This window comes from Chryseobacterium bernardetii, from assembly GCF_003815975.1.
Lineage (GTDB): Bacteria > Bacteroidota > Bacteroidia > Flavobacteriales > Weeksellaceae > Chryseobacterium > Chryseobacterium bernardetii.
In genome coordinates this window covers 57,672-980,417 of record NZ_CP033932.1, presented here as the reverse complement: position 1 = coordinate 980,417, position 922,746 = coordinate 57,672, and the positions used below count along the sequence as shown (strand labels likewise).

Annotated in this window: 839 protein-coding genes, 19 tRNA genes, 6 rRNA genes, 1 other RNA gene, 6 pseudogenes and 3 riboswitches (1 of these 874 cut by a window edge); of the genes and pseudogenes, 460 read left to right on the top strand and 411 right to left on the bottom strand. The window is 36.2% G+C overall.

Going from position 1 to position 922,746, the window contains the following annotated elements; all coding sequences use genetic code 11:
* Positions 1 to 397: 397 nt before the first annotated feature.
* The 13 genes from EG339_RS04570 (at position 398) to EG339_RS04515 (ending at position 18,575) form a co-directional block, all read left to right on the top strand.
* A complete protein-coding gene (locus EG339_RS04570) occupies positions 398 to 3,232 on the top strand; it encodes an alpha-amylase family glycosyl hydrolase (protein ID WP_123869072.1) in 2,835 nt (944 codons plus the stop codon).
* Positions 3,233 to 3,329: 97 nt separating this feature from the next.
* Positions 3,330 to 3,435, top strand: a riboswitch (SAM riboswitch).
* Between the two features lie 94 nt (positions 3,436 to 3,529).
* The gene (locus tag EG339_RS04565) at positions 3,530 to 5,983 is read left to right on the top strand and encodes a TonB-dependent receptor plug domain-containing protein (RefSeq protein ID WP_123869071.1); all 2,454 of its coding nucleotides are present in this window, start codon (positions 3,530 to 3,532) and stop codon (positions 5,981 to 5,983) included.
* A gap of 7 nt (positions 5,984 to 5,990) precedes the next feature.
* Positions 5,991 to 7,289: an APC family permease gene (locus EG339_RS04560; protein WP_123869070.1), complete on the top strand. Its 1,299-nt coding sequence runs from the start codon at positions 5,991 to 5,993 to the stop codon at positions 7,287 to 7,289.
* A 147-nt stretch (positions 7,290 to 7,436) separates the two neighbouring features.
* Positions 7,437 to 8,522 (top strand): peptide chain release factor 1, encoded by a 1,086-nt coding sequence (gene prfA / locus EG339_RS04555; RefSeq protein WP_123869069.1) that lies wholly within the window; start codon positions 7,437 to 7,439, stop codon positions 8,520 to 8,522.
* Positions 8,523 to 8,604: 82 nt separating this feature from the next.
* Positions 8,605 to 9,270 carry a hypothetical protein gene (locus tag EG339_RS04550; protein WP_123869068.1) on the top strand — a complete coding sequence of 222 codons (666 nt, stop codon included), beginning with the start codon at positions 8,605 to 8,607 and terminating at the stop codon, positions 9,268 to 9,270.
* 104 nt (positions 9,271 to 9,374) lie between these two features.
* A complete protein-coding gene (locus EG339_RS04545) occupies positions 9,375 to 11,477 on the top strand; it encodes a prolyl oligopeptidase family serine peptidase (RefSeq protein WP_123869067.1) in 2,103 nt (700 codons plus the stop codon).
* A 175-nt stretch (positions 11,478 to 11,652) separates the two neighbouring features.
* A complete protein-coding gene (gene scpA, locus EG339_RS04540; RefSeq protein WP_123869066.1) occupies positions 11,653 to 13,773 on the top strand; it encodes a methylmalonyl-CoA mutase in 2,121 nt (706 codons plus the stop codon).
* A gap of 34 nt (positions 13,774 to 13,807) precedes the next feature.
* On the top strand, positions 13,808 to 13,960 hold the full coding sequence (locus EG339_RS24125) for a hypothetical protein (RefSeq protein WP_164466412.1): 153 nt from the start codon (positions 13,808 to 13,810) through the stop codon (positions 13,958 to 13,960).
* Between the two features lie 516 nt (positions 13,961 to 14,476).
* Positions 14,477 to 15,223: a hypothetical protein gene (locus EG339_RS04535; RefSeq protein WP_123869065.1), complete on the top strand. Its 747-nt coding sequence runs from the start codon at positions 14,477 to 14,479 to the stop codon at positions 15,221 to 15,223.
* 10 nt (positions 15,224 to 15,233) lie between these two features.
* A complete protein-coding gene (locus EG339_RS04530) occupies positions 15,234 to 16,625 on the top strand; it encodes an RtcB family protein (RefSeq protein ID WP_123869064.1) in 1,392 nt (463 codons plus the stop codon).
* Positions 16,626 to 16,835: 210 nt separating this feature from the next.
* Entirely contained in the window at positions 16,836 to 17,381 is a 546-nt protein-coding gene (locus EG339_RS04525) for a nucleotidyltransferase family protein (protein ID WP_123869063.1), read from the top strand.
* Positions 17,382 to 17,383: 2 nt separating this feature from the next.
* Positions 17,384 to 18,082: a peptide chain release factor H gene (gene prfH, locus EG339_RS04520; protein ID WP_123869062.1), complete on the top strand. Its 699-nt coding sequence runs from the start codon at positions 17,384 to 17,386 to the stop codon at positions 18,080 to 18,082.
* Positions 18,069 to 18,575 carry a tetratricopeptide repeat protein gene (locus EG339_RS04515; RefSeq protein WP_123869061.1) on the top strand — a complete coding sequence of 169 codons (507 nt, stop codon included), beginning with the start codon at positions 18,069 to 18,071 and terminating at the stop codon, positions 18,573 to 18,575. Before prfH ends, EG339_RS04515 begins: the two co-directional genes overlap by 14 nt.
* Before the next feature lie 40 nt (positions 18,576 to 18,615).
* On the opposite strand, the gene EG339_RS04510 is transcribed toward EG339_RS04515, so the two are convergent.
* Entirely contained in the window at positions 18,616 to 18,903 is a 288-nt protein-coding gene (locus EG339_RS04510) for a c-type cytochrome (RefSeq protein ID WP_123869060.1), read from the bottom strand.
* Positions 18,904 to 18,927: 24 nt separating this feature from the next.
* Positions 18,928 to 19,221: a c-type cytochrome gene (locus tag EG339_RS04505; protein WP_123869059.1), complete on the bottom strand. Its 294-nt coding sequence runs from the start codon at positions 19,219 to 19,221 to the stop codon at positions 18,928 to 18,930.
* A gap of 194 nt (positions 19,222 to 19,415) precedes the next feature.
* Here EG339_RS04505 and meaB point away from each other — a divergent pair, with 194 nt between their 5' ends.
* Positions 19,416 to 20,408: a methylmalonyl Co-A mutase-associated GTPase MeaB gene (gene meaB, locus EG339_RS04500; RefSeq protein WP_123869058.1), complete on the top strand. Its 993-nt coding sequence runs from the start codon at positions 19,416 to 19,418 to the stop codon at positions 20,406 to 20,408.
* On the opposite strand, the gene EG339_RS04495 is transcribed toward meaB, so the two are convergent.
* Entirely contained in the window at positions 20,405 to 20,956 is a 552-nt protein-coding gene (locus tag EG339_RS04495) for a DUF4251 domain-containing protein (protein WP_123869057.1), read from the bottom strand. The two genes, meaB and EG339_RS04495, sit on opposite strands and share 4 nt — an antisense overlap.
* 106 nt (positions 20,957 to 21,062) lie before the next feature.
* Here EG339_RS04495 and EG339_RS04490 point away from each other — a divergent pair, with 106 nt between their 5' ends.
* Both EG339_RS04490 and EG339_RS04485 read left to right on the top strand, forming a co-directional pair.
* On the top strand, positions 21,063 to 21,869 hold the full coding sequence (locus tag EG339_RS04490; RefSeq protein WP_123869056.1) for a M48 family metallopeptidase: 807 nt from the start codon (positions 21,063 to 21,065) through the stop codon (positions 21,867 to 21,869).
* 207 nt (positions 21,870 to 22,076) lie between these two features.
* Positions 22,077 to 22,388, top strand: a complete 312-nt coding sequence (locus EG339_RS04485; protein ID WP_123869055.1) for a DUF1049 domain-containing protein — start codon at positions 22,077 to 22,079, stop codon at positions 22,386 to 22,388.
* A gap of 37 nt (positions 22,389 to 22,425) precedes the next feature.
* Here EG339_RS04485 and EG339_RS04480 read toward each other — a convergent pair whose 3' ends face one another.
* The 12 genes from EG339_RS04480 to EG339_RS04425 form a co-directional block, all read right to left on the bottom strand.
* Positions 22,426 to 23,037, bottom strand: coding sequence for an outer membrane beta-barrel protein (locus EG339_RS04480; protein WP_123869054.1), 612 nt, complete (start codon positions 23,035 to 23,037; stop codon positions 22,426 to 22,428).
* On the bottom strand, positions 23,021 to 23,836 hold the full coding sequence (locus EG339_RS04475) for an ABC transporter ATP-binding protein (protein WP_123869053.1): 816 nt from the start codon (positions 23,834 to 23,836) through the stop codon (positions 23,021 to 23,023). Before EG339_RS04475 ends, EG339_RS04480 begins: the two co-directional genes overlap by 17 nt.
* On the bottom strand, positions 23,836 to 24,588 hold the full coding sequence (locus EG339_RS04470; protein ID WP_123869052.1) for an MlaE family ABC transporter permease: 753 nt from the start codon (positions 24,586 to 24,588) through the stop codon (positions 23,836 to 23,838). The genes EG339_RS04475 and EG339_RS04470 overlap by 1 nt, the downstream gene beginning before the upstream one ends.
* Before the next feature lie 96 nt (positions 24,589 to 24,684).
* On the bottom strand, positions 24,685 to 26,055 hold the full coding sequence (locus tag EG339_RS04465) for an exopolysaccharide biosynthesis polyprenyl glycosylphosphotransferase (RefSeq protein ID WP_123869051.1): 1,371 nt from the start codon (positions 26,053 to 26,055) through the stop codon (positions 24,685 to 24,687).
* A gap of 44 nt (positions 26,056 to 26,099) precedes the next feature.
* Entirely contained in the window at positions 26,100 to 26,729 is a 630-nt protein-coding gene (locus EG339_RS04460; RefSeq protein WP_123869050.1) for a 7-carboxy-7-deazaguanine synthase QueE, read from the bottom strand.
* A gap of 7 nt (positions 26,730 to 26,736) precedes the next feature.
* Complete coding sequence (locus EG339_RS04455) at positions 26,737 to 27,621, bottom strand: bifunctional 5,10-methylenetetrahydrofolate dehydrogenase/5,10-methenyltetrahydrofolate cyclohydrolase (RefSeq protein ID WP_062698739.1); 885 nt, start codon at positions 27,619 to 27,621, stop codon at positions 26,737 to 26,739.
* A 25-nt stretch (positions 27,622 to 27,646) separates the two neighbouring features.
* Positions 27,647 to 28,471: a class I SAM-dependent methyltransferase gene (locus EG339_RS04450; RefSeq protein WP_123869049.1), complete on the bottom strand. Its 825-nt coding sequence runs from the start codon at positions 28,469 to 28,471 to the stop codon at positions 27,647 to 27,649.
* Between the two features lie 3 nt (positions 28,472 to 28,474).
* Positions 28,475 to 30,115, bottom strand: coding sequence for a glucose-6-phosphate isomerase (pgi, locus tag EG339_RS04445; RefSeq protein WP_123869048.1), 1,641 nt, complete (start codon positions 30,113 to 30,115; stop codon positions 28,475 to 28,477).
* Between the two features lie 206 nt (positions 30,116 to 30,321).
* Positions 30,322 to 30,927, bottom strand: coding sequence for a hypothetical protein (locus EG339_RS04440; RefSeq protein WP_123869047.1), 606 nt, complete (start codon positions 30,925 to 30,927; stop codon positions 30,322 to 30,324).
* Positions 30,917 to 31,426 carry an RNA polymerase sigma factor gene (locus tag EG339_RS04435; protein ID WP_123869046.1) on the bottom strand — a complete coding sequence of 170 codons (510 nt, stop codon included), beginning with the start codon at positions 31,424 to 31,426 and terminating at the stop codon, positions 30,917 to 30,919. The genes EG339_RS04440 and EG339_RS04435 overlap by 11 nt, the downstream gene beginning before the upstream one ends.
* A gap of 23 nt (positions 31,427 to 31,449) precedes the next feature.
* The gene (locus tag EG339_RS04430) at positions 31,450 to 32,325 is read right to left on the bottom strand and encodes a TraB/GumN family protein (protein ID WP_123869045.1); all 876 of its coding nucleotides are present in this window, start codon (positions 32,323 to 32,325) and stop codon (positions 31,450 to 31,452) included.
* A gap of 141 nt (positions 32,326 to 32,466) precedes the next feature.
* Complete coding sequence (locus EG339_RS04425) at positions 32,467 to 33,387, bottom strand: DUF4349 domain-containing protein (RefSeq protein WP_123869044.1); 921 nt, start codon at positions 33,385 to 33,387, stop codon at positions 32,467 to 32,469.
* 209 nt (positions 33,388 to 33,596) lie between these two features.
* Here EG339_RS04425 and EG339_RS04420 point away from each other — a divergent pair, with 209 nt between their 5' ends.
* On the top strand, positions 33,597 to 34,955 hold the full coding sequence (locus EG339_RS04420; protein WP_123869043.1) for an acyl-CoA dehydrogenase family protein: 1,359 nt from the start codon (positions 33,597 to 33,599) through the stop codon (positions 34,953 to 34,955).
* A 49-nt stretch (positions 34,956 to 35,004) separates the two neighbouring features.
* On the opposite strand, the gene EG339_RS04415 is transcribed toward EG339_RS04420, so the two are convergent.
* Positions 35,005 to 35,382, bottom strand: a complete 378-nt coding sequence (locus EG339_RS04415) for a MauE/DoxX family redox-associated membrane protein (RefSeq protein WP_123869042.1) — start codon at positions 35,380 to 35,382, stop codon at positions 35,005 to 35,007.
* A gap of 152 nt (positions 35,383 to 35,534) precedes the next feature.
* Here EG339_RS04415 and EG339_RS04410 point away from each other — a divergent pair, with 152 nt between their 5' ends.
* On the top strand, positions 35,535 to 35,780 hold the full coding sequence (locus tag EG339_RS04410; RefSeq protein ID WP_123869041.1) for a bacteriocin-like protein: 246 nt from the start codon (positions 35,535 to 35,537) through the stop codon (positions 35,778 to 35,780).
* A 76-nt stretch (positions 35,781 to 35,856) separates the two neighbouring features.
* On the opposite strand, the gene EG339_RS04405 is transcribed toward EG339_RS04410, so the two are convergent.
* Together EG339_RS04405 and lon are read right to left on the bottom strand one after the other, a co-directional pair.
* The gene (locus tag EG339_RS04405) at positions 35,857 to 36,969 is read right to left on the bottom strand and encodes an AI-2E family transporter (RefSeq protein WP_123869040.1); all 1,113 of its coding nucleotides are present in this window, start codon (positions 36,967 to 36,969) and stop codon (positions 35,857 to 35,859) included.
* Between the two features lie 189 nt (positions 36,970 to 37,158).
* Positions 37,159 to 39,564, bottom strand: a complete 2,406-nt coding sequence (lon, locus tag EG339_RS04400; protein WP_123869039.1) for an endopeptidase La — start codon at positions 39,562 to 39,564, stop codon at positions 37,159 to 37,161.
* Positions 39,565 to 39,824: 260 nt separating this feature from the next.
* Here lon and EG339_RS04395 point away from each other — a divergent pair, with 260 nt between their 5' ends.
* From EG339_RS04395 to serS, 11 genes are all read left to right on the top strand, one after another.
* Positions 39,825 to 41,978 (top strand): peptidylprolyl isomerase, encoded by a 2,154-nt coding sequence (locus EG339_RS04395; RefSeq protein WP_123869038.1) that lies wholly within the window; start codon positions 39,825 to 39,827, stop codon positions 41,976 to 41,978.
* A gap of 126 nt (positions 41,979 to 42,104) precedes the next feature.
* Positions 42,105 to 43,055: an MlaD family protein gene (locus tag EG339_RS04390; RefSeq protein WP_123869037.1), complete on the top strand. Its 951-nt coding sequence runs from the start codon at positions 42,105 to 42,107 to the stop codon at positions 43,053 to 43,055.
* Positions 43,056 to 43,063: 8 nt separating this feature from the next.
* On the top strand, positions 43,064 to 44,395 hold the full coding sequence (locus EG339_RS04385) for a 4Fe-4S dicluster domain-containing protein (protein WP_123869036.1): 1,332 nt from the start codon (positions 43,064 to 43,066) through the stop codon (positions 44,393 to 44,395).
* A gap of 78 nt (positions 44,396 to 44,473) precedes the next feature.
* Entirely contained in the window at positions 44,474 to 45,259 is a 786-nt protein-coding gene (locus EG339_RS04380; RefSeq protein WP_123869035.1) for a (Fe-S)-binding protein, read from the top strand.
* A 33-nt stretch (positions 45,260 to 45,292) separates the two neighbouring features.
* Positions 45,293 to 46,423: a hypothetical protein gene (locus tag EG339_RS04375; RefSeq protein WP_123869034.1), complete on the top strand. Its 1,131-nt coding sequence runs from the start codon at positions 45,293 to 45,295 to the stop codon at positions 46,421 to 46,423.
* 147 nt (positions 46,424 to 46,570) lie between these two features.
* Entirely contained in the window at positions 46,571 to 47,245 is a 675-nt protein-coding gene (locus EG339_RS04370) for an FkbM family methyltransferase (protein WP_123869033.1), read from the top strand.
* A gap of 222 nt (positions 47,246 to 47,467) precedes the next feature.
* Positions 47,468 to 47,956 carry a hypothetical protein gene (locus EG339_RS04365; protein ID WP_123869032.1) on the top strand — a complete coding sequence of 163 codons (489 nt, stop codon included), beginning with the start codon at positions 47,468 to 47,470 and terminating at the stop codon, positions 47,954 to 47,956.
* Between the two features lie 182 nt (positions 47,957 to 48,138).
* Positions 48,139 to 49,287: a glycosyltransferase gene (locus EG339_RS04360; RefSeq protein WP_123869031.1), complete on the top strand. Its 1,149-nt coding sequence runs from the start codon at positions 48,139 to 48,141 to the stop codon at positions 49,285 to 49,287.
* Positions 49,284 to 50,528 (top strand): oligosaccharide flippase family protein, encoded by a 1,245-nt coding sequence (locus EG339_RS04355; RefSeq protein ID WP_123869030.1) that lies wholly within the window; start codon positions 49,284 to 49,286, stop codon positions 50,526 to 50,528. The genes EG339_RS04360 and EG339_RS04355 overlap by 4 nt, the downstream gene beginning before the upstream one ends.
* Positions 50,529 to 50,555: 27 nt before the next feature.
* Positions 50,556 to 51,059: a hypothetical protein gene (locus EG339_RS04350; protein WP_123869029.1), complete on the top strand. Its 504-nt coding sequence runs from the start codon at positions 50,556 to 50,558 to the stop codon at positions 51,057 to 51,059.
* Between the two features lie 63 nt (positions 51,060 to 51,122).
* Entirely contained in the window at positions 51,123 to 52,391 is a 1,269-nt protein-coding gene (serS, locus tag EG339_RS04345) for a serine--tRNA ligase (protein WP_123869028.1), read from the top strand.
* A gap of 50 nt (positions 52,392 to 52,441) precedes the next feature.
* On the opposite strand, the gene EG339_RS04340 is transcribed toward serS, so the two are convergent.
* From EG339_RS04340 to EG339_RS04300, 9 genes are all read right to left on the bottom strand, one after another.
* Complete coding sequence (locus tag EG339_RS04340) at positions 52,442 to 53,185, bottom strand: hypothetical protein (protein ID WP_123869027.1); 744 nt, start codon at positions 53,183 to 53,185, stop codon at positions 52,442 to 52,444.
* 21 nt (positions 53,186 to 53,206) lie between these two features.
* Positions 53,207 to 53,932, bottom strand: coding sequence for a sulfite exporter TauE/SafE family protein (locus tag EG339_RS04335; protein ID WP_123869026.1), 726 nt, complete (start codon positions 53,930 to 53,932; stop codon positions 53,207 to 53,209).
* Positions 53,923 to 54,375, bottom strand: a complete 453-nt coding sequence (locus tag EG339_RS04330) for a FixH family protein (protein WP_123869025.1) — start codon at positions 54,373 to 54,375, stop codon at positions 53,923 to 53,925. Before EG339_RS04330 ends, EG339_RS04335 begins: the two co-directional genes overlap by 10 nt.
* 9 nt (positions 54,376 to 54,384) lie before the next feature.
* On the bottom strand, positions 54,385 to 55,839 hold the full coding sequence (ccoG, locus tag EG339_RS04325) for a cytochrome c oxidase accessory protein CcoG (protein ID WP_123869024.1): 1,455 nt from the start codon (positions 55,837 to 55,839) through the stop codon (positions 54,385 to 54,387).
* A 95-nt stretch (positions 55,840 to 55,934) separates the two neighbouring features.
* Complete coding sequence (locus EG339_RS04320) at positions 55,935 to 56,816, bottom strand: cbb3-type cytochrome c oxidase N-terminal domain-containing protein (protein WP_123869023.1); 882 nt, start codon at positions 56,814 to 56,816, stop codon at positions 55,935 to 55,937.
* Between the two features lie 10 nt (positions 56,817 to 56,826).
* Positions 56,827 to 57,027, bottom strand: coding sequence for a cbb3-type cytochrome oxidase subunit 3 (locus tag EG339_RS04315; protein ID WP_045501410.1), 201 nt, complete (start codon positions 57,025 to 57,027; stop codon positions 56,827 to 56,829).
* A 17-nt stretch (positions 57,028 to 57,044) separates the two neighbouring features.
* Entirely contained in the window at positions 57,045 to 59,306 is a 2,262-nt protein-coding gene (gene ccoN, locus EG339_RS04310) for a cytochrome-c oxidase, cbb3-type subunit I (RefSeq protein ID WP_123869022.1), read from the bottom strand.
* Between the two features lie 21 nt (positions 59,307 to 59,327).
* Positions 59,328 to 59,540: a cbb3-type cytochrome oxidase assembly protein CcoS gene (ccoS, locus tag EG339_RS04305; RefSeq protein ID WP_123869021.1), complete on the bottom strand. Its 213-nt coding sequence runs from the start codon at positions 59,538 to 59,540 to the stop codon at positions 59,328 to 59,330.
* A 109-nt stretch (positions 59,541 to 59,649) separates the two neighbouring features.
* On the bottom strand, positions 59,650 to 62,028 hold the full coding sequence (locus EG339_RS04300; protein WP_123869020.1) for a heavy metal translocating P-type ATPase: 2,379 nt from the start codon (positions 62,026 to 62,028) through the stop codon (positions 59,650 to 59,652).
* A gap of 89 nt (positions 62,029 to 62,117) precedes the next feature.
* Here EG339_RS04300 and EG339_RS04295 point away from each other — a divergent pair, with 89 nt between their 5' ends.
* The 12 genes from EG339_RS04295 (at position 62,118) to EG339_RS04240 (ending at position 71,580) form a co-directional block, all read left to right on the top strand.
* Positions 62,118 to 62,831, top strand: coding sequence for a Crp/Fnr family transcriptional regulator (locus tag EG339_RS04295; protein ID WP_123869019.1), 714 nt, complete (start codon positions 62,118 to 62,120; stop codon positions 62,829 to 62,831).
* Between the two features lie 63 nt (positions 62,832 to 62,894).
* The gene (gene panB, locus EG339_RS04290) at positions 62,895 to 63,710 is read left to right on the top strand and encodes a 3-methyl-2-oxobutanoate hydroxymethyltransferase (protein ID WP_045501401.1); all 816 of its coding nucleotides are present in this window, start codon (positions 62,895 to 62,897) and stop codon (positions 63,708 to 63,710) included.
* 3 nt (positions 63,711 to 63,713) lie between these two features.
* Complete coding sequence (locus EG339_RS04285) at positions 63,714 to 64,037, top strand: hypothetical protein (protein WP_123869018.1); 324 nt, start codon at positions 63,714 to 63,716, stop codon at positions 64,035 to 64,037.
* A gap of 5 nt (positions 64,038 to 64,042) precedes the next feature.
* On the top strand, positions 64,043 to 64,720 hold the full coding sequence (locus tag EG339_RS04280) for an RluA family pseudouridine synthase (protein WP_123869017.1): 678 nt from the start codon (positions 64,043 to 64,045) through the stop codon (positions 64,718 to 64,720).
* Positions 64,721 to 64,804: 84 nt separating this feature from the next.
* Positions 64,805 to 64,900, top strand: a riboswitch (TPP riboswitch).
* Positions 64,901 to 64,957: 57 nt separating this feature from the next.
* Positions 64,958 to 65,164: a sulfur carrier protein ThiS gene (gene thiS, locus EG339_RS04275; RefSeq protein WP_123869016.1), complete on the top strand. Its 207-nt coding sequence runs from the start codon at positions 64,958 to 64,960 to the stop codon at positions 65,162 to 65,164.
* A 23-nt stretch (positions 65,165 to 65,187) separates the two neighbouring features.
* Positions 65,188 to 66,999, top strand: a complete 1,812-nt coding sequence (gene thiC / locus EG339_RS04270) for a phosphomethylpyrimidine synthase ThiC (protein ID WP_123869015.1) — start codon at positions 65,188 to 65,190, stop codon at positions 66,997 to 66,999.
* Positions 66,996 to 67,583, top strand: a complete 588-nt coding sequence (locus EG339_RS04265) for a thiamine phosphate synthase (protein WP_123869014.1) — start codon at positions 66,996 to 66,998, stop codon at positions 67,581 to 67,583. Before thiC ends, EG339_RS04265 begins: the two co-directional genes overlap by 4 nt.
* Positions 67,559 to 68,299, top strand: coding sequence for a hydroxymethylpyrimidine/phosphomethylpyrimidine kinase (locus EG339_RS04260; protein WP_123869013.1), 741 nt, complete (start codon positions 67,559 to 67,561; stop codon positions 68,297 to 68,299). The genes EG339_RS04265 and EG339_RS04260 overlap by 25 nt, the downstream gene beginning before the upstream one ends.
* A gap of 5 nt (positions 68,300 to 68,304) precedes the next feature.
* On the top strand, positions 68,305 to 68,925 hold the full coding sequence (locus EG339_RS04255; protein ID WP_123869012.1) for a thiamine phosphate synthase: 621 nt from the start codon (positions 68,305 to 68,307) through the stop codon (positions 68,923 to 68,925).
* The gene (locus EG339_RS04250; protein WP_123869011.1) at positions 68,918 to 69,694 is read left to right on the top strand and encodes a thiazole synthase; all 777 of its coding nucleotides are present in this window, start codon (positions 68,918 to 68,920) and stop codon (positions 69,692 to 69,694) included. Before EG339_RS04255 ends, EG339_RS04250 begins: the two co-directional genes overlap by 8 nt.
* Before the next feature lie 10 nt (positions 69,695 to 69,704).
* Positions 69,705 to 70,823, top strand: coding sequence for a 2-iminoacetate synthase ThiH (thiH, locus tag EG339_RS04245; protein WP_123869010.1), 1,119 nt, complete (start codon positions 69,705 to 69,707; stop codon positions 70,821 to 70,823).
* 46 nt (positions 70,824 to 70,869) lie between these two features.
* Positions 70,870 to 71,580 (top strand): HesA/MoeB/ThiF family protein, encoded by a 711-nt coding sequence (locus tag EG339_RS04240; RefSeq protein ID WP_123869009.1) that lies wholly within the window; start codon positions 70,870 to 70,872, stop codon positions 71,578 to 71,580.
* 193 nt (positions 71,581 to 71,773) lie between these two features.
* Here the strand turns inward: EG339_RS04240 and EG339_RS04235 are convergent, their stop codons facing one another.
* Positions 71,774 to 74,017 carry an outer membrane beta-barrel protein gene (locus tag EG339_RS04235; RefSeq protein ID WP_123869008.1) on the bottom strand — a complete coding sequence of 748 codons (2,244 nt, stop codon included), beginning with the start codon at positions 74,015 to 74,017 and terminating at the stop codon, positions 71,774 to 71,776.
* A 67-nt stretch (positions 74,018 to 74,084) separates the two neighbouring features.
* The gene (locus EG339_RS04230) at positions 74,085 to 74,924 is read right to left on the bottom strand and encodes a DUF5694 domain-containing protein (RefSeq protein WP_123869007.1); all 840 of its coding nucleotides are present in this window, start codon (positions 74,922 to 74,924) and stop codon (positions 74,085 to 74,087) included.
* A 194-nt stretch (positions 74,925 to 75,118) separates the two neighbouring features.
* Here EG339_RS04230 and EG339_RS04225 point away from each other — a divergent pair, with 194 nt between their 5' ends.
* Positions 75,119 to 76,126: a sensor histidine kinase gene (locus EG339_RS04225; protein WP_123869006.1), complete on the top strand. Its 1,008-nt coding sequence runs from the start codon at positions 75,119 to 75,121 to the stop codon at positions 76,124 to 76,126.
* On the top strand, positions 76,119 to 76,793 hold the full coding sequence (locus EG339_RS04220; RefSeq protein ID WP_123869005.1) for a LytR/AlgR family response regulator transcription factor: 675 nt from the start codon (positions 76,119 to 76,121) through the stop codon (positions 76,791 to 76,793). Before EG339_RS04225 ends, EG339_RS04220 begins: the two co-directional genes overlap by 8 nt.
* Positions 76,794 to 76,960: 167 nt before the next feature.
* On the opposite strand, the gene EG339_RS04215 is transcribed toward EG339_RS04220, so the two are convergent.
* Together EG339_RS04215 and EG339_RS04210 are read right to left on the bottom strand one after the other, a co-directional pair.
* Positions 76,961 to 79,228 carry an aconitate hydratase gene (locus EG339_RS04215; protein WP_123869004.1) on the bottom strand — a complete coding sequence of 756 codons (2,268 nt, stop codon included), beginning with the start codon at positions 79,226 to 79,228 and terminating at the stop codon, positions 76,961 to 76,963.
* A 317-nt stretch (positions 79,229 to 79,545) separates the two neighbouring features.
* A complete protein-coding gene (locus EG339_RS04210; RefSeq protein ID WP_123869003.1) occupies positions 79,546 to 82,329 on the bottom strand; it encodes a bifunctional aconitate hydratase 2/2-methylisocitrate dehydratase in 2,784 nt (927 codons plus the stop codon).
* A 292-nt stretch (positions 82,330 to 82,621) separates the two neighbouring features.
* Here EG339_RS04210 and EG339_RS04205 point away from each other — a divergent pair, with 292 nt between their 5' ends.
* The 8 genes from EG339_RS04205 to EG339_RS04170 all read left to right on the top strand — a co-directional run bounded on the left by EG339_RS04205 (position 82,622) and on the right by EG339_RS04170 (position 92,028).
* Complete coding sequence (locus EG339_RS04205; RefSeq protein WP_225716849.1) at positions 82,622 to 83,395, top strand: WG repeat-containing protein; 774 nt, start codon at positions 82,622 to 82,624, stop codon at positions 83,393 to 83,395.
* Between the two features lie 265 nt (positions 83,396 to 83,660).
* A complete protein-coding gene (locus EG339_RS04200) occupies positions 83,661 to 85,778 on the top strand; it encodes a TonB-dependent receptor (protein WP_123869001.1) in 2,118 nt (705 codons plus the stop codon).
* 180 nt (positions 85,779 to 85,958) lie between these two features.
* Entirely contained in the window at positions 85,959 to 86,711 is a 753-nt protein-coding gene (locus EG339_RS04195; protein ID WP_123869000.1) for an HU domain-containing protein, read from the top strand.
* Complete coding sequence (locus tag EG339_RS04190; RefSeq protein ID WP_123868999.1) at positions 86,699 to 87,250, top strand: acyl-CoA thioesterase; 552 nt, start codon at positions 86,699 to 86,701, stop codon at positions 87,248 to 87,250. Before EG339_RS04195 ends, EG339_RS04190 begins: the two co-directional genes overlap by 13 nt.
* 126 nt (positions 87,251 to 87,376) lie before the next feature.
* Positions 87,377 to 88,306: a 2-hydroxyacid dehydrogenase gene (locus EG339_RS04185; RefSeq protein ID WP_123868998.1), complete on the top strand. Its 930-nt coding sequence runs from the start codon at positions 87,377 to 87,379 to the stop codon at positions 88,304 to 88,306.
* A 195-nt stretch (positions 88,307 to 88,501) separates the two neighbouring features.
* A complete protein-coding gene (locus tag EG339_RS04180; RefSeq protein ID WP_123868997.1) occupies positions 88,502 to 89,764 on the top strand; it encodes a serine hydrolase domain-containing protein in 1,263 nt (420 codons plus the stop codon).
* A 25-nt stretch (positions 89,765 to 89,789) separates the two neighbouring features.
* Entirely contained in the window at positions 89,790 to 91,565 is a 1,776-nt protein-coding gene (locus tag EG339_RS04175; RefSeq protein WP_123868996.1) for an Ig-like domain-containing domain, read from the top strand.
* Between the two features lie 4 nt (positions 91,566 to 91,569).
* Positions 91,570 to 92,028, top strand: a complete 459-nt coding sequence (locus EG339_RS04170) for a heme-binding domain-containing protein (protein WP_123868995.1) — start codon at positions 91,570 to 91,572, stop codon at positions 92,026 to 92,028.
* A 192-nt stretch (positions 92,029 to 92,220) separates the two neighbouring features.
* On the opposite strand, the gene EG339_RS04165 is transcribed toward EG339_RS04170, so the two are convergent.
* The 5 genes from EG339_RS04165 to EG339_RS04145 form a co-directional block, all read right to left on the bottom strand.
* The gene (locus EG339_RS04165; protein ID WP_123868994.1) at positions 92,221 to 92,733 is read right to left on the bottom strand and encodes an NUDIX hydrolase; all 513 of its coding nucleotides are present in this window, start codon (positions 92,731 to 92,733) and stop codon (positions 92,221 to 92,223) included.
* A 33-nt stretch (positions 92,734 to 92,766) separates the two neighbouring features.
* Entirely contained in the window at positions 92,767 to 93,687 is a 921-nt protein-coding gene (gene xerD / locus EG339_RS04160) for a site-specific tyrosine recombinase XerD (RefSeq protein WP_123868993.1), read from the bottom strand.
* Positions 93,688 to 93,693: 6 nt separating this feature from the next.
* Positions 93,694 to 94,116, bottom strand: a complete 423-nt coding sequence (locus EG339_RS04155) for a deoxycytidylate deaminase (protein WP_123868992.1) — start codon at positions 94,114 to 94,116, stop codon at positions 93,694 to 93,696.
* A gap of 51 nt (positions 94,117 to 94,167) precedes the next feature.
* On the bottom strand, positions 94,168 to 94,935 hold the full coding sequence (locus EG339_RS04150) for an enoyl-CoA hydratase/isomerase family protein (protein ID WP_123868991.1): 768 nt from the start codon (positions 94,933 to 94,935) through the stop codon (positions 94,168 to 94,170).
* Positions 94,936 to 95,040: 105 nt separating this feature from the next.
* A complete protein-coding gene (locus tag EG339_RS04145) occupies positions 95,041 to 96,528 on the bottom strand; it encodes a catalase (RefSeq protein WP_123868990.1) in 1,488 nt (495 codons plus the stop codon).
* Positions 96,529 to 96,662: 134 nt separating this feature from the next.
* Between EG339_RS04145 and EG339_RS04140 the strand changes: the two genes are divergently transcribed.
* The 9 genes from EG339_RS04140 (at position 96,663) to EG339_RS04100 (ending at position 104,588) form a co-directional block, all read left to right on the top strand.
* Positions 96,663 to 97,613, top strand: a complete 951-nt coding sequence (locus EG339_RS04140; RefSeq protein ID WP_065396444.1) for a LysR substrate-binding domain-containing protein — start codon at positions 96,663 to 96,665, stop codon at positions 97,611 to 97,613.
* Between the two features lie 236 nt (positions 97,614 to 97,849).
* A complete protein-coding gene (metK, locus tag EG339_RS04135) occupies positions 97,850 to 99,130 on the top strand; it encodes a methionine adenosyltransferase (RefSeq protein ID WP_123868989.1) in 1,281 nt (426 codons plus the stop codon).
* An 86-nt stretch (positions 99,131 to 99,216) separates the two neighbouring features.
* Entirely contained in the window at positions 99,217 to 99,708 is a 492-nt protein-coding gene (locus EG339_RS04130; protein WP_123868988.1) for a hypothetical protein, read from the top strand.
* Positions 99,709 to 99,903: 195 nt separating this feature from the next.
* Entirely contained in the window at positions 99,904 to 100,494 is a 591-nt protein-coding gene (locus tag EG339_RS04125; RefSeq protein WP_123868987.1) for an RNA polymerase sigma factor, read from the top strand.
* Positions 100,495 to 100,697: 203 nt separating this feature from the next.
* Positions 100,698 to 101,393: a YjjG family noncanonical pyrimidine nucleotidase gene (locus EG339_RS04120; RefSeq protein ID WP_123868986.1), complete on the top strand. Its 696-nt coding sequence runs from the start codon at positions 100,698 to 100,700 to the stop codon at positions 101,391 to 101,393.
* Between the two features lie 365 nt (positions 101,394 to 101,758).
* A complete protein-coding gene (locus EG339_RS04115) occupies positions 101,759 to 102,208 on the top strand; it encodes a PepSY-like domain-containing protein (protein ID WP_123868985.1) in 450 nt (149 codons plus the stop codon).
* 33 nt (positions 102,209 to 102,241) lie between these two features.
* Positions 102,242 to 102,448 carry a PepSY-like domain-containing protein gene (locus tag EG339_RS04110; protein WP_164466411.1) on the top strand — a complete coding sequence of 69 codons (207 nt, stop codon included), beginning with the start codon at positions 102,242 to 102,244 and terminating at the stop codon, positions 102,446 to 102,448.
* 194 nt (positions 102,449 to 102,642) lie between these two features.
* Positions 102,643 to 103,314: a response regulator transcription factor gene (locus EG339_RS04105; RefSeq protein ID WP_123868983.1), complete on the top strand. Its 672-nt coding sequence runs from the start codon at positions 102,643 to 102,645 to the stop codon at positions 103,312 to 103,314.
* Complete coding sequence (locus tag EG339_RS04100) at positions 103,311 to 104,588, top strand: sensor histidine kinase (protein WP_123868982.1); 1,278 nt, start codon at positions 103,311 to 103,313, stop codon at positions 104,586 to 104,588. The genes EG339_RS04105 and EG339_RS04100 overlap by 4 nt, the downstream gene beginning before the upstream one ends.
* 67 nt (positions 104,589 to 104,655) lie before the next feature.
* Here EG339_RS04100 and trpS read toward each other — a convergent pair whose 3' ends face one another.
* From trpS to ileS, 7 genes are all read right to left on the bottom strand, one after another.
* On the bottom strand, positions 104,656 to 105,624 hold the full coding sequence (gene trpS / locus EG339_RS04095) for a tryptophan--tRNA ligase (RefSeq protein ID WP_123868981.1): 969 nt from the start codon (positions 105,622 to 105,624) through the stop codon (positions 104,656 to 104,658).
* Between the two features lie 283 nt (positions 105,625 to 105,907).
* On the bottom strand, positions 105,908 to 106,552 hold the full coding sequence (locus EG339_RS04090) for a SanA/YdcF family protein (RefSeq protein ID WP_123868980.1): 645 nt from the start codon (positions 106,550 to 106,552) through the stop codon (positions 105,908 to 105,910).
* A 14-nt stretch (positions 106,553 to 106,566) separates the two neighbouring features.
* The gene (locus EG339_RS04085; protein ID WP_123868979.1) at positions 106,567 to 107,208 is read right to left on the bottom strand and encodes a lipoprotein signal peptidase; all 642 of its coding nucleotides are present in this window, start codon (positions 107,206 to 107,208) and stop codon (positions 106,567 to 106,569) included.
* A complete protein-coding gene (locus EG339_RS04080) occupies positions 107,208 to 107,402 on the bottom strand; it encodes a DUF2683 family protein (RefSeq protein ID WP_123868978.1) in 195 nt (64 codons plus the stop codon). The genes EG339_RS04085 and EG339_RS04080 overlap by 1 nt, the downstream gene beginning before the upstream one ends.
* 17 nt (positions 107,403 to 107,419) lie before the next feature.
* Positions 107,420 to 107,665: a DUF6576 domain-containing protein gene (locus EG339_RS04075; RefSeq protein ID WP_123868977.1), complete on the bottom strand. Its 246-nt coding sequence runs from the start codon at positions 107,663 to 107,665 to the stop codon at positions 107,420 to 107,422.
* Positions 107,666 to 107,743: 78 nt separating this feature from the next.
* Positions 107,744 to 108,124, bottom strand: coding sequence for a TraR/DksA family transcriptional regulator (locus tag EG339_RS04070; RefSeq protein WP_045501318.1), 381 nt, complete (start codon positions 108,122 to 108,124; stop codon positions 107,744 to 107,746).
* A 58-nt stretch (positions 108,125 to 108,182) separates the two neighbouring features.
* Entirely contained in the window at positions 108,183 to 111,578 is a 3,396-nt protein-coding gene (ileS, locus tag EG339_RS04065; protein WP_123868976.1) for an isoleucine--tRNA ligase, read from the bottom strand.
* A gap of 443 nt (positions 111,579 to 112,021) precedes the next feature.
* Between ileS and EG339_RS24695 the strand changes: the two genes are divergently transcribed.
* Both EG339_RS24695 and EG339_RS04055 read left to right on the top strand, forming a co-directional pair.
* A complete protein-coding gene (locus tag EG339_RS24695; RefSeq protein WP_123868975.1) occupies positions 112,022 to 113,710 on the top strand; it encodes a M23 family metallopeptidase in 1,689 nt (562 codons plus the stop codon).
* Between the two features lie 85 nt (positions 113,711 to 113,795).
* Complete coding sequence (locus EG339_RS04055; RefSeq protein WP_123868974.1) at positions 113,796 to 115,088, top strand: phenylacetate--CoA ligase family protein; 1,293 nt, start codon at positions 113,796 to 113,798, stop codon at positions 115,086 to 115,088.
* 58 nt (positions 115,089 to 115,146) lie between these two features.
* Here the strand turns inward: EG339_RS04055 and EG339_RS04050 are convergent, their stop codons facing one another.
* Positions 115,147 to 116,394, bottom strand: coding sequence for an NAD(P)/FAD-dependent oxidoreductase (locus EG339_RS04050; RefSeq protein WP_123868973.1), 1,248 nt, complete (start codon positions 116,392 to 116,394; stop codon positions 115,147 to 115,149).
* A gap of 98 nt (positions 116,395 to 116,492) precedes the next feature.
* On the opposite strand from EG339_RS04050, the gene EG339_RS04045 reads away from it, so the two are divergent.
* The 7 genes from EG339_RS04045 (at position 116,493) to EG339_RS04015 (ending at position 124,775) form a co-directional block, all read left to right on the top strand.
* On the top strand, positions 116,493 to 118,013 hold the full coding sequence (locus EG339_RS04045; RefSeq protein WP_185147664.1) for an HAL/PAL/TAL family ammonia-lyase: 1,521 nt from the start codon (positions 116,493 to 116,495) through the stop codon (positions 118,011 to 118,013).
* Positions 118,014 to 118,083: 70 nt separating this feature from the next.
* Complete coding sequence (gene fabG / locus EG339_RS04040; protein WP_123868971.1) at positions 118,084 to 118,815, top strand: 3-oxoacyl-ACP reductase FabG; 732 nt, start codon at positions 118,084 to 118,086, stop codon at positions 118,813 to 118,815.
* Between the two features lie 95 nt (positions 118,816 to 118,910).
* Positions 118,911 to 120,131, top strand: coding sequence for a beta-ketoacyl-[acyl-carrier-protein] synthase family protein (locus EG339_RS04035; RefSeq protein WP_123868970.1), 1,221 nt, complete (start codon positions 118,911 to 118,913; stop codon positions 120,129 to 120,131).
* A gap of 4 nt (positions 120,132 to 120,135) precedes the next feature.
* Complete coding sequence (locus EG339_RS04030) at positions 120,136 to 120,390, top strand: acyl carrier protein (protein WP_047377388.1); 255 nt, start codon at positions 120,136 to 120,138, stop codon at positions 120,388 to 120,390.
* 106 nt (positions 120,391 to 120,496) lie between these two features.
* Positions 120,497 to 121,381 carry an LpxL/LpxP family acyltransferase gene (locus EG339_RS04025; protein ID WP_123868969.1) on the top strand — a complete coding sequence of 295 codons (885 nt, stop codon included), beginning with the start codon at positions 120,497 to 120,499 and terminating at the stop codon, positions 121,379 to 121,381.
* Between the two features lie 173 nt (positions 121,382 to 121,554).
* On the top strand, positions 121,555 to 123,072 hold the full coding sequence (locus tag EG339_RS04020; protein ID WP_123868968.1) for a phytoene desaturase family protein: 1,518 nt from the start codon (positions 121,555 to 121,557) through the stop codon (positions 123,070 to 123,072).
* Positions 123,073 to 123,098: 26 nt separating this feature from the next.
* Positions 123,099 to 124,775 (top strand): C45 family autoproteolytic acyltransferase/hydolase, encoded by a 1,677-nt coding sequence (locus tag EG339_RS04015; protein ID WP_185147678.1) that lies wholly within the window; start codon positions 123,099 to 123,101, stop codon positions 124,773 to 124,775.
* Between the two features lie 29 nt (positions 124,776 to 124,804).
* Here the strand turns inward: EG339_RS04015 and EG339_RS04010 are convergent, their stop codons facing one another.
* The 16 genes from EG339_RS04010 to EG339_RS03935 all read right to left on the bottom strand — a co-directional run bounded on the left by EG339_RS04010 (position 124,805) and on the right by EG339_RS03935 (position 137,412).
* Positions 124,805 to 125,977 carry a DUF2062 domain-containing protein gene (locus tag EG339_RS04010; protein ID WP_123868967.1) on the bottom strand — a complete coding sequence of 391 codons (1,173 nt, stop codon included), beginning with the start codon at positions 125,975 to 125,977 and terminating at the stop codon, positions 124,805 to 124,807.
* A gap of 4 nt (positions 125,978 to 125,981) precedes the next feature.
* A complete protein-coding gene (locus tag EG339_RS04005) occupies positions 125,982 to 126,458 on the bottom strand; it encodes a hypothetical protein (RefSeq protein WP_123868966.1) in 477 nt (158 codons plus the stop codon).
* Positions 126,455 to 126,835, bottom strand: a complete 381-nt coding sequence (locus EG339_RS04000) for a 3-hydroxyacyl-ACP dehydratase (RefSeq protein ID WP_123868965.1) — start codon at positions 126,833 to 126,835, stop codon at positions 126,455 to 126,457. Before EG339_RS04000 ends, EG339_RS04005 begins: the two co-directional genes overlap by 4 nt.
* Positions 126,836 to 126,911: 76 nt before the next feature.
* Positions 126,912 to 127,547 (bottom strand): hypothetical protein, encoded by a 636-nt coding sequence (locus EG339_RS03995; RefSeq protein WP_123868964.1) that lies wholly within the window; start codon positions 127,545 to 127,547, stop codon positions 126,912 to 126,914.
* A complete protein-coding gene (locus tag EG339_RS03990; protein ID WP_123868963.1) occupies positions 127,513 to 128,139 on the bottom strand; it encodes a LolA family protein in 627 nt (208 codons plus the stop codon). The genes EG339_RS03995 and EG339_RS03990 overlap by 35 nt, the downstream gene beginning before the upstream one ends.
* Positions 128,136 to 128,888, bottom strand: coding sequence for a polysaccharide deacetylase family protein (locus EG339_RS03985; protein ID WP_123868962.1), 753 nt, complete (start codon positions 128,886 to 128,888; stop codon positions 128,136 to 128,138). The genes EG339_RS03990 and EG339_RS03985 overlap by 4 nt, the downstream gene beginning before the upstream one ends.
* A 181-nt stretch (positions 128,889 to 129,069) precedes the next feature.
* A complete protein-coding gene (locus tag EG339_RS03980; RefSeq protein ID WP_123868961.1) occupies positions 129,070 to 130,131 on the bottom strand; it encodes a beta-ketoacyl synthase N-terminal-like domain-containing protein in 1,062 nt (353 codons plus the stop codon).
* Positions 130,128 to 131,327 carry a beta-ketoacyl-[acyl-carrier-protein] synthase family protein gene (locus tag EG339_RS03975; RefSeq protein WP_123868960.1) on the bottom strand — a complete coding sequence of 400 codons (1,200 nt, stop codon included), beginning with the start codon at positions 131,325 to 131,327 and terminating at the stop codon, positions 130,128 to 130,130. Before EG339_RS03975 ends, EG339_RS03980 begins: the two co-directional genes overlap by 4 nt.
* A gap of 85 nt (positions 131,328 to 131,412) precedes the next feature.
* Positions 131,413 to 131,670 (bottom strand): phosphopantetheine-binding protein, encoded by a 258-nt coding sequence (locus EG339_RS03970; protein WP_066696998.1) that lies wholly within the window; start codon positions 131,668 to 131,670, stop codon positions 131,413 to 131,415.
* Between the two features lie 87 nt (positions 131,671 to 131,757).
* A complete protein-coding gene (locus EG339_RS03965) occupies positions 131,758 to 132,297 on the bottom strand; it encodes a 3-oxoacyl-ACP synthase (protein ID WP_123872612.1) in 540 nt (179 codons plus the stop codon).
* 10 nt (positions 132,298 to 132,307) lie between these two features.
* On the bottom strand, positions 132,308 to 133,450 hold the full coding sequence (locus EG339_RS03960) for a beta-ketoacyl synthase N-terminal-like domain-containing protein (protein WP_123868959.1): 1,143 nt from the start codon (positions 133,448 to 133,450) through the stop codon (positions 132,308 to 132,310).
* Complete coding sequence (locus EG339_RS03955) at positions 133,447 to 133,875, bottom strand: acyl-CoA thioesterase (protein WP_123868958.1); 429 nt, start codon at positions 133,873 to 133,875, stop codon at positions 133,447 to 133,449. The genes EG339_RS03960 and EG339_RS03955 overlap by 4 nt, the downstream gene beginning before the upstream one ends.
* Positions 133,876 to 133,946: 71 nt before the next feature.
* Entirely contained in the window at positions 133,947 to 135,215 is a 1,269-nt protein-coding gene (locus EG339_RS03950; protein ID WP_123868957.1) for an ABC transporter permease, read from the bottom strand.
* Positions 135,202 to 135,960, bottom strand: coding sequence for an ABC transporter ATP-binding protein (locus tag EG339_RS03945; RefSeq protein ID WP_123868956.1), 759 nt, complete (start codon positions 135,958 to 135,960; stop codon positions 135,202 to 135,204). The genes EG339_RS03950 and EG339_RS03945 overlap by 14 nt, the downstream gene beginning before the upstream one ends.
* A gap of 1 nt (position 135,961) precedes the next feature.
* The gene (locus tag EG339_RS03940; protein WP_123868955.1) at positions 135,962 to 136,957 is read right to left on the bottom strand and encodes a BtrH N-terminal domain-containing protein; all 996 of its coding nucleotides are present in this window, start codon (positions 136,955 to 136,957) and stop codon (positions 135,962 to 135,964) included.
* 50 nt (positions 136,958 to 137,007) lie between these two features.
* Entirely contained in the window at positions 137,008 to 137,412 is a 405-nt protein-coding gene (locus EG339_RS03935) for a hypothetical protein (protein WP_123868954.1), read from the bottom strand.
* Between the two features lie 422 nt (positions 137,413 to 137,834).
* On the opposite strand from EG339_RS03935, the gene EG339_RS03930 reads away from it, so the two are divergent.
* Together EG339_RS03930 and EG339_RS03925 are read left to right on the top strand one after the other, a co-directional pair.
* On the top strand, positions 137,835 to 140,747 hold the full coding sequence (locus EG339_RS03930) for a M16 family metallopeptidase (RefSeq protein WP_123868953.1): 2,913 nt from the start codon (positions 137,835 to 137,837) through the stop codon (positions 140,745 to 140,747).
* Positions 140,748 to 140,931: 184 nt separating this feature from the next.
* Positions 140,932 to 141,669, top strand: a complete 738-nt coding sequence (locus EG339_RS03925; RefSeq protein WP_123868952.1) for a hypothetical protein — start codon at positions 140,932 to 140,934, stop codon at positions 141,667 to 141,669.
* An 83-nt stretch (positions 141,670 to 141,752) separates the two neighbouring features.
* Here the strand turns inward: EG339_RS03925 and EG339_RS03920 are convergent, their stop codons facing one another.
* From EG339_RS03920 to EG339_RS03900, 5 genes are read right to left on the bottom strand one after another with little or no spacing between them, the layout of a single operon-like run.
* The gene (locus tag EG339_RS03920; RefSeq protein ID WP_089739202.1) at positions 141,753 to 142,196 is read right to left on the bottom strand and encodes an ABC transporter permease; all 444 of its coding nucleotides are present in this window, start codon (positions 142,194 to 142,196) and stop codon (positions 141,753 to 141,755) included.
* Between the two features lie 6 nt (positions 142,197 to 142,202).
* Positions 142,203 to 142,634, bottom strand: coding sequence for a hypothetical protein (locus EG339_RS03915; protein ID WP_123868951.1), 432 nt, complete (start codon positions 142,632 to 142,634; stop codon positions 142,203 to 142,205).
* Positions 142,634 to 143,773 (bottom strand): beta-ketoacyl-ACP synthase III, encoded by a 1,140-nt coding sequence (locus EG339_RS03910; RefSeq protein ID WP_123868950.1) that lies wholly within the window; start codon positions 143,771 to 143,773, stop codon positions 142,634 to 142,636. Before EG339_RS03910 ends, EG339_RS03915 begins: the two co-directional genes overlap by 1 nt.
* A gap of 1 nt (position 143,774) precedes the next feature.
* A complete protein-coding gene (locus EG339_RS03905; RefSeq protein ID WP_123868949.1) occupies positions 143,775 to 144,689 on the bottom strand; it encodes a dialkylrecorsinol condensing enzyme DarA in 915 nt (304 codons plus the stop codon).
* 42 nt (positions 144,690 to 144,731) lie between these two features.
* Entirely contained in the window at positions 144,732 to 148,382 is a 3,651-nt protein-coding gene (locus tag EG339_RS03900; RefSeq protein WP_123868948.1) for an MMPL family transporter, read from the bottom strand.
* A gap of 172 nt (positions 148,383 to 148,554) precedes the next feature.
* Here EG339_RS03900 and EG339_RS03895 point away from each other — a divergent pair, with 172 nt between their 5' ends.
* The 34 genes from EG339_RS03895 (at position 148,555) to EG339_RS03735 (ending at position 199,507) form a co-directional block, all read left to right on the top strand.
* Complete coding sequence (locus EG339_RS03895; protein WP_123868947.1) at positions 148,555 to 149,559, top strand: hypothetical protein; 1,005 nt, start codon at positions 148,555 to 148,557, stop codon at positions 149,557 to 149,559.
* Between the two features lie 22 nt (positions 149,560 to 149,581).
* Positions 149,582 to 150,727 carry a hypothetical protein gene (locus EG339_RS03890; protein ID WP_123868946.1) on the top strand — a complete coding sequence of 382 codons (1,146 nt, stop codon included), beginning with the start codon at positions 149,582 to 149,584 and terminating at the stop codon, positions 150,725 to 150,727.
* A gap of 584 nt (positions 150,728 to 151,311) precedes the next feature.
* Positions 151,312 to 155,109 (top strand): T9SS type A sorting domain-containing protein, encoded by a 3,798-nt coding sequence (locus EG339_RS03885; protein ID WP_123868945.1) that lies wholly within the window; start codon positions 151,312 to 151,314, stop codon positions 155,107 to 155,109.
* Between the two features lie 743 nt (positions 155,110 to 155,852).
* Complete coding sequence (locus EG339_RS03880; RefSeq protein WP_164466410.1) at positions 155,853 to 160,916, top strand: T9SS type A sorting domain-containing protein; 5,064 nt, start codon at positions 155,853 to 155,855, stop codon at positions 160,914 to 160,916.
* 324 nt (positions 160,917 to 161,240) lie between these two features.
* The gene (locus EG339_RS03875) at positions 161,241 to 162,335 is read left to right on the top strand and encodes a hypothetical protein (RefSeq protein WP_123868943.1); all 1,095 of its coding nucleotides are present in this window, start codon (positions 161,241 to 161,243) and stop codon (positions 162,333 to 162,335) included.
* Between the two features lie 69 nt (positions 162,336 to 162,404).
* Entirely contained in the window at positions 162,405 to 163,538 is a 1,134-nt protein-coding gene (locus EG339_RS03870; RefSeq protein WP_123868942.1) for an EpsG family protein, read from the top strand.
* Between the two features lie 110 nt (positions 163,539 to 163,648).
* Positions 163,649 to 164,791 carry a hypothetical protein gene (locus tag EG339_RS03865; RefSeq protein ID WP_123868941.1) on the top strand — a complete coding sequence of 381 codons (1,143 nt, stop codon included), beginning with the start codon at positions 163,649 to 163,651 and terminating at the stop codon, positions 164,789 to 164,791.
* Positions 164,792 to 164,846: 55 nt separating this feature from the next.
* Complete coding sequence (gene topA, locus EG339_RS03860) at positions 164,847 to 167,408, top strand: type I DNA topoisomerase (RefSeq protein WP_123868940.1); 2,562 nt, start codon at positions 164,847 to 164,849, stop codon at positions 167,406 to 167,408.
* Between the two features lie 149 nt (positions 167,409 to 167,557).
* Positions 167,558 to 168,628 carry a formimidoylglutamase gene (locus EG339_RS03855; protein WP_123868939.1) on the top strand — a complete coding sequence of 357 codons (1,071 nt, stop codon included), beginning with the start codon at positions 167,558 to 167,560 and terminating at the stop codon, positions 168,626 to 168,628.
* Between the two features lie 3 nt (positions 168,629 to 168,631).
* A complete protein-coding gene (locus EG339_RS03850) occupies positions 168,632 to 169,633 on the top strand; it encodes a glycosyltransferase family 2 protein (protein WP_123868938.1) in 1,002 nt (333 codons plus the stop codon).
* 97 nt (positions 169,634 to 169,730) lie between these two features.
* Positions 169,731 to 170,849 carry a glycosyltransferase family 4 protein gene (locus tag EG339_RS03845; RefSeq protein ID WP_123868937.1) on the top strand — a complete coding sequence of 373 codons (1,119 nt, stop codon included), beginning with the start codon at positions 169,731 to 169,733 and terminating at the stop codon, positions 170,847 to 170,849.
* Between the two features lie 35 nt (positions 170,850 to 170,884).
* Positions 170,885 to 171,739 carry a polysaccharide biosynthesis/export family protein gene (locus tag EG339_RS03840; protein ID WP_123868936.1) on the top strand — a complete coding sequence of 285 codons (855 nt, stop codon included), beginning with the start codon at positions 170,885 to 170,887 and terminating at the stop codon, positions 171,737 to 171,739.
* 4 nt (positions 171,740 to 171,743) lie between these two features.
* Positions 171,744 to 174,236, top strand: a complete 2,493-nt coding sequence (locus EG339_RS03835; protein ID WP_123868935.1) for an exopolysaccharide transport family protein — start codon at positions 171,744 to 171,746, stop codon at positions 174,234 to 174,236.
* 213 nt (positions 174,237 to 174,449) lie between these two features.
* A complete protein-coding gene (gene porG / locus EG339_RS03830; RefSeq protein ID WP_123868934.1) occupies positions 174,450 to 175,340 on the top strand; it encodes a type IX secretion system protein PorG in 891 nt (296 codons plus the stop codon).
* A 5-nt stretch (positions 175,341 to 175,345) separates the two neighbouring features.
* The gene (locus EG339_RS03825) at positions 175,346 to 176,095 is read left to right on the top strand and encodes an isoprenyl transferase (RefSeq protein WP_123868933.1); all 750 of its coding nucleotides are present in this window, start codon (positions 175,346 to 175,348) and stop codon (positions 176,093 to 176,095) included.
* 27 nt (positions 176,096 to 176,122) lie between these two features.
* The gene (gene bamA, locus EG339_RS03820) at positions 176,123 to 178,657 is read left to right on the top strand and encodes an outer membrane protein assembly factor BamA (RefSeq protein ID WP_123868932.1); all 2,535 of its coding nucleotides are present in this window, start codon (positions 176,123 to 176,125) and stop codon (positions 178,655 to 178,657) included.
* Between the two features lie 8 nt (positions 178,658 to 178,665).
* Positions 178,666 to 179,217 (top strand): OmpH/Skp family outer membrane protein, encoded by a 552-nt coding sequence (locus tag EG339_RS03815; RefSeq protein WP_123868931.1) that lies wholly within the window; start codon positions 178,666 to 178,668, stop codon positions 179,215 to 179,217.
* A 66-nt stretch (positions 179,218 to 179,283) separates the two neighbouring features.
* Complete coding sequence (locus tag EG339_RS03810) at positions 179,284 to 179,787, top strand: OmpH/Skp family outer membrane protein (RefSeq protein ID WP_066693939.1); 504 nt, start codon at positions 179,284 to 179,286, stop codon at positions 179,785 to 179,787.
* Positions 179,788 to 179,857: 70 nt separating this feature from the next.
* A complete protein-coding gene (locus tag EG339_RS03805; protein WP_123868930.1) occupies positions 179,858 to 180,343 on the top strand; it encodes an acyl-CoA thioesterase in 486 nt (161 codons plus the stop codon).
* Positions 180,344 to 180,392: 49 nt separating this feature from the next.
* Positions 180,393 to 181,259 carry a dTDP-4-dehydrorhamnose reductase gene (gene rfbD, locus EG339_RS03800; RefSeq protein ID WP_123868929.1) on the top strand — a complete coding sequence of 289 codons (867 nt, stop codon included), beginning with the start codon at positions 180,393 to 180,395 and terminating at the stop codon, positions 181,257 to 181,259.
* 1 nt (position 181,260) lies between these two features.
* Positions 181,261 to 181,941, top strand: coding sequence for a hypothetical protein (locus EG339_RS03795; protein ID WP_123868928.1), 681 nt, complete (start codon positions 181,261 to 181,263; stop codon positions 181,939 to 181,941).
* A 587-nt stretch (positions 181,942 to 182,528) separates the two neighbouring features.
* Positions 182,529 to 184,045: ribosomal RNA gene (locus tag EG339_RS03790) — 16S ribosomal RNA — on the top strand.
* Between the two features lie 217 nt (positions 184,046 to 184,262).
* A tRNA-Ile gene (locus EG339_RS03785) sits at positions 184,263 to 184,336 on the top strand.
* Between the two features lie 105 nt (positions 184,337 to 184,441).
* Positions 184,442 to 184,518: transfer RNA gene (locus EG339_RS03780), tRNA-Ala, on the top strand.
* A gap of 152 nt (positions 184,519 to 184,670) precedes the next feature.
* A 23S ribosomal RNA gene (locus EG339_RS03775) occupies positions 184,671 to 187,425 on the top strand.
* A gap of 179 nt (positions 187,426 to 187,604) precedes the next feature.
* Positions 187,605 to 187,712, top strand: a 5S ribosomal RNA gene (gene rrf, locus EG339_RS03770).
* 1,295 nt (positions 187,713 to 189,007) lie between these two features.
* Positions 189,008 to 190,524 (top strand): 16S ribosomal RNA (locus tag EG339_RS03765).
* A 217-nt stretch (positions 190,525 to 190,741) separates the two neighbouring features.
* Positions 190,742 to 190,815: transfer RNA gene (locus tag EG339_RS03760), tRNA-Ile, on the top strand.
* Positions 190,816 to 190,920: 105 nt separating this feature from the next.
* Positions 190,921 to 190,997 (top strand) — tRNA-Ala (locus EG339_RS03755).
* A 152-nt stretch (positions 190,998 to 191,149) separates the two neighbouring features.
* A 23S ribosomal RNA gene (locus EG339_RS03750) occupies positions 191,150 to 193,904 on the top strand.
* A 179-nt stretch (positions 193,905 to 194,083) separates the two neighbouring features.
* Positions 194,084 to 194,191: ribosomal RNA gene (gene rrf, locus EG339_RS03745) — 5S ribosomal RNA — on the top strand.
* The 16S, 23S and 5S rRNA genes sit together here with 4 tRNA genes alongside, the layout of an rRNA operon.
* A gap of 31 nt (positions 194,192 to 194,222) precedes the next feature.
* A complete protein-coding gene (locus EG339_RS24120; protein WP_164466409.1) occupies positions 194,223 to 194,387 on the top strand; it encodes a hypothetical protein in 165 nt (54 codons plus the stop codon).
* Between the two features lie 301 nt (positions 194,388 to 194,688).
* Positions 194,689 to 197,595 carry a SusC/RagA family TonB-linked outer membrane protein gene (locus EG339_RS03740; RefSeq protein ID WP_123868927.1) on the top strand — a complete coding sequence of 969 codons (2,907 nt, stop codon included), beginning with the start codon at positions 194,689 to 194,691 and terminating at the stop codon, positions 197,593 to 197,595.
* Between the two features lie 16 nt (positions 197,596 to 197,611).
* Complete coding sequence (locus EG339_RS03735; protein WP_123868926.1) at positions 197,612 to 199,507, top strand: SusD/RagB family nutrient-binding outer membrane lipoprotein; 1,896 nt, start codon at positions 197,612 to 197,614, stop codon at positions 199,505 to 199,507.
* Between the two features lie 59 nt (positions 199,508 to 199,566).
* On the opposite strand, the gene EG339_RS03730 is transcribed toward EG339_RS03735, so the two are convergent.
* From EG339_RS03730 to EG339_RS03685, 10 genes are all read right to left on the bottom strand, one after another.
* Positions 199,567 to 200,091: a hypothetical protein gene (locus tag EG339_RS03730; RefSeq protein ID WP_123868925.1), complete on the bottom strand. Its 525-nt coding sequence runs from the start codon at positions 200,089 to 200,091 to the stop codon at positions 199,567 to 199,569.
* A 62-nt stretch (positions 200,092 to 200,153) separates the two neighbouring features.
* Positions 200,154 to 200,675, bottom strand: coding sequence for a hypothetical protein (locus tag EG339_RS03725; protein ID WP_123868924.1), 522 nt, complete (start codon positions 200,673 to 200,675; stop codon positions 200,154 to 200,156).
* A 3-nt stretch (positions 200,676 to 200,678) separates the two neighbouring features.
* Positions 200,679 to 203,423 carry a COG1470 family protein gene (locus EG339_RS03720; RefSeq protein ID WP_123868923.1) on the bottom strand — a complete coding sequence of 915 codons (2,745 nt, stop codon included), beginning with the start codon at positions 203,421 to 203,423 and terminating at the stop codon, positions 200,679 to 200,681.
* Positions 203,416 to 204,180: a WxL protein host-binding domain-containing protein gene (locus tag EG339_RS03715; RefSeq protein ID WP_228459701.1), complete on the bottom strand. Its 765-nt coding sequence runs from the start codon at positions 204,178 to 204,180 to the stop codon at positions 203,416 to 203,418. Before EG339_RS03715 ends, EG339_RS03720 begins: the two co-directional genes overlap by 8 nt.
* 133 nt (positions 204,181 to 204,313) lie before the next feature.
* On the bottom strand, positions 204,314 to 204,892 hold the full coding sequence (locus EG339_RS03710) for a hypothetical protein (RefSeq protein WP_123868922.1): 579 nt from the start codon (positions 204,890 to 204,892) through the stop codon (positions 204,314 to 204,316).
* A 185-nt stretch (positions 204,893 to 205,077) separates the two neighbouring features.
* Positions 205,078 to 207,420, bottom strand: a complete 2,343-nt coding sequence (locus EG339_RS03705) for a phosphocholine-specific phospholipase C (protein ID WP_123868921.1) — start codon at positions 207,418 to 207,420, stop codon at positions 205,078 to 205,080.
* A gap of 83 nt (positions 207,421 to 207,503) precedes the next feature.
* Complete coding sequence (locus EG339_RS03700) at positions 207,504 to 209,021, bottom strand: SusD/RagB family nutrient-binding outer membrane lipoprotein (protein WP_123868920.1); 1,518 nt, start codon at positions 209,019 to 209,021, stop codon at positions 207,504 to 207,506.
* Positions 209,022 to 209,038: 17 nt separating this feature from the next.
* Positions 209,039 to 212,197: a SusC/RagA family TonB-linked outer membrane protein gene (locus EG339_RS03695; RefSeq protein WP_123868919.1), complete on the bottom strand. Its 3,159-nt coding sequence runs from the start codon at positions 212,195 to 212,197 to the stop codon at positions 209,039 to 209,041.
* Between the two features lie 290 nt (positions 212,198 to 212,487).
* Positions 212,488 to 214,092, bottom strand: coding sequence for an autotransporter assembly complex protein TamA (locus EG339_RS03690; protein ID WP_123868918.1), 1,605 nt, complete (start codon positions 214,090 to 214,092; stop codon positions 212,488 to 212,490).
* A 138-nt stretch (positions 214,093 to 214,230) separates the two neighbouring features.
* Positions 214,231 to 215,019, bottom strand: a complete 789-nt coding sequence (locus EG339_RS03685) for an SDR family oxidoreductase (protein WP_123868917.1) — start codon at positions 215,017 to 215,019, stop codon at positions 214,231 to 214,233.
* A gap of 412 nt (positions 215,020 to 215,431) precedes the next feature.
* Between EG339_RS03685 and EG339_RS03680 the strand changes: the two genes are divergently transcribed.
* The 3 genes from EG339_RS03680 to EG339_RS03670 all read left to right on the top strand — a co-directional run bounded on the left by EG339_RS03680 (position 215,432) and on the right by EG339_RS03670 (position 221,803).
* The gene (locus EG339_RS03680; RefSeq protein ID WP_123868916.1) at positions 215,432 to 218,320 is read left to right on the top strand and encodes a SusC/RagA family TonB-linked outer membrane protein; all 2,889 of its coding nucleotides are present in this window, start codon (positions 215,432 to 215,434) and stop codon (positions 218,318 to 218,320) included.
* A gap of 26 nt (positions 218,321 to 218,346) precedes the next feature.
* The gene (locus tag EG339_RS03675; protein ID WP_123868915.1) at positions 218,347 to 219,855 is read left to right on the top strand and encodes a RagB/SusD family nutrient uptake outer membrane protein; all 1,509 of its coding nucleotides are present in this window, start codon (positions 218,347 to 218,349) and stop codon (positions 219,853 to 219,855) included.
* 121 nt (positions 219,856 to 219,976) lie between these two features.
* Positions 219,977 to 221,803 (top strand): alkaline phosphatase, encoded by a 1,827-nt coding sequence (locus EG339_RS03670; RefSeq protein WP_123868914.1) that lies wholly within the window; start codon positions 219,977 to 219,979, stop codon positions 221,801 to 221,803.
* 312 nt (positions 221,804 to 222,115) lie between these two features.
* Here EG339_RS03670 and EG339_RS03665 read toward each other — a convergent pair whose 3' ends face one another.
* From EG339_RS03665 to EG339_RS03640, 6 genes are all read right to left on the bottom strand, one after another.
* Positions 222,116 to 223,114, bottom strand: a complete 999-nt coding sequence (locus EG339_RS03665; protein ID WP_228459700.1) for a phosphatidylinositol-specific phospholipase C — start codon at positions 223,112 to 223,114, stop codon at positions 222,116 to 222,118.
* A gap of 235 nt (positions 223,115 to 223,349) precedes the next feature.
* A complete protein-coding gene (locus tag EG339_RS03660; protein ID WP_123868913.1) occupies positions 223,350 to 224,033 on the bottom strand; it encodes a hypothetical protein in 684 nt (227 codons plus the stop codon).
* A 13-nt stretch (positions 224,034 to 224,046) separates the two neighbouring features.
* Positions 224,047 to 224,532, bottom strand: coding sequence for a hypothetical protein (locus EG339_RS03655; RefSeq protein WP_123868912.1), 486 nt, complete (start codon positions 224,530 to 224,532; stop codon positions 224,047 to 224,049).
* 77 nt (positions 224,533 to 224,609) lie between these two features.
* Positions 224,610 to 225,836, bottom strand: coding sequence for a 3-phosphoshikimate 1-carboxyvinyltransferase (locus tag EG339_RS03650; protein ID WP_123868911.1), 1,227 nt, complete (start codon positions 225,834 to 225,836; stop codon positions 224,610 to 224,612).
* A 74-nt stretch (positions 225,837 to 225,910) separates the two neighbouring features.
* Positions 225,911 to 226,237: a nucleotide pyrophosphohydrolase gene (locus EG339_RS03645; protein WP_045501245.1), complete on the bottom strand. Its 327-nt coding sequence runs from the start codon at positions 226,235 to 226,237 to the stop codon at positions 225,911 to 225,913.
* Positions 226,237 to 227,646 carry a hypothetical protein gene (locus EG339_RS03640; RefSeq protein ID WP_123868910.1) on the bottom strand — a complete coding sequence of 470 codons (1,410 nt, stop codon included), beginning with the start codon at positions 227,644 to 227,646 and terminating at the stop codon, positions 226,237 to 226,239. The genes EG339_RS03645 and EG339_RS03640 overlap by 1 nt, the downstream gene beginning before the upstream one ends.
* A 183-nt stretch (positions 227,647 to 227,829) precedes the next feature.
* Here EG339_RS03640 and EG339_RS03635 point away from each other — a divergent pair, with 183 nt between their 5' ends.
* The 7 genes from EG339_RS03635 to guaB all read left to right on the top strand — a co-directional run bounded on the left by EG339_RS03635 (position 227,830) and on the right by guaB (position 234,249).
* Positions 227,830 to 228,081 (top strand): type B 50S ribosomal protein L31, encoded by a 252-nt coding sequence (locus EG339_RS03635; protein ID WP_066690797.1) that lies wholly within the window; start codon positions 227,830 to 227,832, stop codon positions 228,079 to 228,081.
* Positions 228,082 to 228,322: 241 nt separating this feature from the next.
* On the top strand, positions 228,323 to 229,483 hold the full coding sequence (locus tag EG339_RS03630; RefSeq protein WP_123868909.1) for a putative sugar nucleotidyl transferase: 1,161 nt from the start codon (positions 228,323 to 228,325) through the stop codon (positions 229,481 to 229,483).
* 99 nt (positions 229,484 to 229,582) lie between these two features.
* Complete coding sequence (locus tag EG339_RS03625; RefSeq protein WP_066691262.1) at positions 229,583 to 230,092, top strand: RNA polymerase sigma factor; 510 nt, start codon at positions 229,583 to 229,585, stop codon at positions 230,090 to 230,092.
* A complete protein-coding gene (locus EG339_RS03620; RefSeq protein ID WP_185147663.1) occupies positions 230,067 to 230,738 on the top strand; it encodes a hypothetical protein in 672 nt (223 codons plus the stop codon). The genes EG339_RS03625 and EG339_RS03620 overlap by 26 nt, the downstream gene beginning before the upstream one ends.
* Positions 230,739 to 230,785: 47 nt before the next feature.
* Positions 230,786 to 232,066, top strand: coding sequence for a DUF4252 domain-containing protein (locus EG339_RS03615; RefSeq protein ID WP_123868908.1), 1,281 nt, complete (start codon positions 230,786 to 230,788; stop codon positions 232,064 to 232,066).
* A 9-nt stretch (positions 232,067 to 232,075) separates the two neighbouring features.
* Positions 232,076 to 232,576 (top strand): DUF4252 domain-containing protein, encoded by a 501-nt coding sequence (locus tag EG339_RS03610; protein ID WP_123868907.1) that lies wholly within the window; start codon positions 232,076 to 232,078, stop codon positions 232,574 to 232,576.
* A gap of 212 nt (positions 232,577 to 232,788) precedes the next feature.
* Entirely contained in the window at positions 232,789 to 234,249 is a 1,461-nt protein-coding gene (gene guaB, locus EG339_RS03605; RefSeq protein WP_073300399.1) for an IMP dehydrogenase, read from the top strand.
* 52 nt (positions 234,250 to 234,301) lie between these two features.
* On the opposite strand, the gene EG339_RS03600 is transcribed toward guaB, so the two are convergent.
* From EG339_RS03600 to EG339_RS03565, 9 genes are all read right to left on the bottom strand, one after another.
* Positions 234,302 to 234,499 (bottom strand): KTSC domain-containing protein, encoded by a 198-nt coding sequence (locus tag EG339_RS03600; RefSeq protein ID WP_123868906.1) that lies wholly within the window; start codon positions 234,497 to 234,499, stop codon positions 234,302 to 234,304.
* A 93-nt stretch (positions 234,500 to 234,592) separates the two neighbouring features.
* Positions 234,593 to 235,276 (bottom strand): T9SS type A sorting domain-containing protein, encoded by a 684-nt coding sequence (locus EG339_RS03595; RefSeq protein ID WP_123868905.1) that lies wholly within the window; start codon positions 235,274 to 235,276, stop codon positions 234,593 to 234,595.
* Positions 235,277 to 235,281: 5 nt separating this feature from the next.
* A complete protein-coding gene (locus tag EG339_RS03590; protein ID WP_123868904.1) occupies positions 235,282 to 235,875 on the bottom strand; it encodes a phage tail protein in 594 nt (197 codons plus the stop codon).
* 106 nt (positions 235,876 to 235,981) lie between these two features.
* The gene (locus tag EG339_RS03585) at positions 235,982 to 237,859 is read right to left on the bottom strand and encodes an AAA family ATPase (protein WP_228459699.1); all 1,878 of its coding nucleotides are present in this window, start codon (positions 237,857 to 237,859) and stop codon (positions 235,982 to 235,984) included.
* On the bottom strand, positions 237,859 to 238,929 hold the full coding sequence (locus EG339_RS03580) for a DUF4407 domain-containing protein (protein WP_123872608.1): 1,071 nt from the start codon (positions 238,927 to 238,929) through the stop codon (positions 237,859 to 237,861). The genes EG339_RS03585 and EG339_RS03580 overlap by 1 nt, the downstream gene beginning before the upstream one ends.
* Positions 238,930 to 239,255: 326 nt before the next feature.
* On the bottom strand, positions 239,256 to 239,810 hold the full coding sequence (ruvC, locus tag EG339_RS03575; protein ID WP_123868903.1) for a crossover junction endodeoxyribonuclease RuvC: 555 nt from the start codon (positions 239,808 to 239,810) through the stop codon (positions 239,256 to 239,258).
* Positions 239,811 to 239,914: 104 nt separating this feature from the next.
* Positions 239,915 to 240,082 carry a hypothetical protein gene (locus tag EG339_RS24615; RefSeq protein ID WP_262706897.1) on the bottom strand — a complete coding sequence of 56 codons (168 nt, stop codon included), beginning with the start codon at positions 240,080 to 240,082 and terminating at the stop codon, positions 239,915 to 239,917.
* Positions 240,079 to 240,444 (bottom strand): 2'-5' RNA ligase family protein, encoded by a 366-nt coding sequence (locus EG339_RS03570; RefSeq protein ID WP_262706896.1) that lies wholly within the window; start codon positions 240,442 to 240,444, stop codon positions 240,079 to 240,081. Before EG339_RS03570 ends, EG339_RS24615 begins: the two co-directional genes overlap by 4 nt.
* Before the next feature lie 38 nt (positions 240,445 to 240,482).
* Positions 240,483 to 241,589, bottom strand: coding sequence for a serine hydrolase domain-containing protein (locus EG339_RS03565; RefSeq protein ID WP_123868902.1), 1,107 nt, complete (start codon positions 241,587 to 241,589; stop codon positions 240,483 to 240,485).
* Between the two features lie 177 nt (positions 241,590 to 241,766).
* Between EG339_RS03565 and EG339_RS03560 the strand changes: the two genes are divergently transcribed.
* On the top strand, positions 241,767 to 243,176 hold the full coding sequence (locus EG339_RS03560; RefSeq protein WP_123868901.1) for a pyridoxal phosphate-dependent decarboxylase family protein: 1,410 nt from the start codon (positions 241,767 to 241,769) through the stop codon (positions 243,174 to 243,176).
* Between the two features lie 82 nt (positions 243,177 to 243,258).
* Here EG339_RS03560 and EG339_RS03555 read toward each other — a convergent pair whose 3' ends face one another.
* The gene (locus tag EG339_RS03555) at positions 243,259 to 243,969 is read right to left on the bottom strand and encodes a Dph6-related ATP pyrophosphatase (RefSeq protein WP_123868900.1); all 711 of its coding nucleotides are present in this window, start codon (positions 243,967 to 243,969) and stop codon (positions 243,259 to 243,261) included.
* Between the two features lie 127 nt (positions 243,970 to 244,096).
* Here EG339_RS03555 and EG339_RS03550 point away from each other — a divergent pair, with 127 nt between their 5' ends.
* Positions 244,097 to 246,829, top strand: a complete 2,733-nt coding sequence (locus tag EG339_RS03550; protein ID WP_123868899.1) for a M16 family metallopeptidase — start codon at positions 244,097 to 244,099, stop codon at positions 246,827 to 246,829.
* 120 nt (positions 246,830 to 246,949) lie between these two features.
* On the opposite strand, the gene EG339_RS03545 is transcribed toward EG339_RS03550, so the two are convergent.
* The 3 genes from EG339_RS03545 to EG339_RS03535 form a co-directional block, all read right to left on the bottom strand.
* Entirely contained in the window at positions 246,950 to 247,984 is a 1,035-nt protein-coding gene (locus EG339_RS03545; protein ID WP_123868898.1) for a hypothetical protein, read from the bottom strand.
* Positions 247,985 to 248,017: 33 nt separating this feature from the next.
* On the bottom strand, positions 248,018 to 248,896 hold the full coding sequence (locus EG339_RS03540) for a hypothetical protein (protein ID WP_123868897.1): 879 nt from the start codon (positions 248,894 to 248,896) through the stop codon (positions 248,018 to 248,020).
* 92 nt (positions 248,897 to 248,988) lie between these two features.
* Positions 248,989 to 252,336: a methylmalonyl-CoA mutase family protein gene (locus EG339_RS03535; RefSeq protein ID WP_123868896.1), complete on the bottom strand. Its 3,348-nt coding sequence runs from the start codon at positions 252,334 to 252,336 to the stop codon at positions 248,989 to 248,991.
* Between the two features lie 256 nt (positions 252,337 to 252,592).
* On the opposite strand from EG339_RS03535, the gene EG339_RS03530 reads away from it, so the two are divergent.
* On the top strand, positions 252,593 to 252,925 hold the full coding sequence (locus EG339_RS03530) for a hypothetical protein (RefSeq protein ID WP_123868895.1): 333 nt from the start codon (positions 252,593 to 252,595) through the stop codon (positions 252,923 to 252,925).
* 30 nt (positions 252,926 to 252,955) lie between these two features.
* Here the strand turns inward: EG339_RS03530 and EG339_RS03525 are convergent, their stop codons facing one another.
* The gene (locus EG339_RS03525; RefSeq protein ID WP_123868894.1) at positions 252,956 to 254,044 is read right to left on the bottom strand and encodes a DUF3667 domain-containing protein; all 1,089 of its coding nucleotides are present in this window, start codon (positions 254,042 to 254,044) and stop codon (positions 252,956 to 252,958) included.
* Positions 254,045 to 254,531: 487 nt separating this feature from the next.
* Between EG339_RS03525 and rplM the strand changes: the two genes are divergently transcribed.
* The 3 genes from rplM to rpsB all read left to right on the top strand — a co-directional run bounded on the left by rplM (position 254,532) and on the right by rpsB (position 256,346).
* A complete protein-coding gene (gene rplM / locus EG339_RS03520; protein ID WP_027375420.1) occupies positions 254,532 to 254,987 on the top strand; it encodes a 50S ribosomal protein L13 in 456 nt (151 codons plus the stop codon).
* A 6-nt stretch (positions 254,988 to 254,993) separates the two neighbouring features.
* A complete protein-coding gene (gene rpsI, locus EG339_RS03515; RefSeq protein ID WP_007843277.1) occupies positions 254,994 to 255,380 on the top strand; it encodes a 30S ribosomal protein S9 in 387 nt (128 codons plus the stop codon).
* Between the two features lie 204 nt (positions 255,381 to 255,584).
* Complete coding sequence (gene rpsB, locus EG339_RS03510; RefSeq protein WP_034692922.1) at positions 255,585 to 256,346, top strand: 30S ribosomal protein S2; 762 nt, start codon at positions 255,585 to 255,587, stop codon at positions 256,344 to 256,346.
* A 76-nt stretch (positions 256,347 to 256,422) separates the two neighbouring features.
* Here rpsB and EG339_RS03505 read toward each other — a convergent pair whose 3' ends face one another.
* From EG339_RS03505 to tsf, 10 genes are all read right to left on the bottom strand, one after another.
* Positions 256,423 to 256,608 carry a bacteriocin-like protein gene (locus tag EG339_RS03505; protein ID WP_123868893.1) on the bottom strand — a complete coding sequence of 62 codons (186 nt, stop codon included), beginning with the start codon at positions 256,606 to 256,608 and terminating at the stop codon, positions 256,423 to 256,425.
* A gap of 248 nt (positions 256,609 to 256,856) precedes the next feature.
* Positions 256,857 to 257,294, bottom strand: a complete 438-nt coding sequence (locus EG339_RS03500) for a DUF6759 domain-containing protein (protein WP_123868892.1) — start codon at positions 257,292 to 257,294, stop codon at positions 256,857 to 256,859.
* Positions 257,295 to 257,302: 8 nt separating this feature from the next.
* Entirely contained in the window at positions 257,303 to 257,989 is a 687-nt protein-coding gene (locus EG339_RS03495) for a DUF6759 domain-containing protein (RefSeq protein WP_228459698.1), read from the bottom strand.
* Between the two features lie 21 nt (positions 257,990 to 258,010).
* Positions 258,011 to 258,688 carry a tRNA (guanosine(46)-N7)-methyltransferase TrmB gene (gene trmB / locus EG339_RS03490; protein WP_123868891.1) on the bottom strand — a complete coding sequence of 226 codons (678 nt, stop codon included), beginning with the start codon at positions 258,686 to 258,688 and terminating at the stop codon, positions 258,011 to 258,013.
* A gap of 99 nt (positions 258,689 to 258,787) precedes the next feature.
* Positions 258,788 to 259,561: a DUF6759 domain-containing protein gene (locus EG339_RS03485; RefSeq protein ID WP_123868890.1), complete on the bottom strand. Its 774-nt coding sequence runs from the start codon at positions 259,559 to 259,561 to the stop codon at positions 258,788 to 258,790.
* A 248-nt stretch (positions 259,562 to 259,809) separates the two neighbouring features.
* Positions 259,810 to 260,625: a hypothetical protein gene (locus EG339_RS03480; protein WP_123868889.1), complete on the bottom strand. Its 816-nt coding sequence runs from the start codon at positions 260,623 to 260,625 to the stop codon at positions 259,810 to 259,812.
* Between the two features lie 192 nt (positions 260,626 to 260,817).
* Positions 260,818 to 264,213, bottom strand: a complete 3,396-nt coding sequence (locus EG339_RS03475) for a T9SS type B sorting domain-containing protein (RefSeq protein ID WP_164466408.1) — start codon at positions 264,211 to 264,213, stop codon at positions 260,818 to 260,820.
* 113 nt (positions 264,214 to 264,326) lie between these two features.
* Positions 264,327 to 267,137 carry a T9SS type B sorting domain-containing protein gene (locus EG339_RS03470; RefSeq protein ID WP_123868888.1) on the bottom strand — a complete coding sequence of 937 codons (2,811 nt, stop codon included), beginning with the start codon at positions 267,135 to 267,137 and terminating at the stop codon, positions 264,327 to 264,329.
* A gap of 78 nt (positions 267,138 to 267,215) precedes the next feature.
* Positions 267,216 to 270,503, bottom strand: a complete 3,288-nt coding sequence (locus EG339_RS03465; protein ID WP_164466407.1) for a gliding motility-associated C-terminal domain-containing protein — start codon at positions 270,501 to 270,503, stop codon at positions 267,216 to 267,218.
* Between the two features lie 251 nt (positions 270,504 to 270,754).
* Positions 270,755 to 271,579: a translation elongation factor Ts gene (gene tsf, locus EG339_RS03460; protein WP_123868886.1), complete on the bottom strand. Its 825-nt coding sequence runs from the start codon at positions 271,577 to 271,579 to the stop codon at positions 270,755 to 270,757.
* 143 nt (positions 271,580 to 271,722) lie between these two features.
* Between tsf and EG339_RS03455 the strand changes: the two genes are divergently transcribed.
* Positions 271,723 to 272,487: a DUF6759 domain-containing protein gene (locus tag EG339_RS03455; RefSeq protein WP_123868885.1), complete on the top strand. Its 765-nt coding sequence runs from the start codon at positions 271,723 to 271,725 to the stop codon at positions 272,485 to 272,487.
* Positions 272,488 to 272,547: 60 nt separating this feature from the next.
* On the opposite strand, the gene EG339_RS03450 is transcribed toward EG339_RS03455, so the two are convergent.
* On the bottom strand, positions 272,548 to 272,931 hold the full coding sequence (locus EG339_RS03450) for a helix-turn-helix transcriptional regulator (RefSeq protein ID WP_164466406.1): 384 nt from the start codon (positions 272,929 to 272,931) through the stop codon (positions 272,548 to 272,550).
* 437 nt (positions 272,932 to 273,368) lie between these two features.
* Between EG339_RS03450 and EG339_RS03445 the strand changes: the two genes are divergently transcribed.
* The 5 genes from EG339_RS03445 to EG339_RS03425 are packed head-to-tail and all read left to right on the top strand — an operon-like array spanning position 273,369 to position 277,467.
* Positions 273,369 to 274,445: a hypothetical protein gene (locus EG339_RS03445; RefSeq protein ID WP_123868883.1), complete on the top strand. Its 1,077-nt coding sequence runs from the start codon at positions 273,369 to 273,371 to the stop codon at positions 274,443 to 274,445.
* A 19-nt stretch (positions 274,446 to 274,464) separates the two neighbouring features.
* The gene (locus EG339_RS03440; RefSeq protein WP_123868882.1) at positions 274,465 to 275,049 is read left to right on the top strand and encodes a DUF6705 family protein; all 585 of its coding nucleotides are present in this window, start codon (positions 274,465 to 274,467) and stop codon (positions 275,047 to 275,049) included.
* Between the two features lie 37 nt (positions 275,050 to 275,086).
* Entirely contained in the window at positions 275,087 to 275,674 is a 588-nt protein-coding gene (locus EG339_RS03435; RefSeq protein ID WP_123868881.1) for a hypothetical protein, read from the top strand.
* Positions 275,675 to 275,711: 37 nt separating this feature from the next.
* Positions 275,712 to 276,284: a DUF6705 family protein gene (locus tag EG339_RS03430; protein ID WP_123868880.1), complete on the top strand. Its 573-nt coding sequence runs from the start codon at positions 275,712 to 275,714 to the stop codon at positions 276,282 to 276,284.
* A gap of 37 nt (positions 276,285 to 276,321) precedes the next feature.
* Positions 276,322 to 277,467 (top strand): hypothetical protein, encoded by a 1,146-nt coding sequence (locus tag EG339_RS03425; protein ID WP_123868879.1) that lies wholly within the window; start codon positions 276,322 to 276,324, stop codon positions 277,465 to 277,467.
* Positions 277,468 to 277,662: 195 nt separating this feature from the next.
* Here EG339_RS03425 and EG339_RS03420 read toward each other — a convergent pair whose 3' ends face one another.
* Entirely contained in the window at positions 277,663 to 278,619 is a 957-nt protein-coding gene (locus EG339_RS03420; protein WP_066695461.1) for an acetyl-CoA carboxylase carboxyltransferase subunit alpha, read from the bottom strand.
* Between the two features lie 49 nt (positions 278,620 to 278,668).
* A complete protein-coding gene (gene gltX, locus EG339_RS03415; RefSeq protein WP_123868878.1) occupies positions 278,669 to 280,177 on the bottom strand; it encodes a glutamate--tRNA ligase in 1,509 nt (502 codons plus the stop codon).
* A 251-nt stretch (positions 280,178 to 280,428) separates the two neighbouring features.
* Here gltX and EG339_RS03410 point away from each other — a divergent pair, with 251 nt between their 5' ends.
* The 5 genes from EG339_RS03410 to EG339_RS03390 are packed head-to-tail and all read left to right on the top strand — an operon-like array spanning position 280,429 to position 285,330.
* Positions 280,429 to 281,232, top strand: a complete 804-nt coding sequence (locus tag EG339_RS03410; protein ID WP_123868877.1) for a glycosyltransferase family protein — start codon at positions 280,429 to 280,431, stop codon at positions 281,230 to 281,232.
* Positions 281,229 to 281,879 (top strand): glycosyltransferase, encoded by a 651-nt coding sequence (locus tag EG339_RS03405; RefSeq protein WP_123868876.1) that lies wholly within the window; start codon positions 281,229 to 281,231, stop codon positions 281,877 to 281,879. The genes EG339_RS03410 and EG339_RS03405 overlap by 4 nt, the downstream gene beginning before the upstream one ends.
* Positions 281,880 to 281,888: 9 nt before the next feature.
* Positions 281,889 to 283,106, top strand: coding sequence for a glycosyltransferase family 4 protein (locus EG339_RS03400; protein WP_123868875.1), 1,218 nt, complete (start codon positions 281,889 to 281,891; stop codon positions 283,104 to 283,106).
* A gap of 5 nt (positions 283,107 to 283,111) precedes the next feature.
* Positions 283,112 to 284,239 carry a glycosyltransferase gene (locus EG339_RS03395; RefSeq protein WP_228459697.1) on the top strand — a complete coding sequence of 376 codons (1,128 nt, stop codon included), beginning with the start codon at positions 283,112 to 283,114 and terminating at the stop codon, positions 284,237 to 284,239.
* Positions 284,240 to 284,244: 5 nt separating this feature from the next.
* Entirely contained in the window at positions 284,245 to 285,330 is a 1,086-nt protein-coding gene (locus EG339_RS03390; protein WP_123868874.1) for a glycosyltransferase family 4 protein, read from the top strand.
* Here the strand turns inward: EG339_RS03390 and rocD are convergent.
* From rocD to pdxA, 8 genes are all read right to left on the bottom strand, one after another.
* The gene (gene rocD / locus EG339_RS03385; protein WP_123868873.1) at positions 285,327 to 286,577 is read right to left on the bottom strand and encodes an ornithine--oxo-acid transaminase; all 1,251 of its coding nucleotides are present in this window, start codon (positions 286,575 to 286,577) and stop codon (positions 285,327 to 285,329) included. The two genes, EG339_RS03390 and rocD, sit on opposite strands and share 4 nt — an antisense overlap.
* Before the next feature lie 291 nt (positions 286,578 to 286,868).
* Positions 286,869 to 288,002, bottom strand: a complete 1,134-nt coding sequence (locus EG339_RS03380; RefSeq protein WP_123868872.1) for an FAD-dependent monooxygenase — start codon at positions 288,000 to 288,002, stop codon at positions 286,869 to 286,871.
* A 77-nt stretch (positions 288,003 to 288,079) separates the two neighbouring features.
* Positions 288,080 to 288,544: a Crp/Fnr family transcriptional regulator gene (locus tag EG339_RS03375; RefSeq protein WP_228459696.1), complete on the bottom strand. Its 465-nt coding sequence runs from the start codon at positions 288,542 to 288,544 to the stop codon at positions 288,080 to 288,082.
* A gap of 236 nt (positions 288,545 to 288,780) precedes the next feature.
* On the bottom strand, positions 288,781 to 290,136 hold the full coding sequence (gene accC, locus EG339_RS03370; protein ID WP_123868870.1) for an acetyl-CoA carboxylase biotin carboxylase subunit: 1,356 nt from the start codon (positions 290,134 to 290,136) through the stop codon (positions 288,781 to 288,783).
* Between the two features lie 98 nt (positions 290,137 to 290,234).
* Positions 290,235 to 290,717: an acetyl-CoA carboxylase biotin carboxyl carrier protein gene (accB, locus tag EG339_RS03365; protein ID WP_123868869.1), complete on the bottom strand. Its 483-nt coding sequence runs from the start codon at positions 290,715 to 290,717 to the stop codon at positions 290,235 to 290,237.
* A 127-nt stretch (positions 290,718 to 290,844) separates the two neighbouring features.
* Positions 290,845 to 291,048 carry a 50S ribosomal protein L32 gene (gene rpmF, locus EG339_RS03360; protein WP_002976251.1) on the bottom strand — a complete coding sequence of 68 codons (204 nt, stop codon included), beginning with the start codon at positions 291,046 to 291,048 and terminating at the stop codon, positions 290,845 to 290,847.
* 67 nt (positions 291,049 to 291,115) lie between these two features.
* Positions 291,116 to 291,646: a YceD family protein gene (locus EG339_RS03355; protein WP_164466405.1), complete on the bottom strand. Its 531-nt coding sequence runs from the start codon at positions 291,644 to 291,646 to the stop codon at positions 291,116 to 291,118.
* 84 nt (positions 291,647 to 291,730) lie between these two features.
* Positions 291,731 to 292,822: a 4-hydroxythreonine-4-phosphate dehydrogenase PdxA gene (gene pdxA / locus EG339_RS03350; RefSeq protein ID WP_123868867.1), complete on the bottom strand. Its 1,092-nt coding sequence runs from the start codon at positions 292,820 to 292,822 to the stop codon at positions 291,731 to 291,733.
* Between the two features lie 48 nt (positions 292,823 to 292,870).
* Here pdxA and EG339_RS03345 point away from each other — a divergent pair, with 48 nt between their 5' ends.
* The 3 genes from EG339_RS03345 to EG339_RS03335 are packed head-to-tail and all read left to right on the top strand — an operon-like array spanning position 292,871 to position 295,603.
* Positions 292,871 to 293,455: a riboflavin synthase gene (locus EG339_RS03345; RefSeq protein ID WP_123868866.1), complete on the top strand. Its 585-nt coding sequence runs from the start codon at positions 292,871 to 292,873 to the stop codon at positions 293,453 to 293,455.
* 1 nt (position 293,456) lies between these two features.
* Complete coding sequence (locus tag EG339_RS03340; protein WP_123868865.1) at positions 293,457 to 294,911, top strand: sensor histidine kinase; 1,455 nt, start codon at positions 293,457 to 293,459, stop codon at positions 294,909 to 294,911.
* A complete protein-coding gene (locus EG339_RS03335; protein ID WP_123868864.1) occupies positions 294,911 to 295,603 on the top strand; it encodes a tRNA1(Val) (adenine(37)-N6)-methyltransferase in 693 nt (230 codons plus the stop codon). Before EG339_RS03340 ends, EG339_RS03335 begins: the two co-directional genes overlap by 1 nt.
* Before the next feature lie 50 nt (positions 295,604 to 295,653).
* On the opposite strand, the gene EG339_RS03330 is transcribed toward EG339_RS03335, so the two are convergent.
* Positions 295,654 to 296,364, bottom strand: a complete 711-nt coding sequence (locus tag EG339_RS03330) for a cell division ATP-binding protein FtsE (RefSeq protein ID WP_123868863.1) — start codon at positions 296,362 to 296,364, stop codon at positions 295,654 to 295,656.
* A 153-nt stretch (positions 296,365 to 296,517) separates the two neighbouring features.
* Entirely contained in the window at positions 296,518 to 296,676 is a 159-nt protein-coding gene (rpmH, locus tag EG339_RS03325) for a 50S ribosomal protein L34 (RefSeq protein ID WP_002976260.1), read from the bottom strand.
* A 234-nt stretch (positions 296,677 to 296,910) separates the two neighbouring features.
* On the opposite strand from rpmH, the gene EG339_RS03320 reads away from it, so the two are divergent.
* Positions 296,911 to 297,915, top strand: coding sequence for a DHH family phosphoesterase (locus EG339_RS03320; protein WP_123868862.1), 1,005 nt, complete (start codon positions 296,911 to 296,913; stop codon positions 297,913 to 297,915).
* 49 nt (positions 297,916 to 297,964) lie between these two features.
* Here EG339_RS03320 and EG339_RS03315 read toward each other — a convergent pair whose 3' ends face one another.
* From EG339_RS03315 to tilS, 8 genes are all read right to left on the bottom strand, one after another.
* Positions 297,965 to 298,768 (bottom strand): patatin-like phospholipase family protein, encoded by an 804-nt coding sequence (locus tag EG339_RS03315; RefSeq protein WP_123868861.1) that lies wholly within the window; start codon positions 298,766 to 298,768, stop codon positions 297,965 to 297,967.
* Positions 298,769 to 298,813: 45 nt separating this feature from the next.
* Positions 298,814 to 299,626 (bottom strand): hypothetical protein, encoded by an 813-nt coding sequence (locus EG339_RS03310; protein ID WP_123868860.1) that lies wholly within the window; start codon positions 299,624 to 299,626, stop codon positions 298,814 to 298,816.
* 4 nt (positions 299,627 to 299,630) lie between these two features.
* Positions 299,631 to 300,413 carry an alpha/beta fold hydrolase gene (locus EG339_RS03305; protein WP_123868859.1) on the bottom strand — a complete coding sequence of 261 codons (783 nt, stop codon included), beginning with the start codon at positions 300,411 to 300,413 and terminating at the stop codon, positions 299,631 to 299,633.
* A gap of 107 nt (positions 300,414 to 300,520) precedes the next feature.
* Positions 300,521 to 301,042, bottom strand: a complete 522-nt coding sequence (locus EG339_RS03300) for a biopolymer transporter ExbD (protein ID WP_123868858.1) — start codon at positions 301,040 to 301,042, stop codon at positions 300,521 to 300,523.
* A gap of 191 nt (positions 301,043 to 301,233) precedes the next feature.
* A complete protein-coding gene (locus tag EG339_RS03295) occupies positions 301,234 to 301,938 on the bottom strand; it encodes a T9SS type A sorting domain-containing protein (protein ID WP_123868857.1) in 705 nt (234 codons plus the stop codon).
* Positions 301,939 to 302,470: 532 nt separating this feature from the next.
* Positions 302,471 to 302,800: a hypothetical protein gene (locus EG339_RS03290; RefSeq protein ID WP_123868856.1), complete on the bottom strand. Its 330-nt coding sequence runs from the start codon at positions 302,798 to 302,800 to the stop codon at positions 302,471 to 302,473.
* A gap of 138 nt (positions 302,801 to 302,938) precedes the next feature.
* Positions 302,939 to 304,999 carry a protein-disulfide reductase DsbD family protein gene (locus EG339_RS03285; RefSeq protein ID WP_123868855.1) on the bottom strand — a complete coding sequence of 687 codons (2,061 nt, stop codon included), beginning with the start codon at positions 304,997 to 304,999 and terminating at the stop codon, positions 302,939 to 302,941.
* Positions 304,996 to 306,339 carry a tRNA lysidine(34) synthetase TilS gene (tilS, locus tag EG339_RS03280; protein ID WP_123868854.1) on the bottom strand — a complete coding sequence of 448 codons (1,344 nt, stop codon included), beginning with the start codon at positions 306,337 to 306,339 and terminating at the stop codon, positions 304,996 to 304,998. The genes EG339_RS03285 and tilS overlap by 4 nt, the downstream gene beginning before the upstream one ends.
* A gap of 87 nt (positions 306,340 to 306,426) precedes the next feature.
* On the opposite strand from tilS, the gene EG339_RS03275 reads away from it, so the two are divergent.
* The gene (locus tag EG339_RS03275) at positions 306,427 to 307,260 is read left to right on the top strand and encodes an OmpA family protein (RefSeq protein ID WP_066695497.1); all 834 of its coding nucleotides are present in this window, start codon (positions 306,427 to 306,429) and stop codon (positions 307,258 to 307,260) included.
* A gap of 198 nt (positions 307,261 to 307,458) precedes the next feature.
* Positions 307,459 to 309,954, top strand: coding sequence for a M1 family metallopeptidase (locus tag EG339_RS03270; protein WP_123868853.1), 2,496 nt, complete (start codon positions 307,459 to 307,461; stop codon positions 309,952 to 309,954).
* A gap of 55 nt (positions 309,955 to 310,009) precedes the next feature.
* On the opposite strand, the gene EG339_RS24115 is transcribed toward EG339_RS03270, so the two are convergent.
* Positions 310,010 to 310,168 (bottom strand): hypothetical protein, encoded by a 159-nt coding sequence (locus EG339_RS24115; RefSeq protein WP_164466404.1) that lies wholly within the window; start codon positions 310,166 to 310,168, stop codon positions 310,010 to 310,012.
* A gap of 262 nt (positions 310,169 to 310,430) precedes the next feature.
* On the opposite strand from EG339_RS24115, the gene EG339_RS24835 reads away from it, so the two are divergent.
* From EG339_RS24835 to EG339_RS03250, 5 genes are all read left to right on the top strand, one after another.
* Entirely contained in the window at positions 310,431 to 310,586 is a 156-nt protein-coding gene (locus tag EG339_RS24835; RefSeq protein ID WP_410671046.1) for a CCPGW family putative bacteriocin, read from the top strand.
* 135 nt (positions 310,587 to 310,721) lie between these two features.
* Positions 310,722 to 311,369 (top strand): O-methyltransferase, encoded by a 648-nt coding sequence (locus tag EG339_RS03265; protein WP_123868852.1) that lies wholly within the window; start codon positions 310,722 to 310,724, stop codon positions 311,367 to 311,369.
* An 86-nt stretch (positions 311,370 to 311,455) separates the two neighbouring features.
* Positions 311,456 to 312,172 carry a C40 family peptidase gene (locus EG339_RS03260; RefSeq protein WP_123868851.1) on the top strand — a complete coding sequence of 239 codons (717 nt, stop codon included), beginning with the start codon at positions 311,456 to 311,458 and terminating at the stop codon, positions 312,170 to 312,172.
* A 3-nt stretch (positions 312,173 to 312,175) separates the two neighbouring features.
* Positions 312,176 to 312,640, top strand: coding sequence for a DUF1648 domain-containing protein (locus tag EG339_RS03255; RefSeq protein ID WP_123868850.1), 465 nt, complete (start codon positions 312,176 to 312,178; stop codon positions 312,638 to 312,640).
* Positions 312,641 to 312,651: 11 nt separating this feature from the next.
* Positions 312,652 to 313,890 carry a 3-deoxy-D-manno-octulosonic acid transferase gene (locus EG339_RS03250; RefSeq protein ID WP_123868849.1) on the top strand — a complete coding sequence of 413 codons (1,239 nt, stop codon included), beginning with the start codon at positions 312,652 to 312,654 and terminating at the stop codon, positions 313,888 to 313,890.
* Here EG339_RS03250 and EG339_RS03245 read toward each other — a convergent pair.
* From EG339_RS03245 to EG339_RS03235, 3 genes are read right to left on the bottom strand one after another with little or no spacing between them, the layout of a single operon-like run.
* Positions 313,882 to 314,508 (bottom strand): deoxyuridine 5'-triphosphate nucleotidohydrolase, encoded by a 627-nt coding sequence (locus tag EG339_RS03245; protein ID WP_123868848.1) that lies wholly within the window; start codon positions 314,506 to 314,508, stop codon positions 313,882 to 313,884. The two genes, EG339_RS03250 and EG339_RS03245, sit on opposite strands and share 9 nt — an antisense overlap.
* Entirely contained in the window at positions 314,508 to 315,263 is a 756-nt protein-coding gene (locus tag EG339_RS03240; RefSeq protein ID WP_123868847.1) for a glycosyltransferase family 2 protein, read from the bottom strand. Before EG339_RS03240 ends, EG339_RS03245 begins: the two co-directional genes overlap by 1 nt.
* A gap of 24 nt (positions 315,264 to 315,287) precedes the next feature.
* Positions 315,288 to 316,265: an acyltransferase family protein gene (locus EG339_RS03235; protein WP_123868846.1), complete on the bottom strand. Its 978-nt coding sequence runs from the start codon at positions 316,263 to 316,265 to the stop codon at positions 315,288 to 315,290.
* Positions 316,266 to 316,463: 198 nt separating this feature from the next.
* Between EG339_RS03235 and EG339_RS03230 the strand changes: the two genes are divergently transcribed.
* The 11 genes from EG339_RS03230 to EG339_RS03180 all read left to right on the top strand — a co-directional run bounded on the left by EG339_RS03230 (position 316,464) and on the right by EG339_RS03180 (position 326,949).
* A complete protein-coding gene (locus EG339_RS03230; protein WP_123868845.1) occupies positions 316,464 to 316,943 on the top strand; it encodes a lipocalin-like domain-containing protein in 480 nt (159 codons plus the stop codon).
* Positions 316,944 to 317,121: 178 nt separating this feature from the next.
* Positions 317,122 to 319,935 carry a leucine--tRNA ligase gene (leuS, locus tag EG339_RS03225; RefSeq protein WP_123868844.1) on the top strand — a complete coding sequence of 938 codons (2,814 nt, stop codon included), beginning with the start codon at positions 317,122 to 317,124 and terminating at the stop codon, positions 319,933 to 319,935.
* Positions 319,936 to 320,175: 240 nt separating this feature from the next.
* A complete protein-coding gene (locus EG339_RS03220; protein WP_066697815.1) occupies positions 320,176 to 321,039 on the top strand; it encodes a MotA/TolQ/ExbB proton channel family protein in 864 nt (287 codons plus the stop codon).
* Positions 321,040 to 321,100: 61 nt separating this feature from the next.
* A complete protein-coding gene (locus tag EG339_RS03215; RefSeq protein WP_123868843.1) occupies positions 321,101 to 321,709 on the top strand; it encodes an ExbD/TolR family protein in 609 nt (202 codons plus the stop codon).
* Positions 321,710 to 321,720: 11 nt separating this feature from the next.
* Positions 321,721 to 322,287 (top strand): ExbD/TolR family protein, encoded by a 567-nt coding sequence (locus EG339_RS03210; RefSeq protein WP_123868842.1) that lies wholly within the window; start codon positions 321,721 to 321,723, stop codon positions 322,285 to 322,287.
* A gap of 28 nt (positions 322,288 to 322,315) precedes the next feature.
* On the top strand, positions 322,316 to 323,158 hold the full coding sequence (locus EG339_RS03205) for an energy transducer TonB (protein ID WP_123868841.1): 843 nt from the start codon (positions 322,316 to 322,318) through the stop codon (positions 323,156 to 323,158).
* A gap of 78 nt (positions 323,159 to 323,236) precedes the next feature.
* Complete coding sequence (locus tag EG339_RS03200; RefSeq protein ID WP_185146515.1) at positions 323,237 to 323,434, top strand: DUF308 domain-containing protein; 198 nt, start codon at positions 323,237 to 323,239, stop codon at positions 323,432 to 323,434.
* Entirely contained in the window at positions 323,424 to 324,296 is an 873-nt protein-coding gene (locus EG339_RS03195) for a PstS family phosphate ABC transporter substrate-binding protein (RefSeq protein ID WP_123868840.1), read from the top strand. Before EG339_RS03200 ends, EG339_RS03195 begins: the two co-directional genes overlap by 11 nt.
* 87 nt (positions 324,297 to 324,383) lie before the next feature.
* Positions 324,384 to 326,036 carry a tetratricopeptide repeat protein gene (locus tag EG339_RS03190; protein WP_123868839.1) on the top strand — a complete coding sequence of 551 codons (1,653 nt, stop codon included), beginning with the start codon at positions 324,384 to 324,386 and terminating at the stop codon, positions 326,034 to 326,036.
* 82 nt (positions 326,037 to 326,118) lie between these two features.
* Positions 326,119 to 326,838: a bacillithiol biosynthesis deacetylase BshB1 gene (bshB1, locus tag EG339_RS03185; protein WP_123868838.1), complete on the top strand. Its 720-nt coding sequence runs from the start codon at positions 326,119 to 326,121 to the stop codon at positions 326,836 to 326,838.
* 35 nt (positions 326,839 to 326,873) lie between these two features.
* Positions 326,874 to 326,949, top strand: a tRNA-His gene (locus EG339_RS03180).
* Positions 326,950 to 327,268: 319 nt separating this feature from the next.
* On the opposite strand, the gene EG339_RS03175 is transcribed toward EG339_RS03180, so the two are convergent.
* A complete protein-coding gene (locus EG339_RS03175; protein ID WP_002976288.1) occupies positions 327,269 to 327,604 on the bottom strand; it encodes a DUF3276 family protein in 336 nt (111 codons plus the stop codon).
* 99 nt (positions 327,605 to 327,703) lie between these two features.
* Complete coding sequence (locus EG339_RS03170; RefSeq protein WP_123868837.1) at positions 327,704 to 329,365, bottom strand: ABC transporter ATP-binding protein; 1,662 nt, start codon at positions 329,363 to 329,365, stop codon at positions 327,704 to 327,706.
* A 90-nt stretch (positions 329,366 to 329,455) separates the two neighbouring features.
* Between EG339_RS03170 and nusB the strand changes: the two genes are divergently transcribed.
* From nusB to EG339_RS03145, 5 genes are all read left to right on the top strand, one after another.
* Positions 329,456 to 330,361: a transcription antitermination factor NusB gene (nusB, locus tag EG339_RS03165; RefSeq protein ID WP_123868836.1), complete on the top strand. Its 906-nt coding sequence runs from the start codon at positions 329,456 to 329,458 to the stop codon at positions 330,359 to 330,361.
* Between the two features lies 1 nt (position 330,362).
* Positions 330,363 to 330,872: a DUF1573 domain-containing protein gene (locus EG339_RS03160; protein WP_123868835.1), complete on the top strand. Its 510-nt coding sequence runs from the start codon at positions 330,363 to 330,365 to the stop codon at positions 330,870 to 330,872.
* Positions 330,873 to 330,882: 10 nt separating this feature from the next.
* A complete protein-coding gene (gene yajC / locus EG339_RS03155; RefSeq protein WP_123868834.1) occupies positions 330,883 to 331,248 on the top strand; it encodes a preprotein translocase subunit YajC in 366 nt (121 codons plus the stop codon).
* Between the two features lie 178 nt (positions 331,249 to 331,426).
* On the top strand, positions 331,427 to 332,161 hold the full coding sequence (locus EG339_RS03150; RefSeq protein WP_123868833.1) for an SDR family NAD(P)-dependent oxidoreductase: 735 nt from the start codon (positions 331,427 to 331,429) through the stop codon (positions 332,159 to 332,161).
* A 318-nt stretch (positions 332,162 to 332,479) separates the two neighbouring features.
* Positions 332,480 to 333,325, top strand: a complete 846-nt coding sequence (locus tag EG339_RS03145; RefSeq protein WP_123868832.1) for a mechanosensitive ion channel family protein — start codon at positions 332,480 to 332,482, stop codon at positions 333,323 to 333,325.
* A 65-nt stretch (positions 333,326 to 333,390) separates the two neighbouring features.
* Here EG339_RS03145 and EG339_RS03140 read toward each other — a convergent pair whose 3' ends face one another.
* The 4 genes from EG339_RS03140 to ku form a co-directional block, all read right to left on the bottom strand.
* The gene (locus EG339_RS03140) at positions 333,391 to 333,951 is read right to left on the bottom strand and encodes a hypothetical protein (RefSeq protein WP_123868831.1); all 561 of its coding nucleotides are present in this window, start codon (positions 333,949 to 333,951) and stop codon (positions 333,391 to 333,393) included.
* Positions 333,952 to 333,981: 30 nt separating this feature from the next.
* Entirely contained in the window at positions 333,982 to 335,850 is a 1,869-nt protein-coding gene (ligD, locus tag EG339_RS03135) for a DNA ligase D (RefSeq protein WP_123868830.1), read from the bottom strand.
* A 71-nt stretch (positions 335,851 to 335,921) separates the two neighbouring features.
* Positions 335,922 to 336,527 carry a DNA polymerase ligase N-terminal domain-containing protein gene (locus tag EG339_RS03130; protein WP_123868829.1) on the bottom strand — a complete coding sequence of 202 codons (606 nt, stop codon included), beginning with the start codon at positions 336,525 to 336,527 and terminating at the stop codon, positions 335,922 to 335,924.
* On the bottom strand, positions 336,527 to 337,312 hold the full coding sequence (gene ku / locus EG339_RS03125) for a non-homologous end joining protein Ku (RefSeq protein ID WP_123868828.1): 786 nt from the start codon (positions 337,310 to 337,312) through the stop codon (positions 336,527 to 336,529). Before ku ends, EG339_RS03130 begins: the two co-directional genes overlap by 1 nt.
* Before the next feature lie 144 nt (positions 337,313 to 337,456).
* Here ku and EG339_RS03120 point away from each other — a divergent pair, with 144 nt between their 5' ends.
* Entirely contained in the window at positions 337,457 to 338,029 is a 573-nt protein-coding gene (locus EG339_RS03120) for a Crp/Fnr family transcriptional regulator (protein WP_123868827.1), read from the top strand.
* Positions 338,030 to 338,223: 194 nt separating this feature from the next.
* Entirely contained in the window at positions 338,224 to 339,492 is a 1,269-nt protein-coding gene (locus tag EG339_RS03115; protein ID WP_123868826.1) for an adenylosuccinate synthase, read from the top strand.
* A 12-nt stretch (positions 339,493 to 339,504) separates the two neighbouring features.
* Here EG339_RS03115 and EG339_RS03110 read toward each other — a convergent pair whose 3' ends face one another.
* On the bottom strand, positions 339,505 to 340,038 hold the full coding sequence (locus EG339_RS03110) for a hypothetical protein (RefSeq protein ID WP_123868825.1): 534 nt from the start codon (positions 340,036 to 340,038) through the stop codon (positions 339,505 to 339,507).
* Positions 340,039 to 340,074: 36 nt separating this feature from the next.
* Complete coding sequence (aspS, locus tag EG339_RS03105; RefSeq protein ID WP_123868824.1) at positions 340,075 to 341,829, bottom strand: aspartate--tRNA ligase; 1,755 nt, start codon at positions 341,827 to 341,829, stop codon at positions 340,075 to 340,077.
* 183 nt (positions 341,830 to 342,012) lie between these two features.
* On the opposite strand from aspS, the gene EG339_RS03100 reads away from it, so the two are divergent.
* Positions 342,013 to 343,407: an MATE family efflux transporter gene (locus EG339_RS03100; RefSeq protein ID WP_123868823.1), complete on the top strand. Its 1,395-nt coding sequence runs from the start codon at positions 342,013 to 342,015 to the stop codon at positions 343,405 to 343,407.
* A gap of 166 nt (positions 343,408 to 343,573) precedes the next feature.
* Entirely contained in the window at positions 343,574 to 343,693 is a 120-nt protein-coding gene (locus EG339_RS03095; RefSeq protein WP_123868822.1) for a 30S ribosomal protein THX, read from the top strand.
* Between the two features lie 60 nt (positions 343,694 to 343,753).
* On the opposite strand, the gene EG339_RS03090 is transcribed toward EG339_RS03095, so the two are convergent.
* From EG339_RS03090 to EG339_RS03080, 3 genes are all read right to left on the bottom strand, one after another.
* Entirely contained in the window at positions 343,754 to 344,407 is a 654-nt protein-coding gene (locus tag EG339_RS03090; RefSeq protein WP_066697867.1) for a DUF937 domain-containing protein, read from the bottom strand.
* Between the two features lie 82 nt (positions 344,408 to 344,489).
* On the bottom strand, positions 344,490 to 345,749 hold the full coding sequence (locus tag EG339_RS03085; protein ID WP_123868821.1) for a protein O-mannosyl-transferase family: 1,260 nt from the start codon (positions 345,747 to 345,749) through the stop codon (positions 344,490 to 344,492).
* Position 345,750: 1 nt separating this feature from the next.
* Positions 345,751 to 346,260, bottom strand: coding sequence for a DUF2480 family protein (locus EG339_RS03080; RefSeq protein WP_123868820.1), 510 nt, complete (start codon positions 346,258 to 346,260; stop codon positions 345,751 to 345,753).
* 147 nt (positions 346,261 to 346,407) lie between these two features.
* Here EG339_RS03080 and lpxB point away from each other — a divergent pair, with 147 nt between their 5' ends.
* From lpxB to EG339_RS03025, 11 genes are all read left to right on the top strand, one after another.
* A complete protein-coding gene (lpxB, locus tag EG339_RS03075) occupies positions 346,408 to 347,511 on the top strand; it encodes a lipid-A-disaccharide synthase (RefSeq protein WP_123868819.1) in 1,104 nt (367 codons plus the stop codon).
* Between the two features lie 35 nt (positions 347,512 to 347,546).
* Positions 347,547 to 348,638: a glycoside hydrolase family 99 protein gene (locus tag EG339_RS03070; RefSeq protein WP_123868818.1), complete on the top strand. Its 1,092-nt coding sequence runs from the start codon at positions 347,547 to 347,549 to the stop codon at positions 348,636 to 348,638.
* Positions 348,639 to 349,025: 387 nt separating this feature from the next.
* Positions 349,026 to 350,555 carry a ComEC/Rec2 family competence protein gene (locus EG339_RS03065; RefSeq protein WP_228459749.1) on the top strand — a complete coding sequence of 510 codons (1,530 nt, stop codon included), beginning with the start codon at positions 349,026 to 349,028 and terminating at the stop codon, positions 350,553 to 350,555.
* A gap of 146 nt (positions 350,556 to 350,701) precedes the next feature.
* Positions 350,702 to 351,364: a succinate dehydrogenase cytochrome b subunit gene (locus EG339_RS03060; protein WP_123868816.1), complete on the top strand. Its 663-nt coding sequence runs from the start codon at positions 350,702 to 350,704 to the stop codon at positions 351,362 to 351,364.
* Positions 351,365 to 351,379: 15 nt separating this feature from the next.
* Positions 351,380 to 353,392 (top strand): fumarate reductase/succinate dehydrogenase flavoprotein subunit, encoded by a 2,013-nt coding sequence (locus EG339_RS03055; protein ID WP_123868815.1) that lies wholly within the window; start codon positions 351,380 to 351,382, stop codon positions 353,390 to 353,392.
* A 24-nt stretch (positions 353,393 to 353,416) separates the two neighbouring features.
* Positions 353,417 to 354,184: a succinate dehydrogenase/fumarate reductase iron-sulfur subunit gene (locus EG339_RS03050; RefSeq protein ID WP_066697878.1), complete on the top strand. Its 768-nt coding sequence runs from the start codon at positions 353,417 to 353,419 to the stop codon at positions 354,182 to 354,184.
* Positions 354,185 to 354,494: 310 nt separating this feature from the next.
* A complete protein-coding gene (locus EG339_RS03045; protein ID WP_123868814.1) occupies positions 354,495 to 356,024 on the top strand; it encodes a TlpA family protein disulfide reductase in 1,530 nt (509 codons plus the stop codon).
* A gap of 109 nt (positions 356,025 to 356,133) precedes the next feature.
* A complete protein-coding gene (gene rlmD, locus EG339_RS03040) occupies positions 356,134 to 357,540 on the top strand; it encodes a 23S rRNA (uracil(1939)-C(5))-methyltransferase RlmD (RefSeq protein WP_123868813.1) in 1,407 nt (468 codons plus the stop codon).
* A 53-nt stretch (positions 357,541 to 357,593) separates the two neighbouring features.
* On the top strand, positions 357,594 to 358,046 hold the full coding sequence (locus tag EG339_RS03035) for a DUF6452 family protein (RefSeq protein WP_228459695.1): 453 nt from the start codon (positions 357,594 to 357,596) through the stop codon (positions 358,044 to 358,046).
* Entirely contained in the window at positions 358,012 to 358,677 is a 666-nt protein-coding gene (locus EG339_RS03030; protein ID WP_123868811.1) for a DUF6048 family protein, read from the top strand. The genes EG339_RS03035 and EG339_RS03030 overlap by 35 nt, the downstream gene beginning before the upstream one ends.
* A gap of 634 nt (positions 358,678 to 359,311) precedes the next feature.
* Entirely contained in the window at positions 359,312 to 364,465 is a 5,154-nt protein-coding gene (locus EG339_RS03025) for a fibronectin type III domain-containing protein (protein ID WP_123868810.1), read from the top strand.
* A 186-nt stretch (positions 364,466 to 364,651) separates the two neighbouring features.
* Here EG339_RS03025 and coaE read toward each other — a convergent pair whose 3' ends face one another.
* From coaE to ruvB, 4 genes are read right to left on the bottom strand one after another with little or no spacing between them, the layout of a single operon-like run.
* A complete protein-coding gene (gene coaE, locus EG339_RS03020; protein ID WP_123868809.1) occupies positions 364,652 to 365,278 on the bottom strand; it encodes a dephospho-CoA kinase in 627 nt (208 codons plus the stop codon).
* Between the two features lie 9 nt (positions 365,279 to 365,287).
* Positions 365,288 to 366,154 (bottom strand): MBL fold metallo-hydrolase, encoded by an 867-nt coding sequence (locus EG339_RS03015; RefSeq protein ID WP_123868808.1) that lies wholly within the window; start codon positions 366,152 to 366,154, stop codon positions 365,288 to 365,290.
* Between the two features lie 14 nt (positions 366,155 to 366,168).
* Positions 366,169 to 366,780: an FMN-binding negative transcriptional regulator gene (locus EG339_RS03010; protein WP_123868807.1), complete on the bottom strand. Its 612-nt coding sequence runs from the start codon at positions 366,778 to 366,780 to the stop codon at positions 366,169 to 366,171.
* Between the two features lie 55 nt (positions 366,781 to 366,835).
* Complete coding sequence (ruvB, locus tag EG339_RS03005) at positions 366,836 to 367,858, bottom strand: Holliday junction branch migration DNA helicase RuvB (RefSeq protein WP_123868806.1); 1,023 nt, start codon at positions 367,856 to 367,858, stop codon at positions 366,836 to 366,838.
* Positions 367,859 to 368,106: 248 nt separating this feature from the next.
* Between ruvB and hutI the strand changes: the two genes are divergently transcribed.
* The 5 genes from hutI to EG339_RS02980 all read left to right on the top strand — a co-directional run bounded on the left by hutI (position 368,107) and on the right by EG339_RS02980 (position 375,378).
* Positions 368,107 to 369,333 (top strand): imidazolonepropionase, encoded by a 1,227-nt coding sequence (gene hutI, locus EG339_RS03000; protein ID WP_123868805.1) that lies wholly within the window; start codon positions 368,107 to 368,109, stop codon positions 369,331 to 369,333.
* An 18-nt stretch (positions 369,334 to 369,351) separates the two neighbouring features.
* On the top strand, positions 369,352 to 370,428 hold the full coding sequence (locus tag EG339_RS02995; RefSeq protein ID WP_228459694.1) for a DUF695 domain-containing protein: 1,077 nt from the start codon (positions 369,352 to 369,354) through the stop codon (positions 370,426 to 370,428).
* Positions 370,429 to 370,888: 460 nt separating this feature from the next.
* Positions 370,889 to 372,901, top strand: a complete 2,013-nt coding sequence (locus EG339_RS02990; RefSeq protein ID WP_123868804.1) for a BCCT family transporter — start codon at positions 370,889 to 370,891, stop codon at positions 372,899 to 372,901.
* 124 nt (positions 372,902 to 373,025) lie between these two features.
* A complete protein-coding gene (gene hutG, locus EG339_RS02985; protein WP_123868803.1) occupies positions 373,026 to 373,949 on the top strand; it encodes a formimidoylglutamase in 924 nt (307 codons plus the stop codon).
* 136 nt (positions 373,950 to 374,085) lie between these two features.
* Complete coding sequence (locus EG339_RS02980) at positions 374,086 to 375,378, top strand: aldehyde dehydrogenase family protein (protein ID WP_123868802.1); 1,293 nt, start codon at positions 374,086 to 374,088, stop codon at positions 375,376 to 375,378.
* A gap of 194 nt (positions 375,379 to 375,572) precedes the next feature.
* Here EG339_RS02980 and EG339_RS02975 read toward each other — a convergent pair whose 3' ends face one another.
* The 6 genes from EG339_RS02975 to EG339_RS02950 form a co-directional block, all read right to left on the bottom strand.
* Positions 375,573 to 377,984, bottom strand: a complete 2,412-nt coding sequence (locus EG339_RS02975) for a fibronectin type III domain-containing protein (protein ID WP_123868801.1) — start codon at positions 377,982 to 377,984, stop codon at positions 375,573 to 375,575.
* A 158-nt stretch (positions 377,985 to 378,142) separates the two neighbouring features.
* Entirely contained in the window at positions 378,143 to 379,588 is a 1,446-nt protein-coding gene (gene pyk, locus EG339_RS02970) for a pyruvate kinase (protein ID WP_123868800.1), read from the bottom strand.
* Positions 379,581 to 380,054: an IPExxxVDY family protein gene (locus EG339_RS02965; RefSeq protein WP_123868799.1), complete on the bottom strand. Its 474-nt coding sequence runs from the start codon at positions 380,052 to 380,054 to the stop codon at positions 379,581 to 379,583. Before EG339_RS02965 ends, pyk begins: the two co-directional genes overlap by 8 nt.
* Positions 380,032 to 380,796, bottom strand: a complete 765-nt coding sequence (gene rnc, locus EG339_RS02960) for a ribonuclease III (protein ID WP_123868798.1) — start codon at positions 380,794 to 380,796, stop codon at positions 380,032 to 380,034. Before rnc ends, EG339_RS02965 begins: the two co-directional genes overlap by 23 nt.
* Before the next feature lie 9 nt (positions 380,797 to 380,805).
* The gene (gene fabF / locus EG339_RS02955) at positions 380,806 to 382,050 is read right to left on the bottom strand and encodes a beta-ketoacyl-ACP synthase II (protein ID WP_123868797.1); all 1,245 of its coding nucleotides are present in this window, start codon (positions 382,048 to 382,050) and stop codon (positions 380,806 to 380,808) included.
* A 35-nt stretch (positions 382,051 to 382,085) separates the two neighbouring features.
* The gene (locus tag EG339_RS02950; RefSeq protein WP_002976354.1) at positions 382,086 to 382,325 is read right to left on the bottom strand and encodes an acyl carrier protein; all 240 of its coding nucleotides are present in this window, start codon (positions 382,323 to 382,325) and stop codon (positions 382,086 to 382,088) included.
* Between the two features lie 387 nt (positions 382,326 to 382,712).
* Between EG339_RS02950 and catB the strand changes: the two genes are divergently transcribed.
* Together catB and EG339_RS02940 are read left to right on the top strand one after the other, a co-directional pair.
* On the top strand, positions 382,713 to 383,354 hold the full coding sequence (gene catB, locus EG339_RS02945; RefSeq protein WP_123868796.1) for a type B chloramphenicol O-acetyltransferase: 642 nt from the start codon (positions 382,713 to 382,715) through the stop codon (positions 383,352 to 383,354).
* Positions 383,355 to 383,443: 89 nt separating this feature from the next.
* Entirely contained in the window at positions 383,444 to 384,004 is a 561-nt protein-coding gene (locus tag EG339_RS02940; RefSeq protein WP_123868795.1) for an NADPH-dependent FMN reductase, read from the top strand.
* 197 nt (positions 384,005 to 384,201) lie between these two features.
* Here the strand turns inward: EG339_RS02940 and EG339_RS02935 are convergent, their stop codons facing one another.
* Genes EG339_RS02935 through EG339_RS02925 form a run of 3 tightly spaced genes read right to left on the bottom strand, consistent with a single transcriptional unit; the run spans position 384,202 to position 385,728 of the window.
* Complete coding sequence (locus EG339_RS02935) at positions 384,202 to 384,516, bottom strand: hypothetical protein (RefSeq protein WP_123868794.1); 315 nt, start codon at positions 384,514 to 384,516, stop codon at positions 384,202 to 384,204.
* A 32-nt stretch (positions 384,517 to 384,548) separates the two neighbouring features.
* Positions 384,549 to 385,118 (bottom strand): hypothetical protein, encoded by a 570-nt coding sequence (locus EG339_RS02930; RefSeq protein WP_123868793.1) that lies wholly within the window; start codon positions 385,116 to 385,118, stop codon positions 384,549 to 384,551.
* A gap of 1 nt (position 385,119) precedes the next feature.
* Positions 385,120 to 385,728: a DUF4468 domain-containing protein gene (locus tag EG339_RS02925; protein WP_123868792.1), complete on the bottom strand. Its 609-nt coding sequence runs from the start codon at positions 385,726 to 385,728 to the stop codon at positions 385,120 to 385,122.
* Positions 385,729 to 385,762: 34 nt separating this feature from the next.
* On the opposite strand from EG339_RS02925, the gene EG339_RS02920 reads away from it, so the two are divergent.
* Complete coding sequence (locus tag EG339_RS02920; protein WP_123868791.1) at positions 385,763 to 385,975, top strand: hypothetical protein; 213 nt, start codon at positions 385,763 to 385,765, stop codon at positions 385,973 to 385,975.
* A gap of 65 nt (positions 385,976 to 386,040) precedes the next feature.
* Here the strand turns inward: EG339_RS02920 and EG339_RS02915 are convergent, their stop codons facing one another.
* Entirely contained in the window at positions 386,041 to 386,481 is a 441-nt protein-coding gene (locus tag EG339_RS02915) for a hypothetical protein (protein ID WP_123868790.1), read from the bottom strand.
* 227 nt (positions 386,482 to 386,708) lie between these two features.
* On the opposite strand from EG339_RS02915, the gene EG339_RS02910 reads away from it, so the two are divergent.
* The 3 genes from EG339_RS02910 to EG339_RS02900 are packed head-to-tail and all read left to right on the top strand — an operon-like array spanning position 386,709 to position 387,683.
* Positions 386,709 to 386,990 carry a hypothetical protein gene (locus EG339_RS02910; RefSeq protein ID WP_123868789.1) on the top strand — a complete coding sequence of 94 codons (282 nt, stop codon included), beginning with the start codon at positions 386,709 to 386,711 and terminating at the stop codon, positions 386,988 to 386,990.
* On the top strand, positions 386,938 to 387,435 hold the full coding sequence (locus EG339_RS02905) for a hypothetical protein (protein WP_164466403.1): 498 nt from the start codon (positions 386,938 to 386,940) through the stop codon (positions 387,433 to 387,435). Before EG339_RS02910 ends, EG339_RS02905 begins: the two co-directional genes overlap by 53 nt.
* A 14-nt stretch (positions 387,436 to 387,449) precedes the next feature.
* Positions 387,450 to 387,683, top strand: coding sequence for a hypothetical protein (locus EG339_RS02900; protein WP_123868787.1), 234 nt, complete (start codon positions 387,450 to 387,452; stop codon positions 387,681 to 387,683).
* A 1-nt stretch (position 387,684) separates the two neighbouring features.
* Here the strand turns inward: EG339_RS02900 and EG339_RS02895 are convergent, their stop codons facing one another.
* Positions 387,685 to 388,101 (bottom strand): helix-turn-helix transcriptional regulator, encoded by a 417-nt coding sequence (locus EG339_RS02895; RefSeq protein WP_123868786.1) that lies wholly within the window; start codon positions 388,099 to 388,101, stop codon positions 387,685 to 387,687.
* Between the two features lie 160 nt (positions 388,102 to 388,261).
* Here EG339_RS02895 and EG339_RS02890 point away from each other — a divergent pair, with 160 nt between their 5' ends.
* The 32 genes from EG339_RS02890 to EG339_RS02735 all read left to right on the top strand — a co-directional run bounded on the left by EG339_RS02890 (position 388,262) and on the right by EG339_RS02735 (position 405,758).
* Positions 388,262 to 388,567, top strand: a complete 306-nt coding sequence (locus tag EG339_RS02890) for a hypothetical protein (protein WP_123868785.1) — start codon at positions 388,262 to 388,264, stop codon at positions 388,565 to 388,567.
* Positions 388,568 to 388,732: 165 nt separating this feature from the next.
* Positions 388,733 to 388,912, top strand: a complete 180-nt coding sequence (locus EG339_RS02880) for a hypothetical protein (protein ID WP_123868783.1) — start codon at positions 388,733 to 388,735, stop codon at positions 388,910 to 388,912.
* A 60-nt stretch (positions 388,913 to 388,972) separates the two neighbouring features.
* Positions 388,973 to 389,284, top strand: coding sequence for a hypothetical protein (locus tag EG339_RS02875; RefSeq protein ID WP_123868782.1), 312 nt, complete (start codon positions 388,973 to 388,975; stop codon positions 389,282 to 389,284).
* A gap of 73 nt (positions 389,285 to 389,357) precedes the next feature.
* Positions 389,358 to 389,684, top strand: a complete 327-nt coding sequence (locus EG339_RS02870) for a hypothetical protein (RefSeq protein ID WP_123868781.1) — start codon at positions 389,358 to 389,360, stop codon at positions 389,682 to 389,684.
* Complete coding sequence (locus tag EG339_RS02865; RefSeq protein WP_164466402.1) at positions 389,671 to 390,321, top strand: ERF family protein; 651 nt, start codon at positions 389,671 to 389,673, stop codon at positions 390,319 to 390,321. The genes EG339_RS02870 and EG339_RS02865 overlap by 14 nt, the downstream gene beginning before the upstream one ends.
* Before the next feature lie 11 nt (positions 390,322 to 390,332).
* On the top strand, positions 390,333 to 391,313 hold the full coding sequence (locus tag EG339_RS02860) for a PD-(D/E)XK nuclease-like domain-containing protein (protein ID WP_164466401.1): 981 nt from the start codon (positions 390,333 to 390,335) through the stop codon (positions 391,311 to 391,313).
* A gap of 2 nt (positions 391,314 to 391,315) precedes the next feature.
* Positions 391,316 to 391,753 carry a hypothetical protein gene (locus EG339_RS02855; RefSeq protein WP_123868778.1) on the top strand — a complete coding sequence of 146 codons (438 nt, stop codon included), beginning with the start codon at positions 391,316 to 391,318 and terminating at the stop codon, positions 391,751 to 391,753.
* Between the two features lie 168 nt (positions 391,754 to 391,921).
* Complete coding sequence (locus EG339_RS02850) at positions 391,922 to 392,788, top strand: polymer-forming cytoskeletal protein (protein WP_123868777.1); 867 nt, start codon at positions 391,922 to 391,924, stop codon at positions 392,786 to 392,788.
* Between the two features lie 2 nt (positions 392,789 to 392,790).
* The gene (locus EG339_RS02845) at positions 392,791 to 392,970 is read left to right on the top strand and encodes a hypothetical protein (protein WP_123868776.1); all 180 of its coding nucleotides are present in this window, start codon (positions 392,791 to 392,793) and stop codon (positions 392,968 to 392,970) included.
* The gene (locus EG339_RS02840) at positions 392,963 to 393,562 is read left to right on the top strand and encodes a hypothetical protein (RefSeq protein WP_123868775.1); all 600 of its coding nucleotides are present in this window, start codon (positions 392,963 to 392,965) and stop codon (positions 393,560 to 393,562) included. The genes EG339_RS02845 and EG339_RS02840 overlap by 8 nt, the downstream gene beginning before the upstream one ends.
* 1 nt (position 393,563) lies before the next feature.
* Positions 393,564 to 393,779, top strand: a complete 216-nt coding sequence (locus EG339_RS02835; protein WP_123868774.1) for a hypothetical protein — start codon at positions 393,564 to 393,566, stop codon at positions 393,777 to 393,779.
* A gap of 1 nt (position 393,780) precedes the next feature.
* Complete coding sequence (locus EG339_RS02830; RefSeq protein ID WP_123868773.1) at positions 393,781 to 394,995, top strand: DEAD/DEAH box helicase; 1,215 nt, start codon at positions 393,781 to 393,783, stop codon at positions 394,993 to 394,995.
* Between the two features lie 8 nt (positions 394,996 to 395,003).
* On the top strand, positions 395,004 to 395,759 hold the full coding sequence (locus tag EG339_RS02825) for a Lin1244/Lin1753 domain-containing protein (RefSeq protein WP_123868772.1): 756 nt from the start codon (positions 395,004 to 395,006) through the stop codon (positions 395,757 to 395,759).
* A 341-nt stretch (positions 395,760 to 396,100) separates the two neighbouring features.
* Complete coding sequence (locus EG339_RS02820; RefSeq protein WP_228459693.1) at positions 396,101 to 396,859, top strand: hypothetical protein; 759 nt, start codon at positions 396,101 to 396,103, stop codon at positions 396,857 to 396,859.
* Complete coding sequence (locus tag EG339_RS02815) at positions 396,837 to 397,262, top strand: hypothetical protein (RefSeq protein WP_164466400.1); 426 nt, start codon at positions 396,837 to 396,839, stop codon at positions 397,260 to 397,262. Before EG339_RS02820 ends, EG339_RS02815 begins: the two co-directional genes overlap by 23 nt.
* Positions 397,263 to 397,321: 59 nt before the next feature.
* Positions 397,322 to 397,768 (top strand): RusA family crossover junction endodeoxyribonuclease, encoded by a 447-nt coding sequence (locus EG339_RS02810; RefSeq protein WP_123868770.1) that lies wholly within the window; start codon positions 397,322 to 397,324, stop codon positions 397,766 to 397,768.
* Positions 397,765 to 398,421: an HNH endonuclease signature motif containing protein gene (locus tag EG339_RS02805; RefSeq protein WP_123868769.1), complete on the top strand. Its 657-nt coding sequence runs from the start codon at positions 397,765 to 397,767 to the stop codon at positions 398,419 to 398,421. Before EG339_RS02810 ends, EG339_RS02805 begins: the two co-directional genes overlap by 4 nt.
* On the top strand, positions 398,414 to 398,830 hold the full coding sequence (locus EG339_RS02800; RefSeq protein ID WP_123868768.1) for a hypothetical protein: 417 nt from the start codon (positions 398,414 to 398,416) through the stop codon (positions 398,828 to 398,830). Before EG339_RS02805 ends, EG339_RS02800 begins: the two co-directional genes overlap by 8 nt.
* Positions 398,827 to 399,111 carry a hypothetical protein gene (locus EG339_RS02795; RefSeq protein WP_123868767.1) on the top strand — a complete coding sequence of 95 codons (285 nt, stop codon included), beginning with the start codon at positions 398,827 to 398,829 and terminating at the stop codon, positions 399,109 to 399,111. Before EG339_RS02800 ends, EG339_RS02795 begins: the two co-directional genes overlap by 4 nt.
* A 49-nt stretch (positions 399,112 to 399,160) precedes the next feature.
* Positions 399,161 to 399,508, top strand: a complete 348-nt coding sequence (locus EG339_RS02790) for a helix-turn-helix domain-containing protein (protein ID WP_123868766.1) — start codon at positions 399,161 to 399,163, stop codon at positions 399,506 to 399,508.
* 167 nt (positions 399,509 to 399,675) lie between these two features.
* Positions 399,676 to 399,748: transfer RNA gene (locus EG339_RS02785), tRNA-Phe, on the top strand.
* A 119-nt stretch (positions 399,749 to 399,867) separates the two neighbouring features.
* Positions 399,868 to 399,940: transfer RNA gene (locus EG339_RS02780), tRNA-Gln, on the top strand.
* Positions 399,941 to 400,010: 70 nt separating this feature from the next.
* Positions 400,011 to 400,083, top strand: a tRNA-Glu gene (locus tag EG339_RS24110).
* 260 nt (positions 400,084 to 400,343) lie between these two features.
* Positions 400,344 to 400,691, top strand: coding sequence for a hypothetical protein (locus tag EG339_RS02775; protein ID WP_123868765.1), 348 nt, complete (start codon positions 400,344 to 400,346; stop codon positions 400,689 to 400,691).
* Between the two features lies 1 nt (position 400,692).
* Entirely contained in the window at positions 400,693 to 400,932 is a 240-nt protein-coding gene (locus EG339_RS02770) for a hypothetical protein (RefSeq protein ID WP_123868764.1), read from the top strand.
* 17 nt (positions 400,933 to 400,949) lie between these two features.
* Complete coding sequence (locus EG339_RS02765; RefSeq protein ID WP_123868763.1) at positions 400,950 to 401,354, top strand: SPFH domain-containing protein; 405 nt, start codon at positions 400,950 to 400,952, stop codon at positions 401,352 to 401,354.
* Between the two features lie 91 nt (positions 401,355 to 401,445).
* A complete protein-coding gene (locus tag EG339_RS02760) occupies positions 401,446 to 402,036 on the top strand; it encodes a DNA-packaging protein (RefSeq protein WP_228459692.1) in 591 nt (196 codons plus the stop codon).
* Entirely contained in the window at positions 402,017 to 402,376 is a 360-nt protein-coding gene (locus EG339_RS02755; protein WP_123868762.1) for a hypothetical protein, read from the top strand. The genes EG339_RS02760 and EG339_RS02755 overlap by 20 nt, the downstream gene beginning before the upstream one ends.
* A 2-nt stretch (positions 402,377 to 402,378) precedes the next feature.
* On the top strand, positions 402,379 to 402,558 hold the full coding sequence (locus tag EG339_RS02750; RefSeq protein WP_123868761.1) for a hypothetical protein: 180 nt from the start codon (positions 402,379 to 402,381) through the stop codon (positions 402,556 to 402,558).
* A complete protein-coding gene (locus EG339_RS02745) occupies positions 402,559 to 404,115 on the top strand; it encodes a hypothetical protein (RefSeq protein ID WP_228459691.1) in 1,557 nt (518 codons plus the stop codon).
* A gap of 15 nt (positions 404,116 to 404,130) precedes the next feature.
* Positions 404,131 to 405,543, top strand: coding sequence for a phage portal protein (locus tag EG339_RS02740; RefSeq protein WP_123868760.1), 1,413 nt, complete (start codon positions 404,131 to 404,133; stop codon positions 405,541 to 405,543).
* A gap of 2 nt (positions 405,544 to 405,545) precedes the next feature.
* On the top strand, positions 405,546 to 405,758 hold the full coding sequence (locus EG339_RS02735; protein ID WP_123868759.1) for a hypothetical protein: 213 nt from the start codon (positions 405,546 to 405,548) through the stop codon (positions 405,756 to 405,758).
* A 28-nt stretch (positions 405,759 to 405,786) separates the two neighbouring features.
* On the opposite strand, the gene EG339_RS02730 is transcribed toward EG339_RS02735, so the two are convergent.
* The 3 genes from EG339_RS02730 to EG339_RS02720 all read right to left on the bottom strand — a co-directional run bounded on the left by EG339_RS02730 (position 405,787) and on the right by EG339_RS02720 (position 406,981).
* Positions 405,787 to 406,053 carry a helix-turn-helix domain-containing protein gene (locus EG339_RS02730; RefSeq protein WP_123868758.1) on the bottom strand — a complete coding sequence of 89 codons (267 nt, stop codon included), beginning with the start codon at positions 406,051 to 406,053 and terminating at the stop codon, positions 405,787 to 405,789.
* A gap of 70 nt (positions 406,054 to 406,123) precedes the next feature.
* A complete protein-coding gene (locus EG339_RS02725) occupies positions 406,124 to 406,654 on the bottom strand; it encodes a hypothetical protein (RefSeq protein ID WP_123868757.1) in 531 nt (176 codons plus the stop codon).
* 9 nt (positions 406,655 to 406,663) lie between these two features.
* On the bottom strand, positions 406,664 to 406,981 hold the full coding sequence (locus EG339_RS02720; RefSeq protein WP_123868756.1) for a hypothetical protein: 318 nt from the start codon (positions 406,979 to 406,981) through the stop codon (positions 406,664 to 406,666).
* A gap of 224 nt (positions 406,982 to 407,205) precedes the next feature.
* Between EG339_RS02720 and EG339_RS02715 the strand changes: the two genes are divergently transcribed.
* A complete protein-coding gene (locus EG339_RS02715; RefSeq protein WP_123868755.1) occupies positions 407,206 to 408,258 on the top strand; it encodes a structural protein in 1,053 nt (350 codons plus the stop codon).
* Between the two features lie 276 nt (positions 408,259 to 408,534).
* On the opposite strand, the gene EG339_RS02710 is transcribed toward EG339_RS02715, so the two are convergent.
* The 19 genes from EG339_RS02710 to EG339_RS02620 all read right to left on the bottom strand — a co-directional run bounded on the left by EG339_RS02710 (position 408,535) and on the right by EG339_RS02620 (position 415,096).
* The gene (locus tag EG339_RS02710) at positions 408,535 to 408,825 is read right to left on the bottom strand and encodes a hypothetical protein (RefSeq protein ID WP_123868754.1); all 291 of its coding nucleotides are present in this window, start codon (positions 408,823 to 408,825) and stop codon (positions 408,535 to 408,537) included.
* Between the two features lie 234 nt (positions 408,826 to 409,059).
* Entirely contained in the window at positions 409,060 to 409,269 is a 210-nt protein-coding gene (locus EG339_RS02705; RefSeq protein ID WP_123868753.1) for a hypothetical protein, read from the bottom strand.
* Positions 409,270 to 409,559: 290 nt separating this feature from the next.
* A complete protein-coding gene (locus EG339_RS02700) occupies positions 409,560 to 409,826 on the bottom strand; it encodes a hypothetical protein (protein ID WP_123868752.1) in 267 nt (88 codons plus the stop codon).
* Positions 409,827 to 409,828: 2 nt separating this feature from the next.
* The gene (locus EG339_RS02695) at positions 409,829 to 410,086 is read right to left on the bottom strand and encodes a DUF7352 domain-containing protein (RefSeq protein ID WP_123868751.1); all 258 of its coding nucleotides are present in this window, start codon (positions 410,084 to 410,086) and stop codon (positions 409,829 to 409,831) included.
* Positions 410,087 to 410,125: 39 nt separating this feature from the next.
* Positions 410,126 to 410,410, bottom strand: a complete 285-nt coding sequence (locus EG339_RS02690; RefSeq protein ID WP_123868750.1) for a hypothetical protein — start codon at positions 410,408 to 410,410, stop codon at positions 410,126 to 410,128.
* 39 nt (positions 410,411 to 410,449) lie between these two features.
* Positions 410,450 to 410,719 carry a hypothetical protein gene (locus tag EG339_RS02685; protein ID WP_123868749.1) on the bottom strand — a complete coding sequence of 90 codons (270 nt, stop codon included), beginning with the start codon at positions 410,717 to 410,719 and terminating at the stop codon, positions 410,450 to 410,452.
* Between the two features lie 17 nt (positions 410,720 to 410,736).
* The gene (locus tag EG339_RS02680) at positions 410,737 to 410,934 is read right to left on the bottom strand and encodes a hypothetical protein (RefSeq protein ID WP_123868748.1); all 198 of its coding nucleotides are present in this window, start codon (positions 410,932 to 410,934) and stop codon (positions 410,737 to 410,739) included.
* Positions 410,935 to 410,971: 37 nt separating this feature from the next.
* On the bottom strand, positions 410,972 to 411,226 hold the full coding sequence (locus EG339_RS02675) for a hypothetical protein (RefSeq protein ID WP_123868747.1): 255 nt from the start codon (positions 411,224 to 411,226) through the stop codon (positions 410,972 to 410,974).
* Complete coding sequence (locus EG339_RS02670; RefSeq protein ID WP_123868746.1) at positions 411,223 to 411,564, bottom strand: hypothetical protein; 342 nt, start codon at positions 411,562 to 411,564, stop codon at positions 411,223 to 411,225. Before EG339_RS02670 ends, EG339_RS02675 begins: the two co-directional genes overlap by 4 nt.
* A complete protein-coding gene (locus EG339_RS02665; protein ID WP_123868745.1) occupies positions 411,561 to 412,292 on the bottom strand; it encodes a DNA cytosine methyltransferase in 732 nt (243 codons plus the stop codon). Before EG339_RS02665 ends, EG339_RS02670 begins: the two co-directional genes overlap by 4 nt.
* The gene (locus EG339_RS02660) at positions 412,289 to 412,561 is read right to left on the bottom strand and encodes a hypothetical protein (protein ID WP_123868744.1); all 273 of its coding nucleotides are present in this window, start codon (positions 412,559 to 412,561) and stop codon (positions 412,289 to 412,291) included. The genes EG339_RS02665 and EG339_RS02660 overlap by 4 nt, the downstream gene beginning before the upstream one ends.
* Positions 412,558 to 412,749, bottom strand: a complete 192-nt coding sequence (locus EG339_RS02655; protein WP_123868743.1) for a hypothetical protein — start codon at positions 412,747 to 412,749, stop codon at positions 412,558 to 412,560. The genes EG339_RS02660 and EG339_RS02655 overlap by 4 nt, the downstream gene beginning before the upstream one ends.
* 2 nt (positions 412,750 to 412,751) lie before the next feature.
* The gene (locus EG339_RS02650) at positions 412,752 to 413,153 is read right to left on the bottom strand and encodes a hypothetical protein (protein ID WP_123868742.1); all 402 of its coding nucleotides are present in this window, start codon (positions 413,151 to 413,153) and stop codon (positions 412,752 to 412,754) included.
* 113 nt (positions 413,154 to 413,266) lie between these two features.
* Positions 413,267 to 413,509 (bottom strand): hypothetical protein, encoded by a 243-nt coding sequence (locus EG339_RS02645; RefSeq protein ID WP_123868741.1) that lies wholly within the window; start codon positions 413,507 to 413,509, stop codon positions 413,267 to 413,269.
* Positions 413,510 to 413,517: 8 nt separating this feature from the next.
* The gene (locus EG339_RS02640) at positions 413,518 to 413,883 is read right to left on the bottom strand and encodes a YopX family protein (protein ID WP_185147662.1); all 366 of its coding nucleotides are present in this window, start codon (positions 413,881 to 413,883) and stop codon (positions 413,518 to 413,520) included.
* Positions 413,880 to 414,098 (bottom strand): bacteriocin-like protein, encoded by a 219-nt coding sequence (locus EG339_RS02635; protein ID WP_123868739.1) that lies wholly within the window; start codon positions 414,096 to 414,098, stop codon positions 413,880 to 413,882. Before EG339_RS02635 ends, EG339_RS02640 begins: the two co-directional genes overlap by 4 nt.
* Positions 414,085 to 414,303: a hypothetical protein gene (locus EG339_RS02630; protein WP_123868738.1), complete on the bottom strand. Its 219-nt coding sequence runs from the start codon at positions 414,301 to 414,303 to the stop codon at positions 414,085 to 414,087. Before EG339_RS02630 ends, EG339_RS02635 begins: the two co-directional genes overlap by 14 nt.
* Positions 414,304 to 414,405: 102 nt before the next feature.
* A complete protein-coding gene (locus EG339_RS02625; protein ID WP_123868737.1) occupies positions 414,406 to 414,690 on the bottom strand; it encodes a hypothetical protein in 285 nt (94 codons plus the stop codon).
* A 10-nt stretch (positions 414,691 to 414,700) separates the two neighbouring features.
* Positions 414,701 to 415,096, bottom strand: coding sequence for a hypothetical protein (locus tag EG339_RS02620; protein ID WP_123868736.1), 396 nt, complete (start codon positions 415,094 to 415,096; stop codon positions 414,701 to 414,703).
* Between the two features lie 149 nt (positions 415,097 to 415,245).
* On the opposite strand from EG339_RS02620, the gene EG339_RS02615 reads away from it, so the two are divergent.
* The 14 genes from EG339_RS02615 (at position 415,246) to EG339_RS02550 (ending at position 428,521) form a co-directional block, all read left to right on the top strand.
* Positions 415,246 to 415,875, top strand: a complete 630-nt coding sequence (locus EG339_RS02615) for a hypothetical protein (protein WP_123868735.1) — start codon at positions 415,246 to 415,248, stop codon at positions 415,873 to 415,875.
* Positions 415,876 to 415,901: 26 nt separating this feature from the next.
* Complete coding sequence (locus tag EG339_RS02610) at positions 415,902 to 416,273, top strand: hypothetical protein (protein WP_123868734.1); 372 nt, start codon at positions 415,902 to 415,904, stop codon at positions 416,271 to 416,273.
* Between the two features lie 17 nt (positions 416,274 to 416,290).
* Positions 416,291 to 417,397, top strand: coding sequence for a major capsid protein (locus EG339_RS02605; protein ID WP_123868733.1), 1,107 nt, complete (start codon positions 416,291 to 416,293; stop codon positions 417,395 to 417,397).
* A 3-nt stretch (positions 417,398 to 417,400) separates the two neighbouring features.
* Complete coding sequence (locus EG339_RS02600; protein WP_123868732.1) at positions 417,401 to 417,730, top strand: DUF6706 family protein; 330 nt, start codon at positions 417,401 to 417,403, stop codon at positions 417,728 to 417,730.
* Between the two features lie 23 nt (positions 417,731 to 417,753).
* A complete protein-coding gene (locus EG339_RS02595; protein ID WP_123868731.1) occupies positions 417,754 to 418,047 on the top strand; it encodes a hypothetical protein in 294 nt (97 codons plus the stop codon).
* Between the two features lie 14 nt (positions 418,048 to 418,061).
* The gene (locus tag EG339_RS02590) at positions 418,062 to 418,514 is read left to right on the top strand and encodes a hypothetical protein (protein WP_123868730.1); all 453 of its coding nucleotides are present in this window, start codon (positions 418,062 to 418,064) and stop codon (positions 418,512 to 418,514) included.
* The gene (locus EG339_RS02585; RefSeq protein WP_123868729.1) at positions 418,511 to 418,909 is read left to right on the top strand and encodes a hypothetical protein; all 399 of its coding nucleotides are present in this window, start codon (positions 418,511 to 418,513) and stop codon (positions 418,907 to 418,909) included. The genes EG339_RS02590 and EG339_RS02585 overlap by 4 nt, the downstream gene beginning before the upstream one ends.
* A 10-nt stretch (positions 418,910 to 418,919) precedes the next feature.
* A complete protein-coding gene (locus tag EG339_RS02580) occupies positions 418,920 to 419,426 on the top strand; it encodes a hypothetical protein (protein ID WP_123868728.1) in 507 nt (168 codons plus the stop codon).
* Between the two features lie 63 nt (positions 419,427 to 419,489).
* The gene (locus tag EG339_RS02575; RefSeq protein ID WP_123868727.1) at positions 419,490 to 420,014 is read left to right on the top strand and encodes a hypothetical protein; all 525 of its coding nucleotides are present in this window, start codon (positions 419,490 to 419,492) and stop codon (positions 420,012 to 420,014) included.
* An 8-nt stretch (positions 420,015 to 420,022) separates the two neighbouring features.
* On the top strand, positions 420,023 to 420,232 hold the full coding sequence (locus EG339_RS02570) for a hypothetical protein (protein ID WP_123868726.1): 210 nt from the start codon (positions 420,023 to 420,025) through the stop codon (positions 420,230 to 420,232).
* Entirely contained in the window at positions 420,229 to 425,235 is a 5,007-nt protein-coding gene (locus EG339_RS02565) for a tape measure protein (RefSeq protein WP_123868725.1), read from the top strand. Before EG339_RS02570 ends, EG339_RS02565 begins: the two co-directional genes overlap by 4 nt.
* Positions 425,235 to 425,726 (top strand): hypothetical protein, encoded by a 492-nt coding sequence (locus EG339_RS02560; RefSeq protein WP_123868724.1) that lies wholly within the window; start codon positions 425,235 to 425,237, stop codon positions 425,724 to 425,726. The genes EG339_RS02565 and EG339_RS02560 overlap by 1 nt, the downstream gene beginning before the upstream one ends.
* The gene (locus EG339_RS02555; RefSeq protein WP_123868723.1) at positions 425,723 to 426,745 is read left to right on the top strand and encodes a hypothetical protein; all 1,023 of its coding nucleotides are present in this window, start codon (positions 425,723 to 425,725) and stop codon (positions 426,743 to 426,745) included. Before EG339_RS02560 ends, EG339_RS02555 begins: the two co-directional genes overlap by 4 nt.
* A 3-nt stretch (positions 426,746 to 426,748) precedes the next feature.
* Positions 426,749 to 428,521: a glycosyl hydrolase family 28-related protein gene (locus EG339_RS02550; RefSeq protein ID WP_123868722.1), complete on the top strand. Its 1,773-nt coding sequence runs from the start codon at positions 426,749 to 426,751 to the stop codon at positions 428,519 to 428,521.
* Between the two features lie 6 nt (positions 428,522 to 428,527).
* Here the strand turns inward: EG339_RS02550 and EG339_RS02545 are convergent, their stop codons facing one another.
* A complete protein-coding gene (locus tag EG339_RS02545) occupies positions 428,528 to 429,520 on the bottom strand; it encodes an acyltransferase family protein (RefSeq protein ID WP_123868721.1) in 993 nt (330 codons plus the stop codon).
* Positions 429,521 to 429,544: 24 nt separating this feature from the next.
* Between EG339_RS02545 and EG339_RS02540 the strand changes: the two genes are divergently transcribed.
* The 4 genes from EG339_RS02540 to EG339_RS02525 are packed head-to-tail and all read left to right on the top strand — an operon-like array spanning position 429,545 to position 433,919.
* Positions 429,545 to 432,325 carry a hypothetical protein gene (locus tag EG339_RS02540; RefSeq protein WP_123868720.1) on the top strand — a complete coding sequence of 927 codons (2,781 nt, stop codon included), beginning with the start codon at positions 429,545 to 429,547 and terminating at the stop codon, positions 432,323 to 432,325.
* A 19-nt stretch (positions 432,326 to 432,344) separates the two neighbouring features.
* On the top strand, positions 432,345 to 432,857 hold the full coding sequence (locus tag EG339_RS02535; protein WP_123868719.1) for a phage holin family protein: 513 nt from the start codon (positions 432,345 to 432,347) through the stop codon (positions 432,855 to 432,857).
* Positions 432,823 to 433,371 carry a hypothetical protein gene (locus tag EG339_RS02530; RefSeq protein WP_123868718.1) on the top strand — a complete coding sequence of 183 codons (549 nt, stop codon included), beginning with the start codon at positions 432,823 to 432,825 and terminating at the stop codon, positions 433,369 to 433,371. Before EG339_RS02535 ends, EG339_RS02530 begins: the two co-directional genes overlap by 35 nt.
* Positions 433,368 to 433,919 carry an N-acetylmuramidase family protein gene (locus tag EG339_RS02525; protein ID WP_123868717.1) on the top strand — a complete coding sequence of 184 codons (552 nt, stop codon included), beginning with the start codon at positions 433,368 to 433,370 and terminating at the stop codon, positions 433,917 to 433,919. Before EG339_RS02530 ends, EG339_RS02525 begins: the two co-directional genes overlap by 4 nt.
* 193 nt (positions 433,920 to 434,112) lie before the next feature.
* On the opposite strand, the gene EG339_RS02520 is transcribed toward EG339_RS02525, so the two are convergent.
* The gene (locus EG339_RS02520) at positions 434,113 to 434,745 is read right to left on the bottom strand and encodes a DUF4760 domain-containing protein (protein ID WP_123868716.1); all 633 of its coding nucleotides are present in this window, start codon (positions 434,743 to 434,745) and stop codon (positions 434,113 to 434,115) included.
* Positions 434,746 to 435,000: 255 nt separating this feature from the next.
* On the opposite strand from EG339_RS02520, the gene EG339_RS02515 reads away from it, so the two are divergent.
* On the top strand, positions 435,001 to 435,219 hold the full coding sequence (locus EG339_RS02515; protein WP_123868715.1) for a hypothetical protein: 219 nt from the start codon (positions 435,001 to 435,003) through the stop codon (positions 435,217 to 435,219).
* Positions 435,220 to 435,633: 414 nt separating this feature from the next.
* On the opposite strand, the gene EG339_RS02510 is transcribed toward EG339_RS02515, so the two are convergent.
* Together EG339_RS02510 and ssrA are read right to left on the bottom strand one after the other, a co-directional pair.
* Positions 435,634 to 436,803, bottom strand: coding sequence for a site-specific integrase (locus EG339_RS02510; RefSeq protein WP_123868714.1), 1,170 nt, complete (start codon positions 436,801 to 436,803; stop codon positions 435,634 to 435,636).
* A 119-nt stretch (positions 436,804 to 436,922) separates the two neighbouring features.
* Positions 436,923 to 437,325, bottom strand: a transfer-messenger RNA (tmRNA) gene (gene ssrA, locus EG339_RS02505).
* Between the two features lie 276 nt (positions 437,326 to 437,601).
* Between ssrA and rpsU the strand changes: the two genes are divergently transcribed.
* From rpsU to EG339_RS02455, 10 genes are all read left to right on the top strand, one after another.
* Positions 437,602 to 437,799, top strand: coding sequence for a 30S ribosomal protein S21 (rpsU, locus tag EG339_RS02500; RefSeq protein ID WP_034687383.1), 198 nt, complete (start codon positions 437,602 to 437,604; stop codon positions 437,797 to 437,799).
* An 80-nt stretch (positions 437,800 to 437,879) separates the two neighbouring features.
* Entirely contained in the window at positions 437,880 to 438,767 is an 888-nt protein-coding gene (locus EG339_RS02495; RefSeq protein WP_123872601.1) for a tyrosine-type recombinase/integrase, read from the top strand.
* Positions 438,764 to 439,054 carry an HPF/RaiA family ribosome-associated protein gene (locus EG339_RS02490; protein WP_066697961.1) on the top strand — a complete coding sequence of 97 codons (291 nt, stop codon included), beginning with the start codon at positions 438,764 to 438,766 and terminating at the stop codon, positions 439,052 to 439,054. Before EG339_RS02495 ends, EG339_RS02490 begins: the two co-directional genes overlap by 4 nt.
* 109 nt (positions 439,055 to 439,163) lie before the next feature.
* Positions 439,164 to 439,237, top strand: a tRNA-Thr gene (locus EG339_RS02485).
* A 19-nt stretch (positions 439,238 to 439,256) separates the two neighbouring features.
* Positions 439,257 to 439,337 (top strand) — tRNA-Tyr (locus EG339_RS02480).
* 87 nt (positions 439,338 to 439,424) lie between these two features.
* Positions 439,425 to 439,497 (top strand) — tRNA-Gly (locus tag EG339_RS02475).
* Between the two features lie 88 nt (positions 439,498 to 439,585).
* Positions 439,586 to 439,659: transfer RNA gene (locus tag EG339_RS02470), tRNA-Thr, on the top strand.
* 20 nt (positions 439,660 to 439,679) lie between these two features.
* Positions 439,680 to 439,760: transfer RNA gene (locus EG339_RS02465), tRNA-Tyr, on the top strand.
* A gap of 86 nt (positions 439,761 to 439,846) precedes the next feature.
* Positions 439,847 to 439,919 (top strand) — tRNA-Gly (locus EG339_RS02460).
* A gap of 41 nt (positions 439,920 to 439,960) precedes the next feature.
* Positions 439,961 to 440,032: transfer RNA gene (locus tag EG339_RS02455), tRNA-Thr, on the top strand.
* Positions 440,033 to 440,091: 59 nt separating this feature from the next.
* Here the strand turns inward: EG339_RS02455 and EG339_RS02450 are convergent.
* Together EG339_RS02450 and EG339_RS02445 are read right to left on the bottom strand one after the other, a co-directional pair.
* Positions 440,092 to 441,012 (bottom strand): ISAon1 family transposase, encoded by a 921-nt coding sequence (locus tag EG339_RS02450; protein ID WP_228459748.1) that lies wholly within the window; start codon positions 441,010 to 441,012, stop codon positions 440,092 to 440,094.
* Positions 441,013 to 441,049: 37 nt separating this feature from the next.
* Positions 441,050 to 441,403: an ISAon1 family transposase N-terminal region protein gene (locus EG339_RS02445; RefSeq protein ID WP_123868712.1), complete on the bottom strand. Its 354-nt coding sequence runs from the start codon at positions 441,401 to 441,403 to the stop codon at positions 441,050 to 441,052.
* Positions 441,404 to 441,758: 355 nt separating this feature from the next.
* Here EG339_RS02445 and EG339_RS02440 point away from each other — a divergent pair, with 355 nt between their 5' ends.
* From EG339_RS02440 to EG339_RS02280, 33 genes are all read left to right on the top strand, one after another.
* Positions 441,759 to 442,439 (top strand): response regulator transcription factor, encoded by a 681-nt coding sequence (locus EG339_RS02440; RefSeq protein WP_066697964.1) that lies wholly within the window; start codon positions 441,759 to 441,761, stop codon positions 442,437 to 442,439.
* Complete coding sequence (locus tag EG339_RS02435) at positions 442,440 to 443,804, top strand: sensor histidine kinase (protein ID WP_123868711.1); 1,365 nt, start codon at positions 442,440 to 442,442, stop codon at positions 443,802 to 443,804.
* 220 nt (positions 443,805 to 444,024) lie between these two features.
* Positions 444,025 to 445,266 carry a TolC family protein gene (locus tag EG339_RS02430; protein WP_123868710.1) on the top strand — a complete coding sequence of 414 codons (1,242 nt, stop codon included), beginning with the start codon at positions 444,025 to 444,027 and terminating at the stop codon, positions 445,264 to 445,266.
* A 3-nt stretch (positions 445,267 to 445,269) separates the two neighbouring features.
* Positions 445,270 to 446,355: an efflux RND transporter periplasmic adaptor subunit gene (locus EG339_RS02425; RefSeq protein WP_123868709.1), complete on the top strand. Its 1,086-nt coding sequence runs from the start codon at positions 445,270 to 445,272 to the stop codon at positions 446,353 to 446,355.
* A 62-nt stretch (positions 446,356 to 446,417) separates the two neighbouring features.
* Positions 446,418 to 449,516, top strand: coding sequence for an efflux RND transporter permease subunit (locus EG339_RS02420; RefSeq protein WP_123868708.1), 3,099 nt, complete (start codon positions 446,418 to 446,420; stop codon positions 449,514 to 449,516).
* A gap of 266 nt (positions 449,517 to 449,782) precedes the next feature.
* A complete protein-coding gene (tuf, locus tag EG339_RS02415) occupies positions 449,783 to 450,988 on the top strand; it encodes an elongation factor Tu (RefSeq protein ID WP_123868707.1) in 1,206 nt (401 codons plus the stop codon).
* Between the two features lie 56 nt (positions 450,989 to 451,044).
* A tRNA-Trp gene (locus EG339_RS02410) sits at positions 451,045 to 451,115 on the top strand.
* A gap of 12 nt (positions 451,116 to 451,127) precedes the next feature.
* On the top strand, positions 451,128 to 451,334 hold the full coding sequence (gene secE / locus EG339_RS02405) for a preprotein translocase subunit SecE (RefSeq protein ID WP_002976410.1): 207 nt from the start codon (positions 451,128 to 451,130) through the stop codon (positions 451,332 to 451,334).
* A 19-nt stretch (positions 451,335 to 451,353) separates the two neighbouring features.
* A complete protein-coding gene (nusG, locus tag EG339_RS02400; RefSeq protein WP_002976412.1) occupies positions 451,354 to 451,896 on the top strand; it encodes a transcription termination/antitermination protein NusG in 543 nt (180 codons plus the stop codon).
* 657 nt (positions 451,897 to 452,553) lie between these two features.
* Positions 452,554 to 453,174, top strand: coding sequence for a hypothetical protein (locus EG339_RS02395; RefSeq protein ID WP_123868706.1), 621 nt, complete (start codon positions 452,554 to 452,556; stop codon positions 453,172 to 453,174).
* 10 nt (positions 453,175 to 453,184) lie between these two features.
* Positions 453,185 to 453,823: a hypothetical protein gene (locus EG339_RS02390; RefSeq protein WP_123868705.1), complete on the top strand. Its 639-nt coding sequence runs from the start codon at positions 453,185 to 453,187 to the stop codon at positions 453,821 to 453,823.
* A 6-nt stretch (positions 453,824 to 453,829) separates the two neighbouring features.
* Positions 453,830 to 454,498 (top strand): hypothetical protein, encoded by a 669-nt coding sequence (locus EG339_RS02385; RefSeq protein ID WP_123868704.1) that lies wholly within the window; start codon positions 453,830 to 453,832, stop codon positions 454,496 to 454,498.
* Positions 454,499 to 454,868: 370 nt separating this feature from the next.
* A complete protein-coding gene (gene rplK / locus EG339_RS02380) occupies positions 454,869 to 455,315 on the top strand; it encodes a 50S ribosomal protein L11 (protein WP_047099700.1) in 447 nt (148 codons plus the stop codon).
* An 11-nt stretch (positions 455,316 to 455,326) separates the two neighbouring features.
* Positions 455,327 to 456,019 (top strand): 50S ribosomal protein L1, encoded by a 693-nt coding sequence (gene rplA / locus EG339_RS02375; RefSeq protein ID WP_066693832.1) that lies wholly within the window; start codon positions 455,327 to 455,329, stop codon positions 456,017 to 456,019.
* 17 nt (positions 456,020 to 456,036) lie between these two features.
* Positions 456,037 to 456,624 carry a 50S ribosomal protein L10 gene (rplJ, locus tag EG339_RS02370; RefSeq protein ID WP_123868703.1) on the top strand — a complete coding sequence of 196 codons (588 nt, stop codon included), beginning with the start codon at positions 456,037 to 456,039 and terminating at the stop codon, positions 456,622 to 456,624.
* Positions 456,625 to 456,670: 46 nt separating this feature from the next.
* Entirely contained in the window at positions 456,671 to 457,039 is a 369-nt protein-coding gene (gene rplL / locus EG339_RS02365) for a 50S ribosomal protein L7/L12 (RefSeq protein ID WP_066693827.1), read from the top strand.
* A gap of 753 nt (positions 457,040 to 457,792) precedes the next feature.
* Positions 457,793 to 461,614, top strand: a complete 3,822-nt coding sequence (gene rpoB / locus EG339_RS02360) for a DNA-directed RNA polymerase subunit beta (RefSeq protein ID WP_123868702.1) — start codon at positions 457,793 to 457,795, stop codon at positions 461,612 to 461,614.
* 101 nt (positions 461,615 to 461,715) lie between these two features.
* Positions 461,716 to 465,981: a DNA-directed RNA polymerase subunit beta' gene (gene rpoC, locus EG339_RS02355; protein ID WP_123868701.1), complete on the top strand. Its 4,266-nt coding sequence runs from the start codon at positions 461,716 to 461,718 to the stop codon at positions 465,979 to 465,981.
* Between the two features lie 87 nt (positions 465,982 to 466,068).
* Complete coding sequence (locus EG339_RS02350; protein ID WP_027375539.1) at positions 466,069 to 466,374, top strand: DUF3467 domain-containing protein; 306 nt, start codon at positions 466,069 to 466,071, stop codon at positions 466,372 to 466,374.
* 379 nt (positions 466,375 to 466,753) lie between these two features.
* Entirely contained in the window at positions 466,754 to 469,603 is a 2,850-nt protein-coding gene (locus EG339_RS02345; protein ID WP_123868700.1) for a T9SS type A sorting domain-containing protein, read from the top strand.
* Positions 469,604 to 469,606: 3 nt separating this feature from the next.
* Positions 469,607 to 470,059: a hypothetical protein gene (locus tag EG339_RS02340; RefSeq protein WP_123868699.1), complete on the top strand. Its 453-nt coding sequence runs from the start codon at positions 469,607 to 469,609 to the stop codon at positions 470,057 to 470,059.
* A gap of 75 nt (positions 470,060 to 470,134) precedes the next feature.
* Positions 470,135 to 470,623: a hypothetical protein gene (locus EG339_RS02335; protein WP_123868698.1), complete on the top strand. Its 489-nt coding sequence runs from the start codon at positions 470,135 to 470,137 to the stop codon at positions 470,621 to 470,623.
* Between the two features lie 36 nt (positions 470,624 to 470,659).
* Complete coding sequence (locus EG339_RS02330; protein WP_123868697.1) at positions 470,660 to 472,846, top strand: TonB-dependent receptor; 2,187 nt, start codon at positions 470,660 to 470,662, stop codon at positions 472,844 to 472,846.
* 212 nt (positions 472,847 to 473,058) lie between these two features.
* A complete protein-coding gene (locus tag EG339_RS02325) occupies positions 473,059 to 473,706 on the top strand; it encodes a Crp/Fnr family transcriptional regulator (protein WP_123868696.1) in 648 nt (215 codons plus the stop codon).
* Positions 473,707 to 473,831: 125 nt separating this feature from the next.
* Positions 473,832 to 474,674 carry a DUF5777 family beta-barrel protein gene (locus EG339_RS02320; protein ID WP_123868695.1) on the top strand — a complete coding sequence of 281 codons (843 nt, stop codon included), beginning with the start codon at positions 473,832 to 473,834 and terminating at the stop codon, positions 474,672 to 474,674.
* Position 474,675: 1 nt separating this feature from the next.
* Positions 474,676 to 475,023 (top strand): hypothetical protein, encoded by a 348-nt coding sequence (locus EG339_RS02315; RefSeq protein WP_225716699.1) that lies wholly within the window; start codon positions 474,676 to 474,678, stop codon positions 475,021 to 475,023.
* A gap of 10 nt (positions 475,024 to 475,033) precedes the next feature.
* A complete protein-coding gene (locus EG339_RS02310; protein ID WP_123868693.1) occupies positions 475,034 to 475,579 on the top strand; it encodes a YceI family protein in 546 nt (181 codons plus the stop codon).
* Positions 475,576 to 476,100 carry an ankyrin repeat domain-containing protein gene (locus EG339_RS02305; RefSeq protein WP_123868692.1) on the top strand — a complete coding sequence of 175 codons (525 nt, stop codon included), beginning with the start codon at positions 475,576 to 475,578 and terminating at the stop codon, positions 476,098 to 476,100. The genes EG339_RS02310 and EG339_RS02305 overlap by 4 nt, the downstream gene beginning before the upstream one ends.
* A 2-nt stretch (positions 476,101 to 476,102) precedes the next feature.
* Complete coding sequence (locus tag EG339_RS02300; protein WP_123868691.1) at positions 476,103 to 476,882, top strand: T9SS type A sorting domain-containing protein; 780 nt, start codon at positions 476,103 to 476,105, stop codon at positions 476,880 to 476,882.
* A 162-nt stretch (positions 476,883 to 477,044) separates the two neighbouring features.
* On the top strand, positions 477,045 to 477,881 hold the full coding sequence (locus tag EG339_RS02295) for a GNAT family N-acetyltransferase (protein ID WP_123868690.1): 837 nt from the start codon (positions 477,045 to 477,047) through the stop codon (positions 477,879 to 477,881).
* A 107-nt stretch (positions 477,882 to 477,988) separates the two neighbouring features.
* A complete protein-coding gene (locus EG339_RS02290) occupies positions 477,989 to 479,272 on the top strand; it encodes an alkaline phosphatase family protein (RefSeq protein ID WP_123868689.1) in 1,284 nt (427 codons plus the stop codon).
* Positions 479,273 to 479,592: 320 nt separating this feature from the next.
* Complete coding sequence (locus tag EG339_RS02285) at positions 479,593 to 479,874, top strand: hypothetical protein (RefSeq protein ID WP_123868688.1); 282 nt, start codon at positions 479,593 to 479,595, stop codon at positions 479,872 to 479,874.
* Positions 479,875 to 479,880: 6 nt separating this feature from the next.
* Positions 479,881 to 483,624, top strand: coding sequence for a WD40/YVTN/BNR-like repeat-containing protein (locus EG339_RS02280; RefSeq protein WP_123868687.1), 3,744 nt, complete (start codon positions 479,881 to 479,883; stop codon positions 483,622 to 483,624).
* A gap of 120 nt (positions 483,625 to 483,744) precedes the next feature.
* Here EG339_RS02280 and EG339_RS02275 read toward each other — a convergent pair whose 3' ends face one another.
* The gene (locus EG339_RS02275) at positions 483,745 to 484,623 is read right to left on the bottom strand and encodes an NAD(P)H-binding protein (RefSeq protein WP_123868686.1); all 879 of its coding nucleotides are present in this window, start codon (positions 484,621 to 484,623) and stop codon (positions 483,745 to 483,747) included.
* Positions 484,624 to 484,793: 170 nt separating this feature from the next.
* Here EG339_RS02275 and EG339_RS02270 point away from each other — a divergent pair, with 170 nt between their 5' ends.
* Complete coding sequence (locus EG339_RS02270; protein WP_123868685.1) at positions 484,794 to 485,222, top strand: winged helix-turn-helix transcriptional regulator; 429 nt, start codon at positions 484,794 to 484,796, stop codon at positions 485,220 to 485,222.
* Between the two features lie 51 nt (positions 485,223 to 485,273).
* Here the strand turns inward: EG339_RS02270 and EG339_RS02265 are convergent, their stop codons facing one another.
* Positions 485,274 to 486,326, bottom strand: a complete 1,053-nt coding sequence (locus EG339_RS02265; RefSeq protein WP_123868684.1) for an NAD(P)-dependent alcohol dehydrogenase — start codon at positions 486,324 to 486,326, stop codon at positions 485,274 to 485,276.
* A gap of 193 nt (positions 486,327 to 486,519) precedes the next feature.
* On the opposite strand from EG339_RS02265, the gene EG339_RS02260 reads away from it, so the two are divergent.
* On the top strand, positions 486,520 to 487,422 hold the full coding sequence (locus EG339_RS02260; RefSeq protein WP_123868683.1) for a helix-turn-helix domain-containing protein: 903 nt from the start codon (positions 486,520 to 486,522) through the stop codon (positions 487,420 to 487,422).
* 412 nt (positions 487,423 to 487,834) lie between these two features.
* Here the strand turns inward: EG339_RS02260 and EG339_RS02250 are convergent, their stop codons facing one another.
* The 7 genes from EG339_RS02250 to EG339_RS02220 form a co-directional block, all read right to left on the bottom strand.
* Positions 487,835 to 488,158, bottom strand: coding sequence for a hypothetical protein (locus tag EG339_RS02250; protein ID WP_228459690.1), 324 nt, complete (start codon positions 488,156 to 488,158; stop codon positions 487,835 to 487,837).
* Between the two features lie 254 nt (positions 488,159 to 488,412).
* Positions 488,413 to 488,808 carry a DUF6896 domain-containing protein gene (locus tag EG339_RS02245; protein WP_123868682.1) on the bottom strand — a complete coding sequence of 132 codons (396 nt, stop codon included), beginning with the start codon at positions 488,806 to 488,808 and terminating at the stop codon, positions 488,413 to 488,415.
* A gap of 10 nt (positions 488,809 to 488,818) precedes the next feature.
* Positions 488,819 to 489,079, bottom strand: coding sequence for a ParB N-terminal domain-containing protein (locus EG339_RS02240; RefSeq protein ID WP_123868681.1), 261 nt, complete (start codon positions 489,077 to 489,079; stop codon positions 488,819 to 488,821).
* A gap of 445 nt (positions 489,080 to 489,524) precedes the next feature.
* Positions 489,525 to 489,962, bottom strand: a complete 438-nt coding sequence (locus EG339_RS02235) for a hypothetical protein (RefSeq protein ID WP_123868680.1) — start codon at positions 489,960 to 489,962, stop codon at positions 489,525 to 489,527.
* A gap of 23 nt (positions 489,963 to 489,985) precedes the next feature.
* Complete coding sequence (locus EG339_RS02230; RefSeq protein WP_164466399.1) at positions 489,986 to 496,813, bottom strand: RHS repeat-associated core domain-containing protein; 6,828 nt, start codon at positions 496,811 to 496,813, stop codon at positions 489,986 to 489,988.
* Positions 496,814 to 496,850: 37 nt separating this feature from the next.
* The gene (locus tag EG339_RS02225) at positions 496,851 to 497,327 is read right to left on the bottom strand and encodes a hypothetical protein (RefSeq protein ID WP_123868678.1); all 477 of its coding nucleotides are present in this window, start codon (positions 497,325 to 497,327) and stop codon (positions 496,851 to 496,853) included.
* Between the two features lie 6 nt (positions 497,328 to 497,333).
* Complete coding sequence (locus EG339_RS02220; protein ID WP_123868677.1) at positions 497,334 to 498,167, bottom strand: cell wall anchor protein; 834 nt, start codon at positions 498,165 to 498,167, stop codon at positions 497,334 to 497,336.
* A gap of 362 nt (positions 498,168 to 498,529) precedes the next feature.
* Here EG339_RS02220 and EG339_RS02215 point away from each other — a divergent pair, with 362 nt between their 5' ends.
* Positions 498,530 to 499,876 (top strand): carboxylesterase family protein, encoded by a 1,347-nt coding sequence (locus EG339_RS02215; protein ID WP_123868676.1) that lies wholly within the window; start codon positions 498,530 to 498,532, stop codon positions 499,874 to 499,876.
* A 132-nt stretch (positions 499,877 to 500,008) separates the two neighbouring features.
* Complete coding sequence (locus EG339_RS24105) at positions 500,009 to 500,176, top strand: hypothetical protein (protein WP_164465395.1); 168 nt, start codon at positions 500,009 to 500,011, stop codon at positions 500,174 to 500,176.
* Positions 500,177 to 500,252: 76 nt separating this feature from the next.
* Here the strand turns inward: EG339_RS24105 and EG339_RS02210 are convergent, their stop codons facing one another.
* From EG339_RS02210 to lpxK, 6 genes are all read right to left on the bottom strand, one after another.
* On the bottom strand, positions 500,253 to 501,725 hold the full coding sequence (locus EG339_RS02210; protein WP_123868675.1) for an alpha-amylase: 1,473 nt from the start codon (positions 501,723 to 501,725) through the stop codon (positions 500,253 to 500,255).
* Between the two features lie 45 nt (positions 501,726 to 501,770).
* Complete coding sequence (dinB, locus tag EG339_RS02205) at positions 501,771 to 502,868, bottom strand: DNA polymerase IV (protein ID WP_123868674.1); 1,098 nt, start codon at positions 502,866 to 502,868, stop codon at positions 501,771 to 501,773.
* Positions 502,869 to 503,050: 182 nt separating this feature from the next.
* Entirely contained in the window at positions 503,051 to 503,506 is a 456-nt protein-coding gene (locus EG339_RS02200) for a GNAT family N-acetyltransferase (protein WP_123868673.1), read from the bottom strand.
* A gap of 79 nt (positions 503,507 to 503,585) precedes the next feature.
* The gene (locus EG339_RS02195) at positions 503,586 to 504,101 is read right to left on the bottom strand and encodes a TlpA family protein disulfide reductase (protein WP_123868672.1); all 516 of its coding nucleotides are present in this window, start codon (positions 504,099 to 504,101) and stop codon (positions 503,586 to 503,588) included.
* Between the two features lie 92 nt (positions 504,102 to 504,193).
* A complete protein-coding gene (locus EG339_RS02190; protein ID WP_123868671.1) occupies positions 504,194 to 505,009 on the bottom strand; it encodes a purine-nucleoside phosphorylase in 816 nt (271 codons plus the stop codon).
* On the bottom strand, positions 504,993 to 506,018 hold the full coding sequence (gene lpxK, locus EG339_RS02185; protein WP_123868670.1) for a tetraacyldisaccharide 4'-kinase: 1,026 nt from the start codon (positions 506,016 to 506,018) through the stop codon (positions 504,993 to 504,995). The genes EG339_RS02190 and lpxK overlap by 17 nt, the downstream gene beginning before the upstream one ends.
* 107 nt (positions 506,019 to 506,125) lie before the next feature.
* On the opposite strand from lpxK, the gene truA reads away from it, so the two are divergent.
* The 3 genes from truA (at position 506,126) to EG339_RS02170 (ending at position 509,354) form a co-directional block, all read left to right on the top strand.
* Entirely contained in the window at positions 506,126 to 506,857 is a 732-nt protein-coding gene (gene truA / locus EG339_RS02180) for a tRNA pseudouridine(38-40) synthase TruA (protein WP_123868669.1), read from the top strand.
* 23 nt (positions 506,858 to 506,880) lie between these two features.
* Entirely contained in the window at positions 506,881 to 507,234 is a 354-nt protein-coding gene (locus EG339_RS02175) for a hypothetical protein (protein ID WP_123868668.1), read from the top strand.
* Between the two features lie 359 nt (positions 507,235 to 507,593).
* A complete protein-coding gene (locus tag EG339_RS02170; protein WP_123868667.1) occupies positions 507,594 to 509,354 on the top strand; it encodes an ABC transporter ATP-binding protein in 1,761 nt (586 codons plus the stop codon).
* 77 nt (positions 509,355 to 509,431) lie between these two features.
* Here the strand turns inward: EG339_RS02170 and EG339_RS02165 are convergent, their stop codons facing one another.
* From EG339_RS02165 to EG339_RS02150, 4 genes and pseudogenes are all read right to left on the bottom strand, one after another.
* Positions 509,432 to 510,067, bottom strand: coding sequence for a class I SAM-dependent methyltransferase (locus tag EG339_RS02165; RefSeq protein ID WP_123868666.1), 636 nt, complete (start codon positions 510,065 to 510,067; stop codon positions 509,432 to 509,434).
* Positions 510,067 to 510,657, bottom strand: coding sequence for a hypothetical protein (locus tag EG339_RS02160; RefSeq protein WP_123868665.1), 591 nt, complete (start codon positions 510,655 to 510,657; stop codon positions 510,067 to 510,069). Before EG339_RS02160 ends, EG339_RS02165 begins: the two co-directional genes overlap by 1 nt.
* Positions 510,647 to 511,115 (bottom strand): annotated as a pseudogene (locus EG339_RS02155) (RNA polymerase sigma factor). Before EG339_RS02155 ends, EG339_RS02160 begins: the two are co-directional and overlap by 11 nt.
* Complete coding sequence (locus EG339_RS02150; RefSeq protein WP_123868664.1) at positions 511,115 to 511,966, bottom strand: alpha/beta fold hydrolase; 852 nt, start codon at positions 511,964 to 511,966, stop codon at positions 511,115 to 511,117. Before EG339_RS02150 ends, EG339_RS02155 begins: the two are co-directional and overlap by 1 nt.
* A 438-nt stretch (positions 511,967 to 512,404) precedes the next feature.
* On the opposite strand from EG339_RS02150, the gene EG339_RS02145 reads away from it, so the two are divergent.
* Complete coding sequence (locus EG339_RS02145) at positions 512,405 to 512,620, top strand: hypothetical protein (RefSeq protein ID WP_066698089.1); 216 nt, start codon at positions 512,405 to 512,407, stop codon at positions 512,618 to 512,620.
* Positions 512,621 to 512,733: 113 nt separating this feature from the next.
* Here EG339_RS02145 and EG339_RS02140 read toward each other — a convergent pair whose 3' ends face one another.
* Positions 512,734 to 513,486, bottom strand: a complete 753-nt coding sequence (locus tag EG339_RS02140) for a DUF3575 domain-containing protein (protein ID WP_228459689.1) — start codon at positions 513,484 to 513,486, stop codon at positions 512,734 to 512,736.
* A 185-nt stretch (positions 513,487 to 513,671) separates the two neighbouring features.
* Here EG339_RS02140 and EG339_RS02135 point away from each other — a divergent pair, with 185 nt between their 5' ends.
* Positions 513,672 to 515,756, top strand: a complete 2,085-nt coding sequence (locus EG339_RS02135) for a TonB-dependent receptor plug domain-containing protein (RefSeq protein WP_123868662.1) — start codon at positions 513,672 to 513,674, stop codon at positions 515,754 to 515,756.
* Between the two features lie 202 nt (positions 515,757 to 515,958).
* Here EG339_RS02135 and ribB (EG339_RS02130) read toward each other — a convergent pair whose 3' ends face one another.
* The 16 genes from ribB (EG339_RS02130) to EG339_RS02055 form a co-directional block, all read right to left on the bottom strand.
* The gene (gene ribB / locus EG339_RS02130) at positions 515,959 to 516,606 is read right to left on the bottom strand and encodes a 3,4-dihydroxy-2-butanone-4-phosphate synthase (RefSeq protein ID WP_123868661.1); all 648 of its coding nucleotides are present in this window, start codon (positions 516,604 to 516,606) and stop codon (positions 515,959 to 515,961) included.
* A 92-nt stretch (positions 516,607 to 516,698) separates the two neighbouring features.
* Positions 516,699 to 516,824, bottom strand: a riboswitch (FMN riboswitch).
* Positions 516,825 to 517,015: 191 nt separating this feature from the next.
* Positions 517,016 to 517,378: a DUF2200 domain-containing protein gene (locus tag EG339_RS02125; protein WP_123868660.1), complete on the bottom strand. Its 363-nt coding sequence runs from the start codon at positions 517,376 to 517,378 to the stop codon at positions 517,016 to 517,018.
* 18 nt (positions 517,379 to 517,396) lie between these two features.
* Complete coding sequence (locus EG339_RS02120; protein ID WP_123868659.1) at positions 517,397 to 518,173, bottom strand: alpha/beta fold hydrolase; 777 nt, start codon at positions 518,171 to 518,173, stop codon at positions 517,397 to 517,399.
* Between the two features lie 193 nt (positions 518,174 to 518,366).
* Positions 518,367 to 519,206, bottom strand: a complete 840-nt coding sequence (locus tag EG339_RS02115; protein ID WP_123868658.1) for a hypothetical protein — start codon at positions 519,204 to 519,206, stop codon at positions 518,367 to 518,369.
* Positions 519,207 to 519,795: 589 nt separating this feature from the next.
* Entirely contained in the window at positions 519,796 to 520,812 is a 1,017-nt protein-coding gene (locus EG339_RS02110; protein ID WP_228459106.1) for a DUF2268 domain-containing putative Zn-dependent protease, read from the bottom strand.
* Positions 520,813 to 520,979: 167 nt separating this feature from the next.
* A complete protein-coding gene (locus EG339_RS02105) occupies positions 520,980 to 521,483 on the bottom strand; it encodes a DinB family protein (protein WP_123868657.1) in 504 nt (167 codons plus the stop codon).
* Positions 521,484 to 521,514: 31 nt separating this feature from the next.
* The gene (locus tag EG339_RS02100) at positions 521,515 to 521,898 is read right to left on the bottom strand and encodes a 5-carboxymethyl-2-hydroxymuconate Delta-isomerase (protein ID WP_123868656.1); all 384 of its coding nucleotides are present in this window, start codon (positions 521,896 to 521,898) and stop codon (positions 521,515 to 521,517) included.
* 82 nt (positions 521,899 to 521,980) lie between these two features.
* Positions 521,981 to 523,591, bottom strand: a complete 1,611-nt coding sequence (locus EG339_RS02095) for a serine hydrolase (protein ID WP_123868655.1) — start codon at positions 523,589 to 523,591, stop codon at positions 521,981 to 521,983.
* Positions 523,592 to 523,654: 63 nt separating this feature from the next.
* Complete coding sequence (locus EG339_RS02090; protein WP_123868654.1) at positions 523,655 to 524,437, bottom strand: hypothetical protein; 783 nt, start codon at positions 524,435 to 524,437, stop codon at positions 523,655 to 523,657.
* Positions 524,438 to 524,489: 52 nt separating this feature from the next.
* Positions 524,490 to 525,029: a dihydrofolate reductase family protein gene (locus EG339_RS02085; protein ID WP_123868653.1), complete on the bottom strand. Its 540-nt coding sequence runs from the start codon at positions 525,027 to 525,029 to the stop codon at positions 524,490 to 524,492.
* A gap of 99 nt (positions 525,030 to 525,128) precedes the next feature.
* Positions 525,129 to 525,806 (bottom strand): phosphodiester glycosidase family protein, encoded by a 678-nt coding sequence (locus tag EG339_RS02080; RefSeq protein ID WP_228459688.1) that lies wholly within the window; start codon positions 525,804 to 525,806, stop codon positions 525,129 to 525,131.
* A 62-nt stretch (positions 525,807 to 525,868) separates the two neighbouring features.
* Positions 525,869 to 526,633, bottom strand: coding sequence for a hypothetical protein (locus tag EG339_RS02075; RefSeq protein WP_123868651.1), 765 nt, complete (start codon positions 526,631 to 526,633; stop codon positions 525,869 to 525,871).
* Positions 526,634 to 526,701: 68 nt separating this feature from the next.
* Complete coding sequence (locus EG339_RS02070; RefSeq protein ID WP_123868650.1) at positions 526,702 to 527,127, bottom strand: DUF1801 domain-containing protein; 426 nt, start codon at positions 527,125 to 527,127, stop codon at positions 526,702 to 526,704.
* A 284-nt stretch (positions 527,128 to 527,411) separates the two neighbouring features.
* Positions 527,412 to 528,038 carry a hypothetical protein gene (locus EG339_RS02065; protein WP_123868649.1) on the bottom strand — a complete coding sequence of 209 codons (627 nt, stop codon included), beginning with the start codon at positions 528,036 to 528,038 and terminating at the stop codon, positions 527,412 to 527,414.
* 226 nt (positions 528,039 to 528,264) lie between these two features.
* Positions 528,265 to 528,924, bottom strand: a complete 660-nt coding sequence (locus EG339_RS02060) for a DUF2461 domain-containing protein (RefSeq protein ID WP_123868648.1) — start codon at positions 528,922 to 528,924, stop codon at positions 528,265 to 528,267.
* Between the two features lie 45 nt (positions 528,925 to 528,969).
* Positions 528,970 to 530,145 carry a T9SS C-terminal target domain-containing protein gene (locus tag EG339_RS02055; RefSeq protein ID WP_123868647.1) on the bottom strand — a complete coding sequence of 392 codons (1,176 nt, stop codon included), beginning with the start codon at positions 530,143 to 530,145 and terminating at the stop codon, positions 528,970 to 528,972.
* Positions 530,146 to 530,569: 424 nt separating this feature from the next.
* Here EG339_RS02055 and EG339_RS02050 point away from each other — a divergent pair, with 424 nt between their 5' ends.
* Positions 530,570 to 530,998, top strand: a complete 429-nt coding sequence (locus EG339_RS02050; protein WP_123868646.1) for a CBS domain-containing protein — start codon at positions 530,570 to 530,572, stop codon at positions 530,996 to 530,998.
* 152 nt (positions 530,999 to 531,150) lie between these two features.
* On the opposite strand, the gene EG339_RS02045 is transcribed toward EG339_RS02050, so the two are convergent.
* Entirely contained in the window at positions 531,151 to 531,696 is a 546-nt protein-coding gene (locus EG339_RS02045; protein WP_123868645.1) for a hypothetical protein, read from the bottom strand.
* Positions 531,697 to 531,857: 161 nt separating this feature from the next.
* Positions 531,858 to 532,382 (bottom strand): hypothetical protein, encoded by a 525-nt coding sequence (locus EG339_RS02040; protein ID WP_123868644.1) that lies wholly within the window; start codon positions 532,380 to 532,382, stop codon positions 531,858 to 531,860.
* 277 nt (positions 532,383 to 532,659) lie between these two features.
* On the opposite strand from EG339_RS02040, the gene EG339_RS02035 reads away from it, so the two are divergent.
* Entirely contained in the window at positions 532,660 to 532,893 is a 234-nt protein-coding gene (locus tag EG339_RS02035) for a helix-turn-helix domain-containing protein (protein WP_123868643.1), read from the top strand.
* 173 nt (positions 532,894 to 533,066) lie between these two features.
* Here EG339_RS02035 and EG339_RS02030 read toward each other — a convergent pair whose 3' ends face one another.
* The 12 genes and pseudogenes from EG339_RS02030 to EG339_RS01980 form a co-directional block, all read right to left on the bottom strand.
* Positions 533,067 to 533,918, bottom strand: a complete 852-nt coding sequence (locus tag EG339_RS02030) for an AbiJ-NTD4 domain-containing protein (protein WP_123868642.1) — start codon at positions 533,916 to 533,918, stop codon at positions 533,067 to 533,069.
* 89 nt (positions 533,919 to 534,007) lie between these two features.
* Positions 534,008 to 535,354 carry a EutP/PduV family microcompartment system protein gene (locus EG339_RS02025; RefSeq protein WP_123868641.1) on the bottom strand — a complete coding sequence of 449 codons (1,347 nt, stop codon included), beginning with the start codon at positions 535,352 to 535,354 and terminating at the stop codon, positions 534,008 to 534,010.
* Positions 535,355 to 535,717: 363 nt separating this feature from the next.
* Positions 535,718 to 535,900, bottom strand: a pseudogene (gene groEL, locus EG339_RS02020) (chaperonin GroEL); the annotation flags it as partial.
* Positions 535,875 to 536,762 (bottom strand): alpha/beta hydrolase family protein, encoded by an 888-nt coding sequence (locus EG339_RS02015; protein ID WP_123868639.1) that lies wholly within the window; start codon positions 536,760 to 536,762, stop codon positions 535,875 to 535,877. The pseudogene groEL and the gene EG339_RS02015, both read right to left, overlap by 26 nt.
* Before the next feature lie 240 nt (positions 536,763 to 537,002).
* A complete protein-coding gene (locus EG339_RS02010) occupies positions 537,003 to 538,301 on the bottom strand; it encodes a Fic family protein (protein ID WP_123868638.1) in 1,299 nt (432 codons plus the stop codon).
* A gap of 205 nt (positions 538,302 to 538,506) precedes the next feature.
* Positions 538,507 to 540,132 (bottom strand): chaperonin GroEL, encoded by a 1,626-nt coding sequence (gene groL / locus EG339_RS02005; protein WP_123868637.1) that lies wholly within the window; start codon positions 540,130 to 540,132, stop codon positions 538,507 to 538,509.
* 117 nt (positions 540,133 to 540,249) lie between these two features.
* Positions 540,250 to 540,528, bottom strand: coding sequence for a co-chaperone GroES (locus EG339_RS02000; RefSeq protein WP_002976538.1), 279 nt, complete (start codon positions 540,526 to 540,528; stop codon positions 540,250 to 540,252).
* Positions 540,529 to 540,707: 179 nt separating this feature from the next.
* On the bottom strand, positions 540,708 to 540,842 hold the full coding sequence (locus tag EG339_RS24610) for a hypothetical protein (protein ID WP_262706894.1): 135 nt from the start codon (positions 540,840 to 540,842) through the stop codon (positions 540,708 to 540,710).
* 242 nt (positions 540,843 to 541,084) lie between these two features.
* Positions 541,085 to 541,807: a DUF3108 domain-containing protein gene (locus EG339_RS01995; RefSeq protein WP_123868636.1), complete on the bottom strand. Its 723-nt coding sequence runs from the start codon at positions 541,805 to 541,807 to the stop codon at positions 541,085 to 541,087.
* Between the two features lie 83 nt (positions 541,808 to 541,890).
* Positions 541,891 to 543,111 carry a cation:dicarboxylate symporter family transporter gene (locus EG339_RS01990; RefSeq protein WP_123868635.1) on the bottom strand — a complete coding sequence of 407 codons (1,221 nt, stop codon included), beginning with the start codon at positions 543,109 to 543,111 and terminating at the stop codon, positions 541,891 to 541,893.
* Between the two features lie 85 nt (positions 543,112 to 543,196).
* Positions 543,197 to 544,483, bottom strand: a complete 1,287-nt coding sequence (locus EG339_RS01985) for a CitMHS family transporter (protein WP_123868634.1) — start codon at positions 544,481 to 544,483, stop codon at positions 543,197 to 543,199.
* A 17-nt stretch (positions 544,484 to 544,500) separates the two neighbouring features.
* Positions 544,501 to 545,193: a DUF2490 domain-containing protein gene (locus EG339_RS01980; RefSeq protein ID WP_123868633.1), complete on the bottom strand. Its 693-nt coding sequence runs from the start codon at positions 545,191 to 545,193 to the stop codon at positions 544,501 to 544,503.
* A 217-nt stretch (positions 545,194 to 545,410) separates the two neighbouring features.
* Between EG339_RS01980 and EG339_RS01975 the strand changes: the two genes are divergently transcribed.
* Positions 545,411 to 546,451 carry a sensor histidine kinase gene (locus tag EG339_RS01975; protein WP_228459687.1) on the top strand — a complete coding sequence of 347 codons (1,041 nt, stop codon included), beginning with the start codon at positions 545,411 to 545,413 and terminating at the stop codon, positions 546,449 to 546,451.
* Positions 546,451 to 547,152: a LytR/AlgR family response regulator transcription factor gene (locus EG339_RS01970; protein ID WP_123868632.1), complete on the top strand. Its 702-nt coding sequence runs from the start codon at positions 546,451 to 546,453 to the stop codon at positions 547,150 to 547,152. The genes EG339_RS01975 and EG339_RS01970 overlap by 1 nt, the downstream gene beginning before the upstream one ends.
* Positions 547,153 to 547,921: 769 nt before the next feature.
* Here the strand turns inward: EG339_RS01970 and EG339_RS24740 are convergent.
* A pseudogene (locus EG339_RS24740) lies at positions 547,922 to 548,521 on the bottom strand (M1 family aminopeptidase); the annotation flags it as partial.
* Between the two features lie 1,117 nt (positions 548,522 to 549,638).
* Complete coding sequence (locus tag EG339_RS01960; protein WP_123868630.1) at positions 549,639 to 550,217, bottom strand: HupE/UreJ family protein; 579 nt, start codon at positions 550,215 to 550,217, stop codon at positions 549,639 to 549,641.
* Positions 550,218 to 550,368: 151 nt separating this feature from the next.
* Between EG339_RS01960 and EG339_RS01955 the strand changes: the two genes are divergently transcribed.
* Both EG339_RS01955 and EG339_RS01950 read left to right on the top strand, forming a co-directional pair.
* Positions 550,369 to 553,602 (top strand): S8/S53 family peptidase, encoded by a 3,234-nt coding sequence (locus tag EG339_RS01955; protein ID WP_123868629.1) that lies wholly within the window; start codon positions 550,369 to 550,371, stop codon positions 553,600 to 553,602.
* An 82-nt stretch (positions 553,603 to 553,684) separates the two neighbouring features.
* Complete coding sequence (locus tag EG339_RS01950) at positions 553,685 to 554,206, top strand: DUF6702 family protein (protein WP_123868628.1); 522 nt, start codon at positions 553,685 to 553,687, stop codon at positions 554,204 to 554,206.
* On the opposite strand, the gene EG339_RS01945 is transcribed toward EG339_RS01950, so the two are convergent.
* From EG339_RS01945 to radA, 4 genes are all read right to left on the bottom strand, one after another.
* Entirely contained in the window at positions 554,203 to 554,796 is a 594-nt protein-coding gene (locus EG339_RS01945) for an acyl carrier protein phosphodiesterase (protein ID WP_123868627.1), read from the bottom strand. The two genes, EG339_RS01950 and EG339_RS01945, sit on opposite strands and share 4 nt — an antisense overlap.
* Entirely contained in the window at positions 554,793 to 555,500 is a 708-nt protein-coding gene (locus EG339_RS01940) for a VanW family protein (protein ID WP_123868626.1), read from the bottom strand. Before EG339_RS01940 ends, EG339_RS01945 begins: the two co-directional genes overlap by 4 nt.
* Positions 555,497 to 556,168 (bottom strand): class I SAM-dependent DNA methyltransferase, encoded by a 672-nt coding sequence (locus EG339_RS01935; RefSeq protein WP_123868625.1) that lies wholly within the window; start codon positions 556,166 to 556,168, stop codon positions 555,497 to 555,499. The genes EG339_RS01940 and EG339_RS01935 overlap by 4 nt, the downstream gene beginning before the upstream one ends.
* 73 nt (positions 556,169 to 556,241) lie before the next feature.
* Complete coding sequence (gene radA / locus EG339_RS01930; protein ID WP_066695001.1) at positions 556,242 to 557,591, bottom strand: DNA repair protein RadA; 1,350 nt, start codon at positions 557,589 to 557,591, stop codon at positions 556,242 to 556,244.
* 141 nt (positions 557,592 to 557,732) lie between these two features.
* On the opposite strand from radA, the gene EG339_RS01925 reads away from it, so the two are divergent.
* From EG339_RS01925 to yidC, 3 genes are all read left to right on the top strand, one after another.
* A complete protein-coding gene (locus tag EG339_RS01925) occupies positions 557,733 to 558,302 on the top strand; it encodes a YceI family protein (RefSeq protein ID WP_123868624.1) in 570 nt (189 codons plus the stop codon).
* A 260-nt stretch (positions 558,303 to 558,562) separates the two neighbouring features.
* The gene (locus EG339_RS01920) at positions 558,563 to 560,173 is read left to right on the top strand and encodes a CTP synthase (RefSeq protein ID WP_123868623.1); all 1,611 of its coding nucleotides are present in this window, start codon (positions 558,563 to 558,565) and stop codon (positions 560,171 to 560,173) included.
* Between the two features lie 256 nt (positions 560,174 to 560,429).
* On the top strand, positions 560,430 to 562,226 hold the full coding sequence (gene yidC, locus EG339_RS01915; protein WP_123868622.1) for a membrane protein insertase YidC: 1,797 nt from the start codon (positions 560,430 to 560,432) through the stop codon (positions 562,224 to 562,226).
* 76 nt (positions 562,227 to 562,302) lie between these two features.
* Here yidC and EG339_RS01910 read toward each other — a convergent pair whose 3' ends face one another.
* On the bottom strand, positions 562,303 to 562,887 hold the full coding sequence (locus tag EG339_RS01910) for a ribonuclease HII (RefSeq protein ID WP_123868621.1): 585 nt from the start codon (positions 562,885 to 562,887) through the stop codon (positions 562,303 to 562,305).
* A 615-nt stretch (positions 562,888 to 563,502) separates the two neighbouring features.
* Here EG339_RS01910 and EG339_RS01905 point away from each other — a divergent pair.
* The 5 genes from EG339_RS01905 (at position 563,503) to argS (ending at position 574,565) form a co-directional block, all read left to right on the top strand.
* Positions 563,503 to 566,550, top strand: coding sequence for a SusC/RagA family TonB-linked outer membrane protein (locus EG339_RS01905; RefSeq protein ID WP_123868620.1), 3,048 nt, complete (start codon positions 563,503 to 563,505; stop codon positions 566,548 to 566,550).
* 17 nt (positions 566,551 to 566,567) lie between these two features.
* Positions 566,568 to 567,998 (top strand): SusD/RagB family nutrient-binding outer membrane lipoprotein, encoded by a 1,431-nt coding sequence (locus tag EG339_RS01900; RefSeq protein WP_123868619.1) that lies wholly within the window; start codon positions 566,568 to 566,570, stop codon positions 567,996 to 567,998.
* 290 nt (positions 567,999 to 568,288) lie between these two features.
* The gene (locus EG339_RS01895; protein ID WP_123868618.1) at positions 568,289 to 571,288 is read left to right on the top strand and encodes a SusC/RagA family TonB-linked outer membrane protein; all 3,000 of its coding nucleotides are present in this window, start codon (positions 568,289 to 568,291) and stop codon (positions 571,286 to 571,288) included.
* A gap of 12 nt (positions 571,289 to 571,300) precedes the next feature.
* Positions 571,301 to 572,722, top strand: coding sequence for a SusD/RagB family nutrient-binding outer membrane lipoprotein (locus EG339_RS01890; protein ID WP_123868617.1), 1,422 nt, complete (start codon positions 571,301 to 571,303; stop codon positions 572,720 to 572,722).
* Between the two features lie 82 nt (positions 572,723 to 572,804).
* Positions 572,805 to 574,565, top strand: a complete 1,761-nt coding sequence (gene argS, locus EG339_RS01885; RefSeq protein ID WP_123868616.1) for an arginine--tRNA ligase — start codon at positions 572,805 to 572,807, stop codon at positions 574,563 to 574,565.
* Between the two features lie 32 nt (positions 574,566 to 574,597).
* On the opposite strand, the gene EG339_RS01880 is transcribed toward argS, so the two are convergent.
* The 5 genes from EG339_RS01880 to ccoN (EG339_RS01860) all read right to left on the bottom strand — a co-directional run bounded on the left by EG339_RS01880 (position 574,598) and on the right by ccoN (EG339_RS01860) (position 586,374).
* Entirely contained in the window at positions 574,598 to 575,530 is a 933-nt protein-coding gene (locus EG339_RS01880) for a YihY/virulence factor BrkB family protein (protein ID WP_123868615.1), read from the bottom strand.
* Positions 575,531 to 575,532: 2 nt separating this feature from the next.
* The gene (tamL, locus tag EG339_RS01875; protein ID WP_123868614.1) at positions 575,533 to 577,860 is read right to left on the bottom strand and encodes a translocation and assembly module lipoprotein TamL; all 2,328 of its coding nucleotides are present in this window, start codon (positions 577,858 to 577,860) and stop codon (positions 575,533 to 575,535) included.
* Positions 577,860 to 582,887, bottom strand: coding sequence for a translocation/assembly module TamB domain-containing protein (locus EG339_RS01870; RefSeq protein WP_123868613.1), 5,028 nt, complete (start codon positions 582,885 to 582,887; stop codon positions 577,860 to 577,862). The genes tamL and EG339_RS01870 overlap by 1 nt, the downstream gene beginning before the upstream one ends.
* A gap of 301 nt (positions 582,888 to 583,188) precedes the next feature.
* Entirely contained in the window at positions 583,189 to 584,076 is an 888-nt protein-coding gene (locus EG339_RS01865) for a cbb3-type cytochrome c oxidase N-terminal domain-containing protein (protein ID WP_123868612.1), read from the bottom strand.
* 18 nt (positions 584,077 to 584,094) lie between these two features.
* Positions 584,095 to 586,374 (bottom strand): cytochrome-c oxidase, cbb3-type subunit I, encoded by a 2,280-nt coding sequence (gene ccoN / locus EG339_RS01860; protein WP_123868611.1) that lies wholly within the window; start codon positions 586,372 to 586,374, stop codon positions 584,095 to 584,097.
* Between the two features lie 180 nt (positions 586,375 to 586,554).
* Here ccoN (EG339_RS01860) and EG339_RS01855 point away from each other — a divergent pair, with 180 nt between their 5' ends.
* The 12 genes from EG339_RS01855 (at position 586,555) to EG339_RS01800 (ending at position 598,582) form a co-directional block, all read left to right on the top strand.
* Complete coding sequence (locus EG339_RS01855) at positions 586,555 to 586,854, top strand: helix-turn-helix domain-containing protein (RefSeq protein ID WP_228459686.1); 300 nt, start codon at positions 586,555 to 586,557, stop codon at positions 586,852 to 586,854.
* A gap of 301 nt (positions 586,855 to 587,155) precedes the next feature.
* Positions 587,156 to 587,455, top strand: coding sequence for a helix-turn-helix domain-containing protein (locus EG339_RS01850; protein ID WP_225716650.1), 300 nt, complete (start codon positions 587,156 to 587,158; stop codon positions 587,453 to 587,455).
* 278 nt (positions 587,456 to 587,733) lie between these two features.
* Entirely contained in the window at positions 587,734 to 590,703 is a 2,970-nt protein-coding gene (locus EG339_RS01845) for a sensor histidine kinase (protein WP_123868610.1), read from the top strand.
* Entirely contained in the window at positions 590,700 to 591,314 is a 615-nt protein-coding gene (locus EG339_RS01840; protein ID WP_123868609.1) for a response regulator transcription factor, read from the top strand. The genes EG339_RS01845 and EG339_RS01840 overlap by 4 nt, the downstream gene beginning before the upstream one ends.
* 181 nt (positions 591,315 to 591,495) lie before the next feature.
* Positions 591,496 to 592,422 (top strand): hypothetical protein, encoded by a 927-nt coding sequence (locus EG339_RS01835; protein WP_123868608.1) that lies wholly within the window; start codon positions 591,496 to 591,498, stop codon positions 592,420 to 592,422.
* 76 nt (positions 592,423 to 592,498) lie between these two features.
* Positions 592,499 to 593,323, top strand: coding sequence for a hypothetical protein (locus tag EG339_RS01830; protein ID WP_123868607.1), 825 nt, complete (start codon positions 592,499 to 592,501; stop codon positions 593,321 to 593,323).
* A 123-nt stretch (positions 593,324 to 593,446) separates the two neighbouring features.
* Positions 593,447 to 594,865 (top strand): amino acid permease, encoded by a 1,419-nt coding sequence (locus EG339_RS01825; RefSeq protein ID WP_123868606.1) that lies wholly within the window; start codon positions 593,447 to 593,449, stop codon positions 594,863 to 594,865.
* Between the two features lie 83 nt (positions 594,866 to 594,948).
* Positions 594,949 to 595,905: a gliding motility protein GldB-related protein gene (locus tag EG339_RS01820; RefSeq protein ID WP_123868605.1), complete on the top strand. Its 957-nt coding sequence runs from the start codon at positions 594,949 to 594,951 to the stop codon at positions 595,903 to 595,905.
* A gap of 159 nt (positions 595,906 to 596,064) precedes the next feature.
* Positions 596,065 to 596,697 carry an HdeD family acid-resistance protein gene (locus EG339_RS01815; protein WP_123868604.1) on the top strand — a complete coding sequence of 211 codons (633 nt, stop codon included), beginning with the start codon at positions 596,065 to 596,067 and terminating at the stop codon, positions 596,695 to 596,697.
* A gap of 280 nt (positions 596,698 to 596,977) precedes the next feature.
* Positions 596,978 to 597,331 (top strand): ISAon1 family transposase N-terminal region protein, encoded by a 354-nt coding sequence (locus tag EG339_RS01810; RefSeq protein WP_123868603.1) that lies wholly within the window; start codon positions 596,978 to 596,980, stop codon positions 597,329 to 597,331.
* Positions 597,332 to 597,350: 19 nt separating this feature from the next.
* Positions 597,351 to 598,289, top strand: coding sequence for an ISAon1 family transposase (locus EG339_RS01805; RefSeq protein ID WP_123868602.1), 939 nt, complete (start codon positions 597,351 to 597,353; stop codon positions 598,287 to 598,289).
* A gap of 113 nt (positions 598,290 to 598,402) precedes the next feature.
* Positions 598,403 to 598,582 (top strand): hypothetical protein, encoded by a 180-nt coding sequence (locus EG339_RS01800; RefSeq protein ID WP_123868601.1) that lies wholly within the window; start codon positions 598,403 to 598,405, stop codon positions 598,580 to 598,582.
* Between the two features lie 125 nt (positions 598,583 to 598,707).
* On the opposite strand, the gene EG339_RS01795 is transcribed toward EG339_RS01800, so the two are convergent.
* A tRNA-Gln gene (locus tag EG339_RS01795) sits at positions 598,708 to 598,778 on the bottom strand.
* 99 nt (positions 598,779 to 598,877) lie between these two features.
* Between EG339_RS01795 and EG339_RS01790 the strand changes: the two genes are divergently transcribed.
* The 5 genes from EG339_RS01790 to EG339_RS01770 all read left to right on the top strand — a co-directional run bounded on the left by EG339_RS01790 (position 598,878) and on the right by EG339_RS01770 (position 603,209).
* On the top strand, positions 598,878 to 599,906 hold the full coding sequence (locus tag EG339_RS01790; RefSeq protein WP_123868600.1) for an AMP-binding protein: 1,029 nt from the start codon (positions 598,878 to 598,880) through the stop codon (positions 599,904 to 599,906).
* Positions 599,907 to 599,962: 56 nt separating this feature from the next.
* Positions 599,963 to 600,355, top strand: coding sequence for an alternative ribosome rescue aminoacyl-tRNA hydrolase ArfB (arfB, locus tag EG339_RS01785; RefSeq protein WP_123868599.1), 393 nt, complete (start codon positions 599,963 to 599,965; stop codon positions 600,353 to 600,355).
* 48 nt (positions 600,356 to 600,403) lie between these two features.
* Positions 600,404 to 601,042: a porin family protein gene (locus tag EG339_RS01780; RefSeq protein ID WP_123868598.1), complete on the top strand. Its 639-nt coding sequence runs from the start codon at positions 600,404 to 600,406 to the stop codon at positions 601,040 to 601,042.
* Between the two features lie 296 nt (positions 601,043 to 601,338).
* The gene (locus tag EG339_RS01775) at positions 601,339 to 601,719 is read left to right on the top strand and encodes a GreA/GreB family elongation factor (protein WP_123868597.1); all 381 of its coding nucleotides are present in this window, start codon (positions 601,339 to 601,341) and stop codon (positions 601,717 to 601,719) included.
* A gap of 515 nt (positions 601,720 to 602,234) precedes the next feature.
* Positions 602,235 to 603,209 (top strand): deoxyhypusine synthase family protein, encoded by a 975-nt coding sequence (locus EG339_RS01770; protein WP_066696735.1) that lies wholly within the window; start codon positions 602,235 to 602,237, stop codon positions 603,207 to 603,209.
* A 178-nt stretch (positions 603,210 to 603,387) separates the two neighbouring features.
* Here EG339_RS01770 and EG339_RS01765 read toward each other — a convergent pair whose 3' ends face one another.
* Positions 603,388 to 603,660 carry a hypothetical protein gene (locus EG339_RS01765; RefSeq protein ID WP_123868596.1) on the bottom strand — a complete coding sequence of 91 codons (273 nt, stop codon included), beginning with the start codon at positions 603,658 to 603,660 and terminating at the stop codon, positions 603,388 to 603,390.
* 42 nt (positions 603,661 to 603,702) lie between these two features.
* The gene (locus EG339_RS24100; RefSeq protein ID WP_164465392.1) at positions 603,703 to 603,849 is read right to left on the bottom strand and encodes a hypothetical protein; all 147 of its coding nucleotides are present in this window, start codon (positions 603,847 to 603,849) and stop codon (positions 603,703 to 603,705) included.
* An 87-nt stretch (positions 603,850 to 603,936) separates the two neighbouring features.
* Here EG339_RS24100 and EG339_RS01760 point away from each other — a divergent pair, with 87 nt between their 5' ends.
* Entirely contained in the window at positions 603,937 to 604,233 is a 297-nt protein-coding gene (locus EG339_RS01760) for an MGMT family protein (protein WP_123868595.1), read from the top strand.
* 135 nt (positions 604,234 to 604,368) lie between these two features.
* Here EG339_RS01760 and EG339_RS01755 read toward each other — a convergent pair whose 3' ends face one another.
* Together EG339_RS01755 and htpG are read right to left on the bottom strand one after the other, a co-directional pair.
* Positions 604,369 to 604,764: a helix-turn-helix transcriptional regulator gene (locus EG339_RS01755; RefSeq protein ID WP_123868594.1), complete on the bottom strand. Its 396-nt coding sequence runs from the start codon at positions 604,762 to 604,764 to the stop codon at positions 604,369 to 604,371.
* 505 nt (positions 604,765 to 605,269) lie between these two features.
* Complete coding sequence (gene htpG / locus EG339_RS01750) at positions 605,270 to 607,162, bottom strand: molecular chaperone HtpG (protein ID WP_123868593.1); 1,893 nt, start codon at positions 607,160 to 607,162, stop codon at positions 605,270 to 605,272.
* A gap of 155 nt (positions 607,163 to 607,317) precedes the next feature.
* Between htpG and EG339_RS01745 the strand changes: the two genes are divergently transcribed.
* The 8 genes from EG339_RS01745 (at position 607,318) to EG339_RS01710 (ending at position 618,589) form a co-directional block, all read left to right on the top strand.
* Positions 607,318 to 610,197, top strand: coding sequence for an alpha/beta hydrolase family protein (locus EG339_RS01745; protein ID WP_123868592.1), 2,880 nt, complete (start codon positions 607,318 to 607,320; stop codon positions 610,195 to 610,197).
* A gap of 92 nt (positions 610,198 to 610,289) precedes the next feature.
* Positions 610,290 to 611,792 (top strand): hypothetical protein, encoded by a 1,503-nt coding sequence (locus EG339_RS01740; protein ID WP_164466398.1) that lies wholly within the window; start codon positions 610,290 to 610,292, stop codon positions 611,790 to 611,792.
* 487 nt (positions 611,793 to 612,279) lie between these two features.
* Positions 612,280 to 613,125, top strand: a complete 846-nt coding sequence (locus EG339_RS01735; protein WP_123868590.1) for an RteC domain-containing protein — start codon at positions 612,280 to 612,282, stop codon at positions 613,123 to 613,125.
* Between the two features lie 250 nt (positions 613,126 to 613,375).
* Positions 613,376 to 613,729, top strand: a complete 354-nt coding sequence (locus EG339_RS01730; RefSeq protein WP_123868589.1) for a helix-turn-helix domain-containing protein — start codon at positions 613,376 to 613,378, stop codon at positions 613,727 to 613,729.
* A 26-nt stretch (positions 613,730 to 613,755) separates the two neighbouring features.
* Positions 613,756 to 614,046: a helix-turn-helix domain-containing protein gene (locus EG339_RS01725; RefSeq protein ID WP_078798963.1), complete on the top strand. Its 291-nt coding sequence runs from the start codon at positions 613,756 to 613,758 to the stop codon at positions 614,044 to 614,046.
* A gap of 98 nt (positions 614,047 to 614,144) precedes the next feature.
* Positions 614,145 to 615,617: a DUF3945 domain-containing protein gene (locus tag EG339_RS01720; protein WP_123868588.1), complete on the top strand. Its 1,473-nt coding sequence runs from the start codon at positions 614,145 to 614,147 to the stop codon at positions 615,615 to 615,617.
* Between the two features lie 6 nt (positions 615,618 to 615,623).
* Complete coding sequence (locus EG339_RS01715) at positions 615,624 to 617,708, top strand: type IA DNA topoisomerase (RefSeq protein ID WP_123868587.1); 2,085 nt, start codon at positions 615,624 to 615,626, stop codon at positions 617,706 to 617,708.
* Positions 617,708 to 618,589, top strand: a complete 882-nt coding sequence (locus EG339_RS01710) for an ORF6N domain-containing protein (protein ID WP_123868586.1) — start codon at positions 617,708 to 617,710, stop codon at positions 618,587 to 618,589. The genes EG339_RS01715 and EG339_RS01710 overlap by 1 nt, the downstream gene beginning before the upstream one ends.
* A gap of 35 nt (positions 618,590 to 618,624) precedes the next feature.
* Here the strand turns inward: EG339_RS01710 and EG339_RS01705 are convergent, their stop codons facing one another.
* From EG339_RS01705 to EG339_RS01685, 5 genes are read right to left on the bottom strand one after another with little or no spacing between them, the layout of a single operon-like run.
* On the bottom strand, positions 618,625 to 620,253 hold the full coding sequence (locus EG339_RS01705; protein ID WP_123868585.1) for a type I restriction-modification system subunit M: 1,629 nt from the start codon (positions 620,251 to 620,253) through the stop codon (positions 618,625 to 618,627).
* 1 nt (position 620,254) lies between these two features.
* Positions 620,255 to 621,484, bottom strand: a complete 1,230-nt coding sequence (locus EG339_RS01700; RefSeq protein WP_123868584.1) for an AAA family ATPase — start codon at positions 621,482 to 621,484, stop codon at positions 620,255 to 620,257.
* A gap of 3 nt (positions 621,485 to 621,487) precedes the next feature.
* On the bottom strand, positions 621,488 to 622,774 hold the full coding sequence (locus EG339_RS01695; RefSeq protein WP_123868583.1) for a restriction endonuclease subunit S: 1,287 nt from the start codon (positions 622,772 to 622,774) through the stop codon (positions 621,488 to 621,490).
* Complete coding sequence (locus tag EG339_RS01690; protein ID WP_123868582.1) at positions 622,767 to 625,769, bottom strand: type I restriction endonuclease subunit R; 3,003 nt, start codon at positions 625,767 to 625,769, stop codon at positions 622,767 to 622,769. The genes EG339_RS01695 and EG339_RS01690 overlap by 8 nt, the downstream gene beginning before the upstream one ends.
* Positions 625,766 to 625,954, bottom strand: a complete 189-nt coding sequence (locus EG339_RS01685) for a helix-turn-helix transcriptional regulator (RefSeq protein ID WP_123868581.1) — start codon at positions 625,952 to 625,954, stop codon at positions 625,766 to 625,768. The genes EG339_RS01690 and EG339_RS01685 overlap by 4 nt, the downstream gene beginning before the upstream one ends.
* Before the next feature lie 216 nt (positions 625,955 to 626,170).
* Here EG339_RS01685 and EG339_RS01680 point away from each other — a divergent pair, with 216 nt between their 5' ends.
* A complete protein-coding gene (locus EG339_RS01680) occupies positions 626,171 to 626,608 on the top strand; it encodes a DUF1896 domain-containing protein (protein ID WP_123868580.1) in 438 nt (145 codons plus the stop codon).
* Entirely contained in the window at positions 626,595 to 632,027 is a 5,433-nt protein-coding gene (locus tag EG339_RS01675) for an N-6 DNA methylase (RefSeq protein ID WP_123868579.1), read from the top strand. The genes EG339_RS01680 and EG339_RS01675 overlap by 14 nt, the downstream gene beginning before the upstream one ends.
* Positions 632,028 to 632,036: 9 nt before the next feature.
* Here EG339_RS01675 and EG339_RS01670 read toward each other — a convergent pair whose 3' ends face one another.
* The 23 genes and pseudogenes from EG339_RS01670 to EG339_RS01560 all read right to left on the bottom strand — a co-directional run bounded on the left by EG339_RS01670 (position 632,037) and on the right by EG339_RS01560 (position 645,948).
* On the bottom strand, positions 632,037 to 632,855 hold the full coding sequence (locus EG339_RS01670; RefSeq protein ID WP_123868578.1) for an RteC domain-containing protein: 819 nt from the start codon (positions 632,853 to 632,855) through the stop codon (positions 632,037 to 632,039).
* A 286-nt stretch (positions 632,856 to 633,141) separates the two neighbouring features.
* Positions 633,142 to 633,693, bottom strand: a complete 552-nt coding sequence (locus EG339_RS01665) for a cysteine hydrolase family protein (RefSeq protein ID WP_123868577.1) — start codon at positions 633,691 to 633,693, stop codon at positions 633,142 to 633,144.
* A gap of 66 nt (positions 633,694 to 633,759) precedes the next feature.
* Entirely contained in the window at positions 633,760 to 634,632 is an 873-nt protein-coding gene (locus tag EG339_RS01660) for an AraC family transcriptional regulator (RefSeq protein ID WP_123868576.1), read from the bottom strand.
* Between the two features lie 62 nt (positions 634,633 to 634,694).
* Positions 634,695 to 635,138: a hypothetical protein gene (locus EG339_RS01655; protein ID WP_123868575.1), complete on the bottom strand. Its 444-nt coding sequence runs from the start codon at positions 635,136 to 635,138 to the stop codon at positions 634,695 to 634,697.
* A gap of 104 nt (positions 635,139 to 635,242) precedes the next feature.
* Positions 635,243 to 635,845, bottom strand: coding sequence for a TlpA family protein disulfide reductase (locus tag EG339_RS01650; protein WP_123868574.1), 603 nt, complete (start codon positions 635,843 to 635,845; stop codon positions 635,243 to 635,245).
* Positions 635,846 to 635,869: 24 nt separating this feature from the next.
* Positions 635,870 to 636,889 (bottom strand): TQO small subunit DoxD, encoded by a 1,020-nt coding sequence (locus tag EG339_RS01645; protein ID WP_123868573.1) that lies wholly within the window; start codon positions 636,887 to 636,889, stop codon positions 635,870 to 635,872.
* A gap of 83 nt (positions 636,890 to 636,972) precedes the next feature.
* Positions 636,973 to 637,329 carry a hypothetical protein gene (locus EG339_RS01640; RefSeq protein ID WP_123868572.1) on the bottom strand — a complete coding sequence of 119 codons (357 nt, stop codon included), beginning with the start codon at positions 637,327 to 637,329 and terminating at the stop codon, positions 636,973 to 636,975.
* 184 nt (positions 637,330 to 637,513) lie between these two features.
* Positions 637,514 to 637,807: pseudogene (trxA, locus tag EG339_RS01635) on the bottom strand (thioredoxin).
* Positions 637,785 to 638,006, bottom strand: coding sequence for a DUF6132 family protein (locus tag EG339_RS01630; RefSeq protein WP_123868571.1), 222 nt, complete (start codon positions 638,004 to 638,006; stop codon positions 637,785 to 637,787). The pseudogene trxA and the gene EG339_RS01630 overlap by 23 nt, the downstream one beginning before the upstream one ends.
* Positions 637,990 to 638,193 (bottom strand): hypothetical protein, encoded by a 204-nt coding sequence (locus tag EG339_RS01625; RefSeq protein ID WP_228459685.1) that lies wholly within the window; start codon positions 638,191 to 638,193, stop codon positions 637,990 to 637,992. The genes EG339_RS01630 and EG339_RS01625 overlap by 17 nt, the downstream gene beginning before the upstream one ends.
* A 143-nt stretch (positions 638,194 to 638,336) precedes the next feature.
* Positions 638,337 to 638,912 (bottom strand): class I SAM-dependent methyltransferase, encoded by a 576-nt coding sequence (locus tag EG339_RS01620; RefSeq protein WP_123868569.1) that lies wholly within the window; start codon positions 638,910 to 638,912, stop codon positions 638,337 to 638,339.
* Positions 638,913 to 638,957: 45 nt separating this feature from the next.
* Entirely contained in the window at positions 638,958 to 639,665 is a 708-nt protein-coding gene (locus tag EG339_RS01615; protein WP_123868568.1) for a DsbA family oxidoreductase, read from the bottom strand.
* Positions 639,666 to 639,735: 70 nt separating this feature from the next.
* Positions 639,736 to 640,152: an OsmC family peroxiredoxin gene (locus EG339_RS01610; RefSeq protein ID WP_123868567.1), complete on the bottom strand. Its 417-nt coding sequence runs from the start codon at positions 640,150 to 640,152 to the stop codon at positions 639,736 to 639,738.
* Between the two features lie 146 nt (positions 640,153 to 640,298).
* A complete protein-coding gene (locus EG339_RS01605) occupies positions 640,299 to 640,505 on the bottom strand; it encodes a hypothetical protein (protein WP_123868566.1) in 207 nt (68 codons plus the stop codon).
* Positions 640,502 to 640,873, bottom strand: coding sequence for a rhodanese-like domain-containing protein (locus tag EG339_RS01600; protein WP_123868565.1), 372 nt, complete (start codon positions 640,871 to 640,873; stop codon positions 640,502 to 640,504). The genes EG339_RS01605 and EG339_RS01600 overlap by 4 nt, the downstream gene beginning before the upstream one ends.
* Positions 640,870 to 641,172, bottom strand: a complete 303-nt coding sequence (locus EG339_RS01595; protein WP_123868564.1) for a DUF3817 domain-containing protein — start codon at positions 641,170 to 641,172, stop codon at positions 640,870 to 640,872. Before EG339_RS01595 ends, EG339_RS01600 begins: the two co-directional genes overlap by 4 nt.
* 1 nt (position 641,173) lies before the next feature.
* A complete protein-coding gene (locus EG339_RS01590; RefSeq protein WP_123868563.1) occupies positions 641,174 to 641,632 on the bottom strand; it encodes a hypothetical protein in 459 nt (152 codons plus the stop codon).
* A 69-nt stretch (positions 641,633 to 641,701) separates the two neighbouring features.
* Complete coding sequence (locus EG339_RS01585; protein ID WP_123868562.1) at positions 641,702 to 642,292, bottom strand: TetR/AcrR family transcriptional regulator; 591 nt, start codon at positions 642,290 to 642,292, stop codon at positions 641,702 to 641,704.
* 156 nt (positions 642,293 to 642,448) lie between these two features.
* Positions 642,449 to 643,297: an AraC family transcriptional regulator gene (locus tag EG339_RS01580; RefSeq protein WP_123868561.1), complete on the bottom strand. Its 849-nt coding sequence runs from the start codon at positions 643,295 to 643,297 to the stop codon at positions 642,449 to 642,451.
* Between the two features lie 136 nt (positions 643,298 to 643,433).
* Complete coding sequence (locus tag EG339_RS01575) at positions 643,434 to 643,823, bottom strand: nuclear transport factor 2 family protein (protein ID WP_123868560.1); 390 nt, start codon at positions 643,821 to 643,823, stop codon at positions 643,434 to 643,436.
* A 39-nt stretch (positions 643,824 to 643,862) separates the two neighbouring features.
* The gene (locus tag EG339_RS01570) at positions 643,863 to 644,252 is read right to left on the bottom strand and encodes a nuclear transport factor 2 family protein (protein ID WP_123868559.1); all 390 of its coding nucleotides are present in this window, start codon (positions 644,250 to 644,252) and stop codon (positions 643,863 to 643,865) included.
* Positions 644,253 to 644,263: 11 nt separating this feature from the next.
* Entirely contained in the window at positions 644,264 to 645,160 is an 897-nt protein-coding gene (locus EG339_RS01565; RefSeq protein ID WP_123868558.1) for an SDR family oxidoreductase, read from the bottom strand.
* A 23-nt stretch (positions 645,161 to 645,183) separates the two neighbouring features.
* On the bottom strand, positions 645,184 to 645,948 hold the full coding sequence (locus EG339_RS01560) for an MBL fold metallo-hydrolase (protein ID WP_123868557.1): 765 nt from the start codon (positions 645,946 to 645,948) through the stop codon (positions 645,184 to 645,186).
* A gap of 106 nt (positions 645,949 to 646,054) precedes the next feature.
* Here EG339_RS01560 and EG339_RS01555 point away from each other — a divergent pair, with 106 nt between their 5' ends.
* Together EG339_RS01555 and EG339_RS01550 are read left to right on the top strand one after the other, a co-directional pair.
* Positions 646,055 to 646,387, top strand: a complete 333-nt coding sequence (locus EG339_RS01555; RefSeq protein ID WP_123868556.1) for a winged helix-turn-helix transcriptional regulator — start codon at positions 646,055 to 646,057, stop codon at positions 646,385 to 646,387.
* 263 nt (positions 646,388 to 646,650) lie between these two features.
* The gene (locus EG339_RS01550) at positions 646,651 to 647,496 is read left to right on the top strand and encodes a helix-turn-helix domain-containing protein (RefSeq protein ID WP_164466397.1); all 846 of its coding nucleotides are present in this window, start codon (positions 646,651 to 646,653) and stop codon (positions 647,494 to 647,496) included.
* A gap of 50 nt (positions 647,497 to 647,546) precedes the next feature.
* On the opposite strand, the gene EG339_RS01545 is transcribed toward EG339_RS01550, so the two are convergent.
* The 8 genes from EG339_RS01545 to EG339_RS01510 all read right to left on the bottom strand — a co-directional run bounded on the left by EG339_RS01545 (position 647,547) and on the right by EG339_RS01510 (position 655,463).
* Positions 647,547 to 648,263 (bottom strand): DJ-1/PfpI family protein, encoded by a 717-nt coding sequence (locus EG339_RS01545; RefSeq protein WP_123868554.1) that lies wholly within the window; start codon positions 648,261 to 648,263, stop codon positions 647,547 to 647,549.
* A 369-nt stretch (positions 648,264 to 648,632) separates the two neighbouring features.
* Entirely contained in the window at positions 648,633 to 650,630 is a 1,998-nt protein-coding gene (mobC, locus tag EG339_RS01540; RefSeq protein WP_123868553.1) for a conjugal transfer protein MobC, read from the bottom strand.
* 271 nt (positions 650,631 to 650,901) lie between these two features.
* Positions 650,902 to 651,666 carry an MBL fold metallo-hydrolase gene (locus tag EG339_RS01535; RefSeq protein ID WP_123868552.1) on the bottom strand — a complete coding sequence of 255 codons (765 nt, stop codon included), beginning with the start codon at positions 651,664 to 651,666 and terminating at the stop codon, positions 650,902 to 650,904.
* A gap of 35 nt (positions 651,667 to 651,701) precedes the next feature.
* Positions 651,702 to 652,082: a VOC family protein gene (locus EG339_RS01530; RefSeq protein WP_123868551.1), complete on the bottom strand. Its 381-nt coding sequence runs from the start codon at positions 652,080 to 652,082 to the stop codon at positions 651,702 to 651,704.
* Between the two features lie 122 nt (positions 652,083 to 652,204).
* The gene (locus tag EG339_RS01525; protein WP_123868550.1) at positions 652,205 to 653,320 is read right to left on the bottom strand and encodes an NAD(P)-dependent alcohol dehydrogenase; all 1,116 of its coding nucleotides are present in this window, start codon (positions 653,318 to 653,320) and stop codon (positions 652,205 to 652,207) included.
* 203 nt (positions 653,321 to 653,523) lie between these two features.
* Complete coding sequence (locus EG339_RS01520; protein WP_123868549.1) at positions 653,524 to 654,231, bottom strand: DUF5131 family protein; 708 nt, start codon at positions 654,229 to 654,231, stop codon at positions 653,524 to 653,526.
* A 90-nt stretch (positions 654,232 to 654,321) separates the two neighbouring features.
* The gene (locus tag EG339_RS01515) at positions 654,322 to 654,903 is read right to left on the bottom strand and encodes a Crp/Fnr family transcriptional regulator (protein ID WP_228459684.1); all 582 of its coding nucleotides are present in this window, start codon (positions 654,901 to 654,903) and stop codon (positions 654,322 to 654,324) included.
* 185 nt (positions 654,904 to 655,088) lie between these two features.
* Positions 655,089 to 655,463, bottom strand: coding sequence for a VOC family protein (locus EG339_RS01510; RefSeq protein ID WP_123868547.1), 375 nt, complete (start codon positions 655,461 to 655,463; stop codon positions 655,089 to 655,091).
* Between the two features lie 572 nt (positions 655,464 to 656,035).
* On the opposite strand from EG339_RS01510, the gene EG339_RS01505 reads away from it, so the two are divergent.
* The 4 genes from EG339_RS01505 (at position 656,036) to EG339_RS01490 (ending at position 659,503) form a co-directional block, all read left to right on the top strand.
* Positions 656,036 to 656,887 carry a helix-turn-helix domain-containing protein gene (locus EG339_RS01505; RefSeq protein WP_123868546.1) on the top strand — a complete coding sequence of 284 codons (852 nt, stop codon included), beginning with the start codon at positions 656,036 to 656,038 and terminating at the stop codon, positions 656,885 to 656,887.
* A gap of 70 nt (positions 656,888 to 656,957) precedes the next feature.
* Positions 656,958 to 657,533 (top strand): reactive chlorine resistance membrane protein RclC, encoded by a 576-nt coding sequence (gene rclC, locus EG339_RS01500; RefSeq protein WP_123868545.1) that lies wholly within the window; start codon positions 656,958 to 656,960, stop codon positions 657,531 to 657,533.
* Positions 657,526 to 658,536, top strand: coding sequence for an HPP family protein (locus EG339_RS01495; RefSeq protein WP_123868544.1), 1,011 nt, complete (start codon positions 657,526 to 657,528; stop codon positions 658,534 to 658,536). The genes rclC and EG339_RS01495 overlap by 8 nt, the downstream gene beginning before the upstream one ends.
* Positions 658,537 to 659,026: 490 nt before the next feature.
* On the top strand, positions 659,027 to 659,503 hold the full coding sequence (locus EG339_RS01490; protein ID WP_262706891.1) for an AAA family ATPase: 477 nt from the start codon (positions 659,027 to 659,029) through the stop codon (positions 659,501 to 659,503).
* 9 nt (positions 659,504 to 659,512) lie between these two features.
* On the opposite strand, the gene mobB is transcribed toward EG339_RS01490, so the two are convergent.
* Positions 659,513 to 660,796, bottom strand: coding sequence for a conjugal transfer protein MobB (gene mobB, locus EG339_RS01485; RefSeq protein WP_123868543.1), 1,284 nt, complete (start codon positions 660,794 to 660,796; stop codon positions 659,513 to 659,515).
* An 8-nt stretch (positions 660,797 to 660,804) separates the two neighbouring features.
* Complete coding sequence (gene mobA, locus EG339_RS01480; RefSeq protein ID WP_123868542.1) at positions 660,805 to 661,236, bottom strand: conjugal transfer protein MobA; 432 nt, start codon at positions 661,234 to 661,236, stop codon at positions 660,805 to 660,807.
* Positions 661,237 to 661,935: 699 nt separating this feature from the next.
* Here mobA and EG339_RS01475 point away from each other — a divergent pair.
* Genes EG339_RS01475 through EG339_RS01465 form a run of 3 tightly spaced genes read left to right on the top strand, consistent with a single transcriptional unit; the run spans position 661,936 to position 663,759 of the window.
* Complete coding sequence (locus EG339_RS01475; protein ID WP_123868541.1) at positions 661,936 to 662,703, top strand: ParA family protein; 768 nt, start codon at positions 661,936 to 661,938, stop codon at positions 662,701 to 662,703.
* Positions 662,704 to 662,715: 12 nt separating this feature from the next.
* Complete coding sequence (locus tag EG339_RS01470) at positions 662,716 to 663,120, top strand: DUF3408 domain-containing protein (RefSeq protein WP_123868540.1); 405 nt, start codon at positions 662,716 to 662,718, stop codon at positions 663,118 to 663,120.
* 3 nt (positions 663,121 to 663,123) lie between these two features.
* Positions 663,124 to 663,759, top strand: coding sequence for a conjugal transfer protein TraD (locus EG339_RS01465; RefSeq protein ID WP_123868539.1), 636 nt, complete (start codon positions 663,124 to 663,126; stop codon positions 663,757 to 663,759).
* Between the two features lie 153 nt (positions 663,760 to 663,912).
* Here EG339_RS01465 and EG339_RS01460 read toward each other — a convergent pair whose 3' ends face one another.
* The 5 genes from EG339_RS01460 to EG339_RS24735 all read right to left on the bottom strand — a co-directional run bounded on the left by EG339_RS01460 (position 663,913) and on the right by EG339_RS24735 (position 672,618).
* Positions 663,913 to 665,949: a heavy metal translocating P-type ATPase gene (locus EG339_RS01460; RefSeq protein ID WP_123868538.1), complete on the bottom strand. Its 2,037-nt coding sequence runs from the start codon at positions 665,947 to 665,949 to the stop codon at positions 663,913 to 663,915.
* Positions 665,950 to 665,994: 45 nt separating this feature from the next.
* Positions 665,995 to 666,414 carry a Fur family transcriptional regulator gene (locus tag EG339_RS01455; RefSeq protein ID WP_107317343.1) on the bottom strand — a complete coding sequence of 140 codons (420 nt, stop codon included), beginning with the start codon at positions 666,412 to 666,414 and terminating at the stop codon, positions 665,995 to 665,997.
* Between the two features lie 9 nt (positions 666,415 to 666,423).
* Positions 666,424 to 667,713, bottom strand: coding sequence for an efflux RND transporter periplasmic adaptor subunit (locus EG339_RS01450; RefSeq protein WP_123868537.1), 1,290 nt, complete (start codon positions 667,711 to 667,713; stop codon positions 666,424 to 666,426).
* Between the two features lie 5 nt (positions 667,714 to 667,718).
* Positions 667,719 to 672,086 (bottom strand): CusA/CzcA family heavy metal efflux RND transporter, encoded by a 4,368-nt coding sequence (locus tag EG339_RS01445; protein ID WP_123868536.1) that lies wholly within the window; start codon positions 672,084 to 672,086, stop codon positions 667,719 to 667,721.
* Between the two features lie 241 nt (positions 672,087 to 672,327).
* A complete protein-coding gene (locus EG339_RS24735) occupies positions 672,328 to 672,618 on the bottom strand; it encodes a DUF6660 family protein (protein ID WP_394343424.1) in 291 nt (96 codons plus the stop codon).
* Between the two features lie 415 nt (positions 672,619 to 673,033).
* On the opposite strand from EG339_RS24735, the gene EG339_RS01440 reads away from it, so the two are divergent.
* Genes EG339_RS01440 through EG339_RS01370 form a run of 15 tightly spaced genes read left to right on the top strand, consistent with a single transcriptional unit; the run spans position 673,034 to position 684,258 of the window.
* The gene (locus EG339_RS01440) at positions 673,034 to 673,339 is read left to right on the top strand and encodes a DUF4134 domain-containing protein (RefSeq protein WP_026706465.1); all 306 of its coding nucleotides are present in this window, start codon (positions 673,034 to 673,036) and stop codon (positions 673,337 to 673,339) included.
* Between the two features lie 11 nt (positions 673,340 to 673,350).
* Positions 673,351 to 673,683: a DUF4133 domain-containing protein gene (locus EG339_RS01435; protein WP_123868535.1), complete on the top strand. Its 333-nt coding sequence runs from the start codon at positions 673,351 to 673,353 to the stop codon at positions 673,681 to 673,683.
* Positions 673,680 to 676,184 carry a TraG family conjugative transposon ATPase gene (locus EG339_RS01430; protein ID WP_123868534.1) on the top strand — a complete coding sequence of 835 codons (2,505 nt, stop codon included), beginning with the start codon at positions 673,680 to 673,682 and terminating at the stop codon, positions 676,182 to 676,184. The genes EG339_RS01435 and EG339_RS01430 overlap by 4 nt, the downstream gene beginning before the upstream one ends.
* Before the next feature lie 29 nt (positions 676,185 to 676,213).
* A complete protein-coding gene (locus EG339_RS01425; protein WP_002978253.1) occupies positions 676,214 to 676,846 on the top strand; it encodes a DUF4141 domain-containing protein in 633 nt (210 codons plus the stop codon).
* A gap of 2 nt (positions 676,847 to 676,848) precedes the next feature.
* Positions 676,849 to 677,844, top strand: coding sequence for a conjugative transposon protein TraJ (gene traJ / locus EG339_RS01420; protein ID WP_059136909.1), 996 nt, complete (start codon positions 676,849 to 676,851; stop codon positions 677,842 to 677,844).
* Positions 677,845 to 677,863: 19 nt separating this feature from the next.
* Positions 677,864 to 678,487 (top strand): conjugative transposon protein TraK, encoded by a 624-nt coding sequence (traK, locus tag EG339_RS01415; protein ID WP_002978256.1) that lies wholly within the window; start codon positions 677,864 to 677,866, stop codon positions 678,485 to 678,487.
* Between the two features lie 11 nt (positions 678,488 to 678,498).
* A complete protein-coding gene (locus EG339_RS01410) occupies positions 678,499 to 678,927 on the top strand; it encodes a hypothetical protein (RefSeq protein WP_002978258.1) in 429 nt (142 codons plus the stop codon).
* Between the two features lie 23 nt (positions 678,928 to 678,950).
* Positions 678,951 to 679,238, top strand: a complete 288-nt coding sequence (locus EG339_RS01405; protein WP_002978260.1) for a hypothetical protein — start codon at positions 678,951 to 678,953, stop codon at positions 679,236 to 679,238.
* A complete protein-coding gene (gene traM, locus EG339_RS01400) occupies positions 679,225 to 680,574 on the top strand; it encodes a conjugative transposon protein TraM (protein WP_002978262.1) in 1,350 nt (449 codons plus the stop codon). Before EG339_RS01405 ends, traM begins: the two co-directional genes overlap by 14 nt.
* A 24-nt stretch (positions 680,575 to 680,598) precedes the next feature.
* The gene (gene traN / locus EG339_RS01395) at positions 680,599 to 681,492 is read left to right on the top strand and encodes a conjugative transposon protein TraN (protein ID WP_002978264.1); all 894 of its coding nucleotides are present in this window, start codon (positions 680,599 to 680,601) and stop codon (positions 681,490 to 681,492) included.
* 20 nt (positions 681,493 to 681,512) lie between these two features.
* Positions 681,513 to 682,073 (top strand): conjugal transfer protein TraO, encoded by a 561-nt coding sequence (locus EG339_RS01390; protein WP_002978267.1) that lies wholly within the window; start codon positions 681,513 to 681,515, stop codon positions 682,071 to 682,073.
* Between the two features lie 12 nt (positions 682,074 to 682,085).
* The gene (locus EG339_RS01385) at positions 682,086 to 682,535 is read left to right on the top strand and encodes a DUF3872 domain-containing protein (protein WP_002978269.1); all 450 of its coding nucleotides are present in this window, start codon (positions 682,086 to 682,088) and stop codon (positions 682,533 to 682,535) included.
* A gap of 49 nt (positions 682,536 to 682,584) precedes the next feature.
* Positions 682,585 to 683,121, top strand: coding sequence for a GNAT family N-acetyltransferase (locus tag EG339_RS01380; protein WP_185097070.1), 537 nt, complete (start codon positions 682,585 to 682,587; stop codon positions 683,119 to 683,121).
* Between the two features lie 53 nt (positions 683,122 to 683,174).
* The gene (locus EG339_RS01375; protein WP_002978274.1) at positions 683,175 to 683,447 is read left to right on the top strand and encodes a molybdenum ABC transporter permease; all 273 of its coding nucleotides are present in this window, start codon (positions 683,175 to 683,177) and stop codon (positions 683,445 to 683,447) included.
* A 10-nt stretch (positions 683,448 to 683,457) separates the two neighbouring features.
* Positions 683,458 to 684,258: a TIGR02391 family protein gene (locus EG339_RS01370; RefSeq protein ID WP_002978276.1), complete on the top strand. Its 801-nt coding sequence runs from the start codon at positions 683,458 to 683,460 to the stop codon at positions 684,256 to 684,258.
* 39 nt (positions 684,259 to 684,297) lie between these two features.
* Here the strand turns inward: EG339_RS01370 and EG339_RS01365 are convergent, their stop codons facing one another.
* Entirely contained in the window at positions 684,298 to 686,949 is a 2,652-nt protein-coding gene (locus EG339_RS01365) for a phospholipase D-like domain-containing protein (RefSeq protein WP_002978278.1), read from the bottom strand.
* Positions 686,949 to 688,550: a hypothetical protein gene (locus tag EG339_RS01360; protein WP_002978280.1), complete on the bottom strand. Its 1,602-nt coding sequence runs from the start codon at positions 688,548 to 688,550 to the stop codon at positions 686,949 to 686,951. The genes EG339_RS01365 and EG339_RS01360 overlap by 1 nt, the downstream gene beginning before the upstream one ends.
* A gap of 169 nt (positions 688,551 to 688,719) precedes the next feature.
* Between EG339_RS01360 and EG339_RS01355 the strand changes: the two genes are divergently transcribed.
* The 3 genes from EG339_RS01355 (at position 688,720) to EG339_RS01345 (ending at position 689,973) form a co-directional block, all read left to right on the top strand.
* On the top strand, positions 688,720 to 689,031 hold the full coding sequence (locus tag EG339_RS01355; RefSeq protein ID WP_059136905.1) for a helix-turn-helix domain-containing protein: 312 nt from the start codon (positions 688,720 to 688,722) through the stop codon (positions 689,029 to 689,031).
* Positions 689,012 to 689,311: a helix-turn-helix domain-containing protein gene (locus tag EG339_RS01350; protein ID WP_059136904.1), complete on the top strand. Its 300-nt coding sequence runs from the start codon at positions 689,012 to 689,014 to the stop codon at positions 689,309 to 689,311. The genes EG339_RS01355 and EG339_RS01350 overlap by 20 nt, the downstream gene beginning before the upstream one ends.
* A gap of 272 nt (positions 689,312 to 689,583) precedes the next feature.
* Positions 689,584 to 689,973, top strand: coding sequence for a DNA-binding response regulator (locus tag EG339_RS01345; protein WP_115050574.1), 390 nt, complete (start codon positions 689,584 to 689,586; stop codon positions 689,971 to 689,973).
* Between the two features lie 11 nt (positions 689,974 to 689,984).
* Here EG339_RS01345 and EG339_RS01340 read toward each other — a convergent pair whose 3' ends face one another.
* The 13 genes from EG339_RS01340 to EG339_RS01280 all read right to left on the bottom strand — a co-directional run bounded on the left by EG339_RS01340 (position 689,985) and on the right by EG339_RS01280 (position 699,953).
* Positions 689,985 to 690,971, bottom strand: a complete 987-nt coding sequence (locus EG339_RS01340; RefSeq protein WP_115050573.1) for a hypothetical protein — start codon at positions 690,969 to 690,971, stop codon at positions 689,985 to 689,987.
* A 96-nt stretch (positions 690,972 to 691,067) separates the two neighbouring features.
* A complete protein-coding gene (locus tag EG339_RS01335) occupies positions 691,068 to 691,535 on the bottom strand; it encodes a DUF1905 domain-containing protein (RefSeq protein WP_115050571.1) in 468 nt (155 codons plus the stop codon).
* 397 nt (positions 691,536 to 691,932) lie between these two features.
* On the bottom strand, positions 691,933 to 692,739 hold the full coding sequence (locus EG339_RS01330; RefSeq protein WP_123868533.1) for a PRTRC system ThiF family protein: 807 nt from the start codon (positions 692,737 to 692,739) through the stop codon (positions 691,933 to 691,935).
* Positions 692,739 to 693,461 (bottom strand): PRTRC system protein B, encoded by a 723-nt coding sequence (locus EG339_RS01325; RefSeq protein WP_123868532.1) that lies wholly within the window; start codon positions 693,459 to 693,461, stop codon positions 692,739 to 692,741. Before EG339_RS01325 ends, EG339_RS01330 begins: the two co-directional genes overlap by 1 nt.
* Positions 693,458 to 694,621, bottom strand: coding sequence for a hypothetical protein (locus EG339_RS01320; RefSeq protein ID WP_123868531.1), 1,164 nt, complete (start codon positions 694,619 to 694,621; stop codon positions 693,458 to 693,460). Before EG339_RS01320 ends, EG339_RS01325 begins: the two co-directional genes overlap by 4 nt.
* 17 nt (positions 694,622 to 694,638) lie before the next feature.
* Positions 694,639 to 694,857: a PRTRC system protein C gene (locus tag EG339_RS01315; protein ID WP_002978317.1), complete on the bottom strand. Its 219-nt coding sequence runs from the start codon at positions 694,855 to 694,857 to the stop codon at positions 694,639 to 694,641.
* A gap of 27 nt (positions 694,858 to 694,884) precedes the next feature.
* Entirely contained in the window at positions 694,885 to 695,457 is a 573-nt protein-coding gene (locus EG339_RS01310; protein ID WP_123868530.1) for a PRTRC system protein E, read from the bottom strand.
* Between the two features lie 12 nt (positions 695,458 to 695,469).
* On the bottom strand, positions 695,470 to 695,652 hold the full coding sequence (locus tag EG339_RS01305; RefSeq protein WP_123868529.1) for a 3-isopropylmalate dehydratase: 183 nt from the start codon (positions 695,650 to 695,652) through the stop codon (positions 695,470 to 695,472).
* Positions 695,653 to 695,670: 18 nt separating this feature from the next.
* On the bottom strand, positions 695,671 to 696,012 hold the full coding sequence (locus EG339_RS01300; RefSeq protein WP_034736795.1) for a hypothetical protein: 342 nt from the start codon (positions 696,010 to 696,012) through the stop codon (positions 695,671 to 695,673).
* An 11-nt stretch (positions 696,013 to 696,023) separates the two neighbouring features.
* On the bottom strand, positions 696,024 to 696,506 hold the full coding sequence (locus EG339_RS01295) for a DUF1281 family ferredoxin-like fold protein (RefSeq protein ID WP_123868528.1): 483 nt from the start codon (positions 696,504 to 696,506) through the stop codon (positions 696,024 to 696,026).
* A 52-nt stretch (positions 696,507 to 696,558) separates the two neighbouring features.
* Positions 696,559 to 697,632: a DUF932 domain-containing protein gene (locus tag EG339_RS01290; RefSeq protein ID WP_123868527.1), complete on the bottom strand. Its 1,074-nt coding sequence runs from the start codon at positions 697,630 to 697,632 to the stop codon at positions 696,559 to 696,561.
* A 44-nt stretch (positions 697,633 to 697,676) separates the two neighbouring features.
* Entirely contained in the window at positions 697,677 to 698,054 is a 378-nt protein-coding gene (locus tag EG339_RS01285) for a single-stranded DNA-binding protein (RefSeq protein WP_002978328.1), read from the bottom strand.
* Positions 698,055 to 698,702: 648 nt separating this feature from the next.
* Complete coding sequence (locus tag EG339_RS01280; RefSeq protein ID WP_074745752.1) at positions 698,703 to 699,953, bottom strand: site-specific integrase; 1,251 nt, start codon at positions 699,951 to 699,953, stop codon at positions 698,703 to 698,705.
* Between the two features lie 276 nt (positions 699,954 to 700,229).
* Between EG339_RS01280 and EG339_RS01275 the strand changes: the two genes are divergently transcribed.
* The 5 genes from EG339_RS01275 to EG339_RS01255 all read left to right on the top strand — a co-directional run bounded on the left by EG339_RS01275 (position 700,230) and on the right by EG339_RS01255 (position 707,031).
* Complete coding sequence (locus EG339_RS01275) at positions 700,230 to 701,099, top strand: hypothetical protein (protein WP_123868526.1); 870 nt, start codon at positions 700,230 to 700,232, stop codon at positions 701,097 to 701,099.
* 42 nt (positions 701,100 to 701,141) lie between these two features.
* Positions 701,142 to 701,345, top strand: a complete 204-nt coding sequence (locus EG339_RS01270) for a hypothetical protein (RefSeq protein ID WP_123868525.1) — start codon at positions 701,142 to 701,144, stop codon at positions 701,343 to 701,345.
* An 80-nt stretch (positions 701,346 to 701,425) separates the two neighbouring features.
* Positions 701,426 to 704,383: a type 2 lanthipeptide synthetase LanM gene (gene lanM, locus EG339_RS01265; protein WP_123868524.1), complete on the top strand. Its 2,958-nt coding sequence runs from the start codon at positions 701,426 to 701,428 to the stop codon at positions 704,381 to 704,383.
* Complete coding sequence (locus EG339_RS01260) at positions 704,376 to 705,530, top strand: hypothetical protein (protein WP_123868523.1); 1,155 nt, start codon at positions 704,376 to 704,378, stop codon at positions 705,528 to 705,530. Before lanM ends, EG339_RS01260 begins: the two co-directional genes overlap by 8 nt.
* 10 nt (positions 705,531 to 705,540) lie before the next feature.
* Complete coding sequence (locus EG339_RS01255) at positions 705,541 to 707,031, top strand: hypothetical protein (RefSeq protein WP_123868522.1); 1,491 nt, start codon at positions 705,541 to 705,543, stop codon at positions 707,029 to 707,031.
* Positions 707,032 to 707,097: 66 nt separating this feature from the next.
* Here the strand turns inward: EG339_RS01255 and recA are convergent, their stop codons facing one another.
* Positions 707,098 to 708,099, bottom strand: a complete 1,002-nt coding sequence (recA, locus tag EG339_RS01250) for a recombinase RecA (RefSeq protein WP_066697225.1) — start codon at positions 708,097 to 708,099, stop codon at positions 707,098 to 707,100.
* 368 nt (positions 708,100 to 708,467) lie between these two features.
* On the opposite strand from recA, the gene EG339_RS01245 reads away from it, so the two are divergent.
* On the top strand, positions 708,468 to 709,682 hold the full coding sequence (locus tag EG339_RS01245) for a DUF3329 domain-containing protein (protein WP_123868521.1): 1,215 nt from the start codon (positions 708,468 to 708,470) through the stop codon (positions 709,680 to 709,682).
* Positions 709,683 to 709,706: 24 nt separating this feature from the next.
* Here the strand turns inward: EG339_RS01245 and EG339_RS01240 are convergent, their stop codons facing one another.
* On the bottom strand, positions 709,707 to 710,891 hold the full coding sequence (locus EG339_RS01240; RefSeq protein WP_228459683.1) for an oxygenase MpaB family protein: 1,185 nt from the start codon (positions 710,889 to 710,891) through the stop codon (positions 709,707 to 709,709).
* Positions 710,892 to 711,077: 186 nt separating this feature from the next.
* Between EG339_RS01240 and EG339_RS01235 the strand changes: the two genes are divergently transcribed.
* On the top strand, positions 711,078 to 711,464 hold the full coding sequence (locus EG339_RS01235; RefSeq protein WP_123868519.1) for a hypothetical protein: 387 nt from the start codon (positions 711,078 to 711,080) through the stop codon (positions 711,462 to 711,464).
* Between the two features lie 54 nt (positions 711,465 to 711,518).
* On the opposite strand, the gene gap is transcribed toward EG339_RS01235, so the two are convergent.
* The 4 genes and pseudogenes from gap to EG339_RS24830 all read right to left on the bottom strand — a co-directional run.
* Positions 711,519 to 712,523, bottom strand: a complete 1,005-nt coding sequence (gap, locus tag EG339_RS01230) for a type I glyceraldehyde-3-phosphate dehydrogenase (protein WP_123868518.1) — start codon at positions 712,521 to 712,523, stop codon at positions 711,519 to 711,521.
* Between the two features lie 33 nt (positions 712,524 to 712,556).
* Entirely contained in the window at positions 712,557 to 713,543 is a 987-nt protein-coding gene (gene pfkA / locus EG339_RS01225; RefSeq protein WP_123868517.1) for a 6-phosphofructokinase, read from the bottom strand.
* An 83-nt stretch (positions 713,544 to 713,626) separates the two neighbouring features.
* Positions 713,627 to 714,499, bottom strand: coding sequence for a DUF4846 domain-containing protein (locus EG339_RS01220; protein WP_123868516.1), 873 nt, complete (start codon positions 714,497 to 714,499; stop codon positions 713,627 to 713,629).
* Positions 714,500 to 714,570: 71 nt separating this feature from the next.
* Positions 714,571 to 714,842: pseudogene (locus tag EG339_RS24830) on the bottom strand (IS982 family transposase); the annotation flags it as partial.
* Between the two features lie 79 nt (positions 714,843 to 714,921).
* Here EG339_RS24830 and EG339_RS01215 point away from each other — a divergent pair.
* A complete protein-coding gene (locus tag EG339_RS01215) occupies positions 714,922 to 715,512 on the top strand; it encodes a DUF6624 domain-containing protein (RefSeq protein ID WP_123868515.1) in 591 nt (196 codons plus the stop codon).
* A gap of 83 nt (positions 715,513 to 715,595) precedes the next feature.
* Here the strand turns inward: EG339_RS01215 and EG339_RS24825 are convergent.
* Positions 715,596 to 715,964 (bottom strand): annotated as a pseudogene (locus EG339_RS24825) (IS982 family transposase); the annotation flags it as partial.
* A 92-nt stretch (positions 715,965 to 716,056) separates the two neighbouring features.
* Entirely contained in the window at positions 716,057 to 716,404 is a 348-nt protein-coding gene (locus EG339_RS01210; RefSeq protein ID WP_123868514.1) for a winged helix-turn-helix transcriptional regulator, read from the bottom strand.
* A 95-nt stretch (positions 716,405 to 716,499) separates the two neighbouring features.
* Here EG339_RS01210 and EG339_RS01205 point away from each other — a divergent pair, with 95 nt between their 5' ends.
* Both EG339_RS01205 and EG339_RS01200 read left to right on the top strand, forming a co-directional pair.
* Positions 716,500 to 717,138, top strand: a complete 639-nt coding sequence (locus EG339_RS01205; protein ID WP_123868513.1) for a peroxiredoxin-like family protein — start codon at positions 716,500 to 716,502, stop codon at positions 717,136 to 717,138.
* On the top strand, positions 717,135 to 717,935 hold the full coding sequence (locus tag EG339_RS01200) for a DNA alkylation repair protein (protein ID WP_123868512.1): 801 nt from the start codon (positions 717,135 to 717,137) through the stop codon (positions 717,933 to 717,935). The genes EG339_RS01205 and EG339_RS01200 overlap by 4 nt, the downstream gene beginning before the upstream one ends.
* Positions 717,936 to 718,958: 1,023 nt before the next feature.
* On the opposite strand, the gene EG339_RS01195 is transcribed toward EG339_RS01200, so the two are convergent.
* Together EG339_RS01195 and EG339_RS01190 are read right to left on the bottom strand one after the other, a co-directional pair.
* Entirely contained in the window at positions 718,959 to 719,717 is a 759-nt protein-coding gene (locus tag EG339_RS01195; RefSeq protein ID WP_123868511.1) for a TIGR03915 family putative DNA repair protein, read from the bottom strand.
* 119 nt (positions 719,718 to 719,836) lie between these two features.
* Complete coding sequence (locus EG339_RS01190; protein ID WP_123868510.1) at positions 719,837 to 721,096, bottom strand: putative DNA modification/repair radical SAM protein; 1,260 nt, start codon at positions 721,094 to 721,096, stop codon at positions 719,837 to 719,839.
* Positions 721,097 to 721,334: 238 nt separating this feature from the next.
* Here EG339_RS01190 and EG339_RS01185 point away from each other — a divergent pair, with 238 nt between their 5' ends.
* The 5 genes from EG339_RS01185 (at position 721,335) to sucC (ending at position 726,904) form a co-directional block, all read left to right on the top strand.
* Positions 721,335 to 722,663 carry a hydroxymethylglutaryl-CoA reductase, degradative gene (locus EG339_RS01185; protein WP_123868509.1) on the top strand — a complete coding sequence of 443 codons (1,329 nt, stop codon included), beginning with the start codon at positions 721,335 to 721,337 and terminating at the stop codon, positions 722,661 to 722,663.
* Between the two features lie 166 nt (positions 722,664 to 722,829).
* On the top strand, positions 722,830 to 723,915 hold the full coding sequence (locus EG339_RS01180) for a hypothetical protein (RefSeq protein WP_123868508.1): 1,086 nt from the start codon (positions 722,830 to 722,832) through the stop codon (positions 723,913 to 723,915).
* Between the two features lies 1 nt (position 723,916).
* The gene (locus EG339_RS01175) at positions 723,917 to 724,303 is read left to right on the top strand and encodes a DUF423 domain-containing protein (protein ID WP_123868507.1); all 387 of its coding nucleotides are present in this window, start codon (positions 723,917 to 723,919) and stop codon (positions 724,301 to 724,303) included.
* Positions 724,304 to 724,305: 2 nt separating this feature from the next.
* Positions 724,306 to 725,583 (top strand): chloride channel protein, encoded by a 1,278-nt coding sequence (locus tag EG339_RS01170; RefSeq protein ID WP_123868506.1) that lies wholly within the window; start codon positions 724,306 to 724,308, stop codon positions 725,581 to 725,583.
* Positions 725,584 to 725,713: 130 nt separating this feature from the next.
* Entirely contained in the window at positions 725,714 to 726,904 is a 1,191-nt protein-coding gene (sucC, locus tag EG339_RS01165; protein WP_123868505.1) for an ADP-forming succinate--CoA ligase subunit beta, read from the top strand.
* A gap of 184 nt (positions 726,905 to 727,088) precedes the next feature.
* Here the strand turns inward: sucC and EG339_RS01160 are convergent, their stop codons facing one another.
* On the bottom strand, positions 727,089 to 727,976 hold the full coding sequence (locus tag EG339_RS01160; protein WP_123868504.1) for a mechanosensitive ion channel family protein: 888 nt from the start codon (positions 727,974 to 727,976) through the stop codon (positions 727,089 to 727,091).
* A 97-nt stretch (positions 727,977 to 728,073) separates the two neighbouring features.
* Between EG339_RS01160 and EG339_RS01155 the strand changes: the two genes are divergently transcribed.
* The gene (locus tag EG339_RS01155) at positions 728,074 to 728,709 is read left to right on the top strand and encodes a peroxiredoxin (protein ID WP_123868503.1); all 636 of its coding nucleotides are present in this window, start codon (positions 728,074 to 728,076) and stop codon (positions 728,707 to 728,709) included.
* 97 nt (positions 728,710 to 728,806) lie between these two features.
* On the opposite strand, the gene EG339_RS01150 is transcribed toward EG339_RS01155, so the two are convergent.
* The 3 genes from EG339_RS01150 to EG339_RS01140 form a co-directional block, all read right to left on the bottom strand.
* A complete protein-coding gene (locus EG339_RS01150) occupies positions 728,807 to 729,397 on the bottom strand; it encodes an outer membrane beta-barrel protein (protein WP_123868502.1) in 591 nt (196 codons plus the stop codon).
* Positions 729,398 to 729,630: 233 nt separating this feature from the next.
* On the bottom strand, positions 729,631 to 730,146 hold the full coding sequence (locus tag EG339_RS01145) for a hypothetical protein (protein ID WP_123868501.1): 516 nt from the start codon (positions 730,144 to 730,146) through the stop codon (positions 729,631 to 729,633).
* 91 nt (positions 730,147 to 730,237) lie between these two features.
* The gene (locus tag EG339_RS01140) at positions 730,238 to 732,529 is read right to left on the bottom strand and encodes a TonB-dependent siderophore receptor (RefSeq protein ID WP_123868500.1); all 2,292 of its coding nucleotides are present in this window, start codon (positions 732,527 to 732,529) and stop codon (positions 730,238 to 730,240) included.
* 183 nt (positions 732,530 to 732,712) lie between these two features.
* Here EG339_RS01140 and EG339_RS01135 point away from each other — a divergent pair, with 183 nt between their 5' ends.
* Entirely contained in the window at positions 732,713 to 733,768 is a 1,056-nt protein-coding gene (locus EG339_RS01135) for a Gfo/Idh/MocA family oxidoreductase (protein WP_123868499.1), read from the top strand.
* A gap of 79 nt (positions 733,769 to 733,847) precedes the next feature.
* Here EG339_RS01135 and EG339_RS01130 read toward each other — a convergent pair whose 3' ends face one another.
* Positions 733,848 to 735,743: an ABC-F family ATP-binding cassette domain-containing protein gene (locus EG339_RS01130; protein WP_123868498.1), complete on the bottom strand. Its 1,896-nt coding sequence runs from the start codon at positions 735,741 to 735,743 to the stop codon at positions 733,848 to 733,850.
* Between the two features lie 292 nt (positions 735,744 to 736,035).
* Here EG339_RS01130 and EG339_RS01125 point away from each other — a divergent pair, with 292 nt between their 5' ends.
* The gene (locus tag EG339_RS01125) at positions 736,036 to 737,691 is read left to right on the top strand and encodes an alpha/beta fold hydrolase (protein ID WP_123868497.1); all 1,656 of its coding nucleotides are present in this window, start codon (positions 736,036 to 736,038) and stop codon (positions 737,689 to 737,691) included.
* A gap of 158 nt (positions 737,692 to 737,849) precedes the next feature.
* On the opposite strand, the gene EG339_RS01120 is transcribed toward EG339_RS01125, so the two are convergent.
* Positions 737,850 to 738,713: a glycoside hydrolase family 25 protein gene (locus tag EG339_RS01120; RefSeq protein ID WP_123868496.1), complete on the bottom strand. Its 864-nt coding sequence runs from the start codon at positions 738,711 to 738,713 to the stop codon at positions 737,850 to 737,852.
* Positions 738,714 to 738,778: 65 nt separating this feature from the next.
* Here EG339_RS01120 and EG339_RS01115 point away from each other — a divergent pair, with 65 nt between their 5' ends.
* The 5 genes from EG339_RS01115 to deoC all read left to right on the top strand — a co-directional run bounded on the left by EG339_RS01115 (position 738,779) and on the right by deoC (position 743,265).
* Positions 738,779 to 740,041: an NAD(P)/FAD-dependent oxidoreductase gene (locus tag EG339_RS01115; RefSeq protein WP_123868495.1), complete on the top strand. Its 1,263-nt coding sequence runs from the start codon at positions 738,779 to 738,781 to the stop codon at positions 740,039 to 740,041.
* The gene (gene trmD / locus EG339_RS01110; RefSeq protein WP_123868494.1) at positions 740,038 to 740,709 is read left to right on the top strand and encodes a tRNA (guanosine(37)-N1)-methyltransferase TrmD; all 672 of its coding nucleotides are present in this window, start codon (positions 740,038 to 740,040) and stop codon (positions 740,707 to 740,709) included. The genes EG339_RS01115 and trmD overlap by 4 nt, the downstream gene beginning before the upstream one ends.
* 374 nt (positions 740,710 to 741,083) lie before the next feature.
* Entirely contained in the window at positions 741,084 to 742,019 is a 936-nt protein-coding gene (locus EG339_RS01105; protein ID WP_123868493.1) for an endonuclease/exonuclease/phosphatase family protein, read from the top strand.
* Between the two features lie 27 nt (positions 742,020 to 742,046).
* Entirely contained in the window at positions 742,047 to 742,517 is a 471-nt protein-coding gene (locus tag EG339_RS01100) for an Lrp/AsnC ligand binding domain-containing protein (RefSeq protein ID WP_002976659.1), read from the top strand.
* A 4-nt stretch (positions 742,518 to 742,521) separates the two neighbouring features.
* A complete protein-coding gene (gene deoC, locus EG339_RS01095; protein WP_123868492.1) occupies positions 742,522 to 743,265 on the top strand; it encodes a deoxyribose-phosphate aldolase in 744 nt (247 codons plus the stop codon).
* Positions 743,266 to 743,321: 56 nt separating this feature from the next.
* Here the strand turns inward: deoC and dusB are convergent, their stop codons facing one another.
* Entirely contained in the window at positions 743,322 to 744,317 is a 996-nt protein-coding gene (gene dusB / locus EG339_RS01090; protein ID WP_123868491.1) for a tRNA dihydrouridine synthase DusB, read from the bottom strand.
* A gap of 148 nt (positions 744,318 to 744,465) precedes the next feature.
* Positions 744,466 to 747,693: a hypothetical protein gene (locus EG339_RS01085; RefSeq protein WP_123868490.1), complete on the bottom strand. Its 3,228-nt coding sequence runs from the start codon at positions 747,691 to 747,693 to the stop codon at positions 744,466 to 744,468.
* 150 nt (positions 747,694 to 747,843) lie between these two features.
* Between EG339_RS01085 and EG339_RS01080 the strand changes: the two genes are divergently transcribed.
* The 3 genes from EG339_RS01080 (at position 747,844) to EG339_RS01070 (ending at position 750,607) form a co-directional block, all read left to right on the top strand.
* Complete coding sequence (locus EG339_RS01080; protein WP_123868489.1) at positions 747,844 to 748,578, top strand: T9SS type A sorting domain-containing protein; 735 nt, start codon at positions 747,844 to 747,846, stop codon at positions 748,576 to 748,578.
* A 90-nt stretch (positions 748,579 to 748,668) separates the two neighbouring features.
* Complete coding sequence (locus EG339_RS01075; protein WP_123868488.1) at positions 748,669 to 749,616, top strand: T9SS type A sorting domain-containing protein; 948 nt, start codon at positions 748,669 to 748,671, stop codon at positions 749,614 to 749,616.
* Positions 749,617 to 749,797: 181 nt separating this feature from the next.
* Positions 749,798 to 750,607, top strand: a complete 810-nt coding sequence (locus tag EG339_RS01070) for a lamin tail domain-containing protein (protein WP_123868487.1) — start codon at positions 749,798 to 749,800, stop codon at positions 750,605 to 750,607.
* Between the two features lie 52 nt (positions 750,608 to 750,659).
* Here EG339_RS01070 and EG339_RS01065 read toward each other — a convergent pair whose 3' ends face one another.
* The 8 genes from EG339_RS01065 to EG339_RS01030 form a co-directional block, all read right to left on the bottom strand.
* Positions 750,660 to 753,482, bottom strand: coding sequence for a gluzincin family metallopeptidase (locus tag EG339_RS01065; protein ID WP_228459682.1), 2,823 nt, complete (start codon positions 753,480 to 753,482; stop codon positions 750,660 to 750,662).
* Positions 753,483 to 753,535: 53 nt separating this feature from the next.
* Positions 753,536 to 754,915 (bottom strand): orotidine-5'-phosphate decarboxylase, encoded by a 1,380-nt coding sequence (gene pyrF, locus EG339_RS01060; RefSeq protein ID WP_123868486.1) that lies wholly within the window; start codon positions 754,913 to 754,915, stop codon positions 753,536 to 753,538.
* A gap of 124 nt (positions 754,916 to 755,039) precedes the next feature.
* Entirely contained in the window at positions 755,040 to 755,381 is a 342-nt protein-coding gene (locus EG339_RS01055; RefSeq protein ID WP_123868485.1) for a YkvA family protein, read from the bottom strand.
* Positions 755,382 to 755,465: 84 nt separating this feature from the next.
* Entirely contained in the window at positions 755,466 to 756,005 is a 540-nt protein-coding gene (locus tag EG339_RS01050; RefSeq protein ID WP_123868484.1) for a TlpA family protein disulfide reductase, read from the bottom strand.
* 11 nt (positions 756,006 to 756,016) lie between these two features.
* Positions 756,017 to 756,580 carry a thioredoxin family protein gene (locus tag EG339_RS01045; RefSeq protein WP_123868483.1) on the bottom strand — a complete coding sequence of 188 codons (564 nt, stop codon included), beginning with the start codon at positions 756,578 to 756,580 and terminating at the stop codon, positions 756,017 to 756,019.
* Between the two features lie 10 nt (positions 756,581 to 756,590).
* Positions 756,591 to 757,661: a chorismate synthase gene (gene aroC, locus EG339_RS01040; protein WP_123868482.1), complete on the bottom strand. Its 1,071-nt coding sequence runs from the start codon at positions 757,659 to 757,661 to the stop codon at positions 756,591 to 756,593.
* Positions 757,662 to 757,699: 38 nt separating this feature from the next.
* Positions 757,700 to 759,346, bottom strand: coding sequence for an LIC_10190 family membrane protein (locus tag EG339_RS01035; RefSeq protein ID WP_123868481.1), 1,647 nt, complete (start codon positions 759,344 to 759,346; stop codon positions 757,700 to 757,702).
* Between the two features lie 52 nt (positions 759,347 to 759,398).
* Positions 759,399 to 759,953 (bottom strand): glycine zipper family protein, encoded by a 555-nt coding sequence (locus tag EG339_RS01030; protein ID WP_123868480.1) that lies wholly within the window; start codon positions 759,951 to 759,953, stop codon positions 759,399 to 759,401.
* A 327-nt stretch (positions 759,954 to 760,280) separates the two neighbouring features.
* On the opposite strand from EG339_RS01030, the gene EG339_RS01025 reads away from it, so the two are divergent.
* Positions 760,281 to 760,727 carry a hypothetical protein gene (locus EG339_RS01025; protein ID WP_123868479.1) on the top strand — a complete coding sequence of 149 codons (447 nt, stop codon included), beginning with the start codon at positions 760,281 to 760,283 and terminating at the stop codon, positions 760,725 to 760,727.
* Positions 760,728 to 761,261: 534 nt separating this feature from the next.
* Here EG339_RS01025 and EG339_RS01020 read toward each other — a convergent pair.
* From EG339_RS01020 to thrA, 8 genes are all read right to left on the bottom strand, one after another.
* Positions 761,262 to 761,489, bottom strand: coding sequence for a glutathione synthase (locus EG339_RS01020; RefSeq protein ID WP_123868478.1), 228 nt, complete (start codon positions 761,487 to 761,489; stop codon positions 761,262 to 761,264).
* Positions 761,490 to 762,063: 574 nt separating this feature from the next.
* Positions 762,064 to 762,381: a helix-turn-helix transcriptional regulator gene (locus EG339_RS01015; protein ID WP_123868477.1), complete on the bottom strand. Its 318-nt coding sequence runs from the start codon at positions 762,379 to 762,381 to the stop codon at positions 762,064 to 762,066.
* Positions 762,382 to 762,626: 245 nt separating this feature from the next.
* Positions 762,627 to 762,697, bottom strand: a tRNA-Cys gene (locus EG339_RS01010).
* A gap of 226 nt (positions 762,698 to 762,923) precedes the next feature.
* On the bottom strand, positions 762,924 to 764,288 hold the full coding sequence (locus tag EG339_RS01005; RefSeq protein ID WP_123868476.1) for a DUF4403 family protein: 1,365 nt from the start codon (positions 764,286 to 764,288) through the stop codon (positions 762,924 to 762,926).
* 35 nt (positions 764,289 to 764,323) lie between these two features.
* Entirely contained in the window at positions 764,324 to 764,692 is a 369-nt protein-coding gene (folB, locus tag EG339_RS01000; protein ID WP_123868475.1) for a dihydroneopterin aldolase, read from the bottom strand.
* A 3-nt stretch (positions 764,693 to 764,695) separates the two neighbouring features.
* Positions 764,696 to 766,000 carry a threonine synthase gene (gene thrC / locus EG339_RS00995; RefSeq protein ID WP_123868474.1) on the bottom strand — a complete coding sequence of 435 codons (1,305 nt, stop codon included), beginning with the start codon at positions 765,998 to 766,000 and terminating at the stop codon, positions 764,696 to 764,698.
* Positions 766,001 to 766,005: 5 nt separating this feature from the next.
* Positions 766,006 to 766,941, bottom strand: coding sequence for a homoserine kinase (locus EG339_RS00990; RefSeq protein ID WP_123868473.1), 936 nt, complete (start codon positions 766,939 to 766,941; stop codon positions 766,006 to 766,008).
* A gap of 11 nt (positions 766,942 to 766,952) precedes the next feature.
* Positions 766,953 to 769,403 (bottom strand): bifunctional aspartate kinase/homoserine dehydrogenase I, encoded by a 2,451-nt coding sequence (gene thrA, locus EG339_RS00985; RefSeq protein WP_123868472.1) that lies wholly within the window; start codon positions 769,401 to 769,403, stop codon positions 766,953 to 766,955.
* Between the two features lie 572 nt (positions 769,404 to 769,975).
* Here thrA and EG339_RS24090 point away from each other — a divergent pair.
* Both EG339_RS24090 and EG339_RS00980 read left to right on the top strand, forming a co-directional pair.
* Positions 769,976 to 770,152, top strand: a complete 177-nt coding sequence (locus tag EG339_RS24090) for a bacteriocin-like protein (protein WP_164465390.1) — start codon at positions 769,976 to 769,978, stop codon at positions 770,150 to 770,152.
* Positions 770,153 to 770,167: 15 nt separating this feature from the next.
* On the top strand, positions 770,168 to 770,377 hold the full coding sequence (locus EG339_RS00980; protein ID WP_123868471.1) for a hypothetical protein: 210 nt from the start codon (positions 770,168 to 770,170) through the stop codon (positions 770,375 to 770,377).
* A gap of 54 nt (positions 770,378 to 770,431) precedes the next feature.
* Here the strand turns inward: EG339_RS00980 and nadA are convergent, their stop codons facing one another.
* The 3 genes from nadA to EG339_RS00965 all read right to left on the bottom strand — a co-directional run bounded on the left by nadA (position 770,432) and on the right by EG339_RS00965 (position 773,057).
* On the bottom strand, positions 770,432 to 771,451 hold the full coding sequence (gene nadA / locus EG339_RS00975; protein WP_123868470.1) for a quinolinate synthase NadA: 1,020 nt from the start codon (positions 771,449 to 771,451) through the stop codon (positions 770,432 to 770,434).
* A 104-nt stretch (positions 771,452 to 771,555) separates the two neighbouring features.
* A complete protein-coding gene (gene gmk / locus EG339_RS00970) occupies positions 771,556 to 772,119 on the bottom strand; it encodes a guanylate kinase (protein WP_123868469.1) in 564 nt (187 codons plus the stop codon).
* Positions 772,120 to 772,199: 80 nt separating this feature from the next.
* A complete protein-coding gene (locus EG339_RS00965; RefSeq protein ID WP_123868468.1) occupies positions 772,200 to 773,057 on the bottom strand; it encodes a YicC/YloC family endoribonuclease in 858 nt (285 codons plus the stop codon).
* A 95-nt stretch (positions 773,058 to 773,152) separates the two neighbouring features.
* Here EG339_RS00965 and miaA point away from each other — a divergent pair, with 95 nt between their 5' ends.
* Positions 773,153 to 774,067, top strand: a complete 915-nt coding sequence (gene miaA, locus EG339_RS00960) for a tRNA (adenosine(37)-N6)-dimethylallyltransferase MiaA (protein WP_123868467.1) — start codon at positions 773,153 to 773,155, stop codon at positions 774,065 to 774,067.
* A gap of 232 nt (positions 774,068 to 774,299) precedes the next feature.
* Here the strand turns inward: miaA and EG339_RS00955 are convergent, their stop codons facing one another.
* The 4 genes from EG339_RS00955 to EG339_RS00940 form a co-directional block, all read right to left on the bottom strand.
* On the bottom strand, positions 774,300 to 775,712 hold the full coding sequence (locus EG339_RS00955; RefSeq protein ID WP_123868466.1) for an efflux transporter outer membrane subunit: 1,413 nt from the start codon (positions 775,710 to 775,712) through the stop codon (positions 774,300 to 774,302).
* 215 nt (positions 775,713 to 775,927) lie between these two features.
* Positions 775,928 to 779,113 (bottom strand): efflux RND transporter permease subunit, encoded by a 3,186-nt coding sequence (locus EG339_RS00950; protein ID WP_123868465.1) that lies wholly within the window; start codon positions 779,111 to 779,113, stop codon positions 775,928 to 775,930.
* A 38-nt stretch (positions 779,114 to 779,151) separates the two neighbouring features.
* Entirely contained in the window at positions 779,152 to 780,312 is a 1,161-nt protein-coding gene (locus EG339_RS00945) for an efflux RND transporter periplasmic adaptor subunit (RefSeq protein WP_123868464.1), read from the bottom strand.
* A 368-nt stretch (positions 780,313 to 780,680) separates the two neighbouring features.
* On the bottom strand, positions 780,681 to 781,277 hold the full coding sequence (locus tag EG339_RS00940) for a TetR/AcrR family transcriptional regulator (protein WP_123868463.1): 597 nt from the start codon (positions 781,275 to 781,277) through the stop codon (positions 780,681 to 780,683).
* A 295-nt stretch (positions 781,278 to 781,572) separates the two neighbouring features.
* On the opposite strand from EG339_RS00940, the gene EG339_RS00935 reads away from it, so the two are divergent.
* Positions 781,573 to 782,127: a thioredoxin family protein gene (locus tag EG339_RS00935; RefSeq protein ID WP_123868462.1), complete on the top strand. Its 555-nt coding sequence runs from the start codon at positions 781,573 to 781,575 to the stop codon at positions 782,125 to 782,127.
* A 53-nt stretch (positions 782,128 to 782,180) separates the two neighbouring features.
* On the opposite strand, the gene EG339_RS00930 is transcribed toward EG339_RS00935, so the two are convergent.
* Positions 782,181 to 783,032 (bottom strand): hypothetical protein, encoded by an 852-nt coding sequence (locus EG339_RS00930; protein ID WP_123868461.1) that lies wholly within the window; start codon positions 783,030 to 783,032, stop codon positions 782,181 to 782,183.
* Positions 783,033 to 783,399: 367 nt separating this feature from the next.
* Entirely contained in the window at positions 783,400 to 784,263 is an 864-nt protein-coding gene (locus EG339_RS00925; protein WP_123868460.1) for an AraC family transcriptional regulator, read from the bottom strand.
* Between the two features lie 123 nt (positions 784,264 to 784,386).
* Between EG339_RS00925 and EG339_RS00920 the strand changes: the two genes are divergently transcribed.
* Genes EG339_RS00920 through EG339_RS00910 form a run of 3 tightly spaced genes read left to right on the top strand, consistent with a single transcriptional unit; the run spans position 784,387 to position 789,577 of the window.
* Positions 784,387 to 785,616 (top strand): MFS transporter, encoded by a 1,230-nt coding sequence (locus EG339_RS00920; protein ID WP_123868459.1) that lies wholly within the window; start codon positions 784,387 to 784,389, stop codon positions 785,614 to 785,616.
* A 2-nt stretch (positions 785,617 to 785,618) separates the two neighbouring features.
* Positions 785,619 to 787,100 (top strand): trehalase family glycosidase, encoded by a 1,482-nt coding sequence (locus EG339_RS00915; protein WP_123868458.1) that lies wholly within the window; start codon positions 785,619 to 785,621, stop codon positions 787,098 to 787,100.
* Between the two features lie 23 nt (positions 787,101 to 787,123).
* A complete protein-coding gene (locus EG339_RS00910; RefSeq protein ID WP_123868457.1) occupies positions 787,124 to 789,577 on the top strand; it encodes a TonB-dependent receptor in 2,454 nt (817 codons plus the stop codon).
* A 159-nt stretch (positions 789,578 to 789,736) separates the two neighbouring features.
* Here the strand turns inward: EG339_RS00910 and EG339_RS00905 are convergent, their stop codons facing one another.
* Entirely contained in the window at positions 789,737 to 790,567 is an 831-nt protein-coding gene (locus EG339_RS00905; RefSeq protein WP_123868456.1) for a hypothetical protein, read from the bottom strand.
* 82 nt (positions 790,568 to 790,649) lie between these two features.
* Positions 790,650 to 791,288, bottom strand: coding sequence for an MBL fold metallo-hydrolase (locus tag EG339_RS00900; RefSeq protein ID WP_123872593.1), 639 nt, complete (start codon positions 791,286 to 791,288; stop codon positions 790,650 to 790,652).
* Between the two features lie 70 nt (positions 791,289 to 791,358).
* Here EG339_RS00900 and EG339_RS00895 point away from each other — a divergent pair, with 70 nt between their 5' ends.
* Positions 791,359 to 792,573 carry a type IX secretion system plug protein gene (locus tag EG339_RS00895; RefSeq protein WP_123868455.1) on the top strand — a complete coding sequence of 405 codons (1,215 nt, stop codon included), beginning with the start codon at positions 791,359 to 791,361 and terminating at the stop codon, positions 792,571 to 792,573.
* A gap of 324 nt (positions 792,574 to 792,897) precedes the next feature.
* Positions 792,898 to 794,853 (top strand): M4 family metallopeptidase, encoded by a 1,956-nt coding sequence (locus EG339_RS00890; protein WP_123868454.1) that lies wholly within the window; start codon positions 792,898 to 792,900, stop codon positions 794,851 to 794,853.
* A 77-nt stretch (positions 794,854 to 794,930) separates the two neighbouring features.
* On the opposite strand, the gene hemH is transcribed toward EG339_RS00890, so the two are convergent.
* From hemH to EG339_RS00875, 3 genes are read right to left on the bottom strand one after another with little or no spacing between them, the layout of a single operon-like run.
* Positions 794,931 to 795,959 (bottom strand): ferrochelatase, encoded by a 1,029-nt coding sequence (gene hemH, locus EG339_RS00885; RefSeq protein ID WP_123868453.1) that lies wholly within the window; start codon positions 795,957 to 795,959, stop codon positions 794,931 to 794,933.
* A gap of 5 nt (positions 795,960 to 795,964) precedes the next feature.
* Positions 795,965 to 796,501, bottom strand: coding sequence for an NADPH-dependent FMN reductase (locus EG339_RS00880; protein ID WP_123868452.1), 537 nt, complete (start codon positions 796,499 to 796,501; stop codon positions 795,965 to 795,967).
* Positions 796,502 to 796,511: 10 nt separating this feature from the next.
* On the bottom strand, positions 796,512 to 797,390 hold the full coding sequence (locus tag EG339_RS00875) for a NifU family protein (protein ID WP_123868451.1): 879 nt from the start codon (positions 797,388 to 797,390) through the stop codon (positions 796,512 to 796,514).
* A 165-nt stretch (positions 797,391 to 797,555) separates the two neighbouring features.
* Between EG339_RS00875 and EG339_RS00870 the strand changes: the two genes are divergently transcribed.
* Positions 797,556 to 798,092, top strand: a complete 537-nt coding sequence (locus EG339_RS00870) for a gamma carbonic anhydrase family protein (protein WP_123868450.1) — start codon at positions 797,556 to 797,558, stop codon at positions 798,090 to 798,092.
* 118 nt (positions 798,093 to 798,210) lie between these two features.
* Here EG339_RS00870 and EG339_RS00865 read toward each other — a convergent pair whose 3' ends face one another.
* Positions 798,211 to 798,663, bottom strand: coding sequence for a hypothetical protein (locus EG339_RS00865; RefSeq protein ID WP_123868449.1), 453 nt, complete (start codon positions 798,661 to 798,663; stop codon positions 798,211 to 798,213).
* An 82-nt stretch (positions 798,664 to 798,745) separates the two neighbouring features.
* On the opposite strand from EG339_RS00865, the gene EG339_RS00860 reads away from it, so the two are divergent.
* On the top strand, positions 798,746 to 800,872 hold the full coding sequence (locus tag EG339_RS00860; RefSeq protein ID WP_123868448.1) for a helix-turn-helix domain-containing protein: 2,127 nt from the start codon (positions 798,746 to 798,748) through the stop codon (positions 800,870 to 800,872).
* A 47-nt stretch (positions 800,873 to 800,919) separates the two neighbouring features.
* Here EG339_RS00860 and EG339_RS00855 read toward each other — a convergent pair whose 3' ends face one another.
* Positions 800,920 to 801,768 carry a M12 family metallopeptidase gene (locus tag EG339_RS00855; protein WP_123868447.1) on the bottom strand — a complete coding sequence of 283 codons (849 nt, stop codon included), beginning with the start codon at positions 801,766 to 801,768 and terminating at the stop codon, positions 800,920 to 800,922.
* A 324-nt stretch (positions 801,769 to 802,092) separates the two neighbouring features.
* On the opposite strand from EG339_RS00855, the gene EG339_RS00850 reads away from it, so the two are divergent.
* The 3 genes from EG339_RS00850 (at position 802,093) to EG339_RS00840 (ending at position 804,971) form a co-directional block, all read left to right on the top strand.
* Positions 802,093 to 803,097 carry an LLM class flavin-dependent oxidoreductase gene (locus tag EG339_RS00850; RefSeq protein ID WP_123868446.1) on the top strand — a complete coding sequence of 335 codons (1,005 nt, stop codon included), beginning with the start codon at positions 802,093 to 802,095 and terminating at the stop codon, positions 803,095 to 803,097.
* Between the two features lie 68 nt (positions 803,098 to 803,165).
* Entirely contained in the window at positions 803,166 to 804,287 is a 1,122-nt protein-coding gene (gene ribB, locus EG339_RS00845; protein WP_123868445.1) for a 3,4-dihydroxy-2-butanone-4-phosphate synthase, read from the top strand.
* A 102-nt stretch (positions 804,288 to 804,389) separates the two neighbouring features.
* Positions 804,390 to 804,971 (top strand): Crp/Fnr family transcriptional regulator, encoded by a 582-nt coding sequence (locus tag EG339_RS00840; RefSeq protein WP_123868444.1) that lies wholly within the window; start codon positions 804,390 to 804,392, stop codon positions 804,969 to 804,971.
* A 110-nt stretch (positions 804,972 to 805,081) separates the two neighbouring features.
* On the opposite strand, the gene fmt is transcribed toward EG339_RS00840, so the two are convergent.
* From fmt to folK, 6 genes are all read right to left on the bottom strand, one after another.
* Positions 805,082 to 806,026, bottom strand: a complete 945-nt coding sequence (gene fmt, locus EG339_RS00835; protein WP_123868443.1) for a methionyl-tRNA formyltransferase — start codon at positions 806,024 to 806,026, stop codon at positions 805,082 to 805,084.
* 127 nt (positions 806,027 to 806,153) lie between these two features.
* Positions 806,154 to 808,061, bottom strand: coding sequence for a RecQ family ATP-dependent DNA helicase (locus EG339_RS00830; protein ID WP_123868442.1), 1,908 nt, complete (start codon positions 808,059 to 808,061; stop codon positions 806,154 to 806,156).
* A 78-nt stretch (positions 808,062 to 808,139) separates the two neighbouring features.
* On the bottom strand, positions 808,140 to 809,576 hold the full coding sequence (locus EG339_RS00825) for an OmpA family protein (RefSeq protein ID WP_123868441.1): 1,437 nt from the start codon (positions 809,574 to 809,576) through the stop codon (positions 808,140 to 808,142).
* 212 nt (positions 809,577 to 809,788) lie between these two features.
* Positions 809,789 to 811,312 carry an OmpA family protein gene (locus EG339_RS00820; protein ID WP_123868440.1) on the bottom strand — a complete coding sequence of 508 codons (1,524 nt, stop codon included), beginning with the start codon at positions 811,310 to 811,312 and terminating at the stop codon, positions 809,789 to 809,791.
* 47 nt (positions 811,313 to 811,359) lie between these two features.
* Complete coding sequence (locus EG339_RS00815) at positions 811,360 to 812,445, bottom strand: OmpA family protein (protein ID WP_123868439.1); 1,086 nt, start codon at positions 812,443 to 812,445, stop codon at positions 811,360 to 811,362.
* Between the two features lie 17 nt (positions 812,446 to 812,462).
* Complete coding sequence (gene folK / locus EG339_RS00810; protein WP_123868438.1) at positions 812,463 to 812,879, bottom strand: 2-amino-4-hydroxy-6-hydroxymethyldihydropteridine diphosphokinase; 417 nt, start codon at positions 812,877 to 812,879, stop codon at positions 812,463 to 812,465.
* A gap of 20 nt (positions 812,880 to 812,899) precedes the next feature.
* Between folK and sppA the strand changes: the two genes are divergently transcribed.
* The gene (gene sppA / locus EG339_RS00805; protein WP_123868437.1) at positions 812,900 to 814,657 is read left to right on the top strand and encodes a signal peptide peptidase SppA; all 1,758 of its coding nucleotides are present in this window, start codon (positions 812,900 to 812,902) and stop codon (positions 814,655 to 814,657) included.
* Between the two features lie 76 nt (positions 814,658 to 814,733).
* Here the strand turns inward: sppA and EG339_RS00800 are convergent, their stop codons facing one another.
* The 6 genes from EG339_RS00800 to rpmB all read right to left on the bottom strand — a co-directional run bounded on the left by EG339_RS00800 (position 814,734) and on the right by rpmB (position 817,194).
* A complete protein-coding gene (locus EG339_RS00800) occupies positions 814,734 to 814,994 on the bottom strand; it encodes a GlsB/YeaQ/YmgE family stress response membrane protein (protein WP_066692052.1) in 261 nt (86 codons plus the stop codon).
* 70 nt (positions 814,995 to 815,064) lie between these two features.
* On the bottom strand, positions 815,065 to 816,018 hold the full coding sequence (ftsY, locus tag EG339_RS00795; protein ID WP_002976753.1) for a signal recognition particle-docking protein FtsY: 954 nt from the start codon (positions 816,016 to 816,018) through the stop codon (positions 815,065 to 815,067).
* 15 nt (positions 816,019 to 816,033) lie between these two features.
* Complete coding sequence (locus EG339_RS00790) at positions 816,034 to 816,504, bottom strand: RidA family protein (RefSeq protein WP_123868436.1); 471 nt, start codon at positions 816,502 to 816,504, stop codon at positions 816,034 to 816,036.
* 89 nt (positions 816,505 to 816,593) lie between these two features.
* Positions 816,594 to 816,743, bottom strand: a complete 150-nt coding sequence (locus EG339_RS00785; RefSeq protein ID WP_065395045.1) for a DUF4295 family protein — start codon at positions 816,741 to 816,743, stop codon at positions 816,594 to 816,596.
* A gap of 19 nt (positions 816,744 to 816,762) precedes the next feature.
* Complete coding sequence (gene rpmG, locus EG339_RS00780) at positions 816,763 to 816,945, bottom strand: 50S ribosomal protein L33 (protein ID WP_027373683.1); 183 nt, start codon at positions 816,943 to 816,945, stop codon at positions 816,763 to 816,765.
* Positions 816,946 to 816,951: 6 nt separating this feature from the next.
* A complete protein-coding gene (rpmB, locus tag EG339_RS00775; protein ID WP_002976757.1) occupies positions 816,952 to 817,194 on the bottom strand; it encodes a 50S ribosomal protein L28 in 243 nt (80 codons plus the stop codon).
* A 240-nt stretch (positions 817,195 to 817,434) separates the two neighbouring features.
* On the opposite strand from rpmB, the gene EG339_RS00770 reads away from it, so the two are divergent.
* Complete coding sequence (locus EG339_RS00770; protein WP_228459681.1) at positions 817,435 to 819,147, top strand: T9SS type A sorting domain-containing protein; 1,713 nt, start codon at positions 817,435 to 817,437, stop codon at positions 819,145 to 819,147.
* A gap of 268 nt (positions 819,148 to 819,415) precedes the next feature.
* Here the strand turns inward: EG339_RS00770 and lnt are convergent, their stop codons facing one another.
* On the bottom strand, positions 819,416 to 821,050 hold the full coding sequence (gene lnt, locus EG339_RS00765; protein WP_123868435.1) for an apolipoprotein N-acyltransferase: 1,635 nt from the start codon (positions 821,048 to 821,050) through the stop codon (positions 819,416 to 819,418).
* A 55-nt stretch (positions 821,051 to 821,105) separates the two neighbouring features.
* Between lnt and EG339_RS00760 the strand changes: the two genes are divergently transcribed.
* Positions 821,106 to 821,519 (top strand): VanZ family protein, encoded by a 414-nt coding sequence (locus tag EG339_RS00760; RefSeq protein WP_123868434.1) that lies wholly within the window; start codon positions 821,106 to 821,108, stop codon positions 821,517 to 821,519.
* Here the strand turns inward: EG339_RS00760 and proC are convergent.
* From proC to EG339_RS00720, 8 genes are all read right to left on the bottom strand, one after another.
* Positions 821,509 to 822,312: a pyrroline-5-carboxylate reductase gene (proC, locus tag EG339_RS00755; RefSeq protein WP_123868433.1), complete on the bottom strand. Its 804-nt coding sequence runs from the start codon at positions 822,310 to 822,312 to the stop codon at positions 821,509 to 821,511. The two genes, EG339_RS00760 and proC, sit on opposite strands and share 11 nt — an antisense overlap.
* Before the next feature lie 159 nt (positions 822,313 to 822,471).
* Positions 822,472 to 823,620 (bottom strand): cytochrome-c peroxidase, encoded by a 1,149-nt coding sequence (locus EG339_RS00750; protein ID WP_123868432.1) that lies wholly within the window; start codon positions 823,618 to 823,620, stop codon positions 822,472 to 822,474.
* 2 nt (positions 823,621 to 823,622) lie between these two features.
* Complete coding sequence (locus EG339_RS00745) at positions 823,623 to 825,146, bottom strand: DUF6850 family outer membrane beta-barrel protein (protein ID WP_123868431.1); 1,524 nt, start codon at positions 825,144 to 825,146, stop codon at positions 823,623 to 823,625.
* A 28-nt stretch (positions 825,147 to 825,174) separates the two neighbouring features.
* Positions 825,175 to 826,398, bottom strand: coding sequence for a DUF4876 domain-containing protein (locus tag EG339_RS00740; RefSeq protein WP_123868430.1), 1,224 nt, complete (start codon positions 826,396 to 826,398; stop codon positions 825,175 to 825,177).
* An 8-nt stretch (positions 826,399 to 826,406) separates the two neighbouring features.
* Positions 826,407 to 829,160, bottom strand: a complete 2,754-nt coding sequence (locus EG339_RS00735; protein ID WP_123868429.1) for a TonB-dependent receptor — start codon at positions 829,158 to 829,160, stop codon at positions 826,407 to 826,409.
* Between the two features lie 138 nt (positions 829,161 to 829,298).
* Positions 829,299 to 830,312, bottom strand: a complete 1,014-nt coding sequence (gene murB / locus EG339_RS00730; RefSeq protein WP_123868428.1) for a UDP-N-acetylmuramate dehydrogenase — start codon at positions 830,310 to 830,312, stop codon at positions 829,299 to 829,301.
* Between the two features lie 3 nt (positions 830,313 to 830,315).
* The gene (locus EG339_RS00725) at positions 830,316 to 830,789 is read right to left on the bottom strand and encodes a hypothetical protein (protein ID WP_123868427.1); all 474 of its coding nucleotides are present in this window, start codon (positions 830,787 to 830,789) and stop codon (positions 830,316 to 830,318) included.
* Between the two features lie 10 nt (positions 830,790 to 830,799).
* Complete coding sequence (locus EG339_RS00720; RefSeq protein ID WP_123868426.1) at positions 830,800 to 832,005, bottom strand: pyridoxal phosphate-dependent aminotransferase; 1,206 nt, start codon at positions 832,003 to 832,005, stop codon at positions 830,800 to 830,802.
* Between the two features lie 213 nt (positions 832,006 to 832,218).
* On the opposite strand from EG339_RS00720, the gene EG339_RS00715 reads away from it, so the two are divergent.
* Both EG339_RS00715 and EG339_RS00710 read left to right on the top strand, forming a co-directional pair.
* Positions 832,219 to 834,012, top strand: a complete 1,794-nt coding sequence (locus EG339_RS00715) for a T9SS type A sorting domain-containing protein (RefSeq protein ID WP_123868425.1) — start codon at positions 832,219 to 832,221, stop codon at positions 834,010 to 834,012.
* 227 nt (positions 834,013 to 834,239) lie between these two features.
* The gene (locus EG339_RS00710; protein ID WP_123868424.1) at positions 834,240 to 834,695 is read left to right on the top strand and encodes a DUF1801 domain-containing protein; all 456 of its coding nucleotides are present in this window, start codon (positions 834,240 to 834,242) and stop codon (positions 834,693 to 834,695) included.
* A 301-nt stretch (positions 834,696 to 834,996) separates the two neighbouring features.
* Here EG339_RS00710 and EG339_RS00705 read toward each other — a convergent pair whose 3' ends face one another.
* The 4 genes from EG339_RS00705 to EG339_RS00690 are packed head-to-tail and all read right to left on the bottom strand — an operon-like array spanning position 834,997 to position 840,965.
* A complete protein-coding gene (locus tag EG339_RS00705) occupies positions 834,997 to 836,256 on the bottom strand; it encodes a TolC family protein (RefSeq protein WP_228459680.1) in 1,260 nt (419 codons plus the stop codon).
* Positions 836,246 to 839,341, bottom strand: a complete 3,096-nt coding sequence (locus EG339_RS00700) for an efflux RND transporter permease subunit (protein ID WP_123868422.1) — start codon at positions 839,339 to 839,341, stop codon at positions 836,246 to 836,248. The genes EG339_RS00705 and EG339_RS00700 overlap by 11 nt, the downstream gene beginning before the upstream one ends.
* A gap of 42 nt (positions 839,342 to 839,383) precedes the next feature.
* A complete protein-coding gene (locus tag EG339_RS00695; RefSeq protein WP_123868421.1) occupies positions 839,384 to 840,481 on the bottom strand; it encodes an efflux RND transporter periplasmic adaptor subunit in 1,098 nt (365 codons plus the stop codon).
* Positions 840,482 to 840,485: 4 nt separating this feature from the next.
* Positions 840,486 to 840,965 (bottom strand): MgtC/SapB family protein, encoded by a 480-nt coding sequence (locus EG339_RS00690; protein WP_123868420.1) that lies wholly within the window; start codon positions 840,963 to 840,965, stop codon positions 840,486 to 840,488.
* 386 nt (positions 840,966 to 841,351) lie between these two features.
* Here EG339_RS00690 and EG339_RS00685 point away from each other — a divergent pair, with 386 nt between their 5' ends.
* Positions 841,352 to 842,203 carry an EamA family transporter gene (locus tag EG339_RS00685; RefSeq protein ID WP_123868419.1) on the top strand — a complete coding sequence of 284 codons (852 nt, stop codon included), beginning with the start codon at positions 841,352 to 841,354 and terminating at the stop codon, positions 842,201 to 842,203.
* Between the two features lie 217 nt (positions 842,204 to 842,420).
* Here EG339_RS00685 and EG339_RS00680 read toward each other — a convergent pair whose 3' ends face one another.
* Positions 842,421 to 843,788, bottom strand: a complete 1,368-nt coding sequence (locus EG339_RS00680; protein ID WP_123868418.1) for a HAMP domain-containing sensor histidine kinase — start codon at positions 843,786 to 843,788, stop codon at positions 842,421 to 842,423.
* Positions 843,789 to 843,799: 11 nt separating this feature from the next.
* A complete protein-coding gene (locus EG339_RS00675) occupies positions 843,800 to 844,498 on the bottom strand; it encodes a response regulator transcription factor (RefSeq protein WP_123868417.1) in 699 nt (232 codons plus the stop codon).
* Between the two features lie 111 nt (positions 844,499 to 844,609).
* On the opposite strand from EG339_RS00675, the gene EG339_RS00670 reads away from it, so the two are divergent.
* Both EG339_RS00670 and EG339_RS00665 read left to right on the top strand, forming a co-directional pair.
* Positions 844,610 to 845,272, top strand: coding sequence for a YiiX/YebB-like N1pC/P60 family cysteine hydrolase (locus tag EG339_RS00670; protein WP_123868416.1), 663 nt, complete (start codon positions 844,610 to 844,612; stop codon positions 845,270 to 845,272).
* A gap of 319 nt (positions 845,273 to 845,591) precedes the next feature.
* On the top strand, positions 845,592 to 845,903 hold the full coding sequence (locus EG339_RS00665; RefSeq protein WP_123868415.1) for a cysteine methyltransferase: 312 nt from the start codon (positions 845,592 to 845,594) through the stop codon (positions 845,901 to 845,903).
* A gap of 231 nt (positions 845,904 to 846,134) precedes the next feature.
* Here EG339_RS00665 and murA read toward each other — a convergent pair whose 3' ends face one another.
* Both murA and EG339_RS00655 read right to left on the bottom strand, forming a co-directional pair.
* On the bottom strand, positions 846,135 to 847,442 hold the full coding sequence (gene murA, locus EG339_RS00660) for a UDP-N-acetylglucosamine 1-carboxyvinyltransferase (protein ID WP_123868414.1): 1,308 nt from the start codon (positions 847,440 to 847,442) through the stop codon (positions 846,135 to 846,137).
* Complete coding sequence (locus EG339_RS00655) at positions 847,442 to 848,107, bottom strand: DUF4290 domain-containing protein (protein WP_123868413.1); 666 nt, start codon at positions 848,105 to 848,107, stop codon at positions 847,442 to 847,444. The genes murA and EG339_RS00655 overlap by 1 nt, the downstream gene beginning before the upstream one ends.
* A 187-nt stretch (positions 848,108 to 848,294) precedes the next feature.
* Here EG339_RS00655 and EG339_RS00650 point away from each other — a divergent pair, with 187 nt between their 5' ends.
* Positions 848,295 to 849,734: an alpha-amylase gene (locus EG339_RS00650; protein WP_123868412.1), complete on the top strand. Its 1,440-nt coding sequence runs from the start codon at positions 848,295 to 848,297 to the stop codon at positions 849,732 to 849,734.
* 171 nt (positions 849,735 to 849,905) lie between these two features.
* Here the strand turns inward: EG339_RS00650 and EG339_RS00645 are convergent, their stop codons facing one another.
* Both EG339_RS00645 and EG339_RS00640 read right to left on the bottom strand, forming a co-directional pair.
* Entirely contained in the window at positions 849,906 to 850,316 is a 411-nt protein-coding gene (locus EG339_RS00645) for a thiol-disulfide oxidoreductase DCC family protein (protein WP_123868411.1), read from the bottom strand.
* Between the two features lie 5 nt (positions 850,317 to 850,321).
* Positions 850,322 to 850,789 (bottom strand): heme-binding domain-containing protein, encoded by a 468-nt coding sequence (locus tag EG339_RS00640; protein WP_123868410.1) that lies wholly within the window; start codon positions 850,787 to 850,789, stop codon positions 850,322 to 850,324.
* Positions 850,790 to 851,255: 466 nt separating this feature from the next.
* Here EG339_RS00640 and katG point away from each other — a divergent pair, with 466 nt between their 5' ends.
* Positions 851,256 to 853,532, top strand: coding sequence for a catalase/peroxidase HPI (gene katG, locus EG339_RS00635; RefSeq protein WP_123868409.1), 2,277 nt, complete (start codon positions 851,256 to 851,258; stop codon positions 853,530 to 853,532).
* A 90-nt stretch (positions 853,533 to 853,622) separates the two neighbouring features.
* Here the strand turns inward: katG and EG339_RS00630 are convergent, their stop codons facing one another.
* The 3 genes from EG339_RS00630 to EG339_RS00620 all read right to left on the bottom strand — a co-directional run bounded on the left by EG339_RS00630 (position 853,623) and on the right by EG339_RS00620 (position 855,171).
* Positions 853,623 to 853,838: a hypothetical protein gene (locus tag EG339_RS00630; RefSeq protein WP_228459089.1), complete on the bottom strand. Its 216-nt coding sequence runs from the start codon at positions 853,836 to 853,838 to the stop codon at positions 853,623 to 853,625.
* Positions 853,839 to 854,111: 273 nt separating this feature from the next.
* A complete protein-coding gene (locus EG339_RS00625) occupies positions 854,112 to 854,744 on the bottom strand; it encodes a hypothetical protein (RefSeq protein WP_123868408.1) in 633 nt (210 codons plus the stop codon).
* Positions 854,745 to 855,100: 356 nt separating this feature from the next.
* Positions 855,101 to 855,171 (bottom strand) — tRNA-Gln (locus EG339_RS00620).
* 258 nt (positions 855,172 to 855,429) lie between these two features.
* On the opposite strand from EG339_RS00620, the gene der reads away from it, so the two are divergent.
* Both der and upp read left to right on the top strand, forming a co-directional pair.
* Complete coding sequence (der, locus tag EG339_RS00615; RefSeq protein ID WP_123868407.1) at positions 855,430 to 856,740, top strand: ribosome biogenesis GTPase Der; 1,311 nt, start codon at positions 855,430 to 855,432, stop codon at positions 856,738 to 856,740.
* A gap of 149 nt (positions 856,741 to 856,889) precedes the next feature.
* Complete coding sequence (upp, locus tag EG339_RS00610; protein WP_123868406.1) at positions 856,890 to 857,540, top strand: uracil phosphoribosyltransferase; 651 nt, start codon at positions 856,890 to 856,892, stop codon at positions 857,538 to 857,540.
* Positions 857,541 to 857,542: 2 nt separating this feature from the next.
* On the opposite strand, the gene EG339_RS00605 is transcribed toward upp, so the two are convergent.
* From EG339_RS00605 to EG339_RS00595, 3 genes are all read right to left on the bottom strand, one after another.
* The gene (locus EG339_RS00605; protein ID WP_123868405.1) at positions 857,543 to 858,229 is read right to left on the bottom strand and encodes an alpha/beta fold hydrolase; all 687 of its coding nucleotides are present in this window, start codon (positions 858,227 to 858,229) and stop codon (positions 857,543 to 857,545) included.
* A 119-nt stretch (positions 858,230 to 858,348) separates the two neighbouring features.
* Entirely contained in the window at positions 858,349 to 859,002 is a 654-nt protein-coding gene (locus EG339_RS00600; RefSeq protein ID WP_123868404.1) for a ComF family protein, read from the bottom strand.
* A gap of 60 nt (positions 859,003 to 859,062) precedes the next feature.
* On the bottom strand, positions 859,063 to 860,535 hold the full coding sequence (locus EG339_RS00595) for a helix-turn-helix domain-containing protein (protein WP_123868403.1): 1,473 nt from the start codon (positions 860,533 to 860,535) through the stop codon (positions 859,063 to 859,065).
* Positions 860,536 to 860,661: 126 nt separating this feature from the next.
* On the opposite strand from EG339_RS00595, the gene aceB reads away from it, so the two are divergent.
* From aceB to EG339_RS00545, 10 genes are all read left to right on the top strand, one after another.
* Positions 860,662 to 862,236 carry a malate synthase A gene (aceB, locus tag EG339_RS00590; RefSeq protein WP_123868402.1) on the top strand — a complete coding sequence of 525 codons (1,575 nt, stop codon included), beginning with the start codon at positions 860,662 to 860,664 and terminating at the stop codon, positions 862,234 to 862,236.
* 80 nt (positions 862,237 to 862,316) lie between these two features.
* Complete coding sequence (gene aceA / locus EG339_RS00585; RefSeq protein WP_123868401.1) at positions 862,317 to 863,597, top strand: isocitrate lyase; 1,281 nt, start codon at positions 862,317 to 862,319, stop codon at positions 863,595 to 863,597.
* A gap of 200 nt (positions 863,598 to 863,797) precedes the next feature.
* Complete coding sequence (locus EG339_RS00580; RefSeq protein ID WP_123868400.1) at positions 863,798 to 864,364, top strand: OmpH/Skp family outer membrane protein; 567 nt, start codon at positions 863,798 to 863,800, stop codon at positions 864,362 to 864,364.
* Positions 864,365 to 864,483: 119 nt separating this feature from the next.
* Positions 864,484 to 864,903 carry an acyl-CoA thioesterase gene (locus EG339_RS00575; protein ID WP_228459679.1) on the top strand — a complete coding sequence of 140 codons (420 nt, stop codon included), beginning with the start codon at positions 864,484 to 864,486 and terminating at the stop codon, positions 864,901 to 864,903.
* 71 nt (positions 864,904 to 864,974) lie between these two features.
* Positions 864,975 to 865,421: a 6-pyruvoyl trahydropterin synthase family protein gene (locus EG339_RS00570; RefSeq protein WP_123868399.1), complete on the top strand. Its 447-nt coding sequence runs from the start codon at positions 864,975 to 864,977 to the stop codon at positions 865,419 to 865,421.
* Between the two features lie 24 nt (positions 865,422 to 865,445).
* Positions 865,446 to 866,216, top strand: coding sequence for a UDP-2,3-diacylglucosamine diphosphatase (locus tag EG339_RS00565; RefSeq protein ID WP_123868398.1), 771 nt, complete (start codon positions 865,446 to 865,448; stop codon positions 866,214 to 866,216).
* A 193-nt stretch (positions 866,217 to 866,409) separates the two neighbouring features.
* Positions 866,410 to 867,402 (top strand): LuxE/PaaK family acyltransferase, encoded by a 993-nt coding sequence (locus EG339_RS00560; protein WP_123868397.1) that lies wholly within the window; start codon positions 866,410 to 866,412, stop codon positions 867,400 to 867,402.
* An 80-nt stretch (positions 867,403 to 867,482) separates the two neighbouring features.
* On the top strand, positions 867,483 to 868,028 hold the full coding sequence (locus EG339_RS00555) for a hypothetical protein (RefSeq protein ID WP_123868396.1): 546 nt from the start codon (positions 867,483 to 867,485) through the stop codon (positions 868,026 to 868,028).
* 255 nt (positions 868,029 to 868,283) lie between these two features.
* Entirely contained in the window at positions 868,284 to 868,811 is a 528-nt protein-coding gene (locus tag EG339_RS00550) for a helix-turn-helix domain-containing protein (RefSeq protein ID WP_123868395.1), read from the top strand.
* The gene (locus tag EG339_RS00545) at positions 868,799 to 869,641 is read left to right on the top strand and encodes an IS3 family transposase (RefSeq protein ID WP_123868394.1); all 843 of its coding nucleotides are present in this window, start codon (positions 868,799 to 868,801) and stop codon (positions 869,639 to 869,641) included. The genes EG339_RS00550 and EG339_RS00545 overlap by 13 nt, the downstream gene beginning before the upstream one ends.
* Before the next feature lie 70 nt (positions 869,642 to 869,711).
* Here the strand turns inward: EG339_RS00545 and aqpZ are convergent, their stop codons facing one another.
* Positions 869,712 to 870,428 (bottom strand): aquaporin Z, encoded by a 717-nt coding sequence (gene aqpZ, locus EG339_RS00540; protein WP_123872590.1) that lies wholly within the window; start codon positions 870,426 to 870,428, stop codon positions 869,712 to 869,714.
* Positions 870,429 to 870,648: 220 nt separating this feature from the next.
* Between aqpZ and EG339_RS00535 the strand changes: the two genes are divergently transcribed.
* The 13 genes from EG339_RS00535 (at position 870,649) to EG339_RS00475 (ending at position 885,015) form a co-directional block, all read left to right on the top strand.
* The gene (locus EG339_RS00535) at positions 870,649 to 871,269 is read left to right on the top strand and encodes a DUF5715 family protein (RefSeq protein ID WP_123868393.1); all 621 of its coding nucleotides are present in this window, start codon (positions 870,649 to 870,651) and stop codon (positions 871,267 to 871,269) included.
* Between the two features lie 63 nt (positions 871,270 to 871,332).
* Positions 871,333 to 872,103, top strand: a complete 771-nt coding sequence (locus EG339_RS00530; RefSeq protein WP_228459678.1) for a hypothetical protein — start codon at positions 871,333 to 871,335, stop codon at positions 872,101 to 872,103.
* Between the two features lie 17 nt (positions 872,104 to 872,120).
* Positions 872,121 to 872,744, top strand: coding sequence for a hypothetical protein (locus EG339_RS00525; protein ID WP_123868391.1), 624 nt, complete (start codon positions 872,121 to 872,123; stop codon positions 872,742 to 872,744).
* A 95-nt stretch (positions 872,745 to 872,839) separates the two neighbouring features.
* Entirely contained in the window at positions 872,840 to 873,526 is a 687-nt protein-coding gene (locus EG339_RS00520) for a sensor histidine kinase (RefSeq protein WP_123868390.1), read from the top strand.
* Positions 873,495 to 874,172 carry a response regulator transcription factor gene (locus EG339_RS00515; protein ID WP_123868389.1) on the top strand — a complete coding sequence of 226 codons (678 nt, stop codon included), beginning with the start codon at positions 873,495 to 873,497 and terminating at the stop codon, positions 874,170 to 874,172. Before EG339_RS00520 ends, EG339_RS00515 begins: the two co-directional genes overlap by 32 nt.
* Positions 874,173 to 874,324: 152 nt before the next feature.
* Positions 874,325 to 875,668, top strand: coding sequence for a T6SS phospholipase effector Tle1-like catalytic domain-containing protein (locus tag EG339_RS00510; protein WP_123868388.1), 1,344 nt, complete (start codon positions 874,325 to 874,327; stop codon positions 875,666 to 875,668).
* Between the two features lie 250 nt (positions 875,669 to 875,918).
* On the top strand, positions 875,919 to 876,656 hold the full coding sequence (locus EG339_RS00505) for a hypothetical protein (RefSeq protein WP_123868387.1): 738 nt from the start codon (positions 875,919 to 875,921) through the stop codon (positions 876,654 to 876,656).
* A 133-nt stretch (positions 876,657 to 876,789) separates the two neighbouring features.
* Positions 876,790 to 878,718, top strand: a complete 1,929-nt coding sequence (locus EG339_RS00500; protein WP_123868386.1) for an ABC-F family ATP-binding cassette domain-containing protein — start codon at positions 876,790 to 876,792, stop codon at positions 878,716 to 878,718.
* Between the two features lie 360 nt (positions 878,719 to 879,078).
* Positions 879,079 to 879,432 carry a hypothetical protein gene (locus EG339_RS00495; protein WP_123868385.1) on the top strand — a complete coding sequence of 118 codons (354 nt, stop codon included), beginning with the start codon at positions 879,079 to 879,081 and terminating at the stop codon, positions 879,430 to 879,432.
* A gap of 234 nt (positions 879,433 to 879,666) precedes the next feature.
* On the top strand, positions 879,667 to 882,051 hold the full coding sequence (locus EG339_RS00490) for a TonB-dependent receptor (RefSeq protein ID WP_123868384.1): 2,385 nt from the start codon (positions 879,667 to 879,669) through the stop codon (positions 882,049 to 882,051).
* 49 nt (positions 882,052 to 882,100) lie between these two features.
* Positions 882,101 to 882,673, top strand: coding sequence for a hypothetical protein (locus EG339_RS00485; protein WP_123868383.1), 573 nt, complete (start codon positions 882,101 to 882,103; stop codon positions 882,671 to 882,673).
* Positions 882,674 to 882,809: 136 nt separating this feature from the next.
* The gene (locus EG339_RS00480; protein ID WP_123868382.1) at positions 882,810 to 884,144 is read left to right on the top strand and encodes a trigger factor; all 1,335 of its coding nucleotides are present in this window, start codon (positions 882,810 to 882,812) and stop codon (positions 884,142 to 884,144) included.
* Positions 884,145 to 884,328: 184 nt separating this feature from the next.
* A complete protein-coding gene (locus tag EG339_RS00475; protein ID WP_123868381.1) occupies positions 884,329 to 885,015 on the top strand; it encodes a hypothetical protein in 687 nt (228 codons plus the stop codon).
* 197 nt (positions 885,016 to 885,212) lie between these two features.
* On the opposite strand, the gene EG339_RS00470 is transcribed toward EG339_RS00475, so the two are convergent.
* The gene (locus tag EG339_RS00470) at positions 885,213 to 885,797 is read right to left on the bottom strand and encodes a DUF3109 family protein (protein WP_123868380.1); all 585 of its coding nucleotides are present in this window, start codon (positions 885,795 to 885,797) and stop codon (positions 885,213 to 885,215) included.
* Positions 885,798 to 885,803: 6 nt separating this feature from the next.
* Positions 885,804 to 886,709: a DUF6427 family protein gene (locus EG339_RS00465; RefSeq protein WP_123868379.1), complete on the bottom strand. Its 906-nt coding sequence runs from the start codon at positions 886,707 to 886,709 to the stop codon at positions 885,804 to 885,806.
* A 42-nt stretch (positions 886,710 to 886,751) separates the two neighbouring features.
* Between EG339_RS00465 and EG339_RS00460 the strand changes: the two genes are divergently transcribed.
* The gene (locus EG339_RS00460) at positions 886,752 to 886,985 is read left to right on the top strand and encodes a DUF6341 family protein (protein ID WP_002976854.1); all 234 of its coding nucleotides are present in this window, start codon (positions 886,752 to 886,754) and stop codon (positions 886,983 to 886,985) included.
* 82 nt (positions 886,986 to 887,067) lie between these two features.
* Here EG339_RS00460 and EG339_RS00455 read toward each other — a convergent pair whose 3' ends face one another.
* From EG339_RS00455 to EG339_RS00435, 5 genes are all read right to left on the bottom strand, one after another.
* Positions 887,068 to 887,505 (bottom strand): universal stress protein, encoded by a 438-nt coding sequence (locus EG339_RS00455; RefSeq protein ID WP_123868378.1) that lies wholly within the window; start codon positions 887,503 to 887,505, stop codon positions 887,068 to 887,070.
* Positions 887,506 to 887,564: 59 nt separating this feature from the next.
* Positions 887,565 to 888,170 (bottom strand): fumarylacetoacetate hydrolase family protein, encoded by a 606-nt coding sequence (locus EG339_RS00450; RefSeq protein ID WP_123868377.1) that lies wholly within the window; start codon positions 888,168 to 888,170, stop codon positions 887,565 to 887,567.
* 80 nt (positions 888,171 to 888,250) lie between these two features.
* Positions 888,251 to 888,652 carry a putative signal transducing protein gene (locus tag EG339_RS00445; protein ID WP_123868376.1) on the bottom strand — a complete coding sequence of 134 codons (402 nt, stop codon included), beginning with the start codon at positions 888,650 to 888,652 and terminating at the stop codon, positions 888,251 to 888,253.
* Positions 888,653 to 888,654: 2 nt separating this feature from the next.
* Complete coding sequence (locus tag EG339_RS00440) at positions 888,655 to 889,419, bottom strand: 3'-5' exonuclease (RefSeq protein WP_123868375.1); 765 nt, start codon at positions 889,417 to 889,419, stop codon at positions 888,655 to 888,657.
* Positions 889,420 to 889,481: 62 nt separating this feature from the next.
* The gene (locus tag EG339_RS00435) at positions 889,482 to 890,195 is read right to left on the bottom strand and encodes a CDP-alcohol phosphatidyltransferase family protein (RefSeq protein ID WP_123868374.1); all 714 of its coding nucleotides are present in this window, start codon (positions 890,193 to 890,195) and stop codon (positions 889,482 to 889,484) included.
* A gap of 89 nt (positions 890,196 to 890,284) precedes the next feature.
* Here EG339_RS00435 and EG339_RS00430 point away from each other — a divergent pair, with 89 nt between their 5' ends.
* The 14 genes from EG339_RS00430 (at position 890,285) to EG339_RS00365 (ending at position 905,599) form a co-directional block, all read left to right on the top strand.
* Positions 890,285 to 892,213 (top strand): LTA synthase family protein, encoded by a 1,929-nt coding sequence (locus EG339_RS00430; RefSeq protein WP_123868373.1) that lies wholly within the window; start codon positions 890,285 to 890,287, stop codon positions 892,211 to 892,213.
* A gap of 122 nt (positions 892,214 to 892,335) precedes the next feature.
* Positions 892,336 to 892,755, top strand: coding sequence for a DUF2147 domain-containing protein (locus tag EG339_RS00425; RefSeq protein WP_123868372.1), 420 nt, complete (start codon positions 892,336 to 892,338; stop codon positions 892,753 to 892,755).
* Positions 892,756 to 892,856: 101 nt separating this feature from the next.
* Entirely contained in the window at positions 892,857 to 893,354 is a 498-nt protein-coding gene (locus EG339_RS00420) for an RNA polymerase sigma factor (protein WP_123868371.1), read from the top strand.
* Position 893,355: 1 nt separating this feature from the next.
* Complete coding sequence (locus EG339_RS00415) at positions 893,356 to 893,967, top strand: hypothetical protein (protein WP_123868370.1); 612 nt, start codon at positions 893,356 to 893,358, stop codon at positions 893,965 to 893,967.
* A gap of 285 nt (positions 893,968 to 894,252) precedes the next feature.
* A complete protein-coding gene (locus EG339_RS00410) occupies positions 894,253 to 895,233 on the top strand; it encodes a pyruvate dehydrogenase complex E1 component subunit beta (RefSeq protein WP_123868369.1) in 981 nt (326 codons plus the stop codon).
* A 117-nt stretch (positions 895,234 to 895,350) separates the two neighbouring features.
* On the top strand, positions 895,351 to 897,345 hold the full coding sequence (locus EG339_RS00405; protein ID WP_123868368.1) for a KUP/HAK/KT family potassium transporter: 1,995 nt from the start codon (positions 895,351 to 895,353) through the stop codon (positions 897,343 to 897,345).
* A gap of 67 nt (positions 897,346 to 897,412) precedes the next feature.
* Entirely contained in the window at positions 897,413 to 897,886 is a 474-nt protein-coding gene (locus EG339_RS00400) for a Fur family transcriptional regulator (protein WP_027374694.1), read from the top strand.
* A 3-nt stretch (positions 897,887 to 897,889) separates the two neighbouring features.
* Positions 897,890 to 899,632, top strand: coding sequence for an OstA-like protein (locus EG339_RS00395; RefSeq protein WP_123868367.1), 1,743 nt, complete (start codon positions 897,890 to 897,892; stop codon positions 899,630 to 899,632).
* Positions 899,633 to 900,304: 672 nt separating this feature from the next.
* A complete protein-coding gene (locus tag EG339_RS00390; protein ID WP_123868366.1) occupies positions 900,305 to 901,213 on the top strand; it encodes a hypothetical protein in 909 nt (302 codons plus the stop codon).
* Position 901,214: 1 nt separating this feature from the next.
* On the top strand, positions 901,215 to 902,042 hold the full coding sequence (locus EG339_RS00385; RefSeq protein WP_123868365.1) for a hypothetical protein: 828 nt from the start codon (positions 901,215 to 901,217) through the stop codon (positions 902,040 to 902,042).
* A gap of 1 nt (position 902,043) precedes the next feature.
* Positions 902,044 to 902,820: a hypothetical protein gene (locus EG339_RS00380; RefSeq protein WP_123868364.1), complete on the top strand. Its 777-nt coding sequence runs from the start codon at positions 902,044 to 902,046 to the stop codon at positions 902,818 to 902,820.
* A gap of 133 nt (positions 902,821 to 902,953) precedes the next feature.
* Positions 902,954 to 904,129 carry an aspartate aminotransferase family protein gene (locus tag EG339_RS00375; protein WP_123872589.1) on the top strand — a complete coding sequence of 392 codons (1,176 nt, stop codon included), beginning with the start codon at positions 902,954 to 902,956 and terminating at the stop codon, positions 904,127 to 904,129.
* Positions 904,130 to 904,318: 189 nt separating this feature from the next.
* Complete coding sequence (locus tag EG339_RS00370) at positions 904,319 to 904,705, top strand: START-like domain-containing protein (RefSeq protein WP_066694078.1); 387 nt, start codon at positions 904,319 to 904,321, stop codon at positions 904,703 to 904,705.
* Between the two features lie 78 nt (positions 904,706 to 904,783).
* Positions 904,784 to 905,599 carry an aminotransferase class IV gene (locus tag EG339_RS00365; RefSeq protein WP_123868363.1) on the top strand — a complete coding sequence of 272 codons (816 nt, stop codon included), beginning with the start codon at positions 904,784 to 904,786 and terminating at the stop codon, positions 905,597 to 905,599.
* An 82-nt stretch (positions 905,600 to 905,681) separates the two neighbouring features.
* On the opposite strand, the gene EG339_RS00360 is transcribed toward EG339_RS00365, so the two are convergent.
* Positions 905,682 to 906,266, bottom strand: a complete 585-nt coding sequence (locus EG339_RS00360; RefSeq protein WP_123868362.1) for an N-acetylmuramoyl-L-alanine amidase family protein — start codon at positions 906,264 to 906,266, stop codon at positions 905,682 to 905,684.
* A 104-nt stretch (positions 906,267 to 906,370) separates the two neighbouring features.
* Positions 906,371 to 906,922 (bottom strand): YqgE/AlgH family protein, encoded by a 552-nt coding sequence (locus tag EG339_RS00355; RefSeq protein ID WP_123868361.1) that lies wholly within the window; start codon positions 906,920 to 906,922, stop codon positions 906,371 to 906,373.
* Positions 906,923 to 906,946: 24 nt separating this feature from the next.
* Here EG339_RS00355 and pdxH point away from each other — a divergent pair, with 24 nt between their 5' ends.
* Positions 906,947 to 907,588 (top strand): pyridoxamine 5'-phosphate oxidase, encoded by a 642-nt coding sequence (pdxH, locus tag EG339_RS00350; protein ID WP_123868360.1) that lies wholly within the window; start codon positions 906,947 to 906,949, stop codon positions 907,586 to 907,588.
* Positions 907,589 to 907,781: 193 nt separating this feature from the next.
* On the opposite strand, the gene EG339_RS00345 is transcribed toward pdxH, so the two are convergent.
* Complete coding sequence (locus EG339_RS00345; RefSeq protein WP_047097388.1) at positions 907,782 to 908,072, bottom strand: HU family DNA-binding protein; 291 nt, start codon at positions 908,070 to 908,072, stop codon at positions 907,782 to 907,784.
* Between the two features lie 399 nt (positions 908,073 to 908,471).
* Here EG339_RS00345 and panD point away from each other — a divergent pair, with 399 nt between their 5' ends.
* From panD to EG339_RS00305, 8 genes are all read left to right on the top strand, one after another.
* A complete protein-coding gene (gene panD / locus EG339_RS00340; protein WP_002976902.1) occupies positions 908,472 to 908,822 on the top strand; it encodes an aspartate 1-decarboxylase in 351 nt (116 codons plus the stop codon).
* A 3-nt stretch (positions 908,823 to 908,825) separates the two neighbouring features.
* On the top strand, positions 908,826 to 909,851 hold the full coding sequence (locus EG339_RS00335; RefSeq protein ID WP_123868359.1) for a lysylphosphatidylglycerol synthase transmembrane domain-containing protein: 1,026 nt from the start codon (positions 908,826 to 908,828) through the stop codon (positions 909,849 to 909,851).
* A 183-nt stretch (positions 909,852 to 910,034) separates the two neighbouring features.
* Positions 910,035 to 910,610, top strand: a complete 576-nt coding sequence (locus tag EG339_RS00330; RefSeq protein ID WP_123868358.1) for a TerD family protein — start codon at positions 910,035 to 910,037, stop codon at positions 910,608 to 910,610.
* 32 nt (positions 910,611 to 910,642) lie between these two features.
* Positions 910,643 to 911,317 carry a TerD family protein gene (locus EG339_RS00325; protein ID WP_123868357.1) on the top strand — a complete coding sequence of 225 codons (675 nt, stop codon included), beginning with the start codon at positions 910,643 to 910,645 and terminating at the stop codon, positions 911,315 to 911,317.
* Positions 911,318 to 911,398: 81 nt separating this feature from the next.
* Positions 911,399 to 912,037, top strand: coding sequence for a vWA domain-containing protein (locus tag EG339_RS00320; RefSeq protein WP_123868356.1), 639 nt, complete (start codon positions 911,399 to 911,401; stop codon positions 912,035 to 912,037).
* Positions 912,038 to 912,055: 18 nt separating this feature from the next.
* Positions 912,056 to 913,099: a TerY-C metal binding domain-containing protein gene (locus tag EG339_RS00315; RefSeq protein WP_123868355.1), complete on the top strand. Its 1,044-nt coding sequence runs from the start codon at positions 912,056 to 912,058 to the stop codon at positions 913,097 to 913,099.
* A gap of 11 nt (positions 913,100 to 913,110) precedes the next feature.
* Positions 913,111 to 914,376, top strand: a complete 1,266-nt coding sequence (locus EG339_RS00310; RefSeq protein ID WP_123868354.1) for a PP2C family serine/threonine-protein phosphatase — start codon at positions 913,111 to 913,113, stop codon at positions 914,374 to 914,376.
* A 6-nt stretch (positions 914,377 to 914,382) separates the two neighbouring features.
* Complete coding sequence (locus EG339_RS00305) at positions 914,383 to 915,894, top strand: helix-hairpin-helix domain-containing protein (RefSeq protein WP_123868353.1); 1,512 nt, start codon at positions 914,383 to 914,385, stop codon at positions 915,892 to 915,894.
* A gap of 102 nt (positions 915,895 to 915,996) precedes the next feature.
* On the opposite strand, the gene EG339_RS00300 is transcribed toward EG339_RS00305, so the two are convergent.
* From EG339_RS00300 to EG339_RS00285, 4 genes are all read right to left on the bottom strand, one after another.
* Entirely contained in the window at positions 915,997 to 916,437 is a 441-nt protein-coding gene (locus EG339_RS00300) for a GNAT family N-acetyltransferase (protein ID WP_123868352.1), read from the bottom strand.
* Between the two features lie 83 nt (positions 916,438 to 916,520).
* Complete coding sequence (locus EG339_RS00295; protein WP_123868351.1) at positions 916,521 to 917,069, bottom strand: hypothetical protein; 549 nt, start codon at positions 917,067 to 917,069, stop codon at positions 916,521 to 916,523.
* Between the two features lie 114 nt (positions 917,070 to 917,183).
* Positions 917,184 to 918,383: a tyrosine--tRNA ligase gene (tyrS, locus tag EG339_RS00290; RefSeq protein ID WP_123868350.1), complete on the bottom strand. Its 1,200-nt coding sequence runs from the start codon at positions 918,381 to 918,383 to the stop codon at positions 917,184 to 917,186.
* A gap of 559 nt (positions 918,384 to 918,942) precedes the next feature.
* Positions 918,943 to 921,315, bottom strand: coding sequence for an outer membrane beta-barrel family protein (locus EG339_RS00285; protein ID WP_123868349.1), 2,373 nt, complete (start codon positions 921,313 to 921,315; stop codon positions 918,943 to 918,945).
* A 134-nt stretch (positions 921,316 to 921,449) separates the two neighbouring features.
* Between EG339_RS00285 and EG339_RS00280 the strand changes: the two genes are divergently transcribed.
* Both EG339_RS00280 and EG339_RS00275 read left to right on the top strand, forming a co-directional pair.
* Positions 921,450 to 922,025: a Crp/Fnr family transcriptional regulator gene (locus EG339_RS00280; protein ID WP_123868348.1), complete on the top strand. Its 576-nt coding sequence runs from the start codon at positions 921,450 to 921,452 to the stop codon at positions 922,023 to 922,025.
* 60 nt (positions 922,026 to 922,085) lie between these two features.
* A protein-coding gene (locus tag EG339_RS00275) for an NAD-dependent epimerase/dehydratase family protein (RefSeq protein ID WP_123868347.1) crosses the window boundary here: on the top strand, positions 922,086 to 922,746 show its 5' portion. 353 nt of this gene lie beyond the right edge of the window; 661 of the gene's 1,014 nt are visible here — the first part of the coding sequence; its start codon is at positions 922,086 to 922,088; its stop codon lies off the right edge, out of view.

The following is a 922,746-nucleotide window of genomic DNA, read 5'->3' as shown; positions in this document are numbered from 1 at the left end:
TATAAACCGCTTAATTTTTTTAAGCGGTTTTTTCTGTTTATACACATAATGTATTGTAATGAGGTTTAGAAAGCTTAATAGTTTAAATGATTCAATTTCAGATGGGTAAATCAATTAATAGTTTGCTTTACACTTATATATGATAGAATTGAATTAGAGAAAGGAGGATATACAGCTAATTAAATTAAGAAAAATTACATTTTTTTTAACATTTGAATCAATATATCCGTGAGATTTCCGTTACATACGATATAGTTCATTACAATTACTTTTATTAAAAGGCTCATGGAATATTTTCATGAGTCTTTTTTGTATTACATCCTGCATCTTTAACTAAAACAGAATAAAATAAACCCGATGAATAAAAATTAATATTATATTCGATAAAAATAAAGACATGAAAAAATTCTATACTGTTGTTTTACTATTCATTACAAGGGTTATTTTTGGACAGATCAACTATACGATTTCTCCTAATCCGTTTAATGAAACAGACGCTATTACCCTCACCGTTCCCGGTGATCAGATTGACGAAGCTGCCTGGGGAATAACCAATAATTCAGTTTATATCTGGTCCTGGTCTTTTGATACCAATTATCAGAACAGCCAGGATTGCCCTACTAACGGAAGCTGGAACAACTCCAATGATCTGAATAAGCTTAATTATAATGCTGCAACAGATACTTACTCCCTTACATTCACACCAACAGCCTTTTTCGGGAGAACGGGAATCGGAAGGTTTGGATTTTTATTAAAGGACAAAACCGGAGCCCATAAGACTTCACCGGATATCTTCGTTAATGTAGGGATCCTGAATGTAAGTTTAACGAACCCTGCGGCCAACAGCCTTACAACAGTTCCTGTTGGAAATTCAATTAATATTACAGCAACAACAAATGTTAATGCTACTTTTCAGCTTAAGGCAAACGGAACAGTAGTAAATTCTACTTCTACACCATCTCAGTCTTATTCTTATAATTATACGGTTTCACAGGATGCCAATATGGAACTGATTGCCACAGAGGGAAGCAACTCTAAAAATTTAGCATTTATTCTGCAGATTCCACGAAATGTAGTTTCAGAACCGGTTCCGAATTGGATTAAGCAGGGAATCAATTATGATCCTACAGATCCTACTAAGATTGGGCTTGCCTTGTATGCTCCTCATAAAAATTTTGTTCACGTCATCGGAAGCTTCAATAACTGGACAGTAAATGACACTTATCTGATGAAAAAAGATACTACGAATCCGGATCTCTATTGGATAGAACTGAATGGATTAACTCCGCAGCAGCTATATACATTTCAATACAGAACTAATGATCTGAGAAAAGTGGCTGATCCTTATTCGCCTCAGATTTTATCTTCTTATGATGACCAATGGATTTCCTCTTCCACTTACCCGAATCTTCCTGCATTTCCGGCCGGGCAGGGTTTTGAGGTTTCAACATTCAAAACAGGGCAAACTCCTTACAATTGGCAGGTAACTAATTTCCAGAGACCTGCAAAAGAAGATCTTGTGGTATATGAACTTTTGTTAAGAGATTTTACACAGGAGAAAAACTGGCAGTCTTTGATCAATAAAATTTCTTATTTAAAAAATCTGAAGATCAATGCTATTGAGTTACTGCCCATCATGGAGTTTGACGGAAACCTTTCCTGGGGATATAATACATCTTTCCATTATGCTTTAGATAAGGCCTATGGAACCCCTGAAAAATTTAAAGAATTTGTTGATCTGTGCCATCAGAATGGTATTGCTGTTATTTTAGATGTAGCTTTTAACCATGCAACAGGACGTTCTCCTCTGGTACGGCTTTGGAATATTGATCCCGATGGAGATGGTTATGGAGATGTAGCTCCGGATAATCCTTATTTCAATCAGGTTCCTAAACATTCATACAATGTGTTTAATGATTTTAACCATTCCAGCCTTTCAACTCAATATTACGTTGAAAGGTGCCTGCAGCAATGGCTGAAAGAGTATCGAATTGACGGTTTCCGTTGGGATTTGACAAAAGGATTCACACAAAACTGTTCTGAAAATGATGAAAACTGTACCAATGCTTATCAGCAGGACAGGGTAGACATTCTGAAGCAGTATGCAGACAAACAATGGGCGCTGGATCCGGATTCTTATATGATCTTTGAACACCTCGGAACTGATGCCGAAGAGCAGCAATGGGCAAATTACAGAGTAGCAGAAGGCAAAGGAGTGATGCTTTGGAATAAACAGACAGAGCCTTACAATCAGAATACAATGGGGTATAAGGAAAACAGTAACTATGACCGTATGAATCACAGCCTTCATGGATTTACCGGAATGCGTGCTGTAGGATATGGTGAAAGCCATGATGAAGAAAGACTGATGTTTAAAAACCTTGCGTATGGAGCTGTTAATGGAAGTTATAGCGTAAAGAATCTGAATACAGCGTTGGAAAGAATGAAAACATTTGGTGCTACATTCTTTACCATTCCCGGTCCGAAAATGATCTGGCAGTTTGGGGAGCTGGGTTACGATTTCAGTATCAACAGATGTGCAGATGGAAGCATCAACAACGGCTGCAGAACCGATGAAAAACCTGTAGCTTTTACATTAGGATATGATATTGATGCCAGCAGAAAGGCTGTTTATGATACATGGGCAAAAATTATTGATATCAGAAATACCAATCCGGTATTCAAGTCAAAGACTTACACCATAGAATCAAACAACCTGGCCAACGATCCTGATGGATTGGTTACAAGAATTTATGTATATGACAGTACAATCAACGGAATGAAAAACGTTGTCGTTCTTGCAAATTATTCTACTTCTGCCCAAAATGTTGTGCCTTATTTCCCTTACACTGGCCAATGGAAAAATCTGATGGATGATACGGTAACTAATATTAGCTCTACTATTGCTCCGATTACCTTACAACCGGGAGAATTCAGGATTTTCGGAAATTTTGCCGGAGCTTTGTCTGTTTCAGATGTAAATGCAGGAAATAAATTATCTCTTCAGATTTCAGACAATCCCATAAAAAACGGTGCTGTAAAACTGATTTTTAATAAAGTAAAAAACGGGGAAATTATGATCTTCGATATGAGCGGTAAAAAACTGAATTCATTTAAACTGGATAAAGAAAACGGAAGCTACGAACTGAAGGTAAATTATCCACCGGGAACTTATCTGGTGCATCTGAAATCCGAAACCGGAATAGCTATCCAGAAGATGATCGTAAAATAAATACAAGGGCAAATTGGCGGGTTAGCTGATTTGCCTTTTTTCTGATCATGATAATTCACTTTTTGCATATTTGAAAAATAAGTCTACCTTTGCACTAGATTTATCAAGAAAGGTGGAGGGATTTGGCCCAATGAAACCTTAGCAACCAACACAATTCCAGAGGTGTAAAGGTGCTAATTCCAACCCAATGGGGGAGATAAGTGAAGTCAATATTTCTTATATGAATTCCATTTCTTGAAGTCTTGTATATCTGCAGAAAGCTCTGCGGGAGAATATTATTAATTGGCAAGAACAAAGATGAAGAAATTAAGTACAGCTGTATTACTGTTAGGGACAATTCTGGGCGCTGCGCAGGAGCAGGCGGAAAAAGGAAAACAGATTGAAGACATTATTATCGTTGGAAACCGGAACGTTAAAAGAACAAAATTGGAAACACCGGTTCCTGTGGACGTTATCAATATCGATAAGGTTCAAAGATCATCACCGCAAATGACGGCTCAGGATCTTTTGAACTATGTTATTCCCTCATTTAATTCCGTAAGACAGTCTGCTTCTGACGGAACAGAGCACATTGATCCGGTGACATTAAGAGGAATGGGTCCGGACCAGGTTTTAGTGTTGCTTAACGGAAAAAGAAGACATACCACTTCCCTGGTAAACTATCAGAATACGGTAGGAAACGGATCGGTAGGAACAGATTTGAGTACCATTCCTGTCATTGCCATTGAAAAAATTGAAGTGTTAAGAGACGGTGCAGCAGCACAATATGGTTCTGATGCTATTGCAGGAGTTATCAATATTATTCTGAAAAAGAACGCAGGAGCTTCCGCAAGTTTAACCTATGGATTAAGTGGAAGGAATGATGGGGATACCTACCAGGCAGGAGTCAATTACGGAACTTCTTTAGGTAAAAATGAAGGTTTTATCAACCTTTCATTACAGTTAAGCCACAGAGGAAAAACAACCAGAACCCAACATCACGACCTTGATATTTTCGGAGACAATTTCGCCTATGAATTTGCAGGAGATGCTGAGGCTGTAAAAGCTGCCAGAGCTGCAGATGATGCGAAGATTCAAGAAAGAGGATTAACAAGAGATGATTTCAATTTCCAGATTGGAGACGCGCAAATCAGACAAGGACAATTATTTTTCAATTCAGAATATCCTTTGAATGATAACTTTAAATTCTACTCTTTTGGAGGATTCAGCATTAAAGAAGGAAAAGGATATGGTTTCAGAAGACTTCCCAGTGAAAGTTTTAACGTTGTAAAAGAAATCTATCCCAACGGATTTCAGGCAGTCTTAAATTCTCAGATCTATGATATCTCCTACGTTGTTGGAACAAAATATAATGTAAATGATTGGCTGATTGATCTAAGTAATACCTTTGGCAGTAATACTTTCAATTATAACGTAAGCAATACCAATAACGCTTCTCTGGGAGTAAAATCACCCACCCGTTTTTATGCTGGTGCGCACAGTTTCTTACAGAATACCGTTAATCTTGATGTTTCAAAAAAGATAAAGAACTTCAATATTGCATTCGGAGGAGAATTCAGATTTGAACAATATCAGATCAAAGCTGGGGACGAGGCTTCTTATACTCAATATGACGAGAACGGAAATGTGGCAACAAAGGATTCTAAAGTGATTGGAGCCGGCGGTTCGCAATCTTTTATAGGTTTTTCGCCGGATAATGCTTTGAAAAAAGACAGACATTCAACAGCCGTATATGCTGACCTTTCCTATGATTTAGATAAAAAACTGAATATTGATGCCGCTGCCAGATTTGAAAACTACTCAGACTTTGGAAGCACTCTCAATGGAAAACTAGCCATCAGGTATGAATTTGTAAAAAATTATGCAGTAAGAGCAGCAGTTGGGACAGGATTCAGGGCGCCATCGCTTCAGCAGCAGTATTTTAATAACTCTTTTGCAGATATTTCTACTTCAGGAGAGGGAATTGTAAGAAAAGGAATCTTTAATAATGACAGTCAGGCTGCACAGGTTCTTGGATTTGATAAATTAAAGCAGGAAACATCCGTTAATGGAAGCGCAGGATTTACTTTACAGCCTGTTAAAGGACTTTTTATTACCGTAGATGGATATATCATTAAAGTAAAAGACAGAATTGTCATTACCAGCAATATCACAGATGAGCAATTATCAGACCCTAAAGTAGTAGGAGAAGGAAATGCAGTGGAAAGCGGCAGATTTTTTGCCAATGCCATTGATACCGAAACAAAAGGAATAGATGTAGTAGTTTCCTATGATTGGAGGCTGGCTGGCGGAAACTTAAATATCAACCTTGCCGGAAACTATACGGAAACAAAAATTACAGATTTTCACTTCCCGGACAATATAAAAACTCCGCAGAAAGAATTCTTTGGCCCGGATCAGATCAATATTATCGAAACCCTTTCTCCTAAAGCAAAAGCATCATTGGGGCTTACGTATGGAATAGGAAAATTCAGTTTTCTCGTGAGAAATACCTATTTTGGTAAAGTAATCAGAGACGGTTATCCTTTCGGAGAAGTTCAGGAGTTTGCTCCAAAAGTGGTTACTGATATTAGTGTAGGATATGATATCACAAAAAATATCAACTTTACAGTAGGTGCCAACAACGTATTTGATGTATTCCCTGATCTTCAGATCTATAAAAATTCATATTATGGAGTATTTAAATATGCGCCGGTTCAGATGGGAACATTGGGAAGCTATTTCTTTGGAAGGCTTAATTTTAATTTTTAATGAATAAATGAGTACTGCTTCGCATCAGATCGGCTGGAAAACAGCGGCCGCTATTGTAGTTTCCAATATGATAGGAACAGGGATTTTTACAACTCTGGGATTTCAGTTATCCGATATTACCAATACCTACAGTATTTTCCTGTTATGGGTAATTGGAGGAATTTTAGCTCTGTTCGGTGCTTTCTGCTATGCAGAATTAGGTTCCCATTTTAAAGGAAACGGTGGTGATTTTATCTATCTTAAAGAAACTTATCATCCTTTATTCGGATATCTGATAAGCTGGATTTCCCTGATTATTGGGTTTTCTTCACCTGTAGCTCTGGCAGCCCTGGCTATGTCGAAATATCTTTCTGTATTTGATTACTCATTTGGAAGTGGTTTTGCCATTGCAGCTATATTTTTGGTGGCGATTACCTTATCATTCAGCTTAAAGACTTCCAGCAGGTTTCATAACTTTTTTACATTCATCAAAATCGCCTTTATTATTGTTTTGGTAACTCTGGGAGTTGGATTATCAGAATCCCCACAAATAGGAAACAGCCTGAACTTCAGTAACAGCTGGCAGAACGAAATGATGCTTCCTGCCTTTGCTACTTCGTTGGTTTTCGTTACCTATTCCTATACCGGATGGAATTCAGCATCTTATATCGCCGGGGAAATAAAGGATGTTCAGAAGAATCTCCCTAAATCACTGATTATAGGAACTGTTTTTGTGACGGTAAGTTATATTCTTGTCAACTATATTATGCTGAAACATGCTCCGGTAAGCCAATTGGCAGGAAAAGAAGATGTAATGGGAGAGGCTGCGGTGAATATGCTGGGGCTTTCTTTCGGGAAAATTGTGAATATTTTTATCGCATTACAGCTCATTGCTACCATCAGTGGATATCTGTGGGTAGGATCAAGGCTTACACAAGCCTTTGCAAAAGATACCCGCATCTGGAAACCACTTTCTGTTGGGAATAAAAAAGGAATCCCGGTGAGAGCCATTTTTGCCCATGCAGTGATTGCCACCATAATTATTTTAACAGGCAGTTTTAAGGAGATCTTTGTTTACACAGCCTTTATTCTTCAGTTATTTGCCAGTTTAGCAATCTCAACGGTATACTTTCTTAAAAAGAAGGATAGAAAAATATTTAAATCCAATGCTTTTTATATTTTTCCAACAGTTTTCTTGCTATTCAGTATTTATATCCTTTATTTTACCTTTATCCATAATCCTAAAGAAAGCTTAATAGGGTTAGGAATTATTGTAGTGGGACTCATTTTATACTGGATAGACAGGAGGCTTTCCAAAGGATTTTAAAAGAAATATTGAAAACAGAAAAATGCTGACAGGGCAATTTGGAATATATCTTTTTGCCGTTTTGTTCCCTTCATCCCTAATGCTCAAAAATTTATACTTTAATTTTGAATTAATAATTCTTATCTTTGCACCCACAAAAATTCGACAATGTCTAAATCATTAATTCCAAAATTAGAAGCTATAAAACAAAGATATAATGAGGTTGCAGACCTTATTATACAGCCTGATGTCATTTCAGACCAAAAAAGATATTCTTCTTTGAACAAAGAATATAGTGATTTGGGAAAAATTGTAAGAGTTTACGATCAGTACAAAGGTGCTTTAGACAGCATCGAAGAATCTGACGAAATTATTGCAGATGGCTCAGACAGAGATCTTGTAGATCTTGCAAAAGAAGAAAAGCTGGAAGCACAATCCAAACTTCCTGCATTAGAAGAAGAACTTAAGGTTCTTCTGATTCCTAAAGATCCTGCAGATGATAAAAACGTAATCGTTGAATTACGTGCCGGAACCGGAGGTGATGAAGCAGCAATCTTCGTGGAAGATGTGTACAGAATGTATACCATGTATTTCAAAGCAAAAGGATGGAGACATGAAGTAACAGATTCCAATGAAGCCGCAAAAGGATACAAGGAACTGATCATGAAGGTGGAAGGAGAAGGCGTATACGGAATTATGAAATTTGAATCAGGAGTTCACCGTGTACAGCGTGTACCGGAAACAGAATCTCAGGGTAGAGTGCACACATCGGCAATTACCGTTGCCGTTTTACCGGAAGCAGAAGAAGTGGATTTCGAATTAAATCCAGCCGATATTGAAATGCAGACTTCCCGTTCAGGAGGTGCCGGAGGTCAGAACGTAAACAAAGTTGAAACTAAAGTACAGTTAACTCACAAACCTTCAGGGTTAGTGGTCGTTTGTCAGCAGGCTCGTTCTCAGCTGGCTAACCGTGAATTGGCAATGGAAATGTTAAGAACCAAGCTATACGATATTGAACTTCAAAAAGTACAGGGAGATATTGCTGCACAGCGTAAATCTATGGTGTCTACAGGAGACCGTTCTGCAAAGATCAAAACGTATAATTATCCGCAGGGAAGAGTAACAGATCACAGAATCAACAAATCCATGTATAATCTGGACGCCTACATGAACGGAGATATTTCTGAAATGATTGATGCCGTAATCATGGCAGAGAATGCAGAAAAAATGAAGGGAGAAGAAGAAAACTACTAAGAGTTTACAAAAAATAAAACAAAGCCTCTGATTTTTTCAGGGGCTTTTCTTTTTATCACAGCAATTATTCAAATTATAAACTATGAAAAACTACAAAATTATTTTCTTACTATTGCTTACCATGGTGGGGCAATACGTTTCTGCACAAACAGAGGTAAAAAAGCCTAAAGAAGTCTTTGAGCTGTACTTCCGGACTTTAGTAAATAACGATGAAGCAGCTTTAAATAAGCTTAATGATTATTTAAGACCTACAGTAGAAGGACAGGATGCTTACCAGATCAATTTTAAAGAATCTTCACAGGAAATGATCAACAGCAGTGTAGAGAATTTCCTTTCTGCTTTTTCTAAAGCCGCGGCTTCAGCATGTAAAAAAGAAGCGGAAGACTATTTCATGGCAATGATCGGAAATTTTAAAAAAGCAAAAGTAACCGTTAATAATGTAAAAATTATTCCTAACGAATACCTTGAAGGAGAAAAAATTGCAGAAATAAGTTATACCGTAAGTTTTCAGCTGCCGTCAAAATTGACCCATGGACCTGAAGGTGATACGAAAAAAGTAAAGGCTGAAGAGCTGAAGAAATATTTAATTCAGGTCGTTGAAGATTTTAAAAATGCAGATAAAACAGTAACCACAGACCAGAATTTTAGTCTGTATGAACTGAAAGAGGGAGGCAAAATATACTACTGGAACGGGAACCCGGATCAGATTGTTACCAATCTTACAGAGTTCTATTTCGACAGCCTTTAATTGGCGGAGAACTGATTAATAGCCTATAGAATAAGTAAAAGTCCCGAAATCCGGGGCTTTTTTTATTTCATATACTTTATGTATTTTTGAGAAAACCGTTCAGTATGAATTTTAAACCTATGTTATTAACTGCTGGAGTTCTGTTTTCAGCATCTTTTTATTCTCAAACAATGAATTATCCAAAAGCATTAAAGGGAGCCCAAACCGATACCTATTTTGGAACTGCAGTTTCTGATCCGTACAGAGATCTGGAAAATGATTCTGAAGCTACCAAAAAGTGGGTAGATGAAGAAGTGGCGTACAGCCAGAATTATCTTTCAAAAATTCCATTCAGGGATAAAATCAAGAACCAGCTGAAAGACATCTGGAATTATGAAAAAATTTCAGCGCCTTTCAAAGAAGGAGACTATACCTATTATTCTAAAAACGATGGTTTACAGGCACAGTCTGTGTTATATAGAACAAACAACAAGACTAAGGCAACAGAAGTATTTTTAGATCCTAATAAATTCTCGGAAAAAGGAACCACTTCACTATCTAATCTTTCTTTCAACAAAAAAGGAACCCTTGCTGCCTATTCTATTTCTGAAGGTGGAAGCGACTGGAATAAGATCATCATCATTGATGCTGTTACCAAAAAACAAATTGATGAAACTTTGGTAGATGTAAAATTCAGTGGAATTGCCTGGCAGAATGACGAAGGATTTTATTATTCAAGCTATGATAAGCCCAAAGAAGGAACAGTTCTTTCCGGAATGACGGATAAGCATAAAGTATATTTTCACAAACTGGGAACAAAGCAGTCTGAAGATAAGCTGATCTTCGGTGGAGAAAAAACACCAAGAAGATATCTGGGAGCTAGTGTTTCGGACGATCAGAGATATCTGATTATTTCTGCAGCCAATGCCACCAATGGAAATGAGCTGTTTATCAAAGATCTGAAAAAAGGTGGAGATTTTGTACAGATTAATAAAGGATTTGATATCAATGCTCACATTGTAGACACTCAGGGAGATGACCTTTTCATTTCTACAGATAAAGATGCTCCTAATATGCGTCTTGTAAAAACTACAATCAGCAATCCGGCTCCGGAAACATGGAAAGATGTTATTCCACAAACAGAAAACGTATTGGGAATTTCTACGGGAGGCGGATATTTCTTTGCCACTTATATGGTTGATGCTATAGACCAGGTAAAACAATATGATAGAACAGGAAAACTGATCAGAGAAATTACACTTCCTGGCAAAGGAAACATTTCAGGCTTTGGCGGAAAAGAAAAAGAGAAAGAGCTTTATTATTCTTTCAGCAATTATATCACACCGGGAACTACCTATAAATTCAATGTAGATTCTGGGAAATCTGAAGTATATCAAAAACCGAAAGTGAAATTCAATCCGGATGATTACGTTTCTGAACAGGTATTCTATACTTCCAAAGATGGAACAAAAGTTCCTATGATGATTAACTATAAGAAAGGAACCAAGCTTGATGGTAAAAATCCAACTATTTTATACTCTTACGGAGGGTTCAATATCAGCTTACAGCCATCTTTCTCAGTAGTTAATGCCATCTGGATGGAAAATGGAGGCATCTATGCCGTTCCAAACATCCGTGGAGGGGGAGAATATGGTAAGAAATGGCATGATGCAGGAACAAAAATGCAGAAAAGAAACGTTTTTGAGGACTTTATCGCAGCGGGAGAATACCTACAGAGCAAGGGCTATACATCAAAAGAATATATGGCTCTTTCCGGAAGATCAAACGGAGGTTTATTGGTAGGGGCTACAATGACTTTACGTCCGGATCTTGCAAGAGTAGCATTCCCGGGAGTTGGAGTATTGGATATGCTGAGATATAACAAGTTTACAGCGGGTGCCGGATGGGCTTACGACTACGGAACCGCAGAAGACAGCAAAGAAATGTTTGAATACCTGAAGTCCTATTCTCCGGTACACAACGTAAAAGCAAAAACATGTTATCCGTCTACAATGATCATTACCAGCGACCATGATGACAGAGTAGTTCCCGCACACTCTTTCAAGTTTGGAGCTGAACTTCAGGAAAAACAAGCTTGTAAGAACCCTATTTTGCTAAGAATTGAGAAAAATGCAGGACACGGTGCTGGAAGATCAACAGATCAGGTAATCGGTGAAAATGCAGATTTGATATCATTTGCTTTATATGAAATGGGAGTGAAGCTTTAAGGCATGAAATGAAAAATGATTCTTGTTACAACAAGAAACAGGTCAAAATAAACAGAATAAAGTCCGGATGTATGTTCGGACTTTTTCTTTGCTAAAATTCAGAAAAACTGAATGTTAACATAAGTTTCATGTTTCGTCCAAAAAAATTAACTTTACGGAGACAAAAATTATTGGAATGCGAAAAACAATTTCTGTGAAAAAGCCCGATTTTAATGTATCTCCTCAGCAAAGAGAAATTTACAACTTTGAAAAAGACGGGCTGGAACTTAAGTCATCCTATGAAAAAAAGGATGTAAAAGATGAATCATTAACACAGACTTCTCCAGGAATTGCACCTTACCTGAGAGGACCGTATTCCACCATGTATGTTCAAAAACCATGGACGATCCGCCAGTATGCCGGTTTCTCTACCGCTGAAGAATCCAATGCCTTTTACAGAAGAAATTTAGCAGCAGGACAAAAAGGACTTTCTGTAGCCTTTGACCTTGCTACTCACAGAGGATATGATTCTGACCACGCAAGAGTAGTAGGAGACGTAGGAAAAGCAGGGGTAGCTATTGATTCAGTGGAAGATATGAAGATCCTTTTTAACGAAATTCCGTTAGACCAGATCTCCGTTTCCATGACAATGAACGGGGCTGTATTGCCAATTCTGTCTTTTTATATCGTAGCAGCAGAAGAGCAGGGGGTAAAGCAGGAATTGCTTTCAGGAACTATTCAGAATGATATTCTGAAAGAGTTCATGGTAAGAAATACTTACATCTATCCGCCTGCACCATCCATGAAGATCATTGCAGATATTTTTGAATATACATCTCAGAACATTCCTAAATTTAACTCTATTTCCATTTCAGGTTATCATATGCAGGAAGCTGGAGCCACCCCTGTACTGGAAATGGCATACACTCTTGCAGACGGTCTTGAATATGTAAGAACAGGAATCAAGGCAGGAATGAACGTAGACGATTTTGCCCCACGTTTATCATTTTTCTGGGCAATCGGGATGAATCACTTCATGGAAATTGCTAAAATGCGTGCCGCAAGATATATCTGGGCCAATCTTTTAAAACAGTTTAATCCCCAGAACCCCAAATCTTTAGCATTAAGAACTCACTCCCAAACTTCAGGCTGGTCATTAACAGAACAGGAACCTTTCAATAATATCACAAGAACAGCTATTGAAGCATTATCTTCAGCATTAGGAGGAACACAGTCATTACACACCAATGCACTGGATGAAGCTATTGCGCTGCCTACTGATTATTCAGCTAAAATTGCAAGAAATACACAGATCATCCTTCAGCAGGAAAGTGGAATATGTGATGTAGTAGATCCGATGGGAGGAAGCAACCTTGTAGAAAGCCTTACCCAGCAGATGATTGAAGAAGCCATGAGGTATATTGATGAGGTAGAACAGGAAGGCGGAATGACCAAAGCCATTGAAGCCGGTATTCCAAAAATGAGAATTGAAGAAGCTGCCGCTAAAAAGCAGGCTAAGATTGATAGCGGGGAAGAATTCATCATTGGAGTAAATTCCTTCAAATCCTCATTAAAACAAGACGAAATCGAAATTCTTGATATTGATAATACAGAAGTTCGAAGAAAACAGATTGAACGATTAAATACAATCAAAGCAGAAAGAAGCGCTGAAGCTGTAACAGAAATCCTGAATGAAATCCGTGAAAGTGCTAAAACTGGAAAAGGAAACCTGCTGGCACTTTGTATTGAAGCCGCAAGAAGAAGAGTTACCCTTGGTGAAATGAGTGATGCCATGGAAGAAACTTTTGGAAGATATAAAGCAAACATCAAAACAATATCTGGAGTATACGCTATGAACGCCGGTAAAAACGAATACTTTGAAAAAGCCCTTAATCTGACTCAAAAGTTTGAAGAAGAAGAAGGGCGCCGCCCAAGAATTATGGTCGCTAAAATGGGACAGGATGGGCATGACAGAGGAGCTAAGGTAGTAGCTACAGCATTTGCTGATATGGGATTTGATGTTGATGTAGCTCCATTGTTCCAAACACCGGAAGAAGTCGCAAAGCAGGCTGTAGAAAACGATATTCACATTCTGGGAGTATCTTCACTCGCTGCAGGACACAAGACATTAGTTCCTCAGGTAGTTGGAGAATTAAAAAAACTGGGAGCTGATGATATCACCATCGTAGTAGGAGGTGTTATTCCACAACAGGATTATGAATTCCTGTATGCCAATGGAGCAGATTTCATTTTCGGCCCAGGAACCAACCTTCCGAAATGTGCAGTGGAAATCCTGGAGAGATTTTTAGAAAAATAATCCAAAAAAATATAATTAACAAATAATTAAGCCTATGAGAAACACCTGGTTTTCTTGTAGGCTTTCTCTTTATAGCCATTATACTATTCCTATTCCGGAATTGGTAGGTGGTGTAGATCCTTCTGATCATTCGCATGATTGCAAATTAGATTCCCTGCTCCATAATTATAAATACCTCCTTCTTTAGAAATAAAAATTATCAGAAAACTACAGATGCTTTGGAACCCCTTGATATCAGGGGAATGACGAAGGTTATAGATGCCATTTTCCTCAGCATTATTCACCTTAAGTGAAAAAAAATAGTTGGATTATCAGAAAAATTAATATATTTGCATCTGAAAATCAAGTTTAACCATTTAAAAACAACGAAGCAATGTTCAGAACTAATCAGAATTCTACAGTTGGATTACCCCTTATGATGGTAAGGCTTCGCGGTTTGGTACACTCTTAGAATAATAGTACAATACAATATCAAAACCCGAAGTCGTAGAGATTTCGGGTTTTTTATTGCGCAATATTTCAACTCACGTTTCCCGGAATCTTTTTAAGTGTTTTTTAAGAACAAAATAGTTGAGATTTTAGCCTCAAACTATCCCCTGTTCATCATTATTAATTTGTTCAACTAATATTTTAGTTGATTAAGAAAATGATTTGAGAACAAATCCGGTATTCCGGATATTGTATCAGATATCCTGTGTCTTACATGGAAAATGATAACCTTCTGTCTTACCGGCTGAGAAGCCTGAGAAGCAGAAAAAGAACAATAAAAAAAGATGTAGAAAAGCAGATAAGAAAAAAGTATAAACGTAGTAAGGAAGTCTGGTATATAAAACGCAATATTCCGTTAATTCCCCTGGAAGAACCTTATCAATTAGGATTTGTAAGATTCTTTGTAGTAAGGGATGATGTTATGAGAAGTAGCGATGGAGAGTTCTTTGAAGGACTTTTGAAGAAGATCAATACCTACATGTATTCCGGAAGCCGTCAGTTTCTGAAAAAGAAAAGAAAATTTGGACGGAGAATATACGTAGAAAGAGCACAGAAGCTCAATCGTATTTCTTCATACTCCTGGAGCAGTCCGAAATTTGGGCTTAGCCCGAGGGAAAGACAATACTTTCTGAAAAAAGAAGAGTACTGCCCTTTTAGGAAATGTTATGATACCTATTACGAATTTACTGAACCGTGGAGATTTACATTGAGGATAAGACCCCATATGATCACCCATTATAAACCTATAAATGCCGAGCTTGAAAAAGAACAGGCAGAGCTGGACATGTACTTGGGACAACATAGCACTGTAGGAATTATCCAGAAAAAAATTCGCGGAAAGTCTAATCCATGGAAAATGGAATATGAAACAGACCTTATCAAAAGCAGGAAATATACTGCCTGTACAATGTCTGCAACCCAGATTGCAGAACGTTTTTTGGACGATGAGTCCATCATTTAAAACAAAAACAATGGGAAATTTAAAACTAAAAGGAAAAGATATATTAAAACTGGGCTATCCAAACAATCAAAGCATTAATGTAGCTCTGGAAGTAATGAAAAGAAATTTTGCAACTAAAAATATCCAGTATGTAAAATCTCTTCTCAAAGAAATTCTGATCAATCCGGAACAGTTCGAAAAAGATTTAACCTTCGGACAGATTGCAGAAACCTTGCTTTCATCCAAAAAAACAGAAAAAAGAATGCTGAATTCGCAACGTGCAGACTTTCAGATCTTCGGAAATAATATCTCGGAAGAAGCAAAAAATCAGCTGTACACGGCATTGAAGCTTCCGGTTTCTGTTCAAGGCGCACTAATGCCTGATGCTCACAGCGGATATGGACTTCCGATTGGAGGTGTTCTGGCGGTAGAAAATGCAGTGATTCCCTACGGAGTAGGAATGGATATCGGCTGTAGAATGAGCCTTAGTATTTTGGATACACCGGTATCATATCTGAACGGGGCAAAGGATAAATATGAAAAAGCCCTTGCAGAACATACAAAGTTTGGAATGTATGAGACTCATAAATCTCATATAGATCACGAAATCTTTGACAGAGATACATTTGACCTTATTCCTGTCCTAAGAAGGTTAAAAGGAAAAGCCATCAAACAGATGGGATCCTCAGGTGGAGGAAATCATTTTGTGGAATTTGGAGAAGTGGAAATCACTGAGGAAGATGAACAAATTGGCTTACCAAAAGGAAAATACCTTGGGATTCTTTCACACAGCGGATCTCGTGGGTTGGGCGCTGAAATTGCCCAGTATTATTCAAGAGTAGCAGTAGAACAATGTCCACTGCCTAAAGAAGCACAGCAGTTTGCATGGCTGGACTTGAGTACTCATCTTGGTTTGGAATACTGGACAGCAATGAGCCTTGCAGGAGATTATGCTGCAGCCTGTCATGATGATATCCACAGAAGGCTGGTAAAGGCAGTAGGAGGAAGAGTTAAAGCCAGAATCGAGAATCATCACAACTTCGCCTGGAAAGAAACTCACAACGGAAAAGAAGTGATTGTTCACAGAAAAGGAGCCACTCCGGCCAATGAAAATGAGTTGGGAATGATCCCGGGATCTATGACAGCCAAAGGATTTATTGTCCGTGGAAAAGGAAATCCCGATTCACTGAACTCCGCTTCTCATGGAGCGGGTAGAGCACACTCAAGAGGAGAATGCAGAAGCCTTTTCACTCAGAACGACATCAAGAAAGAACTAAAACTTAAGGATGTTACACTCATGGGTGGAAATGCAGAAGAAGCACCAATGGCTTATAAAGATATTCATGAAGTCATGAATGCACAAAGTGAATTGGTAGATATTCTGGGAACATTCCAGCCGAGAATTGTAAGGATGGACAGGTAATAAATTAATTATTAAGGAGCTTAATCCCGCTTTCCGCACTCGCTATTTTTCTTTTCCAAAAAAGGAAAATGAGCTCAGACAGCTGCTGCAATCGGGGCTAGTATAAAGTTCCGCCATTCTGAATACACTATAAACGAAGTGAAGGATCTTACAGCATGAATGAGATTCTTCCTTCGTCAGAATGGCAAAAAATAAACAAAAAATAAAAAAATGGGAGCACCTCATAATATAAAAAGATATGGAGAACTCTGGCCGGAATTCAGAATCCGGCTGGGGCTTGAAATTTTAGAAAAACTAAAAAATAAAATCATCCTATCCGGCGGATGGGCATGGCATTTTATGTCTGAAAAAGGGCATACAGAATATAAACATGCTCACGATCATAAGGATATTGATGTTTTTGTAAAGAAAGAAAATGTAGCTGAAGTAGTTATCATTCTTCAACAGGAAGGGTTTCAAAAAGTTTGGACCCGTTATGATCACCTCCCAAATGAGGAAAACTTCAGACGTTATGAAAAAACAGTAGCGCTGGAAAATGAAAAGTTTCACAGAATTACTATCGATTTTTTTGAAAGAAACGATCTTGAAACAGTCGAAGCTAATGGTTTTACCGTAGTGAAGCCTGAACTTTTACTTTCATTCTACAGAAATATTCATTCCAGTGATAAATGCTGGGCAGTTATGGCTGCAAAAGAATTATTACAAAAAGGAATAGATCCAATAGGAAATCCTTTATTAAGTAAAATGCCAAAATAACAATGGAAAAATTAATACAGATCACTTCAGGAAGAGGACCTTTGGAATGCCAGTGGGTAGTATCCAAGGTATTGAAAACCTTTCTTGATGAAGTAAAACAAAATAATATAGATTACGGGATTATTCATCGCGTAGACGGTGATGTGAATATGACTGTGAAATCAGTAACTGTGCTTTTAAAAGGAAAGAACATCAAAGAGTTTTTAAAAACGTGGTTAGGAACTATCTGTTGGGAAGGAAAAAGCACATTCAGGAAACTGCATAAAAGGAGCAAATGGTTCATTGGTATATTCGAGCTGGAGAATCTGGAAGCTGTGAATTTCAATGAAAAGGATATCAGGTTTCAGACCGCCAGAAGCCAGGGAAGCGGAGGTCAGAATGTCAATAAAGTAAATACAGCCGTTCGTGCCACTCATATTCCAACCAATGAATCCGTATTTGTACAGGATACACGATCTCAGCTGCAGAATAAAAATTTATCTGTTATCAGATTAAAAGAAAAAGTAATGGGAACCTATATTCAGCAGCTGGAGCATAGAATGAAAGAAACCTGGAATCAACACCTTCAGGTAGAACGCGGAAATCCGGTCCGTACATTTTCCGGAACAGATTTTAAAACTAATTATCAGGATAAATCCTATAAAAAACAAAGGAATATCCTTAAACAGAATTTAAAAAATTACAGTAATGACCTTAACTAAAAATAAATACTATTTTGAAGCTCTGGACTATTTCCCTTACAATATGTCCGACTGTCTGGATGCACTGAATTATGCCCTTTCCTATGAACCTGAAGATGCAGACAGCCTTTGCCTGATGGGAAGAGTATATTCGGAAGTGCTGAGAGACTATGAAACGGCAAAAAAATACTTTGAAGAAGCCATGCAAAGCAATATTTCGAATGTGAACACTCCTAAATATTATATTGAATGTCTCCTGAGTAATGAAGACCAAGAAGAAGCTGAAAAACTCATTGAGTATGCCTTAAAAATGAAAGGAATAGACAAAGCAGAAATTCTAAATTGCAAATCTCTCTTACTGGAAAGAAAAGGACAATATAAGCAAGCCATGGAGCAGCTTAAAGAAGCAAGAAAGTTCAGTTTTTGCAGAGCTACACTTGAAATTCTGGAAGACAGAGAGAAATTGATTCAGAATAAGATGCCTAAAACCAGGGCAAGGAAAAAGGCAGAGTAACGCCATTTTGATTAAAAAAAATAAGCTTTCATTTGAAAGCTTATTTTTTATTTACAGAGATCAGATAGTCATAAACCATTTGATGTTGGTCATCACTAAGCTTGGCTTTAGGAGCCATTCTGCTTAAAGTATTGATCCAGCCCTGATTGTCATGCTTTGTAGGCTCTGGCAGTTTGTGGCATTTTGCGCAGGAATTTTCAAAAATGGTTTTTCCCTGTGCCAACTGCTCAGATGAGGTATACTTAGGACCTGTTACAGCCGTACTTTTGGGACCGCAGGATACCAGAAATGCTGATGCTGCAATACCGCTTAAGATTATTTTTTTCATACCTTTATTATTTTGTTAGATGAATTACTTTTTCACAGAAACAATGTAATCATAAACCCATTTGTGCTGCTCCTCCGTTAGTTTTGCCTTTGGCGCCATTGCATTCATAATTCCTACCCACTGTACAGAATTATGAGATGTAGGATCAGGCAGTTTATGGCATTTTCCACAAGAATTTTCAAAAATAGTTTTTCCCTGAGCAATCTCTTCAGCTGTAGAAGTTGAGGTGCCTGCAGTAGTTGCAGATGCTGAAGCCTTTGGAGTACAGGAAACTAATAGAATAGCTGTGAATGATGCCGCAGCAATGATTTTTTTCATGTTTCTTATTTTGATAGATAACAAATGTAATAAATTCCCAAACCCGTTGATATATTGCCCTGTAGTTTTAATTTAGAAGAAATAAAAATTGAAAAATAACAAATAACCAGATTCAAAATTCTATTGCAAGCTTTTATTCGGTCATTCACAGCGAACTATTGACCATTCGCTTTTTAATTATTAATTTTGAATCAATGAAATTTTCTACAGAAGAACTTATTGAGGGTATACAGTCAGGAAACAAACGTCTGATTGGGAAGGCTATTACTTTAGTTGAAAGTAAAAAGACTGAACATAGGACACAGGCGGAAGATCTTCTGAAAAGAATTATGCCTTTAACAGGAAATTCTGTAAGAGTTGGGGTGACCGGAGTACCCGGTGCCGGAAAATCTACATTTATTGAAAGCTTCGGCAGATTGGCTATTGCCCATGGAAAAAAAGTGGCGGTACTTGCCATAGACCCCAGTTCTTCAATCAATAAAGGAAGTATTTTGGGAGATAAAACCCGGATGGAAGAACTTGCCAAAGAAGAAAATGCATTCATTAGGCCCTCCCCAAGTTCAGGATTTTTAGGCGGAGTGGCCAATACCACTTTTGAAACCATGATGATCTGTGAAGCCGCCGGCTACGATTATATTTTGATTGAAACCGTTGGGGTAGGACAATCTGAAGTTCTGGTAGCTGATATTACTGACGTTTTTCTGTTCCTTAAAATTATTGGTGGAGGTGATGAGTTGCAAGGAATAAAGCGGGGGATCATGGAAATGGTAGACATTATCTTCATTAATAAGGTAGATCAGGATAATCTTCAAAAAGCAAAAAATACAAGGCTGGAACTGAAAAGGGCCCTGGATTTTATTCCGCCAAAAGAAAAAGGCTGGAAAGTTCCAGTGCTGCTGGGTTCTGCTTTACATAATGAAGGGCTTCAGGAAACCTATGATAAAATTGCTGAGTTCATTGATTTGAAAAAGAAAGCCGGACATTTTGAAGAAATCCGTACCCAACAGGCAGAAAAGCGCTTCGAATATTGGGTTCAGGAATATATTTTATCTCTGATGAAAAAAAGTAATACCATAGAAGAAGCCTATCAGATGCACAAAAAAAATGCTTCAGAGATGGTTTCTAATCCAAGCACTGAAGCAAAATTATTTGTTGAAAAATTTTTATCGGGTGAAAGCAGGAATTAAAGTTTTTCCTTTTCCTGTTTTACTTCATTTTTAGAAACATATCCGTCATAAGTAATCGGCTGTCTGTCATTACTTTTCATAGAAACGAATGCTTTACCGTTTTTAAAGATCTCAATATACATCTCTTCAACAGTGTTTACATCTTTAGGCTGAATTTTTACAGTCCAGGTTCCTTTTTTATTCTGAGATTTATTGATAACAAAATCTTTTGAAGTGAATCTATATCCGTTTTTATCAGTATTTCCAAAAGTGGGATTGAATAATCTCCCGAAATACGGAAGCACTACGTCTACGGTATTCTTGTGAACTTCAATAGTATAATCTCCTGTGTTCAGGCTCAACATTCTGGTTGAAGTTGAATTGGGCATTGAGTTCATCACATTGATAACATCATAATTGGTAGGGTTCGCTTTTTGCGCATAGAAAGTAAATTCCTGTGAATCCACTAATGCATTTACTGTTGCCGGATCTGATGAGCCTTGGGATGCACAGCTCTGAAAGCTGAACAGAAATCCAAATATCATCAGAATAGAAATATACTTTTTCATGATAAAGATAATTATTAAATTTAAACAGCAAAATGTATGCAAAAATTGCGGATCAAAAATATTTTGGAACAAAAATTGTTAAGGTTGAATTATTAACACTCAAACTATGAAAGTTACACATCTATTAGGAATGGGAGCATTCGCTCTATTGGTTGCTGCCTGTACTACAAATCCAATTACAGGGAGATCATCTTTACAGCTGGCCAATAATTCAGAAATTTTAACAATGTCTGCGCAGGAATACAAAACGACATTGTCTAAAGGTAAACTTATTACCGGAACAGCAGATGCAAAGAGAGTGGTAAATGTAGGAAACAGAATTAAAAGTGCAGCAGAGAGATATTATCAGAGTATAGGAAGATCAGCGGATCTTGCCAATTATAGCTGGGAATTTGCCCTTTTGCAAAGCAATGAACTTAATGCATGGTGTATGCCGGGAGGTAAAGTAGCTGTTTATACAGGAATTTTGCCAATCACCAAGGATGATAACGGACTTGCAGTGGTAATGGGACATGAGGTTTCCCACGCATTGGCAGGTCATGGTAATGAAAGAATTTCTCAGGCTATGATGGCTCAATATGGTGGGGCTATTCTGGGAGGAGCCATTTCAAATGCACAGTGGGCAAACGTTTTCCAGCAGGTATATCCTATCGGATCACAGGTTGCCTTATTAAAGTATGGCAGAGGCCAGGAATCAGAGGCTGATGAAATGGGATTGTATCTGATGTCTATGGCAGGATATGACCCGAGAGCAGCTATTCCTTTCTGGAACAGAATGGAAGCCGCATCTTCAGGAGCAAGACAGCCGGAATTCTTATCTACTCACCCAAGTCCTGAAACCAGAATTTCAGATATTAACAAAGACTTGCCGAAAGCTTTAGAATACTATAAGGCTGCCGGAGGAAAACTTTAATCTATTAGCTTATTATAAAAAAAACGGACTTATTTCAGAAATCAGTCCGTTTTTTATTGAAACACATTTCTTTTCACAGGAATTGGAATAATTATGGTTGTGTATATACTGAAATACCAATTAAAATACTAACCCTGTATAAAGGCTTATTAATTTTTTAGTAAATTTGGTTTAGCTTTTATAACATAATTACTTAAACACAATATTATGAAGAGTTTATCAATTACCGGACTTATCCTCTTAGCAGTTTCCGCCTTACTTTTTTATCTTACTACTGATTTCGCGGTAGAGCAGATTAAAATTTCTCATATCATGGGTATTATGGCTGGAGTAGGAATTGGCCTTATTATTGGCGGGATGGTAGGATATGTAAGCAAAGGAAGTGCAATAAGGGCTGAACAGAAGAAAAAAGAATTCAAGCAGCTTCAGAAAGAAAAAGAAGAACTGGAAAAGCAGGCTGCAGATATTGCCAAACGTCAGGCTGAGCTTGAAGCCCAAAATAAAAATCCTCAAATTTAAAATTTGAGGATTTAAAGTTGTTATTTTCGATCGTTGATTAAAATTTATATCCTAAACCAACCATAAACAGGTTAGGTCTGTTGTCATATCTGATCTCAGAACCGGAAACTTTGTTGATGAAATTTCTTTCGTCTTTACTGAAAGCTCCTTCGTATTTGGCGTTTACAATAAGTTTTTTAATTTCAAGTTGCGCTCCGAACTGGTAGCCTACTGTAAAGTTATTTTTTGCATTTTCCTTAAAATCGTTGTAGGTATTGTCTTTGCTTAGGTTAAAGCTTCCTACCGGACCTACAAAAACTCCTAACATATTGCCTAATAGGTTGTATCCTAAAAGAACCGGAACATCAATACGGTTGCTTTTCACGTCAAAAGTTGTATTCTCTGTGGTAAACTCATTCTTAAAGTGAGTGTAGTACACTTCCGGCATTAAGAAAAGTGAAGTAGGCAATCCTACTTTTAATGAAAGTCCCACATTGAAACCTACATTGTTTTTTCCTGTTCCTTCAATAGCATCATTCACTGTTCCTTTAATGTTGGACCATGAAGGCGAACCTGTAGGAAATATTAAATTGGCCTTACCTGCCAGTGAGATCTGTGCAGAAGCCCACATTGAAAACCCTATTAACGCTATACTAAGTACCTTTTTCATTATCGTCGATTTTTGTATTTGTCGTTTCAATCGTTTTATTATTCTCAAGCAAATATTCTCTCAGCTCTTTAAACAGTTCTGAAGAATAAACGAAGTCAATCAGGTTTTTATTGCCTGCTGTAATCAGGATGTCTTTATTTCCTTCCCACTCTTTGATCCCAAGTCTTAGGTATACAATTTTCTCGCCAATCGTCATTACAGAGTTCATATCATGGGTATTGATGATGGTGGTGGTATTATATTCCTTGGTGATTTCATATAGAAGATCATCTATAACCTTTGATGTATACGGATCAAGCCCGGAGTTAGGCTCATCGCAGAATAGATATTTTGGATTGTTTACAATGGCTCTTGCAATAGCAACCCTTTTCTGCATTCCTCCCGAAATTTCAGAAGGATATTTCCTTTCCGCCTTGTCAAGGTGCACTCTTCCTATTACCTCGAAAACCCTTTTCTTTTTTTCTCTATAAGTGAGATTGGTAAACATATCCAGCGGGAACATAATGTTTTCTTCCACTGTTAAGGAATCAAAAAGAGCACTTCCCTGAAATACTGTCCCGATTTCTGAGCGGAGATGCTGTTTTTCATCCCTGTTCATGGTATTGATATCTTTCCCATCAAACAGGATTTCTCCTGAAGAAGGCATATAAACATTCAATAAACTTTTTAAAAATACAGTTTTCCCGGAGCCACTCTGCCCAATGATCAAGTTTACTTTTCCTTTATCGAATGAAGTTGAAATTCCTTTGAGTACTTCAACGTCATCAAAACTTTTCTTAAGATCTTTTACCTCAATCATTAGCTTAATATTAATTGGGTTAAAATTAATTCAGAAATAATAATGAACACCATTGTCCATACCACAGCCTGAGTACTGGCCCTGCCAACTTCCAAAGATCCTCCTTTCACAAAATATCCGAAATAAGAAGGTACTGTAGCGATAATGAAAGCAAATACAATGGTTTTGGTAAATGCATAGTAAATAAATAAATTAGGCATATACATCTGAATACCAACAATATAATCGTTTTCTGTCCAGTTTCCTGTTAAAATTCCGGCAATATATCCTCCTAGAATACCAAATACAATACTGATGGCGATAAGCAGAGGATTAAAAATCATACAGGCGATAATTTTCGGAAATATCAGAAAGTTGGGTGAGTTTACCCCCATAATATCCAATGCATCAATCTGCTCCGAAACCCTCATTGTTCCAATACTGGAAGCAATATATGATCCTACTTTACCTGCCAGAATAAGACTGATAATGGTAGGGGCAAATTCCAGAACCAATACGGCTTTTGTTGCATATCCTACAAATGAAGGTGGGATTGGAAACGAAGAGGCATCAAAGTTATTGAACATCTGAATAGCCACAACAGCCCCCACGAAGATTGAAGTGAAGACTACAAGTCCAAAAGAATTGACTCCCAAATCATTAATTTCTCTCATGAACAGCTTCCAAAAAACCCTCATTTTCTGAGGTTTCTGCAGGGATTTTCCTAAAAGAATAATATATTCCCCTACTGCTGTGAAAAACTTTTTTAACATACCGCTAAATTAGACTTTTTTATTGAATTAGGCTAAGGTTGAAACGAAGACAGAAGCCTGGAAAATGTTAAAATTATCCTAACCTTAGCAATTACGTTATTTTGCGTTTTTATCACCTCCAATAACCAGCAAAATGGTTTTTAATATAATAACCAGGTCCAGAACAAAACTCCAGTTCCTTACATAGAAGGCGTCGGCAAGAACTCTTTTTTTCATTTCTACTTCCACATCCCCGAAGTCACCACGCAGTCCGCTTACTTGTGCAAGTCCCGTAATGCCAGGACTTACCATACTTCTTAAGCTGTATCTTCCAATTTTTGGTTTGTAATAGTTATCAACAGCTAACATATGGGGGCGTGGTCCTACTACAGACATTTCACCTTTCAGTACATTGATAAACTGCGGGAGTTCATCAAGGCTGGTTTTTCTTAAAAATTTCCCGATTTTAGTAATTCTGGTATCATTTTCTTTAGTAGTATCGGTTGTAGATTGATCATTTACCACCATAGTTCTGAATTTTATGCAGCTGAATACCTCTTCATGGAAGCCATATCTTTTCTGCAGAAAAAAAACAGGTCCTTTGGAACTTATTCTGATTAAAATAGCAATGATAGGAAATAGCCAGGTACAGACGAAAACCAGTACTAATATGGAAAAAAAGATATCAAAAGTTCTTTTAATCAGAAAATTGGAGTAATAATCCAATGGATATCTGGCCTGATTAAGAACAGGTTGAGTTTGAATGTACGCCAGATCGTAAAGAAAGAAATCACTTTGTGTGATACTTGGTATCAGTGAAATATGAACCTTATTTTCTTCAGCCAGTCTGAATATTTCAGATTCAGTGCTTTCACTGTATGAGTTTTCTGTAGACAAAAATAGGGTATGAATACCATTTTTTTTCCAGAAATTAACTAACTCGGTTGTATTGGCGTCAGCATTTTCATGTTCAAATATTCTGTATCCATAGTCTTTACGCTCCTGAAAAATATTTTTCAGGATTTCAGTAGAATCACCATCTCCTAAAAACATAATATTTCTATAGTTGGCTCCTAAAGATCGCAGATACTTAATAGAAAAATATATGAATGATTTCGCTAAAAAGATAAAGATGAACAGATAAAATGACAGCCAGTAAATATCTGAGCTGAAGAATACATTATTACTGACCTTTCCGATAAGCAGTACCCCAAGTATAAAGGATATGAAATGAATCAAAAGCCTTTCCAGAAAAAGGGTATACGTAAGGTTCCTCGGAATATTGTATATTTTTGTCCTACCGCTGAGAAGCACCCAGAACAAAAATAACAAAACCAGTGAAAAGCCATTCTGGTACCAGGATTCCTTATGATACTTCAGGTTTTCATTTCTGCTTATAAAAAAGAATATGAATATAGATGCAATAACCGTGAGGTCAAGCAAAATAATGATCGATTTCAGGTATCTAGAGTATCGAATTCTCTGCATCTATTGGTTATTATTACAGGAATGGCCAGCTAATGTACGTATTTTTAAGGTATATTCAGATATTTATGGGTCTGAACAGAAGCCTGCCATTCCGGATGTTCCAGAATAAAATCTGTAATCTTAGGATACATGTCATTTCTTTTGCTCCATTCACTCTGGAGGTAAAGCTTGCAGTTTTCGGAGACTTTTGCTGCCTGCTCCTGTGCAAATGCAAAATCATGATTATTGAAAACGATGACCTTAAGCTCGTGAGCTTTTTGATAAATTTCTTCTTTAGGTAATCCTGTTTTCTTCGGAGATAGGGTAATCCAGTCCAGATGCCCGCTCATAGGATATGCTCCCGAAGTTTCAATGTGGATCGTGCATCCAAGCTCCTTTAGTCTGGATGTCAGGATTTCAAGATTCCATGTAAGAGGCTCACCTCCTGTAAGAACGATGGTTTTACAATGTTTGGCAGCTGTTTCTGCAATTTCCACAGCATCCATCAACGGATGAAGCTCCGGGTCCCAGCTTTCCTTTACATCACACCAGTGGCAGCCCACATCGCAACCTCCTAATCTGATAAAATAAGCGGCTTTTCCTGTATGTGCTCCTTCTCCCTGTAAAGTGTAAAAATGCTCCATTACAGGGAGCATTTTACCTTCTTTTAATAAAATATCTTGTTCTTTATTCATTTTAAAATTAGTCGTTATAGACCGAAGTTTTGTAAGCGATGATGGTGTTTTTCATCAACATTGCTCTTGTCATTGGGCCTACTCCTCCAGGAACCGGGGTTATCCAGCTTGCCTTTGCTGCACAGCTGTCAAAATCCACATCACCGGCAAGGTAATATCCTTTTGGAGAATCATCATCTACTCTTGTAATCCCCACGTCAACAATTACAGCGCCATCCTTAATCATTTCTCCTTTTAAGAAATGTGGATCTCCCAAGGCTGTAATAACGATGTCTGCCTTTTTGGTATATTCTTCAATGTCTTTTGTGTATGAGTGTGTAAGGGTAACGGTTGAGTTTCCAGGGAAATCTTTTCTTCCCATTAGGATACTCATTGGTCTTCCTACAATTTTACTTCTTCCGATGATTACACAGTCTTTTCCTTTGGTTTCAATATTATATCTTTCCAGTAATGTTAAGATCCCGAAAGGAGTTGCCGGTAAGAAAGTGTCCATTTCAAGGGCCATTTTTCCGAAGTTTTCAGGGTGGAATCCGTCCACGTCTTTTCTTGGGTCAATAGCATTGATAATTTTTTCCTGATCTACCTGATCTGGTAAAGGTAACTGAACGATAAAGCCATCTACAGCCTTAGACTTATTCAGTTCGTCGATTTTTTCCAACAATTCAGATTCCGAAACTGTGCTTGGGAATTTGATTAAGCTGGATTGAAATCCTACTTCTTCACAGTCTTTTACTTTAGCATTTACATAAGCTTTGCTTGCTCCATTGTTTCCTACAAGAATTGCCACTAAGTGAGGAGCTCTTCTTTTGCTTGCCAGGATTTTTTCTACTTCAGCTTTGATCTCTGCTTTAATTTCCTTGGATACTTTAAGTCCGTCAAGAATTTCTGCCATTTTTACTTTTTACTTTTATTTAGATTTAGATTTTTTCAAATACTACAATATCCTGAAATTCATCGGCCCCTTCCTTTTCTACATCATTTCTCCAGAATCCTCCTTGTATTGTCTTTATTTTGAGTCCTGCTTCCTGAGCCATTTGATTCAGCAATGGAACACTTACGGCAATGTTGGCTGCCGTTACTTTATCATCCATTAATCGGTAGCCTTCGTATTGATGCGGGAAATGCATACTGCCACCTTCTTTCTTAGATTCATCATACAAGAAGAAGGTACCCAGACATTGGCCACCGCTTTTTAAAACCCTGCTGATTTCATTCAGGTATTGCCTGATTTCAGGGATTTGCATATGAGTGAATACAGAGAATAAAAATGCTTTGTCAAACTGCGCATCACTGTAAGGAAACGTAAAGTTTTCGGCTTTCTGGCTGAAAGTATTATACAGATCATTATAAATCGGTGTAAACTTAAAGTTGAAATTCGGATATTTTGTATGGATATGTTTGTCACACCATTTAATCCCTTTTTCTACTGCATCAAAACCGTCATAAGTTCCTTTGTCAATAAATCCGGAAAGGGCAACAGCTGTTCTCCCTATTCCACAGCCTATATCAAGAACATGATCAGTATTCTTAAGTGCGATATGTTTTTTCAGAGCATTCATCTGACGGATCCCATGGGGAATAAAATCGCTGCTCCCCACATAAATATCTCCTTTTTTAGGTTCATTTTTGGCTCTTTTTCCGGTAATACCTTCATAGAGATCTATAGGAAAATAATAGAGTTTTCTTCCTAAAAGTCTAAAACCTGGAGATAATTTATAATAATATGATCGTAATGCAGACATCTGCTATTTATTTCCTTTATAATAATTAATCAATCCGTTTGTAGAACTGTCATGTGAGGTAATTGTCTCATTGCTTTCAAGCTCAGGTAAGATTTTGTTAGCTAATACTTTACCTAATTCCACTCCAAACTGATCGAAGCTGAAAATATTCCAGATAACCCCCTGAACGAAGATTTTATGTTCATACATAGCAATTAACTGCCCCAATGAAAAAGGAGTTAATTCCTTGAATAATATAGAGTTAGTTGGGGTGTTCCCGTGGAAAACTTTATAGTTTAATAATTTATTTATTTCTTCGTCAGATTTTCCTGCGTTCCTAAGTTCTTCTTCTACTTCCTCTTCTGTTTTTCCAAAAGCAAGAGCCTCTGTTTGTGCAAAGAAGTTGGCTAATAATTTATCCTGATGATCGGAAACTTCATTACAGCTCTTAGCGTAAGCAATAAAGTCTGCAGGAATCAATTCTGTGCCCTGGTGGATCAGTTGGTAAAATGCGTGTTGTCCGTTAGTTCCAGGTTCTCCCCAAATGATAGGTCCTGTTTCGTATTCTACGAATTCACCGTTTCTGTCTACACATTTTCCGTTACTTTCCATATCTCCCTGCTGAAGATAAGCTGCAAATCTGTCCAGGTATTGTGAATACGGAAGAATAGCATAGCTTGTTGCTGCATAAAAATTACGGTACCAGATTCCCAAAAGGCCCATTAATACAGGAACGTTCTCGGAAAAATCTTCAGTCTGGAAGTGTTGGTCAGTATCAAAAGCCCCTTTTAAAAGCTGTTCAAAGTTTTCATACCCTACGGCCAAAACAATGCTTAATCCAATAGCACTCCAAAGCGAGTATCTTCCGCCAACCCAATCCCAGAATTCAAAAATGTTTTCTTCTGCAATTCCGAACTGTTTAACCGCTTCAATATTAGTAGATAAAGCCACAAAGTGTTTTGCAACATCTTCCTGTTTTCCTGCTTTAAGGAACCAGTCTTTTGCCGAGTTGGCATTGGTCATTGTTTCCTGGGTCGTAAACGTTTTGGAAGCAATGATGAACAGTGTAGTTTCAGGATTTAGGTTTTTAACAACTTCCGCAATATGATTTCCGTCCACATTGGAAACAAAATGAACATCCAGTCTTGTCTTAAAATGTTTTAAAGCCGAACAAACCATTACAGGTCCCAGATCTGAGCCTCCGATTCCGATGTTAACTACATCTGTAATTTCTTTTCCGCTGAATCCTTTGTGATCTCCTGAAATTACTTTTTCAGAAAAAACTTTCATGTGTTCTAAAACTCTTTTGATCTGCGGCTTGATATTTTCGCCGTCAACAAGAATTTCACGATCGGAAAAGTCTCTTAAAGCAGTATGTAGAACAGCTCTTCCTTCTGTTTCATTAATTTTGTCACCAGAGAACATCTTAGAAATAGCATCTTTTAGCTGGCATTCTTCTGCCAGTTGCAATAAAAGTTCTTTTGTTCTGGAGTCAATCAGGTTTTTAGAATAATCAAAAAGATAATTGTCCTTTTGCAGAGAGAATTCTTTAAAACGGTTAGGGTTATACTGGAAAAGGCTTCTAAGTTCAAGATCATTGGATGCAAAATGTTCATCAAGGGCTTTCCAGCTGTTGGTTTGTATAGGATTTATTTTTGATAGCATGTTGTTGAGTATTTATAATTCAGAAAAATAATGTACAGGACCAAATTTTTAGAAATCCGCAACAATTTAATTCTGATTTGCAAATTTAAGGAAAAATAAAACCTCAAATAAATTTGAAGATGATAAATAACGATTTTTTAAAGAACAAAACCCCAGAAATGATCTGAGGTCTGCCTTATTATGAATTTAAAAATGTTTTTTGAATATTATTCGTCTATTTCGTTTAAAATATTTTCCAATTGCTTGGCATGGCGTCCGTAAATGTACTTTGTCCATAGAATAATGCTTACCACGACAAAAAGTGTTCCTGCCAAAACCATTAAGATTAAAGAATACTGATGGGTATTGGTGAGTTCAGACAGGGTTTTTCCTTTTTCTTTCAAAGTATTATATATGACAAGGCCAATTGTGAGAAGGAAATGAGGTAAAAGTAAAAAACCGAAGGACTGGTATCTTTCCATATTTAATTTAAGTTCATGGAAAATCTTCCAGAGGCTGTTCTTTGTGTTTCCTGTGTAGAGCTCAGTCTGTTTGTAAAACTGATAAAAACCATAGAGATAGTAGGACGATATAACGACCATCATTACATAGGATACATAATAAATAAGATACAGAGAAGCAGGAAATTTAAACTGGAGAGGGAAAAACCCGATAAGAATAATGGCCAGGATCTGTGCCGGAAATTCTTTTTTCATACTTTTCTGTATTTTTTCAATAGGATGCCTGCTTTCTTTTAATTGTTCTATAGAGTCCGGAATATGAACATTGCTGTCTTCATTATTCCACTGTTCTTTTAATTGATCAAAATTCATAACCTGATTTTTTTATGATTTGCTGTATTTTTTCTTTTGTTCTGTTAAGCTTTACACGGGCATTGCCCTCGCTGAGACCAAGGTTGTTTCCAATTTCCCTATGTGACATTCCTTCCATGAAATAAAAGATAACGGCTTTTTCCAGAGCGTTCAGTTGCTGAACGGCACCATAAAAGATTTCGAGCTGTTTATCTTTTGTAGGATTGTAATCTTCCTGCTGTACCTCAAAATGGTGGGGAGAATCTGTATGGTTTTTTGTTCTCTGCTTTTCTTTCTTTAAATAGGTAATGGCAGTGTTGATAGCAACGCGATACATCCAGGTAGAAAATTCACTGTTTCCTTTAAAGTTCTGATAGGATTTCCACAGCTGGATAAGGATTTCCTGCTGAAGGTCTTCCCGGTCTTCTATGGAATCTGCATAGATCCGGGAAGCTTTGTATAAAATGCCTTTGTGTTGGTTGACAAGCTGTAAAAAGGCTGTTTCAGTTGGAGTACTCACAATAGCTTCATGGTTGGTTATTATTATAAGTTGGATATAGGCTTTACTGTATATCCTTTTGCTTTAAGGAGGCTGATAAGTCCGTTATCACCCCATAAATGTCCACCTCCTACTGCAAAGAAAGAACTTTGTTTTTTCATGATTTCGGGCATTTTTTCTGCCCATTTTATATTTCGCTCAGTCAGCATGAATTTTTCCTGCTTTTTATTCATGAATTTACGGTCTTTAATAAGCTGATCCAGCTTTTTTACATTTTCATTCTTAAATGCTTCCGTCATTTTTTGTGAAGCGATGGTATATTCGTTACTTAATTTCAGCTGAGAGATCACTTCCTTCAAATTGTATGATTGCCCAATGGCATATGTTTGATCATCAACTTTTTCCAGGCCATTCACACTTTTCTTGTTTTTCAAAGCCTCTTTTAGCAATTCAATTTCATACATTTTCACTTCATTCTGCGGGCATGGGATGGCTTTTGTGGCGATAAGAGCATAAAGAGCCTGCGGGCTGTAATTGTCAACGTTTTTCAGATCTGTTCCGTAATCAGCAAGTATTTTATCCAGTTCTTTTGCCTCTGCAGAATTCAGTTGTTCCGAGATTTTTTTATCTGAAGCCATCATTTTCTGCATGGCAGCCATTTCATTTTGGTCTGTGTAATTGATTTCCATTACAAAGTTTTCAGCTTGATTAAGGGCGTTCCAGGTTTTTTGTTTTATCTCAAAATCTTTGTTGCATAAGATATGAAATGTTCCGGCAATATAGGATGGTTTGGAAAGTCCGTTTCCGGATACCTCCCAAAGCAGGCTGTTTTCACTTTCGGTGTTCTTGTTCTGTGCACTTGCTGTTGTGAAATGTATTGCTGCTAATGCTGTAAATCCAAATTTCATTAAAGTTTTCATAGTATTTATTTTTTTATTTTCTGTTCTTTTAAACAGTAGGTAAAGAGCATATTACAATCGTTACAGTTTTTTTTCAAAAAAATAAAAACCTCCTGAAAACAGGAGGCTGTAAAATCTAAAATTATGATGATAACCTATAGGTTAGGAGTTCTGTTCCATAGATTTATAAAGGCCAGATCTTTTTGATCTTCTTTTTCTTAGGAAATAAATGGCTGCTGCGGCGACTAATATAATTGGCCAAATGTTGATAAGTCCTATAATAATTCTTTGAATCAGATAAAATCCATAAACAAAGCCATCTTTTGCATCATGAATAAAGTTGTATTTATATTTATTATCAATGCTGTCTGTGTTGGTTACAGAAATTTCTGCAATGCGTAATTTAGGTTCTTTAATATAGATATCAACCGTGCTGTACTTCAGGCTGTCAGCCATACTCATGGTATTCAGCTTTTGAAGATTCCCTTCAGCCATATTGTTGTTATCTAAGGTTACTTTGTCTTTGTTGGTTTTTATCTTATCAATATTTTCCGAGGTCTTCTGATTTCTTTTAGCTTCCAGTTCCGAATATCTGATATTGGCTGTAACATCTTCTGCATTAATGGATCTTGAATTAAGAAATAACTTATTGGTGTTGATAAATGTTAGAAACTCCCCAAGCTTTTCAGTGGGCACACGTACCTGCATTGTATTTTCACTTCTGTATTTTTTTATGAGCATGGCTTCAGTGTCGGAAGTATTGTAAGTGTCTTCATAAACAACATTGCTCTGAAGATTACTTTTGGTGACAAAACCTCCAAGATCCTGCGCAGATTTTTCAATAGCAATAGTAGCATTGTAAACATCCTTCACTTCCATATTGACATCTGCAGTTTTAATAAACTTTTTGTCTTTTACTTCCATACTGGCGGCAGATGAAACACTGTCTGCTGCCACAGCGGCTGAATCTGTTGTTGCTTCAAAACTTTTGAGTTCATGGCTGGCAGCTTCTCCTTTTTTACATGAATAAACTCCCAGTAAAAGAACAGCTGATAATGATAATGTAATGTAATTCGTTTTCATAGTATAAGACTTTTGAGGTTTGCTTGAGTCAAAGTTCAGACACAATTCTTTGTAATGCTTGAAAATAGGAAGTAAAAGACTTGTAAAGAAAATATTCTATTTTAAATGATTGATTATTAATTATTTGTAAAACATGTGATAAGCGGATCGTTTATTTTCGGAGTAATTTTTGCTTATCTTTTTACAAACCAAAATCACAATATATCATTATGTCAAATACCTTTTCTAAAATCAGAAATGCAATAGGACTATTCACATCCATAGATTTTGATCAGTTAAGTGCGATTTCGCAAAAAGTAGATTTGCCTAAACTGATGCATAATTTTTCAAAATTGGATGATAAACAGCTTGCCGGGCTTATGAAAATGCTTGATCCCGAAAAGAAAAAAAAGGAACTTCCTCCCATTGATGGTGATTTTTATGATATTTACCATACTTTAACTCCTGAACAGCGGGAAATACAGCTGAAGGTAAGGGCTTTTATGGAAAAAGAGGTGAAACCACTGGTTAATCATTATTGGCTCAGAGACGAGTTTCCTTTCGAGCTGATTCCGAAATTTCAAAAACTGGATATCTGTGGAGTAACTTATGAAGGATACGGCTGCCCGGGAATGCCTTTTCTGATGGAAGGTGTTATTGCTATGGAAATGGCAAGAATTGATGCTTCAATTGCCACCTTTTTTGGTGTACAGTCTGGGTTGGCAATGGGTTCTATCTATATTTGCGGTTCAGAAGAACAGAAACAAAGATGGCTTCCGCAGATGCAGACATTTGAAAAAATAGGAGCTTTTGGTTTGACTGAACCGGAGGTTGGATCCGGCGCTGCCGGCGGACTTACTGTTACCTGTAAGAAAACAGAAGAAGGCTGGATTTTAAATGGCCAGAAAAAATGGATCGGAAATGCAACTTTTGCTGATCTTGTGATTATCTGGGCAAAAGATTTAGATAGTGGAGAAGTGAAAGGATTTATTGTTGAAAAAGATAATCCCGGATATTCTGTTGAGAAAATTAAAGGGAAAATGGCCCTGAGAATTGTTCAGAACGGATTGATTACGCTTAAAGATTGTTTGGTTACAGAAGAAAACCGCCTTCAAAATGCCAATTCATTTAAAGATACAGGAAAAGTACTGAGAATGACGAGAGCAGGAGTGGCGTGGATGGCAACAGGATGTGCAAGAGGAGCCTATGAAAGCGCTTTAGCTTATACCAGAAAAAGAGAACAGTTCGGAAAACCGATTGCTTCCTTTCAGATGATTCAGGGGCATCTTGTGGAAATGTTGTCTAATCTTACCGCTATGCAGACCATGGTCTTTAGATTATCTGAAATGCAGGATGAAGGCATTCTCAAAGATGAGCATGCTTCACTAGCCAAGGTTTTCTGTACATTAAGAACGCGTGATATCGTTTCCAGAGCAAGAGAAGTAATGGGGGGTAATGGTATTCTCCTGGAATATGATGTTGCCCGTTTCGTGGCAGATGCCGAAGCTATTTATTCTTATGAAGGAACAAAAGAAATTAACTCGCTCATCGTAGGACGTTCGATCACGGGGTTCAGTGCCTTTATATAAAAGAAATGGCAGATGATACTGAATTCATCTGCCATACAAATTACAGTTGTTATCCAACCAGTTTTTTATATTTTTCCCTGTTATCAATCAATATCCAGATGTTGATCAGGAAAAGGATTCCGGAAATACAGATTCCAGTGGTTGAGGGATCTCGGTACACATTATGGATCAGAATTCCTGTCAAAACAGGAAGAATAATGATGGCGCCTAATGCCCTTGTTTTTGGAAAGATAAATAATAGTCCGCCTATTACTTCCACAGTTCCTACCAATGGTAATAACCATCCTATTTCCCCAAATGCTGCATATAGTTTCATTTGTGCCTCAGTGAGTGGAGGAGCCGGATTGTAGTGAAAGAACTTGTCTAATCCTGCATTGATAAACATGACTCCAAATAAAATACAGATGATAAGTTTAATGATTTTCATAATAAATATTTTATGTCAAATGTAAAGTAAAAATATAATTATATTGTGATTTTATTAATAAAAAAGAATATTAAATATGGTAATAGCAGGCTAATGCTCGTTTTCGTGATTTTATTATTTATATTTGATTACAAACTAAAATCATAACTATTATGTTGAAAAATCTTAAAAAATTAAACCGAATTGATCTGAGAGAAATTCAAGGAGGCGGCGGTATCGGAAAATGTGATATTGGCCCAATTGATTGTCCATGTAAAATCCCTCCCGGAGATCCTTGTTTAGGAGGTACTGGTGGGGGCGGACAGGACTACGGATACTGTCCGGATATACAAGCTAATATTCTTTGTACAGAAACCTGCCCAAATGGAATGCATCCATATTGTGCTGCGAATGCATAAGGTATACAAATAAAAATAGGGCTGCGTTTTAATGCAGCCTTATCTATTACTCGTTACTTAACTTATTGCTAATGTTTTAGTCCATTTCTTTCAATGTAATATTCTTTGAAATCTTGTAGCTTTTTTTCTTTTTGTTTGGTCTTTCTTCTTCTCCAAGAAGTTTTCCCCAAGGTTTTAAATCATCAACTTTTTCGCAGATAATTTTAATAATGGCAATAGCAGGAATACAAAGAAACATTCCGGCAATTCCCCAAAGGTGTTCTCCTAAAAGAATTCCTATGAAGGAAAACAAAGCATTGATCTTCACCCGGGAACCTACAACAAACGGAAGCACAATATTTCCATCTATAGCATGAATACCAATATAACCGAGAGCAACATAGATGCATGTTGAAGGGCTGCCTGTTGCAAATGCAATAAAACAAGAAATAAGCAGCGATATGAAGATGCCCAGATAAGGAATCACATTTAATAATCCTGTTAAAACGGCTAAAAGAATCGCATATTTTACCCCTAAAACGGTAAGAACAATAGAGGTAAGGACAGATACGATAATAACCTGAAGACAAAGCCCGAAGATATACTTCTTGGTCATTACACGGATTTCATTTACCGCTTCCTGAACACTTGTTTTATGCCTTTCTTTAAACACCGTAACAATAAAGTTATTCAATAACCTCCTGTAATTTAAAATAAAAATAAAGAAGAGGGTGAAGAATAAGATAAACCCAAAACCTGTTGAAAAGATTCCAAATGTAAACCCTAAAATGGCTCCGGAAGAAGATAAAAGCTTATTCAGACCCTGGTTAATATAATCTACCTGCTCATCTACCTTTACATTAAAAGTTTTTGAAACCCAGTGCTGAGCATTATTAAAAACAGTGGTAAGCTGCTCCTTGAGATGAGGAAGATCCTTACTGAAATCAGATAGCTGATTTGTGAAGAAATAAATAATTCCTGCTAAAATAATCAGCATAATGAAAACTGAAGTCATTGTTGACATCGATCTCGGGAATCTTAATTTCTGTTCCATAAAAGTGGCTGCTGGTAAAAAAAGCATAGCCATCAGGAATGCAAAGAAAAAAGGAGCTAAAATACTTTGTCCCAGTGCTAAAAGATATCCGATTCCAATGATCGAGATAACAACAAGGGTAAGCTTAACAAGAAAAGGGAGTCTGAGAAAATTCATAATCTAAAGTCTGCAGTATGGAATAAAAATAAGAAAAACCCGTCGAATGGAAGCATTTTTTATTCAAACATTGTAGATTTTTCTTTCTGCATATCAAAATTCATTCCTAAAGCCTATGTGAAAACAGAAACACGCTCTGAAATTCAGAACGTGTTTCTTATTGAGAAGTTAATATGTAAATAGTTATTTTTATTTTTCAATGGCGATGTCTATGACATCTTCCATTCTGCTGACGTAGTGTACTTTCAGGTTTTTCAGATAATCTTTCTTGATTTCTTCCACGTCCTTTCTGTTAGCTTCACAAAGAATAACATCTTTTACTCCCGCTCTTGTTGCTGCAAGAAGTTTTTCCTTAATCCCGCCTACAGGGAGTACTTTTCCCCTTAAGGTAATTTCTCCTGTCATTGCAAGGTGAGGTCTGATCTTTTTATTTTTAAAAGAAGAAACCATTGAAGTCAGCATGGCAATACCGGCAGAAGGTCCGTCCTTGGGAGTAGCACCTTCGGGAACGTGAACGTGGATGTTCTTCTTGTCCAGATCCTCCTGAGGAATTCCCAATTCATCATGCTTAGCTTTAATATATTCCAATGCAATAGTTGCCGATTCTTTCATTACAGTACCAAGGTTTCCGGTCATCGTTAAAGCTCCCTTTCCATTGCTCAGAATACTCTCAATATATAAAATATCTCCCCCTACACTTGTCCATGCAAGACCTGTTACTACTCCTGGAGCATCAGTAATTTCAGACAGGCTTTTCGGCCTTGGCACGCCAAGAATCTCATCTACTTTTTCCAGTGAAATCTTTGGATCATATTCTTTTACTAAAGCCGTCTGCAACGCTACCCATCTTGCAATAGAGGCGATTCTTTTTTCTAAGGTTCTTACACCGCTTTCAGAAGTGTGAGCCTCAATAATATGCTTAAGTTCAGCGTTTCCAAGTTTGAAGGATTTTGTATCAAGACCATTCTCTTCCTGCTGCTTTTTGATTAAGTGTTTTTTAGCGATCTCAATTTTTTCTTCCAAGGTATATCCTGCAATCTGGATAATTTCCGTTCTGTCCAGAAGCGGAGTCTGAATCGTTGAAAGTGAGTTTGCTGTTGCAATAAACATTACTTTAGACAAGTCATAGCCCATTTCAAGGAAGTTGTCGTAGAACGATTTATTTTGTTCAGGATCAAGAACCTCTAAAAGCGCAGAGCTTGGGTCTCCATGAAGTCCCTGTCCGATCTTGTCAATCTCATCCAGAACAATTACCGGGTTAGAAGTTCCGGACTTTTTAATAGACTGGAGGATTCTTCCGGCCATGGCACCTATATAGGTTTTTCTGTGACCACGGATTTCACTTTCATCATGCAGACCTCCTAAAGATAGTCTTACATATTTTCTGCCTAATGCATCTGCAATAGATTTACCCAATGAAGTCTTACCTACTCCCGGAGGGCCTACCAATAATAGGATAGGAGATTTCATGTTGTTTTTCAGTTTTAAAACAGCCATGTGCTCCAAAATTCTTTTCTTTATATCTTCAAGTCCGAAATGAGCCTTATCTAAAACTTTTTCAGCCTTGGCAATATCAAAAGTATCTTTAGTATAAGTTTCCCATGGAAGGTCCGTAAAGAAATCCAGGTAATTTCTCTGAACATTATAGTCTGGAGAATTAGGGTTTTGTCTTTGTAGCCTGCCAATTTCCTTTTGGAAGTGATCCTCAACTTCCTGGCTCCATTTCTTTGTTTTCGCTTTAGCAATAAGATCTGCCACATCACTTTCAGGACCGCCACCCAGTTCTTCCTGGATGGTTCTGATCTGTTGGTTCAGGAAATACTCTCTTTGCTGTTTATCAAGATCTTTTGAGGTCTTCTGATGGATCTGGTTTCTCAACTCCAGCTTTCTGAAATCCTCATGCATCATTTCGTAGCATTTGTTAGCTCTTTCCATGGTGCTTTTTTCCTCAAGCAGCTTTTGTTTTTCTACAGAAGGGAAGCTTGCATTGGTGCATATAAAATTCAGCAGATCATCATTATTATTGATATTTTTGATTGCAAAATTAGCTGCATTAGGAATATTAGGATCCAGCTCAATGATTTTTAAAGCCAGATCTTTAATATTTTCCAATAAAGCGTCGTATTCCTCCTGGTTTTTAGGCTTACTATCCTTTAATTTCGTTATTTCGGCTCTGAAATAAGGCTGGTTCTCAACAATCTTCTTGATTTTGAATCTATGAAAACCTTTCGTAATAGCGGTAATATTACCTTCGGGAAGCTTAATAATTTTAATGATCTTCGCTAATGTACCGGTTGTATAGATGTCCTTTTCAGTAGGTTGCTCAAGGTCAGAATTCTTCTGGCTTACAATTCCGATGAAATCTCCGTTTTTCTGCGCTTCCTCAAGGAGTTGTATAGATGTTTTTCTTCCTGCGGTAATAGGAATTACCACATTCGGGAACATAACCATATTTCTTACGGGAAGTATCGGGAATATTTTCTGTTCGGAATTTTTTTCAGTCTCTCCAAAGTCGGAAAGATTGATTTCTTCAGTGACGATATCAAAACCGTCGCTGATCATTTCTTCTAAACTTATATCTTCAAATTCTGTCATAATGGATCGAATGACAAATTGTCATTTTCGTTTTTAATCGTTAAATGGATTTTTTATAATAAGCTTTGAAAACGTGTGCTATATTATAATGTACTAGATTGCACAATACTTATGCCATTTGTTTTTTGCTTAAAAATATGGTCAAAATTTCCTTTTTTAGATAATCTTTATGATTTAGAATTAAAATAAAGAACTTCTGCTTCTCTAATTTCTTAAAAATGTGTATTTTCGCAAACTGATAAAAAACTATAATTTATAAAATGGCAATTTTAGGACAGATTAGGAGTAAGCCTTGGCTTTTAATGGGAGTAATAGCCTTAGCGCTTTTGGCGTTCTTGGTGAACCCAGACAGTATCGACAAGGTTTTTGGTAAGAATCCTGACGTTTTAGGAAAAGTAAATGGTGAGAAAATCACCCGCGAAGAGTTCAATGATCAGCTTTTCGTGCTGCAGCAGCAGGCTGAACAGCAAGGTCGTCCCAAAAACGGTCTTGAAGAGCAGGCTTGGCAGTTACTTGTTCAATCTAAACTTATCAAGCAGCAGTTTGAGAAATTGGGCTTTGAAATGACTGATGATTATTTCTGGAATCAGATCCAGTATGATCAGATGTTCGCTCAAAATCAACAGTTTTTTGATGAGAAAGGGAACTTTAAAACTCAAGAGCTTAAAAAAGAAATTGAAACATTACAGAACACCAACCCTCAGGGATATGCTCAATGGTTGAAAACAAGAAAATCAATTGAGTACAGACTCATGGCAAGACAGGTGTTTACCAATATTTCAGCAGGAATTACTACGGGTAAAAAAGAAGCTGAAGAATTGATGAAAGAAAGAGATCAGCTTGCTGACATCGACTTTGTAAAGGTAGACTATGCAGCTTACCTTCAAAAAACAAAGATCAATGTTACTACTGAAGATCTTGCTAATTACATCAAGCAGCACCCTGTAATGTTCAAAGCTGAACCTAGCAGAAACTTAGGTATTGTATTTTTCCCTTCCAAGCCTAGCGCGGCAGATGATGCAGCTGCTTTAAAGGAAATTACAAAACTATACTCCGGAGGTACAGATGCCAGTGGAGGTACTGAAAACTTCCAGAATACTAAGAATGACTCTATGTTTGTAATGGCAAACTCAGATTCACCTTTTAATCCTCAGTATGTGAAGCCTACACAATTGCCAGCTACTATACAAGGTCAAATCGCAACAGCTGCGGTAGGACAGACTTTTGGTCCATATAAAGAGCAGAACTTCTATGTAGTTTCTAAGCTTGTAGGTAAAAAAACTTCAGATTCTACATTATCAAGACATATCCTGATCGCTTTCAAAGGAAGCCCTGCAGGAGAAGGAGTAACAAGATCTAAAGAACAGGCTAAGAAATTAGCAGACTCTATTGGAGCTATTGTAAAAGCAACACCAGCTAAATTTACCGAGTTCCTTAAGCTTTCAAATGATCCAAACTCTGCTGCGCAGGGAGGTAGCCTTGGCTGGACTACTCCGGAAACACCTTTTGTTCCGGAATTCCTTACCTATCTTGCTAATAATCCTAAAGGAGCAACAGGAGTTGTGGAAACACAGTTTGGATACCACATTATCAATATTGAAGATAAAAAATCAGGTTCAATGGGGTATAAGGTGGCAAATCTTGTAAAAGAGATCAAGCCTTCAGATGCTACAGAAGCTGAAACAGATAAAAATGCCAGAAAATTCATTCAGCAGGTTCAGGGGAAATCTTTCAACGATTTCGTGAACATTGCTAAGAAAGGAAACTTCCAGTTTACTAATCCTAAAGCAGCGAAGAGATTCGAAGGACAGCTTCAGGGGTTAGGTACTGAAAAAGACGGCGATATCCTTGCTTGGGCTTTTGATAAGAAAAGATCTAAAGGAGATACGGAATTATTCAATGTAGACGGAACAGGAGATAAAATTGTTGTATACCTGAATGGAAAACAGGAAGCAGGTCTTGCTGATCCTGAATCTGTAAGAGATCAGATTGAAGTAATTGTTAAAAACAAACTGGCGGCAAAACAGATTTCTGATAAAATTGCAGCAGCAAAAGCTTCAAACTTAGATCAGGTTGCTAAATTATTTGCTACTACAAAACAATCAGCTCAGGTAAACCTATTGAACCCTTCAGTAAATGGAGCAATGGAGCCTAAAGTTGCCGGTGCAGCATTCGGTGTTGCAAAAGGTAAACTTTCTAAACCGGTTGAAGGAGGAACAGGTGTTTATGTATTGATTAAAAAATCAGAAACAGTAAACAAACAGCCAGGAGACATTAAGCAGTTTACTGAATCTATTTCTCAGAGAAATGCAGGAATGTTCGGACAGGCTTGGCTGAAGAGTCTTCAGGATAACGCAGATATCCAGGACTACAGAATCGAGATCTGGAACAAGCTGGGAAATCAGCAGCAATAAGAGATTTACATCTATCTATATAAAGCGACAATTTTTTTGTCGCTTTTTTTGTATTTATCGCAGAACAATAAAGGAAAAGATTTATTTAAAATGTACTATATTTGCTTATTAGAAAAAAATTAGCAAGTGAAGTTCAGTAAAGAATTAAAAGCTGGTGTGATTGCACTTCTAGCTATCGTAGGCTTTGTGGTGTTGTTTCAATTTATGAAAGGGAAAAGCCTTTTTACTACCGACAATATCTTTTACGCAAAATATGACAATGTAGAAGGCCTCGCGCAGTCTGCAGCAGTCTCTATTAACGGCCTTAAAGTAGGGCAGGTTGATAAAATCATCCCTCAGACAGCAAAGGATGGTAAAATCAGTTTTGTTGTAAAAATTACAGTAGATAATAAATTTGAGTTTTCAAAAAATTCAACACTGGAGATTTTTGAGCCGGGATTAATGTCCGGTAAAGAAATGAGAGTAAACCTAATGTATGGAGGGGCTACCGCGAAAGATGGAGATACCCTGAAAGGGGCTTTCAAACTGGGAACGCTGGGAAGTCTTTCTTCTCAGGTGGGTCCGGTAAAAGATCAGTTACAGGTTGTTTTACATAGAGTAGACTCTTTAATGGCGAATGCCAACCAGCTTGTAGATGCTCAGAACAGAGCAGAGATCAAAGCGTTATTATCTAACCTTAATAAGACAGTAGGAGCGTTGGAAACCACAGCAGGAAGTGTAAACAATCTTGTAGGGCATAATGATCCTAAACTACAGAAAGTATTAGATGATGCAAGCCTTACCATGCAAAGTGGTAAAGTAACATTGGATAAATATGGGAATCTTGCACAAAGCATTGATACAAAGCAATTAAACGCAACAATTGCCAATTTGGATGCTACTGTAGGAAAACTGAATCAGGTGATTGGAGGAATAGATAAAGGAGAGGGAAGCTTAGGAAAGCTGATGAAGGATGAGCAACTGTATAATAACCTGAATTCGGCATCTTCTAACCTCAATTCATTGATTGAAGATATGAAAGCGAACCCTAAGAGATATATTAATTTCTCAGTTTTCGGTAAAAACAATAAAGACTAATAAGCCTTATGCAGTACATCGATAACATTATTTTCCTGATTTTATTAGTGGCCGGATTTGGACTGTTTGCCAAAAGCCTGCTGAAGATCTATAGAAATATCAGACTTGGTCACGAGATCAACAGAAACGACAGAAAAGCTGAACGCTGGAGTACCATGGCTAGAGTGGCTATGGGGCAGAGCAAGATGGTAAAACGTCCTGTTGCCGGTATTTTACACCTTTTCGTGTATGTTGGTTTTGTTATTATTAATATAGAACTTATTGAAATTATTGTTGATGGACTGTTTGGAACACACCGTTTCCTGGCTTCAGTTTTCGGAAATGGATTCTACAGTTTCTTTACGGCAACATTAGAAATTCTTGCTCTTCTTGTTGTGATAGGAGTGGTGGTATTTTTCATCAGAAGAAATTTTTATGGAGTAAAGAGACTTACCATGAAAGAACTTTTCGGATGGCCGAAACAGGATGCTAACTGGATCCTTATCATTGAATTCGCTTTAATGATGGCTTTCTTTAAAATGAATGCTGCCGACTGGGTACTGCAACAAAGAGGAGTAATGCCTGCATTGGGGAGCTTCCCGATAAGTTCTACAGTACTGGGGCCTCTTTTCAGTGGTTTTAGTGACGGATTTTTACACTTTACAGAAAAAGGAGCCTGGTGGTTCCACTTCGTAGGAATTCTGTTCTTCATGAATTACCTATACTATTCAAAACATTTACATATTATTTTAGCCTTCCCAAGTACGTGGTATGCTAACCTTGATAAAAAAGGAAAATTCAATAATCTTGATTCTGTAACAAAAGAAATCAAATTGATGATGGATCCTAATGCAGATCCTTATGCTGCACCGGCAGAGGGTGCTGAAGCTGATGTTCCTTCCAAGTTTGGAGCAGAAGATATATTTGATCTTAATCAAGTACAGTTACTTAACGCTTATTCCTGCACAGAATGCGGACGCTGTACTTCTGTTTGCCCAGCCAATATTACAGGGAAAAAGCTATCTCCGAGACTGATCTTAATGAAGACAAGAGACAGATTGGAAGAAGTGGGAAGAAATATTGATAAGAACGGAAAATTTGTGGACGATGGCAAAAAGCTGTTGAATGACTATATCACTAAGGAAGAACTTTGGGCTTGTACTACATGTAATGCATGTACAGAAGCTTGTCCGGTATTGTTAGATCCGCTTTCTATTATCTTTGAAATGAGAAGATTCCTGGTAATGGAACAGTCAGCTGCTCCACAGGAATTAAACCTGATGATGACTAATGTGGAAAACAATGCTGCTCCTTGGCAGTATAATCAGGCAGACCGTCTGAACTGGGCCAATGAAAATTAATGTAACAATGTAAAATAATGTAACAATGTAGCAATCATTGGTAAATTGGTACATTGGCATATTAATAAATTTGAAAAGATGGATTTCAATATAAAAACAATGGCAGAATATGCTGCCGAAGGAAAAGCACCGGAAGTTTTATTTTGGGTTGGATGTGCGGGCAGTTTTGATGACCGTGCTAAAAAAATTACAAAAGCATTTTGCAAGATACTGAATAAGATAGGGGTAGAATTTGCAGTTCTGGGGCAGGAAGAAAGCTGTACCGGAGATCCGGCGAAAAGAGCCGGAAACGAATTTGTTTTTCAGATGATGGCCCTTACCAATATTGAAGTCCTGAATGCCTACGAAGTAAAAAAAATTGTAACAGCATGTCCACACTGTTTCAACACCCTTAAAAATGAATATCCAAGCCTTGGAGGCCATTTTGAGGTGGTTCACCACACTCAGTTTCTTAAAACCTTAATGGAGGAAGGAAGATTAAAGATTGAAGGCGGAGCATTCAAAGGAAAAAAAATTACCTTTCACGACCCTTGTTACCTTGGCCGTGCAAATGATGAATATGAAGCGCCAAGAATCTTACTTGAGAAACTTGATGCTGAGCTTGTAGAAATGAAACGCTGCAGAACAAACGGTCTTTGTTGTGGAGCAGGAGGTGCGCAGATGTTTAAAGAACCTGAAAAAGGAAATAAGGATATCAACATCGAAAGAACAGAAGAAGCCTTATCTTTTGAGCCTAAAGTGATTGCAACCGGATGTCCTTTCTGTAATACAATGATGACAGATGGAGTAAAACATTTCAACAAAAATACAGAAGTAGCAGTAAAAGATATCGTTGAGCTTCTTGCGGAAGCTGAAGATTTATAATCTTACCGGTAACCGGATTGTAATACTGTTCATATGAAGGTTAAATGGGGGATCTCTTTTTTGTTTATTATATCGATACTAGCGGTTTTTACCTATCGGAATTATAACAACAGACTATATGATTGGGATATGCCTGGATATCTTGGGAGTATGTTCACAACTGAATTTCCTGATTCGCAGGATAAGGTTCGTGAACTTACCTTCTCATATATAAAGAAAGAAGCCCCTGCAGATCAATATAACAACCTTATAGGAATTAATCCAACGTCTACAACCAGACAGTATTTTGCACAAAATACACAGTCTTTTACAGAACAGCTGCCTTATTTCCAGATAAAAGTAGGCTATATCCTTGCCATTACTTTTCTTTATAAGATGGGGCTTTCGCCGCCAATGTCTGTATTGTTTACCAGTCTTATTTCTTATTTTATTTCAGGATTATTAATCTTTTATATATTAAAAATATTGTTTCCGGAGAAGTATATACTTACTGCCTTTTTTACGGCTGGTATTATGCTTTTGCCAACAATAGTTTATATGTCAGGAGAGTCTACCCCAGATATGTTTATTTTTCTGTTTATTTTAATTTTTCTGATAGGGTTCATAAAAAGGTGGAGCAAATGGACTATGTTCTTACTTCTTCTGGCAATGACCTTTATACGCCCTGATTACATCACATTTGCATTAACGTATCTGGGTGCCGTTTTTTTATATAATTACTTTACAGAAAGAAAAACAGATATTGTTCTTATAATACAAGGCATGGTAACCTTATCAATGTATATATTCATTATGAAGTTATATCATTATCCGGGATGGACCGATCTTTTTTATGATTCATTTATTTATAGAAGACCAATCATATCCGTTCAGCCTGCCCATGTGAGCTTACAGGATTATTTACAAGTTATTTACAGCAAGTTTTTTGTTTTTAAAAAAGTAACACTTTCTGTTTTTATCATGACAGCAGTGATTTTTTGGATGTCAAGAGAAGCTTGGATAAGAGTGGTTTCAGTTCTTTTTCTGGCGAATGTGTATATTAAATTCCTTTTCTTTCCACAATCGGCAGACTTAAGACTTTTCTTCCCGTTTATTTTTCCTCTTTTTATAATGATACTTTATGTTTTAAGTCAAAAATATAACAAGTTTTCGAAAATAGCATAGATTCATATATTGTGTTAACAATTATGGACCTGTTATTGAGTAGTCTGTTCAGTAAAAATAATATGCCTAATATTGAATGATAAAGTTCAGGAACAAACGGAACTTATTTATCCAAAATGCTGTATATTGCAATCAGATAAAACTAGTATGAGGAGTCTTCTAGCTTCATTTTTTAAATTTATTTTAAGTATCCCTTTTTTCAGGCAAAAGTATTTTACTTTACACAAATATATTCTAAATCCATATCATCTTTTTGATGGAGTAAAGAAAAATATCGTTTACAGAGATTCTATTCATCTTAACCTGGATCTTGGTGACTGGATTCAGAAACAGCTTTATTTTGTAGGAGATTATGAAAAGAACGAAATAGATTATCTGTATTCTGTTTTACAGGATGGAGATACTTTTATTGATGTGGGAGGGAATATTGGAATCTTTTCATTAAATGCATCTAAAATTGTTGGAAAAAAGGGTAAAGTTTATGCTTTTGAAGCATTTACACCTAATTATGAAAAGTTTTCTCAACATCTTTCCATTAATCATTTTAGTAATGTAACTCTTGAACATCTGGCTGTAGCAGACAAGAATGACTATATTGAAATCTTATATAACGAAAGCTACGGAAATGTGGGAATGGCTTCGTCTTATTTAGGAAACTTTACAGCAAAGGAGAATGTAAAAAGCATTATTCTGGATGATTATGTGAAAAACAAGAAGATTACAAAGATAGATCTTATTAAAATAGATATTGAAGGGGGGAGTTCTCTGCCCTACTTGGAATGCAGGAAATCCTTACTCATTATAAGCCTAAAATTATCATAGAAATAAACAATATTGCACTCAAAAGTTCAAATCATAGTGAGGAGGAACTGATCGGTTTACTTGTTAATAAAGGCTACTCTAAGACAAAAGAGTTAAGCAGAAATGAAAATTCTTATAATACTGTATTTGAATGTATTTAGCGGGGAATAATATCTTTACAGGACATAAGTCACATTCTGTCTGGAGAAAAAATCGTAATTTTATCCTCTAAATTGATTAGATATGAAAATTGAAGAATCAAACGTTGTAGAGACAAACGACTATAGAGTCATTATATACCCGGCGTCAAGACCATTTGAGACCAAAGAAGCAAAAGTTATCACGGAAAAGCTATTTGATTTTCTGGCGACTTGGGCTGCACATGGAAAACCACTTTCATCATCATTTAAAATTGAAAAGAATCAGTTCATTATCATATGTGTTGATGAAGAAAAAGAAATGGCTTCAGGTTGCAGCATTGATGCATTAGGAAAGGTAATGAGGGAAATTGATGAAGAGTATCAGTTAGGATTATTTGACAGGATGAAGGCCAGCTTTGTAGAAAATGGAGAAGTGAAAACATTAAAACTCTTTGATTTCAAAAGCAAATTAAGAAATGGTGAGCTGTCAAAAGATATTCAGGTTTTTGACTTTTCTAAAAATACTTATCTGGATTTTTTAAGCCATTTTCTTCTTCCGCTGGAGAAAAGCTGGGCGGCAGGTATCAGTTAAGTGTTTTACGGTCAATAATAATATAAGGATGATGTATTTCATCCTTTTTTTATGTCCGGAAGTTCTGCATATTTTGATATTCTGAATAGTTCGGATAAAATAAGGAAATTTATTACCTTTAGCCATTGTTTGCTGTGATGTTGTTACATTAATAGCTAACACAGATACAACTCAATAATATTTTGGAAAGAAAAAAGATACTCTTCATCTCGTCATGGTTTCCTAATAGATTAGAGCCTACCAACGGCAATTTTGTGCAACGGCATGCAGAAGCCGTTTCATTATTATGTGATGTTGAAATCCTGCATGCTATAGGCAATTTTGAGCAAAAAGAGCTGTATGTTTATGATGACAGAATGATTAATGGGATCAGAACCTTAATCATTTATTATAAAAACTCAAAAAATCCGGTTCAGAACTTCTTAAGAAGAATGAGAGCCTATCTAAATGGGTTTTCTAAAATGAATATGCCTGATCTGGTACATGCTAATGTATTGCATAACAATATGCTGTTTGCTGTTTATCTTAAAAAAAAATACCAAATTCCATTTGTGGTTACAGAGCACTGGACGGCCTTACAGAAGCAGAATCTTTCAAAAACATCCGGTAATATTAAACGTATTGCAAAATATATTGCTAAACATGCAGGGTACATTTTACCAGTAAGTTATAACTTAAAAGACAGCTTAAAGCAGTTAGGAGTTATCATACCAATGAAAGTGATTTCCAATGTGGTAGATACTGATATTTTTACCACTAAGCCTAAAAAAGAATCATCAGATCAGGTGAAGTTTCTTCATGTCTCAAGTTTGATTCCCCGCAAAAGGCCTAAAGATATTATCAGTGCGATCCATTTGTTATATCAAAACGGATATCGCGTAAGTCTGGAAATTGGTGGAGATGGAGATTCAGAATCTTTGATGGCTTTGGTAAGAAGCCTGTCAGCAGAAAGGTATATAAAAGTTTTTGATGCTATAAGTTATGCAGAAGTTGCTGAAAAAATGCAAAGTTCAGACTACTTTATCCTATTCAGTGAAAATGAAACTCAGGGATGTGTTATTCTGGAATCCTATGCATGTGGGAAACCCGTGATCTCAACAATGGTGGGAGGAGCCGCAGAGTTTATTATAGAAGGCTTAGGAGTTGGGGTTGAAAAAGACAATACAGATCAGCTTTATCGTACTTTGGAGAAAATATGTAAGCATGAGTATGTTTTTAAAAGTGAAGCTGAGATCAGGAATTTTTGTGTTGACAGATATTCCCGGCAGGCTATAGCCCAGCAGTTTACAGCAGTTTATGATGAAGTTCTTTCTAAAACTAAAATCTCATGAAAAGCCTGAAAGATTTTTTAAGAAATTTTTTTAATAATAGTGGACATCATGTTTTCTTCTCATTCCTGATTGCTAAAATCTGCAGTTTTTTGGGTTCTTTACTGATTATCAGGTTGCTGCCGGAAAATGAATTCGGAGTCTTAAGTATAGTTCTTTCTGTTCTCACTATTTTTGCTCCGTTTACAGGTTTTGGCAGCAGCCAGAGTTTAATGCGCTTTGGATCTATTTCATCTGATAAAGAGATGAAATTAAAAATATCATCTTATTTTTTTTTCAAAGGAGTTCTTTTTGAGCTGATCCTTATTATCTTGTTTTTGAGTGCTTCTGTCTTCTATTTCCACAAGTATGAAGATATCTTCATTATTTTTATTGCCTGTGCTGCAAGGCTTGGAGGCTTTTATTTCCTCAATCATATTCAGGTTTTTTATAGAATTACAGGGAATAACCAGATATTTGCAAGGATCAATAATGTTGTAAATATCGGAGGATTATTATTGGTTTTAGTTCTTACTTACTTCTTTAAATTTTACGGATATCTCATTGCTATCAGTATTGCGCCATACCTGTCATTAGTATGGCTAAAGGCAGATATTTATACCCATAGGGTATTCAAACTTGAGAATGATAAAGAGATGTGGAGATATGGGATCTTTACAGCGCTTACGTCTCTCACTTCTGATGCACTCTATTCATTGGATATCCTGTTACTTGGATTTATGATGAATGAGAATGCTGTTGCCAATTACAGAGCTGCTATTCTTATTCCGTCCAATATCATTTTTTTAGCGACTAGTTTTTTACAAAGTGACTTTCCGGTTCTTTCAAAGAACTTTAAGGATAAAAAGTTTCTTCAGTCCTATGTTGTGAATTTTAATAAATTTTTCATTCCAGTTTGCTTGGGTATCCTGCTTTTCTTTTATCTATTCAAAAAATACATTATTATATTCTTCTTTGGAGAGACATATGTGGGAAACACAACATTATTTATGGTATTATCAGTAGGTTTCACCCTAGGCATGCTGACCAGGAATTTATATGGAAATCTTCTGCCGGCAGTAGGAAAGGTAGAAATTAATACCTGGCTAGGGATTGGCTCTCTTATATTTCTTGCGTTACTTGCTTATCTGTTAGTTCCTGTTTACGGTACCATGGGAATGGGAATTGCAATGACAGCTACGTTGCTTATTTCAGGCTTAGGCTTTTTGTTTTTTTTCTTTTCTTATCTAAGGAAACTACCTTAATGGCAAAATCTTTTTATCTTTGTTAGAATGAAAAATATCTTTCTTTATATTTTACTATTAGGCTGTGTAGTTATCAGTTGCGGAAGTGATGATGATTCTTTACAAAGAATTGATCAGGTCCTGAATATCTATATGAAGTCTGATACCAATCCGGATTTACTGAATGCTAAAAAAAGCGGATCTTTTACCAGTTTTTCTGTAAATGATATGTTGGGGGCTAAAGATATTTCTCCTGTTACTTCTATTCCTCTGAGAATGAGACAGGATTCTGTTTTTTATATAGAATATATTGGAGGAGCCAGCAGAAAGAAGTTTGATTCTGCCGGTACCACTTATTATTCCAGAATGGAATTTACCTTAAACAAGTCTGTAAATAATACGACCCAGTCAGTTAAAGATATTCTTGAAATTCGATACAGAAACACACCGGAAGTATTCCAGGTTTCTGAAGTTTTATACAATAACCAATCTGTATTTTCAAAAGATGTTGGTTCACCAAATTCGATAAATAACGTAACTATCACAAAATAGTCTTAAATTTGTAAAATTATTAGCTTATATTAGGCTGAATTTAATATTTAACATCTAAATAAAATGTTACAAGTCAATTTTTTACGCGACAACAAAGAACGCGTTTTAGAAGGTCTTCAAAAAAGACAATTCAAGAATCTTGAGTTGGTAGACGAAGCTATTGCTACTGACGATGAAAGAAAAAGAATCCAGTTTGAATTAGATTCCCAGCTTTCCGAGATCAATAAAATCTCCAAAGAAATTGGACTTTTAATGAAGGAAGGAAAGAAAGAAGAAGCGGAATCAGCAAAATCTAAAACAGCACAGTATAAAGAGTCGAGTTCAGAATTGAAATCTCAGTTGGAAGTAAAAGAAACTGAATTATTAAATATTCTCTACCAGCTTCCAAACATTCCAAATGAATTGGTAAAAAGTGGTGCTTCTGCTGATGACAATGAGATTATTTTCCAGTCCCATACAGTAGAAGGTCTTGGTGAAGGAGCTATTCCTCACTGGGAGCTGGCCAAAAAATATAACCTTATTGACTTTGAATTAGGAGTAAAAATTGCTGGAGCAGGATTTCCTGTTTATTTAGGAAAAGGAGCAAGACTGCAAAGAGCTTTGGTTCAGTATTTCCTGGATAAAAACGTAGAGAAAGGATATACAGAGGTAAACCCGCCTCACGTAGTGAACGAAGCTTCAGGCTTTGGAACAGGACAGTTACCTGATAAAGAAGGGCAGATGTATTACATCAACGAAGATAAATTATACCTGATTCCTACAGCAGAGGTTCCTGTAACAAACCTTTATCGTGATGTATTATTGGATGAAAAAGATCTTCCTATTAAAAATACAGCTTTTTCTCAATGCTACAGAAGAGAAGCGGGAAGCTATGGGGCCCATGTAAGAGGGTTGAACCGCCTTCATCAATTCGAAAAAGTAGAAATTGTAAGAATTGAAAAGCCTGAGAATTCTTATGCCGTTTTAGAAGAAATGGTAGAGCATATTAAAGAGATCCTTACAGATCTTGAGCTGCCATTCAGAGTATTAAGACTTTGTGGTGGAGATACAGGTTTTGCATCTGCAATGACATATGACTTTGAGGTATGGAGTGCAGCACAAGAAATGTGGCTGGAAGTAAGTTCTGTTTCTAACTTCGAAACATTCCAGGCTAACAGATTGAAGTGCCGTTACAAAGCAGATGGTAAATCTCAGCTGGTTCACACCCTGAACGGATCTGCAATGGCATTACCAAGAATTATGGCTGCATTATTGGAGAACAACCAGACAGCAGAAGGAATTAAGCTTCCTAAGAAGATTGCAGAATATGCAAGGTTTGATACAATCAACTAATTGATTTAGTTCCAAATAAAAACCCACCGGATCCGGTGGGTTTTGTTATTTTATTCCGTAACAATGATAATCTTTTTATCAGCATTTTTAAGTTTAGAATCCTTGTCATCCATTGCTTTCAGATCGTATTCTACTCTTACGGAATAGTCATCAACCTGTTTTAGCCAGTCATGTTTACCAGTGATCGATTTTATTTTGGTTTCAAACTTTAAAGTAGTTCCGATATTTTTGAGAAACATCATCATCATTCCTTCCATTTTTTCCGTTTCTTCTTTTGATCCTTGAGATCGAAGTGCTTCTTCAATATTTTTAACATTGAAAAAATCCGTATTGATTGTTAAGGTTTTTCCATCCCAGGTATTGAGGATGTTTTGATCAAAGGGTAATTTTTCATCTTTATTGAAGTTCTTAATAACTTCATAATCATTTGGGGTGATATGATCTAATTTAAAGGAAAATCCAGTACGCATGGGCTTATTATCCTCTTTTGTAGACTTTATAAAAATCTTTTTTATGATCTTCACCGTGTCCTGGTTTTCTGTCTTCAGCTTTCCTTCTTTCTTAATAAGATCATACATGCTTGTCCACACTGTCGGAAATCTGTCCAATTCCTTAAATTTGTCTTGTTGTAATGAATCTGGTGTCATAACCTGCATTTCTGCCATAAATTCCCGGGTATCTACATCAGTAACCATAGATGCAGCCGAATCTTTATGATAGATTATTTCGGTATTGATGCTACAGGATTGTAGGGCAAACAGACTTATTAAAAATAAGACAATTATTTTCTTCATGGTTATTATAGTAAATTCTAATTAGTGGCAGTTAACAGCTCCGTTGTGATCTCTTGAAATAGTCATCGCTTCGGCCTTTGGAGAAATATAAGGAATTCCAAGTTCCAGGCCTCTGAGAATGAAAAGTCCGCCTAAAATGATCATAATGATGGGAACTGCCTTTAAGACCTTTGTCCTGAAGGCCTGATTCATAAGATTCCCGGCCAGAACAATGGCAAACATGAACGGAAGGGTTCCTAGCCCAAATAGAGCCATATATAAGGCTCCCTGCCATATCCCTCCGCCAGCAAGACTTGCCGTAAGCGCCATATAAACCATTCCGCATGGTAAAAAGCCATTAAGAATTCCGGTTGTAAATCTTGAACGGTAATCTGCCTTTTGGAGTACCCGCCCTAAATTTGATTTTACAGAATATAAAAACTTGGAGAGAAAAGGAATTTTAGAAGCAAAATCTTTCCCGCCAAATGAAAATACAGCCATAACGATAAGCAGGATACCTGCAGTGATAGTAAGATATTTTTGAAATCCTGCCATCTCAAACCCTTGTCCTATAATTCCGAGAAGCGCACCTAATAATGAATAGGTGAATATTCTTCCAAACTGATAGGTAAGATTCTGAAGATAAAAATTAGCCGCCTGTTTTTTGGTTAATCCCATCGATAAAGCAATAGGCCCGCACATTCCGATACAGTGAAAGCCGGAAGCAAAGCCTAAGGCAATAGCCGATACAATAAGTCCTATTTCCATATCACATCATAATCCATTCTATAGTCTGTTTTGTCTTTTGTCCAGCTCAGTCTTAATGTATAATTCCCCATTTTCAATACCTGTGAAGGGATAATAAAAGCGTGGTTGGCGTCAAGCTCTACAGATTTTTTAATGTCCAAATTCTGGTCGTCGGTTCTGTTTAAAACAAATTTTACCGTAGTGTTTGAATTGTTATAATCTTTTGGGAATGTGATTTTAATTCCATTGGTATCCTGGCTGTATACAGGTTTTACTTGCAGTTCATCAGCTCTTTTCTTGGCATCAATTACATCCTGATACTGTAGTTCCTCTTCATAATAATTATCTGTTACCATTTCAGAGTTCTTTTGCCCGTTTGGGAATAAAAACATCATGGATAGTATAAAGATGATAAATGCTAATAATGCAATTACAACACCGTGTCCCCAACTAAAGTTCTTCATTTTTTCTATTTAAAATTGCAGTTTGAATGGTCCTTCAAAATAAGTCTGATAAGAATCAATAAGTTTACCTTTCATATCGTAAACCCCGATTGTGATGTTCTGTTTGGATAGTTTCATTTCATTTTCAGGGAAACTGATGTTGATGGTTCCCTTGGAAATTTTATCCCTGTCTACAGAAATCTTACTAGAAGCACTATAAGTGATCTCTCCATGAGCAGGTGCAATTACCTTGATGGTAACTATTTTCTTGTCATTAGTCTTATTCAGGAAGGTATAATTATAAGTATTGATAATTTTTCCTTCTTTTACAAAGAAAGTACTTCCTGCTGGTTTAATGAATTTAGCCTCCATTTCTCCACGGCTGTAAAGCAAGTATCCTAAGAATCCCACCAATAGGAATAAGAAAATACTGAATCCTTTCATTCTTCCGGTAAACTTGAACGGAATTTCTTTCTCTATCTCATTTTCAGAAGCATATCTGATCAAGCCTTTCGGAAGACCTACTTTTTCCATAACTTCATCACAGGCATCAATACATGCGGTACAGTTGATGCATTCAAGTTGCTGGCCGTCTCTGATATCAATCCCGGTAGGACATACCACAACACATTGATGGCAATCTATACAGTCTCCTTTTCCGGCAGCTTTTCTGTCTTCGCCCTTTCTCCATTTTGCTCTGTTTTCCCCTCTTTTGAAATCATAGAAAACATTAATGGTATCTTTATCAATCAATACTCCCTGAAGTCTGCCGTACGGGCAAACCAATGTACATACCTGCTCTCTGAACCATGCAAACACAAAATAGAAAGCAGCGGTAAGAAGGATCATTACAATAAAATTGGTAGGATGAGCAAATGGCCCTTCAGAAACAATTTTAAATACTTCTTCATACCCTACAATATACATAAACATAAAGTGAGTAATGATTAATGAAATAATAATGTAAATAGACCATTTCAAACTTCTCTTCCAGATTTTCTCACTGTTCCACTCCTGTCTGTCCAGCTTCATTTGCTTGTTTCGGTCACCTTCAATCAGATACTCGATTTTACGGAAGATAGATTCCATAAAAATTGTCTGAGGGCAAATCCACCCGCAGAAAATTCTTCCGAATGCAATCGTAAAAACAATAATAAAGATTAAGGATGCGATGGCACCTAAAGTAAGGATGAAAAAGTCTTGTGGATAGAAAGGCTGTCCGAAGATAAAGAACTCTCTGTCTATAACATTGAACATCAGCAATGGATTACCATTGATTTTGATGAACGGTAATGAAAAATAAATTATTAATAATAAATAACTTACAATATTTCTATAGTTGGTATATTTCCCTTTAGGTTTTCTTGGGAATACCCATTTTCTCTTACCGGATTGCTCCATTGTCCCTATAGAATCTCTGTAAGTTTCAGGGTCCAGAACCTGTCCCTGTCCGCCTCGTACTTCTATTTCTTCTATGTCTGACATATTGTAATGTGTTTAAAAAAGAAAAAACATAATTCGTTACTATTTTTAAGGTAATAACAAATTATGTTTTTTTCATATGTTTCTAATTTTTTAAATTATTCTTTTTCCCAGTGTGCTTCAGTTCCTTGAGGAGCAGCTCCTCCTTGAGCCTGAGTTACTGGTGGTAATTCCTGGTTGATGTGATATACATATGCTGCAATCTTTTCAATTTCAGCTCCAGAAACTTCCCCGTTCTTACCAAATGGTCTCATCGCTGGGTTAGTAGGAGAACCATTCCAGTCCATATGGAATACGTTTTTGAATAACGTCTTCTCAGGCTGGTTGATCCAGTAATTATCTGTAAGGTTAGGACCAATACCTCCACTACCGTCTTCTTTGTGACAAGATGCACAGTTTGTTTTGAATAATTCTTTACCTTCTGCAATATTATCTGCTGAATATTTAGCAGTTTCAATAGTTACAGGAGGCTGGCTTGCTTCATAAGCTGCAATGCTTGCCAATTGCTCTTTATACTCTTTTTCATATTCGCTTAACGGGTGAGCGAAATCTGTAAATGAATATGCTGCAATATATACAATACAAAAAGCAGTCCCAAAATAGAATAAACCTACCCACCATTTTGGTAATTGATTATCCAATTCCATGATTCCATCGAATCCGTGGTCAATAAGGATATCTTTTTCTTCTGTATCAGATTGCTTTTTGAAGGCTGCTGCATACATTCTTTTGAAGAAAGGAACTTTCTTTTCAGCTAAATAAGCTGCTTTCTCTTCCGGAGATAATTTTTTGAATTTGTTGTTTTCAATCAAATCTCCAATAGCACTGTGGATAAAGGCAAGGATACTACCAATAACAACAGTTCCCCAGAAGTAAGGCGAAGCTAGGAACGCGTAGCTCTGCACAAACAAATAATAAAAAACTATTAAAAGTCCGATTATTATCAAGATGTTTACAACAACAGGTGTTCTTTGTTTCATAAAAAATAGTTTAATTTTTTAAATTAAAATCGTCGTCTTCATCCTCTCCAAGGGGAGCTTCTTCTTCCTCTTTGTAATATTTCTTAGGCTTGCTAAAAACATAGATTACCAGAGCAACGAAGAACAGCATAAAGAAAATCAGAGCCAGTGTCTGGTAGAAGCCAGCATTTTCTGTATTGGATAATATATCTTTAAAGTTCTGAGGAATCATACTAACCTTTAATGTTTTTAGTTATTACTTGCTGTTTTAATTTCAGTTGTTTTGATATCTGTTCCCAGTCTCTGTAGGTAAGAAATAAGAGCTACAATCTCTTTTTTCTCTAATTCTCCCTGAGGTTTTTTAGCATAAGCCTCTTTAAGGTCATTCGCTTCAGAGAAGATATCTTTTACAATTTTCTTAGCTTGGTTATCTGCCCATGCATTTGCTGAATCAATTTGAGGTTTTGTATAAGGTACATCAAATGTATTCTTCATAAGCTTCATCTTATCTACCATTTTAGATCTGTCTAAGTTAGTAGCAATTAACCAAGGGTAACGAGGCATGATAGAACCTGCAGAAGTAGATCTTGGGTTATACATGTGTTTGTAGTGCCAAGAACTTGGGTTTTTACCTCCCTCTCTGTGTAAATCCGGTCCTGTTCTCTTAGACCCCCAAAGGAATGGTCTGTCATATACAAATTCCCCTGCTTTGGAGTACTGTCCGTTTTTACCGTTAAATCTTACGATCTCGTCTCTGAACGGTCTGATCATCTGAGAGTGACATGCGTTACATCCTTCACGGATATAAATATCTCTACCTTCAAGTTCAAGCGGAGAATAAGGCTTCACTGCTGAAATAGTTGGTACACTTTTCTTAAGAGATAGAGTAGGAATAATTTCTACCATACTTCCGATGGAAATAGTAAATAATGATAATACTGTTAAAAGCATTGGCATTCTTTCTAACCAAAGGTGGAATCCTTCTCCTTCTTTACGTTTGTTTCCGATATTTGCTAATGCAGGTGCTTCAGCAGGTACTTCTTTCTGGAATGATCCTTTTCTTACCGTAGCAATTACGTTAACGATCATTAGGATAGCTCCTGAAATATAGAATACACCTCCTAAGAATCTCATTTTGAAGTAAGGAATAATCGCAGTTACAGTATCCAGCCAGTTTTTCCATAATAATGTTCCATCCGGGTTGAATTGTTTCCACATTAATCCTTGTGTGAATCCTGAAATATACATTGGGACTGCATAGAAAATGATTCCTAATGTACCTAACCAGAAGTGCCAGTTAGCTAATTTTACAGACCAAAGTTTTGTTCTCCACATAATTGGTACCAGGTAATAGATAACCCCGAATGCCATGAAACCATTCCATCCAAGAGCTCCCAAGTGTACGTGACCGATAACCCAGTCTGTAAAGTGACCAATTTTGTTGATGTTTTTAGTTGCTAAAAGCGGTCCTTCAAATGTTGCCATACCATAGCAGGTAACTGCAACTACGAAGAACTTAAGAATAGGATTTTCTCTTACTTTATCCCAAGCTCCTCTTAACGTAAGAAGACCATTCAGCATTCCTCCCCATGACGGTGCGATAAGCATAATAGAGAAACCTGTCCCTACTGCCTGTGCCCATGCCGGCAGAGCGGTATACTGAAGGTGGTGAGGACCAGCCCAGATATATACGAAGATTAGTGACCAAAAGTGGATAATAGACAGTTTATATGAGAATACCGGTCTATCTGCCGCTTTTGGTAAGAAGTAATACATTAAACCTAGAACCGGAGTTGTCAATACGAATGCTACCGCATTGTGACCATACCACCATTGTACGATGGCATCTTTTGCTCCTGCATATGCAGAATAAGACTTCCAGCCAGAGAAAGATAATGGAACTTCAAGGTTGTTGAAGATGTGAAGCATTGCTACTGCTACCCAAGTTCCAAGATAGAACCAAATAGCAACATACAAGTGTCTTACTCTTCTCTTTGAAATAGTGAGAATCATGTTTACTCCAAAAATGATCCATGAGAATGCAATCAGAATATCAATTGGCCACTCATGTTCAGCATATTCTTTTGAAGTATTGATACCCATAAAGAACGTAATAAACGTAGCAACAATCATTAATTGCCATGTCCAGAAGTGAATCCAAGATAATGTATCACTGTACATTCTTGTCTTCAATAATCTTTGCGTAGAGTAGTATACCCCTACATAAACAATATTACACACGAACGCAAAGATCACGGTATTGGTGTGCAACATTCTGATTCTACCAAAACCAAACGCTCCATGAGTGTTTATTAACCCTTGAATATTACCCGATGCTAAACTCTTAATGGTTGTATCATCTGTACCGAATAAGAATTCAGGTAATTCAGGGTAGAAAAGCATTAATGCCGCCGTAAGCCCGAACGTAAATCCTATGAAACCAAAGATGATGGTCGCATAGAGGAACGCACGGACAATACTATTGTCATAACTAAACTTTTGTGTTTCCATATCAACTATTCACTATTTTTCTCAATTTTTATTATTTTCTCCTATTTCTTTATCGTCTTTATCTTTGTCGCCAGTTTCATCTTTTTCTTTAACTCTCTCGTCATCGAAAAGAATCCTGACAGCCGGAGATTCATCATCTTCAAACTGCCCTTTTTTGGCATACACTATAAATACGACCAGGAAGATCGCAGCTAAAGAAACACTGCAGACGATCATTAAATATAGAATATCCATTGGACAACAAAATTAACCTATTTTCGGGGTTCAAATTTAGTGAAAAATAATGACATTCATCACGAAATGCCGATTTCAGCTAATTTAAAATCAGTCTAAATAAGCCTGTTTAAGCCTGTTTTTTGAAGTATTTGCGACCCAGTATCCAGGTTGAAACTGTTGTGAACGTAACAACCGTAATGGAGCTTACCGGCATGATGATTGCTGCAAAAAGCGGATGCATGTGCCCTGTAACTGCGTAACTTAACCCAACGATATTATAAAGAAAACTGATTATAAATGTCATTTTCACAATGGTGATGGAGCCTTTGCAGACATTCAGGTAATTGTCTAAGGTCACTACTTTTTCACCATTCATAATCACATCAGAAGATGGTGTAAAGCTATTGGTGTCATCAGCAATAGCGATCCCTACATTACTCTGTTTTAATGCCCCTGCATCATTCAGGCCGTCACCCAGCATTGCTACTTTCATGTGTTGGTCCTGAAGGTTTTTGATATAATTCAGTTTATCTTCCGGGCTTTGGTTGAAAGCCATTCCTTTATAGTTTGGAATAAGCTCCTTAAGCTGATTTTCTTCTGAGGAATTATCTCCGCTTAGAATGAATATTTTATAGTTGGTGAGTTTTTTGAATAAATCTTTAAGTTTAGGTCTGTACTCGTTCTTAAAGATGAATTTTCCTAAGAATTGATCATTTTTGCTGATGTAAACTGCGGTTTCCAGGTTCTTAGGTTCCTGGTTATTATAACGTGCAGAACCAATTTTGTAAACGTTTCCTCTTATGCTTGCTACATATCCTTTTCCTGAAATTTCCTGAAAGTCTTCAACCGGGAAATAATTGTCATTAAGCTCTATGTATTCATACAATGACTTGGAAAGAGGGTGGTTTGAATTCTTTAATAATGTTTTGATATTCAGCTGATCGAATTCACTGATCTCAGAACCTTCATATTTAATGTTGGATTTTTTTCTGTGGGTAATGGTTCCGGTCTTATCAAAAACAATTGTGTCTAATTTTGCAATTTTCTCAATTGTTAAAGTGTCTTTTACATAAAACTTATTTCGGCCTAATATCCTCATAATATGCCCGAAAGTAAACGGAGCAGACAAAGCCAGTGCACATGGGCATGCGATGATGAGAATGGCCGAAATAACCTGGAACATCTTTTCCAGGTCAATGAATGACCAGTAAATTCCGGAAATAAGAGCAATGCCTAAAATAATGAAGGTGAAATATTTACTGATATTGTTGGTTAATGTATCAAGTCCTGTCTCATGTTTTTTGAAAGCTTCTTTATTCCAAAGCTGGGTAAGGTAGCTCTGGTCTACATCTTTAATGACTTCGAGTTCCAGTGACGATCCAACCTGTTTCCCTCCGGCGAAGATTTTGTCTCCAGGCTGTTTACTGATACTTTCACTTTCTCCGGTAATAAAGCTGTTGTCAATATTTCCTTCCCCATTGATGAGGATGGCGTCAACCGGAATGATTTCCTGGTTTCTAACTAAAATTCTGTCTCCTACTTTCACCTCGGAGAGTAAGATATTTTCCTGTTTTCCTTCGAAATCTACTTTGGTTACGGCAATTGGATAAAATGATTTGTAATCCCTATCATAAGAAAGAGCGCTGTAAGTTCTTTTCTGGAATAGTTTACCCATCAGCATAAAGAACAGAAGCCCACAAAGAGTGTCAAAATATCCCGGGCCATAATCCGTTGCTACTTCATAAATACTCCTTCCGAAAAGAACTAAAATTCCCAATACAATAGGAACATCAATGTTGACGATTTTATTTTTTAGTCCGTACCATGCAGATTTGTAATAGTCTGAAGCGGAATAAAATACAACCGGACAGGCTAACAAGAACATCAGGATTCTAAAAAGCCCTTTGTAATGTTCCATCCAGTAATCTTCACCTCCTACATATTCCGGAAATGCTAAAAACATCCCGTTTCCGAAAGCAAAACCTGCGATCGCAAATTTTACAAGAAGCGATTTATCAAGATGGTCAACATTTTTTTCAGCGGTTTCCAGGCTGATAACAGGTTTGTATCCTAAATTGGTTAAAAAATTAGCTAGTTCGCTTAATTTCAGATCATTGTGGTTGAAAGAGATCTGCAGGGTCTTTCTGGTGAAGTTAACCTGTGAATACTTGATATAAGGATTCAGGGTGTGAAGGCTTTCCAATAGCCAAATACAAGAAGAACAGTGTATTACAGGAATTTTGAATGTGACTAGACTGGTATTCCCCTCAGAAAAATCTGTGATTTTTTCAAAAATCTCAGGAGTATCCAAATAAGCGAATTGAGTAGAACTTTCATCACTAGGACGAATTCCTGCTCCTTTATTAAGTTCATAGAAATTACTTAAATTATTCGTATTCAGAATTTCATAAACAGACTTACAGCCATTGCAACAGAAAGTCTTTTCATCAAACAAAATTCTCTCTTTTTCTATCCCTTGGCCACAATGAAAACAGTTCTCGCTCACCTCCCTAAATTATTGAACTACAAAATTATAACAATTTTTTTTGTTTATCGAGTTAAAAAGTTCTATTTTTGTGATAAATATCATATAAAATGCCGCAGGAACAACAGATAGCAATTGAAGAGAGGTTCGCCAGAGTTTTTAATGATAAATCATTTAAGGAAAGACTTTCTAGCGCAGATTTTGAAAAATATATTAACGGTAAAAAAAGATTGAGTTTTCAGAAACACGATACTATTTTCGAGGATGGGGAAACGCCAAAAGGTGTGTTCGTACTTGAAAAAGGAGCCGCTAAACTTTCAAAATCAGGAGCATTCGGGAAAGATCAGATTTTAAGATTTATCAAAGAGGGGGATATTATCGGCTATCGTTCTTTGCTTTGCGGGGAAAACTTCCAGGCCAAAGCAGAAGCCATGACAGACATTGAGTGTGTTTTCTTACCAGCAGATATCTTTATGTATCTTCTGGAAGTAGATCCACAACTGTCTTTCGTAATGCTTCAGAAAATTTCTTACGAATTAGGAGAATCTTCCAACACCATTACGTTCCTTGCCCAGAAAACGGTAAGAGAAAGGCTGGCTGAAATATTGCTGCTTTTAGAACAGAAATTTGGAGTAGATCCGGAAGGTTTTATCAAGATCTCATTGACGAGAGAAGAAATTGCCAACATTATTGGTACTGCTACTGAAAGTGCCATCCGTCTTATCTCAGAATTCAAACAGGATAATCTGATAGAAGTGGACGGGCGAAACATCAAAATTCTGAATCACGATAAACTCATGAAACTCGGTCACGTAGTTTTATAAAAATCATAAAAACTTAAGTCGGCTAAATGGCCGACTTTTTAACTTTTAAAAAATAGATAAATTATGTCTGTTCATTCTGAAATTAAAAAAGTTACGACTGAAACCTTGCGTAAAATGAAATTCGACAAGGAAAAAATAACAATGCTTACAGCCTATGATTTTACCACGGCAAAGATGGTAGATGCAGGAGGAGTAGATGCTATTTTGATTGGAGACTCTGCAGCGAATGTAATGGCTGGTTTTGAAACTACATTACCAATTACATTAGACCAAATGATCTACCATGCTCAAAGTGTGGTAAGAGGAACTGACAGAGCCTTAGTGGTGGCAGATTTACCATTCGGAACATATCAGAGTAATCCTGAAAAAGCATTAGAGTCTGCGGTAAGAATGATGAAAGAAGGAGGAGCTCATGCTGTGAAGATTGAAGGAGGAAAAGAGATTTCAAAATCTATAAAAAAAATCATCAATGCCGGAATTCCTGTAATGGGACATTTAGGATTAACGCCACAGTCTATTTATAAATTCGGGACCTATAAAGTAAGAGCAAAAGAAGAGGCAGAAGCTGAAAAACTGATTGCTGATGCACAGCTTTTGGAAGAATTAGGATGTTTTTCTGTTGTATTGGAAAAAATTCCTGCCGAATTAGCTAAAAAAGTTACTGAAAGTATCTCTATTCCTACCATTGGAATTGGTGCCGGAGCGGACTGTGATGGCCAGGTATTAGTGTATCATGATATGGTGGGAATGAACAAAGGTTTCAGCCCAAAATTTTTAAGAAGATATCTTGATCTTTACACGGAAATTACCGGAGCTGTTTCTCAATATGTAAAAGATGTAAAAAATGTAGACTTCCCTAATCAAAACGAAAGCTACTAATTCATGCAGAATCAACAACAATCTATCCAGGGGATTTTATCTATTGCAGCGTTAATATGTCTTGCTGTAGGCTGGTTCAATTTATTTTCTCCCGAAATCAATCATTTGCTTTCCAGAAAAGTATTCTATATCCTGATAGGAGCAAGTTTCTTTATTCAGGCCCCCATGCTGACCAATAAAAACTTTATGTATGCTATGTACGCAGCAGCTGCAGTTTGTGTGGTTGGAGCTTTATTACCAGAAAGTTCAATGATTGCCGGGCTTAAAACAATTGGTCTTTTAGCAGGGATCATTCTTTCAATGTCAAATAGAAACAGAAATAGATAAACTGAATGAAGGAGCAGATTGTATATGAAGACAACCATCTTCTGGTAGTGAATAAAAAAGTCGGGCAGCTTGTACAGGGTGATAAAACCGGTGATGAATCATTATTGGAATCTATCAAGAATTATATAAAAATAAGAGATGCTAAGCCGGGAAATGTTTTTCTCGGCTTGGTTCATCGTATAGATCGCCCTACTTCCGGGTTGGTTATTTATGCTAAAACCTCAAAAGCACTTTCCCGTCTCACTCAGATGGTGAAAAACCGGGAGGTTAAAAAGACCTATTGGGCAGTAGTGGGAAAAGAGTTAATTCCACAAAGCCAAAGGCTTGTTCATTATTTAAAGAAGAACGAAAAAAATAATAAGGCCATTGTTTTTCCAAAAGCCACTGAAGGGGCTAAAGAAGCAATTCTGACTTATCATGTTATCAAAACTTTGGATAATTATTTACTCCTTGAAATAGATCTTGAAACCGGAAGACATCATCAAATCAGAGCTCAACTGTCTAAAACAGGTGTTCCGATTAAAGGTGACTTAAAATATGGTTCTCCACGTTCCAATCCTGATGGAGGAATTAATCTTCATGCCAGAAAGCTGGAGTTCATTCATCCTGTAACCAAAGAGAAAATTGAAATTGCAGCTCCCGTTCCTCAGAATGATACAATTTGGAGAGCTTGCGAAGAATAAAACAAGAAAATCCCGCTGTTAAGCGGGATTTTTTTGTTTCAGACAATTTAATTTTGCCCATTCTCAAAAAATAACTAACTTCGTCCCACACTTTAGGGGTGTCTGTTTATACAGACTGAGACTTTACCCTTTGAACCTGATCTGGATCATACCAGCGTAGGGAAAAGTAGATGACTTTTGCTGTACATTCTATTGTACAATAATAGCCATTCCTAAAGTATATTTAAATCATTAGGAATGGAACTTATAATCAACCACACCCGAAAAACATTTGATATACTTCCTGAAAACCTGGAAGCATTATTGGCTATGGAATTACCCGGAAAAAAGAAAGGTATTGCCGTAGCGCTCAACAACCGTATTATTCCGCTGTCTGCCTGGGCGGAAACTCCTCTTAACAACCTTGATTCGATTTTAATCATTACTGCCACTCAGGGCGGATAATTCTCATACTTAATACCAATATTATGGCTCATTCAATTACATGTTCGCCATTTCCGAACTCAAAGAAAATTTATGTTGAAGGAAAAATTCATCCTATCAGCGTAGCAATGCGTGAAATACAGCTTAGCCCTACCAAGCTGAGCAACGGAAATTTTGAAGAAAATGCTCCGGTAACCATTTATGATACTTCCGGTCCTTATACCGATGAAAATGCAATGATTGATATTCAAAAGGGGCTTCCAAGGATAAGGGAACAATGGATTCTGAACAGAGGAGATGTTACTATTTTGGACGGAATCACCTCAGAATACGGAAAAGCCCGCCTTGCAGATCCTAAACTTGATGAATTACGCTTTTCCTACGATCATAAACCTAAGGTTGCTAAGGAAGGAAAAGAACTTACTCAACTTTATTATGCAAAACAGGGTATCATCACTCCTGAAATGGAATATGTTGCCATCAGAGAGAATCAGAGAATAGAACAACTTGAAAAGGTTCCGAAAGAAATGGCCTGCCAGCATATTGGAAACAGCTTTGGCGCCAATACTCCTAAAAGTAAAATCACTCCTGAGTTTGTAAGAGATGAAATTGCTGCAGGAAGAGCTATTATTCCAAATAACATTAATCACCCTGAGAGTGAACCAATGATTATTGGGCGAAACTTTTTGGTAAAAATCAATGCCAATATCGGGAACAGTGCTGTTTCTTCAAGTATTGATGAAGAAGTGGAGAAAGCCGTTTGGGCTTGCCGATGGGGAGCTGATACCATTATGGATCTTTCCACCGGGAAAAATATCCATGAGACAAGAGAATGGATCATCAGGAACAGCCCGGTTCCAATCGGTACAGTTCCCATTTATCAGGCACTTGAAAAAGTAAAAGGAGTACCGGAAGACTTAACATGGGAAGTATTTAAAGATACTTTGATTGAACAGGCAGAGCAGGGAGTATCTTACTTTACCATTCATGCCGGAGTCCTATTGAGATACATTCACTTAACAGCAAGCAGAGTAACGGGAATTGTATCCAGAGGAGGCTCTATTATGGCAAAATGGTGCCTTTATCATCATAAGGAAAATTTCCTGTATACTCATTTTGAGGAGATTTGTGAGATCATGAAGAAGTATGATGTAGCTTTCTCTTTAGGAGATGGCTTGCGTCCGGGGTCTATTGCTGATGCCAATGATGCCGCCCAGTTTGCAGAACTGGAAACATTAGGTGAATTGACAAAAATTGCCTGGAAACATAATGTACAGGTAATGATTGAAGGTCCGGGACATGTTCCGATGCACATGATTAAAGAAAACATGGAAAAGCAATTGGAAGTATGTGATGAAGCTCCTTTCTATACCTTAGGCCCATTAACCACAGATATTGCACCAGGTTATGACCACATTACTTCAGGAATCGGGGCGGCTATGATCGGATGGTTCGGATGTGCGATGCTCTGTTATGTGACTCCGAAAGAGCATTTAGGTCTTCCAAATAAAGAAGATGTAAAAGTGGGGGTAATTACCTATAAGTTAGCAGCTCATGCTGCAGATTTGGCAAAAGGACATCCGGGAGCACAATACAGAGATAACGCATTAAGTAAAGCAAGATTTGAATTCAGATGGGAAGATCAGTTCAATCTTTCGCTAGATCCGGATACAGCAAGGGCTTACCATGATGAAACGCTCCCTGCAGATGGAGCTAAAATTGCCCATTTCTGTTCTATGTGCGGACCCAAATTCTGTTCAATGAAGATCACGCAGGAAATTCGTGAATCTGCAGAGCAGGGAATGTTTGATAAGTCCCAGGAATTTATTGAAAAAGGAAAGGAAATTTATATATGATTCTCGTCATCACTCCTGAAACCATAGCTCCAAACGAGTCTGAGATCATTAACCAGATGTTCCACGATGGGCTGGATTTACTTCATATTAGAAAACCATGGATCGGCCAGGAAGAAATGAATGATTTTATCAGCGGTATTAATGAACAATTTCATAGGCAATTGGTTCTGCATAATCATTATGACCTTGGAACAGACTACGGAATTTCCAGATTTCACTTTAGAGAAGAAGATAGGAAAGAGGGAAAATATAAACCTTTTATGAATGGTGGCAAAATTTCAACCTCTGTTCATGAAATCACCACCTATAATGCTTTGGGAAAAGAATGGGAATATGCTTTCATAAGCCCATTTTTTCCAAGTATTTCCAAAAAAGGATATGGAATTGAATCAACAGTGATAGAAAGTTTGAAGGAAAAGAATAATCCGCATGTAAAGCTGGTTGCCTTAGGAGGGATTTATTCCGGCAATATTCAGGAAGTATCTGAGCTTGGAGTAGATGATGTGGCTTTGTTAGGAGCAATTTGGGAGAGTGATGAACCTTTAAATATGTTTAGAAAATGCAGGAAGAACGTCCCTTTGTAGTCAGCATTGCCGGCTTTGATCCAAGTGGTGGAGCAGGTTTATTATCGGATATTAAAACATTGGAGCAGGTAAAAGTAATGGGGTTGGGAGTATGTACAGCGCTTACCCTGCAAACAGATTCCCAATGTCTTAGCCTGGAATGGCGGTCAATAGAAGAAATCACCAAAGGAATTAATGTTTTAATGAGCCATTATCCTGTATCTGTTGTAAAGATTGGAATTGTAAAGGATGCTGAATTTTTAGGTGAAATCATTAAGGCTGTCAAGATTTGCAATTCCGATGCTAAAATAGTCTGGGATCCTGTTTTAAAGAGTACCTCCGAATTTGCTTTTTTCAATCTGGAAACACTTCCGGTGCTGAAAAATATACTGGATAACATCAGTTTAATCACGCCCAACTATAATGAATATAAGGTTTTAAAAGAGAATAATCTTTTGTCTGAAGAAAACCCATGTTCCGTTCTTATTAAAGGAGGACATCGGGGAGATTGTTTAGGAATGGATGTTTTGGTTGAAGGCGGAAAAGAAGTTCTTTTGCTGCCAGCTGGAGGTGATTTTGTCTATTATCCAAAGCACGGTTCAGGATGCGTTTTATCCTCAGCCATTGCAGGGGAACTCGCAAAAGGCAAAAGCCTGGAAATGGCCTGCAGAAAAGCGAAATTATATATCGAACAATTTTTAAAAAGTAACCCCTCTTTATTGGGAACACATTCATAATCCATATGGAAAAATTACAATATATCTCACAGGGAAATACAAGGCAGGAACAGGAATATAATATCCGTAAAGCCTTAGATAATGGGATAAAATGGGTGCAGATCCGATGGAAAAATGCGCCTGAAAATGAGTTAATAAACCTTTGTGAAACTTCAAAGCAGCTTTGTTCAGAATATCAGTCACTTTGTATTATTAATGACCATGTTCAATTAGCGAAGACAATAGATGCAGATGGGGTTCATTTAGGACTCAGTGACGGTTCCATTGAAGAAGCAAGAATCATTTTGGGAGACAATAAAATGATCGGCGGAACGGCTAATACGATTTCGGATGTTATTCAAAGAATGAACGAATCATGTGATTATATTGGTTTGGGACCATTAAGATTTACTTCTACAAAAGAAAAACTCAGCCCTGTTCTTGGTTTTGAAGGGTATCAGGAAATCATAGATCAGCTCCGTGGAAAATCAATGGTGATTCCTAAAATATTTGCCATTGGAGGAGTCAGTCTTGATGATATTCAGCATTTACAGCAGATCGGAATTTATGGGGTTGCAGTTTCCGGGCAGATTACCAGCCAGCCGGCCATCATTAATGAATTTAAAAAAGCAATGATATATGCATAATCAAAAATTAATAATAGCAGACAGAACTTTTGAATCGAGATTGTTTTTAGGAACAGGAAAATTCGGAAGCCTTGAAGATATGGCAGCCTCTGTTGTTGCTTCAGAATCTAATATGGTCACTATGGCCTTAAAGAGAATTGATGCTCAGTCAGCCGAAGATGATCTGTTAGACTCATTAAAAAGAACCCATGTCCATCTTTTACCCAATACTTCGGGAGCAAGAACGGCTAAAGAAGCGGTTTTAGCAGCACAATTAGCCAGAGAAGCTTTAGAAACCAACTGGGTGAAACTGGAAATTCATCCGGATCCTAAATATTTATTGCCGGATCCTATTGAAACCTTATATGCAACTGAAGAATTGGCTAAACTAGGTTTCATAGTGATGCCTTATATTCATGCCGATCCTGTTTTATGCAAACGTCTTGAAGATGCAGGAACAGCCGTTGTAATGCCTTTAGGCGCACCTATTGGAACGAATAAAGGATTAAGGACATTGGATTTCCTGGAAATCATCATTAGCCAAAGTAAAGTCCCTGTTGTTGTAGATGCCGGAATAGGAGCGCCGTCTGATGCTGCAAAAGCAATGGAGATAGGAGCAGATGCTGTTTTGGTTAATACTGCTATTGCCGTTGCCGGAAATCCGGTGAATATGGCAGTTGCTTTTAAAGAAGGGGTAATTGCCGGAAGAAGAGCTTTTGAATCCGGATTGGGAGCTATAGCTAATCATGCCGAGGCATCAAGTCCATTAACGTCATTTTTATTTGAATAAAACGAGAACAATGAATAGTTTTAAGGAGGTTTTCGAACAATACCAATGGGATGAAATAAAAACCAGACTTGAAAAAGTAACTCTATCCGATGTTCGGAACAGTCTTCAGAAAAAAAACAGAACACTCGATGATTTTCTGAACCTGCTTTCACCCGCAGCGTCGCAGGAGCTGGAATTGATGGCAACAATGACAAGAGCCCTTACTCAGAAACGTTTTGGGAAGACGATCCAACTGTATGCTCCATTGTACCTGAGTAATGAATGCCAGAATATCTGCACCTATTGTGGGTTCAGTTTGGATAACAAACTTAAAAGAAAAACACTTACTGATTCAGAACTGATAACCGAAAGTTCAGTTTTGAAATCAATGGGAGTGAGTCATGTTCTTTTGGTGAGTGGAGAAGCTCATAGAATCGTAGGGGTTCCTTACTTTCAAAATGCTGTTCGTCTGCTGAAACCTCATTTCTCCAATATTTCTATTGAAGTACAGCCTTTAGAAGAGGAAGAATACAGGATTCTTCATGAAGAAGGAGTACATTCTGTATTGGTATATCAGGAAACTTATCATCAGGAGGTGTATAAAGAATATCATCCGAAAGGTAAAAAATCCAATTTCCATTTTCGTTTAGATACCCCTGACAGAATTGGCCGGGCCGGAATTCATAAAATGGGACTGGGTGTTTTGCTTGGACTGGAGGATTGGCGTGTAGACAGTTTTTTCAATGCTTTGCACATCAATTATCTTCAGAAACAATACTGGAGAAGTAAGTTTTCTGTTTCTTTTCCAAGGCTCAGACCCGCTGAAGGTATTATTGAGCCTAACTTTATTATGGAAGATAAAGATCTTCTTCAGCTCATTTGTGCCTATAGAATCTGGAATGAAGACCTTGAAATTTCCATTTCTACCAGAGAAAATGAAGTTTTCAGGAATAATATTGTATCTCTGGGGGCAACAGCAATGAGTGCAGGTTCAAAAACCAATCCGGGAGGATATGCAGTAGATAAAGAATCTCTGGAACAGTTTGAAACCAGTGATGAACGAAGTATGGAAGAGATTAAAACCATGATTAAAAAATCAGGGTATGATCCTGTGATGAAAGACTGGGATTCTGTGTATAGTGGATTTTAATTTTCAATTTTTAGAATCCTTAATGGTTTAAAATAATATAGCTTAAATGCATCAGGAGGATATTTTTAAAAGATACAGCCGTCAGATTTTTATTGAAGAAATAGGACTGGAAGGACAAAGAAAGATAATGGCTTCAAAAGTTCTTGTTATAGGAGCTGGCGGTCTGGGAAGCCCTGTGATTCAATACCTGGCTGCTGCAGGGGTCGGAACCATAGGTATTGCAGATTTTGATCGGGTAGAAATTCACAATCTTAACCGACAGATTATTCACACTGAAAATGAAGTAGGAGTATTGAAGATCAGGAGTGCTGAAAAATTTGTCAGCAATCTTAATCATCATGTGAAAGTAATGGGTATTGAGCAAAAGATTGATGGTTCTAATATCCCGGAGATACTTTCTCAATATGATTTTATTGTAGATGGTTCCGATAATTTCTCAACAAGATATCTTGTGAATGACACCTGTGTTACATTAAATAAAACGCTGATATACGGAAGTATCTTAGGGTTTTCCGGGCAAGTAGCTGTATTCAATCATCAGGGAAGCAAAAATCTACGGGATATATTTCCCGAACCTCCTTATGATGAAGAAATGCCGGATTGTGATAGCCTTGGTGTTCTGGGAGCGCTCCCAGGAATTGTAGGAAGTATGATGGCTCTTCAGACCTTGAAACTGATTACAGGTCTTCCTGTAAATCTTAATCAGTTAACCTTAATTGATACCATGAACTGGAGATTCCAATCCTTAGATTTTTAAAATGGATTAGATTTTTGTTTCTCGAAGGTCATGCCGTTTCACAGATCTGGTGGAGAATTTAAATGATGATGAAGGTGGAATATGCGTTATCAGTTAAATCAATGTGAAATATTTTATCACTTAAAATCAAAAGAAATAAAAATGAGGCAGTAATCATATCACTGCCTCATTTTTGGTTATTAATCATTTACGTCTATTGTTGTCCTTGCTGCATAACGCCACCATTATCCTCTTTCTTGGTTTGGTTCAGGATATTTGGATCCTCTTTTGCCAATTTGTTCCTGGTTGGGATTTTATAATTGATGGAAATTCCGAAGTTTCTTGAATCGTATTTCGTTCTAAGCATTACATTTTCTCCTGATGGTGGATTGGAGCGTACCTGCATGATCTGGCCATTGAAAATGTCATTCGCAAAAACCGAAACCGTAAGGCGATTGTTCATAAACTTTTTCGTCAGGGTAATATCTAAGTTATTGCTGAATGGTTTCTCTGCAGTAAAGTAAAAATACCCTGCTTTTGGCGTCAGGTAGCTGTAATTTGCTGTCAGTTTAATATCTTTTGGAAGAATCAGCTGGGTCATCAGGTTAAGAATCCAGAATCCTTTATTGTTGAGGTTATCAATCTCATGTTTCTGATATCCTGCATAAATATACATAAAGTTCATTTTGTCAGGATTGAAGTTCGATTTCATAATCTCACCTATGGACTTGGTAAAAATCTGAAACGGAACAGGAAGTCCAATATTGAAATTATGAATTTTCATATTAGAAATATTAATCTGCTCATTGTAAAGGTTTCTACCATCTTTTCTAATAATTTGTGCCACCTGATTGCTGGCTGAGCTTACACTATATCCGATGAATGCATAATCAAAAGCAGAAATTTTCAACTCATAGTTATCAAAAATGGTAGGCTGAAGATTGGCATTACCTGTAATTTGAGTATTCGGACCTCCAAATGTGGTATTATTCGGGTTTAGGGCAGAAATACTTGGTAAGGAGATCTTTTTGTTGTAGTTCGCGGCCACATATACCTGGTTCATCAGGTTGTACTGTATACTGGCATTCGGAAAGAATTTAAACTTATCAAATGGAAGCAGATCAGCCTGAACAAGCTTTCCGTCTTTATCAAAATATCTGGTGATTCCGGAAATGTCGTAGTTTTCAAAACGTGATCCTAACGTGAAATCAAATTTTTTCAATTTAGCCTGGAATTCAAGATAAGTAGAAGCAGTCTGTCTTTGGTATTCAAGGTTTTTTAACCCTTTACTTTCCGTATCATAATCCTGTCTTTCATATAATCCTCCGGCACTCACTTTTCCTCCATCAAGAAGCTTGATGGGTTGAGAATAATCAACCTTAAAGTTAGCAATTCTCATATCAGAATTATTGCTTAACACATTTCCCAGAGTTGTTGTTGGAAGACGCTGTTCAGGCAGAGTAGAAGTTTTTTCAAAAGTTTTGTCAAAGAATATATTATCCTGTCCAAACTTAGTGTAGGCCTTTGTATAACCCAACTGGAAATCTAATTTCTGAGATTTATCAGAGAAGCGTTTCTGATAGGTAACCACAGCTTCCTGCCTTACTGTATTGGTTCTTGCAGCATCTGAAGATCCGAAAGTATAATCTCTGATATAAACTTTATTAGGTGAATTCTCATCGTAGGTTCTGTCACCTTTACCATCACTTAAAGTATAATTATCATTGTTATTGTGATAAATATCATAGTTCAGCAACAATCTGTCCTGCCCAAGGTCAAAAGTTATTCCTGTCTTAGCAAAATAAGTACGGGCAAATCTATCCGTATTACCGTTCAATAAATCATCCTGTTGTGTATTCATCATACTTTCACGATAATTTTGTCCTACATTAAGCTGCCATCCGAAATATTTATTTCTGGCATTTAAATTCAAAGAGTTTGTAGTTCTGCTTCTGTATTTGTCGTAATTGGTGAAAGTGTAATTTCCGGAATATGTTGCGCTTAAGTACTTATTGGCATTTTTATTCGTAATAATATTCATAACTGCACCTCCTGATGTAGCAGGAAATTCTGCTCCGGGCTGTGTAACAACTTCAATTCTCTCTACAGAGTTGGCCGGCATACTTTCAAGAAAAGAATTCAATTCATTGGAGGTAATGTTTAAAGGCCTTCCGTTAAGGTAAACGTCAAGCATTTTTCCTTGGTACATCATCCCTGCAATGTCTGTGGCAACAAGCCCGGGTAGCTTTTTGATTCCTTCTAAGACATTCCCGTTATTAAGCTGAGGTTGCTCAGAAAAATCAAAAATGGTACGGTCTGCTTTTTGTTCAACGGCTTTTTTAGTTTTAGTGATAACAATGCCGTCGATTTGTTTTTCTTTAGCCGTATTATTTCCTTTTTCCTGTGAAAAGGCAAGTGCTGAACTTATTAATGATAAGGCAAATAGAGTTTTCTTCATAATGTTTTTACTACTATCTGGTTAGACGCTAAAAAAGAAACTTTGTTACAGCACCCAAAAGATTTTATCATTTCAAAGATGAAAACTCTACGAAATCATATTCCGCTGAATAAGTAAAAAGTTGTCTTAATACCGCGGCATGACCATTTCCGGTAATGATAAGGATTCTGTCTTCCGCAGTGTGAGGAATATTCTGGATATTACGGAACATTCTTAGATTTCGGTCATACCAATACAATGCAAGCATATCTGCACCATCATGGGCTCTTAGCTTAAAATCTCCGCTCAGGTAGGCTCCATAGCCGTAAAGATGACTTTCCTTACTGTTCATATACTGAAATGTTTTAAGCAGTGAAGAGAAGTTCTTGCGATCAGAATTTTTAAAGAAGGTAACAAATTGCTGGGCAACCGGGTCTTCACTTTTAAAATCGTAATCCTGCGAGATTTTTTTGAAAAACAGAGAATCTGTTTTACCAAATCTTTCCTGAAGATCTTCCCAAACAGATCCCGCATCAATACTGGAAATTTCATTAATCTTCATTTCACTGGCAATACGGATAGCCAGTTGATAACGCTCATCCCTCTGATCTCTGTATTTCCCTTTATTGTACTCTTTCAGCTTCTCATTGGCATTCCATTCCGGCCATGCCTCGATAGCAATTTTTGTTGGTTTGAATTTTTTGATGTATTCTACAAGCTCCGTCACTTCCTGAGCTGTTTTAGGAGATAGAACATCAATTTGGTCTTCCTTTTTTATTTTGATAGCATCCAGATTGGGATAATCGAAATGGAAAGACCCTACCACCAATACCTTAGTTTTAGGGTTTTTGAAATATTCTGAAGGTTGTTTTTGTGCTAAAATAAAGGTTGGAAGGGAAAGTAAGAAAATATAAATAATGGTTTTCATGGCTTTTTGTTTTTTAATGAATTATTATAATTATCGAGTTATTTTCTAAAGCAAAGGTATTGGTGGGAGATCTCTCTCAAAATAGCCTTTAGATAAAGCGGATTATTTACCCTTTGAATTTATTTTCATCGATAAAATTGCCGGGTTTATCGAAAACAGGGTGCTGGATACGCCGGAAAAATTATTTTTGTGTTATGAAACAAAGACAACTGATTTTCCTCCATATTTTTTACTGGACCATGTTTTTGGTAGGAACTATTATTGTTCCTTATTTTGTCTATGATACACAACATATTGAGTTTAAATTCACTTATCTGCTGACCAGCTTAATTTGCTTTTACTTTAACTTTTTCATTATTGTACCCCGATTTTTTGATATTAACAAACTTTATAAAACCATTGTAGGTTTTTCTATAAGCGTTACCTGCTTTGTGGTGATACGATATTTTACAGATGAGGTCTTGCTGCCTTATTTTGGAGGAGTAAGTAACTATCCTGAAGGAACTAATTTTGGATATTATTTTTTTGATAATATTTACAACAGTGTAACGTCTATTTTCATCAGTACGGTTTTCTGTTTGTTTAAAATATACTCCTCGCTCGATGCAGAAAGACTCCGGTTGGTGGAAGAAAAGAAAAATGCAGAATTGAAGGCTTTAAAAACCCAGATTAATCCGCATTTTATCTTTAACACTTTAAACAATATTTACTCACTGGTTTATCAGAAATCGGAAAAAGCATTGCCAGCCATTGAAGAACTTGGACAATTGCTGAGATACAGTGCAAAAGACCTCGAAGGAGACTTCATTTCTTTGGATAAGGAGATAGGATATATTGACAGCCTGATCGAGCTGGAAAAATTGAGACTCAGAAATCCGGAACTTATTCTTGTAGAAAAAAATATTGAACATCCTTATTTGAATATTTCACCAATGCTTTTGGTTCCATTTGTTGAAAATGCTTTTAAACATGGAGATCTTCGTGGTAAAGGATTTGAACTTAAAGTTTCTGACCGGGATAAAGTATTGCATTTTTATCTTTTAAACTTTAAAAAAAATAAGATGAAAGATCCCGTTTCCGGAATTGGCATTCAGAATGTAAAAAAAAGACTGGAAATATTATATCCAAAGCATGATTTGAATATCAAAGATTCCGAAACAGAATTTGTTGTAGATTTAAAAATTGATTTGCGGGATGAATAAAATAAAATGTATCATTGTTGATGACGAACCTCTGGCCATTTCACTTCTGGAACAGTATGTACAGAAAATTCCTTTTCTTGAGCTGGTTTTTTCCACAGAAAATCCTATTGAAGCATTAGAATATATTCAAAATAATAATTCAGATCTTATCTTTCTGGATATCCAGATGCCGGAACTTACAGGAATTAATTTCATGAAGATTGTAGGAGCCAAACAAAAGTTTATTTTAACAACAGCTTATTCAGAATATGCATTGGAAGGGTATGAACATAATATTGTTGATTATCTTCTGAAGCCAGTGTCTTTTGAAAGGTTTCTGAAAAGTGCTATAAAGGCTCAGGAACGGTTTTCTTTTCAGGAAGAAGAGGCCTGTTTTTTCGTTAAATCATCAGGGCAGCAGCATCGTATCAATTTTAATGAAATCCTTTATATTGAAAGTATTAAAGATTATGTGAATATCCGGACTGTCGGAGAAGAATATATTGTTCTGGATACTCTTAAATCTTTAGAAAACCAACTGCCTACTAAGTTTGTAAGAATTCATAAGTCTTTTATCATTAATCTGGATAAAATCAAAAGTATTGGAGCGAAAAAGCTGAAGGTATCAGAACATGAAATTCCGATAGGAGACAGTTATAGATCTAATCTGCTAGGGAGATTAAAATAGAATAGGGGGGAGTTTTAAAGTCTATAAGGTTTTGAAGTATACAGCCAGCAGAATCTGCGTATGGCTTTATGAATAAATATGATATGACTATTATACCATAGTAGAGACAAAAAAGACGGCTTCAATTGAAGCCGTCTTTTATCATTAATCGATCTAACAATTAATTCTTATTTCTCTTGTTGTTTAATCAGGTTTAGAGCAGAACCGGCCTTGAACCAATCAATCTGCTGATCATTGTAAGTGTGGTTCGCCATGATGATGTCTTTAGTTCCGTCTTTGTGGATAAATTCTAAAGTAAATTGTTTTCCCGGGGCAAACTGGTCAAGATCTAAGAAGTTAACGGTGTCATCTTCCTGAATTTTGTCATAATCTGCCTCATTGGCAAAAGTTAACGCAAGCATACCTTGTTTCTTAAGGTTGGTTTCGTGAATTCTCGCAAATGACTTTACCAATACCGCTTTTACACCAAGGTGTCTAGGTTCCATGGCGGCATGTTCTCTTGATGAACCTTCACCATAGTTCTGATCTCCTACAACAATTGTTGGTACTCCTGCAGCTTTATAAGCTCTCTGTACGGCAGGAACTTCTCCATATTCACCCGTTAATTCATTTTTAACGCGGTTGGTTTCCATATTGTAAGCGTTCACAGCTCCAATCAACATATTGTTAGAAATATTGTCTAAGTGACCTCTGTATTTTAACCATGGCCCAGCCATAGAAATGTGGTCAGTAGTACATTTTCCGAACGCTTTGATCAATACTTTTGCTCCTGTAATGTTTTTGCCGTCCCAAGCCGGGAATTCCTCTAATAACTGAAGTCTGTCTGAAGTAGGACTTACATTAACAACTACTCTGGAACCATCTTCAGAAGGTGCCTGATATCCGTTATCATCTACAGCAAATCCTTTTGCAGGAAGTTCGTAACCTTTAGGCTCATCAAGTTTTACCTGCTCACCGGATTCGTTTGTTAAAGTATCTGTAATAGGGTTGAAATCTAATCTACCAGAGATTGCCACAGCAGCTACCATTTCAGGAGACGCTACGAATGCATGGGTATTGGGGTTACCGTCAGCTCTTTTTGCAAAGTTTCTGTTGAATGAGTGGATAATAGAGTTTTTTTCTCCTTTTTCAGCCCCTTCTCTGTCCCATTGTCCAATACAAGGTCCGCAAGCGTTAGTAAAGATTCTTGCGTTTTCAAATTTTCTGAATGAATTTAAGAAACCATCTCTTTCGGCTGTAAATTTAACCTGCTCAGAACCAGGATTAATCCCTAAAATAGCTTTAGGCTTAACACCTTTCGATACTGCATCTTCTACAATGGAAGCTGCTCTTGACAGATCTTCATAAGAAGAATTGGTACAAGAACCGATAAGTGCCCACTCAACTTCTAATGGCCATCCGTTTGCTTCAGCTTTAGCTCTGAATTCAGCAACTGGAGTTGCCAGGTCCGGAGTGAAAGGCCCGTTTAAGTGTGGAGTTAGTTCAGAAAGGTTAATTTCTATTAGTTGGTCGAAATATTGTTCAGGGTTGGCGTATACCTCAGCATCGCCTGTTAAGTGTTCTGCAATTTTATCCGCTGCATCTACTACATCCTGTCTTCCGGTAGCCGCAAGATATCTTCTCATAGAATCATCATACCCGAAAGTAGAAGTAGTAGCTCCAATTTCAGCACCCATGTTACAGATAGTTCCTTTACCTGTTGCTGAAAGAGATTCTGCTCCTTCACCGAAGTATTCTACAATACATCCCGTACCTCCTTTTACAGTAAGGATTCCTGCTACTTTTAATATAACATCTTTTGCAGAGGTCCATCCGTTCATTTTACCGGTTAATTTTACCCCGATAAGTTTAGGCATTTTAAGTTCCCATGCCATTCCTGCCATTACATCTACCGCATCTGCACCCCCTACACCAATGGCAACCATTCCTAGCCCACCAGCGTTTACAGTGTGTGAGTCGGTTCCAATCATCATTCCTCCAGGGAAAGCATAGTTTTCCAGTACAACCTGGTGAATGATCCCAGCTCCCGGCTTCCAGAATCCAATTCCGTATTTGTCACATACAGAACTTAAGAAGTTGAATACCTCAGAGTTTTTGTTGATTCCTTCCTGTAAGTCTTTATCAGCACCTACTTTCGCCTGGATCAGGTGATCCGCATGAGCTGTTGAAGGTACAGCTACTTTAGCTTTCCCAGCCTGCATGAACTGTAAAAGGGCCATTTGCGCTGTTGCATCCTGCATAGCCACTCTATCCGGTGCAAAATCTACATAAGAGTTTCCTCTTTCATATGCCTGTGTAGCATTTCCTTCCCAAAGGTGGGTGTAAAGAATTTTTTCCGAAAGGGTAAGAGGTTTTCCCACTATTTGTCTTGCCGCAGCAATTCTTTCTGGGTAACGCTCATACACTTTTTTGATCATATCAATATCAAAAGTCATATCGTATTTAGTTTTGTTCTTATTCCATTAAAAGTTCCCTTCTCTTATATGGGAGAAAGAAAATTGATTTTTTATATATCAAAAAACGTTCCTGTAATCCATAAACAGGGCGATTTTGATTCTAAAACCAAGAGATTTTATAACTTTCAATTTAAGAAAAAATAGATTCTATTTTCTCGATTTTCTTGGAAAAAAATCGTATTTAACTTAAAATAGAACGATTCTAAACAAAAAAATGAAAGATTTTAAATCCCAAAGGACTAAAATCTTTCATTTATATGATTTTCAATGGCCTTATGGCCTATTTATCAATTCTGTTAGTGAACACTTGTGCTTGTTAGTTCCTTGATAGAAGGTACAAATGTGGTCAGGTCAATACCTTCAACCGCTGTTTTATATTCTTCAATGCTTGGAATTCTTCCCATAATAGCAGAAAGAACAACAACCGGAGTGGAAGCCAACAGAGATTCACCTTTTTTACGTTCAGAATCTTCTACTACTCTTCCCTGGAACAGACGTGTTGAAGTAGCTAAAACAGTATCTCCTTTTGCTGCTTTTTCCTGGTTACCCATACAAAGGTTACATCCGGGACGCTCAAGGTACATTACATTTTCGTATTGTGTACGAGCTTCACCTTTTGGAGCATTGTCATTGAACTCGAAACCTGAATATTTTTCCAGTAATTCCCAGTCTCCTTCAGCTTTTAGCTCGTCAATGATATTGTAAGTAGGAGCCGCTACAACCAATGGAGCGCTAAATTCTACTTTACCATTTTGTTTTTCAAGATTTCTCAACATTTGAGAAACAATCTTAAGGTCTCCTTTGTGAACCATACAAGATCCTACGAAACCAAGATCCACTTTTTTCTCACCACCATAGTAAGAAAGGTCTCTGATGGTATCGTGAGTATATCTTTTGGAAACATCTTCGTTGTTTACATCCGGGTCAGCAATCATAGGCTCTACAATTACATCAAGGTCTACAACAACTTCAGCGTAATATTTAGCATTAGCATCTGGAGTCAGCGCTGGCTTTTCACCTGATCTGATTTCCTCAATTCTCTTATTCGCCTTGTCAATTAATCCCTGAAGAACTTTGTTGTGGTTGTCCATTCCTTTATCAATCATGATCTGGATTCTGCCTTTAGCAATTTCCAGTGATTCAATTAGGGTGCTGTCTTCGGAAATGTTGATCGATGCTTTAGCCTTCATTTCAGCAGTCCAGTCTGTAAAGGTGAATGCCTGGTCAGCAGGAAGTGTTCCGATGTGAACCTCAATAATTCTTCCCTGGAATACGTTTTCTCCTCCGAATTGCTTCAACATCTGAGCCTGAGTAGCATGAACCACATCACGGAAATCCATGTGAGGCTTCATCTCGCCCTTGAAAGTTACTTTTACAGATTCCGGGATTGGCATTGAAGCTTCACCGGTAGCTAATGCAAGAGCAACCGTTCCGGAGTCAGCTCCGAAAGCAACACCTTTAGACATTCTCGTGTGAGAGTCACCGCCAATGATGATCGCCCATTCGTCTACAGTGATATCGTTAAGAACTTTGTGAATAACGTCAGTCATTGAATGGTATTCACCTTTCGGGTCACGTGCTGTGATCAAGCCGAAATCGTTCATGAATTTCATTAGCTTAGGAATGTTTGCCTGAGCTTTTTTATCCCAAACTGAAGCGGTGTGACATCCTGACTGATATGCGCCGTCAACCGTTGGAGAAATTACAGTGGCTGCCATAGATTCAAGCTCCTGGGCAGTCATTAGGCCTGTTGTGTCCTGTGAGCCAACAATGTTAACTTTTACACGTACATCAGAACCTGCGTGTAATACTTTTCCTGGTGTTGTTCCCACAGCGTTTCTGTTGAAGATTTTTTCCACAGCTGTAAGACCTTGTCCTTCGTGAGAAATTTCTTTTGATGGAGCAAAAACAACAGGAGCCTCAACACCTAGCGTCTGAGCTGCAAATGTCTGTAGTTTCTTACCAAATACGATTGCGTAAGATCCTCCAGCCTTGATGAATTCCATCTTTTGAGGAGTGAAAGACTTCGAAAGGTCGATAAGTTCCTGATCTCCGTTATATAATTTCTTTTCTTTTGTATTGATGGTTAAAACAGTTCCTGTAGCTACTGAATAAGCTTGCTCAAGGATTGGTTCTCCGTTTTCATTAAGAACAGGGTTTCCGTTTTCATCTGTTTTCTTCACCCAGTTTTTAAGGTCGATACCAATACCTCCAGTAACGTCAACCGTAGTAAGGAAGATGGGAGAAATACCGTTTGTTCCTCCTACAATCGGAGCAATATTCACGAATGGTACATAAGGGCTGGCTTGTTTTCCTGTCCATAAGGCCACGTTGTTTACCCCTGACATTCTGGATGAACCTACACCCATTGTTCCTTTTTCAGCGATAAGCATAACGCTTGCATCAGGATGTTTAGCCTGTAAAGCTTTGATCTCTTCCTGAGCTTCAGGAGTAATCATACATTTACCATGAAGTTCACGGTCTGATCTTGAGTGTGCCTGGTTACCCGGAGAAAGTAAATCTGTAGAAATGTCCCCTTCGCCAGCGATATAAGTAACTACTTTGATCTCTTCAGCTACTTCAGGAAGTTTAGTAAAGAACTCAGCTTTTGCATAGCTTTCTAAAATCTCTTTAGCAACTGCATTTCCGCTGTTATATGCTTCTTTTAAGCGGTTGGTATCCGCTTCATAAAGGAAAACCTGAGTTTTAAGAACGTCTGCTGCCTGTTGAGCAATCGCAGGATCATTACCTAATGCCAGGTCTAATAATACTTCGATGGATTTACCTCCTTTCATGTGAGATAGTAATTCGAAAGCAAAAGCCTGAGAGATTTCTTCTACTACGGATTCACCCAGAATGATCTCTTTTAAAAATTTAGCTTTTACACCAGCTGCGCTTGTAGTTCCTGGAAGGGTGTTGTAGATGAAAAATTTAAGAGAGTCAGCTCGATCTGCATTACCAGAGTCTTTGATTTGTGCGATGATTTCGCTTAGTAGTTCTGCACTGTCAATTGGCTTTGGATGAAGCCCCTGGCTTTTTCTTTCTTCAATCTCTTTAATGTAATCCTTATAAATATTCATAATAGAAGTCTTTCAATATTAAAGGTAGAATATTTCGCTGCTCTTTACTGGTCTGTATGAAATACAGATAAATGACATTTTGAGATCTCGCATATGATGCAACATTAACCGAATAAGGTCAGCATAATCTACACTCTTTTTTAAAAGTTTTTTAAATTATTAAACAATTCAAAATGTTGCCCAAAATTACGAAATTTTACGATTTTATGAGAATGAATTTATTTAGATTCTTTATAAATATGATTTTGATAATTTCTATTTTTGGCCGTAATTTTGCAGACAAATGGTGAATATGAAAAATATCCTGAATGTTTTGTGCGTTTTTATTTCGATTTTTGTTTTCTCTCAGACGAAATCTGTGAAGAAACCTGCAATAAAAAATGTTACGAAAACTACCATGAAAAAAGAGAAAAATGTGGTAGCTAAACAGAATTCTGATCTTGTAGTGATTAATAAAGATCTTCCTCTTCTTATTCCTAAAAAGAAAGGAGATAATTTCGGGTATGTGAACCAAAACGGGAAATACATCATTCAGCCGGAGTATCATATTGCCGTATTCTTTTATGAAGATTGTAATCTTCTTAATTCGCCCAATGAAAAAGTGAGGAAATATGGAACAAAAGATTATGCAACAGTAGAAAAGGATATGATTTCTTACAGAATAGATTATTCCGGGAAAAGAGTATATCAGTTTAAAGATTCTGATCTTGGAAAATGCAGGTTTGAAGAATATAAACAGCAGCTTTTCCAGGCTTATGTTTTAAATGGTTTCTACGGAATCATTGAAAAATCAAAATTCGTCAACGCTGCAGATTATCGCCAATACCAGATCTATCCGCAGTATCAGTATCTCTACATTATGGAAGGAGATAACGTTGCAGATCCGATGATTGTTGCTTCCAATAATGATAAATTCGGAGTTATTGATGTTAATAATAAAGTGATTATTCCTTTTGAATATTCCAATATTAAAAGAAACTTCAGCTGGAAGCTGGGGAAAATGTTTGAGGTGACGAAAGATGGCAAAAACTATTATTATATTGATGCAAATAACAAGACATACTAAATTATAAGTGATGATTACTGATAAATGATGATGCTTATGTTATGAGGGCTTTATTACAAACGGAGCCTCGCATCACGAATTCATCATCTCATATATTTTTTGTAATTTCGCGGCTGAAATAAAGGGGTGCTTTAAAAGGCTGAGATTATACCCAATGAACCTGGAACAGGTAATGCTGTTTAGGGACGCCAACTCTTCTAAGGGTTGAATCTGTATAATATCTTATTGATCCCCTTTTATTCATTAAATGTTAAAGATTTATAGAATGAAAGGATTATTTTTTTTAGGGCTTAGTGTAGGCTCTGTAGCCTTTATTCAGGCTCAAAACACGGATTCTCTGAAGATCAGGGAAATAGAGGCGGTTAACTTTACGAAAAGACTTCCTGTTGCTAAGGAAATTATCAATGTTCAGAAAGATTTAGACGGTAAAAATTTAGGGCAGGATCTTCCTATCCTTTTAAAAAATCAAACTTCAGTCATTTCCACTTCAGATGCCGGAAATGGTGTAGGATATACAGGTTTTAGAATCCGTGGAGTTTCCGGAACGGCTATCAATGTGATGATGAATGGTGTTCCTTATAATGATTCTGAAAGCCAGGGAACCTTTTTTGTGAACGTCCCGGATTTAACAAGTTCAGCCTCCCAGATCGTAATTCAACGGGGAGTAGGTACTTCTAATAATGGAGTGTCTGCCTTTGGGGCAAGTATCAACGTGATTTCAAAAGAGCCTGAGGAGAAATTTTATTTTAAGACTGATGATAGCTATGGTTCTTTCAATACCTATAAATATTCGGCTGAGATAGGCTCCGGAAAGTTCTGGAAAAACCGTCTGTCTGTAATGGGAAGATACACGAATATTCATTCTGATGGCTATATAGACAGAGCTTCTTCTGATCTTAATTCTTATAATTTTACAGCTTTGTTCGAAGAAGGAAAAACCAAATTGCGTTTAATGGCTTTTGGGGGAAAAGAAAAAACCTATCAGGCATGGAACGGGATTAGCAGAGAAATGTGGGAAACAAATCCAAGATTCAATATTTCCGGTGCTATTAAGGATGCCAACGGAAATATTGCAGGTTTCTACGATAACGAAACGGATAATTACAGACAGAATCATTATCAGTTGCTTTGGGAACAGAAATTCAATGACCGCTGGAATCTTGAAACGACTTTTCACTATACCAAAGGAAAAGGATATTATGAAAACTATAAGCAGGCAAGTTCTTTCTCAAAATATCACCTTCCTAACATTATTGACGGCGGACAAACCATTACAAAATCAGATTTCATCAGAAAGAAATGGCTGAATAATGATTTCTATGGAGTAGTTTCTACATTGTATGGTAAGTTTGAAAATCTTGATATAAATTTTGGAGCAGTAGCCAATCAGTACTACGGAAGACATTACGGAAATGTAACCGGAGTGTTTTATCCGCAGATCCAGGAAAGTGAATACTATAGAAACCGCTCGGTAAAGAATGAAGTTTCCGGTTTTGCTAAGGCTTTATATAGAATAGATAATCTTGAATTTTTCGGCGATTTACAGCTTAGAAGTATCAATTACAATACGAAGATTATTATGGATGGGGATGATGATGGAGCTGATCTGGATAAAAACTGGCTGTTCTTCAATCCAAAAGCAGGAGTAAATTATAAAATTACGGATGGAAAAATATTCCTGTCTTATGCTCATGCTCACAGAGAACCTAGCAGAGCAGATATCATGGCCAACAACGATGTAAAGCCTGAAAAACTTCATGATTTTGAAGCTGGTTTTGAAAAACAGTTTGGCTTTTTATCTTTAACTGCGAATATTTATTACATGTATTATGTGAATCAGTTAGTCCTGAATGGGCAGCTAAACAGTGTAGGAGCATTTATAAGAACCAATTCAGGAAAGAGCTACAGACGTGGAGTTGAAGTTGGCGCTTTGGCTAAAATTTCAAAACAATGGGAAGTTTCCGGAAACGTAACTTTAAGCCAGAACAGGAATCAGGATTTTAATATAGAGGTTGGAAATGTTCCGGTAAGCCTTGGAAATACACAGATTTCATTTTCTCCGAATACAGTTGCCAATTTAGGAGTAAAATTCAATCCAAATAAAAACTTCCAGTTTGCTTTAATGAATCAGTATGTTGGAAAGCAGTACCTGGATAATACGGAAGATAAAAATTTAGAACTTAAAGATTATTTACTCACAGACTTTAATGCACAGTATCAGTTTAAGATTGGTCATAATGATATCGCATTAAAGCTTTTGGTAAATAACCTGTTTAATAAAAAATACGTTAACAATGGCTCTGTTGCGGAAGATGGCAGCCCATTATACTTTGCACAGGCGGGAACGAACTTTATGTTTGGAATCAGTTGGAAAATTCAATAGATTGAAATAAAGTAGCAGCTGTAAATAAGCGAATTGCAAATTTATCCTGGAATAGATCCGGGATCATGAATAGCGAACCTGTTTTGCTATGGAATACTCAAAAGGCTGCTTCAGCAGTCTTTTTTTATATGCGTTAAATATCTTCAAAAAGTCATGAAAAAGTTATAAATTTGCCACCAAATGAATATTTCAGCATACATTTTAGAATATTTAAAACAATATGGAACTGTCACGGTTCCAGGCTTTGGGGTGTTTTCTCTGAAAAATTCTAAAGCGGTTATCAATTCCGAAAACGGAAGCATCCTGCCTCCTGCCAGCCAGATTGAATTTACAATTGACTATGAAGTGCAGGCTGAAGATCTTACTGTTTTTATCGCTAAAGAAAAGCAGATGTCTGTAGAAGCTTCCAGAAGTGACCTGAAAATACAGACTGATTTTTGGAAGAAAAAGCTCCAGGCAGAACAGGTTCTTGAAATTCAAAATCTGGGAACAATCTTTATAGAAGAAGGGCACACTCATTTCAAAGGGAAAAGAGTGGAAGCGGGACGTCCGGATTTTTTCGGATTGGAAGAGATCAGATTCTCAGATATTAATAATGGTGAGAAAGTGAGTACTTCAGAAAACCGTGAGAAGGATTATAAATTTAAAAAGACAATCCTTTGGTTCTTTCTGCTGATTATTCCGGTTCTCGGTATCCTGTATTTTGCATTTACCCAGCAGGAACTTCTCTTTGGAAAGAAATCCTTTACTAAAGTTTCTGTACAGACTTCTACCCACAGGATTGTAAAAGATACGGTGAAAGTAATGGTACATACGCCGGAAACACCAGTTTCAGATTCTCTGAAGAAAGATTCATTGACAAAACCTGCCGGAAAAACAACTAAAACAGTTCCGGCTGCTCCAAAAAACACTAAGAATAAATGGCAAAAATAAAAACAGCGTCAGAATCCCTGACCATTATGACCAATATCGTTCTTCCGAACGAGACCAACTCTCTGAGAAACCTTTTTGGGGGGGAACTTTTAGCAAAAATGGACAGATGTGCTTCCATCTCCGCAGCAAGACACTGCGAAAGAAGAGTAGTAACGGCATCTGTAAACCACGTTTCATTCAATCACCCGATTCCTGAAGGTGGAGTTGTAGTACTGGAATCTAAGGTTTCCAGAGCATTCTCTACTTCTATGGAGGTGTATGTGGATGTGTGGTCTGATGATCCCATCAACCAAAAAAAAATTCATACCAATTCAGGAATCTATACCTTCGTTGCAGTAGATGAGTTCAACCGCCCGATTCCAATTCCTGATATGATCCCGGAAACAGAAGAAGAGAAAGAAAGATATGCTGCTGCATTCCGCAGAAAAGAACTTTCATTGATCCTTTCCGGAAGAATGAAACCTCTGGAATCTGTAGAACTTAAGAAATTATTCCAGGAACCACAGGAGCAACAGGCTTCTAAGAAGGATAAAAAATAAAACTTTGAATGCTTTTAATACGGGAACTTCCAAATTAAAAGCATTTTATTTTTATACCAAGCATCTTTATCTGAAAATGATAATGGTGTTATTTGTGAAATCAATTAGTGTTACTTGCGTTTAAATATGAAAATTCTCCTTTTAGATAAAAATCACCCTCTTATTACCCAACAGCTTTTAGCTAAAAACTTTATTTTGGAAGAAGATTTTACTTCCACTTATGATGAAGTTTGCGCTAAAATCAAAAATTATGATGGGATTATCATCAGAAGCCGTATCCCTTTGGATAAAAACTTTCTTGAACAGGCTCAAAATCTGAAATTCATTGCAAGGGTAGGTGCCGGGATGGAAAATATTGATATCCCTGTGGCTGAAAAATTAGGGATTCAATTAATCAACTCACCGGAAGGAAACAGGGATTCAGTGGCAGAACATGTTGTTGGAATGCTATTGGTGTTGATGAACAGGCTTTTCATTGCTTCCCAGGAAGTAAAGAACGGAATCTGGAAACGTGAAGAAAACAGAGGGGATGAATTGCTGGGTAAAACTGTCGGGCTAATCGGATATGGAAATATGGGGAAAGCAACAGCCAAAAGACTTTCTGGTTTTGGATGTAAAGTGATCTTCCATGATATACTTCCCGGGCTTTCTGATGAATTTGCTACTCAGGTTACATTAGAAGAATTGAAGCAGTATGCAGAAGTGTTGAGTTTACATATTCCTCTGACTTCTGAAACCCATTATCTTATTGACGAAACATTCATTTCCGAAATGAAAAATAATTTCTATTTTGTGAATACAGCGAGGGGAAAAAATGTAAAAACTAAAAATTTAGTAGAAGCGTTGAAAATGGGGAAGGTAAAAGGAGCCTGTCTGGATGTATTGGAATACGAAAAATCTTCTTTTGAACACCTTGAAACAGAAAATGAAGACCTTAAATATCTGCTGGAATCCGAAAAGGCTATGGTAACACCACACATTGCCGGCTGGACACATCAAAGCAAAGAAAAATTAGCTCAGTTTATTGTAGATAAGATTGTAGCTTCATATTGTTAATTGATAATATAGATAAAACCAGAAAGCTGAGAAAGTAATGATATGGGAAAACTTTCTCAGCTTTTTATTTTTTCGTTTAATTTTCCTTTTTACTTTTTCCTTTTCTCTTGTTTATGTTAAATAATTCATAATGTACCCTTCATATTTACAATTTATTTTTGACTTTTATTAAATTGCCGCTCATTTTTGAATCTTATGAAGATGCGTAATTTAGTCCTTGCTGTAACGGTTGCTCTATCCCTTTTTTCCTGTAAAAATAAATCTGAATCCAAAGCGGTTTCAGCTGAAAATACCACCAATCTTCCGAATTACGGAAATGTGGATTTAAGTAATGTTTTTACAAAAGCGGATGGACAGCTTTCCAATAAAGAATCTTTAACTGGTTATATTGACCAGTACTATAAAAAAATATGGGAAGGCGGTGATCTTAGCGGTGGAATTTTAGTGGCTAAAGGCGATGAGATTTTATACGAAAACTACAGAGGCTTTGGTAGAGAAGGCAATCAGATGCCCATTGATAAAAATACACCATTACATGTAGCTTCCGTTTCAAAAACATTAACGGCAATGGCCATGATGAAGCTGGTGGAAGCCGGAAAAATAAAACTTACTGATCACCTTACCCAATTTTTTCCAGGGTTTCCTTATTCGAATGTGACAGTTCAGACTTTATTGGACCAAAGAAGCGGACTGCCGAAATACGAATATTTCATTACCAAAATACAGCCTGCACCGGCAGAACTTTCCAAACAGTTTATTACCAATCAGGATGTATTGAATATGATCATCAAATATAAACCGGACCTGGCAAGAGACACTGATACCGGATTTATGTATTGCAATACAAATTTTGCTCTATTAGCTTTATTGATTGAAAAAGTAACCAAAACGCCTTTTCCTCAGGCTATGAAAGAAATGGTTTTTACACCATTGAAAATGAATAATACTTATATCTTCCAGGAAAAAGATATTCCGACTGCCTCACAGTCTTTCTATTACGGTGGAAATAAATTATATCCTTTAGACCGTCTGGATCTGATTTATGGAGATAAAAATGTTTATACTACCCCAAGAGATCTTTATAATTTCTCAAAAGCAATGTTCTCAAAAGATTTCCTGAAGCCGGATCTTATGCAGATGGTATTTACTCCTTACAGCAATGAAAAGGCAGGAATGAACAATTACGGACTTGGCTTTAGAATGAAAATTTTTGACAATGGCGAAAAGCTGACCTATCATAATGGTTGGTGGCATGGAACCAACTCTGTTTTTGCCCACCTTTTAAAATCTAAAGTCACCATTGTTGCCATCGGAAATAAATATTCCGGAAAAGTTTATACAGCACTTGCATTATCCGGATTATTCGAGAATTTCCCTTTACAGCAGGAGAAACTTCAGACTGTTATGAATAACAGCAAAGATAGTTTGAATAGCGGACACGAAGTTTTTGGAGAATAATGTTTACTTTTGCTTAAACATTTTCATGAGAAGATTTCTTTTATTATTGGTTATCTGTTTTCTTGTACACTCCTGTGCAAGGGTAGGATCTCCTGTTGGAGGACCTAAAGATACGCTGGCTCCAAAGTTTTTAAGTTCAAATATTGATACCACAAGGATTAATGTAAAAAGAGACATCCACGAACTTCGTCTGGATTTTGATGAATATGTAACCTTAAAGGATATTAATAAAAATCTTATTATTTCTCCGCCAATTAAAAATATCAAGAGAATTCTTCCATCAAATATTGCGAATAAATTTGTACTTATTCAGTGGGCAGATACACTTCAGGCCAATACCACTTATAATTTCAATTTTGGGAATTCTATTGCGGATAATAATGAATCCAATATTCTCCGCTATTTCAATTTTGCCTTTTCTACAGGAGATAAACTGGATGATCTGTACATCAGTGGTGAGGTTAAAGATGCCATGCAGATCAGAAAGAAAACCGGAACCAATGAAAATAAACTTGTGGTTGGTTTGTATCAGGTAAAAGATACCATGAATTACAAGCAAAAACCCTATTATATTACCAAGGTTGATGACGACGGATATTATGAACTGAATTATCTTTCCCCGGGAAAATATAAAATTATTGCTTTCGAAGATGAAAACGGGAATTCAGTGTACGACCCGGGAAAAGAAAAGATAGGATTTAAAAAAGAGGCTATTGATTTTGAAAAATCCATTTCAGGCCTTAATTTAAGTGTATACCCATCTAAAAAGCCTTTAAAGTATTCTGATATGAAGGAGATTGCCGGGGGTGTTCTGATGACATTCGAAGGCCATCCGGATGAGGTAAAAGTGCAGTCACTGAATGATAAGCTTAAAGATATTAAAGTAACCCATACGCCAAAGTCAGACTCCGTAAGAATATGGTTTGATGCTGTAAAGAATAATATAGGGCAGGAAACTACCGAAAAACTGTTGTTTAGTCATAATATTGGGCCGAAAAAGGATACCGTTTATACAGTTTCTTTGTTCTATAAATATAACAAGAAAAATGCAATGGATGTTTTCAGTGATAATGGGGGAGGATCATTGCCTCCAAAATCTGATTTTAAAATTTCATCCAACTACTTTATAGATAAAATTGATCCTTCAAAATGGAAATTGGCTGTTAAAGGAGATTCTTTGAATGCCTTGCCGTTTAATGCTAAAATTTCAGAAACCAATCCTTATCAGATTCTGGTGAATGCAGACTTTATAAGCGGTAAAGATTATCAGCTTACAATTCCTAAAGAAACGGTTTCTTCTTTTTATGCAAAGAATGCACAATCTAAACGCTTTGATTTCACTGCTGATAAAGTAGAGCAATTTGGAAGCTTAGAATTTACCCTTTTAAATGCACCAACATCTAATTACTGGATCCAACTATTAGATTCCTCAGATAAAGTAATATATCAGAGATATACGAAAGGAGATAAGGTGAAATTTGATATCCTGAGGCCTGAAGAATATGTTGTTAGAATATTAGTGGATAATAATAACGACAAGTATTGGGATGAAGCAGATTTCTCCACTGAAACCTTTGCGGAGGATGCTTATGTTTTCTACAAAAAGGCTCTGGTTAGAGCATTGTGGGAAACAAGAGAAGAATGGGATCTTAAAGATACCAGAACACTTGATAATCCTAAAGGTACGTCGCCACCGGCACCGGTTACACCACCAGCTTCTGAAGAAAAAGAGAAAGCTGTACTTCAGGAAAATAAAAAAGAACTGAAATCTGAAAATGCAGTAATAACTCCTGTGAAATAGATATATGAAGACGGCAAAAAAAATACTCTTATGGACTCTTGTGGCATTTGCTCTTATCCAGCTTATTCCAATTGACAGGACAAACAAGCCGGTTGATTCCAAGGTGAACTTTGTTCAGATGAAGCAGGCTCCTGAAAAGGTAAGTACACTTCTTAAAAATGCTTGCTATGATTGCCATTCTGATGAAACGGTTTATCCAAGATATGCTTATGTGGCCCCTTTTTCATGGTCTGTAAAAAGCCATGTGAATGACGGACGCCAGCATCTTAACTTTTCTGTCTGGGGTACTTATAATAAGGAATTAAAAGAGAACATGCTTGATAGGTCTATTGAAGCCCTTAAGCATAAGACAATGCCGCTGCCTGGCTATATTGTTTATCATGACGAGGCTAAACTCACAGAGGCAGAAAGAGCATTGCTTATTCAGTATTTTGAGGAAATGCTGAAATCTAAAACATATTAATTAAAATATATTTCCCACAGATTTTACACATCATCACAGCTTATATAAAATATATCTGTGTAATTCGTGAAACCTGTGGGAAAATTGTTTGTTTTCCTGCTGTCATAAAAAACTCCCGCAAATTTTACAGAATAAGCAGTTGGATATCCCTGCTATATCTGTAAAATCTGCGAGAGCCTATATTTACAAAAATTATTTCTTCAGATAACCTTCAAAAAATTTCTTCTGAGAATCGAAAGCAATCTCATTAAGGTCAAGCTCCTGTAATGGAATCCAAACCGCTTCAGAGATTTCTGAAAGCTCAAGATTTACCTCAAATTTCTGCGAAACATTATATTCATAAAAGAGATCAATCGTATTATAATCAATTTCTTTGTACTGATAAATGTTGGGAAGGCTGGTAAGGTATTTCAGGCTGGAAATATCAATATCAAGCTGAAGTTCTTCAAAAAGCTCCCTCTTACAGGTTTCTTCTGCACTTTCTTTGGGATCAACAAAGCCTCCGGCAAGATCAAGTTTCCCTTTTTTAGGATCCCTGTTTCGCCTGGTAAGGTAGATTTCGTCTCCGCATCTGATAACAACCGCCACAGCGCCTGCTACATTATTGTACAGTGTAAAACCACATTCAGGACAACTCCATTTCTTTTCATTATCCCAATGTAAGGTCTCTTTGCCACAGCTTGGGCAATATTTCAATACTTTCATCCGTCTTAATTATTTTTCAAAGGTAAGCTATATCTAACTTCCCTGAGTAATATTGATGTTTCTCGGGTGATAGCTTAAGATAACATCCCTTAATTCTTCTGTTTTCAGATGGGTGTAAATCTCTGTTGTGGTAATGCTGGAATGTCCCAGCATTTCCTGGATATAACGGAGATCCGCTCCATTCTGAAGCAAATGTGTAGCAAAAGAATGCCTGAAGGTATGAGGAGAAATCTTCTTGTTCACTCCGGCTTTATCCGTAAGTTCTTTAATAATAAGGAATACGATAACCCTTGACATGGAAGTGCCGCGGCTGTTCAGAAACAGTGTATCTTCGTATTTTTTATTGATCTTTCCTTTCGAACGTACCTCCTTAATATAGCTTTCTAGTAACTCGGCTGTATAATCAGCTAAAGGTACAAAACGGGTCTTATTTCCCTTTCCGTTTACCTTAATATATTGTTCCTTAAAGTTGATATTGGAGATCTTCAGGTCAATTAATTCAGACACACGGAGCCCGCAACCGTAAAGTACCTCTATGATACACTGGTTTCTTTTTCCGAGATCTGTATTAACCTCTATAGCATTGATAATTTTATTGATATCCGGCAGACTTAGTGTATCTGGCAGATACAGTCCCAGTTTAGGGCCTTCAAGTAATGCTGCAGGGTTGTCTTCACGATATTCATCTTCCAAAAGAAATTTGAAGAAGGCTTTAATGGAAGATATCCATCTTGCCTGTGATCTTTCACTGAATTTCTGTTTAGAAAGATTGAAAATGTATTCCTGCAGATTTTCGTAACCGATAGAATCTGGACCGACGTTTTCCAGATCTTCTTCTGCGTAATCTTTTAGTTTCTTAATGTCCCGAACATAGGCGTCGAGCGTATTGTCTGAAAAATTTCTTTCGAAGCGAAGAAATATTTCAAAATCTTTGATCTTTTCATCCCAAGTCATTTGTGCTTATTTTTTTAGTTCACAGTCCGATATTTGTTCTATTTCAATGTTATGGCCTCTCAGGAACGATATTCCATCGTCATCTGAATACTCATTAATATACACCAGTCTTGTAATACCTGCCTGAAGGATCAGCTTACTGCATTCCTTGCAGGGCGACAATGTCAGATATAACGTTGCTCCTTTTGCAGATTGTGTAGAAGCGGCCAGCTTTAATATAGCGTTGGCTTCTGCATGTAATACATACCAGTGCGTTTTTCCGTCTTCATCTTCACAGCAGTTTTCGAATCCCATAGGAGTTCCGTTGTAACCATCTGAAATAATCATCCTATCTTTTACGATAAGAGCTCCTACCTGTTTTCTCTTACAGTAGGAGAGTTTTGCCCATTCCTGGGCCATTTTTAGATAAGCTTTATCAAACTTATTCATACCGCAGCATTAGTTTTTTCGAAATAATTTGGATTAAAATCTTTTGAAAGATTAGAAGTTCGGCTTTCTTTTCTCCAGGAAAGCAGTTACTCCTTCTTTCTTATCATCCATTTCGAAAAGTTCCCCGAAATATTTAATTTCAGTTTCAAAACCTTTCTCCGTGTCAGATAAATTAACGGCGTTTATAGCCTTTGATATTGCCATAGGTGAATTATGGGCAATAGTATTCGCTAATTCTTTCGTTTTGGTTAATAATTCTTCAATAGGGTATACTTCATTTACCAGCCCGATCTCTTTTGCTTTTTGGGCAGGGATCATTTTGGCAGAGAAGATCATTTCGTTGGCAATACCTTTCCCGACAAGCTTTGGAAGCCTTTGAGTTCCTCCGTATCCCGGGATTAATCCCAGAGTTACTTCAGGAAGCCCTAATCTGGCGTTTTCTGATGCATATCTGATATGGCATGCCATGGCAAGCTCTAACCCACCTCCTAATGCAAAACCGTTTACGGCTGCAATGACAGGTTTGGATAGGTTTTCAATTTTGTTGAACAAAGTGTTTTGTCCGTTTCTTGCAAGTTCCTCAGCTTTTTCCTGTCCGAAGTCACTGAATTCCTTGATGTCAGCTCCAGCTACAAATGATTTTTCTCCGCTGCCTGTAAGGATAATTACCCTGCAGGAAGGGTCAGAATCAAGTTCATCCAATGCTGTACTGATCTCCTGAATGGTCTTTGCATTCAATGCATTTAAACTCTCAGGTCTGTTTATGGTAATGATAGATAATTTATCTTCTCTTTTTAATAATATATTCTCGTAACTCATTTTTCCACTTTAAAATATCATCCCTTGCAAATTATGAATTTTTTACAAAAAAAAGGAAAAAATATTATTTTTTTTTCCTTTTTTTTGATTTATTGTTCAATATGATTATTTGGAATGATTCATCATATTTGCATCAATATTGATATTTAGTTGTGAAGCCACTTTCATGCCAAGCTCAATATTAGCACGGAAAAAATGACATAATTGCCTGTTGATGATTTCTTCCCTCTTAGGTCCTGTGATTCCTTTCATACTGCCTACAATATTTTGGATCAGGTTGTCTCTGTCTTCAGCATTCATTGCTTTTGAGTAAAGAAGCCCTGGCTGGGTATAATGATCACTGTCGTTGTCATTTCTGTTATAATTGGCAACATGGGCGCTGTCTAATTCATACTCATAGTTTTTGTAAGAAGCATCCGGTGTGATGTCATCAAAACTGTTGGGGTAATAATTCGGTTTATCCTGATACTGACTCGAATCTGCCATATAACCGTCTCTCTGATAATTATTGACGGCAAAAGGACATCTGTTCACTTCCAGCTGATGAGAGTTGACACCTACTCTGTATCGGTGCGCATCCGGATAAGAAAATAATCTTCCCTGAAGCATCTTGTCCGGAGAGAAGCTGATTCCATTGATGAGGCTGCTTGGTGAGAAGGTAGATTGCTCAACATGAGCAAAATAGTTAACAGGAACTTCATTTAACTCCATTTCTCCTACTTCAATAAGTGGGAAATCATCATGGAACCAAACTTTTGTAACATCAAAAGGATTCCATCTGAAGTCTTTAGCCTGTTCTTCGGTCATTACCTGGATGTACATGGTCCATTTCGGAAAGTCACCATTTTCAATAGCGTTACAGAGGTCTTCCTGGGCAAAATCAGGATTCTCTCCTGCCATTTTTACTGCTTCTGCGTCCGTAAAATTTTTCACTCCCTGTTTTGTTTTGAAGTGGAATTTCACCCATACTCTTTCATTTTTATCATTAATCATGGAGAAAGTATGAGATCCAAAGCCATGCATATGCCTGTACCCATACGGAGTTCCTCTGTCTGACATCAGTATAAGGACCTGATGAAGTGATTCCGGATTTAAACTCCAGAAATCCCACATCATCGTAGCGCTTTTCAAATTGGTTTTCGGTACTCTTTTTTGGGTATGAATAAAATCCGGAAATTTTTTAGCATCTTTGATAAAGAATACCGGAGTGTTATTTCCTACAAGATCCCAATTTCCATCTTCAGTATAAAATTTTAATGCAAATCCTCTCGGATCTCTTGCGGTATCAGCACTTCCTTTTTCCCCACCTACTGTAGAGAAACGGGCAAACATTCTGCATGAGTTTCCTACTTTTGAGAATAATTTAGCCTTAGTATACTGGCTGATATCGTGGGTTACGGTAAAAGTTCCGTACGCTCCGCTTCCTTTGGCATGTACAATTCTTTCAGGAATCCTTTCCCTAACGAAGTGTGCAAGATTTTCCTGAAGAACAAAGTCTTGCAGCAATACCGGGCCTCTTGGTCCTACCGTCTGGGAATCCTGATGCTCAAAATAAGGTGCGCCGTTACTTAACGTTAATTTTTTAGAATCCATATGTTGATGATTTGAATTATTGTTCTCGTCTTTTTCTAAATTGAACTGTAAAGGTACTAATTATCAAATTTACTTGAATTTTTAATTGCTAATAACAAAAACGTTATATCTTTGTAATAGATAATATTAATCAAATGAACATTCAGCAACTGGAGTATCTTATCGCCGTTGATAAGTATAAACATTTTGGAAAAGCAGCTCAGGCGTGCTTCATTACCCAGCCAACCTTAAGTGCCATGATACAGAAATTTGAGGATGAATTGGATGTGAAGGTTTTCGACAGAACTACACACCCGATCCGTACCACAGATGTAGGTCTTCAGATCATCGATCAGGCGAAGGTGATTATAGAATCTGTCAATGAGCTGAAAAACAAAGCGAACCTGCTGAATAACATTTTAGGGGGGACCATTAATCTTGGAATCATTCCTACGGTTTCATCATTTATCTTGCCTACCGAGATCTTTAAATTCCTTGAGGAAAACCCTAAGATCCAGATGAATGTAAAGGAAATGACGACAGATAATATTATTAAAGCTCTGAAAGCAGGAGAACTGGACGCGGGAATTATCTCTACTCCTTATGATACGGCTGATGAGTTTTACCAGGATTTCTTATTCAATGAGGAGTTAATGATCTACAGCTCCAATACAGAAGCGAATAAAAAGAACTCTTATATTATCCCTGAAGAACTGAATGTAGAAAAAGTATGGTTACTTGAAGAAGGGAATTGCCTTAGAAATCAGTTCGAAAACATCTGCCATCTGAAAGAGAACACTTTGAAACCTAAAAATTTAGATTTCTTAGCTTCCAATATCCAGACCCTGGTACATATGGTAGACAAAGTAGGTGGAATCAGTATTCTTCCGGAATTGGCATTAAGCCAGCTTTCTGAAGAACAGAAAAAGAATGTTTTCAGATTCAAGAAGCCCTTCCCATACAGAGAGATCAGTATTATTTATTATAAGCCGACCTTTAAGCAAAAGATTATCGACGAATTGTCACATTCTATCAAAAATTCTTTAGAACTTAAACTGAATTATCACGAAAGCCCAAAAGAATTTGTAAGCATAAAGCCTCAGTAATCCTGAGGCTTTAAAGTGATATAAATCATTAATTTAAAGAAAATTTTAATTAGTAAACAAAAATTTTGAGTATTACGAAAATAGTGCTTAAATTTGCTGACGTTTATTAACGAGGAAAAATTTGACCTGATTGCAACCTCTATAAAAAAATGCTAAAACAGTATTCTTTTTTCTGGGCAATTGTTATTCTTATTTTTCTTCAACACAATTTTTAATCTAAAAAAACAAAGAATAATATGTCTTATTTATTTACATCTGAATCAGTTTCAGAAGGACATCCGGATAAAATTGCCGACCAAATCTCCGATGCGTTAATCGATCATTTCTTAGCATACGATAAAAATTCAAAAGTAGCATGTGAAACTCTTGTAACTACCGGACAGGTAGTATTGGCAGGAGAGGTAAAATCTGATGCTTACCTTGATGTTCAGACCATTGCCAGAGAAGTAATCAACGGAATCGGATATACAAAAGGTGAATATATGTTCAATGGAGATTCCTGTGGAGTAATCTCTGCAATCCATGAGCAGTCTCCGGATATCAACCAGGGGGTTGACAGAGCGGTAAATGATGAGTCATTTGAAGCGAAAGCAAATGCTCAGGGAGCTGGTGACCAGGGAATGATGTTCGGGTATGCTACCAATGAGACGGCTAATTATATGCCCCTTGCTTTGGATTTGGCGCACACAATCCTTAAAGAACTTTCTGCAATCAGAAGAGAAAATAAAGAGATCACTTACTTACGTCCTGATGCAAAAAGCCAGGTAACAATTGAGTATTCTGATGACCACAAGCCAATCAGAATTGATTCTATCGTAGTTTCTACTCAACATGATGATTTCGGATCAGAAGAAGAGATGCTGGGTAAGATCCGTGAAGATATCAAGAATATTCTGGTTCCCAGAGTGGTTGCTCAGCAGACTGAGGAGATTAAAGCGTTATTTAACGATCAGATTAAATATCACATCAACCCTACAGGTAAATTCGTAATTGGTGGCCCTCACGGAGATACAGGTCTTACAGGTAGAAAAATCATTGTTGATACTTACGGTGGTAAAGGTGCTCACGGTGGTGGTGCTTTCTCAGGAAAAGATCCTTCAAAAGTAGATAGAAGTGCTGCATATGCAACAAGACACATTGCTAAAAACCTTGTAGCAGCTGGCGTTGCTGATGAAGTTTTGGTACAGGTTTCTTACGCAATTGGAGTAGCTGAGCCTTGTGGATTGTACATCAATACTTACGGAACTGCGAAAGTGGATCTTCACGATGGTGAAATTGCTAAAAAAGTTTCCACAATCTTTGATTTAAGACCTTATGCTATTGAGCAGAACTTAAAATTAAGAAATCCTATCTATCAGGAAACAGCTTCTTACGGACACATGGGTAAAGAGCATTATGTTGCAGATAAAACCTTCAACAAAGGGCAGAAAAACGAGATCACGTTAGAAGGTCTTGAGTTCTTTACCTGGGAAAAACTAGATAAAGTAGACGAAATTAAAGCCGCTTTTGGTATTTAATTTTTTCTCTAAACTGAAATATTATGAACTGCTTTACTTTCCGGTAAGGCAGTTTTTTTTAATTTTACATCGTAATAAATTAAAAGATGATGAATTTTCGGACTGCAGTTGCCATTCTATCCCTGTTTTTGCTGAGTACATTGGTGAAAGCCCAGTATACCATGCATAAAATGATCAGTGTGGGATATACCTACCAAAATCAAAGCTTTGGAGAAGTAGGAGGAAAGCTGCTTTTCCTTAAAAATGATGATGTCATTTACAGATTGGGTGGTTCTGCCTTAATGGGAGTGGCAGATTCAAAATTTGCCATTATGCCGAAGCTTCAGGCAGATGTTTTACTTAATTTTGAAAAGAATGTAGACTTTTACCACGCTTACTACTTTTTGGTAGGAGCTGAAGGAACCAACAAATATATTGCCCCGAAAATAGGAGTTACTTTATTTGGAATGCTTGATCTTACCGGAGGCTATGCCTTCCCTATCGGAGATACCCGGTTAAACGGAAAAGAAATGAAAGGATTGAATATTAATTTTACATTAAATATCCCTACCGTGTTCATTCATGATATGTTTAAGTGATTTTTTTTAAATTTTTATAGCGAAAATTTAATAATTGCTTAACAGTTATTAAAAAATTATTATATTTACGCCATAATATAATTGTACCGCCTATCGAAGAGACTTTACTCTGTAGAATTGTTTTGTATATACAGCAAAAACCGGATATTTTATCTGGGCGATAGCTGGGCTGCAAATGTTATATTGAGAAGAGTTATGAAATCAAAATCGGATAGTTTATTAATTTCGCTTTACCAGAAAGGTGATGAGGGCGCTCTATCAACCCTGATTCACCGTCATCAGAGAGAACTGTTTACATTCATTTTTTACAAAATTAATGATGAAGATCTAGCCAATGATATTTTTCAGGATACATTCATGAAAATCATTGTGATGCTAAAAGAAGGACGTTATAACGAAGAGGGTAAATTTATCCTTTGGGCAAAAAGAATCTCCCACAATCTTATCATTGATCATTTCAGGGCAAAATCCAAAAATATCAAAGTTTCAGAGACTACTTTTGAAACCGATGAGTATTCTATTTTTGATCTGATCAGAGAACCTTCTGAAAATATTGAAGATCAGCTGGTGACCAATCAGATTCAGGAAGATCTGCTGAAAATGCTTCAGTTTCTTCCGTTGAATCAACAGGAAGTCATTAAATTAAGATTTTTCGATGGGCTAAGTTTTAAGGAAATTGCCGATCATACCGATATGAGTATCAATACCACATTAGGCAGAGTAAGATATGCGCTGATAAACCTGAGAAAAATCATGGAAGAAAATAATATAATATTAACCAGATAGATAATATTTCGTAAAATCTCACGTTTTAAGGAAAAACATAGTTCGCTTATGAAAAAAAATGACTCCTTAAAAGTGAAAACTTTGAAACCTAAAAAACAAACCATCGATTTTCTGCTCAATTTTTCTAAAAGCCTTGAAATTGTGAAAAGCAAGAGCAAGAATTATCCTGTTACAAAAAATTAAAATTATTAACTTTGTGCTGTATGAGAATGCAGCACGTTTTTTTTGACCTGGACAATACGCTCTGGGATCATCGTAGAAATGCCTATCTAGCCATCAAAGAACTTTTTGAAACGCAGGAAATTAATTCAAAGTATAATATTGACTTTGAAGACTTTCATGCCGTTTACCATGATATCAACGAAGAATTATGGGAAAAAATAAGAGATGGAATTATAGGTAAAGAGTATTTGAGAGAACACCGTTTTTATGACTCCTTTATGCATTTTGGAGTAGATAATAAAGAACTTTCTCTTTATTTTGAAGAGAATTTTCTGGATAATATTGTCAGTTATAATGAGTTGGTGGAAGGGGCAGAAGAGGTCCTTGAATATTTGAAGTCGAAGAACTATAAGCTTCATATTATTTCCAATGGCTTTCAGGAAGTAACGGAAAGAAAATGTACCTTATCCGGAATTGCCCCTTATTTTGAAACCATTACCAGTGCAGATGCTGTAGGTGTTAGAAAGCCGGACCCTAAGATTTTTGAGTATTCCCTTGGTCTTTCTGAAGCGAAAAAAGAAGAAAGCATCATGATTGGTGATGATTGGATTGCCGATGCTCTGGGTGGAAGAGACTTCGGAATGGATACGATTTTCTTTGATGTGTATAAGGAAAACAAAAAAGAAACCGGACTAAAGTCTATCACTCATCTTCAACAGATTAAGGAATATTTATAATCTTTATATTTTAAGGCTGAAATAAGCTTTAAAAAAGTATTTTATTGAACCATTAAGGCTATTGAAGCTAGTAAGAAAGTTAAAGCGTAAAGAATTTCGAACGATTCTTCTTTAATTCTCTTATTAACTTATCTCTGTTTTAATGGTTCATTTTTTTAATTGATAAAAGATATTGATTAATGCTCTTTCGGTTTCAAATCAGATCAATATCTGTATTTTTAAATCTTTGATTAATTGCTGTTAACAGCCAATAGTCTAGAGGGCTTCATTTTATCTCCTCGTTTACATTTTTAAGTTTTTCCTAATTCTTTCCCAAATTGATTAGGAACTTTGCTTCATAATAATGACAGAAAAAATTGAATATTATGAAAAATGTAAAGAAAATCACAACCGTATTTGTTTTAATTTTTTTACTGATTGGCGGCTTGGTTTCAGCACAGGACAGAGCGATTAATCCTAATCATTTGCCTAAGACTGCTAAAACATTCCTGGCAGGCCATTTTAAAGGAATTCCCGTTTCATCCGCTATTGAAGATAGAGAAATCTATGGCGTTGATGAATACAAGGTATATCTGAACAATGGGATGAAAATGGAATTTGACAGCAATGGAAACTGGAAAGAAGTAGATGGTAATCACCAAAAGATTCCTTATGGTTTTATTCCTGCCTCTATAAAAAATTACACCAGCAGAAATTTTCCGAATACCTATATCGTCAAGATAGAAAAGAAGAGATGGTCTTATAAAGCAGAATTGTCCAACGGACTGGAGCTGGAGTTCGACCGAAACGGGAACTTTAAAAAAATTGATGACTAAATCCAATAAGAGTAACAATAAAATTTTATGATTATGGTAAACTGGAGTTTGATAAACAGTAGTGGAAGAAAAGTTTCTTCCACTAAGATTAGAAAGAATATGGTGTCTTTTATGACCAAGCATCATCCGTGCAGTGTAATAGATTCTATTGAGACAAAGTATAATGCTTACAAGATTCATCTGATGAATGGTTTGTGCCTGATCTTTGATGCAGATGGAAGGTATATAAAAACAAATTAATACTTCATGAAAAAACGTTGTGAAGAAGGGAACAAAGGATATATATACATTATTGATATATTATGTATCATTTATCAAATGGTCCTTATTTTGACTCTGTTTGGGTATTGATTAAGCCTTAGTTCCCACACTTTCTCCCTGTTATTCCTCTGTAATTTTATATATTTGATTAAGATATCCAAGCAGAACACCCTATGAAGATTTTAATAGTAGAAGATGAACCGGACCTAAGGGATACTGTACAGAAATTTCTGGAGGCAGAACATTTTATTGTAGAATATGCTGATAGTTATAGTTCCGGACTGGAGAAGATTATTTCTTATGAATATGACTGTATTTTGCTGGATATTATGCTGCCGGATGGTAATGGTATAGATCTCTTACGGGAAATCAAGAAAATGCACAAAAAAGATCCTGTAATTATCCTTTCTGCAAAAGATTCCGTGGATGATAAGGTAACAGGACTGGAAATAGGAGCAGATGATTATTTAGCCAAGCCATTTCACCTCGCAGAATTAATGGCCCGAATAAGATCTGTAATAAGAAGAAAAAACCAGGATGGCGAGAATATTATCAGGTATAAAAATATCAGTATTGACCCGGAAAGCAGAATTGTAAAGGTAGGAAGCGAAGAACTTGCGCTTAACCGTAAAGAATATGACCTTTTATATTACTTCGTTATTCATCCGGAAAAAACATTACAGAAGACCACATTGGCAGAAGCGATATGGGGGGATTACATTGATCAGGCAGACAGCCTCGATTTCATTTATTCACAAATTAAAAATCTTCGTAAAAAATTGAAGACACTTCATGCAGAAGCTGACTTCCAGGCTGTTTACGGAATAGGCTATAAATTCGTATGATGAAGGTTTCATTAAAATATTATACGATAAAATATCTTATCATGATCCTGCTGCTGATTATAGCAGTCTGGGCGGGATTGTTTTATGCGTATATACTGGATGAGGTACATGATAATGTAGATGATGGATTGAAGGATAGAAAAATACAGATCATCAAAGCAGTATATCTTAACCCTCAGTTGCTGAAGAACCATGATTTCGGATTCAATGAATTTAAGATTATGCCAATAACTTCAGCAGAATACAAAAATAAAAGCAGGCTCTATAATAAGATGTATTATATGGAGTATGATGATAAAGACCAGCCTTATCGTGTATTGGAGGCAGATTTCATAGACCAGTATAAAAATCATCAGAGGCTTGTCATAAGAACATCCACGGTAGAAGAAGATGAACTGATTTATGATCTTACAACTGCTTTAATAGTTCTTTATATTCTTTTGGTGATCAGTATTGTGGCCGTTAATGGATACCTTCTGAATAAAGCAATGCATCCGTTCTATCAAATTCTTGATAAACTGAAGAAATATCAGTTTGGTATTCCTTTTTCCCAAACCGATCAAAACTATTCAATCAAAGAATTTGAAGAGCTGAATGTGGAAATCAATGAAATGGTAGAGCGTAATGAGCTTGTTTTCTACCAGCAGAAACAGTTTATTGAAAATGCTTCTCATGAGCTTCAGACACCGCTCGCTATCGTTATTAACAAAATAGACCTTCTGATTCAGAATGAGGATCTTGATAAAAAGAACCTTACCTTTCTTACAGAAGTTAAAAATGATCTGAGAAGAATGGTAGGGCTGAATAAATCTCTGCTCATGCTTTCCAAGATTGAGAACAGCCAGTTCAACGCCATATCAGAAGTTAATTTTAATGCAATGGTCAATAATCTTGTACAGAATTATGAAGACTTTATTGCTTTTAAAAATATAGAGGTTAATGTTATTGAAAAAGGGGTATTTAAAGCCGGGTTCAACCAGGATCTTGCGGATATCCTTCTAGCTAACCTGCTTAAAAATGCTGTTAAATATAATAATGAGGAAGGAACTTTAAATATTTTTATTGAGAATAACAGGATTATCTTTCAAAATAGCGGGATACAGGGACCGTTGGATAAATCCAGAATTTTTAACCGTTTTTATAAACAAAGCTCCGATCATACTTCCACAGGTTTAGGATTATCTATTATTAAAACAATTATCAAACAGTATCCTGGCTGGGATATTACTTATGAGTTTGAAGATCAGATGCATTATTTCATCCTTACTAAATAAAATATTATAAGAAAAGCGTCTGTCCCAATTCTGAGCCAGACGCTTTTTATGATATCTGAAGTTAGAATTAATATCCTAAACTTGTTCTTACTCTTTTTAGTGTTTCCAGCGCAACAGGCCTCGTTTTTGCTGCACCTTCCTGAAGCTTAGCTTCCAGCTCATCAAGGTTGTTCATATAATAATTAAAGATCTCTCTTTCCTTTTCAAAACGCACTAAAATAAGGTCTAAAAGCTCTTTTTTAGCATGTCCGTATCCGAAGTTACCTGCCAAATATTTTGCTCTTAGTTCCTCAGTCTGCTCAGGGGTAGCAATCAATTCATAAATCTGGAATGTCTTATCAGTTTCCGGGTCCTTAGGTTCTTCTAAAGATTTGGAATCAGATTCAATGCTCATCACCTGCTTCTTCAATTCTTTCTCAGGTAAAAAGATGTTAATGATATTTCCTCTTGATTTTGACATTTTATGGCCATCTGTTCCCGGAACATACTTGGTATCTTCCTGAAGTTCAGATTGTGGCAGTACAAAAACTTCACCCATCTGGTTGTTAAACCTTGAAGCAACGTCTCTTGCAATCTCCAGATGCTGAAGCTGGTCTTTTCCTACAGGAACAATTTCTGCATCATATAATAAAATATCAGCAGCCATTAAAATAGGGTAGGTAAACAGACCTGCATTTACATCCTGAAGCCTGTCTGCTTTATCCTTGAATGAATGTGCCAATGTTAATCTTTGATAAGGGAAAAAACATGATAAATGCCAAGATAGTTCACAGGTTTCAGCGATATCACTTTGTCTGTAGAAAAATGTTTTTTCGGTATCTAATCCACAAGCAAGCCAAGCCGCAGCAATCTCGTAGGTGTTCTGTCTTAAAGTCTGCGCATCTTTAATCTGGGTAAGCGTATGAAGATTCGCAATAAATAAAAATGATTCATTTCCTTCCTGCTTGGAAAGTTCGATAGCAGGAATAATAGCCCCTAATAAATTTCCAAGATGGGGTGTTCCGGTGGCTTGAATGCCGGTAAGAATTCTTGACATTTGTTTAAGTTTATATTAAAAAATTAATGAATTGCAAATTTACGAGGTTTAAAGGGAATAATGAATGAAAAGATCAAAAGATTTACTCCTTAAATACCTACAATTCATTTCCTGTGCTCATATCAACCTTAATAGAGGTGGGCTTTAGCCCGCCTTATAATAAAAGGAATAATTCCATTGGCTTTAGCCAAAACTTAAAATATAATCTCTCGCAGATTAAACAGATTTAGCAGATTTTATCCATAATCATCTGTGAAAACTGAGCAATCTGTGGTTAAAAATATTAAGGAATGACAATCTTCTCACCACCAAATTTAGGTTCCACTCCAAAGATCAGATCCCAATACACTTTCGCTTTGGCAAGATATTCCCTTAAATTGGTCTTTAAACCTGTATATTTATTCACATCTTCTGCATTATATCCAAAAGCTTGCATTCCATTTTTCTGAGCAAGGAAGACCGCTCTTTCATTGTGAAACTTCTGGGAGATAATCGTTAGTTGAGTTTGTCCGAAAATATCTTTAGCCCTCACTACTGAATCCAAAGTTCGGAATCCTGCATGATCCAGGATTATTTTGTTCTGTGGGATACCTTGTTGTACCAGGGCAAACTGCATATCTTCCGGTTCATTATAGTCTTTGCTGCTGTTATCGCCACTTACAATAATGTACTGAACTTTTCCGCTTTTATAAAGATCAGTAGCCGCTTTAATCCTGTTATAGAAATAGGCATTAGGCATTCCGTTATTTAATGTTTTTCCGGTTCCTAAGAGTAAAGTTGTTTTCGCCTGAGGTACATCCGCAATATTGTAAGATACGAATGCTGCGCTTTCTTTTTTAATACTGTAATTTGCCCAGGCAATAAAAATAATTCCTGCAACCAGAAGAAGCAGGAAAAATTTAAAAATATTTTTGATTGTTTTTCTCATTTGAAATACATCTGTTAGAATTCAAGTCCGTTAGGGAAAGCCTTTTTTCTGAAGATTAACAAGAAAGCAGCTCCTACTGTAATGGCTGAATCGGCAACATTGAAAATGTATTTAAAGAACTCAATATGTTTCCCGCCTATAATAGGCCAGCTGTCCGGAACATACCAGTCTACTATCGGGAAGTGAAGCATATCTACAACGCACCCTTTCATAAAAGTAGAATAACCATGTCCAAAAGGAACAAACTTGGAAACTCCGCCATAGCCAATCCATCGGTCTGTGCTGGCGTCATATACCGTTCCGCTGTCAAAAATCATTCCGTAGAACATACCGTCAATAAGGTTTCCGATAGCTCCGGCAAAGATGATGGCCATTGGAACTAAAAGATAGTTGGAAGCTCCTTCTTTCAGCCATTTTTTAAACATATAAACCATTCCTCCGATCAGGAAAATCCTCAGGATAACCAGGAAATACTTTCCGATAATTCCACCGAAATGAAATCCGTAAGCCATTCCTGGGTTCTCAACAAAGGTTTTATTAAAGAAACCTTCTATAACAGGAACACTTTCATTCAGTTCAAAATGGGTTTTAATGTAAATTTTTGAAGCCTGGTCTATCAATAATACCAAAAATGTGATAGCTAAGATCTTTTTCATTACTGTCCTTTAGGTTTTGAAGGTTTTGCAGCTGGTTTTACATTTTTATTATCGCTCGCTTTCTTAATCATTTTCTGTCCGTTATATGAACTTTTCACATGAGCTTTCTCAAACTTAATATTCATTTCTTTCAAAACGCTTTTCAGGGCGCTCAGTTCCATAGAATTTTTAGGATGTACTATGATTGATTCCATTTCTTAGTATTTAAATTTTACATTTTAGACAATTCATCAAGTCTTTTCCGGTCTTTTGCCGAAAGGTCATTGATTCCGTTTTTGCCCATTTTACTTAAAAGCCTGTCTATTTCTTTCTCCCTGTCGCGTTTATCAGAATTAAACTGGTCATCAATGGTGTAGTTGGTGTGTCTCTTCGGAGAAAATCTGTTTCTGATCCATTCTCTGTTGGAAAAAGCCAGCACTGCTGCCACAATGATGATTAAAATCAATACTTCGCTCATGGGTATACATTAAAAATTAGGTTTATAAAGTATCCGCAGATACAATATAAACCCAATATTATTTTACAAACCTTACGGCTATTTTTGCATGTTTTTCGCTTCGATGCTTAGTGTAGCATGAGGAACGGCTAAAAGTCTTTCCTTGGGAATTAATTTCCCTGTTACTCTACAAACACCGTAAGTCTTGTTTTCGATTCTGATTAGTGCATTCTTCAGATCACGAACGAATTTTTCCTGTCTTCCTGCAAGAATAGAGTTCTGCTCTTTACTCAAAGTCTCTGCACCTTCTTCAAATGCTTTGAATGTAGGTGAAGTATCATCAGTCCCGTTATTCTGGTCATTAATGAAACTTTCTCTGATTAGCTGAAGATCTTTCTCCGCCTTCTCTATTTTTTCTTTTATGATCGCTCTAAATTCCTGTAAATCAGCATCGCTGTATCTAACTCTTTCGTCTGACATATTCTTTCTCTTTTTTAATAAAATTATGAAATGGAATTTGAAATACAATAACTACATGTTAATTTTTTTCAATATTTATCTTAAAATTAACCTCATCTATTTCGATTTCGCTAAAATTTGAAAGTGAAGATACAATTTCTATTTTACTTGACAAGACTTCGGAAGAAATATATTCCTCATTTTTCTTAATATCTTCAAGGAACGGTGAGTTCTCTTCAATGAAGATATTAATTCTGTCTGTAAGTTCGAAATCTTTCTCTTTTCTCAGGTTCTGAATTCTATTGATGAATTCCCTTGCGATTCCTTCAGATTTTAACTCATCGGTTAACGTCAAATCTAATGCCACAGTTGTTTTACCATCTGAAGTTACAGTCCACCCAGGGATATCTTTTGTAGAGATTTCCACATCATCAAGGGTGATCTCGTAGCCCTGAACATCCAGTTTTCCTTCTTTTTCAAGAGCGGAAATCTGTTCTGTGGAAAGATTGCTAATCTCAGCACCCACCGCCTTCATGTCTTTTCCTAATTTAGGTCCTAGAGCTTTGAAGTTTGGCTTTATCTGTTTTACAATTAAGTGTGATGCTTCTTCAGCGTTTATTAACTGTAGCTCTTTCACATTTACTTCCTGCTTGATAAGATCTGCAACAGCAAGAATCTGCTCTTCTGTTTTAGCATCCAATACAGGAATCAACACTTTCTGTAACGGCTGACGAACTTTCACATTCTCTTTCTTTCTTAAAGAGAAAACCATACTCGTGATGTTCTGAGCCAGGTGTGTTTTTTCAACCAGATCCTGATCAATTAAACTTTCATCAGCAACCGGGAAGTCTGTAAGGTGTACAGATTCACAGTTTTCTTTTCCTGTTACTTTATTTAAATCCTGATACAACTGATCCATAAAGAATGGGGCAATAGGAGCAGACAATTTAGCTACTACTTCAAGGCAGGTATATAAAGTCTGGTAAGCTGAGATCTTATCATCAGAATAATCTCCTTTCCAGAAACGTCTTCTGCATAATCTTACATACCAGTTACTCAGGTTATCATTCACAAATGTGCTGATGGCTCTTGCTACTCTTGTAGGTTCGTAATCTTCATAGAATGCTTTTACCTCTTTGATCAGAAGGTTCAGTTCAGAAAGAATCCATCTGTCGATTTCAGGACGGTTTTCCACTTCTTTTTCTGAATAGTTGAATCTGTCGACATTCGCATATAATGCAAAGAATGAATACGTATTATAAAGAGTTCCGAAGAACTTTCGTCTTACTTCATCAATTCCTTCAATATCAAACTTCAGGTTCTCCCAAGGGTTTGCATTTGAGATCATATACCAACGGGTAGCATCCGGCCCGTAAACAGAAAGCGTTTCAAACGGATCTACTGCATTTCCTAAACGTTTTGACATTTTCTGTCCGTTTTTATCCAGAACAAGACCGTTACTCATTACATTTTTATAAGCAACAGAATCAAAAACGGCTGTTCCGATCGCGTGAAGCGTATAGAACCATCCACGGGTCTGGTCAACACCTTCTGCAATGAAGTCAGCAGGGAATGCTTTATTGTTGTCGATTAAGTCTTTATTTTCAAAAGGATAGTGCAATTGAGCATACGGCATAGAACCTGAATCAAACCAAACATCTATCAAGTCACTTTCACGCTTCATTGCTTTTCCTGAATCTGAAACCAATACTACTTTATCCACTACGTTTTTGTGAAGGTCAACCAACTCGTAGTTAGATTCAGACATATTTCCTACTTCAAAACCTTTGAAAGGATTTTCAGTCATGAATCCTGCAGCAATTGATTTTTCAATCTCGTTATAAAGCTCTTCTACAGAACCGATGATCTTTTCTTCTTTCAGGTCATCTGTTCTCCAGATTGGCAACGGGATACCCCAGTATCTTGAACGGGACAAGTTCCAGTCGTTTACATTTTCCAGCCAGTTGGCAAAACGTCCTTCTCCGGTAGCTTTTGGCTTCCAGTTGATTTCTTTGTTCAGATTAACCAATCTGTCTTTTACTGCAGTCATCTTCACAAACCATGAATCCAACGGATAGTATAGTACCGGCTTGTCAGTTCTCCAGCAGTGTGGATAAGAGTGGACATATTTCTCTACTTTGAAGGCCTTGTTCTCCGTTTTCAACAGGATCGCAAGTTCTACATCCCATGATTTCTCAGGCGCTGTTCCTTCATCGTAATATTCGTTCTTGATATATTTTCCTGAGAAAACTTCAGGTACATTCTCTCCCTGGATAAATTTACCCTGTAAATCTACCAAAGGAACAAGATTATCGTTATCATCCTTTACCAACATTGGTGGGATCTCAGGCTGGGCCATTTTAGCAACTCTCGCATCATCAGCACCAAAAGTTGGAGCCGTGTGCACGATACCTGTACCATCCTCAGTCGTTACGAAATCACCTAAGATCACTCTGAAAGCATTTTCAGGATTATCATTTGGTGTAAACCAAGGAACTAACTGCTCATATCTTGTATCAACAAGTTTTTCTCCTGTGAATTCTTTTAAAATTCTGAACGGAATTACTTTCGTTTCCGGAGTATAGTTGGCAAAATCCTCATCTGTACCTTCAGCATATTTCTTACCGAATACTTTAGGTAAAAGAACGCTGGATAATACAACGGTTACCGGCTCAAATGTATATTGGTTGAATGTTTTAACCAAAACATATTCAATATCTCTACCTACTGTAAGGGCAGTGTTGGATGGCAACGTCCAAGGTGTCGTTGTCCATGCAAGGATATGTACATCTCCGTCAACATCATTGAATAAAGCAGAAGAATCTTTCTTTACTTTAAACTGGGCTACAACCGTAGTGTCTGAAACATCACGATATGTTCCAGGCTGGTTCAGCTCGTGTGAAGAAAGTCCTGTTCCTGCTTTTGGAGAGTAAGGCTGAATTGTGTATCCTTTATACAACAAACTTTTGTCATATAACTGCTTCAACAGCCACCAAACAGTTTCCATATATTTTGACTTGTACGTAATATACGGATCATCAAGGTCTACCCAATATCCGATTTTCTCTGTAAGGTTATTCCATACATCAGTATAACGCATTACAGCTTCACGACAAGCTTTATTATAATCTTCAATAGAGATTTTTTTGCCAATATCTTCTTTTGTAATTCCTAATTCTTTTTCTACACCCAGTTCCACAGGAAGACCATGCGTATCCCAGCCTGCTTTACGGAAAACCTGTTTCCCGTTTTGAGTCTGGTAACGGCAGAAAATATCCTTCAATGCTCTTGCCATTACGTGGTGAATTCCAGGCATACCGTTTGCTGAAGGCGGACCTTCATAAAAAACAAACTCAGGATTTCCCTGACGAATCTCAACACTCTTATTGAAAGTTTTATTTTGTTTCCAAAATTCCGCTACATTCTCTGCTACGTCAATAAGGTTGAGGTTTTTGTATTCTTTAAATTGGCTCATTGTAAATATCTCAATATTCGTTGATTAATTAAGTCTGCAAATTTAGTGAATTTTGTCGGTTTATAAGATATGTTTTCTGTAGGTAATTTATATTAAAAACTTCAATTTCAGAAATATAAATGAAAAGAAGTGGTAAAAGTGAATAATGAAGAGCGAATGAGTGAATATTTTAGACCCTTTTGTCAGCTTTCCGGGCTTTTTTCAATTAGGTTAAATTCAATAGAAGCGGGCTTTAGTCCGCGAAAAAATAAAACATGATCCATTGGCTTTAGCCAAAACCTAAATATAATCTCTCGCAAATCAGGCAGATTTCGCAGATTGACCATCATCATCATCTGTGAAAATCCGTGTCATCTGTGGGAAAATAAACCAAGCTAGAGCACTATAGCACGATCATTGCTTGAAATCTGATATATTTCCGTAGAACTAAACCCAAATGCTGTATGAAAACTTTCTCCAAACTGATGGCTGCTATCTGTTGTATCTGTACAATCATCACACAAGCCCAAAATAACTATCCCCAAAATTATTTCCGTAATCCTCTGAATATTCCTATGCAGCTGGCTGCCAATTTTGGTGCGGTAAGAACCAATCATTTTCACATGGGATTGGATTTGAGGACCAACAGCCAGGAGAATTTATCGGTTGTAGCTGCCGCAGATGGCTACGTAAGCAGAGTAAAAGTGGAACGTTATGGTTTTGGGAATGCCATATATATCACCCATCCAAATGGTTTTACAACAGTATATGCCCATTTGAATAAGTATTTCGATAAGCTTGATGAATATGTAAAAGAGAAGCAGTATAAAGACGAAAAATGGGAACAGGATATTACATTTCAACAAGGGCAGTTTCCGGTTGCCAAAGGTCAGCTTATAGCTTTGAGCGGAAATACAGGAGGTTCAGCAGGCCCTCATTTGCATTTTGAGATCAGGGATACAAAAACAGAAGAATGTCTTAACCCTCTGCTGTTTGGATTTAATATCCCGGATTCTGTAGCACCTATTATCAGCGGACTGTATTGGTATGACCGCAGATTCAGTACCTATGAACCGGGGGCGAACGGAATTGCCGTTAAAAAAGTAGGAAATGCCTATACCGCAGATGTTGTCAGAGTGAATTCTCCCTTGATAAGTTTTGGAATAAAAGCTGTAGATAAAGCCAATCAGGGCTTTAATCTTGGAATTTATAAAGCAGAAATATTGATGGATGGGAAACTGATTTATGGTTTCAGTATTGATAAAGTGAGCTATGATGATACCCGTTACCTGAATGGCTGTATAGATTATACTAAATTCAGCAGGGACAAAGTAGCAATTCAGCACTTATCTTCATTACCGGGGATGAAATTACAAAATTACAGTGTTCCTGATCTGTCTGGAATTATCAACCTTCAGGATGAAGACATTCACAATATTGAAATTGTTTTAAAGGACGTAAAAGGAAACACCAGCAGGTTAACCACCAAAGTTCAGTTGAGTAATGCAGGAAGCGGAATTGCATCATCAGGAAAGACAATTTTACCTAATGAAGGAAAAACGCTTACTACTGAAAATGCAGCAATCAGTTTCAGTAAAAGTGCATTATATGATGCTGTAAATTTCGATATGTATGAAAAAAGCAGCACGGATGGAAATGCAGTTTCCAATACTATTGTTTTACAGAATCCGTATCTTCCTGTTCATGATTATTATACTTTGAAAATAAAACCCAACAGGAAGCTTTCCAAAGAAGAAAAAGATAAAGTAGTGGTTTTGTTTAACTATGGAACTGATAAGGATGCTGTAAAAGCAAAATGGAACGGCGATCAGGCAGAATCACAGTTCAACAGATTGGGTACGGCAGATTTGATATTGGATAATAGTTTACCATCAGTTTCTTCAGACTGGAAAGAGGGAGCTATTGTCAGTGGCGGTTTCTTAAGGTTAAAAGGAAGCACAAAAGTAGGTGATATAGTTTTCTTCCGGGCAGAACTTGATGGGAAATGGCTGCGGTTTGCCCGTGTGAAAAACGATTTTGTATATATTTTTGATGAGAAATGTCCAAAAAGTTCAGGTTTGCATAGTTTAAAAGTAACCACCATTAATAGTGCAGGAAATACCAATATACAGACCTTTACATTCCAGAGATAAATGATTGGGAATGTATAATCTTTTGATCTTTTACTGTTTCAATCTTTTAATTTTAAATAAATTTGTCCATTAAAAATTAAAATCATTGGAATTTCATCCGTTCATCGAAAAATCAAGTACTCAGGAAATAAAGGCGTTTCAGGAAGAAAAACTTCAACAGCTGCTGGCTTATCTTGAAGAGAATTCACCTTTTTATCAGAGACTTTTTAAGGAAAAAAATATCAATGTTGGAGAGATCCGTACATTGGAAGATCTCCAAAAGATTCCTACAACTACAAAAAATGATCTGCAGCAGCATAATCATGACTTTTTCTGTATTTCACCAGATAAAATTGTAGATTATAGTACTACTTCCGGAACGCTGGGAGATCCGGTAACCTTTGGTTTGTCAGATGGAGATCTTGAAAGGCTTGCATACAATGAAGCGATATCTTTTGCCTGTGCCGGAATTCAGAAAGGTGATGTAGTGCAGATGATTACTACGATTGATAAACGTTTCATGGCAGGACTCGCTTATTTTTTAGGATTAAGAAAAATGGGTGCGAGTGTTGTACGAATGGGACCTGGGATACCTGAACTGCAGTGGGATTCTATTTTCAGATACAAACCAAAATACCTGATTACAGTACCTTCATTTTTACTGAAGATGATCGATTATGCTGAAAAGCATGGCCTGGATTATAAAAATTCAAGTGTTTATGGAGCGGTTTGCATCGGAGAGAGCATCAAAAATCAGGATTTTACAGATAATATCCTTTCGCAGAAGATCAAAGAAAAATGGGATATTAAGCTCTTTTCCACGTATGCTTCTACAGAAATGAGTACAGCTTTCACAGAATGTGAATTCCAGATCGGTGGGCACCATCATCCTGAACTTATCATCACAGAAATTCTGGACGATGAAGGAAATATTGTTAAAGAAGGCGAAAGTGGTGAACTTACGATTACAACTTTGGGAGTAGAGGCAATCCCTTTGCTGAGGTTTAAAACCGGGGATATTGTAAAAGCCCATTACGAACCTTGTCAATGTGGGAGAAATACCATGAGATTAGGCCCTGTGATCGGAAGAAAGCAGCAGATGATCAAATATAAAGGAACTACACTGTATCCGCCTGCAATGAATGATATTCTGAATGATTTTAACAATATTCTTTGCTATCAGATCGTAATTCAGGCTAATGAGATCGGACTGGATGAGATTATCATCAAATTAAGTACAGATCAGGAACATGAAAATTTCGTAAATGAAGTAAGAGATCATTTCCGTGCAAAATTAAGAGTAAGCCCGAAAATTGAGATCATTGATTTTAATATCCTGTCTAAAACCGTTTTCAATCCGAATAGCCGAAAGCCGATTACATTTATAGATCTGAGATAATCTGAATTGTTCAGAAGTAAAAATATATAAAAAAGACTGCTCATTGCAGTCTTTTGTTTTATTGCTGTTGTTCTTTTTCTAACTTGATGAGGTTGGCAAGATTCTTAATCACCGTATCATGTTTTTTTACAAAAGGATTATCCTTATTCCAGACATATCCGGCCAATACAGCGCAGATCTTTTTCTTCACATCGGGGTTTTCCGGTTGGTGGAAAAATAATTCCTGAAGATTTCCTGTGTACCATTCTTTTACGTAGGTGGTGAAAACATCTACACCATATAAAATATAATCGGTGTATTCCGTTTGCCAGTTGATTTTCTCACCATTCAGCTGTCTTAATGCCAACTTAGCGGCAACCATCCCTGATTCTGTAGCGAAAGCCATTCCTGAAGAAAAAACAGGATCAAGGAATTCTGAAGCGTTACCAGTTAAGGCAAATCCATCTCCGAAAAGACTTTTTACAGAACATGAATAATCTTTAAGATGTCTTGGTTCAAAAAGAAATTCTATATCACCAAAACGCTTTACATAATAATCTGAAAGGGAAATTGCTTTTCTCAAAGCCTCGGCAGTATCTCCGTTCTCCGATAATTTATCAATATATTCAGTTGGGCCTACAATTCCTAAACTTGTATTTCCGTTAGAAAAAGGAATTACCCAAAGCCATACTTCGGTTTCAATAATATCAAAAGAAATTAAAGTTCCTTCCTCACCTGGTTCTCTGTTAATATCCTTTACATGAGAAAAGATAGCAGAGTGTGGAGATAATTTTGAAGGTTTTTCAAGATCTAAAAGACGAGGTAACACTCTTCCGTACCCACTTGAATCAATTACGAACTTTGCGTGGATCTCTTTTGTTTCTCCGTCTTTTGTTTTTACAGTTGTGATAGAATCTGTTCCGTTAAATTTGATGTCAATAACTTCTGTTTCAAATTCAAGATCAACTCCTTTATTGATGACTTCCTGAGCCAGGGTATTATCAAAATCAGCTCTTGGAACCTGCCAGGTCCAGTCCCAGCCTTCTCCGAATTTATTGCTGAAATCAAAAATGCAGACCTCGTCACCGCGAAGGAAACGTGCACCCAGTTTTTTCTCAAAGCCCATTTTATCCAATGCAGGGAAAAGACCAGCCTCCTCAAAGTGGTCCATTACCCTTGGAATTAAGCTTTCACCGACTACCAGTCTTGGGAATTTTGTCTTTTCAACAACTTTTACGCTGACGTTATTGTTCTTTAAGTACGAAGAAGATACGCATCCGGAGGGTCCGGCTCCGATTACAAGAACGTCAACAAATTCTTTGCTCATCTTTGATTTTTTATTTTAATAATAACTTTTATCTTTGCCGCAAAATTAGTGACAAATAATTAATATTTTACAAAATTATCAACTATTACTTTTAATTGATGAAAATAAATAACTTTTTAGAACTGAAAGACTTTCAAAAAATTATCATTGAGAATGAAAAAATAGAACTGGATGAATCGCTTTTATCAAGAGTGAATACAAGTTTTCAGTTTTTAAAGGAATTTTCAAAAAATAAAGTAATATATGGTGTGAACACCGGTTTTGGGCCTATGGCGCAATTCAAGATCAGTGATGAAGACACACACCAGCTTCAGTATAATCTGATCCGGAGCCACTCTTCAGGCATTGGAAATCCATTGCCTGCTGAAGAAGTGAAAGCTTGTATGTTAGCGAGAATGAATACCCTGTCCTTAGGGAATTCAGGAGTACATGAGTCTGTTATTCACCTTCTTCAGGAACTTATCAACAGGGATATTATTCCATTGATTTTCGAACATGGAGGAGTAGGAGCAAGCGGTGATCTTGTTCAGTTAGCCCATTTAGCCCTGGTACTGATTGGAGAAGGAGAAGTGTTCTATAAAGGAGAAAGAAAGTCTACCAAAGACGTTTTTGAAACAGAAGGATTAGACCCGATAAAGGTAGAAATTCGTGAAGGGCTTGCCTTAATGAACGGAACTTCAGTAATGTCAGGAATTGGAATTGTTAATGCTTATAAAGCGAATCAGTTAACAGATATTTCCATTAAACTTTCCTGTGCCATCAATGAAATTGTTCAGGCTTATGATGATCATTTATCAGAAGCATTAAACGGAACAAAAAGACACTACGGTCAGCAGAAAGTAGCAGAAAGAATGCGTGAACATCTTGCTGACAGTAAACTGATCAGAAAAAGAGCAGACCATCTTTATACTCACTTTGAAGAACAGGAAAAAGTATTCAAGGAAAAAGTACAGGAATATTATTCTTTGAGATGTGTACCACAGATTCTAGGTCCGGTATTAGATACATTGGAATATACAGAGAAAGTTCTTGAAAATGAGATCAACTCTGCGAATGATAATCCAATTATCAATGTAGAAGATCAACACGTTTACCACGGAGGAAATTTCCACGGAGACTATATCTCTCTGGAAATGGATAAGTTAAAAATTGTGGTAACGAAACTTACGATGCTTGCAGAAAGACAGCTTAACTATCTTTTAAATGCTAAAATCAACGAAATTTTGCCTCCTTTTGTAAATTTAGGTAAATTAGGTTTCAATTTCGGGATGCAGGGAGTGCAGTTTACAGCAACTTCCACTACAGCGGAAAGCCAGATGCTGTCTAATCCTATGTATGTTCACAGTATTCCGAATAATAATGATAATCAGGATATCGTAAGCATGGGAACCAATGCCGCGGTAATCTGCAGAAAGGTGATTGAAAATGCTTTCGAAGTATTGGCGATTGAAGCTATTACTATCGTTCAGGCGATTGAATATCTTGGTTTCCAGAATGAGGTTTCATCGTCTACCAAAGAATTGTACGGTGCAATCAGAAAAATAATTCCTGCATTCTCAGATGATATGGTGATGTATCCTTATCTGGAAGAAGTAAAAAAATATTTAAAGGCAATGTAAGTATTGGCTGAAATGAATTGTCTTTAAAACTAGGTAACTTTAAAAACTAAAACTAAATAAACACTAACGCATGAAATGTGCAATTGTAACAGGAGGCTCCAGAGGAATCGGGAGGGCAATCTGTATAAAACTGGCGGAAGAGAAGAACTACCATATACTCATTAACTACACTTCCAATGAAGCTGCAGCAAAGGAAACTTTGGCTAAGGTAGAAGAATTGGGGGCTACAGGAGAAATTCTTAAGTTTGATGTAGGAAATACCGAAGAAGTAAAGGAGGTATTAACAGCATGGCAGGAAAATAATCCTGAAGCTGTGGTAGAAGTTATTGTTAACAATGCCGGGATTACAAGAGATGGCCTGTTTATGTGGATGCAGAAAGAAGACTGGAATAATGTAATCAATACCAGCTTAGATGGTTTCTTCAATGTAACTAATTTCTTTATTCAGAAACTGCTCCGTAATAAATACGGAAGAATCATCAATATGGTTTCAGTATCCGGAGTAAAGGGAACAGCAGGCCAAACCAATTATTCAGCAGCTAAAGGAGCGTTAGTAGGTGCAACCAAAGCTCTTGCTCAGGAGGTTGCGAAGAGAAATGTTACCGTAAATGCAGTGGCTCCAGGGTTTATTAAAACCGATATGACACAGGAATTCAATGAAGATGAACTGAAGGCAATGATTCCAGCCAACAGATTCGGGGAAGCAGAGGAAGTGGCAGACCTTGTAGCGTTTCTGGCTTCCAGAAAGTCTTCATACATTACAGGAGAAGTCATTAATATCAACGGTGGAATTTACTCATAAATAATCTAACAATATACCAATGTACCAGCGTACCAATTTCAGTAAAATATTGTTACATTGCCAGACTGATACATTGTTAAATTCAATATGAACACATGGAAAATAGGGTTGTAATTACCGGAATGGGAATTTATTCCTGCATCGGGACGTCTTTAGAAGAGGTCAGGGAATCCCTATATCAAGGAAAATCCGGCATTGTCTTAGATCAGGATAGAAAAGCATTCGGTTTCAGATCAGGACTTACGGGAACAGTTCCGAAACCTGATTTAAAAAACCTTTTGAACAGACGCCAGCGTGTAAGTATGGGCGAAGAAAGTGAGTATGCTTATCTTGCTACCATTGATGCTCTGAAACAGGCTAATCTGGATGAAACCTTTTTAGATACCCATGAAGTTGGGATTTTATATGGAAACGACAGTGTTTCCCAGGCAGTAGTAGAATCTATTGACATTGCAAGGGAAAAGAAAGATACTACATTGATGGGATCAGGAGCAATCTTTAAATCAATGAATTCAACAGTAACGATGAACCTTTCTACCATCTTTAAACTGAAAGGGATCAACCTTACTATAAGTGCTGCCTGCGCAAGTGGTTCGCACTCTCTGGGGCTTGCTTATATGATGATTAAGAACGGATTTCAGGATATGATTATCTGCGGCGGCGCTCAGGAAACCAATAAATACTCTATGGCCAGCTTTGACGGGTTAGGCGTTTTTTCAGCAAGGGAAGATGAACCTACAAAAGCATCAAGACCTTTTGATGCTGATAGAGACGGGTTGATCCCGAGTGGGGGTGCCGCTTCTTTAATTGTTGAAAGTCTGGAATCTGCACAAAGAAGAGGAGCCCACATTATTGCTGAAATCATAGGATATGGTTTCTCGTCTAACGGCGGGCATATTTCCACTCCTAATGTAGATGGACCGGCTTTAGCAATGGACAGAGCCCTGAAGCAATCTGGTTTAAAAGCCTCAGATATCGATTATATCAATGCCCACGCCACTTCAACTCCAATTGGAGATGCCAATGAAGCCAAGGCTATCTATGAGATTTTTGGGAGTGAAGTTCCGGTAAGTTCTACGAAGTCTATGACTGGACATGAGTGCTGGATGGCCGGTGCAAGTGAAGTTATTTACTCTATTCTGATGATGCAGAATGATTTTATAGCCCCCAATATTAATCTGGAAAATCCTGATAATGAGGCTAAAAAGATAAATTTGGTGTTTGAAACAAAAAATCAAAAAATTGATGTATTTTTGTCGAATTCTTTTGGGTTCGGGGGAACCAATTCTGCACTAATAGTTAAAAAATTTGATTAAAAACATGGAAAGGGAAAAAATTGTTGCTATTGTTAATGATTTTCTGGTTAACGAATTTGAAGTTGACGGAGATGAAATCAGTAATGATGCCAACCTTAAAAATACACTGGGACTGGACAGCTTAGATTATATTGACATGGTCGTAGTTATAGAATCCAATTTCGGAGTGAAATTAGGAGAAGCAGACTTCAAGAAAATGGTAACATTTGATGATTTCTATACAACGATTGAAAATAAGATCGCTGAGAAAAACGCATAGTTATTAAGTAAATCTATATTCCTTACAATGTACCAATGTAATAATAGAAGAGGATACTCACGGATATTGTTACATTGGTACACTTTTATACTGGTAAACTGCATTTATGAACAAGTGGAAAGGTAAATCTAAAGGGACGGTACTGGGGTACAGGATATTCGTCTGGTGTATTAGAAATATCGGGATCAGATGTTCATATTTTGTATTGTACTTTGTAGCAGCTTATTATGTTTTGTTTCAGAAAAAAAGCAACCAGTATATTCTATATTATTTCCATAAAAGACTGAATCTCGGTTATTGGAAGGCCAAGCGCTCTATTTTTAAAAGTTATTTTACTTTTGGGCAGGTTCTGATCGATAAGACCGCCATTTCCGCCGGATTGAGAGAAAAATATACCTATGAATTTGACGGTATTGAAAACCTGAGAAATCTTTTGGCAGCCAAGAAAGGAGGTGTTCTCATCAGTGCCCACATCGGTAACTTTGAAGTGGCAGAACATTTCTTTGCAGATATTGATTTCGACTGTCAGATCAATCTGGTTACTACAGATCAGGAAGTTACCGTCATCAAGGAATATCTGGAAAGTGTTTCTGTAAAAAAGAGCAATATCAAATTCATTTATGTGAAAGAAGATATGTCGCATATCTTTGAGATCAATCAGGCTTTATCTAATAACGAGCTTATTTGCTTTACCGGGGACCGCTATTTTGAAGGCTCGAAATTTCTGGAAGCTGATTTATTAGGGAAAAGTGCAAAATTCCCGGCAGGCCCGTTTCTTATTGCATCCCGTTTAGGAGTACCTGTGGTATATGTTTATGTAATGAAGGAGAAAAACCTTCATTATCATTTGTATGCCAGAGTAGCTCAGAATATTAAAAACAGGGATTCTCAGGGACTTTTACAGTCTTATGTGCAGAATCTTGAAACCATGATCAAAAAATATCCGCTTCAATGGTTTAATTATTTTGATTTTTGGGATTATATTGATTAATTTTTCTATTTTTATTCCGTAAAAGCTAATAAAAACTCAAAACCATTAAGGAATCCGGAGAAGCTGAAATTCAAAAAGATATTACTCAAATAGGATTTACCATACAGTAATCACAAAATAATATCCAAATTTCTTAAATTCCCAATCTCTTAATTAAAAAAGCACATTCTCCTTTGAAAAAAGAATATGACATACTTGTAATCGGCAGCGGATTGGGAGGCCTTGTCTCGGCTCTTGTTTTAGCGAAAGAAGGCCTGAAGGTTTGTGTACTGGAGAAAAATAACCAGTATGGCGGAAATCTGCAGACTTTTTCAAGAGATAAACTCATTTTTGATACCGGAGTGCATTATTTGGGAGGGCTTTCAAAAGGCCAGAACCTTAACCGCTTTTTCTCTTATCTGGAGATTATGGATGAGCTGGAACTTCACAAGATGGATGAAGACGGATACGACAGAATTTCCTTTGATGATGAAAATATTGAATATCCACACGCTCAGGGCTATGAAAACTTTGTAGAACAGTTATCTGCCTATTTTCCTGAAGAAAGAGACAATCTTGAAAATTACTGTGAAGAAATTCAGTATGTGTGCAGCCAGTTTCCGAGGTATCATGTCGTAGGCAAGGAGAGCTACAACGAAGAAATCCTGCATTTGAATACCAGGAGGTTTATTGAATCCGTTACTCAGAATAAAACCCTTCAGGCAGTTTTATTAGGTTCGAATTTCCTGTACGCAGGAGATTCCGAGAATGTTCCTTTCTATGTGCATGCCTTAACGGTGAACTCTTACATACAGAGTGCTTATAAATGTGTAAAAGGCGGAAGTCAGATATCAAAGCTGTTGATTAGAAAACTTCGTCAGTATGGAGCTGAAGTGCATAAACATTCAGAAGTCTCCGAATTCATTTTTAATGAAAATAATACCCTGGCTTCTGTAAAAACAAAATCAGGAAAAGAATATGCTGCCAAGCAGTTTATTTCCAATGTTGAAATCCGTTCTACCATTAAACTGATAGGAGAGGACAGACTGAAAAAGTCTTTCCTGAACAGGGTTTTAAGCTGGAAGCCGGTTTCATCATGTTTCAGTGTTTATATTGTTTTAAAACCTAATTGTTTGCCCAACTTTAATTACAATATTTACCATTATTCCTCTGAAGATCAAGTCTGGAATGCTTACCGTTACAAAAAAGAAGCATGGCCGGAGACTTATATGCTTTCATCTATGCCCTCAAAGCACCATCCTGAGTTTGCAGAAAGTTTTACGGCTATTTCTTATATGGATTTTGATGAGGTAAAACAGTGGGAAAATACAGTCAATACCGTTGCAGATGAGCATGAAAGAGGAGTACAGTATGAAAAATTCAAGATGGAAAAGACTGAAAAAATGATTGATGCTCTTGAAAAGAGAATTCCGGGCTTAAAGCATGCGATTAAACGTATATATACTTCTTCACCATTATCTTACCGCGATTATATTGGAAGTTTTGAAGGAAATATGTATGGTTATATGAAAAACTCAGACAATCCTCTTAAAACCATGGTTTCTCCCCGTACAAAAATTGATAACCTGTTTCTCACAGGCCAATCCGTAAATATGCATGGAATTTTAGGAGTAACGATAGGAGCATTCAATACCTGTGCTGAAATTCTGGGAAAAGAAACTATTGACAGCCGCTTGGACTCAATGACCTAATAAAAACAACCGTGAAAAAAACTAAGATCCATAACCTGTTCTATAAAAGGCTTCTTCTGTATTTCTTTTTTTCCTGCCTCCTGAGCGCGTGCGGAGTATCTAAATCTGTTCATCATCTTCCAGATGTACAGCAATATACTTTGGAAATTCCTAAGGTTAACAAGATCAATGACAGCACATTCACCTATAATCAGAATTTTCTTACTAAAAATAAACAACAGCTCTGGGAACTTTACATTAAAGGAAATCCTTTGCAGTTAGGCTATAATAACGGAGCATTAACTCAGGACCTGATGCAGAAGCAGGAAGGGATCTTTTTCTCCAAAGTGGAAAGCTTTGTTCCTTCAAAGTTTAAACAGAAGCTCTTAAATACCTTCTTAAAATGGTACAACCGTAAAATGTATCTGAATGTAAGGGAAGATTATCAGGCAGAACTATTTGGTCTCTCTCAATATTCGTCTGATCAGTATGATTTTATAGCATCAAAATATCTGAGGAACCTATATTTACATGGTGCTCATGATATTGGGCATGCCATGCAGGACCTGGCTATGGTAGGCTGTACTTCCCTGGCTGTGTGGAATGATAATACGGAAGACGGTGATATGCTGATCGGAAGAAACTTTGATTTCTATGTAGGAGATGAGTTTGCTCAGAATAAACTGGTTGAATTTGTGGAACCGGAAGATGGGATTCCCTATATGTCTGTAAGCTGGCCGGGAATGATAGGCGTAGTTTCCGGGATGAATAAAGAAGGAATCACAGTAACCATCAATGCCGGGAAATCAAGAATTCCCTTAACTGCAAAAACACCTATTTCTTTGGTAACAAGGGAAATTCTGCAGTATGCTAAAACCATAGATGAAGCTATTGCCATTGCTAAAAAAAGAAATGTTTTTGTTTCAGAATCCATCTTAGTGGGAAGTGCTCATGATAGAAATGCTGTAATTATTGAAGTTTCGCCGAAAAACTTCGGTGTGTACAGGGTTCAGAATACCAGCAAAGTGCTTTGTACCAATCATTTTCAGTCTGATGCATATAAAGATGATAAAAGAAATCAGAAACAGATTAAAGAAAGTCATTCGGAATACCGTTATGAAAAACTTCAGGAACTCTTACAGGATGAAAAAAAGCTCACTCCGGAGAAAATGGCTTCTGTTTTAAGGAACAGATCCGGTTTAAAGGATAAAAGCATAGGGTATGGAAATGAAAAAGCTTTAAACCAGTTATTGGCTCACCATGCGGTTATATTTTCACCCGAAAAAAAACTGGTTTGGGTTTCTTCGAATCCTTATCAGCTGGGAGAGTTTGTATGTTATGATCTTAATGAAATTTTTTCAGGGAAAGTATTGAAAACTAATGATATTTCTAAATCACAATTAAATATTCCTCGTGATCCTTTTGCTGATTCTGAAGAATTTGAAAATTATGAGACATCCAGAAGGCTTGGAAAAAAAGTTATTGATGCTACAGAGTATAAGGATATTACATTAACAGATGATGCCATTCCTTATTATCAGTCTTTGAATCCTGATTTCTGGAAAATATATTTTTTGAGTGGAAAATATTATTATCACAAAAAAGAATATTCCAAGGCAAAAGCAGAGTTTGAAAAAGCGCTTACTAAGGAAATAACTACCATCCCGGATCGGAAAGCGGTTGAAAAGTATCTTGATAAAACCAATAAAAAGATTACTAAATAAGCATCGAAGTGCTACTGGGCTTTTTTCAGTTAATTATTCTCAGGATTTAACTTATTCAGAAAAAGAAATGTACTGATTCCGGCAATGGAAGATAATGCAGTGCTTAGGATGAAACTTCCGATTACATATTGAAGCAGATTATTCTTAATCAGATCAAAATTAATATCCTGGCTGAGTAAATTACTGTCTCCATGTACAAACGGCGCCCCAAGAAATAAGGATGCTGCAATAATAAAAGGAATAAAAGGGGGTAAGCTTACATTGGAAGCTACAAATGCCAGCACTTTATTCAGCTTGAAAAGTACAGATAAGCTGATCACAAGCAAAGTCTGGAATCCCCAAAAAGGAGAAAGTCCTATAAAGACTCCAAGTGCAATGGAAAAAGCTTTTGTACGGTTGCTTCCATCGCTTTCCAGGACATCTTCCTTTATGAATCTTTTAAAGCTTTTTTTTTTGAAATTATTCACGAAGTTCCTCGGAATAATGTAGAACAGGGTAATGGTTACCAGGATTGTATTCAGAATACTGATCCGGGTAAAATCCTTAAACGGTCTGAAGTGAGAAACACGCTCTGCAGGATCATACAGAACCTTAACAGGAACATTCTTTACGGGAACATGCCTCCAGGCAGTTCTTACGATGATCTCGATTTCAAATTCAAACTTAGGAGTAAAATATTTCTTTGGAATTTTGTGCAAAGGATACAATCTGTACCCGGACTGTGTATCTTCCAGCTTTATTCCGGTTTCAAACCAGAACCAGAAATTGGAAAACCGGTTTCCAAAACTGCTTTTCTTTGGAATCCCATCCTGGGACATGTTTCTGTTTCCAATCAAAAGCACATCTTCATCTTCCTGAAGAAGCGCTTCTACGAATACGGGGATGTCGTCCGGATAATGCTGCCCGTCAGAATCAATGGTGATAGCGTGGTCATAACCCAATTCTTTTGCTTTTCTAAAGCCTGTTTTAAGCCCGTTTCCCTTTCCTTTGTTCTCAGGTAAGGAGATTACGGTAATCTGAGGATATTGGCTAAGAATCTGAGCGGTGGAATCGGTGGAACCATCATTCACCACAATAATACTTTCGGTGTAATCTAAAACACCGTCAATTACCCTTTTCAGGGTCTTTTCATTATTATAGGTAGGTATTAAAATACAGATCTTCCTTTCGGAAATTGCATTTTGTACTTCAGCAAGGGACATGTTTTTATTTTAAAGTGGCTCTTTCAGCCTCGGTAATCGTTTTAGACTGCATGGCGAACCTTTTAATATAGTTTTTTAAGGCCGAATTCTGTTTGCTGTAATTGTTCAGAAGAAATGTTTTGTCATCCTTTAAGCTTCCTCTGTATCCGACAATTTTAGGAATGTTTTCCTGTACACTTAGCCTTATCAGACGTAATTCTGCATTATTAGGATTGCTTTTAATAATTCCTTCAAGGTGGGTTGCTCCTGTTTTTACCAGTGCTTTCCTGTTCCCTTTAGATACTTTGGCTTCCATAATTTTAGCAGCTGCTTTATACCCTAAAGTTACCGGATCAGAACCTGATTGCCTTTCTGCAACTTCAATAAAATTTGAGGTGTTGGTGCTTGAATCATTAGCCTTGGCATAGCTGTTTCTCAGTGCTTCAAGATCAGACTGAAAGAAAAATAAGAATGCCGCTACGAAGGATAAAATAAGTTTCATGACATTATTTTTTTATAGCTTACAGACAGTTTTAATGCAATAGTCTCGCCAAAAGAGGTTGAATTTTTTACTTTAACATCCTCTCCATCTTCTGTAATATCCAGCTGAAGTTTCAGGTCAGGAGTCTCAAAAGGATTGATAATGGCCATGAATTTTACGTTAGAAGCTGTTTTTAAAAATAATTTTGAACCTGTAAACTCTTCTGTTAGCTCCTTAATGATCTGCATCATGCAAACTCCGGGAGTTACCGGGTTTCCGGGAAAATGTCCCTTGAAAATGTCATGATCTTTATTCAAATGAATATGAGCAGTAAAGCTTCCGTTTTCTGCCTTTTCGTATGATGTTAAAGTATAAAAATCTGTAAGAATGGTCTGCATGATCTTATTTTTTAAGATTAAAAGGTATGATAAACTCCGTTTTGAAAAACGATACTACTCGCTTTTATATTGGAAATCATTCTGTTTCGGTTATTTGAAATAGTTTTATATTGATCTTAAAATCCTTATGTTGTAAGTTTAAGCTGTCTGCGAAGATATGCTTTTTTGCATCAAAAGTAAAATCGATCTTTTCCTTATTGTTTTTCGTGTAAATGATCTGTTTCAACAGATTATTTTCTTTGTTGAAGAACAGGTAGTAGCTTTTATTGTCAATTCTGGAGAGGTAGATTTTTGAATGGTCATTTTCAAAACTTTCACTTACCGGATATTGTCTTTTCAACAGCTGCTGGAAATCGTTTTTCAGAAAATTAATGACAATTTTCTTATCCAGATCCGGCAGTACATAATTAAGCTTAAAATCCTGGTCTGAGATCTCAAAATCAATCAGTTTATTCCCGAAATCAGAGGTTAATGCTACACGATGCGTTGTTTCATTCAGTTTTTTAATGATCAGAATACCGCTTACATGATTTTTATAAATATCTATCTGGCATTTATACACATAATCTTCAGCAGATGAAAAATACAGGTTTTCAACTGTCTTTTCTTCTGCCAGAACTGGCTTCACACCAGTAAGCTGATAGGACTTACAGGAAACAGCCAATATTAAAATCAGGCTATAAAGTAAATTCTGACGCAGGAATGGAAGCATTGATCTTTGTATTTTTAAAAACAATGTTAGTTGTATCACCTGAAGCTTCAGTCATATTTACCTGGGAAACGGTAGATTGGCTTTTAGGGAAATAAAGCTCAATCTGCTTGATATATTTTAAAAGCTGTGAAGTTTTCGGAACAAATTTAGCCACATTGTAATTTCCGTTTTTGAAATAAGTTACTGTAAATTCGGGATCGTTGAACATAGTTCCGTTGGAGCTTCCTACAATGAGTTTATTGATCTTTTCAAAAGTTTTGCTTTTGGCATCTACAGAAGATTTTTTCCCCTGGTCATTGATGTAAATCTTGTTGCTTTTAAAAACAATGCTGTACTGATAAGGCTTGGTGTATTTCCAGCTCAGCATATTAGGTGTCTGTAAAGACATTTTCCCGTAGGTAACAATGCTTTTATCCAGGAAGTCCATTTTTTTGGTCTGGGTGAAATCACTCTGCAGCGTTTTGATCTCTTTGGTGTCTGCAGAAACCTTGGATACAAATGCTTTAGCTTCTGCCCCGGACATGGCTGTGTTTTGGGCAAAAAATAATCCGGATATCAGTAGAAATGCTCCGAAAGCAATATTTTTAATCATTTTTTTCTTGAATTTGTAATGGAATCAACTGTAAAAGTTGAGTATTTTTTATCTGCCAAAAATACTAATAAATCTGCCAGCACACGATACGTTTTTTCTGAAGTATCATGAAGAAGAATGATGCTCCCTTTCTTTAATCCTTTCGTTACTCTCCGGTAGATTTTCTTTTCATCATCAATAATCGTGTCCAGAGAACGGACGTTCCAGCCGATGCTCGTTTTATGAGTCCTTTTGATCGCTTTGGCAATACTTGGATTGGTAACACCGAACGGCGGCCTGTACAGGTTGGTTTGTATATTGCCAACATTCTTCATTACTTCATCACAGCTCTCTATCTCTGCCATCATTTTTAACGTTGATAAAAAACCTGTTGAATTGGAATGTGAAAAGGTATGATTTCCTATAGTATGCCCCTCGGCAATGATCCTTTGAAAGGTTTCAGGGTATTTTTCAATCTGCTTTCCGATGCAGAAAAAAGTGGCTTTTATTTCATGCTCTTTGAGTAAGTCTAAAAACTTAGGCGTAAATTCCGTTGGACCATCATCAAAAGTAAGGGCTACCTCTTTAATTCTGGTTCTTTTATGGGTAATACTGTTAACAAAATATCCCAGTTCAATAGCAAATGATCCCCAAACCACTACTGCAGAAAAAGCAAGGAAACATGCAATATACACCCAAAAACTTCCCTGAAACGCATAGATGAAAACGTTACAGAAGAGATAAAACAGGATGAATGAATAGTGTCTCATGATTGCTTTTTTGAGTTTTTAGATGACTGTTTTCTTACTTTATATGATTTTGAGATATTCTTAACACTCTTTTTGTCACTCTGTAAGAGTCTAAACCAATACATTCAAATTATCTATGTTGAGATTCCACGCTTCCACTTCGTTTCGCTCTGAATGACAGAATTACGCTATAATAAAATAACTAAGCTCTTTCCAATAATACCAAACTATGATCGCTGCCTGCTAAGTGATTGTAAAGAAGTACATTCTTTACTTCTTCTTTTTTTTCTGCATTAATCATCATCACTTCCGGGATCTTCTGTTCTTTAAGAATATGGCAGGCCATAAATGTAGAAAAACCACTTGCTGTATTGAACTCCCCACTCAGATGTTTGTAATATAATAATGCCGAACCTGGTAACAAGTTCATGGCCTTTGTATAATAAACGTCAGAGTCTGCGTCACTACTGAAACCTAAAATTACAGCATCAATATCGGTTGCTGAAAGATTGTTTTTTGTCAGGAACTCCTGAATAAAATCTGAAGTTTCATCCAGTTCTAATTTATTGCTGATTTTAATATCAGTAAGTTTTGCGTAAGTAGTTTCTGTTTTATCTTTTCCTACAACAAAAAAGCTAGCTCCTTCACCCCAGATAACACCATTGGTTGTAGAATACAGATAATCGGCAGGAAGATCTGACTCTTTTTTAATGGTATTGTTCAGGCAGTAGAGTTCCATGGTTCTGTTGGTCTGCTCATCGGTAGATCCAACCAGAATATTTTCAGCTTCACCATCTTTAATCTGTAGTTGGGCATCCAACAATGAAAATTCCAGAGATGAAGAAGTATTTACATAGGTAAAGTTGTAGCCATGGCATTGCAGCCCCAGTGCAATCTGGCCTGCAACAGTATTGTGGGTAGACTGAATAAAAAATGTAGGGGTTAAAAACTCCTCATGATTATCAATTACGTTTTTCAGAAACTTTTCAGAATCCTGTGAACATCCCATCCCGGTTCCTGCGATAATAGCATCTGGCTGTTGAATTCCAGCTTCTTTTAAAGCGTAGTGCGACGCTACAGAACTCATTTTTACCGTTTTAGACATTCTTCTGATCATGGCAGGAGGAATGAATTCTTTGTAATTAGGTTCTATGGCTTTTATGATCTTTGCCGAATTTTCCGGCTTAAGACTATCAAGGATATTTTTGTTTAAAGTGTCCTGAGCAGAGATACAGGATGCACTGTTGATGTATACTGTACTCATGATTTTGAGAAAATTAGGGTTGAACAGTTTCCACCAAATCCAAATGAATTGGAAAGAACATGATTGATGTTTTTCTCCTTCAGTTCAGTAACCGGGGTGAGATCAAACTCTTCCATTTTCGTTTTGAAATTCAGGTTCGGGAAAATAAGGTTGTGTTGCATGGCTAGAATTGAAAATACGGCTTCAATCCCGGCTGCTGCAGCCAGTGTATGTCCTGTAAACGCTTTTGTAGAGCTGAATTCCGGCACCTGGTTTTCTCCAAAAATCCTGATCATGGCAATTCCCTCAGATAGGTCATTATTAGGTGTCGCTGTGCCATGAACATTGATATAATCGATGTCTTCTTTGTTTAAACCTGAAATTTTCAAAGCCTTATGCATTGCTAAAAAGGCACCTTGTCCGTTTTCAGAAGAGGCGGTTTGGTGGTGGGCATCGTTGGCATTTCCATATCCGGAAAGATAGGCCAGCACCTTTTTATTTTCCTTTTTAACAAGTTCTTCGGATTCAAGCACTAAAAAAGCGGCTGCTTCTCCAAGATTCAATCCTTTTCGGTTGTTGTCGAAAGGCGTATTATAAGAATCTGTAAGGATCATCAGGGTGTTGAACCCATTCAGCGTAAACTTTGAAAGAGAATCTGTTCCGCCCACGATTACACGATCCAGAACTCCGTTTTTTATGAGTTTAGCTCCCATCATAATGGCGTTTGCTGCAGATGAGCAGGCTGTACTGATGGTAGAAACCATACCTTTTAATCCCAAATGATCTGCAATGGCCAATGAGGAACTTCCGGCATCATGAGCATCAATATATTTTTGCTTTTCAGGAAAGTCTTCGTAGGAATAGAAGTATTTTTCGGTAATATCCATTCCGCCAACACTGGTGGAGGAGATCAGCCCGGTTCTGTAGCCGTTGATATCCGATATTCCGGCACTTTCTACTGCTTCTTTGGCGGCTATCATCCCTAATAAGGATGTTCTGGTAACATTGTTGTCTTCGCGCAGCTGAAGTTTCTGTACCAGTTCCTCATTGGATAGTTTTATTTCACCTGTTTTAATCGCTCCGGCGTGGCGGGTTTCAAACATCTGAATATCTGAAATACCGTGTTTTCCGGATTGTAATGAAATAAAATTTTCCTCCACATTGTTTCCGATGGAGGAAATGATGCCCATTCCCGTTATGGCAATTTTTTGACTCATTCTATTAAATAATGTAACAATGTATCAATGTAACAGTTTACCAATTCTTCTAGTACATTGATACACCGTTAAACAGTTATATGATTTATTTTGTTCTGTTGTCTTCGATGAATTTAGCCATGGTATCGATAGATTGGAAAATTTCCTTTCCTTTTTTAGGATCGGCTAATTTTATTCCATAATCTTTATCCAGAAGAACGATTAATTCCAAAGCATCAATAGAATCTAGTCCTAATCCTCCTCCGAATAACGGATCTGCATCTTTTATTTCTTCTACAGAAACGTCTTCAAGGTTAAGTACTTCAATAATTTTGTGCTTCAATTCTGTTTTTAAGTTTTCCATAATTTAATTAATTTACCAATGTATCTATGTACCAGTTTACCAATAGCTAAAATTGTTACACTTCTACATTGTTATATTGTTACATTTTTACAAGGTTAGCAAATATACAAAAGCTTTGTAATTTTCCTGAAATAATTCAACCCAGCCGCATAATACTTTATCGGCTTTTCCGGATTGGAGAATCTGTTCTGCGTAGTCATTTAAAAAATTTTCATCAAATTCATCCAAAACAAAGAAGGCATTCTCCGTCTGCATTTTGTGTTTAATGCTGATTTCCCCAACACAAATGTTAGGTAAGGTATAAACAAAAACTGCCGGGCTGGGAAAATAATTCTCCTGAGAATTGATGCTTTCCTGGTATTTGAAATCAGTATCCAGACTGGAGGATCTGTTGGCAAAAACCAATGCTGTTCTGCTGTGATCTTCTTCTTTTAAAAGCATTTCAGCAGAAAGAAAGGCTAATTTACTCAGGCTATCCATTTTATGAAATTTCGGATAGCTGAGTTCTAGGCTTTTATAGGCTTCTTTAGCAAATTCCGGGAATGTATTGCTTTCGCTTTCAAAAATAAGGTTTCCATCAACGGTTATTTTTGAATGTTCTATGGTGCAGGTGTTGGTTTTCTTCATCATATTCATTTTAACATTTTTCCAATACAATCGCAGCATTACACCCACCAAAACCAGATGCTGTTTTCAAAATATATCTGATGTTTGCAGGTTGGTTCTCTTTAATGATATTCAATGGCTGAGTTACTCCTATTTCTTCGAAGTTTTTAGAAGGGATCAGTGTATTCTGAAGGGCACTTTCCATAGAAATAATACTTTCTAAGAGTCCGGAAGCACCTAAACAATGTCCGTAATAGCCTTTCATACTGTTCAGAGGAATATTTTGCAGTTCCATTCTGTTGAATGCGATGCTTTCCATTTCATCATTGTATAATGTTGCTGTTCCATGAGCCGAAATAAAATCGATCTGTTTTGCAGAAACTTTGGCTTCCATCATCGCATTTCTGATACTTCCGTATAACCCGTCTCCTGTTCTGGATGGGCCGGAAATATGATTGGCATCATTGATGGCAGAATCTCCCAATACTTTAAATCTGAATTTTTCGTTTTCGGAAGCTTCAGAAGTAATATAAGCTGCTGCGGCTGCCTCTCCGATATTGATTCCGTTCCGGTTTTTATCATAAGGTTTGCACGGTTCTGATCCAATGGCCTGAAATGAATTGAATCCGGAAATTACAAATTCTGAAATTTCATCTCCTGCTATTACGAAGGCATCCTTATATTTACCTGCCTGTATCATATTCTTGGCAACAGCAATAGCCATTACCCCTGAAACACAGGCATTGGAAACCACAATAGGCTTGGTTTTAAACCCGAAAAAATCAGCAATTTTTTGAGCTAATTTTGGAAGATAAGTGCCTTCCGGCAATTCAGCCTGGTTTTTTAATAAGCTGATATTTCCTTTTGTTGTAGACAGGATGAAAGCGGTATTTTCTGTTACTGTATGTTTTTCAACAAGAGGCTTTATGCTTAGAAGAAGCATTTTTTCCAGTCTTGTGAATTCAAAATGGATATTCCCGGTGAAAACTCTTCTGAATTCCTCATCCAGTTTTTCAGAATCAATTACGGATGCGTAAAAAGGGTCCTGGTTATCTATAATTTTATGTAAAGCAACGCCCGATTTTCCTGCCAAAAGCGCCTTCCAATTAGAGTCCACATCAAAGCCAAGAGGCGTTATGCAATTATAATCTGTAATATAAATTTCCTTCTTCATGATAATCCCATTTTATCTTTCCAGGCTTGAAAAAACTCCGGATTATATAAACACAAACTTCCGTTGCCGTCCAGAAATACCTGAATGGTTTCTCCTCTGCAAACCAATTGGTCTTCCTGGTTGAAAAGCTCATATTTATAAATAAGCTTTGCGGAGACAGAATTAATGAAAGTGGTAACAATTCTGAATGTTTCTCCATATTTTAAGGGAAGAAAATGTTCACAGGTACTTTTCACGATAGGGGTTACATATCCTGCCTTCTGAATATCAAGGTAGGTGAGGCCATGCTGGCGTCCGAAAGCTTCCCTTCCGTCTTCAAAATAAACGATGTAATGGCCATGCCAGACAATACCCAGAGGATCTGTCTCGTTGAATCGTACTCTTACCTCTTCAGTACAGGTTAATATATTTTCGTTAGGCTGCATGTTCTTTTTCTTCCTGAGTTTTGTTTTATGGATGTCAGAAATATCCTGACAATATTAGTAATAAAAATAGATTAAATATTATGAAGCTTTCTTTCGTAGAAAATAGAGACGGATACGGTGGCAATGTAAAATAAAAACAGGAATACCAGTTCTCTGGCAATACCACCAATTCCGCTGTTTCTTAAGATGATATCATAATAAGCATTCAAACCCCAGTTCATAGGGGAGAACTTGGCTACGGTCTGCATAAATTCAGGCATCAGAAATACCGGAACCCAGATACCACCGATTGCTGCTAACACTACTACAGATGTGGCTCCAAAAGGCGCCGATTGTTCCTGGGTGTCTGCAATAGTGCCCAATAATACCCCAAATCCGATAGCAGCAAGTCCTGCAAACAGGGTTACTGTAACAAGCTGAAACATCTTTCCGGATACATCAAACGCCGGCAGATCCATGTACGGAAAAAGATAGATTCCTACCGCTACCATCAGTAAAAACTGAATAAGGCAGATGATAAGATAAGTAAATGTTTTTCCTAAAATATGGACGAAATAAGGAGTAGGACTTATTCTTGCTCTTACACTCGTTCCCTGGCTTTTTTCTTTGACAAGGTTGATGGATAAAGGAACTACAATGAAAAAGATGGCGAAAAGAGTCCACGCAGGAACGTTATGCTGAACGGAATTCGGCATAATGTCCATTTCTCCCTTTTTCGGAGTGATTTCTTTGAAACTGATGAGATTTTTATTTTCTTCAAGGTTTTCCGTTGTTCCCAGCTGGTCCTGGAATGCTTTATAGATCTTTTTATTTTCGATCTCAAACACCATTTTGTTAACAGAATTCATGACTGAGTTTTTAAATCCTGCATTGGTTGCCGGGTCAAAATATAAATGAATTTCTTTCGCTTTGGGTGCTTTTGTTTTCGTTTTTGTAGAATCACCTTCCAATCCGAATGAACTTACAATCGCCTGAACTTTAGAGTCAATATTTGAATTTAAATCCTTCGTAAGATCTTCAGGAATAACAATAGCCATCTGATAATCTCCCGCAAATACGGCATCCTGCGCCGATTTTTCATTGAAATTGGTCAGCAGCTGGAAGGTTTTACTGTTTTCAAGCTCACCTTTTATATTTTTTGAAACCTCAGATTTATCATTATCAATAAAAATGATCGGGATTTTTGAGCCTTCAAGATTTTTAAAGGTAGAATCCTGAATAAGGGTAATGGTTACAATCAGAAGCAACGGCATTACGAAAATGATCACAATTCCTCCTATATCTCTTTTCAACAGAAGAATTTCCTTAATAAAACTTCTCCACAGTTTATACAACAACATCTCTTAATTCTTTTCCGGTTAATGAAATGAAAACATCTTCTAGGTTTTCTGCATGGGAAATCTGGGAAACAAGTTCTTCAGGGGTTCCTACTGCATGAATTCTTCCTTTGTCAATAATGGCAATCTTCGTACAGAATTCTTCTGCCTCAGAAAGATGGTGGGAAGTATAGATGATGCATGTTCCGCTTTTATTCAATTCTAAAAGGAAATCAATGATTACTTTTTTAGATTGTACATCTACGCCTACGGTAGGCTCGTCCAAAAAAAGCACTTTCGGATTGTGGAGGGTTCCGGCGATGAGGTTACAGCGGCGTTTCATCCCTCCGGAAAATTGTCCTACCTGCTTGTTGGCAAATTTTGAAAGCCCCATGATTTCCAGGGAATCATCAATAGCTTTGGTAAGCTGCTTATGCTTTAATCCATATAAGCTTCCAAAGAACATCAGGTTTTCTTTAGCGGTAAGAGTAGGATAGAGGGCGTACTCCTGTGGTACAATCCCCATGATCTGCCTGATCTTGAAATTATCTTTTTGTGGTGACAGTCCATTGATGGTAAATTGCCCTGAAGTAGGCTTGATTAATCCTGAAAGTATGGAAATTAAAGTGGTCTTTCCTGCGCCGTTAGGGCCAAGAATCCCGTAAATTTCATTTTTGTCGATATTCAAAGAGATATCATTTACAGAAAACTCATCGGAATTTTTGTATTTTTTATATAGGTTTTTTATCTCAATCATATTCTCTGCCATATCAGATTGCTTTTCTCAGTTTTTTATAGAAAGCTTCTTCTAAATCTGCAATATGAAGCATCGTTTTAGATAAGGTGTTGTAGATATCGCTCTTGGCATTTCTGTTTTTGTAAACTCTCGCAATATCTACGGCAAAGTCTCTCCAAAGATCACCAATAGCAGTAATTTCCTTTGAAAGTCCTTTTAATTCATCGTTTTTAAGGATAACAGCGGCTTCCTGTAGGAATGCTCCATAAATAAACCTGAAGCCTCCGCCTCCTGTTCCTATTTCCTCCTGCATTCTTATCAGCTGGCCCAGATAATGATTGGTCACCTTTGTTCCCTTTTTTTCTGCCCATTTAGGGATGCTTTTGGCTACCCATCTCATCGCTTTTACCCCAATAAGCGGTACTGGCGCAAGCATGTTTTTGCAGGTATCCTTAATTCCTTTTTTTATGGCTTCTTCCAGATGAACATTTTCAGGAATATAAACAGGATAGTACATGTGTCCTTTTGGAGGAAGTGCTCCTTTGGCATATCTTACTTTTTCAAGTTCTGCTTCGGTAAGGGTGGTGGTATAATCCATTACCGGATCACTGATAAGAAATTTTCCGTCTTCTTTACCATATACTACAAGATTATGGGCATTGAAGTGAAATTTATACTCTTCAGGGAAATAGGTAAGGTTAAAAACACCTACCTGAAGTCCTGTAGGAATATTTTGTTCTAAATTTCTCTCAAGAGCCTTTTGAGCATCCTGAGGATTTGAGAATTTTTCTCTTTTGATTTTAATTCCTAATCTTTTTGCTGCTTTACTGAAAATAGCCCCCGGCATCGGACGATAGCTGAAGCCCGGAGCGAAATTCACCTTTAAAAAAGGCAGGTAGACAAAAAACAGTCCTGAACCGATCCCGAAGATCATAGGCTCACTTAGTTTCAGTCCTCTGTTAAGCAGTAGATTAGAAGCAACACCGTTTTCGCAATGCGCAGTCTGGTGGTGTTCAAAGTTTAATTTCATTTGCTGTTTATATCTTTTTCATAGGTAAATAAAATGGTGTGCCACTTTATTTATTTCCCGTCGAAGTTTTTTAATTCATTCACTGAAATTCCGAATGCATCTGCATATTTTTTCAGTGCAGTTTCGCTTAGTTTTTTAAATACTTTGGGTTTAAAGTGTCTTTTTACCCTCCATTGCCACATTCCTACATAAGCGGCAAGTACACCCAGGTCCATTTTATTGAATTCCATAAAATAAACGATAGGGCTTACGATATTATTGGCAACATTTTGTCTGGCTTCTTCAATCCTCTCATAAATAAGCTCCATAGATTCGTCTAAAGCAGCTTTTTTTGCATCCCAGCCTGTACTGTTTGCGGTTGTGTAATTATCATTTTCATCCGTTACATACAGTACTTCTGTCATGTTGGCGGATTTCAGATTACTTTCATCTTGAGGCAGGTCTTGTTTTTTCATCTGAATAATGTTTAATTTTTTTAATTCCAGATGAAACAGGATTCATCTGTTTTGATTCTTTTTAATCAGGTGGCTAAAATAGTGAAAATACATAATATGAAAATTATGCCCACTCCGATTCCGGAATTGCTTTAAAATAGAGATACGATGAGCTTTTTACACGATTCTGCATAGTAATGCCAATGAGCAGCATTTCCCGGTTTGATAAGATAGAAAATGATTTTATATTCTTCTTTTTCTCTTATATATTACCGGACGTTTTTGTTTTCTCCGGTTTTTAAGCTAAAGATGTTTAACTATCCGGATGTAATGAAATCTTAAGAATTACTGTTAATACTTATAACAGGACAACTGTAACAAGTGACTCCTGTTATAAGACTAATGGATTAGAAATTTGGATATACAATTGTAAAATAACCACTATGAAGAAATTTTTTATTTCTGTTTCGCTTTTCTGTATGCTTAGTGCTATGGCACAGAAATTCGATACTCAAAAACTGACAGATGCCCAGGGCTATACGTATGAAACGGTAAAGAATGACCTGGCGGGGGTAAGAGTATATACCCTGAAAAACGGATTGAAAGTTTATCTGGCTAAAAATGAAGACGCACCAAGAATCCAAACCTATATTCCGGTAAGGACAGGATCTAATAATGATCCGAGTGATAATACAGGATTGGCTCACTACTTAGAGCATATGGTTTTTAAAGGAACATCAAAACTTGGAACCCAGGATTGGGCAAAGGAAAAAGCTTTGTTACAACAGATTTCTGACCTTTATGAACAGCATAAAGCAGAAAAAGATCCGGCAAAGAAAAAGGAATTGTATAAAAAGATCGATGAGGTTTCTCAGGAGGCTTCAAAATATGCTATTGCCAATGAATATGATAAAGCGATCTCTTCCCTGGGAGCTACGGGAACAAACGCCCATACCTGGCTGGATGAAACGGTTTACAAAAACAATATCCCATCCAATGAGCTTGAAAAATGGCTGCGAGTTGAAAAGGAGCGTTTTTCGGAACTGGTACTTCGTCTTTTCCATACGGAATTGGAAGCAGTGTATGAAGAGTACAACAGAGCACAGGATAACGACGGCCGTTTGGTAAACTACGCTTTGATGGAAGCTCTTTTCCCAAAACATCCGAACGGGCAGCAGACGACAATTGGTACTTCTGAGCACCTGAAAAGCCCTTCAATGGTAGCTATTCACAAGTATTTTGATACTTATTATGTTCCTAATAATATGGCTGTAGTATTGGTTGGAGATCTTGATTTTGACAAAACTATAAAATTAGTTGACCAATATTTCGGAGCATTTAAATACAAGGAGCTTCCGATGAAAAAGATGGTAACAGAGGAGCCAATGACCCAGATTGTTTCCAGAACAGTGAAAAGCCCGTCTACCCCAAGAATGACCATGGCGTGGAGAACAGATTCTTATGGAAGCCAGGAAGCGAGACTGGCAGATGTGGTGGCTGAAATTTTAAGCAACAGAGGAGATGCAGGTTTAATTGACCTGAATATCAATCAAAAGCAGAAAACTTTAGGAGCGGGAGCTTACGAATCTCCGTTCAAAATGTATGGAACATTTGCACTGGTAGTGACTCCTAAAGAAGGGCAAAGTTTTGATGAAGCTAAAAAACTATTGCTGGATCAGCTTGATTTGGTTAAAAAAGGACAGTTTCCTGATTGGATGCTGAAAGCTATCGTCAATGATAAAAAGGTTCAGCGCATGAAAGGATTGGAAACTGCTGATGGCCTGGCAACCGAACTTTATGATTCCTATATCAAAGGAAGAACATGGGAACAGGAGCTGGATGAGATCAATCAGTACGAAAAAATTACGAAGGCTGATGTGGTGAAATTTGCTAATGATTTCTTTAAGGATAACTATGTGGTAGTTTATAAAGAAAAAGGAGTAAATGATAAGCTTGTTCGTGTAGAAAACCCCGGAATTACTCCAATTAAACTGAACAGAGAAGCACAATCTCCTTTCCTTAAGGATATTTTAAATACTAAAGTTGCTGAGATTAAGCCTGAATTCATCGATTATAAAACAGTAATTCAGACTTCGAAGGTAAAAGATAAGACTTTAAGTTTCGTAAAGAATAAATACAATGAAATTGCTCAGGTAAGTTATGTTTTCCCTTTCGGAACAGACAATGATAAGGAACTTTCATTAGCAGGAACTCTTTTTGAATATCTTGGAACGGATAAATATACTCCGGAGCAACTGAAAGAGGAGTTTTATAAGTTAGGAATCACTTACAGTTTCAGAACGTCTAATGATCAGACCACGGTAACTTTATCAGGTCTTGAAAGCAATATGAAAAAAGGAGTGGAGCTGATGAACCACTGGATGACGAATGTAAAAGCTGATAAGTCTATTTATAACCAGACGGTAAAAACCATTCTAGAAGCCAGAGAAGCTGCTAAAAAAGATAAGGTGAGAATTATGAGCGCGCTTTCCAATTATGCAAAATATGGGAAAGACTCAAGAATGACAGATGTTATTTCCAAAGCCCGCCTTGAAAGCATTGATGCGGTAGAGCTGATGAAAAAAATCAAGACCCTGAATCAATATCCTTATGAGGTGCTTCTTTATGGTCAGGATAAGGCAGGAATGGAGAAAGCAGTACAGCCTTATATTGTGAATGCAAGTCTGCAGCCGGCAAAAGCTAAGGAATATGCAGAACCTGCAACAACAGGAAAGGTTTATTTTACGAACTATGACATGGTACAGATGGAAATGGCTAAAGTTGCAAAAGGGAGCCCTGTAAATCTAAGCAATTTCGGAAAGGCTAATGTTTTCAATGAGTATTTTGGGAGAGGTTTATCATCAATCGTTTTCCAGGAAATCAGAGAAAGTAAGTCTTTAGCTTATTCTGCGTATGTTTCTTATGCTAACGCTTCAGAAAAAGGACATGCGAATTATATCACGAATTATATCGGGACACAAGCAAATAAGCTTCCTTTAGCGGTAAACGCAATGAGTGATCTGATGGCTGAATTGCCACAAATTCCAACACAGTTTGAAAATGCAAGAGGTTCTGCATTAAAGCAGATCGCTTCTAACAGAATTAACAGAACTAATATCTTCTTTAGTCAATTAGCTCTGAAAAAACTAGGGGTTGATTATGACCTTAGAAAAGATACTTATGCTGAAATTCAAAGTTTGACCTTACCACAGTTAACAGGATTCTATAATACAGAAGTGAAACCTGTACAGTACAATACTGCGATCATCGGTAAAAAAGAAAACCTGAATATGGAGTCTATCAATAAGATGGGAACATTCCAGGAGGTTTCTCTTGAAGAGATCTTCGGATACTAATATTTTAGTGTTAATAATAGGTAAAGTGGGACAGAAATGTTCCACTTTTTTGTTTAGATAGGGTATTTAGCTGATAGTGAATGTTTCACGAATTTGTAGAATGTTTCACGTGAAATATTCTTGAAAAATGGGTGGAAAGTCAGTAAATAAATTATAAATTTAAAACTCTTTAATAAACTATACCATGGGTGTTTTAGAAGATTATAATGTGAGTTTTGGGATTGATAAAATTAACGATAAAGAATATAAATTTATAAGATCTTCTATGGGGTCTGCTATTGGACATGTTTTTGCTGATCTTGAGAATCTTGATAAAAGTATTAGTCTTTTAAGTCTTGTAAATAATGTGACAATTAATCAGTCAGAGGTCAATTATATAACTAATGGTTTAGATTGTATTGTTATTAAATCCTCTGTAATTACAATCTATAGTGGAGAAGATTATTACATTGATATTAAAGATGCTGTTCCTATGGGAACATTACCTACAGAAGATTTTAAAGATATTCTATTGGCCTGGATAGATTTTCTTAAAAAGGGCGTTTCTTTTAAAGACTATATTTTAAAAGAATATAAAGTTGCTTTTAGCATTCATAACAACAATGGAATGATGGTTGGAAGATGTAGTTCTAAAAACGAGTTTTTGGATAAGTTTATTGAAAAGTTGATTTCAAATGAAACTTTAAATGAGCTGTTGGATTTAATTAAGTTTATAGAGAGACATAACCATGCAGAAAAAGCATTTAGTATTCCAGGATCAAAACAAGTTGTAGAGTTAGGGCAAACAGTAAAAATTTTCAGCAATACAGCGCATTTAGATGGCGCTTTAGTACCCGATTACACATTGCCTTTATCTGATTTTAAAGAATTTATTTTAGAATGGAAAGACTTTCTTAGCAAAAACAGATTGAATGAAATATAGTAAATTGAATTACATGAATAGGTTGCTTTCTTAAAACAAAAAAGCTGTACAAACGCACAGCTTTATAGTTTTTTTCTTTCTTTTTACGATTTTACTTCCTGAATAAACAGGTTAATCTCTGCTCTGATCAACAATTCATCATTGTTGAAAGTTTCGCAGAAGATATGGCAGATATTTTCAAACTGGGAAATCAGTGATGCTTTTGAAATGATCTTGTCATTTACTTTTGGAAGTCCGAAAATTTCAATTTTTTTGATATTGGTGATAAAGCCTATCACTTTGGTATCTGCTTCCGGATTTTCGAAGAAGCTTTGTCCAAGGATGGATGAACAGGTTTGGGCCAGGTTTTCAATTAAGCCGGCTTCAGCCAATTCATTGTTATGAACAAAAATGTTATCTTCTTTTATTTCAAAGGAAGTCACTACTTTTTCTTTGGTCAGTTCCAGGATATAGTCTGCCATAAGCATCGGTTCGCGATGTGGTAAAAAGTTGTGAATATTGATGATATTTTCTTCCCTGATTTCCATTAAAAATTATTTTACAGCAGTTTTCATTTGAGATTTTGCAATCACTTCACCATTTAATTTGGTAACAATGTCTACAAGCGTTACTCCCATTACTTCATTGAGGATAGTTACCTCTGAAACAAGATAATCACCGGTTTTAGGCAATGCTTCAGCTTCAAAGGATTTGATGGCCCCAATATATCCTGTTGGAGCATCTTTTCCAAGCAGATAATACTTGTACCCGGTGTGAAGCGCTACGCTTTGTGCCTGATGTTCAATCAGTCCGGAAGCCTGAAAAAATCCGTCATGAACAAAAAGGTTGTCTTCCTTTATTTCAAAACCGGAAATAAGATGGTTTTCAGAATACTCCGACAGTTCATGGACCATTACAAATGGCGCACGCTGCGGGATAAGGCTTTCTACAAAATCTTTATCGGAGGTTGGCAGTCTGTTTTCCATTAGCAGACTGTTAATAGTGAACAAGAATAAGCAAATCTTCCACTTTCAGGAACACAAAGAAGTACTTTTTCTCCTTTTTTCAAGGTTCCGGAGTTCATCAGTTCCTCTAATGCTACAAAGATAGATCCTGCTCCGATATTTCCTACATCAGAAAGGTTGTAGAACCATTTCTCCGCAGGGAAATCCATACCTTTTTTAGCAAATTCTTCTTTCAGCCCATCTTTGAAATATCCTGAAGAGATGTGAGCCAGTACATGGTCAATTTTTTCAGGATCCAGGTTATGTTTATCGAAAGAAGCCCTTAAGCTTTCCGCTCCTTTTACAAGAATGTATTTATCAAGGATTTTGGTGTCCTGTTTGATGGCGAAGATAGATTCCTTCAACCAGGAATCAGATGGATAATCTGCCCAGGATTTCAAGCTTCCGTCTTCCTGCTTTTCGCATCCTGCATACATACATGCTTCAATCTCGTGGGCGTAAGAATAGAAATCGATAAATTCTACTTTTAAAGAAATAGCATTTTCTCTCGGTTTATTTTGTAGTAAGAAAGCTCCTGCCCCGTCAGAAAGCATCCATCTGAGGAATTCTCTTTTGAAAGCAATAATTGGTCTTTCTTCCAGTAATTTTAAATTTTCTGCCTCATGGTTGAATTTATCTGCTGTCATCCATGCAGACATTCTCTCAGAGCCTGCGCATACAGCATTTTCCTGTACACCGGCTCTTACAGAAAGAAATCCGTAGTTAAGGGCATTCATCCCAGAGTTGCAAAGTCCGGTTGCGGTGTTGATTTCAATAGATTTTCCTATATTCAGTTCACCATGAACCATAGAAGCATGTGAAGGCTGGATCTGATCCGGAGAAGTAGTTCCTACTGAAAGTAACTTCATATCTTCCTTTTTGAAATTCTCATCAAAAAGTCCTTCAATGGCTTTTGCCGTAAGCTGTGCATTGGTATGCGTAGGATTTCCTTCTTTATCTAAAGCGTAATATCTTGTAGTGATTTTATTATTTCTTAAAATAAGTGATCTGGCTTTAGAAGGTGCGTCATTGATAAGCCCCAGATATGTTTCCATTTCATCATTTGATACCGGTTCATTGGGTAAAAATTTTGAAGCTTTTGTTATAAATACGTCGTACATTCTATTTTAAATTAATTCCTTGTAAATATCTTTTTTGTTTTTGTCTTTTAAACCAAAATATAGGGGTTGTAAGCAGGTGTAACACCAAAACGACAGGTGAGATGATCCATATCGCAGCCATCAAATATACCTTAAAGAATTTTATCAGCAATGGACGTTTCTCTTTTTTCTTGATAATCAGATTAGACCATACTGTGAAAATCTTGTTCCCTACCTTTTCTACACGCACTAAAAACGGACGAATTTCGATAGCTCCATTTTTTACAAGATCCGGCTGTAAATTTCCGAGATCATTGTTTTTAAAATGTTTTTCGATAATCTTTCCATATTTTACCGAACCTGCAATCTCTTCATCCGAAACTCCTGCCGCAGGAAGCATGCCGGATTTCCCCTTTTGCCCTGTAGTCAGCCATCGAAGAATAGTCAGTACGCTGGTGTAATTATCATGTCTGTCTACCAATGCAATGTTTCCTACGAGCCTGGCTTTTAGGTCCCTTAAATATACTTTCAGTTTTTCCTGGGAAAGCATCCACATGTTTCGGGTTCCGGAAATGGTAACTACAGGAGTATCTTTCAGGATACCTTCTGCATAACCACTTTTTAAAAATGAGATAATCGGGATTGATGGTGTGAGATACCATACCTGGTATCCGAACAGGATGAGGTCATACTTTTTGTTCAGTATTTCTTCTGAAGGCGGTACAATTTCTTTTGGGATCTGTAAATAGGATTCCGGAAAAGTGTTGAAAAAAACATCACCTGGCCAGGGAAAAGGAAAATCCTCCTTTAGCTTAATATTATAATAAGTAATATCATATTCATCCTTCTGAGCTTCAAAAGGCCTGGCAATATTTCTCACAATATCCTCCAGCTGGCCGGTTTGAGAATAATATATGACAAGTATATTTTTTTTCATGGAGTCTTTTTAGTGTTTACAAAAATATGTTTTTCATATTTATTATTCAGTTTTAAATACTTTTAATGCTTCAGAACTAAATTCTAATATATAATTTTTATTTTCTATTTCAGTTTTTGTGGTATTGATAAAAATGATCTTTTCAGGAAGATTCTGAATTTCATTGAGATCAAAATTATCATCAGAAACCAGGAGAACGTCAATCTTCTTATTTACTTCAGACAATTCTTTTATATAGTTTATCTTTCTTTTTTTTACCAGATAATTATGGGCAGCAATTACTCTTTTATCTTCATTACTGATCCATGAAAAAATTCTTCGGCTGGCCTGGTAAAGGGTAAGTAAAGCATCTTTTTGGCCAAAATCATCGGCAATATGAAGAATGCTGGCATCTGCAGCAATATGTTTATTCAGTTCAAAGTAAACCGATTTATGAGCATTGAAATCTTTTTTTACTTCTGTTACCACTTCATTATCCTTATATAAATAGCTTAAAAACAGTTTCTTTTTAAAATAATTTTCGTTCTCTATCTCTTTTCTCAACTTAGCAAACTCTTCTCTATAGCGGGCGTTGATCTTTTTTGTTCTTTCAGAATAATTTTGGCCAAAACTCAGATCGTCTTTCCTGATTCTGTCACCCACTTTTACCGTGATGCTTCCGTCGTAAATTATGAAGTCTCCTTTTGGAAGTACCTCAGAATTTCCGTGGATATACAAAGGAAGAACATCCAGTTCAAACTGTTCTGCAATGTAAAATGCTCCTTTATGGAATCTTTTCACATCATTGGTATAAGAGCGCTCTGCTTCAGGGAAAACTACTAAAGAATATCCCTGGGCGATTTTTTCCTTTAACTGATCCATCCCATTTTCAATACCTTGGGAAACCGGATAAAAACCTAATGCTCTTACCAGTTTTCCAAATACCGGAGACTGGTACACCCAGTCGTTCACTAAATAAATGATTTTATGGGTGGCCATTGCAATAGCCAGTGTATCAAGAAAAGAGGTATGATTGGCAATAATAACAGCCGGTTTGCTGAAGTCTTCGTTTGGATTTTCAATGACCTTCTTCTTTACAAAAGGATTAGAATACAGAACGGAAGTTAAAAACCTGGCTAAAATAAGTTTGATAATATTCAATGTTTTCCCCTTTGAATTTTTTACAAAGATGCTTCCGAAAGCTGAAAAAATCAATCCGCCAAGTCCGTAATATAAAAAACTGAATATTGAAATAATAAAAAGCCTGAAAGTGATTGGTGAAAGTCCTTTTTTTGCTCTGTTGGTAATCAGTAACCTGAACCAGAACGGATATAGGGTAGAGGTAATGATAATCACAGAGAACATTCCTATTAAAGCAACCAGAGCTAACGAATGTAAAGCAGGATGTTTGGCGAAAATTAAAGATCCGATGGATAAAATGGTTGTGAATACCGCTAAAATAATGGAAGTCCTGTAAGTAGGAAGTTCATTTTTTCCTGTTGTATGTTCCTTTTGCATAGCCTGAGTAAGGAAAATACTGAAGTCATCACCTACTCCGAATACCAGTGTACAAACTACTGTGCTGAAAATATTCAATTCCAGTCCTAGGAAATATAAAATTCCGGCCGTTACCACTCCTGTCAGAACAATAGGAAACATGGTAAGAACAGTCAGCTCAAAATTCCTGAAGAAGACAATAATGGTTAAAATAATAGCTAAAAGAGAATAATTAATCAACGTGTTGAAATCTCTTTTTAATAACCCTAAAAAGTTCTCATTCATCTGCTGACGGTCTATGGCAATAGCATCATGCTTCTTTTCAATATCCTTGATGAAGGCGTCTCTTTTGCTCTCATCAACTTTTACAATATTGGAAATCGTGTAAAAGTTGTTTTCATTGCTCATGAATTCTGAGATCTGAAGAGCTTTTACCTTTTCATAGTCCTTGATGTCTAATGTAGAATAGTTTTTATTTAAAATCTCATTGAAATTGTCAAAAGCTGAACTGTTGAACCCGAATTTATTTCCGTTATTGATAAGCTCTGAAATGGTCTGTTTTTTTTTGCTGTCATCCCAGAAGTGCTGCCAATCTGAAATTTTCTTCTGCTGGTCTTTTTCAGACAGAACAATACTTCCGATTGAGTTGTAACTAAGGATTTTGCCTTCTTTTTTCTCTTGTTCCAGAAATGTATTTAACTGAGAGTTTCTGGCCAGAGCCTGCTCTTCAGAATTTCCGTAAGAAATCGTGTAAATGGATTTTGAAGTAATATCTGATAGTTTCTGCAGTTTGGCTTCACTGATCTTCATTTCCTTCGGAATGTAATTCAGGTCTCCAATATCTTCATTAAAGCCTACATGCCTGAAACCAAACAGACATGCCAGAATGATAACAGAACATCCTATAATCAAAGGCTTATTTTTTTCATACGGATAAGATCCGATTTTATCAATAAAATTGGTATTAAGTTTTTCTTCAGTATGTTGGGGATAAAGCTGAGGAACAATAATTAATGCGGTAATAGAAGATAAAATAACCGTGATAGCCGCAAAAAGTCCCAGATCCTTTAAAGCTTCGGAACGAACAAATACCAGACACAGAAAAGAAACTGCAGTAGTGGCACTACTCAATATGATAGGCTGGGTGATTTCTTTATAAAGTTCCTCAATATTATTATTGTGCTTGTAATGGGTAAGAATATGCAGTGCATAATCTATAGTAATTCCGATAAGGATAGCTCCTACACTTAATGATATGGCGGAAATTTTATCCTTAATAAAGTATAGCACCAATAAAGCGAGCAGAACGGAGAAGACGGTAGGAAGGAAAACAATGATCGGGGTAAAGAAGTTCCGGAAATAATAGATCAGAAGGACTAAAAGGACTGTCATAGAAATCACAACCGTATTCTGAATGTCTTTTTTGATCTGTTTGGCGTTGGCCACTGCAATCACCGGAGAACCAAAATAGCTGATTTCGGTTTTCCCATTGAATTGTTTGTTAAGATTGTCTTTTATGGTATTAAGCTGATCAACAAAAGCTTCATTGGCCTTCGTATCGTTACTTTTATTTTTGGGTTCAATGAAAAGCAGAAGGTTTTGGCCATCTTTGGTCACAATATAGCTGTCTTCCAGTTTGAAATCCTTGCTGATGTTTAAGGCATTTAATTTTTTAATTCCTAAAAAAGTCAGCCCCAGAGGATCCTTTTTAATGAATTCTTTGGTAACAAGACTTGTAGGGGATACCAAGGATATGTAATTATCCTCTACCTGCTTTGCTAGGCTGTCCTTTTGAATTTTCCTCCCAATGTCTTTATAATCATTTTCGTTGAGGAATAAAGGCAGGTTTTGATTCACAAAATCAAAGGTTTCCGATATTTCATTATCATTTACTTTTCCCTGTATAGAACCGATATACTTTTGCAAAGGTTCTGTTTTCTGTAAAAATGTATCTGCAGTTTCAGATAGCTGGAAGCTGTCTTCTTTGGACTTGTTTTCTATGATCACAATAATCTTATCCGAAAAATTAAGCTGCTTAAGAACCTTTGCCGTAAGATCCGATTTTTCATTTTTAGGGATGATCTGATTAATATCTTCCTCAAAATTAATCTTCGAAGCAAAGAAAAGACATACAAGAGCAATTCCTAATGCTGTAAAAACAGAAAGGATTTTGTTTCGGGAAATCAGATAATATAAAAATATAAAAAAGCGATGCATTGCATTTGAATCAAGTCTGCAAATTTAAATTTTTAAGAATTACATCAAAATAATTAGGGCTAAGTTTTGACTGAAAATCAATAAAATATTCTACTTTTGTAAAAGTTCCCTTTTGATAAAATGTATTTTAAACCACAATTATTGTTAAAAAAATAAGAATCTGTTTTTTGATATGTTGAAAAAAAATGACGAAAAAATAAACGGATTTCTATTTGTAGCAGTGCTCCCGTTTCTGTTATTTGCAATGGCTTACTATGGTTTTGAATCTTCTTATGTAAGATTGAAAACTATGGAGAAGGCCCCTGATTTTATGTTTGCTTCCGTATATGCTTACAGGATAATTCCCAATTATCTGAGTATACACGTTACAGAAGCTGTAACTTTTATGGTAAATCACTATCTCCCTTTTCTGAAAAACTTTCTTTTAAAGCAGGGAACGTTGTTTTATCATAGTATTTTTCTGATCAACAGTTTCTTTTTTGTACTGTCTTCAGTTGTTTTGCATTCACTTCTTAAGCTCAATCCTACAGGAGCTCCTTTGCACCTGAATATCAGAAGAATGATCCATCTGCTGGCAATATTTTTTATTGTGATTATACAGTATGTTCCTACTAACTGTGATTCTATTGCGGTCTTTTTTTACCTTTTGGGTGCATTACTCACGGTAAAGTATATGCAGAATAGGAAACTTACAGATTTTATTCTTTTATGCGGGGTAGTGTTTGTTTCTACACTGACAAGAGAAACTTCATGCCTGAATATCTCTTTCTTTGCTGCATTGTGTATCGATTTTGAAAAACTGAAAAAAAAGGATTTTACCTTCATCAGAGAAGTTGTATTATTAGCTATTGCTTTTATAGTTCCGTATGCAGGACTTAGGATAATGATTCCTCAGAATGTGTCTTTTGTGGAAGGTATTTACTTCCTGGATAATTTCAGCAGCCCTTTCAACTTAAGTGGTCTTTTATTCGGAATAATAAGCTTATATTTCAGTTACTTATTGTGTAATGAGGCAGGAAAAATATTTATCAGAAAATACCTGTTCTTTGCCATTCCTTACCTGATAATGATTGCTATGGTAGGGCTGTTCTGGGAAACAAGACTCTTCTTGCCATTAATTCTTACGGGGATTATAACAGCAGCGCATTATTTTAAAAATGTGATACCCAAACAGTGAGATTCATAATAAATTAGTTCCGATGAAAAAAGCGCTGAAAGAATTTAAACTAAGATGGTACCTTATAGTGGTTACTGTTATTTGTTTATTTAAGATCGGATTTGCCTATTATGCATGTAATGGGTTTGCTTTTGCAGATTGGCTGATTAATTATCAGGATGGTGGTTTTAAAAGAAGAGGATTACTAGGAACTGTTTTTGTTTTTTTATATGATTCATTTTCAATAAAGTTACAATATTCTGTTTTCGTAGTTCAGGCGATCGTATATGTTCTGTTTTTTTATTTTCTGTCATTACTGTTTAAATTGAAGCAGACAAATATTATAGACGTTTTTCTATTTCTTACTCCATTTTGCCTATGGGGTTTTCTTTCTGATGCCGCGATTGGTTCCAGGAAAGATGGAATTTTATGGCTTCTTTTTGCCATCTTTACTTACTGTTTAATAAAGAATAAATATTCGGGATTTAGAGAGTATATTTTGTTGATTTCTTTCTTTTTGTCCGTTTTTATTCACGAAAGTTTTATTTTCTATACTCCTTATTTTTTACTTGTATTATTTCTTCATAATGGAAAATTAGACATTCAAAAGAGTCTTAAAATATTATTGGCTTTTTTCATTCCGGCGGTATTTATTTTTTTAATGGGAAATATTAACCCAGATTATAGCTATACACTTCAGCTTGTTAAAGAAAGCGGTATCAGCCTACAGGACTCCAATATCTTTCAATGGAAAGAGAATGAGCTGATTAAGACCCAATATTATTGGGAGCATTTAAATACGGTTAGTCTTTATCTGGTGAGCTTCATACTAGAATTATTCTTCCTTCTATATTATATTTTTATCATCAAAAAGCAGCAATTTTCTAATAAAAGCCTTTTATTAATTGCTTTTTTTGTATGTATTATATCTACTATTCCTTTGTTTTTAATTGCTATTGATGTGGGAAGATGGCTGTATAATCACTTTATTCTGTTTTTTATTATCCTTATTTTCCAGCTTCCTTACAGAAAGGGTGAAATGAAGCTAATAGACAGATCTTTAGTTGATTCTAAGAATACAATTTTCGTTGCTCTCGTTCTGATTGCTGACTTTACTTATCGTGTTCCATCATATGAACTGGGGCTTGATATAGGATTGCCTCTAAAGTTTTTTTTGAAACTTTTTTAAAAAGTAAGTGGATTCAATCTATAAGACTACCAGAATACATTTAAAATTAATCAAAAATGATTTTTTAACCTAAATTGGGAAAAATATATAAACATTGTACGTGATTTATTTGTTTTTTCAATGATCAATATGAATTTTTTTTGACATTATTCATTGTAATAATGGTTTATGAATAATATAAATGATTCATTTTTTATTTATTATATTTCTTTCTTTAAAAATAGAATTTATCTATTATAGGAATTTTTTTCATTTTTTTTGGTAACTTTATTGAAAATTTAAAGATTAGCTGTATCTGGGATTTTTGAGGGTTTGTAAAAACGCATAACCAGAAAACTAAAAAAGACGTAATCATTAAAGATTATGTTCTACCTATTTGCGGACCCTTCTGTTCGCTGTCTCTTCAATTTATTCATAAGAATCTTTTTTTAAATACCCTGTTTTCCAGATGATAAATTTACGATCCTGGCATTTATCAACAAATCCTGGGGTCGAGATAATGTTTTGATTTTCTATCTGATTTTCAAAGTATTATTTGGATATGCATTCATTTTTACCTCTAAACACTTTTTAATTCTATTGGTATGAAAAAAAGATTCATCTTAAAGATTTTTACTGCAATGCTTTGTATTGCGTCATCTTATACCTGGGCAAGGAAGATACCTATCCTCAAGCCTGTTGAGACCAATGTTTTATTCAAATATAGGTCAGCTTTAGCCCTAAGCAGCTATGATCTGGACCCACTTATCATCATTTCACAAAATATGTATGAGAAAGGATTGGTAGTTATTAAAGGAAATTTTCAAAAACCCAATACTATAGGAGATGTAAAAGTTACTATAAAGTACAGGGATAACCAGAATAACTGGGTTTCTGTATGGTGCAGAACTTTTGCAGGTAATTACAGGTATGATGAAGATCTTACGGCTAATTTCGAGCTGCCATCATCAGCTCTGAATGTACAGTCTGTTAAAATCGAATTAAGCTCTAATAAAAATATTACGAACTGGGAGTCAATTGTTTGGAATAAAACAATAAGTCACTACAGGCATTCAGACTATGTCTATGGGAATTGTAATCTGGATGAAAACCAGATTTTTATTAATCCTGTTACAGAGGAGTGTCCTGTTTCCTGCTTTACGGTTAACGCGGGTGCTGTATCTGATTTTGCAGACTGGTCTAAAGCTCCAAACAGCTATATCTTTACAGGTAAGGATAAGAAAACCAACGCAGATGTAGACGGTCTTTATATCCCTGTAAAAAAAGCATATAAAATGTGGGAATCTAATCCTCTTATGGGAGGCAGTCCTATACCTTCCGGTACTGTGAGTGCTGATGTCTATTGGGAAGATATCCACGGATTAATAAAATCCGGAGACAATTACAGCCTGGAAATTACAGGTTCGGGAGAAGAAGCTAAAATAAAAGTTCCGATCAATAAAACAAAAGAAGGAAATGCTGTAATCGCTTACAGGGTAAATGGAGAAATTTTCTGGTCCTGGCATATATGGGTTACAGATGACCCTACCAACGGCTCAACATATAAAAGTTTCGATGGGGTGAAGAGACAAAGGGCTGATGGAACTGTAGAACTTATCCCGGATTCAGACTGGGGATGGATGGATAGAAACCTGGGAGCTTTAAGCAATACCATCACCGGAACTGAATTTAATAAGAATGGAGGCCTGCTTTACCAATGGGGACGGAAAGATCCGATTCCTCCATTGGCATACAAAGGAAATGACTTCTATGAAGCTTCGGGATCTGTAGGAAGGATAAGACACAGACAGTCCAGAAATATGGCTAACGGTTCTCAGAAGATAGATAATTTAATTAAAACGGTAACATTGTCCAATGCTACAGTTCCTAATAACCTCCGTCTATCCGTTAAAAATCCATTAAGCTTAATTTATGTGAACAAAGATGATAATTCCGGACAGGCTCTTTATAATAATAATGCCAGTCTTCAGGTAAACTGGTTTGGTAATTCTACAACGCTGCCTGCCAATAGGTTAAGTGAATTAAACTTATGGTCTGATAACTCCAAGGGTTTTATTACAAACGGAGATTTGAGTAATGATAACAGTGCCAATCCGTATAGGGATAAATCACCTTTTGATCCATGTCCTAACGGATGGAGGATCCCATCTGTCCTGGTTTCCAATTTGGGGAATGGAAGTTATATTGATAATGTGAGGGTAGATTTCAGCCCATTTGGTATTAAGAATAGCATAGCGATAAATACTTTTGAAGCCAATAAGTACCATATCATCAAACCCAATGATAATAACACCCCGGATTTCATGAAAGGGTTCAAAATTTACAATAATGTGGGAATAGATCTTAGTAATGTAGGCGGAAATAATATGGGAATATTCCCTGGTACAGGCATGCTTGTAAGAGGTTATCATGAAGGCCAGTATACGGATCAGCATGAAACCTATTTATGGACAGCAACAATGACCCGGTTTTTCGATGCAACGCCTTCCATTTCAGCAAGAATCTTCCGTATGATCCCAGACAGAGATCAGCCGGATGTTCCCGATCCTTCTTTACCTTCAATCACAGGAAGATATCAATATTATCCTTTAGCCGGTGGGGTAACTTCTGCTGCTCATGGATGCAGATGTATTAAAGATCCCCTGTATGAAGTCAATAACTATAACTTCCCTACCGAATTCTTTAATAATGCGGTGGAATATGGGGAAGGATTGAACAATCCAAACTCTTATACCATTGTTAAAAATACAGTAGAATCTACTATTCAGATCCCAATCAGTAAGGCATTCTCTGCTCAAAGCAAACTGCTGAACAATCCTGATATTCTAAATCCATCAAATTTCAACAATCTGAAAGTTAATGTGTTGTGGTCTACTGCCACAGGTCTGATCAGCAATATTGCGTTGTCTAATACTGCTCCTGCTTCATTGGCTGATATTTCCAATACGACGATCAATGTTAAAATTGCGCCGAACCAGTCTGGTAATGCTGTGGTTACATTACATAACGGAAGTATTACCAACTCTATTTACTGGAGTTGGCATATCTGGGTAACCAATACTCCTATCAGCTCTGCTACTTATGTTACTGAATTACCTAATCAGGCAGCGGTTAATTATATCAATTATATCAAGCCGGGTGAAGTTATCAAAACAGAAATAATGGACAGAGACCTTGGGGCTAACCAGGCCATTGCGGAAGCCAATAAAACGACTTCTACCGGCGGGTTGCACTACCAGTGGGGAAGAAAAGATCCGTTACCTGTCTTTGTTAATGCCAACAGGAACTCAATTCCGGTTTATTTAGGAACTGTACAGGCTAATGGCAGTGTTAGCTACACTATACTTCCTGCGGCCACGTACTATTCAGACTCCTATCTTAAAAAGTATCCAGATTATTCCGTGCAGGCGAACGTTTTGGGCACCGATAAAGTAGCTGATAAAATCAGTAAAGTATTATCCTACTCGGTGAAAAACCCTATGACCTTCATGGTTCCTAATATGACCACGAAATCAGCAGATACTAACCATACCAATGGGGCAGACTGGCTGGCAGACGAACCTAACCTGGCTCCGGAAAGATGGGGAAGAGGGGGTAAAAAGTCACCATTCGATCCTTGTCCTGAAGGCTGGAGAATCCCTGATTTAACGGGGGTGTCTAATACGAGTATAGGGGCAACCCCTTTTTACAAGCCTACTACAGGAATGAGTATTCCCAACAATTATGGAGGGACAAGAATTAACAGGAATCCTTACAGTTCTGCAGCTATTGCATATTCTTTTAATTATGCGGCTTATAATATAGGAAGTTTTGCCAACCTGGGAGTAAGAGGAGGCAGGAATACTATAGAAGCCCTTCCTGCTTCTCCTGATTTCAACGCTATTGATTACGTTTATGGGGGATTCTGGCTAGGTGCCTTAGGTTCTAATTATACCGGAAGAGCATTAAGAACGGAGATCCAGTATATCGGAAATTATTTGATTCCGTTCAGTAGTAATGCCGATCCGTATTTTGCACAAAACTGCCGTTGCGTTAAAGTAAAATATGATGAGAACGGAAACGAATTAGGCCCAATTCCTAAACTTCAGGTTACCTCATTATCTGCAGTTAGAGCAACGAATGTTTTAGCGAAATCAGTAATTGAGGATAAAATAGGCCAGAATAAACTTGAGGTATTCCCTAATCCGGTGAAAAGTAAATTATACATCAAGGGTAATGACGGGGTTAGAGAATATTACTATCAGATCTATAATACATCAGGAGAGATGGTGAAATCAGGTAAGTTTGAAAATGACCAGACTGATCTTTCTTCTTTATTATCCGGAGCCTATTTGGTAAGGATCAACAATTCTGAAACCATAGTGAAGATCATTAAAGAGTAACCATGAATAATGTAATATTCGAAACCGTCTCAGTTTTTGAGGCGGTTTTTTTATGGAGCTAAAAGCAGTATATCTGTTTAATTTATATGAACATCTTTCATCTACTGATTTACTGATCGTGTTCTATCGTATTGGGTGGGAATTGATATGGGATTACTCCTAAAGCTTGTTTTGAAATTTTTTTTAAAAATTACTTCAATTAAATATCACAAGAATATTTGAATAAGTTTTAAAATCAATCAACAATAATTTATTACCATTAATACAAGTTTAAACCTGTAAAGCCTGAAAAATAGAACTTTCATTTACTTTTTTCAAGTGTAATGGTGATTTTTTATAACTTTTTTATCATAAATTAACTTTATGAATTTATAAATCACTTAATTTTGATTTAACTGCTCTGTTTTTCGAAAATGCAGTTTCTCTATTGTGGGACATCTTTTTTTTAATAATTTTGTTATGACTCTAAAGATCAGAATTATCTGGCTCTTTAATTATTTAAAAACACATAACAAGAAAACTCAAAACAGATACACATGAAAAAAAATACGTTCACATGGGCAGATTACTTTCTTCATTGCCTATAACTCACCTATAAGAGCTTGATTTAATCACACTATCTTCCAGATAATAAATAGAAAATTCCAATTTTGATTGTAAAGGTTGGGATTGGGACTTTTTTAAATTCTATTATAGGGATTATATATTCATTCACCATCTAAAATACTTTTAATTCTATGCGTATGGAAAAAAAATCGACCTTAAAGATTTTTGCTGCAGTACTTTGTATTGCATCGTCTCATACATGGGCAAGGGCATTATCTGTCCCCAAGCCCGATGAGACCAGTATTGGATTCAACCATAGGGCAGCTTTACCGCCAGGCTCCTATGATCTGGATCCTCTTATCATCATTTCACAGAATGTGAATGAAAAGGGGCTTGTGGTCTTGAGTGGCCAATTTTCCAAGCCTTTTACGGACAATAACATTCTCCTCTCTATCAAGTATCAAAATGCTCAGGGAGAATGGGTGATAGCCTGGTGTAAGACGTTATACTCTTACAATCAGTATAATGAAACTTTAAAAGCAACTTTTGAATTGCCTGCTTCAGCAAGTCCAACTTACAATTTAAAGGTTGAGTTAAGTTCTGACACCAACAATTTTACCAGTGTAGTGTGGAATAAGACAATAAGTCATTACAAACAGGGAGATTATTCCATTGGTAATTGTGACCTGGATGAAAATGAGTATACCATGCTTTTAACTCCCAAAAAAGAGGGTACAATTACTACAGATGCCAATGGAAAAGTTACGGGAATTAAGGATAGAGTAACATCAGCTTATTCCTGGAACAAGCTCAGTAATGTTTTAATGGATAACAAAAAGAATGATGTTGTTTTTTCCCCGACCAATCCATCAGACATTATTACAGATCCCAATGGTGCTAAATCTGTAAAATTAGTTAATACAGGGGCAATCAGTAATCCACTTGGCTCTACTCCTGAATTCATCTATAATGAAGCATCTGGGCATCCTATTCCTTATTTGTACAGCTATGATGATCCGGTATATATGTTTGCCGGGAAATTTTCAGCCAATGGGTTTTTTATAAAATTCAGTCAATGGCCTGGAGATGCTGATGGCCCCGGGTATTTTAATTTCAAAAACCCTACTAATGTAGAAAGCCGGTATTTCAATCTCTATAACAGAACATGGAAAAATTTATCCGAGTTTATTCCTGATCAGGAACCGGTCGTTATTGTATCCAGCCTTGTGACAGGGTTAAGAATTTACAAAAGCGATGGAACTTATATTGACTTAAATCCTAATACTACGAGCAACTATGGAGGTCCATATTTTGGGTATACTAATAATGTAGCAAGAAGAGGCCCCGGTTCTGAAAATTTAAGCATTTCTGACACTTCTGAGATGACTCTGTATGGAGTGGGAGCATTAAGAAATAATGCTACAATAACATATGGACCAATAAGAACATTACCAGATATTGAGAGGGAAATTTCTAAGTTTATTAAGTATACAGGTATTTTCGGAAATACCACAGCTTATAAAAACGATGCATCAGAATGTTCAGTAAACTGTTTTACGATCAATCCAGGTGCTCAATCAGATTTTATAGACTGGACCAAAGCACCGAACAGTTATATTTTTGACATAGAAAAAGATAAAAATAAGAAGGGATTGCTAATACCGGTAAAAAAGGCATATGCAATATGGAAAGATCATTCTAATGCTGATTTTTCTTTTAATAGTCCTATAAGCAGTACCAATGTTAAAGCCTATTTATACTGGGAAGATAAAGCAGGTATAGTAATGTCAGGTAATGATTATGAATTACAAATCAGAGGTACAGGAGAAAATGCGGAAATTGAAGTTCCTATAGATCTGTCAAAAGGAGAAGGTAATGCTGTTGTTTCATTTAATGTTTTTAATGCCGTAAGTAATGATTATGATGTAGTTTGGAGTTGGCACGTTTGGGTAACAGATGATCCTACTATTAACGGTTCTACTTTCAGGCAAGGTTTTGAAACAAGAGTAGATAATTCCCCGATACCAAATGAAGAATGGAAGTGGATGAATAGAAATCTAGGCGCTACCAATGTTAAATTTACAGGTAACGATTCAAATAAATCAATAGGCCTTATGTATCAATGGGGAAGAAAAGATCCTATTCCTCCACTAGGGCACGTAGATGGCTCAACTTATTTTATCAATGGAAAAGCTGGCAAGTATAATGCTGCTGATTTTGGAGAACTAACCCCTCAGACCACAAAAAAAACAGGTTGGATTTTAAGAAATAATATAATAGGGCATGAAAATATAGTAAATAACTTGAAATTTTCTGTAAATAACCCATTGAAAATAATTACTTATGCAGGATGGAATGGTTATGATAACACCGATTATGGAACTTGGTTTTCTGATGTAGAATATAAAGTTTTAGGAACTAGTGAACAGAATAGAGTTTCTTGGGATCTTTGGTCTGATAATAGAAAAGGGCTATACTCTAATGGGCGAAAAGCCACTGATCGCGGTGCAAATGCTACAATTGAGGATATTTTCATAGAAGCAGATAGCAAATCGTATGAACTCAAATCTCCTTATGACCCATGTCCTAATGGTTGGAGAATACCTTCCCACTATGCTGGTAGTTTGGGAAGTAATTTTGGAAATAACATGAGCCCATGGGGAAGATTAAATAGTGGCGCAGATGATGATTTAAATGATAATTCTAAATTTAAATATACGACAGTTAATCCTGTTTTAAGTAGTGTAAAAGTTTATCCGCAAATGGGTTGGGATTTTACAAATCAAGATAATCAATCTACCCCAAGCTACAATAGGAACATAGGGTATCTTCCAATTACAGGAGCTTATGTGTTTTTAGGACCTAATGAAAAAGTAGATTATGTCTCTAGCTTTAACAGAATGGGATATATTAACTGGAGATCAACAGGTGGGCTGCCAACAGCAACCTATTCTCCTTGGAATGGGATAAGAGGAGTAGGAATTGTAAGTGACTTCTTAAGTGATTATTCTGGAAAAATGCTATATACAGTTAATCAAACTTCAATGACTAAAGGTGCAAGTGCATGTAGATGTATAGCAGACCCTAATAAACAATTCATTGAGAGTAATCAAGAGTTTGCTACTCGATATCTTGACGGACCTAATGTAGTAACAGATATAACCAGATTGAAAGAGTGGGCAAAAGAACCTAATAGTTTTATAGCTTATACAAATACCAGCAGTCCTGATGATAGAATTGTAAAAATAAAACTAAAAAAAGCAATTGCAATGGATATGCTGTACTTTAATGGAGAGGGGAATAGAACTTTCAGAGAAGGAACACAAAATAAACCAAGTATCGTATGGACAACTGATAAAAATTTAATCAGTAAAATGGAGATATATCCTAGCTCTAGTAATATTGACGAAAACAGCGAACTTAGGATTACTTTAAATCCCAATGTTATTGGTAACGCAGTAGTTGCTTTCCATAGAGGAAATTCTGGACAATGGGTAAATGGAAAGTTACAAGATCCCATCGTTTGGAGTTGGCATATTTGGGCTCCAAGATCTGTTGTTAATGAATTACCAAAGTACATTACTGAAGAAAATTCTAGTGTAACAACCGATAACGGAATGGTTACTCCCAACACAAGTGGACAAATTATTAATCCTACAAAAAGTGGAGTTGCACCTATGGAAACAATTTTTATGGATAGAGATTTAGGAGCTTTAGAAGATCTTCCAATAGATATTAATACTCCTGATAGGACAGAATCTAATATCAAAACTCACTTTGCAAGTGGATTGCACTATCAATGGGGAAGAAAAGATCCTTTGCCGACTTTCTATTTTAACGGGGGTACCTTATATAGATGTAGTACATGTACTGCTTCCCCTAATGTAACTTATCCAAGCCCTTCTTATCAAGTATTTAGACAAATAGCTGCTACAAATAATGATGGTACTATAAGTTCAACAAGTTATTCAGCAGCAATTTCTGATGCTAACTTTAGAGATAAAACAGCAAGTGGCTATTCAAGGGAATATAATACCTATAAACAAGAAGCAGGAGTCTCTCTAAGCGACAAACCTAATGAAAAAGTAAGGAAAATATTGAAATATTCTGTAGAAAATCCTTTCTATTTTTTATTTCATAATACATCTTTAGATAATGATCCTTCACTCACAACAGCTACTGAGGTCGGTTTTGAAGAAATTGTATATAATTCTGCAGACGCAAGATATGCCAAACAAAATAGAAATGTAGCGAATGCTCAAGTAAAAGACTGGATTTCTGATGAAAGAGAAATGATGCCAGAACGATGGGGACATAATACAGAAAAATCTCCATTTGATCCATGTCCTAGTGGCTATAGAATCCCTGACACTACTATGGCTGGTTTGTTTGGTTATAATAAAGGTTCATCACCTTGGTTTTACAATAAAGGAGTTGCTAATATGCCAAACCAAACAACATACGGAATAGGGCAGGGTGTTGCGGCACAATTAAAAGGTGCTAGTAATAATGCCGTTGGTGAATATAAATACCCAGGGTATATGTTATCTAACTCCAGCAATGTTGCTTATTATGGTTATGATCCATCTGTTACCTATTCGAGATTTAATTCATATTGGGGATGGGTGTTTAATTTCAGCGGATCTAAATACAACATAGGAAATATTCCTACCAGTGGAATTAGAGGGCTTCTTGGTGGAAATGGATGGATACCAAAATCAATAGCGACATCTACGAATACCATGCCAACATTTGCTAATTCTACAGGACTTTGGACAGCATCTTTGGGCGATTTAAACTCAGGGTGGGCAATTGCTCTTAAAATTCAATCACCTACTGTTAGCTATATCGGAGCCGTATCATCAGGAATAGGTGTTTATCCTCAGGCAGCTATGTCTTGTCGTTGTGCAAAAATACAGTATGATGTTAATGGTAAAGAAATCGGAAGGTATGACCCTAATGTATTACCGGTTCAACAATTTGCAGCAGGAAAAGCGGTAAATACATTTGCTAAAAAACAGATTGAGGAAATCCAGAAGGATACAAAAAAACTTACAATTTTCCCTAATCCTGTAAAGAATACTTTATACATCAATGCAGATGATAAAGAATACTATTACCAGATTTATAATGTTTCAGGACAGCTTGTAAAACAAGGGAAATTTGAAAATAAGCAGACTGATCTTTCTTCTTTATTATCCGGAGCCTATTTGGTAAGGATCAACAATTCTGAAACCATAGTGAAGATCATTAAAGAGTAATACGAATAATGTGAAATTTGAAACCGTCTCAGTTTTTGAGACGGTTTTTTTATAAAAAAGGTAAATATCCGTTTAATTGTATCTGAATGACTTAATTGGACTATGATATCTATTTGAGGGAAACTCTTTGATAGTCTTGTTATTACTCATGATACAATCCTCTAAATAATTACAGGTATTCAGTAAAAACTTTAACATATATTAATAATTCCTTTTGTGAAATTAATTACCTTTGTGAGGTTCCAAATTAACAGTATTAAAACACAAATGAGTTCTATTACAAATAACTTTTTGCGATTTTTTTTATTCTTTATTACTCTTTTTGTGATTTTTAAGATTTATTTCGCATACAAGATTGCCAATGGTTATCCTTTTGGAGACTGGCTGATTAATTATCAGGATGGTGGTTTTAAAAGAAGAGGATTACTGGGAACAATCATTTTCTTTATATACGGGAAGTTTCAGATAAAAGTGCAGTATACTGTGTTTTTCTTCCAGTTTCTCTTTCATTTTCTTTTCTTTTATTATCTGGTGCGGCTAATCAATTTGAAAAAATATAATATTCTGGATTTTGTATTTCTATTTACACCATTCTGCTTATGGGGCTTTGTTTCAGATTCGGGTATGGGAGCAAGAAAAGATGGTGTTTTATGGTTTATGCTGTCTTCTTTTACCTATTTTCTTACAAAGGGAAGCATTAGCAAATGGAGATGGTATTCTTTTTATCTGCTGTTTTTTGTTTCTGTATTTATACATGAAAGTTTTGTTTTCTTTTTCCCTTGTTTTGTTGTCTTGTATTATTTCCATACAAAAAAATTCGAACTTTCTAAGTTTATTATGATCTCATTATCGTTCAGTATTCCAGCATTACTTCTGTTTTTTGGAGGTATGAAAAATATTGGATCAGAATATACATTGGATATCATTAAAGCCTGCGGAATCAATTTTCAAAAGGATAATATCTTCGCATGGAAAGAAAATGAGTTTTTCAAATTAGATTATTACCATGAACACCTTTATGGCTATTTACTTTACATCATAACTTTTACATTACAGTTTGTATATGTTATTTTCTATTTACTGATAAGAGAATTTAAGAAAGAAAATATACAGAAACTGGTAGTTTTCTTTTTGGTTTGCCTGTTTTGTACAATACCATTGTTTTTAATTGCCATTGATATTGGAAGATGGCTGTATAATTTATTTATCTTCTGGAGTTTATTGATTATTTCTCTTTTGCCCGCTTATGATATAAAGACCTCTGTTTCTGATTATAAGATTATCTTTTCAAAAAAGAGCATCAGTTTTATATTGTTAGTTTTTCTTTCCAATTTTCTTTATAGAGTTCCTCCTTACCTAAATGGGATTGAAATAGCGGCCCCCTTAAGAAGATTGATGATCTGGTGTGGATATTCATAGAATAATTCAAAAGATAAGCTTAAGTTATGAGATTTTATTAATATTTGATTTTTTTGATAAATTAGCCATATGGACATATTACCCCTTTATTTTATAATTATTTTCATTGTTTTATTATTTCTTACCTTTCAAGAATATTCCGGCGGACATATAGATCCCCGGGTATTATATACCATTTGTTTTTTTCAAATTATCCTGATTGGCTTAAGAAATGAGGTAGGACCAGATTACGGATCTTATAGAGCAATTTTTGACTATTCTTATATTTATGATTATAAGACAATTCTCCTGAGTAATATTCCTTTTACCAATACCCCCAAAATGGGAGTAGAATGGCTGTATGTACTGATGAACAGGATTGTGTATGATCTGGGACTTCCTTTTTATGTAGTGACTCTGTTAGTGGCCATCATCTCACTTACATTATTCTATACATTTTTGATTAAAACTTCGGATTATCCCACTCTTCTACTTTTATTAGGGTTTATTCCCGGAATGTTAATTTCTACAGGAGGCCAGATGAGACAGGCGGTAGCAGGTGGAATTATGTTTTATTCTTTTATTTTTATCAAAGAAAGGAAGCTCTTTAAGTATCTTATATGTGCGTTTTTGGCTGCAGGATTTCACACTTCGGCATGGGCAACCCTGCCATTATATTGGTTGGTAAGAATTCCTATGAGCAAATTCTTAATTTTTGGTTTAGTTTTAGTTTCAATGATATTATCTCCCTTTAAAATATATGAGCAGATTGGAGTCTTTTTAAATACAGTAGCAGGAGGTACTGCAATTTCAGATGGAGTAAACGGATATATGGATGAGCAATACGCGAGAATTAATGGAGGTTTTGGTATACCTGAGATCTTAATGACTCTTTATACATGTTTTATTTTATATTTTAATGATAAATTAGAAGAGAAAAGCCCTTATTATGAATACTATAGAAATGTTACCATAATAGGAATTTGTGCATTTTTCATTCTGAGAGAAAACCCTATCTTAAGTTCCAGATTAGTAGGTGTTTTCATGGGGTTCGTTATGTTGCTTATGGGAAATGCAATTTCAGTTGTCTCTAAAATAGAAAGACGGTTTATTTTTTCAGGGCTTATTTTTATCATATTTTTTAATTTTGTTATTTTTTCAGTTTTTAATGCTAAAAAGGCAAATTACTCTATTGATACCTATAAAAACTTTGTATTACCGTAGTATTGGATGGATTTCTAATTGGTTTTATAACTTAGAAAAAAAATACCTCAGATATGTATAACAGAGTAATCGTTATATCATTTTTCTGAATATTAAAGTGCCTTATGAAGATGAAAAAGATAGCTCAAAATTTTAATATCAAGATTTTTATCTACTTTTTAGTAATAATAACAGCTATATATACTCTTGCTTTTACACTCGCATTTAACCTTAAAGATGACGGGTATATTCTTGCTGACTGGCTTATTAATTATGAAGACGGAGGTTTCAAGAGAAGAGGGCTATCTGGAAGTTTCTTTTTTATTATTCAGGATGTAACAGGGTTCAGTCTTAATTATATTGTTTATTTTTTTCAATTTATAATTATTTCCCTGTTCTTTTGGTGTTATACAAAACTCATCAGATATAAGTTGACAGACTTGCTTTATCTTTCACTTTTGCTCTCTTCTATTGGCTTTGTAGGACTTTTAAATACAGTAACCTATGTAGGGAAAAAAGAATTTATCGTATTTCTTTTGTTTACTTATTTTGTATACCTTTTAGATCATGATAAACTTTCAAAATATAAAGAATATCTCTTCTGCTTATTACTTTTTATAAGTACACTTTTACATGAGGTTACGCTGTTTTACATCCCTTACTTTGCCATTGCTCTCTATGTGAAAAACGGAAAACTGGAGATCAAAAGATATATCAAATACTTCCTTGCAGTAATCATTCCTGCGGCTGCTCTTATTGCATTTGGAAAAAATGTAAACGAAGGAATGTCATTAGAAATACTGAACAAAAGAGGAGTACATCCTACCTACGGGATCTTCTATTGGAACATTGATGAAAGACAGTATATTAAAGAGCATCTTAATGAATACCTGCTTTACTTTATCAGCTTAGGGATAAGTGTATTCCATGTTGGCTATTATTTAAAATATCTAAATGGACGAAAGATTTTATATATATTATTGATAGGCGCCTTTATCTTTTCATTTCCACTGTTTTACCTGGCTATAGACTGGGGCAGGTGGCTGTATATCCACATGATGCTGATAATCATCCTTTTTGCCATGATGCTGAAAAAAGGAGATTCAGTGTATAGCTATGAACCGATAGTCATTAACAGAAAATTCTTCATTACTATGGCTATTATACTGCTCTCACTCCTGTACAGAGTAGAAATGTCCGGAAAAGGATTTACATTCGAAGGAATATTCTACCGGGTATTTGTTGCTCCTGTGGAATTATTAAATAAAATGTGATTTCAAAAAAGTATATAATAAAAAAGCTTTACTTTTGCAAAAAATTTTTTTTAGAATGTCGAAAAATTTAGTAATCGTAGAGTCCCCGGCAAAGGCAAAAACTATTCAGAAATATTTAGGTAAGGATTTTGAAGTAAAATCCAGTTTCGGTCATATCCGGGATCTGCCTAAAAAAGGAATGGGAATAGATCTTGCCACCTTTAGTCCTGATTACGAAGTTTCTGCAGACAAGAAGAAATTGGTTACAGAATTAAAGGCCGCGGTAAAGAAAGCAGACATGGTTTGGCTGGCTTCCGATGAAGACCGCGAGGGAGAAGCCATTGCATGGCACTTAGCAGATGAATTGAAACTGAAGCCTGAAAACAGAAAAAGAATTGTTTTCCACGAGATTACTAAAAATGCCATTCTAAAAGCAATTGAAAATCCAAGGGATATTGATCAGAATTTAGTAAATGCCCAGCAGGCAAGAAGGGTGCTGGACAGAATTGTAGGTTTTGAAATGTCACCGGTTTTATGGAAAAAAGTAAAACCAGGGCTTTCCGCAGGAAGAGTGCAGTCGGTAGCCGTAAGGTTAATTGTTGAAAGAGAAAAGGAAATCCGTGAGTTTGTGCCTAAAGCAAGTTTTAAACTGGACGGAATTTTCTTAAACAATACAGAACAGGAAATTGCTGCCAAACTTAAAAAAGACTTCGGGAAAGAAGCTGAAGCAGAAAAATTCCTTGAACAGGCAAAAACTACAGAATTTAAAGTTCTGAATGTTGAAACCAAGCCTGGAACACGTTCTGCATCTGCACCTTTTACCACTTCCACACTACAGCAGGAAGCTTCTTCAAGATTAGGTTATAATGTAACCAATACCATGCGTCTGGCACAGAGACTGTATGAGGAAGGATTCATTACGTACATGAGAACAGATTCCGTAAACCTTTCTCAGGAAGCCATTGAAGGAGCCAAAAAACAGATTATCTCAGAATACGGAGCAGAATACTCTTCTCCGAGAAATTATACAACAAAATCAGCTTCTGCCCAGGAAGCGCACGAAGCCATCCGTCCTACAGATTTCGGAGTGAAGAGCATTGGAGATGCACAGCTGAATAAGCTGTATCAGCTGATCTACAGAAGAACATTAGCTTCCCAGATGGCGAATGCTAAAATTGAAAAAACAGTAATTGAGATCGGAAATACTTCATTACCACATCATTTTGAAGCTCAGGGGGAAGTAATCATCTTTGATGGTTTCCTTAAAGCTTACGGGATTGTAAAGACTGAAGACGATGATGAGGAAAACAATGAAAAACTATTACCAAAAGTAAAAGTTGGCGAAGTACTAAGCTATAAATCCATTACGGCAACAGAAAAATTTACAAGGCCAAGTGCAAGATATACTGAAGCCGGATTGGTTAGAAAACTTGAAGAATTAGGGATTGGAAGACCGTCTACTTATGCGCCCACTATTCAGACCATCCAGAACAGAGAATATGTGGATAAAAGAGAGATTGAACCACATACCCGTGAAGTAATCAAAATGTCTTTGGTAAAAGATAAAATCAAAAAATCAGTTCTGGAAGAGAAATTCGGTGGAGATAAAAATAAGTTCGTTCCTACAGACATAGGAGAAGTTGTGAATGATTTCTTAACAGATAATTTCAGAGAAATCCTTGATTATGGCTTTACGGCAAGAGTAGAAGAAAGCTTCGACGAAATTGCAAGCGGAGACCAGAAATGGAAAGAAATGATGACAAACTTCTATTCTAAATTCCATCCAAGAATTGAAGATGTAGAAGAAAATGCAGACCGTGCAACAGGAGACAGACTTTTAGGGGTTGATCCGAAGACCGGTAAAAATGTTCATGCCAGAATCGGAAGGTTTGGAGCCATGATCCAGATCGGAGAAACAGATGATGAAGAAAAACCAATCTTCGCGTCATTAATGGCAGGCCAGAATATTGCAACCATTACCTTTGAAGAAGCATTGGAGCTGTTCAAATTACCTTTTGAGCTAAATGATTATGAAGGGCATGCCGTTTCCGTTGGAGTAGGAAGGTTCGGGCCTTATGTAAAGTGGGGAGAAACTTTCATCAGCATTCCGAAAGGAGAAGATCCGCTTTCTGTAGATCAAAACCGTGCGGAAGAGATCATTAACGAGAAGAAAAGAGCGGATGCTCCGATTGCTACATACAAAGGAGAACCTGTAACCAAAGGAACCGGAAGATTCGGGCCGTTCATTAAATACAAAGATATTTTCGTGAATGTTCCGAAGAAATATAACTTTGATAATCTTTCCCAAAGTGATATCAATGAACTGATTGATGCCAAGCTTGAAAAAGAAGCCAACCGATATATCCAGCAATGGGAAAAAGAAAAGATTTCTCTTGAAAACGGTAGATGGGGACCTTTCATCAAATTTGGAAAAGCCATGTTCAAAATTCCAAAGAAAAGTGATGATACCAAGTACGATGCAGAAGAATTGAAAGAAATTTCCCTGGAAGAAGTAAAGAAATGGATCACAGATCAGGATAAAAATGCCTTTGCAGAAAAGAAAAAACCTGCAGCAAAAAAGGCAGCAACTACTAAGAAAACTACAGCTGCTAAAAAGCCGGCAGCTAAGAAGAAATAATATTAATTATATCATACAAAGCCGTTAACAAATTATGTTAACGGCTTTTTTTATGAATAAAAGCCTTCTCAGCATTCCCCAGTTGTAGCGTTTTTTGTATGTTTGTTATACCAAGCAATTATTAAACTATTATACTTTCAGGTTACAATATGGATTTTGAAGACTTTATCATTTCACCAAGGAATTTTAAAACAGAAAGCTGGCAGATCGGAAACCGGATCACAAAAGATATAAAAGAGGACAGTATTGTTCTTTTATTCGTTTCGGATTATAGAGGGGCAGGTGGTGATGCAGAAGTACAGGATTTTACGGCAATAAGGCAAGAATTTTACAAACTTGCACAGCTGGATTTTGAAATTCCGATTGTGGATCTTGGTGATCTCGTCTCAGGTAAATCTGTTCAGGATACCCATTATATTTTGCAGGAAGTATTATCAGCCTGTCATTATAAAAGAGCACTTCCGGTGATTATTGGTGGTTCCAATGATTTTGCTTTTTCATTGTTTTCAGCATTGAATTTCCATCAGAAAAGTATCAATTACACTCAGATCAGCAATATTATTTCCCTTAAACAGGGAGAAGAAATTAATGAATATACTTTCCTGGGGAAAATCTTCGGAGCTAAAAACTTTTCTATTAAAAATTACCACCATTTGGGCTATCAGAAGCATTTAAATGAAATGGATTCTGTGCGGTTGATTAAAGAAGTGGAATTTGATATCGTCCGTTTAGCAGAAATGATGAATTCTACCGAAAGAACAGAGCCTTTCTTCAGAAAAGCAGATCTGGTTACAGTAAATTGTGATGCCATAGAAAGCTTTAGTGAACCGTTCTCTATGAATCCACAGGTAAATGGGCTGAACAGAAGAGAAATTTGCGCCTATATGAAAGAGATCGGGTTGAGTGAAAACCTGAAGACGGTAGGAATATTCAATTATAATATTTATTCAGAGAACCAGCTGAACCATCAGCTCTTAGCACAAATGCTCTGGTATCTCATTGAAGGGATCAATATTCAGTATTCTCATCCCAAGGAAAGACAGTATGAACTGTTCTATGTTTTAATTGATGACAGACAATTTGCATTTAAGCGTGATACTTTCAGTAATTTGTGGTATTTTGGTGACGATGAAAATATAGAAAACTGTATTCCATGCTCAAGAAAGGATTTTGATGATGCTAAGAAAGGCTGGCTGAATGCAAGACTGACGAAATTTTAATGTATGACCAACGTTCCCTCAAGAATTTCAATTATTGTTCCCGTTTATAATGTCGAAAACTATTTGGCAAAATGCCTCGGCTCTCTGGTAAATCAAACCCATCAGAATGTCGAAATTCTTGTAATAAATGATGGAAGCAGAGATAATTCCGGGGAGATCATTAAAAGTTTTGAAGATAAGTATCCCGATAAAATAAAAGCATTTACCAAAGATAATGGAGGGTTAAGTGATGCAAGGAACTTTGGTATAGACAGAGCAACAGGAGATTACATAGGTTTTGTAGATAGTGATGATTATGTTACGGAAACCATGTTTGAAGAAATGCTTCATCTCGCTCAAAAACATCGGGCAGAAATAGTAATCTGTAATATTCAGAAAGTAGATGAAAACGGATCGGTCACCCAAAAGCTGACCCAGATCCCTAATATGCCGGAAAAAATAAAACTGGAAGATCATTTCTCCGTTTTTTCAGATATAAGCTACTTTGCCTGTAATAAATTGTTCAAAAAAGAACTTTTTAATCAGAAAAGATTTAAAAAAGGAGTTCATTTTGAAGATATTCAGCTGATCCCACAGCTGTTGCTGGAGTGTGAAACCATTGCACAGACACAGAATTTTCACTATCAATACCTTGAACGTACGGATTCTATCACCAAAACCCATACGGAAAAAGGACTTGATATACTGAAGGCTGTACAGGATGTGGAAAGTGTATTCAGCCAATCCGTATATGCCCATAAAGAGAAAGAGCTGAGAAACTTTCAGATTTTTGAAGGAGTGTACTCTTTTTTGGCCTATCTGGCCTTCGTAAAAGATGAAACAACATTTTACAGCATGGCTGATAAACTGTCTGTTTTCATAAGAGAAAGACAAATAAAAATTCAAGATATATTGAACTATAGTCGTTTTGGTACAAATTATCTTTTATCTTTGCCAGTGAAAAAAAAGATTTTTTATCTGTTATTTTTTGCCGGACAAAAAAAGTTGATAAGAAGATTGATATAACACAAATGTAAGTGCAATTGTCTCGGACAGTAGAATATGGTGAAAATATGCTTCACCGGTTTAACTGAAGAAATAATGTGTACAGGATAAGAAAAGAATGAAAAACTTTGAATTGTTCTTAAGCGGATCGGGAATACCTATTTTCTATATAAAAATAGGACTAGGCTTTGTATTCTCCTTTTTAATTACCTTTTTCTCAATACCTACTATTGTAAAGATATCCAGGAGGAAGAACCTTATGGATGAACCAGGTATCAGAAGCTCACATCTTAGAAAAATTCCAAATCTTGGAGGCATTGCCATCTTTTATTCCATAGGGATATGCGCCTCTATTTTTGCTTACGAGCTGTTCGACCTGTATAAATTCCTGTTTGCCTCACTAATTATTCTCCTGTATATTGGAGTAATGGATGATATTGTGGTCATGAGGGCATACAAAAAACTTGTAGCTCAGATTTTAGTATCCTCATTAATTGTAATTGGTTCAGATATCAGGATCAGAAGCCTTTTTGGAATATTTGGCGTTTTTGAGCTCGGCTATTTTGTGAGTGTAGTATTCAGTATTGTTACTTTTATTATCCTTATTAATGCTTTCAATCTTATTGATGGAATTGATGGTCTTGCAGGAGGATATTCCGTAATCTGTAGTGCAATGTTTGGAATAAGTTATTATAGGTTAGGTGAATATAACTATCCGTTGGTGGTTCTATCAGTAGTCATTGTAGGAACTGTTTTGGCATTTTTATACTACAACCTTTCAAATTACAGAACCAACAAAGTATTTATGGGAGATACGGGCTCCATGCTTTTAGGTTTTCTGTTGGCTTTTACTTCCATCTGCTTTATAGATATTTTTATTGACAAAAAGCTTGCAGATGTCCCAAGGTATCACCTGCAGTCTGCTCCGGTAGTAGCTGTAGCGATTTTGATATTACCTATTGTGGATACGCTGAATGTAATCTGCGTAAGACTTTATAATAAAAAATCTCCCTTTGATGCAGATAAAAACCATATTCATCACAAACTTCTAAAATTAAACCTTACTCATAGAAGATCCACATTTTATATTATTGTCTACTATTTAATGATTGTAGCAGTAGCCTATTATCTGAGACATATCAATGTGAATCTGCTGTTGTTGATTGTTGTTTTGCTGGGCTTTATGGGAGCATATTTACCGGATTTGATATATCGGTTAAGAAATAACAAAAATTAACAATTAAATATTACTTTTGTAAACAATATTCAAATATGATGAAGAATTTTAAGTATTTATTTTTATTATTACCTTTTTTACTTACCTCGTGCATCACAACAAAGGATGTAAGATATTTACAGCCGAGTGAAAGCCTTGTAATTAATGAAGAAGGTCTTGTTCCCTACAATATTCCTGTTTACAGGATTACCAAAAATGATATGCTTAACCTTAATATTGTGACTACTCCCAAAGGAGATGCAGCACAGTTTTACTCTAGTTACAATACTACAGGCGGAGTAAGTGGCGGAGGAGCTGTAAACAGTGCAGCAATGGGTGGGGGCAGTTCTACAGTCGGAGGAAATGTCAACTTCTATTTTAATGGCCTAAAAGTGGATATTAATGGAGATATTAATGTCTTTGGAATAGGCTACATTAAGGCAGAAGGAAGAACTCTTGATGATGTAGCAAAGGAAATACAGGCTAAGGTAAACGAAAACTTCCAGGAAGGAAAATCGGAAGTAAGACTGAATACGGATGGGATTACCTATTACATACTAGGTGATGTAGAAACTACAGGCCTTTCCGGAGAGAAAGTAGCTCATAAAAATACACTCACAATTACTGAAGCTCTCGCTATTAACGGTGGATTAAACAGAACAATCGACAAAAAAGAAATTGTGATTCACAGAAAGCTTCCGGAAGGTATCAAAATTGCTAAAATAGATCTTACCCGTGAAGATTTGATGAACTCTCCTTACTATTATGTACAGAACGGAGACGAAATCTATCTTAACACCAGAAAGAAAAGCTTGAACGGATTCGGTAAAGATCCTATCCAGACCTTACTTACTGGTGTAACAGCAATTACGACTGCATTAACTCTATATACAATCCTACAAAGACTTTAATCTTATGATTCCAGGAAAAGATACTAAAGTAGGAAAAAGCGAAACTCCCAAAGAGAAGTACGGAACTTTTGCATTGTTTGATATTGAGCATTTTTTAAGAAGGATACTTAAGAACTGGTATTGGTTTGCTTTTATGTTCCTTATCGGTTATGCCATTTCTTGGGCATATAGCAAATATTATGCACAGAATGTATATTCTTCAGATCTATCCCTGAGTATTTCCAATAATACTTCGAGTTATTTCAGCCCTAATCAGTCAATTAACTTCATTTGGGGACAAGGAGGAAATCAGGATGGAATTTATCTGAAAAAAATGCTCCTTTCCAGATCTCACAATGAATATCTGGTTAAAGAATTGGATCTGTTTGTAAATTATTCTACCAAAGGATTTATAAAATCTACTTATTTAGATAAAGATGATTCCCCGGTTTTTCTTGAAATCGACAGAAAACATCTTCAACAGGTAAATTATCCGATTACATTACAGCCAAAAGGAAATGGTGCTTATGAAGTGGTGCTGCCGGAAGAAGGGCAGGCTACAAGTTTGTACAGTTATGAAGCAGAAGGTTTTCAAAATATTAATGCCTACAGCAGACCGGCAAACAAAGTTATTAGAGTAAATGAATGGTATAACTCTCCGAACTTAAGATTCAAGCTGGTTCAGAATCCGATTACTCCCAGTATTAAGTTAGATAATATTATTGTTAATTTAACGACTATAAACCAGACAGTTAATGATATTGTTTCTACTATAGCTGTAAACTTTGATAGAGAGATCAATACCATTATGATCATCAATAAAAGAGGCTATAATCTTAACAGCACAGTAAACTTTCTTAATAAATCAGTAGCTGAACTTCAGAAAAAAAGACTTGAAGATAAAAATACCGTTAATAAGAATACCACAGATTATCTGCAGGGAAGTTTGGATAAGATCCGTAAAAGACTAGATTCTGCAGCAAATGTTATGAATTATCTGAAAACCACAGAAAAACTTTATAACATTAAGGATAGAGATGAAAAGTCTCTGGAAACAATAAAAGATCTTGAAGCTAAAAAAGCAGATATTGTAAGCAAAGTCACCTCACTGAATACGATCAGAAATACACTTCAGTCACAGAATTTTGATAAGATGATCGCTACAAATGCGGCAGGTTTCGAAGATGGAATGTTCTCTGCTTCTGTGAGTGAGCTTAAGGCTCTGTATGCAAAAAGATCAGAATTAGCTACAATCTATAAGCCTGCATCCGAGCCAATGAAGGAAATAAACAGAATGATTAATGAAGCTAAAAACAGCTCTTTTAACAGTCTGAAGAATTACTATAACAAATATTACGATGAGATCAATAAAATTGATCAGAAGGTTGCAGATGCCAATTCCGATTTACAGTCTTATCCTGAAAAAGAAAGAAAGTATCTGGATGCAGAAAGAGGGTATAATATGATTGAAGCTACATATAGCAGTCTTTTAAACAGACAGAATGAGGCACGTTTAAATGTGGCAACCAACCAGTCTGATATCAGTGTAATTGACCCCGCGAAGAATCTTGGGCAGGGACCTATAAGCCCTAATATAAAAATGGCGAAAGCAGGAATAATAGCTATAATGTTATTTATCCCTATCCTGTTTATTCTGATAGGTGAGCTGCTTGATAATAAGATCAGAAATATTAAAGAACTGTTAAGCGTAACAAGAATCCCACTTCTTGGAGTCATTGGAAATAACAGCAGTGAAAATATGCTTACTGTTTTAGAACAGCCGAAATCATCAGTTTCAGAAGCTTTTAGAGGAATCAGAGCTAATATGAGATTCCTGATGGATAACGAAGATGGAAAAGGTAAGGTCATTTTAGTAACCTCTTCTGTTGGAGGAGAAGGAAAAACCTATGTTTCCATTAACCTGGCTTCCGTATTGGGATTAAGCGACAAAAAAACAATTCTGTTAGGAATGGACCTTAGAAAGCCAAAAATCTTTGGCGATTTTAAGATTGATAATAAATATGGTATTTCAAATTATCTTACAGGAGAAGTAGGAATTGATCAGATTATTAATCACACCAAAATCCCGAATCTGGATGTTGCCACTTCAGGACCTATTCCTCCAAACCCTTCAGAATTGCTGATGAGCCAGAGGAACGTTGATTTTATACAGGAGCTTAAAGAAATATATGATTTTATTATCATAGATTCACCACCGGTAGGGTTGGTAGCAGATTCTTATGAAATTATGAAATATTCCGATGCCAATATTTATGTGGTACGTCATGAATATACCGAGAAATATATGATGAAGCTCATCACTGAAAAATATCAGAATAATGAAATTGAACATTTAGGACTTATTTATAATGACTATAATACAAGACAGGGGTACGGATATGGTTACGGCTACGGCTACGGTTATGGCTACGGGTATTTTGATGAAGATAAAAATTATAGAGAACCGTTATTAATTAGGATACGGAATAAAATGCAGACAATGTTTAATAAAAAATAGAGACCTAAACCCTCATTCGATGGGGGTTTTTTCATACTTTGTGTATTTTCATTCTATGAAAAAAAGAATATTTTTGCCACTTTGCCGTTTACTTTATAACAAATTATGTTTTTTTGTTTATTTTTAACTAAACATTAAGATTATCATTAATATAAAAATGTTTTATATTTGCAAAAATTAAATTTTAAAATAACCATAAATCCATATTCTTTTATGAATAAAAAATTATTGTTTAGCTTCCTTGCCTTCCTTGGAGTGGTGAGTGTTAAAGCACAAAGAAACGAATTGGGGGTTCGTCTAGGTATGAGTAACCTAGTGGGTGATGTAGGAAGTACAAATTATATTTTACAAAAGCCGTTGGATTTAAATAGAATGTCGGATTGGGGGATCCCGTTTTATGGTGGTATTTTATATAGATTTAATTTTAACCCGCACCAAACTGTTAGATTGGATTTAGGGTATAACCAGATTCAGTTTAGCGATAAAGCTGCGAAAGAAGAGTATAGAAGAAATAGAAATGCATACGGGAAAAATAACGTATATGAAGCAAGCTTAATGTTTGAATATAATTTTTTTCCGGTTAATAATGAACAGGTAAGTATGGTAAGTCCATATATTTTTGGAGGTGTAGGTGCCCTAATGTTTGAAGCACCTAAAGCTAATCTCGCTCACGATTTTAGAAGAGATCCGGATGGTGTGGCTATGGCTCCAATTAATGAAACAGACTTTAAAACAACTACCGAGTATTCATTAGGAAAAAAAGTTACCATGCATATCCCATTTGGTGTAGGTTTGAAGTATAAATTTAACCATACTTGGGCTATATTTGCAGAAGCAACATTTAGATATACTCTGACAGATCAGCTAGATCATAGTAAGATTCTTTCTGAGGACGTAAAAAGCTCCTTTAATGCCGATATCCTGGATCCGGCCACAGGAGGTTCTTTATTGCAGTCTGGAAACTATTATGCTGTTGCTAAAGAAAGAGAAGCAGAGTTTATTAAAAAGAGAAATATTGGAGATGACAGATCCAAAGACTGGCTAAATACATTCAGTTTAGGATTAACGTTTTCTTTCGGAAGACCTCCATGTTATTGTGATTAATTAATATGTCGTTGATTAAAGATAAAATAAATTCTGAGAATTTACCAAAACACGTAGCCATCATTATGGATGGTAATGGGAGATGGGCTAAATCTCGTGGCGAAGAAAGAACCTTCGGTCACAAAAATGCCATTAATGCTGTAAGAAATGCTATTAATGCATGTAATGAGATCAATATCCCCTATTTAACACTTTACACATTTTCTTCAGAAAACTGGAACCGTCCTACTGAAGAAGTAAACACCCTCATGAACTTACTTGTGGAAACTTTGCTGTTAGAAGCAGAGGAAATCTTCAGCAAAGGATTGAGAATGCATGTGATAGGGAATCTTGACAAGCTGCCAACTTTAGTAAGAGAGCAGCTACAGCGTGTGGTAGAACTTACAAAAGAAAACACAAAAGGAAACCTTGTACTGGCTATTAGCTATGGCTCACAAAGCGAAATACTGGAAGCCGTTAAAAATATCAGTTCAGATGTAAAAGAAGGAAAAGTAGATGCAGAGAATATAGATGAAAAACTATTCGAAAGCTATCTCTATACCAAAGATTTTCCTCCTGTAGATCTATTGATAAGAACCAGCGGTGAAATAAGAATAAGCAACTTCCTTCTTTGGCAGATCGCTTATGCTGAATTACAGTTTTTAAATGTTCTATGGCCGGATTTTACCAAAGATATTTTCTTCCAATGTATTGTGGATTATCAAAACAAAGAAAGAAGATACGGGTTAACCGGAGAGCAGATACAAGGCCAATAAATTTAAAGAAAAGAAAGACTCGATAAAATGAAGTTTAGACTATTACCCATCATTATGTTTGCTGCTTCTGCACATTTTTATGGACAAGTAACGCCACAAGACAGCACAAAAGTAAATAATGCTGTACATGCAGACAATGAGGTAGGTACTTATACGCTTAAAGACATTGTTGTAGATGGGGTAAAAAAATATACACCAGCTCAGATCCTTAGATTTACCGGCTTATCCAAAGGAGAAACCGTAGATATTCCGGGACAGAAAATCAGTAATGCTGTTAAAAAGCTTTGGGATACCCAATCTTTTTCTGAAGTGGAAGTATACGTTCAAAGTATTGAAGGACAGACTGTAGTTCTTAAATTCTATCTTCAGGATCTGAAGGAACTTGGAGAAGTGAAATTCAAGGGTAAAGGAATTGGAAAATCAAAAAGCGAAAAACTGGCTAAAGACAACAACCTGAAGCCTGGTACAAAGATTACCCAAAACCTCGTGTCAAGTCTTAAGACAAATATTCCGAAAGACTATATCAAAAAAGGTTTTGCTGATGCAAAAATTACCATTGAAGATAAAGTAAATGCCGGAGATCCTGCTTTGGTAGACTGGACAATTAATGTAGACAAGGGTAAGAAAGTTAAAATCGACCATATTGAGTTTGAAGGAAACCCAAGTGTAAGCGATAGAAAACTTAGAAAGAAAGCCTTTAAAGAAACAAAACAGAAACGTTTTGGTATTGGAGGAATTTTAAAATCTTCAAAATTCATTGAAGATAAATATCAGGAAGATAAGCAAAACCTGATTAACTATTATAACTCCCTGGGATATAGAGACGCTAAAATTGTGTCTGACTCTGTATGGAGAAATAAGAAAAACAACTACGAAATTAATGTAAAGCTTAACGAAGGTAAAAAGTATTATATTGGTGATATTACATTTACTGGTAATACGGTTTATGCTACGGAATATTTACAGAGATTATTAGGATATAAAAAAGGAGATATCTATGATGCAGTAGGATTCAACAAAAAAGTTGGTGAAGACGGCGGAAAAGAAGATGATTCAGATATCAAATCCGTTTATATGAATAACGGATACCTTTTCTCCAATGTTACACCGGTTGAAAAATCAGTAAATGGAGATGCCGTAAATCTGGAGATCAGAATTAACGAAGGAGAGCAGGCTACCTGGAATAAAGTAACATGGCAGGGAAATACAACAACCCATGACCACGTAATTCTTAGAGCATTAAGAACAAAACCGGGAGAACTGTTCAAAAAGACCGAAATCAAGAGAACCTATTTTGACCTGGCCGGGATGTCATTCTTCGATCCACAACAGATCGGACAGGATATTCAGCCTAATCAGGTAGACAATACTGTAGATATTAACTGGAAACTTGTAGAAAAAGGATCTTCTCAGGTTCAGCTACAGGCAGGTTACGGTGGTAACAGCTTTATCGGTACTTTAGGATTAACGTTCAATAACTTCTCATTGAAGAACTTCCTGAAGTTTAAAGACTTTAAACCAGTGCCACAGGGAGACGGGCAGACTTTCTCCATTCAGGTGCAGGCGGGTCAGTACTTCCAGAACTATGGAGTATCATTTGTAGAACCTTGGTTATTCGGTACAAGACCAACAGCCCTTTCTGTGAGTTTAAATAACTCTAGAGTTAAATACAGTGACGGGCTTGGAGGCTCTCAGAAATTGAATATATTCTCGGCATCTGTAGGTTTGAACAGACTATTGAACTGGCCGGATGATTATTTCTCACTATATACAGGATTACAGTTCCAGAAGTATGACTTCAATAACTATCCATTCCAGTTTGGAGAAACTACAGAATATAACGGATCAGCTAATAACTTCAGTATCAATTTAGGATTAAGCAGAAACTCTGCCGGGATAGACCCTATTTTCCCGACAATGGGTTCCAATATTGAACTTTCTGCCAAACTAACACCTCCATATTCATTGTTCAGTAATAAAAATTACGATACAATGACGCCTATTGATAAGTATAAGTGGATGGAATTCTATAAAATTAAGTTCAAGGCTGATGTCTATAACGAAATTGCCGGTAAACTTGTATTGAGGTCTTCCGCTGAAATGGGATTCATGGACGGATACAACAAAAGTCTTGGTGCACCACCATTTGAAAGATTCTATGTAGGAGGTACCGGATTATTTGGAGGTAGATATGACGGTAGAGAATTGATTCCTTTAAGAGGATATGATAACGCAAGTACGTACGGTGGAGAAGCTAACGATATTACTCAAAGAGGTGGGGGAACAATCTATAACAGATTTACTTTAGAATTAAGATACCCAATCTCAATGAACCAGACTGCCAAAATTTATGCACTTACATTTGCAGAAGGGGGTAACGTTTGGAATTCATGGGGTAATTATAACCCGTTCCAGTTGAAAAGATCAGTTGGGGTAGGAGTTAGAGTTTACATGGGTGCATTCGGTTTGATCGGGTTCGACTTTGCTTATGGATTTGATAAGACAATGTCAGGTACTCCGTCAGGATGGCAAAACCACTTCTTGATGAACCAATCATTATAATTATACATATGAAGAACTTTAAAATAACCATCACTTTTGTATTACTTTTAATCTTCGGGCTTGGAAATGCCCAGAAAATTGGAGTGGTAGATACTAATGAAATTTTAAATAAATTACCTCAGTATAAAGAAGCCGAAGCAAGATTAAACGCTCAGATCGATACCTGGCAGTCTGAACTTCAGAACATGCAGGCAGAATATGAAAGGAAAAAAGCGGCTTTTGAAAGTGAAAAAGTGTTATTGATAGGTGACCAGTTGAAACTAAGAGAAAAAGAAGTTGTAGACCTTGATAAAAATATCAAAACCACTACAAGTTTGCGTTTTGGAGCCAATGGTGAGATTACAAAATTGAGAACAAATCTCGTTTTGCCATTCCAGGACCAGATCTGGGGAGCCATCAAAACAATGTCCGAAAAAAATGGGTTGGGCATAGTTCTTGATAAAAGCAATAACATTAGTGTTATATTTCTTCAGGGAAAATATGATTATACAGAAAAAGTATTAGCTATTTTACTGAAGGGGGATAAAAAAGAGAAAACTACAAGTAAAAGTAAAAAATAAAATTATAAGTTAACTTTTACGTAAATTTGAAATCTAAAAACAAATTAAATTATTTATTTACCAATTATGAAAAAATTAAGTGTATTATTTGCAGCAGTAATGATGGTTGTTTCTGTAGGTATGGCAAAAGCTCAAAAAATGGCTACTTTAGATGTATTGGGAGTTCTTAATGCAATGCCTGAAAAGAAAAAAGCAGATGCTGACCTTAAAACATTCTACGATACTAAACAAGCTGAGATCAAGAAAAAATATGATGCTGGGCAAGCTAAACTAAAGCAATATAGCGAAGAAGCTCCTAAGAAAACTGCGGACGAAAACAAAGCTAGAGAAGCTGAATTACAAAAAATCCAGGAAGAAATAGCTCAAATGCAGGATAAAGCTCAAAAAGATCTTCAGGCTAAGCAGGAAGTAGCTTTCGGACCAATTGAGAAAAAACTGAACGATGCTGTGGATAAAGTTGCTAAAGCTAACGGGTATGAGTATGTAATGGATGCAAATTCACCAGCATTCCTTTATAAAGCAGGTGCTGATGCTACTGCAGCTGTAAAAAAAGAATTAGGAATTCAATAATTTCAGCAAATTAACAAAGATTTATAAGACAAACCGCCTTCAAAAGAGGCGGTTTGTTTATTTTTGCGGAATGGAAAAAGAAGTATCAACTATCGTAAAAGTTAGGTTTAGTGATTGTGATCCTATCGGTCATTTGAATAATGTAAAATATCTTGATTATATGTTCAATGCCAGAGAAGATCATGTAGAAACATTCTACGGATTTACCTATGAAGAATATACCAAGAAGACGGGCTGTACGTGGATTGCCATCCAGAATGAAATAGCTTATATGAAAGAAGTAAGGTATAATACCCAGGTAATTATCAGCAGTAAAACGATCGATGTACAGGATAGAACAGCAAAAGTTGAGATTCTTATGAAAAGTTTAGATGAGAAAACAGTTCATGCTGTACTTTGGGTAACTGTTATTTATTTTAATATGAAAACGAGGAAGTCAGAAGTACATCCGGAAGATATAAAAGAAACATTCAACAAATTTTATGTAGATCTTATCCAAAAAGATTTCCAGTCGAGAGTTAAGTTTTTAAGATCCCAGAATGCCAAAAAATCTTGATAGATATTCCTATTGAGAAACTTTTAATATATAGTATAAAAAATAACATATGAAAAAAATAGCAGTAATAGGGGGTAACGGTCAATTAGGAAACTGTATCAGAAAAATTGCTCCCAATTTTGAAAATCAGTACGAGTTTCTTTTTACAGATTCCACCAGCTTAGATGTTACCAATGAAGAACAGGTTAACGACTTTTTCTATGATAACAAACCGGATTACTGTATTAATGCATCCGCATATACTGCCGTAGACTTAGCAGAGAAAGAAAAAGAAAAAGCATTTGCTGTAAATGCCGATGGTGTTGCTCATCTTGCCCAGGCATGTACAGAGCATAAAACCATTCTTATTCATGTCTCTACAGATTATGTTTTCGATGGAGATACCAATCTTCCTTATTCAGAAGATGATTTTACAAATCCAATAGGAGTATATGGGGAGTCAAAGAGAAAAGGAGAAGAGCTGGCATTGGAACTCAACCCGAAAACCATTATCCTGAGAACTTCCTGGTTGTATTCAGAGTTTAATAAAAATTTTGTGAAGACCATGCTGAATCTGTTTTCACAGAAAACCGAGCTGGGAATTGTTGCAGATCAGTTCGGGCAACCCACTAATGCTAATGATCTTGCAGAAGCAATAATGGATATCATTGAAAACCCAAGTAAAACCTTTGGAATTTTTCACTTTTCAAACTATCCGGAAACCACTTGGTTTGATTTCGCGAAGAAAATTGCTGAATTTTCAAAATCCTCGATAAAACTGAATGCGCTAACAACCGAGCAATATCCAACTCCGGCTAAAAGACCTGTAAGAAGTACAATGTCTCTGGATAAAATAGAAGAGATTTATAAAATTGAGCCGAAACACTGGGAACACAGCCTGGAAGAATGTGTAGATATCCTTACGCAACAACAATAATATGAAAAATATAGCCATCATCTTTTCCATAGTATGCACTCAGCTTTGGAGTGCACAAAATGTTTATCTGAGCAAAGTGGAAAAAACCAATGATAATTCAGATAAGTTTCTCTATAAAAAAGTTGAAACAGAAACAGGTGCAATCTATCTGGGAGAAGCAGAAGTTCAGGGATTCTCAAAAGATGATGCCATGGTGTTTTCATTAGTTTATAAAAAAGCAAAGGAGATTGGAGCCAATACTTTTGCAATAAAGCCCTTTGAAAATATTGACGGTTCACCCCAGGCTTTCAATGCTTCTAATTATAAGATAGCATTATATTATACTCCCAGGGAGAAATTGAGGATTCAGGAAGGAGCAATGTATATTTTTGCTTCCGCAGAAAAAGATCAGAAGATTAATATTAATAAGAAGGATTATATTATACCTCCAAGGTCATTTTTTAAATTAAAAATTGTTCCTTGCGAAGTCTATACGATTTCTACTAAGAAGCTTCTAGGCTCAACAGTAAAAGTCCAGCCGAAGACAAATGATGAGAACCTGTACTTTCAGGTTTCATCTTTAAAGATTAAACCGGATACATCAGGAGTTGGAGGTTTAAACCTTAAATCGGGGGATGTTGTTGGGTTGGAAAAATCATATGCCGAATTTTTGAGTGCTATTTATACAGAAAAGGCACCCTAAAAATATACCCTAAAAACCTTAACTGGTCTTCTGCTTATATATGTAATCCCGTTGGATTAATTTTATTTAAAATTTTTCATCCATGGTATCAGTGTATTAGGGGTAAAAAGCGTAGTCAGTATGAATTTTATGTTAAATAAACTTGTTTTGCGTTGTAGGAAGTTGCTATCTTTGCCCCACTGAAAACGAGAGTATCAGTACAAGCGCAGAAGAGCTTTTAGCTAAGCATAAACATTATATTCTACTAAGATATCGGGCGAAAAAAACTTCAATTTTTATTGTTTAAAATTTGCGAGTTAAAAAAGAGTTTGTATCTTTGCATTCCGAAATAAATCGGAGCGCAGGAGTAGATGGATTGGGGGTTTGGGAAGAGTTAAGGTTACTTGAAAAACTTTAAAATTTTCTTTCAAAACATTTGGTCAATACAAAATAAAGTTTTACTTTTGCACTCGCAAATACGGAGTAACACTGACAGAAAGATTGCTTCGTTACAAAGCGGAAGATAAAAAGATCATTGACATACAATATAACAACCAAGTAAGGAAAAACTAAAGCGTTAAAAAACTTTGAGTGAGTCAGACAAACATACAATGGAGAGTTTGATCCTGGCTCAGGATGAACGCTAGCGGGAGGCCTAACACATGCAAGCCGAGCGGTAGAGTCTCTTCGGAGACTTGAGAGCGGCGCACGGGTGCGGAACACGTGTGCAACCTGCCTTTATCTGGGGGATAGCCTTTCGAAAGGGAGATTAATACCCCATAATATACTGGATGGCATCATCTGGTATTGAAAACTCCGGTGGATAGAGATGGGCACGCGCAAGATTAGATAGTTGGTGAGGTAACGGCTCACCAAGTCAGCGATCTTTAGGGGGCCTGAGAGGGTGATCCCCCACACTGGTACTGAGACACGGACCAGACTCCTACGGGAGGCAGCAGTGAGGAATATTGGACAATGGGTGAGAGCCTGATCCAGCCATCCCGCGTGAAGGACGACGGCCCTATGGGTTGTAAACTTCTTTTGTATAGGGATAAACCTAGATACGTGTATCTAGCTGAAGGTACTATACGAATAAGCACCGGCTAACTCCGTGCCAGCAGCCGCGGTAATACGGAGGGTGCAAGCGTTATCCGGATTTATTGGGTTTAAAGGGTCCGTAGGCTGATGTGTAAGTCAGTGGTGAAATCTCACAGCTTAACTGTGAAACTGCCATTGATACTGCATGTCTTGAGTGTTGTTGAAGTAGCTGGAATAAGTAGTGTAGCGGTGAAATGCATAGATATTACTTAGAACACCAATTGCGAAGGCAGGTTACTAAGCAACAACTGACGCTGATGGACGAAAGCGTGGGGAGCGAACAGGATTAGATACCCTGGTAGTCCACGCCGTAAACGATGCTAACTCGTTTTTGGGTTTTCGGATTCAGAGACTAAGCGAAAGTGATAAGTTAGCCACCTGGGGAGTACGAACGCAAGTTTGAAACTCAAAGGAATTGACGGGGGCCCGCACAAGCGGTGGATTATGTGGTTTAATTCGATGATACGCGAGGAACCTTACCAAGGCTTAAATGGGAAATGACAGGTTTAGAAATAGACTTTTCTTCGGACATTTTTCAAGGTGCTGCATGGTTGTCGTCAGCTCGTGCCGTGAGGTGTTAGGTTAAGTCCTGCAACGAGCGCAACCCCTGTCACTAGTTGCCATCATTAAGTTGGGGACTCTAGTGAGACTGCCTACGCAAGTAGAGAGGAAGGTGGGGATGACGTCAAATCATCACGGCCCTTACGCCTTGGGCCACACACGTAATACAATGGCCGGTACAGAGGGCAGCTACACAGTGATGTGATGCAAATCTCGAAAGCCGGTCTCAGTTCGGATTGGAGTCTGCAACTCGACTCTATGAAGCTGGAATCGCTAGTAATCGCGCATCAGCCATGGCGCGGTGAATACGTTCCCGGGCCTTGTACACACCGCCCGTCAAGCCATGGAAGTCTGGGGTACCTGAAGTCGGTGACCGTAACAGGAGCTGCCTAGGGTAAAACAGGTAACTAGGGCTAAGTCGTAACAAGGTAGCCGTACCGGAAGGTGCGGCTGGAACATCTCATTTTAGAGCGTCGTTAGACGATAAAAAAATTAGTATCGTAAGATACAAAGTACTTACTTCAAAGTAAAGCTTTAGTTTTTTGTTTGGTTGATATATAAAAATACAACACCCACTAGAAATTAGTAAAGGGAAGAGGCAGGAGAAAAGAACAAAGATGAAAGACAGAAGTTGAAAAGGTCTTTATTCTATATTCTTAGCTCTCAAGGTCTAACATAAAGACAGTCTCGTAGCTCAGCTGGTTAGAGCGCTACACTGATAATGTAGAGGTCGGCAGTTCGAGCCTGCCCGAGACTACTAATTATAAGGGATGTAAAAAGTACAAAGTAGCTTGTACAATGTAAGAGATTAAATCTGAAACATTATACATTTTACATTATACAAAGAACATCACTACTAGAGGGGGAATTAGCTCAGCTGGCTAGAGCGCCTGCCTTGCACGCAGGAGGTCAAGGGTTCGACTCCCTTATTCTCCACCATCATAGATGGTTTAGTTTTAAAAAAGCAAATAGAGCCAAAAACAATATTTGCGAATTAAATCAGAAATAGATTTAAGATCATTGACATTAACGGTAAAGACATCACAAAGAGAAAACCGAGCGCATAAAGCGCTTGAGTAACCAAAAATAGGAAAGAAATCGTTAAGGGCGTATGGCGGATGCCTAGGCTTTCAGAGGCGACGAAGGACGTGGTAAGCTGCGAAAAGCTGCGGGGATTGGCACACACGAATAGATCCGCAGATGTCCGAATGGGGCAACCCGGCATGTTGAAGACATGTCACCTCTTAGGAGGAGCAAACCCGGAGAACTGAAACATCTAAGTACCCGGAGGAAAAGAAATCGAAGAGATTCCGTAAGTAGTGGCGAGCGAAAGCGGATTAGCCCAAAAGCTTTTATATGTTTAATAGAATGTTCTGGAAAGAACAGCCATAGAGGGTGATAGCCCCGTATATGAAAGGCATATTTGAGTGATAAATGAGTAGGGCGGGACACGTGAAATCCTGTCTGAATATGGGGGGACCATCCTCCAAGGCTAAATACTCCTGAAAGACCGATAGTGAACAAGTACTGTGAAGGAAAGGTGAAAAGCACTTCGAATAGAAGGGTGAAATAGAACCTGAAACCGTACGCCTACAAGCGGTCGGAGCAGCGTAAAGCTGTGACGGCGTGCCTTTTGCATAATGAGCCTACGAGTTAATTTTACTAGCGAGGTTAAGGTATTAAGTACCGGAGCCGGAGCGAAAGCGAGTCTGAATAGGGCGCTGAGTTAGTAGGATTAGACGCGAAACCTTGTGATCTACCCATGGGCAGGTTGAAGCTCTGGTAACACAGAGTGGAGGACCGAACCGGTTGACGTTGAAAAGTCTTCGGATGACCTGTGGGTAGGGGTGAAAGGCCAATCAAACTGGGAGATAGCTCGTACTCTCCGAAATGCATTTAGGTGCAGCGTCGCAAAAAAGTTTATTAGAGGTAGAGCTACTGATTGGATGCGGGGGTTTCACCGCCTACCAATTCCTGACAAACTCCGAATGCTAATAAATGTTGTGCGGCAGTGAGGGCATGGGTGCTAAGGTCCATGTCCGAGAGGGAAAGAACCCAGACCAACAGCTAAGGTCCCCAAATATATGTTAAGTTGAAGCAACGCGGTTGGACTGCATTGACAGCTAGGATGTTGGCTTGGAAGCAGCCATTCATTTAAAGAGTGCGTAACAGCTCACTAGTCGAGCGGTCCGGCATGGATAATAATCGGGCATAAACATATTACCGAAGCTATGGATTTGTACATTGTACATCTGGTAGGAGAGCATTCTATTTGCGCCGAAGCAGTACTGTGAGGTATTGTGGAGCGGATAGAAAAGAAAATGTAGGCATAAGTAACGATAAAGCAGGCGAGAAACCTGCTCACCGAAAGACCAAGGCTTCCTCAGCCATGCTAATCAGCTGAGGGTTAGTCGGGACCTAACGCGAACCCGAAAGGGGTAGTGGATGGACACAGGGTTAATATTCCCTGACTTGCTCACAATAAAAGGGGACGGTTGGATGTATCTGCTGGAGACTGACGGAATAGTCAAGGCCTAGCCTTCGGGCGAAGCTGCTGTAGAGTAATCTGATCCAAGAAAAGCCGAAGTGAAGCAACCCGTACCAAAACCGACACAGGTGGTCGAGGAGAGAATCCTAAGGTGCTCGAGTGAGTCGTGGCTAAGGAACTAGGCAAAATAGTCTCGTAACTTCGGAAGAAGAGACGCCATCAGCAATGGTGGCCGCAGTGAAGAGGCCCAGGCGACTGTTTATCAAAAACACAGGACTCTGCTAAATCGAAAGATGCTGTATAGGGTCTGACACCTGCCCGGTGCTGGAAGGTTAAGGAAGGTGCTTAGGGTTAAACCGAAGGCATTAACTGAAGCCCCAGTAAACGGCGGCCGTAACTATAACGGTCCTAAGGTAGCGAAATTCCTTGTCGGGTAAGTTCCGACCTGCACGAATGGTGTAACGATCTGGGCACTGTCTCAGCCACGAGCTCGGTGAAATTGTAGTATCGGTGAAGATGCCGATTACCCGCAATGGGACGAAAAGACCCTGTGAACCTTTACTATAACTTCGTATTGACTTTGAGTAAGTAATGTGTAGGATAGGTGGGAGGCTTTGAAGCAGGCACGCTAGTGTTTGTGGAGCCGTCGTTGAAATACCACCCTTTACTTACTTGGAGCCTAACTTCTTTCAGAAGGACATTGCGTGGTGGGTAGTTTGACTGGGGTGGTCGCCTCCAAAAGAGTAACGGAGGCTTTCAAAGGTACCCTCAGCACGCTTGGTAACCGTGCGTAGAGTGTAATGGCATAAGGGTGCTTGACTGTGAGACCTACAAGTCGATCAGGTGCGAAAGCAGGACATAGTGATCCGGTGGTTCCGTATGGAAGGGCCATCGCTCATAGGATAAAAGGTACTCCGGGGATAACAGGCTAGTCTCCCCCAAGAGCTCACATCGACGGGGAGGTTCGGCACCTCGATGTCGGCTCGTCACATCCTGGGGCTGGAGAAGGTCCCAAGGGTTGGGCTGTTCGCCCATTAAAGTGGCACGCGAGCTGGGTTCAGAACGTCGTGAGACAGTTCGGTCTCTATCTATTGCGGGCGTTAGATGTTTGAGAGGGCTTGATTCTAGTACGAGAGGACCGAATTGAACAAACCTCTGGTGTATCAGTTGTACCGCCAGGTGCACCGCTGAGTAGCTACGTTTGGAAGAGATAAGCACTGAAAGCATATAAGTGCGAAACTCGCCTCAAGATGAGACATCTTTTAAGGGTCGTTGTAGATGACGACGTTGATAGGCTACAGGTGTAAAGACAGTAATGTCATAGCCGAGTAGTACTAATTACCCGTAGATTTATAGCCTATGGTTGCTAAATCTAAAATTATAATATAATAAATATGACAAGTACTTTATGCGCAGTAAAGGTTTTGTCTTTGTGAAAGTTTTTATCGCTTAAAACTTGTAAAATATAGAATGTAAGAAGTATGATATAAATACCTTGTACATATTACAACCGACATTTTACAATATATACCTTCTTTAGGGTGGTTTTAGCGGTGGGGCTCACCTGTTCCCATTCCGAACACAGAAGTTAAGCCCACCAGCGCCGATGGTACTGCTAACGCGGGAGAGTAGGCCGCCGCCAGTTTTTATTTTATTTTTAAAAATCCTTTATCATTGTGATAAAGGATTTTTTTTTGTGCCATACCCAAGAGTATAATACCCAAACCAACCCCAATATCAAAGGAAACCCAAACCAAAAACCAACCCCGGTAACTATCAGTAATGAGTAATGGATGCAACCCTTGATGTTCTTACTAACCAGTTAACCAGTATCCACCTTTTACTTTTCACACCTCTTTAAGTCTTTACCTTTTGATATTTTATTTTTCAGAACTGTGCTTTATCCTTATTTCTAATAAATCTATATTCTATTCTTCAGCTTCCTCTTTTACTTTGTTCCGAATCCATTCATTTAACAGGGATCTTAAATATCCTTACTATTCTTAATAGACCGCCTATTGTCATCCTGTAAGGATCTAACAGAGGGGAAAGGAGGCAATAATATTGGATAGCGCTGTCTGAATCCCTGGGGATGATAAAGTTAGTGGGCAATCACAGCTCGGGTAGTATATAGGTTATCATCATTATAGTTTACTCATTATTATTCATTACTTATCACAAAGGGTATTCTAATTTTGAAAAGAACTCAAGATCTATCAAATATCGATTTATTTACATGATTCCTATCTCCACAGAATTTGCTTCAAAGATATTTCATACTTCCTAATGCCAATAACACTATAATTTTATCTTCGAATTTTATAAGCCTACCAGCTATATATATTATATTGAGTTTTTATTTTCATATTCCAGTTAATTAAATACTAATTGTGGATAAGTATAAAATTGGATATAAGTATAAATAAATCAATTGTTTAAACGTGTTACTTATTCACAATCGGTATGCTCAAATGAATTTTATGTTAAATAAACTTGTTTTGCGTTGTAAGAAGTTGTTATCTTTGCCCCACTGAAAACGAGAGTATCAGTACAAGCGCAGAAGAGCTTTTAGCTAAGCATAAACATTATATTCTACTAAGATATCAGGCGAAAAAAAACTTTTAATTTTTATTGTATAAAAGTTGCGAGTTAAAAAAGAGTTTGTATCTTTGCAGTCCGAAATAATTCGGAGCGCAGGAGTAGATAGATTGAGGGTTTGGGAAGGATTAAGGTTACTTGAAAAACTTTAAAATTTTCTTTCAAAACATTTGGTCAATACAAAATAAAGTTTTACTTTTGCACTCGCAAATACGGAGCGACACTGACAGAGAGATTGCTTCGTTACAAAGCGGAAGATAAAAAGATCATTGACATACAATATAACAACCAAGTAAGGAAAAACTAAAGCGTTAAAAAACTTTGAGTGAGTCAGACAAACATACAATGGAGAGTTTGATCCTGGCTCAGGATGAACGCTAGCGGGAGGCCTAACACATGCAAGCCGAGCGGTAGAGTCTCTTCGGAGACTTGAGAGCGGCGCACGGGTGCGGAACACGTGTGCAACCTGCCTTTATCTGGGGGATAGCCTTTCGAAAGGGAGATTAATACCCCATAATATACTGGATGGCATCATCTGGTATTGAAAACTCCGGTGGATAGAGATGGGCACGCGCAAGATTAGATAGTTGGTGAGGTAACGGCTCACCAAGTCTACGATCTTTAGGGGGCCTGAGAGGGTGATCCCCCACACTGGTACTGAGACACGGACCAGACTCCTACGGGAGGCAGCAGTGAGGAATATTGGACAATGGGTGAGAGCCTGATCCAGCCATCCCGCGTGAAGGACGACGGCCCTATGGGTTGTAAACTTCTTTTGTATAGGGATAAACCTAGATACGTGTATCTAGCTGAAGGTACTATACGAATAAGCACCGGCTAACTCCGTGCCAGCAGCCGCGGTAATACGGAGGGTGCAAGCGTTATCCGGATTTATTGGGTTTAAAGGGTCCGTAGGCTGATTTGTAAGTCAGTGGTGAAATCTCACAGCTTAACTGTGAAACTGCCATTGATACTGCAAGTCTTGAGTGTTGTTGAAGTAGCTGGAATAAGTAGTGTAGCGGTGAAATGCATAGATATTACTTAGAACACCAATTGCGAAGGCAGGTTACTAAGCAACAACTGACGCTGATGGACGAAAGCGTGGGGAGCGAACAGGATTAGATACCCTGGTAGTCCACGCCGTAAACGATGCTAACTCGTTTTTGGGTTTTCGGATTCAGAGACTAAGCGAAAGTGATAAGTTAGCCACCTGGGGAGTACGAACGCAAGTTTGAAACTCAAAGGAATTGACGGGGGCCCGCACAAGCGGTGGATTATGTGGTTTAATTCGATGATACGCGAGGAACCTTACCAAGGCTTAAATGGGAAATGACAGGTTTAGAAATAGACTTTTCTTCGGACATTTTTCAAGGTGCTGCATGGTTGTCGTCAGCTCGTGCCGTGAGGTGTTAGGTTAAGTCCTGCAACGAGCGCAACCCCTGTCACTAGTTGCCATCATTAAGTTGGGGACTCTAGTGAGACTGCCTACGCAAGTAGAGAGGAAGGTGGGGATGACGTCAAATCATCACGGCCCTTACGCCTTGGGCCACACACGTAATACAATGGCCGGTACAGAGGGCAGCTACACAGTGATGTGATGCAAATCTCGAAAGCCGGTCTCAGTTCGGATTGGAGTCTGCAACTCGACTCTATGAAGCTGGAATCGCTAGTAATCGCGCATCAGCCATGGCGCGGTGAATACGTTCCCGGGCCTTGTACACACCGCCCGTCAAGCCATGGAAGTCTGGGGTACCTGAAGTCGGTGACCGTAACAGGAGCTGCCTAGGGTAAAACAGGTAACTAGGGCTAAGTCGTAACAAGGTAGCCGTACCGGAAGGTGCGGCTGGAACATCTCATTTTAGAGCGTCGTTAGACGATAAAAAAATTAGTATCGTAAGATACAAAGTACTTACTTCAAAGTAAAGCTTTAGTTTTTTGTTTGGTTGATATATAAAAATACAACACCCACTAGAAATTAGTAAAGGGAAGAGGCAGGAGAAAAGAACAAAGATGAAAGACAGAAGTTGAAAAGGTCTTTATTCTATATTCTTAGCTCTCAAGGTCTAACATAAAGACAGTCTCGTAGCTCAGCTGGTTAGAGCGCTACACTGATAATGTAGAGGTCGGCAGTTCGAGCCTGCCCGAGACTACTAATTATAAGGGATGTAAAAAGTACAAAGTAGCTTGTACAATGTAAGAGATTAAATCTGAAACATTATACATTTTACATTATACAAAGAACATCACTACTAGAGGGGGAATTAGCTCAGCTGGCTAGAGCGCCTGCCTTGCACGCAGGAGGTCAAGGGTTCGACTCCCTTATTCTCCACCATCATAGATGGTTTAGTTTTAAAAAAGCAAATAGAGCCAAAAACAATATTTGCGAATTAAATCAGAAATAGATTTAAGATCATTGACATTAACGGTAAAGACATCACAAAGAGAAAACCGAGCGCATAAAGCGCTTGAGTAACCAAAAATAGGAAAGAAATCGTTAAGGGCGTATGGCGGATGCCTAGGCTTTCAGAGGCGACGAAGGACGTGGTAAGCTGCGAAAAGCTGCGGGGATTGGCACACACGAATAGATCCGCAGATGTCCGAATGGGGCAACCCGGCATGTTGAAGACATGTCACCTCTTAGGAGGAGCAAACCCGGAGAACTGAAACATCTAAGTACCCGGAGGAAAAGAAATCGAAGAGATTCCGTAAGTAGTGGCGAGCGAAAGCGGATTAGCCCAAAAGCTTTTATATGTTTAATAGAATGTTCTGGAAAGAACAGCCATAGAGGGTGATAGCCCCGTATATGAAAGGCATATTTGAGTGATAAATGAGTAGGGCGGGACACGTGAAATCCTGTCTGAATATGGGGGGACCATCCTCCAAGGCTAAATACTCCTGAAAGACCGATAGTGAACAAGTACTGTGAAGGAAAGGTGAAAAGCACTTCGAATAGAAGGGTGAAATAGAACCTGAAACCGTACGCCTACAAGCGGTCGGAGCAGCGTAAAGCTGTGACGGCGTGCCTTTTGCATAATGAGCCTACGAGTTAATTTTACTAGCGAGGTTAAGGTATTAAGTACCGGAGCCGGAGCGAAAGCGAGTCTGAATAGGGCGCTGAGTTAGTAGGATTAGACGCGAAACCTTGTGATCTACCCATGGGCAGGTTGAAGCTCTGGTAACACAGAGTGGAGGACCGAACCGGTTGACGTTGAAAAGTCTTCGGATGACCTGTGGGTAGGGGTGAAAGGCCAATCAAACTGGGAGATAGCTCGTACTCTCCGAAATGCATTTAGGTGCAGCGTCGCAAAAAAGTTTATTAGAGGTAGAGCTACTGATTGGATGCGGGGGTTTCACCGCCTACCAATTCCTGACAAACTCCGAATGCTAATAAATGTTGTGCGGCAGTGAGGGCATGGGTGCTAAGGTCCATGTCCGAGAGGGAAAGAACCCAGACCAACAGCTAAGGTCCCCAAATATATGTTAAGTTGAAGCAACGCGGTTGGACTGCATTGACAGCTAGGATGTTGGCTTGGAAGCAGCCATTCATTTAAAGAGTGCGTAACAGCTCACTAGTCGAGCGGTCCGGCATGGATAATAATCGGGCATAAACATATTACCGAAGCTATGGATTTGTACATTGTACATCTGGTAGGAGAGCATTCTATTTGCGCCGAAGCAGTACTGTGAGGTATTGTGGAGCGGATAGAAAAGAAAATGTAGGCATAAGTAACGATAAAGCAGGCGAGAAACCTGCTCACCGAAAGACCAAGGCTTCCTCAGCCATGCTAATCAGCTGAGGGTTAGTCGGGACCTAACGCGAACCCGAAAGGGGTAGTGGATGGACACAGGGTTAATATTCCCTGACTTGCTCACAATAAAAGGGGACGGTTGGATGTATCTGCTGGAGACTGACGGAATAGTCAAGGCCTAGCCTTCGGGCGAAGCTGCTGTAGAGTAATCTGATCCAAGAAAAGCCGAAGTGAAGCAACCCGTACCAAAACCGACACAGGTGGTCGAGGAGAGAATCCTAAGGTGCTCGAGTGAGTCGTGGCTAAGGAACTAGGCAAAATAGTCTCGTAACTTCGGAAGAAGAGACGCCATCAGCAATGGTGGCCGCAGTGAAGAGGCCCAGGCGACTGTTTATCAAAAACACAGGACTCTGCTAAATCGAAAGATGCTGTATAGGGTCTGACACCTGCCCGGTGCTGGAAGGTTAAGGAAGGTGCTTAGGGTTAAACCGAAGGCATTAACTGAAGCCCCAGTAAACGGCGGCCGTAACTATAACGGTCCTAAGGTAGCGAAATTCCTTGTCGGGTAAGTTCCGACCTGCACGAATGGTGTAACGATCTGGGCACTGTCTCAGCCACGAGCTCGGTGAAATTGTAGTATCGGTGAAGATGCCGATTACCCGCAATGGGACGAAAAGACCCTGTGAACCTTTACTATAACTTCGTATTGACTTTGAGTAAGTAATGTGTAGGATAGGTGGGAGGCTTTGAAGCAGGCACGCTAGTGTTTGTGGAGCCGTCGTTGAAATACCACCCTTTACTTACTTGGAGCCTAACTTCTTTCAGAAGGACATTGCGTGGTGGGTAGTTTGACTGGGGTGGTCGCCTCCAAAAGAGTAACGGAGGCTTTCAAAGGTACCCTCAGCACGCTTGGTAACCGTGCGTAGAGTGTAATGGCATAAGGGTGCTTGACTGTGAGACCTACAAGTCGATCAGGTGCGAAAGCAGGACATAGTGATCCGGTGGTTCCGTATGGAAGGGCCATCGCTCATAGGATAAAAGGTACTCCGGGGATAACAGGCTAGTCTCCCCCAAGAGCTCACATCGACGGGGAGGTTCGGCACCTCGATGTCGGCTCGTCACATCCTGGGGCTGGAGAAGGTCCCAAGGGTTGGGCTGTTCGCCCATTAAAGTGGCACGCGAGCTGGGTTCAGAACGTCGTGAGACAGTTCGGTCTCTATCTATTGCGGGCGTTAGATGTTTGAGAGGGCTTGATTCTAGTACGAGAGGACCGAATTGAACAAACCTCTGGTGTATCAGTTGTACCGCCAGGTGCACCGCTGAGTAGCTACGTTTGGAAGAGATAAGCACTGAAAGCATATAAGTGCGAAACTCGCCTCAAGATGAGACATCTTTTAAGGGTCGTTGTAGATGACGACGTTGATAGGCTACAGGTGTAAAGACAGTAATGTCATAGCCGAGTAGTACTAATTACCCGTAGATTTATAGCCTATGGTTGCTAAATCTAAAATTATAATATAATAAATATGACAAGTACTTTATGCGCAGTAAAGGTTTTGTCTTTGTGAAAGTTTTTATCGCTTAAAACTTGTAAAATATAGAATGTAAGAAGTATGATATAAATACCTTGTACATATTACAACCGACATTTTACAATATATACCTTCTTTAGGGTGGTTTTAGCGGTGGGGCTCACCTGTTCCCATTCCGAACACAGAAGTTAAGCCCACCAGCGCCGATGGTACTGCTAACGCGGGAGAGTAGGCCGCCGCCAGTTTTTATTTTATTTTTAAAAATCCTTTATCATTGTGATAAAGGATTTTTTTTTGTGCCATACCCAAGAGTATAATACCCAAACCAACCCCAATATCAAAGGAAACTCTTTACCAGGTTCATTTACCCTGTATACCATTATCTCCGATCCTTCCACCCTTATTTTATCCGGATATTCTCCTGGCAGGCTTACCGTTTAAATTGATTATATCAAGTCTTTGATGCTTTAAGAATCTAATCAATATCATCATTTTTTTTTATTGAAACTTCAAAAAAAGACAAACGAGTTTATTTTATAAATTATTCGAATCTTATTGTTCACAGTTGTATTTAACATCAAAGTAGGCAACTGTTTCCATTAAAATTGGATATTTTTTTCAAAATACAGAACCATAACTTCAATTGTATCAATGATATTTTAATGTTTATGCCTTATTTTTAGTAGTAAGTTATTAAATAGTGTTAAAATATTATATTTGGTTGTTAACATTAAATATAATTATGAATAGAATGATCATTAAAGTAGGGGTTCTTTCATCTTTATTTTTTTGCTTTACTGAATTGTCTGCACAGAAGACAGATTCTACTAAGGTTGGAAAAATTGATGAAGTTGTTGTAACCGCCTATGGAGTTAAAAAAGAAAAGAAGAGTTTAGGATATTCTTTTCAGGATGTGAAAGGCCAGGCACTCGTTGATGCTAAAGAAACGAATGTTACTAATGCCTTAGTTGGTAAAGTAGCCGGCATGCAGGTGATTAAAGGTGGTTTTGGCCCGGCATCATCATCTAGAATTAATTTAAGAGGATTTAACTCTCTTACAGGAGATAGCCAGCCTCTGATTGTAGTAGATGGAGTTCCTTTAAGTAACGGTATGGGGGTTAAAGCCAAACAGAATAATGGTTACTTCAATAATGATTTTTGGAATCCGGATCTGGATATGGGAAATGGGCTTAATGATATTAATGCTGAAGACATAGAAAGTATCTCTGTTCTTAAAGGAGGTGCAGCCTCTGCCTTGTATGGCTCCCGAGGTGGAAACGGAGTTATTCTGATTACCACTAAAACAGGTAAGAAAAAAGGAGGCTTAGGAATTACTTATTCCACCAATTTATGCTTTGAAACTATCTTTATGAAACCAGATATGCAGACTGGTTTTGGCTTGGGACAAAATGGTGTTGTAAATCCTGCTAATAGTGAAAATACAAGTTCATGGGGACCTGCATTGGAAAGTGCTAATATGAAACGATATGATAATCTGGGTAATTTCTTTAAAACGGGGATCAATTCCCAGCATACTTTAAATTTTCAGGAAAACCTGGGAGAAGGAACCAGCTTATATACGTCTATTAACTATTTAAATGATAATAGCCAGATTCCAAATTCCAAATTTGAGAGATTCAACTTCATGGCTAAAATGAACTCTGTTTTTGGAAAAGAAAAAAGATGGACATCTGAGGTAAAAGTACAATACATTAGCAGTAAAGCCAAGAATAGACCTGCTGGTGGAAGAGGAGACGGTAATTATTACTCTAATATTCTTCTTATGCCGCAAAATATTGATATCCGTGATTATCGTGAAGGACAAACACAAAATAATATCAAATCAAATTGGATTACCCCCAATGGGATCAATCCTTACTGGTCAGCATACAACAGTCTTAATGCTGATAAAAAGGACCGTGTATTATTGAATAGCTATCTTAAATACCAGTTTAATGACTGGTTGAGTGCAGATGTAAGGCTTGGAACTGATTTTTATGCTTTAAATGCAGATGCCAGAGTATGGACAGGTTCCTCACGAAGAAATTCTTATGCTACCAGTGAAGAGAAGTTTTATGAGAACAATTATATAGCAAACCTTACTGCTAAAAAAGATAATTTATTTGGAAAATGGGGTGGTTCTCTTGCATTGTACGGACAACTAATGGAGACAAGAACTAAAGCTCTTTATTTTAGTACTCAAAATTTAATTGTACCCAATGTCTTTAGTGTAACCAATACCAGTGATCTTGCAGGTATTGCTAATAATGAGGTTGATCTTTGGAAAAAGATTAACTCCGTTTTTGCTGCTTTGGAAATTAATTATGACGGATATTGGTTTATTAACGCTACGTTCAGGAATGACTGGTCTTCAACCTTAAGTGTAGAAAATAGGCACTATTCTTATCCTGCAATAAGCACGTCTTTGGTTGTAACGGACATGTTAAACAAACTCAATGGAACAACTTCTAAAGTATTAACTTTTGCCAAACTCCGTGCTGCGTATGCGGTAACTGGCAACGGATTAAATCCTTATGAATTATACAATACTTATAAACTTGCAGCCGATCCTACAGGACATGCTGTTCTGGGCAGGTTGAGAACTCTATATGATGCCAATGTACAAGCTGAAAAATTAAAGACTTTTGAAGTAGGGGCTGATCTTAAGTTTTTTAACAGAGTTTCTCTGGATGTAAGTTATTTTGTTAATACAGCAACAAAACAATTAATTAATTTACCTATGAATCCTCTTTCAGGGTATGAGGATAAGAAAGTTAATGGAGGAAAACTTCAAAATAGTGGAATTGAAGTGGCTTTGAACACCGATATTTTTAAAAATGAGAACTTTAACTGGAATGTAAATGCTAATTTTTCAAAGTTAAAAAGTGAGGTAAAAGAACTTTATGGTTCTATTTCGAAATATCCATTGGGAGGTTATGATAATGTTACCTTTTTTGCAGAAGTAGGAAAACCTTTTGGAGTTATTTATGGGACAAAATTTTTAAGAGTAGAAGATCCTAATAATCCTAATTTTGGAAAACTGATTGTAGGAGCAAACGGATTGCCCCAGGCAACTCCAGATCAGTATTATTTAGGAGATCAAAGTCCGCGAATGTTATTTGGGCTTACCAATAGTTTCAGCTATAAAAATATTGGGCTTTCTTTTCAGATTGATGGACGTATTGGCGGAAAATTTTATTCGGCAACACAATCGGCATTACAAAAAGCAGGGCTTGCAGCAGATACTGCACCGGGAGGAAAACGTGACAATTTTGTACTTGATGCAGTAGTTCAGCAATCTGGAGGAGGATATGTATCCAATACAAAAGAAATTACACAACAGGATTATTGGGCAGCTGTAACAACAGGAAACCTAGGGATTACTGAACAGAATATTTATGATGCAACCAATATCAGATTAAGAAATATTCAGGTATCCTATAGCTTCCCTAAAAGTTTATTCCAGAAATTTGCACTTCAGAGTGCTAAAGTTGCTTTCACCGCCAATAATGTATGGATGCTGTATAGCAAAGCAAAAGGTATTGACCCTGAATCTGTATTTGCTATCAATTCGAATGCTGTGGGATTTGAAAATCTTTCATTTCCAACCACCAGATCCTATTTATTCACTATTACATTAGGCTTTTAATATCAATATTATCATCATGAAAAAATATATTTTATCCTTCATTGCATTGGCTGTAGTTTGTACATCATGCAGTGATTTCGAAGACATGAATAATGATCCGTTCTCCGTGGATATCAATAAGGCGGAACCGGAATATTTTTTAAATAATTCTATTTTAGGGGCTCAACAGGATCCCAATATTGCAGAACGTACTTTCGTCCTTTACTGGAAAACTGCAGCAAGACAGCACCTGACCACAGGAATTGCGGGTGGCTCTTATGATGACTCCTGGACTGTAGAATACTGGAAAGGAATTTCAGAATGGCTGAATAATGCCAATGCAACTATTGAAATTGCCAATGAAAAGAAAGCAGTAGGCCAGGGGAAACCTTACTATGATAATCTGATTCAGGTAGCCCGAATCTGGAGGGCTTATTTAATGAGTGAATTTTCTGATAACTTTGGTCCACAGCCTATTCAGGCTTTTAAAAAAATAAATCCTGACTTTAATTCTGAAAAAGAGGTGTATTATTTTATTTTAGATGAGCTGAAGGATGCAGCTGCTAAAATGGATGTGAACCAGCCTGCTCCTTCTAACCCTAATGCTTATGATATGGTATATGGATTTAAATGGAGCCAGTGGGTAAAGTATGCCAACTCTATGAGGATGAGAATTGCCATGAGAATATCAGAAGTAGATCCGGCAAAAGCAAAAGCTGAATTTGAAAATGCTGCCAATTCCAATATGTTCATCAGTACGAGTGATGATAACTTCAAGGTAAAGGAAGATACAGGCTGGAATCCTTTATCAGGGGTAATGTCGCGAGAGTGGAATTCTCAGATTTTATCTGCAACACTCAATAACCTGTATATTGGCTTGGGAGGAATCAATTCTACGGATCAATTGCCGGCTGCACAGCATACAGCAGTAAAAGCTTCCGATTATATCGGTATAAAATATGATGAGCAATTCTCTACAATGACCAACGACCCAAGTGCCGGATATTGGTTGGATGGGCTTCCAAATAAGATTGATCCAAGGGCTTATAAAACATTTTATATTCCGGGAGATATTACAAACCCGATTTATTCACTTTATCCTACTTATACCAGCCAGGCCACTACCAATCATGGTGATCTGACCTTTGCTAATGGTTCTAAAGTTACAATCAATACAGTAAATACCTGGAATACAACTACAATTGGGAACTGGGGTGTAAAAGGCCAGAGAAACGGATTAAGAGGAGTTATTGGATGTATGCCCGCTTTAGGAAAGCAATATAGAGAAGGTAAAAACTTTAGAATATTCTTTGCAAGCTGGGAAACTTATTTCCTATTGGCTGAAGCCGCGCTGAAAGGATGGTCTGTGCCTATGAGTGATGTGGCAGCTTATAATAAAGGAATTCAGGATAGTTTTGCGTACAACGGGGTATCACAATTCTATACTCAGTATATTGCTTCAACGGATTATAACCGTGACGGAACTTCTGTAGCTTATACACATGTAACGGAGCCGGGAACAAGCCATACAATGAACTATAAAGATCCCGCTACAGGAAATATGATTTCTGTTGAGATTAAGTATCCGGTAAACACGATTTACAAAAACGGTTCAGTGAAGAACGATAAGCTTACAAAAATCATTACCCAAAAGTATATTGCCAATATGCCGTGGCTTCCGTTAGAATCATGGAGTGATCAAAGACGATTGGGATTGCCTTTCTTTGAAAACCCTGCAATAGAAACCCCGTTGGTTAATTTACCTAATCTGAATTCAGGAAATTATATGACCAATTCTATTCAGAACTTCCCTCAAAGGTTGAGATACCCAAGCACCTTTAGGAATACTGACCAGGATGGCTATACAAAAGCTGTACAGTTACTGGGAGGACAAGATGCTGTACTTACTCCTCTTTGGTGGGCAAAACACTAAATTGTTATGTTTTAAAAAAGCCTTTTCAAATTTTGGAAAGGTTTTTTTTGATTGTTACATTAATTTGCAACGATGGTAAAAACGATTCTTGCACTGTATGTGTTTGCAGGGACCGTTACAGAAACACCGGCTAACTGCAGTATTAAGTTAATATCCGCAAAAGCTACGCTATTATTTAGCCCTAAAACACCAGTAAAGTTAAACGTTAAAAGTGTTGTATCAGATGTCTGGGATATTGGGATATACGTAGTTCCGCCATTAATAGCGGAGGTACAGAAGAGACAGACGCCATTTATAGTTGTAGTTCCTCCGGTTCTTTTAGCAGAAAGGGTGAGAGAATTATTCCAGGGATTAGGAGTATAACGCATGGTCATTTTGGCACCGGAGCTTGAAAGCAAATTAAGAAAAGATCCTGGTAATGTTCCGGATAGTATTATCTGATTAGTGCCGGTACTCCCGGAATTATCATAAGTTCCTGCATAATTACTCCCTGCTTCGGTAATTGGCGGTATAGTTGCATTCCAGTTTCCGGAAACATTTATAACCTGTGCTTCCATGCAGCTGCCAATAAATAAAAGGATCATATAGACAGATCTTTTTATCCAGGCTTTTCTAACAAATTGACAATTCATTTTCATACTACATTTTATTCTGTAATGGTATAAGTAATGGTTACCGTATTATTGGCTTTTGCTGATAAACCTGAGTAGGTATTAGGAACCAGAGATATTGTAAGATTATGTCCATTATTGACTCCGTTGCCAGTATAGGCACCTCCAATTCCGTTTATGATGGTAATTGGTGTAGCAGTAAGTATAACCTGTCCTGAGGATGTCCCCAGTGTACCCCCACCAGCTCCGGATGCTGCAGCTGCCTGCAGTCTGATATTCAAACTGGGAATAACCGGGTTAACAGCTGCGGTAATTCTTCTGGCAAGTCCTCCGGAAGCAATGGCAGAAGTATAGTTAATCCATTTTGTGGTGTTGGGTACCGGGTTGGCAAGAGGGTTTCCTGCCTCAGTTGGTGCTGTAAAGTTTAAAGCGATACTTCCGGCAGGTTCTATATCCATTAAAGTCACTACGGGTAAGGTTAATGTAACATTAGTCTGAGAATATAATAAGCCGGACAAAATAAAAGATGCGAATAATAGGGAATGTTTCTGAATCATTTCTTATTTTTTTATTTTATTATATCCTACTCTTAAGGATTCCTGTTGATATTTAATTTCTATCTGTTGTTTAACAATCTGAATGTCTATTTTTTTTACCTCTGAAGGTTTTAATGTAAACTGGAACTTGTCGTTTAAAATTTTATACCTCTTATCAAGGCCGTTTCTGTAAAGCTTAATAGTCCAGTCTCCTGGCCTGAGATAAGTGAAGTCAAAATCTTCTTCTATAAAACAGACTTTACGATACGTCTGATCATTACTAATGGCTTCTATAATGATGCTCTCTCTTTTATTTCTCCCTTTTTTAAATTGGATCGTTTCAATATCCGGCAAGCTTTTTTCCTCTGTTTCAGAAAGCCGAATATACCCCTGTACTTTGGCGGCTGTAGTAAGCCCGAAATTAAAAATGTTTTCTTCATTAATAAGAGAAACCGCTGCCGGAAATACGACGGTAGGAATATCATTGATGGCAGTAGTTGAACGGTCTATTTCGAGGAAATAATTGCCTGGAATTACATTTTTAAATATATAATTTCCATCCTTATCAGTAACCGACAAATAATTACCCAGCATTAATCTTATCCCATCTGTTTTTTTTATACCAAGGTTACCAACATTTCCGGATAAGGAAGTATATTGGGCCGTTTTCTGTACCGGAATATTAGGCCGCCATGTATAACGCACTGAAAATATAAAATCTTTATCTCCTATTTGTCCTCTTTGTAATGAGTATCTCCCTGAAAGATCAAGTTCATTTCCGGGGAATAACTGCTGATGAAACAGGAATTCAAATAAATTCCTGTCTTTGAAATATTCTTCAGGAATATAATTGTTCTGATAAAATATGCTTACACTGGTTTTTTCAGAGAACTTACTGAACACCCTTGCTCCGTAATAAAATTGTTTTTGATTTTGCAATTGATATCTTGAAGTGACAGCATAACTTCCAAAGAGGCTAAAAAAAGTCCTGAACTTTTCGAATGAAAGATTAGCTGCATACAAACTTGAATGACCGTTAAACCCCGTCAGATAATTATCCGTATTTCCAAACTGCCCTTCAAGATTGATCTGGAATATTCCGATACGCTGATCTACACTCACTCTGAAGAAACGTTCATAGTAATCAAACTGTTTAGGTTCTAAACGGTCCTGGTACTTCTGAAAACCATGGTTGATGAGTATAGAGCCTTTGGCCAGATATTTATACTGTATCCCGTATTGCAGAAACTTTCTGTAAGGAGCTGCCAGAAATAAGGTATCTCTCTGAAAGTTTTTAGCATCCTGCATATAATTGGCAAGAACACTTATTCTCTTAGTCAGCCTGTATTGCAGATATCCGCTTAAAGTATGGGTATTGGTAAAATATCCCGCAAACTGAGGGCTTGCCTTCATATAGGCTAAATTTCCGTTGAGTTTATCAAAATTTACCTCAGCCTGTGCCATATAAGCTGTCCCTTCTGCTCTTTTTATTGTGCTGTAAGCAAATTCCCCGGAAATATTAATATTTTTTGAAACTTTGAACTTTCCTTTAGTATAGGGAAGATGTGCTTCAGAGTTTAAACCTATATTTGTGGAAATAGATTCTTCTCTCATGGGCATTTTATACAGATAGCCAACTGAGATTTCAGACTCTTTACGAATTTTCAATGCGGAATAGATGTTAAACTCATCCTTAATATCCCTGAAAAATCTTGGACGGTTATAAAAACCACCTATACTCAGCTTGTTAAAATTATACCGGATTTCTGCGCCACGGCCATATCTGGCAAACTCCGTTAAGTATGAAGAAGAATATGTTTTATCACCTAAGTGAATAAACAGATTATCTCTTTTATAGTTCAGGAAATATTCTTCGTACTGTGTAAAAGTATTTAGCTCTATAGGGTTGTGGGTTGCTGCATGAAATTCAATCTGATTTTTATTTTCCTTATCCAGTGTACCCTTACCATAGATTTCACCCTGAAAACCATCGTTATATACTCCCATATTTTTCATTCCGACGAAGGATAAAGATGCCACTACGGGAAGTCTGTGATAGATATCCTGATTGGCAGGCTTTACGGATATAACCTGCGTACTTATGTAAACCGTTTGGTGTTCTTTAGGATTGTCTTTTGAGTATACCGAAAGATTTAGGTTTTGGTATTCATTCTGCCCCAATTCCGGATTCGTGGTCTTATGTATGGTTATTGTTTTTGCTTTGTTAGGCCCCAGAATCATGGAAGAATCATGATCTATGATTGAATTTTTACTTTCCAGAATAAGATGTTCCGTTATGTTGCCATTATTTTTTAAGAGAAAAGAAGCATAAATAGTTTCCCCTGCCCTTATAAATTCCGGAGAATCGAGGGCTGTAAGGGAAAGTTTCCGGTTTGGAGAAATGGTGATATAAGACGTTTTTGTGAAAGACAGTCCACTAGAACGGTCAGCAATATTTAATGTGACAGAATATTCTCCCTGTGTAGTTTCTGCTGAAATACGTAAAGGAACAAGATATACTGAAGTTTCCTGTGATGGGATCTGAAGTTCTCCTTTTTCTAAAATAGGAATGATATAAGAACTTGACGTGGTAACTGAAATATCATAAACTTTATTTTCCTGAGAATTATTTTGCAGGCTGAAGGGAATAGAAGTAGACATTCCCGGCATTAAGCTATCTTTTTTACTGATCAATCGGGGTGATTGCTGCTGAGATAATGCAAATAACGGGAAGAATATAAAGATAAATAAAGTCCAGGTTTTAATCATTTTTTACTTCTAATTCCACATTGAGCGCAAAAGCGTTCTCGTCTTCATCCGTTGCTATAACCGTAGCTTTGTACTGAGCGGGAGGTACTTTACTGATATCAATGTAGAAGGTTTTAGAAGTAGAAGGCAGCAGCCCCATTTTTAAGCTAGAAAAAGTCCCAACTTTCTCTCCTGTTTTGCGGTTATAGATTTCAATAGATGCGGTTGATTTACAATAAAGATTTCCATTGTTGGCAATCGCTACTTTTACCGTTTGTTTTCCTTCTTCTTTTTCTACTTTGATATTTTCGAATCTAAGGTCCGGCTTGGCCTTTTCGGTATCGTAATCTGTAATGACCTGGATAGCATATCGTATCACAGAGGTAATGCTTACTCCGGGTTGTTTGTCGCTGGGTTTTATATCCTCTACAGGTTCTACAATAATAACACTCCAGTAACTGCCGGGATCTAATGCCCGGTCAGGTACGGTAACTTCATAAAAGATTTCTGTCTTTTCTTTACCTTTCAAGGTTACCAGATTGGTGTTGAGTTTTATCCAATCTCCATTGGTCCTCTTATGGGAATGCAACGCAGTATAATTAATGGTTCCATCTGCATGATAGGTGAAGTCCTGTAAAAATAATTTTACACTTTGCGGAGTGTTTCCTGTATTTTCAATAGCAATTTTTCCTTTGTAAACTTTTCCGTTTTCTATTTTGTAGGAATGCGTAAGTCCATTAAGAACCACAATGCCAGCATGTAAAAAACTGAACTGCAAAATCAATGTGATTAATAAAAGTATACGCTTTATCATCATATCAAGTTGGTGGTTTATCATTAATAATATAAAAACAGGAAGAAACTGAAACGCAATTTCTCCTTATTTTATAAATACAGAATTGAATTAAATTTTAATTATCAGATATTGTATAGGTAACAGTAGCTGAAGTAGTTGCTGTTGCCAGTAAATCTGCATAATTGGCTACACCGCCAGGCCCGCTTCCTGCTACAAGTGCATAGGTGAGGTTGTGGCCGTTATTAGTACCGTTTCCTGTATAAGCGCTTCCGATACCGGAAATAATTGTCTGGTCAGTAGCACTCAATGTTAAAAGGCCTGCAGAAGTTCCTAAAGTACCTCCTCCTGAGCCCGTAGCAGCAGCGGCTGTTACATGTACATCTACTCCTGGAATTACCGCATTAAGTTTTACACTTACATTGCGGGAAGGATCTGCGTCAGATTTGATGGAAGAATAATTAAGCCATAAAGTATTGTTGGCTGCACTTGGGATAATAGGACTTCCAGCTTCTGTAGGAGCGGTAAATCCTAATGTGATATTTTTTGTAGCAGCAGGTTCAATATCTACCAAAGCAACCTCAGGGATAGAAATGGTAATGGTGTGACCATCTGTATTGGTATCCTGTGCATTTACATTTCCGGATATGGCAGCTGCAAATAGAGACATTGCAACCGTTAATTTTAATTTATTCATGATCTTAATATTAGTTAAGTGAAAGTAATAAAAATCAACAAACTATGAAATAAATATATGATAAATTTCATATTGTTGCTTATTTCGCTTTCGTAATGGTATATAATTGAAAAATATTTCATATTTCGTACATAAAAAATCCTATACGATTGTACAGGATTTATAATGTTTTATCAAGAATAACTCTACGCCCAATGTGGATCTGAAACAGAAACTTTACCTGTTTCTATTCTTCCTGCAAAATGCCAGCTATGTTCTTCTGATGTTATTTTCAGATCATACCAGCCTTTATATGAGGCAAGGTTAATCACTATTTTCTCTTCCGATTTCTGAAGAGGTATTATTTTTTTACTTTTTGTATAAAGGTTTTCAAGTGTAATATTTCCTTTTTTACCATTCTTAATGATCAGCTCAACCTGATTGTTTGAAGTATTATTAATAAGAATAACCTCCGTTGCTGGAGTGCTTTTCCCTTTAAACTTCCTGAAAAAACCATTCGGGCCGAAAACCTCATAATCATAGTTTTCTGATAATGTAACCGAGTGAGAGAGTTCTTTTCCGGAGTATAAAGCATAAGAGAAATAATAATTATTGCTGTTCATCTGGGTTCTGTCGTAAAGGTGAAGCGGAACACCATTTTCTTTCAGGTTGGTCATTTTTATTTTTCCTCCTTCCAGGTTCACATGAAAGTTGTAGGGAAGCGGGTTGGAAGGCTTTATCCCTTTTTCCTGGATATCAAGCAAATCATTCTTCAGCTCATTCTCGGTATACCATTTTAATTGAGGAACAGGTTTATTTTTAGCTGCATTGATGGTTTTTGTATAATCCTTCTGATCCAGGTAATCCATTTGTGGCGCCTTAACATTAGAAGCATTAAAAGCTGAGGTAAGATCACCGCAGATTGCCCTTCTCCATTCGCTGATATTGTCTAGATGAACATTTTTATTGAATTTCTTCATGATGAACTTCTCCAGGAACTGCAATACGGAAGTATGATCTGAAACTTCAGAATTTACGAAACCGCCCTTCGTCCATGGGGACGCAATAATCATCGGTACTCTGTAGCCAAGCCCTATTGTTCCTTCCGTTTTCTCATACTCTTTTAAAGTAGGATCAGACATATATTCCTGGTCCTTGCTCACATACTCCACTCCGCTTTTTCCATTGATATCAACCGGCTGGCTTGGATTCAATGGTGGGGCAAAAGGAATGACGTGATCGAAATAACCATCATTTTCATCATAATTGATAATGAAAATCGTTTTTTTCCACATTTCAGGGTCTTTCGTCAGGATATTTAAAACCTCAGAAATATACCAGGCGCCATACCAGGGCGATCCCGGATGATCTGAGAAGTGCTCGGGAGCTACCAGCCAGGAAACCAACGGAAGTTTTTTTTCTTCCACATCCTTACGGAACTGGAATAATACGTCGCCCTTCGGAACAACCAATCTTTCTCCGTGTTCATCTTTTCCAATTTCCAGACTGTGGTAGTCCGGATCATTAGCATTGGTAGTAAAGGCCTTTTCATGAAGGTTTTTCTCCTGTTGAGAAAGTTTTGAATAATTATCCGGATGGTATTTTACCTGATCTTCAATTAATTCCGCAATAATAGCTTCCAGCCTTTCTTTCTGATCGGGTTTTTTAAGGATTTCCTGCTTCAGTGAAGCAATCATTTTAGGAATATGTTCATAATATCCTTTTGAAAACTTCACATTATATTTTGAAAACCATTCAATCGGATTATCTGTAAAATTACTTAACCATGCTTCCTGCTCTCCTGATAAGCCTTTTGGAAGACTGATCTCATTCTGATAAATACGCCATGAAACATTCTGCTCTTCTAAAATTTCAGGAAAACTCTTCCATTTGGCCTGTCTGGCTTTATCATAGTCAATATCATCATTTACTACATTTGCTTTTGATTTACCGTTTTGCTGCTCCCTTAAGGTTCCGGACCAATGGAAAAGCCTGTTGGGCGTGGTTCCCGTCATAGACGAACAAAAATACTGGTCAAATATGGTAAAAGCATCTGCAAGCTGATAGTAGAACGGAAGGTCTTCACGATTGTAATATCCTAAGGTAAGTGGAATATTTTTATAGTTTTCATTACCCGAAGCTTTTGCCTGAAGCCATTGGTCGTATTTCCCTTTATTGAACGCCTGCTGCTGGTTTTCCCAGGAATGCGGAAGAGAGCTCATCCATGTTGATTTGGTATTCCTCAGATCCAGACGGGCCGGCGCTGCGTATTTTCCGGTTTTATCTTTTTGGAAAAAGGCAGAATGGCCATCCTGTTTAATAAAAGTCCTTTTATCCAGAAACCCGCGAACTCCTTTAAGAGCCCCAAAAGCATGATCGAAAGAACGGTTTTCCTGCATCAGAATAACAACATGCTCTGCATCATAAAAAGTGGACTGTGCAGCCGGATCTATAGCCAAAGCCTTTAAGATAGCCGGGTGTAAAACGCTTGAGGTTCCCAATCCGGCCAATAAAATACTCGATTTTTCTAAAAATTCTCTTCTGTTCATGATCTGTCGTAATAAGAAAGAAACCGCAAGTTAATAGGATTTTCCTGCGATTTCTTTGTTGGGTATAAAAATAAGTCAGATTTCTATTGTAACCACCAAGGTTTGGAGTTAATATTATCATTTCCCCCATATTGAGCTGTAAGAGCGGCTTTTAAATTTTCACTGTTGTAATTATACTCAGACTGGGGATATCTGAATCTGAATGGAGCAGGTGTACCCGATTTTAAAGGATAATTAGGATATCCTGTTCTTAAATAATCATAATAGGAAGTCCATTGTGACTGATGGAACATGGTCATGTATTTCTGAGTAATGATTTTTTCTACCTGCTGCTGTAACGGAGCTGAATTATCATACGCTACCAAAGGCGTTGCCAGATACTGATTCACATCAAAACCTGCAAAATACTGCCCCGGATTCTTTACATAGGTCTGATAAAAGCTGAAACTTGCTTTAATTGCATTGTCATAATGGGTTTTTGCAGATCCTGATATCCATCCTCTGGCGGCAGCTTCAGCCAGAATAAACTCCAGCTCAGAATAGCTTAACACTGAAGATGGTTCATTAGTGGGATCCTTATAAAAACGGTCGTTTACTTTAGAGATATTTTTTGCTGTGATCAATTTTGCATTCTCAGAATAAGGGGAAATAGGGTCTCCACCATTGTATCCCGTAAAGTCTGTAATTGCTTTTCCTGCTTCTTTGGCTCCGGTAGTCTGGGAAGCAAAAGTGAATAGTCTCGGATCTTTTCTGTCTTTAAACAGATTAATGAAATAATCTGCCATATACAGGCTAGATCCATATCCACTGTTGTTGAACATGGTGTATCTGCTGTCAGCAGCATCAGCGAATTTAAGCTCACCATTATCTGATATTGAAGTCATCAGAGGCTGGCTTCCTGCAATGGATGCAAATTCTGTGGCGATATTGTAGCTTCCAACTGTTGTTTTTTTAGACAAAGTGATGAGAATTTTCAGGCGGAAAGAGTTGATAAGCTTTTTCCATTTAGCAGCATCACCGTTGAAAACAATGTCTCCTTCAATTTTATCATTGGTATTAATAAGATCATTTGCTTCCTTTAATTCTGATAAAATTCCAGCCATCACTACATCCTGGCTATCATATTTGGATTGTGTGATACCTGATTCTCCTTTTACAGCTTCGGTATAAGGAATACTTCCCACCTTTAAACTGATGGTAAAGAAATGATAAGCCCTTAGAAATTTACCAATAGCCACATAATTCTTGTTCTTAATCTTTTCTGCTTCCTGCATCATTTTTACCGTATTCAGAAGTGCTTTCGAGTATACTTCAAAAGAAGCTTCGTTCCATTTCATATACTGGTATTTATTTTCACCATCGGTACCAATCATCATTCTGGAAGCGTACATATTGTCTCCATCCACCTGGAATGTAGCTTTGGAGACGTATGTTAAAAGATATTTGGGATCAATGCTGGCCTGGTCATTAGGGTTTTCATTGATTTTATCAAGATTTGACTCGCAGGAGGCTAAGGTTAAGAGTCCTGCTGCAAATATTGTCTTTATCAGCCATTTAGCTGTTTTGGTCTTTTTGTTATTAATATTGATATTGTTTTTCATGCTGACGTACTTTTTAATTAAAACTTAAGGTTAAATCCTATTCCGAACCACCTGCTTGAAGGATCCTGAATATCATTCGCAATATCATCCGTTCTGCCTGTTTTGATCTGGAAATCAGGATCCGAATAAAGATTTTTAGACTTTTTCCACATCGCGAGATTGTAAGCTGAAATATTGGCGGTGAATCCTTTGATCATGCCTTTTGGATTCAGTAATGAAGAGAAATCATATTCAAGGACTACAGATCTTAATTTGATAAAAGTCCTGTCGAAAACATTGGCAAACTCTTCACTTTCATCCTGGGTTACTCTGGCCTGGTATGGATAATTCTGAGCCCAATCCTGGAAGTTGATAGGTTTTGTATGCTGGGTGTAAAGCCCTGTTGCCGGATCGTAGTTTACCCCTTTCGGTACAAAATAATAGGTTCCCGGGTTAGCATATTCAAGATCCCTGTAAGTTACAGAATTCGGGTGTTTTCCGCCCCACCACATTTTCTCAACCACCTGCGATCTCATGATCCCTCCGATACTTCCGTCAATTCCGATATTTAAGGATATTTTTTTATACTTAAAGGCATTGTTGAATCCAAAAGTCCAGTCCGGATTAAAATGGCCCAGATTACTTGGAGTATTGGCTCTTGTTGGCATTCCTGATTTGGCATCCAGAATTACCTGTCCGTCCGGTGATTTTTGCCAGGTATAATCATAATAGCTGTCCATCCTTTCTCCTAATTTGATATTCTTGTAATTAGGCATATTATTATAAATAGAAGTCAGCTTTTGCTCATAAGTACTCCAGTTGATTAAGGTTTTCCATGTAAAATTACTTGTCTTTACTGGAACAAGTCCAAGTGAAATTTCGAATCCTTTTGTTGTATATTCATTGCCATTCACATATTGTGAGATGAAACCAGATGATTCAGCACTTGGAAACTCCAGAATGTTATTATAATCAAGCGTTCTGAAATAAGTGGCATCTAAAGTAATTCTGTTATTAAAAAGACCGGCACTCAATCCCAGTTCATAAGATTTCGTTTGTTCAGGTTTTAAAGTATTTTCTACGTTTAATGTTGTAGGATACAGGTAAGTTGGGTTCCCATTAAAGCTGATTCCTTTGTTATTTGAATAATAGTTCCTGATGGAGTAAGGCTGGAAATCGTAAGCCACTTTTGCCCATGAGGCAGAAAGCTTCAGCATATTGATGGATTCCGGCATTTTTACCAGATTGGAAATCACAGCACTGATGGATGCTGAAGGGTAAAAATAAGATCTGTTGGCTTTTGGTAAGGTAGAAGACCAGTCATTACGTCCGGAAATATTGATGAAGAAAGCGTTGTAAAGCCCGATATCAATAGTAGAGTAAGCACTGTAGATCAGTTTCTCTTTCAGGTAAGTATAGTTTTTGATTGCCCCGATGGAATTTTCAAATGTGTAAACTTCAGGAATCCTTAAGCCGTCTGTAGATCTTTCACTCCTGTTATTCTTGTAGTAAAATGCAGAACCTCCGGCATTGATGGTAAAATCAAAATTTTCAGATATCTTTTTCTTATAAGTTGCCAGTACATCATAGTTCAGGTTCCATGTTTTCATATCATTCAGGATATATCCGCCACTTCTCGGAGCGCTGTAATTAAAATAAGAGTACGGACTGAATATTTCCTGTTTGTTATGGTTTTCAACAATTGATATTTTGCCTTTTACTGAGAAATCTTTTGTTGCCTTATATTCTAACCCGGTCTGTGCATTAATGATGTTGGTTCTGTTTTGATTTTTATAATATTCAGCACCGAACCATGGGTTGTTGTACCATGCATAATTCCAGTTAGCTTGTGCCACGCCCTCTTTTCCCGGGATCCACATATGGTTTTTTAATGCTTTTCCGTCCACATCGGCACCCATCCAGATCAGAATGGTATACATATGCCCGCTAGGATTGTAATCGTAGTTAGGAACATTAGGAGTAAAAGTCTGGTTGAAGTTAAATTTTGTATCAAAAATTAGCTTGTCTCCTAAATGGTTTTCAGAAGAGAAGTTAATTCCGTACCTCTGCAGGTAAGAATTGGGAACCCTGTCATCATAATTCATGAAGTTTCCTGAAAACCTGTAGATGTCTTTATTATTCCGATAGCTGATCGCAAAATTATTATTGTTGATAATGGCAGGTTTTAAGAAAGTATCCAGATTATCATGGTATTTCCAGTCAATCGGAACCCTTTCATATCTTGCTTTATCATTGTATTGGGTTCCTGTAACAGCGCCATACCAGGGAATAACCTGTCCGGTTACCTTATCTCTTATCGGGCTGTTCCATTGAGCTATTTTTAATCCAGGAACAAATTTCGGTCCCCAGATCATATCTCCGTCATTCACTCCGCCATCAGCTCCGTCCCAGAATTCATATTTCCCCTGGGAGCCATTTCCATATTCAGTCTGTGTTTTAGGAAGATTGGTAAACCCGCCTGTAATCATAGTATTTTGAGAGAATTCCACAGAAAAGCCTTTCTTTTTAGCGCTTTTTGTGGTAATGAGAATGGCGCCATATCGTCCCCTGGAACCGTAAAGTGCAGACGCCGTTGCTCCTTTCAGTACGTTGATATTTTCTATGTTGTTGGGGTCTAAATTCTGGAAAACTTCTTTTTCTACAATCACTCCATCAATCACAAATACAAGATTGGAATTTCCCCTTAAGGTAAATTGAGGCGCCTGCTGCATTCCTGTTGGGTTAGAAACATTAAGGCCGGCTACCTGCCCTGAAAATAAATTCCCGATACTTGGCGTGGTAATGGTTTCAAACTGTTTGGTTCCTACTTCCTGGGTAGAATATCCAATTTTTTCTTTCTTCTTGGCAATTCCGAGTGCGGTAATTACAACACCTTCAATCTGTTTCTCATTGTTCTTTTTCAATACAATGGAATACTGTTTTTTTGAAGAAACCTCCACTGTATAAACAGAAAAATCAGGTGAGAAAAATTCCAGGATGTCTTTGGGATTCGCGGAAATGGTGAAATTCCCATTTTCATCTGTTGTAGCGGTTTTCCCTGTATTCTTATCGGTAATATTTACTCCTGAAACACTGATGCCGCTTTCAGATTTTACATTTCCGGAAACAGCAATCTCCTGAGCTGTAATATATAAGGGAAGCAAAAAAACTGCAAACGTAGCTAAAGTTTTCTTCATTTTTTTTGAATGCAAATTTAGCCGGGCATTATTACGTGAATTTTAAGCTCATATTAAAATAAAAATACTATTTATGTATTTTTTAACATAAATAATTAACAGAATGATAAAATGGGAATAAACCTTTATAAGGTTTTTTGTTTTATTACCTAAGGCTGGAAGCTGTAAGAATGTGGCTGTAAGTTTTTTGAGAACAGAAGTAACAGAAATACCTTCTATTAGCTATTAATCATAGAGTACTACTCAAAATGCAGTAACTTCAGACTTCTCTCTCCCAGTTTCCATTCTCTCTAAAACCTACTCAGGATTCCCCAATGGATCTTAATATCATTGAATTTAAAAGGATTTCCAAACTCGTTACCATTCGATAGCTGAAAGCTCATTAACCCGATTGGAATGAAGAAATTGAAACCAAGTCCAACACTATAGAGCTTAGGTTTTACATTTAGTGATTTATTATTGAGCTGTCCGTATTGCCCAAAGAGGTCAAAGAAAGCCTGGCTGCCTATGAGATACCGGTATTCCAGGCTCCCATAATAATAAAAGTCGGCGGCGAGGGAGTTCTCATTAAATCCGCGCATAGAATTCCACCCTCCGAAACGGTAAAGTTCATTGGCAGAAAATTCAATTTTAGAATCCATCATGGCACCCTCTCCTTTGATATTGAGGAAATGGTTCCCTGAAATATGATAGTTATGTTCTCCGGAAAAATAAAACTGGTTTTGAGCTGCTTTTATATTTCCTTTGGTGTAAGTTGTTGTTAAATAATCATACCCTGCATTGATTCTTGTTTTGTAAAGAAAAAGGTCAATATCGGTAGGTTCAGTCATTTCAAACCAGATCCCGATCCCTTTTTTGTTGTAGTCTTTTCCGATCGCATACAGAGAATCTATAACGGTTGAGGTTTCCAGGGTGGCACGGAGCCCGATTTTGTTACGGTTATTGATATGATAGTAAAATGCCGGAAGGAATTTTACATTGGCAAATGTAGAATCCTGCCTGTAGATATTCACCTTTGTATTCATCCCTACATTGGATTTAAAAAGGTAAGGAATGTCTACCTGAAGATCGAAGGTTTGGCCTCTGTCCGGGTTTCTCTGCCAATAAAGATTGATCGTTTCGAAACCATTGAACATATTCCTGAAATTCACATTCATGGTACCGTTTAACGTGAACTTATCTGTCTTATCATTTCCAAAACCGATGACCCCGTCAAAAGTATTGGTCTTTTTCTTCTGTAAAAACAGATAAATATTGGTAGAATCTTTCGTGAACAAGGTCTGAGGCTGCCTGTCCAGCATAACAAAAGGATGGCTCTGGAAGCCTTTGTTGATTGCCAGAAGGTTCTTATCATCATAGTTCTTCCCTTTGAATTCTTTTTCGAGGTTTTTAATGAACCTCTTCGGAACCCTGTCGTATCCTTTTACAACAAAACCGTTGATCGTTCTTTTATCGTTCTTGTTGATGTCCAGCTCTACTATTGGGTATCCGTTTTTCTGACCTTTGTATTTGGATTTGATCCTACTGAAAGAGTATCCGTCATCAATATAACTTTTATTGATGCTTTTTTTGGTGGAATCTAAATTTTTGGTGAAAAAATCCTTCTGAACTTTTAGTTTATGCACAATAGAATCAGAAAGGTTTACGTAAGTTTCATTAAAGTTTTTCCCTTTATCGAAGAAGATTTCCGTACTGTCGCCTTTTACTTTTACCTCCTTCAGCTGAGTGAAAAAATAATTGTTCTGGGCTAGGGAATCCAAAAATTTTACGGCAGAAGTTGAATCTTTTACCTTCTTTCTAACCTTAGTTTCCGTATCAATAAGCCAATACTGTTTTTTCTGCGCTTGTGTAAAAACGCAGAACAGTACAAAAAATATTTTCAGAAACAGCTTCAATTCGAAAAATATTTAAGCCGTAGATAGATTGTTGAACTTAAAAAAGCTTAACAGGAAGCCTGTCTTAATAATTCTTAACAACTTAATACTTCTTAATGGTTTAAAATGATTATTAAATAACTTTTTATAAAACTGAAACTAGCTCAGTTTATTATATTTCTTCATTAAATTCTCATAAGTTCCCTGCGGAAGAATCCACTTCAAAGGAACTCCGATTTTCTGCCCGAATTTACCAAAATAATAATGAGCTTTCCATCTATTCTTTCCTAAAAGCTTTTCAATATATTCTGCAACTTCCAATGGTTCGGTTCCCTCATCCACATGAGCATTCATTAAAGCATAAACCTTATCAAAAACATTTTTGTAAGGCTGGGAAACCTTGGCAATTACTCTGTTATCTGCAATATTGGTTTTAATATCACCTAAATGCAGGGAACATACTTCAATATTCCATGGATAAACTTCATATCTCATGGCTTCCGTTACTTTATCTAATGCAGATTTTGAAGCAGAGTAGAACCCGCGGAACGGCAGTCCCATTTCACTTCCGATACTGGATACATTGATGATCTTTCCGAACTGCTGTGTCCTCATCGTAGGAAGAACCGCGCTCATCATCTGAACAGGGCCAGCCAGGTTAAGACTGAACAGTTTAAGGATATCTTCTTTGGTGGAATCTTCAACGGCACCTACCATTCCCATTCCGGCATTGTTGATCAGGATATCAATTCTGGTTTCAGATTTAAGTACCTCAGCAACAGCATTCTGAACAGCAGTATTATCGGTAACATCTGTAGGGATAGATCTGAAATATTGACTTTCTGTATGTTTTCGGCTTAAACCATATACTTTGTGCCCTTTTTTACCGAAGTATTCGGCCAAAGCAAATCCAATTCCTGACGAGGTTCCTGTGATGATAATGGTCATTTAATTCGTAAGATTTTTTATTGTTTTCATTGATTACCCATTCATAATCCTTTTTTTTGATTATCTGTAAGAAGGGAAAATCTATTTTCAGCAAATGTAAAAAAAGAAAAGAAAAGTCCGTCATTTTATTACTCCGGAATACTTCAGCAGGAAAGATAAATCTGCATTTTCATTATAGTCTATTGTCTCACTTGGGTTATAAACTTAAAGCAAACTTAATATCAGCTATGCATACTATATCAGGAGAATAATTATTTTATTCATTTATAGTATTGAAAATTAGCAATATAATTTTAGGATGAGAAGATATATGGAGATATAAAACTAAAATTTCTTAATAAAAACATAAGGAAATCTTAATGTAACAGGAGGTACAGCTGCTCTAATTTTGCGTCTAATTAAAAAGGATGTTATGAATGTATTTAAAATCCCTGTCTCGGTAACATACTTAACAGGTAGGGTATTACTTATTGGTGCAATTTCAGCTTCACCAATGTTCCTCTCTCAGAAAAAAGACAGCTTAAAAGAAAAATCTATTGACGAGATTGTTGTTGTAGGATACGGAACTCAGAAGAAAAGTAAAGTTTCCGGAGCTGTTACGGAGGCTTCGCTGGATAAACTTACTTCCAGATCTTTGTCAGGAGTAGGGGAAGTGCTTCAGGGAAAAGCTCCCGGAGTAACGGTTGTGAACGAAGGTGGAGATCCTAATGGTTCGCCTAAAGTGAATATCCGTGGTTTAGGAGGAATTAACGGAGAAACTCCTCTTTATGTTGTGGACGGAGTGGTTTTTAACGGAACACCATCTATTAATCCTAATGATATTCAGGATATCTCTGTTCTTAAAGATGCTTCTGCAGCTATTTACGGGGCAAGGTCTTCAGGAGGCGTTATCCTTATTACGACCAAAAGAGGAAAAAAAGGGAATCTTACTGTAGATTTTGACGTAAAATACGGCATTAACCAGGCATGGAGGCTGAAGGAATCTTTAAATGCTGCTGAGTTCCAGGATGTAATGTACCAGGCATTTAGCAATGTAGGAAAACTTGAAAGTTTACCGAAGGCATTTAACCCGGCTTTATATCCGGAAGGAAGAATTACCAGGACGGATTGGATGAAGGAAATATTCAGAACAGGAACCATCCAGGAATACAACATGAACCTTAGCGGCGGAAATGAGAAATCCCGGTATTTTGTAGGGATGAATCACCGGAATCTGGAGGGTATTCTTTTAAATACACAGGCAAAACGATATAATTTCAGAGTTAATTCTGAACATAAAATAAAAGACTGGTTAACCATTGGTGAGAATATGTATTATAACTATTCTGACGGAAATACTGCAGATACAAAGAGTGGTTATACGGGAGCTGTAGTGGCAGCTATGTATTATCCGCCTAACGTTCCTGTTTATACCCCGGCAGGTGCCTTTTCAGGACTGCCGATTAGTGTGGCAGGTGGATATGGGGATATGATTAATCCGGTTGCTTACCTTAAAAGAATCAATTTGAGAAATCCTACTCATGAGATTTTGATTAATCCGTATGCAGAAATTACTTTAGCAAAAGATTTAAAATTCAGATCCAACTTCTCACAAACTTTTAAACTGGGAAATGTAAAGAACTTTACCTACAGGGTGCTGGAGGTTGGAAAGATCTTTGATACCAATAATCTGGAATACCAGTCTAATAATTCTTCTACGGCTCTCGCAGAGCAGCTCCTTACCTATAAAATTACTGCTGGTAAGCATAATTTTGATTTCCTGGGCGGTTTTACCTTCCAAAAAACAATTGAAGAAGGATTTCTTGCAAGATCTTATGATTTCAGAAGCGAGGCTGAAGTTTTTCAGCATTTGCAGAATGCAGCGGATACCAATAAAGAAGTTTCCAGTTATAAATACAAGCAGGCATTGGTATCTTATCTTGCAAGAGTAAATTATGATTATGCCGGAAAATATATTCTGAGTGTATTGGGAAGAAGAGATGGCTCTTCTTTGGTAGCTAAGCAAAATCGTTTTGCCAACTATTATGCGCTTTCAGGGGCGTGGGTTGTTTCTAAAGAAGATTTTATGCAGAATATTTCATGGCTTTCAAGTCTGAAATTAAGAGGAAGTTATGGTATTCTTGGAAATCTTGGAGGAATTTCTCCCCAGGCTGTTAACCCGTTAATGACCAGAGATAACAATATTATTTTTGGACAGAACCCTTCCCAGAATATTGCTTACTATGCAACTACACGCCCTAATCCGGATCTGAAATGGGGGAAATCTGAACAAACCAACTTTGGGGTGGATGCTTCATTCCTGCACAACAGCCTGTCTCTACAGTTTGACTACTTTGTGAAAAACTCTAAAGATCAGATCTTTAATGTAAGCTTGCCAAGTACATCCACTTATAATAATCAGTATGTAAATGCCGGGTTATTCCAGGATAAAGGATATGAATTGGGAATCAATTATAACAGCAAAAAATCAGGTGATTTTACTTATTCTATCGGAGCAACCTTTAGTCAACTAAAAAATACGGTGAAGCAATTGGCGGATGTGGATGAGATATTTATCAATGATAACGGAGTGAGGGGAGTATTGAAGCCTACCCGCGTAAAGATAGGAGATCCGCTTTATTCTTTCTATGGATATAAAACAGGAGGAATTTTTCAGTCTCAGGATGAAATCAATAATTACAGAGATGCTAACGGTCAGCTTATCCAGCCCAATGCTAAGCCGGGGGACATTAAGTTCCTGAAAAAAGAAGGAAATACAGGTGTTCTCAGTAACAAGGATTTTGTAAACCTTGGAAGCCCGTACCCTAAATTCTCTTACGGATTTTCTTATAATATGACCTGGAAAAACTTTGATCTGAATGTATTCTTCCAGGGAGTATACGGAAATAAGATTTTCAACGGACTGAAGTTTATTTCCCTGAACCCGGGAGGAACAGGACAGAACTATAATATGGAAAGAGATATTCTTAATGCCTGGACACCTCAAAACACAAATACCAATATTCCAAGGTTGGCTCAGGGAGATCCAAGTGGTAACTATTCCAAAGTATCTGATTTCTACGTAGAAGATGGATCTTATTTAAGACTTAAAAACCTTACCATAGGATATTCATTGCCAAGTGAGCTTTACAGAAAACTTGATGTGAATAAAGTGAGAATTTATATAACTACCAATAACTTATTCACAATAACAAAATATACAGGTTTTGACCCTGAAGTGGGCATGAACTCTTATGGAGTGGATACTGGTAGATATCCTCAGGCCCGTTCATTCATATTCGGAGTGGAAGTAGGCTTATAATTTTAAAATCAACAAAAAGTAAGAAAATGAAATTTTTCAATAAAATATTTTTAGTATCAGGAATATCCGCAATGTTTTTGTCATGTACAGGAGAACTGGATGTTCAACCGGAAGGAACTCCTACTGAAGCCAGTTTCTGGAAAACGGAAAATGACCTGATTACAGGAGCTAATGCCATGTATAAACCTTTGTATGGAGAAGAGTTTTATGGAAGAGGTCTTTTCTGGTTCATTAACGCAAGTGATGATATGGTGACCGGGAGAAACAGAGGAGAAGCAGATAATGCAAAGAACTTCAGCAGTAACTATATTGCATCCGGTGACCTGGAGACCCAATGGAATAAAAGATACAATGTAATCGGAGTAGCCAATCGTGTGATCCGCAATATTGATAATATCCAGACTTCCCAGGCGATCAAAAACAAATACCTGGGGGAAGCTTTATTCATGAGCAGTAGAATGTATTTTGAATTAGCATCTAATTACGGAAATGAGAAAGCTGGAGTTCCTATTATCGACCGTAATAAAGAGCCTGATCCTAACCCGATTCCAAGGGCTGCCAATGTTAAGGTGAACTACGACTATATTGTTGCAGATCTGAAAAAGGCTGCAGAACTATTGCCAAGCCAGGCTGAACTTCCTGCAAGTGATTACGGAAGGCCTCATAAAGCTGCTGCATGGGCATTGTTGGCAAAAGTATATCTGTTTATGAAAGATTGGGACAATGCTGCATACTGGGCTAATGAAGTAATCACAAAAGGAAACAGAAATCTTCTGACCAACTTTGCCGATGTTTTCAAGGCTGAAAATAATTATAGTACAGAATACATCTGGTCAGTTCCAAGTACAACTAAGTTTACAGGATGGGGAAGTATCCTTCCGGGAGTAATGCTGGAGAATAAAGGCTGGGGAGAATATAATGGCTGGGGATATTTTCAGCCTACAAAAGAACTATATGATGAATTTGAAGCCGGAGACCTTAGGAGAAGCGTAACTATTCTAAAAGAAGGAGATCAGTTTACCTTTAATGGAACAGTAAGAACTTATGCCTCCTCGAACTCTGTAACGAAAGCCCAGTTCAACAAATATATGGATGCCTTCAAATACTCACTGAAGGATGGGCATGTAAATTCCAACGGAGATTATCCATGTACAGATCTTGCGGTTCCTATTATGCGTTATGCTGAGGTAATCCTTATTAAGGCTGAAGCTTTAATTATGCAGGGTAAGTCTGCAGATACCGAGATCAATATGATTCGGAAACGTGCAGGTTTAGCTCCTAAAACAGGCTGTACGCTGGCAGACCTGAAACATGAAAGACGTTGTGAGCTTGCTGGTGAATGGGCAGACAGGCATAGAGATCTTGTACGTTGGGGAGATGCACAGGCAGCATATGCCCAGTCTCTCCACGGAATGGATGGAAAGCAGGTTTGGGCACCACGAAATTTCAATCCGGCTGTTCATAATGTTTGGGCAGTTCCGCAGGTAGAAATTGTAAACAGCCACGGTGTTATTAAGCAAAACGAAGGCTGGTAAAACTGTAACCATGTCTATTATGTACTATATCATTGCGGGAATTCTGTGATGATATAGTCTTTTAAAAGGGAGTATGGAATATGGATGATCCTGCTCAACCTAAAAAACAAAAAAATCAGGAATGAAATTATCAAAAATATTGGGTTTATTGGCCCTTGCCATTTTTTCTGAAAATCAGGCACAGAATTATTTGAATTATAATGTAGGGAATGCCCATTCTCATAATGACTATATGCAGGAAATTCCTTTTTGGCAGGCATATTATGCTAACTTCGGTTCTATTGAGGCAGATGTTTTCCTTGTAAAAGGCAAGCTTTGGGTAGCCCATACAGAAAAGGAGCTTTCTGCAGACAGAACGCTGGAAAGCCTTTATCTGGATAATATTTCAAAACAGATAAAACTGAACAAAGGAAATATTTATAAAGATACAAGCAAAAAGCTGCAACTGCTGATCGATATCAAACAGGATTACAAGACAACCTTGGCTGCATTGGTTAATACACTGAAAAAGTATCCTGAAATTACAGGAAATTCAGGGGTGAAAATAGTGATTACAGGCGGAAGACCTCAGCCGGCAGATTTTAAAAATTATCCCAGCTATCTTTATTTCGATGGCGACTTGAACAAAGACTATTCTGCCGATCAGTTAAAGAGAATTGGAATGTTCAGTGCAGATTTACCGGAACTCGTAAAATGGAACGGAAAAGGAATTCCAAGAGATGAGGAAACGGAGAAGATTAAAAGAGCTGTGGATAAAGCGCATACCCAGCAGAAACCAATGCGATTCTACGGTGCGCCCGATTTTCCTAACGCATGGGTAAATCTTATGGATATGGGAGCGGATTATATCAATACAGATCATATTCCGGATCTTAAAAAGTTCATGAATACCATTCCAAAAAATTTTTATAAAAATACGAGAGAGTATGCTACCTATACCCCAACTTATAAAACTGATGGGGTTAGTAAAAAAGTAAAAAATGTAATCCTTTTGATTCCGGACGGAACTTCCTTACCACAGTATTATGCTGCGTTTACAGCCAATAAAGGGAAGCTGAATGTGTTCAATATGAAGTCTACAGGATTATCCAAAACCAATTCATCCAATGCTTATGTTACTGATTCAGCACCGGGATCTACAGCATTTGCAACAGGGGTGAAGACTAAAAATACATTTGTTGGGGTAGATGCAGCTGGAAAAGCCTTAGCACAGATTCCGGATATCATTGCTGCCAAAGGGCTGGTTTCAGGATTGATCTCCACCGGCGATGTGACAGATGCAACTCCGGCAGATTTTTACGCTCATTCTGACAACAGGAACAGTTCGGAACCCATTCTGAAAGATTTTGCGGCCTCTAAGGCTAAAATTCTTATTGGAGGCCCTACGAGTGGGTTAACACAGGAAACAGAACAGAAACTGAAGGACTCAAAAGTAGATATTTATCACAGCTTGAAATCAGCAGAGAAAATTAGCAACAGAACCTTGGTTATTGATCCTTTAGCTTCACAAAGAATAACCAGTGGAAGAGGGAACTGGCTTGCTGATGCTTTCGATCTCACTTTAAATGATCTGAAGAACAATAAAAAAGGATTCTTTATGATGGTGGAAGCTTCTCAAACTGATGGTGGCGGGCACAGTAATAATATAGAGCAATTGGTTACCGAGTTATTGGATTTTGATCAGGTGGTAGGAAAAGCTATGAAATTTGCAGATGAAAATAAAGAAACCCTGGTGGTAGTTGTCGGAGATCATGAAACAGGTGGTTTAACGCTTTTGGATGGAAGCCTTAAAGACGGCTGGGTATTCGGAAATTTCAGTACTAACGATCATACCTCTGTTCCGTCAAGTGTTTTTGCTTATGGCCCGAATTCTAAAGAGTTTACAGGACTGTTTGAAAACACAGAGATTTTCAACAAAATCATGGCTGCTTATGGCATTGATAAATAGTTGTATACATCTCTTTCTTAAATTATGTCGTCTTTATTGGTTAAGACGACATTTTTTATTTATTGCAAAATACAAACGAAAATCAAAGCATTGTTAAACCATATGTATACTTGCTCTATATAAAGCCTGTTACTTAATTTTTATCTTCCTCAGATTATACGGGTTTACACAGGTATTTGCGGATAAGAAGATGATAACATTGATTATTATGCTCCAATAAATAACCTGCATTATCTGCTCAATCTGTGGGAGTAAGAAAAAAGCCGCCCAAAAGAGAAGCAGCTTCATAGTGACAATTTATATTTAACTACATTAAAAATTAGTTTTTACAATCAGTTCTGCCAGTTCAGCATTTACAAAATCTATAGGCATGATTCCATAAGAACCTTTTGTATTGCTCTGGAAGAATGTTTTAAGTTTCGGATTGATGACATTGGAAACGGAAGGAATACTTGGAATTCCGAAGATTCCCGGTTTATAGCCACTCGTGAAATTAATGAAAAGCCTGTCGCTGGTGCTGTTTTTAGCTTCATTCAACAGATTGGAAATCCCGTTCCATTTATCATCATTGTTGGTTACTTTATAATAATCCTGAACTTTAAGCTGTGCGCCAGGGTTATTGATCTCAAAGGTTGTATTATCTGCCCATGAAGTAGCATTAATCCCTTTAGCAGTTCCGGCAGAAAATCTTCTGAGCAGTCTGATCTTTCCTCTTACATCTCCAAGGGTGGGAATATTGGTTCCAAGATCCCATTTTGAAGGATTTTTCTGAACATAAGAATCAAAGGTACTCTCAAAAGATCTTGTTGTATTGGAAGCATCATATTCTTCCTTTACAGACATGATGATGGTTTCTGACGGATGATTTTCAAGAAAAGTATAGCAGGCATTCAGAACATCATCAAAATTTAAATGCTGGTAAATAGCACCATGATGAATTGTAAATGAATTATCAATATGCCTGCAGCGGATATCCAGGAATCGGACTCCTGCGTTCAGCTGTTCAGCAATACTGAGGTCTTGTGTTTTTGCTGTACCCGTTACTACAGGGGCATCTATACGCGCCCCGGAATCATGGGTCCCGGGAATTGAAATTTTTGAAAGGGAAATATTATCCTGCAAACCGGACATCCAGTTGTTCATCTCAATAGGGACTGCAGCTGTCATTTTATAGCTTGCTTTATTAACGGAAGTAAGATTTACCTCATTAGAATCTCTTTCTGCTATTCCTTCAGAACAGGAAAAGAAAAGGGTTGCGGTCGCCATACAAAGCGTAAAGTTTTTTACATATTTCATTTGGTGCTTGAACATAGTTTATATTTTAATTGCAGCTAAAATTAAGAATATGTCAAGCAATCAGGAGTTAATTTAACTTTAAAAGATGATTAAGTTGTTGGTTTTAGGCTGAAAGCTGGATGAGAAAAGAGGGAAGTACTCTTAGTCATAAACAAAATGTATCTGTACTTTTTAAAGCTTACTGCTGTAGTAAATGTTTACTGTAGATTTCTGTAGGATAACTTCCAGCATCCACCACCCAGCTTCCCGCTTAAAAAATAAAATCCTCCTTCAATCCGGGAATGTAGAATTTATGTTCTCCCATCTTATAATCATCCATTTTGATAAGACTCTTAAGCTTATGGATAAATTCCTTATGAATGTTTTCCGGTGTTTTTGTATTGTCATCATCACAAGATGAATATTCTCTGTCTACAATCACTTTGCCTGTAGAAAAATTGATCTCATCCGTAAAATTAAACTCACAGTTATCTGCAAAATTATCATATGAACCTATCAGATAAAAATCACCATTCTGATATCTGAAAGTATGCTTGCTGGTCTGGGTATGCCTTGAATTGCTGGAAAATTGCTGCTCCACCACCAGACAATTATTTTTGATCTGAATGTCGAGAATATTACCCTCAGGATAAAAGCCCATCCCGCTTGAATATAGCAGTGTGGAATTCTCTTTCCAGACTTTAAGCCGGCCCAGTTCATTTTTCAGGATATAGAAAACTCTTTTATAATCTTTCTTTCCGGAAGCGGTTTCATGACCGGATGCTGTTCTGTCTGTATCAAATACAAGAACTGTTTCATCTTTTCCATCTTTATCCAGATCTCCTTTTACTTCAGTTACTTTTTTATATTCTTTTGGTACAGAAAAGTTCTTCAGGTTTTGAGCATGAAAAGCCGTGATCAATAAAAACGTAATAAGAGAAACTGGTTTTTTCATAATAACCTTAAAATTACAGGCCGGAATCATCTTTCTCAACCAATCCTATATCTTCCAGGTTACAAAGACAGCCTTTTATACTTTTATAAATGCCATTAATATCAGTTGACTTTCCTTTGCTGTCTGTCACGGTAATTCCTGTGGATAATGATCCGTCTTCAGCATAGTAAGATTTGAAAATAGAATAGGTGTAGCCATTATTTACAAAATTCAGGTATTCCAGATCCATTCCTGCATTTCGTTTTCCCCCGCCTCTGTGATAGGAATTATATTTGAACTGTTTCCAGCTGTCTTTATTCCTGTTCAAAGGAAATTCCATTTCTACACGGTCTTTGCTCCCGAACCGGTACTGAATATATTCGTTTCCTTTATCCTTTACCAATACCATTTTTTTCCCGGCTTTGGTATCAAAGGAATAGATAACTTCTTCATTTGATCTCAGATATTGTGACCAAAGAACAGTAGGAATAAAGGATAGAAGTAAGAGCAGATATTTCATGTTTATGGTATTTATTATAAGATGTAGTAATATGAAATAAGGGCATTAACTCATTTTTCAAATTACTACATTTCAAATTATTTCGTAAGTACACTGGCAAGATCTTCCCAGAACATAGGATAAGATTTTTCCACTACATCTTCATCCTCAATAGTAAGTTCTCCAATCAGGCAGTAAGGAGCAAAGCTCATGGCCATTCTATGATCCTGGTATGTTTTGATTGAAATATGCTCTTCCGGTTTTCCGAAACTCACAGAATTAATGGTTAGATCGGTAATTTCTGTTTCAGTACCCAGTTTTTTCAGTTCATTGTATAAGGCCTGAAGTCTGTCGGTTTCTTTTACCCTTAATGTTCCCAATCCTGAGATATCAAAAGGGATCTTTAATGCAGCAGCAGTTACACAAAGCGTTTGTGCAATATCCGGACAGTTATTCATGTCAAGGATAATTTTTTCTGGGAAAGAAAAATCAGGCTGAGGTTCTAAAGTCAGTTGGTGATCAGCTTCAGAGTAGGTTGTTTTAATTCCGAAGAAATCCTCATAAATTTTTGCAATAGCAGAATCTCCCTGGGTAGATTCCTTATAAAAGCTTCTCAGGTGAATGGTTTTTCTTCCCAAAGCACAGATCGAGTAGAAGTAAGAAGCAGAGCTCCAATCACTTTCCACTTCATAGCTTTTTGCAGAAGCTCCATTATTAGGAATAAAAGGTTTTACTTTAATGGTATTTCCTTCAAAACTGTTTTTAATACCAAATCTTGTCAGGATATCAAGCGTCATTTCAATATAGGATCTTGAAGTAACTTCCCCTACAAGATTAATTTCCAGGCCATTTTCAAGCTTTCCTGCAATAAGAAGTAAGGAAGTAATAAACTGGCTGGAAATATTGGCCGGAACATTCACCGAAGTCTGTGTAATCTTTTTTCCCGTAATTTTTAAGGGAGGAAACCCTTCGTTCTCCATGTATTCGATCTCTGCACCAAGTTCTTTCAGGGCACTTACCAGATTTTTGATAGGTCTCTCCTTCATTCTCCCGGAGCCGGTAAGTACTGTTGTTTTTCCTTCCTGGATTGCGTAGTAGGAAGTAAGAAACCGCATAGCTGTTCCTGCATGGTGAATGTCCACTACATCTGTAACCTCAGATAATGCTTTTTTCAGCAGCTGGGTATCCTGAGAATTGGATAGATTTCCGATTTTTATATTGCTAAACAGGCTTTCCAGAATCAATAAACGATTCGAAATACTTTTCGAACCGCTGATCTGTACTGTTTTATTTCCTGTTAATGTTGATTTTTCTAGCTTCTTCATTATTTCTTCATATTTCAAACCTGAGGTCAGATTTCAGATTTTTACCGGGACCTGGAATCTGATATCAGGAGTTTTTATTTTAATTTTTCATTATTCTGATGCCGCTCCTTATCGCGGTCAGTTTTGATCTTCATTTTTCTGTCAAAAGCATCCTGCAGATTTACTCCTGTTTGGTTGGCAAGGCATAAGGTCACAAAAAGAACATCGGCAAGCTCCTCACCCAGATCTTTATTCTTATCACTTTCCTTTTCGCTCTGCTCACCGTATCTTCTGGCGATGATTCTGGCTACTTCACCTACTTCTTCAGTAAGCATTGCCATATTGGTAAGTTCATTAAAATATCTTACACCGATGGTTTTGATCCATTCATCAACCTGTTGTTGTAATTGAGTAATTTCCATTATTGATAAGCTCCAAGAGTTGGATTAGTAGTTCTTGATTCATTCACAATATCAAACGGAACAGTTCCCGCTACAGTACTATTTCCTTTTCCTTTGGCCGGAGATGTTGTTTTTACTCTTAAATTCATTTTGGCCATGAAGTAATTCATAAACTGTGGGTCTGTATTTTTAATACTCTGTACTACATTAACATTATTATCGAAGGTAAAGCCTGCTTCAGATGTGCTTGAATACTTTAATAAACAGTTCTGAATAAGGTATTCAAACTGCTGCCCCGGAGTTTGCTCAAACTGGACCGAATTATCCCTGTCAGAATACACAATACTGTTTCTTAAATTAAATTGCTGCAGGGCACCTTGTTCTGTCTGTCCGGCATCATTTTTCCACTCGTTCGTTACAAAAATTCCTCTTCTGTCAAAAGTTCCCATTGATTTAGAATAATTGGCAATCGTAGCGTGGGTATAGTTATGCTTTCCACCTTTGAAAATACCAATACATGATAATCCACAGTTATTCATTACCAAATTACTGGCAGTAACAGTAGAATTTATGGCATACAGGCCATATTCAAAGAAAGTATGGATGAATGAATTGGAGATATTGGCTGTGGTTTGCTTCATTTCAAGTCCTCTTGTTCCGCCGAATAACCTTGCATGGTTCATATTAAGAATAGAGTTAGGCTCCATTTTGATCGAATTCCAGTTTTTAGAAATTGTGTCATAATACGGATCATTTCTGTCGCCACGAAGGATTACCTGGTTGTCCAGGGCTCCGTTGATATTCAAAACTGCATTTGAAGAAATCTTCATCCCACTGTTTTTATGGAAATATACCTTTGTACCTGGGTCTATATCCAAGGTTACATTCTTATCCACAGTAAGATCTCCGTAAATGATTTTTGCTTTATTATTCGTCCATGTTGTAGAACTGGTAATCACATTAGGATTGGTAGGCGTTTGAATAAAAAACTCTGCATCCTGAACTACCGAGAACAGAGTAACATGCTGTTGCCCGGCAGGACCGGAGAAAATTACTTTGTCTTCAGCAATTGCTTCAGGACCTGTTGCCTGAGGAGCAATTTCTACATATATATATAGACTGTCTTTTTTTCTTAGCGGAACATCTTTAAAATCATATCCGGGTTTTCCATCCACATTAATTCTGTATAATGATGAGGCCCCTTTCTCAAGATTCACTCTTGGGATCAGGACATCCTTATCTTCATTATTATATACTTTTACCACATAGGTTTCTGAACGTACCTGATGATAAACCGTGTCGCAGAATACGGTATCTCTTGAAAACCTTAGCTGTTGCGAAGGAGTATCAAAGGTAATATCATCCTTATTACATGATACTGCTACAAGAAGCATCCAGAAAGAAAAAGCCAGTAATAATTTGAATTTCATTGAAATTAATGTTTAGTAAGTTCCAAATTTAACGAAAATACTTTGAATTTCTTATCAAGAAAAAAATATTGAATCCTGTATTTGGATATTAGAAAAAAAGTTGTACTTTTGCAACTTAAAATTAGCAGAGAAATATCCATTACTATTTCGAAAGCAAACTTTAATTTTTTAAAAATAAGTATTATGAAAAACGGAATCCACCCAGAAAATTATAGACTTGTTGTTTTCAAAGATATGAGTAACGACGAAATGTTTCTTTGCAAGTCTACTGCAGAAACAAAAGACACTATCGAGTTCGAAGGACAAGAGTATCCTCTAATCAAAATGGAAATCTCTTCAACTTCTCACCCTTTCTACACTGGTAAAGTGAAATTAGTTGACACTGCAGGTAGAGTTGATAAGTTCATGAACAAATACAAAAAATTCGCTAAGTAATTTTTGTATATCTAAAATAATAAAGCCTTTCAATTTTTTTGAAGGGCTTTTTTTGTATCCAAAATTTATTACTCGCATAAAAAATCAGCCCAATACTTAGTTTTCCATTCCCTGTCTATTATTTATCCATCTATTATCTTTTTTCTTCTATTTAAACTTCTCCCATCTTTTTGTATTTTTGTTCTTAGGCAGTAAAGGGTCATTCCTTGGTTACTTGCCTTTAACCCCTAACTTCTAAAAAATGCAATTAGTATTTTCAGACGCACAATATTGGGAAGATTTTCTTCCGCTTACCTTTACCCGCCCGGTTGCAGCCATGCGATGCGGAATCCTTACCTTTTCTGAAAGATGGCAGAAAATTCTGGAGAATACCGAAGTCTCTTATTTTACGGAAATGTATCTTCAGGATAAATTTAAAGCGCCGGAAGAAAAAGAAAGTCTTTTTTTAGTTCCGAATTTTATCCCTACAGAATCTGTTATTCAGCAGATCAAAGATCTTAAGCAGGGTGAGGCTTTGGTGTATGAAGATGAATTGGTGGCAGCAAAAGTCAATATGAAAGGATTTTCTCTTCATCAGATCGAAAAAATGACGGATATTAAGGAAGAGCTTATCTTCTTTAAAAAACCGAAAGACTTATTTACCTATAACCATCACGCTATTGATTTCGATTTTGATCTTCTTACAAAAGGAAGAACTTCACAGGAACTATCTTCCACGAATGGTTTCCTGGGCGATAAAAAAGACCTTTTTATTGAAGAAGGGGCGTATGTTGAATTCTCAACGATTAATACAAAAACCGGAAAAATATACATAGGTAAAAATACAGAAGTAATGGAAGGCTGCCATCTTCGAGGACCTATTGCGCTTTGTGATGATTCCAAATTTAACCTTGGCGCTAAAATTTATGGAGCTACTACCATTGGCCCACACTGTAAAGTAGGAGGGGAAGTAAACAATATTATTATTTTCGGATACTCCAGCAAAGGACACGAAGGGTTTGTGGGAAATTCTGTAATTGGAGAGTGGTGCAACTTTGGAGCAGATACCAATTCTTCCAATATGAAAAATAACTACGGAAATGTAAGATTCTGGAATTACAGGACCAAAACTTTTGAAGATACAGGCTTGCAGTTTGCAGGTATGATTATGGGTGACCATTCCAAGACAGCCATCAACACACAGCTGAACACCGGAACTGTAATTGGAGTAGCCTCCAATATTTTCAAACCCGGGTTTCCGCCCAACCTTGTGGAGAACTTTTCATGGGGAGGCTTAAAAGATGATGAAAGATTCAGATTAGATAAGGTTTATGAAGTAGCAGAAAGAGCAATGGCCCGAAGAAAAGTAGCTTTAACGGAAGAAGATAAGGCTATTTTGAAGCATGTTTTTGAGACGTATTAATCCTGTTATAATAAAAACTTCAAATATTTTTGAAGTTTTTTTATTTTTGATGTAATAGATTGTAAAGACTGGTTGTCTTACCTATAAGAAACAAAACTCATGACCCAAGAAACTTTCAAGAATACGGTGTTTATTCTCAAAGACGAGATGTATCGTTTTGCGAAGCGGTTCGTCATGAGTAGTGATGAGGCAGAAGATGTAGTGCAGGATATCATGATGAAGTTCTGGCAGAAACGGGAAGAACTGGGGCAGTTTGGGAACCTAAAATCCTATGCGCTGAAGTCTGTCCGGAATGAATGCCTGAACCGCCTTAAGCATCACGATGTGAAGATAGGCTTTGCGGATATGCAGCTTCACCGGTCCGAGCTTTACAGTATGGAAGTTGATAACCTTAAGGAACATATTGTAGGATTTATCAATCAGCTCCCCGAGAAACAGAAGCTGGTGATCCACTTGAAAGATGTAGAAGAGTACGATGTTTCCGAAATTTCTGAAATGCTGGAAATGGAGGAAAATGCAGTAAGGGTAAACCTTATGCGGGCAAGACAAAAAGTAAAAGAACAAATCTCACAACTGATGAGCTATGAAAAAAGATCAATTACAAGATAAATACGATGAAATCTTCCGGGAGATAAAGGAAGAAAAAATGGAATGGAGCTTTGATGATTTTCTTCAGCAGGCAGAAAATGCGCCGCCTGAAGGAAATACCGCCCCTGTTATCCCATTGGAAGAAAAGAAAAAACCTTCATTTCCCAAATGGTTCTGGATGGCCGCCAGTATAACGCTGGTCTTCGGGATCGGACTTTTCCTTAAAAATAATTCAGGAACAGGAGTTCAGGACAAGGAAAGCCTGGTGAAAAATGAAGTGTTGAAACAGAAGTCCGGCTTTATTGAAGAAAACCATAATCATCAGCAACAGGTAGCCGTGAATCATACCGATTCTATTTCTGGAGCCAAAAAAGATTCTATCTTCCAGGAGAATAATGTAGCTGAAAAAGATGTTATGGATGAAATATTGCCGAAGAGAGGAAGGCTTAAAAAAGAAAGAAGACCAAGATATGCTGATAATTCTTCCTTTAAAAATAATATATCTAAAGATTCTACAGGGTATGAAAATTCTTACGTAATTGTAAACGGTAAAAGAATAGACAATGTAGAAGAAGCAATTAATGTAACAAAATACTCATTCCAGATATTTGCAAATAACGTTAGTGAAAAATTGGCGCAGCCTACAGTAGTAGACGATGATTATTAATCAAAACAAAGTGGCTATCATTAACTTAAAAAAATAAAAATTGACACATGAAAAAACTATTCATAATATTCGCTCTTGCTTTTTCCCATTTCTTTAATGTATATGGACAAAAAGATAAATTTGACCAGCTATTCGACAAATATCAGGAAGTAGAAGGAGTAACTTCCATTAAGATTGCCAAACCTATGTTCGGGATGCTCAGCAGTCTTAATATTGATGATTCCCAGCTGGATCAGATTAAACCGCTATTGTCGAAAATCAACGGACTCAAAATTCTGATTACGGAAAATCCTGAAAAAGGAAATACTCCTGAAGGGCGTAAAGTGCAAACTAATATGTCTCAGCTGAGTAAAGATATTTCATCTTATTTAAAAAATCTGAATTACAACGAAATCATGTCTGTAAATAATGCCGGTGCTAAAGTGAAATTCCTTTCTGCGGAAGCTAAAAACGGTATTCTGGATGATCTGTTGCTAAGTATTGACGGAGGAAGCGGAGAAAGTATTTTTGTAATGCTGGATGGGAAACTTTCTATGGATGATGTAAGCAAGATCATTAATTCCAGTGAGACTAAAAAGAACCCAATTTCCAGCACAAGAAACAATGTAACTTCAGATAATAACTCATCTTACCTTAATGGTGAGGCAAGGAATGTAGGTGAATTTTCAGGAATTCAGGTAAGTACCGGTGTAAACGTAATCTTTAAACAGGAAAAACCTACCAGTGTAAAAGTGATTGCTGATTCAGATAAATTAGAATACATTATTACAAAGGTAGAGAAAGGTATTTTGAAAATTTATATTGATAATAAGGGAATGAGAAATCTGAGATTTAAAAATCTAAGTGTGAATGTCTCTTCTCCAAGAATGGAAAGTATTGATGTATCATCAGGTTCTAATCTTACCGTTGTGAATTCTATCCAGGAAAAGAACATGAGGATTGATGCATCATCAGGCTCTAATATTACCGGAGATTTCAAGGTTTCAGATGCTGCAACAATCTCAGTATCTTCAGGATCAAACATCAGAGCAGGTATTACGGCAGGAAATATCGGAATCAAAAGCTCAAGCGGTTCCAATATAAGTTTGAGCGGAAAAGCAGATTCAGGAATCATTGATATCAGCAGCGGAGCATTATGCAAAGCAGATGACCTGAAGTTCACTTACCTTGAAACGGAAGCTACTTCCGGTGCAAACCTTACCGTAAATGTTTCAGATAAGCTGAAAGTGAGAGCATCTTCAGGAGGAACTGTAAGATATAAAGGAAGACCGGAAATAGACGCCAACATCAGTAAAACATCGGGAGGACTGCTAAAACCAATGGACTAAAATAATACTATGAAAACACTCAGAATTATTGTCTTCTCGCTTTTGGTAACGGGTATCCTCCAGTCCTGTATTGTTTCTGAAAGACCCAATATGGATTTCTTTTCAGATTCCGGATATAATTTTAAGGATGCTAAGTTTACAAGTTTTAATGTGCCGTTATTGCTGGCCAAACCGTATATCAAAAAAGCTTTAAGAGAAGACGGAGAAAGTGAAGAACTCATCAGCCTTATTAAAAAGGTTTCCAAAATAAAGGTTCTTACTGTAGAAAACGGAAGCAAAGAAATGCTGAATGATTATGCTAAATTTCTCAACAATAACCATTATGAAGACTGGGCTACTATAAAACATAACGGAGAAAATGTAAACCTGCGTGTTAAACAAAAAGGTGAGGCCATTAAAAATATGCTGATAACAGTAAATTCAGATAAAGAATTGGTTTTTGTAGATGTAAAGGGGAGTTTTACACCTGATGATATTTCAAAAATGATCAATGCTGTTTCAGATAAATAGAAAATATTAAAACCTTATATTATTCTTTAATCATCAGGAAAATTAATTGTCGCAAGTAGTTTCGGACATACTAAATTTATTTTGTGAAGGAAAACCGTTCTTAAAAAGAGCGGTTTTTCGATTTAACTTATTGATTATTAAATTTTATTTAAACTATTAAAAATGATTTTCATATGTCGTCAAAATAACCTAATTTTGCAAAGAAAGTAAAGATGTCTATTCATAACAAAATTGTAGAGACAGCCATCACTTTCGATGACGTTCTTCTAGTCCCTTCTTATTCAGAAGTTTTACCTAACCAGGTTTCATTAAAATCAAGACTTACCGACAAAATTACGCTGAATGTTCCGATAGTTTCCGCTGCAATGGACACTGTTACTGAAGGTGATTTAGCAATTGCCCTGGCAAGAGTTGGAGGTTTAGGCTTTATCCACAAAAACATGACAATTGCCGAACAGGCAGCACAGGTGAACCGTGTGAAACGTTCCGAAAACGGAATGATCTCTGATCCGGTTACCCTATCCAAAGACCATACTTTAGGACAAGCTAAAGAGATGATGGCGAAGTTCAAGATCTCAGGGCTTCCTGTAGTGGATGCTGATAATGTTCTTATCGGAATTATTACCAACAGAGATGTAAAATATCAGGAGAATCTTGATATGAAAGTGGAGGAGATCATGACCAAAGAAAACCTGATCACTTCAGACAAGGATACCAACCTTGAGAAAGCAAAAGAAATCCTTCTTAAGAACAGGGTTGAGAAATTGCCTATCGTAGATAAGGATAACAAGCTTGTAGGTTTAATTACGATTAAAGATATTGATAATCAACTTGAATATCCAAATGCCAATAAAGACCAGAACGGGCGTCTTATTGTTGGTGCAGGAGTTGGAGTTGGAGAAGATACTTTAGACAGAATTGAAGCTTTGGTACAGGCTGGAGTGGATATTGTAGCGATTGACTCTGCCCACGGGCATTCTAAGGGAGTTTTAGATAAAATTTCTGAGATCAGAAAAGCATATCCAAATTTAGATATCGTAGGAGGAAATATTGTAACGGCTGAAGCGGCTGCAGATCTTATCAAAGCGGGAGCTAATGTTCTTAAGGTAGGTGTTGGGCCAGGTTCAATCTGTACAACCAGAGTGGTTGCCGGAGTTGGGGTACCTCAATTATCAGCAATTTATAATGTATACGAGTATGCTAAATCTCAGAATGTAGCTGTTATTGCAGACGGTGGGATCAAGCTTTCCGGAGATATCGTAAAAGCTATTGCAAGTGGAGCAGGAGCAGTAATGCTAGGTTCTCTTTTAGCAGGTACAGATGAAGCACCGGGAGAAGAAATTATTTTCCAGGGGAGAAAATTCAAGTCTTACCAAGGGATGGGTAGTCTTTCTGCCATGAAGAGAGGAGGAAAAGAAAGATATTTCCAGAGCGAAGCCAAAAAATTTGTTCCGGAAGGAATTGAAGGAAGAGTTCCGCACAAAGGAAAGTTAGAAGATGTGATCTTCCAGTTAACCGGAGGGTTAAGAGCTGGTATGGGATACTGTGGAGCTAAAGATATTGAAGCTTTACAGAAAGATTCCAAACTGGTAATGATTACAGGAAGCGGACTAAAAGAATCACATCCACATGATGTAATTATCACTCAGGAAGCTCCTAACTATTCTCTATAAAGAATATTAATAATAGAAAGAAGACTGTCTTTGCGATAAGACAGTCTTTTTTTTATTTCACTTTTTTATATCTGAACCGTGGTTTGATAACTTTATTCAAATATTTTCCCCTGGATGATGCCTTGCCAAAATTGTCAGCAATATGAACAGGAACCTTAAAATAATCATATACAGCTCCTGACTGATATATAATTCTTAATATTTCAGTTTCCGGAAAATATATGAAACTATTGACAACACTGGAAGGCATAATTGAGTTCCAGCAAAAAATGTTCCCTAAACTCAAATTGAAAAGCTCCCGGAAATTAGGGAGCTTATATTAACTTTATTAGTAAATGGGATTCTATTTTTTTACAAATTTAAATTCAAGAGATTTAAACTCCCTGGTGTTTATTTTTAATATATAAACACCAGGTGTAAGTTGCGAAACATTCACCTTTGGAGCAAATGTTTCAGATTTTATAAGACGTCCGTCTATATTGTAAATCTGTATAATCTGTCCATCAGAAATACCTGAAATTTGAATAAAATCTGAAACAGGGTTAGGGAAAATCTGAATTGTACTCTTAGAAACTTCCTGTATTCCCAGCGCAGGACCTTGTACATCACCCGTCATTACAGAATTAGTAGGAGTAAGATTTCCTCCACATAGAGAAGTTGTTACCACTGTATTTTCAACCCACGTTCCATTGGCATTCCCTGGAGGGAAAGAAAAGGCATTTCCTCCTGTTGAGTTATAGTAGATAAGTTTAGGGCTTGCGAATGTGCCATACCCTTCATCCGCAAGAAATTCCCATCTTGTAAGGGCATTGTTCCACTGAATCTTAAATTCACAAGTTCCTAATCCTCCACATGGCTGCCCATCAATAGGAGTTGTGATATAAATGTTTTTATTAAAAGCATCTACTCCCGTTTTATTGAAAATGAAATTCTGATCATCAAACAAATTATGACATCCGTTAAAGGTAATTGTCTGTGCCGAAGCTGAGCCTGCAAATACCAGACATAATAAGTAAAGAAATTTCATAGCTGCTAGTTTTGTGTTGGAAATATTCCTGTTAATGAAATAATACACTTCAGAGTAAGGAATGGCGGTCTGTTTTCATGGGCTTGGTTACCACCTGTAGAGTTTACCATTGAGGATTTCATTGTCGTATTTGCTCCAGTATCAGAATATTCTTTGTCAAGCCCTTTAGTATCTGCCGGCAGATTGTTTGTTGGTGTACTTTGGTTCCCTTCAGCAGTTACGGCATTCACTGTATGATTGTGAGCAGGCATTTGAGTAACGGTTAATGTTACGCTTTCAACGCCTCCAGTCTGTCCCATTGAATAGATTGTTGGTCCACCTGGCGCCTGGCCATTATGAACAAGTACTCTTCCTCTCATATCCGGCAATGCAAATGTACTAATACCGTTTCCTCCATAAGTAGTTCCTAAAAGAGCAAAAAGAGCTTGGTTCTGAGAGATTGATAGAAGTTGACCATTACATTCTGCCCAGTTTTTGGGAACAAAGTTATAAGGTACAAAAGCAATTTGTCCTAAAAAAGGCTCGGTTGCCTGAGCTTTTAATGAAGGGGTTAATGCGCTGATAAGCAGCAATGTGCATGCTAAAAGTAAGTTTTTCATGATAATCGATTTTTATTAGTATAAATTTAAGAAGAAATACCTTTCAGACTGAACTAAAAGATTAGAATTTATTTATGATTTTTTACCATTCTTATAGACAGATTCTCTAAATATTAAGTAAGTAGTGATAATTGGTGATGTGGAGATATCCCTCTTCTTTGATGCTTACTTCCAGTTGGTGTTTAATTGCTATATCATGGATTTCTTTTGGAGACATACTTCCTTTCTCACTAAGGGTTTTGCTCATATTTTTGAGCAGATCCAAATGTAGGATCAGGTCTTCTCTTGTTTTCTGTACGAGTTCCTGCATCAGTTTTTCAATCCTTTCATCTGTAATATGTTGCTGCATACGGTGAGGATATTCTTCCAGATTATAAGCAGCCTGATAATCTTCTTCAAAACCATATTTTCTGACGAAATCAATGGCTAGGCTGGTGGCCTGCTCTCTGTCATGACTTCTCCCAATGCTGGCATGTTGATCTCCGAAGATGATTTCTTCTGCAATACCGCCTGCAAGATATATCTTGATCCTGTTCAGCAGGCTTTCTTTGGTATCGTGGATCTGATGTGGAAAAGTAAATCCGGCTGCATAGCTGCTTGCTACCTTACTTTTAAGCTGTAAAGGAGCAAAACCGGTATATAGCATATAAGAAACTGCATGTCCGCATTCATGAACGCTGATGTTGGCTACGGCATCCTGCTGATTAGCCTGTCGTATGCTGTCAATCCTTCCCAGATAAGGAATTTCTATCGTTCTGCTCCCTATCTGGCCAATAATGAGCTTTTTATCCTGAAGATAATCGATCTCAATGTTTTTGTCATCATGGATGATGGCCTCAAACAGAAACTTGCTGAGGTTGGTGTCCAATATATCCACTACACTGCTGAATACAGGGCGCACACCCTGAACCGGAAATACTCCGTTTCTGTAAATGAGCTCATTGATGCGTTTATTTATCTTCAATGAAACCCCGAATTTTGTTTTTGTTTTATGTTTCAGGTTATTGATCTCCCGTTGGATCAGCTTATGAAAATCTTCAGTCTTTAATGAAAAATAGATCAGATGGATATTCCCGAATCTTGCTACCTGCTCAGGACGGAATTTTCTGGCTAAGGCATTTTTAATATCAACAACAGTTATTTTTTTGGTGAATGCATGATAAATATTGGCATCCACATCTGCCTCACTGGTTTCTTTTGACATTTGAAATGCTTCATCCAGGTTTCCGCTGATAATAATAAGCATTTTGCTGTAATCAACCGGTTCATAGATCTTCTTTTCTTTCTGTTTCTTGCGGATCAGCTTAATCATATCTTCCTCTTTCATATCAATGATGCTCATAACATCATCTTCCATGCTGAGGTATTTTTTTAATTCTTTGGCGTCCCATAAGTTGAGATATGGATTTTCGTCCAGTTCTGTTTCTCCGTTCAGCTTTCTTCTGTCATTTTCTTTTTTGCGAAAAAGATAGGAGAATAAATAGTGCTCAAGATCTTCTCGTTCTCTTTTGCTCAGGCGCCCGTCACTTAAAAGTTCCCAGAAATCCGTGAACTTGGTTTGAGGAACCGGCATGCCATCCGGATCTATTGTATTGAAGCGTTGGATTTCGTCAAAAAGCGCAATACTGGGTTTTTCATCACTTAGTCCATTACTTTGCAAAATATCGGAAACACTTTTACTCCATATTGTTTCATCTGTATTGCTTAACTCAATTTCCACAAAGCGGTTTTGAAAATCAAGAAAGCGGACCATTTTCCTTACAAGATCGGTCTTTCCAACCCCGGTCATTCCCCAAAGATTGATTACCACGGGCCGTGTCAGGATCTCTGGCATCAGATACCATATCTGGATATATTCCATGATATCATCAATGATCTTATCTATACCGATAAACTCTTTTTTAAGGTAAGCTTTACAGTCGTCCAGCTTTTTCTTTTTTTTCCGGATTTCTTCTTTATCAATAATCATGGATGAAAAATACATTATTTTTTTAGATTATCCTTGAAATCCTCAACTCTGAAGTCGGTTAATGCATTTCCTTTTTCAATTTTTTCCTTAGAGTAAAGTCTGAAATCGTTTTCTGTTTTTTCTAAAAGATAGTCGTAAGGCCCTACATGAGAGATTAATTTTACCAGCACCGGGGAAATTTCAAGACAGATAAACAGTCCCATGATAAACGTGGCTGCCAATCCTATAATGGCAGAATTTTTACCTAGCTCATCCAAAGCCTGAAGCCGGGCCGCAAAGCCGTTGAATTTATCTTCAAAAGTTTCCGTTGACTTTCTTTCGGTTTCAAGATTGGTATATACCTTTGAAATCTCTTTATCCAGATATTCCAGCCTCGGAGCTACCTGTTTCTGATAATTTTCAAGATCCTGCCTGCGTTGCTCTTTCAATTGTTGTTTACGTTTGGCATTAGGCCCAAAACCTTCTTTTCCGCTCGTTAAACCGGATTCTTTCCCTAAAATTTCTTTTTCAAGTTCTACAGAAGCAGAATCATAAGACTGCTGGTATAAAGCTATTTTATTTGCGATCTGTTTCTTTTCTGTTTCGAAGGGGCCGCTCTGTTGAAGAATTCTTCCGGTCATTTCACCCTGAAGCTGCTTTTTATTCCTTTGAATAATGGTGTTTAACTGCTTGTTTACTTCCTTTTCAAAGATTTTTAGCTCTAAAGGTTTAGAAATAATAATTCCCAGAAAGGTTGCAAGGATTAATCGGGGAACAGACATCAGGATCTGATTCCACCATGTTCCGGTCTTTTTGATAGAAGATACGATGTACCGATCCAGATTAAAGATCATTAATCCCCAAAGGATTCCAAACCCTATTGATGCCCAGATATCATCAAATACTGTATACATGGCATAGCCTGCAGATAAGGTAGCAAACACTGCAGTGAAAAGAACAATACCTCCAATGCCGGAAAACTTATTCCATTCACTTGGTGTTTTTCTTAAAATATGGATGTTCCCGCCGGAGCATATCATCAGGAACTTCTGGAACCAATTTATTTTATGATTCGTTTGATTTATAGTTTGTTGGTTTGTTTTCATCATAGAAAATTTATACAAAGGTAGTATTAAAAATCATACCAATGTAAAAGATAGTATTATGTTTTACCAAGTAACTTAAAATTAAGTTTGAGATAGCTTATTAATACTATGGCTTTTAATGATTCATACAGAACAATTTTAATTTTACAAATTAGTTTTTTGATGAAATAATAGTATTTATTTTCTTTATGATATCATACTTAATATATGGGCAGGGAATTCTTCCGCAAGATTATGGTAAAGCTTTATGATGTACTGGTAATTATCCTATATAAGGGAATACTATAGACGGATAGTGGTTTTATTTCAAGAATATTTTTTTATACCTACTTCAGCCTATCCGGATTCTGCTTCAAAAAGCTATCCCATCCAGAATACGATTTTGTATCCGTAATGGTTCCGGAATTAAAATGATGACATACAGCAACAGCAAGACCATCGGAAGCATCTAAATATTTTGTTGGGAATTCCTTTAGCTTAAGAAGATTCTGAAGCATTCCTGCCACCTGTTCTTTGCTGGCATTACCATTTCCTGTAATCGCCATTTTGATCTTCTTTGGAGAATATTCTGTGATAGGAATATTTCTATATAAACTGGCAGCCATTGCTACCCCCTGCGCACGTCCCAGTTTTAGCATACTCTGCACATTTTTTCCAAAGAAAGGCGCTTCCAATGCTACTTCATCAGGATGGTATTCGTCAATAAGAGCGAGAGTTTTTTCAAAAATATATTTTAGTTTGGTCTCATGGTTGGGGTATTTTTTCAGGATAAGTTCATGAATAGAAACCATCTCCATTTTACCTTTTTTAACGGAAATAAGACCAAATCCCATTATGGTAGTTCCGGGATCAATACCTAAAATTATTTTTTCTGCAATCATTGGGTCAAAGATAGGATTTTATAAAATAATAATAATAGGATAGAGACGAGAGGCAAATAGATAATGAATGGGTTATTATCTGTATAGGATTGGAAATGGGTGTTTTATAGATTTTCTGTAAAGGCTTTTTCAGCAATAGGTACCCATCTTCCATCGTGACGTAATAATAGAATTTTATCAACTAAAAATTTAGTTTTGTACTCCTTGTTCCTGTACTTTTCCCATGCCTTTAAGTAATTTTCCCAACTCAAATCTCTGTAGCCAACAGTCATATGAGGAGTAAAAGAATATTTTGAAAAGTTGAATGTTGTTTTACCCTATTGTAAAGATCTGTTAAGTGAATATTATTTTCAGGGTGTACAAAGATCACAGGATTTCTGGGATTAGGGAAACTCCCAAAGCCATTTAATTCAATTTCAAATGGTGTAATTTGGGTATCAATTTTTTGAAAAGCGATGTGAATATCTTCTTCTAATTCCAGTTCTCTGGAAAAAGGAGGGAAAAGAGTAATATGAGCTTCATTTTTTAAGGCTTTGGAATTTCCGTAGGAAACTGCCATATCTCTCTTGAAAGCCTTGATCTCCTCAATGATTTCCTCAGGCGGATAAATGGCAATGAAGTACATCTTTTTCATAAGATAAAGATAAGGTTTTATAAAGCACGAACGGCAAGCTAATGTCCTGATCTAAGCTGATGAAGCGTATTTTCAAGATGATCCGTAATTTTTTTTACTTCAATATGGGGCTTGAAGACTAACCCTTTTCCTTTTTCTTCATCTGCAATATTAGAAAGAATAATAACAGAAGTTTTCGTTTCAGGATAATAAATATTGAGGGAAGGGGAACCTTTTACATAACCGCTGTGAAAATAAGAATTGGGTTTGCCAATGTTCAGCATAATTCCGTAGGCATAGCCCATTTTTCCAAAGATAGCATGGTGTCTTTCCGCACTTTTCGCCATGAAGAGTTTCAGCGTTTCAGGTTTTAGGATTTTTCCGCCATATAATGCATTATTCCAAGTATGAAGATCCTGAATGGTTGAAAGAATTCCGCCTGCGGGAGCCCCTATTTCTTTCCCGCTTAATCTTTTAGGCATATTGGGAACTTCCTCGAACTTATTTGAATTTCCCAGATAAGCTGATGCAAAATTATTGCCTTTAAAAGCATTTCCGGTTGAGGACTGGGTCATACCTGCCTTCTTGAAAAGTTCTAAAGCATTATCATCATAGGACTTCCCGGAGACAGCTTCTACTATTTTACCCAATGCATTAAATCCATTATTAGAGTAGAAGAAATCTGACCCGCTTTTAAACATCAGTTTTCCACCCATCATATTCAGTCCTGAAGTATGGTTCAGAAGCTGATGTATGGTAATATTTTCATATTCTTTGATCTGGAATTCTTTTAAATACTTAGAAACTTTATCCGTAACATTTAATTTTCCCTGTTCCACCTGAAGTAAAATCATAACGGCCGTGAATTGCTTGCTTACAGAGCCTATTGCAAAAACGGTATTGCTGTCAATTTTAGCTTTTCTCTTAAAGTCTGAACATCCGTTTTCCTTTCTGTAAAGAGGAAGAGAATCTTTAAAAACAGCAATACTGCCATTAAAATGGTATTTTTTGAAGACAGAATCAATCTGCTGTTCAAGAAGTGTTTTCTGAAATGCAGTGATAGTAGAGTCAATAATTGCCTTTTTATCAACAGGAGGTATTGTTTTTTCCGTTTTACATGACAATAGAAAACAAAACAGAAGAAGGAACATTAAATTTTTGATCACAGGTGTTTATTTTTTTAATATTATACAATTGGTATTCTTAAAGATACTGAAATTTTTAAGAGCGTTGTAGGATACAAATTACGTGCTAAGAAGGGATTTTCCGGGTATTTAATCCATATTTAATGGTTCTTTGTATACTATTCAATACATTTGAACAGATTATTTTAATCCAACATCATGAAAGAGCATTTGAAAAATGATTCAGTGAACATCAGCCATCTATTGGACATTATAAAAAAGCAGGGAACAGAATATCTGAATGCTCTCGCGGACAGACCTACCTCTATCAATAATCCTTTTGTACCGGAACCTGTAAATCTTCCCGAATATGGCCATGGAACTGAAGAAACCATTAAAATATTTAATGAAAGGTTTGAACCTATCATGGTAGGGGCTTCAGGTCCAAGATATCTGGGATTTGTAACCGGAGGTTCTACCCCGGCATCTATTGCAGGAGATTGGCTGACTACTATTTATGATCAGAATCCCAAGTCTGGAAAAGGGCAGGGAGATATTTCTGCTAATGTAGAATTTGAGGCTATTAAGCTTATTTTGGAACTCCTGGAACTTCCGGATAGTTTTCTTGGTGGTTTCGTTACTGGGGCTACAATGTCAAATTTCACCTGCCTCGCAGTGGGCCGCCAATGGTTAGGGAAAGAAAAAGGCCGCGATATTGCCAAAGAAGGTATTTATGAAACAATTAAAGTACTTACTGCAACACCTCATTCATCTTCTATAAAGTCATTGTCACTTTTAGGAATGGGAAGCAATAATATTATAAAGATTAAAACGGACGGCAATGACCGTGAGGCTATTTCTATTAAAGATCTGAAAGAACAGATCACCACACTGGATAATGAACCATTTATACTAATTTCCAGCGGGGGAACTGTAAATACCGTTGATTTTGATGATTTCACAGAGATCAAAAAACTAAAGGAACAATATAATTTCTGGTGGCATATTGATGCTGCATTTGGTGGTTTTGCTGCCTGCTCAGAACATTATAAACACCTTGTTGAAGGTTGGGAATATGCAGACAGTATTACCATAGACTGCCATAAGTGGCTGAACGTTCCTTATGAAAGTGCTTTATTTCTGGTAAAAGAACAATATAAAGTTTTACAGGTAGAAACTTTCCAAAACTCCAATGCACCTTACTTAGGTGATCCTTTGGATAACTTCAGTTATTTAAATTTTCTTCCTGAGAATTCAAGACGACTGAAAGCTCTTCCTGCATGGTTTTCCTTAATGGCTTATGGAAAAGAAGGATATAGAGATATTGTTGAAAATAATGTTTCTTTGGCCAGAAATTTCGGAAGGCTTATTGAAAACAGCAATGATTTTAAACTCTTAGCCCCTGTGCGTCTTAATACGGTATGTTTTACTTTAAAAGATGATACAAAACAGGATGAGGTAGGGAAATTCCTTGAAATATTGAATAATACCGGGAAAGTTTTCATGACTCCTACATTTTATAATCAGCATAATGGAATCCGGGCAGCTTTTGTTAACTGGAAAACAAATGAGACAGATGTTCAGCTGATATTTGATATGATGAACAGCACTATCGAACAGTTAAAATAAATTGAATTGCTGCTAATGCACCCATAAATTTATCTATACTCTATGTTTATTCGTTCATTAGTAGCTAAAATCTGGTTTCAGATTATGTAGGGAGCAGGTCACAGAACCAGAAAACATACTCTTCATCCCGGTCTTCCGGATTAGATTTCGGCTTGGGATAAGTTTTTTTCACCGTTTCTCCGATTTCAAACTGAACAGGGTTTTTAAAAATAGGCCCGTCAAACGTAAAGGTATGGAATTCTCCATTTTCTCCACAGGGATCTACATTTTTAGGAAGGTCATCCAGAAACTGCTGATCAATGACTCTTCCGGCAAAGCTTTTGTCCAGATACATTCCGTTCACACAGGTTACAATTGTTTTGAATCCCAATTTCAGAAATTCGCGGATGAGGTCAGAAGTATTTTGTTTCCAAAGAGGGAATACAGCTTGTATACCGATGGTGTTTAATTGTTTTTCTCTGTATTGGCGAAGATCCTCAAGAAAAATATCCCCGAAAATAGAATGGGTAATACCTTGGGCCTGTATTTCATTCATTGTGGTATTCATGATCCTCTGATATTCCTCCATAGAAGGTTCTTTTGGAAGCTCCATTTTTGTCAGAGGAATACCAAGATGAGAAGCTTGCCGTTCCAAAAGAAGAACATGAACACCATGCATGGAAATCCTTTGAAACTCTTTATTAATACTGGTTAATAAAGTTTTTACTTCATATTCATCATCCTGTAAAATTTTGTAAAGAGCCAATGCAGAATCTTTTCCGCTGCTCCAGTTGAATAAGGCTTTAGGCTTCATTTACTCTAAATTTCTTTTAATACTGCAATTTTATGACAAAATTTGTAACATTCCGGTGATTTTTAGAGTCTAATTAATATAATAGACATGAAAACACTCAAAATTAAACAGATTTAAAATAAAACACATGAAAAATCTATTGGTTGGGACAGCTGTCCTATTTTTTACAGGAATTGCAACGCCTTTATTTTCGCAGAAAGCCGAAGCTCCAAAATTTGTAAGTAATACAGAAGGGGTAAAGGAGTATACCTTGAGTAACGGAATGAAAGTCCTTTTAATTCCAGATGCCTCACAAAGTAATATGGTGGTGAACATCATTTACAATGTAGGCTCTAAGCATGAAGGATACGGAGAAAAAGGAATGGCCCACTTACTGGAACATATGTTATTTAAAAGTACTAAGAAATTAGGTGATATAAAAAAACAACTGTCTGATAAGGGAGGAGATGCCAATGGTACCACCTGGTACGACAGAACAAATTATTACGAAATTTTCCCTTCCAGTGATGAGAACCTGAAATGGGCTTTAGAAATGGAAGCTGACAGAATGGTTAATGCTACAATTCTTCAGTCTGACCTGGATAAAGAATTCTCTGTAGTAAGAAATGAATTTGAAATTGGGGAAAATAACCCTGGTTCGGTTCTGATGGAGCGTATAGTATCCACTGCTTATTTATGGCATAACTATGGGAACAGTACCATCGGAAGTAAAGAAGATATTGAAAGAGTAAAAGCCCCAACCCTTAGAAAATTCTATGAGAAACATTATCAGCCAGACAATGCAACCCTTGTTGTAGCAGGGAAGTTTGATGAAAAACAGGCCTTAAATTATATTTCCCAGTATTTCTCAGTAATTCCGAGACCTTCAAGAGTTTTGGATCAAACCTATACTGTTGAACCAGCCCAGGATGGAGAACGTTTTGTAGAGTTGAAACGTTCAGGAGACAGTAAAATTGTAGGCGCATTATACCACACGGCACCTTATGCAGATAAAGACTATGCAGCATTAGATGCATTATCGGAAATTTTAACGGCAGATCCTTCAGGATACCTATATAAAGCTATGATTGATTCTCATAAAGCAGCTTCCGTTTATTCTTATCAGCCAACAGTGAGAGACGCTGCCTTCATGTACTTCGGTTTGGAAGTTCCTGCAGATAAGGATGTAAAAGCGGTAGAAAATGAATTCAGAACGGAGCTGGATAAAGTTTCAACCATCAAGTATACGGAACAGGATGTTGCAAGAGCCAAAGCTAAAATTTTAAAGCAAATTGAAAATACAAAAAATAATACGATCAATTTTGCAATCGGGCTTACTGAGATTGTAGGTGCTGGAAGTTATAAATTAGGAATGTTATATCGTGATAATGTTGAAAAGCTTACTTTGGCCGATATTCAGAGAGTTGCTGATAAATACTTTAAAACGAACAACAGGACGGTAGGTGTATTCGTACCTGCTAAAGATGAAATAAGAGTTAAGAATATTGAGTATTCTGATGACCAGATTGCAACGCTAACAAAAGATTATAAAGGAAAGGCTTTAGAAAAAGAAGTGGCTCCATTTGAAGCAAGCATTAAAAACCTGAAAGCTAACCTTTCTGAAGGGAAATTAAGCAACGGGATGAAGTATGGCGTTATCAAAAAAGAAATTAAAGGAGGGAAAGTATTAGGCAGCTTCCGCTTCCCTGTAAGTAATGCTAAAGACTTAAGTGGAAAATCCCAGATAGGAGCTTTAATGGCGCAGGTAATGAAAACCGGTACTAAATCCCATACGAAGGAGCAGATTCAGGATATGCTGGACCAGTGGAAATCTTCCATTAGTTTTTCATTCAAAGGGCAAACATTATCAGCTAATGTAAGTACATACAAAGAGCATTTGCCGAAAGTAATGGATCTGATGAAAGAAATCCTTACAGAATCTAATTTCCCTGAAGCAGAATTAGCAAAAACCGTTAATGAATACAATACGTATTTGGAAGGCTCTTTAAATGATCCGCAGGCATTGGCATTTACAGAAATTGGAAAAATTACAGAAAACTATCCTAAACAAAGTATTTATTATACTCCATCATTCAAAGAGCAGATTGAGGCTAATAAAACAATCAAAAGACAGGAGCTTGTAGATTTTTACAATACGATTATAGGAAGTAATAACGGAGTAGGAACCATGATTGGAGATATAGACTCTAAAACAGCGTCTTCTTTAATGGAAAATACATTTGGAAAATGGAACTCAAAATCTAACTATGAACAGATCAAGCCTGAGCTTTTTGCAACCAAAAAAGAAGATAAGATCTATTTAACTCCGGATAAAGAAAACGGAGCTGCTGTTGGAAAAATCAGCTTCTCTATGGACAGAAAGAGCCCGGATTATCCAGCATTGCTGATTGCTAATGAAATGTTAGGCAGCGGTGGCTTTATGACCGCAAGAATTCCTATGAGACTTCGTGAAAAAGAAGGGATCAGCTATGGCGCAGGCTCATATATGGGTGTGCCGGCAGATAATAATGTAGCATCTTGGGGTTGGTATGCATTCTTTAATCCAACAAAAAAAGATGCAGTAAACAAAGCGCTGAAAGAAGAAGTAAACAAAGCTGTAAAAGAAGGATTTACTGAAGAAGAATTTAAATCTAATCTGACTTCGTGGTTAACTTCAAGAAAAACAAGCTTAGGAAATGACAGTACTCTGATGGGGCTTGTAAACTCTCAGCTTCAGTATGGTATTCCGTTGGAAGACTATGATACACTTGAAGCAAAAGTTTCAGCCTTAAAGGTAAGCCAGGTAAATGATGTTCTTAAGAAATATATAAGTGAAGATAAACTTACTTCTGTTTTCGCAGGAGATTTCAACAAGAAATAATTTAAAATAGCTAAAAATGAAAACCACAGATGATTCTGTGGTTTTCATTTTTTTAAAGAGTTTGGGCCGTTATATGTCTAAAACAAATTTTTAGTCTCCTTTTCAAGTTTCAAACCAAATTTACTTTTTACTTTCAACTTCTCTGATAGGGATAAAGTCTCCGTTAAAATAGTCAATTTTCATTTCAAAAGGAGTAATGGGATTGGCAGTGAAAGAAATTCCAATACCGCCGCCATAAGGAAATGCAGGAGTTGCCATCAGATAAGGTGAATTGGGATCCGCCTTTATTTTCCCTGTAAAATAGTAGTCATTATCTTTTTTTTCAGCTTTGGTAAACAGGTTTTCCATAGAAAGATAGATATAAAGTTCACCTTTGTAAATAATAGCATAGATGCCGTCCTTTTTAATCTCCTTTTCTTCACCGTTCACTGTTTCATAGATTCTGACAATTTTCGGAGCATTACCATAAAACTTTACACGGGAAATTTCTTTATTGGGCTGTTGGTCTTTTAAGGATTGATAATCATTATAGACTCCATCTTTTAATTCCGGAGAGTGATAAAGACTGACAGATTCCTTGGCAATTCCCTCAAAATCTTTAATTTGCTCATAAGTATAATGATTAACGGATTGTGGCTTTTCAGAAGCATTTGTTGCTATAAAGTCAACAATAAAATCACTTCCTTTCTGCAGGATTTCTTTAGTAACATCAGATTTGGCCTTATGGTCAATGGCCTGACTCACCTGATCTAACAAAGAATAAGAACCATCTTTATTTTTTGAAAACAGAAATCCCTGGAAATAAAAATAGCCATGAGCCGCTACTTCGGCAAACGAAAGTTGCCTGAGATATAAAACTAAAGTACCGCTTTCTGTATTCTCTCCATTAAGATTGTTTAAAACATCCTGAAATTGGTCGGAAAGAGTTCGGGAAGCCAACAGATTAGCAGGATTGTTTAAAAGCCCCTTCCGAACGGTTCCCAATGAGGTGGTGTCCATTCTGCGGTCAATGACCCTAATGGTCTTATAGTAACTTTTATCCAGCTTTTTTGTGGGAAGACTGATCGTGAATTCTTCAGGTTTCTTTTGAGCGCATATCATTGCTACAGAGAAGAAAACTGCTAAAAATAAAAGTCTTTTGAAGTAGTTTTTCATAATAATTGCCTTTTGTGATGTGTTTATGTATCCTTATTTCCGATAGGCCACAATAGCTCCGTTTTCAAAATAATAATCAGGACCAAAGAGCTCTTCTGCATAGATTTCAGGGAGAAAATAAGAATCAATCTTATTATCTTTCTGGTATTGCTCAAACTCTTTTTTCGTAATTTCCTCACCATCCAGAAAATAAATGAACTCTTTATTTTTAGGATTAAAAGGAAACTGTTTCGCCTGATCCAGATTTAGATTCAGTGTACCATCATCTTTAATATGTCTTTTATTGACAAAAAGAAAATATTTGTTATCATTCACTCTGTTATGAGAATCTGCTCCCTCAAAAACAAATATATTGCTTGTTTTTACATCATCTGCAGGAATATTAATAGAATTTTTAAGTGAATGGCTGGAACAGTGTCTTTTAGAAGGAGTAAGAATGGTAATAAACTGATACCGGATGAGGTTTTCTGTATCTCCTGAAGGTTTTACTTCGAGCTTTCGGTTTGCTGCAGTTTCAGGATAATCATACTCTTCGTTTCCTGGTCTGTGAGCAACCATAACCATTCCCTGGATCTCCGCACTACCCAAGGTGTCAATTTTCTTTTTTTGTGCGGTGAGGTTCGAGGTAAATAAAATAGAGAGGAAGATTCCGCTGGCTATTTTTCTAAATGGAAGTTGAAAAAAGTTGTTTGGAGTTTCTGATTTTTCTTCCGGAATATATAACCGCTGGGCCTGAATTCTTCCACACACAGATGAGTTGGATTGTAGTAATAATTTAATTTCATCATCTGTTTTATCTGAAAGGTCATATACTTTTTTTGCGCAATGGCCGCAAAAGCTTCCACCGGGAATTTCCTGCATATTTTCCCGGGCAGCGTAGCAAGGCTCTTTAATTTGGAATTCCTTCTTCATGATTATTTAGTTTTGTGATATTAAAAATACAAAAAAACCTCAAAGAATTTCTTTGAGGTTTTAATTTATAGTTCCTGAAGTCAGGGATATGCTTACATATTTCTTCTGTACTTACCACCCACTTCAAATAAAGCATTGGTGATCTGTCCTAAAGAACAGAATTTAACCGCATCAATCATCACTTCAAATAAGTTCTGCTGGTTGATGGCTGCATGCTGAAGTTTTTTCAAAGCTTCTTCAGATTTTCCTTCGTTGGCTTTCTGGAAGTTGTGAAGGGCTTCAATCTGTGCCTGCTTTTCCTCTTCAGTGGAACGGATAACCTCTCCTGGAAGCACCGTTGGAGAGCCGTCTTTTCCAAGGAAAGTATTTACTCCGATGATCGGATATTCTCCAGTATGTTTCAGCCATTCGTAATGCATGGATTCTTCCTGGATCTTAGAACGCTGATACATGGTTTCCATAGCTCCCAATACACCGCCTCTTTCAGTAATTCTGTCAAATTCTGCATAAACAGCCTCTTCCACAAGATCAGTCAGCTCTTCGATAATGAAAGATCCCTGAAGCGGGTTTTCATTTTTAGCCAGCCCTAATTCTTTGTTAATAATTAACTGAATAGCCATTGCTCTTCTTACAGACTGTTCTGTAGGAGTGGTAATCGCTTCATCGTAAGCATTCGTGTGAAGCGAATTACAGTTATCATAAATCGCGTAAAGCGCCTGAAGCGTAGTTCTGATATCATTGAAATCAATTTCCTGAGCGTGAAGAGAACGTCCTGATGTCTGAATGTGGTATTTCAGCATCTGGCTTCTTTCATCTGCACCATATTTCAATTTCATGGCTTTTGCCCAGATTCTTCTTGCCACACGCCCGATCACTGAATATTCAGGGTCAATACCGTTAGAGAAGAAGAAAGATAGGTTCGGAGCAAAATCATTGATATCCATTCCTCTGGACAGGTAATATTCCACATAAGTGAAACCGTTTGCTAATGTAAATGCAAGCTGAGAAACCGGGTTGGCACCCGCTTCAGCAATGTGATAACCGGAAATGGAAACAGAGTAGAAGTTTCTTACTTTTTCCTTAATGAAGTATTCCTGAACATCACCCATTAATCTCAGGGCAAATTCGGTAGAGAAGATACAGGTATTCTGAGCCTGATCCTCCTTTAAAATATCAGCCTGAACAGTACCACGAACAGTAGCAATTGTTTTTGCCTTAATTTCAGCATATACATCAGCAGGGATAATTTCATCACCTGTTAATCCTAAAAGCTGTAATCCCAATCCGTTATTGGATGGCGGAAGTTCACCGTTATACTTCGGTCTTTCCAAGCCTTTATCATCAAATTTTTCTTTAAGCTTAGCTTCAACTTTAGCTTCTAATCCGTTTTCTTTAATATATTTCTCAACATTCTGGTCAATGGCAGCATTCATAAAGAAAGCTAAAAGCATAGGAGCAGGTCCGTTGATCGTCATTGAAACTGAAGTTAATGCATTTACCAGATCAAAACCTGAATATAGTTTTTTAGCATCATCCAGCGTAGCAATAGAAACTCCCGCATTACCGATCTTACCATAGATATCCGGTGGTAAAGCAGGATCCTGCCCGTATAGCGTTACAGAGTCAAAAGCTGTAGACAGTCGTTTTGCCGGCATTTCTGCAGATACATAATGGAATCTTCTGTTGGTTCTTTCCGGGCCACCTTCTCCTGCGAACATCCTTGTTGGGTCTTCACCCGTTCTTTTGAACGGATAGATTCCGGCAGTATAAGGGAAGCTTCCCGGAAGGTTTTCCTGGCCTTTCCATTTAATCAGATCCCCCCAATCATTGTATTTCGGTAAGGCAATTTTTGGAATCCTTAAATGAGATAAAGATTCTGTAGAAGTCTCTACCTTAATTTCTTTTCCTCTTACAAAGTAGGAATAAAACTCTGCATGGAAAGCTTTCTTCGTATCATCCCATGTTTTCAGGAAGTCAATATTCTCCTGCTGAAGTTCCTTTTCAGCTTTTTGATATTCAGTATCTAAAGCTTCATTGGAAATAATATTTTTTACCCCTTCAATATGATACATTTTTCTGGCAAGCTCGGCCTGCTTTTCAACATTGGCGTCATACTGTTTATTGTTTTCAACAATTTCAGAAAGGTAACGTACTCTTTTGGGAGGAATGATGGTTACTTCATCTGTAATTTCCTGCTCAACGAAAGTTTTAAGTCCTAAGTCTGTAAATTTTTCATTGACTTTGGAAACCAGTCTGTTATAAAGCTCTGTGGTTCCATGGTCATTGAACTGAGATGCTTTTGTAGCATATACAGGCATATCCTCCAATGGGCTTTCCCATAAAAGATGGTTTCTCTGGAACTGTTTTCTTACAGCCTGAAGCGCGTCAAGAGCACCACGTTTATCAGATTTATTTAAAGCCACCAGATCAGCATAATCTAACATGTCGATTTTTTCCAACTGAGTAGACGCTCCATATTCAGGAGTCATTACATACATAGAAACATCTGCAAAGTCAGAAACTTCTGAACCAGACTGCCCGATTCCTGAAGTTTCAAGGATGATCACATCCGGATGAGCCAGTTTCAATACATTTAATGCAGAATGAATGAATGGAGAAACAGAAACGTTGTTTTCTCTCGTAGCCATTGAACGCATATAAACTCTTGGATCATTAATGGCATTCATACGAATCCTGTCTCCAAGAAGAGCTCCTCCTGTTTTTTTCTTCGAAGGGTCAATAGAGATGATCGCAATTTTTTTATTAGTATTTGAACGCAGGAAACGTCTTACCAGCTCATCCGTTAAAGATGATTTTCCGGCACCTCCCGTTCCTGTAATACCAATGATAGGGATATTTAATTCTTTTGATTTCTCATCAATTGCTTTTACCAGTTCTGGCTTTTCATCAGAAAAGTTTTCAACAGCAGAAATAATCTGTGCAATGCTTGATGGATTTTCAAAGCTGATATTTTCTAAATCTTTAGCCGTAACATCTTTTCCGGTAGCAAAGTCGGAACGGTGCACCAGGTCATCAATCATTCCCTGAAGGCCAAGCTCACGTCCGTCATCCGGCGAGTAGATTCTGTCAATTCCATAGGACATCAGATCTTTGATCTCTTCCGGAAGGATAACACCGCCTCCGCCACCAAAAATTTTGATTTGTGGCGAGTTTTTTTCTCTTAAAAGATCATAGATATATTTGAAATATTCATTGTGACCTCCCTGATATGAAGTTAATGCAATCGCATTGGCATCTTCCTGGATTGCTGTATTCACAACTTCCTCTGCTGATTTGTCATGCCCTAAGTGAATCACTTCACATCCGGTTCCCTGGATGACACGACGCATAATATTGATCGCAGCATCATGCCCGTCAAACAATGACGCCGCTGTTACGATTCTTACCTTGTTGGTTGGAGTATATTTTTGGGTTTCCATAAAAATTCTAGAAAGTTTCTAAGTTTTCAAATATAATAATAAAAAAAGAACCTTGTGTTTGATTTTATAGTATTGACTATCATGTATTTGTGGTGTTCTATTTAATAAAATGCCCCCATTTTTAGGTTTAAGAATTTAAAAGACGAAAGGTTCGGTAGTTACAGAATTAAAAATGACTTGCAGATTTTGTTTAGAATTTGATATATCCTTAATTACTCAAATTAAAATTTCTACTTTTGCACCATATTTTACAGATATGCAAAAAGCTTTGATATATTTCGCGTTGGGAACCGTTGTAAGCTTCCTTATCAATTATTTCTTTGTAAGTTCAGATAATATCGGCCTGGAAATTTATTATGCCATTGCCTTCGGTGCTGCATGGGGCACAGCTTATTATCTGGATACTCCGGATTTTACATTGCCTAAAAAACTTGGACTGTCTTTTGTAGTGATGGCTGTTCTGGTTTTAGCAGGAACTTTATTTTTTAAACTCGAACTTGCTATTCCTTCCATTTTGAAGTTTTCAATGGTGTTTGTAGCCTATTATGTAATAGCAAGCTTTAGGGCAACGAAGTCATTAAGAAAATAAAAAAGCTGTCACACTTGACAGCTTTTTTTATTAATGAATCATCATAAAACTTATCAGGGCGAGCCCTGTAAGTAAAAACATGAATGCGAAGAAATTAATGGTAAATAATATCATTCCAACAATAATACTTACCAGGCCATGGGCACGATAAACGCGTCGGTGAGCAATAAAGAAATAAGTCATACTGTATAATGAAAGTAATGATATTGCTAAATATAAAATTGTATTAATCAGCCAGAAGTCTGTGAGGCCGGCTAATTTTGAAAGCAGGAATATTAATAAGACTGTTAGTAATAAGAAGGAGAAATAATGCAAAGTGAAAATTCCATGGTCAAAATACCACCACTTTTTCTTACTGTGGAATATCCATAAGAAGAATGCAAACAAAGGAAGGTAAATGAAAAGAGCTTTAGGCAGGTTATGAAATGATTTTTCTGTCATATTAGCTACTAGTTCCTTTTTGGTAATTCCATGTTCTTTGAGTTCAAAGAATTTATGAACAATCGGTTTTTCCACAAAATCAAAGAATCCTGGGTTTTTAGCCTTAGCTGAGTCGTAGGACTTTTTTGTTTTATAGTTTCCATCACCGGAATCTATTGTGCTGTCCATATCCAGTATTTTTTCCACATTGTCAGAATCGGGAACCATCTTTAGCTTTTCAATAACAAGAGAATCCTCTTCGGTCAATATTTTTTTAGCTTTTATACTATCTATTATTTTTTGTGTTTCAATAGGTTTCATAATTTTTACAAGGCCTTTCTCACCCTGCTTTTCATTATGTTTGTCGCTGGACCCTATATTGACCATAGGAAATAATGCAAATACAAAAAATGTGATAAAACTGACAAAAATATAAAGCTTTACGGGAGGTACAAATTTCTGTCTTTTCCCTTCAAGATAGGTATTTGTCAACTTGCCAGGCTTAAATAAGAGATTTTTTACAGTTCCCCAGAACTGCCCGTCATAATGAGTGAAATCTTCAATGAAGTGGGTGAACAGGAAATAGAAAGGCTGTCTGCGTTCCGTATTTTCCTGTCCGCAATGTGGACAGAATCTTTCTTCTACTTGATGCCCGCAATTCAGGCAGGTTTTGTCTTCTCGGATCTTTCCGTGGCTCATGGTACTTGTTTGTGCAGCAAAGATAATTATTTCAGGAAATAAATAATGATATCACTACTTCTTTGAATGAAACCTTAAAGGAAAATTAAAATTGATTAATAATTCTTGAAAAAAGAGAATTAAAACATGAATAAAGTTTTCTTCATGGAATTAATGAGATCTTTATATAAAATAAGGATACCGGCTAACTTAGAAATAAGTGAAAGAATAATTTGCAGGATTTTAAAATGGCAATAAAGAAAGAGTTGAGGGAAAAAACTCTTGCTTTATCATATCTGCGTTTTCAGAATCTTTAGACGTTTTTTCATCGCGACAACATTTTACAAGTTTTATGCCAAAAATACAATAGTGTTACAATCTAATGCTATAGAATTGATTATCCGATATTTTGTAGATTAAATGAAATATGTTTTTGGGTTACAAAAATAATTTGTACCTTTGCACACCCTTTTAGGGGTAAATTATGTTTAATCTTTAACTAAAACGTGTGAATACATTAAGTTACAAAACTGTTTCAGCGAACAAAGCTACTGCTAATAAAGAATGGGTTGTGGTAGACGCTGAAGGACAGCCGTTAGGTAGATTAGCTTCTACGGTTGCAAAGATTTTGAGAGGTAAGCACAAAACGAACTTTACACCTCACGTAGATTGTGGTGATAACGTTATCGTTTTGAATGCTGGGAAAATTACACTTTCCGGAAACAAGTGGGCTGATAAGACTTATATCTGGCATACAGGATATCCTGGTGGACAGAAGTCTATGACTGCGGCTGAACTTCAAAAGAAAGATTCTTTAAAGGTATTAGAGAAGTCTGTAAAAGGGATGTTACCTAAAAACAGACTAGGTGCTGCTATCCTTAAGAACCTTTATTTATATGAAGGAACTGAGCACAAACATGAAGCTCAACAGCCTAAAACAATTAATGTTAACGAATTTAAATAATTAATTATGTCTATAGTTCACAAAATCGGAAGAAGAAAAACTTCTGTAGCTAGAGTTTATGTAAAACCAGGTTCTGGAAACATTACAGTAAACGGTAAAGATGCTAAAGAATATTTCTCTACAGACGTGATGGTTTACAAATTAAACCAACCGTTCATCCTTTCTGAGACTGTTGGTCAGTATGACGTTACCGTAAACGTATTCGGTGGGGGTAATACAGGTCAGGCAGAGGCTATCAGATTAGGTATTTCTAGAGCTTTATGCGAAATCAACGCTGAGTTCAGATTAGCATTAAAGCCAGCTGGTTTACTTACAAGAGACGCAAGAATGGTGGAAAGAAAGAAGCCAGGTCAGAAAAAAGCAAGAAAGAGATTCCAATTCTCAAAACGTTAAGATTTGCTGTTGGCGAATGGCTATTAGCTATTGGCTACAGAAATTTAAATTTTATTTAAACTTAATCTCGGCGAAAAGCCCATTGCCAAAAGCAAAAAGCAGCCCGCCAATTGCCCGTTACGTTTAGCATCCAAACGCTTCTCCCATCTAAAGAAGTTGTTGATTGTTTAAAAGACGGAAAGTAAACTAACAAAAACAGAAAACATGGCAAAAGCAAATGTAAAAGACCTTTTAGAGGCTGGCGTACACTTCGGTCACATGACTAGAAAGTGGAACCCAAATATGGCTCCATACATTTTTATGGAGAAGAACGGTATTCACATTGTAGACTTACATAAAACAGCAGTTAAATTAGATGAAGCGTGCAGCGCTTTAGAAAAATTAACTTCTGCAGGTAAAAAAGTTCTTTTCGTAGCTACTAAGAAGCAAGCGAAAGAAGTGGTTGCAAAACACGCTTCTGAACTTAATATGCCTTATATTACAGAAAGATGGCCAGGTGGTATGTTAACGAACTTCGTTACTATCAGAAAGGCGGTAAAGAAAATGAACTCTATCGACAAAATGAAAAAAGACGGTACGTTCGAAACTTTATCTAAAAAAGAAAGATTACAGGTTGACAGACAAAGAGCTAACCTAGAGAAGAACTTAGGTTCTATCGCTGACATGGTGAGACTTCCTTCTGCTGTATTTGTAGTTGACATCTTAAGAGAACACATCGCGGTAACTGAAGCTAAGAAGCTTGGTATTCCAGTTTTCGGTATCGTTGATACAAACTCTGACCCTAGAAAAGTAGACTTCGTTATCCCAGGAAACGATGATGCTTCTAAGTCTATTGATATGATCCTTAGCGTAGTTTCTGAATCTATCAAAGAAGGTCAGTCTCAAAGAAAAGCTGATAAAGAAAAATCTAAAGAAGAAGGAGAAAAAGTATCTGCTGATACAGATGCTGATTTCGATGCAGAATAATTAAAGATTTTCTTTAATATAAGAAAAACGCTGGATTTTTGGTCCAGCGTTTTTTTATTGAATAGAGTCTTATAATTTATCTCTTTGGACAAACAACAACTGTTGGAATAGTAGGATCTGCTGGTATTAGCACTTCTCCCACCCTGCATATAACCCCGCAGCATATTTCTCCTATTTCAGTATTACAGCCTTGTGTACATAATTTAAATCCTCCTTTAATTGTTTTTAATGCAATTCTTGGGATTTTTTTTAAATTTTTCATGGTTTTTATTTTAGTTTTTCCTACTCTCTATGCTTTTCGGATACCGCAATTATTTATTTTAAATATAGATATTTATTACTTTATGTAATTTATATAATAACGTTTTGATTTTATGTTATTTATATTTCTATCTATAGTTATTGAATAGCCAGCTAGATAATGGACTATTTTAAAGGCGTATATATTATCTGTTTTCTCCATAAGGAGAGTCTAAATAAAAAAACTGCAGAATTCTGCAGTTTTCTATGTTAATTCCTAAGTGTTATGGAAAAAGAAGTTGTTATAAACTTTGTAGATTGGTACCGTGAATTGCAAACCATACCGGACAAGCTGTAGTTTTGATTTTTAGTGACCATTGTATAGCCTGTTTTTCCAGCACCTATAGGAATCTTTTTAAAGAAATTATTCCCGCTTATTGTTAATACCATATTACACGGAGAGCTATTATTTACTGAAATAGAGGTTTTGGGATTCCCCGGATCATCATTATTAAGAAGGTCATTAAGTACCTCAGCTGTTTCAGGTTTATGGGTTTTCATCAGCTCATTATATTCTCTTTCAGTATTGGCTGCGCTGCTACCACCGGAGTTGGCAGGATAGGGATTTCTAATAGGATAACCGCCATAATTAACACTACAGCTGGTAAGGACTATTGAGGTCCCGGCAAGAACTAATAGCTTTTTCATACCGTCTATTATTTTTTTGCTTTTCTTTTTTTCAATGGTTTCTCAGGGGATATCTTTGCGTCAGAGATTGGTTGTGTCTCTGGCTGACCCGGATTGTTTATGGTTACAAAGATACTTCTTTTTATATCTTTCTGAGAAAAGTACTTCATATCACACACATTACTTGTAAGCGTATAAGAGCCTTTATTAACGATAATGAAGTTTTCCCCGCGAGCAGGAACGGCAAGATTATAGTAATCTTTTCCTTCTATCCTGAGAACTATATTACAGTCAGAATTATTCTTAAATAAAAGAATGGATTCTTTTTTAGTAATGTCTTCATTAAGCATTGTATTCAGAAGCTGTTCTGTTTTTCCCTTATGCTCTGCAGACGTTTCAGCAATTAAACGTTTAAATTCTTCTGCTTCGTTGGAGTTGGGATCCTTCATAGCATTTTTGGGAATATCTGCAATAACAGGTCTCGCTTCCATGGGTTTGGCTGTACGGGCTCCCTTTGTCCACTCAGAGTTTTTTAAGGCAATGAGCTTAGGTTTTAGTACGCTTTTTTTAGGATCGTCAGGGTGTGCGGTCTTAAGATATTCTTCAATTTCCTTGATATTTGTGCTTTTTAAGATGTCTTTACTGCTTTTTTGTGCGTAGGTAAAGCCGTGGGTAAGGAAAGTGAAAAATAAAATTGTCAAAAATTTTTTTTTCATCAATAGTGTTTGTTTATTTCATCAGTTGATCCGGAATTTTATATAGGTTATTGTTTTTCCTTTTGCTGAAAACAGTCCTTCATAATACGTCTGGATATCTCTCAAATGCGGGGTATTCGGATCATACTCCGGAGCTCCGTAGATATCATGGTGAGCGCTAATGATTTCATATCCTGCTCCCTGTAAATATCCCAGTGTATATCCGTGAAGGAATTCTGAGTCTGTTTTCAGGTGGATAATTCCTCCTGGCTTCAGGAATTTCTTATAACGTGCTAAAAAGTCCGGGTGTGTTAATCTATGTTTTGTTCTTTTATATTTAATTTGCGGATCCGGAAAGGTAATCCAGATTTCATCCACTTCATTCTCTGCAAAGAAATAATCTACAAGCTCAATTTGTGTTCTTAGAAAAGCCACATTGTTCATATTGCTTTCTACTGCTTCTTTTGCTCCAAACCAGAATCTTGCCCCTTTAATATCCACTCCAATAAAGTTTTTTTCAGGAAAAGTTTTGGCCAGCCCAACAGAATATTCTCCTTTTCCACAGCCTAGCTCCAGAACAATCGGGTTGTCATTTTTAAAGAAGTTTTCCCTCCATTTCCCTTTAAGCTCAAAGCCCTCTAAAGCCTCTTCTCTTGTTGGTTGGATTACATTCGGTAATATCTTGTTTTCTGCAAATCTTGCTAATTTATTCTTGCCCATGAGTCATTTATAAAATGACTGCAAAAGTAATAAAATTTAGACAGAATTGAGGTCTTTTAACGCTAAAAGACCTATGGTGAAACTATTATATTGTTTTGATTATTTTGCTGTTGCGCTGCCTAAGGCAACCATAATTGGTTTTTGAATGGTTTTTTGTGATGCATACTGTGCTCCGCAAACCAGGCTTGTAAAAAGGTATTGACCTTTTTCCACTACAATTGAGTTGTCTTTATGAGCCGGGACAGCAAGCCTGTATTTGGTATTTCCTACGCCTTCCATTCTTACAATAATATTACAATCAGATTGGTTTTGGATGAGAACAATGCATTCCTTGGCGTTAGGATCATTATCAAATAAAGAATTAAGGATCTTAACGGTTTTGTTTTGATGTTCAATAGGAGAGACATTCATCAGCATATTGAATTCTTCTGCCTCTGCATTGGGAATAGCTGCATTAGCTGTTGTATTTACAACAAAAGTATTTTGCGCGTTGCTTGGTGTGTAGGTTTCTATCGGTTTTTTTGCTGCAAGTTCGGCTTTATATTTGGCAATCTGTTTCTGTTTGATGATGGCGTTCATCTCATCAAAAGTGATCTTTGTAGAAGGCCGTCTTCTTAATAAGGCCAGCATTTCCTGCATATCTTTTACTTTCTGGTCTTCGGGATGGGCATTCTTAATGTATTCCTTCATCATTTCCATAACCCGGGGCTTCAGTACGGACCTTCTGGGGTCATCAGGATGAGCATCCCTTAGGAAGGCATTGATTTCATAGATATTATTGCTTTTCAGAATTTCACTATAATCTTTTCCCTTCTTTTGGGCAGAGAGGGTGAAAAACAAGACCGAGGCAAGAAGTAAAAGTATTTTTTTCATTAATATCGCATTAAGTTAAAAATTTAGTACTTTTTCTTAATTTGTGTTTGGGTCAATTAGTCTTTAGTAGGATAACGAAATAGTATTGTTTTTATTTTAAACACATGATCGTGACATAAAATTAAACATATTTTTGAATATAAATGAAATGTATTCTGCAAAAAGTGAACAGATGATAATAATGCTTCCGTTTAGTATAAAAGAAAAACCCATGTAACATTACATGGGTTTTGTATAAATCTGAATTTTTATTTCTCAGGTTGCTGAATTTGTTGGGGAGCTACCACTTCCTGAAGATGAGAGTTCCTCAATCTTTTCTGATAAATAGGCATGTATTTTTCAATAGGAATTTTTATAGCTTCAAAGTTTCCGGCCAATACATAAGGCTGTATATTTTCTGAAGTATATACAAACTGTAAAAAGTTATCAATCAGATTTTCAGGAATTTTAAACTTTGCAAAATAATCTTTTCCTAAATAATTCTTAACCTGGGTGATTGAGCTATTCATTCTCTCATAAGCCTGATAACGCTGTTTTTTCTTTCTTTCGCCGGAAAGCATGTCATAAATACTTTCAAGACTGAAGGTAAGCCCACCGTCTCTTAATCCGGCAATAGGGAGTTCAGGCGGTGTTCCGTCTCCCTTAGGTTCAGGAAGTCCGATTACTTTTTTAATGGCGAGTGCTTTATCTTCTTTTCTGATAGAGTTAACGTCATATCTGAGATTTCCTGTAGGCTTGAATCTGCTGAGTACAATTTCCTGGATCTCGTAATAAGCTATTTTCAGTTCCACCAGGTTTTTCTGTCCTAATAGCTGGGGAGTCATCTTAACATCTTTCCTTTCAGTAACAATGGACGTAAAACGGATAACATCTCCAGGGTTAGCCGGAACACTAAAATTACCGTTGTAATCAGCAAGTACAGTTTTTTGTGTATTAAGATTGGTAACATATACCTGATTGAGATAAAGGATAGAGTTATCTCTTAGAAATACCTCACCGGAATATATTTGAGCATTGATTTTTGCCAGAAAAACCAGTAGCAGCAGAGTAATCAGTTTCTTCATATAATTGGCAAAATTACATAGAAATACAGCAATTTGTGCTTAGTTAGATAAAGAATAGTGGTTAAAGTTATATTAAACTTTAGTATTAAATTGTTAATGAATGTTATAAATGTATGTTTAATCTATATTCTAATCGAAATATATAATGAAAGGCTGAAGGAATATCACTTTCTTTCAGCCTTTTAATCTGTTTTATCTGTGCCTTACCAACAGCCAGCTTGAATATTTTATTGAAACTGAGGAGCCAAATTCTGTCCAGCTTATAAAATACCAATAGGTAGCTGTAGGGGTATATCTGCCTCCAACTCTTCCATCCCAGATGTAACGGTTTTCGCGGGTGCCTCTGAAAAGTTCAGCCCCATATCGGTCAAAAATCCTGAATACAAGATTATCGTGAGACATTAATGCCGAATAGTCTATTGTTTCGTTACGCCCATCTCCATTTGGAGTAATGGTGTTGATAAGGTTAATAATAGCAAATTCCTTTTTCACTTCCCTGCACATTTTTGAGTCTCTTACCACCACATAATGAGGACCTCTTGGTACATCATAAAAAGTATTTGAAGTTTGCCATATAACCCCATCCAAAGAGTATTCATAAGGTGGGTTACCTCCACTTACCCCAATTTTTACAGTTGTTCCGTCAATTTCAATGGAAGTAATGGCTGGGATTGTATATTCAGTAACGTTTATATTCTGTTTATAGGTACATCCGTTAGAGGTAAGCTCTACCCAATAGTTTCCGGCTGGTACATTAGTGATGGAAGGAGAGGTTGCTCCGGTGCTCCACAAATATTTATCAAATCCAGGTCCTGCATCCAGTGTAGTTGTCGTTTTAGGGCAAATCATTTGATCTGTAAGCAATGCAGACGTTTTAGGGATTTTAATAGTGATTTTAATGGAAGCCACTTCCGGACAGCTTCCGTTTTTTTCGAAACGGATATAGAATGTTTGTGATGTTGTAATATTTACTGTAGCGGCTAATGGGTTAATATTATTCTGCGCATCAGCTAAGCTTCCATGAAAAGTAAAAGTAACGGCTGGGTCTAAAATAAACATAGGAATAAACTGGGCGAGGTTTACCGTTTTGATTCCATCCAGGTCATCGTCACATACATTTTCTGTTACGGATTGGCTGGCTAATTTTATTTTATCTCCAATACTGAATTTTAAAGGCTTAATGACAGGGGTGCAGCCGTCAGGAGAATCTACTCTGATATAAATTGTCGTAGTTGTAGTATAGCTCCAGTTATTGGGCAGGGTATTGGCATTTCCCGCGTTGGCATCTGTTAAATTGGCATAGTATCTAACAGTAAAATAGTTTGGGGTGTTAAGGACAATAGGGGTAATGTTAGAAAGGTTGATATTTACGGTCCCATCGAAATTATCGTCACAGAATGCACCATTATAATTATCAGGTACCACAGCTTTATTATAAAAAGAAAGAGTTATTTGAGCAATGCTTTTGCATCCAAGAGTATTTTTAAGAACAGCATATACAATGGTACCATTTGCTGCTGAATAAATATTTGGAGAGGTAATTAAAGCTGCCGGGTTTTCTGTTTGTGCGTCTGCCAGGGTAGGATAGTATGTTTTTGTTACAGAACTGCTGGTTGTTACACTGGCGGTTGTAAGGTTAAATGTCCCTTTTCCGTTTACATCACAGGCAAATAGTACTGCATTGGTAGCAACAATGGCTTTAATATTGATATTCACGGTTACCGTTTCACAGTCCGGGAAATCAGGATCATTTCCACAGAAAGTATAGGTAAATGTATCCGTGCCTGCTGTGCCGGGAGTATTGACCGTATAGGTAATGACTCCGGTTGTAGGGTTTATTACGGCTGTACCCAATGCTGGTGGAGTAGTGATGGCAACGGTAGAGGGAACAGGAATTTGGGTTGAAGTGCTGAAGGTAGGAGTAATGGATTGTGAAGTACAAACATCATAGGTTGCAGTAGTCAGTTTTGCACAATTGGTAACTTTGAATTGTTCAGTAACCAAAGGAGCACAGCTTCCCATTGTTACAGAACAGGTATAATATCCTGATTGAGCAGGAGTAATAGAAGCACTGTTAGCCCCTGAAATAGCAATTCCGTTTCTGTACCACTGATAGGTATCATAAATAATGGGGTCTACAGTGAGTTCAATGCCAGGAACGCAAGGGCCTCCGGATTTTAAAATAACAGGTTGTGTAGGAAAGCCCGCAAAGAAGCCTCCATATCCTACCGCATCACTTCCAGCTGTAATTCCCGCAGTAATAGCTTTACTGGAAACTATTGTAACTGTACCTGTAATATTGGGGATGCCATAAGTAACCCAGTTGTTGGTGCCTGTCATATTGTAAGGTCCTGTAGAGGCTGGCGGAGTACCCCCGTTTATAGTAACTATTGCTCCTTTTTCTGTAATAAGGTTCAATTTTGTCGGAATAGTAAGAATTCCTGAAGGATTTGCATTGGAATGAACAAAATTTTCGTTGATAAGGCCCAGTTCATTAATCTGTTTGGGAAGATAGCAGTTTAAAGCAGGAATAAAATTGAACCCTCCCGTAGCTACTTCACTCGCTGTATTTGAATCTCCTGCCAGGATCTGATAAACATAGGCATTTTTGGAGGTTTTGATATACAGGTTATAATGGCCTCCGCCCTGAAGACTGTATTTAGTATCCGGAATCACAAAGTATTTGCCGGTATTCAGTGTGGCAATGGGTGCTAATTCATCATTTACATAGATCTGGGTATTGTCCTGGGTAGCAATAACCACAGCTCCTTCCATATTGGCTCCAATACTTCCATTACCTTTAACGAGAGCAAATTCACTTCCAAGTCTGTCAGCAGGTACAGCCTGGTCCATTAAAATATCAGAACTCGTGGGGAAGTTTCCTGCATACTGGCCGTTAAAGTTTCCATTGGTAACATTAATCGGTTTGTTTGAGGTGATTTTAGCTCCAATAAACCCATCAAAGTTTCCTGTGTTGTTTCCAATACCATCAATAATATAAGATTGTCCTTTGTTTAAAGTAATATTTAGAGTAGGATTGGTAGCCCCTGTAGTTCCGTTTGAGAATTGTACTAGCGGGCTGTAGCCGGTAACGGTAACAGTAGTATTATCTTCTGTAGCCAGTATGCTGGTCATAAAATTCAGAATAGAATTATTTACACTGATAGGCACTGATGCTGCAAAAAATGTTTTTCCTGTTGACGGGATGCCCTTAGAGGTAATGATTTCCGCATGGTTGAATACTGAGAATCTCAGGTTTGCATAAAAGGGAAACTCTGCCTTCAGATATAATCCTTTCGTGGTGGGGGTAAATAAATCTGTTTGCTGGGTTGTGATGATGTAACTTCTTAAAACATCAAATTTCTGAGGATTGTTCTTGCTGATATTTACTGTTCCGATCAGAACATTATTGTTGTAGATATTCACCGGAAACGGCGTTGTCCGGCTGGTGGACAGATAAAGTTTCTGATACGGAGAAGAAGCGCCTGACCTATCTATCATTGGGGCAAACCAATGTTCTCTGTCTAATTGTGCAAAAGTAGAGGTGAATATATAGAATATAAATAAAAAAGATAGAATTTTCTTCATTCAGTGATGGTATTTATCACAAATTTAATAATAAAAAGCATTGAAGTATTGAAAATAAAATAAAAAAACCACGATTTTAAAATCGTGGTTTTGAAAGTTATAAATCTGGTTGATTATTCTCTGTTTTTTACCATAATCCAACCTGTGTATTTTATCTCTGTTTTTTCTTTGTTAGATTCATTCCAGGAAACGTGATACCAGTATGTACCCGTTACAAGTTTTTTATCGAAATGTCTTCCGTCCCACTTGTAGTTGTTGAATTTATTTCCGGTAAATATCATATTTCCATATCTGTCATACACTACAAAGCTAAGGTTGTCTTTATAAGCAAGATCACTGTAGTCAATATAATCATTGATGTTATCTCCGTTCGGAGTAATGGCATTCAATAGATTAGGAACTGTAATTTCTGCTGAAATAGGAGTACAGTTGTAGGCATCTTTTACGTAGAATTTATGCTGGCCTCTGCTTAGTCCTTTGAAAGAGTTAGAATCCTGCCAGTTTGTACTTCCATCCACGGAATATTTATAAGGTGCTTTGCCGCCTGCAACAATTACGGTAGCAGTCGTATTGTTAATTTCAATTTGTTGAATAACAGGATCAACTGCTTTTCTTACTCTTACTACCTGTGTAAGGAAACATCCGTTTTTCTCAAGAATTACGCTGTATTCACCTACTCCCACTCCTCTGATTCCAGAAGTAGTTGCTCCTGTGCTCCATTGATAAGAATCATATCCGGATCCTGCATCCAGATCTGTTTTGTCATCAATACAGATGTATTTATCTACAAGGATAGGAGATTTCTTGATAGGAAGAGGAATAAGTTCAATTTTAGCAGTAGCAGAGCATCCCTGTTCAGTAGTAACTTTCACATATACGAGTCCTCCTGTTGAAGGGAAATTCTCTGGTGTGGTAATTTCGTTAATTCCTGCTGTAAGATCTTTTAATGTACGGTAGTACTTTTTTATTGCATTTCCATAGTCAGTAACATTAGCTTTTGTAAGATCAAAATAAGCATAAGGAGCTACATCATACCAGCAAGCCTTAATTGTAGCATCTTTCACAATGAAAGGTACAACTGTAAGGTTCAGGGTAACCTCTTCACAGTCCATGAAATCTGCAGAGTCACCACAGAATGTATAAACAATTTTATCTGTTCCTTCAAAATTAGGTTTCGGCGTATAAGTAATAGTACCATCCGGGTTTATGACAGCAGTTCCATTAGTTGGAGGCGTAAGGATTTTTATAGTACTTATCACCGGATTCTGTGTAGAAGAGGTGAATTTTGGGGTAATAATCTTAGTAGAACAAGCTGGTTCTTCTTTAGTCGTCTTAATTAAACAGTTGACTACTTTGTAAACAGGTGTTGTAAGTGACTGGCATGCTCCCATTGTTACCTTTACAGTATAATAACCAGGTTGTGTTGGCGTATACGTGTAAGTGGTTGCCCCAGGAATGGCTGCATCGTTAAGGAACCATTGGTAAGTATCGTAAGTATCATCTACCTGAAGAATAATTCCGGGAACACAATCTCCAGTTTTTTTAGCAATTACAGGAATTGATGAGAATCCGGCAAAATATCCGCCATATCCGGCTGTGCTGTATCCCCCGTTAATTCCTGCAGTTACTGCTTTAGTAGAAGTAATGGTAAGATTAGGAGGGAAATTCTCTAGTGAATAAGTTACCCATTGTGTATTCCCTGTCAAAGCGTATGGCCCCTGGGCTGCAGTAGGAGGAACCCCATTCACTAATACAGTTGCCCCAACTTCAGTTAATATATTAAGTTTTAATTTGATATCTGAACTGGAAATACCCGGCATTTCATTGATCTTACCAATCTCATCAATTTTTCTTGGCAAGAAACAGTTCAATGGCGGAATATAATTGAATCCGTTGGTTGCATCACTGTCTGTTCCAACGAATTGGTAAAGGTATGCATTCTTGGATGTAGAAATAAACATATTAGAGTGAGTTCCGCCACCCTGAGCTACATAGCTTGTTTCGTTAATTCTATACCATCCTCCTGCATTTCTGGTAGCAACAGGAGTAGATGATCCGTTGATGTATATTTGTGTATTGTCTTCTGTAGCAATAATAAGTCCGCCTTCCATATTCAGGTCAGGGTCTTCGGATCTGGTTTTCACTATTGCAAATGTATTCCCAAGTCTGTCAACAGGTACAGATTGGTCCAGGATAGGATCAGAACCACTTGGTTCGGTAGTAAAGTTACCATTACAGCTTCCGTTGGTAAGAGTTACTGGTTTAGTGGTAACAATCTTAGCACCAATGAAGCCATTATTATTAACAGATGCATCATCTGTTTTACCTGCAAAAATAAAAGACTGTCCTTTATTTAATACAAATGAATGGCTTTGGGCAGGAGGATTTCCATTGATGAATTTTAGCCCCGCAGTATTCCAGCTTACAGTAACCGCAGTGTTATCTTCGGTGGCCAGAATACCCGCAGTGAAATTATCCGTGCTTGCGCTGCTTTCCCTTGTATTAGGGCTGGTAGCCACGTAAAATTTATTACCTATACCAGCTTTTCCTTTACTGGTAATAACTTCACCATGAGCGGATTGTGCCAGCCTTAAGCTACAATAAAAAGGTTTTTCTGCTTTCAAATAGAGTCCTTTTGTCCCCACAACAAAGGCATCAGTAGTTCCTTTTGCAGAAATAAGGTCTTCATCTACATCAAATGTTTTTGGATCGCCTTTAGCGATAGTAACAGTACCTTTAAGTGTATTGTTGTTGAATATTTGTACGTCAAAAGGAGTGGGAGAATCTGTAGATAAATACACCTTATTTTTATAACCGGTAACAGTTGCATAGTAAGGTGCAATCCAGTGTTCAGTATCCCTTTGCGCGAAAAGGGTATTAATCGTAAAAATAATTAATACCAAACTGAGTAGAAATCTTTTCATGTGTATGGAATTAGGATTTCCACAAAATTAAAATAAAAAATCAAATACTTTTAATAAAATGTAAATAAATGTTTAAAATTATTCTCTATTTTTAATCAAAAGCCATCCTGAATATGAAACTGGTAATTGGGTGTCTGGTTCAATCCATTTTATAACATACCAATAAGTTCCCGTAGGGAGACTTCTTCCATTTGATTTTCCGTCCCAGATATAATTCTTGTCAGAAGATTTATACACCGGGTTTCCATACCGGTCTGAAACCTCTATGGAAACATTTTGTTTTATTCCTAATTCTGAATAATTCAGGACATCATTGATACCATCTCCATTGGGCGTGATCGTATTGATAATATTAACAATCAGGAAGTTTTTGGTTACATAACGGCATCCGTCTGAGCCTAATACATACACAGTATGAGTACCTCTGGATAATCCTGTGAAAATATTGGAAGACTGATAATCAAAACCATTTAATGAATACCTGTAAGGTGGGGTTCCGCCTGTTACATACACTGTTGCCGTAGTACCGGAAACTTCTATTTTTGAAATAACAGGAGACTGAGCGGTGTTAACTTTTACATATTGGCGGTATACGCATCCGTTAAATCCAAGATCTACATAATAATTTCCGGCAGAAGCACTGATACTTGAAGTAGTTGCGCCATTACTCCATAAATAGGATGAGAATCCAGGTCCTGCATCCAAAAGAATTTTATCAGTGGAACAGATCGTATGATCTTGAAGAGTAGTAGATTTTTTAGGTATTTTTAAAATAAGGGTTAAGGTTCCCGTATTAGCACATGCTGTATTACTTTGGAATCTTACATAATAAATACCTCCTGAAGAAGTAAGCGTCTGGGACGCTGAGATTGGGTTAGTTCCTGACTGTGCATCGGCTGCTGAAGCGTAGAATGATAAAACGACAGCTGGGTCAATAGTGAACAGTCCTTTATAATCATTCAGATTTATAGCTTCTGAACCGTTAATGTCATTATCACAAACATCAGCTTGGGCAATATTTGTAATTAGAGGGACTTTATTTCCTATCGTAAAATTGATCTGTCCTAAAACTGCCGGACAACTCCCTGTATTCCCTGTAGCTCTTACATACACTGTGGTATTGGCTGTGTAAGCCCAGTTGGCAGGAAGCGTATTGCTGTTTCCTGCAATAGCATCAGCCTGATTAAGGTAATAACTTACTGTAAAAATAGCAGAATTGGCTACAATCTGTGGAGTAACATTGTTAAAGTTAACATGTGCACTTCCATCAGCTGCATCCCCACAATTATTTGCATTGAAATTAGCGGTGTTGATAACAGGCCTTGGAAATGTATTTAAAGTAATAGTAGCTACTTGAGAACATCCATAAGACGTTACATTGGCATATACATTTCCGGCAGGGCCGGTATAGTTTAACGGATTGGCAATAGGCCCGGTTAGATTGGCATTGGTGAAATAGGCTATTGTAGTCCCGGGAGTTGTTGTAATACTGGCTGTCTTCAGGTTGTAAGTACCGTTACCATTAGTATCTGCACAAGAAAACATAACATCATTAGTTACTTTCAGAACATGAGTATTTACTATAATTTTAAAATATTCAAAAGTAGCAGGTGTTCCATTCCCCTGAATATAATAAGTGAAAGTGTCTGTGAAATCTGTTGTCATCCCTGCATTAGGAGTATAAGTGATCAGTCCTGTTGCCGGATTGATGGAAACACTTCCATGAGTTGGCTGCACAATGATATTTGTGTTGGCCGGAACTACAGTTTGGGTAGAACTGCTGAATGCGGGAGTAATTACTTGCGTGCTGCATGAACCAATATCATATGTTGTGGTTGTAATAGGCGGGCAGGTTGTATAATCATATTCTGCAGTAAGCCTTTTTTCACAGCTGCTTTTGGTTATTTCACATGTATAGATCCCGGATCCGTAAGAGTCAGGATTGATGGCAGGCGTTGTAGCACCAACAATTTCAACACCGTTACGGTACCATTTATATACATCATAGCCAGGTTCTACCTGTAAAAGCACTCCATTGTAGCAATCCCCCGTTTTAGTAATTACCGGAATGGAGGAAAACCCTGCGAAATATCCGCCATATCCTACAGCACCGTCTCCTGCTGCAATCCCTGCAGTGACAGGTTTAGTTGATTTCACGGTAACATTTCCGGTTACATTGGGGATAGAGTAGGTAACCCAATTAATATTTCCGGTTACAGGAGCTGGTCCGTAAGCTGTAATCGGGTTTCCGTTAACTGTTACGGTGGCTCCGGCTTGGGTAATAATATTAAGTCTTGCATTAAAAGAATCGGTTCCTATTTCATTAATAGATGCAATTTCATTGATCTCTGTTGGAAGGAAACAGCTTAGAGGCGGGATAAAGTTCATGCCTCCTGTAGCATATACATTTCCGGTGGAAGTTCCTGCGAGAAGCTGGTAAACGTATACATTATTATTCGCGGAAATGCTCATATTATAGTTTCCGTTAGCCTGGCTGACGTAATTGGTCCCCTGTACTAAATAATGGTCTCCTGCATTAAGAGTAACAGCATTTAGAAGATTTCCGTTTACTGTAAGCTTGGTATTGTTTACTGTGGCAATTACTAAAGCGGCTTCCATACCTGAGTTTGCCGGCCCGTTTCCTTTTACCATTACGAAATCTTTTCCCAATCTTTCAACAGGAACCGCCTGGTCCATCAATACATCAACATTGGTACTGTTCTTTGTAGTATAGATGCTGTTAAAATTACCATTGGTTACAGATATAGGTTTATCTGCAACAATTTTTGCGCCTACTAAACCTTTTAAGTTGTTGGGATTAAGGTCGCTCTGTGCTTCAATGATGTATGATTTACCTTTATTGATGGTAAAAGTTCTTGATGGTGCAGATACTAAATCGGAGAAAACTACGTTCTGATTATATCCGGATAAGGTTACGGTAGTATTATCCTCAGTAGCTGTAATTCCGATAGTTGAGTTTACATAAGGCTTGGCTGAGGTATTGGGAGCTACTCCTACAAAGAAATTTTTCCCAAGGCCGGCTAGCCCTTTTGAAGTAATAAATTCTGCCTGATCCTTCACTACAAACCTGTAGCTGGCAAAAAACTTCTTATTGCCTTTAACATGTAATCCCATTGAAACAGGTGTAAAGAGGCTTGATGATGCAGAAGCAATCATCATATTGTTGGAAATAGACTGTATTACGGGATTTCCTTTGCTTAGCTGTACTGTGGCTATTACATTATTGTTATTTGAGATTTGCACTGCAAAAGGTACTGTTTCATTAGTAGAGAGGTAAAGATAGCCTTTAGGGGTACCCAGAAGATTACTTGCAGACATAGGAGCAAACCAGTGCTCAGTATCCAATTGTGCATTTATCAATAAACAAAAAAAAGTGCAAAAAGCGAGTAGAATTTTTTTCATGCGTTACTATAAGGGCCGCAAATTTAAGTATTAATAATCATAATTTTATAGAAAAAAAGCTTGCTTTTTGGGTTTGTTGTATAATTGTTGAATATTTAAAATTTGCTTCATTTTGTGTTCATATTTGCGAATGTGAAACCATAAAAAAATCCCGGTGAAAAAATTCACCGGGATGATATATTTTAAAAGCTGGACTATAAGCTTACTCTTATGAATCCTGTTACTTTTAGGTCTGGGTTTACAGATTTTACATAATCAGCAACTGACATACTAGAATCTTTAATGAAATCCTGGTGTACTAAAGTGTTGTCTTTGTAGAATCTCTGCATTTTACCTTTCAAGATATTATCGATGATGTTTGCAGGCTTACCTTCTTCAGTAAGTTTGTGTCTTTCGATCTCTAATTCTTTGTCAATAGTTTCTTGAGAAACTTTAGTTTCGTCAAGAGCAATTGGGTTCATTGCAGCAGCTTGCATAGAAACAGATTTAGCAACCTCATCAGCTCCGTCTACTTTTGCAGAAAGAGAAGTGATAGCAGCAATTTTATTTCCAGCGTGGATATAAGCTCCTAGGAATGGTCCTTCAATTCTTTCGAATGTACCAATTTCGATTTTCTCACCGATAACACCTGTCTGCTCAATTAATTTATCAGCAACAGTCATTCCGTGGAAATCTGTAGCTAATAATTCTTCTTTAGTAGCAGCAAAGATTGCCATTTCAGCTAATTCGTATGCTAGCTCGATGAAAGCTTCATTTTTACCAACGAAGTCAGTCTCGCAGTTTAGAGAGATAATAGCACCTAAAGTGTTATCTTCATTTACTCTTGCGATTACAGCTCCTTCAGTAGATTCTCTGTCAGCTCTGTTAGCAGCAACTTTTTGTCCTTTTTTTCTAAGGATATCTACCGCTTTTTCGAAGTCTCCTTCAGCTTCAACTAGAGCTTTCTTGCAGTCCATCATACCTGCACCTGTTTGGTTTCTTAATTTAGCTACGTCTGCAGCAACTGGTGTATAAGACATAATATCTATTATTTTTTATTTAAGATTAGTATTAATTTTTAGCTTAATTTTAAAGCAGTGCAAAGATAATGATTTTAATGATAAACTAAAAAACGACTTTTCACGTTATTAATATATTTAGTATTATTTTAAAGATCCGATTAATGAAAAAAATCTTCCTTCTCCTTTTTGTATGCATTTTTGCTCTTGGTTTTTCTCAGAAAAAGAAAAAAACAAAATCTAAGGCTGTTGTGGAAAAAGAAACCGTGATTATTTACACGGAGCAGGAAGCAGAGACCTCAAAAGAGACAAGAGTGATCGCTGGTTTCATTAAGCAAAATCCCGGGCATGCGCGAACAGACTTCTTTAAAAAAAGGCTGATGGAAATTATTATGGCAGATAATTCACCCGAGGCGAAGCCTACTATAAAGCCCATCAGCAAAGAAAAAATTGAAAACATCGTTAAGAATAATGAGCTGAACAGTGGTAAAGTAATTGCAGCCAATAAAGTATCCACATCAAATAATGCCAAGAATACAGATAAAGTAAATAATGCTATCAACGCATTAAAAGAAGAAAGGCTGGCACACTATGCTTCAACAGGAGCTGTAAAAAGTGCCGGGTCTTCGGTTAAATCTGAGCCAAGTGAAGCCAATAAAAAAACGGCAGCCATGCTTACACACCTTTTTAATAATGATATTAATAAGAATGAAGCGTATATCAACATTAAAAACAGGTCAAGCTGTAATCTGATCGTAAAAATAAGCGGTAAAAAGTATTATAATTTAAGTGTTCCTGCCAAAGGAGAAAACTTTATTTTAATAGATAAAGGAGAATATGTGTTGACTACCATGGTGTGTGATGCCAAATATTCTTCACTGAAGAAAATTACTCAGGATGTTGAGATTGCTCTTAATGTTGCTGATTAATGAAGAAGAAAACTAAAGTAAAAAAAGACTGCCTCAAAAATGAGGCAGTCTTTTTATTATTTATTTACTTTCCGCTTTGCTTTTCCAGAATTCTACCTGTTGTTTCAATTCTTTGATACGCTCTTCGTATTGTTCAATTAATTTTTCCGAAGTATTATAATTGTTAGTTTGATTTTGGATCACACCGCCTCCATTATCATTAGTTTGTTCAGTGTTATTACTATTTATCTGTGTATATCCTTCTTCTGGTTTTAAGATATCCTCCATACTTACATCCAATGTAGTACAGATATTTTCGATATGATTGATCCAGGAATTAGTCTCCCCATTTTCTATCCTTTGATATGTTGAACGGGAAATATGCAGTTTTTCAGCCAGTTCTTCCTGTGATAAGCTTTTCTCTTCTCTATACTTTCTTATTCTTTTTCCAATGGTTGTATTCACGGCTTCTATATTTGAATAGAACAAATATAATTTATTTTTTAAATATAAGGTGCATCAGAAATAGGGCATGGAGGTATAAGATAATTCATTAGTTTTGGAAAAATTATTTATATTTAATGAATAAAGATACAAATGCTTATGAAGAAAAATTTAGTGTTTAGGGTTGCCATTTTGGGAACCATTGCCTTTTCATTACTTTCCTGTAGAACAGAGGACGAAGTGGCCTCCAGCCCTATGCAAACCGTGAACAGGTTCCAGGTTTTCACTTCCCGGAACGGAGAACCTGTAAATTATTCCCGGGGTACAAAATCCTTCTTGAAAAATACGACAGTATACATGCTACCGCCTATACAAAAAGAACACTTCTGAAAAGCAGGCCTCTTGGAAAAACTATTTCTGAAGAATATGTGGAGCTGGGCATCCGCTCCCAGGAATTGATGATGAAAAATGATCATGAGCGTTGGATACTTTATCCGGTAGCGAAAGGAAAAGAAATCATTGGAATAGAAGTTGGTATTCTTAAAAACCAGGAAACCGAATTAGAATTCTGGAGAATGGATTCTCAAGATGCTTATTACAAGGATATCATTAATCTGTTTCGCCTGGCCTATAATAAAAAGATGCTTACAGAGCAAGCAATGGGTAGAGGTGGTAACTGCGGACATACAGGAGAAGAGCCATGTGATACCGGAGAAGTTGTGATTACAGTTCCCAAGCCTGGTGGGCCAAAAGGAGCCCCCAATCTTTATCTTCCAGGAGCCAACCCTGGTGGAGGGGATCCGGGAGTAATTGGTGGAGGTTGTGGGGTATATGGAAACTGTGATGGAGGGAGTAATCCTGATAATCCCGAAACATCACAAAATCCTTGTGATAAAACAAAAAGTCTTGTAAATGATGCTAAAACAAAACCTGCTATAGATGCCCTAAAAGCAAAATCTACACAAGGAGGAGAAAATGGCTATAAAATTAAAGCAGACGGAACTCCATCCAATGAGATCCCAGGTGGAGATCATTCTGTAAACTTTGGAGATAAAACAGGTTATGCAGGCGGATATCACAATCACACTCCAACAGGAATACCAATGTTATCACCGCCAGATGTAGATCAGTTATTAGGTTTTGCAAGAGCACAGGGGAATTATGGAGACCCTACGAAAGCTTTTGTGGGAATGGTTGCTCCCAACGGCATGCATTATGTAGCTTGGTTTAACGGAAGTTATAATGATGCTTTAAAAACTTTTTCACAAACCGATTTAGATGCGTATGTGAAAATTTATAAAGATACAGAAAGTGATTTAACCGATGAATCACAAAATGGAATGACTTATATGAATGGTGACGGTTCAATAAATAATTTAGGCGTGGAAAAACTTTTTTTTGAAACATTAAAAAATATGGGATTAGCAGGAAAAGTCAATCTCCAAAGAATTGAAAGTAGTGATTCTGTAAAAGATTTTGTAAAAAATATTAGCCTAGATAACAAAAATCAACCAACTTCAACAAATTGTCCGTAATAAAATCAAATAATAAAATATGAAAACAATAAATATCAAAACAACAATAATTTTTAGCCTTTTTATAAGCTTTTTGTCTTGTAAAGCGCAAGAATATCCACTAAACTCTTCTTACATGAAGTTATCCGATAATTCATATTTAAAAGACTTAAATAATGAGCTTCCACCCTATGTTGGAACTTATAAAGCAAATTTTGGTGGTAATGAAATTACTTTATTTATTAGTTTACAAAATCATAAATTCTTTGATTTAAAAGTAAAAAAGTATTATCAGGATGTTTTATCAATAAACTATATTGTGAAAAATTCTTCTGGAGTAGTTCTTCAAGATACGCAGAATATGAATTTACCAGCAAATCAACTTCGTTTTACTATATATAGCACTAAGACTAGACCTTCACAAAATGCAGTAATTTTTTATTATGGTGGTACTAATTGTGGAGTTGGATGGGGTGATATTTATTTAAAAAAAATAAATTCCACACAATTATCATGGCAATATAAACCCAATGATATTGTTCTTGACAGCAGCAAGTGCCCTCCAGGAACAGATATTAATATTTACCTTCCTGAAACAAAGGATTTGATTTTTACAAAACAATAAATAGAGCCTCTTCGGAGGCTTTTTCAAATGATGAAATATGAAAACAATAAATATCAAAACAACAATACTTTTTAGTGTTTTTATAAGCTTTTTATCTTGTAAGGCCCAACAGACATTTCCACTTCGCACTGCTGTAGATAATGTACCTAATCTATCATATTTAAAAGATACAAATAATGAATTACAAGCCTATATTGGGCAATACACATCATCTTACAATGGAAAGCAAATTATATTATACATCACTAAAGAAAATGATAAATATTTCGACTTAGGAGATAAAAAAATATACAGAGATGTCTTATCTATAAAATACATTGTTAAAAATTCTACAGGAAATATTTTGCAAGATACTCAGAATATGAATTTTCAAACAAATCAATATACTCATACGATTTACAGTCAATGGGTTGCCGATAGCGGAAATAAAGCCATATTTAATTATAGAGGAACAAATTGCAATGTTGGATGGGGAAAAATAATTCTAAAAAAGATAAATTCAACACATCTTTCATGGGAATATAAACCTAATGATATTATTCTTGATGATAGCAAGTGCTCACCAGGAACAGATATTAATATTTACCTTCCTGAAACAAAAGATTTGATTTTTACAAAACAATAAATAGAGCCTCTTCGGAGGCTTTTTCAAATGATGAAATATGAAAACAATAAATATCAAAACAACAATAATTTTTAGCCTTTTTATAAGCTTTTTGTCTTGTAAAGCGCAAACGTTACCGTTGAATATTAGTATGGCAGATATTCCTCACAATGCCCATGTAAAAGATACTAATAATGAGCTCACTCCATATATAGGAATTTATAGAGCTAATTTTCAGGGAAAAGAAATTACCTTATATATAACTAAAGAAGAAGATAAACCGACAAAAAGATTACAAAAGAATTTTTATAGAGATGCTTTAGTAATAAAATACATTGTTAAAAATTCAATTGGTACAATTGTACAGGACACAAAAAATAATACTATTCCCAACATTGAATTGTATAGTATTGGCACAAGACCCAATCAAAATTCTGTTATAATGAGTTATAGCGGAACTAATTGTGGTGTCGGTTGGGGAAAAATTATATTAAAAAAAATAAATTCCACACAATTGTCATGGCAATATAAACCCAATGATATTGTTCTTGACAGCAGCAAGTGCCCTCCAGGAACAGATATTAATATTTACCTTCCTGAAACAAAGGATTTGATTTTTACAAAACAATAAATAGAGCCTCTTCGGAGGCTTTTTCAAATGATGAAATATGAAACAAATACTATTTATCTTAATTTTTTTATCCGCTTGTTTTAACTCTCAAGTTATAAAAGATTCAATTTTAGGGAAACCAAAATTCGTAAAAGAATACGTAGTTTTTCTAAATAATTCTGGTCCATTTATCTTTATGAAGGGTGATGATGAATATGGTCATGCTGTAATCATGACTCCAAAAAACCTAAGAAGCAGAATGCGAGAGACATGGTTTGAAACAGATTTCTGCCGATATATAAATAATGAAACTTACTATGATAAAAATCGGAATATAACTAAAGAAACATGGTATTACAAATCAGGAGAAATTGTTGATGATTATGATTATACATTTGATAGTCTGAATAGATTAATTGAGGAAAAAAGGAAAAGCAAATACTCAGAATCATCTTCTCATTATTTTTATAATGGAAACAATAAAACTCCAAACTTTAAAGAAACTTACTACAAAATTAAGGATGAGCCTATGGAAAAATATATAAGCAATCGTGAAAGTTTCAGGCCTCTGTATGTAACTAAATTTGATACTCTAACAAAAACTGACAGCATTTTTGCAATTACAAATGAAATTTGGAAAAAGGTAGGTGAGCGTTCTTATACTGAGGTTAAAGATTCCATTTATCATAAGAAACTAAATTGTGTAAAAATTTATGATAATCAATATAGGGTAATTGAATCAAAATCTTTCGACCATAAACTTGATTATGATAACAAAAAAATATTTTTAAACAAGCATATGAAATATGAATATGATAAATCCGGAAATCTAATACAGAGAACTGAAATTAAAGATGGGAAGTATCATTATTATACTATACTTGGAAACGGTAAAATAATCACCGAAGAAAAAGATGGTAATTATGAAAAAACTATGTCTACCACTTATGCTTATACCAAAGATCAAAAATTAGAAAGAAGAACGACACACTACAATAATACTATTTGGTATGATATCCGATTTGAATATAAAGATAACTATATAGCTAAAATATTTTATCTAGATGAGAGTGATAAAAAAACAGAACCAACGGTAGTTATTTTCAAATATAAGTTTGATAAGCAAAAAAACTGGACAGAAATTATTAAAAATGTAGATGGAAAAGATTTATATAAATGGGTCAGAAAAATCGAGTATTACTAATAAAATTCCCCCCTCAGAAATTCTGAAGGGGTTCTAAAAATCGCATCAATGTATTTTAAATGATTTCAGATTAAAGCGGGGCTATATATTCCGCTTTAATTTTTAAAAGTGTCCTGTCCTGAAATAAGTCGATTAGTTTCAGTACGGGACTAAAGTAAAAAAAGGTTAAGAAATTTTCTTAACCTTTTTTATTTTTTATCCTTTAAACTGCCCCATCGCAATGAATTTATCCTGTCTCTGGGTTTCAAGCTCCTGTCCTGTAAATTTGGCGAAAGCTTTGATATTTTGTAAAATAGAATTTTTCAAGTTCAGATAAGTGGTTTCCTGATCATAATGAGCACCTCCAAGGGGTTCCTCAATAATTCCGTCAATGAACTTTTCTCTTAATGCATCCTGCGGAGTAAGGTTTAATGCATTAGCAGCATCTTCCTTGTGATCCCAGTTTCTCCATAAAATAGAAGAGCAGCTTTCCGGTGCAATTACAGTATACCATGTATTTTCTAACATATATACTTTATTACCTACACCTATTCCTAATGCTCCACCACTGGCTCCTTCTCCTATGATATAAGTGAAGATCGGCGTTTTAAGCTGAACCATTTCAAAGATATTTCTTGCAATGGCTTCACCTTGTCCTCTTTCTTCAGCTTCTAATCCTGGATAAGCTCCCGGTGTATCTACTAAAGTTACTACAGGAATGTTGAATTTCTCAGCAAGCTTCATCAGTCTTAAAGCTTTTCTGTATCCTTCAGGATTAGGCATCCCGAATCGTCTGTGCTGTCTTTCCTTAGTTGTTCTTCCTTTCTGAGTCCCTATGATCATCACTCTCTGACCATCAAGGGTAATCAATCCTCCAATCATTGCCGGATCATCAGCGAAATTTCTGTCTCCATGAAGTTCTAAGAAACTGCCTTTGTCTGCCATTCCATGGATATAGTCCAATGTATAAGGACGATCCGGATGACGGGACAGTTGTACTCTTTGCCAAGGTGTAAGATTTCCATAGATTTCTTTTTTCTTCTCTAAAATCTTATCCTCAATCTGGCTGCATGCTAATTTTACATCAACACCACTTTCTTCTCCTACTAAAGAACACGTCTGGTATTGATCCATCAATTCTTTGATAGGAAGTTCGAAACTTAAATATTCCATTTCTTGAAGTAAATTAAATCTTTCAAATGTATGAAAAATTATGGTAATTCTATTTAAAATTATTTATAGCATTGCTTATTCTGGCGATACTTTCCTCTTTTCCAATGATTTCCAGGATGTCCGGAACGTCTGGCCCTTTCAGTTCTCCTACCAAAGATAAACGAAGCGGCATCATTACTTTACCCATTCCCAAGCCTTTATTTTCGGCGAAATCATGCATGGTTTGCTTTAATGTCTCAGCAACAAATTCTGTAGATTCAAATGTTGCAGCCAATTCTCCTAAAATAGCAGATGTTTCGTCATTCCATGCTTTTTTAGATGCTTTCTCATCGTAAGAGGTTGGAGCTTCAAAGAAGAATTTTCCGTTTTCATAGATATCTTTCGGGAAAGTAGCTCTTTCCTTCATCAGAGGAATTACTTTTAATAGTTTTTCATCTGAAGCATTGGAAAGGTCAAGACCAGAGCTTTTAAGCATTTCAAGAAGTTCTTCATCTGATTTCATCTGAAGATATTGGTGGTTAAACCACTCTGCTTTCTCTTTGCTGAATCTTGCTCCTGCTTTGTGAACTTTATGAAGGTCAAATTCTTTAGCCATCTCCTCAAGGGAAAGAATTTCTTTATCATCCGCAGGAGACCATCCTAATAATGCTACCATATTGATGAAGGCATCAGGAAGGTATCCGTTTTCTCTGTAACCTTTGGAAACAACACCTGTTACTGGATCTTTGAAATCAAGCGGGAATACCGGGAATCCGAATTTATCACCGTCTCTTTTACTCAATTTTCCTTTGCCTTCGGGTTTCAGAATTAGTGAAAGGTGTGCAAACTGTGGAGCCTCCCAGCCCATTGCTTCATATAGTAAAGTATGTAATCCTAAAGATGGTAACCATTCTTCTCCACGGATTACGTGAGTAATTTCCATCTCGTGATCATCAATGATGTTGGCGAAGTGGTAAGTTGGCATTCCGTCATTTTTCACCAGAACCTTATCATCTAAAGTATTGGTATTCACAGCAGATTTTCCACGGATGATGTCTTCAAGATTCAATACCCTGTCTACAGGCATTTTGAATCTTACCACATAAGGCGTTTTTTCATCCAGAAGTTTCTGAACTTCCTCTTCAGAAAGGGCAAGGCTGTTTCTTAAACGGTTTCGGGTTTTATTATCGTAAGAGAAAACATCACCTCTTGCTTCATATTCTGCACGAACGGCATCCAGTTCCTCTGCAGTATCAAAAGCGATGTAGGCATAATCTGTTTTTAAGATCTGTTCTGTATATCTGTCATAAATGTCTCTTCTTTCAGACTGTCTGTAAGGGGCAAATTTCCCTCCTTTCTTAGGGCTTTCATCCGGGATGATTCCACACCATTCTAAAGCTTCTTCAATGTATTCTTCAGCTCCTTCTACATATCTTGCGGTATCTGTATCTTCAATTCTCAATACAAATTCTCCCCCTTGATTTTTTGCAAAAAGGTAATCATATAATGCGGTTCTTACGCCTCCCAAATGTAAAGGTCCTGTAGGACTTGGAGCAAAACGTACTCTTACTTTCTCCATTTCAATTAAAATTTTTGCAAATTTACTTAAAATATGGTTTATAAACTGCTTCAAAGTGTAGAAGGTTTACTCTGTTAAAATCAGTATTCAAATATTTAAAGCAGCATTCACTTAAAATAGTGCCTTTATAATAAAATAGATTTCTATTGGGTAAGCACTCGGTAGTAAAATCTTTTTAAACATATTTTTTATATTTACAATGGTGTTCTCATTAAAAATGTATTTTTGTAGATTATAAATTTATTGTATTAATGAAAAAAGCCATCTTCCTTTTTATTGTAGGAGAGAAATATGAGAAAATGTACAATAAAAATAGAGCTCAATTTGAAAATTACGCTATAAAGTGTGGAGCAGATCTAAAGATTATTGATAAGCCTTTGGATGAAACTTTCTATCGGCCACTTCTTTCTCAAAAATTATTGATTCCCGCAGAAGCAGTAGATTATGAGATGATTCTTTTTTTAGATCTAGATATTATTATTTCAGACAATGCACCCTCTATTTTTGATTATCTCCCTGAAGATAAATACTTTGGGGCTGTGTTAGATCCCAGAGGGACTGTAGAATTCAACAAAACATGGAAGCATATTCCAAGGATATTGGAGGAAACTGATGAAATTTATTTTCAAGACCGTCATTTTGAAGCTCATCCTTCATTACAGGGAAGTATTAATGGTGGAGTATTTATTTGCAGACCCCCAAAAGTGGCTGGTTTTTTTAAGGATTATTATTTTTCAGAGCATAACCAAGGTAATCTGAATAGCTTTGAAGAGGCCCCTTTTGCCTATTTTTCACAGATTAATAATTGGTTTGAAGCTTTACCTATAGCTTTTAATACTCAAATTTTATATAAAATAAAAGGTACTGAAAAAGGAAATAAAATCGAAAATGCAGAAAAAAAGATTCCGAAATTTTTCAGAAGGTATTATTACAAAAAAACAGGGAATTGCTTTTATCCCACGAAAGAATACAGGAAATATGTTAAAGAGATCATGAACCAAAATTACTTTACTCATTTTTCAGGTAATTACCCTATAATCTATAATAAATTATGAATATACTTTCAAGCTTTTCCAGTAAATTTATTACGGTTTCCTATGGAATTACTGTTAATGACGAAGTCAATGAGTTGAAAAATTTATTGAATGTTCTTTTGCCTTTGATTGATAAAAATGATGAAGTAATTGTTCTTCAGGATATAACGAATAAAAACAAAGAAGTGTCAGAATTGCTGGAAAATTATGACAATATTATTAAAATAGAAGCAAAATTGAATGGGGATTTTGCTACTTTTAAGAATAAGCTTCTTGAAAAGGCCTCTTCTAAATATATTTTTCAGATAGATGCTGATGAGTATCCCAAAGAAAAATTGATTAAAAATCTGAAAAAATTTTTATTTAAAAACAGAAAGAGTGATTGCTTTGTGGTTCCAAGGATTAATATTGTAAACGGCATTACAGAAGAATATATTGAAAAATGGAATTGGAAAATAGACAGTAATAATTATATTAACTTTCCGGATTTCCAAACCAGATTGTTTAAGTTAAATAAAAATATTCGTTGGCAAAATAAAATTCATGAAGTACTGGTTAATTATACCAGGCTGAAAGAATTGCCAACAGAAAATGAAGATTATTGCCTTGTTCATATAAAAGAAATGAGCAGGCAAAAAAAACAGAATGCTTTTTACGATACCCTATAAATATTTTTCATGAAGATAAAACTTATTTTTGATATTGAAGTTATTGGTAATTCTTATAAAATTAATCAAACCGGAATATTCAGGGTGGCTTATGAATTGTTTAAACGTCTTATTTCGGATAAAAAAATAGAGTTTTCCTATTCTAATTTTAATTTTAACAATCATAAAGAAACCCATAAAAAAATAGAGCGTTTTCTTGATGATCATCAGCTTGTCATTAAAAAAGCAAATAACTGCGACAGGATAAAGTTTATTCCTTTCCGGAAAGAAAAACCTTTTAGAAAACTATATGATAAATTAGGGATTTCGGATTACAAAATCAGTTATGGTCAAGATATTCAGGATGCTCAGATATATCATTCCGTGTATTACCCTATTCATAAGAGTTTAGAGGAATTTCCTCATCTAAGAAAAGTTGTTACAATTCATGATTTGATTCCTATTTTATATCCAGAGTATAATGACAATACAAAACTTCTGGAGAATATAATCAAAAGTATCGGGAAAAATAATTATGCCATATGTGTTTCTGAGAATACCCGAAAAGATTTGCTTGAGTATGCTCCCTATCTGGATCCGAAAAAAGTTTTTGTAAGCAGACTTGCCGCTTCTCCTGAGATATTTTATCCAAGTGTAAGCAAGGAAAGGAATGACCTGGTTAGGAAAAAGTATAATCTTCCTGAGAAATATATATTAAGTTTAAGTACGTTAGAACCACGTAAAAATATAGATCATCTGATTCGATCATTTATCACGGCCATAACGAAATATAATATTCATGATTTAAATCTTGTTTTGGTAGGGGCAAAAGGCTGGCAATATGATAAGATTTTTGAAGAATATGAAAATGCCAGAGATCTGAAAGAAAAGATTATTATTACAGGAAGAATACCTGATGAAGATTTGGCTCCTGTTTATAGCCAGGCTAATTCATTTTATTATATGTCCTTCTATGAAGGGTTTGGGCTTCCGCCATTGGAAGCTATGCAGTGTGGTATTGCAACCGTTACTTCAAATACTTCATCATTGCCGGAAGTGGTTGGTGATGCTGGTATACTGCTTGATCCCAAAGATGGGAATGCATTATCTGAAGTAATCTGGAAGCTGTATCACGATGATGAGTACCGCTCGGATTATGCTCAAAAAGCTGTTGAAAGGGCAAAGGAATTTTCTTGGGAAAAGACTGTAGAAGAGCATATTAATATATATAACAAAATATTAGAATAGAAAATTTGAGAAAAAAACTTCTGTATTTTATGCCTGATAATCCTTTATCCGGAAAGGCAGGCAATACAACGAGGCTTAATTATATGCTTTCTTATTTCAATGAAAACAGAGATCTTGAGGTAACCTTTGTTTCATTAAGAGATTGGGGAATATGGAAAAAAGAGGAGGAAACTCTATTTCATGAAAGATTCCCTAATATTCAACTGTGTCTTCTGAATAAAAAATATAAAAAGAATTTTTTTAAATATTTGTTTTTATATAAAATACCTTATCTTTTCAAAAGAAACTCTATAGACACAACAAGCTATATTCTTAGAAAAGAATTTTCAAGGATTGTTAAAAAATCTGACTTTGATGTTGTATTAATAAGTTATGCTACTTGGGGAAGGCTAGGAAGTATAGTTCCTTCCGGAGGATATAAGATTATTGATACTCATGATTTTATTACTGCTCAAAGCCGCCATAAATACGCTATAGGAAAATTGTTTCAGGATGAAATTTCTATTTTGAAACAATATGATAATATCTGGACTTACTCTGTAGAGGAAGAATATATTTTTGATCAGTTTACCAATAAGAAAGTTACTTTGATGCCTGTTGCATTCCCTGAGAACTTTACCAATAAAGTTACTGAGTTTAAATATGATATTATTTATGTCGCAAGTGATAACCCTCACAATATTAAGGGAATTCAGTGGTTTTTAAAAGAGGTATTACCCTTGCTTAAAAATGTTAAAGTTCATATTATTGGTAAGATTGGTAAAACAATTGCAGAAGATTTCCCAAACGTCATTAAATATGGGATTGTAGATGACCTGCAGGAATTTTACAGCCATGCAAGAATTGCCATCTGCCCAATGATGAGCGGTACAGGTGTCAAAATTAAAGTGTTGGAAGCTTTATCTTATGGATTGCCGGTGGTAACAAACAGAAGAGGAGTGGATGGCCTTATTAATAAAAAGAATAATGGATGTTTAGTAAGTCAGGATCCCAAAGAATTTTCAGAATTCATTCATCAGTTAATGAATGATGATGTATTTTATGAAAAGGTAAAACAGCAGGGAATTTGTTATTTTAGAGAAAACCACAATTTAAAAATAGAAAAAGAGATCCTTGATTCTATTTTTTTATAAAACGTATGAAGAAAAACATCTTAATTGATCTTGAACGTCTCCGATATCCTAATTCGGGGATTGCAAATGTATTCAGAAATCTGGCAAAAGGATTGCAGGAGAATAATTCTAAGTTTGAAATATTTTTTTTTGGTAAAAGAGAGCAGCTTGAAAAATTTGAGCCTAAGCCGAAGTGTGTTTTCTGGAATAAGACACATCGTTTCTTTGAACGTTTCAGTGGGGAGTTTGATTTGATTCATGTAAGTCACCAGCTGTCTTCTTATTTTCATAGAAATTATAAAAACACAATAAAAATTGTTACGCTTCACGATCTTAATTTCTTATATGAGAATCTTACTGATTCTAAAAAGAGAAAAATGCTGGGTAAAGTAAGGAGCAATGTTAAAAATGCAGATTATATTGTCTGTATTTCTGAATATGCAAAACAAAGCTTTATCCGTAATAAAAGACTTTTTACTTTTACTAAACTTAAAGATATTGTAGTTATTCACAATGGTATTCATCTTCCTGAGCACAGAGAATATCAGCTTGGAAAATACAGTTATTTGAAAGACAAAAAATACATCCTGAATATTGGTGTACTTTTCAATAAGAAAAATCAGTTGACTTTGGTTGACATGCTTCCTTATATAAAAGAGGACCTGGTCCTTATTGCTTCCGATGAAAAACAGCCTTATGCCGATGACGTGAGAAGGAGGATTAAAGAACTGCATCTGGAACAAAGGGTTTATTTCCTCAGAAATCTTTCAGAGGAGGAAAAGTATGCAGTCATTCAGCATTCAGAGGCTATGTGTCATCCTTCTATTGCAGAAGGGTTCGGAATACCGCCTATTGAAGCGATGGCATTTGGTAAGCCTGTTTTCCTTTCCACTTATACGAGCCTTCCTGAAATAGGAGGAGATAAAGCCTTTTATTTTGATAGTTTTGAACCCCAATTAATGGCTCAGCTGTATCAGGAAAAAATGGACCTTTATCATGAAAATGAAAAAGAAATGAGCCAGGAAATAAAAAATTGGACAGAGCAATATAGTTATACCGCAATGTCCAATAATTATCTTAAGTTTTATGAATCTGTTCTGGAAAAAAATTAAGCTTTATATTCCAGAATAGTTTTTTCAATAATTTTTACACAATCTAATAATTGCTCTTCAGTAATTACCAATGGTGGTGCTAATCTGATGATATTACCATGGGTTGGTTTGGCCAGCAATCCGTTTCCTTTCAATTGTAAGCAAAGATTCCATGCTGTAGAGCTTTCCGGAGTATCATTGATCAGAATAGCATTTAAAAGGCCTTTTCCTCTTACTTTGGTAATAAGATCTGTTTTTTCGATAAGCTTATTGATTTCAGCTCTGAAAATCTGGCCAAGCTCTTCGGCTCTTTCAGATAATTTTTCATCAGCTACTACATCTAATGCAGCTACAGCTACGGCACAGGCAATTGGGTTTCCTCCGAATGTAGAACCATGCTGTCCCGGTTTAATAACATTCATGATCTCGTCATTAGCCAGTACTGCAGATACAGGATACATTCCTCCTGAAAGTGCCTTCCCAAGGATTAAGATGTCTGGTTGTACATTTTCATGATGACAAGCGATCAGTTTTCCTGTTCTCGCAATACCTGTCTGCACTTCATCGGCAATGAAAAGGACATTATGTTTTCTACACAGTTCAGAAGCGTTTTTAAGGAAGTTTTCATCCGGAACATATACTCCAGCTTCCCCCTGAATAGGTTCTACAAGGAATGCTGCGATATTTCCTGCCTCCCTGTTTAATACTTCTTCCAGTGATGCAATATCATTGTAAGGAATTTTAATAAATCCTGGCGTAAAAGGCCCGTAGTTTTGGTTAGCATCCGGATCATTAGAGAAAGAAACAATCGTAGTCGTTCTTCCATGGAAGTTATTTTCACATACAATGATCTTCGCCGCATTTTCTGAAATTCCCTTTACTTCATAGCTCCATTTTCTGGCTAATTTTACAGCTGTTTCTACTGCTTCAGCTCCGGAATTCATAGGTAATACCTTATCAAACCCCAAAAGAGTCGTGATTTTCTGTTCGTATTCTCCTAATTTAGAGTTATAGAAAGCTCTTGAAGTGAGGGCCAGCTTTTGAGCCTGTTCTACCAATGCCCCTACAATTTTTGGGTGTGAGTGTCCCTGGTTTACAGCAGAATATGCTGAAAGAAAATCATAATACCTTTTGCCCTCTACGTCCCACACGAAAACACCTTCTCCCCGGTCCAGAACTACTGGCAGAGGGTGGTAGTTATGCGCTCCATGTTTGTCTTCAAGGTCAATAAAATACTGTGAGTTTTTTGTTTGTTCTGCTGTTGACATATTGTTGGTTTTCTACAAATTTACACAATATTAATGAGACCTATAAACAAAAATAGAGTAGAGTATAAGGCTGTGATTAGAGTATATTTTGAGGAAAAATGAATCCTTAATGGAAAATATTTTCTTAACGGATAAACAGTTGCAGGTATTCTATCTTTAAGAATAAGAAATTTATACTGATAAGATAATTCTACATTTTTTAATCATTCTGATATTGTTTTGCTGTTCCATCAGGGCTATAATATTTTTAAATGGTATTTCTCTAAACAGCCTTTTGATTCGGGCTTATCTTTATAAGTTGCTCTGGTACGAAATGTCAAAAACTTTTTCCATTTGTTTTTCGTTAATAGAACCAGATGTTGCCTTTAGTAAAATATTACGGAGCCAAACGGCCAGACTGTTTTCATAATGAGAAATTTTACCGATGGCTGAGCTTGTGTTGACAATGTAATGTGCTTTTTTCATACGCAGTTTTTCGTATTGAGTGAAGACTTCATCCACGTTTTTCCCTTCACCAAAAAGTTTTCCGAGGATATATGCATCTTCAATGGCCTGGCAGGCACCTTGTCCCATATTAGGAGTCGTTGCATGGGCTGCATCACCAATCAGGCAAACGCGGTCTTTTTGCCATTGATAAATTGGTTCCAAATCGATAATGTCGCTGACAAATATTTTTTCTTTCGGTGTTACGGAAATCATTCTTGGAATTTCGGGATTAAATTCAGCAAAAAGCTCAGCAAGATTATTGGGATTTTTAACCAGGTGCTCGTTAACCACAGCGTACCAGTAAACTTTGTGATCACTAATTTTCATGAAGCCGAAGCGTCTGCCTTTTCCCCAGGCTTCATAAGCATGGTGATTATATTTTTCTGTCCAATCAGATTCGATAACGCCACGCCAGCATTTTTGCTTGGAAGATCTGAGTTTACCAATATTTAAAATCTGATGACGTACTACTGATTTAATTCCATCTGCACCAATAACAGCATCTGCATTAGCAATATTTCCGTCTTCAAAAGTGAGTTGATAGCCATTCCCCTGTTCGATTTTGGATAAGCGTTTAGAAAGCTTGATATTTTCAAAACCAATTTCTTCAGCCAGAATCATTTGCAAGTCGCCGCGATGAATGGCAATATTGCTTACTCCATATTTACTTTCGAATGTATTCAGTTGTACATCCGATAAGGTTTTGAGCTGTGGATCAGTAATTTTGATAGCTGAAATTTTATGACCTGCTTTTTCGATTTTGTGGCGAATGCTAAGTTTGTCAAAAATCTGCATGGCATTATTAGCCATGATGATTCCGGCACCTACAGGTTTTATTTCGGGTGCACTTTCGTAAATGGTAACGTCCAGATTATTTTTTTGTAGGGCTAAAGCAGTTGTTAAACCGCCAATTCCGCCACCGATAATTGCTATTTTCATTGTGATCGCATTGATATATGAGACAAAATTAATGGTCGGAAAAACCAAAAACGTTCACTTAAGTTAATTTTCTGGAATTAGTAAATTCTTTTCCTGATTCTGCTCAGCGATTGTGGCGTAATTCCTAAATATGACGAAATATATTTCTGTGGAATTTTGTTCAGAATTTCGGGTGACTTTTTCAGGAGATTGAGATAACGTTCTTCCGGTGTATAAAAAAACAGCTCATCCAGCCTTTGTTTTGCATCCAGAAAAGCTAAATCGGATATGCGTTTTGCCAGCCCAAGCCAGAAAATATCTTTCTGAATTAAAATATCAACATCTTTTTTATCAAAATATAAAACTTCAGTTTTTAGAAGAGCCTGTATAACTGCCATTGATTTTTTGCCAGTGACATAGCTTTCATAATCGCCAATTACATCATTATTTACCTGCAAAAGATAGCTGATATCTTCGCCTTTCTCGTTGATGTAATAAATCCGGACAGCGCCATTCAAAATGAGTCCTAAACGATCAAATACTCCATTTTTAGGTTCTATCATTTGGCTTTTATCATAAGTTATGATATAACAAATATCCAAAAATTCCTTCGCGCGCTCCATAGAAATTTGAAGTGTCTCGGCTAATTTCTCTTGTATTGCAGATGTCATCGCTCCTATGTCGGTTTTAATTGAGACTACAAAAATAATTTTTCCTGCTTTATTAGAATAAGATAGAGTATAAAACTAAAGAAGGCGTCCGAAAAGGCGCCTTCTTTTTATATAAATGATAATTCTTTTTAGTGATTATCGTATTTTTTATCCATTACAAAATCTTCCATGAATTTTGTAGTATAGTTTCCTGAAAGATAATCTTCATTATCCATCAACTGTCTGTGGAAAGGAATAGTTGTTTTTACTCCTTCAATATAGAATTCTTCAAGAGCACGTCTCATTTTTGCAATAGCTTCTTCGCGGGTCTGAGCCGTTGTGATAAGCTTGGCAATCATTGAGTCGTAGTTGGAAGGAATTGTATATCCGGAATACACGTGAGTGTCTACTCTGATTCCGTGCCCGCCAGGGATGTTTAATCCTGTGATTTTTCCCGGAGACGGTCTGAAGTCTGCGTAAGGATCTTCTGCGTTAATTCTACACTCGATTGAATGTAATTTAGGGTAATAGTTGATTCCTGAAATAGGAGTTCCTGCAGCAAGAAGGATCTGTTCTCTGATCAGGTCATAATCAATTACCTGTTCAGTAATAGGATGCTCTACCTGGATTCTTGTGTTCATTTCCATGAAATAGAAATTTCTGTGCTTGTCTACAAGGAATTCGATAGTTCCTACTCCTTCGTATCCGATGAATTCTGCAGCTTTTACAGCAGCATCACCCATTTTTTCACGAAGCTCATCCGTCATGAATGGAGAAGGGGTTTCTTCCGTTAACTTTTGGTTTCTTCTTTGTACAGAACAGTCTCTTTCAGAAAGGTGGCAAGCTTTACCAAACTGGTCACCTGCAACCTGAATTTCGATATGCCTAGGCTCTTCAATCAGTTTTTCCATGTACATACCTCCGTTTCCAAAGGCAGCTACCGCTTCCTGAATGGCAGATTCCCAGTGATCTTTAAGGTCTTCAGCTTTCCAGACTGCTCTCATTCCTTTACCACCACCACCGGCAGTTGCTTTAATCATTACAGGATATCCTGTTTCTTCAGCAATCTTTACAGCGTGTTCGTAAGATTCGATCAATCCGTCTGAACCTGGTACACATGGTACACCGGCAGCTTTCATGGTAGCTTTGGCATTCGCTTTGTCTCCCATTTTTTCGATCTGCTCAGGAGAAGCTCCAATGAACTTGATTCCGTTCTTTTGGCAGATTCTTGAAAAATTAGCATTTTCAGATAAGAATCCATAACCTGGGTGAATTGCGTCAGCGTTTGTAATTTCCGCAGCAGCAATAATGTTAGGGATTTTAAGGTATGAGTCTTTGCTCATCGCAGGACCAATACAAACCGCTTCGTCAGCAAATCTTACATGAAGACTGTCTTTATCTGCAGTAGAATATACTGCAACGGTTTTGATCCCCATTTCTTTACAAGTACGTAAAATACGCATTGCAATTTCGCCACGATTGGCTATTAATATTTTTTTGAACATCTTCTTCAATTTGAAAATTAGATAATTTGAAAATTAGATAATGTTATTTTAATGTAGAATTTAATCTAACATCTAATGTCTAACATCTAACTTCTAAATTAAGATGGATCTACTAAGAATAATGGTTGGTCATATTCTACCGGAGTAGCATCGTCAACTAAGATTTTAACAATTTTTCCGCTGATTTCAGATTCAATCTGGTTGAATAACTTCATTGCTTCAATTACACAAACTACTTTACCGGCAGAAACTTCATCACCTACATTTACGAATACGTCTTTATCCGGAGATGGTTTTCTGTAGAATGTTCCGATCATTGGAGATTTAATCGCTACATATTTGCTATCATCAGATGCAGCCTCAGCTTTTTCTGCAGGAGCAGCAGCCGGAGTTGCAACAGGTGCCGGAGCAGCTACCGCTTGAGGAGCAGTGTGGTATACTGCAGGTTGTGCATAAACAGCGTCGCTTCCAGCTAATGGAGTTTTAATAGTGATTTCGAAATCTTTAGTTTTGTACTTCACTTCTGAAACTTCAGCCTTAGATACAAACTTGATAAGATTTTGTATGTCTTTAATGTCCATAAATTTGATATTTGATTTGATGCCAAAGATACCAAAAAAACGCAAAAAACAACAAAAAACCGCCAAATTTTATCAAAATTGGGCGGTTTTTGTATTAAAATGAGGCTTTTTCAGCGAAAAGCGACTCTTAGTTTTCTTCAGTAGCAGCTACTTCTTTTTCCAATACTACTTTACCTCTGTAGTACAATTTTCCTTCATGCCAGTGAGCTCTGTGGTATAGGTGAAGCTCTCCTGTTGTTGCATCTTTAGCTAATTGAGGAACTACAGCTTTGTAGTGAGTTCTTCTCTTATCTCTTCTTGTAGACGACTGTCTTCTCTTTGGATGTGCCATTTTCTAATAACTTTTTTAATTGATGAGCGATGAGATTCATCATCTCATCATATTTAAATTATTCTATTTAATTATTGTCTCTTAATTTTCTTAAAGCATCCCATCTTGGGTCACTTTCATGTTCTTCCTCTTCAGTTTCCTCAATATTTTTCGGACTGAACTGGTCAAGAATTTTGATGTCTTCATCATTTACATTCGGGGAAATCTTTTTCATCGGGATAGAAAGCATTACATTTTCGTAGATCAAATGGGCTACGTTGAAGGCATGCTCTCCGGTAGGAATGGTAATAACATCTTCATTGCTGTCATCATATTCTTCCCCGAAATTCACCAGAATCTTAATTTCATTTTCAATAGGATAGTCGAAATCTTCATTTGTAATATCACAAACCAGTTCAACCAAGCCTTTTATCTTAATCTCAAACTCCAGAAATGTGGTGTGTTTGTCTAATAAGACATTTACATCTATTCTTGGATTTGTAAATTCCTGCTCAGTGTCAAATAATTGAAAGAACGTTTTATCTATCTCAAACTTGAACTCGTGTTTTCCGTTTTTAAGTCCGGAAAAGCTTACGTCATAGTTTCTTAACTTGTCCATAAAATGAGTGTGCAAAAATATGCATTTTTTTTATAATAACAAATAAAATCTAAAACAAATTAATTTAAAATTTGTTTTAACGGTTTATGCTTCAGTTTCCTCAGGAAGATCTTCATCTATTCCGTTATCAACAACCATTTTTCTAGGCTGGAGGCGGTTGCTCATCAGTTCACTGTATTCACTTCTGTTCTTGAAAACTTTAATAGCGGTGAAGATAGCTTCCATAAAACTCTGCTCATCGGCAACATTTTTTCCTGCAATATCATACGCAACTCCATGATCCGGAGAAGTTCTGATAAAAGGAAGCCCAGCTGTATAATTTACTCCTTCTTCATAAGCCAATGTTTTGAATGGAGCTAATCCCTGATCGTGGTACATCGCTAAAACAGCATCAAAGTTCCTGTATTTGTTAGGCTGAAAGAAACTATCTGCCGGGAAAGGCCCAAATGCCAGGATTCCATTGTCTGAAAGTTCCTGAATGGCCGGGCTGATGATTTCTATTTCTTCAGTTCCAATTACTCCGCCATCTCCTGAATGAGGATTTAATCCCAATACTGCAATTTTCGGCTTCTGAATGCAAAAATCTTCAATAAGCGTCTGGTTCAATACCCTGATCTGCTTTTTGATCTTCTCTTTGGAAATATTCTCAGCTACCTTTGCAATAGGAATATGATGGGTGGATACCGCTACTTTAAGGTCTTCAGTTACCAGGAACATTAATCCTTTCTTACTGAATTTTTCTTCAAAATAACCAGTGTGTCCGGCATGCTTAAAGCCCATTTTTACCATTTCATCTTTATTGATAGGAGCGGTTACCAGAACGTCAATGTCTCCTTTCATTAAAGCTTCAGTTGCAGCTTCCAAAGAGTCAATTGCCATTTTGGTAGATTCTTCTGTAGGAACTCCCAATTCAACGTTAACGTTTTCCTTGGTCAGATTCACCATATTCAGTTTACCGGGCAGAGCCTGGGATGCTTCATTTACGTAGTTGAAATTAAGGTTCAGCTTGAAAATGTTTTTCTGATAAGTGAATAATTTTCCCGAACCAAAAATTACAGGAGTGAAAAAATCTGTAATGGTTTTGTCTTTCAGAGACTTCATAATGATCTCCGGGCCGATGCCGTTGAAATCACCGATTGAAATTCCTACTCGTACTTTATGGTTTTTTGGGCTCATTTTGATTATCTTTGAAGATTATAATTTACAAATTTAGCAAAAAATAATATGTTCACAGGAATTATTGAAGCAGTTGGTGTTATTGAAAAGATTGAAGAGAAAGGAAGCAACATAGATTTCACCCTGACATGCCCTTTTACAAACGAACTTAAAATTGATCAGAGCCTGGCTCACAACGGATGCTGCCTTACTGTGGTTGAGATTAAAGACAACCAATATGTAGTAACAGCTATTCATGAAACACTGGAAAAAACCAACTTGGGAAAATGGCAAGTGGGAAGTGTGGTGAATCTTGAGCGTTGCATGAAAATGGACGGAAGACTGGATGGACATATCGTTCAGGGACATGTTGATAAAACAGGAGAGGTAGTTGGAATCGAAAATAAAGACGGAAGCTATTTTATCACCATGAAATATGAAGCTGACGGAAATTTTGTAACCGTACCCCAAGGTTCTATTACTGTAAATGGAATCAGTTTAACCGTAGCAAAAAGTGAAGATGCTCAGTTCTCGGTAGCCATTATTCCTTACACCTGGGAATTTACCAATATGAAACACCTGAAAATTGGTGATAAGGTTAACCTTGAATTTGATATCATTGGTAAGTATATTGCTAGGTTAATTAAAAAGTAGGATGTCGTTAAATAAATATAAAGGATATAGCTTAAGGAATCGTGTGTTTTTCGGTTTCTTATTGGTATGCTTTTTAAGTGTTGTGGCAACATCACTGGTTCCTTATTTTGTGTTGAGGAATAATTCACTGCAGCAGAGTAACATTGATATGCAGGAGAAAACCAATGCTGTAATGAGATATCTGGATTATGCCGTAAGCCGTACACTGGTAGAAACACAGGATCTGCCGAAGGTTTTAGGGAATAAAATCTTTGAGATTGCAGATATTAACCAGCATGATATTGTTATTTATGATCTGAAAGGAAATTATCTGCTGTCTAATAAGGATGAAAGCCTGATTGATCAGAAAACACTCTCTATAGAAATTATCAACAAAATCCTGTCTACGGATGCGAGAGTTGATATGACCAGATATGATGCTGCTAAAGATGCCAAGCTAACCTCTTCGTATCTTTTATTGAAAAACAATGAACTGGAGCCAATCGGTATTGTTTATATTCCTTTATATCATAACGAATCTGCCTATCTTGACGTACTGCATCAGTATGTAAAATATATTCTTTTAGTGGATATATTTCTAATCCTGTTCAGTATATGGATAAGCTGGGTAACTTCCAATAGCCTGGCCAAAACCATTACGAAGTTCTCCGATATGATTACCCGTATTACATTGTTTGAAAATGAAATGCGTCCTATCAGATATTATAAAAATGATGAGCTGAATGCTCTGGCAAGAGCTTACAACAGAATGATTCTGCAGATCCAGGATCAGAAAGAAAGGTTAAGGTTTAAGGCTTCTGAAGAAGCATGGAGGGAAATGGCGAAACAAGTTGCCCATGAGGTGAAGAATCCGCTTACTCCTATGAAGCTTACCATTCAGAATTTTGAAAGAAAATTTGATCCGGAAGATCCGAACATAAAGGAAAAAGTGAAACAGATGAGTAAAACAATGGTGGATCAGATTGATCTGATTGCTACTGTGGCTTCTGCATTCTCGGAATTTGCAAAACTTCCTGAAAAAAATAATGAGGTAATCAATCTGAATACAGAAGTAGAAGATATTCTTCGTGTATTTAATGATGACAGTATCTTCATGCACGCCAACAAGAGTAATATCATGATCAATATGGATAGAATCTATCTGTCCAGAATCATCACCAATCTTGTTACCAATGCCAAGCAGGCAGAAAGTGATGAAAGGAAATTGATTATCAATGTAGATGTAGAACAGCATCAGCGAAGGGTTATTATTTCTGTTCAGGATAACGGGGTCGGGATTCCTGAAAATATGTATGAAAGAATTTTTGAGCCTAACTTTACTTCCAAAACCAGCGGAATGGGACTTGGATTATCCATGGTAAGAAAAATGATTGAAGATTATAAAGGAGAGATCTCAGTGAAATCTGAAGTAGGGAAGGGATCTACGTTTATCATTACATTGCCTACCAATTTATAGTGAAACCTTTTACGTTTAAACAATTTGAGATCCAGCAATCCAAAGAAGTCTTCCGTGTAGGAACGGATGGAGTTCTGCTTGGTGCATTAGCAGGTGTTGAATCTGCTTTTCGTGTTTTGGAAGTAGGAACTGGAACAGGATTGATCTCTTTGATGTTGGCCCAAAGGAATCTGCAGGCGGATTTTTTAGGACTGGATATTAATGAAGATGCTGTTGCATTGACGAAACTTAATTTTGAAAACTCTCCTTTCCGTACAAGGCTGAGAAACATTCATCAGGATTTTAAAACTTTTGAAACGGAAGGCACATTTGATCTGATTGTTTCGAATCCACCTTATTTTGAAGAATCGGGATCTGGTAAAGATAAAATTGCACGCCAAACGGTAGAGTTGAATTTCAGACAGCTTATCGCTCAATCTGCCCGGTTTTTATCTGAAAATGGATTGTTTTCAGTAATTATCCCGGTGGAAGCAGGGGAAATCTTTATTTCAATTGCTGAAGAAAATAAACTGTTTCTGAACAGACGGGTTAATATTAAAGGTATTGAGAATTCCAAAACAAAAAGAGTGGTCTTAGAGTTTTCTTTTACGGAAGATATACTTCAGGAATCTGAATTTATAATAGAAAAAAGTCCGAGAAAATACTCGGACCAATATCTTGAACTCACTAAGGAGTTTCATGTCTTTAAATAGTTCGGAAATTAGAAAATAAAAGTGATTTTATATTTCTAAACCCTTAAATTTTATTCAAAAAGTTCTGCAGTATCCAATACAGATACTTTCCCATCTTCACATCTGATAGCTTCACCAGGGAAGTTCTGTATCATATGGTAATCATGGGTCGCCATTACTACAGCGGCACCATTTTCAAGGGCAACCTGTTTTAATAAGGTCATAATTTCATTGGAAGTCTCAGGGTCAAGATTTCCTGTGGGCTCATCCGCAAGAATTAAATCAGGGTGGTTAAGAAGTGCTCTTGCGATGGCGATACGCTGTTGTTCACCTCCAGAAAGTTCATGCGGCATTTTGTGCTTTTTGCTCTTCATGTTTACACTTCCCAATACTTCATTGATTCTGTCTTCCATTTTGGTCTTATCACTCCATCCTGTAGCTTCCAAAACGAACTTAAGGTTCTTTTCAACAGTTCTGTCCGAAAGTAACTGGAAATCCTGAAATACAATTCCTAACTTTCTTCTTAGGTTAGGGATGTCAGAAGGCTTTAGTTTAGCCAGATCAAATCCTACCACGGCTCCATGTCCTGATGCTAACGGGATGTGTCCATAAAGCGTTTTCAGTAGAGAACTTTTTCCGGAACCTGTTTTTCCAATAAGGTAGCAGAATCTACCTTTTTTAATATTAAGATTTACATCAGAAAGAACAGTAAAGTTTTTTTGGGCAATTTTTGCGTGCTGTAAACTTATAATATTGTCTCCGGAGATATTGGTATGTGGCATAATTTAATTTTAAAGGCTATTTCTAACAAAAAATTTTCAATCTTTAAAAATAGAAAAAAGAAGTCTATCTGACTCTAATTTTAATAAATTTTAACAACAAAAAATGCCTGAAAAGAAACTCTTCAAGCATGTTTTGTATATGATAATATGAAATTATCTCTTAGCGCGTGCAGCACTTACAGTTAATCTCTTTCTGCCTTTAGCTCTTCTCGCAGCCAAAACTCTTCTTCCATTTGGCGTAGACATTCTTTCTCTGAAACCGTGTTTGTTTCTTCTCTTTCTTTCTGATGGCTGGAATGTTCTTTTACTCATTACTATATGTTTAAATCGTAATTAATCTATTAATTTTCAGGTTGCAAAGATATATAAATTTTTATAAGTTACAAACTTTAATGATTTTTTTTTGAAATTATCTTTAAGGTTTTTCAGTCAAATACTTATAAAGCCTGATTGTAGACCAAATTCGGGATGCAAAAATAATATTTAAATGATTTATATAAAAGCTCTATCTTTGAAAACTTTAATTTTAACGAAAATAAACACAAGATGTTTACACCAGCAGAACTTTTAGAGATCAATACATTACTAACACCTGAAAACAAAATAGTTATTCTTACCCACTATAATCCGGATGGTGATGCTATTGGTTCCAGTCTGGGATTGAAACATTATTTAAAGGCAAAAGGGATCTTTGCTGAGGTGATTGTTCCTAATGATTTTCCAAAGTTTCTGAAGTGGATGCCGGAAGCTAAAAAAGTGATTATTGCAGAATATAAAAGAAAGCTGGCTGCTGATATTATTGCGGCTGCAGATGTTATTTTCTGTCTTGATTTTAATTCTCCTTCAAGAATCGGATTACTGGGAGACTGGCTGGTAAAGGCTCAGGGAAAGAAGATTCTTATTGACCATCACCAGCAGCCGGAGCCGTTTGATTTTGTGTATTCGGATACGGTAATTCCTGCCACCTCTCAAATGGTTTATCATTTCATTGAAGCACTGGAGGATGAAAAACTTGTGAATCTGGATATAGCAGAATGTCTGTATACCGGAATTATGACAGATACAGGAGGTTTCCGTTTCCGTTCAACCAGTGCTACTACCCATAGAATTATTGCCAATTTAATAGAAAAAGGCGCAGATCCTGCAATGATTACTTCCAACACCTGGGATACCAATACAGTTTCCCGCCTTCATTTGCTTGCTTTAGTTTTAGGAAGAATAGAGGTGGTGAATGATGGAAGAGTAGCTATTTTAAGCCTTACCAGAAATGAACTTAAAGAATTTGGTTTCCAGAAAGGAGATACGGAAGGTTTTGTAAATTACGGATTAAGTATTGCCGGAGTGAAAATGTCTGCCTTCTTTATGGAAGATCTTTATGAAGATTTTATCAAGATCTCATTCCGTAGTAAAGACGATGTGGATGTCAACCAGTTCTCAAGAAAGTACTTCAATGGTGGTGGGCATATTAATGCTGCAGGAGGTAAATCTGATGATTCTCTGCCGGGAACTATAGAAATGTTCAAGACAAGACTGATTGAAGAAAATTTATAAGGAGGAGTGCCGGAAGTTGAGAGAAGATTGTAATTGTTTTTGTAAATTCTTACATCTTGATGTATCCCTTTTCTTCAAGTTCCATACAGGTATATTCGTATACCTGCTGAAACATTTCATCCATATATTTTTTATTGAACAGGCTATACTTTGTCATTTTAGGCGGGTCTAAAAATATATTACAGTATTTTACCTTGGAATAAACAGATTTTGCAATGGCTAAATGGAGAATCCGGTCGAATTCTTTCATCAGGCTCATCTTGTTTAATTCATCATAGCTTATTGAGTTGACATGGGAGGCGATCAGGAAATCACATTTATCCATGATCGGTTCAATAGGAAGGTTGTCAAGAACTCCGCCGTCTACATATATTTTTTCTCCCATTCTTACCGGGGGAAGGATGAAAGGAACACTTGAAGAGGCAAGAAGAGGGGTGAAAAGTTCTCCTTCAGAAAAGAAATCAACAATTCCGTGAGTCATTTCCGTGGTGGCTACATAAACAGGTATCTTCAGAATATTAAAATTATCTTCAGGAAAATAATCTCTGAAGAGTTTTAAAATAAAATTGGAACTGAAAATTCCGTTCTTTGATAATTTAAGGGCGGATCTTGAAAAAAATGAAGTCTGTTTTACAATTTCTATCATTTCATCCGGTGTTTTCCCAAAAGAATAAAAGGCGGCAATGATAGAGCCAGCACTGGTTCCTGAAATGATATGGGGTTTAAGATTATATTCTTCCAGATCTTTTAAAACAGCAATGTGTGCAATTCCACGCATTCCTCCGCCTGAAAGTGTAAGTCCGATAACCGGAGGTTTCGGAGGGGTCTTTTTTTTGAACGAGAATATTCCCATTGAGAAAAATTATACCTCACTAATATACAGGATTTTTCTCAATGTTTACGGCTCATCACATTCAGAATCAATCTTAATGAAAAGTGCATTGAATTCATTATTCATCTTTTCATCGTGGGAAACTCTTTGTACTTTATCATTGGCACAGTTTCCCCAGCCAAAAGTAATCAGATCAATAAGCGCATAATCTCTTTTATCTGATGAGTTAAGTTTTTCGTTGAACTCATTTATTATACGTTCCGGATTAGCATTGTCTTTGCTCATGCCTTCACGAAGTTCTTTCCATTCTGCAAACATGTGCTCATCAGTGGAATTTAATGCTTTGGAAAAGCTGGGGCATCTATTATTTCTGAGAAGGACGGAAGGATCAGAATAAGCCATGATCTGAACCTTTTCCATTTCATAAGACTGAACGAGCGCTTCATAGCTTTTCTTCTTAATATCTTGCCAGTAAGGAATATTGACAACTTTCAGATTCATAATTTGAGCCTTTTTTTCTGCGAAATCTTTATCCAGTTTTGCCAGAATCTGATTTTTATTATTTCTTATTTCATTCAGATCTTTAAGGTTGTGAACAAAAGGAATATCCAGCATTGATCCGCTTAGTTCGAACCAGAGTTTATAAGTATCTTCTATCTCTTTTCTGGAAAATTTATTACTGTCAAAATATCCTTTATTGTCGCATAGCTCCGTTGCAAATTGAAACATTTCCTGCTTAGGTTGAATAACTGTTATGCTATCAACTTTTGGAGATGCTGTTTGAACAGTATCTTTTGGTGTACTATTGGAAGTGGTCTGGTTATCCTTTTTACAGCTCAGAAAAGAAAGCAGAAGGAGAGATATTATTGCAGTTCTCATATTTTTACAATACTAATTTCTTAGGAAGATTATGAAGAAGTTCTGTGTTAATGATCTCTGCACAAATAGCAGGCTTCTCCCAATGGCCGTTGTGGCCACAGTCCAGTACATAAGATTTGATATTCGTTCTGTCCGGAAGATTTTTAATCATAATATCTGTTTTTACGGCATTGTCATGTTTGCCGGCCAAAACCAGGATTTTAGCCTCAAGATTCTGTATGATATGCTTTTTGTCTGTTCTTTCCACCATGCCTTTTACGCAGGCAAGAGCACCCATATTGTTGGTAGAAAGAGCGGTTTCCAATGCGGTTTCAATTTTCCCTTCCAGAATGTCTCTTTCATTAGGATTGAATAGATTGGGAACTCCTGCTCTGGCATAATGGGCGAAAGCATCTTTAATAATTCTGTAGCTTTTGATACGTTGTTGTTTCTTTTCTTCATCGTCTGCGAAATAAGTGGAGAAGAAAAGAGTTAAACTTTTCAAAGAGTCAGGGTATTTCTCTGCAAATGCCAGTGAAGTATATCCTCCCATAGAGTGTCCTAGTAAATGTAATTTCTCTGCATTCTGGTCATCCAGTACTTTTTTTACTTCTTCAGCCATAAGCTCCATGGTGTGAATTTCTCCCAGGATGTCAGATTGTCCGTGGCCGGGAAGATCTATTTTTAAAAGTGAAAAATCTTTAGAAAGATGAGGTTCCATATCACTCCAGATGGATAGGTTTTCCATAAAACCGTGAAGGAGTACTAAAGTTTCTTTTCCATTTCCTTTTCTTTCAAAGTTCAGCATGATTCCAAAATTTTAGAGGTTAAAATAATACAGCATTTTCTTGCTGTAGTTTGGTTTTCCTTTCAAATGTAAACAAAAAAGAGCATTTTAAAAATGCCCTTTCTCTTTTATTGAGTTAATTCTTTATAAACCTTTGTTTCCCAAGGTTTGATATCTGTTACTCCATAACGCTCTTTTTTAGCGATAGCAAGATTGTCCAGCATATCTACAAAATTTTTGTAGTTGGCCTCATCAGTTGGTTTGATGATTACGGTAAAATTTTCCGGCTTCGGAGCATTTTTATAAGCTTCGGAAATGATTTTTGAAATCTTTATCCCACTGAAGTCTGTTTCTTTAAGATTGGAAGTATTTAAATCTGTAGCATTGCTTTGATGATAAAAAACACGATTGTCTTTTCCCAGGATAAAGGTAACCTGATTTCTGTCTCCGATTACATTGTCAGTGGCTTTGTGTAGAGGATCTTTTGCGGGAAGCCCCAGATCCATTACATTGGGTTTTGTAAAATTAGTCGTAAACATAAAGAAGGTAATCAATAGGAATCCCAGATCTACCATAGGAGTCATATCTACTCTGATTAATTTTTTCTTTTGCTTGCCACCCTGTTTTTCTTGTGCGATTACTTCGGCCATAATTCATATTTTAAATTGTTAAACGGTATTTGATGAAAACTTTGAAAATCCGATCGTGATTTTGAAGAGTTGATACAAAGTTGATGCCTAAAATTCAAAATATGTGATAAATTTATTTTTTTATTGAATGATTTTGCTTAAATCATGTTAAATTAATGTATTGGGTTTTTATTAGACTGTTTGTGTTCTGTTTATTTTCTAATAATTATCTTTTCAGAGAAAATCATTTCTTCTTTAATTTTCACCTGTATATGATAGGCTTCATCAGGAAAAGCGGATGTATTTATTTTTATTTTTTCTTCCTGGTATTTTTGCGTGAAAATTTTTCTCCCCGCCATATCTGTTATTATAATTTCAGTAGGGAAATCTATTGGCAGACGATCTACATAGATGAAATCCATTGCAGGGTTAGGATATAAGATAGGAGAGAGTTTGGGTTTAGTTACAGGAGGTTCTTCTGGTTTTTTGAATGGATCTGGGCTTAATTTTACAATCCATGCGTCATGATATAGATAGTTAGGATTTTCGTTGTCGCCACTTTGAGTTCCATGGTTCCCAGAAACGTCTCCATCGTTGGAATCAGAACTTCCGGTGATAAGATATCCGTTATCCGGAGTCTGTATCGCGGAGAATACTAAATCATTTCCTGTCCCGCCAAGCGATTTTTGCCACTGGAGATTTCCTAAGTCATCCGTTTTTATAATCAAATAATTTAAATCACTTTGATTTCCTATTATTTGCTGGTCTTTAGAATTTGAAGATACTGCAATGAAGTATCCATTATCAGAAGTTTGCTGGATTGAATTTGCAATTTCCAATTTACTTCCTCCAAAGAATTTCTGCCATTGTGTATCTCCAGTGCTGCTTAACTTTATGATCCAGATATCAGAATCCATAAAAGTTTTTCCGTAAATCCCTGCAGCAATATAGCCTCCGTCCTGAGTTTGTTGTATGGATTTGGCAACATCAGGATAAGGGCCTCCAAAGGTTTTTTGCCATTGTATATTTCCGTGTGCATCTAATTTTACGATCCACCAATCAAAGAATCCATAGGTTTCTGTAATATCTCCATCTGCAATATTTCCCGTGCTTCCTGCAATAATATAGCCGCCATCGGAAGTTTGCTGAATGGAGTTTGCTTCTTCAGTTGAGCTTCCGCCTAGACACTTTTGCCATTGTATATTGCCCGCAGGATCTAATTTTACGATCCAAAAATCATCAAATCCATGGTTTCCAGAGATATCTCCATCAACAGAATAAGTTGTTCCAGCAATAATATAGCCACCATCAGAGGTTTGCTGTACATCTGATGCAAACTCACTATTGCTTCCTCCTATAGACTTTTGCCATTGTATATTGCCGGCAGGATCTAGCTTTACGATCCAGCAATCAGATGTTCCTGATTTCCATTTATCGGGACGGAGCTGCCTACAAAAATATAACCACCGTCAGATGTTTGGCGAATGGAATTAGCCATTTCGTACAGGCTCCCACCAAACGTTTTTGCCATTGTATTCCACCTTGTGGATCAGCTTTTATCACCCATGCATTTCGTTTTCCGTTATTGTATGTAATGTCTCCATCTTTAGAGAAGGTAGAACCGGCAAAGATATACCCTCCGTCAGTAGTAGATTGGATTGATTTAAGTTGATCAGATTCACTGCCGCCATATGCCCTTTGCCATTGAATTGAAGGAGCTGTCTGAGCAGTCAGTAAGAGTGTGGTAAGGAATGAAAGAATAATGTAGAGTTTTCTCATAAATATTTGGTTTGATATTAGTTATTCAAATATAATTAATTTTATGTATTTGATAAATTATTATTTAATATTTTAATTTTACAATAAAAAAACTCACACTATGTAAGTGTGAGTTTATCATTTATATTAATTAATTATTTATTTGCTTTTTTTGAAGTAATTAACTCCGCATTCCAGGAACTTCTTGAAATCTTCCTTCGGCATATATCCGGAAACAGGAGTGTTGATCACTTTTCCGTCTGGAGTTATTAAAACATAATGAGGCTGAGAGTTGTTGTTGAAGTTCACCTGTTGGAATAAGCTCCATCTGTCCCCAATTGTTTTTACCTTTTTGATCTGTCCGTCTCCCAAATCAATCTTTGTTTTCTGATCTTCAGGAAGCTCTTCTTTGTCATCTACATACAGAGAAGCTAATACAACATCATTCTGAAGAATTGGTAAAATATCTGGTTCGCTCCATACAAACTCTTCCATTTTTCTACAGTTTTCACAACCATACCCCGTGAAGTCAATCAGAATAGGTTTGTTTTCCTTTTTAGCAATTTCTACAGCTTTAAAGAAGTCATGTTCCGGGTGCATTCCTAAGATGCCGTCTTTTTCATCATGGAAATAGCTTACATTCAAAGGAGGCAGAATTCCACTTAATAACTGAAGTTTTGGACGGTCAGACGGAATTAATCCCTGGATCAGATAGATCACAAAACCAATTCCCAATACACCTAATATTTTTCTTGTTATTGAAATTTTAGGTTTTTTATCATCGTGTGGAAATCTGATTAATCCGAATAAATATAACGCTAATCCTAAAGCTACAATGATCCAGATGGCGATGAATAGTTCTCTTTTTAAGAAGAAAGTCTTCGATACAAGATCTGCTTTTGATAAGAATTTTAAAGCCAAAGCCAATTCTACGAACCCTAATACTACTTTTACCGTATTCATCCATCCTCCGGATTTTGGAAGACTTTGTAATGCTTGCGGGAATAAAGCCAATAGTCCGAAAATGATAGCCCATGCTAAACCAAACCCGGCCAAAGCAAATGTCAGTAACATAGGAACATTAGATGAGCCTGTTACAGCACTTCCCAATAAACTCCCCAGGATAGGTCCTGTACAGGAGAAAGAAACAATTACCAGTGTTAATGCCATAAAGAAAATACCGATGATACCACCAGCTTCCTCCGCTTTTGAAGACTTATTGGCAATAGAGCTAGGTAACGTAATATCATAATACCCGAAGAAACTTCCGGCAAAGAAGATAAATATGATGAAGAAGGCAATATTCAGCCATACACTTGTAGAGATCTCATTGAAAATATTTCCTGCAATTCCATCAATAATGTGGAAAGGAATACTCAATAAAACGAAAATAAGAAGAATGAAAAAACCATAGATCAAAGCATCTCTTTTCCCTTTAGCCTTATCCTTGCTTCCTTTCGTAAAGAAAGAAACGGTTAAAGGAATCATCGGGAAAACGCATGGTGTTAATAAAGCGATTAGCCCTCCGATGAAACCTAAGAATAAATAAGTCCAATAATTCTCATCTACCTTTGTAGAGGCCGTTCCGCAGTCTGTTAATGGTTTTTTGAAGTCCAGGGTTTCAATCTTCAGCTGCTTAGGATCCAGTGTTGAGGTTTCAGCTACTGTAACTTCTGTTTTAGCAGGGTTTTCAGTAACTGTTTCAACAGTTTTTACAGAATCTTTTGTTGGTGCTACAGTTTCTGCTTCTTCAGCTACTCCTTTTGGAGTTACTTTTTGATTAAATTCTAAAGTATTCGGGGCAAGACAAACTCTGTCATCACAAGTTTGGTATGTAATTTCAGAAGTAACATCGGCCGGTTTTGCGGGATCCTTTAGCTTGAATTTCTGTTTGAAACCAGCTGTATTGGAATAAAAAACAATAGTTCCTCCGAAAGCTTCAGAGAATTCTTCATGTTTCTTACCTACTTCAGTAAATTTTCCGATCAGTTCAATATTTTTTCCTGAAACTTTATACTCAGTTGGAATGCCCGTATCCTCAGGAAGATCTTTGGAGTAAATGTGCCATCCTTTTTCCATGGTGGCATTTAAAACCGCTTCATACTGGTTGTTGCCCAGATCATTGATGGTAAATTTAAACTTTACGGGATTTTTAATCTGCGCATTAATTCCTGTTGCTAAAAAGAGTAGAATTAATAAAAACCAATTTCTAAATTTCATTTTTTCGTTTCATTAAAAATTTTGAGAATACGTTCTGTTTTCTCATTTTTTGCATATCTTCTATCCTGTCTGAAAGGAATAACTCCAAGTACAGAATTATTACTGTCAGCCAATATCCAAATTTTTTGCCTTGCTAAATTAGATAATTTTTCGTCCCTAAAAAATTTAGAAACTTTCTTTTTCCCTGAAAAACCAGTCGGGTAAAACTCATCACCATCCTGTTGTTTCCTTAAACGTAACGGGAACTGAACTTTTTCAGCATCAAAATCCCATTCCATATTTTTATTGATTCCATCAATGTCTTCAATAGAATTCTGAAGGTTGATGTTGATCTGGTTCTCTGAGAAATCAAAACGGTCGATCAGGAGAATTTCGTGTACGTTTTCAGTTTTTTTGTTTGTTTCTATAAAGATTAATTCATCTCTGTTAACAATCAACTGATATTCCTTTGAAAAAAAAGAACTGTTATTTTGTGCCTTAAAAATTTTAGGAATTTCTTCTTCCTGATTAAACCCGTATTTTTTTAAGATCTCAAATTTGACAAAATCGCTTTCCTGATCCAGTTTTTCCTTTGATAAGATTTTATGGTCTTGGTTAAATACCGACAGTTTATTTTCTATCTCCTGAATCTGTTTTTGAACAAAATCTTTGGTCTGATTGAGATAAGAGGAGCTCTTTTTGAAGTTTTCCAGAAAATGATCATTGGTTTCCTGTAATTTCGGAACAATTTCATTCCTGATTTTATTTCTCAGATAATCACTTTTTTTATTGGAGAGATCTTCGCGGAACTCAATATTGTTTTCTTCGGCAAATTGATAAATTTCCTGCTTAGAGAATGGTAAAAGTGGGCGGAGAATATGATTGTCATTGGCAGGGATACCACTCAGGCCATTAATTCCTGCTGCTTTGGAAAGGTTAATGATGAATGTTTCCAGCTGATCGTTCAGGTGATGGGCGGTAACCAGAAACTCCAGTTTTTCCTTTTCCTGAATTTCCTTAAAAAAAGCATACCTAAGTTCTCTTGCCCAAAGTTGAATAGAGTTTTCAGGTTTTTTATCCTTTTCCGATACTTCATACAGATGGAATCTGATATGATTTTTCTCACAAAATTCCTGTACCACTTTTTGGTCTCTATTCGAATCTTCTCCACGAAGTTTGTAATTGATATGAGCTACGTGAAATGAGTATCCTGAATTTTGGCTTTCTTCCCTCAAATCCCGGAATAAAGAGGCAAGAACCATAGAGTCGGCACCTCCGCTCACTGCCAAAAGATAGGTGTTGTTTTCTGGCTGGTGAATAAGATTTTCTAATTGTTTTCTGAAGCTTGATTTTTTCAACATAGGTGTTGAGAATTTCTTTTATACAAAGATAATCCATATAATTCAATTGAATTTCCCTAACTTTGAGTAGTCTAAAAAAGATTACTTATGAAGATTTTTAAAATTTTAGCGGTTTCTGCCATGGCGTTGGGGATGACCTCTTGTGTGAGCAAGAAGCAGTATGATGCCTTAAGCACAAACTATAAGCAGTGTATTGAAAATATCGGAGAAAGACAGAGAGAAATTCAGGATTTGAAATCTCAGAACTCTGCATTGACAGGTGAAAATAATTTGTTAAAAAGCCAGCATGATGCTTTAAAGTCATCATTGGATGCGTGTCTTTCCAATACAGGAAAAAGCTCTGCTAATATTGACAAGCTTGTGGGAGAAATTAATGCTTCCAATTCATATATCAAGCAGTTAATTTCCAGCAATGCTAAGAACGATAGTTTAAACCTTGCTTTGTCTAACAAGCTGAAGAGATCTTTAGATAATGTATCAGATGAAGATGTACAGGTAAAAGTACTGAAAGGAGTGGTAATGATCTCCCTTTCGGATAAAATGTTATACAAAACAGGAGATTACAATATCTTGCCTGCAGCTCAGGAAGTCCTAGGCAAAGTGGCGAAGGTAATCAATGATTACGATAAATATTCAGTATTGATCGAAGGAAATACAGATAATGCACCATTGAATTCTGCTAATCTGCCAAGAGATAACTGGGATCTTTCTGCATTAAGAGGTACCTCTGTTGCAAAAGTTCTTCAGACTCAGTTTGGAGTAGACCCTGCGAGAATTACTGCAGGAGGTCGTTCTGAATACAACCCGAAAGCTACTAATATGAGTGTTTCCGGAAGAGCAGAAAACAGAAGAACAGAAATCATCATTATGCCTAAGCTGGATGAGTTTATGAAGCTGATGGATATTGCTCCCAAGAAATAATTACTGAATAATACAATATAGGAGATCCCGATTTTCGGGATCTTTTTTTATGTAATGAATTGTGCTGTTGTATATGTAACTTTTCAATAAATTATTCAACTTATTGAAAATAAAGTTGATAGCCTTTGGGGTTGTGATCTGTCTTTGAGAAGGAAGGCTACCATCACTATCGTATTTACGCTTAAAAATAATAGTTATATGAAAACAATTATTCTATCGGTAAGTTTATTAGTTTTCTCTTTATCCGGAAAGGTTTTTGCACAAACTGATACTTCGGGAAGAGAAAAAATATATAAAGCTACCCATACAAAAAGCACGGAACTGAAGCATACCAAACTGAAAGTTAATTTTGACTATCAGAAGGAACAGATGAACGGAGAAGAGTGGCTTACAGCATCACCTTATTTTTATCCGTCAGATTCTTTGATATTGGATGCAAAAGGTATGTTAATTCATGAAGTGGCAATGGATAGAGAAGGGAAACATATTCCATTGAAGTATCACTACCACAACAATATCCTTAGCATCAACCTTGATAGAACATATAACCGAAATCAGGATTATACGGTTTATATCAAATATACTTCCCGACCTAATGTAGTAGAGCAGCAGGGAAGCCCGGCCAAGGGGCTTTATTTCATTAATGCAGATGGTAAAGATCCTGATAAGCCTACTCAGATCTGGACAGATGGTGAGTCTGAATTTTCATCAGTATGGTTTCCAACGATAGATAAACCTAATCAAAAAACTACCCAGGAAATTTATATGACCGTTCCTGATAAATATATTACCCTTTCTAATGGTATTTTAAAAGAGTCTCAAAAAGAACCCGGTAATATGAGAACGGATCATTGGATAATGGAGAAAAGGCATGCGGTGTATCTTTTCTTTATGGCAGTAGGGGAATATAGTGTTGTAAAAGATAAATGGAGGAATGTTCCGATAGAGTATTATATAGAAAAGGAATATGAGCCTTATGCCAGACAAATCTATGGGAATACCCCTGAAATGATGGAGTTTTTCTCTAAGAAATTAAATTATGATTATCCCTGGCCCAAATATTCACAGATTACCGGGAGAGATTATCCAAGTGTAGCCATGGAAAATACGACTGCTACTCTTCATAATATGGGAGTGTTACAGAAACCGGGACAATTAATTGATGAAAATAAGTGGGAAGAATATATTGCTCATGAACTGTTTCATCATTGGTTTGGGGACCTGGTAACTACAGAGAGCTGGAGTAACCTTACGCTGAATGAATCATTTGCAAATTATTCCCAATATCTCTGGAATGAGTATAAATATGGGAAAGACCAGGCAGATTATCATTTAATGTCCAATATCAATAAATATTTCAATAGCCCCTCAGATTTTAAGAAAGATCTTGTAAGATTTAGTTATAATTCTCCTGAAGATGTTTTTGATGTAGTATCCTATGAAAAAGGAGGCGGAATTCTTCATATGCTGAGGAACTATTTAGGGGATGATGCTTTTTTCGCGGGGATAAGTGATTTTCTAAAAACCTACGAGTATAAAAATGCAGAGGCTCAGCAATTAAGATTGTCATTTGAAAAAATATCCGGAAAAGATTTGAACTGGTTCTTTAATCAATGGTATTATGGAAATGGAAATCCTAAATTACAATATTCATATACTTTTGAACCTGTTAAAAAACAGGTGGAAGTGATAATTAACCAATCGCAGGAAAAACCTTTTGAATTTCCTTTGGCAATAGATGTGTATGCTGATGGTAATCCATTACGGTATAATGTATGGGTAAATGCCCAAGCAAAAAATAGGTTCAGTTTTAACGTCTCCGCAAAACCTGATTTGATTAATATTAATGCTGATGGAGTATTGCTTTCTGAAATTACAGATAAAAAAACGGCAGAACAAAATCTGATTCAATTTACTCATTCCAAAGAGTTTTTAAGCCGTTATAAAGCCTTGTTGGGTATTAAGGAGGATTTGAGCAATCCCGCATCTGTTAAATTGTTATCTGCTGCTTTAAAAGATCCTTTCTTTAGAATCAGGATTAAAGCCTTGGAATTATCTGATCTTACCGATGCAGAACAAAATAAATATCTGATTGCGGATGTTGAAAAAATAGCCGCTGAGGATTCAAAAACATTGGTGCAGGCAGCAGCCATTTCTGCTCTGGCTAAGACCAAAAATAAAAAATACATGCCACTATTCGAAAAAGGAATGAATGTGGTATCCAATGCAGTAAAAGCTAATTCATTTCTTGCTATCATGGCTACAGATCCTTCAAAAGCGAAAGCCCTGACTGATAAAATAGATCTCTCACAAGCCTCCAGGGATATGATCGTTAAAATGCTTCCCATTGTTGTGGAGAATAAAATAGATTCTCAAATGCAATATACGGTTTCCATTGTGGCTCTTTATCCATTGGTAAAACTGCGTAATCCGGTATTGGGACAATTTGCAGAAGAAGGATTCAACAGAATTATGGAGTCCGATGATCTTGCTGCAACCAAAGGAATTTACAACGTTTTAAATCAGGAAAAAGAAGAACTGATAAAAGATGCTGACATTAAAAAGGAAATTTATACTGCATTGGAAGCAGGATTGAATAAAAAGAATGAACTTTTGAAAAATAATCCTCAAAATCAGGAAAGTATTAGTAAACAGATTGAGTTACTGAAACAAATAGTAACAGAATATAAATAACTTTTGAATATTTTTAAAAACAAATCCCGAATTTCTTCGGGACTTATTTTTTTAATCAAATTAATTCTTCTTTTTTCAAAAGGGAAATAATTCGTCGTAAAAATTGATTGGATATTTCAGTCTTGTTTTTTTTTGCAGAAGACTGTGTACTTCCTTTGGGAAGTACTTTTTTTTGATTCTCATGGTTAGTTTGTGGTTGATCTTCTGCAATCATTTGTTTTCTAGTGTTTTTACCCCTTCGTTCTCTTTGCAAACTTATCATTAATACCACAAAAATAACATCCGTATTTTCACGGTATTTTAGATGGGATTTTCCCCGAGAGTTAGATTATTGAATTCCCTAAAATATTTTATTTTAAATTTAATTATCTGATTAATAAAATAATATGTATATTTAAATCTCCATATAAGGAAATAAAATATAGAGGTATCCGAAAATCTTAAAGAGTAGGAAATTATTACTAAACAAAATAATTATGAAAAATTCAAAAAAACTTTCAAGAGGAGAAATGAAAACTGTACAAGGTGCTGTTACAGTGTGTAACCCGCAGATATTTTGTACCAGCCTACAGACAAAGTGTTGCCCGGGATGGGTGTGTGCTGGTATAAGACAATATTGTATAGCCATATAATGACTTTTTGTATAAAAGTTTGATATACCAAGAAAAAGAGAGGAATTAATTTCTCTCTTTTTTGTATCTTGTTAGCAGGCAACAGCAGGTTTAGAAAAGTTTTAAAATCCTTAAATTTGTTTAAATTAAAATTGTATGAGTTTTTTTGAAGAAAAGAATCCTGAAATGGATCGATATTTAGAAGCACATGCTTCCTCAGAACCCGAAATTCTGAAAAAGCTGAGAAGAGAAACTTATCAGAAAACCACACAGCCTCATATGATTTCAGGATATCAGCAGGGAAGATTACTGACAATTATTTCCCAAATGCTGCAGCCTAAAAGCATTCTTGAAATTGGTACCTTTACCGGATACGCTACTTTATGTATGGCTTCAGGATTGGCAAAAGACGGTAGGATTATCACATTAGATGTGAATGAAGACCTGGCTTATCTGCCGAAAAAATATTTTGAATCCAGCGAATATGCTCATCAGATTGATTTTAAACTTCAGGATGCTAAAGAATTTTTAAAAGAAACAGATGAATTTTTTGATCTGATTTTTGTAGATGCTGATAAAGAAAATTATGCAGAATATTTCAGACTGTTAAAACCTCATACAAAGTCAGGATCTGTTGTGATGTTTGATAATGTTTTATGGTATGGGAAGGTGCTGGAAGAAAATCCAAAGCTTAAATCTACACAGTCTATTCAGGAGTTGAATGATTTAGCAGCAAAAGATGAAGATTTTGAAAATCTTATTTTACCTTTGCGGGATGGAGTCAACTTCCTTCGCAGGAAGTAATTAAATGAAAAGATTAAGAGATTTAGGAATTAAGCGATAATGTAATTTCTAAATCTCTTAATTTTCCTAATTTCTAAATGAATAAAATGAATAAAGGAGTTTGTATCGTAACAGTAGCACCGGTTCGCGCAGAAGGTTCAGACAGAGCAGAAATTGTTACGGAAATATTGTTTGGGGAAAGTGCAGATATTTTGGAAGTTAATAAGAACTGGACCAAAATAAAAATGCATTATGACGGATATGAAGGATGGATGGATACCAAGCAGCTAAAGCCTGTAACGGATGAAGAGCTGGCCAATAGAAAGGTAACAGTAGTAACAGAAGATTTTTCCTCTGTACTGATGAATGACGGTAAAACCTTATTATCGATGGGCTCTGAAGTGGAGTTCCCTGTAGTGGCCTCAAGGAGAAGCCATGATGTGAGAGAAAGTATTGCTCTTACCGCCAAAGAATTCCTTAACGTACCCTATCTATGGGGAGGGAAAAGCTTTTTTGCAGTTGACTGCTCCGGATTTACTCAGTTGGTGTATAAAATTCACGGAATTAAGATTCCAAGAGATGCTTCGCAGCAGGCAGAGGTAGGTGAGGATCTTACTTTTGTGGAAGAGACAAAACCAGGAGACCTGGCTTTCTTTGAAAATGCTGAGGGAAAAATTATTCATGTAGGAATTATGCTCGAAAACCAGAAAATTATTCATGCTTCAGGAAAAGTGAGAATTGATACACTGGATTCTACAGGAATTTTTAATGAGGAAATGAATAAACATACTCATAAATTAAGAGTTCTTAAAAGCGTTATTTAGGATATGAAGCTTTCCGGCATATTATTAATTGTGAATACTCTTTTACTGGCTGTGATCTGGGTTTTTACAGGGATCAAGTATGCTGGGTTACCCGAAGTTATTCCTACTCATTTTGATATTCACGGAAATGTAGACGGAGAGTCCGGGAAAACTGTAATCTGGCTTTTGCCATGCATTGCAGCCTTTATTCATCTCCTTTTTATCGGAATAAAAGATCCAAATTCACCGCTTTTGAATGTACCCCAAAGTTTCCGTAACGAAAGAACCCTGAAACTATACCTGTTTTCTCTGGAACTTCCCGTAATGATACTGTTTCTTGATATCATTGTTGAAAGTATCCGTATTGCGGAAGGAAAGCAGACAGAGCTTAGTGATGCTGTTTTCTTTATTTTAGGATTATTGTTTGCTGTAATTGGTACAGGACTTATAAAATCATTTCGGGATAGTAAAAGAAAATCAAACGACTAGATCTATCAAAATTGAATTTACTTTATAACATATTTATCAGTTTTCTCATTTTTGGAATGAAGGTTTTTTCATTATTTAATGACAAAACTAAAAAAGGCGTTGACGGAAGGAAGCAGTCCTTAGATAAGGTAAAATCTGCTTTTTCAAGAGCAGACAAGGTTATCTGGATGCATGCCGCCAGTTTAGGAGAATATGAACAAGGATTGCCTGTGCTGGAAAAACTTAAAGATCAGTTTCAGGATCATAAAATTCTGATAACTTTCTTTTCTCCGTCAGGATATGAAAATGTTATAAAAAAGAAAAATATTGCTGATGTAATCTGCTACCTTCCATTTGATAAAAAGCATATTGTGAAAGAATTTATATCGCAATTTGATGTTAAACTATTTTTTACGGTGAAGTATGATTACTGGTACAACCTGCTCGCAGAGCTTAAAGAGAGGAAGGCAAAAGTCTATGTAATTTCTGCCCTTTTCTATGAGAGACAGTCTTTTTTCACTTCTTATGGGAAATGGTTTGTAAAACAACTTAAGAAGAATATAGATTGGTTCTTTCATCAGACACAGTTCTCCCTTGCTTTAGCTAAAAGCGTAGGTTTGGTGAAATCTTCTGTAACAGGAGATACGAGATTTGACAGGGTAAAACAGCTTCGAAACCTTAATAATCATGTAGAGCATATTACAGATTTTATAGATGGTCATAAAGCCGTTGTTTTCGGCAGCTCATGGCAGGCGGAAGAGAAAATTGCAGAAATGGTTTCCCGTAAAAATAATACAGTCAAAATAATAATTGCACCTCATGACCTGAAGAGAGTGGAGCATTTGAAAAATATCTTTTCCGATGCTTTATTATATAGTGAGATCAAAGATTACCAATCTGTAAATTTAAATTCTCAAATCTTAATTATTGATAGCATCGGACTATTGTCTAAACTGTATTCTTATGCTGATGTAGCAGTTGTTGGTGGAGGATTTCATGATGCAGGACTTCATAATATTCTGGAAGCTGCCACATTTGGAGTTCCGGTTATCTTTGGAAATCATTATAAAAAGAATCCTGAAGCAGATGATCTTATCAGTAAGAATGGCGGAAAGTCATTTGCAGATGAATATACCGCCGCAGAATTTGTTTTATTCCTTGTTAATGGAGAAAATGAAGAAGAGCTTGCGGAAATGTCTGAAAATGCAGCCAATTTTGTTGATGAAAAGCCTGATTCTACAGAAATGATCCTTCAGAAAATTCTATCTTAAGAATCCCTGGCTTTTTATATCCTTCATGATTTGTTCAATGTTGTCAGGAATGTTGTCAGATTCAAACCAGTTAAAATCAAGACCGTTATTGATGCATAACTTTTGGAGATAACGATTCTCTAAAGTTTTTTGCTGTATTGTTCTTAAAAGATCATCAAATTCCATCCAGTAGTCTTCATCCAGCTTTTTAATCAGGATCAGAGATTTGAATAGCTTATTGATGATGTAAATGTAAAGTTTATAGACATTATCAAACCGCTGTCTGCTCAAATCCGTATTGTAATCTAAAATCTTATCAACCATTAGTAAATTCAGTGAAACTTCCCCGAATTTATCTGTTGTTATTTTGATGTGTTCCGTAATTTCCGCGCTGATTTTTCGGATAACGGTAAGGAAATATTTGGCATTGCCAATATATTTTGAGGCTAAAAGAACTTTCTCCTCTACATTTTGTTCCATTGCCTTTCTCTTATCATCAGTAGTTTCAGGGTCAATAAGTTCGAAATACAGTTTCTTTGATAATAATTTATCCTTTTTCAGAAGCCTGAAAATAAGTTTATCTTTCTCTGCACTGGAAAAAGCACTCAGTGCTGCCTTGAACTCTTTAGAATATTCCATTAATTGAAGATTTTTGAATATTTCATGAAACCGTTTACAGCCCAGTTTGCCGTATAATAGAGTGATTTTAAAGTGGAAAATCCCATAAAATCCTTATACACCAGATACTGATCCTTAATGATGTTTGTTTTCTTTCTGGAAACACTGTTCTCACGCATCCTGTATTTCGCCATTGTTTTGTTGATAGGCATTCCTTCAGGAATTACTTTCAGGAGGTTTAACCACATCACATGGTCTTCCCGTTTACTTTTTACCGGAAACAGGAATTTTCCGACTCTCTTGGTATCATACATTGTGGAAACCGGTGCCAGCCGGCAGGTCTTCAGGAGATTAGAAAAAGTAACAATTTTATCAGCAAGAAAATCTTTTAATATAGGCTGAAGCTGCTCATTGCATCTTGAATAATTACAATATACAAGTTCTGCATTATGCTCCTGCATATAATCTGTCATAGTCTCCAGGTATTCAGGATACCAGAAGTCATCAGAATCCAGAAAAGCAATATACCGGCCCTGGGCCCTTTCAAGGCTGTTGTTTCTTGCATTGCCTGCACCACCGTTTTTCTCCAGAACCAAAAGTTTGATTCTTGGATCATTGTATTTTCTGATTATCTCAACAGTATTGTCTTTAGAAAGATCATCAGTAATCAGCCACTCCCAGTTTTCATAGGTTTGGCTAAGGACAGACTGGATTGTTTCTTCTATGAAATCAGCTGAATTGTAGCAGGGGGTGATAATGGAGACCAGGTCTTTCATTCGTGTTGTAAAATATGGGTAAAATTATAAAAATCTTTTTTCATAAAGATGCCATGAAGCAATTCCTACTCCAATAACAACAAACATACATACTATACCCATGAGATATGGATTGTAGTTGGCAAAAAGCCCTAAGGTAGCAAATACCCTGATGATAGGGAAATGGAAGATATAAATTCCGTAAGTGAAATCCCCATATTTTCCAAAATTATTCAGGAATTTAAAGGAGTAGGCAATATACAGGACAATAATGCTGATCATGATAGGAGAGAATAGTTTGATATCAAAAATAAGATCAATCCAAACCGTAACGACAGCAATAATGAAAAGAATATTCTTATGTTGAATGAACTTGTCAAAATGAAAATATACAAGCATTCCACCGATAAAATAACATAATGACCCCGGAAGCTGTCTTGAAAGCGCAGCTTTTCCGGCCATCTCGAAATAATTCAGATAAACCAGGGAAAGGAAATAGAGAGCGATCAGGCTGCTGGTGCGGTATTTATTGTTTTTTCCAAACAGTAAAAACATCAGCGGAACGGCTATATAAAAACACATTTCGATCTTAAGCGTCCATAAAGCTCCGTTTACAGCCTGGTTTCCAAATACACCCGGAAGCCACGGCGCCTTAAAATTGAGGAATATTGAATTCCAGAACAGATATTTATAAACCTGTGTGTTGCTAAAATATTCAGAAATAGGTAAGGTACTTACGAGACTCAGGAGAGTGGCACAAAGAAATACAACAAGTAAATAGGCGGGAACAATCCTGTTAAACCTTTTTTTTGCGTAGCTTTTTAAACTGGATGACCTTTCATAGCTTCTTGCAATTAAGAAACCGCTTACAATAAAAAACGAGAAAACAGCAACTTCAACAGGGCTATGTGTTAAGAAAGAAAGCTTTTCAGAAGCACTTAAAGCACCCAAATGTCCCACAAAGACAATAAAAGCGAGGAGAACACGGATGAAGTCAAAATTGTTTTTCGTTATATCTTGCATTTTTTTTCTTTCCTGCAAAAATAACTTTTTTAATAAAACAGAGACGGCTTATCATGTTCAATATTTGTTAAATAAAGGCAATATGGCCTCTTACTGTTTTAAAATATGTATAAATAAAAGCTGATAAAATAATTTTTCACAAAAAATAGTAATATAAATCAAAAAAATTATAATTTTAGCGCTTGAAAAAATTAATCTATGAAGAAATTAGCACTACTATTTTTTGGTTTATCATTATTGGTAACCACCGGATGTAATAATAACAACGATATTGTTATTGATGAACCGATTATTGGATTCTGGCAACCGCAAAAAGAGGTGGTTACCACTGTTGAGGTAGGTGAGCAACCAATTTCAGATGTGATTACTTATACAGAATGTCAGAAACTATCCAGATGGTGGTTCAGTACAGAGACAACCGGAAAAAGAATAGATGTGGAAGATCCTGTAACAGGAACAGACTGTAATATTTTGCCAGATAAAAATTTCACATACTCATACGATAAGAGCAGTAAAGCTCTTCAAATAAAATATCAGGGAGTAGTAGCGCCGGAAAATACAAAAGTTGTTACGCTGGACGCCACTACACTCAACCTGTCAATAAAAGTGGAAACCGAAGACCCTACGATATACAAAACAAGAACTATTACTTTTAAAAGGGTAAGCCCTAAACCTTAATAGTATACTTCAAGATATAATAAATAAAGGTCTCATCTTCGGGTGAGACCTTTCTGTTAAAAAGAGATGGGAATTCATCATAAATTAAATTTCTATTTCTTTTAAAATCATTATTTTTGTGAATCTTGTTTTAAAAAATAAGATAATACTATAGTCTAACATATAACATATATATAAAGTGTTTTACGATCATCAGCAGATAGAAAAAAAGTGGCAGAAATACTGGGAGGACAATCAAACCTATAAAACCTCCAATAATACCGATAAACCTAAATTTTATGTACTCGATATGTTTCCGTATCCATCCGGAGCGGGACTTCATGTAGGACACCCACTGGGATATATTGCGTCAGACATTTATGCGAGATATAAAAGACATCAGGGATTTAACGTTCTCCACCCCGTAGGATATGACAGCTTTGGGCTTCCTGCTGAGCAGTATGCAATCCAGACAGGACAGCATCCGGCTATCACTACAGAACAAAATATCAACAGATACGAAGAACAGTTAAGAAAAATTGGATTTTCTTTTGACTGGAGCAGGGAAGTAAGAACTTCTGATGCCTCTTATTATAAATGGACACAATGGATCTTTATTGAGTTATATCACTCCTGGTATAATAAAAATACAGATAAGGCAGAACCTATTGATACTCTAATCAGACATTTTGAAGAAAAAGGAACAGAAGGATTAAATGCTAATCAAAACGATGAGCTAAACTTCACAGCAGAAGAGTGGGCTAATGCATCTGATCTTGACAAAGAAGATATTTTATTAAACTATCGTCTTGCGTACAGAGCAGAAACTACTGTAAACTGGTGCCCTGCATTGGGAACCGTATTAGCAAATGATGAGGTGAAAGACGGAAAATCTGAAAGAGGAGGGTTTCCTGTATTCCAAAAGAAAATGATGCAGTGGAGTATGAGAATCTCAGCTTACTCTGAAAGATTATTACAAGGACTTTCTACATTAGACTGGCCGCAGCCGTTGAAAGACTCTCAGGAATATTGGATCGGAAAATCTCAGGGAGCACAGGTTAAGTTCCAGGTAGAAGGTCATGACGAAGTTGTTGAGGTTTTCACTACAAGACCTGATACGATCTTTGGTGCTACCTTTATGGTATTGGCGCCGGAAAATCCTTTAGTAGATACTATTACTACAGATGCTCAGAAAGCAGAAGTAGACACTTATATAGAAGAAACCTCCAAGAAGACCGAAAGAGACAGGATGTCTGACGTGAAAAACGTGAGCGGAGCTTTCACTGGAAGTTATGCTGTTAATCCGTTCAGTGGAGAAAAAATGCCGATCTATATTTCAGACTATGTATTGATGGGATATGGTACAGGAGCTGTAATGGCTGTTCCTGCACATGATGAGCGTGATCACAGATTTGCAAAGAAATTTAATTTAGAAATTAAAAAAGTTGTAGAAACAGAAGAAGACGTTCAGGAAAATTCTTTTGATTCTAAAGATTCTGTTTTTGTAAACTCAGATTTCTTAAACGGACTAAACTATAATGATGCAAAGTCAAAAATAATTTCAGAAATTGAAACAAAAGGAATCGGTCACGGAACAACGAACTACAGACAGCGTGACGCGATTTTCTCAAGACAGCGTTATTGGGGAGAACCGGTTCCTATATATTATAAAGAAGGAATGCCGTACACGTTACCTGTTTCTGCATTACCATTGGAACTTCCTGAAGTTGAAAAATATTTGCCAACTGAAGATGGGGATCCGCCACTAGGAAATGCTAAAACATTTGCATGGGATGAGGTAAACCAGAAAGTGGTAGCTACAGATTTAATAGATGATAAAACAATATTCCCGTTAGAATTGTCTACTATGCCTGGTTGGGCTGGAAGCTCATGGTATTTCCTTAGATATATGGATCCACAAAATGATGGAGAGTTCTGTGCAAAGAACCTTTCAGATTATTGGGGGCAGGTAGACTTATATATAGGAGGTAGTGAACATGCAACTGGTCACTTATTATATTCCCGTTTCTGGAATATGTTCTTAAAAGACAGAGGATATATCAGTCATGATGAACCTTTCCAGAAATTAATCAATCAGGGAATGATCTTAGGAATGAGTGCATTCGTATACAGAATTGACGGTACTAATAAATATGTATCTAAAAATCTGGCAAGTGAATATCAGACTCAGCAGATCCATGTTGATGTATCCTTATTAAAAGGAACATCTGATGAATTGGATACCGAAGCCTTCAAAACATGGAGACCAGACTATGCAGATGCAGAATTTATTTTGGAAGATGGAAAATACATCACAGACCGTGAAGTAGAAAAAATGTCCAAGTCTAAATATAATGTAGTAAATCCTGATGATATCTGTGAAGAATATGGTGCAGACGGATTAAGGCTCTATGAAATGTTCTTAGGCCCATTGGAACAATCCAAGCCTTGGAATACACAGGGGTTAAGCGGAGTGTATGGTTTCCTAAAAAAATTCTGGAACCTTTATTTCAACGGTGATGTATTTGAAGTTTCTGATGAAGAGCCTACAAAAGCAGAATATAAAGTTTTACATACCTTAATAAAGAAGGTAGTGTATGATATTGAAAACTTCTCTTTCAATACTTCAGTATCATCATTTATGATAGCAGTAAACGAACTTCAGAAATTAAAATGTAACAAACGCAATATTTTAGAACCGTTAGCCGTTATCATCTCTCCATATGCGCCGCACATCTGTGAAGAATTGTGGAGTTTATTAGGACATAAAGAATCTATCGAATTCGAGAAGTTTCCTGCATTAAACGAAGATTATCTGATTGAGGATGAAATTGAATATCCGGTAAGCGTAAATGGTAAAATGAAGTTCAAAATTTCTCTTTCAGCTCAATTATCTGCTAAGGAAGTAGAAGATTTGGTGATTTCAAATGAGAAAATGCAACAGATTTTGGAGGGTAAAACCCCTAAAAAAATCATTGTAGTCCCTCACCGTATTGTGAATATCGTAATTTAAAAAAAAATTAACATTGGGAAATTAAAAAAAATGGGTGTTTTATTTTTTTGATTTTTTAATTCAAATGTTAAATTTGGAAAAAATAAATAAAATAATTTAAAATAATTATTATTTCGAAATCGTATTAAAATTTCTTTATCAAAAAAAAGCAAAATGTTTAATTAAGACTCTTGCATTTTAATTAATTTTGCCTTTAATTTACACCCTGTAAAATTTTAAAACAATATAATTTAGTTAAATATGGAAATGAATGTTTCAAAAAATGATGAGCAAGTAGTTGCTAGAAAGGCAGGAGGTTTAAATCCAGCTGTTATTATTCCTATTCTATTTGCTATAGGAGTATGTATTTATTTATTCGTTCTTGGTAGCCCAGGAAACTTTAAAGACGCAGACAAACTAGGAAGTGGATCTGTTGCTTTTTCAAGTGTTGAAGGAAAAGACATTCACCCAGAGTCGTTTTTAGGTATTATCTACAAAGGAGGGGTTATTGTACCAATCTTGATTACTTTCATGATTACGGTAATCGTTTTCTCTTTCGAAAGATATTTCGTTCTTGGTAAAGCTGCTGGAAAAGGAAACTTAGACAACTTCGTAGTACAGGTAAGAAGCTTACTAAACCAAAACAAAATCGACGAAGCTATTGAAGAGTGTGACAGACAGCAAGGTTCTGTAGGAAACGTAGTAAAAGAAGGTCTTACTACTTACAAAGCTCTAGCTCACGATAACACATTAAATAAAGAGCAGAAAATGGTAGCGCTTAACAAAGCTATCGAAGAAGCTACAACTCTTGAGATGCCAATGCTTGAGAAAAACATGATGATCCTTTCTACTTTAGGTACAGTTGCAACATTAGTAGCACTATTGGGAACGGTAATCGGGATGATCAAGGCGTTCTTCGCATTAGGTTCAGGAGGTGGTACTCCAGATGCAGCTGCTCTGTCTACAGGTATCTCTGAAGCCTTGATCAACACGGCATTAGGTATTGGTACTTCAGCTATCGCTATTATCCTTTATAACTTCTTTACATCTAAAATTGACGGATTAACTTATAAGATCGACGAGATCTCTATGAGCATCCAGCAGTCTTTCGCTGAATTCAACTAAGAATTAGCAAGAAATTTGCATTAGCAATTAAAAGAAGTTTAATTAAAAATATTTTATAATAATGGCGAGAGTCAAACCTAAAAGACATGGAGTAGTTACGGACATGACCGCAATGTGTGACGTTGCGTTCCTACTTCTTACGTTCTTTATCTTGACCACTCAGTTTAAAAAACCTGACGTGGAGCAGATCAAACCGCCATCTTCAATTTCGGAAAAATTGCTTCCTGATGCTAGTTTAATGACTATCAACGCTACTCCGGACGGAAAATTCTATTTCCAGCCAGTAGAAAATGCATCAGAAAGAGTTGCTCTTTTGGATAAAATGGGACAAAAGTATGGTATTACTTTTGACAATAACCAAAAAGCTGCTTTCCAGAAAGTTCAGGCAATCGGAGTTCCAATGAACCAACTAAAAGGGTATTTGGATATGCCTGCAGATGAGCAGAAAAATTATAAGAGTCCTACAGGTATTCCTATGGACAGTACAAATAAGCAGTTAATTGACTGGGTAAAAGAAAGTTTGAGCGTGAACCCTGATTACAAGTTAGCAATTAAAGGTGACGTTACCACTCAATACCCTAAAGTTAAAAGTTTATTTGAAGGTTTAAGAGATATTGATTTTCTTAAATTTTGGTTGATTACATCACAAGAAGGTAAACCTAACGAATAATATCGATAGAAATGGCAGAAGTACAAGTACAAGAAAAAGGCGGCAAAGGCGGCAAGGTCCGTTCCAAGAAGCAGAGTACCAGAGTCGATATGACTCCGATGGTGGACTTAGGTTTCCTATTGATTACCTTCTTTATGTTCACAACTACATTCAGTAAACCGAATGTTATGGATTTGGGTCTTCCGGCTAAACCGAAAGATGAAAAACAAAAACCACCTCCAACAGAAATTAAACTTTCTAACTCAATTTCTATCTTATTAGGAAAAGACAATAGAGTTTTCTGGCACCAGCAGGATGCTACATCTTTGAATGACCAGACTCTTATGGAAACTACTCTTGACAGAGAAGGAATTAGAAAAGTAATTCAGCAGGCAAAATCTAGAGCTGCAGATCAAACGAAATTTACCGTGATCATTAAGCCAACTGACGATGCTGTATATAAGAACTTTGTTGATATTCTTGACGAAATGGCAATTACTAAGAGTGAGCAATACGGTGTTACCGATGTGAAGCCTTGGGAAAAAGCTGTTTATGAAAAGAAAATAGGTGGTGCTGCTGCACCGGCTGCTACAAAGTAATTTAACCATAAAATTGTATATCTAATCTATGGCAGATGAAAATGTATACGGTCAGAATCTTACTCTAGACGAAATCGTATTTGAAAATAGAAACAAGGAATATGGTGCCTATGATCTTAGACATCAGTATCCGAGACTTTTAACAAAGTCATTTATTATCGGAACAGCTTTATTCCTTTTGGCAGCTTTGTCTCCGTTCATCTATCTTACGATCAAGAATCTTACAGCTCCGCCTAAACAGGAAGTAAAGGCAGATCTGGTAGATATTATCGAAGAAGATCCGATTATTGAGCAGCCTAAAGAAGAAGAACCACCTCCACCACCTCCACCACCAAAAGAAGAGGAGAAAATTGAGGTAATTCAGAACGTTGTTCCAGAGCCTGTAAAAGCTCCGAAGATTGAAACTCCACCACCTCCAATTTCTAAACAGTTGGAAACTACAACTGGTTTACAGAATCAGGAGGGAGTTAAAGCTCCGGCTTATACACCACCACCGCCACCACCATCTACAGGTACAAAAACTGCAACTGTAGAAGTGAAAGCGAATAACCCTAATGAAATCTACAAAGATGTAGACCAATCTGCAGAATATCCTGGAGGTATGGGTGCATTAAGAAAATTCTTAGGAGAAAACTTCGATACTTCATTAATGGAAGGAGGTGAGGGTACCCTTAAAGCTAAACTTAAGTTCGTTGTAGAAAAAGACGGAACTGTTTCCGGAGTTACTATTGAAGAGAAATCTCCAAATAGCGACTTCAACAATGAAGCAATTCGTGTAGTTAAGAAACTTAAAAAGTGGACTCCTGCTAAGAGAAATGGAGAAAGCGTTAGATCTTACTATAGCGTACCATTTACTATGAACTTTGAATAATTAGACTTATTTATTCAGAATATAAATAAAAAGAGAGGCATATGCTTCTCTTTTTATTTTTTTTGGTATTTTTGTTACATGATGTTCAATTGGTTATCCCTGGTTACGGGATTGTTTTATATCGTTTTAGGAATTGTAGTTATTATCTATAAATTCTTCTTTACTATTCTGGAGCCTGCCATTGCCTATGCATTGGGAGCAGTGCTTATTATTTATGGTATATTCAGAATCTATAGAGCTGTTTCTAAAATCAAAAAATCGAGAGATGAAGAATAGTTTTAAAATTGCACTTGTCTTTGTAATAAGTATTATGATGACAAACTGCAAGAAAGAGGAGAAATCTCCTTCTTATAATAAGGGTGATCTTACGATTTTTACAGATGAATCTTTTCAAAGCGTTACAGAAGCACTGGCAGATGGCTATATGATTAATTATCCTGAAACGCGTATTAAAGTAGAGACAAAAAAAGAAGATTTAGGCTTTCTGGATCTGTTGCATGGCAATGCTAAGGTAATTGTAATGTCTAGAAACCTTAATCCTGAAGAAATAAAAACGTACGAAGAAAGAACAGACCTTAAGTTTCTTCCTGCCAAATTTGCTGCGGATGCCGTAGTTTTTGTAGTTCCAAAAGATTCTCCCAAGGAAAGTATTTCCATGGATGAAATCAGCAATGGACTTCTTTCAGATAATAAAGAATTTATTTTCGACGGAACCAACTCCAGCAATCTAAACTTTGTAGCTGAGAAATTAAAAAAACAGCCTAAAGACCTTAAATACTCCATTATTCCCGGAAATCAGAAGATTATAGAAGAATTAGGAAAATACCCTAATAAAATAGGTGTTATTGGCCTTAATACTTTCAGCCGTCCTTATGATAAAGCTTCTGAAAAACTGAGAGAAATGGTTAAAGTTCTTCCGGTAGTTAACAAAGGAAAATCCTATAATGCCGATGTTGAAGGGCTCCGTACCATGGAGTATCCGTTTACAAGAGTTCTCTATTTCCTGGAAAATGAAGGTAATTTCAATATTGCTAACGGATTTATAAGATTTTCATGTACTCATTTAGGACAGAAAATTGTTCAGAAAGAAGGTCTGCAGCCTTATAATCTGTACAAAAGAGAGGTACAGATGCGTTAAAAATTATTAAATTCACAATTTACCCTTAAAAGAAATATTTTGGTCTGAAAATTGTGTAGAATATAACTCAATTATTAGAAATATAAAATGAAAGATATAATGAATATGAATGTAAAGAAGATTGCTTTTGGAGCAGCCGTGGTATTTTTTACCGGTTTTGCCTCTGCACAAACATTGCAGGATGGTATTAACAGTATAGACAGTGATAAATTTGCTCAGGCAAAAACAAACTTCACTGACATGATCGCTAAAGAGCCTACAGCTGAAAACTACTTCTATTTAGGAAATACTTTCTTAAAACAAGGAGAGCCAGATTATGCAAAGGCTACTGAAAACTTTAATAAAGGATTGGCTGCAGATGCTAAAAGTTTTGTTAATAAAATTGGTTTGGCTGCAGTAAAACTTGGAAAAGGCGATAAAAGTGCTGTTGCTGAAATTCAGAAGATCGTAACTGATTCTAAAGAAAAAGATGCTGAAGTATTATTCAGAGCAGCAGAAGCTTTAACTTTATTTGAAAAAAACAGTTCTCCGGATCTTGCGATTCAATTCCTGACTAAAGCAATTGAAAAAGCTGAGAAAAAAGGAGTTCCTGCACATTACTATTATACATTAGGTGATGCTTACAGATTGAAGAGAGCACCAGGTGAAGCGATGTCTGCTTATGATAAAGCATTACCATTAGCTAAAAATAAAGCTTCGGTTTATACAAGAATGGCGACTTTATGGATGGCAGCTCAACAATGGCAACAAGCAAAACAAAATATTGATAAAGCAATTGCCGTAGATCCTACTTATGCGCCAGCTTACAAAGCAATGGCTGGATATGATATCAGATATCAGCAAAATGCTAAGGCTACACAAGACCTTATCAACTATACGAAATATGCTGATGAAGACCCATACACTCAGTTAGAAATTGCAAAATTATACTTCACTAACGAAGATTATGCAAACTCTAAAACTGTACTGGATAAGATTTTTGATAAAATCGATGACCCTATTAAGTTCAAATTAAGAGCTTATCAGGCGTATGCGGACAGAAACTATGCTGAAGCAAAACAGAATATGGAAACGTTCGTTGCTCAGGCTGATAAGTCAAGAGTATTACCTGCTGATCAAGGTCTACAAGGACTTATTGCTGCAGGATTAGCAAAAGACGAAAAAGATGCTGCTAAAAAATCTGCTCTAACAGCAGAATCTCAGCAGAAAATCGCTATTGCTAAAGCTGCAAAAGACGAAACAATGAAATGGGATTTAGAGTTGGCAAACATCGCTGGAGGTGGTGGTGCTTCTCAGGCTGAAGCAGATAAAGGGCCTACTAACCCTACTATCGAAGCATTGAAGAAGCAAGTTGCTGCTAACAGCCAGGACTCTGATGCTTTATTCAAATTAGCTACGGCTTATCAGGACGCTAAGAACTGGAACGGTGCAATCCTTACATGGCAGAAAATGTCAGCACTTCTTCCTGATTGGGCGCCAGCTTATTACAGCCAGGGGTATTCTTATCAACAGGCTGGTAACAATGAGGCAGCTAAGTTAGCTTACGAAAAATTCATCAGCACTGTAAAACCTGCTGATCAGGAAGCGAACAAGCAGACTCTTGCTTACGCTTATTTTGCAGTAGCTTATATGAGCAAAGACTCTGATGTAGCAAAAGCGAAAGATTATGTTGCTAAATCTTTACAGTTAGATCCTACTTATCAGGATGCTGTAAAATTAAATGCAGAGATCAACAAATAATTTAAAATTTAAATTACAGATATTAAAACTTCTCATTCGTAATGTTTGGGAAGTTTTTATTTTAAAGCTTATCTTTGATACTATGAAAACAGATATACTTGCTTTTGGTGCACACCCAGACGATGTAGAGCTGGGATGTGGCGGAACGATTGCCAAATTGGTTTCTGAAGGAAAAACATGTGTTGTTGTAGATCTTACCAGAGGAGAACTGGGAACAAGAGGTACAGATGAAACAAGAAAAGCTGAAGCAGCAGATGCCGCAAAAATCCTTGGGCTTTCCGCAAGAGAGAACCTTGGAATGAAAGATGGCTTTTTGGTAAATTCTGAAGAATACCAGATGCGTATCGTAAAAATGATTCGCAAATACAGGCCAGAAATCGTCTTAGCGAATGCAATTGATGACAGACATCCAGACCATGCGAAAGGAGCGAAATTAGTGTCGGATGCGTGCTTTTTGTCCGGACTGAGAAAAATTGAAACCGTTATGGAGGGAGAAGCCCAGGAAGTGTGGAGACCCAAACATATTTTTCATTATATGCAGTGGAAAGATATCAAGCCGGAGTTTGTTATTGATATTTCAGAATTTCTGGATAAAAAAATTGCATCCTGTATGGCTTATAAAACTCAGTTTTATGATCCAACTTCTACGGAACCTGAGACTCCAATTACTACAAAAGACTTCTTTGAGAGTTTAACTTACCGTGCACAGAATTTAGGACGGTTATCGGGAGTTGCTTACGCTGAGGGCTTTACATCTGAAAGATTAATTTCTTTGAAAAATTTTGATGGAATTGTTTGGTAGTTGAGAAAATTGTCCTATATTTGCACTCAGAAAACGGTGATTGTAGCTCAGTTGGTTAGAGCGTCGGATTGTGGTTCCGAAGGTCGTGGGTTCGAGACCCATCATTCACCCAAAGAAAGTACACTTTTTGAAAGTGTACTTTTTATTTTATATCTTTTCGAGGGTGAAATAATATCGTTTTTTCTTATTTTTTTCAGAAGCTTTTCCCAATTGTTATCTCATACTTTTCGCGCCGACAGTTAAAAATGGCATTATTTGCTAGAGAGTAATCGTTTTTATTGACTCTAATTTCATGAGTAATGAGTAAAAATAATAAATGATGAGTAATCGTATTGTTATCTTTTCCAATATAGGATTCTCTCTATACCTGATTTCAGGGCATAAAAAAAAGCATCTTTTTCAGATGCTTGTGTTTTTAGATATTCTTTTTTTAAACTTCGTCGTCAGAATCTATTGTATAGGATCTGCTTTTGAAGTCTTTGTCATGTTTTTCTGAAATTACATCCTCACCCTTTTCGTTAATGATGAAATCTGTGGACTCATTAAACATCTCCTGAAAACTCTTAAAATCTTCCTTGTAAAGGTAAATTTTGTGCTTCTCGAATGTAGCTTCTCCATTCTCTCCGAAATTCTTCTTACTCTCAGTGATGGTAAGATAATAATCTCCTGCTTTCGTCTCGCGCACATCAAAGAAATAAGTTCTTCTCCCTGCTTTTAACACCTTCGTGAAAATCTCATTTTCATGGCGTTCCTTGTATTCACTCATTGTTAGATATTTTTTAATCTTGTTAAGAACAAATATAAAAGAATTCTTTTAATCACAAAATTTTTTTTATGATTTATTTAACAATTAGGAATGAAACAGCTATGCGGTTACAGAATTGGTAATTTCAGTAAGGTTGATAATCTGGTCTGCTTTTTGAGCGCTAGACTCTCTGTGTGTGATAATTATGGATGTCGCATTACTGATTTTCCGGTCAATATTTTCAAGAATATTCTGCTCTGTTTCGGTGTCTAAAGCAGACAGGGAATCATCGAAAATTATGATATTTGGATCCTTAATTAAGGCTCTTGCAATACAAATTCTTTGTTTTTGTCCTCCCGAAAGCATTACTCCGCGTTCACCAACAAGTGTTTTATATTGCTCCTTAAATTCCACAATATTTTTATGAACATCTGCAATCTGGGCATACTCTATTACTTTTTCGTGTGATGGATGATCAATAGCAAATCCAATATTATTTTCTATAGAATCTGAGAACAAATAACTTTCCTGCGGAATATATCCAATGAAGTTTCTGTAGTTCTCCAGATTATGCTCTTTCAGGTTTTTACCATCTACCAGAATTTCTCCTTCGGTAGGATCTATTAATCTGCATAAAAGTAAAGCTATAGTAGATTTTCCACTTCCGGTTTTTCCCATAATAGCAAGAGATTCACCCGCTTTAATTTTAAAACTTAAATTATCCAGTGCTTTAATACCTGTATTCGGATAAACATAAGATACATTTCTGAATTCTATATCTCCTTTAATAGGATAGGTTTCAAAGTTGGTGTTGATGATTTCTGACTTTTTATCCATAAATTCATTGATCCTCTGCATAGATGCTTCAGCTCTCTGATTCACAGAAGTTACCCATCCCACCATAGAGAATGGAAAAATCAATGTATTGATATACATGAAAAAGTCAGCAATTTTGCCAATACTTAATTCTCCCGCAATGTATTTAGTTCCTCCTATCCAGATAATGGCAACATTCAATAACCCGATAACAAAAAGGATAATGGTAAAGAAATAAGCTTCTGTCTTAGCAAGATCCAAAGCCTTATTCTGGTAATCCGTTACTTTAATTCCGTAATTTTTTTCAATGTACTTCTCTCTTGCGAAAAATTTCACCACACGGATTCCTGAAAAACTGTCCTGTACAAAAGTTGAAATAGCAGACTGGCTTTTCTGCATGATTTTCGACTTTTTATTGATGATAGAGCTTACTTTATATATGGCAAAAGATAAAATTGGAAGCGGGAGTAAAGTCCATAAAGTCATGGACGCATCCGTTTTTACCATATAAATGGCTGTAATCAGGACAAGAACAATAAGGTTGGCTACATACATTACCCCTGGCCCAAGATACATTCTTACAGCTACTACATCTTCACTTAGCCTGTTCATTAAATCTCCGATGGTAGTCTGCTTGTAATCCGTTAAAGATAGATCCTGATAATGTCTGTAAATTTTATTCTTCAATTCATATTCAATTCTTCTGGACGCAACAATGATAGTCTGTCTCATCATAAAAGTGAAGAATCCGGTTAGAAGAGAACAGCCTACAATAATTCCAACATAGATCAGTACCTGCTGATTAAATCCGAGGTTTCCGCTTTTCGTAAGTTCATCTACAGATTTTCCTACAAACTGAACTTTATATATATTGAAAAAATTACTGGCAATGATGAATAATACCCCCCAAAACAAAAGTATTTTGTGTTTCCAAAAATAGGGGTTTAAGGTTTTTAGCGCTTTCATATAGTTTTACAAAATTACAAAAATGTCATTAGACTACGAATCCAACAATTTTAAATTTTGTATCTTTGCACTCATTAAAAAGCTCTTTGAATGTTAGGAAGACGACAAATCCGTGAAAAAGTAGTACAGGCAGTGTATTCATACTATCAGAATCCTGTAAAATTTGATGTTTTAGAGAAAAACATGTTTGCTGGAATAGAGAAAATCTATTATCTCTATATCTACCAGCTTAACTTTTTAGTAGGCCTGAAAGAATTGGCTGAACATCAAATTGAAATCGGGAAGAATAAATTTCTTAAAACCGATGCTGATATTAATCCTAACCAAAAATTCATCAACAACAAGGTATTGCTTAAGCTGGAAGAAAATCCGGAAAGATTATTCTTCACAGGTCAGCACAAGCAGCTGAAGTGGGACATGCACGATGATTTATTGGTAAAGACTTTCCAAAGAATTACTGCAGGAAAACGTTATCAGGATTTCATGAAAGAAGAAGGATATTCTTTTGAGGATGATCAGAAGTTTATCGGGAAATTATTTTTAAGATATATTGCTGAAAATGATGATTTCCACGATTATCTCGGAGATAAAGAACTTTCATGGTATGATGATATCCATATTGCCAATTCTATGGTACAGAAAACAATCGGATTCCTGAGAGAAGATGAAGAAAGCAGAACTTTAATCAAGATGATTAAAGATGAAGATGACAAGGCTTTCGCCGCTAAATTATTGAAAGATACCCTGAACAACTGGGAAAACAATGAGAAAAAGCTGGAAGAAAGATTGGAAAACTGGGATCTTGAAAGAATTTCCCTGATGGACAAAGTGATCCTGTCAACTGCTATTGCTGAACTTGATAACTTCGCCTTCACGCCTTCAAGAGTTATTATTAATGAATATATTGAAATTGCGAAAGTATTTGCTACAGACCGTTCGAATATCTTCATTAATGGTATTTTAGATAAATATTGTAAAGATCAAAATAGAATATAAAATGAAAAAGACGTTATCAATTATCGCCTTGTCAATTATAGGCTTTGGATTAGTTTCATGTAAAAAAGAAAACAAAGAAACTCAAAGCCCTGAAGCTGTAGCTACTGACTCTGCTGCTGTAGGAACTCCTGCAACAACTGACTCTGCCGCTGCATCTGTAACAGGAGAAGCTCCTGCAGCACCGGTTTCTAACGAGCCATCTACTTCAATTGCTTTATCTGAAAGCAACTTCGATTTTGGAAAGATTAAAAAAGGAGACAAAGTAGAGCACGTATATGAAATTACCAATACAGGGAAAAACCCATTGGTTATTTCTGAAGTAAAGCCTGGATGCGGATGTACAGCTCCTGATTTTACAAAAGAGCCTATTATGCCTGGTAAAAAAGGAAAAATTACATTGCATTTTGACTCTTCAAACTTTGATGGAAACGTTCAGAAGTATGCAGATGTTTTTGCAAACGTAGAGAAGTCTCCAATCAAATTAACGTTCACTGCGGACATTCAACCATAATTTTAAAAATATGTTGACATTATTTTTACAGGCACAGCCACAAGGTTCTTCATCTATGATGCTGATTATGATGGGTGTGATGTTTGTAGGGTTTTATTTCCTGATGATAAGGCCTCAGATGAAGAAACAAAAGCAGGAAAAAAACTTTCAGGAAAACCTTAAAGTAGGTACTAGAGTAGTCCTTACTTCTGGTCTTCACGGAAGAATTGCTCAGGTTCAGGATGATGGTTTTGTAATTGAAACATTATCAGGAAAGCTGAAGTTTGAAAAAGCAGCTGTTTCCAGAGAAATGACAGAAAGCCGTTTCGGGGATAAAGCAAAAACTGCTGACAAGCCAGCAGATAAGAAAGAGCCAGAAACTGAAGAAAAGAAATAATTTAATTCAGTCTGAAAATATTTAGCTGCGGCGGGTGAACGAAGTTCACCCGCCGCAGCCTTTTTATAGATAGAATCTCATCATTTTTTCATCTCAAAATTCTGTAATAGCCAGAACTTTTGTGCTCATTTGTGAAAACATTAGTGAAATTCGTATTTAATAAATTTATCTTTGTCATATGAATCAAAACACAAGCAAAACCGTTCTCATTTTAGGAGCTAATTCAGATGTAGCAAAGCAATGTATTATTCAATACCTTGAAAAGGGCTTTTCTGTAATCGCAGCTTCACGAAATACAAAATCACTGGAATATTTTATTGCATCTGAAAATTTGAATCAGAATAAAGTAACTGTGTTGTATTTTGATGCTGCAGATTTTGATTCTCATCAGCAATTTTATAATGAACTTCCTGCAAAACCCCATATAGCAGTATATTCAGCAGGCTTTCTTGTGGATAATCAAACGGCTTTGAGGAATTTTAAGGGAGCTAAGCAAATGATGGAGGTTAATTATATGGGCGGAGTTTCTATTCTGAACATTATAGCAATGGATGAAAGCAATAAAAATCTGGAAAGAATCATAGGGCTTTCTTCATTATCTGGAGTTAGAGGCAGAAAAAGTAATTTTGTGTATGGAAGTACCAAAGCAGCTTTCACCCAATATCTGGCAGGATTAAGACAGGAGCTTGTTTCCAGAAAAATAACAGTTAATGCCTTAGTGATTGGGTATATCCGAACAAAGATTAATGAAGGCCTGGAATTGAATGAATCTTTAATGATGGAGCCGGATTATGTTGCGAAATTTATTGTGAATGCCGGAAATTCCTTTACCATTGTTCCTAATTTTAAATGGAAGATTATTTATCATATCCTGAGGCTTTTACCAGAGAGTCTGGCTGCAAGATTACCTTGATTCTTTAATTTTTACTGTTCAAAATTTATTTTCAGGAAATATTTTTCTCTGGAAAGAGACTTCGGTATTTTTTTTGTAATGATAGCACCGAATTATTCTTCCTGGCAAGATTCAGATTCTAAAATGATCATTGAGTAAGCTGAAATATCTGTTCAGCTGTCAATCTATTATAATGTATTTAATCATTGATTTGACTTCTCAAGAGTTAAAGTTGCATTTTATTGTAAAGAGGGTATGTTTTTATTCAAAAATACATTTTCAAAATCTTGCACAAATAGGGATGGATATATGTAATGATATAAAAATAAGTAGTATAAAATGGACGATTTACAATTGAACAACATTCAAAAACATTGGGATACATTAATCACTTCAGCCGTTTCATGGGCACCGAGAATCTTTACTGCGGTAGTTTCAGCATTATTGATTTATCTGATCGGATCATGGATGATAAGAATGATTAAGAAGCTTGTAGCGAAAGGTTTCAAAAAACGTAATATGGAAGCTTCTTTACAGCATTTTCTTCTTAATATTATCAATTGGGGACTTAATATTCTCCTGTTTATTGTAGTAGTTACCCAGCTAGGAGTTCAAACTTCTGCCTTTGTTGCCATGATTGGTGCGGCAGGTTTAGCCGTAGGCCTTGCGTTACAGGGATCTTTAACAAATTTTGCAGGAGGAATCCTCATTCTGCTATTAAAACCATTTAAAATAGGAGATTTTATTTCTACCAATTCCGGGGTCTCCGGAACCGTACAGGCTATTGATATTTTTCATACAAAGCTGATTACTCCACAAAACCAATTAATTATTATTCCTAATGGAGTGGTTTCCAATAACAGTATTACCAATTTTACTCAGTTAGGGACAAGAAGAACATCCCTGGATATCGGAATTGCTTATGATGCTGACCTTAAGCAGACGAAAGAAGTTCTGATGAAAGTAATTCAAAAAAGTCAATATGCTCTTGCTGAGCCGGCGCCTCAGGTAGTGGTGACAGCACTTGGTGACAGTGCAATTAATCTGTCAGTTAGAGTGAGTACTACTACAGAAAATTTCTGGAACATGAATGAAGAACTTATCATTGGCTGTAAAGAAGCCCTGGATAAGGCTGGCATCGGAATTCCTTTTCCTCAGAGAGATATCCATGTTTATAATAAATAGTTATCCGCCACGATTTAAAATTATAAAAACTCCTGCATTACTTTGGATGCAGGAGTTTTTTATGATCAGATAATTTCTTTCTTTCCTTGTTTTGAGTATTCTTCGAGAAAACCTGTTAAAGTATTATAATCATGTTCTTTAAGGTCAGCCTTGGTGAAAATAAAGTTAATATTACTGTTGATCATACTTAGAATAATGTATTTATCAACGAATTTATAACTGGTTTTCTCCCAAACAGCTCCTATTGTGCTAAATGAATTTTCTATTGTGATGTCCTCTTTATTAAGAATTATAAAACTGGCTTTTTCATCTTTACTTTTAAAATCATTGATCATTTCTTCAATTGATTTATAAACCTTCTTTTTACGGATAAAATATTGATATAGAAGCAGGAAAATATAACCCAAAAAAATAAATCCTCCATACCTGAAAATAGAAGAAGCTGGGCTATTATTAATAAGTTTTGATTGAGAGAAAAAGCCAAGAAAAAGAAATATTATAGCATATAGTATGGCTTTCTTAAGCTCAGTAAAGTGATTTTTCCATGTATAGCGAAAGAAAAACTGTTGGTATTCCCGTTCTGCAGTTTCATTAAAAGGGATTTCTAGTTTAATAGATTCATTCATGGGTAGCTTTTGCAGGTAAAAATATGGAAATTAATCAATACTCTGAAGTAATTCCAGTGCTTTCATCATATCAATTCCCTTACCTAGAACAGGTTTAAAGAGGTCTCCTTTTTCTTTAATTCTTTTTAATGCATTTCCAATATTGTAATCTGTAGGCAAAAGTCCCGGTTTCAGTTCATCCCAATCTAAAGGCATGGAAACAGAAGCACCTTGTTTAGGTCGCAAACTGTAAGCACTTGCCAGCGTTTGCCCGATTCTGTTTTGCAGATAATCAAGATAGATCTTGTTGGAATCTCTTTTTTGAAGGCTTCTTTCCAGAGTTGTAATTTCAGGGAGTTTTTCATGGACCTGTTTCATCAGGATATGGGCGAAGTCTTTTACCTGATCAAAATCGTACTTTCCACCCATCGGAATATAAATATGAATTCCAGTGCTTCCGGAAGTCTTACAATATCCTTTCATTTTAATACTTTGTAATACCTCATTTACCTGAAGAGCCGTTTCAATCACATCATCAAAAGTATTTTTCTTTGACGGATCAAGATCCAAAACCAGGTAATCAGGATGTTCAAGGTCCGGAAGAGAGCTGTTCCATGGATTAAGGTCAATACATCCGAGATTATTCAGGTAAGCTAAAGTAGCCTTGTCATTGCAGTAGATATAATCAATATATTTATCGTTGGATTCAGAGTAAACCTGCGTTGTCTTTACCCAGTCGGGAATATGATCTCCTGCATCTTTCTGGTAAAAGCCTTGTTCTTCAATACCATTAGGAAAACGGTTCAGAGATAAAGGGCGGTTTTTCAGGTATGGCAGGATATATTCCGCTACTGACTGATAATAATCTATTACATCCCCTTTAGTAATTCCATCTTTTGGAAAATATATTTTATCCTGATTGGTCAGTTTCACAGCATGCCTGTTGAGAGTAATTTCCTGTTCTTTTTCTGAATGTTCTTTTTTAGCTTTCATTGTCTTGTTTTTTATAGGTTGAATAGTCAGATCCGCTGTTTCCTTTACTTCTTCCGGTTCTTTATCTTCACGGATGCCAACAAAAACAGGGTGGCGGAAAATGCCGTCTTTGGTAATTTCTGAGTACTTGATTTCGCAAACCAGTTCTGGCTTTACCCATGTTACAGGCATATTGGTTTTGGGAATGGTTTCAAACGGAGAAGATTTTATGATCATCTTCTCAAGTCTTTGATAAAGCTGATTTAGGGAGGTGTGATTGAATCCTGTTCCTGTATGCCCACAATAAATCAATTCATTATTCACATATTTTCCAAGAATCAAAGCTCCGAAACTTTCCCGCGAACCTCTGGGTTCAGTAAAGCCACAGATAATAGCTTCTTCCGTATTGGAAAACTTGATCTTAAGCCAGTCTGTTGTTCTGTAATTTTCCACATACTGGCTCTCTGCTCTTTTAGCAATCATACCTTCCAGCTTCATCTCTTTCATCTGTTCAAAAAATGCAATACCTTTTTCAGGAATATGATCACAGTATTTAATGCTGTCCGTTTCAGTTAAGGCTTCTTTTAAAAGCTCTTTTCGTTGAATAAGCGGAAGTTCTTCTGTAGAATGGCCATTGAGCCATAGAAGGTCAAAAACCTGATAAACCAGAGCAAGATTGGGATTATCTCCTATTTGTTGTAAAAGCTGAAAACTGGGCTTTCCCTGATCGTCATACGCTACAATTTCCCCATCAAGTACCAATTTATATTTTTGCTGTCCGAAGTCCTGAGTTACTTTATCAAATTTGGACAGAAATGAGATTCCGTTCCTTGAATAGAAAAGAGGTTCATCATGGCTCAGATCAGCAATAGCCCTGTAGCCGTCCCATTTTATTTCAAAAAGCCAGTCTTTATCATCAAATGCTTTATCGAAAGGTTTGGCAAGCATGGGTTTAATAAAAGACTTAAGTTTTTTCTCATTCGTTAAAGAATTAAAGCTCCTGAATCTTTTTTCTGAAGTTATGACCTCTTTTTTTCGCTTGTTTTTAGGCTTTTTTTTTCCTCCAGAAATTTTGTAACCAAAGATTTGGCTGATGTATTTTCTTCGGCATCATAAGGACTTTCGGCAAACTCATCTTTATGTTTAATGAGCAGCCATGCATTGTTTTCTGCATTTTTCATTTTAACCAAAGCAAATTCACCTTTTAGTTTTTTACCATGTAAGATAAATTTTAAGGAACCGGCGTGCAGTTCTCTTAATAATTCTTTTTCATCGGAGATTTTGCTGTTTTCTTCAAGAGGTTCATAGGTTCCGCTGTCCCATACTTCAACCTGTCCCGCCCCATAATTGCCTTCAGGTATATTTCCTTCAAAATCTTTGTAATCATAAGGGTGATCTTCAACCATCATAGCAAGACGTTTATCATGAGGATCCAGTGAAGGTCCTTTCGGAACAGCCCAACTCTTTAATACACCTTCCATTTCCAGCCGGAAATCATAGTGAAGCCGCGTTGCAGCATGTCTTTGAACCACAAAGATCAGTTTGCTTTTACTTTTTTTTGTTTTTCCTTTAGGTTCACTGGTTTCGTTGAACTTACGTTTCTGTTGATAATCTTTAAGAGCCATTACGATGCAGATTTGGATTTGGAATTATTCAGGCTGGCTTTTAACTGAGCCATAAGATCAATTACTTTACCTTCTTTAGCAGCCGGTGCTTTTCTGGTTTTAATATTCTTACCTTTTGCTTTCTGCCTGATAATTTTCAGCAGGTCATCAGAATAGGTATCTTTATACATAGCGGGATCAAACTCCTGGGAAAGCTGTTCAATAAGATTTACAGCCATTTTCAGCTCAGCAGGTTTTGGAGCCTTATGAGCAGGGATTTTTAAATCCGAATAATCTCTTATTTCCTGATCAAACCTAAGACGGTTTAAAATCAATATATCATTATTGTAGGGCCGTATCATCCCAATAGCCTCACTTTCACGAAGCACAAATGTACCGATGCCTACCATTCCTGTTTTTTCAAGAGCTTTTAATAGAAGCCTATAGGCATTTTCACCATTTTTTTGCGGTTCAAGATAGTAAGGAGTTTCAAAATAAACACTGTCTACTTCTTCTTCCTTTACAAACTGATCAATGGAAAGTATTTTTGTCTTTTCCGGGCTTGCTGCTTCATAATCTTCTTCATCAAGGACGATATATTTATCATCCATAAGATAACCTTTAACGATGTTTTCCCATTTTACTTCTTTTCCTGTATTTTCATTAACTCTCTTAAACCGGATGTTAGAAAAATCGGATTTATCGAGCATATCAAGGTCCAGTTTGCTGGTCTCCGTTGCTGAGTAAATTTTAACAGGAATATTTACTAAACCGAAGCCAATGGCGCCATTCCAAATTGCTTTCATTGTCTTACGTTTTTAAAAATCAAGCAATTAACATGCCGATAGAGAGGTGTGTGGTATGTGTTGTGGAGCTTTTTGTCAAATGACAATTGTTTTTACATTCTACTTTTATACCTTTACCTTTCCATAATTTGTGGATAAAATAGCATGGAAGAACTTTTTAACTACATCAAAAAATTCGGATTACTGAATGCGCAGGATGAGCTTCTGATTACAGAGGGAATCCAGGAAATTTCAGTGAAGAAGGGGGAAATTTTCGTAGAGGCAGGAAAAGTAAGCCAAAAGATCGCTTTTGTGAAGAAAGGAGTATTCCGGTCTTTGTATTATAATAAAGAAGGTGATGATTTTACCCGTTATTTTATTTATGAAGGCCGCTTCATTGGAGATTTCCAGGGATTTACCGATCAGCTTCCTGCCCATGAATATATTGAAGCCATTACAGATGCTGTTTTACTTGTTATTGACCTCAGCCATTTTAAAATATTAGAGCAGAAAATTAAGATCTGGCCTGTTCTATTTGCACGGATTCATGGATTTGTTGCTGAAAATAAACTTAAAGTCGCAAGCATTATGCTTAATCAGGATGCAAAATCCCGATATATTCATTTTCTTAATCATTATCCTGGGCTTGCCAACAGGGTTCCGCAGTCTATGCTGGCCTCTTATCTTGGAGTGACGCCTTCATCGTTGAGCAGGATCAGGAGGAATATTAATGAGTAATAAGATTCTTACAAAATAATTAATGATACTTTAATAGTCTATTGCATTGTTTTAAAAATCTCCCATTGGTTTTTAGACAAAACTGCATATAAACATTTCCATAGCCAATTTCTGTCTCACAAGAATTCGTTTTTGCCAAATGACAATGGCCTCTTTTTCAAACTGCCATAGCTTTGTACCATAAAAATAATTATATGGATATTGTATTAGGACTTCAATGGGGAGATGAGGGAAAAGGAAAGTTTATAGATCTTATCAGTGAAAATTATGATATTGCCGCCCGCTTTAATGGAGGCTCGAATGCAGGGCATAGCATTGAAAGAAACGGGAAAAGAATCACGCTTAAAATGATTCCTTCAGGGATTTTTATGCAAGATGTACAGAATGTTATCGGAACTGGAACTGTTCTTGATCCGGTAAGTTTTAAAAACGAAATTCTGAACTTAAAGAAGTTTGACGAAACCCTTAAGCCAGAGAAAAATCTTACTATTTCTAAAAAGGCTCATTTTGTATTGCCTACTTATAAGCTTATGGATGTTTTCATGGAAGAAAATCCAGCATATACAACCATAGGGACAACAAAGAATGGAATCGCTCAGGCGTATTCAAATAAAATTTTAAGACAGAATGTAAGAATCGGGGACATGTATTCACCGGATTTCCAAGAGAGAGTAGCTCATATTTTGGGAAGGGATTATCAAGTTTTGTCTGAAGGAGGTATGGAATTACCATCTTTGGAATCCATTCGTGAAGAATTTTTTGATGCAGTGGAATTTTTAAAGCAATTCAATTGTACAGAAACTGAATTATTCCTGAACAAAGCACTATCCGAAGGAAAAACAATATTAGCTGAAGGATCACAGGCTGCATTACTTGATATTGACCATGGAACTTATCCTTATGTAACATCTTCATCAACTACAGCTTCGGGAGCCTGCAGTGGGCTAGGGATTTCTCCTAAAAAGATTGGTGAGATCTATGGGATTGCCAAAGCGTATTGCACAAGAGTAGGAAACGGAATATTCCCAACAGAACTTTTTGATGAATTGGGCGAGGAAATCAGGACAAAAGGTAATGAGTTTGGCTCCAATACAGGACGCCCTAGAAGAACAGGCTGGCTGGATCTTCCTGCTTTACGATATGCAGTGATGATTAACGGAGTTACTCAGTTGGTTTTAACTAAAGCTGATGTTTTAAGTGGATTGAAATCAGTAGCAGTCTGCACCCATTATGAGCTAGAAGACGGAGCTATTGAAACCAATGCCGGAACACTTCCTGAAAATGCAAAACCGGTATTCAAATGGCTGGATGGCTGGGAAGCGGATTTTTCTGTGATGAAAGATTCTTCTGCACTTCCAAAAGAGCTAAAGGAATTCCTTGTATTTCTAGAGGAAGAGCTGGGAATTCCGGTGGGATATCTTTCTACAGGGCCGGGAAGAGAACAGATTTTGAAAATGAAATAATTCCTCTGAAGACTATTGGTCTGAAGAAGAAGCTTTATTTTTTAGATAGTTGAATTTTGAAGTAGTAATAATTCCAATGGTAACATCAGTTGAATATTTTTTAGAGACAATAATGTATTTATTTTCCTCATAACAATGTTGAATAACTTCGATAGGAATTGACTCATTATTTTCAAAAGTAATATATCCTAAATAAGATTCACAATAAAAACGTCCGGGATCAACTTCAAATTTTGTAAAAAGGTCAGCGGCATCTTCCTGGGCGAAGGAAAAACCGTTGATTTCTACTAAGAGAATCTTATTTTCCTTCAGCCTTTTTTGAAAATCTTGTTTAATAAGCTCTTTACTGCCTACAATACAAACAATGCTTAATGAAAGACACAAGCCGAATATGGATAGATATTTTGAAGATTTTTCTTTAGCTTGATTTATTGTGTTGGGAGGATGGTATATTATTTTTTTTAATAGGATCAGTATTATAGATATTGCAATTCCTAAAAATGATACATATTTAATTAAAGTAAGTATCTGAATAAAAATTTCCATAGTATAAAAAAGCGAGGCAAATACCCCGCTTTAAATTTATGCTTTTAAATCTAATTTTAACTCTAATTCATCGAGTTGTGCATCAGCAATGGATGCAGGCGCATCAATCATCACATCACGCCCGGAGTTGTTTTTAGGGAATGCAATATAATCTCTGATGACTTCATTTCCATCCAGGATAGCCACTAAACGGTCAAATCCGAATGCTAAACCACCGTGTGGCGGTGCTCCGTACTTAAATGCGTTCATTAAGAATCCAAACTGAGCTTCTGCTTCTTCTTTGGAAAATCCTAGAAGGTCAAACATTTTAGATTGAAGATCTTTGTCAAAGATTCTGATAGATCCACCTCCGATTTCGTTTCCGTTAAGAACCATATCGTAAGCGTTAGCTCTTGCTTTACCAGGATCAGTTTCCAATAAGTGAATATCTTCAGGTTTTGGAGAAGTGAAAGGGTGGTGCATAGCGTGGTATCTTTCAGTATCTTCATCCCATTCCAATAGAGGGAAGTCAACAACCCAAAGTGGAGCAAATACATTTCCTTTTCTTAATCCTAAACGGTTACCAAGTTCCATTCTTAATGCAGAAAGCTGGGCTCTTACCTTGTTTTCATTTCCGGAAAGGATTAACATTAAGTCACCTTCTTTCGCTCCGAATTTTTCAATGATTTTCGCTAAATCTTCTTCGTTGTAGAACTTATTTACCGATGAGGTTTTCACTCCATCATTCTGGAATTTAACCCAAACCATACCTGAAGCTCCTATCTGTGGGCGTTTTACCCAATCCACAAGCTCATCAATCTGTTTTCTTGTATATTCAGCACATCCTTCTACATTGATTCCCACAACCAATTCTGCTTCATCAAATATCTTAAAGTCTTTTCCTTTTACAAGCTCGTTAAGTTCCACGAATTCCATTCCGAAACGGATATCCGGTTTGTCATTTCCGTATTTTCTCATCGCATCAGCGAAAGTCATTCTTGGGAAATCCCCGAATTCCTGACCGGTAATATCTTTTAAAAGAGTTTTAGTCATCCCTTCGAATACGTTCATAACATCCTCCTGCTCTACAAAAGCCATTTCACAGTCGATTTGTGTAAATTCAGGCTGTCTGTCCGCTCTTAAATCCTCATCACGGAAACATTTTACAATCTGGAAATATTTATCCATCCCGCCTACCATCAAAAGCTGTTTGAAAGTTTGCGGAGACTGAGGCAATGCATAAAACTGTCCCGGATTCATTCTGCTTGGAACGACGAAGTCTCTTGCTCCTTCCGGAGTAGACTTAATCAAAACAGGAGTTTCCACTTCAATAAAGCCTTCATCAGATAAATAATTTCTTACTTTCTGAGCCATTTTATGACGGAAGATCAGTTTATCTTTTACCGGATTTCTTCTGATATCCAGATAGCGGTATTTCATTCTTAATTCCTCTCCACCGTCCGTTTCATCCTCAATTGTGAAAGGAGGAAGCTGAGAATCGTTCAGAATTGTCAGTTTTTCAACTAAAAGCTCAATTTCTCCTGTAGGAATATTAGGATTTTTACTTACTCTTTCAATAACTTTTCCGGTAGCCTGGATAACGAATTCACGGCCTAATTTTTTAGCTTCTTCCATTAATTGCGCAGAAGAACGCTCTTGGTCAAACACCAGCTGGGTAATTCCGTAACGATCTCGAAGATCTACCCAAATCATAAATCCTTTATCACGGATAGTCTGTACCCATCCTGATAGTGTAACTTCTTCATTTAGATTTTTCAGAGATAGCTCTCCATTGGTGTGTGATCGAAACATAATTATTTGTTTAAAGTTCAATGTTTAAGGTTCAATCCTGAACCTTGATTTTTTCGTTGGCAAAGATAAGATTTTTGCAGGTTTTTAAAACAAAAAAACTTCTGATTAATTTATTGTCAATTGCTAAGACTTACTACAAACCAGATTTGTACTTTTGAGGATATATAAATTATAACCATAGAAATGACTAAATATATTGACTTTTTAAAGAAAGCCTTCAGCGGGGAAGAAACTGATTTTACAAAGGTAAACATCAGAAGTGCGGTTCTGCTTCTTGCGATCCCTATGATGCTGGAAATGGCTATGGAATCAGTATTTGCACTGGTGGACCTGTATTTTGTAGGACATCTTAAAGAAAGTGGTTTCGCCATTCAGACTGTTGGTCTTACAGAGTCTGTACTTTCTGTAATGTACTCTATTGCCATTGGGATGAGTATGGCGGCAACAGCAATGGTAGCGAGAAGAATAGGTGAAAAAAATCCGGAACAGGCTTCCCGTAGCGCAGCTCAGGTGTTGCTGGTTTCATTTGTGATTACGCTTATTCTAAGTGCTTTAGGAATTGTATATGCAGAAGAAATTCTGATCCTGATGGGATCAAGACCTGAAGCCGCAGCATATGGGAAAGATTTCACGAAAATTATGATGGGAAGCAGTACCATCATTATGCTTTTATTCCTTATTAACGGGATCTTTAGAGGGGCAGGAAATGCCATGATTGCAATGAAAAGTTTATGGATTGCGAATATTGCCAATATTATTCTTTGTCCTCTTCTGATTAAAGGCTTGGGACCTGTTCCTGCAATGGGACTTACAGGAGCAGCTTTGGCTACTACGATCGGAAGAAGTATCGGAGTGATGTATCAACTATATCATCTTTTGGTGGCAGATACACAGATCAGAATTAAATTACCTTATTTTAAAGCAAATTATGAATTAATTAAATCTATCATCAAAATTGCCACTCCCGGAATTTTTCAGTTTGTGATTGCTTCATGCAGTTGGATCTTCCTTGCTGAGCTGGTGGCCACTACAGGAGGTGAGAATGCATCAGCCGGTTATCAGACAGCTTTAAGATTAATGATGTTCTTTATGCTTCCGGCATGGGGATTAAGCAACGCTGCATCTACTTTAGTAGGACAGAATATGGGAGCTAATGAAATGGTGAGAGCAGAACAGTCTGTAATGAAAACAGTAAAATACAATGTAATTTTTATGGTGATTGTAAGCCTGATATTTGTTCTTTTTGGTAATTTTTTAGTGAGCTTCTTTACTCAGGAAACAGAGATCAAGAATTTTGCTAAAAACGCACTCCACATTATGAGTATAGGCTTTATTTTCTATGGAATCGGGATGGTAATGATTAATGCGTTCAATGGAGCAGGAGATACATGGACCCCAACCTGGGTAAATCTTTTTGGATTCTGGTTATTCCAGATTCCTTTAGCCTATATTCTTTCCAAACATCTGGAATTGGGGCCGAAAGGAGTATTTATTTCAATCCCTGCAGCAGAGACTTTAATAACCATTGTTGCTTTTATTCTGTTTAGAAAAGGAAAATGGAAAACGGTTAAGGTTTAAGAGGGAGAAGCTGGTAGTTGATGAAGATTTACATACAAAGTTCTTCTTTTCTTTAATGAATTATCAAAATAATATAATATTAATGCTTGAGAGAACTTCTAACTTAAGTATTTGTATTTTAGTGATGTATTTCTTAAATTCGTAATGACAACAAATATTTATTACTATGGGAAAAGGAGACAAAAAATCAAGAAGAGGTAAGATCAATTCCGGAAGTTACGGAAAAAGAAGGCCCAGAAAGGCGTCAAAATCTTTTGTAGCAGCCGAAGAAAAATCTAAAAAGTAAGAACAATAAAAAAGACCGGAGAAAATTTCTCCGGTCTTTTTCTATGACAAATTAAATTAATTATTTTCCGAAAATATTTCCAAGAATACTGCCTAATCCGCCTCCTTGCTGCTGCTGGTTTCCGCCGCCGCCAAGCACACTTCCTAGGATATCGTTCAAAGGATTTCCTGATGACTGAGCCTGTCCGCCACCCAGAACACTTCCAAGAATGTCATTTAACGGACTGGATTGTTGGGATTGTGCCTGATTGGAAGCATTTCCTAAGATTCCTCCTAAAAGGTCTCCCAGACCTCCCGCTCCAACGTTACTTTGTTGTTTTTGCTGGCCAATGTATCCCATAACAACCGGTGCTAACATGGCAAGAATTGGTCCTATTTTATCAATTGAAATTCCTGTATTTTGAGATAGTTGGTTTTCTACGGTACTCTTTTGTCCGCCAAAAATATGGTCAAGAATAGAACCACCTTCAGCCTGCCTGGCTTCAATTTGTGAAGGATCATTTAAGATGCTTCCGTTATGATCTTTATCTAAAGCATTATTCAGGGCTTCAGCTTCTTTGGCATCCTGAGATTTATTTCTAAGATAAGAAATGATGAGAGGCGTTGCTACTGCTAATAAAGCAATCACCTGGTTTCTATTGATTCCGAATTTATTTTCAGCCTGTTCAGCAACCTGGTTGCTTGTGTTTCCTGTAAGGAGATCTATTAAGCTCATTTTTTGTGTTTATTAAAGTATTAATTGACTCAAAGTTATCAAAAAATATGCCCCATAAAATACTTCTTATTCATAATTATTGTTAAAGTTTTCTGATCTCATCTTCAGTATATCCTTTGCTTTTTAAGAGTTTGATATATTCTTCGGCACTTACAGTCATCCAATTGATCGGTTCCGGAGCAATTTTATGATCAACAGTAAATTCCAGAATTCCCACATTATCATTCATCCATGGAAGTAGATAGTAGTTCATTCCACCCTTATATTTTTTAAAATTATCTGCTTCTTTACCTTTTTCTGTGAGTAAAACAGTATGATACGCAAAAATGTAGCCTAAAGGAATAAGCAGACAAACCCATGAAAATTTTTTAAATGAGGCATATTTTACAGAAGAAAGTCCATATCCGATTGAGAGTGCAAAAATGATGTTAAAAGGAAGGAAAAATACATAATTATCAGAAACAGCGTAGAATGTGGAAAACCCATAAACCAGTAGTGCAGCTATAAAAAAAACAGCAAACATTTTTCGGTTGGCCTTATATAATAAACCCATTCCAGCTATTCCGAAGAATATAAAAATATTAAAGTTGTAGATGAGATAGACAAATGACTGGAAAAAATCTTTTACCAGCTGTATCGGGGTCTGTTTTAATGAATCTTCAACCCATGTTCCCTGATCGGAAGAATAGAATGATTTAAAGGATAATCCTTGGGAAATATTCAGGATAGGCAGGGATGAGAAAAGCAGTATAAAAAGAATAAATGAATAATAAACATATTTTTTTTCCTTTCTGAAATAAAACAGGAAAAGAAGGTGGGCGGGAATCATCAGAATATTCTCAATATGTACCCACAGAGCTATTCCTAAAAATAAACTGCTGAGTATAATATGAATATTTTTCTTTTCAATAAAAGTTTTTACCAGGGAGAGGAAGTAAAGACTTATCCATAAACAATTGTATGTATATACTTCCACGATTTCGGCATTTCTCCAGAAAGAAAAACTGAAACCAAATACAAATGCAGCTGTTATAGCAATCCATTGTGTTTTCGTAATGGTTTTTACAATCAGATATACAATGGCAACAGTTGCTGAACCGGAAGCCACTACAAGAAGACGGCTAGCTTCAATAGCATGAAGCCCGGTCAGATTCTTAATAAAAATTGCTGTATTGGTATATAAAAAATGAGTGGTAGCAGTAGCTGCTGTTTCAAATTCACCTTTTTCTACAGAAAGAACAAACCCTACACAATCAGCAAAAGGTATTTTAGTAAAGCTTCCTATATAATAAATAGCTGAAAAAATAACGAATAGAGCGATGGCAGATAGATATTTCCCCATTTTAGTTTTTTACAATCGGAACATTAGAACATGCTTCTCCGAACATCAGAGATTTTACAATAGGTTTTAACTGTTCTACCAGTTCTATATAAGCATTTTCAGGAATTTCCTTATCTGAACATCCTTTTACCAGAACTCTTTTTCCTCTCATATCTCCGAAATCATATGTCTGGATAGCGTTGTGCATAAGGATAACTTCCAGATCTTCACGGTTTCCAAATACAATTTTTCTGGCTACATCAGTAAGTTTGGCTGTTAATACAAAATAGGCCCAAAGCGGAATAATTGTGTCTACAGAATTGTATATATAGATATAAGAATCTCTATATTGTTCAACATCTATAGCCTCCACTTTTTCACGGAAATCTTTTTCCTTCAGAATCATTTCCTGAAAAAGAAAATCTTTAAGGTCTATACCTTTTCTTTCCCCTTTTGGAAGTAAAGTAGTAAGGTCAAAATTAACAAGGCCGCTTTCAGCAACTTTATTTCGGATTTCAAATTCTTCTGACATTTTTATCATTATCTTTGAACAAATTTACGAATTAAGATCAATATACATTTTAATTTGTTCTCTATCCTTACTATAGAGGCAGCTTATGATTCAAAAAGAACAGGCCGTTTCTTACAGTTTTAAAAACAAATAAAGATTTCGGAAGAAATGAAATATTATATAATTGCAGGAGAAGCTTCCGGTGATCTTCATGGAAGCAATTTGATGAAAGCTCTTAAACAAAAGGATCCTGATGCAGAATTCAGGTTTTGGGGCGGTGACCTGATGAAAGCTCAGGGAGGAACACTGGTAAAACATTACCGTGATCTTGCATTCATGGGATTTCTGGAAGTAGTGATGAATCTGAGGACAATTCTAAATAATATTAAATTTTGTAAAGAAGATATTCAGAATAACAGACCCGATGTTTTAATTTTGGTAGATTATCCGGGCTTTAATTTAAGGATTGCCAGATTTGCCAAAGAATTGGGCATTAAGGTTATTTACTATATATCACCACAGCTTTGGGCCTGGAAAGAAGGCCGGGTAGAGATTATCAAAAAATATGTAGATGAAATGATGGTCATTCTTCCCTTCGAAGAAGACTTTTATAGGAAGCATGGTGTGCATTCTCACTTTGTAGGCCACCCTTTGCTGGATGCGATCTCTGATTTAAAGGAAATCAGCATTGATGGCTTTAAAAAAGAAAACGGCCTGAACGAAAAGGAAATTATAGCACTTTTACCGGGATCAAGAAAACAGGAAGTTGAAAAAATGCTTGAAATTATGCTTTCCGTAAGGCCCCACTTTAAAAATTATCAGTTTGTGATTGCCGGAGCTCCAAGTCTTCCCAAAGAATTTTATCAAAAATATGTAGATGATAATGTACACTTTGTTTCGAACAGAACGTATGATCTGTTGAGATGTTCCAAAGCAGCTCTGGTAACTTCCGGAACAGCCACATTGGAAACTGCTCTGCTGAATATTCCTGAAGTGGTTTGTTATCGTGGCAGCGCTGTTTCTTATGCAATAGCTAAAAGATTGGTGAAAAATATCAATTATATTTCATTAGTAAACCTTATCATGGATAGGGAAGTAGTGAAAGAACTTATCCAGAGTGATCTGAATACTAAGAATCTGGTGGATGAGCTCAATAAAATTTTAGAAGGAGAAAAGAGAAAGCAGGTCCTGAATGACTACAGCCTTTTGAGAGAAAAGCTTGGTGGTAAAGGAGCCAGCGATCATGCTGCTGAGGTAATATTAAAAGTCTGATTCGGATCTACTGAAATATAATCTTTCTGTTTACAATGAAATATATCAAGAATTTTTTATTATTAGCTGCCTGTACAATTTTTTCAATAAGTTTTGCCCAGCAAGAAACAGTCTCACGAGATAAAGTTCAGATGTTTTATTATGGCTGGTACGGAAACCTGAAAACGGACGGCAGCCTTCAGCATTGGAATCATGAAATTATTCCCCACTGGAGCAATCCTAAATGGAATAATCTAGGACATTACAAAGGCGGTGACGATATTGGAGCCAATTTTTATCCGGAACTGGGAAATTACAGTTCCAATGATAGAACGATCATAGAGAAACATATGAAGATGATCAAAGATTCAGGCGTTGGTGTTGTAGTGGTAAGCTGGTTGGGGAAAAATTCTTTTACTGATAAAAGTTTAATAAAGTATCTGGATATTGCGGATCGTTTTAATCTGAAAATAGCATTTCATATAGAACCGTTTTATAAATCTGTTACGGAACTCAGAGATCAGCTTTCCTATCTTGTAAAAACATATGCTCATCATCATGCATTTTACAAAAAGAATGGAAAACCTTTGTTCTATGTATATGACAGTTATAAAATAGCTCCGGAAGAGTGGTCGAAACTGCTTTCCGAAAACGGTGAAAAGACAGTACGTAATACAGAATTAGATGCCTTGTACATTGGATTATGGGTTGAAGAAAAGGATTCTGCATTTTTCAATACTTCCGGATTTGATGGCTTTTACACTTACTTTGCCAGTGAAGGTTTTGTTTTTGGAAGTACAGCTTCTAATTGGGAATATATGGCTCAGTATGCAAAAGATCATCACCTTATTTTTATTCCATGTGTTGGGCCGGGGTATTCCGATACTAGAATCAGACCGTGGAATGAAGCTAATTTTAAAAGCAGGGAAGATGGTAAATATTATGAAAGGATGTTTGATGCGGCCATTAAAGTAAAACCCGAATTTATTGCAATTACATCATTTAATGAATGGCATGAAGGAACTCAGATAGAGCCTGCAATTCCTAAAAAAATAAAAAGCTTTCTCTACGAAGATTATGGAAAAGATCCCTGGATGTATATCAAAGAAACAAAACGTTTAACGGATAAATTTTTGAAGAAAAACTAAAACTTTTCGTAAAAACTTAATTTCATAGCAAAAAAATAAGCGCCCTGTTAATCTTTTTAAAGATAGCAGGGTGTTTTTATTAGTAATTACAGTGATAACAATAAAATGTTTAATTTCCTATATTGGTGATATAATTGAACGGAATTGAATAAAGAACCATTATTGATTTTAGCCACATGTTTTATTCTCGGGATTTTTTTTCAGGACTATTTTTCATTCGGGAAAATATGGATTTGTGGTTGGGCTATTGTGAATACAGGGATATTAATTTCTCTGTTCTTTAATACTTATATTCTCCATAAAGCCAAGGCAATTCTGCTGGGGATACTGTTCTTTGGAATAGGCATAGTTCTTCATTTTTGTAATACTTTGCCTCAAAAGATGATAATGCCTGTGAATAAGAAAGAAACTATTGTTTTTAAGATTTCCCAGAAATTAAATTCAACAGGAAAATATAAAAAATATGAAGGAACAGGACAGTTGGGAAAAAACTATTTTAATTCTGTTTTTTATATTCCGAAAAATGAGGAGGAATTAGATTTTAAGCATTATTATAAGGCAGAGGCCTATATCACTCAGCCTAACCAGCCCCAATATGATTTTCAGTTCAATTATGCAGAATACCTGAAGCGGAGAAGCATTAATTATCAAACTTATATTTCGGAAAAGATTTCCTCTGCAGAAAGAAATGACCTGAATTTTACAGATCGGATCAGGCAATGCAGGCTTCATGTTCTTAAAAAAATAGACAAAACGGAAATATCAGGAAATACAAGGGAATTTCTAAAAGGTATTATCCTTGCAGACCGCACTGAGATGGATACAGCAGCTGTAAAGGATTTCAACAGATCTGGGCTGGTACATTTATTAGCTATATCAGGAAGCCATATTGTGATTATTTTCGGACTTTTTTATTTTTTGATGGTTCGCCTCATTCCTTTACAATTCCGGAAATATGCCATCATTTCAAGTCTGCTTTTTATTTGGCTGTTTGCTTTATTTATTGGATTTGGAAACTCAGTGCTGAGATCTTGCATCATGTTGAGTGTGTACTTTATATTTATTCTTTTGCAAAGAAAGCCGGATCTATTGCATTCATTGGCGCTGTCAGCATTTATTATTCTGATTATTGATACCCAGCAGCTTTTTGATGTAGGATTTCAGCTTAGTTTTTTGGCCGTATTAGGAATCTTTTGGTTTAATCAGCCACTTCTGAAATATTTTCCAAGAGCTGATAATTATTTTAAAAAGTTAATATTTAATACTATTACAATATCCCTGTCCGCACAATTGGCAACACTGCCGCTGGTTCTGTATTATTTTCATCAGTTTTCATTTATTTCAATTGCAGCTAATTTTGTTATAGTACCTTTTTCTGAAATCATTATTGTGTTTTCATTCCTAATGGCACTTCTTATTGCCTCCGGTCTTCATTTTAGCTTTATTGATGAATTGTATGATGTTGTTATACAGTTGCTTATGAAGGGTATTCATTGGTTTGCAGGTGCAGATATGGTATTTATTGAAAACATTCCTATGAACCTTACTGAAGTTTTATTGGTATCAATAGCAATATATATGTTGAGGGCATTGATTTTAAAATTAAATTTTAAAAATTCCATGAATTTCGTAATTGCTGTTTTAGCATTTTTAATGATAAGAATTGGATGTAATATTATTGAAAATCAGAAGGAAGAAGTGCTTGTGTATTCCTTTAGTAAGAACAAAATACTTTCAATAAAAACAGGAAATAAAGTCTGCTTTTGGGTTTCGGATAGAAGAGTCACACAGAAGGTTTTACCATTTATTATTGGACCTTATTGTTCTTCCAGAAGAGTAGACTGTTTTCAAATAAAACAGATTCCTTTTTCAACTAAAAAAATAGTTTTTAGAGATAAGGTTTATGATATCAAATAAGGATTTTTGATTTTTTCATTTTCCTTTATTTATAACGTATTAAGCTCTTATTTAGAAAGATTACAAACTGTCTAATTGTGAGATTTCTCACTTTTCGATATTGTTAACATTTCTTAATTTTGTGGGAAATTCAAATTTAAACTTATATGGCAGGTTTAACGAGTTCTACGATAGGTAGAAAATACGCTATGGCATTATCAGCTCTGTTTTTGCTGATTTTTCTTATACTGCATTTGACAACCAATTTGTTATCAGTTCTGAACAGGGATGCTTTTAATACAGCATCTGAGTTTATGGGCTATAATCCTTTTGTGCAGTTCTTAATGCAGCCTATTCTTGGTTTTGCAGTAATATTCCATTTCCTGATGGGATTTGTATTGGAGATCAAGAATAATAAAGCGCGTCCAGTAAAGTATGCATCTAACAACGCTTCTGTGAATTCTTCATGGATGTCCAGAAATATGATTATTTCCGGAGCAGTTGTATTGGCTTTCCTGGCGCTACACTTATATGATTTCTGGTTACACGAAATCAGTTACAAGTATGTACAGGGGATTGCTCCTGATTCAGAACGTTTCTGGCCGGAACTTCATGAGAAGTTTGCTGACCTTTGGAGAGTTGCTTTATATGTAATCTCTTTTGTATTGCTGGGATTACACCTAGCTCACGGATTCCAGTCTTCATTCCAGTCTATCGGAGCAAGACATCCAAAATATACGCCGGTGATCAAAGCTTTCGGAAAATGGTATTCTATCCTTATTCCTGCAGGATTTATCTTCATCGCAATTTTTCATTTTATAACTCAATAATATCAATATACTAATATGAGTAAGTTAGATTCAAAAATTCCAGCAGGTCCTTTAAAGGATAAATGGAAAAATCATAAAGACCATATGAACCTTGTTGCACCAAACAACAGAGATAAGATTGATATTATTGTTGTAGGTACAGGTTTAGCAGGAGGTTCTGCTGCAGCTACTTTAGCAGAGCAGGGGTATAATGTAAAAGCATTCTGCTATCAGGATTCTCCAAGAAGAGCACACTCTATTGCAGCTCAGGGAGGGATCAATGCAGCTAAGAATTACCAGGGAGACGGTGACTCTACATACAGATTATTCTATGATACCATCAAAGGTGGTGATTATAGAGCAAGAGAAGCTAACGTTTACAGATTAGCGGAAGTTTCTGCCAATATTATTGACCAGTGTGTAGCACAAGGTGTTCCTTTCGGAAGAGAATACGGAGGTCAGCTGGATAACCGTTCATTTGGAGGAGTTCAGGTAAAAAGAACATTCTACGCAAAAGGACAAACAGGACAGCAGTTATTATTAGGTGCATATTCTGCAATGAGTCGTCAGATCGGTAAAGGTAGAATTAAAATGTACAACCGTCATGAAATGATGGATCTTGTAATTGTTGATGGAAAAGCAAGAGGGATTATTGCAAGAAACCTTGTGACGGGTGAAATTGAAAGACACTCTGCACACGCTGTTGTGATTGCATCTGGAGGATACGGAAACGTTTATTTCCTTTCTACCAACGCGATGGGATCAAATGTTTCTGCAGCCTGGAAAATCCATAAAAAAGGAGCTTACTTTGCAAACCCTTGTTATGTACAGATTCACCCGACTTGTATTCCGGTTCACGGAACTCAGCAGTCTAAATTAACTTTGATGTCTGAATCATTAAGAAACTCCGGAAGAATCTGGGTTCCTAAAAAGATTGAAGATTCAGTGGCTATCAGAGAAGGGAAATTAAGACCTGAAAATATTAAAGAAGAAGATAGAGATTACTACTTAGAAAGAAGATATCCTGCATTCGGTAACCTTGTACCAAGAGACGTTGCTTCAAGAGCAGCTAAAGAAAGATGTGATGCCGGATTCGGAATCGAAAATAACGATACTAAGGAAGGTGTATACCTTGATTTCTCTACAGAGATCATGAAAAAAGGTAGAGAGGCCGCTATCGAAAAACATATTCATAATCCTACGGATCAGCAGATCTATGACCTTGGTAAGAGCTGGGTTGAAGAGAAATACGGTAACTTATTCGTAATGTACGAGAAAATTACGGCTGATGATCCTTACAAAACTCCAATGAAGATTTATCCTGCAGTTCACTATACAATGGGTGGTGTATGGGTTGATTATAACCTTCAGTCTACAATTCCTGGATGTTTTGTAATTGGTGAAGCTAACTTCTCTGATCACGGAGCTAACAGACTTGGAGCATCTGCATTGATGCAAGGTCTTGCAGACGGATATTTCGTACTTCCTTATACTATTGCAGATTACCTTTCTGCAGATATCAGAACAGGAGCAATTCCTACTAATTCAGGAGCGTTTGACGAAGCTGAAAAAGGAATTAAAGATAAAGTTGATTTCTTCATTAATAATAAGGGAACGCATTCAGTAGACTACTTCCACAAGAAACTGGGACACATTATGTGGAATAAAGTAGGAATGGGAAGAACTCCTGAAGGGTTGAAAGAAGCAATCAAAGAAATTGAAGAAGTAAGAAACGACTTCTGGAAAAACGTAAAAGTTCCTGGTGAAGGAGAAGGAATGAACACTGAGCTTGAAAAAGCATTCAGAGTAGCAGACTTCCTTGAATTAGGACAATTAATGGCTATCGATGCGCTAAACAGAGAAGAATCTTGTGGTGGTCACTTCCGTTGGGATCACGCAACTCCTGATGGAGAGGCGGAAAGAGACGACGTAAACTTCAAATACGTTGGAGCTTGGGAATATCAGGGACCGGATATCAACGCAGAAGTGTTGCATAAAGAAGAACTGATCTACGAGAACATCGAGGTTAAAACTAGAAGTTACAAATAATCTCCAACCTATAAATATAACATTATGAGTGCAAAAAAAGGCTTACATCTTACGCTGAAAATTTGGAGACAAAAAAATAATAAATCTAAAGGTCAGTTTGAGACCTATAAAATATCAGATGTATCTACAGACTCTTCATTTCTGGAGATGCTGGATATCCTGAACGAAAATTTAATTAACGAAGGTAAAGAACCTATCGCTTTCGATCACGACTGTCGTGAAGGGATCTGCGGTATGTGTTCTCTTTACATCAATGGTAGAGCTCATGGTCCTGATACAGGTATTACTACCTGTCAGCTTCACATGAGAATGTTCAAAGATGGAGAAACTATCGTTATTGAACCTTGGAGAAGTGCAGCTTTCCCTGTTATTAAAGACCTAATGGTAGACAGAAGTGCATTCGACAGAGTAATGGCAGCAGGTGGTTTCATTTCTGTAAACACTTCCGGTAATACATTGGATGCTAATGCGATTCCTGTTCCTAAAGAAGATGCAGACAGAGCTATGGATGCCGCTGCCTGTATCGGATGTGGAGCTTGTGTAGCTACATGTAAAAACGGATCAGCCATGCTATTCGTAGGAGCAAAAGTTTCTCAATATGCATTACTTCCTCAAGGTAGAGTAGAAGCTAAGAGAAGAGTTCTGAACATGGTAAAAGCGATGGACGAAGAAGGTTTCGGAAACTGTTCAAATACTGGTGCTTGCGAAGTTGAGTGTCCTAAAGGTATTTCTCTTGAGAATATCGCAAGAATGAACAGAGAATACATGTCTGCTCTTGTAGATCAAGGATAGAATTGATTCAAAATACTTAAAAATCGCCCTCGTTCCGGGGGCGATTTTTTTTATATAAACCTTTTAGCTGTTAAAGTTTGTTAACTTATCAGGAGACTGTAGGTTTACTTTGACGAATAAGTATATATTTGGAGTGCAGTTGTATGATATAAAAGTATAGCATTCTGCAGTTTTTTACCATTATAAAATTGATAAAGAAAGTAATTGGAACATCCCTTTTAACTGATGGTAATAAAATTTTTAAAAAAAATTATCCGTGTGAATTAACATGCCCTAAAAAGCGTATTTTTGTGTAATATTAAAAATTGAAATGAAAAAATATCTTTTATTGTTTATCATCGCGATTTTCGTGATGTCTTGTTCAAAAAAAGTAGAAGTAAAAGGAAAAATTACAGGAAGCTCACCATTAGAAAGAATCGAATTTGTAGAAGCTTCCGGAGTAGGAACATTGCCTTTAATTAATATCGGTCTTGATAAAGATGGCAACTTTTCAGGGAGTTTTGAAGCTCCTAAAGACGGGATGTATGTTATCAATTATGCTAACAAGCAAAACCTGATCTACCTTGAAGGAGGACAAAAAGTAAATATCTCCGGAAATGCAATGACATTCCCTAACGAATATGTAATTACAGGAGATGCTAAAAAAAATAACGATTTCCTTGCTGCAACCCAGAAGTTTTTAGGAGAATATGGTAATAAGATTGACTTAAGACAGTTAATGGCAGGGGATGAAGCTGCATTTGTTAAAGGAATGCAGAAAGTAGAAGCAGATATCAATAAGAATGTTGATGATCTTGCTGCTAAAAATAATCCTAGTAAAGCTCTTTTAGAGTGGAAGAAAAACGACGTTAAGGTAACTATTCTTAACCTTCTTGCCAATTATGAAATGTCTCATGGTGCAATGGCTGGTAACCCATCTTATAAAGCTTCCAAAGCTTTAAAAGATTATGAAGCTAAACTGGATAATGACAAAGAGGCAATGGTAAAAACGATTCCACTTTACAGACAGTATCTTCTTGTAAAAATGACTCCTGATTTCCAGAAATATGCGGAAGCAAACAGTAAAAATAAAACCGGGATTACTACCTCAGAAATGTTTGCTAAATATCTGAGTACTAAAAAAGATATCTCACAAACTGCAAAAGATTATCTTTTGGCATTTGTAATGGCTCAGGCAGACATTCATCCAACCTCTCCAACGGCTAATATTGACAAAATCAAAAAACTGATTGATACAGATATTAAAGATGCTACCATTAAAAGTGACCTGTTAAAAATGCAGATGGCTATTACAGGACTTAAAATTGGAGAAGTTGCTCCGGAAGCAGCTTTAGTGAAACAGGACGGAAAAGCATACAAGCTTTCTGAAAACAAAGGAAAACCTTATATGTTATTCTTCTACGCTTCATGGAATCCTTATATCAGTGAAGCTACTGTACCGGTTTTAAAAGAAGTTGTTAACTTCTACAAATCTAAAATGAACTTTGTTTTTGTAAACGTAGATGATACAAAAGATCAGTTTATCAAAACAAGCAATTCGTTATTAAAAGGTGTGCAGGGAGTAAATGTATACGGAGAAAAAGGGATGGAGTCTGATATTGCTAAAAAATATGGTGTATACGGATTTAAATTACCTTGCTTTGTAATCATTGATAAAGACGGTAAGATTGCCAGCAGATCATTTGTAAATCTTGGTGAGCAGGAATTGGTAACCATTCTGGACAAGCTAACAGGGCTTTCAGCTCCAAAAGTAGATCCGAATGCACAAATGCAGCCGCAATTACAGGTTGATCCTGCTGCACCTCAGCAGACAAACCCTCAGCCGGCACCTGTAAAATAATAAACTTTAATATAGATCAGAACCTTATCTTCGGATAAGGTTTTTTTTATTGTATTTTTGCAAGATGAAACTGAAGGGTTTCATGCATAGAAAAAATAGAATTAGAGGAATGAGAAAGAAGAAAAATATTATTCTTGAAAATATTAAGCTGTTAACTGCGGGAGCAAAAGGGGTGGCCATTGGTAAAACAGAAGATGGCAAAACAGTATTGGTTTCGGGGGCAATTCCGGGAGATAGTGTAAATGTAAGAGTGAAAAAAGCTAAATCCAAGTATTATGAAGGAGAAGCAGTAGAAGTCTTGGAGAAGTCGCCTTTTAGGACAGAACCAAAATGTATTCACTTCGGAACTTGTGGTGGATGTAAATGGCAAAATATGAGCTATGAAAAGCAGCTTGATTTCAAACAGGAAGAAGTTTATAACAATATCAAAAGAATTGGAGGTATTGAAAACTTCGAAACTATGCCGATCCTGGGTTCTGAAGAACAGTATTTTTATAGAAATAAAATGGAGTTTTCTTTCTCCAATGCAAGATGGCTTACTCAATATGAAATCAGTTCTGAAGAGAACTTCGGAAGTAAAGATGCTTTAGGATTTCATATCCCTGGAATGTGGAGCAAAATTTTAGACCTTAAAGAATGTTTCCTGCAGGAAGATCCTTCCAATGCAATCAGGTTGGCGGTGAAAGAATATGCTGTTGAAAACGGACTGGATTTCTTTGATGTTAAAAATCATGAAGGTTTCCTGAGAACTTTAATGATGAGACAGAATTCTAAAGGAGAATGGATGATATTGTTCCAGCTGTTCAGAGAAGAAAAAGAAACCAGAGAAAAGCTGTTTGCATTCATATTAGAGAAGTTTCCACAGATTAAGACATTGGTATATGCTATTAATCCAAAAGCCAATGACTCTATTTATGATCTGGACATTAATGTATATTTTGGTGAAGGATATTTAATGGAAGAAATGGATGGTCTGAAATTTAAGATCGGCCCAAAATCATTCTTTCAGACCAACTACAAACAAGCTTTGGAATTATATAGAAAAACACTGGAGTTTGCAGACCTGAAAGGAGATGAAGTAGTGTATGACTTATATACCGGAACAGGTACAATTGCTCAATATGTGGCAAGAAACGCAAAACAGGTAATCGGAATAGAATCTGTTCAGGAAGCAATTGATGCAGCCATTGAGCATGCTGAATTAAACGGCCTTACCAATACCACTTTCTATTGTGGAGATATGAAAAATGTCTTTAACGATGAGTTTATGGAAAACCATCCAAAAGCGGACGTTTTAATTACCGACCCGCCAAGAGACGGGATGCATCAGAAGGTAGTTGAACAGATATTGAAGCTGGCTCCGGAGAAAGTAGTGTATGTAAGCTGTAACTCAGCAACACAGGCTAGGGATCTTGCATTGATGAAAGAACACTACACCCTAGTGAAGATTTTACCGGTAGATATGTTTCCTCAAACTCATCACGTAGAAAATATTGCGTTGCTGATTAAAAAATAATTTAATTAAATTTGAGTTCAAATCTTAATATGAAGTATTTTAAATTTCTCATAATGCTCAGCTTGGTTGGAATGTTCTTTTCTTGTGGAAGCGATGATGATATCTGTGAAAGCGGTGAAGGAACGCCAATAATGAAGGTAGCGTTCAGATCAGAGTCTTCAGGTAAAGAAACAACACTTGATTCATTGTCTGTAGCAGTAGATTATGGTTCTGGAAAGGTAGATCTTGGATGGCAGGCAAAAATAGACTCCAGACTTATTCCTTTAAGAGTAGATGACTCTCCTTATACAGATATCTATTTTAAAACCTCTACCAAAAGCAAAGAATCCAAAGTAAGAGTTACATATACCACGAAGGCAACCTATGTGTCTCCTGGATGTGGTGTTAAAAAAACATATGAGAATGTAAGCTCGGAATTAATAACTGCTGATCCTGTTAAAAGCGTGGTGAACGGCCAAAATCAAATATTGAATGAAGACAAGACTAATCTTTACCTTGTTTTTTAGCCTTTTTGGAGTGCTAATCGGGGCTCAGGAAGGGAAAAAAGAAGAAGAAAAAAAGAAGCATTGGAAATATCAACCGAATTTTATGGTTGGGTTTGATGTCTTGAATGGCGGAATTGGATTTTTTTCAGACAGAAAGCTATATCAGGGATTTGTTTCCTCAAAAATTAATGAAAATGTTCATGCCATTGCAGAAGCCGGTTTTGAAAAAAATATATATCAGAAAAATGGTTACGATGCTAAAGTAAATGGTCCTTTTATTAAACTTGGAGCATTTTATATGCTGGCTAAGGATAGAGAAAATGAATTCAATGGATTTTATGCCGGTGGAAAAGTAGCCGGATCATTTTATAACCAGGAATATATGGCTATTCCGGTTAGAGGATATGGCGGAAGTAGCTCTTCGGTGGCTTTTCCGGCATCATCGCAGTCTTCTTTCTGGCTGGAAGGTACTTTAGGAGGAAGAGTGCAGCTGTTCGAGTCTAATTTCTATATAGATGTAAATTTACAGCCCCGTTATTTAGTCTATACTTCCAAACAGGATAATATTTCTCCGATGATTATTCCTGGATTCGGAAAAAGTTCATCAAAGTTCAATATGGGATTTGCATGGAATATCGCTTATAAGTTCTAGAATATCTGTTAAATAACTCGTTTATTATATCAATAAGCCCTGGGAAATATCCCAGGGCTTATTTGTTTTTATAAGATTATTGTTTTGTGTATGCGGTAAATCGTTATCCATGAATAAAATAAGACAATAGATTCACAATTGATTTGATCATTAAAAATGATCTCGTAAATATTACGAGGTTTTTTCAGTGAAAATATTTTTAATAAATGATTTGTTAAATTAAATCGTAAAAAAAATGAAATTGATGATAATAATATAAATGGCTCTTTAACGTTAAGATTAAATAAATGTAATACTATAAAATGTAATAGTATTTTATAAATGATAATTTTCCTTAAAAATTAATAATATAGCTAAAGTGTAGTGGATTTGTATTGTTTTGTTTAATTTTTTATTTTTAATCATATAGGGTGATATTGTTCAACTTTTTCAAAAAAACATTTTAATGAATATATTATAATGAAAAAATGATTAGATTTGTGTAAATATTAAAATATTAGCTTATGGGATAAAATTATTTTTTTTACTACAGATCTTCTGTAAAGAATGAGGTTTCATGATTATGAATTAACCTCATGAAATTGGAAATACTATAATTCTTTAATTATCGTTATCATTATTAAATTTAAAAAATATGAGTGGACTTTTACTCTGTAAAATGAGCCGGCCTTTTAAGGTGCTCATTGCATTGCTCTGTATGGTCATAGGATTGTCCATACAGGCACAAACCATTACAATTGGTACCGGAACGTCAACCCAGAAGTATCCTCTAGGGGCTAGTTGGGGGTTTGAACGATCTGCGTCTATTTACACGGCCGCTGAAATTGGAACTGCAGGAAGTATTCTATCTCTTGGATGGAATTCTACTGGAACTTCAAATATTGGTATGCCCGTTAAAATTTATATAAAACCAGTAGGAACCACAACAACTCTTACCTCACAAACGTGGAGTACTCTAACTACCGGAGCTACTTTATTATATAGTGGAACTGTAGGGGCTATTCCAGTAGGATGGTATACTATTCCTTTACAGCTTCCTTATACTTATAATGGAGTAGATAATTTAATGGTTCTGGTTGAAACTAACTATGGCGGTTCGGGATCGTTTGCTACCGGAGCGAAGCTTACATATTCTAATGTTCCATCGGGGCATATGTATATTGAGCAGGATAGTACCCCTCCTACAACAAAAACAGGAACAGTTACAGCTAACAGACCTAATATTCAGATGACTTTTGGTACACCTCCGGCATGTTTACCTATGCCGCCGGGAGGAACTTTAAGTACAGGAACTGTTACTGCAACAGATGCTGTAATTAACTGGACCGCATATGTACCGGCTCCGGCACAAGGTTATGATATATTTTATAACACAACAAATGTACCGCCGGTAGCAGGATCTACCCCTAACTTAACGGTTCCGCCAGGAGCACCTACTGCTACTATAGGACCTCTGACTCCGCTAACAACTTATTATGTATGGGTGAGAGCAAGATGTAGCGCAACTGAGCAAAGTACTTGGTCTAATTCATTAGCCTTTGCTACACCGGCAACATGTCCGGCAATGCCTTCCAGCGGAACGATCACAACGGGAACAATAACGCCTACAAATGCAGTGATTAACTGGACTTCTTTTGGTTATACACCAGCAGAAGGATATGATATTTATTACAATACTACCGGTGCAGCACCTAATGGGACGACTATACCAATGCAAAATGTGCCGTCTGGAACATCAACAACAATAGGCCCTTTAATCCCGGATACAACTTATTATGTATGGGTAAGGGCAAGATGTAGTGCAACAGATCAAAGTACATGGAACATTTTACCAAAGTCATTTGCAACGCCACCTACATGTGTACCGGTTCCTTCAGCAGGAGGTTCCTTAACTGTAGGTACAATGACTCCTAACAGTGCTGTTGTTAACTGGCAGCCATCACCTTCGGCACCAGCTGGGGGATATGAAGTTTATTATACCACTACCAATACTCCGCCAATAGCCACTACAACAGGAAATGTTGTGTCAGGAACTTCTGCTAATTTATCTCCATTAGTACCGGGAACTACCTATTACTGGTGGGTAAGAGCAATTTGTACTCCTACAGATAAAAGTGCATGGGTTGCGGGACCTCAATTTGAGCTAGGACAAATAGGCTTTGGTACGCTTAAAAGTACTGAACTTCCTGTGAATTCAAACTGGGGATATAATTATTCTCAGCAAATTTATAAAGCTTCGGAAGTACTGGCAGCTGTAGGAACAGCTAAATTCATTACGGAACTTAAATTCTATGTAGAAAACCCTGCCCCTGATCAGAGTAAATATAATGAGTGGGTTGTTTATATGGGGAATACAACACAGAATAATTTTGCAACAACATCAAGCTGGGTACCATTCTCTTCATTGAAACAGGTTTGGTCAGGAACCCTACCAACAATGGTATCGGGAACTTGGGTTACTATACCGTTAACAAGCCCTTTACTTTGGGATGGAACGAGTAATATTGTGGTTGCTGTAGACGAAAATGTACCAAACTATTCATCAACTCCATATGCTAACTGGAGAGCTTTTGCCGGAGGAACTCCAGAAAGAGGACTGCAGTATAGAAGTGATGGTACTAATCCTGATCCAGCTTCTCCACCATCAGGAACGAGACAGGCAAATATTCCACAGATTGTCCTTAAGGCTATAGAACTGGTACCTTGTACAACAGCACCTCCTACTAATATTAAAGTAAATAATATTACAGCAAGTACAGCTGTTGTTTCATGGACACCTTCAATAGGAGCTACTTATAAATTACAGTATAGACCATCTTCGGGTGGAGCTTGGAAAGTAATTGATATTACAGCGCCATTAACAAGCAGCTGGCCACTATATAATTTGTCAGATGCAACTCAGTATGACGTTCAGATTGCAACAATCTGTAGTGGAACTCAGGGAGCTTTTTCTCCTAGCACTCAGTTTACAACACTAGCCCTTACGTATTGTACTAATGTACCTCCTGCGGGTAGTACGCCAAGTGGGTATATTGGTAAAGTAGTGGTTACCCCTACAAATGCTCCGTTAATGGTTAGCACTTCCGGATATGACGGATATAAGGATTATTCTGCTGATCCTACAAGATTGGTTACTTTGGTTAGAGGTACAACTGGTAATAAAATCAGTATTACAAAATTCTGGCCTGGAAGTTCATCAAGCTATGGAGTAGGAGTATGGATTGACCTTAACAGAAATGGTATTTTTGAAGCGAGCGAAAGAGTAGTTAATGCTGCCAGCAGCACTACAAACCCTGTTGGAACTGTAGCAGCTGGATTTACAATAGCACTTCCGCCTGATATTGCTACTTATGATGGGACTCTTCTTACCCGTATGCGTGTAGTAATGATGGATGGTACTGTTACTTCTCCATGTTCATCATTTGCATCATATAATGAAGGAGAAGTTGAAGATTATGCTGTAAGACTAATTGATCAGCCAGTATGTACAACGAATCCTCCGACAAACATTACAGTTTCAAACATTACAGATACAAGTGCTACATTCTCATGGTTAGCAGCTACAGGTGCTACCTATCAATTGAGATATAGAGAGGTTGGAACTGCCACTTGGACAACAGTTACTCCTGTACCAGCACCAGGGAACGTTTATACTGTTCCTGCTACATCTCCTTTGAAAGAACAAACAAAATATGAAGTACAGGTAGCAACGAAATGTACTACTACTTTCGGATCTTGGTCAGCTTCAGTACAGTTTACAACACTGCCATTACAGTATTGCCCTGTAACAGGAAGTGGAGATAATGATCATATTTCGAATGTTACAGTTATTTCTTCTAACTCAGGGGTACCGCCAATGAGCAACACTACTGTTCAGAATTCATATACTAGTTATACAACACCGGCAACACTTATTACTCTAGATGCTGGTTCTAGTGATAATAAAATTACTGTTGCAAAAGGGTGGACCGGCTCAACAGGTAATGATGCTGTTGCAGTTTGGATAGACTTTGACAGAAACGGACAGTTTGATGCTGCTGAAAGAATTCTTGGTTCTGCAGCCAGCACTACTACACCGGTTACGGCACTGTTTAGTGTTCCTAATGCACCTCCTGCTTATATAGGACCATACACAACTACAATGAGAGTTGTATTGAAACGTTCATCAGGTACAACTATTCCTACTGCATGCGCAAATGCTATTGACGGAGAAGTTGAAGATTATGCTGTAAGAATCAGACCATGTAGTAATGTTGCTCCAAATGCACCTACCTTTAGTACAATAACACATACAACAGCTGTTGTTAATTTGACGGGTGGTGCTAATACGGTAACTTATCTTGTACGATACAGAGTAGCTGGTACTGCTACATGGACGCAAATATATGCTTCTGCAGTATTAGGAAACGTTCCGCTTACCCTTACGGGATTAAGCCCTGCAACAACTTATGAAGTTGAAGTAGCTGCCGTTTGTGGAGGTACAACAGGTACTCCTACAGCTATTAAAACATTTACAACAAGATGTGATCCTACACCTCCTACAATAACAATAAGTAATATTACTGCTACAAGTGCTTTAATTACTTGGAACCCGGTAGTGAATAGTGCTATTTATAAAATGAGATGGAGAAAAGTAGGTGCACCTACTTGGAGTGCAGACATCAATCTTCCAACTACTGGTAATACATACGTGTTAAATAACCTGGAGTCATTTGTTACTTATGAGGTTCAGATTGCAAATCAATGTGCTGGTGAGACTTCTTGGAATAGTTTCTCAAACTCTAAAGTATTTACAACGGTAAGAATATGTGAAATTGCCCCTCCAGGATTAACAATTACTCAGTTATTGCCTACATCTGCAGAGGTTACATGGGATCCGTATCCAGGTGCAACATATATTCTTAGATACAGAAAAGTAGGTATTCCAAGTTGGACAGAAGTTCCTACAGCAGTTAATACTATTATACTGAATGGTCTTGTAGAAATGACGAAGTATGAAATGCAGGTGGTCAACATCTGTAGTGGAAAACCAGGAAATTATACTCCGCCTTACTACTTTACAACACCTACGGTAATTTACTGTAAGATGAAATCTGAAAATTCAGCAGGTGAGTATATTTCCAAAGTAACTGTTATTCCTAACGGAAAAGCAAAAATGGAAAATGAATCAAAAGCATCAAGCTATACAGATTATACAGGAGTTCCTAAAACATTTATCGAGCTAATCCAGGGATCTACAGATAACGAGATCATCATCGAGAAAAAATGGTTAGGAAAAACTTATAATGAAGGAATTTCAGTTTGGATCGATTTCAATAGAAACGGGGAGTTTGATATTTATGAGAAAGTATTTACTTCAGCTCCAAACACTACAACTCCTGTGTCTGGTAAATTTAGTGTACCGGCAGATGCTTTTGTAAGTACAACAGATTACAAATATGTTGTAATGAGAGTGGCCATGGAAAGAGACGGTGTTCCTGTGAATTGTGTTAATGTGAAGAATGGAGAAGTTGAGGACTATACGGTAAGAATTACTAAACCGGGAGTTCCTAATCCAATTAACCAAACAGATATCCTGATCTATCCTAACCCGGTAAGCTCAGTATTGTATGTTAAAAATATCAGCAAAAGAGCTAAATATAAAATTTATAATGCTGCAGGGCAAATCATAGCAGAAGGTATCTTATTAAATAACGAAATTAATGTAACGAAACTGATTAATGGAGTTTATGTAATAGATATCGATGATAATGGTAATACTGCTCAAAAGAAATTTATCAAAGAATAAATAATCTAAATTCCAAATAGAATAAGCCTTCAGAAATGAAGGCTTATTTTTTTGATTATGATAATCCTGAATTCATCATTTGAAAGAAGCAATTCAAAAAAGAACTCATATTCCTCAGATGAAATGCATAAAAAAATCCGAAGAAACAAATGTCTCTCCGGATTTAGATATCCTTTATAAATTAGTTTATTCAATAGAAAAGATGACCTTTTCAGTCTGCTCTTTTAACTCCTCAAGATTCGTATTATTATAAATGATACAATCTGCCATTTTGACCTTATCCTTTTCAGGCATTTGCTTTTCCATAATAGTCTGTACTTCACGGTAGGTTTTATTATCCCTATCCATTACTCTTTTGATTCTGATATTATCCTCTGCAGTTACCAAAAGAGACTTGTAGCATTGTCTGTTAAGTCTTAATTCAAATAATAATGCAGTTTCTTTAAAAACCAGATACTTGGTCTGCTGCTTTACCCATTGTTCAAAATCAATGCGCACAGCAGGATGTATGATCTCATTTAACTGCTGAAGAAGATCATTATTATTGAAAACCTTACCTGCTACAAACTTTCTGTCGTAAAGGCCATTCTCATCATAAGATTCATCCCCAAGAAGCTCTTTGATCTTAATTTTCAGCTCTTCATTATCATTGACAATATCTTTTGCCCGGTCATCAGAATAATAAACCGGAAAACCGAATTCTTCAATAAATTTAGCAACTGTAGTTTTTCCTGAACCAATTCCCCCGGTTAACCCAATAATCTTGGGTGCGGGTGGCTCGGCCTGTTGGCCTTCTGAATGTAATTCCTCCATAATTAAAAATTAATACCCAAAAACATCATTAAAACTGAACGTCTCGTCAAGTCTTACTCCTTTTTCAGTCATTTTAAGACTTGCCAGCTCGTTGTGAGCATCATGTTCAAAGAATAATAAATATTCGTTATCTACACACTGTTTAAGGAATTTTCCCTTTTCTTCCAGCGTTAAAAGAGGTCTTGTATCATACCCCATCACATATACCTGGTTAATGTGGCCTGCGGTAGGAATAAGATCTGCAGCAAAAACAACTGTCTTTTCCTGATACTGAATAACTGGGAGCATTTGTTTTTCCGTATGCCCGTCTACAAAGATGACATCCATTTTCAGATCCGGAGCAAAACCATAATTTCCGGTTGTAGGAAGAGGAAGAAAGTTCAGTTGTCCGCTTTCCTGCATAGGAATAATATTCTCTTTCAGGAAGCTCGCTTTTTCTCTTGCATTAGGTTCTGTAGCCCATTGCCAATGGTTTTCATTTGTCCAGAATTGTGCATTTTTAAAAGCAGGCCTGTAGCCTGTTCTGTCATCATTCCATTCTATAGCACCACCACAGTGGTCAAAGTGAAGGTGAGTAAGGAATACATCGGTGATATCTTCCTTTACAAAACCATATTTTTTTAAATTTTTATCCAAAGTATCATCACCCCAAAGCGAGTAATGTCCGAAGAATTTATCATCCTGTTTATTGCCCAGACCACAGTCTACAAGGATCAGTTTTTTGCCATCTTCTATAAGCAGGGAACGGGTTCCCAGTTCAATTAAGTTTTTTTCGTCTGCCGGATTGGTTTTTTCCCACAAACTCTTTGGGACGACACCAAACATAGCACCGCCGTCCAGTTTAAATTTTCCACATTGTATTGGATATAGTTTCATATATATATTTTGATTTATTTCTTTATTAATTTCATTTTCTCGGCAATTTTGCGGGCATCTTCATCCGATTGTTCAAGATGCGAAATGATGTTGTTAAAATCATTTTCCTTTCTGTTCTGAGAAAGTTTTTGCTTGATAAATATTTCTGTAGGTCTTACCTTAATCCCAAAAGCTCCCTTCATTTCCTTTTCCACAAATTCATTTCCCATATCTTTTACCATCATGGGACATTGCTGAAACTTTTCATATTTTGAGGTTAATTTATCAAGATGATTATACAGCTCATCCGGATTCATTAATTCTACTTTTCCATAGATCTGTACCGCCTCATAGTTCCATGTGGAAACATTAATGTGGTCATACCAGCTGCTGGAGATATAAGTATGCGCACCTAAAAAGTCACACAACACTTCGTCATCGTTTTTCAGGGTTTTGGCCTGCGGATTAGCCCTGGAAATGTGAGTTTCAATATAAGGATTTTCCGGATCACTTTCGTTCAGCATCATCATAGAATGAGTGGCCCGAATCTTATCCACCGAAGAGATGAGCAATGCAAAGGAATTTTCCCTGATAATTTCTCTCATTACCTCCTTATCTTCACTTCTGTATAATTTAGGAACAAACATAAATTAACAATTCTTCTTTTAAAACCTTAAACTTAAAACTCTGAACCAACAATCCTTAAAATAACTCTCCCGGATTTTTGGGTCTTGAAATATTTAAATGCTGGTAAGCCTTATCGGTAACCTCCCTGCCCCTTGGAGTCCTGATAATGAATCCTTCCTGAATCAAAAACGGTTCATATACCTCTTCCAGAGTTTCCGGGTTTTCTCCAATAGAAGTTGCCAATGCGGAAATTCCTACGGGCTTTCCTTTAAAATTTTCAATCATGACACGCATGATCTTATTATCCATTTCATCCAGTCCAAACTCATCTACATTGAGGGAATCCAAAGCATATTTGGTAATCTTGATCTCAATTTCACCATTTCCTTTTATTTCAGCAAAATCACGAACCCTTCTTAGTAAAGCATTGGCTATTCTCGGGGTTCCACGGCTTCTTCTGGCAATTTCAATAGAAGCATCTTCATAGATTGCCACACCTAGAACCCTTGCACTCCTTTGGATAATTGTTGATAAAAGTTCAATAGAGTAGTACTCCAGTCTGCTTTGGATACCAAATCTTGCAAGCATCGGCTTTGTAAGCATTCCGCTTCTGGTGGTTGCGCCAACCAGTGTAAAAGGATTCAGCCCGATTTGTACACTTCTTGCGTTAGGTCCTGTTTCCAGCATGATATCAATCTTGTAATCTTCCATTGCTGAATAGAGGTATTCTTCTACAACAGGAGAAAGGCGGTGAATCTCATCAATGAAAAGAACATCATTTTCTTCCAGATTAGTAAGCAACCCGGCTAAACTTCCCGGCTTATCCAATACAGGGCCTGAAGTAATCTTACAGTTCACCCCAAGCTCATTGGCAATAATGTTGGCTAAAGTGGTTTTTCCCAAACCTGGAGGGCCATGCAAAAGAACATGGTCAAGGGCTCCGCCACGTCGTTTGGCAGCCGTCACAAAAACCTCAAGATTTTCCAGCGTCTTTCTCTGTCCCGCAAAATCCTTAAAGCTTTGGGGACGAATCTGTTCTTCCTGCATCAACTCCTCTCGTGAGTAGTTTTCCTTATCTGGATGTAAAAAATCTGGCATTAATTCATTTCATTTACCTCAAAGATAGCAAATTTAGACTAAGATTGAAATGAAGTTTGAGAAAAGGTGAATTTGAAACTGAGATTAAGTTGGAGTCTGAGGTTTGGGCTTGCTAAGAGCCCAATTGAGATATTTTAAGTATTTTTGAGAGGAAAATTAAAATTTGAGTGATTTCATTTTAACAGGATGCTTCACTTTATTGAAATGCAGACAGAGATCGTTCATTTTCTAACCTTTAACCTAAATAAATGAAATTAATAGGCCCATTTAAGCAGGTTGTAACACTTGCCAATCTTCCATTAAGAGGAAAACTTACTGATGAACAATTAGAAATAATTGCTGATGGAGGAATAATTGTTGAAAATGATACCATTCAGAAAATTGGTGATTTTGAAACTTTAAAAAATGAAAATCCAACAGTAGAAATAGAACCCATTGCAGGAGAACAAGTGGTTCTTCCTGCTTTTGTAGATTCACATACCCACATTTGCTTTGGTGGAAACCGTGCTAATGATTTTGCGATGCGGAATGCAGGAAAAACGTATCTGGAAATTGCCGAAAGTGGTGGGGGAATCTGGAGTTCAGTACAGCATACAAGAAATGCTTCAGAAGAAGAATTACTGAAAACCCTGCTGGAAAGAATCAATTTTCTTGTAGAACTTGGGATTACAACTATTGAAGTAAAAAGCGGTTATGGCTTAGACGTGGAAAACGAATTGAAAATGCTTCGCATCATTAAAAAAGCTCAGGAATCAACCAAAGCAACATTAGTTCCTACCTGTCTTTCCGCTCACTTGAAACCCAGAGATTTTGAAGGTAGTAATCCGGAATACTTACACTATATCCTTACCGAAATTCTTCCGAAAGTAAAAGAAGAGAATCTGGCGAAGCGTGTAGATATCTTTATTGAGAAATCAGCTTTCCAACCTGAAGAAAGTAAAGAGTTCTTGCTTAAAACTAAAGGTTTAGGTTTTGAAATAACTGTTCATGCAGACCAGTTTACACCGGGAAGTTCAAGAATTGCCGTAGAAGTAGGAGCCAAATCAGCAGACCATTTGGAAGCTACCATTGATGAAGATATAGACTTCCTGGCACAATCCGATACCGTAGCAACTGCACTTCCGGGAGCCAGTTTAGGACTGGGTGAAAAATTTACACCGGCAAGAAAATTATTAGACGCAGGAGCTATTGTAGCCATTGCAAGCGACTGGAATCCGGGATCAGCACCTATGGGAAATTTAATTACTCAGGCTTCCATTTTAGCTACATTCCAGAAGTTAACAACCGCTGAGGTATTGGCAGGAATGACTTACCGTGCTGCTTATGCCCTTAATCTTGAAGACAGAGGAAAGCTTGAAGCAGGTAAGAAAGCAGATTTTGTGACTTTTAAAACCAATAATTTTCAGAATGTTTTGTATAATCAGGGTAGTCTGAAAGCTGAACATGTTTATATTAAAGGAAAACAGGTTGATTAACAAATAAAAATAATCAAAATGGAAGGAATGCCGTTGGAAATAAAACTTAATTATAAAGGTTTTTGGGATTGGTTTTTAACAAAAGAGCAAGATTTCTATAAAATTGTTGAAAAAGGAGACCAGGAAGCTATTGAAAAAGACTTTTTTGATGAGATTGCTCCCAGGCTGAACCATATCAATGAAGGATATTATTTTCTGACCGGGATGAGCAACGACTCTACGGCAGAATTGGTTCTTACAGCAGATGGAGAGATTAGTAATGTTGTTTTTGTTGAAGAACTTATTGCAGCAGCTCCTCAGCTTGATCATTGGAAGTTTACAGCATTGAAGCCAGCACAGGATATTGAAAAAGTAAATGTCACAATAGGCGATTACAGGTTTACCAAAGAAAATATTTTCTTCTATTCCAATGAACAGGAAGAGTACCCTGATGAAATTGACCTTGTTTTTGTATACGATGGAAACTCCGAAAATAAAGATGCAGTAACAACAGGAATATGCATTTTTTTAGATAGCTTTTTAGGAGAATTGAATTTTGCCACTCAAATTGATACTTTTACTGTAATAGGAAAAGACCAGACTAATCATGAGCTTATTCCTATTGAGAAGCTGAAAGATTTCCTGCTATGGAGGGAAAGAGAATTTACAGAAAAGTATAAAAGCGTAAAGAGAGCTGATGTGGAAGATGAGTTTTCTATTCTCAGAGCGACTCTGAACAATGAAAGACCTCTTATTGCCTGTATGAATCTTCCTTTGCTGAACTATGATGCAAAAGCTTCCTATCCATGGATCTCAGTGCTGAAATTCCACTATAACGGAGAAAACAATGATGGACTTCCCGAAAAAGAAGATTTTGAAAAACTAGGCAATATCGAAGATAAAGCCGTTGAAGATCTGAAAGAAAAAGGATACCTGTATATAGGCAGGGAAACTGCAGATAACATCAAGGAAAGCTATTTTGCCGGCAAAGACTTCCGGGAGATCTCTAAAGTCTTTAAAACCATAAAAGACAGCACTCCTGAATATAAAATCTCATTCAGGATCTTTAAAGATAAGTACTGGCAGTATTTTAAGTACTATAATAACGCTGTTTAAAATAAAAAATGTGGAAGAGTTTCTTTTCCACATTTTTTATGGATATAATGATCCGTCCGCTTAGAAGAATGAATGCGGTTTGTTCCAGCTTTGCTGTCTAACCATAAGTTCACTTATCATTATAAAAGTATTATATTTAAGGTTTAAATTATCTATATAATCCAGCGAAATCTGCGGGAAAATTTACCATTTTTTTAACCAGAATATTTTCGAAAAATACGCTTGAACCGAAGGACAAACAAATCATAAAGTCTCTCATATTTTTCATATTTTCTATAAGTTTTCTTATCTTGCACTGCAATTAGCGTTGATTTTTAGATCAATAACGCATTTTTCTATAGTTCTTAAGTGCACCGGAGAATCCGGAAAACCTGGATATTTTCTTATTTCTCAGTACTTTTTTTACAGCTATATCTTTTACCAGGAAGACTTGTCAATACTATAAACGAAAATATAAAAGATGAATTTTCAAAATTTTAGATCTACTTTTAACAAAGGGGTCACTATTCCGAGTTTAATATTTATTATAGGTACCTGTTTTCTCTCAGCAGTATATCCAAAACCTACTGAAAATATCCTGAATGAGATTAAACAATTCATATTTATTAATTTAAATTGGGTTTATGTATGGTCTGTAACCTTATTTGTTATTTTTCTGGTTTACCTGTTGTTCAGTAAATATGCCAACATTAAGCTGGGGGCTAATGACAGTAGACCTGAATATTCCTTCTTTTCCTGGATTTCTATGCTCTTTGCAGCGGGAATGGGAATCGGACTCATCTATTTTAGTGTTGCAGAGCCTATGCAGCATTATTCTTCAGAAGTTTTTGCAGATAACCATTATGTAAGCCGGGCTAAGCAGGCACAACTTTATACCTTTTTTCATTGGGGAATCCATGCGTGGGCTATTTATGGAGTAGTAGGGCTTTCTCTGTCTTACTTTGCTTACCGTTACAGGCTGCCGCTTTCATTAAGAAGCTGTTTCTATCCATTGTTAAAAAATAAGATCAATGGAAAATGGGGAAATGCCATTGATGTTTTTGCATTATGCTGTACTTTCTTTGGAATCACAACAACGTTAGGTTTTGGAGTGGTGCAAATCAGTTCCGGGCTCAATATTCTTCATATTACTCCGGAAAATAGTTTTACCTATCAGATCATTATTGTAGTTACTCTTGTCACTCTTTCCGTTATATCTGCCATTTCCGGAGTAGGAAAGGGAGTAAAGATCTTAAGTAATATCAATGTCATCAGTGTAATTGGTCTTTTACTTTTTGTATTGATATTGGGGCCCACGGTCTATCTGATCGGAAGTTTTACAGAAGGGTTGGGAAATTACATCAATAATTTTTTCAACCTTACTTTTAATACCCATGTTTATGAAAAGAATGCATTGCCCTGGTTTTATGACTGGACGATCCTGTATTGGGCATGGTGGATCTCATGGTCTCCATATGTAGGATTATTTATCGCAAGAATTTCAAAGGGAAGGACTATTAAGGAATTTATTCTGGCCGTTTTAATACTTCCCACATTATTTAACTTTATCTGGATGTCTGTATTTGGAAACAGTGCCATCTGGCTCGATTTAAATATAGCCAACGGCCAGTTAAGCCAGTTTGCAACAGATCCGGATGCCTTAATGTTCCGGTTCCTGGATTATCTGCCTTTATCTGAATTTACAGGTTTTTTCGTAATTCTTATTATTCTTATCTTTTTTGTGACGTCAGCAGATTCAGGAATATTCGTCATGAATAGTATTGCGACTAAAAACGCTGCCAAATCTCCCAAGTGGCAAATTGTTTTCTGGGGTGTTTTACTCGCTGTTCTTTCACTTCTGTTATTAAATGTAGGTGGTTTGAAGGCGCTTCAAAGTATGACGCTAATTACTGCGTTGCCGTTTTCCATTGTAGTGATTTTATTTATTGTGAGCTTAATGAAAGGCCTGGTAATTGACCAGAAATATTATGACAGAAATTTTTCGGAATCTACGGTGCCATGGTCCGGTGAATTCTGGAAAGAACGTTTAAAAAACATTGTATCTTTTAAAGATAATGATTCTGTAAACCGGTTTATCAGAGTGAAAGCAAAAGAAGCCTTTACTGATCTCCAACAGGAATTTGCTGCTAACGGAATTGAAGCCAAAATCAATCATCACGAAAATCCTGTCAGAATAGAAATAGAAATCCACCAGGGAGTTGTTAATAACTTCGTTTACGGAGTAGAGAATAAAATAAAAACAGTTTCTGAATACATCATTAATGAAGAAAATCTTCCGGATCTTGATGATAAGAAAACCCACTATCCAAGATCCTATTTTGGGGACGGAAGAGAAGGATATGATGTACAGTATTTTACCAAAAATGAACTGATTTCCGATGTACTGAAGCATTACGAACGGTTTTTAGAAATTATTTCTGAAGAACGAAATGAAATGTTCATCAGCAGCAACGCCAATGAGAATAAAGCCTGAAAAAGAAACTATCCGTCTTATAATGAATTCTTTGCAGAATGTGTAAAAGGAGCTTTTTTATCTAAACAATATTAATTAGCTTTACTGGATAGAATGATGTGACTAAAATTGAATTTAAAGGATTATGTTTCAAAATATTTGGCAGGGTAGATTAGATGGGGAAGAGCTTCTTTTCCATAGGCTATTTCAGAGAGTACAGGAAGAACAGAATTACGACAATATTTTACCGAATGATTTCGTTTTGCATGGATTTGCCGTAGATGAGGGAGTCAGGAGGAATAAAGGCCGTCAGGGTGCTAAAGATGCTCCCGATGTGATCCGGAAGAATATGTCTAATTTTCCTGTGATCCTTCCTGATTTTTCTATGCTGGATTTTGGAAATGTTACCTGTGAAGACGGAAATCTGGAGAATGCACAGAATAATCTGGCGAAGAATGTTTCGAAAGTTCTTTTAAAAGGCGGAAGATCCCTTGTTTTAGGGGGCGGACATGAAGTTACCTATGCTCACTATTTAGGCATTAAAACAGCTTTTCCGGAACAAAAAATAGGAATCATCAATATAGATGCCCACTTTGATAACAGGCAGCCGGAAAAAGAGGTGGGACCAAGTTCAGGAACAGGATTCTGGCAAATCGCTCAGGAAGGCCCTGTCAATTCCCTTCACATTGGGATCCAGAGAAATTCTAATACCTTAAAACTCTTTGATACAGCACATCAATATGGGATGAAGTATATTCTTTCTGATGAATTATTCTTTGAAAACCTTCCATCTGTTTATCAGCGTATTGATGACCTTCTGGAGAATGTAGATTTTGCTTATCTCACTATTTGTATGGATGTTTTTAATGCATCTATCGCTCCGGGTGTTTCAGCTTCAGCATATAATGGTATCTTTGCAGATGCAACCTTTATGCATTTTTACAGGCATATCTTAAAAAACAAAAAACTGGTTGCACTGGACGTGGCAGAAGTCAACCCGTCGTTCGATATTCAGGACAGAACGGCAAGACTGGCAGCTTGTCTGGTGAATGAATGGCTAATGATTTAAGATAAAGCTATATTCTTCCGATAGAGAAAATCATTCTTTTGTTGACCCTTAAGGAATAGAATTTGCTGACTTTATCGTGCTTTTAAATAAAAGCGCTCATAAATTCATTAGCTGAATTTAAAACAGAAATTATATTATGGAACAATTAATTGAAAACAAGCTTATTAAAGCAGATGAAGTGTTTTCAGTGTGGCGAAAAGTGCCGTTTGAAGAAAAGCAGAAATTAATCGCAAAAGCCGCAGAAATATTAAAAAATAATTCAGAGAAATTTGGAAGGATCATTACTACTGAAATGAATAAACCCATTTCCGAATCCATTGCTGAGGTGGAGAAATGTGCTTTAATGATGAATTATTATGCAGAGGCCGAAAACATTTTAAAACCTGAAAAAATACAATCCGAATTCTCTTATTCTGAAGTTCATTATGCCCCAAAAGGAGTAATACTGGGAGTAATGCCCTGGAATTTTCCTTTCTGGCAGGTGTTGAGGTTTGCGGTTCCTGCAATGTTGGCAGGAAACACTATTGTTTTAAAACATGCCTCAATTTGTTTCGGAAGTGGGAATGCCATTGAAGAAGTTCTTTTGGAAGCAGGTTTTCCGGAAGGAGTATTTCAGAACCTGGAAGTAGGGCACAAAGCTGTAAAAGAGATCCTTGAACACGAAGTTGTAAAAGGAGTTAGCCTTACTGGTAGCGGAAAAGCAGGTGGAGAAGTAGCTTCAATTGCAGGATTAAATATCAAGAAATCTTTACTTGAGCTGGGAGGAAGTGATGCATTCATCATTTTTGAAGATGCGGATCTTGAAGCGGCAGCACAAGCCGGAGTAAAATCAAGGCTTCAAAACTGTGGACAAACCTGTACAGCAGCTAAAAGATTTATCCTTGATGAAAAAATTGAAGACCAGTTTTTACCTATTTTTATTGAAGAATATAAAAAGTACGAAATCGGAGATCCTTTCGATAAAGAAACTAAGTTAGCTGGAATGGCAAGGCCAGACTTAGCTGATGAATTGGAAGCACAGTTCAACAGAGCATTGGAAAATGGAGCCGAAATTATTCTCCCTCTGGAAAGAGTTTCAGAAAATGAATTCAAGCCAGGATTAATCCGGGTTAAAGAAGGTAATCCGATTCTAAAAGAAGAGCTTTTTGGCCCTCTTGGAATGGTCATGATTGCAAAAGATGCTGAAGAAGCACTACGAATTGCTAATGATATTCCTTTCGGACTTTCAAACTCAGTTTGGACTCAAAATAAAGACCGTCAGTTATTCTTTATTGAAAATCTTGATTCAGGAACTGTTAATATCAACAGAATGACTAGTTCAGACCCGCGTTTTCCGTTTGGCGGATCAAAGGCTTCAGGTTACGGAACAGAGCTCTCTTTACTGGCTTTAAAAGAATTTGTAACAGCAAAGACGATTGTAGGGAATTAAGAGGTATATACTGTCATTCTGACAAGCCGAGAATCAGTAAGATTCTTCACTTTACTATGTTTCGTTCAGAAATCGAAGATTCGACGGAGTCAATGACAAACTACCCCTTATTTAAACTACTTACATTATAAAAATCCGTCTCATAGTTTATTGCTATGAGACGGATTTATTTTTGCATCTATTTATATTGAAGATTACTTCTTGATAATTTTCACTGATTGATTGGAGCCATCTTTAAGTGTCAGAACAATCATATATGAACCTGAGACTAAATCTTTTAAATCAAGTGATGAGGTTTGTTTATTAAATGTTTTTAATAATTTCCCTGCTATATCAACAACCGAAATATTTGTAACATTTGTAATATCTGAGATAGTAATATTTTCGGAGAATGGGTTTGGATATATTTTAATGCTGCCTTTATTATCTAAAGTTTCAATTACATTAAGGGTTGATGCTTCTTTAATATTAATGTCATCAATCATTAAATCATAATATTTAATATCATTTTGAGAATAGATATAGAATCCCAAATAGTAATTTCCTGAAGCTGTAGGTGTAATATTAATCGATTCTGAATTAACATTATTATTTATGATATTAGGGTAGTCTGCAATTGTATTGGTCATGCCTGCTGTTGTAGGTAAAGTTCCGTATGCTACTTTTAACTTTTCCTGATAAGGGCCCCCTTTAGCATATTTAAAAGAAATATTATAGGTCTTTCCTGCAGTTAGATTTATACTATTTGTAAAGAACCATGATTCTGAATAATTCATAGTATTAAATCTCATAACTTTTGTATTGGAGTCAAAAGGAGCACTGCCATTTGATGTCTTCCATGTAGTTGTGACTGAAGTACAGGCTGGGATGTATGGTATACTTACATTTTCAAAATCTATAGAGTAAGGGATATTAAAAGCATTACAGGGTGTTGTAAAGCTGAAAATAGAGCAAGGTGTTGTTGGATTGGAAGATGTGGCTGTATAGCTCACTATAGAAAAATAGTATGTTGTATAACTAGCTAATGGCGTATTGATAGTATAGCTATTTACATCACCTGTAAGGTTAGTATCTACTACATCATTTCCGCCTGGTGTAGTTCCTATTTTTAATTGATACCCTATTGCGCCTGGTATCAGATTCCATTTTATTTGTGGTGGTAGATTTATCCCGGGGGTGTTATTTAAAACAGTTGGATTGGTAACACAAAGAGAGCTTGTTGATACAATATCTGTATCAGACCATGGTCCTTTATGAACATCATCACAGTTTCCTCTTATCCAATAATAATATTTAGTTTCAGGTTCTAATCCTGATATAGTTACTGAATTAAAAGGTCCCTGAGAAGGTAGTGAACCTGATGGAATGGCATTATTTGCTGGGCGGACAGGTGATAAACTATAATAATATTCATATCCTTTTTGTGGTACTCCGAAAGAGAAATTTGGATACCAGTTTATGGTGAAAAAATTTGGTCCACTAGAAGGAGATTCTGGACTAATTTGTACAGGACAGGTTGTTTTTGTCGCAACAGAATATCCTTCTACGCTATAGCCTCCCATTCCTGTTGCCTTTGCAATATGTGAGTATGTTGACTGTATATTACCTCTCAAAGCTTGTATCCGGATTTGGTATTTAGTACCTTCATCCAATCCGGTAAGTGTAGCACTGGTTGTAGAAACAGGATTTCCATTAAAGTTAGTCCAATCACAGTTTCCTATAGTTCGATATTGAATATTATAAGCGGTGGCTCCCGATACGGCTTCCCAACTTACTTTTGCACTGTTGTTTGTTATATCATGTAGGTAATCGAAAGGTTTTATATTCGTCACAGGTAATTGAATACCTGGTGTCCAGGTATATTGCAATCCTGATGGTATTTTAATATGCTTTTCATAATTATTATCAGAAAAGATCATCTTGCTTGAGGAGGATGGTCCTGTAACAGCATGGCTCCAATCACAGGTTGTCCCTTTTGGAATGTTGTAAATTGTAAGTGGGGCTACACTATAGGTTGAACTTCCTCTTATACCTACCTGAGGGCCTGCAGATCCAGGTCCTGGATCAGAACAGTTTCCATAAATAATGTTAATAACTCCTGTAAGATAATTTAAACGGATTTGAAAATTAAGACTTTTAGAAAGATCGTTAGAACGACTTGAATGATTTTGCCATTGAACAACAAATTCATTTCCAAAATCCTGATATCTTATTTCGGGATTAGTTGCTGGCTGAGGATTATCTAATAGATTAAATCCTCCATTTTGACCAAATGCTGATATGGCTCCCTGATCACCTGCTGAAGTGTTTAGTGGCGTATAATTTGTTGGTGAAGCTGCAGTTCCAAAGGTTATAAAGCCATTGGTACTTACATAAACTTTATCAACCGCAACATCTCCAAAGGTAAAAGGAGATGATAGGGTAATTGCTGACGATATTTCATCATCGTATATTGAATTAGTTCCCGATGGAAATAGTTTGGTACCACCTGTAATAGGGGTGTAAGTAACTCCTGTCGTTTTTGAAAAAACATAGGTAAGAATGCTATTTTGAGAATACATCCTTATTCCCAATACTATAATACACAGGAAAATTATTTTTTTCATGTTAGTTATTAATTTTATGGTAAAGATACAATAAATTATATTTTTCGATTATGAACTAAGTTTTATTGATATTTAACAACATACTGATCCGATGAATAAAAAACTCCCGGAAATTAATTTCCGGGAGTTTTTTTATGTTTTCACAAAAGTAATTTTGTTTATACTGTTGTTAATCTCAACGTATTTGTTTTACCACCTTCGTATGATGGAGTAGCATTAATGTTGATAACAAAATCTCCTGTTTCAATGTAACCGTAATTATGCGTTAGCATATTTACCTGAATGATTGTTTCGTCGGTAGACTTTTTCATATCATAATAGTAAGCGTGAACACCCCAAAGAAGGTTCAGCATTGTAATTACTCTTCTGTTGCCACTGTACACGATGATGTGAGAGTTGGGTCTGTGTGCTGCAAGCTGGAAAGCGGTGTAACCAGAATGGGTCAGCGTAACGATAGCAGAAACATTGGTTGTTTTTGCAATTCTTACGGCTGCAAGACATACCCTGTTCGTAATGAACCGTTCATCGATGCAGTTATAGTCTTTCTCAATAGGTTCGTTTTTATGTTGGTAGAAGTGGGTGGTCTCAATGTTTTTCACAATTTTAGCCATGTTTTCCACTACCTGTACTGGGTATCTTCCTACAGAAGTTTCTCCTGAAAGCATTACGGCATCAGCTCCATCTAATACAGAATTGGCAACGTCATTCACTTCCGCTCTGGTTGGCGTTAAGCTGTTGATCATTGTTTCCATCATCTGAGTTGCAATGATTACAGGCTTAGAGTAAAATCTTGCTTTCTCTACCAGATTTTTCTGGATAGCAGGAACTTCTTCCATTGGAACTTCAACCCCCAGGTCACCACGGGCAACCATTAGGCCATCACATTCCAGTAAGATTTCGTCAATATTTTTAACCCCTTCAGGCTTTTCAATCTTCGCAATAATCGGAGTTTTGAATTTACCATTCGGATGTTTTGCAATTAATTCTTTCAGGTCGATGATATCCTGTGCATGACGTACGAAAGAAAGGGCAATCCAGTCTACCTCCATGTCAAGCATAAAATTAGCATCCTGTATATCCTTTTCTGTTAATGCAGGAAGAGATACCTGTGTATTAGGAAGGTTTACACCCTTCTTAGAACTTAAAGGTCCTCCCTGGATGGTTTTAGCCTTTACAGTATCTACTTCGTTAGTCTCAGTAACTTCTAATACAAGTTTACCATCGTCAATAAGGATTCTTTCTCCTACTTTTACGTCCTGTGGGAACTGTTGGTAAGTCATGTATACCTTGGTAGAATCGCCCTCCATCTTTTCATTAGTGAAGGTAAGGATATCTCCCGGATTCAGGTAAGATCCTTCTTTTACGACTCCTACTCTCAGCTTAGGGCCTTGAAGGTCTCCTAAAATACCCACTGAATAACCGTACTCGCTGTTTAGTTCTCTAATTATTTCAATATTTTTTCGAACTAAGTCGTAATCTGCATGGGAAAAATTTATTCTGAAAATATCAACACCTGCCTTCATCAGATCTAACATTACCTCCTTCGATGATGAAGCAGGCCCTAGTGTTGCGATAATTTTTGTCTTCTTTAAATACTTATTCATAATACTGGATAATTTGATAAAGTTCCTCTTCAGAACTCAGTGTATAATCTTGAATTGGAAAAACAAGATTTTCAGGGAGCAAAATTACGGAAAAATCAGGAAACTGTTCCGAACTATGCAAAATATATTCTACATCTACCTGATTATTTAATAAAAATTTAATGTTTTCTTCTTCTGTAAAGAGCTCGGTTTGAACTTTTTTTTGTTTACTTTCAGAAGATTTATTGGAAATAAAAGTAAAACAGGTCTTAGAAAACTTATGATAGGCCTCAAATCTTGGAAAAAAGTAATCATAATAATCCCCGTGAAAGACCAAATCTTTTTTTCTTGAAAAACTCAGATTATTAAGATGATTTATTTTATAGAAAAACTCATGAGCGGGTATATCTTTTGCTAATCTTACCAATCCTATGGCAATATCTTCAAATTCTATATCATCAAGATCATAAAGTTTTTGAATTTCCAAGTATATTTTCTTTTTTATTTAAAATATAAAAAGCCCTCTGTGCTGCTTTTTCTTCAGCCTTTTTCTTGGAGGTTTCTGTAGCATTGGCAATCTTTTCATCTCCAAACCATACATGACAACGGAACATGACTGCCTTATTGGCCTGTATTTCCTCGCAAGTTTCGTACTTTATATTTACCTTCTTCTTCTGGCTCCATTCGAGCAGGAGACCTTTGTAGCTGACAATTTTGTTCTCAAGTTTGTTAATCTCGGAAGGCGTCAGAAGTTTTTCCAGAATGATCTTTTTGCAAGTTTCATAATGAAAGTCCAGATAAACAGCACCAATTAAGGCTTCAAATAAGTTACCTGAGATATTTTCGCCAAGAGCCGAAGAATTATTCTGCTTCTGCAGCAGATCCGTAAGCTTAAGGTCTTCCCCTAATTTATTAAGATTTTTCCTATTAACAATCTTGGATTTCATTTGTGTCAAATACCCTTCATTAGCCTGAGGATAAGTCTGGAACAAATGACAAGAAATAATTGTACCCAAAACAGAATCTCCCAAAAATTCAAGCCTTTCATAATTGCTGTCTTGATTTTTAGAAGAATTTTTCAAAGAAAAAGCCTCGCGGTAAAGAGCAATATTTTGTACCTCTGTACCCAGAACTTTTCTAAGTTCGGTACTGAGAAAATAATCTCTTTCCGTTAATTGTCTTTTTCTTTTTTTGAGAAGGAATTTAGAAAAGTATTTCTGTAACTCCATTCATTGAATTTAGATTTTCTTAAATAGAACGCAAGCATTGTGCCCGCCAAATCCAAAAGTATTGCTCATGGCTACTTTTACATCTTTCTTCACAGCTGTATTAAACGTAAAGTTTAGTCTGCTGTCTATCTTTTCATCATCAGTAAAATGGTTAATGGTAGGAGGAACAACACCATGAATAATAGTTCCTAATGCAGCAATAGCTTCAATAACACCGGCCGCTCCTAAAAGGTGACCTGTCATTGATTTTGTAGAATTGATCTGAATATCATAAGCGTGCTCGCCTAATAATTTAGAAATTGCGTTGGATTCTGCGATGTCTCCTAATGGAGTAGAGGTACCATGCATGTTGATATGATCTACTTCATCAGCAGTTAAACCTGCGTCTTCCAAACAGTTTTTCATTACCAGATAAGCGCCAAGGCCTTCAGGGTGAGGAGCCGTCATATGATATGCGTCTGCACTCATACCGCCTCCTAATAATTCTGCATAAATTGTAGCACCACGTTTTACCGCGTGTTCGTATTCTTCAAGAATAATACATCCTGCTCCTTCTCCCAGTACAAATCCATCTCTGTCTTTGTCGAAAGGTCTTGAAGCTGTTTTTGGATCATCGTTTCTTGTAGAAAGTGCCATCATTGCATTAAATCCACCGACACCACTTGCTGTAACGGCTGCTTCTGAGCCACCGCACACAATAACGTCCGCTTTTCCTAACTGGATAAGCATCTTGGAATCAATTATAGCATTAGCTGAAGATGCACATGCAGATACGGTTGTATAATTCGGTCCATGGAAACCATATTCAATGGAGATCTGACCAGGGGTCATATCTGCAATCATTTTAGGAATAAAAAAGGGATTAAATCTAGGAATTTCCGTATTGGCCCATCCTAAAACTTCCGTTTCAAATGTTTCCAGACCTCCGATTCCGGAGCCCCAAATTACACCAACTCTGTTTTTATCTACATTACCTTCAATAATACCGGAGTGCTCTACTGCTTCTCTAGCAGCAACAAGTCCCAATTGGGTATTTCGGTCCATTTTTTTAGCTTCTTTCTTATCGAAATGCTGTAGCGGATCGAAGTTTTTTACCTCACATGCGAACTTGGTTTTAAAGTTTGTGGCATCAAAAAGAGTAATCGGAGCGGCTCCGCTCTCACCTTTTACAAGATTTTCCCAGTATTCTTTTGCATTATTTCCTATTGGTGTTATTGCTCCAAAACCTGTTACAACTACTCTTTTTAATTCCATAAACTTTGTTTAATTTCTTTTTTTGTTGAAGAATATTATTTATTTACTACTTCTTCGATGTAAGCGATAGCGTGTCCTACAGTAGTAATTTTTTCAGCTTGATCATCAGGGATTTGAATATTGAATTCTTTTTCAAATTCCATGATTAATTCAACTGTATCTAGTGAATCTGCTCCTAAATCGTTAGTGAAGCTAGCTTCAGGAGTTACTTCTGTTTCTTCAACGTCAAGCTTATCAGCGATGATAGCTTTTACTCTTGATGCAATGTCTGACATAGTAAATTATTTTTTTAATTGTTAGATGGTGCAAATATATAAAATTCTTGACGATAAAACATTTTTTTAGTCTTTTTTGTGGATAGAGTACCCTCATTTTAGATCTTATAAGTTTAGTCTTTTAGTTTTCAGCTATTTATATTGGGTTGTATTAGAGAGGTTTAATTTTTATTTTCTGATGAGCTGGCTTGTTTTGTGAATAAAACGTTTAAAAAGGGTCGGGTTTTGCGACTTTTGGAACAAAAATGAAGAAAAAGTTTGTCATTTTTTATCTATATTTGTGTGTTATGAAATTAACACGTTAGCTTTTTTAAATAACAAATAATCTTTTTAGGAATGGCTTATAGCTGTTCTTCTTATTATTATCTTATATTTAAAAGCTAAAAAATGAAAAATTTCTTTGAAAGTCCTTTTAAAGGCAAAATCATAAAAGACCATATTCGAAATCCCAATATTATTGCCGGTAAGTATTCTTATTATTCCGGATATTATCACGGCCACTCCTTTGATGACTGTGCCCGTTATCTTCTTCCGGACAGGGATGATGTTGATAAGTTAATCATCGGTTCTTATTGTTCCATTGGAAGTGGTGCCAGTTTTATTATGTGTGGAAATCAGGGACATCGTTATGACTGGATTTCAAGTTTTCCCTTCTATTATATGTCTGAAATAGAATGTTTCCAAGACAGCAAGGATGCTTTCGAATTGGCAGGAGATACTGTTGTTGGAAACGATGTATGGATTGGCACAGAAGCTATGATTATGGCTGGGGTTAAAATAGGTGATGGGGCTGTTATCGGCAGCCGTGCATTGGTGACAAAGGATGTGGAGTCTTATACTATTGTAGGTGGTAATCCTGCAAAACCCATCAGGAAAAGGTTTAGCGAGTATTATATTGCATTATTGCTTGAAATGAAATGGTGGGATTGGGATGAGAATATTCTTGAAAAGGCAATTCCAATACTCTGCTCTGCCAATATTGATGTGCTATATGAGTTTTATAGAGATAATATTCTGAAGGCACCTTAGGGAACCTTTTATATTTTGATCTTCAAAATAATAGGTGTTTCGCATTGTTTTTGCTGTCAACAATATATCAATCACCTAAATATTATCATATGAATACAGTAATCGGACTTATCGCAGGCAGTTTACGGAAAGAATCTTTCTCTAAAAAAATAGCAAAGGCCCTGCTTCCTATGGCGCCACAGGGTTTTGAATTTAAAATCATTTCAATAGACAGTTTACCAATATACAACCAGGATTTTGATGATTATAATGAGGTTCCTGAGTCTTATGTGAAATTCAGGGACGAGATAAGAAAATTAGCGGGTGTTATTTTTATTACACCAGAACATAACAGGTCAGTTCCTGCTGCATTAAAGAATGCAATAGATATCGGCTCAAGGCCGGCTGGCAAAAGTGTTTGGGATGGAAAACCAGGAGCAGTATTCAGTAATTCACCAGGGAATTTATCTGCATTTGGTGCTAACCATCATCTTAGGCAAAGTCTTGTTTTCCTTAATATTCCAGTAATGCAGCAACCGGAAGTTTATCTTCCACATATTGATAAGGTTTGGGATGAAAACGGGGATTTAAAAGATGAAGATGTGAAAGGTTTTCTTCAGAAGGCAGTAGAGGCTTATGCTGAATGGTTTAAAAAGAATAGTATCATATAATATATAAAGTATATACAATAAAAAAGCCACTGATAATTTTCAGTGGCTTTTGGTATTTTAGTGGAGTTGGAGGGATTCGTCACACGTTAAAAAACGGTTGTTTTATCATGTTTTAAGCCATATTTCATGAAAAAAACGAATGAATCTTTTACTCTTTTTTTACTCTTTTTACTCAAGTGTTCTGGTTAATATTTCTTTTATTCTTCTGGGGTTTCCTCAGTATTAACAATCATAGGTCCTTCTCCTGTAAGCAGCCAATGTGCGGAAAATCCATAATGCACTACTAATATTGATAAATATTGAGGGTTGAACTTCATTGTTGGGGTTTTTATGATCCGGCTGAGGTTTCCAGTATCAAGCCCGTGTTTTTCACAAAAAGTTCTGAAGCCGTGCATACGCTCTACAGCAATTACATAAAAAACACCTAAGTAAAATCTTTTTAGTACTCCAAACTCATCTGGAATATTTTCTGCGTCTATTTCTCTTTGTGTCTTTTTCTTTTCGTATGCCATTTTTATTTTAATATTTTACCAATTCAAGAATATTATTCAATACGTTCGTATCCGATCGCTTTATCATTTTCTAAAAAAATCCGAAAGCCTAATTCTTTATACACAAAACATCTTGTGTTTTCGCCTCCATATAACATAGTTTTAATCTCAGTAGGACGTCCCATAGTACTTAATAGAAATTGTTCATCTAAAATATTATTTTCGATGTAACTTTCTAAATTGGCTATAAAACCAACTTTATTTTTCCAGTAAAATCTATAAGAAACAATGTTATCATTTACAGAGTTTATTAAATTTTGGATATATTCAGCCGAATATTTTTTATTATTCAAAACAAGAATGTAGAGAGGTTCCATTGTAAATGATTTGAAAGTAACAATAGATTCTTCACTCTCTAAGTATGCTGTCCAAACTCTTCCTTCTTTTTCAAATTGTTTATCTAAATCACCTATAGTAGTTTTGGGGTTTACATTATATTTCTCACCATTAGGAAGGTAACAAGTAAGTTGTCCTTTAGTAGATTTAGGTTGAGTTTTCTTCTTTTGTCCTGATATATTAAATAAAGAAAACATAATGAGGAAAAATATTATTAATTTTTTCATATTACCAATCATCGTTTTCATTTAATTTTTCCATTATTAAATTTTGGTTAAAAAGAATCTGATTTTTAATAAGGGTATCTAATTCTGTAAGAGATCGCAAGTTATTTCTTGCATTATTAAAATCATATTCATATTTTTTTTTAATTCTAGGTTTAGATTCACCATCCATTAACTTTTTACTTTCCTCATACTTAGAATTTTCTTTTTCAATATTAGTGATTAAATAAGCATATGATTGAGTAAAGCTTGCTAAACCACCAATGTTATTTTTTAGTATTATGTTGTTAACTCTAAACCTGATTTTATTATCTTTTATTTCAATATTTACTTTATAAGAAACTTGTGATGTCTGTAAATAAATAAATTCTCTTTCAGGGAGAGTCTCATTAAAACTTAATAAACCTGTTTCAAAATCATCCTGGTCAATTACATATTTTGATTTTGTTGAACTGTTATTAAGCCACTTTTTCAGAGTTTTATAGGTGTCTATTTTACTTTTGTTAGTCTCTAGAACTTTAGTATATGTATAGTCACCATCTACTAATTGGAGTTCTTGGGCATGAAAAAAGTAACTTAAAATGAAAAGTAAAAATATTAACATTTGTTTCATTTGACAAAAGGCTTTATTTAATAAATTTGTATTAATGTTAAAAAGAGTATTAAAAATTATTTGTAATTTCTTTAATCCAATTTATGGATTAAATGTTAATGAAATTTCTCTTGAAAAAATTCTGGAAATTCAGAGAAATGCTAACAAAGTAAATATTATATTAATTGCAATAAGTGGCATATTTTCTGTTACTACTTTAGTTTTAATACTAATTTTCAAAGTTTTCAAAGTTTCCTTTGGAATCTAACTGAGTAATTCTACTCTTTTTTGTTCTGCTATTTTTATTTAGAGTTTTTTGCTTTAAAATATTTATTATTCTTTATCATACCTTTCATCAAATGAGCTTTCATAAATTATTGCAGATTTACTTTCTAATTTTTTCAGAATAATTTTTCTAGTTCTATCTTTTGTTCCGTCTTTGTAATTAAGATAAAGTATTGCATTATATTCTGCAGTTGCTGGAGTTATCCAGTAAGTTCCTTTTTGTAAATCTGAACTTAAATTTTTACATTCATATGTTCCATCTTCTTTAAAAACAAAATACCATTTATAAACATCTCCACTGTACCACCATGAATTTGTGGATGGAGATAAATGACCCCAGTAATTCCATTTTCCAACCATTTGTGATTTTATGAATTCAGAATTAGTGAAATCGTTTTTAACTTCAATATCTTCGTCTTTTCCATTAGAACAGTTAACTGAACTCAAAGAAATCGAGGTGACAAGTAAACATGCTATTAATTGTTTCATTGGTTAATTGTTTTAAACGACAAATATAACTAAAAAATAGATTTTACTTAATTATGGGAAACCGTAATGAATAGTTGTTTTTATTCATTATAAAAAACCTTAATGTTAATAAATATTTCATCTTTGTATGAATAAATATTATATATTAGCAAACTGAATATAAGTAATACAAGAAGTTACAAGTCTATTTAATTAGTATTTTTACGGACAATATAAAATTTGTCAAAATGAAAAAACTATTTTTATTAGCAGTAGTATCTGCTGTATTATTACATTCGTGTTCAGGTGATAGGGAGGAAGAAGTTATTACTCCAAAACCTGAATCCAAGACCTTGAAAACAGAAATTAATTTTAACAGAAACTTAGAAGAGTTAAATAGCCAAGTAAGTAGTGTTGATAGCTTGAAAAGCAATACTATTAATGCTTATGATACTCTTAGAATAAACAGTGATCGTGATGAGTCAGAAATCATTCCTCCAGGAGATGTTAAACCTCCAAAAGGAAACTAAAGTAAAATATTCTACAATATCAACACTAGGAAGTATCTTAGTGTTGATATCAGCAACTTTTCCTTTTATAAATAATATTATAGCTATTTTTTATCCAAGTATAAATACTACTTGGGTTACGGCAGCAAATAATAATCTTGCTGCGGTATTATGGTCATTAGCTATATGTTTTCAATCATCCGTATTAGTTTTAACAAAAGATATGGAGCCTTATCTTTTATGTTATGCGCCAGTTTTATTTTCATCTTTATACTCATCAGCATTTTATTTTCTACCGCTTTTAAACTATACACCTAATGAAGATATTTGGTTTTTTGGAGCAATTATTGGGATAATTATTTTAATGATAGGCACAATGTATTATACAAAGCTTTATGTAAAAGCTTTAAAATTGAGAGAAGGCCGTCTTAAGAGATCTTTAGAAGAAATAATTAAAGAAAACTAACTACCATTAGTAAAATGAAAAAAGACATTGATTTGATAGAGTCTTTAATCAATAGGAATGAGTATTTCTATAAGACTGGAAAAATTAAAAAAAGAGAATATCTAATAAATAATTTTTTTCTCATAGATAAGATAGAAGATATTTTGAGTAAGAACCAAAGAGAGAAAATATCAGAATTTTTATCGGATGAATTTAGCTTACCAAAATTCAATTTAAGTATATCAATATTAAAAGCAGTACCAAATTAGGTTACTGCTTTTTTATTTCTAGTTTTTCTTCTATATTTTCTGCCTCACTGATATCCTTAGGTTTTATATCAAAATGACTAATTATACTTCGTAGATATGTTCTGTCAGCTAAACTATAAGCCCTTATCAGATCAGTTAGTTCTTCTATTTTTTCTGAAAAATCTTTTTTAAGGTCTTCGATTTGTAAATCAATAGAATTACTTGTTTCTAACTCAATTAGATTGACCTCATTGGCTTCTAGTTTTAGTAAATAATCAGTTTCCAGTAGAATGTGAAGAAGTTTCGCAATAGGTGCCGGAATACTTTCTCCTTTTTCATAACTAATAATACTTCTTCTATCAACTCCCACCAACTCAGCAAGTTCCTGTTGAGTTAATTTAGCATTCTTACGTAATTCTTTTAATTTTTTATCGTTCATTTTCAAGTGGTTACAGTAAAATGTGAAAATTATTCACAAAAAACATTGTATGTGAAATATTTTCACATTACATTTGTTGTTAGAAACATGGTGACAAAGATATACAAAAAATAAAAAGTATTGATATCTCTCCTCAAGTTTAGAATAAAAAATAATTGTTATGACTATATCATCTGAAATTATAGAGTGTATCAAAAAACACACAAGCGAATTAGACGTAACTGATGTGGCCAGAGCTACAGGAGCAGGTTTTCACACAGTAAGAAGACTGCGCTTAGGAGAATTAAAAATCAATAATAGTGAAAGAGTTGATTCTACCTTATTACTAATGGAAAAGGCTTTAGAAAACTCTAAGAATTCTCAAAATGAAATATCTCAAGAACAGGAAATTCTTGATGTAACTATAAAAACCTTTAAAAATGAAAAATCCAGAGAAAACATTCAGAAACTGCAAGGTGCTAAATAAGAGCCAAAATACAATTGGCAATATATTTTTAAGCTGTATGAAAGAAAGTACATGTAAGGAAACAGGAGATTCAATCCTGTTAGCAGCTTACATGCTTAAGCTAAACAATTACTTCGATATCGAAGATGAGTACAACAAAAAATATCCAATTGAATTCCTTAAAAAATGAGTTTAGACCTTGATTATAAAATAGCTAAAGATTATCTGGCAAAGCTTCCGGTAGAAATGCGAAATGAGTTAATAACCGGAACACTTGGGCAAAAAGTTGATAAAGCGGAAAAAACCAGAATCCGGAAGTTTTGTTCAGATTACATCAAAAATAAAATAAAATCAGGGAAAATGTAAAAACCGCCTGTTGGCGCAGACGGTCCTGATTACTTGTAATAATACAAATAATAAAAAAGTATGACAAAAGTACCATTTATTTCTCCAATACAGCAAATCTTGGTTCAAAACCTTGTTGTTGATATTGATACTGAGGAAAAAAAGTTTTGTGAAACTGAGCTTACGATCTGTGAAGATGAAAAGATTAGTTTAAACCTATCACTTGAGATCTCAATAGATTTTCATCCTGAATATGGCAGATCAGCAAAGAAAACGAAGGTTCATTACCTGAGTGGCTATGACAGCCGTGAGAACGAAGAACTTGATTTATCTGCTATAGAGATCAAGTTTATAGAAAAATTCCTATCGGAAAACTTAACCATTAATATATAGATCATGATTGTATTAATATGGTTCTATCAGCAGCTTATTCATTTTAAAAACTACTTACTAAAATATCAATAACATGGAAAAATTTCAAACAGGACAAACAGTTTATCAAATAGGAGTTAATGTACTTACACAACTCCCAGAAATTCAAGAACACAAAATACTTTGTGTGGGAACTAAATCCATATACACAACAGGGACAGACGTTCATTTCAACGTCAATGGCGAATCTACATTTTTCTTCTCATTTATGGATGTATTCCAACCAGATGAATTAATGAAAGCATATGCGCATGAGGTATGGACTGACAGTAAAGAAAAAGCAGAACAGTATTGTTCTAAGATGTTAGAAATAGTTCAGTTCAGAAATAACCTTAAAAAGCAGGATGATGTCAATATATAAAAAACTACACCAAATCCAATCTAAAATAAATGGATTGGGCAAGGATTCAAGAACAAACCAATATGGATATGTTTCAGGTGCTAAAGTTTTGGAGTTTGTACGGCCGCTTATGAATGATTATGGTTTGCTTCTAAAACAAGAGATTACATCAATTGATAATGAAAGGCAAGATTACAAAACAGGGATTGGTACTCAATATGAAAAGCCAAAGTCAGAAATCCTTTCTAAAGTAATGATGAAGTTTACTTGGATTGACGTTGAAACAGGGGAAAAGGATGAAAATGAATTTGGCGCAAATGGTCAGAATGATTGGGAAAAAGGGCTGGGATCAGCTCTAACATATGCAGAAAGATATTTCCTTTTAAAATACTTCCATATTCCAACTGATGAAGATGATATTGATAATGATTTGAGAAAAAAAATAGTTGATGAGAAGAAGTCTGAGGTGAAAGAAACTCCACCACCTCCAAAACAAAATACACAGCCGGCATTAAAGCTGTTAAAAGTTGGAAGTGGAGCCTGGAAGCAGTTAACAGAAAAAGTTTCCAAAGGTGAAACAGTCACCAAAGAAGAGTTAAAAAAATACTTCGATATCAAAGAAGTTGAAAAAGATCTAGAAACCTTAAACATATTCTAATCATGGGTGCAATGAAAAATACAGCAATAGAACATCAGGAACAAAATCAAATTCATCCTGTTTATGAATCGTCTCCAAAGAATGATCTCATTCAAAAGCTTATCAATAAAGACTTTCGCCTTTCATATTCTAAATTAAAACACCTTACCAGTCCTGTTAACTTCATCAATGCAATGTTGGAGCCAAAAACTAAGAATGCAGGAATGACATTGGGAAGTATTGTGGATTGCCTTCTACTTACAGAACAGAAGTTTCATGAGCAGTTTACTATTGTATCAAATTCGCCTACCACAGATAAGCAAGTAGAATTTGTGAATTTAGTTTTGGATAAAATGAAATTGGAACCATTTTCAGAAGAGGTTTTCAATATCAAATTCAGAGAGGCAATTTCAGAAGGATTTGGGAGAGTAAAGACTGAAGGTTTAGAAGAGTACATTATAGCTCTTATTCAAGGTAAAGAAGTTATTTCATCAGATGACTACCATAAAGCTAAAAAGATTGTAGAGAACCTTAAAAATGCAGATGAGGTGTGTGATGAGCTTATGCTTGTTGAAGACTTTCAAAAGATGCTTGAATTCAACTACAAAGGTTGGAATTTCATCTGTTTCCTTGATACTTATCACCAGAACGGGTTTCATGATTTGAAATTTGCATCAGATTGCAATCCTGAAAAGTTTGAAAGAGATCTAGTAAAGTTCGGATATGATATCCAAATTGGAATTTACGCTTTAGGATTTGAAATATTGTTTGGAAACTTTAATCCGGAAGTAAAGCATATAGTATATGATGCTGTAGGTAATTATGTTGTTTTAAATATTGATTCAGGATATGTAAACTACTGCAAGAGAAAAGTTGACTTTATGATTGATTGTCTTGATCTTATGATTTCGAAGAAAGCTTTCAATAAGTCTTACAATTTCTTCCGTAGTCAGAACACTATCTACAAGCCTAAATGGTCTGCCGGATTCGATCACTCAATATTTGATGAATAATTATGAAATCCATCGAGATTGATACCAGAATTTCAGAAGGTCAATTCAGAATAAATAAAGACCTCATAAGAAACGCAATAAAGCAATTTGAAGGTAAGGAGATCAAAATAGTTTTCAAAAGGAAATATAAGAAAAGGAGTAACAATGAGAACGCTTTCTATTGGGGAGTTTGGATTCCTATCCTTCAAAGAGCAATACTTGATACCTGGGGCGAAATACGAGACGCCAACGATGTCCACGAAATAATTAAGCTTAACTGTAATTACGAAGAAAAAATTAATGAGGAAACCGGCTCATTCATTCGAGTTCCAAAATCTTCAACAGAGCTTAATACATATGAGTGGGAGTTTGAATTTAAACAGAAGATCCGGCAGTTTGCATTAGAGTTTTTCAATGTGACTCTCCCGGAACCCAATGAACAATTAAAAATTGAATTATGAAAATCGGTGATTCAATGGTCCTAAATAAGGATGCAAAGTTTGGGAAAAGCTTCTGGGCCTCAAAAGGTGAAAAAGTAACAATAATCAGTATTAGTGGGAACGCTGTAACATGTGAAAGATATAACGGTTGTCGATTCCCTTGTAACATTAAAGACTTAGAATAAAATCATGGAAAAACATTTTGAACTAACACAAGAGTATAAAATTAATGCTTTTGGAATTAAGCTTTTCAGAATTAAAGCTACTAAAAAATCAAAATACGTAAATGAAGGTGAATTAGGAGGATGGGTAGAAAAAGAAGAGTGTCTGTCCGGTAATGCTTGGGTGTCCGGTAATGCTGAGGTGTCCGGTAATGCTAGGGTGTACGGTAATGCTGAGGTGTCCGGTGATGCTAGGGTGTCCGGTAATGCTAGGGTGTCCGGTAATGCTAGGGTGTACGGTAATGCTGAGGTGTCCGGTAATGCTAGGGTGTACGGTAATGCTGAGGTGTCCGGTAATGCTAGGGTGTACGGTAATGCTGAGGTGTCCGGTAATGCTAGGGTGTACGGTAATGCTGAGGTGTCCGGTAATGCTAGGGTGTACGGTAATGCTGAGGTGTCCGGTAATGCTAGGGTGTACGGTAATGCTAGGGTGTCCGGTAATGCTAGGGTGTCCGGTAATGCTGAGGTGTCCGGTAATGCTAGGGTGTACGGTAATGCTGAGGTGTCCGGTGATGCTAGGGTGTCCGGTAATGCTGAGGTGTCCGGTGATGCTAGGGTGTCCGGTAATGCTAGGGTGTACGGTAATGCTGAGGTGTCCGGTGATGCTGAGACGAAATCTAATAATGACTATTGCTGTTTCCAGAATTTCGGATCTACTAATAGAACTACTACTTTCTTCAAAGAGAAAGATAATAAGATAAAAGTTAGCTGCGGTTGTTTTTCCGGTTCTATTGAAGAATTTGAGAAAGAGGTTAGGAAAACACATGGAGAAGGTAAAAATGCTAAAGAATACATTTCAATCATTGAGGTAGTTAAAATAAAATTTGGATTGTAACCATGAAAAAAGATCATTTAAAAACCTACATAGAAAAAGCTGCTGAAGCTCACGCTAAGGAAACTCTGGGAGAAAAGCAGGAAAGCGAATTTAAAACAGCATCTAAAGCGATAAAAGACGACTTCAAAACAGGTGCTATCTGGATGTACAACTTTTTAAAATACAATACAAATCATGGGTAAAGTAATCGAAATCAATTCTGATCAATTAGCTGCAATGTCTGAATTCCAACCTGAGGAAAAGCAAATAGAAATTAAATCAGCAGTTCTAAAAGATATGTCATGTAACTATTCGTATGAACTACTACATGGACTTACTAAAGGGGATGAATTAGCAAGAAAAGGAGTACATATTGTACATGATGATATGTTTGAAGCATTTAAGCAGCTTGATGTTTTCTTAGCTCATATCGACGGAGTATTTCACTGGGCGAATAACCAAACTCATATTGATGACTTAGAAGAACATGAGGATCTTGAGAAGTTCAACGTTTCTTCCTTCAAAATTACCGGTACTGACGAAAACAAATCAGTCATTCTTTCCGGAAGTAAAGAAACCAGTATCGGAACTATAACATTCAGTACTCCAAAGGTTAAGATCGGTGACAATGGAACGTATCTATATATCGAAGAATTGAGAGACAGATTAGATATTGTTATTCACCAAGTGGAAGCTTACATGAATGGGAAAACGGCACCACAATATGAACAGCTTTCAATGGATTTTGATGCTGCAGATAATGATGATGATTTTGAAAACGCAAAAATAGAGTAGTATGGAAAGCGAAAAAAGAATATTAGATATTGCTATGTGTATTGATTGTGGTTGGGAAGGGAATAGAGAAGAATGTGATATAGATGGAGAATTTTCTGAATGGCATGGTAGATCATTTGAATATGAAATTTGTCCTGAATGCGGAGGAGGAGTTGAGCTAACCAATAGCGAACATGGGGATTTGGATCCAATAGATTATACCAAAAAATTAGAGTAGAATGGCATTAGCAGAAATCGTAAAAGAGAATGCTCCAAACCTGTTTACTATTGACAAACCAAAGTTCACATTAAGACCTTATCAAAAAGAAGCTGTTGACGCTGGAGTTGACTTTTTCAAAAGCGACTCAAAGAAAAACAAAATATTAATTCTTCCTACCGGGGCAGGTAAATCTGTAGTAATTGCAAATATACTTGCTCCTCTGGAAGGGAAAACAATCATTTTACAGCCTTCAAAGGAAATCCTGGAACAGAACTTTGCAAAGTATATCAGTAGTGGTTACAGAGCATCGATATACTCCGCTTCAGCAGGACAGAAGAAAGTTGATACAATCACTTTCTGTACGATTGGAAGTATTATCAATAAGAAGCATCTATTCCAAGGACTTGAGCATATTATCATTGATGAATGCCATTTGGTAAATGCAAAAGGGGGTATGTATGAAGAGTTTATCAGCGCTTTTCCGAAAGCAAAAGTACTTGGATTAACTGCAACACCATATCGTTTGCATAACTCAATGGAAGGGGCACAGCTTAAGTTCTTGACGAGAACACGCCCGAAGATATTTGATGAGGTGCTTTACTATGTTCAGAATTCAGAATTATTTTATAATGATCCTCCTTATCTGGCCAAATTAGAATACTTCTCATTTAATGTAGTTGATAGAACAATGCTGCAAGTAAATAGTTCCGGAACCGACTTTACAGAACAATCATTAAGACGGTACTACAAGGTAATTGATATGCCTTCTAAGATAGTAGAATACTCTTTGAGGCTTTTAGCAAAAAGAAAAAACCTATTGATATTCTGCTCTCTGATTGAAGAGGCTGAGACTGTATCTAAGAGGATTCCTGGATCAGTAGTACTTACCGGGTCTACAAGAAAAGAAGATAGAGAAAAGATTCTTACTCAATTCAAATCAGGAAAGATAAGATGTGTAGTAAATGTAGGAGTGCTTACAACAGGATTTGATTATCCAGAACTTGAATGTGTTCTAATAGCAAGATCTACAATGTCACTAGCCTTATACTACCAGATAGTTGGTAGAGCTATGAGGATCTCACCAAAAAAAGAAAATGCCTGGATAGTTGACCTTGGAGGAAATATCAACTTTTTCGGCAAAATAGAAACAATGAAAATCGAGCAGACGCCAAATGGATTGTTTTTTATATCCAATAACGGCAGACAACTCACGAATGTACCATTTCAAAAGTAAAACTAAACATGAGTAAAAAGGATTCATACTATTTCAGCCATGACAGTAACGCTCGTAATGATGAGAAACTTCTCGCCGTGCGAATGAAACTAGGTGCTGAAGGTTATGGCATTTACTTTATGATTCTTGAAAGATTACGCGATGAAAGAGATAATATGAGCGTCAAAGATTATAATATTTTAGCCTTTGACTTTCGTGTAAGCTCTGAAAAAGTAAAGTCGGTAATTGAAGATTTTGGTCTTTTTGAATTTACAGATGATAAGAAGTCATTCTTCTCTAAACGTATGGTTGAGAATATGAACTTCAAAAATGAAAAGTCTGAAAAAGCTCGAAAATCGGCAGAAATTAGATGGAACAAAAGCGAAAAAAATGCGAACGCATTGCCAACGCAAAACGAAGGGAATGCTTTAAAGGAAAGTAAAGGAAAGGAAAGTAAAAGAAAAGAAAGTAATACTGTTATAGATATTCCTTTTTCGCCTTCCGGCGATTCAAACCCTGTTAAATCTTTCAAACAATTTTCTAAACAGGAATTCTATGAATCGTTAAAAATCTTTGTCAAAGAATTTGGTAAAGATACCGTAAGAGACTTTTTCGATTATTGGACTGAGCCGTCAGCTTCTGGTAAGATGAGGTTTCAACTTGAAAAGACCTGGAGTGCAAAAGGCAGACTAGGAACCTGGAAGAGAAATGAGCCAAAGTTTGGAGGAAGTAATTTGGTAAACAACAAAATTGAACAAAATATTCCGGGACCATGGGCTTCATAGACTTACAGGGGAGAACCCAACGAAAAATGAGGGAGATCCGGGAGAGAGGAGAGTTAACACCGGTACACTTTGGATTTCACACTTGGAATCAGTTTGACAAAGGCCGTTACCTGATGGGGTCAAGGAAATGTACTTTGCTACTTGGAGGGGAGCCGAACCACGGTAAATCTCAATTCACAAACGAACTCGTTATGCAGCTGATTGAGAAGCATAATTTCAAAGTTGCTTTGTTTACAACGGAGTCCGGGGATGTTGAAAAGGTATTCACACACTTCTGCGGACTATGGCAAGGAAAACCATACTCGCTAATCCGGCCAGATGGGAGTAAAAATCCTTATGCAATGTCAGACGCTGAGGCAGATGAAGCGGAACATTTTCTTCTTGACAAGCTATACGTTTTCAAGCAGAACCGGAAGGATTCAAGTTACCAGACTCTGGAAAACATTTACAAAGAGTTGGAGAAAGCAGAGCAGTTCTATGGGATTAAGTTCGATAGCCTTGTAATAGACCCGATATACGATGTTGATGACTTTGAACCGAAAGCAAGTGAAGTATTGAGGTGCTTAAATCGGATTAATCTGGAGGCGGAAGAGAATAACAGATTTGACATAGTAGTGAATCACGTTGCAGAAACTCAGAAGACCTACGATCCAAAGACTGGCAAACGTAAAAAGCTTCTTGCATTGGCAGATGAGTTTTATGGAGGGAAAAATAATAACAGAAAAGCTATGCTGCAGATTCTTGTTCACCGTCCTGAGCCAAATGATGATCCTGAAAAAGGACCAATTGTCAAGGAGAACCAAACGAATATCCATATCCTGAAAGTTAAGCCGGAAGGGATTGCAAAGTGGGGGACCTATGATATTTACTTCGACTGGAAAAGCCGAAGATATTACGAGGATTACATCGAAAATGAGACAACAAAGTTTGCTTTTGCCAGCTGTACGAAGTTCTACGATAGAAGTCCTGTAAGTACGCCTGTAAACATTAATCAATTCAGATTCACACCAGAAGAAGCATTTGGAAATGAAACAAGAACAACACAACCAATCGCACAACCTGTATACACCGGAGACGATGACGATGATTTCCCATTTTAAAGGGTGGTTGGCTAAATGGGATCGAAACATTGTTTCCCAAGATGATGTGGAAACCCAGCAGATAGTCACAGATAAGCTAATGAACGCTTTTTCTGGAATAGAAGATCTTCTCCACAAAAGTGATCAGAAAGCGATGATGAAGGCTAGAGGAGAACTTACTCCAGGAAGTAATGAGGCTAATGAAAAAGAAGTCATTGCTATGCTTGAAAATCAAAAAAAGTCATGGTACATAGGTCTAAAAACCATTAGTCGAGATATGACTTACATTAAATCAATTCTTGAAAATATTTATGAAATCAAAAATAGGCGAAGCCGTGAATGCTTCCAACTACGAGCCGAAAACTCAAAGCTCCGAGCCGAAATTGAGCAGCTTAGACAAAGCCGAGGCAATGGGAGCTTTTAAAAACCTCTACCAAAAGAACAGAGAAAACAAATCACGCACATATTTAAAATCAGCTTACAATGAAAATCGCTCTAAAAATATTGGGTATACCCCAACCTAAGCAATCTGTAAGATCAAGGGTTGCTAAAACGAAGACAGGAAAAACTTTTGTTCAACACTATCAAACTAATGACATCAAACGAAATGAAAGAAACCTGGCTTATGATGTAAAGTCACAATTACCAGTAGGGTTTGTCCCTTCATCTAAACCTCTTCATGTTACGAAACTTCTTTATGTTTTCCCTCCACAAAAAGGATGGAGCAAAAGAAAAATGAAACAGCTTGAATCAGGAGAGGTGTTTTACCGCGATGTTAAGCCGGACCTCACAGACAACCTTAACAAACCTTTATTTGACGCTTTGCAGGGTATAGTATACCTCAACGACTCTCAAGTTGTTAAAATGTCGAATGTATCAAAAATCTACGGCACTGTACCAAGAATTGAAATCGAATTTGAAGAATTATGAAAGTAGTTTGGACTTTACAAATGATTGAGTATTTAAAAAGAAATTATGAAAATGTTCGAACATATGACATTGCATTGAAATTAAATATCTCTGTATCATCAGTTTATAATAAAGCTTTTTCATTAGGATTGAAAAAGAGCATCGATTTCATAAAAGAAAATTCTCGTGAAAATTGGAAAAGCAATTTAAAAGCTCAACAGAATGTATACAAAAAGGGTAGGGTACCCGAAAACAAAGGTAAAAAGCAACATGAGTATATGAGCCAAGATTCTATTGAAAGGACAAAGTTAACAAGGTTTAAAAAAAATCATATACCTCATAATGCTAAGGCAGACGGTGATGAAGTCATACGTAAAGATTCTTCTGGGAATCAGTACTTAATGATAAAATTACCTCAAAATAGAAAACTTGTTTATAAGCATCTATGGGTTTGGGAGTCAGCAAATGGAAAAGTTCCGAAAGGGTTTAATGTTGTTTTCAAAAATGGGAACACATTAGATTGCAGACTTGAAAACTTAGAAATGCTAAGTAATTCTGAACTAATGAGCAAAAACAGTATGCAAAGATTTCCTGAGGAATTAAGACAGCTTATTCAATTAAAGGGAGCGCTCAAAAGACAAATTAATAAAATCGAAAATAAAAATCATGGATAATAATATTAAAGAACAATTGGATTCGATGGTTGGTAAGAGTTTTCACTACGAAAAACAGAATATCAAAATCTTAAAATACAAAGAGATTGCAGGAAATATTTGTATAGTTACTGATCAAAGAACTTTCCAATTTTACCCAGATGAATTTTACACTAATTTTTTGGGTAAAATTTCGGAACATAAAGAAGTTGGAACATTTAGTCCCCCTTCAGAGATAGAAAGAAAATCATTTGTTGCTTTACCTGAGGAAAATTTAAAAATAAAAGACACCTTAATGGAGGCATTGAAAAAAGTGAAAGAAGACCCCTCTTTTCTTCTACAGGCAAAAGCAATTTGTGAAATCACCAATACCATGGTAAATATTCAAAAGACTGAAATAGAACTAATAAAACTACAAAAAGACTTATGATGGAAAAGAAATTTAATTTTTACCAGTTCCTGCTGGATAATGGTTACGAAAAAGAAGTTATTAGAGAAAGGTCCGGAAAGATATTCTGCTCTGTCTACCAGAAAGAAATAGAAGAAAAGATTTGGAATGCCCTTACAATACACCAAGACAAGCGTTTTACAGCATCTTCTATCTCCGGAAACCTAGAATTTAAAGAGCAAGAACAACCGACCTGTATTGATGCTGCTCAAACAATTTTGGATATAATTGAGAAAAAAAGTGAAAAATTAGAGTCAATGTGACTCTAATTTAAAAATAAATTCCTATATTTGTCATGTAAGTCATTGATTGATGAGTGACAAGAGCAGCGTTCTTAAAAAAGTTAAAAAAATAGTCTCTACCGAAGTTGGAATAACAGGGGCAGAATTAGTTTCACAGTGCAGAAAACAAGAGTTTGTTTATGCGCGAATGATTTTCACATGCATTTGCAATAAGCGATTTGGAATTACACAGAAGGAAATTGCAGAGTATCTGAAGCTGAAACAGCCGATGATTAGTTTGTACCTATCCAACACAGTGAAAGATCTACAGCACAATGAAAGATTCAGAAGGAAATATAACGCATGTTATGACCGTCTGAATAAGCTTGAAGAGTTTCACGATAAGATAGAGGCTAGAAATAGAATATTATCAAAATAAAAGCACTTACGAAAGGGATCATATTTTTCTTCAACTAATCGTTTTCAAAGGCATTCCCAATCAGCGCAGAAGATCATAAGTGCTTTTATTTTTGTTTAAGGCAAACTTTTTTTCATATAAATATTTGGTGCTCCGGTCCTTTCACCATATTTAAGGACCGGTTTTTAGACTTGATAGCTCAGTTGGTAGAGCGGTAGACTGAAGATCTGCGCGTCGGAGGTTCGAATCCTTCTCGGGTCTCAAGCTAAAATGAAGTGAATTAACATCCATTGACAGCCTGGAAAGACAGGCAAACGGGTGGCTCCGGTAGGAAGAGAAATAATAATCTTTATAGGTTCGAATCCTTACCACCCACAAAATGATTCATAGTGTAATTGGTCAGCACACAAGACTTTGACTCTTGTTGTTTAGGTTCGAGTCCTGATGAATCAACTGGTACATATGACATTGTCCTGCATTATTATTTGGTTGAATTATGACAGCCGGGAAAGTACCGGCAACTGACATCTTCGTCTAATTGGTTAGGACAGCATTCTTTCAAGATGCTAACACGGGTTCGAATCCCGTAGATGTTACGATTCTCATGTTTAATTTGAGTTTTCATGGTTATTAGTTTTTAGCCCGGCTAGCAAAATGCTGGTCGGGTTTTTTAATAGTCACGAATAGAAAATACGTACACACTGTTTGTTGAAGTCTATCATAACCCTTGTGCCTCAACTCGAAGGCTGGGAAAAACACAGAGAGATTGCCTCCGCAGACTTCGTAAAAATTGAAGCGGATAAATTTCTCACGAGCGAGTATCAATGCGAGAGTTTGATTTCTAAAAAAATAAATAATGAGAGTAGAAGATCTTAGAGTTGGTATTTTCTTGTATGATACATTACGAGATACTGTTATTACTGTTGAAGCAAAACATTTACAACAATTTCTTATTGCAAGTGATAACTTTCTTGAACGTTATAAGCCTATTGAATTAAGGGTAGAAAACATATTACAGCAAGGTTTCTATTGTGGGTTTGAAGGAGATAGTACATTAGAGTTAAAATACAATGGAAAAGCATTAAAGTTGGAAATAGTATGGATCAAAAATAAAAATGAATTTTCTGTTTTCATTCAGAATAAAAAAACACATCAGATAAAGTATCTGCATGAACTTCAAAATCTTCAAAATTCGCTTTTTTAATATGACACCAAAAGAATTTCCAGAACAAAATATTCTATTCGGAGCAGATCAGCCTGAATACCTTCCATTACCCGCACACAGAAATGAGCAAGGTGACGTCATCACCTGTTGGGAACTGTCAGAAGAGGAAGTAAAAACGATTATCGAAACCAAATGCATATTCCTTTCTCTGAAAACTTTTAACGAACCTTTACAGCCTGTATTCATTACAGCAGATCGTTCAGAATTATTTTCAGAATAAATCATAAATCTATACACATGAAAAAAACATTTTTATTCTCAGTTGCTTTATTCTCATTACTATCCCTTACCTCATGTTGGGAATGGAGTAGACAGCAAGATATCAAAGATGCCGAAGCGAAAGGTATTGCTACACTAAAAGAGTCTGAGTCTTCTAAAAAGGCTATGGTTGAAACAGCTAAAGCTGAAAACGAAAGTGCAACACTTAAAGCTGAAGCTATGGTAAAGATCGCAAAAGCACAGGCAAACGCGGAAATTGAACGTGCAAAAGGAGTTGCTGAAGCAAATAAGATCATTGGAAATTCTTTACAAGGAAACGAAGATTACCTAAAGTACTTACAGATCGAAGCTATCAAAGAAAGCAAAGGTAGTAAGGTATACATTCCAACAGAAGCAGGACTTCCTATCCTTGAAGTAAAATGAGAGCAACATTAATTCTTGTAATAGGAGTACCTATCGTGGTTCTCTTATATTTTGGAGTTGCTGCGATAATTAGAGAATACTTTAAAAAGTAATGCAGAAGAAAACCACAAATAAAACCTCAACAACAAAGAAACCAGCCACTCCAAAAAAAAGAGTGGCTAAAACCGTTAAGCCTCTTCAGGAAAAACCAGAGGCATCTTCAGAAAATAAAAAATTCGGAAACCAATTCTGGAAGATGAGAGCAAAGCACGGACGTGATAAGCTTTTTGCTACACCAGAGGAATTGTGGAACGCTGCATGTGAATACTTCCAATGGGTAGAAGACAATCCACTGCCAGAAACTAAGGTATTCCAACACCAGGGTAAAGTTGTTAAAGAAGTGGTTCCAATTATGCGTGCTATGACTTTAGGACAGCTTTGTTTTTACCTTAATTGCAATGAAGCATACTTCCGGCAATTCAAAGCTAGATTGACTGATAAAGACGATGGTTTTTCTACGGTCATAGCTGATATAGAGAATGTTATTTTCACTCAGAAGTTCCAAGGAGCATCCGGAAACCTGCTAAACGCAAACATTATCTCCCGCGACCTTGGTCTTGCCGATAAGAAGGAAGTAAACGCTTCAGTGTCGTTCTTAGACTATCTAATGCAAAGCTCAGACGATGAAGAAAAAAACGATTAAAATACCTATTTACTTTGGAGACTTCATAATCATTCTGGACCAGGACGATTGGAAAAACGTAAATGAAATGTATCAACACCGGTTAGGGTGGACCCGTCCAGCGGACAAGAGTGATGAAGCCTTCGTTTTTGAGGATCATTACAATGGATACTCAAGATATATTGTATGCTTCAAAAGGCGCTCTAAAAATAGTGTTATTGCTCACGAGTGTGTACACCTTGTCAATAAGCTATTTAAAGACCGAGGTCAAAGGTTAGACATTGAAAATGACGAGGCTCAGGCTTATATGACGGGCTGGTTCTTTGAGCAAATAGAAAACTTCTTTATAAATCAAAAATAGTTATGCAAGCTAAAGAAATCATTGTAGAAAAAATCTGTAGAAATGTATTTGTAGCGAAGACTACGCTTTTTGAAGGTAAAAGGGAAATGCAAATTTCGATGAAAGGACATACAGAAGAAGTTGCTAGAGAAAAGCTACAGTTATGTATTGATGGAAAACCTTATAAACATTTAGACAAGTAAATGTCAAACACGGCAGCACAACAAAAAGCAATGCTCAAATTCGGGGAGTGGAGGGCGGACTGGAACAAGTTCGCCTATGACGTTTTAAAGGCACGCCTTGACCCAGAGCAGCAGAAGATCATTGAATCCGTACAGTACAATCCCCGAACTTCAGTAATGTCCGGTACTTCCCGGGGAAAAGACTTCGTTTCCGCTGTTGCTGCCATGTGTTTCATGTACCTGACTCCGAAATGGTCTAAAGGAAATCTCATTCACAACACCAAAGTCGCAATGACGGCTCCAACAGGCCGCCAGGTAGAGAATATCATGCAGCCGGAGATATCTCGTCTTTACAATAACGCATTAAGTCAAGGAATACAGCTTCCGGGCCGTTTGGTGGGTAATGATATCCGTACTGACTGGGACGAATGGTTTTTGACAGGGTTTAAAGCTGATGATAATATGACTGAAGCCTGGACTGGATTCCACGCTGTTAATACCATGTTCGTTGTAACTGAGGCTACCGGTATTTCTGAGTCAACTTTCAATGCGATTGAAGGTAACCTGCAAGGAAACTCCCGGATGCTTATCGTATTCAACCCTAACGTGTCCACGGGATATGCTGCCAAATCTCAAAAGGGTGAGCGTTGGGAGAAATTCAGCCTTAATTCGTTAAATGCTGTGAATGTTGTAGAAAAGAAGATGATTATCCCGGGGCAAGTAGACTATGAATGGATAAAAGACAAGCTTAACGAGTGGTGTACCATAATTTCTGAGAATGATATCCTTATTGAAGAGGATGATTTCCAGTTTGAGGGTGTATGGTATCGGCCAAATGACCTATGCAGGGCCAAAATCCTTGGAAAATTCCCGAAGGTATCCGAAGATGCATTAATACCTCAGCAGTGGATAGAACTCGCCAATAAACGCTGGATAGAGTATCAGAAACAGGCTATTAAACCGCATAAAAAGAATCATAACCTGGTATTAGGTTCCGATATTGCCGGTATGGGCCGTGACAACACAGTAGATTGCTTCCGTTATGGAAATTACGTAGAAAAATTCAACGTAAAGCATTCCGCTGGTAAAGCTATACACATGGAGGAAGCAGGCAAGATTGCCAATATACTACGAGCAAATCCAAAAGCTGTTGTTTCAATTGATACAATTGGAGAGGGTGCCGGAGTGTATTCTAGATTGGTAGAACTTGGCCTTGAAAATCGGACTATTTCATGTAAGTATTCACATAAACCAGAGTTTGGAGGATATGAGCTTAAAGACAGCACTGAACAGTATTCATTCCTAAATATGAGAGCTTACTTATTCTGGCAAGTAAGGGAGTGGTTGGACCCTAAAAACGAACATAATGCAATGCTGCCTCCTTCTGAAACCTTCCTTGAAGAAGCTACAGAGATAAAGTACTTTTTCCAGTCTAATGGTAAAATCCAAATTGAGAAGAAAGAAGATATTAAAAAACGTTTGGGACGCTCTACGGATGAATTTGACGCACTAGCGAACACTTTCCATCCTTACGAACCACCATTTGTTTCAGGAGCCTTAGAAGGGGTCCTTTGGTAATTAAAGAATAGAATTATGAATATAGCCGAAATCACACTAAAAACAACACCTGAAGAACAGATTAATGTTCTGATGGTAGACCGTACTGGTAAGCCGAAGCTTGAAGACCTTAAAAAGGCTTGGAAGGTTTCAGAACACCGTACAATATCTGATAAAACATTTCTGCCTGATAAAGAAGTAAAAGATACAGAAGGGAAAGTTATTAAGACAAAACCTGTTAACCGTATCGCAATGCCAGTTCAGAAGTACATTGTCAACAGTGCAGTGTCTTTTGGTTTTGGTAATCCTGTGACAATTCAGAGCAATGCTGAGGAAGGATCACAAGAAGAAACTGTACAAAAAGCAATTGAGAAGATATTGCTGCAGAATAAAGCCGATATAAAAAACAGACAAGCAGCACGTGAGCTTTACAGGTCTACCGAAATAGCTGAGTATTGGTACTATCAGAAAGCCGAGACTCATGAAGATTATGGCTTTCCATGTAATTTCCGTATCAAACTAAAGCTTTTCATCCCATGGAAGAATGATACATTATATCCAATGTTCAACGAATATGATGATATGGTTGCCTTTTCCCGTGGATTTACTTTGCTTAACGCTGAGAAAAAGGCTGTTGAATATTTCGAAACCTTTACAGATACTGAGGTCGTCCGTTTTATGAAAGGTGAGAACGGGTGGGAAATAGTACCGATGGAAGACATAGGCAAAAATGTAATTGAAAAAATACCCATTGTTTATGCTACACAAGAAGAGACGGAGTATGAAGATGTAAAATTTGATATTGAACGTTTAGAGCTGCTTCTTTCTCGTCACGCTGAAATAAATGACTATCACGCTGCTCCTACTACATTCATCAAAGGAAAAGTTACCGGATTGCCTCAGGCAGGAGAGTCAAACAAAGCTATTCAAGGAGGACCTGAGTCTGATATGAAGGTTCTATCATGGGATGCTGCTCCTGAGTCAGTAAAGCTTGAAATTGAAACAAGGCTTGAAAACATTCATAAATTCACAAAAACACCGGATCTATTCCGCCAGGTCAAAGGATTGAATCAAGTGTCCGGAATCATGCTTAAAATGCTTTTTATGGACGCTCACTTGAAGGTGCAGGAGAAAGCAGAGATCTGGGAAGAGTATTTTACACGCAGATACAACATTTTGAAAGCGTATGTAGGTAAACTTCTCAATACTTCACTTCTTGAAGCTTCCAACAAGTTAGAGCTTGAGCCTGTGATTAAGCCTTATATGATACAAGACACAAAAGAGTGGGTGGAAACTCTCATGACAGCCAATGGAAACAAGCCATTGATTTCTCAGCAGTTATCGGCTGAATTGTCAGCACTCGCACCAGCTGAGGATTGGATTGTTCTACAGGCAGAGCAGGAAGCAGAAAAGACTGAAAGCGTTTTTGGAAACCCAACAGGATTATAACTATGACAAAGAAAAAAGCTAAAGAAAAAGGGTTTACACACATAGGATATACTTACGGCTGTGTGAAGATCTATGCAAAGGACGTAGATAGTTATATGCCGGAGCTAACTGGGGTAAACTGGTTTTACAATATTTTGCTTGAGGTTGCGACCTGGCTGGACGTTAACCTACAGATTAATGACGGTTTTTACATGGAAGTAACCGAAATGAAGTAATAAAACCCCTGAGTGATCAGGGGATATTTTAATTGAAAAACATTCTTTGGAACTCTGTATTATCTACCTCGGCGGGAATTAAGAACGGTCTTAATTCTAAAGCTCCACAAATTTTCAAAAGAGTTGCCAATGTCATTGCGCTTTCACCTTTTAAATTTCTGATAAGTGTACTTTCGTTAATGCCAATAAGTTCTGATAACTGCAATTGTGAAATATTTTTTTCCTTTCGCCTTTCTTCAATAAACTTAAAGATAATTTGCATTCCTGTATTTGCCGAGTTGTCAAAATTTCCCATATCTTTGTAAAGATTTTAGTTGTTAAACACTAAAGTTATTTTGATAAATAAGCCCTCTTAATTGAGGGCTTTATTTTATCTTTCCAACTTTTTTTAAAATACTAACTCTATTAAATATTGAGTTATAATTACGGTCTAAATGAAATCCAATTTGACTAAGAGGAAGTTTTCCATAATTTTCTATTATAAAATCATCTTCATATTCTTCAAATGAATTTAAAACTTTAATAACACCTAATTCTTTAGCTTTTTGGATTACAGAATTGGGATTTCTTTTTAATTTTGCAGCTATTGTAGGTGCTGATCTTAATGTATAATTCTTTTTAATATAGTCTAATTCATATTCGGTCCAATGACTATGATTATTATCAATTAACCGTTGTAGAAGAAAAATAACTTCATCTAATTTTTTTTCAAGCCTATCCTCTTTCGCTATTTTTTCAGATAGATTTGCAAATGATACTTTTAAATCTGAAGCTTTTTTATGAATACTATCAGTACTTCTATCTAATTTATTGCTAATAAATTCAACAGACTGAATTCCATAATTTTCCTTCAGATAAGATATTTCTTCTTGTGTCCATCTTTTATTTCCTGCCATAAAAATAATTTAATCTAACCAAGTTAATTCTTGAAGAAAATTTTCTATTTCTTTTTTTGCGTCTTCCCAATCTAAAATGCCCCAGATTTGAGCCTGTACAGTTCTATCATTATTTCTGTAAATATTGACTTCATCAAATGCACTACCATAAATATTAATTAAAGAAAGATTACTAATGCTATCATCGTCATTTCTATTAAAGTTACGAGCATGATCTTTGTTAAATCTTATTTTGAATTCTTTACCCTCATATTCGCCTTTGTAATAGTTCAAATTTAAATCATAAAGATCTTTTATTTCTGTTAAAATAGTCTCTAAAGTTTTCATAATGTTTGATTTTTAATTGTTAAACTGTTTTGTTATTTTGATAGTGTAAAGATACACAATAATTTTAATAACTTGCAAATATGCAAGTATTTATTTTTAATAAGTAACACAATTTATTTTTAATAAGTAACACAATTTATTTCAATTCTAAATAAGTTAGTTATTTCAATCTTATATTATTAGAATATTGTAACTTTGAGCTAGAAGTTCTTTAAATCAATATCATGGCAGACCTGCACGACGATAATTTTGACGCTAAACACTTTCAACGTGGTGAATACAACGTAAGAAGAATAAACAGTCTTTACAAACAACTTATTGATGAGGTTGTGAAGCTTATCACATTAGGCCGTATTGACACAACAAAACTATTCTCATTCTCAGACTATCCGGACTTAAATAAATCTGCAAACAAGCTTTTTGAACAGTTCACGAAGAACGTTATTGCGGAGCTTTACACGCAAATTGATAATAGTTGGTCCACTGCTGAGGACAAACAGTCTAAATTAGTGTCGAAAATAGCTCAAAAACTGAATCTTTCTAAGGAGCAGGTTAAAGAATACCTAAATCCGAATAAAGACGCTTTAAATGCCTTTAAAAAGTTTAAAGAAAATGGAATTGGTTTATCTGATCGTGTGTGGAAACTTTCAGATCAGTTCCGGAATGAAATTGAACTTGGTTTGGATATCGGAATTGGAGAGGGGAAATCTGCTGCTAAACTTGCGCGGGAGTTGAGATCAAACCTAAACGATCCTGACAGGCTTTTTCGGAGGGTTCGTGATAAACATGGGAATCTAATCCTTTCAAAAGTTGCAAAAGCCTTTAATCCTGGACAGGGTGTTTACAGATCATCAGCAAAAAATGCTCAGAGACTTACGAGAACAGTCAACAATATGGCTTATCATCAAGCTAATTATGAGAAATACCAACAGTTTGACTTCGTTGTAGGCATTCAGATTAAACTTTCAAATAATCCGAAACACTGTCCTTTTTGCGAGGCTATGGCGGGCAATTATCCAAAAGATTTTGTTTTTGTCGGTTGGCATCCGCAATGCCGATGCACTACGATTGCAATCTTGAAGACGTGGGAGGAAATGGAGAGAGATAATGATTTGATATGGCAAGGTAAGGAGCCAAAAAGGAGTGTTAATGCGGTTGATGAACTTCCAGATTCCTTTACAAACTGGTTGGTGGAAAACAGCCTCAAAATAAAAAAGTCAAAGTCGAAGCCGTACTTTATCACAAACAATAAAAAGCTTATTGAAGAATATGTGTAAAAGAATTAACAAAATATTATTTTACAATTGTTAGATTTGCACTAATTAAAAATAATAATTATGCTAATACAGATTCAAAACGGGTCAAATGGGGTTAAATCTATAAATGTCAATCAAATTATTATGATTGAACCGGGACATCAATCAGGAACATACATTCATGTAAGGGATATGGATAAAATACATACTCCAGAAGATTACTTCGAACTGGAGAGACGAATTAAATCGGTATTTAGACAAACATATCCAAAATAAAACAGCCCCTTAATTGGGGCTTTATTCATTCTTGTTAAAACTATAGTCATTATTAGAAATTTCAATCATTGTACTTAAAAATTTCTCATTTGTCACCAATCCTTCGACTATATCATTCTTCGGAACGTAAAAACCAAAAGGAATCCCAATTACATTTTGTAGTAGATGAAAGTCATCATAGTCCATTCTGTCTTTTATTTCTATATTCTCAGCTAAAGTTAGAATTTCAGATAAATAGACATTGTGTTTAATAGCAGTTATTTCTACTGCTTTCAAAAAATCTTTGTTTCTTTCAAAATTAAAATTACTCATAACTTAGTTTTGCTTAATAATTCGACTTTTTTAATCACACAATACTTCGTTCTTAGCTCATCGCCAAGTTTCATTGCGTGTTTGTAAATATATTGTTGGGAGTACCCGACCTGTTGAGGCGTAAAAAGCTCATATATGGCTGAAATAGTCCCAAAATAGTAATCTGACTTACCATTTATTGGATCATTAAATTTAACGTGGTATATGGGTTTTATTTTCATTTAATAATTTAGTTTATTTTGGCAAAGTTACCCTTCTACTATTTAGGCTTTGAAAAATATATATTTTCTTTTCCTTTGACATTCTTTCCAGGAATTCGTTTCTTTCCTGTATAGACATATTAAGGATATGGTCAAATGCGCCCATTGTTACGCCGTTTGAACCTCCATCTTTTTTAAACTGCTCAGTAACTATTTCAAGTATTTGTCTTTCTATTTCTTCCATGTTTTCCATGGAGTAAAGATACTTCATAATCACGACCAACGAAATACCCTAACATGAAAAAGTCAACTGACTTAATATCTTCACCGTCTTTCCTAGAAAACTCAATTTGAGAGTCTGAAGGTCCGCGTTTTATGGTGATATTATGCAAGTGCCGGATGCCTATACCGGTAGAGCAAGTCTTCAAAGCACTTATTATGGCAAGTATGATAGAGTTCTGCTGCTTAATTACAATTCGTTCCATTACGCTAATTTAATTTAGTTGAGTGTTTTTAAGTTGCGGGTTTCCGTAATTACTTCAATTCATCTTTTATCTGTTTAAGTCTACTTTCAAGCTGTATCTTTTCCTGATTAAGAATTTGAATATATTCTGCCATTTTTCCCGTTACAATATTCACTTTTATTTCTCGCAAATAAATTTCAGCTTCCTTGTAAGGTTTATAAGGTTCGTAATATGCAATAATATCCGATTTTTCGCCTGCTGCATATCCTAAGTTTCTTTCACCTCCCGTACCATCATCTGCTGATACTTGGTAAATTATTTTTTGTTCTCCTTTCATCTTTAAAGCATTTCAAAAACATGGAAAACAAATTCACTAATTTGATAAGTGCCGATAAATTCAATATTTCCTTCAGGCAATGGATGTCCGGTTCCAAATGTTAGAATTGTTCTATCATATACAGGTTTTTCATCATCTACTTTTGCCCAAATACAGGGGCTTCCAAACTGAGTTTGTAAACTAATTATTTCTGAATCTATAGGCATTGTTATTATTTGTTTACCAATAGTATTTAATTGATATTTATATATTGTTTTCATGTTTTATATTATTTTTCCGTGTTTGATTACAAAATAATTTTACTTAGATTTTAATTTAAAATTCCCGTACCATTCTATAGAAGTTTGGGTTTGTTCAATTATACCATCCTTGAATAGTTGATGATAAAATACTTTCTTCCAGTCCAATGCATCACCGCCCCAATCTCCATTTATTATTCCATGCCAACAATGGTACAGTTCTGATTTGATAGACTCTTTTAATACTTTTTCATCAACTAAAGGCTTTGCAAATTCATAAAACTCACTCATTTTTAATTCTAAAGAAAAAGTACCACTATACTTAATTTTTTCATCTTGATTCATAATTTTTGTTTTAAAGTGCCACCCTAAGATGGCACTGGGTTAAAGTTCATCATAATCAAATCCTAATGATTTAATCTTTTTCTTTATATCGTTAAGGTTATTTTTCCAACCTCTTCGATCACCTTTCATATGCTCAGCATGATTATCTAAATCATACTTAATATCATCAGCTTCTTCTTTAAGATAATATACTTCATTTTCAATTGAAAAGCATTCATCACAAAGTAGAGCATTTGTTAATGGAGATTTTCTTGTATCATGAAGTTCAACCCATTCTCCACATTTAAGGCAAGGTACTGGCATTTCCATTTTGTCTTTTTTATTGGTTAAAATCCTTCGAATTCTCCTAGCTCATCAATTTCATCCTGGGTTAGATATTTTACCCCAAATTGAAAATTGATATTTTCTTCATCATCAAGATTTTCTTCAAGTTCTATTTTTAAAGTTTCAAGAATATTATCAATATTTGGATCTGTTAGAGTTGATCCAAAAAGTGTCATTGTGTAGCATTTAATTTTTTCCATTGTATAATTTATTTATTGGTTAAATTTGCTTTGTTGATCATAAAATCCTTTTTAATTTTTTCTCCAGTAAAGCCTTCTCTTGTTTATATGAATTATTTTTAGATACTTGTAAATTATGATCAAATTCATCAATTATTTTAAACAGATCTTCTCTTTCTTTTTCTGAATAACTGTATAAATACAAAGTAACCTGCCCTTTACTTAAATCATTTGATGAAGACGGTGATTGACTCATAACATCAATGTTATCATTTAAGTATTTTAATCTATCAATTATTTCGTCTTTATTCATTGTTTTGTTTTTATAAGTGAGTGAAGGAATTTTATTAGCTCAGGGGATTGATCCTTTAGAAAAGGTTTTGAAAGATCCCATATAAAACGTGCAGTATATTCTTCTGAATAATCAATGAATACTCCCGCTGGATGCTTTTCATCGTTAATCACAATATTTAATACTTCAAAGTGACTGTTTTTGCAATAATACTTTGAGTGCCATTCCAGAACATCGTTAAGCATTGGGGCACTCAACGTCATAATATTACAGCCTCCAATGTAACTTTGTTTTTTTACTTCTTTCAGCCTCGGCAGCTTCTCACGGATCTCCCGGGTTAGTTCTTCTAGTTCTTTCATAGGTCTTTTATTTCTTTGAAAATTCTGAGTGGTATATCCTTTACAACTGCATTTCCACATCCTCCGAGTCGTTTACGAGAGTCCAATCTTTTGGCAAGCCCATCAACCACTCCGAAAACCGGGGGTTCGCCAAACCTTTGCTCAAATTGTAGAAAAGGACTGCATTGTGAATCCAATGTATTTGTTTTACTATTCTTTTCAGCGAGGCTTCTCTTGATGTAATGTAATATCCCTCGCCGTCTTTGTGCATTGGGGTAGGCAAGAATATAAAGCCTTTCTCTGTGATGGTATTTCCCAAATTCGGAAGCGTAAAAATTTTCCCATTCTGCATCATACCCGATTTCGTGAAGGTCATATAAGATTTTTTCAAACCCTTTTTTTGTGATCTGAGGTGAGTTTTCAATGAGTGTATATCCAGGTAAAACTTCCGAAATAACTCTACATAGTTCACTCCAAAGTCCACTTTTTGTTCCGTTAATACCTGCACCTCTTCCCGAGATAGAAATATCTTGACAGGGAAAACCACCGGAAATAATGTCAATCGTTCCTTTGTATATTGATCCATCGAATTGTTTAATATCATAGTATTTTTTTGTATTTGGAAAATTCTTATTTAAAACTTTATGGCACCATTTATCAATTTCTACCTGGAAAATATTCTCAAAGCCAACCTCTTTTGCTGCTAAATCAAAAGAGCCTATACCGGTAAAAAGCGAAGCATGTTTCATGATATTATATTATCTTCGTTAATTATACTTTCTTTAATTTCTTTACAGTTTGAGAATAATCTATCTATTTCTGTAGTTTCAAAAATTCTCTTCTGCTGTTCCTCCTGGACTAGATCGCAGGCAGAAAATATCAAATCTTTAAAGGTTTTAACATCTATACCTGAGTATCTGAAGATGATTAATAAGTGTTCAAAATCATCTACTTTCAATGGTAAATCTTGAGCTTTAATAAAACTATTAAAGATCTCTTGTTTCTCTTGGTGACTCATATTTCATATTCTTTGATGGTTATTTCTAATTTTACACCTCTTAATGCTTTATTATCAAACAAAAACTTACAATCAGCTGTATTTCCATTATAGTGACTAAACCAGCAATACAGATCGTCTTCACTGTATGGATAAGTACCGTATATTTCGCGTCCTTGATGATTTGCAACAATTCGTTTTACTTTCATGGCTAGTTTTCTTTAAGTTTTATCCAACCGTATTCAATCTGCTTTTCAACGGAAATACCATTCCACTTATGAGCATAGCCTAATTCACGAACTTTATCAACTATATCAGACCAATGTTCACGATATAAGTTTGTTTGCGACTGACTTAGTAGAAGTTCCTTAGTTTGGGTGATTATTGAAGATTCTGACATTGATTTTCTCCAGCTCAGCAATTCAGCAATTTTCAATAAATCTTCATCTGTTATTGATGAAAGAGGTTTGAGTTCTAAAAAATTAATACCCCCAATAAACAACCCATCAACTTGTCCCATATAATCCTCATCAAAAGGGTGTTGAATGTTTGCTACTTCTTGTCCGTAGTACTGAGTAAAAAACTTTTCCTTATTTTCTAATGTATTTTCCATTGTTATATTTTTAAAATTTGACGTAAAGAGTGTGCGTTCGCTGTTTTTTACGAACTGTTTTTTGCACTTTAAATTGTTGTTGTTTTTCCCGGAAAGAATACGGTCCGGTCCGTTTATTTGTTTTCTTCTATAAAGTCAACATAACCCTGCATATCGTTAAGCTCTTGCTGTCTTGCTATTTTCACTTCTTCATCTGCTTGTTCAAATTTCTTCTTACATTTTTTGCAGGAGACTAAATCTTTGTCATTTGTTGAATTTCCGTCACTTAAATAAGTTCCGCAATATCCAGCATCACTCCAACTAAAATCATCATTAGTATTACCGAAAGGATCGTAATGTACTTTTAATACGCTCATGATTGTGATTATTTTAGTAGCTCCGGATTGGAGTGAATGTTGCCGATGACTATCAAAGTTATTGTAGGATATATAGCCATAAACTCTGCTTCATTTCCAATAGGATAAAGCATAAATGAACAGTATTCATTATATCTAACTGTAAATGAATTATTATAAATATCTTTTACAATATCCCCCTCATATATCTCTACTCCGTTTTTGTCTTTGAGTCCGGTGTACTGGCCAACTGTTTCATTTTTGACTTCATAAAAAACACATCCTCCTTGCTGAATTGTTGTTCCTGAATTATGATGTATGTAATTTTGAAGTAGATCACCAATTACCCATTCATTATTGTCATTTCTTTGTCCTCGGAATTTAATTTCTCTCATGATTCTGTTTTTAGTTTGGTTAGCAATTCTTCCAAATCACAATGGGTGTCTGAGGTAACATATCCTAATAAGCACTGCTCTTCATCGACTTTAACTAACAAGTCCTTCATCTCCTCCTCATAGTCTGGAACTTCCTCTAGCCAGTATTCTGTCCACTTCACTCCGCCGTTAACTTCTTTTAATTGCTCTTTTGATAGTTTTTTAAATTTTCCCATTTTCTTGTATTTTTATGTTGTAATGCTTTTCAAAGTATTCATATGCGCTTTCGTTTCGTAGCCTACATAATTCATCAATTGTTTCAAGCAGATTTTGAATAAAATCACTACATTCATTACCATTTTCATAAATTGTAATCTCTGTTTCATCTACTTTTACTTCGATGAAGTTGCAATACTCTAATTTCTTTGTTGTTAGTTTCATGATATTTAATTTTTTAAGTTTTTAAAAGAGGCGGCCGATCCACTGACCGCCTTTGAAATGATAAGCAGTTTTTAGACATGCTTAGGTCTGCTTTAACAATGTTTAGATAAATGATTTTTCAGTGTGCGTGTATATTAATTCACCTTTATCACCTTCAATAATAATTTGATGCTTGTCTTTTCTATTTTTCTTAAGCCAGTTACAAGCTAAAGAGACTATATACTCAAGTTCAGTATGATAGAATTCTATATTCTCTTTATACTCTTCTAATTCGTCTTTTTCGGCAAGCTCTAATGCATAATGTTCCATTAGTTCCTCTCTTGTCATAGACTCTAGGTCTTTTGCTAATTCAGGTTTTCTTTCTTTTAGTTTTTGGAAATTTTTCATGTTGTATGTGTTAGTTTTTAATCCATCTTTTTAGGCAGTTATTCTGGTCGTAATGAGTTACAATATGTACCATGGTTACCGACCCATTACTAGAAACTAAGTAGTAGTTACTTCCATTAGATGAGATCAGTTTTATGTAATAAAAAAGTACATTGTTGCCTCCACTTCCTTGGCAGATTACTTCTGCTTTATACCCTTCCGGCAGCGTTTCATTTCTCAGTGCTTTAAGACAGATATCTGATAATTCTGGACTTGCAGCCTGTAATACTTTTCCACCTTCTTTCAATAATCCTGTTTTGAAGTCTATCTCAATTAGATATTTCGGATCATAATCGAAAGTGTCTATTTCTGATGAGCATGACGCAAAAATTAATGTTAAGCTCAATGCGATTAAAATTTTCTTCATAGTTATTAATGTTTTTTATGATTGAAAAACCCTTTTAAAACTGACATAATAGAAGCATTAAGTAATTATTTCAATCAATCTACTTTGCAAATATAAGTAAAAATTAGAGTCAATGTGACTCTAATTTAAATATTTTTGAAAAAAAATTTATGATTAACCCAACTGTAAAAAAGTTTTTCCTTAAGAATGGGCTTTCTGCAAAGGCTTTACAGGCATTATCAGATTCTGTTATGGGTTCTCTTGAAGAAAATGCAACAGAAGAAGAAATTACTGATAAGTGTAAACTGTTTGAACCGTTAGCTAAGACTTTCCAGTCAGAAGCTGATTCTAGAGTTCAGGCAGCTCTTAAAAAGAAAGAACAAGAAGGAAATGACGACGATGAGGAACAAGGGGCTGTTGATCCAGAACCTAAACCAGGTAAATCTCCAAAAAAAGTGACATCAGATCCATTACTAGCTGCAATTGAAGCTTTGACTAAAACAGTTCAAGGAATGCAGACAGATCAAAAAGTACAGTCAAACAATCAAAAAGTTATTGAGGGCTTAAAAGAACTCAAAATGACTGAAAAAGAAATTGAGTCTGTAATGTATGGTAGAAGCTTCGAAAAAGAAGAAGATATCGAAGACTTTATCGCAAAGCAAGGGGAATACTACTCTGAAATTACACAAGGAAGAGCAGAGGCGACAGCCGGAGAAGGTTACAAGCCAACTACTTCTGTTGGGAATCAGACTCCCGCTCAAAAACAAGCAGATATTGATTCGTTCAATAAAGCTTTCTAGAGCATTAATCACTTAACAAAAACAAAATGGGATATTTAGAGCCAACTTCCACACAGGGATCAAGAACGATCCCAATTTTCCAGAAAGTACTGGAAATGGCAAGAGGTGGTTTTACTCTTGATGCTACCGGACTTACTGTAGGGGAAACAATTCCGGCAGGAACACCGATGGTTTTCGATGAAGCCACACGAAAAGCTAAAAAAGCAACTTTAACAGGAACAGCTCCCGATCAGACATCAGATGCAAAAGGACTTTTGTATACAGATGTAAAAATTGAAGCTAATGCACCTGTAGATGTAGTCCTTAGAGGAACTGTATATGCACGTAGAGTAACACCAACTATTAATGCAGCTCATAGAAAGGCGTTGCCATTAATCATATTCTCTGAATCTCGATAATCCTTAATACTTAAAAAATGGCAAAAGAAACAACCGTTTTCGGTAGTGTAGCAGACGCTGACACACTACAAATGATGATCGATACGAGATTAGAGAAATTCAATACTGCTTGGTATACTCAATACTTTGATTTCGCATTACCACAAATTTCCTTAACATATAGTTCAGTACTTGGTAATTCAGTAATTACTCCTGCAGCATCATATGTTACTCGTGATGGAGAAACACCTTTAAGAAGTCGTGAGACTCTTGAAGCGATGAGTGGTAAAATTCCACCAATCAAAGTCATGAGAGACTTGGATGAAGAGCAGTATAGAAATTACAAGGTTCTTCAGGAAATGAAGGGGATTAAGGACCAGGAGAAAAAGAATCAAGCTTTAAAACTGATTTGGGACGATATGAAATACGTTACAGAGGCAGTTGATAAGAGAATTGATCTTACAGTAGCACAGGCTATTTCTACAGGAAAAATTACTATCACGGCAGATAATAACCCTGATGGTATTGTAATCGGAGATATTGATTTAAAAATGCCTTCTGAAAACAAGGTTAATGCTTCTGAGAATTGGAGTGATGCTGTTAATTCAAAACCACTTACAGATATTGTTAATCTGGTAAATGATGCTTCAGATAGAGGATTGACATTTGGTAAAATCCTGATTGATGGTCGTACTTTACTTCAGTTCATGAAGTCTAAAGAAGTGAAAGAAACCGTAGGTACTTTCTTTGGGCTTTCTGCAGCAGCAAGGAATTCTCAAACTGCTCCAATTACAAATGATCGTATCAACGAATATATGACTGCTGCAAAGCTTCCAGTATTCGAGGTAACTGATATTAGAGTTCCTGTTGAAAAAGATGGTACACCTTCCATTATCAGACCATTTGAAGAAAGCAACCTGGCATTTATTCCTGATGGTAAATTAGGAGAAATCAAGAATGCACTTGCTATGGAGGAAATGGAGCCAGTAAACAATGTAATCTACGCGAAAAAAGGAAGAACATTGATTTCTAAGTGGAATCAAAACGAACCTTTCAAAGAGTGGACAAAAGCAGAACTTAATGCCTTCCCGGTAGTGAATACTATCAAGTATATCTACTTGCTGTCAACTACTAAAGCATTCTAATATATGGCAATAGTAACAAATAAGGATTATTTCAAGAGTAAATTGAACCGTTTGTCCATCACTATGAGTGATGCAGATCTTGATATTTTCTTTGCTTCGAAGCAGATTGATGAATCAGGAATTCTCGATAAACCGGACGAAATGGATATCGCTTTTACAGAAATAGTCCTTGAGTTACTTGCAAAGCCAGATATATCAGAGGATAGCTATTCAGTAAAGTGGGATAGGAAAGCCTTAGAAAGATGGTACTCCATAGAGTGTAAGAGGTTAGGAATTTCAGACCTATTGAAAGATTCAGATTTAGAAGTTAAAGACATAAGTTTCTTAGCATGACGCAATATCCATATGAGCTTTATGTGCTTAAGATAGTAGGAGGTGGTATAGATCCGGAAACTGGATATCCTACCGAGCCAACTGAACAATGGGTATTTCATTCCAATTGTAGAGATGAGGTTGTAGTTCAACAAGGAATTGTCACCCTTGAAAGTGGTGAGGTTGCTAATTATTCTTCGAAAGTATTAATGCCCTTAGGTACACCGATAATAGAGGCTAATACACAGATTGAAGTAAGAAGTGGCAATCAAATCAGAAGCAAGGGAAAAATATTACGATTTGCTCCAACACAATTACACTGTAGGTTATGGGTATAGAGCCAAGATTTAACATGAATCAGATTAATTCTTACTTACAAGAGAGAATTAATACACTGGATGAACTCATGATCAGGAACCTTAATTACCTGGGTATGGAGTGTGTCAATCTTGCAAAGAATCTCGACACTTATCAGGATCAAACCGGTAACCTCCGTAACTCTATTGGTTATGTGGTTGTGAAACATGGTAATGTTCTTAGTTCTGTCTTTACGAATGAGGCTTCAGGACCCGAATCTGGTAACAATGATAAATCAGGAAAAGATATTGGTGAAGCTTACGCAAAAGAACTCGCAAAAGATTTTGGAAACGGATATGCAGTTATTGTTGTTGCAGGTATGGACTATGCCAGCTATGTTGAGGATATTCATCACTTAGATGTATTAAAACCTGCTGAGGTCCTAGCGAAAACACGAATAAACCAGATAGCAAAGAGTATTGTTAATACAATGAGAAGAGCGCAATGATAACAACATTTGAATTAAAATCAATCGCTTTTAATATTGTTAAAAACAGCACAATTAAAAGTATTATTAATGGAGAGGTTTGTATTGACCAACGTCCATTTAATTCGACAAAAAATGACGTTGTAATAGGGTCTCTTTCAGTTGCTACTGATCCACTTCATTCATCTGTTGTATTAGTCAATATCTACGCTCAGGATATCCAGTCTGGTACAAGTTACTTTCCAAATCTAGCACTGCTGAATAATGCTACAAAGCTTTTGATGCCTCTTTTTGATAAGGTATACCTGGAAGATAAAAAAACATACCTCGAGATCGAATATCAACGAGATTATAAAGTAGACGGAAAAAATGAATGGGTTTCCGTCATTCGATTACAAACCCGAACAATCAATTAAATTAAAATAAATGGCATTTACATTTGGTATAAAAAGACTTCTTTCCGGAAATAAAGCTTCGGATGGAGGTATGGGTACTGCTTTAACAGAGCATGATGAAACCCTTAAAGGGACAGCTGTCCTTGAAACTTCTGACGAAACAATCAATTGGATCGAAACAGAAGAAAAAGGGAAAAGAATCGCTATCGGACAAAACGATGCAGAAACTACTTTAACCTTTGAAATAGCGAACCCTTCTTTGGAAACGCAAGCTTACTATGCAGGTGGTGAAGTTATCACTTCCGGAACTCCTGCTAAGAAAAGTTATTCGCCACCGATGGTGAAAGAAGTGATTGAAAAATCATTTACCGTTGAAACAAAAGCCGGATATGATATTGATATCGTGAACGGAAAAGTTTTAGCAACTCCGCTTGGTGGTACTATTGGTACAGAAAACGTACTGACGATGAAAGTTGTTGTTACTGTTCAAGCACCAGAAAAAGAAGGTGTGGAAGCAATGACATACAGAGAGAAATAACACTTTTTCTAACATTCATATACTTGAAACCACCTGCAATTGTGGGTGGTTTTTATCTAAAAAATGGAAAGCACAGAAGATCTTTTTAACGAATTCGTTAACCAAAATATTTCCAAAGAAGAAGCAGAGAGAAATGAAGCAGAATTGCTTATTGAAAAAGGCTTTGTCTTCGATATTGGAAAAAGAAAATTTCAAATAAAACCTCTTGTTTTTGGAACAATCACTCATGCTAATAAGCATGCGGTAGATCTAAAAATCAACCTTACATCTGAGGACAACGCTTCTGTATTCAATGAAGTTGGGAAAAACGTTACACCATTAATGAAGTTCATTGCTGTGTGTATTCTTCATAAACGTTGGAAAATCCTACTATTCACAAACTTTCTGTCCTGGTATCTCAAATGGAAATTAAATCCAGAGAAAGCGCTTAAAATCTCTATGGTGATACTTCAGATGTATGATATTAAAAATTTTATCACCTCTATCAGAATGATCGGACAGCTGACAGTAACAAGTCCAAAAAGTCCAACGGAGACGAGTCTGGTAGATGGGAATCAACAGGTCTCCAATCCATCTACGGAACCTTAGGGTTCGCAATGAAAACCTTGAAAATTCCTTACAAAGAACTGATGTGGAGTATTCCCTGGCCAATAGTGCTAAGAATGCTTTATGATCTTCCTAACCAAAAGTACATAGAAAAGGATGATGAGAAAAATTCTGATGATGAGGTGAAAGAATTAACACCACAAACTTCCAATGACTTCAAAAAGTACCTCGATAAAATAAACCAGCAAAATAAGAAATGACACAAGGAGCCTTACACTTTGACGCCTTACTTTCAGTAAACAACTTTGACCAGGGGATTACCAGGATTAAAAATGGTATTCGTGAAGCTTCCGGATTAGCGGTTAAAGAGGCACAAGTAATGGATTCAGCATTTAAGAATTTAGGTACTGCTATTGGTGGGTATTTCTCTGCCCAAGCTTTATTTTCATTCACAAAGGAAATAATTAATGTAAGAGGTGAATTCCAGAAAACGGAAATTGCCTTTTCAACAATGCTTGGTAATGCGGACCAGGCTAAACAGCTTATGGGGCAGATGGTTGATCTTGCCGCAAAGACACCTTTTTCTCTACAAGATGTATCTGCCGGAGCAAAACAATTACTTGCTTTTCAAGTGCCAGCAAGTGAGGTGGTAGACACCCTTACAAGAATGGGTAATATTGCAGCCGGTCTTGGAGTACCTCTTGAAAGGATTAACTTGATTTACGGGCAAGTTAAGGCTAAAAATAAACTTATGGGCCAAGAGCTTCTACAGTTCACAGAAGCTGGTATACCTATGTTAGCAGAACTTGCTAAAAAATTCAATAAAAATGAATCAGAAATCAGTGATATGGTTTCGGCTGGTAAGATAGGTTTTAAAGATGTTCAGGATGTATTGTTCAAAATGACTAATGAAGGCGGAATGTTTTTCGAATTAATGGAAAAACAATCTGCTTCTCTCTCTGGACAAGTTGCTAACCTTGGTGATGCCTGGGACCAAATGCTCAATAAAATTGGCGAGGGTAGTGAGGGGATTCTTTATAAAGGTATAGAAGGCCTTACATTCCTTGTAGATAATTATCAGAAGGTTCTTGATATAATTGAAGGATTAGTTGTTGCCTATGGAAGTTACAAAGCTGCCGTTATTGTTGCTTCTGCGGCTCAAAACTTAGGGAATAGAACAATACAATCTGAAATTGCCTTGCTGGGTATTTCAGAAAAAATGAAGCTCGGAAGGGCTTTAGTAACACAAAGACAGGCTGAAGCAACAGCACGTGATGCAGCAGCAGAACTGGCTAGTACCAGAGCTAAATATGCTTCTCTTCAAGCTGAGGTTTCCAGTTTAGCCGTCAAAAAACAAGCAGCAATTCAGGCAGGTATAACAGCTGCGGCAAAAGCACAAGAGGCAAGAGTACAGTTGTCTTTGGCAAGAATGGAATTATCATCAATTCAGGCTGTGGGAACTGCAAGACAAATAGAACTTGCACAGAAAAGGGTTGAGGCGGCACAGAATACTGTACTTGCTACCCAGGAATCAGCTTCTATAGCAAGGAAGAGAGCATTGGCGGTTGCTACTGAATTTAATACCGCAAAGCAATCTCTAGAAAATACCGCAAAAGCTGTTGGAACAGCACAGGGAGCATTAGCAGTTGCTACAGAAACAGCACAGACAGCTGCTAAAAATGCAAACTCAATTGCCACTGCAAGATTGACATTGTTAACTACGCTTAGAACAGCAGCTACAAGACTTGCTACTCAGGCACAGGCATTGCTAAATGCAACAATGCTTAATAATCCTATTGTTTTAGTAATTGCCGCAGCTGTAGCATTAACTTATGCATATCTGAAATTAAGAGATACTTCCACGGCTGCATCTATTGCAGAAAAACAGCTAAATGATGAAAGACAAAGGTCCAGCAAGCTTATTGAAGAGTTAAAAACTAAAACACAGGAATTAACCTCAGTTATTTTCTCAGATACTTCAACTAAACTTCAACAAATTGAAGCTTATAAAGCTTTAGGCAAAATCATGCCTGATATGTTGAAACAAATGGATCTGGAAACCTTCAAAAAACTTGGCTCTACCGAGGCTCAGAAAAAACTTAATGCAGAATTAGATAAGTTCAGCACTCAAAACATACGTTCAAATATTGAAAAGTCTCAAAAAAGCATTGAAGAATATAGTGCAAAAATTGAGGAATTAAATAAAATTCTTAAGAAAAGAAATGGTGATAGCGGAATTTATCTTGAACAGTTAGAAATCGCTAAAAAGAATCTTGAAGCACAAAAAATTAACCTTGAGAAATACAATAATGAATTAGACCAGAGACTTGAAAATGAAAGACTTTCTACTATGTCTCTTGCAGAGCAAAAAAGATATTGGGAAGGACAAGTTAAGTCTATTAATGAACAAATATCTGCTTTAGAAAAGAGCAATATTAAAAAGGCGGAGGCTCTGGATAAAGTTAATAATATTCATTCACTTGTAAAGTCTACTTCAATAGGTCTAATTAACTGGAATATCAATCCTCTTTTGAACCAGCTTAATAAGGCTCAACAAGAGATAATGAAGATAAATAAAGCACAGTCTGGTGCTTCTGTAGACAAAAACAAGGCTTATTGGGAAGCTCAGAAAAAAGCTGCTGAAGATCTAGTAGCATCAATGCCAACTTCAAAAGAAGGTAGTCCTGCGTGGAGAGAAGCTAAAAAGAAGTGGCTGGAAGCTGATGCTGCACTTAAAAAATATGACCTATCAGACAAACAGTTTCTTAAAGATCAAAAAGAAAGAGAAAAAGAACGTCTTAGATTAGAAAAAGGAGCTGAAAAAAGCTTCTTAAAGGGCTCTTTAGCAAGATTGGAACAGGAAATTAGCTTACGGGAAGAAGCATTAAAAAGATCTTCTGGTGATACTGTTCAAATGAGATACATTGACAAGTATGGAAAGGAGAGATTTAGTAAAGAAGTAAAAAGTGTAAAAGAAATTAATGATGAACTTTTAGCCTTACGTAAAGAAAAGGCTGAACGTGAAAGGCTTTTTGAAGTTAAAACATTTCAAGAAAGTATTGATGAAACAAAACGTCAGATAGATGTTAGAGATAAATTACTTCAACTTGGTTATAGCAAAGAAACTGTTGATGGCATGTTTCCAGAAATTAAAGATAAATCATTTCTTCAGTATTTAAATGATACTAATGCATCTTTAGAAAAAAAATCTGGTAATGAAGCTGCTGAAAATTTAATCAAAATAAAAAAGATAATTTCAGAATATATTGGTGAAGAGACGTTTCTTGAAGGTGTAAATAAAGAAATAGATCAAATTAAGGCAAAATTCGAAGGTAATGAATTAATCGATAAGCTAGAGAAGTTTAAAAAAGTCTATGCCACAGAAATGACTGGTGAGAATAGGAATGCAAAAGATTTAGCTATTGATAAAGCTTTAAAGGATGAAAAGCAAAAACAACAGGATTTCTACAATTCTTTTGTAAAAGATAAAGAAACTTTTGAACAAAGAAAACTGGCTATTGAATCCAGATATAATGAATTAAGAAAACGTATTCAGGATTCTAATGTTTCTGATGCTGAAAAAGCCAGACAAACTGAAGAAGCTAATAAAGCTCAAACAAAAGAAATATCTGCTATGTCCTGGGAAATGTTCCAGAAGACAGATGCTTATGTTAAAGCATTTGGGGATCTTGAAAAAATAGGGCCTCGTACACTAAAAAAAATCCGAGATCAGTTTAAAGCATTTTTAGATTCAGATGCAGGTAAAGCTTTAAATGCACAAGACCTAAAAGCATATAATGACGTATTAAAAAATCTTAATGAAAGTATTTCAAAGGACCCATTTTCTAAATTAAGTGAGTCAATCAAAAAATATCGAGAAGAAAAGAAGAAGTTAGCAGATATTGAAAAAAAATTTGGGAAAGACTCTGAACAGTATAAAATTAAACTTGATGAAACAAACCACGCTTTAGTAGGTATTTTTAATGCCGCGGGCGCAGCAGGTGATGCTGCAATAGATTTTGCAATAAATCTTGGCAGTGCATTGGGGATGATGTCAGAAGAGTCGCAACAAGCATTAAAAGATGTTCAACAATTATTTGATGGAGTAGTAAATACTGTTGCCGGATATGTTAACAAAAATTATGGTCAAATGGTCAGCGGTATAATATCGATGGTTTCTTCGATTGCAAAACTTGCCAATGGAGATACAGATCGAGAGAAATCAATAAGACAGTGGCAACAGGCAATTAATGATCTAAAATATTCATACGAGCAATTAAATCATATCATAGAAAAAACAGCTGGTGAAGCTCAGTTGAAAATGCAGAAGGATTTGATTGCAAATCTAAAAGAGCAGCAGGCGGTCTTAATAAAAATGAGAAAGACCGAAAATGAGAAGAAAAATACCGACACGGACAAAATCGCCTCTTACAATCAACAGATACAAGAGATTAACGATAAAATTGAAGAAATAGTTGATAATTTCAAAAGGCAAGTTACCACTGTAGAATTCAAAGATTTATCTGAAAAGATAGCAGATGCATTAATTAGTGCATTTTCACAAGGAGAGGATGCCGCCAAATCTTTTGATAAAGTTGTAGATGATGTAATGAGAAGTGCTGTTCAAAATGCATTAAAAATGAAATTCCTTGATGAGGCAGCAAAAAACATGGTTGATTCTATCTATACCTCAATGGGATTTGGAAAAGGAGATACAACTGCTAATCAGGCTAAAATCAAAGAATATGAAGCAAAAGTAAAAGCATTAGAAGAAAAACTTTTAACAGCTGATTATTATGAAAAGCCATTATTTGAAAAACAAAGACAAGGATATCTTCAGTTAATAGGAAAACTAAAGCAGCAAATTGCTAATTCAGAAATAGATGGTTCTTTTGATGGTCTTACTAAAGAAGAGCGAGACGCAATAAAGTCAATGGGTGAAAAGGCCATGAAAGACTACATGGAAGCTCTTAAACAATATGAAGATCTCTTTGGACAATCTGCTGAAAATGCTCAAGGACTTAAAGGAGATATCAAAGGAATTACTGAGAAAACCGCCGGAGCTTTAGAAGGACAGATTAATGCAATGAGGATAAATGTTGCAGAAGCTTTAAAAATTCATCGGGCTAACCAAGATATTTTCAGAAACCAACTCCAGATTCAAAGTCAAATCGAAAAAAATACTAGGCCTATCGAGGCTATGTATAAGGAGATAAAAGAAATGAACTCTAAAATCAAGTCCGGATTAGCCGGCATACCATAATGAAACTAAAAGACGTATTCAAGCAAGCTGTTAATAATAATCTTTGCAAGGAGTGGCAAGGAAAAATGAAAGATGATTTGTCATTAGAGAATCTTTGCAGAATGTATTTTGATGGGGATGACTGGAGTATGGAAAATAATTTTCCTTCACTTGATATCCTCCGTGAATTCAAAGGACAGTCTGAGCAACATCGTCTTTATACAGATTATTCCGGAAAAAACACAAACCATCAAAATTCAGCCTATTTCGGTACTTCAAATGTTACGGTAGGGTATAACATGTTTAATGTTGGAAAATTGATTTTAAGACATGATACAAAGGCTAAAGTGATTGCTAAAGACCACGCAATTGTAATTGTTAATCTATTGGATAAAGCAGAATTAGAAATTGAGTGTTATGATAAGGCTTCTGTTATGGTTTTCTGTTATGATAATCACAATGTGAAGAGTATTGGAAATGTAAAAGTGCAAACATCAACATTTAAGAAATGAATGAAGTAAAGTATGTTTTGAACGGACATTTATTCAAAGACTTCAATGTCTTTGTTTCAGATTCTCCCGGTATAACAGATGGACTGGAACGAAAACCTATTCAAACATATGACTGGGCAGAATATCATGGTACTGCTCCGGATCTAAGAAAGCCTAAGTACAAAGAAAGGAAATTTACTCTTAAATGCTTTATAGATGCTGAGAATTGGGAAAATCTTTTTGAAATGTTTAAAGACTTCATCAGGGAGCAATTTTCAAAGCCGGGTACTCAGCGACTTCATATAACACCATTTGACAATGAAACATTGCCTTATGAAGTATATCTACAAGATGATATCAAATTAGAGAAGAAATTTAGACAGGGTAGAATGGTAGGGACTTTTGATTTAGTTCTTATCGAACCTAATCCAATTAAAAGAGTGCTAAAAACGACTCTGGATACTTTTAAGCTTTCATATGAGATTGATTCGGAAACAGAGATCTTCTTCGGAGACGGCACCAAACAGACTGGCCGCGGGAATGTAAATCTTACAAAAGACTACTCAGTACCATCATATGAGAATGCCGGTGTTTCATTGGTAGCAACAAGTGGGGTAAATAGTGAATACTATGAAGTGTATTCAGTGCCGTCAAAAAGCTATGCCTATCAATTTTCAGTTGAGGTTACACTAACACTTCCTAAGGACATCATTCTTTATGTGATAGGCAGAAAACCGGATAATACTTATGAAGCTATAGCAATAAGCGCAATACACAATGCAGTAACCGGAAAGAATACTATATCGACTGTTCAGGAACTTAAAATTGGAGACTATGGCAAGTTCATATTCAAAGTGCTTGATACTTCCGGGAACGAAATACAAGGATTAACATTCGGCAATCCGCGAATAGAGACGGCTGAGGTAGTCGGAGACTGGCAGAACATGTTAGGTAAAGAAAAAATAATAATTATAGCGGGAAATATTGAGGACATGAAAAATCTTCAAACACCTGCAGAAACAATTTGGGAAAAAATATAAAAAATGGGAGTAAACAACATTAATGCACAACAGGTAACGATTAACGTATCGGATCCTATTCCACCAGATAATATAGCGACTGTTGATAAAGATTCAAAAATAGGTAATACGTATAACAAAACTCAGTTTGACACAAAATGGACACAGAAATCAGGAGAAATTGATGTAAAGCTAAATGAAATTCAGCAAATATTAGAAACTGATTTTCAAGGTGTTTTATCTCCAACAGATCCATCACCTACAGAAGATGGATCATATAAGCCTGAAAAATCATCCAGTGATGATAAGCCTCTTGATCCTAATAGTGCGGCTGATTGGGGAAAGATATATCCAAACGCGGGAAATTTACGTGCTAAAGATGGTTATGATACTCTTTTTTATAAGAAGGGTTCAGTTTGGAAAAGGTCAGAATCTAAGAAACCAGATGCACCAAGTGTGACAGATGAATTTGACCCCAATAATAGTACTGACCCTATTTCAGCAGAAGTTGTAAATAATTATTTCTTTGGAATTATTTCACCTACTTTAATATGGAGTGATGGAACTTATGATGGTACTGGCAATGCTATACCATATCCAGGAGTTAGGAGAACGCCTAAGTTAACCATTGATAAACCGAGCATTAAATTAGAAGGATTATCAAAATTCACGGTATTGAAGTTCTTTAAAGATGGATCATATGTCACACAAGCAACAATTGATGCTGGGACAACATCCTATGAAACGCCTGTTAATCTGACTTATATTAATCAATACGCAATAGTAATTACTGGTGTTGAATCAACGGAAAAAGTGATTTTTCAAGGTGAACCAATAATTAAAAAACCAAGTTTCAAGAAACGAGTTAATGTATTAGATTTCGGGGCTAAAGGAGACGGTGTAACTAATGACACTAATGCATTCAATAATGCTATTGCTTATCTTGTAGCGGCAAATGGTGGCATTCTAGAAGTTCCAGACACAGGTAATTATTACTTAGCGAACATAGTTATTCCTACAATTTCTACTTTAATGACAATTGAGATTCAAGGAGAGTATCACGCGCCTTTCTTTTTTGGAACCGTACCGTCAACAAGTATTAATATTTCTCAGTACGGAACTCGGATAAAACCATATAACAATAATCTAGCTGTCATATCATCTGTTTCCGGAGGCTTTTACAGTATTTTCAATGGTGTAAAATTATGTGTTTCAAATTTGAAAATACAATGTATGGATAATCCTAATTCAAATGGTATTAACGCATATAACTGCGCTCAACTCTATATTAAAAATGTAGTTGTAACAACTAATGTCTACAATCCTAATGCTTCTGAGCCTATTGCAGATTCTAATGGTATTGTGACTCCAGCAAATAATAACGCAGCCTATACAAAGTTAGAAAATGTCTTAGTAACGGGATTTAACAGAGGGATATGGGTTCATGAGCATACGGTTGGTGATACAGTTATAGTATGTAGTTGTAAGCACGGGTTATATTTTGGAGCAAGTTACCAAGCCTCATGGTTTAATAGATATGCATCATACAGGAACCAAAACGGAATTACTATAGCGGGTGCGCACCGATTTAAAATCCAACAGATGAATATTGAGCATGCCGGACCTTCGCAGGTTGATGCAACCACTTCGTGGCAATTGACTCAATACGATGTAAATGATCCTAGTAATTTGGGTAAAGGTTCACTAGAGTACTCAGTTGTAGTAGGTGATTCTGGATTTAACCAAGCGGACTGGAAAAAGAATGGAGGTACAAATATAGTAACAACACCAATATAACCATAACTAAATAATTGATTTATATCTTTTCGTTTGCTTTTCAACAAGATGCCACGAAAAATAAGATAGAATATATGTTACAATAGTAGATAGAATAAATAATAAAATGGGTGTCAAATTAAAAAAATTCATAAACACCTGTTGAATAAAAAAAGCATAGATATATACGCCATAAGATATATCTCCAAGTTTTTCTGGAAGTTGAAAATGTTTAAAGTATGAATTGCCTAAAGGAATTATTAAAATAGGGAATATAAAAGATGAAGTTATATGGAATACTTCATAATAGAAGCTTATAGATAAGATGCCTAATAATAAAATGAAAAATTTAATATTAAACTTAATTTTTACATAATTCATTAATGCGCCACCAAAAAACAAGGCTGATAATTTGTAAAACAAAGCTGGTTCAAGATGAATTGATTTGTAAAATATTGAAAGAAAGTTAGGATTTAAAGCAGTACATAAAACGCTTACTATAAAAGCAATTATTAAGATATTACGCTTACTTATTGATGTTTTAACAAAAAACAAAAAACTTATGAGAATATACATAGTGAATTCATAAGCAAGAGACCATAAGCTGCCATTTACAGCATTGGGATATGGGTTATTTTTGAAAATACCATATACATTATACTGAACCCTATATAAGCTTAGATTATTTGGAAGATATAGCCAAAAGTCTTTATGAAATAACACTTTATAATTTAAAAATGCAATAATAACCATTGAAAAACAAAGCATAACAAAGAGAGCAGGAAAAAGCCGTAATGATCTTTTCCAAAAATAATCGAAGAGCGATTTGGAATTTTCTAAACTTTGAAAAATTAAGTAACCACTTAAAACAAAAAAGAATGCCACTGCAATGGCTCCAAATGATGTTGTTTTAGTAATAGCAAAAAGGAAATCTTCTCCACCAGTAAGGTCAAATGAATGAGAGAATATCACAAGAGTTGAGAACAGTAATCGAAGGAAGTTAAAATTATTTTTTTTCATGGCTCATAAAAATAGATAAAAAAAATGAATAATATAGCACTTTACAGAAACGGATCTCCCTTGTTCAATTTAATTGAGCGAGGGAAAAGATCTGTTGAGTCTGCAACGCTTAATCGGGTTATGCTTTCAGACGACTCTGTAACCATTAAGATGAATTCCCGGGAAAAGCTGGATATTCTGATTAATGATTATTTTGTTTTATTTGATTCTGTATACCGTATCAACTCACTTCCGGCATTGACCAAAAACAATGAAAGTTTTTATGAGTATAATATCGTTGCTCAGGGGTTAATGTTTGATTTGATGAGGTGTAAGTTTTTCAATGCTGATGCTACCGGATTCGGACCTGATCTGGAATTCCCTTTGATTGGAACGATCGAGGTTTTCTTACTTGCTTTAAAAAACAATATGAAGCGTTTTGCTGTAAATTGGGAACTAGGGAATTTCACCAATGGAGAAACTAAGACCATTACTTTTGGTGATGATACTTGTCTTTCAGCTCTTCAGAAGATTTGTAATGAATTCAAAACGGATTTCTGGATAAAATATGAGAACGGGAAATTTGTCATTCATACCGGAGATTATGGCAAAAAAGTGCCGATCAGGTTTGAGTATGGAAAGGGTAAGGGATTGTACTCTTTGTCACGAAATAATGTAGATGAAAACGACATTATAAACCGGTTGTATGTTTTCGGAGGTACAAATAACATCCCGAATGAATACCGGAATTTTAGTAAACGTTTAAAACTACCTAATGCAGACTATCTGGAAGACACTGGATCTATTGCTGCCTTTGGACTGAAAGAAGGCTCTATCACATTTGACGATATTTACCCACATCGAATAGGAAAGATCACTTCATTAGGTGATACAAAGTTTAAGTTCTCAGATTCTACCATGGACTTTGACTTGAATGAGAAGGAAGCTGATGGTGTGACTACTAAGTATCTTATTGCGGGTACATCTGCTAAAATTCATGTGAACACAGGAAATTTGGCTGGGTATGAGTTCGAAATCAAAAAAGGAGGCTATAATCACTCAACAAAAAGCTTTGAAATTATCCCATTCAAAAACGATCAGGGGCAAAGTTTCCCGGATGAGAAGTCAGAAGCTTTTCAATTCGCAGTAGGCGACGAATATGTTTTGATTGACATCGTAATGCCTAAAACATACATAGATAATGCTGAAAACGAACTTCTCATTAAGGGAGGTGAACAGTTTAATTTAAATCTGAAAGCAAAAGTATCTTATGATCTAAACGTTGATCCGGCATATATGGAGAAAATAGGTGTTGGCAAGTTTGATATTGGAGATTATATTCAGGTTTACGATGAGGTGCTAGGAATTGATAAAGTTTTAAGAGTCAATCAAATTACAACCGACTTTATACAGTCTGGTGATTACAATCCATATCGAACTAAGATTGTTATTGCTGATTCATATGAGATTGCCTATAGCTCACAGGTAGCTCTTCAAATAAAGGAAATAAAGAACGTTTTATCAATTACCAACCTTGGAAAGATCAACTATTCAAAGTTAGGAGTAAAGACCACAGAAGAGCTTAAGAACCTGGTTTTTGACACTGATGATTATTTTAATCCGGAAAATATCCGGCCTAACAGCATTGAAACAAACATGTTGTCTGTTGGCGCCCGCAGTCAACAGATCAGTTGCAGTGTTGTTTTCTACGTAATGTATGAAAATGATAAGAATAAGATAAAAGTCAATCCGGGCATTATATATTCTCAGACAATGGATAAAGAATGGAATATTCCGGAGAATGTAGAAACTATTCCAGACGATCAATTTAGATATGTTTATGGGAAATGTTCTAAAACAAGTCAATCCGGATCAATAGTTTTCAGTCAGGACCAAATCAAATTCGATTCAGATGCGAATGATTATTATTTCCTTATCGGTGTACTTCATTCTGTTGTAGAAAATGTGCGAGTGTTATCAATCACAGTTGGAACTACTACCATTAACGGAGGGCTTATAAGAACCGGTATCATTTCTTCACTTGATGGTCAGATGACAATTAACCTGGATACACAGGAAATAAAAGGTAAGATTAAATTCACGGATGGCTCAGACGGTTTCACATCCATTGATAATGGACTTTTAATGTCACAGGTGATCGAAGTCGGAAATGCAACTGAAAGAAACGCTTTTATATCTTCTGTAACGGATGCTGGACCTGATAGTATACGTTTTGGGGCAGGAGCTGATTATGCGCATAAAAATGATGCAGTATTCAAAGTTCTTCAGAATGGGAAAATGATCGCACAGAATGCTGATGTTAAAGGAAAAATTGATGCAGATTCAGGAATTATAGGAGGAGTGGACGGTTGGAAAATCACAAGCAAAACATTGACGAGTACAAAGGGGAAAATTCAATTTGGCGTATTCAGTAGTTCAGGTGATTTAACCTCCGGTATTTCGATTAGTGAAGATAATTTCCCGGCTTCGCCAACTTATAAAAACAGGTTTTATATTAACAGTAATAGAAACGAAGGAAATATAAATAATACTGCTGCAGTAGTTTCAGCAAGTGGAAACAATGTGCATAATGTAGCCTTGGAAGTTTCAGCATCCGGAGCATCAGGAGTCAATGATGCTATTTACGCTGCATCAGGAGTCATTTATATATCAAGTCAGGCAAGCATTCACTTAGAGTCATTAAATAATGCATTGACAACAAACTTTGAATTTGGAGGTAGTGTAATAAAAGCTGCCGGATTCACTGGCACTAAAAATATAGGTGGGATTGACTATCGCTTTGCAAACGGGCTATTAATAATGTAAAAATGAAAGAATTTAAACTATGATATTAGAATTTATAAAAGAGGATTACAGTGCAATTATTATGAAGTTAATAGTTGTCGGAATATTATGGAGCGCAGTTTTGATCTCAATGATAATTGATTTTTATTTTGGGATTAGAAAAGCAAAACAAATTGGGGAAATGCGGACTTCTGAAGGATATAAAAGAAGTGTTGCAAAGTTTAATCATTATTTCGGGATGCTACTTTATGCATTCATTTTTGATGCTATTGTGCCAATAACCTATTTTTTTGAGTTCCCTATTTCGGCAGTACCGATTGTATCATTATTGGCTGCAGTCGTATTGGTATTCACAGAGGCGAAATCAGTTCAGGAAAAAGCAGAAAACAAGCTCAGAAGAAAAACTAATGCTTCCATGCTCCAGGTACTTGAAATTCTCGAAAAGCGTGAAGACGTGCTTCATGACTTATTAGCAAACTACAAAAAGCAAAACGAAAATGAGAACAGCAATACTAATAATGATAGCAATACTTCTGACGGGGTGCAGGAGTAAAAAGGTTGTAACATCAAAAAGTACAGAAGTCGAGCAGATTCAACAAATATCAACGGCAAAAGTAGAAAGTAAAGTTGAAAAATCGGAAGAGAAGCAGCAGATTAATAAATCTGAAATCGTAGAGCAGAAAAAAGACAACCAGACCGAATTTGAGGTAAGAGGAAAGTCTGAAACAGGAAAGCCGATTGAAATTTACAATGTTCAAAATGGTGATACCCTGCAGGCTATTAAAGTCAACGGAAATGCAGAAGTTCAAATACGCTCCAAGACTTCTCAGTTAAATCATACAAAAAAAGAGGATGCTTCTGAATCATTAATTGGAAAATTTAAAGAATTCTCTGACAGTATTGTTGAAGAAAATAACATTAAAAAAAGAGTTCAGGAAGTCAAACAAAAGACAAAAGAAGTTCAAGTAAAAGGCTTTCAGTCCGGACTGTGGATTGTCCTGGCTGTTTTTGGAATAGTAGCAATAGTAATATTTGGAATTTATAAATACTTAAAAAGAAACAAATGAAAACACTAACAGAACAAGATTATATAGATGCCGCCAAAGAACTTGGATGTGAAGTTGCAGCAATTAAAGCCGTGAGCGAAGTTGAAGCTCCAAAAGGCGGTTTTCAGGCTGATGGTAGACCGACTATCTTATTTGAACGCCATAAGTTTCATGAATTTACTAAAGGAAAATACAGTAAAGAATTTCCGGACATTTCAAATCCACGCCCTGGAGGATATACAAATGACGAACATGCTAGACTAGATAAAGCAGCAAAATTAGATCGAAATGCAGCCTTAAAATCTGCTTCATGGGGGAAATTCCAGATTATGGGTTTTAATCATAATTTGGTTGGCTTTCCGGTCTTGCAAGATTTTATCAATGCGATGTACAAAAGCGAAGGTGAGCAACTTAAAGCATTTGTAAAGTTCATTAAAGCCAATAAGCTAGATGATGAACTAAGAGATAAAAGATGGGCCGATTTTGCCCGCATTTACAATGGTAGAAATTATCACATAAATGCTTATGATAAGAAAATGGCAGCAGCTTATAAAAAGTATTTAAAATAAGCTGAAGTACTATAATAGAAAAGCCTCCAATTAAGGAGGCTATTTTTATTTTATTTTGTTAGTGTCGTACTCTAATGATGGTTAGATTCCATCATATTCTTTTTTGAATGTGTTTGTTGTCATAATTGCTACTTTTTTTGATATTGTTTTCATGTTGTTTGGTGTACAAATATAGTATTTTTTTAGTACTTATTTATAATTTTTCGTCATTTAACCATTTTTTTGCTAAGGTTTCAAAACTTACCCATGATTTAGGGGCCTCTTCTTGTCGATATGAAATATAATGTTTTAACCTAATATAGTATCGCCCAAATAATTTACAAAATAATCTTTTTACTATATCATTATCAAGATCACCCGCCAGAACCATTGCCGATATACTTTCAAAATAATTTAAAGAAATTGCTAATGCTTGTCTATATTTCCTATTATCCGGGTCGTCTATGAATTTTACAAATTCTTTTATATTTTGGCTTTCTAATTTATCTTTTTGATCAATAAGTAATCTTCTTAGATCTTCATTTATTTCCATCATTAATGGTCTCCTGAAGTCTGAACAAATTTCATGAGTATACTTTGTCTTGCTTTGCCGATTACTAGCATCCTGAGTCTTGATTTGATTCTCAAGATTATGTATATGATAAATCAAAGTCAAGAATGCAAGTATTGCTAAAGTGACTTTAGTTGTATAATCAAGAGAAGGTGCAGGCTCCCAACCAGCCATATATCTAAATACAAAAAATACGGCACAAAAAGTAAGCGCTAAACAGATAATTATTAACCATACCAATCGAATATGGTATCTCTTATTAAATAAAGTATTCATTAGTTTGTAGTTTTTACTATCGCGAAAATAATATTTCTGAACGACAAATCTAGTCGTGTTATTAATTATTTGCTAATCTAAATAAAATGAATATTATTTAATTACGGTTTCCCGTAGAGTTATTACTACAAATACATTTACATTTAAAACATTATATTTACAACATCATTCTCTTTCATATTGAGTCTTGATTAGCTTGTATCCCTGGATTGCTCCGGGGATTTTTCTTTTCGTAACTTGGTGTAAAAATTAACCATGGAAATTGAAGGCGAAGTTTTAAAGGTAAAGAAGCGTTACACTAGAATTCAATTAAAGGATGGAACTATAATAGATTTAATGTATCGAAAAAGTGATAACTACATTGTTTATAATTTAAAAAAGGGAGATTGGATGCGTGCAGTTGTCGAGGTGAAAAATTACAAGCTTTGGAGGATGAGGGTTGTAGCTTATTTTTTGCATATTGTCAAACCTTGATCATTCCTATGAAAATTAAAATTGTTATAATTTGTATCATAAATAATTTTGATATACATTCATTTTGTATCAATTTTGAAGCATGGAAATTTCAGGAACAATAAAATCAAAACACGTAGATCATGTACGGCTTGTCACTGCTGATAAGAATCAGGAGATTGATGTTTTCTATACGGAAAGTAAGAAGTTTGACATTGAAGAGCTCGTCGAAAATGAAAACGTTGTGAGTCTGTAGATTATTATAGCCTTAAATTAGCAAAGTTTTGGCTGTTAAGCATAATTGCTCCAAAAAAGAAATTTGTCTATCAAGGGAAGAAGAAAAAAGGCGACAGTGATAATAACGATGAAGGCTGGGCGGATCGACATCTAAAATAATTAAAAGAAAAAGGCGTCAGATTTTAGACGCCTTATATATTAATCAAATGTTCCGTAATTATCACGTTGCTTTTCCTGTACAATTTCACTATATCTTGTAGCATAAATCTTTGTCATTTCTATAGTTGAGTGTCGGTTTACTTCTTTAACCTCTTCGATGCTCCAACCTCTTGATAACTTATCGTTGTTATTTTTCTTTTTTAAAGAATACATATCAGAATCTATTTTCAACTTCACTTTGACTTCTTTTCTCCATAAATTATTTCCTGCATTTTTAGAAATCGGAAATAGTGAAGGTTTAAATATTTTACTTCTATCCCTTGATCTTTGTAATTCAATACCAAATAAAAAATGTTCCGGATTGGATAAATCCAATTTTAGTAAATCATTTTTAAGATCATCAGGAATTAAAACAATAGCTTCCTTGTCATTTTTTGTAATTTCACTCGGAAGTCTAAAATACCATTTTTCCTGATCGATCATGCCAACTTTCAAAAGTCGGATTTCTTTTGGTCTTAAATCCAGGTGATAAAGAACTTTTAATTTAGTTATAAATTGTGGACAGATAGTGCGGAAATGTTTGATTATCTTGGTCTGTTCTTCAGGTGTTAATAATTTCTTTTCAGGTGTCGAGTAGTCTTTTTCAGATAATCCTTTTACTTTACTTTCCTTGATGATGAATTTATCAACAAGAATTGTATTAAAGGACTTACAAAGATTCAAATGTTTATTGAAGTATACATCTGAACATTTCCTTAATTCGCACATTTTTTCAATTATCATATTAAAATGATACTGGTCCAATTCTGAGAAAAGATTTTTGTTCCAATTTAGAGCTTCCACAGCTTTAAGAAAAAACTTTTTATGTGTTTTATAATCGCTTTTAGTTTTTTCTTCACGTTTAGAAGCAGAAAGAAATTTAAAAGCCTTTTCATAAGCTTCTACAATTGTTAGATCATTTTTGTAAGGTTGAGGAAGTGGTTTTGCTTTATTTTTTACTTTTATAGGAGTCCAGCCATTTTTGAGCTCAAGTTCTAAAGTCTTTTTAAAGCCCTCACAAATCAATTCTCTTTTGAAAAGATCAGGTTCAGTATTAATCCCCTTATAAGTTTTATGAACTATTTTTTGGACAGAATTATCATAAATGTAAACATACCATCTATCTTCACGGTTAGATGGTATGTAAATTTTAACTTCAAAATTTTTCATATATCACAAATTTTTGGTTTGTGAACACTTGGGCAAAATGTTGAAAAATTTTACTCTTTTTTACTCATTTTCGTTACATTAAAAATGTTATGCATTGAAAATGAGATGCTTAAGAAGCTTTGTGGAGTTGGAGGGATTCGAACCCTCGTCCAAACAAGCAATACATAAGCTTTCTACATGCTTATTCTGCTATTGGTTTTCGACGGGAAGCAGAGAGCAGACGCCCAACTTCCAGCTTATCTTCTAAAGTTTTCGTGCTGTAGCCGAAGTTTCTACAACCTTATTTCTGCATTCCTATATCCCAGGATCAAACGCCGCAGAATAGGGCATTTGTGGAATATCTTGCTTCCTTACTGAAATCTTCGGGAAAACGCTTGAATCTACTATACTTCGATATTAAGCTGCAAGAGCGAACTCTTCGTTGCCAGTTAAAATTCTGTAGCAAGGGATTATAGAGATCGCGCTACGGTTCTCTGCATGCTTACTTACCCATTGGTCTTGCTGTCGAAACCAGTCAACCCCATGAATAAAGTGTATGCAAAGATAGGATATTTTGTTTAAATACCGTTCATACTGTTTATAGCTTTTTTTAATAACTATGATACTTGTATTTTATGATCGGATCAAAGAAAAGTAAAACATATTTTAAGTATTAGTATTGAGTATTAAAAGGATTTGTTCAACTCTTAAATAAAGAGTCAGATATGGTAAATGGGTTATTTTTAAAATAAAAGATGTTGAAATTTTGTGCTTTAAGAAAAAATGTCTACTTTTGCAATCCAAAATGAGATGTAAAATATGTTAATAATTCCAGTAAAAGATGGTGAATCCATCGATAGAGCGTTAAAAAAATACAAAAGAAAATTTGATAAAACTGGTACAGTTCGTCAATTAAGAGCTAGACAACAGTTTATTAAGCCTTCTGTAACGTTAAGACAAGCTAGACTAAAAGCGGCTTACAAACAAAGAGCACTTAGCAAGGAAGAGCAGGCTTAAGATTTTTTCTTAACCATATACTAATTCACTTCTTAAATTCTTATATTTGAGAAGTGAATTTTTGTTTTTATACCCCAATGATGCTGGATAAATTTATAGAATACTTACAATTCGAAAAGAGGTACTCGCCTCATACCATTACAAGCTACAAAAAAGACCTTGATGACTTTTCCCATTTCTATCTCCGGACAGAATCTTCTGGGGATATTTCTAAAGCAGATAAAAAGATTATCAGAAACTTTATTGTTGACTTAAGTGAAAACAATATTTCCAAAAGAAGCATCAATAGAAAATTATCTTCACTCAGAAGTTTTTATCTTTTCCTCTTAAAAATAGGTGAAATTACGGTTTCTCCTGCTGAAGGAATTTCTTCCCTGAAATTTTATGCAGAAAAGCAGATTCCTATGTCTAAAGAGGAAATGGCGGATCTTAATGACCGGATCTTTGACCAGGAGTGTGATATTCTGGAAAAATGTATTATGGAAGTGCTCTACCAGACCGGTATGAGAAAAGCAGAACTTTGTGGCCTGATATTTGAGAATGTTGATATAATAGGAAATGAATTGAAAGTAATAGGAAAAGGGAATAAAGAAAGGGTTGTACCTATTTCTGAAGAGCTGTCCGGGCTTCTTAAAAGTTATCTGCAAATAAGAAATCCACAGACAGAATATAAATCATATTTTTTTGTCAATAAGAAAGGGAAAAAACTCAACGAAAAATTTGTTTATGTGGTAGTTAATAAGTACCTTAGTCTTATAACAACAAAGGAAAAAAGAAGTCCTCATATCCTTCGTCATAGCTTTGCTACTCACGTTTTGGACAATGGGGCGGAGATCTCCAAAGTAAAAAAAATATTAGGGCATTCCAGTCTTGCCAGTACTCAAGTCTATACGAATGCCAATATTGAACAATTGAAAAAAGTGTTTAATCAAGCTCACCCTCGAGCATCAAAAAAAGAAGAATTATGAAGATCACAGTACAATCAATTGGTTTAACTCCACACGAACCACTAGAATCACACATCGACAAAAAAGTAAGCAAGCTAGATACATTCTATGATAAAATCCAGGAGTGTAAAGTATTTCTTAAAGTAGAAAATAATGCTGATAAAGCTAACAAAACAGCTGAGATTATTTTAGCGGTTCCGGGAGATGATATTGTAGTAAAAAAGACAAGTACAAGTTTTGAGGAAAGTCTGGACCTTTGCGTTGATACTGCTAAAAAGCTATTAATCAAGAAAAAAGAAATGGCATAGGAAAAAAAGTTAAAAAAAGTTCATAAAAAATTTGAGAATTCAAAAAATCCGTTCTATATTTGCACTCGCAAAAAAGGAACAGCGATCTTTTGAATTCTTTTTTATATTTGCCTCCATAGCTCAGTTGGCCAGAGCACGTGATTTGTAATCTCGGGGTCGTGGGTTCGAATCCCTCTGGAGGCTCATAAAAATATAAACTTTTGGGGAGATTCCAGAGTGGCTAAATGGGACTGACTGTAACTCAGTTGCTTCGGCTTCGTAGGTTCGAATCCTGCTCTCCCCACTTATATTTTTTGAAAAAAAGTTTGCAAGATTAAAAAATAATTCTTAGTTTTGCACAGCGTTTACCAATGGTTTTGTAAACAAAATCGCGGAAGTAGCTCAGTTGGTAGAGCGTCAGCCTTCCAAGCTGAATGTCGCGGGTTCGACCCCCGTCTTCCGCTCAACAGAAATCAATATTAGAGTTGATTTTTTTAACACTGAAATGTGTAGAGTAGAGTTTCTCAATCGCTTTCAGTCCATATATTAAATGCCTCCATAGCTCAGTTGGCCAGAGCACGTGATTTGTAATCTCGGGGTCGTGGGTTCGAATCCCTCTGGAGGCTCAATTTAATATAAAATATCTGGGGAGATTCCAGAGTGGCTAAATGGGACTGACTGTAACTCAGTTGCTTCGGCTTCGTAGGTTCGAATCCTGCTCTCCCCACATTTTATATTAGAAAAAAGTTTGCAGAATTAAAAATTAATTCTTAGTTTTGCACAGCGTTTACCAATAATTTTGGAAACAAAATTGCGGAAGTAGCTCAGTTGGTAGAGCGTCAGCCTTCCAAGCTGAATGTCGCGGGTTCGACCCCCGTCTTCCGCTCAATAAAAATCACGCTATTCAGTGTGATTTTTTTAATTAATGCCGACTTAGCTCAGCGGTAGAGTGCTTCCTTGGTAAGGAAGAGGTCACGGGTTCAAGTCCCGTAGTTGGCTCACGAATATCCCGAATTCTTTCGGGAATTTTTTTTAGGATCAAGCGCAAAAGTTGGGGACTAGGCAAAAAGTTTAGCTAATCTGAAGATAAAAAAGGTTCTGTCTTTTACTCCTCTGAGCTGCATTCTGAAGTTTTTTATTTTCGCATTGAAAGATTCAGCAGCAGCATTGGTGCTTCTTTGATCAAAATAGTTGAGAATATTTCTATAATGATTCATTATTGTTTTTCTTAAGGTAGAAAAAGATTTAAACTCTGCTTCTTCCACATTTCTAAACCAATGGGCCAGTTTAGTCATGGCTACAGATTTCGAAATATTCTGGTTATAAATTTTTCTAAGTCCATCAGTCAATTCATATGCCTGTTCCAGATCAGGATACTGGGTAAAAAGGATCGAAGCTCTTTGTTTCTGGGACAGAGTCCATTTCTCACGGCTTTTATATAGTAAATACCTGCTTCTTGCCAGGAGCTGTTTCCGGGTATCTCCGTTTGCAAAAACTTCTGTTTCAGCTGAGTGACTGTTAAAAGGATTGTTTTCCATTTCAATAGCCTCCCAGCGATGCCTGATCCTGATCTCCTGAAGGGCCTCTATGGACAGCTTCTGAACATGAAAACGATCAATAACCTGTACTGCATCAGGAAAGCAGCGTTGGGCAATACGTTTCATGGAACCCGCCATATCCAATGTAATTTCGTTTACCTTCATCCGAAGTTTTCTGCTGATCTTCAAAAGATGTGTGATGACAAAATCACTTTGGGTACCTTTTATCATAGCAACAATACTTCCTTTTCTCCCTTTTGCTTTTTTGGAGGTAAGAACGGTATAAAGTTCTCCATCAGATAATGCTACTTCGTCTAAAGATAAGGAGGCTGAGACATTTTCAGGGTAAATGATCCAGTCCTCTGCGTGCGGTTTTTGTTCCCAGCTATGATATTCGCTGAGATTATTCTTGTATTGCCTCTGGAAGGTCTTGCCTTTGATCCCGAAAAATTCTGCTATAACTTTTAGGGGAAGAGCTTTAGTGTCGGCTAATTTTTTTTAAGAAGCCTGCCAAATCCTTTGTCATCCGTGTGCCTTTCGCTACAAGCTGCCAGTCTCTCTGAAGGATCTCACCGGAGGATTTATCTGTCCATCTTCTTCTTTTCACATGGAGCTTTACGATTTTACCCCGTAATGGATAATCATCTACAATGATTTCAGGTAAAAAGCCCTTGGATTCAAATCTCCTTTCTTTAAATTCATGGGGAATACTGTTTCTTTCTTCGAAATAAATATGAAGTTCTGCATCATGAGTTTCTGCTTTGAGGATATCAAAGTGCTCTACTAAAAATTCCGGAAGTAATAATTTAAGAAGGTCGTGATCGCTTAACATGATGCAAAGATAAAACTACTTAACATTCCCCCCAACTTTTGAGACTGAGCCTTTTTTTGTCTTAAGTTTCCTCCTATACTATTCTCATAATTATATTGTTCCTATTGAAAACCGGAATTTATTTTTTTCATAATAAAATTTAGCGGCCAATAATAATGCACCTGAAGTCGGAAAATCGTTATACAACTGTTTAATAAATCAATTAATTATTTTATATTTTTAATTTTCAGAATATAAATCAGATCCTAAGTTTTACTGTTTGAAAAACCATATTGTATCCTATTCTTTCTAACTTTTATCATTGACCTATAATCATCATAAAAATTTTCGCTAAATTCGTGTAAAATAATTTTTGATGAATATTCTTTTATTAGAAGACGATCTCATTCTTTCTGCAGAGCTTTGCCGGTTTTTGGAATCCAATAATTTCACCTGTGATAAAATCTATGATGGAGAAACTTTTCTTCGCCAGATTAAAAATAATTCCTACGATCTGTATCTGTTAGATATTAATGTTCCCAAAATAAACGGGTTGGATGTTTGCCAGACCATTCGTTCTTTTGATAAAAGTACTCCCATTATTATCATTTCCGCTTATGGGGATATCTCAGATAAAAAGGATGCTTTTACCCGATTGGCTGATGATTACCTGGTAAAACCTTTCCAGTTTGAAGAACTTCTGTTAAGAATTAATTCTTTATTGAGAAGAAAGATGCCTTCAGATACTTCAGACCAGGACATTATCAGAGTAGATGATCTTATCATCAACAAAACGGAACAAAAAGTGTATCGTGGAGGAAATGAAATAACCCTTACTTTAAAAGAATTCCAATTATTGGTTTATCTGGCAGAAGCGCAGGGCAGAACTGTTTCCAAACAGCAGATCACTGAGCATGTATGGGAGCATAATTTTAATACCAATACCAATACGGTAGAGGTTTACATCAATTTTTTAAGAAAGAAGATCGATAAAGATTTTAAAATAAAACTTATCCATACCCGCTCAGGTTTCGGATACTATCTAAGTCCATTGTAAATGTCTTTAAAAAGAAAGATAGCTTTAACCATCAGTATCGCCTTTTCATTGCTTTTTGGAATGGTGATGGCAGTAATTTATTTATCTTTCAATGATTTCAGAAGAGATGAGTTTAAAGAAAGGTTCAGGCAACGATTAGAATTTACCACTCATTTTATTTCCAAGTCTAAAGATTTTGAGGAAGAAGCACCTATTTTTTTCAATGAAAATTCAGATAATATTCTTTTGAATGAGAAGATTTTAATCTTCAATGATAAGAAAGAATTAATCTACAGCACTATTAAAGATCGTAATGTTACCTGGGACAGTGCAATGCTGAAGGAGCTGGATAAAAAGAAAATTATTTACACTGAAAAAACGGTTCCTGAAATCTATGCAGCCCTGAGAAATATTAATGGAGAAAATTATTATATTCTTACCAGTGCCTTTGATACCAATGGAAAATCCAAGTTGGGATTTCTGAAATATCTCTTGATTACTGCGTATGCTATGAGTACTCTTCTTATAGGATTTTTCAGTTATTATTTTGTGGAAAAATTTCTTCGTCCTTTGGAAGACCTGAATAAAGAAATCTCGGAAGTTACAGCGCATAAGTTAACAACTCAGATTCCTGTTCAGGAGTCTGATGATGAAGTAAATGTTCTTGCAAAATCTTTCAATACGATGATTGTCCGGCTTAATGATGTTTTTCAGTCTCAAAAAGATTTTACAGCCAGTGCATCTCATGAAATCAGAACTCCTATTACCAGAATGGCTTTTCAATTGGAAAACCTGATTAAATTTGAGGAACATTCCCCAAAAACCTTGTCCTCTTTACAGCAGATCCAACGTGATGTATACCAGTTATCAGACCTTACCAACTCACTACTCTTACTTACTAAATTTGATAAAGAAAATATTCAGAGCATTTATGAGGAAGTGAGAATAGATGAAGTGATTTTTGAAGCTTTTGAAGGGGTGGAAAAAAGCTATCCTGAGCTTAAACTGGATTTTCTTATTGCCGAGGAAACTTCTGAAAATGCTTTTCTTACCATTAGCGGTATCCAATCATTATTGGTGATTGTCTTTATTAATCTATTCAAAAATGCAGCCGTTTATTCTGATAATACAGAAGTAAAGGTCCTAATTACGGAGACCAATGATAACCTTAGTGTTGATGTGATTTCCCATGGTGCTACTATTTCTGAAGAAGAGCAGGCTAAACTATTTGAAGCTTTTACAAGAGGAAATAATGCCCAGAATATTTCCGGTTCTGGCTTAGGGCTTAGAATTGTTAAAAGAATTCTGGAATATCATGATGCTGAAATTGTGTATACTTCTCCTGATGAGTACATGAATAAATTCACTGTAATTTTCAAGAAATAAATTTAAGGACTATTTATTATCTTAAAAGCTGTTGCCGTTTTTGTTAAACCCGGGATTAAATTCTTTGCTAAAATTCAATGATTGGAGAAAAATTTTAATTTTCAAGCCCCTTTAATCCTATGTGAAAGCGCCTCTTTAAAGCGATTTTAATAATTTTTTAAGCCTCATTTAAGTTTCTTTTAATCACATCCCAGCAATTTTGTAATTTAAAAAGAAAATAATGAACAGAATTGCAGTGCTGTGTTTTGCCATTTCCTCATTCATGGCAGCACAACAGAAAATGTCTCTTTTGGATTGCGAGGAAGCTTTTCAGAAGAACAATCTCCAGCTGCTCGCCGAACAATACAACATCAATATGGCTGATGCTGATATTCTGCAGGCAAAAATCTGGGAACTGCCTCAGCTGAGCGGGCAGTTCAATGCTTATAACCCTCAGGATAAAAAGTTTTTTGATGTAGGGCATTCAAAAGGAGCAGGCATTACCCAATTGATCTATATGGGTGGCAAAAAGAAAAATGAAATTGCTTTTGCAAAATCTAACAAAGAATTGGCACAGCTTCAGTTTTCCCAGCTTTTGGTGGATCTGAGAGCCCAGCTTCGTACCACTTATTTTAATCTTTACTACGAAAAATTAAAGCTTGAAAATACAGATAAGCAATTAGGGTATATGAATGATCTGCTAAGCGCCTATCGTGTGCAGTCTGCTAAAGGAAATGTTTCACTTAAAGATGCGGTGAGGCTTCAAAGTCTGGTTATTCAGCTGAACCATGACAAACTTGAGATCAATAAAAATATTCTTGGTTTTGAACAGAATTTAAAAGTTCTTACCGGAATTTCGGAAGATATAGAACCATTAATGCCGGAATCTGAGGCTAAGGAAGCATTAGCCAGCCAGCCTTTTGGAGATGAAGAAGAGCTTAAAAGTAAAGCCCTGGAGAATAATGCAGATTATCGGTATAACTTAAAATTAATTGATAACAGTAAGCTTTATGCCCAATGGCAGAAATCATTGAATGTACCGGATATTAATGTGGGTGCAGCATGGGACCAGGCAGGAGGAACTTTTAATAACGAAGCCAACCTGACATTGGGAATTCCTTTACCACTATGGAGGGTGAACCAGGGAAATGTGGAAAAAGCCAATTATGCCATTCAGCAGAATCAAAAAAACGCAGACTTTCAGAAACTGACCCTTGAAACTAAAGTACAGGCGGCTTATAAAACCTGGAAGGCACAATACGATCAGTTAGCGGATATCAAAACAACAGATCTCCAGAATATGGATCTGGTTTATAATGGGATGATGACCAACTTTAGAAAAGGAAATATCAATCTTATTGAATTTACAGATTTTATGGACAGCTACCGGACAACAGCTCTTCAGATCTACGATATGAAAAATGAGATCATGCAGGCGGCAGAACAACTTAATCAATTAGTACAAACGAAAATCTTCTATTAAACAATGAAAACTTATATTATCCCGCTATTGATGATCTTATCATTAATGGCCTGCTCAAAAAAGGAGGAAGAAAAAGACAATCCAACCAAAAAAGGGTTTGAGCTTAGCAATACCATGCTGAACTCTATTTCGCTGGCAAAGGTTGAAAAAAAGAATATAGAAGATGAATATAGTTTTTATGGAAAGATCTCTGCAGATAAAAACAGCTATATAGACGTTTATCCACTGGTAGGAGGAAATGTTATGAGTGTAAATGTTGAGCTTGGAGATTATGTAAGAAAAGGACAGGTATTAGCTACTATCAGAAGTACAGAGCTCGCCGAAATTCAAAAGGATGTAAGCGATGCCAAAACAGACCTCGTCGTAGCCAAAAACAACCTTAGGGTCGCCAAAGAACTTTATGAAGGAAAACTGAATACGGAAAGAGATGTACTGGAAGCAAAAAGCCAGTTGCAGAAAGCCGAAGACCAGTTACAGAGGGCCACAGCTGTGAGTACTGTTTATAACGTTAAATCAGGAAATATATACAGTGTAGTAGCACCTATTAACGGTTATATTGTTCAGAAAAGTATCAATAAAGACATGCAGCTGAGAAGCGACCGTAGTGACAATATCTTTGATGTTGCCAATACTACCAATGTATGGGCAATTATGAATGTTAACGAATCGGATATAGACAAGATCAGCCTGGGAATGAAAGCTCAGGTATCTACACTTTCTTACCCGGACAAGGTTTTTGATGGGAAAATTGATAAAATATTTAAAATCATTGATCCGCAAACTAATGCCATGCAGGCAAGAGTGGTTCTGGATAATGCCAATGGGCTTTTGATCCCTGAGAGTAAAGCAACAATAAAAGTTTCCAGCCTGGAAAGCAATACAATGCTGACTGTTCCTTCTAAAGCGGTAATTTTTGATGATAACAAAAGTTTTGTGGTAGTTTTTAAATCCAGAACAGATGTAAAAGTAAGAGAAGTAAAAGTACAGAAGCAGGTAGGAGAGGTTACTTATATTGCAGATGGTCTTAAAGAGGGTGAAGAGGTGATTACCAATAATCAACTTTTAATATACCGCTCTCTGAACAGTTGAAAAAGAGAGTGATTTAAAATAAATTCTTTCAACGGCTTTTTTAGGTCATCAATGTATCTGTCATGAATAAATTCATAAAAAATATAATTGCTTTTTCGCTAAAAAATAAAGCATTTACCTTTATCTGGGTAGCTATTTTAGCGATTTCCGGGTTCATAAGTTTCAAAAACATGCCCATTGAAGCTTTTCCGGATGTTACCAATACCCAGATTGTTATCATTACCCAATGGAATGGGCGCAGTGCAGAAGAAGTAGAACGTTTTGTTACTACCCCCATAGAATTGGCGATGAGCCCGGTTCAGAAGAAAACCAGTGTGAGAAGCACCACAATGTTTGGACTTTCCATTGTTAAAATTCTGTTTGATGATGGGGTGGATGATACTTTTGCCAGAAATCAGGTCAATAACCAGTTAAGAACCATTAGCCTTCCTGATGAGGTAGATCCTGAAGTGCAGCCACCCTACGGGCCAACCGGGGAAATTTTCAGATATACGCTGGAAAGCAAAACCAAAGATTCCCGTAAACTGCTGACCTTGCAAAACTGGGTAATAGACCGTGCTTTAAGAGGCGTGCCAGGAGTAGCGGATATCAATGTTTTTGGTGGACAGGACAAAGTATTTGAATTAAGTATTGATCCCAGAGCACTGGATAAATATAATCTGACACCACTTCAGGTGTATGATGCCGTTACCAAGAGTAACCTGAATGTTGGGGGAGACGTTATTGAAAAGAACGGCCAGGCTTATGTGGTAAGAGGAATCGGTTTGGTAAAATCTATTACAGATATCGGAAATATTACCATTCAGAATGACAGTGGAAATCCAGTCTTGGTAAAAAATGTAGCAGAAGTTCATGAGAGCTCAATGCCCAGAGTAGGACAGGCAGCTTTGAATCACCATGATGATACTGTAGAAGGAATTGTGGTGATGAGAAAAGGAGAGAACCCAAGAGAAGTCTTGGTAGGAGTAAAAGCTAAGATTAAAGAACTGAACGAAAAAATTCTCCCGAAAGATGTAAAAATGGTGACTTTCTACGACAGGGATAATCTGATGGATTTCACCACCCACACCGTAATGCACAATTTAATTGAAGGAATTGTATTGGTAACCGTTATCGTTCTGATCTTTATGGCGGATTGGAGAACAACTTTAATTGTTTCCATTATCATTCCTTTATCCTTATTATTTGCATTTTTGTGTTTAAAGCTGGCAGGAATGAGTGCCAACCTGCTTTCTCTGGGAGCAGTAGACTTCGGGATCATCATAGACGGAGCCGTCGTCATGGTAGAAGGACTCTTTGTAATGCTCGATCATAAGGCGCATAAATATGGAATGGAAAAATTCAACAAACTGGCAAAAGGAGGTTGGATTAAACAAACCGGAACGGGACTTGGAAAAGCAATTTTCTTCTCTAAACTGATTATCATTACCTCTCTGATTCCAATTTTCTCATTCCAGAAAGTGGAAGGAAAAATGTTCTCTCCTTTAGCCTTTACTTTAGGATTTGCATTAATGGGAGCGTTGATATTTACATTAACCCTGGTTCCTGTTCTTTCCCATATTCTTTTAAATAAAAATGTAAGAGAAAAAAATAACCCGTTTGTTAATTTCTGGGACAGAATTGTCTTAAAAGGCTTCAACGTAACTTTTAAACATAAAAAGACAAGCATGATCGTTGCGATCTCTTTTTTGGCGCTGACATTATTCTCAGGAAAGTTCCTGGGAACAGAATTCCTGCCACAGCTGAATGAAGGTTCACTCTGGATCACCGCAGAAATGCCGATGAGTTCCTCATTAAAAGAGTCCCTGAAAACAGCTGACCTTTTGAAAAAAGATATAATGAGTTTCTCAGAAGTAACCGATGTTCTGGCGCAGACAGGAAGAAGTAATGATGGTACGGACCCGAATGGATTCGGATTTGTACAGTTCGCCGTAAACCTTAAACCAAGAGAAGAATGGAAACGCAAGATCACCTATGATGAACTCATTAATGAAATAGATAAAAAACTCAGAAGCTACCAGGGAATCACCTTCAATTATTCCCAGCCCATTTCTGATAACGTAGCAGAGGCTGTAGCCGGCTTTAAAGCCGAAAACGGAATCAAGATTTATGGGGATAACTTAGAAACCTTAGATAAGTTAGCTCATGAGGTTTTATTAAAAATTAAAGATGTTGAAGGAGTAAAAGATCCGGGTATTATTAAAAATATCGGCCAGCCTGAAGTCAGCGTGGTTTTAGACAGGGATAAAATGGCAGCTTACGGAGTAATGCCGGCTGATGCTCAGGCAGTATTGGAGATGGCTTTTGGTGGGAAAACCGCTTCGGAAATGTTTGACGGAGAAAGAAAATTCCCGATCCGTCTCCGTTACTCGCAGGAGTACAGAACAAATGAAAATGATATTGCTGCATTGATGGTGCCCACGCAGGACGGAGCTAAAATTCCTTTAAAAGAGATCAGTACTATTGTTAAAGATAATGGAGCTGCCTTTATTTACAGAGATAATATTAAAAGATATATTGGAGTAAAATTCTCGATTCGTGACCGTGACCTGGGAAGTACTATTGCCGATGCTCAGAAAAAAGTAGCCACTATTGAACTTCCGGATGGATATTCTATAGGGTGGACAGGTCAGTTTGAAAACCAGCAGCGTGCGTCACACAGATTGGCTCAGGTAGTTCCGGTAAGCATTCTCATGATATTCTTCCTTCTGTTCATCCTGTTCGGAAATATGAAGGATTCTCTTCTTGTATTGGCGAATGTTCCGTTTGCTCTCATTGGTGGCATTATTGCCTTGCATGTTACCGGGATCAATTTCGGGATCTCTGCAGGAGTAGGAATGATAGCCCTACTGGGAATCTGTATACAGAACGGAGTTATCCTCATTACGGAATTCCATCAGAATGTTAAAAGCGGGATGGATATAGATAATGCCATACTAAGCGGAGTAAAATCAAGAACCAGACCTGTAATTATGACAGCCCTTATGGCGTCTATTGGATTGATGCCGGCAGCATTGTCTACGGGGATCGGGTCTGAATCCCAAAAGCCATTAGCTATTGTAATTATTGGAGGGCTTATCACTGCTACCGTACTTACACTGCTTATTTTCCCAATCATTTTCTGGATTTTTAACAGGACTAAAAGGCTAAGTCAAGCCTGATTATCTTTCATTTTATATATTAATTGAGCCTGAAATATTCTGTATTTCAGGCTTTTCTGTAAGTGAAGCTGTAAAAGGTTCCAGAAACATTTTTTCAATCCGGAAAATTGTGTAAATTTGCAGTCTCAATGCATCGAAATATAAGGTTTGTCCTTCATCGGATGAGAATATTGAAAGTTTTTTTAATAAAAAGTTTTTGGTATTTAAAAATTCATTATATTTGCACACCGAAAATTTGAAAAACAATAAATAAATAATTTTAAATCATGGCAAAGGAAACGTTTAATCGTAACAAACCACACTTGAACATTGGTACTATTGGTCACGTTGACCATGGTAAAACTACTCTTACAGCTGCTATTTCTGCTGTATTAGCTAGCAAAGGTCTTGCTGAGAAAAAAGACTTCTCTTCAATTGACTCTGCTCCAGAAGAAAAAGAAAGAGGGATCACTATCAATACTGCTCACATTGAGTACGAAACTGAAAAAAGACACTATGCTCACGTTGACTGTCCAGGTCACGCCGACTATGTTAAGAACATGGTAACTGGTGCTGCTCAGATGGATGGAGCTATCGTAGTATGTGCTGCAACTGATGGTCCAATGCCTCAAACTAGAGAACATATCCTACTTTGCCGTCAGGTAAACGTACCTAAGATCGTTGTTTTCATGAACAAAGTTGACATGGTGGATGATCCAGAATTGTTAGAGCTTGTTGAAATGGAACTTAGAGATCTATTAGCTACTTATGACTTTGATGGAGATAACTCTCCAGTAATCCAAGGTTCAGCTCTTGGAGCACTTACTGCAGCTACTGAAGGTAACTCAGAAGATAAGTGGTTCAAAACTGTTGAAGCTTTAATGGATGCGGTTGATGAGTGGATTGACGAGCCAGTAAGAGATACTGAAAAGCCATTCTTGATGCCAATCGAAGACGTATTCTCTATTACAGGTAGAGGTACTGTAGCAACAGGTAGAATCGAGTCTGGTGTTATCAACACTGGTGATCCAGTTGATATCGTTGGTATGGGTGAAGAAAAATTAACTTCTACAATTACAGGAGTTGAGATGTTCAGAAAAATCCTAGACAGAGGTGAAGCTGGTGATAACGTAGGTCTATTGTTGAGAGGTATTGAAAAAACTGACATCAAGAGAGGTATGGTTATCGCTAAGAAAGATTCTGTGAAGCCACACAAAAAATTCAAAGCATCTGTTTATATCCTTTCTAAAGAAGAAGGTGGACGTCACACTCCATTCCACAACAAATACCGTCCTCAGTTCTACGTAAGAACTACTGACGTTACAGGTGAGATCTTCTTACCAGAAGGTGTAGAAATGGTAATGCCTGGTGATAACTTAGAGATCACTGTAGAATTGTTACAACCAATCGCTCTTAACGAGGGTCTTAGATTCGCGATCAGAGAAGGAGGTAGAACAGTTGGATCTGGTCAGGTTACTGAAATCTTAGATTAATATCTTAAAATATAAAAAGCTTCCGTAAGGAACTTCTTTACGGAGCTTTTTAATCTACGGGCATCGTCCAATGGTAGGATACCGGTCTCCAAAACCGTTGATCAGGGTTCGAATCCTTGTGCCCGTGCAAATATAAATTATGAGTTCATTTGTCGATTTTTTAAAAGGTTCTTATAACGAATTCAGACATAAAGTTGAATGGCCAAAATGGGCTGACCTTCAGTCGTCTACAATCGTAGTGACTATTGCGACAGTGATTCTGGCATTATTTACTTTTGGAGTTGATGAATTGTTTTCCAAAGCAATCAGCAACATCATTGGAATGCTAATCAACTTGTTCAATTAATTAAAAGTATTTTCCCATAATGAGCGAATTGAAATGGTATGTGCTGAAAGCAATCAGCGGACAGGAAAATAAAGTGAAAAACTATATTGAGACAGAAATCAAACGTCTAGGGTTTGAGCAGTACGTTACTCAAGTGGTTATTCCTATGGAAAAGGTAATCCAAATTAGAAACGGTAAAAAAGTTCCTAAAGAAAGACCTTACTATCCTGGATACTTGATGATTGAAGCTGACCTGATGGGAGAGATTCCTCATGTTATCAAAAATATCCCCGGAGTTATTTCTTTCTTAAGTTTAACAAAAGGAGGCGATCCTGTTCCAATGAGAAAATCAGAAGTGAACAGAATGCTTGGAAGAATGGATGAGCTTTCAGAATTTGCAAGTGATGTTGAGATTCCATATGTAGTGGGTGAAAACGTAAAAGTGATCGATGGTCCTTTCAACGGATTCAATGGTACAGTTGAGAAGATTCTTGAAGACAAAAAGAAAATTGAAGTTTCTGTATTGATCTTCGGTAGAAAGACCCCAATGGAACTAAGCTATATGCAAGTAGAAAAAGTATAACATTTACTTATAAAATATAAAGAGACTGCTGTTAAGCAGTCTTTTTTTTGTATACATATTCCAAATTAGGAGCAGACTGACGGAAACTTCCGGTAAATGAAAACAATTCCCCTTTCATCCACCGAAGCTAATGGTTTATACTAAAAAGTGGTTTTTAAGAGTTGAGTAATGAACAATTAACATTCCATCCATTGGCTTAGCCCAAACAATGTAGGCCATATAATGAATTCAATAATCAGATTTAAATATTTATTAAGAACTTTTCTTTCTTAAATTTTATTATTGTTAAAAAGGGATCTTGTTTTATATCTTAAATTTAATTTTCAATAAAATTAATAGGGTTATTTTATTAATAGTGTAATAACGGATCTGGGGTATTGGCTTCTACACAGTGTATTACCTGAATTTAATAGTCACTGTTATGGGATAACAGTTGATTTTCTCTTTGTTTAAAGTTTTTTTTAAAGCTAAATCTACTTTTGATGGCATAGTTCTTGTAACTTATTCGGCAATTAACCCATAAAACTTATTGTTTTTCTCATTTAGTGCACTTTTTACAGTTGTACAGAACATCTTTTGTGTTTTTTAATTAAAAACCTGAGTTGTGAGTAATGAGATGTGGTGGACATAGATTTATAGCAAACACATAACCGAAAAATGACAAAAATTATTTCGATGATCCTTTTATTAGGATCAGCAGTATTTATTAATGCCCAAGTTGGAATTAATACTGCGAAACCCGAGAAAGAACTAACGGTGAACGGAACAATGAAAACATCCGGTATTGTTTTCAAAAAACCAATGGAGAAATTGGGTGCAGATGAAAACTATACTTTTATTATTAAGTCTCCGGCACCTGAAAATAAAATTACGGCTTATAATGATTCCTTTGTGCCGAATTCTCCGGCACCCATCAATATCATTCAGTTTAAAATAGCCTGCGATCCCTCAGATAAGGACTGGGTAAGAGAGTTTGATACAAAGATCAATTCAAAAAAATTCTTAGTGGTGATTTCTTCTTTCGGATTTACTCAGCCCGTAAGAACAAATACGGCAGACTGGTTGACTCCGGTTCCACAGATCTTTGCGTATTCAACAAACGGAACATGGAAATTAAAAGCCGACTATGAGGGATTCACTCCAACATCAAATTTGCCTACTGGAGAATGGACTTTGAATTTGTTGGTGTATGACAGGTCTTATGCAAAGGAATTCAACTCAACTCAGGATCTTAGATCTTCTACAACCGGTGCTGCTGCAGCTCCTTTAATTCAATAAAACACTAAAAATGAAAAAAATTATATCGCTATTCTTTGTAGCTGCTGCCACATTAGGTTTGAAAGCTCAGATAGGAATTAATACAGCAAATCCAAAAGGAACTCTTGATGTAGAGGGGGAAACTCTGGTAGAATCTTATTTAATTGATACTGAAAATACAACAGCAAGAGGAAATTATTTATTGCTTACCCGCTCAAAAGATTCTTCTCCTGTAGGAAAAGTAAAGCTTCTGGATATTACCCTTCGAAATGTAGCACCGGTAAATATGTATACTGTAGTGTTAAAAAATGTGAAGCAGGATGAAGTAGTTAACCTGAATACAGGTTTAGATGCTGACAAATATGTTGTAGCAATTACGGGAGCTGTTTTTAGTGATGCTGTTTCTGCAACAACAACATCTACTTCAAGACTGTATGGTGCTTATTCTACTGAGGTAACTAAAGTACAGCAGGGAGGAAAGAATTATCAGGCTATTAATTTAAGTTTTAAGGGTGCAGGCACAGTGAATTCACAGAACGGAACCTGGACATTGACATTAAATGTATTTGAGAAATCTCTGGTAAAAGACTGGGGAACATTTCAAGGCTCAGTATCAGCTGCAGCTTCTTTTTCAGGAGTATCAACCAATACGCCTCTTGGGCTTCAATAATTAAACATGATAAGAAAAATTTATATTACAATGATGATAGGGCTGGGTGTACTTTTGAATGCCCAGACCGGGAAAGTAGGAATCAAAACAGATAAGCCTGCAGAAACACTTGATGTAAACGGAAAAACATATACCAATTCCCTGTACCTCAGAAATCCGGGTGAACCTACCATGACAGGAGGTAGCTTCCTGGCAACATCAGAAAACGCACTACAGCTTTACGATCCGAATTTAGAAAGCAGCGGACTATTCAATTATATTAAACTCAGCCTTACCAACGTATCGGGAGATGGAATTACTGATTATGATACTAAAATAGACGTCAATAACTTTTTGGTTGTACTCCATAATTATTCTTTTAAGCTTAATAACGGAAATACTACTGTGGTACTTGATTACGGGAACAATGGAGTAAATGATAATAAACAGGGATCTCCAGATGTAATAGCATTTAAAAGCAATGGTACCTGGCATATCAAGGCAAAATTTACAGACAGCAGAATTATTGCCAATACCTCTGCAGGCCTGGTAAGAAATTATAACAATTTTACAGTGGACCTTTATCTGATGGCTTACAAAAGACTTATTACAAAGCACAATATCAATGAAATTAATGCTGACCTGGGAGGAACTAACGGGTCTGCCCAAACGATTAATAAACCATCAGGTTTTTAATATAATAGCAATACATTTGATTTTAAGAAAACCAGATTATTAAAAACGATAGTCTGGTTTGTTATTTAGATTAATAATAGGCTGTTGGGGTTATTATTTAATTAAACTTTCTAGAAAATAAATAAAATGGTACAAAAACTTCTTTACAAACAGCAGGTCCTGTAAAGACAGAAAATAATAGAATCTAATTCTGGCCTTTTTTATACTATTTTTTTAAACTTTTTAAAAATCAGCAATATCCGTTTGTAGTTTCAAAAATATTTTATACTTTTGCAGTCCAAAAAGTAGGCTTATCATAGGTGAGTGCGATAACCTGCTGAATAATAAATGCTTCCAAACTCATTAATTATTCAAATTTAAAAAACAAACAATGGCTAAAAAAGTCTTTAAAATGGTAAAGCTTCAGGTGAAAGGTGGCGCAGCTAACCCTTCTCCACCAGTAGGTCCAGCATTGGGTTCTGCAGGTGTGAACATCATGGAGTTTTGTAAGCAATTTAACGGAAGAACCCAAGATAAGCCAGGGCAAGTTTTACCTGTAGTAATTACAGTATACGAAGACAAATCTTTTGAATTCGTTATTAAAACTCCACCTGCAGCTATCCAATTAATGGATGCGGCTAAGATCAAGGGAGGTTCTGGTGAACCAAACAGAAACAAAGTAGGTTCTGTAACTTGGGAACAAGTAAAGAAAATCGCTGAAGATAAAATGGCGGATCTTAACTGTTTTACAATGGACTCTGCAGTTTCTATGGTTGCAGGTACTGCTAGATCTATGGGATTAAGAGTAACAGGAACTAAACCAACTTTTAACGCTTAAAACTATTAGAAATGGCAAAATTGACTAAAAAGCAAAAGGAAGCTTTAAGCAAAGTAGAAAAAGGAAGATTCTATAACCTTGAAGAAGGTTCAGCTCTTGTAAAAGAAGTGAACACTGCAAAGTTTGATGCTTCTGTAGATATCGCTGTAAGATTAGGTGTAGACCCAAGAAAAGCTAACCAAATGGTAAGAGGTGTTGTATCTCTTCCTCACGGAACTGGTAAAGATGTTAAAGTTTTGGCTTTAGTAACTCCAGATAAAGAAGCAGAAGCTAAAGCTGCTGGTGCTGACTATGTAGGTCTTGACGAATATTTACAAAAAATTAAAGAAGGTTGGACAGACGTTGACGTTATCGTTACTATGCCAGCTGTAATGGGTAAATTAGGTCCATTAGGTAGAGTATTAGGTCCAAGAGGTTTAATGCCAAACCCTAAATCAGGAACTGTAACTATGGAAATTGGTAAAGCAGTAACTGAAGTGAAAGCAGGTAAAATTGATTTCAAAGTAGACAAGTATGGTATCATCCATGCTGGTATTGGTAAAGTATCTTTCGATGCTGCTAAGATCAAAGAAAATGCTCAGGAATTAATCCAGACATTGATCAAAATGAAACCAACTGCTGCTAAAGGAACTTATGTAAAGTCTATCTATCTGTCTTCTACAATGAGCCCAGGTATTGCAATTGATACTAAATCTGTTAACTAATATTTAATCCTAAGACAATGACAAAAGACCAAAAAGTTGTAGCGATACAAGAGATCAAAGATTTGCTTCAGGATGCAAAAGTAGTATACGTAGCAGATCTAGAAGGTTTGAACGCTGGTAAATCTTCAGATTTCAGAAGACAGGCTTTCAAGCAAAATATCAAAGTAAAAGTTGTAAAAAATACACTTTTACAAAAAGCAATGGAGCAAATTGAAGGAGTAGATTACTCTGAAATGTTCCCATCTTTCAAAGGAAACTCAGCATTAATGATTGCTGATACAGCTAATGCTCCTGCGAAACTTATCCAAGGATTCAGAAAGAAAGAAGAAAAGCCGGCTTTAAAATCTGCTTTTGTTCAGGAAACTTTCTATATTGGTGACAACAACCTAGACATGTTGGCTAACATCAAGTCTAGAGAAGAAATGATCGGTGAAATCATCGGATTACTTCAGTCTCCAATTCAAAGAGTTGTTTCTGCTCTTCAAAACAAACCTGAAACTGTAGAAGCTAAAGCTGAAGAAGCTGCTCCTGTAGTTGAAGAAACTCCTGCTGCTGAAGCTCCAGAATCTGCTGCAGAAAGCACTGAAGAAACAAGTGCTGAATAATTATACTCAAAAAATTAAATAAATAATCAACAAAAACATTACAACAATGTCAGATTTAAAAAATTTAGCTGAAACGCTAGTAAACCTAACTGTAAAAGACGTAAACGAATTAGCTGCTATCCTTAAGGATGAGTACGGAATTGAGCCAGCTGCTGCTGCTGTAGTAGTTGCAGGTGGAGCTGCAGGTGAAGCTGCTGAAGAAAAGACTGAATTCGATGTAATTCTTAAGTCTGCAGGTGCTTCTAAATTAGCTATCGTTAAATTAGTAAAAGATTTAACTGGTGCTGGTCTTAAAGAAGCTAAAGATATCGTAGACGGTGCTCCTGCTCCATTAAAGCAAGGTGTATCTAAAGACGAAGCTGAAGCTCTTAAGAAGCAATTAGAAGAAGCTGGTGCTGAAGTAGAATTGAAATAATTTCAATTTTATTATAAATATAAGAAGCCTGAGCAAATGCTCAGGCTTTTTTTGTTTTATATTTCTCCTCCTGAGTAAGCTGACACCTAATGAATATCAGGAATTAAAAAAAACAAAAACAAACTCAAAAGAGTTTACAGTATTGCTTTTACACTACAAGTAGTATCCTAGGTAGAAAGAGCGTTTATGATTATAAGCAAACCATAGAGTGATATGGTATATACGGTCACTGCTTACAGGAATTTCTATCATTAAGGTAGAAGCTCAATCGGCTGTAAAGTCTTATAAAGTTATTGTGAAATAATAATAAAGAAACTTAGTGTTGGTGAAGGGTTGCTCAGAAGCGAGCTGCTCTTTTTATTTTAATCGCCTCAAAATGAGAGAGATTATTTGTAATTGTGGATAACTTTTTGTATCTTTGCCCCTCTTTTGGCGCGAAAAATTGTTTGTAAATTTATAAAATACTGAAAATCAACTCTTTCATTGTGTAATAACATGGAAGGGATTTTGTGTTTATAGATATTACGGGTAATGCCGTCTCAAAAGTAAGAAAAATATTTTGCATTACGCTGTGAAAAGATATACCAGTGTTGCAGTTAGGAATCAGACTGTAAGAATAAAGAACAAAGAATAAGACTATTTCTGATAGCGCCAAATATCTCATGTCTTTTCTCTTTTCTCTTTGTTTTTCTTTTCTCTTCCTGATATTTTTAAATGAATCAAAATATTTTTTAACCCTTTCTTAAAAGTTTTATGAGTAAAACAAAATCAACAACTCAAGGAAATCCGAGAATTAATTTCTCATCAGCGAAAGGAAAAATTGTAACTCCGGACTTTTTGGACATCCAAATAGAGTCTTTTAAAGAATTTTTCCAGCTTGATACACTTCCTGAAGCCAGAAAGACAGAAGCTCTTTACAAGACTTTCCAAGAGAATTTCCCAATTACGGATTCAAGAAACCAATTCGTATTAGAATTCCTTGACTATCTGGTAGATTCTCCACGTTATTCAATTGATGAGTGTGTGGAAAGAGGACTTACTTATTCAGTTCCTCTAAAAGCAAGACTTAAATTGTATTGTACTGACCCGGAACACGAAGATTTCCAAACAGTGGTTCAGGATGTATATTTAGGTCCGGTTCCTTATATGACTCCTTCTGGTTCATTCATTATCAATGGAGCAGAGCGTGTAATCGTAACTCAGTTACACAGATCTCCGGGTGTATTCTTCGGACAGACTTACCACGCTAACGGAACCAAACTTTACTATTCAAGAATTATTCCTTTCAAAGGATCTTGGATGGAATTTACAACAGATATCAATAGCGTAATGTACGCGTATATCGACCGTAAGAAAAAGTTACCATTAACAACTTTATTAAGAGCTATCGGTTACGAATCTGATAAGGACATCCTTCAGATCTTCGACCTTGCTGAAGAAGTGAAAGTTTCTAAAGCAGCCCTTAAAAAAGTGGAAGGGAGAACATTGGCTGCGAGAGTATTGAACACATGGTTCGAAGACTTCGTAGACGAAGATACAGGGGAGGTAGTTTCTATCGAAAGAAACGAGATCATCCTGGATAGAGAAACCATCCTTGAAAAAGAACACTTAGATCTTATCCTGGATGCCGGTGTGAAATCAATCCTGATTCACAAAGAAAACAGCAATGAATTCTCTATCATTCAGAATACATTACAAAAAGACCCTACAAACTCTGAGAAAGAAGCTGTAGAGTACATCTATCGTCAGTTAAGAAACGCAGATCCACCAGATGAGGAAACTGCAAGAGGAATCATTGAAAAATTATTCTTCTCTGAGCAGAGATACTCTTTAGGTGAAGTAGGACGTTACAGACTAAACAAAAAGTTAGGTCTTAACATCCCAACTACAACTGAGGTTCTTACAAAAGAAGATATCATTGCAATCGTAAGACACTTAATCGAACTTGTAAACTCTAAAGCGGAGGTGGATGACATCGACCACTTATCTAACAGAAGAATTAAAACTGTTGGTGAGCAATTAGCAGGACAGTTCGGAGTAGGTCTTTCAAGAATTGCAAGAACAATCAAGGAGAGAATGAACGTTAGAGATAACGAAATCTTTACTCCGCTTGACCTTGTTAATGCTAAGACTTTAACATCTGTAATTAACTCATTCTTCGGTACCAACCAGCTATCTCAGTTCATGGACCAAACCAACCCTCTGTCTGAGATTACTCACAAGAGAAGATTATCGGCACTAGGGCCTGGTGGTTTATCAAGAGAAAGAGCAGGTTTCGAGGTTAGAGACGTTCACCATACCCACTACGGAAGAATCTGTCCGATTGAAACTCCGGAAGGACCAAACATCGGTTTGATTTCATCTTTAGGTATTTATGCGAAAATCAACAACCTTGGTTTCATCGAAACTCCATACAGAAAAGTAGAAAACGGTAAGATTGATCTTAACGCTGCTCCTATTTATCTGAATGCAGAAGACGAAGAAGCTAAAGTAATTGCTCAGGCAAACGTTGAATTGAGCGATAACGGTGAATTCGAAACAGACAGAATTATTGCAAGATTGGACGGTGATTATCCGGTAGTAGAACCTAACCAGGTTGACCTTATCGACGTAGCTCCTAACCAGATTTCCGGTATCTCCGCTTCATTAATTCCATTCCTGGAGCATGATGATGCGAACCGTGCATTGATGGGATCTAACATGATGCGTCAGGCCGTTCCTCTATTGAAGCCACAGGCTCCAATCGTTGGTACAGGGCTTGAGCAGCAGGTTGCAAGAGATTCAAGAATCTTAATTAACGCTGAAGGTACAGGTACTGTAGAGTACGTAGATGCTGACAGAATCGTTATTAAGTATGAAAGAAGTGAGGACGAAGATTTAGTACAATTCGAGTCTGCTACTAAAACATATAACCTTACTAAGTTCAGAAAAACCAACCAGAGTACAACCATTACCCTAAGACCAAACGTAAGAGTAGGTGATGTAGTGGAAAAAGGACAGGTACTTTGCGACGGTTATGCTACTGAAAAAGGAGAATTGGCTCTTGGTAGAAACTTAGTGGTAGCGTTCATGCCTTGGAAAGGATACAACTTCGAGGATGCGATCGTAATCAACGAAAAAGTTGTGCGTGAAGACTGGTTTACTTCAATTCACGTAGATGAATATTCTCTTGAAGTTCGTGATACCAAATTAGGAATGGAAGAGCTTACAGCAGATATTCCAAACGTATCTGAAGAAGCTACCAAAGATCTTGACGAGAACGGTATGATCAGAATTGGTGCTGAAGTGAAGCCTGGGGATATCATGATTGGTAAAATTACTCCAAAAGGTGAATCTGACCCAACTCCTGAAGAAAAACTCCTTAGAGCAATCTTCGGTGATAAAGCTGGTGATGTGAAGGATGCTTCATTGAAAGCTGACTCATCATTAAGAGGTGTGGTTATCAACAAGAAATTGTTTTCCAGAAACATTAAAGACAAAAAGAAAAGAACTGAAGAAAAACTTAAGCTTGAAGAAATTGAAAACACTTACAAGGCTAAGTTTGACGAGTTGAGAAATACTTTAATTGAAAAATTAAATACACTGGTAAGCGGTAAAACTTCTCAGGGGGTACATAATGACCTTGACGAAGAGATCATCGGTAAAGGTGTGAAATTCACTCACAAGTTATTAACTTCAGTTGAAGATTATGTAAACGTTAGCGGTGCAGACTGGACAGTAGACGCTGACAAGAATGAATTGATCAAACAATTGATTCATAATTACAAAATCAAATATAACGACATCCAGGGAGTTAAAAACCGTGAGAAATTTGCAATTTCAATCGGAGACGAGCTTCCGGCGGGTATCATGAAGCTGGCTAAAGTTTACATTGCTAAGAAACGTAAACTGAATGTAGGGGATAAGATGGCAGGACGTCACGGTAACAAAGGTATCGTATCAAGAATCGTTCGTGAAGAAGATATGCCATTCCTTGAAGACGGAACACCGGTAGATATCGTATTGAATCCACTTGGGGTACCTTCGCGTATGAACATCGGACAGATCTATGAAACAGTTCTTGGATGGGCTGGTCAGAAATTAGGAATGAAGTTCGCTACACCAATCTTCGATGGAGCAACTCTTGATCAGATTACTGAATATACAGAGAAAGCTGGTCTTCCTAAATTCGGTCACACTTACCTTTATGATGGTGGTACCGGAGAAAGATTTACTCAGGCAGCGACTGTAGGTGTTATTTACATGCTGAAACTAGGACATATGGTTGATGACAAAATGCACGCACGTTCTATTGGTCCTTACTCATTGATTACTCAGCAGCCGTTAGGAGGTAAAGCTCAGTTCGGAGGTCAGAGATTCGGAGAGATGGAGGTTTGGGCACTTGAAGCATTCGGTGCATCTAACATCCTGAGAGAGATCCTTACTGTGAAGTCGGATGACGTGATTGGTAGAGCAAAAACTTATGAAGCCATTGCTAAGGGTGAATCTATGCCTGAACCAGGTATTCCGGAATCATTCAACGTACTACTTCACGAGTTACAAGGTCTTGGATTAGACGTAAGATTGGAGGAGTAAATTAAAGATTTAATTACTAACAATTAAAGAATTAATAAACTCCGAGATATAAGAGAGAAAGTAATCTTTCAATCTTTAATCTTTTAATCAAAAATAAAATTATGTCAAATAAAAATAAATCAAGTAGATTTAATAAAATAACCATCGGTTTAGCTTCACCGGAGTCTATTTTACAAGACTCAAGAGGAGAGGTTTTAAAACCGGAAACTATTAACTACAGAACTCACAAGCCTGAAAGAGACGGGCTATTCTGTGAGAAAATCTTTGGTCCTGTAAAGGATTACGAATGTGCTTGTGGTAAATACAAGAGAATTCGTTACAAAGGGATCGTTTGTGACCGTTGTGGAGTAGAAGTTACTGAGAAAAAAGTAAGAAGAGAGAGAATCGGGCACATCAACCTTGTAGTTCCAATTGCACACATCTGGTATTTCCGTTCATTACCAAACAAAATCGGATACCTTCTTGGAATTCCTTCTAAGAAATTAGATATGATCATCTACTATGAAAGATATGTAGTGATTCAACAAGGTATTGCTAAGAAATTAGACGGTTCTGATTTCGAGAACATGGAATTCCTTACAGAAGAAGAGTACCTTGATATCATGGAAACTCTTCCTATTGAGAACCAATATCTTGATGATTCTGATCCAAACAAATTCATCGCTAAGATGGGTGCTGAAGCGGTTGAGGAATTGTTAAAGAGAATTGATCTTGATGCATTGTCTTTTGACTTGAGACACAAAGCTCATAATGAAGGATCTAAGCAAAGAAGAACTGAAGCTCTTAAGAGATTGAACGTTGTAGAAGCATTAAGAGGTGCTAATACAAGAATGATCAACAGACCAGAGTGGATGATTATGCGTGTTCTTCCAGTTATCCCACCAGAACTGAGACCATTGGTTCCATTGGATGGAGGGCGTTTCGCAACTTCTGACTTAAATGACCTTTATAGAAGAGTTATCATCAGAAATAACCGTTTGAAGAGATTATTGGAGATTAAAGCTCCTGAAGTAATCCTGAGAAACGAGAAGCGTATGCTTCAGGAATCAGTAGATTCATTATTTGATAACACAAGAAAATCTTCTGCAGTAAAATCTGAATCAAACAGACCATTGAAATCACTTTCTGATTCATTGAAAGGTAAGCAAGGTCGTTTCCGTCAGAACCTATTAGGAAAAAGGGTTGACTACTCTGCACGTTCTGTAATTGTTGTAGGTCCAAACTTACAGCTTCACGAATGTGGTATTCCTAAAGATATGGCAGCTGAGCTTTACAAACCATTCATCATTAGAAAATTAATCGAGAGAGGTATTGTAAAAACAGTAAAATCTGCGAAGAGAATTATCGATAGAAAAGAACCAGTAGTTTATGATATCCTTGAAAACGTGATGAAAGGTCACCCGGTACTATTGAACAGGGCACCTACGCTTCACAGACTTGGTATTCAGGCTTTCCAACCTAAGATGATCGAAGGTAAGGCAATCCAGCTACACCCGTTAGTAACTACGGCCTTCAACGCCGATTTCGATGGTGACCAGATGGCGGTACACTTGCCGTTAGGACCAGAAGCGATCCTTGAAGCTCAGTTATTGATGTTAGGTTCTCAAAACATTTTGAACCCTGCAAACGGTTCTCCAATTACGGTACCATCTCAGGACATGGTTCTTGGTCTTTATTTCATGACTAAAGAATTAAGCTCTACTGATACCATGAAAGTAAAAGGAGAAGGGCTTGCATTCTATTCTCCTGAAGAAGCGGAAATTGCTTACGCAGAAGGAAAAGTTTCCCTAAACGCTAAGGTAAGATGTAAATTACCTGTTAAGGAAAACGGAGAAATCGTAACAAGACTGATCGAAACTACTGTAGGTAGAATCCTGTTCAACCAGATCGTACCTAAACAGGTAGGATATATCAATGAACTTCTTACCAAGAAATCATTGAGAAATGTTATCGGTAAGATCCTTGCTGATACAGATTTCCCTACAACTGTGAAGTTTCTTGATGCAATGAAAGACTTAGGTTACTCAAACGCATTCAAAGGAGGTCTTTCTTTCTCACTTGGGGATATTGTAGTTCCTGTTGAGAAAAAACAGATGATTGCACAATCAATTGAAACTGTAGACGAAATTAGAGCTAACTATAACATGGGTCTAATTACCGATACAGAACGTTATAACCAGGTAATCGACGTTTGGACAAACACTAACGCCGGATTAACTGAAATGATCATGAGCAGAATGAAAACTGACCAAGGTGGTTTCAACTCTGTATACATGATGCTTGATTCTGGGGCGAGGGGTTCTAAGGAACAGATCCGTCAGTTATCAGGGATGAGAGGTTTGATGGCGAAACCGCAGAAAGCTGGTTCTACCGGTGCGGAGATCATCGAAAACCCGATTCTTGCGAACTTTAAAGAAGGACTTTCCATCTTAGAGTACTTTATCTCTACCCACGGTGCCCGTAAAGGTCTTGCGGATACCGCTCTTAAAACTGCCGATGCTGGTTACCTAACCAGAAGATTGGTAGACGTTGCACAGGACGTTATCGTTACAGAAGACGATTGTGGAACTTTAAGAGGAACTGAAGTTACTGCACTTAAGAAAAATGACGAGATCGTTGAAAAAATCTCTGAAAGAATCTTAGGTAGAGTATCTCTTCATAATATCTATGATCCTGAAAGTGATGAATTAATCGCTGAAGCAGATCAGGTAATCACTGAGCAGTTAGCTAAGAGAATTGAAGAAGCAGGATTAGAAGCAGTTGAAGTACGTTCTCCACTTACTTGTGAGGCTAAGAAAGGTATCTGTGCTAAATGTTACGGTAGAAACCTTGCAACTGGTAAGATGATCCACATGGGTGAAGCAGTAGGTGTAATTGCTGCACAGTCAATTGGGGAACCGGGAACTCAGCTTACGTTGAGAACCTTCCACCAAGGGGGTACTGCAGGAAACGTATCAGAAAACCCATCAATCGTTGCAAGAAGAGACGGTATCGTTGAAATGGATGAAGTAAGAACAATTACTTCTGAAGATGAAAACGGTAACACCGCTGAGGTTGTAGTTTCCCGTTCAACGGAATTCAGATTAGTTGCTGATAATGATTCTAGAACTCCATTAATGGTAGCTAACGTACCTTACGGATCTATTCTATCTGTGAAGCCAGGTGATAAAGTGAAGAAAGGGGATACAATCTGTAGATGGGATCCGTATAACGCGGTAATTATTGCTGAAACTTCAGGTAAGGTAGAATACGAGGATATCATCCAGGGTATTTCATTCCAGCTTGAAATTGACGAACAGACAGGATTTGAAGAGAAAGTAATCTCTGAATCCAGAAATAAGAAAGCCGTACCTACCTTGAAGGTGGTAGATTCTAAAGGAGTTGAGCAAAAAGCTTACAACTTACCGGTAGGAGCCCACTTGATGGTAAACGATGGTGAGAAAATTAAGGCTGGTAAAGTCTTAATCAAGATCCCGAGAAAATCTGCAAAAGCAGGGGATATCACCGGAGGTCTTCCGAGAGTTACCGAATTATTCGAAGCAAGAAACCCTTCAAACCCAGCAGTTGTTACTGAAATTGACGGGGTAGTTTCTTACGGAAAAATTAAGAGAGGTAACAGAGAATTGATCGTTGAAGCTAAAACTGGAGAAAGAAAAATTTACTTAGTTAAATTATCTAACCAGATCTTAGTACAGGAGAATGACTTCGTGAGAGCTGGTTCGCCACTTTCTGACGGTTCAATTACTCCAGACGATATCTTAAGAATTAAAGGTCCAACAGCTGTTCAGGAATACTTAGTAAACGAGATCCAGGAAGTTTACCGTCTACAGGGGGTAAAAATCGACGACAAGCACTTCGAAATCATCGTAAGACAGATGATGACAAAAGTATCTATCGTGGATGGAGGTGATACTCAATTCCTTGAAGGAGCTCTTGAGCATAAGTATGACTTCTTGGAAGAAAATAACAGGGTATTCGGTCTTAAAGTAGTAGTAGATGCTGGTGATTCTAAAGAATTTAAACCAGGTCAGATGATTACTGCAAGAGAATTAAGAGACGAAAACTCTAAGTTGAAGCGTGAAGATTTGGCATTGGTAGAAGTAAGAGAAGCTCTTCCAGCTACAGCAACTCCTGTACTGCAAGGTATTACAAGAGCTGCCCTTCAGACTAAGTCATTCATGTCTGCAGCATCATTCCAGGAAACAACTAAAGTTCTTAACGAAGCAGCAGTTGCTGGTAAGATAGACGATCTTAACGGTCTTAAAGAAAATGTAATTGTAGGACACAGAATTCCTGCAGGTACAGGTCTTAAAGAGTATCAGAACGTTATTGTAGGTTCTAAGAAAGAATTCGAAGACCTTAACTAAAATTAATGATTTGAAATTTGGGATTTGAAATTATTTTTATATTTTCACAATCTCAAATTTCGAATTTTAAAAACATAATTTATAACAATGGACAACAATCAAAATCCACAAGACGGAAACATCAACATCGAATTAAACGAAATGGTAGCTGCTGGTATCTATGCTAACTTAGCGCTAGTAAACCACTCTCCATCTGAATTTGTAGTAGACTTTATTCAGTTGATGCCAGGTGTTCAGCAGGCTAAAGTAAGATCAAGAGTAATTCTTGCTCCACTTCACGCTAAAAGAGTATTAAGCGCTCTTCAGCAGAACATCGCTAATTATGAGCAGCAGTTTGGAGAAATCAAAGAAGTTGAGCCTTTCGTATTAGGAGGAAACAACGTACAAGCTTAAGATTTTTTCTTACAATAAATAAGAATGCCCTGGTTTTGCCAGGGCATTTTTTATTTTTATGGTTCTGAATGTATAATTCGTACCAAACAGACAATCCGCTTTGTTACACTTATTCTCTATTGTTGTAATTGTCAAATCAGTTAATTGATTGAAATGCTTTGAATTTATCTTATCTAGATAGATTATTAATTCACAAAACTGTTCTTTTTTATAAATGTTTATATTTTTCGCAATTCTACCATTAATATCTGCTTATAAAATATTTAAAATATAATGGGCTTTTATTTTATTAATATTAAATACAAATTGAATTAATTTAGTTAATAAGGGTTAAAATATTTTACTTTTCTTAATTAAATTTGTAAAAAATTGAAAAGGAATGAAAATTTACCCTATTGCAGCTGCTTTACTTTGCATTAATTTATATGCTCAGCAGCAAAATAAACCGCAGGCTAGCCAGAAGCACTTGCAGGAACTTTATACTAAATATGAAAAAGACATTAAGAAAGCACATAAAAATGCTAAATTAATGGGAACTCCTCCGGATTTATATAACGAGGAGGATTATAAAAGAACCATGGATCCTGTTACGGGAAATGTTAATTTTGAAAAGTTAGCAAAAGTAAATAAGGATATCCTGATGGGGGAGTATAAAGCAACCCAGCCAATGTCTTTTATTAGTGGGGGTCAGGGGGCTGCTGCAGGGAAAATAATCAATGAACCATGGATTGAAAGAGGACCTTATAGTGTAGGAGGAAGAACAAGAGCAATCATGTATGATCCCAATGATGCAACAGGTAAGAGAGTTTTTGCCGGTGGAGTTTCAGGAGGTCTTTGGGTGAATCAGGATCCTTCAGTAAGCACAAATGAATGGCAGCCTTTGAGTACATTCTGGGCTAATACTTCAGTAGTATGCATCACTTCAGATCCCAACAACCCACAGGTATTTTATGTAGGTACGGGAGAATCATCAACCACTGATGTTGTGGGCTCAGGAATCTGGAAAACCACAGATGGTGGGGCTACATGGACTCAGATTTTTACCGTTCCGGTTACTTATTCTTCAAATGGAGTAAGAAATGGAAATTTCTATATCAATGATATTAAAGTAAGAAATAACAACGGTGTTTCAGAAATATATGCCGGGGTAAGCGGTTCTTATGTTGGAATTACATTTAATGACGGATGGCAGGGGCTTAGCCAGGCTGGATTGTACAAATCTGTAGACGGTGGGGCTACCTTTACCAAAAATACTAACCTGTTGGCTATGAATACTACAACAAATGTGGTAAGTACAACAGGATATTCTATTCAGCAAATAGAAATTGCTGCAGATAATTCTATATGGCTTTCCACAAGAAGTTCCCGGTTTACAAATATAGATTCCGGAGGTAGAATTTTTAGATCTACAGATGGAAACACTTTCAATCAGATTTATAATGTTGGAAATACCGGTTCAAGAGTAAACTTCACGCTTTCCAAAACTGATGCTGGCAAAGCTTATGCTTTTATGCAGGGAGCTGGAACTACTGAGCCTATCAGAATTGTAAAAACAACTGATGGAGGAGCTACATGGCAGTCTACTTCAGATGTGCCGCAAGTTATTAAATTACCTACCGCTACAGATGCCAGTATTCCAGCCAATGATTTTACAAGAGGACAGTCTTTTTATGATCTGGTAATCGCTGCAGATCCTCAGAATGATAATACATTGTATATTGGTGGGATTGATCTGTTTAAATCTACAGATGGAGGGGTTAACTGGACCCAGATTTCAAAATGGTCCAATAACAATAATATGGCTACTTTGGCTGTTTCTACGGTACATGCCGATCAGCATGCTATAGTATTTAATCCATTCAACAATTACAGTACCGGCCAAATGATGTTTGGCAATGATGGCGGGATTTTTTTCGCAGCCAATAAAGGAAATATTGGAACAGTTGGGGGAATGGTTGCGAGAAATAGAAGGTATAATGTAACCCAGTTCTACGGAGCGGTACTTAATCCAACAAAAACTCCGGCTGATGAAGAATTTCTGGCAGGAGCTCAGGATAATGGCTCTTGGTGGCTGTATGGTGCGCCTCAAGCTAATAATTTCTTAACTACGCAAGCCGCTACCGGAGGAGACGGAATGTATCCTGAATATGATGATCAGGATAATTATGAAATTTCCAGCTATACCAATAATAATCATTATTTACTGAATAATGGTCCTAATTCACCTTATTTTTTGATCACAACTTCTGCTAACAGGAATACGGGTCATTTCGTAAATGAAATTGCATTGGACAGAAATAATGAGGTTTTCTATTCTTTCCGTTCAGGACTTACGCTTTTCAGAACAGCCGGGCTTAGCAGTACTGCTACAACGTTTACTAATGATCTGGTTACGGTAGGAACAGCCCAGAGTGGTGAACAGATTTCATGGATGAAAGTGTCTCCTTATACAAAAACATCCACTACACTTTTTGTAGGAACTAACCTGGGAAGACTTTTCAAAATTACCAATGCCAATACGACATCGTACACCTCTACTGAATTATCACCTGCTGCTGCAGGAACAATTTCGGATATAGAATTTGGGGCTAATGAGAATGAGATTTTATTAACTTTATCTAATTATAACCAGGTGAGCATATTCTATTCAACGAACGGGGGAACATCATGGCAGAATAAAGAAGGTAATCTGCCGGATATGCCTGTAAGAACTATTCTTAGAAATCCGGATGACCCTAATGAAGTATTGGTAGGTACGGAATTGGGGGTATGGGGAACTGCCAATTTCCTTTCCGGAACACCTACTTGGTCATCAGTAACAGGGAATATCGGGAATGTAAGAGTAACAAACCTGGATTACAGACCTTCTACAAAAACAGTCTTGGTTTCTACTTATGGAAGAGGTGCGTGGACAACCCAAAATACGAATACTCTGGCTACTTCGGAAACTACAAAGGCATCTTTAAGAGCAGCAAACAGGGTATATCCTAATCCATCTAAGGGAATTGCCCGTTTAAGATTTAATAATGCCAATCATAATACTGTAGATATCAGTATATATGATAAAGCTGGAAGGCTTGTATACAGCAAGAAGAATGTAAAATCTGATGAAGAATTCGGTCAGAAAATGCTGCCGGGAACTTATATTTTGAAAGCTGAAGATAAAGGTGAGATTGTATTTAGCGGAAACTTCCTGGTAATTGGACGTACCGGAGGTGATGAGGATTAAAAAATGAATAATCCATTATTATTAATATTATTTTGGGTACTGGCTTCCTGTGGAATGCCAGTATCCAACTTTCAGGATAAATCAGTTTCTGTACTTTCTGCTGAAAAAACAGAATGGTCTGGCGGAAGAGCTGGAGTAAAAGGAATTATTTATACTGTAAAGTTGAAGGCAAAAAAAGATATTATTATAAAATCCCTTCTGGCAGAAGGAAGTAAAATTCCATTCAGCCAGAATACTGCAGGGAATATCATTGTAGTACAGGGCAACCTGCAGTATAAAAATAATAATGCAAATATTGAAGATTTACCTTCAGGAGCACCTGTAGAAAATGCCAGAAACAAAGCTGATCTTAAAGAAAGTTGGGTGGAGTATACATTGAAAAGTTCTGGTAAATCTTACAAAATCAGTATCCCGAAGTTCATTTTAGTAGAAACCCAGGAGGAATTAGCTCCTTAAAATCTTGTTTGTTTTTTGAACAGAAAACTATTTTTTATCTTTTTATGCATCCCGGTAATCATGTTATTTAATAATATGGCTTACACGGTTGTTTCTCACGTAAAAAGAAAAATATATGAACACACACAGTACCATATTACCCGGCATCCTTTAAAGAAATCAAAAACTGTATGCTTTACAGAAGAAGATCTTATAAAAGCGGAATGGAAAGAAGACAAAGAGTTTGTACTTAACGGATTTTCTTATGATGTAGTTCAGGTGAGCAGGATTAATGGGAAAAAACTTTTTTTCTGTTACCTTGATAAGAAAGATATTATCATCAATTCACTAGTAGACCTTTCAAAGAAATTAACCGTTAAAAAAAGAAATCTTAGAACTCAGATTGATCTGCCAGGGCTTAGGAAAGATCTGCTTAAAACATCCCGGTTTACCATTCTTGTTGGAAAAGAATTTCCTCTTTTTTTAATACTGGATATAAACACAATACCCAATCACTACTACCTATCAGAAAGTACTCATTATTTATCCATTAGTATTCCGCCTCCGGAGTTTCGCTTTGCTTAAGTGAATATAATATTAATGATAACTAATTTTTAAATAATGAAAAAATATATATGCATAGCAGCAATGTTAGGTTGCGCTATAGCTCATGCTCAGCAGATACAGGAAGGATCAATTGATGAAGTTAATATCCTTGGCAGAAAGAAAATAAAACAGGAACGCGCAGAATTCAAAAGACATGCACAATCTGTAGAAACGCTCTCTGAAGAAGATCTTAATAGGAATAACCCAGCTGCAATCGACCAAACGCTGTCTACTATGCCAGGGCTTCAGGTGGATAAGAGAACCAATTTTGGTGGGCAGAGACTTGTTCTTAGGGGATATGGAAACGATCAGAAGTTCAATAACTGGGGAGTGAAAGCTTACTGGAATAATATGCCGTTAACCAATGCTGAAGGAGTAACCGTTCTGGATGATGTTGATTTTGCCTATGTTACCAATGTAGAAGTTATTAAAGGTCCTGCAGCAACAATGTATGGAGGTGGAGTTGGAGGAGCTGTGCGCTTTTATACCCGTCCTGACTTTACAAAAGGAGCATCCATCTCAGAAAATGCAATGTTCGGGGCATTTAAAACATTCCAGTCAAGAACACAACTGAATGTTGCAGATGAAAATTATTCAGTAAGTGCAGCATACGGGCATCTTGAAACTGACGGATACAGACCTAATGGTGGTGGACTAAAGAATTTCTTTAATGTGAACGGTACTGTTAAGCTTGGTAAAAAAGACCAGTTAAGTTTCTTTGCAAGCCAGGCCTATTCTTATGAACATACCTCAGGACAGATTTCATACAATGATTATTACGCAGGTATTGATAATGGAAATCCAGCCTATATCCGTAAAAATTCCGGAACAAAAATAAAGTCAACAAGAGTGGGACTTAGCAATATGGTAAGCCTTACATCTAATTTAAGAAACTATACCACTCTGTTTTATTACAATGGAAATACAGAAAGTGTTTCTGCCGGTGCATATGGTGTTACAAGTTCTCCAAATGTGGGTTTACGTTCTACATTTACATTAAAGAATGAATTTAAAGATTTTGAAAACCGTTTGGATTTCGGTTTAGAAGTTCAGAATTCTGTTTCCACTACGTCAAGCTACCGTTTTACCGGTTCGGAAACAAACCCTTTGCAGACAACCGGAATGGCAGGAGCTTCCTATTTTAAGTATAACAATAATCAGTCAACTTATTTTGCAATTGATTATCTTACTTATAAACCCTGGGGACTTACCTTACTTGCGGGGTTAAGCGCAAACAGAACGAATTATGATAGAAAAGATCTGTATGCATTCCCAGATTTGGTTCCTGGGCACAAAGATCAATCATTTGAGAAAAAGTTTGATGTAGCGTATACACCTCATTTTGCACTCCAGAAAGAATGGAAACATCAGATCTTTAATCTAAGTTATAGTGAAGGGTATAATTCTCCTACAGCAACTTCATCATATATCACAGGGACCAATACTATGAATGACGATTTAAAACCTGAACGTGCAAGAATGGTAGATTTCAGTGTACATGGGCTTTTAATGAACACAAAGCTGGATTACCGTATTTCAGCATTCAGGATAGATTATTCGGATAAACTTACACAATTGTTAATCCCTGGAAATATGGCTAATCAAACATATTGGGCAAATACCGGAAGCCAGAAAAATACCGGGCTTGAAGTAAGTGTAGGGTATCAGTACAGATCAGAAAATTCGTTTATTGAAAGAGTGGTGCCGTTTGTTAACCTTTCTTATTATGATACAAAGTATAAAGACTTTTCAGTTTATGATCCTAAATATATAGACCCCGTTACAGGAAAGGTTGTAGGAAAATTAATGGTATATGATCATAAAACTGTGGTGGGAGTTCCCAGGAATAAATATGCAGTTGGTCTGGATATCTATACAAAACCGGGATTCTATCTTATTAATACATACAATTACCTAGGTAATGTGTATGCGGATTTCAACAATGCTAATCTTGTAAAAGGGTTTGGGTTGTTGAATTCAAAGCTGGGTTTTAAAAAAACCTTTAATAAATTGGATGTGGATGTTTATGTGATGGGAAACAATCTTACCAATCAGATCAACTATACTTTTTTATTCTTAGGAAATAGTATCAATGATTCCGATGCAGGAAGTGGTTATGCTAAAGGTGTAGCTACAGATGTAAATCCGGGGCCAAACACTTCTTATTTCTTTTATGGTGTAAACCTGAAATACAGATTCTAATCCTAAAATATAGATTATTACAAAACTGTTTCATTTATGGAACAGTTTTTTTTTGTTACGTATTATTAATATAGTGAATTATTTTAAGGCAAATCTTTATACAAAGAGAGTTTGATGTAGATTTTATTTATTGATAATTGATTTATTTTATTTTTTATTAAATAATTGGTGCTGTTTTATATATTTGTTTCAAAATATTGACAGAAATAGGTATGAACAATCAATTTATTATCCAGAAATTCGGGTTCTTGGGAAACGACTTTTTGGATGAGTTTCAGAAGAATGCTGTTGTAGCAGATATAAAATCAAAGACTGAAATTGTGAGAGAAGGGCAGAAAAATAAGTATGTCCCGTTTTTAATCAAAGGATCTATAAAAGTTTTCACTTTGAATGATGGGAGAGAGCTTATCTATTATTATATTAAAGAAAGTGACAGTTGCCTGATGACGTTTTCATCTATTTTTACAGATTACATAAGCAGGGTATATGCTGTTGCAGAGGAAGATTCAGAAGCATTGTTAATTCCTGTTTCTATTATGCATGATTGGCTGCTGAGGTTTCCGGAGATCAATAAATTATTTTATCGTGAATATGACAAGCGCTTTTCAGAGATAATGAGTATGGTAAACGATGCCGTTTTTCATCGTCTTGATAAAAGAGTTCTTAATTATATCAAACAACAGGTATCTGCTACAGGACATAATCCTATAAAAATCACACACAGGGAAATTGCCAATAATCTAGGAACTTCCAGAGAAGTTGTAAGCAGGGTTTTGAAAAAAATTGAAAATGAAGGTGACATCTTACAAACCAAAGCAGGAATAAAAGTGATTATACATGAAAATTTTGGAATAGAATAATTTACATTTTCCCAAAAGATTATATCTGTTATTGATAAAAAGAATTCGCTCGGTGACTTTTATCACCTATTTTTGAATTGAGAACTCAATAAGTTTGTCATATCGTAATTTAATTCAAATAGTATATGACAAAAACCCTTTTATTTTTGTCGGTATTTGCATCAGGTCTTGCCTTTGGTCAGGAGGATCTGCTGAAAGATATTGACACTGTTAAAACCAATACCGAAACTTCACAACCTGCCTTTAAAGCCCTTCAGATCGCAACAGGACAATCTACAAAACTGGCCTCTAAAAAAGAATGGTATATCGTGGTTGCCCATAGATTCGGGGATGTAAGCGCAGGATTTAAAGATTTTTTCGGCCTTGACCATGCTTCAACCAAATTGGGAGTTATTTACGGTATTTCAGATGCAGTATCTGTGAGCCTATCCAGAGAAACTAATATGAAGACGTTTGAAGGAGCAGTTAAATACAGACTTGTAAGGCAAAATGAAAATTTTCCGGTTGATATTGTGGGGTATAATGTAATGGCTGCCAATACGGAGCTTAAGAAAGATACCTATCCTCATCTGAAATTCAGTGACAGGCTTTCATACCTTACCCAGGCACTGATCTCAAGACGATTTAATGATAAACTTTCCTTACAGCTTACTCCTTCTTTTGTTCATAAAAATCTATACGAACCCAAGATTGAAAATAAAAACCAGTTTCTTGCAGGTTTGGGAGGGCGTTATAAGATCTCAAAACGGGTTTCCTTAAATGCAGAATATTTTGTGAACTTTGATGATCACAGTTTTTATAAAAACCCACTGTCATTAGGGGTAGATATAGAAACCGGAGGGCATGTCTTCCAACTTTTACTTACAAACTCCCAGATAAATTCAGATATAGGATATCTTACCAATGCTACAGGATCATGGGGAAAAGGGCATATTTTCTTTGGGTTTAATCTTTATAGAGTTTTTTAATATGAAAAAGCTAACATCATTACTGATACTGTCGTCTGCAATCATTCTGACAGCTTGTGACAGCAGAACTTTCGAAGAAATTTCTGATAATACACCCGTAACAGCAACTGTAAAATATACGGCAGATGTAAAACCTATTGTAGACAACAGTTGTATAGGCTGCCATTCTGCGGGGAGTTTTAAACCGCTGGTTACTTATGATCAGGTAAAAAATAATATAGAAGGAATTCTGGACCGTATCCAAAGACCAAATGGAGATCCCGGCAAAATGCCTCAGGGAGGATCTTTATCTTCAGCCCAGATCAACATTTTTATTAAGTGGAAAGCAGACGGATTGAATGAAAATTAAAAAAAGTGATATGAAAAAATTAGCATTATTAAGCATATTACTGCTTTCTGCAGGATATGTTTCAGCACAAAAATATAGCTCTAAAACAGGAAAAGTAAGTTTTGAAGCTTCTGTTCCCCTGTTTGATGATATTTTTGCTCAGGATGACAATAATATTGTGATTTTAAATGCAGATAGTGGTGAAATGGCATCAGTCTCAACAGTTAAAAACTTTCATTTTAAAACCAAATTAATGGAAGAACACTTCAACGAGAGCTATGCAGAATCTGCAAAATACCCTAAAACAACTTTCAAAGGAAAGATTGTCAATTTTGATAAAACGAAGCTTTCTGCCAGCCCACAGAAATATACAGTTCAGGGAACTCTTAATTTTCATGGAGTAGATAAGGCCGTTACTTCAGCTGCCACATTGTATGCCAAAGACGGTAAAATATATATGCAGGGTAAGTTTGCAGCAAGACCGGCAGACTATAAAGTTACCATCCCTAAAATGGTGACCAAAAAGGTTGCTGAAAATGTAAATATCGAATACAACTATGTAATGGTAAAACAATGAAAAATATAATCTTATTGTTAGGACTATTCCTGGGCTCATTGTTATCTGCCCAGGAAAAAGTCAAATCAATATTTGATATTGCCAGAAGCGGAACAGTTGCTGAAGTACAGGAATTGATGAAGCAGAATCCGGATGTCATTAATCAGGTGAATGAAAATGGTTTTTCACCTTTGATTTTAGCATGCTATCGGGGCAATATTGAAGTAGCCAAATTTTTGATAGATAATGTGAAAGACATTAATTATAAAAGTCAGCAAGGAACAGCCTTATCAGGACTTTCTGTAAAGTATAATAAAGATCTGGTAGTGTATTTGTTAAATAAGAAGGCCAATCCAAATATTGCAGATGAAACAGGAGCTACTCCACTGTTTTGGGCTGTGAAATTTGGTAATAAAGAGTTAGCTGAATTATTACTCAAAAATAAAGCAGATAAGTCTATCAAAGATTCACAAGGTATGACTCCTTTTGAATATGCTTTGCAAACCAATAATAAAGATATTATCAACCTTTTAAAAAATTAAATATGAAAAGAATTGTATTTTTTCTTTCTCTGTTAGTAGGTGTTTCAAGCTTTTCACAGCAAAAATCTACAGGTGATATGACATTGTCAGGTAATGGCATGATTGCAAATTTTACTTTAGACAACACAACTTCTAAAGTTACACTGGTTTTGAAAGGTCCGTCAGACAGGTGGTTTGGATTTGGAATAGGAGTAGATCAAGGTTTTAGTATGTCTGCGGGAGATGCTTTGGTTTATACAACACAAACTACACCTGCACTTACAGACAGGAATTTCAGTGGAATTATGCAGCCTCCGGTTGATGCAACTCAGAACTGGACTATTGTAAGCGATAATGTGAATGCCGGAATAAGAACTTTAACATTAACCAGAGATCTTACAAATTCTGATACGAATGATTATCAACTCCCATATTCTACTACAAATACAATTAATATTGCAGGGGTAAGACCAGGTTCTGCTACTTTTAATGTAGCGAGTGGGCATGGCGGAGTTGCAGGTTATGCGACGGGTACATTTGCATCTGTTTTAGGGACTAACGATCTGGCTATTGAAAGTAAAAAAGTAGTTCTTTACCCTAACCCTGCTAAAGCAACAGTAAGTTTCAAAAACTTTGATAAAATAAAGTCTGTTGATATCTACGACGCAGCCGGCAGAAAGGTAAAATCAGTAAAACCTGAAAGCGAAAGCATGAGTGTTGAAGATTTAAGACCAGGAAATTACTATATTGAAATCCTGCTTAAAGATGGAAACCTGTCTTATGAAAAGCTAATCAAAGAATAAAAAAACACACCTAAATATCTTTTTTAAAAACGGATACCTCTGATCTTTTAGGGGTATCATTTTTTTTCTTAAACCAGCTCTGCTTTAAAATTTATATATTTGTGTGAATCTTGGTCCTTAACAAAAGGCAGTTTTTTTAGCCTTATAACATTTTTACAGCCAATGGAATTTAAAACCTTAGCCAATGTTGAAATAGATGAACTTTTAGCCATATTTAACCTTTCTTTTTCCGATTATATCGTTCCCTTTCATCTTACAAAAGAAGTACTTGCCGCAAAAATTAATGCTGAAAAATTAGATATGAATATTTCAGTGGGTGCTTTTGAAGAAGGAAAATTAGTGAGTTTCATCCTTCAATCCGAAAAGCAGGAGAACGGGAAGAAAATTATTTACAATGGCGGAACCGGTGTTGTGCCGGAAAGCAGAGGAAAAGGGCTTGTAAGGAAAATGTATGACTTTATCATTCCTGTTTTAAAAGAAAGAGGAGCGGATGTATTGCTGCTTGAAGTGATTCAGGGAAATACTGCAGCAATCAGGGCTTATGAAAATTTAGGCTTTACCATCATTAGAAAATTGCTTTGTTTTAAAGGAAATATCAATTCAGGGCTGGAAAACTCTATGATTACCATAAAAGAAATGAAGGACCTTCAATGGGAGAATCTCCGTACTTTTTGGGATATTGAACCGTCATGGCAGGGATCTGTTTATGTATTGAATCCTATGCCGGAAATGTATAAGACTTTGGGAGCTTATTCGGATGAAAAGCTGGTAGGATATATCATTTACAATCCTGGTGCAAGCAAAGTGCTTCAGATTGCTGTACACACAGATTATAGACAACAGGGAATAGGTTCTGCACTATTTGCTGCTATTGCTGATGGACAGCCTGTCGCGATTAATAATGTTGATGATACGTCTAAAGAGACAGACGCATTTCTGGATAAAAAAATAGGGCTTCAAAATTGGTTATCCCAGTTTGAAATGATACGTAACATTTAAGCGGTTTTTATTTCCATTTAAAAATAAAAGGTTTTTAATATACTTTTAACCTCTTAAACTTTTCAGGGAGCAGTAGAGAATGTAACTTTGCTGAAAATTTTTAAATAATGAAGCGAGGAATATATTTTTTACTGCTCTTTTTTTCCTTAACAGTTTTTGCCCAACAGGGAGCTATAGACACTGCCCAAGTAGTAGTGCCAGGTCGGCTGAACAGTCTGGAAGCCCAGTCTAAACCATATGTTATCATGATCTCCACCGATGGTTTTCGTTATGATTATGCTAAAAAATACAATGCTGAAAATCTGTTGAAACTTTCTGATAGCGGAGTAAAAGCAGAAGCTATGATTCCAAGCTACCCGAGTATTACTTTTCCTAATCATTGGAGCCTTATCACCGGGCTTTACCCTTCTCATCACGGTTTGATCGATAATTTTTTCTACGATTATAAGAGAAAAGAAAATTACGCGATGAGCAATAAAAAAAATGCAGAAGACGGAAGCTGGTACGGCGGAATTCCTCTTTGGGGATTAGCTGAAAAGCAGGGAATGGTATCTGCATCTCTAATGTGGGTAGGATCTGCCAGTGATGCGGGAGGAATGAGACCTACCTACTATTATCCTTATCATGAAAAATTTACACCATCCGAAAAAGTAGAAAAAGTTGTGAACTGGCTTAAACTTCCGGAAGATAAAAGACCACATTTCATATCATTATACTTTCCGGAGGTGGATGGGAGCGGTCACCACTTTGGCCCGGATACCAAAGAAACGGAAGCTGCTGTTCACCTGATTGATCAGGCTATTGGAGATCTTGTTCAGAAAGTAAATGATTTAGGATTAAAGAATGTCAATTTTGTTTTTGTTTCAGACCACGGAATGATTAAGGTTGATGGAGGAACTCCTTTGGAAATTCCGGCTCTTCTTTTTGATAAAAACAGATTTGATTTTTATAATTCCCAGACCCTTCTAAGAGTATATGTGAAGAACCCGGATGAGGTAAAAAAAGTTTATAAAGAATTAAAAGCTCAGAAAACTGACGATTATGAAGTTTATTTAGATAAGAAATTACCAAAATATCTTCACTTCGCTACAAGAGATGATAAATATAACAGAATAGGGCAGATTCTTCTTCTTCCCAAAGCTCCGAAAATATTTCTTGAAAAAGGAAAGAAAACTTCTGTAGGGAAACATGGGTATAATCCCAAGGCTGTCCCTGAAATGAAGGCAACTTTTTACGCTTGGGGACCAGAGTTCAAAAATAATATGGAAATCGGTGAATTTACCAATATCAATGTTTATCCTCTAGTTGCTGAGGTTTTAGGATTAAAAATTGAACAGCCTATTGATGGAAAACTTAAGATTTTAGGAAAGATCTTAAAAGAAAAGAAATAAATAGCTAACAAACCGCAAGACGCTCAATCTTGCGGTTTTTTTATAAACTTTCATAAACAGTTTCGGCGCACCAAAGGTGCGCCGAAACTGTTTATGTTATGGTAAACTTTGAAATTCAATATGTAAATATTAATTAAAAATATAAATATAGATTAGATTATTGATAGTTTTTGTTTCAATTTTTTATCACTGCTATATTATTTTTTTTATATCTTTAAAAGTGAATTATTTTGGATTTTATGAAAATTTTTACCAGTATAATAATATTGTTGTTGATTTGTTGTAAACCCTCTGTTAAAACAGGTTTTGTAAGTAATGAAATGGAAAATAAATATTCCAGAAAACTAAGCCCTGATAACAGGTTTATTCTCTTTTATCAGTTCGAAGATAACCCTCTAGACCCCGGAAGGTGGCTTACCTATTATGTAACAGAAGCCAAAACAAATATTCTTAAAAAAAATGAAACAAGAATTCTTGCAGACTCCATTTATTGGAGATCAGATAATGTTCTTGTTATAATACCTTATCGTAAAGTGATGAAAACGGAAATAGAAGTAGATGATAAGGAAAATGATAATAAAATTTTAATACCTATAAAATAACTACACATGAAAAAAAACTACATCAGAAATGGGGCAATTGTAATAAGCGCTGTTTTTTTATTGAATGCATGTCAGCATTTCAATACACAGGCAGACACAAGCCGCCCACCGTCGTCAAATACTGACGGAATAGGTAGGCAGAAAGAAAAAGAATCAACTGAACTGGATAAGATTAAAGTTTCAGATGATAAAAAAGTTTATGCTCAGGTACAGAAAGAGCAAAATCTGAAAAAGATACTTGCTTATAATGACCCGAAGTTTAATAAAATTTTTGAAAATCTTGGTGATGGAGCTGAAGAAACTCAGCTAAGAAAGGAGTTGCTGATGAACATGGCGAAACCTGGAGAAATGGTTATGGGGCATCGTGCTGATAAAAAATTGAGGGAGCAGGAAACAGGGGTGAAAGAGAAAAAAGGAATTGAAGAAATGGCAGAGTACAGACGTAAGATCACAATGCCGATTGGTACTAATAAAATGCTCTATGAAGATGGAAATTTGTTGAAGGAATATGACAAAGCGCTTAACAGTGCGACTCTTAAACAAGCTAAGCAGAAGTCTGCAATTGCTGCTAAAAACGGCACCTATTCCATTAATAATGTAGTGTTTACAGAGAGAGGTCCTAATAATATTCCCGGGAGAGACAGGAGCATTGTAGTTTCACCTCAGAATCCTAACAAATGGTATGTAGGATCAGTGGGAGGAGGAGTCTGGATTACTGATAATGCCGGAACAACATGGAAAAATACTACAGATTTTGCAGTTCCTAACTTGGCGACTTCTACAATTGCTATCTCTGCACAAAATCCGAATGTTGTTTATGCAGGAACAGGAGAGCCATTTGGTAATTTAGATAAGATTACAGGAACAGGTCTTATAAAATCTACAGATGCAGGAGAACACTGGACTAGATTATTGAACACTGCCGCTTTTGGTGATGTAGGAAGATTATTGGTAAACCCTGCCAATGCAAACCACCTGTTGGCGGCTACTTCAAAAGGAATCTATGTAACCCAGGATGGCGGAACTACCTGGAACCAGACCTTTACAGGGTCAATGGTAAGTGGAACGAATTATGTTTCTACTCAGGATATTGTTGCAACCAGCGATTTCAGTGCAATATATGCTTCTGTTAATACTTTAGGAGTTCTTAAATCTGCAGATGGCGGGGCAACCTGGACAAAAGTATTTGATGCACTGGCTCTGAACAAAGCAATAAAAAGAATAGAGATCGCTGTATCTCCTGTTAATCAGAATAAAATTTATCTGAGCTGCCAGGAAGGTACTACTACAGGAATATATATGTCTGCCAACGCAGGAACCAACTTTCAGGCTCTGACTTATAAGACCGGGAACAGTAAAGAAATCCTTGGAGATCAGGGATGGTATGATAATGCTATTGCAGCCCATCCGTTTAATGAAAATATTATTTACGTAGGTGGAGTTTCTGTTGCAAAGGTTACAGTAGATACTACGGATAACTCATATAATGTACTTTCCATAGCAAGTGGGTATAATACTTCCTACCTTAATACGTCTGTTCATCCTGACCAGCATGGCATAGTTTGCCAGGTTGATCCGGCAAACCCTGCACAATTCAGATTATTATTGACAAATGACGGTGGGGTATATTCCACACAATATAAAACAAACCCGGGAGAAACCCAGGGAGATTGGAGTAGCCCTGTAACAGGACTTAATACCACACAGTTCTACGGTGCAGACAAAAAGAACGGAGCAGATGCTTATGTTACTGGGGCTCAGGATAACGGATCATCAGCTACCATTACAGCTCCGTCTTCAAGTACTTCTAACTACTTATCCTTATTGGGAGGGGATGGCTTTGAAGCCCTTTGGAACTATAATAAGCCTAATGAAATGATATTTGGGTCACAGTATAATAACTTTGTAAGAACAGAGCAGGGAGTAAATCTTAACGGTCGTTTTACAGCCAGAAACGCAGATTATGGATCGGCATTGTCTCCATTCTATTCAAAATTAGCTAATGCCAATAACAACCCTGATGTTATATTTACAGTATCCTCTAAAGGAGTTTGGAAATCTCCTGATTTCGGTAGGACGTGGGGCTTAACAACCTTTACAGTCGCAAACAATGGAACCTGGCTTGGAGGAGATTCATATGCAACCGTTAAAGTATCTGTAGCAAACCCTGATGTAGTCTGGGCTGGATCTGCTGTTTCAGGAGGAACAGGAACAGCTTATAAGATCAACGTTTCAAAAGATAACGGAACTACCTTTACCAAAACAACAGGTAGCATGCCAACAACAGGTAGCTACTATATCAGTGGAATAGCAGCATCAAATACAACGGAATCCAGAGCTTATGTGCTTTTCTCTGTAGCCGGCCAGCCAAAGGTGGTTAAAACCAATGATTTTGGTGCAACATGGACAGATATTTCCGGGTATAGTGCAGGATCTGTTTCCACAGGCTTCCCGAATGTCCCGGTACATAGTTTAATTGAAATGCCATTTGATGACAAAATTCTTTGGGCTGGAACTGATATTGGAATATTTGAAACAGTAGATAGTGGTGCAACATGGTCTCTTGTAACTACTATGCCTCCGGTTTCTATCTGGAACATGAAAATTGTGAATGACCAGGTAGTTCTGGCGACCCATGGTAGAGGAGTATGGACAGCTACTATTCCTGAGCTGGCAACCTACGTGCTTCCGGAATACGTAGCACGCCCAATTATAAAGAGTGCTAATCAGGTAGCCATTCATGATATGAAAGCTAAGGCTGTCTTTAATTATACAAATTCACAAATCACGAGTCTGAAGGTATATGTTGATAATACTTATGTTTCAACAATTTCCAGCACTCAGCCCAATACAGATTATACATTTACCACTACTTCAACTTTAACAGAAGGGGTTCACTCAATTTCGGTTACAGGGGTATATTCTAACGGAACAAAGGAAACAATCAAGGATACGAAATCTTTTGATATTATTAACTTTAATAGCGGTGCCGCTGCTATTAATGTTCCTGCCTTTACCAGCAATGATGTATATATTGGAGCCGGTAAATTTGTAGTAGATAATGTGTCAAATAAATTTACTTATAATGTGTTGAATAATGTTGGACATCCATATGCCAGCAATACAACCTATCAGACTTATATGAAAACTCCGGTGATTGTAGGACCAGCTTCCGCAATGACAATGAGACATATGGCTCTTACTGAAGCACAATATGATTATGCTTATGTAGAAGGATCTAAAGATCTTGTGAATTGGACAACAATGGGTGTTTATGACGAAGCTTCATTCAGTAACTGGAACAATGGAGGAGCAGCTCTTCCGGCGGCTAGTGTGAATGAAACATTATTCCAGAACAGTTCTTTAAATTTAGGAGCATTTGCCCCTGGGGATGAAATTGCAGTGAGACTTCGTTTAACCAGTGATCCGGAGGTTACTTCTTATGGATGGCTTATTAAATCTATAGTTCCTACCTCTTCTCTTGGAGTGAAAGATATTGTGAAATCAGAAGAAGGAATCAGATTGGTGCCTAACCCGGCAGATGACGTTACAGGCATTATGCTTCCTGCCAATAATAAAGGCGGTGTGGATGTTTATGTGTATGATGCTTCCGGAAGACAGGTAATGTCTCTGAAACAGCAGAAAGGGCCAAAAATAGTTATGGATGTTAAAGGTCTTACAAAAGGTCTTTATCTGGTACTTGTAAAAACAGGAACAGAAAACAAAGCACTGAAATTAATTAAGAACTAATTTATTACCCTTATTTTATTAACAGGTGGCTTTAAGGGCTGCCTGTTATGAACAGAAATAAGAATAAAAAGACTCACCAGCCAGGTGAGTCTTTTTATTTTTTTTCCAACAATTTTAAATTTAAAACTGGGCTGCAAACTCTTTAGCGAAGTCCTCCAGTTTAATATTTCCGGTAACAGGAGAATGGTGTTCAATAAAATCTTTTTGCACGGTTCCTGTTTTCATTCCCAACCCCATTTCAACATATAATTCGGCCATATCCTGTGGTAAACCGGCCTGTAGCATTCCGTTTAAAGAGTCTTCATCTGAGAATTCCACCCACGGAAGTGCGGGTTTTTCAATAGAAGCACCCAATACCTTGGCAAAATCAGAAGCTTTTCGGGAATCGCTTACAATATACCGGATATTTTTACCCGTTTCATTTTTCACCAGTTCTTCGGCTGCTGCCTGGGCAATATCTGCCGGATGTACCACTGGAATTTCCGTGTTTTCAGGATAATTTCCACCCATAATTCCTGCATTTTTAATCAGTGGAATATCATTGAAGAAATTAGTGTAAAAATAGCCTGCCCTTAGAAAAGTAAATGAGGTGTTTTCAATTTCCTGGTAAAGCTTTTCAATGTGATGAAGACCTTTGATAGGCCCGTTTTCTACTGGCGATCCCGCTCCAACACTGCTTAGCATTACCGCTCTTTTAACTCCTGTATTTTGTAATGCTTCTGCATAATTTTTTCCCGCATTGATGGTGTTCTGAACAATATTTTCGGTGCTGATGGCAGGAGGCGTCATAACGAACACGGCATCTGCTCCGTTAAACGTTTGGGTTAAGAAGTCAACATCAGTAATAGATCCGATTGCAGGTTTTGCTCCTAAAGATTCAATATCATGTTTCCTTTCTTCATTGCTGCTGATAACAGTGATGTCATGCCCTTGTTCTACCAATTGCTTTGTTAGAGGTCTGGCAACGTTTCCTAATGATCCTGTGATGATAATTTTCATATGTAAATTTTTATTGAGTTGTAATAACTGTATGTAATGTTTTGATAGTTATTGTATTATATGAATTAATCAAATAGCGGCGATTTTATCATAAATACTTTTATATATCCTGTGACAAAGTTATATTTGTACTTACTTTTATACAAGTACTTACCCTAAAGTATGTAACTATGACAGCTATTAAAGAAAGTTCAACCATTCAGGAGAATAAAAAGGTCGTACAGGATTGTCCGGTAATGTATGTCATGGAAAGAATTGGTGGATTCTGGAAACCCATTATCCTTTTTAATCTTTCCACAGGAGAAAAAAGATACAGTGAATTGAAAAAAGCAATTCCTGCAGTTACAGAAAAAATGTTGATTCAGCATTTGAAGCAGCTTGAAGCAGACGGTTTGATTATAAGAACAGCAAAACCAGTAGTGCCACCACATGTTACCTATAAACTGAGTGAAGCCGGCAATGAACTGGCTCCTGTTATTGATGCAATGGCAGCATGGGCTTTTCACGATATGGAAAGGAATGATAACAAATATGCTGATGGAAACAGATATAGGATTAATAAAAATCAGAATGGCTTTGGTGAAAACCTTAAACAATAAAAAAGAGGTTCTTCAAATGAAAAACCTCTTTGAGTATATCTTATAGAAAAATTATAACGATTGCATATCAATTACGAAGCGGTATCTTACATCACTTTTCAGCATTCTCTCATATGCTTCATTAATCTCCTGCATTTTGATGATTTCAATTTCTGAAACAATATTATGTTCTCCACAGAAATCTAATAATTCCTGGGTTTCCGCAATACCCCCGATGACAGATCCTGCTACAGATTTTCTGCCAAGAATCATAGGAACTGTATTTAAAATAGGTTCAAGGCCTCCTAAATAGCCTACAAGAACATGCGTTCCACTGATATTTAAAGTCGTAACATAAGGATTTACGTCGTGTACATATGGAACTGTATCAATAATCACATCAAATTTTCCTTTTACAGATTTCATTTGCTCTTCGTCCGTAGAAATAATAACATGATCGGCTCCTAGCTTTCTGGCATCTTCAGTTTTCCCGGGAGTTCTTGAAAATAAAGTTACTTCCGCCCCTAAACCTTTTGCAAGTTTAATAGCCATATGTCCTAATCCGCCTAAACCAACAACCGCTACTTTAGAATCTGGACCTACATTCCAGTGTCTCAAAGGCGACCATGTTGTAATTCCTGCGCAAAGAAGAGGTGCTACAGCAGCGAGATCAAGATTTTCAGGAACCTTTAGTACATGATGAGAATCTACCACTACTTTTTGGGAATAGCCTCCAAAAGTATGGCCTCCTGAATGCTTATCTTTTCCATTATAAGTCCCGGTGAACCCGTTTTCACAATATTGCTCAAGATCATGCTGGCAGCTGTTGCAATGCCCGCAAGAATCTACGATACATCCTACACCCGCAAGATCGCCTACTTTAAATTTAGATACTTCACTTCCTACTTTTGTAATTCTCCCTACAATTTCATGTCCTGGAACAGCAGGGTAGATGGTTCCGCCCCAGTCGTTTCTTGCTGTATGAAGATCAGAGTGGCATACTCCGCAATAGAGAATCTCAATTTCTACATCTTTGGGAGTAACCTCTCTTCTTTCAATATTCATTTCTTTCAGATCTGCTGTGGTAGATTCTGCTCCATAAGCTTTTACTGTAAATGTGTTCATTTGATTATGTATTTTTATTTGAATTAATAAATTGATGTTACAGGTCCATCTGTTCAAATTTCCGTAACGGTACAAAATTCGAAACTTTCCGGTAAACTGAGCTTATACAGATTACCGAATTACTTACCAATTTTACATACACGGTATCTGTTATGCCAGAAAATTGGTAATTTTGAACTCTAAAATATACTGCATGGAAAATCAGGAGATTGAAATCTATAACAGTGTTTCAGAATATAATAAAATGGCCAATCATGAAACATTACATCCTTTGGTTAATGTGATTGATTTTTCCCAGTCAGATCCCATTTGTCAGTACAGGAGGAAATTTGGCTTTTATACCGTTTTCCTGAAAGATGTAATGTGCGGAGACATGCAGTATGGAAAACATAGCTATGATTATCAGGAAGGGACATTGGTTTTTATTGCGCCCGGGCAGACTTATGGAATTTACAATCAGGGAAAATCTGTTCAGCCGGCAGGTTTTGCTTTAATTTTTCATCCTGACCTTTTAAAAGGAACTCATCTTGGGAAAAATATAAAAGACTATAATTTCTTTTCCTACGATGTGCATGAAGCCTTACACCTTTCAGAAAAGGAAAGGGAGATTATTCTGGATTGCTTCAACAATATAAAACATGAGCTTGAACAGCCAATTGATAAACACAGTAAATCATTAATTGTAAATAATATTGAACTGTTCCTCAATTACTGCATGCGTTTTTATGACCGTCAGTTTATCACCAGGGACCATATTAATCAGGGAGTGATCGGGAAATTTGAAAACCTTGTTGATGAGTATTTAAAATCTGATAACCTTAAAAATATAGGGTTTCCTATGGTGAATTATTTTGCAGAAAAACTCAATCTTTCAGCCAATTATTTCGGAGACCTTATTAAAAAAGAATTAGGAATTTCCCCACAGGAATTTATCCACAATAAACTCATAGATATAGCCAAAGAACAAATTTTAAATCAGGGAAAATCAATTAGCGAAATTTCTTATGATCTTGGCTTTAAATATCCACAGCATTTTACAAGATTATTCAAAACCAAAGTAGGGGTTTCCCCAAGTGAATACAAGAATTTGAATTGAGCTTAAACACAAATGTTACAAATAATTTATTTGTAGGAATTAGAGTGTTCATAAGTGTTTAATTAACAACATAAATTTTCTATTCTCAAAAAACAGAACTATCTTTAAGCTAAAGATTTCACAGTTTAAAAAAATGAACTCACAGCATAGAGAAACGGTGGTTCTCAATACCAAATTCGGAACAATTACAGCATTTAAAGAAAACGGGATCATCAGGGCAAAAAGTATTCGGTATGCCCGTTCAGAAAGATTTCAAAAACCTGTTCCTGTAGATCATTTTATTTTTGACAGCAGGTTTAAGGATAAAACTTCGGTTTGCCCTGCTCTCCGAAGTCTCCCGACTTTGGAGAACTTTTATAAAAATGCTTATTTATTGGCTCAAAGTCTCCAGACTTTGAGCAGCGGGTGGGAGTTATTGTTTAGATTTATTCTTATTTTTTTTAGAAACGGGATAAATTGCAAGCAATGAAAGAGCAATCTTTTTATTAGTTTCTTTTTTCTCTTTCAATTCTTCGGCTTTTTTAATTTGATTTTCAGTAGGGTTTAATCCCTCGAATTGTGTTTCATATTTTTCAGAAATACATAAATCAAGATATTTTAAACCTGATCCGAATATTAAAATAAGTATTAATATCATTCTTATTTTCATAGCAAAACTATTAGGTCCCCAAATATGTTGATAAGGGTTATATCCTTGTTTATAATATTGAGTTATTTCCTTTCCTCTTGGACCCATTAAATTATATGTATCAATAGCTCTACCATATTTAGAATATCCATCCTTTCCCGTTAATGGGCTTCCTGAAGCGTATAATTTGTTATAATATGCTTTTACTTTGCCCCATCAACCTTTACAGAATATTTATCTATCGGATATTTGGCATTTCTTTCTGCAATAAAATTTGTGGCATTTTTCCTTCCAATTTTAACAAGACACCATCTCCTAAAGGAGCTAAACTACCCGAAGCTGGAAACTTCGATTCCAATTTATTAATATAACAAATAAATATCAAAGACTTTTTCTTCTATAATTAGTTTCTTTAAAAGGTTTTTTAAAACCAAATCTTCCAAGGATTTTCTTAATTCAACATCTTCTACCTTATTCTGATAAAAACTTTCTATAAAAGTTTTCAGCTTCCATAAGGAGAATTGATATTTACTATTCTCATCTAATGAAAAATCATATTCACAAACTATATTGTTAAATGTAATTTTACAACCAGCTCCATGAAAGTTATATTGATAATTGTCAAAAGAATCTTTCTTTTTAACAATAGTGCCTATATATTCATAAATATCATCTTTTATTTGATATTTTTCTTTAAGTGCATTTTCAAATTTAATAATAAAATTTTCATAATCTAATAAATATATTGAAATCTCCATAATTCTTAATTTAGTGTAATCCTTGATGAATTTCTTCTATTTTACTTTTATACAATTTAATTGCCCTTTCCATATTAAGTTCGATTATTTCTATTGATTGGTTAGCTTTTATAGCAGCTTTTATTCTATGATGCCCATCAAGTATGTATGTTTTACCCTTATACATATAGGTATGAATTGGTTCCGAGAACATAGAAATATCTCCATTTTTCATTGCTTTAGCAATACTTGAAACTGTTTTTGCAGATTGTGCACATTTCTCCGTTGACATCAAACTTTTAAGGGCTTTGAGCTATATTTAAGAAACTTTAATCCCACAGAACCTCCCAGATTAACTGGCACATCACCAGTAATCGGGGACATTGCCCAATAAGATTTTCCTTTATATTTAAAAAATGTATTGCTTGGCACTTCTACCCAATTCCCATCTCTATATATTGGAGCCATCTATAATAGATCTATAAATTTGTCCATCTTTAACACTTTTAGGGCAGGTTAAACAATCTCCATCCATACTATCTTCTACTACTGTCTTCTCCATATGCAACGTATGGTGAAATTACCCCATGCATCGGAATGTCTCTGTTCAAGCTTATTTCCAGCTTCATCACTTATTGTTAAAATACTACCAATATAGTCTTTGTGTAAAAATTTATAAGAACCATTATGCTCCCCATTTGGTCCCACTATAAAGCTACCATTTGAAGAGTTTTTATTTATTCTTTCACAACATAAAAAGTTTCATCTTTGTTAGGTTTTAATTTAATAGTGTCCATATTTTTATCTACTCTAACAACACTAATAATTCCTTTATCTTCAAATACTGTTAGTTTTTTATCTTTAAAAAAGGCTTCCAAATAAAGATCATTGATCTTAAATTCTTTTGCATCGGTTATACTTAATAATACTTTATCTTTTTCAATTTTTTTCTTATCAAAAATATTATAACTTCTTGCGTATTCAAGCCAAGCATTACTTATTTTGTTTCCATTCTTATTAAAAACAAGATATTTAACAATAAGAGTTTTTTCTTTTTCTGCTTCTTGTAAGGAATTGGAATAATGAAATTTCCCAACACCCTTATCCATAGCTATTCCCCCAATTATAAAATATATTATAATTGAAAATAATGCAATCAAAATTATTATTGACAAATAATTATATTTTTTTCTAATCATTATCTTTTCTGAAAATTATTTTTTAGTTCTTTGAAATTAAAATTTGGGATTACTGAATATCCTCCATATTGAGACAAACCTGCACCCGAAAGTGCTGCCGATATGATATGATTACAGTTATTAAAAAGGAAATGATAATTACTTCGTAATTGTTTCATAGCTCTTGTTGCAGCTCCCAAATCTTGTTTGGCTGTTGTTTTTATTGTAATTGAATCATCATAATGATATTGGGTTTTTGCATAATCCATTGCTTCTTGCCTTGTCTTAAACGTTTTTATATTAGAATCATTTCTTCCACCCATCCAAGTACTTCCCGAAGAATCAACTCTTCCATCACTGACCATATAGATATATCCATCCTTGTCATTTCCTATTATTAATCCACTATGTCCCTTTCCTCCTGCACCATCCGAAGCATTCAAAATTATTATATCTTTAGATGATTCTGTCTTTATCATATGCAACGTATGGTTGAGTCCCGCTACAACCCCTCCAACTACAGCACCTTCCCAGAAGTTTCCTCCGGTCAATTCAGAAGCTACACCTCCCAACACCATACCTGATACTACTGTTCCTGCGGCACTATTAGCAAAACTACCTGCAAGACCACCAAATAAAGAAGCTCCCCAGCTTCCTGAAGCTCCACTCGCAAAACCATGAGTAAAATTAGCTCCCTGCATTAAAGATAAAGTACCTTGTGCAAAACCATGTACTAATCCCTGAGCCATCGCACTTGCCACTTTATCTGTTAAAGTGAGTACAGTTCCTGCGGCAGGGGTAAATGCACTACCTATTCCAAAGGTGACCGCTCCGCTTACACCTCCCCAGAACATAGATTTCAGCGCTCCACCCAACTGCCATTTACCACCACTTATAGCGACTCCTAAAGAATAGGCGGCCAAACCAACAGCTGTACCAATAATTGCTGCTGTAATTACTCCTCCCCAGAAAAGACTAACTCCCCACGCAGCCACAAATGCAAAAACAAACTCTCCACTCGGATCATTAAACATGAGTGGATTATTGAATACATATCCATACTTATTATAGTTCTGCGTGTTGAATATGTCTTGTATATTCTCATCCGCATTTAAGAATCTTCTTAATAACGGATCATACAATCTACCATTCATGTGGATAATGCCTACTTCTGCAAAATGCTCGTGACTCGTGTATCCTCTTTCTAACAATAACGATGCATTATCAATTATATTTTTATCAGTAATTATCGCACCGTTTCCTATTTGAAGATGAGTAAAATTACCCCATGCATCAAAATGTCTCTGCTCAAGCTTATTTCCGGCTTCATCACTTATAGCTAAAATACTTCCGATATAATCTTTATGCAAAAATTTATAAGAACCACTATTCTCTGTAAAGTTCTTTAAATATACAATATTTGATTCATATGGTGTTCCACCAATATAAAGAATATACTTTTCCTTTCCAGTCGTATTGTCTTTTACGACTTCAAAGCTTCCGTCTTCACTGTAAAATTTAGTAAACTTCCCTTCTACATCTGTACTAAAGTTACCACCATAGGTAACTCTTTGTCTCATACTCGTTAATCCATATTGGAAAGCAACATCCCCTTTCATTCCGTCGATGAAAACAGGGTCGTTATTCTCATTATAAACAATACTTTGAATTAAATCATTGCTATAATTTTGCACCCCTGTGGCATTCAGGGTCATTCCTGTTGGCTGGTAGATTTTTGCAGCATTTTCATACTTCATCGTTCCTACCTGATCGTTTTCCATAATCCTTCCTTTAATGTCATAAACATTTCGGTTAGAAGATGGTTTAACTCCTATTACAGGATTAGTCCAGTTTACTAAACGATTATTATCATCATAGTCGAATGATTCTACAATATTGAAGTCTCCACCAGTTGTTCTGCTCTTCAATTCATTCTTAATTGCATCAAAAGAGTAGGAAAGTTGCAGGATACCTGGTTTTACTGCCGACGAATGATTAACCTGAGTTAAGAAACCAACATAATCATAAGAATTATTAATGTCTACTGCACCTAATTTAGCTTTTAATACTTGACCTCGGGCATTGGTTTCTTTCAATTCCCAAAGAATTTTCCCAGAGTTTTTATCCTTAAGCTGGTATAGCTCCCCATTCCATGCGCTATAAACATTCTCAATCTGTACTTTGGTCAATATACCTGAAGAATAAAGCTGTTTTTCATAAGAAATGACTCTTCCTTTATCATCATAGGTAATTCCTTTCTGAATAAAATATTTACCATTACTATTTTCAGATGATGATAATAATCTCCCTTGTGGGTCATAGGAAACATTATTACTATATGGCTGTCCTTTGGAGGTTCCTGATTTAGCAACAAATCTTCCTTTATTATCATAAGTATAAGAAATCATTTTGTTGGTAGCCTGTCCACCATCAGTAGTAGAAAGCTCTTTTTGAGCAATCAGCTGTCCAAAGTCATTGTAGCTATATTCTTTCGTTCCTTTTGGACTGATTGTTTTTTTTGGTTGCCCGAAACCATCATATTCATACTTATACGTACCATTGGATGGATCATTAAATTCTGACTTTCTGCCCCACGAATCATATTTGGTAGTAACAATATTTTCTGCATATTGAGCTTTGATCTGTTCTCCTGCTGCATTGTATGAGAATTGTATTGTTCCTCCTTTATCAGTAGTTGAAACTACATTACCTAACGCATCTGCTGTTTTAGAAGTTGTTCTCTGATAACCATTGAGTTCTTTTATTGTCGTTGTTAAACCTGTGACAGAGGTCTCTAATTTAATACCCTTATATGAAGTAGCAGTTACCTTTGAAGGAAATACAGTATCATCATATGCTATTAGATTCCATGGTCCACCTAAGCCATCAGGACTAAAGGTAGATTCGGATTCAGAAGTTTTTCTTCCCAAAGCATCATATAAAATAGCTTTGGTAATATACTGTCCTTGTCCAAAAGCTTTAGTTGATGTTTTATATTCTTGCCCCAACTTATTGGTGAACTTTTTCGAAATATCCCCATCAGGATCATATTGGGTAACAATAATGTTAGAGTTATTATCTCTTTCATACTGATAAGTTGTGGTTCCTTCTAAATTACTTTTGGAACTCAACAATTTCCCCCAACTGTCATATTTGTTGGTAAGAATATTTCCTAAAGGATCAGTCTGCGTTACAATCTGCCCCCAATCGTTATACGTAATTTGAGTAATTAATCCTATATTATCGGTTTTTTTAATTACAAATCGCCCTTTAGAATCATATTCACTTGTAGTGGTTTGAGTTTGAGGATCAATGCTATTACTGATTACTTTCCCGGTAACATTTCCGAATCCATCATAATTATATGTTTCAAGTAAATATCCGGTATTATCACGATTCCAGGTTTTCAGAGTTTTTACAAGATTATTTTCGTAAGTATACTCTTCCTTCGCTGATTTGGTATCCCCATAAGCCTGTACTATATCAATCTTTGATTTTGGTCGCCCTATATAATAATTTGTGCCTACTCCTGAAGGGTTGTGAGTGTATTCAGATGTTGATGTTGTGATGGCATATCCATTATTAACATTTGATATACTTTGTGCCGGAAGATAATACTCTCCATAAGTTATACTATTTTCAGTAATTATACCTGTTAAAAAGTCTTTGACTTTACTGGTTTTAGGAACAACAGCAGTTACTATCTTTGGTTTATCGGAATCTGCAATTGTTCCGGTTATTACCTGCCCATTTAACAGCTTATCTATTTGGTAATTAGTAGATTTAAAACTTAACAACTGGGTGTTATTCTCAGAAATATCCGCAGGAAATATCTGGTTTTCATTATTGGTTCTAATAGACCATTCTTTTACAGGAACCCCTTCTTGTAAGGGATCCATTTCAGTTCCTGACCAGATTTTGGTATTCTCAAACCCATCAGCGTACCAGGAAGAACGAGCAGCTTGACGAAAACCGATTACTCCCTTTCCGTGTAAATTAGCTATATATCCCCTGTATCTGAAATCTTGTTTTCGAACGGTTTGTTCATCGGTTTGGCGAATTTGAGAAACTCCAAAAGTTTGAGAAAGCCTGTCCATTTCAACAAATGGATATTGCTCTTGTTTTATAGGAGTATAAATATTAGAATTAACAGAAGGATCAAGTTCTTTATAATCTATATGATAATTTTGTGACCCCTGTGATATCAAGGATACATTTTTATCAGGATTGAGACTATAATGTTTGTAGCTTATAATTTTTCTTTCATGATTACCATTAATTCCTTTTACAAGAAATAATATTTTAGAAGAAGTACTATTAACCCTAAAATCTCCAAATACAGGACTTATTATTGCCTCATTTCTTGTAGCATTATAAAGTGTTTTTTCATTAAATGACCATTTGAATTGTGCATTATTAGGATCATATTTGGCTTCACTATAACTTTGAACATACCAATTTGTATAAGGCTGATTGTTGGGGTAGAAAGTTGAAACAGAATTTACGATCTCACTTTTCCCATCATTGTCTAAATCAAGTAATTTCGGGGTAGAAAAAGAATTGGCCCCAACAGCAGTTACATCAAAGGGTCTATAAAACATAAGCCCCTGAATACTTTCTTCCAAGGCATTTCCTGTATTCAAGTAAATTGACCACCCCGCAAGAACAGTAATTCCAACAAAATTATGTACTGGTAATAATACTTCAATATTCTTATCACCATTTAAATCCCCAAATTGAATACCATCAATTATTCCTTTTATGGAATATGTCTTTTTTAAATTTAAAGCATAATTATTATTTACTTTCTTTAATTCATACTGATGTAAATTATTGAGTGGAGTGTCAACGGTCTTGACAACAGGAGAAGGTTGCGTATAGTCTTTTGTATAATAGCTAACGCTAACATTGGTATTGGCTGGATCAACAAACATCACATCCTGTTTTCCATCATTATCAAAATCCACAATCCCTCCCTTACTTAAAATATTTTTAGGAGTTGTCTCCGGAATAATGCTGATTGTATTATTTTGTATATTATTATTATCTACAACTACATATCTATAACCCAATGTCTTACATTGCCATCTTCCTTTAGGTGGATCAGGTACAATGACCACATATTTACATTTTTTATCGTTTAATGACAAAATCAATTCAGACACCCCATCAGAATCAATATCCACTTCCCTCATATTTGAAGGATGAGAGACATTCATTCCCCCTATATATTCGGGGTCAGTTTCAGGTGGATATAAAGAATCAGCATACCCATAGCTTCCTGATTGTATTGTTTTAGCATATTCTAAAACAAGAGGATTATTATAAGTATTGAGAACTGATCCGTCAGTTTTGATTGAATAATATTTAAGTTCTATATCCCCTGAAGAAGGAGGGTTATATCCTGCATTATTTTTTGAAATAATAAGCCCCTGCTTTGTTTTAATGTAATTGTCTGCCGATTTTATGTTAAATGTTGTAAAGCTACTGCCTGGCCAATAAGTGCTTGATGGCCCCAAATAAACAAAAGAAGGGATGCTGTTGTTGATAGCATCAAAATAAATATAATATCCTTCAGGTCTTCCATTTTGTGCTGGTTGCATTACAATGAAATCTACTAAACCGTCTCCATTATAATCCCCTGTTGTAATAACATTATTATAATCCCCAAAATCATATTCATTAGAGCTTGTGCCCATTGTAGCTGAAGAAAAAACTATAGGATTGGCTTCTTTTCCTTCTGAGTTATATTCAATAATCTTTTCAACAAAATCATAATTAACTTTATTATTAGAATCATTATTAACTATATTTTGTGTTTCGGAATATTGAATTGAATAACTTTTAAACGGAGAACCGTTAGCTTTAACTTTTATTTGATCTAATATTTTATCTTGTTTGAATAATATTCCTTTCAAATAAGATGTTTCGATAATCTTTCTTGGTAAATAAGTAAATTCAATGGTATTGAAATGAGGTTTATCCAAAGTTTCATTTCCACCCCAAGTAATACTAGCAATTACTGCCACATTATTAGAGTTGTTCTGAGTGTAGTTATAGGTAATATAATTTCCCTGTGCATCCTTCCATTTTACAATATTATATTCCAATGGTGTTCTGGCTGTACTATTCCCGGAAGCGATTGCTCCATACCATGACTGAGAGCCATCCTCAAAAGTTACCTCCCAATATTCAGGCCCTTTCCATGCTTGTCCTGATGCGGAGCCAAAAGATTTTATCTTAATATTGGAATATTTCTCTGTTACATATTCAGCCCCGTCTTTTCCATATTCACCAGACTTAAGAATCAATCGCTGTCCATTAAAGCTATAATAATCAGAATAATCCAATTGTATTCCTTTTACTTCTCCATCCTTTTCAATATTCCTGCCAACTCTTGATATTGTTGTAACCCCGGAAAGATTCCATCCATACCCCGCAATACCATTTCCGAAGCCACTGGTATAAACGAGGTTTATTTGTGGGGCCGCACTTTTCACTCCCGGCGGTAAAGCAATAGGTAAAGTAAATTGCAATTGTCCGGCTCCATTTACTTCAATATTTCCTTTAGTATCATGAAAGCTTTGTCCTGCCGGAGCCGTAGTTCCTGATGGATTATTGCTTCCCGCCTGAGAGTCTGTTGGCCCCCCGCCCGGATTTTCCGTCGCAGGGCCTATTTTTGCCACAAAAGGATTGGAAACATCAGATTTTGCATGAAAGCCTTCGGTAAGGATCACTGATTGTGGATCTTGCACTGTTCTCGAAGTACTTTCTGCCTGGTATAGTATGGTCTGTGAAAAGCCCAATACTGAAAACAAGGACAGTATAAATGATGAAAATAATTTCATATTTGTTGTTTTGTAGTAAATTATTTTAGTTAAAAGTTTATCGTTTCGTGATGTTTCGGCTGAATACTCTTCCATCTTTCAACGTAAAGTGCAAAACATAAATACCCCAATCGTAGCCGGTCATATTGATTTTAAGTTTTCTGTTCAAATCAGGCATATTCTGCTGCTGGAATTTCCAGTGAACGGTACTGTGCTGATACAGTGAAACCGATTCGATAAGTCCGTCTACCTTCTCAGTCCAGTCGATAGTCAGAACATCACTAACAGGAACAGGATACAACCTAATTTGTTTCCAAAAAGTAGCTTTATCTATCATTTGAGATTCAGGTTGAACTTGGGTTGTAGCAACTATTTTAGATTCCGCAGTTGCTGGTTCCTGTGTTGTTCTTCCTGCTGAATTTGTTCCTCTGTATCTTTGATTTCCGGCTTCATCATACTTGAAATACACTTCGGTCTGGGAAAATCCGAAAAAACCTATCATCAGCGATGATAGTGATAGTAATTTTCTTTTCATTTGTGATTATTTTTTAGTGGATAATAATTGTTGAACTTGATATTTCAGTTCCTGAAGCTCTTTGGATTGTTTCTTTAATATCTTAATTTCTTCTGCTTGAGACTTTAATTTCTTATTTTGTTCAATAGAGTACAGTGTTAATTCTTCAATCTTCTCAAGCAGCTTAGAATTCATCTCAGCAAGATTAATTCCATTTTCAAGCACTTCCTGAGCAGTAGGAATATTAGGCAAATGCCCTTTTTCAATAATATGTTTTTCAACATCCTCTAAAGATCTCAGCTGATATTCTTTTTTAAATACATAATCAGCCCATACATTAGCTTTTACTTCAACTTCTTTAGCATTTATTTTGCCATCAAATCTTGCAATTCCGTTATTGAAAAATTTAATCCATGTACCACGAGCGCCATCATTAATACCAATATAAGATGTACCGTCATTATTATCGTTGGGAAGAGAAAGTATGATATTATGGGTTTTTCCTAAGTTTCTAAGCACAGTATCTCCAGCTTTTTCCGAGTAGCAACCATCACATCCAGCCTTCGCAATTTGAAATCTTCCCAATGAATTGGCAACTTCAACAAGAGTACTTTCACTATTATAAACTCTTAGTTCTGCCGGAGAAGCTGTGTCAACATCATTTAAGCCTACTCTTACATCTCCCGCTGGCAATAAACGAAGCCCTGCATTATTATTAGACTTTAACACTAAAGGTTGATTATCCGTAGTCCCAATAAAATTATTGGATGGGTTAGTTCCTGTATTTCCGTTTAAATTCCATGATTGCGCAAATGTAAATGATGACACTAATAATGCCAACGAGAATAATTGTGTTTTCATAGTTGTATGTGTATTAAGTAATTGTATTTTAAATTTTCTGCAAAAGTATATTTTTTAGTTCACAATGAAAAGATTTATTTAATAGATTTAGTATAAACATTTTTAATCTTATTAATCTATTCTTTAGCAGTTATAATGCAAACCTACCCCCGCAAAACGACAAAAATTGACGTAAAAAAATAAATTATTTTTTGTTTCAATATTCAACACTTCGCTAAAAAGTAAAATAACCTACTAAAAAGTAGTGAAATAAACTGAAAACAACTGAACGATAGAGGCATTAATGTTTAATTAGCCATATAAATTTTCTATTCTCAAAAAACAGAACTATCTTTAAGCTAAAGATTTCACAGTTTAAAAAAATGAACTCACAGCATAGAGAAACGGTGGTTCTCAATACCAAATTCGGAACAATTACAGCATTTAAAGAAAACGGGATCATCAGGGCAAAAAGTATTCGGTATGCCCGTTCAGAAAGATTTCAAAAACCTGTTCCTGTAGATCATTTTATTTTTGACAGCAGGTTTAAGGATAAAACTCCGGTTTGTCCACAGAAGCTAAGTCCGCTTGTAGAAAAAATGATTGGTATAACTCCTGTTGAAGAATTTGAACCTGAAGAATCCACACAATATCTTTCTGTTACCCGTCCTGAAAATATACCTGATAATGAGAGGCTTCCGGTAGTGGTATGGGTTCACGGTGGTTCCCATGAAATTGGGTGTGGTGATCTTCCCACTGCAGATCCTGCTGAATGGGTGAAAGAGCAGCACATTATTGTGGTGACGGTTTCCTATCGCCTGGGACTCTTTGGTTTTTTAGGAGGTAATGAAAAAAGACCACCTAATCTAGGGCTACTGGATATGATTGAAGCATTGAAATGGATCAAAACCAATATTACAGATTTTGGAGGAGATCCTGGAAATATTACCCTGCTTGGTCAGTCTTCTGGTGGTGATGCAATTGCCCATCTAATGATCTCAGAAGGTGTTGATGACCTGTTCCAGCGGGTAATTATTCAGAGTGCACCGTTGGGATTACGCTATAAAAGACAGAAAATGTCAGCCGAGTTTCTGAAGAAAACAGAAGGGATTAAAGATGAGACTGATGTTTATAAGATGATGGATGATTACGGAAGATTTGTTCCTTCTGTTATGAAATACGGTTTGAAAGCTGCGATGCCTTTTGGTACCCAATATGGATTTACACCTTTATGTAGCGAAGAGGAATCTGTTGAAAAATGGAAAGTAAATGCAAAAAAATATGATGTATTGATTGGCTTGAATAATGATGAAACAGCATTTTATCTCAAAACTTCAGAAGCTTTAAATAAATATTTCGGGAAAGGTCTTGGGTTGAGAATTATGGATAAAACGGTTCAGAAAACTACAGAATTTATCTATGGATCACCAGCCAGACAATTTGCAGAAAATCATGCAAAAGGCGGTGGTAATGCCTATTTATTCAGAATACATTCTAAACTGAAAGAAAATGCTATTGGAGCACCGCATTGCATTGACCTTCCTTTAATTTTCGGTAACGAATCTGCCTGGAAATCCTCCGAAATGTTGAAAAATATTCCCTGGGAACGTATTCATGAGCATGGAACAAAGCTCAGGGCCCTTTGGGCAGAATTTGCGAGAACCGGAAACATTTCAGATCAGTCTGAGCGGCCGGAAATCCTTAAAATAGAAAAAATAGAATCACCTTAAATGTGATGAAATAGTTACTGATTAGTGTTCTTTTTATAATAATATCATCTTATTTATTTGTTTTATAGTTGATTATGAATTTTAATGTCTTTTTTGTTATCTTTATAAGACCAAATACTAAAACATTAAACTATGAAATCAACAAAACTTCAAAACGCTAGAAAAGTTAACAGAGAGGAACTTAAACATGTACAGGGAGGTATCATCATCAGAGACAGAATATGCTGCTTCTATAATGAAGACAATTACTGCTGTGAATGGGCACCGGATTTATGGAGCTGCCGCGGTATTAAATGCTGATATTCTGTATGATAATAAAACGAAAAGCGTCCATCAATAGTGGGCGCTTTTATACTTTTTTTAATGAAAGTTGTTGTTATTCAGGAATCCAGACACTTACATTGCCGGCAGGGACAGGGAAATCTCCCCAGCCGTTTTCATCAATGGTTACTTTAGTTTTGAATCTTTTCAATAAGTCCTTGAATTTCTTTCCTGCATACTGTTTTCCAACTTCCATTGGTTTGTTATAAGAATCTTTATTGCTGAGTACTACAGCACATCCTGTATGAGCATCATCTCCTTCGCGTACCCACCCGAGGCAGTTGGCATCCTCAAAATAATCCCGCTGTTCACCGTAAGCATGATCTTTTCTTGCCTTTAAAAGTTCTTCGATGCCATCTACTTTCGGCATAAAAATTTCCTGGTCGTGTCCGCCCCAATCTTTATCAATATAATGAGCCCCATATAAATCCGGATAAAATACACATGGGTATCCATCTTTCCGCAACAGGATCAAAGCATAGGCAAGAGGTTTGAACCAGGCTTCTACGGGAGCTTCCAGATCCTGAAGCGGCTGGGTATCATGGTTGGCTACAAGACTTACTGAATGTAAAGGATCTGCCTGGGTAAGAGTTTCATCAAAAATCCTTCTGAGATCATAAGAATCCCCTTCCTTGGATGCATTATGGAAATTATTCTGTAATGAGCTGTCAAAAAGGCTCATACAGCCTTCAGTAACTTCAATATATTTTTGAAGCAGATGAAGGTAGCCTGGGGCCCAATATTCTCCTACCGCAAAAATATTTTTTCCGGAATTGGAACGGAGCAATGTAAGCCATTCTTTATAGAAATCAAAAGAAATATGTTTTAAGGCATCAAGGCGAACTCCGTCAAAATCGGTTTCATCAAAATACCATTTGGCCCAGTTGTTAAGTTCTTCCCGTACAAAAGGGTTCCTGTGTTCAATGTCATTATACATCAGGTAATCGTAATTTCCTTTTTCATCATGGATCATTTCTTCCCAATCATCACCATACTCTGATAAAATTTTATAAATATGGGATTCCATGCCTTCCGCATAATCCACACCGCTGAAGCAGGTAAAGTTCCATTCAAAGTCAGAATATTTTTTATTTCTTCCGGGAAATGTAAATTTGGTATAGGATTCAATTTCCATAACATCGGAAATCACTTTTTCCCTGTTGTTTTCATCTACCTTTACCACTTTGAATTTTTCCAGCTCATCACCACCCGCCTTATGACCGAGAACAATATCTACAATAATTTCTATATTTTGTTTTTTTAATGCTTTGATGGCTTTTAAATAATCCTTTTTAGTACCATATTTGGTGGGCATGGTTCCTTTCTGGTCAAATTCTCCAAGGTCATAAAGATCATAGGCATCATATCCTGTAGAATAGCCCCCGTTTGTTCCTTTATAGGCAGGAGGAAACCAGACAGAAGTTATTCCCAGTTTAGCCAGATATCTGGCCTGTTTTTCGGCTTCTTTCCATAGCTTTCCACCACCTTCAGAATACCAGTGGAAAAACTGAATCATTGTTGGGTTCATATAATTTGCTGATTTGATGACTACAAGTTAGCAAAAAAATACAACCTATTCATTTTCGAATTCTTTAAACGGGATTTTTAGTTGAACGGAAACAAGTTTTTTTTCTTCCGTATTCAGTTGAGAAAGAGACAGCCCAAGCAATCGTACTGCTTTATCGAAAGGACGTAACTCCCAAAGTTTTTTTCCGGTATTGAAATATTCTTCCGGAGAAGAAAAATACTCGTCCCGGGTGATACTTCTTGTAAAAAGAGAGAAATCCTTATACTTAATTTTTAAGGTTAAAGTTCTTCCGAGGATGCTGTTTTTCTGTAGACGCTGATGAAGTTCTTCGCTCAGGCTTTCCAGTTTTTCGTTGATCTGCTGTTCATCAAAAAGATCTTCAAAAAAAGTTCTTTCTACCGCCACGCTTTTCTGGATCCGATGAGGTTTAACTTCTGAAGTATGGATACCACGAACTACGTTGTAGTAATGCTTTCCAGATTTTCCAAATATTCTTACCAGGTCATCCAGCGATCTCTTTTTTAAATCTTTTCCCTTATAAATTCCTAAACTGAACATTTTGTTGGCCGTAACTTTTCCAACCCCATAAAATTTTTCCACGGGTAGTTCCTCCAGGAAACTTTCTACCTTATCCGGATGAATGGTCTTCTGACCGTTAGGTTTATTGATATCGGATGCTACTTTAGCTAAAAATTTATTAACGGAAATTCCTGCGGAGGCTGTAAGACCTGTCTGTTCAAATATTTTCTGGCGGATTTCTCTTGCGATCTGATTGGCAGATTCAATTCCTTTTTTATTTTCAGTAACATCAAGATAGGCCTCATCCAAAGACAGAGGTTCTACAAGATCAGTATATTCATAGAAAATCTCACGGATCATTTTTGAAATTTCTTTGTAACGGGCAAAACGCGGCGGAACAAATATAAGATCCGGGCATTTCTCCTTCGCCGTTTTACTGGGCATGGCAGAACGAACTCCATACTTTCGGGCCTCATAACTTGCAGCAGCCACCACACCACGATGCTGGCCTCCAACTGCAATAGCCCTTCCTTTTAAAGCAGGATTATCATGCTGCTCTACGGAGGCATAAAATGCGTCCATATCTACGTGAATAATTTTACGAAGCGGCAAAGAAAAATCCATATCACAAAGATATGGATTCTTGTATTTATGTATAGAAGGGAAGTTAGAAGCTGGAAGAGAAAAGTCAATCAGGTCGATATGGAAAGGTATGACCAATTAATTGATTGAAAAGTAATTAACAATGATATCTAGTTGTTGGTAACTTAAATTACTCTCAACTTCTTTCTTCAGCCTCCTACCTTTTACGATTTCAGTCTCATGGTAAGAAGGTGAGGTTCAAAACCTGCTTTTTCGTAAGCTTTTATCGCAGATTCATTTTCAGCATAAACATCCAGTCTTATTTCCTGAATATTTCTGGATCTTGCCCAATTAATAAGTTCGTCAGTAATGATTTTGTTAATTCCTCTGCCTCTGTATTCAGGTTTTACATACATAAACCCCAGATAAGCATAGTTTTCAAACTTGTAATAATTTTTTTCAGATTGTCTGATAAGGGCATAGCCTGATGCTACAATCTCATTATTCTCTTCTACAACAATTAAAGTGGCATCTGGTGATGTAATAAAGTGGCTTAAATCATAATAGTGGATCTCTCCATCAATGAATGTGCTGTTGAAAGGTCTTTCTGCAGAAACTATTCCCTGCTCAAATGTTAAAAGGATTTCTAAATCCTGCTCTGTGGCTTCTCTTGTGATCATGGTGTAAAAATAAGTTGAAGTTTAAACATTCCGCTTTTATAGAAATGTTTAAACTCCAAGGTTTATGATGGTTAAAAAATTATTTTAAAAGTTTATCTATGGTCTGCTGAATTTCAGGATCTTCCGGAGAAATAGCATAATATTTGGCGATAGCCGATTTCTGATCGATAACCATATATCTTGGAATCCAGTTCAGGTCCACATAATTATTGAAATCATTTTTCCAGCCTGATGCAAACCAATAGTTTTCTTTTTCTTTCATATTGAATCTTACCAGGCTCTTATCAAATCCTTCTTTTGATCTTTCTAATGATAAGAAAACAAAGTCAATATTAGGATTATTTTTTTCTAGTACTTCAGCTTTGGGTAATGCCTGAAGACAGTCTCTGCACCATCCGGCCCAAAAATCGATTACTAAGACTTTCCCTTTATGCTGATCCAGAATTTCCTGGATAGTAATTGTTTTTCCATCCTCATCTTCCAGCTTTTGCTTTAAGGCTTCTTTGGAAAATCCGGTTTTAAGAGCAGCAGGGACCTTTTGGGCATAACTTAAGCCAAACAGTCCTACCATAAAAATTAATAACAGCTTTTTCATTCTACAATTTCATTTACACAAAACTAAGCAATGCATTGCAATCTGAGATTGATTTTTTTATGAATTGGGAAAAATTTATATATTGATAATTTCTATGAATAGTTCTTAATGAAACCCTTTACTACTGCAATAACATTAGGCATGGCTTTATTGGCAGCATTCAAAACTTCTTCGTGAGAAACAGCGAAAGCAATATCCGGACCGCCAAGATCAGTAATCACGGAAATACAGAATACATCCATTCCCATATGTCTGGCAACAATTACTTCCGGAACGGTGCTCATTCCTACCATATCACCGCCAATGGCTTTAATCATTCCGTATTCGGCTGGGGTTTCAAAAGTAGGACCCTGCAGGGCAACATAGATTCCCTGATGGATTTTTATATTATGATCTGCAGCTGCCTGTTCTGCCACTGCAATCATTTTTTTGTTGTAAGGTTCACTCATATCCACAAAACGTGGTCCAAATTCATCAATATTTTTTCCACGAAGCGGATGTTCGGGCATCATATTGATATGATCCTTTAAAATAACGATATCTGCAATGCTGTAATCTGGATTTACTCCGCCGCATGCGTTGGAAAGAGCAAGGTTTTTAATTCCCAGTAAATGAAAAACTCTGACAGGAAAAGTTACAGTTTCCATTGAATGTCCTTCATAATAATGGAAACGGCCACTCATCATAAGTACTTTTTTCCCTTCCAGGATTCCGTAGATCAGTTTCCCGGTATGTCCGGCTACTGTAGTCTGTGGAAAATTGGGGATGTCTTTATACTCTAAAATATGGATCGGTTCTACTTCATTCTGGAGCTTTCCAAGTCCGGATCCTAAAACAATGGCAAAATCAGGAGTATCCTGAATGATGTTCTTGATAAAATCAGCTGTCTCTTTAATTCTTTCTAACATAATCTAAGATGATTTGATTGAATTCTTCCTTTTTATCAATAACAACATTGATAGGCCAGTAGTAAACAATTTCTCTAAGATAGTCAAAAGTTTTCAGACGAACGTAATCTTTCTCTGTGGTTAATATCAGCTTGTATTCTCCTAATTTTTTATATTCCGCAAGGATTTTTTTAATATCATCATCCGTGAAATTATGATGATCTCTGAATTTCAGATGAGTAACCCTTTTTGAAAATTTAGCAAGATGTTCAAGAAGCGGTTTAGGATTCGCAATTCCGGTAATTAATAAAATATCGTAATAGTTCAGGTTGTTGTCCGGAAGCATTTTATCTTTTCCGTACACGTTTTCGTCATAACCAATGGATGAAAAGAATACTTTTTGGTTATGAGAAGGCCTGATCCTTGAAATATAATACCTTTTGGTTTCCTCCGTCAGTTCATCAGGACATTTGCTGACCATGATGATATCAGCTCTCTTGGCTCCGGCTCTGGATTCTCTGAGGTCTCCGGCAGGAAGAAGGTAGTCTTTGAAAAACGGATCATTGAAATCAGTCATCAGAATATTGAATCCTGCTTTAATGGCACGGTGCTGCATAGCATCATCCAGTATCAGGACTCCGAGATCCATATCTTCGATCACTTTTTTAGCTCCGGGAACACGTTCTTCTGAAACAGCGATTACAAAACGGTTTTTGAAACGTTCAAAAAGCTGCATGGCTTCATCGCCCACAATTTTGTAATTACTGTCGTAATTTGTTACTTCGTAGCCTTTTGTAAGTCTTCCGTAGCCTCGTGACAGGACTCCGGTTCTGTAATGTTTGGATAAAAACTGGGCAAGATACATCACCATCGGCGATTTCCCGCTTCCGCCCACAGAAAGGTTCCCGACATTGATTATCGGTGTCTTGAATTTTGTCGATTTAAAAATCCCCAGATCATACATTGTGTTTCGGATACCCGTCACCATATGATAAGCAAGGGAAAAAGGATAAAGGTACCATCTTTTCATACGAATGCAAAAATAGGAATTTTAATAAGCATTGGAGTAATATTATCAAAGACTTTTCAACAAATATTTGTTAAATTAAAGTATTTTTGTGGAGTTATAATAATACTTTGAGATACTTTATAGAATTTTCTTATAACGGAAAGAATTATTTCGGCTATCAGATACAGCCGGATGCTATTTCCGTGCAGGAAGAACTGGAAAAAGCTCTTTCCACCATTTTAAGAGAAGAGATTAAGACAACAGGAGCCGGGAGAACAGATACCGGAGTTCACGCCAAAAAAATATTTGCACACTTTGATACGGATCAGGAGCTGAGTGATGAACTTCCACGCAGGCTGAACAGTTTTCTTCCACCGGATATTTCCATCAAAAGGATTTTTAAGGTGAAAGATGATTTTCATGCCCGTTTTGATGCAACATACCGAACGTATGAATATTATATTTCACTGTCGAAAAACCCGTTTACCCAGGAATCCGCCTGGCAGCACTGGAAAAGGCCTCTGGATATAAATAAAATGAATGAAGCCTGTAAAATCCTCTTTGAGTATGAGGATTTTACAAGTTTCGCTAAATTGAAAACCGACAATAAAACGAACATCTGCAAAATGTATATTGCAAAATGGGAACAGGATGGAGCGGAACTGAAGTTTACTGTTTCTGCTAACCGTTTCCTTAGAAATATGGTTCGTGCTATTGTAGGAACAATGGTAGAAATAGGTACCGGAAAACTTAAGCCTGAAGATTTACGCAAAGTTATTGAGGATAAAAACCGTAATGCTGCCGGAACCTCTGCTCCTGCCCACGGATTGTATCTTGTGGATGTAGGCTATGAATTTTAAATAAAAAACTAAAAACTATAATCATGTTATCAATCATTATTCTTATTGGAGCCTATAGATATTATGCTCGTCTAGCAGAAAGGTTCGGAAAAGTAAAATGGCAGCTGGGGCTGCTGGCTGTCGGAATCTATCTGGGAACCCAGATTATTTTAGGGATGTCTTATGGAGTTTATCTGGCTTCCACAGACCCTGCTGCTGTGAATAATGTAAATTATACAGGTTTCTCTGCAGCTAATCTTGTTGGCTGGCTGATCTCTCTTTTAGCAGTGTGGGGTGTTTATCTGCTTCTTGAACAAAAATATAAGAAAGAGAATCTGCAAAAACCATCTTTGGAAATCCAAAAGATAGGTGAGATTCCCGAAGATTCACAGAAATAAACCTGCTCGGTTTTTGAAGGTCAAAACTGTAAAACCACAAAAGATTACAAAAACACTTAAGTTCACTTAAGGATTCAAATATCGGTGTATAAAAATGCTTATGAGAAGAAAATCAAAGGTTTTCAGAAAGTTCTAGTGCGCTTATTCTTCATCTTGCAGACACTTAAGTGTTACTTGCTTGTAGGTTATTATTAAATATTTTTGGTCACTTCAATAACGCGTTGCCTACAAAAGATATTCATTCTGTAAATGATAGGTATCTTATATTTTCTATGGCGATTTGTGAAAGTTGTAAAGGCAGACAACTTATAAAGTCTTATTTTTGCATAGAATTTTAATTCTTTTCTTCAATTCGTATAATGAAAAAACAAGATACCTGGGGAATTGTAAAAAGGCTGTTCTTTATCGGGATGAAGTTTCGTTCCTGGTTCATCCTTACTTTAATCATTTCCGTCATACTTTCAATTGTTTCTACTTACAGGCCATATCTTACTATGGAGGTTGTAGATAATGATATTACAAAGCTGCAGGATAAGGCTTTGATGATGAAGCATATCTATATCCTTGTAGGATTGGTGTTTGCAGAAACTGTTCTGAACTTTTTTCTGGTTTATTTCTCCAACTTCATTTCGCAGAATGTTATCCGTGATATCCGTGAAAGATTATATTCCAAACTAATTTATTTTAAAACTTCATTCTTTGATAAAACGCCAATCGGCCAATTGGTAACCCGTGCTGTAGGCGATGTGGAAACCATTGCTACTGTGTATACAGACGGATTTCTAATGGTTTTCGGAGATATTCTGAGAATTGTATTTGTCTTGGTAATGATGTTCAGTACGAATGTTCATTTAAGCTATATTACTCTGGCGATTTTGCCTTTAATGGTTGTTATTACAAGGTTTTTCCAAAAAAGACTGAAGAAAGCTTTTGGTGATGAAAGAACATGGACGGCTACCCAGAACTCGTTTGTGCAGGAAAGGCTGGCGGGAATGCCGATTATTCAGGTATTCAACAGACAGGAATCTGAGTTTAGAAAGTTTGATGACATCAATATTACCCTTAAAGGAGCATTGCTGAGAACTGTTTTCATTTTTTCACTATTCTTTCCTGTAGTGGAACTTATTTCCTCATTATTTATAGGGTTTATCCTGTTTTATGGCGGATATATCACCATTAGTGCCGGGGTTGTTATTGCTTTTATCCAGTATATTTCAATGCTGATTCGTCCTTTAAGACAGATTGCAGACCGTTTCAACAACATTCAGAGAGGAATTGTAGGAGCAGAAAGAGTATTGGGATTAATGGATGAAGAAAATTCAATGACCAATACAGGTACTGTTAAAAAAGATCATTTTGCAGGTAAAATTGAATTCCAGAAAGTACATTTCGCCTATGATGAAAAGCAGGAAGTACTGAAAGGTATTGATTTCAAAGTAAATCCTGGAGAAACTGTTGCCATTGTAGGAGCAACCGGTGCCGGGAAATCTACTATTATCAGCCTGATTACAAGGCTTTATGATATCAATTCCGGAAATATCCTTATTGATGATGTGAACTTGAAAGATTATGAATTGTATAATTTAAGAAGCCATATCGGAGTAGTATTACAGGATGTATTTTTATTCCACGGAAGCATTTTTGAAAACCTGGCTTTTGGAGATGATACAATTACCCTTGAGAAAATAAAGGCTGGTGCTAAAGAAATTGAAGTAGACCAGTTTATTGAACAGCTTCCGGGCGGATATGATTATGTGGTAAGTGAAAGAGGTTCGTCTATTTCTTTGGGACAAAGACAATTATTATCCTTCCTGAGAGCATATTTATCTGATCCGAAGATTCTGATCCTGGATGAAGCCACCTCTTCTATTGATCATGAAAGTGAAAAGCTGATTCAGAGAGCTACTGAGAAAATTACCAAAAACAGAACCTCCATCATTATTGCTCACAGGCTTTCCACCATTGAAAAAGCAGATAAGATTATTGTGATGGAACATGGTAAAATTGTAGAAGAAGGGAAGCACCTGGAGCTTCTGGATAAAAATGGCTACTATGCCACCTTATACAAAGCGCAGTTGAGACATGAAGTGGAACTGGAAGAAGAGGAAAAATCAAAATAATATATTCCTAAACCATACAAAAAGAGAGCTTTAGGCTCTCTTTTTGTATCAGAATTTTAAATATTGATTCATTGCCATTACCTGAATGAACTATAGGGATCAGCGCTTTTAAAACTGCAGAAAACAAAGTTTTGAACAGTCCCGAAAGGAGTAGTGTGATCTTCTGTTATGCAGCCAATCTTTTCAAAATTTTCTTTAAATTCTTCAGAAAGAGATTCCCCGTCATATTGCTGAATATCCAGTCCGCTGCATTTGGTAGGGCCGTTTTTGGAAAAAGTTCCTAAAACCAGAAAACCATTGATGCTTTTTTTAGCAATATCAACATATTTTGAAACCTGTTCCGGAGTAGTCAGGAAATGAAAGGCAGCCCTGTCATGCCAGATATCATAGGTTTCAGCAGGCTCAAAAGCTGTAATATCTGTAGCAATCCATTTTACCTTATCGGCTTTGCCTCCCAATCTTTGCTTTGCTTTATCCAAAGCTTTGGCAGAAATATCCAAAACCGTAATATTTTCATAGCCTTCTTCAAGCAGGAAGTCAACCAGATTACTGTCTCCACCACCAATGTCTATAATCTTAGCCTGTTTTCCCAATCCGAAAGAATTAATAAAATCAAGCGAAGTCTGAGGTTTTTTCTGGGTCCAGCTTACCTGATCCGGATTTTTAGTCTCATACACATTTTCCCAATGATTTTTGTTGGCTGAAGAATTCATTAGTCTTTTAACTGATTATTTATTTCTTCAAATTTATTAATTAATCCGTCAATTTTTTCCTGTTGCTTCTTTATTGTTTTAGGTCTTATATAAAACCAGTTGAAACCTATCCATAGCAAAGCAGCTGCATACACCAATATTCCGGGAATGAGCGGCATTTTTAAAGTATATTCATACATATAAAGGCAAATCCCCAAAAGCAGCATAACAAAATACAGGTTAAGCATAGTGGTCTGAATAAACTTCTGTTTACTTTTTACCAGATATAGGTTTTGAAGATATTCAGTATTAGATTGGGTATTGTCAATCTTATAAAAGACCCTAAACATTCTGTTATAGGCCAGCAGAAAAATAACCATAGCAAGAATCACAAGGATGATCCCGACCTTTGTGCTGATATGCTGAGGCTGATAACGATACCATATAAAAGCAGTAAATAAGCAGGTAGCAATCAATAGGAGATTGGCAATTATCAGTTTACGAATGTTTTCGCTTTTAAACTTTTTCAGTCTGCTAAGGAGTTCTTCTATATTGGGTTTGGGAGAAGACTGTTGCTTCCAGATATTTTTGAAATCGATATTAGTATCCATTATTTTTAAACTTTTGCGTTAATTTTTCTTTTATCCTATATTTTTACACGGATGTTGGATTCTGAAAGTCCTGTGATTTGGGCAATTTCTGCCTGTTTTACTTCCTCCAGTTCCAGAGAAATGATAATTCTCTCCGTTTCAGGAAGTTCGGAAATAAACTTATAGAGCATTTGGATCTGAGGTTCCATAGATTCCTGCTTTTTCTCTTCCAGATTAACGGGAAGATCTGTTTTGGAAAATCTTTTTTCTTTCTCAATCTGCCGGAGACAATTATTGGAAGCAATTCTGAAGATCCATGTTCCCACGCTGGATTCATTCCTGAATTTCGGGAGCTGCTGCCATACGATGATAAATGTTTCCTGAGCAAGATCCTGGGCAGCATCAGTATCATTCACATACCCCATGCATAGGCGGAATATCTTTTGCCAGTACAATTCGTAAATATCCTCAAACACCATTACTTCGAAGATAAAAAGTTATTAAGCTGATTAAAATACCATTCTTTATCATCATACATAATGAAATGTAATCCTTTTGTAGAATATTGATAGGTAGCATTTTTAAGATGAGCATACTGAGCTTCAATAGCGGGTTTCATTAATGCAAAATAAGATTCCAGTAAGACCAGGGAAGGGCACTGTATATTTTTAAGGGTTTCTCTAAGATCGGTATTCGAGAAATCACAGTACATTTTGGCGAATGTTTTTCTGTCAGATTTCATGCTCCAGCCAATCACTGTATCCTGCATAGAAGTATCTGCCAGAAGTCGTGGGATAGATTGGGCCTGCATTTGAAGGAATTGTTCATCGGTCATTGCTGTAAATTTATTAATGATTGGTGAACAGTCGTTATTTTCTCTGGATGTAAAATTAGGGTTGGAGAGTGCTGCCAGGCAAGGTAAAGTATCCACAATCACAATTTTACCCACCAGCTCAGGATAGTCTGCTGCAATAGCCATAGCAAGACCACCTCCCATGCTGTGTCCAATGATAACGGGCTTTTCAATTTTATTATTCTTTATATAAGTTGCAATTCCTTTTTCCCAATCTTTGAAGCTGGCATCTGCATCAGGTTTTGCCCCTGCAAACCCTGCCATGGTTAATATATAGCAGGTAAAATCTTTTTCAAACTTTGCGGTTGTTTCATTCCATACGTCTCCTGAAGAGGCAAACCCGGGAATCAGGATTAATGATTGTTTTCCCCTTCCGGATTTTTTTACCTCAAACGGATATGTTTTTTCCTGGCCAAATATATTACATACTGCTGCAAAAAATAACAAGATGATAAGAAGGAATGTGATTTTTTTCATGATTTTTGAAGTTTTAAGGTTTATTTGTCTTTTAGAGACGCGTCTTTTTAAAATGTTACACTATTTTTTTTATTTTTTTAAAAAAAATATTTTTTCTTCCCTGGAAACCTTTACTGTTGAGAAAAACCTGTTTTAAAACTTTTTGTAATTAATATTTTGTATACTGTCAGATTTTTAGTTCTGATATGATAAAAATCATGTATTGTGCGATGTTCAAAGCTTTTGATCTGTGTTTCCTCTCTGATAGGTGATTAATGGATGTTGTTAAATGAATTGAGTTTTGGTGTTTTTAATGAATAAAACAAAAAAATAATAACTTAATGGTGTTTATATTTGAAAAATTTATTAATTTTATTGAAGGTTTAAGTCCTGACCCCAAAAGATAATGGGGTGTGCAGGCGAAAAATGGATTTTTTAACTAAAAACTAAAAAATATAAATGAGCAGTAGTATCCAAGATGAATTCAAAGTCTTTAAAGACGAGTTAAAAAAACTTAATATTGAAGTACAGAAAGTAGTAAAAGTAGGAAACGGAAGTATGGATTTTCATGAAGTTTTCTACAAATCACCGCGATATGAAGAGGTGAAGACTGTGTATGTTCAGCGTCATAATCTGGACAATATCATAGAGAAATTTAAACAGGCCTATCATTAAAAATATAACCGGCGCCGCAGATTCTCTGTGGCGCCGGATTGTTTGTCATGTTTAGTACTATTACGTGGAAAAACAGAATAGTAATTAAGCCAGTCAAATATTTGAGGTTTATTTTAAAATCTATATCCCAAAGAAAGTCCGCTTCTGAAACCGGCCCATGGCCCGTCTACTTTTATCTTTGCTCCGTTGGCATTGGTTTCTACAGTGTATTTTACAAACGGAATATCCAGGTTTTCAATTTCTTTTTTTAACTGAGCCTGCATATCCGGAGTAAGAACATAATCTGAGGTCATTGTAAAATCCCCTTTTCCGCCTCCGTAATGAGCTCCTGCAATCCAGAAATCCAGGACCAGATTTTGGCTTCGGGTAAGAAAAAATTGTACACCTACCATAAGTCCGCCACTATTTCCCTTGGTGTTTCCCTGGCCTTTCAAAGGAATTTGATAAGTGTTTCCATCCTGGCCGTTATAATCATAGTAGAAATCAAAGGTGTTGGAAGAAACATCAGAATACCGGTAATAAGGAGCAAAATAAAAACCTTTTCCATAGCCTTTTCCAATATAAAATCTAGGCTCAATGGTGAAATTGGTGGCTTTTACCTTTAGATTTTCAAATCTTTTTTCATCTTTATCTTTCAGGAAGCTATTAATGAAGGGTACTTTTCCTTCCGGCATGGTTCCAAAGCCAATATTCACAGAAAACCATCGGTTGAAGGCGCGTTCATAAGACAGGTTGATATTCCTGAAAGCATAAGCAGTAACGTTCGTTTTGATGATATTCATCTTTTCAGCAGGAACATTTTGGCCCTCCTGTGCTTCTAATGCTGAAAACAGAAGGCAGGGGATGAGCAGAATTATATTTTTCATAATCTTATATTTTAAGGTGTAAAAAAATAGCAGCAAAAAGCAGGCTGAATTTAACATAATAATTTGAATTTAATGAAAAAACTATTCAAATTCTTAATGATAATGGTGCTTTTTTATTTTACAATTAAAATGAATGTAATGGATTTTACAAATTGGTTGTCCTAAAAGTATAATCCATTTCTGATATGAAAAAAACGATATACACCATTTGCTTTCTTTATGGAGCTCTGGCTTTTTCGCAGGAAATAAAAAAAGATACAGCGAGTGCTTCCGGAACGAAAGAACTTCAGGAAATCATTATAAAAGCACAGCGCAAAAAACAGTTTGCTGATAAGGCGGTGTATACTTTTGATAAGGAAGCTCTGGAAAAAGCAAGGTATGCAAAGGATTTACTGAGTACGCTTCCGGAACTGCAGCTGGATCCTGTTTCCAATACGATTACAGGTACAAAAGGAGGTGCCATTTTATTCCTGGTTAACGGAGTTGAAGCTACGGACATGCAGATCAGGAGTATTGCCCCCAGTGAGGTGGTGAAGGTGGAGTATTATGATATTCCCCCGGCAAGATGGGCAACCAGGGCGGATATTGTAGTTAATATTCTGACAAGGTCTACGGAAACGGGATATGTTTTTGGTGCTGAAGGATCTTCAGCGCTGGATACTGGTTTTGTAAATGCATCTGCGTATGCCAATTATACAAAAGGAAAGAACGATATAGGGCTGGAATACTCTATTAATCTAAGGGATTACACGGACAGAAGGGTAAACAGTATCTATGATTATCAGCTGGGTGCACAGCATTACCGTTCTAATGAGAACCGTAAAGATCATTTTGGGTATACTTTTCAAACTATAGCATTACGTTATACCAGGCTGGTTCCTGATGATTATGCTTTTCAGGTGAAGCTGAATATGAATATTTCCAACCGTTTTTCAAAAGGAACAGGACAAAGCTTTTTTACTGTGGAGAATTCTGGTGAAGAACATTCAATGTTTAAAAATAATGGATCAGATTATGTAATTCCGAAGGTAGATCTTTATTATTCAAAAAAAATAGGTATGAAGGATGAACTGAGTATTAATCTTGTAGGGTCCGATTATACAACCAATTCTTCGGAAACAGCTAAGGAGTGGATTACGGGTTCCGGCATCTCTGTGTATGATAATGATATGGTTTTAAAAGCAAAGCAAACAAGTCTTGTAGGAGAGTTAGCGCATACCCGTGATTTTGAAGCTGGAAAACTTTCATCCGGATATCGTATCTCAAGATCTTCAATTTCCAATGATCTGAATAACCTTTCCGGATACTCTCAATATAAGGTCACTTATCTGGAACAATACCTTTATACTGAATTTTCAGGAAAAATAAATAAATTCAGCTATCATATCGGAGTGGGATTAACCCATATTCATAATAAAAGCGCAGAAAATACTTTTGATGAGTGGTCTTTTACTCCAAAACTTGTATTGGCTTACCAGCTTAAAAATAACCAAAGCCTCCGATTGACGAGCAGTTATAAACCTATAAGTCCTTTGAGTAATGCGCTCAGCAGTAATATCGTACAGCTGGCTCCCAATATTGTTCAGAAAGGAAACCCTTTTCTTGAGGCTCAGCAGAAATGGACCAATAGCCTGACATATTCATTAAATAACAAGTATTTTGATTTTAATCTAAATGCATTCTATTCTTACACGGATAGGGTTATTAATCAGTATTATATTTTGGATCATACTTTTGGTGGCTATGCATTAACTTATGAAAATGGAAAATATTCTCAACAGTACGGAGTGCAGCTTACGGGTTCATATAAACCTTTCGGAAGTAATCTTTTAGTAATAAAAGCTTCTTTAACTCCTACTTCTGAAATGGTGAAAACAGGAACAGGAACAGTGATTAAAAATGATTATTTCGGAAATTATTTTGTGGTGTCCTCGGAATATAAAAAGTTCTCAGCACAGTATCAATTTAATATTCCAGCTTATAGTCTTAATGGGGCTTTTTTGAATACCAATGAAAATCAGAATCATATTTTTGTAAGTTATAAGCATAACAATCTAACTTTTTCCACAGGGATGTACTGGATAGGAATGCCTTCGGAATACAAAACAAAAAGCCTTTCTGAAAGCCTGGTAGATTATAGGCTTCATACACAAATCATGAATAATAAATCTATGTTTATATTGGGATTAAGCTATGATTTTTCTAAAGGAAAGAAGACTGAGATCCAGAAAAAACTGAATAATGATACAGCTCCGGCAGCTACTTTTTAGAGCGTTCTGAAAACGGATTGTCCGTATTAAAAAAAAACTTTATGTTTCCGGAATTAAAATGAAGTGTTTTGATAAATTTTCCGCCCCAGACTGTGGACATTTACTTTTTAATATTTTTCTACATTTAAATCTAATGGGAATTTAAATAAAAGCCGCCTAACAATGTCGGGCGGCTTCTGTGCATTAAATGATGTAGTTTTAGTTAGTTGCTCATAATCATTTTTCGGTAAGCGTAGATGTCCTCTATGGTTACCACGCTCATTCCTTTTTTGACAGCAAAATCTACGATTTCAGGAAGTCTTGCCATAGAACCGTCTTCATTGGTAAGTTCGCAAAGTACGGCATCATCGCCCAGATTAGCCATTTTTACAAGATCTACACTTCCTTCCGTATGTCCACGTCTTTCAAATACTCCATTTTTTTTAGCAATCAGAGGAAAAACATGTCCGGGGCTTGCAATGTGCTCTGCCACTGCGTCTGCTGCGACAGCTGTTCTGATGGTTGTTACACGGTCTTTTGCCGAAACTCCGGATTCCACTCCTTCTTTGGCTTCAATGGAAATGGTAAATGCTGTTTGATTTTTTGAATTGTTATTTTCCACCATCGGGCGCAGGTTCAGATGTTTGCTTTTTTCTTCGGAAATGCATAAGCAGACAATACCGCTGCATTCGCGGATCAGAAGTGCCATGTCCTGTTCTGTGATAGTGGAAGCGGGAAAGATGATATCGCCTTCGTTTTCACGGCTTTCATCGTCTACTAATAAGATACCTTTCCCCTGTTGTAATGTTGAAAGCGCTTTTTCTACGCGCTCTTTGGAGGTTGCTCCGAATTGTTCTAATAATTTTTCCATGTTATTTTACTTTTAAAAGTTAAAATAGTCTTCGGTACATGGAAATGAAATACAATACCATAAGAGCCTGCGAAGGATCTTACCGTACGTCTCATTTTCTTCTCCCATCCAGACTTTAACTGTCGGTTTTGGAATTTCACCAAATCAGTCCCTTCAAATGAAAGGAGTCGCGGACTGTAACCGCCGGTAGGGAATTTCACCCTGCCCCGAAGAAAACTTATACTAAGTTTTACTGTATGTATTAATTTAAATTTTTTATTTCATTGAATACATTTAATGCACAAGCTGCTAATTTCGGGAAGTTTTTTGATATGGAAAAGAATTTTATGATTGATTTATCAATGAATGATTGGCTTCTAAAGCGAAACCACTCACAGATGGGAGTGGTTTTTTATATGTATTATAGCTTTTATTGTTCCGGCTTATTCCTTAATATCTTCTCCATCTTTTTTCCTTTGCTCAATTCATCAATCAGTTTATCAAGATAGCGGATGTTTCTCATGAGTTCATCTTCAATTTCCTCTATACGGTATCCACAGATTACACCTTTTATTAATGAAGCATTGGGATTCATCTGTGGGGCTTGTTCAAAAAAAGTCTTAAAGTCAGTTCCCTTTTCCAGCTGTTCCTGAATTTCTTGTTCATTATAACCGGTAAGCCATTGAATAATTTCGTGAACTTCAGATTTTGTCCGGCCCTTTTTCTCTGCTTTTTGAATATAATACGGATAAACACTTGCAAAAGCTGTTGTGAAAATCTTGGTGTTTTGCATGGCTTTTTTGTCTAATGTTCAGGCTAATTTTTGTAGTACTTTGTTAAGAATGGAATTAAATTCTTCAGGATTTTCAAGCATCGGATAATGGCCAACTCCTGTAATGGTTACATAATCATAATCTTTCAAATATTTACGATTGCCTTCAAGATTGGTAGGAGAAGCATCCGAATTAATAGCTATTACCGGTACCTGAACCTGTTCTGCAACTTTCCTGAAATCTGTTGTGTATAAAGGCTTAAGTGCATTGATTGCTTTTTCAGCATCATTTTGAAGGAACTCATGCTGCACTCTTTCTCTTATTGCAGGAGGGGTTTGCTCCACAAAAAGATATTGAGGAAGAATGTTTTCCACTGCATGTTTAAAGTCAGAACGATACATGGATAGTATTTGTTCCACCTGTTCATCCGTAAAAGATTCATCAAGGTCTTTCAGGGTGTCTATTAAGACTAAGGCTTTTACTTTTGGAATTTTTAAAGAAGCTTCAAGAACATAAGCACCACTCATTGAATGGCCTACAAGAATAATTTCAGGGGCATCTATGGCATCTGCTACAGCTTTTATATCGTCTGCATATTGGGAGCTTGTCCAGGTTTCTCTTGAAGAATCTGATTTACCATGTCCGGCAAGATCTATCTGTACAACATGATAATTGGGAGTTAAATATTTCTGTTGGTCATCCCACCATTCAGTATTCCCCAGCCAGCCATGGACTAAAATTACTGCTGTATTTCTGCTTTCGCTTTCCTTGTAATGAATTTTTTGACCATCTGAAGAAACGGCATATTTTTCCATTGAAATTTTATTTTATGTTGATGTGTGAGAATTTTAAAGAAACTAAGGTACAAAAGTCTGTAGAAAGTGTGTGTTTCTTTATGTAATCTGTTGATGTTAAAAATATAAAATGTACACTTATTGAGGTCAGCTATGATAAAGATCCCTTAAAATAAAACTGCTTTTCAGGGATGGTTTGAGCTTCAGGGTTGTTCTATTTCTTTGCTTCCGATTTGATATTAATAATCATCACAGCATAAGAATTCCCTAAGGTATCCTTTATTTCACATTTGAAGTAGATGAGGTTCTTTAGGATTTTTTGTTGAAAAGCTTCAACCAGAAACTCTGTTTCAATGGGCATGGCCCGGGAAGCATAGCCTTCCAGGCTGTCAATTTCGTAAGTATTCCGGTTTTCTAAAGAGTTGAAAATTTCCCTCAGTACACAATTGGCAACAAATACAAAAGGAACAATAGGGTAGTTTTCGAAATGACCTTTGCATTGGCTTAGTGTAAAAGGCATGATGGATATGGTGAACTGATGATGGTCTCCGGTTTTGTTTATTTGGCCTTCGGGAAGCTTCTCATCATAGTTTTCTATGGGAGTATCATTGAAAAAATCTTTATAAAAAAGCTTGAATGAATCCTGATTGATGATATAATAGTCCAGTTCAAAAGAATAGAGGATTTCTCCTGATTGTTTATCCTTTGCGTTAAGGCAGGATTTCCCTTTTCTTTTGGATTCCAGATAGCTTCTGCCGGTAATGGATATGGTGTCTGGAATGGGGCTGGAAGATAATTTTCTGATCCTTAATTTTTCCCCCAGAAAATAGATTTTTTCTTTAGAAGAATCGTTTAGTAGTTTGTATAAGCTGCAGCTTCCTAATGAGGCCAGTGCTTTTAGAAGGTGAGTGAGATTTTCATTACTGAAGTCGTGGCCGGATATTTCACTTTCAATAACATGGTCATTAAATGTGATGTTTTCCGGAATCGTAATGTACGGAACTGTTTCCCCAATATAGGGAATGATGTTTTTTTGAATGTCGGTTGTGGTCATTGAATGAGGGTATTAAATTGTTTTCATTGTTTTGTGGATGGTTTTTAAAACCGTGAAAATTTTAAGATGGCTGTTATTTTATCTGTATATCAAACCGGGAATAGCTAAATATATAGTATAAAGGTGCCTGTATTTCCTTAATTTTTAAAAATGTAAATGTATTCTATATTTCTTCTAATGGTGATTTGTTTTATTTTTTAAAATTACAGAAAAAATAATTATAAACAATTATGATTATAAAATTGTGGTATGTTTTTATTCATTTAAAGTCATGGATATGTCGGGAAATAAAGAGAGTGTATAGGTTGTAAAAAGTTATCCACATCATTTTATTCACATATGATAGTAAGTGTGAGTGAGATGATGTGGATAATTATTTTATTTAAATTATTGTATGTTAATAGTTTATTGATTGTTTTGAAGTGTGTCTAAAAAGTTATCCACAATTATAAAATGAAATATGGTTAACTGTGGAAAAGTTATCCACATGTTTTCCTCTTAAGCAATAAACCATAAGTTCCAATGTTCTTTAAATAGAAATAATAGTAATAAAAGCGTCAAATTTTGATTATTTGAAAATTGCGAATTCCTAAAGCCCTTCTATATAATCTTCATAGCCGCTTTTGTCCAAAAGATCTTTAGCGCTTAAATGATAGATGTTTTTCCAGGAACCCGGGCCGTTTTTTTCAACATATTTTTCAATGATCCTGAATCCCAGCCAATAATTCATAGATTTTGGAGCATCCGGGAAAAGCTTGAATTTATCATTTCTCAGCAACGGATTATTCCCTGAACGGTCAGAGAAATAGGACTTTAATTTTGTGAAGATTTCTTTTTCATGGCTGAGATACCACTCCCAGTTTTCCTTTGTCATATTTTCAACCGCTTCATATTTTTCCATCTTACGGTTAAAAAATATATAAGTGAAATAGCAGGCAAAACCTTCATCTATTGTCTGGCCTAGTGCAGAACCTCCGTTACTGTCTGCATTTTTGAAATGCTCATATACAAGATGGTTCAATTCATGAGGAAGGCCCTTTTCAAGAGTGTATAGAATGTCAACATCTTTATTGTTAAGTTCCAGTGCAAATTGTTCAGCATTACAGCCACCAAATGAGATTCCGGTAATAGGAGTGAAAATCAAACTTATTTTAGCTTTAGGCTTATAAGGAACCAGTTTATTGAATTGGGTAAGGGTTTGGTAGAAATGTTTTTTGAGATCAATAGTCAGAATAATATTGGCCTTTTCTTCCAGTTCCTGTTTATTTTTTTCATATAAATTTTTGTTCCATGAGATCATTCCTCCGGGATTATTGAACAAATGAGCATTTTCATCCCCGAAAATAACACTATAGCAGCTGTCCCATAGTTTTTTATGGGGCAGATAAACATTTCTAACGATGCTCACGGAATCATATTGCTGGTTTTTATGGGCAAGAAGCTGGTGTTTGAACAGGTTTTTAATCACAATATTTTCAACCTTCACACTATCGGCAACTTTTTCTAACCGGTTGTAATCAAAGTTTTTATCTTTATTAACCAGAGTAGATTGCATAGAGCAGCTAAGAATGATAAATGCTGATAAAAACGGAAGAATTTTTTTCATTGTAAGCGCTTCAGATGTATTATAGAATTGTTAAAATTTAAGCAAAAGATACTAAAATATTTAAAGTAGAAGAGAACTCCGTGGTTATTAAGCGAACTGAAAGGTAAGGGCATGACCGGCTATGAGTGAAAAAAGTTGTCTCGTTCATTCATTTAAGATCAAAAAAGTTACTCCTTATCTTTATAAATATTCCAGAAATTGAAATCGGTCATAGGAGCATCTGTAATTCCTATATTACGGCCCATGGTTACAATTTGTCCTCTGTGATAGGTTCCGTGAAGAATAGCGTGTTGAATATATTCATATTTTGAAAAGTCGCATTGAAACCATTGGGATTCTATTTTTACATTTTTTGAAAGATCTTCTTCTGATAAGCTTTTCACATAATCTACCAGTTTCTGTGAATTGTTTTTTAGGTTTATAAAAACTTCTTCTTTGCTGGTTTCAGCAGCCGTTTTTGCAAAATCAAAATCGTTGTTTTCTGCAATGTAGCTCCACCAGTATTCCTGAGTCTGCCAGATGTGATGCAGGGTTTTTAAAATGGTTGGAAAGCTGGAAATAGTTTCCTGATTAAGCTGATCGTCGGATTTTGTGGATAACCAGTCAATGTATTTATTAACAACCCAATTGTTATACTCAACGGTTTTAGTGATTAATGTTTTTAAGCTCATATTATGTATATTTTGTGGTTAAAAATGGTGGTTAAAGTCCAAAATGACGGTCGTGGTCAGTGTTTTCAGGATTAATGAGGGCCTTGTTACTATAAGTAGCAGTTTCAAACTCGCTGATGTTGACTGACAGGAATGAAATTTCGGGCAGCAATTCCGTAAGGCGTATGGTAATTTGTTTCGAGAGAGCAGCCTTTTGTTCTGTATTCCGCCCCTGCATAATATATCCAAAGACATGAAGGAAATTTTTTTTACCTTCTCCCAGCCGGTAATACTGGTAAGGCTGCAGCCTTACTTTAATATCATTGGCAGCAAATAAGCCGGTTGATTCCGCCACATTGTATACAGCATCCATTATTTCATTCGGAGATTTTTTTTGGAGAATATCCTGTGAGCAATCTATTATAAAATGAGGCATAAATGTTTTGTGATATGATTTTTGTCATGTAAAAATAAGAAAAATATGAATCCCTGTTTCAAATAAAAGACTGTTCTAGAACTTACAAAACAGATTTTTTAATGCTGTATTGAGGCTTTACAGGATCAGACATATCCAAGACAATGTCATATTGTCCGTCTTCCGGTATCGGGAAATCATAAGCGTTAAGAGCAACGGTTTTTCCATCGTTGTTTAAGCCAAGATTGTATCCCCAATTATTATCTACTCTGAATTTTAGATTACCCTTTTTCAGATGAAAGTTTTTAAGAAAATAAAGATTCGGGTTTTTAGGATCTGTCTGCAATGGAGTATCTTTTCCGTCCCATCCGCCCGGAGTTGCATTTCCAATGATTCCCCATAAATAATTAGCAGTTTTCTTTATGCCTGTTTTTATATTTCCGTCACGGAATTTAACTGTAAGTGAATTTATCTGCCCTGTTTCATCTTTTTTGAAGTTGAATGTTATATTATCATCAAACTGGAATAATGTACTGCTGACAGGGAATAGTGAAATTGCTGGATACCCTTTTTCCCTGAAGATAACCTGCCCGTCTACAACAGTTATATAAAAATCTGTGGTTTCTGCAGAATAGATGCCTTCCAGTTTCTTTAATTCTTTGGGATTAATTTTGGCTGCTGTTGGGATGCTGTAAGGTTTGTTGTATAGTATGTTTTCAATCTTTGGTACAATGTTATCCGTATAAGCCAGTTCAGAATTAGATATTGCAATAATACAAATATCATCTTCCGGAATTCTGTAATACCTGCTTCGATAACCTGGTCCGCCGCCATCATGGCCAACTCTGCTCTTACCATCTTTGAGCAGGGTATCGGTACCCAATCCATAATGATTATTAAGATAAGGGATAAACATTTTTTCAATGGTTTCCTTTTTAAGAATAGCATTGGTTTTAAAAGACTCATTGAATTTGAAAAGATCTTCAACGGTAGAATACATGGCCCCGGCAGCAAATGGATGATCGGTTTTAAAACGTAAGGCTTCGCTGGACTTATTAGGGGATAAAAATTCATATCCAAAGGCTTTATTTTCATCAGTAACCCTATTAAATTGAAAGCCGGTATGCCTCATTTGCAGAGGCTTTAGGATATAGCTTTCAATAGCTTTTTCATACTCCATTCCTGAGGCTTTTTTTATAATGTATCCAAGTATATAATACCCGGAGTTGGAGTAATCCCATTGTTTACCTGGAGAAAAATTTAATGGTTTTGCAGAAATAAATTTAATGAATGTTTGCTCATCTACCGTATTTTCTGAGCCTGTTTCATTGGGAATTCCGGAGGTGTGAGACAGGAGATTGGCTATTGTAATGCTGTCACCTTTGGGAAAATCCGGGTAATATCTGGATAATTTGTCGTTGATAGATAATTTTCCTTCTTCTTCCAGTCTCAGAATAACTGTGGCCGTGAACATTTTTGTGGTGGAAAAAATCCGGTAAAGGCTGTTATTCGTATTTTTTTCTTTTTTAGGTGCATTTCTGTAGCCATAGCTTTTTTCAAAAATGATTTTCCCTTTTTCGGCCACAAGAACGGTACCACTGAATTTGTCTGCTTTGTCATAAGCCGCTAATAATTGTTCCAGCTGTTTAGTCTTCTGCGAAAAAACAGGGCTGGCTGCCAATACTGCGATAAGGCATGTTAGGATGAGTCTCATGTATTTTTTATGATAAGACAGTTGAGAACAAATCTTTATTACATCCTGCTTATAAAATAGGATCTATAATTTTTCAAAATACTTTCCTTTAAACTGATATTGGATCTTCTTAGCAGTGATCCTGGAATCTGCCTGTATTAAAGGAATACTGATGATTTTATTTTTTTTGTCATATTCTATTTCATGATCTCTTCCTTCATATTGTCTGTTGGCAGAGGCGGTAAGATCTACTTCATAGCTTAACTGATTTTTTATTCCGCTTTGGGTTTTAATGAGCTGGGCTTTATCATTCAGTTGGCCCTTATCTATAGAAAAAATGTTAATGGCATGATAGCTCATCCCGGAACTTAGGATCGCTTTACTTAGGGCAAGGTAATATTTTTTGTTTTCTGAAATAATATCATTGATCTGATAATAATAGCGCCCCGGATCTCCTTCGCCCTGGCTCTCCACAGCTTTAGAATGTATTTTTTTATCAGCAGTTTCGTACTGGTAGACATTTTTAAAAAAATGCATGGTTCCGCCTGTCTGGGTATCCCATGAATACACCCGGAATTTACCATCTTCGGAGGTTGCCGTAATAAGCCCGGTTTTCTCTAAAGATTTAAAATCATGGTGAAGGGTTTCAGGGTGAGTAGAAGTATACCTGACTAATAAATTTTCAAATTTTGTATTGGCAGATGCTAATGAATCATAAGCGTCTTTATGATCCCTGCCCTCGGAAGACCAATAATCAATTCTTTGGAAAGCACTATTCAGCTGTTTTTCAATAGCGGATATATTTTGGGCGGACAAAAGATGGGTAGTGAGTGCAAATAAAGTTACTGATATAATCTTTGCTTTCATAGTATGGCTTAGCTTATTTGTTATTTTCTGTGCCTTAAATGGCAATTGCAGGCTATGGGTGATAAATTAGCTGTACAACACCGGATTTGAATACGTTCGTTTTAACGAGCTTTAAATTTAACCTTTCTTTTAAATCTTCAAAAAGAGGTTTTCCGCTTCCTAGAGCAACCGGATGCACAGATATCCTGTACACATCAATCAGGTTATTCTGAATAAAAGTCTTGATAAGACCCGCCCCGCCATACAGCCAGATATCTTTTCCTCCCTGTTTTTTAATTTCCGAAACTTTTTCCACAAGATCAGAATGGATGAATGTTGCCTTCTCATCTTCCCGGTCTTGACTTGAAAATACAAATTTCTTCTTTGCATGAATGGCTTCCCAGAAATCCACTTCTTCCGGAGCGGCATTTTCATCAGGTTTATAATTTCCCCATGTATCATAGCTTACCCTTCCATAGAAAATGGTATCAATTCCGGATATGAAACCATCAAAATCCATATCATCATCCATGATGCACCAATCTATTTCTCCGTTGGGTCCTTCAATAAATCCATCTAAGGTTGTAGCCAGGTCTAATATGATTTTTTTCATGTTTAATAGTAAATTGAGGTTAATCTGTCTTTAAAAATACTGAAGAAAGTTAAGTATATTTTACTATGGAAAAAAGATATTTAAGAAAAATGATCTTTATTAAGGTTTTGTAATTCCTATCATTACTCCAAAGTCTCCATCGGTCTGAGCCCATTTTTTCTCAGGAAGATAAGCTCTGGAAACATACCCGTCAAGATATAAAGCGTTTTTACATCCCATTTCCTTAAACAGTTGAGCGAGGCTATAGAAATTAACCTCTTTTTTAGACATTATAAAAATAATTTCGCCATTTTCTAAAATACCGACACCGTTTCTGATATTCAGGTTTTTAGAGTCTTTTTGAAAGATAGGATTGATCTTGCCGTCCATTAATAGCATCGGTCCGGATTGAGTAGCGTATCGGATGGCTGCCGTTTGCCTGAATTTTTTCGTTTCGGCTATTCCCGGATGGTTGTTTTGGGTAATATAAAATACTCCATTGGGCTGTAGGTAGAAATTTCCGGAGCCCTGCAATGTATCCAGCGGTTTCAGTATCCTGGAGTTTTCTATATATAGTCCTTTTGGAGTATTATCAGCCTCAAACATTCCGCCATTCATGGCAAAAACTAATTTTTCATTTCGGGATTCTATATCTTTTTTCAGATTGCTGATACTCTTTAGAATTTCATCTTTACTGTTTTTCCAATATAATTTTAAATTCTGCTTTTTAGGATTCACCTGATAGATGACAAAGCTTTCATCATGCTGTATTTTTTCTTTACAGGAGATAAAAAGCATGAGTAGAAGAACTAGAAAGTAATTATGTTTTATCAGCATCAGGTAGTACTCTTAAAAGGTTTTTAATAATCTGTCATAATAAAGTCTAGATTTGAAACTACAAAAAGATAGTTATCAATATAGTCCTCATTAGGTGGGCATTCGTATTGTTTTTTTAACTCAATAATCTCTTTTTTTGACATTCTGCGGGTATTTTTTCTTGATAGATCCCATTCTTTATCCATACTCCAATTCCTATAATAGTTTTTTACTTCAGTCTTATATTCTTCGGTTTTTTTGAAATCTATAAATTGTCTGACTTTAAAACGGATAAAATCATCTTTATCAATTTCTTTTTCTTTCACTACATTATCTTGTTGAATGCTTATAAGGCGATATTTCTCATGTAGAGAAGAATAACCGAAACTGGCTGCCTCAAGCATTTTACCTGTTGGTATGACTAATATTCCGGAATAGTTAAGAACTACTTTTCTGTTGTCGAAGATTTTTTTGAACACAGAAATATATTCATGTTCTTTGGAGTTTACATTCATAATGCGAATATCCACTACGCTTAAAATATTACTTTCAATCTTAAAGGTTGCAATATACCCTCGATAATTAGATGTTGACCCTATAAAAACTACTTTTTCTTTTCCATTCTTTTTAGTTGTATTTTCAGAACCGTATATAGGATGGAGCTCAGGATGCTCTGTAAAATATTTCTCTAGCGGATTATTTAATAAATTGTATTCTTTATTGTTGATGATGATCTTATCAGGTTCCTGGCCTGTGGCTAGAATTCTTATAGCTAAAAAAGTAAAAAATAGAATGAATAATCTGTGCATTTGAAATTAAAAATAATAAAATGAAATAGAGTTTGTGAGCTGTAAAAGTAGATTAATTTGCTGCAAAATTAAAATTTTTGCCTATAGCCATATTGTACAGCTGCTTTCAGCCCTTCAATGTTAATGTCTTTCAGGGCTTTAAATTTAATACAATATCCGGTTATGCTGGCTTTTCCTATTTCTGCTCCATAGGTTCTGGATAAATAGGTTTTATCATTTATTCCCATGATATAAACAGATATTCCCGTGGTATTGGCGCTCATTCCGATCTGGTAGAACTCTCTGGTTTTCCCGTCTGCATATTGCATTGTTTGAAGGCCATACCCGATATTCGGATTGGAAACGGTTTTACCTTCATCGTTTTTACCATCAAGAAACCACAATTTAGCATCCGGCATAATCTCTAGTAAAAGGAGGTGAAGATCATACATATCTGTACGCTTTGGTTCAGGCAGGCTGCTAATGTATTCGGAGATTTGTTGTTGGATGGTCATAGTGAATAAGGATTAATACTGTAAATTGAAGTGAGTCTTTCAGAGATGCTTTTGTTTTATGAAAACGCTGCCTGTTATACAAAATAATACAACAAATTCCCTGCATTGAGTTTTGAATGGCGGGAAGTAAAAATTGCTGGTAGTTATTCCCCTATTTCAATAAGTTTATATGCAGAATCAATGAAGAAAGAGAAAATAACAATGAATCTGTATCTGAAGGCCATATTGTATTATTATGAATATGAATTAAATATACAGATTTAAAGAATGCAAATCTAATAAAATTAATAGTCTGCTAATATGAGTAAATTGGTTTCCATATTTGTATCCTTCGGAACTGCAATGGATACTCCGTACTTATTCCGGACAACTTTTAAGGTATCTGTATCGAGGTATGGATTTACTTTTTTAAAGCACTGTTCTTCAGAAGTGCCTTTGCCGCAAAGTATTCCGTAAAAGTCAATTTCAGTTTCAACTTCTAAAGGCAGATTATCAGAAAAAGATTCTCCTGCATAGATATCACAGGTTGCTTTAATTTTTACAATAATCTTATCTTCTGACGGTTGAAGCTCAATTTTTGCATTATATATTTCGGTATGCTCATAAACATACAACAGGGCGTGGGGTTCCTGTTCGTCTTCCGGATAATCTTTCCATTCAATTATTCTTCCGGCAATATCCTGCCATCTTTCTATTTCATTAGGATTGACCTTTAATAATATTTCTGAGTTGAAAAATAACGCGTCTTCCGGGAAAAACAGGTCTGAAGTATCATCACTTTCATGATCAGGAATCTTATCAGTGCCCGTGGCTTTAATCTGCAGTCCAAAAACCAATTGATGATCGGAGTTTACAAAAGCATCCAGATAAGCATATTGAATATCAAATAATTTGTCTTTGATTTTGAACATTAGGGTTAATAAATTTTAACGGTAAATAAATATAGGAAGTTTTATCTTATGATCTGTAGATGGTTATAAACCAATTGTGGTCTTTACTTTTAATTTTTCAAAATAGCTGTAACAGCATCAGAAATTTCAAATAATTTCCCGTTATAAATAGATCATTGGTAAGGAAGAGGAATGCTGTGAAAAACAGGAAGAGATGTCTGTAATATTGCATTGTTTAAGGCATATTTTAAATTAAAGGCTCTCCATTAAGATCCGTTGTAAGCACTTCGCTCATATAGTCAAAAAAAGGACGCATGGCCAGTAATGTTTTTACGGCTTCTTTTTGGAAAGTATCTGAGAAGACCTCTTCATCAGTAAATTTTCGCATCACTACAAATTGTTTTTTTCTGATTAACTCTATGGCTGGATGGTTTTTATCAAAACCCCGCGGAGCCGTTTTTACAGCATCCCCTTTAAGTTCCCCGAAATATTTTACAAAGGTCTTATCTGAAGTAATTTTGTCTATTTCCTTGGTGCTGGTCTCAAATTCTTTCCGGATGCGGAGCAGATCCTTGGCATCAGGCGCCCAAAAGCCGCCGCCTACAAAACTGTTGCCGGGTTCCAGATGAATATAATATCCACCTCTCAACATCGGTTTTACGCGGGAATATCCCACACCAAAATTGGTTTTATACGGCTTCTGATCTTTTGAGAAACGAACATCCCTGTAGATCCTGAAAATATGAATTCCTTTCAGTTTATCATATTCCTGTAGCTCAGTATAGATCTGGTAAAAAAAAACTTTGTTTTCTTTTACAATTGGTTCATATTCAGACTTGTGCTGGGCAAACCATTCGCGGGTATTGTTTTTTTCTAATTGTTTGAGGAATTCAAATGCTTTTTTCATAAGGATAGATGGTGGTTGGAAATTATAGGTCTGTGTACAAATTTATTATCTCATTACTTTAATCTTTTGCACAATTCCCTGCTCATTTTTATATGTGAAAATATAAGTTCCTTTTTCCACTTTTGTTAAATCTATATTTCTGTTATAATAGGCAAAACCTTTGCTAACCTGCCTGCCATCTATTGTAAAAACAGTGTATTCAAATTGATTGCTATTATTTTTATTACTGATAACAAAGCCGTCTCTATATACATTGGTATACACTCTTGCTTTAGTCTCATAGTCTTCTTCAGCAGTATTTGAAGAGAGTATACTTTCATTAATATCTGCCACTTGTATGCTTTTAATAGCTGAGCTGGTGAGTGAGGTTGTACTTCCGCCAATAATGTATAGTTTATCATTATATACTTCCGCTGCAGCGTGTCTTCTGGGGATCATATTGGATGATAACTGATGGAATTTATTGGTTGCAGTATCAAAATAGGCCAGAAAGGTTTGGTTATTATACCCTCCTGCAATAAAAATCTTATTGCCGGATACGGCTAATGAATGTCCGGATATCCCGGCCGGCATTGTATATTGATTGGTCCAGCGATTAGTGTTGAGGTCGTAAACATTGATCAGGCGGGATGAGGTACCATTGAAGCCCCCAATGACATAAAGCTTATCATTCACAATTTTGCCTTTTGTTTCTCTGGCTGTGGGCATATCGGGTAACGGATGCCATGTATCGGAAGCGATATCGTAATATTGAAATCTGTTAGAAAATTTAGTGGTGGCAGCGCCGTTCAGCCCGCTGCCGCCGAAGACATATATTTTGCCATTATGGATGGCCGAACCTGCATTTCCCGTATAGGAACGGTTAACAGCGCCCTTCGTTATTGTATTGGTGGCAAGGTCTACAATTTCAAGATGGCTGTTTCCCCAACCGTTAAAAATATAGATTTTATTATCGTAAGTTTCAGAATTCGCAAATTTTTTGGTTAGGAGATTAGAATTGACAATACTCCAGGTGTTATCAGCAATATTATATTTCTCAATATAATTGGCGTTACCTCCTTTTTCCAGATATCCATTGCTCACATAGATATTATCATTCACAATTACACTGGTTATGGCTCCTCTGCCTGCAGACATATTAGCGAGATTTTTAAAATGAAGTGTCTGTGTATAGGCTAAGAATGAACCCAATAATGAAAGGAATAATAATTTTGTTTTCAATGGTGTTACAATTTAGTATTTGGTTTTATTAATTTCTAATGATGAGCCGAGGTCTTTTCTTAGCAGGTGCTTCAAGAGAAAATTTTGGTTTAAAGATAAGGAAAAGTTGAAGAGAATTTCTAAAATGCTTTTAGTCATATTAAAGATATTTTTTACAATATTATTGTCTGCTTTGTTTGTATGTAAAAAAAGGTTGTCTTTTGGTAAGGTCCTGAAAATTATCTGTTAAGATTAGAAAATCTTTAGAAAAATTATAAAAATGGAACCATGATATTTGACATATCATACAAAGGGGAAAATTGATAAATATCAGCTGTAATTGTATGATGTTGCGGGTATTTCTTCGCTAACTTTGAGTATGAAAAAAGGATTTATGGTTCGTTTTTCATTGTAAATGATCACAATAATCTAAAACAAAAATGTTATGAAACAAAGAGTTCCAGTTTCCCAAATTATGACTAAAGAACTGATTACACTTAATCTTAAACAATCATTGTATGAGGCTGAAAATTTATTTAAAAAACATAAAATAAGGCATATTCCGGTTGTTGAAAATCAAAAGTTATTAGGAGTATTAAGTTATAGTGATTTGTTAAAGATCAGCTATGCAGATGTAGAAGAATCGGATGATGCTGAAGATGTTCCTGTATCAGCAGTGGTATATGATGTATTTACAATTTCGCAGGTGATGACAAAAGCTCCCCTCACTGTAAATCCTGAGACTACCATAAAAGAAGTAGCAGAGATTTTATCTGAACATAGTTTCCATTCTGTTCCTGTGGTAGAAAATGGTGATCTAAAAGGTATTGTGACTACTACAGATATTTTAAAGTATTTATTACAACAATATTAAGCCCGGTTTTAAGTTTACGTGAACTGCTTATACAGGGTTTGTTAGATTTCAAATATCATCATATTAGTTATAAGAAATCCGAAGTGGAGACTTCGGATTTCTTTTTTTATTGAAGGTATGAGGGCGATGCCTGTGCCATTGAGTAATTCAAATCAGGGTTTTCCTTCGTTGATATATTCTTTGTAATCTTCTTCTAATTTGTCAATTTCCCTGATTAAGAAGTCATAAATATTTCCTTCAAAAACTTCATAATCTTCCTCGTCATATTTGTCATATTCAATTTTGATCACTCCATTGTTGGTATAGGCCCGGTAGAGGTTGCCGCTGCGTTTAAAGAATAATTGTCCCAGTGGTTTTTCTTTATATTCAAGGGCTTCGGCATGTTTTTCTTCAAAACCCATCCATGAAGGCATTTCCTCATCCTGGGAAAGGCCATACACAAAGAAGCCGTATCCGAATTTCCAGCTTGGCAGAACATCAAATTCTTCCGGCCGTTTCCATATTTCTTCTTTAACTTCAAAAAGCAGGGAGCCAAATGTTGTCAAAAAATCCTTAATATCTTCACTGAATGTAAACCCTGTGCTTTCTTCATACTTTGTAATCTGTTCTTCGGTGGCAGGATTTGCCACGGAGCCCATTACGAAAAAATCATCATTTAATTTCCTTTTCCTGTCCCAGAATTCTTCTTTTGTTGTCATATTTTATGTTTGGTTTTACTACGTCGTTAGCTTCGATCAGAACATTATTGAAACAAAGATAAGAGAAAGTTTGGGGATAAAAATTAGAGTGTTGATGATTTTAAATAATGGCCGGCATTTTTTCAACAAGTATAAATGTTGGATGTTCCAAACATGTATTTTTATATTTTCCCTTTCCTTTCAATAATAAGATATGCTGCATCCAGCATTTTAAGCAGATGAATATATGGGTTTATAATGTTCCTTTCTGGTAGTTTGTCATAGATACCCATTGAGAAATAGACCATTCCGGACAAAAAATAATTAAATTCCTGTACGCTGTATTCTCTGAATGCTTTTTTAAAGACGAGCAAAGGATTTTGGTATTCTTTCTCAGACAATAAGCCAAAAATTGGTGGGGAGACTTCCTGTGCCTTAGTATTGAAATCCTGTTTCTTTTCCTTCAGTGCCATGAGATAGCCTGCCTGTACAAAAGTCTTCATACACTGGTGAAAGTGATAGATAACGGACGGATCTTCGTTGATCCGGCTATTTCTTTTTATGGCATGATTCATAATGTTGTTTAGCGTCTTTTTGGAGGTTTCCAGATCATTGAACTGGAAGAAGGTTTCTATCCGCTGTAAGCCGTTGCGCTTTTTTTTGCTTTTCCCAGACTGGGGTTGAATATCTGCTTTGGTTTTTGTCATGTTTTTGTGTTTTTTACTAGTTGTAAAGGAGGAAGCCCCGGCAATACCTGAACTTCCTGCCCATACGAACCAAGGGTAATATGATAGAATTTGTGTTTTTTTAATCTTTATACCTACAATAGATTTTACTCATTGTGGCGTTTCTATATCTCGTTGAGCTATCGTAAAATTATTCTAAGAGTAATCTTTTTCAAATATAAGAAATTTTCATTTTGTTACAAGTACTTATAACAAGATTTGTAAAAAAAATTACGCCCTTTGTATAAACTGCTAATAAATGGACGTTTTACAAGATGAAATACTAAAAAAATTTGGAGAACACGTTAAAGATTTAAGACTTAAATCTGGACTTACGCAAGATGATGTTGTTCTAAATAGTTCTAAAATTACTAAGGCTACAGTAAGTGATATAGAAAATGGAAAAAGAAATTTTGCATTTACTACATTAATTGATTTGGCTAGAGGCTTAAATGTATTGCCTAAAGATTTATTGGATTTTAAAATTGATTAAAAATCCTAGATTTGTCTTTAACTAAAATATAAAATAAGCTCCGAGGTCATCAGGCTTCGGAGCTTATTTTTAATGGATTGGTTTTATTTTATTTGCGCAAAGCCAAGAGGCTTTGCGTACCGAGGTATCTGAAATTGGCAGGCAGTAAGTATAGATGTTAGCTGTATATTAAACTATTGTTGAATTCTACTAATCTTATCTACTAGGTAATTTATAAAAGCACTACAGGAGACCAACATAAATTTAGCGTCTTCCTGTTGTAAGTCATTTTGTTCAAGTAATGCATGTCTTATTCCATCTGCTTCACTAGTATAACCATAAAGGTTTGAAAAAGCCTTTTTTAATGCAGAATGAATTTTTGTTTTATCTTCTAATTTTTTTAAAGCTTGCCCTAGAGTTGCTTTTTGATCATTAGTAATAATTGCACAATAAGCTTCAACTGCACTTATTGATTCTTTTATTGAATTTCTATAGTCTGGATTTTTTCTCTCTGAAAATAATTCTATAGCTCGTGTAATATGCAAATTAATAGTTTGTAAATTATCTGTATTTTGTAAAACTGCATTTACAGATAATAATTCTTCTTCGTTTGTTATTGGCGTTATCATATTATTTACAAAACGATAACCTGATAGCTCATCTTTTAATATTTTATTACAAAAGTTTATAAAACTAGTGTTATAACTATCATCATAATTATTAAAATTGTAATTACTTGGAAGAAACTCAATAAAATCATAAACTTCATACCAAGGACTATTAAAAAAGAAGTCTTTTATGTCTCTATGCAATTCTCTAAAATATTTAGGCATTTCATCAACTCTTCTCTTGAAATAATGTATCCATATTCTAGTTAAAAATGTTGATACAGTTTTATTATTAGAACTAATAAATGATTCTTGCACTATATCCCAATAATAAAAAGTAACTGCATTCCAAAGAGAGTTCTTTAATTCCTCATCAATTTCATCAATTTGAATAATTTTTTTAACTTTATTTTTTCCAATCCTTTCTGAGAATTTCATAATGTAGATTTAATTACTATTGTAAATTTTAAACTATATTTCCACTGGAAGAAAACAATCACTTTTTAGAATGGTTCATTTGAAGAAGGCTAAAAGTCTTCAAAACTTCCAAATTCGTCTCCAAAATCAAGCATAAAAGCCTTTTTAGCCAAACTCAACTCAATTTTTAAAATATTTTTAAATTCTTCTTTGAAGTCTTCTGATTTAAAACTATTATTATTGATATTTACATCTTTGTTTATAACACATTGTATATATGCTTTTATAAAGGGATTAGAAAAGTAATATTTATTTGAGTTTTCGTTAAACCTTAGAATTTCTGATCTTAAAGGCGAACAAAACTCATCAATATATTTCTTTAAATTATTTCCTATATATGAATGATCGATTGTTTGAAGTATATCTTTAATTTCTGATATGGAAAAATTTTCTTTATTTAATTGAATTATTGCATTTAATAAATCAAGAGGATTTTCATTTTTTCTTTTATGGATAATTTTTGTAGCATGTTCAAAAATGTTTTTAAAAGAATCAGAATTTTCTTCTAAAAATTCTTCCATTGCCTCATTAAATTTGTTTGAAAAAATATTTTTCTTGGTAGTTTGAGTTTCTCTTACATTATTTAATTCACACATAATTAAACATAAATTATGTGTAACTGAAGGTAGTCCACTGGAATAAGTACTTATTCTATTTTTTATTGCATCATCAAATTCAATATTTAAATATTTTTCTCCATTAGAGATGATTCTTTTTAAATTTTGAATATCCATCAATGGTACCTCTAATTCTGCAATTCTGTTACGCATTTCTGGGTCGTATTGAACAACTTCTCTTGCCGAATTAACCGCGCCTAAGGCAATTATCTTTAGTTTATTATATTCTGTGGAAGAATCCATAAAAACTTTCATAATTTGAGCCGTTTGCTTTTTATGACTTTCCTCAATTTTATGAAAATCTTCGATAATCCAACATAAATTTTTAGAACCTATATATTTAGCTAGATTTTGAGGAGTTATTGGGAGTTCCACAGCACGTTTGTGCGAGTGTTTTGTTTCTAATTTACTTTCGTCTTTTAGTCCAGCTTTAATAACCCAGAAAGATACATTTAAATCTAATCCACCACCATTAGATTTACTTTTACTTTTCTCTATAGGGTAATATATATCAAGCTGATTAAATGCGTCGATAATAATATCATTAATTGTCATCCCAGTAATACAATTAGTTTTTATGTACTTTATTTGGGATTCTTTAAGTTTGTTTGCTAATAATGTTGTTTTACCAACACCTGAATAACCATATAGAATTATTTGCTTACCCGGAGTTTTTAATGCTCTTTCAAGTCTTTTATTAATTTCACTTCTTTCAACAAATGTTACGTCGGCTGGTTGGCTTGGAGTGAAAATATCTTCTAATTGATAATGTTGTTTCATAAATCATGGTTATTTTTTTCAAATATAGAAAAAATCCAAAATAAAAACCGCTCCACAAAAATCAGAACGGTTAGTATATTAAATTTGTCTTAGCTTACGCTACTACATCATTCCCGGCATTGCACCACCCATTGGCAAGCTGGCTCAGCGCTCTCTTCACTTCAGTAATTACATATTCAGTAGTAAGAAGTATTTCAGATACAGAAGTTGCGTTTTCAAGTATATTTCAGCAGATCCTTGTCAAGGTTTTAAACCTTGACAAGGATGCCAATCCAGGTACCTTTGTCTTAAAATTTACAGATTAAAAAACCGCTCTACAAAAGCAGAGCGGTTAGTATATTAAATTGTCTCAGCGACACGCTGTTACATCATTCCTGGCATTCCACCACCCATTGGCATAGCTGGTTCAGCGCTCTTTACTTCAGTGATTACACATTCAGTTGTTAAAAGCATTCCAGATACAGAAGCTGCGTTTTTAGTTGGGGCAATATTTCTGCTTTCAAGCATGTTTATATATGCTTTATTTTGAATATTTATTGAAAACTTTCTGCTTAATCCATTGGATAGCAACATCAACGGGAGCTGTATCATTGCTAGAAGAAGTGTTGTGGCTCAATTTAGGAAAAAGAGTATATTCAAAAGGCTTACCTTGAGCTTTAAGCGTATTTAATTGTTCTATACATAACTTTACCGGAATCTGTATGTCTTTTTCACCAAAAAGCCAAAGCCCGGGAATTGAAAGGGTGTTTAAATAGATTTTGGGATCAGTCGCTGCAAATTGGTACCTGTCCGGATCATTTTTGGTATGTTCAATGGCATCTGTTTCTGTATGATTTTCCCAAAAATTATTGTTTCCATTAGTATAAAACTGAAAGCGAAGCTGCTCAAGAGTAGTAATGGTAGGACCGCTAAATAAAACCATAAATTCAATTTGTGGGTTTTTACTTGCAGCAATCGGGATTATCCATCCGGCCTGGCTGAATCCTACTAATCCGATTGGTGTTTTTTTATCTTTCAGATAGGTATGGAATATTTTTACGGCTGCATTTGCATCGTGAGCCAATAAATTAAGGTTAGTAGTGTCAATATTATTGGTACCAACAGACGGCCCTACATACACGCCTCCAGATTCTCCAACACCGCGTTTATCATATGTTAATACGGCAATTCCTTCTTTAGCAAGACGTTTTGCAAACTCCATTTCTCTTTTTACAGGATCAGACCCGTGAACAATTATAACGGCTGCCAATGGTTCTTTAGGTTCTAAAATTGAGCCTGCAAGGGTGACCCCCTGACTTTCAAATTTTATATCCTGAATGGTAAAATCGGTGGATTGTGAAAGTACCATTTCTGGCAAAGCTATTAATAGCAACCCAATAAATATGTTAGAGAAAAAACTGATTTTCATTTTAAATTATTTCATGTGTTATAGTTACTCATCAAATATAATAAAAAAACCGCCCTACAAAAAGTAGAACGGTTAGTATATTAAATTGTCTTAGCCTACGCTACTACATCATTCCTGGCATTCCACCACCCATTGGCATAGCTGGGACTTGCGGAGAAAAGAGGAATTTAGTTTAGTGGGTGGTTGTTTAAATGAAAAAGAGTATTGATAATTTTACTTTTCATCAAAGGCGACGGTATATTATAATTTGTATCTTTTTAATGAGCTTTCAAAAGTAGAAGATTTTATAAAGTTTTGTTTTTGTTTATTCACTTGAATGATTTCTAAAAAGCCTAATTCAACTAATGATTTTAGATCTGTTCTTGCTGTATAATTTGATACATTAAATCTTGATTGAATTTCTTTAGTGTTCAGAATTCTATCGGGATCATCGTGTAATATTTTTAAAATTTGTGCCATTCTATCATTTACTCCTGGTATTTTCATAAACTTTGCTGCTTGAAATACTTCTTTTTGTTTGCGATTGATGTAGTCTTTTAATGCAACAAATGCTTTTTCCATTGTTTTGATGTGATAGGAAATGAAATAAGTCAAATCATTTTCATCTATTTCAGTGTATAGATATGCTTTCTCGTATTGTGACTTTGTATCTTTGATAATTCTTGATATAGACAGATATTCTGTGAGCCAGTATCCTTTTTTAAGCATATACCAATAAAATACAGCTCTTGCAGTACGGCCATTTCCATCTGTAAAAGGATGTATCCATCCAATCATAAAATGAATAATACAGCCTTTAATTATGGGATGGATAAATTCTTCAGTATCAGTATTAAAGAATATGCACAAATCACTTATAAGCTTTTTAAGGTCTGACTGTAAAGGTGGGGTGTGGACAATTTCACTATTAGTATGATTTACTACATGTACATCGTCATTATCTCTAAATTTACCTTCATCTTCTGTGTCTTCTAATGTGTTATTTGTTATTAATTTATGTATATATAATAAATTTTCCACAGTCAGATCTTCACTTTTATGTTGAACAATATGTTTCATGGTAATGAAATTGTTCAAAATCATTTGCTCGGATTTATTTCTAGGCTTTTTCTCTTGCTGAATCATTTCTTTAGCCTTTTTCCTAGTAGTATTAGCTCCTTCCATTTGGCTACTGGAAATAGCTTCTTCCATTATAGAACTAATAATAAATTTCGTTTTATCAGTTTCTGCAATACCTATATTACTTCCCAATGTTCCACCAATATGCATATCAAACTGATGTAATGATTTTTGAATATAATCTGTTATTACATAATGAAAGTTATACAAATGAAATTTCACTTCTTTTCTTCTCAATAATCGAAACAGTTTTACCGCACTCCATAGTTCCAATGGTGTACAATCTTTTGCTTTATATTTTATTTTGTCCCAATATAAATACTCATCTTGTATTTTTTGTAGAGTTCCATTCATCTGAAACTTAACCATCAGTGGTATTGTTTGATTAGTTTCTTCTATTTGAGGTGCTTGTTCAATCATTTATTCAAGAAAATTACAGTATTTAAAGATAAGTAAAAACCGCGAGATTTAATTAAAATCTCGCGGTTTTTGTTAATCGTAGCTTTAAAATAGTGTCGCCTAACGGAAAAGGTATTGGCGAAAGACGAAGAATTTGAAGAACTAACAAAAAACCGTCCTACAAAAGTAGAACGGTTAGTATATTAAATTGTCTTAGCCTACGCTACTACATCATTCCTGGCATTCCACCACCCATTGGCATAGCTGGTTCAGCGCTCTTCACTTCAGTGATTACACATTCAGTTGTAAGAAGCATTCCAGATACAGAAGCTGCGTTTTCAAGGGCAACTCTTGTTACTTTAGTTGGGTCAATGATTCCTGCTTCAAGCATTTGAACATACTCGTCAGTTTTAGCGTTGTATCCGAAGTCTCCGTTTCCTTCCGCTACTTTAGCAACAATTACAGAACCTTCACCACCTGCGTTAGCAACGATTTGTCTTAATGGCTCCTCGATAGCTCTCTTAACGATTTTGATACCTGTAGTTTCGTCTGCGTTGTCTCCTGCAAGATCGTTTAATGAAGAGATTGCTCTTACTAAAGCAACACCACCACCTGCAACAATACCTTCTTCTACAGCAGCTCTGGTTGCGTGTAATGCATCATCAACTCTGTCTTTTTTCTCTTTCATTTCTACTTCAGAAGCAGCTCCTACGTAAAGTACAGCAACACCACCAGCTAACTTAGCTAATCTTTCCTGAAGTTTTTCTCTGTCATAATCAGAAGTTGTAGTTTCCATCTGAGCTTTGATCTGAGCTACTCTTCCTTTGATTTTCGCTTCATCACCACCACCGTTTACAACAGTTGTGTTGTCTTTGTCGATCGTTACTTTCTCAGCAGTTCCAAGCATATCTAAAGAGATGTTTTCCATAGTGAAACCTTGCTCCTCAGAAATTACTTGTCCACCTGTTAGGATCGCGATATCTTCTAACATTGCTTTTCTTCTGTCTCCGAATCCAGGAGCTTTTACAGCAGCAATTTTAAGAGAACCTCTTAGTTTGTTTACCACTAAAGTAGCTAAAGCTTCTCCTTCAACTTCTTCAGAGATAATTAATAAAGACTTACCACCTTGTGCAATTGGCTCAAGAACCGGAAGTAATTCTTTCATTGAAGAGATTTTCTTCTCTACTAAAAGGATATATGGGTTTTCTAGTTCAGCTAACATTTTCTCAGGGTTAGTCACGAAGTAAGGTGACTGGTAACCTCTGTCGAACTGCATACCTTCTACAACATCTACCGTTGTATCAGTACCTTTAGCTTCTTCTACAGTGATTACTCCTTCTTTACCTACTTTTCCGAACGCTTCAGCGATTAAAGAACCGATAGTATCATCGTTGTTAGCAGAAATAGAAGCAACCTGTTTAATTTTTTCTGAAGAATCTCCAACCTCCTGAGATTGAGATTTAAGGTTAGCAACAACAGCAGTTACTGCTTTGTCTATACCTCTTTTAAGATCCATTGGGTTAGCACCTGCAGCTACGTTCTTAAGACCTTCTCTTACGATAGCCTGTGCCAATACAGTAGCGGTAGTAGTACCGTCTCCTGCGATATCATTAGTTTTGGAAGCCACTTCTTTTACCATTTGAGCTCCCATGTTTTCTACTTTATCTTCAAGTTCGATTTCTTTTGCTACAGAAACCCCGTCCTTAGTTACGTGTGGAGCACCGAAAGATTTTTCGATTACCACATTTCTTCCTTTAGGACCTAAAGTTACTTTCACTGCATTTGCTAATGCATCAACACCTCTTTTTAAAGCATCTCTTGCTTCGATATCGAATTTTATTTCTTTTGCCATGTTTAGTTGTATTAAAGTACAATGTATAATGTACATTGTACGAGATTTACTTTTTAATGTTTGATTTTTTATCAGTCATAAATACATTGTACATTTTACATTGTACAACGTACAGATTTACCCGATGATTCCCAATAAGTCAGCTTCTCTTACAATTAAGTAATCTTTCCCTTCTAATTTCAATTCAGAACCTGAATATTTACCATAAAGAACTTTGTCACCTACCTGAACCGTTGTAGGTTCGTCTTTTTTACCAGGACCTACTGCCACTACAGTACCTTCTTGCGGCTTTTCCTTTGCAGTATCCGGGATGATAATACCTGAAGCTGTTTTAGTTTCTGCTGCGATTGGCTCTACCAGAACTCTGTCTGCCAATGGTTTAAAGTTTACTGACATAATATATTTATTTTTTAATTATTTCTGTATTGTAATTCTCTAAATGTATGCCATGAGACATTGATGGATGAAATGGCAGAATTTTTATTTCCGAATGTGAAAATTTGGCAGAAAAATAAAAAAGAGAAAGCCGGAAATTTCCGGCTTTTATTGTTGGTGTTTAATTTTTATGGATAAGTTTATGGGCATTGCTGGCCAGGTCCTATCCACAGGATACATTGTCCTTTGTAATTGTACTCACAGCAATAGCGTCCTACCGCTCCGCCATTAATTGATTTCTGAGCATCTCTGCTTAATAATTTGGCATTTTTCATAGTTAATAATATTTAATTTGTGTACTTCCTGAACATTTAAAGTCAATCAGGATTTTTGACATCTGGTGTTTAAAGTAGATCAAAGATAAGGGTTTTTCCTTAATATGTGATATATTTTTTAATATAATTTATTGGTTATCAGTTAATAGTTGTTTTTGTCTTTGAAGCTGTTGGGTGTGGTGTTATTGTCATGTTGCTTGTAAACAGCAGTAGGGTATTGGTGTTTTTGAATATCTGTTTTTTTATTGAACTATTTCCATGAACATTTTTCTTCCGGCCATATCCATATCCTGCTTGACAATTTTTCTCGTTTCGATATCAATATAATAGGTGGTAGCAGATGCTTTGTTACTGATGTCATCGTTTGTTTTTATAATCCATACCGGCTTTCCTTTATATTCCGCTTTGTGTGTATCCAGAATGTAGGCCTTCATAACTCCTTTTTTTTCGGATTTTGGATTGTAGTCGAAAATAGAGATCTCAGCTGTATAATTTTCTTTCAGAGGAAGAAATCTTATCAGCATAGCGTAACTACTGCTGTCAAAATAATGAGTGGCAGGAATTTCAATATTCTCTTTTTTCTGAGACTTTTTATCCAGATAATATCCAGTTACTTTATCTTTATCAGATTTAAGTACCATATCTCTCATCATATTAAAAGATGAATGATAGATGGGGGTAAAATCAGAGATTTTGACAAGAGTGGAATCTGTCCATTTAGCATCCGGGGCCTGATTTAATTTTACTGTTGTCCGGATCAGAAGATCTGTTTTGTTTAATTTTTTGAGTTCTGTAATAATGCTTCCGATTTCTGTTTTTGAGCCAGCATTATCAGCATACCATAGGGCTTCAGATGTTTCATCTTTTATCAGTTTAGAGTTGATACCTGCATTTTGTGGAGTAATCAGATTTTGTGAAAATAAATGAACACTGCTTATTAATAGAAGGAAAATAAATGTTCTCATGGTCTTTTTTATTAATTAGTTATCCTAATCTTTAAAAAGTTACATAATTGAATAATAGTGGATTATGAAATTTAAATATCAAATTAGGCAGAAGGAATTTCCCCTTTCTGATGCTGGTTTATTTTAGAAATGATTGCCCCTGAAACGGCAATACCAATAAAATTGGTTACTGATCTGGCTTCATTCATAAAACGGTCCACACTATAAAGCAGGGCAATATCCGTTAATGGAATTTTCCCAAATCTGCTCAATGTGAAAATAAGCGCTAAGAATCCTGAACCGGGTACTCCTGATGCCGTTTTAGAAGTAATGGAAATAATAACAAAGAGCCAAACATAATCATTAAAGCTTAAAGAGATATTATAAAACTGAATAAGAAAACAGCAGGTTACTGAAATATAGATACATGCCCCTGCCAGATTAAAATTATACCCCAGAGGAATAATAAACCTCAAAATTTTTCTGCTATATCCTTCAGATTCCATTTTTTCAAAAATTAAAGGAAAAGCAGTTTTGGAGGATGAAGTAGTGATGACCAAAATAATTTCTTCCTTAATATCCAGTAAAAATTTCCACAGATTGAATTTGAACAGATAAGAAATAAGACCTAAAATTCCTAAAATAAAAACAATGTCAGCAAGGTAAACTGTTGCAACTACTTTACTTAACGGAAGAAGAGTATTGATGCCATATACAGCCACACCATATGCAATATTACAGAAAATAATGAATGGAAGAATAAAATAAAGATATTTGATAACAGTATAAAAGATACCTATCCCATGATCCAAAATATTCAGAAATTTTTCTTTTCTTGAGGAAAAGTTCATTGTAATTCCTATTAAGATGGAGAGGAAAAGAAAAATACCATGTCTGTTAAGGTATAAAACAGTAGAAAAACTTCCGTCTTTAATTTCAAAAGCCTTTGGAAGGCTTGTGGTGATGCGGGTAGCATCAATTCCGGTATCAGAACCGGGCTGCATTACCAAACCAAAGGTAAGACCTAAGATAATGGCTATTGAGCCTACTGTTAAAAAGTATAAAATAGTCTGCAATACAATATTACCTGCATTTTTAATTTCGGAGAGCTGGCAGATTCCGTAAATGATTGCCATAAAAATAACCGGAAGAATAAAAGCTTCAAGGATCATAAAAAAATACCGGCTTACCACTCCCAGTTTAATGCTTTCTTCAGGAACATAATGTCCTGCCAGCACACCGCATATCATTGCCGTGAACACATACAATGTAAGATTTTTAAGGTATTTGCCGGTGAATATTTTTTGGGACTGCAGGAAATTCATCTGGAAATTAAATTGTTTTTACAAACATGTTTTAAGATTGGATTATATTATTTGTGAAGCTGAAGATAATCATTATTCATCAAACTCATATTGTTCCAAGAAGGAGTGCGCCTATAAGCATGATGATTGATGATCCGATCGCCCATTTTAGTGTATATTTCAGATGATCCGAATATTCCACACCGGCCAATGATACCAATAGATAAGTGGAAGGAACAAGCGGGCTCAGCAAATGTGAGGCCTGCCCCACAAGGCTGGCTCTTCCCAATATTTCAGGAGCAATATCCAATTGACGGCCGGTAGCTTCAATAATTGGCAATATTCCAAAATAATAAGCATCATTGGTAAGAAAGAACGTAAGCGGAACACTGAAAATAGCTGTAATAATATTAAGATAACTGCCCCAGCTTTTGGGAACAATTTCTATCATACTGTTTCCCATTGCCTGCATAATTCCGGTTCCGTTGAGTATTCCGGTAAAAATCCCAGCTCCAAAGATCATTCCTGCCACAGAAAGAGCATTTCCTGCGTGTTTTGAAATGATTTTTTGTTGATCTTTCAGCTTAGGATAGTTGATAACGGATGCAATACAAAATGCAATCATAAAAGCTATTCCAAGCGGAACAATATCGAGTATCATAACAATCAGTAAGATGATCGTAAGCAAAAGGTTGATCCAGATCAGCTTTGGACGAAGCAGCTTAGGATCGGCCTCCCCGATAATGTCACTGGTACCGTATTGAGTATATTTCCCGTAGGTTGCAATGCGCTTTTTCTCCTTTTTACCTAAAATATAGGCTACAAATATTACCCATAGAATTCCTAAAGCCATGATAGGAATCATTGGAACGAAAATTTCCGTATGCCCCAGCTTCAGTGAGCTCATAACCCTTGCTGTAGGGCCACCCCAGGGTAGGATGTTCATAATTCCACCTGCCAGCATAATTATACAGGTCAATGTAAGTGGATTCATTCCCTGCTTTTTATATAACGGAAGCATAGCTGCTACCACAATAATATAAGTAGAAGAACCATCGCCGTCCAAAGAAACTAAGGTTGTGAGAATAGCAGTTCCTATTGTGGTTTTTACAGGGTTATCTCCAACAGCTTTTAAAATAAGATTTACTAAGGGTTCGAAAAGCCCGGTATCTATCATTAAGCTGAAATAAAGAATTGCAAAAATGAGCATAACGCCGGTAAGGGCAATTTCCTTAACCCCGTTTTTCATCATTTCTCCCAGATGAGGACCAAAACCAGCTATTAATGCTATTGCTACAGGAATAATAACCAGGGCGGTAAGGGGAGTCATTTTTTTATTCATGATAAGCACCATAAAAATGATGATCATCAGAAATCCAAGGAGTGTAAGCATAGGGATTGTATTTGTGATTATTTATTTTTATTTTTTCTCCAGTCAAAACTGTTTCGGTAGCCAACATAGGCATAATTGCTTGTGGAACCTGTTTCCAGCTGGTTGATAAAAGCAATTTCTATTGCAGAATTTTTGCCGGTTTTGATGCCTATTCCGGCTGTTAAGCGGTTACTATCAAACGGTTCTTCTTTTACAACATTCATCCTGATTTCATTTTTCAGAATACCATAGAATTTTTCTTTTTCTCCGGCTTTGTTGAATGGAATTCGCAAAGAAATGAGGTATCGGAGCCTTACAATAAATTCATCCGGATTACTGATAAAGCGTTCTTCTACCCTGAACCGGTGGGAGATGGAAGTTCTTCCGATATTTCCCCCAAGGCTCACTTGCTGGAAAGGTCTTTTTTCGTATCGCTCTTTTTTGTTGTTATCAGATTTATAGGAATCCAGGATAAGAAACATCATTCCCAATGCAGGTTTTACCTCATTGGCAACCTCATAGTCTACATAAGCAGAGACCAGAAAAAGCCTGGTATCATAAGCCAGGTCAAAAGAGCGGTATTGGGAAAGGGCAGTTAAAGTACTCTTATCCGTCAGTTTTGCAGACAAAAGATACTGGAACCACATATTATAGTTGTCACGGCTTTGTGCAGAGATCAACTGATAAAATCCTAAGAAGAAAATAATGATTAATGATAATTTAATTTTCATGTAAAATTGAATTAATATCCTGTTGTTTCAAATATATTTATAAGAAGGAGGCATGAATTTATTTTTCAATCAATGACAGTTTTTCTCAGTGAACTGCAATCCCGGGTAAAAAAGGTCTTATATTTGGAAGATTGAAAATTGGATATTTTAGATGTTTTTTATTATCAATATTGTATTTATGTTATTGGTTTTTAGGATTTTACTAAACGGTAAAGTTTTGAAAAGACTGATGGAATATCATTGGGGTTTCTTGCTGAAATTTCAACATGTTTTATTCTTTATATTCTTTTTTCTGATCACTTTTTTTACCGAAAATTACTTTTTAGACGCTCCGGAATTAGTATGGTCGGTATTATTTGTGATTATTTTCAATATTGGAATTTATTATTTAGTATATTTTTATCTCGTCCCCCGGTTTTATCTTTCCAATAAATATCCGGAATTTATCCTGTATGCCTTTATCTGTTTTCTGGTTTCAAGTCTTTTTAGAATTTTACTGGAACCTGCCGTATTCAATATGAAGTTTAATGAGACATTATCCAACACAAAATTTCTGTATAATGTTTACACGGCACAGGGGATTGTCATTCTGGTTGCTTCATTTCTCGGAATTACGAAAGATAAATTTTTGATAGAACAGGATTTTAAAGAACTTGGTGAAGAAAAGGACCAGTTGTATCTTGCCCTTTTGAAGTCCAAATTAAATCCGCATTTCCTGTTGAATACCCTTAATAATATTTATTCTAAAAGCTTTAACCCTTCAGAAAATACTTCAGAATCTATTTTACAGCTGAGCCGGCTCCTTCAGTACGTTATTTATGATACCAATAAAGAGAAAATTACCCTTATGCAGGAATTTTCATCCATTAAGTCTCTGATCGGGCTTTATCAGCTGAAGTACCATAATGCATTGGAAATTGATTTTGAAATTGACGACGAAGAAATTCTGGAACTTATTGAAATTCCACCCTCTGTTTGCCTTACACTGCTTGAAAATGCCCTGAAGCATTCAGCCGCTGGGGTAGAGGCGGATAGTTTCATAAAAGTTAAATATGAGATCCTAGACCGGGAATTTATATTTGAAATCAGAAATTCTGTCCCAAAAAATAAGAATCTTATAGAAAATGTCAATGATAACGGACTGGGAAACGAAGCTGTTATCAGTATTTTGGAGAAATACTATCCAGACAGATTTACTTTTATATCCAAAGCAGCTGAAAACAATATATACGAGACTTTCTTAAAAATTAAATTATAATGGCTAATCTGACGATTGTAGGTGTGGATGATGAATATCCCGCATTAGAACTTATCCGGCATTATTGTGAAAAGATAGAAGCTGTTGAACTGCTGGAAACCTTTCAGAACCCTGAAGAGGCCCTTCAATACTTACAAAAGAATAGAGTAGACCTTGTTATTTTGGATATCAATATGCCTTATATCAATGGAATAGATCTTTTGCTGCAACTGCCTTACCATCCTTTGTGCATATTTCTTACTCTGGAAACACAATACGCGGTAAGGGCATTTGAGCTGGATGTTGTGCATTATCTTGTGAAGCCGGTAGATTTTGAAACATTTAAAAGAGCAGTTTACAAAGCAAAAGATTTCTTACAGTTTAAGCAATCTGCAATAGAAAAGAAACAGGAAGATTTCATTATGTTTAAATCTAATTATATAATGAATAAAGTACTTCTTAAAGATATAAAATGGGTTCAGGGCTTTGGCGAATATATAATACTGATGACCCATCTGAAAAAATATATGATTCTGGAGCGAATGTCCAATTTTGAAGGAAATTATCAGAATTTAGGATTTATCAGAATTCACAAATCATATATTGTACTGTCTTCCCATATAAGCTCCTATGATTCCCATACAATCTATTTAAAAAGCGGAGAACAGCTTCCATTGGGAAGGACATATAAACAACACCTGAAAGAATATTTGGATAAATGAAAAAAGACAGCTTTTAAAGCTGTCTTTTTTAGAGTTATATTTTTCCTGCGGCCTGCATCGGATTTACTTTCCCGTTTGAGCTTCCTCTTACAGGTGCACCTTCCTGTTTCTGTTTAAAGAGCTGGAATTTGGAAGTCTCACCACCGGAGCCGTTGCTGGTCCAGACATTATTGGTTGTATCAATATCTGCAGTTTCTCTCATTGGATCCAACTGAATAGACTTAAGTTTCTTATCAAAGTAATATGTTTTGGAAACTTTTTGTTCATTCAGTCTCCAGATCTGCGCAGGAGATTTGTCATATAATTTTGAGCCATCTTCAAAAGTAAATTCAAGGATAATTGGCATTACCAGTCCTCCTTTGTTTAAAAAGTCGATCTGATATGCGGTGATATTCTTGAATTTTTCTTTATCCTTAGCATCCAAAGGCAGTGTAGCATCCAGTTTGGTAGTGTATTCTTTAGTGCTTACCTTTTCCTGGCCTCTGTCATATTGGTAGTAGAAGTCCTGAACTTCCTTATCCTTGTCAACATAGAAAGTAATATTCTTGTCTTCTCTGTTTCTGATTTTTGAAAGGTCTTCAAAGCTGTTTACTAAAGGCTTATCAACCTGATATTTTATTTCTTCGGCTACTTTTGGATTCGTTTCCAGATCAGGCGTTGCAACGGTTACTTTATCAATGGCAATATCTACCGGATCTGTTCCGTAGAACCATCCTCTCCAGAACCAGTCAAGGTCTTCACCACTGGCATCTTCCATAGTACGGAAAAGATCTGCAGGTTCAGGATGTTTAAAAGCCCATCTTTTTGCGTAAGTTTTGAATGCTTTATCAAAAAGTTCTCTTCCCATGATGGTTTCGCGAAGAATATTCAATCCTGTAGCAGGTTTTGAGTAGGCATTCGGACCATACTGAACAATATTTTCGGAATTGCTCATAATAGGTTCCAGTTGATCTTTCGGGAGCTTCATATAATCCACAATTGTCCATGCCGGGCCTCTTTTAGAAGGAAATTTATTATCCCATTTTTCTTCTGTAAGATATTCTGTAAAGGTATTTAATCCTTCATCCATCCATGCCCACTGCCTTTCATCAGAGTTAATGATCATTGGGAAGAAGTTGTGACCCACCTCATGGATAATTACTCCGATCATTCCGTTTTTGGTTCCTTCAGAATAAGTTCCGTCTTTTTCCGTTCTTCCGAAATTGAAACAGATCATTGGATATTCCATTCCGTTGGCAGCTTCTACAGATTGGGCAACCGGATATGGATAAGGAATTGTAAACTCCGAATAAGTTTTGATGGTATGAGCTACTGCTTTTGTCGAAAACTTTCTGTAGAGTCCATAAGATTCCTTAGGGTAAAAACTCATGGCCATTACTTTGTTATTATTTTCAGGAATCGTAACACGCATTCCATCCCAGACAAATTTTCTGGAAGAAGTCCATGCAAAATCCCTTACATCATTCGCTTCAAAAACCCATGTTTTTCTTTGTTTAGAATGATTTTTTTCAGCTTTTTTAGCCTCATCTAAAGTTACAATTTCAATAGGTTCTGAAGCATTCTCAGCTTTTCTGTATCTTGAAAGTTGATCAGAAGTTAACACCTGATCGTAATTTTTACATTCCCCTGTTCCGCCTACAATATGATCGGCAGGAACATTCATAGTAACTTTATAGTTTCCGAAAACCAGTGCAAATTCTCCTCTTCCGGTAAACTGATGGTTCTGCCAGCCCTGGAAATCACTGTACACACACATTCTTGGATACCACTGTGCCATTGTGTATAAATCATTACCATCTTCCGGGAAGTTTTCGTATCCGCCACGGCCACCCATGGTCATCCGGTTTCCGATATTGTAGTTCCAGTCTACTTTGAAAATAAACTTTTCCCCTTTTTTTAAAGCTTTTGGAAGGTCAATACGCATCATGGTTTTATTGACGGTGTATTTCAAAGGACTTCCGGAAGCATCAGTTACTTTTTCAAGAGTAACTCCATAGCCATTATCTTTTACAGGAAGTTCCGTAAGCTTAAGCTGCTGGTCAGTTGTTGACGGACGAAGTACTGAAGAATTATGATACCCTGCATTTTTTATACTGGAATGCTCATTCTCATCTAATTGAAGCCAGATATAATCCAGTTCATCAGGAGAATTATTGTAATAGGTAACGGTTTCTGAGCCTTTCAGATTTCTTTTATCCTCATCAAGGTAGGCAGTAATGTTATAATCAGCCCTGTTTTGCCAGTAGGCGTGTCCTGGAGCTCCGGAAGCTGTTCTGTAAATATTGGGTGTTGGCAGAATAGTTCCCAGCTGTTCAAACTTATTTCCATGATTGCTGCCCGGATTATTCTGAATATTTTGTGCGGTGAAACCTGTATATGCACATACAGAAAGTGAAAGTATAACAACTTTTAGTTTCATAACCGAAATGATTTAATAATTACCAAAGATAATAATAAGCTGTTGAAATAATAAAAATATTTCACGTTTAGAAAGGAATTCTTTCCAAAGTCATTTTTAAGGATAGTGCAAAGACTCCTGAGGAGACAAAAAGGATCCAGTCTTTTTTGTTGACCTTAAAAACAGTAAGTAAAATAAACAGTAATATTAAAATTGCCCCAACAATAACAATCTGCCCCAATTCCAATCCAATATTAAATCCTAATAACGGGACCGTAATGCCCTGGCTCTTAGCAATCATTACTCTCGCTGTATTGGCAAAGCCCATCCCGTGAACCAGCCCAAAAATCAGGGCAAGATAATAATTGGCTCGCATTAATGTCTGTTTCTGGTTTTTCATAATAATATTGTCCAGAGAAGTCAGAACGATGGTTAAAGGAATTAAAAACTCAACCCAATCTGATGGCACCCTGAAAACATCAAGGATACTTAAAGCTAATGTAATGGAATGTCCAATAGTGAATGCCGTTACAAGAATCAGAATCTTTTTCCAGTCACTATAAGAATAAACGGCAATCAGTGCCAGAACAAAAAGTTGATGATCCAAAGCATCAGGGGAAATAATATGTTCCCATCCCAGGTTTAAATAAAATAGAAAATCCTGCATTTGATAATAGATTATTGAGTTTTTATATATATTGTTAAAATAAGTAAATTGTTATCCGGATTTTTAATTTTTACATGTATTTACTATTAATGTTTTTGATTATTATTGTTCTAAATAAAAATTGTATAATTGTAATATTAAAAAAAAGATAATGGATTTTAAAAAACTACTTTCTACAAAAGTAAGCATTTCGTATGGAGGAGCGAAGCTTCTTAGGAATGCTGCGGCAGCTTTCTTAGGACTTTATTCCTATGGTTTTTATGGCCAGGTGCAGAAACTTGATTCACGCTTCGATTATTTGTTGAAAAATAAAGAGAGCCTGAATAGAGGAAACGTTTTAAAAGATTTGGAACGTGATGATATGAAATTAGATAAGCATTTGGTGGTTACCTCTAAAGGAGCACAAACAATGTATTCCTGCATTATTTATACTAAAAATCCTGAAAAACTTAAATCCGATGGATTTTTGGTACAGAGCCAGTTGCCTACTTTTTCAACTGCACTCGTGAGCCTTGAAGATATTGAGAGGCTTATGGAACTTCCTTATGTAACATCTGTTATGGGGCCTACATTTGATGAACTTCATAATGACGTAAGCAGAGCCCAGTCTGGAGCAAGCCTTTTACAGGATGGGGTTTTCAATAATACAGCTTATAACGGAACAGGAGTTCTTGTAGGAATCTTTGATTCGGGAATAGACTGGAAACATCCGGATTTCAGACAGGTTAATGATCAGACTAAAAGTAGAATTGTTTCAATTTGGGACCAGACTTTGACCCCTCAAGGTGCTGAGACTTCACCAGCAGGATTTACAATGGGTGTAGAGTATACAAGAGCACATATTGAAGATGAATTGGATGGTACTCCTACCAATTTTGTTCGCGAGACAGATACAAATGGACATGGAACCCATGTGGCAGGAACTGTTGCCGGAAATGGAGTAGGTTTCGCTAACAAAAGACATAAAGGATTTTCCTCTGAAGCAGATATAGTCTTTGTAAAAGGAGGAAATGGATCTTTTCCTACAACCAATACTATTAATGCCTTAACGTATTTTAAAAATGTTGCAACAGCATTGAATAAACCAATTGTTGTTAACATGAGTATTGGCGGGCAGAACAGCGCTCACGATGGAACGTCTTCTCATGAGGTAGCTGTAGATAATTTCACTTCATCAGCCCCCGGAAGAGTTGTTGTTATTTCTGCCGGTAATGATTATGGAATCAAGCTTCATAGGAAAGTAGATATAGCCGCTGGTGCAGCGCAGTCTTATACTTTTACGGTTGGTAGTGACACTTCAGCAGCATCGATATTTAGTTTTATCATGTATGCTAATGATAACTCACCGGTTACAGCAAAGTTAACTGCACCGGATGGCCAGCAGTATATACAAAATATAAGTACCAATACTACTCACAGTATATTAGGCGGTGGACTAACAGCAACAATGTACAATTATTGGGGAAGTGATAATAACAAACGTTATGTCCAGCTAGTAGTAAGCAGAGTTCCGGGGTCTACAACGAACTGTCAGGGAAATTATACGTTGGAAATTACAAATAACGGAACACAGCCTATTACTACACATGGTTGGCTTTATAACCAAGGATTGGGAACTACTTTGCAAAATGGGGATAATGAATATATTGTAGGATCTCCGGGGAACGCAACCAGTGCCATTACGGTAGCTTCTTATTTGGGCAGAGTCAGCTGGATGACAGCATTAGGAGCGTATGGGTATCCTAATACTCCACAGGAAATGATCTCTCCGTTTAGTGCGCAGGGACCTAGAGTGGATAATTTCCAGAAACCGGATATTACAGCTTCAGGACAGGCTGTAATTTCTGCGAGATCCAGTAATTCTGCACCTGCAGCCACAAATATTATTGAAAACACCAATTATTATGTGATGAACCAGGGGACCAGTATGTCTTCTCCGGGAGTTGCCGGAGCGGTAGGGCTATTGCTTCAGGCGAATCCAACCTTGACGGCAGCACAGGTTAAATCTCGCCTTACTTCTAATGCAAGAAAAGATGATGCAACAGGAAATGTTCCCAATGTAAGATGGGGATATGGAAAGTTAGATATTTATAAAGCTGTTACTGCTGAAGTAGGGTGTGTAGCATCTAATTTCGAGACTGTTACTTATGATGAACCTAATATCACCATTAATGCAGAATCTAATACTACTTTCAGTAATGCAGCGCTGGCAGTCCGTTACACACCAACATTAACGGGTAAATTGGGAGGAGTGTCATTTACGACAGGTTCAGGGGTAATTCCTGCCAATCAGGCTGTAGATATTCAGGTTAGAAAAGTGAATGCCAATGGAGACCCGGGAGATATTGTTGCTACAAAAACGATTTCATCATGGGATACCAATATACAAAGATTTACTTGGAACTATGTTGATTTATCCAGCTTAAATATTCAGGCGGTGACAGGTAAAGATTTCTATATCGTGGTCAACGGTATAGGCGGAACTGTAGCGATGAAAAATGAGGCCACTGCATTGAGCGGGCGCAGTAAAACATCAACGGATGGTACAAACTGGACTGCAAGAACTTTTGATCTTAAGATGAGAGCTCTTGTTTATGAAAATATAGCTGAGGTGAAAAACCTGGCAACTTCTAATCAGACAAAAGCAGGTGACATTGCTGCAGGTTATAATTATTTTACCAATGCTTGCCAATTAATTTCAAGAGTGGAAAAAGAAGCCGCAAGTACTGTAACAGGAAATATTACTTCAAAAGTATGGGTTGATAATGTTCAGCCTAATTATGTTGCAAGAAGATATGAGATTAATCCTGCTGCTGACGCTGCTACTGCCACAGGAAAAGTAACATTATATTTTAAACAGGCAGATTTTGATGCTTATAATGCAACAAGTGGTATTAAGCTTCCCACTTCACCTACTGATGATGCCAATAAATCTAATCTGGTTATTGAGAAATATGCAGGAACAAGTGCTGGAAATGTAGGAACCGTAGCTTCTTATGGAGGTACACCAACTGTTATTACTCCTAATGTCGCAGATATTGTTTGGAACAATACCTATCAATATTGGGAAGTAAGTTTCCAGACTAATGGTTTCGGGGGATATTTTGTTAAAACAAATGCAACTTTAGGTACAGGTGAGGTAACAAAACTGAATGCTGGAGTAAGCATTACACCAAACCCGGCTAAAGATATAGTAAATATTTCATTAGGAGGATATTCTAAAGGTACAGTAACTATTTACGATGCTTCAGGAAAACTGATTAAAACAGAAACAATGAACTCCAGCTCAAATAGAATGGATGTTTCATCATTGGTAAAAGGAGTATACATGTTTAATATTAAACTAAATGATACTACAATTACTAAAAAAGTAGTTAAAGAATAATTATAATCGCTTAAAATATACATTAAAAAGCAGCAGTTTTATAACTGTTGCTTTTTTTATATTTGTCACTAGAAAAGAAATCATGTCACGTAAATTTTTTTTAATATTACTTCTCCCATTAACGGTTATTTTTCAAAGCTTTATAAAAGTAAATAAGGAGAACTTGCATCCCTATCATGTAGGATCTGTAGAGATCAGCTATAGCTCTAAGTCCAAAACCTTTGAAGTAACAGGCCGGTTTTTTCTGGATGACCTTGAAAATGGGCTTGGGAAGAAGTATGGCGGAACTTTTCATTTTAATGATGAGAAGTACAAGGCAAAATTGAATGAAGCGCTTTCTAAATATAGCCAGGAATATTTTAAATTAAAGACAGATAACAAATTTCTTAAAGTAAACTATATAGGTTACGAGGAAGATCATGAATCTGTAAATGTCTATCTCGAATCAGAACCTGTTTCCAATCCTAAAAAAGTAGAAGCAGCGGTGAGTTTCCTGTACAATCTTTTTGATGACCAGATCAATATAGTTCACATCATTGTAAACGGAGACAGGAAGAGTGAAAAATTAATCTATCCGAACCGTTACCTTTATAAACAGTTTTAATTTTCAAGCTGAAGAAGGGTATTAATCCCTTTTGCATGAGCCAGTAGATCCGGAAAAAAATCATTATAGCATTCCTGCAGGAATGCTTTATTGTTTAAAAAAGCTTCAAAAACAGGAATGTCTTTATCCAGGTACTTCGCTTTGTTTAATACATTTTGAATGCTGAATTTAATTCCCCAGTTTTCGCGGTAATTATAAAGCCAGTCATCCTGTTCCATTTTAACCAGCATACTTTTGAAATTTTCAGGGAGCCATTCGTTATTTTCATTTAAAATTCTGTAAACCCGTAAAGAATGAGCTTTCCATTCCGCAAGAGAATTTAGAGAAAGATCATTAGCTACAAAATAATCCATAGAGACATCCACAAATGCTCCGGCATAAAGTCTTACCAAAGGAGCGAAAACTTTTTTAGCTTCATGAATGGCAGGGTGGGAGTCTGTGAAAGTATCAATAGCTCTGTGTAATGTAATACCATCCTTAATATCCTTAGGGAAAGAAAAACGGTCCCTGTTTCGGATAAAATCTTCCAAAAATTGGCCAACAATTTGCCCGTCAGTGAACGTGAGAAAGGAATGAGCCAGATAATTCATAAACGAATATAAAAATTTTTAAACAAAGTTTGGCTATTGCTAACTGTTTCTACCCAGACTCCTTTTTCAATTTCCTGGTATTTAAACTCAATTTCGTTTAAAACGATTTCTTCGGGAGAGATCAGGCTCATATGAACTTCATTATCATCTACCTCGCATTTAAACTGAACAGGAAACGGAAATAAATTCTGAATCTTAAGATCTTTGTAGCCATAAACAACAGTACAGTCTGCACCCAAAGGAGTAAAACGTTCCTCTTCCTTGTAAATATCCATAGAATGCGGATACCTTTCCAGGATTTTCAGTCCGGATTGAAGGGCCAGATGATATAAGATAGAAGAGAACTGGCAGATTCCGCCGCCAAAATCACTTGAAATTGTGTTATTGATGAGGTTCCGCCCTTCCTTGAAATTATTCTTTGCACTCGGCCTCCCAATCATTTTCCAGAATGAGAATACTTCACCGGAATGAATGACCAGATGATTGATCTTACTGCCTACAACTTTTAAATTGTGAATTTTATTATGATGAAAACTTCCGTTTTTAATAGTCTGCCGGAGTTTAATAGAATATTTTCCAACATTTTCTGAACGATATTCCCTGGGATAAGCATAATTGCTTCTTTGTTCATTGAAATACTGCTGCACAAGTTTTATCTGCAGTTTCCATGAATAAGGAATCCATTTTTTTAATTGCTGTTTCATATCTTTTCTAAAACAGTAATATGATAGGAAGCCCAATTCTTTAAAAAGGTGCGACAAAGAAAAATATCTAAAGGAAGAAAGAATCTTCTTATGGCCTTCGTTAACCTGTGAATTGGAAAAAAGAGTACTCCGGTTGTATTTTTAACTTTCCACTGTTCCTTCGAAAGCGCTGCGATATCAGATGCTGAAAAGCTGTTGCCTGCATGCCAGTCTTCCTGTGGAGAAACCGATCTTTTTCTGCTTTTAACAGGATAATCGAAGATCAGAATTCCATTTTTGCCTAATTTCCGGTAGCATTCATTTAAAAATGCTTTTGTTTCCAAATGGTTCTGATGCATGATAACGTGGAAACAGAAAATACAATCAAATTCTTCATGAAAAGGTATTCCGGAAATCTCACCTACAGTCAGGATTTTTTCAGGATGTTTTTGGCGGGCCACATTCAGCATATTTTCACTGAAATCTGTTCCATGAGTCGCAAAATCCAGTAGCCGGCCCGTTCCGCAACCCAGATCCATTACTTTTTTATACTTTTTATTTTGGAAAAAAGAAGATAAAAAAGCCCTTTCCTGCTGGTCAACATATTTCCCGTAAGAATTTCCGAAACGGTTCTCATCGTAAGATTCAGCAAGGCTGCTGTAATATTCCAGAATACTTGTTTTCATCATTTGAAAAATCTCTGTGAAGATCTTGAATTTTATTAACTTTTATAATTTTTATTTCGGCTTTTCATTTTTTACTTTAAAAAAGTCTTTCGTGGAAATCTTCAATTTTACTAACTTCTTCAATCTTGATTCCGAACTTTCTTTTCGGAATTTTATTGAGGTTGGAAACAAATATCTTTTCATAACCCAGCTTTTCAGCTTCAGTGATTCTCTGTTCAATTTGGGCAACCGGACGAATTTCTCCACTTAAACCAATCTCTCCTGCAAAACAGTAATGTTCAGAAATGGCTATATCCTCATTAGAAGACAGAACAGAGGCAATCACGGCTAAATCCAAAGCCGGGTCGTCTGTTTTTATGCCTCCTGTAATATTAAGGAAAACGTCTTTAGCTCCTAACTGGAAACCTGCTCTTTTTTCAAGAACAGCAAGAAGCATATTCAGTCTTTTGGAATCAAAACCGGTAGAGCTTCTTTGTGGAGTACCATAAACGGCTGTGCTTACCAATGCCTGGATTTCCAGAAGCATTGGTCTGTTTCCCTCCAGTGTTACCGCTACAGAATTTCCGGAAAGTTCTTCAAATTTTTTAGTGATAAGAATTTCTGAAGGATTTTTGATCTCCTTTAATCCTTGTGAAATCATTTCATAAATTCCAATTTCTGAAGTAGATCCAAAACGGTTTTTGTTCGCTCTCAATAATCTGAAAAGGTGGTTTCTGTCTCCGTCAAAGTTTAAAACTACATCTACCATGTGTTCCAATACTTTTGGGCCGGCAATCTGCCCGTCTTTGGTGATGTGACCTACTAAAAACACAGGGATACTGTTTTCCTTGGCATATTTAATGATCTCGTTGGAGCATTCCCTGATTTGCGAAACAGTTCCGGGAGAACTTTCTATTAATTGGGATTGAAGGGTCTGGATAGAATCGATAATCATGAAATCCGGTTCCAGTTTTTTGGCTTCGTGAAGAATTTTTTCTAATGAAGTTTCCGTAAAGAGGAAACAGTTCGGATTTTGAACATCCGTTAATCTGTCTGCCCTCATTTTGATCTGAGAAGCACTTTCTTCCCCTGAAACATAAAATATTTTTTTCTTCATTTTTAAGGCAAGCTGAAGCAGAAGGGTAGATTTTCCTATTCCGGGCTCACCACCAATCAGGGTAACAGAACCTAAAACAATTCCACCACCAAGAACACGGTTCAGCTCTTCAGAAGGTGTTTTTATCCTTGGTTCTTCACTCGTCTCCACCTCAATGATATTGATGACATGTTGTTTGGTTTTTGAGAAAGGTACCGCTTTACTATTGGGTTTTTCCACCACTTCTTCCACCAGGGTATTCCATTGCCCACAGTTTTTACATTGTCCCATCCATTGGGAGTATTGGGTTCCGCAGTTTTGACAGAAATATGCCGTTTTCAGTTTTGCCATACTGCGAAGTTATAAAAAAAGCATTTTTTTTCCGAGACTTAAATGGATTTAAATAACAAATACGGAATATATATCAATCATAGAAATATCTTTATATCTTAGCTTTGTTGAAATAAAATATTAATGTAAAATATAATTACAATGAAAAAACTATTTTTATCCTTCGTATTGGCTTTTTTAAGCATTTTTTCTTTTGCACAGAACAATTGGGATATAGACCAAATGCATTCTTCAGTAAATTTTACTATTGAACATATGGGGATCAGCTTCGTTCAGGGAAGATTTGATAAATTCGGAGGAGATCTCACCACAAAAGGCAACAGCCTTGATAATGCCAAATTTGATATAAATATTGATGTTGATGGTATTAATACTGGCGTTGAGATGAGAGATAAACATCTTAAGAGTAAGGATTTTTTTGCTGGAAATGAGTACCCAAGCATTAAATTTACAGGGACTTCTGCTTCAAAAGAAAAAGACGGATCATATATATTCAACGGGAAACTTACCATTAAAGATGTTACAAAAGAGGTTAGTATACCTGTAATATTAGGAGGAATTACAAAAAATAAGGATGGTAAAGAGGTTATGGGGCTTAGGGCAAAATTCATGATCAACCGTTTTGAGTATAATTTGAATTATGATCCAACAGCGGCAGGTATTGCTAAATGGGTTGAGATTAATACTTATTTTGAACTGGTTAAAAAATAATTCAGTATAAATTAAATTAAAAAAGTGGCTTTGGATAATTTCAGAGCCACCTTTTTATATTTAAAGACTTCCTTTTTGTTATGTTTATTCATAGCTCAGGAATAATATGTTTATGTGTTGGGCTTTTTTTTGTTTATTCCAAAATATAAATAAAAAAATAATCAGGTTTTATGGCTGTTTGAGGCATGTTTTAGCATTTTCAAAATTTAAAAAATTGCTTTGTATCTCTTTTTCCCATAACTTTGCACAAACCTAATCTAATGAGTAAAAAGAATACAAAATACATCTTTGTGACAGGAGGTGTAACTTCATCTTTGGGAAAAGGAATCGTGTCTGCTTCTCTGGGACTATTGCTAAAATCACGTGGTTTTAACGTAACGATCCAAAAACTAGATCCTTATATCAATATCGACCCGGGAACTTTGAATCCTTATGAACACGGAGAGTGTTATGTGACTGAAGATGGTGCGGAGACGGATCTGGATTTAGGTCACTACGAGCGTTACCTTGATGCTCCTACATCCCAAAACAACAACGTTACTACAGGAAAAATCTACCAAACTGTAATTGAAAAAGAAAGAAAAGGAGATTTCCTTGGAAAAACAGTACAGGTAATTCCTCATATTACTAACGAAATTAAACGTAGAATTAAAATCCTTTCCAAACAGAATTACGATATCATTATTACGGAAATCGGGGGAACTGTTGGAGATATTGAATCTTTGCCATACATTGAAACTGTTCGCCAGTTAAAATGGGAATTAGGAGAGAAAAATTCTATGGTGATCCACCTTACCTTACTGCCTTATCTAGCTTCAAGCGGAGAATTGAAGACGAAACCATCCCAACACTCCGTTCGCCAGTTGATGGAAAGCGGAATTATGGCTGATGTATTGGTTTGCAGAACAGAACATAAAATTCCAAAAGATCAGAGAGCAAAACTGGCTCAGTTCTGTAACGTTCCGCTGGAAAACGTTATCGAATGTAAGGATATGGAAACAATTTATGAAGTTCCAATGTATCTTCAGAAGCAAAACTTTGATGATGTAGTGCTGAAAGAACTGGATCTGAAAAGTGAAAAAGATGCTGATCTGAAAGACTGGAAGAGTTTCCTTAAAAAATTCCAAAATCCTAAGAAAACAGTTGAAATTGCATTAGTTGGGAAATATGTGTCCCTTCAGGATTCTTACATTTCCATTGCTGAAGCATTTAAGCATGCAGGTGCTGACCTTGAAACTGAAGTAAAGGTAAGATGGGTGTACAGCGGAGATGTTACCGAAGAGAATATTAAAGATACCCTGAAAGGAGTTAACGGTATCCTTGTAGCTCCAGGTTTCGGAGATAGAGGAATTGAAGGAAAAGTTCTTACAGCAAAATATGCAAGAGAAAACAAAATTCCAATGCTGGGAATCTGTTTAGGAATGCAGATTATGACTATTGAATTTGCAAGAAATGTTTTAGGACATACAAAAGCAAACTCTATGGAATTTGATACAGCTACTCCGGATCCTGTAATTTCAATCATGGAAGAGCAGAAGAATGTAATAGATAAAGGAGGAACGATGCGCCTTGGAGCCTGGAAATGTGCTTTGAAAAACGGATCCAGACTGAATGAAATCTACGGAAGCAAAAATATTTCTGAAAGACACCGTCACCGTTATGAATTCAACAATGATTATCTTCAGGAATTTGAAAAGAATGGTTTCTTAGCTACAGGAACAAACCCGGAAACAGGATTGGTTGAAGCATTGGAGTTGCCAGGGCATCCATTCTATGTGGGGGTGCAATACCACCCGGAATACAAGAGTACGGTAGCTACACCGCATCCTTTGTTCAGGGCTTTCATTAAGGCTTGCGAAACTTCTAAATAAGATATTTTAGTATGGGAGGAATGTTATATTCAACCCAACGGAAACAAATAAGGTAATTTATTACCATAAACGTCTATCCATAAACTCAGGTTGATTTTTCTCAGCCTGAGTTTATTATATACTAATGCATTATAGTATAGAGTTTTGATAAAAAAACAGTATTTTTGTCAGCTCAAATTTGCTGCAGATTTATAAGTTTTCTTATAGAATTGTAGCAGGACAATAAATAGGAAATTTTAATTATAACAAAAATAAAATGCAACAAAACAACGGAATCGATAAGAAGCAGATGATTAGTTTCGCGGTTTTATGCCTGATTCTCTTCGGTGCAATGTTCTATTTCCAGAACAAGCAGATGAAAGAAGAAGAGTTAAAAGCTCAGCAGCAGAAAACGGAACAGGTGAAAAATGCCGTAAAACAAGCTCAGGCCACCAATATCAATCCAAATGTAACTCCTGGCGCAATTCAAACCGCTAATTTGTCTAATAAAGAACTTAATATTGAATTTTCAAGCTTAGGAGGACAGGTTTCTAAAGTTCAGCTTTCAGAATACAAAGCATATAATAATAAAACAGATCAGGCTGATCTTCCGCTTTATCTTATTAATAAAAATAATTCAAACTACGGTTTTCAGTTTAAAGACAAAACAGGAAAAGTAATTAATACTAAAGATTTAGTTTTTACACCTGCTGTTAATGGAAATGCTGTAACCATGACGGCTAACTATAATGGTGCTGTTATCCAGTTTATTTATACATTACTTCCGAAATATACACTTGATTTTAAAGTAAGAACTCAAGGTCTTTCAGCAGTTACTTCTGATAACAAAGCAGATTTTATCTGGGATTATAATGTAAGAAACCTTGAAAAAGGTAGAGCACAGGAACAGTCTCACTCAGAATTCTCTTATGCTTTCAATAATTATAAAGATTATGATTATGATGGAAGAACCACGATGGATGAGGAGAAAGAAACACTTAACTGGATTGGTGTAAAACAACAGTTCTTCTCTTCTGTGATTGAAGCAAAAAACGGATTTACTCAGAGTAAAGGAAATCAGGAAAATGTAGAAGAAGGGGAATATCTGAAGAAATTCAACTATGAAGGTTTTGTTCAGATGACCGGAAGCGAACTGAATCAGGATTTTACATGGTATTTTATGCCATTAGATTTACCATTGCTGAAATCTTACGATAAAAACTTTGATGAAATTCTTCCGCTAGGATGGTCTTTCATTGGAGCGATGAACCGTTATTTCTTCATGTGGTTATATGCAATTATTGCTAGCTGGGGATTATCTGCAGGTTGGGTAATCTTTGCCATGACGATCATTGTAAAATTAATCTTATCTCCAATTATGTACAAACAGCATAAGCTGAGCGCAATGATGAAGGTAATTCGTCCGGAAATTGATGAGGTTAATGCTAAATTTAAGGATGCAGATCCAATGAAGAAGCAGCAGGCAACAATGGAAGTATACAGGAAAGCCGGAGTAAACCAGATGGCAGGATGTTTACCGGCATTGGTGCAAATTCCGATCTTCTATGCATTATTCCGTTTCTTCCCTAACTTTATTGATTTGAGAGGACAAGGCTTCTGGTTTGCAAAAGACTTAACCGCTTATGATGATTTGATTAAATTGCCATTTAAAGTTCCATTCCTTGGAGATCACTTAAGTATTTTTGCATTGGCTTGTACAATTGTTATTTTGATCTATACGGTAATGACATCAGGAAATATGCAACAGCCACAGCAGGAGGGAATGCCCAATATGAAAGTATTAATGTATATCTTCCCGATTACATTCTTATTCTTCCTGAATACCTCGGCATCAGGTCTTTCATGGTACTATTTCGTATCAAATGCGATCAACATTTTAATCATTCTTGTGATTAAATATGTAATTCTTGATGAAAAGAAAATTCACGCTCAGATTCAGGCTAATAAAGAAAAGCCAAAAACGGAAGGTAAATTCCAGAAGAAGATGAGAGAAATGATGGAGCAGGCCCAACAGCAACAACAGGCTCAGGAGCAGCAAAGAAAAAAGAAATAACTCATTATAGAAAAAGAGAAGCAAGTTATTTGCTTCTCTTTTTTATTTATAATTGGAGGAATTCTTACTTTCTCCGTCAGTCATATTTTAATCTGAATGACTGTCGATGATGTACTGTTGGACCGTGCTTTATAAGTGCTTCCTGATGCTTCTTTGTAGCATATCCGAAATTGGTATTCCATCCGTATTCAGGAAACTCTTCATGAAGCTCAATCATTAATCTATCTCTGTAATTTTTAGCGAGAATAGATGCCGCAGCAATAGAGAGTACTTTTGAATCACCTTTTATGATGCATTGATGTGGAATATAATTGTATGGATGAAATTTATTTCCATCCACTAAAATAAGTTCCGGGGTTATTGTTAATTGATCTAAAGCACGATGCATGGCATGAATACTTGCATTAAGAATGTTATGCTCATCAATGAATGCAGGTGGAAGTTCTGCAATTGCATAATTTTTTACATTATCTTTAATGTAGCTGTCCAGATCCATTCTCGTTTTAAATGTCAGCTTTTTTGAATCATTAACCAGATTCTGTTTGAATTTATCATCTAAAATGACAGCTGCTGCAACTACCGGTCCGCTTAAACATCCTCTTCCTACTTCATCACATCCTGCTTCAATGTAATGGTCTGTCCATTTATGTAATAATTCCATATTTATGTAATACGAAATGTAAAATTATAAAAAACGGATCTATTAACTTTATATTTTGGCATTTTTTATGAAAACATTCAAAGATGAGAATTGAACAATTAATAGAATCTAAATACTGAATTTTATAGAGAATGGCAGAAAACAGAGGAATATTACAAGATATAAATCAGTTTTTTGAAAGGATCCTATTTATGATTTTATTATAGTAATTTATTTCTGTTTTTTATTGAAATTGTAATCTGTTTTTTGCTCTTAGCTCGACGTTTTTATTGTCTTTTTTGGAAGGAAAAAAACATATGCACAGCATTGTATGTTGTTTTTTTAGTTTTGTTTTCTCTCTTTTGTGATTTTTATATTTCTGTAAACCAGTGTATTAATGTGGTATTTAACAAATATAGATATAGGAAATATTTATAATTGATGTAATTTATGTATTCTCAAAAAAAATATCAATTAATTTTTTTTGTTTTTGTTAAAAAGTGTTTTTTTAACTTAATTTAATAATTTTTCATTCGTTTTAATTCTTAATTTTTGAATAATCGTTATTTTTTTGAAAAAAACCTTTGTGTTGTTAAGAAAGTTTTACAAATTTGTAGGGTACAAAATTAATTTGATATGAAGAAACTAACAACAGGTCTTCTTGTTGTTGTATTATCTTCTTCTGTTGCAATTGTAAATGCTCAACAAAAGAAAAAAGATACAACTTCACAGACTAAAGAAATTGAAGGGATAGTAGTTACTGCACTTGGGATCAAAAGAGAGAAAAAATCCTTAGGTTATGCGTCGCAGGAAGTTAAAGCTGATAAACTTTTTGATGGAACTACAAATACGGGAAATATAGCATCTCAGTTATCTGGTAAAGTTGCTGGTTTAAATGTAACAACCAATTCTAATTTTGGAGGATCCTCAAACTTGGTTATTCGAGGAGTAAAATCTTTAGGAGGAAGTAATCCTTTAATTGTAATTGACGGTTCGCCAGTCAATAATTCATCTACTTCTTTTGGTAATCAGAATGGAGGGTTCGATTTAGGTAATGCTTTATCAGACATTAATCAAGAGGACATAGAGTCTGTAAACGTATTAAAAGGAGCTGCTGCTTCTGCTTTGTATGGAGAAAGAGGGCTTAACGGTGTAATTGTTATTACAACAAAGAACGGTAAAGGAAAAGAGGATAATTCTTGGGGGGTAACTTTATCATCCTCAGTTCAAGCAGGATTTATAGATAAATCTACATTTGCAAAATATCAAACTCGATATGGGGCAGGTTATGATCCATCATTTTATTATGGAAGTGCAGCGGATGGTAAAAAATATGCCAATTTTGGAGAAGATGCATCTTGGGGGCCAGAGTTTGATCCAAATTTATTAGTTTATCAATGGGATTCATTTGATCCGACATCTCCAAATTATAAAAAAGCGACCCCTTGGGTAGCTGCAAAAAATGGTCCGCTTAAATTCTTTGAAACACCGATGTCATTTATTAATTCCATTTCCTTATCAAAAGGAAGCAAAGGGTTCAATTTTAATTTGACATACGATAATAACCTTTCTAATGGTCTTTTACCAAATTCAGATTTAAGAAAAAATACAATTTCAGCAAAAGTAAACTACGATTTAAATTCTAAATTACATGCAACAGTCTATACAACCCTAACAATACAGGGAACAACAGGTAGAACAGAGACTGGTTATAATGACAATATTGTTACAGGTTTCAGACAATGGTGGCAGACAAATGTTGATTTGGAAGCGTTGAAAAGTGCTTACTTTAATAATGTTGCAAATCCTTCAGTTGGTAATAATTATGGAAATCTTACATGGAATAGAAAAAGTGGGTCAAATGGCAAACCTGCCTTTTGGAACAATCCATATTTTCAGAGATATCAAAACTATTCTACTGATGATAGAACAAGAACATTTTCGTATGCTCAGTTAACTTATGATGTAAATGATCATATTAATATTACGGGTAAGCTTAGCTACGATAATACTAATTTAGTTTTTGAAAGAAGGCTTGCTGAAGGGTCATATCCTCAAAATTTTGGAGTTTCAGGGAAAGCTATAGGTTCTGGATATCATAGATATGATTTAAAAAGAAGTGAAACAAACTTTGATTTATTCGCAAACTATAAATATGATATTACTTCTTGGTTAAATATCAGTGGTATAGTTGGAGGAAATGTAAGAAGAAATCATGAGAGTTCTATCGAAGCATCAACGGAAGGTGGTTTAATTAAGCGAGGGTATTATTCGTTAGATAATTCCAAAGCTCCTTTATTAAATCCAGTGGAATTTGAGGCAACAGTACAAACAAATAGTTTGTATGCTACGGCTTCATTTGATTTTAATAAAGTTTTCTATTTGGATGGAACAATTAGAAGGGATGCAAGTTCAACTTTACCTAATGGTAATAACAAATATACTTATGGATCTGTTTCCGGATCTGTAATTTTATCTGAACTTTTAAAATCCGAAAAATCAGTAATGAATTTTTGGAAATTAAGAGGGAATTATGCAGAGGTAGGAGGAACAGCTGATTCTTACCAATTGAAATATTCGTATTATACAGCAGGATATTTTAATACAGGAAATGGAAATATCAATATCTACAGACCACAAACAATTCTAAAAAATGAAAACTTAAAGCCTCAACGATCCAGAGAGTTTGAATTTGGTACAGAAGTTCACTTTTTAAGAGATAGAATTGTTCTTGATGGAGCGTACTATGATACAAAAACATTTGACCAACTTATTACTCCAGATATTTCAGCTGGTTCTGGGAAACTTGGAGCAGCAATCAATGCCGGACAAATTAACAATAAAGGTATTGAATTACATTTAGGAGTAAGTCCGATAAAAACACAAGATTTTGCATGGGATATAGATGTCAATTGGGCTAGAAATAGAAGTAAGGTTGTAGAGTTAGATGCTGGCCTACAGGTATATCAACTCGTAGGTTTAGTAGGGGGTGCTTCTATAGTAGCTTCAGTTGGAAACCAGTGGGGAGATATATATGGTAGTGATTATGTTTATTTAAATGGTGAGAAAGTGGTTGACCCTAATACAGGTTTGTACCAAACAGAAAGTAATAAAGTAATCGGAAATGTTCAAGCTAAATGGACAGGTGGATTCAGAAACTCATTTAGATATAAAAATTTCTCATTAAGTTTCTTAATTGACGTTCGTCACGGAGGTGATGTATTTTCGTCAGATATGTATTATGGATTAGCAAGTGGATTATTCCCGGAAACTGCTGTTGATGGTTATAGAACAAATATACCTGTATTAGCTGGAGTTAATCCTAATGGCCAGGTAAATACTACGCCAGTTAACACAGATGTAATTAATCCTCTGGAATATGGTAACAATCCAAATGATGGGTATGCTATTGTTCCTGACAAAAGGTTTGTATATGATGGGTCTTTTGTAAAACTAAGAGAAGCTAGTATTACGTATTCTCTTCCTAAGAGTATATTGGCAAATACCTTCATGAATGAGGCTAAAATCTCTATTGTGGGTAGAAACCTCTGGATTATTCATAAGAATCTTCCATATGCTGACCCTGAATCATCTCAAATGGGTGGATTGTATTCATATGGATCATCTGTAGGAGCTCTTCCTACAACAAGAGAATTGGGTGTTAATTTTACCTTTAAATTCTAAAATAAAATTTATTTAAAATGAAAAAGTTTAAAAATATATTATACGCTGGAGGTGTTGTTGCTTCATTACTACTTTTTAACTCATGTCAAAGCGATCTTACCTCTCTGAATGAGGATCCAAAGCACCCTTCAACTGTACCAACGGGAAATTTATTGGCAACAAGTATGTTTCAAGGATTTTATTATATGTACACGGGTAGTGTAAACTTTAATAATTATCGTTTTTTTACACAGCAATGGACAGAGACTACTTATGTGCAGGAAACCAATTATAATTTGACTACTCGAGCTCAGCCAAGGAACCACTTCAGAAGAATGTATGTATATACATTAGCTCCTCTTGAGCAAGCTAAAAAAGATTTACCAACAGAGATTAATGCTGATCCTGACGTAGTTAATAACAAATGGGCTACTTTAGAAATTGCTTCTATTTTTGTTTGGGAAAATATTGTAGATACATTTGGTAATGTACCTTATAAAGAGGCTTTGCAAGCAGAAACTATTAAATCTCCTAAATATGATGATGCCAAATCAATCTATCTTGATTTAATATCTAGATTAGATGCAGCGGTAGCAAAAATTAATAAAGCTAAGGCTGGTTATCCTGAAGATTTGGTTTACAAAGGAGATATGAAAAAATGGATTAAACTAGCTAACTCAATTAAATTAAGATTAGCAATTAATCTTGCGGATGTTGATCCTGCTACATCAAAATTAGTAGCAGAAAGTGCTATAAGCGGTGGGGTAATTGACTCAAATGATAGCTCTTATTCGTTAAAGTTTGACGGAAATACTTTTACAAACCCATTGTTTGATGATTTGGTAGCATCAGGTAGAAATGATTTCTTGCCTTCAGATGTTATTGTAAATCCAATGAATGCTAAATCAGATCCAAGAAGAGCAGCATATTTTACTCAAACAGGAGGAGCCTATGTAGGTGGTGAATATGGTAATTTAAACACATTTTCAGATTTTTCTCATGTAAATTCTACTTTCTTAGCCGGTAATGCTCCTGCAAACTTGTTAAGTTATACGGAAGTTTTATTCTTGAAAGCAGAAGCTGCGGCGAGAGGATATAATGCGGGAGGAACAGCGGCAGGTTTATATGCTGCTGCAGTTACTGCGTCTATGACTGAAAATGGAATATCTGCAACAGATGCTGCAGCTTATATCTTAGCTAACCCATATAATGCTGCAAACTGGAAGCAATCTATTGGATACGAAGGATGGGTTGCTATGTGGAATAATCCTTTTGCTGCTTGGAACTTTGTCAGAAGATTAGATAGCCCTACACTTACAGCTCCGGCATCATCTTATATTGGAGGGATTCCTTACAGAATGCCATATTCTGATCAAGAATATGTAGTTAATAATGCTAATGTAACAGCTGCTGCAAATGCAATAGGTGGTGATAAAGCAACAACTAAACTTTTCTGGGATAAAAATTAAAAAACGTATTAACAACATTCATATTATACCGCCTTCGGGCGGTTTTTTTATTTAGTAATATAATATGTTTGATTATTAAGTTGTATGATGTGGTTAAATTAATTGAATTATTTTTATTTATTTTTTAATATAATAGTATTTTATTTATATATGTGATTGTTTTGATTTAAAATTTTTGTTAATTATTGGTTTTTATTGTTTGTTTATGATAATTTTTTATTTTTTTTAACAATTTTGTTTGAATTATTGAATATATTCGGCAAATTTGTATGGATATAAAAATAACTGATATGAAGAAACTAACAGCAAGTCTTCTTGTTTTAGTATTGACTTCCTCCATGGCAATTGTAAGTGCTCAGGAGAAAAAAGATACAATTAAAGCAAAAGAAATTGAAGGAGTGGTAGTAACTGCTCTAGGTATTAAAAGAGAAAAAAAGTCTTTAGGGTATGCATCGCAGGAAATCAAAGCAAGTGCGTTGTCAGATGGAACAACTAATACAGGAAATATCGCAGCGCAACTATCAGGTAAGGTAGCTGGTCTTAATGTTACTACAAATAACAACTTTGGCGGATCTTCCAATTTGGTTATAAGAGGAGTAAAATCACTTGCAGGTGGAAATCCGTTAATTGTTATTGATGGCTCACCTGTTAATAATGCCAGTACTAGGGAAAACTCAATTGATTATGGTAATGCTCTTTCTGATATCAACCAGGAAGATATTGAATCTATTAACGTATTAAAAGGAGCAGCAGCCTCGGCCCTTTATGGTGAAAGAGGGTTAAATGGAGTAATTGTTATTACCACTAAAAATGGAAAGGGAAAAGATGATGGTTCTTGGGGGGTTACATTTTCCTCAGCAGTACAGGTAGGATTTATTGATAAGTCTACTTTTCCTGAATATCAGACAAGATATGGTGCCGGCTATTCTCAGAAATTCGGTACACAGGCTTCTGATGGTTTGAATAATGCGAACTTTGGAGCAGACGCTTCCTGGGGGCCTAAATTTGATCCTAATTTAATGGTGTATCAATGGGATTCATTTAATCCTTTATCCCCCAATTATCAAAAAGCAACCCCTTGGGTAGCCGCTAAAAATGGCCCTATTAAATTTTTCGAAAATCCAGCCTCATACATTAATAGTGTAACGATAGAAAAAGGGCAAAAAGGAAAAAATATTAGTTTTACTTATGAAAATATGATGTCTGATGGGCTAATGCCTAACTCACATCTTAATAAAAATAATTTCTCTTTAAAGATTAATTATGATCTAACTCCTAAATTACATTCATCTTTTTATTCTACAATGACTTTACAGGATACTAAAGGTAGAAGTATTACGGGATATTCAAACAATATAGCTACCGGCTTCAGACAATGGTGGCAAACTAACGTGGATATTAATGATCTACAAAACTTATATTTTGCAAATGTAGATCCGAATGTAGCCAATGCATCCAATAACTATGGGAATGTTACCTGGAACAGAAAGTCAGCAGCAAATGGGGCGCCTGCATATTGGAATAACCCATATTTTCAGGCCTATCAGAATTATTCTTCAGACAAAAGATACAGAAATTTCACTTATGGCCAGGTAACATATGATCTATTGAATAATATTTCTGTTACCGGAAAAGTTTCTTATGACAGATCAAATCTTGTTGCTGAAACGAGATTGGCTGTTGGATCTTTGCCTCAGGCTTTTGGACAGTCAAATAACACTATTGGGTCTGGTTATGGAAGACGTGATATATTACAGACGGAGACCAATTATGACTTAATGGTGAATTATAAATTTGATATTACTGATAATATTAACCTCTCTGGAGTTGTAGGTGGAAATATACGCCGAAATTATTATAATTCAGTCTATGCTTCAACAGAGGGGGGACTGATAGTACCTGGAATTTATGCCCTATCTAATTCTAAAAAGGCACCACTAGCTGCAGATGAAACTGAATATACAATACAAACTAACTCATGGTATGCAACAGCTTCATTTGATTTTTATAAAAAATTCTATTTAGACGCAACATTCAGGATAGAAGAAACATCAACACTTTTAAAAGGAAATAATGTTTTCAACTACCCTTCAATTACTGGATCATTAATCATGTCCGAAATACTGGACACTAAAAGCTGGATGAATTTTTGGAAAATAAGAGCAAATTATGCTCAGGTTGGAGGAGCTGCTGCGGCTTACCAACTATTTAATAATTATAGACCTGCTGGGATTTTATCTGGTCAAGGAATTTATAACTCTATTTTAAATCAACCTTATCCAGGTCTGCAACCCCAAAAGGCCAATGAATTTGAGGTCGGAACTGAAGCACATTTCTTAAAAGACAGAATAACGGTTGATTTCGCCTATTATAAAACAAGAACTACTCCCCAGATTCTTTCCCCTCTTCCTACTTCTGCAGCTATAGGATATACAGGTAAAATATTCAACGCAGGTCGAATTGATAATAGTGGGGTTGAAGTACAGTTAGGATTAGTACCAATAAAGACAAATGATTTTACTTGGAATATTGATGCAAACTGGTCTAAAAATCAGAATAAAGTAGTAGAATTATATCCGGGGATTAATAACTATCTACTAAATAGTTTTCAGGGTGGGGTATCTTTAAATGCCAGAGTAGGTGAAGCTTGGGGGACATTGATTGGCGCTGATTATACTTACTTAAATGGGCAAAAAGTTATCGATCCTAATACAGGAAAATATTTACAAAACCCCAATCAGGTGATAGGTAATACTACTCCAGACTGGATTGGAGGGATTAGAAATAGCTTCAGTTATAAAGGATTCTCTTTAAGCTTCTTGATTGATGTGCGTAAAGGAGGGGATATATTCTCAACAGATATGTATTATGGGTTATCATCTGGTCTGTATAAAGAGACGGCTGAAGGAGACTTCAGAGACAAACCTATTGTTTTGCCTGGTGTTCTTCCTGATGGTACTCCAAATAATATTGGAATATCACCGTTTGATAACAGTGGTTCTACCGGATACAAAACACAGCCAGCACGCGAATTTGTTTATGATGGATCTTTTATTAAGCTAAGAGAGGCGAGTATTGGATATACGCTTCCAAAATCACTATTGGCAGGTACTAAGATTTATGATGCTAAGATTTCAATTGTAGGTAGAAATCTATGGATTATTCATAAAAATTTACCTTATGCTGATCCTGAAGCCATGGTAGGGGGCGGTCTTAGCTCTTACGGATGGTCCATTGGTTCAATGCCTACGACAAGAGATTTGGGTATCAATGTTACATTTAAATTCTAAATTACTTTAAAAATGAAAAATATTATAAAAATAAGTTTGGTGTCTGCATGTATTGGGTTGGCTTTAAGTTCATGCCAAAGTGATTTGACTTCTCTTAACGATGACCCTAAACATCCATCAGTTCTTCCATCTGATAACTTATTAGCTACAGCCTTGTATCAGTCATCTTATTATATGGATAATCCTAGTGTAAATTTTAATAATTACAGATTTTTTACACAACAATGGGCAGAAACTCAGTATCCGGACGAAACTCAATATAACTTGGTAACTCGTAATCAGCCTCGTAATCATTTTAACAGAATGTATGTTTACAGTATTAACAATCTGAAACAAGCAAAAGTGAATTTGATGAAAGAAGTAGAGACAGATGATATACGCACCAACAAGTTGGCAACTTTAGAAATTGAAGAAATTTTTATTTGGGAAAATATTGTGGATACTTATGGGGACGTTCCTTATTCTGAGGCTTTTAAGCCAGATGGGATTTTAACTCCTAAATATGATGATGCTAAGACAATTTATCTTGACTTAATTAAAAGAATTGATGCTGTTACTGCTACTATAAAGCCTGCAGTTACTGGTTATGGTGATTTGGTCTACGGAGGAAATATGGCTAAATGGAAAAAATTTGCTAACTCTATTAAATTAAGATTAGGAATGAACTTAGCAGATGTAGATCCTGCATTGTCAAAAACTACCGTTGAATCTGCAATTGCTAGTGGTGTTATTTCTTCTGATGATGATGCTTACAAATTTAAATATGACGGCGGAACTTTCTCCAATCCGGTATTTGATAATTTAGTGGCCTCAAATAGGAATGATTTTTTACCTAGTGAATTAACAATTAAGACTATGAGTGCTCTTTCTGATCCAAGAATGGATGTATGGTTTACCAAAGTAGGAGGAGTGTATAAAGGAGGAGTGTTTGGAGAATTGAATGATCCATATACTAACTTCTCTCAATTAAGTTCTTATTTTAGAAGTGCTACTGCAGCATCTAATCTTTTTAGCTATGCAGAAGTTGCCTTCTTAAAAGCAGAGGCAGCTGCAAGAGGATATTCAGTAGGAGGTACTGCTGTAGATCTCTATGCAGCTGCTGTGAAAGAGTCTATGAGAGAGAATGGAATAAGCGGTACCATTGCAGATGCATATGTGCTTGCACATCCTTATGATTCATCAAACTGGAAACAGTCTATAGGAGTACAGGCATGGATTGCTATGTTTAATAAAGGTTTTGCCAGCTGGAACTTTACGAGACGTTTAGATTACCCTATTCTTGTAAATCCTCCAAAATCTAACTTATCTTCAGTACCTTACAGAATGCCGTATTCTGATCAGGAATATGTATTGAATGGAGCTAATGTAAAAGCTGCTGGTGATAAAATAGGTGGAGATAAGGCTACAACAAAGCTCTTCTGGGATAAGAATTAACACATATTTTAATAAACATTCATATTATACCGCCTTCGGGCGGTTTTTTTATTTCCGTATATTTGTACTTCAAAATTTTGAGATGAATATTAAAGATATTATAGAACAAAAACTTTCGGAGGTCATTTTAAATGTATATCAATTAAAAGACATTAAACTGGAAGTTCAGGAAAATAAAACGGAATTTGATGGTGACTTTACAATCGTTACTTTTCCATTGGTAAAACAGCTTAAGAAAAACCCTGAAAGCATTGGGGTTGAATTAGGAGACGCTTTAACGGAGCAGACGGATATTTTCGAAAGCTTTAATGTAGTAAAAGGATTCCTTAACGTTAAAGTTAAAAATCAATTGTTTGTGGATAACTTCAGATCTGTCAACTCTGGTTTTTCAACAATAGATAAGAAAAATGCAACGGTAATGGTGGAATACTCTTCACCAAATACCAATAAACCTTTGCACTTAGGGCATATCAGAAATAACCTGTTAGGGTTCTCTGTAGCACAGATCTTAAAAGAGGCAGGATATGATGTTATTAAAACTCAGATCATCAATGACAGAGGAATTCATATCTGTAAATCCATGTTGGCCTGGGAGAAATTCGGGAATGGGGAAACTCCTGAGACTACTGGTACAAAAGGAGATAAATTTGTTGGAAACTACTATGTGGAGTTTGACAAAAATTATAAGAAAGAAATTTCTGAGCTTGTAGCTCAGGGAGTAGCAGAAGAACAGGCTAAAAAAGAGGCTCCGGTAATGAAGGAAGCTCAGAAAATGCTTCTGGACTGGGAAAATGGAGATGAAGCAGTAAGAAATCTTTGGGCAGAGATGAATTCCTGGGTATACAAAGGATTCAATGAAACTTATAAGAGATTGGGGGTTGATTTTGATCAGGTGCAGTATGAGAGCAATACATATATTTTAGGAAAAGACCTTATCCAGGCTGGTTTGGACAAAGGAGTACTGTACCAAAAAGAAGATGGTTCTGTTTGGTGTGACCTTACAGATGAAGGGCTGGATCAAAAACTATTGCTACGTTCTGATGGTACTTCAGTTTATATGACCCAGGATTTAGGAACGGCTGTTGAACGTTTTAAGCAAAATAATATTCAGAAACTTATCTATACGGTAGGTAATGAGCAGGATTATCATTTCCAGGTTTTATTTAAGATCCTGAAAAAATTAGGATATGAGTGGGCAGATCAGTTATTCCACCTTTCTTACGGAATGGTAGAATTACCGGAAGGAAAAATGAAATCCCGCGAAGGAACTGTAGTAGATGCAGACGATTTAATGCAGGAAATGTATGAAACAGCAAAATCTAAAGCCCAGGAGCTTGGAAAGCTTGAAACTCTTTCTGAAGAGGATAAAGAAGCTTCTTACGAAACAGTAGGACTGGGAGCATTGAAATATTTCATGCTGAAAGTTGACCCTAAGAAGAAAATGCTTTTCAATCCGGCTGAAAGTATTGATTTTAATGGAAATACAGGGCCTTTTATTCAATATACTTACGCTCGTATCCAGTCTTTATTATCAAAAGCAGAGTTTGTGTATGCAGAAACAGCAGATGTAACTTTGAACCAGTTTGAAAAAGAACTGATCATGCAGTTAGCAAACTTTAAAACAGTAGTGGCTAAGTCTGCAGAGACATTAAGCCCGGCTTTGGTTGCTAATTATGTATATGATCTTGTAAAATCTTACAACTCATTCTATCAGAATAATCCGATTCTGAATCAGGATGATGAAAATATTAAACAATTCCGTCTGAATCTGTCAGACCTTACCGCAAAAACGATCAAAAAATCGTTGGAATTGCTGGGAATTGGAACAGTAAACAGAATGTAGAAAAAAAGGCTCCTGAAATCAGGGGCCTTTTTTTATATCTTGTCTCCGTGCATTTGTTTCAAACTATCCGCATAGAGCTTTGCAGGAGTCCATCTTGCATGTCTGGAGAGAATAACTTTATAGCCTTTTTTGTAAGTATATACTTTAGTGAATTTGGCTCCGAAAAATATAAGCATACAGGAATAATTAATCCACATCATAATCAGAATTACAGTTCCGGCAGCACCGAAAGCTGAAGTGGGTTTTACCTGATTAAAATAAAGACTCAGTAAAAATTTTCCAAGTGTAAAGAGAACTGTTGTTAAAAAGGCTCCCCTCCAAACAGATTTCCAGCTGATCTGTACATCAGGCAGAACTTTAAACATGAGGGCGAATAAAAGCATGACGAGCCCAAATCCGATTGAAAAATTCACAGTTTCAACAAGAAGATAGGTTTCGAATCCAAAATATTGGGTAATAATTTTATTGAAAAGACTGATTAATGAAGATAGAATCATGGTAATCATCAGCAGGAATCCCAAAATAAGAATCATTCCAAGAGAGTTGGCTCTATCCAGTAAAAACTTAAGTAATGCTTTTTTGGGAGCAGATTCTACATCCCACAGGGCATTTAACGAATGCTGAAGCTGAAAGAACAAAGTAGTGGAACCAAAGACCAGGGCTCCTACTCCTACTGCTTTCATGAACATATTCTCTTTGTCGATTAAAGCTCCGGCAAGCATTCCTTCTATACTTTTAGCTACGTCAGCGCCCATAATTCCACTGATTTGGGTACTGATCTGCCCGCGGATAGCTTCTTCTCCAAAGAAATTACCCAGTACCCAAATAATAATAATTAACAATCCAGGGATGGAAAAGATTGCATAATAGGCAAGACTCGCTGAATCTTTGGAAGCAGAAGAGCTGTTCCATTCCGTAAACGTGTCCTTGAGGACCTCCCAGAAAAATTTAGCATTATTGATCATTTTTAGAAAGGATATCCGATGGCAATATTTAATACAAGATTGTCTTTTCTCCAGCTTGGGTCTCCGAAATTGATCTTATCAAAGGCCCATCTGTCTCCTTTTTCATAATAAGGTACTCTCAGTGGCATTGCTAAGTCCAGCCTTAAGACCAGTATAGAAAAATCAAGTCTTAGGCCAACTCCGGCTCCTACTGCAATTTCATCCAGAAAATCTTTTGAAAATTTAGCTCCAGGTCGGTTGGGATCGCTATTCAGTAACCAGATATTTCCTGCATCTACAAATACTGCTGCATTTAAAAATTTATATAAGTTGGCGCGATACTCAGCATTTAATTCCAGCTTAATATCTCCGGACTGGTCAAAATAAGTTCCCGGGTCTATTGTCCTGGGATCAAAACTTCCCGGCCCCAAGCTTCTTGCGCGGAAGGCTCTAATGCTGTTGCTTCCCCCTGAGAAAAATTGTTTGGAGAAAGGGACAAATTCTGAGTTTCCGTAGGGATAAGCAATTCCTGCAATAAGCCTTGTTGCCAGTGATGATTTTTCCGTAAACTTATGGTAAAATCTGAAATCATTTTCAATTTTAGCATATTGGCTGAAAGGGATTCCAAAGATCTTTTTCTCTTTGCCTTCTTTTACATTAGCCCCGGTAACCAGTCCCGTGATATTTCCTGCAAGATCAAGAGTTCCTTTATAATAGAAGGTATTCTTTTTCGGCAGCATGGTATTGGTGTACGTGTAAGAGTAGGTAGGGCCAAAAATAAGCTGCTTCGCTACAATACGTTTCATAGCAGGATTATTTTTAGACTTTTCTCTATATTCTTCAGTCACTTTTTCCGGAGAAACCAAAGTGATATCAATGACTTTCAGCTCATGCTCTTTTCGGGCATTTTCTTTCCATAAATATCCGAATGAAGCTGTGAAATTATTAAGTGTATAATATTTTGTCCTGTTCTGGAATTCATACCCCAATGTAATATTTGTCCTTGGAACAAACTCACTGGAAGAATGAAAACGGAACGGAGCTACAATTCTCGGAATAGAAAGCTGAACATTGGTTCCGGCACGGAAAATATTATTGGCATCCTGGGCACCACCCATCTGGAAGTCGAAAGCACCGTAGATTGATGCTTTAAATTGTTCTGCTCCTCTGAAGATATTTCTGTGCGTCCAGTTCAGGTTAAGCTCACTACCAGCATAGCTGGCTGAGTTTGTTCGTCCCAATGCTTCAAGTCTTAAAGACTGAATTTGTCTCGGCGTTAATAAATAATAAGCATCAAATTTATGGTTCAAAGAATCTGAAGTCACAAACTCATTTTTTACAAATTTGAATACTCCTAAGCTGATTAACCGGTTCAGGGTAAGATTATGATTGGAACGGTTGTAAAGATCTCCCTTTTTAAAGTACAAAGCCCTGTCGAAGATCTTCGGTTTAAATTTATGCTGTGGATCAATAACGTAAATATCGTCAAATGCATATTTACTTAAAGAGTCCTTATTCATCGGAACACTGTATTTTCCTTCTTTTACATCCTGAATATTGTAATTCGGAAATACCACCACTTTATCAATACTGAACTGTTGAGTGGCTAAAGGTGGAGTATTATCCTTTAACTTTACATTCAGTTCTACTTTATGGTTTTTACTAACTGTACTGTCTGCCTGTACAATGATATTATCAGGATGGAAATAATAAAATCCTCTTTCTTTTAAGTTGTTATCAATTCTTTCCCTTTCTGCTTTAATAACATCCAGATCAAACGGTCTTCTGTTTTTAAGAAGTGTTTTTCCAGCTATATTCTGAATTTCCTGGTTAATAAGTGTTGAGTCTTTCTGAAACTTCACTCCATCAATTAAATATCTCGCACCGGGTTTTAAGGTATAAATGACCTTTGCTTTTTTATTTTTTGAAACCGTGTCATAAGTGGCTCTTGCATTGAAATATCCTTTGTTTTCAGAATAATTTTCAATAATATCTTTATTGAATTCCCGGTCCACATCTCCCAATAACACAGGTTTTTCACCCATTTTATATTTAAGCCAGTAATTGAAGCCTTTATCTTTTTTAGGCTCTTTTGCAATATTGTAGAAATAAAGTTTTGGGCGCATTCCTAAAAAAGTAGAGTTCGGTTTAGGAGTAAGGTTGGCTTCTAAAGCGGCCTGAAGATCCTTTTTTTCTTTTTTGGAAATCGTGTCACTTTCAATTTTTACTTCAGCGCCTGTATACAGCATCTGGTTTTCCTTCAAAAACCTGGTGTTGCTGCAGGAAACTACTGCCGAAGCTAATCCGGAAATCAACAGATATTTACAGTATGTTGGAAATGTATTACTCATTATTTAAATTCTACCACTTGATTGTTTTGATTCTTTTTAGGCTTTTTCTCTTTGGATTTCTGGAAAATCTCACGGAATTTGTCATAATCCAGCGTAATAATAAATCCGATTCCGGTTTCTATGATCTGCCCCTGAAGAGCTACCTGGTATTCATCCTTACGATAAGCCCTTAACATATACCTTCCATCTTTTGAAAGACTATAATCTACAGTTACATTTCCTGCAATATTCGTCATATTTTCGTTCTGACGGGCCTGTCCTTCCAATCCGAAATTACTTCCTACCGTTACTTTCAGTCTGTCATTCAATAACTTTTTACTGATGTCTACATTCAGGTCGGTTCTTGTATTTTTCTGTCCTGTGGAATAATCCTCTGAAGAATCCAGACCGAAATTAAGATCTACGCCTTTAATAAGTCCGGCAGCCAGATTATTCAGCTGCTGAGAAAGAATTTTACTCACACTCTGTCTTGCCATGGTTTCAGCAGACATTCCTGCACCGCTTTCAAATGGATTTTCCCCTATGAAACGATTCAGAAGCAATAAGGCAAACACCTGTTTATTCAATTCAGATTCCTGAGTTCTCAGCTGGGCCAGTTTCTGGTCAATAACATCCTTCACATTGGATGATATGGAGTTGTTTTTTTCTTCTGTGGTGATATCAAAAGTCAGTTGTGGCTTCAACAGTTCACCTTTCATTTTTAACAATGTGTTGAAAGGGATTCTCTGTTTGTACTGGTTCATGATGGATGCACTTTCAGTACTAATTTGCTGTTCCACAAGATCAATAGGCGGGGCTTCCGTTTTATACACTGCTGTAATATCCATGATGGCCATTGTAGGTTCCCCTGTCCATGTGATAGTGCTTCCTTTCTGAATATCGAACTTCCGTTTCAGGAAGCTAACTGAAAGATCGTAACTTCCTTTATTCACTTCATAGATCCCTACCAGTGTAGTTTTTCCAGAAGGATCAATTCCACCAGTTAATTCTGCTTCACCTTGTAGTTGTACGAAATCTCCGTTTGCTTTATCAATGACAATTGATAATTTTGCCTCTTTGCTTACTTCAATGTTTACACTTACATCCATCCCTTTGATACGGCTTTGGGTGTTAAGAGAATCTGCTTTGATGGTTTTATTGAGAACTACCTGATCCTGATCCACAAATTCTACAATCCCATCTCTTTCCTGTAATGAAGGATTAGATTGAGGAAGTACGAAAGTGAAATCTGTATTATCAGCCACATTCAGTTTTCCGTCTACTTTTGGAAGATCGAGGTTTCCCCGGATATGAAGACCTGCGTCAATAGCCAGAACTCCATACATCATCGCATCATTTGATTTCTGTGAATTGACCACTTTGAAATCTCTAGCATTGACATTAAGATTGAATGCAAAATCTCTATAAGTTTGGGTAAGTACCTGCCCATCTACAACCAGGGCGTTTCCATCTTTATCTTTAATTTTGAACTTGTTAAATTCAATACCACGGTTGGTAAAATCAATCTCATCATTCAGTTTTCTAAAGTCACTTCCTGTTTTTGCAATTTCAAGACCTGCATTATTGAATTTTACTTTTCCGAGAATATTCGGCTGGTCTGTAGTTCCGGTGATTTTCAGGTTTCCGGAAAGATAACCTTCCGTATTTGTAATGGCATTCATAGAAAAGCCTTGAATACTCTTCATCTGCAGCTGGTTAATCGCCATATTCAGGCCAAAAGAACTTGAAGCGGTATTATAGTCTCCAAGAATTCTTACATCATTGCTGTTTCCGGAAAGGGCAATATCAGCATTTAAGAGTTTAGGTGAAGAATTGTTCACTTTTACGGCCAGATTTCCAACCGGACTTCCATAGACAATAAGATTGGAAACATTGAGATCAGACGTGAAAGTCATATCCTTCATCACATCCCTAAGCTGAGCGGTACCGTTGATGGTTCCTCTTGCCAGCACTGTATCTTTTTTGATAAGTTCTGTAATGGTTTCAATTTTAAAATCTTTCAGGGCAATGTTCAAAGGGCTACTTGGGCTTTCACTTTCGGACTGAATGAAAATTTCACTTCCTCCATTACTCAATCTGAAATTATCAGCTAAAATTCCTTTGCTGCTGATCTGAATTTTATTGTTTTCAGCAACATTCCAATCGGTATAATTAAGTTTTAAACCATTTGGGTTCAGGGATACTTCTGTAATGTCATTCAATGATTTTGCATTTCCTGCAATCAGGAACTGAGTGGCATCCTTATCATCTTTTGTAGTGATATTATAGTTGATCGTATTATCAGCAACATCCCCATCAATATTGATTTTATTCAGTGAAAAACTTGAACTTTTTAAGGCTGCAACATTCAGATTGTACTGTAAAGCCTGATTTTCATTAGTGACTCTTAAACTCCCTTTTTCAATAGTATTTTCACCATAGAGCAGTTGCGGAATCTGACCGTCAATTTCAATTTTTTGAGTATCGGCATCATAATTTCCGGCCAGATTAATAGTTTCAAAGCTCTTCAGATCCGGAACAAAATTTCTGATCAGGTCATCATTTTTAATCTTTGCTGTAAAGGTAAAATGCTGTCCCGGATCAATTTTTTGAGATTTATCAGGTTTCTGGAACTGATAATACTGATTAATGGTCTGCGTTAAAGCCCCAAAGATCTGTGTCAGTTTATATTTACCCTTCAGTTCAACATCTGCAATCTGAGAGTTGAAAATAATGTGTGTAGAATCTTTTGTAGAAGACGCGTTTAGGCGAAGTTCCTGCACCGGAAATACTTCTTTTGTATCCGAAAAAGCAAAGTTTTTAAGGTTTAAATAGCCATTCAGGTTATTCGGGTCAAGGCTCGTAAAGTCACCATCTATTTTTCCGGCAAGGATCATTGGTTTTTCATAGAAGCCAAGCTTATTGAGATCCAGCTTGATGACTTCTCCATTGACTTTAACGGTTGGATTTTTTTCATCATACATACCCGAAGCCGTTAATAGTAAATCAGCATTCGGATCTTTTGAATGTAAGATAAAGTTATAAGCCCCTTTGTTGATCTTACCTGTCAGGTTCATATCCTGATAACGGTATCCTTTGTAAGTTGCAGCTGCAACATGTCCTTTTATGCTGGCATTAGCATTTTTAAAATCAAAACTTTCTCCTTTGGCAGAGATCTGGGCAGTGATGGCACCGATATCTTTATTCCGGATGATTTTTCCAACCTGTATTCCCTGAAGATTAGCTTTTACATCATATAATTCATGATTTTTTTTACGCATATCCACATTAGCAACAATCGCGGCATTTCCAAGGGTAGAGTAGAGATTAAGGTCTGTGTTTACAATTTTAGTTGTTCCCTTTGCATTTCCTTTGATGCTGAAACTTGATGGAAGGGAAATGTTGGAAGGGATGGTATTCTTAGGAACTAAATTAAAAATTGTTTTAGCGTTAGCAGAAAATTCTCCGATTCTTAAATCGTAGTACAGCTGCTCTGGATTCATTGCATTTTTAACTCTTCCGGACGCATTTACTCTCAGCTGATCCAGCCCTGAAACTTTAAGATCCTGGATTAAAAGGTCGTTCACACTTCCTTTCACATTTGCATTGACATTAAGAATAGCGTTTGGATATTTATTAAACGGAACGGTATTTCTTAAAGTAGGAACCAGATTTAAAATATCTGAAAACCCTATTTTGGAGTCCTTGATGTTGGCCGAAACTTTTACCGCTCCCAAATTGGAAGTCAGCTGGTCTATAGAGTTATAGTTTAAAATAACCTCATCGCGTAATAGCGTTTTTGGAGTCTGAAGGTAAAGATCTTTCAGATAGGCTTCTTTTTCAGCATATACGAAATCTGTATTGAATTTCTGGATATCAAGACCTCTTGCTTCCTGAATTTCAGCAGAATTCACTGTTCCTGCAAAGGAATTGTTTTCCATTTTGAAACTTCTAACCTCCATATTCATTTTAGAAAAATTAAGGTGGTTAAAGTCTATTCCCTGTTTGGTAGGAGCAATAGCGGTATTGTTATAGGTAACTTTTACATCATTTAAAACCAGTTTTCCTAAAAGGAGGTTCATGGCTTTATCATTTTCAGAAACTTTAGAAACTTCTGGCTCTTTTTTATTTTTCGGATTGGCATTTTGAGCCGGAAGATAAAGGTTAGCATTGATGTCTGCTCCGGAAAGAAATACATTACCCACATTGAATGCGTTATTTTCCAGGTCAAGCTTATTGATTTTTGTACTTAACTCTTTGAATAGAACTTTAGCATAAGTCTTGGTATTTTCATCACCGTAATCAATATTAAAGTGAGTAAGCTTGATCCCTCTTAAGCCGATATTTATAGGCTTTTTCTCATTAAGAGAATCTACTTTTTTTTCAACTTTTTTGGAAACTTCTTCTACAATTCCCTGCTTAAGCTTTAATTTTAGTCCATCAAGATTAATATCATTAACAGCATAGGTATTTTTGTTGAGATCGAATTTCTTTACCCGGGTATCAAAGGATTTAAAATATAAATTAATATCATTCTTCGACTGTTGGTCATTGAAAGTAACTCCAACATCTTTTAAATTGATCTTATCGAGAGAAATAATGAAGGGTTTTGAAGGGCTTTCTTCCTTGTCACTGGTTGCAAAGGCATCAATGATATAATCGAAATTGAATTTGCCATCCGGTTTTCGTACCACATTCGCCCTGGTGCCTTCCATATCTACGGAAGTGATATCTGCTGTAGAATTGATGAGTTTCAGCATATGCAAGCCTACATCCAGTTTTTTTACAGCTAAAAGAGTGTCTACGTCCTGTCCTTTAAGATAAAGATTTTCCATTACAAGACTATTGGGAAACCCGATATAGACTCTTTCCAGACTTACTTTGGTTTTAATTTTTTTCTCCAGGTAAACGATCAGTCTGTCTTTGATAAAGTTTTGAACGGCAGGAAGCCTTAAGCTTAATATCAACAGGGTAAGAAGAACCAATATTGTAATAAAGGTTATTGCAATACGCCTTAAAATTTTTGCAGTGTTGATTTTCAGTTTCAAAAGTGAGAAGGTTTCTAACAAAGATAATAATACTAATTAATATGATCTTTGTTGTAGTACCCTTTTGCGAATGCAAAAATCCTGCCTTGACTGCCTTATTATGGAATTTTTAGTTATGTAGTTGTCAAGTGAATAGTTGATTAAGATGAGCCAAGGCGTGGATTTTATTTTTTAAAAAGCCCCCTTTTAATCATTTTTTGTATGTTGAAAAGGTTAGTTAGCAAAAATGAAAATTCAAATGTTAGTGTAGTTGCAAAGGGGGCTTGGCATGGTTTGTATTAACCAGATAATAATATGTTTTTTAGTTGTTTCCGTTTTCCCATTTCACCTCTTCTCCCTGTGGAGCAGCTCCACCCTGAGCCTGGGTTATAGGAGCGGTTTCCTGGTTAATGTGATAAATGTAAGCAGCAATTTTTTCTGCATCTCTTCCGGTAATGGTTCCTTCTTTGATGAAAGGTCGCATGGTAGGATTGTTAGGAGAACCGTTTTCAAGCATCCAGATAACGTTTTTAAATAAGCTTTTTTGTTTAACATTGATCCAGTGTGTGTCGGTAAGGTTTGGGCCAATACCGCCTTTTCCTCCGTCTCCGTGACATGTAACACAATTCGTTTTGAAAAGTTCCTGTCCTTCTGCGATATTATCTGCGCTGTATTTGGCTGTTTCCAGAGTGACCTGCGGCGCATTTTTTTCATACTCTGCAATAGAAGCCAGCATCATTTTGGATTCTTTTGTATATTCAGCATCCGGATGGGCATAATCTGTGAAAGAAAAAGCGACCAGATACACGGCGCAGAAGATACATCCGAACCAGAACAGGCCTATCCACCATTTTGGAAGGGAATTGTCAAGCTCTGTAATTCCATCAAATCCATGATCTATCAGAATATCTTTTTCTTCAGTAGCAGACTGTTTTTTGAAAGCAGAGTTCCACAGTTTCTGATAATAAGGAACTTTCTTTTCTTCCAGATATTGCTTTTTCTCCTCTTCAGATAATTTGCTGAAATTTTGGTTTTCCACCAAGTCTCCAATTGAATTCATGATCAGCAGGAGGATAATGGTGATTAATATCAGCGCCCAGAAAAAGGGAGATGAAAAATATCCTGAATCACTGGCGAACATTTCAAAGGCCATGATTGTTAAGCCTATCGTTGCAGCGATATATATTGAAATGGGGGTTCTCGTTTTCATTACATCAATTTTTAATGATTACTCTGCACTTGCGGTTTGGATCTGTGTCGTTTTAATGTCTGTTCCTAATCTTTGAAGATAAGCGATCATTGCTACGATTTCTCTTTGTTCAAGCGGTACATAAGCGGCACCTTTTGCTGTTTTTTCTTTTGCCATCTGATCTTTTACATCAGTAGCTTCTGAATAAATTCTCTTTACGATAGCTTTTGATTGGTTATCTGCCCATTGGTTGGCAGAATCAATCTGAGCTTTTGTATAAGGAACATCAAATGCGTTTTTCATTAACTTCATTTTATCCACCATCTGAGTACGGTCCAGTTTATTGGTAATTAACCAAGGGAAACGTGGCATGATAGAACCTGCAGATGTAATTCTTGGGTTGTACATGTGCTTAAAGTGCCATGAATCAGGATTTCTGCCTCCTTCTCTGTGAAGGTCCGGTCCTGTTCTTTTAGATCCCCATAAGAATGGTCTGTCATATATGAATTCTCCTGCTTTGGAATATTGTCCGTTTTTTCCTTCAAATCTTACCACTTCATCACGGAATGGTCTGATCATCTGAGAGTGGCATGCATTACATCCTTCGCGGATATACAGGTCTCTACCTTCCAGTTCCAGTGGAGTATAAGGCTTCACAGCAGTAATGGTCGGAATACTTTGTTTTAGAGATAGTGTTGGAATAATTTCCACCAGTCCACCAATAGCTACTGTAATGAAAGCTAATATAGCAAGGAGAGTAGGAGTTCTTTCCAGCCAAAGGTGTAAGCCTTCACCTTCTTTTCTTGCAGTTCCGATATTGGCCAGTGCAGGGGCTTCTGCAGGAACTTCTTTCTGGAATGAACCAGCCTTAATTGTTTTGATGACATTTACAACCATCAGAATAGCTCCTGAAATATAGAATAGACCACCTAAGAATCTCATTTTATAGTAAGGAATAACAGCGGTTACGGTATCCAGCCAGTTTTTCCATAATAATGTTCCGTCCGGATTGAACTGTTTCCACATCAATCCCTGTGTGAACCCTGAAATATACATAGGTACGGCATAGAAAATAATTCCTAATGTTCCCAGCCAGAAATGCCAGTTCGCTAATTTTACAGACCAAAGTTTTGTTCTCCACATCATTGGGACCAGGTAATAAACAATTCCGAATGCCATAAAACCATTCCATCCAAGTGCACCAATATGTACGTGACCGATTACCCAGTCGGTATAGTGACCAATTTTATTTAATGATTTTGTTGCTAACAGAGGTCCTTCGAAAGTAGCCATACCATAACAGGTAACAGCAACCACAAAGAATTTCAGAATCGGATTTTCTCTCACTTTATCCCATGCTCCTCTTAAGGTAAGAAGACCATTCAGCATTCCTCCCCATGACGGAGCGATCAGCATGATAGAGAAACCGGTTCCTACAGCCTGTGCCCAAGCCGGTAATGCTGTATATTGCAGGTGGTGAGGGCCGGCCCAAAGGTATACAAAAATCAGCGACCAGAAGTGAATAATGGATAATTTGTATGAGAATACTGGTCGCTGAGCTGCTTTTGGCATAAAATAATACATGAGACCCAGTACAGGGGTGGTTAATACGAATGCTACCGCATTGTGCCCGTACCACCATTGTACCAATGCATCTTTTACCCCTGAATATACAGAATAAGATTTCCAGCTTGTGAAAGATAACGGAACTTCAAGGTTATTGAAGATGTGAAGCATTGCTACAGCAATCCATGTTGCCATATAGAACCAGATGGCAACATATAAATGCCTTACCCTTCTTTTAGCAATGGTTCCGAACATATTGATACCGAATATGATCCATGAGAAGGCTATCAGTATATCAATAGGCCACTCGTGTTCAGCATATTCTTTAGAAGTATTGATTCCCATTAAGAATGTGATCACTACGGTAACGATCATAAATTGCCATGACCAGAAGTGAATCCATGAAAGTGTATCACTATACATTCTTGTTTTAAGTAACCTCTGCATGCTGTAGTAAGCGCCACAGAAGAAAGAGTTACAGACAAAGGCAAAGATTACGGCACTCGTGTGAAGCATTCTGATCCTTCCGAAGCCCATGGCTCCCTGAGTGTTAATTAGTCCCTGAATATTACCGGATGCCAGACTTTTAATAGTGGTATCATCTGTACCGAATAAAAATTCAGGTAACTCAGGATAAAAAAGCATCAATGCGGCAGTAAGCCCAAGCAGAAATCCGACGAGTCCAAATGCGATTGTTGCATAGAGGAATGCCCTGACAATATTATTGTCATAATTAAATTTTTGCGTCTCCATAAATTCCAATAGTGTTTACCGAAGTGATATTTACTGTGAAAATGGTTTATTTTTCGCCTTTTTCTATATTAAAAGTAAATATCATGTAACGTGTATAATGTTTTGCCAAAGGTATTTATTAACTTTGTTGAAGACTAATAGCTCAACTTCTAAAATATACCGAAAACTACTAAAACAGGAATGATGAAAATATGTGGACAAAATATCAGGAAAATCCGTAGGAGTAAAGACCTTACGCAGGAATATATGGCTTTTGAAATGGGAATTTCCCAAAAAGCATATTCCGATATTGAGAACTCCAAGGTGAAGATCAATCTGGAGACTCTGACTAAAATCTCAGATATTTTAGAAATTAGACCTTCCGATATTTGCAGCATCTCTCATAAATGTGGAACCGATGATGAATATGAAGATAAATATCAGGGTCTTCTGGAGTATATGAAAATGAATAATATTCCGATCCCGAAAGAATACCTTTAACTTCTTCAGTTTTACATTGTATCAATATACTATAATGACCTTCTCGATATGGATGGAGAAAGGCCATTTTTTTTACAGTAAAATTGTGTTTCTAGTATGAACCTGATGATAAAGACAATGATGTGGGAACAAGTCTTGACCGAAGTGATATTTACTCTGAAAATGTTTTATTTTCGCCTTTTTTCTATATTAAAAGTAAATATCATGTAACGTGTATAATATTTTGCCAAAGGTATTTATTAACTTTGTTGAAGACTAATAGCTCAACTTCTAAAATATACCGAAAACTACTAAAACAGGAATGATGAAAATATGTGGACAAAATATCAGGAAAATCCGTAGGAGTAAAGACCTTACGCAGGAATATATGGCTTTTGAAATGGGAATTTCCCAAAAAGCATATTCCGATATTGAGAACTCCAAGGTGAAGATCAATCTGGAGACTCTGACTAAAATCTCAGATATTTTAGAAATTAGACCTTCCGATATTTGCAGCATCTCTCATAAATGTGGAGCAGATGATGAATATGAAGATAAATATCAGGGTCTTCTGGAGTATATGAAAATGAATAATATTCCGATTCCGAAAGAATACCTTTAATTTCTTCAGTTTTACATTGTATCAATATACTATAATGACCTTCTCGATATGGATGGAGAAAGGTCATTATTTTTACAGTAAAATTGTGTTTCTAGTATGAACCTGATGATAAAGACAATGATGTGGGAACAAGTCTTGATATTTCAAATTTATTATAATAGATAAAATATTCATAAATAATTATGTAGAAAAAAAATCACATGTTTGTGGATAAATATTTACAATAATATTGAATTTCTATGATATATTTGTCATGAAAATAATGTAGCCTAATCGGAATGAAGCTTTTGTCCTTTATTGTTTTGTTATTTTTTATATGTAGTAACGGGCAAAGCTATACCAGGCAATGGTATACTATGGATAATGGGCTGCCTCAAAACAGCATCAAAGACATTGTAAAGGATAAGCACGGTTTCATATGGCTGTCTATGGAGGGGCGGGTTCTTCGGTATGATGGCAGTAATTTTGTGCAATACAAAGATTTCAAACTTAACAATCTGAGTTTTGGTGATTTTTATGGCAACATAAAAAAAGACAGTATTGCTGTTTTCAATAATTCTGAAAAAAACGTTCTGCTGATTTCTCAAAGAAGGCCGGCTATTATTCCTTTCAATAAAACTCTTAAGCCGGATATATCGAAAGACAATAGAATATACAAAAGGCTTTTAAAAAATAATGTTACGGTAAGATATGTCTCTTTTATAGACTCTTATTTTGTTCAGTTGAAGACCGGAACATATTATTTTGAAAAAAATAGTATTGTTTATGTTGACCGTAAAAGCAAGCAACGTATAAAACTTGATTTTGAATTTCCAAGAAACAGATTAAAGAGGTTATTCGTTCATGGAGAAAATGTTTTTATTGCTGATCCGGGAAACAAAAAGATACTTCAATTGTATCACGGAAAATACTTTTATGTTGATGCCCCGTCTACATATACTGATCCTGAAACAAGAATTTACTGGCAACAGATTACAGGTCAGGTTTTTATGATCAATCATGGTAAAATATTCAGGAGTCAGTTTTTAGAAGGAAAGCTGGATCTTGCTTATGTATTGGAATACAAGAATATAGATAAGGAAATATCGGGGGCAATGTTTTATGATGATGCTTCCCGTAAATTATATATTGGCAGTTCCATTAACGGACTTACAATTCTAAGCCTATCTGATTTTTCGGTTTCCAGAAAGAGTTTGCCTTATCAGGATGAGGTTTGTTATGCTGCTATTCCGTATGGTGAAAATTCTGTTTTAACGCAGGAAGGGGTCAGGTATTATAAAAATAAATCAGAAAGATTATATAAGGCTCCCCAATCTTATGATAAACGTTATATTTTTCAGGATGATTCCGGAAATCTTGTGTACCGGGAAAATAATTCTATTCATATAAGATATAAAAAGACAGGATTTACAAAGTATGATTCTGTCTCTTTTGATAAGAAGGAAATAGTCGGCTTGTATAAAAATGGAGGTATGTATATGGTATCTGTTTCGGATAGAAATAGATTTTATCTCTATATATTTGACCACGATAATTTTAAGAGAATAGTAAAGGTTATTCCCTGTGAAAATAATACAGATACTATTCTCAGATATAATGAAGAGCTTCTTTATTTAGGCGGGAGTAATGGGATAAGTGTTTTCTCTCTTTCTCAGAATAAAATTGTAAGGCAGATCGGGCAGAATCTTCCGGTAAAGCAGATCATAAGAACTACTGACGGAAATATCTGGTTTACCACCTATAATCAAGGTATATATTGGTTAAAAGATTATCAGGTTGTTAAAGTTCCTGTGGATAAAAATGATTTTCTTGCCAATGCTCATCATATTTTGGAAGATAAAAATTCAAATTTTTGGATTTCTTCTAATAACGGATTATTTAAAATTAATAAAACAAAACTTCTGGAATCTTTGAAAAGTCTTAAAGAACCTGTTACCTACTATCGATATACCAAAGAACATGGGTTTTTAAATAATGAATTCAATGGAAGTGCTGATCCGGATGCGAATATTCTTGACGATGGACAATTTGTATTTCCTTCCATGGAAGGATTTGTGTTTTTTACTCCTCAGCATGTTAAAACTTATTTTCCGGCAGCACAAGATCTGTATATAGAAAGAGCAAAAGTAGACGGTAAAATGATTCGGTTAAAAGATGAATTTTTCATGAAATGCGGTTCTAAAAATGCTGAAATCTATATTGATATTCCTTACTATACCAACCTGGAGAATATCTATCTTCAGGCAAAGCTGATAGGAGAAGAAACTAGCCATTGGATCAATATTAAAAATGACAGAACATTCAGATTATCCAATATAGAGCCAGGGAAATATAGCTTACTTATTAGATTCTTATCTTCCGAAACCGGAAAATTTGTTTATAAAAGCCTTCCTATAGAAATTGAGGCTTATTTTTATCAGACCCTGCCTTTTAAAATTTTAATTGTTGGGTTTGTTATTTTAATTCTTATCATCGGAATACAGATCAGGACCAATTTTTTAAGACTGAAAAACAAGGCTCTGAAAAATACACTTATTCATAAGGATAAAGAGCTTCAGGAAACGAATAACAAGCTTAAAACTGAATCTGATTATCAGAAGAAACTGATGGAAAGCATCAGCCATGATATTACCACTCCGGTTAAGTTTATTGCTCTTCTTTCGCAGGAACTTACACAATCTGACGATGCTAAAACCCAGAAAAAATATTTTGACAGTATCTATAAAACCTCAGAACAATTATATAAATTTACATTAAGCCTGAAAGAGTATACAGAGCTCTACAAACAGGAAAATGCTACAGAAACTGAATATCCGGTATATGACCTGATTGAAACAAAGAAATTATTGTTTGAAGAAATTGCAGCCCGGAAAAATACTTTCATTTATAATTTCTGTGACCACCAGCTTACTGCCAAAATCAATAAAAATATTCTTCTTGCTGTTTTCCATAATATTATAGACAACGCGGTAAAAAATACTTCAGACGGAGAAATTATCATCACTTCAACGTCTTCGGAAAAGTATATAGAAATCAGCATTGCAGATACAGGAAGCGGAATGTCTGCCGAACAGAGAGCTTATTACTCTCAACTTTTCATAAAAACGGAAAATGAACATTTGACTTTTAAAAATTACGGACTGGGCTTGCATATGGTCATTCAATTGATGATGAAAATCAGTGGAAAAATGGCCTTTCATGAAAATACACCAAAGGGAACACGCATTACAATCTATATTACATTATGACGAAAAGAATATTAATAGCAGATGACCATCATGTGGTAAGAATCGGGACTGCTCTGATTCTGGAAAAGAATTTTGAAAGATTTGATATAGATTTTGCAGAAACCTATGATGAGGTGAGAGAAAAATTGCGGGCAGTGAAATTTGATCTTGTGATTTTGGACATTGAACTTCCGGGAAGTACTTTTAAGTCGATGGTTAAGGAAATTAAAAGCATCAGTGAAGAAACTCTGGTCTTAATTTTTACCTCTTACAAAGAAAGTATTGCCATGCAGTATATTCAGGAAGGGGCAAATGGTTTTTTAAATAAACTCAGCAATCCGGAAACTTTTGTAAAAACAATAGAAGGGATCTTTAAAGACGGTTACTATTATACCCCTGGAGTACTTAATGAGATGGTGATACAAATGCAGAAGAAAAGCCCTGTAGAAATTCTTTCTGAAAGGGAACTGCAGGTTTTCGATCTTCTTGCAAAAGGAAACGGTAACCTCGAGATAGCCAATGTACTCAATATTGAAGAATCTACTGTTGGAACTTATAAGAGAAGAGTTTATCAGAAATTAAAAATCAAGAATCTGATTGAACTGCTGGAAATTTACAACGAAATTCACTAATATATAATGCTTCTCATGTCATAAAACACGTACAGTTTTGTGGAAAAATGCGTACAGAGCCTTTAGGTGAAATCTTTATTTTTCGGAGTAAGTTAGTCTCATGAAAATCCCATCGGACAAACGATTGGGATACCCTATTGATGCACAATTTCTTTCGGATTCTAAAAACATTTTTTTGATTATGAGAACAAATTTATTTTTCATTGCTTTTCTAGCAGGTCTGAGTAGTTTGAAGGTAAATGCCCAAGTAGGCATAAATACGCCAAATCCTACGAGCAGCCTGACTGTTAACGGTTCCTTTGCCGCAACTTATAGAATAGTATCTGCAAGTGGAGCTGTAGGGGCTAATGATTATTATATTGCTTATAATTCTGCAAATAGCGGAACTTTAACATTGCCCGCAGCAATAAATGGAGCAGGTAATTTTTCAGGAAGAACCTACCACTTTAAAAATACAGGATCTGGTATTCTTTCGATAGCTGCCTCCGGAGGAGAGCTTATAGATAACCAGAACGGCCCCGGTGTTGCTTCTATCGATATTCCTTCCGGATATTATGCATTTCTGGTCAGCAAAGGAACGCTTTCCGGCACAACATGGGAGCTGGTATTATTTTCAAGTTCTAATAACATGCCTCCAGTTTCACAAACCTATCTTTTCTCTTCCGCCCAGCAGAATGCCGTTAAACAGAATTGTACTGCTACAACCGGAAGTGCATGGGAAAAAACGGAGATTAAATACCCTCAAGGTATGGCCATAAATACAGCAAATGGGGTTAACCTTTCAACAGGGAGATTTACTGCACCTACAGAAGGTTATTATATGGTTTATGGCTCTGCCCAGTTTGATAATTCAGAGGTTGCGGGGCAGCCTGCTTTTGCCTGGTGTGTATTATATCTTGTGAAGAATTTTGCTACAACGCCGAATAATCAGCTTGTACAAAACTTCCATACCAATCCCGGTATTTTTGCATCAGGAATTGTTTCTGCGGTTGTTCATCTGAATGCAGGAGAAACGGTAAGTATGGCATCAGCGGCACAATTGAATAACTTAGGAGCCCAGTATCAGGTAACTGCAACTTCCATTTATGGTTATAAAATAGCTAATTAATAGATCGCTTTTATAGAAAGTAAGCCTTAACGAACTGTTGAGGCTTTTATCATGTTCAATTAATTCTTAAAAAAATATGAAAAAACTAACCATTGTACTATTTATGGGTATAACTCATTTAGGCTTTGCCCAGATAGGAGTTAATACACCTAACCCCCAAGCTGTGTTTCACATGGATGGAAAAAAGAATAATGAAATTTCAGGACCTGTAAGCCAGGCTAATCAAACAGATGATGTAGTAATGACATCTGGCGGATATATAGGGATCGGAAATAATAACCCTGCTACAAGTCTGGATATTAAGACCACCGGAACCTTAGCAACACCTGTTTCCGGAATAAAAATAGCAGACGGAGCACAAAACGAAAACTATGTACTAACTTCGGACGCTAACGGTAATGGCTTATGGAAGCCTGTAAGGTTAACCGTTTTGCGTGGAGTGAACGGAGCGGGAATAGATTTTCCTTTTGTTTTTACAAATGATGCCAGATATACCGGCTCCTATATAGATTTACCACCCGGTAAATGGCTTGTCACAGTGCAGCAACTTATCATTCCTGCCGGAGCTGTATTAACCAGCGATCAATGGATGTGGCTAAGGACCAGTTTTTCAGATGATCCTAATATTGTACCCGGAGATATAGGTACATTCTCAGCAGATCTTACAGAAGCACCTACCTTAGTAAGTGGGTTAATACAAGGGCCAACAGCTCCGGGACTTACCCGTTTTTCATTAATGCAGGGAAGTCTGGTAATTAATAATTCTTCCGGTGCTGTAAAGAGGTATAAATATATTGCAGGTATGAATGTTGTTGGCGGGGCACAGACAGCCGGTACTTATTTCCAGGGATTTGGCGGAAATTGGGGTGAAAATATTATGTATGCTGTTCCTACAAATTAAAATAATTAAGGCTGGGGTAAAAATGGAGCACATGCTATTAAGGTGTGAATTCTCAATTTACCCCATGGAATGTGAATTTCTCTGAAAAGTTTTTATATATTTAGCGACCGAATAATTCATTCAATGAGCAACGAAAAAAATACAGGACAAAACGAGACTTTAGTTAGAGGATTAACAAACCGACATATACAATTAATTGCCCTTGGAGGAGCCATAGGAACTGGATTATTTCTGGGAATCGGGCCGGCAGCAGTATTGGCTGGTCCCTCAGTAATTCTGGGATATGCCTTAGCCGGAATTATTGCCTTTTTTATCATGCGTCAGCTTGGTGAAATGGTAGTTCAGGAGCCGGTATCGGGTAGTTTCAGCTACTTCGCCTATAAATATTGGGGAAATTTTCCGGGTTTTGCTTCAGGATGGAACTACTGGATCCTCTATATTCTCGTAAGCATGGCCGAACTAACCGCTATTGGCCATTATATTCATTTCTGGTGGCCGGAAATACCGCTTTGGGTATCCAGTTTATTCTTCTTTGTAGTCATTAATGCCCTTAACCTCGCTTCTGTAAAGGTATATGGCGAAACTGAATTTTGGTTTTCCATCATCAAAGTAGTAGCCATTATCGCGATGATCGTTTTTGGAGTTTATCTTTTGATAAGCGGAACTGCAGGAGAAAAGGCTACAATTGCCAATTTGTGGAATGATGGCGGATTCTTTCCAAAAGGATTATTCAATAAAACTGAAACCGGTTTTTCGGGATTATTTGCTGCTATGGCCATGATTATGTTTTCTTTCGGAGGACTGGAGCTGATCGGGATCACAGCTGCTGAAGCCAAGAACCCGGAGAAAACCATTCCACAGGCAACCAACCAGGTTATCTACAGAATTTTAATTTTCTATGTAGGCGCTTTGGTAATCTTATTCTCATTAAGCCCTTGGAGAGAAATTACAGAAGGCTCAAGCCCTTTTGTAATGGTATTTGAAAATTTGAATGGATTGGAATTCAGTATTTTTGGTAAAGTGATTCAGTTCAATGTATTGATTGCAAATGTGCTTAATCTTATTGTACTGACTGCTGCTTTGTCTGTTTATAACAGTAGCGTTTACAGTAACAGCCGCATGCTTTTCGGGTTAGCCCAGCAGGGGAATGCCCCTAAGTTTTTGAAGAAACTGAATAAAAACTCGGTTCCTATTAACGCGATCCTTGTTTCTTCATGTTTTGCAGGGATCTGTATTATCATCAATAAGTTGGTGCCGGAAAAAGCGTTTCAGTATCTGATGGCTCTTGTAGTATCTACTTTGATTATTAACTGGCTTATGATATGTTACACCCATTTGAAATTTAAAAAATCCATCACCAAAGAAGGAGTTCAATCTAAATTTCCATCTATATTTTATCCGGTTTCCAATTACATTTGTATTGTATTTTTAGTGCTGATTTTAGGATTGATGAGCATTACAGGAATGGAAATCCAGGTGATTCTGATTCCGGTATGGATAGGGTTTTTATTTGTAATGTATAAATTATATAAACCGAACTAATAGGTTTTAAATACGATTAAGAATATGGTTTTTGGAAACTTTTTAGCGGTACAAAAACCATATTTTATTTTGAAAAAAGTTTCATGATGAAATATTTATTTTGCCTTCTCCTTGTATATCCATTTTCGGCTGTAGCTCAGAAGCAGGATTTTACTGTTTATATTGAGACTTCCGATATCAGAAATTTCTGGACAGCTTATGACAAGGTTCAGACGATCAGTAATCCGGAGGAAAAAATATCTGCATTTCAAAAAATGTATGTTGATAAAGCGAGTCCTGGATTGAATGATTTTATCAGGTCAAGAAATTTTACTTCTGAACAATGGGTTGAGTCTTTTAAGTCAAAACCTAAATTTTGGAACTCCATTAGAAGTAAAACAGAGAAAATTCAAAAAGATTTTAAAAATATAAAAAAGCTTTATCAGAACTTCAGCCAGTTATATGCAGGGTTTTCTCCTCCAAAGATTTATTTTACGATTGGAAACCTTAAAGGAGGAGGAACAGTTATTAATGGAAATCTTATCATAGGTTCTGAATTAGCAGCTTCTGATAAAACCGTGGATTATTCAGAACTTTCCAAAAATTATCAGGATAGGATGAAAATGAATTCAGGAGTGATCTTTCTTACTGCTCATGAATTAGTTCATACCCAGCAAAATTTAAAAAGTACTGCAACAAATTTATTAGGGCTTTGTTTAAAAGAAGGTTCAGCTGATTTTATAGCTGAACTGTTAACCGGAAAAAAAGTTGAAGCGCCTTATATAAAATATGGAATGCAGCATCAAAGTTCTTTGTGGAATGATTTTCAAAAAGAAATGAATGGTGAAGACTATCAGAATTGGCTTTCTAACACTACTACAATAAAAGACAGACCGGCAGATCTTGGATATTTTATGGGATATATTATTACCAAAAGATTCTATGAAAAATCAATAGATAAAAAATCTGCTGTCAGTGACATGATGAATCTGGATTTCAGCAATGCTGCTGAAACAGAAATCTTTTTAGAAAAGTCAGGATATAAAAATGATATAAAGTAAGGGTTAAATTGTGAGATAAAAATGGCCTGATCTGTTATTTTTTCGTAAATTAGTAATAAGGTATTATTCAATGTAAAGTGAAGATTTCTATCTGATGTTGAAATTCCGGCGGAAGTGCCGAACACCGTATCAAAGTAGGCGAACTTAAAAAACACTCCTATGGCTAATTTATTTCAAACACTTACCAACACCGTTAAACACTGGTATATTCCATTGATCTTTGGAATTGTTTTTCTGATCTGCGGCTTTTATGTATTCAGTGTGCCACTGGCAACTTATGTAACACTTTCTATATTTTTCAGTGTTTCATTCCTGTTTTCGGGGATTACGGAAATATTCTTTTCTATACAAAACAGTAAATCCCTTCACGGATGGGGCTGGTTTCTTGTAAGCGGACTGTTGACCACTGCAATTGGGATTTATCTGATCGCTTATCCGCAGATTTCAATGTCTATTCTTCCGTTTGTTGTAGGATTTACTCTTCTGTTCCGGTCTTTCCAGTTGCTGGGGTTTGCTTTCGATCTGAAAAGTATGAAGATCATGAGTTGGGGAAATGTAGCTTTAACAAGCGTAGGAGGTATTATTTTTTCTTTACTGCTGATATTTAATCCGATATTTACAGGAATTTCTTTAGTTACATTAACAGGAGTTTCCTTTATTTTTATGGGAATAGCTTCTATTATGCTGGCTTTAGATCTTAGAAAAGTTAAAAAGATTCCTGGAAAAGTAAGCCAGGAACTCAGAGACAGAATCAAATCCCTACAGGACGAAATTGATGATCTGGAAAAATAAATGAAATGATTACTCAATATCAGACCTCGAGTAATAGGTCTGATATTGAGTCAGGATAATAGTAATTGCATTTGCATGTAAAATATTCAACTATAATTCCAGAATCCATTTTTGAAGTTCTACCTCTTGCGGAAGTTTCAACTTCTTCTTAAGTCTGTATCTTTTTGTTTCAATTCCTCTTAGACTGATATTTTCATACTGATAAATTTCTTTATTGGTAAGATTTAACGGCTCAGTCTCAAAAGTTGGGGGGAATGTTAAGTAGTTTTATCTTTGCATCATGTTAAGCGATCACGACCTTCTTAAATTATTACTTCCGGAATTTTTAGTAGAGCACTTTGATATCCTCAATGCAGAAACTCATGATGCAGAACTTCATATTTATTTCGAAGAAAGAAACAGTATTCCCCATGAATTTAAAGAAAGGAGATTTGAATCCAAGGGCTTTTTACCTGAAATCATTGTAGATGATTATCCATTACGGGGTAAAATCGTAAAGCTCCATGTGAAAAGAAGAAGATGGACAGATAAATCCTCCGGTGAGATCCTTCAGAGAGACTGGCAGCTTGTAGCGAAAGGCACACGGATGACAAAGGATTTGGCAGGCTTCTTAAAAAAAATTAGCCGACACTAAAGCTCTTCCCCTAAAAGTTATAGCAGAATTTTTCGGGATCAAAGGCAAGAGCTTCCAGAGGCAATACAAGAATAATCTCAGCGAATATCATAGCTGGGAACAAAAACCGCACGCAGAGGACTGGATCATTTACCCTGAAAATGTCTCAGCCTCCTTATCTTTAGACGAAGTAGCATTATCTGATGGAGAACTTTATACCGTTCTTACCTCCAAAAAAGCAAAAGGGAGAAAAGGAAGTATTGTTGCTATGATAAAAGGTACCCAGAGTGATTTTGTCATCACACATCTTTTGAAGATCAGCAGAAAACTTCGGATGAAGGTAAACGAAATTACATTGGATATGGCGGGTTCCATGAAGCGTATTGCCCAACGCTGCTTTCCTGATGCAGTACAGGTTATTGATCGTTTTCATGTTCAGAAGCTGTCCATAGAGGCCCTTCAGGAGATCAGGATCAGGCATCGCTGGGAAGCCATTGAAATGGAAAACAATCCTTTTAACAGTCACTCAGCTGAAACAGAAGTTTTTGCAAACGGAGATACCCGGAAACAGCTCCTGGCAAGAAGCAGGTATTTACTATATAAAAGCCGTGAGAAATGGACTCTGTCCCAGAAACAAAGAGCTTCGATCCTTTTTACCCAGTATCCTGATCTGGAACAGGCATATGAATTGACTGATGGACTTAGAAAAATTTATAACCAGAATATTTCGAAATCTGTAGCAATGACTAAACTGGCCCATTGGTTTAGAAATGTGGAAGAAGCAGAGTTTAAATCTTTTTCTACCTTAAGAAAAACAATAATGAATCATTATAGAAATATTCTCAACTATTTTGATCAAAGAAGCACCAATGCTGCTGCTGAATCTTTCAATGCGAAAATAAAAAACTTCAGAATGCAGCTCAGAGGAGTAAAAGACAGAACCTTTTTTATCTTCAGATTAGCTAAACTTTTTGCCTAGTCCCCAACTTTTACGCTTGATCCTTTATAACGTAGAGAAAGACGAGTATATAGATACAACATATCATTTCAGCGGTGCTACATGTGGGAATGTGAAAAAAATGTTTAGGAAAAGTGCAGAGATTAAAGGAAGGAGATTCTAAAGAATATGAAGTTAAAATTATTCCTGGAAGAATATCAAGCGCATTAAAAGAAAAGAAAAAATATAGATTTAAATTAAGTTTTGATACCTATCTGTTTAGTGGCTGTAAGGATTATGTTACAGATTGGCTTTATTTTAATAATACGAAATAGATGGTATTCTATTTATTAGAACGAGAACTTTATCCCGTGATTAATAAAACTGATTCAAAAAAATGAATCTATGTTTATTCCTATTCTATAAAAACAAAAACCACCCTTTAAAAAAGAGTGGTTTGTAGACTCACAGGGATTCGAACCCCAGATGACTGAACCAAAATCAGTAGTGTTACCGCTACACCATGAGTCTGTTTGTTTTTAGTGGTGCAAATTTACAGCTTTTTTCTTTAGATGCAAGAACTTTTTGAATTTTTTTTTAAATTTACTGGAGATTTTATTTACGGAAAATATGCTGATAGACTTCAATAATCTCAATATTAATCAATTATCTTTCAATTCTGAATTTGAAAAAAAAGTAAGAAATTTCTTAGAAGAATGGGCTTCTGGAGGAGACTCTGTAAAAGTGCAGACATCCGGCTCCACAGGCGTACCTAAAATTTTCGGGATCGAAAAAAAGAAAATGATTAATTCTGCGGTAATGACCTGCAATTTTTTAGGTCTGAAGGAAGGTGATACAGCATTATTATGCCTGCCCGTAGAATATATTTCAGGTAAAATGATGGTGGTGCGCTCCCTGGAAAGGAAATTAAAGTTAATAGTAAGTGAGCCATCATTACGTCCCGCTGAAAATCTCGATCAGGAAGTCGATTTTTGTGCAATGACTCCGCTTCAGGTGGAAAACTCATTGGATAAACTGCATTTAATCAAAAATTTAATTATTGGTGGGGCAGCAGTTTCCGAAAGTCTGAAAAATAAAATCCTCCATATGAATCTGGACCGCTCAAGCCGTATTTTTGAAACCTACGGAATGTCTGAAACGCTTTCCCATATTGGCTTAAAACAAGTAATGCCGGAACAGGAAGAATATTTTACCGTTTTTGAAAATGTTTCCATTTCCCTGGATGAAAGAGGTTGTCTTACTATCTTTGCACCTGATGTAAATGCAGAAGTATTGGTAACGAATGATTTAGTTGAAATTAAAAATAATAAGCAGTTCAAATTTCTGGGACGAATAGATAACGTTATTAATTCAGGGGGAGCGAAAATTTTTCCTGAAAAATTAGAAGCATTAGTTAAAAAAGAAATTCCAAATGAAGTTATTTTTATAGGAGTTCCTGACGAAAGTTTGGGTCAGAAATTGATAATGATTATTGAAGGAAACACATCAGATGAGGTTATTGAGAAAATTTCTATCATTCCATTTGAGAAGAATTTCCACAAGCCCAAAGAAATTATTTTTATGGATCAAATTCCAAGAACACCGAATGGAAAGGTAAACAGATTGGAATTGCAGCAATTGATTGGCAAAAACATTTAAGAAATTCAGGTTTCTGGTTTTGGATTCCGTAATCTAAACTTTCAAAATTTAAAGCAATGAAGGATTTTTCAAAAGAACTCAGTTTCAAAACATCCCGCAGCAGCGGAGCAGGGGGGCAGAATGTCAACAAAGTGGAGACTTCTGTAACGGTACTTTGGAAAGTGGCAGTTTCTGAGCTTTTCAAAGATGATGAAAAAATCTTGATTCAGGAAAAATTAAAAAACAGAATCAACGCAGACGGATTTTTATTTTTGACGGTTTCAGAAAGCAGAACCCAGTTGATGAATAAAAATAAAGCCATCGAAAAAATAGTGGATATTGTCAATAAAGCCCTTATTGTTCCCAAGAAAAGAACTGCTACCAAACCGTCCAGGGCTCAAAAGCAAAAGAGATTGGATAACAAAAAGAAGCTTTCTGATAAAAAAGAAAACAGAAGATTTAGATTGTAGTTGCATCTTTCACGGAAAGCCCTATTTTTGCCGGAAATTTTTTCAAAAATGATAAAAAAACTAATGCTAATGGGAGCTATTTCGACTTGTTTATTTTCTTCTGCCCAAAAATTTTCATTTGTTCCTTCTGTAGGATATGCATGGAGAGTTGCTGAAACTCCTTCAGGACTTTCAAAACAGGAAAAAGATTATATCAAAGGATTAAAAAGCGGGCTTCACTTTGACCTTTCTGCTTATTATCACATCAATAAGGTGGGAATCGGACTAAAGTTTTCGAATTACAATGCATCAAGCAATGGAATGATAGCTGTCAATAATTCTCAAAGGGGTACCATCTACGTGCCTTTAAGTACAACAGATAATATTACTTTTATTGGGACTTCTATCATGTATTCCAATTATAATGATCCAACAAAACATAAGTTGTTTTTTGATGGTTCATTAGGGATTATTTCTTATACAACAAAAACAGGTAATATAAAAGGAACCGGATCCAGCCTGGGATTGGATGCTGGTTTTGGATATCAATACGCTTTGTCTAAAAATATTTTTATAGGGCCTAAATTAAGTATGACAGCAGGAACATTAACCAAAATGAAAATTAATGGGACAACAGTTGAGTTAGGCGATGCAAAAGAAGGGTTAACCAGAGTTTCTTTAAGCGGAGTTGCTACATTTAATTTTTAAGTCCTATCTTTGTTAGAGTTAAAATAAAAAAATAATGACAGCAACCATCTTTTTATCAGCAGAGCGCCGACAGGCAGGATTGTTGCTGTCATTATTGTATCTACATACTGATTCTTTTCTGAAAAGTTCCAAGGACTTTATCAATTAAGCCCTGTCAGGATCCAAGGCAGGGGATTATTCCGGATTTTTTACATATTATTTTTTTGCGGTTTTCTATAGAAAGAGGCAGGTTTGCGCCTGGGTTCTACATTGGATCGTTCGGAAAATACTGCATTTCATCCTAAAAATTGAAAAAAATGTCTGATCATATTACAGTAACCACAGGAATTTATGATGCCATAAAAGATACTCTCAGAAGAAAAAAAGTAAGCATCGGAGAAGAGAAAAGATTAACTGAAGAGCTGAGAAAAGCAAAGCAGGTACTCAGAAGAGACCTGCCTGAAGATATTGTAACAGTGAACAGAAAAGTGACTTTGAAAGATCATACACTGGATTTTGAGCACGAATATATTTTTGTACCCTCTACCAAAGAAAAACTTAAGAAAAATAAACACTCTATCCTTTCAAATATTGCTTTAGCAGTGGTTGGATATAAAGTAGGAGATATCATCGACTGGCCTTTTAAAGAAGGAAACAGAAAAATTGAAATTGTAAAAGTGGAAGCCTGGGAAGGATAAAACTTTGTCATATAGGGTTGATTTTACGAAGAAAGCGTAGTCCATTTCGGGCTGCGTTTTCTGTTTTTTTGAGAATAAGGATAAATGTTGGAAAACGCTAAGGCGCAAGTTTTTTACATGTATGATGCCTTAAGGCGAAAGATTTTATCTGCGATAAAATTTCATATTGCTGAATATTGCCACGAATGCACGAATAAAAAAGCTAATGAAGCTATTGTGCTATTTGAACCGCATAGAAACATAAAATATATTAATATAATAAATTCGTGCATCGTGGCTAAAAAATAGGGTTACACTTGCTGAAGATCTTTGATCTTCTTGCGCCTTAAAATAAACGTAATAATGATAAAATCCTTTGCGACCTTGCGTTTCCCAACAAAAAAAGTATATCAATTCAAACATCTTCCAATCTGCATATTTAACAAATGATAAAAAAATACCCGTATATGAGACTTTCTTCAAGTGCTTGGGCTGCATTCCGTTTTTAAGTTTTATCTTTGCAAAAAATTATAAAAATGAGCAAACCGATAACTGAATTCATAGAAAAGTATTACCTGCACTTCAACGCAGCTGCATTGGTGGATGCTTCTAAAGGATATGTTGCACATCTTAAAGATGGCGGAAAAATGATGATTACTTTGGCAGGAGCAATGTCTACTGCTGAGCTGGGGAAGATTCTTGCAGAAATGATCCGTCAGGGGAAAGTAGATTTTATCTCTTGTACAGGAGCTAACCTTGAAGAAGATTTAATGAACCTTGTAGCACACACTCACTATGAAAGAGTTCCCCACTACAGAGATCTTACACCGCAGGAAGAATGGGATCTGTTGGAAAGAGGACTGAACAGAGTTACGGATACCTGTATTCCTGAAGAAGAAGCTTTCAGAAGATTACAGAAGCATATTGTGGAAATCTGGAAAGATGCAGAAGCTAAAGGAGAAAGATATTTCCCACACGAATATATGTACAAAATGATCCTTTCAGGAGTATTGGAGCAGTATTACGAAATTCCTAGAGAAAACTCTTGGATGATTGCTGCTGCTGAAGCAAACTTACCAATTGTAGTTCCAGGATGGGAAGACTCTACAATGGGTAATATCTTCGCGTCTTACTGTATCAAAGGAGAGCTTAAAGCCACTACAATGAAATCAGGGATCGAATATATGACTTACCTTGCAGACTGGTATACTAAAAACTCAGGTGGAAAAGGAGTTGGATTCTTCCAGATTGGTGGAGGTATTGCAGGAGATTTCCCTATCTGTGTGGTACCAATGTTATATCAGGATATGGAAATGCATGACATCCCTTTCTGGTCTTATTTCTGCCAGATCTCTGATTCTACTACATCTTACGGTTCATATTCAGGAGCAGTTCCAAATGAGAAAATCACTTGGGGGAAATTAGATATCACTACACCGAAATTTATCGTTGAAAGTGACGCAACTATCTGTGCACCGTTAATGTTCTCTTATATCCTTGAGAATGCATAATAAATAAACTCTTTACGAGATTATAATATCAGCGCTTCCATTTGGGAGCGCTTTTTTATTTTATATTTTAATATTTTTTAGATCTCTCGCAGATTTAGCTGATTAAGCAGATTTTGAGTAGAAAATATGATCGGAAGGTTGGAAATCGCAAAGGTGCAAATTCTTTTTACCTGATGTTTTAAGGCGCAAAGATTTTATCTGCGATAAAATTATACATCGTTGAATAATTAGTCACTAATGCACGAATAAAAAAAGTTAATGAGCCTAATTTTTGTAATATAATTAATCCATGACTTCGTGGCAAAAAAAATAGGTATACAGCTTGCTGAAGGTCTTTGATCTTCTTGCGCCTTAAAATAAGTGTAATATTTGTGAAAACCCTTTGCGCCTTTGCGATTTCCAACAAATCTGTGTAATCAGCAACATCTGCGCGCAAATATTTAAGCATCATTTTAGAACTGTGAAAATCAGTGTCATCTGTGGGAAAATAAAATCAATCCAAAGAATTAACCAGCACAAAATAACGATACGCAAGAATTCCTTTTTCTATTTTTGTCAGCTTGTTAGGATCTTTCTTACTTAGCTTCGGAAGGACCTTTTTATTGATCACATTCAATAAACGGAAAAATGATTTTTTCATATCTTTATCTTTTAATGAAGCATCATTGAGGTTGTAAGAGTTCAAAAATGATGCAAAAACTTAAATATCTTTCCTAGATTTTAGATTATGGACGCAATTTTCAAACAACAGGTATATGAAGTAGCCAAACTTATTCCCAAGGGAAGAGTTTCTACATACGGTGCTATAGCTAAGGCAGTAGGTTATCCCAATCATTCCCGTCATGTAGGAAAAGCAATGGGGGGTTGTCCTGAAGATGTGCCTGCACACCGTGTTATTTCCAGTTCAGGAACCTTATCTGTTCCTGAGTTCCAGAAGAGATTGGAAGAGGAAGGAATTACGGTAGAAAATCTAAGAATAAAAGGCTTTAAAAAGCTGTTCTGGGATCCAATGAATGAGTTATAGCTATCATGAAACTCTTATTTGTGTTTAAAAAAGAACTCTTAATAAATTTTGTACCTGAAAAAAATCAATACTGAAAAAAATATCACCCATATATTGATATGAGTGATACAAATATTTTTACAGTTTTAAACTGTATTATTTCTTAGCTCTTGAAGGACTCTGGGAATTTTTTAATTCCTCTTTCAGCCTTGCATTTTCTTCCTTTAATAAAGCAATATATCCTTGTAGGTTTTCAATAATAGATCCCGGAATATTATTATATTGATTCTGATTGTTAATACCGCCTGCAGATTGGTCATTGAATATAGGATGGTCATTATTAACAACTATTGTTGCTTCCTCTTCTTCGTAAATTTCGTCAAGCGGTACGTCTAAGAAACGGGCAAGTTTATCCCATTCTTCTTTTACAATTCTTACATCACCACTTTCTTTTCTGCTATAATTAGATACATCTGTAGCGATAAAATCTGCTACCTGCTGCTGAGTATATCCTTTTTGCTTTCTGATAAGACGTAATTTTTCTTTTTGCATGACCGACATTTTATACAAAAATGGCAAAAAAGCACAATGTATACAATAGAAAACTTGAAAAAATGCTGATAAATCTTCGCTATTGAGAGAAGAAGCACCACGAAAGTCGCAAAAGCATTGTTAAAAAAACTTTAGTCCATTTAAGTAATTTTAAAATAATGCTTCATAACATTTCAAATCAGAATAAAATTTTAGGTTTTCAAAAACTTAAATGTTCTTCTCAACAGAATAATATTTACTTCATAAACTTAAGTTTTTAAACTCTTTTGTGATTAAAAAATAGAGGATAGAAGACTCTCTATTAATTCTAATGTTGGATGAACGCTGAGGCGAAAAAGAGTTTAATCAATATTACGCTTATTTAAGGTGCAATAAGATCAATTTTATCACAGAAAAAATCTTTGCGCCTTAAAGACATATATGTAAAAAGCATGCGCTATTTAGCGTTTTCCAATAACCAAGGAGAATAAAAAAGACTGCTTCATTCGAAACAGTCTTCAGTATATTATTTTTCAAGTTGCTTATAGCTTCGCTGTATAAAATCTGTCAGGTCTTTCCCTTTCAGTAGATTTTGAGATAACTTGGCCAGGTCTAAAGCATATTTGATTAAGCTTTCCTTTTCCTCAGTATTCTCAGTTTTTAAGATCTGATTAGAAAGTTCACTGTTGGAGTTTACTACCAGGTTGTACATTTCCGGGAAGCCACCCATTCCGAACATGCCGCCACCACCGGTAGCCTGCATTTCTTTCATTCTTCTCATGAACTCTGGCTGGGTGATCGTAAATGGAGCATCATTGCTGTCCAGATCTTCAAGCTGAACTGTAAATTTAGAATCTTTGATTGCTTCTTCTACATTCTTTTTCAACGATTCCTTTTCAGTATCATTTAGTTTTGAAATAACAGGCTCATCTTTCTTGATAAGATTGTTGATGTGATCTGCATCTACTCTTGCAAATGAAATGTTTTCCTTTGTAGTTTCCAGTTTTTGGATAACGTGTGAAATGATTGGAGAATCTAATAACAGCACTTCATATCCTTTATCTTTTGCAGATTGGATATAGCTGTGTTGCTCATCAGCATTGGTAGCGTAAAGAACTACAAGCTTATTGTCCTTATCAGTTTGAGTAGGTTTGATTTTGTCTACCAGTTCATTCCAAAGGAAGTATTTCCCATCTGTTGTAGGGTATAAAGTAAATTTATCAGCCTTTTCAGCAAATTTCTCTTCTGTAACAATTCCGTATTCAATTACTACTTTAATATCATTCCATTTCTGCTCGTAGTCTTCACGGTTTTCATTGATTAAAGAAGCCATTTTATCAGCTACTTTCTTCGTGATGTAAGAAGAGATTTTCTTTACAGCACCATCTGCCTGAAGGTAAGAACGGGATACATTCAATGGAATATCAGGGGAATCAATTACCCCTCTCAGAAGCATCAGGAAGTCCGGAACAATACCTTTTACTTCATCCGTTACGAATACCTGGTTCTGATATAGCTGGATTTTATCTTTTTCAATGTTTAAGTTATTGCTTAATTTCGGGAAGAATAAAACACCGGTAAGGTTGAAAGGATAATCTACATTCAGGTGAATGTGGAATAAAGGTTCCTCAAACTGCATTGGATACAGTTCGTGGTAGAACTTCATATAATCCTCATTGGTAAGATCACTTGGAGCAATTGTCCATGCCGGAGTAGGGTTGTTGATGATGTTATCTACTTCTTCAGTTTCAGCAACAGCATCTTCCGGAGCGTCTTCCGGTAAAGGAAGAGTATGCGTTTTTGTTCCAAATTTGATAGGAACAGGCATGAACTTGTTATATTTTAATAAAAGTTCACGGATTTTTCCTTCTTCCAAAAATTCTACAGAGTCTTCTGCAATATGTAGAATGATTTCCGTTCCTCTGTCTGTTTTATCAGTAGTTTCTTCAAGAGTGAATTCCGGGCTTCCGTCGCAGATCCATCTTACAGCAGGCTCGTCTTTATAGGATTTTGTAAGAATTTCTACTTTTTCTGCTACCATGAAGGCAGAGTAGAAACCAAGACCAAAGTGTCCGATAATTCCTGAATCCTTTGCTGTATCTTTATATTTTTCCAGAAACTCTTCAGCTCCTGAGAAAGCAACCTGGTTGATGTATTTTTCAACCTCTTCACCGGTCATACCGATACCTTGGTCTATAATACGCAGTGTTTTCTGTTCTTTATCAATCTTAACCTCAAGTTTCGGATTCCCGTATTCTACTTTTGCTTCGCCAATACTTGTTAAATGTTTCAGTTTCAGAGTAGCATCTGTAGCATTAGAAATCAGCTCTCTTAAGAATATTTCGTGGTCACTGTAAAGAAACTTTTTAATAAGTGGGAAAATATTTTCCACCGATACATTAATATTTCCTTTCGTCATAATATTTTAGATTTTTTAATTTTCAGAATCTTTCTCAAAAAAAATACCATGGAGCAGAAAGTGACAGAATGACATTTTTTCAATAGTTATAAACTAAAAATTGTGAGGATTTGTCAAAGAAATATCATACTTTTAATCCTTAAATTTTTTTAAAAATGAAGTTGAAATGTACAATTTTTATTCTGTTCATAATGGCTTGTGGCCTGTATGGGCAGAAGAAACCTTTAGACCATTCTGTCTATGATAATTGGCAAAATATCGGTTCGAGAAAAATCTCAAATGATGGAAAATGGATCGCCTATTCAGTGGATGTTCAGGAAGGGAATCCTAATCTTTTTTTATATTCCGTAGAGAATAAAACTTCAAAGAAGTTTGCAAGGGGAACAAAAGTAGATTTTACGAATGATTCCCGATTTGCTGTTTTTCAGATCCGTCCGCTGTATAAAGATATAAAAGCCGTAAAAGATAAAAAGCTTAAAAAAAATAAACTTACCAAAGACAGCCTTGCTATTGTTGATGTTTTAAATGGCCAAACTGAGAAAATTCCTAACGTAAAAACATTTAAAATTCCTGAAAAAGCAGGTTCTTATATTGCCTATCTTCTGGAAGATTTAAAAGATAAATCTGCAGATAAAGAAGATGGTGATGAAAATAAAGAGGAAGAGAAAAATATAAAGCCTCTACAGTTGGTTGTACGTAATCTTCTGGATGGAAAGAGCACAACGTATGATAATGTAATCCGTTATGAGTTCAGTAAAAATGGAAAGCAGCTTGCTTTTGTAACAAAGAAACCGGAAGAGAAAAAGAATAAAAAAGAGGAAAAAGATTCAACGGAAGAAAAGTCTGCGGATAAAAAGGATACAGACAAATCTAAACCAAAGAAGTATGCTCTTGAAACGGTTCAGGTGGTAGATCTGCAGAAAGGAACTGTTACTAAAATTTCCGAAATGGAAGGTGATTTTTCACAGCTGTCTTTTGATGAAGAAGGAAACCAATTGGCCTATGTGGGAACTTCTTCTGCACAGAATGATCTGGTAAAGCTTTATAATTTATATTACTTTAGTTTTAAAGGAAATAAAAAAGAAATCATAACCAATGAAAACGCCCAAATGAAAACGAATTGGGTAGTTTCCGAAAATCGTTTACCTCTGTTCAGTAAAAACGGGAAGCAATTATATTTTGGCGTTGCTCCAAGACCTGTTGCAAAAGACACTGCAATGATTGCGAATGATCATGCTGTGGTAGATATCTGGAATTACAAAGATGATTATCTGCAAACCGTACAGCTAAAAGAATTGAAAAATGACCTGAAAAAATCTTACGCCGCAGTAATGCAGACGGAAAAGCCTGATTTTTTTAGAAATATTGATGGTGAAGATTTAGATACTTTAAGAGTGATAAACCACGGGAATGCTGAATTTGCATTAGGAGTTACCAGTATAAATAACCGTATTTCTTCGCAATGGGAAGGCTCAACAAAGAAGACCTATTTTATCATTGATAATAAAACCGGGGAAAGAACAGAAATTATTAAAAATTTAGATGGTTCAGTGGCTGTTTCTCCGCTGGGTAAATTTGTTGTGATCTTTGACAGTGAAAAAGGGCAGTGGTTCAGCTACAATGTGAAGACAAAACAAACAGTGCCACTGACTAAAGGTTTACCGGTTTCCTTTGTAGACGAGGAGTTTGATATGCCAGATTTTCCAAGCCCTTACGGACTCGCAACATGGACGGATAATGATGAGTCTGTTATTATCAGAGACCGTTATGATCTTTGGGAATTTTTCCTGAACGGATCAAAAAAGCCAAGAAATATTACGAATGGATATGGGCGTAAAAATAAAATAACATTTGATACTTACGAACTGGATAAAGATATTAAAAGTTTAAACCGAAAGTCTTCTATCTACTTATCAGCATTTGATAATGCATCTAAGGCCAACGGAATCTTTAAAACATCTATTCAATCCAATGCTGACCCCGTAAAAATTCAAATGGAAAATGTTTGGGGGTATAGCAGCCTTCAAAAAGCAAAAAATGCAGAGGAATATATTCTGGTAAAAGAATCATACACAGATTCTCCTAATATTTTTTCAACATCAGATTTTTCAAAACAGGAAAAGTTAAGCAATACCAATCCACAACAAGCTCTCTACAATTGGGGAACAGATGAATTGGTACACTGGACAACACCAAAGGGAAATACCTCTACTGGAGTTTTATTCAAGCCGGAAGATTTTGATCCGAATAAAAAGTATCCTATGATTGTCTATTTCTATGAAAAGCTTTCTGATAACCTAAACAGGTATGTGGCTCCTTCGCCAACTCCTTCAAGGCTAAATATCTCTTATTTTGTGAGCAACGGATATCAGGTTTTTACCCCTGATATTTCTTACACAGATGGTTTCCCTGGAGAATCTGCGATGGAGTATATTAATTCCGGAGTTGAAAAGTTAAAGCAAAATTCTTGGGTAGATGGCACTAAGATCGGAATTCAGGGGCAAAGCTGGGGTGGTTATCAGGTAGCTTATCTTATTACCCATACTGACATGTATGCCGCAGCATGGAGTGGTGCTCCTGTTGTAAATATGACTTCCGCTTATGGTGGAATCCGATGGGGTTCAGGAATGAACAGACAGTTTCAGTATGAAAAATCACAGAGTAGATTAGGAAAGAATCTATGGGAAGCACCGGATCTTTATATTAAAAATTCACCGCTTTTTACAATTGATAAAGTAAAAACTCCGGTAGCCATTATGAGCAACGATCAGGATGGAGCAGTGCCATGGTATCAGGGGATCGAAATGTTTACAGCATTACGCCGTCTTGGAAAACCTGCATGGCTCCTGAATTATAATGGTGATGACCATAACCTCATCAAACGCCAGAACAGAAAAGATATTCAAATTCGTGAACAGCAGTTTTTCGATCACTATCTTAAAGGGGCTAAAGCTCCGGCCTGGATGACGAAGGGAATTCCGGCCACCCAAAAAGGAAAGGATTGGGGATTTGAGTTAACGGATGATAAACCTTAATTGATAGAAAACCCGGCGGAGCCAAAGGCTCCGCCGGGTTTCGTTTTAAAAATATATCTTAGAAGATACACTGCCACAATGGCATTTTTTTTATGATGGGCCTATTGCGAGCTTTTATTATATTTACCGCCAATTTTAACAACAATATGGGAATCTTTGATTTTTTTAAGAAGAAAGACAAAAGACAGGAAAATGTCAGTGCTCCGGTTCAGCAGCAGGAAATGCCAGAGGAGAAAGCAGTAGAACAGATAGTGGAAGAAGAGGCGGTAGATGTAGTGCCGGAAGCTCCAATACAGCCACAATCTGTGGAAGCAAAAAAGGTGAATGAGTTATATGAAAAGATCAAGGTTTATAGTGATTATATCGTGTATTCTATCGCTCTTCAGCTAAGAGGGGATTTTGCACCCATTTCAGCATTTGAAAACCTGAATGGAGAAGTAGAAGGGTTTGCTTATATGATTACAGATCCTACTTATGGGCTTTCACCGCAGGTGGTATTGAGCAATATGAAAGAAAAGTTTGAAAATGAATTAAAAGAAGGAAAGATTAAATCATATGCTGTTCTTTATCATTCTCAGTTCAATAATGATGGTAATCATGCTTTAGCAGTAAACCCGGAAGATTTGAAGGCCATTACTCTTTCATATCATTTTAATGATGCTGAAGAAGGTAATATTGCCCTGCCTTATGCTTTCGAAAATGAAAACGTTACCTTCAAAGGTTTTGCCGAGTTTTCTCATGAAGAAAACAATGAGATTATGAACACCCAGCTTATAGATGGTAAAGATTATTTTACAAACAGAGAGGAGATTAAAAGCCCTGAGAGTACAAATGAAGCGGGAATTATTATGAAGAAGTCAAATGTTCATTCTCTTGCCAATATGTGGGGTGGGATTTTTGGTTTCCAGAATTTTCAGTCTCAGGAAAAATTTTCTCAATATCTGATGGAAACAATGGCTTTATCCAGAGTAGATGATATTCCTGCGGATGAAAAAGGGAAGTATACAGAATTTAAAGATGTGACGTTCAGAACAATTATTTCTGATGATTTTAACACTATTTATCCGGAAGTAAAAACCGATTTCACTCTTGATTTCGAAACAAAGGAAATCCGTGAATGGGAAAATGTAGAAAATAAGGAAGCTATTGTAGGTGGTCTTGGAAGAGAAACTTTCGGACTTTGGTTTTTCCCTACAGATTATGCAGAAAACAAAAATAAATATCAGGCACAGAATAAGCTGAATATTAATATCAGTGGAATTATTTTCGTGCTAGATCTTCATCAAAGCTTCGATTTGCCGGATGGTACCAAAACTGATGAAGAGTTTACAGCATACAAGCCAAGTCAGGACCTTCCTGATTACGGGTGTATCGACTTTATTGGTAAAGTTCTTGACATTAAAGAAACTGAGTTGCTTCCAGACGGAAGTGTGAAAGGATTTATCCTGAAATTAAGACTAATTACCAATTCGGAAATGGAAAACTTCTTTACGGTGGATGCTTTCATAAGCAAAGAGAATATGAGATTTGCTGCTCTTAGAGTAGGAATGCAGGTTGCAGGAGCAATGCAGTTACAGGGAAAAATTGCAGAATGATAGATATTTCTATAAAATAAAAACGGTCTGAATATTCAGACCGTTTTTTATTCACTTCATTTTCATAAGCTTGCAAAAAATTATAGATTTTAGAGTATACACACATTGTTGAAAAGTTACTCGTTTCTGTAATATCAAAAATATTTTAATATTTTTAAAGAAAAAGATTAATATAGCCCAAAGTGGCTAATAAATAGTAGTTTACAAGAGAGGGAAACTCTATCGGTAACGATTTAGTAATGGTGCTTACTGCACTTACTTTCATTTGATTACCTTGTAAATCAATACTGCAAATATAAAAAAATAAAGGGTAAAGTACATTGGTGCTTTACTCTTTTTCATTAGTGCTAATATAAAAATCTTTGAAAAAAATTCCCACACTGTGGGGGACCTGTGAGATTTTTTTCAAGTTTATTCCCAAATTTTGGCATATCAACAACAGTTGCAACTCCGAAACAAATAGTGAGAAACTCTAAAAGACTATGCTATGGAAATCGTGTTGAGAAAATTATTGACGCAAATTCGGCATCAGGAAGATAAACTTTCTTCTCAAATGATGCAAACTACGGAAGAGGCTTACCAAATGACCTTGTTCCTGAAGGAAATGCTGTGTACCATAAAAGCAAAAGTTTTGCAGGATGGATTTACAAATGAGCAGCAAGAAATTGACTTTTTCAAGAACATTAAGCCACAAATCTTAGGAAAGCTCATTTACTATAACAAAGTCTTCCGCATCGAAACTACCTGCCCTGTGAGCAATGGCAAAATACATCAAAGCTATTATGAGAACCTATTAAAAACCCTCAAATCAGAATACAAAGAAAGCATTTGCAATGAGGATTTTTATAGGTACTATCGGACTGGCAGGATAGACCGTGACCATAGTTATTTCAAGCTCGGGCAAGTCAATTACCACGATGGATTAAAGAGTGGCGTATTTGAAATTGACCTTAGTTTTTCTACATATTATGACAACAAGATAGCACATATTATTGCCAATGAATTACTTTATACTTATATGCTTACCAAAATAAATCCCGACGAAACCCCCGACACGATTTTACAAAATTTAGATGCAAACAAGGATATTTCGTGGACAAATTCTCAAAATGCACTTATCGAACTGATATATGCTCTTTATGCTTCAAATTCCATTGCATACGGAAAAATAGGTATCCGAAAATTAGCATTGATTTTTCAAGTGCTATTCCGAACTCCCTTAAACGACATACATCACTCTTTCCACCGAATGAAAACAAGAGCAGGTTCCCGGACGGCATTTTTAGACCAGCTCAAAATATCCCTCGAAGAATATATGGATAAAGACCTTTAACTAAAGGTAAACAGTATGTTCAAAGCAGTACACAAAATGTACTGCTTTTTCTTTGCCCATATCTGCCAATTGGCAAATGCTCTCAAAACTTCATTACAAAATATCCAACATCCCCTAAAATCCTTATTAAACAAGGGTTTTCCCTAATTGTAAAAATTTTCAAAAAACCGCCAAACCAATTGGCAAGGCTTGGCAGACAAACACTGCCACCTTTCACAATTTTGCATAGTGAACTTTAAAAAGCTGTGCAATGAAAATAATAACCATTGAAGAAGAAGCGTGGCAACAGCTCAACAGCCGTATCAATGCCATTGCCGACTATCTGAAAAGACAGGAAGATAAAAGCTATGATGACCTGTGGCTCAATAACCACGAGGTATGCCAATACCTGCACATCAGCGAAAAGACCTTATGGCGTATGCGAACCAAAGGCGAGATTGCTTATTCAAAAATCTACGGTCAGTATTTCTACACCATTGGGGCTATCAAAGATATGCTCAATGCAAATGCTATACAGAGCAGTGATGAATTTGTAAAGGAGCTTATGGCAAAAGGCAAAAGCTATATCGAAAAAGGCAGAAAGTTAAAGGCAGACAAAAAATAGGTATGAACCCTTAAAAGTATATCCCTATGAATATTGACAGAATGGAATTTTTGGCGTGGATGGAACGCCTGATGGGTCGCCTTGATATACTGGGCGATAATATAGACGAGTTGCAAAAGAAACGCAACAGCATAGATGGCGAGGAACTGCTCGATAATCAGGATTTGCTCCAAATGCTGAAAATAAGCAACCGCTCTCTGCAACGGTATCGCTCCATTGGCAAACTACCTTATTATACGATAAGTGGAAAATTATATTACAAGCTATCTGATGTACATCAGTTCATCAGAGAAAGCTTTAATCCTCCCTCAAAATGAACGCCAATGAAAGACAAAGACTGCCATTGAGTGCCACTTGATGCAATGCAGTAACCGCTTGTTTTACTTTAGGCATCGAACTTTAAATTTTTCAGACTATGAGCGAAGAAACAACAAATAAACAGGAAATGCCCGAACAGTTATCGGACATCTTATTAGTGTTGGATAAAGAAAAAATGAAAATCCAAGCCGTAAAGAGTATAGACGAGAACGGAAAAATGGAAACCGTTGACCCCACCAAGAAAAATGAAAACCAATTTATGCGTGTGGACAAAAGCGGAGATTTCTTTTCCAATTTCTTCTCCAATTTTTTCAGCCAGTTAAAGAACCCTACCAATTTCTCATTCTTTAAAGTGCCTGCACCTCTTGCTATTGAAAAAGCACAGGAAATGCAAAAGCAGGTGGATAAGCCCACTCCTGAAGGCGAAAAAGTAATGAAAGAACACGAAGTAAAAACCGAACAGAAACAAGAAAATCAAAAAGATATGGCAACAACACAAACAACACCGGAAAAAAGCGAATACCGCTACAAACCGGAGCAGATTGATTGGGAAACAATGAACAATCTCGGATTAAGTAAGGAATACCTTGAAAAAAGGAACCTCCTTGAACCTTTATTGAAAGGCTATAAAACCAATGAACTATTACCGATAGGTGTTAACCTCGGCGGTACTATCCTCCGCACGGATGCCCGTTTGTCTTTACAGCAAGCCGAAGACGGAAAGGTTGTAGTGGGAATACACGGCATCAAAAAAGAACCTAACCTGCATTCTGAATTTTTCGGACACAAATTTACGGATGAAGACAAGAAAAACCTGCTCGAAACGGGCAATATGGGACGTGTGGTTGATTTGAAAAATACCAAAACAGGCGACCTAATGCCGTCTATTATCAGTATAGACAGGTTGACAAACGATGTAATTGCACTGCGAACGGATTTCATAAAAATTCCCGATGAAATTAAGGGTGTGAAATTGGACGATGGCCAAAAGCAAACCTTAATGGAGGGTAAACCCCTTTATTTAGAGGGTATGATTTCTACCAAAGGAACGGAATTTTCGGCAACGGTACAGTTCAATGCAGACAAGCGTTATGTTGAGTTCCTGTTTGACCGCAACAACTCCAACAGGCAAAGCCAAAGCAACGGTCAAGCCCAAAACAACGGACAAAGTAATCAGCAAAGCCAGCCGCAGGAAGCTCCAAAAACATTCAGGGGCAAAGAACTGACCGATGAACAGCATAAGGATTTCAAAGCCGGGCAAACCGTTTACATTGATGGATTGAGGGATAAAAAAGGGCAACCGTATCAGGGTTATATCACTTTCAATGCAGAAACAGGAAAAACGAACTTCCAATTTCCAAGCCAGGTTAAAGCACAGATAAAGCCTGCCGAAGCCCACAAAACGCAAACCGCCGTCAATTCAGAGGGCAAGACCAACGAAGCGACCAAAAATATCAACGAGCCTTTAAAATCGGGACAGCAAAGACCGAAAAACAAACAACAGCAGGAAAAACAAGAACAACAGGAAAAATCCGAAACACCTGCAAAGTCCAAAGGCAGAAAAATGTAGTAAAGTATGAAAACAATAATCGCAGAAAAACCAAGCGTAGCAAGGGAAATAGCCGGACTTGTGGGAGCATCTGATAAAAAGGAAGGCTACCTGACAGGTAACGGCTATTTTGTTACGTGGGCATTCGGTCATTTGATAGGATTGGGAATGCCCGAAGATTACGGGATTTCGGGATTTGACAAAGCAGCTTTGCCAATACTCCCTAACCCGTTTTTGCTGACCGTCCGGAAAGTAAAAAAAGACAAAGGCTATACCGCTGATACAGGAGCATTGAAGCAACTGAAAGTCATTGAACAGCTTTTTAACCGTAGCAACAGCATCATCGTAGCCACCGATGCAGGTCGTGAGGGGGAATTGATATTTAGGTACATTTATGAATACCTGAAATGTAACAAGTCCTTTGAACGCCTTTGGATAAGCTCACTAACTGAAAAAGCTATTAAACAAGGTTTTGATAACCTTAAAGACGGAAAAGAATTTGACGGATTATACCAAGCTGCACAAGGCAGAAGCCGTGCCGATTGGCTCGTGGGCATCAATGCTACACAGGCATTGAGTATAGCCGCAGGTAATGGCATTTATTCACTCGGCAGGGTACAAACGCCTACATTGGCTTTAATATGCAAACGTTATCTGGAAAACAAAAATTTCTCGGTAAAGAAATATTGGCAGATACAGCTATCGCACATTAAAGAGTTGATAGATTTTAAAAGTCTTTCTAAAAACAAATGGGAAGACCAAAAACTCGCCGATGATACGCTGAAATCCATTCAGCGAACCGAAACGGCAACAGTTACATCGGTAGAAACCAAAAGTGTTACAGAGCAACCGCCTTTGCTGTTTGACCTTACTGGATTGCAAAAAGAAGCCAATAAAAAACTCAATCTTTCTGCCGAAGAAACGCTCAATATTGCCCAAAGCCTCTACGAAAAAAAGTTTATCACATACCCACGTACGGGAAGCAAATACATTCCTGAAGATATGTGGGCAGAAATTCCCAACCTCGTGAGGGCATTGCAGGACAGGGAAACCTGCAAGCAAGCCGTAGCTAAACTGAAATGGGGACGGTTCAATAAACGTATTGTAAACGATTTGCGTGTTACCGACCACCACGGATTATTGATTACAGACAAAATCCCGTCAGCCTTAAACGCAAAGGAAAACTCTGTTTATGATATGATTGCCTTTCGATTGCTCGAAGCCCTTTCACAAGCCTGCATCAAAGAGATAACCGATGTAGGTTTACAAGCATTGCATTATGATTTTATGGCAAAGGGTTGTAAGGTAATTGAAGCGGGCTGGCGTTCCATTAAAGGCAGTTTCTCCGATGATGATACCGAACCTGTACAGGATTTACCCGAACTGAAAAAAGGCGATGAACTCAAAATAAAAGAAGCCTCCGTTTTAGAAAAGAAAACCAAACCACCTGTACTCTATACCGAAGCCGGGCTTTTGTCGGCTATGGAAAGTGCAGGAAAGGAAATTGAAAACGAAGACGAACGGAAAGTGTTGCAAAATATCGGTATAGGTACGCCTGCCACAAGAGCAGCGATTATTGAAACCCTGTTTACCCGCAATTATATCCAACGGGAAAAGAAATCCCTAATCCCTACCGAAAAAGGATTGCAGGTGTACGAATTGGTCAAAGACCGCAAAATTTCGGATGTGGCAATGACCGCCGAATGGGAATTGGCTTTGCAAAAAATCGAAAACAACGAAGCCGATGCAGGCGCATTTCAAAAAGAAATGGAAACGTATGCTTCCACTATTACCAATGAACTGTTGCAAACTTCGATTGCTCAAAATAACCTGCCAAAATTGGTTTGCCCGAAATGTAAAAGCCACGGGCTTATTATCCGTGATAAAATAGTGAAGTGTCCTGATGAGGTTTGTAATTGGGTGCAGTTCCGCAATGTGTGTGGCGTACAAATCGGCATAGCTGATATTGAAAACCTTGTCAATAAAAGGAAAACTTCACTTATCAAAGGAATGAAAAGCAAGGCAGGAAAGAAATTCGATGCGTATATCGTATTGAAAGAGGATTGTACAACCTCTTTTGAGTTTGATAAAAATAAAAGCTACAAAAAGTAATGGAAAATAAGCCTACCATTAGCACAATGGAAATCAAAAACCTGATTTATTCCATACGTGGAAAGCAAGTGATGCTGGATAGCGACCTCGCTTCCTTATACCAAGTGGAAACAAAGAACCTCAACAAAGCCGTAAAAAGAAATATTGAGAGGTTTCCTGCTTCTTTTTGCTTTCAACTGACCGAAGGGGAAGTTGAAAACTTGAGGTTCCAATTTGGAACCTCAAGTTTAAGCTACGGTGGAAGACGGTATTTGCCCTATGTTTTTACTGAACAAGGGGTCGCAATGGCTTCTGCCATACTCCGTTCAGATATAGCGGTTAAAGTCAGTGTTGAAATTATGGAAGCCTTTGTAGAAATGCGGAGAATGCTTATCAGCAATGCTTCTTTGTTTCATCGTTTGGGTAAAATTGAGCTAAAGCAATTAGAAGCTGACCAAAAATTTGAAGAGATTTTTAAGGCTTTGGAAAGCGACAAGCTCCACAGCGAAAAAGGTATTTTCTATAACGGGCAGATTTTTGATGCCTATACCTTTGTTTCGGATATTATCCGAAGTGCCGAAAGTTCCATTATCCTGCTTGATAATTATGTGGACGATACGGTACTGACCTTATTGGGTAAACGCAAAGCGAATGTAATTGCAACAATCTACACCAAAGCTATCAGCAATCAGTTACGGTTAGACCTGCAACGCTACAACAGCCAATATCCACCTATCGAAGTGGAGATTTTCTCCGATGCCCACGACCGTTTCTTGATTATTGACAATGTGGAACTTTACCACATCGGAGCATCACTCAAAGACCTGGGCAAAAAATGGTTTGCCTTTTCACGAATGGATATTGAAGTGGGCAGGATGCTCCAAATCTTAAACAACCAATAAATAAACCCTCCGAAATTGGAGGGTTTATTTATTGTCTAAATCTTTTTTAAACCTAAATCTTTCAAGAATTCGTTGTGTTTATCTGTGTTTATTTTAATCTTTTCATTTATTGCTTCAAGTTTGGAATGAACATCGTTCAAGTCAATTTGAACGTCATCTACTGCGGTACTTACGTATCTTGATATATTAAGATTAAAACCATTCTTTTCAATTTCATCCATAGAAACCTTACGTGCGTACCTTTCAACATCTTCAGGTCTAAATTGATAGGTGTCTACAATTCTCTGAATATGTTCAGGTTCTAAATAATTCTGCCTTTTTCCTGGCTTGTATTGTTCTGAAGCATTAATAAACAAGACATCATCTTGCTTTTTACATTTCTTTAAAACCAAAATACAAACAGGAATACCTGTGGAGTAAAATAAGTTAGAAGGTAATCCAATAATTGTATCAATATGGTTATCTTTCAAAAGTTTAGTTCTAATACGTTCCTCTGCTCCTCCACGAAATAAAACACCATGTGGTAATATAATAGCCATAGTACCCTCATCACTCAGAAAATGAAAGCCATGCAGTAAAAATGCAAAGTCAGCAGCAGATTTAGGAGCTAATCCATGACTTTTAAAGCGAAAATCTTCAGCCATAGTATCGTTTGGCTCCCAACGTAAGCTAAACGGCGGATTAGCAACAATAGCATCAAACTCTGTCTTTTTACTCGGGTTCATCTCATTCAGTAAATCCCAGTGATTGAGCAAAGTATCTCCATGGAATATCTCAAACTCGGTATCTTTCATACCATGTAATAGCATATTCATTCGAGCAAGGTTATAAGTAGTGATATTCTTTTCTTGCCCGTAAATTTTATTAATGCTTCCGCCTTCTGATTTAATTTGCTTTCTAACGTTCAATAAGAGGGAGCCAGACCCACATGCAAAATCCAATACTTTGTCTAACTTATCTTTTTTCCCTGATGACGGATCTTGACTATCAAGCGTCACTATCTCTGATAGAATGGTTGAAATTTGCTGAGGCGTATAAAATTCACCAGCTTTTTTACCTGAACCTGCTGCGAATTGACCAATCAAATACTCGTAAGCATCACCTAAAGTATCTGTGTCGGTGGAAAAATCAGCTATACCTTCAGAAATTTTCTGAATAATATTACAAAGTGTTTTATTCCTGTCGGTATTAGTTTTTCCTAATTTATCGGAGTTTAGGTTAATTTCAGAGAATAGTCCTTGAAAGGCACTGTCGAAAGATTCGTCCTGTATATACTTAAAGCCTTTATTTAATGTAGGCAATAATTCATCATCATGAGTTCGTGCCATTTCTGTGATATTACTCCACAGATATTGCGGTTTTATCACATAGTGAACCTTTCTTCTCATTTGCTTTTCAAACTCATCTATGTCATCATTATTACCCTCATACCATAGCTGAAGTGGTGTTGTTACACCAAATTCAGATACAATATTTGAATCCGTTTGAGGATAATCGGAGCCTAATTCTTTTTTAGCGGCTTCTTCATAATTACTGGATAAATACCTTAAAAAAAGAAATGACAGCATATAATCACGGAAATCATCCGCATTCATTGCTCCTCGTAATTCGTTTGCTATATTCCAAAGGGTTTTACCCAATTGTTGTTGTTCTTTTTGTGTCATTTTAACTGTTTAATTGATCAGGTTCCACTGTGGGAACTACTTCATTTAATGCTACCGGAACGGCTTGTTCTGCTTCTGGTTGTGGGGTTTCTATTGCTGCCACTTCTTCTTCAAAAATTAATGGAAAATAAAATTCATACTTATCCAAAAAACCTTGCAAGATTTTTTTAAATAGTTCTTTATTGTCATCACCCATTTCGACAGGATCGAATATTGAGTATTTTCCGTGACTAAAGAGTTGTAAAGCCCTTTCAAAAAGGACTTCATCTTCTAATCCATTAATACATTTATCTATTTTATCATAACCAAAAAACGTAGCTGTTTTTTCCAAAACACTTCTTAATGAATTAAAATGATAAGTATATATTTTATTAGATTCGGCAATTTTTTTTAGTTCACCAAGTGTAGCTATGTGATGGAAAAATGGAGTGTCATTAGTGTCCTGCAAAGCATATCCACTAGGTTTTTTAGAATGCAAAAAGTAACGTTTATTTTTTACCTTTCTTCCGAATTCATTATACAATACATTGAAAAACAAGCTGTGGTGCGTAGAAATTATCGTTTTGATTTCGTTTCCTTGGCTTGTTAGCAGATTGCATAAATCACAAGCAACTGCAATTGCATTATTCTCATCAAGGGAGGAAATTGGGTCGTCAATGTAAATATATTTCACCCAGCTATACGCAGGGTCTTTATCAATGGCTAATTGACAAATAGCAAGAAAAAAGCACCAAATGAATAATGTTTCTTCTCCTCTTGAAATCTTAATATTTTCAACAGTCTGCTCATTTCCTTCGACAACGATACTTCTGGAGAAAGTCACCGTCGAAGTATCATAATTAATATCAAATTTTAAATCTACGTAGTTATTGAAAAATGCTTCGATTTTAGCATCAAGTTCTAACTCGTGCAATCCGTCAAAAAAAGCTGAATCCGCATTTAGATTTAATACCCTATTGGTGTCATTCTCTAAATCATTATTCCAAGAAAATAAGTCTTCTGTAAATGCATTAAAATACAAAGTATCTCTGCTTGTCACATTTCCTTCTGCGTCAAACACTTTACCTGCCTGCTTAAAATCCATAGAAAGTCGGGTTTTTCCAGTGCCGTTGTGGGCAAAAAAGAGAACCAAATCTTTCATTGGGCGATGATCCCCCGTTAAATCCTTTCTGAAATGCTGAGCAACTTCTTCTAAGGTTGTAAAATTGATTAATTCGTTTTTATTGCTCATTATCTAATCATTCATTTTTGGAAATAGACTTTGCATCAATCCTTTTTTATGTAATCTCAATTGATCTATTTTTTTAGTTTGTGCAATAATTAGCTCATCTAAAGAAGACAAGCAAGAAGCTATTTTTTTTTGTTCTTTTTGATTTTTGGGAAACGAAATCAAGATTTCTGAAATTCTTGTGGCAGAAACTCCTAATACTTTTGCTCCTTGTGACTCTCTCTGAATTTGTCTTCTTATCCAAGCTGATTTAAATAAATAACCTCCGAAACCAATAGCTAACTCGCTCTTCTTTTGTCTCGCTAGCAATGTATGAAGTCCTGAAACTAGTTTTTGTCCATCAAGATTGACAATCTCAATACTTTTGCCGATGTCATTCAAGTCCTCCGAAGCGTCTGCAAAAACGATATCACCTTCAATACAATAACTGTCTTCTTTTATTTTATCTATTGATATATCTTCATTGATAAATGGAACATATTCATTTGTAATGTCGAATAAAGTGGAAAATTTCGTATGAATATCTCCATAGTGTATATTCTTTACATTTCCAGCTTCATAGTTTAAATTGTCTCTTGAAAATGAATTCGTGATGTAAAACCTATAAACTTTTCCTAACGATGTTTGAATCCATTCTCCATCATTTTCAAATTCTGGGAATCGATGCTTTGGTTTTTTTTCTCCTTTTTGAGGAAATAGATTCTGCATCAATCCCTTTTTATGTTCTTCTAATAAGTCTAACCTTTCAATGTGACCTTCAATAATTTCGTCTAAAGAAGAAACAAATTCAGATATTTTCGCCTGTTCTTTTGGATTTTTTGGAAGCAAGACTGGACAATTTAGAACATCTTCATTTCGAAGATTAGTCTGTTTAACTCCATCATCGAAAGAAAGCAAGTAAGAATTCCTATTTAGTACATAATATAAAATTTTACTATTTACTTTTGTTGCAGTTATCTTACATATCCTCTGATTAACAGTAAACTTATTGTTTTCTTCAACATAAAAACATTTCGCTATTGCTTTTCCATTTGGCACATCGCTAAGCACCATTAAAACATCATCTTTATTGGCCAAACAATCAGCATTGTCTGTGTATTTTCTGACTTTTCCGTCCGAAGAAATAAATTTTGAGTTTACAACAATATAAGCTCCGTCTTCTATTATATTTTGTTCGTGTGCTTTTCCATTTTCATAACTTGCAACTTGACTTACGACAAGTTTTTCCCAATCTCCATCATCAATAAATTCAGGAAAACGCAATTCTGGTATCAAAGTATTTTTGTTATTCATAAGCTGCTAATCCTGCTATTTCACGCCCTTGGGCTAATTTCTTTAGTTGTGGTAATAAATCTTCCATTAATGCCAATTCTCTCACTCTACGTTCTTTCCAATTCAACTGTAATGGTTCTAATAAATCCGTTAGTTTTTCACCATCGAAAATCATTCGAGAAACAATCTTATCCACAAACACTTTCAAGTCTGCGGTTTGAAGTCCATATTTCGCTGCTATAGTTGCTAGTTCTTGATTGTATTTTTCATCCTTAAACAGATCATACATTTTCTTAAGCTCTTCGGCAGTATGACCAGTAGTCCAATCCAGAGCACCAATAAATTCTGTCAAATCGATTTGCTCTTCCATTAGGTTAGAGTTAGCACTTAACAGACTAATGACCTGTGCCTTTGTCATTTTCTGCTTTGAGGACTTCTTCTGTGTGCTATCAGCAATCAAATTCATGATATAGTCATAATCAATCACAGCAGAAGCAAACAGAACGAACTCAAAATCCAACTGTTGAATTTCTGCCGGTGCGTTATCTCCCTCTTTTTCCTGTCTTTTTTGAAATTTCTTAGCAGTTTCTATATAAGAGCTACGGAAATCCTGAAAAGTTTCTTTCGGTAAAAGAGATTCAATTTCTACTCTTTGCTCGTCATTCAAATCCGTAAATTGATCTAACTGTAATTTGAAACGTTGGACTTCTTTAAAGTTTTCGATAAATGCTATTTTTGCTGCATCGCCTTTTAAATTGTAAACATCATCAGGTTTCATTGAAAGACTATTGTCTTCCATGAACTTGTTTAATTTCTCTATTGCCCCTTTAAACTTATCCATTACAACCGGAGCGGGATCTACCAGCCATATTTCTCTTGGATTATTTACTTTCTCACCAGAAAATAAAGCAATTGCTTGATTTACTTCATCCTGTTGTGAGCGAAAATCAAGAATATTGCCATACGGTTTGGTATCATTCAAAACTCGATTCGTTCTTGAAAAAGCTTGAATAAGACCGTGATATTTGAGGTTTTTATCTACATACAGTGTATTCAGATATTTCGAATCAAATCCGGTAAGCAACATATCCACCACGATGGTAATGTCAATCTTATTTTTGTGGGCGTATTCTTTACTGCTGTATTTCTGATCTTTGATTCGCCTTTGTATATCTTGATAATATACATCAAATTCGTTGATGGTATGGTTTGTTCCAAACTGCTTATTATAATCGGAAATAATATCTGTCAACGCTTTTTTCTTTTCCTCCGGATTGTGTTTATTATCTTCTTTTTCCTGAGTTAAGTCATCCTGAAGCTGTTTGATATCCGCTGCATTTTTTTGACTTTGTTGGTCACCTTCTTTGGCAATCAGTTGTGCCGGAGGAGAAAACACACAAGCTATGTTTAAAGATGAATAATTAGGATCGTTTGCATATTTCTTTTCCTGGTTTTCTTTAAATAGTCGATGATATTCAATAGCACTATTAATGGAAGACGTAGCCAATACAGCATTAAATTTTCTGTTGTTAGTCGCGGCATCATGTTTTTCCAGAATAGCTTCTACCACTGCTTGCTGTGCTATGGCTTCTCCTGGCTTCGCATTTTGACTGCCTTGTCCTTTGAAATAATCAATATGAAAACGGAGTACGTTTTTGTCTTCTATAGCGTGAGTAATAGTATAGGCATGCAATTCCTGTTGGAAAATATCTTTTGTGGTTTTGTAAGAGCCATATTCACCTTCCCGAATATTGTAAGTTGCATTACCATCAAAAATTGGTGTACCAGTAAAGCCGAATAATTGAGCATTCGGAAAAAATTCCTTTATTGCTTTATGGTTATCCCCAAATTGGGAACGATGACACTCATCAAAAATAAAAACGATGCGTTTACTTCGTAATGGTTCTAAGCGTTCTTTGTAATTTTTTTTATTAGTTCCGTCAAGAGCCAATCCTAATTTCTGTATGGTAGTGACAATTACTTTATCTGCATAGTCTGAAGAAAGTAGCCGCTTAACCAATGTTTCAGTATTTGTATTTTCTTCAACACTTCCTTCCTGAAATTTATTAAATTCCTCGCGAGTTTGCCGGTCAAGGTCTTTACGGTCGACCACAAACAAGCATTTTTCAACATCTGGATTGCTTTTTAATAAAGTGGATGCTTTAAAGGAAGTTAAAGTTTTACCACTACCAGTTGTGTGCCATATATAACCATTTCCTCTGTTGTCTTTTATGCAATCAACTATTGCTTTTACCGCGTAAATTTGGTAAGGTCGCATCACTAATAATTTTTGCTCGCTTTCTACTAAGACCATGTATTTACTAATCATTTCACCTAGTGTACATTTTGTCAAAAATTTTTCAGTGAACTCGTGTAAATTATTAATCTTCTTATTGTTGATGTCCGCTAATTCATATACAGGTAGAAATTGTTCGTCGGCATTAAAGGCAAAATGTTGATTTTTGTTATTTGCAAAATAAAGTGTCCTACCTCCATTACTAACAATAAATAATTGCAAATAACAGAGTAACGAATTACTATATCCATTACCAGGTTCGTTTTTGTAATCGACAATTTGCTGCATAGCTTTCCTATGAGAGATGTCTCCCTTTTTAAGCTCAATCTGCACCACAGGCAAACCATTTATAAGCAGAATAATGTCATATCGCTGATGGCTGTTTTCGGTATTAACTCGTAATTGATTGATGACTTCAAAATTATTCTTACACCATTGCTTGTTATTTACCAAAGTATAATGTAATGGAGTTCCATCTTCTCGTTGAAAGTACTGCCTTTCACGTAAAAGTTTGGAAGCCTCAAAAACATCTGGACTTATTATTTCTTCACGTAAACGCAAAAATTCATTATCAGTCAATCTTACACGATTTAATGTCTCGAATTTCTGACGAAAATTTGATTCCAACGATTTTCTATCAACAATTTCAGGTCGATAGATATATTTGAGCCCTTTGAGCTGCTCAATTAAGCTAAGTTCAATTTGGTTTTCTTTGCTCATTGTTCTATTAATAAATCTTTGGCACTAACTCCAAGAATATTTGCAATTTTATACAGGTCTTCCAGACTTGGCTGCCTCACATTTCGGGCGTACTCGTTTATGGTATTGTAGCTTTTATCTAATTTCTTTGCAAGCCAAGCCTGTGAAATTCCCTTCTCTTTTAATACTTCTTTAATTCGGTTCATTTAATGCCTAATTAAATTACAGTGTCAAATATAGTGAATATACAATACTAGAAGGTGAAAATACACACTATATTATAGGGTATCTGTAATTTTTCAGAAGTAATACTGTATTACGCCAATTACAGCCTTTAAAAGCCAAACACTTCCACTTCTCTGAATAAGGAGGCTACCCGCTATAATTTTAGACTTCAAGTAAAATTCTAAACAAAATATAGTATGGATGTACAGCAAAAAGACCTATCGTATTTCAGATTACGACTGCAAGAATTATTAAACAGCAGCTTCCCCGAAAAGGCACACGACCAAAAATTTATAGACCAACGGTCTTCGTGGGCTGCCAATGCTTATGAGGGTGCGTTCCGTTCGGGAAACGCTATTGAGCAATGCAACGAAATAGCCAACTACATACTGTTTGAGGACTTACACTTCTCCAAATTCGACACGGTTTTCAAAGTGGTGTGCAATGAGTTTGATACCATTATGGCAGATGAGGAACTACGCCCGTTCGCCCTGAAAATGTTCCCTGTTTGCGAACCTGTATTTGCAGGATATGAATTAACCGATGATTTCGACAGTGATACAGAGTTTGACCTGCTCTATACCGAACTGACCGGAACCATCGCAATATGGATTGAGGAAAATGGGCTTCAGTAAGCGTTTCCACCTCCAACAGAATATTGATGCCCTGCGAATTGTTTTTAAACTGGAAAAGGAGAAACGTCAAGCCACCGTAGGCGAAAGACTGCTAATGATGCAATACAGCGGATTTGGTGGTCTTAAATTCGTTCTGAACCCCATTGAAAACGAAATAGACATCAATAATTGGAGAAAAACGGAACACGACCTCTTTCCGATTACGCAGGAACTCCACCAACTACTCAAAGAAAATTCCGAAGACGACAAGCAATACCGCAGGTATGTGGATAGTATGAAAAGTTCCGTACTGACGGCTTTTTATACGCCTCCAAAGGTCATAGATGCCATTTCATCAGCCTTGCGTGATAGCGGTTTGCAAATTGATAAGTTCCTCGAACCCTCCGCAGGTATCGGGTCTTTCATACAATCCTTTTCAGAAAATAAAAAAGCCAGTGTTACCGCCTATGAAAAGGATTTGCTGACAGGTAAGATTTTAAAACAGCTTTATCCCGATAGCAATATTCGTATAAGTGGTTTTGAAGAAATACCCGAAAAGGAACAAAACAGCTATGATGTAATCGCCAGTAATATACCGTTCGGCGATACTTCCGTCTTTGATTTATCCTATTCCCGAAGCAAGGAAAGTGCAAAAGTGCAGGCTGCCCGAAGCATACACAATTACTTTTTCCTGAAAGGTGTTAATATGCTCCGTGAGGGCGGTTTGTTGGCTTACATTACTTCGCAGGGTATTCTCAATAGCCCAAAGAACGAACCCATACGCAGGGCGTTGATGCAGGATAATAATTTGATTTCGGTTGTTCGCTTACCCAACAACCTGTTTACTGAATATGCAGGTACGGAAGTTGGCAGTGATTTGATTATCCTGCAAAAGAATACGGCAAAACAAAGTCTGACCGAAAGGGAAGATCTGTTTTGCCAAAGCAGGCAAACAGAATACAATACTCCGGGCAATTCGCTCTTTCAGGACAGCAAAAGAATTGTGCATACCGACCGTAAATTAGATACCGACCCTTACGGACAACCTGCACTCATCTATACTCATAAAAGTGGCGTTGAGGGAATTGCCCAAGACCTCAAACAAATGCTTACGGATGATTTTGGTAAGCATCTGAATTTGAATTTATACAAAGGCGAACTAAACGATGAGCCTGCATTACAAATTCCTGTTACACCAACACCAACGGTTACACCTCTGGTTATCGAACCTGTAACCATTCAACCGGAAATACAATCTTTATCTGTTCCGATAATCAATCGGGAAAGTCCGCACGAATTAAAGCAACTAAGCATTTTCGACCTGTTTGAGAATGCGAACGAACCTGTAATGGTTGCAGCTCCGTTCAAAAGAACGACACAAGTTAAAAGGCAAAGCACCAACAAAAGAAGAGGTGCAATAGGTCGCCAACCTGACCTGTTCAGTAGTGCGATGCAGCGACCTTACACGCCCCCTGTTATCAATAAAGCCCCCAATGGGAATACATCTATCAATGGCAAAAAACAGGAAGCTATCGGCGACCTGTTTTCACAAATAAACGGGAATGGCCAAGCTGATAAGCCAGCCGTTCCCGATACCATTCCCGAACCTGCTCCTTATAGCGGCGAACTGCAATCGTACCACCGTAACGATTGCCTTGTTGTGGATAACGGCTGGGTCGGTCATCTGCAAGATGTAGATACATCAGAGGGTACGGCAATTTTCCACCCTTTAGCTTTACCGATCTTACAGAAAGCAAGAGCCGAAGCGTACATTGCTGTACGTGATGTTTACCAAGACCTTTACAATAAAGAGGCAAAGTTTCAGACCGAATACAAGGAAGAACGGGAAACCCTGAACCGCCTTTACGATGCCTTTGTCAAGAGGTATGGTAACTTCAACAGTACTGATAATATTAAGCTCATCAAAACGGATAGCTCCGGCAAGGAAATCCCTTATTTGGAGCGTGTTGTTGGTGGCGTGGTACACAAAGCGGATATATTCAGCCGTCCGGTAAGTTTCTCCACCTTAACCATAGCAACGGACAATCCCGAAGAAGCGTTAGCGGCTTCGCTGAACAAATACGGAAGCGTGGATTTGGACTATATGTCCGAAATCAGCGGTATGACCGATGATGCGTTGAAAGAAGCCTTACACGGACGTATTTACTACAATCCTTTGCAAAAGGAATATGAAATATCCGAACGATGGATTGCAGGAAACGTAGTAGAGAAAGCCCAAGAGGTACAGAACTACATTGAAAGCAATCCCAATGATACCGAAGCCAAAACAAGCTTTACCGTTTTGGAAGAAGCCCGACCAAGAAGAATTGAGTTTGAAGAACTCGATTTTAATTTGGGCGAACGGTGGATACCCACTGGCATTTATGCCCGCTTTGCTTCACATCTTTTTGATACGGACGTACTTGTTCATTACTCTGAAAGCTCCGATGACTTTTCAGTAAAATGCGACCGTAAGAATTTGCATATCTGGGAAAAATATGCCGTCAAAGCCGAAAGCAGAACGTTTGACGGGATTGCCCTGCTCAAACACGCATTGGTTAATACCACGCCGGATATTACCAAAAAAGTAATGGTTGGCGACCAAGAGGTCAAGGTGCGGGATATGGAAGCCATACAAATGACGAACACCAAAATTGATGAAATCCGTACTGCCTTTACCGAATGGCTCCACGCTCAAAACGATGAATTTAAAAGCAGGCTGACCGACCAGTACAACGATACTTTTAACTGCTTTGTCCGACCAAACTATGATGGAACGCATCAGGACTTTCCGGGCTTAGACCGTAAGGCATTGGGCATTGAAGACCTGTATTCAAGTCAAAAGGACACGGTTTGGATGATAAAGCTAAACAACGGTGCTATCTGCGACCACGAAGTAGGTGCAGGAAAAACCTTGGTAATGTGTACCGCAGCACAAGAAATGAAACGTTTGGGATTAGCCCACAAACCTATGATTATCGGACTGAAAAGCAATGTTCACGAAATCGCCGAAGCTTACAGAGCTGCTTATCCACACGCTAAAATTTTGTTTCCAGGCAAAGAAGATTTTACACCTCAAAAACGTCTGCGGATTTTTGGCGATATTAAAAACAACGACTGGGATTGCGTCATCCTCACGCACGACCAATTCGGAATGATACCGCAATCTCCCGAAATGCAAAAGGAAATTCTCCAAATCGAGTTAGATAGCGTAGAACGAAACCTCGATGCGTTGCAATCGCAAGGCAAAGAAGTGACCAGGGGAATGCTTGCCGGAGTAATCAAACGAAAAGAAAACCTCGAAGTAAAACTAAAAACCCTGCAACACGATATTGATAACCGCAAAGATGATGTGGTTGATTTTAAGATGATGGGCATTGACCATTTGTTTGTAGATGAAAGCCATCAATTTAAAAACCTGATGTTTAATACAAGACATTCAAGGGTTGCAGGATTGGGCAACGTGGACGGAAGCCTAAAAGCAATGAACCTGCTCTTTGCCATTCGTACCATTCAGGAACGCATCAATGCGGATATGGGAGCGACCTTTCTTTCAGGGACTACTATCAGCAACTCACTAACGGAACTGTACCTACTTTTTAAGTACCTGCGACCAAGAGCAATGGAAAAACAGGGCATTCACTCTTTTGATGCGTGGGCAGCTATCTATGCAAGGAAAACGACCGATTATGAATTTTCGGTAGCCAACAATATTGTAGCCAAAGAGCGTTTCCGATACTTTATCAAAGTACCGGAGCTTGCGCAATTCTACTCCGAAATCACAGATTACCGAACAGCAAAGGATGTAGGCATTGACCGCCCGAATAAGAATGAGATATTGTATAATATTCCGCCCACTCCAGACCAGTCTGCATTTATTCAAAAATTGATGGATTTTGCAAAAACGGGAAATGCCGAATTGCTCGGAAGACCACCGTTGTCGCAAAGCGAAGAAAAGGCAAAAATGCTCATCGCTACGGACTACGCCCGTAAGATGTCTTTGGATATGCGAATGGTAAACGGCGGCTATGAAGATCATCCCGATAGCAAAGCTTCGCATTGTGCTGCGACTATTGCTAAATATTACAACCAATACAATGCACAGAAAGGAACGCAGTTCGTTTTTTCTGATTTGGGAACTTATAAGCCCAATGAATGGAATGTTTATTCCGAAATTAAACGCAAACTTGTAGAAGACCACAGTTTACCTGCGCACGAAGTCCGTTTTATACAGGAAGCCAAAAATGACAAGCAACGTAAGGAACTTATCAAAGGAATGAACGAAGGTAAAATTCGTGTGCTTTTTGGTTCTACGAGTATGCTTGGGACGGGTGTAAATGCACAGAAAAGAGCCGTTGCTGTTCATCATTTGGATACGCCATGGCGACCAAGCGACCTTGCTCAACGTGATGGAAGAGCTGTTCGTAAAGGCAATGAAATTGCCAAGTTCTTTGCAGAGAACAAAGTAGATGTGATTATCTATGCCGTAGAAAAATCATTAGATAGCTACAAGTTTAACCTGCTGTACAATAAACAGCTATTTATAGACCAGTTAAAAAACAACAATCTGGGCAAACGAACCATTGACGAAGGCAGTATGGACGAAAAGGCGGGAATGAATTTTTCAGAATATGTAGCTATCCTTTCGGGAAATACCGACCTGTTGGATAAAGCCAAATTAGAAAAACAGATTGCCGGATTGGAAAGTGAAAAACAGGCGTTTAACCGTTCAAAGTATAGTGCGAAATACAAATTGGAAGACTATACGGCTGAACTTGATAAAGCCCAATCCCGCTTTGACCGTATGAGCCTTGATTGGAATAATCTGCAAGGTCGTATCCATAACCATTCGGACGGTACAACCTTAAATCCTGTGCAATTAGACGGCCTATCATCCAATGCGGACATCAAACAAATTGGCTCAAAGCTCAATCAGCTTGCCGACAAATCTCGTACAGGTGGGGATTATGAAGAAATCGGAAGCCTTTATGGTTTCCAACTTTTGGTAAAAACGGAAATGTCACAAAAAGACGGCTTGGATATTAGGGTAAACCGCTTCTTGGTTCAGGGAGAAGGAAACATAAAATATACCTACAACAACGGTATCATTGCTAAAGACGAAAAATTGGCTGCTATGAATTTCCTTAATGCCCTGGAAAAATTGCCTAGCTACATCGAGCAGGAGCAAAAGAAAATTGTAGAAATACAAAAAGATTTGCCAGTTCTTCAGGAAGTTATAAATGGTACGTGGTCGAAGGAAACCCGTTTGAGCGAGCTGAAAACGGAACTGGCAGCCGTTGAGCGAAAGATACAATTATCCATTACGCCGGAAACTAAAGGAGAGCCTGTGGAGCAGGTAGAAAAGCAAAAAGAAACGCCAAACAATTCGGAGAGTATTATACGGACAAAAGGTATTCATTTACCTCGAGGGGTATTATAAACATGCTTATTACAGTTCGTCCTCTTCATCCATTTTTTTTAGCAGACTTTCTTTTAGGCTGTCAAGGAATTTGGTACGATTTATTTTTCGGGTTTTCAGTTCCATAAATGTATGATAAAAATCGCCTAAACTAATATTGAATGTACTTTCAAATGTTTTGGCGATGGTTATAATATCTGCATTGCCAAATGCACCTTGCGAATGCAGTGCGTAAATCACTTCTGTTAAGGCAGTTTTGCTTTCTGTCCAATTTAATGAAGATTTACCAGATGATTTCTTCTTATTGTTGTTATTCAGTTGACCCTCAATATAGACTTGTATCAGGTCGTTGGCAATAATCTTTGCTGCTTTAAAATCGTGAGAAGTAGAAAATCTATGATCGGTTTCAAAATACACCGTATCTAAACTTAATTTTATATTGTATTTCCCGCGAACAAATAGCTTTTCGTCAATAAATGAATTGTTTGTTCGGTAGTATTTATAAAATTCAAGATTGTTATCAAAATATCTTTTGAGCTTTCTCAGTTCTTCGTTGAGATACTTCCTGATTGCCTTTGCTCCATTAGGCTTTTTCATTTCTATTTTATAGATTGCATTGTAGTAAATAAGCCTTGCAACAATGACAGGTTTCTGATATTTGAAAAAGTTAATTTCTTCTTCAATATTTTTAAAACCTCTTTGCAGAACATGGTCCTTTACATCAGACAGACATTGGATGACAAATTGGATTATCGCTTCTATTCTATCTAATGAGCCATCTGCTTCAATTTCCAATTCATTAATTACTTTTTCAAGTCTATTTAATGTTTTATTATACATTTTTTCCATTCAACTAGTTTTAAATCTTGCTGCTTGAAATACTAATAGAAAAGCATAATTCAGTATGCTTAGCAGCTTGTGGTCATAGCTTTTGTTATAAGCGAAACACTCCTAAATTTTAGTGATATAAAGTTTAAAACAATAAGCATAAGTTCTGCTTGCTATGGTTACAGTAAGAAAAAGCGAGGCAAAAATCTTCTGCCTCACTTTCGTTTTGATGTTTTTTAAACCATCCTGTCACTCTATCTCTATTTGTAAGAGATACCTCTTAGAGATTAATAATGTAAATAATTATTTATGCGGAAAGATAATCTTCGGTACTTTTTATCTCCGCATAGAAAAATTCTAATGCCGCTAAAAATGCATGGTGCACGTCATCAGCTTTTACAGTTTTACCGTTGATTTCTAAATCTCTTGATGCACAAGCATCGCCAACAACGGTACATTTGTATCCAAAATCACATGCCGCTCTTGTGGTGGCGTCTATGCACATGTGTGTCATCATCCCTGTAATAACGACTTCGGTTACGTCATTTTCCTTTAAATAGTCTAAAAGCCCTGTTTCTCTGAAGCTGTTTGGATAAAATTTTTGAAAAACATTTTCTCCGGGAAGTGGTTTTACATTTTCGTGGATTTCTGCACCAGATTTTCCTTCTACAAAAACTGGTGATTCCGCTGGATTAGCCGATATGTGCTGAATATGTGCAATGGGTAAATTATTTTTTCTAAAATGTTCCAATACCTTACCCGCGTTTAAACTTGCTTCTATTGGGTTTACTAATTCAAGTGCGCCATTTTCAAAATAATCATTCTGAATGTCGATGATAATCAATGCTTGTTTGCTCATAACTTTAATATTATTTATTGTTTAGCAAAATTAGCACACATCACGATGAGCTAGTCTACCAATTTATTAAGCAATGCTACCATTTTGATAATCGGCTAGAAATTCGGTGGTCGTCATTCCTGTTTGACTTTTAAAAAAACGCATCAAATGATTGGGCTCAGAAATGTTGAGTTTATAGGCAATTTGTGAAACGGTCATTTCAGAATGGATGAGGTAATCTTTGATTTCCACCAGCAATCTTTGCTTCAACAAATGAGTTGCAGTTACATTAAATTGGTCTTTTACACATTTGTTGAGCGTAATACGACTGATGCCCATTAAGTCTGTATAATCGCTGATCCGTTGTTTGTTTTCGATATTTGTTTCAATCAGTTTTTTAAACTGGAAGGCATAATTGGTATCTTGATTTTTTAATGATAATTGATGCTTTTCCGCATACACTCTGTTCAATTTTTGTAAAAGGTAATAGATTAGGGAACGGATGATATGCACACTGTCTATTCTGGTTTTACGTAATTCTGCTTTAATTTCTGATAACAAAACACAATACATATCGATGTTTTCTTTCTCAACCTGCATATTTAAAGGAAATTCTAACTGATAGAAATAAGACAATCGGTAAGTAAACAGTTTGTCGGAGAAAAATTCATTCAGAAAATCCTCTTTAAAAGCCAAAACCGTAAAATCAAAATCTTCCGCATCAAGTTTCCATTGGCGTTTTTGAAAAGGGGAAATAAAAATAATACTGTTATCCTCAACATTTATTTTTTGATAGTTGAGCGTAAGTTGACCACTACCTTTCTTGAAAAAAATGATTTCAAAATAATCTGTATTAAACAATTTATGATTAAGGTATGTCTCTCCAATTTCATCAGAAGGAAGTACATTGAGCAGAAAATCTACCCCGCATTCTGTCTTGTTAAATTTTATTGTTTCCAACTATTCTCTTTTTATTATCAAATATAAACCGAAATCATGCAATTTTATTTTACTATTTCCTATTAATAAACCAGCGTATTGTATCCTTTATCATTCAGTTCAAACATATATATCAAGGCATTTGGAGTGATCATAATTCGTTTGTCAAGTTTTGATTTGTCAACTTTTAGAATATCTAAAGCATACTCGCAAATTACCAATTGTGCACCTGACTTTTCTGCTCTGTCAATCAATTCTATAAGTTCATTATTTTCTACGATTTCTTTAGCCAATATACCAACTATCACAATTTCAAAGGTCAATCCGTTTTCTTTTAGCTCTAGTAATTCTACGGTTTCTACCGTGGTATTAAAATGCTTAACGTCTGAAATCATTACTGCCAATTTCTTTTTAGCGCCTTTGTATTCTACTTTATTTCCAGAAGTTTGGGTTTGCGCATTGCTGTAATTTGAAATGAAAATTAAAGCTATTATTAAAATTAATGTTGATAAAAAATTTGTTTTCATTATAAATATTTTTAGTTTAATTAAAAAATACACACTCTAAAACGAGAAATCATAAGATTGATTTTGAGCGTTCTTGAAAAATAACGGATACCTAGAGCCTATTCTTAGTCTTTTAGAAGTTGATTAATTTCCTCATAGAAAGAATCTTTGCTATAATCTGCCATTCCTGCGTGATGCATTCTTATTTTTCCGGTTTTGTCCAAAATTACGGTTGTTGGGAGTGAACCGCTGAAATATTCATTGGGAATATTTCCGTTTGGAATTAAAAATGGAATAGTAAATTTTTCTTTCTCAAAGTAATGTTTTCCGGCTTGTGGTTCATCATCTAAATTTATCGTGATAAAAACGAGCTCATCATTTCCCTCATATTTTTCGTAAAACTTCTGAATCGACGGAAATTCTGCCCTGCAAGGCGGACACCAAGATGCCCAGAAATTAATAAAAACCACTTTGCCTTTCAGTTCAGAAACATTGATTGATTGTCCGCTTTCATCTTTTACGCTGAAACTTTCAGAGATGGTTGCAATATTTTCATTAGCAGGTTTTTCAACATTTTTCTCCTCAATTTTTGAATTAAGTAAACCTGTTGAAATAATCTGTCTCATCAACCACGCTTTTGCGTCTGGGCTTACCAATAACAAAACGAATATTGCAAATAAAAGCGTGACGCTCCAGTTTTTTTTGAGCCATATTTTGAATTTTTCCATTTTTTTTGCTTTTAAATTATCTGATTAATTTTTGATAACAGTTATCTTTTCTTGCCATTTTACACCGCTGATATCCAACAATTCTAAGGTGTATTTTCCTTCTAAAGTTGTAAAAATAGTTTCCTTAAAATTTAATGATGCTTTTGCACCCAAAGGCAATATCAAACTGTGTTTTCCGGGTTTTACCTTTGCTACATACTCATTTTTAATGTGCGCAGAAGTCAATTGTGAAAGTTGCGTTTGCGTTTGTTCAAAAACCGTATTTCCATTTTCATCCATCAATTTTATACCTATCAAAAACGAGCCATATACATCGGCACCCTCATCTCTGAAAACGATAAAAGACAACGTATCATTCTGAATTTTTGCATTGCTAATACTTACGTGAGGACGAACGGAGAGGTTGTGCAAAGTTCCATAAACGCCACCGTGAAAATATTGATTGGTAAATAATGTCAAACCAAAAATAAAAATCGCACCCACCAAGACCGTTTTGTTCAGTACTTTTTCTGTTAATGGCAACATTCCAGAACCTAGAAATTGAAACCATTTTGTGCTCGCAAATGATTTGTTTTTTCGAATAAAATATTCGTCAAAAGAATATTTTCCGCCACCTGAAAGGAAAATGGTAAACCCAGAAGCAACACCCAAAACGCCAATTTGCCACTCGTCTAAACAGGTCGTTCCGAGCCAGCCGGAACCCAATAAAATTCCTAGTGCCAAACTGAAAACGCCAATGCTCATCAATCTGGTAAAAACGCCGAGTATAAATAAAAGTCCTACAATTCCCTCTATAATTGTGAAGGAAATCATTGCCCACCAAAGACTTTCAGGGTTGGAAACAAGGTGTTCGATAATGGGTTTTATGCCCAAAGCATTGGGTAAAAAGTGATTGAACTTTTCACCGATATATCCTGCCTCATCAGGATTGAGTTTGTTCTCTAAAATTAATCTTCTCCAAAACGCGGAAAAGTAGGTCCAGCCGGCCACCCAGCGCAATGCCGTGGTAAACATTCCGGCATACGAATATGTTTGATTGTTCATTGATTTGAATTAAAATTTGATAAAATAAAATGCATAAAGCTTCAATAAAAAGATATTGAAGTGGCTAAATTTTAATCAAAAAATCAAATCAAATATTGCTCGTGAAGAATATAAATGGGAATCGATGCAGTAAATTCAACATCTGCAAAAGGCGAAAAAATGAAGTATGAAACTTCAGATGAATATTGAATACTTCCAGATTTATAACTAAATTTCTGTACCTCTTTTTTCTTACAAGAAACCGAATTATTGTTGCTTTCTGTCTTTGAAAAACTCGAACAAACGACAGATTTATTGGGCTTTTCTGCCTGTCCCAAATCTGAAACAGGGATATTTAAAACTTCTTTAAGATCTTTTTTCACAGCACAAGGAAGACCCACCATAAAAGTCATCAAAATGACGATAACTTTTGTAAAAAATGGTCTGATGCTGATTTTCATTTTAGATGTTTTGTTTTTTAAACTTTACAAAAGTAATTAATTTGTTTTGAAGGAGGTTTTGATGAGGTTGATTAATATTTAATGTGGCAACTTCCCCGTAAGCAAACCATAAGCCCAAGTACCTGCAATGGCAGTTAATAACGTTATTGCTGATGTTCTATTAAAACTTCTAACACGTATATTCTCATTTGTTTTCGTTAATCAATCTTTCTAGTTCATTTGCAGGAAATACGCCAGATTGTCGCCAGCGGATTTCTCCGTTTTTAAATATGATTAGTGTAGGTATGCCTCGAACCTGATACGCTGCCGCCGCCTGCGGGTTCTTGTCCACATCAATTTTAATGATGCTTGCCTTATTGCCTATACGCTGTTTTAATTCTTCCAGAATGGGCGACATCATTTTGCAGGGGCCGCATCATTCGGCAAAGAAATCTACCAATACAGGTTTGTCGCTGTTAATTATTTCTTGAAACGTCATAGTGCTTTTTGTCTTTTTTAAATATTGATAATAGAAGCCCGCCCATAATCGAACCGTAGAAAGTACTGTTTATTGGAGTGGAAGTAATGGCACAACTGCCGGTATTGCATCCGACAAATTTCCAATAGAAATAGCCTGCGACTGCACCAATAGCCATACCTATTATGGTGGACAAATGTTTCTTACCGTATTTCTTCATAAGTTGTTTCATCTAGTTTTTTAGTACTTCTTGAAATAGGGGTATTGCAGCCTGATACACCACAGCAACCGATATTCATCAAAGGCATCAATGAGAACAGACTTCCCATAGTCACCAGTAACCACTGCTGCTCCATGATTCCCTGCACAATAATAAAAATGCCCAATGCTAATCGTAGCAACCGCATGTAATTCCAATTTCTCAAATATCTATTCATTTTCTTATGTGTTTTGATTAACTGCTTTAATTTACGTTGTGACACGTAACAGCTTTGATGGTCAGGTGAAAAGCGTTATGCGCTAAAATGCTTTTGTACTGCTGTTCTGGTTTTTAAACAGATATCTCCGGTATTTTCGCTACCATGCGAATTCCTAATGCGGATTCCAAAAGTGTAAAGTCCACATATCCGGCTCTTTCGAACAGTTTTTCCCAGCCATGTTTGCTTCCTCCAGAATGTGGTGTGAAGGAACAGACCAACTTTGATCCCGGCAGCAGTACACGTTTGAGCTCGATTAATCCATTCAACGGTTCATTCCAAAAATGCATATTATCCATCGCGATTGCACCATTAAAATAATCATCATCAAAAGGTAGATTTTCTACGGTTCCCTTTATAAGAGTGATTTTTCCTGAAACTATAGAATCTTTGTTACGTTCACTGGCAAGCCGATGCATTAGTTCGGAAGGATCAATTCCTACAATAGTACCTTGCGATACCGTTTTTGCCAAAGTTTCTAAACCTATTCCGGGTCCAAATCCTATTTCAATAACACGATCTTTTTGCCCAAGACCAAGAAATGGGATCGCTTCACGAGCCATCGCATCACCTAAATCTACCATCATCTTGGCTCCCTTTTCGCCCGATTTACCTTCTGGAACAACAAACATTCGGTACATATCTAACATTGTTTTGTTGATTTTTAGAAAGAAGAGTATTTGTGACTTATAAAGTTAATCACACTTACCATCAACCGTACAACTATTTCCTTCTGTAATTTCTAATATAGCTTCAGGATTAGACTTTCTCCATTCGACAAAAGACTTGCTCAAAGTTTCTAAAAAAGCTTCCGCTGGTTGAGCTCCAGAAACTGCATGTTTTCTATCGAAAACAAAAAATGGAACGCCCGTAACTCCTATATTTTGGGCTTCCTGGATATCCTGAGCTATTTCATACTTGTATTTTTCATCCTCTAAATTGGCTTTGATTTCGCTTTCGTCCAAACCAAAATCTTTACCCAATTGAACTAAGGTCTCTGTATCAGCAATATTTTTTCCTTCAATAAAAAATGCTTTGAATAATCGTTCTTCAGCTTCGCTGCCCAGATTTTTCAACTTTGCAAACTGTATCAATTGATGGGCTTTTAGCGAATTGACAACTATTGATTGATCTAAATGATAATCTAGTCCTACCTGCGTTGCCATTTGTGTTACATTGGACAACATTCCCTGGACTTGCTCTACAGCCATTCCTTTTCGTTTTACCAAATAATCGGTATAGCTTTCCGTAGCAACTTCGGGAATTGCAGGATCCAATTGAAAACTTTTCCAGATTACTTCAATGTTCTTCTTATCTGCAAATTGTCCTAAAGCCGTTTCAAAATTTCTTTTTCCGATGTAACAAAACGGACAAATTACATCACTCCAGATTTCTATTTTCATTTAAGGGATTTTTTAATTATTTCAAATAGGTTAGCTCTATAACAAGTTAAACTTTTGGTTATAACTGTTTTTATGATACCAAAGTAGCTTCTAAACTAATTTCAACATTAAGGGCATTACCCACAGGACATATTTCTTTGGCTTTCAATGCAAAATTTTGGAACTGTTCCTCTGTTATATCAGCGATCTTAGCTTGTAAAGTCAAAATTGATTTTGTAATTACATTGTTGTTCAGCGCTAATGAAACGGTTGTTTCAATTTGATTATCAGCAGAAAATCCGTTTTCTGACAGAATGTAACTCAATGTCATTGTATAACAGGCAGCGTGAGCGGAAGCCAGTAATTGTTCCGGATTTGTAAAACTTTCATTGCCTTTAGCAAATGAAGGTTTGAAAGTTGTATTATTTATTGCGGAATCAGTCACATTAAACTGTCCTTTTCCTTCTTTAAAACTTCCTTGCCAAACGGCTTTAATTCTTGTTTCCATAAACTTAACTCTACTAAAATTTTTATAGTACAAAGTTACCGGCTCTTGAAATTTCACACAATGGATATAGAACTCATTGTATAGGACATTTTGCCCAATGCTTATTTTGGTTTGTTATTATCGGTTTTGGTTCTTATAAGTGAACCTTAAAGCTCTTGGCAGTCAAAGCCATTGTCTTTCAATATTTTAATTGTCGGTTGAGCAATTTCGCTGAAGCTATCTATGCGCAAAATATTGTCGCAGTCTTCAAGGTCAAAATTCCATTTTGTAATTTCGAGATGTGTGTCAAGAAGTGGTTTAAGTGTTTCTATTTCTTTCTCATTTGTCACATTCGTTTTAAATACCGAAATCATTTGTCACCTTTTTGTTCGATTACAATTTTTTCAAGATCAGACCAAGCTCCACCATTAAAAACATTTTTATATCCTTTTTCCTTTAAAAGCGTCTCCACTTTTACACTTCTCAAACCATGAGAACAAGTAGTGATGTAGGTTTTATTGGTGTCAAGTTCAATGTATCTTTCCCGAATTGTTCCTAGTGGGATATTTATCGAACCATCAATATGACCTGTTTTATACTCGTATTCGGTTCGAACATCTAAAATTATTGCTCCATTTTCTATCTTTTCGGAAAGTCCGTTGTCAAGTTTTGCAAAGCGATAGGTGCGGTAAGAAATATAGATTAAAAGAATTGCACCCAAAATAATGTATATCGTTTTCATAGTTTGCTTAAAATTTTATGGTCAATGTAAAACGTTCCGAATGGAATAAAACAAGCCAAAATAATTTTCCAGGTCGTGGTTTTAAATTTCCAATTCTGCTCTACAGCTACACTTAAAGTATTGAAGAGGAATAGTAAGAATATAGCTCCGTGAATTGGTCCAAGAATCTTTGAAAAACCTGGATTGTCAAAATAATGTTTCATCGGCGATGCAATAAAAATGAGTACCAGTAAGGAAACTCCTTCAAGAAAACCAATAATGCGTAATCTTCCGATTTTCGTTTTGAATAAATGTATCATACTATCTAAAATAAGGTCTGTTTGCTAATGGTGAAAATGGCCAGGGAATGGCGATGAAAATGATGATGAGGGAAACCGAAAACCAAACCAACATTGTTTTGAATTTTTCTTTGTCGGTTGTTTTTCTTTTTGACAATGCAGAACCAATGGTAATTAAAATAATTGCGGTTAGCATTAAAATCAGGTGAAGTAAGCCAAAAAAAGCAAGGTCTAAATTTGGGATGGCTTCATTGAAATTTTGCCAAAAGTATTTGATTATCGGACTTTGGGTGTACAATATAATCCCAATTAGAAGTTGAATGTGTGCAATTGTAGCTGTCCAATGCCGAACGGCATTATCTGTTTTGGAAAATTGGGCGTTCGAAGAATAACCTCTATATGCCCGGTAGATTGCGTAAACTATACTTGCTAAAACAAGCCAACGCATGATGGAATGGTAAAAGGTAAGTGTTTGAAACATCGTAAATTTTATTTAACGATGCAAAGATATTAAAAACATACTAAGTAGTATGTTTTTATGTAAAATATTTTATCCTAAGCTATTTAGATAAATTTTTAGCTCTTTTAGGTACGAATGGTAACAGTCAGTATTATTATAAACCTTACCAAAATTTCTGATTCCCCAATATCCCGACATAATAAAATAGGCTACCTGCTGCGGATTTACACTATCTCTTACCGTTCCATTTTCTTTGGCGATTTTTATACTATTTTCTATTGTTTGTTGCCATTCTAAAGTAAGTTCAGCCAGAGCTTTTCCAAATTCAATATTCCAGGGAGTCATTTCCTGTGTTAAATTTCCTGCCGGACAACCATACTCTAGCTTTAGAAACGGATTCTCAAGAAGTAATGCTTTCGTCATATCGTAAATTTCCTTGATTGGATTTTTAGCATTTTGCAATGGTTTAATGAAATCATTTTTCATTGTCGGTTTCAAAATTTCATTAATTATTGCCAAACCCATTTCATCTTTGGTCTTGAAATGATAGTAAAATGCACCTTTTGTAACTTTGGTTGTAGCAATAATTTCATCAATACTTGTCGTTTGATAGCCTTTGGTATAAATCAATTCAAATGCTTTTTGAAGAATTGTATTACGTGTTGTGGATGCTTTTGTCATAAAAGATACTAATTAGTATGAAATACGAAGTACGCACAATTTTATTAGTTTGGCAAGCTTTGAAAACAACTATCGAATTTTTTTTGGAGTTTTTTAAGAGCTCACTACCCGGCTCTTGGTAGTCTATGTTTATCTCAGAGTTCTATTTTCCTCTCTCTAATTTTCGTTTGCTGTTTTTCTAAATTCAATTGGAGATTTTCCAGTTTGTATTCTAAAAAAACGCACAAAATAAGATTGGTCTTCATATCCGAGCTGGGCAGCAATTTCCTTTATAGTGAGGTCGGTATTGACAAGCAATTTCTTTGCCTGAAGTATAATCCTGTTTTTGATAATGGTATTAGGTGATGTTCCTTTTTCATCTACAATTTTTCTGTATAAAGTTTTGGGACTGATATAAAGTAGTTCCGCATATTGTGCAACACCATGATATCGATAGTAATTTTCTTCAACCAAATGGCTGAATTTTCGCGTTACCGCATCCTCTATTGTTCCCAATCCTTTTTGTTCAGGCGACCTAGCAAGCCACGCTCTACTTGCTGTGATGATCAACTCCTTCAATTTTGTTCTTGTCATTTCTTCTGTCCAGTAATCATCTTTATTCAATTCCTCCTTTATCTCGTCAGCAATCCTGCTGAACGATCTATTTTCGTTATCAGTTAATGTAATGTACGGTGTTTCAAAAACATTGTTGAACAGAATTCCGTCACAAGTCAGCTCTTTGTCGTGGAAGGCAATACAATAAAACTCGGGATTGAAATAAATCAGTGCCCCTTTACTATTATCCTCAATTTGGAAATGTTGTCCCACACTAAAAAAAAATAAAGTATCCTGTTCTGTTTTATACTCAACAAAATCAGTAATTACGGAACTTCCCGCTTGTGCGTAAAGAACGATGTAGCAGTCGTTTAATTTTCGGCATGGCAGCGAAAAACCATCCGCCGGACTAGTGGTGTCAAAATCTAAATAACCGATTTTCTTGCTTCCAAATGATTTTAAAATTTCCATAAATAGATACTAATATTATTTCGATTGAGATATACAAAAATACTTTATTTGCCACTAATGGCTCGTTCGGTTCATAGATAAAAAAAGGACGGTAAAGCTTTAAAACCAACCGTCCATTTTCAAATTTTAAAAGGATTTACTTTCCCCAAAACTCGTCTTCAGCAGATTGGTCTTCAGAAAACAACCAAACCTGTACAATTTTTTCATCCACCACTTCAAACAGATCCACACCATTCATATCCACTGTTCTTTCTCCAATTTTACCGCTAAAACGTGTTGGAAATGAAACTAAATTCCCGTTAGCCATTAAGGCGCTTGTAGGTTCTATCACCAATGAACCTTGTGTGGCTGCCATCATATCGCCAAGCATTTTGCCAATAGCATCCAGACCTGTTTTGGTTCCAGCAAACTGATGGTTTCCCGGTTGGTGCCATTTGGCGTCTGGACTAAAATGTGAAAAGGCGGTAGGAATGTCTCCTTGCGAAAGGGCTACTGAATAAGCCGTTACTACTTCTATTGCTGTCATAATATTTGGTTTTAAAATTTCTAATTATTAATACTTTTTTTATTTTCCGAAAAATTCATCATCTACTGACTGGTCATCTGAGAATGTCCAAACCTGAATGATTTTTCCATCTTTTACTTCGAAAAGATCAAGACCGCCCAGATCCATAATTTTAGTTTCTGTTTTAGCGGTAAACCATACCGGAACTGCTATCAGATTTCCACTTTCCAACATCGGTCCGTTAGGTCTAACCTGCATATTTCCAGATGTATGGCTCATTATACCTTGAAACATTTGGATAATTTCACTGAGATTATTCTTCAATCCGGCAAACTGATTGTCTCCCGGCTGGCACCACTTGGTGTCCGGAGTAAATGATGAAAGTGCTTTTTCTAATTCACCTTTGCCTAATGCCTCAAAGTATGAAGCAACAACTTCTTTCGCTTTCATATATAGTTTGTTTATTTAATGAAATAATTTTTATTCTCTTTGGCCCATTCCGCTAAAGAAGTCATTTTTACAGGAAGCGTTTCCAGTATTTTGTTCATTTGAGGATTGAATTTTGAAGGATATTCCGATGCGTTTTGAAGCATTTCGTAATAAGCTGCAACGCTGTTTGCTCCTGCTTCACCCACCATTGGTTTTAATATATCGCCAAATTCTTTCGGCTTCTGCGGATAATAAACGATTTCTTCGCCTGTACCTTTAGAAAACGCTGCAGCCAAATCATTGCCTTTTAAATTTTCTAACCCGCTGATCTTAAAACTATCTGCTTTTAAATTTTCATTATAAATAGCTTCAACCACAAAAGCACTCACATCTCTGGAAGCTATCCAACCGATGGGCATTGCCTCTGGCGTAGGATAAGCTAATTTTTTCTCATTTGTTATGAAAGGGGCACAAAATGGTCCCATCATATTTTCCATATAAATAGTTGGTTCGATGATTACATAATCCACACCGCTATTTTTTAAATAATCCAGAACATCCAATTTCACATCATCTACCGGAGAACCTATTTTTTGAGTTTCTAACCAGCCACTTGTATTCCAAACAATTTTTTTTACGCCATTTGCTTTTGCTGCGTCAATTACATTTTTGGAATATTGAAAACCATCAGAAGGATTGGGAAGCGATACAGGTATCATAAAGGCAATTGCATCCACACCGTTGGTAATTTCGTTAATTTTATCAGCATCAGCTAAGTTTGCCAAAACCGGCGTTGCTCCCGCATGTGCCAACTTTTCAAAACTATTTTCTGAGCTTGTCGCAGCAATTACTTCTGCACCTTTTTTCTTTGCTTCGCCTATCACGTTGAATTGTTGTGAGCCTGTAGCTCCAAATACTAAAATTCTCATTTTTCTATTTTTATGATTAATTATTAAAATGTGTATGATTGTCCATCTTCAGGAACGTTCACTTTATCGGTTATTCTTTTTTCAGAAAGAAATTCTTTTAATTCTTTTCGTGTAAGCGTATTGTGGTTCACACCTTCCATGTGACTTACAACAATTGTGGCATTCGGAATCGCCTTATGGACTTCGTTAATGTCATTTTTATTCATAATTACCTGTCCACCAAAAGCAAATTGGTTGTCGCCACCATTTAATACAATTATTTCTGGTTGGTGTTTATCAAGGGCTTCCTGGACGCCTTCGTACCAAACGGTATCGGCTGCTATGTACAGGGTTTTTTCTGTTGGGTGCTGTAGTACCAGGCCGCAAACACATCCTGCAATTTTCAAAATATAGCCCTTCCCGTGTTGGGCTTTTGTTCTGCTCAGCCTTATATCTCCAAATAAAGAATGTTCACCAAGAACTTCTACATTAGAAAAACCTGATTTTTCTATTTTCAATTTATCGGTATGATCCTGGACAAATATTTTAATTCCTTTGGGCAAAATACGAACAGCTTCTTTATCCCAATGGTCTGGATGCAGGTGACTCACAAACACAAAGTCTACATCTTTGATGATTTCTTCTTTAGGAAAAGGTAAATCGTTTAAAGGGTTCTTTTTGAAAGTCCAATTTTTAGCCGGAATAAACGCAGGCAATGTTCCTTTACTAGATAACATTGGGTCAATTAAGATTTTCTTTCCTGCATATTCGACAATTAGCGTGGCATTTCGTATTTGTTGAATTTTCATTTATTCTATTTTTAAACTTGTACAAAGTTAAACTATTACTTACCTTTGTACAAGTACTTACAATGTAGTTAGGTACTTACCAAACGGTTAGAATTATTGAATATCAATGGAAAAAAACTTAAAAATAAATCCGGCCTGCGATGACAGATGTCCGGTAAGAGCCTCTTTAACTTTGTTAAGCGGTAAATGGACATTAATGATATTGTTCCAAATTAACGAAAATACGGTGCGATATGGCGAGTTGAAAAGAGCGGTTGTAGGCATCAGTGAAAAAATGCTGATACAAGAATTGAATATGCTTGTAGAACATAAGCTCGTCACCAAAAAAGTCTATCCCCAAATTCCTCCTAAAGTGGAATATCAGTTGACAGAATTGGGATTGAAAACTTTACCAATCGTAGATAAGCTGGCTGAGTTCGGGCTGGAAAATTTAGTTTAACAATGCGTTAAAACTAACGTTGTCGTTCAAGTAAATTATTCCGAATTCGCACGAAAGGAATCTTCTAATAATCATTATTTTCTTTTAGAAGTTCAATAATAGCGTGTCGAATTGTATTTTTCTACCCGCACAACGGGTATTAATATTTTGGAAAATTATGATATTACATTGAATACTGTTTCCTAATTTTAGAATACTAATCACTGTTAACTACAGGATTTTCTTCCTGTCAAATGTTTAGACGAATTTTATCATGTAACAAAATGGATTGTACATTACCCAACTATAGTATAAATTTCAGGGATGAATTTTCATTGATTACAGGTGAAGAATTGGAGCAATTTATGAAGTTAAATTCAGATGCTCATACCCATAATTTTTATATCTTGAGCTTTTTGTATGAGGGTTATGTGAGTCATCTTTCTGACTTTGAAAATAAAGATCTCTCAGGCCCAGCTGTATTAATGTTAGATGTTGATCAGGTACACACGCATCCTGACATGAGCAATTGCAAAATAGTATCAATCGCATTCTCTAGTCATTTTATTGCCGATCAGACTAATCAATTTCTTCAAAAAGTAAGTCTGTTGTTCTCACGGCCGTTCATTCAAATTTCTTTTGAAAAACTTCAAGAATTGGATAATATCATCAAAATTATTTCGACAGAAGTTGATAAAGAAGATGCCGATGAAGAATTGATTAAAGCCCTATTGAATGTTTTGATCGTCCAATGTTACGGAATTTCGGTAAAGTATCCAGTTAAAGATCACAATGTCCAAAGCATCTACGATAGTTTCAAAGCCCTGCTAAAACAAAATTACCATAAACAACATCAGGTAAAATTCTATGCAGATCAGCTTAATGTTACTACGCGTACATTAAATCAAAGTGTCCGTAAATCAACCCTTAAAACACCTAAGCAACTAATTGATGCGCATTTATTACTAGAGGCAAAAAGACTCCTGTACTGGTCAAAAGTTCCTGCAAAGGAAGTCGCATGGGAGTTGGGATTTGAAACGGATAGTTATTTTAATCGCTTTTTTAAGAAATATACTGGTGAAACTCCGAAGGAATTCCACAGAAAACAGTTTCACGGTAAAATAGAATAACTGCTGACAAGTTATAGTTGTCAACAGTTACTTCATTTGTTATTTCGGTATTATTTTTTAGGTAAAAACTCCATAGTATTATAACGATCATAAACCATTCCGAGTGCGATATCGTCAGCAATTTCTTTACCGTTTATCAATTCAATAGCTTGAAGTGCTACATCCATACCAGAAGTGACACCCGCGCCAGTTAAAAACTTGCCATCCACTACAAATCGAGTTTTTTCCTGCACTTTTATTTTAGGGTGCGATCTCAGTTCATCAATTGACCAGTGATGCGTAGTTGCTGAGCGTCCATCAAGCAGACCTGTATTTGCTAATATAAGGCCACCAGTACACACAGACATTGTCATCTGGGTTTTTTCATTCTGTGATACAATCCAATTCATCATTTTTTTATCTGAAGAAATCGTTTTGACAATCTCAGGAGATGTTCCAGGAATGACCAATATATCTGATTGTGGAGCATCGTATATGCTATATTTAGAAACTAGATTTACTGTCCCACCGTCCATGATTATATTTTTATTGGCCGTTGCCGATACGGTGTAAATATTATAGTTGCCATTCCAGTTATTCGCCTTTACAAAAACATCAATAGGTCCACCCGTATCGACAATCTCTACACCATCATAAACTAAAACTCCGATATTGATCTTGCGATCAGTAGGAAAATTGAACTTGTTTTTTGCGCTTTCCTGTGCATTACTATTTAATGAGCACACTAAAAGAGGAAGAGTCAGTAAAGAAAATTTTATGAATTTCATTTGAAAATAAATTATGTTAAAATTATGCGTTATAGGTGCTATATCTTATGCCGGCTAAGCTATCTTTACACCAATACAAATGTAGTTATGGGTATATCAATAAAAATTACACTTTTGAGCGCTTTAATTACACTTTAAGGTTCCGTTTAGTCAAAACATTTTATTTTGACAATTCAAATAATCAATAACATAGCAAGACATGGTTTTATCTCAATTTTATTTTCAGAATAAGGATATACGCGCTACAGGATAACCGGTTGCTTAACACTCTTTCGTGTTCATCCTGTTCAATATTGGATTAAAGCAGGGGAACGCTCTATAAGTGTAAATTCCAGATTAACTGTATTTAGAATAATGTCTTTAAATTAGTTACCCCTGTACCAAATGCCGTAAGTTTGGGTCATTCTTGATACGCTCCAATTCCGATGCTATAATCTGTACAATATCTTGTTTTATTTGGCGGTAGTTGCTTTCAATATCCTGCTTCATTTTATCTTCTCCGTGTTCATCTACAAAAGATAAAATTTCCGGTATCTTCTGATATACTTTAGTTTCTGCGGCAACTTTTTCATTGTCCACAACAATTTCAGCGTGAAATATTTTTTGCTCAATACGTTCGTCAAAGTTATCCGATACAGAACCGACAAACATACCTTGTGTAAGCGTTGAAATTTTAGAAGCCGGAATAAGGCTGTCTAACTGTGTGGAGATAGAGGTAGATTTATCATTCCTGTTAATCGTCATACTTTGGCGTTTCTGCAATACTTTCCCGAAACGTTCCGAAAGGCTTTTTGCCGTTTCGCCAACGACCTGCCCAGAGAAAATATTACCAACGGTATTCTGAATTACCTTACTTTCCTTGTCGCCATAATCCCTTGTTAATTGCGAAAAATCCTGAAAACCCAAACAAACTGCCACCTTGTTACTTCTCGCAGTTGCGATAAGGTTGTCCAGTCCTCTAAAATAAATTGTCGGTAGCTCATCTATAATTACTGAACTCTTTAATTGCCCTTTTTTGTTGATGAGCTTTACAATCCTTGAATTGTACAATCCCAAAGCTGCGGAGTAGATATTTTGACGGTCGGGATTATTCCCAACGCACAAAATTTTAGGCTCTTTGGGGTTATTGATGTCGAGCGTAAAGTCATCACCAGTCATAACCCAATACAACTGCGGGCTAATCATTCTTGACAAAGGAATTTTTGCCGATGCAATCTGTCCCTGCAATTGGTCTTGTGCGCCACCTTGCCAAGCATCCATAAACGGAGAAAGATAGTTTTCCAAATCGGGATATGAGGTCAGAATGGTAAATACGTCCGAATACTTTTTATTCAGCAATTCAATGGCGTGAGGGAATGTACAATATTTACCGTCCTCATAGATTTTCAGATACCAAATAATGGCAGCCAATAGGATAATTGGGCTTTCCACGAAAAAATCACCTTGCTTCTGTATCCAGCTACGGTTGAGGTTCAGCATTATGGTGTAAGCCGCTTCGTAAGCATCGGAAATGTCCGTCATAAAATCGGGATTGAGTGGATTGCAACGGTGGCTCTTGCGTGGATCATCGAAATTTATCACGTAAAATTTGGGTTGAACTTCGTACTTATCCCGATGCTTCAGTAAGTGATTATAGGCAATGGTAGAAAGGTCGTCAAATTTGAAATCGTAGATGTACATTGAGAAACCTTTTTCAATCTGCTGCTTGATGTAATTATTAACGATTGCATACGATTTTCCTGAACCAGGAGTGCCGAGAACGATTGATGCCCTGAAAGGATTGACAATGTTGATCCAACCGTTATTCCATTTGCCTTTGTAATAAAACTTCGTGGGAAGATTGACGGAATACTCGTTTTCCATCAGCTTGGTTTCCTGCTGGAAACTCTCGTTCTCATTATTGAAAACATCATCCATCAGGTTGGTACGGAGCAATCTGCTCATCCATACGCCAGCCATCAGCAAGGCGATATAACCTAACGAGATAGTAAGAATATACAGAAATGTGCCTATTACCGGTGATAGCTTTAACAACGGTGTGTTCAGAAAGAACAGGACAAAGCCAACGCCCAAAACCACGTAAATTTTAGACCAGGTTATCTTCTCATTCTTTACGCCTTTCGTTCCCAAACAACTCAAAGCAAGCAAAACCAAAGCAAACGCTTTGGTATAAAAAGTATGTGAAAATAAACCCGCCGTTCTGTTGAAATTTCCTAAAATTCTGTTGATTACTTCCAACGTCCATCCACGTTCTACAAAGAAACCGTAGCAAAACCAATAAAGGTGCATCAGCAACAATAGAATACTGACGGCGCGCATAAATGCCATTATTTTGGCAAGCCCTCTTAAATCGTCTTCTCCCTGCATTATTTAAATTTTAATGTTCGGGCGTGAATTTAAAGACTTTACACAGCGGCTATAAGAATATGGCACTCAATGGCGGTGCGTGGCTTTATTTGTCTTATTCGACTTTTTTTACTAGCTAGAAATTATGTATATGAGTATATTATTAAAATGACACAATCGGAATGGTTTTAGTTAGAATACTAAATAGAAATTAGTAAAATCACTAACATATTTTTTTCTTTCAAGTATTTAAATAAAAGATTTTTTAAAAATACAGTGTCTGTTTTTAAGACTAAAACTCATATTGTTGTCCATCATCAGGAACCATTACCTTACCAGAGATGCTCTCATCTAGAAGAAACTGCTTCAATTCTTTTCGTGATAAGGTATTATGGTTTACACCCTCCATATGGCTTACCACTAAAGTTGCATTTGGAGCAGTCTCATGGACCTTTTTAATCTCTTCCTTGCCCATAATCAGCTGACCGCCTCCAACGAACTGGTTGTCACCGCCATTAACGACAACAATATCGGGTTTGTGTTTATTTAATTCTTGATGTACCCCTTCATACCAAACTGAATCTGTAATAAAGTACAATGTTTTTTCTGAGACATGCTTCATAACAAATCCATGAACATTTCCTGCTAATTTTAATGTTTCGCCAAATCCGTGCTGAGCCTGAGTCTGAAATAATTGAATCCCATCAATTTCTGTCCCATCAGTTAGTACTTCGACATTTGTAAAACCGGAAGACTCCACTTCTTTTTTATCAGCATCATCCTGAACATAAATTTTTACATGCTTGGGCAGAAATTTCTTTGCCGCATCATCGTAATGGTCATAATGCAGGTGGCTTAAAAAAATTGCATCAAGATCTTTTACCAGTTCATCTATTGATACTGGAAGTTCAACTAGCGGATTATTACGCTCATCGCCACTTGCCGGATTCGGAAATGCAGGTAATGTACCTTTATCCGCCAACATTGGATCAATTAAAAATTTTTTACCTCCATAATTAACAACCATAGTTGCATTCCTGATTTGTTGTAGTTTCATGTCCTTTTATTTTATGTGTTATTATTAAATGTTTTCTATTTAAGTGAGTATAACCCGATCGTATTATTTTCACTATCTCTCAAGAGGGCTGAAAAACCAAAATGCGGAAGTTGCGTTTTAGGAGCTACGATCTCCACACCCTTTTCGCGGGCTCTGGCTTCCTGGACAGCACAGTCATCACAGCTGAAATAGATAATGGTTCCATTTGGTGAGGGTTTATTGAACTTCATCTTTACCAATGCACCCCCCGCTCCAGATAAGTGATCTTCCCATTCAAACATCTGCATTTGACTGTCGCCTTTTGAAAGGTCGATGAAGTTTACATCATCGAAAACATACAGGTAAAAATCCATTGCCCTCTGCATATCTTCTACATAAATCTCAAACCAGCCGCCAATATTTCTTTTTGTTTTCATTATACCGTTTATAAAATATAAGGTTCTGTCTCTTTCTTAGCTGATAAATCTTTTAAGATCTCTATTTCCTAAAACTGGTATCAAATAACAAACTTGAAGAATCTTATAGTGAAGTGAAAAAACTATTTTTCAAAATCCCCAATGAGAATAACAGGCTTTATCGTCTTGCCACTTTCGGAATCTGAAATAGCCTGGTTAATATCCTGAAAACTATATTTTTTTATCAATTTATCAAAGGGAAATTGTCCAAGAAGATACATATTGACCATCTGTGGAATAAATTCTGAAGGGACACTGTCGCCCTCTACTATTCCTTTAAGTTTTATACCTCTTGATACAAAAGAATTCATTTCTATTTCAAGCGGTTTTGTTGCCACTCCTAAAATGCCTATTTCACCAAAAGGTTTTAAGGAAGACAATATAGTATTAATAACCTCATTACGTCCAGTAGTATCAAGTCCGTAATCGAATCCTTTAGGTAAAATTTTTCTTAATTCTTCTTCGACATCCTGATCTTTACTATTGATAACATGTGTAGCCCCTAATTCTTTTGCAAAATCCAATCTTTCACTATTGATGTCCACTGCAACGATTGTTCCTGCCGAAGAGGCAACTGCAGCCAATAATGCGGATAATCCGACTGCGCCAGCGCCAGTGATAACAATTGACTTACCAGGCTTAACTTTAAGAGAATTGATGACAGCTCCGGCTCCGGTCTGAACTCCGCATCCCAAAGGACCTAAGATTTCCAACGGCGCATCTTTACTAACCTTTATGGTATTGCTTTTGTGCGATATGGAGTAAGTCGCAAAAGACGACTGCGAGAAAAAATTGTCATGTATTTCTTCGTCTTTCAAATGACTAGAGTGGCTGTGTGTTCCATCTAAACGGCAACCGGAAAAATTCATTCCCATCAGATTTTCACAATATGCAGGATTACCTTTTTTACAGTTCTCACATTCTCCACATGACCCGAAGGTAAGTACAACATGATCTCCTGGCTGCAGATTTTTTACATTTTCTCCTACTTTCTCCACAATTCCTGCACCCTCGTGGCCCAAGATAAAAGGGAAACCAGTTGGTCCCATCTGCTGGTCTCTTACAGCCATATCTGTATGACATGTTCCTGTAGCTATGATTTTCACCAATACTTCGTCAGCACGTGGCTCACCGATCATGACTTTTTCTAATCCGAATTTCCCACCTTTTTCTCTGATAAGAGCTGCTGTTATTTCCATTTTATCTAAAATTTAAGTTTAACAATATTCTTTTTGATCATCATCAACCGAAGATAAAAATCAATTTAGGTCAGTAAAATGATTCTAAATACTAATAGTTTAATGTATTGTAAATTATGAACAAATTTTATTATTTGGGCTTGACATGGATCAATATCTAATATTGATCCATGTCAATATTAGGTGTGGTATTTTGCTTTTGGCTATTTGAAATTAAATGAAATCTGATGTTCTTCTTCTTTATTTTTACCCATATCAATAAAGGGTAATTCTTGTCGCATATCATCTGAATTAACAATAGAAGTGAGACTGTCTTTCATAAAGACTGAGACATTTTCCTTATTAACCTGTTTCATAATATTGTTTACCCATTCTCTTTTAACAGTAACCTTGCCTTTTCTGTTCCCAGTTTCAGATCCGATTACAATCCATTTAATATCTTGTAGATTAAGCTCTCCAAGATCATTCAGTAGTGGCTCGAATGTGAGAAAATAATTTCTTGCTTTGATATTATTTCTCAAAGAATCAATCCTTCGTTTTTCATTCTTTGCCGTAATGGTGGCACCGATCCATACATTTTCAAGGTCGGTATGGAAATGAATGCGCTCTGGGAATTTTGTAAGAAATATAAAATTGTGCTGTGGGAAATCTTTGATATAATCAAAAACAATTGTTCTCCACTCTTCTTGCCAATCAGAGAAATCACTCATGCTTGTCATGAAGTAGGTTTGGGACTTCTGGGTTTGTTTGATCTGTTTCAAGCGATGCGGACTAAACTCAGGAATTTCAAAATCAGGCGTAATTTTGAACCTATTGTTAATTTTTCGTGCATAACAATATACGCAACCCGCTCTACATCCATTTACAGGATTAAGGGTTTTTATTAGTTTACTTATATTAACAATTTCCATAATAAAATGATATTTACTTTACTATGCAAATTTACAGACAAGGCTGATTATACTTACCAGAACAAAATCAATAAATATTATTGATCAAGATCAATTTCCCATCAATGGATTTCTAGCCCTTCGGCTTCTTAAGCGACTTATAAACTCGGCTGATACGCCAAGGTAGGATGCAATATGCACTTGAGGTATTCTATTGAAAAGATCGGGGTGACTGGAAAGTAAATTATAGTAGCGTTCTTCAGCTGATAAACTAATATTTTCAAGCATTCTGTTTTGCAGAATGACAAGGTTTCGCTCGGTGAGAATTCTAAAAATTCTATCAAACTTTGGCGCAGCGAGATATAGTTTTACAATATCCTCTCTACTAATTTGCAGCAATTCTGCATTTTCCAAAACATCAATATTCAGCAATGATTTTTTTTGTTCGTAGTAGCTGTCCAAATCATTTATCCAGGAGCCTTCAGTCGCAAAAAGCAGGATATGCGGATTACCATTTTCATCATCTTTATACATCCGCAGACAACCGGAAAGAACAAAATTGAGATGCTGGCAAACATCTCCTTCCTGAAGTACAAACATACGTTTCTTATAGGAACGCAAATAAAAATATTGGCGGATCAATTCTTTTTCTTCTTGTTTCAAGGGAATAATTGAATTAAAGAAATCAATCATTACTGTAAATTTATCTTGTATTTCCTGATACATATGCTAAAAAATCAAAGTATTAAAACTTCCATAAATGTACAAAATAACGTGTAATATTGTATTCTATGATATCGGGAATGTTGATTTTCAAAGTTATTGTAAAAAAAAACCTGCCATTTAAAAGGCAGGTTTTGGATAATCAGGATAAAATATTATTTCTTAACAGAAAAAACGCCAAATTGATGGCCTAAATTGTCTTTTAAACGTGCAAAAGTAATATTAGAATCATCTGTTACTGGTCCCCATACTAGTTGCCCGCCATTTTCCTGTGCTCGTTTTATTTCTTTTTCAGCATCCTCGACAAATATATAAAAAACAGCATATTCAGGCATTTTACCTTCGGTATGCATTAGTCCGCCGGTAGGAACTTCATTTCCCGGTTCAAGAATACCATCATATTTATATCCTTGACTTTCCAAATCTGGATTTTTCAAAAATTCCCAGCCAAACATTTTCTTGTAAAACTCTTTTACTTTTTCCGGTTGGTCTGAACCAAACTCAAACCATCCAACTTGATTGATTTTCATAATACTTATTTTAAAAGTTAAAATTATAATAGAGCTAAACCTTACTCTATATTGTTAATAATCACAAAATACTAGTTAGTCATATTACGTTCTTTTGAAAATATATATGACTAAAGATTACTATACAAATTTCTGGAATAATTGTGTATTGGAATGAAAACCTTAATCAATAAAAAATATTGACCTAGATCAATAATGCATATATTATATTTAGTAATAATATTTTTATCCTCAAAACTTTAAAAAATTTCTTTAAACTTATTATGTAGTGAACTTGACAATCTGCAACCACCAAACTAGTTTTTACTTATTTTACGCAACCAATTATAAATGACACAGTTTTGATATTATCCGTTTTAAAATAACAATTATTGTCGAACCTTAAATTTTGTAATTCTTTTAAAATTAATTCGTAATTTGCTTGAAAGTTGCTCATGAATTTATTTAAATGGTAGTCAATGCATTATACTAATTTATAGTATAATGAGCATTTTTTTTTTATAATGCACTACAGGTGTAAGCAATATTTTCGAATACAATCTATACAGATCTTGTATAAGTTACACTGCCTAATGAAAGAAAAACAAACAAACCAAAATGGCTGTAAAGTCCAGATTTGTAATACCGATTATATTAATCAATCGGAAGGTTCACTCCTGTACAATATTTTTCTTTTAGAAGGAAACGGAAAAGTAAGGGTTGACTTAGTAGAATATGCTTTTGATGGTAGCATCATATTATTTGCTACTCCCTATCAAATTATTAATTTCAATACCGAACAGCCTCTTAAAACAAAAAGACTTCAATTTCATGGTGATTTCTACTGCATAGAATACCATAAAAAAGAAGTAGCTTGTAATGGTTTACTATTTAATAACATCTACCAACAACCCTATATCAATCTTGAGACATCGGATTATATTGAAATAGATACTATTTTAGAAAAATTAATTATCGAAATACAAAACAGTAGCAACTGTTCTACAGCAGTAGTAAAGGCTTATTTACAATTGATTCTTGCTTTGTGTAGTAAAATAAAATCAAACGACACAATCATAAAGGAAGAAAAGAATAGTTATCATCCATTGATGAATTTTAAAATATTGCTGGAAAATAATTTTCGTAACGAAAGACAACCTTCTTTTTATGCTGCCCAAATGGGAATTTCACCTAATAATTTTTCCAAAATCTGCAAACAGCAGTTTTTTAAAACACCATCTACACTTATTCACGAAAGAGTTATATTGGAATCCAAAAAACTCATTCACCTTACCTATAAAAGCATTAAAGAAATTGCTGCTGAGTTACATTTTGACGACGAAAATTATTTTAGTCGTTATTTTAAAAAACATACTGGAATTACACCAACTGCTTTTCGAGAAAATGTTGGAATATCCATTGTAGCAGATTTGTCTAGGGAATAGCCACTTTTGTCTATTGCAAGCAAAATAAAGTGACAGTAATTTTGTCTGGAATCATTTAAATACAAAACAGATGAACATTTTAGTAAGATTAGCCAAATTACAGAGTCAATTTTTCAACTTTATGCGAATTGCCATTTTCATTGTGATGGTATGGATTGGCGGACTTAAAGCTTTTCAATATGAAGCTGATGGAATTGTGCCTTTTGTTGCCAATAGTCCACTAATGAGCTTCTTTTACAACAATCCAGAGCAATACAAAGACCATAAGAATAAAGAAGGTGAAATGGTTCAAAAAAATATCGAATGGCATAAACGAAATGGAACTTATATTTTTTCATATGCATTAGGAACTATCATTATAATTATTGGTTCACTAACCTTATTGGGTATTTTTAACAATCGTTTAGGGATAATTGGCGGATTACTCACAGCAATTATGTCTTTAGTCACACTAACTTTTTTAATTACTACTGCTGAAACCTGGGTTCCTAATTTAGGTGGTGACGTGCCAACACCTCATTACGGTTTTCCTTATCTGTCAGCAGCTGGTCGTTTGGTCATAAAAGATATAATTATGATGGCTGGAGGTTTACTTATAGCTTCTGACAATGCTAAAAACCTTTTGAAAAATAAAACAAATGAATAAGCACAAGTTAATCCGATACTTTTTTGCCCTTATCATGATTGTCTTGATGGTTGGTGTTTCTGAATGGCTTGGTGAAAAAGAAATTTTGTTTCCCGAGATGGCTGCCTTGGTACTTGGTTTATGGGTTATTGATAAAAAAGTATGGACGATTAGCAGACCAATGCTTGTGCTGTTAATGACGGCTTGCGCCTTGTTCGGAATCTTGCTTGTCCGTTATTCAGAGTTTCCATTATTGGTAAATATTATAATTTCATTTGCGTTTACTTCGATTTGTCTTATCATAACACGCACTTCGTTAATACCCATAACATCAGCTACAATGTTACCTGTTCTATTAGGAACTGATTCATTAGTTTACCCAATTTCTGTTTTCGTCATGAGTCTTCTAGTCGTTTGTGGACAATGGCTTCTTGAGAAAAATTCCTTACGTACCGTTATTGTATTCGATGCAAAAAAAGGGCGTTACAAACACAATCCAAAACATTTTATTAGATTGCTCTTTTGGCTAATACTCATAGCTGTAATTCCAATAGCTATCGGAAAAGTATATATTATAGTACCTCCATTAGTAGTCATGTTTGTAGAATTTAGTTCTTCTTCTTCCGGTTTTAGAAATCGTCCATTACAGGTTTATTCAGTCGTCTTAATTGCTGCAATCCTGGGAACACTCCTTCAATATTACCTGCATGCGGTATTGGGTTTTCCTCAGTTATATGTTGTACTCTTGCTGTTTCTATGCCTTTTTCTACTTTTTGAAATAATCAAAAAACCATTTGCACCAGCTTGTGCCATTGCCCTTGTTCCAATGATTATTCCACAAGATAATATACTATCGTATCCTTTTCAGGTGGCCGTTGGGGCGGGTGCATTTCTATTTGTGGCAATGTTCTTTTTTCAAAAATGTTACCGTTGGAAACGCGAACACCTTCTAATTTGTTTTATACCGGAATTTATCAGATGCAGAATGGAACGCCCAAAACGCAAAAAGAAAAAAATAGACTAGGTTGAATATTTAAAGACTGTTTCTTTAAATTCTTAAAAACTGAATTAATTTACGGGACCAAACTGACTTTTTAAAGAACTACTGGACAAAAGAAAAACCTTAGGAAATTTCATTGTATTTTAATGAATTCTCAGATAACGATATTATAAAATCCGAAAAATGGTTTTTTGATTTAAAAGATTTTTCATTAGTATTTATTTGCCCTTCTAAAAAAGAAAATTAAATTAAAATCTACGGCTTTAGAAAATGAATATCAGGCCTTTTTACCCCTGATGGAAACAATGTTTATACAGTAGTGATGCAACATACTGGTAAAAGAAGTCTCTGTTACAATGAAATTAGATTATAACTCTAGTTTTAATAGTGTTCTAGGAAATAATACTTGTAGACGAATATTTGATGGAATGGAGAAAACAATAAAAAAAACACAAAGAAGTACTATGTCATTACCGTAGGTCCTGGTGGTGGTAAAACCACACTTCTGAATGAGTTGAACAGAATAGAATATAGAATAGTTCCCGAAGTTCCCAGACGAATTATTAGGGAACAGATAATGATAAACGGTGATGGGCTACCTTGGAAAAATAAAGCATTATATTCCCAACTAATGTCCGAGACTTCTTTAACAACTTATCAAAGTGCAGTTAAGGAAACGTCTTCCAATACTGTATTTTTCGATAGAGGGATATTGGATACTATCTGTTACATTCGGATGGAAAATATGACTGTACTAGAAGAATTGTACGAATTAGCAAAAACACAGCGATATGCTCAAAAGGTTTTCATTCTTCCTCCCTGCCAAGAAATATATAGGGTAGATACTGAAAGAAAGCAGACTTGGCGGGAGGCTGTTTATACGTTTGATAAAATGAAGGTGACCTATCTACATTATGGCTATGAGGTTGTTGAGGTGCCAAAGGGCTGTATCGAAGATCGATGTAAGTTTCTTTTGAGTCACACTCAGTAATTACAACTATTACCTTTTCTTATTAATTCTTTTCTTTCTCTTCATTCGATTTTCAAAATCCTGTTCTTCGTAATCTTCACCCTGTACTTCGGGCAACAAACCACCTAATGCTTCAATCAAACCATCTTCGTGTTTTTCATTATTATTTAAGAAGTCGAACAATTGATGTGGTTCTTCCGGCTGAAGATCCGCATCATTTGATATGGATTGTTTGGATTGTAATACGTCCCGTTCTTTAATCTCCGGTTTGATATTATTGTTCCAATAATCATTAAAGGTGTTGGCGGAAAGTTCCTTTGCCAAGCGTGAACCGTTCCAAACCGTTTTAGAATTGTGGTCTATAAAAGTTATTCCGTAAATACGCCCTGTGTCATTTCTACGCACTACTACATTAATGCCCTGTTCACTCAACTGCTTTTTAAAAACCTGTTCATTGTTTGTGGATTGTAGGGCAACGGTAACGGCAGCTTTAATGATTGGTTTGGTTGGGTGGTCTTTTAAAGCCTCTTTGCATTTTTCAAAATGTAATTCCAAAGCCGGAAGTCCTGCATTTTTACCAAACAACGAAGCCTTGAATGGATGTCCAGCTCTTTCGCCTTTCTCATTTAAGGGAATGTATAATAAACCCTGCCGCATTTTTCCCTGCAATTCGCCCTCCACTTTTTCGGTGGTAACATTGAACAGGGAAAGCAAGGCGTTGTATTCACCTAAAGTTTGGAATTTATAATAGTTTGGCAAATGGCGAATAACTGAAGCTATTTGACTTTTTACATCACCTGCTTTGTAGTCCACAGGTTTAAAAATTTTGTCGTTCTGTTTGTGTTCTTTATCCGTTGCAGGTATCAATTCATGTTTTTTTTCGAGTTCTCGGCAAATATTCATCGACCGCATTTTTTCAAACTTGTCAGAGATTTTTTTACCCTCTTCGTCTACGCAAACCGATACAATATGAATATGGCTACGGTCAATATCGGTATGTTTGAATACCACAAAAGGCTGTTCGCCGTAACCCATTTCCCGCATGTATTCTTCCGCCATTTCCCTGAAACTGTCATCACTTACCTTGTCTTTTGGATTGGGATTGAGTGAAATATGCAATGTATGTTTCTCCGTATTGCGATTGGCTATCAGATAAGGGGCAAAAGATTGGGCTAATTGTGCAACGGAATAATGACCATTGGTTTCAATCATTTTATTGGCAAACAAAATTTTTCCGTTTTCATTCTCAACTTTGAGCTGATTGTAAGCCAATGCTCCGTATAAATTTCCGCTTCTGCCGATTTTCGCTATCATTTCTAAGGCTATTTTTTCAGATGTTTTACTTCAAATTCTTCGGTTATCTGAATAATTTTTTGGCATAATACCGCCATTTCTGCCGTCTGTTTTTCTAATTTGTAAAGGAATGCGGCGGCTTTTTTCTCCGAAAAATGGCGGTACAACAGCTTTACAATCTGATTATAATTGACACCTATTGCACGAAACTGACTGTGAAACGAAGTCAGCCGCATATAAAAATCAACTGTTCCTTTGTCAATTTTAACCGACTTCATTTCATTTCCGAACACCTGCGAAATGATAAACTTGGCTTTATTGGGCATTCCCGATGCTTCAAAAAGCGATAAAAGTTTGGCATTTTCTTCGTCCGTAAGACGAAAAACGTGGCGGTGGATGCTTGGATCGGTCTTAGCTCTCCGTCCGCCCTTATTCTGTTTTTTGTTATTGTTCTCGTTCATCACTAATCCATTTTTAATTCACACAAAACGCTGACTTCGGAAAGCGTTTTTTAAGCTCCCAGCAGGGCAAGTTGTTTTGAGGCACTGACTCGGTTTCGAGTGCCTCAAAACACAACTTGCCGTGTTCCGTTGAACACAAAAATCCGCCCTGCGGGACGGATTAAATGTAACAGGGAAAAACGGCTCGATGCCGTTCCCGTTACCCTCCGATTTGTCAAAAGACTTTTGCATAAATCCATTAATAAAAATCATTGTACAAAGTAAAGCCCTGTTTACGAAAGCATTGTACTGCATAGCAGTGCCAAACACTGCCTTTGAAAGCCAAACACTGCCACAGCTCAATCATCGATTAAATCAATCGCTTTATTTGCCGTATAATTTTAGTGCAGGTAATAAAAAATGTATCTAAACAAAGAAGAAAATCAGGTTTGCAAACAGGTAGTTTGGAATAAAAGCATAAGGTTTTAAAAGCATAAAACAATAAAAGTGTAAAAGCATAAAAGCGGTAAAGCAATTTACCTGTTGCAAGTTTTTCCACTTGCCAAAGAATGTACCTAACAAGACAAAAATGAAAGCAAATACCTGTGCAGGAAAGTACCCAAAAGAGAATGCAGGAATATAGGAATGAGGTTATAATCAGACAAACCAATATTCAATCCTGCAAAACAGATAAAGTGTGTAACAATAAATTTTTAAATAATGGAAACAACAAAGAAAACTTTAAAAATCAGCTTCTCCACCCAAAAGGGCGGTGTGGGAAAATCCACGATGACCACCTTGCTGGCAAGTGTGCTTCATTACCGTTTAGGTTTTAATGTACTGGTGATGGACTGCGACTTTCCACAACACAGCCTGACCAATATGCGTGAAAGGGATAAGAGAACCATAATGCAGAACGACTACCATAAAAAGGCAGCAATGAAGCAGTTTCAAACCATCAACAAAAAAGCGTACCCGATTATTAAATGCAAGGCTGAAACGGCTTTGGATAAAGCATCGGAATATACAATCCAATCTGCGGTTGAACCGGATGTAGTTTTCTTCGACCTGCCCGGAACAGCCAATACCAAAGGCGTACTGACTACCTTGAAAAAAATGGACTTTATCTTTTCGCCCATTACTGCCGATCGTTTGGTAGTGGAAAGTACATTGGGCTTTACCAAAGCCTTTCTCGGACTTCCCAAAACGGACGAGGGAAATCCCGAACAAGAGATGTGGCTATTTTGGAACCAAGTGGACGGGAGGGAAAGAACAGGATTGTATGATGCTTATCAAAATGTCATCAAAGAACTCAACCTGCCCATAATGGAAACAAGAATAATGGACAGCAAACGTTTCCGAAAGGAAACAGACGACACAGGCAGTTATGTGTTCCGATCAAGTTTGCTGCCTGCTGAACCACAGTTGATGAAAGCAACGAAAATGGATTTGTTTGTCGAGGAATTTTTAAAAATCACTCATCTATAAAAACAGTAAAGTATGGCTTCAAATAACAAAAACAACGATTTTGAAAAGCCCAATGTTGATGAGGAATACCTTATGAACATCATAAGCGGCGATGAGCTTGTAGCTCCACCGAGCAATAACAAAAAGCAGGATGTACCAAAGGAAACCAAGCCAAGGGAAAAAGCCCGTAACAGTTCATCAAAAAAAGTGAACTATGAGGAAACGTTTTTGGTCAATCGGTTTCCATCGGGGCGTAACGGCAAGGTCGTTTACATACGCCCTGAATACCACGAAAGATTGCTCCGCATCGTTCAACTGACAAGGGAAGAAAGAACAACGCTCTACTCTTACATTGACAACATTCTCGAACATCATTTCAGGGAGTACGGTGAAGATATTACCGATTATTTCAACGAACATTTTAAACCTATTCTATAAGCTATGGAAATAGTAATTGTGATATGCCTACTCATAGTCATTGTCCTGTTATTGCAGGATAAAATTGTAATTCATAAAAGGTCGAAACAAGACCCTCCGCATAAAAAAGTCAACCCGAACTTACCCGATATTATGGGACAGCCCAAACCTGTAGAACGCCTTTCAGTGCCAAACACTGCCACTGAACGCCAAATTCAGGAAAATGAAATAAACCTTGCTAATTTAGACATTGAATACGACGAAAATGAAAACGTAAGTGTTCAAATTCCGCAGGAAGAGCTGGACGAAGTTTTCAGAAATATGCCTGATTTGGAGGAAGAGGAAGAAGAATGGAACAGGTACGGAATATCTGGTGGTGATAACGGTTTTGCCCAAGGGGTTACCTTTGAAGAACTAAACTCCGTGGGGGTGTTGCTCCAAAAAGAAGAATTGGAACCAGCCCAAAAGGAAATAGCGATAGCGATAGTTCAAAAAATACAGGGAACCGAATTATTTAGCCTATTGGAAAATTCTATGGAAGATGCTTCCCGAAGAATAGCCGAGCTTTTGGATAGCACCCTTTCATCTGAAACGGAAGCCGGTTCTTCCACTTTGCGGAAAAGTGATTTGAGTGATTTTGACATTGGGGAGTTTGTGTGAAAGGTGTTGTATTAAAGCCTGAATTTTAGTTTTCAGGCTTAATTAACCTCTTTCATTTCGCTTATATAACCTTCTTAACTCACTACTAAAATTGATAGCAACGTATACCTACAATATTATTCTTAAAATTAGTTATATTCTTTTTTATATCTTTTAAAACTTCATCCTCTGTATCCTCACAGCATTTAAAATAGCCAACAATGCTACACCTACATCAGCAAAAACGGCTTCCCACATTGTGGCCAGTCCACCTGCTCCTAAAACCAATACGATTGCTTTTACAGCAAATGCCAATATGATATTTTGCCAAACAATTTTTTTAGTTTGCTTACCAATGTTGATTGCCATTGGGATTTTGCTTGGCTTATCGTCCTGAATAACCACATCGGCAGTTTCTATGGTGGCATCGCTTCCTAGACCGCCCATTGCAATTCCTACATCGCTCAAAGCTACTACTGGTGCGTCGTTCACGCCATCGCCTACGAATGCTACGGTTTCGTTTTGGGCTTTTATTTCTTTTACTTTATTTACTTTGTCTTCGGGTAATAAATCGCCAAAGGCATTATTAATTCCTAATTTATCGGCAACAAATTTTACTACGGTGCTTTTGTCTCCGCTCAACATTGTGGTTTTTACGCCTAATGCTTTCAGTTTGTCAATTGTTAACTGTGCATCTTCTTTGATGCTGTCTGCAATGGTAATATATCCTGCAAATTTTCCATCGTAGGAAATGGCAATTAAAGTGTAAACAATTGTAGTCGGATCTAAATCATAACTGATGTTGAATTTATCCATCAACTTGAAATTCCCTACCAATAATTCTTTCCCGTTTACACTGGATTTCAAACCGTGACCGGCAATTTCTTCTGTATTTTCTAATTTAATAGTGCTATCAATTTCGCCTACATATTGATGTATAGCTGTTGCAACAGGATGTGTACTTTGGCTTTCTAAAGCGTTAACCATTTTCAAAATTTCATCCTTATTAAATTCCGGTTTTAATACCACTTCTTGAACTTTGAAAACGCCTTCGGTCATTGTACCTGTTTTGTCCATCACTACGTTTTTAATATCGGCAATGGCATCTAAAAAGTTGCTTCCTTTAAACAAAATTCCATTTTTGGAAGCGGCTCCAATTCCTCCAAAATACCCCAAAGGAATACTGATGACCAAAGCACAAGGGCACGAAATTACCAAGAATACCAAGGCTCTGTATAACCATTGACTAAACAAATAATTATCTACAAAAAAATAAGGAATTGTTGTAATTAATAATGCTAAAAGCACTACAATCGGGGTGTAGATTTTTGCAAATTTTCGGATGAATAATTCGGTAGGTGCTTTTTGAGCGGTGGCATTTTGTACTAATTCTAAAATTTTTGAAAGCTTGCTGTCTGTGTAAGCGGTGGTTACTTTTACCTGTGCAACGGTTGTTAGGTTTATCATTCCTGCTAATACGGTTTCGCCTTTGGTTTTCGTGTCGGGCTTGCTTTCGCCTGTAAGTGCAGCTGTGTTAAATGATGCTGTTTCGGATAATAATTCGCCGTCTAATCCTAATTTTTCTCCTGGTTTTAATTGGATAATATTTCCGATACTTACGGTTTCAGCTTTTACGGTTTTTGGTTGGTTATTTTCTAAAACAGTTACATCATCGGGACGTTGGTCGAGCAAGGTTTTAATATTCGCTTTGGCTCGTGTAACCGCCAATGTTTGAAACACTTCGCCAACGGCATAAAACAACATTACGGCTACACCTTCGGGATATTCGCCAATGGCAAAAGCTCCGATGGTGGCAATGCTCATTAATAAAAATTCTGAAAACACATCGCCTTTTCTGATGCTTTCAAAAGCTTCTTTAATTACGGGAAATCCAACAGGAATATAGGCTACAACATACCAAACAATTCGTACCCAGCCTGTGAACCAAGATTGCAGAAACCAATTATCGAAAGCGATGGCTATCATTAATAATGCAAAACTGATAATGGCTGGTAAAAACATTTGAAAGGTAGAATTATCGGTACTTCCGTGATTGTGACCGTCATCATCACTGTGTTCGTGATTGTGACCATCTTCGTTGTGATGCTTTCCCAATAGCTTTTTAGCGTTGGCATCGGTATATATTTTTTGTTCTTGTGCTGTGCAACAAAGCTGTTTACCTTGTGCATCATATTTATGTTTATGTTCCATATCTTTCTTTTTAATATCAAAGTTAATTATAGAGAGCCTGCAATGCTATTGCAAACTCTCCTTTAAGCACTTCTCGCAAATACCCTTACCAAATAGTTTTATCTCGTCAATTCTAAATTCATAATTCCTTTCCTGTGGTATTGTAAAATCTTCTTTACAGGTTGTCTGTTTACAAATTTTACAGTAGAAGTGCAGATGCCAATCTTTATGAGTTTTCTCATCGCACCCATCGTCACATAAGATATATTTACTTGTGTTATTGTCTTGAATACTATGTACAATACCTTTTTCCTCGAAAGTTTTCAGAGTTCTATAAATAGTAATTCTATCTGCTTTATAAAAATGGCTTTCTATTTCAGATAATGACATCGCTATCTGTTGTTCTTCCAAAAAGTCATACACCAAAATCCGCATACTGGTAGGGTTGGTGTTTTTTTTTAAAAGTTTCTCTTCAATATTTTTCATAACAAAAAATTAATGTTCGTGACCTCCTGTATTACTTAATTTTGCATTTACAAAAAAGGCTCCTTTTACCACAATTTTTGCATTGGCAGGAATTTCGTTCACGAAGTTTATTGCGGTATACCCCATGTCGGATACGCCTTTCAGTACTTCTATTTTTTCAAAGTTCATACTGGTTTTTTCTTCCGAATGCTCTTTTTCTTCGCCTTCCTTATGTTCGTGTGCTTCTTCTCCTTCTTCGTGGTGTTCTTCTGCTTTTTTATCGGTTTGCACAAAAATATAGTATTTACCATCGGCGTTTACAACAGCTTCGTTGGGTACAGCAGGAGTTGTTACATTGCTAAGACTGACAATACCAGTGATGTTCATTCCGTCAATTAAACCCTTTTTATTGCCATTTACACGGCAGTGTACGGCTATGGTTTTACTATCATTTTCAAATGATGAACCAATACTAAAAACAGTAGCATCATATTCGGTTGATGGATTGTTTGTTATAGTAAAGTGAATGGTTTGCCCCACTTTTACCTGTGGTAAATCCTTTTCAAAAACCTGTAAATCCAAATGTAATGAACTGTTATCTACAATTTCTATCACAGGCGAAGATACATCTGCATAACTTCCTATCTTGGCAAAAACGTTGCTAACCGTACCATTCAGCGGACTGGTTACGACCAATGCCGATCGTAGATTGCTATTTGATACCGAACTGGGATTAATGCCCATTAGCTGTATCTGCTGTTGTAAAGAAGCTCTTCTGGTTCGTAAGCTATTGAGTTCGGCTGTGGCACTTTGTAAATTTTTACCAGCACCGGCATTGCCTTGGTTCAGTTCTTTTTGCCTTGCCAATTCTTGCTCTGCAAAGGTTATTCTGCTTGCTGTGCTCAAGTATTCTTCCTGCAATTGTATAAACTGCGGATTGGCAATTGTGGCTATTACTTGTCCTTTCTTTACATAATCTCCAATTTGAACTTTAAGCGTTTTTATCACACCCCCATACAATGAAGTTGCATTGGCTTTGTTGTTATTGGGCACTTTTAGTAAGCCGTTTGCCCGGATTGTTGCTGTTAATTCTTTTTGTTCTATTGTACCTAATTGTATGCCTACCGTTTTTATTTGCTCTTCGGTAAGTGTGGCAATGGTTGGAGTTTCTTCTTCGTGAGCTTCTTCTTTTTTTGGTTCTTCTTTTTTTGTGCCGTGGTCGTGACCATCGCCTTCTTTGTGATTACTGCAAGCCGAAAAAGCAAATACTAAAACAACTATTGTTGTTATGCTCCAGATTTTTTTTATAGTGAATTTCATTTTACTTATTGATTGATGAATGAATAAATTTGAATTACGGATTGGTTTACTTGTTGAATGCTTTTCAGGTAATTCAATTCTATGTCGGTAGCGGTTTGCAATGCAAAAAGATACTCTACATAACTGATTTCGCCTGTTCTGTAACCCAATTGTGCAGCTGATACGATTTCTTTGGCATTAGGCAAAGCTTCCTGCTGAAAATAATTGAATTGCTGTATATCTTGTTGATATTGGTGCAAAGCATTTTGCATTTGTGTAGCAAGTATTTTCTGTCGCTGTTGTGCATTGGCTTCGGCTGCTTGCTTACTATAATCCAAAGATTTAATTCGTGCTTTTGTAGCACCGTAAGTAATGGGAATTGAGATGCCTATGTTTACAGAGCTAAATCGGTTTCCGCTATTGAAAAACCGCTCCGTTCCGTTTACATCCTGAAAACCTATCAAGGATTGATTAACGTAACCAATAGTAAAATCGGGTAAGCCTTGCGAACGCTCAACTTTTTTGGTTTGCTCGGCAATTTTAGCTTCCTGATACAAAGATTGAATGCTTGGGTGATTGGCTACGGCTTCATCATCCAACAAATTAGAAACTTGCAAAGGTTGAAAATTTCCTTTTTCTGCGATGGTAAAATCGTCTTTTGTGTTCATCAATGTCTTTAGATTGGCAACTGCATTCTTCAGAAATACTTCATTTTGTTTCAACAATAAATTGATTTCGCCTTTCTTGGCTTCCGCTGTGCTGATGTCGACTTTTTTGGTATCGCCAGTTTTGTATCTAAGTTGTGCTATTTTGATAAAATCATTGTACAAACTATCCAATTCTTGCAACTGTTTTTGATTATGTTGCAAGTACAAAATTTGGTAATAGTAAGTCCGCACCTGATTTTTCAACTCCAAAACCGAAATGTCTTTCTGTAATTCTTTACCTTTTATTTCAGCATTAATCAGTTGTTTTTTTGCTCCAAATAACGATGGAAACGGAATGGTTTGCGATACTTGAAAAGACTGATCGAATTTGGTACTGTTGTATTGCCCCAACTGTGCATTAAAATCTAGTTTGGGTAATTCTCCGGCAGTTTTTTTCAAAGCTTTGCTGGCATCAATTTCTAAAGCTGAAGCTTTAATGGTTTGATTATTTTGAAGAGCAATGTTAATCGCATCATCAACGCTCATTAAACTCTTTGTTTGAGCATTTGCTGTAAAGCTTACCAATGATAGAAGCAATACAATGACAGTTGCTATGAATTTCACTTGAGGTTTTATTTTTAAATTAATTTTTGAATTGAAAATTATATAAAGTAAGGGTAATACAAACAGTGTAAGAAATGTAGCCGTGACTAAACCGCCAATGACTACTGTTGCTAAAGGTTTTTGAACTTCGGCTCCTGCACTGCTACTCAATGCCATTGGTAAAAATCCTAAACTGGCTACGGTTGCCGTCATTAATACTGGTCGAAGACGGATTTTAGTTCCTTCGATTACTCTTTTAAATACATCTTTTATTCCTTCTTTTTCCAATTGGTTGAATGTGCCTATCAGTACAATTCCATTAAGAACGGCTACACCAAATAAAGCAATAAACCCAATTCCTGCACTTATGCTGAATGGCATACCACGAAGCAATAAAGCCAATATACCACCAATGGCACTCATTGGAATTGCTGTAAATATTAAGCCCGCTTGTTTAAAAGAACGAAAAGTAAAATAAAGCAACACAAAAATTAACAACAAAGAAACCGGAACGGCTATCATTAATCTATTACTTGCTTCCTGTAGATTTTCAAACTGACCACCATAAGTAAAGTAATATCCCGGTGGTAACTTTACCTGTGTATTTAGTTTTTGCTGAATTTCTTCTACCACGCTTTGTACGTCTCTGTCTTTTACATTAAATCCGATTACAATTCTACGTTTTCCTGCTTCTCGGCTTATTTGTGCAGGTCCTAATTTATAATCAATTGTGGCAACTTGTGAAAGCGGAATTTGATTACCTGATGAGGTGGGTATCATCAGATTGTTTACATCTTCAATACTACTTCTGTAAACACTATCTAAGCGAACGACCAAATCAAATCTTCTTTCGTTCTCAAAAATCACACCTGCGCTTTTACCTGCAAATGCAGTGCTTACCACGTTATTTACATCTTCTACTGTTATTCCGTAATTAGCTAAGCGAGTACGGTCATATTCTACATTTATTTGCGGTAAACCGCTTACACGTTCTACTTGTGGAGCGGTAGCACCTTGAACAGTTTGTATAATTTTGCTAACCTTTTCTGCATTTAAAGCTAATGTATCTAAATTTTCGCCAAATATTTTTACTGCGACATCTTGCCTAATACCTGTCATTAGTTCATTGAAACGCATTTGTATTGGTTGGTTCTTTTCAAAAAACACACCAGGTATTGCTTCCAATTTTTCATTAATAGCATCAGCTAATTCATCATAAGTTCTACCGCTTTTCCATTCGCTTTGCGGTTTCAGCAAAATCATCATATCAGTTGCTTCGGGAGGCATCGGGTCAGTTGGTACTTCTGCTGCTCCGGTTTTACCCACCACCATTTTCACTTCATCAAATTTTTTAATAATTCTACTGGCTTGCATAGAAGTTTCGATGCTTTGGCTCAATGAACTGCCTTGTGGTAAAATACAATGAAATGCAAAATCCCCTTCTTGTAATTGAGGTATAAATTCGCCACCCATTCTGCTAAATAAGAAAATACTAAAGGCAAATATGGCAACGGTAATTCCTACTAACCAATATTTTATATTGATGGCTTTTTCTAATAATGGCTGATACATTTTTTGTAACCAATTCATCATTCGATCTGAAATAGTTTCTTTATGAGTAGGATTTTTTGACAGAAACAAGGCGCACATCATTGGGATGTAGGTCAAAGACAAAATCAATGCTCCAAAGATTGCAAAACCTACAGTTTGTGCCATTGGTCTAAACATTTTACCTTCTACACCAACCAACGTAAGAATAGGAATGTACACAATTAAAATAATGATTTCACCAAAAGCTGCACTGCTACGTATTTTTGAAGCTGAGGTAAAAACTTCATTATCCATTTCCTGCTGAGTGAGCCTTTGTTTGGATTTTCTTAAACCTAAATGATGTAGTGTGGCTTCAACAATGATTACCGCTCCATCTACTATCAACCCAAAATCTATTGCTCCTAAACTCATTAAATTGGCACTTACGCCAAACACATTCATTAAGGCCAAAGCAAACAGCATTGCCAAAGGAATAGCGGATGCTACTATCAATCCCGCTCTAAAATTTCCCAAGAAAAGAACCAAAACAAAAATGACAATCAATGCACCTTCTATCAGGTTTTTTTCTACCGTATTCATTGCTCTGCCTACCAAATCTGTACGGTCTAAATAAGGTTCAATAATAATATCATCGGGTAAAGATTTTTGAATAACAGGCAACTTTTCTTTGATACGGTTAACAACCTCGTTGCTGTTTTCGCCTTTTAGCATCATCACTACACCGCCTACTGCATCTACTTCGCCGTTGTAGGTCATTGCTCCATATCGTACAGCACTTCCAAAACGTACATCTGCTACATCTTTAATAAAAATGGGAATACTACCTCCATCATTTTTTATACTTATGTTTTTCACATCATCCAATGAAGTAACCAAACCGATACCCCTAATGAAATAAGCATTCGGTTTTTTGTCAATGTAAGCACCACCAGTATTTTGGTTGTTTTTTTCTAATGCCAAAAAAATATCGGTAACACTTACACCCATAGCTTTCAAACGATTGGGATTTACGGCAACCTCATATTGTTTCAGCTCGCCACCAAAACTATTTACTTCGGCAATTCCCGGAGTGCCGTACAACTGTCTTGCTACGATCCAATCTTGCATTGTACGCAATTCTTTGGCATCGTATTTTTGTTCACTTCCTTTTTTGGGATGGATAATGTATTGATAAACTTCTCCCAAACCTGTACTTACGGGAGCAAGTTCTGGTGTTCCAATTCCTTTAGGTATTTTTTCTTCGGCTTCTTTTAATTTTTCATTAATTAATTGGCGAGCAAAATAAATATCAACTTTGTCTTTAAATACTACTGTAATTACCGATAATCCAAACCTAGAAATACTTCTGGTTTCTTCTAAATCTGGTATATTAGCTATACTTTGTTCAATAGGAAAAGTTACCAATTGTTCTACTTCCTGACCTGCCAATGTGGGACAGACCGTAATTATTTGCACCTGATTATTGGTAATATCGGGCACGGCATCAATAGGTAGTTTTGTGGCACTCCACACTCCCCAAATAATGAGTAACAAGGTCATTATACCAATGACAAGCTTGTTTTTGATACTGAATTTTATAATGTTATCTAACACGTATATCTGTTTAAATTTTTGACAAATAAATTCTAGCCCCTTTGGTTAAGAAGCCATCAGATAATCAAATAACTATTGCGTAAAGTGTGATGCCTGAATTACCTCTATAAATGAAGAGTTATATCGAAAATACATAACGCAAATACGAAGGTGCAAACAACACCCCTATGCCAATTAAAAGCAATACAGTTAACTGAGGCTTGCAACAAACCATCAATAGCAACAAGAAAATCTAAAAAAATTAAACAGTAAATTTTGGCGGATGCCAAATACTTCCGTAGTAATTGGAAATTAAGGTATAATCACGTATTGTGATTTTTTTAGTAATGAAAGCAACTCTAGGATGTCTGATTTCAAACGGTTTGAAATTATAATAAGTAATGCTAATACTGCAACAACTACAATAGCAAAAAGGACTACAATGATCGTCTTTATCTTGATTGTGATCGTGAGATTGCACTATTTCAGTTGTATTACTATTGTCCTCGCACCGATTATTCCCATCGCTGCAAGGCAACGATGAAAGCACCATCAAGTAAAAAGTCAATATTGTAATTATCCATCTCATTATGATGCAAATATAAAAAAATAATTCTTGCAATCGGATTGCAAAGTTCCATATCGTTTAATTGCATCTGTCACACCTTCTTGTAAGCGCTAAATTAACACATTCAAATTTAAAATTTTGAAGAATATTGATTTTAGGGATTTCTGCATCTGTAAGGAAAAAAGTTCGTTTACATTGTAAGCAATGAAAATGCGTATGTAGTTCTGAAGGATTGTACCTTCAACCTTGTTTGTCCTCTTTCCCTATCATACAAAAGCCACCCACTGCCAAACAATACCTCTGACTGCCACTTTCTTATAACGCTCTAATTTCTGAAACACCTTTGTCCCGAAAGTCCGCAAGGTGCGGGATAACAATAACAAATTAATGTGTTTCAATTATGGAAAAACAGAGAAAAAAAGTTTTACTGGCAGCCGTGGCTATGCTGTCAGGAATTGGTGCTTTCGCACAGGGAAACGGTACAGCAGGTATCAACGAGGCTACCCAAATGGTAACGTCTTATTTCGACCCCGCAACCCAATTAATCTACGCCATAGGTGCAGTAGTCGGGTTAATCGGAGGTGTTAAGGTGTACAATAAATTCAGCTCAGGCGACCCCGACACATCGAAGACTGCGGCAAGCTGGTTCGGTGCGTGTATCTTTTTAATCGTGGCAGCTACCATCCTGCGTTCATTCTTTCTTTAATCCTCTAGTTTATGAACAATTACAACATAAACAAAGGCATAGGAAGAACGGTGGAATTTAAGGGTCTGAAAGCGCAATACCTGTTCATTTTCGCTGGCGGACTACTCGGTACACTCATCTTCGTGATGATACTATATATGACTGGCGTAAACTCTTACATCTGCCTTTTTCTCGGAGCAGGCGGTGCTTCGCTGATTGTGTGGCAGACCTTTTCACTGAACAGGAAATACGGCGAACACGGATTAATGAAGATAGCCGCTAATAAAAGGCATCCTCGATACATCATCTGTCGCAAGCCTGTACACCTCTATTTAAAATTCACATCTAAACAGAATGCAGTATGAGAAATGTATCTAAAACAACAACGCTGGAAAATAAATTTCCTTTATTGGCGGTAGAAAACAACTGCATTCTTTCCAAAGATGCAGATATTACCGCCTGCTTTGAGGTTCGTTTGCCGGAACTGTTTACTGTAGCTTCTGCGGAATATGAAGCCATTCATTCCGCCTGGCATAAGGCTATCAAGACCTTGCCTGATTTTACAGTTATTCACAAACAGGATTGGTATATTAAGGAAAGCTATACGCCCAATTTGGCAATCGAAGACCAGAGCTTTTTATCGAAGTCTTACCAACGTCATTTTAATGAGCGATCGTTCCTAAACCATTACTGCTACCTCTTTTTAACCAAGACAACTAAAGAGCGTATGCGTATGCAAAGTAATTTTTCATCGCTTTGCAAAGGTTCGCTGATACCAAAGGAAATCAGGAACAAGGAAACGATACACCGCTTTATGGAAGCAGTGGCACAATTTGAACGTATCGTAAACGATAGCGGTTTTATAACCCTGCAACGTCTTACCGAAGATGACATTATCGGAACGGACGAAAAACAGGGATTATTGGAACAGTACCTTACGCTATCAAGGGAAGCTGGAACACCGATGCAGGACATCGCTCTCGGAACGGAAGAAGTCCGTATCGGGAACAAAAGGTTGAGCCTGCACACCTTGTCCGATACTGACGATTTACCCGGAACGGTATCGGCTGATACCCGTTTTGAAAAGCTATCTACCGACCGAAGTGATTGCCGTTTGTCATTCGCCGCACCTGTGGGCTTGTTGTTAAACTGCAACCACATTTACAACCAATATTTGTTTTTGGATAACAGCGAAGCCAATCTACAAAAGTTTGAGAAGTCCGCAAGGAATATGCACTCACTGGCTCGTTACAGTCGTGCCAACCAAATCAACAAAGAGTGGATAGAAAAGTACCTAAACGAAGCCCACAGTTTTGGGCTATCTTCTGTTCGTGCTCACTTCAACATTATGGCGTGGTCGGATGATCCGGCAGAACTGAAACAGCTAAAAAATGATTGTGGTAGTGCTTTAGCATTGATGGAATGTAAACCCAGACACAACACTACCGATGTAGCAACATTGTACTGGGCAGGAATACCGGGTAATGCAGGTGATTTTCCCGCAGAGGAAAGTTTTTACACCTTTATCGAACCTGCATTATGCTTCTTCACGGAAGAAACCAATTACCACAATTCGCCTTCGCCATTCGGTATCAAAATGGCTGACCGCCTGACCGGAAAGCCTATCCATTTGGATATATCGGATTTGCCTATGAAGCGTGGCATAATCACAAACCGGAACAAGTTTATACTCGGTCCATCGGGAAGTGGTAAATCGTTCTTCACAAACCATATGGTTAGGCAGTATTACGAGCAAGGCGCTCACGTTTTGCTTGTGGACACCGGAAATTCTTATCAAGGTTTGTGCGAACTCATTAAAGGTAAAACCAAAGGCGAAGACGGTGTTTACTTTACTTATACAGAAGACAACCCAATTGCCTTTAATCCTTTCTATACCGATGATGGCGTATTCGATATTGAGAAGCGTGAAAGTATCAAGACTTTGATACTGACACTCTGGAAACGTGATGATGAACCACCAACCCGTTCAGAAGAAGTAGCATTATCGAATGCTGTATCAGGCTATATCGAGCGCATCAAACAGGAAGATATTTATCCATCATTCAATGGCTTCTATGAGTATGTAAAAGGCGATTACCGCAAGGTACTCGAAGAAAAACAGGTAAGGGAAAAAGACTTTGACATTGCCAATTTCCTTAACGTACTCGAACCCTACTACAAGGGCGGTGAGTATGATTATTTGCTCAATTCCGATAAGCAGTTAGACCTGCTTTCCAAACGCTTTATTGTCTTTGAAATTGATGCGATAAAAGACCATAAAATCCTCTTTCCCATAGTTACCATTATCATTATGGAAGTCTTCATTAACAAGATGCGTAGGCTCAAAGGTATTCGCAAACTCATCTTAATTGAAGAGGCTTGGAAAGCGATTGCCAAAGAAGGAATGGCAGAATACATCAAGTATCTCTTTAAGACCGTCCGCAAATTCTTCGGAGAAGCGATTGTCGTAACGCAAGAGGTCGATGATATTATCCAATCGCCTATCGTCAAAGAAAGTATCATCAATAACTCTGACTGTAAAATCCTTTTAGACCAACGAAAGTATATGAACAAGTTTGATGATATACAGGCGATGTTGGGGCTTACAGATAAGGAAAAAGGGCAGGTACTTTCTATCAATATGAACAACGATGCAAGCCGACTTTACAAAGAGGTTTGGATAGGCTTAGGTGGTACGCACTCGGCAGTCTATGCCACCGAAGTTAGTTTGGAGGAATACCTTGCTTACACCACCGAAGAAACCGAAAAAATGGAAGTGATGCAGCTTGCTGCTGAACTGGACGGCAATGTAGAACTCGCCATCAAGCATATCGCAATGCAAAGGCGGGACAAAGTAAATCAATAGTCAATTAACAATTTAAAAATTCAGAAACAATGAAAAAAGTATTGTATCTGGTGTGTACGGCACTAATGCTCGCCGTAGCACCGTCAGCTAAAGCCCAATTTGTAGTAACTGACCCTGCAAATCTGGCATCAGGAATTATCAACAGTGCGAACGAAATCATACAGACTTCTTCCACCGTGAGCAATGTAGTAAAGAACTTCAACGAAGTAAAGAAAGTGTACGATCAGGGTAAGGAATATTACGACAAGCTAAAAGCTATCAACAACCTTGTGAAAGATGCCCGTAAAGTACAGCAAACCGTATTGTTGGTAGGTGATGTGTCCGAAATATATGTTCAGAACTTTGGAAAAATGATGAACGATCCCAATTTCACACCACAGGAATTGGTTGCAATCGGCAATGGTTATTCGGCACTGCTCAATGAAAGTACCGAACTGCTGAAAGAATTGAAGCAAATTATAACCTCTTCAAGCCTTTCGCTAAACGACAAAGAGCGTATGGATATTATTGATCGTGTGTACAAAGAGGTAAAGGATTACCACAGCCTTGTACGCTACTACACTAATAAGAACATTTCTGTAAGCTACCTAAGAGCGAAAAAGAAAAACGACGCACAGAGAGTTCTTGAACTCTACGGAACTTCTAACCAAAAATACTGGTAAAAATGGAATGGGATAATCTTCACGAACTCCTTCGTTCACTTTACGACGATATGATGCCGCTTGCAGGTGATATGGCGGCTGTGGCTAAAGGATTGGCGGGATTGGGTGCGTTGTTCTATGTAGCATTAAAGGTTTGGCAGGCTTTAAGCCGAGCCGAGCCTATCGATGTGTTTCCGTTACTGCGTCCATTCGCTCTGGGTCTTTGTATAATGTTCTTTCCAACCATCGTGTTGGGAACCATTAATGCAGTATTAAGCCCGGTAGTTACAGGAACTCACGCCATACTCGAAGACCAGGTGCTTGACCTCAACCAACTCCAGCAACAGAAAGACCAATTGGAATACGAAGCAATGGTACGAAATCCCGAAACCGCCTATATGGCATCAGACGAAGAGTTTGATAAAAAGCTGGATGAATTGGGCTGGTCGCCATCGGACGTTGGTACAATGGCAGGAATGTATATGGACAGGCAAGCCTACAAGATAGAGAAAGCAATAAAGGATTGGTTTCGCAATTTATTGGAAATACTCTTTCAGGCGGCGGCTTTAGTTATTGATACCATACGAACATTTTTCCTGATAGTCCTTTCGATACTGGGGCCAATAGCTTTTGCTATTTCCGTTTGGGACGGATTTCAGTCCACGCTCACACAGTGGATCACGAGATATGTCAGCGTATATCTCTGGCTTCCTGTTTCCGATTTGTTCAGCTCGATGCTGGCAAGAATACAATCCCTCATACTGGAAAGGGATATAGCAATGCTTGCCGACCCGACCTACATACCCGATACGAGCAATACGGTGTACATCATCTTTATGATTATCGGTATCGTTGGCTACTTCACAATTCCAACAGTAACAGGTTGGGTAATCCAAGCCGGAGGTGCAGGAAACTTTACTCGTAATGTAAATCAAACAGCGATGAAGGCAGGAAACCTTGCGGGTGCTGGTGCAGGATCTACAGTAGGAAACATCGGCGGTAAACTGATTAATAAATAACAATAAATCATTCAAAAAAATGGAATTTAAAACGCTAAGAAATATCGAAAACAGCTTTAGGCAGATAAGACTATATGCCATTGTGTTTGCGGTTCTCTGTATTGGCGTGGTAGGATATGCCGTATGGCAGTCCTACCGCTTTGCAGAAGAACAACGCCAAAAAATCTATGTATTGGATAACGGCAAATCTTTGATGCTTGCCTTATCGCAAGATGCAAGTATCAACCGACCTGTGGAAGCAAGGGAACACGTCAGACGTTTTCACGAGCTGTTTTTTACACTTGCTCCCGACAAAAACGCTATAGAAAGCAATATGAGCAGGGCATTCAATCTTGCCGACAAAAGTGCCTTCGACTACTATAAAGACTTGTCAGAAAAAGGCTATTACAGTCGTATTATATCAGGAAACGTACAGCAACGCATCGAAGTAGATAGTGTGGTCTGCAATTTCGATACCCATCCTTATGCGGTACGAACCTATGCAAAACAATTCATCATTCGGTCAAGCAATGTAACCAGACGTAACTTAATTACTTCCTGCTACCTAGTCAACTCCGTTCGCTCTGACAACAACCCACAAGGCTTCAATATCGAAAAATTTGCAGTCGTGGAAAACAGGGATATAGAAGTCATCGAACGCTAAAAAACAATCTTATGGAAACATTATCAGATTTAAACACGTTCGCAAAAATCCTTACAGAAAAAGGATATAACGGCTATTTTCATACGCAGGGTGCGTATGCCGGAAAGCTGAAAGAAAGTATCAGCGATTACCTTGAAAGCTGCCAAAAAGGTGCAGATACTTTGCCTAAACAAGACTTGTTGTTGACAGGCTACCTACAATGGTCGGGAGAAGACAAGCCAAGTGTAGAATGCAGTATGTGGGTAAATTATCTGAACGGCAAATTCTCACTCAACAGAATGGAGGTGGCAAGAAAAGACCAATTTGGGCAATTGCTAAAAAAATCGGAACTGACAAACCTCTCTTTAATAGTCGTACCCAATGCAGTTGAGGTTATTGCTTTGGTTAATGATGAACAAAAGCAAAATGTGGGTAAAATCTCCAAGCGGTTCAAGCTCTAACATCATCATAAAAAATTAAGAGTATGAAAAAACTAAGAGCAAATATGGATAGGTATTTTGATAAGCTCGACGAACGTTGGCAGGCATTGCCAGTGCGCAAACAGCACCAATATACCCTGTACTTTTTTGTGGGATATCTACTGCTTACCGCAGGTGTAATTTTCAAAGTCTGGTACGATACCTCAAAGTCTGGAAACGATATGATCATAGAGCATATCGAAAATCCTGTCCTCAAAAAAAATGGAAGTCCTGCAAGATTGCAGGATAGTGTATCAACAATTTTAAAAAATCAAATTTATGAAAGAAAATGAGAACAAAAAATCGGTTGTTCGGGTAACGGAGGGGAACTCGACAGCAACTGCTGATGTGTTGCAAGACGGCACACAGAATAATAAGGAGAAGCTCAAAAAGCCCTTAATTTTCGGCTTAATGGCGATTGTTTTCGTGGGTTGTATGTACCTCATATTTAAACCATCCGAAGACAAAAAGACAATTGAAAATGTAGGGCTGAACGATGCGGTACCAGAGGCTACTGGAACTGGAATGCCTGCAGACAAAGGCAAGGCGTATGAACAGGAAATGCTCGAACGCAAAGAGCAGGAAAAACGCAATGCATTGGCTACACTTTCAGACTACTGGAATACAGAAGACAAAGAAGAGCCAACCGACGAACCGTTTAATGAAGAAGAGGAAAACAACAGCTTTGGCGGTAGTGGGAGAAATTCGGCAAGAAGCAGTAACCCTGCTTTGAACAGCTATCGAAATAGCCAAAGCGCATTGAGTTCCTTTTATCAAGATGATAACGCTGAAACAATGGAACTGCGTAAGCAGGTGGACGAATTGAAAGAAAAATTATCAGAAAAGGATGTGCCACCTGTGGCCACAGTTGATGACCAATTGAAGCTAATGGAGAAATCCTATGAAATGGCAGCAAAGTATCTGCCAAAAAATGCGAATACCGAAAATTCAACACCTGCTAATGGTGCTGTTCCGGATGCTGTTAGTGCTATGGCTACTAACCAAAAAGAGCATTTTGTATCGTTCACATCAGCAAGAAAAAATACAGTATCAGCCCTTTACCGTGAACCATCGGACAGTGCTTTTTTAGCGGATTGGAGCGAAACAAAGAACCGTGGGTTTTATACCGCTGGTTCTTTGGAACAAATGGCACAACCCAAAAACAGTATCAAAGCCTGTGTACACGATGCCCAAACAGTAGTTGGCGAAACAGGTGTGCGTTTACGATTATTAGAGCCTGCAAAAACACCGAGCCGTACCATTCCAAAAGGAACGATTTTAACGGCTAATGCGAAATTTCAGGGAGGGCGTTTACAACTAAAAGTTACCTCGATAGAACTGGAGGGCAATATCATCCCGGTAGATATAACCATTTACGATTTGGACGGACAGCAAGGCTTGTACGTTCCGTATTCGCCCGAAATGAATGCCCTTACCGAAATGGCAGGCAATATGAGCCAGACAGGCGGAACAAGCGTAATGCTCACGCAAAATGCTGGACAGCAGGTTGCCGCAGACCTTAGTCGTGGTGTGGTACAGGGAATTTCGGGCTATTTTGCTAAAAAGGTAAGAACCCCAAAAGTTACGCTGAAAGCAGGACATCAGGTCTTCCTTGTATCTAAACAATAATGTTGAATTCAAACAAATAAAACAATGAAAAATATTTTAAAAACCTTTTGGACAATTGCCCTCATACTCGGCTTTGCCGTACAATCTTTTGCACAAGACAGCATCAGAACTCCGCTTGCATTAGGCAAGATAGAACCGTATAAAATGGAAGTTACCTACGATAAAACTTCGCACTTGATTTTTCCGACCGCTATCCGTTATGTGGATTTGGGAAGCGAATATCTGATTGCAGGAAAAGCAGAAGATGCGGAAAATGTTTTGCGTGTAAAAGCATCTGTAAGGGATTTCGAACCTGAAACCAATTTTTCGGTCATTACCAATGATGGACGTTTTTACAGTTTCAATGTATATTACAGTTCCTATCCCGAGGCATTGAGTTATGACCTGCTCACAATGCAAAAGGCAGTAGACAAAGCTAACGGTAACGATGTGCTTTTTGAAGAATTGGGCAATAATTCGCCTTCACTGGCAGGATTGCTTTTGGAAACGATTTACAAAAATGATAAGCGTATTGTAAAGCACATTGGGGCAAAAAGCTTCGGCATACAGTTTATTTTGAAAGGTATTTATATCCACAACGGCAAATACTATTTCCATACGGAATTGAGAAATAAAACCAATGTGCCTTTCCAGATTGATTTTATCAATTTCAAAGTAGTAGATAAAAAGGTAGCCAAACGTACTGTAGTACAAGAACGCCCTATGATACCACTTAGAACATACAAACCTTTGGACGAGATTGGCGGAAAACTAACCGAACAAAACGTATTCCTGCTAGACCAATTTACCATTGCCGATGACAAGGTACTGTTGATTGAGATTTTCGAGAAGAACGGTGGCAGACATCAAACTTTGCAGGTCGAAAATTCAGACTTAATCAAAGCTCGTTTGATAAACGATATGCACCTAAAATTTTAATAACATTTTAATGCAATAATATGAAAAAGTATATCTATACCGTGATGTTCATTTTGATGGCCATCACGGTTACACAGGCACAAAGAATGCTCCCAAAACAGAAAGGACTGGAAGTAAGTACAGGTGTAGTATCCAACGATAAAATTGGTAATGATTATTACCTCAATATTGGAATGACCGTGAACGGTAAACATGGTAACTACCAGCTTTGGGCGTTGGAATACACGCACCAATACCACGACTACAAAGACCTCCGCATACCGCAGGAAACCTATACAGCCGAAGGTGGTTACAGTTTCTTTCTCTTGGGCGATGCCCGTAAAAACATTACGCTGAACTTCGGGATAACAGGTGTGGTCGGTTATGAAAGTATCAATCGTGGCGAAGCGATGTTGTATGACGGAGCAAAGATTTTGAGTGAAGACAATTTCATTTACGGAGCTGGTGGACGGCTAACTTTGGAAACGTACCTATCAGACCGATTTGTGTTGGTGCTACAAGGACGCACAAAAGTCTTTTGGGGTACAGATTTGGAACAGTTCCGACCATCAGCAGGTATGGGGTTAAGGTTTAATTTTTAAAACGTAAAAACGATGATAGCAATATTCAATAAATTCAGAATAGGATTAAGCTCAATATATGTATTGCTGGCAATCCTCACAGCTTCGGTAATTTTAGTATCTTGTAGCAAAGATGATGAACTCGAAATACAGAACGATTTTCCTTTCGAGGTAAACGTGATGCCTGTTCCCAAAGATATAGTCAATGGGCAGACGGTAGAAATACGCATTGCCATACAGCGAACAGGCAATTATAGCAACACACAGTATTTTCTTCGCTATTTCCAATTTGACGGACAAGGCACATTGCGGTATTACGATGAGCAACCATATTTACCAAACGATTTGTACCCGTTACCGACAGATCAGTTTCGCTTATACTACACTTCAACATCTGCCGTGTCACAATCTTTTGAGGTTTGGATTTCCGACAGCTTTGGCAACGAAAGAAAGATAAGTTTTCAGTTTAACAGTAGTGATTAAGGAGTTAAAACCTGCCAATCGGGCAGGTTTTTTTTATACCTTTACGCTTATGAAAGTGGAGATAAGAAAAGAAGTAAAGGAAGATTTCGGAACTGTTTTTGAGCTGATAAAAAATGCTTTTGAGAAAGAGGAATATAGCGACCACAAAGAGCAATATTTAGTCGAAAGTTTAAGAAGTTCCGATGCGTTCGTTCCTGAATTGTCGCTCATTGCAGAAGTGAACAATCAGATTGTCGGTTATATATTGCTTACCAAAATCAATATCATAGATGCCGATAGGAAAATAAATACCTCACTTGCTATGGCTCCGGTTGCTGTGTTACCGGAATTTCAAGGCAACGGTATCGGTGCAAAACTGATTGAAGCCGCACATCATAAAGCGAAAGAATTAGGATTTGGTTCTGTGGTATTGTTAGGACACGAAAATTATTATCCAAAGTTCGGTTATAAACTGACAAAAGAATTTGGAATTAAGTTGCCATTTGATGTTCCCGATGCCAACTGTATGGCAATTGAACTAACTGAAAATGCTTTACTAAATATCAGTGGTATTGTTCAATATCCAAAAGAGTTTGAAATTGAATAGAGGGACAAATATTTTTCATAAATTCAAAGAGTAGAATATAATAGCTTATTGTTATGGTTGCATCATTGGTTATAGGGATAATATTTTTGGTTGCAGGTTTAGGACTTCGCTATTGGCTTAACCGACGAAAGTTTTACAGGCGTGGTCCGATGGGAGCCGAAGGTTTTTCATCTTATGAAAGTTCGGTTTTCATTAAATTTATTGAAAAGGTTGGTAAATGGATAGCTTATGGATTGATTATATTTGGACTTTTATCACTTTGGGTTTATTCTCGTGAGAAAAAAGATAGGGAAATCCAAAACATGGAAATCCAGAAACAGAATTAATCATTTTTAAATGACAAAATCCTTTGATGACATAACCTTGCGAAATATATCTGACATTATATCAAATCTATTAACGCATACAAAAATCACAGAACATTTAGCTGGTGCTAATATTTCTCAATCGCAAATTGGTACAAACAAAACCGACAGACTTTTTTATGCATTAAAAGAAAAGCAAATACAAGACAATTGTGGAAATAATGTATTGGCATTTGTAGTTAGGTTATTAAATCCTAAAAGATATAATTCCGAAGACGAATTTGAAAGAGACAGAACAACTATCAATGAAAAATTAGTTTACGAAGGGATAGAAATTGATAAAACCGGACAACCCCGACTAGTTGAAAAGGCTAAAACCATTTCAGAAGCTAAAAGCAGGTCACTTAAAATCAAAGAAAAAGTACACGGTATCGGAGTTCATTCAGAAATTTTACCATACTGCGAAGCCGAATGGCTGAAAGAAAATTATTTTCACTCTATACTAGAAATCACAAAAAGTGTTGCGGAAAGACTTAGGCAGAAAAGTGGCTATACTTCAGATGGAGCAGATCTGGTTGATGATTGTTTTGCTTTAGGAAAAGACAAAAGACCTATGCTTGCTTTTAATATGCTGAATAATCCAAGCGAAGAAAGTGAGCATAAGGGTTTCGGCAACTTCTGTAAAGGATTTTTTTCTATGTACCGAAATCCAAAAGCGCATAACCCGAAAATATTAGAAGACACTCAACTTTCAGAAATGACTGAAGTATTGGTTGTAGCTACAATTATTCATAACAAACTTGATAACACTTACAAAACAGGACTTAAATAGCGCAAATCGGATAACCCAAAAGTTATCCGATTTTTTAACTTACAAATCGGTGCATATAAAAGATGAGAGTTTTAGAGGTAAATAAATTTCGTCTGGACTGTGTTTTATGTAATCTTCTTTATCATAGTCCCACATAAAGCCAGGTCTGATTAAAGTAAAATCGTTTGTTTTATTTACGTACTGAACGTAGCTATAACCCCAAGGCGATTTGTAAATAATTTGCCCGTTAACTGCTGATGCATCAAAGTTCTTATCTTCAATCTGTTCAATCACTTTTATAAACGAAGGACATAGTCTTTCGTAAAATATCTCTAAGTTTTTTTCAAATCCCTTTGTTCTGTTTTTCAGCTCGGAAATTCTAATATTAATTTTGGATTTTAATTCTACAAAATTGCTATTGAAATCATCTACATTCCTACAACCTAAATAATGAAGTGCATTTAAAGCCATAGTAAAAAAGTAATGTAATTCATCATCTTTCCATCGATTGTTAATTAAGCAAACAATTGTATTTATGAGTGCCTCTTTTTTTAGTTCCTCGATTTTCTTTTTTGTATAGTCAAATTCATACGCTTTAAATCCGCTTCTTGCCAGCATCAAAAAGTCGCCAATTAAGTTTAAACAACAACCCTTTACATTGTTATTGTCATAATCGTCTACAAATGGTAAATAACTGAAAAAATGGTGCGTGTCTTGTTCGTCATACTTTGCAGATTTCCCTCCGTATTCACTTATCAACTCAAGAGCGATTAAATATTTAGTCAAATCTGTAAGTGTAGGCCTATATGTTTTTGGTCGACTATTCCCATAGAGAATTTCTTGTTGGTAATTGTAAAGGTTATCAAAGTAGTTCATCAACTTTCTTTTTTCAGATTTAAGAATGACAAAAGAGAGGTTACGAACCGTTGCCACTTCTCCTTCCTCATTTCCATTTATGTTGCCTAAATCGTCTTCTTGCTCATCAATACTTATATCAGCTTGTTTATTTGTTGAAATTCCATTTAAATTGATGAACTTCAAAACATCTAAAACACGTAGGGAAAGAGAAGAGAGTAGAAGGTTTTTTTCAAATCCAGAATTTTCTATTGCTTTATAGGAAGAGAGATCGTAAAGTTTTTCAGGTTCTTTGTCATCATTCAGCTTTGTAAACGTGCTTCTCCTACTATCTAAAAAGCTGGCTCCTGTTTCATTTTCTGTTTCATCAAAGATTGCATAATGCAACAAGTCGAGAACTTTGCTCAGCTCTCCATTTTGGATTTCGCTATAAATTTTTTCAATTTCCTCTGTCTTTGGATTAGGATGCGTTTTTGCCAAGAGGAAATAATCTGAAATCAAAAGTTTATTAGAGATAATCTCTTCACTAATATTTGTCAATTGCACATATTGGAAAGTGCCTAATTCTAAATTGAGTTTTGTTTTTAGTTCTTTCTCATAATTTGAGAATGTTTTGGAATACAAAAATCGGTTTTGTTTATCGAAGAAAACAACCTTAAATTCATCGGTATAGGTGCCATTGGAATGAAGTATAAATTCATCATAAATCAACTCTGCCGATAGCAGTTGTAGTTTAAATTGATTATTCTCGATTATAGTTTCATAAATTGATTTACTTGTAGTCGTTGTAAATTCATCAAGGGTTTTACTATTGCTTGTTTTCAGTTTTATGCCTAATTGATTTAACAGTCCACCTTTTTCTGACTGAATAAGAAGTGAAACTTCTGCATTTGAATTTTTGCCCAATAATCCCAATCCTGCAGGTGTAATATTGGCACTACCGAACAAGCAAAACTCTTTTCCATTTTTTGTCTTGAAATGAATAATCTTCCCGTGAAGTTTTGATTTTGAGTTTCCAGATTTTGCATATTGGATTTTGCTTACGCCTGCATCACACCAATCGTAAAATGTAAACGCTTTGCTCACTTGCATTGCAGAAGGGATTAAACCACTTTCATCCAATATGACTTTTACTATGGCTGAAGGAAAAAGAGAATTAAGTTCTTGCAATACTTTCCCATTTTTGTCATAATATGGAGAAATGGTAGTTATTTCTACTACTTTCTCATTGCTAAGATGTTTTAAAAGTTCGTTCCAAATAGAAGTTGTTTCAGTATTAAACAGGAAAGCAACCTTCTCTTTTTGCGACGTTTCGAAAAATTGAAATGGTTTTGTCTTTGGCAATTCATTCAGCCATTTAGAATGTTCAAGTATCCATTTTGTAGTTTTTTCATTCATCTGTCCTTTAACTGACGATGAAAGAGTTGATAGATAATCCCAAGCTGACGAAAAGACTGATGAATTTTCGGTTGAACGAATATCAAAATGAAATGCTCCCCAAATCTCATCATTGTTGCCATTTCCAGAATTTGTAAGGTTTCCAGAACCAACAATAAGCAATCCTTCTTTTTCACCAAACAACATCCAAATTTTTGGATGGAATACTGACTTTTGAAAAACAGGATAAAGTGAATAACCGGCAGAAAGTTGCATTTCTTCTCCTGTCACTTGTTGCATTAACTCTGAATAATAATGTCCATCAATAAAAACGTTGATGTTTCTCACGCCACAAGAACGCAACCATTTCATTGCTTTCATTTCAAAAAAATAAAAGTCAAAGCTGAAGGTAGTAAGAATTGCAGAATGATATCTTCTGCTTCCTATCAATGTTAGTATGTTTTCTCTTTCTAGTATCATCAGTCAACCAAAAGTTTCTTATGTAATTGCGATAAAATCCTTTGGTCGTTGATTACCTGCAAATCAAACATTATGTTTTGCAAGGCGTTCATTCTTGGCGATGTGTTTCTTGGAGGAAATGTATCTATGAAACGGATGTATTGTTCCTCAATAAAAAATTTGTGAGTAGCCTGTGAGCCGTTGCCCATTTTTCTGAGTGCAACCATTGAGTGCCTGTAAATAATTTTGCGTAAAATAAATTGTTCAACAAAATCTTGAAGTGTATCGTTTTCTGCTGTGTGAACTGTCAAGATACCATCAACCATATTCCCATCCCTTTCTATCTTTTTTCTGCTCATAAATTCTTTCAATGGATGAAGTTGCTCTCTATTATTTTTGAATATTTGAAGCAAAAGAATAAAGCCATATTTTGCTACTATAACAGGGTCGTTTGTTCCATCAATTTCCTTTTTGATGTTTTCCTCATCTTCTGTGTCAGGGATTAACTCCAAAATTTCTGCAAGTGAACTTGTTGGCTCTGTAGCTTGCTTTAGCTCTTTGCATATTTCATTTGTAATACTGCTTGAAAATTTCTTTACAAACAATGGTAGATATTGGTCTTGTTGGAAATCGTAAAGATGTTGTAATACAGCCCAAAATATTGTTCCGCAACTGTACTGCCAATACTCATTTAATTGATAGCAGTACCAACCAATATTAGTTTCCGTTTCAGGATAACCATTTGTTCCCAATTTCTTTCGGTAACTTTCCAATAGAAATCTATACCAGTCGTAATTATTTTCATTTTTAACAGCTGTATTTAAGAGCGACAAAATTGTTTCCCTTCTGTGAAAAGTAAAACGTTCTTCCATTTCTTGACTTGGATCGTCTTTGTCCAAAAGCATTTCTACATATAGTTGCCATTCGGCATTTTCTGTTTGTATCGTATCAATCGCAAAATACTTTATCAGTTCTGAAATATCATCTTGGTAGAGTTTTCCTTTTTTGATATTAATATAAAATAACTCTTTTATTTGTGGTGACAATGATCCTTCAAAAGCCTCGGCTAATTGTTCCCCAGAAACTTTTTGTCTTGGGTGTGGTTTACTAATGTTGTAAATAACATCTCCATCATCATTTATTGCTGTAATAATTAAGGAAAGTGCCTGCATTGCTCCGTAATAATATTGTCCGAATGCACCGGATGGATATTTCCAATAAACATTTTTATCGGTATTGTCCTTGTCTGCTCCTTCGGCTAAGTCAAAATAAGTTTCCTCAGCTGTATTTATTAGGTTAGAAGCAAAGTTACTTCCTGTTATCTGTTGAACTCCTTTACGCTCGCTTTGCATAATTATGGCAATCATCAATTCAGCTCTGCGGATAAAACGATATTGTTCTTTTGAGTTGCCTTTCTTCTCGGTCTTGAAATAGAAGTCTAAAAGCCAACAATAAAACCCATAATAACGGAGACGATTAGTCAAATTGGAAATTCCAGGCAACATAGTGGCGTAAGTCGCTTCTGAGGTTGTTTGAAGGCCTAACGGGTCAAGTCCAGTGATTAGATTTATTGATGCTCCCCAAAACGGATAATTTGAATTGCCTTTTTGTAATACTGCCATTTAAAATTAATTTATCAGTAACCTATATTCTTCAAATTTACAAAATAAACTATCTTGAAATTTATATCGTGGCGACAAATACTGCCTTTCAACGCCAATCAATACAACATTTTCCAAGCCTTTACAAATCCTTGATAAATTCCACTTCCACAGCAAAATTGAGCAGATTATGGAAGTTATCGCAATACAAAAATCCGCATTGGACGGAATGACAAATGAACTGAAAGCACTTTTGGAATTGACCGAAAACGCCACTCGGAAATATATCCCGATTTTCAAAGAAGAAAAATGGTTAGATAACCAGGAAGTTTGTTTGATGATGAAGATTACTAAACGGACTTTGCAGACCTACAAGGACAAAGGGCTGTTACCTTATTCCAAACTGAACCGCAAGAATTATTATAAACTCTCGGATGTACAGGCTTTGCTCGAAGCCGGACAACCTTACAATACCAATGACAATGGATTTATTGACGAATGATAATGAAGAAATCATTTCCCATCAAGAAATGATATTGCTGTTGAGAAACCGTATCGAAAGTATATTAAAAAACTATCGTCCTGTAATGAATGGAGAAATTTATTTGTCGGGCGAAGATGTATGCAAACTGTTACACATTAGCAAACGCACTTTACAGCAATATCGTGATGATAATATCCTGCCGTATATTCAGATTGGTGGCAAAATTATTTATAAGGAAACAGATTTGATGACAATATTGGAGCAGAATTATATCAATCACAAAACTAATTCAGACTAAGCTTTTTTATTGCATTAATACATCTAATAGCAAGAGTTTAGTATCTTTGCTATGTAAAATATAGAAATACTTAAAGTGTTTTTGCTTTAAGTCCCACATTGAAAACTGGTAATTTTTAGACAACGGGACGATAAGGAAGAACGCTCATGCCATAGGCGTGGGCGCTCGCTTATTCGTTGTCGGGTATACCAGTGCCTCAATGTGCGGTAAGTGTAGTGGCCTGCGCTTTCTTTTTGTGCAGGGCTACATCAACTTTAAAAAAGTATGATGATATGGAAACTGGTACAGCACAAAAAAAAATTACACTCGCCTTTATCAATGATAAAAGCCCAATTTTAGATTTCATTTGTAAAGACCTCATTGCTTCAGGAACTGAAGTCTTATTTCGTTCAGAAAGCATGGAAGCTGGACTGTCACAATTATCTTCATTAAATGAACTCCCTAAAATTTGTATTATCGACCTTGATTTTTACGATAAAAACATACTGGTACAACTTCAGGGATTAAGAACAAAATATCCAACAATAAAACTGATTGCACATAGTGATATTGATGATGAGAAAGTGGGTAAATATCTTTTAGATATTGGTTTTTCAAGTTACTTGCTGATTGGTAATGATGCGGAATATTTTAGAAAAGTAATAGAAGCCGTTATCAATTAGGATAAAATTCACTAATTCTCATACAAAATACTAGCGATTTTTTTATCATTTAGTACAAACCTTATCTGCTCATATTTTTGAGTAGGGTGCATATCCTTTTCTGTAACTGGCGGAAAATATTTTACTCCAATAGTCACGTTTGGTAAACTAAAACTCCAAGATGACCTGATTTTAAAATTCTTACCACACAATTGTTGATCGGATGAGTTCAGATACTCTTTGAATTTTGAAAGCCCTTCGATTTCAAATAATGTTTTCCAGTTTTTACGAACTTCAAAAATGATATTTTCGTCAAGATTTTTCAGGATACTACTTTCATCGGAACTGTTACAGGCGTTTATAAAATCTCTGATGATTTTTCGTGGTTGTTTTTGAATTTCTCTGATTTCTTTCTTTTTGTTTTCAAGGTAAGTGCCAAAATCCTGATCCACTACTTTGGACAATTTGTAGTATCCTGAATGAAAAGCTTCTAAGGGAGATTTGTATAATCTATCAAAAAATGTTGCTTCATCAGGGTTATTGGTTTTAAAATGATCCAGAAGCAAAAAACCTTTTTCTTCAGTAGCACTGTTAACACCATCTGCAATATTTACAAAGTAGTACTGCTCTTTATCTTCGAACAAAACTTTGATTTTAGGGTTGAACTTTTCAAGCTTATTTACCGATGCTTTTACAAGATATTTCGTTTCATCCAAAGGATTTTCAATCCGTCTTCCCCAGCCATCAGTCGATAATTCTGATTGGTATCGGGATATTTGAACCCGTATTTCCTTCCGTCCTTTTTCGAGGTCGGTGGTAAATTCATATCCAGGAAAAGAATTGAGAATAGCCGTGTCTAATTCCCATTCCTCATAATCACTTGTGAAATTTATTTGATAGCTAAATTCATATTCCCGTATGTAAACCGGAAATTGGAACTTGTTCCCGACGATTGTTTGCTCTAATAAGGTAATATCGGATTTTCTGTTTACGGTTATTGAGATTTCAGTTTCAATCATTTTGAAATTTATTTTTACTGACAGTTTTAAAGTAATGCCATTTTTTTGTTCAAACCATTGTGCTTGAGAGTAGAAAGGAAATCAAGTGAAGACTGCTTAATCATTGTCGTCACCCAATTGGTCAATGTATTTCAAAATTAGATTTACTTGTTTGTCCTCGGATTTTGTAGAGGATATTTTTTCAATAATTTTGATCCTATCTTCTTTTGGTAATTTATTGAACGATTTTAAAACACCCGAATTTCTAAAAGTATCTAATATTTCTTTTTCTGTAATCGGCTCCTTTGAAGTCAATAAGTAAAGTGTCACAGTTACAGTGTCGCCACCACTTTTGCTGATTGCTTTCCTGATTTTGTCATTAATTGAAATTAGCTTGTCTTGTCCTCCAATCGTAAACAAATTAACACTGTCAATTGTGTAGTTGTCAATTGTACCAGATACTTTCAATGAACCCCATTTTCCTACGATATGTTTAGTGTTAGGTACTTGGATGTGATATGTCCAAGCACCTTTACCTGCTTCATATTTCAATTCGAGTTCCTCGTCCTTTACTAAGTATTTCATCTTTTATGACCTGTATTATAGCTTTACCGCTAACCCCATAATTTAGAAAATTTGGGTATTTTGTATAGGAATTAGTCTATTTGTTTTAAGGACAAATTTAATGAATTAGATGCTAGGGTTATGGCAAATATTCTATTATAAACCATCATTAATCAGGCGACGTTCTTTTGCTTCTTTTCTTTGGTCGCTGTGTGAAAAGAAAAGAAATCATTACCAAAAACAAAAAATGGGATACTGAATATCCCACGCAAAAAACTCGCAACCTGTTTGGTAAAATGTAAGGAAAGGGAATTGTGGGCCGGTGCATTTTTGCAAAGTGATTGCATCCGCTTTAAACCGCAAAAATGCGTTTCCGACCGTAGGAAGGAATTGCATTTTTGCCACCCGAATTTTCGGGTCAGGCGACTTTTATCGGGTGGGTTCGGAAATCTTTCAAATTGTGAAAAAATCCCCTGTATTCGGTCATTCCCCTACGAAACAAGTTCCACAACAAGGAGCAACCCATTTGTGTCAATGATGAATTGATAAACAAATCCTGCTTTTCCAATGCTTCGGCAAGTGAGCAACTTGGCGTATTGTCCTCTTGCTCGGATTGCTTCAACAATTCGCCAAATTCATCGGTAACAAATGGCAGGCTTGCCACCGTTTGGTATTTCTCTGAATTGGGTTGCTTTATCTCTCCGATAGTAGATAGTAGCACTTGTCCTGTATCTTGGCTGTTGCCAAAATCCAACCAATATTTTGGCTCATCTTGGTAATGTCTGCGGTAGCTTATTTCTTTAAGGATTTCAGCAACACCAAACCTCGCCTGTACATTGTCCACACATGTAATAGTAATAATTGCCCTTGCTTTTTCGGGTGGTCTTCCAAAATTATCTTTTTCAAATTTTCGGGTTTCGGCTTTCCAATTTGTACCTGCCCAACGGTTGCAACGATTGATTAAAGCAACGGATTTGTATAATCCTGTTTCACTTTCTGCAAAACGCTGTCTGCCCAAATTGGCACTCGTGATAACATCATCATCCCAAAGGCGGACTTGCAACCCTGCGTGTCCTAATGCTATCAAACTTTCGTTTATTTCCATTAAGGCGGTCAATACTTTTGAGCCTGTACCACCTGCTCCGATAAGGTTTACCGAAATCGGATTGGTAGGGTTGAGTAAATAGTTGTCCGTAAAATGAACTGCTGTTTTTGCTGTATTCATCACAATAGATTTTTAAGGGTTTTGTTGTTCTTTTTTAATATTTCTTTCGGAAAAGGTTTATCCGTATTGATAAGGTCTTTCCAAAGGTTTACAATGTTTGTTTTAGTCAAGTTTTCGCATAAAGAATGGCTGAAATAGGAATTGAAAAAATAATCTTCCCACGCCAGTATAAATTCCTCAACCGAAGCCGAATTTTTAATATCTATGCTTACCGTACCCATACATACATTGCCCTTTTCGTAGATATTGAAGAAAGGTGCATAATGCAATGGCGTTTTCTCGGTGGGTCTTCTGTCATTTGCCAAAGCAAATACTGTAAGACTGTTTTTGCTCGCTAACCATAGCATTGGCGGTACTTGTGCCATTCCGTTAGGTATGCCCAAACTATCCACAAAATACAGTTTCCGTTGTTGTGTTTTGGTGTACCAAAGTACCGTACCTTTTTCAGCATTTTGATTGATACGTAGGATATTGGTCGGTAAAATTCCTTTTGGTTTTAAAAATGCTTGGTTCTTTTCTTCATCGGTCTGTAAGGACTTTGCTAAAATATTGGCTTCTTCTACGGTTAATGGATGGGCATTGATAGGCGTTCCGTTGCTGTCCATATCAAAATGCTCCACGTACATATCGTTTTCTGTTCCTTTGGTTTCATAGAAAACCAAAGCGGATTTTGCATAGTACAATGTTCCAAAATGGTCTTTTATATCTGTTGTTGTATTCATTTTTCTATCGTTTTGTATTCGTATAATATTCCACTCAAATCATTCAATAAACCAAATAAACGGTTCTCAAAATCAAGATTGGCTGTTGGTATTTCGCTTCCGTCAAATCGCTTGGAAATAGTTGGCTCTTCCATTGCTCCGTACTCGTTAAATTCATTGTTGATGGTATCGGAAAGGCTTTCGTATAACCAACCTTTGGTGTCTGCAATAAATGAAATGTATTTTTCCATTCCGATTATTTCATTCTCGTCATTATCATAAGGGTCTTTTTCGGGCAATGTTGCGTTGCTAAAAATAGTGGTGTTCGGATATTCTGTGCAAAGGGCAAACGCATTACAAGCCACTTGCCAACATTCCCTGTCGAACGTATCAACACTTTTAAATCGGTTCAAACGCTGTTTAAATACCTTTAGATTGCTTCGGTTAAATAGCTTCTGTTCCATCTTTTCGCCAATATATTCGGCATTTCTCAATCCACTTTTATAGCTTTCAGTTTCTTCCGTTTCCTCGTCCTGTTCCACCCAATCGTTCATCATTTCGTAAAGCCAATACAAGTAACTTTCTTCCTGTCTGTAATAGGGAATTTGTGCAATGTGGTACAGATAACTACATACTGATATTAAAAGCTGTGCAGTCTTTTTACGCTTCGGGTCTTTGAGCATTTTAAAAAGCGGTACAATAGGAATGTAATACAAGGTTGTTCCTGTGTTGTACCGTTCCTCACTTGTAAAGTAGGTTTTCGTACTGTCCTGTATCAATTTAAAACCATCCCAATTTATATTGGTACGTTTTGCTTTGGCTTCCATATCCCACATAGCCAATACTACATTGTAGGGAAACTTAAAACTGTGGGTCTGCATTGGCTCAATGCTGTAATGCTCGGCAAGTTGGGAAAGGGACTTGTAAAAATCCCTTTCCGTTTTCTGACAAGCCTGAACAGATGGTGCTGTTTTCAGTTTGGGAAGAAACGTACACTTTAGAATACCATTGGTAGCATTGCTATTGGTACGGATTTCTGCTTGTCTTTCTGCACTTGGTTTGCATCTTTTGGTCTTTGTAGCCAATTGGCGAACTCGCCCAACTGTCGGTGCAATTGCCGTTGTCGTTTCTGTTCGGGTATGCTGATTGTTCCCGATATAATGTTGCGTTGCATAATTCATCGTTTTAAAATTTTGATTTAACCTTTCGTTCCCATTACGCTTTCAAATTTGTACTCTACTGCATCATCCTTGATTTGCGGTGCAGATGCTTTTGCAGTTGTCAAAATCGGGTACATATTGGCGTAAAAATTCATTACTGCTTCCACGCTCCAACGTGGTTCGGGGTCGGTCAGTCTGATGTCCTGTCCTTTATCTTTGAGTATAAAAACTCTCTCTAATTGCGTTGCTAATAACATAACTTTCTAATTTTGGGGTTAACACTTTTATTCTTCCTCGTCCGCTTCATCAATAGGATAATCGGCAGTAACTTCTTCCATTGTTCCGAAAAGGCTCGGTGTGGCGAACTTGTCGGATAATGATGTTTTGCGTTTGCGTATCTCGTCCGCTTTTTCGGGATACTCCGTCATATCGGGTACTTTCATCCACGCTTCACGGAATTTACCCTCTTTCTCCAACTCGTCAGCCTTTGCCATAGCATCTTTAAACTTCTTGTCTTTGGCTTCCTGTTCTTTCTTCTGCCTGTCGGCTTTTTCTTTTTCTATTGCGGAATGCTTTTTAACTTCTTCCAATTGCTTTAGGAATTTTTCCATATCCACCATTAAGCCTGATACCTTTTGTATAGGTGTGCTAATCTGCTCAAAAAATTCCTCGTCAAACTCTTGGGGTGTGGCGTTAAATGTCAATGGGGGAATACCGTTTTTGGCATTATCTCCGCATTGTTCGTTGTTAAGCAATACCGTTACAATTAGGTTGCTTTCTATTCCTTTTGAAATGTTCAGTTGTAAAACTCCTGTAAAGTCCAACTGCTGTATCTGATTGAAAAAATTTGTATTCATCGTTCTTAAATTTTAATTGTTATTACTTTTTTCTCTTTTGAGTTTCTCGTGCATATCTGCCCAATATTCCTGTCTTTCCTTGTCTGTTTCTCTTGGTGGGTCGTGCTGATATTCTTTATACCAACCTGTTTGTTGAATAGCTTTTATGAGGTCGGTAACTTCAATCCAATTCCCTTTTTTGTCTATGATTTTCATCGTACTTGGCTTTAAGTGTTATTTGCTGATTTCCGCTATTTGGTCAATCCTGCCATAAATGATACTTCTAAGACTTGTTTTGTCGGGAGCGTTGTATTCTGCCCAACTGCCGTACTGCTTTACGATATAGGATTTTAAAACATCCTCAAAACCAAAACGATAACCCATAAGCGGGACGGCTCTTTTGAAATAGGCGTTTCGGTTTACTGCTTCGGCAAGCCAATTTTTTTCGGCTCGGTTCAATTTTTCGCCTTTGTTCAGTTTTTCCCTTAATAGGTAAACCTTTGCATTTTGTAGAGTTGCCAATTCGGGTACATCGTGGCGTACAAACTTTGTGGCTATTATTGTTACTATTTCCATTGTGGTAGATTTTAAGGTTGCTGATTTTTGATTTTTCGCTCCAATAAGGTTTCCAATATCTCGTAATCACTTTCGTAAGTTTCTCCTTCGAAATGGTAGGTGTCCGTTTCTTCATCAAACCCGTATTGTTCAAAATCTTCGTCTTCCAAATAAATATCTGTGAGTAGCTTGTCATAAAATGTTGCCCTACCATATATAAGATTGCCCATTTCTTCATAATCCTGTGTAAAGTTCACTTCGTAATGTTCCGCTATCTTTTGAATTACTTCTATATTGGGCGACCATTTTGTTTCATACTGAAATTGCCCTTCATCGCCTTCATTCCAATAGATATTGAAGAAATAACCACCATTATTTTTAGAAATAAATTCGGGTAGTTGCCCTTCTTCGGTTTTTTCTTCCTTTTCCTTCATTGATTGAAAAAGTTCCTGTATTGCTGTGATTGTTTCGGGTTTCCCCTCGAATACAACTGTATTACTGCACCAATTTGCCATAACTTTTGTTTTTAGTAGGCTACCACCGATTAAAGCGGTAGCCTGTTGTTATTTAATTAAGGTTTAGGATTTCTGCACCATCTAAAGCAAAACCATTACACAATTCAAATGCTTTCTGTGATTTGAGTTGAGCAGTGCCACCCAATACAATGCTCTGCAACTTGGCTTCATCATTCTTGTAATTTCTTACGTTCTGATAGTAACCTGTAACCGCATTATAAGCTCCGAACAATGTTCCTTTTGTCGTATCCATTTGTTGGGTGTCGCTTATCATTGCGTATGCAAAAGCATCTTCAACGGTGTTTTTGAACACGGTGGAAATTTCATCTTCTGCACCTTTTTTGATAAGGTCAAGCGTTTCCTTATTCGGGCAAAGTGCCAATTGGATTAGCTTTTTAACTTCACTGTCTGATACCTTTACTTTTGCCCACTCATTAAAAATGCCCTCTAATTGGTTGCTCAATGTGTTGGCAAGTCCCATAATCTTGTGAGCGTTCTCGATACGTCCTTTTGCTCCCGAAGTGTGTTTGATACGGACAACATTAGTCATACTGCGTAATGAAGCGTTTAAGGTATTTTGACAAACAATTCTGATAGGCGTGAATGCGGCTGTGATACTTCCGCTACCATCGTGCGAAGTGGTAAGGAAAATGTACTTTTCCGTAACATCATCGCCATTACCCACACGAATATAGTCAGGCAGTTTGGCTGTGATAAAAATGCGTTCACCGTTGCCTAATGCTCCTGCGGTTTCATACAGAATGCCCTCGCCACCGCCTACAATAGCATCAAAGAAATTAAAGGCTTCACGGTTTTGTACGATGTGGTAATCCTTACCGACTACGCCCAATACGGCATTGTTATCGGTGCGAATGTTGGCGAAATAGTTAGGTACTTCCAATTCGCTACTGCCTATCTCTATGTCGTTAGCCGTTTCGATAATGCCCGAACCTTTGGTAAAAAGTGGGGATTTTACGACTTCGTAATCTAATCCTGCGTGTTTGATAGCTTCCTCGCTTGTTGGGTATTGCTCCACGATTTGCCCTAAACCGTGCCACGCTTTTTGCTGAACGCTGAAAAATGAATAACGTCCTGTTCTCTCGTTGAAATTGATATTATGTGCCATAATGTTTAAAATTTTGATATAAAAAATGGATTGAATGTTCTTGATTAAAATGGGAGGTCGTCTTCTGCCTTGTTATTGTTTGTGCTTGTGGTAGCTTGTGCCGTTTCCGATTTTTTGCCACCGCCGTGCAATTTGATTTGTGAGGTATGGAAATTCAATCCTGCTCTTGGCTCTCCATCATTACCTGTCCACGCTCTTGTACTTACTCGTCCCGATAGTTCTACCAAAGTGCCTTTTGTAAGTAGCTTGGCTACATTCGGGCTTATCCAATAGGAGCAGTCGAAATAGGTGGTTTGCTCTATGCGTTCGCCCTGCTTGTTACGGTAGCTGTCGTTGGTCGCTACTGAAAAGTTTACTACTTGTTTGTCCTGTGACGTTGTGCGTACTTCCGCATCCCTTGTCAGTCTTCCTGTGATGTTCATATTCTTTAATTTTTAGTTATTGATTTTGATTTTTTTTAGATTTATTCGGCAATGAGAGGAGGTGCTGTTTCGTTTCATTACCATTTCCAATGTTTTTAATTTTCGTATCTGACATTTTTTTTATTCGTTTAAAGAGCCGGAGTATGCTATGTTTCGTTTCACGAGCATAAAAGGTTCGTGTTTAGCAACACCAAGGTTTTGGAAAAAAATACTACCCAACGGGTGGAGATTATTTTCCAAACTTGCTTGACCTTTGTGATGCGTGAAGAACACGGAAATACCTTTGCTCTTGAAATGGGACAAAAAAGCATACGGGTCTTTGGATAAAAATGAATGTGGAAGCCAAGAAGATGGCATTGAGAAATGGTTTAAAGTGAATTGAAATAACACTTCCAATTCGCTGAATTTTTAAAACACTTTTTTAAAGCGGTGGGGCTATCAAAGCCACACTAACAGAGGACTGAAAAATTGTTTTGTGTGGGAGGCGTAGATGGCAACATTTTTTAATCTTCTGTTCCAGAAGTAGCCGAAAAGCTCTTTTACAGAAAGGGAATAGCAGAGCGAAGTAAATGTGCTTTGGCTATAAAATATGGGCATAAAAAAAGCAGAACCGTTAAGTTCTGCTAGTAATTATCAAATTGTGATTAACTATATAACCTGTAAAAACGCTTCTTCAATCTCCTTAAATTTAGGAGCTACCAAATCCATATCCTTACTAATCTTTTGGCTGGTAATTTTAGCATAAATCTGTGTAGTTGAAATGTTTTTATGTCCCATCATTTTGCTAAGGCTTTCAAGAGGTACGCCTTCGGTCAAAAACATCGTTCCAAATGTGTGTCTTGCGGTGTGAAAAGTTACTTTTTGTTCTGTAATAATTTCAGCTTTTTCAATTAATTTGCCAATGTGAGTATTGCAGGTTACATTGGTTGGAACTGGAAAGATAAACTCATTACGAGTGCTACCGAGGTATTTTTCTATGATACGTTTTGGGATTTCCATTAACCGAACATTAGAAGCAATATCTGATTTTTTTCTTCGGCTGATGATCCATTGATGGCCATCGAAGAAAGACTGAATATTGTTCCTTGTCAGTTTTTTAATATCCGCATAAGCAAGTCCGGTAAAACAACTGAAAATAAAAAGATCTTTCACAAGCTCATACCGTGGGTGGGGCGGTACACACATCATCAGTTTTTCTACATCTTCTTTAAGAATATAACCCCTGTCGGTTTCTTCCATATTAATTTCATAATCTTGAAACGGATTATCACGTATCAAACTTTTTTTAATAGCCAATTCCACCAGACTTAGCACAGGCATCGTGTAAACCCAAACCGTATTATGTGTAGACTGTAAATCGTACCGAAGATAAAAATCAAATTCCCTAATAAAATCTCCAGTCAATTCCCGAAAGGCCATATCATCACGATGATAGCGTTCTTTGATAAAAGCGGTAAGATGATTATAAACCGTGATGTACTTGTTGTAGGTGCTTTGTGAACGTTCTTCCTTGTCAACCAATTTTTTAAATTCCTCATTTTTATCGTTAAAGACTTTTAGAATTGCATCATCCATTACACCAACACCCAAGAATGAGAGCTTTACTTTTTGGGAAGTAGCAAAGCCCTCGTGTTTCAGCATATCTTCATAAATTTTGTCAATACGCCCACGTATGTTATCCAACTTTTTATTAATATTTAAAGCTGTTGCGCTTTTGCCCTCAACTCTTCCATATTTTAGATCCCAATTGCTTGGGTCAATTTCTAACTTTGTCCCGAAAGTTTTAGGTGTTCCGTCAATGGTAATACGTGCCATAATCGGAGCATTACCATTTTTTTTCAGTTCGTTCTTTTTCAAGTAGAAAAGCAGTTTGAACGTTGATTTTTTTGTCTGCGTCATAACTCAAATGTTTAATGTTTAAAATTAATTTACATTGAGTTACAAGGAAATATAAAAATAAGTGCAAAACACTGAAATATAACCGTTTAAACTAATAAGAAACCTCTATTAATCGGTAACGAATTAGTAACTTAACTTTGTCATTTCAAGCCCAAAACCTATCAGACACCGAGTTCCAAATAAAGACTACTTCTTTATAAAACATTGTATAGCAACGGATTTAATCGTTTTGCTTAACTTTGCTTTTTACTAATCTTTTTTAACCAAAAAACTAAAATGTACCTCCTGACAGGAAATGAAATATTATTTAAATCCAACGATATAATTACTTTATTTTTTCAAAAAGAAAAATATAATGATTACGCAGATCAAATAGAAAATTTACTTGATGAAGCTATTGAAAGTATAGATATTGCAGATTACTCTTTTTATTCAGGAATAGCAGGTTTAGGATGGCTGATTGAATTTTGTAAAGAAAAAAAAATCATTCGAATTAATACAGAATCCTCTCTTGCGGATTTTGACGATCAGATTTATAAATTTACCATTCACTATTTGAGCCAGGATAATACAGATTATGAGGTACTTTTTGACTTATTTAATTACTACTATGCCCGTATGCGGAGTAAGAATGAAAATAGTGATATCAATAGAACCTTTTCCTTGTTTGTTTGTGGCAATCTGATTGTAAGAAAGATTAATGTACAGAAAATTGAGCCATTGTTAGCTGATAAAAGGAGGTTACAGCCGGAAGAATTGCTTTTTATTTCAGCATTTACTTTAAAACTTACTTATATTTCGGAACTTTCCGGTTTTGCTTCAGATATTCTATTATTTCAGATATTTGAAAATGTTTTTACCTACTTTGAACAGGAATATGCAACATTGGATGAAGATTATCTTCTTAGTATCTTACTTTTACTGGCATCGGCTAAACAGGCTAAAAATAAAGTATGGGAGAAGAAGATGTTATCCCATTATCATACCTTGAAAAGTAGAGTCTCCAATCATAAGGAATCTGATGATATTGTTTTACTGGAAGAAATAATAGATATTCATTTTCATTATCAAAATCCACAAATCCTTTTGAATAAAGAAAAATATTGTAAATTTCTTTGCTTTTATTTGCTTAATTTCAGTAATTAAATCTATATTTGTTGAAATACTTATTATAAACAAATATTACAAATGAAAGATTTAAACAAAAAATTGAAAGTTGCTTCTTTTGAAAGCAACTATGGTAAACTTAGTAAAAAAAGTATGTTAAGTGTGTTTGGAGGAGGTTCTTGTGGAGCTACAGGAAGTAGCTCTGGTTGTGATGCAACCGCTGTTTGTGGTTGTGTAACTCAAACAATTAAAAAACCAAAAGCATTTGAAGACGGAATAGAATAATTTCCATTAAGTTTTACCCATAATTATAAGGAACGGTTATCCGTTCCTTATTCATTTACACTATATCAATTATCTTTAATATGTTTAAGTTTTCATTACAAAATACAGAAGTTCCCCATAATATAGCTCCTGATTTTTATTACTGTAATTATGATATCAATAATTATGTTGAGTCATCTTTAAAATCTTTAATATCTCGATACAATCTGAATTATTCTGCTGAAATTATAGACAGTATTTCTTCTCAGATTATTTTAAGCTTAAAAAATGGGTTATTGTCATTAACAATGGTTCATGAATTTGAGATCGCTAATAGAGCAGAATTACTTAATGAAGGTTCATTACTGGAAGATTTTATCATTCTGACCAATACTGTTGAATGGAAAGAATATTTTTTAGAGAAATATCCAGATATTGAACATAAGATTTCTGAAATTATTGACAAGAGATTAGAATATTGTGTTTTTTTCCTTCGTAAACTTAATGAAGATTATCCGGAGATTAATAATTCATTTAAAATTAATATTACTCCGGATATGATAGCGGGGCTGGAACTCTTTAAAGGAGATATTCATCGTGGTGGTAAATTTGTGATTTCTGTAACCTTTGAAGAGGGAAGTATTTTATATTTTAAACCCAGAGATTCTTATAATGAGCTTTTTTTCATGCATATATTGTCGTTAATTCAGGAAAAAGGAAAAGCTCTCAATATTGAAATGCCATCTATTTTAACAAGAGAAGATTATTCCTGGATGTCACATTTGGAATATGGTAATGATTTTCAAACCAAAGCTGAGGTTGAAAACTTTTATGAGGAATTGGGGAAAACGCTATGCGTTTTTCATGCTTTAGGAACTTCAGATATAATTCCGGATAATTTAATTATAACCAATAATAAAATTGGTTTTTTTGACCTGGAGTGCATCATATCAAAACCTCTCCTTAAAAATTATGATACAGTTACAGGTATTTTCAAGGAAAGTCTCATGAAAACAGATGCGCTTACCGGCTTATTAATGATAGATGGGGAATATAATTCTTATTTGGTAAGTTCAATATTTTTTAGGCTGAGTAATCAGGAGACTACCTATTCAAATTGGGATAAAGAATCACTGTCATTTGAAAAAAAAGAAGGAAGGGCCTTTACAGGTATAGATACTCATGTTCCCCAAATTAATAATGAATATATAGATTTTAATGATACTTACTATGAATGTGTTAAGAAAGGATTTAAAGAGATGTATTTATTCTTTATTGACAACAAAGAATATTTTATAGAAAAGATTGGTGAAATTCCAAAAAAACTTAGGGTTATCCTGCACGCAACCTCTGTGTATACTCAATTACTCAGAGAATCTATTGTACCCGAAAATTTAATTGATAATACAGAATTTTTAGAAATTCTTGACAGTTTCATACAGATTACTTATGTTGATGGAATGCTAGTACCCCCTCACACTTTAAAAACTTCCATAGCAAGACAATTTGATACTAATGATATTCCTTTCTTTTACTTTAATACTGAAAACGGAAAATTATATGATGGTAATGATCGTATTTTATGTGATGACTGGCAGTTTGATATTGTAAATTATAATAAAGATCGTTTTGCTTCTCTTAATGAAGAAAAGCTTAAACTTCAGATAGAAATTCTTGATCTTACAACGAACTATGCTTTTGATTTATTAGGTAAGGAATGTGGAATAAGAAAAAAACAGATCTTCCAGAAGGAAATTCCTTTCGAAATTCCTGTAGATACAATAAAAGTAACTAATGAGGTTCATACCAAAGCAAGAGCTGCAGCTATTAAAATTGCAGATGAAATTTTAGAAAGAAAAATTCTGCATCATGGTAAAATAAACTGGATCAGTAAAGTACGGGAAAGCAATAACAGATATAATATAAGCTTGTTAAACTATGATTTGTATGACGGAGTATCAGGAATGTGTTTTGTTTATTTACATCTTTATAATGTTACAGGTGATACAAGGTATCAATGGGCGGCTGAAAGCATTTTTGAGGAACTTTCAGATATTTTACTGAGAAGGGATCAGGATAATTATTATGCTAATTTGTCGCCGGAAATCTTAGAAAATATTCCTGTATCTCCATATTATTATCCGGCATCACTTTTATATCTTTTATTTCAGCACCCTTTGCTTCACACTGAAAAAAATATAGCTTCCATTCCGATTATACTTAACCAATTGAGCTTTCTGCTGGATTCAACCAAACAGAATGATTTTTTGTTGGGAACATTGGGGCTTTTGTCTATGCTGTTGGATCTGAAGAAAGGTTTCCCGATACATTATAGAGAACAGTTAGAATCCCTCATTAATAAATGTATTGAGAAATTAGAGAAGGAAGCAAAAAAAGTAGAAAATAAATTATTGTGGGAATCTATTGATAATGATACTGTTAAAGATTTTGGTGGCTTTGCACATGGATCATCCTCTGCGGCTTTAGTCATAAGTAAAGTAAAAGCTTTGCATAAAGACATTGATATTAAGATTGACGAAATACTTAACCATGACCGATCTTTTTATGATAAAGAAATTGAAGGATGGATTGACAACAGAGAAGATATAATTTCTTCCAGAGATTCTGCTGCTTGGTGTCATGGTTCTGCAGGAATTGGCTTGGGAAGATTGCTGCTATCTGAGTATTATACAGATGATATCATTGAAGATGAGATCGCTGTTGCCAGAGAAAATATAATTAAGCATGGGATAGGATACAATCAATGTATATGTCATGGAGATTTAGGAAATCTTGAAGTCCTTTATGCCATGGCTTTAAAAGCAGGAGATGAGAGACAACAAATTAAAGTACTTACATATATAGACAAAATTGCTGAAAAAGTCTTAAATGGAGAAGTTCTTAGAGAAGGGAATGAAGGAACAACTGAAGTTTTGGGACTATTTACAGGAGTTGTAGGACAGGTATTTCAGTTCCTTCGTTTTTCAGCATGGGAGAAAGTACCAAGCATATTGTGCTTGGAACTGCCAAATAATCTAAATAAAATATTACATGAATAAATTCTTTTTCATTTTTTTTACAGTTTTTTTTGCTTCTTTGTATGCACAGGTTAGTGTACAAAAAAATCCTTATGAAGGAATGTATACTGATGATCAAAAGGTGATTAATGAGATATGGAATAAATATTTGAATTCTTTTAATGAAGGAGGTGAAGGTGATTGCTCGCTTTGGAAAAAAAATAAATATTTATCAGACAACAAATGTAACGTCCTCTCTTCACAAGGCTATTATAATCCATCATTATTTAAACTATCTTTCAAAAATCAGGTAATTTCTATTGAACCGGTTACTGCTGATCAATATAAGATTGTTTCACAGTTTTATACAATTAATGATGGAGTACTTCAGCCATTTGCCATTACAAATGTGATGGCAGAGAAAAATAATAATATGTTTTTACTCTCCGACTACCTTACCTATACAACCAAGGATTGGAAAAGTCATAAAATAGGGAGGATAAATTATCATTATCAGACAGGTTATATTTTAAATGAAGAAAAAGCAAAGCAGGCTAATGCAACAATTGGAAATATAGACAAAATTTTTAAACTTGATATTTCGAATGATATACAATATTTTCTTGCAGACAATTGCCGTCAGGTTTATACTATTTCAGGATTTGATTTTGCGCCATCTATGAATAATGTATCTGATTGCGCCTTCTTTGATTCAAAAAACAATATTCTTTATACTACAATCAGGAATGGTGAGAATCATAAACATGAGTTAATTCATAGAATCAATATTCAATATCCTCATGCTCATTATTTACTCTTATCCGGATTGAGCATCTATAGTAATCAAAAAAATACACATATTGGATATTCTTATTCTGAATTGTTTACAAAATTTAATGATTATTATAATGAACATAAGACGGTGAAACCAGTTTTGATTGACGCAGAGCCATTTGATAAGAAGATCAGCATAGACTACTTGATTGGGGCTATAGTGATTGATGCAATTTTAGAAAAAGGGGGAATTGATCTCCTTCTAAAATCTTTGGACACCTTAGAGACTGATGAGGATCTTTATAACTTTCTGGAAAAAAGTTATAGCGTTAAAAAAGATCAAGTAGGTGATTGGATACTTTTACGTGCCAAAAAGATGACAGAAAAAGATTTTAAGTTCAAGATTAACATGTAAAAAAATTATAATGATATACTTATCGGCTCAACCTGATGAGAAATATTTTCTGTGGCAGCTTGAAATTCAGCTTTTAAACTTTAATAGACTGGGAATTTCATGTGATCATATTCATGTAATTATTGGATATGACCAAGATAAGGGTATTAGTAACGATGCTTTATTGTTTAAAGAAAATGAGAAGGGGAATGCATTAATATTCTTCTATCCTGATACTAGAAAAAGTAAAAAATATCTCTCGTCTATAAGACCCAATATTTTAAAACAACATTGGCAGGAGTTTACATATCTCAATAAAGAATGTGTGTTTTATCATGATTCAGATATTATTTTCAGCAGAAAAATTGACAATTTAGATTATCTGATCCATTCTTCAGTATGCTATGTTTCAGATACAAGAGATTATACCGGAGTTCATACAATTATTGAGAATGCAGGGATGGAAGCCCTGGAAGAAATGGCTGATGTAGTAGGAATTGATGTGGAAATGGTTATTAGGAACGATAGAGAAGTAGGTGGGGCACAATATATGTTGAAATCTGTTGATGCAGGCTTTTGGGAAAAACTTGAATCTGATTCAGAAAAACTTTATACTGTTATTCAGAAGATAAATCATGAGAAATGGGAATCTGAGTATGAAATTCATAAAGTTTCAAGACAAAAAGTTAAGCCTATAGATCCATGGTTATCTGATATGTGGGGATTGTTATGGAATCTTTGGCTCAAAGATAAAAAAGTAGAGGTCCGCGAAGAACTGCACTTTTCTTGGATAAACAGTACGCTGGATGATTGGAAAAAGAATGCAATATTGCATTATACAGGATCCCCTGAAAATAATACTGCTGAAATTTTTCAAAAAGGGAAATATTTAACATATTTTCCTTGGTATGATGATTTTTCTGCAATTTCAAAAGAGAACTGTAGTTTACCTGTAGTGGATTTAATCCTGGATAAAAGAAAGGAGCTAAATAAAAAAAGAATAGATTTCTCATCAGTAGAAGTTTTGCTTTTCTGTGAGGCCACAAATGATTATATTTTTAAATTGTACACTGTTCAGACAAGGTATTTATCAAAATTTTTTAAGTTTGATGCTATTCTGTTGTTTTCAACATTTGATAATAAAATAATAAAAATAACAAAGGAGGGGATTGAGGTTCCAATTGAGGAGTATACTCATAGTTCAGAGAAGCTTAGATTAGAATTTCCCGTTCAATATATATTTAAAAAGAAAGATCTATTTTCCTTAGTGAATGATTCTCAATTTTATAACGAAAGGTTAGCTTGTGAGGAAATCTATACTGTTGATCTTATTTTTATGGAGCAGTTTCTTAAAGTGCTTGATGATGATTTATTTAATATCAATATAAATAAATTTTACAGGTTTGAAGATGAAAGAGAAAATCATATTTCTTTGATTCATAATTCTTTTGTTCACAATGAGCCGAAAAATTCATTTTATTCAGAATTACAGGCATATTATATCCCAACAGAAACATTGTAGGAATATCATTATTAAAAAAGAAAAGACAGCCAGAAAGGCTGTCTTTTGATTCTATTTTTAAAAAGCTTATTTGTTTTTCAACTCTTCTTTGATCTTGTTCTCTAATTCTTCGGCAAGATCAGGATTGTCTCTTAAAACATCTTTTACAGCATCACGTCCCTGGCCAAGTTTAGTCTCTTCGTAGCTGAACCAAGAACCGCTTTTCTTTACAATTCCCATATCAACTGCAGTATCAAGGATTTCCCCAACTTTAGAAACTCCTTCACCATACATAATATCAAATTCTGCCTGTTTGAAAGGTGGAGCTACTTTGTTTTTTACAATCTTTACTTTCACACGGCTTCCGATAGCTTCGTCACCTTGTTTGATGGGTGCACTTGCTTTTCTGATATCAATTCTTACAGAAGCATAAAATTTAAGAGCGTTACCACCGGTAGTTGTTTCCGGGTTACCGAACATTACACCGATTTTTTCTCTTAACTGGTTAATGAAGATTACAGTACACTTCGTTCTTGAAATAGTAGCGGTTAATTTTCTTAATGCCTGAGACATTAATCTTGCGTGAAGACCCATTTTAGAATCTCCCATTTCTCCTTCAATCTCCGCTTTTGGAGTAAGAGCCGCAACCGAGTCAATAACAACAATGTCAATTGCTCCTGAACGGATCAGGTTATCAGCAATTTCTAATGCCTGTTCTCCGTTGTCCGGTTGAGAAATGATAAGGTTTTCTAAATCAATTCCTAATTTTGCGGCATACGTTCTGTCGAAAGCGTGCTCTGCATCAATGAATGCTGCGATACCACCTGCTTTCTGAGCTTCAGCAATAGCGTGAAGTGTTAATGTTGTTTTACCTGAAGATTCAGGACCATATATTTCAATGATTCTTCCTTTTGGATATCCTCCTATACCTAATGCGATATCTAATCCTAAAGATCCGGAAGGAATAACTTCTACTGTGTTGTCTATAGACTCATCGCCTAAAGTCATAACCGTTCCCTTTCCGTATGTTTTATCTAGTTTGTCAAGCACCAACGCAAGTGCTTTTTTCTTATCATCAATGTTACTCATCTCTATTAAAATAATTTCTCAAAAATACATAATTTCTCCATCAAAAACTAATATTATTTATCTCTGGAACCGGTTTTTGAAGTTAAAAAATGATAAAATTTTGAGACAGATGTTATTCATAACGAAGCAGATGCAGAATGTGGTATCGAAACTGTTGGAAAAATAAATTTAAGACACAGAAGTTGTAACTGGAAGCTGAAAGCCGGAGACAGGAAGTGAATATTGAACAGTTATTATAACCTCTACAATTTATTGAGCCAGCCTGCTTTTTTGTACTACATAATATTTTTATGCTGGTGAGGGCAATCAAGGTTTTATTCATACAATATAAATGCTTATCTTAAAACATTGTTTTTTAAGATCATTCTATGGACAGAAAATTAAAACTATTTCTCATTAAGTCTTTTGCTGTATTAGCTGTGATACACCTGGCTTACTTTATTTATGGCTATATAAAGTTTGAAGGGCTTAAAAAAATCAATATTTATACAGAATTTTACAGGTTCAAGTTTTACGATGATGTTTCCATTTCTCACTTTTTCATATCTGGCCTTTTCTTGTTCTTCTTTATTATTTTTCTCCTCAGAAATCATTCCCAAAAAAGGAATGGGCTTTCAAAAACTTTGGGAATTGGCTTTATCCTATTATTAGTTTCCTTTTTCTCTCTGACTTTTTTCATCAGTTATAGTTTCGGCCTCAATGCAAAACTACGAACTGAATTGCCTGAAAAGGATCTTAATAAAGATAAAACGTTGTTGAATGTCTTACAGCCTTTTTTATATAACTATACTTCTTACAGTTCAGAGAAACTGTTTAATCCGGAAAATGTTTTATATCCCAAACCTTATCCAGTGGTTGAACAGAAAGATACACTCTACTACGATCCGGGTAATAAAGAATATTATTCAACAGAATCCATTTATTACAGTATTGATACATTAAAAATGTTAAGCACTGATCATAAAAAAATAAGTAAAAAAACGAAATTAGTACTTGATCTTCTTGGGCTTGATGATAAAGAACTGGAAAAAAGGATTATTTCTAAAAAAGAGATAGCAGACAGTACCGAAATTATATTCAAAGGAGAAGAGGTACATCCTCAATATGACGTGAAAATGTGTATTTTTCTTGAAAATAAGTTTTTGTTTTTCCCATTGCATAAAATCCCTGAACAGAAACAGCAGTATCAAAATGCCGTTAAAAGATACAATTTGCTTTACAAATATGGTCAGGACTCATTACTTGGCTCATTTCAGAGATTGGATGTACTTTTAAAAAAATATAATATAGAATCGCAAATAGTCCCTAAAGACCTTACTAAAGATGTCTTTTACTACCGGGATCACAAACTGGAACCTCTGAATGGGATACGAAATACTCATGAAAGAAAAGAGTTAAAAGATAAATTTGCAACCCTTGATCGTCTGTTTTACAAACCGAATTATCTTCATCCTTCTATCGTAGGATTTTTCATCAGTGCAGTCCTTGGTGTCTGGTTTATTTTGTTTTTACTGTATCTGATCTGGAATTTCAGAAACAGAAAATTTCCTTCGGATAATTTTAAGGGCGATGAACAAATGTAACTTTCCTTTCCCTTAAAAGATGGTTTAATGAAAATTTGAATTCTCAGTAATATTCAGATAATCTTTCAATACCTTCATCTGATCTTTATTTCCTCTCTTTATCCTGGAATCCCGGCTTACAAGACGATCATAAATCCTATTGAAAAGTATTTTTGATTTTGGAAATAACATCTTGTTAGAAACTTCCGGAATCTGAAGCCTTTTGCAGACTTCATCGTCCAGCAGAAACCATGTACAGCAGATATGCAGATATCTCAGATTTTTTCTTTGAAACTCAAATTTTAGAATTGGATTTTCCAGAGATTCATCCAATAAAGAATGGGCCAGTAAAACAGAATCTTTATCAGATGGCGGCTGAATGGAAGTCCATAAATAAAAATATTCTGTAGCTTGCTTTTTATCATCAGGAAGAAGCTGTTGAGGGATGCCAAGAAGATATCCTACATATTTCCACAGGTGAAAAATTCCCTGTTCCTCTTCAATAGAAAAAGTATTTCCCAGTTTTTGAAGACTGTGAAGAAAAACTAAACTAAAACCAATGTAAGTAGCCATCATATCCCAGGAATTAATGGGTTCACCCCAGTTTTCGGTATCCCATTCTCTGTAATGCTTTTTGATCGACAGTCTTGCGTAAGAATGAATCAAACGGGTCTTTATAGCAAATTCATATCCTTTAGCATGAACCTCCAATGCATTGTAACGGGTAACATTCACCCAGAAATCTAAGGTTTCAGAAAGACGTTTTACAGCACCTTTTTTCAAAGCTTCTGTAACGATCAGTGGTTTGTTGAGGTAAGCATAATCATATCCTCCAATCAAACAGTAATCTCTTAAAGAAATTAAAGAATCAAGATTGCTTCTCATGCAGAGTTCGGCGCCGCTTTTTAATAAACTATAATCCAGCCAGTCAGGGACTTGTTGGGTTTGGGTGAACATTTTTTTTACACTTTCAGGAATGTTATCATTTTCAGAAATCCCATTTCGGATATAGCCTTCAATTTCCCTTGATGCTTCATGAAATTTTTTAGTGAAATAAACTTCTTTTACCACTTCGTCTCCGGTTTCATCTACATGGTAAAAGAAAGGAGCATATTTTTCGAAATCTTTAAAACTCACTTCAGCATCTGAAAACTCAATTAATTGTTTTCCGTTGCCGTTTTCCCAAAAGTTTCTGAAATGTGGAGCATCTTTAAACCGTGGCTGTATCATTATTCGTTCCTTTATCTATAAAAGTACAAGTTTTATGCTGAAGTTTTGTGGTGAGATTTGTCAGTCTAATTGATATACTATTTGTAGCTATAAATCACACAAAAGGGTAATTGTTTCATTTTGATTGTTTTTGAAAATTTGTAATAACCATTAAAACTTTAAGTTATGTTAATAAAAAATGAAAATATGAAATTAGTTGATCTCTCTATTTATTCAAATGAGATTCTTACAGAAGGATTAGGTGAAGGAGAGGTTACAGAACAAGATGCCCAAAATGCATTAGCTCAACTTTATATTTCATATACAGAAGAGCAAGCAGAAGAATTTTTAATAAGTAATATGCATTTTACCACATTAACAGTTGAAAGTATTAATTTACAGGGATTGTGGAGGAAGTTGAAAGAGATATTTTGTTCCCTTGTAAGGGAAGATAGTGTTTTTAGTAAAATAATTGATTTTATTTTAGAAGCTATAGGACAAATTATTCCTTTGGGTGTTTTCGTTAAATCTTTAGTAAAAATAATTATTAAGTATTTTCTTCAGAGAGGTATTGGAGCAGTTTGTCCTGTATAAAAAAAACCTTCCCGATGGGAAGGTTTTATATTACTCATTGCTTATCGCTACTTATTATAAAGAAGCAGCGTGTACAAGCATATCCACTAACTTGTTAGAGTAACCCATTTCGTTGTCATACCAAGAAACAAGTTTTACGAAGTTAGGAGAAAGCATGATACCAGCATCTTTATCGAAGATAGAAGTTCTCTTATCTCCTACGAAATCCTGAGATACTACTGCATCTTCAGTGTATCCTAGGATACCTTTCAATTCACCTTCAGAAGCTTCTTTAATAGCAGCACAGATCTCATCGTAAGAAGTAGCTTTTTCTAATCTTACAGTAAGGTCAACTACAGAAACGTCTACAGTAGGTACTCTGAAAGACATACCTGTTAATTTTCCGTTTAATGAAGGAATTACTTTTCCTACTGCTTTAGCAGCACCTGTAGAAGAAGGAATGATGTTGTTTAGAGCAGCTCTACCACCTCTCCAGTCTTTCATTGAAGGACCGTCAACAGTTTTCTGAGTAGCTGTTGTAGCGTGTACAGTTGTCATTAAACCTTCTACGATTCCAAATTTATCGTGGATAACTTTAGCTAAAGGAGCTAAACAGTTTGTAGTACAAGAAGCGTTTGATAAGATTTTGATATCATCAGTAAGTTCCTTGTGGTTTACTCCCATTACGAACATTGGAGTATCATCTTTAGAAGGAGCAGAAAGGATTACTTTCTTAGCACCAGCAGTAAGGTGTTTTGCAGCACTTTCTTTATCTAGGAATAAACCTGTAGATTCTACTACGTAATCTGCACCAATTTCATCCCATTTTAGGTTGCTTGGATCTTTTTCAGCAGTTACTCTGATTTTTTTCCCGTTTACAACAAGATCATTTCCTTCTACAGAAACTTCACCTGGGAAAATACCGTGTACAGAGTCATATTTTAACATGTAAGCCATGTATTCTGCATTGATTAGGTCATTGATTCCTACAACTTCAATGTTATCTCTTTCAGTCATTGCTCTGAAAACAAGACGTCCAATTCTACCAAAACCGTTGATACCTACTTTGATTGTTGACATAATAGTTTGTTTTATTAGATTAATAAAAATAATTTAGATTGCTAAAATTTCAGAAATCAACATTAAGTCCTTGTTAATTTCGTTATGTTTTTTAATGGCTTCTTCAATAGGCGTGTATACTACATCGTTGGAGCGCATTCCTGCCATTACATTGCTCTGTCCGTCCATTAATCCTACTACAGCACCATATCCAAGTCTGCTGGCCAGCACTCTGTCTGCACAACTCGGAGAGCCGCCTCGCTGGATATGTCCTAAAACTGCAATACGGATATCATATTCAGGAAACTCCTCTTTTGTACTGTTGGCAATATCATAAATACTTCCCAACTTTTCACCTTCGGCTACCACTACAATACTGGATGCCTTACCTGTTTTTTCAGCTTTCCTGAAATTTGTGAAAAGATCCTGTAAGCTATCTTTCTTTTCAGGAATCAGGATATCCAGGGCCCCTGTTGCCAGGCCACTGTTTAAAGCGATAAAACCGGCATCACGCCCCATCACCTCTACAAAGAAAACTCTGTTGTGGGAAGTTGCCGTATCACGGATTTTGTCAATTGCTTCCATAGCAGTATTCAGCGCAGTGTCGTATCCGATGGTATTGTCTGTCCCGAAAATATCATTATCGATAGTTCCCGGAATACCAATTACTCTGATTCCAAATTCTTCATTGAAGATCTTGGCGCCGGTAAAAGTTCCGTCTCCACCAATACATACCAATCCGTCGATACCCAGCTTTACGCAGTTATCATAAGCTTTCTGACGGCCTTCTTTGGTTCTGAACTCAGCAGATCTGGCAGACTTTAGAATTGTTCCACCCTGGTTGATTATATTTTTTACGGAGCGGGCCCCCATTTTCAGGAAGTCATTACTGATAAGGCCATTGTAGCCTTCCCTTACCCCATAGCATTCAATATTATAGTAATTAGCGGTTCTTACTACCGCTCTTAATGCTGCATTCATACCTGGAGAGTCTCCTCCTGAAGTAAGAACTGCAATCTTTTTTACAGCACTCTCTTTCATCTAGTAAAAAATTTCGAACACAAATTTACAAAAACAAGTTCAGATTATCGTAGTAACTTTTCAATAGTTTTGAATATATATAATTAAAAGCTTCTGAAATTTGTCGGTTTGAAAATATACCGCGCCGTTTTGGTCTCAGCATTATCCACATCAAGGTCATACCATGGCGAGATATTTTTCTGAAAAGGATTGGATAATAAGTGTATAGATTGGGCAGGCGTGAATCCCTCACTCAATAAAAATAGTTTTTTCCCTTCTTTATTCTTACAGACCCCGGCAATAAAAACTACATGTCCCGGACTGCCTGGAGTAATTAATATGTCACCGGTCTTTAAATCTGACTTTTTCAGAACAGGCGAAGTTTCCTTATTAAGTGAAATAGTTCCCGCATAATTAAAGATAAGGTCCAGATAATTCCTGAAATTCTGATAAGAATCATCATCACCTGCCGTTTTTCTGAAGCTTACAGCACTACCATTAACAAAAGCTCTGGTTCCGTTCTTATAATCATTCCAACTGAGAAGATGACCACTGGTGAAATGAAACTTAATATCATCCGTTTTTTTTATTTTGTACAAATATTCAGCTCTTAGCCTGATTACAGCATCCGCACACTGCTGGAGATCTTTATTTCCGGTATCAATATCAAAAACAGCTTCATGAAGATTTTGTGTAGAAATAGGGGAATTATCATATCTCAAAATCTGGCTTCCATACGGTTTCAATTTAAAGTTTTCAATGAAATATCCGAATGAAGCAGGTTCTTCTTCCTGCCATTGATAATTTTCAGGAGGAGAAAACCTTTCTCTGATCGTATTTTTGCCTTTATTGATCTGCGCGAAATTTTCAGCAGTATTATTCTTTTTATCCTGAGAATATTGGTTTTGAGGGGTTTTATTTTCAGTACAGCCAGATAAAATAATGGTTGTTACCAGTCCTGAAATAATTTTTTTCATGGTCATTAGATTCAGTACAAATATGGTTTTTTTTTGTGAAATGTTGAATATCAAAAATTAGATATTAAAAAAATCATAAATTGGTCACATAGCAGAGAGAATAATGTTTCAATTCTTTTTCTGTGCTTTTTAAACAAGCAAAACTGTGGCTTGTAATCTTTTGGGTTGATTCTTTCGGAGTTTGAGTTTCCAAGGTAATATTAGCATCTATACTTTGAAAAACACCGTTCACAGAATAAACCGCATGAAGTTTGTAGCCATAAAAAGACATTTGCTGTGATGCGCAAAAACCTCTGTTTAGATAACAATACTGTTCATCTTTACATATTTTAGAGCGTGCGCTTAAAAATAATTTCTATTTTTACAATTAATTTTTAACCAAAAATGGTCAATCTATTTTGGAATATGACACAAAAATAGAAATGAAAATAAAAAAAATATTATTTAGCATATTAACCGCTCTTGTTTTAATGATATCAATATTCCTTTATATAAATAAGGATAAATTTGTCTATGTAGGTTCAGTAGATATTATTGAAGTCGATTGCAGCAAAAAAAATCAAATTTTGAGCGAAGTTTTAGAAAGTGACCAAAGGATTAGAAAATCAAATGAACTCATCAAATACGCTAAAGAAGACCATAGGAATCAAGAATTAGTGATTAGCATTATTGAAAAGTGTGGTATGCCAACATTAAAGGAGGTGGGTCAAAAACAAATGGATGCAATCTGGTTGGGACTGCAACATAGTACTAAAGAAATCAGAATAAAGTATTTTCCTTATGTAGAAAAAGCGGTTAAAAATGGAGACTTATCTAAACAACAATACGCATTGATGAAAGATAGGATTTTAATGGACGAAGGAAACCCCCAAATATATGGTTCACAAATAGAAAATGGTAAATTGTATAAATTAGAAAATCCTGAAACTGTGAACGAAAGAAGAAAAGAAATGGGAATGGAACCAATAGAGGATTATTTAAAGAATTTCAATATTCAGTTCAATCCGAATTAACAACACAACATATAATCACGTAGACGACTCCGGTCATAATTAAATGGAGTGTGTCTCTCACATAAATTTTATTAAAAAAACATACATATTTTAGAGCGTGCGCTTCTGGAGATTTTACAGATTTCCAAAGGCATACTGTCGGCAATAAAATAATCTTCAAATTCATTAAAACTGTGAGCTATTTTTAAACGTATTTCATTGATTTTCAAATATAATTTTCGCTTTCTGCGATTGTAAATACTCCGTTTTATCTTCTCACTTATAAGACCAGGAAGTTGGCGGAACAGATGATTTTCGCTGTCAATCCCCATTTATTCGGCCGTCAAAACAAGGCTTAAAACCTCTAAATTCTTCATTTTGGGAATACGTCTCTGATAAGATAAAAGTGTTTCATCTGAAATTTCCCGTAAAACTTCCAAAATTCTTTCGTAATTTGTAATTAAGTTGTTCATTGTAAAGTTTTGTGGTAAAAACAATTTGCTGATTTTCAATCGAATGAACAACTTATTTCTTTGCATTCATAATGCACAACGGGTAATTAATTTTAAACTTCTGTATTCTCCTCCTCCGGAATCAAAAGTTTTCCCCAATCATTCAGTTGCCAAAGAATAGCAACCAACTTTTCACCAAGCTCAGTTAATGTATATTCAACCCTGGGAGGCAGCTCATTAAAAGCCTGTTTTGTGAGAATGCCATCCTCAACCATTTCTGTCAGCTGCTGGTTAAGAACCCTGCGGTCTACTTTTGCGATCCCACGCAAGAATTCACTTGGGCGTTTCTTTCCCTCATTAATCTGCCAGACAATTGGAATTTTCCACTTCCCGCTGATGGTATTCACGGCAACTTCCAACGGACAGATTTTATTTTCTTCAGCTCTTCCCTTTATTTCCATAAAATTGACTTTTTTATCCCTATGGGTGAAAAATATGCGTTATTGCTTTTCTGTAGTGGCTTTTAGACCTTTGTAAAAATAATAAAATTTAAAGAATGAATACACTGGCAAAACAGATTGAACATTTGAATCAGGAGCTGTCTTCGCAGCTACCACAGGATATATTGGATGCTTTTGGAAAGTCTATTGAGGATTTAAAAACAGGAAAATTTGAAGAAAACAGTATTCAGATTGGAGGCCAAATACCTGAGTTCTCATTACCAAATGCTTTAGGTAAAATAGTTAGTTCTGAAGAGATTTTAAAGAATGAGAAAATAGTTTTAGCCTTTTATAGAGGAGGTTGGTGTCCTTATTGCAACCTGGAGTTGAAATTTTTACAGGATAGTTTAATCAGGATAAAAAATAAAGGAGCGGCTTTAATTGCTGTTTCTCCACAAAGTCCGGATCATTCTTTAAGCATGATAGAGAAAAATAACCTTGAATTTGAAGTATTGACGGATATTGATAATAATTTTGCTAAAAAATTAGGTATTGTTTTCCAGTTGCAGGATTTTGTGCTTCCATATTATAAAGGTCTTGGAATATTCCTTTCTGATTTCAATAAAAATAATGATAATACCCTACCAATTCCTGCTGTATTTGTAGTGGATAAAAACAGAGTAGTAACATATAGATTTTTAGATGTAAATTACATGAATAGAGTAGATGTGGAAAAGTTAATAGAAGCATTATGACAGAAAAAAGAAAAGGAGCCCGATCCATTAAAGATATTCCTGCTGATATTTTAGTTCAGCTAAACAGGGGAGAAATTGAGACTGCTAATCTTACAGAATGGCTGGCTGTAGACCAGAGACAGTTATTGGCAAATTTATTACAACAGAACAACCGGACAGAATATCTGCAACCTATCCTGACCATAGTAAACCAACTGAAAAAGCAAACGGTTAATAGCATTAATGAAGCTATTGGATCGGGAATTCTTGAATATGCCGTTAAAAATAAGGATGAAGAATTTCTTTCAATATTATCTAAACACCCTGCAGACTTGGTTCGTTGTTGGGCTGCTTATACTGTTGGACGGAATAATGTTTTCAGCACCGAGGAAAAATTAAAAAAAATACAGCCATTTGCTTCAGATACTCATTTTGGAGTAAGAGAAATCTGCTGGATGGCGGTACGTGCAGATATTTCAATGAATCTTCAAAAATCTTTGTCTATTTTATCAAAGTGGACAAAACATGAAAATGAAAATATCAGACGTTTTGCCAGTGAATCTACCAGGCCCAGAGGAGTGTGGTGCGAACATATTGATGCCCTGAAAAAAAATCCGGGATTAGGACTGGAAATTTTGGAGCCGCTAAAATCAGATCCTTCAAGATATGTTCAGGACAGTGTAGGAAATTGGCTGAATGATGCCAGCAAATCCCAACCGGAATTTGTTGTAGAAGTTTGTGATGAGTGGCTTAGGGAAAGTAGTACAAAAGAAACTCAATATATTGTTAAAAAAGCTTTGCGTACAATTCGTAAATAAAAGTTATCCACAATAACAAATGTAAATTGTGGCTGTTTGTATTTTTCTTTAAATTAATAAGTTATAGAATGTTTGTATGTCAATATGATTTTTTTATTCCGCTTAATCAGCCAATTTGGAAAAGTTATCCACAATTTTAAAATTTGAATATGATAATCATTTTATGTCTTTCTAAATAATAGCTTAGAAAGGTGGCATCTGTAAATCTCCGTAAACTGTGGCTAGAAAAGTTATCCACAATATCAGGATATTAAGTAAAATTCTTTTCAAGTTTTTCCAATTCAAAATCTCCATTTAAAGAACATTATCTGTGCAAATCTGTAAAATCTGTGGTTAAAAAGTTATCCACAATATGGAAATGTAGAATAAATAAGATTGTATGTGTCACTAAAATAGTTTGTTATAGAATGTCCTGTTAAAGGTTTTTTCAGGAATAAGTCTAATTTTTGATGTAAAAAAGTTATCCACAATGTCAGAATATGAGGTAAAAAGTCTTTTCAAATTTTTCCAACACAAAATCTCCATTTAAGGAGCAATTATCCGTGCAAATCTGTAAAATCTGTGGTTAAAAAGTTATCCACAATATGGAAATGTAGAGTAAATAAGATTGTATGTATCACTAAAATAGTTTGTTATAGAATGTCCTGTTAAAAGGCTTTTCAGAAATAAATCTAATTTTTGATGTAAAAAAGTTATCCACAATATCAGGATATGAAGTAAAACTCTTTTCAAATTTTTCCAATTCAAAATCTCCATTTAAGGAGCAATTATCCGTGCAAATCTGTAAAATCTGTGGTTAAAAAGTTATACATAATATGGAAATGTAGAGTAAATAAAAATGTATATCTCATTAAATTAATCTGTTATGAAATGTTTCTATTAAAAGGTTTTTCAGAAAAAAAGTCTAATTTTCGATATAAAAAGTTATCCACAATGTCAGAATATGAAGTGAAGAAAGTCTTTTCAGATTCTTTCCCATCAATTTAAAAATCTGTGTGAACCTGAGTAATCTGTGTGAAAATATCACCATTTCTCTGTCAAATACTTCCAATACCTTTTAGGAACATGTTGTATATGAAGCTTTAAGTTTTTCCTTTCTGTAATATTGGTCTTTGCAAAATATCGCTGCCAAAGTGTTTGGTAATCTTTTTCCTGATTATGAAATTTTTTCTGATAATTCCTCAAATCTAATTCTTCCCCAGGATAAAAGAAATCAGAAGTTTCCAGATCATAAAAAATTCCATAATTCCTTTTCAGATCATAAATCATCCATTTCTGATCCTGATAACGATCACTGAAATGTTTTCTGATTAAAGGGAGAACATTAAAATCTGGGTCTACTTTCGCAAAGAAAATACCGTCCTGCATTTTTTCAAAACGGACAAACGCTGTCATGCGATGACTTTCTCGGTCTACAGATTTACAGATTTTAGAAATTTTCATGATATCAGAGTCTGCATAATTTTCCAGGATATTTTCTTGGGGATTCTTCACAGATTCTTTTATAGCTGATAATATGATTTTTTCAAGTTCGGGATCTTCAGATAAAAAAACTTTTAAAAGTTTATGAATGCCCTTCTTTCCTAGGCTTTGCTCCAATTTTTTTAATACTCTTTCTGATTTGTCTGTTTGGGTAACAACCTCATGGATCCCTGCAAAAATATTTTCCTGATGAAATCTTTCCTTACTCACAATTTCCACATCTTTATAACGATATTCAAAAACTTCGAATATTGCTGTGAAAAGGCCGTCAAAACTGGCGTCGTAGAGTAGGGTGGTCATGTATTTATAAAGTATTTAAAAATCTAACTATTAAGTGTTTTGCTATTCTGAAAATAGGCTTTTTTGCTTTATTAATTTGTAATAATCCGTAAAAAATGTTGATGTCATTTATGTTTAAACTAAAATAAGCTCAACTGCTGTGAAAACTGGTTATGAAACTTTGAAGAGCTGCCCCCAATCAACAGTTTCTTCAAATTTTGATTAGTTAAATACTTCAAAAAAGCATTTCCTGTATTAAAGTCAATAAAATATTTTGCCCGGTTCACAGCGGCTCCCAATTGCTTCAGATGATCCAAATTTAAAATCTGAAAACGCCTGGCACTCACAATTTTTTGAGCAGACTTTACTCCAATTCCGGGGATTCTTAATATCATCTGGTAATCGGCAGTTTGAATATTTACCGGGAACTGGTCCAGATGCCGTAAAGCCCAGCTTAATTTTGGATCCACTTCCAGATCAAGAAAAGGAATGTTTGGATCTAAGATTTCTTCAGCTTTAAAACCATAAAATCTCATCAGCCAATCAGATTGGTATAATCTGTTTTCCCGGAGCATGGGAACTTCAGTAGTTAAAGAAGGGAGCCGGTTGTCTTCTAAAACCGGAACATATCCGGAATAATACACTCTTTTTAAATTGAAATTTTTATAAAAGTGATCTGCCACTTTAATGATTTGAAGGTCATTTTCATTGGTGGCACCTACAATCATTTGAGTGGATTGCCCTGCCGGGGCAAACTTGGGGACTTTCTTCAAAATTTTCTTTTCATCCTGATACTGCATAATCCCTTTTTGGATATATCTCATTGGACTAATCATATCCTGTCTGTTCTTTTCGGGAGCTAATAATTTTAAACCGCTTTCTGTCGGGATTTCCAGGTTTACCGAAAGTCTGTCCGCATATAAAGCAGCTTCCTGCATCAGTTCATCACTGGCTCCCGGAATAGACTTTAAATGAATGTATCCGTTGAAATTTTCTTCCAGGCGCAGTTTTTTGGCAACCCGTACAAGCCTTTCCATCGTTGTATCTGCATTTTTGAAGATTCCTGAACTCAGAAATAGTCCTTCAATATAATTTCTGCGGTAAAAATTAATGGTAAGGTCTACTACTTCTTCAACAGTAAATGCTGCTCTTTTTATATCATTTGAACTTCTGGATACACAATAAGCACAATCATAGATGCAATGATTGGTAAGTAAAATTTTGAGTAAGGAAACACATCTGCCGTCTTCAGTATAGGTATGGCAAATTCCACTCACGGAACTGTCACCCAAAGCTCCCTTTTTATTCTTTCTTGTTCCTCCGCTTGATGAGCATGAAACATCATATTTTGCAGCATCAGCAAGGATTTCAAGTTTTTCTTTAAGGCGGTCAAAATTCATGCTCTAAATTGTTTGATATTATTTGTATCAATTAATGTTTTAAAATGTGTTCAAATTTAATTCCGAAATTGATAAATGTCAACCTTTTTTCATAGAAGTTATCAACAAAAAAGAGCCTCAAAATCATTATATTTACGCCTCATTAAAGTTTATAGTATGTAATCGCCATGATTTGTTGCACAAATACAGGTGAAACAATGCGGTTACATATAACTTTGAAAAAATAAATTATTTATATATGAATCATAAACCAATCGAAGGTTTTTCCAAGCTTCCAAAGCAGGGGAAAATCGACTGGCTCGTAAATGAATATCTTGAAGGTAACCAGGAATATCAAAATATATTAAAGCAGTATTGGAATGAAGATGCAGACCTTCAGAAACTTCACGAAGAGTTTTCTGAGAATACGATCTCCAATTTTTATATGCCATATGGAATTGCTCCGAACTTTTTAATTGACGGAAAATTACTGGCGCTTCCAATGGCTGTTGAAGAAAGTTCAGTAGTGGCAGCAGCTTCCAAGGCAGCTAAATTCTGGATTGATAAAGGAGGTTTTAAAACAACTATCATCAATACGGAAAAATTGGGGCACACTCACTTCATATTCAATGTAGAGCCTCACAAACTATTACACTTCTTTAATTTTAGCTTAAAGAAAAAACTTCTTGAATCTACAGAAGAAATTACTGCGAATATGAGAAAACGTGGTGGTGGAATCCTAAATATCAGCCTTGTGGATAAAACGGCAGAAATGCCGAATTACTACCAGCTGAAAGCAAGTTTTGATACTGTAGATTCAATGGGGGCTAACTTTATCAACTCATGCCTTGAACAGTTTGGAAAAACATTGAGACAGGAAGTAGCAACCAGCGAAGATTTTACCCAGGAAGAAAAAAATTCTTTACAGATCGTGATGAATATTCTTTCAAACTTTACACCTGATTGTATCGTAAGAGCTGAGGTTTCATGTAAAATGGAAGATCTGAAAGATGACAGCGGAATTTCTCCTGAAGAATTTGCTTCTAAATTTAAACAGGCTGTAACCATTGCTGAAATTGAACCTTATCGTGCAACAACCCATAACAAGGGAGTAATGAATGGTGTGGATGCCGTTGTAATTGCAACAGGAAATGACTTCAGAGCAACGGAAGCCTGCGCTCATGCATATGCTGCAAGAGACGGGCAATACAGATCTTTGACGCACTGTACAACAGATAACGGTGTTTTCAGATTCTGGATAGACCTACCAATTTCTGTTGGAGTAGTGGGAGGCTTAACAAACCTTCACCCATTAGTAAAATTCTCTTTAGCATTACTTGGAAAACCGTCTGCTCAGGAATTAATGAGTATTCTTGCTGTTTCAGGACTGGCCCAGAACTTCGCTGCATTACGTTCATTAGTAACAACCGGAATTCAGAAAGGGCATATGAAGATGCACTTGCTGAATATTCTGAACCAATTAGGTGCTACAGAAGAAGAAAAACAGCATTTTGTGACGTACTTCAAAGATAAGACGGTGAGTCATCATGAAGTCATCAATGAGTTTAACCGAATGAGAGGAAACTAATGTTACAGATAATCCTGCCTGTCATATTTCTCATCTTTGGGTTCTTTTTAAAGAAAACCAAATCACCGGGCTTTCACAGTTCCAGGAGATTTGCCAATATGTTTATCATACTTGGGATTTCTACTTTGGTAGCTAAGTTTATCTTAATGTATTTAAAGTCTAAACAGTGAAAAAAAGTGTCTTGTTTTTTATGTTGATTTCCGGTTTAAGTTTTTCGCAGAAAAATTTAAAAATAGCGGATTTACAGCCAAAGACCGAAGACTCCACTTTTCCGGTGATTTCTTTTGCAGAAAACCCTTTAGTGGAAACTAAAATAAACACATTTCTTCAGGTAAACGAACTGGAATATGTTCCGCATTCCGGCACTAATCCGTTTAAATTGGTGTCTACAGGAACAACTTCTTATTCTAACTATGTCTATTTTTATAGTTGGGAAAAGCTGGAAACCCCTAAAAATATTCTAAGTATCGGGATGGATGGGGAAGCTTCAGGAGCTTATCCTGAAAATTTTTCAGTTTGGAAAAATTTTGATCTGAGAACCGGGAACTTTATCAATGCTCAGGATTTGTTTCAGGCAAGTTCAGTGAAAGTCATTGAAAAGTTACTTGAACAGAAAGTAAAGAAAAGAGTGGATGACTTTCTTACTCAATTAAAGTCTGAGAAAAATCCGTCCGAAGAAACAGAAGACCAGATCGCAATATATGAAGGCTGTTTTACAGAGCAGTCTTTGGATAATATTCAATATTTTTTTGGAAAGGATAAGCTGACATTTGTTGCAGGAAGATGTTCCAATCATGCAATGAGAGCGTTAGACGACCTTGGTAGTCATGAGCTTGAATTTACCTATAAAGAGCTTGAAAAATACTGGAGTCCTTATGCAAAAAATCTACTTAGCGGATCTGATAATATTGGAAGAACAAGTTTCAGAAATAAGCTGTACAAAGGAAAAATTGATGGAAAATATTCCATTACAGTTCTGGTAAGCCGTTTCTATCCTGCAGATGATTCCTCAGGAACAAGTTCTTTTAATGCGGAATATTGGTATGACAAAAACAAAAAGCTAATCAAATGGAATGGGCAGATGAAAGGAAATCATATTTCTATTACAGAAAATGACCATTATAATGATGTAACCAGCCAATGGATTCCAAGAGCATTTGTAGAAGCAGAAATGAAAGGAAACAAAATTTCCGGAACCTGGCAGGATGATAAGACAAAGAAAAATTTAAGTATAGAACTAGAAGAGTTATAAAATGAAAACAATTACCCTGATTTTTGGAGCCGTTTATGGAATGCTGTCTGTGATTCTTGGTGCATTCGGTGCTCATGCCTTAAAGAAAATATTATCAGTGGAAAGACTGGAAAGTTTTGAAACCGGAGTACGATACCAGATGTATGCAGCATTTTTTCTGCTGATCATAGGATATATTTTAAAATTTGAAACTTCCACAGAAAAATGGACTTCCATTTTAATGATTGCAGGAACATTTTTATTTTCTGTAAGTATCTATTTCCTGAGCATGCAGGATTATATGGGAGCCAATCTTAAGTTTTTAGGACCTGTTACTCCGCTTGGTGGATTATTGATGATCTTAAGCTGGGGAATGCTGATTCTTTATTTTGCTAAAAATAAAATCTAAGAATGAAAATCAACAGAAGAAGACGGCTTATAAGAACATTCAACCTTTTAGATCAGCCCATAAGGTTTAATCCGTTCGTATTCAGCCGTACTTTTTTCATGTGGGCCTTTACAGGTCTGGTTGGTGGTATTATTGCCGGTGGATATTGGATCGTACTGGAACATTTTACTGAATTTTTAGCCCACTTTCAAGGCTGGCAGGTCATTCCGACAATGGCGGTCTGCGGTTTGCTGGCAGGGCTGGTAATCCACTTTATCGGAGATCCGGGGGAAATCCATCTGATTGTTAATAACATCAGGTTCAACAAAGGAAAACTGGATCCGAAAAATAATCCATCCATGATTCTCTCTTCCTTATTTTGTGTAGCATCCGGAGGAAGTTTAGGACCAGAGGCTCCCTTGGTACAGGTAACAGGATCTACAGGAACCTGGCTAGGGAAGATTTTCAGATTAAAAGGTGAAGAGTTGCGTTCATTAAGTATTGCAGGGATGGCTTCCGGTTTTACAGCTCTTTTCGGAGCTCCGCTGGGAGGAAGTCTTTTTTCCCTGGAAATACTGCACCATAAACATGCTGTTGAATATTACAAAGCCATTATTCCGGCATTGGTAGCAAGCTGTTTCAGTTACCTGATGTTCGCTTTGATTATCCATCTTGGAATTGGCGCAACCTGGGATCTGAAAGCCTACCATTACACTGGGGTATATGATTTTTTATATGCTGTATTGTTTGGAATTGTCGGAACTTTTTTCGGCTGGGTTTTCATTTTCGTAGTGAAATTCTTCAAAAAACTTTTTGAATACAGAAAGTTTCCCATTTATATCAAAACATTAGTAGGCGGAATTCTTTTAGGAATTATTGCATACAATTTTCCGATCACAAGATATTTCGGACACAATGAGATCAATCAGTTAATCGGAGGAAACTTTGGGTTGAATTTCCTGATTCTTGTACTCGTATTTAAAATATTGGCTATTGCCATTACAGTAACTTCAGGCTGGAGGGGTGGTTTTATCATTCCGCTGTTCTTTGTAGGAACCACTTTGGGATTAATTATTCACAATGTATTCCCAGGTGTGGATACCACGCTGGCCATTGTAAGCTGTATGGCGGCAATTAATGCCTGTGTTACGAGAACGCCAATGAGTACAACCATTATTCTGGGAACATTAACCGGGTTCACTTATTTTGTTCCGATATTATTTGCCAGTCTTACAGGATATTTCCTTGCACCAAGGATTCCGTTCATCGGATCTCAGTCTGAAAAATTAGCGGAAGAATAAGGAAAAATGTATAAACATGTCAAAAATCAAGGAACGAATCTTTAATTTTTGAATGAAGAATCTTGAACTTCCATGTCTTTTTAGTAAATTTGTCAACCTTTAAATATTAAAATAAAATAATAAAAATAATATGAATCTTCACGAGTATCAATCAAAAGAGATTTTATCAAAGTATGGAGTAGCTATCCAACGTGGTTTCGTTGCAAACAACGTAGACCAAGCTGTAGCTGCTGCTGAAAAACTAACTGCTGAAACCGGCGCTCAAGGGTGGGTAGTAAAAGCTCAGATCCACGCAGGTGGACGTGGTAAAGGTGGTGGTGTAAAGTTCTCTCCGAACATGGATAAACTTAAAGAAAACGCTCAGAACATCATCGGAATGCAGTTGGTAACCCCACAAACTTCTGCTGAGGGTAAAAAAGTAAATTCTGTTTTGGTTGCAGAGGATGTATATTATCCAGGTGAATCAGAAACTAAAGAATTTTATGTTTCTATTCTTTTAGACAGAGCTGAAGGTAAAAATACGATCGTATATTCTACTGAAGGTGGTATGGATATTGAGCACGTTGCTGAAGTAACTCCTCATTTAATCCACAAAGAAATCATTGATCCGGCTTTAGGTCTTCAAGGGTTCCAGGCAAGAAAAATTGCTTTCAACCTAGGTCTTGAAGGGAATGCTTTCAAAGAATTTGTAAAATTCATCGGTTCTCTTTACAATGCGTATACAGGTATTGATGCATCTCTTTTCGAAATCAACCCAGTGTTGAAAACTTCTGATAACAAAATTATCGCGGTAGATGCTAAAGTAACTTTAGATGATAACTCATTATTCCGTCACAAAGATTTAGCTGAATTAAGAGATACAAGAGAAGAAGATCCAATGGACGTAGAAGCTGGTGAAGCTGGTCTTAACTTCGTAAAATTGGATGGTAACGTTGCTTGTATGGTGAACGGTGCCGGTCTTGCAATGGCAACTATGGATATCATCAAATTATCAGGTGGTAACCCTGCTAACTTCCTTGACGTGGGTGGTACTGCAGATGCTCAGAGAGTACAGACTGCTTTCGGAATTATCTTGAGAGATCCAAACGTAAAAGCGATCCTAATTAACATCTTTGGAGGTATCGTAAGATGTGACAGAGTTGCTCAGGGGGTTGTAGATGCTTACAAAGCTATGGGTAGCCTTCCGGTTCCATTGATCGTAAGATTACAGGGAACGAACGCTGTAGAAGCTAAAAAATTAATTGATGAGTCTGGCCTTCCGGTTCACTCTGCAATTACTTTAGAAGAAGCTGCAAACAAAGTAAAAGAAGTTTTAGCGTAATCTAAAATTTTTAAATAAATAAGAGAACCGTTCCGATTTTGGAACGGTTTTTTTTGTTTTGAAGTAATGGATACCATTAAGTCTGGAAGGTTTCAAAAATCTGTAGGCTCAGTTTTTTAGCAAATCACCATAAATAAAAACCACCTCATTTTTGAAGTGGTCTTTACTTTTTATGTATAGTAAATTACTTATCCTGATGGCTTTCAGGTAAACTGGTATCTCCATTCGTAATACTAATACTGGTTGGTGTAACCAGTTGGATTTTATCTGCATCAAAACGCTCTTTAATATTTAGATAAGCTTTACTTCTTACCTGCGCCAGATTAGCGCCAATCTTGATCCAGAATTTAACCTGCAGATTGAATGACCCTTGCTTCAGATCTGTAAAAATAACTTCTGCAGTATCCAGCTTATCTACATTATCCAGGTTTTTGATCACATCAAGGATTCCTTTCTGGGCTTTGCTGATATCTTCGTCTGCCGGAATTTCAAAGTTCAGGATAATTCTTCGTTGAGGGGAAGCCGTAATATTGTAAAAAGGAGCATTGAAAACTACCTGATTGGGAATGTAAGCTTTCTTTCCATCATCGGTAAGAATTTTGGTTGTTAAAAATCCGATTTCCTGTACGGTGCCGGAATGAGTTCCGATCGTAATATAGTCACCTACTTTAAATGCCTTGTCTATGCCAATCAGCATTCCTGAGAAAATACTTGAAACAAGGTCTTTTAAAGCAACCCCGGCAATTACCCCGGCAACTCCCAAACTTCCGATGAATTTCCAGAGAAAGCCACTGAATCCCATAATCTCAAGTGAAATAAATGTTCCCATCAGCATAATCAAAAACCTGAATACACTGATTAAAGTAACCAATGAACTCTCTTTCTGGCTTTTTGGAAAGAACTTATGAAATAATTTTACAGCAATCTGGCTCAAGTATTTACTTGTAATAAGAAAGAATGTAAATACCAAAATACCCACAATCAGTTTAGGAGTAAGCTCTGCAAACGTTACATACCAATTTTCCAATACCTTATACACCAGGTCTATGTAGGTGAGTCCGGTTTTCTCCATGAATAAAATTTTACATTAAAGATATAAATTTTCAGCAAAAATTTTGCCAGTATCAAAAAAGTCTACTAAATTTGTAGACTAACAAACGCGAAATATTATGTCAATCAAATTAGGAGATACAGCACCCAACTTTCAGGCAGAATCATCTTTAGGGGATATTAATTTTTATAATTATCTGGGAGATTCCTGGGGAATTTTATTTTCACATCCGGCAGATTATACACCGGTCTGTACTACAGAATTAGGATATACCTCTAAATTACAGTCTGAATTTGCCCAGAGGAATACCAAAGTAATTGCTTTAAGCGTAGATGGTGTAGAAGATCATCAGAATTGGATAAAAGATATTAATGAAACCCAGAATACTGATGTACAGTTTCCGATCATTGCGGATAAGGAAAGGAAAATTTCTGAACTCTATGATTTTATTCATCCGAATGCTTCAGCTACCGCTACAGTGCGCTCTTTATTGATTATTGACCCTGCTAAAAAGGTGAGACTTATTATTACGTATCCTGCTTCTACTGGAAGAAACTTTAATGAAATTCTGAGGGTATTGGATTCTTTACAGCTTGTGGATAATTACCAGGTAGCCACTCCGGTAAACTGGAAGAACGGAGAAGATGTAATTGTTCCACCGGCGGTTTCTACAGAAGATGCCATTAAAAAATTTCCTAAAGGAGTAACTGAAATAAAACCTTATTTAAGATATACCCCTCAACCCAATACATGATTTATTTGATTTTTTATAGTTTAGTTTTAATTTGTACGAAAAGCGGCCCAGAATAATTCCGGGCCGCTTTCATTTTTTTATATAAGTGTTTCAGTGATTACTTAACATCATTGATGATTTGCTTTGCTTTAGATGTTGGAAGATAAATCTGGAATCCTAAACCAAAAGTAATTTTGTTTGTGTATCCACCGCTTCCGAATCCCGCATTGGCATCATATTTAACTAAACCTTCTAAACCAATATTCGGTGTAATGAAGTAAGAATAACCAGGACCGAATCCGAAGTTAAGACCATTAGAAGAAGAACCTCCTTTAGAGATAGACATTCCTCCAACCCCTACGTTACCTTCGAAGAACCATCTTCCGTGGTGTAGTAAATTATCCACTCCTTTTTCTCCCGGGTTAAGATAGTAACGTCCTAATGCTCCAACATTATATGTGAAAGTAGTTGGCGCATCTTTAGCTCCTTTAAATCCTAAATCTACATAACCCCCTACTGCAAGATTATCTTCAATGAAATAAGCACCCTTTGGCTGAATAGCAAAATCATATCCTGCTCCTTCATTTAAACCAAAATTAGCACCTGCAAGGTTTCCCCCTACCATCCAATTACCTTTCTGAATCTGAGCGTTGGCAGTTGCTGTTAATCCTGCTATAGCTAATACTCCTGTTACAATAAGTTTTTTCATAATTTATTATTTTAATAATTAAATGTTTATTATTCACGAATTAAAGAAAAAACAATAAATGTGCCAGACTCTTAATTTTAGACAATTTTTCTAAATTAATGTTAATAATATCAATGAGATAGAAGGTGTATTTTTTACATATTTGTTGAATATTTCACAATTTATAGTAATACGCCAGAGCTGCGGGAATCAGATGTTATTAAAGCTAAAAAAGCCTTAATTGCTTTTATAATTTAGATACATAAAAGAATAATGGATATAATAAGCCCTGCAATTGTAAATTTAATTCCACGTTTGAAAGCTTTTGTTTTAGGATTAAACATCCAGAAACTTGAAATAACAAAGAAGAAAAGTGCCACTCCGAAAAATACACTTAAAGGCGCAATAGCATCCTTAGACTGAGATTTGTGAAGCGAAACCATTTTATCCAGTACAAAAGGCAGTTCCATTTTTGAATATTTTGCAACTCCTGTTGCCGAATCATAAGTTCCTCTTTTAAAATGGAGAATAGTACCTTCAGTCTTTTCCACTTCAAGGCCTTTCATTTTAAGTTCCTTTTTCAATTCTTTTTCAGATAGATTGACAGATAAAGTCTTCTCATATTTTTTTTCACTCTTTAAAAAATCAGTGTCCCTGTAGACCAGAATAATTCCACTTACAGCATACACGGCCATAATACCAGCCAAGAAATATCCCAGATAACGGTGTGTAACTCTCATGAAACTTCTTGTGTCTTTAATCTTATCCATATCGTTTTTTTGTTTTGTTTTTAAATTTCAAAAGTGGAAACTGCAAAAATGCAATTTCCACTTTTAATAAAGAAGTAATTATAAAGTTTTTCTACAGTTTGTAGGTCAATGTAAAATAATAATTTCTTGGAGTGATTGGGTTCACAGAATAGTTTTCGTGAACATTGTAGTTTACAACATCAAACAGGTTGCCTACTCTTCCCTGGATAGAGAATTTTTTCCATTCATATCCGACAGATACAGAAACTGTAGTATAATCTTTTAGATCAAACATTCTGCTTACATTATTTCTGCTTGTATTTGTTGATTTAGTATCATTCCATCCGGCAATTCTGTCTCCAATGTAATAAATTCCAGCTCCAATTTTCAACCCTTTTACATAGTTTGTAAATTTATAGAAAACCGAGGCATTTGCCGTTGTTGCTGGTGTTCTCACCAATCTCTGTTTTTCAATATATCCTTTTTCAGGAGTGTCAAGATAAACAGAATTGTTATAAGAAAACCCTCCGATGATTGATAAGTTTTCTGTTGGATTTCCCGTAATATCTAATTCTACACCACGGCTTCTCATGTTTCCTGCAAATTCTTTAAGGTTGGTATCGGTTGAATTTACTGGTGCTGCATTAGGCGTAGTTGTAGGAATGAACCAATAGGTTTGATAATAATTGTTGTACGTGATCTGGTAAGCCGTTAAGTTAACTGCTAAAGCATTGTTCCAGAAATTCTTTTTAACACCAATTTCATACTGATCAACTGTTGATGGTTTTATGCTTTGTTTTGATAGCCCGGCTAGTTGATTTTGAATTTGCGTAACAGATTGATTGGTGTTTACAGTACCAAACTGATCTGAAGTATATCCTGCATTTGAAGCAAATGAATTTGTATACGTTGCAAATACCGAAAGATTTTCATTCGGAGCATAAACCAATCCTACTTTTGGGGAGAATGCATTATCCGAAGTTGAAGAATTTGCTACTTCAAATTTCTCATTTGATGCAAAACGGGTTGTTAGTGTTGGCATATTTTCTACATAAGACCATCTTAATCCAGCAATTACTTTTAATTGCTTTGTTAAGCTGATAAAATCTTGTGCATAGATCCCAATTCTTCTTGTATTGATTCTGTTTCTTGTAGTAAGAGTAGAAGTAGGCATGTCAATATTTCCCCATGTTGAAGGATCATCTAAATAGAGAAGGTTTTTTGGATCTGTAACATTATAGGCATAAGCATCTGCCTGGCTGTAATCTGCATCCGAACCAATTAATACCTTATGGTTGATTTTCCCGGTATTGAATTCACCGTTGATGTTTACTTGTGCAGAAGTATAATTTTGCTCGTTGTATGTTCTACCAAAAGGTCTTTTCCAGGATAATCTGTTGGGATCTACAGTTTTGTCTTTAGTTTCATAGATCCATTGTACTCTTTCAGAAGAAAAATAATCTTTCGTGTAGTTTTGGTAAGAAGCCGTAGCATTTAAAGACCATCTTTCGTTGAATTGATGATTAAAAGTTACATTCGTAGAAGCTTGCTGTACATTTTGATATTGCCAGTCAGTCCCAAAGAAAACATTTCTGGAAAGTCCATCATTCAATCTGTAGCTTTGGTCTTTTTCAGTAATAGATCCAAGACCAAAATCCGGAGTAAAGTTATTTTTAAGATAATCTGCCTCAACAATTAATTGGGATTTATCACTTAAATTAAATAAGAATGAAGGGTTGAAATAATATTTTTCAGATTGTACCACATCTCTGAAGCTTTCAGCATATTCATAAGCCCCATTTACTCTGAAAGCAATATTTTTAGACAATGGGCCGTAAACATCAATTGTTGGTTTGTAAGAATTCCAGCTTCCGCCGTTTAATCCTATGCTTCCGCCAAAATTGAATTTAGGCTTTTTGGTTATCATGTTGATAATACCTCCCGCAGCAGTATTTCCATAAAGCATTGCGTTGGATCCTTTTAAAACTTCAACTCTTTCAAGACCGCTTACTTCAGGAAAAACTCCGCTATTTACTCTTGATCCATTCTTGAAAATATTATCATTTCCTAAAATAAAACCGCGCCCACCAAAACTATCCTGAGAATTTCCTCTGGATGAAGTGATATACATCCCGTTTACATTCTGAAGAACATCACTCAGCTGTTTAGACTGTTGCTGCTCAATGATTTCGTGAGTAACAATAGCAATTGGCTGAGGAGTTTCCATCATCGTCAGATTAGACTTTGTAGATAATGGCCTTGCCTGATTAGGATTTCCTGTTTTATGAAGATTAATATCTTCAATGGTTTGAGTTCTGATGGTGTCTGCTTCAACGTTTTTCAGCTGTGCACTGGCTGAAACAGCGATAAATAGAAGACCTAGTGATAGTAATTGTCTTTTCATTTTATTTTTATGTAGAACAGTTTTAAATAAGGCGCAAATGTAAGTATTTGTTTAGAATAGATAAAAATAATTTCATGATTTTTATCATATCTTTTAAAGGTGAAATAGATGGATTCTTTCTATCCTTATTGTTGAGACAGTATCCAGCACTTTTTATGAATATATTTGTTGAAAAATTAAAATATGCAACTGGTAAAAGCAGGCCTTTGTGCCTTTGGAATGAGTGGAAAAGTCTTTCACGCTCCCTTTTTAAAAGACCATCCGGGGTTCTTCATTTCTGCAGTAGTAGAAAGAAGTAAAGAAGAGTCTAAGGAAAAATATCCTGAAGCCACTATTTACCGTTCGGTAGAAGAAATGCTTCAGAATGCAGATGTAGAACTGGTTATTATCAATACTCCGGTGCAGACGCATTATGAATATGCCAGAAAAGCATTGGAAGCAGGAAAAAATATTATTGTTGAAAAGCCTTTCACCGTAAATGTAGAAGAAGCTGAAGAATTGGTAAAGCTCGCGGAAGAGAAAGGATTATTTTTAAGTGTCTATCAAAACAGAAGATTCGACCGAGATTTTCAGCAGGTACAAAAAATTTTAAGCGAAGGAAAATTAGGAAATATTAAAGAAGCGGAGATCCGTTTTGACAGGTTCCGTACTACGCCTAGCGGAAAGCAGCATAAAGAAAATCCTGATCAGACAGGTTCAGGTTCATTACATGATCTTGGAGCTCATCTTGTAGACCAGGCAGTACAGTGTTTCGGATATCCTGAAAAGCTTTTTGCAGATGTATTTTCTATGAAGGGATCAGAGTTCGCCAATGATTATTTTGAAATTGTGCTATTCTATAAAAATGATCTGAGGGTACGGTTAAAATCCTCAGTTTTTACCAAAGAAGATCACTATGCTTATAAAATCCATGGAGACAGAGGAAGCTTTCTGCAGGAAAGAACCGATAATCAGGAAACTGAATTGGTTGCAGGAGCAATTCCTGTTTATGGAAAAGAATGGATGCAGCCTTTGAAAGAAGCAGATGGAATTTTAAATTATCTGAATGAAAATTCTGAAACAGAAAGAATATTTACTTCAAGCGAAGCTGGAAATTATATGGATTATTACCAGCAGATTTATGAACATATTGTTTTCGGATATCCTTTACCATCACCGGGAAAAGAAGTCATTCAGAATATGAAGATCATTGATGCATCACTGGAAAGTGTAAAAGACGGTAAAGTAACTGTATTGTAAGGGGTGAGTGTTATAAATGAGTTCAAAGTTAGCTAAAGTAAAATTCTCAAGCTCTCTGAACTCATTTATAACCTATGTTTTACATGATTTCCTGAAGTTCAAGCCATCTCATTTCATGGTTTTCCAGTTTTTCAGAAACTGTTTCCAGTTCTGAAGAAAGCTTGGCTATTTTTTCATACTCAGTTTCATTATTAAGCTGATCTAAGATTTTTGTACGTTGTTCTTCAAGCTCAGGCATTTCTTTTTCAATGGTTTCCAACTCCCTTTGTTCTTTGAAGGTTAATTTTCTTTTTTGAGAATTAGATGATGAGGTGTTTTCTGTAACAGCAGGCGTTTCTTTTACAGGTTCAGATTTTACAGCCGTATTTTTTTCTAAAGCCTCTTCACGACTTCTGGCTTCACGGTATTCTGAGAAATTTCCAACAAAATCCCTGATTTTTCCGTCTCCTTCAAAAGCAAGGACGTGGTCTACAATTCTGTCCATGAAATATCTGTCGTGAGAAACAATGATTAAAGATCCCTGGAATTGCTGCAGGAAATTTTCAAGAACCGTTAATGTAGGAAGATCCAGATCATTCGTAGGTTCGTCAAAAATCAGGAAGTTAGGATTCTGATACAAAATATACATCAGGTGTAATCTTCTCTTTTCACCTCCCGATAATTTTGAAATAGGAGAGTACTGCGTCTGGTCGTCAAATAAAAATAATCTCAGGAACTGTGATGCGGAAAGGCTTTTTCCATTCGCTAAAGGATAGAATTCCGCAATTTCCTTAATAAAGTCAATTACACGCTCATCCTCTTTATAAGTAAGACCCTTCTGGGCAAAATATCCGAAAGAAATAGTTTCCCCGGTTTCAATTTCTCCCTTGTCTATTTTCTCCAATCCCTGGATAATATTTAATAATGTAGATTTTCCGGCTCCGTTCTTTCCTATAATTCCTACTTTTTCACCACGCTGGAATTGGTAGCTGAAATCTTTTAGCAGGACTTTATTTCCAAAACTTTTGTCAATATGTTTCAGTTCCAGGATTTTATTTCCTAAGCGTTTCATTTCAAAATCCAGTTCCAGACCCTGTTTTCTGGTATCTGTTTTGGCTACCTTTTCTGTTTCGTAGAAAGCATCTATTCTGCTTTTGGATTTTGTGGTTCTGGCCTTTGGCTGTCTGCGCATCCATTCCAGTTCCTTTCTGTAAAGGTTATTGGCTTTATCAATGGTAGCATTAAGATTCTCTTCACGGATCATTTTATTTTCAAGATACGTTGCATAAGAACCATTGTGAACGTAAAGGTTCCTGTCTTCCATTTCCCAGATGATATCACAAACACTGTCAAGGAAATATCGGTCGTGGGTAACAAGCAGTAGTGTGATTTTTGCCTTGTTAAGATAATTTTCCAGCCATTCTACCATATCCACATCCAGGTGGTTGGTAGGCTCATCCATGATTAGAAGAGTGTGTTTATGTTCTGCTCTGGTTTCTGTTAATAATTTTGCAAGGGCAACACGTTTAATTTGTCCTCCGGAAAGCGTTCCCATTTTAGCCTCGAGATCAGTAATCTTAAGCTGTGAAAGGATCTGTTTCATTTCATTTTCAAGATCCCATGCTTTGTGGGCCTCCATATCTGCAAGTGCCTTTTCAATAAAGGCGTGATCTGTGGAATGAAGGGACTGGTGGTAGTTCTTTAAAGCAAGGATAGGTTCAGAATCCAGTGTCATCATGAATTCTTCAATGCTTAAATTGGAATCAAAATCAATTTCCTGATCGAATAAAACAACCTGGATATCTTTATTAATGATCGCAGTACCGCTGTCTGCAATTTCTTTACCCATTAAAATTTTAAGAAGAGTAGATTTTCCACTTCCGTTTTTGGCAACAATAGCAATTTTATCTCCTTCATTGATGTGAAAGGAAATGTTTTCAAACAAAACTTTGATGCCATAAGATTTGGTAAGATTTTCTGCAGAAACGTAATTCATTGGGAATTAATAGTTTGATTTTAATTTTGAACTGAACCGCAAAAATACGAAAATGTAACCATAAAATTTTCCGGAATTGGCCTTATAAAAATGAATATTTATGATTTCTTAATAATTTATGGGAGGAAATCATGGCGATTTGTAAAAAGGCGGCAACATTTAAAGTTTTTAGGATTCATAGGTTGAAGTTCAGGTTTTTTAGAATAAATTTAACTAATGGAAGATTAAATTTAATAATGCCTTATGAGTAGTGATGGTGATAAAATAGATAAGTTTGCATCAAACTTTTAACATGGAAAAACTCAGTATTTTATCTTTTATCCTTACGGTTTCGGTTTTCAATGCACAGGTAATTTCAGGAACCATTATTTCTAAAAATGAAAATCAGCCTGTTCCTTATGTAAAGATTGGGATAGAAAAGAGAACTACCGGTACTATTTCTGATAACAAAGGAAATTTTTCAATTGATCTTACCGGATTGGATCCGGACCAGAAAGTAAAAATAGAGGTTCCGGGATATGAACTGTATGAGGAAGCGGTACGGGAGTTCAAAAAGCATGACCAGCAGAAGGTAGTTCTGAATGAGAAAACCAAAACAATCAAAGAGATTGCTATTAAACCTAAAAAGCTGGTTGATAAAAACTGGGGAGTAACAACAAAAACCAAAAGTATTTTATATTTCGTTAATCCGGTAGGTGATAAAGCAGGCTTCCTTGGTGAAACAGCCTTGGAATTTAATGCTAAGAAAAGATCTAAAATCAAAAATATTAATTTGAATATTGCCCGCTATGTTTCTACAGAACCGGTTTTGATGCGATACAGTATTTACAGTGAAAAGGACGGTTACCCTGATAAAAATATCCTGGATGAAGAGATTACTGTACAGCTTACTGAAGATATGATTAAAGACGGAACATTTACGCTTGATGTTAATGATCATAACATTTGGGTGAAAGGTAAATTTTTTGTGGGGATTAATTTCCTAAAAGCCTTTAACGGAAATATTAAAATTAGTGCGGCATTGTTTAAAACAGGATTTATCCGTGAGTTCTATGGAGACTGGAAAAAGATGACTATTGCTGCTCCCGCTATTAATATTGATGTAAAAATGGATAAAAGCGGAAAAGATACCAAAGATGATGATGGAGGTTATGCAGACGATGATGTCTCCCAGGCATGGTTGGCTGATAACTCGAAAAATATAGCGGAAGCAGATAAATCCATATATGGTAAAAATGATTCTGCCGGAAAATATTTAAAACTTAAAGATACCGATCTCTATTATGAAGTGTATGGCACAGGAGAACCTCTGGTATTGCTTCACGGTAATTCAGGCAGTATCAAAGATTATTATCAGCAAATTCCGGTGCTGTCCAAGCAGTATAAAATAATTGCAGTAGATACAAGAGGACAGGGGAAAAGTAAAGATACCTCCAAAAAAGATTTTACATATAAATTATTTGCAGATGATGTAAAAGCATTAGCTGATGAGCTAAAGCTCGATAAAGTTAATATCGTGGGTTGGAGTGATGGTGGAAATACAGGCCTTGAATTTGCATTGAAATATCCGGAACGTCTTAATAAATTGGTAACTATTGGAGCTAATGCTTTTCCTGAAGGAGTAGAAGATAAGCTTATTGAAAGGTTTACCAGCCAGATAAAACAGCTGAATGATATGGCTTCTGGAGAAACGTTTAATGAACGCAGACTTCTAAAGATCATGCTGACAGAGCCAGGTATCAGTAAAGATGATTTAAATAAAATAAAAAGTAAGGTTCTTGTTATTGCTGGTGACAGAGATGTAATTAAACCGGATCATACAGAATTTATTTCCAAACAAATTCCAAACGCTGAAAAGAAAATTTATAAGGATACAACCCATATGGTTCCTTATGAACAACCGGATCAGCTTAATGCCGATATTCTAAGTTTCCTTAGTAAGAAGTAGGAAAAACAGGAAGCTGGAAGACAGAGGCAGTAAGTTTAAAAAGCTCCTTTTAATTTCAACATGGAAGATTAAAAGGAGTTTTTTTGAATCATTAGAAAATAAGCTTAAAACTGATACTTGGAGTGAAGGAAATCTCCGGTATCTGCATTCCGGCCTTACTAATCTAAAGTGAGTCTTTTCAGAGACCAGGAATTACCATTGTAAATATCAAGGTCTACCTTAGTGTTAATTCCGTGAACAATCCCGTTTTCTGTAAATTGCCAGAAATCCCACTGATCATCAGGAGATGGAATAGGAACATCATTATAGTTGGCCAGCCATAAAGGATAGCCTTCAAATTCGCCTTTCAGAAAATCTTTATAATAATGGTAGTATGTATAAATAATAGGTTTCTCACCGTAGGCTTCTTCTACAATTTTACACCATACCTTCAGATCTTCCACTAATTTTTTATTGGTCTTCCGTTTCGGAATTTTTTCTATATCCAGAATAGGAGGCAGATCACCACTTTCCAGTTTTACATTCGCTAAGAAATTATTCGCCTGGATCACCGGATCCTCATCAGCCCTGTAAAAATGATAGGCTCCACGAATCATATCATGTTTTTTTGCCATTTCCCAAAACTCGTCAAAATGCTTATCCGCACTTTTATTTCCCATGGTTGCCCGCATTACTACAAACTCCAGGGGAATAGTTTTGTTACCGATGCTGAGACTATCCCATCTGATATCTTCCTTATTCTGATAGTGGGAAACATCAAAACCATAGGTTTTATCAAGGTTACTGGCTAAAATTCTCTGGATTCTGGCTGCTTCCTTTTCACTGTTATGAAGTTTTTTATGCTTAAACTTATTAAAGTACAGGGCATAATAATAAGTAACGGTCTGTTTTAAATAAAAACCGGTTCCTATCAATGCTATAATTAATATTGCCAATATCACCCACCTCCGGAAAAAATACTTCTTCCGACGGGATTTGTGGACTCGTTTGGCAGTTTTTTTGGTGTACTTTCTCGGTGTCATAAAGTTTTGCAAAACTAACTTTTTTCACTGCTAAATGCTAAATAAAATCAGTAAATTTGTGTATTATGGAAACACGCGAAAAAATCATCATTATAGGAGGAGGATTTGCGGGGCTGCAGCTTGCAAAAACATTGAATAACAAGAACAAAAAGGTTATTGTTCTGGATCGGATGAATCACCATATGTTTCAGCCGCTTTTTTATCAGGTAGCCTCAGGAAGGATAGAACCTTCCAACATTTCTTTCCCTTTCAGAAAGATTTTTCAGCAATCCAGGAACACTCAGTTCAGAATGACCGATGTAAAGGAAATTGATGCTGCTAACAATAAGGTTATTACTGATGAAGCAGAATTTACTTACGATAAACTGATTATTGCCACAGGCTGTAAAACCAACTTTTTCGGTAATAAAGAGCTTGAGGGCAAAGCGTTCGGGATGAAGAATACCCAGGAGGCTATCAGCATCAGAAATCACGTTCTGATGACGTTTGAAAAGCTGATTATTGAAAAAAGCCGAAGTGATGACGGTAACTGGAATATCGTGATTGTAGGAAGCGGGCCTACCGGCGTGGAGCTGGCCGGTGCCTTTGCAGAAATGAAGAAAGATATTCTTCCGAGGGACTATCCTTATATGAATTTCGATCATCTGAAAATCATTCTGGTAAGCTCTACAGAAAAACCCCTTGCCGTAATGAGCAGTGAAGCCCAGGAGAAATCTGAAAAGTACCTTAAAGACCTTGGAGTAACCTTTATGAGTGGAGAGGTTGTTACAGAATATGACGGAGACAAAGTGCATTTGAGAAGCGGGAAGCAAATACCGTCTAATAATGTAATCTGGGCCGCAGGTGTTACAGGAAATGTAATTGACGGTTTCCCTGAAGAAAAATTAATAAGAAACAGGTATATCGTAGACCGATACAACAAAATAAAAGGGTATGATAATGTATATGCCATTGGGGATATTGCCTATATGGAAACTCCTAAATACCCACAGGGGCATCCACAGGTGGCCAATGTAGCCATTAACCAGGCCAAAAACTTAGGGAAAAACCTCCTGAAGAAAAATCTGGCCGAATGGAAGGAATATGAATATGATGACAAAGGTTCTTTAGCCACCATAGGAAAGCATCGGGCGGTTGTAGACTTGCCATTTATAAAATTTCAAGGATTTTTAGCATGGTATTTCTGGATGTTTCTTCATTTAATGTTAATTTTGAGCGTTCGAAATAAGCTGGCCATATTCTTTAACTGGATGTGGAGCTATATCAACAAAGATTCTTCCTTAAGATTAATTATTATACCTACTAAGAAAAACGGAACATTACAATGAGAATTGATATCATAAGCGTACTTCCAGAATTGATGGAAAGTCCATTTAAAACCTCTATTTTAAAAAGGGCAATGGATAAAGGGCTGGCAGAAGTACATTTTCATCACCTGAGAGACTGGGCAGTCAATAAACACAGACAAATTGATGATGAACCTTATGGAGGTGGTGCAGGGATGGTGATGATGGTAGAGCCATTGGATAAATGCATCTCAGAACTAAAGTCTCAAAGAGAATACGATGAGGTTATCTACCTTACACCGGACGGAGTAACTCTGAACCAGAAAATAGCCAATTCTCTTTCAATAAAAGATAATCTGATCTTTCTTTGCGGTCACTATAAAGGAATAGACCAGAGAGTAAGAGACTTGCATATTACCAAAGAAATATCCATTGGCGATTATGTGCTTACCGGCGGAGAACTTGCAGCATGTGTATTGGCAGATTCTATTATAAGACTTCTTCCGGGAGTTTTAAATGATGAGCAAAGTGCTTTAACGGATAGTTTTCAGGATGATCTTTTATCACCACCAATCTATACACGGCCTGAAGTGTATAAAGGATTAGAGGTCCCTAAAGTTTTATTAAGTGGAAATTTTGGTAAAATTGAAGAATGGCGTCATGATGAAGCGGTAAGAATTACCAAGGAAAAACGCCCTGATCTCCTTTAATACCATGTTGCAGGTGATTTAAATCCTATTTTTTATTTATTCTATTTGTCTACAAATTAAATGGAATAATATTTGTTATTTTTGTAAGTAAGAAGGAAAATATTAGCAACTTTGGTTCTTTATTTGGCTTTTTTGTTTTCGTTATTTAAATTTTTATTTATTAATTTAATTCCGATATATTGAAGAAAAAATAAGGATAGTTGAAAATGTAATTCACTATTGATAGTTTTATTGATTTTTTTTACTACATTTGGAGCATTTCTTATTATAAATTGATTTGTTTCCATAGTGATGAATCAATGTGATTTGAAAAAAAATAATAAATTTACAATTAGAAAAAGAGCATATTAATTTAAGTATAGAAATTCGTGTTGATGGAACTGTTCTCTTTTTATAATGTAGAAAATTTATTTTTACCAGATCCGAAACCTGTCCATAAATTAGATCCTACAAAGTCAGGTTTAAGAAACTGGGATGAGAAGAGATATAAAAATAAACTTTTTAAAATCTCTCATGTATTTCAATTGATGAAGGAGGAAAATGGAGTATTGCCATTTGTTATAGGATTATCTGAAGTTTCCGGAAGGAAAGTATTGGAAGATCTTATAAAAATGGAACCTTTTAATTCTGAATATGGAATTGTACATTATAATTCTATGGATGAAAGAAAGGTGGATGTAGCCATGTTATATGATAAAAATAAAGTAGAGGTTATAGATTCTGAAACCATTACCTTCTTTTTTGAAATAACCTATAAAAACACTGGAAATTACGACACAACCAGAGACGTACTTTTTTCGAAAATTAAGTATAAAGGTGAAATTATTAATGTCTTTACCGCCCATCTTCCCTCTAAGCGTGAGAAAGATATCAATAAACCTAAAAGAACCTTTATATTAAATGAGATCCGGCAGCGGATTATGAAAATTGTACATACTGATAAGGAACATGTAATATTGTGTGGTGATTTTAATGAAAACCCGGATGATGAAAATTTAGTACAAATTCTCTATGACAATAATCATGAGAGGGTTTTGATGAACCCTTTTCAAGAGTTGTTTTCTACAAGAAATTATTCTACTTTTCATTATAAGTCTGGATTGCTGTATGATCAGATTATGATGTCGAGATCCCTACTTGACAATACCACGCTGGCTTTTCAGGAAGCCCGTGTGTTTAATTCTGAAAAACTCAGCAGCAGGACCAGGAATTTTGAAGGACGACCTTTCCGAACGTATGCCGGTACCCGGTATTTAGGCGGATACAGCGATCATTTCCCGGTTTTTGTAAAGTTTAAAAGCTTATCATAAAAAACATAAATAATAAAAAAGTAGAAAATGAAAAATTCGAGCAACACAAGCTATCATTTAGACTCCATTGACAAAGAAATAATCTATATGTTGATGGATAACGCTAAAACTTCTTTAGCGCACATATCAAAGAATGTTGGGATCTCTACAACCGCAGTACATCAAAGAATTAAAAAGCTGGAACACGCAGGTGTTATTGAAAACTCAATTTCATTCCTTAACCCTAAAAAAATCGGGTATAAAGTGATTTCTTATATAGGAGTATTTTTGGATCAGCCAAGTCATTATCCTGAAGTGGTAAAATCTTTGCATGATATCAATGAAGTAGTAGAAGCTCACTATACAACAGGAAATTATACAATATTCCTTAAAGTTCTTTGCAAAGATAATGATCATTTGATGCAAATTCTCAGCAAACTTCAAAAGCTGAAAGGAGTTACAAGAACAGAAACTTTTATATCTTTGGAACAAGGTATTTATAGACAATTGAAAGTATAACGATATGAACATAGCCCAATATTTGGATTCAACCTACTTGAAGACACCGGAACAATCAGGAATTTCTCATGAAGAAACTCTTCAGCTTGATAAGAAACTTACACAGGAAGCCATTGATAATGGTATTTTTGCGGTAATGATCAGACCGGATTATGTAGCAGAGATTAAAAAATATATTCAGGAGAAAAATTCAAATGTTGTAGTAGGAACTGTAATAGGATTCCATGAAGGAACTTACTCAATAGAAGAGAAACTTGCAGAAGCTTCAAAAGCTATTGAGGATGGTGCTGATGAATTGGATTTTGTAATTAATTATAATGCTTACCTTCAGGGAAATATTGATTTGGTAAAAGAAGAGTTTGTAAAATGTACAAAGCTTGCATTGCAAAACCATAAAATTGCAAAGTGGATTATTGAGATTGCAGCTTTAGCAGATGAACAGATAGCAGATCTTACCAAAAATATTTCAAACTGGGCGGAAGAGAATTTCTCAGCCGATGATTTACCTCATATTTTTGTTAAATCATCAACCGGTTTTTATGTAACTCAAGAGGGGAAACCTAATGGGGCAACATTTGAAGGAATAAAAATTATGTTGGATAACGCTGGGAAACTTCCTGTAAAAGCGGCAGGAGGAGTAAGAACTCCTGAAGATGCTGAAAAAATGATTAGCATGGGAGTAAAAAGAATCGGAACTTCTTCAGCATTGGCACTCATTAAAAATGAATCTTCATCTGGCGGATATTAAGTTTGATATTTAATAACAATAAAAAAACCATCAATTTAATTTGATGGTTTTTATTTTTATGCCTGAGCCTGATATTCTTCGTAGAATTGCTGGGTTTCCTTAATCAGGGCATCCATTTCTTCTAAGGTGAAAACTTCCAGGAATCTTTTTCTGAAGTCCTTGAAGTGAGGGATACCTCTGAAATAGTTGCTGTAATGTTGTCTCATTTCTACCAATCCTAATCTTTCCCCTTTCCATTCAGCACTCCATTCAGCATGCTGACGAACTGCTAATAATCGGTCTGAAATAGTAGGAGCTGGCAAATGCTCACCTGTTTTAAAGAAATGCTTGATCTCATTGAATATCCAGGGATATCCAATAGCTGCACGTCCTATCATAATTCCGTCACAAGCATACTTCTGTTTATACTCAAGTGCCTTTTCCGGTGAATCTATATCACCATTTCCGAAAATCGGAATTTCAATATTGGGATTTTGCTTAATTCTTGAAATATGCTCCCAATCTGCTTCTCCCTTGTACATTTGTGCACGGGTTCTTGCATGTATGGTAAGCGCTTTGATTCCTGTTTCCTGAAGACGCTCTGCCACTTCGTCAATATTAATGCAGGTACTGTCCCATCCCAGGCGGGTTTTAACTGTTACGGGAAGATGAGTAGAATTTACTACAGCTTTTGTAAGACGAACCATAAGGTCAATATCTTTTAAAACTCCGGCTCCGGCTCCTTTACATACCACTTTTTTTACAGGGCAGCCAAAATTAATGTCTACCAGGTCAGGGTTTACTGTTTCTACAATTCTCGCAGACATGGCCATCGCTTCTTCATCACCACCGAAGATCTGTATTCCGACTGGTCTTTCATAATCGAAGATATCCAGTTTTTTACGGCTCTTGATGGCATCACGAATTAACCCTTCGGAAGAAATAAATTCCGAATACATTAAATCTGCACCGTGCATTTTACATAAACGTCTGAACGGAGGATCACTTACGTCTTCCATTGGAGCCAGCAAAAGTGGAAATTCCGGCAGTTCTATATTGCCTATTTTTATCATGGTGCAAATTTACAAAATTCTGAATACTAGGAAATATGATATTATCTATTACTGTGAATGATGAGAATGAAATGAATCAGAGGGTGTTATAATCACAGTGAGAAAAAAACAGGATTATTGGGAATGGCAAACTTGGCAGCTTACACCTCTAGAAACTCGCTTTTACCTGCATACTTCCGATATGAATAGTTCTTTCCCCAGAATTTCTTCCTTCATAGTTTAAGTTCAATTGAATGAATGAATTGAGGGCCTGTTGGATGAATACACTCCATACCTGGTTTTTTCCGGGCTTCAGACCATCAAGCATCTGATTTCCGACAATGCTGAAATTGTTGCCATTGAAATTATTATTGATGAAAGAAAAATTCCCACGGATGGAAGTCTTCCTGAACTCCCATTGAACGGTTCCGGTAACATCAAACGCTTTTAATAATTCTTCGCCATCTATTCTTTTTTTCTGGCGGTAAGCAGAAGAAAGTTCAGCCTGAAGGGCATCTGTAAACTTGTAAGTGGCCTTCGGTTTGGTTTCAAAGTTATTTAAGCGGTAATCCCTTGTTGCAAATAATTGTGAAGAGTTTTTAATATCATGAACGGAATTTTCCCAGTCAATTCTGAATTCTTTATTGAACCAATATCCGATATTCAGGAAATGAGAAGTTTGTTCACGTTCTTCGTTACTGAAATTAGCGTTGATAAGGTTATCATTAGTAATGAATCGGTAGTTTCCGTTCCATCCGGATTTATCCGTTGGATTGAATTGTACAGAAGTTAAAATATTTTGATTTTTAAGGATCTGATCGCTGTTTTTCTCAAAAGGATTCAATACCAGTACCTTATCTTTTTTATAGAAAGAGTTTTGGGAATTTAAGGAAATATTGAAATTCCAGCGTTTTAAGAAAGCATTTTCAGAATTAAAAACAATGGCTGGATTTACAAATAAAGCCAACTGTAATTTGTTTTTATTGGACGGAATATATCGTACAGAATTGGTGTAAACCCTGATGTATTGTGCCAAATCGGAATATTCGGCAATTTCAAATTCGTCAAGCTGCTGAATGCCATCACCGTTGTAATCGGTCCATTTATAAACTCCCTGTCCGTCTGTTACTTTAATATATTGAAACTCTCTTTGAGCTTCCTGCCCGTTCCCCAATTCATAAAACGCCTGTAAACGCATTCCGTTTCTGAAAAGCTGTTGGTTATAAAGAATATTACCTACTACAAAGTCATTATTTCTGGTGACATCACCCTCTATTCCTGAATAAAAGAATTTTCTGTAGTGAATTAAGGCATTTAAAGTTGTTCTCTCGGTTTTAATAATCTGACTTTCAGCCATAACTCCCAGAATTTTGTTCATATTCTGAAGTCTGTTATCACGAACAGAGTCATTATCCCTCATATATAGTTTAGCAAGTAGTTTTGTACGGGTACTGTCTCCAATTTTCTTTTGCACGAAGATTTCTTTCCAGCTGAAACTTGTGACATCCATAAGCTGAGTATCGTTATACTTCTTCTCGTTATGTTCCATGCTTCCTCCTATAGCCCAGCTTCCTTTCTTTCCTGTAAATTCTGTTGAAATTCCACCACGGACGAACTTAGTATCCTGAAGTGTGGCATTGGTACTCAGGTAGGATAGATTTCCTTTTGTAAAGAAACGGCCGGTAATCCAGCCAAAATCAAGATCATTTTTAATACCCTTGTAAGAATCCTTTTCATTTAAATAATTGATGCGGTAATTTAGAGTAGATTTATTATTCCACTTATTTAAAAAGCTGAAGATAAAGCGGTTCTGCGTCTTTTTATTGAATTCCTGTGTTAAGTTGAAATCTCTGGAGAATTCCACATCATTGATACGGTCCAGGATATGAAACTGTTTGTCTATATACTGGTATTCAAAGCTTGGTGTTCCTTTCCATGAGCTTTTCGTAAAAGTTTTATTTCCAAAGACACGGTAAGCATACCCCGTATTCTGGTCAGAATCTTTAGAGGAAAACAAATTAACATCATAATTACTCAGGGAAATATCAGCTCCTATTTTCCCGTCTTCCAATAAGTATTCAGAATTAAGCGAGAATACCTGGGATTTTTGTGGTGAAGGAAGTTTTCTTACAGCTCTGTAATCTCCTGCATTAGGGCCTACATATTCGAAAACACGCCCGTTATTGGTAGTTTGTGCAGTTTTATAATCTCCCTGATTAGCACCAAAATAGGTGAAAGATACCTGATAGAGTGTTTCATTGGGGTCAGCGGAAAGTTCATAGAAGTTTCCGGCAGGATTTAAGCGGTATAGAATTTTATTAACATCATATTCCGTAACAACGCCTGATGGAGCATACATCAGATTAGGATCATTTCCTGCATTGGCAAGGATCTGTTCATCTTCTTTAGACAGGCTTAGAGCAAGAGGTGCATTTTTGTTGTCATTCTCCATAAACCAGTTCAGCCCAACCTTGAATTTCTCTCTTTGATGTTCCAGTTTACCGGTAAATAAATATCTTGAATAGTTCCTGTTGGCATAATTGTAGGAAATCGTAATGAAATTCTGTTGGAAGATAGGACGGAAACTGGTAAAGGTAACTTCACCGGTATTATAATTGATAACATAGTCCTGGTTTTCCCCACGTTTCATTAGGATACCATCAATAAATACCTGTTCAGAACCAGAGATCAGAGTAATAAACTGTTCTCCGTTTTTCCCTGTCAAACGGTAAGGTCCCTGGTTTCCTTCAACCCCCTGGAAACGGATTCTGTGAAATTCACTTCGTGCCACACCAGCGGAAATATCCACAAATGTTTTATTGTCTTTCCCAAATTCTGTCTGAAACTGAATTCCCATGCTTCGTCTCTGGTACTTGGCAAAGTAATTTTTAGATTCCACAAGATCAAGATGCCCGGCTCTGAGAATAGACTTGTCCTTAATATTCAGCTGCATGTATATTTTGTCAAACTCTTCTAAAGTTTGGGTATATCCATCTGCCTGAATGGGCAGGTTATGGTCGGAAATACTCGCCAAAATAGTAACATCTTTGGAAAGGCGCCCGGAAATCTGCAGATCCATGGAACTTTGTACAGACTGGCCCTGATTATTACCAAAAGTAATTCCGCGGATAATGGAACCTTTGGAATTAAGTTCACCTAAAAATCTTTTTTTATCATTTTTTGCCAGTACAGCTTCATCAACAACAATTCTGTTGTGAGTTCGGATAAAGTCTAAAGTATCTTTTACAAAAATGTCCTGTTCAAGCTTGGCAGCGAGAATACTGTCCTTTTTAATGCTGTCTTCTGGAACGTTGGGATTTTTCCATGAAAATACCTGAGCATTTCCTGAAAATATGCCAAAGAGAAATACAACGAATAGGATAAAAATATTCCGCAACTCCTGAAAAATAATTCGTAAAAATAATTAAAAAATGTTAATGGCAGTAGACTAACTATTATTAACAGAAAATTAATCTAAATATTGTGATACCTTTAAATTTAGGAGTAATTTAGCCGTGAAAATTATAAATAATATAAAATTAGAATCATGAAAAAACTTTATTCGTTATTTGCTGTTGCATTTCTTGCCTCTTCATTATCTGCACAAGGCTCAGAATCATTTAATAATTTGAGTGCCACAGTTGGTGGTTATACAGCAGGTAATTTTGTAGGAGATAATAGTGTGGCATGGAGCTATAGTGGAGCAAGAAAAGTGACATCTGGAGATAATGTTACAGGAACATCCGTTGGTTTTGATAGCAGTGGTTCCAGATATGTAAAAGCAAATTCCGGAGCAGCTGGGGTAGGAGAGATTACATATACAGTTAGATCATATTTTACTGGTGGTACAGCTGCTAATAGAATTATTCAGGTATATGTTAACGGAACTATGCTTGACTCATATGCATTAGATGCTATGGGAACAAATTATACCAGAACTGTAGCAGCAAACATTTCCGGAGATGTTGTAATAGAATTTAGATCTACAGGGAGCAGACAAATTGTTTTGGATGATGTTTCTTGGACTGCAGCAGGAAGTCTAGGAACCGTAGAAGTTAAAGAGAAAAAACACATTTTTGTTAAGAATACTTCTGTAGACAAGGAGATTTATTTCGGAACAAAATCTGATATTAAGATTTTCAATGTAAATGGGCAAATAGTAAGAACAGCTTCTGTTTCTGAAAATGGATCTGTTAATGTAGAAAATCTACAGAGCGGGATTTATTTTGTAACCGGAATCGCCAATGGTATAAGCGTTTCCGAGAAGATTATTAAAAAGTAATTTTAATTAATTGTTAAATATATATCGCTATTTCAAATGAATAGCGGTTTTTTTGTATTTTTACGACATAAACTTTAAAAAAATTATTTTATGAAAAAAATCTTTACTATTTTAGGGATAGCTTCTGCTATTAGTTTTATGAGTGCTCAAACCACTGTTCTGACGGAAAATTTTAGTTTTACGGGGGCTCTTAATGCAAATGGATGGACTACTCATAGCGGAACAGCTGGTCAGTTGGCGTCCAACGGTAGTGCAGCTCAGTTAATTGCAGGAAATTCAGAAGATGTAAATAAAGCCTTATCATCAGTATTTAATATCAGTACTACAGGAATTAGTAAGGCTGAATATTCAGCCACTATTAATGTTGCAAATGGAACAGGTCTAAGCACAGCAGGTGACTACTTTTTAATGTTTACAGTAGCTTCAGGAACTAGTCCAGGGGTTTTTAATGCAAGACTTTTTATTAAAAAGTCAACAACAGGATATACTTTGGGGATTTTAAATAATGGTGCGGGAACTGGAGCAACACCAACGTACGGATCTGAAATTCCATTTGGAACTCCTGCTAATATTACAGTAGCTTACATTGTTGATAATTCAGGAAGTACAAGTACAAATACTGCTACTTTACAAATTGATTCTCAAGCATTAATTACAAATACAGCAGGTACAGGAGCAGCTCCGGCAACACTTGGAGGTATTGCTATAAGACAAAGTGGTTCTGCATCTTCAGGAACGGGAAATGTTGCTATTAGTAATTTAGTTGTAAAAGTTTATGAACAAACGTTAGCTGTTTCTGATTTTAAATCATTGAAAAGAGCAGATTTAGTAAAAAACACTTTCGTTAAAAACAACGAAATCACTTTCGGAGCTGATGTTAAAGATGTAAAAGTTTTCAATATGTTCGGACAGCTTGTAAAAGAAGCTTCTGTAAAAGCAAACGGAACTGTAAACGTTGCTGAATTAACAAAAGGAAACTATATCGTAACAGGTACTGTAAACAATCAGGCAGTATCTCAGAAGATCTTAAAAGACTAATAGTTTTAGATTAAAATAGAATCCGGCCATTTCGAAGAAATGGCCGGATTTTTTTTATGCATATTTATTAAAAATTTATAAATTGTAATTTAAAAGATGTATTGATGTTTTTTTGTAAATTTCCAATTAAAAGGTATTGTTTTTGATGTTTTTATTACAATCCGTTTCTAAAATTATTTTAATGAAAAAAATCTTTATTCTTGCTGGCCTAACTTTAATAACTGCTTCCACAAATGCCCAGATTGTGATCAACGAGATCTATGGAGGAAATGGCAATTCAGGAGCTGTTTTCAAAAATAATTATATTGTCCTGAAAAATATAGGAACTACTCTGGTTTCTTTAACAGGGGCAAGTATACAGTATGCACCTGCAATAGGGGCTTTTACAGAATATCATACATTGCCTGATTTTACTTTGGGTCCGGAGGAAACTTATTTGATTCAGGAAGCTGCAGTGGATGGAGGAGTAGAAGCTTTACCAACACCGGATTTTATAGCGACAACAGTTACAAATTTTGATGGTACCCCCAATAAATCTGTTGGAATAAGAATTTCAGGAACATCAGGGAAGTTGGCATTAGCTGGAAATATTGTACAGGTATTGAGTCCTTCATCTTCCAATGTGTTAGATTTCGTAGGATATGGCGCCAATGCAGACCAGTTTAAAGGAGATGGTCCTGCGCCTTCTCCTACAGCCTCAACAGCTATTAGAAGGACTTTAGAGAATAGTAGTGATAATATGGCAGATTTTTCTGCTGAAGGAGCCGCAAAAGCAGGCTTTGTTCAGAATCCTTTTGTAAAGGATGGTAAAGTGCTTTTTGGAATGCAGATTAAAGATGTAAAGATCTATGATACCTTCAGGCAGATAGTGAAAAAATCTCCTACAAAATTTGCCTGGAATATAGATATCACTGAACTCCCGAAGGGAACTTATTTTGTAACAGGTACTGTTAACAATGCTCCGGTCTCACAAAAGATTGTAAAAGATTAGTTTTTCAATATTTTTGATAAGGAGCAGCTTACTTATAAGCTGTTCCTTTATTTTAATACCAGCCTCTTCTTGCAGCATTGATGATGGATCCAAGATTAAGAACCAATGTATAACGGATACGTTTTGCATAATCTTTAAATCCAGGTTCAAATCCCAATGAAGATTGTACGGGGAAATAAACTTCCAGAAAATCCGGAATAATCCTTACTTTAATCCCACTGTCCCAGATGAATTTTGCAGAATGATCCTTATTCTTATACATTCCGGCATCAGCATATACATGGAATATTTTCCAAATGCTGCTGTCTACATTCACCGAAGTGATCCACTGATTAACCGTTCCAGGAAGAAAAGATTTAAATCCACCGTCAGCTAAAATGAACTGCTGAGAAAGAAGACCGCTGCTGGCACTTTCCCCTAAAAGGTTATAAGAGAATGTATAGTTAGATACTCTTGAAATTCCATAGTTGAATAAATCATTGCGGGTGTCATTTCTAAGGAAATATCCGGCAAATAAACGGACACTTAATTTCTGCCTTGGAGCGAACTCCCATCTGTAAAATCCTTCAGCTGTAATTTTATTAAAATCTTCCATTCCCTGGGCACTCAGACTGAGACTTTTTTCATGGATCATCTGGCTGTCACTATAGCTATATCCCAATCCCCAAAGATTATATTTTTTATAGTCATCGTTGGCAATCATGAGTGGGCTTAGATCTCTTTCAAAATAGTTATAGGAAACACCAATACTTCTGCTTACCGTACTTCTTGGGTTTTTTCTGAAGTTTAGAGTTGAAAATACAGAACCTTTTCTGTATGCTAAGTCATAATCATAATGGAAATAAGATCCGGAAACTCCAAATGTAATACTTCTGAACATACTTTCAGCAGGCAGAAAAGAGTAAGATACAGCTCCCGAACCTGTTAGTTTCCCTGTTCCGGTACTGTAGGTTGGAGTAAATGAATAGAGGAATTTCTGGTCAAAAAATGACTGGTTTTTAAAGTTGGCCCCTAATAAAAACTTATCATAGGTATTGTTGAACCTGGCCCTTGGACTTACATAAATTTCGTTGTATTCAGGATTTGGAATATCCTTGATGAGTTTAAACTTGATTTTTTTTGTATTTAAAAATAATCCTTTGGCATACAGGAAATTATCCCGGTAACTTGATTCCGGGAAAATGTATCCATTGTTTAAGGTTACTTTATAAATGTTATCCGATACAGGAAGAGAAATTTCTTTTATTTTCTCATTCTCTTCTGTTTCTATCCAGTAAGACTTTTTTTCGCCCTCTCTGGTTTCGGTTTCAAGTTTTACCGGAATAGAGGTTTCTGTATTTTTTGCAATCTTGATCTGTAAAGAATCGTTTTCTTTATTAATATGTTTCAGCTTGAAATTAACCCTGTTTTTCTGCTTAAAAAAACTTTCAAGATATTGGGCCGACTTTTCTTTTCCTGATAGCTGTTTTAAAAAATCATCCGGAATAATCTTATTTCCCGAATTTTTTGAAAGGTATTCTTTTACAAGATCATTGAAAGACTGATCTCCCATTTTATCAGCAGAATAATTGAAAAGGCTTCCTGTCTCAAAGCTGCTGACAGCCATATCATTGAAATTACTTAAACTGGTAAAATCCTCACCAATTTTCTGATCCAGATTCTGGAGCATAATATATTGATAAGCCAGCCCGTAACGGTCCAAAAGCTTTACCTTAGATGCGTGGAATAGTTTTAAAGGCTTGATCCCAAATATCTTGGATTCCGGTAAGCTTCCTAAAAGTTTAGTGTCTTTGTAGAACTTTTTCAGATATTGGATTTCAAGATAGGATTTTAGTCCATTTTTAAACCAATGATCTTTTTGCTTGTCAGCAATGATCTTTTCGTCCAGAACTTTTTTGGTAATGATTCCGAAATAGTCAAGATCTGTTTTTTCAGCTTCTGTAAACAATGGGAATCTAAATTTCCAGAATGTAATATCATCATTTCCAAAGAAATCTTCCTTGGCTCTGAATTTATCTGAAATGAAAATACTTTTTGGAAGAGAGCCTATTCTTTCTTGAAGGAATTTTAAGTGAAGAGGTAAATAAAACTCCAGGTTTTGCTTTTCTTCAGGCTTAAGGTTATAACCAAACTTTATTTCGGTATCAATACCATCAATATTGGTTTTTAAAATAGGATAAGTAGCGAAGGAAACTGAAAATTCAGGGTCTGAATCCAGGTATCCCTGAAAAGAATTCATCTGGATTTGCGGCAGATTACTTTCGATGAAGCTATTCACCGGAATATCAAAATTTACCGTCCAAAAAGTATTAAAACTTACAGGCTCTTCAATATCGTGGTATTTTCTTGGAGAAATATTGTCCGGATCAAAACGATCCGGAACAATAAAGAAATATTTTAAAGCAGTATTCTGACCGGATGTTCCATATCCCGTAAATTTTTTATCGGGAAGCTGCATACGGTAGTTGAGCTGCAGGGTGATGCTTTCGCCTGGTTTTAATGCTTTTTTCAGAGGAAGAAAAAGATTTTCATCCGAAATTGTATTGACTGGTATTTCCTGGTTTTCTGAATCTTTAATAGTAAGTTCCAGCAATTTTCCCAGTTCATGGTTTTTTGCAAAATGCAGATCACTGTTTCTGTCTTCCAGTTTTCTGTAGACTAAAGATGTTCCGCGTTTGTTATAAGCGGAAATCCAATTCAGAAGTTTTACCGTTTGCAGGTCTTTGTCTGAATGATTGTAATAAACAATCTCCTGATTCACCTCAAGGGTTTTTCTGTCAGGAGAGAGTTTTGCTCCAATGTATATACTGTCTTTCTGTGCAGAAATGTGTATAACTCCACAAAACAAAATAAGGCAAATGCTGATCTTTTTCAAATATCCGTGATAAAGCTCAAATATAGCTTATTTTGTGTATACTTTATAGGATTTTAATTCTGAATTGCTTTTTTTTCCAAAGATTTAATATAGGCATTCCAACCTTCATTTTTATAAGTAACTGCAGCTGCTTCGGGATCTTCAGACTTATAGATTCCCCTTCCTACAATGATGAAATCTGTATGTAAAGTTCTGAAAACATGTTCCGGAGTATTGTACTGCTGTCCTTTTCCATCACCAGAGTCAGCAAGGTTTACTCCCGGGGTGAACAGTAAAAGGTCTTCAGGGATTTTATTCTGGGAAACTCCCCCAATGACATTAGGGTGAGATACAGCAATTTTTAATGCCTCTTCACGGTAGTTAGCTGTAGTTAACGTACCTTTTGAAGACATTCCAACAATCGCTACTACGCCTACATTTTTGAAGCAGTCTAAAGATTCAAAGCCACCAATAACCTGGGATGTTACAAAATCTGCCCAGTCTGTAATTTTGAAAACACCGCTTGTAAACTGTAATTCCTGAGTGTTTCCGATGTCTGCAAATTTTCTGTCTTCCATTAGCAGGAACTGATGTTTTGCAGCAATCTCTTTTAAAGGAGTGATCGTTTTTTCGTACTCAAAGTCAGAGATAATATCGATATGGGTCTTTAAGGCAATGATATGAGGCCCTACTTTTTCTGCAAAGGCCAATAATTCCTGTGTAGTTGTAACGTCTGCAGAAGCAATCAGGTTAGATTTTTTAGCTATTGCTGTTTCCAATAATTTTTTTGAAACAGAATGCTGGGTATTGCTTAGTTTCTGCTCATAAGAAGCTCTGGTTTCTTCTTCAAACTGAATGTGATTACCCTGTAGGAAATCCTGAATTCTTTTCACTTCCTCATCAGATAACTCACCAGTTTCCTGAAGAACACCGCATACTTCGGAAATGTTAAAAAGAGTGTGTACTCTGTAACCTCTGCTTTCCAGCAATTGTTTTCCACCTTGTTCTCTGTCAAGCACCACTACAATGTCAGAAACTTTAAGATCTTCCTGTTCTATTTCCGGAATGGTTTCCAGCAAAGATTTTCCTGAAGTGATAACATCTTCCACCAATAGGCAGTTTTGTCCTTTCTGGTAAATTCCTTCAATCAGTTTCTTGGTACCATAGCTTTTAGCTTCTTTTCTTTTAATAATTAATGGAATATAGCTTTCCAATGACATCGCTGTAGCCATAGGAACAGCAGCATAAGGAACTCCACATATTAAATCAAAATTATCCAATGGAAGCATTTCCAATAAATAATTAGCCAGATTTTTTAAGATTTTAGGATCTGAAGCCAAAGGTCTTAGATCTACATAAAAAGGGCTTTCGATACCACTTTTTAAGGTAAACCTTCCAAATTTAATGATGCCTAGCTTGTAGCATTCCAAAAAGAATTCTTTTTTACTTTCCATTATTTTTTATTAGATGTTGCAAATTTAAGGATTTGAAATAAGGCTTAAAAATTTATCGCCCATTTGCTCATAAAAAAACCATTCTGGAATTTTACAGAATGGTTTTGAAAATATAAATAAACTATTATTTTACGATTTCGGCATCAATCATCTGAGTACCCTTATATTTTTGTTCAGCCTCCCAAAGTAAAAATTTGTCTACTTCTTTGATGAGTTTTGGAATGGTAAGTGACAAAACTGCCAGATCATCCATTACGCCAAGTACCGGGATGGCAAACTCGGGAAGAAGATCAATAGGAGAGATAACATATAAAATTCCTAACAGGGGAAGGATAATGTCAATTGATTTTATAGGATAAATTCCTTTTCTCCACATTTTTACCATTCTGAAAATATCAGGGATTTTTTTTACAAAGCCCTTGTGGCTGATAGCTTCTTTTGCAAGATTTAATTTTGAATATTTCATTTTGTGTTTGGATTTAAACAAATTTTTCAATATTGTAAATTTCACAAATCCTGTACCAACAAATTATAAAATTTAGTTAAAAACTTATTTGATAATATTGTCAATGAACTGGTGTACAGTCTCTGAATCCCAGTCTTTTGTAGCGTCTTCCTTAATCAGGATTCTGCCGGTTTTATCCAGAAGAAATGTTGTAGGAAAAACTTTAGGAAGGATCTTTTCCGATAAAGGACTTTGGGCAATATATACCGGGACTGTATAATTATTTTCCTTCAGAAATTTTCTTACATCTTCTTCCTTATCATTCATAGCAACCAGTACAAAGTCTACATGATCTTTTCTGGAATCATATAGTTTCTGAATAGACGGCCATTCTTTTCTGCATGGCGGGCACCAGGTTCCCCAAAAGTTCAGGAAAACAGCTTTGTTCTTAAAGTTTTTAAGATTAGTATTAGGAGCATTAATTCCTTTAAGCTCCACGTCATAATCTTCTTCATTGATATGTACGGCATTCTCAATGGTAGCGATCGGGAAAAACTGATTTTTCAGAAAGTCCTTTACTCCTGGTACAAATAGAACAATACCGATGATAGCAATGATTACAATATAAATGATGCTTTTTTTCATATTCTATTTTTTTATAACAGGTCTAAGATTTCCTGAACGGCATCCTTCCCTCTGTTTTTAGCGTAATAGATCTGCAGATCGTTATAGAAAGCATCTTTGGGATAACCTTCCGGATCTGCTTTATATTTCATCAGTAACTCGTAGCCATACTTTGGACGAGGACCCCATGAATTTTTAACATTAAAATCTTTATCCAGAATTAATACTTTAGGAATAGATTCTGTACCATTGGTTAAAAATTGATTGATAAGGCTTTTATCACTATCTCTTAAAAAAACTCTGATTTCATTATGACCTTCAAAGAATTTAAATAAGGCAGGAACTGTTGCACTGGCATCTCCGCACCAGGCTTCTGAAATGATTAAAATATTTCCGTCGAAATTTTTAGCAGCTAATTCTTTTCTCTGATCTTCATCCGGAACATACTTTTTTACAGTTCTGTCCATTCTCTGAAGTCCAAGTTCATAGTATTGTTTATATTCAGCTTCCTGTTCGTTGGCAGGATTATTTAATCTTTGTTGTGCAATTTGAAGGTACTCTTCAAAAGAAATTCCCTGATCCCAGTAATTTTTCATTACCAAATATTTAAAAATTATTGATGTTTCTTGTTTTATTAATCAAAAATAAGTCTGCCAAAACAAATGCGGCAAGGCTTTCCACTACAGGAACTGCTCTTGGAACCACACATGGGTCGTGACGTCCTTTTCCTTCCACAATCACAGGATTTCCTTCTTTATCAATACTGTCCTGAGGTCTTAAAATAGTAGCTACAGGTTTGAAGGCTACACGGAAATAAATATCCATTCCATTAGAAATTCCGCCTTGAATTCCTCCCGATAGGTTAGATTTTGTTGAAAAATCGGTGTTGAACTGGTCATTGTGTTCTTTACCAGTCATTTTTGCACCACAGAATCCGCTTCCATATTCAAAACCTTTGCAGGCATTGATATTCAGCATGGCTTTAGCCAGTTCTGCCTGAAGTTTTGAGAAAATAGGTTCACCAATTCCTACAGGAACGTTTTTTATCACGCAGGTAATGGTTCCTCCAATTGTATTTCCTTCTTTTTTAATTTCTTTTATTCTGGCAATCATTTTTTCTGCTGTCTCGGCATCCGGACAACGTACATCATTGCTTTCTGTTTGAGAGAAGTCAAGAGCCTGGTATGGCTTTTCACAGAAAATATCACCTACAGATGAAACGTAAGCATTGATCTCAATTTCTGGTAGAAGCTGTTTAGCTAATGCTCCGGCAACAACCCAGTTCATCGTTTCTCTTGCAGAAGATTTTCCACCACCACGGTGATCTCTGAAACCAAATTTCTGGTCATATGTAAAGTCGGCATGACTCGGACGATATGCTCCGGCAATATGGTCATAATCCTTTGATTTCTGATTTTCGTTTTCAATGATAAAGCCGATGGGTGTACCTGTTGTTTTTCCATCAAAGATTCCGGAAAGAAACTTCACTGTGTCACTTTCTTTTCTTTGAGTAACAATAGCAGACTGTCCGGGTTTTCTTCGGTTCAGTTCATATTGAACCTTATCGAGATCTACCGTTAAACCTGCCGGAAAATTATTAATGATACCGCCGTAAGCCACTCCGTGACTTTCTCCAAATGTTGTAAGACTAAGAAGATTACCTAATGTGTTGAACATGATACAAAATTACCTTTTTTTCTTCAGATAATAAAGTTTCAGTATTTGTTCTGTTTATAAATATTTTCGATCGTATTGATAGTTGTTGCGGCCTCTTTTTTTTCTTTGGAAGTCATTGTTTTCCAAATGAATCCTTTAGAGATATTATTTTTATCAATAGGTTGGGGGAAAATCCCGGCTTTTATATCATCAAAAATAAAGCTTTCAGAGATAGCTGGAAGAGGTGTTTCAAAATTATAAGGATAATTTTTGGAAACGTTGAACTTTAAATCTCCAATATTAAATTGGCTGTACTGATGATATTCATAAACGGATGGCTGGTAAAGCTGTTCTTTTTTAAATCCGGCCATAAAATTCCCCAATTGAAAACTTGGAATATATTGTTGAATAAGAGCTGGAAAAGATAATAGTGAAATCAAAAATATACTGAGTATGGAGAAAACAGCAACAGATCTTCGTTTATTCCAGTATTCATAAAAAATAACATAAAAAATAACGAAAAATACATCGATAAAAAATCTATACTGTGCAGAAAAAACCAGTACAAATATGCTCTTTATCAATAAGGATATGCAGATCAGAGTGATGAGTTTTTTCTTTCGGATCCATGTAAATACAGAAAAGATGAATAAGCTTATTATGAAGAGAATATTGATTTTTGATTTGATACCTTTTAAAAAGAACCAGTTTTTTATATAATCCCATGTGGAAAATTTTTGGATTTCTTCATAGGAATACTGCATATCATAAGTTTTCTGAATAGCATATTGGGAAGAAGTTTTCAATATTTCAGGATTAGGTTTCCAGCTGAAGCCAAAGTCTCCAACAGATACAGGAAATACAGGATATCCGAATGTCCAGATATTTTTAATAAAGAATAAAAATAAAATGCCGGTTCCGAAAAACAGTCCTTTGATACTGGATTTAAAAATGAAGATATTGCAAAGGAAAACCAGTATCGGCAACCAGATCATGGTTGGCTTTATAGCAAAAACAAAAACAGAAAAGGCAAAAAGTAAACTGATGTTTTTATTTCCGGATATTATTTCGTTTAAAATAATTAAAGAAAAAATTATGACCGGAAGATCCGGGCTCGGTGACTGGGAAAAAAGTAATAAAATTGGAAGAAAACACAGCTGAATCCAGCTTTTTCTTTCCACAATATAAATGGTATAGATGACCAGCAGAATAGAATTGAACCTTAAAAAAGGATCTGAAAAATTGGAAAATCCTGCCTGGAAAATGTGCCACACCGACATTTGTCCTAAAGTAAGATCCAGATTTGAAATCCCCTTAATGAGCCCATATTCGGTTAGCCACTTAATGGTGGGAACATAATATCCGAAATGGTCCAGTATATAAGGATAATAGGTTCCGGTAAATAATATGGTACATGAAACGAAGGCAATTAAAAATAAATCTTTTTTTGAAAACCGATAGAATTCCTGATACAGCCTTTCTTTAAAGAAATAGAATAATCCGATGAAAACAGTTGGAATTTCCACATACAGGTTTAAAGGAATAAAAAAAGAAACAGCAGCCCATAAAAGGCTTATTCCCATAATTCCGGAAAGTATTTTTTCGGAAAAGCCCTGAAATAAAGTTCCACAGTTTTTTTCCATAATCTTCCCAAGCCCTGATAAGACCGGAATAAGTAAAATAGTGGAAAAAAGGATTAGTATCATAAAAAAAGATTGCCTAAAAATAAGCAATCTTTATATGTTATGATAAAAAATATTATCTGGGTTGCACTCTTCCGTCTTTTCTATCCTGGGATCTACCGATGGTATATCCGGTAGCTCCACCTACCACGCCTCCGATTACCGCACCAAGACCTCTGTTTTTCTTAGCAACAATTGCTCCAACAGCAGCACCACCTACGGTACCAATAATAGTTCCTTTAGCTGCTTTACTCATTCCTTTTTTCTGAGTAGTTCCCTGCGACGTACTGCTTCCGTTATCTGCATATCCGCCATTGCTTCCTCCTCCGGAATTAGAATTGGAGCTTCTGTCACGGTATACCGTTCTTGTTTCTCTTATAACTTTTGGTCTTGAATTATTTTCAGCAGTTGCTTTCGCTTTTTTGGATTCAGAAATACTGTCTGCTTTTTTCTGAGCTTCATATACCAGCTTTTCTTTTTCAATAGCCAGCTTTTGTCTCTCTATTTCAAGTTGTCTCGACTGAAATTCAAGCTTTTGTTCTTCCAGTGATTTCTCAGCAGTTCTGTCATCTTTCTTGCAGGCCGTTAGTAAGAAAACGGATAAAAATCCTGCTAATACTATCTTTTTCATAATTCAAATTTTAATAAGCTTAAGCCTAAACGACTTTTAATTTTAGTTTATTTTCAATTATGAAGCCAAAATTCAGTTAAAGAGTGTTAAAATTGATAATCAAAAGATAAATTAATTCTAAATACTGATAAAATATATGAAAAATAGGATGTAGAGTGTGAATGAAAATTAAAATTTTGAGATTTAAAAATAAAACGAGATTCATTATAGCTCCTTGTTATACAGGGTAAATATTTGCTAAAAGGAATTTGTAAGATATAGTTAATCCTTAATTTTTGTTGAATTAATTTATGATGCCTATTTTTGAGAAACTAAATTACTTTTAATATGAAAAAATCAATTTTTACAGTGTCGGCTGTAGTAGGATTGCTGGCTGTTACAACTTCGTTTTCTTCTACTGATCTTGTAGAAACTCCATCTAAAGCTCGTACAGAGGTTTCTGTTAAGGACGCAAAAACAAAAACTTATCCGGTTCGTTATGGTCTTATTTCCCTGAATGGTACAAAGATGCTTTCTGGTTCAGGATTTGACCTGGGAGGGTTTGTTGCTAAAAATACTGCTACAGGAGAAGAGTATTTCAGCAGTCAATATAATTACCGTGCGCTTCCCCAGTATTCTGAAGAAGATCTTCCGGAGGGAACTTATGAAGTTTCAGGAATCCAGGGCCAGGGTGGCTGGGTAGGCTATGGAACAGTAATTGCTACTGTATCTGATGATAATATAGATGATGACGGGTATATTACAATATATATTCCGATCACATGGGAGGAATAACTTTGTGAAAGACAAAATATTTATCTACATTTACCAATCCTCGAATGAGGATTTTTTAATCAATATACAGTAATTAATAGCTGCGGGATGTAGTATAGCTTCTTTTAGGAAGCAGTACAGGTGCAGTTTATACATATTCTGTTTGGATTTTTTCTGAATAGATTTTTTTTCATCATTTGTGTTTTTTTAGGCCTCCATTCAGGAGGCCTTTTCTTTTTATTGTATTATGATTATACTCATATAGATTATACAACATACACAGTATCTTTGAATATCATTTTCTATTCCATATATCCTTATGATTATAAAGTTCCTCAATTGAGGAACTTTTTATTTTACAAAAAGAAAGAAATTAAAATTTATCTGCTTTATGATTATGCTCATAAAATAAATAAAAAGTTAGATTTATTTTTGGGTTAGAATTAAAAGATTAATTTTTTATTTCTGATATAAAATTTTTTTTCATCATTTGTGTTTTTTGAGGCCTCCGTCCGGAGGCTTTTTTTAGTCATGAACATTTTTTTCACAGGTATCTTATGCTTCAAAAATGAGTCTGCCGTCAAAAGGATGATCCCAAACAACAAATACACGGTCATTTAATCTTCTGATAGGAGCTTGTATCATTTCATATTCACCATTTTCATTCAGTCTCTGTACAATAAGGTTTATTCCTTCTCCTATTTCACTTATTTTAAATTCGATCTGATATTGCTCTTCATTGTTTTGAACAAAATCTATTTTTTTAAATTGTTTTTGTGACATGACATCGGGTTTAAATGTTATGGTAATAGCAGAATAAATTGTGCCAAGTTGTAATTTTTTCTGCCTTTCTTGACTTTAGTATTATTTTTTGGAATATTCCTTTTCTATGTATGATTTTTATTTTATTGTTTTTAAAAATTATTGAATTGTTAATGATTATAAGGTTCGTGTATAAGGTTGTAGTGTTTAGTGGAGTTATTATTTGTATATATTTAATGTTCAGTCTGTTTTGTGTGTTAAATTTTTAATCATATTTTCTCTGTTTATGAATAAAAAAATATTTTTTTTTCAAAAAAAGTAATTCTTGGCACGATTTTTCAATATACCAATGCAACTCATGTTTAATTTGAGTTTTCATGGTTATTAGTTTTTATCCTCGGAATTTCCGAGGATTTTTTTGTTTCTATATGACGGTACTCATAAAGGGCAGTATCCAGGTTCATTTATCTTTGATTAAGATAATTTTCTATCCATCATCACTTTTTGCATTATTTTAACAAGTTCTTCCTGGATGGAAGAACTTGTTTTAATTTAAAAAGGTTTTGCATTCATCCTAACCATTTCGATATTTATACTAATGGTTAATAATGTTCTTCAGTATTTCAATTTTCTTCAGTAATGCTATGTTTTCTTTTTCTAATTGGGAAATATAAGCATGGATGTTGTCACGGGATATCCCGTTGGGAATATAAACTGGATAATCTTCTTCGTAAATTTCCTCTACAGGAACATTGAAGAATCGAGCAATTTTTTCCCATTCATTTTTTGTAATTTTTATATAGCCGTTTTCTTTTCTGCTGTAATTGGAAACTTCTGTTGGAATGACATCTGCTACCTGTTGCTGCGAATAGCCTTTTTGCTTTCTTATGGTACGTAATTTTGCTTTTTTCATGGGATTGGCTTTATGCAAAATTGTAGAAAAAAAAGATTTTCGGGTTATGGATTTCCGTAAAAAACTGAGGTGCAGGTATTGTTTACCTTAATTAATTTAACAGAAAGGGCAGTCTTTTCTTGTATAGTTTCTTAAGCGGTAAAGAAAGATGAAATTAACTCCGTTAGCTTTTGCCTGTCAATTCTCTTTATTGTTGAAATGAAATTGCATAAAAAAACCTCTAAATAAAATTTAGAGGTTTTAAGAGGTACCTAGCGGATTCGAACCGCTGTAGATGGTGTTGCAGACCACTGCCTAGCCGCTCGGCCAAAGTACCATGTCTTACCATTTTTGAGGTGTGCAAATATAGCTAAATTTCTTTACAAACCAAAGTTTTTATGCAATTTCTTTCATTTTTAAACTCTCAATTTTGCTTTTTGTCTGTTTTTCAGGCTCATAATTTTCATCATTTATAGGTCTTTTTTTAAAAATTATTAAGACTTTATTGAGCCTGAAAAAGTGTGTAATATCAAGAAGAAGACGCTGAGTAAAATTTTTTAGTTTTAGAACCCATTCACAAGAAGTTTTAAGGTAGCATTTGTATCAATAACGGCCGTAATTCCTGTACTGTTGAGAAGGATTTTACTCGGTTTTAGGTCAAATACCCTTCCGCTCATCTTTAATCCTTTATAATATTCTTTATTGAAAGCATCTTCAATACTTTTTCTTGAGGTCTCTTCTAATTCCTGGGTTGGAATTCCGTATTCTTCCTCAATCATCTTTACAATTTTCCCTTGGAATAGGAGAGAAGCTGTTTTTTGAAGAATATTCATTGTTTTCAGCTTGAACTTGGTATCAGATAGAACAATTTTTCTTTTGCCTTGATCATATACCGGAATACCTGAAATAACGGCAGTTCCTTTAATATAGCCTTCCGTCTGTGCTTCAAGGATAATCCTGTTATCTACACCATACACTCTGATATCTGTTACTTTTACTTTTGAATCCCTGATATCAAATTCTTTATTCAGAAAAGTTTTTCGGGCCATATTACTGGCTTCGGTAAAAGGAATATTAGCCGTAGTCTGCAATACAAATTTATCAGCAACAGTAGGTGAAAAGTTAAAGTTGGTTGCAGATGTTACAGCTGGAGATGCAGCAGGCTTATTTCCTGTAAATGTTTCTGAGAAAATATCAATCCCAAGTGTTGCATTGATCTGGTTTCCGTAAAATTTTAAAGGGGTAATATTAACGCTTACCGGACTTACTTTCAGCCATGTATTATATTCTTCCGAAATATTGAATGGCTGTGCAAATGTATTCCAGGCCATAATAGCATATTGCTGGAAATTCAGCTGGGTAGACATTTGCTGATCGATGGTTTTACAAAATTTTTCCTGTTGTTCCTTCAAACTTTTTTCAACGATAGGAGTAATGGGAATTTGTATTCTTCCATAATCGAGAACCGGTTTTGTTACCCATCTGAAGCCATTGGGACGGGTATTGGTAATAACGGTCCAGTTATTTTTAAAAGTAATAGTTGTATTAAAGGACATTACCGTCTCAAAAGTGGTATTCTGGTAAGAGTAAACTCCCAGTGTTCCAATTCCTTTTTCTGCCCAGATCTTTAATGGAACTTCTATCAGCAGGTTTTGGCTTGTTCCGCCTACCAAACGGATGGGGCGTGTTTTCCAGACTTTAACCTTAAACTGATCATTATTATTGTCCGTATAAGAGTCATCCTGGTAGATAAGATCTTTTACAGAGGCATTGACCATATTACTGAGTTCTGAAAGCGGAATGGTTACCGGCATAGTAATGCTGGATTTAATCTTTGGAAAGTTATAACCCGCCAACTGGTTATCAGCACCTGCCTGACCGAAAGCATTGATGAATGCTACTAAAAATAATATTTTAACGAATTTCAATTTTGTATTTTTTTAATAAAATAAAAATAAGGATTTTAATTCTCCGGCTTAAAGCTTTTTTCCAGTTCAACGCTTGCTCCTTTCATTTCACCCTGCATAGGTGGGGCTGTTTTGGTAAGCTTAAGCCTGATATAGTCGATTTGCGGAAAGCTGTCATGTATTTTTGAAATAATTCTCCCGGCAACGTGTTCCAGAAGCTTAGATTTGATCTTCATCTCCTGATGGATAATATCATTGATATCTGCATAGCTTATGGTATCATTCAGATCATCAGATTCTGCTGCTTTCCACAAATCGGTATGAAGTTCTGCATTTAAAATATAATAGGTACCAATAATATTTTCCTCGGGTAAAACTCCATGGTAGGCATATATTTTTACATCTTCAAGATATATCTTACTCATTGCTTAATTTTTATTAAGCAAAAATCGCTTTAATTCTTCAAAATCTGAATTAATTTCTATAGTTTTTTTCTCCTTTTTCATCAAGGCTTCCAGAGATTGTGGAATTTCAATTTTTGTTTTGATGGCTTTTTCCACAGCATCAGGGAACTTCACTGGATGTGCCGTTCCCAGAATGAACCCTTTTTTACCCGGATTTTCTTTAAGATATTGTTCAAGAGAAGTAAAAGCTACGGCACTGTGAGGATCCAGAATATAATGATATTTATTGTACACTTTTGTAATGGTGTGCATCGTTTCTTGATCATCTGTTGAATAACCTGATATTGTATTCTTCAAAGAATCAAATTCATTATTGAAAAGTTCAAGGATTCTGACAAAATTGCTGGGATCTCCCACATCCATGGCATTGGATAGGGTAGGTACAGCATCTTTAGGGTTAAAAGCCCGGGTTTTCAGGTATTCAGGAATTACGTCATTCGCATTACACGCTGCAATGAAATGTTCTGCAGGAAGACCACGAAGATGGGCTAAAATTCCGGCACAGATATTTCCGAAATTTCCACTTGGAACACAGATGACAGGAATCTTATTTTCTCTTTGCTGCCACTGTTTTAATGCCAGTAAGTAATAGATCTGTTGTGGAAGCCATCTGGCAATATTGATTGAATTAGCCGAGGTAAGAAACAATGTGTTGTTGATTTCTTCATTGGAAAAAGCTTGTTTTACGAGGCTTTGACAATCATCGAAGCTGCCATTGACTTCCAGTGCATAAATATTTTTCCCGAGTGCGGTAAGCTGCTTTTCCTGAACGGGGCTTACCCTGTTTTTAGGGTAGAGAATAACAACATCAATTCCCGGAAGATTATAAAATCCGTGCGCAACTGCTCCGCCGGTATCTCCGGAAGTAGCTACCAGAACAGTCACTTTTTTCTGCTGATTTTCTAAAAAATAAGACAGGCATCTGCTCATAAATCCAGCACCAATATCTTTGAATGCAAGGGTAGGGCCGTGGAAAAGCTCCAGCACAGAGATCTCATCATTAATCTTTATCAAAGGAATTTCAAAGCTGATGGTTTCAGCAACAATCTTTCTCAGAACTTCCGAAGGAATTTCATCTCCCACAAAATCTTTCATACATTGATAAGCAATTTCTTCATCAGAATATTGGTGAAGGTTTTGAATAAATTCTTCATTGAATAACGGAAGATTTTCAGGAAAGAATAATCCTTTGTCTTTTCCCTGTCCTTTTATGGCTGCAGTTCTGAAATCTACTTTTTCTTCACTATGTTTTAAGTTATAATATTTCATCTGTTCTAATCTAATTCTGTTTCTTCAATAATTTCAATTCCTGCCGGGTTTATTTTGGAGACATAGACGAAGTTGTCTATATTGATTTCGTTATACATTGATTTCATGAGGCCGGCGACCTTTTCTGCAGTTTCTTTTTTTTCTGTCAGCATGAAAATAGATGGTCCTGATCCTGAAATTCCTCCGCCCAAAGCTCCAAGCTGAAGGCTTTTGGATTTAATTTCATCAAATCTTGGGATTAAAATACTTCTTACAGGTTCTATAATGACATCATTGAGGCTTCTGCCAATTAATGCAAAGTCATTTTTCTGGATACCGGCAACCAATCCGGCAATATTCCCCCATTGTTCAACAGCACTTTTCAACGTAATGTTTTTCTTTAAAATCTGTCTTGAATCTGAAGTTTTAACTTCAACCTGGGGATGAACTGCTGCAACAAATAAATCAGGAGCATTCAATGGGATAATATCAATGGGATTTGTAGATTTTACCAAAGTAATCCCTCCATAAATGCATGGTGCAATATTGTCTGCGTGGCGAACTCCTGAAGCAAGCTCTTCCCCGAACATGGCAAAATGAACCATTTCATCCTTTGACATGATATTTCCCAGTACAATATTGGCCCCCATGGCGGCTCCGGCGGCGCTAGCCGCGCTGGAGCCAAGTCCGCTTCCAGGTTTTATGTGTTTATGAATAATGACCTCAAAACCATTTTTTAGATGATAATGTTCCTGAATTTTTAAAAGAACCATTCCCGCTACATTTTTAGCAGGTTCTTCAGGAAGCCCAAAAGAATCTTTGTGTTTGATAATTATTTCAGGAGTTTCCAGTAAACGGATTTCCATTTCATCATAAGGTTCATTAACGGCCATTCCCAGAATATCGAATCCACATACAAGGTTGGCAACAGTAGCCGGAATTTTTAATTTTACATTTTTCATATTTTTTGTTTTTAAACTGAACGGATGATGTCTGCGAAAATCCCACTGGCAGTTACTTCGGCTCCCGCACCGGCACCTTTTATGACTAATGGCTGCTCTGAGTATCTTAAAGTTTTAAAAATGACAATATTATCTTTTCCATAAAGATGAAACAGGTCGCTGCCCGGAGCAATGTGCTGTAAGCCAACCTTAGCTTTTCCATCTTTAAATTCTGCAGTATACTTCAATATTTTCCCTTCATTCTTTGCATTGCTGAACAATGATTTAAAATGACTTTCATATTCTGTAAGCTTTTCATAGAAATGCTCTACACTTCCTTCCATACAGGCTTCAGGCAGAAAGCCTATATTTTCAATTTCTTCAAACTGAAGCGGATATCCTGCTTCCCTGGCAAGAATTAATATTTTTCTCGCAACATCAGTTCCTGAAAGATCCAACCTTGGGTCCGGTTCTGTATAGCCTTCTTTTTGTGCCTGTGCTACTACTTCAGAAAATGTTCTGCTGCCATCATAAGTATTGAATACAAAATTTAATGTTCCGCTGAGTACTGCTTCAATGGAAGTTATTTTATCACCGCTTTTGATAAGATCATTGATTGTTCCAATAACAGGAAGTCCGGCTCCTACATTTGTTTCAAAATGAAAACTGCAGTTATGATTTCTGGCAGTATTCTTTAACAGGGTATATTTTTCAAAATCTGATGAAGCGGCAATTTTATTGCAGGCAACAATATTGATGCTTCTTTTCAACAGGCTTTCATATACTTCCGGAATTTCAGCACTTGCTGTGATATCCACAAAAACAGAGTTCCTTAGGTTACGGGCAATAATTTCTTCTGCAAACTTTTGAGCGGAAGCTTCTATACCGTCTTCATTCCAGTTGATGTATGCTTGCTCGGAAATACCTCTGTCTGCAAAGATCATCTTTCGGCTGTTGGAAAGTCCGGCAATTCTTAAATTGATAAAGTGGTTTTCCCTCAGGTATTGATTCTGGTCATAGATCTGCCGGATAAGTTTAGTCCCTACATTTCCAGTTCCGCAGATATAAAGATGGATCTGTTTAATTTCAGATTCAAAAAACTCTTCATGGAGAACATTAACTGCTTTTCTGGCATCCTTTTCAGCAATAACCACACTGATATTTCTTTCCGAAGAACCCTGTGCAATTGTTCTGATATTGATTCCGTTATTTCCCAGACATCCAAACATTTTGGCACTTACACCACTTCTGCTTTTCATATTTTCCCCTACCAGCGCTACAATTGAAAGGCCTGTTTCTATTTTGACGGGAGCAACTCTTTTTAAATCAATATCATCTGCGAAAGAAATATTAATTGCATTTTCGGCGGCTGACATATCCTTTTCGTGAATGGCAATAGTGATGGAATGTTCCGAAGACCCCTGGGTAATCAGAATAATATTTATTTTTTCCTGGCTCAGGCACTGAAACAGTTTTGCTGAAATCCCTGGAATTCCCACCATTCCACTTCCTTCCAAAGTAAGGAGGGCAATATTGCCCATATTTGAAATACCTACGGCTACCTGGTGTTTTTCATTTGCTGAAACATTCAGGTGGTGGGAAACCAGTGTTCCCTGTGCTTCAGGATCAAAAGTGTTTTTAATTTTAAGATTAATATTTTTTACCATTACTGGTTGAATGGAGGGTGGATAAATAACTTTTGCTCCAAAATGGGAAAGTTCCATAGCCTCGTGAAAGGAAATTTCTGAAATAGGCTTTGCATGGGAAGCCAGACGTGGATCGGCAGTCATCATTCCACTTACATCAGTCCATATCTGAAGTTCTTCAGCTTGTATGGCAGCGGCAATAATGGCAGCAGTGTAATCTGAACCGCCACGTCCTAATGTAGTAGTACGACCTTTTTCGTCATTTGCTATAAACCCGGGACCTATAAAGATACGGCTCTGATGTTTATTGAAATAATTTCTAAAGTTTTCATCAGTAACATTGAAATCTACTTTTGCGTGGGTGAAATTACTGTCGGTTCTTATGAGTTCTGCAGCATTCATCCATAAACAGTCCAGTTCCTGATGTTGAAGTCTGGCTGCAATAATACTGGATGACAGGAACTCTCCATATGAGGCAATTTTATCTTTGATTCTTGAAGTAAGTTCCCCGAGAACAAAAATTCCGTTGCATAGATCTTCCAGATCATTGAAGTGTTTTTTTACAAAACTCAGCAAAGAACTCTGCTCTGAAACGGGAATAAGCTCTTTCACAAGATTCAAGTGCTTTTCTTCTGCGTTTTTAAGCAGCTGCAGATAATCTTCATTTTTAACGGAAGCATATTCTGCCGCATTAATAAGAAGATCTGTTACTCCATGAAGTGCTGATACAATAACTACAACATTGTCTTTAGAAGATTCTTTTTTAACAATATTTTCTACCAGTAGGATATTCTGGGGACTGGCGACGGATGTTCCACCGAATTTTAAGATTTTCATCTGTTGTTTATTTAAGGTTAGATAAAGTGAGAAAAGCTACTCTTTGTAAAAAAGAGTACAGGGTACCGGAATAATATGTGAAAATTTACCCCTTTATGGGGTAGTTGTTGTAGTTGTGAATGTAGAAACGGAAGATACTCCTGAAATAGGCGATTTCAGGATAGAAATATCAGATATGTTTCTTAAAAAATTCATTGTAACAGAACAAATGTACAAATTATTTTGGAATAACAAATTTTTGAGCCAGTAAATTAATAAATCTTTTTCAAGAGAAATATTTTGTGTAATTAATTATAAATCTTATATTTATGTGATTAAATGCAATGAAAAAAATAAAAGAGAACATTTAAAATCTATTAATGGTGGGGTGGGTAATTGCTATGAATATTGTCCGGAAGGTCCTTATGGGCCTAATGAAGCAAAATCATGCGGAGATTTTGAAGCTTTGCCAGAGTGTTGCAAAAAAAGAGTATTGGTAAGTATGGATTGTTTTGGACCGTATTAATTTCTTTAATAAAATGGCATTTTTATATAACAGTGCTTTTTGTTTATCATCTTAAAATTAAAATACTATGAAAACATTTAGAAAATTATCAAGAGATCAAAAGAAAAGTATCAATGGTGGTTTTACCGAGCTTCAGATTGAAGCTTGTGGCGGAGAGCAATTTATATGCTTCATGAAAGGCGGATCCGGGGCCTGGGGATGTTCATTAAAACCGGGCGGAACCTGCTATACCCCTAAACTTTAACTAATAAACTAAAACATGAAAAAATTATCAAGAACAAGACTGAAAGATATTAATGGTAAAGGATCTGGCTGCGATTTTTGCCCTACTTCCGGAAATTATGGAGACGGCCCCGAATATACTAACAGCTGTATGGCCTTTTGGGCATTATCTCCTACCTGTAGAAACTGTGTAGATGTAAGTGCAGACTGTTACGGACCAGACTATTCTGATTATTTTGGGCACTAAATACGATTTGATTAATATCAAAAATAAAAAAGCACTGTAAAACAGTGCTTTTTGTTATTTTATGCTTTTTGAAAGATCAAGCATAGCTTCAATCGGTTTCAGCGCTTTTAATCTTAATTCTTCGTCAATAAGGATTTCAGGAAGTTCATATTTCATGCATAAATACAGCTTTTCCATTGTATTACGCTTCATATAGAAACATTCTGAGCAGTTACAGCTTTCATCGAAAACCAAAGCAGGAATCAATTCTTTGTGGGGTGCACGTTTTCTCATTTCGTGAAGAATTCCTTCTTCTGTTGCAATAATGAATTTCTGACAGTCGTCTTTTTCCACATAATTCAAGAGAGCAGAAGTAGAACCGATGAAGTGAGCTAGTTTTAAAACAGCTTCTTCACTTTCGGGATGCGCAATTAATTTTGCATCTGGATTATCTGCAAGCTGCTTGGCGATTCTTTCCATTGAAAATGCTTCGTGTACTACACAGCTTCCGTCCCAAAGAATCATATCACGACCTGTCTTTTTAGATAAGTATCTTCCCAGGTTCTTGTCCGGTGCAAAAATGATAGGTCTGTCTTTTGGAAGGGCTTCAATAACTGTTTCTGCATTTGAACTTGTTACGATAATATCACTTTCTGCTTTGGTTTCTGCATTACAGTTGATGTAAGTGGCAATTAAAGCATCAGGATACTGTTCACGCATTTTTCTCAGTCCTTCTCCTGAACATCCGTCTGCCAGAGAGCATCCGGCCATAGTATCCGGTAAAACTACTTTTTTAGTTGGATTGAGGATTTTTGCAGCTTCTGCCATGAAATGTACCCCGCAGAATACAATCATATCAGCATTGGTTTCCTTTGCCTGTCTTGCCAATTGTAAAGAATCTCCAAGGAAATCAGCAATATCCTGAATTTCTCCGGGTTGGTAATAATGGGCAAGGATTACGGCATTTTTCTCTTCCTTAAGCTTAAGAATGGCTTTTACCAATTCTTCTCCCTGAGGAATGGCTATATCTTTTATATCCAGAAATCCCTTTACAGGAATTGCAGATTTGGCTTTTTCTAATGTTTCGGTACTCATATCAACCTTAATGTTTTTTATTATCAAAGTTAGAGGTTAGAAATTAGAAGTTAGATTTTGACGAAAATATATATTTCCATCTTCTGACCTCCATCTTCAGTCCATTAATTATTGATAAAATTTTTTATTAAACTTTCTATTTCTTTTTTAGCTTCATCAAGATCGGAATTGATTACGATCCTGTCAAATTCGCCGGCATAAGACATTTCTTCTTCTGCTTTTGCTACACGGGTTTTAATGGTTTCTGCATCATCCGTGTTTCTTGAAATCAATCTTCGTTCCAGTTCTTCAATGGAAGGTGGTTCTATAAAAATAGACAAAGCCTTTTCTCCGAAGTATTTTTTCAGAGAAATACCTCCTTTTACGTCTACATCAAAAATAACAACTTTTCCCTGATTCCAGATCTTTTCCACTTCAGATTTTAAAGTTCCGTAATATTTATCAGTGTATACTTCTTCATATTCTACAAAAGCATCTTCTGAAATTTTCTGTCTGAATTCATCGGGTGATAAAAAATGATAGTCTACGGCATGTACCTCACTTCCTCTTGGCTGTCTTGTAGTACATGATATTGAAAATTCCAGTTCAGGGAAAGTTTCCAGGGAATGCTTTACCAATGTAGTTTTTCCACTTCCAGATGGTGCTGAAAATATAATTACTTTATTCATATTTTTGAGTTTCGAGTTCCGGGCTTGGAGTTGCTAACCTCATCAGTAATAATGAAGATTGCGCATCTCGTACCTGGTCACTACAACACGTTTAATGTTTGTTCTTTAATTTTTTCCAGATCATCCTTCATCTTCACTACTAGTTTCTGAATTTCTGCATGATTGGCTTTAGATCCTAATGTGTTGATCTCTCTTCCGATTTCCTGAGAAATGAAGCCCAGTTTTTTACCGTTGAAAGATTCATTGTCCATTACTTCCTTGTAATACTTTAAATGTTGGGCAAGTCTTACCTTTTCTTCTGAAATATCCAGTTTTTCTGTGAAATAAGCCATTTCCTGATAGAAACGGGTTTCGTCCACATTTTCAAATTCTTTCAAAGTCTTTTGGTAGCGTTCTTTTACACTCACAATTCTTTCTTCTTCGAAAGGGATTACTTCGCTCAGATATTTATCAATGTTTTGAATATTTCGGTTAAGTTCTTCATGTAAATTACTGCCTTCAGTTTTTCTGAACTCTTCAAAACGGTCAATAGCTGCATTAACAATTTTTGCTAATGCGTCCCATTCGCCTTCTGTAAGTTCATCAGGTCTTGAGGTGATGGCATCAGGAAGACGTACTGCCATTTTCAGGTATTCGAAATCAGGACCATCTGATGCAATATTTTTAAGTTCATTGATGTAGGAATCAATTAACCCTTTATTGATTTTTACATCATTAGATTCTTCAAGGTTTTCAATGTTGACATAGCAATCAACTTTTCCACGGATAATTCTATCGTTAAGAATTTTTCTGATCTCAAATTCTTTCTCTTTATAACGCAAAGGAATTTTGATATTCAAATCAAAGCTCTTGCTGTTCAGTGATTTAATATCTATTGTTATTTTTTTTCCTTCAAAAACATCTTCGGCTCTACCGAAGCCAGTCATTGATAAAATCATAGTTTTTTATTGTTCTACAAAGATAAACATTTAAATTAGCACAGTGAAATCTGTAAGAGATTCTATTTTACGGATAAAATAATGAATGTGCACCGATGAAAAATCTGATTTCTGTAGTAGGACCCACCGGAATAGGGAAGACAAAACTGGCAATTGATCTGGCAAAACATTTCAATACCGAAATTATTTCCTGTGATTCCCGACAGTTTTTTAGAGAAATGAAAATCGGAACTGCGGCACCGTCCGAAGAAGAACTGAGTGAAGCACCTCATCATTTTATTGGAAATCTTTCTGTAGAAGAATACTATTCTATCGGGCAATACGAAGAGGATGCCTTAAAAAAGCTCAATGAACTTTTTCAAAATCATAACACTGTAATACTTGTTGGTGGGAGCATGATGTATGAAAAAGCAGTAATAGAGGGTTTGAATGATCTTCCTGAAGCGAATGTTGAGAACCAGGAAAAGCTTCAGAAAATAATGGATGAAGAAGGAATAGAAAAACTTCAGGAAATTTTAAAAGAAGTTGATCCTGAATATTTTGAAGTAGTTGATATTCATAACCACCGAAGGCTTTTACGAGCTATTGACGTGATTTGGCAAACGGATAAAAAATATTCTGAGCAGATTGCTATTTCTCAGGATTCCAGAGATTTTAAGGTTATCAGAATCGGAATTGAAGCTCCAAGGGAAGAATTGTATGACAGAATCAATCGCAGGGTTGATATCATGATGGAAAAAGGGCTTTTGGATGAGGTAAAAGGGTTGGAAAAGTTCAGAGGACTTACCGCGCTGAATACAGTTGGTTATGCTGAATTATTCAAATATTTTGATGGGGAATGGGACCTGGATTTTGCTGTTTCTGAAATTAAAAAGAACAGCCGCAGGTATGCAAAACGCCAGCTGACTTGGTATAGGAAGGCGGATGATATTCATTATTTACAGCTAGGATATTCTCAGGAGGATTACGATAACCTGATTACTTGGATTACTGAGCAATTTCAGAAATAATTTTTTCAAGATAATTTTCCTAATTATAATCTCATGCAGATCAAGTGAATTTCGCAGATTACGCACATGGTTGTGCTAAACAAGTGCTTTGTATAATTTATATTCCCACAGATTTTACGGACTTGCACAGATGTTTATGGATAAGAAATCTATTTATCATGATTGGCCGGCAATTAATAACAAAAAATGCGGCTCTATAAAGAACCGCATCTCAACAATATAATTTAATTTACTACTTCCAACCGCCGCCCAGCGCTCTGTATAAATCTACAATGCTGCTTAGTCTCTGTCTTTTAATGGAAGCAAGATTCAACTCGGCCTGAAGTGAGTTTCCCTGTGCGGTAATCACTTCAAGATAATTGGCTGAACCTCCTCTGTAAAGAAGTTGTGCACTTTTAATTCCATCTTTTAATGTAGCAGACTGCTCAGTTGCTTTCTGCTCCTGGATTTTCAGGTTTTCATTAGACACCAAAGCATCAGCAACCTCACCTACGGCATTCAAAACGGATTGACGGAATGCCAATACATTTTTCTCTCTTTGAATTTTAGCCACTTCAAAATCTGTTTTCAGCTGTCTTTTCTGAAAAATAGGTTGGGTAATTCCTCCTAAAACAGATCCGAATAAAGAGGCAGGAATCTGGAACCAGTTATCAAACTTGAATGAGTTAACTCCGCCATTGGCTGTAATCTTTAAAGCAGGATACATATTAGCCTGGGCAATTCCTACCATAGCATTGGATTCCAGTAAAACCAATTCCTGCTGGCGTACATCCGGTCTGCGGCTTACCATAGCTGCGGGAAGGCCTGCAATGATATTCTGGGGTAAAGAAGTATCAGACATTTCAATAGTTCTGTTGATTTTACTGGGTGTCTCTCCAACCAGAATACTTAAAGCATTTTCCTGAATGGCAATGTTCTGTTCCAATTGGGAAATCAAAAGTTCAGTAGCCTGTTTCTGAGCATTTGCCTGCTGTACTCCCAAAGAAGTAGCATCTCCACTTTCCCACATTTTTTGTGTGATCATCAGGGTATTGTTGCTGAGCTCAAGATTAGATTTTGCAATTGCTAGCTGCTTATCAAGCATTAAAAGATTATAATATCCCTGGGCAATAGCAGCTACAACCTGGGTCTGAATGGCTTTAGAACCTTCATAAGTCTGTAGGTACTGCATTCTGGAAACCTCCTGTTGGTTTTTGATTTTCCCCCAGATATCTGCTTCCCATGATAAATTGAAAGCTGCATTATAATCTTCAACATGGCTTTGACCTAAAAACAGATTTAAGCTTTGCCCGTTCATGCTGTTCTTGGAAGGTTTTGAAATCTGAGCTGCTACTCCGAAGCCAACATCAGGATATTGCATATATTTTGCCTGTTTCAGCTTTTCCTGTGAAGAAGCTACCTGCTTTAATGCAATTTGAAGGTCATAATTATTTTTAATTCCTTTTTCAATTAATCCCTGTAGAATTGGATCATTGAAAAATTGTTTCCATTCCAGGTTGGCAATGCTTGCCGTATCAGCAGTGGCTGTGTACTGGAATTTTTCCGGCAGCGGCAGATCCGGCTCTGTGTATGCCAGTTTTGACACGCACGAAACAGATCCTAAAGCTATGGCGAATGTTAATATAATATTTTTTAGTCTTTTCATAGTTTTGGTTTAATAGACTTTAATGAATTGAACAATGCTGAGGTTTATTATTTTCCCACAGATTACACAGATTTATACAGATGTTTAATGGATAAGAAAATCAGAGATCTTCAAAAACTTATATATCCTTTTTATGCGTAATGCTTTTAACTTTAAAAACTACTTAAGTGTTATTCTAAATCTTTTGTGGCTTATAAACTTCTCTTTTGTATCATTTAATTAATAGTAGAAGCTAAAAGCTCTTCTTCCATTTGCTTCTTTAGTTGTCTTTTCTTTTTTTTGCTTGGCATTTTCTCATGCAGATACTGGAAAACAACATACATCACCGGAATAATGAAAATACCAAATACGACTCCTGTAAGCATTCCTCCTACAGTACTGTAACCAATAGAATGGTTCCCTTTTGCAGAAGCTCCTTGCGTCCAGACCAATGGAAGCATCCCTACAATGAAGGCAAAAGAAGTCATCAGGATTGGTCTTAAACGTAACCTTGATGCCTGAAGAGCAGATTCAATTAATGATCTTCCCGCTTTTCTTCGCTGTACAGCAAATTCTACAATCAGAATGGCATTTTTGGCCAGTAATCCAACTAACATGATTAATCCTACCTGTACATAGATATTATTATCAATTCCTGCCAGTCCAGTGAAGGCAAATACCCCGAATATTCCGGTTGGAATGGTTAAGATGATAGCAAATGGCAGAATGTAACTTTCATATTGAGCAGATAAAAGGAAGTAAACAAATAGGATACTTAAAAGGAATATGAAAGTAGTTTGTCCACCAGTTTTGATCTCCTCACGCGTAATTCCTGTCCATTCATAACCATAGCCTCTTGGAAGTGATTGTTTGGCAACTTCTTCAACAGCTTTGATGGCATCTCCGGTGCTGTATCCCGGTTTTGGTGTACCATTAATGGTTACAGCATTGAAAAGGTTATTTCGTGTTACAGTTTCCGGTCCGAAGGTTCTTTTTAAGGTTACCAACGTCTTGGCAGGAACCATTTCTCCTGATTTATTTTTTACATAAATTCCTTCCAGAGAGTTAATATCCGTACGGTAAGGAATATCTGCCTGGGCCATTACCCTGTAGTACTTCCCGAATCTGTTGAAATCCGAAACGAAGCTACTTCCGTAATAGATCTGCATGGTCTGCATTAACTCGGTTACAGAAACTCCTAACTGATTGGCTTTATCTGTATCTACATCAATGGTGTATTGTGGGTTTCCGGCGGCATAAGTGGTAAAAGCAAATGCAATTTCCGGTCTCTTCATCAGTTCGCCAATAAATTGCTGAGTGGTTGTTCCTAATTGTTCAAAAGAACCGTTAGTTTTATCCTGTAACATAAATTCAAAACCGGAAACGTTACCAAATCCCTGAATGGTAGGGAAATTGAAGAAGAAAGCATTGGCATCTTTTACCTGGCTTACTTTTCCTGTTAAGGTAGCGGCAATCTGATCAGGATCTTTCATTTCCCCACGCTGGTCATAATCTTTAAGCTTAATAAAACCTGCAGAATATGGAGAAGCATTGGCATTACTGATAAAGTTCATCCCATCAGCTACCCAAAGGTGATTGGTTGCTTTTTCCCCATTAATGATTTTATCAATCTGTTCAGTTGCTCTGTGGGTTCTTTCCAGCGAGCTTCCGGGAGGGGTATTTACTGCATATAAAACAAACCCCTGGTCTTCTGTAGGAATAAACCCTGAAGGAGCCTTTTTAATCATGAAGACACTAGCTGCTGTAATTACTACAAGACCACCAATGGCTACCCATTTATTTTTGATTAAAAACTTAAGACTGTAGATATATTTCTTGGTCATATTGTTGAAGCTGGCATTAAATGCATTGAAAAATCTTGCTCCAAAGCCTTTTTTGTGACCATGTTCTCCGTGCTCTCCCTGAGGATCATTCAGGAAAAGGGCACATAATGCAGGACTTAATGTTAATGCATTAACTGCAGAAATCATAATGGCAATCGCCAGTGTGAAGGCAAACTGTCTGTAGAAAACTCCTGCAGGTCCTTGCATAAACCCAACCGGAATAAATACGGCACACATCACCAACGTAATTGAAATAATTGCACCTGAGATTTCACTCATAGAATTCATTGTTGCATGCTCTACAGGCATTCCTGTCTGTTCCATTTTAGAATGGACTGCTTCTACTACAACAATAGCATCATCCACCACAATACCAATGGCCAGTACCAATGCAAATAAAGTAAGCATGTTAATACTGAAACCAAATAGCTGCAGGAAGAAGAATGTACCAATAATAGCTACTGGCACCGCAATGGCAGGAATTAGAGTAGATCTGAAATCCTGAAGGAAAATAAATACTACAATAAATACTAAAATGAATGCGATAACCAAAGTTTCTACTACCTGGTGGATAGAAGCATCAAGGAAATCCTTAGAATTATACATGATAATCGGTTTCACTCCTTTCGGCAGGGTAGTACTGAACTGGTCTACCTGTTTTTCAATCTCAGTAAGAATCTCATTGGCATTGGAACCTGCAGTCTGTAAAATGGCAAATCCTGAAACCGGTTTTCCATCCACTCTGTTAGCAGCTGTATAAGTATAAGATCCAAATTCTACTCTGGCAACATCTTTTAATCTTAAGAAAGAACCGTCGCTGTTCGCTTTGATGGCGATATTTTCATAATCTTCATTTTTGTTCAGTTTTCCTTTATATTTAAGGATATATTCGTAAGTTTCCTTACTTCCCTGCCCAAGACGTCCTGGAGCAGCTTCAAGATTGTGGTCTTTAATAGCACCTAATACTTCCTGTGGAGAAAGATTGTTTACCGCTAATCGGTCCGGTTTCAGCCAGATTCTCATGGAATAATCTCTTGTTCCGAATACCTGTGCCTGAGCAACACCCGGAATACGCTGTATCTGAGGAATAATGTTGATCTTCAGGTAGTTTTGTAAGAAAAGTTCGTCGTATTGTTTAGGATCATCACTCGTTAATCCCATGAACATAATCATACTGTTCTGAACTTTCTGTGTTGAAATTCCAGCTTGTACCACTTCCTGAGGAAGCTGGCTCATTGCTTTTGATACACGGTTTTGTACGTTTACTGCAGCATTATCCGGATCAGATCCCTGTTTAAAGAAAACGCTCAGGGTCATGGTACCGTCATTACTGGAGTTGGAAGTCATGTAGGTCATATTTTCCACTCCGTTCACTGCTTCTTCAATAGGGTTTGCCACAGAACGAGCTACTACTTCAGCATTCGCTCCCGGATAAAAAGCTGTTACCTGAACACTTGGCGGAGCAATATCCGGAAAGAGTGCGATAGGCAAATTAAAGAGAGACAAAGCTCCCAATAATAAGAGTATGATGGAGATGACCGTTGAAAGTACCGGTCTTTCTATAAATTGTTTTAACATAAGAAGTTTATTTTTTTAAGTCTTCCGTTTCAGAATATTTACAAAGGTTTTGCTCTCAATAAGCTATCCGAAGAAATAACTTTAGGTCTGATAGATGCTCCATCTTTTAAGTTCCCGATTCCGGTATAGACAATTTTATCACCTGGTGAAAGTCCTTCAGAGATAAAGTAATAACTGTCTGTTTTTCCCGAGATTTTAATGGGTTTTCCGGTTACTTTCTTATTCTTATCCATTACATAGACATAGGTTTTATCCTGAATTTCGAAAGTAGATTCCTGTGGAATAACCACAGCATTGGAGATCAGTTGCGGCATACGGATTCTTCCGGTATTTCCGGTTCTTAAAGCCCCGTTAGCATTTGGGAAAACAGCGCGTACGCTGATGGCACCTGTTGTTTTGTCAAACTGGCCGTCTACAATACTCAGTCTTCCTTTTTCAGGATAAGTACTGTTGTCAGCAATTACCAGATCTACCATTGGCATATTTTTCAGTTTTTCCTCTAATGTAGTTCCCGGGTATTTATTCTGGAAAGCAATAAAATCAAGTTCACTTAAAGAGAAATATGCATAAATCTCACTAATATCTGATAATAAGGTTAGTGGATTCGGATCTGTTCTTGAGATCAGACTTCCCTTTTTGAAAGGAATTCTTCCTATATATCCGCTTACAGGAGCTGTAATGGTGGTGAATCCTACATTGATTCTGGCACTTCCTACAGATGCTCTGGCCTGTGCAGCAGCTGCTACAGCAGCTTCATAATTGGCTTTTGCGGTTTTAAGCTGTACATCAGAAACTACTTTTGCAGCTACCAAAGGCTGAAGTCTGTCAACTTCCACTTTAGCTTTCTGTATATTGGCATTGGCGGCCTGAAGATTAGCCTGAGCCATATTCATCTGTTCGCCATAACTTCTTGAGTCAATTTTAAATAAAGGCTGTCCGGCTCTTACATAAGCGCCCTCCTCTACATAAATTCTATCAAGATATCCATCAACCTGAGATCTGATTTCCACATTGTTTTTACCTTCCAAAGCAGTCGGGAATTCTTGGTATGTGGTAGCAGGAGAGGTGATAACGGTATAAACCGGAAGTTCAGGAGCTGGCGGTGCATTATGAGATCCTTCTGCAGCTTTGGTGCAGCTCTGTAAAAGAATTATACTTGAAATAAGTACAATAAACCTTGTTTTTCCAGGTATGTTCATTGTTAATTTAATTTTTTTAATGAAGTGTTAGAGTAAGTAATGTTTCTTTTTAATAAATGCTGTTTTTTTTCCTAACAGTGTTAATGGTTAGTTTAAAAAAAATTACAGAATTTTTAATGTCCGGTCAGATCGGTTGTTTCCATAATTGATAATTTTTTAATGTTTAAGTATATGAAGATGTGAGGTGTAAATAATGTTATTTTTTCTAACGGTGTTAATTTTAAAAGGAAAAAGAGTACCTTTAACCATTAAATAAAGTAGAGTTTTGCATAGATAATTTTTGTTTTTATATCAGGAATCAACTGCTTAATAATATTAATTCAGTGTTAATTTTCCTAACGGTGTTAATTATTGTTCAAAAAAATATATTATAAAGACTTAATAAAAGATGAAACTGTCTCATCCAAAGTCGACTTATTCATTGTAGACGGAATATCTCCGGTACGCATCATCATAATGGAAATCATTCCATGTACCGCCGAAAATAAGGCATGGGACATATGGCAAGCATTATCTGTATTTGAACCGTTTTTTTCAATAATGTTGTAGGTACATTCATAAATCAGCTCCTGGAATGAGGAGAACTCCTTTTTCATCTGTCCTTTTCCACAACACTGCATTCCCAAACCAAACATAAGTTGATAATATTCCTTATTATTAAAAGCAAAACTCCAGTAAGCGTCTACAACAGCAACAAGTTGCTCTTCAGGAGTGCTGTATTGTTGTTGTGCCTTTAATAATTCTATGTGTAATTTGTGGAAACCATCTAATGAAATTTCAAATAGAATAGCATCCTTGTTTTCAAAATAATCATACACCACCGGTGCGCTGTATTCAATAGCATCTGCTATTTTACGCATGGAAAGTGATGCCCAGCCTTCAGATTTAGCCAAAGTGAATGCAGCCTGCAAAATACTTGCACGGATGGATTCTTTTTCTCTTTGACGGCGTTCATGTAAGCCCATGATATTTCTTTTCTAACAGTGTTAGCAAAACTACAAACTTTTGAAGATATCTTCCAAACGTTATTTTGATTTTTATGAAAAAAGAAGATACGAGAATTCTAAGGAACCTGGGAGAATGCGAGCTTAAGTATATAATTTTTAAATTATTGTAAAAATGAATAGGAAAAATAGTCTGGATCGATAAATAAGTTTATGATGGGTATTCTATACTTAATAAACTTCCATTTTCCAGTCTCCATCATCCTTACCATATAACCAAAGAAATTTTTATCTTTGTGAAACTAAAGAAAAAGGTATGAATACTCCCTCCAATATGTTGGCATTAGGTACAAAAGCTCCGTTTTTTGAGCTTCCAAATCCATCAAAAACGAATGAACTTCAGTCTTTGGAAGAACTGAAAGGAGAAAAAGGAACACTGGTGATCTTCATGTGCAACCACTGTCCGTTTGTTCTTCACGTCATTGATAAGATCAATGAATTGTACGAAGACTATAATGAGAAAGGAATTGAATTCATTGCAATCAATTCTAATGATATTGAAAAATATCCGGCAGATTCTCCTGAGAAAATGATTGAATTCCAGATCGAAAGAAGATTTGATTTTCCTTATCTATTTGATGAGAGCCAGGCTATTGCAAAAGCTTACGATGCAGCATGTACTCCTGATTTCTATTTCTTTGATGATAAATTGGATCTTATATACAGAGGCCAGATGGATGATTCAAGACCTGGAAACAATAAAGATGTTACTGGTGAAGATCTGATCATTGCTTTTGAAAATCTTTTAGCGGGTGAGCCACAGGAAGAAATTCAGAGGCCAAGTATGGGATGTAATATTAAATGGAAATAAATAAAAAAGCTGTCTACCCTTCAGACAGCTTTTTTTATGTTCATTTTTTAATTTTACTGGATCGGAATTGCATAGAAATATCTTTCCCAGTTTCCCACACCAAAGACATTGATCCAATATCCGGAGGTACCGGTTGCATTTACATTGATAAAAGTTGGGCCTCCTGAATATCTTTCAAGTTCCTGATTAGCCCAAAGATAATATGTCTTATTTGCTCCAGTTGTATTATTTATGGCTATAGATCCGGTTACCATAGTCCGGTTCATCCCTCTTCCGATTGTACCGCCCGAACCTCTTTGTCCGGTATACGCAGAAATATAATCTGCCGTAGTATTACTGTTAGTGGAAGAGTCTGATAAATAAGCAGTACACCATAATTGTGCATCGCTGGTATTAATTCTGTCATTTAATCCTAACGAAGCTATCGATCCGAAAGAAACCAACCATTTTCCTGCAGGTAATGTGATTGTTCCTCCCGAATAGAGCGAAACATTGGGCGGGTTCCCAGTACCATACGACGTAAAACTCAAGGGTGAACTGGGTAAATTTCCTGATATTGCTATCAAAGAAGGATTTACCCACGATGCATTACCTGAAGCATCCGATGTAAGAACTTTTCCTGTTCCCTGTGTTCCATCTACAACTCTCAATGCTGTACTAGTGGTATTGGTAACTTGTAGTGTAGCGGTTGGAGCTGTTTCTCCAATTCCTACATTTCCATTGTTTAATACTGTTACCATCTCTTTCGCACTTGAATTATTAACTTCCAGGGCCTTCGTAGCGCTTGTATTGCCTTTACCTACAATATCCAGGCCTGCAGAAGGAGTACTTGTGTTTATTCCGATTTGCCCTGATACAGTAGCGCAGGACAATAGAACCATTGTTGAAATAATAATTTTTCTCATTGTGATTATTTTAAGGATTAAATATAGTAATCCCGCATTCAGGCATTTGTAATGCTGACTGTTTAAAATGGGTATTGACCAATTCTTAAAAAGAATCAGTATATACACCTACTTGGGCATGATGCTGGAGTGAAGGATTAGTATAATTTTTTTTTATGTTTTTATAAAACAAATATATAAAAAAAATTATAAAATAAAAATTTTAATTCATTGATTTTTAAGTCATTACATGGTGATAAACAAGCTGGTCCGAATGCTTATGAATACATAAGAAAAGCCTTTTTACATTTGATGAAATGTATTGGTTTTATCTGAAAAAAGTGATATATATATCTGAAAACAGTAAAAAATATATTCTTATTGTCTTTCAGATAGCAAGATTATCGTGAGAATGATTCTTAATGAATTCAGAGGGGGTTTTCCCCGTATATTTCTTAAACATCCTGTTAAAATAAGTTACATTATTGAAGCCACAGTTGTAGCAGCATTCTGAAATACTCTTGTCCTGAATCATCATCAGGCAGGCTTTATTAATGCGGTATCGGTTTACAAATTCCGTAAAGGTAATTTGGGTTGCTTTTTTAAAGAAATTACAAAAGGCCGGCAAAGTAAGATTGGCCAGTTTAGCTACCTCTTCAATATTGATTTCTTTATCATATTGATGTTCAACATAGGTGAAAATATTCTCAAGACGGGTTTTGTTCTTTGAAATAATGGTATAGGGCATAATCTCCCTGTTCAAAAGATCATAGTCTTTACATTTTGACAATTCGAAAAGAATCTCCAGCAGCAGCAGGTATCTCTTATAACCTTCCGATTCGGGCATGAGCCTTAATTTTGGAAGCAGGCTTTTTTTTACTTTATGATGAAAATGAATCCCGTATTTTGAAAGTTCCAGCAAGTTTTTAATGGATCGGGCTTCTACCTCCTGCTGGGGAAACTGAAGGATTTCCTCCTTGAACTGAAGAACAATTTCCTCATGCGGATCAATAGAATTCAGCCCAAATCCTGAGTGTGGAATATTAGAACCTATCAGAACGAGATCTCCATGGGTATAATTGCTTTTATGATAACCAACATGGCGGGTTCCGGTCCCGGAAATGACACATACCAACTCAATTTCGGGATGATAATGATACTCCCATTTAAATTCCGAAATAGGAGAGTTATTATGAATTGTACGAAATGAGCTTTTCTCATTAGGAATTACTCTTTCAAAAGTAACTTTCATTTAATTAATCATATTTGATCGCTAAAAATACTAATTATATTAATATTGTTCAAATAATGGTTTATTGTGTTAAATTATTGTGAACAGAAATGCTTCTATCTTAGCCGCAAAGAAATAACCTGAATGAAAAATTTCAATATCAAGGCGGTTCTATTTTTGAACTATTTTGTTTTCGCAATTCTTCTGAATTCTGTGGGAACTGTTATTTTGCAGGTTCAGCAGAACTTTGGAATTTCAAAATCATCAGCCAGCGTATTGGAAGGGTTTAAAGATCTTCCGATTGCAATCTGTTCCTTCATTCTCGCATCGTTTCTTCCTAAGATAGGAATCAGAAATTCAATGCTGATTGCGCTGTTCCTTGTTAGCGGAATGTGCTTTGTAATGCCATTTACGGATGATTTTTGGTTCTTTAAGTTATTATTTGCTATTGTAGGAGTCTCTTTTGCATTAATTAAAATTTCTGTTTTTACCTCTATTGGTTTGGTAACGGAAACAGATAAAGAACATTCAAGCTTTATGGGCTTTTTGGAAGGTTTTTTCATGATTGGAGTATTGGCGGGAAATGTCTTGTTCAGTTTATACATTGACGATCATAACCCGAAATCGACTCATTGGCTGAATGTATACTGGGTTCTGGGAGGTCTTTCTTTGCTGTCATTCCTTTTCTTATTCTTTTCAGAATTAAATGAAAAAGAGGCAAAAAGTGAAAAAACCGACTGGTTAGGGGATCTGAAAAACAGTGCAAGTTTATTCAGTTATAAAAAAGTATTGTGTTTTTTATTATGTGCTTTCCTTTTTGTATTGGTAGAGCAGAGTTTCCAGACATGGACCCCTACATTTTATAAAGAAATTTTAAAAGTTCCTACTTCCATGAGTATTCAGGCGGGAGCTGTTTTAGCCGGAGCCTTTGCACTGGGAAGATTTTTGTCCGGCTTCTTTTCCAGGAAGATCAGTTGGGTTTATGTGGTCTCATTCTGTGTTATTGGTTTTGCTGTAAGTTTACTTTTAGTGCTTCCCTTAACTCATAATATCCATATTGATGCAGGCACAAACTGGCTGAATGCTCCACTTGTTGTGTATTTATTTCCATTAATGGGCGGTTTGCTGGCTCCTATCTATCCGAGTATCAACTCTGTGATTCTGGCTTCAATTCCTAAATATTTACACAGTGCAATGTCCGGTTTAATTGTAGTTTTTTCCGCGATTGGAGGAACAATAGGTTCTATCATTACAGGTTTTGTGTTTCAGGAATTCAGTGGGCAACAAGCATTTTATCTATCCCTGATTCCTCTTTCGCTGTTAATCACTTCAGCCATTTTCATGAATAAATTAAAAATTAATCCTAAAAAATAACTATGAGTAATCAGCTTTATATTAATGAAATCCAAATCCTTTTCGATGCAGTACAGAAGTCAAAGATTTTTGAAGATCAGAAAATGATGACAGATGCTGTTCCTTTATTTCCGATTGCGGAGATTAATGGAAAATATGAACAGGAAAAAGATTCTCCCGGTTTTGACCTTAAAGATTTTGTGATGGCTCATTTTGATTTTTTAGGCGCCAGGGTATCTGTTCAGAGAGAAGATCACTTTCCGATTGGGCAGCATATTGAAAAGCTTTGGGATGAGCTGACACGTACAGCTTATGAAGAAAAGGGAACATTATTAAAATTACCAAAGCCTTATATTGTTCCGGGAGGGCGTTTCAATGAGTTTTTTTATTGGGATAGCTATTTTATTATGCTTGGGCTTCAGGTTTCCGGAAGAGTGGAAATGATGGAGAATATTGTGGAGAACTGTGCTTATCTGATTCAGAATACAGGCTTTGTTCCCAATGCAAGCAGAACTCATTTTTTAAGCCGTTCACAGCCCCCGTATTTTTCACTGATGCTGGAACTTCTTTCTGAGACAAAAGATGATGAAACTATTTATACAAAATACCATGATATTTTAGAAAAAGAATATGCTTTCTGGATGAGTGGGGAAGAAGAAACAGAAAGAGGTTCAGGTATAAGAAGGGTAGTGAAAACCCAGGATGGAGACATATTGAACAGATATTATGATACAGAAAATGAACCTCGGCCTGAAAGCTATCTGATCGATATTGAAGATCAGGAAAATGCTTCTGGAGAAGAATTTTACAGAAATATAAGAAGCGCCTGCGAATCCGGCTGGGATTTTTCCAGCAGATGGTTTGCAGACGGCGAGCATATCCAGACGATAGAAACCCTGAATCTTGCTGAGGTAGACTTAAATTGTCTTTTATGGCATTTGGAAAATACATTGGCAAAATCATCAGGACTTCAGAATCTGAGTGACAAAGAAAATTATTTTACTGAAAGAGCAGCAAAGCGAAGACATATGATTAATAAATACTTCTGGGATGAAAAGACGAAGATTTACAGAGACTATCATATCAAAAAAAACACAAAAACACCGTCTGAACATATTGCTGCTCTTTACCCTTTATTCTTAGGAATTGCAGATCAGGAACAGAGTCAGGCAGTAGCTGAAACCATTTCTGAAAAATTTTTATATCCGGGAGGGTTGGTTACTACTACAAAGAAATCTGGGCAGCAATGGGATTTACCCAATGCGTGGGCACCCTATCAATGGCTGGGCTTTAAAGCAATGAAAAATTACGGCTTTGTTGAGCTGGCAGAAAAAATAAAAAACAACTGGAGTTCCAATGTAGAAAGAGTTTATAAAAACACTGGAAAACTGATGGAAAAATATAATGCATTAGATACGGAAACAATTGCAGGCGGCGGGGAATATCCCAACCAGGATGGATTTGGGTGGACGAATGGTGTGTATTTAAAACTACAACAAAACTGAAACTAACAATAAAAAATAGGGCTATGAAAAAAAAATCAATCTTTTTAATTGCCGCAACTGCTGTATTGTATTTCAATAAAGCATATGCACAGGAAACTCCACAAGATTCCGTGAAAGTTTCTTCTATTGATCAGGTGGTCATTACAGGGAATTCCAATCCTAAGAAAAAAATAGAATCCAGTACCGCTATTTCAACATTCAGTGCTAAGGAAATTCAAAAGCAGAATCCAATCAGTGCTGCTGCCTTGCTTCAAAGAGTGCCAGGATTTGCTGTAGAAACCTCAGGAGGCGAAGTAGGAAATAACCTTTTTGCAAGAGGAATTCCATCTGCCGGAGCTTATGAGTTTGTACAGATTCAGGAGGATGGTTTACCCGTTTTTGAAGATGGAGCACTTCAGTTTGCCAATGCTGATAATTTTTTTCGTGTAGATAATACGGTAAGCCGTCTGGAAGCTTTAAGAGGAGGTTCCGGATCTATCTATGCCAACAATTCCCCGGGAGGACTAATCAACTTTATTTCTAAAGAAGGAACCAATGATTTTAAAGGGAGTGCAAAGCTTGAAACCAGTACCTATGGATTAATCCGTACAGACCTTAATGTAGGAGGTGCTTTGGTAAAAGATAAATTATTTTTCAATATTGGCGGTTTCTACAGATCTGATGACGGAATCAGAAAAACAGGTTTTAAAGCCAATAATGGAGGCCAGATCAGAATGAACCTGAAGTATGTCTTTGATAAAGGTTATGCTAAAATTTACTATAAAAAACTGGATGACAGAAATACATTCTTCCTTCCGATTCCATTAACGCAGGATGGGGATAAACTGAAAGGGTTTTCTGGTTTTGACCCAAATTATGGAACGTATAGTTACAGAGCTATCAGTCAGTTAAATATTCCGCAGGCGGGTGGTGGTTTTTTCAGCAGAAATCTTGAAGATGGAATTCATCCGAAAGTAGATGTTTTAGGAGCTGAGTTTAAATATGATCTGGGTGGAAACTTCAGCGTTATCAATAAAACCAGATATACCAATATTGATATGAACTATACAGGGATTTTCCCGGCAGGAGCACCTCAAACCGGGGCAGATTTCGCTACAAAACCAATTGATAAAGGAGGACTGGGAATGACTAATTATCAATATTCCCTGGTAAGCAGCGGAGCGGTGGTATCACCTCAGTTTGTTCAGAAATTGGGGTTCTGGGCTATAGATAAGCAGATGAATAATTTTGTGAATGACCTGCAGTTCAACTACAAATTCGATAAAGGGAATGTAACGGCCGGATTTTATAAATCAAACTGGAAATCCCATCAATACTGGAACTGGAGTAATATTCTGGCCACTGCTACTGACCGACCTGAACTGTTAAATCTGGTTGATCCTTCCCTTACCCCAAGCAGTACAGGATATTCTAAAACCTATAATGGAGTTCTCAATATGTCCAGTTTGCTTAGAGATTCGCAGATTCAGGGAAGTCTGAACGATCTTTATTTAAATCTGGATTATAATATAACTGATGCGTTAAGCTTTAATGGAGGAATCCGTTACAGCCGTGATTATTACAGAGGATATAAAGTAAATACCACTACTGCCAATCTTGATAATTCAGGTCTAACGGTTGATGGAACTCATGGTTTTAATACCACTACAGCAGATGATAATATGAATGTTCTGGGAAATCAGTTTACGTATTGGTATTATGATATTAACAAGGTATCTTATACACTGGCTTCCAACTATAAGATCAATCGTGAAAATGCGGTATATGCCCGTTTCTCTCATGGTTTCAGATCGCCTAATGAAGAAGCTTACTACAATAATATAGGTAACCTGAATGCTGTAAAGCCTGTACTGACAAACCAATTGGAAGTGGGATATAAATATTATTCCCGTACTTTCGATATTGCGGTGATTCCTTTTTATTCTGCGCTTAAAAACCTTTCGTTTACGGATGTTTATTCAGATGGAACTTCAGAAAATAAATTTGCCAACACTACCAATTTCGGGGTTGAAATTGAAGGATATGCAAGATTATTCAATAATATCTTTGAAGTTACTTTCAACGGTACTATTCAAAATCCGAAATATAAAGACTTTACCGGAAGAAATGCCAATGGTACTACCTTCGATTATAGTGGTAATGTTGTAAGAAGAATTCCTAAGTTTTATTTCAATATTTCTCCCGCAGTGAATATTACCAAAGATTGGAGAGCGTATGTAAGCATGAATTATTATGGAAAGCGTTTCCAGGATGAAGGAAATACAGATGATAACATTTTACCTTCCTTTACTGAATTTGGAGCAGGAATGTCTTATCAGCTGGGTAAAATTCGTTTTGCTGTAGATGGAATCAATATCTTCAATACGATTGGAATTACAGAAGGAGACCCAAGGTCTCAGATGGCTGCAGGAAATCTCAGAATGGCTAGACCTATCATGGGAGCAGCTGCCAGAGCTTCAATCACTTTAGATTTCTAAATTCTATTTCTTTATAACACGAAACCGTCAGGGCTTGGTCCTGACGGTTTTTATTTTTTATATTCTTAGTTGATTAAACTGATTTTTATCTTAAACTTCAAAACTCTGTGTCACCACAATATGTGGGATATTAAATTTATTCATTCGTATTATTATCTATTATTCGTTTTGCGAATTAAGAACTGAAGTTTGATTTATGATGATTTTTTCAACAGATTGATAGGGAATTTTAGTTCCTAAATTCTTTTTAGAACTTTCATTGCCCGTTGATATTTTGGCATCTTGAATTTTTTTCAATGTTTCAGCTGCTGTTAGGTCTTTCTGTTTTATATATCTATCAAAACCGAGGTAATAATTTTTATTTTGTTTTGTAAGTTTTAAGGTTACAGGCGGTAGAATAGAATCAATGTTTTTTATGACAATGTAGTAATTAAACTTTTTATTCATGGGGAATCTGTAACTCAAAGCATCTAAAGGATAACTGATTTTATATTTTTCCTTATTGGTGCTGCGGGGAATACTGATTGTAATCCAGTTATACTCATTGTTTTTTTGAGTGATCACATAATTATTTTCAAACAACTTTTTATCATCGTTAAAAATAGGCTGAAATTTTTTCTCAGAAGCTGCTACATCCTTTGAAAAATTTATAAAAGCATAAGACTTAACGGTTCCATTTAAATAACCAAATAGATTAATGGTAATCTCTTTTTTATTTTCATCAAATTTTCCATAAACATCAAAAGAATTATCTTCAGCTTTAACTTCAGTTAGTAATATATTATCTTCATCAATTTTAGACCATTTCCCGGTTTTCCAGCTACCATATTTGAAAAAATAAAATTCGTTGTTGGGTAATATAAATAATGAAGGATTTGGTGAATCTAAATCTTCGTTGTCCAACTTATAATATCCTACAAACTGAGCATTTACTTTTATGATGAAAAAAAACAAGATGAAAAATAAAGTAGATATTTTTTTTGATGCCATTTTAATTGAATACTTATGGGTTGAGTATAATGATGACTAAAGCTTCCAAACTTACTGGAAAATAAGTGTAGGAATTTTCATTTTATTTAAAAAACGGATTATATTGCTTTTCAAATCCAATTGATGTAGGATTTCCATGGCCTGAGAAAACTTTTGTTTCAGGATCCAATACGAAAAGCTTTGTTTTAATGCCATCAATTAATTGTTCGTAATTTCCTTTATAGAGATCTGTTCTTCCAATGCTGCCTTCAAAAAGGACATCCCCGGAGATCATGAATTTCTGATTTTCGTTGTGATATACAACACTTCCCGGAGAATGCCCTGGAACATGATAGATTTTAAACTTCTCTCCATCTAGTTCAAGTTCTTCCCCTTCCTTAACGTATACGATATCTACTTTTACAGGATCAACTGGGAATCCGAATCTCATTCCACTCGCCTGAAGCATATCAAGAACTTCCTGATCTTCCTGATGCATATGTACCGGAACTTTGAATGTATCAAATGCCCACTGAAGCCCTAAAACATGGTCAATATGAGCATGGGTTAAAAGAATTTTCTGAATGTTCAGCCCTTTTTCTTTAATGAAGTTATCAATAGCTTTAGTTTCCTGTTCATTCATATTTCCCGGATCTATTAACCAGGCATTTTTGTTTTCATTATAAAGTATATAGGTGTTTTCACTTGCAAAGTTGCATACGAAGCCTTGAATCTGAAGCATGATCTGAATATTTTTATTCAAAAATACGATATTATTAAGAAAATGGCTATTTTTCGTTATCTTCGTCATAATGAAAACTTTGCGAATACTCTTACTTTCCCTGGGTGGACTGATGTATGGACAAAATATCCAAAGCATCCAGCTGTTTAACCCTCAGACGAATGATGAAACACCGGTCATCAGGTTCGGTGAACAATTGGTGTTGAGTTTTGATGATCTTACCAATGGCAGCGAGATCTATCGGTATACCATTAAGCACTATGACAGAAACTGGAACGATGATAATCTGTTTTTTACAGAAATAGCTACCGGAAGTATGAATGGGTTATTGGATAAATTTCAGTATTCATTCAATACCTTACAAGCTTATACCCATTATAAACTGACTTTTCCCAATGATAAAATCCAGCCGAAAATATCAGGAAACTTTGAGCTGATTGTTTATAAAGATTCTGCAGATAAACCTCTGTTTAAAAGACGTTTCTATCTGGTAGAAGATGCAGCCTCTCTGGGAGTAAATGTTTCAAGGATTGCAGATGCTAAGAATCCTAATATCAATCAAAGAGTAGAAATAAAAGCCTCACCGAAAGCGGGTGATCTTTCTTCCAACGTAAACTCTATGAGTTTGAATGTGATGCAGAATAACAACCCCAATATGGTGATTTCTAATCTGAAGCCAAGTACTGTTTTAGGCAATCAGTTACTTTTTCAGCAGATGAATCTAGCTTTTCCCGGAGACAACGAGTTTTATTATTTCGATAATAAGAATATGACGATTGCTGCAGATATGGTTCGGGCAGTAGAAGTGAAAGATGATATCAATCATACATATCTGCATCCCGTATGGGCATTTCCTTTAAATTATCAATATCAGCCTGATGTAAACGGAGCCTGGTATTACAGAAGAAATGATCTGGGAAGAGAAAGGGATGCCGAAAGAGAAGCAGATTATTCATGGGTCTATTTTTATCTTGAATCGGATCCGGTAGATAAAGACATCTATATTCTGGGTGGATTCAATGGTTTTAAACCAAGTAAGGAAAACCAGATGCAGTATGATGCGGCAACAAAACAATATGTTGCCAGGTTATTTCTGAAACAAGGATTTTATAACTATGTTCTTGCTACAAAGCAAGGTGATGGCCCCTTAGATTTTGGTGAAGTGAACGGTAACTTCTGGCAGACAGAAAACCTTTATCAGGCATTTCTTTACTATGCTCCTTTCGGGCGGAATTATGATGGGCTGATAGGGTATGGGGAATTCAGGACTCCTGTTAGAAAATAAGAAGCATATTTTTAGGATATATAAAGGCTTTCTCTCTAGAGGAAGCCTTATTTTTTTATAAATCTAACAGATTTTAATAAAATATATCCAATAAAATGCACAGCATAATGAAAAAAATAATTCACAAAATATAGATTTCTATTAATTAAATTCATGAAAAATTTCCATAATAATAAAATTATTTTTAATTATTTCTCTTTGTTTTAAAATTATAATTATGGTTTATTTATTGATTTATATTTTCTATTGAATTTTTATCAACACATATAGTGTTTTATTGTGAAAAGTTTATAACTTCGTTTTCACGTTAAACAAATATTATTTATGAAAGCAAAATTTATTTTAGCAGCGAGCGTTGCAGCCTGCTCTTTCGTTTTTGGGCAAAATACTCCATCAAAAGTAATCTCCGGTAAAAATGGATTACACGCAGAGTTTCTCAGATTTGACAAAAACGCTCCGGCCTTCCAGGGAAGTCCCGTTTTATTTGATGAAGCCACTCAAAGACTTTCTCCGGGACAGGCTCGCAAATTAGGCTCAGAAAAAGATGCATTAGGTTTTGAAACTCAAAGATTTCAGCAAACTGTTAATGATATTCCTGTAGAATACGGAATGATGGCAGTACAGACTAAAAACGGTAAAATTGTAGGGCAATCAGGGAAATGGGTTGTTAAAGTTTCTAAGGAACTTGACAAAAGTGCCAACCTTACTGAAAATGAAGCATTGCAAAGTGCTTTATCATTTGTAGGGGCAGAATCCTATAAGTGGAAAAACAAAGAAGAGGAAGATTTTCTTAAAAAAGAAACAGGAGATCCTAATGCAAGCTTTGCCCCTAAAGGAGAGTTAGTCTATTATTCAGACCCTGATGATGACAAACTGAATGATTTAAGGCTGGCTTATAAATTTGATATCTATGCTGAAAAACCATTAAGCAGACAATATGTTTTCGTAGATGCTAAAAACGGGAAAGTACTTGGAGTAGATGCTATTATCCATGAAGTGAACAGCCCGGGAACAGCCGTTACAGGATACAGCGGAACCCGTAGTATAACTACAGATTCTTATAACGGAAGCTATCGTTTAAGAGAAACAGGAAGAAATGCAGGAACAGCGGTGGAAACATATAACCTGAAAAAAGGAACCAACTATGCTTCTGCAGTAGACTTTACAGACACAGATAATAACTGGAATAATGTTAATACCAATAAAGATCAATACGCTACAGATGCTCATTGGGGAGCAGAAATGACAGTAGATTATTTTTATACAAAATACGGCCGTAAGAGTATTGATAATAATAATTTCGCTATTAAATCTTATGTGCATTATTCTACCAACTATTTTAATGCATTTTGGGATGGTTCCAGAATGACTTATGGTGACGGAAGTTCTACAACAAACGGTGGAAAACCTTTAACAGCAATAGATGTGTGCGGTCATGAAATCACACACGGCTTAACTTCCAAAACAGCTAACCTGGCTTATCAGAGAGAATCAGGAGCTTTAAATGAAGGTTTCTCAGATATTTTCGGAAATACAATTGAGCGTTGGGCAAGACCTACGCAGGCAAGCTGGACACTTGGAGAAGATTTCAATTATGTGATCAGAAATATGGCGAATCCTAATGCTTACAGCCAACCTGATACTTATATGGGAACTTACTGGAAAACAACTACAACTTCAGGTTGTGTAACTCCTAGCCAATCTAATGATTATTGTGGGGTACATACCAACTCTGGAGTGCTTAACTTCTGGTATTATTTGTTAGTAACCGGAGGATCTGGTACCAATGATAAAGGATTTGCTTATAATGTTTCGGGAATCGGACTTGATAAGGCTGGAGCTATCGCTTACAGAACATTGACAACTTATCTGACTTCGTCATCCAATTATGCAAATACAAGAACATATTCTCTTCAGGCAGCAGCAGATTTATACGGTGCGGGCAGCAATGAAGTAACACAGGTTGCCAATGCATGGGATGCAGTAGGTGTTGGAGGAGGAACTTCTCCTGCCGGACTTGTAGCATCAACCTCAAATATTTCAGCTTATACCATCAGCCCGAACCCGGCAACAGACAGATTTACTGTAACATTTAATGGAAAACAAGGTAAAGGAACTGTAGAAGTAGTGAATTTAAACGGAAGAAAAGAACTTTCTGAAAAAGTTACTCTTACAGATGGAGCAAATAAACTTGACATACAGTTACCATCTAATATGCTTTCCGGAGTTTATATTGTAACTGTGAATGGGCAAAAAGCAGGAAACCTGATTAAAAAATAAACCAAATTTTAATATATTTCAATAAAAAGGCCACAAGTGAATTCTTGCGGCCTTTTATATATTTTAAGTAAGATAAATTAAACCAAATAGAAATCGTTCAGTTTTTCTTCACAAAGAATTTTTACCACTTCAATCCATCTGTCTTCATCATTCAGGCATGGTATATAATGGAAACTTTCTCCACCACCATGTATGAACTGTTCTTTTCCTTCAACAGAAATCTCTTCCAATGTTTCAAGACAGTCGGAAACGAAAGCCGGACATACAATGGCCAGATTTTTTACTCCTTTTTTACCAAGTGCCTCAAGTGTTTCGTCTGTATAAGGTTCAATCCACTTGTCTTTTCCTAACCTTGACTGGAAAGAAACAATGGTTTTTTCTTTAGGTAAATCCAATTTATCGATGACAAGCTGCGTTGTTTTATAACATTGATGACGGTAACAGAACTGGTGACTTGGATTATCTTCTCTGGAGCAACAGTCATTAAGATTACAGGTTTTGGTAGGATCTGTCTTATAAATATGTCTCTCCGGAACTCCATGATAAGAAAACTGAAGGGCATCAAAATTTTCGGGAAGCTTTTCTTTAATGCTTTCTGCAAGACAGTTGATATAAATATCTCTGTTGTAGAAAGGCTGGATATAATTGATCTTTATGGTTGGAAATTTCTTTTTTCTTACCTCCTCCGCCTTTTCAATAACAGTTTCTGTAGTACTCATTGCATATTGCGGATACAAAGGGAAAAGAACAATTTCAGTAATCCCTTGATCTACCAGTTTCTGAATTCCGGTTTCAATACTGGGTTCTGCATATCGCATACCGATCTCCACAGGTACATCTACCAGTTTCTGAAGTTTTTTCTGGATCTTTTCAGTAATGACAATCAATGGTGAACCTTCATCCGTCCATACCGTTTTATAGGCTTCGGCAGATTTGGCAGGTCTTGTTTTCAGGATAATCCCCTGAACCAGCAGTGCCCGGAAGATCCAACGGTAATCAATTACCCTTTCGTCCATCAAAAATTCATCAAGATATTCCTTTACGTCATTTACAGCTGTAGATCTTGGTGATCCAAGGTTGACCAGTAAAATTCCTTTTTTATTCAATTTTTTTATTTTAATGATGAAACAGATTGTTCAAAATCTGTTACCAGTTCCAATACTTTAGCAAAGGTATTATTTTCAACTGAGCCATCAGGCCCAAACTTACCTTTTATCGCCTTGATTAATAGCTGATGTTTATCATTAACAACAGCACCAAGGGTCTTTAAAATCAATGATAGCTCTTCATGACCTTTCTCTCCACTGGCAGAACCTGTAATAATCGCTGTAGGCTTATCCAGAAATACATTGGTGGAAACGCACCATTCCAACAGGTTTTTTAATCTGCTCGGAATACTGAAAATATATTCCGGAGTAGAAATGATAACTCCTGCCGAATCATTAATGTATCTTCTGATCTTTACAATTTCCTCAGGAGTATCCAGATCAGTTAATGAAGTATCAAAATGGGGAAGAACAGAAAGATTGTCATACATCTGAAAATGAACATTGGAATTTTTTTCTAATACCTGTTCCATCAGTTTCTGATTACTTGAATTATTAGTAGCACTACCAATAATGATGAGTATCTTTTTGTTGTTGGCCATGAAATAGTGATTATCCGTTTACAGCTTCCACTCTCTCTACAAGATCCGGAACGAATTGTTTTAAAATATTTTCAATTCCGTTCTTTAGAGTAGCTGTAGAGCTAGGACATCCTGAGCAGGCTCCCTGTAAAAGCATTTTAGCTGTTTTGCTGGATTCATCATATTCCATTAAAGAAATTTTCCCACCATCATTTTCTACTGCAGGCGCTACATATTCATTCAGGATATCAGAAATTTTCTGCTCATCTTCGGTATAATCCCTGTTGATGATTTTTTCTACAGGATTTTCATGCTTCTGAGGCTCAATTTTAGAAATTTCACCACCATTCTGAAGATAATCTGCAATAAGGGCACGAACGGTAATCATAATCTGATGCCATTCTACAGAATTGTCTTTGGTAACAGCTACGAAGTTATCAGAAATGAAAACTTCCGTTGCAAATTCAAATTCGTTGAAGATCGCCGCTGCTAAAGGAACTTCTGCCGCAGCCTCTTTTGATTTTACTTCTACAAATCCCTCCATAAGCAGTTTGCTGGAAACAAACTTCATTACATTAGGGTTAGGAGTCATTTCAGAATAGATCTGATACATCTCTTTTTTCTTCTGAAGATAAATTCTTGGGTTAGCCAATAATTCGTCTTCAATTACGTTTTTCAGGCTTTCAGCTACGTGTTCCCATTCAATAGTATCCTGTTTAGCTACTGCTACAAAATTAGCTGTAATGAAAATTCTTTCTACAAACGGATAATTGAAAAGTTCCTGTGCCAAAGGAATTTCTGAAATATCTGAATTTCTGTCCAGCTCTAAAGACCCCGGAATCAAGTTGTAATCTGCTACAAATTTCATCACTTTTGGGTTTTCGGTTGGTTCTATAAGTACGGTACGCATTTTTTCGTTAAATTTGAGATACAAAAATACGCATTAGAAGTTAGAAGCTGGAAAATGAGAGTTAGATTTTTGCTATCGCTGTAATTTAGAAGTTAGATGCTAGAGATCAGAGATAAGAAATGATGATTTTCAAATGGGCTTATTTCAAATTTTCAAATTAAAACTATGGCACTTATAAAAGAACTTTTAGGTAAAATACCACAGATCGGAGAGAATACATTTTTAGCTGAAACGGCTACCATTATCGGAGATGTTACTATGGGAAAAGACTGTAGTGTCTGGTATAATGCCGTAATCAGAGGTGATGTTCATTATATCAGGATGGGAGATAAAGTAAATGTTCAGGATAATGCCATGCTGCACTGTACCTATCAGAAGCACCCTCTGAATATCGGAAATAATGTTTCCATTGGTCATAATGCCATTGTTCACGGCTGTACGATCAAAGATAATGTTCTGATTGGAATGGGGGCCATTGTGATGGATGACTGTCTTGTAGAGGAAAATTCGATCGTTGGGGCAGGTTCTGTGGTGACTCAGGGAACGCATATTAAATCAGGAGAAGTCTGGGGGGGTGTTCCTGCTAAAAAGATCAAGGATATTAACGCTCAGTTATTGGAAGGAGAAGTGAACAGAATTGCAGATAATTATGTGAAGTACTCATCCTGGTATAAGGAGAATGTTAAGAATCACGAGTTGTAAGAAATTGTTTTTATCTCCTGTCTTAACTGGTATATAAAACAACAAAAGCTCTGTCGGAAGACGGAGCTTTGTATATCAAGTCTTAGTATCGATTTGATATAGAACCTTTGCTTTGTTTTTATTTTGAGTCTGGTGTAATCAGCCTTGCCTCTCCTTTAATGCACTTAACATATGCTGGAGGGGGAATTACCATACAATCAGACATAATATTATATTTTTCATTAAAAATCCTTACTTTATCCGTATACTCATTAATTCTTGGAAGAATAGAAGCTTCAATTTTTTTAGGATAAGCAATGTATTGCTGAGGTCCGCCACAGGATTTTATCCCCATGGGTGCAAACGTCCAGCTATCACCATTCGTACATTCTTCTCCTTTAGTTTCAGATTCAATGGATGCTTTTAGTTTATCCAGCTGTGCCTGGTCATACTTTTGGCTGTCTTCATCAGCAGGTCTGTTGGCAATATCTATAGGAAGATTAGTGTCAAGGTTCTTCGTTGAATTACAGGAAACCAGCATTAAGGTAGTACATAATACTATTGCCGGAGTATGGAGGAAAAATTTTTTCACAATAGACTTTTTTCTTTTTAAGAATTTTCAAAACTTATGCCAAGGTAAGAAAATCAAATTCATTTCCGTATTTTTGACAACGATGAATAATCATTTTTTTGACTTAATAGAGTACACGAACAGAAGTGTTTTCCTGACGGGAAAAGCCGGAACAGGAAAAACCACATTTCTTAATGATTTTGTAAAACGAACAAAGAAAAAGCATATTGTTATTGCTCCTACAGGGATTGCAGCAATTAATGCGGGTGGGGTAACCATCCATTCAATGTTCGGATTGCCGCTGAGAACTTTTCTGCCTACAACGGAAAGGATAGACAGCAGCTTGGCTAATAATATTGCCGATCTGATGCCGCATTTTAAATACCGTAAAGATAAACTAAAGCTTTTAAGAGAGGTTGAGATCATTATTATTGATGAGGTTTCCATGCTGAGGGCAGATGTTCTGGATATGATGGACTTTTCATTACGGTTTATCAGGAGAAATAATCAACGTTTTGGTGGAGTACAGATGCTGTTCATCGGAGATCTGTTCCAGCTGCCACCGGTGGTAAGAGATGAGCATGTCTTAAAAATGTATTATGATTCTCCCTTCTTTTTCGATAGCCATGCAATCAAGGATATTCCGATTGTGACAATTGAGCTTACAAAAGTTTACCGCCAGTCTGACCAGGAATTTCTTGAGATTTTGAATGCTATCCGTGATGGTGATGTAGCAAATATAGATTTCGACCACCTGAATAAAAGATACGATCCGGATTTTGATATGGGTAAAGAATCATATGTTTACCTGTGCTCTCATAATAAAATGGCAGACGAGATCAATCAGGAGAAACTGAAAGAAATAAAAGTAGACGCTAAAACTTATGAGGCAAAGCTAGTTGGTGATTTTAAGGAAAGCCAGTTTCCTAATGACCAGTTTTTAGAGCTGAAAATTGGAGCCCAGATCATGTTTATCAGGAATGATATTTCCGGAGAAAAGAAATATTTCAACGGAAAGCTCGGGGAAATTGTTGGATTGGATGAAGATGAGATTCGTGTGGTTCTGGATGAAAGTGAAAGAGAAATTACCGTAAAAAAAGAAACATGGGAACAGAAAAAATATTTTCTGGATACTGATAAGACGATCAAAGAAGAAGTATTGGGCAGTTTTGAACAGTTCCCGATCAAATTAGCCTGGGCAGTTACCATCCATAAAAGCCAGGGGCTTACCTTTGATAAAGTGATTATCGATGCAGGAAAAAGTTTTACGGCAGGTCAGGTATATGTAGCATTATCACGCTGCCGAACGTTGGAAGGTATTGTTTTAAAATCAAAAATTACTCCTGAGGTTATTTTTAAAGACAACAGAATCCTGAATTTCCATAGTGATACCGTTGCCAACGATCATGTGGAAGCTATTCTGAATCAGGAAAAATATGATTACAGCATCAGAAAAGTTCTCCGTACGGTTGACTGTATGTGGTTTTTAAATGAAGTAGAGGAATGGAATAAACTGTCGATAGCGACTAAAAATATAGATCATGTTAAAGCCAATCAGCTTTATCTTCAGTTAAAACATGAAGCTACCAATCTTGGGAAAATCTTTGAAAAACTGGAACGGGTCATCTTTCAGAAGGTGAATAACTTTATTGAACAGAAAGAGCAATGGTCCGAAATTGAAAGCAAATCAAAAGGTGCTGTTAATTTCTTCTTTACTGAGACCAGAAATAAAATTTTTGACCCGTTGAAAGAATTTTATGCTGAAATCAAAGGAGCGAAAGGACTGAAACAGTACAATGAAGAAGTAAAAAGCTGGCTGGAAGATATTGAAGAATACCTGAACAACTTAAAAGATATCCATCTGCTTGAAACAAAACTTCTGGACGAAAAGAATGATAAGGAAGTTAGTATGAAGATTGCTAAAGTTCCCTCACAGGTTCTGACGTTCCAGCTTTTTGAACAGGGAAAAACCATTGGTGAAATTGCTTTGGAAAGAGGGTTGGTAAAAGAAACCGTGATTGGTCACCTTGCCAAGTTTGCTGAACAGGGATTGCTGGATATTGCAAGAGTTATTACTTCGGATAAGATCAAAGCATTTGAAGATGAGTTTTATAAAAATCCACATGAGACCTTAACGGAGTGGAAAAATGCTTTACCAAGCCATTTTGAATTCAACGAGATCAGAATATTAATCAATCATTACAATTATAAAAAAGAAAAGAATTCCTAGCGAATTCTTTTCTTGCTTTAAATATAGTAATAAGACTTTGGCATTAATTAAGGATACATCGCATTAATGGTATTAATATCTCCTGTAGTAAACCCTGTTCTATTGTAGGTAAAATTAGTGTTATCTGCTCTTTTAATGGTAGGTAAACCATTTTTAGAATAAGAATTGGGCCAGTACATCATCACAGAATTGATGTTGAACGGTCCTATATCTGTTCCTGAAGTATATTTATTAAAATTATAAGCCTGTCCGTCCTGGATATTGTTCCACTGGATGCTTACATATTGGTCTCTGTCTTTACGGGCATGTTCGTGATAAAGCCCTACTGTATGTCCCATTTCATGAATTACTGATCCTACGGAAATATATTGGTCCAGGGAGATTGTCTGCTTGCCACCCTGATACCCGATGTGTGCCCATCCGTCTGCTCCGGTTGAGCTTCCGAAAATAAATTCTACATAATTAGATTGGTTGGTGCGCTGAACCCAGCGGGTATTTGTTTTAGAATTGTATTCATTAACAGCAGTATTGATTTTATTGATATTAATGGACCCCATATTATTCGCAATAGTGTAGTAAATTGTACGGTTGGGCCATCTGTATAAACTGGCACCTCCTTTATTAGATGCACCATTCTCTGCCAGTTGCTGATCTGAAATAACAATATCACCCTGAAAGAAATTCATACCATTTTTTCTTTCATACGTAATTTCCTGCCCGTCCAATTGTCCCTTTTTAAGATTAGCTGTGTTAACTGCATTAGTTTGAGTTTCGCTTGCCATTTCTTCATTGTTTTTACTGCATGAAGAGAATATTGCAGCTATAATAATTCCCAGCAGAAAGGTTCTTATTGTAAATACTTTTCTGGAAAACAGGTTGTTGGTTTTTTTGCTCATGATAAAGTTTTTTTCAAATTGTTATACTAATATAAGATTATTTCTCTTTGTAATGAGTTATTTTTAATTAAATATTGATATTTATTGATTATGATTCAATTTTAATTTTGTGATCATTTGTTATACCGAATTTTTGTTTTATCCAAAGTATGCAAGTAAGAATGTTTGAGTAAAATTCAATACCAATAGTTTTTCCCTGACCTTATTGATAGATCCTATTAATTACAAAAAGTAACCAATGCAATTCAGATGTTTTAAATTTGTATGGTTTTTAATATTACTTAAAAAAGGAGATCCTGTATCACCTTTAAAAATAATCTCAATATGAAAAATTTTGAAATTTCTGTTTTAGACCTTGCACCGGTAAAGCAGGGCAAAAGCATTCATGATACTTTTCAGGACAGTTTGTCCTTAGCCAATCACGTAGAAAGTTTAGACTATAAAAGATTCTGGCTGGCAGAACACCATAATATGGAAAGTATTGCCAGTTCTGCAACCTCAGTTTTAATTGGTTTTATTGCCAATGGAACAAAAAAAATAAGAGTAGGTTCAGGAGGTATTATGCTGCCTAACCACAGTTCTCTGATTATTGCAGAACAATTCGGAACACTGGAATCCCTTTTCCCCGGAAGAATTGATCTTGGATTGGGAAGAGCTCCCGGAACTGATGGTTTAACGGCCCAAGCCTTGGGGAGAAATCCTGCTATTATCAACGAGCAGTTTCCAAGACAGATTTTAGAACTTCAAAGGTATTTTTCCAAGGAAAATTCAGATGCGATGGTTCGTGCCATTCCCGGAGAAGGATTAGATATTCCACTTTATATTTTAGGATCCAGTACAGACAGCGCATGGCTGGCGGCCGAACTTGGTTTACCATATGCTTTTGCCGGGCATTTTGCTCCGGAGCAGATGGAAATGGCTTTTAAAATTTATAGAGAACATTTTCAACCTTCACAATATTCGGATAAACCTTATATTATTGCCTGTGTTAACGGAGTAGCTGCGGAAACTTCTGAGGAAGCTCATAAAATCTCCACTACTTTATTTCAGGCATTCATTAATATTGTTAGAAATGACAGAAAACCTTTTGCGCCACCAGTGGATGATATGGACGAAATCTGGTCGCCTATGGAAAAATCTATGGTTTTACAGAAACTTAGATATACTTTTATCGGAGACCAAGCCGAGATTCAGGAGAAACTTAAAGACTTTCAGGAAAGGTTCAATGTGGATGAGCTTATGGTTAATTCTCATATTTATGATCACCATAAAAGGTTAAGATCTTATGAGATCATCAGAGCCGCGGTGAACTCCTTATCCAAAGCGTAATAAACCATTCATATAAATTGGCAGATGCTTATTTTTATGAGTATCTTTGCACACAAATAAAAAGTAAAATGTCTGATATTAAATTAAATACTATTCCGGAGGCTATTGAAGACCTTAGAAATGGGAAAATAATCATAGTAGTAGATGATGAAGACAGAGAGAATGAAGGAGATTTTCTTTGTGCAGCAGAATTAACAACACCGGAAATTATCAATTTCATGGCACTTCATGGAAGAGGGCTTATCTGTATGCCGCTTCCTGAAAAAAGATGTGATGAACTTGGGCTTGAAGTAATGGTAAGCAGAAGCAGCGATCCAAAAGAAACTGCTTTCACTGTATCTGTTGACCTTTTAGGAAATGGAACTTCTACAGGGATTTCTGCAGGAGACAGAGCAAAAACGATTTTAGCTTTGATGGATGAAAAATCTAAGCCTACAGATTTTATGAGACCAGGACATATTTTCCCGCTTCGTGCGAGAAAAGGAGGTGTATTGAAAAGAGCGGGACACACCGAAGCTGCAATTGACCTTACCCACTTAGCTGGATTGAAAGAAGGAGGTGTTATCTGCGAAATCATGAATGAAGACGGAACGATGTCCCGTTTACCTGAACTTCATGCATTTGCTCAAAAGCATGATATGAAAATCGTTTCTATTGAAGATTTGATCCACTATCAGCTTAAAAAAGGAAACCTTGTTGAAAGACTGGAAGAGAAAAAAGTAAAAACACACTATGGTGATTTTGACTTTTATGCATTCAGAGAGACTTCTAATGATCAGATCCACTTTGCATTGACAAAAGGAACGTGGACAGTAGATGAGCCTGTTCTGGTAAGAGTACAGTCTTCAGATTCCTATTTTGATGTACTCACAAGATTAAACAATGGGGAAAAACCTTTATTGGAAAAAGTAACCAATATGGTGAACGAAGCCGGAAAAGGAGCGATCATCTTCATTAATAATGTTTCCAATTCTGAAAATACATTGAGAAAACTCCAGCAGTTTTTGAACTATCAGGACGGCCAGGAACAACATCCTACATTAGCGTACAACTACAGAGATTACGGGATTGGTACGCAGATCTTAAAAAATCTAGGAATTAATAAGTTTAAGGTGATCACTCAAAATCCCAATATCAAACCTCAGGTTGGAGGATATGATGTAGAGGTTACTGAGATGGTTCAGTTATAATAATGAATGGCAAAAAGTGAAATTTTTTCGCTTTTAATAACTGTTTTATAAAATGAATGAAAAGGTTTAGGATTTTTCTAAACCTTTTTTTATTTTTAGGGCATGACCGAGTCTTTACAGAAACATATCCGGGAGTATGTTGATATTTCAGATGAAAAGCTGGAAAAATATTGCAGCGCTTTTACCCTTCGAAAAATAAAAAAGAAAGAATTTTTATTAACAGAAGGAAGTGTATGTGAATTTGAAGGATTTATAGTGAAAGGATGCTTTAAGGTTTTTCATACCGATCGGAATGCTGATGAACAAATACTTTATTTTGGCATCGAAAACTGGTGGATCTCTGATATAGATAGTTTTGTGAATAGAATTCCATCCAAACTCACTATTCAGGCGCTGGAAGACAGTGAAATTCTTCTCATTTCAAAAGAAAATAAGGAAAAACTGTATCAGGAAATGCCGGAAGTAGAAAAGTTGATGAGGCTCAAGTTTCAGAGGTCAATTATCGCATTACAGCGTAGAATACTTGATAATTTAAGCAAGTCTTCGGAAGAACGATATATTGAATTCCTACAGGATTATCCACAAACAGCCCATCGTCTTACCAATATTCAGATTGCTGCTTATCTGGGAGTAACTCCGGAGTCTTTGAGCAGGGTCCGAAGAAAAATTGTGAAGAAAGATTAGGAAAACTTTCCATTCATGTCTTTGCTGTTCCTAATGGTTTAGAAAAGAAAGTCCACAAAAAAAAGTCACAACAGATATTTTGTTGTGACTTTATATTTAATCTGAAGAAATTACAGTGTTATTTCGTCAAAATTTCTGAAACCGTTCAGGAAGTCTTTTACCGTCATTCTTTTCTTACCTTCTAACTGAAGTTCCTGAGGGAAATAGACTCCATCCTGAGTATAGATTTTGAATTCATTTTTTGAAATATCCAACGTTCCGGCAGGTTTACCATGATTGGAAATTTCAAATTTTCCGGCAAATATTTTTAATCCTTTCTCTTCGCTTCCTATTTTCAAGGTAGTGAATGCCGCAGGATAGGGTGACATTCCTAAAATGAACTGATGGACTGCCTTAGAAGGTGCTTCCCAATTAATTCTGGTATCTTCTTTAAAAATTTTATAAGCATTTTTAGGATGTTCTACCTGTGGCTGAGGTTTTTCTTCAATAGCATTTTCAGCCAATCCGTCCAATGTTCTTACTACTAATTTAGAACCCATTTCCATTAGTCTGTCATGAAGACTGCCGGCATTTTCATCAGGCAGGATTTCAAGTTCCTCCTGAAGAAGGATATTTCCTTCGTCAATTTTTTCATTAATGAAGAAAGTAGTGGCACCGGTTTTCTTTTCACCATTGATGACAGCGTAGTTGATAGGAGCAGCGCCTCTGTAATCCGGGAGAAGAGAAGCATGAAGATTGAACGTTCCCATTCTAGGCATTTCAAACAGGACTTTGGGCATCATTCTGAATGCTACTACTACAAAAACATCTGCATCAAGTTTTCTGAGTTCCTCTAAAAATTCTGAGTCTCTCAGCTTTTCTGGCTGAAAAACAGGGATATCATGTTCTGAAGCATATATTTTTACAGGTGACTGGTTAATTTTCTGACCACGTCCGCTTGCCTTATCAGCTACGGTTACAACCCCTACAACCTGATGGTGAGATTGATGAATAGCCTCCAAAGAAGTTTTTGCAAACTCAGGAGTACCTAAAAAAACGACTTTCAATGATTTCATACTGCAAAGATAAGTTTTTGATCTGAGAGTCGGAAGGTGTTTAAGTCAGGATAAGAGTGTGTTCAGAAATAGGTAGTCTAATAAGATTGCATCATACATTCTTTCAGAATATGTTTATTATTACCCATTACCCATGATTAAGGGCATACGTTCTGAAATTCAACATTTTTACCTTTCCGGAGTCCAACAGGAAAATTAAGTTTTCCAGAATACTTTCTCTGGAATGATAATTTAGCTGCACAGACAGCTCTTCAATGGTTGCTGATTTTTTCGCCAATACATTGATGATCTGTTGGGAAATGTTTTTTCCGAAAATAGATTGTTTATTCTTTTCACATACAGAGCACTGGCCACAGTTTTTTGAGTTTTTTTCTCCGAAATAAGCCAGAATGAGTTTCATTTTACAATAATCCTTATCCTCAACATAAAATTTCATTTCCTCCCATTTCTGAATCTTATTTCGCTGAATATGCTCAAAGAGCTTCCAGTAAGCATTATTAACAGCTCTTTCATCACGTGGTTTCAGGAATTTGATGCTTGATAATGCTCCGTCTATGTATTCAAGATAATTCTTCTGCTGAAGCTCTTTTAAACGTTCTTTAATTAAAGGAACGCTGATTTCCATTTTATGACTGATCTGCTGCTCACTGAACATTACTTTATATGTTGTAATTCCGGACATGGTACGGAGGAGAAGCTCAACGAAATAAGCATCTTTTTGTGGCAGTTGATCTATTTCATCAGGTTTAATAAAAAGCTCCAGAGACGACAGGCTTTTATTGTCATTATAATAAATGATTTCCTGGTTATGAAGGAAGTTAAGCACATTATTGATCTTAGCTTTGGATAACCTTGTGAAATTCTGTATTCCGATTGTATTCAGCTGGAAGGTTCTTTCAGGTAATTCAAATTCTGCTACCTGAAAAATAGAGTAGAGGTAGCTTATGATCTTTAAAAACTCTGCCTTGTTGGGAATCTGGTTCTTAAGGATTTGATCGAAGTTCAAAAGTTCCTGTTTGTTCCAAAGCATAAATGCAAAACTTTCTTTACCATCTCTTCCGGCTCTTCCAATTTCCTGATAATAATTTTCAAGCGAGGCAGCAGGAGAGTAATGGATAACAAAGCGTACATTATCCTTGTCAATCCCCATTCCAAAGGCATTAGTGGAAATTAGCACCTGGTTATCACTATTGTTCCATGTATTTTGCCTTGCATTTTTTTCCTTTGCAGTTAAACCGGCATGGAAATAATCTATATTTTTCAGATGATTTTTCTTTAAGAATTCAGAAAGAAGTTCAGCTTCTTTCCTTGTTCTTACATATACAATCCCTGAATCTGTATTATATTTTAAAATATCCAGAACACGCTGGAATTTATCTGAGACTTCCTCTGTAAAGATTTTAATATTGTCTCTTTTAAAACTTTTTTGAAAAACAACCGGATTTCTCAGTTCAAGCTTATTTTTGATCTCTGCCAGAACTTTTGGGGTTGCTGTAGCAGTTAATGCCAGGCACGGGATTTCAGGATTATTGCTTCTGAAACCTTTAATATTCTGATAGCTTGGACGGAAATCCTGTCCCCATTCAGAAATACAGTGTGCTTCATCAACGGCAATAAATGAGAGTTCAATTTCTTCTATGTTCTGAAGAAACTGAATATTGGTTAATCTTTCAGGAGATACGTAAAGCAGCTTGGTAAGGCCTTCTTTACAGCGGTTGTAAATAGCTTCAGCATCATATTCATCCAATTCGGAAGAAAGATATTCTGCTTCTATACCACGGAATTTAAGCTGGTTCACCTGATCTTTCATTAAAGCAAGTAATGGGGAGATGACCAGACAGGTTCCTTCCTTCAATAAAGCAGGAAGCTGATAGCACAATGATTTTCCGGCACCAGTAGGCAATAGTACCAGCGTATCTTTTTCACTGATGACAGCATTGATAATTTCTTCCTGAGAATCCCTGAAGCCGGTATAGCCCCAGAAATACTTAAGAGTATCATACTTTAACTTTTGAAAATCCTGCGGAGAAATCATGATGTAAAAATAAGGAAAGTATTAGGACAAAAAAAGCCACGCAATGCGTGACTTTTATATAATAAATTAATAAGTTTATTATTTAGCTTCGAAGTATACTCTTCTGTTGGCTCTGTTTTTCCACTCAGGGCACTTCGTTGCTGGTTCGCACTCAGGATATTTAAGGTCTTTTTCACCTTTCCCTACAGCGTTTAATTTACCAGACTGAACTCCGTTTTTGATTAAGTAGTTCTTAACATTGTTCGCTCTTCTCTCAGATAATTTTTGGTTGTAAGCATCTGTACCTCTTGTGTCGGTAGCACCTACAACATTATAAGATCCGTTTGAAGAATTGATGTAGTTTACAGCGTTATTCAGGATAGGAGTGTTGGAAGGTAAAATTCTGTCAGAATTTAAGTCAAATTCAATTCCTTCTAATTTAGTCTCCGTTTCTACTACCGGTCCTGTAGTGGTAGTAGGACAACCGTTGTTCTCAACAGGTCCGGGAACAGTTACACACTTATCGTAAAGGTCGATAACACCATCAAGATCTGTATCAAGAGCAACACCGGCACCATCCACTCTTGCTCCTGCAGGAGTGTCAAGCTGTCTGTCCCAATCGTCACATACCCCATCATTATCAGCATCCCCTTTTTTACATACTTCGATATCCTGGTTTTTATTGGCCAGAACGTCAAGTTTGTAATAGATCTCCTGAAGCGGGTCATGCCACATTAAGTGAGATTCGTGTTTTCCTAATTTTACGGAAAGCCCTAGAGTAGCGTTAAAGAAGTTATCAGAAACCTGCTCTGAACGTTTGTTGATATCACTGTAAGCATTTCCTCCGCCATCAAACTCATCATCTCCGGTAACTACATACATTAATCTACCTTCAAGATCAATTCTTCTGTTTATCTTGAATTTAAGACCTGCACCAGCCTGCATGAACATTGAACCTAATTTGAATGGCTTAACTTCAGTCATCAGCCTTTGGCCGTTGATGTCTTTTTGGTATGCTCTGTAGGCAATAGTACCAATACCTGCATATCCGTGAAGAGCCCATCTGTAAGGGGAATGGTTATCAACTCTTCTCAAAAGGTTAGAGAAGTTGATATCTCCTAAAAGGGAGATGGCGTCATACTGAGTTCTGGCTCCTACCGCAGTAGCATCAGGGGCAGCATCTTTAGTATTGAACCATCCTTGTCTTGTTTCACCTCTGTCATACTGTAAATTGATCCCAAATGCATGAGTGATCGCTTTATCAATACTTACATAAGCGGAATATCCGAAAAGGTTCTTACCATTACCATTTTTAATGGACGTTAAATCTGCTGATTGAAGGAGTGGAACTCCAACCCCCGCTGAAATAGCCCAATCATTAAATCTTTTGGATTGATTGGTAAATGGGGAAACGTTGGCAGACCCAGACGAGAACGTATTGGGATACTCTCCTTTTGAAACTGCCGTTGAGTCTTGTGCATAGCTGGCTGTAGGAATCGCCAATGCTAATGCAGCAATTGCTAAACTTAATTTCATAGTGTTATTTTTTTAGTTAAGTTATTTTAAATGATTTTTTTACGTTAAAAAGTGATTTTGTATTATTTTTTTTCAAAACAATAGTGGGTATATCCTGATGATTCTCCACGTATTGCCCGGAAAATGATATAAAGGTATGTAAAAAAAATCGTAGTAAAAAAAAAATAAACCGAAAAGACCAATTCTTTTCGGTTTATGTATGGTATAAGAATTTATTTTTTCTTTTTCTTAGCCGGAGCTTTTTTCACCGGTTTTTTTACAGGAGCATCTTCATAGTCTTTCTTTTTGATAGAATTCCATTCTGAGCTTTCTACAAATCTTACCGTAACTTTTCTGTCTGCCAGTCTTTCAGCATCTGAAGCTGAAGCTGGAATCGTAGCTTCTGCAGAACCTACACCTCTTGATTTCAGTACGCTTTCACTTACACCTCTACTTTCCAGAGCACCTACTACAGCAGCAGCTCTTTCTTTAGATAATCTTAAATTGTAAGCTGCGTTCCCTTTGATATCAGTATGACCTGTTAGTAAATAATTTCCTCCGTTTTCTTTGATAATTGAAGCTGCTAGATCTAATTTACTGTTAGATTCTGGTCTGATAGTAGCTTTGTTAAAGTTGAAGTAGATATCCTTAAGGGTCTTTTCTACTTCTACCGCAGTTTGATTATTGTCTTTTTTTACAGGACAACCGTTGTTCTCAACAGGTCCGGGAACAGTTACACACTTATCGTAAAGGTCGATAACACCATCAAGATCTGTATCAAGAGCAACACCGGCACCATCCACTCTTGCTCCTGCAGGAGTGTCAAGCTGTCTGTCCCAATCGTCACATACCCCATCATTATCAGCATCACCTTTTTTACATACTTCGATATCTTGGTTTTTATTGGCCAGAACGTCAAGTTTGTAATAGATCTCCTGAAGCGGGTCATGCCACATTAAGTGAGATTCGTGTTTTCCTAATTTGAAAGAAAGTCCTAGAGTAGCGTTAAAGAAGTTGTCAGAAACCTGCTCTGAACGTTTGTTGATATCACTGTAAGCATTTCCTCCACCATCAAACTCATCATCTCCGGTAACTACATACATTAATCTACCTTCAAGATCAATTCTTCTGTTTATCTTGAATTTAAGACCTGCACCAGCCTGCATGAACATTGAGCCTAATTGGAAAGGTTTAACTTCAGTGGCTAATGTTTGCCCTTTGCTGGTTTTCTGATAAGCTCTGTAAGCAATAGTACCAATACCTGCATATCCGTGAAGAGCCCATCTGTAAGGGGAGTGATTGTCAACTCTTCTCAAAAGGTTAGAGAAGTTGATATCTCCTAAAAGGGAGATGGCGTCATACTGAGTTCTGGCTCCTACCGCAGTAGCATCAGGGGCAGCATCTTTAGTATTGAACCATCCTTGTCTTGTTTCACCTCTGTCATACTGTAAATTGATCCCAAATGCATGAGTGATCGCTTTATCAATACTTACATATGCAGAATATCCGAAAAGATTTTTACCATTACCATTTTTAATGGAAGTCAAATCCGCTGATTGAAGCAGCGGAACTCCTGCTCCAACTGAAATGGACCAGTCATTAAATCTTTTTGACTGATTGGTAAATGGAGAAACATTAGCAGAACCGGAAGAAAAAGTATTGGGATACTTTCCATCTGTGGCCACTGATGAATCTTGTGCATAGCTGGCTGTAGGGATCGCCAATGCTAACGCAACGATTGCTAAACTTAATTTCATCGTGTATTATTTATTTTGATTTTTTTGAAAACAGTTTCTGTTTTATGTTATTTGGTTGGACAACCGTTGTTTTCAACAGGTCCGGGAACAGTTACACATTTATCATAAAGGTCGATAACGCCATCAAGATCCATGTCTAAAGCAACACCAGCACCATCTACTCTTGCTCCTGCAGGAGTATCAAGCTGTCTGTCCCAATCATCACATACTCCGTCATTGTCTGCATCTCCTTTTTCACAAACTACAAGATCTGTAGCTGCATTTTCTAAAACGCTTGCTCTGTAGTATGCTTCCTGAAGCGGATCATGCCATGCCAGATGAGAAAGGTGCTTTCCTAGTTTGAATGATACCCCTAAACTTACAGTCCATGCATTATCAGACTTTCTGTCATTAAGCATGTTATAGGCTGTGTAAGCTGGACCACCACCGTCAAACTCGTCATCACCACTGATGATATACATGGTTCTTGCTTCAACATCAATAAGTTTTGAAACATTATATTTAAGTCCTAAACCTCCCTGATAGTATACAGAACCGATATCCATAGGCTGTCTAACAAATGAAGGAATCCTTTTCGGATTATCATTCCATCTGTTTTCATTATTGTCATGTAAGGATGTTCTGAATGCCTGAAGCCCAATACCCATATATCCATGGAAAGCCCATCTGTAAGGAGAATGGTTATCTACCCTTCTTAATAGATTTGAGAAGTTAATATCTCCAATTAAAGCCAACTGGTCAAATTGTGTTGTTGCTGTAGCAACTCCTGCAGCAACTCCTGCAGCACCAGTAAGTTGTCCTGTTTGCTTTGTTTCTCCTCTGGTATACATTAAGCTTAAACCAAAGGTGTGGGAGATTTGTTTGTCAATACTTACATAAGCATTGTAGCCCCAGTTGGTTTTATCTTTACGAAGAGATTTAAGGTCAGAGTGAACCATAAATGCCGCTCCTCCACCTACTGAAATAGACCAATCCCTAAAGCGTCTTGCTTTGTTGTCAAAGGGCTGTACATTGGCAGAGCCTGAAGAGAATGTATTAGGATACTCAGTAGAAGAGTTTACTGTAGTACTGCTGCTTTGTGCAAAAGCCGCAATTGGCAAGGTTGTAGCCAATAATAATAAACCTAATTTCATACAATATGTTTTATGTTTTAAATAAAATCTTTTAATAACACTCTCGAAAAATCCCTTTCAAAAAGATGTTTTTTATGAGGGATTTCTAATCTTTCTGATTTAAAATTTAATTCATTATACTTAATGATGTCAATATCGATTATCCTGTCTGTATAACTACCTGATACTTTTGAATCATTAATTCTTCCCATTTCAACTTCAATGTTTTTAATACAATCAAGGAGCTGAATTGGTGAAAGATGCGTGAATATTATTGCTGCAATATTACAAAAAATATTGGAACTGACAAATTCTACAGGATCAGACATTAAAAATTCGCTCACTTGTGAAATGTTATTTCCTGCCTCACTTATTTTCTGTAAAGCAAGCTCTATATTTTTTTTTTGCTCTCCAAGGTTACTTCCTAGTAACAAAACTACCTTTTGCTGCGACATATTGGAAAATTGATTGATTTATGAGAAGTTTCTTTAAAAATGTTTTGGCAAATATAGTAGCAATAATCATACTTTGCGCTGTATTTTTCGTCTTTTTTATTATGATGCTTGTGTTCAGTTCTATGGGAAGTGACAAGTCTGTAGCGGTTAAAAAGAATTCCGTTCTAACGATTAATTTAAAGACTAACATAATAGACAGCCCTACAGAAGAACAGATGGATCTGTTTGGGCTAGGTGGCCAGAATAAACATATCCTTTTGTATGATGTACTTGAGGCCATTAATAAAGCTAAAACCGATGATAATATTAAAGGGATCAGCATTGAGACGGATGACATGAATGCGGGGCTTACCCAAATTGATGATCTTAGAAATGCTATTGAAGATTTCAAGAAAAGCGGAAAATTTGTGTATGCATACGGAAATGGCGTTTCTCAATCTGCTTATTATCTTGGATCAGTAGCAGATCAGTATTATCTTCATCCTGCAGGAGGCATAGAATTGAAAGGCCTTTCTACCGAAGTTACATTCTTTAAAGATTTTGCAGATAAATATGGTATCGGAATTGAAGTAATCCGCCATGGTAAATTTAAATCTGCAGTGGAGCCTTTCTTAAGAAATGATATTTCTCCGGAGAATAAAGAGCAGTTAAGTACCCTTTTGAATGACCTTTGGAAAAATGCGTCTTATAAAATGGCTGCTTCAAGAAAAATTGACACGGCACAGTTCAGAACAGTTGTCGACAGCTTGTATGGAATGATTCCAGAGCAGGGATTAAAATATAAACTGGCAGATAAGCTTATTCAAAAATCTGAATATGATGATATGCTTAAAGCCAAATTAAATGTAAAGGATAAAGAAAAACTGAATAAAGTTTCTTTAACAAACTATATTAATTCTTTTGCTGATGAAGACAAGTCAGGAGAAAAGGTCGCCGTATTATATGCTTCAGGATCTATTAACAATGGAGACGAATACAGTGATATTCATTCGGAGAAGTATGTTAAATACATTAAAAAACTTCAGGATGATGATAAAGTGAAAGCGGTTGTATTCAGAATCAATTCTCCTGGGGGAAGCGCTAATGCTTCAGATGAAATTTTATTTGAATTGCAGAAACTGAAAAAGAAAAAGCCTTTAGTTGTTTCTTTTGGTGATTATGCGGCTTCAGGCGGTTATTATATAGCAATGGCAGCAGATAAGATTTATTCAGAGCCCAATACACTTACCGGTTCTATCGGTGTATTCGGGGTGATGCCTTATTATAAAGATATTGCCAATAAAAATGGTATCCGCGCAGATATTGTAGCTACGAATGCTAATTCAATGTATTATTCAGGCTTAAATGGTGTAACACCTTATGGAGTAAATATGATGACAAGAAGTGTAGAAGGAACTTATAAAAGATTTGTACATTTTGTTACCCAAAATAGAAAGAAAACATTTGAACAGATTGATAATGTTGGTGGCGGTAGAGTATGGAGTGGTGTTCGTGCGAAAGAAATCGGATTGGTAGATGAACTGGGAACTCTTAACGATGCCGTGAAGTTTGCAGCGCAGAAGGCAGGTGTAAAATCTTACTATGTAGAATCTTATCCAAAGAAAATGACTCCGTTCGAGCAGATCTTTAAAGACCTTAATGAGGAAGAAGTGTCTGCAAGAATTATCAAAAATAAAATTGGGAAGTCTAATTATGAAATCCTGCAACAAATTACAGACAAAAAGTTACAGTCTGAGGTTAAAATGGAAATGCCTTACCAGATCAGAATTAACAACTAACTAAATTAAATTATATTGTACACAAAAATCCCGGATCTGAATTTCAGATCCGGGATTTTATTTTATTAATACTACATTAGCTCTTCCTTGTGGCCATTCCGTAGATCCAGAGGATAATTAAAGCTCCTCCAATGGCAAGAATCCAGCTTCTCGGATTCCAGAATGAGGTAACATCTCCCCAGTGGAGAACGTAAACACCTATAGCTCCTCCTACAAATGCACCCAAAATTCCAAGGATAATGGTGATTAACCAGCCTCCTCCCTGAGATCCCGGCATGATCATTTTAGCGATTGCACCTGCAATAAGACCGAATAAAATCCATGTTATAATTCCCATAGTTGCAATTTTTTAATGATTAATATTTAAATTGATTTGTTTACTAATATAAGGGAAAACATGATATAAATCATCTTTTCTTGAAGAATGAGTCTACAAATTCCGTACCATTGAAAAGCTGCAGATCCTGCATTTTTTCACCTACACCTATATATTTCACCGGAATCTGGAACTGATCTGAGATACCGATTACAACACCTCCTTTGGCTGTTCCATCCAGCTTTGTTACTGCTAAAGCATTAACTTCTGTTGCTGCTGTAAATTGTTTCGCCTGTTCAAATGCATTTTGTCCTGTAGAACCGTCAAGTACCAATAAGATTTCATGAGGAGCGTCTGGAATTACCTTTTGCATTACTCTTTTAATCTTAGAAAGCTCATTCATCAGGTTAATTTTGTTATGAAGTCTTCCTGCAGTGTCAATAATAACAACATCTGCATTTTGAGCTACAGCACTCTGTACAGTATCAAAAGCTACAGAAGCAGGATCTGAACCCATTCCCTGTTTTACAATAGGAACATCCACTCTTTCACTCCATATGGTAAGCTGATCAACTGCAGCTGCCCTGAAGGTATCTGCAGCTCCCAGAACTACTTTTTTGCCTTCAGATTTGAATTGGTGGGCCAGTTTTCCAATAGTTGTTGTTTTTCCAACACCGTTTACTCCAACTACCATAATAACGTAAGGCTTTTTTGAAGTATCAATGTTTCCTGTTCCTGCGTGAGGGTTTTCAAGCAGTAAGCCTGAAATTTCCTCACGAAGGATTTTATCAAGTTCGTTTACCCCAACATATTTGTCGCGGGCCACACGTTCTTCAATTCTTTCTATGATTTTGATGGTAGTGGAAGCGCCTACGTCAGATGCAATCAGTACTTCTTCCAGATCATCCAGAACCTCATCATCTACTTTACTTTTACCGACTACGGCCTTCGTCATTTTTTCAAAGAACCCCTGACTGGATTTTTCCAACCCTTTGTCCAGAGTTTCTTTTTCTTCTTTCTTGAAAATATTTTTAAACCAACTCATAGTTTTAGTTTATTCTTATCTTTTGTTTTTAATCACTGCTGTGGCTTCCACTTCTATCAGCACATCATTCCTGAAAAGCCTGTTCACCTCTATAAGGCTGCTTACAGGCGGGTTCTGAAGGTTAATATACTGATCCCTTACTTTTCTGAAATCCGGGGTCTTTGATATATCTGTGATGAAGATTCCCAGCTTGACGATATCTTTCCCTGTACCTCCATACTCCCTCAGAATATTTTCAATGTTTTTGAATACCTGATGCGTCTGTTCCTCCACATTGTTTCCCACCAGGCTTCCCTTTGGATCCAAGGGAACCTGACCAGATAGTAAAATCATCCTAGAAGTACCGCAATCAATACTTACTGATTGTGATAATCCCGGAATACTGAAAACTTTTGGTGAACTTTTATATTCTATAGGATCCATTGTTTTCTGGCTGAATGAAAATTGGAAAATAACTGTACATATTAGAACAACAATCTTCTTCATATTTCACTGATTAATAATCTGGTGAACAAAGATAACAAAAAAACTACCCAAAATATGAGTAGTTTTTTATATTGTAAATAAAGTATTGATTATTTTTTCAAAAAACCATCTACTTCATCAGCATTCATTACTTTTTCTTCGAAAACGTAAGCTCCTGATTTAGAAGACTTCACCATTTTCACCACTTTGGTCATTTTTTTAGACCCGGTTTGTAGGGTTGCTACTACTTTCTTTGCCATTGTAAATTATATTTATAAATTACTTGATTTCTTTGTGAAGGGTAGATCTCTTAAGAACAGGATTGTATTTTTTCAATTCCAATCTTTCTGTAGTGTTCTTTTTATTTTTTGTAGAAATGTATCTAGACATTCCTGGCATACCGCTTTCTTTGTGCTCTGTACATTCAAGGATTACTTGAACTCTGTTTCCTTTTTTTGCCATGATCTATTAATTCTTTTTAATCAATCCGTTTCTTGTAGCTCTTTCAATAGCTTCCTCGATTCCAATCTTGTTAATCACTCTCAATCCATGAGCTGATACTTTCAGTGTTACGTGCTTATCTTGCTCTGGAAGGTAAAATTTCTTCTCTAATAAGTTAATTTCAAAACGACGCTTCGTTTTGTTATTAGCGTGAGAAACGTTGTTACCAACCATTGCACGCTTTCCTGTTATTTGGCAAATTCTTGACATATCTCGATGTTCTTATTTGTATAATATTTGAGAGTGCAAAATAACGAAGAATTTTTTAGATAGACAAATCTTTTGAAAAATATTTGTAAATAAGTGACTGATTATAAATATTGATTTTTTAAAATATCCGAATTTCCGGGATATAGCAGTAAATCAGTGCTGATATATTTCATACAGGCTTTTTCTAGGAAGGAAGAATTAATATTTTACCTTTGTTTTTAATTAATCTAAATAAGAATTATGAAAAAAGTTTATATTTTTTTGTCTATGCTGCCTGTAGGTCTATATGCCCAGAACTTTACAGAGATCCAGACCGGAATGAATAATTTTTACTTCTCAGCAGCTGATATTGCTGATGTGGATAATAACGGTACATTGGATATTGCAGTCAATGGAGCAATAGATTCAGATGGAGATGGCAGTCCCGATGCTACCTATAATGAAGTATACCGGAATAATGGAACTACCTTACAACCTTATACCGATCTGGGAGGAGATGTAACCCATCTGGGAGATATTAAATTTATTGATTTTAATAATGATGGTTTAATGGATATTATTTCCACCGGACTAAGCTATTTGGATATTGTGAACTATAAGCATTACAGGTTCAAAAATACAGGAGTTGGTTTTGTAAGAGAAGTTGAGCTTCCCGGAAAGATATATGGTTCATTGGAGGTTTTTGATTTTAATCACGATGGCTGGCAGGATTATGCCATCAATGGAACCCAGTTTGCCCATGGGGGAGGTTTTAGAAATACTGTAGATTTTTTTCAAAACACAGGATCAGGTTTTAACATGACCGAAAACTGGGTAGACGGAACTCAAAACGGAAGTTTTAAAGTAGTGGACCTCAATAACGATCATCTTTTGGATCTTGTTATCATAGGCTCAGATATTAATGGCGATCCGGTATCCAGAGTATATATCAATAAAAATGGAGCGTTGGTTCATACACAGGCTTTGGATTCTTTAATATCCGGAAAGCTGGAAGTTGCAGATTTTAATGCAGATGGCTTTCAGGATATTGTAGTGGCAGGTAAAGATGCTAATGATGATCCTTATCTTGCCGTTATGATGAATGACGGAACAGGAAACCTGGTGATTAATCAGATTCCATCAGAAATTTCTGATGTATCCTTAAGTGTAGGAGATTTGAATAATGACGGTTATTATGATTTTATCATTTCAGGTGATGTAAATTATAATGCAGTGGTGAAAACTTATTTATATAACCCTGCCAATCAGAATTTTTATGAAGGAACAGCAACAGGATTGTACAGCCTGGGAGGTCCTGGAATGATACAGTTGTTTGATTTTAATAATGATAATCATCTGGATGTTTTACTGGGAGGGTTTGATTGGGCCAGTCCGGATATTCCATCTTTAACAAAAGTTTTTAAAAACAATTCTACAGAGCAGAACATAAAACCTACAGCGCCCACTAATTTGAATCTGACTAAAAACGGAAGCCGGTTCAATTTTACCTGGAGTGGAGCCACAGATGATAAAACCCCGGTGAATGCTTTACGTTATGAAATTAAAGTAGGATCTACTCCTAATTCGCAGGATATTGCCAGGTATATTGTAACTACACCTTCATGGTTCCTGGACCTTGATCCGGCTATTCAGAATGTTTACTGGAGTGTAAGATCAATTGATGCTTCAAAGGTTTATTCTAATGCTTCATTACAAGGATCATTATCAACAAGAGAAAATACAGACAATCATGAAAAAGAACTTTTGATTTACCCAAACCCAGCTTCTGATAAGGTATATATTAAAGGAGAGAAAGTTTCGGAAGCTGAAATTTATTCAATAGAAGGAAGAAAACTGGATATAATTTTAAACAGCGATCAGTCGGTTGATGTTTCCCATCTTCCAAAAGGAATATATTTATTAAAACTGAAGATAAAAAACGAAATAACCACCAAAAAACTTAGTATTAAGTAAATCACTGAATCATTATTCTATCTTGAGAGAAGCCAGACGTCCAGCTGGCTTCTTTTTTTGATCTTCTGTTGTGTAATAGCTTCATGGAAGTTGTTTTGAAGAGTTTTCCGCAGATTATGTATGTGGCTATTTATGCTGGAATCCTTGTTTCAAAAATAAAAAATCTGCGTTATCTGCTTAATCAGAGAGCTCAGTATCTCTCAGATGTTGCAGATAACGCAGATGATATTTTAAAAGTGTCAAAATCAGTGTTACTGATATTCAATCACTATGCTTTCTTTGTTTTTGCCTGAAACCATGTAATCAGATAATAGAATAATAAAAATCCTAAAGCGAACATTGAGAATCTGGAAAGAAGGTCTCCGGCTCTGGAGTAGAATGTCATTCCATCATAAAGATTAATTTTTGAAAATAATGCAGTTTGATCTCCATAGAAAGTATCTGCTACCACTTCTCCTTTAGCGTTGATATGTGCTGAAATTCCACTGTTGGCAGCACGGGCAATTTCTCTTCTGGTTTCAATGGCTCTTAGTCTTGCATAAGATAAAAGCTGTTTGTGTCCTTCAGTAACGCCCCACCAGGAATCGTTGGTCATAATACCAAGGAAGTTGGCGCCTTTTTTCACATAATCTGTAACAAATTCACCATAAATACTTTCGTAGCAGATAATAGGGGCCATTTTTCCTTTGTTGTAAGGGTTGGAAAAGGCCATTCTTTCTTTATCTGTTCCTAAAGAGGCAACAGTTCCTCCTAAATTCAGCATAGCATCTCCTAAAATTGGTTTTAAAACGTTCATATAAGGGAAGATCTCAACACCGGGAACGAGTTTCCCTTTGTGGTAGACCTGGGTTTTCTGCTGTGGTGCAAGCTGAACAGCTGTGTTGTAGCTTGCTACCCAAACTCCCTGATTAATTTCATATGCTTCCTTAGGCAAGGCAGCAGGATTAAAAAATAAACGGTGGGATGAAATTCCTGTTGCAAAAACAGAACCAGGATGTTTAGATAAAAAGTCTTTTACATTGTTTAATAGTAAACTTTTTTCAATCCCGGTTTCAGAAATGGAGCCTCTGCCAGGCAGAGCTGTTTCCGGAGCAATATAATAATCTATTTTTGTAGTTGAGTTTTTTTCAGCCAGAGCCAGGAGATCCTGCTCAATGGTTAAGCTGTCTTTTGAATATTTTTCAGCATAAGGATCCAGATCGGGCTGTAGCATCAGTACATTTACCTGTCCCAATGGTTTTTCATTAAAACTGTTATACTTAATGACAGAAATAATCATCGGAATAGCGATTAAAGCCGCTATAATAGATGAGTTTTTGATCAGGTCTTTTCTTTTTCTTCCTGCTTCCCAGGTTCTTATGGTGTAGAAAATAAGAACGTTGATTAACAGGATCCAGAAGCTTCCGCCAGTTGCCCCTAAGGTATCATACCATTGAACCAGTTTCGGATAATCTGAAAACACGTTTCCTAAGTTCAGCCATGGCCAGGTAAGTTCCCATCCTAAGTGGAATTTTTCAAAACTCATCCAGATGGCAATAAAAAACCCTAATCCCCAATAGGTTCCCTGGGCATTTTTATACCAATGGTAACATTGGAAAACCAAAGAGTATAAAAGTGAATTCACAAGCACCGGAAATACTACCGCCATTAAAGAATGACTGCCATCCGGGTTTTTAGAGCCATACAGCCATCCTGTAGTGACAATATTCCAGATCACAAAGCAAAGGTATGATAAACCGAAGATCATCCAGTTTTTTCTTTTATAATCTGAAAATTTTGAAATTCCATGTTCCATCATCAGAAGAGGAACGAGGGCAAAAAAGATAAAAAAGGGAACTCCATAAGTAGGCCAAGAGACCGACAGCAGCATTGCTGAAATAAGTGTTAGCAGAACGTATTTCATTAAATTATTTTAATATACAAATTTAATGTTTTTGAAATGAATATATTAGCATCCGATGGTAAAGAAATTATATAAAACTGTTATTATTCCGTACACGCTGTTTCTGCTTTATCTGATGTTTCTCGGAATGGGCAGAATTCAGTATGAAGATAACCTGATTACAGTGGAACCTGTGCTTTCCACCATTAAATTTATTCAGGGGGCTATGTCTTGGAAGGATATCGTTATTATTGTAGTCGGAAATATTGTGATGTTTATTCCTTTTGGCTTTCTGGGCTGGATTTTTCCCAAGCTGAGAGATCTGAAGTCCTTAGTTTTTACTTTTATTCCGGCCATTACTATTGTGGAAGGGCTTCAGTATTTTATAAGAATGGGAATATTTGAGGTAGATGATATCCTCCTGAATACGTTTGGAGTGTATTTAGGCTGGCAGTGTAGCAGATTGATAGAAAAAAGACTTAGCTGTTGAGTTCTTTTGCTCTTTTTTCTGCATTTAAAATTCCTTGTTTTAAGATTTCCTTGAAATTGTTTTCTTCAAAGGTTTTCAAAGCCGCTTCTGTTGTCCCGCCTTTGGAAGCTACGTCTTTAATAAGCTCCTCTAGGTTCTTTTCAGAATTGTTAATAAGATGATAAGCTCCCAACATGGTCTGTTTTACGAACAGTTTGGATAGGTTCTCTTCAATTCCCATCTCCATTCCTGCTTTAATCATAGCATCAATAATATAGTAGAAATAAGCAGGTCCGCTTCCGGAAAGAGCTGTAACACCATCCAAAAGATTTTCATCTTCCAGATAAACAGATCTTCCGGTACTGTTTAAAAGTCTTTCAATGTTGATAAGTTGGCTAAAAGAGATGCCATCTGCAGCAGTGTAACCTGTGATTCCCATTCCCAAAAGGGTAGGAGAGTTAGGCATGGCTCTTACAACCAATGGATGGTTTAATGACTTTTGAATTTTCTCAATATTAATCCCTGCCATAATGGATAAAACCATCTGGTTTTCTTTTAAAGTAAATCTGAAATTCTGGGCAACCGTCTGGAAATCCTGTGGTTTTACAGCAATGATAATAAGGTCCGCATCCAGTTCTGTAACTTCTTCAAAAGTGGAAGTTTTTGATTTGGGAAATTCTTCCGCTATTTTGGAGATTTTAGTCTGGCTTCGTGTAATCAGATGAAGATTTTCCGGTTTAATCAGTTCATATTTCAAAAATGATTTTGAAAAAGATAATCCCATATTTCCAGCTCCCAAAATAGCTATTTTCATGTTGTGATGATTTTGTAACGAAAATAATGTTTTTTATTGTGATAGGAAAGGGGATGAATTAATTATACTGTTGAAGTGGGTGTCTGAAATGCAGGAGTTATTGATATATTTAAAAACTTTCTTTCTGCTAATAAAAAGTCCGGCAAATGCCGAACCATTTTATTCTACCGGGAATTCCGGTCGCCTCATTTTATATTTTGTTCCTGAAAGCGCTTCAAGGAAAGAAACCAATGCTTTTTTTTCTTCTTTTGTAAGTTTTAATGGTTTTAAAAGAGGGTCTGTTACAGGATAAAGCGGATCTTTCTGCTTGGCTTCAGGAGATGGATCTATCATATGCATTCCACTGTTGTACATATTGACCACACCTTCCAGATCTCCAAACAGCCCGTTATGCATCCATGGTTGGGTAAGCATCAGGTCTCTTAGCTGTGGTGTTTTGAATTTTCCTACATCTTCAGCTTTTTTGGTGATATTATACAATCCAAGATCTTCGTATTTTCTTTTATAGTAGGTTAATCCAATATTGTGAAAAGATTCATCTGTAAGGTATTGTCCGCTGTGGCAGTTCATACAGCGGGCTTTTGTTCTGAAAATATGCATGCCATAGATTTCTTCATCAGATAAGGCATTGTATTTTCCTTCCAGAAATTTATCAAAACGGCTTGGCTGGCTTTTAATGGTTTTCTGAAAATCTGCGATTGCCTTTACAATTCTTTCGTAGGTTACTTTCTCATCTCCATAAGCATTCTTGAAAAGAGGCTTGTATCCTTTCAGTACCTGAATTTTTGCAGGCAATGTTTTAACATCCATCGCCATTTCGTGGTGAGCACCAAGAGGGCCCGCGGCCTGTTCTTCAAGTGTTTTTGCCCTTCCATCCCAAAGGAATAACTGTCTTTCTGCAATATTATAAAGAGATTGTGTGTTTCTGTTTCCAAGAAGATGATTGTTCCCTAATGCAACGTGCCTTCGGTCTGACCAGCCCATTTCAGGGTCATGACATGAGCTGCATGAAATCTGATTGGATTGCGATAATTTAGGATCGAAGAATAACATTTTCCCAAGAATAACAGTTGGTTGCTCCTGATTTTTAAAAAATGCTGTATCTGTTTTAATGGGGGAAAATTCTTTCCATTGTACCCCGTAATCAATATCCGGTTTAGGCCATTCTGAAATTGCTTTTTTATAGCTCTTCACAATATCTTCAATGGTAGGATCCGGAAGATCCAGTAAATTCTGATTGACTTTAGGGGTAAAGCTCAATAAAATCAAGATAATACTTCCCACTCCCCAATATATTAGTTTTTTCATGTTTAAAAAGTTATTCCCAGGCTTGCACCCGCAAAATTATTGTTTGTATTCTGGATCTTTTGTGTCTGATATTGTACACTTACAAAGAATGCAGGCAGCTTATCCAGCTTAAGATCATATCTCAAGGTCATTCCAAAAGAGATGATATCACTAGCCTGGAACATGTAGTCCTGAAATATCCATTCATTAACTGCTGCATTTCCTGTAGTATTTAGAGCATTGATAGATTGGTTGACTATTCTTTTAAAAAAATACGGCTGAAATGTAAATGCTTGGGTATTATTTATTTCTTGTTTATAATCAACATTAAGTCCAAAATAAGAGTATACAAACTTCTGTCCTGAGTTTGGGTAAAGTCTGCGTTCTTTTACTTCTTCATATCCAAAGAATGGAGCTGCCGTAATGGAAAAACGATCCTGATTATACTGATAAAAACCTTTAACGGATGTGATATAATTTTCTCTGCGATAAGCATGTCTTTTAAAAATTTGAGTCATAATGGCTGTATTCATAGAATAACCATATTCAAATCCTGTTTTCTTTGATGCAGTATATTCTGCTAATACACCAATACGGTGTTTTTTGTGAATGTTGAAAAACTTACCACCTTCTATTTCAATCTGTTCATTTTTAAGCTCGGAAAGGTTATGAAACGTACTGGAGCCGTCATTATAGCTTTTAATATTGTTGGATTTTCCTATGGCAGCCTGAAGGTAAAAGTCCTTTCCCTGTTTTCCGGAAATCTGAAGACCTCCTTTATAAGCAAATTCTTCAAAAGTATTGGTAGGCCTTGTTCCTCCATTAAATAGGGCGGTTGAGAAGCCTAGCCCTGACATCATGTATAAATAAGGTCTGCCCAAAAGACTTTGAAACTGGATCGAATTATTTTGAGTATATTTATTAAATTCACCAAAAACTCCGGCTTCATATTCTCTAAAAATTTTATAGTTCACCCCCGCATTTATCCTTAAGTCTGAAGTTGTACTCTTCATTCTTGGGTCTTTTGAACGGTATCCCATCTTTGCAGAATAGCTTATCTGTCCGGCAACAGTCCACCGGTTTATTTTTTCAAGATATCCTCCCGCAAACCCGTAATGCTCAAGGTTTAGCTTTCCACCAACCGAATCGGCTGTAATGTAAGGGGCAATACGTTCGTAATCTAATGTTTCGTTCCAGTTAACAATGTTGGTTTTCAAGTTCTGATAACTTGCACTTCCCCATACAAAGCGATGGGTTTTCAGCTTTTGAAAAGATTGAGCTTTGATCGTTAATCCTTTGTTGCCATTTCCTAACTGCTGACGATACATCTTTTCTTTATTGTGATGATAGCCAACACTGAATTCTGAAAAAGAGGTATTACTATACCCCGACATAGATGCGGGGTTATAGTAAAAATTATTTCTCAAATCTCTTTCCTGATCGTATTGATTATTGAGAATCTTAAAAAGGGTTAGACTGTCCTGTGCTTTTACAGTAAGAGAACCCCCAATCAATAGTAGAAAGAAAAATGTTTTTGTATGTAACATAATGTGTTGTAGAATATTGGGCCGTATTTTAGTGAACGATACCATTTTTTAAGCTTGGCTGAGAGTCTTTCACAAAATCATTCGATGAATTGTTGGTATCCTGATAAAGATTTTTACCATTTGTCATCTGGCCGGTTACCTTACGTCTTACTGATTTTCCGAAACGGGTTGGATCTTTATCGATAGTTCCTACAGAAGTCCAGCCACCATCAATACCAGCAGAAGTTAAGGTATGGGCAAATTTAGAGGAAACACTGTTGTTTACTCCATCAACAATCCATGAGTTGGGAATCGAATAAGTACTTTTGGCTGTAACAGTACCGGCACTGTTTATATAAGTATAGTCATATTTGTATTTCTGCAGAAAGCTGTCTTTATTTTCATCAAATGGGAAACGGGCAATCACATAGCTTTCAAAACCCCGGTCATGTAAAAAGAACATATTAAAGTTCATCTGCGAATAAATTACTTCTGCATTTGGAACAGAAGGGTTATCTACCTGTCCTAATGCCGGATTGTTTGAAGGGTATTCAAAATTGGCATTATGAAGATCATATGCAGTGCTGGTCTGTGCTTTATGATTGATGGCATTGTCTGCAATAACAATAAAATCTCCCGGTTGTACAGGGTATTCATTACCGGAACCCGGAAGTACCATTACTGCCTTTACCGGGAATGAAAGATTCACATTATATGGAGTAGGATTTTTATCTTCTGTTGTTAAAAATTCAGATTGTCCAATAATAAGCTTATCAGCATACAATACTTCTTTGGTATTATTGGTTAATTTGAAATAACGGCCTGAATTGTAATTTTTACCCTCAGCTGTTTTAATTCCAGTAAAGAAAACTTCTTCAATAATAAAATCATTATGGAACTTTTTAATAATAATCGGAATATTAAGATTAGTTGCAGATAAAGCAATATCGGTCTGGGCTATGGCTCCTGCTGATACTTCTGCATTTTCGGAAATTACAGCACCATTTACTGTAATTTTATAAGATCCATAAGGTAAAGTTATAGAATAGGTATTAATGTTTTTAATAGTTTCCTTTCTTACAATATTGGTATTTACTTCTCTGAATTCAATATCCAGACTTTTGTAAGTTGAAATATTTTCACCTGAGAAAGTTAATGTTAAAAGCCCTTTCTGAGTAGTTGTATCTCCGAAATCATCATTAGAACATGAAGTTACGGTGAATGTTGTGGCCATCATAGCGGCCAGGCTTACTAGTAAAACTCTTTTTTTCATGATATATATTAAAAATTATAATTCAATTCCATTCCGAAATAGGGAGTGTTGGTTCCTTTTCTGTATACTTTTACATTGTTGAAAGTGTAGGGGGCACTATAATTAAAAAGCCTGTTGACAAATATGGACGTACGGAGTGCTTTATAAATACTTTTAGTTACTTTAATATTCCCCGCCATGGTAAAAGTGTAAAGCCTGTCCAGGTTATCAGAAACAGAAACATTCCGTACAAGCCATTGTTTATAAGTGTCTGTTCTGTCTGCCTCAGTGAAAGGATGTATCACACCATCTATTCCATAATAGGAAATAGGTTCAGCAATTCTTCTGTCATTTCTGCTGTAGTCATATAAACTTCCCTGCAAAGACGCAGAAATTATCATATCCATGCTTGGAAGATAGGTGTCTATAAGAAGATTGTAATTGAGATTTGAATTCACATAACCATAATCAGATTTATAAATTCCGTAATAGGGAAAAGCTTCCGTTCCTATAGAGGCGTTTGGCCTGCTGATAATAGGTGCTGAATTTCTGTATTGTGTTTTGAACCATGCCCCGGTAAAAGTAAATCTGGTATTGATTGATTTGATCCTTGGCGAAGTATACCCGAATTCAATTCCCTGTTTTAATGTTTCGCTCCCGTTTTCTGTGGTGGTGTACACTCCAAAAACATTTTTAATTTCATAAGGTACACTGGTTAAATCCGGTCCGTTTGATGTCCATTGCGTTAAATCTACCTGTGTATTGTCATATTGCTTATAACGGTGAACTGTAGTTTGGTCCATATTTCGGAAACCATTGGTCATCGTTTCTTTAAAATAGGTAATAAATAATTCATTATTTCTGTAAGAAAGATCTAAACGAATTTCCTTTTTAACACTTTTTGCGGCTTCAATTTCTTTATTTTCCTTTGACTGTACATAAGTCATGAAATTTACATACCGGTATTGTGCATCGTTGTGATAATAGTTCAGTTGGGTATAGTCCCAATATTCATTGTTTGGATAAAGCATCAACAGAGTAGGCTGCTTGTAAAAAAGGCCATATCCTATTGTTACATCCGTTTTAAAAGGATAATCATTAATCATGAGATGGGGCAGGCTGTACTGGAAATTAAATCTGGGTTCAGCAAAAACCTTTTTACTGATGGCGTAAGAGTTATCAATTCCCAGATTTTTGGATAATCTCAATCCTGCATATAATGTAAACTTATGCTGTTTGATAGCATAGCTCATCTGGTCACCTAAAAAAGCTGCCAATAAACTTGAAGCTGGAATATCATTATAAGGTCTTGGTCTGGTAATTCCTGTATTGGCAGAAGGTGGGGTTTTCATATCATACTGAAGCCCTTTCCCATTATTTTTTGAATATTTCCAGTCAAGCCCTGCTTCATATTGATGAACAATTCCGAATGTCTTTTGGGTTCCATTGGCTTGGAAGAAGGCGGTAATATCCAAAGGTTTTCCTTCTGTAGAAAATTCAGTAATATAGCGCAGATCAGGAAAGTATCCTATATTTTCTCCCTGTTCTGTTGCCAGTGAAAATGAACGTGGTCCTGATAATTGTACCAGTTTTACCTGCTCTAATTTTTCAAATCCCTGCCGAATGGCCGTATTTAAAGTGAGTTTATTGAAAAAAGAATTTTTATCAAGCTGATAAATAAAATTATTCGTCACGCTGATCCTTTTATTATTGGATTCATATTTGTCCGTGGAAGGATAACCGTTGTCAGGATCATATTTTTTATGGTCAATATTGGTAGAAAAATCAACTGTAGATTTCCACTCCAAAGGTCTTGACCATAATATTGAAATTTTTTTTGAACGAATAGAGGCTGTAATTCGCTGATAGGTTTCAAAATCATCAGTAGGATTGGATTTTGAATCCAGAAAATCAGCTCCTGCAATCAGCTGCCATTTATCATTAATCTTAAAACCCTTGCTCAGATAATACTGTTTGCTGAAACCATCTGCTTTAAATCTTGCCTGCAAGGGAGAATCTTTTATCCTGCGTTCAATTTTGATTAAACCAGAAGTAAGATCTCCATAGGCTGCAGATGGAATACCACGAATTACTTCTACCTTTTCAATATCATTGGTAGAAATAGTTCTCATATCTACTCCTGAGGATGTTGTTTCTCTATATTTCGGGCCTTCAGAAAACTGTCTGTTATCTACAGAAACCTGCATATCTGCATTAGAATTGATAATATTGTCATCAACCATGAATTGTACACCAAGAGATGAAGTATTGTATTCGCTTCCTCGGTAACCTGCAGTATTTTCGCGGAGGGTAGCTTTGTTGGTTAAGTTTAGTATTGGTGCTGTGGAAAGCCCTCCTGGAAGAAGTTCCATTAAATCTGAGAAACTGGAAGGCTGTAAATGCTGCATAGCCTGCCTGTCAATCACTGATTTTGTAGTTAAGCCCTTGCTTTCCTTAGAAAATACAACTACCTCTTCCAGTTTATTAATGGGCAGAAGCTTAATAACAATGGTATGGGGTGAAGTAAGGTGGATGTTCAGTTCCTTTTCCTGAAAATTAGGATGAAGAACTTTTAAGTGATATTTTCCATTGGGAAGATAGAGAGCTGTATGGCCATTTTTATCAGTAATTAAAGAGATTTGACTGATGGTAACAGAGGCACCTTCTAATTCTTTGTTGTTTTCATCAAATACAGTAATGTTCAGCTGGGACTTTTCATTTTGTGCCTGTATAAGCTGTATACTGAAGATGAAGAAGAAAACAAAAAGTAAAGATCTATTCATTTTTATTTATTCTAAATAAGTATACCGCAAAATTATAAATTATAATAATGCTGAACAATTATTATTTAGAATAAATTAAAATAAAAAACAAAATTCCAGAAAATACCTGGAATTCTGTTATATAATCTAAAGTGAATGTTATATAATATTCACTTCCCGTTCAAGTCCTATCCCGAATTTTTCCTGTACAGAGTTGATGATTTCAGTGGAGAAATCAAAAATCTCTTTACCGGTTGCTTTGCCGGTTGCATTAATGATAACCAAAGACTGAAGTTTGTGTGAGGCTACGTTTCCGATCTGTTTCCCTTTCCATCCGCACTGTTCAATCAGCCATCCGGCAGGAACTTTTACCATATCGCCGTTAGGATAGCCTTGAATATTGTTGAACTTCTGTTTTAAATCTTCAAACTGAACTAAAGGAATAGTTGGGTTCTTGAAAAAGCTTCCCGCATTTCCTATTTGCTTAGGATCCGGTAACTTACTTTGCCTGATGTTAATGACGGCTTTAGAGACATCCTGTATCGTAGGATTTGTAATCCCAAGGTTTTCAAGCTCGGATGTTATAGCTCCGTATTCTGTTTTAATCTGATGCTCTTTTTTAGTGAGTTTAAAGGTAACATCCAGAATGATATATCTTCCTTTTCCTTCCTGCTTAAAGATAGAATCCCTATAACCAAACCTGCATTTTTCAAGATCGAAAGTGGTGAGTTCAAAGTTTTCCAGATCCAAAACCTGACAGCAGACAAATACATCTTTGATTTCCGTTCCGTAAGCTCCAATATTTTGCATAGGAGAAGTCCCTACATTACCGGGAATCAGAGAAAGGTTTTCCAGTCCGCCGTAATTTTTGCTGAGACAATACATCACGAATTCATGCCAGTTTTCGCCTGCTTTTGCAGTTACCAGAACTTCATTTTCATTGAGGTCTTTTTCAGAAATACCTTTTAAATTAAGTTTAATAGCAAGGCCATCAAAATCTTTTGTCAGCAGAATATTGCTTCCACCTCCCAAAAATAAAAGAGGAAGCGTGTTTTTTTTTGAAAAAGTAAGGGCATCTCTTAATTCTTCGATGCTGTTTATTTCAACAAAGTATTTTGCTTGGGCATCAACACCAAATGTATTGTAAGGCTTTAAGGAAAAGTTTTCTTGCATGTTTTATTTATATTCTTTGGGAAGAATTTTATCTAGTTGTTCTTTAAGCTGCTGAAGCTGTTTATAATGTTCAGGATCGGCAAAAGAGTTGACAAAGAAATGGTTTTTCTTAGAGGTGCGTATCTGAAAGGTCTCATCAATACCATCTACAGACTGCTGGCTTGGTGAGCTTTTTATCTTGTCAAGATCTTTAACATTAATTGAAGAAATGAGCAGGTTCCATGTATCTTTATTGATTGCTGAAGCCCATTCCTGGTGGGTTTTACTGGCAGTGGCACCCTTTTCTGCAAAGACAGAATCTTTAGTGGCTTTTATAATCCTGTATTCTCCCAGGGTTCCTCCAATATGAGACAGCCTGATGAAGGTTATTTCATTTTTGGAAGGCTGTTTTGATTTTTTGGAATCACAGGAAAAAAATGCCGACAGCAAAAAGATCGGAAATATGAGTTTCAGATATACATTTTTTGTTGTCGGCATCTTGTATGATTTACAGGCTGAATTCTTCTCTATACTTTTTTAAAGCATCTTTCAGAATTTCAGCACTTCTTTTTAGATCTTCTTCTTTCAGTACATAAGCAATTCTTACTTGCTTTTTACCCAATTCAGGATCGCTGTAAAACCCTCCGGCAGGAGCTACCATAATGGTTTCTTTGTTGTTGGAATACGATTCAAGAAGCCACTGTGCAAATTTCTCAGTATCATCTACCGGGAGTTCAGCAACACAGTAGAAAGCACCTCTCGGCTTAGGGCAGATTACTCCCGGGATAGCATTTAGCAGGTCTACTAAAATATTTCTTCTGTGGGTATATTCTTCTCTTACTGCTCTGATGTAAGCTCCGTCATTCTGGTGAGCCGCAGTAGCTGCAATCTGTCCTAAAAGAACAGGGCTTAATCTTGCCTGTGCAAAAAGCATCGCTGCATTACGGATTTTTTGAGAACGGGTAACCATACATCCTATTCTTACTCCACACATGGAATAGCGCTTGGATTCAGAATCAATAACAATGCAGTTTTCTTTTAATTCAGGGAAGTCAAGGATAGAAATCTGCTGTTTTCCATCATATACATATTCTCTGTACACCTCGTCCGAGATGATTACAATATCATATTTTAAAGCAATCTCAGCAAGTTTCTGAAGCTCTTCACGGGTGTAAAGATATCCTGTTGGGTTACCTGGGTTACAAATGATGATTGCTCTTGTTTTTTCTGTGATCTTTTTTTCAAATTCTTCAATAGGAGGTAGAGCAAAACCTGTATCAATGGTAGATGAAACAGCTACAACATTCACATCAAATGTACTGGTGAAGCCATTGTAGTTAGCATAATAAGGTTCTGGGATAATTACTTCATCCCCATCGTCGCACAAAGTTGAAATAGCAAAATTCAGCGCTTCAGAACCACCATTGGTAACAATAAAGTTATCAGGTGTCAGATCTGAAAAGCCTAATGAATGGTAATATTCTGTAAGGGCTTTTCTGTAGTCTAAGTTACCTTCAGAAAGTGCATATTCCAATACTTTAAGATCAATATTCTTTAAAGCATTTAATGCTGTTTCCGGAGTTTCAATATCAGGTTGTCCGATATTAAGGTGATATACTTTTATTCCTTTCTGTTTTGCTTGTAACGCAAAGGGAACCAGTTTTCTTACCGGCGATGGCGGCATATGCAGTGCTCTGTTTGAAATATTCGGCATTGTTCAAAAATTTGTATGACAAAAATAGGATTTAATTTCCCAATAATAAAATTAAGAATGAGAAGAAACGGCTTATTATCCACTTTCAGAGTTGGTAATTTTACGGTTGTTAATAATAATATTTAATTTATTTTGGTTAAATGTTATTTATTTGTTAATGATAGTGTTTTTATATTGATTTTTTTATTAATTTGATATCTAAATGTAAATAAAATGATAATAAATTTATTTTTTAGAGCTTTTCCTGTTATTGCTCTTCTTTCAGCATCAGCAATGGTCGCTCAAAATTTTCAAAAAATGCCGGTTACCTCAGGGTTTACTGCAGATGTTATTGCCAACGGGGAAGGATCTTCTTCAGTATCTACCACAACAGATGTTGATGGAGTATCTTTTGCTTTTGTAGCTAAGGATTTTAAACTTACCTCTGCAAGTCCTGATCTTACGTATGGAATTCCTGTGGATGGTATCATTAATTCAATAGTAGCATCTACACCTGGTTTGAGCTTTCAGTTAGGAAACCTAAGTTCCAATAATTCTTTAAAGCTTGTGACGGCAGGAGATAATGGTACCCTTGTTTTTACGACTCCAATGGCTGCTTTTAAACTGTATATGCTTTCAACAAGTGGCAGCGGGACTTCTGCTGTGGATGTTACCGTAAATTTTACAGATAATTCAACACAGACGTTTTCTGGTATAAATCTTTCAGACTGGTATTATGGAAGTGATGCTGCTATTCAGGGAATTGGAAGGATCAATAGGGATAATGATAACTTAGAGCCCAATAGCAGTAATCCCAGGTTGTATCAGTATGTTTTAAATATTGATGCAGCTAATCAGGCAAAGCCAATACAGAGTGTTACGGTTGCAAAAAGCTCAGGATCCGGAATTTCTAATATTTTTGCTTTTTCAGCTGATGCTTATACGGATTGTATTGCGCCTACAACGGTGGGTGCAACCGCAGTTACGGCCAATACTGCTCAGATTTCATGGTCAGTTCCTGCAAGTAATCAGACGACAAGTTATGATATTTATTATAGTCCGAATTCCACAGTTCCGGCGAGTAATGTAAATCCTAATTATTCCAGTGTTACCGGAACGTCCTATACTCTGAACAACTTGTCTCCAAGTACAACTTATTATTATTGGGTAAGAGCCAATTGCAGTACAGCAACAAGTAAGAGTGTATGGTCTCTGGCTAATTCATTTACAACGCAGTGTGGTGCAATAGTTCCGTTATATACAAATAATTTTACGACTTTCCCGGGACAATGCTGGGCTAATGATTTAACCGGAGGAGATCCGACTACGGGGCCATCCGGCGCAGATTATTCTTACTGGGGATCACGCAGTTTTTTGAATGCGTCAGCGAACGGGCCTTCAGCTTTTATGAATTTATATTCCTCAGACAGAACGGGATGGCTTAAAACAGTGCCTTTTAATCTCTCAGCAGGTGGCTATAAAGTGAAATTTAATTACGGAGTAACACAATATTATAATACGGATCCTTCAGGAATGGATAGTGATGATGTTGTTCATTTCCTGGCTTCCAATGATGGTGGAACAACGTGGACAATTCTACAAACCTGGGATATCAATAATGCTCCGTCCAATACATCTACTGAATATACATTCAATTTGGCTAATTATACCAGCGCCAATACTGTATTTGCATTTTACGGCAGTACAGGATCACAGGATGAAGGCATGGATTATAATTTCTATGTAGATGATTTTACGGTTGTAAATGCTCAGCTAAGTACTTCGGAGGTGGGCAGTACAGTGAAAAAGGCAGTGGTTCATCCAAATCCGTTCAAGGATGTCCTGTATATATCTGATACAAGAGAGACTAAGTCTGTAACCGTAACAGATACCACAGGAAGAACTGTGAAAACAGTTGAGGGTTCTGTAAAAGAACTGGATCTGAGCAGGCTGAATTCGGGATTGTATTTTGTAACGCTTTACTTTAAAGACGGATCTCAGTCTACGGTAAAAACGATCAAAAAATAATTTTTTTAATGTAAATAAAGTTGGGCGGCGGTACATTGTTGTATCGCTGCTTTTTTATACAGCAAGAAGCATGGGAGTGCAAGATGAAATGCTGTTAGGCTTAATACCTGTTGATTTGCAATGCTTTCAGTAAATATCATTGAATAGTAATTTCCAGCTGCCTCTTCCTGCCTTCATATAAATAACCAATAATTTTTATTAATTTAAACCTCTAAAACTTACTGAAAATGCAAATTACATCAAACTCATTGGAGGATTATCTTTCCAAAATTCCGGAGGAAAGACAGGAGCTGTTTAAAAAACTTTATCATGCAATTAACAACAATCTGCCCAAAGGTTTCGAAGAAATGTCCAATTACGGGATGTTAGGCTGGGTAGTTCCTTTGAAAACTTATCCTGCGGGTTATCATTGTACACCCGGCACTCCTTTACCTTTTATTAACTTGGCTTCCCAAAAGAATTTTATTGCATTGTATCATATGGGATTGTATTCCAGGCCCGAATTGTTGGAATGGTTTGTAGCGGAATATCCTAAACATTCCAAGAAAAAACCGGATATGGGGAAATCTTGTGTACGCTTCAAAAAACCTGAAGATATTCCTTTTGAGCTGATTGCAGAATTAAGCCGGAAAATGACTGTGGATGACTGGATCGGTATTTATGAATCCCAGTATAAGAAATAACGGAATTAGTTTGTATTTACTCCAAAATAAACCACAATAGTCACAAAAGTTCCATAACACTTGAGCAGAAGTAAGCTATAATGCAAACTGTTGAGAAGAACACTTTGGTTTTTATGAAAATTCTGGGTTTTCATATATATACTTTTGTAAGTATTTTTTTGACTTCCTTAAGTGAATGAAAGTGTTAAAAATAAAAGTTTTTGTGACTGTTATGGTTGAAATTATTCCCCAATTTTAAAGAATATTAATGGACATTTAAATGATCATTTAACAAATATAAACGCCTTTCTTCCTTCCTTCTTTAAAAATCAATATCCCAGATCCCGGCTTTGCGCTCAAGTTCTGTTAAAGCAGCGGCATTTTCTGCCAGAAGCTGAAAATAATTCTGACGGAGTTCATTATACGTCCTCTGGGCATTGAGCACTTCAAGAATGGAACTTTCTCCCCGCTGATAACTGTACGTAATCCCTTTCAGAATGCTTTCTGCCTCTTTCAACATGCCATTGTCAAACTGCTGTAGTTGTTTTTGAGCAGAAGTATACTGTTGATAAGCTTGTGTTATTTCCGTCCTGATGCTGTTTTCAATCTGTCGGTATTCTGCTTCTGCCTGTGAATAACCCATTTCTGCAATTTTAAGGTCTGCATTCCGACGGTTGGAAAATTTTAAAGGAACGCTGATTCCCAGTTTTACGGTATTAACAGCCGGAGAGGGAGCAATTTCATTATTGGCTATAGTATTGTGTCCGGCTCCTGCACTTAATCCTAAATCTATTACACGATTGGCTTTTTCAAGTTTAACGCGGCTTGCCGCAGTATTGATATTCTGTCTGGAAGCTAAAAGATCAGTTCTTTGATTAAAAGCGTGTGTGATGAGGTCATTCAAAGTAAAATTTCTGTTGAAAGCACTGAGATCCCCGGTCACTTCTTTGCCGGTACTGTCGCTGCCTGTAAAGTCAGATAGCGCAGTGATGGATTGTTGTTGGGTTCCTTCCAGCTGGTAGACTTCATTCAATAAAGAAGAAGCTTCCAGGCGGCTTTGTTGGGAAGTTACTTTGGAAATGTCTCCTAATTTATACCTGATACTATCAGATTTAGCTAATCTGAACATACTTTGATAAGATTCTTTCTGAACATTCAGCAAAGCTTTTGTTTTTAATGCTTCAATATATCCTAAAGTTGCATCAGCAAGAAGATTTCTCAGATAATCCTGCAGTTGCAGTTTAGAATAATCAGCTTCATTTTTTGCGGTTTCTATTCTGGCTTTTCTTTTACCACCAAGCTCAAGAGTCCAGCTAACGGCCCCACCTATCGTGTACCCCATATCTTTGGAAACACCGTTGTTAGAGGTCTCTATTTCAATTTGTGGATCCGGGAAGATTCCGGCAGTGAGAATAGAGGCTTCAGCCATGCTTACATTGTATTTTTGTGCAGCAAAACCAAGGTTTTTATTCTTCACGGCATTCAGATATTCATTGAAGGTAATAGGTTCGTGTTCCGTCTGGCCGTTGATGAATATACCTGTAACGGTACATAATACTATGATTAAAAAATTAAATTTCATGAGAGATTGCATTTTGTTTGTCGAAACGGTATTCAGCTAAATAATAAATGGCAGGAAGTACAAATAAAGTAAGGAATGTAGAAAACATTAATCCATACACGATCACGGTAGCCAAAGGTCTCTGTACATCTGAACCGATTCCTGTTGCCAGGGAAGCAGGCAATAATCCAATGATCGCTACCGAGGCGGTCATCAGTACCGGTCTGAAACGGTCTTTTGCTCCCTGAATGACCGAAGATTTAAGCGGAATCCCGGTTTTTCTCAAGGTGTTGATATGGGAAACCATAATCACCCCATTCTGAATAGCCACTCCAAACAAAGCAATAAAACCTACCGCAGAAGATACGTTGAGTGACATTCCCCTGATATTTAAGGCCAGCATTCCGCCAAATAAAGCCAGCGGAATAATACTCATTAAAACCAATGCCTGTCTGAAGGTTCCAAACGCTCCGTACAACAACAGGAACATAACAGCTAATGCCAACGGAACAATAACAGCTAATCTTGAATAAGCCCTGTTCTTATTTTCAAACTGCCCGCCCCACTTGATCTGGTATTTTGCATGATCGTAACGGATATTCTTTTCAATGCTTTTCTGTGCTTCGTTGATGAACGAAGTAAGGTCACGACCCCGCAGGTTAAGTTTTACAGTGAGGTGTCTTCTGTTCATTTCCCTTGTAATGGTACTTTCTCCGGTACTCAGTTTTACGGCGGCAATCTGTGAAAGCGGAATTTTTGCTCCCGAAGAAGAGGCCAGCATCAGATTTCCTATTTTTTCAGGAGTATTTCGGCTGTTTTCCACATAACGGCAGGAAATATCATATACTTTGTTGCCAATGAAGATTTGTGAGACCGCTTTTCCGCCGAGTGCGGTTTCAATAAGATCCGTAACATCAGAAACATTCAGACCATATTGGGCAATTTTATTTCTGTCAGCAATAATCTGTAACTGGGGAAGTGGCGGTTCCTGGTCAATGGCAAGATCTGCAGAACCGGGAACGGTTTTTAAAAGGGAAAGAACATTTTCTGCAACCTGCCTTGTTCCGGCAAAGTCGTCCCCATAGATTTTTACCACTAATTCACTGTGAGCACCAGATATTTTATCCATAACCCCATCAATCATAGGTTGAGAAAAACCTACTGTGAAACCTGGCATGTTCTTATAATCTTCTGCCAATTCTTTGATGAGGTCTGCTTTTGTTTTTCCTGATGGCCATTCTTTATAAGGTTTTATGCCTACCGATACTTCAAAATGGGAAGCTGTCCACGGGTCGGTACCATCATCATTACGCCCTGCCTGTACCATAATGTAAGTAACCTCGGAGTGTTTCATTGTTTTCATGCGGAGAGAATCACTCATTTCCTGAGCTTTTTCCAATGAAATTCCGGGTGGAAGCTGTACCTGTAGCCAGATAGAACCTTCGTCAAGTTCCGGTAAAAAATCTTTACCTACGCTGTAGGAAAGAATTCCGGCTCCAAGCAATACAATTCCTGCAGGAATAAAAATCTTTTTGGGAGCAGACATGATCTTATCAATTCCTTTTCCATAAGCGTTGCTTACTTTTTCAAGCCATCGGTTATGATAGAGTTTTCTCGGCTTTCTGTAGATCATATAAGCCAGTCCCGGAATGAGCAGTAAAGCTACTGCCAAAGCTCCTAATAATGCGTATCCTACAGTAAATGCCATTGGGGTAAATAATTTTTTTTCCACTCTTTCAAATGCGAATAAAGGCAGGTAAGCTGTAATGATGATAATTCCTGAAAAGAATATCGGTTTCGCAATTTCAGTGGCTTTTTGAATGATTGTTTTTTCTTCCAGTTCCTTGTCGGGATGTTCTTCTCTCTGCCTTAGAATAGCTTCCAGCATTACAATGGAGCCGTCTACAATAATTCCGAAATCTATAGCACCTAATGAAAGAAGATTGGCCGGAATATTGGTAAAATGCATTAAAATAAAAGCAATAAGAAGTGAAAAAGGAATCGTAATGGCTGTTAAAAGAGCTCCCCGCCAGCTTCCAAGGAACACAATCAGGATAATAATGACCAGCACAATTCCTTCCGTTAAAGTATGGGATACTGTATTAAGAGTGGTTTTTACAAGATCTGTCCTATCCAGATAAGTATGAATTTTTACCCCAGCCGGAAGAATATTTTTATTGAGTTCATCTACTGCTTCGTGTACCCCAATCAATACCTGTGACGGATTTTGCCCTTTTAACAGCAGGACAATTCCGCCTACACTTTCATTATAATTTCTGTCTCTGTCGGTAAAGCCAAGAATGCCTTTACGTTCAAGGTTTCCATATTTAAGATTTCCAATATCATTTAAAAGAACAGGAACTCCTTTTTCTGTTTTTACAACGGTTTTTCCAAGATCATCAAGATTTTTAATCAATCCGATTCCTCGAACAACATAGGCAAGATCTCCGCGGGGAAGCATACTTCCGCCTGCGCTGGCGTTGTTCTTACTGATGGTTTCAATAACTTCTGCCAGAGTAAGACCATACTGTTCCAGCTTATTGGGATCAAGTTCTATTTGAAATTGTGTTGTAATTCCTCCGAAATTAGTTACATCTGCAATTCCTGAAACCTGTTTTATCCTGGGAATGATTACAAAATTCTGGAGATCAGTAAGCTCTCTCAGGTTGTGATTGTCACTTTCAATTACATACCGGTAGATTTCTCCTACGGGCGATGTCAAAGGATCTAATCCCGGCTGGGCTCCATAGGGCAGGGAAACTTCAGCCAATCTTTCCTGAATACGCTGTCTTGCCCAATAATCATCAATTCCGTCATCAAATACAATGGTAATCATAGAAAGCCCGAAAGTACTTTTACTTCGCATCACATGCATTCCCGGAATCCCGTTAAGAGCTCTTTCCAGGGGAACGGTGATCTGCTGTTCTACTTCTTCTGCCGCTAATCCCTGCACCTGGGTCACTACCTGTGAAGTGGTATCTGCAATATCCGGATAAGCTTCAACAGAAAGTTGGGTCCAGGAATAATATCCAAAAAATCCTAATAATATAAAAAGGGCCAGTATGAGCCATTTTTTCTGTATGGAAACTGTTAATAACTTTTTCATAATCTAGCTTTAATGGGAAATCTCATTTTCTACATTCAACATTTATTTTATATCCAGCAGATAAATTCCTCCGGTTGTCATGAGCTCATCTCCCGGTTTAAGCCCCGAAGTAACCTTTACTGTTTTTTCAGAAGCTTCAGCGGTGGTTACATTACGCTTCATGAACTGGTTTTTTCCGGTTTTGATCCAGACATATTGGTTGTCGTCCTTCTGCATCAGCGCAGAGGTTGGGATCATAATTGTGTTTTCAGAATCGGTGGAATAGGTGATGGTGGCAAACATGCCGGGTTTTAATGTTCTGTCGGGATTATCACACTGTATTAAAACTTTGATGCTTCTTGTGGCTTCATCTACCCAATCATTGATATGGTATACTTTTCCGGTAATGGCTCTGTCAGGATAAGTATTAACTTTTACGGATACCTGATCTCCGTTTTTAATAAACCGAAGATCCTTTTCTTTTACTTCTCCGGAAATCCAGACCTTAGAAAGTTCAGCAACAATCATCACAGGTTCGGCATCTTCGCGGAGGTACTGCCCGGTCACAATTTTGCTGGAAATTACTTCGCCGGCAATGGGGGCTCTTACAACCAAACCTCCGGAGCTTTTTCCCTGGTTGTTATAAATTTTTAATGCTGTGGAGGCATTGGATAGGGATATCTTTTTATTTCTGAGCTCCGTTTCAGCTTCTTCCAGCTCCTTTTGTATTCCCACACCGTGTTTTACAAGATCCTGCTGACGTTTGTATTTCTTTTCTGCTAAACCGGCTTCATTCAGAGCATCGGAATATTCTTTCTGTACACCCAGGTATCCTGAAGACAGCACTTCAAAAAGTGGACTTCCGGCATTTACTTTCTGCCCGATATTCACAAAAGCTTTTGTGACTCTTCCCGAAAACGGGCTGGCAATTTCGGCATAATTGTTAGGAATCGTTTCTATTGTTCCTACAGAAGTAATATCATGGCTGTACTCCTGATCGTTAATAATGACTGTCTTGATTTTCTTTAAAACGGGACTGTTTTCAGGAATGGTAATCTGACTGTCTTTCAGGATAATTTTCTGTTCCGGAGCTTGTTGTGTAACATTGTCTTTGCAGGAGGCTGCAAAAAGAATGATAATGCTTAAGAAGATTCTTTTCATGATCTTAATAAAATTGGGTACGGTTGCTGATTTTGGGTTTTGTATTGTTCTTTTTCTTAAAGACTAACTTCTTACTTCTGGCTTCTTTTTGGCTAGATAAAGCGGGGCGCAAAAATATATTGGTGGAAATAATGAAAAACACGGTAATGAGGGCTTCTTTGGGATATCCGAGTACACATAATGCCCCTATAGCTGCGGAACACCATAAAGTTGCTGCGGTATTTAATCCTCTTACGGTAAGGCCATCTTTCATGATGACACCGCCACCGAGAAATCCGATTCCGCTGACGATGTAAGAGGTAATTCTTCCGGCTGCATCACCACCAATTCTGATAGCAATGAGCACAAACGCTGCAGAGCCTATACAAACTAAAGTATTAGTGCGGAGACCTGCATTTTTTTTACGCCACTGTCTCTCAAAACCAATACCGGCGCCTAAACAGAATGCAGTTAATAAACGAAGTGTAAATTCAAATGTATTCATAACTTTTCCTTTTTTTTGTAAAGCTTTGTGAGCTGTACGGGAAAAGTAGGTACAACTAAAGCTTAAGATTGATAATTACTGTAAGGATCTGCGTCCATGTGCTTTATTTTTTACAGGGCAAAAGTAGGAAGAGTGGCTTTGTTAAGCTGTTAGAAAAACTTTAGAATGTAATTAGAATTTTATTAGAGAAAATAGAAGCAGGTTTTACTAATGGTTACAGATTGAGATTTAAAAGTTTTCATCTGTAACCATTTTTAACCATTAAATTTCAATACATTTGGCAAAAATCCAGCTTTATACTTCACTGTTATTAGTTTTGTAGATTAAAGCCTGTTTTTATTCCCGGTTTCATACCAAAGTTGTCTTATAAATTATATATTTTAGAAATGAAAAATTCAAATTTAGCGATTCCTGCCACACTTTTGGCCATCATCTGTGTACAGGGTGGAGCATCAATTGCCAAGCAGCTTTTTCCGGCAATTGGAGCTATCGGAACCGTTACTTTGAGGATTGTACTTTCTGCAGTTCTGCTTACTATCATCAACCGCCCAAAATTTTTAGAATTTACCCCGCAAAAGTGGAAGTATTGTGCGATGTATGGAACAGGGCTGGCAGCTATGAATCTTATTTTTTATATGGCGATCCAAAGGATTCCGTTAGGGCTGGCAGTAACTGTAGAATTTGCAGGTCCGCTATTTCTTGCATTGGCATTGTCCCGTAAATTGCTGGACGTAGTTTGGGCCTTACTGGCCTGTATAGGAATCTTACTTATCGTTCCCTGGAAAAGTGATCATGTAGATTTATTAGGCCTTGGACTGGCTTTCCTTGCCGGAATATTCTGGGCTCTTTATATTGTTATGGGTGGAAAAGTTTCTAAAATAATGGACGGAAAAGATGCCGTAACCACAGGAATGTTATTTGCCAGCCTGGTAATTATCCCTTTCACAATATGGGACGGAGCGGTTTTTAATATGACCCCGACTATTTTTGTAAAAGGTTTGGGAGTGGCTATTTTATCCAGTGCTTTACCTTTTTCTTTAGAAATGATGGCCTTAAAAAGGCTTCCGGCAAAAACATTCAGCATTCTGATGAGTCTGGAACCTGCGTTTGCAGCTCTTTCCGGACTGGTATTTCTTGCTGAAGAACTGTCTTTTTTACAATGGATCTCCATTAGTTGTGTTATTGCGGCAAGTATAGGAACTACTGTTTTCAATAAAAGGGCTGCTTCCCATACTTAGAAGAATACTCATATTTAAACCATTTGGGTTTATCATCACGGTAATACTATTTGAATTTTATATTCCCACAGATTGCACTGATCTACATGGAGGTTATGAGTAAGAAATCAAAGGTTTTCAAAAGCTTAAGGGATACTTTTATTTATAAAGTTTGTTAGTTTAAATAACGTTAGTGTTTAAAACTTTTGTGGCGTTGTGGTTCAAAAAATATAAAATACTAAATGGCTTCAATATCAAATACCACCGTAAAAACAGTTGTATTATTTTCAGATATCATGCTTATAGCTGCGTGATGAAGATCAATAATTTTTTTAGTTAAGAACAGTCCTATCCCATAGCCTTTTTCCTGTTTAGACGCTTCACTTCTGTAAAAGGGTTCAAAAATATGGAGTAAATCTTCCTGTGAAATGGTAATTCCTGTATTGATGAAACTGATGTAAAGTTTTTTATTAGTTGCTTTAACATCAATCCGGCAGGTATGCACCGGAGAATATTTGCAGGCATTATCAATGAGATTGTTAAAGGCAACCCGTAATAAATACTCATTTCCCCATATAACAAGCTGGTGCTCTTCTGTATCACTGTCAATATTTAATGAAATTTTATACTCCTGATTTTCCTTTAGGATTTTTGAGTAAGATTCCAACAGGATTTCATCCAGCCGTACCTCGTAAAAACTTATTTCATTGGGATCATAGCTGGCTTTGGCTAAATCCATTAAGCTATTGGATAATTTTGCCATATTCCTGGCGTCATCCAGTGCATATTGAATAGTCTGCTGATATTCTGCTTTGGTCTGTTCTTTTTCAGAGGAGAATTCCAGTTCAGTAATAATAGCGGATAGAGGAGTTCGCAGTTCGTGGGAAATATTGGAGACAAAGTGCTTTTGAGCGTCAAACGAATTTTCCAGTCTTTCCAGCATTCCGTTGAAGTTTTGAGCCAATTCATTCAGTTCATCTTTCTCTCCGGTGGTTTTTAGACGCAGCTGTAGTTTTCCGGCAGTGATGTTCTTTATCTGATGAACCATTTCACTCAAAGGATATAGTGCTTTTTTTGCAAGGAATATGCCGGCTAAATAGATAAAGATTAAAATACTGATGAAGGCAATAATACTGATTGTTAGAAGGTGATTGATTGATTTATATCCATACTGATCATATCCGGCCGCTGTAACTAAATATTCCTTCCCGTTATGGGTATAAACCATTCCTATGGCCTGAAGATCATCAATAAAAAAACTGATTTCTTTCTTTTTTAAAATACTGGAAAGCATTTTCGGATCTTCCTTTACAAAATCTACTTTTGAATCATCGTGATACACAAGATTGAATTCCGGATCATAAATAGCAACCTGAACTTCATTAATGGTTTTTGTATTGTTTTTGTAAACACGGTGCATTTCCTTCTCATTCAGGGTACTCTGAAAAAAAAGATTGGCTTTGGCTACCGCTTCGTTTCGGAGCTGGGCATAAAATGAGACTTCCCTGGCTTCACTTGAAGAATAATATACGGCAATACCATAAAATATCATCAGCATGGCCGTAATAATGGTAAAGAGTAAAGTAAGCCGGGTTCTTATTTTCATGCCTTATGATTTTATCGCTGGTGTTCTTCGTAACCTTTTTTTAAAATAAAGCCCATTCCTGCTTTGGTATGGATCAGCTTATTTTCAAAATCCTTGTCAATCTTTTTCCGGATATAGTTGATATAGACATCAATAAAATTTGTTCCGGTATCGAAATGGGTTTCCCATACATTTTCTGCGATTTCTGAACGGGAAAGAACTCTTTCAGGATTTTCCAGCATGTATTTCATCAGGTTGAATTCCTTTGGTGTAAGTTTGACAGGAATTCCGTTTCGGCTTACTGATTTCAGCTTCAGATCCATTTCGATATTTTCATATCTTAATATTGGTTCTGTAGAAGAATGCAGAGAAAACCTTTTCATTAATACTTTAACTCTCGCAATCAGTTCACGCATTTCAAAAGGTTTGGTCAGGTAATCATCCGCTCCGGAATCAAAACCTTCCAGTTTATCATCTGTAGTTCCCAATGCAGTCAGCATAATAACAGGAACATGAGGCTTGGAGCTTTTTATCTCCCTACAGATATCCAGTCCGTTTTTCAATGGGACGATAATATCTGTAATAATGAGGTCAAAATCCTGAGTAGTGGCCAATTCAGCTGCTTTTTCACCATCATAGGCAAAACTTACATCCATATCCTGTTCCAGAAGACCTCTGCCAATAAGGCGTGAAAGTCTTTTATCATCTTCAACAAGTAAAATATGAGGCATAAGAATGATAAAGTGTTTGAGTTACTGTAAAAGCTGTTCGAAATTCTCTACAAATGTAATGATTTCTATTTTGTAATTTTGGAATGAATAACAACCAGAATATTGAATTAAATGATCTTCAATAATACAATTAAAAAAGGAATTACCACAGGGCTATTGTCTCTTTTGCTGCTGATCTTAATGCAATGTAATTCCTATCACGGTTTACAGCTTCAAAATGGAGATCTGCTTTTTGTAACTGCAAAGGAAACCGGACTTTCAGGAGCTATAAATAATGTTACCCAAAAGTATAAAACCGCTTCTTTTGATCACATCGGGATCCTTGAGAAAGACGGTCGTAAAATGTTTGTTCTGCATGCAGCCCCAAAAGGTGGTTCACAAAAACAGAGTTTGAAGAATTTTTTGGAAGACCAGAAAAAAGACCAGCAAAATGTGGTGGTGTATCGTTTGAAACCCGAATATCAAAAGTCTATTCCTGCTGCTATTGAAAAAGCAAATTCTATGGTAGGAAAACCTTATAATTTCAATTATATTTTGGATGAAGGCTCTTATTATTGTTCAGATTTTGTAGAAAGGGCTTTTCGTGGCAATCATATCTTTAAATTGGAACCTATGACTTTTATAGATCCAAAGACAGGAAAAATCAATGTATTCTGGGAAGAATTTTATGCTAGGAAAAATCTGAAAGTACCCGAAGGAGAGCCTGGCTGTAATCCTAACGGATTAGCCGGATCAGACAAATTAGAAAGGTTAGGAGACCTTTTAAATAATTAGAAAGGAAGCTGGAAGTTACTATTTGAAAACTAATAGAGAATATCACACCTGAAATATTAAAGTTTTAATATTGATAAAAATTATTTTAGTTTAATAATTTGATGATTTCCAGCGTCCAGCTTCAGGTTTCCAGCCCTAATACTTCTCCCAAATTTGAATTAGAATAGACATAGAAGCTGTAACGGTTTCTTTTTTTATATGTTAAATTTTAAAAATATTAGTCTACTAATTTGGTGGACTAATATTTTTTTATATTTTTGTGACAGATTTAAATGCAGAGTGCAATATGATCTGAGTATTAACCCAAAAATGTTTAGCGATGATTACACCTAACCCAAGCCTGCAGGTTTTTCAAAATACACTGAACCTGTCTAAAAAAGAATTGTTATTGGAAATAGAGTTGAATGGCAAAATGAAATTTGAACATTTGATGCATACTATCCATAATCAATTGGGTATTTGTCACAGAGTGTTATCAGCAAATGTGGAATATGTGAACGGATACAGTTTTGGTTCGGTACAGTTATATATTAATGCAAGTTCAGATGATTATCAGCAGCTTGAGATTTATCTGAATAAAAATAAACTTTTGAATACAACGGTAGAGTACCTCTGCCGGAAGTATTCTTAGGGGAGATTCATATAGTTTTAATTACTCAAAGTGTCCGGTTTATTATCGGACACTTTTTATTTTTAGAAAGAAAGTTTCTTCCTGCAGATTTTTAATTAAAGTAAGATAACTTTTATGGCAATTATCGCAATTGGAGGAGCAAAAATTCCCATTTAATGAAGCTACATAGAATAGATGACAATAAAAAAGCGCTCAGATTTCTCTGAACGCTCTATAGTAATAAAAATAAGTTTAGATTCTTTCGATGTCAGCACCAATTGCTTTTAATCTTCCATCGATGTTTTCATATCCTCTGTCGATCTGCTCGATGTTGTGGATAATTGATTTTCCTTCTGCAGAAAGAGCTGCAATTAGAAGGGCATTTCCGGCTCTGATATCCGGAGAAACCATTGTAGTTCCTCTTAACGGAGCTTCCTGGTTTAATCCGATTACTGTAGCTCTGTGCGGGTCACATAAAATGATTTGCGCACCCATATCAATTAATTTATCTACGAAGAATAATCTTGATTCAAACATTTTCTGGTGAACCAGAATACTTCCTTTGGCCTGAGTAGCCACTACTAATATAATGGATAACAAATCCGGCGTAAATCCAGGCCATGGAGCATCAGAAATAGTAAGGATAGAACCGTCAATAAATTTCTGGATTTTATAATGTTCCTGAGCTGGAATGTAAATGTCATCACCGCTTTGATCAAGCTGAATTCCCAGTTTTCTGAAGGTATTAGGAATTACCCCCAATTGGTTCCAGTTTACATTTTTGATGGTAATCTCAGATTTTGTCATCGCTGCAAGACCAATCCATGATCCGATTTCTACCATATCCGGAAGCATGGTGTGCTCCGTACCTCTTAAATATTCTACCCCTTCAATGGTAAGAAGGTTAGATCCGATACCTGAAATATTAGCACCCATTCTGTTCAGCATTTTACATAATTGCTGAAGATAAGGCTCACAGGCAGCGTTATAAATTCTTGTTTTTCCTTTTGCCAAAGCAGCAGCCATTACAATATTGGCTGTTCCGGTTACAGAAGCTTCTTCCAGCAAAATGAATTTTCCTCTAAGCTCTTTTGCTTTTAAAGAATAGAAATATTCCTCCTCATCATAATGGAATTCGGCACCAAGTTCTACCAATCCCTGGAAGTGGGTATCCAGCCTTCTTCGTCCAATCTTATCACCACCCGGAGTAGGCATATAAGCTTCTCCATAACGGGCCAGCATAGGCCCCATCAGCATAATTGATCCACGAAGCTTAGCCCCGTCTTTTTTAAATTCATTGGATTTTACATAATCGAAGTTTACCTTATCAGCCTTGAAAGTATAATCTCCGTGGCCGTTCTTAGTAACATTAACTCCGAAATCTCCAAGAATTTCGATCAGTCTGTTTACATCATGGATATCCGGAATATTTTTAATTCTTACTTCCTCGTCTGTTAACAGAACCGCACATAAAATTTGTAGAGCCTCATTTTTGGCTCCTTGTGGAGTTATTTCACCCTGCAGTCTTTTTCCTCCTCTTATTTGAAATGTTCCACTCATTATTTTCTGTTTTTATGATTGTTATTATGCCTTCTTTTGTTAGGTTGGTTCTTATTATTGTTATTTCCGCTGTTTCGGTTGTTGTTATTGTTGTTATTTCGGTTATTATTATTGGTATAATAGATCTTACTTTTCTCAAGAGAATCAATTCCTGTAAGATCCAACCTGTTTTCAGACAATTCTTTCAGGTGTCTGAAGATAACATCATCCGTTACATGTTCCTTATTGTAAACATTGTAGGATTTCTTCATGTTATTGGCAATTACTTCGATAAGGGCTTCTTTTTCGTCACCTGTTTCCAGCTCAATTGCTTTTTCTATTAACTGAAGAATACTTTTTCCGTAAAATTTAAAGTCTCCCTGAAGTTTTGGATACTCCATTCTTTTAGGTTTTTCTGCCAGCTGTTCCATGGTTGGGAACGGATAAGGAGAATCTACATCCAGATCATAATCTGCCAGAATATAAAGATGATCCCAAAGTTTATGTTTATAATTTTCTTCGTCGCGAAGTTGTGGGTTTCTCTGACCCATAAAATCGATGATTGCCATAGCCATTTCGTTCCTTTCCTCTTTGGTAGGAAGTTCTTTACAGCGCTCAACCAACTGTTGTATAATTCTGCCGTATTCCGGCATATGAAGCTGAGTTTTTTGGGTGTTATATTCCATAGTATGCAAATATATGGATTAAAAGAAAAATTGTTTCGAGAATCTTAAAAATTTATGATTTTTTAATGAAAATTTTAAATGCGATTAGGATTGAATTATTATTTAAGTTTAAAATATTTCTCCTTATTTTGAATTTGTTTTCAATAAAAATGTAAATTAGTTAATAGTTTGATAATTAAATATTCCAATGAAAAAAACACATTTTATTCTTTCCCTACTGGCCTTAGCTATTGTCAGCTCATGCCAGAACAACGATGAACTGAGTACAGAATCCGTGAAGAAGGAGGAGGTACATGATAAAATTGTAAACGTTACCCATCATGACGGCAGGCCTTTCAGTACAGGAAGTAGATCCGGATCTGCACAAAGCAAATTTGTGGCTGGCCCTGGCGGAAGTGTTCTGATGCAGGGGTTTTACTGGGATGTTCCTGACGGTGGGAACTGGTGGAATACCGTTAAAGATAAGTTAACAGCATGGTCTAACGCTGGGATTGGTGCCGTATGGCTTCCTCCTGCTTCCAAAGCTCAAAATGGTGCATATTCTATGGGGTATGACCCTACTGATTATTATGATTTTGGAAACTTTAATCAGAATGGAAGTATAGAAACCCGATTTGGCTCAAGAGCAGAATTGGAAGATTTGATTACAAAAGCACATGCAGAAAATATGCAGGTATATGCTGATATTGTAATTAATCATAATAGTGGTGGGCAATCTGAAGCGAATCCGTTTACAGGAACCAATACCTGGACTGATTTTTCTGGAGTGGCTTCCGGAAAATTTCAGAGAAATTATAATGATTTTTATAAGAATGCCTATGGAAATAATGATGAAGGCGCATTTGGCGGATTTCCGGATTTGTGCCATGCAAACCCACATGTACAGGATTGGCTTTGGGGAAGAGATGATTCAGTTGCAAAATACTATAAAAATATAATGAAGTTTGATGGCTGGAGATTCGATTATGTGAAAGGTTTTGGCCCTTGGGTGGTAAATACCTGGAATTCTAAGGTAGGAGGCTTTTCTGTAGGAGAACTATGGGATTCTAATGTCAACACTTTAGAGTGGTGGGCTAATAATGCAAACAGCTCCGTATTTGATTTTGCAGCTTATTATAAAATGGATGAAGCTTTTGATAACGGAAACCTGAATGTACTGAATGATGACATGATGTGGAAAAGAAATCCTTTTAAAGCAGTAACTTTTGTAGCCAACCATGATACGGATATTATCTATAATAAAATGCCGGCCTACGCTTACATTCTGACTCATGAGGGATATCCGACTATTTTTTACAGGGATTATGAAGAATGGCTGAATAAAGAAAGACTGAATAACCTGATCTGGATTCACAATAATAAAGCAACAGGAACTACTTCTATTTTATATACGGATAACGATGAATACATTGCAAGACGTAACGGATACAACGGAAACCCGGGACTTGTGGTTTATATCAACACATCATCAAACTGGCAGGAAAGATGGATTGAAACCAACTGGAGCAATCAGCAGATTAAAGATTTTACAGGAAATTCAAGCTGGTATCCGACTACGCAAGGGGATAAATGGGTGAAAATTCAATGCCCGCCGAATAGTTACTCGGTATGGTCACTGAATTTATAAATGATGAATAATGAATAATGGGTGGTTCATCGCTCAAGATTTATTAAAAAATAATTATATCTCTCGCAGATATTGCAGATCACACAGATTTTTATTATCGTTTGGAATTTTTCAAATTATAGTATAATCACCTGCGTTATCTGTGAGAGATTATTTTCAAAATTATAGTTCCTAGACCTGGATGAATTTTTTCTTCTGATCCTGATCCGGAAGAAAACATTTTTGGTTAGCCAGTTTCATCCTGTTTCTGGAAACAATATCATAAAGTTTATCGCTTAAAAAAGCTGGCATAATTTTACCAATTGCTGCAAGCTTGTAAATACCGCCCAAAATGTTAGCGATTTGAAGCACGGCTCTGGATTTTATGAAGTAATATTGTTTAGGTTTCCAAAGGTATAAAGTATTAAAAACTTTAGTTTCTAAGCCTCTCTCCGATAAAAACTGCTGCCCGAATTCAGATTGAAGTGAAGCAAACATAAATTGGTCTTTTGTATCTCTTTCAAGAATCCACTGCACCCAGAAATTGCAGACACCACAATCTCCGTCAAAAAATACAATATGTTTGTTTTCCCAGTTTTCCATGATTTCTACTTATTGAACATGATCCTTCTTTCCGTATCTTCTTTGGCCTGTCTGAAATACTGAACAAGATCAGTGCGTTGTTCATCAGTCAGTTTTGCATCCTGGTGTCCCACATAGTAAGATTCTAGAGGCATTTCTTTTTTCTCAACCATTTCTATGCATTCTTTCAGTTTACGAAGCTGTCTTTGAGGTTCATATACTGCAAAGGTAGAAAAATTAAGTTCCTTTCGGCCTTCATTAATGTGATTTTTTACATACCATGAAACAGGTGAAATGTTGGTATACCAGGGATATTGGGTTTCATTGGAATGACAGTCATAGCAAGATGTTCTGATGATCTTGGCTACTTTTTCAGGAGTGTTTTTTATTTTCAGAAAGTCCATGCCGGGAGTAGGGCGTGGATTGGTTTTATCAATATGGAAAAATTGAATGATAATAAAAGCTACGAGAAGAATAATCAATATTTTTTTCATGGCAGGATATTTATGTTGGTGAAATAAAGATAGTTATTTTTTTTGGATGGAGGCTGGAAGGGAAAAACTGGAAGGTATTGGATGACGATGCTTACATATTCTCTGAAATTTTAAAACTGAAGAATCTTTTTATAGAAGTTTTTTTCTTTTATTCAAAAAAATAACATAGCTGAAAGCTTTTTTAAACCCAATATAAACTTCCCGCTTCTTTCCAGCCTTCTCCTTACATTGAGTTATTCTAAATAGAGTAGAGACATCTGAACGGATTTAAAAAATGATTAACTTAATACCACAATTGTGTCTTAAGTTTTGATGCTGCCGAAATCATTATTTATAGTTTTTAACTATCATTGAAATAAATATTAATAGATTGTATTTATTGTGTGAACATTGTAAGTTTGTCCTGTCTTTACAATGGATGAATTACTTAAACTGTATTATCAACATAAAAAATAAATAAACAACAATGGAAAAAGATTTGAATGACATCAGTAAATGTCCGTTTCACAATGGAACAATGAAGAAGAATGTAGCAGGTGGGGGAACTCAGAACAAAGATTGGTGGCCGGATCAGTTAAGAGTGGATCTTCTGCGCCAGCATTCATCACTGTCTAACCCTATGGATAAAGACTTTGATTACGCAGAAGCATTTAAAAACCTTGATCTTGAGGCTGTAAAAAAAGATCTTCATGCTTTAATGACTGATTCTCAGGACTGGTGGCCTGCAGATTTTGGTCATTACGGGCCACTATTCATCCGTATGGCATGGCACAGTGCCGGAACGTACCGTGTAGGAGACGGTAGAGGTGGAGCAGGAGCAGGGCAACAGCGTTTTGCACCCCTGAACAGCTGGCCGGATAACGTAAGCCTTGATAAGGCAAGAAGGCTACTGTGGCCTATCAAACAGAAATATGGTAAAAATATATCATGGGCAGACCTTTTAATTCTTACAGGAAATGTAGCGCTGGAGTCTATGGGATTCAAAACCTTTGGATTCGCAGGAGGCCGTGCAGATGTATGGGAACCTGATGCTGATGTATACTGGGGAACAGAAAAAACATGGCTGGGTGGTGATTTACGTTATGCCCACGGTTCTGAAGGAGTAATGGAAGGTCATGCTGCAGTTCTTCCTACTGATGATAAAGCAGATGGAGATATCCACTCAAGAAATCTTGAAAATCCATTAGCAGCAGTACAAATGGGGTTAATTTATGTAAATCCTGAAGGACCGGATGGAAACCCGGATCCGGTTGCAGCTGCTAAAGATATCAGAGATACTTTCGGACGTATGGCTATGAATGATGAAGAAACAGTTGCTTTGATCGCAGGTGGGCATACTTTCGGAAAAACCCATGGTGCAGGGCCTGCAGATCATGTTGGTAAAGAACCGGAAGCAGCCGGAATTGAACAACAGGGATTAGGATGGGCAAGCAGCTATAAATCAGGAAGCGGAAGAGATGCAATTTCCAGCGGACTGGAAGTAACCTGGACGGAAACTCCAACGCAGTGGAGCAACTATTTCTTTAAAAACTTATTTGAAAATGAATGGGAACTGACCAAAAGTCCTGCCGGAGCTCACCAATGGGTAGCAAAAGATGGAGTCGAGATCATTCCTGATGCATTCGATTCTAATAAAAAGCATAGGCCTACTATGTTGACAACAGATCTTTCTTTAAGATTTGATCCTGTTTACGAAAAAATTTCAAGACACTTCTACGAAAATCCTGATGCCTTTGCAGATGCTTTTGCAAGAGCCTGGTTTAAACTGACCCACAGAGATATGGGGCCGCGTGCCCGTTACCTGGGACCAGATGTACCACAGGAAGAATTGATCTGGCAGGATCCTATTCCGGCAGTAGATCATGAACTGGTTAATGATTCTGATGTTGAAGCTCTTAAAGCTAAAGTTTTAAACTCAGGGCTGAGTATTTCTGAACTGGCATCTACGGCATGGGCTTCTGCTTCTACTTTCAGAGGGAGTGATAAGAGAGGAGGTGCCAATGGTGCAAGAATAAGACTGGAACCTCAAAGAAACTGGGCCGTAAACAATCCGGCTCAATTGCAAAAAGTGTTGGGAATACTGGAAGGGATTCAAAATGAGTTCAATACTCAAAACGGAAGTAAAAAAATATCTTTAGCAGATTTAATTGTTCTGGGAGGAAGTGCTGCTGTAGAAGCGGCTGCAAAAAATGCAGGACATGATGTGAAAGTTCCTTTTGCACCGGGAAGAATGGATGCCTCTCAAGCACAAACAGATGTAGAATCTATGGGATATCTGGAACCTGCAGCTGATGGATTCCGTAATTATCTGAAAACAAAATTCACAGTTTCTACAGAGTCTTTATTAATTGATAAAGCACAGTTATTAACACTTACTGCTCCTGAATTAACTGTATTAGTTGGAGGAATGCGTGCTCTGGATACTAACTTTGACGGTTCTAAACATGGTGTGTTTACCCACCGCCCCGGAGCTCTTACCAATGATTTCTTTGTAAATCTTTTGGATATGAGAACGCAGTGGAAGGCTATGTCAGACGATAAGGAGGTGTATATTGGTACAGACCGTAAAACAGGACAGCCAAAATGGACGGCTACCCGTGCAGATCTTGTTTTCGGATCAAATTCTGAGCTGAGAGCCATTGCTGAGGTTTACGGAAGTGCTGATGCACAAGGTAAATTTATCAATGATTTTGTATCTGCCTGGACGAAGGTGATGAATCTGGATAGATTTGATCTGGTTTAATCTTTTTTAATCCTATATAATAAGCAGGCTGTCTTGGAAAAGGCAGTCTGTATTTTTATAACTGTCCTTTTAATTTCGCAATTTCATTTACTAATAATGGAATGCATTTCTTGCCATGGTGATGAAATCCTGGTCCTCAGGTTTTATTGAAATAAATTCTATATCATAATCTCTATTTTCTTCCTCTCCAGTCATAATAAAGCTGGATCCGGAATCAAAATCTCGGCCTTCAACACATGAAGTCCAGGGAGATGGGGTAGCTTTATTACATATTTCAATGATGTCTTTTAATTCTAGTTCTGTCATTTTATTGAGTTGGTTTTTAAATATTAGATTAAATAGTCTTGTGAAGATGTCTTATCTCTTAATGCTAACAATTTTAAAAATACATTTATTTCTAGAATTCTTGAACAGGACATATCATGGTATCTAATATATTCAATGTTATTGGTGCTAGTAAGAAGACTGTATATTATGGCATACATGGATTAATAAAGTATAAAACCACTTCATGCACAGTGGTTTTATATTTGTCTGAAGCACTATAAATACATTTGTATTTAAGAAGAAGTTACTATTTCATCCACGAAAGGATTTGTGAGGTAACGTATAATAGTTATTGATGATTTTATCATAATAAACCCATTGTTTTTCATTAAAATTAAGCATATTATTTAATATTTCTACATATTCTTTTATTGTACAAAGTATTTCTGTATCTGTAAAGCAAAGTATAAATTTTTCTTTCATTTCTAAAGATGAAAAGCCTACAATTGCAATTTCAAGTTCTCTTGAGCCAGCTATAGTCCAATCGGCAGACTCTGAAAACCAAGCTATATCATCGGAAACAACTCCTAAATAATTACCTGTATCTTCTCCAGGATCTTTATACATTATATTATACAACTCAGTATATGTACTTTCTACTTTCATATCAAAAATACTGTACTTGTTAAAATGATTAAAAAAGTATTCATCTGGAGAGGGATTTATTGTATAAAATATGATATTCTGTTCTTTAATTTCTTTTAAAAATGATTTGAAACTATTAAAAAAAATTTCTTCGTAAATGAAATCAAAATCAAAGGCTAAGTAATTTTTAAATTGTTCTTTAAAGATATTATCCTCAAATTCTCTGTCTTCGTGAAATAGATCTAAATATCTTTTTCTATACTTTTTAAAATCTCCTTTTTTTATTACAAAATCTATCATTTTAATACTTTATGGTTCAAGACGTATTTTTATTTCAGTTGGACCTTTACCATCTGGATTTGATCTATAATCTGCAGTTTGCTTGCCTTGTTTACTATAATCTCTAGTAGTATAGGATGAGTTTTCATTACTAAATCTATTCATTCCATTTCCTATTTATAAAAAACTTCAGAATACAGCTCAGAGGAATAAAATACAGAATCTTTTTTATCTTCAGATTAGCTAAACTTTTTGCCTAGTCCCCAACTTTTGCGCTTGATCCACTTTTGTGCTTGATCCAATTGTACCAACCCCAAAAAGTGATTGAAATAAAAAAAGCAATCTTCTGATTATCAGAAGATTGCTTGTGCTCAATGTAGACCCACAGGGATTCGAACCCCAGATGACTGAACCAAAATCAGTAGTGTTACCGCTACACCATGGGTCTGTTTTGATGTTGCAAAATTAGAAAAATTATTTGAATTACAAAAACCAAAGTTGAAAATTTATCAACTTAATTGAGTGTTGATCGGCTTATTTGCTGATAGCCAAATAATTATTTTTCGCTGGAAATTATCAAAATCAAGAAGATTTTTAATCCTAAATAATAAAATCTTATCTTTGCAAAAAAATTGGGCTCCAAAAGTTGGAGTAACCCATTAATAACTTGTCCTTAGCGTAGCAAAAGGATTATTAAACATTTTTTATGTCAAATATTGTCGCAATCGTTGGGCGTCCCAACGTAGGAAAATCCACGCTTTTTAACCGTTTATTGGAAAGAAGAGAGGCTATTGTAGATTCTACAGCCGGTGTTACCAGAGACCGTCATTACGGAAAATCTGACTGGAATGGAGTAGATTTTACCGTAATTGATACCGGAGGATATGATGTAGGTACAGATGATATCTTTGAAGAAGAGATCCGTAAGCAGGTACAATTAGCAGTAGATGAAGCTACTTCCATTATCTTTATGATGAACGTAGAAGAAGGGCTTACAGATACCGATCACGAAATTTACAGACTCCTTAGAAGATCCAACAAACCAATCTATATTGTAGTTAACAAAGTAGATTCAGCGAAGGAGGAACTTGCTGCAACAGAATTCTACCAGTTAGGAATCGAGAAATATTACACCCTTTCTTCTGCTACAGGTTCAGGAACCGGAGATCTGTTGGATGATATTGTTAAAGATTTCCCTACTACAGAATATAAAGATCCTTTCGAAGGATTGCCTAAGATCACTATTGCAGGTCGTCCGAATGTAGGAAAATCTACAATGACCAATGCTTTATTGGATGTAGAAAGAAACATTGTAACAGATATCGCAGGAACTACAAGAGACAGTATCCAGACTTTATACAATAAATTCGGTCACGAGTTTGTATTGGTAGATACAGCCGGAATGAGAAGAAAGTCTAAAGTAAATGAGGACCTGGAATTCTATTCCGTAATGAGATCTATCCGTTCCATTGAATATTCTGATGTTGTGATCATCATGGTGGATGCTACTCAGGGATGGGAATCTCAGGATATGAACATCTTCGGATTGGCACAGAAAAACAGAAAAGGAATTGTAATCCTTGTGAATAAATGGGATTTGATTGAAGACAAGCAAACCAATACCATGCGTGATTTCGAAAAATCAATCAAAGATAAAATCGGTCAGTTCCAGGATATTCCAATCCTTTTCGTATCAGCTTTAACGAAGCAGAGAATCCTTAAAGCAGTGGATGTAGCAATGCAGGTGTATGAAGACCGTAAAAAGAAGATCAAAACTTCAAAACTAAATGAAGTAATGCTTCCTATTTTCGAAAATACACCACCACCGGCGCTGAAAGGAAAATACATCAAAATTAAATATTGTGTTCAGCTTCCTACACCGTCTCCGCAGTTTGTATTCTTCTGTAATCTGCCACAGTATGTGAAAGAACCATATAAGAGATTTACTGAAAACCAGTTGAGAAAAGAATTCGGGTTTACCGGAGTTCCGATTGAAGTGTATTTCAGACAAAAATAAAAATGACTTTTTAATAAAATCTGGTGAGGGATATCCTTACCAGATTTTTTATAGATATACTTATTCTGCTGCCCATCTTTAAATTAATTTTTTAGTTGTAATTTTGCAGCAATTAATGTTTACTAACTGTAATTAAAACCTAAATCTTCATGCTTACTATTTTATCGCAAAATTTTTCCCTTGTTAACGAATGGATTAATGAACTTCGAAATGTTCAGGTTCAGCATGACCGGATGAGATTCCGAAGAAATATGGAAAGAATCGGAGAAATTGCGGCCTTTGAAATCAGTAAAGGACTGGAAGTAAGAGAAGTTGAAATTCAGACCCCTTTAGATACCATTAAAAGCAAGGAAATTGCGGTACAGCCGGTAATTACAACCATCTTAAGAGCTGGAGTCCCGTTATTTGAAGGAATCCTTAACTATCTTGACAGGGCCGACTGCGGTTTTGTAGCTGCTTACAGAAAACACGATGCCAACGACTATTTCTCCATTAAGCAAGACTATCTTACCTGTCCGAGCATTGAAGGAAGACCACTGATTGTAGCTGACCCCATGCTAGCAACCGGAGCTTCCCTGATTGAAGCTATTAAAGACCTGTTGACAAACGGAAACCCAACTCAGCTTCACATTGTAGCAGCTATTGCTTCAAGACAAGGTGTTGAAACCATTCAGAAAGCATATCCGGATGCTCATATCTGGGTAGGAGCCATTGATGAAGATTTAACATCAAAAGGATATATCACTCCGGGACTGGGTGATGCCGGAGATCTAAGCTACGGAGAAAAATTACAAAGATAATTTTAAGACAGATTCCAGAAATCTTTTATTAAACTCAATAATAAATTAGGTCGTACTTTATCCATGGGATGTTTCGTCTCCGGAAGTACGGCCAATTTTGCTTTAGGCAGGTTTCTATATACATGGGCACTTTCTTCTAGTGTTACCATACTGTCATTATCTCCCACCATGATTTGAACAGGAGTATTGATAGAAGCAAGATGATCTTTTAATGGAGGATTTTTCCCAAGGTCAATCATTAAATCAGCAATAGCAGGAAGTAATTGTTTCCATTTTGAACCATGCTGTTTTTCTAAGAGCTGGGCGTATTGTGGAACTTTTTCAAGAATAACTTCCGGGTTAAGCATTTTACTTTCTTTTAAAGCCTGTTCCTCGTTCCATTCGAATTTTGTGCCCAATGTCATAATGGAATTGACATTTTCAGGGTGTTTCATCGCATAGCAAAGAGCAACATATCCACCCATGCTGTGTCCCAGGATATATACATCCGTTAAATTATTTTTTATGCAATATTCAGTTAATTCCTGAGTATATTTTTCTATACTGATTCCATCTGAAGGAAGATCAGTATGTCCATGCCCTGAAAATAAAGGAGTATGGACGGTAAAGTATGTGGAAAGACTGTTCAGATAAGGGGTGAATATTTCAGAATGACCTAAAGCTCCATGTAATAAAATCAAATTCAACATGATATTCGTTTTTTGAAAATTAAACAAAAGAATCGGAACATGAAAATAAATAAATCATGCTTAGATTTTTTAACCTTAATGAACGACTTTGGATCTTAAAGTCAGAAGTTGGAGTTCTCCTATACATCCATCGCCATGACCAGTACACTCACTTTATTCTTACCAGCATTTAAAATCTCCCAGGCAATAGATGAAACAGTAGTTCCTGTTGTAAAAACATCATCAATCAGAAGAATATGTTTTCCTGTGATTGGCTGGGTGACCGAAAAAGTGTTAACCGTTTCAAGCCTATGCTTCTTATCCTTCAGGGCTTGGGCTTTGGAGTAATGGTTTCTCTTGATTAATTGATTGTCAAATGGGATATCATAGTATTCTGAAAGAGTTTCTGTATATAAATGAAGTTGGTTATAACCTCTTTCTCTTAATTTTTTAGGATGAAGCGGAACACTTACCAAAAGATCTGGTTTCTGATCTTTAAAATCCAATCGTTCAGTAGTCCATTCTGCAAGTATTTTTCCGGTAATTTCTCTATTTCTGTATTTCAGTTCATGAATGATTTTCCTGCTTAAACTGTCCTCTTCAAACTGAAAAAGGGCATAAGTATTCTCAACGGGGAAAAAGAGTTTGCATTGTTCTTTAACCGGATTGTTTTTGGAATAATCATAGTGCGTAAAGTGAATCTGTCTAAAACAAAGGTCACAAACCAGAAGATTAGTCTCAATAATTCTGTTGCAGTGAAGGCAGCGGTTGGGAAAGAGTAAGTCTAATATCATAAATGTGTTTTTACTAAGATATAAAATTTAAAACACACAAATGTTTTCAGATTCTCAAACTTAAAAATCTTTTTTTATCTTCTCTATGGCATTCTTCATGCTGAGGTTGAAATGCTCTTTTTCAAGTCGGACTGGAGGTGCCTGTCTTACCTCACAATCTGGAATGCTGCAGGATTCACAGGTTACTCCAACATTAATGGTTTCTAATGACGGAGATTTTATAAAACCTATTTTTTTAATCGTTTGTGGGTTTAGTAAAATTCCCAGGCAATAACTTCTGTTACTGCCGTCGGAGAAAGGGTTTTTCTGAGAAGTGGAAATAACCAGATAGCTTATTCCCTGGTCTTTATAATGAGAGATTTGAGCATCAGTCAGCGTTTCATTTTCCTTTAAATGATGAAGGTTTTTCACGGCAATCCATCTTCTGCAGTAATGTTCATTCATGGCATTGGCGTGGGGGGCCTGCTGGTGGTTAAGATGGAGCTCCTTAAGAATCTGAATCTTTTCTGAGCCTTTCTTTTTAACCAGGCATAAATAAAATAGATCCTTAATTCCCATCTCTGCAGAAAGAATGTTGGTTAAACGGTAATAAAAAGTTTCAGGAGAGTGTGTGAAACTGTTGATAAGGCTGGCAAAGTTGTCGGGTACCCATGTATTTTGCTGAAAAAATTCTGAGGTCTTTTCAATGGCTGATTCCTTTGAAATTAATAAAGCTCCCGCAAAATAAGATGCATAGAAATTATTGAGGATTTCTTCAAAACTCCCGAAGTCAAGCCAGGAATAGGTAGTAGGGCGAACTTTCAATTCCAGAACATTGAATCCGATTTCCTTAGCCATAATAAAAGTTTTCTGATCCTTCTCAAGCTTTTTGTTCAGAAGCAGTAATTTTTTCTCCGGAATAAACAAAGATCGCAGATTGTTCAGGGTACCATAGCGTTCAAAATCTTCAGATTGAATCGTATAGTCGAAATGCTCCTTAAGAATATTTTCAAGAATATCAGACTTTAAATTTTTATCAATTTGTAGATGATTTTCTTCGGTAAACTGGTTTACCTTATCTTCAATTTCCGGGAAGTAATTGTCATATAACTCCTGGAATGATCTCAAAACGGCAAAATAAAACCTTTCCTTTCCAAGATTGTAGTTCTGGGAAATTTCTATCAGCGCATTAATGAAAGCTGTTACCTTTTTAGGGGCATCGCTGATGATGCTGATAAGGTTATTCTTGTTAATTCCGAATAATTCCAAAGGAACTTCCTTGAAGAAATCAGACTGAAGGATTTCATTAAAAGGCGCGAGGCTTTTATCCAGTTTAGTAGAAACAAGATCGTCAAATGTGCAGGTCAGAGCCTCAGAAAGCTGAATGATTTTATCGTGTTTCGGATATTTCTTTCCGTTCTCAATTTCATTAAGATAAGATTTTGATAACCCGGTTTTTACTGCAAGGTCCTGCAGAGACCAGTTTTTCTTTTGTCTCTGCTGTTTCAGTTTTAGTCCGAAAACTGTTTTGATATAATCGCTTTCTGAATTCATTACTCAAATATAAATAATTAGATGCGATTATTCGCATAATAATTTTTAAATAAATTTAGCGAACGTTCGCTGTATGTGAAAATTTTTGTTTATGTTTGTAACATCAAGTCACAAAATCAATATGTTATGGAAACCAAGACTCAATTAAAAATTACAGCTCAGAAGCAGTTTGAAGAAATTTTCACTCCTGATTTGATAGATTTCCTTGTAGCGCTTCATCAGAATTTTAACAATAAAAGACTGGAACTTTTAGAAGAACGGAAAAAAACTCAGAAAGAATTTGACCAGGGAAATCTCCCAAAATTTCTTGAGGAGACAGAAGAAATCAGAAATGGAAATTGGGTATGTGCACCATTGCCGGAAGACTTACTGGACAGAAGAGTGGAAATTACAGGCCCGGTTGACCGTAAAATGATTATCAATGCTCTCAATTCAGGAGCTCTTACCTTCATGGCAGATTTTGAAGATAGCAGCTCACCAACCTGGCAAAACTGTATGGAGGGACAAATTAATCTTTCCGATGCAATTAACAGGACTATTGATTTTGTTAATGAAGAAGGGAAGGCATACAAGCTTAATGAAAAGACAGCTGTTTTATTGGTCCGCCCAAGAGGATTACATCTTCCTGAAAAACATATTAAGATTAATGGCGAAGAAGCATCAGGATCTTTGACTGATTTTGGAATTTATTTTTTCAGGAATGCAAAAAAGCTGTTGGAAAAGGGAAGTGGTCCATACTTCTATCTTCCAAAATTAGAACATTATAAAGAAGCAAGATGGTGGAATGAAGTATTTACCTTTGCTCAGGAATATCTGGGAATTCCACAGGGAACTGTTAAAGCAACTGTTTTAATAGAAACGATTACAGCCTCATTTCAGATTGATGAAATTTTATATGAATTAAAAGAGCATAGCTCCGGCCTGAACTGCGGAAGATGGGATTATATCTTTTCATATATCAAAAAATTCAGGAACCTTCCGGAATTTATCGTACCGGATAGAGATCAGGTAACTATGACTTCGCCCTTTATGAGCGCCTATTCAAAAAGAGTAATTGAAGGCTGTCATAAGAGAAATGTTCATGCTATGGGAGGAATGGCAGCTCAGATTCCTGTAAAAAATGATGATGAAGCCAATAATACCGCTTTTGAAAAAGTGAGAAGTGATAAAGAAAGAGAGGTGAAAAATGGTCATGACGGAACATGGGTAGCACACCCTGCATTGGTTTCGGTTGCTAAAGATATTTTTGATCAGCATATGCCTTCAAAAAACCAGATTGATAAAAAATTTGAATACAATATAGAGGAAAGTGACCTGCTTGAAATTCCAAAAGGAGATATTACAGAGAAAGGAGTGAGAAAAAATATCAATGTAGGAATTCTTTATCTCGAAAGTTGGCTGATGGGAACCGGTGCCGCTGCTATTTATAATCTGATGGAAGATGCTGCTACTGCTGAAATTTCAAGAACACAGATCTGGCAATGGCTGAAAAATGAAGCCGTATTAAGTGATGACAGAACATTAACCCGCAATATGGTTCTTCAGTGGGAATCTGAAGAAATGGAAAATATTGAAAAATATGTAGGAGAAGCCCGCTTTAAGAATGGAAAATTTAATCTGGCCAAAGAACTTTTCAATGAACTGATATTCTCGGAAAAGTTTGAAGAGTTTTTAACCTTAAAAGCCTATCCATTTATATAATTTAAGCTGAGAGTGAAAGTATTTGAAAGCTTTGAAATCCAATATCCTAACCATAACTGAACAAACAAAATCCAAATATTATGAAAACAAGACAAGAACAAATCCAGGCTTTAGAGCAAGATTGGCTGACAAATCCACGCTGGAATGGCGTAAAAAGACCTTATACAGCAGAAGAAGTGTTGAAACTTCGCGGTTCTTATAAAATTGACTATACTATTGCGACAGAAATGTCTAAGAAATTCTGGGAAAAATTAAATGCCCAGGATTATGTGGCGGGACTTGGTGCTTTAACAGGTAATCAAGCCGTGCAGGAGGTAGATGCAGGTTTAGAAGCAATCTATCTTTCAGGATGGCAGGTAGCAGCAGATGCCAACTTATCTGGAGAAATGTATCCGGATCAGTCTTTGTACCCTGCGAATTCAGTGCCTTCTGTAGTGAAAAAAATTAATAATGCTTTATTAAGGGCAGATCAGGTTCAGTCTGTAAGCGGAGCCGGCGATAAAGAATATCTTGTTCCTATTATTGCAGATGCTGAAGCAGGTTTTGGAGGAAATCTGAATGCATTTGAACTGATGAAGCAGATGATAGAAGCTGGTGCTGCTGCTGTACACTTTGAAGATCAGCTTTCTTCAGCTAAAAAGTGCGGACATTTAGGAGGAAAAGTATTAGTGCCTACCCAGGAGGCTGTCAATAAATTGATTGCAGCTCGTTTGGCAGCAGATGTATTGGGTGTTCCAAGTATTATTATTGCAAGAACAGATGCTGATGCAGCAGATTTATTAACTTCGGATATTGATGACAGAGATAAAAAATTTGTAACAGGAGAAAGAACTTCTGAAGGGTTTTATGTAGTTAAAAATGGTGTGGAGCAGGGAATAGACAGAGGATTGTCTTATGCACCCTATGCGGATCTGATCTGGATGGAAACTTCAAACCCGGATCTTGAACAGGCTAAAAGATTTGCTGATGGAATTCATGCACAGTTTCCTGGGAAAATGCTTGCTTATAACTGTTCACCTTCTTTCAACTGGGCAGCTAAATTAAGTGTGGAAGAAATGTCTTCTTTCCGAGAAGAACTGGCAAAAATGGGATATAAATTCCAGTTTATTACTCTGGCAGGATTCCACGCTCTGAATACAGCAATGTTTGAGCTGGCCTTGGCCTATAAAGAAAGAGGTATGGCCGGATATTCAGAACTTCAGGAACGTGAATTTGCTTTACAGCAAAAAGGATTCAGAGCAGTAAAACATCAGTCTTTTGTAGGAACAGGATACTTTGATGAGGTTCAGAATATTGTTACCAACGGATCTTCTGCTACTGTAGCAATGAAAGACTCTACAGAAACGGCACAGTTTCATTAAAATTCAGTTTTTTGCATTATACATATTTTCGAAGCTCTCCCAAGAACAAGGGAGAGCTTTATGTTAGTGGGAATTCTTTTAAATGATAAGATAAGGATTTCTATCTTCATTAAATCTAAAAAAAACAGAATGATTGTGAATGGAAAATTATACTATATTTGGACACTGAAAAAAGTGAATTAAAAAAATTATATATCATAATGAAACTAATTAAATTATTTTTTATTGCAGCAGGATTAACTTTAACTGCTAATACTGTAAATGCACAACAGAAAATTGGAAGTGTAAACACCGCAGATATTTTTGAAAATATGGCTGAAGTGAAATCAGCTGGGGATGCTGTTGATAACCTTACTAAATCTAAACAGACCGAAATTGATAAAGTTATCAGTGAATATCAGACCAAATTGACAGCAGCACAGGAAAAGGAAAAGACATTAACTACTGCTAATAAAGATGCTGTAACTAAAGAATTGGTTGCTGCACAGACAGAATTAGATAATCTGGGTAAAAAAATAGAAGACGCAAGAGCACAGGCTGCTAAGGAAATTTCTAATAAGCAAAATGAATTGTTTACTCCAATACAGCAAAAAGTAAAGGATGCTATTTATGCAGTATCTAAAGAAAAAGGTCTGAATTATGTATTCGATATTTCAGCGAGAGGCTCAAATCTTATCTATACTGAAGGAGGGGAGGATATTACTGAAGTGGTAAAAGCAAAACTGGGAGCTACTGCTAAACCGGCAGCAGGAAAAACTAAAAAATAAATTCAAGCTATTGAATATCATAAAACGGAATCAGACCCATCTGGTTCCGTTTTTTTTATACACTAAATATGAATTTTGTAGAGATAATCATGGGGAACCTTTTATTTTAAATCCTAAATTTGAGTAAATATTTCAATGAGATGAGTTTAGTGTATGAAAAACAGATCAAAGTAACGGAAGAGCATATTGATCAGAATAACCACGTCAATAATGTGCAATATGTACATTGGGTAGAAGAAGCAGCAGCTGAACATTGGGATCTTTTAAAACATAAAACAGAGTATGAGAATGATGTATGGATGCTGCTGGATCATCATATCCGTTACAAAAAACAAGTGTATCTGAATGATATAATCACAGTAAAAACTTACCCGCAGGTTCCGGAAGGAGCTAAGCAGCCAAGAAAAGTAGAGTTCTATTGTAATGATGAACTGGTGGTGGACTCAAGTACATTGTGGGTTCTGTTTGATACAGAAGCCAAAAAAATAAAAAGGCTGGAGAGTAATTGGCTGGAGAAATTAGCCGTGAAAATTAATTAAACCTTATTTGAAAATCATTGTAATAGAAACAGTCTTTTCTTTGTTAAGCGGTTTTGTCATATCTTTGCAATATGATACGTATTACAAAAATTTTTACATTCGAAACAGCCCACGTACTGTACAACTACGATGGGAAATGTAAAAATATGCATGGACATTCCTATAAGCTGTTTGTCACAGTAAAAGGAAAACCGATTAATGATATTGATAACCCTAAAAATGGGATGGTAGTTGATTTCGGAGATATCAAAAGTATCGTAAAATCTGAGATCGTAGACGTTTGGGATCACGCAGTGCTTTTAAATGCACTTACTCCCCATAAAGAACTGGGGGATGATCTTGAACAGAAAGGCCATAAAGTAATCTATTGCAGTTTTCAGCCAACCTGTGAAAATATGCTGTATGCCATTGCCGCTAAAATAAAATCAAGACTTCCGGAAGGTATTTCTCTCGCTTATCTTAAACTTCATGAGACAGAAAACTCTTATGGAGAATGGTTTGCAGAAGACAATAAGTAATAATTATCCCATAAAGCTCACAAGGTGTTAAAAACAACAATTAATTTAGAACCTGGTAAAAAAGTATACTTTGCTTCAGATCAGCATTTCGGTGCTCCTACTCCTAAAGAAAGTAAGGCACGTGAAGAAAGGTTTATACGATGGATGGATCAGATCAAGGAAGATGCACAGGTTTTATTTTTAATGGGTGACCTTTTTGACTTCTGGCATGAATGGAAACATGTTGTGCCTAAAGGATATGTTCGTGTTTTGGGGAAGATTGCAGAACTCAAAGACAGAGGAATCCATATTTATTTTTTTGTGGGAAACCATGATCTTTGGATGAAAGATTATCTTGAAGAAGAAATCGGTTGTACGGTTTTTTACCAGAAACAGTATTTTGAAATGGGTGGGAAGCAGTTTTTGCTCGCTCATGGAGATGGGCTCGGGCCGGGTGATAAAGGATATAAAAGAATGAAAAAAGTCTTTACCAATCCAATTGCACAGTGGTTTTTCAAATGGCTTCATCCGGATATTGCAATGAAAGTGGCTCTGTATCTTTCACAAAAAAATAAAATGATCTCCGGCGAAGAAGACAAAGCATTCTTAGGAGAGGATAAAGAATTTTTGATTATTTATTCCAAAGAAAAACTGAAAAACCAGCAGATTGATTATTTCGTATACGGACATCGTCATCTTCCTATGGTATTGGATTTAGGGCAAAATTCAAAATATATTAACCTGGGAGACTGGATTTCTTATTTTACCTATGGCGTCTTTGAAAAAGACTTTGAACTGAAAACTTTTGAGAAATAAAACAAAAAATTACCCCTAAAAAGAGGTAATTTGAGAATGAGTGGGGGACTCATTCTGTTTTTAATCCATATTCCGGTTAAGTACTTGCAAGAAGTTTACCAAAGTCAGATTCTGATATTAAAAAAACATTAAATAAAAATATTTTATCCCGATAATTACTTTATAATGAAGTAATAATAAGATTGAAAAAATTATGGAACCGAAAAATATATTCAACATACAAACTGAACAGGATTTCCTGGAGGCATCATTGAAAACATTTCGTTATCAGTATGAAAATGTTGAGATATATAGGAAGTTTGTAGATTTTCTGAACATCAGCCCGGATGAAGTGAACGATTTGTCTAAAATCCCTTTCCTGCCAATTGAAATGTTTAAGAATCACCAGATTCTGGATAAGAATGTAACTACAGAACTTTTTTTTCAGAGTTCCGGAACTACACAGATGAATCTTTCCAGGCATTTCATTGCAGATACAGGTTTATATGAAGAAAGTATTTACAAAAGCTTTGAACAATTCATTGGAAAGCCGGAGGATTTTATTTTCCTTGGGCTGCTTCCAAGTTACCTGGAAAGACAGAACTCTTCATTGATCTATATGGTAGATTATCTGATGAAGAAATCAGCAAAACCTGAAAACGGATACTTCCTTTACAATCATTCCGATCTTTTCAGTCTTTTAAACCAGTTACAGGATAAAAAAGTAATCCTTTTCGGAGTTTCTTTTGCTCTGTTAGATTTCCTAGACTACTGTCATTCCGAGAGAAGCGGGGAATCTCTAAATATTCTTGAAAACCTGATTGTTATTGAAACTGGTGGAATGAAAGGCCGAAAAGAAGAAATGACAAAAGATGAACTTCTGAAAATTTTGCAGAAAGGTTTCAGAACAGATAAGATCTACTCAGAGTATTCAATGACGGAATTGTTATCTCAGGCATATTCCCTTGGAAATAACGAATATCAATGTCCTAATTGGATGAGAGTTAAAATCAGAAATGCAGAAGATCCTTTTTCTTATGAAAAAGAAGGCAGAACAGGAGCTATCAACATCATTGATTTGGCCAATACCTATTCCTGCTCCTTTATTGCAACTCAGGATCTGGGCAAAATAGTAGGTGATAAATTTCAGGTACTAGGAAGAATAGACCATTCCGATATCCGGGGTTGTAGTTTATTGGTCAGTTAAAAGATTTGTAATCCGTAATGTTAGATTTCTTAAGGGTTGCTGAATCTCAATCTTAAAATTTCATATTCAAGCTCTGAATTATGCTCAAAATAGAAGAACTTGTTCACGCATACATCCATACACACTGCGATTTTGAAAAGGAACTCGTACTGACTAATTATTTCCAGGCAGATTGGGAAGCCGATATTCTCATTATTGATACGGAAGGAATGAGCCATGAAATTGAGATCAAGCTTTCGAAAAGTGATTTCAAAAACGATTTCAAAAAATCATATCTCAATAAAGATACAGGAGAAAAATTCCTGAAGCATGATAAAATTTCCTGTGGAGACTATGTCTGCAATGCTTTCAGTTTTCTGTTACCGATGGGAATGGTAGATTCAGTCCTTATTCCGGAGCATTGTGGTATCATTGAATTTTATCATAATGAAGATACCTGGGATACAGAGTTTTATATAGTTCGTCCACCCAGAAAACTTCATCAGGATTCTTACTGGAAGCTGAATGATAAAGACCTCTTCATCCGAAGAATGGCCTTGAATCTGCTTCAGCGTAAAATGGAAATCAAAGGGAAGCATGAAGAACTGATCTTCAAAAATCCTTTCGAACTTAAAAATAAAAAGTAATAGAAGTCATTTCTTCTGAACAGAATGAAACTGAAGAAAATATATTGACTTACAGGTTTCAAAAGTCTGTTAGACACTATTCCACATAACTACATAGTTCTTACTTATCAGCGACAAAGACACTCGCCTTTGACCTCAAAAAAAATAAAATCTTTCTGACAACTTTGCGTTAAAACACGGTCTTATAAAAACAAAAAAAAATCCCATCTATGGACTGCCCCCAAAAAGTTAGACACTTTTTAGGGGCATTTTTTTATGTATAGAAAAGAAAAATTTAGCGTTGCTTTCAAATTAGAATGTATTAACCTCCACAAAAATTCTCATCGTTCAATTGGATCTATAGCAACAGAGAAAGGATTTAACGAAAGTAATCTACGCAAGTGGATGGGCTTTTATAATAAGTACGGAATCTCGGGTTTACAACCAAGAAGAAATAAGATCTATTCTGTGAATTTCAAGGTTAAAGTTTTAAAAACTATCGAAATAGAACATATCTCACAAAGAGAAGCATGTATCCGATTTGATATCGCAGCTCAATCTACCGTGCTGAATTGGCAAAGGGATTACGAAAAAAGTGGTATTTTAGGATTAAAGAATAAACCTAAAGGAAGGCCCTGTATTATGAGTGATTACAAGCGTAAAAAAAGAAAGTCTGATAAGCCATTGACCAGAGAAGAAGAACTTTTATTGGAAAACGAAAGATTGCGAGCTGAAATTGATTTTCTAAAAAAGTTAGACGCCTTAACTCTCAAAAAGAACAAGCAGAGGCCATCGAAGGATTAAGGCGAAAATATAATCTGTCGCTCCTGCTGGATTGTACAGGTATGGCCAGAAGTAGTTTCTATTACCATCAGAAAGCTCTTAATAAAAAGGATAAGTATGGAAAAGTAAAAACTTTGATCAAACAGATTTATCATAGGCATAAAGGTCGATTTGGATACCGTCGTATTACTTTGATGATGAAACAGCAAGGAATTGTAATTAATCATAAAACGGTCTTAAGACTAATGAAGGCACTGGGATTGAAAAGTATCATTAGGGTTAAGAAATACAGATCTTACCGGGGAGAGCAAGGCAGGATAGCACCAAATATTCTGGAGAGGAACTTTAAGGCAGATCAGCCAAACAGAAAATGGGCCACTGATGTGACAGAGTTTAACGTATCAGGCAGTAAATTGTATCTTTCGCCGATAATTGACCTTTACAATGGCGAGATTATCAGTTATGATCTCTCGGAAAGGCCTGTCTTTGCGCAGGTTATGAATATGCTCAAAAAAGGGTTTAGAAAGATTAAGAATACTGAAAACCTCATTATCCACTCTGATCAAGGCTGGCAATATCAAATGAAAACCTATCAGCACATGTTAAAAGAAAAAGGCATTATCCAAAGTATGTCCCGCAAAGGAAACTGCCTTGATAATGCGGTAATAGAAAACTTCTTTGGAACTTTAAAATCTGAAATGTTCTATATTAAGAAATTTAAAACCATTGATGAACTCAAAAAAGAAATAAAGAAGTATATCAATTACTATAATAACGACAGAATAAGACTTAATCTAAAAGGAAAGAGTCCGGTACAGTACCGAACTCTTTCATATAATAATATTGTTTAATTTTGTCTAAACTTTTGGGTGCAGTCTACTATGACAGGATTTTATAATAATGTATTGTTCTGAAAATTAATTAGTCAGCTACTTCTGCAGTATCTCTCTGAAGTAAGAATTTGTAGATCAATCCACCTACAATTCCACCAAGAATTGGAGCTACCCAGAACAGCCAAAGTTGTGACATAGCCAGCCCGCCCGCAAAAACAGCCTGTGAAAGAGATCTTGCCGGGTTTACAGAAGTATTGGTAATTGGGATTGAGATCAGGTGAATCAAAGTAAGTGCAAGACCTATGGCAATACCTGCAAACTTTCCATTAGCCCATTTATCTGTAGCTCCCATAATAACGATAAGGAAGAAAGCCGTTAATAGGAACTCCGCAAGGAATGCTGCCCCCATGCTGAATGCTTTTCCGTTATAGACTGCTTCTCCATAAAAATTGGTAGCAAAAGCTCCCGGTGCAGAGAAGTCTACAGCTCCGGCTCCGTTAAGGATGGTGTATAAACATCCCGCTGCAACAATAGCCCCAAGACATTGCGCTACAATATAAGGGATAAGATCTTTCGCAGAAAATCTCCCTCCCGCTAAAAGCCCGAAAGAAACTGCCGGGTTAAAGTGCCCACCGGAGATATGGCCCACGGCATAAGCCATTGTAAGAACAGTAAGGCCGAAGGCTAGAGCAACCCCTAGAAGCCCGATGCCAATATCAGGAACACCAGCAGCAAAAACGGCGCTCCCGCAACCTCCGAAAACAAGCCAAAATGTGCCGAAAAATTCAGCAAAAAGTTTTTTTATCATATTGTTTATTTTTAAAATGTAACTCAAATGTAGAATTTATATCTTAAAGTAAAAAGTTAAAACTGAAAAATTATTTCAAAATTATAGGAATAAAAATTACAAATTCAACAAATTGGTTTGATGTTTGTTTGGGACTTATCGGGATACTGTTGTGATTGCTGTTGAATGAGCTAACATAATTGTTTTATCCTTCGTTAGTAATTTAAAGTGGTGGTTAATGAGAAAGTTTCTTTGTGTGGTCTTTGTACCTTTTATGTATAGTTTACATTATTCGCAGATGGCAAAAAAGGCCCTTCCCTGCTATGATCTTACAACTGTTTTAAAGGTTGAGCCTACTGCGCTTTACAAACCACACCTTGATGCCTCCAAAAGTTTTGGAGTACAATTACTGAAGGATTCTAAAACCGTACAAAAATATATTAATAAAGGAAAGTTCCATAAAATAAAGAAATCCGGAAAGGGATACCAGGTTCAGAGGCTTGATTACAGTAGAGCTTATATGGTTTCAAAAGCAAAAACCACTCTGGAAAATATCGGTTCGAGATTCAGTAAAGCAACAAAAGGAGCCACATTTACCGTTTCATCCATTACCCGGACACTGGAAGATCAATGCAGATTAAGAAGGGTAAATTCTAATGCATCATTGGGAATCAGCTCGCATAACTACGGAAATTCCTTTGACATCTCTTATGTAAGATTCAATAATGTTCTTAAATATAACCCGAAAATGGAAGTGGCTCTAGAAAAAGTTTTAAAACATTATGCAGATGCCGGTAGAATTTACTACATAAAAGAGAAACAGCAAAGCTGTTATCATATTACAGTGCGGAATTATTAATTAAATTCCTACTTGCACAGCATGTTTAGTTTGTATAATTTTATACAGCTAAAAACCATGCTTATGACAACATTAAACATTGTAGATTATTTACTTCCCGTAGAAGAGTGTAAAGCTGCTGTAGACGAATGGGAGCTTTGCCGTGGCAATTTTACCAGAATGAAAGATTTAATTCCTACCAATTATGTCTTTAATATTGCTGATGGCCCTCTCAGTTGGATGAAAAGCTATAGAGACTATCCTGAATTCTGCGCAGCAATGGGAATTTGGAAAGATCAGGTGATCCTGATTTTTTATCCCATGAACGAAAAGGGAGACAGAATAGATCAAAGAGAATATCCTTACAGCGTTCTTACTGAGCTTGATGAAGATTTAAAACTTCAGGAAATTCAGGAGTATACTATTGTTAAAAATGCTATTCTTTCCAAGGGACTTCAAAAAGTAGAGCAAAATTCAGATATGGCTTTTCCTATATCCAATAAGCCTACCCTGGATCAGGACATTGCTATAGAAGCTATTGAGACCTGGAGAGAATCTGGAATGGATTGGTTTTATAAAGAACATGAGGAATCCAAAGGATTGGGAATTTTTAAAAGATTTTACGTGCCTACAGCAGATCTATGTCTTTCTGATGAAGGGCTGAGAGCAATTAAATGTTCCTTCGGGCTTAAATACAATAAAGTATACGGAAAAATGTTGGTAACTCTAATCTTCATTTCTTTCTATGAAGATCTTCAAAACTCACAACGTGCACAAACCATTTCCAATATGTATGACTGGGCAAAACCATGTCCGCCTATCTGCCGTATACCTGGAATGGAGGGTGAATTTTAAAATAATACCCTGAAAGAGTGGCAGATCTTTATAAGACGATTTTATTCCTGAACTATGGATTGCTTCTTACCGTTATAGTGTTGGGAGCTGTTAAACACCGCATATTAAATCCTAAAGAAAAGCAGTATTTTTATTGTATTGCTTTTCTGTTCTTTATTGAACTGTTGAATCTGGCACTGCCTTATGTTTTCAGGCTTGATGATACCTCATTTCTCTATCCGTTCTACATTGGCGGAGAGTTTTTCTTACTGACCGGTTTATTTATCAGAAAGCTGGATTGGCCCAAATACCTTTTGGGATTGGGAGGCATAATTGCAGCGGGTTTCATGATCTCGAAATACGGGTTTGATTATCCTGCTAATGCCGATATTGCAAAGGTTGTTTCCAATATAATAATTATCTGTCTATCTGGTATTACATTAATAAGTGAGATCAAAAAAACATCTGTTCAGAACCGTTTTCTTTGGGTAGATGCCAGTATTTTTTTCTATTATTCCGTGTCAGTTTTCATTTTCGTTATCCAGCATCAGATTGTTAACCTTTCAGAAAATAATTATTATTTACTTTTCACGGCCAATAATATTTTATCCAGTATTCTGTACTGTTCACTTTTATATACTTTTATCCGATTAAAGAAGTAACCTTAAATATCAACCTTTTGATCCTTATAATTGTTACCATAGCAATTATAGTATCCTTTATCATGTTTGCTTACAGGGCTTTTATAAGCAGGATTATGAAAGAGAAAAATGCACAGCATGAGGCAGAAGTTCTTCATCAGAAAAAGCTGGTGTTAGAGAACATCAAAGCACAGGAAGAAGAAAGAAAAAGAATTGCCGTGATGATTCATGATGATATAGGAAACAGATTGAATATTCTTTCCTTATGGCTTAATAATCTGGATACAAAAGGTGATGAGGTGATTAAAAAAAATATCCACAGTCAGATGTCTTCACTGGTTGATGCTGCCAGGGGTATTTCCCACTCATTATATCCTGTTAATCTGGAATCGGTGGGGCTGGTTTTGTATACAGAGGAGCTCATTGCGAATCTTTCCCATAAGATTAATATTTCCCTGCAGGTAATGCCCGGATATGAAAAGAAGGATATCTTTGTGGAAGTACAGCTGTATCGTATTATTCAGGAATTTACCACCAATGTAATCAAGCATTCTAATGCCACAGATTTGTGGATTTATATAAAAGATTATCCGCAGAACATGGCCGTTGTTATTTCTGATAACGGACAGGGGTTTGAGTATGAAGAAGTAAAAAAAGGCATGGGAATCAAAAATATTGAATCCAGGATCAAGTCTATGAATGCCATTCATAAATGGAAAAAATCTTTTTTAAATAAAGGAAGTCGTTTAATTATTAAAATTCCGAAATATCATGAGTTCCCAAATCAAAATAGCACTGATTGATGATGAACAGCTGATCCTTGAAGGGGTAAAAATGCTGCTGTCTAATGAAAAAAACATATCCGTATGCCTTACCGCAGATAACGGACCTGATTTTATAGAATATCTGGGAAGGCTTTCAGGAAAAGAGTTTCCAGATATTGCTCTGGTAGATGTTCAGATGAAGCCTATGAATGGTTTTGAACTGGTGGAAATTCTTAAAGAAAAATATCCCGATCTTAAAATCATTATTCTTTCTTCCCATTATAAAACATCTATCCTGGGATATATGGTTAAACTGGGGGTTTCAGCTTTCCTTCCTAAAAATTCAGATAAGAAAACATTTATCGAAGCCATTACAATGGTTCATAAAAACGGAGTCTTTTTTACCGCTGAAGACCATCAGATGTTGTTTACCTATATGAATAGCTCTGCCAAGAAAAATTCTCTCTTTGAGACCGAAGATGAATTATCCGAAAGAGAAAAAGATGTTGTAAAACTGATCTGCCAGGAATTTACCAACAATGAAATAGGAGAAAAACTTTTCATCAGCCCCAGAACTGTTGAAAGCCACAGGCAGCGTATCCTCGAAAAAATTGGAGCTAAAAACACGGTGGGAATAGTTATTTATGCCATTGTGAACAATATCTACTCTCTTGAAAAAATATAATTTGATTCCGTAGAAATACGGAATTTTTTATTTGGTACTTTCCACTCTAGCCAGACTGCACTTTCTTCCGTTATTTTGAAATATCTCTTTTAGGGATTTTAATAAAAACATAAATGAACAGAGAAGATCTGTAATAAAAAATTAACAAAAGAATGAATGGCAGTAGAGTGATTTCCGTCGGAATTTTCTTTGACGGCACGGGAAATAATGGAATAAATGCACTTTCATCAGATAAACCGCTGAATAATAACGAAAGCTATCATGGTGCATTTACCAATATCTATAAATTGTATAAAGCATTTACCGGTAATGAGAAAATATACATTGAAGGAATAGGAACCGTTTCAGGAGGGGAAGACAGCAATTTTGCAATGACCACATGTGCGAACCCGCCTTATGGAAAAGGATACTCATCAGATGATAAACTTCAGAAAGCTGAAAGTTTTGTAGAGAAAACTATTGAAGGGGGAGACTGTGAGTATCATTTTTACCTGTATGGCTTTGGAAGAGGAGGAATGCTGGCCAGAACTTTTAGCCATTGGTTATTTTCAAATTATCCTTTTACTAAGATCAGAGTAAAGTTTTTGGGAGTTTTTGATACGGTAGAATCAAAACCATTTAATACCTATGATCTGAGTGTAGCCCATCAGGTAGAAAACGGGCTTCATATCTGTGCAATGAACGAATGCAGATTCTTTTTTCCGCTGACAGGCTTTTTTGAAAATTCAAAAATGATGCAGGATTACAAATTCCGGAACAATGCTTCCGTGTGGAAAGAGATTTTTGTTCCGGGTGCTCATGCCGATATCGGTGGTGGCTATCTGGAAGGACCGCAATCCGTATATATATCTACAGATTTCGCCAATACAGATGACCTGCTTAATTATATCCAAAATATAAGAAACGGAAAAACAGATATTGAAGGAAATAAAGTATGGGACACCTTACTTTCAAAATTCGGAGTGGAAAGAAAGGATGCCTTTTCTAAAGCCTATGTGTGCAGAGATAAAGTTTACAATGAACTTTCAAAACTCTATGGGAAACTGATGTTGCACGAAACCAATGCAATTTCTCCCGTCTTTATATCAGGAAAAGATTTTGAAACAGATTATCACAGACACCCTGAATTAGAAGGTTTGTATACCGAAATGCTGGCTTATATAAAAGAGCTTTCGGCAAGTAGAAAACCAGTTTATAATTACAGTAAACTTGCTGATTATATTCATATTTCAGCCAATTTCGGACTTTGTCACAGTGGTTTGTCAAAACGGTCAGAATATGAAATGAATGTTGAACTTCTCAACAATGGATTGAATGTTTCAAGCAGTACTATTGTAGATCAGAAAAGCCATGCGAGACTTTCTGCTGAACTCCATCTTCCTGAAGACACCTTCCTAACCGATTTTCTATATGGAACAAGTGTTCCTAATAATGATATCTGGACTCGTTCAATTATCAGGACTCCGGCAACAAAGCTGGATAAAATCAATAATTAGGGTTACTCCTTATTTAGTTTTAAATTTTAGGTTAGGGAACATTTTAAGTAATGTTCCCTTTTACTTTTAATGTACATGATTCAATTGGGTATAACTACTGAATTTTATATTTGGTATTTTATACTCTAGCTTTTAATTCTTAGTTCCTGTTACTTTGATCCGTTTATAATATGATGCTTCATAATAAATAGGAACAGAGCAGATTTTTAAACCTTAATATAAAAATGAAATAACACCAAATATAGAAACAATGGAAAAAACACTTATCCAAAAAACAGGAACTGTAACGTATCAAATTGAATTTGATTTTACATCAGATGAACAACGGGAAATATTGCAATATCTTCAGGTTAATAATTACAGATTATTAGGATATAAAGGAGCAGTCGGAATCAATCAGGTTTTTTCGGGGGTGCCTGTTTGGTTTTCTATACCTTATGATAATGTATTTGGATTGTTAGAAATTGATTGTGAGCCCAGATACAAAGTCTATGTTTTCAATAAAGCAGATGTCAGCGTCAATACTACAATTATAATGCAGGCATTATCAGATGAAATTCCTTTAGGAGCAAGGGTGGAGTTTAATTCAGATGGCTCTTTTCGCACAGTTGCAGGCGGCACGGAAGGAGAGATCACTGTACAGAATAACAGACCACCGGGCACTCCACCTGTAACAATAGGACTGGCAGCAAAAGTAAACGGACAATATCAGCCTTTCTGTGCCTTTATATGTAACTCACAGGGAAACGTAAGTATGAGGCCTAATGAAAGGATAATTTTGTTTGCCTCTCAGACCAATATGACCTCCGGTTCAATAACAGGCCATACTACAAATTCCGGATGTAGCTTTATGTTCAGTACTCAGAATATAAATTATAATTTACGGATGCTCCCAACAACTCATGGAATTACACATGTTCCCGGGGCACCTCCTGTAATGCCTGTGTCTTCAGGAACATCATTGGTCCCTATTCTTAATAATTTTTAAAATAAATTCTGTTGGAAGAATCATTCTGTAAAACTGATCATTTTGGTCAGTTTTTTTATTTCTGGGCTATTCATTTCTTTTTCCGTATTTTTGCCCCCGGAAATTCATTATTCATTACTAATTATTAATTAAGATGCTTTCGGTTCAAAGTTTAGGATTACATCATTCAGGAAATTATTTATTTCAAAACGTCAATTTCACTATCAAAAAGGATGATAAGGTAGGGCTCGTAGGAAAAAACGGAGCGGGAAAATCTACTTTATTGAAAATGCTGTCCGGAGAAATTAATTTCTACGAAGGAGAAGTTGTAACAGAAGGAAGTATTACCATTGGTTTCCTGAAGCAGGACCTTGATTTTGTAAAAGGAAGAACGGTTTGGGACGAAACCATGCAGGCTTTTGAGCAGATTAACGCATGGAAAAACGAGCTTGAGGAGGTTAACCACCAAATGGCAACAAGAACAGATTACGAAAGTGATTCCTACACGGATTTAATTAATAAAATGACCGAGCTGAATGACCTTTTAATGAACCATGATGCCTACAATCTGGAAGGTGATATGGAAAAAGTGTTATTTGGTTTAGGATTTAAAGCTGATGATTTTCAAAAGATCACCGATGAGTTTTCAGGAGGATGGAGAATGAGAATCGAACTGGCAAAGCTGCTTCTTCAAAAGAATGACATTATGCTTCTCGATGAGCCTACCAACCACCTGGATATGGAATCTATTATCTGGCTTGAAAACTTCCTTAAAGATTATCCGGGAGCCATTGTTCTGGTGAGTCACGATAAACAGTTTATGACAGCCGTTTGTAACCGGACTTTTGATATCAACAATAGGAAAGTTGACGATTATAAAGCCAACTACACTAAATATCTTATAATGCGTGAAGACCGCCGTGAAAAACTGATTCAGGCTAAAAAGAATCAGGATGCGGAAATTAAGCAGATGGAAGATAATATTAATAAGTTCCGTGCAAGTGCTACTAAAGCCTCTTTTGCACAGTCGCTTATTAAAAAACTGGACAAAATTGAACGTATTGAAGTGGATAATGAAGACGTTTCAAAATTCAATATCCGTTTCGTGCAGTCTATGGTTCCGGGGAAAGTGATTTTTGAAGCTGTAAATCTTGGAAAAGCTTACGGTCAGAAGCAGATCTTTGACAACGTGGACTTCATTGTTCAGAGAGGAGACAGAATTGCACTTTTAGGACAAAACGGACAGGGGAAAACAACATTAGCTAAAATTTTAGCAGGAGATATTAAAGATTATTCCGGAAGCTGGAATCTGGGACACAATGTAAACATCGGATATTTTGCCCAGAATCAGGAAGAGGTTTTAACCCCTAACAAAACAGTTCTTGAAGAAGCAGAAGATGCCGCTACAGAAGAAACAAGACCTAGGGTAAGAGATTTATTAGGATCTTTCCTGTTTCAGGGAGATGCAGTAACAAAGAAAACAAAAGTGCTTTCCGGAGGAGAAAGAAACCGTCTGGCACTTTGTAAACTATTGCTTCGTCCTTTCAACACGCTGATTATGGACGAACCTACCAACCACCTTGATATTCAGTCTAAGGAGATCATTAAGCTAGCGTTACAGAATTTTGAAGGTACATTGATTGTAATTTCTCACGACAGGGAATTCCTTCAGGGACTGTGTGATAAGATCTATGAATTCCGCGACGGGAAAATGAAAGAATTCCTGGGCGATATCAACGAATATCTTGAGTACAGACAGAAAGAAAGCATCAGGGAAATCTCTGCGGAAAAGGCGAAATTGCATGGTGATGTGAAGGAAGAACCTAAAAAAGTAGAAGAGAAACCAGTTGTTAGTACCAGTCAGACATCTAATATCATCAGTAAAGAACAGAAAAATATTCAAAATAAAATCAAGAAAGTAGAAGAAAAAATTTCCGAACTTGAAGTTAAAGTAGAAGAAATGGAAGCTTCATTTGCTAAAGAAAACCCTTCCGATGAAACTTTAGAAAAATACAATAAAGCTAAAGAAGAACTGGACAACGCTTTGCAGGAATGGGAATACTTAGGAACCCAACTTGATTAATAGGAAATACTAAAATTCGGGATCTGGAATACAGGTCCCGAATTTTTTTTACCTGATATTGAGGCCATCATAATCAATAATTACCCATTTGTATCTTAACTAAGAAGCTCGCAAAAACATCTCTAAATGGGAACTTTTCGCTCGTAAAGGGGTAATACTCAGCAAATGAAAACTAATAACAACATGGCTGAATGGAATGGCCCTTCGAACAGAAATACACAGAATAACTTTCAATTTTTCCTTTGCGTTTCTTAGCGCTAAAGAATCAAAAAATGGATCTGATTTGAATTTAAGGTAAATAATAGTAACACCAAACCAAAATTAACACGAAGTATTAAATTATTTTCATAATTTTGAATCATGATTAAAGAAAGCAGAAACTTAAAAGTATTTATCTCCAGGCTGTTGTTTGGAGTATACTTCATCGCGATGCTTTCTCAGAGCTTTCACCATCACGAATCTGTAGATTATTTTAAAGCATTTAACTTTAAAAAAGTCGAAAATTCTGTAACGAAAGCCATTACTAAAGAGAAAGCGGGTGACTGTCTGGCCTGCCACTTTTTGGTGACCGGGCACACATTAGCTCCTGAAGAATTCAGCTTTAGCTTTGAGCATTATACGCACGAAGTAAAGCAGATGATCGCTATTCAGGAAAAAATCTGGTCTCAGACCAAATTTACCTTTCAGCTTCGCGGACCTCCCGCAATTTCCTAATCATCACATTCTTATTGGGTTTAAAGTTCGATGTTTGATGTTCAAAGTTTAAAGTTGTTGGAAATCATTTGATAATGATTATTATTAACGATTTCAGGGACTAACTTTCATTAATACATTTTACTTTTTACATTGTACAATGTACAGTTTACAAAACAAACCCTTCCCATAATTTTTAACGAAAAATGTACCTTATTGAAATTAAAAAAGGGTACGCAATCAATCTATTTTACAATGAAATTGATATATTGCCTGTTGCTGATCTTTTGCGGATCGGTATTTACAAGTGCACAGAAAACTTATACTGTACAAGGAACCGTTCAGGATTTTCATGATAAAACCATGCTGGAGAATGCAGTGGTGAAAATCGGTAATCTTACGGCAAAAACAGATAAAAGAGGAGTTTTTTCCTTTAATAAAGTCCCTGCAGGGAAGTATACACTCATTGCAAAACATCCTGATTGCAATGATTATACTGAAAATATAGGAGTTGATCAGGATCTTCATATTACCATTACTTTAGAACATCATAGTAATGATATTGAAACCATTACAATACATGGAAATCATAAAAATAATGGTTCGCTGGTTATTAAAACAGTCAGTAAATCTGATATAGAGAAAAATTCTACAGATAACCTGGGGAATTTATTATCTAAAATTTCAGGAGTAACGGCTTTGAAAACCGGAAATAATATCTCAAAACCTGTTATCCATGGTCTTTATGGAAGCCGTATCAGTATTTTAAATAACGGAGTACGATTGGCTGAGCAGGAATGGGGTGTAGAACACGCTCCCAATGTTGATATCAATAATTTTCAGCATATTGACGTTATTAAAGGAGCATCTGCCCTGAAATATGGTGGTGATGCTGTAGGTGGAGTTGTAGTGATGGAACCTGAAATTTTCCCTAAAAAGGATACCATTAAAGGATCAGTAGGACTTACCGGGATTTCCAATGGAAGAGGTTTGGGAATAGATGTAGATGTTGCAAAGACCTGGAAAAATGGCTGGGCTGTCAAATCAGGAGGAAGCATCAAAAAACTGGGCGATCAAAGTGCTCCTGATTATAACCTGAAAAATACAGGGATGGATTTTTCATCTTTCAATTTTACTGTTCAGAATAATACCTTTGACAGGGGAATTTCATTTGATTATTATCTGACTAATCAGAATATTGGGATTTTAAGAGATTCGCATGTTTCTACATCCGAGGATTATCAAAGAGCAATGAATGCCAATCCTCCCGTTTATTCAGGGAAGTTCAGTTATGATATTGATAACCCGAGACAGGTTATTGAGCATCATATTGCCAAGGTTTCCGCATTCAAAAGGTTTGAAAATATCGGGAAACTGTCAGCAACATACAGCTATCAGTATAACCACAGACAGGAATATGATATCAGAAGAGGAGAACTGAAAGATACTCCGGCTCTTGACCTGGAATTAATGACACACCAGTTTAATATCAACGATCTGATAGAAAGAGGAAAGTGGTCTTTGGAAACAGGAATTGATGCTGGTTTTCAGAATAATTATTCAGATCCTGCGACAAAAGCAAGACGTCTGATCCCGAATTATGATAAATATTCTGCAGGAGCTTATTCCATTTTCAAATATAAAATTTCGCCTGAATTCAATTTTGAGGCAGGAGCAAGATATGATTTCACCCGTTATGATGTTACCAAATGGTATGATGTAAGTGACTGGGAGAAATCTTATGCAGATACTTATCCACAATTCTATGTGAAAACAGATCAGAATAGAGTGCTGACAAGACCACAGCTTAATTACAACAATATTTCCTTCAATGCAGGTTTGGAATATCGTCCCAACGCCAGCTTTGATCTGAAATTTAATTATGCAAAAGTGGGAAGAGCCCCTAATGTGGCTGAATTATTTTCAGATGGCTTGCACCACTCCGCAGGAGTAATCGAAACCGGAGATCTGAGTCTGAAAAATGAGCAGGGACATCAGTTTAATCTGAACATTGATTCAAAATTCAATGTGCTGAAAGGATTGAATGTTTCCGTAAACCCTTATTTCTTCATCACGAAAAATTTCATTAATGAAGTTCCTGTAGGAATTAAGGGAACGATCAGAGGTGTTTTTCAGGAATGGGAATACCAGCAGATAGATGCAAAAATGTATGGAGTGGATTTAGATGTTAACTGGAAACTTACAGATGACCTAACGTATGTAGGAAAAGGAAGTTATGTATATGGACAGGATGATACAAACAATGAACCGTTGATTCTAATGATGCCTCCTAATTTTTCCAATGCACTGCAATTTAAAAAAGAAAAATGGAATGACTTCTATTTCACTGTTGAAAATCAAACATTTTTAAAACAAACCAGATTCCCGATCCGTAATGTGCCATTGGAACTTTATGAAAATGGTGAGCTGGTAGATAAAACGCTGGACATCAGTACTCCGCCAAACGGATATTCACTTTGGAATATCCAGACGGGAATCAATATCAGCAAAAACTTTTCTGCAGGACTTATCGTGAACAATCTCTTCAATACTTCATACAGAGAGTATCTGAACCGTCTGAGATTCTTTGCTAATGAGCCTGGAAGAAACTTTATTTTAAGCCTTAGATATAAATTCTAAAGAGCTTATCAACTATTTAATCAAATTTTACAATTTTAAATTCTTGAAAATGAACAAACTATTCAATACTAAAAATATTATCAAATTATTGGCTGTTTTATTTATTACTGTTACTACGGTTATTTCCTGCCAGAGAAATGGCTCTGCGGAAGAAGATGATCTTCCTCAGGAAGAACTTACTAACATTGTTTTGCTGGTAACAGAAGAGGGAACTACAAATACAATTCCTTATGATTACAGTATTGGTGCCGGTGGAACACCCACTATTCCTCTTAAAGATGGGAAAAGCTACATTGTTGAAGCAAAATTCAGAAACGGTAATGAAGATGCTACTAAGGAAATTATTGATGCTAAAAATGAACACTTTTTGATTTTTGATTTTCCGAAGTCTGATATTACAGTAGAAAGACAAGATGGAGGAGATTTAAGAAACGATGGAAAAAGAGTAGGGCTAAGAACAAAATGGACGGTTACAAAAGCGATAAACGGTGATGCGCCATTCTTAAAATTAACCCTTATCCACTCTCCGGAAAGTGTAAATGACGCTAAATCAGGAACTGCCTGGGGAAGCGTAACAGGAGGGGAAACCGATGCAGAAGCTAGATATAACCTAAGTAATTAGGAATAATTAATCTTGTTTGAACCACCGAAACTCTCGGTGGTTTTTTATTTAACAATATTTGGCTGTATTAGTTGATTTTAAATGAGTGATTTTCATAAAAAATTCCTATTTTTGCAACCTAAAATTTTAATCAATAATGAAGGTTACCGCACAAAACCATGATGATGTAAGTGCATTACTTACAGTGACATTGGAAAAATCTGACTACAAAGAAAAAGTAGAGAAGCAATTGATTAATTATGCTAAAAATGCGCAAGTTCCTGGATTCAGAAAAGGGAAAGTGCCTTTGAGTATGGTTAAAAAACAATATGAAGCAGGAATTGCATTTGAAGAAATCAACAGACAGGTTTCTGATGCTTTGAACAATTATGTTAACGAAAACAAGTTAAGATTAGTTGGTCAGCCTATTCCTCAGCCAGTAAACGAATTCGATTACAATGCTGATCAGCTGGAAGTTGCTTTCGAAGTAGGATATGAGCCTGCATTTACTATAGATTTAGCTAAATATGAAGCGCCTCACTACAAAGTTGAAGCTTCTGAAAAAGAAATCAGCAAGAGCATTGAAAACATGCAGAAGCGTTTCGCTGAGCAGGTTCCTCAAGATAAAATCACTAAAGATTCTTACATCGCTTTAGAAGTTTCTCAGGTTGTGGAAGAAGATGCTGAAGGAGAGCACCACCACCACCCAAAAAACATTACCATTACAGCTGAAAATAAAGAAGCTTTCAAATTGGTAAAAGCTTTGAAAATGGATGGATCTGTAAAAGTAACTAAAGAAACTCTTGCAGGGGATGAAGAATTGGCTAAAGAATTAGGATTCAGCAAAGAAGAAGTAGAACACCTACACCACAATGAAATTGAAGTAAAAGTAAAAGACTTCTATTCATTAAACTTAGCTGAACTTAACCAGGATTTATTCGACAAAGTATACGGAGAAGGAAACATCAAGTCTGAAGAAGAGCTTAAAGAAAAAGTTAAAGCTGAATTAGATGAGTATTTCCAGCAAAATGCTGACGTTCACTTCGTGAATAAAGTATTGGAGCAGGTTACTGAAAAAGAAGAAGTAGCGCTTCCTGAAACTTTCTTGGTAAAATGGTTAATGTTCTCTAACCAGAACATCCAGTCTGAAGAGCAGGCTAAAGAAATCCTTGAAGCTGAGAAAAACCAATTGAGATACCAGATCATCGAAGGTAAATTGATGACTGATAACGAAATCAACCTTGACTATGCTGATGTATTGGCACAGGCTGAGCAATTGGTGAAAAATCAATTGGCAATCTACGGAATCCACCACTTAGGAGATGAGGAGATCCAGAAATATGCTGTTGAAATGTTGAAAGATCAGGAGCAGGTAAGACAAATCTCTTCTGAAGTAGCTATGGCTAAATTAAAAGATGTAATTCTTGAAAAAGCCAGCAAAAAAGAAACTAAAATTTCTCACGACGAATTTTTAGAAGAGCTTAAAAAATAATTATACCCAGATATAAATATTTCAAAACCGTCAATCCGTTGACGGTTTTTTTTATTTTCATCTTCTAATCCTTACTTCAAGCATTACTCATCATTTATCACATATTTCCTATCATTTATTCCTCATTACTTATAATTCATGTCCGGCAATATTCCTATATTTACCCTTTAAACTTATTATGTATATGAAAAAGATCATCATTCCATTTTTCTGTGCCGTACTTTTCTCTGTTCCGGCAGCAGCTCAGAAGAAAGATGCCGCTTCTGTAACAACGGAGGCTGTAAAATCAAAATTAACAGCTAAAGAAGTATTGGATAACTACTTCAAAGCATTAGGAGGAAAAGAAAAGCTGGAGGGTGTAAAAACTCTTTATATGGAGAACACCATGTCTGCTCAGGGAATGGAGATTAGCATGACCACCAAGAAAATGGGGAACAAATTTAAATCTGTACAGTCATTGATGGGGCAGCAGATGGTTCAGTTTTTTGATGGGGAAAAAGGATATTTTGATCAGATGGGAAACAAAACAGCAATTCCTGCAGACAAAGTTGCTGAGCTTAAAAAAGCAAGACCGGTGGATGCATTAGCCTTTGACGGAGCTACTTTTCAGGATGTTACTGTAGAAAAACTTGATGGAAAAGACTATAATGTATTGTCTTCAGATAAAGGAAAATTTTATTTTGATGTTACAACAGGGCTTTTATATAAAACAATTGCGGGAGAAGGAAATGTAACCATAAAAAGTTATATGACTGTAGACGGATTACAGTTTCCTGCTGATGTAGAAGCAGAAGGAGCTGGCCAGAAGGTAAACATTAAAACCACTAAAGTTACAGTAAATTCAGGAGTAACGGATGCGGATTTTAAATAAGTAAAATAAGGAAACCTGAGGTGAGAAGCTGGAAGTTATTGAAGACAATTATTCAATTTTAGTAGTATTGATCAGACTGACTATCAGACGCTAAAGGTTCAGTAGTACTTCAATTTTTCATCTCCAAGTTTTCATACTGATTACATAAAAAAGCCGGAATTATTAATTTCCGGCTTTTGTATGTAAAGAAAGGTTATTTAAGAACCATATTCTTTCTTCCACTCATCGGCAGCTCCGCTCAGAACATTATAAAATTCTTCACCATACTTTCTGATCAATGGTGTTTTCAGGAATTTATAAACAGGAACCTGAAGCTCTTTTCCAAGCGTACAGGCATCGCTGCATACATTCCATTCATGATAATTTAAAGCTGTAAATGAAGAGTATTCCGTAACACGGATAGGGTATAAGTGGCAGGAAATAGGTTTCTGCCAGTCTACAGCACCATCTTCATATGCTTTTTCAATACCACATTTCGTAATTCCTTTGTCATCAAAAGTTACATAAGCACATTCACGGTTTTCTACCATGGGAGTAACATACATTCCGTCGTGTGGATCGGTAGTCCAGGTACCTTGCTCTTCAAGTGCTTTAATGCCTTCGGGAGTAAGATAAGGTTTAATTTTGTCAAAAATACCGTCCAGTATTTCAAGCTCGTTTTTGTCCAGTGGAGCTCCAACATCACCTTCCACACAACATGCCCCCTTACATTTGGTAAGGTTGCACACAAATTCTTCGGAAAAGATTTCCTCAGAAATCAATTTATCGTCTATCTGAATCATAATTTTCTAAAATAAATCAAAATACGTACCTGCTTTAAAGGTAAGTAAACTTAAAATAATAAGCCATAAGCTGGCCTCCTGCATCCAATATTTGGGTAAGAATCTCATCATTCTGCTCAGAATAATACTTGAAGGAAATGCCAGAAGCAACAAATATTCATAGCTTTTATTCATATATAGAATGATGGTAATAAGCTGAGCCAGGGAAAAGACCAGCAGAAAAGTATATTTATATCTGCTTATCGGGCTTTTCTTATTATAGTTTTGAAAGTGGTCATATACGGCATAAATAAGCATCAGTACTACTGGGATTAAAGGAAACAGCTCTGTATAATCCGTTACTGGCTTCATCCTTCCAAATGGAAAATAATCAATATTCCATGAAGTGAACTGAACAAAGTACATCACAGAAAAGTAACTGAATGCAATCAGTATAATCCCCAGAAGGAACCTGAAAAGATTTAAGCCTATTTTGGCAGAAGTAGCAATTACGTGGATAATTACAAAAACAGCCATAGGCCAGGTGGTTGGTAGAAAGATAAAGTTTAAGGCAACAATGGCTCCCACCAGAACATAAGATTTCTTCCTTATATCCTCATCCGCACTGGTTAAGAGTAGGATCAGGAAGGAGTTCGTTAGCAGTGCAACCGCAATTCCTATGTCTAAATTACCGGGATACAGCCCAAAAATAAAGAACGTATATAAAAATAACGGAAGATGGGTCTGATAATTAAGGGCAACACTGTGGAAACAAAAATATCCCAAAGCAATTCCCAGAAACGTAATTCCGGCAATAATCGCTTCGTAAGTATTGAAATTCAGTATGTTAAATATTACGACTACTAAAAGAAGACAACCAATATAAACAGGAATTGAAAAAATATTGCTTTCTTTTGAAAGTAATTTAAACATTTTTTATAAATTTGTACAAAGTTAATTTAAAAAAGGAAAATAATGACGTCTTTCTTTCTATTCTTAAGCAAAGTTTTCAAATGGAGTTTCGGATTCTTTGATGCTTTTGGAAATGTTTTAAACTGGATTCTATTTATAGTTTGCTGTGTATTATTTACTTACTGGTGCTACGTGCTGGTTGTAACGCTAGGTGGCGATAAAGATAAAGACTATTATTCTCCAACGGAAGGTAAGCATCCTTACTACGATCCGAATATCTATAAAAAAGAAGGTTAATTAATTGGTTATATAGTAAAAAACCGATCAAATAATTTATTTGATCGGTTTTTTTATTACTAACGATTAAAATTTTCTTTACTTAGTCGTGAATAGGAAGTACCAAAACCGGGATATTCGAGCTTTTTGTAAGTCCTTTGGTAAGACTTCCTACAAACACATCATAAATTCCGCTTCTTCCATGTGATCCCATTACAATATAATCAGCATTCTTTGCTTTGGCATACTCAAGGATAATATCTTTTGCCAGCCCTTGTTTTAAAAGATGCTCACAATCGACATCATGGGCAATGATTCTTTGCTCAAGTTTATTAAGCTGAACCAATTCTTCCCTGATTTCATTGGCTTCCACTTCCGGAAAATATTGAAATCCCATATCACCAATCGCAAATCCGATATCTGATGGTGCAACATGGATCAGGTAAATTCTGCCATTAAGCTGTTTTGCAAATTTTATGGCACCGTCCACCAATTGGTCTGTCTTATCCCCAAAATCTACGGGTAATACAATATTTATCATAGACTTTCATTTTGTTACCTAAAGATAAGAAAAATTTACCAGACTTTTATGTTAAATACTTATAATATTCGGATATCAAGTAGTTTTTCTTCCCCAAGGTAGGCTTCCAGAATATCATTTTCCTCTACTTTTCCAACTCCTTTTGGAGTACCTGTATAGATAAGGTCTCCTACTCTTAACGTGAAATATTGAGATGCAAAGGCAATAATATCATCAAAATGGAAAAGCATATCTTTAGTATTTCCGTCCTGAACCTTTTCTCTGTTTTTCAGGAGAGAAAAAGACAGATTGTTAAGATCAAAGTTCTCCTTTTTAAAGAAATTCCCTACCACAGCAGAACCGTCAAACCCTTTAGCCAGTTCCCATGGCAATCCTTTTGACTTTAATTCACTCTGAAGGTCTCTGGCCGTAAAATCAATCCCTAAGCTCAGCTCATCATAATGTTTGTGAGCGGTTTCTTTCTGAATATATTTTCCCCCTTTAGATACTTTCAGCACCACTTCCAGCTCGTAATGAATATCATTGGAGAATTCCGGGATATAAAAATCATTTCCCTTTAAAACCGCCGTATCCGGCTTCATGAAAATAACAGGGTTCTCCGGAACTTCGTTTCCTAATTCTTTAGCGTGTTCGCTGTAATTTCTTCCTATGCAGATGATCTTCATAATTCTTTATTTATTTTCAAACTGTGTCATTGTAGGGAACGAGACAGTCTTCTGATTAATGTACATATTTTATGTGGTACTTACTCGTGCGTGAATTCATTTCCGCAGTAATAGCATACAAACTTATGGCTCGTGAGAAATGAAATGCCAAAAAAACTGGTAGCCCTGTCATCTCTGTAGATATGATTGGAACCACATTTTGGGCAGACAAAATCAAATTCCGGGTCTTCAATAGTGTGTTCTACTTCTAATGAATACTGTTCGTTATCTTTATAATCCTGCAGGATCTGTTCAGCCTTTTCCATATCTTCTTGAAACACCTGAAGCTGAATACCGCCTACCGCCTGAGATAGCAGCCAATCCGACTGAATAAGCTGTTCATTCGCAATGAAACTGTTGATCCCGTTTTCTTCCAGAATCTGTTTGTCTCTGTTAGCTTCCAGGGCTGTTTCATAAAATTTAAAGCGAATCAGATCAGACATAATTAAAATTTGCTAGACAGTTGAATTTTGGTGAATACTTTCTTGGTATACAGAGGAAAGTCAGCATTCTGAAGCCATCCGAAGTACCCAAGATCCTTCTGGAACACAGCTTTTACACCTTGCCCTTTATATTTTCCGAAGTTGAATACTTCTTCCTGCTTATCATTATACCCGATAAATCCGGCAAGATCCGCATTTTTATTGTGGAAAGTGAATTCGCTTAACGGTGCAATTTCATTCGGAATATCATCATATTTCCCCACCTGCGCGTCCAGAACTTCAAAAGTAGCCATTACATCAGCTTCTGCAGAATGGGCATTTTCCAATGTTTTTCCACAGTAAAACTGATAGGCTGCTCCTAAATTTCTAGGCTCTTTTTTGTGGAAGATGGTCTGTGCATCAACCAATCTGAACTTGCTAAGATCAAAATCCATTCCCACTCTTAACAATTCTTCAGCTAAAAGAGGAACGTCAAATCTGTTTGAGTTAAAGCCTCCAAGATCAGCACCGGTAATCATTTCCATAACTTTAGATGCAATTTCTCTGAAGGTAGGTGCATCTTTTACATCCTCATCGTATATCCCATGAATTTCACTGCACTCTTTTGGAATGGGCATTTCCGGGTTAATACGCCAGGTTTTGCTTTCTCTGGAAGCATCAGGATTTACTTTTAGGATACAGATTTCAACAATTCTGTCTTTTCCGATGTTGGTTCCTGTAGTTTCCAGGTCAAAAATACAAAGTGGTTTATGGAGTTTTAAGTTCATGTTAATCAATAATATTTGGAAATATGTTTATTGGGAATCAAAAGTGTTCTGTCTTCTGATTTCTATTTTAATTGTCTTTGGAAAATAAAAGATACCAGCATATAATAGATGACAAGTAAAGGAATTCCTACAATCCTGAAGATAGCAAGAATGGCAATTCCACCAATCAACAGTACAATCTTTGGATAGTTGTCTTTTAATGCTTTGGATTTAAACTTCATGGCCATCATTTTGATGGGGCTGATAAGCAGCCATGAAGTAAGGAATGCAAGGCTGATAAGCAGCAGTGCATTTTCAAACAGGAAACTGAAATTTCCGGTCTCCTTAAAAGCATAATATAATCCAAAAAGAAGGACTGTATTGGTTGGAGTGTTTAATCCTTTAAAATAATATCTCTGCTCCTCATCAAGATTAAAGATCGCAAGTCTTAAACAAGAGAAGACAGTTACTATTAATCCTATATATTTAATTTCGAATGGAAAATGAAGCCCAAGAAGCTCTGTTCCGAATGGTTCTAAAGCTTTATAGATAGTAATTCCGGGGATCACTCCAAAACTTACCATATCTGCAAGGGAATCAAGCTGAAGTCCCAGATTGGAGTTTGATTTTAGGGCTCTGGCTACAAATCCGTCAAAAAAATCGAAAATAGAGGAGAGGATAAGGCATATTGCCGTAGTTTGATAGTCTCCTAAAATAAGATGTATTGCACCCACACAGCCTGCAAACAGATTGGCCAGGGTCAAGGCATTAGCCAGATTATTCTTTATAAAATCCATAAGTACAAAATTACTGTTTTTAAAAATTCTAACTCAAAATTATATGCACTAAAAAACGCAATAAAGTGATTTTGATGTAAATTTGCCCCATGAAATTTTTAAAAGGATTTAGAAAACAGGAAGTTCTGGCACTGCTTTACAGAATTTTTTTAGCCTATGTTTTTTATCAGATCGCAAGACTTTTATTTTGGAGCTTTAATAAAGACCTCATTAAGGTAGACTCTGTTTCAGAGTATCTTAAACTGGCTTATCATGGTACAGCCTTCGATACCACGGCAATTCTGTATGTGAATGCACTATTTATACTGTTAAGCCTTTTACCATTAGTCATCAATACAAAGAAAGGATTTCAGAAAGTGCTTTTCTGGATTTATTTTCTGACGAACGGAGTGGCATATGGTATGAATTTCGGGGATTTTATTTACTATAAGTTTTCCCAGTCAAGGCTTACTTCAGCTGTATTTCAGGTGGCAGAGCATGAAACAAATGTTTCTCGGACGCTGATGATTTCTGTCGGCGAGCATCCTTTTGTATTGATCTGGTTTATTGTTTTAATGGGATTATGGATTTTCCTTTATAAAAAAGTAAAGGTTGATGAAGCAAAGCCGGTTCAGTTACTGCCTTATTTTTTATCTTCCATTGTTACTTTGTGTATTGCCGCCGTTTTGGTGGTAGGTGGAATCAGGGGAGATTTCAAGCATAGTACAAGACCTATCAATATGGTAGATGCCACTCGTTTTGTAACCAATCCATTACAGGGAAATCTGGTACTCAACAGTACTTTCTCATTTTTCAGAACTTTAAATACCAATAACTTCAAGGAAGTTCATTTTGTAGATGAAAAATTTATTGAAGAAAATGTACAGCCTTATAAAGTTTATGACAGGAAGGTGGAAAACCGGCCCAATATTGTTATTTTCATTGTAGAATCTTTTGGTAGGGAATATTCCGGAGCTTTTAATAAGGATAAGAATATTAAAGATTATGTTTCCTATACTCCGTTTATGGACAGCCTGGCAACACAGAGTCTTATTTTTCCTAATACCTTTGCAAACGGAAGGCAGTCTATTCACGGGATGAGCAGCGTTTTGGCCGGAATTCCCAGCCTTACGGATGCTTTTACAGGTTCTCCTTATTCTAATCAGAAAATTCAGTCTATCGTTTCGGTCTGTAATGATCTGGGCTATGATACCTCTTTTTATCATGGGGCTCCAAATGGTTCTATGGGATTTCTTGGATTTGGAAATATTTTAGGATTTAAACATTATTTTGGGAAAACAGAATACAATCATGATGAGGATTTTGACGGTATGTGGGCAATATGGGATGAACCGTTTCTTCAGTATTTTGCTAAAAATGTAGGGAAAAAACAGCCTTTTATGACTACTGTGTTTACAGCCTCTTCTCACCATCCATTTAAAATTCCTGAAAAATATCAGGGGAAATTCAAAAAAGGGAAAATAGAAATACATGAGCCGATACAGTATACGGATTATGCAATCAAAAAATATTTTGAAACTGCTAAAAAACAACCCTGGTTTCATAATACGATTTTTGTTTTCACAGGAGATCATACCAATCAGATCTATTATCCGGAGTATGAAAAAGCAATGAACCGTTTTGCAGTTCCTTTAGTTTTATATTCTCCGAATCCGGAATATCACCTTAAAGGAGAAAACCCGGAGATAGCGCAGCAAATAGATATCTATCCAACACTTGCCGATTTAATTGGGTATAATAAGCCTATCAGAAGCTGGGGAAGAAGCCTGGTGAGCGAAAAGAAATACCCTGGCATCATGGTAAATTCTGACGGGAATAATGAACAGTTTATAATTGGAAATTATATTTATCGTTTTGATGGCAAGGATATTGTGGGAATATACCAGAAAACAGATCTTGCCCTTGAAAAAAATCTGCTTGGACAGTTAAAAAATCCTGAAGCAGAACATGGAAAACAGATCGCAAAAGCATGGTATCAGGATTATATGGATAGGGTGATCAACAGAAAATTAAATTAGACCAATGCATTATTATCCTTTTATGCTTTGTATAATAAAAGTTTTTGTTTGTTAAAAAATTAATTTATACTTTTATCAATACATAGAAAGTATATTGTATTAAAATTAAAACTATAAGAAATATGAAAAAAATAATGTTAACATTCGCACTTTCTTTATTTGGTGTGATGACGTTTGCCCAGATAGAAGGAAAGTGGAAAACTATAGATGATGAAACCAAACAGGCTAAATCTATTGTGGAGATTTTCAAGAAGTCTGACGGAAAGTATTACGGAAAGATTTCTCAGTTATTAACAAAGCCGGCAGATCCTAACTGTACAACCTGTAAAGATGACAGAAAAGGAAAACCGCTTCTAGGGCTGGAAATCATCAGAGGATTGAAAAAAGACAGTGATGAATTTACCGGAGGTAATATTACAGATCCTAAAACAGGAAAAACTTATAAATGTACCATTACAAGAAACGGAGACAAGCTTAACGTAAGAGGGTATTTGGGATTATCTTTATTAGGTAGAACCCAGGTTTGGGAGAAAGTTAATTAATATAAGCTTAAATAAAATTTTAAAATGACATTTCAGAAATGAAATGTCATTTTTTTTTGAAAAATTGTGTAACGAAAATAAAATCACTCCACTTATAGAATATGAGCACCGGACAGGAGAAAACATTTATAGAATTTTTTAAGCCCAATCAGAAACTTATCCATAAGATCTGCAGGATATATACAAATAATGCTGAAGATCATGAAGACCTTTTTCAGGAAATCACGATTCAGTTATGGAAGTCCTTTTCCGGTTTTAAAGGAGAGGCCAGGTTTTCTACCTGGATGTATCGTGTAGCGCTTAATACAGCTATTACATTATTCAGGAAACCTCAGAAAAATAATGCCCAAGCGGTTGATATTGATATTTCATCTCTCAAAATGGAATATGAATCTTACGAAGACGATGGGGATAAGCTGCAAACAATGTATAAGGCAATCTACACCTTATCTGATGTGGAAAAAGCCTTAATCATGATGTATCTGGAAGATAAACCTTACAAGGAGATTGGGGAAATCCTGGGAATTACAGAAGGCAACGCAAGGGTAAAAATGAACAGGGCAAAAAATAATTTAAAAAACATAATAAACACAAAATAAAATGGACGAACTGGAATTGCTGAAAAAGGACTGGAATAAGGAATCAGACGATTTTAAAGAATATTCCGATCATGATATTTATAATATGATAAAGCATAAATCTGTTTCCGTAACTAAGACATTATTATTTATAGGATTAGGTGAAATGGTTTTATGGGCTTTGTACGGATATCTTAACAGGGAATTTCCTTATATAAGAATGGCTATGTTCTTTATTTTTACAGCTGCAATCATCTTTTTGTTTCGTAAAATGAAAACCGGGCAGGACAGTGTCAGATTAATGAAAAGTATTTTAAATATGCGAACCCTTATTTTGGCGTATGCAGGCATTTCATTGATATTGGCACTTACCGATAATATTATTCAGTTTGACCATAATACAAGAGATTTTATGGCAGGGTTAAAGGATGGTTATAATAGTAATTATAATACAAAAGCTTTACCCGCCAATCCTGATACAATGGTGCCTGGGGTTGTAAATTATGTGATTTTCGGGATTTGTGTGCTGATTGCACTTTACATCCTTTATGTGATCTATAAAAAAACTTACGGGAAAATTTTACAGGACCTTAGGAAAAATTATAAAGAATTGAGTCTTCAGGAGGAAAAGTAATGTAAGAAAAGTTGTGAAAGAAGAGTTGAATGTTAATATATATTATTTTTGAAAATCAAGTCAGGGTTTTATAATAAAACAGGTAATAAAAGCCAATAAAAATACATTTTCAGTATTTTTTTAACCTTAATACCTTCCCTCTTCCGGCTTTCAGCTCCCTTTTCCTGCAAAACATCCTTTTTGAATTATTATTAATATTGAGGCATCTCATTCAAATGAAACGCGTTTTTATTATGTGTATAATAAAAAAACACTATTTTTGTAGTCTAAATTTTTCAAGAAAATATGGCAGAATATACTTTTCGTGAGGTAATTGCGCAGGCAATGAGCGAGGAAATGCGTAAAGACGAATCCATTTACCTGATGGGGGAGGAAGTTGCAGAATATAATGGTGCATATAAAGCTTCAAAAGGAATGCTGGATGAATTTGGTCCAAAAAGAGTGATCGATACCCCGATTGCAGAACTTGGATTTACAGGGATTTCTGTAGGAGCTGCAATGAATGGGAACAGACCTATCGTAGAATTTATGACATTCAATTTCTCTTTGGTAGGAATTGACCAGATTATTAATAATGCGGCTAAGATCCGTCAGATGAGTGGTGGACAGTGGAACTGCCCAATTGTTTTCCGTGGGCCTACAGCTTCTGCAGGACAATTAGGAGCTACACACTCTCAGGCTTTTGAAAATTGGTTTGCTAACTGCCCTGGACTTAAAGTGGTAGTACCTTCAAACCCTTATGATGCAAAAGGATTATTGAAAACAGCTATTCAGGATAACGATCCGGTTATTTTCATGGAATCTGAGCAAATGTACGGTGATAAAATGGAAATTCCTGAAGAAGAGTACTATTTACCTATCGGAAAAGCAGATATCAAAAAAGAAGGTAAAGATGTTACTTTAGTTTCTTTCGGTAAGATCATGAAGCTGGCGATGCAGGCAGCTGAAGACATGGAAAAAGAAGGAATTTCAGTTGAAGTTATTGACCTTAGAACTGTTCGTCCTTTAGATTTTGATACAATTTTAACATCAGTTAAAAAAACAAACAGACTGGTAATCTTAGAAGAGGCTTGGCCATTTGGATCGGTATCTTCTGAAATTACTTATATGGTACAGCAGAAAGCATTCGATTATTTAGATGCTCCAATCAAGAGAATTACTACTCCTGATGCACCAGCACCATATTCAGCAGCATTATTTGCAGAATGGTTCCCTAAGCTTGAAAAAGTAAAAGAGGAAATTAAAAAAGCAATGTACGTTAAGTAATCATAATAGAGAAAAACTTCCGAAAGGAAGTTTTTTCATTTATTATATTCATGAAGAAAAATTCTTGACGTCATAAAATTAGTATAAATTTGCGCCTTTAAAATAAATTAAGCTGATATGGCAGAAGTTACAGAAGATGGCTACCACTTTGACATAAAGAAACTTTCTTTTATAGGAGTTTTAGTGTCTCTAGGAATTGTTTTTGGAGATATTGGTACCTCTCCGCTTTACGTAATGAAAGCAATTGTGAATGCACGGTCCCAAGGGAGCAATATGCCTTTTAATGAATACATAGAAGGAGCTCTTTCCTGTATTATTTGGACCCTCACCCTGCAGACTACAATAAAATATGTGATCATTGCTTTGAGAGCAGATAACAAAGGGGAAGGAGGAATTCTTGCCTTATTTTCACTGGTAAGAAACCTTAAGAAAGGTTGGCTGTATCTCATTGCAATTATTGGTGCTGCTGCCCTTATTGCAGACGGTGTAATTACACCATCACTTACCGTAATGTCAGCTATTGAAGGTCTTGAGATTTATAATCCACATACCCCTGTTGTTCCTATAACTATCGGAATTCTGATTGCCATTTTTGTGGTACAGCAATTCGGAACCAGCTTTATCGGGAAGTTTTTTGGCCCGGTGATGGTGGTTTGGTTTTTAGTATTGGGAGGTCTGGGAGTGATGCATTTGAGTGAAAATTTTGAGATCTTAAGATCTTTCAACCCTTATTATGCTTATAAACTTATTGCTAATTCTCCGAGTGCGATTGTTATTTTAGGAGCTGTTTTCCTTTGTACTACCGGGGCAGAAGCACTGTATTCTGATTTAGGACACTGCGGGGCTAAAAACATCAGAGTGAGCTGGGCATTCGTTAAGATTATGCTTATTCTAAACTATCTTGGGCAGGGAGCATGGCTTTTAAGCAATTATAATAAACCCGGATTCTCCGTAGTAAACCCATTCTTTGGTATCATGCAGGAATGGATGATTATTCCAGGGGTAATTCTGGCAACAGCTGCAGCCATTATTGCCAGCCAGGCATTAATTACAGGTTCTTTCACCATATTCTCAGAAGCAATGTCTCTTAACCTTTGGCCAAATCAGAAAATTGATTATCCTTCCGGTGTAAAAGGGCAGATGTATATTCCAAGAATCAACTGGGGACTTCTTATCCTATGCATCATTGTTGTGTTGCACTTCAAAGAATCAGGGAAAATGGAAGCGGCTTACGGGCTTTCCATTACAGTGACGATGTTAATGACAACCGTTCTATTAGTATTCTGGTTACTGAAACACAGGGTAAGTAAAATATTAATATTGTTTTTTGCATTAGTTTACATGGCCATTGAATTAGGTTTCTTCAGCGCCAATATCATCAAATTCATGGAAGGTGGATGGATCACAGTTGTATTGGCTGGTTCTATTGGAGTTTCTATGTATGCATGGTATAATGGAAGATTAATCAAGACAAGATTTATCCAGTTTGTCAAAATAGAAAAATACGTATCCATTCTTAAAGACATGAAACTGGATGAGTCCATTCCAAAATATGCAACCAACTTGGCTTATCTGAGCCGTGCTAAAAGAAATGATGAAGTAGAATCCAAAATTATTTATTCTATCATCAAAAAGCAGCCCAAAAGAGCAGATCATTATTTCATCCTGAGTATAGTAAATCAGGAAGATCCATATACTTTTAAATATACTGTGGATGAAATTCTTCCTGGAACAGTATATAAAATTAACTTCCTGTTAGGATTTAAAGTAGACCGAAGAATCAACGATTATTTCAATATGGTCCTTAAAGATTTAATGGCAGACGGAACCATTCCTTCAAGAAGCAGCCACCCGTCTTTAAGAGCACATGATATACCACCGGATCTGAAATATGTAATTATAGATAATACTTATATCAATGATATACTTTTAACTGTTAAGCAGAAGATTACCCTTAACATTTACAACTTTGTGAAGTATATCGGAAGTGATGACTTTAAGGCCTGGGGAGTGTCTTCGCACAACGTAGAAGTAGAGTCTGCTCCTATTACAGAACTTACTGTTTATGATAATAAAATTGAACAGTCCGGATACTTCCGTCATAACTCTTAAGGTTCAAAGTATTCAACCATAATATCTATTTAAATAAAATTCAATAAATTTGTAGATAATTTTTTTAATGGATACAGTACAAAAAGAAAAAAATATAGCTTTAATCAAGGATGTTTTAAGAAACTACTTACTAGAAAAAGGGTTTAGAAACACTCCTGAAAGATATACGATATTAGAAGAAATTTATAATATGGATCATCACTTCAATGTTGATGATCTGTATCTTCTGATGATGCAGAAGAAATATCATGTCTCTAAAGCAACTATTTATAACACAATTGAAATTTTCCTTGATGCGGGTTTAATCCGTAAGCATCAGTTCGGGGAAAAGACGTTGACTTCTTCATCTTATGAAAAGTCTTATTTTGACAAACAGCATGACCACCTGGTGATCTACAAAAAAGACTCTGATAAAGAAATTGAAGAAATTATTGAATTCTGTGACCCAAGAATTCAAGGAATCAAAGAAGCCATTGAAGAAGCATTTGGCGTAAAAATTGATTCTCATTCGCTATATTTCTATGGCACTAAGAATGACTAATTAATGAGAATAATCCTTTTTCTGTTTATCTTTATTTCTACGCTTGGTTTTGCGCAGGATAAAACTCCTGTGAAGAGAGATCCTTATTTACAGACTTCTTCACCTGCAAAACCGCAGCCACTGAAACCTGAAGATAAAATAAAACTTATCAACGCAGATAAAATTATTAAAGATCCCACAAAATATAATGGTAACCAGTATTTTGTAGGAAATGTTCAGATAGAGCAGAAGGGATCTATACTTACGGCAGATGAAGTTGTTCTTTATAGTGAAGAAAACTTTGCCAAAGCCATTGGAAATACAAAACTTCAAAATGCCGATGGATCTGTTATTACAGCAGGAGAAATGGAATATGATGGAAATATCCAAAAAGGTGTTGCCAGAAAGAATGTTGTTCTTACGGATCCTAAACAGACCATTAAAACAGATGTTCTGTATTATGATAAACTGTCGAGTCAGGCCTATTTTAATACAGGAGGAACTATTTCCGACAGTCAGGGAAATGTAATGTATACCAAGTCTGCTACCTATTTTCTGGATACTAAAATGATTGACTTTGTTGGGAATGTTAAAATAGATAATGCCCAATACATTATAGAAGGAGTTAATATCAAACAAAATCAGAATACCAAAGTAGCTGAGTTTTTCGGGCCTACCACTATTACCAACAGAGCTAACCCTAAAAACAGGGTTTATACAGAAAGAGGAACCTACAGAATGGAAACCAAAGAAGCCTTTCTGAATAAGAATTCCAAGATCTTTTATAATGATAAAATCCTTACAGGTGATGATATGTATTTTAATCAGATTACAGGTTTTGGAAAAGCAACCGGTAACGTAAAGCTGGATGACCCCAAAGAAAGAAGATATGTAAAAGGAGGATATGGTGAAATCTTTGAGAAGAAAGACTCTTCAATGATAACCAAAAATCCCTATGCTGTTAAAATTATGGAAAAAGATACCGCATATTTTGCAGCAGAGAAAATCATTACTTACCAAAGACCGGATTCTCTTGATATCAGGATAAAGAAAAGCTTTTTAAGAGCCTATAGAAAAGCAAGAATATACAAATCCAATGCACAGGGAAGAGCAGACTCCATTGCTTTTAATGAAACAGATGGTGTTATGCACATGTATACAAAACCTATTTTATGGAGTGGCGAAAAACAGGTGACAGGAGATAAAGTTGAAGCCTATTTTAATACCCAGAATGAGAATATAGACTCTTTAAAAGTGATCGGAAATGCTTTCGCTATCAGTAAAGTAGATTCTTTAAACCTGAAAGATGAATTCAATCAGGTGAAAGGTAAATTTATGACGGTTTACTATCAGGGGAATGATATAAAAGAGGCCAGAGTAGTTGGAAATGCGCAGTCTATTGCTTATGTGGATGATGTAAATAAAGAGACCAAAAAACCGGAACGAATAGGAATTACACTTTCTGCCTGTGGTATCATTGGCGCTTTATTTGAAGAAAGAGCTTTGCAGATCATTTCCTGTAGTATTGGCGCTACCTCTGATACTTATCCGATGAGTAAAATTGAACCATCAAAAAGAAAGTTTCCTGATTTCAACTGGAATACCAAAGACCGGATCAGGAAATGGCAGGATATATTGGTAGATAGTCCTAATTATGAAGAAATTAAATATACTTCAGACAATGAACTTTACGATAAAGCCCAGGAAGCTATAGAAAAAGAACAGGCTAAAGAAGAGGCTAAAAAACCAAAAAGAGTAAGAAAATAATCATACAATGAACCGCTTTATTATAAAGCGGTTTTTTTATTTGCAATGATGAGTTACCATTTTTTTATTAGAATCTATTTTTTTAATTTGAACAGCTAGGTTTTTGGTTAAACAGACCCTCAGTTTCTATATAATTGTTAACATTTATAGAGAATAGGCAGATTTATATGTTTACATCACTAAATGATGATAAAATATGGATTAACTCATTTTTACACTCTAAATTGATTAGTTGTAAAAATGAGTTGAATAAATACATTTTTGTTGTAAGTAAATCTATCTTGTTTTAATATATAACATTGATTATCAAATCTTTTTGCGTTTTTATTGTTGGGATTAATTAACTTTTTAATCTTGTTGGAAATCAGAAATAAAACCTTGTTTTTGAGAGCGTAAGGCTTAAAAGTTATTCCTTATATCATTAATTGGTGAAATATTACTGCGTCAAATCACTAAAAAATGTCTGAAATTGTTCAAATCCAGGAACAGGATTTGAACAATTTTAAAATATTTTTTATTCTGCTATAAGCATAGAGTTTTCCTTCCAGTAGGGCTTTTTTACTGATTTTCTTTATTCCAATATTTTGGAATTATTATTTTTTTGGTAATAGTATGATTATCTGATTATAATATTTTATAAATTCAATAGATCAAGCAATAAAAAAAGACAATATGAAATTAGAATTTATTATCTTGATCTTTATTATCTGTAATATAAAGGTCAATGCCCAGGTAGGTATTTCCAAGGCAGCAGGCTTCCAGCCTGACGTTCGGGCACAATTGCACGTAAAGCAAGATGATTATGCCACCAGATTACCGAGAGCGAATACAACTTCAGTATTACCTTCCTCATTAACTGGTACAACAGGAGATGGAACTCAAGGATCCATTATCTTTAACCGTGAAACAGGGAGTATTGTTCAGAATGACGGAACAAGTTGGAAGATTTCTGACCCTATTGTTACTACCATGAAGAATAATAAAATGGCCCGTTTTATAAGGAACGGTACCGTTACTACTACTTGTGACCCCTGTGTATTATTGCCATTCCCTAATTGTATTATAGGATCTAATCAGCAGTGTGCTGCAGTAGATGTACCGTTTACTACGGGAATTCCGGCATTGAATGAAATTTCAACAGATGTAGATTTGCTGAGTACAACAAGCAATGTAATTAATTTTAAAACAAGAGGCTTATATAAGGTATCTTTTAAAAGTGGAGCACTCAATGTAGGAACTCCTGTTTGCTTGGGAGCATCTACGAATCTTTATTCCAGGCTGAATTTAGAGATTAGCTCAGATAACGGAGCCACATGGAGACCTGTTAATAATACAGTAAGTAATACTACAGGTGGTTTACTTTCATTAGGTTCAATACCTGTTGGTTCTATAGATGTAGGGCAATCACTTGCATTTACTTATGTAGGTGTTTTTAATGCCAATGACAGAGCAAGGCTAAGATTTTATGGTAACCAGACAATGCTGGTAGGTGGTTGTGTAGGAAACAATATGTTTTTTTCTATGAATACTACAGGAAACTCTATATCAGATATTATTGTTGAAAAAATAAATATGCAATAAGATGAAAAAGGTTACATTAATTATAGCACTTTTTAGCCAATACTTTTTTCAGTCCCAGGTCGGTATTGGTGGAGATATTTATAGTAGTAAAAATATCGTAAAAGTTCTGGACGGAACCAAAGGAGCCATACTGCCATATTCCAATAGTTTTACTTCATTTCCGCAGTATAATGCAGGAGTAACAGATTTATTTAATGACTATCCAAACCTGATAGGCGGACTTATCTACAGCAAGGCTGATGATCAGTATTATAAATATGATGGCTATGCATGGAATCCTGCCAAACAGATTCAGGGAATTTACCAGCCTAAAGGCTCTAGATTAGGAATTTCTTCAGGGATTTCCATTCCTTGTATCGCTTTTGGTTTAGGAATATGTCTTTCAACAGGTTCTGCTGTTTATTTAGCTCCGGATGATAAAAGTGAAGTTCTTGTAGATAATCTTACATTAAAAAATGCAACTAATGTAACGATAAAGCAGGCCGGGATTTATGATGTAGGCGCAGCTTTAGGTTTTACAGGCGGATCTCTTGGAGCTCAGATTGGGGTAACGGAATTTAAACTGACACTGCAGGTGAGATATACACCTACCGGAAACTGGGAAACTATTGTCACCAAATCCAATTATTCGCTGATATTTGTTATCGATACCAACGGAAACAAAACATGCAGTTTCGCCCAGACTCTTTCTTTACCGGCAGGAGCAGAATTAAGAGTTATTCCTACCATCAGGACCATTGGAGGGTCAGGAGGGTCTCTTTCCGCATATGGTACAGATTCCAATTCAATCAATTCCTATCTCGCAGCACGTTTAATTAAAGCTTATTAAGATGAAAAAATATATATTCGGACTGTCTTTATTGGCTATCAATATTTACAGTGCACAGGTGAATTTCACCAGTATTGCCAATCCGGACTCTAATGCCAGTGGAAATGACCGCGTAATGATGTATATCACTAATACCAGTGAGGCAGCAGGTGTGAAAGGTTTCGGGCTTCCGGCTGTAAACGCAGTAACAGACCTTCCTTACACAGGAGCAAGTGCCCCGGCAACCAGAATAGAGGAATTGAGAGGAATGCTGCTGTTTGTTAAAAGTACAGGCCAGGTAATGGTTTTTGACGGGCTCGTATGGAGCAAAGCTTTTGAAATAGAATCTGATAATATTTCAAGGTTTAGGTTGAATTCTGTTTCCACTACTGATGGTACCGCTTTTTTACCCATCAATAATACTGTTGATAAACCTAATTTCCTTGCTGATCCTTTAAAACTGAAAACTAATGTTCCTACAACAGGAGCTGATCTTAACAGGTTGTATGTCAGACAGACTGGATTATACAGAGTTAATGTGAGCCTTACCTTTACAGGCCCAGCCGGAACATTTAGCAATAGATTAGGGGCCAGTTTATACCTGAATGATGTGAAAAAGTTTCAATTGCTGGAAGACACGGTTAATTTTGACGGAACCAACAGGAAGATTAGCCTGGATATTTCAGTATATGCAGTTCAGGGGCAATATATTACCCTGGAGTCTATTACGGAGGTAAGTGGTACAACCAATTATACCGTTACCACCGACAGTTATGTAACTGTGGAAAAAGTATTATAAGTTTAAACGAATCTTAATATTTCATTTAATATCACTCTTAAGTAATTAAGGGTGATATTTTTATTCTCCGGCAATAATTTCGGCATTTGGCGAATCTTTTATAGCTTTGCTGAAATTTTTCGAGACAATGGAAATGCATAAAGATTTTTATATATATCAGGCACAAACCACAAAATTTGCTGCAGGCTTTGAAGTTGAAAAGGCAGAAGGAAGTTATATTTACGGTACAGACGGAAGAAAATATCTTGATTTTGTAGCAGGAGTTTCTGCCAATACATTAGGACATTCACATCCGAAAATAGTCAATGCTATTAAGGAACAGACCGATAAATATCTTCACGTAATGGTGTATGGGGAATATGCTCAGGAAAAGCCGGTTGCATTATGTAAATTGCTGGCAGAAGCTACTCCGGACCCTTTAGAAGTTACATACCTGGTAAATAGCGGAGCAGAAGCTATTGACGGAAGTCTGAAACTGGCTAAAAGATATACCGGAAGAGAAGAAATTGTTTCCTTTAAAAATTCTTATCATGGAAATACCCATGGGGCATTAAGTGTTTCAGGAAATGAAAACCATAAAAGAGAGTTCCGCCCGTTATTGCCGATGGTAACTTTTATTGAATTTAATAATGAGAATGAATTTGATAAGATCACGGAGAAAACAGCTTGTGTTATTTTGGAAACCATTCAGGGAGCAGCAGGATTTCTGGTTCCCAATGATGACTACCTGATCAAACTGAAGAGAAGATGTGAGGAAGTAGGAGCGCTTCTGATTCTGGACGAGATCCAACCCGGTTTTGGAAGAACAGGAAAGCTCTTTTCATTTGAACATTTTGGAATTGTTCCGGATATCCTTGTTATGGGTAAAGGTATGGGAGGCGGAGTTCCCGTAGGAGCATTCATGAGCTCTGCGAAAATTATGGAAACATTGTCTCATTCTCCAAAGCTGGGGCATATTACTACTTTTGGAGGAAATCCACTGATTGCAGCAGCAAGCTATGCAACTTTAAAAGAAGTTCTGGATAGTGGACTGATGAATGACGTGGATGAAAAAGAAAAACTGTTCAGAGAACTTTTAGTGCATCCTAAGATTAAAAATATCAATGGTAAAGGATTAATGCTCGCTGTAAACCTTGGAGAACCGGAATACACCTTAAATGTAGCTAAAAAATGCATGGAAAATGGTCTTATTGTTTTCTGGCAGTTATACAGAAATGAATATTTGAGAATTTCTCCGCCACTTACAATTTCAAAAGACGAAATCAGAAAGGGCTGCCAGATAATACTGGATATTCTTAATGAAAATTAAAGATAATGTCTCTCCAAACGGAGAGATTTTTTTTATGCCTTACATGGCAGTTTTAAAGCGTTATACTTAACATAATACATATTTATAATCTCTGATAAATATCATGCATATTCTTTAAAAAAGTAACTGCAATTTTGTGTAATAAAAAAATTAATTTATATATTGCGGGACGATAAAAACAAAGATTATATGGCGAAACATAAAGTCCATTACGAATTTCCAATGCATTGTTTATCAGAGATTTTATATGAATATCTGGCTACTGCAGAGGGGTTGTCTGAATGGTTTGCGGATGAGGTTACAGAGAAAGGCGATGATTTCTTTTTTAGCTGGGGTGGAGGACCTGCTGAAAAGGCCACTTTGATCAGATATAAGCCCGAAGGTTTCGTGCGTTTCAGATGGGAAGAAGACGAAGGAACTAAAAACTTCTTTGAAATGACAATCGTAATAGATGATATTACAGAAGATCTGTCACTGAATATTACTGATTTCTGTGAAGAAGGTGATGAAGATGAAAACGCAATGTATTGGGAAAATCTTATTGAAAACCTTAGAATAAAATTAGGTGCTGCATAATGCAGGACTGTATCAAATGATAAAACTGATGAACGATTTATCGTTCATTATTTTTTTATAAAAAAATCACATCGAAAATTGGAAAATCAATATTTTACATCAGACGCATTGAATGTGAAGAACAGAGCCTTTCTTTGGGGCGATGCAGTGAAGGTTTCTTTCTTTGTAAGAGACGGCAGATTGATCATGGATGAAGAATGTTATTTCTTCCTGATGGCTTCCATGAGAAAGATGAGAATGAATATTCCTCTAACCTATACATTGGAGTTTTTCCAGTCACTGTTCCAAAAGGAAGTTATAGATGAGAAAGGAATACAGAACGGGATTATCAATTTCCAGGTATTTAGAAATCAGGATGCAGTAACATTAGCAAAATCCTCAATTTCCTATTTTTATGAAGTAGAAGAAACGGAAGATATGCTGGCGGTTTATCATAGACCTCTGGAGCTGGACCTCATTAAGGAAATTAACGTGAATAATAACCTTTTAAGCAATATAAGGGTGCACTGTCCGGAAAATATCTACGGAGCAATTTATGCCCAGGAAAATGATCTTGATGATGTGATCCTTTTAAATCCCAATAAAAGAATTGCCCGTACTACTTCAGGTAACCTTTTATTTATGGAAGGAGATGTCATTAAAGTTCCAAAGCAGACAGAAGGGGCCTACATTTCTCCTTTAATGGAAAACTTCGTTACTTTTTTACATAAAAATAACCTGGCGGATATCCAGGAACACGAGATTATTGCATTCGAATCTCAGAAAGCGGAAGAGATTTTAATGATTTCTGATGAGAAAGGCATATTTTCTGTAGGTAAAATAAGGAATAAGACCTTTGAAACTTCCCGATTTACAGAATTGGTAGAAAGTTGGAAAAAGAGTTTTAATTCATAAAATTGACAAACCCGGTAAACAACAAAGTTACAAAGTCCTTTACCGGGTTTTATTCTGAGTAAATCAGAAATTGTTTCTTTATTTAGTTTCCGTTGATGATGTCAACAAATTTCTGTGCGATTTCTTTTTGGCCGTTTTCACTGGTAATGTAAGTCCTGTCTGCAGTATTGTTGATGAAGCCTAATTCAACCAGTACGGCAGGAGCTTTTGTTTCTCTTAAAATATGAAGGTTGCTACGCTCCTCAATTTTACGGACCTTAAATTTTTTATAAATTTTCCCTGCCAGTTTCTTAGATTCTTCTGAATTTTGAACATACAGTTCTGTACCATGTATAGAAGTCTCCTTCTGAGGAGAAGTATTAACATGAAGTGAAATTACCATTTCAGGGTTCAGTGTATTAATTTGATTGGTTCTTTCCGAAAGGCTGGGATAAGTATCTTCATTTCTTATTAAAATCACCTCATATTCATCGTGATTTCCATTAAGTTTTTGTATTTCCTTTGCAATACTTAATGTGATATCTTTTTCATTAAAATTACCAAATACAGCGCCATGATCATTTCCGCCATGGCCGGCGTCTATGACAATGTATTTCTTGTTAAGAGGAGTAAATGATAAAAAAACGGTCGAAAAGATTGATAAAGCAAGTAATGTAGTACCTTTCATTTCAGTGATTTTGGTTTTTCAAAGAACGGAAAAACTTTCTTTAAAATTGGTTAACAGAATCTTAAAATTTGTTAATTATTTTTAATCATATGAAAGGGATATTGTTAATTTAATGAAATATCCTCAGGGGAGTTGGCCCAAAGTAAAAATTCTCCACCAAGGTTCTGCATGATGGATTTCCACAAGGTCTGGTCATTCGGAAGAGTATAATCAAGGTTGTAAACATCCACTACGGTCCACATTTTTCTCTGAACTTCACTGTCCAGTTGATTCGGGGCCCAACCGGAATATCCTGAAAAGATTTTTACATTGTGAATGTCCAGTTCATTGGCTAATACAGCATTGATGATACGTTCAATATCTTCGGTAAGATAATATTCATCAGTGATGTCTGTGTATATTTCAGTTACTTTTTCATCACCTTTCACTATAAAAAATACCTTGTCATTTTCCACAGGGCCACCATCATATACCTCGATTTTAAAATCAAAGAAATCCTTGAATTTACTGCTCATCTGGCTGTTTTTTTTATTCAGGATCAATCCAAAAGCTCCGCTTTCATTATGTTCAATAACCAATACTACCGATCGGGAAAAAATATCGCCGGAAATGTCAGGTGTCGAGATTAATATTTTACCTTTGTATGAGTGATTCATACTCAAATTTAATAAAAAATATTTATGGAAAACCTGCACGACAAAAGAAAAGTGTACGATAGATCCCAACTTATTGAAAGTGAGATAAAACAAAATCCGATTGAGCAGTTTAGAGACTGGTTCTTGGATGCAAGTGAGAGCCCTGAAGTTTCAGAAGCTAATGCTATGGCGCTTTCTACAGTGGAGGAAGATGGCTGTCCCAGAACAAGAATGGTATTGTTGAAGGCATACACTCACGAAGGATTTATTTTCTATACCAACTATAACAGCAGAAAAGGAAAGGCAATTCAGAATAACCATAAAGCATGCCTTCATTTTTTCTGGCCCAGCCTGGAAAGACAGATCATTATCAAAGCTGATCTTGAAAAAGTTGCAGAGAACCTAAGTGACGGTTATTTTCATTCCAGGCCCAAGGGAAGCCAGCTAGGGGCTGTAGTTTCTCCACAAAGCCAGGAAATTCCTGATCGTGAGTTTCTGGAAAGAAAATTAAAAGAGCTGGAAAAAGAATACGAAAACACAGAAGTTCCAAGACCGGCTCACTGGGGCGGATATATTGCAAAACCTTACGAAATAGAATTCTGGCAGGGAAGGCCTAATCGCTTACATGATAGAATTATATATCAGTTAGAAGACCTGGATTGGAAGATTTCAAGGTTGGCTCCATAGATAGAAAAGAGAAGGGAGTTAATGACATTATAATTTGTCATACTTATTACTGCAAATTGAATAAAGCGGGCTTTTAGTCCGCTTTATTTATTTTAATGGATATCTTTTTATTGCCCATCCAATATCTGCAGTCATAGAACATAAAAAAAGACCGCTTCCATGAAGCGGTCCTGAATTTTTGTAATCTGAATGATTATTTTTTCTTAGCACCAGAAACTGCGTTTGATAAATCAGCTCCAGCCTTAAACTTAGCAACTTTTTTAGCAGCAATTTTGATTGGTTTTTTAGTTGCAGGGTTGATCCCTTGTCTAGCTGCTCTCTCAGCTACTGAGAAAGTACCGAAACCTACTAAAGAAACTTTTCCGTCTTTTTTCTTTAAAGTAGAAGTTACGTTAGAAATGAAAGATTCTAAAGCAGCTTTTGCTGCAACTTTAGTGATACCTGCATCTTTTGCGATTGCGTCGATTAATTCAGACTTGTTCATAATTTTTAATATTAAAGTTAGTTCGTAATTATAGCAAATATAATACTATTTTCTAATTGTGCAATTTTTTTATTAAAACTTATACAATTTTTTTACTTTTCAGTGAAAACAGTTAAAATATGATAATTCGGTTTTTCACGAAAAATCTACGTTACGGGTTACTAAAATCATGCCAAATGCTTATGTTTATTGACTTTAGCAAAAAGTTAATATTATTTCCTGTATTTATTAAATCCTAAATTGTGTACAAAGTATTGATGTTTTTAAGAATATAATTGTTAATAATATAAGTAATGATCTCTTTTTTTGTGTTTTATAAAATTAAACCACCTTGTTTGTGGGAGTTTTTTAATGGTCGTGAAGGTCTGTTTTATTAATTTTTATTAATAAATTTGCAGCATGTTAATAGAAGTTTTCAAGTCCAAGATCCATAGGGTAAGAGTTACAGCCTCAGACCTTAATTATATAGGAAGTATAACGATAGATGAAGATCTGATTGAAGCTGCCGGATTGGTAGTGGGAGAAAGGGTTTATATCGTCAATGTAAATAACGGAGAACGTTTTGATACCTATGTTATCAAAGGGAAAAGAAAATCCGGAGAAGTATGTCTTAACGGGCCGGCTGCAAGAAAGGTACAGAAGGATGATATCATCATCATTATTGCTTATGCACAGATGACGCCTGAAGAAGCAAAAGACTTCCAGCCGAAGATCGTTTTCCCGGATGAAAAAACAAACCTTCTTACCTAGTTCATGGAGAAAACATCAAAAAGTCCTTTAAAATCAATACTTACAATAGTAATATCGCTTGCTTTTGCAGGCTTTTTTTTATGGCTTGCCTTACGTGGTCTTGATTTTAAAGTGATTAAGCAGTCATTGGCTAAGGCCAACTATCTTTGGGTACTGTTTGCTTCCGTGTTTGGGCTTTTGGCATATTGGTTCAGAGCAATTCGCTGGAATCTGATGCTGGAGCCAATGGGGCACAGGATTTCCAATTCCAATTCACTCTGGTCCATTTCATTTGGATATCTCATGAACCTTACGATTCCCAGAAGTGGTGAGGTGGCAAGAGCTACAGCGTTATATGGTGTGGAAAAAGTACCTGTAGATAAATCTTTCGGAACTATTATCCTGGAAAGGGTAGTGGATTTGATATGTATGCTTTGTTTCCTTGGTCTGACATTATTGTTTAAATATGAAGCAATTCTGTCATTCTATGAAAATTCTGGGGTTACAATCAACCCTAATAAAATTTTATTTGTTCTTGCTGTATTAATAGGAGGTACCGTTTTATTTTTTGCCTTTAAAAAGAAGTTGGCGAACGTTCCGTTTTTAGGGAAGATTGTTAATTTTATTGATGGTATTTTTCAGGGGCTAACTACTATTTTTAAGCTGAAACAAAAAGGAAAGTTCATAGTATATACATTAGGAATCTGGATTTGCTATTATTTTGCAGCATATCTTGTGTGCTTTGCACTTCCTGAAACTTCAGCATTTACCTTCGCAGACGGTTTCTTCATTATTGTTGTAGGAACACTTGGGATGATTATCCCCGCAAGTGGAGGAATTGGAGCCTATAATCTGGCTATGAAGTATGGCTTTATGGCTTTATTTATCTCAGTAGGAAAAAGTGCTGATCTTGGTGGTGAAATGGGACTTACCTATTCTTTTATTTCTCTGCCGCTTCAGATAGTTATTATGCTGGTAATGGGACTTATTTCTATTCCGATGCTGGCAAAAGCAAGAAATGAAGCTGCTTCTAAGAAAGAATTTTACTAGTTAATTCAACAATTATACAATCTAAAGGCTCAATTTTTCTCATTGAGCCTTTTTTGTTGTCATTCATTCAACTGAAAAATTAGACTTAATTGCTTTATATCTATTATTTTTAATAAATAAATTTGGTCAGTTCGCAAATCAAATCTATCTTAATGCAAAAAATAATTCATAACATAAAATACTATGGCAATTAATCTACAGAAAGGACAAAAGATTGAGATCGGATTGACTAAAATGACAATTGGACTTGGTTGGGATCCTAATGAAGGGACAGGCTACGACTTTGATCTTGATGCTTCTGCAATCATGATTGATTCTGAAAGAAAATTAGTAAGCGAAGAATATTTTGTTTTTTATAATAACCTGAAATCGCCGGATGGTGCTCTTACCCATACCGGAGATGATCCTAGCGGAAAAAACAGTGATGGGGATGATGATGAAGCCATCATTATTGATCTTGATAAAGTGGATTCAAGAGTAGAGGAGATTCTTTTTGTAGTCACTATTGAAGATTTCGAAAGGAGAAAACAGAATTTCGGACAGGTTAGAAATTCTTACATCAGGGTGGTAGACAACAATACCAACCAGGAAATTGCAAAATATGAGCTTGATGAAGACTTTTCTATAGAAACAGGAGTTGAGTTCGGAAGACTGTATAAAAGAAACGGAAGCTGGAAATTTGAAGCTTCGGGAATAGGCTACAGAGCAGATCTTGGCTTTTTCCTTGAAAAATATTATAAGGGGCAGATCATTAAATAATAGTAAATACACTAATACACAAAACGATAGCTATGGCAATTAATTTACAGAAAGGTCAAACGATTGATTTAAGAAAAAACGACCGTGGAGAAAGTGTTTATGACCTTTCAAAAGTAACGATCGGATTAGGATGGGATGTAAGGAAGCAAGGTGGTTTCTTTGGAAAACTTTTTAATAAGGAAGCAGAATATGATCTTGATGCAGTAGCGTTTCTTTTAGATGGTAACGGAAAAGTGGCCAACCTTGGAAGAACGGTTCAGACGAATGACGGAAGGCAAATAGGATTGTATCAGGGTGATGTTGTTTTTTTCAATTCTATGCAGCATCCAAGCGGAAATGTATGGCTTACGGGAGATAACAGAACAGGGGCCGGCGATGGTGATGATGAACAGATCATTGTGAAGCTGGATCAGCTGGATCAAAGCTACCAGAAAATTGTTTTCCTTGTTACTATTTATCAGGGAAGAAGCAATAATCAGCACTTTGGAATGATTGAGAACGCATTTATTCGTGCTGTGGATGCTACGGGTAAAGAAATTACGAAATACAGCCTTTCCGGAGATTCAAGTATGAACGGAATGTGTGCAATGGTTTTTGCTGAAGCATACCGTCATAACGGAGACTGGAAGTTCCGTGCTTTGGGAGAACCTCATCATACAGATAATTTTATTGATATCCTGAGACAGCAGTATTCATATTCAAATTAGACTTTAGATTTATATTCAACATACAAGCCGGCTGGGAAGTCTTCGACTTCCTCCGCCGGCTTCAGAATTAATAACCGCCTTATGACCAGAAGATTATTAGCCTATTTTTTACTGGATACTTCCGGTTCCATGAATGGAGAACCTATCCAGGCACTGAACAACGGTTTTAACGGGCTGATCAGTATGCTTCGTACAGATCCACAAGCGATGGACAGCCTTCATTTGAGTGTCATTACTTTTGACAGAGAAGTTAAAAATATTATTCCCTTAACAGCGCTTGCCAATTTCTATCCCATGGAAATTACCTGCCCAGATAGTGGTCCTACCCATACGGGAGCGGCATTGGAAATGGCAGCAGATCTGGTTCAGAAAGATCTTGTAAAAGGCTCTGCTGATGAAAAAGGAGACTGGCAGCCATTACTTTTTATATTTACGGACGGGAAGCCTTCAGATATTCAGAAATACAGGCAAATGATCCCTGTACTAAAAGGTCTTGAGTTCGGAGCAATTGTAGGGTGTGCCGCAGGACCTAAGGCAGATGAACAGTTTCTTAAAGAGCTTACAGATCATGTCGTAAAGCTGGATACTACAGACGCCATTACCCTCTCTTCCTTTTTCAGATGGGTGAGTTCTTCCATTACACAGGGTGGCCATTCGCAGAATACAGCAGATCATATAACATTGCCTCCGCCACCATCGGAGCTGAATATTATTATTTAAAAAATTGTCTTTACAGCTATGAGAAGACTGCCTATTTATTTTTTGATAGATGTTTCCGAATCTATGGTAGGAGACCCTATTGAGCAGGTACAGGAAGGAATTTCTGATATTGTCAGGGAACTCAAAAGAGATCCGTATTCATTGGAAACGGTTTATATTTCTGTGATTGGTTTTGCAGGAGAGGCGGAAGTGATTACTCCACTTCAGGATATAATCAGTTTTTATCCGCCAAAAATTCCGATTGGAAGCGGTACGTCATTATCTCAGGGGTTGATTAAAGTGATGGACTGTATTGATAAGGATGTTGTGAAAACAACGTATGACCGTAAAGGAGACTGGAAACCTATTGTTTTTCTGTTTACTGATGGAGTTCCGACTGATGATGCCACTAAAGCAATTGAAAGGTGGAACAGTAAGTATAACGGAAAAGCCAATACCATTGCTGTTTCTATAGGTGAGAATACCAATTATAAACTTTTAGGCTCACTGGCAGATCATGTTTTACTTTTCAATAACACGGACGAGAATTCATATAAAGAATTCTTCAAATGGGTAACAGATTCTATTAAGACCACCAGCCAAAGTGTTACTGAAGCGAAGAAAGAGGGGATTAACCTCTCCAAAATTGATCCTATTATCCTTGAAAAGGTAGATCCACAGATGGAACAGCGCTTTCCGGATAATAATTTTGTGGTTTTGAATGCCAAGTGTTCAGAGACAGACAAACTCTACCTGATGAAGTTTAAAAAAACATTCGGAGAATCCAGTATTCCGGGGATGTCAACAAGGTACTATAAACTGGAAGGAGCTTATAAAATTGATGAAAAATCTTACTACCGGCTTTCTTCTGCACAAAAGAGTAATCTGAGAATTTCAATAGAGGAACTGCAGGGAGGAACTTCCTGCCCGCATTGTGCGAATCCTATTGCGCTGGCAACCTGCGCATGTGGTGGAATTCATTGCCTGCAAGGGGAAGGATATAATAAATGCCCATGGTGCGGAACATCTGATTATTATGGATATTCCGGCGGCGGGTTTGATATCAACAGAACTTTAGGTTAAATCATGCGCCTATGAAAATACCTTCATTTTATTTGGGAATTGGAAAAAAGCCCGTGGAAATAAAGACTATTCATAAAGAAAGGGAAGAATTTAAAGAAGCTCAATGGACCATGGATCAGGCTCATTCAGGAAAGTTCTATGAATTCACCTTTGAGATGAACAGTTTTCCGAATATCAGGATTAAAAATATAGGGAATCTGGAAGAAACCGGGCTTACATTTGAAAATAACAGGATTTCCGGAATTCCCAAAGCTCATAATATGTATCATCTGGATATTGAGTTCTTCCATACAGAGGATAAAGACAATACAGATGTCAAAAGAGTTCAGTTATTGGTGAATATTGATCCAAAAGATCTATGGAAGAATATTCCAAGTGACAGGAATGCGGACTTCTATAAAGAGGATGAGGTTTCAGCCCAGAGGAAATTTTCAGACAAGAAAATTGTTGTTGTTTCCAAAAGAGGCCGTTCTCATGCCCATGAAGGAAAATTCAGGGAAGATGATTTTGCAGTGAATGAACTTTCTGCAGGCTGGAATATAATTTCTGTCTCTGATGGAGCTGGTTCTGCTGTAATGGCAAGAGAAGGTTCAAGACTGGCAACGGTTTCTGTTAATCAGTTTTTCAGTTCTCCGGAAACTGTATGTGCAATTGATAGTAATATTAATGTCATTTATACCTCAGAAAATAAAGAAAATGAGCAGAAAGCTAAAGAGAATGTGATAAGACTCTTGTATGAAGGTGTTTTATATGTTCATCATGCTTTAGAGAATACCGCTTCAGAAAATAATTTTCTGGTCAATGATCTGCACGCTACTCTTATTTTTGCTTTGGTTAAAAAGTTCAGTTTTGGATATGTTATCCTGAGTTTTGGAGTGGGAGACTGCCCAATTAATCTTATTCATACCGGTTTTTCTAAAGTAGAACTTCTGAATACCATGGATGTGGGAGAGTACAGTGGTGGTACCCGTTTTATTACGATGAAGGAAATCTTTAACGATCAGATTGTTTCCCGCTTTAGGATCACCTGTGTAGATGATTTTTCACATCTGTTGCTCATGACAGATGGAATTTATGATCCAAAATTCCTTACCGAAAATAAGCTGGAAGCTGTAGAAAGCTGGAAAACATTTTTTAATGATCTGGATGGAAATAATGATGATCTTGCCAAAGTAGATTTTATGAATGATACCAATATCGCTCGACAACTTCTCCATTGGACGGATTTCTGGAGCAGGGGGAATCATGACGACCGTACACTGGCCATAATTTATTAATTGAATATGAAAAAAAACATTAGGGTTGTTTCCGTTCTGGATGCAGCCAAATCCTATGAATATGTTGATGAAAAACCGATCCGGGGCGGGGTAAAAGATGTTTACTTTTCTCCGGACAGGCAATATGTAGTTGCTTTTTATAGAAATCCGCTGGATGAGGGGCAAAGGGAAAGAATCAGGAGAATTGTTTCTACTTATCTGCAAAGCATTCAGAATGGTAATGCTGCAGAATATTTCCTGAATGAAATATTCAGATGGCCATATGATATTGTAGAAAAAAACGGGCTCACAGGAATTATTGTCCCTGTTTACAACCAGAAATTTTTCTTTGCCAAAGGATATGTTGGTTCAGATCATATTCAGGGTGAAGATAAAGTTGGAAAATGGTTTACTGCCCCTATGTTCAGAAATCCTCAGTATCCATTAAGGCTGGATCAGTCTGAATTAGGAGATTGGCTAAGCTATTTTCAGATTGCAATTAATATCAGCCGGGGAGTCAAAAAACTTCATCAGATGGGTTTAGCCCATTCAGATTTGTCTTACAACAATATACTGGTAGATCCTGTAACCAAATCGGCCTGTATTATTGATATTGACGGTCTTGTTGTTCCTAAGCTGTTCCCACCTGAAGTAATCGGAACAGCAGACTTTATTGCTCCCGAAGTTTTAAGAACCCAACATTTGGGACTTCAGGATCCAGGAAGGCATCTGCCCAATCAAAAAACCGACTTACATGCTCTTGGAGTTCTCATCTATATGTATCTGCTGAGAAGGCATCCTCTTCGTGGCGGAAAAATATGGGACCTGGATTCTGAAAAAGATGAAATGATTTCTATGGGTGAAAAAGCTCTGTTTATAGAACATCCTAATGACCCTTCCAATAATGTGAGAGCAGACCATCTTAGAAAATGGGATGCTTTCTGGGGAGATCCACAAAAGATTCCCTATACCATAACTGGGCCTTATATTGCAGACCTGTTCAGAAAAACATTTATAGACGGTTTACATGATCCTATCAGACGTCCCACAGCCAATGAATGGGAAACAGCTTTACTGAAAACCGTAGATCTGATACAGCCCTGTCAGAATTCCAATTGTACTGAAAAATGGTATGTTTTTGATAATACCAGCAATCCCAGATGTCCTTTCTGTGGCACTTCACATCAGGGAACGCTTCCGGTTCTGGATTTATACTTCAGATTTGATGATGAAGTTTGGAAACCTGAAAATCACAGGTTGATGGTGTATCATAATCATTATTTATTTAAATGGCATGTATCCAGAAAGGTAATCAGAAATGAAAATCTGACAATGCAGGACAAAATGCCGGTAGGATATTTTACTTTTCATCTGGGAAAATGGGTACTTGTAAATCAGAGCTTGGCTAGTATGAGGGATATTACAGACCAAAAAGAAATTCCACCAGGCTCTATGGTAGAACTAATTGATGGGAAAAAGATATTGTTATCTGCAGAAGAAGGCGGAAGACTGATCTATGTGACAATGGCTAACCAATAGTCATTACTTTAACTTTGATTTAAATGCTGGAAACGCAAAGCGGAAAAAGTATGCTTTAAAAGCCTGCGTTATGTGTGGGAAAAAGCTGCAGATCTTATCTGCTTAAACCGGTTTAAACTCCATGAAGTAAGAATGCTTATCCTCACTTATAATTTTGAAGCCTAAACTGGAATAAAGTCGTTGTGCCTTATTGGTTTTTAAAACACTTAAAGACGCTGTTTTTCCTGTTTTAATAGCTTCTTCCAGAATATCAGTAAGAATCATTCTTCCTAATCCTTTACCTTGCTGGCTGGGATCAATCTGAAGCTGTAGAATATCAATATTCGTTTCTGATTTATCTATTTTTAAAAGTCCGATAGGCTGATTGGCCAGTAAAATAAGATATGCTTTTTCAAACTGATAAAGAATCCGCTGAAGAGTTGTTTCCTGGTCTGTGGGAAGATGGGATTCTGCATAATGCGGAACCATGGTTTTTATCCTCAGATCAAGAAGATAATCAATATCATTTTCTGTAGCTTTTTGATAGGTAAGTAAAGTTTTCATAGTTTCTGAATTCGGATTTGAGACCATACTTCCCCCATTATAGGAAAGAATTAATGCTTGAATAATAACTCTTGAATGTAAAGTTAATCAAATGTAATATTTCTTTGGTGAAGATAAGCTTCATCAATATTTTCTTTTTCAAAATGATCCGGATACATAGTGATCTTTACAAACTCTTCATCATGGTAAAACCCACCTAAAAATAATTCATTTTCTATTATTTTTACCTGTATGGTAAGGGCATTGATAAGAATTTCTTCGTCTTTTAAAGTTGTAATATTAAAAATAAAGAGCCTTTGATAATGTGTGTCTTTATACTTAATGATCAGATGGTCTTCATAAAAATATAAAAGCCCATCCCGGAAGGCTGGCCGTTCCAATGTAGTGATGGGAGGTTTCCATGTGATCACTTTCTTTTCCCTCAGCCTGATACGGACTTCTTCTTTTCCTGCTTCGTTACATTGCCACCATGCAATAACACCATTGCTATTGATTGCCGTCTGATGGGGAGATACCGAATTTTCTATACCTGAAGGATCCATCCATACAATCTTTTGTTCACTGACTTCCGTTCTAATATTGTCAGTAAACAATTCTTCATCAATCAGGGTAAGGATTTCAGCCTGCGTCATTGCTTTTTATTTCTTGGGGCGAAGATATTGATTTAATTGGATTTGGACGAAAAAGTTGACACAGATAAGAGATTAATGCCGGAAGCTGTATATTCTCCCGGCAGTTAAATTCCTTTAGATAAGCTCAAAAAAGTTTCTTTTGCCAATCTTTATCCTGATCTCTTGTGTAAGTTCTATTTCCTGATCCGGATTTATGATTTTAGCAGAATTGATCTGAACCCCGCCACTTTCAATAAGCCTTCTGACTGCTGATTTGCTGAGTTCATTTTTTAACTGGTAGCAAAGCTCAAGAACGGTTGTTTTCTTCTGAACATGATGTAAAATACTAATGGGGACAGGTTCAAAGCTTTTTTTATCAAAATTCTTATTCTGGAATTGGTTATTGAAAAATATTTCTGCATTTTCCGCAGCTTCAGCATTGTGGTATTGGCTGATGATATTTCTGGCAATTATTTTTTTAATGTTCATTGGATTTTCACCGGCTTCCATTTTTAATTTTAAACTGTTTTTTTCTTCTGTTGAAAAGTCTGTGGTAAGATCAATAAACTCTTCAACTAAAGAATCCGGAATAGACATGGTTTTTCCAAACATTTCATTAGGGGCATCGGTTAGTCCTATGATATTGTTTAAGGATTTACTCATTTTTTCTTTTCCGTCAAGCCCTTTCAGCAGAGGCATACACATCACAATTTGGGCAGGCATCTGATGAGCTTCCTGAAGCTGTCTTCCCATGGTACAATTAAAAAGCTGATCTGTTCCGCCCATTTCAATATCACATTCAATTTTTACAGAGTCAAATCCCTGCAGAATTGGGTATACAAGTTCATGCATGGCAATAGGTGTATTTTCTGTAAAGCGTTTGCTGAAATCATTTCTGTGCATCAGCTGAGCCACTGTAACTTTCGATAACAGTTGAATAACCTCCGAGAAATTCAATGCATCGAGCCAATCTGAGTTGAAAACAATTCTTGTTTTTTCAACATCAATGATTTTTGACAATTGATTAATATAAGTTTGTGCATTATACTGAACGTCTTCGGCACTTAATGGCTTTCTGGCCTTATTTTTTCCTGTAGGGTCGCCAATTCTTGCCGTAAAGCTTCCTACCACAATAATAATCTGGTGTCCCCAATCCTGGAATTCTTTCAGTTTTTTAAGTACAACAGCATGTCCCAGATGCAGATCGGGAGCCGTTGGATCAAAACCCAGTTTAATGGAGAGTTTTCTGTTTTCTTCTTTAGCCTGTTTTAATTTCTCTTCCAATCCGTTTTCCGGAAGGATAATAGAGACATTTTCTTTTAATGTACGGATCATGTTGTAATAGTTTTAAATGAAAAAGCCCGGACAATACTGTCCGGGCTCTATATGTTAAGTCGATTATTTAATTTAGATTACAGATATAGAAAGTCTTCCCGAACGATAATTCGGAGTATAATATTCACTGAAGAATGGAAGACGCAATATGCTGTTTAAGTGTTTCATTAATACGGTAAATATAGCAGGGTTTTTCCTGAAGTTCCAATATTTAAACCATTAAGATGTATTGTAGTGGTTATAACAAGATTTGTTTTTTTAGAAAAAACTTAACCATTTACGAATCTTAATGGTCTAAAATAATGGTTCAAAACAATTTTACTTGCCATTTCTTAAGCTAATTCTGTGCCATAATCTGTTAAAAATGCTTTACATGTTTTTTATCATGTTATCAGCTCTTTTTTCATGGTATAATTGGTAAGATCAACACCTTTTACATTTACGAATTTTTTAATTTCCAAATAAAAAGACCAACAGAACCTTATTTGAAAGGAACTGCCGGCCGGGTTATTGTTCTTATCCTGTTTTTTGTATTTATATGGCTATTATTGAAGAAAATTTAATTATTGCCACCACCGGCTCTGTTGGATTCTTCAAATTTCACCTGTTTAGTTGCACCTTTCACATTATTATTTCCGAATTTATAAGTGAGAGAAAGGTGAACATTTCTCGTAATTCCTTTGTATTGATAATCAATATTGTAATCCGGATAATATTCTATTCCTTTTTCACGGTTGGTATTTAGGACATCATTTAAATAAAGGTTAAGAAGAAGTTTTTTATCCATCAGTGCCAGCTTCAGCCCTGTGTATAATGAGGCATTGGTATAATAATAAGTATTTCCGTCCCTGTTGGGAAGACTTCCCCACAAGCCCAATAGAAAAGTCACTGTTTTTTCTTTATTAAGGAAGAAATTATTATCGATGTTTACGTTGGCACTGTATCCCGGTGGAACAGGCAGAATAGCAGGGTCATAAGATTTTGCCTTCGTATAGTAACCATTTACAAAGATGTTGGATTCCAGCCATTTCAGTTTATTGTAATTATAACTGATGTTAATACCCGTCTGGTTTTCATTATAGAAATTCTTGGCAATGGTATATCTGTAATTATCATCAATCATTTGAATCCTGTCCCAGCTATCTTTGTTATAGCTGTGATATAATGTAATGTTGAGGTTATTGTTTAAAACATATCCGAATTCAAAGTTATCTGAAAATGAAGGTAAGAGATAAGGGTTACCTGTAGTATATTCAAAGTTGGATGTGAAATACTTAAACGGATTCAGGTTCCCGAAATACGGACGTGAAATTCTGCGGGAATAGCTTAATGAAAATGCATTGTTTTCATTAGGCTTATAACTTAAATAGGCAGTAGGGAAGAATTTACCATATTTGATCTTTGCTGAGGTATTATCATTCATGGAAATACCTTCCAAAGTGGTATATTCATAGCGAAGCCCGGCTTTAGCATCCCATTGCTCACTGATCTTAAAATTGGTTGAAACATAAGCTGCATAATTTTCTTCGTTATAAAAGAAAGTATTGGTTTTACCGGTGTTCAGTTCATATACACCATTTTTAATATCGAAGAAATTGAATTCAGAATCATTTTTGATCTTTGTATACTTTAATCCGGATTCCGTTTTTATTTTTCCAAATGTTTTTTCCAGATCAGCCTGTCCTGAATAAATCCTGTATTTACTGATAGGGTTAGCCATTGTGTTAATCAATTCCGGGGTAATTGTATTTGAAAAATTTCTTGCGTTGGAATTGTTAAGCATCATATTGGCAGTTACGTTCAGCTTTCCTCCGGCACTGTCTATTTTAGTTTCATAAAATGCCGTTGCATTATGAACATCCCGGCTGTTTCTGTTGTTGAAATCGGAAATAATATGAGTTAAACCATTCCCATTGAACCGTACAGATTCACTTTCTCCCGTTTCTTTAGGATTACTATGTGAATAGTTATAATTGATACCGAAAAGATTCTTATCATTGATCTTATATTCTGCTTTTATATTTCCGCTTTTGTATTTGTAGTTATTAAGATTATCACCATTCTTGTTCCAGTAATTATTATTTGATATACCGGACATATTATTGTAGATATTATATTGCCAGTAATTATCACCAACAGATAAGTTGGTGCTTAATGAAAGCTTTTCTCCCTGGTAATTGAATGTGGCACCACTTCTTGCAGAAACAGTGGGCTTTCCCCAAAAATAGTTTCCTGACGTCTGAATAGATCCGTTCCAGCCCAGATTGGCATTTTTCTTAAGGATGATATTAATTAATCCGCTTTTTCCTTCCGCGTCATACTTAGCAGGAGGCGTGGTAATCACTTCTATTTTAAGAATGTCATCGGAACGGAGTGTCTTCAGATAATTGATAAGTTCCTGCCCGTTCAGATTCAGTAATCTGTCGTTAATCATAACCGCAACATTGCTTTTTCCGGCAATACTTATCGCTTCATCACTGGTTTTTACCATTGGTGTTTTGGCTAGAGCTTCGATGGCGTCAATTCCCTGAGAGGCTACAGAATTTTCTACATTGAAGACCAGGCGGTCTACTTTTCTCTCGAATAATTTTTTCTTTGCTGTGATGGTTACACCTTCTACCTTCTGAACTAAAGGTTCATCCTTAATCTGAATGTCTTTTCTGGCATTTCCCTTTACAGCAATTTTTTCACTATTGGTTTTTACCCCGTCTTTAATTATCTCAAGTATATAATCTCCATTCTCTTTTAAAGGAATTTTAAACAATCCCTTTTCATCTGTAATAGCAGAAAATTTAACATTGTTCCTGGTAATAAGCACTTCAGTTTCTGCTACTGGCTTATTTTCTTTATCTGTAACCGTTCCTTCCACACTTTGTGCAAAAAAGAATGAAGAGGCGGCAAGACTTAAAAGAAGAATAATTTTCCGGTTCATATTTAGCTTTTAATACAAGACAATTATTTTGCAGGGAATATTACATGCATTTGTGAAAAATCTTTTGATTATTTAAAAAGTATCTGAATTTTCTTTTGGTTATTTTTGTAACAGATATTAAAAAATTAACTTCAATGCACGAGAAACTTTTACAGTACATTGGCTCCGGACATCATTTCTCCCAAAAAGAAATTGAGATGGTTAAAGAGTATTTTGAGCCCGTATCTTTTTCAAAAAATACCGTGATTGAAGCCGCCGGTAAGGTTCCTGATTACCTTTATTATATTGTTTCCGGATATCTGAGACTGTTTTATATGGATCAGAATGGAAATGAAGTAACCACCCATATCAATTGCCCACCCGGATTTTTTACCTCCTATTCTCATTTTATAAGCAGAACAGTATCAGAACATAATGTAGAATGTATTACAGCGTGTGAGCTTTTAAGAATTACGAAAAAAGATCTCGACTATCTGGTGAATGAGAGCCAGGGTATGAAGGACTTTAGTATTTCTGTATTTCAGCAGTCAATTGCATATAATGAGAACCGTTCCAGGGAATTGTCAGCTTTGAATGCGGAAGAACGTTATCTTAAGCTTTTAAAAGATTATCCGGAGATTATTCAGCATGTTCCTATTCAGTATATTGCATCGTTTTTGGGGATGAAGCCGGAAAGTCTGAGCAGGATCAGGAGAAAAATAATTAACTAACAAAAGTCAAGCGGATCTGAAGCCAATAGGCAGAACTTTGTTGCATTAAAAATGAATGCAATGATAAATAATAATCTAAGCCTCGTTTCAGGAGCTAATGGACATTTGGGAAATAATTTAGTCAGATTTTTAACCGGACAGGGGATTCCGGTAAGGGCAACAGTCCGCAATATCCGGAATACAAAACCTTTTGATGGGCTTAGCTGTGAGGTGGTGCAAGCGGATATTACAGATAAAGCCTCTTTTGTAAAAGCCCTTCAGGGAGTTGAAACCTTTTATGCTGTGGGTGCCTCCTTTAAATTATGGGCCAAAGATCCTAAGAAGGAAATCTATGATGTGAATATCAAAGGGACACAAAATACTATCGAAGCAGCAGCTGAGGCCGGAGTGAAAAGGATTGTTTATGTAAGCTCTATTGCTGCTCTCAATTATACCCAATTACCCACAAAGGAAAGTAACGGCTATAATCCTGACCGGAGAGATATGTACTATAATTCCAAAAACGATGGTGAAAAGCTGGCCTTTGAACTGGCAGCAAAACTTGGAGTAGAGCTTGTTTCTGTAATGCCTGCTGCCATGATCGGCAGTGAAGCATTTTTACCTTTGAATGTTTCTTACGGAGTATTGAAGCTTATTCTGAACAGACAGATTCCGGTAGATACAAAAATTACCCTGAATTGGGTAGATGTGAAAGATGTTGCAGAAGGATGTTATCTTGCCG

What these genes read in the sequence shown, in the direction of transcription:
- EG339_RS04570 (WP_123869072.1), top strand. Translation starts at nt 398, where the DNA reads ATGAAAAAATTCTATACTGTTGTTTTACTATTCATTACAAGGGTTATT.
- EG339_RS04565 (WP_123869071.1), top strand. Translation starts at nt 3,530, where the DNA reads ATGAAGAAATTAAGTACAGCTGTATTACTGTTAGGGACAATTCTGGGC.
- EG339_RS04560 (WP_123869070.1), top strand. Translation starts at nt 5,991, where the DNA reads ATGAGTACTGCTTCGCATCAGATCGGCTGGAAAACAGCGGCCGCTATT.
- prfA (WP_123869069.1), top strand. Translation starts at nt 7,437, where the DNA reads ATGTCTAAATCATTAATTCCAAAATTAGAAGCTATAAAACAAAGATAT.
- EG339_RS04550 (WP_123869068.1), top strand. Translation starts at nt 8,605, where the DNA reads ATGAAAAACTACAAAATTATTTTCTTACTATTGCTTACCATGGTGGGG.
- EG339_RS04545 (WP_123869067.1), top strand. Translation starts at nt 9,375, where the DNA reads ATGAATTTTAAACCTATGTTATTAACTGCTGGAGTTCTGTTTTCAGCA.
- scpA (WP_123869066.1), top strand. Translation starts at nt 11,653, where the DNA reads ATGCGAAAAACAATTTCTGTGAAAAAGCCCGATTTTAATGTATCTCCT.
- EG339_RS24125 (WP_164466412.1), top strand. Translation starts at nt 13,808, where the DNA reads ATGAGAAACACCTGGTTTTCTTGTAGGCTTTCTCTTTATAGCCATTAT.
- EG339_RS04535 (WP_123869065.1), top strand. Translation starts at nt 14,477, where the DNA reads ATGGAAAATGATAACCTTCTGTCTTACCGGCTGAGAAGCCTGAGAAGC.
- EG339_RS04530 (WP_123869064.1), top strand. Translation starts at nt 15,234, where the DNA reads ATGGGAAATTTAAAACTAAAAGGAAAAGATATATTAAAACTGGGCTAT.
- EG339_RS04525 (WP_123869063.1), top strand. Translation starts at nt 16,836, where the DNA reads ATGGGAGCACCTCATAATATAAAAAGATATGGAGAACTCTGGCCGGAA.
- prfH (WP_123869062.1), top strand. Translation starts at nt 17,384, where the DNA reads ATGGAAAAATTAATACAGATCACTTCAGGAAGAGGACCTTTGGAATGC.
- EG339_RS04515 (WP_123869061.1), top strand. Translation starts at nt 18,069, where the DNA reads ATGACCTTAACTAAAAATAAATACTATTTTGAAGCTCTGGACTATTTC.
- EG339_RS04510 (WP_123869060.1), bottom strand. Translation starts at nt 18,903, where the DNA reads ATGAAAAAAATAATCTTAAGCGGTATTGCAGCATCAGCATTTCTGGTA.
- EG339_RS04505 (WP_123869059.1), bottom strand. Translation starts at nt 19,221, where the DNA reads ATGAAAAAAATCATTGCTGCGGCATCATTCACAGCTATTCTATTAGTT.
- meaB (WP_123869058.1), top strand. Translation starts at nt 19,416, where the DNA reads ATGAAATTTTCTACAGAAGAACTTATTGAGGGTATACAGTCAGGAAAC.
- EG339_RS04495 (WP_123869057.1), bottom strand. Translation starts at nt 20,956, where the DNA reads ATGAAAAAGTATATTTCTATTCTGATGATATTTGGATTTCTGTTCAGC.
- EG339_RS04490 (WP_123869056.1), top strand. Translation starts at nt 21,063, where the DNA reads ATGAAAGTTACACATCTATTAGGAATGGGAGCATTCGCTCTATTGGTT.
- EG339_RS04485 (WP_123869055.1), top strand. Translation starts at nt 22,077, where the DNA reads ATGAAGAGTTTATCAATTACCGGACTTATCCTCTTAGCAGTTTCCGCC.
- EG339_RS04480 (WP_123869054.1), bottom strand. Translation starts at nt 23,037, where the DNA reads ATGAAAAAGGTACTTAGTATAGCGTTAATAGGGTTTTCAATGTGGGCT.
- EG339_RS04475 (WP_123869053.1), bottom strand. Translation starts at nt 23,836, where the DNA reads ATGATTGAGGTAAAAGATCTTAAGAAAAGTTTTGATGACGTTGAAGTA.
- EG339_RS04470 (WP_123869052.1), bottom strand. Translation starts at nt 24,588, where the DNA reads ATGTTAAAAAAGTTTTTCACAGCAGTAGGGGAATATATTATTCTTTTA.
- EG339_RS04465 (WP_123869051.1), bottom strand. Translation starts at nt 26,055, where the DNA reads ATGCAGAGAATTCGATACTCTAGATACCTGAAATCGATCATTATTTTG.
- EG339_RS04460 (WP_123869050.1), bottom strand. Translation starts at nt 26,729, where the DNA reads ATGAATAAAGAACAAGATATTTTATTAAAAGAAGGTAAAATGCTCCCT.
- EG339_RS04455 (WP_062698739.1), bottom strand. Translation starts at nt 27,621, where the DNA reads ATGGCAGAAATTCTTGACGGACTTAAAGTATCCAAGGAAATTAAAGCA.
- EG339_RS04450 (WP_123869049.1), bottom strand. Translation starts at nt 28,471, where the DNA reads ATGTCTGCATTACGATCATATTATTATAAATTATCTCCAGGTTTTAGA.
- pgi (WP_123869048.1), bottom strand. Translation starts at nt 30,115, where the DNA reads ATGCTATCAAAAATAAATCCTATACAAACCAACAGCTGGAAAGCCCTT.
- EG339_RS04440 (WP_123869047.1), bottom strand. Translation starts at nt 30,927, where the DNA reads ATGAATTTTGATCAATTAAAAGAACAGTGGAATAATGAAGACAGCAAT.
- EG339_RS04430 (WP_123869045.1), bottom strand. Translation starts at nt 32,325, where the DNA reads ATGAAAACTTTAATGAAATTTGGATTTACAGCATTAGCAGCAATACAT.
- EG339_RS04425 (WP_123869044.1), bottom strand. Translation starts at nt 33,387, where the DNA reads ATGAAAACGAATTACATTACATTATCATTATCAGCTGTTCTTTTACTG.
- EG339_RS04420 (WP_123869043.1), top strand. Translation starts at nt 33,597, where the DNA reads ATGTCAAATACCTTTTCTAAAATCAGAAATGCAATAGGACTATTCACA.
- EG339_RS04415 (WP_123869042.1), bottom strand. Translation starts at nt 35,382, where the DNA reads ATGAAAATCATTAAACTTATCATCTGTATTTTATTTGGAGTCATGTTT.
- EG339_RS04410 (WP_123869041.1), top strand. Translation starts at nt 35,535, where the DNA reads ATGTTGAAAAATCTTAAAAAATTAAACCGAATTGATCTGAGAGAAATT.
- EG339_RS04405 (WP_123869040.1), bottom strand. Translation starts at nt 36,969, where the DNA reads ATGAATTTTCTCAGACTCCCTTTTCTTGTTAAGCTTACCCTTGTTGTT.
- lon (WP_123869039.1), bottom strand. Translation starts at nt 39,564, where the DNA reads ATGACAGAATTTGAAGATATAAGTTTAGAAGAAATGATCAGCGACGGT.
- EG339_RS04395 (WP_123869038.1), top strand. Translation starts at nt 39,825, where the DNA reads ATGGCAATTTTAGGACAGATTAGGAGTAAGCCTTGGCTTTTAATGGGA.
- EG339_RS04385 (WP_123869036.1), top strand. Translation starts at nt 43,064, where the DNA reads ATGCAGTACATCGATAACATTATTTTCCTGATTTTATTAGTGGCCGGA.
- EG339_RS04380 (WP_123869035.1), top strand. Translation starts at nt 44,474, where the DNA reads ATGGATTTCAATATAAAAACAATGGCAGAATATGCTGCCGAAGGAAAA.
- EG339_RS04375 (WP_123869034.1), top strand. Translation starts at nt 45,293, where the DNA reads ATGAAGGTTAAATGGGGGATCTCTTTTTTGTTTATTATATCGATACTA.
- EG339_RS04370 (WP_123869033.1), top strand. Translation starts at nt 46,571, where the DNA reads ATGAGGAGTCTTCTAGCTTCATTTTTTAAATTTATTTTAAGTATCCCT.
- EG339_RS04365 (WP_123869032.1), top strand. Translation starts at nt 47,468, where the DNA reads ATGAAAATTGAAGAATCAAACGTTGTAGAGACAAACGACTATAGAGTC.
- EG339_RS04355 (WP_123869030.1), top strand. Translation starts at nt 49,284, where the DNA reads ATGAAAAGCCTGAAAGATTTTTTAAGAAATTTTTTTAATAATAGTGGA.
- EG339_RS04350 (WP_123869029.1), top strand. Translation starts at nt 50,556, where the DNA reads ATGAAAAATATCTTTCTTTATATTTTACTATTAGGCTGTGTAGTTATC.
- serS (WP_123869028.1), top strand. Translation starts at nt 51,123, where the DNA reads ATGTTACAAGTCAATTTTTTACGCGACAACAAAGAACGCGTTTTAGAA.
- EG339_RS04340 (WP_123869027.1), bottom strand. Translation starts at nt 53,185, where the DNA reads ATGAAGAAAATAATTGTCTTATTTTTAATAAGTCTGTTTGCCCTACAA.
- EG339_RS04335 (WP_123869026.1), bottom strand. Translation starts at nt 53,932, where the DNA reads ATGGAAATAGGACTTATTGTATCGGCTATTGCCTTAGGCTTTGCTTCC.
- EG339_RS04330 (WP_123869025.1), bottom strand. Translation starts at nt 54,375, where the DNA reads ATGAAGAACTTTAGTTGGGGACACGGTGTTGTAATTGCATTATTAGCA.
- ccoG (WP_123869024.1), bottom strand. Translation starts at nt 55,839, where the DNA reads ATGTCAGACATAGAAGAAATAGAAGTACGAGGCGGACAGGGACAGGTT.
- EG339_RS04320 (WP_123869023.1), bottom strand. Translation starts at nt 56,816, where the DNA reads ATGAAACAAAGAACACCTGTTGTTGTAAACATCTTGATAATAATCGGA.
- EG339_RS04315 (WP_045501410.1), bottom strand. Translation starts at nt 57,027, where the DNA reads ATGATTCCTCAGAACTTTAAAGATATATTATCCAATACAGAAAATGCT.
- ccoN (WP_123869022.1), bottom strand. Translation starts at nt 59,306, where the DNA reads ATGGAAACACAAAAGTTTAGTTATGACAATAGTATTGTCCGTGCGTTC.
- ccoS (WP_123869021.1), bottom strand. Translation starts at nt 59,540, where the DNA reads ATGGATATTCTATATTTAATGATCGTCTGCAGTGTTTCTTTAGCTGCG.
- EG339_RS04295 (WP_123869019.1), top strand. Translation starts at nt 62,118, where the DNA reads ATGCCGCAGGAACAACAGATAGCAATTGAAGAGAGGTTCGCCAGAGTT.
- panB (WP_045501401.1), top strand. Translation starts at nt 62,895, where the DNA reads ATGTCTGTTCATTCTGAAATTAAAAAAGTTACGACTGAAACCTTGCGT.
- EG339_RS04285 (WP_123869018.1), top strand. Translation starts at nt 63,714, where the DNA reads ATGCAGAATCAACAACAATCTATCCAGGGGATTTTATCTATTGCAGCG.
- EG339_RS04280 (WP_123869017.1), top strand. Translation starts at nt 64,043, where the DNA reads ATGAAGGAGCAGATTGTATATGAAGACAACCATCTTCTGGTAGTGAAT.
- thiS (WP_123869016.1), top strand. Translation starts at nt 64,958, where the DNA reads ATGGAACTTATAATCAACCACACCCGAAAAACATTTGATATACTTCCT.
- thiC (WP_123869015.1), top strand. Translation starts at nt 65,188, where the DNA reads ATGGCTCATTCAATTACATGTTCGCCATTTCCGAACTCAAAGAAAATT.
- EG339_RS04265 (WP_123869014.1), top strand. Translation starts at nt 66,996, where the DNA reads ATGATTCTCGTCATCACTCCTGAAACCATAGCTCCAAACGAGTCTGAG.
- EG339_RS04260 (WP_123869013.1), top strand. Translation starts at nt 67,559, where the DNA reads ATGCAGGAAGAACGTCCCTTTGTAGTCAGCATTGCCGGCTTTGATCCA.
- EG339_RS04255 (WP_123869012.1), top strand. Translation starts at nt 68,305, where the DNA reads ATGGAAAAATTACAATATATCTCACAGGGAAATACAAGGCAGGAACAG.
- EG339_RS04250 (WP_123869011.1), top strand. Translation starts at nt 68,918, where the DNA reads ATGCATAATCAAAAATTAATAATAGCAGACAGAACTTTTGAATCGAGA.
- thiH (WP_123869010.1), top strand. Translation starts at nt 69,705, where the DNA reads ATGAATAGTTTTAAGGAGGTTTTCGAACAATACCAATGGGATGAAATA.
- EG339_RS04240 (WP_123869009.1), top strand. Translation starts at nt 70,870, where the DNA reads ATGCATCAGGAGGATATTTTTAAAAGATACAGCCGTCAGATTTTTATT.
- EG339_RS04235 (WP_123869008.1), bottom strand. Translation starts at nt 74,017, where the DNA reads ATGAAGAAAACTCTATTTGCCTTATCATTAATAAGTTCAGCACTTGCC.
- EG339_RS04230 (WP_123869007.1), bottom strand. Translation starts at nt 74,924, where the DNA reads ATGAAAACCATTATTTATATTTTCTTACTTTCCCTTCCAACCTTTATT.
- EG339_RS04225 (WP_123869006.1), top strand. Translation starts at nt 75,119, where the DNA reads ATGAAACAAAGACAACTGATTTTCCTCCATATTTTTTACTGGACCATG.
- EG339_RS04220 (WP_123869005.1), top strand. Translation starts at nt 76,119, where the DNA reads ATGAATAAAATAAAATGTATCATTGTTGATGACGAACCTCTGGCCATT.
- EG339_RS04215 (WP_123869004.1), bottom strand. Translation starts at nt 79,228, where the DNA reads ATGACTTTTGATATTGATATGATCAAAAAAGTGTATGAGCGTTACCCA.
- EG339_RS04210 (WP_123869003.1), bottom strand. Translation starts at nt 82,329, where the DNA reads ATGAATATTTATAAGGATTACATTAAAGAGATTGAAGAAAGAAAAAGC.
- EG339_RS04205 (WP_225716849.1), top strand. Translation starts at nt 82,622, where the DNA reads ATGAAAAATATCCTGAATGTTTTGTGCGTTTTTATTTCGATTTTTGTT.
- EG339_RS04200 (WP_123869001.1), top strand. Translation starts at nt 83,661, where the DNA reads ATGAAAGGATTATTTTTTTTAGGGCTTAGTGTAGGCTCTGTAGCCTTT.
- EG339_RS04195 (WP_123869000.1), top strand. Translation starts at nt 85,959, where the DNA reads ATGAATATTTCAGCATACATTTTAGAATATTTAAAACAATATGGAACT.
- EG339_RS04190 (WP_123868999.1), top strand. Translation starts at nt 86,699, where the DNA reads ATGGCAAAAATAAAAACAGCGTCAGAATCCCTGACCATTATGACCAAT.
- EG339_RS04185 (WP_123868998.1), top strand. Translation starts at nt 87,377, where the DNA reads ATGAAAATTCTCCTTTTAGATAAAAATCACCCTCTTATTACCCAACAG.
- EG339_RS04180 (WP_123868997.1), top strand. Translation starts at nt 88,502, where the DNA reads ATGAAGATGCGTAATTTAGTCCTTGCTGTAACGGTTGCTCTATCCCTT.
- EG339_RS04175 (WP_123868996.1), top strand. Translation starts at nt 89,790, where the DNA reads ATGAGAAGATTTCTTTTATTATTGGTTATCTGTTTTCTTGTACACTCC.
- EG339_RS04170 (WP_123868995.1), top strand. Translation starts at nt 91,570, where the DNA reads ATGAAGACGGCAAAAAAAATACTCTTATGGACTCTTGTGGCATTTGCT.
- EG339_RS04165 (WP_123868994.1), bottom strand. Translation starts at nt 92,733, where the DNA reads ATGAAAGTATTGAAATATTGCCCAAGCTGTGGCAAAGAGACCTTACAT.
- xerD (WP_123868993.1), bottom strand. Translation starts at nt 93,687, where the DNA reads ATGACTTGGGATGAAAAGATCAAAGATTTTGAAATATTTCTTCGCTTC.
- EG339_RS04155 (WP_123868992.1), bottom strand. Translation starts at nt 94,116, where the DNA reads ATGAATAAGTTTGATAAAGCTTATCTAAAAATGGCCCAGGAATGGGCA.
- EG339_RS04150 (WP_123868991.1), bottom strand. Translation starts at nt 94,935, where the DNA reads ATGAGTTACGAGAATATATTATTAAAAAGAGAAGATAAATTATCTATC.
- EG339_RS04145 (WP_123868990.1), bottom strand. Translation starts at nt 96,528, where the DNA reads ATGGATTCTAAAAAATTAACGTTAAGTAACGGCGCACCTTATTTTGAG.
- EG339_RS04140 (WP_065396444.1), top strand. Translation starts at nt 96,663, where the DNA reads ATGAACATTCAGCAACTGGAGTATCTTATCGCCGTTGATAAGTATAAA.
- metK (WP_123868989.1), top strand. Translation starts at nt 97,850, where the DNA reads ATGTCTTATTTATTTACATCTGAATCAGTTTCAGAAGGACATCCGGAT.
- EG339_RS04130 (WP_123868988.1), top strand. Translation starts at nt 99,217, where the DNA reads ATGATGAATTTTCGGACTGCAGTTGCCATTCTATCCCTGTTTTTGCTG.
- EG339_RS04125 (WP_123868987.1), top strand. Translation starts at nt 99,904, where the DNA reads ATGAAATCAAAATCGGATAGTTTATTAATTTCGCTTTACCAGAAAGGT.
- EG339_RS04120 (WP_123868986.1), top strand. Translation starts at nt 100,698, where the DNA reads ATGAGAATGCAGCACGTTTTTTTTGACCTGGACAATACGCTCTGGGAT.
- EG339_RS04115 (WP_123868985.1), top strand. Translation starts at nt 101,759, where the DNA reads ATGAAAAATGTAAAGAAAATCACAACCGTATTTGTTTTAATTTTTTTA.
- EG339_RS04110 (WP_164466411.1), top strand. Translation starts at nt 102,242, where the DNA reads ATGGTAAACTGGAGTTTGATAAACAGTAGTGGAAGAAAAGTTTCTTCC.
- EG339_RS04105 (WP_123868983.1), top strand. Translation starts at nt 102,643, where the DNA reads ATGAAGATTTTAATAGTAGAAGATGAACCGGACCTAAGGGATACTGTA.
- EG339_RS04100 (WP_123868982.1), top strand. Translation starts at nt 103,311, where the DNA reads ATGATGAAGGTTTCATTAAAATATTATACGATAAAATATCTTATCATG.
- trpS (WP_123868981.1), bottom strand. Translation starts at nt 105,624, where the DNA reads ATGTCAAGAATTCTTACCGGCATTCAAGCCACCGGAACACCCCATCTT.
- EG339_RS04090 (WP_123868980.1), bottom strand. Translation starts at nt 106,552, where the DNA reads ATGAGAAAAACAATCAAAAATATTTTTAAATTTTTCCTGCTTCTTCTG.
- EG339_RS04085 (WP_123868979.1), bottom strand. Translation starts at nt 107,208, where the DNA reads ATGAAAAAGATCTTAGCTATCACATTTTTGGTATTATTGATAGACCAG.
- EG339_RS04080 (WP_123868978.1), bottom strand. Translation starts at nt 107,402, where the DNA reads ATGGAATCAATCATAGTACATCCTAAAAATTCTATGGAACTGAGCGCC.
- EG339_RS04075 (WP_123868977.1), bottom strand. Translation starts at nt 107,665, where the DNA reads ATGAGCGAAGTATTGATTTTAATCATCATTGTGGCAGCAGTGCTGGCT.
- EG339_RS04070 (WP_045501318.1), bottom strand. Translation starts at nt 108,124, where the DNA reads ATGTCAGACGAAAGAGTTAGATACAGCGATGCTGATTTACAGGAATTT.
- ileS (WP_123868976.1), bottom strand. Translation starts at nt 111,578, where the DNA reads ATGAGCCAATTTAAAGAATACAAAAACCTCAACCTTATTGACGTAGCA.
- EG339_RS24695 (WP_123868975.1), top strand. Translation starts at nt 112,022, where the DNA reads ATGAAAACTTTCTCCAAACTGATGGCTGCTATCTGTTGTATCTGTACA.
- EG339_RS04050 (WP_123868973.1), bottom strand. Translation starts at nt 116,394, where the DNA reads ATGAGCAAAGAATTTGTTGACGTTCTTGTAATCGGAGCCGGACCCTCC.
- EG339_RS04045 (WP_185147664.1), top strand. Translation starts at nt 116,493, where the DNA reads ATGAAAATAAATAACTTTTTAGAACTGAAAGACTTTCAAAAAATTATC.
- fabG (WP_123868971.1), top strand. Translation starts at nt 118,084, where the DNA reads ATGAAATGTGCAATTGTAACAGGAGGCTCCAGAGGAATCGGGAGGGCA.
- EG339_RS04035 (WP_123868970.1), top strand. Translation starts at nt 118,911, where the DNA reads ATGGAAAATAGGGTTGTAATTACCGGAATGGGAATTTATTCCTGCATC.
- EG339_RS04030 (WP_047377388.1), top strand. Translation starts at nt 120,136, where the DNA reads ATGGAAAGGGAAAAAATTGTTGCTATTGTTAATGATTTTCTGGTTAAC.
- EG339_RS04025 (WP_123868969.1), top strand. Translation starts at nt 120,497, where the DNA reads ATGAACAAGTGGAAAGGTAAATCTAAAGGGACGGTACTGGGGTACAGG.
- EG339_RS04010 (WP_123868967.1), bottom strand. Translation starts at nt 125,977, where the DNA reads ATGTCCCTTGCTGAAGTACAAAATGCAATTTCCGAAAGGAAGATCTGT.
- EG339_RS04005 (WP_123868966.1), bottom strand. Translation starts at nt 126,458, where the DNA reads ATGAAACTTATTTTATCCTTCGTAGCGGCATTCTTATTTTTCTTTCAG.
- EG339_RS04000 (WP_123868965.1), bottom strand. Translation starts at nt 126,835, where the DNA reads ATGCAGACCATTCTTACAGATTTTTATACTTTAACATCATACGAAAAG.
- EG339_RS03995 (WP_123868964.1), bottom strand. Translation starts at nt 127,547, where the DNA reads ATGCTTCCATTCCTGCGTCAGAATTTACTTTATAGCCTGATTTTAATA.
- EG339_RS03990 (WP_123868963.1), bottom strand. Translation starts at nt 128,139, where the DNA reads ATGATTAAAAATATTGCTTTCGGAGCATTTCTACTGATATCCGGATTA.
- EG339_RS03985 (WP_123868962.1), bottom strand. Translation starts at nt 128,888, where the DNA reads ATGAGACACTATTCATTCATCCTGTTTTATCTCTTCTGTAACGTTTTC.
- EG339_RS03980 (WP_123868961.1), bottom strand. Translation starts at nt 130,131, where the DNA reads ATGAGTACAGTATACATCAACAGTGCATCCTGTATCTCTGCTCAGGAC.
- EG339_RS03975 (WP_123868960.1), bottom strand. Translation starts at nt 131,327, where the DNA reads ATGAGTCAAAAAATTGCCATAACGGGAATGGGCATCATTTCCTCCATC.
- EG339_RS03970 (WP_066696998.1), bottom strand. Translation starts at nt 131,670, where the DNA reads ATGGAAAACTTAAAAACAGAATTGAAGCACAAAATTATTGAAGTACTT.
- EG339_RS03965 (WP_123872612.1), bottom strand. Translation starts at nt 132,297, where the DNA reads ATGAAGAAAACCAACACCTGCACCATAGAACATTCAAAAATAACCGTT.
- EG339_RS03960 (WP_123868959.1), bottom strand. Translation starts at nt 133,450, where the DNA reads ATGAAGAAGGAAATTTATATTACAGATTATAATTGCATAACGCCTCTT.
- EG339_RS03955 (WP_123868958.1), bottom strand. Translation starts at nt 133,875, where the DNA reads ATGCAGCCTAACGAAAATATATTAACCTGTACTGAAGAGGTAAGAGTA.
- EG339_RS03950 (WP_123868957.1), bottom strand. Translation starts at nt 135,215, where the DNA reads ATGTTGTTGTATAAACTGTGGAGAAGTTTTATTAAGGAAATTCTTCTG.
- EG339_RS03945 (WP_123868956.1), bottom strand. Translation starts at nt 135,960, where the DNA reads ATGGCAGAGAATATGATTGAGATAAAAAACCTATATAAAAAATACAAA.
- EG339_RS03940 (WP_123868955.1), bottom strand. Translation starts at nt 136,957, where the DNA reads ATGAAATTAAACTTTGAACACCACCAGACTGCGCATTGCGAAAACGGT.
- EG339_RS03935 (WP_123868954.1), bottom strand. Translation starts at nt 137,412, where the DNA reads ATGAAAAAACAAGACCTGCCTCAAGATGAAAGTAATCTGAAATCCGCC.
- EG339_RS03930 (WP_123868953.1), top strand. Translation starts at nt 137,835, where the DNA reads ATGAAGAAATTTTTTATTTCTGTTTCGCTTTTCTGTATGCTTAGTGCT.
- EG339_RS03925 (WP_123868952.1), top strand. Translation starts at nt 140,932, where the DNA reads ATGGGTGTTTTAGAAGATTATAATGTGAGTTTTGGGATTGATAAAATT.
- EG339_RS03920 (WP_089739202.1), bottom strand. Translation starts at nt 142,196, where the DNA reads ATGGAAATCAGGGAAGAAAATATCATCAATATTCACAACTTTTTACCA.
- EG339_RS03915 (WP_123868951.1), bottom strand. Translation starts at nt 142,634, where the DNA reads ATGGAAAACAGACTGCCAACCTCCGATAAAGATTTTGTAGAAAGCCTT.
- EG339_RS03910 (WP_123868950.1), bottom strand. Translation starts at nt 143,773, where the DNA reads ATGTACGACGTATTTATAACAAAAGCTTCAAAATTTTTACCCAATGAA.
- EG339_RS03905 (WP_123868949.1), bottom strand. Translation starts at nt 144,689, where the DNA reads ATGAAAAAAAATATACTTGTCATATATTATTCTCAAACCGGCCAGCTG.
- EG339_RS03900 (WP_123868948.1), bottom strand. Translation starts at nt 148,382, where the DNA reads ATGCATCGCTTTTTTATATTTTTATATTATCTGATTTCCCGAAACAAA.
- EG339_RS03895 (WP_123868947.1), top strand. Translation starts at nt 148,555, where the DNA reads ATGTTGAAAAAAAATGACGAAAAAATAAACGGATTTCTATTTGTAGCA.
- EG339_RS03890 (WP_123868946.1), top strand. Translation starts at nt 149,582, where the DNA reads ATGAAAAAAGCGCTGAAAGAATTTAAACTAAGATGGTACCTTATAGTG.
- EG339_RS03885 (WP_123868945.1), top strand. Translation starts at nt 151,312, where the DNA reads ATGAAAAAAAGATTCATCTTAAAGATTTTTACTGCAATGCTTTGTATT.
- EG339_RS03880 (WP_164466410.1), top strand. Translation starts at nt 155,853, where the DNA reads ATGGAAAAAAAATCGACCTTAAAGATTTTTGCTGCAGTACTTTGTATT.
- EG339_RS03870 (WP_123868942.1), top strand. Translation starts at nt 162,405, where the DNA reads ATGGACATATTACCCCTTTATTTTATAATTATTTTCATTGTTTTATTA.
- EG339_RS03865 (WP_123868941.1), top strand. Translation starts at nt 163,649, where the DNA reads ATGAAAAAGATAGCTCAAAATTTTAATATCAAGATTTTTATCTACTTT.
- topA (WP_123868940.1), top strand. Translation starts at nt 164,847, where the DNA reads ATGTCGAAAAATTTAGTAATCGTAGAGTCCCCGGCAAAGGCAAAAACT.
- EG339_RS03855 (WP_123868939.1), top strand. Translation starts at nt 167,558, where the DNA reads ATGGATTTTGAAGACTTTATCATTTCACCAAGGAATTTTAAAACAGAA.
- EG339_RS03850 (WP_123868938.1), top strand. Translation starts at nt 168,632, where the DNA reads ATGACCAACGTTCCCTCAAGAATTTCAATTATTGTTCCCGTTTATAAT.
- EG339_RS03845 (WP_123868937.1), top strand. Translation starts at nt 169,731, where the DNA reads ATGAAAAACTTTGAATTGTTCTTAAGCGGATCGGGAATACCTATTTTC.
- EG339_RS03840 (WP_123868936.1), top strand. Translation starts at nt 170,885, where the DNA reads ATGATGAAGAATTTTAAGTATTTATTTTTATTATTACCTTTTTTACTT.
- EG339_RS03835 (WP_123868935.1), top strand. Translation starts at nt 171,744, where the DNA reads ATGATTCCAGGAAAAGATACTAAAGTAGGAAAAAGCGAAACTCCCAAA.
- porG (WP_123868934.1), top strand. Translation starts at nt 174,450, where the DNA reads ATGAATAAAAAATTATTGTTTAGCTTCCTTGCCTTCCTTGGAGTGGTG.
- EG339_RS03825 (WP_123868933.1), top strand. Translation starts at nt 175,346, where the DNA reads ATGTCGTTGATTAAAGATAAAATAAATTCTGAGAATTTACCAAAACAC.
- bamA (WP_123868932.1), top strand. Translation starts at nt 176,123, where the DNA reads ATGAAGTTTAGACTATTACCCATCATTATGTTTGCTGCTTCTGCACAT.
- EG339_RS03815 (WP_123868931.1), top strand. Translation starts at nt 178,666, where the DNA reads ATGAAGAACTTTAAAATAACCATCACTTTTGTATTACTTTTAATCTTC.
- EG339_RS03810 (WP_066693939.1), top strand. Translation starts at nt 179,284, where the DNA reads ATGAAAAAATTAAGTGTATTATTTGCAGCAGTAATGATGGTTGTTTCT.
- EG339_RS03805 (WP_123868930.1), top strand. Translation starts at nt 179,858, where the DNA reads ATGGAAAAAGAAGTATCAACTATCGTAAAAGTTAGGTTTAGTGATTGT.
- rfbD (WP_123868929.1), top strand. Translation starts at nt 180,393, where the DNA reads ATGAAAAAAATAGCAGTAATAGGGGGTAACGGTCAATTAGGAAACTGT.
- EG339_RS03795 (WP_123868928.1), top strand. Translation starts at nt 181,261, where the DNA reads ATGAAAAATATAGCCATCATCTTTTCCATAGTATGCACTCAGCTTTGG.
- EG339_RS03740 (WP_123868927.1), top strand. Translation starts at nt 194,689, where the DNA reads ATGAATAGAATGATCATTAAAGTAGGGGTTCTTTCATCTTTATTTTTT.
- EG339_RS03735 (WP_123868926.1), top strand. Translation starts at nt 197,612, where the DNA reads ATGAAAAAATATATTTTATCCTTCATTGCATTGGCTGTAGTTTGTACA.
- EG339_RS03730 (WP_123868925.1), bottom strand. Translation starts at nt 200,091, where the DNA reads ATGATCCTTTTATTTATTGGCAGCTGCATGGAAGCACAGGTTATAAAT.
- EG339_RS03725 (WP_123868924.1), bottom strand. Translation starts at nt 200,675, where the DNA reads ATGATTCAGAAACATTCCCTATTATTCGCATCTTTTATTTTGTCCGGC.
- EG339_RS03720 (WP_123868923.1), bottom strand. Translation starts at nt 203,423, where the DNA reads ATGATTAAAACCTGGACTTTATTTATCTTTATATTCTTCCCGTTATTT.
- EG339_RS03710 (WP_123868922.1), bottom strand. Translation starts at nt 204,892, where the DNA reads ATGAATAAATTAAAATTAACGGTTGCAATGTCTCTATTTGCAGCTGCC.
- EG339_RS03705 (WP_123868921.1), bottom strand. Translation starts at nt 207,420, where the DNA reads ATGAACAGAAGAGAATTTTTAGAAAAATCGAGTATTTTATTGGCCGGA.
- EG339_RS03700 (WP_123868920.1), bottom strand. Translation starts at nt 209,021, where the DNA reads ATGAAAAACAATATCAATATTAATAACAAAAAGACCAAAACAGCTAAA.
- EG339_RS03695 (WP_123868919.1), bottom strand. Translation starts at nt 212,197, where the DNA reads ATGAAGAAAACTTTAGCTACGTTTGCAGTTTTTTTGCTTCCCTTATAT.
- EG339_RS03685 (WP_123868917.1), bottom strand. Translation starts at nt 215,019, where the DNA reads ATGACCATTATCATCACAGGAACCTCGTCAGGAATTGGATTTGCTTTG.
- EG339_RS03680 (WP_123868916.1), top strand. Translation starts at nt 215,432, where the DNA reads ATGAATGTATTTAAAATCCCTGTCTCGGTAACATACTTAACAGGTAGG.
- EG339_RS03675 (WP_123868915.1), top strand. Translation starts at nt 218,347, where the DNA reads ATGAAATTTTTCAATAAAATATTTTTAGTATCAGGAATATCCGCAATG.
- EG339_RS03670 (WP_123868914.1), top strand. Translation starts at nt 219,977, where the DNA reads ATGAAATTATCAAAAATATTGGGTTTATTGGCCCTTGCCATTTTTTCT.
- EG339_RS03665 (WP_228459700.1), bottom strand. Translation starts at nt 223,114, where the DNA reads ATGTTCAAGCACCAAATGAAATATGTAAAAAACTTTACGCTTTGTATG.
- EG339_RS03660 (WP_123868913.1), bottom strand. Translation starts at nt 224,033, where the DNA reads ATGAAAAAACCAGTTTCTCTTATTACGTTTTTATTGATCACGGCTTTT.
- EG339_RS03655 (WP_123868912.1), bottom strand. Translation starts at nt 224,532, where the DNA reads ATGAAATATCTGCTCTTACTTCTATCCTTTATTCCTACTGTTCTTTGG.
- EG339_RS03650 (WP_123868911.1), bottom strand. Translation starts at nt 225,836, where the DNA reads ATGAAGAAGCTAGAAAAATCAACATTAACAGGAAATAAAACAGTACAG.
- EG339_RS03645 (WP_045501245.1), bottom strand. Translation starts at nt 226,237, where the DNA reads ATGGAAATTACTCAATTACAACAACAGGTTGATGAATGGATCAAAACC.
- EG339_RS03640 (WP_123868910.1), bottom strand. Translation starts at nt 227,646, where the DNA reads ATGAAATTCAAATTATTACTGGCTTTTTCTTTCTGGATGCTTCTTGTA.
- EG339_RS03635 (WP_066690797.1), top strand. Translation starts at nt 227,830, where the DNA reads ATGAAAAACGGAATCCACCCAGAAAATTATAGACTTGTTGTTTTCAAA.
- EG339_RS03630 (WP_123868909.1), top strand. Translation starts at nt 228,323, where the DNA reads ATGCAATTAGTATTTTCAGACGCACAATATTGGGAAGATTTTCTTCCG.
- EG339_RS03625 (WP_066691262.1), top strand. Translation starts at nt 229,583, where the DNA reads ATGACCCAAGAAACTTTCAAGAATACGGTGTTTATTCTCAAAGACGAG.
- EG339_RS03620 (WP_185147663.1), top strand. Translation starts at nt 230,067, where the DNA reads ATGAAAAAAGATCAATTACAAGATAAATACGATGAAATCTTCCGGGAG.
- EG339_RS03615 (WP_123868908.1), top strand. Translation starts at nt 230,786, where the DNA reads ATGAAAAAACTATTCATAATATTCGCTCTTGCTTTTTCCCATTTCTTT.
- EG339_RS03610 (WP_123868907.1), top strand. Translation starts at nt 232,076, where the DNA reads ATGAAAACACTCAGAATTATTGTCTTCTCGCTTTTGGTAACGGGTATC.
- guaB (WP_073300399.1), top strand. Translation starts at nt 232,789, where the DNA reads ATGTCTATTCATAACAAAATTGTAGAGACAGCCATCACTTTCGATGAC.
- EG339_RS03600 (WP_123868906.1), bottom strand. Translation starts at nt 234,499, where the DNA reads ATGCCTTCCAGTGTTGTCAATAGTTTCATATATTTTCCGGAAACTGAA.
- EG339_RS03595 (WP_123868905.1), bottom strand. Translation starts at nt 235,276, where the DNA reads ATGAAATTTCTTTACTTATTATGTCTGGTATTTGCAGGCTCAGCTTCG.
- EG339_RS03590 (WP_123868904.1), bottom strand. Translation starts at nt 235,875, where the DNA reads ATGAAAAACTTACTTTTAGCATGCACATTGCTGCTTATCAGCGCATTA.
- EG339_RS03585 (WP_228459699.1), bottom strand. Translation starts at nt 237,859, where the DNA reads ATGTATTTTTCATCCATGATTATTGATAAAGAAGAAATCCGGAAAAAA.
- EG339_RS03580 (WP_123872608.1), bottom strand. Translation starts at nt 238,929, where the DNA reads ATGAAAACAAACCAACAAACTATAAATCAAACGAATCATAAAATAAAT.
- ruvC (WP_123868903.1), bottom strand. Translation starts at nt 239,810, where the DNA reads ATGATTGCAGAAAAAATAATTTTAGGTATTGATCCCGGAACTACCATA.
- EG339_RS24615 (WP_262706897.1), bottom strand. Translation starts at nt 240,082, where the DNA reads ATGACTGTTGGCTACAGAGATTTGAGTTGGGAAAATTACTTAAAGGCA.
- EG339_RS03570 (WP_262706896.1), bottom strand. Translation starts at nt 240,444, where the DNA reads ATGAAAAAGATGTACTTCATTGCCATTTATCCGCCTGAGGAAATCATT.
- EG339_RS03560 (WP_123868901.1), top strand. Translation starts at nt 241,767, where the DNA reads ATGAAAGAGCATTTGAAAAATGATTCAGTGAACATCAGCCATCTATTG.
- EG339_RS03555 (WP_123868900.1), bottom strand. Translation starts at nt 243,969, where the DNA reads ATGAAGCCTAAAGCCTTATTCAACTGGAGCAGCGGAAAAGATTCTGCA.
- EG339_RS03550 (WP_123868899.1), top strand. Translation starts at nt 244,097, where the DNA reads ATGAAAAATCTATTGGTTGGGACAGCTGTCCTATTTTTTACAGGAATT.
- EG339_RS03545 (WP_123868898.1), bottom strand. Translation starts at nt 247,984, where the DNA reads ATGAAAAACTACTTCAAAAGACTTTTATTTTTAGCAGTTTTCTTCTCT.
- EG339_RS03540 (WP_123868897.1), bottom strand. Translation starts at nt 248,896, where the DNA reads ATGAAGAAGGAATTCCAAATTAAAGAGCCTTGCTACGCTGCCCGGGAA.
- EG339_RS03535 (WP_123868896.1), bottom strand. Translation starts at nt 252,336, where the DNA reads ATGGAAACCCAAAAATATACTCCAACCAACAAGGTAAGAATCGTAACA.
- EG339_RS03530 (WP_123868895.1), top strand. Translation starts at nt 252,593, where the DNA reads ATGCAAAAAGCTTTGATATATTTCGCGTTGGGAACCGTTGTAAGCTTC.
- EG339_RS03525 (WP_123868894.1), bottom strand. Translation starts at nt 254,044, where the DNA reads ATGAGCCACGGAAAGATCCGAGAAGACAAAACCTGCCTGAATTGCGGG.
- rpsI (WP_007843277.1), top strand. Translation starts at nt 254,994, where the DNA reads ATGTCTATAGTTCACAAAATCGGAAGAAGAAAAACTTCTGTAGCTAGA.
- rpsB (WP_034692922.1), top strand. Translation starts at nt 255,585, where the DNA reads ATGGCAAAAGCAAATGTAAAAGACCTTTTAGAGGCTGGCGTACACTTC.
- EG339_RS03505 (WP_123868893.1), bottom strand. Translation starts at nt 256,608, where the DNA reads ATGAAAAATTTAAAAAAAATCCCAAGAATTGCATTAAAAACAATTAAA.
- EG339_RS03500 (WP_123868892.1), bottom strand. Translation starts at nt 257,294, where the DNA reads ATGAAAAAGCTATTAGTTCTTGCCGGGACCTCAATAGTCCTTACCAGC.
- EG339_RS03495 (WP_228459698.1), bottom strand. Translation starts at nt 257,989, where the DNA reads ATGAAAAAAAAATTTTTGACAATTTTATTTTTCACTTTCCTTACCCAC.
- trmB (WP_123868891.1), bottom strand. Translation starts at nt 258,688, where the DNA reads ATGGGCAAGAATAAATTAGCAAGATTTGCAGAAAACAAGATATTACCG.
- EG339_RS03485 (WP_123868890.1), bottom strand. Translation starts at nt 259,561, where the DNA reads ATGAAAAAAATACTTTTACTTCTTGCCTCGGTCTTGTTTTTCACCCTC.
- EG339_RS03480 (WP_123868889.1), bottom strand. Translation starts at nt 260,625, where the DNA reads ATGAAGAAACTGATTACTCTGCTGCTACTGGTTTTTCTGGCAAAAATC.
- EG339_RS03475 (WP_164466408.1), bottom strand. Translation starts at nt 264,213, where the DNA reads ATGAAGAAAATTCTATCTTTTTTATTTATATTCTATATATTCACCTCT.
- EG339_RS03470 (WP_123868888.1), bottom strand. Translation starts at nt 267,137, where the DNA reads ATGAAAAGATTTCTACTCAGTTTGGTATTAATTATTTTTACGATTAAT.
- tsf (WP_123868886.1), bottom strand. Translation starts at nt 271,579, where the DNA reads ATGTCTTATACACCAGTTGCTGCAGACGTAGCTAAATTAAGAAACCAA.
- EG339_RS03455 (WP_123868885.1), top strand. Translation starts at nt 271,723, where the DNA reads ATGAAAAAAATCTTCCTTCTCCTTTTTGTATGCATTTTTGCTCTTGGT.
- EG339_RS03445 (WP_123868883.1), top strand. Translation starts at nt 273,369, where the DNA reads ATGATGAAAAATGATCATGAGCGTTGGATACTTTATCCGGTAGCGAAA.
- EG339_RS03440 (WP_123868882.1), top strand. Translation starts at nt 274,465, where the DNA reads ATGAAAACAATAAATATCAAAACAACAATAATTTTTAGCCTTTTTATA.
- EG339_RS03435 (WP_123868881.1), top strand. Translation starts at nt 275,087, where the DNA reads ATGAAAACAATAAATATCAAAACAACAATACTTTTTAGTGTTTTTATA.
- EG339_RS03430 (WP_123868880.1), top strand. Translation starts at nt 275,712, where the DNA reads ATGAAAACAATAAATATCAAAACAACAATAATTTTTAGCCTTTTTATA.
- EG339_RS03425 (WP_123868879.1), top strand. Translation starts at nt 276,322, where the DNA reads ATGAAACAAATACTATTTATCTTAATTTTTTTATCCGCTTGTTTTAAC.
- EG339_RS03420 (WP_066695461.1), bottom strand. Translation starts at nt 278,619, where the DNA reads ATGGAATATTTAAGTTTCGAACTTCCTATCAAAGAATTGATGGATCAA.
- gltX (WP_123868878.1), bottom strand. Translation starts at nt 280,177, where the DNA reads ATGGAGAAAGTAAGAGTACGTTTTGCTCCAAGTCCTACAGGACCTTTA.
- EG339_RS03410 (WP_123868877.1), top strand. Translation starts at nt 280,429, where the DNA reads ATGAAAAAAGCCATCTTCCTTTTTATTGTAGGAGAGAAATATGAGAAA.
- EG339_RS03405 (WP_123868876.1), top strand. Translation starts at nt 281,229, where the DNA reads ATGAATATACTTTCAAGCTTTTCCAGTAAATTTATTACGGTTTCCTAT.
- EG339_RS03400 (WP_123868875.1), top strand. Translation starts at nt 281,889, where the DNA reads ATGAAGATAAAACTTATTTTTGATATTGAAGTTATTGGTAATTCTTAT.
- EG339_RS03390 (WP_123868874.1), top strand. Translation starts at nt 284,245, where the DNA reads ATGAAGAAAAACATCTTAATTGATCTTGAACGTCTCCGATATCCTAAT.
- rocD (WP_123868873.1), bottom strand. Translation starts at nt 286,577, where the DNA reads ATGTCAACAGCAGAACAAACAAAAAACTCACAGTATTTTATTGACCTT.
- EG339_RS03380 (WP_123868872.1), bottom strand. Translation starts at nt 288,002, where the DNA reads ATGAAAATAGCAATTATCGGTGGCGGAATTGGCGGTTTAACAACTGCT.
- EG339_RS03375 (WP_228459696.1), bottom strand. Translation starts at nt 288,544, where the DNA reads ATGATAGAACCTAAAAATGGAGTATTTGATCGTTTAGGACTCATTTTG.
- accC (WP_123868870.1), bottom strand. Translation starts at nt 290,136, where the DNA reads ATGTTCAAAAAAATATTAATAGCCAATCGTGGCGAAATTGCAATGCGT.
- accB (WP_123868869.1), bottom strand. Translation starts at nt 290,717, where the DNA reads ATGGACATTAAAGACATACAAAATCTTATCAAGTTTGTATCTAAGGCT.
- rpmF (WP_002976251.1), bottom strand. Translation starts at nt 291,048, where the DNA reads ATGGCACATCCAAAGAGAAGACAGTCGTCTACAAGAAGAGATAAGAGA.
- EG339_RS03355 (WP_164466405.1), bottom strand. Translation starts at nt 291,646, where the DNA reads ATGGACAAGTTAAGAAACTATGACGTAAGCTTTTCCGGACTTAAAAAC.
- pdxA (WP_123868867.1), bottom strand. Translation starts at nt 292,822, where the DNA reads ATGAGCCCAAAAAACCATAAAGTACGAGTAGGAATTTCAATCGGTGAT.
- EG339_RS03345 (WP_123868866.1), top strand. Translation starts at nt 292,871, where the DNA reads ATGTTCACAGGAATTATTGAAGCAGTTGGTGTTATTGAAAAGATTGAA.
- EG339_RS03340 (WP_123868865.1), top strand. Translation starts at nt 293,457, where the DNA reads ATGTCGTTAAATAAATATAAAGGATATAGCTTAAGGAATCGTGTGTTT.
- EG339_RS03330 (WP_123868863.1), bottom strand. Translation starts at nt 296,364, where the DNA reads ATGCCACATACCAATATCTCCGGAGACAATATTATAAGTTTACAGCAC.
- rpmH (WP_002976260.1), bottom strand. Translation starts at nt 296,676, where the DNA reads ATGAGTAAAAGAACATTCCAGCCATCAGAAAGAAAGAGAAGAAACAAA.
- EG339_RS03320 (WP_123868862.1), top strand. Translation starts at nt 296,911, where the DNA reads ATGTTTACACCAGCAGAACTTTTAGAGATCAATACATTACTAACACCT.
- EG339_RS03315 (WP_123868861.1), bottom strand. Translation starts at nt 298,768, where the DNA reads ATGGGAATATTCTCGTTCAAAAAAAAGACCCCTCCGAAACCTCCGGTT.
- EG339_RS03310 (WP_123868860.1), bottom strand. Translation starts at nt 299,626, where the DNA reads ATGAGAACTGCAATAATATCTCTCCTTCTGCTTTCTTTTCTGAGCTGT.
- EG339_RS03305 (WP_123868859.1), bottom strand. Translation starts at nt 300,413, where the DNA reads ATGCTGAACTTTGAAAGAAAAGGAAATGGAAAAGAAACTTTAGTACTC.
- EG339_RS03300 (WP_123868858.1), bottom strand. Translation starts at nt 301,042, where the DNA reads ATGGCCGAAGTAATCGCACAAGAAAAACAGGGTGGCAAGCAAAAGAAA.
- EG339_RS03295 (WP_123868857.1), bottom strand. Translation starts at nt 301,938, where the DNA reads ATGGATTCTGATATCTGGATCATAAAGTTAAGCAGCACTGGAGATACA.
- EG339_RS03290 (WP_123868856.1), bottom strand. Translation starts at nt 302,800, where the DNA reads ATGAGAAAACTCTACATTATTCTTTCATTCCTTACCACACTCTTACTG.
- EG339_RS03285 (WP_123868855.1), bottom strand. Translation starts at nt 304,999, where the DNA reads ATGAAATTTAGAAATTGGTTTTTATTAATTCTACTCTTTTTAGCAACA.
- tilS (WP_123868854.1), bottom strand. Translation starts at nt 306,339, where the DNA reads ATGTTGAAAAAATCAAGCTTCAGAAAACAATTAGAAAATCTTATTCAC.
- EG339_RS03275 (WP_066695497.1), top strand. Translation starts at nt 306,427, where the DNA reads ATGAAGATTTTTAAAATTTTAGCGGTTTCTGCCATGGCGTTGGGGATG.
- EG339_RS03270 (WP_123868853.1), top strand. Translation starts at nt 307,459, where the DNA reads ATGAAAACAATTATTCTATCGGTAAGTTTATTAGTTTTCTCTTTATCC.
- EG339_RS24115 (WP_164466404.1), bottom strand. Translation starts at nt 310,168, where the DNA reads ATGATTGCAGAAGATCAACCACAAACTAACCATGAGAATCAAAAAAAA.
- EG339_RS24835 (WP_410671046.1), top strand. Translation starts at nt 310,431, where the DNA reads ATGAAAAATTCAAAAAAACTTTCAAGAGGAGAAATGAAAACTGTACAA.
- EG339_RS03265 (WP_123868852.1), top strand. Translation starts at nt 310,722, where the DNA reads ATGAGTTTTTTTGAAGAAAAGAATCCTGAAATGGATCGATATTTAGAA.
- EG339_RS03260 (WP_123868851.1), top strand. Translation starts at nt 311,456, where the DNA reads ATGAATAAAGGAGTTTGTATCGTAACAGTAGCACCGGTTCGCGCAGAA.
- EG339_RS03255 (WP_123868850.1), top strand. Translation starts at nt 312,176, where the DNA reads ATGAAGCTTTCCGGCATATTATTAATTGTGAATACTCTTTTACTGGCT.
- EG339_RS03245 (WP_123868848.1), bottom strand. Translation starts at nt 314,508, where the DNA reads ATGGAATATTCTAAAGAGTTCAAGGCAGCACTGAGTGCTTTTTCCAGT.
- EG339_RS03240 (WP_123868847.1), bottom strand. Translation starts at nt 315,263, where the DNA reads ATGAAAGACCTGGTCTCCATTATCACCCCCTGCTACAATTCAGCTGAT.
- EG339_RS03235 (WP_123868846.1), bottom strand. Translation starts at nt 316,265, where the DNA reads ATGCAAGATATAACGAAAAACAATTTTGACTTCATCCGTGTTCTCCTC.
- EG339_RS03230 (WP_123868845.1), top strand. Translation starts at nt 316,464, where the DNA reads ATGAAGAAATTAGCACTACTATTTTTTGGTTTATCATTATTGGTAACC.
- EG339_RS03220 (WP_066697815.1), top strand. Translation starts at nt 320,176, where the DNA reads ATGGAAATGAATGTTTCAAAAAATGATGAGCAAGTAGTTGCTAGAAAG.
- EG339_RS03215 (WP_123868843.1), top strand. Translation starts at nt 321,101, where the DNA reads ATGGCGAGAGTCAAACCTAAAAGACATGGAGTAGTTACGGACATGACC.
- EG339_RS03210 (WP_123868842.1), top strand. Translation starts at nt 321,721, where the DNA reads ATGGCAGAAGTACAAGTACAAGAAAAAGGCGGCAAAGGCGGCAAGGTC.
- EG339_RS03205 (WP_123868841.1), top strand. Translation starts at nt 322,316, where the DNA reads ATGGCAGATGAAAATGTATACGGTCAGAATCTTACTCTAGACGAAATC.
- EG339_RS03200 (WP_185146515.1), top strand. Translation starts at nt 323,237, where the DNA reads ATGATGTTCAATTGGTTATCCCTGGTTACGGGATTGTTTTATATCGTT.
- EG339_RS03195 (WP_123868840.1), top strand. Translation starts at nt 323,424, where the DNA reads ATGAAGAATAGTTTTAAAATTGCACTTGTCTTTGTAATAAGTATTATG.
- EG339_RS03190 (WP_123868839.1), top strand. Translation starts at nt 324,384, where the DNA reads ATGAAAGATATAATGAATATGAATGTAAAGAAGATTGCTTTTGGAGCA.
- bshB1 (WP_123868838.1), top strand. Translation starts at nt 326,119, where the DNA reads ATGAAAACAGATATACTTGCTTTTGGTGCACACCCAGACGATGTAGAG.
- EG339_RS03175 (WP_002976288.1), bottom strand. Translation starts at nt 327,604, where the DNA reads ATGAGTGAATACAAGGAACGCCATGAAAATGAGATTTTCACGAAGGTG.
- EG339_RS03170 (WP_123868837.1), bottom strand. Translation starts at nt 329,365, where the DNA reads ATGAAAGCGCTAAAAACCTTAAACCCCTATTTTTGGAAACACAAAATA.
- nusB (WP_123868836.1), top strand. Translation starts at nt 329,456, where the DNA reads ATGTTAGGAAGACGACAAATCCGTGAAAAAGTAGTACAGGCAGTGTAT.
- EG339_RS03160 (WP_123868835.1), top strand. Translation starts at nt 330,363, where the DNA reads ATGAAAAAGACGTTATCAATTATCGCCTTGTCAATTATAGGCTTTGGA.
- yajC (WP_123868834.1), top strand. Translation starts at nt 330,883, where the DNA reads ATGTTGACATTATTTTTACAGGCACAGCCACAAGGTTCTTCATCTATG.
- EG339_RS03150 (WP_123868833.1), top strand. Translation starts at nt 331,427, where the DNA reads ATGAATCAAAACACAAGCAAAACCGTTCTCATTTTAGGAGCTAATTCA.
- EG339_RS03145 (WP_123868832.1), top strand. Translation starts at nt 332,480, where the DNA reads ATGGACGATTTACAATTGAACAACATTCAAAAACATTGGGATACATTA.
- EG339_RS03140 (WP_123868831.1), bottom strand. Translation starts at nt 333,951, where the DNA reads ATGAATGAATCTATTAAACTAGAAATCCCTTTTAATGAAACTGCAGAA.
- ligD (WP_123868830.1), bottom strand. Translation starts at nt 335,850, where the DNA reads ATGCTTGCCAAACCTTTCGATAAAGCATTTGATGATAAAGACTGGCTT.
- EG339_RS03130 (WP_123868829.1), bottom strand. Translation starts at nt 336,527, where the DNA reads ATGGCTCTTAAAGATTATCAACAGAAACGTAAGTTCAACGAAACCAGT.
- ku (WP_123868828.1), bottom strand. Translation starts at nt 337,312, where the DNA reads ATGAAAGCAATTTGGAATGGCGCCATTGGCTTCGGTTTAGTAAATATT.
- EG339_RS03120 (WP_123868827.1), top strand. Translation starts at nt 337,457, where the DNA reads ATGGAAGAACTTTTTAACTACATCAAAAAATTCGGATTACTGAATGCG.
- EG339_RS03115 (WP_123868826.1), top strand. Translation starts at nt 338,224, where the DNA reads ATGGATATTGTATTAGGACTTCAATGGGGAGATGAGGGAAAAGGAAAG.
- EG339_RS03110 (WP_123868825.1), bottom strand. Translation starts at nt 340,038, where the DNA reads ATGGAAATTTTTATTCAGATACTTACTTTAATTAAATATGTATCATTT.
- aspS (WP_123868824.1), bottom strand. Translation starts at nt 341,829, where the DNA reads ATGTTTCGATCACACACCAATGGAGAGCTATCTCTGAAAAATCTAAAT.
- EG339_RS03100 (WP_123868823.1), top strand. Translation starts at nt 342,013, where the DNA reads ATGACTAAATATATTGACTTTTTAAAGAAAGCCTTCAGCGGGGAAGAA.
- EG339_RS03095 (WP_123868822.1), top strand. Translation starts at nt 343,574, where the DNA reads ATGGGAAAAGGAGACAAAAAATCAAGAAGAGGTAAGATCAATTCCGGA.
- EG339_RS03090 (WP_066697867.1), bottom strand. Translation starts at nt 344,407, where the DNA reads ATGAGCTTAATAGATCTCCTTACAGGAAACACAAGCAACCAGGTTGCT.
- EG339_RS03085 (WP_123868821.1), bottom strand. Translation starts at nt 345,749, where the DNA reads ATGGGGAAATATCTATCTGCCATCGCTCTATTCGTTATTTTTTCAGCT.
- EG339_RS03080 (WP_123868820.1), bottom strand. Translation starts at nt 346,260, where the DNA reads ATGTCAGAAGAATTTGAAATCCGAAATAAAGTTGCTGAAAGCGGCCTT.
- lpxB (WP_123868819.1), top strand. Translation starts at nt 346,408, where the DNA reads ATGAAATATTATATAATTGCAGGAGAAGCTTCCGGTGATCTTCATGGA.
- EG339_RS03070 (WP_123868818.1), top strand. Translation starts at nt 347,547, where the DNA reads ATGAAATATATCAAGAATTTTTTATTATTAGCTGCCTGTACAATTTTT.
- EG339_RS03065 (WP_228459749.1), top strand. Translation starts at nt 349,026, where the DNA reads ATGCCTGTGAATAAGAAAGAAACTATTGTTTTTAAGATTTCCCAGAAA.
- EG339_RS03060 (WP_123868816.1), top strand. Translation starts at nt 350,702, where the DNA reads ATGGCAGGTTTAACGAGTTCTACGATAGGTAGAAAATACGCTATGGCA.
- EG339_RS03055 (WP_123868815.1), top strand. Translation starts at nt 351,380, where the DNA reads ATGAGTAAGTTAGATTCAAAAATTCCAGCAGGTCCTTTAAAGGATAAA.
- EG339_RS03050 (WP_066697878.1), top strand. Translation starts at nt 353,417, where the DNA reads ATGAGTGCAAAAAAAGGCTTACATCTTACGCTGAAAATTTGGAGACAA.
- EG339_RS03045 (WP_123868814.1), top strand. Translation starts at nt 354,495, where the DNA reads ATGAAAAAATATCTTTTATTGTTTATCATCGCGATTTTCGTGATGTCT.
- rlmD (WP_123868813.1), top strand. Translation starts at nt 356,134, where the DNA reads ATGAGAAAGAAGAAAAATATTATTCTTGAAAATATTAAGCTGTTAACT.
- EG339_RS03035 (WP_228459695.1), top strand. Translation starts at nt 357,594, where the DNA reads ATGCTCAGCTTGGTTGGAATGTTCTTTTCTTGTGGAAGCGATGATGAT.
- EG339_RS03030 (WP_123868811.1), top strand. Translation starts at nt 358,012, where the DNA reads ATGAAGACAAGACTAATCTTTACCTTGTTTTTTAGCCTTTTTGGAGTG.
- EG339_RS03025 (WP_123868810.1), top strand. Translation starts at nt 359,312, where the DNA reads ATGAGTGGACTTTTACTCTGTAAAATGAGCCGGCCTTTTAAGGTGCTC.
- coaE (WP_123868809.1), bottom strand. Translation starts at nt 365,278, where the DNA reads ATGGAGGAATTACATTCAGAAGGCCAACAGGCCGAGCCACCCGCACCC.
- EG339_RS03015 (WP_123868808.1), bottom strand. Translation starts at nt 366,154, where the DNA reads ATGAAACTATATCCAATACAATGTGGAAAATTTAAACTGGACGGCGGT.
- EG339_RS03010 (WP_123868807.1), bottom strand. Translation starts at nt 366,780, where the DNA reads ATGTTTGTTCCTAAATTATACAGAAGTGAAGATAAGGAGGTAATGAGA.
- ruvB (WP_123868806.1), bottom strand. Translation starts at nt 367,858, where the DNA reads ATGCCAGATTTTTTACATCCAGATAAGGAAAACTACTCACGAGAGGAG.
- hutI (WP_123868805.1), top strand. Translation starts at nt 368,107, where the DNA reads ATGAAATTAATAGGCCCATTTAAGCAGGTTGTAACACTTGCCAATCTT.
- EG339_RS02995 (WP_228459694.1), top strand. Translation starts at nt 369,352, where the DNA reads ATGGAAGGAATGCCGTTGGAAATAAAACTTAATTATAAAGGTTTTTGG.
- EG339_RS02990 (WP_123868804.1), top strand. Translation starts at nt 370,889, where the DNA reads ATGAATTTTCAAAATTTTAGATCTACTTTTAACAAAGGGGTCACTATT.
- hutG (WP_123868803.1), top strand. Translation starts at nt 373,026, where the DNA reads ATGTTTCAAAATATTTGGCAGGGTAGATTAGATGGGGAAGAGCTTCTT.
- EG339_RS02980 (WP_123868802.1), top strand. Translation starts at nt 374,086, where the DNA reads ATGGAACAATTAATTGAAAACAAGCTTATTAAAGCAGATGAAGTGTTT.
- EG339_RS02975 (WP_123868801.1), bottom strand. Translation starts at nt 377,984, where the DNA reads ATGAAAAAAATAATTTTCCTGTGTATTATAGTATTGGGAATAAGGATG.
- pyk (WP_123868800.1), bottom strand. Translation starts at nt 379,588, where the DNA reads ATGAATAAGTATTTAAAGAAGACAAAAATTATCGCAACACTAGGGCCT.
- rnc (WP_123868798.1), bottom strand. Translation starts at nt 380,796, where the DNA reads ATGGAGTTACAGAAATACTTTTCTAAATTCCTTCTCAAAAAAAGAAAA.
- fabF (WP_123868797.1), bottom strand. Translation starts at nt 382,050, where the DNA reads ATGGAATTAAAAAGAGTAGTTGTAACAGGTTTTGGAGCAATAACACCA.
- EG339_RS02950 (WP_002976354.1), bottom strand. Translation starts at nt 382,325, where the DNA reads ATGTCAGACATTGCATCAAGAGTAAAAGCTATCATCGCTGATAAGCTT.
- catB (WP_123868796.1), top strand. Translation starts at nt 382,713, where the DNA reads ATGAAAAATTTCTTTGAAAGTCCTTTTAAAGGCAAAATCATAAAAGAC.
- EG339_RS02940 (WP_123868795.1), top strand. Translation starts at nt 383,444, where the DNA reads ATGAATACAGTAATCGGACTTATCGCAGGCAGTTTACGGAAAGAATCT.
- EG339_RS02935 (WP_123868794.1), bottom strand. Translation starts at nt 384,516, where the DNA reads ATGGCATACGAAAAGAAAAAGACACAAAGAGAAATAGACGCAGAAAAT.
- EG339_RS02930 (WP_123868793.1), bottom strand. Translation starts at nt 385,118, where the DNA reads ATGAAAAAATTAATAATATTTTTCCTCATTATGTTTTCTTTATTTAAT.
- EG339_RS02925 (WP_123868792.1), bottom strand. Translation starts at nt 385,728, where the DNA reads ATGAAACAAATGTTAATATTTTTACTTTTCATTTTAAGTTACTTTTTT.
- EG339_RS02920 (WP_123868791.1), top strand. Translation starts at nt 385,763, where the DNA reads ATGTTAAAAAGAGTATTAAAAATTATTTGTAATTTCTTTAATCCAATT.
- EG339_RS02915 (WP_123868790.1), bottom strand. Translation starts at nt 386,481, where the DNA reads ATGAAACAATTAATAGCATGTTTACTTGTCACCTCGATTTCTTTGAGT.
- EG339_RS02910 (WP_123868789.1), top strand. Translation starts at nt 386,709, where the DNA reads ATGAAAAAACTATTTTTATTAGCAGTAGTATCTGCTGTATTATTACAT.
- EG339_RS02905 (WP_164466403.1), top strand. Translation starts at nt 386,938, where the DNA reads ATGAGTCAGAAATCATTCCTCCAGGAGATGTTAAACCTCCAAAAGGAA.
- EG339_RS02900 (WP_123868787.1), top strand. Translation starts at nt 387,450, where the DNA reads ATGAAAAAAGACATTGATTTGATAGAGTCTTTAATCAATAGGAATGAG.
- EG339_RS02895 (WP_123868786.1), bottom strand. Translation starts at nt 388,101, where the DNA reads ATGAACGATAAAAAATTAAAAGAATTACGTAAGAATGCTAAATTAACT.
- EG339_RS02890 (WP_123868785.1), top strand. Translation starts at nt 388,262, where the DNA reads ATGACTATATCATCTGAAATTATAGAGTGTATCAAAAAACACACAAGC.
- EG339_RS02880 (WP_123868783.1), top strand. Translation starts at nt 388,733, where the DNA reads ATGAGTTTAGACCTTGATTATAAAATAGCTAAAGATTATCTGGCAAAG.
- EG339_RS02875 (WP_123868782.1), top strand. Translation starts at nt 388,973, where the DNA reads ATGACAAAAGTACCATTTATTTCTCCAATACAGCAAATCTTGGTTCAA.
- EG339_RS02870 (WP_123868781.1), top strand. Translation starts at nt 389,358, where the DNA reads ATGGAAAAATTTCAAACAGGACAAACAGTTTATCAAATAGGAGTTAAT.
- EG339_RS02865 (WP_164466402.1), top strand. Translation starts at nt 389,671, where the DNA reads ATGTCAATATATAAAAAACTACACCAAATCCAATCTAAAATAAATGGA.
- EG339_RS02860 (WP_164466401.1), top strand. Translation starts at nt 390,333, where the DNA reads ATGAAAAATACAGCAATAGAACATCAGGAACAAAATCAAATTCATCCT.
- EG339_RS02855 (WP_123868778.1), top strand. Translation starts at nt 391,316, where the DNA reads ATGAAATCCATCGAGATTGATACCAGAATTTCAGAAGGTCAATTCAGA.
- EG339_RS02850 (WP_123868777.1), top strand. Translation starts at nt 391,922, where the DNA reads ATGGAAAAACATTTTGAACTAACACAAGAGTATAAAATTAATGCTTTT.
- EG339_RS02845 (WP_123868776.1), top strand. Translation starts at nt 392,791, where the DNA reads ATGAAAAAAGATCATTTAAAAACCTACATAGAAAAAGCTGCTGAAGCT.
- EG339_RS02840 (WP_123868775.1), top strand. Translation starts at nt 392,963, where the DNA reads ATGGGTAAAGTAATCGAAATCAATTCTGATCAATTAGCTGCAATGTCT.
- EG339_RS02835 (WP_123868774.1), top strand. Translation starts at nt 393,564, where the DNA reads ATGGAAAGCGAAAAAAGAATATTAGATATTGCTATGTGTATTGATTGT.
- EG339_RS02830 (WP_123868773.1), top strand. Translation starts at nt 393,781, where the DNA reads ATGGCATTAGCAGAAATCGTAAAAGAGAATGCTCCAAACCTGTTTACT.
- EG339_RS02825 (WP_123868772.1), top strand. Translation starts at nt 395,004, where the DNA reads ATGAGTAAAAAGGATTCATACTATTTCAGCCATGACAGTAACGCTCGT.
- EG339_RS02820 (WP_228459693.1), top strand. Translation starts at nt 396,101, where the DNA reads ATGTCAGACGCTGAGGCAGATGAAGCGGAACATTTTCTTCTTGACAAG.
- EG339_RS02815 (WP_164466400.1), top strand. Translation starts at nt 396,837, where the DNA reads ATGACGATGATTTCCCATTTTAAAGGGTGGTTGGCTAAATGGGATCGA.
- EG339_RS02810 (WP_123868770.1), top strand. Translation starts at nt 397,322, where the DNA reads ATGAAAATCGCTCTAAAAATATTGGGTATACCCCAACCTAAGCAATCT.
- EG339_RS02805 (WP_123868769.1), top strand. Translation starts at nt 397,765, where the DNA reads ATGAAAGTAGTTTGGACTTTACAAATGATTGAGTATTTAAAAAGAAAT.
- EG339_RS02800 (WP_123868768.1), top strand. Translation starts at nt 398,414, where the DNA reads ATGGATAATAATATTAAAGAACAATTGGATTCGATGGTTGGTAAGAGT.
- EG339_RS02795 (WP_123868767.1), top strand. Translation starts at nt 398,827, where the DNA reads ATGATGGAAAAGAAATTTAATTTTTACCAGTTCCTGCTGGATAATGGT.
- EG339_RS02790 (WP_123868766.1), top strand. Translation starts at nt 399,161, where the DNA reads ATGAGTGACAAGAGCAGCGTTCTTAAAAAAGTTAAAAAAATAGTCTCT.
- EG339_RS02775 (WP_123868765.1), top strand. Translation starts at nt 400,344, where the DNA reads ATGAGAGTAGAAGATCTTAGAGTTGGTATTTTCTTGTATGATACATTA.
- EG339_RS02770 (WP_123868764.1), top strand. Translation starts at nt 400,693, where the DNA reads ATGACACCAAAAGAATTTCCAGAACAAAATATTCTATTCGGAGCAGAT.
- EG339_RS02765 (WP_123868763.1), top strand. Translation starts at nt 400,950, where the DNA reads ATGAAAAAAACATTTTTATTCTCAGTTGCTTTATTCTCATTACTATCC.
- EG339_RS02760 (WP_228459692.1), top strand. Translation starts at nt 401,446, where the DNA reads ATGCAGAAGAAAACCACAAATAAAACCTCAACAACAAAGAAACCAGCC.
- EG339_RS02755 (WP_123868762.1), top strand. Translation starts at nt 402,017, where the DNA reads ATGAAGAAAAAAACGATTAAAATACCTATTTACTTTGGAGACTTCATA.
- EG339_RS02750 (WP_123868761.1), top strand. Translation starts at nt 402,379, where the DNA reads ATGCAAGCTAAAGAAATCATTGTAGAAAAAATCTGTAGAAATGTATTT.
- EG339_RS02745 (WP_228459691.1), top strand. Translation starts at nt 402,559, where the DNA reads ATGTCAAACACGGCAGCACAACAAAAAGCAATGCTCAAATTCGGGGAG.
- EG339_RS02740 (WP_123868760.1), top strand. Translation starts at nt 404,131, where the DNA reads ATGAATATAGCCGAAATCACACTAAAAACAACACCTGAAGAACAGATT.
- EG339_RS02735 (WP_123868759.1), top strand. Translation starts at nt 405,546, where the DNA reads ATGACAAAGAAAAAAGCTAAAGAAAAAGGGTTTACACACATAGGATAT.
- EG339_RS02730 (WP_123868758.1), bottom strand. Translation starts at nt 406,053, where the DNA reads ATGGGAAATTTTGACAACTCGGCAAATACAGGAATGCAAATTATCTTT.
- EG339_RS02725 (WP_123868757.1), bottom strand. Translation starts at nt 406,654, where the DNA reads ATGGCAGGAAATAAAAGATGGACACAAGAAGAAATATCTTATCTGAAG.
- EG339_RS02720 (WP_123868756.1), bottom strand. Translation starts at nt 406,981, where the DNA reads ATGAAAACTTTAGAGACTATTTTAACAGAAATAAAAGATCTTTATGAT.
- EG339_RS02715 (WP_123868755.1), top strand. Translation starts at nt 407,206, where the DNA reads ATGGCAGACCTGCACGACGATAATTTTGACGCTAAACACTTTCAACGT.
- EG339_RS02710 (WP_123868754.1), bottom strand. Translation starts at nt 408,825, where the DNA reads ATGAGTAATTTTAATTTTGAAAGAAACAAAGATTTTTTGAAAGCAGTA.
- EG339_RS02705 (WP_123868753.1), bottom strand. Translation starts at nt 409,269, where the DNA reads ATGGAAGAAATAGAAAGACAAATACTTGAAATAGTTACTGAGCAGTTT.
- EG339_RS02700 (WP_123868752.1), bottom strand. Translation starts at nt 409,826, where the DNA reads ATGAAAGGAGAACAAAAAATAATTTACCAAGTATCAGCAGATGATGGT.
- EG339_RS02695 (WP_123868751.1), bottom strand. Translation starts at nt 410,086, where the DNA reads ATGAAAACAATATATAAATATCAATTAAATACTATTGGTAAACAAATA.
- EG339_RS02690 (WP_123868750.1), bottom strand. Translation starts at nt 410,410, where the DNA reads ATGAATCAAGATGAAAAAATTAAGTATAGTGGTACTTTTTCTTTAGAA.
- EG339_RS02685 (WP_123868749.1), bottom strand. Translation starts at nt 410,719, where the DNA reads ATGGAAATGCCAGTACCTTGCCTTAAATGTGGAGAATGGGTTGAACTT.
- EG339_RS02680 (WP_123868748.1), bottom strand. Translation starts at nt 410,934, where the DNA reads ATGGAAAAAATTAAATGCTACACAATGACACTTTTTGGATCAACTCTA.
- EG339_RS02675 (WP_123868747.1), bottom strand. Translation starts at nt 411,226, where the DNA reads ATGAATAAAGACGAAATAATTGATAGATTAAAATACTTAAATGATAAC.
- EG339_RS02670 (WP_123868746.1), bottom strand. Translation starts at nt 411,564, where the DNA reads ATGAAAGAACTAGAAGAACTAACCCGGGAGATCCGTGAGAAGCTGCCG.
- EG339_RS02665 (WP_123868745.1), bottom strand. Translation starts at nt 412,292, where the DNA reads ATGAAACATGCTTCGCTTTTTACCGGTATAGGCTCTTTTGATTTAGCA.
- EG339_RS02660 (WP_123868744.1), bottom strand. Translation starts at nt 412,561, where the DNA reads ATGAGTCACCAAGAGAAACAAGAGATCTTTAATAGTTTTATTAAAGCT.
- EG339_RS02655 (WP_123868743.1), bottom strand. Translation starts at nt 412,749, where the DNA reads ATGAAAGTAAAACGAATTGTTGCAAATCATCAAGGACGCGAAATATAC.
- EG339_RS02650 (WP_123868742.1), bottom strand. Translation starts at nt 413,153, where the DNA reads ATGGAAAATACATTAGAAAATAAGGAAAAGTTTTTTACTCAGTACTAC.
- EG339_RS02645 (WP_123868741.1), bottom strand. Translation starts at nt 413,509, where the DNA reads ATGAGCGTATTAAAAGTACATTACGATCCTTTCGGTAATACTAATGAT.
- EG339_RS02640 (WP_185147662.1), bottom strand. Translation starts at nt 413,883, where the DNA reads ATGAGAGAAATTAAATTCCGAGGACAAAGAAATGACAATAATGAATGG.
- EG339_RS02635 (WP_123868739.1), bottom strand. Translation starts at nt 414,098, where the DNA reads ATGGGAAAATTTAAAAAACTATCAAAAGAGCAATTAAAAGAAGTTAAC.
- EG339_RS02630 (WP_123868738.1), bottom strand. Translation starts at nt 414,303, where the DNA reads ATGAAACTAACAACAAAGAAATTAGAGTATTGCAACTTCATCGAAGTA.
- EG339_RS02625 (WP_123868737.1), bottom strand. Translation starts at nt 414,690, where the DNA reads ATGAAAAATTTCCAAAAACTAAAAGAAAGAAAACCTGAATTAGCAAAA.
- EG339_RS02620 (WP_123868736.1), bottom strand. Translation starts at nt 415,096, where the DNA reads ATGAAGAAAATTTTAATCGCATTGAGCTTAACATTAATTTTTGCGTCA.
- EG339_RS02615 (WP_123868735.1), top strand. Translation starts at nt 415,246, where the DNA reads ATGATTAACCCAACTGTAAAAAAGTTTTTCCTTAAGAATGGGCTTTCT.
- EG339_RS02610 (WP_123868734.1), top strand. Translation starts at nt 415,902, where the DNA reads ATGGGATATTTAGAGCCAACTTCCACACAGGGATCAAGAACGATCCCA.
- EG339_RS02605 (WP_123868733.1), top strand. Translation starts at nt 416,291, where the DNA reads ATGGCAAAAGAAACAACCGTTTTCGGTAGTGTAGCAGACGCTGACACA.
- EG339_RS02600 (WP_123868732.1), top strand. Translation starts at nt 417,401, where the DNA reads ATGGCAATAGTAACAAATAAGGATTATTTCAAGAGTAAATTGAACCGT.
- EG339_RS02590 (WP_123868730.1), top strand. Translation starts at nt 418,062, where the DNA reads ATGAATCAGATTAATTCTTACTTACAAGAGAGAATTAATACACTGGAT.
- EG339_RS02585 (WP_123868729.1), top strand. Translation starts at nt 418,511, where the DNA reads ATGATAACAACATTTGAATTAAAATCAATCGCTTTTAATATTGTTAAA.
- EG339_RS02580 (WP_123868728.1), top strand. Translation starts at nt 418,920, where the DNA reads ATGGCATTTACATTTGGTATAAAAAGACTTCTTTCCGGAAATAAAGCT.
- EG339_RS02575 (WP_123868727.1), top strand. Translation starts at nt 419,490, where the DNA reads ATGGAAAGCACAGAAGATCTTTTTAACGAATTCGTTAACCAAAATATT.
- EG339_RS02570 (WP_123868726.1), top strand. Translation starts at nt 420,023, where the DNA reads ATGAAAACCTTGAAAATTCCTTACAAAGAACTGATGTGGAGTATTCCC.
- EG339_RS02565 (WP_123868725.1), top strand. Translation starts at nt 420,229, where the DNA reads ATGACACAAGGAGCCTTACACTTTGACGCCTTACTTTCAGTAAACAAC.
- EG339_RS02560 (WP_123868724.1), top strand. Translation starts at nt 425,235, where the DNA reads ATGAAACTAAAAGACGTATTCAAGCAAGCTGTTAATAATAATCTTTGC.
- EG339_RS02555 (WP_123868723.1), top strand. Translation starts at nt 425,723, where the DNA reads ATGAATGAAGTAAAGTATGTTTTGAACGGACATTTATTCAAAGACTTC.
- EG339_RS02550 (WP_123868722.1), top strand. Translation starts at nt 426,749, where the DNA reads ATGGGAGTAAACAACATTAATGCACAACAGGTAACGATTAACGTATCG.
- EG339_RS02545 (WP_123868721.1), bottom strand. Translation starts at nt 429,520, where the DNA reads ATGAAAAAAAATAATTTTAACTTCCTTCGATTACTGTTCTCAACTCTT.
- EG339_RS02540 (WP_123868720.1), top strand. Translation starts at nt 429,545, where the DNA reads ATGAATAATATAGCACTTTACAGAAACGGATCTCCCTTGTTCAATTTA.
- EG339_RS02535 (WP_123868719.1), top strand. Translation starts at nt 432,345, where the DNA reads ATGATATTAGAATTTATAAAAGAGGATTACAGTGCAATTATTATGAAG.
- EG339_RS02530 (WP_123868718.1), top strand. Translation starts at nt 432,823, where the DNA reads ATGATAGCAATACTTCTGACGGGGTGCAGGAGTAAAAAGGTTGTAACA.
- EG339_RS02525 (WP_123868717.1), top strand. Translation starts at nt 433,368, where the DNA reads ATGAAAACACTAACAGAACAAGATTATATAGATGCCGCCAAAGAACTT.
- EG339_RS02520 (WP_123868716.1), bottom strand. Translation starts at nt 434,745, where the DNA reads ATGAATACTTTATTTAATAAGAGATACCATATTCGATTGGTATGGTTA.
- EG339_RS02515 (WP_123868715.1), top strand. Translation starts at nt 435,001, where the DNA reads ATGGAAATTGAAGGCGAAGTTTTAAAGGTAAAGAAGCGTTACACTAGA.
- EG339_RS02510 (WP_123868714.1), bottom strand. Translation starts at nt 436,803, where the DNA reads ATGAAAAATTTTGAAGTTAAAATTTACATACCATCTAACCGTGAAGAT.
- rpsU (WP_034687383.1), top strand. Translation starts at nt 437,602, where the DNA reads ATGTTAATAATTCCAGTAAAAGATGGTGAATCCATCGATAGAGCGTTA.
- EG339_RS02495 (WP_123872601.1), top strand. Translation starts at nt 437,880, where the DNA reads ATGCTGGATAAATTTATAGAATACTTACAATTCGAAAAGAGGTACTCG.
- EG339_RS02490 (WP_066697961.1), top strand. Translation starts at nt 438,764, where the DNA reads ATGAAGATCACAGTACAATCAATTGGTTTAACTCCACACGAACCACTA.
- EG339_RS02445 (WP_123868712.1), bottom strand. Translation starts at nt 441,403, where the DNA reads ATGTTAAGCGATCACGACCTTCTTAAATTATTACTTCCGGAATTTTTA.
- EG339_RS02440 (WP_066697964.1), top strand. Translation starts at nt 441,759, where the DNA reads ATGAATATTCTTTTATTAGAAGACGATCTCATTCTTTCTGCAGAGCTT.
- EG339_RS02435 (WP_123868711.1), top strand. Translation starts at nt 442,440, where the DNA reads ATGTCTTTAAAAAGAAAGATAGCTTTAACCATCAGTATCGCCTTTTCA.
- EG339_RS02430 (WP_123868710.1), top strand. Translation starts at nt 444,025, where the DNA reads ATGAACAGAATTGCAGTGCTGTGTTTTGCCATTTCCTCATTCATGGCA.
- EG339_RS02425 (WP_123868709.1), top strand. Translation starts at nt 445,270, where the DNA reads ATGAAAACTTATATTATCCCGCTATTGATGATCTTATCATTAATGGCC.
- EG339_RS02420 (WP_123868708.1), top strand. Translation starts at nt 446,418, where the DNA reads ATGAATAAATTCATAAAAAATATAATTGCTTTTTCGCTAAAAAATAAA.
- tuf (WP_123868707.1), top strand. Translation starts at nt 449,783, where the DNA reads ATGGCAAAGGAAACGTTTAATCGTAACAAACCACACTTGAACATTGGT.
- secE (WP_002976410.1), top strand. Translation starts at nt 451,128, where the DNA reads ATGAGTTCATTTGTCGATTTTTTAAAAGGTTCTTATAACGAATTCAGA.
- nusG (WP_002976412.1), top strand. Translation starts at nt 451,354, where the DNA reads ATGAGCGAATTGAAATGGTATGTGCTGAAAGCAATCAGCGGACAGGAA.
- EG339_RS02395 (WP_123868706.1), top strand. Translation starts at nt 452,554, where the DNA reads ATGACAAAAATTATTTCGATGATCCTTTTATTAGGATCAGCAGTATTT.
- EG339_RS02390 (WP_123868705.1), top strand. Translation starts at nt 453,185, where the DNA reads ATGAAAAAAATTATATCGCTATTCTTTGTAGCTGCTGCCACATTAGGT.
- EG339_RS02385 (WP_123868704.1), top strand. Translation starts at nt 453,830, where the DNA reads ATGATAAGAAAAATTTATATTACAATGATGATAGGGCTGGGTGTACTT.
- rplK (WP_047099700.1), top strand. Translation starts at nt 454,869, where the DNA reads ATGGCTAAAAAAGTCTTTAAAATGGTAAAGCTTCAGGTGAAAGGTGGC.
- rplA (WP_066693832.1), top strand. Translation starts at nt 455,327, where the DNA reads ATGGCAAAATTGACTAAAAAGCAAAAGGAAGCTTTAAGCAAAGTAGAA.
- rplJ (WP_123868703.1), top strand. Translation starts at nt 456,037, where the DNA reads ATGACAAAAGACCAAAAAGTTGTAGCGATACAAGAGATCAAAGATTTG.
- rplL (WP_066693827.1), top strand. Translation starts at nt 456,671, where the DNA reads ATGTCAGATTTAAAAAATTTAGCTGAAACGCTAGTAAACCTAACTGTA.
- rpoB (WP_123868702.1), top strand. Translation starts at nt 457,793, where the DNA reads ATGAGTAAAACAAAATCAACAACTCAAGGAAATCCGAGAATTAATTTC.
- rpoC (WP_123868701.1), top strand. Translation starts at nt 461,716, where the DNA reads ATGTCAAATAAAAATAAATCAAGTAGATTTAATAAAATAACCATCGGT.
- EG339_RS02350 (WP_027375539.1), top strand. Translation starts at nt 466,069, where the DNA reads ATGGACAACAATCAAAATCCACAAGACGGAAACATCAACATCGAATTA.
- EG339_RS02345 (WP_123868700.1), top strand. Translation starts at nt 466,754, where the DNA reads ATGAAAATTTACCCTATTGCAGCTGCTTTACTTTGCATTAATTTATAT.
- EG339_RS02340 (WP_123868699.1), top strand. Translation starts at nt 469,607, where the DNA reads ATGAATAATCCATTATTATTAATATTATTTTGGGTACTGGCTTCCTGT.
- EG339_RS02335 (WP_123868698.1), top strand. Translation starts at nt 470,135, where the DNA reads ATGGCTTACACGGTTGTTTCTCACGTAAAAAGAAAAATATATGAACAC.
- EG339_RS02330 (WP_123868697.1), top strand. Translation starts at nt 470,660, where the DNA reads ATGAAAAAATATATATGCATAGCAGCAATGTTAGGTTGCGCTATAGCT.
- EG339_RS02325 (WP_123868696.1), top strand. Translation starts at nt 473,059, where the DNA reads ATGAACAATCAATTTATTATCCAGAAATTCGGGTTCTTGGGAAACGAC.
- EG339_RS02320 (WP_123868695.1), top strand. Translation starts at nt 473,832, where the DNA reads ATGACAAAAACCCTTTTATTTTTGTCGGTATTTGCATCAGGTCTTGCC.
- EG339_RS02315 (WP_225716699.1), top strand. Translation starts at nt 474,676, where the DNA reads ATGAAAAAGCTAACATCATTACTGATACTGTCGTCTGCAATCATTCTG.
- EG339_RS02310 (WP_123868693.1), top strand. Translation starts at nt 475,034, where the DNA reads ATGAAAAAATTAGCATTATTAAGCATATTACTGCTTTCTGCAGGATAT.
- EG339_RS02305 (WP_123868692.1), top strand. Translation starts at nt 475,576, where the DNA reads ATGAAAAATATAATCTTATTGTTAGGACTATTCCTGGGCTCATTGTTA.
- EG339_RS02300 (WP_123868691.1), top strand. Translation starts at nt 476,103, where the DNA reads ATGAAAAGAATTGTATTTTTTCTTTCTCTGTTAGTAGGTGTTTCAAGC.
- EG339_RS02295 (WP_123868690.1), top strand. Translation starts at nt 477,045, where the DNA reads ATGGAATTTAAAACCTTAGCCAATGTTGAAATAGATGAACTTTTAGCC.
- EG339_RS02290 (WP_123868689.1), top strand. Translation starts at nt 477,989, where the DNA reads ATGAAGCGAGGAATATATTTTTTACTGCTCTTTTTTTCCTTAACAGTT.
- EG339_RS02285 (WP_123868688.1), top strand. Translation starts at nt 479,593, where the DNA reads ATGGAAAATAAATATTCCAGAAAACTAAGCCCTGATAACAGGTTTATT.
- EG339_RS02280 (WP_123868687.1), top strand. Translation starts at nt 479,881, where the DNA reads ATGAAAAAAAACTACATCAGAAATGGGGCAATTGTAATAAGCGCTGTT.
- EG339_RS02275 (WP_123868686.1), bottom strand. Translation starts at nt 484,623, where the DNA reads ATGAAAATTATCATCACAGGATCATTAGGAAACGTTGCCAGACCTCTA.
- EG339_RS02270 (WP_123868685.1), top strand. Translation starts at nt 484,794, where the DNA reads ATGACAGCTATTAAAGAAAGTTCAACCATTCAGGAGAATAAAAAGGTC.
- EG339_RS02265 (WP_123868684.1), bottom strand. Translation starts at nt 486,326, where the DNA reads ATGAACACATTTACAGTAAAAGCTTATGGAGCAGAATCTACCACAGCA.
- EG339_RS02260 (WP_123868683.1), top strand. Translation starts at nt 486,520, where the DNA reads ATGGAAAATCAGGAGATTGAAATCTATAACAGTGTTTCAGAATATAAT.
- EG339_RS02250 (WP_228459690.1), bottom strand. Translation starts at nt 488,158, where the DNA reads ATGGGTCCAAGAGGAAAGGAAATAACTCAATATTATAAACAAGGATAT.
- EG339_RS02245 (WP_123868682.1), bottom strand. Translation starts at nt 488,808, where the DNA reads ATGGAGATTTCAATATATTTATTAGATTATGAAAATTTTATTATTAAA.
- EG339_RS02240 (WP_123868681.1), bottom strand. Translation starts at nt 489,079, where the DNA reads ATGTCAACGGAGAAATGTGCACAATCTGCAAAAACAGTTTCAAGTATT.
- EG339_RS02230 (WP_164466399.1), bottom strand. Translation starts at nt 496,813, where the DNA reads ATGAAATTATTTTCATCATTTATACTGTCCTTGTTTTCAGTATTGGGC.
- EG339_RS02225 (WP_123868678.1), bottom strand. Translation starts at nt 497,327, where the DNA reads ATGAAAAGAAAATTACTATCACTATCATCGCTGATGATAGGTTTTTTC.
- EG339_RS02220 (WP_123868677.1), bottom strand. Translation starts at nt 498,167, where the DNA reads ATGAAAACACAATTATTCTCGTTGGCATTATTAGTGTCATCATTTACA.
- EG339_RS02215 (WP_123868676.1), top strand. Translation starts at nt 498,530, where the DNA reads ATGAACTCACAGCATAGAGAAACGGTGGTTCTCAATACCAAATTCGGA.
- EG339_RS24105 (WP_164465395.1), top strand. Translation starts at nt 500,009, where the DNA reads ATGAAATCAACAAAACTTCAAAACGCTAGAAAAGTTAACAGAGAGGAA.
- EG339_RS02210 (WP_123868675.1), bottom strand. Translation starts at nt 501,725, where the DNA reads ATGAACCCAACAATGATTCAGTTTTTCCACTGGTATTCTGAAGGTGGT.
- dinB (WP_123868674.1), bottom strand. Translation starts at nt 502,868, where the DNA reads ATGGATTTTTCTTTGCCGCTTCGTAAAATTATTCACGTAGATATGGAC.
- EG339_RS02200 (WP_123868673.1), bottom strand. Translation starts at nt 503,506, where the DNA reads ATGATCACAAGAGAAGCCACAGAGCAGGATTTAGAAATCCTTTTAACA.
- EG339_RS02195 (WP_123868672.1), bottom strand. Translation starts at nt 504,101, where the DNA reads ATGAAAAAGCTGTTATTAATTTTTATGGTAGGACTGTTTGGCTTAAGT.
- EG339_RS02190 (WP_123868671.1), bottom strand. Translation starts at nt 505,009, where the DNA reads ATGTTAGAAAGAATTAAAGAGACAGCTGATTTTATCAAGAACATCATT.
- lpxK (WP_123868670.1), bottom strand. Translation starts at nt 506,018, where the DNA reads ATGAAAAGATGGTACCTTTATCCTTTTTCCCTTGCTTATCATATGGTG.
- EG339_RS02175 (WP_123868668.1), top strand. Translation starts at nt 506,881, where the DNA reads ATGTTATCAATCATTATTCTTATTGGAGCCTATAGATATTATGCTCGT.
- EG339_RS02170 (WP_123868667.1), top strand. Translation starts at nt 507,594, where the DNA reads ATGAAAAAACAAGATACCTGGGGAATTGTAAAAAGGCTGTTCTTTATC.
- EG339_RS02165 (WP_123868666.1), bottom strand. Translation starts at nt 510,067, where the DNA reads ATGAATTCTTCAGCCAACAAAAATCATTGGGAAAATGTGTATGAGACT.
- EG339_RS02160 (WP_123868665.1), bottom strand. Translation starts at nt 510,657, where the DNA reads ATGGATACTAATATCGATTTCAAAAATATCTGGAAGCAACAGTCTTCT.
- EG339_RS02150 (WP_123868664.1), bottom strand. Translation starts at nt 511,966, where the DNA reads ATGAAAAAAATCACATTCCTTCTTATCATCTTGTTATTTTTTGCAGCA.
- EG339_RS02145 (WP_066698089.1), top strand. Translation starts at nt 512,405, where the DNA reads ATGAGCAGTAGTATCCAAGATGAATTCAAAGTCTTTAAAGACGAGTTA.
- EG339_RS02140 (WP_228459689.1), bottom strand. Translation starts at nt 513,486, where the DNA reads ATGAAAAATATAATTCTGCTCATCCCCTGCCTTCTGTTTTCAGCATTA.
- EG339_RS02135 (WP_123868662.1), top strand. Translation starts at nt 513,672, where the DNA reads ATGAAAAAAACGATATACACCATTTGCTTTCTTTATGGAGCTCTGGCT.
- ribB (WP_123868661.1), bottom strand. Translation starts at nt 516,606, where the DNA reads ATGGAAAAATTATTAGAACAATTCGGAGCAACCTCCAAAGAGCGCGTA.
- EG339_RS02125 (WP_123868660.1), bottom strand. Translation starts at nt 517,378, where the DNA reads ATGCAAAACACCAAGATTTTCACAACAGCTTTTGCAAGTGTTTATCCG.
- EG339_RS02120 (WP_123868659.1), bottom strand. Translation starts at nt 518,173, where the DNA reads ATGGAAAAATATGCCGTTTCTTCAGATGGTCAAAAAATTCATTACAAG.
- EG339_RS02115 (WP_123868658.1), bottom strand. Translation starts at nt 519,206, where the DNA reads ATGACCACAACCGACATTCAAAAAAACATCATTCCCTATATTGGGGAA.
- EG339_RS02110 (WP_228459106.1), bottom strand. Translation starts at nt 520,812, where the DNA reads ATGAAAAAAATTCTTCCGTTTTTATCAGCATTTATCATTCTTAGCTGC.
- EG339_RS02105 (WP_123868657.1), bottom strand. Translation starts at nt 521,483, where the DNA reads ATGAGCTTAAAAACATTAATCACTAAAACCGTTGAGTATAACAATTGG.
- EG339_RS02100 (WP_123868656.1), bottom strand. Translation starts at nt 521,898, where the DNA reads ATGCCTCATTTTATAATAGATTGCTCACAGGATATTCTCCAAAAAAAA.
- EG339_RS02095 (WP_123868655.1), bottom strand. Translation starts at nt 523,591, where the DNA reads ATGAGACTCATCCTAACATGCCTTATCGCAGTATTGGCAGCCAGCCCT.
- EG339_RS02090 (WP_123868654.1), bottom strand. Translation starts at nt 524,437, where the DNA reads ATGAAAGCAAAGATTATATCAGTAACTTTATTTGCACTCACTACCCAT.
- EG339_RS02085 (WP_123868653.1), bottom strand. Translation starts at nt 525,029, where the DNA reads ATGAAAAAAATCATATTAGACCTGGCTACAACCTTAGATGGATTTATT.
- EG339_RS02080 (WP_228459688.1), bottom strand. Translation starts at nt 525,806, where the DNA reads ATGCTTTTTATCTCCTGTAAAGAAAAAATACAGCATGATGAAAGCTTT.
- EG339_RS02075 (WP_123868651.1), bottom strand. Translation starts at nt 526,633, where the DNA reads ATGCACAGATTATTCATTCTATTTTTTACTTTTTTAGCTATAAGAATT.
- EG339_RS02070 (WP_123868650.1), bottom strand. Translation starts at nt 527,127, where the DNA reads ATGACCATCCAACAACAAATCTCCGAATACATTAGCAGCCTGCCTGAA.
- EG339_RS02065 (WP_123868649.1), bottom strand. Translation starts at nt 528,038, where the DNA reads ATGTTCAAAATCAAAGACAAATTATTTGATATTCAATATGCTTATCTG.
- EG339_RS02060 (WP_123868648.1), bottom strand. Translation starts at nt 528,924, where the DNA reads ATGAAAAAAGCATTTGAATTCCTCAAACAATTAGAAAAAAACAATACC.
- EG339_RS02050 (WP_123868646.1), top strand. Translation starts at nt 530,570, where the DNA reads ATGAAACAAAGAGTTCCAGTTTCCCAAATTATGACTAAAGAACTGATT.
- EG339_RS02045 (WP_123868645.1), bottom strand. Translation starts at nt 531,696, where the DNA reads ATGACAACAAAAGAAGAATTCTGGGACAGGAAAAGGAAATTAAATGAT.
- EG339_RS02040 (WP_123868644.1), bottom strand. Translation starts at nt 532,382, where the DNA reads ATGACAAAAACCAAAGCAGATATTCAACCCCAGTCTGGGAAAAGCAAA.
- EG339_RS02035 (WP_123868643.1), top strand. Translation starts at nt 532,660, where the DNA reads ATGGACGTTTTACAAGATGAAATACTAAAAAAATTTGGAGAACACGTT.
- EG339_RS02030 (WP_123868642.1), bottom strand. Translation starts at nt 533,918, where the DNA reads ATGAAATTCTCAGAAAGGATTGGAAAAAATAAAGTTAAAAAAATTATT.
- EG339_RS02025 (WP_123868641.1), bottom strand. Translation starts at nt 535,354, where the DNA reads ATGAAACAACATTATCAATTAGAAGATATTTTCACTCCAAGCCAACCA.
- EG339_RS02015 (WP_123868639.1), bottom strand. Translation starts at nt 536,762, where the DNA reads ATGAAAATCAGTTTTTTCTCTAACATATTTATTGGGTTGCTATTAATA.
- EG339_RS02010 (WP_123868638.1), bottom strand. Translation starts at nt 538,301, where the DNA reads ATGATTGAACAAGCACCTCAAATAGAAGAAACTAATCAAACAATACCA.
- groL (WP_123868637.1), bottom strand. Translation starts at nt 540,132, where the DNA reads ATGGCAAAAGAAATAAAATTCGATATCGAAGCAAGAGATGCTTTAAAA.
- EG339_RS02000 (WP_002976538.1), bottom strand. Translation starts at nt 540,528, where the DNA reads ATGTCAGTAAACTTTAAACCATTGGCAGACAGAGTTCTGGTAGAGCCA.
- EG339_RS24610 (WP_262706894.1), bottom strand. Translation starts at nt 540,842, where the DNA reads ATGAAAAATGCCAAATTATTAAGCAGAGATGCTCAGAAATCAATTAAT.
- EG339_RS01995 (WP_123868636.1), bottom strand. Translation starts at nt 541,807, where the DNA reads ATGAGAACATTTATTTTCCTTCTATTAATAAGCAGTGTTCATTTATTT.
- EG339_RS01990 (WP_123868635.1), bottom strand. Translation starts at nt 543,111, where the DNA reads ATGAATTTCCTGCAGTCCCAAAAAATATTCACCGGCAAATACCTTAAA.
- EG339_RS01985 (WP_123868634.1), bottom strand. Translation starts at nt 544,483, where the DNA reads ATGCTTACACTCCTTGGATTTCTGATGATCATCATTTTTATGGTGCTT.
- EG339_RS01980 (WP_123868633.1), bottom strand. Translation starts at nt 545,193, where the DNA reads ATGAAAATTAAATTATCATTAATCATTATTTTCTTCTTAGGATTTTAT.
- EG339_RS01970 (WP_123868632.1), top strand. Translation starts at nt 546,451, where the DNA reads ATGGCTAATCTGACGATTGTAGGTGTGGATGATGAATATCCCGCATTA.
- EG339_RS01960 (WP_123868630.1), bottom strand. Translation starts at nt 550,217, where the DNA reads ATGCAGGATTTTCTATTTTATTTAAACCTGGGATGGGAACATATTATT.
- EG339_RS01955 (WP_123868629.1), top strand. Translation starts at nt 550,369, where the DNA reads ATGGATTTTAAAAAACTACTTTCTACAAAAGTAAGCATTTCGTATGGA.
- EG339_RS01950 (WP_123868628.1), top strand. Translation starts at nt 553,685, where the DNA reads ATGTCACGTAAATTTTTTTTAATATTACTTCTCCCATTAACGGTTATT.
- EG339_RS01945 (WP_123868627.1), bottom strand. Translation starts at nt 554,796, where the DNA reads ATGAATTATCTGGCTCATTCCTTTCTCACGTTCACTGACGGGCAAATT.
- EG339_RS01940 (WP_123868626.1), bottom strand. Translation starts at nt 555,500, where the DNA reads ATGAAACAGCAATTAAAAAAATGGATTCCTTATTCATGGAAACTGCAG.
- EG339_RS01935 (WP_123868625.1), bottom strand. Translation starts at nt 556,168, where the DNA reads ATGATGAAAACAAGTATTCTGGAATATTACAGCAGCCTTGCTGAATCT.
- radA (WP_066695001.1), bottom strand. Translation starts at nt 557,591, where the DNA reads ATGGCAAAACTGAAAACGGCATATTTCTGTCAAAACTGCGGAACCCAA.
- EG339_RS01925 (WP_123868624.1), top strand. Translation starts at nt 557,733, where the DNA reads ATGAAAAAACTATTTTTATCCTTCGTATTGGCTTTTTTAAGCATTTTT.
- EG339_RS01920 (WP_123868623.1), top strand. Translation starts at nt 558,563, where the DNA reads ATGAGTAAAAAGAATACAAAATACATCTTTGTGACAGGAGGTGTAACT.
- yidC (WP_123868622.1), top strand. Translation starts at nt 560,430, where the DNA reads ATGCAACAAAACAACGGAATCGATAAGAAGCAGATGATTAGTTTCGCG.
- EG339_RS01910 (WP_123868621.1), bottom strand. Translation starts at nt 562,887, where the DNA reads ATGGAATTATTACATAAATGGACAGACCATTACATTGAAGCAGGATGT.
- EG339_RS01905 (WP_123868620.1), top strand. Translation starts at nt 563,503, where the DNA reads ATGAAGAAACTAACAACAGGTCTTCTTGTTGTTGTATTATCTTCTTCT.
- EG339_RS01900 (WP_123868619.1), top strand. Translation starts at nt 566,568, where the DNA reads ATGAAAAAGTTTAAAAATATATTATACGCTGGAGGTGTTGTTGCTTCA.
- EG339_RS01895 (WP_123868618.1), top strand. Translation starts at nt 568,289, where the DNA reads ATGAAGAAACTAACAGCAAGTCTTCTTGTTTTAGTATTGACTTCCTCC.
- EG339_RS01890 (WP_123868617.1), top strand. Translation starts at nt 571,301, where the DNA reads ATGAAAAATATTATAAAAATAAGTTTGGTGTCTGCATGTATTGGGTTG.
- argS (WP_123868616.1), top strand. Translation starts at nt 572,805, where the DNA reads ATGAATATTAAAGATATTATAGAACAAAAACTTTCGGAGGTCATTTTA.
- EG339_RS01880 (WP_123868615.1), bottom strand. Translation starts at nt 575,530, where the DNA reads ATGATCAATAATGCTAAATTTTTCTGGGAGGTCCTCAAGGACACGTTT.
- tamL (WP_123868614.1), bottom strand. Translation starts at nt 577,860, where the DNA reads ATGAGTAATACATTTCCAACATACTGTAAATATCTGTTGATTTCCGGA.
- EG339_RS01865 (WP_123868612.1), bottom strand. Translation starts at nt 584,076, where the DNA reads ATGAAAACGAGAACCCCCATTTCAATATATATCGCTGCAACGATAGGC.
- ccoN (WP_123868611.1), bottom strand. Translation starts at nt 586,374, where the DNA reads ATGGAGACGCAAAAATTTAATTATGACAATAATATTGTCAGGGCATTC.
- EG339_RS01855 (WP_228459686.1), top strand. Translation starts at nt 586,555, where the DNA reads ATGATGAAAATATGTGGACAAAATATCAGGAAAATCCGTAGGAGTAAA.
- EG339_RS01850 (WP_225716650.1), top strand. Translation starts at nt 587,156, where the DNA reads ATGATGAAAATATGTGGACAAAATATCAGGAAAATCCGTAGGAGTAAA.
- EG339_RS01845 (WP_123868610.1), top strand. Translation starts at nt 587,734, where the DNA reads ATGAAGCTTTTGTCCTTTATTGTTTTGTTATTTTTTATATGTAGTAAC.
- EG339_RS01840 (WP_123868609.1), top strand. Translation starts at nt 590,700, where the DNA reads ATGACGAAAAGAATATTAATAGCAGATGACCATCATGTGGTAAGAATC.
- EG339_RS01835 (WP_123868608.1), top strand. Translation starts at nt 591,496, where the DNA reads ATGAGAACAAATTTATTTTTCATTGCTTTTCTAGCAGGTCTGAGTAGT.
- EG339_RS01830 (WP_123868607.1), top strand. Translation starts at nt 592,499, where the DNA reads ATGAAAAAACTAACCATTGTACTATTTATGGGTATAACTCATTTAGGC.
- EG339_RS01825 (WP_123868606.1), top strand. Translation starts at nt 593,447, where the DNA reads ATGAGCAACGAAAAAAATACAGGACAAAACGAGACTTTAGTTAGAGGA.
- EG339_RS01820 (WP_123868605.1), top strand. Translation starts at nt 594,949, where the DNA reads ATGATGAAATATTTATTTTGCCTTCTCCTTGTATATCCATTTTCGGCT.
- EG339_RS01815 (WP_123868604.1), top strand. Translation starts at nt 596,065, where the DNA reads ATGGCTAATTTATTTCAAACACTTACCAACACCGTTAAACACTGGTAT.
- EG339_RS01810 (WP_123868603.1), top strand. Translation starts at nt 596,978, where the DNA reads ATGTTAAGCGATCACGACCTTCTTAAATTATTACTTCCGGAATTTTTA.
- EG339_RS01790 (WP_123868600.1), top strand. Translation starts at nt 598,878, where the DNA reads ATGCTGATAGACTTCAATAATCTCAATATTAATCAATTATCTTTCAAT.
- arfB (WP_123868599.1), top strand. Translation starts at nt 599,963, where the DNA reads ATGAAGGATTTTTCAAAAGAACTCAGTTTCAAAACATCCCGCAGCAGC.
- EG339_RS01780 (WP_123868598.1), top strand. Translation starts at nt 600,404, where the DNA reads ATGATAAAAAAACTAATGCTAATGGGAGCTATTTCGACTTGTTTATTT.
- EG339_RS01775 (WP_123868597.1), top strand. Translation starts at nt 601,339, where the DNA reads ATGTCTGATCATATTACAGTAACCACAGGAATTTATGATGCCATAAAA.
- EG339_RS01770 (WP_066696735.1), top strand. Translation starts at nt 602,235, where the DNA reads ATGAGCAAACCGATAACTGAATTCATAGAAAAGTATTACCTGCACTTC.
- EG339_RS01765 (WP_123868596.1), bottom strand. Translation starts at nt 603,660, where the DNA reads ATGATGCTTAAATATTTGCGCGCAGATGTTGCTGATTACACAGATTTG.
- EG339_RS24100 (WP_164465392.1), bottom strand. Translation starts at nt 603,849, where the DNA reads ATGAAAAAATCATTTTTCCGTTTATTGAATGTGATCAATAAAAAGGTC.
- EG339_RS01760 (WP_123868595.1), top strand. Translation starts at nt 603,937, where the DNA reads ATGGACGCAATTTTCAAACAACAGGTATATGAAGTAGCCAAACTTATT.
- EG339_RS01755 (WP_123868594.1), bottom strand. Translation starts at nt 604,764, where the DNA reads ATGCAAAAAGAAAAATTACGTCTTATCAGAAAGCAAAAAGGATATACT.
- htpG (WP_123868593.1), bottom strand. Translation starts at nt 607,162, where the DNA reads ATGACGAAAGGAAATATTAATGTATCGGTGGAAAATATTTTCCCACTT.
- EG339_RS01745 (WP_123868592.1), top strand. Translation starts at nt 607,318, where the DNA reads ATGAAGTTGAAATGTACAATTTTTATTCTGTTCATAATGGCTTGTGGC.
- EG339_RS01740 (WP_164466398.1), top strand. Translation starts at nt 610,290, where the DNA reads ATGATGGGCCTATTGCGAGCTTTTATTATATTTACCGCCAATTTTAAC.
- EG339_RS01735 (WP_123868590.1), top strand. Translation starts at nt 612,280, where the DNA reads ATGGAAATCGTGTTGAGAAAATTATTGACGCAAATTCGGCATCAGGAA.
- EG339_RS01730 (WP_123868589.1), top strand. Translation starts at nt 613,376, where the DNA reads ATGAAAATAATAACCATTGAAGAAGAAGCGTGGCAACAGCTCAACAGC.
- EG339_RS01725 (WP_078798963.1), top strand. Translation starts at nt 613,756, where the DNA reads ATGAATATTGACAGAATGGAATTTTTGGCGTGGATGGAACGCCTGATG.
- EG339_RS01720 (WP_123868588.1), top strand. Translation starts at nt 614,145, where the DNA reads ATGAGCGAAGAAACAACAAATAAACAGGAAATGCCCGAACAGTTATCG.
- EG339_RS01715 (WP_123868587.1), top strand. Translation starts at nt 615,624, where the DNA reads ATGAAAACAATAATCGCAGAAAAACCAAGCGTAGCAAGGGAAATAGCC.
- EG339_RS01710 (WP_123868586.1), top strand. Translation starts at nt 617,708, where the DNA reads ATGGAAAATAAGCCTACCATTAGCACAATGGAAATCAAAAACCTGATT.
- EG339_RS01705 (WP_123868585.1), bottom strand. Translation starts at nt 620,253, where the DNA reads ATGACACAAAAAGAACAACAACAATTGGGTAAAACCCTTTGGAATATA.
- EG339_RS01700 (WP_123868584.1), bottom strand. Translation starts at nt 621,484, where the DNA reads ATGAGCAATAAAAACGAATTAATCAATTTTACAACCTTAGAAGAAGTT.
- EG339_RS01695 (WP_123868583.1), bottom strand. Translation starts at nt 622,774, where the DNA reads ATGAATAACAAAAATACTTTGATACCAGAATTGCGTTTTCCTGAATTT.
- EG339_RS01690 (WP_123868582.1), bottom strand. Translation starts at nt 625,769, where the DNA reads ATGAGCAAAGAAAACCAAATTGAACTTAGCTTAATTGAGCAGCTCAAA.
- EG339_RS01685 (WP_123868581.1), bottom strand. Translation starts at nt 625,954, where the DNA reads ATGAACCGAATTAAAGAAGTATTAAAAGAGAAGGGAATTTCACAGGCT.
- EG339_RS01680 (WP_123868580.1), top strand. Translation starts at nt 626,171, where the DNA reads ATGGATGTACAGCAAAAAGACCTATCGTATTTCAGATTACGACTGCAA.
- EG339_RS01675 (WP_123868579.1), top strand. Translation starts at nt 626,595, where the DNA reads ATGGGCTTCAGTAAGCGTTTCCACCTCCAACAGAATATTGATGCCCTG.
- EG339_RS01670 (WP_123868578.1), bottom strand. Translation starts at nt 632,855, where the DNA reads ATGGAAAAAATGTATAATAAAACATTAAATAGACTTGAAAAAGTAATT.
- EG339_RS01665 (WP_123868577.1), bottom strand. Translation starts at nt 633,693, where the DNA reads ATGAGCAAACAAGCATTGATTATCATCGACATTCAGAATGATTATTTT.
- EG339_RS01655 (WP_123868575.1), bottom strand. Translation starts at nt 635,138, where the DNA reads ATGAAAACAAATTTTTTATCAACATTAATTTTAATAATAGCTTTAATT.
- EG339_RS01650 (WP_123868574.1), bottom strand. Translation starts at nt 635,845, where the DNA reads ATGGAAAAATTCAAAATATGGCTCAAAAAAAACTGGAGCGTCACGCTT.
- EG339_RS01645 (WP_123868573.1), bottom strand. Translation starts at nt 636,889, where the DNA reads ATGAACAATCAAACATATTCGTATGCCGGAATGTTTACCACGGCATTG.
- EG339_RS01640 (WP_123868572.1), bottom strand. Translation starts at nt 637,329, where the DNA reads ATGAAAATCAGCATCAGACCATTTTTTACAAAAGTTATCGTCATTTTG.
- EG339_RS01630 (WP_123868571.1), bottom strand. Translation starts at nt 638,006, where the DNA reads ATGAAGAAATACGGTAAGAAACATTTGTCCACCATAATAGGTATGGCT.
- EG339_RS01625 (WP_228459685.1), bottom strand. Translation starts at nt 638,193, where the DNA reads ATGCGGTTGCTACGATTAGCATTGGGCATTTTTATTATTGTGCAGGGA.
- EG339_RS01620 (WP_123868569.1), bottom strand. Translation starts at nt 638,912, where the DNA reads ATGTTAGATATGTACCGAATGTTTGTTGTTCCAGAAGGTAAATCGGGC.
- EG339_RS01615 (WP_123868568.1), bottom strand. Translation starts at nt 639,665, where the DNA reads ATGAAAATAGAAATCTGGAGTGATGTAATTTGTCCGTTTTGTTACATC.
- EG339_RS01610 (WP_123868567.1), bottom strand. Translation starts at nt 640,152, where the DNA reads ATGGAAACAAGAATTAAAGCCGTTTGGCAAGGAAGTTTTAAAGAAGGA.
- EG339_RS01605 (WP_123868566.1), bottom strand. Translation starts at nt 640,505, where the DNA reads ATGATTTCGGTATTTAAAACGAATGTGACAAATGAGAAAGAAATAGAA.
- EG339_RS01600 (WP_123868565.1), bottom strand. Translation starts at nt 640,873, where the DNA reads ATGAAAACGATATACATTATTTTGGGTGCAATTCTTTTAATCTATATT.
- EG339_RS01595 (WP_123868564.1), bottom strand. Translation starts at nt 641,172, where the DNA reads ATGATACATTTATTCAAAACGAAAATCGGAAGATTACGCATTATTGGT.
- EG339_RS01590 (WP_123868563.1), bottom strand. Translation starts at nt 641,632, where the DNA reads ATGTTTCAAACACTTACCTTTTACCATTCCATCATGCGTTGGCTTGTT.
- EG339_RS01585 (WP_123868562.1), bottom strand. Translation starts at nt 642,292, where the DNA reads ATGACAAAAGCATCCACAACACGTAATACAATTCTTCAAAAAGCATTT.
- EG339_RS01580 (WP_123868561.1), bottom strand. Translation starts at nt 643,297, where the DNA reads ATGGAAATTTTAAAATCATTTGGAAGCAAGAAAATCGGTTATTTAGAT.
- EG339_RS01575 (WP_123868560.1), bottom strand. Translation starts at nt 643,823, where the DNA reads ATGACAGCAATAGAAGTAGTAACGGCTTATTCAGTAGCCCTTTCGCAA.
- EG339_RS01570 (WP_123868559.1), bottom strand. Translation starts at nt 644,252, where the DNA reads ATGAAAGCGAAAGAAGTTGTTGCTTCATACTTTGAGGCATTAGGCAAA.
- EG339_RS01565 (WP_123868558.1), bottom strand. Translation starts at nt 645,160, where the DNA reads ATGAGAATTTTAGTATTTGGAGCTACAGGCTCACAACAATTCAACGTG.
- EG339_RS01560 (WP_123868557.1), bottom strand. Translation starts at nt 645,948, where the DNA reads ATGAAAATTCAACAAATACGAAATGCCACGCTAATTGTCGAATATGCA.
- EG339_RS01555 (WP_123868556.1), top strand. Translation starts at nt 646,055, where the DNA reads ATGGAAAAAAACTTAAAAATAAATCCGGCCTGCGATGACAGATGTCCG.
- EG339_RS01550 (WP_164466397.1), top strand. Translation starts at nt 646,651, where the DNA reads ATGGATTGTACATTACCCAACTATAGTATAAATTTCAGGGATGAATTT.
- EG339_RS01545 (WP_123868554.1), bottom strand. Translation starts at nt 648,263, where the DNA reads ATGAAATTCATAAAATTTTCTTTACTGACTCTTCCTCTTTTAGTGTGC.
- mobC (WP_123868553.1), bottom strand. Translation starts at nt 650,630, where the DNA reads ATGCAGGGAGAAGACGATTTAAGAGGGCTTGCCAAAATAATGGCATTT.
- EG339_RS01535 (WP_123868552.1), bottom strand. Translation starts at nt 651,666, where the DNA reads ATGAAACTACAACAAATCAGGAATGCAACTATGGTTGTTAATTATGGA.
- EG339_RS01530 (WP_123868551.1), bottom strand. Translation starts at nt 652,082, where the DNA reads ATGAAAACAAAAAGAAATATTGGCGGCTGGTTTGAGATTTATGTAGAA.
- EG339_RS01525 (WP_123868550.1), bottom strand. Translation starts at nt 653,320, where the DNA reads ATGGAAATAACAGCAGCTCTTATCAGAGAAAAAGGTGGGAAATTCGGA.
- EG339_RS01520 (WP_123868549.1), bottom strand. Translation starts at nt 654,231, where the DNA reads ATGGAAATTGTTAATATAAGTAAACTAATAAAAACCCTTAATCCTGTA.
- EG339_RS01515 (WP_228459684.1), bottom strand. Translation starts at nt 654,903, where the DNA reads ATGATTGATTTCTTTAATTCAATTATTCCCTTGAAACAAGAAGAAAAA.
- EG339_RS01510 (WP_123868547.1), bottom strand. Translation starts at nt 655,463, where the DNA reads ATGAAAATCAATCAAGTTGGATGGTTTGAGTTTGGTTCAGACCAACCG.
- EG339_RS01505 (WP_123868546.1), top strand. Translation starts at nt 656,036, where the DNA reads ATGAAAGAAAAACAAACAAACCAAAATGGCTGTAAAGTCCAGATTTGT.
- rclC (WP_123868545.1), top strand. Translation starts at nt 656,958, where the DNA reads ATGAACATTTTAGTAAGATTAGCCAAATTACAGAGTCAATTTTTCAAC.
- EG339_RS01495 (WP_123868544.1), top strand. Translation starts at nt 657,526, where the DNA reads ATGAATAAGCACAAGTTAATCCGATACTTTTTTGCCCTTATCATGATT.
- mobB (WP_123868543.1), bottom strand. Translation starts at nt 660,796, where the DNA reads ATGATAGCGAAAATCGGCAGAAGCGGAAATTTATACGGAGCATTGGCT.
- mobA (WP_123868542.1), bottom strand. Translation starts at nt 661,236, where the DNA reads ATGAACGAGAACAATAACAAAAAACAGAATAAGGGCGGACGGAGAGCT.
- EG339_RS01475 (WP_123868541.1), top strand. Translation starts at nt 661,936, where the DNA reads ATGGAAACAACAAAGAAAACTTTAAAAATCAGCTTCTCCACCCAAAAG.
- EG339_RS01470 (WP_123868540.1), top strand. Translation starts at nt 662,716, where the DNA reads ATGGCTTCAAATAACAAAAACAACGATTTTGAAAAGCCCAATGTTGAT.
- EG339_RS01465 (WP_123868539.1), top strand. Translation starts at nt 663,124, where the DNA reads ATGGAAATAGTAATTGTGATATGCCTACTCATAGTCATTGTCCTGTTA.
- EG339_RS01460 (WP_123868538.1), bottom strand. Translation starts at nt 665,949, where the DNA reads ATGGAACATAAACATAAATATGATGCACAAGGTAAACAGCTTTGTTGC.
- EG339_RS01455 (WP_107317343.1), bottom strand. Translation starts at nt 666,414, where the DNA reads ATGAAAAATATTGAAGAGAAACTTTTAAAAAAAAACACCAACCCTACC.
- EG339_RS01450 (WP_123868537.1), bottom strand. Translation starts at nt 667,713, where the DNA reads ATGAAATTCACTATAAAAAAAATCTGGAGCATAACAACAATAGTTGTT.
- EG339_RS24735 (WP_394343424.1), bottom strand. Translation starts at nt 672,618, where the DNA reads ATGGTGCTTTCATCGTTGCCTTGCAGCGATGGGAATAATCGGTGCGAG.
- EG339_RS01440 (WP_026706465.1), top strand. Translation starts at nt 673,034, where the DNA reads ATGGAAAAACAGAGAAAAAAAGTTTTACTGGCAGCCGTGGCTATGCTG.
- EG339_RS01435 (WP_123868535.1), top strand. Translation starts at nt 673,351, where the DNA reads ATGAACAATTACAACATAAACAAAGGCATAGGAAGAACGGTGGAATTT.
- EG339_RS01430 (WP_123868534.1), top strand. Translation starts at nt 673,680, where the DNA reads ATGAGAAATGTATCTAAAACAACAACGCTGGAAAATAAATTTCCTTTA.
- EG339_RS01425 (WP_002978253.1), top strand. Translation starts at nt 676,214, where the DNA reads ATGAAAAAAGTATTGTATCTGGTGTGTACGGCACTAATGCTCGCCGTA.
- traJ (WP_059136909.1), top strand. Translation starts at nt 676,849, where the DNA reads ATGGAATGGGATAATCTTCACGAACTCCTTCGTTCACTTTACGACGAT.
- traK (WP_002978256.1), top strand. Translation starts at nt 677,864, where the DNA reads ATGGAATTTAAAACGCTAAGAAATATCGAAAACAGCTTTAGGCAGATA.
- EG339_RS01410 (WP_002978258.1), top strand. Translation starts at nt 678,499, where the DNA reads ATGGAAACATTATCAGATTTAAACACGTTCGCAAAAATCCTTACAGAA.
- EG339_RS01405 (WP_002978260.1), top strand. Translation starts at nt 678,951, where the DNA reads ATGAAAAAACTAAGAGCAAATATGGATAGGTATTTTGATAAGCTCGAC.
- traM (WP_002978262.1), top strand. Translation starts at nt 679,225, where the DNA reads ATGAAAGAAAATGAGAACAAAAAATCGGTTGTTCGGGTAACGGAGGGG.
- traN (WP_002978264.1), top strand. Translation starts at nt 680,599, where the DNA reads ATGAAAAATATTTTAAAAACCTTTTGGACAATTGCCCTCATACTCGGC.
- EG339_RS01390 (WP_002978267.1), top strand. Translation starts at nt 681,513, where the DNA reads ATGAAAAAGTATATCTATACCGTGATGTTCATTTTGATGGCCATCACG.
- EG339_RS01385 (WP_002978269.1), top strand. Translation starts at nt 682,086, where the DNA reads ATGATAGCAATATTCAATAAATTCAGAATAGGATTAAGCTCAATATAT.
- EG339_RS01380 (WP_185097070.1), top strand. Translation starts at nt 682,585, where the DNA reads ATGAAAGTGGAGATAAGAAAAGAAGTAAAGGAAGATTTCGGAACTGTT.
- EG339_RS01375 (WP_002978274.1), top strand. Translation starts at nt 683,175, where the DNA reads ATGGTTGCATCATTGGTTATAGGGATAATATTTTTGGTTGCAGGTTTA.
- EG339_RS01370 (WP_002978276.1), top strand. Translation starts at nt 683,458, where the DNA reads ATGACAAAATCCTTTGATGACATAACCTTGCGAAATATATCTGACATT.
- EG339_RS01365 (WP_002978278.1), bottom strand. Translation starts at nt 686,949, where the DNA reads ATGATACTAGAAAGAGAAAACATACTAACATTGATAGGAAGCAGAAGA.
- EG339_RS01360 (WP_002978280.1), bottom strand. Translation starts at nt 688,550, where the DNA reads ATGGCAGTATTACAAAAAGGCAATTCAAATTATCCGTTTTGGGGAGCA.
- EG339_RS01355 (WP_059136905.1), top strand. Translation starts at nt 688,720, where the DNA reads ATGGAAGTTATCGCAATACAAAAATCCGCATTGGACGGAATGACAAAT.
- EG339_RS01350 (WP_059136904.1), top strand. Translation starts at nt 689,012, where the DNA reads ATGGATTTATTGACGAATGATAATGAAGAAATCATTTCCCATCAAGAA.
- EG339_RS01345 (WP_115050574.1), top strand. Translation starts at nt 689,584, where the DNA reads ATGGAAACTGGTACAGCACAAAAAAAAATTACACTCGCCTTTATCAAT.
- EG339_RS01340 (WP_115050573.1), bottom strand. Translation starts at nt 690,971, where the DNA reads ATGATTGAAACTGAAATCTCAATAACCGTAAACAGAAAATCCGATATT.
- EG339_RS01335 (WP_115050571.1), bottom strand. Translation starts at nt 691,535, where the DNA reads ATGAAATACTTAGTAAAGGACGAGGAACTCGAATTGAAATATGAAGCA.
- EG339_RS01330 (WP_123868533.1), bottom strand. Translation starts at nt 692,739, where the DNA reads ATGAATACAGCAAAAACAGCAGTTCATTTTACGGACAACTATTTACTC.
- EG339_RS01325 (WP_123868532.1), bottom strand. Translation starts at nt 693,461, where the DNA reads ATGAATACAACAACAGATATAAAAGACCATTTTGGAACATTGTACTAT.
- EG339_RS01320 (WP_123868531.1), bottom strand. Translation starts at nt 694,621, where the DNA reads ATGAATTATGCAACGCAACATTATATCGGGAACAATCAGCATACCCGA.
- EG339_RS01315 (WP_002978317.1), bottom strand. Translation starts at nt 694,857, where the DNA reads ATGTTATTAGCAACGCAATTAGAGAGAGTTTTTATACTCAAAGATAAA.
- EG339_RS01310 (WP_123868530.1), bottom strand. Translation starts at nt 695,457, where the DNA reads ATGAATACAAATTTTTTCAATCAGATACAGCAGTTGGACTTTACAGGA.
- EG339_RS01305 (WP_123868529.1), bottom strand. Translation starts at nt 695,652, where the DNA reads ATGAAAATCATAGACAAAAAAGGGAATTGGATTGAAGTTACCGACCTC.
- EG339_RS01300 (WP_034736795.1), bottom strand. Translation starts at nt 696,012, where the DNA reads ATGGAAATAGTAACAATAATAGCCACAAAGTTTGTACGCCACGATGTA.
- EG339_RS01295 (WP_123868528.1), bottom strand. Translation starts at nt 696,506, where the DNA reads ATGGCAAATTGGTGCAGTAATACAGTTGTATTCGAGGGGAAACCCGAA.
- EG339_RS01290 (WP_123868527.1), bottom strand. Translation starts at nt 697,632, where the DNA reads ATGGCACATAATATCAATTTCAACGAGAGAACAGGACGTTATTCATTT.
- EG339_RS01285 (WP_002978328.1), bottom strand. Translation starts at nt 698,054, where the DNA reads ATGAACATCACAGGAAGACTGACAAGGGATGCGGAAGTACGCACAACG.
- EG339_RS01280 (WP_074745752.1), bottom strand. Translation starts at nt 699,953, where the DNA reads ATGACGCAGACAAAAAAATCAACGTTCAAACTGCTTTTCTACTTGAAA.
- EG339_RS01275 (WP_123868526.1), top strand. Translation starts at nt 700,230, where the DNA reads ATGTACCTCCTGACAGGAAATGAAATATTATTTAAATCCAACGATATA.
- EG339_RS01270 (WP_123868525.1), top strand. Translation starts at nt 701,142, where the DNA reads ATGAAAGATTTAAACAAAAAATTGAAAGTTGCTTCTTTTGAAAGCAAC.
- lanM (WP_123868524.1), top strand. Translation starts at nt 701,426, where the DNA reads ATGTTTAAGTTTTCATTACAAAATACAGAAGTTCCCCATAATATAGCT.
- EG339_RS01260 (WP_123868523.1), top strand. Translation starts at nt 704,376, where the DNA reads ATGAATAAATTCTTTTTCATTTTTTTTACAGTTTTTTTTGCTTCTTTG.
- EG339_RS01255 (WP_123868522.1), top strand. Translation starts at nt 705,541, where the DNA reads ATGATATACTTATCGGCTCAACCTGATGAGAAATATTTTCTGTGGCAG.
- recA (WP_066697225.1), bottom strand. Translation starts at nt 708,099, where the DNA reads ATGAGTAACATTGATGATAAGAAAAAAGCACTTGCGTTGGTGCTTGAC.
- EG339_RS01245 (WP_123868521.1), top strand. Translation starts at nt 708,468, where the DNA reads ATGGACAGAAAATTAAAACTATTTCTCATTAAGTCTTTTGCTGTATTA.
- EG339_RS01240 (WP_228459683.1), bottom strand. Translation starts at nt 710,891, where the DNA reads ATGATACAGCCACGGTTTAAAGATGCTCCACATTTCAGAAACTTTTGG.
- EG339_RS01235 (WP_123868519.1), top strand. Translation starts at nt 711,078, where the DNA reads ATGAAATTAGTTGATCTCTCTATTTATTCAAATGAGATTCTTACAGAA.
- gap (WP_123868518.1), bottom strand. Translation starts at nt 712,523, where the DNA reads ATGTCAACAATCAAAGTAGGTATCAACGGTTTTGGTAGAATTGGACGT.
- pfkA (WP_123868517.1), bottom strand. Translation starts at nt 713,543, where the DNA reads ATGAAAGAGAGTGCTGTAAAAAAGATTGCAGTTCTTACTTCAGGAGGA.
- EG339_RS01220 (WP_123868516.1), bottom strand. Translation starts at nt 714,499, where the DNA reads ATGAAAAAAATTATTTCAGGACTGGTAACAACCATTATTTTATCTGGC.
- EG339_RS01215 (WP_123868515.1), top strand. Translation starts at nt 714,922, where the DNA reads ATGAAAATAAAAAAAATATTATTTAGCATATTAACCGCTCTTGTTTTA.
- EG339_RS01210 (WP_123868514.1), bottom strand. Translation starts at nt 716,404, where the DNA reads ATGGAAATAAAGGGAAGAGCTGAAGAAAATAAAATCTGTCCGTTGGAA.
- EG339_RS01205 (WP_123868513.1), top strand. Translation starts at nt 716,500, where the DNA reads ATGAATACACTGGCAAAACAGATTGAACATTTGAATCAGGAGCTGTCT.
- EG339_RS01200 (WP_123868512.1), top strand. Translation starts at nt 717,135, where the DNA reads ATGACAGAAAAAAGAAAAGGAGCCCGATCCATTAAAGATATTCCTGCT.
- EG339_RS01195 (WP_123868511.1), bottom strand. Translation starts at nt 719,717, where the DNA reads ATGACCACCCTACTCTACGACGCCAGTTTTGACGGCCTTTTCACAGCA.
- EG339_RS01190 (WP_123868510.1), bottom strand. Translation starts at nt 721,096, where the DNA reads ATGAATTTTGACCGCCTTAAAGAAAAACTTGAAATCCTTGCTGATGCT.
- EG339_RS01185 (WP_123868509.1), top strand. Translation starts at nt 721,335, where the DNA reads ATGAATCATAAACCAATCGAAGGTTTTTCCAAGCTTCCAAAGCAGGGG.
- EG339_RS01175 (WP_123868507.1), top strand. Translation starts at nt 723,917, where the DNA reads ATGAAAACAATTACCCTGATTTTTGGAGCCGTTTATGGAATGCTGTCT.
- EG339_RS01170 (WP_123868506.1), top strand. Translation starts at nt 724,306, where the DNA reads ATGAAAATCAACAGAAGAAGACGGCTTATAAGAACATTCAACCTTTTA.
- sucC (WP_123868505.1), top strand. Translation starts at nt 725,714, where the DNA reads ATGAATCTTCACGAGTATCAATCAAAAGAGATTTTATCAAAGTATGGA.
- EG339_RS01160 (WP_123868504.1), bottom strand. Translation starts at nt 727,976, where the DNA reads ATGGAGAAAACCGGACTCACCTACATAGACCTGGTGTATAAGGTATTG.
- EG339_RS01155 (WP_123868503.1), top strand. Translation starts at nt 728,074, where the DNA reads ATGTCAATCAAATTAGGAGATACAGCACCCAACTTTCAGGCAGAATCA.
- EG339_RS01150 (WP_123868502.1), bottom strand. Translation starts at nt 729,397, where the DNA reads ATGAAAAAACTTATTGTAACAGGAGTATTAGCTATAGCAGGATTAACA.
- EG339_RS01145 (WP_123868501.1), bottom strand. Translation starts at nt 730,146, where the DNA reads ATGGATAAGATTAAAGACACAAGAAGTTTCATGAGAGTTACACACCGT.
- EG339_RS01140 (WP_123868500.1), bottom strand. Translation starts at nt 732,529, where the DNA reads ATGAAAAGACAATTACTATCACTAGGTCTTCTATTTATCGCTGTTTCA.
- EG339_RS01135 (WP_123868499.1), top strand. Translation starts at nt 732,713, where the DNA reads ATGCAACTGGTAAAAGCAGGCCTTTGTGCCTTTGGAATGAGTGGAAAA.
- EG339_RS01130 (WP_123868498.1), bottom strand. Translation starts at nt 735,743, where the DNA reads ATGAATTACGTTTCTGCAGAAAATCTTACCAAATCTTATGGCATCAAA.
- EG339_RS01125 (WP_123868497.1), top strand. Translation starts at nt 736,036, where the DNA reads ATGGAAAAACTCAGTATTTTATCTTTTATCCTTACGGTTTCGGTTTTC.
- EG339_RS01120 (WP_123868496.1), bottom strand. Translation starts at nt 738,713, where the DNA reads ATGACACCGAGAAAGTACACCAAAAAAACTGCCAAACGAGTCCACAAA.
- EG339_RS01115 (WP_123868495.1), top strand. Translation starts at nt 738,779, where the DNA reads ATGGAAACACGCGAAAAAATCATCATTATAGGAGGAGGATTTGCGGGG.
- trmD (WP_123868494.1), top strand. Translation starts at nt 740,038, where the DNA reads ATGAGAATTGATATCATAAGCGTACTTCCAGAATTGATGGAAAGTCCA.
- EG339_RS01105 (WP_123868493.1), top strand. Translation starts at nt 741,084, where the DNA reads ATGGAACTGTTCTCTTTTTATAATGTAGAAAATTTATTTTTACCAGAT.
- EG339_RS01100 (WP_002976659.1), top strand. Translation starts at nt 742,047, where the DNA reads ATGAAAAATTCGAGCAACACAAGCTATCATTTAGACTCCATTGACAAA.
- deoC (WP_123868492.1), top strand. Translation starts at nt 742,522, where the DNA reads ATGAACATAGCCCAATATTTGGATTCAACCTACTTGAAGACACCGGAA.
- dusB (WP_123868491.1), bottom strand. Translation starts at nt 744,317, where the DNA reads ATGATAAAAATAGGCAATATAGAACTGCCGGAATTTCCACTTTTGCTG.
- EG339_RS01080 (WP_123868489.1), top strand. Translation starts at nt 747,844, where the DNA reads ATGAAAAAACTTTATTCGTTATTTGCTGTTGCATTTCTTGCCTCTTCA.
- EG339_RS01075 (WP_123868488.1), top strand. Translation starts at nt 748,669, where the DNA reads ATGAAAAAAATCTTTACTATTTTAGGGATAGCTTCTGCTATTAGTTTT.
- EG339_RS01070 (WP_123868487.1), top strand. Translation starts at nt 749,798, where the DNA reads ATGAAAAAAATCTTTATTCTTGCTGGCCTAACTTTAATAACTGCTTCC.
- pyrF (WP_123868486.1), bottom strand. Translation starts at nt 754,915, where the DNA reads ATGGAAAGTAAAAAAGAATTCTTTTTGGAATGCTACAAGCTAGGCATC.
- EG339_RS01055 (WP_123868485.1), bottom strand. Translation starts at nt 755,381, where the DNA reads ATGAAATATTCAAAATTAAATCTTGCAAAAGAAGCTATCAGCCACAAG.
- EG339_RS01050 (WP_123868484.1), bottom strand. Translation starts at nt 756,005, where the DNA reads ATGAAAAAAAGCATCATTTATATTGTAATCATTGCTATCATCGGTATT.
- EG339_RS01045 (WP_123868483.1), bottom strand. Translation starts at nt 756,580, where the DNA reads ATGAAAAATTACTGGGATCAGGGAATTTCTTTTGAAGAGTACCTTCAA.
- aroC (WP_123868482.1), bottom strand. Translation starts at nt 757,661, where the DNA reads ATGTTCAACACATTAGGTAATCTTCTTAGTCTTACAACATTTGGAGAA.
- EG339_RS01035 (WP_123868481.1), bottom strand. Translation starts at nt 759,346, where the DNA reads ATGATACTAATCCTTTTTTCCACTATTTTACTTATTCCGGTCTTATCA.
- EG339_RS01030 (WP_123868480.1), bottom strand. Translation starts at nt 759,953, where the DNA reads ATGAAAAAGATAGTATTAGCAGGATTTTTATCCGTTTTCTTACTAACG.
- EG339_RS01025 (WP_123868479.1), top strand. Translation starts at nt 760,281, where the DNA reads ATGAAAAAATCAATTTTTACAGTGTCGGCTGTAGTAGGATTGCTGGCT.
- EG339_RS01020 (WP_123868478.1), bottom strand. Translation starts at nt 761,489, where the DNA reads ATGTCACAAAAACAATTTAAAAAAATAGATTTTGTTCAAAACAATGAA.
- EG339_RS01015 (WP_123868477.1), bottom strand. Translation starts at nt 762,381, where the DNA reads ATGAAAAAAGCAAAATTACGTACCATAAGAAAGCAAAAAGGCTATTCG.
- folB (WP_123868475.1), bottom strand. Translation starts at nt 764,692, where the DNA reads ATGAGTAAGATATATCTTGAAGATGTAAAAATATATGCCTACCATGGA.
- thrC (WP_123868474.1), bottom strand. Translation starts at nt 766,000, where the DNA reads ATGAAATATTATAACTTAAAACATAGTGAAGAAAAAGTAGATTTCAGA.
- EG339_RS00990 (WP_123868473.1), bottom strand. Translation starts at nt 766,941, where the DNA reads ATGAAAAATGTAAAATTAAAAATTCCGGCTACTGTTGCCAACCTTGTA.
- thrA (WP_123868472.1), bottom strand. Translation starts at nt 769,403, where the DNA reads ATGAAAATCTTAAAATTCGGTGGAACATCCGTCGCCAGTCCCCAGAAT.
- EG339_RS24090 (WP_164465390.1), top strand. Translation starts at nt 769,976, where the DNA reads ATGAAAACATTTAGAAAATTATCAAGAGATCAAAAGAAAAGTATCAAT.
- EG339_RS00980 (WP_123868471.1), top strand. Translation starts at nt 770,168, where the DNA reads ATGAAAAAATTATCAAGAACAAGACTGAAAGATATTAATGGTAAAGGA.
- nadA (WP_123868470.1), bottom strand. Translation starts at nt 771,451, where the DNA reads ATGAGTACCGAAACATTAGAAAAAGCCAAATCTGCAATTCCTGTAAAG.
- gmk (WP_123868469.1), bottom strand. Translation starts at nt 772,119, where the DNA reads ATGAATAAAGTAATTATATTTTCAGCACCATCTGGAAGTGGAAAAACT.
- EG339_RS00965 (WP_123868468.1), bottom strand. Translation starts at nt 773,057, where the DNA reads ATGATTTTATCAATGACTGGCTTCGGTAGAGCCGAAGATGTTTTTGAA.
- miaA (WP_123868467.1), top strand. Translation starts at nt 773,153, where the DNA reads ATGAAAAATCTGATTTCTGTAGTAGGACCCACCGGAATAGGGAAGACA.
- EG339_RS00955 (WP_123868466.1), bottom strand. Translation starts at nt 775,712, where the DNA reads ATGAAAAGACTAAAAAATATTATATTAACATTCGCCATAGCTTTAGGA.
- EG339_RS00950 (WP_123868465.1), bottom strand. Translation starts at nt 779,113, where the DNA reads ATGTTAAAACAATTTATAGAAAGACCGGTACTTTCAACGGTCATCTCC.
- EG339_RS00945 (WP_123868464.1), bottom strand. Translation starts at nt 780,312, where the DNA reads ATGAACATACCTGGAAAAACAAGGTTTATTGTACTTATTTCAAGTATA.
- EG339_RS00940 (WP_123868463.1), bottom strand. Translation starts at nt 781,277, where the DNA reads ATGGGCTTACATGAACGCCGTCAAAGAGAAAAAGAATCCATCCGTGCA.
- EG339_RS00935 (WP_123868462.1), top strand. Translation starts at nt 781,573, where the DNA reads ATGAATACTCCCTCCAATATGTTGGCATTAGGTACAAAAGCTCCGTTT.
- EG339_RS00930 (WP_123868461.1), bottom strand. Translation starts at nt 783,032, where the DNA reads ATGAGAAAAATTATTATTTCAACAATGGTTCTATTGTCCTGCGCTACT.
- EG339_RS00925 (WP_123868460.1), bottom strand. Translation starts at nt 784,263, where the DNA reads ATGAAAGTTACTTTTGAAAGAGTAATTCCTAATGAGAAAAGCTCATTT.
- EG339_RS00920 (WP_123868459.1), top strand. Translation starts at nt 784,387, where the DNA reads ATGAAAAATTTCAATATCAAGGCGGTTCTATTTTTGAACTATTTTGTT.
- EG339_RS00915 (WP_123868458.1), top strand. Translation starts at nt 785,619, where the DNA reads ATGAGTAATCAGCTTTATATTAATGAAATCCAAATCCTTTTCGATGCA.
- EG339_RS00910 (WP_123868457.1), top strand. Translation starts at nt 787,124, where the DNA reads ATGAAAAAAAAATCAATCTTTTTAATTGCCGCAACTGCTGTATTGTAT.
- EG339_RS00905 (WP_123868456.1), bottom strand. Translation starts at nt 790,567, where the DNA reads ATGGCATCAAAAAAAATATCTACTTTATTTTTCATCTTGTTTTTTTTC.
- EG339_RS00900 (WP_123872593.1), bottom strand. Translation starts at nt 791,288, where the DNA reads ATGCTTCAGATTCAAGGCTTCGTATGCAACTTTGCAAGTGAAAACACC.
- EG339_RS00895 (WP_123868455.1), top strand. Translation starts at nt 791,359, where the DNA reads ATGAAAACTTTGCGAATACTCTTACTTTCCCTGGGTGGACTGATGTAT.
- EG339_RS00890 (WP_123868454.1), top strand. Translation starts at nt 792,898, where the DNA reads ATGAAAGCAAAATTTATTTTAGCAGCGAGCGTTGCAGCCTGCTCTTTC.
- EG339_RS00880 (WP_123868452.1), bottom strand. Translation starts at nt 796,501, where the DNA reads ATGGCCAACAACAAAAAGATACTCATCATTATTGGTAGTGCTACTAAT.
- EG339_RS00875 (WP_123868451.1), bottom strand. Translation starts at nt 797,390, where the DNA reads ATGCGTACCGTACTTATAGAACCAACCGAAAACCCAAAAGTGATGAAA.
- EG339_RS00870 (WP_123868450.1), top strand. Translation starts at nt 797,556, where the DNA reads ATGGCACTTATAAAAGAACTTTTAGGTAAAATACCACAGATCGGAGAG.
- EG339_RS00860 (WP_123868448.1), top strand. Translation starts at nt 798,746, where the DNA reads ATGAATAATCATTTTTTTGACTTAATAGAGTACACGAACAGAAGTGTT.
- EG339_RS00855 (WP_123868447.1), bottom strand. Translation starts at nt 801,768, where the DNA reads ATGAGCAAAAAAACCAACAACCTGTTTTCCAGAAAAGTATTTACAATA.
- EG339_RS00850 (WP_123868446.1), top strand. Translation starts at nt 802,093, where the DNA reads ATGAAAAATTTTGAAATTTCTGTTTTAGACCTTGCACCGGTAAAGCAG.
- ribB (WP_123868445.1), top strand. Translation starts at nt 803,166, where the DNA reads ATGTCTGATATTAAATTAAATACTATTCCGGAGGCTATTGAAGACCTT.
- EG339_RS00840 (WP_123868444.1), top strand. Translation starts at nt 804,390, where the DNA reads ATGACCGAGTCTTTACAGAAACATATCCGGGAGTATGTTGATATTTCA.
- fmt (WP_123868443.1), bottom strand. Translation starts at nt 806,026, where the DNA reads ATGAAATCATTGAAAGTCGTTTTTTTAGGTACTCCTGAGTTTGCAAAA.
- EG339_RS00830 (WP_123868442.1), bottom strand. Translation starts at nt 808,061, where the DNA reads ATGATTTCTCCGCAGGATTTTCAAAAGTTAAAGTATGATACTCTTAAG.
- EG339_RS00825 (WP_123868441.1), bottom strand. Translation starts at nt 809,576, where the DNA reads ATGAAATTAAGTTTAGCAATTGCTGCATTAGCATTGGCGATTCCTACA.
- EG339_RS00820 (WP_123868440.1), bottom strand. Translation starts at nt 811,312, where the DNA reads ATGAAATTAAGTTTAGCAATCGTTGCGTTAGCATTGGCGATCCCTACA.
- EG339_RS00815 (WP_123868439.1), bottom strand. Translation starts at nt 812,445, where the DNA reads ATGAAATTAGGTTTATTATTATTGGCTACAACCTTGCCAATTGCGGCT.
- folK (WP_123868438.1), bottom strand. Translation starts at nt 812,879, where the DNA reads ATGTCGCAGCAAAAGGTAGTTTTGTTACTAGGAAGTAACCTTGGAGAG.
- sppA (WP_123868437.1), top strand. Translation starts at nt 812,900, where the DNA reads ATGAGAAGTTTCTTTAAAAATGTTTTGGCAAATATAGTAGCAATAATC.
- EG339_RS00800 (WP_066692052.1), bottom strand. Translation starts at nt 814,994, where the DNA reads ATGGGAATTATAACATGGATTTTATTCGGTCTTATTGCAGGTGCAATC.
- ftsY (WP_002976753.1), bottom strand. Translation starts at nt 816,018, where the DNA reads ATGAGTTGGTTTAAAAATATTTTCAAGAAAGAAGAAAAAGAAACTCTG.
- EG339_RS00790 (WP_123868436.1), bottom strand. Translation starts at nt 816,504, where the DNA reads ATGAAGAAGATTGTTGTTCTAATATGTACAGTTATTTTCCAATTTTCA.
- EG339_RS00785 (WP_065395045.1), bottom strand. Translation starts at nt 816,743, where the DNA reads ATGGCAAAGAAAGTAGTAGCAACCCTACAAACCGGGTCTAAAAAAATG.
- rpmG (WP_027373683.1), bottom strand. Translation starts at nt 816,945, where the DNA reads ATGGCAAAAAAAGGAAACAGAGTTCAAGTAATCCTTGAATGTACAGAG.
- rpmB (WP_002976757.1), bottom strand. Translation starts at nt 817,194, where the DNA reads ATGTCAAGAATTTGCCAAATAACAGGAAAGCGTGCAATGGTTGGTAAC.
- EG339_RS00770 (WP_228459681.1), top strand. Translation starts at nt 817,435, where the DNA reads ATGAAAAAAGTTTATATTTTTTTGTCTATGCTGCCTGTAGGTCTATAT.
- lnt (WP_123868435.1), bottom strand. Translation starts at nt 821,050, where the DNA reads ATGAAATACGTTCTGCTAACACTTATTTCAGCAATGCTGCTGTCGGTC.
- EG339_RS00760 (WP_123868434.1), top strand. Translation starts at nt 821,106, where the DNA reads ATGGTAAAGAAATTATATAAAACTGTTATTATTCCGTACACGCTGTTT.
- proC (WP_123868433.1), bottom strand. Translation starts at nt 822,312, where the DNA reads ATGAAAATAGCTATTTTGGGAGCTGGAAATATGGGATTATCTTTTTCA.
- EG339_RS00750 (WP_123868432.1), bottom strand. Translation starts at nt 823,620, where the DNA reads ATGAAAAAACTAATATATTGGGGAGTGGGAAGTATTATCTTGATTTTA.
- EG339_RS00745 (WP_123868431.1), bottom strand. Translation starts at nt 825,146, where the DNA reads ATGTTACATACAAAAACATTTTTCTTTCTACTATTGATTGGGGGTTCT.
- EG339_RS00740 (WP_123868430.1), bottom strand. Translation starts at nt 826,398, where the DNA reads ATGAAAAAAAGAGTTTTACTAGTAAGCCTGGCCGCTATGATGGCCACA.
- EG339_RS00735 (WP_123868429.1), bottom strand. Translation starts at nt 829,160, where the DNA reads ATGAATAGATCTTTACTTTTTGTTTTCTTCTTCATCTTCAGTATACAG.
- murB (WP_123868428.1), bottom strand. Translation starts at nt 830,312, where the DNA reads ATGCAAGAAAACTTTTCCTTAAAGCCTTACAATACATTTGGTGTTGAT.
- EG339_RS00725 (WP_123868427.1), bottom strand. Translation starts at nt 830,789, where the DNA reads ATGCCGACAACAAAAAATGTATATCTGAAACTCATATTTCCGATCTTT.
- EG339_RS00720 (WP_123868426.1), bottom strand. Translation starts at nt 832,005, where the DNA reads ATGCCGAATATTTCAAACAGAGCACTGCATATGCCGCCATCGCCGGTA.
- EG339_RS00715 (WP_123868425.1), top strand. Translation starts at nt 832,219, where the DNA reads ATGATAATAAATTTATTTTTTAGAGCTTTTCCTGTTATTGCTCTTCTT.
- EG339_RS00710 (WP_123868424.1), top strand. Translation starts at nt 834,240, where the DNA reads ATGCAAATTACATCAAACTCATTGGAGGATTATCTTTCCAAAATTCCG.
- EG339_RS00705 (WP_228459680.1), bottom strand. Translation starts at nt 836,256, where the DNA reads ATGAAATTTAATTTTTTAATCATAGTATTATGTACCGTTACAGGTATA.
- EG339_RS00700 (WP_123868422.1), bottom strand. Translation starts at nt 839,341, where the DNA reads ATGAAAAAGTTATTAACAGTTTCCATACAGAAAAAATGGCTCATACTG.
- EG339_RS00695 (WP_123868421.1), bottom strand. Translation starts at nt 840,481, where the DNA reads ATGAAAAGAATCTTCTTAAGCATTATCATTCTTTTTGCAGCCTCCTGC.
- EG339_RS00690 (WP_123868420.1), bottom strand. Translation starts at nt 840,965, where the DNA reads ATGAATACATTTGAATTTACACTTCGTTTATTAACTGCATTCTGTTTA.
- EG339_RS00685 (WP_123868419.1), top strand. Translation starts at nt 841,352, where the DNA reads ATGAAAAATTCAAATTTAGCGATTCCTGCCACACTTTTGGCCATCATC.
- EG339_RS00680 (WP_123868418.1), bottom strand. Translation starts at nt 843,788, where the DNA reads ATGAAAATAAGAACCCGGCTTACTTTACTCTTTACCATTATTACGGCC.
- EG339_RS00675 (WP_123868417.1), bottom strand. Translation starts at nt 844,498, where the DNA reads ATGCCTCATATTTTACTTGTTGAAGATGATAAAAGACTTTCACGCCTT.
- EG339_RS00670 (WP_123868416.1), top strand. Translation starts at nt 844,610, where the DNA reads ATGATCTTCAATAATACAATTAAAAAAGGAATTACCACAGGGCTATTG.
- EG339_RS00665 (WP_123868415.1), top strand. Translation starts at nt 845,592, where the DNA reads ATGATTACACCTAACCCAAGCCTGCAGGTTTTTCAAAATACACTGAAC.
- murA (WP_123868414.1), bottom strand. Translation starts at nt 847,442, where the DNA reads ATGAGTGGAACATTTCAAATAAGAGGAGGAAAAAGACTGCAGGGTGAA.
- EG339_RS00655 (WP_123868413.1), bottom strand. Translation starts at nt 848,107, where the DNA reads ATGGAATATAACACCCAAAAAACTCAGCTTCATATGCCGGAATACGGC.
- EG339_RS00650 (WP_123868412.1), top strand. Translation starts at nt 848,295, where the DNA reads ATGAAAAAAACACATTTTATTCTTTCCCTACTGGCCTTAGCTATTGTC.
- EG339_RS00645 (WP_123868411.1), bottom strand. Translation starts at nt 850,316, where the DNA reads ATGGAAAACTGGGAAAACAAACATATTGTATTTTTTGACGGAGATTGT.
- EG339_RS00640 (WP_123868410.1), bottom strand. Translation starts at nt 850,789, where the DNA reads ATGAAAAAAATATTGATTATTCTTCTCGTAGCTTTTATTATCATTCAA.
- katG (WP_123868409.1), top strand. Translation starts at nt 851,256, where the DNA reads ATGGAAAAAGATTTGAATGACATCAGTAAATGTCCGTTTCACAATGGA.
- EG339_RS00630 (WP_228459089.1), bottom strand. Translation starts at nt 853,838, where the DNA reads ATGACAGAACTAGAATTAAAAGACATCATTGAAATATGTAATAAAGCT.
- EG339_RS00625 (WP_123868408.1), bottom strand. Translation starts at nt 854,744, where the DNA reads ATGATAGATTTTGTAATAAAAAAAGGAGATTTTAAAAAGTATAGAAAA.
- der (WP_123868407.1), top strand. Translation starts at nt 855,430, where the DNA reads ATGTCAAATATTGTCGCAATCGTTGGGCGTCCCAACGTAGGAAAATCC.
- upp (WP_123868406.1), top strand. Translation starts at nt 856,890, where the DNA reads ATGCTTACTATTTTATCGCAAAATTTTTCCCTTGTTAACGAATGGATT.
- EG339_RS00605 (WP_123868405.1), bottom strand. Translation starts at nt 858,229, where the DNA reads ATGTTGAATTTGATTTTATTACATGGAGCTTTAGGTCATTCTGAAATA.
- EG339_RS00600 (WP_123868404.1), bottom strand. Translation starts at nt 859,002, where the DNA reads ATGATATTAGACTTACTCTTTCCCAACCGCTGCCTTCACTGCAACAGA.
- EG339_RS00595 (WP_123868403.1), bottom strand. Translation starts at nt 860,535, where the DNA reads ATGAATTCAGAAAGCGATTATATCAAAACAGTTTTCGGACTAAAACTG.
- aceB (WP_123868402.1), top strand. Translation starts at nt 860,662, where the DNA reads ATGGAAACCAAGACTCAATTAAAAATTACAGCTCAGAAGCAGTTTGAA.
- aceA (WP_123868401.1), top strand. Translation starts at nt 862,317, where the DNA reads ATGAAAACAAGACAAGAACAAATCCAGGCTTTAGAGCAAGATTGGCTG.
- EG339_RS00580 (WP_123868400.1), top strand. Translation starts at nt 863,798, where the DNA reads ATGAAACTAATTAAATTATTTTTTATTGCAGCAGGATTAACTTTAACT.
- EG339_RS00570 (WP_123868399.1), top strand. Translation starts at nt 864,975, where the DNA reads ATGATACGTATTACAAAAATTTTTACATTCGAAACAGCCCACGTACTG.
- EG339_RS00560 (WP_123868397.1), top strand. Translation starts at nt 866,410, where the DNA reads ATGGAACCGAAAAATATATTCAACATACAAACTGAACAGGATTTCCTG.
- EG339_RS00555 (WP_123868396.1), top strand. Translation starts at nt 867,483, where the DNA reads ATGCTCAAAATAGAAGAACTTGTTCACGCATACATCCATACACACTGC.
- EG339_RS00550 (WP_123868395.1), top strand. Translation starts at nt 868,284, where the DNA reads ATGTATAGAAAAGAAAAATTTAGCGTTGCTTTCAAATTAGAATGTATT.
- EG339_RS00535 (WP_123868393.1), top strand. Translation starts at nt 870,649, where the DNA reads ATGAGAAAGTTTCTTTGTGTGGTCTTTGTACCTTTTATGTATAGTTTA.
- EG339_RS00530 (WP_228459678.1), top strand. Translation starts at nt 871,333, where the DNA reads ATGACAACATTAAACATTGTAGATTATTTACTTCCCGTAGAAGAGTGT.
- EG339_RS00520 (WP_123868390.1), top strand. Translation starts at nt 872,840, where the DNA reads ATGAAAGAGAAAAATGCACAGCATGAGGCAGAAGTTCTTCATCAGAAA.
- EG339_RS00515 (WP_123868389.1), top strand. Translation starts at nt 873,495, where the DNA reads ATGAGTTCCCAAATCAAAATAGCACTGATTGATGATGAACAGCTGATC.
- EG339_RS00510 (WP_123868388.1), top strand. Translation starts at nt 874,325, where the DNA reads ATGAATGGCAGTAGAGTGATTTCCGTCGGAATTTTCTTTGACGGCACG.
- EG339_RS00505 (WP_123868387.1), top strand. Translation starts at nt 875,919, where the DNA reads ATGGAAAAAACACTTATCCAAAAAACAGGAACTGTAACGTATCAAATT.
- EG339_RS00500 (WP_123868386.1), top strand. Translation starts at nt 876,790, where the DNA reads ATGCTTTCGGTTCAAAGTTTAGGATTACATCATTCAGGAAATTATTTA.
- EG339_RS00495 (WP_123868385.1), top strand. Translation starts at nt 879,079, where the DNA reads ATGATTAAAGAAAGCAGAAACTTAAAAGTATTTATCTCCAGGCTGTTG.
- EG339_RS00490 (WP_123868384.1), top strand. Translation starts at nt 879,667, where the DNA reads ATGAAATTGATATATTGCCTGTTGCTGATCTTTTGCGGATCGGTATTT.
- EG339_RS00485 (WP_123868383.1), top strand. Translation starts at nt 882,101, where the DNA reads ATGAACAAACTATTCAATACTAAAAATATTATCAAATTATTGGCTGTT.
- EG339_RS00480 (WP_123868382.1), top strand. Translation starts at nt 882,810, where the DNA reads ATGAAGGTTACCGCACAAAACCATGATGATGTAAGTGCATTACTTACA.
- EG339_RS00475 (WP_123868381.1), top strand. Translation starts at nt 884,329, where the DNA reads ATGAAAAAGATCATCATTCCATTTTTCTGTGCCGTACTTTTCTCTGTT.
- EG339_RS00470 (WP_123868380.1), bottom strand. Translation starts at nt 885,797, where the DNA reads ATGATTCAGATAGACGATAAATTGATTTCTGAGGAAATCTTTTCCGAA.
- EG339_RS00465 (WP_123868379.1), bottom strand. Translation starts at nt 886,709, where the DNA reads ATGTTTAAATTACTTTCAAAAGAAAGCAATATTTTTTCAATTCCTGTT.
- EG339_RS00460 (WP_002976854.1), top strand. Translation starts at nt 886,752, where the DNA reads ATGACGTCTTTCTTTCTATTCTTAAGCAAAGTTTTCAAATGGAGTTTC.
- EG339_RS00455 (WP_123868378.1), bottom strand. Translation starts at nt 887,505, where the DNA reads ATGATAAATATTGTATTACCCGTAGATTTTGGGGATAAGACAGACCAA.
- EG339_RS00450 (WP_123868377.1), bottom strand. Translation starts at nt 888,170, where the DNA reads ATGAAGATCATCTGCATAGGAAGAAATTACAGCGAACACGCTAAAGAA.
- EG339_RS00445 (WP_123868376.1), bottom strand. Translation starts at nt 888,652, where the DNA reads ATGTCTGATCTGATTCGCTTTAAATTTTATGAAACAGCCCTGGAAGCT.
- EG339_RS00440 (WP_123868375.1), bottom strand. Translation starts at nt 889,419, where the DNA reads ATGAACTTAAAACTCCATAAACCACTTTGTATTTTTGACCTGGAAACT.
- EG339_RS00435 (WP_123868374.1), bottom strand. Translation starts at nt 890,195, where the DNA reads ATGGATTTTATAAAGAATAATCTGGCTAATGCCTTGACCCTGGCCAAT.
- EG339_RS00430 (WP_123868373.1), top strand. Translation starts at nt 890,285, where the DNA reads ATGAAATTTTTAAAAGGATTTAGAAAACAGGAAGTTCTGGCACTGCTT.
- EG339_RS00425 (WP_123868372.1), top strand. Translation starts at nt 892,336, where the DNA reads ATGAAAAAAATAATGTTAACATTCGCACTTTCTTTATTTGGTGTGATG.
- EG339_RS00420 (WP_123868371.1), top strand. Translation starts at nt 892,857, where the DNA reads ATGAGCACCGGACAGGAGAAAACATTTATAGAATTTTTTAAGCCCAAT.
- EG339_RS00415 (WP_123868370.1), top strand. Translation starts at nt 893,356, where the DNA reads ATGGACGAACTGGAATTGCTGAAAAAGGACTGGAATAAGGAATCAGAC.
- EG339_RS00410 (WP_123868369.1), top strand. Translation starts at nt 894,253, where the DNA reads ATGGCAGAATATACTTTTCGTGAGGTAATTGCGCAGGCAATGAGCGAG.
- EG339_RS00405 (WP_123868368.1), top strand. Translation starts at nt 895,351, where the DNA reads ATGGCAGAAGTTACAGAAGATGGCTACCACTTTGACATAAAGAAACTT.
- EG339_RS00400 (WP_027374694.1), top strand. Translation starts at nt 897,413, where the DNA reads ATGGATACAGTACAAAAAGAAAAAAATATAGCTTTAATCAAGGATGTT.
- EG339_RS00395 (WP_123868367.1), top strand. Translation starts at nt 897,890, where the DNA reads ATGAGAATAATCCTTTTTCTGTTTATCTTTATTTCTACGCTTGGTTTT.
- EG339_RS00390 (WP_123868366.1), top strand. Translation starts at nt 900,305, where the DNA reads ATGAAATTAGAATTTATTATCTTGATCTTTATTATCTGTAATATAAAG.
- EG339_RS00385 (WP_123868365.1), top strand. Translation starts at nt 901,215, where the DNA reads ATGAAAAAGGTTACATTAATTATAGCACTTTTTAGCCAATACTTTTTT.
- EG339_RS00380 (WP_123868364.1), top strand. Translation starts at nt 902,044, where the DNA reads ATGAAAAAATATATATTCGGACTGTCTTTATTGGCTATCAATATTTAC.
- EG339_RS00375 (WP_123872589.1), top strand. Translation starts at nt 902,954, where the DNA reads ATGCATAAAGATTTTTATATATATCAGGCACAAACCACAAAATTTGCT.
- EG339_RS00370 (WP_066694078.1), top strand. Translation starts at nt 904,319, where the DNA reads ATGGCGAAACATAAAGTCCATTACGAATTTCCAATGCATTGTTTATCA.
- EG339_RS00360 (WP_123868362.1), bottom strand. Translation starts at nt 906,266, where the DNA reads ATGAAAGGTACTACATTACTTGCTTTATCAATCTTTTCGACCGTTTTT.
- EG339_RS00355 (WP_123868361.1), bottom strand. Translation starts at nt 906,922, where the DNA reads ATGAATCACTCATACAAAGGTAAAATATTAATCTCGACACCTGACATT.
- pdxH (WP_123868360.1), top strand. Translation starts at nt 906,947, where the DNA reads ATGGAAAACCTGCACGACAAAAGAAAAGTGTACGATAGATCCCAACTT.
- EG339_RS00345 (WP_047097388.1), bottom strand. Translation starts at nt 908,072, where the DNA reads ATGAACAAGTCTGAATTAATCGACGCAATCGCAAAAGATGCAGGTATC.
- panD (WP_002976902.1), top strand. Translation starts at nt 908,472, where the DNA reads ATGTTAATAGAAGTTTTCAAGTCCAAGATCCATAGGGTAAGAGTTACA.
- EG339_RS00335 (WP_123868359.1), top strand. Translation starts at nt 908,826, where the DNA reads ATGGAGAAAACATCAAAAAGTCCTTTAAAATCAATACTTACAATAGTA.
- EG339_RS00330 (WP_123868358.1), top strand. Translation starts at nt 910,035, where the DNA reads ATGGCAATTAATCTACAGAAAGGACAAAAGATTGAGATCGGATTGACT.
- EG339_RS00325 (WP_123868357.1), top strand. Translation starts at nt 910,643, where the DNA reads ATGGCAATTAATTTACAGAAAGGTCAAACGATTGATTTAAGAAAAAAC.
- EG339_RS00320 (WP_123868356.1), top strand. Translation starts at nt 911,399, where the DNA reads ATGACCAGAAGATTATTAGCCTATTTTTTACTGGATACTTCCGGTTCC.
- EG339_RS00315 (WP_123868355.1), top strand. Translation starts at nt 912,056, where the DNA reads ATGAGAAGACTGCCTATTTATTTTTTGATAGATGTTTCCGAATCTATG.
- EG339_RS00310 (WP_123868354.1), top strand. Translation starts at nt 913,111, where the DNA reads ATGAAAATACCTTCATTTTATTTGGGAATTGGAAAAAAGCCCGTGGAA.
- EG339_RS00305 (WP_123868353.1), top strand. Translation starts at nt 914,383, where the DNA reads ATGAAAAAAAACATTAGGGTTGTTTCCGTTCTGGATGCAGCCAAATCC.
- EG339_RS00300 (WP_123868352.1), bottom strand. Translation starts at nt 916,437, where the DNA reads ATGAAAACTTTACTTACCTATCAAAAAGCTACAGAAAATGATATTGAT.
- EG339_RS00295 (WP_123868351.1), bottom strand. Translation starts at nt 917,069, where the DNA reads ATGACGCAGGCTGAAATCCTTACCCTGATTGATGAAGAATTGTTTACT.
- tyrS (WP_123868350.1), bottom strand. Translation starts at nt 918,383, where the DNA reads ATGATCCGTACATTAAAAGAAAATGTCTCTATTATCCTTCCGGAAAAC.
- EG339_RS00285 (WP_123868349.1), bottom strand. Translation starts at nt 921,315, where the DNA reads ATGAACCGGAAAATTATTCTTCTTTTAAGTCTTGCCGCCTCTTCATTC.
- EG339_RS00280 (WP_123868348.1), top strand. Translation starts at nt 921,450, where the DNA reads ATGCACGAGAAACTTTTACAGTACATTGGCTCCGGACATCATTTCTCC.